819 protein-coding genes, 10 tRNA genes, 3 rRNA genes, 5 pseudogenes and 8 riboswitches (2 of these 845 only partly in view) are annotated in these 902,235 nt (G+C 69.2%); of the genes and pseudogenes, 457 read left to right on the top strand and 380 right to left on the bottom strand.

All coding sequences use genetic code 11. The features are described 5' to 3' along the window. The 3 genes and pseudogenes from AC3ZJJ_RS14325 to AC3ZJJ_RS14315 all read left to right on the top strand — a co-directional run. Window positions 1-216 carry the end of a carbon-nitrogen hydrolase family protein gene (locus AC3ZJJ_RS14325; protein WP_489892489.1) on the top strand. 612 nt of this gene lie to the left of the window's left edge, so only the last 216 of its 828 coding nucleotides appear in the window; its start codon lies beyond the left edge, outside the window; its stop codon occupies window positions 214-216. A 433-nt stretch (window positions 217-649) separates the two neighbouring features. Beyond that, a complete protein-coding gene (locus tag AC3ZJJ_RS14320; RefSeq protein ID WP_489892488.1) occupies window positions 650-1,324 on the top strand; it encodes a Pr6Pr family membrane protein in 675 nt (224 codons plus the stop codon). Beyond that, window positions 1,321-1,443: pseudogene (locus tag AC3ZJJ_RS14315) on the top strand (CPBP family intramembrane glutamate endopeptidase); the annotation flags it as partial. The gene AC3ZJJ_RS14320 and the pseudogene AC3ZJJ_RS14315, both read left to right, overlap by 4 nt. Before the next feature lie 237 nt (window positions 1,444-1,680). Here AC3ZJJ_RS14315 and AC3ZJJ_RS14310 read toward each other — a convergent pair. Then, the gene (locus AC3ZJJ_RS14310; protein ID WP_489892487.1) at window positions 1,681-2,586 is read right to left on the bottom strand and encodes a helix-turn-helix transcriptional regulator; all 906 of its coding nucleotides are present in this window, start codon (window positions 2,584-2,586) and stop codon (window positions 1,681-1,683) included. A gap of 201 nt (window positions 2,587-2,787) precedes the next feature. Between AC3ZJJ_RS14310 and AC3ZJJ_RS14305 the strand changes: the two genes are divergently transcribed. Then, window positions 2,788-3,768, top strand: a complete 981-nt coding sequence (locus tag AC3ZJJ_RS14305; RefSeq protein ID WP_489892486.1) for an aldo/keto reductase — start codon at window positions 2,788-2,790, stop codon at window positions 3,766-3,768. Window positions 3,769-3,817: 49 nt separating this feature from the next. Here AC3ZJJ_RS14305 and AC3ZJJ_RS14300 read toward each other — a convergent pair whose 3' ends face one another. The 5 genes from AC3ZJJ_RS14300 to AC3ZJJ_RS14280 all read right to left on the bottom strand — a co-directional run bounded on the left by AC3ZJJ_RS14300 (window position 3,818) and on the right by AC3ZJJ_RS14280 (window position 8,912). Continuing rightward, window positions 3,818-4,336: a hypothetical protein gene (locus tag AC3ZJJ_RS14300; RefSeq protein WP_489892485.1), complete on the bottom strand. Its 519-nt coding sequence runs from the start codon at window positions 4,334-4,336 to the stop codon at window positions 3,818-3,820. A 72-nt stretch (window positions 4,337-4,408) separates the two neighbouring features. Beyond that, on the bottom strand, window positions 4,409-5,662 hold the full coding sequence (locus AC3ZJJ_RS14295) for a heparan-alpha-glucosaminide N-acetyltransferase domain-containing protein (RefSeq protein ID WP_489892484.1): 1,254 nt from the start codon (window positions 5,660-5,662) through the stop codon (window positions 4,409-4,411). 546 nt (window positions 5,663-6,208) lie between these two features. Then, on the bottom strand, window positions 6,209-6,628 hold the full coding sequence (locus AC3ZJJ_RS14290; RefSeq protein WP_489892483.1) for a DUF1801 domain-containing protein: 420 nt from the start codon (window positions 6,626-6,628) through the stop codon (window positions 6,209-6,211). Between the two features lie 66 nt (window positions 6,629-6,694). Continuing rightward, complete coding sequence (locus tag AC3ZJJ_RS14285) at window positions 6,695-7,828, bottom strand: alcohol dehydrogenase catalytic domain-containing protein (RefSeq protein WP_489892482.1); 1,134 nt, start codon at window positions 7,826-7,828, stop codon at window positions 6,695-6,697. Between the two features lie 58 nt (window positions 7,829-7,886). Continuing rightward, window positions 7,887-8,912, bottom strand: coding sequence for an isopenicillin N synthase family dioxygenase (locus AC3ZJJ_RS14280; protein WP_489892481.1), 1,026 nt, complete (start codon window positions 8,910-8,912; stop codon window positions 7,887-7,889). 183 nt (window positions 8,913-9,095) lie between these two features. On the opposite strand from AC3ZJJ_RS14280, the gene AC3ZJJ_RS14275 reads away from it, so the two are divergent. Together AC3ZJJ_RS14275 and AC3ZJJ_RS14270 are read left to right on the top strand one after the other, a co-directional pair. Further along, complete coding sequence (locus AC3ZJJ_RS14275) at window positions 9,096-9,395, top strand: type II toxin-antitoxin system VapB family antitoxin (protein WP_489892480.1); 300 nt, start codon at window positions 9,096-9,098, stop codon at window positions 9,393-9,395. Between the two features lie 2 nt (window positions 9,396-9,397). Beyond that, on the top strand, window positions 9,398-10,063 hold the full coding sequence (locus AC3ZJJ_RS14270; protein ID WP_489892479.1) for a LytR C-terminal domain-containing protein: 666 nt from the start codon (window positions 9,398-9,400) through the stop codon (window positions 10,061-10,063). Here AC3ZJJ_RS14270 and AC3ZJJ_RS14265 read toward each other — a convergent pair whose 3' ends face one another. Beyond that, window positions 10,064-10,783 (bottom strand): DsbA family oxidoreductase, encoded by a 720-nt coding sequence (locus tag AC3ZJJ_RS14265; protein WP_489892478.1) that lies wholly within the window; start codon window positions 10,781-10,783, stop codon window positions 10,064-10,066. A gap of 28 nt (window positions 10,784-10,811) precedes the next feature. Further along, a complete protein-coding gene (locus AC3ZJJ_RS14260) occupies window positions 10,812-12,038 on the bottom strand; it encodes a benzoate/H(+) symporter BenE family transporter (protein ID WP_489892477.1) in 1,227 nt (408 codons plus the stop codon). 277 nt (window positions 12,039-12,315) lie between these two features. On the opposite strand from AC3ZJJ_RS14260, the gene benA reads away from it, so the two are divergent. The 7 genes from benA to AC3ZJJ_RS14225 all read left to right on the top strand — a co-directional run bounded on the left by benA (window position 12,316) and on the right by AC3ZJJ_RS14225 (window position 22,135). Continuing rightward, window positions 12,316-13,680: a benzoate 1,2-dioxygenase large subunit gene (gene benA, locus AC3ZJJ_RS14255; protein ID WP_489892476.1), complete on the top strand. Its 1,365-nt coding sequence runs from the start codon at window positions 12,316-12,318 to the stop codon at window positions 13,678-13,680. Between the two features lie 11 nt (window positions 13,681-13,691). Beyond that, window positions 13,692-14,219 (top strand): benzoate 1,2-dioxygenase small subunit, encoded by a 528-nt coding sequence (gene benB / locus AC3ZJJ_RS14250; protein WP_489892475.1) that lies wholly within the window; start codon window positions 13,692-13,694, stop codon window positions 14,217-14,219. Window positions 14,220-14,242: 23 nt separating this feature from the next. Next, window positions 14,243-15,265, top strand: a complete 1,023-nt coding sequence (benC, locus tag AC3ZJJ_RS14245) for a benzoate 1,2-dioxygenase electron transfer component BenC (protein WP_489892474.1) — start codon at window positions 14,243-14,245, stop codon at window positions 15,263-15,265. Next, complete coding sequence (locus AC3ZJJ_RS14240) at window positions 15,265-16,080, top strand: 1,6-dihydroxycyclohexa-2,4-diene-1-carboxylate dehydrogenase (RefSeq protein ID WP_489892473.1); 816 nt, start codon at window positions 15,265-15,267, stop codon at window positions 16,078-16,080. Before benC ends, AC3ZJJ_RS14240 begins: the two co-directional genes overlap by 1 nt. A gap of 66 nt (window positions 16,081-16,146) precedes the next feature. Then, the gene (locus AC3ZJJ_RS14235) at window positions 16,147-17,526 is read left to right on the top strand and encodes an MFS transporter (RefSeq protein WP_489892472.1); all 1,380 of its coding nucleotides are present in this window, start codon (window positions 16,147-16,149) and stop codon (window positions 17,524-17,526) included. A gap of 95 nt (window positions 17,527-17,621) precedes the next feature. Continuing rightward, window positions 17,622-19,310 (top strand): long-chain-fatty-acid--CoA ligase, encoded by a 1,689-nt coding sequence (locus AC3ZJJ_RS14230; RefSeq protein ID WP_489892471.1) that lies wholly within the window; start codon window positions 17,622-17,624, stop codon window positions 19,308-19,310. A gap of 80 nt (window positions 19,311-19,390) precedes the next feature. Beyond that, window positions 19,391-22,135, top strand: a complete 2,745-nt coding sequence (locus tag AC3ZJJ_RS14225) for a helix-turn-helix transcriptional regulator (protein ID WP_489892470.1) — start codon at window positions 19,391-19,393, stop codon at window positions 22,133-22,135. Between the two features lie 4 nt (window positions 22,136-22,139). Here the strand turns inward: AC3ZJJ_RS14225 and AC3ZJJ_RS14220 are convergent, their stop codons facing one another. The 4 genes from AC3ZJJ_RS14220 to aceA all read right to left on the bottom strand — a co-directional run bounded on the left by AC3ZJJ_RS14220 (window position 22,140) and on the right by aceA (window position 25,870). Next, the gene (locus AC3ZJJ_RS14220; RefSeq protein WP_489892469.1) at window positions 22,140-22,514 is read right to left on the bottom strand and encodes a VOC family protein; all 375 of its coding nucleotides are present in this window, start codon (window positions 22,512-22,514) and stop codon (window positions 22,140-22,142) included. A gap of 48 nt (window positions 22,515-22,562) precedes the next feature. Beyond that, on the bottom strand, window positions 22,563-22,811 hold the full coding sequence (locus tag AC3ZJJ_RS14215) for a hypothetical protein (protein ID WP_489892468.1): 249 nt from the start codon (window positions 22,809-22,811) through the stop codon (window positions 22,563-22,565). 90 nt (window positions 22,812-22,901) lie between these two features. Next, on the bottom strand, window positions 22,902-24,533 hold the full coding sequence (gene aceB, locus AC3ZJJ_RS14210; RefSeq protein WP_489892467.1) for a malate synthase A: 1,632 nt from the start codon (window positions 24,531-24,533) through the stop codon (window positions 22,902-22,904). Window positions 24,534-24,565: 32 nt separating this feature from the next. Next, window positions 24,566-25,870, bottom strand: a complete 1,305-nt coding sequence (aceA, locus tag AC3ZJJ_RS14205) for an isocitrate lyase (RefSeq protein WP_489892466.1) — start codon at window positions 25,868-25,870, stop codon at window positions 24,566-24,568. Window positions 25,871-26,027: 157 nt separating this feature from the next. Here aceA and AC3ZJJ_RS14200 point away from each other — a divergent pair, with 157 nt between their 5' ends. After that, on the top strand, window positions 26,028-27,524 hold the full coding sequence (locus AC3ZJJ_RS14200) for a helix-turn-helix domain-containing protein (RefSeq protein WP_489892465.1): 1,497 nt from the start codon (window positions 26,028-26,030) through the stop codon (window positions 27,522-27,524). Window positions 27,525-27,533: 9 nt separating this feature from the next. On the opposite strand, the gene AC3ZJJ_RS14195 is transcribed toward AC3ZJJ_RS14200, so the two are convergent. Together AC3ZJJ_RS14195 and AC3ZJJ_RS14190 are read right to left on the bottom strand one after the other, a co-directional pair. After that, a complete protein-coding gene (locus AC3ZJJ_RS14195) occupies window positions 27,534-28,184 on the bottom strand; it encodes a uracil-DNA glycosylase family protein (protein ID WP_489892464.1) in 651 nt (216 codons plus the stop codon). Window positions 28,185-28,319: 135 nt separating this feature from the next. Then, window positions 28,320-29,354, bottom strand: a complete 1,035-nt coding sequence (locus tag AC3ZJJ_RS14190) for an NAD(P)-dependent alcohol dehydrogenase (RefSeq protein ID WP_489892463.1) — start codon at window positions 29,352-29,354, stop codon at window positions 28,320-28,322. A gap of 144 nt (window positions 29,355-29,498) precedes the next feature. Next, window positions 29,499-29,566: riboswitch (guanidine-III (ykkC-III) riboswitch) on the top strand. A gap of 10 nt (window positions 29,567-29,576) precedes the next feature. Here AC3ZJJ_RS14190 and AC3ZJJ_RS14185 point away from each other — a divergent pair. Both AC3ZJJ_RS14185 and rraA read left to right on the top strand, forming a co-directional pair. Next, window positions 29,577-29,891, top strand: coding sequence for a DMT family transporter (locus AC3ZJJ_RS14185; protein ID WP_489892462.1), 315 nt, complete (start codon window positions 29,577-29,579; stop codon window positions 29,889-29,891). Between the two features lie 65 nt (window positions 29,892-29,956). Further along, the gene (rraA, locus tag AC3ZJJ_RS14180; RefSeq protein ID WP_489892461.1) at window positions 29,957-30,433 is read left to right on the top strand and encodes a ribonuclease E activity regulator RraA; all 477 of its coding nucleotides are present in this window, start codon (window positions 29,957-29,959) and stop codon (window positions 30,431-30,433) included. Window position 30,434: 1 nt separating this feature from the next. Here the strand turns inward: rraA and AC3ZJJ_RS14175 are convergent, their stop codons facing one another. The 3 genes from AC3ZJJ_RS14175 to AC3ZJJ_RS14165 are packed head-to-tail and all read right to left on the bottom strand — an operon-like array spanning window position 30,435 to window position 32,679. Then, on the bottom strand, window positions 30,435-31,289 hold the full coding sequence (locus AC3ZJJ_RS14175) for an SDR family oxidoreductase (protein ID WP_489892460.1): 855 nt from the start codon (window positions 31,287-31,289) through the stop codon (window positions 30,435-30,437). Further along, window positions 31,286-32,023: a glycosyltransferase family 2 protein gene (locus tag AC3ZJJ_RS14170; protein ID WP_489892459.1), complete on the bottom strand. Its 738-nt coding sequence runs from the start codon at window positions 32,021-32,023 to the stop codon at window positions 31,286-31,288. The genes AC3ZJJ_RS14175 and AC3ZJJ_RS14170 overlap by 4 nt, the downstream gene beginning before the upstream one ends. Then, a complete protein-coding gene (locus AC3ZJJ_RS14165) occupies window positions 32,020-32,679 on the bottom strand; it encodes a DUF2238 domain-containing protein (RefSeq protein ID WP_489892458.1) in 660 nt (219 codons plus the stop codon). The genes AC3ZJJ_RS14170 and AC3ZJJ_RS14165 overlap by 4 nt, the downstream gene beginning before the upstream one ends. Before the next feature lie 88 nt (window positions 32,680-32,767). On the opposite strand from AC3ZJJ_RS14165, the gene AC3ZJJ_RS14160 reads away from it, so the two are divergent. Next, window positions 32,768-34,285 carry a carboxylesterase/lipase family protein gene (locus tag AC3ZJJ_RS14160; RefSeq protein WP_489892457.1) on the top strand — a complete coding sequence of 506 codons (1,518 nt, stop codon included), beginning with the start codon at window positions 32,768-32,770 and terminating at the stop codon, window positions 34,283-34,285. Between the two features lie 144 nt (window positions 34,286-34,429). Next, window positions 34,430-35,050, top strand: coding sequence for a hypothetical protein (locus AC3ZJJ_RS14155; protein ID WP_489892456.1), 621 nt, complete (start codon window positions 34,430-34,432; stop codon window positions 35,048-35,050). Window positions 35,051-35,065: 15 nt separating this feature from the next. Here AC3ZJJ_RS14155 and AC3ZJJ_RS14150 read toward each other — a convergent pair whose 3' ends face one another. Both AC3ZJJ_RS14150 and AC3ZJJ_RS14145 read right to left on the bottom strand, forming a co-directional pair. Then, window positions 35,066-36,736: an alkaline phosphatase D family protein gene (locus AC3ZJJ_RS14150; protein WP_489892455.1), complete on the bottom strand. Its 1,671-nt coding sequence runs from the start codon at window positions 36,734-36,736 to the stop codon at window positions 35,066-35,068. Continuing rightward, complete coding sequence (locus tag AC3ZJJ_RS14145) at window positions 36,733-37,092, bottom strand: iron chaperone (protein WP_489892454.1); 360 nt, start codon at window positions 37,090-37,092, stop codon at window positions 36,733-36,735. Before AC3ZJJ_RS14145 ends, AC3ZJJ_RS14150 begins: the two co-directional genes overlap by 4 nt. Window positions 37,093-37,321: 229 nt before the next feature. Between AC3ZJJ_RS14145 and AC3ZJJ_RS14140 the strand changes: the two genes are divergently transcribed. Then, a complete protein-coding gene (locus tag AC3ZJJ_RS14140; RefSeq protein ID WP_489892453.1) occupies window positions 37,322-37,546 on the top strand; it encodes a PLD nuclease N-terminal domain-containing protein in 225 nt (74 codons plus the stop codon). Window positions 37,547-37,559: 13 nt separating this feature from the next. Beyond that, window positions 37,560-38,783, top strand: coding sequence for an NAD(P)/FAD-dependent oxidoreductase (locus tag AC3ZJJ_RS14135; RefSeq protein WP_489892452.1), 1,224 nt, complete (start codon window positions 37,560-37,562; stop codon window positions 38,781-38,783). Window positions 38,784-38,813: 30 nt separating this feature from the next. Here AC3ZJJ_RS14135 and AC3ZJJ_RS14130 read toward each other — a convergent pair whose 3' ends face one another. Beyond that, window positions 38,814-40,325, bottom strand: coding sequence for an FAD-dependent oxidoreductase (locus tag AC3ZJJ_RS14130; protein WP_489892451.1), 1,512 nt, complete (start codon window positions 40,323-40,325; stop codon window positions 38,814-38,816). Between the two features lie 196 nt (window positions 40,326-40,521). Between AC3ZJJ_RS14130 and AC3ZJJ_RS14125 the strand changes: the two genes are divergently transcribed. Beyond that, window positions 40,522-41,472 carry an endonuclease/exonuclease/phosphatase family protein gene (locus tag AC3ZJJ_RS14125; protein ID WP_489892450.1) on the top strand — a complete coding sequence of 317 codons (951 nt, stop codon included), beginning with the start codon at window positions 40,522-40,524 and terminating at the stop codon, window positions 41,470-41,472. Window positions 41,473-41,484: 12 nt separating this feature from the next. Here AC3ZJJ_RS14125 and AC3ZJJ_RS14120 read toward each other — a convergent pair whose 3' ends face one another. Genes AC3ZJJ_RS14120 through AC3ZJJ_RS14110 form a run of 3 tightly spaced genes read right to left on the bottom strand, consistent with a single transcriptional unit; the run spans window position 41,485 to window position 45,334 of the window. Further along, the gene (locus AC3ZJJ_RS14120) at window positions 41,485-43,011 is read right to left on the bottom strand and encodes an APC family permease (RefSeq protein ID WP_489892449.1); all 1,527 of its coding nucleotides are present in this window, start codon (window positions 43,009-43,011) and stop codon (window positions 41,485-41,487) included. Beyond that, on the bottom strand, window positions 43,008-43,916 hold the full coding sequence (locus tag AC3ZJJ_RS14115) for a universal stress protein (RefSeq protein WP_489892448.1): 909 nt from the start codon (window positions 43,914-43,916) through the stop codon (window positions 43,008-43,010). Before AC3ZJJ_RS14115 ends, AC3ZJJ_RS14120 begins: the two co-directional genes overlap by 4 nt. Then, window positions 43,913-45,334 carry a flavin monoamine oxidase family protein gene (locus tag AC3ZJJ_RS14110; protein WP_489892447.1) on the bottom strand — a complete coding sequence of 474 codons (1,422 nt, stop codon included), beginning with the start codon at window positions 45,332-45,334 and terminating at the stop codon, window positions 43,913-43,915. Before AC3ZJJ_RS14110 ends, AC3ZJJ_RS14115 begins: the two co-directional genes overlap by 4 nt. 107 nt (window positions 45,335-45,441) lie before the next feature. Here AC3ZJJ_RS14110 and AC3ZJJ_RS14105 point away from each other — a divergent pair, with 107 nt between their 5' ends. After that, entirely contained in the window at window positions 45,442-46,149 is a 708-nt protein-coding gene (locus AC3ZJJ_RS14105) for a TetR/AcrR family transcriptional regulator (protein ID WP_489892446.1), read from the top strand. Between the two features lie 13 nt (window positions 46,150-46,162). Here AC3ZJJ_RS14105 and AC3ZJJ_RS14100 read toward each other — a convergent pair whose 3' ends face one another. Further along, window positions 46,163-47,149: an Lrp/AsnC family transcriptional regulator gene (locus AC3ZJJ_RS14100; protein WP_489892445.1), complete on the bottom strand. Its 987-nt coding sequence runs from the start codon at window positions 47,147-47,149 to the stop codon at window positions 46,163-46,165. A 131-nt stretch (window positions 47,150-47,280) separates the two neighbouring features. On the opposite strand from AC3ZJJ_RS14100, the gene AC3ZJJ_RS14095 reads away from it, so the two are divergent. Together AC3ZJJ_RS14095 and AC3ZJJ_RS14090 are read left to right on the top strand one after the other, a co-directional pair. Next, entirely contained in the window at window positions 47,281-48,525 is a 1,245-nt protein-coding gene (locus AC3ZJJ_RS14095; protein ID WP_489892444.1) for a M20 metallopeptidase family protein, read from the top strand. After that, entirely contained in the window at window positions 48,522-50,111 is a 1,590-nt protein-coding gene (locus AC3ZJJ_RS14090) for an AbgT family transporter (protein ID WP_489892443.1), read from the top strand. Before AC3ZJJ_RS14095 ends, AC3ZJJ_RS14090 begins: the two co-directional genes overlap by 4 nt. Before the next feature lie 40 nt (window positions 50,112-50,151). On the opposite strand, the gene AC3ZJJ_RS14085 is transcribed toward AC3ZJJ_RS14090, so the two are convergent. After that, window positions 50,152-51,447: an MFS transporter gene (locus tag AC3ZJJ_RS14085; RefSeq protein ID WP_489892442.1), complete on the bottom strand. Its 1,296-nt coding sequence runs from the start codon at window positions 51,445-51,447 to the stop codon at window positions 50,152-50,154. 231 nt (window positions 51,448-51,678) lie between these two features. Between AC3ZJJ_RS14085 and AC3ZJJ_RS14080 the strand changes: the two genes are divergently transcribed. Continuing rightward, entirely contained in the window at window positions 51,679-52,476 is a 798-nt protein-coding gene (locus AC3ZJJ_RS14080) for an Fpg/Nei family DNA glycosylase (protein WP_489892441.1), read from the top strand. Between the two features lie 28 nt (window positions 52,477-52,504). On the opposite strand, the gene AC3ZJJ_RS14075 is transcribed toward AC3ZJJ_RS14080, so the two are convergent. After that, window positions 52,505-53,422 carry a dihydrodipicolinate synthase family protein gene (locus tag AC3ZJJ_RS14075; RefSeq protein ID WP_489892440.1) on the bottom strand — a complete coding sequence of 306 codons (918 nt, stop codon included), beginning with the start codon at window positions 53,420-53,422 and terminating at the stop codon, window positions 52,505-52,507. Window positions 53,423-53,457: 35 nt separating this feature from the next. Then, window positions 53,458-55,023: an ABC transporter substrate-binding protein gene (locus AC3ZJJ_RS14070; protein ID WP_489892439.1), complete on the bottom strand. Its 1,566-nt coding sequence runs from the start codon at window positions 55,021-55,023 to the stop codon at window positions 53,458-53,460. Window positions 55,024-55,188: 165 nt separating this feature from the next. Here AC3ZJJ_RS14070 and AC3ZJJ_RS14065 point away from each other — a divergent pair, with 165 nt between their 5' ends. The 4 genes from AC3ZJJ_RS14065 to AC3ZJJ_RS14050 all read left to right on the top strand — a co-directional run bounded on the left by AC3ZJJ_RS14065 (window position 55,189) and on the right by AC3ZJJ_RS14050 (window position 60,184). Further along, window positions 55,189-55,956: a GntR family transcriptional regulator gene (locus tag AC3ZJJ_RS14065; protein ID WP_489892438.1), complete on the top strand. Its 768-nt coding sequence runs from the start codon at window positions 55,189-55,191 to the stop codon at window positions 55,954-55,956. 91 nt (window positions 55,957-56,047) lie between these two features. Then, window positions 56,048-57,007 carry an AraC-like ligand-binding domain-containing protein gene (locus tag AC3ZJJ_RS14060; RefSeq protein WP_489892437.1) on the top strand — a complete coding sequence of 320 codons (960 nt, stop codon included), beginning with the start codon at window positions 56,048-56,050 and terminating at the stop codon, window positions 57,005-57,007. A 164-nt stretch (window positions 57,008-57,171) separates the two neighbouring features. Continuing rightward, window positions 57,172-58,578, top strand: a complete 1,407-nt coding sequence (locus AC3ZJJ_RS14055; protein WP_489895855.1) for an aldehyde dehydrogenase family protein — start codon at window positions 57,172-57,174, stop codon at window positions 58,576-58,578. A gap of 58 nt (window positions 58,579-58,636) precedes the next feature. Continuing rightward, a complete protein-coding gene (locus AC3ZJJ_RS14050; protein ID WP_489892436.1) occupies window positions 58,637-60,184 on the top strand; it encodes a GMC family oxidoreductase in 1,548 nt (515 codons plus the stop codon). A gap of 12 nt (window positions 60,185-60,196) precedes the next feature. Here AC3ZJJ_RS14050 and AC3ZJJ_RS14045 read toward each other — a convergent pair whose 3' ends face one another. From AC3ZJJ_RS14045 to AC3ZJJ_RS14030, 4 genes are all read right to left on the bottom strand, one after another. After that, window positions 60,197-60,673: a DoxX family protein gene (locus AC3ZJJ_RS14045; protein WP_489892435.1), complete on the bottom strand. Its 477-nt coding sequence runs from the start codon at window positions 60,671-60,673 to the stop codon at window positions 60,197-60,199. 39 nt (window positions 60,674-60,712) lie between these two features. Further along, window positions 60,713-61,753, bottom strand: a complete 1,041-nt coding sequence (locus AC3ZJJ_RS14040; RefSeq protein WP_489892434.1) for a hemolysin family protein — start codon at window positions 61,751-61,753, stop codon at window positions 60,713-60,715. Continuing rightward, on the bottom strand, window positions 61,746-63,107 hold the full coding sequence (locus tag AC3ZJJ_RS14035; protein WP_489892433.1) for a hemolysin family protein: 1,362 nt from the start codon (window positions 63,105-63,107) through the stop codon (window positions 61,746-61,748). Before AC3ZJJ_RS14035 ends, AC3ZJJ_RS14040 begins: the two co-directional genes overlap by 8 nt. Window positions 63,108-63,286: 179 nt before the next feature. Further along, window positions 63,287-64,861: an ABC transporter substrate-binding protein gene (locus tag AC3ZJJ_RS14030; RefSeq protein WP_489892432.1), complete on the bottom strand. Its 1,575-nt coding sequence runs from the start codon at window positions 64,859-64,861 to the stop codon at window positions 63,287-63,289. A 92-nt stretch (window positions 64,862-64,953) separates the two neighbouring features. On the opposite strand from AC3ZJJ_RS14030, the gene AC3ZJJ_RS14025 reads away from it, so the two are divergent. Further along, on the top strand, window positions 64,954-65,652 hold the full coding sequence (locus AC3ZJJ_RS14025; RefSeq protein ID WP_489892431.1) for a GntR family transcriptional regulator: 699 nt from the start codon (window positions 64,954-64,956) through the stop codon (window positions 65,650-65,652). Window positions 65,653-65,657: 5 nt separating this feature from the next. On the opposite strand, the gene AC3ZJJ_RS14020 is transcribed toward AC3ZJJ_RS14025, so the two are convergent. The 3 genes from AC3ZJJ_RS14020 to AC3ZJJ_RS14010 all read right to left on the bottom strand — a co-directional run bounded on the left by AC3ZJJ_RS14020 (window position 65,658) and on the right by AC3ZJJ_RS14010 (window position 67,721). Then, window positions 65,658-66,335, bottom strand: a complete 678-nt coding sequence (locus AC3ZJJ_RS14020; protein ID WP_489892430.1) for a ribonuclease activity regulator RraA — start codon at window positions 66,333-66,335, stop codon at window positions 65,658-65,660. A 182-nt stretch (window positions 66,336-66,517) separates the two neighbouring features. Beyond that, entirely contained in the window at window positions 66,518-67,273 is a 756-nt protein-coding gene (locus AC3ZJJ_RS14015; RefSeq protein ID WP_489895853.1) for a ZIP family metal transporter, read from the bottom strand. A 169-nt stretch (window positions 67,274-67,442) separates the two neighbouring features. Beyond that, a complete protein-coding gene (locus tag AC3ZJJ_RS14010; RefSeq protein WP_489892429.1) occupies window positions 67,443-67,721 on the bottom strand; it encodes a hypothetical protein in 279 nt (92 codons plus the stop codon). 275 nt (window positions 67,722-67,996) lie between these two features. After that, a riboswitch (SAM riboswitch) is annotated at window positions 67,997-68,093 on the top strand. Window positions 68,094-68,185: 92 nt separating this feature from the next. Between AC3ZJJ_RS14010 and AC3ZJJ_RS14005 the strand changes: the two genes are divergently transcribed. From AC3ZJJ_RS14005 to AC3ZJJ_RS13970, 8 genes are read left to right on the top strand one after another with little or no spacing between them, the layout of a single operon-like run. Continuing rightward, window positions 68,186-69,277 carry a substrate-binding domain-containing protein gene (locus AC3ZJJ_RS14005; protein ID WP_489892428.1) on the top strand — a complete coding sequence of 364 codons (1,092 nt, stop codon included), beginning with the start codon at window positions 68,186-68,188 and terminating at the stop codon, window positions 69,275-69,277. Then, the gene (locus tag AC3ZJJ_RS14000) at window positions 69,261-70,799 is read left to right on the top strand and encodes a sugar ABC transporter ATP-binding protein (RefSeq protein WP_489892427.1); all 1,539 of its coding nucleotides are present in this window, start codon (window positions 69,261-69,263) and stop codon (window positions 70,797-70,799) included. The genes AC3ZJJ_RS14005 and AC3ZJJ_RS14000 overlap by 17 nt, the downstream gene beginning before the upstream one ends. Then, a complete protein-coding gene (locus AC3ZJJ_RS13995; RefSeq protein ID WP_489892426.1) occupies window positions 70,796-71,812 on the top strand; it encodes an ABC transporter permease in 1,017 nt (338 codons plus the stop codon). The genes AC3ZJJ_RS14000 and AC3ZJJ_RS13995 overlap by 4 nt, the downstream gene beginning before the upstream one ends. Continuing rightward, window positions 71,809-72,915, top strand: a complete 1,107-nt coding sequence (locus tag AC3ZJJ_RS13990; RefSeq protein WP_489892425.1) for an ABC transporter permease — start codon at window positions 71,809-71,811, stop codon at window positions 72,913-72,915. Before AC3ZJJ_RS13995 ends, AC3ZJJ_RS13990 begins: the two co-directional genes overlap by 4 nt. A gap of 7 nt (window positions 72,916-72,922) precedes the next feature. Beyond that, window positions 72,923-74,359, top strand: coding sequence for an LLM class flavin-dependent oxidoreductase (locus tag AC3ZJJ_RS13985; RefSeq protein WP_489892424.1), 1,437 nt, complete (start codon window positions 72,923-72,925; stop codon window positions 74,357-74,359). 43 nt (window positions 74,360-74,402) lie between these two features. Continuing rightward, window positions 74,403-75,626, top strand: a complete 1,224-nt coding sequence (locus tag AC3ZJJ_RS13980; protein ID WP_489892423.1) for an acyl-CoA dehydrogenase family protein — start codon at window positions 74,403-74,405, stop codon at window positions 75,624-75,626. Window positions 75,627-75,657: 31 nt separating this feature from the next. Beyond that, entirely contained in the window at window positions 75,658-76,896 is a 1,239-nt protein-coding gene (locus AC3ZJJ_RS13975) for an acyl-CoA dehydrogenase family protein (protein ID WP_489892422.1), read from the top strand. Between the two features lie 45 nt (window positions 76,897-76,941). Beyond that, window positions 76,942-77,775: a transporter substrate-binding domain-containing protein gene (locus AC3ZJJ_RS13970; protein WP_489892421.1), complete on the top strand. Its 834-nt coding sequence runs from the start codon at window positions 76,942-76,944 to the stop codon at window positions 77,773-77,775. Window position 77,776: 1 nt separating this feature from the next. Here the strand turns inward: AC3ZJJ_RS13970 and AC3ZJJ_RS13965 are convergent, their stop codons facing one another. From AC3ZJJ_RS13965 to AC3ZJJ_RS13930, 8 genes are all read right to left on the bottom strand, one after another. Then, a complete protein-coding gene (locus tag AC3ZJJ_RS13965) occupies window positions 77,777-77,911 on the bottom strand; it encodes an FAD-linked oxidase C-terminal domain-containing protein (protein ID WP_489892420.1) in 135 nt (44 codons plus the stop codon). Beyond that, window positions 77,899-79,287, bottom strand: a complete 1,389-nt coding sequence (locus tag AC3ZJJ_RS13960; RefSeq protein ID WP_489892419.1) for an FAD-binding oxidoreductase — start codon at window positions 79,285-79,287, stop codon at window positions 77,899-77,901. Before AC3ZJJ_RS13960 ends, AC3ZJJ_RS13965 begins: the two co-directional genes overlap by 13 nt. A gap of 141 nt (window positions 79,288-79,428) precedes the next feature. Beyond that, window positions 79,429-80,931 carry an amino acid permease gene (locus AC3ZJJ_RS13955; protein ID WP_489892418.1) on the bottom strand — a complete coding sequence of 501 codons (1,503 nt, stop codon included), beginning with the start codon at window positions 80,929-80,931 and terminating at the stop codon, window positions 79,429-79,431. A 40-nt stretch (window positions 80,932-80,971) separates the two neighbouring features. Then, entirely contained in the window at window positions 80,972-82,375 is a 1,404-nt protein-coding gene (locus AC3ZJJ_RS13950) for an aspartate ammonia-lyase (protein ID WP_489892417.1), read from the bottom strand. Window positions 82,376-82,440: 65 nt separating this feature from the next. Further along, window positions 82,441-83,421 (bottom strand): asparaginase, encoded by a 981-nt coding sequence (locus AC3ZJJ_RS13945; protein WP_489892416.1) that lies wholly within the window; start codon window positions 83,419-83,421, stop codon window positions 82,441-82,443. Further along, a complete protein-coding gene (locus tag AC3ZJJ_RS13940; protein ID WP_489892415.1) occupies window positions 83,418-84,125 on the bottom strand; it encodes a FadR/GntR family transcriptional regulator in 708 nt (235 codons plus the stop codon). Before AC3ZJJ_RS13940 ends, AC3ZJJ_RS13945 begins: the two co-directional genes overlap by 4 nt. Window positions 84,126-84,158: 33 nt before the next feature. Continuing rightward, window positions 84,159-84,785, bottom strand: coding sequence for a dTMP kinase (locus AC3ZJJ_RS13935; protein ID WP_489892414.1), 627 nt, complete (start codon window positions 84,783-84,785; stop codon window positions 84,159-84,161). A gap of 111 nt (window positions 84,786-84,896) precedes the next feature. Then, window positions 84,897-85,901: an NADP-dependent oxidoreductase gene (locus AC3ZJJ_RS13930; protein WP_489892413.1), complete on the bottom strand. Its 1,005-nt coding sequence runs from the start codon at window positions 85,899-85,901 to the stop codon at window positions 84,897-84,899. A gap of 151 nt (window positions 85,902-86,052) precedes the next feature. Here AC3ZJJ_RS13930 and AC3ZJJ_RS13925 point away from each other — a divergent pair, with 151 nt between their 5' ends. Further along, window positions 86,053-86,664: a TetR/AcrR family transcriptional regulator gene (locus AC3ZJJ_RS13925; protein ID WP_489892412.1), complete on the top strand. Its 612-nt coding sequence runs from the start codon at window positions 86,053-86,055 to the stop codon at window positions 86,662-86,664. 11 nt (window positions 86,665-86,675) lie between these two features. Here the strand turns inward: AC3ZJJ_RS13925 and AC3ZJJ_RS13920 are convergent, their stop codons facing one another. After that, window positions 86,676-87,695: a matrixin family metalloprotease gene (locus tag AC3ZJJ_RS13920; protein WP_489892411.1), complete on the bottom strand. Its 1,020-nt coding sequence runs from the start codon at window positions 87,693-87,695 to the stop codon at window positions 86,676-86,678. A gap of 266 nt (window positions 87,696-87,961) precedes the next feature. Here AC3ZJJ_RS13920 and AC3ZJJ_RS13915 point away from each other — a divergent pair, with 266 nt between their 5' ends. The 3 genes from AC3ZJJ_RS13915 (at window position 87,962) to AC3ZJJ_RS13905 (ending at window position 90,814) form a co-directional block, all read left to right on the top strand. Beyond that, a complete protein-coding gene (locus AC3ZJJ_RS13915) occupies window positions 87,962-88,801 on the top strand; it encodes an ABC transporter ATP-binding protein (protein ID WP_489892410.1) in 840 nt (279 codons plus the stop codon). Continuing rightward, a complete protein-coding gene (locus tag AC3ZJJ_RS13910; RefSeq protein WP_489892409.1) occupies window positions 88,798-89,637 on the top strand; it encodes an ABC transporter permease in 840 nt (279 codons plus the stop codon). The genes AC3ZJJ_RS13915 and AC3ZJJ_RS13910 overlap by 4 nt, the downstream gene beginning before the upstream one ends. A 103-nt stretch (window positions 89,638-89,740) precedes the next feature. Further along, a complete protein-coding gene (locus AC3ZJJ_RS13905) occupies window positions 89,741-90,814 on the top strand; it encodes an ABC transporter substrate-binding protein (RefSeq protein ID WP_489892408.1) in 1,074 nt (357 codons plus the stop codon). Between the two features lie 55 nt (window positions 90,815-90,869). Here the strand turns inward: AC3ZJJ_RS13905 and AC3ZJJ_RS13900 are convergent, their stop codons facing one another. Both AC3ZJJ_RS13900 and AC3ZJJ_RS13895 read right to left on the bottom strand, forming a co-directional pair. Then, the gene (locus AC3ZJJ_RS13900) at window positions 90,870-93,023 is read right to left on the bottom strand and encodes an HNH endonuclease signature motif containing protein (RefSeq protein WP_489892407.1); all 2,154 of its coding nucleotides are present in this window, start codon (window positions 93,021-93,023) and stop codon (window positions 90,870-90,872) included. 125 nt (window positions 93,024-93,148) lie between these two features. Beyond that, window positions 93,149-93,847 (bottom strand): LysE family translocator, encoded by a 699-nt coding sequence (locus tag AC3ZJJ_RS13895; RefSeq protein ID WP_489892406.1) that lies wholly within the window; start codon window positions 93,845-93,847, stop codon window positions 93,149-93,151. Between the two features lie 109 nt (window positions 93,848-93,956). Here AC3ZJJ_RS13895 and AC3ZJJ_RS13890 point away from each other — a divergent pair, with 109 nt between their 5' ends. Further along, complete coding sequence (locus AC3ZJJ_RS13890; protein WP_489892405.1) at window positions 93,957-94,406, top strand: Lrp/AsnC family transcriptional regulator; 450 nt, start codon at window positions 93,957-93,959, stop codon at window positions 94,404-94,406. A gap of 3 nt (window positions 94,407-94,409) precedes the next feature. Here AC3ZJJ_RS13890 and AC3ZJJ_RS13885 read toward each other — a convergent pair whose 3' ends face one another. Continuing rightward, a complete protein-coding gene (locus AC3ZJJ_RS13885) occupies window positions 94,410-94,595 on the bottom strand; it encodes a hypothetical protein (RefSeq protein WP_489892404.1) in 186 nt (61 codons plus the stop codon). A 115-nt stretch (window positions 94,596-94,710) separates the two neighbouring features. On the opposite strand from AC3ZJJ_RS13885, the gene AC3ZJJ_RS13880 reads away from it, so the two are divergent. The 6 genes from AC3ZJJ_RS13880 to AC3ZJJ_RS13855 all read left to right on the top strand — a co-directional run bounded on the left by AC3ZJJ_RS13880 (window position 94,711) and on the right by AC3ZJJ_RS13855 (window position 99,744). Beyond that, window positions 94,711-94,857 carry a hypothetical protein gene (locus tag AC3ZJJ_RS13880; RefSeq protein WP_489892403.1) on the top strand — a complete coding sequence of 49 codons (147 nt, stop codon included), beginning with the start codon at window positions 94,711-94,713 and terminating at the stop codon, window positions 94,855-94,857. 71 nt (window positions 94,858-94,928) lie between these two features. Then, window positions 94,929-95,438 (top strand): flavodoxin domain-containing protein, encoded by a 510-nt coding sequence (locus AC3ZJJ_RS13875; protein WP_489892402.1) that lies wholly within the window; start codon window positions 94,929-94,931, stop codon window positions 95,436-95,438. Window positions 95,439-95,572: 134 nt separating this feature from the next. Further along, the gene (locus AC3ZJJ_RS13870; RefSeq protein WP_489892401.1) at window positions 95,573-96,688 is read left to right on the top strand and encodes an LLM class flavin-dependent oxidoreductase; all 1,116 of its coding nucleotides are present in this window, start codon (window positions 95,573-95,575) and stop codon (window positions 96,686-96,688) included. Window positions 96,689-96,727: 39 nt separating this feature from the next. Beyond that, window positions 96,728-97,465, top strand: coding sequence for an IclR family transcriptional regulator (locus AC3ZJJ_RS13865; RefSeq protein WP_489892400.1), 738 nt, complete (start codon window positions 96,728-96,730; stop codon window positions 97,463-97,465). Between the two features lie 96 nt (window positions 97,466-97,561). Next, window positions 97,562-99,088: a fumarylacetoacetate hydrolase family protein gene (locus tag AC3ZJJ_RS13860; protein ID WP_489892399.1), complete on the top strand. Its 1,527-nt coding sequence runs from the start codon at window positions 97,562-97,564 to the stop codon at window positions 99,086-99,088. Further along, window positions 99,085-99,744: a GntR family transcriptional regulator gene (locus AC3ZJJ_RS13855; protein ID WP_489892398.1), complete on the top strand. Its 660-nt coding sequence runs from the start codon at window positions 99,085-99,087 to the stop codon at window positions 99,742-99,744. Before AC3ZJJ_RS13860 ends, AC3ZJJ_RS13855 begins: the two co-directional genes overlap by 4 nt. A gap of 13 nt (window positions 99,745-99,757) precedes the next feature. Here the strand turns inward: AC3ZJJ_RS13855 and AC3ZJJ_RS13850 are convergent, their stop codons facing one another. From AC3ZJJ_RS13850 to AC3ZJJ_RS13820, 7 genes are all read right to left on the bottom strand, one after another. Beyond that, on the bottom strand, window positions 99,758-101,452 hold the full coding sequence (locus AC3ZJJ_RS13850) for a thiamine pyrophosphate-binding protein (protein WP_489892397.1): 1,695 nt from the start codon (window positions 101,450-101,452) through the stop codon (window positions 99,758-99,760). Further along, window positions 101,449-102,018 (bottom strand): gamma carbonic anhydrase family protein, encoded by a 570-nt coding sequence (locus AC3ZJJ_RS13845; protein WP_489892396.1) that lies wholly within the window; start codon window positions 102,016-102,018, stop codon window positions 101,449-101,451. Before AC3ZJJ_RS13845 ends, AC3ZJJ_RS13850 begins: the two co-directional genes overlap by 4 nt. Continuing rightward, complete coding sequence (locus AC3ZJJ_RS13840) at window positions 102,018-103,424, bottom strand: 2-hydroxycarboxylate transporter family protein (RefSeq protein ID WP_489892395.1); 1,407 nt, start codon at window positions 103,422-103,424, stop codon at window positions 102,018-102,020. The genes AC3ZJJ_RS13845 and AC3ZJJ_RS13840 overlap by 1 nt, the downstream gene beginning before the upstream one ends. A 41-nt stretch (window positions 103,425-103,465) precedes the next feature. Beyond that, entirely contained in the window at window positions 103,466-104,341 is an 876-nt protein-coding gene (locus tag AC3ZJJ_RS13835; protein ID WP_489892394.1) for a hydroxymethylglutaryl-CoA lyase, read from the bottom strand. After that, window positions 104,342-105,577 (bottom strand): CaiB/BaiF CoA transferase family protein, encoded by a 1,236-nt coding sequence (locus AC3ZJJ_RS13830; RefSeq protein WP_489892393.1) that lies wholly within the window; start codon window positions 105,575-105,577, stop codon window positions 104,342-104,344. It lies immediately after the preceding gene. Between the two features lie 163 nt (window positions 105,578-105,740). After that, entirely contained in the window at window positions 105,741-106,415 is a 675-nt protein-coding gene (locus tag AC3ZJJ_RS13825; protein ID WP_489892392.1) for an IclR family transcriptional regulator, read from the bottom strand. Window positions 106,416-106,424: 9 nt separating this feature from the next. Next, window positions 106,425-107,567 carry a DUF418 domain-containing protein gene (locus AC3ZJJ_RS13820; protein WP_489892391.1) on the bottom strand — a complete coding sequence of 381 codons (1,143 nt, stop codon included), beginning with the start codon at window positions 107,565-107,567 and terminating at the stop codon, window positions 106,425-106,427. Window positions 107,568-107,731: 164 nt separating this feature from the next. Between AC3ZJJ_RS13820 and AC3ZJJ_RS13815 the strand changes: the two genes are divergently transcribed. After that, the gene (locus AC3ZJJ_RS13815) at window positions 107,732-109,465 is read left to right on the top strand and encodes a gamma-glutamyltransferase (protein ID WP_489892390.1); all 1,734 of its coding nucleotides are present in this window, start codon (window positions 107,732-107,734) and stop codon (window positions 109,463-109,465) included. Here AC3ZJJ_RS13815 and AC3ZJJ_RS13810 read toward each other — a convergent pair. From AC3ZJJ_RS13810 to AC3ZJJ_RS13800, 3 genes are all read right to left on the bottom strand, one after another. Further along, window positions 109,428-110,099 (bottom strand): DUF305 domain-containing protein, encoded by a 672-nt coding sequence (locus AC3ZJJ_RS13810; protein WP_489892389.1) that lies wholly within the window; start codon window positions 110,097-110,099, stop codon window positions 109,428-109,430. The two genes, AC3ZJJ_RS13815 and AC3ZJJ_RS13810, sit on opposite strands and share 38 nt — an antisense overlap. Window positions 110,100-110,230: 131 nt before the next feature. Then, a complete protein-coding gene (locus AC3ZJJ_RS13805; protein ID WP_489892388.1) occupies window positions 110,231-110,707 on the bottom strand; it encodes a DUF6153 family protein in 477 nt (158 codons plus the stop codon). Window positions 110,708-110,723: 16 nt separating this feature from the next. Then, window positions 110,724-112,784 carry a copper-translocating P-type ATPase gene (locus tag AC3ZJJ_RS13800; protein ID WP_489892387.1) on the bottom strand — a complete coding sequence of 687 codons (2,061 nt, stop codon included), beginning with the start codon at window positions 112,782-112,784 and terminating at the stop codon, window positions 110,724-110,726. A 111-nt stretch (window positions 112,785-112,895) separates the two neighbouring features. On the opposite strand from AC3ZJJ_RS13800, the gene AC3ZJJ_RS13795 reads away from it, so the two are divergent. Beyond that, window positions 112,896-113,336, top strand: coding sequence for a pyridoxamine 5'-phosphate oxidase family protein (locus tag AC3ZJJ_RS13795; RefSeq protein WP_489892386.1), 441 nt, complete (start codon window positions 112,896-112,898; stop codon window positions 113,334-113,336). On the opposite strand, the gene AC3ZJJ_RS13790 is transcribed toward AC3ZJJ_RS13795, so the two are convergent. The 3 genes from AC3ZJJ_RS13790 to hpaH are packed head-to-tail and all read right to left on the bottom strand — an operon-like array spanning window position 113,337 to window position 115,391. After that, on the bottom strand, window positions 113,337-113,768 hold the full coding sequence (locus tag AC3ZJJ_RS13790) for a DoxX family protein (protein ID WP_489892385.1): 432 nt from the start codon (window positions 113,766-113,768) through the stop codon (window positions 113,337-113,339). A 43-nt stretch (window positions 113,769-113,811) separates the two neighbouring features. Next, a complete protein-coding gene (locus AC3ZJJ_RS13785; protein WP_489892384.1) occupies window positions 113,812-114,621 on the bottom strand; it encodes an HpcH/HpaI aldolase family protein in 810 nt (269 codons plus the stop codon). After that, the gene (hpaH, locus tag AC3ZJJ_RS13780; RefSeq protein ID WP_489892383.1) at window positions 114,606-115,391 is read right to left on the bottom strand and encodes a 2-oxo-hept-4-ene-1,7-dioate hydratase; all 786 of its coding nucleotides are present in this window, start codon (window positions 115,389-115,391) and stop codon (window positions 114,606-114,608) included. Before hpaH ends, AC3ZJJ_RS13785 begins: the two co-directional genes overlap by 16 nt. A 207-nt stretch (window positions 115,392-115,598) precedes the next feature. Here hpaH and hpaE point away from each other — a divergent pair, with 207 nt between their 5' ends. From hpaE to AC3ZJJ_RS13735, 9 genes are all read left to right on the top strand, one after another. Beyond that, window positions 115,599-117,104 carry a 5-carboxymethyl-2-hydroxymuconate semialdehyde dehydrogenase gene (gene hpaE, locus AC3ZJJ_RS13775; protein WP_489892382.1) on the top strand — a complete coding sequence of 502 codons (1,506 nt, stop codon included), beginning with the start codon at window positions 115,599-115,601 and terminating at the stop codon, window positions 117,102-117,104. Window positions 117,105-117,132: 28 nt separating this feature from the next. Continuing rightward, window positions 117,133-118,230: a 3,4-dihydroxyphenylacetate 2,3-dioxygenase gene (gene hpaD, locus AC3ZJJ_RS13770; protein ID WP_489892381.1), complete on the top strand. Its 1,098-nt coding sequence runs from the start codon at window positions 117,133-117,135 to the stop codon at window positions 118,228-118,230. 23 nt (window positions 118,231-118,253) lie between these two features. Beyond that, window positions 118,254-119,630, top strand: coding sequence for an MFS transporter (locus AC3ZJJ_RS13765; RefSeq protein WP_489895851.1), 1,377 nt, complete (start codon window positions 118,254-118,256; stop codon window positions 119,628-119,630). A gap of 259 nt (window positions 119,631-119,889) precedes the next feature. Further along, the gene (locus AC3ZJJ_RS13760; protein WP_489892380.1) at window positions 119,890-120,765 is read left to right on the top strand and encodes a VOC family protein; all 876 of its coding nucleotides are present in this window, start codon (window positions 119,890-119,892) and stop codon (window positions 120,763-120,765) included. A gap of 80 nt (window positions 120,766-120,845) precedes the next feature. Beyond that, entirely contained in the window at window positions 120,846-121,520 is a 675-nt protein-coding gene (locus AC3ZJJ_RS13755) for a GntR family transcriptional regulator (RefSeq protein ID WP_489892379.1), read from the top strand. Window positions 121,521-121,666: 146 nt separating this feature from the next. After that, a complete protein-coding gene (locus AC3ZJJ_RS13750) occupies window positions 121,667-122,518 on the top strand; it encodes a fumarylacetoacetate hydrolase family protein (RefSeq protein WP_489892378.1) in 852 nt (283 codons plus the stop codon). Between the two features lie 47 nt (window positions 122,519-122,565). Further along, complete coding sequence (locus AC3ZJJ_RS13745; RefSeq protein WP_489892377.1) at window positions 122,566-124,212, top strand: FAD-dependent monooxygenase; 1,647 nt, start codon at window positions 122,566-122,568, stop codon at window positions 124,210-124,212. Window positions 124,213-124,506: 294 nt separating this feature from the next. Then, window positions 124,507-125,934: an MFS transporter gene (locus tag AC3ZJJ_RS13740; protein ID WP_489892376.1), complete on the top strand. Its 1,428-nt coding sequence runs from the start codon at window positions 124,507-124,509 to the stop codon at window positions 125,932-125,934. Between the two features lie 178 nt (window positions 125,935-126,112). Beyond that, window positions 126,113-127,426 (top strand): NtaA/DmoA family FMN-dependent monooxygenase, encoded by a 1,314-nt coding sequence (locus tag AC3ZJJ_RS13735; RefSeq protein ID WP_489892375.1) that lies wholly within the window; start codon window positions 126,113-126,115, stop codon window positions 127,424-127,426. On the opposite strand, the gene AC3ZJJ_RS13730 is transcribed toward AC3ZJJ_RS13735, so the two are convergent. After that, on the bottom strand, window positions 127,423-128,373 hold the full coding sequence (locus AC3ZJJ_RS13730) for a LysR family transcriptional regulator (RefSeq protein ID WP_489892374.1): 951 nt from the start codon (window positions 128,371-128,373) through the stop codon (window positions 127,423-127,425). The two genes, AC3ZJJ_RS13735 and AC3ZJJ_RS13730, sit on opposite strands and share 4 nt — an antisense overlap. A gap of 148 nt (window positions 128,374-128,521) precedes the next feature. Here AC3ZJJ_RS13730 and AC3ZJJ_RS13725 point away from each other — a divergent pair, with 148 nt between their 5' ends. Next, complete coding sequence (locus AC3ZJJ_RS13725) at window positions 128,522-130,081, top strand: FAD-binding oxidoreductase (protein ID WP_489892373.1); 1,560 nt, start codon at window positions 128,522-128,524, stop codon at window positions 130,079-130,081. Between the two features lie 67 nt (window positions 130,082-130,148). On the opposite strand, the gene AC3ZJJ_RS13720 is transcribed toward AC3ZJJ_RS13725, so the two are convergent. Beyond that, window positions 130,149-131,651: an aldehyde dehydrogenase family protein gene (locus tag AC3ZJJ_RS13720; RefSeq protein WP_489892372.1), complete on the bottom strand. Its 1,503-nt coding sequence runs from the start codon at window positions 131,649-131,651 to the stop codon at window positions 130,149-130,151. 215 nt (window positions 131,652-131,866) lie between these two features. Between AC3ZJJ_RS13720 and AC3ZJJ_RS13715 the strand changes: the two genes are divergently transcribed. The 4 genes from AC3ZJJ_RS13715 to AC3ZJJ_RS13700 are packed head-to-tail and all read left to right on the top strand — an operon-like array spanning window position 131,867 to window position 135,370. Continuing rightward, entirely contained in the window at window positions 131,867-132,889 is a 1,023-nt protein-coding gene (locus AC3ZJJ_RS13715) for an ABC transporter substrate-binding protein (protein WP_489892371.1), read from the top strand. A 30-nt stretch (window positions 132,890-132,919) separates the two neighbouring features. Continuing rightward, entirely contained in the window at window positions 132,920-133,699 is a 780-nt protein-coding gene (locus AC3ZJJ_RS13710; RefSeq protein ID WP_489892370.1) for an ABC transporter permease, read from the top strand. Next, window positions 133,692-134,528 carry an ABC transporter permease gene (locus AC3ZJJ_RS13705; protein ID WP_489892369.1) on the top strand — a complete coding sequence of 279 codons (837 nt, stop codon included), beginning with the start codon at window positions 133,692-133,694 and terminating at the stop codon, window positions 134,526-134,528. The genes AC3ZJJ_RS13710 and AC3ZJJ_RS13705 overlap by 8 nt, the downstream gene beginning before the upstream one ends. A gap of 35 nt (window positions 134,529-134,563) precedes the next feature. Then, entirely contained in the window at window positions 134,564-135,370 is an 807-nt protein-coding gene (locus AC3ZJJ_RS13700) for an ABC transporter ATP-binding protein (protein ID WP_489892368.1), read from the top strand. 33 nt (window positions 135,371-135,403) lie between these two features. Here AC3ZJJ_RS13700 and AC3ZJJ_RS13695 read toward each other — a convergent pair whose 3' ends face one another. Beyond that, the gene (locus tag AC3ZJJ_RS13695) at window positions 135,404-136,096 is read right to left on the bottom strand and encodes a GntR family transcriptional regulator (protein ID WP_489892367.1); all 693 of its coding nucleotides are present in this window, start codon (window positions 136,094-136,096) and stop codon (window positions 135,404-135,406) included. A 169-nt stretch (window positions 136,097-136,265) separates the two neighbouring features. Between AC3ZJJ_RS13695 and AC3ZJJ_RS13690 the strand changes: the two genes are divergently transcribed. Continuing rightward, the gene (locus AC3ZJJ_RS13690; RefSeq protein WP_489892366.1) at window positions 136,266-138,251 is read left to right on the top strand and encodes a flavin-containing monooxygenase; all 1,986 of its coding nucleotides are present in this window, start codon (window positions 136,266-136,268) and stop codon (window positions 138,249-138,251) included. A 1-nt stretch (window position 138,252) separates the two neighbouring features. Then, on the top strand, window positions 138,253-139,701 hold the full coding sequence (locus tag AC3ZJJ_RS13685) for a carboxylesterase family protein (RefSeq protein ID WP_489892365.1): 1,449 nt from the start codon (window positions 138,253-138,255) through the stop codon (window positions 139,699-139,701). Between the two features lie 15 nt (window positions 139,702-139,716). Here the strand turns inward: AC3ZJJ_RS13685 and AC3ZJJ_RS13680 are convergent, their stop codons facing one another. Then, window positions 139,717-140,808 (bottom strand): Zn-dependent alcohol dehydrogenase, encoded by a 1,092-nt coding sequence (locus AC3ZJJ_RS13680; protein ID WP_489892364.1) that lies wholly within the window; start codon window positions 140,806-140,808, stop codon window positions 139,717-139,719. 122 nt (window positions 140,809-140,930) lie between these two features. On the opposite strand from AC3ZJJ_RS13680, the gene AC3ZJJ_RS13675 reads away from it, so the two are divergent. The 6 genes from AC3ZJJ_RS13675 (at window position 140,931) to AC3ZJJ_RS13650 (ending at window position 148,945) form a co-directional block, all read left to right on the top strand. Further along, window positions 140,931-142,016 (top strand): zinc-binding dehydrogenase, encoded by a 1,086-nt coding sequence (locus AC3ZJJ_RS13675; RefSeq protein ID WP_489892363.1) that lies wholly within the window; start codon window positions 140,931-140,933, stop codon window positions 142,014-142,016. Between the two features lie 128 nt (window positions 142,017-142,144). Beyond that, complete coding sequence (locus tag AC3ZJJ_RS13670) at window positions 142,145-143,647, top strand: 4-hydroxyphenylacetate 3-hydroxylase N-terminal domain-containing protein (protein WP_489892362.1); 1,503 nt, start codon at window positions 142,145-142,147, stop codon at window positions 143,645-143,647. 8 nt (window positions 143,648-143,655) lie between these two features. Further along, a complete protein-coding gene (locus tag AC3ZJJ_RS13665; RefSeq protein WP_489892361.1) occupies window positions 143,656-145,065 on the top strand; it encodes an MmgE/PrpD family protein in 1,410 nt (469 codons plus the stop codon). Between the two features lie 40 nt (window positions 145,066-145,105). Further along, a complete protein-coding gene (locus tag AC3ZJJ_RS13660) occupies window positions 145,106-146,257 on the top strand; it encodes a flavin reductase (protein ID WP_489892360.1) in 1,152 nt (383 codons plus the stop codon). Between the two features lie 28 nt (window positions 146,258-146,285). After that, window positions 146,286-147,275, top strand: coding sequence for an ABC transporter substrate-binding protein (locus AC3ZJJ_RS13655; RefSeq protein ID WP_489892359.1), 990 nt, complete (start codon window positions 146,286-146,288; stop codon window positions 147,273-147,275). Window positions 147,276-147,277: 2 nt separating this feature from the next. Then, entirely contained in the window at window positions 147,278-148,945 is a 1,668-nt protein-coding gene (locus AC3ZJJ_RS13650) for a CocE/NonD family hydrolase (RefSeq protein ID WP_489892358.1), read from the top strand. 23 nt (window positions 148,946-148,968) lie between these two features. On the opposite strand, the gene AC3ZJJ_RS13645 is transcribed toward AC3ZJJ_RS13650, so the two are convergent. Then, complete coding sequence (locus AC3ZJJ_RS13645; RefSeq protein ID WP_489892357.1) at window positions 148,969-149,802, bottom strand: IclR family transcriptional regulator; 834 nt, start codon at window positions 149,800-149,802, stop codon at window positions 148,969-148,971. A 48-nt stretch (window positions 149,803-149,850) separates the two neighbouring features. Between AC3ZJJ_RS13645 and AC3ZJJ_RS13640 the strand changes: the two genes are divergently transcribed. Beyond that, complete coding sequence (locus AC3ZJJ_RS13640) at window positions 149,851-151,170, top strand: MFS transporter (protein WP_489892356.1); 1,320 nt, start codon at window positions 149,851-149,853, stop codon at window positions 151,168-151,170. Between the two features lie 7 nt (window positions 151,171-151,177). Here AC3ZJJ_RS13640 and AC3ZJJ_RS13635 read toward each other — a convergent pair whose 3' ends face one another. Next, on the bottom strand, window positions 151,178-151,726 hold the full coding sequence (locus AC3ZJJ_RS13635; RefSeq protein ID WP_489892355.1) for a DUF2231 domain-containing protein: 549 nt from the start codon (window positions 151,724-151,726) through the stop codon (window positions 151,178-151,180). Between the two features lie 170 nt (window positions 151,727-151,896). Here AC3ZJJ_RS13635 and AC3ZJJ_RS13630 point away from each other — a divergent pair, with 170 nt between their 5' ends. Continuing rightward, window positions 151,897-152,133: a hypothetical protein gene (locus AC3ZJJ_RS13630; protein ID WP_489892354.1), complete on the top strand. Its 237-nt coding sequence runs from the start codon at window positions 151,897-151,899 to the stop codon at window positions 152,131-152,133. 26 nt (window positions 152,134-152,159) lie between these two features. Here AC3ZJJ_RS13630 and AC3ZJJ_RS13625 read toward each other — a convergent pair whose 3' ends face one another. Both AC3ZJJ_RS13625 and AC3ZJJ_RS13620 read right to left on the bottom strand, forming a co-directional pair. Further along, complete coding sequence (locus tag AC3ZJJ_RS13625; protein WP_489892353.1) at window positions 152,160-152,963, bottom strand: hypothetical protein; 804 nt, start codon at window positions 152,961-152,963, stop codon at window positions 152,160-152,162. A 188-nt stretch (window positions 152,964-153,151) separates the two neighbouring features. Beyond that, window positions 153,152-153,280: pseudogene (locus AC3ZJJ_RS13620) on the bottom strand (excisionase family DNA-binding protein); the annotation flags it as partial. A gap of 205 nt (window positions 153,281-153,485) precedes the next feature. On the opposite strand from AC3ZJJ_RS13620, the gene AC3ZJJ_RS13615 reads away from it, so the two are divergent. From AC3ZJJ_RS13615 to AC3ZJJ_RS13605, 3 genes are all read left to right on the top strand, one after another. Beyond that, a complete protein-coding gene (locus tag AC3ZJJ_RS13615; protein WP_489892352.1) occupies window positions 153,486-156,131 on the top strand; it encodes a helix-turn-helix transcriptional regulator in 2,646 nt (881 codons plus the stop codon). Continuing rightward, complete coding sequence (locus AC3ZJJ_RS13610) at window positions 156,131-158,788, top strand: helix-turn-helix transcriptional regulator (protein ID WP_489892351.1); 2,658 nt, start codon at window positions 156,131-156,133, stop codon at window positions 158,786-158,788. Before AC3ZJJ_RS13615 ends, AC3ZJJ_RS13610 begins: the two co-directional genes overlap by 1 nt. A gap of 320 nt (window positions 158,789-159,108) precedes the next feature. Beyond that, window positions 159,109-159,318 carry a hypothetical protein gene (locus tag AC3ZJJ_RS13605; protein ID WP_489892350.1) on the top strand — a complete coding sequence of 70 codons (210 nt, stop codon included), beginning with the start codon at window positions 159,109-159,111 and terminating at the stop codon, window positions 159,316-159,318. A 21-nt stretch (window positions 159,319-159,339) separates the two neighbouring features. On the opposite strand, the gene AC3ZJJ_RS13600 is transcribed toward AC3ZJJ_RS13605, so the two are convergent. After that, a complete protein-coding gene (locus AC3ZJJ_RS13600) occupies window positions 159,340-160,251 on the bottom strand; it encodes a hypothetical protein (RefSeq protein WP_489892349.1) in 912 nt (303 codons plus the stop codon). 370 nt (window positions 160,252-160,621) lie between these two features. Here AC3ZJJ_RS13600 and AC3ZJJ_RS13595 point away from each other — a divergent pair, with 370 nt between their 5' ends. The 3 genes from AC3ZJJ_RS13595 to AC3ZJJ_RS13585 are packed head-to-tail and all read left to right on the top strand — an operon-like array spanning window position 160,622 to window position 166,799. Continuing rightward, window positions 160,622-164,623 (top strand): Pls/PosA family non-ribosomal peptide synthetase, encoded by a 4,002-nt coding sequence (locus AC3ZJJ_RS13595; protein WP_489892348.1) that lies wholly within the window; start codon window positions 160,622-160,624, stop codon window positions 164,621-164,623. An 8-nt stretch (window positions 164,624-164,631) separates the two neighbouring features. Continuing rightward, window positions 164,632-165,567, top strand: a complete 936-nt coding sequence (gene dapA / locus AC3ZJJ_RS13590; protein WP_489892347.1) for a 4-hydroxy-tetrahydrodipicolinate synthase — start codon at window positions 164,632-164,634, stop codon at window positions 165,565-165,567. 26 nt (window positions 165,568-165,593) lie between these two features. Further along, complete coding sequence (locus AC3ZJJ_RS13585; RefSeq protein WP_489892346.1) at window positions 165,594-166,799, top strand: heparan-alpha-glucosaminide N-acetyltransferase domain-containing protein; 1,206 nt, start codon at window positions 165,594-165,596, stop codon at window positions 166,797-166,799. Window positions 166,800-166,821: 22 nt separating this feature from the next. Here the strand turns inward: AC3ZJJ_RS13585 and AC3ZJJ_RS13580 are convergent, their stop codons facing one another. Continuing rightward, a complete protein-coding gene (locus AC3ZJJ_RS13580) occupies window positions 166,822-167,718 on the bottom strand; it encodes a LysR substrate-binding domain-containing protein (RefSeq protein ID WP_489892345.1) in 897 nt (298 codons plus the stop codon). A 131-nt stretch (window positions 167,719-167,849) separates the two neighbouring features. Here AC3ZJJ_RS13580 and AC3ZJJ_RS13575 point away from each other — a divergent pair, with 131 nt between their 5' ends. From AC3ZJJ_RS13575 to AC3ZJJ_RS13560, 4 genes are read left to right on the top strand one after another with little or no spacing between them, the layout of a single operon-like run. After that, on the top strand, window positions 167,850-169,175 hold the full coding sequence (locus AC3ZJJ_RS13575; protein ID WP_489892344.1) for a cytochrome P450: 1,326 nt from the start codon (window positions 167,850-167,852) through the stop codon (window positions 169,173-169,175). 44 nt (window positions 169,176-169,219) lie between these two features. Further along, a complete protein-coding gene (locus tag AC3ZJJ_RS13570; RefSeq protein ID WP_489892343.1) occupies window positions 169,220-169,543 on the top strand; it encodes a 2Fe-2S iron-sulfur cluster-binding protein in 324 nt (107 codons plus the stop codon). A 3-nt stretch (window positions 169,544-169,546) separates the two neighbouring features. Next, window positions 169,547-170,785 (top strand): NAD(P)/FAD-dependent oxidoreductase, encoded by a 1,239-nt coding sequence (locus AC3ZJJ_RS13565; RefSeq protein ID WP_489892342.1) that lies wholly within the window; start codon window positions 169,547-169,549, stop codon window positions 170,783-170,785. 16 nt (window positions 170,786-170,801) lie between these two features. Then, a complete protein-coding gene (locus AC3ZJJ_RS13560; RefSeq protein ID WP_489892341.1) occupies window positions 170,802-172,463 on the top strand; it encodes a thiamine pyrophosphate-binding protein in 1,662 nt (553 codons plus the stop codon). 79 nt (window positions 172,464-172,542) lie between these two features. Here AC3ZJJ_RS13560 and AC3ZJJ_RS13555 read toward each other — a convergent pair whose 3' ends face one another. From AC3ZJJ_RS13555 to AC3ZJJ_RS13535, 5 genes are all read right to left on the bottom strand, one after another. After that, a complete protein-coding gene (locus tag AC3ZJJ_RS13555) occupies window positions 172,543-174,804 on the bottom strand; it encodes an HNH endonuclease signature motif containing protein (protein WP_489892340.1) in 2,262 nt (753 codons plus the stop codon). Between the two features lie 106 nt (window positions 174,805-174,910). Further along, window positions 174,911-175,342 carry a DUF3592 domain-containing protein gene (locus AC3ZJJ_RS13550; protein ID WP_489892339.1) on the bottom strand — a complete coding sequence of 144 codons (432 nt, stop codon included), beginning with the start codon at window positions 175,340-175,342 and terminating at the stop codon, window positions 174,911-174,913. A gap of 54 nt (window positions 175,343-175,396) precedes the next feature. Continuing rightward, window positions 175,397-176,749: a type I glutamate--ammonia ligase gene (locus tag AC3ZJJ_RS13545; protein WP_489892338.1), complete on the bottom strand. Its 1,353-nt coding sequence runs from the start codon at window positions 176,747-176,749 to the stop codon at window positions 175,397-175,399. An 87-nt stretch (window positions 176,750-176,836) separates the two neighbouring features. Then, window positions 176,837-177,859: an LLM class flavin-dependent oxidoreductase gene (locus AC3ZJJ_RS13540; protein WP_489892337.1), complete on the bottom strand. Its 1,023-nt coding sequence runs from the start codon at window positions 177,857-177,859 to the stop codon at window positions 176,837-176,839. Window positions 177,860-177,907: 48 nt separating this feature from the next. Continuing rightward, window positions 177,908-178,369 carry a DUF4189 domain-containing protein gene (locus AC3ZJJ_RS13535; protein WP_489892336.1) on the bottom strand — a complete coding sequence of 154 codons (462 nt, stop codon included), beginning with the start codon at window positions 178,367-178,369 and terminating at the stop codon, window positions 177,908-177,910. A gap of 323 nt (window positions 178,370-178,692) precedes the next feature. Between AC3ZJJ_RS13535 and AC3ZJJ_RS13530 the strand changes: the two genes are divergently transcribed. Next, the gene (locus tag AC3ZJJ_RS13530; RefSeq protein WP_489892335.1) at window positions 178,693-179,646 is read left to right on the top strand and encodes a LysR family transcriptional regulator; all 954 of its coding nucleotides are present in this window, start codon (window positions 178,693-178,695) and stop codon (window positions 179,644-179,646) included. On the opposite strand, the gene AC3ZJJ_RS13525 is transcribed toward AC3ZJJ_RS13530, so the two are convergent. Continuing rightward, complete coding sequence (locus AC3ZJJ_RS13525; RefSeq protein WP_489892334.1) at window positions 179,636-180,016, bottom strand: RidA family protein; 381 nt, start codon at window positions 180,014-180,016, stop codon at window positions 179,636-179,638. The genes AC3ZJJ_RS13530 and AC3ZJJ_RS13525 overlap by 11 nt on opposite strands. A 167-nt stretch (window positions 180,017-180,183) precedes the next feature. Between AC3ZJJ_RS13525 and AC3ZJJ_RS13520 the strand changes: the two genes are divergently transcribed. From AC3ZJJ_RS13520 to AC3ZJJ_RS13505, 4 genes are all read left to right on the top strand, one after another. Then, on the top strand, window positions 180,184-181,077 hold the full coding sequence (locus tag AC3ZJJ_RS13520; protein ID WP_489892333.1) for a hypothetical protein: 894 nt from the start codon (window positions 180,184-180,186) through the stop codon (window positions 181,075-181,077). Between the two features lie 73 nt (window positions 181,078-181,150). After that, window positions 181,151-182,347: a CynX/NimT family MFS transporter gene (locus tag AC3ZJJ_RS13515; protein ID WP_489892332.1), complete on the top strand. Its 1,197-nt coding sequence runs from the start codon at window positions 181,151-181,153 to the stop codon at window positions 182,345-182,347. 128 nt (window positions 182,348-182,475) lie between these two features. After that, window positions 182,476-184,074: an LssY C-terminal domain-containing protein gene (locus AC3ZJJ_RS13510; protein WP_489892331.1), complete on the top strand. Its 1,599-nt coding sequence runs from the start codon at window positions 182,476-182,478 to the stop codon at window positions 184,072-184,074. Window positions 184,075-184,202: 128 nt separating this feature from the next. Further along, complete coding sequence (locus AC3ZJJ_RS13505) at window positions 184,203-185,453, top strand: hypothetical protein (protein ID WP_489892330.1); 1,251 nt, start codon at window positions 184,203-184,205, stop codon at window positions 185,451-185,453. A gap of 166 nt (window positions 185,454-185,619) precedes the next feature. Here the strand turns inward: AC3ZJJ_RS13505 and AC3ZJJ_RS13500 are convergent, their stop codons facing one another. After that, entirely contained in the window at window positions 185,620-186,342 is a 723-nt protein-coding gene (locus AC3ZJJ_RS13500) for a DUF8548 family protein (RefSeq protein ID WP_489892329.1), read from the bottom strand. 386 nt (window positions 186,343-186,728) lie between these two features. Here AC3ZJJ_RS13500 and AC3ZJJ_RS13495 point away from each other — a divergent pair, with 386 nt between their 5' ends. The 3 genes from AC3ZJJ_RS13495 to AC3ZJJ_RS13485 are packed head-to-tail and all read left to right on the top strand — an operon-like array spanning window position 186,729 to window position 189,855. Further along, entirely contained in the window at window positions 186,729-187,382 is a 654-nt protein-coding gene (locus tag AC3ZJJ_RS13495; RefSeq protein ID WP_489892328.1) for a DUF4956 domain-containing protein, read from the top strand. Further along, window positions 187,379-188,248 carry a polyphosphate polymerase domain-containing protein gene (locus AC3ZJJ_RS13490; protein WP_489892327.1) on the top strand — a complete coding sequence of 290 codons (870 nt, stop codon included), beginning with the start codon at window positions 187,379-187,381 and terminating at the stop codon, window positions 188,246-188,248. The genes AC3ZJJ_RS13495 and AC3ZJJ_RS13490 overlap by 4 nt, the downstream gene beginning before the upstream one ends. Further along, window positions 188,245-189,855, top strand: a complete 1,611-nt coding sequence (locus AC3ZJJ_RS13485; protein ID WP_489892326.1) for a carbohydrate-binding domain-containing protein — start codon at window positions 188,245-188,247, stop codon at window positions 189,853-189,855. Before AC3ZJJ_RS13490 ends, AC3ZJJ_RS13485 begins: the two co-directional genes overlap by 4 nt. 48 nt (window positions 189,856-189,903) lie before the next feature. Here the strand turns inward: AC3ZJJ_RS13485 and AC3ZJJ_RS13480 are convergent, their stop codons facing one another. Then, window positions 189,904-190,278 carry a PH domain-containing protein gene (locus tag AC3ZJJ_RS13480; protein WP_489892325.1) on the bottom strand — a complete coding sequence of 125 codons (375 nt, stop codon included), beginning with the start codon at window positions 190,276-190,278 and terminating at the stop codon, window positions 189,904-189,906. A 156-nt stretch (window positions 190,279-190,434) separates the two neighbouring features. Between AC3ZJJ_RS13480 and AC3ZJJ_RS13475 the strand changes: the two genes are divergently transcribed. Next, window positions 190,435-191,370: an excalibur calcium-binding domain-containing protein gene (locus AC3ZJJ_RS13475; protein ID WP_489892324.1), complete on the top strand. Its 936-nt coding sequence runs from the start codon at window positions 190,435-190,437 to the stop codon at window positions 191,368-191,370. A 320-nt stretch (window positions 191,371-191,690) separates the two neighbouring features. Further along, window positions 191,691-192,257, top strand: coding sequence for an HNH endonuclease family protein (locus AC3ZJJ_RS13470; RefSeq protein ID WP_489892323.1), 567 nt, complete (start codon window positions 191,691-191,693; stop codon window positions 192,255-192,257). A gap of 291 nt (window positions 192,258-192,548) precedes the next feature. On the opposite strand, the gene AC3ZJJ_RS13465 is transcribed toward AC3ZJJ_RS13470, so the two are convergent. From AC3ZJJ_RS13465 to AC3ZJJ_RS13440, 6 genes are all read right to left on the bottom strand, one after another. Next, window positions 192,549-193,283, bottom strand: a complete 735-nt coding sequence (locus tag AC3ZJJ_RS13465; RefSeq protein WP_489892322.1) for an alpha/beta hydrolase — start codon at window positions 193,281-193,283, stop codon at window positions 192,549-192,551. Window positions 193,284-193,659: 376 nt separating this feature from the next. Continuing rightward, window positions 193,660-194,433, bottom strand: a complete 774-nt coding sequence (locus AC3ZJJ_RS13460) for a hypothetical protein (RefSeq protein WP_489892321.1) — start codon at window positions 194,431-194,433, stop codon at window positions 193,660-193,662. Then, window positions 194,430-194,813 carry a hypothetical protein gene (locus tag AC3ZJJ_RS13455; RefSeq protein ID WP_489892320.1) on the bottom strand — a complete coding sequence of 128 codons (384 nt, stop codon included), beginning with the start codon at window positions 194,811-194,813 and terminating at the stop codon, window positions 194,430-194,432. Before AC3ZJJ_RS13455 ends, AC3ZJJ_RS13460 begins: the two co-directional genes overlap by 4 nt. A gap of 357 nt (window positions 194,814-195,170) precedes the next feature. Next, window positions 195,171-195,551 carry a MarR family winged helix-turn-helix transcriptional regulator gene (locus AC3ZJJ_RS13450; protein WP_489895849.1) on the bottom strand — a complete coding sequence of 127 codons (381 nt, stop codon included), beginning with the start codon at window positions 195,549-195,551 and terminating at the stop codon, window positions 195,171-195,173. Window positions 195,552-195,700: 149 nt separating this feature from the next. Next, window positions 195,701-197,215 carry an aldehyde dehydrogenase family protein gene (locus tag AC3ZJJ_RS13445; RefSeq protein ID WP_489892319.1) on the bottom strand — a complete coding sequence of 505 codons (1,515 nt, stop codon included), beginning with the start codon at window positions 197,213-197,215 and terminating at the stop codon, window positions 195,701-195,703. A gap of 3 nt (window positions 197,216-197,218) precedes the next feature. After that, a complete protein-coding gene (locus AC3ZJJ_RS13440; RefSeq protein WP_489892318.1) occupies window positions 197,219-198,751 on the bottom strand; it encodes a GMC family oxidoreductase in 1,533 nt (510 codons plus the stop codon). 326 nt (window positions 198,752-199,077) lie between these two features. Here AC3ZJJ_RS13440 and AC3ZJJ_RS13435 point away from each other — a divergent pair, with 326 nt between their 5' ends. From AC3ZJJ_RS13435 to AC3ZJJ_RS13400, 8 genes are all read left to right on the top strand, one after another. After that, window positions 199,078-200,172, top strand: coding sequence for an ABC transporter substrate-binding protein (locus AC3ZJJ_RS13435; protein ID WP_489892317.1), 1,095 nt, complete (start codon window positions 199,078-199,080; stop codon window positions 200,170-200,172). A gap of 31 nt (window positions 200,173-200,203) precedes the next feature. Further along, entirely contained in the window at window positions 200,204-200,755 is a 552-nt protein-coding gene (locus tag AC3ZJJ_RS13430) for a nuclear transport factor 2 family protein (protein ID WP_489892316.1), read from the top strand. 19 nt (window positions 200,756-200,774) lie between these two features. Continuing rightward, window positions 200,775-202,601 (top strand): ABC transporter permease, encoded by a 1,827-nt coding sequence (locus AC3ZJJ_RS13425; RefSeq protein ID WP_489892315.1) that lies wholly within the window; start codon window positions 200,775-200,777, stop codon window positions 202,599-202,601. A gap of 64 nt (window positions 202,602-202,665) precedes the next feature. Further along, window positions 202,666-203,754 (top strand): ABC transporter ATP-binding protein, encoded by a 1,089-nt coding sequence (locus tag AC3ZJJ_RS13420; RefSeq protein WP_489892314.1) that lies wholly within the window; start codon window positions 202,666-202,668, stop codon window positions 203,752-203,754. A gap of 62 nt (window positions 203,755-203,816) precedes the next feature. Next, window positions 203,817-205,493 carry a CocE/NonD family hydrolase gene (locus tag AC3ZJJ_RS13415; RefSeq protein ID WP_489892313.1) on the top strand — a complete coding sequence of 559 codons (1,677 nt, stop codon included), beginning with the start codon at window positions 203,817-203,819 and terminating at the stop codon, window positions 205,491-205,493. Between the two features lie 105 nt (window positions 205,494-205,598). Continuing rightward, window positions 205,599-206,888: an NtaA/DmoA family FMN-dependent monooxygenase gene (locus AC3ZJJ_RS13410; protein WP_489892312.1), complete on the top strand. Its 1,290-nt coding sequence runs from the start codon at window positions 205,599-205,601 to the stop codon at window positions 206,886-206,888. Between the two features lie 26 nt (window positions 206,889-206,914). Then, window positions 206,915-208,054: a flavin reductase gene (locus AC3ZJJ_RS13405; RefSeq protein ID WP_489892311.1), complete on the top strand. Its 1,140-nt coding sequence runs from the start codon at window positions 206,915-206,917 to the stop codon at window positions 208,052-208,054. Between the two features lie 78 nt (window positions 208,055-208,132). Beyond that, window positions 208,133-208,267 carry a hypothetical protein gene (locus AC3ZJJ_RS13400; protein WP_489892310.1) on the top strand — a complete coding sequence of 45 codons (135 nt, stop codon included), beginning with the start codon at window positions 208,133-208,135 and terminating at the stop codon, window positions 208,265-208,267. Between the two features lie 770 nt (window positions 208,268-209,037). On the opposite strand, the gene AC3ZJJ_RS13395 is transcribed toward AC3ZJJ_RS13400, so the two are convergent. The 6 genes from AC3ZJJ_RS13395 to AC3ZJJ_RS13370 all read right to left on the bottom strand — a co-directional run bounded on the left by AC3ZJJ_RS13395 (window position 209,038) and on the right by AC3ZJJ_RS13370 (window position 212,919). Then, a complete protein-coding gene (locus tag AC3ZJJ_RS13395) occupies window positions 209,038-209,337 on the bottom strand; it encodes a hypothetical protein (RefSeq protein WP_489892309.1) in 300 nt (99 codons plus the stop codon). A 411-nt stretch (window positions 209,338-209,748) separates the two neighbouring features. After that, window positions 209,749-209,892, bottom strand: coding sequence for a hypothetical protein (locus AC3ZJJ_RS13390; protein ID WP_489892308.1), 144 nt, complete (start codon window positions 209,890-209,892; stop codon window positions 209,749-209,751). A gap of 392 nt (window positions 209,893-210,284) precedes the next feature. Further along, window positions 210,285-210,452, bottom strand: coding sequence for a DUF3117 domain-containing protein (locus AC3ZJJ_RS13385; RefSeq protein ID WP_489892307.1), 168 nt, complete (start codon window positions 210,450-210,452; stop codon window positions 210,285-210,287). A 195-nt stretch (window positions 210,453-210,647) separates the two neighbouring features. Then, window positions 210,648-210,950, bottom strand: coding sequence for a DUF4193 family protein (locus AC3ZJJ_RS13380; RefSeq protein WP_489892306.1), 303 nt, complete (start codon window positions 210,948-210,950; stop codon window positions 210,648-210,650). 406 nt (window positions 210,951-211,356) lie between these two features. Next, a complete protein-coding gene (locus AC3ZJJ_RS13375; protein ID WP_489892305.1) occupies window positions 211,357-211,608 on the bottom strand; it encodes a hypothetical protein in 252 nt (83 codons plus the stop codon). Between the two features lie 645 nt (window positions 211,609-212,253). Beyond that, on the bottom strand, window positions 212,254-212,919 hold the full coding sequence (locus AC3ZJJ_RS13370; protein ID WP_489892304.1) for a hypothetical protein: 666 nt from the start codon (window positions 212,917-212,919) through the stop codon (window positions 212,254-212,256). Between the two features lie 37 nt (window positions 212,920-212,956). Here AC3ZJJ_RS13370 and AC3ZJJ_RS13365 point away from each other — a divergent pair, with 37 nt between their 5' ends. Continuing rightward, window positions 212,957-213,430 carry a hypothetical protein gene (locus AC3ZJJ_RS13365; RefSeq protein WP_489892303.1) on the top strand — a complete coding sequence of 158 codons (474 nt, stop codon included), beginning with the start codon at window positions 212,957-212,959 and terminating at the stop codon, window positions 213,428-213,430. Between the two features lie 208 nt (window positions 213,431-213,638). Here the strand turns inward: AC3ZJJ_RS13365 and AC3ZJJ_RS13360 are convergent, their stop codons facing one another. From AC3ZJJ_RS13360 to AC3ZJJ_RS13350, 3 genes are all read right to left on the bottom strand, one after another. Next, window positions 213,639-213,812, bottom strand: a complete 174-nt coding sequence (locus tag AC3ZJJ_RS13360) for a hypothetical protein (protein ID WP_489892302.1) — start codon at window positions 213,810-213,812, stop codon at window positions 213,639-213,641. 648 nt (window positions 213,813-214,460) lie between these two features. Next, entirely contained in the window at window positions 214,461-214,754 is a 294-nt protein-coding gene (locus tag AC3ZJJ_RS13355) for a DUF2283 domain-containing protein (protein ID WP_489892301.1), read from the bottom strand. Between the two features lie 4 nt (window positions 214,755-214,758). Continuing rightward, window positions 214,759-215,328 carry a hypothetical protein gene (locus AC3ZJJ_RS13350; RefSeq protein ID WP_489892300.1) on the bottom strand — a complete coding sequence of 190 codons (570 nt, stop codon included), beginning with the start codon at window positions 215,326-215,328 and terminating at the stop codon, window positions 214,759-214,761. Window positions 215,329-215,472: 144 nt separating this feature from the next. On the opposite strand from AC3ZJJ_RS13350, the gene AC3ZJJ_RS13345 reads away from it, so the two are divergent. Both AC3ZJJ_RS13345 and AC3ZJJ_RS13340 read left to right on the top strand, forming a co-directional pair. Next, the gene (locus AC3ZJJ_RS13345; RefSeq protein WP_489892299.1) at window positions 215,473-216,594 is read left to right on the top strand and encodes a hypothetical protein; all 1,122 of its coding nucleotides are present in this window, start codon (window positions 215,473-215,475) and stop codon (window positions 216,592-216,594) included. A gap of 493 nt (window positions 216,595-217,087) precedes the next feature. Then, window positions 217,088-217,327, top strand: coding sequence for a hypothetical protein (locus tag AC3ZJJ_RS13340; RefSeq protein WP_489892298.1), 240 nt, complete (start codon window positions 217,088-217,090; stop codon window positions 217,325-217,327). 244 nt (window positions 217,328-217,571) lie between these two features. On the opposite strand, the gene AC3ZJJ_RS13335 is transcribed toward AC3ZJJ_RS13340, so the two are convergent. Together AC3ZJJ_RS13335 and srmL are read right to left on the bottom strand one after the other, a co-directional pair. Beyond that, window positions 217,572-218,165 carry a hypothetical protein gene (locus AC3ZJJ_RS13335; RefSeq protein WP_489892297.1) on the bottom strand — a complete coding sequence of 198 codons (594 nt, stop codon included), beginning with the start codon at window positions 218,163-218,165 and terminating at the stop codon, window positions 217,572-217,574. Between the two features lie 343 nt (window positions 218,166-218,508). Beyond that, on the bottom strand, window positions 218,509-219,219 hold the full coding sequence (gene srmL / locus AC3ZJJ_RS13330; RefSeq protein WP_489892296.1) for a PheS-related mystery ligase SrmL: 711 nt from the start codon (window positions 219,217-219,219) through the stop codon (window positions 218,509-218,511). 198 nt (window positions 219,220-219,417) lie between these two features. Between srmL and istA the strand changes: the two genes are divergently transcribed. The 4 genes from istA (at window position 219,418) to AC3ZJJ_RS13310 (ending at window position 222,902) form a co-directional block, all read left to right on the top strand. Next, on the top strand, window positions 219,418-221,166 hold the full coding sequence (gene istA / locus AC3ZJJ_RS13325; RefSeq protein WP_489892295.1) for an IS21 family transposase: 1,749 nt from the start codon (window positions 219,418-219,420) through the stop codon (window positions 221,164-221,166). Continuing rightward, on the top strand, window positions 221,163-221,984 hold the full coding sequence (gene istB, locus AC3ZJJ_RS13320) for an IS21-like element helper ATPase IstB (RefSeq protein ID WP_489892294.1): 822 nt from the start codon (window positions 221,163-221,165) through the stop codon (window positions 221,982-221,984). Before istA ends, istB begins: the two co-directional genes overlap by 4 nt. Window positions 221,985-222,147: 163 nt before the next feature. Next, complete coding sequence (locus AC3ZJJ_RS13315; protein WP_489892293.1) at window positions 222,148-222,606, top strand: hypothetical protein; 459 nt, start codon at window positions 222,148-222,150, stop codon at window positions 222,604-222,606. Window positions 222,607-222,662: 56 nt separating this feature from the next. Continuing rightward, window positions 222,663-222,902: a transcriptional regulator gene (locus tag AC3ZJJ_RS13310; protein WP_489895847.1), complete on the top strand. Its 240-nt coding sequence runs from the start codon at window positions 222,663-222,665 to the stop codon at window positions 222,900-222,902. Between the two features lie 449 nt (window positions 222,903-223,351). On the opposite strand, the gene AC3ZJJ_RS13305 is transcribed toward AC3ZJJ_RS13310, so the two are convergent. The 3 genes from AC3ZJJ_RS13305 to AC3ZJJ_RS13295 all read right to left on the bottom strand — a co-directional run bounded on the left by AC3ZJJ_RS13305 (window position 223,352) and on the right by AC3ZJJ_RS13295 (window position 224,946). After that, window positions 223,352-224,047 (bottom strand): hypothetical protein, encoded by a 696-nt coding sequence (locus AC3ZJJ_RS13305; protein ID WP_489892292.1) that lies wholly within the window; start codon window positions 224,045-224,047, stop codon window positions 223,352-223,354. A 27-nt stretch (window positions 224,048-224,074) separates the two neighbouring features. Further along, window positions 224,075-224,317, bottom strand: a complete 243-nt coding sequence (locus AC3ZJJ_RS13300; RefSeq protein WP_489892290.1) for a hypothetical protein — start codon at window positions 224,315-224,317, stop codon at window positions 224,075-224,077. A gap of 350 nt (window positions 224,318-224,667) precedes the next feature. After that, complete coding sequence (locus AC3ZJJ_RS13295; RefSeq protein WP_489892289.1) at window positions 224,668-224,946, bottom strand: hypothetical protein; 279 nt, start codon at window positions 224,944-224,946, stop codon at window positions 224,668-224,670. Window positions 224,947-225,211: 265 nt separating this feature from the next. Here AC3ZJJ_RS13295 and AC3ZJJ_RS13290 point away from each other — a divergent pair, with 265 nt between their 5' ends. After that, a complete protein-coding gene (locus AC3ZJJ_RS13290) occupies window positions 225,212-225,493 on the top strand; it encodes a hypothetical protein (protein ID WP_489892288.1) in 282 nt (93 codons plus the stop codon). Between the two features lie 96 nt (window positions 225,494-225,589). Here the strand turns inward: AC3ZJJ_RS13290 and AC3ZJJ_RS13285 are convergent, their stop codons facing one another. Then, window positions 225,590-225,772 (bottom strand): hypothetical protein, encoded by a 183-nt coding sequence (locus AC3ZJJ_RS13285; protein WP_489892287.1) that lies wholly within the window; start codon window positions 225,770-225,772, stop codon window positions 225,590-225,592. Between the two features lie 734 nt (window positions 225,773-226,506). Here AC3ZJJ_RS13285 and AC3ZJJ_RS13280 point away from each other — a divergent pair. Together AC3ZJJ_RS13280 and AC3ZJJ_RS13275 are read left to right on the top strand one after the other, a co-directional pair. Further along, window positions 226,507-227,742, top strand: coding sequence for an HlyD family secretion protein (locus AC3ZJJ_RS13280; protein WP_489892286.1), 1,236 nt, complete (start codon window positions 226,507-226,509; stop codon window positions 227,740-227,742). Window positions 227,743-228,891: 1,149 nt separating this feature from the next. After that, a complete protein-coding gene (locus tag AC3ZJJ_RS13275; protein ID WP_489892285.1) occupies window positions 228,892-229,698 on the top strand; it encodes a hypothetical protein in 807 nt (268 codons plus the stop codon). 373 nt (window positions 229,699-230,071) lie between these two features. On the opposite strand, the gene AC3ZJJ_RS13270 is transcribed toward AC3ZJJ_RS13275, so the two are convergent. Together AC3ZJJ_RS13270 and AC3ZJJ_RS13265 are read right to left on the bottom strand one after the other, a co-directional pair. Then, on the bottom strand, window positions 230,072-230,668 hold the full coding sequence (locus AC3ZJJ_RS13270) for a recombinase family protein (protein ID WP_489892284.1): 597 nt from the start codon (window positions 230,666-230,668) through the stop codon (window positions 230,072-230,074). Window positions 230,669-231,094: 426 nt separating this feature from the next. Continuing rightward, window positions 231,095-232,948, bottom strand: a complete 1,854-nt coding sequence (locus AC3ZJJ_RS13265; RefSeq protein ID WP_489892283.1) for a calcineurin-like phosphoesterase C-terminal domain-containing protein — start codon at window positions 232,946-232,948, stop codon at window positions 231,095-231,097. A 308-nt stretch (window positions 232,949-233,256) separates the two neighbouring features. Here AC3ZJJ_RS13265 and AC3ZJJ_RS13260 point away from each other — a divergent pair, with 308 nt between their 5' ends. Next, window positions 233,257-233,577 carry a GYD domain-containing protein gene (locus tag AC3ZJJ_RS13260; RefSeq protein ID WP_489892282.1) on the top strand — a complete coding sequence of 107 codons (321 nt, stop codon included), beginning with the start codon at window positions 233,257-233,259 and terminating at the stop codon, window positions 233,575-233,577. A gap of 42 nt (window positions 233,578-233,619) precedes the next feature. Here the strand turns inward: AC3ZJJ_RS13260 and AC3ZJJ_RS13255 are convergent, their stop codons facing one another. Continuing rightward, on the bottom strand, window positions 233,620-234,492 hold the full coding sequence (locus AC3ZJJ_RS13255) for a formate/nitrite transporter family protein (protein ID WP_489892281.1): 873 nt from the start codon (window positions 234,490-234,492) through the stop codon (window positions 233,620-233,622). A gap of 236 nt (window positions 234,493-234,728) precedes the next feature. On the opposite strand from AC3ZJJ_RS13255, the gene AC3ZJJ_RS13250 reads away from it, so the two are divergent. After that, window positions 234,729-235,532, top strand: coding sequence for an IclR family transcriptional regulator (locus AC3ZJJ_RS13250; RefSeq protein WP_489892280.1), 804 nt, complete (start codon window positions 234,729-234,731; stop codon window positions 235,530-235,532). A 38-nt stretch (window positions 235,533-235,570) separates the two neighbouring features. Here the strand turns inward: AC3ZJJ_RS13250 and AC3ZJJ_RS13245 are convergent, their stop codons facing one another. Then, a complete protein-coding gene (locus tag AC3ZJJ_RS13245; protein WP_489895909.1) occupies window positions 235,571-235,735 on the bottom strand; it encodes a hypothetical protein in 165 nt (54 codons plus the stop codon). 15 nt (window positions 235,736-235,750) lie between these two features. Between AC3ZJJ_RS13245 and AC3ZJJ_RS13240 the strand changes: the two are divergent. The 4 genes and pseudogenes from AC3ZJJ_RS13240 to AC3ZJJ_RS13225 all read left to right on the top strand — a co-directional run. After that, window positions 235,751-236,086: pseudogene (locus AC3ZJJ_RS13240) on the top strand (DeoR/GlpR family DNA-binding transcription regulator); the annotation flags it as partial. 176 nt (window positions 236,087-236,262) lie between these two features. Then, window positions 236,263-237,546: an SGNH/GDSL hydrolase family protein gene (locus AC3ZJJ_RS13235; RefSeq protein WP_489892279.1), complete on the top strand. Its 1,284-nt coding sequence runs from the start codon at window positions 236,263-236,265 to the stop codon at window positions 237,544-237,546. Between the two features lie 143 nt (window positions 237,547-237,689). Continuing rightward, window positions 237,690-238,913: an SGNH/GDSL hydrolase family protein gene (locus tag AC3ZJJ_RS13230; protein ID WP_489892278.1), complete on the top strand. Its 1,224-nt coding sequence runs from the start codon at window positions 237,690-237,692 to the stop codon at window positions 238,911-238,913. A gap of 40 nt (window positions 238,914-238,953) precedes the next feature. Further along, window positions 238,954-239,835: a DNA-formamidopyrimidine glycosylase family protein gene (locus tag AC3ZJJ_RS13225; protein WP_489892277.1), complete on the top strand. Its 882-nt coding sequence runs from the start codon at window positions 238,954-238,956 to the stop codon at window positions 239,833-239,835. Window positions 239,836-239,862: 27 nt separating this feature from the next. Here the strand turns inward: AC3ZJJ_RS13225 and AC3ZJJ_RS13220 are convergent, their stop codons facing one another. Continuing rightward, window positions 239,863-240,774 carry a DMT family transporter gene (locus AC3ZJJ_RS13220; protein WP_489892276.1) on the bottom strand — a complete coding sequence of 304 codons (912 nt, stop codon included), beginning with the start codon at window positions 240,772-240,774 and terminating at the stop codon, window positions 239,863-239,865. Between the two features lie 41 nt (window positions 240,775-240,815). Here AC3ZJJ_RS13220 and AC3ZJJ_RS13215 point away from each other — a divergent pair, with 41 nt between their 5' ends. Further along, complete coding sequence (locus AC3ZJJ_RS13215; protein ID WP_489892275.1) at window positions 240,816-241,343, top strand: MarR family winged helix-turn-helix transcriptional regulator; 528 nt, start codon at window positions 240,816-240,818, stop codon at window positions 241,341-241,343. Here AC3ZJJ_RS13215 and poxB read toward each other — a convergent pair. Beyond that, entirely contained in the window at window positions 241,340-243,061 is a 1,722-nt protein-coding gene (gene poxB / locus AC3ZJJ_RS13210) for a ubiquinone-dependent pyruvate dehydrogenase (RefSeq protein ID WP_489892274.1), read from the bottom strand. The two genes, AC3ZJJ_RS13215 and poxB, sit on opposite strands and share 4 nt — an antisense overlap. 142 nt (window positions 243,062-243,203) lie before the next feature. Here poxB and AC3ZJJ_RS13205 point away from each other — a divergent pair, with 142 nt between their 5' ends. The 3 genes from AC3ZJJ_RS13205 to AC3ZJJ_RS13195 are packed head-to-tail and all read left to right on the top strand — an operon-like array spanning window position 243,204 to window position 247,782. Further along, the gene (locus AC3ZJJ_RS13205) at window positions 243,204-244,784 is read left to right on the top strand and encodes a hypothetical protein (protein WP_489892273.1); all 1,581 of its coding nucleotides are present in this window, start codon (window positions 243,204-243,206) and stop codon (window positions 244,782-244,784) included. Further along, a complete protein-coding gene (locus AC3ZJJ_RS13200) occupies window positions 244,781-247,372 on the top strand; it encodes a hypothetical protein (protein WP_489892272.1) in 2,592 nt (863 codons plus the stop codon). The genes AC3ZJJ_RS13205 and AC3ZJJ_RS13200 overlap by 4 nt, the downstream gene beginning before the upstream one ends. After that, complete coding sequence (locus AC3ZJJ_RS13195) at window positions 247,369-247,782, top strand: PIN domain-containing protein (RefSeq protein ID WP_489892271.1); 414 nt, start codon at window positions 247,369-247,371, stop codon at window positions 247,780-247,782. The genes AC3ZJJ_RS13200 and AC3ZJJ_RS13195 overlap by 4 nt, the downstream gene beginning before the upstream one ends. Here AC3ZJJ_RS13195 and betT read toward each other — a convergent pair. From betT to AC3ZJJ_RS13160, 7 genes are all read right to left on the bottom strand, one after another. Further along, window positions 247,779-250,031, bottom strand: a complete 2,253-nt coding sequence (gene betT, locus AC3ZJJ_RS13190; RefSeq protein ID WP_489892270.1) for a choline BCCT transporter BetT — start codon at window positions 250,029-250,031, stop codon at window positions 247,779-247,781. The genes AC3ZJJ_RS13195 and betT overlap by 4 nt on opposite strands. A 173-nt stretch (window positions 250,032-250,204) precedes the next feature. Then, on the bottom strand, window positions 250,205-251,590 hold the full coding sequence (locus AC3ZJJ_RS13185; RefSeq protein ID WP_489892269.1) for an MFS transporter: 1,386 nt from the start codon (window positions 251,588-251,590) through the stop codon (window positions 250,205-250,207). Beyond that, window positions 251,583-252,011 (bottom strand): MarR family winged helix-turn-helix transcriptional regulator, encoded by a 429-nt coding sequence (locus tag AC3ZJJ_RS13180; protein ID WP_489892268.1) that lies wholly within the window; start codon window positions 252,009-252,011, stop codon window positions 251,583-251,585. The genes AC3ZJJ_RS13185 and AC3ZJJ_RS13180 overlap by 8 nt, the downstream gene beginning before the upstream one ends. A gap of 62 nt (window positions 252,012-252,073) precedes the next feature. Next, window positions 252,074-253,063, bottom strand: coding sequence for a 2-hydroxyacid dehydrogenase (locus AC3ZJJ_RS13175; RefSeq protein ID WP_489892267.1), 990 nt, complete (start codon window positions 253,061-253,063; stop codon window positions 252,074-252,076). Then, the gene (locus AC3ZJJ_RS13170) at window positions 253,063-254,040 is read right to left on the bottom strand and encodes a beta/alpha barrel domain-containing protein (RefSeq protein ID WP_489892266.1); all 978 of its coding nucleotides are present in this window, start codon (window positions 254,038-254,040) and stop codon (window positions 253,063-253,065) included. Before AC3ZJJ_RS13170 ends, AC3ZJJ_RS13175 begins: the two co-directional genes overlap by 1 nt. Then, the gene (locus tag AC3ZJJ_RS13165; protein ID WP_489892265.1) at window positions 254,037-255,281 is read right to left on the bottom strand and encodes a CaiB/BaiF CoA transferase family protein; all 1,245 of its coding nucleotides are present in this window, start codon (window positions 255,279-255,281) and stop codon (window positions 254,037-254,039) included. Before AC3ZJJ_RS13165 ends, AC3ZJJ_RS13170 begins: the two co-directional genes overlap by 4 nt. Before the next feature lie 25 nt (window positions 255,282-255,306). Then, the gene (locus AC3ZJJ_RS13160; RefSeq protein WP_489892264.1) at window positions 255,307-256,788 is read right to left on the bottom strand and encodes a GntP family permease; all 1,482 of its coding nucleotides are present in this window, start codon (window positions 256,786-256,788) and stop codon (window positions 255,307-255,309) included. 264 nt (window positions 256,789-257,052) lie between these two features. Between AC3ZJJ_RS13160 and AC3ZJJ_RS13155 the strand changes: the two genes are divergently transcribed. Then, window positions 257,053-259,602, top strand: a complete 2,550-nt coding sequence (locus AC3ZJJ_RS13155; RefSeq protein ID WP_489892263.1) for a S8 family serine peptidase — start codon at window positions 257,053-257,055, stop codon at window positions 259,600-259,602. 54 nt (window positions 259,603-259,656) lie between these two features. On the opposite strand, the gene AC3ZJJ_RS13150 is transcribed toward AC3ZJJ_RS13155, so the two are convergent. The 6 genes from AC3ZJJ_RS13150 to AC3ZJJ_RS13125 form a co-directional block, all read right to left on the bottom strand. Then, window positions 259,657-260,970: an MFS transporter gene (locus tag AC3ZJJ_RS13150; protein ID WP_489892262.1), complete on the bottom strand. Its 1,314-nt coding sequence runs from the start codon at window positions 260,968-260,970 to the stop codon at window positions 259,657-259,659. A gap of 117 nt (window positions 260,971-261,087) precedes the next feature. After that, window positions 261,088-261,831 carry a GAF and ANTAR domain-containing protein gene (locus AC3ZJJ_RS13145; RefSeq protein ID WP_489892261.1) on the bottom strand — a complete coding sequence of 248 codons (744 nt, stop codon included), beginning with the start codon at window positions 261,829-261,831 and terminating at the stop codon, window positions 261,088-261,090. A gap of 377 nt (window positions 261,832-262,208) precedes the next feature. Then, the gene (gene fdhA, locus AC3ZJJ_RS13140; protein WP_489892260.1) at window positions 262,209-263,429 is read right to left on the bottom strand and encodes a formaldehyde dehydrogenase, glutathione-independent; all 1,221 of its coding nucleotides are present in this window, start codon (window positions 263,427-263,429) and stop codon (window positions 262,209-262,211) included. 51 nt (window positions 263,430-263,480) lie between these two features. Then, the gene (gene glpK, locus AC3ZJJ_RS13135) at window positions 263,481-264,998 is read right to left on the bottom strand and encodes a glycerol kinase GlpK (RefSeq protein ID WP_489892259.1); all 1,518 of its coding nucleotides are present in this window, start codon (window positions 264,996-264,998) and stop codon (window positions 263,481-263,483) included. Window positions 264,999-265,080: 82 nt separating this feature from the next. Beyond that, window positions 265,081-265,815: an MIP/aquaporin family protein gene (locus AC3ZJJ_RS13130; RefSeq protein ID WP_489892258.1), complete on the bottom strand. Its 735-nt coding sequence runs from the start codon at window positions 265,813-265,815 to the stop codon at window positions 265,081-265,083. Between the two features lie 111 nt (window positions 265,816-265,926). Continuing rightward, complete coding sequence (locus AC3ZJJ_RS13125) at window positions 265,927-267,756, bottom strand: glycerol-3-phosphate dehydrogenase/oxidase (RefSeq protein WP_489892257.1); 1,830 nt, start codon at window positions 267,754-267,756, stop codon at window positions 265,927-265,929. 134 nt (window positions 267,757-267,890) lie between these two features. Here AC3ZJJ_RS13125 and AC3ZJJ_RS13120 point away from each other — a divergent pair, with 134 nt between their 5' ends. After that, window positions 267,891-268,838 carry a sugar-binding transcriptional regulator gene (locus tag AC3ZJJ_RS13120; protein ID WP_489892256.1) on the top strand — a complete coding sequence of 316 codons (948 nt, stop codon included), beginning with the start codon at window positions 267,891-267,893 and terminating at the stop codon, window positions 268,836-268,838. A gap of 16 nt (window positions 268,839-268,854) precedes the next feature. On the opposite strand, the gene AC3ZJJ_RS13115 is transcribed toward AC3ZJJ_RS13120, so the two are convergent. Further along, window positions 268,855-269,325 (bottom strand): DUF2306 domain-containing protein, encoded by a 471-nt coding sequence (locus tag AC3ZJJ_RS13115; RefSeq protein ID WP_489892255.1) that lies wholly within the window; start codon window positions 269,323-269,325, stop codon window positions 268,855-268,857. 91 nt (window positions 269,326-269,416) lie between these two features. Between AC3ZJJ_RS13115 and AC3ZJJ_RS13110 the strand changes: the two genes are divergently transcribed. After that, a complete protein-coding gene (locus AC3ZJJ_RS13110; protein ID WP_489892254.1) occupies window positions 269,417-270,076 on the top strand; it encodes a MerR family transcriptional regulator in 660 nt (219 codons plus the stop codon). Here the strand turns inward: AC3ZJJ_RS13110 and AC3ZJJ_RS13105 are convergent. From AC3ZJJ_RS13105 to AC3ZJJ_RS13095, 3 genes are read right to left on the bottom strand one after another with little or no spacing between them, the layout of a single operon-like run. Further along, on the bottom strand, window positions 270,057-270,695 hold the full coding sequence (locus AC3ZJJ_RS13105) for a LutC/YkgG family protein (RefSeq protein WP_489892253.1): 639 nt from the start codon (window positions 270,693-270,695) through the stop codon (window positions 270,057-270,059). The two genes, AC3ZJJ_RS13110 and AC3ZJJ_RS13105, sit on opposite strands and share 20 nt — an antisense overlap. Further along, entirely contained in the window at window positions 270,692-272,239 is a 1,548-nt protein-coding gene (locus AC3ZJJ_RS13100; protein WP_489892252.1) for a lactate utilization protein B, read from the bottom strand. The genes AC3ZJJ_RS13105 and AC3ZJJ_RS13100 overlap by 4 nt, the downstream gene beginning before the upstream one ends. Then, complete coding sequence (locus AC3ZJJ_RS13095; RefSeq protein WP_489892251.1) at window positions 272,236-273,036, bottom strand: (Fe-S)-binding protein; 801 nt, start codon at window positions 273,034-273,036, stop codon at window positions 272,236-272,238. Before AC3ZJJ_RS13095 ends, AC3ZJJ_RS13100 begins: the two co-directional genes overlap by 4 nt. A gap of 114 nt (window positions 273,037-273,150) precedes the next feature. Here AC3ZJJ_RS13095 and AC3ZJJ_RS13090 point away from each other — a divergent pair, with 114 nt between their 5' ends. Continuing rightward, window positions 273,151-273,936: a FadR/GntR family transcriptional regulator gene (locus AC3ZJJ_RS13090; RefSeq protein WP_489892250.1), complete on the top strand. Its 786-nt coding sequence runs from the start codon at window positions 273,151-273,153 to the stop codon at window positions 273,934-273,936. Window positions 273,937-274,168: 232 nt separating this feature from the next. Continuing rightward, complete coding sequence (locus AC3ZJJ_RS13085; protein ID WP_489895845.1) at window positions 274,169-275,554, top strand: amino acid permease; 1,386 nt, start codon at window positions 274,169-274,171, stop codon at window positions 275,552-275,554. 70 nt (window positions 275,555-275,624) lie between these two features. Here AC3ZJJ_RS13085 and AC3ZJJ_RS13080 read toward each other — a convergent pair whose 3' ends face one another. After that, window positions 275,625-277,535 carry an FAD-dependent monooxygenase gene (locus AC3ZJJ_RS13080; RefSeq protein ID WP_489892249.1) on the bottom strand — a complete coding sequence of 637 codons (1,911 nt, stop codon included), beginning with the start codon at window positions 277,533-277,535 and terminating at the stop codon, window positions 275,625-275,627. A gap of 375 nt (window positions 277,536-277,910) precedes the next feature. Between AC3ZJJ_RS13080 and AC3ZJJ_RS13075 the strand changes: the two genes are divergently transcribed. The 3 genes from AC3ZJJ_RS13075 (at window position 277,911) to AC3ZJJ_RS13065 (ending at window position 281,144) form a co-directional block, all read left to right on the top strand. Further along, window positions 277,911-279,551, top strand: coding sequence for a LuxR C-terminal-related transcriptional regulator (locus tag AC3ZJJ_RS13075; RefSeq protein ID WP_489892248.1), 1,641 nt, complete (start codon window positions 277,911-277,913; stop codon window positions 279,549-279,551). A 173-nt stretch (window positions 279,552-279,724) separates the two neighbouring features. Beyond that, window positions 279,725-280,093 (top strand): hypothetical protein, encoded by a 369-nt coding sequence (locus tag AC3ZJJ_RS13070; protein WP_489892247.1) that lies wholly within the window; start codon window positions 279,725-279,727, stop codon window positions 280,091-280,093. Beyond that, entirely contained in the window at window positions 280,011-281,144 is a 1,134-nt protein-coding gene (locus tag AC3ZJJ_RS13065; protein ID WP_489892246.1) for a class I SAM-dependent methyltransferase, read from the top strand. The genes AC3ZJJ_RS13070 and AC3ZJJ_RS13065 overlap by 83 nt, the downstream gene beginning before the upstream one ends. Window positions 281,145-281,219: 75 nt before the next feature. Here the strand turns inward: AC3ZJJ_RS13065 and AC3ZJJ_RS13060 are convergent, their stop codons facing one another. After that, on the bottom strand, window positions 281,220-281,354 hold the full coding sequence (locus tag AC3ZJJ_RS13060; RefSeq protein WP_489895907.1) for a hypothetical protein: 135 nt from the start codon (window positions 281,352-281,354) through the stop codon (window positions 281,220-281,222). A gap of 472 nt (window positions 281,355-281,826) precedes the next feature. On the opposite strand from AC3ZJJ_RS13060, the gene AC3ZJJ_RS13055 reads away from it, so the two are divergent. Next, window positions 281,827-283,065, top strand: coding sequence for a cobalamin-independent methionine synthase II family protein (locus AC3ZJJ_RS13055; RefSeq protein ID WP_489892245.1), 1,239 nt, complete (start codon window positions 281,827-281,829; stop codon window positions 283,063-283,065). Between the two features lie 73 nt (window positions 283,066-283,138). On the opposite strand, the gene fbaA is transcribed toward AC3ZJJ_RS13055, so the two are convergent. Further along, window positions 283,139-284,161: a class II fructose-bisphosphate aldolase gene (fbaA, locus tag AC3ZJJ_RS13050; protein WP_489892244.1), complete on the bottom strand. Its 1,023-nt coding sequence runs from the start codon at window positions 284,159-284,161 to the stop codon at window positions 283,139-283,141. Between the two features lie 9 nt (window positions 284,162-284,170). Next, complete coding sequence (locus AC3ZJJ_RS13045) at window positions 284,171-285,199, bottom strand: LacI family DNA-binding transcriptional regulator (RefSeq protein WP_489892243.1); 1,029 nt, start codon at window positions 285,197-285,199, stop codon at window positions 284,171-284,173. A 162-nt stretch (window positions 285,200-285,361) separates the two neighbouring features. On the opposite strand from AC3ZJJ_RS13045, the gene AC3ZJJ_RS13040 reads away from it, so the two are divergent. The 5 genes from AC3ZJJ_RS13040 (at window position 285,362) to AC3ZJJ_RS13020 (ending at window position 289,863) form a co-directional block, all read left to right on the top strand. Then, the gene (locus tag AC3ZJJ_RS13040; protein WP_489892242.1) at window positions 285,362-286,381 is read left to right on the top strand and encodes a substrate-binding domain-containing protein; all 1,020 of its coding nucleotides are present in this window, start codon (window positions 285,362-285,364) and stop codon (window positions 286,379-286,381) included. 72 nt (window positions 286,382-286,453) lie between these two features. Beyond that, the gene (locus AC3ZJJ_RS13035; RefSeq protein ID WP_489892241.1) at window positions 286,454-287,449 is read left to right on the top strand and encodes an ABC transporter permease; all 996 of its coding nucleotides are present in this window, start codon (window positions 286,454-286,456) and stop codon (window positions 287,447-287,449) included. Next, the gene (locus AC3ZJJ_RS13030; protein WP_489892240.1) at window positions 287,446-288,246 is read left to right on the top strand and encodes an ATP-binding cassette domain-containing protein; all 801 of its coding nucleotides are present in this window, start codon (window positions 287,446-287,448) and stop codon (window positions 288,244-288,246) included. Before AC3ZJJ_RS13035 ends, AC3ZJJ_RS13030 begins: the two co-directional genes overlap by 4 nt. Window positions 288,247-288,301: 55 nt before the next feature. Continuing rightward, complete coding sequence (locus tag AC3ZJJ_RS13025; protein WP_489892239.1) at window positions 288,302-289,186, top strand: PfkB family carbohydrate kinase; 885 nt, start codon at window positions 288,302-288,304, stop codon at window positions 289,184-289,186. Between the two features lie 8 nt (window positions 289,187-289,194). Beyond that, window positions 289,195-289,863 (top strand): nucleoside/nucleotide kinase family protein, encoded by a 669-nt coding sequence (locus AC3ZJJ_RS13020; protein ID WP_489892238.1) that lies wholly within the window; start codon window positions 289,195-289,197, stop codon window positions 289,861-289,863. A 45-nt stretch (window positions 289,864-289,908) separates the two neighbouring features. Here the strand turns inward: AC3ZJJ_RS13020 and AC3ZJJ_RS13015 are convergent, their stop codons facing one another. The 3 genes from AC3ZJJ_RS13015 to AC3ZJJ_RS13005 form a co-directional block, all read right to left on the bottom strand. Then, window positions 289,909-292,236: an Rv1352/Rv1906c domain-containing protein gene (locus tag AC3ZJJ_RS13015; protein WP_489892237.1), complete on the bottom strand. Its 2,328-nt coding sequence runs from the start codon at window positions 292,234-292,236 to the stop codon at window positions 289,909-289,911. A gap of 460 nt (window positions 292,237-292,696) precedes the next feature. Then, the gene (locus tag AC3ZJJ_RS13010) at window positions 292,697-293,362 is read right to left on the bottom strand and encodes an alpha/beta hydrolase family protein (RefSeq protein WP_489892236.1); all 666 of its coding nucleotides are present in this window, start codon (window positions 293,360-293,362) and stop codon (window positions 292,697-292,699) included. 222 nt (window positions 293,363-293,584) lie between these two features. Beyond that, complete coding sequence (locus AC3ZJJ_RS13005) at window positions 293,585-294,685, bottom strand: phosphotransferase enzyme family protein (RefSeq protein ID WP_489892235.1); 1,101 nt, start codon at window positions 294,683-294,685, stop codon at window positions 293,585-293,587. Window positions 294,686-294,988: 303 nt separating this feature from the next. Between AC3ZJJ_RS13005 and AC3ZJJ_RS13000 the strand changes: the two genes are divergently transcribed. Next, the gene (locus AC3ZJJ_RS13000) at window positions 294,989-296,320 is read left to right on the top strand and encodes an aspartate aminotransferase family protein (RefSeq protein WP_489892234.1); all 1,332 of its coding nucleotides are present in this window, start codon (window positions 294,989-294,991) and stop codon (window positions 296,318-296,320) included. 28 nt (window positions 296,321-296,348) lie between these two features. Here AC3ZJJ_RS13000 and AC3ZJJ_RS12995 read toward each other — a convergent pair whose 3' ends face one another. The 4 genes from AC3ZJJ_RS12995 to AC3ZJJ_RS12980 are packed head-to-tail and all read right to left on the bottom strand — an operon-like array spanning window position 296,349 to window position 299,148. Further along, window positions 296,349-297,044, bottom strand: a complete 696-nt coding sequence (locus AC3ZJJ_RS12995; protein ID WP_489892233.1) for an anti-sigma factor — start codon at window positions 297,042-297,044, stop codon at window positions 296,349-296,351. Next, window positions 297,028-297,615, bottom strand: a complete 588-nt coding sequence (locus AC3ZJJ_RS12990; protein WP_489892232.1) for an RNA polymerase sigma factor — start codon at window positions 297,613-297,615, stop codon at window positions 297,028-297,030. The genes AC3ZJJ_RS12995 and AC3ZJJ_RS12990 overlap by 17 nt, the downstream gene beginning before the upstream one ends. Window positions 297,616-297,641: 26 nt before the next feature. Next, window positions 297,642-298,316: a class F sortase gene (locus AC3ZJJ_RS12985; protein WP_489892231.1), complete on the bottom strand. Its 675-nt coding sequence runs from the start codon at window positions 298,314-298,316 to the stop codon at window positions 297,642-297,644. Window positions 298,317-298,320: 4 nt separating this feature from the next. Continuing rightward, a complete protein-coding gene (locus tag AC3ZJJ_RS12980) occupies window positions 298,321-299,148 on the bottom strand; it encodes a DUF4397 domain-containing protein (RefSeq protein WP_489892230.1) in 828 nt (275 codons plus the stop codon). Between the two features lie 459 nt (window positions 299,149-299,607). Here AC3ZJJ_RS12980 and AC3ZJJ_RS12975 point away from each other — a divergent pair, with 459 nt between their 5' ends. The 4 genes from AC3ZJJ_RS12975 to AC3ZJJ_RS12960 are packed head-to-tail and all read left to right on the top strand — an operon-like array spanning window position 299,608 to window position 302,633. Beyond that, entirely contained in the window at window positions 299,608-300,183 is a 576-nt protein-coding gene (locus AC3ZJJ_RS12975) for a dimethylamine monooxygenase subunit DmmA family protein (protein ID WP_489892229.1), read from the top strand. Further along, window positions 300,180-301,193, top strand: a complete 1,014-nt coding sequence (locus AC3ZJJ_RS12970) for a PDR/VanB family oxidoreductase (RefSeq protein WP_489892228.1) — start codon at window positions 300,180-300,182, stop codon at window positions 301,191-301,193. Before AC3ZJJ_RS12975 ends, AC3ZJJ_RS12970 begins: the two co-directional genes overlap by 4 nt. Further along, window positions 301,190-302,203, top strand: coding sequence for a heme-dependent oxidative N-demethylase family protein (locus AC3ZJJ_RS12965; protein WP_489892227.1), 1,014 nt, complete (start codon window positions 301,190-301,192; stop codon window positions 302,201-302,203). The genes AC3ZJJ_RS12970 and AC3ZJJ_RS12965 overlap by 4 nt, the downstream gene beginning before the upstream one ends. A gap of 49 nt (window positions 302,204-302,252) precedes the next feature. After that, a complete protein-coding gene (locus tag AC3ZJJ_RS12960; protein ID WP_489892226.1) occupies window positions 302,253-302,633 on the top strand; it encodes a cupin domain-containing protein in 381 nt (126 codons plus the stop codon). Between the two features lie 48 nt (window positions 302,634-302,681). Here the strand turns inward: AC3ZJJ_RS12960 and AC3ZJJ_RS12955 are convergent, their stop codons facing one another. Further along, window positions 302,682-303,296: a TetR/AcrR family transcriptional regulator gene (locus AC3ZJJ_RS12955; protein ID WP_489892225.1), complete on the bottom strand. Its 615-nt coding sequence runs from the start codon at window positions 303,294-303,296 to the stop codon at window positions 302,682-302,684. A 35-nt stretch (window positions 303,297-303,331) separates the two neighbouring features. Between AC3ZJJ_RS12955 and AC3ZJJ_RS12950 the strand changes: the two genes are divergently transcribed. Further along, window positions 303,332-304,321: a DMT family transporter gene (locus AC3ZJJ_RS12950; RefSeq protein WP_489892224.1), complete on the top strand. Its 990-nt coding sequence runs from the start codon at window positions 303,332-303,334 to the stop codon at window positions 304,319-304,321. 88 nt (window positions 304,322-304,409) lie between these two features. Here the strand turns inward: AC3ZJJ_RS12950 and AC3ZJJ_RS12945 are convergent, their stop codons facing one another. The 10 genes from AC3ZJJ_RS12945 to AC3ZJJ_RS12900 all read right to left on the bottom strand — a co-directional run bounded on the left by AC3ZJJ_RS12945 (window position 304,410) and on the right by AC3ZJJ_RS12900 (window position 314,732). Next, window positions 304,410-304,748, bottom strand: coding sequence for a P-II family nitrogen regulator (locus AC3ZJJ_RS12945; RefSeq protein ID WP_489892223.1), 339 nt, complete (start codon window positions 304,746-304,748; stop codon window positions 304,410-304,412). Further along, window positions 304,745-306,064: an ammonium transporter gene (locus AC3ZJJ_RS12940; protein WP_489892222.1), complete on the bottom strand. Its 1,320-nt coding sequence runs from the start codon at window positions 306,062-306,064 to the stop codon at window positions 304,745-304,747. Before AC3ZJJ_RS12940 ends, AC3ZJJ_RS12945 begins: the two co-directional genes overlap by 4 nt. Before the next feature lie 181 nt (window positions 306,065-306,245). Beyond that, window positions 306,246-306,992 (bottom strand): helix-turn-helix domain-containing protein, encoded by a 747-nt coding sequence (locus AC3ZJJ_RS12935; protein ID WP_489892221.1) that lies wholly within the window; start codon window positions 306,990-306,992, stop codon window positions 306,246-306,248. A gap of 2 nt (window positions 306,993-306,994) precedes the next feature. Next, window positions 306,995-308,242, bottom strand: a complete 1,248-nt coding sequence (locus AC3ZJJ_RS12930) for an allantoate amidohydrolase (RefSeq protein WP_489892220.1) — start codon at window positions 308,240-308,242, stop codon at window positions 306,995-306,997. Then, the gene (locus AC3ZJJ_RS12925; RefSeq protein ID WP_489892219.1) at window positions 308,239-309,402 is read right to left on the bottom strand and encodes an FAD-dependent oxidoreductase; all 1,164 of its coding nucleotides are present in this window, start codon (window positions 309,400-309,402) and stop codon (window positions 308,239-308,241) included. Before AC3ZJJ_RS12925 ends, AC3ZJJ_RS12930 begins: the two co-directional genes overlap by 4 nt. A gap of 2 nt (window positions 309,403-309,404) precedes the next feature. After that, on the bottom strand, window positions 309,405-310,772 hold the full coding sequence (locus tag AC3ZJJ_RS12920) for an FMN-binding glutamate synthase family protein (protein ID WP_489892218.1): 1,368 nt from the start codon (window positions 310,770-310,772) through the stop codon (window positions 309,405-309,407). Window positions 310,773-310,818: 46 nt separating this feature from the next. Beyond that, the gene (locus tag AC3ZJJ_RS12915) at window positions 310,819-311,541 is read right to left on the bottom strand and encodes a protein glxC (RefSeq protein ID WP_489892217.1); all 723 of its coding nucleotides are present in this window, start codon (window positions 311,539-311,541) and stop codon (window positions 310,819-310,821) included. Window positions 311,542-311,603: 62 nt separating this feature from the next. After that, window positions 311,604-312,512, bottom strand: coding sequence for a class II glutamine amidotransferase domain-containing protein (locus AC3ZJJ_RS12910; protein WP_489892216.1), 909 nt, complete (start codon window positions 312,510-312,512; stop codon window positions 311,604-311,606). 55 nt (window positions 312,513-312,567) lie between these two features. Beyond that, window positions 312,568-313,992 (bottom strand): type III glutamate--ammonia ligase, encoded by a 1,425-nt coding sequence (gene glnT / locus AC3ZJJ_RS12905; protein WP_489892215.1) that lies wholly within the window; start codon window positions 313,990-313,992, stop codon window positions 312,568-312,570. Between the two features lie 122 nt (window positions 313,993-314,114). Then, a complete protein-coding gene (locus AC3ZJJ_RS12900; RefSeq protein ID WP_489892214.1) occupies window positions 314,115-314,732 on the bottom strand; it encodes a LysE/ArgO family amino acid transporter in 618 nt (205 codons plus the stop codon). A 72-nt stretch (window positions 314,733-314,804) separates the two neighbouring features. Here AC3ZJJ_RS12900 and AC3ZJJ_RS12895 point away from each other — a divergent pair, with 72 nt between their 5' ends. After that, window positions 314,805-315,704: an ArgP/LysG family DNA-binding transcriptional regulator gene (locus tag AC3ZJJ_RS12895; protein WP_489892213.1), complete on the top strand. Its 900-nt coding sequence runs from the start codon at window positions 314,805-314,807 to the stop codon at window positions 315,702-315,704. On the opposite strand, the gene AC3ZJJ_RS12890 is transcribed toward AC3ZJJ_RS12895, so the two are convergent. Next, window positions 315,701-316,711: a LacI family DNA-binding transcriptional regulator gene (locus AC3ZJJ_RS12890; protein ID WP_489892212.1), complete on the bottom strand. Its 1,011-nt coding sequence runs from the start codon at window positions 316,709-316,711 to the stop codon at window positions 315,701-315,703. The two genes, AC3ZJJ_RS12895 and AC3ZJJ_RS12890, sit on opposite strands and share 4 nt — an antisense overlap. Before the next feature lie 186 nt (window positions 316,712-316,897). Here AC3ZJJ_RS12890 and AC3ZJJ_RS12885 point away from each other — a divergent pair, with 186 nt between their 5' ends. The 10 genes from AC3ZJJ_RS12885 to AC3ZJJ_RS12840 all read left to right on the top strand — a co-directional run bounded on the left by AC3ZJJ_RS12885 (window position 316,898) and on the right by AC3ZJJ_RS12840 (window position 329,546). Beyond that, window positions 316,898-318,421, top strand: coding sequence for a sugar ABC transporter ATP-binding protein (locus AC3ZJJ_RS12885; RefSeq protein WP_489892211.1), 1,524 nt, complete (start codon window positions 316,898-316,900; stop codon window positions 318,419-318,421). Then, a complete protein-coding gene (locus AC3ZJJ_RS12880; RefSeq protein WP_489892210.1) occupies window positions 318,418-319,467 on the top strand; it encodes an ABC transporter permease in 1,050 nt (349 codons plus the stop codon). The genes AC3ZJJ_RS12885 and AC3ZJJ_RS12880 overlap by 4 nt, the downstream gene beginning before the upstream one ends. Next, window positions 319,460-320,518, top strand: coding sequence for an ABC transporter permease (locus AC3ZJJ_RS12875; RefSeq protein WP_489892209.1), 1,059 nt, complete (start codon window positions 319,460-319,462; stop codon window positions 320,516-320,518). The genes AC3ZJJ_RS12880 and AC3ZJJ_RS12875 overlap by 8 nt, the downstream gene beginning before the upstream one ends. Window positions 320,519-320,581: 63 nt before the next feature. Next, window positions 320,582-321,640 (top strand): rhamnose ABC transporter substrate-binding protein, encoded by a 1,059-nt coding sequence (gene rhaS, locus AC3ZJJ_RS12870; RefSeq protein ID WP_489892208.1) that lies wholly within the window; start codon window positions 320,582-320,584, stop codon window positions 321,638-321,640. A gap of 125 nt (window positions 321,641-321,765) precedes the next feature. Then, on the top strand, window positions 321,766-323,226 hold the full coding sequence (locus AC3ZJJ_RS12865) for an arabinose isomerase (protein ID WP_489892207.1): 1,461 nt from the start codon (window positions 321,766-321,768) through the stop codon (window positions 323,224-323,226). Continuing rightward, entirely contained in the window at window positions 323,223-323,606 is a 384-nt protein-coding gene (locus AC3ZJJ_RS12860; RefSeq protein ID WP_489892206.1) for an L-rhamnose mutarotase, read from the top strand. Before AC3ZJJ_RS12865 ends, AC3ZJJ_RS12860 begins: the two co-directional genes overlap by 4 nt. After that, window positions 323,603-324,775, top strand: a complete 1,173-nt coding sequence (gene rhaI / locus AC3ZJJ_RS12855) for an L-rhamnose isomerase (RefSeq protein ID WP_489892205.1) — start codon at window positions 323,603-323,605, stop codon at window positions 324,773-324,775. Before AC3ZJJ_RS12860 ends, rhaI begins: the two co-directional genes overlap by 4 nt. Before the next feature lie 86 nt (window positions 324,776-324,861). Beyond that, window positions 324,862-326,898: a bifunctional aldolase/short-chain dehydrogenase gene (locus AC3ZJJ_RS12850; protein WP_489892204.1), complete on the top strand. Its 2,037-nt coding sequence runs from the start codon at window positions 324,862-324,864 to the stop codon at window positions 326,896-326,898. Between the two features lie 5 nt (window positions 326,899-326,903). Continuing rightward, window positions 326,904-328,421 (top strand): rhamnulokinase, encoded by a 1,518-nt coding sequence (locus AC3ZJJ_RS12845; RefSeq protein ID WP_489892203.1) that lies wholly within the window; start codon window positions 326,904-326,906, stop codon window positions 328,419-328,421. A 24-nt stretch (window positions 328,422-328,445) separates the two neighbouring features. Then, window positions 328,446-329,546, top strand: coding sequence for a type I restriction endonuclease (locus tag AC3ZJJ_RS12840; RefSeq protein WP_489892202.1), 1,101 nt, complete (start codon window positions 328,446-328,448; stop codon window positions 329,544-329,546). Window positions 329,547-329,597: 51 nt separating this feature from the next. Here the strand turns inward: AC3ZJJ_RS12840 and AC3ZJJ_RS12835 are convergent, their stop codons facing one another. Next, on the bottom strand, window positions 329,598-330,755 hold the full coding sequence (locus AC3ZJJ_RS12835; protein ID WP_489892201.1) for a mandelate racemase/muconate lactonizing enzyme family protein: 1,158 nt from the start codon (window positions 330,753-330,755) through the stop codon (window positions 329,598-329,600). Window positions 330,756-331,114: 359 nt separating this feature from the next. On the opposite strand from AC3ZJJ_RS12835, the gene AC3ZJJ_RS12830 reads away from it, so the two are divergent. Genes AC3ZJJ_RS12830 through AC3ZJJ_RS12815 form a run of 4 tightly spaced genes read left to right on the top strand, consistent with a single transcriptional unit; the run spans window position 331,115 to window position 335,386 of the window. After that, complete coding sequence (locus AC3ZJJ_RS12830) at window positions 331,115-332,041, top strand: carbohydrate ABC transporter permease (RefSeq protein WP_489895843.1); 927 nt, start codon at window positions 331,115-331,117, stop codon at window positions 332,039-332,041. Then, window positions 332,034-333,017, top strand: a complete 984-nt coding sequence (locus AC3ZJJ_RS12825; RefSeq protein WP_489892200.1) for a carbohydrate ABC transporter permease — start codon at window positions 332,034-332,036, stop codon at window positions 333,015-333,017. Before AC3ZJJ_RS12830 ends, AC3ZJJ_RS12825 begins: the two co-directional genes overlap by 8 nt. A gap of 26 nt (window positions 333,018-333,043) precedes the next feature. Then, window positions 333,044-334,438, top strand: a complete 1,395-nt coding sequence (locus AC3ZJJ_RS12820; RefSeq protein ID WP_489892199.1) for a Gfo/Idh/MocA family protein — start codon at window positions 333,044-333,046, stop codon at window positions 334,436-334,438. A 9-nt stretch (window positions 334,439-334,447) separates the two neighbouring features. Continuing rightward, entirely contained in the window at window positions 334,448-335,386 is a 939-nt protein-coding gene (locus AC3ZJJ_RS12815; RefSeq protein ID WP_489892198.1) for an NAD-dependent epimerase/dehydratase family protein, read from the top strand. On the opposite strand, the gene AC3ZJJ_RS12810 is transcribed toward AC3ZJJ_RS12815, so the two are convergent. From AC3ZJJ_RS12810 to AC3ZJJ_RS12790, 5 genes are read right to left on the bottom strand one after another with little or no spacing between them, the layout of a single operon-like run. Further along, on the bottom strand, window positions 335,383-336,462 hold the full coding sequence (locus AC3ZJJ_RS12810; protein ID WP_489892197.1) for a M24 family metallopeptidase: 1,080 nt from the start codon (window positions 336,460-336,462) through the stop codon (window positions 335,383-335,385). The two genes, AC3ZJJ_RS12815 and AC3ZJJ_RS12810, sit on opposite strands and share 4 nt — an antisense overlap. Beyond that, window positions 336,455-338,452 (bottom strand): DUF6807 family protein, encoded by a 1,998-nt coding sequence (locus tag AC3ZJJ_RS12805; RefSeq protein ID WP_489892196.1) that lies wholly within the window; start codon window positions 338,450-338,452, stop codon window positions 336,455-336,457. Before AC3ZJJ_RS12805 ends, AC3ZJJ_RS12810 begins: the two co-directional genes overlap by 8 nt. Window positions 338,453-338,512: 60 nt before the next feature. Next, on the bottom strand, window positions 338,513-339,403 hold the full coding sequence (locus AC3ZJJ_RS12800) for a sugar phosphate isomerase/epimerase family protein (RefSeq protein ID WP_489892195.1): 891 nt from the start codon (window positions 339,401-339,403) through the stop codon (window positions 338,513-338,515). Continuing rightward, on the bottom strand, window positions 339,400-340,575 hold the full coding sequence (locus tag AC3ZJJ_RS12795; protein ID WP_489895841.1) for a dihydrodipicolinate synthase family protein: 1,176 nt from the start codon (window positions 340,573-340,575) through the stop codon (window positions 339,400-339,402). Before AC3ZJJ_RS12795 ends, AC3ZJJ_RS12800 begins: the two co-directional genes overlap by 4 nt. Before the next feature lie 47 nt (window positions 340,576-340,622). Next, complete coding sequence (locus AC3ZJJ_RS12790) at window positions 340,623-341,789, bottom strand: Gfo/Idh/MocA family protein (RefSeq protein WP_489892194.1); 1,167 nt, start codon at window positions 341,787-341,789, stop codon at window positions 340,623-340,625. Between the two features lie 148 nt (window positions 341,790-341,937). Here AC3ZJJ_RS12790 and AC3ZJJ_RS12785 point away from each other — a divergent pair, with 148 nt between their 5' ends. Beyond that, a complete protein-coding gene (locus AC3ZJJ_RS12785) occupies window positions 341,938-342,963 on the top strand; it encodes a LacI family DNA-binding transcriptional regulator (protein ID WP_489892193.1) in 1,026 nt (341 codons plus the stop codon). A 244-nt stretch (window positions 342,964-343,207) separates the two neighbouring features. Continuing rightward, window positions 343,208-344,485, top strand: a complete 1,278-nt coding sequence (locus tag AC3ZJJ_RS12780) for an ABC transporter substrate-binding protein (RefSeq protein WP_489892192.1) — start codon at window positions 343,208-343,210, stop codon at window positions 344,483-344,485. A gap of 81 nt (window positions 344,486-344,566) precedes the next feature. On the opposite strand, the gene AC3ZJJ_RS12775 is transcribed toward AC3ZJJ_RS12780, so the two are convergent. Next, a complete protein-coding gene (locus AC3ZJJ_RS12775; protein WP_489892191.1) occupies window positions 344,567-345,715 on the bottom strand; it encodes a N(5)-(carboxyethyl)ornithine synthase in 1,149 nt (382 codons plus the stop codon). A 6-nt stretch (window positions 345,716-345,721) separates the two neighbouring features. Beyond that, the gene (locus tag AC3ZJJ_RS12770) at window positions 345,722-345,859 is read right to left on the bottom strand and encodes a hypothetical protein (protein WP_489892190.1); all 138 of its coding nucleotides are present in this window, start codon (window positions 345,857-345,859) and stop codon (window positions 345,722-345,724) included. 157 nt (window positions 345,860-346,016) lie between these two features. On the opposite strand from AC3ZJJ_RS12770, the gene AC3ZJJ_RS12765 reads away from it, so the two are divergent. The 16 genes from AC3ZJJ_RS12765 (at window position 346,017) to AC3ZJJ_RS12690 (ending at window position 362,253) form a co-directional block, all read left to right on the top strand. Beyond that, window positions 346,017-346,205, top strand: a complete 189-nt coding sequence (locus tag AC3ZJJ_RS12765) for a hypothetical protein (RefSeq protein ID WP_489892189.1) — start codon at window positions 346,017-346,019, stop codon at window positions 346,203-346,205. Between the two features lie 39 nt (window positions 346,206-346,244). After that, complete coding sequence (locus tag AC3ZJJ_RS12760) at window positions 346,245-346,841, top strand: hypothetical protein (protein WP_489892188.1); 597 nt, start codon at window positions 346,245-346,247, stop codon at window positions 346,839-346,841. A gap of 128 nt (window positions 346,842-346,969) precedes the next feature. Further along, complete coding sequence (locus AC3ZJJ_RS12755; protein WP_489892186.1) at window positions 346,970-348,088, top strand: SpoIIE family protein phosphatase; 1,119 nt, start codon at window positions 346,970-346,972, stop codon at window positions 348,086-348,088. A gap of 41 nt (window positions 348,089-348,129) precedes the next feature. Next, on the top strand, window positions 348,130-350,121 hold the full coding sequence (locus AC3ZJJ_RS12750) for a glycosyltransferase family 2 protein (protein WP_489895839.1): 1,992 nt from the start codon (window positions 348,130-348,132) through the stop codon (window positions 350,119-350,121). Further along, window positions 350,105-350,437 carry an STAS domain-containing protein gene (locus tag AC3ZJJ_RS12745; protein WP_489892185.1) on the top strand — a complete coding sequence of 111 codons (333 nt, stop codon included), beginning with the start codon at window positions 350,105-350,107 and terminating at the stop codon, window positions 350,435-350,437. The genes AC3ZJJ_RS12750 and AC3ZJJ_RS12745 overlap by 17 nt, the downstream gene beginning before the upstream one ends. Beyond that, window positions 350,430-350,885 carry an ATP-binding protein gene (locus AC3ZJJ_RS12740; RefSeq protein ID WP_489892184.1) on the top strand — a complete coding sequence of 152 codons (456 nt, stop codon included), beginning with the start codon at window positions 350,430-350,432 and terminating at the stop codon, window positions 350,883-350,885. Before AC3ZJJ_RS12745 ends, AC3ZJJ_RS12740 begins: the two co-directional genes overlap by 8 nt. A 30-nt stretch (window positions 350,886-350,915) precedes the next feature. Further along, complete coding sequence (locus AC3ZJJ_RS12735) at window positions 350,916-352,433, top strand: carboxylesterase/lipase family protein (RefSeq protein WP_489892183.1); 1,518 nt, start codon at window positions 350,916-350,918, stop codon at window positions 352,431-352,433. 42 nt (window positions 352,434-352,475) lie between these two features. Then, the gene (locus AC3ZJJ_RS12730) at window positions 352,476-353,489 is read left to right on the top strand and encodes a zinc-dependent alcohol dehydrogenase family protein (protein ID WP_489892182.1); all 1,014 of its coding nucleotides are present in this window, start codon (window positions 352,476-352,478) and stop codon (window positions 353,487-353,489) included. Between the two features lie 349 nt (window positions 353,490-353,838). Further along, the gene (locus tag AC3ZJJ_RS12725; RefSeq protein WP_489892181.1) at window positions 353,839-354,621 is read left to right on the top strand and encodes an IclR family transcriptional regulator; all 783 of its coding nucleotides are present in this window, start codon (window positions 353,839-353,841) and stop codon (window positions 354,619-354,621) included. Window positions 354,622-354,713: 92 nt separating this feature from the next. After that, window positions 354,714-355,787 (top strand): ABC transporter substrate-binding protein, encoded by a 1,074-nt coding sequence (locus AC3ZJJ_RS12720; protein ID WP_489892180.1) that lies wholly within the window; start codon window positions 354,714-354,716, stop codon window positions 355,785-355,787. A gap of 19 nt (window positions 355,788-355,806) precedes the next feature. Then, a complete protein-coding gene (locus AC3ZJJ_RS12715; protein ID WP_489892179.1) occupies window positions 355,807-356,658 on the top strand; it encodes an ABC transporter ATP-binding protein in 852 nt (283 codons plus the stop codon). Then, window positions 356,648-357,442 (top strand): ABC transporter permease, encoded by a 795-nt coding sequence (locus AC3ZJJ_RS12710; protein ID WP_489892178.1) that lies wholly within the window; start codon window positions 356,648-356,650, stop codon window positions 357,440-357,442. The genes AC3ZJJ_RS12715 and AC3ZJJ_RS12710 overlap by 11 nt, the downstream gene beginning before the upstream one ends. 1 nt (window position 357,443) lies before the next feature. After that, window positions 357,444-359,114, top strand: a complete 1,671-nt coding sequence (locus tag AC3ZJJ_RS12705) for a dihydroxy-acid dehydratase domain-containing protein (protein WP_489892177.1) — start codon at window positions 357,444-357,446, stop codon at window positions 359,112-359,114. A 34-nt stretch (window positions 359,115-359,148) separates the two neighbouring features. Next, window positions 359,149-360,483 (top strand): FAD-dependent oxidoreductase, encoded by a 1,335-nt coding sequence (locus AC3ZJJ_RS12700; protein WP_489892176.1) that lies wholly within the window; start codon window positions 359,149-359,151, stop codon window positions 360,481-360,483. After that, window positions 360,467-361,747: an aconitase X gene (locus AC3ZJJ_RS12695; protein WP_489892175.1), complete on the top strand. Its 1,281-nt coding sequence runs from the start codon at window positions 360,467-360,469 to the stop codon at window positions 361,745-361,747. Before AC3ZJJ_RS12700 ends, AC3ZJJ_RS12695 begins: the two co-directional genes overlap by 17 nt. Continuing rightward, a complete protein-coding gene (locus AC3ZJJ_RS12690) occupies window positions 361,744-362,253 on the top strand; it encodes an aconitase X swivel domain-containing protein (protein ID WP_489892174.1) in 510 nt (169 codons plus the stop codon). The genes AC3ZJJ_RS12695 and AC3ZJJ_RS12690 overlap by 4 nt, the downstream gene beginning before the upstream one ends. A 123-nt stretch (window positions 362,254-362,376) precedes the next feature. On the opposite strand, the gene AC3ZJJ_RS12685 is transcribed toward AC3ZJJ_RS12690, so the two are convergent. After that, on the bottom strand, window positions 362,377-362,628 hold the full coding sequence (locus AC3ZJJ_RS12685; protein WP_489892173.1) for a DUF3253 domain-containing protein: 252 nt from the start codon (window positions 362,626-362,628) through the stop codon (window positions 362,377-362,379). 41 nt (window positions 362,629-362,669) lie between these two features. Between AC3ZJJ_RS12685 and AC3ZJJ_RS12680 the strand changes: the two genes are divergently transcribed. Next, entirely contained in the window at window positions 362,670-362,990 is a 321-nt protein-coding gene (locus AC3ZJJ_RS12680; RefSeq protein WP_489892172.1) for a biopolymer transporter Tol, read from the top strand. 19 nt (window positions 362,991-363,009) lie between these two features. On the opposite strand, the gene AC3ZJJ_RS12675 is transcribed toward AC3ZJJ_RS12680, so the two are convergent. Beyond that, entirely contained in the window at window positions 363,010-363,834 is an 825-nt protein-coding gene (locus AC3ZJJ_RS12675) for a DNA-formamidopyrimidine glycosylase family protein (protein WP_489892171.1), read from the bottom strand. Between the two features lie 188 nt (window positions 363,835-364,022). Between AC3ZJJ_RS12675 and AC3ZJJ_RS12670 the strand changes: the two genes are divergently transcribed. Next, window positions 364,023-364,232 (top strand): DUF4287 domain-containing protein, encoded by a 210-nt coding sequence (locus AC3ZJJ_RS12670; protein WP_489892170.1) that lies wholly within the window; start codon window positions 364,023-364,025, stop codon window positions 364,230-364,232. Between the two features lie 64 nt (window positions 364,233-364,296). Here AC3ZJJ_RS12670 and AC3ZJJ_RS12665 read toward each other — a convergent pair whose 3' ends face one another. Further along, on the bottom strand, window positions 364,297-364,842 hold the full coding sequence (locus AC3ZJJ_RS12665; protein ID WP_489892169.1) for a YceI family protein: 546 nt from the start codon (window positions 364,840-364,842) through the stop codon (window positions 364,297-364,299). 131 nt (window positions 364,843-364,973) lie between these two features. Beyond that, window positions 364,974-365,504: a metallophosphoesterase family protein gene (locus AC3ZJJ_RS12660; RefSeq protein WP_489892168.1), complete on the bottom strand. Its 531-nt coding sequence runs from the start codon at window positions 365,502-365,504 to the stop codon at window positions 364,974-364,976. Between the two features lie 74 nt (window positions 365,505-365,578). Between AC3ZJJ_RS12660 and AC3ZJJ_RS12655 the strand changes: the two genes are divergently transcribed. From AC3ZJJ_RS12655 to AC3ZJJ_RS12645, 3 genes are all read left to right on the top strand, one after another. Next, the gene (locus AC3ZJJ_RS12655; protein WP_489892167.1) at window positions 365,579-365,989 is read left to right on the top strand and encodes a hypothetical protein; all 411 of its coding nucleotides are present in this window, start codon (window positions 365,579-365,581) and stop codon (window positions 365,987-365,989) included. Between the two features lie 98 nt (window positions 365,990-366,087). Next, window positions 366,088-366,843 carry an SDR family NAD(P)-dependent oxidoreductase gene (locus tag AC3ZJJ_RS12650; RefSeq protein ID WP_489892166.1) on the top strand — a complete coding sequence of 252 codons (756 nt, stop codon included), beginning with the start codon at window positions 366,088-366,090 and terminating at the stop codon, window positions 366,841-366,843. Then, entirely contained in the window at window positions 366,843-368,000 is a 1,158-nt protein-coding gene (locus AC3ZJJ_RS12645) for a carboxylate-amine ligase (protein ID WP_489892165.1), read from the top strand. Before AC3ZJJ_RS12650 ends, AC3ZJJ_RS12645 begins: the two co-directional genes overlap by 1 nt. Before the next feature lie 6 nt (window positions 368,001-368,006). Here AC3ZJJ_RS12645 and AC3ZJJ_RS12640 read toward each other — a convergent pair whose 3' ends face one another. Then, entirely contained in the window at window positions 368,007-368,900 is an 894-nt protein-coding gene (locus AC3ZJJ_RS12640) for a serine hydrolase domain-containing protein (RefSeq protein ID WP_489892164.1), read from the bottom strand. Between the two features lie 87 nt (window positions 368,901-368,987). On the opposite strand from AC3ZJJ_RS12640, the gene AC3ZJJ_RS12635 reads away from it, so the two are divergent. Continuing rightward, window positions 368,988-369,401 (top strand): LexA family protein, encoded by a 414-nt coding sequence (locus tag AC3ZJJ_RS12635; protein ID WP_489892163.1) that lies wholly within the window; start codon window positions 368,988-368,990, stop codon window positions 369,399-369,401. Window positions 369,402-369,419: 18 nt separating this feature from the next. Here the strand turns inward: AC3ZJJ_RS12635 and AC3ZJJ_RS12630 are convergent, their stop codons facing one another. Next, entirely contained in the window at window positions 369,420-370,166 is a 747-nt protein-coding gene (locus AC3ZJJ_RS12630) for a class I SAM-dependent methyltransferase (protein ID WP_489892162.1), read from the bottom strand. 9 nt (window positions 370,167-370,175) lie between these two features. On the opposite strand from AC3ZJJ_RS12630, the gene AC3ZJJ_RS12625 reads away from it, so the two are divergent. The 5 genes from AC3ZJJ_RS12625 to AC3ZJJ_RS12605 all read left to right on the top strand — a co-directional run bounded on the left by AC3ZJJ_RS12625 (window position 370,176) and on the right by AC3ZJJ_RS12605 (window position 374,334). After that, window positions 370,176-370,766, top strand: coding sequence for a helix-turn-helix domain-containing protein (locus AC3ZJJ_RS12625; RefSeq protein ID WP_489892161.1), 591 nt, complete (start codon window positions 370,176-370,178; stop codon window positions 370,764-370,766). A 66-nt stretch (window positions 370,767-370,832) separates the two neighbouring features. Continuing rightward, on the top strand, window positions 370,833-372,134 hold the full coding sequence (locus AC3ZJJ_RS12620) for a Y-family DNA polymerase (RefSeq protein WP_489892160.1): 1,302 nt from the start codon (window positions 370,833-370,835) through the stop codon (window positions 372,132-372,134). Window positions 372,135-372,224: 90 nt separating this feature from the next. Further along, the gene (locus AC3ZJJ_RS12615) at window positions 372,225-372,521 is read left to right on the top strand and encodes a hypothetical protein (protein ID WP_489892159.1); all 297 of its coding nucleotides are present in this window, start codon (window positions 372,225-372,227) and stop codon (window positions 372,519-372,521) included. 123 nt (window positions 372,522-372,644) lie between these two features. Then, window positions 372,645-373,547, top strand: a complete 903-nt coding sequence (locus tag AC3ZJJ_RS12610) for an SDR family oxidoreductase (RefSeq protein ID WP_489892158.1) — start codon at window positions 372,645-372,647, stop codon at window positions 373,545-373,547. 76 nt (window positions 373,548-373,623) lie between these two features. Continuing rightward, window positions 373,624-374,334, top strand: coding sequence for an HNH endonuclease family protein (locus tag AC3ZJJ_RS12605; RefSeq protein ID WP_489892157.1), 711 nt, complete (start codon window positions 373,624-373,626; stop codon window positions 374,332-374,334). A gap of 37 nt (window positions 374,335-374,371) precedes the next feature. On the opposite strand, the gene AC3ZJJ_RS12600 is transcribed toward AC3ZJJ_RS12605, so the two are convergent. The 9 genes from AC3ZJJ_RS12600 to AC3ZJJ_RS12560 all read right to left on the bottom strand — a co-directional run bounded on the left by AC3ZJJ_RS12600 (window position 374,372) and on the right by AC3ZJJ_RS12560 (window position 385,704). Continuing rightward, window positions 374,372-374,737 carry a hypothetical protein gene (locus tag AC3ZJJ_RS12600; protein WP_489892156.1) on the bottom strand — a complete coding sequence of 122 codons (366 nt, stop codon included), beginning with the start codon at window positions 374,735-374,737 and terminating at the stop codon, window positions 374,372-374,374. A 21-nt stretch (window positions 374,738-374,758) separates the two neighbouring features. Beyond that, a complete protein-coding gene (locus tag AC3ZJJ_RS12595) occupies window positions 374,759-375,454 on the bottom strand; it encodes an esterase/lipase family protein (protein WP_489892155.1) in 696 nt (231 codons plus the stop codon). Window positions 375,455-375,467: 13 nt separating this feature from the next. After that, window positions 375,468-376,013 (bottom strand): TetR/AcrR family transcriptional regulator, encoded by a 546-nt coding sequence (locus AC3ZJJ_RS12590; protein WP_489892154.1) that lies wholly within the window; start codon window positions 376,011-376,013, stop codon window positions 375,468-375,470. Further along, complete coding sequence (locus AC3ZJJ_RS12585; RefSeq protein WP_489892153.1) at window positions 376,010-377,992, bottom strand: MFS transporter; 1,983 nt, start codon at window positions 377,990-377,992, stop codon at window positions 376,010-376,012. The genes AC3ZJJ_RS12590 and AC3ZJJ_RS12585 overlap by 4 nt, the downstream gene beginning before the upstream one ends. A 132-nt stretch (window positions 377,993-378,124) precedes the next feature. After that, window positions 378,125-379,585 (bottom strand): aldehyde dehydrogenase family protein, encoded by a 1,461-nt coding sequence (locus tag AC3ZJJ_RS12580; RefSeq protein ID WP_489892152.1) that lies wholly within the window; start codon window positions 379,583-379,585, stop codon window positions 378,125-378,127. Beyond that, a complete protein-coding gene (locus AC3ZJJ_RS12575) occupies window positions 379,582-380,541 on the bottom strand; it encodes an NADP-dependent oxidoreductase (protein WP_489892151.1) in 960 nt (319 codons plus the stop codon). Before AC3ZJJ_RS12575 ends, AC3ZJJ_RS12580 begins: the two co-directional genes overlap by 4 nt. Before the next feature lie 131 nt (window positions 380,542-380,672). Continuing rightward, the gene (locus AC3ZJJ_RS12570) at window positions 380,673-384,002 is read right to left on the bottom strand and encodes a S8 family serine peptidase (protein WP_489892150.1); all 3,330 of its coding nucleotides are present in this window, start codon (window positions 384,000-384,002) and stop codon (window positions 380,673-380,675) included. 157 nt (window positions 384,003-384,159) lie between these two features. Further along, window positions 384,160-384,984, bottom strand: coding sequence for a bifunctional hydroxymethylpyrimidine kinase/phosphomethylpyrimidine kinase (gene thiD / locus AC3ZJJ_RS12565; RefSeq protein ID WP_489892149.1), 825 nt, complete (start codon window positions 384,982-384,984; stop codon window positions 384,160-384,162). Window positions 384,985-384,993: 9 nt separating this feature from the next. Further along, complete coding sequence (locus AC3ZJJ_RS12560) at window positions 384,994-385,704, bottom strand: TetR/AcrR family transcriptional regulator (RefSeq protein ID WP_489892148.1); 711 nt, start codon at window positions 385,702-385,704, stop codon at window positions 384,994-384,996. A gap of 193 nt (window positions 385,705-385,897) precedes the next feature. On the opposite strand from AC3ZJJ_RS12560, the gene AC3ZJJ_RS12555 reads away from it, so the two are divergent. From AC3ZJJ_RS12555 to AC3ZJJ_RS12545, 3 genes are all read left to right on the top strand, one after another. Continuing rightward, on the top strand, window positions 385,898-386,611 hold the full coding sequence (locus tag AC3ZJJ_RS12555) for a queuosine precursor transporter (RefSeq protein ID WP_489892147.1): 714 nt from the start codon (window positions 385,898-385,900) through the stop codon (window positions 386,609-386,611). An 81-nt stretch (window positions 386,612-386,692) separates the two neighbouring features. Continuing rightward, complete coding sequence (locus tag AC3ZJJ_RS12550) at window positions 386,693-387,301, top strand: DUF4126 domain-containing protein (RefSeq protein ID WP_489892146.1); 609 nt, start codon at window positions 386,693-386,695, stop codon at window positions 387,299-387,301. A gap of 45 nt (window positions 387,302-387,346) precedes the next feature. Beyond that, window positions 387,347-387,859: a hypothetical protein gene (locus tag AC3ZJJ_RS12545; protein ID WP_489892145.1), complete on the top strand. Its 513-nt coding sequence runs from the start codon at window positions 387,347-387,349 to the stop codon at window positions 387,857-387,859. On the opposite strand, the gene tgt is transcribed toward AC3ZJJ_RS12545, so the two are convergent. Further along, entirely contained in the window at window positions 387,856-389,148 is a 1,293-nt protein-coding gene (tgt, locus tag AC3ZJJ_RS12540) for a tRNA guanosine(34) transglycosylase Tgt (protein WP_489892144.1), read from the bottom strand. The genes AC3ZJJ_RS12545 and tgt overlap by 4 nt on opposite strands. A 155-nt stretch (window positions 389,149-389,303) precedes the next feature. Between tgt and AC3ZJJ_RS12535 the strand changes: the two genes are divergently transcribed. After that, window positions 389,304-390,377 (top strand): FUSC family protein, encoded by a 1,074-nt coding sequence (locus AC3ZJJ_RS12535; RefSeq protein WP_489892143.1) that lies wholly within the window; start codon window positions 389,304-389,306, stop codon window positions 390,375-390,377. On the opposite strand, the gene AC3ZJJ_RS12530 is transcribed toward AC3ZJJ_RS12535, so the two are convergent. Both AC3ZJJ_RS12530 and AC3ZJJ_RS12525 read right to left on the bottom strand, forming a co-directional pair. Next, window positions 390,374-391,255: a DUF6707 family protein gene (locus tag AC3ZJJ_RS12530; protein WP_489892142.1), complete on the bottom strand. Its 882-nt coding sequence runs from the start codon at window positions 391,253-391,255 to the stop codon at window positions 390,374-390,376. The genes AC3ZJJ_RS12535 and AC3ZJJ_RS12530 overlap by 4 nt on opposite strands. A 7-nt stretch (window positions 391,256-391,262) precedes the next feature. Continuing rightward, window positions 391,263-391,802 carry an NUDIX hydrolase family protein gene (locus AC3ZJJ_RS12525; RefSeq protein ID WP_489892141.1) on the bottom strand — a complete coding sequence of 180 codons (540 nt, stop codon included), beginning with the start codon at window positions 391,800-391,802 and terminating at the stop codon, window positions 391,263-391,265. A gap of 241 nt (window positions 391,803-392,043) precedes the next feature. Here AC3ZJJ_RS12525 and AC3ZJJ_RS12520 point away from each other — a divergent pair, with 241 nt between their 5' ends. Beyond that, window positions 392,044-393,519, top strand: coding sequence for an MDR family MFS transporter (locus AC3ZJJ_RS12520; protein WP_489892140.1), 1,476 nt, complete (start codon window positions 392,044-392,046; stop codon window positions 393,517-393,519). Window positions 393,520-393,615: 96 nt separating this feature from the next. On the opposite strand, the gene AC3ZJJ_RS12515 is transcribed toward AC3ZJJ_RS12520, so the two are convergent. Both AC3ZJJ_RS12515 and AC3ZJJ_RS12510 read right to left on the bottom strand, forming a co-directional pair. Next, on the bottom strand, window positions 393,616-394,731 hold the full coding sequence (locus AC3ZJJ_RS12515; RefSeq protein ID WP_489892139.1) for an NADH:flavin oxidoreductase/NADH oxidase: 1,116 nt from the start codon (window positions 394,729-394,731) through the stop codon (window positions 393,616-393,618). Window positions 394,732-394,760: 29 nt separating this feature from the next. Next, window positions 394,761-395,450, bottom strand: a complete 690-nt coding sequence (locus AC3ZJJ_RS12510; RefSeq protein WP_489892138.1) for a VOC family protein — start codon at window positions 395,448-395,450, stop codon at window positions 394,761-394,763. 83 nt (window positions 395,451-395,533) lie between these two features. Here AC3ZJJ_RS12510 and AC3ZJJ_RS12505 point away from each other — a divergent pair, with 83 nt between their 5' ends. Then, entirely contained in the window at window positions 395,534-396,157 is a 624-nt protein-coding gene (locus AC3ZJJ_RS12505; RefSeq protein ID WP_489892137.1) for a YdeI/OmpD-associated family protein, read from the top strand. On the opposite strand, the gene AC3ZJJ_RS12500 is transcribed toward AC3ZJJ_RS12505, so the two are convergent. The 4 genes from AC3ZJJ_RS12500 to AC3ZJJ_RS12485 are packed head-to-tail and all read right to left on the bottom strand — an operon-like array spanning window position 396,154 to window position 400,823. Next, the gene (locus AC3ZJJ_RS12500; protein ID WP_489892136.1) at window positions 396,154-396,918 is read right to left on the bottom strand and encodes a glutamine amidotransferase; all 765 of its coding nucleotides are present in this window, start codon (window positions 396,916-396,918) and stop codon (window positions 396,154-396,156) included. The genes AC3ZJJ_RS12505 and AC3ZJJ_RS12500 overlap by 4 nt on opposite strands. Beyond that, window positions 396,915-398,030: an ABC transporter ATP-binding protein gene (locus AC3ZJJ_RS12495; RefSeq protein ID WP_489892135.1), complete on the bottom strand. Its 1,116-nt coding sequence runs from the start codon at window positions 398,028-398,030 to the stop codon at window positions 396,915-396,917. The genes AC3ZJJ_RS12500 and AC3ZJJ_RS12495 overlap by 4 nt, the downstream gene beginning before the upstream one ends. Then, a complete protein-coding gene (locus tag AC3ZJJ_RS12490; protein ID WP_489892134.1) occupies window positions 398,027-399,748 on the bottom strand; it encodes an ABC transporter permease in 1,722 nt (573 codons plus the stop codon). The genes AC3ZJJ_RS12495 and AC3ZJJ_RS12490 overlap by 4 nt, the downstream gene beginning before the upstream one ends. Before the next feature lie 34 nt (window positions 399,749-399,782). Beyond that, the gene (locus tag AC3ZJJ_RS12485) at window positions 399,783-400,823 is read right to left on the bottom strand and encodes an iron ABC transporter substrate-binding protein (RefSeq protein ID WP_489892133.1); all 1,041 of its coding nucleotides are present in this window, start codon (window positions 400,821-400,823) and stop codon (window positions 399,783-399,785) included. 210 nt (window positions 400,824-401,033) lie between these two features. On the opposite strand from AC3ZJJ_RS12485, the gene AC3ZJJ_RS12480 reads away from it, so the two are divergent. Next, complete coding sequence (locus AC3ZJJ_RS12480) at window positions 401,034-401,813, top strand: SDR family NAD(P)-dependent oxidoreductase (protein ID WP_489892132.1); 780 nt, start codon at window positions 401,034-401,036, stop codon at window positions 401,811-401,813. Window positions 401,814-401,905: 92 nt separating this feature from the next. After that, complete coding sequence (locus AC3ZJJ_RS12475) at window positions 401,906-403,084, top strand: acyl-CoA dehydrogenase family protein (protein WP_489895837.1); 1,179 nt, start codon at window positions 401,906-401,908, stop codon at window positions 403,082-403,084. On the opposite strand, the gene AC3ZJJ_RS12470 is transcribed toward AC3ZJJ_RS12475, so the two are convergent. After that, the gene (locus AC3ZJJ_RS12470) at window positions 403,081-403,923 is read right to left on the bottom strand and encodes a DUF1684 domain-containing protein (protein WP_489892131.1); all 843 of its coding nucleotides are present in this window, start codon (window positions 403,921-403,923) and stop codon (window positions 403,081-403,083) included. The two genes, AC3ZJJ_RS12475 and AC3ZJJ_RS12470, sit on opposite strands and share 4 nt — an antisense overlap. A gap of 28 nt (window positions 403,924-403,951) precedes the next feature. On the opposite strand from AC3ZJJ_RS12470, the gene AC3ZJJ_RS12465 reads away from it, so the two are divergent. Next, on the top strand, window positions 403,952-404,257 hold the full coding sequence (locus AC3ZJJ_RS12465; RefSeq protein WP_489892130.1) for a hypothetical protein: 306 nt from the start codon (window positions 403,952-403,954) through the stop codon (window positions 404,255-404,257). 4 nt (window positions 404,258-404,261) lie between these two features. Here the strand turns inward: AC3ZJJ_RS12465 and AC3ZJJ_RS12460 are convergent, their stop codons facing one another. The 8 genes from AC3ZJJ_RS12460 to rlmH form a co-directional block, all read right to left on the bottom strand. Further along, window positions 404,262-405,830 carry a TspO-related membrane protein gene (locus AC3ZJJ_RS12460; RefSeq protein WP_489892129.1) on the bottom strand — a complete coding sequence of 523 codons (1,569 nt, stop codon included), beginning with the start codon at window positions 405,828-405,830 and terminating at the stop codon, window positions 404,262-404,264. Continuing rightward, window positions 405,823-406,434, bottom strand: coding sequence for a DedA family protein (locus AC3ZJJ_RS12455; RefSeq protein ID WP_489892128.1), 612 nt, complete (start codon window positions 406,432-406,434; stop codon window positions 405,823-405,825). The genes AC3ZJJ_RS12460 and AC3ZJJ_RS12455 overlap by 8 nt, the downstream gene beginning before the upstream one ends. Continuing rightward, a complete protein-coding gene (locus AC3ZJJ_RS12450; RefSeq protein ID WP_489895835.1) occupies window positions 406,431-407,366 on the bottom strand; it encodes a pseudouridine synthase in 936 nt (311 codons plus the stop codon). The genes AC3ZJJ_RS12455 and AC3ZJJ_RS12450 overlap by 4 nt, the downstream gene beginning before the upstream one ends. A 93-nt stretch (window positions 407,367-407,459) precedes the next feature. Further along, entirely contained in the window at window positions 407,460-409,850 is a 2,391-nt protein-coding gene (locus AC3ZJJ_RS12445; protein ID WP_489892127.1) for an ATP-binding cassette domain-containing protein, read from the bottom strand. Between the two features lie 94 nt (window positions 409,851-409,944). After that, window positions 409,945-410,154 carry a dodecin gene (locus tag AC3ZJJ_RS12440; protein WP_489892126.1) on the bottom strand — a complete coding sequence of 70 codons (210 nt, stop codon included), beginning with the start codon at window positions 410,152-410,154 and terminating at the stop codon, window positions 409,945-409,947. 98 nt (window positions 410,155-410,252) lie between these two features. Continuing rightward, the gene (locus AC3ZJJ_RS12435; protein WP_489892125.1) at window positions 410,253-411,128 is read right to left on the bottom strand and encodes an Fpg/Nei family DNA glycosylase; all 876 of its coding nucleotides are present in this window, start codon (window positions 411,126-411,128) and stop codon (window positions 410,253-410,255) included. A 136-nt stretch (window positions 411,129-411,264) separates the two neighbouring features. Continuing rightward, window positions 411,265-416,103 (bottom strand): ATP-dependent helicase, encoded by a 4,839-nt coding sequence (locus AC3ZJJ_RS12430; protein WP_489892124.1) that lies wholly within the window; start codon window positions 416,101-416,103, stop codon window positions 411,265-411,267. Window positions 416,104-416,151: 48 nt separating this feature from the next. Then, window positions 416,152-416,610 (bottom strand): 23S rRNA (pseudouridine(1915)-N(3))-methyltransferase RlmH, encoded by a 459-nt coding sequence (rlmH, locus tag AC3ZJJ_RS12425; protein WP_489892123.1) that lies wholly within the window; start codon window positions 416,608-416,610, stop codon window positions 416,152-416,154. An 18-nt stretch (window positions 416,611-416,628) separates the two neighbouring features. Between rlmH and AC3ZJJ_RS12420 the strand changes: the two genes are divergently transcribed. Together AC3ZJJ_RS12420 and AC3ZJJ_RS12415 are read left to right on the top strand one after the other, a co-directional pair. Next, window positions 416,629-417,402: a phosphatase PAP2 family protein gene (locus AC3ZJJ_RS12420; RefSeq protein WP_489892122.1), complete on the top strand. Its 774-nt coding sequence runs from the start codon at window positions 416,629-416,631 to the stop codon at window positions 417,400-417,402. A gap of 46 nt (window positions 417,403-417,448) precedes the next feature. Continuing rightward, window positions 417,449-417,853 carry a GNAT family N-acetyltransferase gene (locus AC3ZJJ_RS12415; protein ID WP_489892121.1) on the top strand — a complete coding sequence of 135 codons (405 nt, stop codon included), beginning with the start codon at window positions 417,449-417,451 and terminating at the stop codon, window positions 417,851-417,853. An 18-nt stretch (window positions 417,854-417,871) separates the two neighbouring features. On the opposite strand, the gene AC3ZJJ_RS12410 is transcribed toward AC3ZJJ_RS12415, so the two are convergent. From AC3ZJJ_RS12410 to AC3ZJJ_RS12395, 4 genes are all read right to left on the bottom strand, one after another. Then, the gene (locus tag AC3ZJJ_RS12410; protein WP_489892120.1) at window positions 417,872-419,236 is read right to left on the bottom strand and encodes a vanadium-dependent haloperoxidase; all 1,365 of its coding nucleotides are present in this window, start codon (window positions 419,234-419,236) and stop codon (window positions 417,872-417,874) included. Between the two features lie 472 nt (window positions 419,237-419,708). Beyond that, window positions 419,709-419,798, bottom strand: a tRNA-Ser gene (locus AC3ZJJ_RS12405). A 71-nt stretch (window positions 419,799-419,869) separates the two neighbouring features. Beyond that, entirely contained in the window at window positions 419,870-421,315 is a 1,446-nt protein-coding gene (locus AC3ZJJ_RS12400) for an FAD-binding oxidoreductase (protein ID WP_489892119.1), read from the bottom strand. A 103-nt stretch (window positions 421,316-421,418) separates the two neighbouring features. Next, complete coding sequence (locus AC3ZJJ_RS12395; protein WP_489895833.1) at window positions 421,419-421,868, bottom strand: nucleoside deaminase; 450 nt, start codon at window positions 421,866-421,868, stop codon at window positions 421,419-421,421. A gap of 80 nt (window positions 421,869-421,948) precedes the next feature. On the opposite strand from AC3ZJJ_RS12395, the gene upp reads away from it, so the two are divergent. Next, complete coding sequence (gene upp / locus AC3ZJJ_RS12390) at window positions 421,949-422,587, top strand: uracil phosphoribosyltransferase (protein ID WP_489892118.1); 639 nt, start codon at window positions 421,949-421,951, stop codon at window positions 422,585-422,587. 112 nt (window positions 422,588-422,699) lie between these two features. Here upp and AC3ZJJ_RS12385 read toward each other — a convergent pair whose 3' ends face one another. Both AC3ZJJ_RS12385 and AC3ZJJ_RS12380 read right to left on the bottom strand, forming a co-directional pair. Continuing rightward, window positions 422,700-424,259, bottom strand: coding sequence for a sensor histidine kinase (locus AC3ZJJ_RS12385; RefSeq protein WP_489892117.1), 1,560 nt, complete (start codon window positions 424,257-424,259; stop codon window positions 422,700-422,702). Continuing rightward, on the bottom strand, window positions 424,256-424,996 hold the full coding sequence (locus AC3ZJJ_RS12380; RefSeq protein ID WP_489892116.1) for a response regulator transcription factor: 741 nt from the start codon (window positions 424,994-424,996) through the stop codon (window positions 424,256-424,258). Before AC3ZJJ_RS12380 ends, AC3ZJJ_RS12385 begins: the two co-directional genes overlap by 4 nt. A 643-nt stretch (window positions 424,997-425,639) precedes the next feature. Between AC3ZJJ_RS12380 and AC3ZJJ_RS12375 the strand changes: the two genes are divergently transcribed. Further along, window positions 425,640-426,455: a winged helix-turn-helix domain-containing protein gene (locus AC3ZJJ_RS12375; protein ID WP_489892115.1), complete on the top strand. Its 816-nt coding sequence runs from the start codon at window positions 425,640-425,642 to the stop codon at window positions 426,453-426,455. An 82-nt stretch (window positions 426,456-426,537) separates the two neighbouring features. Beyond that, window positions 426,538-427,062, top strand: coding sequence for a SixA phosphatase family protein (locus AC3ZJJ_RS12370; protein ID WP_489892114.1), 525 nt, complete (start codon window positions 426,538-426,540; stop codon window positions 427,060-427,062). A 22-nt stretch (window positions 427,063-427,084) separates the two neighbouring features. Here the strand turns inward: AC3ZJJ_RS12370 and AC3ZJJ_RS12365 are convergent, their stop codons facing one another. After that, window positions 427,085-428,296 carry an ROK family transcriptional regulator gene (locus tag AC3ZJJ_RS12365; protein WP_489895831.1) on the bottom strand — a complete coding sequence of 404 codons (1,212 nt, stop codon included), beginning with the start codon at window positions 428,294-428,296 and terminating at the stop codon, window positions 427,085-427,087. A 118-nt stretch (window positions 428,297-428,414) separates the two neighbouring features. Between AC3ZJJ_RS12365 and AC3ZJJ_RS12360 the strand changes: the two genes are divergently transcribed. From AC3ZJJ_RS12360 to AC3ZJJ_RS12335, 6 genes are read left to right on the top strand one after another with little or no spacing between them, the layout of a single operon-like run. Next, complete coding sequence (locus AC3ZJJ_RS12360; RefSeq protein ID WP_489892113.1) at window positions 428,415-429,923, top strand: sugar ABC transporter ATP-binding protein; 1,509 nt, start codon at window positions 428,415-428,417, stop codon at window positions 429,921-429,923. Then, window positions 429,920-430,966 (top strand): ABC transporter permease, encoded by a 1,047-nt coding sequence (locus AC3ZJJ_RS12355; protein ID WP_489892112.1) that lies wholly within the window; start codon window positions 429,920-429,922, stop codon window positions 430,964-430,966. The genes AC3ZJJ_RS12360 and AC3ZJJ_RS12355 overlap by 4 nt, the downstream gene beginning before the upstream one ends. Then, the gene (locus tag AC3ZJJ_RS12350) at window positions 430,963-432,060 is read left to right on the top strand and encodes an ABC transporter permease (RefSeq protein WP_489892111.1); all 1,098 of its coding nucleotides are present in this window, start codon (window positions 430,963-430,965) and stop codon (window positions 432,058-432,060) included. The genes AC3ZJJ_RS12355 and AC3ZJJ_RS12350 overlap by 4 nt, the downstream gene beginning before the upstream one ends. Beyond that, the gene (locus AC3ZJJ_RS12345; protein WP_489895829.1) at window positions 432,060-433,289 is read left to right on the top strand and encodes a substrate-binding domain-containing protein; all 1,230 of its coding nucleotides are present in this window, start codon (window positions 432,060-432,062) and stop codon (window positions 433,287-433,289) included. Before AC3ZJJ_RS12350 ends, AC3ZJJ_RS12345 begins: the two co-directional genes overlap by 1 nt. Before the next feature lie 31 nt (window positions 433,290-433,320). Further along, window positions 433,321-434,208, top strand: coding sequence for a sugar phosphate isomerase/epimerase family protein (locus AC3ZJJ_RS12340; protein ID WP_489892110.1), 888 nt, complete (start codon window positions 433,321-433,323; stop codon window positions 434,206-434,208). Continuing rightward, window positions 434,205-435,356 (top strand): Gfo/Idh/MocA family protein, encoded by a 1,152-nt coding sequence (locus AC3ZJJ_RS12335; protein ID WP_489892109.1) that lies wholly within the window; start codon window positions 434,205-434,207, stop codon window positions 435,354-435,356. Before AC3ZJJ_RS12340 ends, AC3ZJJ_RS12335 begins: the two co-directional genes overlap by 4 nt. A gap of 62 nt (window positions 435,357-435,418) precedes the next feature. On the opposite strand, the gene AC3ZJJ_RS12330 is transcribed toward AC3ZJJ_RS12335, so the two are convergent. Beyond that, window positions 435,419-435,495 (bottom strand) — tRNA-Arg (locus AC3ZJJ_RS12330). 297 nt (window positions 435,496-435,792) lie between these two features. On the opposite strand from AC3ZJJ_RS12330, the gene AC3ZJJ_RS12325 reads away from it, so the two are divergent. From AC3ZJJ_RS12325 to AC3ZJJ_RS12315, 3 genes are all read left to right on the top strand, one after another. After that, complete coding sequence (locus AC3ZJJ_RS12325; RefSeq protein WP_489892108.1) at window positions 435,793-437,631, top strand: phosphoenolpyruvate carboxykinase (GTP); 1,839 nt, start codon at window positions 435,793-435,795, stop codon at window positions 437,629-437,631. Window positions 437,632-437,745: 114 nt separating this feature from the next. Continuing rightward, window positions 437,746-438,273, top strand: a complete 528-nt coding sequence (locus AC3ZJJ_RS12320) for a PadR family transcriptional regulator (protein ID WP_489892107.1) — start codon at window positions 437,746-437,748, stop codon at window positions 438,271-438,273. After that, window positions 438,270-439,109 (top strand): alpha/beta fold hydrolase, encoded by an 840-nt coding sequence (locus AC3ZJJ_RS12315; RefSeq protein WP_489892106.1) that lies wholly within the window; start codon window positions 438,270-438,272, stop codon window positions 439,107-439,109. Before AC3ZJJ_RS12320 ends, AC3ZJJ_RS12315 begins: the two co-directional genes overlap by 4 nt. A 52-nt stretch (window positions 439,110-439,161) precedes the next feature. Here the strand turns inward: AC3ZJJ_RS12315 and AC3ZJJ_RS12310 are convergent, their stop codons facing one another. The 5 genes from AC3ZJJ_RS12310 to AC3ZJJ_RS12290 form a co-directional block, all read right to left on the bottom strand. Next, window positions 439,162-440,337 (bottom strand): globin domain-containing protein, encoded by a 1,176-nt coding sequence (locus tag AC3ZJJ_RS12310; RefSeq protein ID WP_489892105.1) that lies wholly within the window; start codon window positions 440,335-440,337, stop codon window positions 439,162-439,164. A 91-nt stretch (window positions 440,338-440,428) separates the two neighbouring features. After that, window positions 440,429-440,869 (bottom strand): RrF2 family transcriptional regulator, encoded by a 441-nt coding sequence (locus AC3ZJJ_RS12305; protein ID WP_489892104.1) that lies wholly within the window; start codon window positions 440,867-440,869, stop codon window positions 440,429-440,431. Between the two features lie 25 nt (window positions 440,870-440,894). Beyond that, window positions 440,895-441,455 (bottom strand): dihydrofolate reductase family protein, encoded by a 561-nt coding sequence (locus tag AC3ZJJ_RS12300; RefSeq protein ID WP_489892103.1) that lies wholly within the window; start codon window positions 441,453-441,455, stop codon window positions 440,895-440,897. Between the two features lie 127 nt (window positions 441,456-441,582). Then, window positions 441,583-442,083 (bottom strand): hypothetical protein, encoded by a 501-nt coding sequence (locus tag AC3ZJJ_RS12295; protein WP_489892102.1) that lies wholly within the window; start codon window positions 442,081-442,083, stop codon window positions 441,583-441,585. Next, complete coding sequence (locus tag AC3ZJJ_RS12290; RefSeq protein ID WP_489892101.1) at window positions 442,080-443,495, bottom strand: phosphomannomutase/phosphoglucomutase; 1,416 nt, start codon at window positions 443,493-443,495, stop codon at window positions 442,080-442,082. The genes AC3ZJJ_RS12295 and AC3ZJJ_RS12290 overlap by 4 nt, the downstream gene beginning before the upstream one ends. A 94-nt stretch (window positions 443,496-443,589) precedes the next feature. Between AC3ZJJ_RS12290 and AC3ZJJ_RS12285 the strand changes: the two genes are divergently transcribed. Continuing rightward, window positions 443,590-445,722, top strand: coding sequence for a RecQ family ATP-dependent DNA helicase (locus AC3ZJJ_RS12285; RefSeq protein WP_489892100.1), 2,133 nt, complete (start codon window positions 443,590-443,592; stop codon window positions 445,720-445,722). 79 nt (window positions 445,723-445,801) lie between these two features. Next, entirely contained in the window at window positions 445,802-446,944 is a 1,143-nt protein-coding gene (locus tag AC3ZJJ_RS12280) for a hypothetical protein (RefSeq protein ID WP_489892099.1), read from the top strand. 62 nt (window positions 446,945-447,006) lie between these two features. Here the strand turns inward: AC3ZJJ_RS12280 and AC3ZJJ_RS12275 are convergent. Then, window positions 447,007-447,095 (bottom strand) — tRNA-Ser (locus AC3ZJJ_RS12275). A gap of 70 nt (window positions 447,096-447,165) precedes the next feature. After that, window positions 447,166-449,289, bottom strand: coding sequence for a prolyl oligopeptidase family serine peptidase (locus AC3ZJJ_RS12270; RefSeq protein WP_489892098.1), 2,124 nt, complete (start codon window positions 449,287-449,289; stop codon window positions 447,166-447,168). Between the two features lie 115 nt (window positions 449,290-449,404). Here AC3ZJJ_RS12270 and AC3ZJJ_RS12265 point away from each other — a divergent pair, with 115 nt between their 5' ends. Further along, window positions 449,405-451,393 carry an FAD/NAD(P)-binding protein gene (locus AC3ZJJ_RS12265; protein ID WP_489892097.1) on the top strand — a complete coding sequence of 663 codons (1,989 nt, stop codon included), beginning with the start codon at window positions 449,405-449,407 and terminating at the stop codon, window positions 451,391-451,393. A gap of 85 nt (window positions 451,394-451,478) precedes the next feature. On the opposite strand, the gene AC3ZJJ_RS12260 is transcribed toward AC3ZJJ_RS12265, so the two are convergent. The 3 genes from AC3ZJJ_RS12260 to AC3ZJJ_RS12250 form a co-directional block, all read right to left on the bottom strand. Further along, window positions 451,479-454,004, bottom strand: coding sequence for an ExeM/NucH family extracellular endonuclease (locus AC3ZJJ_RS12260; RefSeq protein WP_489892096.1), 2,526 nt, complete (start codon window positions 454,002-454,004; stop codon window positions 451,479-451,481). A 48-nt stretch (window positions 454,005-454,052) separates the two neighbouring features. Beyond that, entirely contained in the window at window positions 454,053-456,182 is a 2,130-nt protein-coding gene (locus tag AC3ZJJ_RS12255; protein WP_489892095.1) for a bifunctional metallophosphatase/5'-nucleotidase, read from the bottom strand. A gap of 448 nt (window positions 456,183-456,630) precedes the next feature. After that, window positions 456,631-456,718, bottom strand: a tRNA-Ser gene (locus AC3ZJJ_RS12250). 146 nt (window positions 456,719-456,864) lie between these two features. On the opposite strand from AC3ZJJ_RS12250, the gene AC3ZJJ_RS12245 reads away from it, so the two are divergent. The 6 genes from AC3ZJJ_RS12245 to AC3ZJJ_RS12220 all read left to right on the top strand — a co-directional run bounded on the left by AC3ZJJ_RS12245 (window position 456,865) and on the right by AC3ZJJ_RS12220 (window position 462,374). After that, window positions 456,865-457,842 (top strand): NAD(P)H-quinone oxidoreductase, encoded by a 978-nt coding sequence (locus AC3ZJJ_RS12245; RefSeq protein ID WP_489895827.1) that lies wholly within the window; start codon window positions 456,865-456,867, stop codon window positions 457,840-457,842. 108 nt (window positions 457,843-457,950) lie between these two features. Further along, on the top strand, window positions 457,951-460,197 hold the full coding sequence (locus tag AC3ZJJ_RS12240) for a carbon starvation CstA family protein (RefSeq protein ID WP_489892094.1): 2,247 nt from the start codon (window positions 457,951-457,953) through the stop codon (window positions 460,195-460,197). Between the two features lie 2 nt (window positions 460,198-460,199). Next, a complete protein-coding gene (locus tag AC3ZJJ_RS12235) occupies window positions 460,200-460,448 on the top strand; it encodes a YbdD/YjiX family protein (RefSeq protein ID WP_489892093.1) in 249 nt (82 codons plus the stop codon). A gap of 317 nt (window positions 460,449-460,765) precedes the next feature. Then, window positions 460,766-460,948, top strand: coding sequence for a hypothetical protein (locus AC3ZJJ_RS12230; RefSeq protein ID WP_489892092.1), 183 nt, complete (start codon window positions 460,766-460,768; stop codon window positions 460,946-460,948). A gap of 2 nt (window positions 460,949-460,950) precedes the next feature. Continuing rightward, complete coding sequence (locus AC3ZJJ_RS12225) at window positions 460,951-461,436, top strand: hypothetical protein (protein WP_489892091.1); 486 nt, start codon at window positions 460,951-460,953, stop codon at window positions 461,434-461,436. A gap of 92 nt (window positions 461,437-461,528) precedes the next feature. Beyond that, a complete protein-coding gene (locus AC3ZJJ_RS12220) occupies window positions 461,529-462,374 on the top strand; it encodes an aldo/keto reductase (protein ID WP_489892090.1) in 846 nt (281 codons plus the stop codon). Between the two features lie 76 nt (window positions 462,375-462,450). Here the strand turns inward: AC3ZJJ_RS12220 and AC3ZJJ_RS12215 are convergent. The 4 genes from AC3ZJJ_RS12215 to tmk all read right to left on the bottom strand — a co-directional run bounded on the left by AC3ZJJ_RS12215 (window position 462,451) and on the right by tmk (window position 466,029). After that, window positions 462,451-462,526, bottom strand: a tRNA-Thr gene (locus AC3ZJJ_RS12215). 82 nt (window positions 462,527-462,608) lie between these two features. Beyond that, entirely contained in the window at window positions 462,609-464,162 is a 1,554-nt protein-coding gene (locus AC3ZJJ_RS12210; RefSeq protein WP_489892089.1) for an alpha/beta hydrolase, read from the bottom strand. 77 nt (window positions 464,163-464,239) lie between these two features. Next, window positions 464,240-465,388, bottom strand: coding sequence for a DNA polymerase III subunit delta' (locus tag AC3ZJJ_RS12205; protein ID WP_489892088.1), 1,149 nt, complete (start codon window positions 465,386-465,388; stop codon window positions 464,240-464,242). After that, a complete protein-coding gene (tmk, locus tag AC3ZJJ_RS12200) occupies window positions 465,385-466,029 on the bottom strand; it encodes a dTMP kinase (RefSeq protein ID WP_489892087.1) in 645 nt (214 codons plus the stop codon). Before tmk ends, AC3ZJJ_RS12205 begins: the two co-directional genes overlap by 4 nt. A gap of 81 nt (window positions 466,030-466,110) precedes the next feature. On the opposite strand from tmk, the gene AC3ZJJ_RS12195 reads away from it, so the two are divergent. Both AC3ZJJ_RS12195 and AC3ZJJ_RS12190 read left to right on the top strand, forming a co-directional pair. Then, a complete protein-coding gene (locus AC3ZJJ_RS12195) occupies window positions 466,111-467,271 on the top strand; it encodes a trans-sulfuration enzyme family protein (RefSeq protein WP_489892086.1) in 1,161 nt (386 codons plus the stop codon). Window positions 467,272-467,367: 96 nt separating this feature from the next. Next, entirely contained in the window at window positions 467,368-467,673 is a 306-nt protein-coding gene (locus tag AC3ZJJ_RS12190) for a DUF2516 family protein (RefSeq protein ID WP_489892085.1), read from the top strand. Here AC3ZJJ_RS12190 and AC3ZJJ_RS12185 read toward each other — a convergent pair. Beyond that, window positions 467,670-468,512 carry a class I SAM-dependent methyltransferase gene (locus tag AC3ZJJ_RS12185; protein ID WP_489892084.1) on the bottom strand — a complete coding sequence of 281 codons (843 nt, stop codon included), beginning with the start codon at window positions 468,510-468,512 and terminating at the stop codon, window positions 467,670-467,672. The two genes, AC3ZJJ_RS12190 and AC3ZJJ_RS12185, sit on opposite strands and share 4 nt — an antisense overlap. Before the next feature lie 106 nt (window positions 468,513-468,618). On the opposite strand from AC3ZJJ_RS12185, the gene AC3ZJJ_RS12180 reads away from it, so the two are divergent. After that, complete coding sequence (locus AC3ZJJ_RS12180; protein ID WP_489892083.1) at window positions 468,619-469,365, top strand: phosphoglyceromutase; 747 nt, start codon at window positions 468,619-468,621, stop codon at window positions 469,363-469,365. Window positions 469,366-469,458: 93 nt separating this feature from the next. On the opposite strand, the gene phoU is transcribed toward AC3ZJJ_RS12180, so the two are convergent. Continuing rightward, window positions 469,459-470,118, bottom strand: a complete 660-nt coding sequence (gene phoU, locus AC3ZJJ_RS12175) for a phosphate signaling complex protein PhoU (protein ID WP_489892082.1) — start codon at window positions 470,116-470,118, stop codon at window positions 469,459-469,461. A gap of 179 nt (window positions 470,119-470,297) precedes the next feature. Here phoU and AC3ZJJ_RS12170 point away from each other — a divergent pair, with 179 nt between their 5' ends. Both AC3ZJJ_RS12170 and AC3ZJJ_RS12165 read left to right on the top strand, forming a co-directional pair. Beyond that, the gene (locus AC3ZJJ_RS12170) at window positions 470,298-471,500 is read left to right on the top strand and encodes a sensor histidine kinase (protein WP_489892081.1); all 1,203 of its coding nucleotides are present in this window, start codon (window positions 470,298-470,300) and stop codon (window positions 471,498-471,500) included. Then, on the top strand, window positions 471,497-472,177 hold the full coding sequence (locus AC3ZJJ_RS12165; protein ID WP_489892080.1) for a winged helix-turn-helix domain-containing protein: 681 nt from the start codon (window positions 471,497-471,499) through the stop codon (window positions 472,175-472,177). The genes AC3ZJJ_RS12170 and AC3ZJJ_RS12165 overlap by 4 nt, the downstream gene beginning before the upstream one ends. A gap of 90 nt (window positions 472,178-472,267) precedes the next feature. Here AC3ZJJ_RS12165 and AC3ZJJ_RS12160 read toward each other — a convergent pair whose 3' ends face one another. Beyond that, the gene (locus tag AC3ZJJ_RS12160) at window positions 472,268-472,801 is read right to left on the bottom strand and encodes a hypothetical protein (protein WP_489892079.1); all 534 of its coding nucleotides are present in this window, start codon (window positions 472,799-472,801) and stop codon (window positions 472,268-472,270) included. A gap of 245 nt (window positions 472,802-473,046) precedes the next feature. Here AC3ZJJ_RS12160 and AC3ZJJ_RS12155 point away from each other — a divergent pair, with 245 nt between their 5' ends. The 6 genes from AC3ZJJ_RS12155 to glgX all read left to right on the top strand — a co-directional run bounded on the left by AC3ZJJ_RS12155 (window position 473,047) and on the right by glgX (window position 479,650). Then, on the top strand, window positions 473,047-473,529 hold the full coding sequence (locus AC3ZJJ_RS12155; RefSeq protein ID WP_149956482.1) for a CarD family transcriptional regulator: 483 nt from the start codon (window positions 473,047-473,049) through the stop codon (window positions 473,527-473,529). A gap of 82 nt (window positions 473,530-473,611) precedes the next feature. Next, entirely contained in the window at window positions 473,612-474,403 is a 792-nt protein-coding gene (ispD, locus tag AC3ZJJ_RS12150; RefSeq protein ID WP_489892078.1) for a 2-C-methyl-D-erythritol 4-phosphate cytidylyltransferase, read from the top strand. Then, window positions 474,400-474,915, top strand: coding sequence for a 2-C-methyl-D-erythritol 2,4-cyclodiphosphate synthase (ispF, locus tag AC3ZJJ_RS12145; RefSeq protein WP_489892077.1), 516 nt, complete (start codon window positions 474,400-474,402; stop codon window positions 474,913-474,915). The genes ispD and ispF overlap by 4 nt, the downstream gene beginning before the upstream one ends. Window positions 474,916-474,949: 34 nt before the next feature. Then, window positions 474,950-476,416, top strand: a complete 1,467-nt coding sequence (gene cysS, locus AC3ZJJ_RS12140) for a cysteine--tRNA ligase (RefSeq protein ID WP_489892076.1) — start codon at window positions 474,950-474,952, stop codon at window positions 476,414-476,416. 127 nt (window positions 476,417-476,543) lie between these two features. Further along, on the top strand, window positions 476,544-477,536 hold the full coding sequence (rlmB, locus tag AC3ZJJ_RS12135; protein WP_489892075.1) for a 23S rRNA (guanosine(2251)-2'-O)-methyltransferase RlmB: 993 nt from the start codon (window positions 476,544-476,546) through the stop codon (window positions 477,534-477,536). Between the two features lie 11 nt (window positions 477,537-477,547). Further along, window positions 477,548-479,650 (top strand): glycogen debranching protein GlgX, encoded by a 2,103-nt coding sequence (glgX, locus tag AC3ZJJ_RS12130; protein ID WP_489892074.1) that lies wholly within the window; start codon window positions 477,548-477,550, stop codon window positions 479,648-479,650. On the opposite strand, the gene glgP is transcribed toward glgX, so the two are convergent. After that, window positions 479,647-482,262, bottom strand: coding sequence for an alpha-glucan family phosphorylase (gene glgP, locus AC3ZJJ_RS12125; protein WP_489892073.1), 2,616 nt, complete (start codon window positions 482,260-482,262; stop codon window positions 479,647-479,649). The genes glgX and glgP overlap by 4 nt on opposite strands. 110 nt (window positions 482,263-482,372) lie before the next feature. Between glgP and AC3ZJJ_RS12120 the strand changes: the two genes are divergently transcribed. The 9 genes from AC3ZJJ_RS12120 (at window position 482,373) to AC3ZJJ_RS12080 (ending at window position 498,259) form a co-directional block, all read left to right on the top strand. Next, window positions 482,373-484,397: an alpha-1,4-glucan--maltose-1-phosphate maltosyltransferase gene (locus AC3ZJJ_RS12120; RefSeq protein ID WP_489892072.1), complete on the top strand. Its 2,025-nt coding sequence runs from the start codon at window positions 482,373-482,375 to the stop codon at window positions 484,395-484,397. After that, window positions 484,397-486,163, top strand: a complete 1,767-nt coding sequence (gene treS / locus AC3ZJJ_RS12115) for a maltose alpha-D-glucosyltransferase (protein WP_489892071.1) — start codon at window positions 484,397-484,399, stop codon at window positions 486,161-486,163. The genes AC3ZJJ_RS12120 and treS overlap by 1 nt, the downstream gene beginning before the upstream one ends. Further along, the gene (glgB, locus tag AC3ZJJ_RS12110) at window positions 486,160-489,927 is read left to right on the top strand and encodes a 1,4-alpha-glucan branching protein GlgB (RefSeq protein ID WP_489892070.1); all 3,768 of its coding nucleotides are present in this window, start codon (window positions 486,160-486,162) and stop codon (window positions 489,925-489,927) included. The genes treS and glgB overlap by 4 nt, the downstream gene beginning before the upstream one ends. Before the next feature lie 484 nt (window positions 489,928-490,411). Beyond that, window positions 490,412-491,937 (top strand): 16S ribosomal RNA (locus AC3ZJJ_RS12105). A gap of 556 nt (window positions 491,938-492,493) precedes the next feature. Next, window positions 492,494-495,625, top strand: a 23S ribosomal RNA gene (locus AC3ZJJ_RS12100). A gap of 239 nt (window positions 495,626-495,864) precedes the next feature. Next, window positions 495,865-495,981: ribosomal RNA gene (gene rrf / locus AC3ZJJ_RS12095) — 5S ribosomal RNA — on the top strand. The 16S, 23S and 5S rRNA genes sit together here, the layout of an rRNA operon. Before the next feature lie 213 nt (window positions 495,982-496,194). Continuing rightward, window positions 496,195-496,695 (top strand): SRPBCC domain-containing protein, encoded by a 501-nt coding sequence (locus AC3ZJJ_RS12090; RefSeq protein ID WP_489892069.1) that lies wholly within the window; start codon window positions 496,195-496,197, stop codon window positions 496,693-496,695. Further along, complete coding sequence (locus tag AC3ZJJ_RS12085; RefSeq protein ID WP_489892067.1) at window positions 496,692-498,092, top strand: FAD-binding oxidoreductase; 1,401 nt, start codon at window positions 496,692-496,694, stop codon at window positions 498,090-498,092. Before AC3ZJJ_RS12090 ends, AC3ZJJ_RS12085 begins: the two co-directional genes overlap by 4 nt. A gap of 90 nt (window positions 498,093-498,182) precedes the next feature. Continuing rightward, a tRNA-Pro gene (locus tag AC3ZJJ_RS12080) sits at window positions 498,183-498,259 on the top strand. A gap of 122 nt (window positions 498,260-498,381) precedes the next feature. Here the strand turns inward: AC3ZJJ_RS12080 and AC3ZJJ_RS12075 are convergent. Genes AC3ZJJ_RS12075 through AC3ZJJ_RS12065 form a run of 3 tightly spaced genes read right to left on the bottom strand, consistent with a single transcriptional unit; the run spans window position 498,382 to window position 501,530 of the window. After that, entirely contained in the window at window positions 498,382-498,771 is a 390-nt protein-coding gene (locus AC3ZJJ_RS12075) for a DUF1304 domain-containing protein (protein WP_489892066.1), read from the bottom strand. 10 nt (window positions 498,772-498,781) lie between these two features. Next, window positions 498,782-499,810 carry a LacI family DNA-binding transcriptional regulator gene (locus AC3ZJJ_RS12070; protein WP_489892065.1) on the bottom strand — a complete coding sequence of 343 codons (1,029 nt, stop codon included), beginning with the start codon at window positions 499,808-499,810 and terminating at the stop codon, window positions 498,782-498,784. Window positions 499,811-499,829: 19 nt separating this feature from the next. Continuing rightward, window positions 499,830-501,530 (bottom strand): glycoside hydrolase family 13 protein, encoded by a 1,701-nt coding sequence (locus tag AC3ZJJ_RS12065; protein WP_489895825.1) that lies wholly within the window; start codon window positions 501,528-501,530, stop codon window positions 499,830-499,832. Between the two features lie 340 nt (window positions 501,531-501,870). Between AC3ZJJ_RS12065 and AC3ZJJ_RS12060 the strand changes: the two genes are divergently transcribed. The 4 genes from AC3ZJJ_RS12060 to AC3ZJJ_RS12045 all read left to right on the top strand — a co-directional run bounded on the left by AC3ZJJ_RS12060 (window position 501,871) and on the right by AC3ZJJ_RS12045 (window position 507,893). Beyond that, window positions 501,871-503,178: a sugar ABC transporter substrate-binding protein gene (locus AC3ZJJ_RS12060; RefSeq protein WP_489892064.1), complete on the top strand. Its 1,308-nt coding sequence runs from the start codon at window positions 501,871-501,873 to the stop codon at window positions 503,176-503,178. A gap of 133 nt (window positions 503,179-503,311) precedes the next feature. After that, window positions 503,312-504,922, top strand: coding sequence for an ABC transporter permease subunit (locus AC3ZJJ_RS12055; RefSeq protein WP_489892063.1), 1,611 nt, complete (start codon window positions 503,312-503,314; stop codon window positions 504,920-504,922). Between the two features lie 68 nt (window positions 504,923-504,990). After that, window positions 504,991-505,848, top strand: a complete 858-nt coding sequence (locus tag AC3ZJJ_RS12050) for a sugar ABC transporter permease (RefSeq protein WP_489895823.1) — start codon at window positions 504,991-504,993, stop codon at window positions 505,846-505,848. Window positions 505,849-505,919: 71 nt separating this feature from the next. Continuing rightward, window positions 505,920-507,893 (top strand): glycoside hydrolase family 13 protein, encoded by a 1,974-nt coding sequence (locus AC3ZJJ_RS12045; RefSeq protein WP_489892061.1) that lies wholly within the window; start codon window positions 505,920-505,922, stop codon window positions 507,891-507,893. Here AC3ZJJ_RS12045 and AC3ZJJ_RS12040 read toward each other — a convergent pair. From AC3ZJJ_RS12040 to AC3ZJJ_RS12025, 4 genes are all read right to left on the bottom strand, one after another. Beyond that, window positions 507,890-509,242 (bottom strand): DUF4032 domain-containing protein, encoded by a 1,353-nt coding sequence (locus AC3ZJJ_RS12040; protein ID WP_489892060.1) that lies wholly within the window; start codon window positions 509,240-509,242, stop codon window positions 507,890-507,892. The two genes, AC3ZJJ_RS12045 and AC3ZJJ_RS12040, sit on opposite strands and share 4 nt — an antisense overlap. A gap of 87 nt (window positions 509,243-509,329) precedes the next feature. Continuing rightward, window positions 509,330-510,487: an ABC transporter ATP-binding protein gene (locus tag AC3ZJJ_RS12035; protein WP_489892059.1), complete on the bottom strand. Its 1,158-nt coding sequence runs from the start codon at window positions 510,485-510,487 to the stop codon at window positions 509,330-509,332. A 56-nt stretch (window positions 510,488-510,543) separates the two neighbouring features. Then, entirely contained in the window at window positions 510,544-511,317 is a 774-nt protein-coding gene (gene otsB, locus AC3ZJJ_RS12030; RefSeq protein WP_489892058.1) for a trehalose-phosphatase, read from the bottom strand. An 11-nt stretch (window positions 511,318-511,328) separates the two neighbouring features. Next, entirely contained in the window at window positions 511,329-512,780 is a 1,452-nt protein-coding gene (locus AC3ZJJ_RS12025) for an alpha,alpha-trehalose-phosphate synthase (UDP-forming) (RefSeq protein ID WP_489892057.1), read from the bottom strand. A 155-nt stretch (window positions 512,781-512,935) separates the two neighbouring features. On the opposite strand from AC3ZJJ_RS12025, the gene AC3ZJJ_RS12020 reads away from it, so the two are divergent. Both AC3ZJJ_RS12020 and AC3ZJJ_RS12015 read left to right on the top strand, forming a co-directional pair. Beyond that, window positions 512,936-513,793, top strand: a complete 858-nt coding sequence (locus AC3ZJJ_RS12020) for a DsbA family protein (protein WP_489892056.1) — start codon at window positions 512,936-512,938, stop codon at window positions 513,791-513,793. A 129-nt stretch (window positions 513,794-513,922) separates the two neighbouring features. Continuing rightward, window positions 513,923-513,999 (top strand) — tRNA-Thr (locus tag AC3ZJJ_RS12015). A 176-nt stretch (window positions 514,000-514,175) separates the two neighbouring features. Here AC3ZJJ_RS12015 and AC3ZJJ_RS12010 read toward each other — a convergent pair. From AC3ZJJ_RS12010 to AC3ZJJ_RS12000, 3 genes are all read right to left on the bottom strand, one after another. Beyond that, window positions 514,176-514,439, bottom strand: a complete 264-nt coding sequence (locus AC3ZJJ_RS12010; RefSeq protein ID WP_489892055.1) for a hypothetical protein — start codon at window positions 514,437-514,439, stop codon at window positions 514,176-514,178. A gap of 431 nt (window positions 514,440-514,870) precedes the next feature. Further along, on the bottom strand, window positions 514,871-515,083 hold the full coding sequence (locus tag AC3ZJJ_RS12005) for a hypervirulence associated TUDOR domain-containing protein (RefSeq protein WP_489892054.1): 213 nt from the start codon (window positions 515,081-515,083) through the stop codon (window positions 514,871-514,873). An 87-nt stretch (window positions 515,084-515,170) separates the two neighbouring features. Further along, the gene (locus AC3ZJJ_RS12000) at window positions 515,171-516,688 is read right to left on the bottom strand and encodes an endonuclease/exonuclease/phosphatase family protein (protein WP_489892053.1); all 1,518 of its coding nucleotides are present in this window, start codon (window positions 516,686-516,688) and stop codon (window positions 515,171-515,173) included. Between the two features lie 440 nt (window positions 516,689-517,128). Here AC3ZJJ_RS12000 and AC3ZJJ_RS11995 point away from each other — a divergent pair, with 440 nt between their 5' ends. Further along, complete coding sequence (locus AC3ZJJ_RS11995) at window positions 517,129-517,431, top strand: DUF4193 domain-containing protein (protein WP_489892052.1); 303 nt, start codon at window positions 517,129-517,131, stop codon at window positions 517,429-517,431. Window positions 517,432-517,890: 459 nt separating this feature from the next. Here the strand turns inward: AC3ZJJ_RS11995 and AC3ZJJ_RS11990 are convergent, their stop codons facing one another. The 4 genes from AC3ZJJ_RS11990 to AC3ZJJ_RS11975 all read right to left on the bottom strand — a co-directional run bounded on the left by AC3ZJJ_RS11990 (window position 517,891) and on the right by AC3ZJJ_RS11975 (window position 523,373). Further along, window positions 517,891-519,381, bottom strand: a complete 1,491-nt coding sequence (locus AC3ZJJ_RS11990; RefSeq protein ID WP_489892051.1) for an APC family permease — start codon at window positions 519,379-519,381, stop codon at window positions 517,891-517,893. Between the two features lie 97 nt (window positions 519,382-519,478). Beyond that, window positions 519,479-520,903 carry an aldehyde dehydrogenase family protein gene (locus AC3ZJJ_RS11985; protein ID WP_489892050.1) on the bottom strand — a complete coding sequence of 475 codons (1,425 nt, stop codon included), beginning with the start codon at window positions 520,901-520,903 and terminating at the stop codon, window positions 519,479-519,481. Next, window positions 520,900-521,463: a hypothetical protein gene (locus AC3ZJJ_RS11980; RefSeq protein ID WP_489892049.1), complete on the bottom strand. Its 564-nt coding sequence runs from the start codon at window positions 521,461-521,463 to the stop codon at window positions 520,900-520,902. Before AC3ZJJ_RS11980 ends, AC3ZJJ_RS11985 begins: the two co-directional genes overlap by 4 nt. Beyond that, window positions 521,451-523,373 carry a primary-amine oxidase gene (locus AC3ZJJ_RS11975; RefSeq protein ID WP_489892048.1) on the bottom strand — a complete coding sequence of 641 codons (1,923 nt, stop codon included), beginning with the start codon at window positions 523,371-523,373 and terminating at the stop codon, window positions 521,451-521,453. The genes AC3ZJJ_RS11980 and AC3ZJJ_RS11975 overlap by 13 nt, the downstream gene beginning before the upstream one ends. A 185-nt stretch (window positions 523,374-523,558) precedes the next feature. On the opposite strand from AC3ZJJ_RS11975, the gene AC3ZJJ_RS11970 reads away from it, so the two are divergent. From AC3ZJJ_RS11970 to AC3ZJJ_RS11940, 7 genes are all read left to right on the top strand, one after another. Next, window positions 523,559-524,149: a TetR/AcrR family transcriptional regulator gene (locus tag AC3ZJJ_RS11970; RefSeq protein ID WP_489892047.1), complete on the top strand. Its 591-nt coding sequence runs from the start codon at window positions 523,559-523,561 to the stop codon at window positions 524,147-524,149. 143 nt (window positions 524,150-524,292) lie between these two features. After that, window positions 524,293-525,021, top strand: coding sequence for a TetR/AcrR family transcriptional regulator (locus AC3ZJJ_RS11965; protein ID WP_489892046.1), 729 nt, complete (start codon window positions 524,293-524,295; stop codon window positions 525,019-525,021). Further along, window positions 524,996-526,606, top strand: coding sequence for a carboxyl transferase domain-containing protein (locus AC3ZJJ_RS11960; protein ID WP_489892045.1), 1,611 nt, complete (start codon window positions 524,996-524,998; stop codon window positions 526,604-526,606). The genes AC3ZJJ_RS11965 and AC3ZJJ_RS11960 overlap by 26 nt, the downstream gene beginning before the upstream one ends. A 41-nt stretch (window positions 526,607-526,647) precedes the next feature. After that, entirely contained in the window at window positions 526,648-528,777 is a 2,130-nt protein-coding gene (locus AC3ZJJ_RS11955; protein WP_489892044.1) for an acetyl/propionyl/methylcrotonyl-CoA carboxylase subunit alpha, read from the top strand. Further along, window positions 528,774-529,313 (top strand): MaoC family dehydratase, encoded by a 540-nt coding sequence (locus AC3ZJJ_RS11950; RefSeq protein WP_489892043.1) that lies wholly within the window; start codon window positions 528,774-528,776, stop codon window positions 529,311-529,313. The genes AC3ZJJ_RS11955 and AC3ZJJ_RS11950 overlap by 4 nt, the downstream gene beginning before the upstream one ends. Before the next feature lies 1 nt (window position 529,314). Continuing rightward, window positions 529,315-530,139 (top strand): HpcH/HpaI aldolase/citrate lyase family protein, encoded by an 825-nt coding sequence (locus AC3ZJJ_RS11945; protein WP_489892042.1) that lies wholly within the window; start codon window positions 529,315-529,317, stop codon window positions 530,137-530,139. Window positions 530,140-530,176: 37 nt separating this feature from the next. Next, complete coding sequence (locus tag AC3ZJJ_RS11940; RefSeq protein ID WP_489892041.1) at window positions 530,177-531,640, top strand: protein adenylyltransferase SelO; 1,464 nt, start codon at window positions 530,177-530,179, stop codon at window positions 531,638-531,640. Window positions 531,641-531,682: 42 nt separating this feature from the next. Here AC3ZJJ_RS11940 and AC3ZJJ_RS11935 read toward each other — a convergent pair whose 3' ends face one another. Then, window positions 531,683-532,699, bottom strand: a complete 1,017-nt coding sequence (locus AC3ZJJ_RS11935) for an alkene reductase (protein WP_489895821.1) — start codon at window positions 532,697-532,699, stop codon at window positions 531,683-531,685. 148 nt (window positions 532,700-532,847) lie between these two features. Further along, the gene (locus tag AC3ZJJ_RS11930; RefSeq protein ID WP_489892040.1) at window positions 532,848-533,468 is read right to left on the bottom strand and encodes an L-threonylcarbamoyladenylate synthase; all 621 of its coding nucleotides are present in this window, start codon (window positions 533,466-533,468) and stop codon (window positions 532,848-532,850) included. Between the two features lie 174 nt (window positions 533,469-533,642). Between AC3ZJJ_RS11930 and AC3ZJJ_RS11925 the strand changes: the two genes are divergently transcribed. Continuing rightward, a tRNA-Val gene (locus AC3ZJJ_RS11925) sits at window positions 533,643-533,719 on the top strand. 67 nt (window positions 533,720-533,786) lie between these two features. On the opposite strand, the gene AC3ZJJ_RS11920 is transcribed toward AC3ZJJ_RS11925, so the two are convergent. After that, the gene (locus tag AC3ZJJ_RS11920; protein ID WP_489892039.1) at window positions 533,787-534,830 is read right to left on the bottom strand and encodes an LLM class flavin-dependent oxidoreductase; all 1,044 of its coding nucleotides are present in this window, start codon (window positions 534,828-534,830) and stop codon (window positions 533,787-533,789) included. A 212-nt stretch (window positions 534,831-535,042) separates the two neighbouring features. Between AC3ZJJ_RS11920 and AC3ZJJ_RS11915 the strand changes: the two genes are divergently transcribed. After that, window positions 535,043-536,845 (top strand): threonine/serine exporter family protein, encoded by a 1,803-nt coding sequence (locus AC3ZJJ_RS11915; RefSeq protein ID WP_489892038.1) that lies wholly within the window; start codon window positions 535,043-535,045, stop codon window positions 536,843-536,845. 15 nt (window positions 536,846-536,860) lie between these two features. Here AC3ZJJ_RS11915 and AC3ZJJ_RS11910 read toward each other — a convergent pair whose 3' ends face one another. Continuing rightward, entirely contained in the window at window positions 536,861-537,646 is a 786-nt protein-coding gene (locus tag AC3ZJJ_RS11910; RefSeq protein WP_489892037.1) for a uracil-DNA glycosylase, read from the bottom strand. A 114-nt stretch (window positions 537,647-537,760) separates the two neighbouring features. Here AC3ZJJ_RS11910 and AC3ZJJ_RS11905 point away from each other — a divergent pair, with 114 nt between their 5' ends. The 3 genes from AC3ZJJ_RS11905 (at window position 537,761) to groL (ending at window position 540,727) form a co-directional block, all read left to right on the top strand. Continuing rightward, window positions 537,761-538,057, top strand: a complete 297-nt coding sequence (locus AC3ZJJ_RS11905) for a DUF3263 domain-containing protein (protein ID WP_489892036.1) — start codon at window positions 537,761-537,763, stop codon at window positions 538,055-538,057. Between the two features lie 95 nt (window positions 538,058-538,152). After that, the gene (locus AC3ZJJ_RS11900; protein ID WP_489892035.1) at window positions 538,153-538,809 is read left to right on the top strand and encodes a LytR C-terminal domain-containing protein; all 657 of its coding nucleotides are present in this window, start codon (window positions 538,153-538,155) and stop codon (window positions 538,807-538,809) included. Window positions 538,810-539,098: 289 nt separating this feature from the next. Then, window positions 539,099-540,727 carry a chaperonin GroEL gene (groL, locus tag AC3ZJJ_RS11895; protein WP_489892034.1) on the top strand — a complete coding sequence of 543 codons (1,629 nt, stop codon included), beginning with the start codon at window positions 539,099-539,101 and terminating at the stop codon, window positions 540,725-540,727. A gap of 96 nt (window positions 540,728-540,823) precedes the next feature. Here groL and AC3ZJJ_RS11890 read toward each other — a convergent pair whose 3' ends face one another. Genes AC3ZJJ_RS11890 through AC3ZJJ_RS11870 form a run of 5 tightly spaced genes read right to left on the bottom strand, consistent with a single transcriptional unit; the run spans window position 540,824 to window position 544,940 of the window. After that, window positions 540,824-541,723: a DUF4031 domain-containing protein gene (locus tag AC3ZJJ_RS11890; protein WP_489892033.1), complete on the bottom strand. Its 900-nt coding sequence runs from the start codon at window positions 541,721-541,723 to the stop codon at window positions 540,824-540,826. Between the two features lie 29 nt (window positions 541,724-541,752). Continuing rightward, window positions 541,753-542,145 (bottom strand): flagellar assembly protein FliW, encoded by a 393-nt coding sequence (locus tag AC3ZJJ_RS11885; RefSeq protein ID WP_489892032.1) that lies wholly within the window; start codon window positions 542,143-542,145, stop codon window positions 541,753-541,755. Next, on the bottom strand, window positions 542,142-543,023 hold the full coding sequence (locus tag AC3ZJJ_RS11880; protein ID WP_489892031.1) for a flagellin N-terminal helical domain-containing protein: 882 nt from the start codon (window positions 543,021-543,023) through the stop codon (window positions 542,142-542,144). Before AC3ZJJ_RS11880 ends, AC3ZJJ_RS11885 begins: the two co-directional genes overlap by 4 nt. A gap of 12 nt (window positions 543,024-543,035) precedes the next feature. Next, complete coding sequence (flgK, locus tag AC3ZJJ_RS11875) at window positions 543,036-544,448, bottom strand: flagellar hook-associated protein FlgK (RefSeq protein ID WP_489892030.1); 1,413 nt, start codon at window positions 544,446-544,448, stop codon at window positions 543,036-543,038. 9 nt (window positions 544,449-544,457) lie between these two features. Beyond that, on the bottom strand, window positions 544,458-544,940 hold the full coding sequence (locus tag AC3ZJJ_RS11870; RefSeq protein ID WP_489892029.1) for a flagellar protein FlgN: 483 nt from the start codon (window positions 544,938-544,940) through the stop codon (window positions 544,458-544,460). Between the two features lie 229 nt (window positions 544,941-545,169). Here AC3ZJJ_RS11870 and AC3ZJJ_RS11865 point away from each other — a divergent pair, with 229 nt between their 5' ends. The 17 genes from AC3ZJJ_RS11865 to AC3ZJJ_RS11785 all read left to right on the top strand — a co-directional run bounded on the left by AC3ZJJ_RS11865 (window position 545,170) and on the right by AC3ZJJ_RS11785 (window position 558,860). Further along, window positions 545,170-545,964 carry a sigma-70 family RNA polymerase sigma factor gene (locus tag AC3ZJJ_RS11865; RefSeq protein ID WP_489892028.1) on the top strand — a complete coding sequence of 265 codons (795 nt, stop codon included), beginning with the start codon at window positions 545,170-545,172 and terminating at the stop codon, window positions 545,962-545,964. A 116-nt stretch (window positions 545,965-546,080) separates the two neighbouring features. Next, window positions 546,081-546,902, top strand: coding sequence for a flagellin N-terminal helical domain-containing protein (locus AC3ZJJ_RS11860; RefSeq protein ID WP_489892027.1), 822 nt, complete (start codon window positions 546,081-546,083; stop codon window positions 546,900-546,902). 125 nt (window positions 546,903-547,027) lie between these two features. Further along, window positions 547,028-548,341, top strand: a complete 1,314-nt coding sequence (fliD, locus tag AC3ZJJ_RS11855; RefSeq protein ID WP_489892026.1) for a flagellar filament capping protein FliD — start codon at window positions 547,028-547,030, stop codon at window positions 548,339-548,341. Further along, a complete protein-coding gene (locus AC3ZJJ_RS11850) occupies window positions 548,341-548,769 on the top strand; it encodes a flagellar export chaperone FliS (protein ID WP_489892025.1) in 429 nt (142 codons plus the stop codon). The genes fliD and AC3ZJJ_RS11850 overlap by 1 nt, the downstream gene beginning before the upstream one ends. Next, the gene (locus tag AC3ZJJ_RS11845; protein WP_489892024.1) at window positions 548,759-549,085 is read left to right on the top strand and encodes a hypothetical protein; all 327 of its coding nucleotides are present in this window, start codon (window positions 548,759-548,761) and stop codon (window positions 549,083-549,085) included. Before AC3ZJJ_RS11850 ends, AC3ZJJ_RS11845 begins: the two co-directional genes overlap by 11 nt. A 131-nt stretch (window positions 549,086-549,216) precedes the next feature. Then, the gene (locus AC3ZJJ_RS11840) at window positions 549,217-549,558 is read left to right on the top strand and encodes a flagellar basal body rod protein FlgB (protein ID WP_489892023.1); all 342 of its coding nucleotides are present in this window, start codon (window positions 549,217-549,219) and stop codon (window positions 549,556-549,558) included. Next, window positions 549,558-549,950, top strand: coding sequence for a flagellar basal body rod protein FlgC (locus AC3ZJJ_RS11835; RefSeq protein ID WP_489892022.1), 393 nt, complete (start codon window positions 549,558-549,560; stop codon window positions 549,948-549,950). The genes AC3ZJJ_RS11840 and AC3ZJJ_RS11835 overlap by 1 nt, the downstream gene beginning before the upstream one ends. Beyond that, entirely contained in the window at window positions 549,950-550,255 is a 306-nt protein-coding gene (gene fliE, locus AC3ZJJ_RS11830; protein ID WP_489892021.1) for a flagellar hook-basal body complex protein FliE, read from the top strand. Before AC3ZJJ_RS11835 ends, fliE begins: the two co-directional genes overlap by 1 nt. Beyond that, window positions 550,255-551,856, top strand: coding sequence for a flagellar basal-body MS-ring/collar protein FliF (gene fliF / locus AC3ZJJ_RS11825; protein ID WP_489892019.1), 1,602 nt, complete (start codon window positions 550,255-550,257; stop codon window positions 551,854-551,856). The genes fliE and fliF overlap by 1 nt, the downstream gene beginning before the upstream one ends. After that, window positions 551,853-552,863, top strand: coding sequence for a flagellar motor switch protein FliG (gene fliG / locus AC3ZJJ_RS11820; RefSeq protein ID WP_489892018.1), 1,011 nt, complete (start codon window positions 551,853-551,855; stop codon window positions 552,861-552,863). The genes fliF and fliG overlap by 4 nt, the downstream gene beginning before the upstream one ends. Continuing rightward, window positions 552,856-553,473 carry a FliH/SctL family protein gene (locus tag AC3ZJJ_RS11815; RefSeq protein WP_489892017.1) on the top strand — a complete coding sequence of 206 codons (618 nt, stop codon included), beginning with the start codon at window positions 552,856-552,858 and terminating at the stop codon, window positions 553,471-553,473. Before fliG ends, AC3ZJJ_RS11815 begins: the two co-directional genes overlap by 8 nt. Then, entirely contained in the window at window positions 553,470-554,813 is a 1,344-nt protein-coding gene (locus AC3ZJJ_RS11810) for a FliI/YscN family ATPase (protein WP_489892016.1), read from the top strand. Before AC3ZJJ_RS11815 ends, AC3ZJJ_RS11810 begins: the two co-directional genes overlap by 4 nt. Then, window positions 554,813-555,244: a flagellar FliJ family protein gene (locus AC3ZJJ_RS11805; RefSeq protein WP_489892015.1), complete on the top strand. Its 432-nt coding sequence runs from the start codon at window positions 554,813-554,815 to the stop codon at window positions 555,242-555,244. Before AC3ZJJ_RS11810 ends, AC3ZJJ_RS11805 begins: the two co-directional genes overlap by 1 nt. After that, window positions 555,241-555,966: a C40 family peptidase gene (locus tag AC3ZJJ_RS11800; RefSeq protein WP_489892014.1), complete on the top strand. Its 726-nt coding sequence runs from the start codon at window positions 555,241-555,243 to the stop codon at window positions 555,964-555,966. The genes AC3ZJJ_RS11805 and AC3ZJJ_RS11800 overlap by 4 nt, the downstream gene beginning before the upstream one ends. Further along, the gene (locus tag AC3ZJJ_RS11795; RefSeq protein WP_489892013.1) at window positions 555,963-557,180 is read left to right on the top strand and encodes a flagellar hook-length control protein FliK; all 1,218 of its coding nucleotides are present in this window, start codon (window positions 555,963-555,965) and stop codon (window positions 557,178-557,180) included. The genes AC3ZJJ_RS11800 and AC3ZJJ_RS11795 overlap by 4 nt, the downstream gene beginning before the upstream one ends. 12 nt (window positions 557,181-557,192) lie before the next feature. After that, window positions 557,193-557,630, top strand: coding sequence for a flagellar hook assembly protein FlgD (locus AC3ZJJ_RS11790; RefSeq protein WP_489892012.1), 438 nt, complete (start codon window positions 557,193-557,195; stop codon window positions 557,628-557,630). Window positions 557,631-557,690: 60 nt separating this feature from the next. Beyond that, the gene (locus AC3ZJJ_RS11785; protein ID WP_489892011.1) at window positions 557,691-558,860 is read left to right on the top strand and encodes a flagellar hook protein FlgE; all 1,170 of its coding nucleotides are present in this window, start codon (window positions 557,691-557,693) and stop codon (window positions 558,858-558,860) included. A 30-nt stretch (window positions 558,861-558,890) separates the two neighbouring features. Here the strand turns inward: AC3ZJJ_RS11785 and AC3ZJJ_RS11780 are convergent, their stop codons facing one another. Further along, a complete protein-coding gene (locus AC3ZJJ_RS11780) occupies window positions 558,891-559,646 on the bottom strand; it encodes an EAL domain-containing protein (protein ID WP_489892010.1) in 756 nt (251 codons plus the stop codon). A 240-nt stretch (window positions 559,647-559,886) separates the two neighbouring features. On the opposite strand from AC3ZJJ_RS11780, the gene AC3ZJJ_RS11775 reads away from it, so the two are divergent. From AC3ZJJ_RS11775 to csrA, 13 genes are read left to right on the top strand one after another with little or no spacing between them, the layout of a single operon-like run. Beyond that, window positions 559,887-560,147, top strand: coding sequence for a flagellar FlbD family protein (locus tag AC3ZJJ_RS11775; protein ID WP_489892009.1), 261 nt, complete (start codon window positions 559,887-559,889; stop codon window positions 560,145-560,147). Continuing rightward, window positions 560,147-560,959, top strand: coding sequence for a motility protein A (locus tag AC3ZJJ_RS11770; RefSeq protein WP_489892008.1), 813 nt, complete (start codon window positions 560,147-560,149; stop codon window positions 560,957-560,959). The genes AC3ZJJ_RS11775 and AC3ZJJ_RS11770 overlap by 1 nt, the downstream gene beginning before the upstream one ends. Further along, window positions 560,956-561,765: an OmpA/MotB family protein gene (locus tag AC3ZJJ_RS11765; RefSeq protein WP_489892007.1), complete on the top strand. Its 810-nt coding sequence runs from the start codon at window positions 560,956-560,958 to the stop codon at window positions 561,763-561,765. The genes AC3ZJJ_RS11770 and AC3ZJJ_RS11765 overlap by 4 nt, the downstream gene beginning before the upstream one ends. A gap of 58 nt (window positions 561,766-561,823) precedes the next feature. Then, window positions 561,824-562,747 (top strand): flagellar motor switch protein FliM, encoded by a 924-nt coding sequence (locus AC3ZJJ_RS11760; RefSeq protein ID WP_489892006.1) that lies wholly within the window; start codon window positions 561,824-561,826, stop codon window positions 562,745-562,747. Next, window positions 562,744-563,496 carry a flagellar motor switch protein FliN gene (fliN, locus tag AC3ZJJ_RS11755; protein WP_489892005.1) on the top strand — a complete coding sequence of 251 codons (753 nt, stop codon included), beginning with the start codon at window positions 562,744-562,746 and terminating at the stop codon, window positions 563,494-563,496. The genes AC3ZJJ_RS11760 and fliN overlap by 4 nt, the downstream gene beginning before the upstream one ends. Before the next feature lies 1 nt (window position 563,497). Then, entirely contained in the window at window positions 563,498-564,022 is a 525-nt protein-coding gene (gene fliO, locus AC3ZJJ_RS11750) for a flagellar biosynthetic protein FliO (RefSeq protein ID WP_489892004.1), read from the top strand. Then, window positions 564,019-564,840, top strand: coding sequence for a flagellar type III secretion system pore protein FliP (gene fliP / locus AC3ZJJ_RS11745; protein ID WP_489892003.1), 822 nt, complete (start codon window positions 564,019-564,021; stop codon window positions 564,838-564,840). The genes fliO and fliP overlap by 4 nt, the downstream gene beginning before the upstream one ends. A 1-nt stretch (window position 564,841) precedes the next feature. Next, window positions 564,842-565,117, top strand: coding sequence for a flagellar biosynthesis protein FliQ (fliQ, locus tag AC3ZJJ_RS11740; protein ID WP_489892002.1), 276 nt, complete (start codon window positions 564,842-564,844; stop codon window positions 565,115-565,117). Window position 565,118: 1 nt separating this feature from the next. After that, on the top strand, window positions 565,119-565,880 hold the full coding sequence (locus tag AC3ZJJ_RS11735; RefSeq protein WP_489892001.1) for a flagellar biosynthetic protein FliR: 762 nt from the start codon (window positions 565,119-565,121) through the stop codon (window positions 565,878-565,880). Beyond that, the gene (locus AC3ZJJ_RS11730; protein ID WP_489892000.1) at window positions 565,880-567,052 is read left to right on the top strand and encodes an EscU/YscU/HrcU family type III secretion system export apparatus switch protein; all 1,173 of its coding nucleotides are present in this window, start codon (window positions 565,880-565,882) and stop codon (window positions 567,050-567,052) included. The genes AC3ZJJ_RS11735 and AC3ZJJ_RS11730 overlap by 1 nt, the downstream gene beginning before the upstream one ends. Then, a complete protein-coding gene (locus AC3ZJJ_RS11725) occupies window positions 567,049-569,100 on the top strand; it encodes a flagellar biosynthesis protein FlhA (RefSeq protein ID WP_489891999.1) in 2,052 nt (683 codons plus the stop codon). Before AC3ZJJ_RS11730 ends, AC3ZJJ_RS11725 begins: the two co-directional genes overlap by 4 nt. After that, on the top strand, window positions 569,075-570,220 hold the full coding sequence (locus AC3ZJJ_RS11720; protein WP_489891998.1) for a hypothetical protein: 1,146 nt from the start codon (window positions 569,075-569,077) through the stop codon (window positions 570,218-570,220). The genes AC3ZJJ_RS11725 and AC3ZJJ_RS11720 overlap by 26 nt, the downstream gene beginning before the upstream one ends. Window positions 570,221-570,229: 9 nt before the next feature. Further along, window positions 570,230-570,478: a carbon storage regulator CsrA gene (csrA, locus tag AC3ZJJ_RS11715; RefSeq protein WP_489891996.1), complete on the top strand. Its 249-nt coding sequence runs from the start codon at window positions 570,230-570,232 to the stop codon at window positions 570,476-570,478. A gap of 75 nt (window positions 570,479-570,553) precedes the next feature. On the opposite strand, the gene AC3ZJJ_RS11710 is transcribed toward csrA, so the two are convergent. From AC3ZJJ_RS11710 to AC3ZJJ_RS11695, 4 genes are all read right to left on the bottom strand, one after another. Then, window positions 570,554-570,844 carry a WXG100 family type VII secretion target gene (locus AC3ZJJ_RS11710; protein ID WP_489891995.1) on the bottom strand — a complete coding sequence of 97 codons (291 nt, stop codon included), beginning with the start codon at window positions 570,842-570,844 and terminating at the stop codon, window positions 570,554-570,556. Between the two features lie 125 nt (window positions 570,845-570,969). After that, a complete protein-coding gene (locus AC3ZJJ_RS11705) occupies window positions 570,970-572,478 on the bottom strand; it encodes a sensor histidine kinase (RefSeq protein WP_489891994.1) in 1,509 nt (502 codons plus the stop codon). A 12-nt stretch (window positions 572,479-572,490) separates the two neighbouring features. Further along, a complete protein-coding gene (locus AC3ZJJ_RS11700) occupies window positions 572,491-573,201 on the bottom strand; it encodes a response regulator transcription factor (protein WP_489891993.1) in 711 nt (236 codons plus the stop codon). 85 nt (window positions 573,202-573,286) lie between these two features. Then, window positions 573,287-573,514 carry a hypothetical protein gene (locus tag AC3ZJJ_RS11695; RefSeq protein WP_489891992.1) on the bottom strand — a complete coding sequence of 76 codons (228 nt, stop codon included), beginning with the start codon at window positions 573,512-573,514 and terminating at the stop codon, window positions 573,287-573,289. A gap of 188 nt (window positions 573,515-573,702) precedes the next feature. Between AC3ZJJ_RS11695 and AC3ZJJ_RS11690 the strand changes: the two genes are divergently transcribed. Together AC3ZJJ_RS11690 and AC3ZJJ_RS11685 are read left to right on the top strand one after the other, a co-directional pair. After that, window positions 573,703-574,086: a cold-shock protein gene (locus tag AC3ZJJ_RS11690; protein WP_489891991.1), complete on the top strand. Its 384-nt coding sequence runs from the start codon at window positions 573,703-573,705 to the stop codon at window positions 574,084-574,086. A gap of 4 nt (window positions 574,087-574,090) precedes the next feature. After that, complete coding sequence (locus tag AC3ZJJ_RS11685) at window positions 574,091-574,627, top strand: DUF3027 domain-containing protein (RefSeq protein WP_489891990.1); 537 nt, start codon at window positions 574,091-574,093, stop codon at window positions 574,625-574,627. Between the two features lie 104 nt (window positions 574,628-574,731). On the opposite strand, the gene serC is transcribed toward AC3ZJJ_RS11685, so the two are convergent. Continuing rightward, window positions 574,732-575,850, bottom strand: a complete 1,119-nt coding sequence (gene serC, locus AC3ZJJ_RS11680) for a phosphoserine transaminase (protein ID WP_489891989.1) — start codon at window positions 575,848-575,850, stop codon at window positions 574,732-574,734. Window positions 575,851-576,026: 176 nt separating this feature from the next. Between serC and AC3ZJJ_RS11675 the strand changes: the two genes are divergently transcribed. The 11 genes from AC3ZJJ_RS11675 to AC3ZJJ_RS11625 all read left to right on the top strand — a co-directional run bounded on the left by AC3ZJJ_RS11675 (window position 576,027) and on the right by AC3ZJJ_RS11625 (window position 588,092). After that, window positions 576,027-576,722 carry an iron-dependent transcriptional repressor DtxR gene (locus AC3ZJJ_RS11675; RefSeq protein ID WP_489891988.1) on the top strand — a complete coding sequence of 232 codons (696 nt, stop codon included), beginning with the start codon at window positions 576,027-576,029 and terminating at the stop codon, window positions 576,720-576,722. Between the two features lie 70 nt (window positions 576,723-576,792). Beyond that, a riboswitch (cyclic di-AMP (ydaO/yuaA leader) is annotated at window positions 576,793-576,989 on the top strand. Window positions 576,990-577,064: 75 nt separating this feature from the next. Further along, the gene (locus tag AC3ZJJ_RS11670; protein WP_489891987.1) at window positions 577,065-578,021 is read left to right on the top strand and encodes a M23 family metallopeptidase; all 957 of its coding nucleotides are present in this window, start codon (window positions 577,065-577,067) and stop codon (window positions 578,019-578,021) included. Window positions 578,022-578,167: 146 nt separating this feature from the next. Continuing rightward, window positions 578,168-578,328: riboswitch (cyclic di-AMP (ydaO/yuaA leader) on the top strand. Between the two features lie 5 nt (window positions 578,329-578,333). Further along, complete coding sequence (locus AC3ZJJ_RS11665; protein WP_489891986.1) at window positions 578,334-579,257, top strand: C40 family peptidase; 924 nt, start codon at window positions 578,334-578,336, stop codon at window positions 579,255-579,257. A 189-nt stretch (window positions 579,258-579,446) separates the two neighbouring features. Further along, window positions 579,447-579,947 carry an HNH endonuclease gene (locus AC3ZJJ_RS11660; RefSeq protein ID WP_489891985.1) on the top strand — a complete coding sequence of 167 codons (501 nt, stop codon included), beginning with the start codon at window positions 579,447-579,449 and terminating at the stop codon, window positions 579,945-579,947. Beyond that, the gene (gene mobA, locus AC3ZJJ_RS11655; protein ID WP_489891984.1) at window positions 579,944-580,693 is read left to right on the top strand and encodes a molybdenum cofactor guanylyltransferase; all 750 of its coding nucleotides are present in this window, start codon (window positions 579,944-579,946) and stop codon (window positions 580,691-580,693) included. The genes AC3ZJJ_RS11660 and mobA overlap by 4 nt, the downstream gene beginning before the upstream one ends. Next, the gene (locus AC3ZJJ_RS11650; protein WP_489891983.1) at window positions 580,638-580,913 is read left to right on the top strand and encodes a DUF6457 domain-containing protein; all 276 of its coding nucleotides are present in this window, start codon (window positions 580,638-580,640) and stop codon (window positions 580,911-580,913) included. The genes mobA and AC3ZJJ_RS11650 overlap by 56 nt, the downstream gene beginning before the upstream one ends. Then, entirely contained in the window at window positions 580,913-582,118 is a 1,206-nt protein-coding gene (locus AC3ZJJ_RS11645; RefSeq protein WP_489891982.1) for a molybdopterin molybdotransferase MoeA, read from the top strand. Before AC3ZJJ_RS11650 ends, AC3ZJJ_RS11645 begins: the two co-directional genes overlap by 1 nt. 66 nt (window positions 582,119-582,184) lie before the next feature. Continuing rightward, complete coding sequence (fdhD, locus tag AC3ZJJ_RS11640; protein ID WP_489895819.1) at window positions 582,185-583,066, top strand: formate dehydrogenase accessory sulfurtransferase FdhD; 882 nt, start codon at window positions 582,185-582,187, stop codon at window positions 583,064-583,066. Beyond that, complete coding sequence (locus AC3ZJJ_RS11635) at window positions 583,063-585,390, top strand: FdhF/YdeP family oxidoreductase (RefSeq protein ID WP_489891981.1); 2,328 nt, start codon at window positions 583,063-583,065, stop codon at window positions 585,388-585,390. The genes fdhD and AC3ZJJ_RS11635 overlap by 4 nt, the downstream gene beginning before the upstream one ends. Before the next feature lie 11 nt (window positions 585,391-585,401). Further along, window positions 585,402-586,184, top strand: a complete 783-nt coding sequence (locus tag AC3ZJJ_RS11630) for an alpha/beta fold hydrolase (RefSeq protein ID WP_489891980.1) — start codon at window positions 585,402-585,404, stop codon at window positions 586,182-586,184. Between the two features lie 48 nt (window positions 586,185-586,232). Beyond that, window positions 586,233-588,092 (top strand): ABC transporter ATP-binding protein, encoded by a 1,860-nt coding sequence (locus AC3ZJJ_RS11625; RefSeq protein ID WP_489891979.1) that lies wholly within the window; start codon window positions 586,233-586,235, stop codon window positions 588,090-588,092. Here the strand turns inward: AC3ZJJ_RS11625 and AC3ZJJ_RS11620 are convergent. Then, window positions 588,089-588,514, bottom strand: a complete 426-nt coding sequence (locus AC3ZJJ_RS11620; RefSeq protein ID WP_489891978.1) for an NUDIX hydrolase — start codon at window positions 588,512-588,514, stop codon at window positions 588,089-588,091. The two genes, AC3ZJJ_RS11625 and AC3ZJJ_RS11620, sit on opposite strands and share 4 nt — an antisense overlap. 172 nt (window positions 588,515-588,686) lie before the next feature. Here AC3ZJJ_RS11620 and AC3ZJJ_RS11615 point away from each other — a divergent pair, with 172 nt between their 5' ends. Continuing rightward, window positions 588,687-589,916 carry an ROK family protein gene (locus AC3ZJJ_RS11615; RefSeq protein ID WP_489891976.1) on the top strand — a complete coding sequence of 410 codons (1,230 nt, stop codon included), beginning with the start codon at window positions 588,687-588,689 and terminating at the stop codon, window positions 589,914-589,916. Window positions 589,917-590,203: 287 nt separating this feature from the next. Here AC3ZJJ_RS11615 and AC3ZJJ_RS11610 read toward each other — a convergent pair. Continuing rightward, a tRNA-Arg gene (locus AC3ZJJ_RS11610) sits at window positions 590,204-590,280 on the bottom strand. Window positions 590,281-590,411: 131 nt separating this feature from the next. Continuing rightward, on the bottom strand, window positions 590,412-591,128 hold the full coding sequence (locus AC3ZJJ_RS11605; RefSeq protein ID WP_489891975.1) for a hypothetical protein: 717 nt from the start codon (window positions 591,126-591,128) through the stop codon (window positions 590,412-590,414). Window positions 591,129-591,241: 113 nt separating this feature from the next. Between AC3ZJJ_RS11605 and pcrA the strand changes: the two genes are divergently transcribed. The 3 genes from pcrA (at window position 591,242) to sucD (ending at window position 595,935) form a co-directional block, all read left to right on the top strand. Further along, window positions 591,242-593,653 (top strand): DNA helicase PcrA, encoded by a 2,412-nt coding sequence (gene pcrA, locus AC3ZJJ_RS11600; protein ID WP_489891974.1) that lies wholly within the window; start codon window positions 591,242-591,244, stop codon window positions 593,651-593,653. A gap of 186 nt (window positions 593,654-593,839) precedes the next feature. Further along, the gene (gene sucC, locus AC3ZJJ_RS11595) at window positions 593,840-595,003 is read left to right on the top strand and encodes an ADP-forming succinate--CoA ligase subunit beta (protein WP_489891973.1); all 1,164 of its coding nucleotides are present in this window, start codon (window positions 593,840-593,842) and stop codon (window positions 595,001-595,003) included. A gap of 11 nt (window positions 595,004-595,014) precedes the next feature. Continuing rightward, a complete protein-coding gene (gene sucD / locus AC3ZJJ_RS11590; RefSeq protein WP_489891972.1) occupies window positions 595,015-595,935 on the top strand; it encodes a succinate--CoA ligase subunit alpha in 921 nt (306 codons plus the stop codon). A 490-nt stretch (window positions 595,936-596,425) separates the two neighbouring features. On the opposite strand, the gene AC3ZJJ_RS11585 is transcribed toward sucD, so the two are convergent. From AC3ZJJ_RS11585 to AC3ZJJ_RS11570, 4 genes are all read right to left on the bottom strand, one after another. After that, window positions 596,426-596,824: a hypothetical protein gene (locus AC3ZJJ_RS11585; protein ID WP_489891971.1), complete on the bottom strand. Its 399-nt coding sequence runs from the start codon at window positions 596,822-596,824 to the stop codon at window positions 596,426-596,428. A gap of 12 nt (window positions 596,825-596,836) precedes the next feature. Further along, window positions 596,837-596,982, bottom strand: a riboswitch (SAM riboswitch). Between the two features lie 55 nt (window positions 596,983-597,037). Next, window positions 597,038-598,540: a multicopper oxidase family protein gene (locus tag AC3ZJJ_RS11580; protein WP_489891970.1), complete on the bottom strand. Its 1,503-nt coding sequence runs from the start codon at window positions 598,538-598,540 to the stop codon at window positions 597,038-597,040. Then, window positions 598,537-598,794 (bottom strand): SHOCT domain-containing protein, encoded by a 258-nt coding sequence (locus AC3ZJJ_RS11575; RefSeq protein WP_489891969.1) that lies wholly within the window; start codon window positions 598,792-598,794, stop codon window positions 598,537-598,539. Before AC3ZJJ_RS11575 ends, AC3ZJJ_RS11580 begins: the two co-directional genes overlap by 4 nt. 219 nt (window positions 598,795-599,013) lie before the next feature. Then, complete coding sequence (locus tag AC3ZJJ_RS11570) at window positions 599,014-602,448, bottom strand: DEAD/DEAH box helicase (RefSeq protein ID WP_489891968.1); 3,435 nt, start codon at window positions 602,446-602,448, stop codon at window positions 599,014-599,016. Between the two features lie 67 nt (window positions 602,449-602,515). On the opposite strand from AC3ZJJ_RS11570, the gene AC3ZJJ_RS11565 reads away from it, so the two are divergent. Both AC3ZJJ_RS11565 and AC3ZJJ_RS11560 read left to right on the top strand, forming a co-directional pair. Then, window positions 602,516-603,778: an LOG family protein gene (locus AC3ZJJ_RS11565; RefSeq protein ID WP_489891967.1), complete on the top strand. Its 1,263-nt coding sequence runs from the start codon at window positions 602,516-602,518 to the stop codon at window positions 603,776-603,778. A gap of 29 nt (window positions 603,779-603,807) precedes the next feature. Continuing rightward, window positions 603,808-604,251 (top strand): SRPBCC family protein, encoded by a 444-nt coding sequence (locus AC3ZJJ_RS11560; RefSeq protein WP_489891966.1) that lies wholly within the window; start codon window positions 603,808-603,810, stop codon window positions 604,249-604,251. Here AC3ZJJ_RS11560 and AC3ZJJ_RS11555 read toward each other — a convergent pair. The 3 genes from AC3ZJJ_RS11555 to AC3ZJJ_RS11545 all read right to left on the bottom strand — a co-directional run bounded on the left by AC3ZJJ_RS11555 (window position 604,248) and on the right by AC3ZJJ_RS11545 (window position 607,618). Continuing rightward, a complete protein-coding gene (locus AC3ZJJ_RS11555) occupies window positions 604,248-605,378 on the bottom strand; it encodes a VIT1/CCC1 transporter family protein (RefSeq protein ID WP_489891965.1) in 1,131 nt (376 codons plus the stop codon). The two genes, AC3ZJJ_RS11560 and AC3ZJJ_RS11555, sit on opposite strands and share 4 nt — an antisense overlap. Window positions 605,379-605,614: 236 nt before the next feature. Beyond that, window positions 605,615-605,926 carry a hypothetical protein gene (locus AC3ZJJ_RS11550; protein WP_489891964.1) on the bottom strand — a complete coding sequence of 104 codons (312 nt, stop codon included), beginning with the start codon at window positions 605,924-605,926 and terminating at the stop codon, window positions 605,615-605,617. A gap of 12 nt (window positions 605,927-605,938) precedes the next feature. Further along, window positions 605,939-606,049, bottom strand: a riboswitch (SAM riboswitch). Window positions 606,050-606,136: 87 nt separating this feature from the next. Next, window positions 606,137-607,618, bottom strand: coding sequence for a sodium:solute symporter family protein (locus AC3ZJJ_RS11545; protein WP_489895817.1), 1,482 nt, complete (start codon window positions 607,616-607,618; stop codon window positions 606,137-606,139). 192 nt (window positions 607,619-607,810) lie between these two features. Between AC3ZJJ_RS11545 and AC3ZJJ_RS11540 the strand changes: the two genes are divergently transcribed. Continuing rightward, window positions 607,811-608,386 carry a cupin domain-containing protein gene (locus AC3ZJJ_RS11540; RefSeq protein ID WP_489891963.1) on the top strand — a complete coding sequence of 192 codons (576 nt, stop codon included), beginning with the start codon at window positions 607,811-607,813 and terminating at the stop codon, window positions 608,384-608,386. Window positions 608,387-608,406: 20 nt separating this feature from the next. Here the strand turns inward: AC3ZJJ_RS11540 and AC3ZJJ_RS11535 are convergent, their stop codons facing one another. Continuing rightward, window positions 608,407-608,937 carry a hypothetical protein gene (locus AC3ZJJ_RS11535; protein WP_489891962.1) on the bottom strand — a complete coding sequence of 177 codons (531 nt, stop codon included), beginning with the start codon at window positions 608,935-608,937 and terminating at the stop codon, window positions 608,407-608,409. Between the two features lie 167 nt (window positions 608,938-609,104). On the opposite strand from AC3ZJJ_RS11535, the gene speB reads away from it, so the two are divergent. The 3 genes from speB to AC3ZJJ_RS11520 all read left to right on the top strand — a co-directional run bounded on the left by speB (window position 609,105) and on the right by AC3ZJJ_RS11520 (window position 612,798). Then, window positions 609,105-610,091 carry an agmatinase gene (gene speB, locus AC3ZJJ_RS11530; RefSeq protein WP_489891961.1) on the top strand — a complete coding sequence of 329 codons (987 nt, stop codon included), beginning with the start codon at window positions 609,105-609,107 and terminating at the stop codon, window positions 610,089-610,091. Window positions 610,092-610,117: 26 nt separating this feature from the next. Then, window positions 610,118-611,824, top strand: a complete 1,707-nt coding sequence (locus AC3ZJJ_RS11525; RefSeq protein WP_489895815.1) for a thiamine pyrophosphate-binding protein — start codon at window positions 610,118-610,120, stop codon at window positions 611,822-611,824. 278 nt (window positions 611,825-612,102) lie between these two features. Then, the gene (locus tag AC3ZJJ_RS11520; protein WP_489891960.1) at window positions 612,103-612,798 is read left to right on the top strand and encodes a DUF4190 domain-containing protein; all 696 of its coding nucleotides are present in this window, start codon (window positions 612,103-612,105) and stop codon (window positions 612,796-612,798) included. 69 nt (window positions 612,799-612,867) lie between these two features. On the opposite strand, the gene AC3ZJJ_RS11515 is transcribed toward AC3ZJJ_RS11520, so the two are convergent. From AC3ZJJ_RS11515 to AC3ZJJ_RS11500, 4 genes are read right to left on the bottom strand one after another with little or no spacing between them, the layout of a single operon-like run. Continuing rightward, window positions 612,868-614,178, bottom strand: a complete 1,311-nt coding sequence (locus AC3ZJJ_RS11515; RefSeq protein WP_489891959.1) for an FAD-dependent oxidoreductase — start codon at window positions 614,176-614,178, stop codon at window positions 612,868-612,870. After that, entirely contained in the window at window positions 614,171-614,935 is a 765-nt protein-coding gene (locus AC3ZJJ_RS11510; protein WP_489891958.1) for a methyltransferase domain-containing protein, read from the bottom strand. The genes AC3ZJJ_RS11515 and AC3ZJJ_RS11510 overlap by 8 nt, the downstream gene beginning before the upstream one ends. Beyond that, window positions 614,922-616,220 carry a type III polyketide synthase gene (locus AC3ZJJ_RS11505; protein WP_489891957.1) on the bottom strand — a complete coding sequence of 433 codons (1,299 nt, stop codon included), beginning with the start codon at window positions 616,218-616,220 and terminating at the stop codon, window positions 614,922-614,924. Before AC3ZJJ_RS11505 ends, AC3ZJJ_RS11510 begins: the two co-directional genes overlap by 14 nt. A 40-nt stretch (window positions 616,221-616,260) precedes the next feature. Continuing rightward, entirely contained in the window at window positions 616,261-617,106 is an 846-nt protein-coding gene (locus AC3ZJJ_RS11500; RefSeq protein ID WP_489891956.1) for an inositol monophosphatase family protein, read from the bottom strand. Window positions 617,107-617,247: 141 nt separating this feature from the next. On the opposite strand from AC3ZJJ_RS11500, the gene AC3ZJJ_RS11495 reads away from it, so the two are divergent. Beyond that, window positions 617,248-617,796 (top strand): MarR family winged helix-turn-helix transcriptional regulator, encoded by a 549-nt coding sequence (locus AC3ZJJ_RS11495; RefSeq protein WP_489891955.1) that lies wholly within the window; start codon window positions 617,248-617,250, stop codon window positions 617,794-617,796. A 74-nt stretch (window positions 617,797-617,870) separates the two neighbouring features. Continuing rightward, on the top strand, window positions 617,871-619,373 hold the full coding sequence (locus AC3ZJJ_RS11490; RefSeq protein ID WP_489895813.1) for an MFS transporter: 1,503 nt from the start codon (window positions 617,871-617,873) through the stop codon (window positions 619,371-619,373). A 70-nt stretch (window positions 619,374-619,443) separates the two neighbouring features. Here the strand turns inward: AC3ZJJ_RS11490 and AC3ZJJ_RS11485 are convergent, their stop codons facing one another. Together AC3ZJJ_RS11485 and AC3ZJJ_RS11480 are read right to left on the bottom strand one after the other, a co-directional pair. Further along, window positions 619,444-619,884, bottom strand: a complete 441-nt coding sequence (locus tag AC3ZJJ_RS11485) for a pyridoxamine 5'-phosphate oxidase family protein (protein WP_489891954.1) — start codon at window positions 619,882-619,884, stop codon at window positions 619,444-619,446. Window positions 619,885-619,916: 32 nt separating this feature from the next. Further along, entirely contained in the window at window positions 619,917-620,441 is a 525-nt protein-coding gene (locus AC3ZJJ_RS11480) for a very short patch repair endonuclease (RefSeq protein ID WP_489891953.1), read from the bottom strand. 46 nt (window positions 620,442-620,487) lie between these two features. Between AC3ZJJ_RS11480 and AC3ZJJ_RS11475 the strand changes: the two genes are divergently transcribed. Both AC3ZJJ_RS11475 and AC3ZJJ_RS11470 read left to right on the top strand, forming a co-directional pair. Beyond that, window positions 620,488-621,618: an App1 family protein phosphatidate phosphatase gene (locus tag AC3ZJJ_RS11475; RefSeq protein WP_489891952.1), complete on the top strand. Its 1,131-nt coding sequence runs from the start codon at window positions 620,488-620,490 to the stop codon at window positions 621,616-621,618. Continuing rightward, on the top strand, window positions 621,615-622,079 hold the full coding sequence (locus AC3ZJJ_RS11470) for an acyl-CoA thioesterase (protein ID WP_489891951.1): 465 nt from the start codon (window positions 621,615-621,617) through the stop codon (window positions 622,077-622,079). The genes AC3ZJJ_RS11475 and AC3ZJJ_RS11470 overlap by 4 nt, the downstream gene beginning before the upstream one ends. Window positions 622,080-622,101: 22 nt before the next feature. Here AC3ZJJ_RS11470 and AC3ZJJ_RS11465 read toward each other — a convergent pair whose 3' ends face one another. Next, on the bottom strand, window positions 622,102-622,632 hold the full coding sequence (locus tag AC3ZJJ_RS11465) for a hypothetical protein (RefSeq protein ID WP_489891950.1): 531 nt from the start codon (window positions 622,630-622,632) through the stop codon (window positions 622,102-622,104). A gap of 12 nt (window positions 622,633-622,644) precedes the next feature. Then, window positions 622,645-622,761, bottom strand: a riboswitch (SAM riboswitch). Between the two features lie 160 nt (window positions 622,762-622,921). Between AC3ZJJ_RS11465 and AC3ZJJ_RS11460 the strand changes: the two genes are divergently transcribed. Then, window positions 622,922-623,758 carry a siderophore-interacting protein gene (locus AC3ZJJ_RS11460; RefSeq protein ID WP_489891949.1) on the top strand — a complete coding sequence of 279 codons (837 nt, stop codon included), beginning with the start codon at window positions 622,922-622,924 and terminating at the stop codon, window positions 623,756-623,758. 52 nt (window positions 623,759-623,810) lie between these two features. On the opposite strand, the gene AC3ZJJ_RS11455 is transcribed toward AC3ZJJ_RS11460, so the two are convergent. From AC3ZJJ_RS11455 to AC3ZJJ_RS11385, 15 genes are all read right to left on the bottom strand, one after another. Then, a complete protein-coding gene (locus AC3ZJJ_RS11455; protein ID WP_489891948.1) occupies window positions 623,811-624,686 on the bottom strand; it encodes a DNA-3-methyladenine glycosylase family protein in 876 nt (291 codons plus the stop codon). After that, entirely contained in the window at window positions 624,683-625,213 is a 531-nt protein-coding gene (locus AC3ZJJ_RS11450) for a DNA-3-methyladenine glycosylase I (protein WP_489895811.1), read from the bottom strand. Before AC3ZJJ_RS11450 ends, AC3ZJJ_RS11455 begins: the two co-directional genes overlap by 4 nt. A gap of 194 nt (window positions 625,214-625,407) precedes the next feature. Continuing rightward, window positions 625,408-626,118 carry an alpha-ketoglutarate-dependent dioxygenase AlkB family protein gene (locus AC3ZJJ_RS11445; protein ID WP_489891947.1) on the bottom strand — a complete coding sequence of 237 codons (711 nt, stop codon included), beginning with the start codon at window positions 626,116-626,118 and terminating at the stop codon, window positions 625,408-625,410. Then, window positions 626,115-626,753, bottom strand: coding sequence for a methylated-DNA--[protein]-cysteine S-methyltransferase (locus AC3ZJJ_RS11440; RefSeq protein ID WP_489891946.1), 639 nt, complete (start codon window positions 626,751-626,753; stop codon window positions 626,115-626,117). Before AC3ZJJ_RS11440 ends, AC3ZJJ_RS11445 begins: the two co-directional genes overlap by 4 nt. After that, window positions 626,750-627,292 carry an RNA polymerase sigma factor gene (locus AC3ZJJ_RS11435; protein ID WP_489895809.1) on the bottom strand — a complete coding sequence of 181 codons (543 nt, stop codon included), beginning with the start codon at window positions 627,290-627,292 and terminating at the stop codon, window positions 626,750-626,752. The genes AC3ZJJ_RS11440 and AC3ZJJ_RS11435 overlap by 4 nt, the downstream gene beginning before the upstream one ends. A gap of 142 nt (window positions 627,293-627,434) precedes the next feature. Beyond that, window positions 627,435-630,755 (bottom strand): ATP-binding protein, encoded by a 3,321-nt coding sequence (locus AC3ZJJ_RS11430; protein ID WP_489891945.1) that lies wholly within the window; start codon window positions 630,753-630,755, stop codon window positions 627,435-627,437. Next, window positions 630,752-631,534, bottom strand: a complete 783-nt coding sequence (locus AC3ZJJ_RS11425) for a DUF4194 domain-containing protein (RefSeq protein WP_489891944.1) — start codon at window positions 631,532-631,534, stop codon at window positions 630,752-630,754. The genes AC3ZJJ_RS11430 and AC3ZJJ_RS11425 overlap by 4 nt, the downstream gene beginning before the upstream one ends. Further along, window positions 631,531-632,988, bottom strand: a complete 1,458-nt coding sequence (locus tag AC3ZJJ_RS11420; protein ID WP_489891943.1) for a DUF3375 domain-containing protein — start codon at window positions 632,986-632,988, stop codon at window positions 631,531-631,533. Before AC3ZJJ_RS11420 ends, AC3ZJJ_RS11425 begins: the two co-directional genes overlap by 4 nt. A 110-nt stretch (window positions 632,989-633,098) precedes the next feature. Beyond that, complete coding sequence (locus AC3ZJJ_RS11415; RefSeq protein ID WP_489891942.1) at window positions 633,099-634,094, bottom strand: aldo/keto reductase; 996 nt, start codon at window positions 634,092-634,094, stop codon at window positions 633,099-633,101. A gap of 33 nt (window positions 634,095-634,127) precedes the next feature. Continuing rightward, window positions 634,128-635,030 carry a dihydrodipicolinate synthase family protein gene (locus tag AC3ZJJ_RS11410; protein ID WP_489891941.1) on the bottom strand — a complete coding sequence of 301 codons (903 nt, stop codon included), beginning with the start codon at window positions 635,028-635,030 and terminating at the stop codon, window positions 634,128-634,130. Beyond that, the gene (locus tag AC3ZJJ_RS11405; protein ID WP_489891940.1) at window positions 635,027-638,680 is read right to left on the bottom strand and encodes a TM0106 family RecB-like putative nuclease; all 3,654 of its coding nucleotides are present in this window, start codon (window positions 638,678-638,680) and stop codon (window positions 635,027-635,029) included. The genes AC3ZJJ_RS11410 and AC3ZJJ_RS11405 overlap by 4 nt, the downstream gene beginning before the upstream one ends. Window positions 638,681-638,733: 53 nt before the next feature. Continuing rightward, complete coding sequence (locus AC3ZJJ_RS11400; protein ID WP_489891939.1) at window positions 638,734-640,443, bottom strand: nuclease-related domain-containing DEAD/DEAH box helicase; 1,710 nt, start codon at window positions 640,441-640,443, stop codon at window positions 638,734-638,736. A 176-nt stretch (window positions 640,444-640,619) separates the two neighbouring features. Beyond that, the gene (locus tag AC3ZJJ_RS11395) at window positions 640,620-641,087 is read right to left on the bottom strand and encodes a DoxX family protein (protein WP_489891938.1); all 468 of its coding nucleotides are present in this window, start codon (window positions 641,085-641,087) and stop codon (window positions 640,620-640,622) included. A 74-nt stretch (window positions 641,088-641,161) separates the two neighbouring features. Continuing rightward, window positions 641,162-642,997: a glutaminase A gene (glsA, locus tag AC3ZJJ_RS11390; protein WP_489891937.1), complete on the bottom strand. Its 1,836-nt coding sequence runs from the start codon at window positions 642,995-642,997 to the stop codon at window positions 641,162-641,164. Between the two features lie 363 nt (window positions 642,998-643,360). Then, entirely contained in the window at window positions 643,361-643,663 is a 303-nt protein-coding gene (locus AC3ZJJ_RS11385) for a hypothetical protein (protein WP_489891936.1), read from the bottom strand. Window positions 643,664-643,730: 67 nt separating this feature from the next. Here AC3ZJJ_RS11385 and AC3ZJJ_RS11380 point away from each other — a divergent pair, with 67 nt between their 5' ends. Next, on the top strand, window positions 643,731-645,137 hold the full coding sequence (locus tag AC3ZJJ_RS11380; protein ID WP_489891935.1) for a sugar porter family MFS transporter: 1,407 nt from the start codon (window positions 643,731-643,733) through the stop codon (window positions 645,135-645,137). A 2-nt stretch (window positions 645,138-645,139) separates the two neighbouring features. Here AC3ZJJ_RS11380 and AC3ZJJ_RS11375 read toward each other — a convergent pair whose 3' ends face one another. From AC3ZJJ_RS11375 to AC3ZJJ_RS11360, 4 genes are all read right to left on the bottom strand, one after another. After that, window positions 645,140-645,925 (bottom strand): SGNH/GDSL hydrolase family protein, encoded by a 786-nt coding sequence (locus AC3ZJJ_RS11375; protein WP_489891934.1) that lies wholly within the window; start codon window positions 645,923-645,925, stop codon window positions 645,140-645,142. A gap of 130 nt (window positions 645,926-646,055) precedes the next feature. After that, the gene (locus AC3ZJJ_RS11370) at window positions 646,056-646,691 is read right to left on the bottom strand and encodes a thioredoxin-like domain-containing protein (RefSeq protein ID WP_489891933.1); all 636 of its coding nucleotides are present in this window, start codon (window positions 646,689-646,691) and stop codon (window positions 646,056-646,058) included. 29 nt (window positions 646,692-646,720) lie between these two features. After that, window positions 646,721-647,482 (bottom strand): DUF305 domain-containing protein, encoded by a 762-nt coding sequence (locus tag AC3ZJJ_RS11365; protein WP_489891932.1) that lies wholly within the window; start codon window positions 647,480-647,482, stop codon window positions 646,721-646,723. Window positions 647,483-647,575: 93 nt separating this feature from the next. Further along, window positions 647,576-647,986, bottom strand: a complete 411-nt coding sequence (locus tag AC3ZJJ_RS11360; RefSeq protein ID WP_489891931.1) for a hypothetical protein — start codon at window positions 647,984-647,986, stop codon at window positions 647,576-647,578. 117 nt (window positions 647,987-648,103) lie between these two features. Between AC3ZJJ_RS11360 and AC3ZJJ_RS11355 the strand changes: the two genes are divergently transcribed. Then, complete coding sequence (locus tag AC3ZJJ_RS11355) at window positions 648,104-648,877, top strand: M50 family metallopeptidase (protein WP_489891930.1); 774 nt, start codon at window positions 648,104-648,106, stop codon at window positions 648,875-648,877. 72 nt (window positions 648,878-648,949) lie between these two features. On the opposite strand, the gene AC3ZJJ_RS11350 is transcribed toward AC3ZJJ_RS11355, so the two are convergent. Continuing rightward, on the bottom strand, window positions 648,950-649,840 hold the full coding sequence (locus AC3ZJJ_RS11350) for a sulfite exporter TauE/SafE family protein (RefSeq protein WP_489891929.1): 891 nt from the start codon (window positions 649,838-649,840) through the stop codon (window positions 648,950-648,952). Window positions 649,841-649,874: 34 nt separating this feature from the next. Further along, on the bottom strand, window positions 649,875-650,510 hold the full coding sequence (locus AC3ZJJ_RS11345) for a rhodanese-like domain-containing protein (RefSeq protein WP_489891928.1): 636 nt from the start codon (window positions 650,508-650,510) through the stop codon (window positions 649,875-649,877). A 72-nt stretch (window positions 650,511-650,582) separates the two neighbouring features. Between AC3ZJJ_RS11345 and AC3ZJJ_RS11340 the strand changes: the two genes are divergently transcribed. Next, window positions 650,583-650,840 carry a metal-sensitive transcriptional regulator gene (locus tag AC3ZJJ_RS11340; protein ID WP_489891927.1) on the top strand — a complete coding sequence of 86 codons (258 nt, stop codon included), beginning with the start codon at window positions 650,583-650,585 and terminating at the stop codon, window positions 650,838-650,840. A 116-nt stretch (window positions 650,841-650,956) separates the two neighbouring features. Here the strand turns inward: AC3ZJJ_RS11340 and AC3ZJJ_RS11335 are convergent, their stop codons facing one another. Then, a complete protein-coding gene (locus tag AC3ZJJ_RS11335; RefSeq protein WP_489891926.1) occupies window positions 650,957-652,360 on the bottom strand; it encodes an MBL fold metallo-hydrolase in 1,404 nt (467 codons plus the stop codon). A 195-nt stretch (window positions 652,361-652,555) separates the two neighbouring features. Here AC3ZJJ_RS11335 and AC3ZJJ_RS11330 point away from each other — a divergent pair, with 195 nt between their 5' ends. The 3 genes from AC3ZJJ_RS11330 to AC3ZJJ_RS11320 all read left to right on the top strand — a co-directional run bounded on the left by AC3ZJJ_RS11330 (window position 652,556) and on the right by AC3ZJJ_RS11320 (window position 655,112). Continuing rightward, on the top strand, window positions 652,556-654,082 hold the full coding sequence (locus AC3ZJJ_RS11330; RefSeq protein ID WP_489891925.1) for a TIGR01777 family oxidoreductase: 1,527 nt from the start codon (window positions 652,556-652,558) through the stop codon (window positions 654,080-654,082). 109 nt (window positions 654,083-654,191) lie between these two features. Further along, the gene (locus AC3ZJJ_RS11325) at window positions 654,192-654,746 is read left to right on the top strand and encodes a type 1 glutamine amidotransferase domain-containing protein (RefSeq protein WP_489891924.1); all 555 of its coding nucleotides are present in this window, start codon (window positions 654,192-654,194) and stop codon (window positions 654,744-654,746) included. Window positions 654,747-654,818: 72 nt separating this feature from the next. After that, window positions 654,819-655,112 carry a DUF6480 family protein gene (locus AC3ZJJ_RS11320; protein ID WP_489891923.1) on the top strand — a complete coding sequence of 98 codons (294 nt, stop codon included), beginning with the start codon at window positions 654,819-654,821 and terminating at the stop codon, window positions 655,110-655,112. Between the two features lie 4 nt (window positions 655,113-655,116). On the opposite strand, the gene AC3ZJJ_RS11315 is transcribed toward AC3ZJJ_RS11320, so the two are convergent. From AC3ZJJ_RS11315 to AC3ZJJ_RS11305, 3 genes are all read right to left on the bottom strand, one after another. After that, window positions 655,117-655,281 (bottom strand): hypothetical protein, encoded by a 165-nt coding sequence (locus AC3ZJJ_RS11315; protein ID WP_489891922.1) that lies wholly within the window; start codon window positions 655,279-655,281, stop codon window positions 655,117-655,119. A gap of 67 nt (window positions 655,282-655,348) precedes the next feature. Continuing rightward, window positions 655,349-655,843 (bottom strand): SRPBCC family protein, encoded by a 495-nt coding sequence (locus AC3ZJJ_RS11310; RefSeq protein ID WP_489891921.1) that lies wholly within the window; start codon window positions 655,841-655,843, stop codon window positions 655,349-655,351. Further along, entirely contained in the window at window positions 655,840-656,178 is a 339-nt protein-coding gene (locus AC3ZJJ_RS11305) for an ArsR/SmtB family transcription factor (RefSeq protein WP_489895807.1), read from the bottom strand. Before AC3ZJJ_RS11305 ends, AC3ZJJ_RS11310 begins: the two co-directional genes overlap by 4 nt. 577 nt (window positions 656,179-656,755) lie before the next feature. Here AC3ZJJ_RS11305 and AC3ZJJ_RS11300 point away from each other — a divergent pair. Continuing rightward, window positions 656,756-657,445, top strand: a complete 690-nt coding sequence (locus tag AC3ZJJ_RS11300) for a transglycosylase family protein (protein WP_489891920.1) — start codon at window positions 656,756-656,758, stop codon at window positions 657,443-657,445. A 206-nt stretch (window positions 657,446-657,651) separates the two neighbouring features. On the opposite strand, the gene AC3ZJJ_RS11295 is transcribed toward AC3ZJJ_RS11300, so the two are convergent. After that, a complete protein-coding gene (locus AC3ZJJ_RS11295) occupies window positions 657,652-658,119 on the bottom strand; it encodes a DUF4383 domain-containing protein (protein WP_489891919.1) in 468 nt (155 codons plus the stop codon). Between the two features lie 266 nt (window positions 658,120-658,385). Beyond that, window positions 658,386-658,544 (bottom strand): hypothetical protein, encoded by a 159-nt coding sequence (locus AC3ZJJ_RS11290; protein WP_489891918.1) that lies wholly within the window; start codon window positions 658,542-658,544, stop codon window positions 658,386-658,388. Window positions 658,545-658,687: 143 nt separating this feature from the next. Here AC3ZJJ_RS11290 and AC3ZJJ_RS11285 point away from each other — a divergent pair, with 143 nt between their 5' ends. From AC3ZJJ_RS11285 to AC3ZJJ_RS11275, 3 genes are all read left to right on the top strand, one after another. Next, complete coding sequence (locus AC3ZJJ_RS11285; protein WP_489891917.1) at window positions 658,688-659,395, top strand: TY-Chap2 family putative peptide chaperone; 708 nt, start codon at window positions 658,688-658,690, stop codon at window positions 659,393-659,395. A gap of 106 nt (window positions 659,396-659,501) precedes the next feature. Beyond that, window positions 659,502-660,791: a kynureninase gene (kynU, locus tag AC3ZJJ_RS11280; RefSeq protein ID WP_489891916.1), complete on the top strand. Its 1,290-nt coding sequence runs from the start codon at window positions 659,502-659,504 to the stop codon at window positions 660,789-660,791. A 138-nt stretch (window positions 660,792-660,929) separates the two neighbouring features. Next, entirely contained in the window at window positions 660,930-661,256 is a 327-nt protein-coding gene (locus tag AC3ZJJ_RS11275) for a DUF6457 domain-containing protein (protein ID WP_489891915.1), read from the top strand. Window positions 661,257-661,296: 40 nt separating this feature from the next. Here the strand turns inward: AC3ZJJ_RS11275 and AC3ZJJ_RS11270 are convergent, their stop codons facing one another. The 8 genes from AC3ZJJ_RS11270 to AC3ZJJ_RS11235 all read right to left on the bottom strand — a co-directional run bounded on the left by AC3ZJJ_RS11270 (window position 661,297) and on the right by AC3ZJJ_RS11235 (window position 668,883). Continuing rightward, window positions 661,297-663,639, bottom strand: coding sequence for an FdhF/YdeP family oxidoreductase (locus AC3ZJJ_RS11270; protein WP_489891914.1), 2,343 nt, complete (start codon window positions 663,637-663,639; stop codon window positions 661,297-661,299). A gap of 133 nt (window positions 663,640-663,772) precedes the next feature. Next, the gene (locus AC3ZJJ_RS11265) at window positions 663,773-663,970 is read right to left on the bottom strand and encodes a hypothetical protein (protein WP_489891913.1); all 198 of its coding nucleotides are present in this window, start codon (window positions 663,968-663,970) and stop codon (window positions 663,773-663,775) included. Window positions 663,971-664,058: 88 nt separating this feature from the next. Beyond that, window positions 664,059-665,027: a hypothetical protein gene (locus AC3ZJJ_RS11260; protein ID WP_489891912.1), complete on the bottom strand. Its 969-nt coding sequence runs from the start codon at window positions 665,025-665,027 to the stop codon at window positions 664,059-664,061. Window positions 665,028-665,424: 397 nt separating this feature from the next. Continuing rightward, window positions 665,425-666,057, bottom strand: coding sequence for a maleylpyruvate isomerase family mycothiol-dependent enzyme (locus AC3ZJJ_RS11255; RefSeq protein WP_489891911.1), 633 nt, complete (start codon window positions 666,055-666,057; stop codon window positions 665,425-665,427). A gap of 49 nt (window positions 666,058-666,106) precedes the next feature. Continuing rightward, a complete protein-coding gene (locus tag AC3ZJJ_RS11250) occupies window positions 666,107-666,571 on the bottom strand; it encodes a GatB/YqeY domain-containing protein (RefSeq protein ID WP_489891910.1) in 465 nt (154 codons plus the stop codon). A gap of 140 nt (window positions 666,572-666,711) precedes the next feature. Further along, a complete protein-coding gene (locus tag AC3ZJJ_RS11245) occupies window positions 666,712-667,464 on the bottom strand; it encodes an ArsR/SmtB family transcription factor (RefSeq protein ID WP_489891909.1) in 753 nt (250 codons plus the stop codon). Between the two features lie 182 nt (window positions 667,465-667,646). After that, window positions 667,647-668,150 (bottom strand): VOC family protein, encoded by a 504-nt coding sequence (locus tag AC3ZJJ_RS11240; RefSeq protein WP_489891908.1) that lies wholly within the window; start codon window positions 668,148-668,150, stop codon window positions 667,647-667,649. A gap of 133 nt (window positions 668,151-668,283) precedes the next feature. Further along, window positions 668,284-668,883, bottom strand: a complete 600-nt coding sequence (locus AC3ZJJ_RS11235; RefSeq protein ID WP_489891907.1) for a TetR/AcrR family transcriptional regulator — start codon at window positions 668,881-668,883, stop codon at window positions 668,284-668,286. A gap of 338 nt (window positions 668,884-669,221) precedes the next feature. Between AC3ZJJ_RS11235 and AC3ZJJ_RS11230 the strand changes: the two genes are divergently transcribed. The 5 genes from AC3ZJJ_RS11230 to AC3ZJJ_RS11210 all read left to right on the top strand — a co-directional run bounded on the left by AC3ZJJ_RS11230 (window position 669,222) and on the right by AC3ZJJ_RS11210 (window position 674,518). After that, the gene (locus tag AC3ZJJ_RS11230; protein ID WP_489891906.1) at window positions 669,222-670,862 is read left to right on the top strand and encodes an MFS transporter; all 1,641 of its coding nucleotides are present in this window, start codon (window positions 669,222-669,224) and stop codon (window positions 670,860-670,862) included. Window positions 670,863-671,066: 204 nt separating this feature from the next. Continuing rightward, a complete protein-coding gene (locus AC3ZJJ_RS11225) occupies window positions 671,067-671,507 on the top strand; it encodes a hypothetical protein (RefSeq protein ID WP_489891905.1) in 441 nt (146 codons plus the stop codon). Next, the gene (locus AC3ZJJ_RS11220; RefSeq protein ID WP_489891904.1) at window positions 671,508-673,439 is read left to right on the top strand and encodes a hypothetical protein; all 1,932 of its coding nucleotides are present in this window, start codon (window positions 671,508-671,510) and stop codon (window positions 673,437-673,439) included. A gap of 84 nt (window positions 673,440-673,523) precedes the next feature. Next, window positions 673,524-674,051 (top strand): hypothetical protein, encoded by a 528-nt coding sequence (locus AC3ZJJ_RS11215; protein ID WP_489891903.1) that lies wholly within the window; start codon window positions 673,524-673,526, stop codon window positions 674,049-674,051. Window positions 674,052-674,110: 59 nt separating this feature from the next. After that, window positions 674,111-674,518 carry a VOC family protein gene (locus AC3ZJJ_RS11210; RefSeq protein WP_489891902.1) on the top strand — a complete coding sequence of 136 codons (408 nt, stop codon included), beginning with the start codon at window positions 674,111-674,113 and terminating at the stop codon, window positions 674,516-674,518. 78 nt (window positions 674,519-674,596) lie between these two features. On the opposite strand, the gene AC3ZJJ_RS11205 is transcribed toward AC3ZJJ_RS11210, so the two are convergent. Beyond that, window positions 674,597-675,217 carry a GNAT family N-acetyltransferase gene (locus AC3ZJJ_RS11205; RefSeq protein WP_489891901.1) on the bottom strand — a complete coding sequence of 207 codons (621 nt, stop codon included), beginning with the start codon at window positions 675,215-675,217 and terminating at the stop codon, window positions 674,597-674,599. A 359-nt stretch (window positions 675,218-675,576) separates the two neighbouring features. Between AC3ZJJ_RS11205 and AC3ZJJ_RS11200 the strand changes: the two genes are divergently transcribed. The 4 genes from AC3ZJJ_RS11200 to AC3ZJJ_RS11185 are packed head-to-tail and all read left to right on the top strand — an operon-like array spanning window position 675,577 to window position 679,630. Next, window positions 675,577-676,695: an ABC transporter ATP-binding protein gene (locus AC3ZJJ_RS11200; protein ID WP_489891900.1), complete on the top strand. Its 1,119-nt coding sequence runs from the start codon at window positions 675,577-675,579 to the stop codon at window positions 676,693-676,695. Beyond that, the gene (locus AC3ZJJ_RS11195) at window positions 676,692-677,876 is read left to right on the top strand and encodes an ABC transporter substrate-binding protein (protein WP_489891899.1); all 1,185 of its coding nucleotides are present in this window, start codon (window positions 676,692-676,694) and stop codon (window positions 677,874-677,876) included. The genes AC3ZJJ_RS11200 and AC3ZJJ_RS11195 overlap by 4 nt, the downstream gene beginning before the upstream one ends. Further along, window positions 677,855-678,769 carry an ABC transporter permease gene (locus tag AC3ZJJ_RS11190; protein ID WP_489891898.1) on the top strand — a complete coding sequence of 305 codons (915 nt, stop codon included), beginning with the start codon at window positions 677,855-677,857 and terminating at the stop codon, window positions 678,767-678,769. Before AC3ZJJ_RS11195 ends, AC3ZJJ_RS11190 begins: the two co-directional genes overlap by 22 nt. Before the next feature lie 9 nt (window positions 678,770-678,778). Next, a complete protein-coding gene (locus AC3ZJJ_RS11185; protein ID WP_489891897.1) occupies window positions 678,779-679,630 on the top strand; it encodes an ABC transporter permease in 852 nt (283 codons plus the stop codon). Window positions 679,631-679,817: 187 nt separating this feature from the next. Here AC3ZJJ_RS11185 and AC3ZJJ_RS11180 read toward each other — a convergent pair whose 3' ends face one another. Next, window positions 679,818-680,465, bottom strand: a complete 648-nt coding sequence (locus tag AC3ZJJ_RS11180; RefSeq protein WP_489891896.1) for a 4a-hydroxytetrahydrobiopterin dehydratase — start codon at window positions 680,463-680,465, stop codon at window positions 679,818-679,820. Window positions 680,466-680,649: 184 nt separating this feature from the next. Between AC3ZJJ_RS11180 and AC3ZJJ_RS11175 the strand changes: the two genes are divergently transcribed. From AC3ZJJ_RS11175 to AC3ZJJ_RS11165, 3 genes are all read left to right on the top strand, one after another. After that, the gene (locus tag AC3ZJJ_RS11175) at window positions 680,650-681,000 is read left to right on the top strand and encodes an ArsR/SmtB family transcription factor (RefSeq protein ID WP_489891895.1); all 351 of its coding nucleotides are present in this window, start codon (window positions 680,650-680,652) and stop codon (window positions 680,998-681,000) included. Then, complete coding sequence (locus AC3ZJJ_RS11170; protein WP_489891894.1) at window positions 680,997-681,494, top strand: SRPBCC family protein; 498 nt, start codon at window positions 680,997-680,999, stop codon at window positions 681,492-681,494. Before AC3ZJJ_RS11175 ends, AC3ZJJ_RS11170 begins: the two co-directional genes overlap by 4 nt. A gap of 126 nt (window positions 681,495-681,620) precedes the next feature. Next, window positions 681,621-683,018 (top strand): CoA transferase, encoded by a 1,398-nt coding sequence (locus AC3ZJJ_RS11165; RefSeq protein WP_489891893.1) that lies wholly within the window; start codon window positions 681,621-681,623, stop codon window positions 683,016-683,018. A gap of 84 nt (window positions 683,019-683,102) precedes the next feature. On the opposite strand, the gene AC3ZJJ_RS11160 is transcribed toward AC3ZJJ_RS11165, so the two are convergent. Continuing rightward, on the bottom strand, window positions 683,103-683,837 hold the full coding sequence (locus AC3ZJJ_RS11160; protein ID WP_489891892.1) for a PspA/IM30 family protein: 735 nt from the start codon (window positions 683,835-683,837) through the stop codon (window positions 683,103-683,105). Between the two features lie 158 nt (window positions 683,838-683,995). Between AC3ZJJ_RS11160 and AC3ZJJ_RS11155 the strand changes: the two genes are divergently transcribed. Both AC3ZJJ_RS11155 and AC3ZJJ_RS11150 read left to right on the top strand, forming a co-directional pair. Beyond that, window positions 683,996-684,385 carry a VOC family protein gene (locus tag AC3ZJJ_RS11155; protein ID WP_489891891.1) on the top strand — a complete coding sequence of 130 codons (390 nt, stop codon included), beginning with the start codon at window positions 683,996-683,998 and terminating at the stop codon, window positions 684,383-684,385. Window positions 684,386-684,461: 76 nt separating this feature from the next. After that, a pseudogene (locus tag AC3ZJJ_RS11150) lies at window positions 684,462-685,187 on the top strand (YwaF family protein). Window positions 685,188-685,194: 7 nt separating this feature from the next. Here AC3ZJJ_RS11150 and AC3ZJJ_RS11145 read toward each other — a convergent pair. Continuing rightward, window positions 685,195-685,353, bottom strand: a complete 159-nt coding sequence (locus AC3ZJJ_RS11145) for a hypothetical protein (RefSeq protein WP_489891890.1) — start codon at window positions 685,351-685,353, stop codon at window positions 685,195-685,197. A gap of 191 nt (window positions 685,354-685,544) precedes the next feature. Between AC3ZJJ_RS11145 and AC3ZJJ_RS11140 the strand changes: the two genes are divergently transcribed. The 3 genes from AC3ZJJ_RS11140 to AC3ZJJ_RS11130 are packed head-to-tail and all read left to right on the top strand — an operon-like array spanning window position 685,545 to window position 688,634. Next, window positions 685,545-686,765 (top strand): LolA family protein, encoded by a 1,221-nt coding sequence (locus AC3ZJJ_RS11140; RefSeq protein WP_489891889.1) that lies wholly within the window; start codon window positions 685,545-685,547, stop codon window positions 686,763-686,765. Continuing rightward, window positions 686,762-687,754 (top strand): ABC transporter ATP-binding protein, encoded by a 993-nt coding sequence (locus AC3ZJJ_RS11135; RefSeq protein WP_489891888.1) that lies wholly within the window; start codon window positions 686,762-686,764, stop codon window positions 687,752-687,754. Before AC3ZJJ_RS11140 ends, AC3ZJJ_RS11135 begins: the two co-directional genes overlap by 4 nt. A 16-nt stretch (window positions 687,755-687,770) precedes the next feature. Beyond that, window positions 687,771-688,634, top strand: coding sequence for an ABC transporter permease (locus tag AC3ZJJ_RS11130; RefSeq protein ID WP_489895805.1), 864 nt, complete (start codon window positions 687,771-687,773; stop codon window positions 688,632-688,634). Between the two features lie 22 nt (window positions 688,635-688,656). Here AC3ZJJ_RS11130 and AC3ZJJ_RS11125 read toward each other — a convergent pair whose 3' ends face one another. The 3 genes from AC3ZJJ_RS11125 to AC3ZJJ_RS11115 all read right to left on the bottom strand — a co-directional run bounded on the left by AC3ZJJ_RS11125 (window position 688,657) and on the right by AC3ZJJ_RS11115 (window position 691,300). Next, window positions 688,657-689,547: a DUF1684 domain-containing protein gene (locus tag AC3ZJJ_RS11125; RefSeq protein WP_489891887.1), complete on the bottom strand. Its 891-nt coding sequence runs from the start codon at window positions 689,545-689,547 to the stop codon at window positions 688,657-688,659. Window positions 689,548-689,820: 273 nt separating this feature from the next. After that, on the bottom strand, window positions 689,821-690,681 hold the full coding sequence (locus tag AC3ZJJ_RS11120) for an SDR family oxidoreductase (protein ID WP_489891886.1): 861 nt from the start codon (window positions 690,679-690,681) through the stop codon (window positions 689,821-689,823). 142 nt (window positions 690,682-690,823) lie between these two features. Continuing rightward, window positions 690,824-691,300: a DUF6650 family protein gene (locus AC3ZJJ_RS11115; protein ID WP_489891885.1), complete on the bottom strand. Its 477-nt coding sequence runs from the start codon at window positions 691,298-691,300 to the stop codon at window positions 690,824-690,826. Between the two features lie 135 nt (window positions 691,301-691,435). Between AC3ZJJ_RS11115 and AC3ZJJ_RS11110 the strand changes: the two genes are divergently transcribed. The 9 genes from AC3ZJJ_RS11110 (at window position 691,436) to deoC (ending at window position 700,827) form a co-directional block, all read left to right on the top strand. Further along, window positions 691,436-692,362 carry a hypothetical protein gene (locus AC3ZJJ_RS11110; RefSeq protein ID WP_489891884.1) on the top strand — a complete coding sequence of 309 codons (927 nt, stop codon included), beginning with the start codon at window positions 691,436-691,438 and terminating at the stop codon, window positions 692,360-692,362. Window positions 692,363-692,486: 124 nt separating this feature from the next. Beyond that, window positions 692,487-693,185 carry a maleylpyruvate isomerase family mycothiol-dependent enzyme gene (locus AC3ZJJ_RS11105; RefSeq protein ID WP_489891883.1) on the top strand — a complete coding sequence of 233 codons (699 nt, stop codon included), beginning with the start codon at window positions 692,487-692,489 and terminating at the stop codon, window positions 693,183-693,185. A gap of 28 nt (window positions 693,186-693,213) precedes the next feature. Next, entirely contained in the window at window positions 693,214-693,909 is a 696-nt protein-coding gene (locus AC3ZJJ_RS11100; RefSeq protein WP_489891882.1) for a BRCT domain-containing protein, read from the top strand. Between the two features lie 299 nt (window positions 693,910-694,208). Continuing rightward, window positions 694,209-695,210: a LacI family DNA-binding transcriptional regulator gene (locus AC3ZJJ_RS11095; RefSeq protein WP_489891881.1), complete on the top strand. Its 1,002-nt coding sequence runs from the start codon at window positions 694,209-694,211 to the stop codon at window positions 695,208-695,210. A gap of 60 nt (window positions 695,211-695,270) precedes the next feature. Beyond that, on the top strand, window positions 695,271-696,221 hold the full coding sequence (locus tag AC3ZJJ_RS11090) for a ribokinase (protein ID WP_489891880.1): 951 nt from the start codon (window positions 695,271-695,273) through the stop codon (window positions 696,219-696,221). A 62-nt stretch (window positions 696,222-696,283) separates the two neighbouring features. Next, window positions 696,284-696,688, top strand: coding sequence for a D-ribose pyranase (gene rbsD, locus AC3ZJJ_RS11085; protein ID WP_489891879.1), 405 nt, complete (start codon window positions 696,284-696,286; stop codon window positions 696,686-696,688). A gap of 1 nt (window position 696,689) precedes the next feature. Further along, window positions 696,690-698,183: a sugar ABC transporter ATP-binding protein gene (locus tag AC3ZJJ_RS11080; protein WP_489891878.1), complete on the top strand. Its 1,494-nt coding sequence runs from the start codon at window positions 696,690-696,692 to the stop codon at window positions 698,181-698,183. After that, entirely contained in the window at window positions 698,180-700,129 is a 1,950-nt protein-coding gene (locus AC3ZJJ_RS11075; RefSeq protein ID WP_489891877.1) for a substrate-binding domain-containing protein, read from the top strand. The genes AC3ZJJ_RS11080 and AC3ZJJ_RS11075 overlap by 4 nt, the downstream gene beginning before the upstream one ends. A 23-nt stretch (window positions 700,130-700,152) precedes the next feature. After that, window positions 700,153-700,827 (top strand): deoxyribose-phosphate aldolase, encoded by a 675-nt coding sequence (deoC, locus tag AC3ZJJ_RS11070; RefSeq protein WP_489891876.1) that lies wholly within the window; start codon window positions 700,153-700,155, stop codon window positions 700,825-700,827. A 105-nt stretch (window positions 700,828-700,932) separates the two neighbouring features. On the opposite strand, the gene AC3ZJJ_RS11065 is transcribed toward deoC, so the two are convergent. Genes AC3ZJJ_RS11065 through AC3ZJJ_RS11055 form a run of 3 tightly spaced genes read right to left on the bottom strand, consistent with a single transcriptional unit; the run spans window position 700,933 to window position 705,722 of the window. Continuing rightward, window positions 700,933-703,440 (bottom strand): GcvT family protein, encoded by a 2,508-nt coding sequence (locus AC3ZJJ_RS11065; RefSeq protein ID WP_489891875.1) that lies wholly within the window; start codon window positions 703,438-703,440, stop codon window positions 700,933-700,935. Further along, entirely contained in the window at window positions 703,437-705,341 is a 1,905-nt protein-coding gene (locus AC3ZJJ_RS11060) for a BCCT family transporter (protein ID WP_489891874.1), read from the bottom strand. Before AC3ZJJ_RS11060 ends, AC3ZJJ_RS11065 begins: the two co-directional genes overlap by 4 nt. A gap of 30 nt (window positions 705,342-705,371) precedes the next feature. Continuing rightward, window positions 705,372-705,722, bottom strand: coding sequence for a bifunctional 3-phenylpropionate/cinnamic acid dioxygenase ferredoxin subunit (locus AC3ZJJ_RS11055; protein ID WP_489891873.1), 351 nt, complete (start codon window positions 705,720-705,722; stop codon window positions 705,372-705,374). A gap of 352 nt (window positions 705,723-706,074) precedes the next feature. On the opposite strand from AC3ZJJ_RS11055, the gene AC3ZJJ_RS11050 reads away from it, so the two are divergent. Next, window positions 706,075-707,193, top strand: a complete 1,119-nt coding sequence (locus AC3ZJJ_RS11050; protein ID WP_489891872.1) for an aromatic ring-hydroxylating oxygenase subunit alpha — start codon at window positions 706,075-706,077, stop codon at window positions 707,191-707,193. A 4-nt stretch (window positions 707,194-707,197) separates the two neighbouring features. On the opposite strand, the gene AC3ZJJ_RS11045 is transcribed toward AC3ZJJ_RS11050, so the two are convergent. After that, window positions 707,198-708,007 (bottom strand): IclR family transcriptional regulator, encoded by an 810-nt coding sequence (locus AC3ZJJ_RS11045; RefSeq protein ID WP_489891871.1) that lies wholly within the window; start codon window positions 708,005-708,007, stop codon window positions 707,198-707,200. Between the two features lie 452 nt (window positions 708,008-708,459). Here AC3ZJJ_RS11045 and AC3ZJJ_RS11040 point away from each other — a divergent pair, with 452 nt between their 5' ends. The 3 genes from AC3ZJJ_RS11040 to AC3ZJJ_RS11030 are packed head-to-tail and all read left to right on the top strand — an operon-like array spanning window position 708,460 to window position 718,082. Beyond that, the gene (locus AC3ZJJ_RS11040; protein ID WP_489891870.1) at window positions 708,460-711,081 is read left to right on the top strand and encodes a hypothetical protein; all 2,622 of its coding nucleotides are present in this window, start codon (window positions 708,460-708,462) and stop codon (window positions 711,079-711,081) included. Window positions 711,082-711,083: 2 nt separating this feature from the next. After that, on the top strand, window positions 711,084-712,490 hold the full coding sequence (locus AC3ZJJ_RS11035; RefSeq protein ID WP_489891869.1) for a hypothetical protein: 1,407 nt from the start codon (window positions 711,084-711,086) through the stop codon (window positions 712,488-712,490). Between the two features lie 12 nt (window positions 712,491-712,502). Continuing rightward, on the top strand, window positions 712,503-718,082 hold the full coding sequence (locus AC3ZJJ_RS11030) for an ATP-binding protein (protein ID WP_489891868.1): 5,580 nt from the start codon (window positions 712,503-712,505) through the stop codon (window positions 718,080-718,082). 119 nt (window positions 718,083-718,201) lie between these two features. Here the strand turns inward: AC3ZJJ_RS11030 and AC3ZJJ_RS11025 are convergent, their stop codons facing one another. Continuing rightward, window positions 718,202-719,737: a DNA cytosine methyltransferase gene (locus AC3ZJJ_RS11025; RefSeq protein WP_489895803.1), complete on the bottom strand. Its 1,536-nt coding sequence runs from the start codon at window positions 719,735-719,737 to the stop codon at window positions 718,202-718,204. Window positions 719,738-719,995: 258 nt separating this feature from the next. Then, window positions 719,996-721,246, bottom strand: a pseudogene (locus AC3ZJJ_RS11020) (RNA polymerase sigma factor); the annotation flags it as partial. Window positions 721,247-723,206: 1,960 nt separating this feature from the next. On the opposite strand from AC3ZJJ_RS11020, the gene AC3ZJJ_RS11015 reads away from it, so the two are divergent. From AC3ZJJ_RS11015 to AC3ZJJ_RS11005, 3 genes are all read left to right on the top strand, one after another. Then, a complete protein-coding gene (locus AC3ZJJ_RS11015) occupies window positions 723,207-723,671 on the top strand; it encodes an SHOCT domain-containing protein (RefSeq protein ID WP_489891867.1) in 465 nt (154 codons plus the stop codon). 79 nt (window positions 723,672-723,750) lie between these two features. Beyond that, a complete protein-coding gene (locus tag AC3ZJJ_RS11010) occupies window positions 723,751-724,557 on the top strand; it encodes a hypothetical protein (RefSeq protein ID WP_489891866.1) in 807 nt (268 codons plus the stop codon). Window positions 724,558-724,744: 187 nt separating this feature from the next. Further along, on the top strand, window positions 724,745-724,906 hold the full coding sequence (locus AC3ZJJ_RS11005; protein WP_489891865.1) for a hypothetical protein: 162 nt from the start codon (window positions 724,745-724,747) through the stop codon (window positions 724,904-724,906). 3 nt (window positions 724,907-724,909) lie between these two features. On the opposite strand, the gene AC3ZJJ_RS11000 is transcribed toward AC3ZJJ_RS11005, so the two are convergent. Next, window positions 724,910-726,295, bottom strand: a complete 1,386-nt coding sequence (locus AC3ZJJ_RS11000) for a pyridoxal phosphate-dependent decarboxylase family protein (RefSeq protein WP_489891864.1) — start codon at window positions 726,293-726,295, stop codon at window positions 724,910-724,912. A 447-nt stretch (window positions 726,296-726,742) separates the two neighbouring features. On the opposite strand from AC3ZJJ_RS11000, the gene AC3ZJJ_RS10995 reads away from it, so the two are divergent. Then, window positions 726,743-727,147 carry a RidA family protein gene (locus tag AC3ZJJ_RS10995; RefSeq protein WP_489891863.1) on the top strand — a complete coding sequence of 135 codons (405 nt, stop codon included), beginning with the start codon at window positions 726,743-726,745 and terminating at the stop codon, window positions 727,145-727,147. A gap of 55 nt (window positions 727,148-727,202) precedes the next feature. Here the strand turns inward: AC3ZJJ_RS10995 and AC3ZJJ_RS10990 are convergent, their stop codons facing one another. Beyond that, window positions 727,203-728,225 (bottom strand): DUF808 domain-containing protein, encoded by a 1,023-nt coding sequence (locus tag AC3ZJJ_RS10990; protein WP_489891862.1) that lies wholly within the window; start codon window positions 728,223-728,225, stop codon window positions 727,203-727,205. Between the two features lie 308 nt (window positions 728,226-728,533). On the opposite strand from AC3ZJJ_RS10990, the gene AC3ZJJ_RS10985 reads away from it, so the two are divergent. The 5 genes from AC3ZJJ_RS10985 to AC3ZJJ_RS10965 all read left to right on the top strand — a co-directional run bounded on the left by AC3ZJJ_RS10985 (window position 728,534) and on the right by AC3ZJJ_RS10965 (window position 734,166). Next, window positions 728,534-728,755: a helix-turn-helix domain-containing protein gene (locus AC3ZJJ_RS10985; protein ID WP_489891861.1), complete on the top strand. Its 222-nt coding sequence runs from the start codon at window positions 728,534-728,536 to the stop codon at window positions 728,753-728,755. 127 nt (window positions 728,756-728,882) lie between these two features. After that, window positions 728,883-729,353, top strand: coding sequence for a hypothetical protein (locus tag AC3ZJJ_RS10980; protein ID WP_489891860.1), 471 nt, complete (start codon window positions 728,883-728,885; stop codon window positions 729,351-729,353). 91 nt (window positions 729,354-729,444) lie between these two features. Continuing rightward, window positions 729,445-730,863: a glycosyltransferase gene (locus tag AC3ZJJ_RS10975; protein ID WP_489891859.1), complete on the top strand. Its 1,419-nt coding sequence runs from the start codon at window positions 729,445-729,447 to the stop codon at window positions 730,861-730,863. Beyond that, entirely contained in the window at window positions 730,779-731,510 is a 732-nt protein-coding gene (locus AC3ZJJ_RS10970) for a TetR family transcriptional regulator (protein WP_489891858.1), read from the top strand. The genes AC3ZJJ_RS10975 and AC3ZJJ_RS10970 overlap by 85 nt, the downstream gene beginning before the upstream one ends. Next, a complete protein-coding gene (locus tag AC3ZJJ_RS10965) occupies window positions 731,503-734,166 on the top strand; it encodes an MMPL family transporter (RefSeq protein ID WP_489891857.1) in 2,664 nt (887 codons plus the stop codon). Before AC3ZJJ_RS10970 ends, AC3ZJJ_RS10965 begins: the two co-directional genes overlap by 8 nt. Window positions 734,167-734,212: 46 nt before the next feature. Here the strand turns inward: AC3ZJJ_RS10965 and AC3ZJJ_RS10960 are convergent, their stop codons facing one another. Both AC3ZJJ_RS10960 and AC3ZJJ_RS10955 read right to left on the bottom strand, forming a co-directional pair. Beyond that, window positions 734,213-735,253, bottom strand: a complete 1,041-nt coding sequence (locus tag AC3ZJJ_RS10960) for an FAD-dependent oxidoreductase (protein WP_489891856.1) — start codon at window positions 735,251-735,253, stop codon at window positions 734,213-734,215. A 120-nt stretch (window positions 735,254-735,373) separates the two neighbouring features. Next, on the bottom strand, window positions 735,374-737,017 hold the full coding sequence (locus AC3ZJJ_RS10955; RefSeq protein WP_489891855.1) for a PucR family transcriptional regulator: 1,644 nt from the start codon (window positions 737,015-737,017) through the stop codon (window positions 735,374-735,376). Between the two features lie 151 nt (window positions 737,018-737,168). Here AC3ZJJ_RS10955 and AC3ZJJ_RS10950 point away from each other — a divergent pair, with 151 nt between their 5' ends. The 4 genes from AC3ZJJ_RS10950 (at window position 737,169) to AC3ZJJ_RS10935 (ending at window position 742,496) form a co-directional block, all read left to right on the top strand. Beyond that, window positions 737,169-738,662, top strand: coding sequence for a CoA-acylating methylmalonate-semialdehyde dehydrogenase (locus AC3ZJJ_RS10950; protein WP_489891854.1), 1,494 nt, complete (start codon window positions 737,169-737,171; stop codon window positions 738,660-738,662). A 10-nt stretch (window positions 738,663-738,672) separates the two neighbouring features. Beyond that, window positions 738,673-740,109, top strand: a complete 1,437-nt coding sequence (locus AC3ZJJ_RS10945; RefSeq protein WP_489891853.1) for an aspartate aminotransferase family protein — start codon at window positions 738,673-738,675, stop codon at window positions 740,107-740,109. Between the two features lie 187 nt (window positions 740,110-740,296). After that, window positions 740,297-740,665, top strand: coding sequence for a cupin domain-containing protein (locus AC3ZJJ_RS10940; protein WP_489891852.1), 369 nt, complete (start codon window positions 740,297-740,299; stop codon window positions 740,663-740,665). Between the two features lie 232 nt (window positions 740,666-740,897). Further along, window positions 740,898-742,496, top strand: a complete 1,599-nt coding sequence (locus tag AC3ZJJ_RS10935) for an HNH endonuclease signature motif containing protein (protein ID WP_489891851.1) — start codon at window positions 740,898-740,900, stop codon at window positions 742,494-742,496. Between the two features lie 335 nt (window positions 742,497-742,831). Here the strand turns inward: AC3ZJJ_RS10935 and AC3ZJJ_RS10930 are convergent, their stop codons facing one another. Further along, the gene (locus tag AC3ZJJ_RS10930; RefSeq protein ID WP_489891850.1) at window positions 742,832-743,656 is read right to left on the bottom strand and encodes a tectonin domain-containing protein; all 825 of its coding nucleotides are present in this window, start codon (window positions 743,654-743,656) and stop codon (window positions 742,832-742,834) included. A 384-nt stretch (window positions 743,657-744,040) separates the two neighbouring features. Then, window positions 744,041-744,547 (bottom strand): NADPH-dependent FMN reductase, encoded by a 507-nt coding sequence (locus AC3ZJJ_RS10925; protein WP_489891849.1) that lies wholly within the window; start codon window positions 744,545-744,547, stop codon window positions 744,041-744,043. A 256-nt stretch (window positions 744,548-744,803) separates the two neighbouring features. Between AC3ZJJ_RS10925 and AC3ZJJ_RS10920 the strand changes: the two genes are divergently transcribed. Both AC3ZJJ_RS10920 and AC3ZJJ_RS10915 read left to right on the top strand, forming a co-directional pair. After that, complete coding sequence (locus AC3ZJJ_RS10920; RefSeq protein ID WP_489891848.1) at window positions 744,804-745,511, top strand: alpha/beta fold hydrolase; 708 nt, start codon at window positions 744,804-744,806, stop codon at window positions 745,509-745,511. A 181-nt stretch (window positions 745,512-745,692) separates the two neighbouring features. Next, complete coding sequence (locus tag AC3ZJJ_RS10915; protein WP_489891847.1) at window positions 745,693-746,652, top strand: intradiol ring-cleavage dioxygenase; 960 nt, start codon at window positions 745,693-745,695, stop codon at window positions 746,650-746,652. A gap of 92 nt (window positions 746,653-746,744) precedes the next feature. On the opposite strand, the gene AC3ZJJ_RS10910 is transcribed toward AC3ZJJ_RS10915, so the two are convergent. Further along, window positions 746,745-748,415, bottom strand: coding sequence for a CYTH and CHAD domain-containing protein (locus AC3ZJJ_RS10910; RefSeq protein ID WP_489891846.1), 1,671 nt, complete (start codon window positions 748,413-748,415; stop codon window positions 746,745-746,747). 142 nt (window positions 748,416-748,557) lie between these two features. On the opposite strand from AC3ZJJ_RS10910, the gene ppk2 reads away from it, so the two are divergent. Continuing rightward, window positions 748,558-749,493, top strand: a complete 936-nt coding sequence (ppk2, locus tag AC3ZJJ_RS10905) for a polyphosphate kinase 2 (protein WP_489891845.1) — start codon at window positions 748,558-748,560, stop codon at window positions 749,491-749,493. A gap of 114 nt (window positions 749,494-749,607) precedes the next feature. Here the strand turns inward: ppk2 and AC3ZJJ_RS10900 are convergent, their stop codons facing one another. From AC3ZJJ_RS10900 to AC3ZJJ_RS10880, 5 genes are all read right to left on the bottom strand, one after another. After that, window positions 749,608-749,862, bottom strand: a complete 255-nt coding sequence (locus AC3ZJJ_RS10900) for a hypothetical protein (RefSeq protein ID WP_489891844.1) — start codon at window positions 749,860-749,862, stop codon at window positions 749,608-749,610. Between the two features lie 209 nt (window positions 749,863-750,071). Next, the gene (locus tag AC3ZJJ_RS10895) at window positions 750,072-750,710 is read right to left on the bottom strand and encodes a CG0192-related protein (RefSeq protein ID WP_489891843.1); all 639 of its coding nucleotides are present in this window, start codon (window positions 750,708-750,710) and stop codon (window positions 750,072-750,074) included. Between the two features lie 237 nt (window positions 750,711-750,947). Beyond that, window positions 750,948-751,730, bottom strand: coding sequence for an alpha/beta hydrolase (locus AC3ZJJ_RS10890; protein WP_489891842.1), 783 nt, complete (start codon window positions 751,728-751,730; stop codon window positions 750,948-750,950). 38 nt (window positions 751,731-751,768) lie between these two features. After that, window positions 751,769-752,953: an LLM class flavin-dependent oxidoreductase gene (locus AC3ZJJ_RS10885; protein ID WP_489891841.1), complete on the bottom strand. Its 1,185-nt coding sequence runs from the start codon at window positions 752,951-752,953 to the stop codon at window positions 751,769-751,771. Next, window positions 752,950-754,299 (bottom strand): O-acetylhomoserine aminocarboxypropyltransferase/cysteine synthase family protein, encoded by a 1,350-nt coding sequence (locus tag AC3ZJJ_RS10880; protein ID WP_489891840.1) that lies wholly within the window; start codon window positions 754,297-754,299, stop codon window positions 752,950-752,952. The genes AC3ZJJ_RS10885 and AC3ZJJ_RS10880 overlap by 4 nt, the downstream gene beginning before the upstream one ends. 289 nt (window positions 754,300-754,588) lie before the next feature. Here AC3ZJJ_RS10880 and AC3ZJJ_RS10875 point away from each other — a divergent pair, with 289 nt between their 5' ends. The 9 genes from AC3ZJJ_RS10875 (at window position 754,589) to AC3ZJJ_RS10835 (ending at window position 765,067) form a co-directional block, all read left to right on the top strand. After that, window positions 754,589-756,172, top strand: a complete 1,584-nt coding sequence (locus tag AC3ZJJ_RS10875; RefSeq protein WP_489891839.1) for an ABC transporter substrate-binding protein — start codon at window positions 754,589-754,591, stop codon at window positions 756,170-756,172. Between the two features lie 36 nt (window positions 756,173-756,208). Next, window positions 756,209-757,258: an ABC transporter permease gene (locus AC3ZJJ_RS10870; RefSeq protein ID WP_489891838.1), complete on the top strand. Its 1,050-nt coding sequence runs from the start codon at window positions 756,209-756,211 to the stop codon at window positions 757,256-757,258. Further along, window positions 757,255-758,139 (top strand): ABC transporter permease, encoded by an 885-nt coding sequence (locus tag AC3ZJJ_RS10865; protein ID WP_489891837.1) that lies wholly within the window; start codon window positions 757,255-757,257, stop codon window positions 758,137-758,139. Before AC3ZJJ_RS10870 ends, AC3ZJJ_RS10865 begins: the two co-directional genes overlap by 4 nt. Beyond that, the gene (locus AC3ZJJ_RS10860) at window positions 758,136-758,954 is read left to right on the top strand and encodes an ABC transporter ATP-binding protein (protein ID WP_489891836.1); all 819 of its coding nucleotides are present in this window, start codon (window positions 758,136-758,138) and stop codon (window positions 758,952-758,954) included. Before AC3ZJJ_RS10865 ends, AC3ZJJ_RS10860 begins: the two co-directional genes overlap by 4 nt. After that, window positions 758,951-759,811, top strand: a complete 861-nt coding sequence (locus AC3ZJJ_RS10855) for an ABC transporter ATP-binding protein (RefSeq protein WP_489891835.1) — start codon at window positions 758,951-758,953, stop codon at window positions 759,809-759,811. The genes AC3ZJJ_RS10860 and AC3ZJJ_RS10855 overlap by 4 nt, the downstream gene beginning before the upstream one ends. Before the next feature lie 24 nt (window positions 759,812-759,835). Beyond that, the gene (locus AC3ZJJ_RS10850) at window positions 759,836-760,984 is read left to right on the top strand and encodes an LLM class flavin-dependent oxidoreductase (RefSeq protein WP_489891834.1); all 1,149 of its coding nucleotides are present in this window, start codon (window positions 759,836-759,838) and stop codon (window positions 760,982-760,984) included. A gap of 13 nt (window positions 760,985-760,997) precedes the next feature. Continuing rightward, the gene (locus AC3ZJJ_RS10845) at window positions 760,998-761,633 is read left to right on the top strand and encodes a sunset domain-containing protein (RefSeq protein WP_489891833.1); all 636 of its coding nucleotides are present in this window, start codon (window positions 760,998-761,000) and stop codon (window positions 761,631-761,633) included. A gap of 220 nt (window positions 761,634-761,853) precedes the next feature. Continuing rightward, on the top strand, window positions 761,854-764,607 hold the full coding sequence (hrpB, locus tag AC3ZJJ_RS10840; RefSeq protein ID WP_489891832.1) for an ATP-dependent helicase HrpB: 2,754 nt from the start codon (window positions 761,854-761,856) through the stop codon (window positions 764,605-764,607). Between the two features lie 175 nt (window positions 764,608-764,782). Beyond that, entirely contained in the window at window positions 764,783-765,067 is a 285-nt protein-coding gene (locus AC3ZJJ_RS10835) for a hypothetical protein (RefSeq protein ID WP_489891831.1), read from the top strand. Here the strand turns inward: AC3ZJJ_RS10835 and AC3ZJJ_RS10830 are convergent. After that, the gene (locus AC3ZJJ_RS10830; RefSeq protein WP_489891830.1) at window positions 765,064-765,618 is read right to left on the bottom strand and encodes a universal stress protein; all 555 of its coding nucleotides are present in this window, start codon (window positions 765,616-765,618) and stop codon (window positions 765,064-765,066) included. The genes AC3ZJJ_RS10835 and AC3ZJJ_RS10830 overlap by 4 nt on opposite strands. A 169-nt stretch (window positions 765,619-765,787) precedes the next feature. Here AC3ZJJ_RS10830 and AC3ZJJ_RS10825 point away from each other — a divergent pair, with 169 nt between their 5' ends. The 3 genes from AC3ZJJ_RS10825 to AC3ZJJ_RS10815 all read left to right on the top strand — a co-directional run bounded on the left by AC3ZJJ_RS10825 (window position 765,788) and on the right by AC3ZJJ_RS10815 (window position 767,630). Then, the gene (locus AC3ZJJ_RS10825) at window positions 765,788-766,570 is read left to right on the top strand and encodes a glucose 1-dehydrogenase (RefSeq protein WP_489891829.1); all 783 of its coding nucleotides are present in this window, start codon (window positions 765,788-765,790) and stop codon (window positions 766,568-766,570) included. 136 nt (window positions 766,571-766,706) lie between these two features. Next, window positions 766,707-767,027, top strand: coding sequence for a hypothetical protein (locus tag AC3ZJJ_RS10820; RefSeq protein WP_489891828.1), 321 nt, complete (start codon window positions 766,707-766,709; stop codon window positions 767,025-767,027). A gap of 63 nt (window positions 767,028-767,090) precedes the next feature. Beyond that, on the top strand, window positions 767,091-767,630 hold the full coding sequence (locus AC3ZJJ_RS10815) for a GNAT family N-acetyltransferase (protein ID WP_489895801.1): 540 nt from the start codon (window positions 767,091-767,093) through the stop codon (window positions 767,628-767,630). Window positions 767,631-767,661: 31 nt separating this feature from the next. On the opposite strand, the gene AC3ZJJ_RS10810 is transcribed toward AC3ZJJ_RS10815, so the two are convergent. Both AC3ZJJ_RS10810 and AC3ZJJ_RS10805 read right to left on the bottom strand, forming a co-directional pair. After that, complete coding sequence (locus AC3ZJJ_RS10810; RefSeq protein WP_489891827.1) at window positions 767,662-768,309, bottom strand: response regulator; 648 nt, start codon at window positions 768,307-768,309, stop codon at window positions 767,662-767,664. Beyond that, window positions 768,306-769,652, bottom strand: coding sequence for a sensor histidine kinase (locus AC3ZJJ_RS10805; RefSeq protein ID WP_489891826.1), 1,347 nt, complete (start codon window positions 769,650-769,652; stop codon window positions 768,306-768,308). Before AC3ZJJ_RS10805 ends, AC3ZJJ_RS10810 begins: the two co-directional genes overlap by 4 nt. Window positions 769,653-769,816: 164 nt before the next feature. Between AC3ZJJ_RS10805 and AC3ZJJ_RS10800 the strand changes: the two genes are divergently transcribed. Both AC3ZJJ_RS10800 and AC3ZJJ_RS10795 read left to right on the top strand, forming a co-directional pair. Beyond that, complete coding sequence (locus tag AC3ZJJ_RS10800; protein ID WP_489891825.1) at window positions 769,817-770,971, top strand: ABC transporter permease; 1,155 nt, start codon at window positions 769,817-769,819, stop codon at window positions 770,969-770,971. Between the two features lie 50 nt (window positions 770,972-771,021). Next, window positions 771,022-771,714: an ABC transporter ATP-binding protein gene (locus tag AC3ZJJ_RS10795; protein WP_489891824.1), complete on the top strand. Its 693-nt coding sequence runs from the start codon at window positions 771,022-771,024 to the stop codon at window positions 771,712-771,714. On the opposite strand, the gene AC3ZJJ_RS10790 is transcribed toward AC3ZJJ_RS10795, so the two are convergent. From AC3ZJJ_RS10790 to AC3ZJJ_RS10780, 3 genes are all read right to left on the bottom strand, one after another. After that, window positions 771,711-773,078 carry a dihydrolipoyl dehydrogenase family protein gene (locus AC3ZJJ_RS10790; protein WP_489891823.1) on the bottom strand — a complete coding sequence of 456 codons (1,368 nt, stop codon included), beginning with the start codon at window positions 773,076-773,078 and terminating at the stop codon, window positions 771,711-771,713. The two genes, AC3ZJJ_RS10795 and AC3ZJJ_RS10790, sit on opposite strands and share 4 nt — an antisense overlap. Window positions 773,079-773,110: 32 nt before the next feature. Beyond that, window positions 773,111-773,533 (bottom strand): YkvA family protein, encoded by a 423-nt coding sequence (locus tag AC3ZJJ_RS10785; protein WP_489891822.1) that lies wholly within the window; start codon window positions 773,531-773,533, stop codon window positions 773,111-773,113. Between the two features lie 64 nt (window positions 773,534-773,597). Next, window positions 773,598-774,131: an HD domain-containing protein gene (locus AC3ZJJ_RS10780; RefSeq protein WP_489891821.1), complete on the bottom strand. Its 534-nt coding sequence runs from the start codon at window positions 774,129-774,131 to the stop codon at window positions 773,598-773,600. 109 nt (window positions 774,132-774,240) lie between these two features. Here AC3ZJJ_RS10780 and AC3ZJJ_RS10775 point away from each other — a divergent pair, with 109 nt between their 5' ends. Further along, the gene (locus AC3ZJJ_RS10775) at window positions 774,241-774,744 is read left to right on the top strand and encodes a hypothetical protein (RefSeq protein WP_489891820.1); all 504 of its coding nucleotides are present in this window, start codon (window positions 774,241-774,243) and stop codon (window positions 774,742-774,744) included. A gap of 84 nt (window positions 774,745-774,828) precedes the next feature. On the opposite strand, the gene AC3ZJJ_RS10770 is transcribed toward AC3ZJJ_RS10775, so the two are convergent. Both AC3ZJJ_RS10770 and AC3ZJJ_RS10765 read right to left on the bottom strand, forming a co-directional pair. Beyond that, complete coding sequence (locus AC3ZJJ_RS10770) at window positions 774,829-775,272, bottom strand: arsenate-mycothiol transferase ArsC (RefSeq protein WP_489891819.1); 444 nt, start codon at window positions 775,270-775,272, stop codon at window positions 774,829-774,831. A gap of 4 nt (window positions 775,273-775,276) precedes the next feature. Then, window positions 775,277-775,666: an ArsR/SmtB family transcription factor gene (locus AC3ZJJ_RS10765; protein WP_489891818.1), complete on the bottom strand. Its 390-nt coding sequence runs from the start codon at window positions 775,664-775,666 to the stop codon at window positions 775,277-775,279. A gap of 138 nt (window positions 775,667-775,804) precedes the next feature. Between AC3ZJJ_RS10765 and AC3ZJJ_RS10760 the strand changes: the two genes are divergently transcribed. The 4 genes from AC3ZJJ_RS10760 to AC3ZJJ_RS10745 all read left to right on the top strand — a co-directional run bounded on the left by AC3ZJJ_RS10760 (window position 775,805) and on the right by AC3ZJJ_RS10745 (window position 780,049). After that, window positions 775,805-777,220, top strand: coding sequence for an FAD-dependent oxidoreductase (locus AC3ZJJ_RS10760; protein WP_489891817.1), 1,416 nt, complete (start codon window positions 775,805-775,807; stop codon window positions 777,218-777,220). Window positions 777,221-777,353: 133 nt separating this feature from the next. Beyond that, on the top strand, window positions 777,354-778,457 hold the full coding sequence (gene arsB, locus AC3ZJJ_RS10755; RefSeq protein WP_489891816.1) for an ACR3 family arsenite efflux transporter: 1,104 nt from the start codon (window positions 777,354-777,356) through the stop codon (window positions 778,455-778,457). 2 nt (window positions 778,458-778,459) lie between these two features. Further along, a complete protein-coding gene (locus AC3ZJJ_RS10750) occupies window positions 778,460-778,903 on the top strand; it encodes an arsenate reductase ArsC (protein ID WP_489891815.1) in 444 nt (147 codons plus the stop codon). A gap of 69 nt (window positions 778,904-778,972) precedes the next feature. Beyond that, window positions 778,973-780,049, top strand: coding sequence for a lactonase family protein (locus AC3ZJJ_RS10745; protein WP_489891814.1), 1,077 nt, complete (start codon window positions 778,973-778,975; stop codon window positions 780,047-780,049). Window positions 780,050-780,051: 2 nt separating this feature from the next. Here AC3ZJJ_RS10745 and AC3ZJJ_RS10740 read toward each other — a convergent pair whose 3' ends face one another. Further along, complete coding sequence (locus AC3ZJJ_RS10740; RefSeq protein ID WP_489891813.1) at window positions 780,052-780,285, bottom strand: hypothetical protein; 234 nt, start codon at window positions 780,283-780,285, stop codon at window positions 780,052-780,054. A gap of 171 nt (window positions 780,286-780,456) precedes the next feature. On the opposite strand from AC3ZJJ_RS10740, the gene AC3ZJJ_RS10735 reads away from it, so the two are divergent. The 7 genes from AC3ZJJ_RS10735 to AC3ZJJ_RS10705 all read left to right on the top strand — a co-directional run bounded on the left by AC3ZJJ_RS10735 (window position 780,457) and on the right by AC3ZJJ_RS10705 (window position 788,253). Next, complete coding sequence (locus tag AC3ZJJ_RS10735) at window positions 780,457-782,973, top strand: hypothetical protein (protein WP_489891812.1); 2,517 nt, start codon at window positions 780,457-780,459, stop codon at window positions 782,971-782,973. A 72-nt stretch (window positions 782,974-783,045) separates the two neighbouring features. After that, entirely contained in the window at window positions 783,046-783,174 is a 129-nt protein-coding gene (locus AC3ZJJ_RS10730) for a hypothetical protein (protein ID WP_489891811.1), read from the top strand. 310 nt (window positions 783,175-783,484) lie between these two features. Beyond that, entirely contained in the window at window positions 783,485-784,168 is a 684-nt protein-coding gene (locus AC3ZJJ_RS10725) for a fasciclin domain-containing protein (RefSeq protein ID WP_489891810.1), read from the top strand. Window positions 784,169-784,318: 150 nt separating this feature from the next. Further along, complete coding sequence (gene sigK / locus AC3ZJJ_RS10720) at window positions 784,319-784,900, top strand: ECF RNA polymerase sigma factor SigK (protein WP_489891809.1); 582 nt, start codon at window positions 784,319-784,321, stop codon at window positions 784,898-784,900. Continuing rightward, window positions 784,900-785,805 carry an anti-sigma factor gene (locus AC3ZJJ_RS10715; protein WP_489891807.1) on the top strand — a complete coding sequence of 302 codons (906 nt, stop codon included), beginning with the start codon at window positions 784,900-784,902 and terminating at the stop codon, window positions 785,803-785,805. Before sigK ends, AC3ZJJ_RS10715 begins: the two co-directional genes overlap by 1 nt. Before the next feature lie 132 nt (window positions 785,806-785,937). Then, window positions 785,938-786,375 (top strand): DUF4383 domain-containing protein, encoded by a 438-nt coding sequence (locus AC3ZJJ_RS10710; RefSeq protein WP_489891806.1) that lies wholly within the window; start codon window positions 785,938-785,940, stop codon window positions 786,373-786,375. 216 nt (window positions 786,376-786,591) lie between these two features. After that, complete coding sequence (locus tag AC3ZJJ_RS10705; protein WP_489891805.1) at window positions 786,592-788,253, top strand: molybdopterin-dependent oxidoreductase; 1,662 nt, start codon at window positions 786,592-786,594, stop codon at window positions 788,251-788,253. 114 nt (window positions 788,254-788,367) lie between these two features. On the opposite strand, the gene AC3ZJJ_RS10700 is transcribed toward AC3ZJJ_RS10705, so the two are convergent. The 6 genes from AC3ZJJ_RS10700 to AC3ZJJ_RS10675 form a co-directional block, all read right to left on the bottom strand. Next, window positions 788,368-789,000, bottom strand: a complete 633-nt coding sequence (locus AC3ZJJ_RS10700) for a DUF3618 domain-containing protein (protein ID WP_489891804.1) — start codon at window positions 788,998-789,000, stop codon at window positions 788,368-788,370. Next, complete coding sequence (locus AC3ZJJ_RS10695; RefSeq protein ID WP_489891803.1) at window positions 788,997-789,443, bottom strand: phage holin family protein; 447 nt, start codon at window positions 789,441-789,443, stop codon at window positions 788,997-788,999. The genes AC3ZJJ_RS10700 and AC3ZJJ_RS10695 overlap by 4 nt, the downstream gene beginning before the upstream one ends. Then, window positions 789,440-790,324, bottom strand: a complete 885-nt coding sequence (locus tag AC3ZJJ_RS10690) for a hypothetical protein (protein WP_489891802.1) — start codon at window positions 790,322-790,324, stop codon at window positions 789,440-789,442. The genes AC3ZJJ_RS10695 and AC3ZJJ_RS10690 overlap by 4 nt, the downstream gene beginning before the upstream one ends. 530 nt (window positions 790,325-790,854) lie before the next feature. Next, the gene (locus tag AC3ZJJ_RS10685) at window positions 790,855-792,126 is read right to left on the bottom strand and encodes an NAD(P)/FAD-dependent oxidoreductase (protein WP_489891801.1); all 1,272 of its coding nucleotides are present in this window, start codon (window positions 792,124-792,126) and stop codon (window positions 790,855-790,857) included. Next, window positions 792,123-792,458 (bottom strand): CDGSH iron-sulfur domain-containing protein, encoded by a 336-nt coding sequence (locus AC3ZJJ_RS10680; RefSeq protein WP_489891800.1) that lies wholly within the window; start codon window positions 792,456-792,458, stop codon window positions 792,123-792,125. The genes AC3ZJJ_RS10685 and AC3ZJJ_RS10680 overlap by 4 nt, the downstream gene beginning before the upstream one ends. After that, entirely contained in the window at window positions 792,370-793,404 is a 1,035-nt protein-coding gene (locus tag AC3ZJJ_RS10675; protein WP_489891799.1) for an iron-containing redox enzyme family protein, read from the bottom strand. The genes AC3ZJJ_RS10680 and AC3ZJJ_RS10675 overlap by 89 nt, the downstream gene beginning before the upstream one ends. Window positions 793,405-794,057: 653 nt before the next feature. Between AC3ZJJ_RS10675 and AC3ZJJ_RS10670 the strand changes: the two genes are divergently transcribed. The 5 genes from AC3ZJJ_RS10670 (at window position 794,058) to AC3ZJJ_RS10650 (ending at window position 799,881) form a co-directional block, all read left to right on the top strand. Continuing rightward, complete coding sequence (locus tag AC3ZJJ_RS10670) at window positions 794,058-795,230, top strand: zinc-dependent alcohol dehydrogenase (RefSeq protein ID WP_489891798.1); 1,173 nt, start codon at window positions 794,058-794,060, stop codon at window positions 795,228-795,230. Window positions 795,231-795,431: 201 nt separating this feature from the next. Next, a complete protein-coding gene (locus AC3ZJJ_RS10665) occupies window positions 795,432-796,751 on the top strand; it encodes an extracellular solute-binding protein (protein ID WP_489891797.1) in 1,320 nt (439 codons plus the stop codon). Continuing rightward, on the top strand, window positions 796,748-797,719 hold the full coding sequence (locus AC3ZJJ_RS10660; RefSeq protein ID WP_489891796.1) for a carbohydrate ABC transporter permease: 972 nt from the start codon (window positions 796,748-796,750) through the stop codon (window positions 797,717-797,719). Before AC3ZJJ_RS10665 ends, AC3ZJJ_RS10660 begins: the two co-directional genes overlap by 4 nt. Further along, entirely contained in the window at window positions 797,719-798,561 is an 843-nt protein-coding gene (locus AC3ZJJ_RS10655) for a carbohydrate ABC transporter permease (protein ID WP_489891795.1), read from the top strand. Before AC3ZJJ_RS10660 ends, AC3ZJJ_RS10655 begins: the two co-directional genes overlap by 1 nt. Window positions 798,562-798,594: 33 nt before the next feature. Continuing rightward, window positions 798,595-799,881 (top strand): ABC transporter ATP-binding protein, encoded by a 1,287-nt coding sequence (locus tag AC3ZJJ_RS10650; RefSeq protein ID WP_489891794.1) that lies wholly within the window; start codon window positions 798,595-798,597, stop codon window positions 799,879-799,881. 160 nt (window positions 799,882-800,041) lie between these two features. Here the strand turns inward: AC3ZJJ_RS10650 and AC3ZJJ_RS10645 are convergent, their stop codons facing one another. The 5 genes from AC3ZJJ_RS10645 to AC3ZJJ_RS10625 are packed head-to-tail and all read right to left on the bottom strand — an operon-like array spanning window position 800,042 to window position 803,708. Continuing rightward, window positions 800,042-800,383 carry a YciI family protein gene (locus AC3ZJJ_RS10645; RefSeq protein WP_489891793.1) on the bottom strand — a complete coding sequence of 114 codons (342 nt, stop codon included), beginning with the start codon at window positions 800,381-800,383 and terminating at the stop codon, window positions 800,042-800,044. Continuing rightward, on the bottom strand, window positions 800,380-800,547 hold the full coding sequence (locus tag AC3ZJJ_RS10640) for a hypothetical protein (protein WP_489891792.1): 168 nt from the start codon (window positions 800,545-800,547) through the stop codon (window positions 800,380-800,382). The genes AC3ZJJ_RS10645 and AC3ZJJ_RS10640 overlap by 4 nt, the downstream gene beginning before the upstream one ends. A 31-nt stretch (window positions 800,548-800,578) precedes the next feature. After that, a complete protein-coding gene (locus AC3ZJJ_RS10635; RefSeq protein WP_489891791.1) occupies window positions 800,579-801,286 on the bottom strand; it encodes a glycosyltransferase family 2 protein in 708 nt (235 codons plus the stop codon). Further along, complete coding sequence (locus AC3ZJJ_RS10630) at window positions 801,283-802,665, bottom strand: PIG-L family deacetylase (protein ID WP_489891790.1); 1,383 nt, start codon at window positions 802,663-802,665, stop codon at window positions 801,283-801,285. The genes AC3ZJJ_RS10635 and AC3ZJJ_RS10630 overlap by 4 nt, the downstream gene beginning before the upstream one ends. Continuing rightward, the gene (locus tag AC3ZJJ_RS10625; RefSeq protein WP_489891789.1) at window positions 802,659-803,708 is read right to left on the bottom strand and encodes an acyl-CoA dehydrogenase family protein; all 1,050 of its coding nucleotides are present in this window, start codon (window positions 803,706-803,708) and stop codon (window positions 802,659-802,661) included. The genes AC3ZJJ_RS10630 and AC3ZJJ_RS10625 overlap by 7 nt, the downstream gene beginning before the upstream one ends. Window positions 803,709-803,877: 169 nt before the next feature. On the opposite strand from AC3ZJJ_RS10625, the gene AC3ZJJ_RS10620 reads away from it, so the two are divergent. From AC3ZJJ_RS10620 to AC3ZJJ_RS10610, 3 genes are read left to right on the top strand one after another with little or no spacing between them, the layout of a single operon-like run. After that, window positions 803,878-804,144 carry a DUF7218 family protein gene (locus AC3ZJJ_RS10620; RefSeq protein ID WP_489891788.1) on the top strand — a complete coding sequence of 89 codons (267 nt, stop codon included), beginning with the start codon at window positions 803,878-803,880 and terminating at the stop codon, window positions 804,142-804,144. Window positions 804,145-804,195: 51 nt separating this feature from the next. Then, window positions 804,196-804,486 carry a hypothetical protein gene (locus AC3ZJJ_RS10615; protein ID WP_489891787.1) on the top strand — a complete coding sequence of 97 codons (291 nt, stop codon included), beginning with the start codon at window positions 804,196-804,198 and terminating at the stop codon, window positions 804,484-804,486. Continuing rightward, window positions 804,479-804,850: a hypothetical protein gene (locus tag AC3ZJJ_RS10610; RefSeq protein WP_489891786.1), complete on the top strand. Its 372-nt coding sequence runs from the start codon at window positions 804,479-804,481 to the stop codon at window positions 804,848-804,850. The genes AC3ZJJ_RS10615 and AC3ZJJ_RS10610 overlap by 8 nt, the downstream gene beginning before the upstream one ends. Before the next feature lie 58 nt (window positions 804,851-804,908). Here AC3ZJJ_RS10610 and AC3ZJJ_RS10605 read toward each other — a convergent pair whose 3' ends face one another. From AC3ZJJ_RS10605 to AC3ZJJ_RS10595, 3 genes are read right to left on the bottom strand one after another with little or no spacing between them, the layout of a single operon-like run. Beyond that, window positions 804,909-805,892, bottom strand: coding sequence for a DNA topoisomerase IB (locus AC3ZJJ_RS10605; protein ID WP_489891785.1), 984 nt, complete (start codon window positions 805,890-805,892; stop codon window positions 804,909-804,911). Next, window positions 805,893-806,738, bottom strand: coding sequence for a non-homologous end joining protein Ku (gene ku, locus AC3ZJJ_RS10600; protein WP_489891784.1), 846 nt, complete (start codon window positions 806,736-806,738; stop codon window positions 805,893-805,895). A gap of 3 nt (window positions 806,739-806,741) precedes the next feature. Further along, a complete protein-coding gene (locus AC3ZJJ_RS10595) occupies window positions 806,742-807,221 on the bottom strand; it encodes a pyridoxamine 5'-phosphate oxidase family protein (RefSeq protein WP_489891783.1) in 480 nt (159 codons plus the stop codon). 177 nt (window positions 807,222-807,398) lie between these two features. On the opposite strand from AC3ZJJ_RS10595, the gene AC3ZJJ_RS10590 reads away from it, so the two are divergent. The 4 genes from AC3ZJJ_RS10590 (at window position 807,399) to AC3ZJJ_RS10575 (ending at window position 812,283) form a co-directional block, all read left to right on the top strand. Further along, window positions 807,399-810,032: an ATP-dependent DNA ligase gene (locus AC3ZJJ_RS10590; RefSeq protein ID WP_489891782.1), complete on the top strand. Its 2,634-nt coding sequence runs from the start codon at window positions 807,399-807,401 to the stop codon at window positions 810,030-810,032. Between the two features lie 87 nt (window positions 810,033-810,119). After that, entirely contained in the window at window positions 810,120-811,049 is a 930-nt protein-coding gene (locus AC3ZJJ_RS10585) for an SDR family oxidoreductase (protein WP_489891781.1), read from the top strand. A 155-nt stretch (window positions 811,050-811,204) separates the two neighbouring features. Then, window positions 811,205-811,489 (top strand): hypothetical protein, encoded by a 285-nt coding sequence (locus tag AC3ZJJ_RS10580; protein WP_489891780.1) that lies wholly within the window; start codon window positions 811,205-811,207, stop codon window positions 811,487-811,489. A gap of 173 nt (window positions 811,490-811,662) precedes the next feature. Next, window positions 811,663-812,283 carry a CE1759 family FMN reductase gene (locus tag AC3ZJJ_RS10575; RefSeq protein WP_489891779.1) on the top strand — a complete coding sequence of 207 codons (621 nt, stop codon included), beginning with the start codon at window positions 811,663-811,665 and terminating at the stop codon, window positions 812,281-812,283. An 89-nt stretch (window positions 812,284-812,372) separates the two neighbouring features. Here the strand turns inward: AC3ZJJ_RS10575 and AC3ZJJ_RS10570 are convergent, their stop codons facing one another. The 3 genes from AC3ZJJ_RS10570 to AC3ZJJ_RS10560 all read right to left on the bottom strand — a co-directional run bounded on the left by AC3ZJJ_RS10570 (window position 812,373) and on the right by AC3ZJJ_RS10560 (window position 814,545). Continuing rightward, on the bottom strand, window positions 812,373-812,564 hold the full coding sequence (locus AC3ZJJ_RS10570) for a CsbD family protein (RefSeq protein ID WP_489891778.1): 192 nt from the start codon (window positions 812,562-812,564) through the stop codon (window positions 812,373-812,375). 73 nt (window positions 812,565-812,637) lie between these two features. Further along, window positions 812,638-813,198 carry a Dps family protein gene (locus tag AC3ZJJ_RS10565; protein ID WP_489891777.1) on the bottom strand — a complete coding sequence of 187 codons (561 nt, stop codon included), beginning with the start codon at window positions 813,196-813,198 and terminating at the stop codon, window positions 812,638-812,640. A gap of 141 nt (window positions 813,199-813,339) precedes the next feature. Then, window positions 813,340-814,545 (bottom strand): MalY/PatB family protein, encoded by a 1,206-nt coding sequence (locus tag AC3ZJJ_RS10560; RefSeq protein ID WP_489891776.1) that lies wholly within the window; start codon window positions 814,543-814,545, stop codon window positions 813,340-813,342. Window positions 814,546-814,608: 63 nt separating this feature from the next. Here AC3ZJJ_RS10560 and AC3ZJJ_RS10555 point away from each other — a divergent pair, with 63 nt between their 5' ends. Together AC3ZJJ_RS10555 and AC3ZJJ_RS10550 are read left to right on the top strand one after the other, a co-directional pair. Beyond that, a complete protein-coding gene (locus tag AC3ZJJ_RS10555) occupies window positions 814,609-815,136 on the top strand; it encodes a DUF6328 family protein (RefSeq protein ID WP_489891775.1) in 528 nt (175 codons plus the stop codon). Window positions 815,137-815,183: 47 nt separating this feature from the next. After that, window positions 815,184-816,308 (top strand): DNA alkylation repair protein, encoded by a 1,125-nt coding sequence (locus tag AC3ZJJ_RS10550; RefSeq protein WP_489891774.1) that lies wholly within the window; start codon window positions 815,184-815,186, stop codon window positions 816,306-816,308. A 12-nt stretch (window positions 816,309-816,320) separates the two neighbouring features. Here the strand turns inward: AC3ZJJ_RS10550 and AC3ZJJ_RS10545 are convergent, their stop codons facing one another. From AC3ZJJ_RS10545 to AC3ZJJ_RS10525, 5 genes are all read right to left on the bottom strand, one after another. Then, window positions 816,321-816,665 carry a PKD domain-containing protein gene (locus AC3ZJJ_RS10545; RefSeq protein WP_489891773.1) on the bottom strand — a complete coding sequence of 115 codons (345 nt, stop codon included), beginning with the start codon at window positions 816,663-816,665 and terminating at the stop codon, window positions 816,321-816,323. 624 nt (window positions 816,666-817,289) lie between these two features. Next, window positions 817,290-817,952 carry a DUF6318 family protein gene (locus tag AC3ZJJ_RS10540; RefSeq protein ID WP_489891772.1) on the bottom strand — a complete coding sequence of 221 codons (663 nt, stop codon included), beginning with the start codon at window positions 817,950-817,952 and terminating at the stop codon, window positions 817,290-817,292. Window positions 817,953-818,109: 157 nt separating this feature from the next. After that, entirely contained in the window at window positions 818,110-818,898 is a 789-nt protein-coding gene (locus AC3ZJJ_RS10535) for an IclR family transcriptional regulator domain-containing protein (RefSeq protein WP_489891771.1), read from the bottom strand. 8 nt (window positions 818,899-818,906) lie between these two features. Beyond that, on the bottom strand, window positions 818,907-820,856 hold the full coding sequence (locus AC3ZJJ_RS10530) for a sugar phosphate isomerase/epimerase and 4-hydroxyphenylpyruvate domain-containing protein (protein WP_489891770.1): 1,950 nt from the start codon (window positions 820,854-820,856) through the stop codon (window positions 818,907-818,909). Between the two features lie 2 nt (window positions 820,857-820,858). Further along, window positions 820,859-821,731, bottom strand: a complete 873-nt coding sequence (locus AC3ZJJ_RS10525) for a shikimate dehydrogenase (RefSeq protein ID WP_489891769.1) — start codon at window positions 821,729-821,731, stop codon at window positions 820,859-820,861. 171 nt (window positions 821,732-821,902) lie between these two features. Here AC3ZJJ_RS10525 and AC3ZJJ_RS10520 point away from each other — a divergent pair, with 171 nt between their 5' ends. Then, window positions 821,903-823,249 (top strand): MFS transporter, encoded by a 1,347-nt coding sequence (locus tag AC3ZJJ_RS10520; protein ID WP_489891768.1) that lies wholly within the window; start codon window positions 821,903-821,905, stop codon window positions 823,247-823,249. 58 nt (window positions 823,250-823,307) lie between these two features. On the opposite strand, the gene AC3ZJJ_RS10515 is transcribed toward AC3ZJJ_RS10520, so the two are convergent. Then, window positions 823,308-824,486 carry a glycosyltransferase family 4 protein gene (locus AC3ZJJ_RS10515; protein WP_489891767.1) on the bottom strand — a complete coding sequence of 393 codons (1,179 nt, stop codon included), beginning with the start codon at window positions 824,484-824,486 and terminating at the stop codon, window positions 823,308-823,310. Window positions 824,487-824,572: 86 nt separating this feature from the next. Here AC3ZJJ_RS10515 and AC3ZJJ_RS10510 point away from each other — a divergent pair, with 86 nt between their 5' ends. Continuing rightward, window positions 824,573-825,322 (top strand): sulfite exporter TauE/SafE family protein, encoded by a 750-nt coding sequence (locus tag AC3ZJJ_RS10510; protein ID WP_489891766.1) that lies wholly within the window; start codon window positions 824,573-824,575, stop codon window positions 825,320-825,322. Between the two features lie 151 nt (window positions 825,323-825,473). Further along, window positions 825,474-826,745, top strand: a complete 1,272-nt coding sequence (locus AC3ZJJ_RS10505) for a cell division protein PerM (RefSeq protein WP_489895799.1) — start codon at window positions 825,474-825,476, stop codon at window positions 826,743-826,745. A gap of 32 nt (window positions 826,746-826,777) precedes the next feature. Here the strand turns inward: AC3ZJJ_RS10505 and AC3ZJJ_RS10500 are convergent, their stop codons facing one another. Continuing rightward, entirely contained in the window at window positions 826,778-827,299 is a 522-nt protein-coding gene (locus AC3ZJJ_RS10500; protein ID WP_489891765.1) for a DinB family protein, read from the bottom strand. Then, window positions 827,296-827,703 carry a hypothetical protein gene (locus tag AC3ZJJ_RS10495; RefSeq protein ID WP_489891764.1) on the bottom strand — a complete coding sequence of 136 codons (408 nt, stop codon included), beginning with the start codon at window positions 827,701-827,703 and terminating at the stop codon, window positions 827,296-827,298. Before AC3ZJJ_RS10495 ends, AC3ZJJ_RS10500 begins: the two co-directional genes overlap by 4 nt. An 80-nt stretch (window positions 827,704-827,783) precedes the next feature. On the opposite strand from AC3ZJJ_RS10495, the gene purN reads away from it, so the two are divergent. Then, complete coding sequence (gene purN, locus AC3ZJJ_RS10490; protein ID WP_489891763.1) at window positions 827,784-828,374, top strand: phosphoribosylglycinamide formyltransferase; 591 nt, start codon at window positions 827,784-827,786, stop codon at window positions 828,372-828,374. Window positions 828,375-828,383: 9 nt separating this feature from the next. Here the strand turns inward: purN and AC3ZJJ_RS10485 are convergent, their stop codons facing one another. The 3 genes from AC3ZJJ_RS10485 to AC3ZJJ_RS10475 all read right to left on the bottom strand — a co-directional run bounded on the left by AC3ZJJ_RS10485 (window position 828,384) and on the right by AC3ZJJ_RS10475 (window position 831,395). Next, a complete protein-coding gene (locus AC3ZJJ_RS10485) occupies window positions 828,384-828,614 on the bottom strand; it encodes a hypothetical protein (RefSeq protein WP_489891762.1) in 231 nt (76 codons plus the stop codon). 7 nt (window positions 828,615-828,621) lie between these two features. Beyond that, window positions 828,622-829,947 (bottom strand): S8 family serine peptidase, encoded by a 1,326-nt coding sequence (locus AC3ZJJ_RS10480; RefSeq protein ID WP_489891761.1) that lies wholly within the window; start codon window positions 829,945-829,947, stop codon window positions 828,622-828,624. A gap of 101 nt (window positions 829,948-830,048) precedes the next feature. Then, window positions 830,049-831,395, bottom strand: coding sequence for an MFS transporter (locus AC3ZJJ_RS10475; protein ID WP_489891760.1), 1,347 nt, complete (start codon window positions 831,393-831,395; stop codon window positions 830,049-830,051). 207 nt (window positions 831,396-831,602) lie between these two features. Between AC3ZJJ_RS10475 and AC3ZJJ_RS10470 the strand changes: the two genes are divergently transcribed. Together AC3ZJJ_RS10470 and AC3ZJJ_RS10465 are read left to right on the top strand one after the other, a co-directional pair. Then, window positions 831,603-832,889, top strand: coding sequence for an Nramp family divalent metal transporter (locus tag AC3ZJJ_RS10470; RefSeq protein ID WP_489891759.1), 1,287 nt, complete (start codon window positions 831,603-831,605; stop codon window positions 832,887-832,889). Between the two features lie 157 nt (window positions 832,890-833,046). Next, complete coding sequence (locus AC3ZJJ_RS10465; RefSeq protein ID WP_489891758.1) at window positions 833,047-833,619, top strand: DUF4303 domain-containing protein; 573 nt, start codon at window positions 833,047-833,049, stop codon at window positions 833,617-833,619. Window positions 833,620-833,704: 85 nt separating this feature from the next. Here AC3ZJJ_RS10465 and AC3ZJJ_RS10460 read toward each other — a convergent pair whose 3' ends face one another. After that, complete coding sequence (locus tag AC3ZJJ_RS10460) at window positions 833,705-834,421, bottom strand: zf-HC2 domain-containing protein (RefSeq protein ID WP_489891757.1); 717 nt, start codon at window positions 834,419-834,421, stop codon at window positions 833,705-833,707. After that, window positions 834,418-834,921 carry a sigma-70 family RNA polymerase sigma factor gene (locus tag AC3ZJJ_RS10455; RefSeq protein WP_489891756.1) on the bottom strand — a complete coding sequence of 168 codons (504 nt, stop codon included), beginning with the start codon at window positions 834,919-834,921 and terminating at the stop codon, window positions 834,418-834,420. The genes AC3ZJJ_RS10460 and AC3ZJJ_RS10455 overlap by 4 nt, the downstream gene beginning before the upstream one ends. Before the next feature lie 190 nt (window positions 834,922-835,111). Here AC3ZJJ_RS10455 and AC3ZJJ_RS10450 point away from each other — a divergent pair, with 190 nt between their 5' ends. Then, window positions 835,112-835,642: a COG4315 family predicted lipoprotein gene (locus AC3ZJJ_RS10450; protein ID WP_489891755.1), complete on the top strand. Its 531-nt coding sequence runs from the start codon at window positions 835,112-835,114 to the stop codon at window positions 835,640-835,642. Window positions 835,643-835,756: 114 nt separating this feature from the next. Then, the gene (gene purH, locus AC3ZJJ_RS10445) at window positions 835,757-837,430 is read left to right on the top strand and encodes a bifunctional phosphoribosylaminoimidazolecarboxamide formyltransferase/IMP cyclohydrolase (protein ID WP_489891754.1); all 1,674 of its coding nucleotides are present in this window, start codon (window positions 835,757-835,759) and stop codon (window positions 837,428-837,430) included. Here purH and AC3ZJJ_RS10440 read toward each other — a convergent pair. Further along, window positions 837,402-838,352, bottom strand: a complete 951-nt coding sequence (locus tag AC3ZJJ_RS10440) for an N-acetylglucosamine kinase (RefSeq protein ID WP_489891753.1) — start codon at window positions 838,350-838,352, stop codon at window positions 837,402-837,404. The genes purH and AC3ZJJ_RS10440 overlap by 29 nt on opposite strands. 200 nt (window positions 838,353-838,552) lie before the next feature. Between AC3ZJJ_RS10440 and AC3ZJJ_RS10435 the strand changes: the two genes are divergently transcribed. Both AC3ZJJ_RS10435 and AC3ZJJ_RS10430 read left to right on the top strand, forming a co-directional pair. Continuing rightward, window positions 838,553-839,119 (top strand): DUF6318 family protein, encoded by a 567-nt coding sequence (locus tag AC3ZJJ_RS10435; protein ID WP_489891752.1) that lies wholly within the window; start codon window positions 838,553-838,555, stop codon window positions 839,117-839,119. Window positions 839,120-839,349: 230 nt separating this feature from the next. Further along, a complete protein-coding gene (locus tag AC3ZJJ_RS10430; protein ID WP_489891751.1) occupies window positions 839,350-841,569 on the top strand; it encodes an NADP-dependent isocitrate dehydrogenase in 2,220 nt (739 codons plus the stop codon). Between the two features lie 139 nt (window positions 841,570-841,708). On the opposite strand, the gene AC3ZJJ_RS10425 is transcribed toward AC3ZJJ_RS10430, so the two are convergent. Genes AC3ZJJ_RS10425 through AC3ZJJ_RS10410 form a run of 4 tightly spaced genes read right to left on the bottom strand, consistent with a single transcriptional unit; the run spans window position 841,709 to window position 846,891 of the window. Further along, window positions 841,709-843,346 carry a dipeptide ABC transporter ATP-binding protein gene (locus tag AC3ZJJ_RS10425; protein ID WP_489891750.1) on the bottom strand — a complete coding sequence of 546 codons (1,638 nt, stop codon included), beginning with the start codon at window positions 843,344-843,346 and terminating at the stop codon, window positions 841,709-841,711. Beyond that, on the bottom strand, window positions 843,343-844,182 hold the full coding sequence (locus tag AC3ZJJ_RS10420; protein WP_489891749.1) for an ABC transporter permease: 840 nt from the start codon (window positions 844,180-844,182) through the stop codon (window positions 843,343-843,345). Before AC3ZJJ_RS10420 ends, AC3ZJJ_RS10425 begins: the two co-directional genes overlap by 4 nt. 8 nt (window positions 844,183-844,190) lie before the next feature. Next, a complete protein-coding gene (locus AC3ZJJ_RS10415) occupies window positions 844,191-845,213 on the bottom strand; it encodes an ABC transporter permease (RefSeq protein ID WP_489891748.1) in 1,023 nt (340 codons plus the stop codon). A 19-nt stretch (window positions 845,214-845,232) separates the two neighbouring features. Then, on the bottom strand, window positions 845,233-846,891 hold the full coding sequence (locus AC3ZJJ_RS10410; protein ID WP_489891747.1) for an ABC transporter substrate-binding protein: 1,659 nt from the start codon (window positions 846,889-846,891) through the stop codon (window positions 845,233-845,235). A 178-nt stretch (window positions 846,892-847,069) separates the two neighbouring features. Between AC3ZJJ_RS10410 and AC3ZJJ_RS10405 the strand changes: the two genes are divergently transcribed. Next, window positions 847,070-848,029: a bile acid:sodium symporter family protein gene (locus AC3ZJJ_RS10405; RefSeq protein WP_489891746.1), complete on the top strand. Its 960-nt coding sequence runs from the start codon at window positions 847,070-847,072 to the stop codon at window positions 848,027-848,029. Between the two features lie 81 nt (window positions 848,030-848,110). Here AC3ZJJ_RS10405 and AC3ZJJ_RS10400 read toward each other — a convergent pair whose 3' ends face one another. From AC3ZJJ_RS10400 to AC3ZJJ_RS10370, 7 genes are all read right to left on the bottom strand, one after another. Next, window positions 848,111-849,220, bottom strand: a complete 1,110-nt coding sequence (locus AC3ZJJ_RS10400; protein WP_489891745.1) for a substrate-binding domain-containing protein — start codon at window positions 849,218-849,220, stop codon at window positions 848,111-848,113. Between the two features lie 35 nt (window positions 849,221-849,255). Beyond that, window positions 849,256-850,542: a multiple monosaccharide ABC transporter permease gene (gene mmsB, locus AC3ZJJ_RS10395; protein WP_489891744.1), complete on the bottom strand. Its 1,287-nt coding sequence runs from the start codon at window positions 850,540-850,542 to the stop codon at window positions 849,256-849,258. 34 nt (window positions 850,543-850,576) lie between these two features. After that, complete coding sequence (mmsA, locus tag AC3ZJJ_RS10390; protein ID WP_489891743.1) at window positions 850,577-852,127, bottom strand: multiple monosaccharide ABC transporter ATP-binding protein; 1,551 nt, start codon at window positions 852,125-852,127, stop codon at window positions 850,577-850,579. A gap of 55 nt (window positions 852,128-852,182) precedes the next feature. Continuing rightward, on the bottom strand, window positions 852,183-853,373 hold the full coding sequence (locus AC3ZJJ_RS10385) for an ROK family transcriptional regulator (protein WP_489891742.1): 1,191 nt from the start codon (window positions 853,371-853,373) through the stop codon (window positions 852,183-852,185). A gap of 147 nt (window positions 853,374-853,520) precedes the next feature. Next, window positions 853,521-854,990, bottom strand: a complete 1,470-nt coding sequence (locus tag AC3ZJJ_RS10380; RefSeq protein WP_489891741.1) for a glutamate-cysteine ligase family protein — start codon at window positions 854,988-854,990, stop codon at window positions 853,521-853,523. 78 nt (window positions 854,991-855,068) lie between these two features. Beyond that, entirely contained in the window at window positions 855,069-856,148 is a 1,080-nt protein-coding gene (locus tag AC3ZJJ_RS10375) for a Gfo/Idh/MocA family protein (protein ID WP_489891740.1), read from the bottom strand. A 238-nt stretch (window positions 856,149-856,386) separates the two neighbouring features. Beyond that, window positions 856,387-856,908: a gamma carbonic anhydrase family protein gene (locus AC3ZJJ_RS10370; RefSeq protein ID WP_489891739.1), complete on the bottom strand. Its 522-nt coding sequence runs from the start codon at window positions 856,906-856,908 to the stop codon at window positions 856,387-856,389. A gap of 66 nt (window positions 856,909-856,974) precedes the next feature. Here AC3ZJJ_RS10370 and AC3ZJJ_RS10365 point away from each other — a divergent pair, with 66 nt between their 5' ends. Further along, window positions 856,975-858,918, top strand: coding sequence for a heavy metal translocating P-type ATPase (locus AC3ZJJ_RS10365; protein WP_489891738.1), 1,944 nt, complete (start codon window positions 856,975-856,977; stop codon window positions 858,916-858,918). Between the two features lie 3 nt (window positions 858,919-858,921). Here AC3ZJJ_RS10365 and purU read toward each other — a convergent pair whose 3' ends face one another. Beyond that, window positions 858,922-859,773, bottom strand: a complete 852-nt coding sequence (gene purU, locus AC3ZJJ_RS10360; protein WP_489891737.1) for a formyltetrahydrofolate deformylase — start codon at window positions 859,771-859,773, stop codon at window positions 858,922-858,924. A 96-nt stretch (window positions 859,774-859,869) separates the two neighbouring features. Further along, a riboswitch (ZMP/ZTP riboswitch) is annotated at window positions 859,870-859,955 on the top strand. A 74-nt stretch (window positions 859,956-860,029) separates the two neighbouring features. Between purU and glyA the strand changes: the two genes are divergently transcribed. The 12 genes from glyA (at window position 860,030) to AC3ZJJ_RS10300 (ending at window position 871,093) form a co-directional block, all read left to right on the top strand. Continuing rightward, window positions 860,030-861,319 carry a serine hydroxymethyltransferase gene (gene glyA, locus AC3ZJJ_RS10355; RefSeq protein WP_489891736.1) on the top strand — a complete coding sequence of 430 codons (1,290 nt, stop codon included), beginning with the start codon at window positions 860,030-860,032 and terminating at the stop codon, window positions 861,317-861,319. A gap of 168 nt (window positions 861,320-861,487) precedes the next feature. Then, window positions 861,488-862,402 (top strand): bifunctional methylenetetrahydrofolate dehydrogenase/methenyltetrahydrofolate cyclohydrolase, encoded by a 915-nt coding sequence (locus tag AC3ZJJ_RS10350; protein ID WP_489891735.1) that lies wholly within the window; start codon window positions 861,488-861,490, stop codon window positions 862,400-862,402. Between the two features lie 141 nt (window positions 862,403-862,543). After that, window positions 862,544-863,545, top strand: coding sequence for a hypothetical protein (locus tag AC3ZJJ_RS10345; protein ID WP_489891734.1), 1,002 nt, complete (start codon window positions 862,544-862,546; stop codon window positions 863,543-863,545). A gap of 147 nt (window positions 863,546-863,692) precedes the next feature. Next, window positions 863,693-864,634, top strand: a complete 942-nt coding sequence (locus tag AC3ZJJ_RS10340; protein ID WP_489891733.1) for an ABC transporter ATP-binding protein — start codon at window positions 863,693-863,695, stop codon at window positions 864,632-864,634. A 136-nt stretch (window positions 864,635-864,770) separates the two neighbouring features. Continuing rightward, window positions 864,771-865,532: an ABC transporter permease gene (locus AC3ZJJ_RS10335; protein ID WP_489895797.1), complete on the top strand. Its 762-nt coding sequence runs from the start codon at window positions 864,771-864,773 to the stop codon at window positions 865,530-865,532. 1 nt (window position 865,533) lies between these two features. Further along, window positions 865,534-866,364: an ABC transporter permease gene (locus tag AC3ZJJ_RS10330; RefSeq protein ID WP_489891732.1), complete on the top strand. Its 831-nt coding sequence runs from the start codon at window positions 865,534-865,536 to the stop codon at window positions 866,362-866,364. Window positions 866,365-866,431: 67 nt separating this feature from the next. Further along, the gene (locus tag AC3ZJJ_RS10325; RefSeq protein ID WP_489891731.1) at window positions 866,432-866,791 is read left to right on the top strand and encodes a VOC family protein; all 360 of its coding nucleotides are present in this window, start codon (window positions 866,432-866,434) and stop codon (window positions 866,789-866,791) included. Window positions 866,792-866,864: 73 nt separating this feature from the next. After that, window positions 866,865-867,380 (top strand): hypothetical protein, encoded by a 516-nt coding sequence (locus AC3ZJJ_RS10320; RefSeq protein WP_489891730.1) that lies wholly within the window; start codon window positions 866,865-866,867, stop codon window positions 867,378-867,380. 15 nt (window positions 867,381-867,395) lie between these two features. Next, complete coding sequence (locus AC3ZJJ_RS10315) at window positions 867,396-868,244, top strand: exodeoxyribonuclease III (RefSeq protein ID WP_489895795.1); 849 nt, start codon at window positions 867,396-867,398, stop codon at window positions 868,242-868,244. A gap of 10 nt (window positions 868,245-868,254) precedes the next feature. Beyond that, window positions 868,255-869,343, top strand: coding sequence for a tryptophan--tRNA ligase (trpS, locus tag AC3ZJJ_RS10310; protein WP_489891729.1), 1,089 nt, complete (start codon window positions 868,255-868,257; stop codon window positions 869,341-869,343). Window positions 869,344-869,346: 3 nt separating this feature from the next. After that, window positions 869,347-869,934 (top strand): 2'-5' RNA ligase family protein, encoded by a 588-nt coding sequence (locus tag AC3ZJJ_RS10305; protein ID WP_489891728.1) that lies wholly within the window; start codon window positions 869,347-869,349, stop codon window positions 869,932-869,934. Beyond that, on the top strand, window positions 869,906-871,093 hold the full coding sequence (locus AC3ZJJ_RS10300) for a YihY/virulence factor BrkB family protein (protein WP_489891727.1): 1,188 nt from the start codon (window positions 869,906-869,908) through the stop codon (window positions 871,091-871,093). Before AC3ZJJ_RS10305 ends, AC3ZJJ_RS10300 begins: the two co-directional genes overlap by 29 nt. 108 nt (window positions 871,094-871,201) lie before the next feature. On the opposite strand, the gene AC3ZJJ_RS10295 is transcribed toward AC3ZJJ_RS10300, so the two are convergent. The 5 genes from AC3ZJJ_RS10295 to sdhC form a co-directional block, all read right to left on the bottom strand. Continuing rightward, the gene (locus AC3ZJJ_RS10295; RefSeq protein ID WP_489891726.1) at window positions 871,202-871,966 is read right to left on the bottom strand and encodes an alpha/beta hydrolase family protein; all 765 of its coding nucleotides are present in this window, start codon (window positions 871,964-871,966) and stop codon (window positions 871,202-871,204) included. 167 nt (window positions 871,967-872,133) lie between these two features. Next, entirely contained in the window at window positions 872,134-872,913 is a 780-nt protein-coding gene (locus AC3ZJJ_RS10290) for a succinate dehydrogenase iron-sulfur subunit (protein WP_489891725.1), read from the bottom strand. Next, entirely contained in the window at window positions 872,913-874,700 is a 1,788-nt protein-coding gene (sdhA, locus tag AC3ZJJ_RS10285; protein WP_489891724.1) for a succinate dehydrogenase flavoprotein subunit, read from the bottom strand. Before sdhA ends, AC3ZJJ_RS10290 begins: the two co-directional genes overlap by 1 nt. A gap of 51 nt (window positions 874,701-874,751) precedes the next feature. Further along, entirely contained in the window at window positions 874,752-875,201 is a 450-nt protein-coding gene (locus tag AC3ZJJ_RS10280) for a succinate dehydrogenase hydrophobic membrane anchor subunit (protein ID WP_489891723.1), read from the bottom strand. Between the two features lie 3 nt (window positions 875,202-875,204). Further along, complete coding sequence (gene sdhC / locus AC3ZJJ_RS10275) at window positions 875,205-875,600, bottom strand: succinate dehydrogenase, cytochrome b556 subunit (RefSeq protein ID WP_489891722.1); 396 nt, start codon at window positions 875,598-875,600, stop codon at window positions 875,205-875,207. A gap of 251 nt (window positions 875,601-875,851) precedes the next feature. Here sdhC and AC3ZJJ_RS10270 point away from each other — a divergent pair, with 251 nt between their 5' ends. The 10 genes from AC3ZJJ_RS10270 to AC3ZJJ_RS10225 all read left to right on the top strand — a co-directional run bounded on the left by AC3ZJJ_RS10270 (window position 875,852) and on the right by AC3ZJJ_RS10225 (window position 887,834). Beyond that, entirely contained in the window at window positions 875,852-876,964 is a 1,113-nt protein-coding gene (locus tag AC3ZJJ_RS10270) for a mannose-1-phosphate guanylyltransferase (RefSeq protein WP_489891721.1), read from the top strand. Between the two features lie 66 nt (window positions 876,965-877,030). Beyond that, window positions 877,031-878,236: an amidohydrolase gene (locus tag AC3ZJJ_RS10265; protein ID WP_489895793.1), complete on the top strand. Its 1,206-nt coding sequence runs from the start codon at window positions 877,031-877,033 to the stop codon at window positions 878,234-878,236. Window positions 878,237-878,444: 208 nt separating this feature from the next. Further along, window positions 878,445-879,560: a BMP family lipoprotein gene (locus tag AC3ZJJ_RS10260; protein WP_489891720.1), complete on the top strand. Its 1,116-nt coding sequence runs from the start codon at window positions 878,445-878,447 to the stop codon at window positions 879,558-879,560. A gap of 211 nt (window positions 879,561-879,771) precedes the next feature. Next, on the top strand, window positions 879,772-881,319 hold the full coding sequence (locus AC3ZJJ_RS10255) for an ABC transporter ATP-binding protein (RefSeq protein ID WP_489891719.1): 1,548 nt from the start codon (window positions 879,772-879,774) through the stop codon (window positions 881,317-881,319). After that, window positions 881,312-882,658, top strand: a complete 1,347-nt coding sequence (locus AC3ZJJ_RS10250; protein WP_489891718.1) for an ABC transporter permease — start codon at window positions 881,312-881,314, stop codon at window positions 882,656-882,658. The genes AC3ZJJ_RS10255 and AC3ZJJ_RS10250 overlap by 8 nt, the downstream gene beginning before the upstream one ends. Beyond that, window positions 882,655-883,944: an ABC transporter permease gene (locus tag AC3ZJJ_RS10245; RefSeq protein ID WP_489891717.1), complete on the top strand. Its 1,290-nt coding sequence runs from the start codon at window positions 882,655-882,657 to the stop codon at window positions 883,942-883,944. Before AC3ZJJ_RS10250 ends, AC3ZJJ_RS10245 begins: the two co-directional genes overlap by 4 nt. 61 nt (window positions 883,945-884,005) lie before the next feature. Then, window positions 884,006-884,401 (top strand): cytidine deaminase, encoded by a 396-nt coding sequence (locus AC3ZJJ_RS10240; RefSeq protein WP_489895791.1) that lies wholly within the window; start codon window positions 884,006-884,008, stop codon window positions 884,399-884,401. Between the two features lie 51 nt (window positions 884,402-884,452). Then, a complete protein-coding gene (locus AC3ZJJ_RS10235; RefSeq protein WP_489891716.1) occupies window positions 884,453-885,763 on the top strand; it encodes a thymidine phosphorylase in 1,311 nt (436 codons plus the stop codon). Between the two features lie 160 nt (window positions 885,764-885,923). Next, window positions 885,924-886,598, top strand: a complete 675-nt coding sequence (locus tag AC3ZJJ_RS10230) for a DedA family protein (protein WP_489891715.1) — start codon at window positions 885,924-885,926, stop codon at window positions 886,596-886,598. Window positions 886,599-886,655: 57 nt separating this feature from the next. Then, the gene (locus AC3ZJJ_RS10225) at window positions 886,656-887,834 is read left to right on the top strand and encodes an adenosine deaminase (RefSeq protein WP_489891714.1); all 1,179 of its coding nucleotides are present in this window, start codon (window positions 886,656-886,658) and stop codon (window positions 887,832-887,834) included. Between the two features lie 66 nt (window positions 887,835-887,900). Here AC3ZJJ_RS10225 and AC3ZJJ_RS10220 read toward each other — a convergent pair whose 3' ends face one another. Next, entirely contained in the window at window positions 887,901-888,689 is a 789-nt protein-coding gene (locus AC3ZJJ_RS10220) for a PIG-L deacetylase family protein (RefSeq protein WP_489891713.1), read from the bottom strand. Between the two features lie 185 nt (window positions 888,690-888,874). On the opposite strand from AC3ZJJ_RS10220, the gene AC3ZJJ_RS10215 reads away from it, so the two are divergent. The 11 genes from AC3ZJJ_RS10215 to AC3ZJJ_RS10165 all read left to right on the top strand — a co-directional run bounded on the left by AC3ZJJ_RS10215 (window position 888,875) and on the right by AC3ZJJ_RS10165 (window position 899,119). After that, on the top strand, window positions 888,875-889,537 hold the full coding sequence (locus AC3ZJJ_RS10215; RefSeq protein ID WP_489891712.1) for a MazG nucleotide pyrophosphohydrolase domain-containing protein: 663 nt from the start codon (window positions 888,875-888,877) through the stop codon (window positions 889,535-889,537). A 23-nt stretch (window positions 889,538-889,560) separates the two neighbouring features. Further along, window positions 889,561-889,968: a DUF4259 domain-containing protein gene (locus AC3ZJJ_RS10210; protein WP_489891711.1), complete on the top strand. Its 408-nt coding sequence runs from the start codon at window positions 889,561-889,563 to the stop codon at window positions 889,966-889,968. 119 nt (window positions 889,969-890,087) lie between these two features. After that, the gene (gene eno, locus AC3ZJJ_RS10205) at window positions 890,088-891,368 is read left to right on the top strand and encodes a phosphopyruvate hydratase (protein WP_489891710.1); all 1,281 of its coding nucleotides are present in this window, start codon (window positions 890,088-890,090) and stop codon (window positions 891,366-891,368) included. 104 nt (window positions 891,369-891,472) lie between these two features. After that, the gene (locus AC3ZJJ_RS10200; protein WP_489891709.1) at window positions 891,473-892,309 is read left to right on the top strand and encodes an FtsB family cell division protein; all 837 of its coding nucleotides are present in this window, start codon (window positions 891,473-891,475) and stop codon (window positions 892,307-892,309) included. A 24-nt stretch (window positions 892,310-892,333) separates the two neighbouring features. Next, window positions 892,334-893,047, top strand: coding sequence for a DUF501 domain-containing protein (locus tag AC3ZJJ_RS10195; RefSeq protein ID WP_489891708.1), 714 nt, complete (start codon window positions 892,334-892,336; stop codon window positions 893,045-893,047). After that, entirely contained in the window at window positions 893,044-894,003 is a 960-nt protein-coding gene (locus tag AC3ZJJ_RS10190; protein WP_489895789.1) for a Ppx/GppA phosphatase family protein, read from the top strand. Before AC3ZJJ_RS10195 ends, AC3ZJJ_RS10190 begins: the two co-directional genes overlap by 4 nt. A 52-nt stretch (window positions 894,004-894,055) precedes the next feature. After that, window positions 894,056-895,534: a S8 family serine peptidase gene (locus AC3ZJJ_RS10185; RefSeq protein WP_489891707.1), complete on the top strand. Its 1,479-nt coding sequence runs from the start codon at window positions 894,056-894,058 to the stop codon at window positions 895,532-895,534. Window positions 895,535-895,577: 43 nt separating this feature from the next. Further along, a complete protein-coding gene (locus AC3ZJJ_RS10180) occupies window positions 895,578-897,008 on the top strand; it encodes an NAD(P)/FAD-dependent oxidoreductase (RefSeq protein ID WP_489891706.1) in 1,431 nt (476 codons plus the stop codon). A gap of 88 nt (window positions 897,009-897,096) precedes the next feature. Beyond that, window positions 897,097-897,170: transfer RNA gene (locus tag AC3ZJJ_RS10175), tRNA-Leu, on the top strand. 81 nt (window positions 897,171-897,251) lie between these two features. After that, entirely contained in the window at window positions 897,252-897,551 is a 300-nt protein-coding gene (locus AC3ZJJ_RS10170; RefSeq protein WP_489891705.1) for a DUF4193 family protein, read from the top strand. A 317-nt stretch (window positions 897,552-897,868) separates the two neighbouring features. Next, a complete protein-coding gene (locus AC3ZJJ_RS10165; protein ID WP_489891704.1) occupies window positions 897,869-899,119 on the top strand; it encodes an ABC transporter substrate-binding protein in 1,251 nt (416 codons plus the stop codon). A gap of 233 nt (window positions 899,120-899,352) precedes the next feature. On the opposite strand, the gene AC3ZJJ_RS10160 is transcribed toward AC3ZJJ_RS10165, so the two are convergent. The 4 genes from AC3ZJJ_RS10160 to AC3ZJJ_RS10145 all read right to left on the bottom strand — a co-directional run. Further along, window positions 899,353-900,138, bottom strand: a complete 786-nt coding sequence (locus tag AC3ZJJ_RS10160; protein ID WP_489891703.1) for an ABC transporter ATP-binding protein — start codon at window positions 900,136-900,138, stop codon at window positions 899,353-899,355. Continuing rightward, window positions 900,135-901,148: an ABC transporter ATP-binding protein gene (locus AC3ZJJ_RS10155; protein WP_489895787.1), complete on the bottom strand. Its 1,014-nt coding sequence runs from the start codon at window positions 901,146-901,148 to the stop codon at window positions 900,135-900,137. The genes AC3ZJJ_RS10160 and AC3ZJJ_RS10155 overlap by 4 nt, the downstream gene beginning before the upstream one ends. Window positions 901,149-901,213: 65 nt before the next feature. Continuing rightward, complete coding sequence (locus AC3ZJJ_RS10150; protein ID WP_489891702.1) at window positions 901,214-902,194, bottom strand: branched-chain amino acid ABC transporter permease; 981 nt, start codon at window positions 902,192-902,194, stop codon at window positions 901,214-901,216. An 8-nt stretch (window positions 902,195-902,202) separates the two neighbouring features. Beyond that, window positions 902,203-902,235 carry the 3' end of a branched-chain amino acid ABC transporter permease gene (locus AC3ZJJ_RS10145; protein WP_489895785.1) on the bottom strand. Its footprint extends 1,242 nt past the window's final position, so only the last 33 of its 1,275 coding nucleotides appear in the window; the start codon falls outside the window, past its right edge; its stop codon occupies window positions 902,203-902,205.

The following is a 902,235-nucleotide window of genomic DNA, read 5'->3' as shown; positions in this document are numbered from 1 at the left end:
GGCATTGAGTCCGCCGGCTCGGCTCCCACCGGCATCGGCCGCAGCGCCGTGGTCTCTCCCCTCGGAACGACCCTGGCCACGCTTGGCGCCGCGCCGGACCTGATGGTCGTCGACATAGACCCGTCCACGATTGCCGACGTGCGTGCCAAGCTGCCGGTGCTGGCCAACGCCCGCAGCCTCCGAGGCCACACGAACGTCGAATCCGCGGGGAGATAGATGCTCAGGCGTTTGTTGGCGGACCTATGGAGGCCCTACCTGCGGCCCTCTCCGTCCGCACAGCTTTTTGCCATCGGCGGCCTCTTCAGCCCAAGGGACATCGATGCGCTCACCGCCGGGGTCCGCCGCTCCCCGTGAAGCCGCGGCGGGCCACCTAGTGCGCGGTGGGCGTGCCGGCTGTATCTTGGGGCCGGACATGGAAGCACCCCTGCCGGTCTCAGCGGCAGGGGCGCGACCTTGCGCGACCCGCGAAGGCCGCGCACGCGTTCCCTCCGATTGGGGGTGGTGGGAACGTTCGGACCCCGCGCGCCTAGGGAGGCATTCGGGACCCGAAAGAGATATTACTAGACGGTAGGGCCGTGGCAAATGATCGTCTGGGCGTTTCGCCTGCGGGCAAGCGCAACCGTCAGGGCGCTGGCTGTAGTCTCCGATCATGAGAGTCCTCTCCCTTGTCCTGCGAACGCTCGGATCGCTCACCCTAGCCGTGGCCGTTGTGTCCCAACTGCAGCGGTCCGTTGCGAACGAGTCGGCCGGCACGGGGCACGTCGCCTACGTGGTCGCGAATTTCTTCAGCTTTTTCACGATCGAGTCCAACGTCATGGCCATCGGTATTCTGGCGCTCGGGGCGGCCTACTCCCTCGGGATGGCCCGGGAGCCGGCATGGTTCGGGACGGCCCGCGCGGCCGTGACGACCTACATGGTGGTCACCGGGATCGTCTACAACCTGCTCCTGAGGGGGATCGAGCTGCCGCAGGGCACCACCGTGGGATGGTCCAACGAGATCCTGCACGTCGTGGGTCCGCTGATCGTCCTGCTGGACTGGCTCCTGTTCGCGGATTCGAGGCGATTGCCACGGCGCGCGGTCTGGTGGATCGTCGCCTTCCCCATCGCTTGGGTGGCCTACACCCTCTTGCGTGGGGCGGTCGGCGTCGATCCGCGGACGGGGCTCGGCTGGTACCCGTACCCGTTCCTGAATCCGGACACCTCGGCCAATGGATACTCCTCGGTGGTCTTCTACGTTCTGCTGATTGCGGGTGTCATCACGCTCGCCGGCCTTGGTGTTGTGCGCAGCGCGGGTTGGCGCCGGGCCGCGTTGGTTAGCCCATAGGCCCGTCGGTTGCCGTCGCTTCGATCGGCTCCAGCATCCTGTTCAGCGTCGTCCACTTCGGCAGCGATCCGTGGCTGGTCTTCTACTACCCGTGGCTCGGCGTCGTGTTCGGTCTGCTGGCAGTGATCACCCGCGGCCTGGAGGCGCCGATCGCCCTGCACGCCGCCAACAACGTCGTCACCCTCGGGGCCGGAGTGCCGCCCTCGGGAGGCGGCCCGCTGGTCGTCAAGCGTTCCTCCACCGGCGGCAGCGAGACCATGACCACGGTGCTGACCCTGGGTCCGGCCCAGATCCTCCTGCTTGGCAGCTTGTACCTGACCACGCGCCGACGGGCCATCGGAGGACGACGCTCCCGCTCAGCCGTGGCCGGTGGAGTTCCCGTCGGCGCGCGTTGCTTCGGCCGGATGGTCGTTGGTGGCCGCCCAGCTGCTGAGGAGCCTGAGCGCGTCGTGGGAGGGCGAGGCAGGTGCGGCGGAGTAGGCGATCAGGAGAAGCCCCGGGGCGGAAGTCAGCTCCATGGCCTCGTAGTTGAGGTCGAGGTCGCCCACAACGGGGTGGGTGATGGACTTGATCCCGGTTCGGTGTTCCCGCACGTCGTGGGAGGCCCAGAGGGTCCGGAATTCGTTGCTGCGGGTGGAGAGTTCGCCGACGAGGTCGGTGAGGACGCGGTCGTGGGGTGCGCGGCCCGCCTCTGTCCTCAGCAGCGCGACGGTTTGGACGGCGGCCCCGTCCCAGTCGCGGTAGAAGGTCCCGGCGCGGTCGTCGAGGAAAACGAAGCGGCCGAAGTTCGCAGGCCGTTGGGGCTGGACGTACATTTCGGAGAACACGGCCTGGCCGAGCCGGTTGGTCGCCACGATGTCCAGGCGCCCGTTCTGCACGAACGCGGGCACGTTGTCCATGGCGTCGAGCAGCTGCTGGACGGCGGGGGCGACCTGTTGCGTCCGGGTCCGTCCGCGACGGCGCTGCGGGTGGGCGCCTTGGTTCGCGGCGCGGACCAAGGCGTAGAGGTGCGAGCGTTCGGCGTCGGAGAGCTGGAGAGCCCGGCTGATGCCCTCCAAGACGGCTTCGGAGACGCCGGCGGCATTGCCGCGCTCCAGGCGCACGTAGTACTCGACGCTCATGCCGGCCACCAGCGCCACCTCTTCGCGGCGCAGGCCGGGGACGCGTCGGCGGCCGCCAAAGTCGGGGAGGCCGACCTTGTCGGGGGTGAGCCTGGCCCGTCTTGAGGTCAGGAACTCACGGAGGTCGTTCCGTATGTCCATGGCACCAACCTATGTCGCGGTCCGGTCGACAGGGAGGCCCTGTCATTAACCGTATGGAGCGGGACTCCCTGGCGCGTGCCATGGCCCGTTGACTGGTTCCATGCGGAAGACGGTCGGGACGGAGGAACCGGACACCGACTGAACCGCCAAACCGTGGGCCACACCCATGAACCACAACGACACAGGGAAAGACGACACAACATGAAGAACGCACGACTCGGAGGCCTCGAGGTCTCCCGCATCGGACTCGGCGCCATGACCATGGCCGGCACCTACACCAGCGAGGGCGCCCTGGACCACGCCGAATCGACCCGCACAATCCACCGGGCGCTGGACCTCGGGGTCACCCACATCGACACAGCGGAGATCTACGGGCCCTTCCTCAGCGAGGAGATCGTCGGACAGGCGGTCAAGGGACGCCGCAACCAGGTCAGGATCGCCACGAAGTTCGGCCTCGTGTCCCATTCCGGGGGCGGTCCCGGCGTCGTCGACAGCGGCGCGGCGAACGTGAGGGCCGCCGTCGAGGGGTCCCTGAAGCGCCTCGGCACCGACCACATCGACCTGTACTATCAGCACCGCGTCGACCCCAACACCCCGATCGAGGAAACCGCCGGCGCCGTCGCGGATCTGATCGCCGAGGGCAAGGTGCTGCACTTCGGGCTCTCGGAGGCCTCCCCGGAGACCATCCGCCGGGCACACGCCGTCCAGCCGGTCGCCGCACTGCAGACCGAGTACTCGCTGTGGACCCGCGACGTGGAGGTCGAGATCCTCCCGCTGCTGCGCGAACTCGGCATCGGGTTCGTCCCGTACTCCCCGCTCGGCCACGGCCTGCTCACCGGGCAGATCCGCTCCGTTGCGGACTTCGCCGACGACGATTGGCGCAAGACCAACCCCCGCTTCACTGGCGAGAACTTCCGCCGGAACCTCGCGATCGTGGACGAGGTGACGGCGATCGGCGCCGAGATCGGCGCCACCCCCGCCCAGACCGCGCTTGCGTGGCTGCTCACCCGGGGGACCGACATCGCCCCGATCCCCGGCACCCGCCGGGTCTCCCGGGTCGAGGAGAATACGGCGGCCGACGGAATCGAACTCACCGCCGACCAACTGGGGAGGCTGGACGCACTGCGGCCCGCCGCCGGGGACCGCCACGACGAGGTCAACATGGCCTCCATCGACCGCTGACCCGGGGGGACAGGACGGGGCCGGCCCGAACACCCGCCTACCGCGCGGCTCAGACGCCATCCCTGTCCCGGAACGCCTTGAAATATGAACGGGCCGCATCCAGGACCCGCTCGTATTGGGCGGCGTCGAAGCTAAAGGTCCCGGCCTCCCTGAACGGCAGGGTTTCCTCGTTCTCGGTCTCGCGGTCGGCGTCCCATCCGAACGCGGACCACATGACCTGCCCGTCCCGCCGGGTCAGAACCGCGGTAATGCCGCCGCAGTCTTCGTCCAGGCATTCCGGGCAGAACAGTAGCCAAACACGGGTCCCCTTTCGGTGCGGGGAACGGCTGAGCAGGCAGTTGATCTGCTCGAGGGCAGATTCCGGGTCGGACTCGGTCAGCCGTGTCACCCGTTCGGGCGAATCGGCTTCCCATTCCTGGATCCACAGCTGGAGGGGCTTGCCGTCGATGGCGAAGTCGTAGTGCGTGCGCACGCCACCGACCTGGCGGCTGAAGAACAGCCACCGGCGTTCCAGCGAGACCCTGGGCACCCGTCTTTCGACCAGGGCCAGAACATTCCGTGCGCCCATGCCACCAGTATCGCCGAATGCCGGCCGTCGCGCCGTTCTTCGTCGGCGAGGGGCACGTGAGCGGGCGGAACGCTAACCGCGGCGCCCAGCGTCCAGGACCCGCCCGCGGAGCCAGCCGGTGGCGTCGGCGAGAATGCGCTCGAGCGGTCCCTTGCCGACGGTGGCCCGCCAGAGAACCGCGGCGAGCAGGAAGAGTATGCACTGGATGGCTACCTCCATGATCGGCCGCCTGGGATCCAGGATTCCGGTGGCGAGGATGATCAGGTGGGCCGAGTAGAGGGTCAGCGTCATCGAACCCATCGCGGCAAGGGGCTCGACGGACCGGCCCAGGCGCGGGACGATCAGCAGCACGGCGCCGAGCGCCGCCATCGCGACGCCGAGCGTGCTCAGGATCGTGACCGGCGTCGAGGTGTAGGGCGCCAAGATGGCCAGCCACCAGCCGGTCGTGGCGGGGAACGAGTCGGCATCGGTTTCGGCGTCCTTGCCGAAGGTCAGGATCGCGTCGATGTCTTCGCGGTCGAGCCCCGGGGTCGCCGCCACGATCTGGTCCAATCCGCCACCGGGCCCCAACAGCAGTTGGGACAGCAGCCACATGGAGGCGGCCAGCGCGGCTCCGGCGCCGAGCAGGAAAGTGGCCGTTCTGCGGGACGAAAGGTCGGAGCGTCCGATCGCGATCCCCGCGCAGATGTACGCCAGCCACGGCAACGCCGGATAGAAGCCGGTCAGCAGCATGTCCGTCAGGAAGGCGCCCGGCTGTGCTGCGACGAGGCCAAACGTGTATTCGCCGTCGACCTCCGGCCTGTCGGTCCACACGGCCCGGACCAGTTGCATGGCGACGGGCCCGAGCAGCGCGAAGGTGGCGGACAGGCAGACCAGGGTTCGCCGCCCCAGACCGATCAACGGAACGGCCAGTAGAAAGAGGACGCCGTAGTAGGGCAGGATGACCGCGATCTCGGTGCCCGTTGCGCCAAGCAGGAGGCCGATCGCGATGACGAGCAGGGCCCGCAGCGCCAGCGCTGCCCGGCCCGCGGTCATCGCGCGACCCGTCGGCGCCCGTCGCCCACCGGATTGCAAAGCTATCGAGATCCCCGCGATCAATGCGAACAGCGCCGCCGCCCGGCCGGCGAGCAGCGCCACCACCAGAACGGGCTCGTCGCTCTCCGTCTCCACGGGCACGATGTTCACGATGATGATGCCTATCAGCGCCACACCCCGGGCGACGTCGACGCCCACGAGTCGACCCGTCCGCGGCGGTGTCTGGCCAGCGCTCGCTTCCGGTACTCGTTCCTCGCCCGGCCCGCGCCGGGGAACGTGGTCAATTGACACTTTCGACTCCTTGGACAGTGGTTGATGCCGCGCCTATGGGGACCGCAACGCATCAAGCCAACGCATACCCCTGTTACGGCGGCGTTACCCGTGGGCGCGGCGGCGCCCGGGCCCCCAACTGGCCCCCGGAAGCCCCTCCGAATGTCCCGCGTAACGCGGGCCTAACGCATCCGCCGGTATGACTGACGGACATTTCTTATCTGGGGGAGGCACACCATGTATGAATGCACACGGCGCGGCAACGGAGCGGTGGAACGGGCATGCTAGGGCAGGCGGCGGCACTGCCCGGCTGGGTTTGGTTTGGCGCCGCATTTGTCCTCTGCGTCTCGATCGCAATGTGGCGCGCGCGCCGCCGAGTGCGGGCAGGGGGTGGCGGATCGCCCGGTGAAGGAGACGGCTGGCGAACCGTCGACAGCTTGGCCATCGGTGTGGCGGCCCTGAGTCTCTTGCTGATGCTTCTCGGCGCGTTCATCGACTTGGGAAACATCGACTTCGGACGGATCGGCGGCCACAGCGGCTGAGTGGCCGGTCGGTGCCGGTTCGCACTCAGCGCCCCGGCGGCGTTTTCGGGAGCGAGCGTTCCAGGAGTTCGCGCAGCGCGCCGCGATCCACCCCCGTCAAACGTGTGAGGTAGAGGCAGGCCTTGCTCGCGCGGTGCTTTCCCAGTCGGGCCAAGAGCTCGGGCCAGCGCTGCGAGAAGTCGTTTGCGAGGTAGATCGTGTGGTGTGCGGGTCCCGGCGCGAAGGCGAGGAGGGGAGCGCGTCCCCCGTGCCCGGTCTCGTAGCGATACTCGTACTCGCCGAAGCCGATGATGCGGCCCGCCCACACGACCGGCTGCTCCCCGCTGACCTCGCCGAGGAGCGCGAGCAGTTCGTCGGCCTCTGCGCGCCGAGGGCCCGCGGTCCGGTCGAGCACGTCGGCAACGGGCAGGTCCGACGGTGACATTGCGGGCGGCTTCGCTGCCATGGGGTCTCCTCGCGGTCCGGCTGGATAACCCAGCCTACTTCGGCAGCGCACTCGATCGGCTCCGGGCTACGGGAACTCGATGATCTGCCGCACCGCGCGCCCGTCGGCCAGTTCGTCCATGGCCTCGTTGAGGTCCTCCAGCCGGATGCGCCCGCTGACGAGGCGCTGCAGCGGGAGGCGGCCCGCGCGCCACAGGTCCGCGAAGCGGGGGATGTCGCGGTCGGGCACGGCCGAGCCGAGGTAGGAGCCCACGATCGTGCGGGCCTCCGCGGTGAGGCCCAAGGGGCTGATCCGCGAGACTGCGTCCGGGGCGGGCAGCCCGACGGTGACCGTGGTGCCGCCCGGGGCGGTGATTCGGACGGCGGTCTCGAACGCAAGCGGGTGGCCGGCAGCCTCCACGACCACCGCGGCCAGGACCCCGGCCGCCTCCGCCTCCTCGGGTGAGTGGGTGGCGTCGGCCCCCAGCTCGCGGGCCAGTTCCAGCTTGTCCTGCTGCCGGTCGATCCCGATGACGCGGCCATCTGTCACTGCGCGGGCGACCATCAGGGCCGCCATGCCGACGCCGCCGAGGCCAACGATCGCGACGTCGTCGTGCGGGCCGGGCCGCCCCGAGTTCACGACGGCGCCGCCGCCGGTGAGCACGGCGCAGCCCAGGACGGCCGCGATATCGGGCGGAATGTCGTCGCCGACGGGGACGGCCGAGCGGCGGTCGACGACGGCGTGGGTGGCGAAGGCGGACACGCCGAGGTGGTGGTGGACCGGCTCCGTGCCGCCCCCTCCGGACTCGCGGGAGATCCGCCGGCCGCCGCGCAGGAGCTCGCCCGCGTTGTTGGCGGCGCTGCCGGCGGAGCACGGAAGCCGCCCGCCGGTGGCGCACTGCGCGCATGCGCCACAGCGCGGAAGGAACACCATGACCACCCGCTCGCCCACGGACACGTCGTCGACTCCCTCGCCAAGGGCCTCGACAACGCCGGCGGCCTCGTGGCCCAGGAGCATGGGAACGGGGCGGACCCGGTTGCCGTCCAGGACGGACAGGTCCGAGTGGCAGACCCCTGCCGCCTCGATCCGCACCAGAAGTTCGCCGGGTCCGGGCGGGTCCAGCCGTAGCTCCTGGATCTTCAGCGGACGCGTTGCGGCGAAGGGCCGCGCTGCTCCGATGGACTCAAGCACGGCACCGCGGATGCTGCTGGGTGAAGTCATGGGACCACACTAGCCATGGGAGCCTTCTGCCCTCGCGGCCCGGGTTGGGAAAGAGGGCCTATTTGACCAGTTGCGGGTAGTGGATCCTCGCGGTCTCGGGGTGGGCGCGGAGCCATCCCTTGAGGACGTTGGCCCCGTAGGAGGCAAGCATCGGGTTGTGCGGGTCGTCCGAGGCGCCACGCGCGTCGGCGGCCAGGTGCGGCGGCAGCGGAATCGTGTCGATGACCGAGTCGAGCCGCGGCGACCAGAAGAACGGAACCGAATAGCGGTCCACGCCGGCCGGTGGCGCCGTCACGCGGTGGATGGTGGCCATCAGGTAGCCGTTCGTGGCGACCTCCAGCATCTCGCCGAGATTCACCACCAGGGCACCCTCGATCGGCTGAACGGTGATCCATTCGTCCTGCCCGTAGGGCTTGACCTCGAGACCTCCCACCAGGTCCTGGAGCAGCAGCGTCACAAACCCGTAGTCTGCGTGGGCGCCAACGCCCTGGTTGCCGGCCTCCGGCACCTGGTTGCCGCCGACGTAGTGCACCAGCTTGCCCATCCACGCAGGGGCGGACTCGAACGGTTCGGCGAAGTAGTCCTCGGGCAGGCCCAGGGAGACGGAGATCGCGGACAGGAGTTCGGCGCCGATCGAGCTCATCAGGGCGGCCCATTCCATGGCCACCGACTCGAGGTCCGGGAAGGATTCCGGCCACTGGTTGGGACCCTGCAGGTTGAGGTACGGGCGGTCGGCCGGGACCTCGGCGAGCGGCGCGCGCTCCGGTCCAAAGTCGATCTGTTCGCGCGAGTCGGCGCGGCCGCGGGTGATTTCCTTGCCGAGCCGCGTGTAGCCGCGGAACTGGGCCGAGCCGCGGTTGTCCAGTTTCAGGCGCTCCTCGAGCGGGAGGCGGAAGAAGCGGGCGATCGTATCCAGCAGCTCCTGAGCCTGGCCGGCCCGCTCGCCGTATCCGGTGATCTGGAAGAAGCCGACGTTGTGGGTTGCGTCGCGCAACGCCTCGATGAAGTCGGGATCAAAGCGTCCGTCGGCGGTGCGCGCGGTGGACATATCCAATACGGGAACGGAGGTGCGGACTGTGTTCATGACACAACGTTAGGCCCGTGTTACGTGCTCCCGAAAGCGATCATGACGCGCCGTTCCGTCATGTGTCGGCACATGTCGCAACCCTTGACTTATGCCTCGGCGGCGTTTCCGTCCAGGGAACGCCACACGGCCGAAACGCGGAAGGTCGTTCTCAGTTGGGCCGTCTTTCCCTAAGCTGGATTGGTGATATTCAAAGCCGTCGGCGATTCCCGCCCGTACCCGGACCACGGACACGTCTCGCCGAAGGATTGGGCGGGCGTCTCGCCGCGCCAAGTGCGGTTGGACGAACTTGTTACGGTCAAGTCCAACCTGGACCTCGGCGCCCTGCTGGCAGAGGACTCGACCTTCTTCGGCGACCTCTTCCCGCACGTCGTCCTGTGGCGGGGCACGAAGTACCTGGAGGACGGCCTGCACCGGGCCGTGCGGACGGCCCTGCACCACCGTTCGGTCATGCACGCGCGCGTCCTGGTGTTGGAAGACTAGGCGTGGAGTCCGAAGGGCGGCCCAACCCGCGCGAGTGGCACGGCCACCGCATTGTGACCGAGGACGACCTGGTCCGCGACTTCGACGACCACGATCCCGAACACGTCGACGATCCGCACCACTACTCGAAGCGGCTGCGCCACGGCGTCGTCCTGGTGTTGCTGCTGGCGCTGGTCGTGACCGCCGTCGTCGGGGCCTACATGGTCGCCACGCGCCAGATCGTGGTTCCCGGGTGGGAGCCGCAGGGCGAACCCACGGTGGCGGCCGCGCCGGAGCCCGCATGCCCCGTGGACGTCCTTTCGTACATGGACCCGAAGACCGTGACCGTCAACGTCTACAACGCCACGCAGATCAACGGCCTGGCCGGCGCCGCGGCGAACCGCCTCGAGAAGCGCGGCTTCAGGATCGGCGAGGTCGGTAACAAGGTGCTCAACGACCCGGACGTCGTGGCCGCGGTTGTGTCCGGCACGGCGGGCCGCGCGCAGGCCCTGACCGTGCAGCGCAACATCAAGGGCACCGAGTACGTGAAGGACCCCAAGAGGACCGTCGACTCGGTGGATCTGGTGGTGGGCCAGGACTTCGACAAGCTCATCGACGCCGCCGACGTCGTCACCAAGGACGGCCGGCTCCGCTGCCCGCGCGCTACGGCGGAGGAAAAGAAGTCCTAGCTAGTTGCATCCCTCCGGGCCGCACGCCTCGCCATCGGCACCGCCCGCGGCCGCGACCATCGTGAGCGGGTTGTTCTCCCGCCAGGCGGTGGTCAGCGCCTCGGCGAAGATTTCCGCGGGCTGGGCGCCGGAGATGCCGTACTTCATGTCCAGCACAAAGAACGGCACGCCGGTGATGCCCAGCGAGCGGGCCTGGGCGAAGTCCGCCTCGACGGACTCCCGGTAGTCTTCGCCGTCCAGCACGCGTGCGACGTCGGCGTCCGGCAGTCCTGCGCCCGTCCCGATGGCGCGCAGGGTTTCGCGGTCGCCCGTGTCCAAGCCCTTCTCGAAATGCGCCGAGAGCAGCCCCTCCTTCACCTCGGCGGCGCGCCCATGCTCCTTGGCCAGGTGCAGCAGGCGGTGGGCGGTGAACGAGTTGGCCACCCGCAGGTTGCCGAAGTCGTAGGCCAGGCCCTCGCCCGCGGCCTGCGTGGTGACGTGCTCCAACATCTGCTCGACCTGCGCCGGGGCCAGCCCCTTGATGGACGCCAGGTACTCCGCCTCCGTGCCGTCGTACTTCGCGGGCAGGGACGGGTCCAACTGGTAGCTGTGCCAGACAACGTCCACCTGCTCCTTGAAGGGAAGCATCTCAAGGGCGGCCTCGAAACGGCGCTTGCCGATGAAGCACCAGGGGCAGGCGATGTCGGACCAGATGTCTACGGCGAGGCGGGGCTGAGTCATGGAAGCTTCAACCACGCAGCGGCGCGGCCTATTCCCCGTGGCGCCCCGTGGCGCGGAGCAGCACGTAGGCGGCGGCGCCGGCGAGGAAGCCCCAGAACGGGGCGACGATGCCCCAGGGCGCTATTCCGGAGGCGGTCACCACCAGCGTCACCAGGGCCGCCTCGAGTGCGGCCGGTTGCCGACTGTCCGGGCGCAGCGCGTCGGACAGTGCGCCCTGCAGCGCCCCCGCCAGGGCCACACCGGCCATGGCCGTGACCAACTCGTCCGGAACGGCGGCCAGCAGGGAGACGATCGCCGCGCTGAAGCTGCCGCAGAGGATGAAGAAGAGTCCGCAGGCGACGCCGGCCACGTAGCGGCGCCGGAGGTCTTCGTGGGCCTCGCGGCCGGCGCAAATGCCGGCGGTGATCGCCGCCATGTTGATCGAGTGCGCACCGAACGGCGCAAAAGCGATCGAGGCGGCGGCGGCCCCGCCCAGCAGGAGCCTGTCGTTCGGCCGGTAGCCGCTGGTGGCCATCATGGCCAGCCCGGGGGCGTTTTGGCCGGCCATCGTTACGATCAGCAGCGGCACGGAGATGCCCATGATGGCCATCGGCGAGAACGTGGGCGTGGTCCACAACGGTCCGGAGAGCGCCAGTTCCACCGCGGGGGCGGACGCCTGCCCCGTGGCGGCGGCGAGTCCCAGGCCCGCGGCCAACGCGATTAGGACGGCGTAGCGCGGGACAAGACGCCGGCCGGTCAGGTAGGCGAGGACCAGCCCGCCCGCGACGAGCGGAGACGCCACCACGGAGCCCGCCACGTTGAGCACAAAGGGCAGCAGGACGCCGGCGAGGACTGCGGCGACGATCGGCCGCGGCACCGCGGCGAGGATGCGGCCGAACAGGCCGGTGGCCCCCAGTGCCAGCCCTAGGAAGCCCGCCACGATGTAGGCGCCGATGGCATCCGGGTACGAGTAGCCGCCCAAGGCGGCCAGGAGAAGCGCCGCCCCGGGGACGGACCAGGCCACCACCACCGGCTGGCGCGTGAAGAGGCTCAGCCCGACGCAGACGATCCCGCTTCCCACGGAAATCGCCCACACCCACGAGCTGGTCTGCCCGGGGGAGAGTCCCGCGCGGTCCGCCGCCCCGAGGACCACCAGGAGCGGGCCGGCGTAGGAGACCGCCACGGCGACGAACCCGGCCACAACAGCGGACAGCGAGGCGTCGGCCAAGAATCCCCGTTGGCTCGCCGGGACCGTGGGCTCTGCCTGCGGCTTCACGTGGGCCTCCTTCTCCGGGGGTCGTCCGCTCCGCCGCGTGACGCGGGGCACGCCCAAACCCTGCCCACCGTACGGGGACCGGACGCGGGCGACAAATACCAAAAACATGCTGAATCGATAGGCAAAAACTCTGGATTTACACCCTTGGTCAAGCCTAGGTAAATGTCCAGTGTGACGACGCGCACAGCGGTGTGATGGTTGGGGTCACGCATTTTCCTGCGGCCCGACGGACCGGCCGCAGCCGCCCCAGGCAATGACGCCAACAGAAGGAGAAGCCATGACCGAGATGCTCGATGAAATCGGCGCGCGCCTGGACCAGGCCCTGATCGAGGACGAGGAGAACGGTGTCTTCCGCGCCAACCGGAACATCTTCACCGACGAGGAGATCTTCGAACTGGAGATGAGGCACATCTTCGAGGGCAACTGGATCTACCTGGCCCACGAATCGCAGATCCCCAACGTCGGCGACTACCTGACCACCCACATCGGGCGCCAGCCGATCGTGATCTCCCGCAACAAGGAGGGCGTCCTCAACGCGCTCATCAACGCCTGCAGCCACCGGGGAGCGATGCTGTGCCGGCGCAAGACGGACAACCGCACCACCTTCACCTGCCCGTTCCACGGCTGGACCTTCAACAACTCGGGCAAGCTGCTCAAGGTCAAGGACTCCCGCGGCGCCGGCTACCCGGAACAGTTCAACAAGGACGGCTCCCACGACCTGACCCGCGTGGCACGCTTCGAAAGCTACCGCGGCTTCCTCTTCGGTTCCCTGAACGCCGACGTCAAGCCGCTCGAGGAGCACCTGGGCGAGGCGACCAAGATCATCGACATGATCGTGGACCAGTCGCCGGAGGGCCTCGAGGTGCTCCGCGGCTCCTCGACCTACACCTACGACGGCAACTGGAAGCTGCAGGCGGAGAACGGAGCCGACGGATACCACGTCTCCGCCACCCACTGGAACTATGCCGCGACCCAGGCCCGCCGCACCGCGGGGGAGTCCAGCAACGACACCAAGACCATGGACGCGGGGGGCTGGGACAAGCAGAAGGGCGGCTACTACTCGTTCGAGCACGGGCACCTGCTGCTGTGGACCGAGTGGCTGGACCCCGCGAACCGGCCGCTCTTCGACCAGCGCGACGACCTGGTGGCCCGCTACGGCGAGGCGAAGGCCGACTGGATGATCAACATCTCGCGCAACCTCTGCCTCTACCCGAACGTCTACCTCATGGACCAGTTCGGCTCGCAGATCCGCCAGTTCCGGCCCATCTCGGTGGACCAGACCGAGGTCACGATCTATTGCATCGCCCCCAAGGGCGAGTCGGACGCGGCCCGCGCAAACCGCATCCGGCAGTACGAGGACTTCTTCAACGCCTCCGGCATGGCTACCCCGGACGACCTGGAGGAGTTCCGCTCCTGCCAGAAGACGTACATGGCGACCGCCGCGCAATGGAACGACCTCAGCCGCGGACAGGCTCACCAGATCGTCGGCCCGGACGAGAACGCCGACAAGATCGGGCTCAGGCCGATCTCCAGCGGCGCCCGCACCGAGGACGAGGGCCTCTACCCGATCCAGCACGGCTACTGGCGGGACACCATGCGCGACGCCGTCGCCGCCGAGAACACCGAGAACACCGAGCGCTAGGGAGCGGACGAATGACCATCACCGACACCACCCTGACCACAGCCGCCGGAACAGTCACGCGGAACGACGTCGAGCAGTTCCTCTACCGCGAGGCCCGCTTCCTCGACGACCGCCAGTTCGACGAGTGGATCGACTGCTACCACCCCGAGGCCACGTTCTGGATGCCGGCCTGGGCCGACGACGACCAGCTGACCGAGGACCCGCAGCGCGAGATCTCGCTGATCTACTACTCCAACCGCGGCGGCCTGGAGGACCGCGTGTTCCGCATCAAGACGGACCGCTCCAGCGCCACCAGCCTGCCCGAGCCGCGCACGGGCCATAACATCACCAACGTCGAAATCCTGTCCCAGGAGGGCGGGCAAGTGGAGCTGCGCTTCAACTGGTTCACGCTCTACTACCGCTACCAGAACATCGACACGTACTTCGGGACGTCCTTCTACACGGTGGACTTCTCGGGGACGCAGCCGGTGATCACCAGCAAGAAGGTCGTCCTCAAGAACGACTACATCCACCACGTCGTCGACATCTACCACATCTGATCCCCGCGGAAAGAGCGATTCACATGACCTACCAGGTTGCCCTGAGCTTCGAAGACGGGATCACCCGCTTCATCAAGTGCGGACCCAACGAGACCGTCGCCGACGCGTCCTACAAGGCCCGCATCAACATTCCCCTGGACTGCCGCGACGGCGCGTGCGGCACCTGCAAGTCCTTCTGCGAGTCCGGCCGGTACGACGGCGGCGACTACATCGAGGAGGCGCTGACGGACGACGAGGCGGACAAGGGATTCTGCCTTCCCTGCCAGATGGTTCCGGAGTCGGACCTCGTGCTGCAGATCCCCACGACGTCCGAGGTCGCCAAGACCGCGGCCGGGGAGTTCGACGCCACGCTGACGCGGATACGCCGGCTCTCGCCCACCACCTACGGCTTCGACGTCACGGTCCGGGACCGGGAAGCGCTGGCCTTCCTGCCCGGTCAGTATGTCAACGTCGGTGTGCCCGGGACGGACCAGGCCCGCTCGTACTCGTTCAGCTCGGGCCCGACGGCGGAGACGCTCTCCTTCCTGATCCGAATCACGGACCAGGGCCTGATGTCCTCCTACCTGCGGGACACCGCACGGGAGGGCGACAAGCTCACGCTTACCGGGCCCATGGGCAGCTTCTTCCTGCGCGAGCTCAAGCGCCCCGCCCTGCTGCTCGCCGGCGGCACCGGGCTGGCGCCCCTGCTCTCCATGCTGGAGAAGATGACCACGGAGGCGCCGGCCCACCCCGTGCACCTGATCTATGGCGTGACGACCGACACCGACCTCGTCGAGGTCGACGTGCTGGAGGACTACGCGGAGAAGATCGACGCCCTGAGCTTCGACGTTGTTGTCGCCGACCCGGAGAGCGGCGCGGAGAAGAAGGGGTACGTCACGAACCATTTTCTGCCACGGCACCTGAACGACGGCGACGTCGACGTCTACCTCTGCGGGCCGCCCCCCATGGTGGAAGGCGTCCGCCGGCACCTGGAGAGCGAGGGGATCGCGCCGGCGAACTTCTACTTCGAGAAGTTCGCGCTGGCCGTGCCCGTGGGAGCGGCCTGATGGAGTCCGCCACCGGGCGTGCGGCCGCCTCGGTCCACGCGGGTCGCTTCGACGGCAAGGTCGTGGTGGTCACCGGATCGGCCCAGGGCATCGGGCTCGCCGTCGCCCGTCGCATCTCGGCCGAGGGCGGCGCCGTGGTGCTCGTCGACCGGGCCGACCTGGTCCACGAGGTGGCGGGCGAACTGCGCGCCGGCGGCGCGTCGGCCACCGGCGTCACGGCCGACCTTGAAACGTACGACGGCGCCGAATCGGCGATCTCGGCCGCGCTGTCCGAACACGGTCGGATCGACGTGCTGGTGAACAACGTGGGCGGGACCATCTGGGCCAAGCCGTTCGAACACTACAGCCCGGAGGAGATCGGCAAGGAAATCAACCGGTCCCTCTTCCCGACCCTCTGGTCCTGCCGAGCCGTGTTGCCGCACATGGTCGGGAGGGGCGCCGGCGTGATCGTCAACGTCGCCTCCGTGGCCACACGAGGCGTCAACCGCGTTCCCTACGCGGCGGCCAAGGGCGGCGTCCGCGCCATCACCGCGTCGCTCGCGCTGGAGGCGGCACCGCACGGAATCCGCGTTGTCGCCACCGCGCCGGGAGGCACGGAGGCCCCGGAGCGGAAGGTCCGCCGCGGCCCCTCGCCCGAGGGCGAGCAAGAGGCCGCCTGGTACCGGCAGATCGTGGAGCAGACCGTCGACTCGTCGCTCCTGAAGCGCTACGGGACCCTCGACGAGCAGGCGGCGCCGATCGCGTTCCTCGCCTCGGACGAGGCGTCCTACATCACCGGCAACACGCTGCCGGTGGCCGGCGGAGACCTCGGCTAGCACCACCGTCCCGTTTCACACCCCGCCCCGCCGCGCCCGGCGGGCCCATGACAATGGAGTCGCACCGTGAACACGTCAGAACTTGCAGTGTCCCTAAGGCAGAAAAAAACCGTCCGCTGGGTGGTGGCCATCGCGGCCATCGCGTTGGTCTTCGATGGCTACGACCTGGTCGTCTACGGCACGATCGTCAGCGGACTGCTCGCCGACCCCACCCAGTTGGGCCGGCTGGACCCCGCGCAGGCGGGCGCCCTGGGCAGCTACGCGCTGATGGGCGTGATGGTCGGAGCGCTGGCCACCGGCGCCATCGGCGACCATGTTGGACGCCGCCGGGTGATGATCACCGGCATCGTCTGGTTCTCGCTGGGCATGGCCGCCACGGCCATGGCCCCCAACATTCCCGCGTTCGGCGTCCTGCGCTTCCTGACGGGAATCGGAGTCGGGGCGCTCGTCGCGACGGCGGGCGCCGTCGTCGCCGAGTTCGCTCCCGCCGGCAAGCGCAACTTCTACAACGCCATCGTCTATTCGGGTGTGCCCGCTGGCGGCGTGCTCGCGTCGCTGGTCGCGATTGCGCTGAGTGAGTCCATCGGCTGGAGGGGGCTGTTCTGGATCGGGGCGCTCCCGATCCTGTTCCTCCTGCCCATGGCGCTGCTCAAGCTTCCCGAATCGCCCCAGTGGTTGGCCTCCCGCGGCCGCCTGGACGCAGCCCTCGCCGTCTCGAGGCTCACCGGCGTGCCGCTGGCCGTGCCCGCCGCGGCCGTCGAGGGAACCACGACCATGGCGGGGGCGGAGCGTGTCGGGTTCGCGGCGCTCGCCACCAGACGCTACGCGCTGCCCACGCTCCTGCTGGGGCTCATGAGCTTCTCCGGCCTGCTGCTCACCTACGGCCTGAACACCTGGCTTCCGCAGATCATGGGCCTCTACGGCTACGGCAAGAACTACTCGCTGACGTTCCTCCTGGTGCTCAACGCGGGGGCGATCATCGGGGGCGTCCTCGCCTCCGTGTCCGCCGACCGCTTCGGACCAAAAAAGATCGTTTCGGCGACGTTCCTGCTGGCCGCACTGGCCATGGTCCTCCTGACCATGCAGCTACCGCTCGGCATCCTGCTGGCGCTCATGGCTGTGGCCGGGGTCGGGACCATCGGCACCCAGGTGCTGATTTACGGTTTCGTCTCCAACTACTACCAAAGCCATGCCCGCGGCGCGGGCGTGGCGTGGTGTGCGGGCTTCGGCCGCCTCGGCGGGATCTTCGGCCCGCTGGTCGGTGGATTCCTGCTCGCCGCGGGTGTCCAAAACCAGGTGGCGTTCCTCGTCTTCGCGGGCGTCGCGGCCGCCGGCGCCGCCGTGACGATGTTTGTCCCGAGGCGGGGCGAGCAGGAGACCGACCCCCCGGTGCCACCGGCCGCGCCGGAATCCGCGGCCCCCCACAGCCCGGCCCGCGTGGGCTGACCAGACCGCACCCTAGGCGGTGCGGGCGCGGGGCGGAGGGCTCAATGGGGCGCCCTCCGCCCTGTTCGCTCCGCCCCGAATGGCAAGATAAGACCATGTCACAGACGCAAGAGAAGCCCTGGGTGAAGAACTACCAGCCGGGCGTCCCGGCCGAGATCGATCTGCCGACGGAATCGCTGGTTGCGATGTTCGAGCGTTCGGTCGCGGAGGCGGGCAGCAGCCCCGCACTGGAGTTCTTCGGCCGCCGCACCAGCTACGCGGAACTCGGCGAACAGGTGGAGCGCGCCGCCGAGGGGCTGCGCAGGCTGGGCGTCCGCGCCGGGGACCGGGTGGCCCTGATCCTGCCCAACTGTCCGCAGCACGTCGTCGCGTTCTACGCCATCCTTCGCCTGGGCGCGATCGTGGTGGAGCACAACCCGCTGTACACCTCGAGGGAACTCCGCCACCAGTTCGAGGACCACCAGGCCCGCGTGGTGATCGTGTGGGACAAGGCCGCGGCGGCCGTCCGCGATTTCCCCGCCGACGTCGAAATCGACCATGTCGTCAGCGTCAACCTGTTGCGGGCCTTCCCTCCCGCCAAGCGCCTCGCGCTGAACCTGCCGGTCAAGTCCCTGCGCGCTTCCCGGGCCGCGCTCACCGGCCCGGCCCCGGACACGATCCCGTGGAAGGCCCTCCTGGGCCGCGGCCGGCTCGATCCGCGCCACCCGCGGCCCGCCGTCGGCGCCCTTGCAGCCATCCAGTACACCTCCGGCACCACGGGGCGGCCCAAGGGCGCCATGCTCACCCACTTCAACCTCTACGCCAACGCGCTCCAGGGCGAGGCGTGGATGCACGGGGCGGAGTACCGCAAGGAGGTGTTTTACGCGATCCTGCCGATGTTCCACGCCTTCGGCATGACGCTGTATCTGACCTACGGCGTCCGGAAGCAGGCCCTCCTGGTGCTGTTCCCCAAGTTCGACGCGGACCTGGTGCTGGCTGCCATGAAGAAGTCGCCGGCAACCGTCTACTGCGCGGTGCCGCCCATCTACGAACGCACCGCGATCGCGGCGAAGGAACGCGGCGTCTCGCTGCGGTCGTGCCGGTATTGCATCTCCGGCGCCATGAACCTGCCCAGACACGTGGTGGAGCTGTGGGAGTCCGTGTCCGGCGGCCTGCTGGTGGAGGGATACGGCATGACCGAATCGTCGCCGGTGGCCATGGGGAACCCGTTCCACCTGACGCGCCGCACCGGAACCATCGGCGTTCCGTTCCCCTCGACGCTGATGAAGGTCGTCGATCTGGACGACCCGTCGAAGGAGGTGCCACCCGGCGAACCGGGGGAGCTGCTGCTCAAGGGTCCGCAGGTCTTCCAGGGCTACTGGAACAACCCAGAGGAGACGGCCAAGGCGCTGCTGCCTGGCGGCTGGCTTCGGACCGGCGACGTGGTGACCGTAGACGGCGACGGCTTTACGACCATCGTCGACCGCGCCAAGGAACTCATCATCACCGGCGGCTTCAACGTGTCGCCGACGGACGTCGAGACGGTGCTGAGGCTCCACCCGGATGTCCGCGACGCCGCCGTGATCGGCAAGCCCCTGGACCGGGGCGGGGAGATGGTGGTCGCCGCCGTCGAGCTGGAGCCGGGCACCGAGCTGGACGAGGAGGCCCTGCGGGGCCACTGCCGCGAGCACCTCGCCGCCTACAAGGTTCCCCGGCGGGTCGTGGCCATCGAGGAGATGCCGCGATCCATGCTCGGCAAGATCCTCCGGAAGCAAGTGCGCGAACGGGTGCTTCCGCTGCTCTAAGCCACGCTGGCCAGGACAGGACAGGATCCGACCGAACCGTGCCGGGCGTCGTTGCCCGCCTGCGGCTAGGGTTGATGCTCATGACCGGCAATGGCGCAGAGGGCATGGTGGAGGGCAGGGAGCGCGAACTCGCGCTCCTCAACGGCCTGTTGGAGGCCGCGGCCTCCGGACGGCCGCGGTTCGCGGTGGTCCGGGGCCCATCCGGCATCGGCAAGTCCGCGCTGGTCGACGCATTCTTGGCCGGACATCCCGGCCTCGCCATGCGTTGCGGCAGCGGCGCCGCATGGGAAACGGAGTGCGACGGCGGTGTCCTGCGCCAGCTGCTGGGTCCCGGCGACGCCGATCGGGACCCGTCCACGCGAGAGGCGGCGGCGTCCGGATGCGCCGCGGGCGAACGGCTCTTGGCTGCTTTCCGCGCCCATCCCGACCGGGCCGGCGTCGTCCTGGTGGAGGACCTGCAGTGGGTGGACGAGGTCACGTTGAGGGCCCTGCTGTTCGCCGTCCGCAGGCTGGCGGACCAGAGGCTGCTGGTCCTGGTCACGGTCGGCGACGAGGAATCGCACCTGCTTCCCGCCGGCGCCCGGGAGCTCCACAACGGCGGACGGGGGACGGTTGTGGCGGTCGGCCCTCTCGATGGGACGGCGGTGCGCGCGCTGGCGCTCAAGCATGTGGGGGTCGAGCTCTCGGCGGCGACCGCGCACCGGCTGGCCGGCCACACGGGCGGGAACCCGCGGCACGTTCTCGGGCTGCTGCGGGAGTTCCCGCCGGAGACGTGGACGCGGTGGCAACCGGAGCTGCCCGCCCCGGCCGCGCTCTCGGAGACCGCCGGAGCCCGGCTTGCCGGCGCGGGCGGCGGCGCGCGCGCCTTGGCGGAGGCGGCCGCCGTCCTGGGGCTCACGTCGCGGCTGGCCGACGCGGCGGCGTTGGCGGGCATCGGGGATCCGCTCGGCCCGCTGGAGGAGGCCGTCGACGCCGGGCTGCTGCGGGTCGGCGGAGGGTCGGGGTCGCTGTCCCTCGCCTTCGCCAGTCCCGTGGACCGGGCCGCGGTGTACCACCACATGCCGGTCTCACGGAGGGTGGAGCTGCACCTGGCGGCGGCCCAGCGGATCGAGAACCCCGGCCAGAAGCTGCGGCACCGAGCCGCCGCCTGCATCCTTCCGGACGCGTCCCTTGCCGCCGAGTTGGAGGACCACGCCGCCTGCCAGGCCGAGTCGGGCGCGTGGCAGAACGCAGCGGACGCGCTCTATACGGCGGGTCGACTGTTCCCCACGACCGAGGGGCGGGAGACCAGGCTGTTGCGGGCCATCGACGCCATGGTCGCGGCCGGCGAGCTTCCGCGCGCGCTGGCGCACGCGGACGAGCTCGGCGCCTTCGCGCCCAGCGCGCTGCGCGATGCGGTGTCCGGCTACATTGCCATTCTCCAGGGACGCAGCGGCGTCGCGGAGGCCAAGCTGGCCAGCGCGTGGGACGCGTCGAGCGCCGGGGACGGGCCGGACATCCGCGCCACCATCGCCCAACGGCGGGTGCTCCACGCCCTGTCGCGGATCGACGGGCCGGAACTGGTCCACTGGGTCGACCAGGCCGGTGCCCTCGCGGATCCGGAGAGCCCGGCGTTCATCGAGTCCCAGGCCATCCGCGGCCTGGGCCTCGGCGCCATGGGCAGGATCGCAGAGGCGGAGGCCTGCTACGCGGCGCTGAACGAGCGCCGGGACCTGGGCGCGCAGGCCCAGCGCGTCCGCATGGGAATGGGCTGGCTCCACGTTGCGACCGACCGTCACGAGAGCGCGCGCGAGGAACTGGCCGCCGCGGTCTCCACGGACTTCAGCGACGGTTCCTACCGCATCTCGCTGTGGGCCAGGGCCTGGCTGGCGCGGGCCGAGTTCGGCGTGGGCCGCTGGGACCAGGCGCTGCGCACCGCTCGGGAGGCGGTGGTCCTGCAGGAACGGGTGGGCATGGAACTGGTCCGGCCCCTGCTGCACTGGACGCTCACCCAGATCCACGCGATGCGGGGCGACTGGGACGCGGCCGCCGAGCACTTGGAGCGCGGCCGGGCCACGGCGGAGAACTACCCGATCATGCTGGTTCCCGGCCGTCTTGCCATGGCCAACGCGGCCGAGGCCCGGACGGACTACGACGCCGTCATCCTTGCCCTGGAGCCCCTCCTGTCGCTGGACCGCACGGCGGGGCTCGACGAGCCCGGATTCTGGCCCTGGCAGGACGTCTACGCGAACGCCCTGGTCATGAAGGACCGCGTGGACGAGGCGTCCGCGTTCCTGCGCCCGCTCGAAGTGTTGGCGGCGGAGCGGGGGCACCGCTCCGGCATCGCCCGGATGGCCTACGTCCGCGGCCGCATCCACGGCGCCGAGGGAAACACAGATGCCGCGAGGGCGGCGTTCGAGGCCGGCCGCGCGCAGCTTGCGGGGCTCCACCTTCCCTACGACCGGGCGCGGGTGGACTTCGCATACGGGCAGACGATGCGGAGGGCGGGCAAGCGGCGCGAGGCCGCGGCGGTGCTGACCGCGGCCCGCGCCGACTTCGCCGCCCTCGGCGCGGCCACCTACGTGGAGCGTTGCGAGCGCGAGCTGCAGGCCGCCGGCACCAGCGTGTCCCGCCGGGACGCCGCGGATCTGAGGGTGCTCACACCGCAGGAGCGGGCCGTCGCCAGGCTCGTCGCCGGCGGCGCCAGCAACAAACAGGCCGCCGAGGAGCTCTACATCAGCGTCAAGACCGTCCAGTACCACCTGACCCACGCCTACGAGAAGCTGGGCGTGGGATCGCGCGGCGAACTCGCGGCGCGCTACCGGGACTCGGGCCGGGCGGACTGACCCGCTACCCCGCCCTCGGCGGCATCTGCTGCAGCGCCCAGGTGTTGCCGTCCGGGTCCGCAAAGTAGAGGAAATGCCCCCACGACTGGACATCCACCTCGCTGACGTCCACACCGCGGGAGAGCAACTCCGCCCGGGCGGCCTCGGCGTCGTCGATGACCATCTGGAGGCCCTTCTGCGTCCCCGGCTCCATGTCCGTGATGCCCTCGCCGATACACACCGAGCACGCCGACCCCGGCGGGGTCAGCTGCACAAAGCGCAGTTCGGGCGAGACCCTGTGGTCGTGGTCGGCGACGAAGCCCACCTGCTCCACATAGAATTTTTTTGCCCGGTCGACGTCGGTCACCGGCACGGGCACAAGCTCGAGTTTCATGTCCATGCGCGACAACATAGACGCTCTCCGGCCACTGCGGTAGGCCGGGCGGCCTCAGGCATCGCGCGGGTCAAGCGGCTCCTCTACATCGGGCGTGTCGTCGTCCCTGTCGTCGCGGCGGTCCTCCAGGACCACCGGCCGCTCGCTGTCGAGGCCGGGCGGTCCACCGCCCCCGGGTTCCAGGGCGGCGGTCCGCGCGTCGTCCAGGTCGATCACGCCCTGTTCCAGGGCGGCCGCGTCGGCGTCGTCGAGCGGCTCCGACACCGCGGATTCGGATGCGTCCTGCCCCGGGTTCTTGCCCACCGTGTACCTCCTGCTCGTCGGTGCAACCACAGTATGCCGGTCCCGACCGCCACCCAAGAGGGGCGGCGGTCGGGTTTCCGGCGATGCCGGTCAGGCCCGCTGGTAGTCCTTCGACTCGCACAGGAATCGCTCGTAGGCCGGGATCGTCAGGAACTCCGGGTATTCGTCCGTCAGGGCGCACTCCTCGAAGATCTCCCTGGCGTCCTCGAACCGGTCGCCCTCGAAGCGCTCCATCTTGGAGAACTCGGCGTCGACCAGCTCCTCCACCCAGTGGCGGGTGACCAGGTCGCCGTGGTCGGTGACCGCCGACTGGCGGATCCACTGCCAGATCTGCGAGCGGGAGATCTCCGCGGTGGCGGCGTCCTCCATCAGGTTTTGCAGGGCCACCGCGCCGTTGCCGCGGAGCCACGACTCGATGTAGCGGACGCCGATCTCGATGTTGGTGCGGATGCCGGCCTCCGTAATGAGCCCCGGCGTCCCGGCGATGTCCAGCAGCGCGCGGTCGTCGGGCACAACATCCTCGCGCTGGCGGTCGAGCTGGTTGGGGCGGTCGCCCAGCACCGCGTCGAACACCTCCCGGGCCACGGGGACCAGGTCCGGGTGGGCCACCCAGGAGCCGTCGAACCCGTCGTTGGCCTCGCGGGTCTTGTCCGCGGTGACCTTCTCGAACGCGACCGCGTTCGCGGCCTCGTCGCGGCGGTTGGGGATGAAGGCGGACATTCCGCCGATCGCCATGGCCCCGCGGCGGTGGCATGCCCGGACCAGCTGCTCCGTGTACGCCCGCATAAACGGGGCGGTCATGGTGACCATGGAGCGGTCGGGCAGCACGTAGCGGGGCCCGCGGTTACGGAAGTTCTTGATCACCGAGAAGATGTAGTCCCAGCGCCCGGCGTTCAGGCCGGCCGCGTGGTCCCGCAGTTCGTAGAGGATCTCCTCCATTTCGAACGCCGCGGTGATGGTCTCGATCAGCACCGTCGCACGGATGGTGCCCTGCGGGATGCCGAGCGTGTCCTGCGCCAGCACAAAAACGTCGTTCCACAGGCGGGCCTCCAGGTGGTTCTCGGTCTTCGGCAGATAGAAGTACGGGCCGCGGCCCTGGCTGATGAGCCGCCGGGCGTTGTGGAAGAAGTGCAGCCCGAAGTCCACGAGCGCGCCGGAGATCGGCTCGCCGGCCACCAGGAGGTGCTTCTCCGGCAGGTGCCAGCCGCGCGGCCGGACCACGATGGTCGGCAGGTCGGTCAGCGTTTGACCCGTCAGCCTGTACTCCTTGCCCTCGGGTGACGTGAAGTCGATGGTCCGGTCCAGCACGGCCCGAAGGTTCAGCTGCCCCTTGACGACGTTGCGCCACGTGGGGGTGTTCGAGTCCTCAAGGTCCGCCAGCCAGACCTTGGCCCCGGAGTTCAGGGCGTTGATCGTCATCTTGCGGTCCGTCGGGCCCGTGATCTCCACGCGCCGGTCCTCGAGCCCCGGGGCGATGGGCGCCACGCGCCAGTCGCGGTCCTCGCGGATGCTCCTGGTCTCGGGAAGAAAGCGGGGGTCCGAGCCGTTGGCGATCCGCTGCGTGCGGACCGCGCGGGCCTGGAGCAGCTCCCGACGCCGTCCGTCGAACGCCCGGTGCAGGGTGGCGAGGAAGTCCAGCGCCTGGGGCGTCAGGATCTCCTCCTGCCGGCACACGGGGGACGCGGTGAGGGTGATTCCGTTGAGGGTGATGGGATCGTTCATGGCTCAAACTCCTTGCTGGTCAAAAAAGCTGGTTAGTGAAACTGGCCCTCTTCGGTGGATCCCACGAGGGCGAGGGTGCTGCCGCCGGGGTTCAGGGCGGTGGCGATCTTGTCGAAGTAGCCGGTGCCGACTTCGCGCTGGTGCTTGGTTGCGGTGTATCCGCGGGACTCGGAGGCGAACTCGCGTTCCTGGAGTTCGACGTAGGCGCTCATCCCGGACTCGGCGTAGCCCTGCGCGAGGTCGAACATCGAGTGGTTGAGGGCGTGGAAGCCGGCCAGGGTGATGAACTGGAACGTGAAGCCCATGGCCCCGAGTTCACGCTGGAACTTCGCGATGGTGGCGTCGTCCAGGTGCTTGCGCCAGTTGAACGACGGCGAGCAGTTGTAGGAGAGCATCTGGTCCGGGAACTCCGACTTGACGGCCTCGGCGAACGTGCGGGCCAGCTCCAGGTCCGGCGTGCCGGTCTCCATCCAAATGAGGTCGGAGTAGGGCGCGTAGGCCTTGGCGCGCGCGATGCAGGGCTCGATCCCGTTGCGGACCTTGTAGAAGCCCTCCGCGGTGCGCTCGCCGGTGATGAACCGCTGGTCCCGCTCGTCGACGTCGGAGGTGATCAGCGTGGCCGCCTCGGCGTCCGTCCGGGCGATGACGACCGACGGCGTGTTGGAGACGTCGGCCGCCAGCCGCGCCGCGTTCAGCGTGCGCACGTGCTGCTGGGTGGGGATCAGCACCTTGCCGCCGAGGTGGCCGCACTTCTTCTCCGAGGCGAGCTGGTCCTCCCAGTGCACGCCCGCGGCGCCGGCGGCGATCATGGACTTCATCAGTTCGTAGGCGTTCAGCGGGCCGCCGAAGCCGGCCTCGGCGTCGGCGACGATCGGCACCATCCAGTCCTCGACGGTCTGGATGCCCTCGGAAAACTCGATCTGGTCGGCCCGCAGCAGCGCGTTGTTGATGCGGCGGACAACCTGCGGAACGGAGTTCGCGGGGTACAGGGACTGGTCGGGGTAGGTCTGGCCGGAGAGGTTGGCGTCGGCGGCGACCTGCCAGCCGGAAAGGTAGATGGCGCGGAGGCCGGCCTTGACCTGCTGGACGGCCTGGTTGCCGGTGAGGGCGCCAAGGGCGTTCGTGTAGCCCCCGGTCGCGGCTTCACCGGTCAGCTGGTCCCACAGCTTCTCGGATCCGCGGCGGGCCAGGGTGTGCTCCTCCTGGACCCGGCCCTGGAGGCGGACGACGTCGGAGGCTGAGTAGTCGCGGGTGGTTCCCTCCCAGCGGGGGTTGGCCTTCCACTCCAGCTCCAGTGCCTCTTCGCGGGATGCGGTGGGGTTCTGGTTCTCGGTCATGGTGTTCTCCTCGTGTGCGTCGGCCGGCTGGTGGTGCCTGGCGACGGTGCCCGGCTTCCGGCGTTCTTCTTCGTGGAAACAACAATCCGGCACTTCCCACATGCAAACTAGAGCCAACCTATGGAAAGATTCGCACTTCTTCGCATAAAGTTAAGAAATGCCCACATCGAGTTGGAACCGCCCCCGGAAGGCGGCCGCTGAAACGTCCGCGCGCGCCGCAAACGACGCCGACCTGGACGTGATCGCCCTCGGCCGCCGCGTGCGCCACCTGCGCAAGGCCAAGGGGCTAACGCTGGACGGGTTGGGGGAGGCGGTGGGCACGGCGCCCTCGCAGCTCTCGCTCATCGAGAACGGCAAGCGGGAACCCAAGCTGAGCCTGCTCAAGCAGCTCGCCGCGGCGCTCGGGACCAGCCTGGACGAGCTGCTCGGCGCGGAGCCGCCCACCCGCCGCGCGGCCCTGGAGATCGAGCTGGAGCGCGCACAGCGCGGGCCCCTGTACGGGTCGCTGGGACTGCCCAAGGTCCGCGTCTCCTCGCGGTTGCCGATGGACGTGCTTGAGTCCCTCGTGGGCCTGCAGAACGAGCTTGAGCGACGCCTCGACGAGCAGGCGGCGACGCCGGAGGAGGCGCGGCGGGCGAATACCGAAATCCGCTCGGAGATGCGCGAAAAGAACAACTACTACCCGGACCTGGAGCGCCAGGCGCAGGAGCTCCTCGACGCCGTGGACCACGGCGCGGGCCCGCTGTCCCACCACGTGGCCGCGGACATCGCCGAGCACCTGGGGTTCGGCCTCCGTTTTGTCGGCGATCTGCCCCACTCCACCCGGTCGGTGACGGACCTGAAGAACCGCAGAATTTACCTCACCCAGTCACAGAGGGAGGAGCACGACCCCCGATCGGTGCTCCTGCAGGCGGTCGGCCACTACGTGCTGGGGCACCAGACGCCCGCCGACTACTCGGAGTTCCTGCGACAGCGCGTCTACACGAACTATTTCGCGGCGGCGCTACTGATGCCCGAGCGCTCGACCGTCGAGTTCCTGACGCAGGCCAAGAACGCGAAGGAACTGGCGATCGAGGACCTGCGCGACGCCTACGCCGTGTCCTACGAGTCGGCCGCGCACCGGTTCACGAACCTCGCCACGGAACACCTCGGCATCACCACGCACTTCCAGAAGGTCCACGAGTCGGGCATCATCCACAAGGCCTACGAGAACGACGGAGTGAACTTCCCCGCGGACCACACCGGGGCCATCGAGGGGCAGCCGGTCTGCCGGTACTGGACCAGCCGCGAGGTGTTCGACGTCGAGGACAAGTTCCGGGCCTACAACCAGTACACGGACACGGCCGTGGGCACGTACTGGTGCACGGCGCGCACGGAGCGGCACTCGTCGGGCACCTATTCCCTGAGCATCGGCGTGCCGTTCCAGCACGTCAAGTGGTTCCGCGGGAGGGACACGACGGAGCGGTCCACCTCCCGCTGCCCGGACGAATCGTGCTGCCGGCGTCCGCCGGTCGGGTTGGCGCGGCAGTGGGCCGGCAACGCCTGGCCGGCGGCCCGCGCCAATTCGCACCTGCTCGCCGCCATGCCTCCCGGCGCGTTTCCCGGCGTGGACGAGACGGAGGTTTACCAGTTCCTCGAGTCACACGGGGGCTAGCGGCTCCGGCTAGTCCCGGGGCTGCGGGTTGGAGGGGATTCCCACACCGCCCATGGCGTCGACGTACGCCGCGACCATCTCGTCGAACTTCTTGCTCTTGTGGGCAGCCGAGCCCACGGATCCCATCGGCCCGGGCGAATCGACCTTGTAGACCTTGATGACCCGCTCGCGCAGGATGCGGTCGCCGCCCGATTTGGAGAAGGCGGCCATCACCTTGTGGGCCCCGCTGCCGTGGGCGACGATCGCCGACGCGCGGTAGACCACATCGAGGAACTGGCGCAGCGGCCGCACGCCGTCGTGCACCTGTTCCGGGGTCAGCACGAACTTCTGCCCGTCCGGCAGCTCCCACGGAAACGCGTTCCAGGGGATCGCGTGGCGCGGCTGCAGGCCGGCCGCCTCGTAGACCTCGGCAAGTCGGGCCGCAGTGTCGTCGTCGTTCTCCAGCGACAGGAAGCCCGAGGCGGCACCGGCGCCGGGCGCGACAAGGAGGCTGATGATGCGGGCCTCGTCGACGTCGTGGACGGGGTCGATGTACGGGAGGCCGGACTCCGGCCGGCGCTCGCGCAATTGTTCGCACAATTGCGTGACGGGTTCGATGTTCTCGTCGTGGATCTTGGCCAACTGCTCCGCCTGGTATTCGGGCGAGTCCATCTTCCGCATCGTTCACTCCATGTGCCTAGACGAGCTTCCGTTACCCCGACTCTATCGGTCGCGGCGGCACGGCGTCAGTTGCGCGCGTCGAGGGAGCCGGGGGAGGCCTTGTCCGCGTCGCACTCCGCGTAGCCCCGGCTCAGGTCAGGGGACGATGACCGCGCGTCCGCGCAGGGTCCCCGCGTGCAACCTCTCGTAGGCCATGGGGGCCTCGTCGAGGGGAAAGACCTCGGTCTCCACATGGATCAGGCCGCTCCGGGCCAGGTCCAGCACCTCGAAGAGTTCGGACCGCGAGCCCCAGTACGGAGCGCGGATCGTGGATTCGAAGGGCCTGTCCAGCATGCCGACGGGAAGCGATCCGCTACCGACGCCCACGATCACCTGGTCGCCCTCCGCACGGATCATGGCTGCTCCGATCGCCATGGTCGCTTCAATGCCGACGAAGTCGAAGACGGCATGGGCGCCTTTGCCGCCCGTCAGTTCCTTGACCATCCCGGCGGCCGCCGGCGTGGATCCGAAGGTGTGGTGGGCGCCCACGTCGCGGGCGAGCCCCAGCTTGTCCTCACTGACGTCGAGTGCGACGACGGTGGCCCCCGTGGTGGCGCGGAGGATCTGGATCGCCACGTGCCCGAGTCCGCCGGCGCCGATGACGACAGCGGTGGCGCCCGGAACGAGTTTGCCCAGCGAGGGTTTGATGGCGTGGTACGGCGTCAGCCCGGCGTCCGTGAGGGACACGTTCCTGACCGGGTCCAGGTCCCCCAGCGGGACGAGGTGCCTGGCGTTGTCCACAATCAGGTATTCGGCCATGGCGCCGGGCGACCCCAGCCCGGGAGGGGCGATGCCCTGCTCGGCCGCGCGTTCGCAGTAGTTTTCCTTGCCCTGGGAACACGGATAGCAATAGCCGCAGCCCCACGGGCCGTAGACGGCCACAGGGTCCCCGGGAGCAAGCCCCTTGACGCCCTCGCCGAGCTTGTCCACCAGGCCGGCCCCCTCGTGGCCCAGCGTCAGCGGGAGGCCGTAGGTGTAGTGCTCCTCGGGTAGGCCCATGATAAAGGCGTCGGAGTGGCACACACCCGCCGCGGTGACCTTGATCCGGACCTGGCCGGGGCCGGGCTCCGGGGTTTCGATCTCGACGACCTCCGGTGCCGCGCCGATGCTGCGGTACTGCAAAGCCTTCATGGTCCGCTCCTTCGCCGTGGGATGCGCCTGCGGCCCACCCTATGGGAGCTCCGGCCGGGCGGACACCCTTGCCGCGGGCGGTCGATGGTGGCGGATTTCACCAGTCGCCCGGTTGCCGCGGCCAGTAGGGCGTGCGATCTTGGAGATGAGCCCAAAAAATTGGTCTCCCGGACGATGGGTGCCGTACCCGGTGTGCGACAAGACGGCCCGTGGGAGATTGACATGTCGTGGCTTGTTTTGATTCTTTCCGGCGTCCTCGAGGCCGTGTGGGCGACCGCCCTGGGCAAGTCCGAGGGTTTCAGCCGTCCCGTTCCGACCGTCGTGTTCGGCGTGGCGCTGGTCCTGAGCATGGGCGGGCTCGCCTACGCCATGCGGGAACTTCCCCTCGGGACCTCGTACGCGGTGTGGGTCGGGATCGGCGCGGTCCTCACGGTGGTCTACGCCATGGCCACGGGCACGGAATCCATTTCGCTCCTCAAGGTCCTGTTCCTGGCGATGATCGTCGGCGGCGTCGTGGGGTTGAAGTCCCTGCACTAGTCCGCTGGTCCCCTAAGTCCCTGCGCTAGTCTCCAGTGTGGAACACACCAGCGAAGGGACCGCGCATGCCTGCCGAAGACCTCAAGACCGCCGACCTCTACGACGAGCTGGGGGAGAGCCTCCAATCCGTCTCGATCCAATTCCAGTCCCTTGGTGCGCGGACGCACTTCAGCGGTCCGGCGCGCACGATCCGCTGTTTTCAGGACAACGCCCTGGTCAAGGCCGTGCTTGCGACGCCCGGTGCGGGCGCGGTTCTTGTGGTCGACGGCGGCGGCTCGCTGGCCACGGCGCTGATGGGCGACATGATTGCGGAGTCCGCCGTCGAGAACGGCTGGGCGGGGGCGGTGTTCCACGGCGCGATCCGCGACCGCGAGGCCATCGCGAAGCTTCCCCTGGGCGTGAAGGCGCTCGGAAGCAACCCCCGCAAGAGCGCCAAGACGGGCGCCGGCGAGACCGACGTCGTCCTTGTCCTGGACGGCGTGACGATCCGTCCGGGCGCAATGGTCTATTGCGACCCGGACGGCATCCTCGTGGAGCGCTGAGTCAGTCTCCGGACGTCCCCGCCAGCATCGCCCGGTAGCCCTCGCGGTACGTCGGGTACGCGAACCGGAAGCCGGCGTCCCGGAGGCGGGCATTGGACAGCCGGCGGTTCCCGCCGCGCGTTGTGTCCGAGTCTCCGACGGGGGGCTCGGCCAGCCCCAGTTCGGCGGCGAGGAACCGGAGCACGTCTCCGAGTTCCGCCGGCTCGTTGTCCACCCCGACATAGACCGGTGCCGGATCCCGAACCGAGGTGGTCAGGTGGACGATCGCGGCGGCCGCGTCGTCCCGGTGGATGCGGTTGGTGGGGTGTGGAGCCGAGGGGACCACGGCGGTCCCGCGCTTGAGCGTATCGATCAGGCGGGTGCGACCCGGCCCGTAGATGCCGGAGAGCCGCAGGACGATGCCATCGGGCCGGCGTGCGCGCAGGAGGCGTTCGGCCTCCACCATGATGGTCCCGGTGGCGGACGCCGGGGCCGGGGGCGTGTCCTCGTCCACGGTACCGCCGGCCGCGTCGCCGTAGACCGTGGTCGAGGAGACAAAGAGGACGCGCACGCGCCCGGCGCCGCCGCGATCGGAACCGTCGCGCTCCAGCGCGTCGAGGACGTTGGCGAGGCCGTCGACGTACGTTCTGCGATAGGCCTCCTCGGAACGTTCCCCGGCCGCCGGAGTGTAGACGAGTACCCCGGTTCCCGGCGGAATTGGCGGCAGCTCGCCGGTCAGGTCGACGGGGACCCCCGCGATGGGCGCGGGCAACCGTGACGGGTCGCGGCGCCAGCCGGTGACGGTGTGCCCGGCGGCCGCGAAGCGAAGGCCCGCCTCCGTGCCGAGGTCGCCGCAACCGGCGATCAGGACGTTCATGCCCGTGGTTCCCTTCGTAGTCGTGCAACCCAGCGACCGCCCGGGCCCAGGTCCGCCCAGTTCAGCCGGAGCGTGCGCATGGCCAGGTTCAGGCGGCGCGCCGCCGCGCGGCGGTTGTGGAACATGCGCCCGGCCACGCCCACGCGCAGCCTCGGATCGAACCTGACCCGGGCGTCCGGCCCCAGACGGCAGCTGAAGTCCAAATCGTCGTGCACGTCCTGCCGGCCGCGCGCGACCGAGGGGCCCGCCTGGTCCCACACCCGGCGCCGGAACGCCATGTTGGACCCCCAGAGCGGAACACGCGCGATGCCGCTGCCCGCGCCCAGGAAATAGCCGGCCGCGTAGAGGAGGGCGGCGGGACCGCCCCACCAGCGCGGCAGGTCGTAGAACGTGCCCGGGCCGGTCACCGCGTCCAGTGCGGGGTCGGCCTCGAAGGTGGCGGCGATGCGCTCCAGCCAGTCCGCGGGCGGACGGGTGTCGGCGTCGCACCGCACCACCACGTCGCCGTCGGCCGCGTCGTAGCCGCGCGCCGCGGCCGCGGGAATGCCGCGCACCGGCTCCTCCACCACAAGGGCTCCGGCGCGCCGCGCGAGCTCCGCCCCGCCGTCCGAGGATCCGTTGTCCACCACCACGATGTGGTCCGCCGGGCGCGTCTGGCGGGCGAGCAGGCGCAGCAGGACGGCGAGGTGTTCGGCGTCGTCCAGCACGGGAACAACAACACAGAGCCGGGTCATGTTCCCGCTCCCGCGCGGCGCGGCCGGGTGGATGCGACGGCGCCCACAAGCGCCCCGGCGACCGCCGCGGCGAGGTCGCCGATGGTGTCCCGGTAGCCCACGCCGATCTCCGGCGAGAGGAACTCGTAGCCCACCCATTCGCCGACTTCCCAGAGGACACCGAGCAACGTGCCGACCGCCGTGGCAGACAGCACGGCGCCGGCGCGGAGGCGTCGCCGCCCGGCCGGGGCGGGGGCCACCAGTCGGTGGTGCGCCAGCATGTCCCACGCCAGCGATGTGAGGACCACGGTGGTGGCGAAGTGCGCCGCCAGGTCCAGTCCGGGAACCGTGGCGTAGGCCCCGACCACGCTGGACCACCCCGACCCGAGCAGCAGGAGCTGGCCGAAGACGTCGGCGAACGTCCCGCGCGAGTAGTACCGCAGGGCCCATTGGCCGCCGAACACCAGGAACATCACCGATGCGGACACCGGACCCGCCACCGTCCACGCCGCCGGAATCGCCAGCAGGCCGGCGGCCCGCCCGACGTCGGCCGGCGCCCACCGGAAGCGGGCCAGCGCCCCGCCTGCGGGGTCCGCGCCATCGGGGGCCCCGGGCGGCGCCAGGAGCAGCGAGTCCGCCGGATCCGGTTGGGCGGGAACGCTGGGGCGACTGGTCATGGCTCAACGGTAGCCGCCTTGTCTTCCGCCCATGCGCAGCCGGTGCCATCATCTTCGTACAGGCAATGATCTGGCGAGGGGAACCGCTGTGAAAAGGGCCGTTGCGGAAGTCGGACTGACCGTGGGAACCATGGCGGGCCCCGTTCGGGGCAGGCTGCTGGGGGGCGTCCGCACCTGGCGTGGCATCCCGTTCGCACAGGCGCCGGAGGGCGGGTTGCGGTTCCGCTCGCCGATGCCCGTCGCGCCGTGGACCCGCACCCGGGATGCCTTCGAGTTCGGCGACGCGCCGCCCCAGAACAGCGGCTTCATCGCCTTCGGGCGGGCCCGCCACCCGGCCAGTGAGGACTGCCTCAGCCTGAACGTCAGCGCTCCGGCGGACCTGTCCGGCGCGCCGTTGCCCGTCATCGTGTGTTTCGCGGGCGGCGGATTCACCATGGGGTCCCCTGCCACGCCGCTCTACGCGGGGGACCGGATCGCCCGCGAGGGCGAGGTGGTCTACGTGTCGCCGAACTACAGGGTGGGCGGGCTGGGGTTCCTCGATGTCACCAGGTACGCCAACGCCCGGCACCCCTTCGAGGCGAACGTGGGCCTGCGGGACCAGATCGCGGCCCTGGAGTGGGTCCGGGACAACATCGAGGCGTTCGGGGGCGACCCGGGAAACGTCACGATCTTTGGACAGTCGGCCGGCGCGACGTCGGTGGTGACCCTGATGGCGGTCCCGTCCGCGCAAGGACTGTTCCACCGGGCGTTCGCGCTCAGCCCGTTCCCGGGGTCCGTGTACGCCCGCGAGCGCCACGCGGGCTGGGCCAGGGACCTCGTCGGGATCCTGGGCCTGGACTCGTCCCAGGCGGCGGACGCGCTGGTGGCCCTGCGGTGGCCGAAGCTGATCGATGCCATGTATCGGCTGACCCGCCGGCTGGGCCCCGCCAACGATCCCGGCACCCTGGTCTGTTCGCCCGTGGTCGACGGCGACCTGCTCCCGTCCTATCCCGTCGACGCCTTCCGGGACGGCACGGCGCACCGCGTTCCGCTGGTCGTCGGCACCACGGTGAAGGAGGGCGCGCTCTTCCGGTTTATGAACCTGCTGCCGACCACGCCGGCGCGGATGGAGCGGATGTTCGAGCGCGCCGACCCGGACGCGCGGGCCCGTGTGCTGGCAGGGTACCCGGACTATCCGGCCGGCGGGACCCTGGTGGATCTGGCCGGGGATGCGATCTTTTGGCACCCCACCACACAGGTGGCGGAGGGCCACTCGCGCCACGCCCCGGTGTGGAACTACAGGTACGACTTCGAGACGCCGATGCTGCGCCGCATCGGGCTGGCGGGCGGCCACGGCACGGACGTCCCCGCGCTCTTCGGCAATTTCGACGCCGATGCCGGGCGCTTCTTCACGATGACTGGCGGTCGGGACGCGGCGCACCACCTGGGCCTGCGCTACCAGGGCGCCCTGTTGTCCTTCGCGCTCACCGGCGATCCGGGCGCCGACTGGCCGCGTTTCGACGAACGGGACCGCAGGGTTCGGGTGTTCGACACCGAGGACCGGGTGGAGGAGGACCCGTGGCGGATCCGTCGGCTTGCGTGGGGTGACTACCGTGGGTACTACTAGCGAGCAGAGGAGACCATGATGAGCACCAGCGACGAGTCGACGCGGCCGCCGACACCCGGGACCGGGGACACGGGCCCCAAGACAACCAGGTTCTCGACCACGGACAGCCCCGACACCGAAAGTTTCTCGCGGAGCAGGCCATACGTGCCACAGGAGGACACCGACGCCGTGGCGACCGCCAGCGGTCCGATCGTCGGTCGTGACAGTGGTCGTGACCGCGACGGAGCCCCGCGGCGCGAGAAGGAGGAATTCGGCGGCGTCAAGGTGGGCTGCGCCTTCTTCGGGTGGCTCACCGCCACCGGGACGGCCGTCATCCTCACCGCCATCGCCGCCGCGCTGGGGGCGGCCACCGGCTCGGTGAACATCTCCGACGTGACGGACCAGGTGACGCGGAATCCCCAGGCGTCGGCGCTCGTCGGGATTGTGGTGCTCGCGCTGATCGTGTTCGTCTCCTACTTCTGCGGCGGTTACGTGGCCGGCAGGATGGCGCGCTTCAGCGGCCTGAAGCAGGGCGTGGCCGTGTGGTCCTGGGGTCTGGTCGTTTCACTGCTGGCGACCGGGCTGGCCTTTGTCGCCGGCGACCGCTTTAACATCGTGGGGCAGGTCAACGGCTTCCCGCAGCTGCCGCCCATTGGCGACTTCGGAGGGCCGGCCCTGATCGTGGTGCTGGTCGCCGCCGCCATCGCCCTGGTCGGCGCCATCCTCGGCGGCCTGGCAGGGATGCGCTTCCATCGCCGGGTGGACCGGGCAGGCCTCGCCCGCTGACCTGGCCGGGGCCGGTCAGGCCTCCACGGCGCGCGCCTGCAGGACGACGCCGGCGACACGTTCCAGCCGCGGGTCGGCGTCGTCGCCGCCCTCCACCACGCCCGTCTCCCACTTCAGGCGCAGGCCCGTGGGTGTCACCTCCAGAGTGGCCAGGTTGTTGTCGAACCACGGCCCCTCGATCCCGGCCCAGGAGAACGGCGGATTCGGGACCTTCGCCGAGTGCGCCATCAGGGTGCCCACCAGCGTGGCCGGCCCGTAGGCCATGGCGGCCGCGAAGTAGCGCATGGCCCGCGGCAGGGGGTTCCGCACGGGCGAGCAGACGGCCTGGAGGATTCGGCTCCCCGACTCCCGCTTGACCTCGGAAACGTAGGAGAAATGGACGTCGCCGGACAGGAAGAGGACGGACTCGGGAGCGGGGCCGCGGCGCCCGTCCGCGACGTCCACGGCCATGGCGGCGACCTCGTGGAAGCTGTTCTGGAAGGCGCCCCAGTGCTCGAGGTCGAAGGTGCGGCGCAGCCGCTCGCCGACCCAGGCGGCAGCCGATCCCCAGGCCCCGTTGGAGACCGCCTCGTCCCAGGACTCAAGGTGGTGCAGCCCCATGGGCAGCAGGAACGGGAGGGACGTCCCGACCAGCACATGGCGAAATCCGCCCCGCATCTTGCCGTCGAGCCAGTCCATCTCCTGTGGATCCAGCAGCGCGCGCGCACCGGGTTCCAGCTCGCGGGACGCCCGGGAGTCGAGCATCACCAGTCGCACGTCGTCGAAGTCGCGGGAATAGCTCCAGCGGTAGGAGGACGGCTGGCGGTCGACCCGTTCGGCGAACGCGTCCAAGACCGGCCCGACGTCGGGTTCGCCGGGCCCGTCGTGGGCCGCGATCGCGCGCCAGATCTCGTCCCGCGCCCGCTCCGCGGGCGAGAGGTTTCCCAGGTGTTGGTACACCCAGTAGGCGGCGAGGCCGGAGACGATGCGTCCGTGCCACCACGACGTCTTCGCCATCTCCTTCCTCCACGACATCGATGCGTTCCAGTCGTCGCGGATGTCGTGGTCGTCGAAGATCATCGCGGTGGGCATGGTGGAGAGCAGCCACCGGTTGGCCGGGTCCGACCACGCCAACTCGTACAGGTGCGCGTACTCCTCGTAGTCCTTGAGTTCCGGCCCGGGCGGCTGGCGGATGTCGCGCCGGCCCCGGATGAACTCGCGCATCTCGTTGCTCGTCGAGTCCGCGTAGACCTGGTCCCCCAGCAGCAGGGCGAGGTCCGGGCGCTCCCCGTCGCCGCTTGAGGCCAGGGACAACGCGAATGCCCTCATGGCGTCGACGCCGTGTGTCCGGTTGCCCTTCCGGTCGTGCGGGACGCTGGTGCGGCAGGAACCGAACACCAGCCGGAGCGGCCTGCCGGGCTCGAGCGTGGCGATGACGGGCGGCGGGAAACCGTCGTCCAGGGGCCACACCCGGACGCCGTCGATGTCCACCGAATAGGGGCGCTCAGTCCCGGGTTCCAGGCCCACGACCTCCACCAGCGCGTAGTGGTGGCCGTGGACCCCAAAGGTCCGCGCCTCCCACACATCCGTACCGGCGCGCACCGCCACGGTGGCCGCGTCCCGGGTTTCCACCCAGATGCTGGCGGTGGTGGTGTCCACGTGGCGCATCATGGGGCCGAGGACCAGGGGGAAGCGGTCCACGGTCATTCGCCGCCGCTCCGCCGGGCGGCCATAAAAGCCACGATGCGCTCGACAAGGTCGAGGGGGACCGGTTTGCCGAGCGGGAACCGGACCGTGTCCTTGGCCGCCCGCAGCGGGGCAATCCTGGACTCGAGGTCCGCGTCCGCGCGGGGGACCGGGTACAGGGAGACGTGGTGCTTCCATCCGGCGAAGTAGACCAGCGCCTTGCCGCGCACGGCGAAGGTGGGCATGTCGTAGCTGATGGATTCCTCCGCATCCGGCACGGCTGCATGGACGGCGGAGCGGAGACCGGAGAGGACCGGCCGCACGTCCGCGGGGAAGGAATCGATGTACTCGTCGACGGACGCGAACTTGTGGGGCACTGGCAGTCCTTCCATTGGGCGGCGCGAAGACCGGGCGAGGCGGCGACGTCGGCGTGGGACTAGCCTTGCGCATTCCCGCTGCGTTCGGTAGACCCGGCGGGCATTTCCGTGGACACTTGGGGAGCTGACATGGCGGAACGATGCGGCCGATCCTACGATGGAGACATCCCGGGACGTCGCCGGGACGCTCGATGGTACGAGCCAACAACGAACCGCAGGGGAAGCAAGCATGGCCAAGAAGGCTAAGAAGAAGTGGTCCGAGATCAGTAGGGCGGACCAGATCCGCTTGGTGTTTGCCGGAATCGTGCAAATCTCGCTCCAGGTGCTCGCGTTGCGCGACCTCGTCCGCCGGCCCGCCGACCGGGTCAACGGGCCGAAGATCGCCTGGGTCGCAGCATCGTTTGTGAACACGCTGGGACCGGCCGCCTACTTCATCTTCGGCCGCAAGCATTAGGAACGCCGGGTCGATGGGCGCGCGGGGCGGGGATCGGGTCGGAAGCGCCACGGAGCACCACCGTGTGGTCGTCATCGGGGGCGGCAACGCCGGCATCTCACTGGCGGCGCGCCTGGGCCGCTACGGCGTGGACGACGTCGCCGTCGTCGAACCCGGGGAGCGGCACTACTTCCAGCCGCTCTTCTCCCACATCGGGGCGGGTGCGGCGCAGATGCGCGAGGCCGTGCGTCCGCAGGCGGACGTGACTCCCCGGGGCGTGACCTGGATCAGGGGCAAAGCGTCCGGCGTCGAACCGGAGGACAACGTGGTCCTGCTGGCCGACGGCCGCCGCGTGTCCTACGGGCAGCTCGTGGTGTGCCCGGGTGTCCAGCTGGACTGGGACGACGTGCCCGGCCTGCGGGCAGCCATGGGGGACCCGCGCGGCACGTCCAACTACGACGCCGGGCTGGTGCCGAAGACCTGGGAACTGGTGCGGACCCTGCGCTCCGGCACCGCCGTCTTCACCCAGCCGCCGGGGCCGGCGAAGTGCGCCGGCGCGGCGCAGAAGATCGCCTACATGGCGTGCGACTACTGGCGCGGGCGTGGCGTCCTGCAGGACATCGCGGTGGTGATGGTGGTGCCCACCCCGACCGTCTTCGGCATGCCGGACGTGGACCGCGAACTCGACCGGAAGATCGCCGAGTACGGCATCACGTTGCGCACCGAATCGACCCTGGCCTCGGTCGACGCGGGGGCGGGGACGCTGGAGCTCGTCGGCCCGCGCGGCAAGGAGGCCATAGCCTACGATCTGCTGCACGTGGTGCCGCCGCAGTCGGCGCCCGACTGGCTCAAGGCCACCGACCTGCCGGCCGCGGGCGACCGCGGCGGGTTCGTGGAGGTGGATGCGTTCACGCTCCGGCACCCCCGCTTCGCCAATGTCTGGGCGCTGGGCGACGCGGCGGGGACGCCGAACTCCAAATCAGGGGGAGCGTTGCGCCAACAGGTGAAGGTGCTCGCCAAGAACCTCAAGGCCGTGCTGGACGGCAGGGAGCCGTCGCAGCGCTACAACGGCTATTCGGTGTGTCCGTTCACCCTCAGCCGGGGGACCGCGTTCTTCGCCGAGTTCGACGAAGGGTACCGCCCCCGGCCGACCTTCCCGTGGCTGCGGATGGCCAAGGAGCGTCGCTGGCAGTGGGTCGTGGACCGCCACGTTTTTCCGCGGGTCTACTGGCACCTGATCCTGAAGGGCCGCGCGTAGCGCCCCGGCCGACGGGCCACGCCGCCGGTGTCAGGACCGCGGCCCGTCCAGCCGCTCCAGATCGTGCGTCGCCGGGCCCTCCAGCAGTTCCCCGGTGCGCGAAAAGCGGGAGCCGTGGAGCGGGCAGTCCCACGACTTCTCGGCGCCGTTCCAGGTGAGGATCCCGCCGAGGTGCGTGCACACGGCGGACAGGCGGCAGGTCTCGCCGTCCACGAGCGACACGGCGACAGGCTTAACCCCGGCATGCCCCACGGCGCCCCCGCCCTCCGCCAGCGACTCCTCGGCCCGGCGCGCGTCGACCGACGTGTCCGCCTTGACCCACCCGGCCGCCAGATGCCCGGCCACGCCGGCGTTCAGCTTGATTCCCGACGCCAGGTCCGCCGGGCCGGTGATGCGGTGGTGCAGCGTCTCGGCCCAGGCGACGTGTCCGCCCAGGATGTCCGCGCTGATGGTCAGCGCGGCGGCGACCGCGTTGGTCAGGCCCCACTTGTTATAGCCGGTGGCCACGTGGATCTTGCCGCCACCGCGTGGCAGCTTGCCCACGAACGGCACCATGTTGGCGCTGCGGTAGTCCTGCGCCGACCAGCGGTGCGTGCGCCGCGCCCCGGGGAAGTGGCGCGCGGTCCACTGGTCCAGATCCTCGACGAGGTGCCCGGTGTCCTTCTCCCGCCCCACCACGTGGCCGTTGCCGCCGACCACCAGCAGCTCCTCGTCCCCGACAATCGCCGTCCGGAGCGAGCGCCCCGGACTGTCCACGGACAGGTACATGCCGGCGGGAATGCTCGACGGCGCCCCGGGCACACGGTAGGCGGCGGCGTAGGACCGCGAGGGCTCCAGCTTGGCGAAGTACAGGCCGCGATCCAGGATCGGCGTGCCGGTGGCCAGCACCACCTGCGTCGCGTGGACCGTGCCCCGGGTCGTGTGGACGGCGGCCGGGTCGCCCGCCGCGACGTCCTGCACCCGGACGCCCTCGACGATCGGGACACCGCGGGACCGCAGGTCGGCCGCCAGCGCGTCCAGGACCTCCACGGGTTGCACCTGCGCCTGGTTGGCGAGCAGCAACGCGGCGTGCGTGGGGAAGGGTAGGCCGGTCTCGTGTGTGAGCGCCACGTCGAGCCCGGCTTCCAGCGCCGCGTTCAGCTCGCGGTCCAGCGTCACCGCCGACTCGGCGGAGTGAGCGTAGGTGTACGCGTCGCGGCGCTGCACCGGCACGCGGTGTTCCTCCAGATAGCGCAGGAGCCACGCCTGGCCCTCGTGGTTCGCCTCGACGTAGGCGCGCGCGACCTTCGCCGGGAAGTGCCTGCGGATGCCGGACAGCACCGTGCCCTGGAGCAGGGAGAGCTTGCCGGTTGTGTTGCCCGTGGTCACGGCGCCCACGGTGCGCGCCTCCAGGACCGCCACGCCCAACCCCGAACGGGCCAGCAGTAGCGCCGTGGCGAGGCCGGTCAGTCCCGCCCCGACGACGACGGCGTCGTACCTGGCGTCCGGCTCGAAGGCGTCGGAGACGGGTGGGGTTCCACGATCGAGCCAAAGCGAGGTCATGGCGGGCTCCGTTCATACCTGTGACGCCGTTGGTGGCCGCGAGCCTACCCCAGCGCCGGACCCTGGGCCAGAGCGTCCGGCGCGTGCCGGTTGTCGCCCGGAGTTGAACTGGGCGTTGCCCGCCGGCACCCTGCGGTTCACCCGCGCTGTCGAGAATCGAAGGGAACCAGCGAGGCACCGCCCGAAGGAGAGACCAGTGACCAGCATCCTGACCCATCCCGTTTCCCGGCGCCACGCGGTGGCGGGACTCGGCGCCCTGGCCGCGACCGCCGTCGTCGGAGCCGGCGCCCGTCCGGCCGCCGCCGCACGGGCGGAGTGGGGCGGCAGCGCGCCGCTGATCGGCCCGGCCGGCGGCGAAAAGCTGCACGTCATGGGGTTCAACATCCGGTACGACCGCGCGGGGACGGCGCCCGGCCAGGCTGATTTTTGGCCGGACCGCGCGCCGCTGGTCGAACAGCTCCTGCGCGTGGAACAGCCGACCCTGCTGGGGGTGCAGGAGGCGGAGTTCAACCAGCTTCCCGCGATCGAGGCAGGACTGCCGGCGGGCTACCGGATGATCGGCTACGGCCGGGACGGCGGCAACCGCGGCGAGTACTCGGCCATCTACTTCAACGCCCAGCGACTGGCACTGCTGGAATGGGACCAGTTCTGGCTCTCCGACACCCCGGACGTCATCGGCTCGGCGACCTGGGGAAACACGGTGACGCGCGTCGCCGTGTGGGGCCGTTTCCGGGACAAGAACACCGGCCGCGAATTCGTGGCCGCCAACACGCACTTCGACCACCAGTCGGAGCCGGCGCGCGCGAAGAGCGCCACGATGCTCGTGGGACTGGCCGAGCGCTTCCCCGGGGTGCCGATGGTGCTGACCGGCGACTTCAACGCGGTGGCCGGGGATTCCGCCGCCTACTCGACGCTCGTGGGGTCCGGCCCCTTTGGGGACAGCTGGCTGACTGCCGAGAAGAAGGTCAGCGCCGGGTGGGGCACGTTCCCCAACTATGCGGAGCCGGCCGACGGCGGCGACCGCATCGACTGGCTCCTCACCACGCCCGGGAGCGTTCGGGTGCACAGCGCGGCGATCAGCACGTGGACCAAGGGCGGCCGCTGGCCCTCGGACCACACGCCGGTGCAGGCGTTGGTTTCGCTCTAGCCGTCCAACGGCCTACCGCAGCCGGCGCAGCGTCTCTCCGCGGAAGAATCCCGGGCTCTTGATCCGGGTGACGACCATGAGGACCACGCCCAGCAGCAACACGGCCATGCCGAGGATGAACACGGTGCCGACGCCGCCGATGGAACTGCCCGAGCCGTAGTCCGGGTCCATCGAGTCGTAGGCGGTCTTGACGAACATCACCAGCAGGATCACTCCGCCGACGACCGGAGCGAGGAGCTTGAAGACGACGTTCCGCCAGCCGCGGAGGAGTTCCCTGCGGAAGTACCAGACGCAGGCCAGGGCGGTGACGCCGTAGTAGAAGCAGATCATCATGCCGAGCGCCGTGATGGTGTCCCACAGGGCGTTCTCGGAGATGAGCCGCGTGACGACGTAGAACGCGGCGGCGGCGACGGCCGCGGTGATCGTGGCCGTGGACGGGGACTTGAAACGCGGGCTGACCCGCGCGAAGCGTTCGGGCAGCGCGCGGTAGTAGCCCATCGCCAGGATGGTCCGCGCCGGCGAGACGAACGTGGACTGCAGCGACGCCGCCGAGCTGGACAGGATCGCCAGCGACATCAGGATCGCAAACGGTCCCATGACCGGGGCCGCGAGAACGGCGAAGATGGATTCCTGGTTGTCCGGGTTTCCGGCGCCGAGCCCTGTGTCCCCGATGCCGGCGAAGGAGATCACAGCCAGTGAGACCACCATGTACACGGCCATGATGACCAGGACCGTCAGCGTGGCGGCCCGGCCCGGGACGCGATCCGGGTCCTTGGTCTCCTCGTTCATCGTGAGCGTGACGTCCCAGCCCCAGAAGATGAAGATGGACAGGGACACGCCGGCGGCGAACGCGGACAGGGACGGGACGGCCAGCGGATTGAACCAGTCCAGCGAGACGGGTGTCGCGTCGAAGGCTGTGCCGTTGGCGACGTGGGCGAAGGCCGCCACGGCGAACCAGCCCAGCACCAGCAGCTGGAAGGCGACCAGCACGTACTGGAAGGTCTTGGTGGCGTGGAGCCCGCGGTAGGAGATCCAGCAGGCGCCGGCGATGAAGACCAGAGTGGTGGGGATGTTGATCCACAGGTCCGTCGAGAGGTCGGCGATGGCCTCGTTGCCGGTCAGCTGGGCGATGAGGATGTAGAAGAAGTCGACCGCGACCGCCGCGAGGTTGGACAGGACGATGATGGTCGCCGCGATCAGTCCCCACCCTCCCATCCATCCGATCCACGGCCCGAAGGCGCGGGTGGCCCAGGTGAACGACGTGCCGGAATCCGGCATGGCCTTGTTCAGCTCGCGGTAGCCAAGCGCCACGAGCAGCATCGGGAGGAAACCGGCCAGGAAGATCGCCGGGAGTTGCGTCCCGACCTCGGCCACGGTGGGGCCCAGTGCCGCCGTGAGCGTGTAGGCGGGCGCGATGCACGAGACGCCGATGACCACGGCGCCGAGGAGCCCCACGGCCCCCTTGCTGAGGCCTTTCTGGCCAAGGCCGTCGGCGTCTGGTTTGTTCTCCGGCACGTTGCCGATCACGGTGTTGGTCATGGTTCCTGCCTTGCTGCTCGGGTCCGCAGCGCCGGGGGCTTGTAGCCGCGGGGGACGACGATCATCGGGACGGGCAGCACGCGCAACATGCGCTGGGCGGTGCTGCCCAGGAAGAGCCGGTGTTTCCGGGCGAGCCGGCTGGAGCCCACGACGGCCACCTCGTCCGGGGCCCAGTCCAGGGCGTTCACGGCGTCCTCGACGGAGTCTCCCGCGGCGACCACCACATCGGCGAGGACACCGAGTGACGTGACGACGGAGGCGATGGCCTCCTCCGTCTCCCGCGTCAGCTCGGCGCGCGCCCCGGCGTCGTTCTGGCGCAGGTCCATGTCCAGCAGCGAGACGACGCGCAGCGGGATGCCGCGGCGCACCGCGGCCGCGGCGGCCGTCCGGATCACGGCAGCGGCGCCCGGCCGGTTCCCGGCGAACGCGGTCACCCGGCCGGGGCCCTCGGGCGCGGGCACGGCGGCGCCCGCCGGGGCCAGGAGCACGGGAACGGGTGAGGAGTGGAGCAGCGCCGTGGCCACGCTGCCCACGGTGAAGCGGCCCGCGAGGCCGCGGCGCTGCGTGCCGACGACGATGGTGTCCGCGTGCGTCTCGGCCGCGATGGACATCAGGCCCTCGACCTCGGAGGGGGCGCTGCGGACCACCACGCGCGCCGCGATGTGCCGCGGAACGAGGGCGAGTGCCTCGGCCGCCCACGTCGACACGGTGTCGCCGAGGATCGTGTCGTAGCCCTGGTCGGTGCCCGGGTAGACGGCGTCGAAGGGAGTGTGCTCGGGAAGGATGATCGCAAGGACCAGCGTCGTCGCGGAGCCGCCCGCGATCGACGCCGCCAGGGCCACCGCCTCGGCTCCCCGCGCATCGGCGGTGTAGCCGACGACGTAGGTTGTCCCGACGGTGCTCATGCGCTGGCGGCCGAAGGCTGGAAGGCGGGGACGGTGCCGTCGTAGCCTTCGTCGGGGCGCCGGCCGCCGAAGTCCGCCGCGATGCGCGCGGCCGTGCGGCGGCCCATGCGCACGGCGCCGTCCACGTGCTGGTAGCCCGCCCCGGCCAGGTCGGAGGAGGCGAAGTGAAGGGGCCCCACCGCGTCCGTCTGGCCGGGGCCGAAGCGCAGCAGACCGCCGAGGTCGTAGCTGGTGGCGTAGGCGCCGCGCGTCCACTCCTCGGACGCGAAATCCGACTCGTAGTACACGTCGGGCGCGAGCGCCTCCTCGCCGAGGAACGACGCGAGCGACCCGAGTACCCGGGACCGGCGTTCGTCCGGCTCGAGCGCGAACAGTTCGTCCGCCCTCAGGTCGGAGACGAACCCGACCAGGGTGCCGCGGCTGTCGCCGTGCAACGTGTTGTCGTAGACCTCCTGCACCAGCGACGCGGGACCGAAGCCGGTCCCGGACAGGCCCTTGTCCCGCCAGAACGGGGTGGGGTAGACGGCGTGGACCTTGATGACGAGTCCCATGGACTGGTGTTGGTGCGCCACCTGCTGCCGGCGCGGCAGGGCGGGGACGTAGGAGATGCGCGAGTAGAGGTTCGGCGGGACCGCGACGATCGCCCGCCGTGCGCGGACGGTGGCGTTGGCCCCGTGGGCGGTGACGCCGTCGGCGTCCCATTCGAGGCGCAGCACGGGATTTTCCAGGTGGACCGAGTCCCCAAGCCGCTCGGCCAGTGCCAGCGAGACGCCCTGCATGGTCCCGACGATCCGCCGGTCGAGGATAAACGCGTCGTCGACAAGGTGCGTGAAGGAGCCCGCCGAGGAGGCCATCAGCACGGCCTGCAGGGCGGAGAACGTGTGCGCGGGCTTGGTCAGCATGCCGCCCGAAATGAACATGCCGATGTTCTCGCAGGCCGCCTCGTCGGCGGAGTTCGCCCGCAGCCAGTGGTGGAAGGACACGAGGTCAAGCTCCGCGGCCCGGGGGTGGTCCCAGGGGCGGTCCGGATCCATGTCCGCGGCGAGGGCGTCCAGTTCCGCGGTCAGCCGGTCCATCTCCGCCACGGTCTGCGCGGGCACGGGGAAGTCGTCGCCGGTGTACTCGGTGCGCACGCCGTCGGAGCCGATGTAAACGGACGCGCCGTCCTTATAACGCTCGTACGTTTGGATCCCGAGCTCTCCGAGCAGCGAGTACAGGGCCGTCTGGTCCGGGGAAATCCACTGGCCGCCGATCTCGAGCGTCGCGCCGTCGACGGTGTCCGTCCACGTGCGGCCCCCCACGCGGTCGCGCGCCTCGAGTACGGCCACGGTATGCCCCGCCTTCCGAAGCTCCCAGGCGGCGGTCAGGCCGGTGGGCCCGGCCCCGATCACAACCACGTCGCGGTCGATCGTTGCCATAAAATCACCTATTCTCTCGTTCCAGCGTCTATATGAATGACGTTCATTTATATGATGGTAGGCGCACACCGTGCCGTTTGTGAAGTGGAACACCCGATGGGAGCCGCATGAAAAGTCGGAACGCGACCGGCGCCGTCGACGCCGGAAACGGGTCGCAGCCCCCTCGCCGGGCCGGGCGCCCGAGGGCGGCGGTGCTGGATCGCGTGCAGATCACGCGGGCGGCGCTGCGGATCGTCGGCGAACGCGGCTACGAGGCGCTGACCATGACGGCGCTCGCCAAGGCGCTGGAAGTGGCCCCCTCGGCGCTCTACAACCACGCGGCGTCGAAGCAGGAGATCCTGCAATGGGTGCAGGACGACCTGATGGCGACCGTCGACTCCACGGGCTTCGGGACGCTTGCGCTGCCGGCCGCGCTGCGGCGCTGGGCGACCTCCTACCGGAACGTCTTCGCCGAGCATGCGCCGCTGATTCCGGTCATCGCCGTGCTGCCCGTCTCCGAATCGCCCCGCACCCTGGACATGTACGAGCTTGTGTCCAAGGCGTTCGCCGACGCCGGCTGGCCGGCGCCGGAGATCGCGGCCGCGATTGTGGCACTGGAGTCCTTCATCTTCGGCTCGGCCATGGACGCGACGGCCCCGGCGGACATCTTCGCGCCGGGGCGGCACGCCGCGCGGCACCCCTTCTTCGAATCGGCGGTGGCCGCGCAGGGCGAGGGAGGGGCCGCGGCGGCGGAGGCCGCCTTCGCGATGGGGCTGGACGCGATGCTGGCCGGGCTGATGGCGCGGAGGGCCCAGGGCGAGCCTTCCCCCGCCTAAGGTTGCTCCCGGCCTAGACGACGACCCGGCCCGTGGCGCGGCCGTCCGTGTCCAGCATCCAGCCCACGCGCTTGGGGTAGTTCAGCGCCACCGTGCTCTCCACAAAGTGGATGGCCGGGATCCTCTCCGTCACCGCGAGCTCCACAGACATCACGTCCTCCACGGACTTCAGCCACATCACAAACGTGAAGTTCGACGTGCCCGTGGTCGACGTGCACAGCCGCAGGTTGTTGAAGCCCTTCAGCGCCTCGGCGGCGGCCTCGTGCTGGCCCGGAGGCACGTTCGCGAACCACTGGCAGCTCACGGGATAGGCGGAATACTGTTGGGCCATCTCGCAGCGGAAGGACAGCAGGTTCGAGGCCAGGATGCGGTTCAGTCGCCGGCTGACGGTGGTGGGGTGGACGCCGATCGCGCGCGCTATCTCGGCCGCCGTCGCGCGGCCGTCGCGCGTGAGGCATCTGAGGATGCGCCGGTCCGCGTCGGTCAAAACGGCCCGACGCTCCGACTTCTGCGGCACCACTGCCTCCAGGAGGGCCTGCTGTTTTTTGTTCAGCACATTCAGGCGCCAGGAGTGCCCCTCGGTGTGTAGCCGGGTGCACATGGACGCCTGGTATCTGGTCACGCCCGGAATGGCCGTCAGCCGCGGCACCACGGACCTCCCCAGGTCCGCGAGCGTCCGAGTCTGGACAATCAGCATCAGGTCGCGGTTGCGCGCCGACTCGACCACCGAAACAACCTCGGTCATCCCGCAGAGCGCGTCGATCACGGAGCCGCGCTCCGCCAGGGTGCATTCGACGTCGAGGAAGGACAGTGCGCTGTCCATGGTGGTGCCGATTTCGTTCGCCGTCACCCACGCGAGGCCGGAACGGCGCAAGCGCTCCCATCGGTTGGCCAGCGTGGTCGGATGGGTCTCCAGGATCTCCGCCGCGTCGATCCAGCTGATTCGCGGGGCGATCTGAAGCGCATGAATCAGGGACAAGTCCTCCTCTGTGACGTCCATGGTCACACCACCTACGCATTCCTTCTCGTATTTCAGCGTGCCAAATGCAGTTATCCATCAATTTCGCGAACGGAAAGCATCCAAGACATACGCTCGTCCGAAATGAGAGCCTAGTCACCGCAGGAGGATCCATGACAATCGTCGAGGACGCACGGCACATGCAGCAGGACCTGGTCCGCTTCCGGCACGAGCTGCACCGGGAGCCCGAGATCGGGCTGGACCTGCCGCGCACCCAGGAAAAGGTGCTGGCCAACCTGCAGGACCTGCCGCTGGAGATCACGCTTGGCAAGAGCCTGACGTCCATCGGCGCTGTGCTTCGCGGTACGGGGACCCCCGGCGCGGGAACCCCCGGCGGCCCCGGGCGCCCGGTGGTGCTTCTGCGCGGGGACATGGACGCGCTGCCGGTGCAGGAACGCACCGGCGTCGACTTCAGCTCCCGGGTGGACGGGGCGATGCACGCCTGCGGCCACGATCTCCACACGGCGATGCTGGCGGGGGCCGGCCGGCTCCTTGCCGGCAGGCGGGATCGGCTGGCAGGGGACGTGGTCCTGATGTTCCAGCCGGGCGAGGAGGGGTGCAACGGTGCCGGCATCATGCTGGACGAGGGCATCCTGGACATCGCCGGGCGGCGGGCCGATGCCGCCTTCGGGATGCACGTCTTCTCCGGACTGGTGGGGAACGGGCGCTTCGTCACCAAGCCGGGAACCATCATGTCCGCCTCGGACACGCTGATCGTGACAGTGCGCGGCGAGGGAGGGCACGGCTCCGCGCCGCACCACGCGAAGGACCCGGTCACGGCCGTGGCGGAGATGGTGACCGCGCTGCAGGTGGCCGTCACGCGTCAGTTCAACATGCTCGATCCGATCGTCATCAGCGTCGGTCTGCTGCGGGCCGGCTCGGCGTCCAACGTCATCCCCGACTCGGCGTACTTCGAGGCCACGGTCCGGACGTTCTCCACCGCCTCACGGGACCGTATCCAGGAGGCGGCGCCGCGGCTGCTGACACACATCGCCCGGGCCCACGGTCTGGAGGCCGACGTCGAGTTCCGGCCACGCTATCCGGTCACGGTCAACAATGCCGACGAGGCGCTGTTCGCGCAGGGTGTCGCGGCGGAACTCTTCGGGGACGGGCGCAGCGTGCGGCTCGAGCAGTCGTTGAGCGCGTCCGAGGACTTCTCCCGCGTGCTCCAGGCGGTCCCCGGCGCGTTCGTCGGTCTCGGCGCCACAACACCGGGGCAGGACCCGGACGCGGCCCCGTTCAACCACTCGCCGTTCGCGACGTTCGACGACGGCGTGCTGGCCGACGGCGCGGCCCTGTACGCCGAGCTCGCCGAAGCCCGGCTCAACCAACTCGCGACGGAAGGACACACGGCATGAGCGCCACCGCCACCACCAAGCGACCCGGCCCGATGGACCGCTTCCTCAGCGGGGTCGAACGGGTCGGGAACAAGCTCCCGGACCCCTTTATGCTGTTCCTCATCCTCTTCGCCGCCACGGCTGTCGTGTCCACGGGCATGGCGTGGGCGAACGTGTCCGTCCAAGTGCCGGGGGCGGAGGAGGCCACCTCCATCAAGGGCCTCTTCACGGCGGAGGGAATGACCTGGCTGACCCAGAACATCGGCGAAAACTACCTCGGGTTTCCGCCGCTGACAACGGTGCTGCCCATCCTGCTGGCCGTCGGGGTGGCCGAGAAGTCCGGGCTGCTGGCCGCCATGATCCGCAAGGCCTTCGGTTCGGCCCCACGCTGGGCCCTGCCCTACGCCGTCGGCGTGGTGGGTGTCCTCGGTTCAATCATGGCCGATGCCGCGTTCGTTGTGATTCCGCCGCTGGCCGCACTGGTTTTCAAGGCCGCGGGGCGGCATCCGGTCGCGGGCCTGCTGGGCGGCTTCGCCGCAGCGGGCGCCGGGTACTCGACCAACCTGCTCGTCACCAGCCTCGATGCGCTGTTCGCGGGCATCACCACCGCGGTCACGGCGTCGCTGCCGAATCCCGGCGCGATCGTCACGCCCGTCTCCAACTACTTCTTCAACATCGTCTCGTCGGTCGTGCTGATGCTGATCGCCGGATTTATCATCGACCGGGTCCTTGAGCCCAGGCTCACCCGCCAGGGTGTGCCGACCGAGGAGACCACGCAGGACGCGGACAAAACGCCCGGCGCGGCGCCGTCGTCCGCCCAGGCCATGCGTGCCGAGCTGGAGCCGCGCGAGGCAAAGGCCCTGAGGTGGGCCGTGGCGGCCGGGGTGCTGGTCGCGGCCGCGATCACCATCGCGGTCCTGGTGCCGGGATCCCCCTGGCGCAACGAGGAGGGCGCGTTCCTGCCCAAGTCGCCGTTGCTGAGCTCGATCGTCTTCATCGTTTTTATGATGTTCACGGTTCCCGGCCTGGTCTACGGCAGGATCGTCGGCACCATCACCACGGGCCGCGACGTCCCGCGGGTGATGGGCGAGGCCGTGCGGGACATGGTCGGCTTTCTGGTGCTGGCCTTCATGCTGGGCCAATTCATCGCGCTGTTCAACTGGTCCGGCGTCGGGCAGTGGATCGCGGTCGCGGGGGCGGGTGGGCTCGAATCCATCGGGCTGACCGGCTATCCGGCCATCCTGGCGTTCATCGTGCTGGCCTCGCTGCTGAACCTGTTCATCATCTCCGGCTCGGCCATGTGGACCCTGATGGCGTCGGTGTTTGTGCCGTTGTTCGTCCTCTTGGGCTACGAGCCGGCGTTCATCCAGGCGGCGTTCCGGGTGGGCGATTCGGCCACCCAGGTCATCACGCCGCTGAACCCCTACATGATCGTGCTGCTCACGATGCTGCGGAAGTACGAGCCGCAGGCGGGGCTGGGCACACTCATCGCGCGGATGCTGCCCTTCGTGATCCCGTTCTGGCTGGCGTGGGTGGCCATCCTCAGCGTGTTCTTCTTCCTGGACCTGCCGCTGGGGCCGGGAAACGGGATCTTCCTCGAGCCGTAGGCCCGCGCGGTGCGCCTACGGCCCGCGCGGGACGGTCGGGTCAGGAGACCGGCAGCCGGTCCCCGCGGAGTTCCTCGTTCCGCGGGGCCCGGCGCAGCAGGAACAGGGAAGCGGCGGCAAGCCAGCACAGGATGGCCGCGAGCGTCCACGCCGACGCGTAGCTGCCGGTCGACTCCCGGATCCAGCCGGCGGTGACGGCCGCGACGCCGGCGCCCACCATGTGCGAGGCGAAGACCCAGCCGAACACCACGCTGGCGCACTCGGGGCCGAAGTGCTCGCGGCAGAGCGCGACCGTCGGCGGCACGGTGGCGACCCAGTCCAGGCCGTAGAAAACGATGAAGGCCCACAGCGGCGGCTCGATGGTCGATCCCAGCAGCGCATCGAGGAACACCAGGGAGAGCCCGCGCAGGGCGTAGTAGAACACCAGCAGGACCGCGGGATTGATCCGGTCGGTCAGCCAGCCGGAGGCCACCGTTCCGACGAGGTCGAACACGCCGATGAGCGCCAACAACCCGGCCGCGGTCGTCGCGGGCATGCCGTGGTCGTGCGTGGCCGGGATGAAGTGGGTCTGGATCAGCCCGTTGGTCGACCAGCCGCAGACGCAGAACGTGAAGAGCAGGATCCAGAACGCCCGCCGGTTCAGGCTCTCGCGCAGTACCCGCAGGGCCATGCGCCCCGCGGACACAGACGGCTTGGCAGGTTTCGGCGAGGGATTCTCGGGATCCTCCCCGTACGCGCGCAGCCCGCGGTCCCGGGGATGGTCGGAGAAATACAGGGCGAAGAACGGGATGATCGCGGCGGCCACCAGGGCGGTGACCAGCGCGGCGGCGCGCCAGCCGGGGTGGTGTGCCAGCGACACGATCAGGGGCAGGAAGATCAGCTGCCCGCACGCGTTGCCGCCGGAAAAGATGCCCATCACCAGCCCGCGCCGCTTGACGAACCAGCGGTTGGCGACGACGGAGCCGAACACCAGGGCCATGACCCCCGTCCCCACGCCAACAAAGAGGCCCCACAGCAGCCAGAGCTGCCAGATGGCGGACATCACCACGGTGAGGCCGCTGCCGATCGCGGTGAGTGCCAGACCCGCCATCACCACGCGCTTGATGCCCACACGCTCCATCAGCGCGGCGGCGAACGGTGCCGTCAACCCGTACACCACGAGATTCAGGGTCACGGCAAGGCTGGTCCCGGACCGGGACCATCCGAATTCGGACTCCAGCGGCTCGAAGAGGGCGCCCGTCGTCGAGCGGAATCCGGCCCCCGCCACGAGTGCCAGCAGCGTCAGGGCGGCGACGACCCAGGCGGGGTGGATCCTGCCGCGTCTTGTGGTTTTCACCCGTCGATCGTAATCCCGTTTCCGCCTTCCACTGGCGGGATAAATCATTCTGGTATTTAATATGCCGCAATGAAGCGGTACGTCTAGTACGTCCGCCGACTAGGGTTTACGCTGTAAACAGGCTGAGGGGGTCGGCCACGAATAAAAGAAGGATGTGACGGTCCAGTGCCTGAGGGAGACACTGTCTATCAAGCAGCCCGCAGGCTCGATGCCGCGCTTGCGGGAAGAGCCTTGGAGTCCAGCAAGTTCCGTCTACAGGGGTATGGGAGTCTCGATCTGACCGGCTGCAAGGTTGGTTCGGTGGTGTCCCGGGGCAAGCACCTGCTGATCCGCGCCGGGGGTCTCAGCATCCATTCGCGGATGACCCTGGCGGGCAGGTGGGACGTCTACGCCACCGGGGAGCGTTCGCGCGTGCCGGCTTCGCGTGCGGATCTGGTGCTGCGCAACAACGCCTTCCAGGCCGTCGGGTTTGCCTTGGAGTATCTGGAGGTCATCCGCACCACCGACGAGCCGCGCGCCGTGGGACATCTGGGCCCCGATCCGCTCGGGCACTCCTGGGATCCCGCCGAGGCCGCCCGCCGCCTCGCATCGGATCCGGCGCGGCCGATCGGGCTGGCCCTGTTGGACCAGCGCCTGATCGCCGGCCTGGGCAACGTGTACCGCTCGGAGATTCTGTTTCTGGCGCGCACCAATCCGCGGACGCCGGCCGGCGAAGTGCAGGACATGGCCAAAATCGTGGACCTGGCCCACAAACTCCTCCACGCCAACAAGGACCGGGTCCGGCGCAGCACCGCCCCGGCGTCGCTTGGCGCGCCGTATTCGGTCTATGCGCGGGCGGGCCTGCCCTGTCCGCGCTGCGAGGACCCCGTGGTCCACGAAACGTTCGACGCGTCCGCGCCGGACGGAAGCGCCGCCATCGGGGGCCAGGATCTCTACTGGTGTCCCCAATGCCAGCCGCTGCCGTCCGACGAGGCAGGCGGCGTCCTCAGCGCATCTGCCGTGCCGGGCACGGCCGGCCGCCTGCCTTAGCGCCGCTTCCGAACGGGCCCCGTTCGGATCAAACCGTACGCAGCGCCTCGTCCCACGTCCGCATCATCGAGGTGACGAGCGTGCGGTCGGCCGCCGCGAGCGTGCTGATCGGCGGCCGCACGTCGCGCTGGCACAGCCCCAGCTGAGCCAGGGACTCCTTGACCACGGAAACGTTGTTCTCGGCCTCGTTCCGGGCCCGCAGTTCCTCGAAGGGGCGGATGAGTTCCCAGACGCGCATCGCCGCCCCCGTGTCCGAGGCGCGCAGCGCGTCGAGAAGCCGTAGGGAGAGAGCCGGCTCTACGTTCGCGAAACCCGACGTGAAGCCCGTGGCTCCCACGGCCCAGTAGCCGGGCGCGGACAGCTCGGCGAGGCCCGCGATCCACACCAGGTGCTCCCGGTCGCAGTCCCTCAGCACGGTGGCGAACCGCACTGGATCGGGTACCGCGTACTTGATGGCGACCAGGTTGGGGGCCGCATCGGCCAGCCGTGCCACGGTGGCTCCGTCGATGCGCGGATTGCGCAGGTACAACACCACCCCGAGTTCCGGGACGGCCTCGGCGATGGCTCGGTGGTACTCGAACCACCCGTCGAGGGACACGAAAGGGTGTGCGGGTTGATGCACCATGATCGCCTGTGCGCCTGCGGCGCGTGCCGCGCCCGCGTCCTCGATCGCGGTGGCCACCGATCCGCCGACACCGACCAGCGTTGAACAACCGGATCCGGCCGCCTGGACCGTGAGGTCCACGCAGCGCCGCTGCTCGGCCGCCGTGAGCGAGTAGTACTCGCTGGTGTTGCCGTTCGGGGTGACGACGCGGATGCCGCCCTCGACCATTCGCGCCACTACGCGGGTGAAGGCCGCCTCGTCGATGGCACCGTTGTCGTCGAACGGCGTGACGGGAATGGCGACAACGCCGGCCAGCCTTTCGCGCAAGAGCTCGAAGTTCATGTTCTGTTCTCCTTTTGGGATTGGGTGGGCGCCGGCTAGGGCGTGGCCTTGTGCATGTCGGCGACGCGCATCTCGTCGCCGGTGGCCGTGGTCGGCTCGTAGTCGACCTTCGGGGACAGCGCCAGGGTTGCGCCGACCTGGACCATCATGGCGTCGCGGACGATCTCGTCGTTCTGGTAGGCGAGCGCCTTGGCGAAAGCGTCCTGGCGTTCCTGGTCCGATGCCACCTCGCCGGCCGCGATCATCGTGTCCAACTCGGCCGTGCCGTAGCTGCTTTGCGCCCCCTCGCTGCCCAGGTTGTTCGGCATGGTGAAGGAGGCGTCGCCGGCCTGGTTGCCGTGCATGCCCATCAGCAGCCGCGGCCCGAAGTCCGTGGGCACGGGGCGGAGCAGGTGCTGCAGCCACGTGTTGACGTCGCCCATCTGGAGCTCGACGTTCAGGCCGGCCTCGGTGAGGGCGTTTTGGACCACCTCCATGGCCTCGTCGGCCTTCGGGTAGAAGCCGGTGCGGCCGATGATGGTGATCTTTTCGTCGACGGGGACGCCGTCGGCCTTCGCCTCCGCGATCAGCTGCTTGGCCCTGTCCATGTCGTAGGGCCACGGCTCGATGTCCGGGTTGTGGCCGATGACGCCCTCGGGGACGAGCTGGGTGGCCAGCTGGCCCTGGCCGGCGAAGATCGAGGCCAGCAGGCTCTCGTTGTCGATCGCGTAGTTGACGGCCTCGCGGACGCGGCGGTCGTCCAGCGGCGCGATGCCGGCGTCCATCCGCATGTAGGTGACCTCGTTGGTGTTGTACTGGACGGCCGAGTCGCCCGCGCCGTCCTCCGGAGCCAGGGTGATGGCCACATCCGCCTCGTTGTTCGTCACCATGGCGGCGCGGATGGTTCCCTCGGAGCGCCAGACGTACTCGACCGTCCCGAAGTCCGGGGCCTCGCCCCAGTAGTCGCCGAACCGCTCGAGTGAGAGGCTGGTGCCGGCCTGCCACTCCTTGAGCTGGTACGGGCCGGTGCCGATGGGCTCGCGCACCTTCGCCGTGTTGTCGGTGGTGGCCGGGACGATTCCCACGAACGCGAGCCGGAGCGGCAGGATGGGGTCCGGGACGGCGGTCGTCACCTCGAGCGTGGTCGCGTCGAGGACCTCCGTGGTGATCTTGTGGTCGCCGAAGAACTGCCCGGCGACGTCGCACGCCATCTCCGGGAGCAGGGCGCGCTCGATCGAGAAGGCGGCCGCCTCCGCGTCGAAGGCGCTTCCGTCGTGGAACTTCACGCCTTCACGGAGCGTGAAGGTCCACGTGTTGTCGGCCGTCTGCTCCCACGCGGTGGCGAGCGCCGGGTCCAGCTCGCCCGTGGTCGCGTCGCGCGAGGTCAATCCCTCGGCGATGTTGGACCTGGTCACAAGGCCGGTGGAGTTCTGCGATCCCTGGCAGGTCTCCAGCGTGGGCGGCTCCTCTTTCAGGACGATGCGGAGCGTGTCCGCGGATTCCGGCGAGCCCGTGGCCGCCGTGTCCATGGCACACGCCTGCGTGCCGAGAAGCGCGGCGAGCGCGATCGATGCGCCCAGGGCGCGGCGCGTGCCGAAGGCGGGGGAATGGGGTCGTGCCATGGCTGTCCTCCAAAGATGTGGACCGGTTGGGCGGGCTCCGATGCGCGCCTCGCCGGACTGAACTGGGGCGTCCGTTGCTTGCGCGGACGGCGCATAATGAACTTAGGATCAATGGCATCCGATGTCTAATATACGATGTACGAAGCCTAGGCAGGCGTCGCCGGTGTGTCAACAGTCACAGCCGACGATGCCTCCGCCGACGTTTTCCAGGCGCCCGGACGGGCGCAACAGAAGGGTGAGCGCGTGACCATCAAGCTGGACCTGCCGCAGTCGCGGATCGACGTTGTCCTGGCGGCCATTCGGCGGGGCATCCTGACCAATGAGTTGCGCCCCGGCCAGCCCCTGGTCGAGGCCGAACTGGCCGCCCAGTTCGGCGTGTCCAAGACGCCCGTCCGCGAGGCGCTGAAGATCCTGTCCAACTCCGGGCTGGTGCAGTTCGTTGCGTACAAGGGCGTCCGCGTCCAGACGGTGGACCCCGACTTCATCAGGGCCGTCCGCGACCTGCGGCTGCTGATCGAGCCGGAGGCCGTGCGGCAGGCGGTCGCCGCCGGATCGGCGGAACACCTGGAGCGGGCGGAACAGGCGTTGGCCACCGCCCGGCGCATGATCGACAGCGCGGGGGACCGTGCCGAGCTCAGCCTCGTCAACCGCGACTTCCACTCGCTGCTCTACGCCGGCTGCGGGAACCCGCTGATGCGGGACGTCCTGGACAACCTCCGCGACCGCACGGCGCTGATCAGCGTAGTCGCCTGGCACGACGCGGAGGGCCGCGCCGAGCACCCGTCCGGGTTCGAGTGGGTGGAACACCGCGAGATCCTCGACGCCGCGAAGGCGGGGGACGCGGAACTCGCGGCGAGCCTCTCGGCCGGCCACATGCGCCGATTCTTCGAGCGCGTGCTCTCCGGCGCGCAAGGGCCGGGCTCGCCCGCCTGACCCGGACCAACCCGGGCAATTGCCGGGTCCCTGCGGTACATTGTGCTGCGTGTGCCGCGCGTCACGTGCGCCGCTCCGGGAAGGGACAACGATGTACCAGGTTCGGGACGCCCAGACCTTTGCCCAGTGGCGCAGTCTCATCTCGGCCTCGTTCGTGCCGCTGGACGCGGAGCCGCTGCGCCCGGACCCCGCCGGTGCCGGCACCGGAAGGTTCCGGGGGCGGGTCGGCGGAAGGCGGCTGAAGGACGTCGGCATGATGAGGGTCAGCGCCTCCGGCCACACCGTGCTGCGCACCCCCGAGCTGATCGCGGCCGGGGGCGAGGGCCACTACAAGCTGAATCTCCAGCTCGGCGGCCGCGGCCTGCTGCTCCAGGACGGCCGCGAAACGGTGATGCGCCCGGGAGACCTGGCCATCTACGACACGCAGCGTCCCTACACCCTGACGTTCGACGGCGACTTCCAAACCCTGGTCCTGATGTTCCCGCAGCACCTGCTCGGGCTGTCGCCGGAGGATGTCGCCGAACTCACCGCGGTCAGCATGGGTCGGGGCCGTCCCCTGGGTGCGGCGATCTCCCCGTTCCTCGCCCAGATTGGCGAGATGCTCCCGACCCTTCAGGGCCCGATCGGCCACCGACTGGCGATGAACGTGGTGGACCTGCTTGCCACGCTTCTGGCCAACGAGGTCTATTCCAAGCCGGACCAGGCCGCCGACGGGCATGCCCGCCTGCTCCGCCGGGTCCAGCACCACATCGAGGCGCACCTTGCCGATCCGGGCCTGGGGCCCCGGGAAATCGCCGCGGCGCACTTCATTTCCACCCGCACCCTGCACCAGATCTTCGCCGACGCCGGGCACACGGTGGCGGGGTGGGTCCGGGCGCGCCGCCTGGAGCGCTGCCGGCGCGACCTTCTCGATCCGCTGCACGCCGAGGTGCCGATCGGCGCCATCGGCGCCCGGTGGGGCCTGGACGACCCGGCCCACTTCAGCCGCGTGTTCCGGGCGGCCTTTGGATCCTCTCCGTCCCGCTACCGACAGGGCGGCGGAGTCGCCTGAGGGGGCCGGCCGAGAGGCCCGCGCTCGCGGACAAGGAGCCCGCCGGGATAGACAAGTCCCTCAAGTGTGTCGTGGGGCACAGTGGAGTTAGCCCATCCACCGCCGCGGCACGGCCCGGCCCCCGAGAGCAGGAGACAACGATGTCGATCCAGTCCGGCACGCAGCTGAGCACCTACCGGGACCTGTTGGCCTTGATCGAGCCGTGTGACGGCGGGCGGGAGATCAACGACCCCGCGACCGGGGAGACCGTGGGCCGCGCCCCCGAACACACCCCCGCGGACCTGGACGCCGCGCTCGCCGCGGCCCGCACCGCCCAACCCGGGTGGGCGGCCCTGACCCACGCCGAGCGCTCCGAATTCCTCGAGCGGGCCGCGGCCGCCGTGGACGCGTCCGCCGAGGCCCTCGCCGAGCTGCTCTCCCGCGAGCAGGGCAAACCGCTCAACGGCCCCAACGCCCGCTTCGAGGTCGGCGCGTGCGCCGCGTGGCTCCGCGCGACCGCGGCCCTCGAGCTCGCCCCCGAGGTCCTCGTCGACGACGAGGGCGGGCGCGCGGAGCTGCACTACCGCCCGCTCGGCGTCGTCGGCGCGATCGGACCCTGGAACTGGCCCATGATGATCTCCGTCTGGCAGCTCGCCCCGGCCCTGCGGATGGGCAACACGATCGTGCTCAAACCCTCCGAACACACCCGCGCTGTCCGTCCTGGCCTGGCCGCGGTCCTGAACCGCGGGCTCCCGCCCGGCGTGCTCCACGTCGTCTCCGGCGACCGCGAGGTCGGCGAGGCCCTGGCCGGGCACCCCGGCGTGGACAAGGTCATGTTCACCGGGTCCACCGCGACCGGGAAGGCGATCATCCGCTCCAGTGCGGACACCGTGAAGCGCCTGACCCTGGAGCTCGGCGGGAACGACGCCGGGATCGTCCTGGACGACGCCGACCCGGCCGCGATCGCCGAGGACCTGTTCTGGGGCGCGTTCATCAACACCGGCCAGACCTGCGCGGCCCTGAAGCGGCTCTACGTCCACGAGGACCTCTACGAGGCGGTGTGCGGGGCCCTGACCGCGGTCGCGGAGGCCATGCCGATGGGCGTGGGACTGGACGAGGGCAACGTCCTCGGGCCGCTGCAGAACCGGGCGCAGTACGACGTCGTCGCGCGCCTGGTCCAGGCCGCGAAGGACTCCGGCGCCCGGGTGCTGCTCGGCGGGAACCCGGACGCGGACCGGCCGGGGTTCTTCTACCCGGCCACGCTGGTCGCGGACATCGACAACGGGAACCCGCTGGTCGCCGAGGAGCAGTTCGGGCCGGCCCTGCCGATCATCAGGTACTCCACGCTCGACGAGGCGGTCGCGATGGCCAACGGCCTGGACGTGGGCCTGGGCGCGTCGGTCTGGTCCTCGGACCCGGCCCGGGCGCGGGAGGTCGCGGCCCGGCTCGAGGCCGGGACCGTGTGGATCAACAAGCACGGCGCGGTCGACCCGAGGATGCCGTTCGGCGGGACCAAGCAGTCCGGCTACGGGCTCGAGTTCGGGCTCGAGGGCCTCAAGGGCCTCGGCGCCCCGCAGGTCATCAGCAACTAGCCACACCCCCCACCACACTTTCGGGGCACCGCCCTGCCCACTTCCAGAGAGGCCCGCCATGGACAACCAGGAAAACCAGACCGCCCAGGACTTCGACTACATCGTGGTCGGCGCCGGATCGGCCGGCAACGTCGTGGCCCGCCGGCTCGTCGACGCCGGCAAGAGAGTCGCCGTCCTCGAGGCCGGCGACCGGGACACCAACCCGAACATCGAGCACCTCTACAACCTCGGGGCGCTTTGGCACAGCCCGCAGGACTGGGACTACTTCACCACCGAACAGCCCGGGGCCGCCGGCCGCCGCATCCACCTCCCGCGCGGCAAGGTCATGGGCGGGTCGCACGCGCTCAACGCGACCATCTGGGTCCGCGGCGACCGCTGGGACTACGACGGCTGGGTCGAGGCCGGCTGCGCCGGCTGGGGCTGGGACGACGTGTTGCCGGTCTTCAAGGAGATCGAGAACTACGACGGCGGAGCATCGGAGACCCGCGGGGACTCCGGCCTGCTGGACGTGGTCCGCGACTTCCCGCGCAACCCCGTCCAGGAGGCCATGCTGGAAGGCGCCGTCCAGACGGGCGTCCCGCTGAACGAGGACTACAACTCGGGCGACGTCGAGGGTGTGTCCCGGATGCAGCTCAACGTGCGGGACGGGAAGCGCTTCAACACGTGGCACGCCTACCTGAGGCCCGTCGCCGACGACCCGAACCTGACGCTCGTCACCGGGGCCCACGTGCGCAGGCTGATCGTCGAGGACGGGACGGTGGCCGGAGTCGAGTACGAGCTCGGCGGGCGGGCCCGGACGGTGCGGGCCGCCGAAACGGTCCTGTGCGCGGGGGCCATCAACTCGGCGGAGCTGCTTCTGCGCTCCGGAATCGGGCCGGCGGACGAGTTGCGCGCCGCTGGCATCGATCCCGTGCACGACCTGCCGGGCGTCGGCAAGAACCTGCACGACCACCTGCTGTCGCCGGTCATCTTCTCCACCGAGACGCCCGTCCCGATCGGGGACGTGGCCCCGGCGGAGGTCCACCTGTTCTGGAAAAGCCGCCCCGAGCTGCCAGTGGCGGACACCCAGCCGATCTTCTTCTCCGTGCCCATGTATTCGGAGGGCTACTCGCAGGGCCCCATGGGCGGGGCCGACGGCGGGTTTTCGATGCTCGGCGGGCTGGTGCGGCCACAGAGCCGCGGAGAGATCACGCTGAGCGGCCCGAACGCGGACGACCCCATCAGGATCGACCTCGGTGCCCTCGCCGAGCAGGCCGACGCCGACGCGCTGGTCGCCTCGGTCAGGCAGTGCCGGGAGATCGGCCGGTCCGACGCGCTGGCGCCGTGGGCGCCGACCGAGGTCTACCCCGGACCCGCGGTTTCCGACGAGGACCTGGAGGCGTACGTCCGCGAGTCCGTGGTGACCTACCACCACCAGGTCGGCACGTGCGCCATGGGCGTGGACGACATGGCCGTGGTGGACCCGGGAACGCTCAAGGTCCACGGGCTCCGCGGTCTTCGCGTGGCCGATGCGTCCGTGATGCCGCTGGTCCCCACGGGCAACACCAACGCGCCGACGGTGATGATCGCGGAGCGGGCCGCGGGAATGCTGCTCGGCGGCCGTTAGCCGGCGGGGGCGTTAGCGGCGCGGGCGCTCCCGGGAGAGCGCCGCGCGCAGTTCCCTCCACGCGCCCGTGGACCAGAGCGCCCACAGCACCAGCACGGGTTGGAAGAACAGGCGCACCAGCCGCTTGCCGTCGGTGTCGAGGCCGAACCCGTCCGTCCGCGTGACGTACTGGGAAACGTTCCCGGGGAAGATCAGGATGAAGAACGCCGCGGCGAACAGTCCCACGGGGACGCGGCGCCTGCGCAGGGCGATCAGCGCGGATCCGAGGCCGATCTCCACCACGCCCGACGCCAGGACCACCAAGTCCTTGTCCAGCGGAAACCACGGCGGAACCTGCGCCTGGAATTCCTGCCGCGCCACGGTGAGGTGGCTGATCCCGGCGAAGACCAGCGAAGCGCCTAGCACCACCGCGCCGATCAGTCGGGGCAGCGAGACTTTCGGCGCCGGACGGAACACAAGGTCGGCGAGTCGTGCTTTGGTGCGCGTCATTGCTGAACGCTAACACCGCCGCAGTCGACGGCGCCGCGCCTAGCGACTCGTGGCGTCCTGCACCTCGCCGACGAGTTCCTCGATGATGTCCTCCAGGAACAGGACGCCCGTGGTGTGGCCCGCGGCGTCGAAGACCCGTGCCACGTGCGCGCCGGTCCGGCGCATCGTGGCCAGCGCGTCCTCCAGCTCGGCGTCCCGGAAGGCCGAGGCCAGCCGGCGGATGCGCTTGGACGGGACGGACCTGGTGAACTTCTCCGGCGTCGTGAGGTCCATAACGTCCTTGAGGTGCAGGTAGCCGGTCGGCTCTCCGTCCTCGTTCGTCAGGATGTACCGGGAGAAGCCGTGCCGGGAGACGGCGCCCTGGATGTCGGCGGGGGTCGCCGTCGCAGGCAGCATCACCATGTCCCGGATGGCCACCTCGACGTCGGCGACGGACTTCGAGGTGAACTCGAAGGCCGCGGTGAGCGTTCCGCTGGTGTCGCTGAGCAGGCCGTCGCGGGTGGACTGCTCCACGATGTTCGCGACCTCGTCCAGCGTGTAGGCGCTGGTCGCCTCGTCCTTGGGCTCCACCTTGAACAGGCGGAGGATGCCGTTGGCGATCCCGTTGAGGGTCCAGATGACCGGCTTGAAGATCCGGGCCACCATGACCAGCGGCGGCGCCAGGAGCAGGGCCGCCCGCGTCGGCACGGAGAAGGAGATGTTCTTGGGGACCATCTCGCCGAAGACCACGTGCAGGAAGGTCACGAGCAGGAGCGCGGCGACGAACGCGATGATGCCGATGGCTTCAGCGGAGAGCGACGTGAGGCCCAGCGGGATCTCCAACAGGTGGTGGATCGCGGGCTCGGAGACGTTCAGGATCACCAACGAGCAAACGGTGATGCCGAGCTGGCTGGTGGCCAGCATCAGGGTTGCGTGCTCCATGGCCCAGAGGGTGGTCTTGGCCGCCTTGCTGCCGGCCTCGGCCTTCGGCTCGATCTGGGAGCGGCGGGCGGAGATCACGGCGAACTCGGCGCCGACGAAGAAGGCGTTGACGACCAGGAGCACCACCAGCCAGATGATGCCGGGAAGGTATTCACTCATGGGTCTGTTCCTTGGTCAGGCTCTCGACGATGCGGTCGTGGGGGCTCATGGGCGTCCCCTCGGTCTCGGCCGGCATAAACCGCAGCCGTTCGATGTGGTTGCCGGACACGCGCTCGACCCGGAGGACGCCGGAGTCCACGGAGACCTCGTCGCCGAGCTCGGGCATCCGGTCCAGCTGGTCCGTGACGAAGCCGGCGACCGTGTCGTACTCCTCGCCGTCGGGGACCTTCACCCCGGTGCGGTCCCGGAGCTCGTCCGGGCGCAGCGAGGCGTCGAAGGTCAGCGAGCGCCCCGTGCGCACGACGCCGACCCGCGCGCGGTCGTGTTCGTCCTCGAGCTCGCCGACGATCTCCTCGACGAGGTCCTCCAGGGTGACGATTCCGGCGGTGCCGCCGTGCTCGTCGGAGACGATGGCCACCTGGAGGCCCTGTTGGCGCAGCAGGAGCAGCAACGTGTCCACGCCCATGGATTCGGGCACGCGCAGGGGCTCGACCATCAGGTCGGACGCGCACACGGTGCCGCGCTCGCCCAGGGAGATGGCGAAGGCCTGCTTGACATGGATCACGCCGCGCACGTCGTCGCTGTCGCGGCCGATGACGGGGAACCGGGAGTAGCCGGTGGCGGAGGCGAGTTCGATGACTTGCTCGGCCGAGTCGTCCAGCCCGACGGTGGCCATGCGCACGCGGGGTGTCATCACGTCGTCGGTGCTGTGGTCGGAGAAGCGCAGGGTGCGGTGGAGCAGGGCGGCGTGGTCCAGGTCCAGGACGCCCTCGAGGGCGGACCGGCGCACCAGCGAGCTCAGTTCCTCCGCGCTGCGGGCGCCGGAGAGCTCTTCCTTGGGGTCGATCCCGAAGGAGCGGATGATCTTGTTGGCCGTGTTGTTGAACAGCAGGATGACCGGCTTGAAAACCGTGGTGAAGAGCGCCTGGAAGGGGACCACAACCTTGGCGGTTCCCAGCGGCAGTGCCAGGGCGAAGTTCTTGGGAACCAGTTCGCCGATGACCATCGAGAAGACGGTGGCGATAAAGATGCCGATGACGGCGCCGATTCCGGGAACCACGGCCGCAGGGAAGCCGGCCGCCCCCAAAGGCCCGGCGAGCAGGCTGCTGATGGCCGGCTCGAACGTGTAACCGGTCAGGAGGGTGGTCAGTGTAATTCCGAGCTGGGCACTCGAAAGATGCGTCGAGGTGATTTTCAGGGCCTTGATGGTGGGCCCCAGGCGCTTCTCGCCGCGGGCCTCACGTGCTTCGAGGTCGTTGCGGTCGAGGTTCACCAGCGCGAACTCGGAGGCCACGAACAGGCCTGTGCCGACGGTCAGGACCAGACCGATTCCGATCATGATCAACTCATACATGGGCGCGCCCCTCTCCCGTGTGTTGGGACAGGGGCGAAAGAGAAGGAGGGTCGTCCATAGTCCCTCAACACTAGGCGACGGCTGCGCCGGCCCATGGCGTGTTCGGTGTGGGCGAACACGCCATGGGCATCGGGCCCGCGCCGGCCGGAGCGGAGCGTGTCCGAAAGCCAGGGCCCGGCCTATCCCGCCGGACGGACCTCCGCCAGCCGCAACTCGTCGTTCGTCGAGGAGTTGGGCGTGTAGTCCACCCCCGGAGACTTGCTCATCAGGCCGGTCATGCGGGCAACGAAGGCGAACTGCACCAGGCTCTCGCGCTCGTACTCGAAGGCCTCCGCGTAGGCATCCTGCCGGTCGTCGCCGGTCTTCGTGGCGGCGTCGTCGAGGATCGCGTCGAACTCCGGAGAACCGAACATGCTCATGGATCCGTCACTGGCCATGTAGGAATCCACGCTGAACGAGGCGTCGCCGGCCTGGTTGCCGTGCTGGACCAGCATGGCGATCGCGCCCTCGTCCTTAATGAAGGGCTCCACCTGGTACTGCAGGCCGACCGACGTCTCGACAACCTTGGCCTCGACATTCAGTCCCGCCTGGTTCAGCTGCTCCTGGAGAACCTCGGTCAACTGCGAGATCTTGGGGAACTGGCCGTTGCGGGCCACGATGGTGATCTTGGCACCGGTGTCCACGCCGTCCGCCTTGGCCTCGGCGACCAGCTCCTTGGCCTTGTCCAGGTTCGACTCCCACGGTTCCAGCGACTCGTTGAATCCGACGACGCCGGGCGGAACGATCTGCTCGGCCGGTTCGCTCTCGCCCGCGTAGAGGGACCCGGTGATGCCGCCCCGGTCGATCGCGTAGTTGACCGCCTGCCTGATGCGGATGTCGTCCAGAGGGGCGATGTCGCCACTGAAGCGCAAGGCCACCGTCTCGTTGTTGGGGTAGGTCACCGCCAGGTCGCCGGCGCCGTCGGCCGAGCTGATGCCGGTGGCGATGTCCGCCTCCCCACCAGACACCATGGCCGCGCGCACGGTCCCCTCGGAGCGCCACTGGTAGTCGACGGCGGGGTAGGCGGGCGCCTCGCCCCAATAGGAGTCGTTGCGCGTCAGGGAGATCTTGATTCCGGCGTCCCACGACTCGATGGCGTACGGTCCGGTGCCGACCGGTTCGCGCACCTTCGCGTCCGCCGCCCCGTCGGCCGGGGATCCAATCTCGATGAAGGAAAGGCGCAGGGGCAGGACGGGGTCCGCAGTCTCGGTGGTGACGACCAGCGTCTTCTCGTCGACAACGTCCAGCGCGACATCCGCGTCGCCGAAGACCTGGCCCTCGACGTCGCAGCCAAGCTTGCCGTTGACGGCGCGGTCGATCGCGGCCGCGGCGGCCGTCGCGTTGAACGGGGTGCCGTCCTGGAAGGCGACGCCCTCGCGCAGCGTGAATGTCCACTCCTTCTCGCCCGTGGCCCGCCACTGAGTGGCCAGCAGGGGCTCGAGCTCGCCCGAGGACGGGTTCCGTTCCATGAGCGGCTCGGTGATGTTCGATCGGACGAGCATGCCCGTGGAGGACAGGGTCGAATCGCAGGCCTCGAGCGTCGTCGGTTCGATGGCCAGTGCTATGCGCAGCGTGCCGGCGCCACCGGCGGCGGGGTCCGGCTCGGAATTGGCGACGCTGCAGCCGCCGAGCAGGACGGTGGAGGCGGCGGCCAGGGCGAGGGGCGTGCGGAGGCGTCTGAACGGGCCCGGTTGTGTGGTGGAAGAAGAAGGCATCATTGGTTCCTCTGGAGTCTGTGGTGGACAGTGGTGGTTGCAGGCGTCGTTGGTCCTCCGGGGCGCCGGCCTCAGTGGAGCGGTGGCCTATCATGACGACCATGACGTTGCTGTCGGATTCCGCGTTCCCGTCCCCCCTCCCGCCTGTGGATGCGGCCCCAACGCGCACCGAAATGATCGTCGAGTCGCTTAAGGGCGCGATATTTTCCGGGCGCTTGAAGCCGGGCGAGGTGCTGGTGGAACGCAAGATCGCCGAGCAGCTGGGGGTCTCCAAGACACCGGTTCGCGAGGCTCTGATCGTGCTGCAGCGTTCGGGACTTGTCGCCGTCGGGCAGCGCAGCATCGCGGTCCGCAGTCTCAGCTTCACCGACATCCGGCACGTCTATGAAGAGCGTGTCCTGCTGGAACCCTGGGCCATCGTCGATGCCGCGCGGGTGGATCCGGATTTCGCGGCGGCACGCCGGGCCCTCGACGAGGCGCGCCGACACGCTGCCGCGGGCGACAACGCGGCCCGGGCCCTGGCGAACCGACGGTTTCACCGAGGCATGTACGCGAGCAGCGAGAACACGTTCATCGTCAAGGCGCTGGACAGCCTGCAGGACCTGACCGCGCTTGCCGTGGTCGGTGTGCTCTGGGAGCACTGGCCGCGTTGGGAGGCGGAGGGTGCTGAACACGAGGCTATCTTCGAGGCCGCCCATGGCGGGGACCCCGAGCGCGCCGCCGAGTTGATGCGCCGCCACATCACCGCCTCGATCGATCGGGCCGCCGAGAGCGAACGGGCCGGGCGCTAGCAGGGTCAACGCTGCTCCCGGTAGGCCCGCATCGTCTCCTCGTTGGGCGGGTAGGTTCCGCGCAGCGGCCTCCCGCCCTCGATTTGCCCCAGCACAAACTCCTCCAGCCTCTCCTGCTCCAGGGAGTCCATAGCCACGGTTTCGGCCAGATGCCGAGGGACGCAGACAACGCCGTCGCGGTCGCCAACGATGATGTCTCCCGGGTAGACGGCCACCTCGGCGCAGGCGATGGGTACCTGAAAGTCGACGACGTGGTGCTGGGCGAGATTGGTGGTGGGGGACGGGCCCGCCGAAAACGTGGGAAGGTCCAGCTTCTCGAATCCGGCCATGTCCCGGAGCGAGCCGTCGGTCACCACGCCGGCGGCGCCCCGTGCCCGCAGGCGCGTGGCCAGGATGTGGCCCAGCGAGGCGGCTCGCTTTTTCCCGCGGGAGTCGATCACGAGGACCTGACCGGCTTGAACGGACTCGACTCCCTTCCTCTGGGGATGGTCGTAGTCCTGGAAGATGGCCGGGACGTCGATGTCCTCGCGGGCAGGGATCGATCGCATCGTGAAGGCCTCGCCGACCATTCGCTGGCGGGACGGATTGGAGACGGACAGCCCCTCAAGGAACGTGTTGCGGAACCCGCGGGCGAGTAGCTGGGTGGTAATGGTCGCGGTGCCCACCGAGTGGAGCGCGGCCATGGCCTGCTGGCTGAGTGGGGCCTGGGCGCTCGCCGGTGCCTCTGTTTCTGCGCTCCGACCGGACTGACCTGTTGCTTCTACCGACACCATGTTTCCTTTCGATGAGTCGAATAAATTGGTATACCAAGATACCAACGCTCAAGCTACAGGAGGACAGACGCACACGGAAGAGGTGCCGGGACTCAGCCGCCCGCGTGGTGCAGGGCAAGCGCGGCGACGAAGCCCATGGAGGCCGTCATCCCGGTCATCACATGGTGTTCCTCGAAGGCCTCCGGGATCATCGTGTCCGCGACCATGGCCAGGATCGCGCCGGCGGCCAACGCGTTGATGAACGCGACGAGGGGATCGGGGGCCGTCTGCAGCGCCAGGTAGCCGACAAGGGCGCTGATGCCGGACATCACGGCGATCCCGCCCCACACACCGAAGACGTAGCCGGCCCCGCGGCCCGCCCGCTTCATTCCGGCGGTGCTGGCGAGCCCCTCTGGCACGTTGGAGATGAACACGGCGGTCAGCATGGCGGGGCTCGCCGCGCCCCCGGCCACGATCCCCAGCCCGAGCACCAGCGATTCGGGGATGCCGTCCAGCAGCGCCCCGACGGCGATCGCGGTCCCGCTTCCGGGGTGCTCGTCCTCGCCCGGTTGGAGCGGCCCGGACCGCTTGCGGTGTTTGGCGCCGCGGGCGGCGAGCATCGCGTTGGCCCCGGCGAAGAGGGCGGCGCCGACGATAAACCCGATGACCGTGGCGGACATGCCTCCCGTCGAGACGGCCTCGCCGACCAGTTCGAACGCGAGTGCCGAGATCAGGACCCCCGCGCCGAAAGCCATCACCGTGGAGACCGTTTTGGTGGGGATGCGCCACTTCCACGCGATGGCGCAACCCACGAGCAGCGCCGACCCGCCCAGGGTTCCCGCCACGAGGGCCGTGAGCCAATCGGGCATCATGCCCCGCGCCCAGGGCCGGCCGCCGGGCGATGCGTCGCGGGAGACGCCCGCGCGACGTTGTTATGGGGCCCGCGCACGGGCCACGACGTTTGCGGGGAGGTCATGCCCCATCCTAGGACCGGCCAGGGACCGCTGCTGCCCGGTCAGCCGCCCGGTCGCCTCGCGTTCAACGCACCGAACGACGCCGGAACAGCCGACGCAACCAGCCGTCCGCGCCGAGGTGCCCCTGGAGTTCGCGGGGGCCCGCCGCCTCGTCCGGCAGTCGCCCGTCCTCGCCGTAGAAGATGTGCGAGGTTCCGGGGCCGGGGTTCTGGGCCCCGGCCAGATTCGGCAGGCCCGGGCTGTCGGCCGACGTGTGGACGCCGTGTGGTCCCACCCCCTCCATGTCGCGCAGCGGGTTCTCGCTTGGATGGTCCTGCTTTTTTGTGGAGCCCAGTCGCTTCATCGCACTCACCGGTCCTTCGACGCCGTGGCTTCATTTTAGGATTCGGCCGCGTCATAGGGAATGGATGGTGGACCGTGCGGCCATTAGCAGTCGATGTGCCGCGCAAGCACGAATGTGTCCCACATGTCCCCCCGCGTCCGATCATTACGCCGCCGCGGGCCGGCCGGCACGTGCGCGCGATCCCCAGGTGACGCCCCGTGACCGCATGTTGAGCAAAAGGGACGGACCATGACGACACAATCCGCCGACCCGGGAGCCGTTGGTTCAATTGAAGGACACCATCCAGAGCGGCTGAGAGACCTGGCTCAACGACGCCGCAGCAAGTCCGTGGACTCCATCCACGGATAGTGCTTCGGCCAGGACCGATGGAGATCTCACGATTCCGGCCGTCATCACGGGTGCCCCCTCGCTGCCGTCTGCCGTTTCGCTGATTTCTTCGACATCCACACAGTTGAAGGAACCCCATGCACCCGACCCACGCAGCTCCCACCCCTCGCTCCACGCCGTTGGCGGGCGGACTCCTCAAGTCCATCGGACTGGCCGCCGCGGCCGCGATCATCCTCACCGGCTGCTCGCTGAAGGAACCCGTTGCACCCGCCGGTGCGGCGCCGGCCGCGGGTGCCGCGGCCGCCGCGGCCCCCGCCGCGGACAACGCCGCCGTGGCCGACGCGCCGTCCCTGGAGGGAAAGACCATCGGCATCGCCGCCAAGGACATCGTCCACGACTTCAGCCGGGTCGTGTACGACGAACTCAAGGCCAGCGTCGAGGCGCGCGGCGGCAAGGTGATCGCCACCCAGGCCGAGGCCAAGGACGACAAGCACGTCACCGACGTCGAAAACCTCGTCACCCAGCGCCCCGACGCCATCGTTGTGATTCTTGGCGACGCGCAGACGCTGACCCCGGCGCTGAAGAAGGTGGACGACGCCGGCATCCCGCTCTTCACCATCGACTTCCAGTCCGAATACGGCATCAACAACGTCACCAGCGACAACTGGGTCATTGGCTCCACACTCGCCCGCACGCTCGCGGAGGACATCGATGGCCAGGGCAAGATCCTGGCCTTCAACGGCTTCCCCGGGGTCGCCCCGTGCCGCATCCGCTACAACGAGCTCAAGGTGGTCCTGGAGGACTACCCCGGCATCGAGATCATCCAGCCCGAACTCCAGGACAAGTACGAGGGCACCATCGAGGACGCCAAGAAGCAGATCCAGGACCAGTTGCGCCGACTGCCCGAGGGCGAGATCGACGCCGTCTGGAGCTGCTGGGACATCCCGCTGATCGGCGCCGCCCAGGCGATCGACAGCGCGGGCCGCGACGAAATCAAGCTCTACGGGGTCGATGCCGAGCCCGGCGCGCTGGACCTGATCGCTGATCCCGAGAGCTCTTACACCGGGACGGTGGCCCAGCAGACCAAGGCCATGGCCGCGCAGTCCGCCGCCAACGTGGCCCTGTTCCTGGGCGGTCGCGAGGACGAGGTCACGCGGACCAGCTACCTGTCCCCGGTGTTCATCGACAAGACCAACGTGAACCAGGTGCGCAATGACCTTGGCATCTAACCCACCGCTGCTCGCGATGCGGGCCATCAACAAGACCTTCGGTGCCGCCCGCGTCCTCGCCGACGTCGACCTGACGCTGCGGGCCGGAGAAATCCTGGGCCTGGTCGGCGAGAACGGCGCCGGCAAGTCCACGCTGATCAAGATCCTCACCGGGCTCCACACCGCCGACGAGGGCACCATCGAGCTGGGCGGCGCCGCCGTCCCGGTCTTCAGGCCGGCAGACGCCGAGGCCCTGGGCATCCACGTGATCCACCAGGACCGCCACCTGGCCGCCAAGCTCACCGTCGCGGAGCAACTGTACCTGGGGCAGCGGACACTGGGGCGAGGCTGGATCCGCGCCCGGTCCATCGAGGCCCGGGCCGCCGCCGACATCCTGCGCGTCACCGGTCAGGACATCGACGCGTCGCTCTTGGTGGAGCGGCTCACGGTCGCGCAGCAGCAACTCATCCAGATCACCCGCTCCGTCCTCTCCGAGCCGCGGATCCTGATCCTGGACGAGCCGACCGCGCCGCTGGCCGCCCGCGAGGTCGAGCAGTTGTTCGGCACGTTGCGCCGGCTTCAGGAGCACGGCGTGGGCATCATCTACATCAGCCACTACCTTCAGGAGTTGCACGAGATCACCGACCGCGTGACGGTGCTCCGCAACGGGCGCAATGCCGGCGACGTGGACCTGCGGTCGGGCACGCTCGAGGACGTCGTCGAGCTGATGGTCGGACGCAAGGTCGTCGAGTTCGAGCACGGCCGCGCGCCCCGCCGGCCGCAGTCGGACACGCCGGCCCTGCGCGTGGAGGCGCTGACGGTCCCGCGCGCGCTCGAGTCCCTGGATATCGAGGTACGGGCCGGCGAGGTCGTCGCGATCACCGGGCTGGTGGGCTCCGGCGTCGACGTGGTCGCCGACGCGGTCACCGGAACCGGCCGGCGGCGGGGCGAGGTGGTGCTCAACGGCAAGCCAGTGGGAACCATCGCCGACTTTGTTGCCCACGGCGGCGCCTATGTGCCGTCGAACCGGCGGCGGGACGGCCTTTTTGTGCGCAACACCGTCCAGGAGAACCTCTCCGTCGCCAGCCTGAAGGCCGTCTCCCGGCTTCTCGGATTCATCTCGCCCGCACGGGAGCGCAAGCTCGCCGAGGGACTCGTCAAACAACTCGACATCCGGCCCGCCAACGTGGCCGCCGTGGGCGGAAGCCTGTCCGGCGGGAACCAGCAGAAGGTGGTCCTGGCCAAGTGGCTCGCGACCAAACCCTCCGTGCTGGTCCTCGACCAGCCCACGTCCGGGGTCGACGTCGGCAGCCGCTCGCAGATCTACGAACAGATCCAGGAACTGGTCGACGCCGGCGCCGCGGTCCTCGTCGTCACCGTCGACCTGGAGGAGCTGGTCGGCATCGCCGACCGGACCCTGGTCCTCTACCGCGGAAAGGTGGCGGCCGAGCTCTCCGGAACCGACGTCACCACGGACAGGATCCTGGAGATCGCCTCCGGCGCCGCGGCCGTTTCCACGCAGAACGCCAAGGAGTACGCATGAGCACCGCCACAGTATTGCGCGATCGAGCGGGCGAGGGAACGGGCGCCGCCAAGCCCCCGCACAAACGGCCATCGGTCATCACGTGGGCCGGGTACGCGATCGTTGTGTTGGTCCTCGGCGTCTTCGCCGTCGGATCGCCGCACTTCCTCCAGTTGTCCAACCTCGCCTCGGTCCTGAACCAGGCGGCGGTGTTCGCCGTCGCCGGGATCGGTCTGGCCGTGGTGATCGTCACCGGAGGCGACGACGTCCTGGAGGGCGGCATCGACCTGTCCATCGGTGCGGTCGCCGGGCTCGCCGGCACCGTGACCGCCGTCGCCGTCGCCTCGGGCGCGGGCGTCCCACTGGCCGTCGTCGTCGGGCTGGCCGTCTCCGCCGCCATCGGGGCGGTCAACGGGACCGCCGTGGTCCTCGGACTGCGGCCCCTGCTGGCCACGCTCGCCACGATGGGAATCGCCACGTCGCTGGAACTGGTGGTCAGCGAAAACATCAAGGTGGCCCTCGAAGGCGGCGTTTTTGTCTGGCTGCGCCAGGGCACGGTCGTGGGACTGCCGTCCGCCGTTGTTGTGCTGCTGCTCGTCGCGCTCGCCGCCTGGTGGGCGCTGGACCGCACCGCCTGGGGCGTCAACAGCCACGCGGTGGGCCAGAACCCCACGGCCGCGTCGGTGGCGGGGCTCAGCCCCGGGCGCTACCGGTTCGCCAGCTACGTCGTCAGCGGCCTGCTCGGCGGGATCGCCGGCGTGCTGCTCGCGTCCAGGCTCTCCGCAGCCGTCCCCGGCATCGGGGCGCAGATCCTGCTGGACATCATCCTGGTGGCCTACATGTCCACCGTGTTCTCCCGGCGCCTGGTGGTCAACGTCGCCGGCACCGTGGTCGCCGCGGTGTTCGTCGCGGGCCTGACCAACGGCCTCACCCTGATGGGCGTTCCCAGCCAATGGGTGGGCGCCGCCAAGGGTGTCCTCATCCTGCTGGTGCTCGCCGTCGTCGTCGTCCGTGGAAGGAGCGTCTCGAAATGACGCTGACCCAAGAACCAACCGTCCGCAACGACGGCGCCACAACCCCCTCCGTGCGGCCGGGACGCGCCGGAGCGTCCGGATCGGTCGCACGTGTCCTCCCGCGGCTCATCGCGCCGCTGGCGCTCGCCGGAATCCTCCTGGTGTTCAGCCTGCTCTCACCGGTGTTCCTGAGTGCCGACAACCTCCTCGGTGTGCTGGGGCAGATGGCCATCCTGGCCCTGGTGGCCGTGGGTCTGACCGTGGTGGTCCGCGCCGGCGGGATCGACCTGTCCATCGGCGTCGCCCTGGACCTCGCGGCGCTGGCCGCGGCGGCACTGATCGCCGACGGCTACCGCGCCTGGGTCGCCATCGTCGCGGGCCTGCTCTTCGGCCTGCTCGTCGGGGCCGTGAACGCCGCGCTGATCGTGGGCCTGCGGATCCCGCCGTTCCTCGCCACGCTGAGCGTCTGGTTCATCGGCACCAGCGTCCAGCAGCTGCTGACCGGCGGAGGGGCCCCGATCTACCTGTCCAAGCCGCGGGTTCCCCTGGAGTTTGCCCTCCTGGGACGCGGGTACGTCCTGGACCTGGACGGCGTGATCGTGAGCGCGGCCGCCGTGGCCGTTGTGGTTGCCCTCCTGCTTGGCCGCACGCGTTGGGGCAGGGCCGTGACGGTCACGGGCGAACAGCCCAACGCCGCACGCATCTCCGGACTGCGCGTCGACCGGATCACCGTCAGCGCGTACCTGCTCTGCTCGCTGGTGGCCGCGTTCGCCGGTGTCATCCTGGCGTCGCGGGCCAACGGGTTTGTCCCCGGCAGCGGCCAGGCGTACCTGATGGACGCGATCGGGGCGGTCTTCATCGGCGCCACGCTCAGCCGTTTCGGCCGCGTGTCCGTCCCCGGGACGCTGGTTGGGGTCCTCGTCTTCGCGCTGCTGAGCAACGGCATGAACCTCGTGGGCCTGTCCTTCTTCTGGCAGGGACTGGGGCGCGGCGTGGTCCTCCTGGCCATCCTGCTCCTCGGCGTGCTCCTGTCCCGCGGCGGGAACAGCGGTCCCGGCACCCTGGGCCGTGCCGCCTTCGGGCGCCTCTTCGCCCGTCCGTCCGCCGCCACCTCGCGAAAGTAGGAAAACCATGGCACAGCGCATCAGCCTCAACGCCTTCGACATGACCACTCCCACCCACCAGAGCCCCGGCCTGTGGCGGCACCCGGACAACCGGGCGGACACCTACAACACCATCGGCTACTGGACCGACCTGGCCCGGACCCTGGAGAAGGGAACGTTCGACGCCCTGTTCCTCGCCGACGTCCTGGGAATCTACGACGTCTACAGGAACTCCAGCGCACCCGCGCTGCTGGATGCGGACCAGGTGCCGCTGAACGATCCGTTCATGCAGATCTCCGCGATGGCGGCCGTGACCCAAAACCTCGGGTTCGCCGTCACCAGCGCGCTGACCTACGAGCAGCCGTACGCGCTGGCCCGCAAGTTCTCCACGCTGGACCACCTCACGGGCGGCCGCATCGGCTGGAACGTGGTCACCAGCTACCTGGAGTCCGCGGCCCGCAACCTCGGCATGTCCCGCCAGCTGGACCACGACGCCCGCTACGACCTGGCGGACGAGTTTATGGAGGTCGTCTACAAGCTGTGGGAGGGGTCCTGGGACGACGGTGCCGTGGTCAAGGACCGGGAGCGGGGCATCTACACCGATCCCTCCAAGGTCCACCCGATCAACCACCACGGCGAATACTTCGACGTCCCGGGCATCCACCTGTCCGAGCCGTCGGCGCAGCGCACCCCCGCGATCTTCCAGGCCGGCGCGTCCCCGCGCGGCCGCCGGTTCGGCGCGGGCCATGCGGAGGGCATCTTCCTGAACTCGATCCGGCCGGAGATCACCCGCAAGTCCACGGACGCCACCCGCGACGCCCTGGAGGAGGCCGGGCGCCCGCGCGACGCCTCCAAGTTCTACGCGCTGGTCACCGCCGTCGTCGCCGATTCGGACGCCGAGGCGGAGAAGCTGCACCGCGACTACCAGTCCTATTCCTCCCGCGAGGGTGCCATGACGTTCTACGGCGGATGGTCCGGGCTGGACCTCTCCGGCTACGCGAGCGAGGAGGAACTGAAGTACCTGGACACCAACGCGGCCCGCTCGGCGCTGTCCATCTTCACCACCGCGGACCCGTCCCGCTCCTGGACGCCGAACTCGATCGCCGACTACCTCGGGATCGGCGGGATCGGCCCCGTGCTGGTCGGGTCCCCGGAGACGGTCGCGGACGAGATCGAGCGCTGGGTCGACGTCGCCGGCCTCGACGGCATGAACCTGGCCTACGCGATCACGCCGGGCTCGTTCGAGCAGTTCACCGAGCTGGTGGTGCCCGAGCTGCGCAAGCGCGGCCGGGTCTGGGACAAGTACCTGGGCTCGACCCTGCGCGAGTACCTTTCCGGCGAGGGCAACGCCCGCGTGGCGGAGGACCATCCGGCGGCCGCCTACCGCGGCGCCTTTTCCGGCGGCCCCAGCGCGGCCGACGCCAAGGCCACGGAGACTCCGGACGCCATCCTCGCCCAGGCCTGACCCGGCGCACCCAGTTGTGCAGCACCCGAACGGAAGGAACACCATGACCACCACCGGAACACTCAGCCGCACCCCCTGGGCGGGCGCCGCCGACGGGGCCGAAGTCGAGCAGTGGAGGGCCGTCGCCCAGACCGTCGCGGACCGACTGGCCGCGGACGTCCTGGAGCGCGACCGCGCCAACCGGAACCCCGTCGCCGAGGCGGAGCTCCTGCGCTCCTCCGGCCTGATCAACCTGTTGGTCCCCGCCGAATTCGGGGGCGGCGGGGGCCACTTCGAGACCGCCTTCGAAACGGTGCGCATCCTCGCCACCGCCGACGGCTCGATCTCGCAGCTTCTCGCCTACCACTACTTCAACCAGGCGGGCATCGGATTCTACGCGGATCCCGCGGAGCAGGCCGCGTGGTGGCGGCGCACCGTCGAGGGCGCGTGGCTGTGGGGCGACTCGGTCAACCCGGTCGACCCGACGCTGGTCCTCACGGCGGAGGGCGACGGCTACCGGCTCAACGGGCTGAAGCGCTTCTCCACCGGTTCCGGCGTCGGTGACGTCATCATCGTCGACGCCGCCGTCGAGGGCGGGGCGGAGCACGGCAAGGTCCTCGCCTTTGTCCTCGAGACCACCCGCGAGGGCCTGGAGCTGCTGGGGGACTGGGACCACTTGGGCCAACGCCTCACGGCGTCGGGCTCGGTGCGGTACACGGACGTTCCGGTCCACCCGTCGGACGTCTTGGGCGAAATCACCGACGAGCCGATCGCCTCGCTCCTGACCCCAGGCGTGCAGCTGGGCTTCGGCAACTTCTACCTCGGCGTCGCGCAGGGAGCGCTGGCCCAGGGCCGCGAGCTGCTGCTGGGCCGCAAGAACGCCTGGTTCCTGTCCGAGGCGGACAGCTACGCGCAAGACAAGATCTTCCAGCGCACGCTCGGTGAACTCAAGGCGCGGACCGCCGCCGTCGAGGCACTGGCGGAGAAGCTCAACCGCCGCTACGACGCCGAGGTGGCGCGGTCCTCGTCGCTGACCGCCGGGCAACGCGGCGAGTACGCCGTCGCGATCGCCGAACTCAAGGTCGTTGCCACCGAGGTGGGCATCGAGGTGGCCAACCGCATCTACGAGGTGACGGGCGCGAGCTCGACGAGCAACGCCGTCGGGCTGGACCGCTACTGGCGCAACGTGCGCACCCACACGCTCCACGACCCCGTCGACTACAAGAAGATCGAGGTTGGAGCGTACTTCCTGCACGGCGAGCTGCAGCCGCTCTCGCTCTACACCTAAACGACCGGCCCCCACACGCCAGGAGGACAAGATGACCACCACCCACGAACACCAGAGCCGGCTCGCCGCGCTCTCCGCCCGCTTCCGACCGATCTTCGGGTCCATCGCGGCCGGAGCCGCCGAGCGCGACCGCACCCAGACGCTTCCCCGCGAAGCGATCAGGGAGCTGGCCGCTGCCGGCTTCGGCGCGTTGCGCGTCCCCGAGTCCCACGGCGGCGCGGGGGCGGACCTGCCGGAGCTGTTCGCGCTGCTGACGGAGCTCGCGGCGGCCGATGCCAACATCAGCCAGGCGCTGCGGGGCCACTTCGCGTTCGTCGAGGACCGGCTCGGCGCGGCGCCGGGCCCGGCCCGCGACGCGTGGTTGGCGCGCTTCGCCGCCGGCGAGCTGGTGGGCAACTCGTGGACCGAGGTGGGCGCCGTGAAGGTCGGCGACGTCCTCACCAAGGTCACGCCCGACGGCAGGGGAGGGTTCGTCGTCAACGGCACCAAGTACTACTCCACCGGCAGCATCTACGCGGACTGGATCGACACCTACGCGGAGCGGACGGACACCGGCGCGCGCGTCATCGCGGCCGTCGGCGCGCACCAGCCCGGCGTGCGGCTCGACGACGACTGGGACGGATTCGGCCAGCGCACCACGGGTACGGGCACCAGCACGTTCACGGACGCGGTGGTGGAGGAAGCGCACCTGATCGACTTCGACACGCGCTTCAAGTACCAGACGGCGTTCTACCAGGCCGTGCTGCTGACGGTCCTGGCCGGCAGCGCACGCGCAGCGGAACGCGACTTCGCGGCCGAGCTGGGCGCGCGCAAGCGCACCTTCAGCCACGGCGCGGCGGAGCGCGCCAGCGAGGATCCGCAGTTGCTTCAGGTCATCGGCGAGGTCTCGTCGGCGGCGTTCGTGGCCGAGGGGGCCGTGGACCGCGTGGCCCGGGCGCTGCAGGGCGCTTACGAGGCGGCGCTCGGCCGGCATGGAGGCACGGTCACGGAGGAGCATGACGAGGCGGCGAACGACGCCGCGGAGCTCGCCTCGGCGCAGGCGCAGATCGCGCTGACGCCGCTGGTGCTGGCGGCGGTGTCCCACGCGTTCGATGCGCTCGCCGCCTCCGCCACCAGCACGACCAAGAACCTGGACCGCCACTGGCGGAACGCCCGAACCGCGGGCAACCACAACCCGTGGGTCTTCAAGGCCCGGCTGGTGGGTGGGCATGCCGTGCAGGGGACCCCGCTGCCGCGCATCTGGGCGATCGGGGCATCGGCGGGCAAGTAGCCCGATAGTGTCGGGGGACACACGCCACGCTCGGAAGGGACCCCCATGGACAAGAAAACCGCCGCCGCCGCCGCACTCGCGCTCCTCACATTGACCGCCTGCACCGGCGGGCCCGCCGCCGATCCCGCCGGTTCCGCCTCCGCCGTGGAGTCCCCCGGCTCCGACTCCGCCCCCGGTTCGAGGCTCGAAGGCGTGAAGGAGGCCGGTGTCCTCAAGGTTTGCACCACCGGGGACTACCGGCCGTTCACGTACTTGGATCCGAAGACCAAGGAGTACGAGGGCATCGACGTGACGATGGTCGAGGACCTCGCCGCCGGCCTGGAGGTGGAGGTGGAGTATGTCCCGACCACGTGGAAGGAGTTGATGCCGGACTTCCTCGCGAAGTGCGACATCGGCGTCGGAGGCGTCTCCGTGTCGCTGGAGCGCGCCGAGCAGGCGTATTTCACGGAGGCGACGCTGGACGAGGGCAAGACCCCGATCACCCTCTGCGCGAACGTCGAACGGTTCGACACGATCGCCGAGATCAACAAGCCGGGCGTCCGCTCCATCACGCCCATTGGCGGCACCAACGAGAAGTTCGCCGAGGAGCACTACCCCAAGGGCGAGGTCATCCGCTTCGAGGACAACAACGCCATCTTCGACGAGATCATCGCCGGGCGGGCCGACGTGATGACCACCGACGCGTCGGAGACCATGTGGGTCGCGAACGAGAAGCCGGAACTCTGCGCGGTCCACCCGGAGGAACCATTCAACTTCTCGCAGAAGGCCTACCTGTTGCCGCTGGGCGACGAGGTCTTCCGGGAGTACGTCGACCAGTGGCTGAACATGGCCAAGAACGACGGCACCTACGAGGCCGCCAAGAAGCCCTGGTTCGGCTAGCCTAGGGCTCCCGCGCCAGGAACGACGCCGGCGCCAGCAGTCCCAGGGGATCGAACACCGTCTTGACCGAGCGCTGAAGCTCCACCTGCCGCTCGCCCAGCTCGCCCGCCAGCCAGGGCCGCTTCAGCGCGCCCACACCGTGCTCGCCGGTAATGGTTCCGCCCAGGGCCCCAGGGCGGTCAGCACCACGCGTTCCGCCGCCGCATGGATGGAGGCCGGCGGCTCGGTTTCGCCGTCGCGCATGGGAGCCAAGAGCCCCACGTGCAGATTGCCGTCCCCGGCGTGGGCGACACATCCCACCTCAACCCCGTGCTCCGCGCCGATCACCTCGATCGCGGCGATCATCTCCACCAGCCGCGACCGCGGAACCGCCACGTCCTCGCCCAGGCGCCACGTGTCCGGCTTGCTGCCGCGCCCCGATCTGCGCAGCTCCACCATGTGTTCGGCCTCCTCGCCGTGCAGGCGCTCCGGGGCGACCCCGGCGCCCGCAACGACCCGTTCGAGCTCCGCCATTTCGGCGGCGGCGCCGTGGCCGTCGGTCTGCAGCAGCAACATCGCCCGGCCCCGCGAGGCGAGCCTGGTGCCGCGGTTGGCGTCGATGCTCAGCAGCGACGATTCGTCGAGGAGCTCGACGGCGGACGGCTGGACGCGGGAGCGCGTGATCGCCTGGACGGCCGCGCCCACCTCGGCCAGGGACCCGGCGAACGCCACCATGGTCTCCGTGGCGACCGGCAGCGGCCGGAGCCGCAGCGTCGCCGAGACAACCACGCCCAGTGTCCCCTCGCTGCCGACAAACAGGCCCACCAGGTCCAGCCCCGTGACGCCCTTGATGGTGCGGTGGCCCACCCTCATCAGCGTCCCGTCGGCGAGAACCACCTCGAGGGCCAGAACGGACTCGCGGGTCACCCCGTACTTGCAGCAGCGCAGGCCCCCCGCGTTCATCGCGACGTTGCCGCCGACGGTCGAGAAGTCAGCGCTGGCCGGGTCGGGGGCGTAGCGCAGGCCGTGCCCGCCGGCGGCCCGGTCCAGGTCCCCGGTGACGACCCCGGCCTCCACCACGGCCAGCTCGTCGTCGGGGAGGATTTCCAGGATGCGGTTCATCCGGTCCATCGACAGGACGATGCCCCCGGGTGGCGCGATCATCCCGCCCGACAGCCCGCTGCCGGCGCCGCGGACCACCACGTGGGCCCGCAGGGCCGTCGCGACCCGCATGGTGGCCTGCACCTGTTCCGTCGAGACGGGCAGGACCACGGCGGCCGGTGGCTCCCCGGCCCGCAGTCCGGACGCGTCCGCGGCGTAGGGCGCCATCTCCGGCGGATCGGAGATGACGGCCCCGCGGGGCAGGACCTCCAACAGCGCGTCGACCACCCGAGCGGCCAGCGGACCTGCCTCCGCGGGCCACTCGCCGCCGCCGCGCGACAGCACCGGGATGGTGCCCGGTACCGCCGGGCGGGGTGGGGCCGGGAGGGGTGGGGTCGGGCGCGGAAGTGGTGCGGTGGCTTTCGGTGGCACGGTGGGAATCCTCGGTTCGGCGGGCCCGCGCCGCCGTCGCGGCGCCCAGGGGAGACGGTGCAACCCTAGGAAGAACCGCGCGGGGCAGTCCAACACTTTCTTCGCATCGATCGATACCCCCTTGGCGGGTCGCGCCGCCGGCTAGTGGGCGCGGGAGCCGGTGGGCGAATCGTCCCGGGCCGTGGCCCCGGACGCGGCGAGCGCCCGGATGCGCCCGCGGCAGGCGTACCAGCCGGCCATCAGCAGCGGCACGATGACGGCGATCGACGCCACCGTCCACGTCCCCACTGGCGAATCGAACGCCATCAGCACCACCACGGCCAGGAGGAACAACAGTGTCGCGTACCCGCTGTAGGGGGCGAACACCATGCGGAATGCGGGACGCACGGCCTCGCCCCGCTTCGCCAACCGGTACAGCGCCAACTGGCAGAGCACGATCATGGCCCACGAGGCGATGATCCCCAGGGAGGCCACGTTCAGCACGATCTCGAACGCGCTCGCCGGCACGATCGCGTTCAGGAGGACGCCGAGCGACGCGACGGCCGACGTGATGACGATGCCGCCGTACGGGACGCCGTTGCGGTTCATCCTCGCGGCGAAGCCCGGTGCGGAACCGGACAGGGCCATGGAGCGCATGATCCGGCCGGTCGAGTACAGCCCGGCGTTCAGCGAAGACAGCGCCGCGGTCAGCACCACAAGATTCATGATGGAGTCCACGCCCGCGACGCCGATGGAGCCGAAGAACGTCACGAAGGGGCTCTCGCCAGCCTTGTAGGCCGTGTAGGGGAGCAGCAGGGACAGCAGCACCAGCGACCCGATGTAGAAGACGCCGATGCGCAGGATCACCGTGTTGATGGCCCGGGGCATCACCTTCTCCGGGTTCTCCGTCTCGCCCGCCGCGGTTCCCAGCAATTCGATCGAGGCGTAGGCGAACACCACGCCTTGCATCACCACCAGGACGGGCAGGACGCCGTTGGGGAGCAGGCCGCCGTTGTCCGCGATGAGGCTGAAGCCCACCTGCTGTCCGTCCACCGGGGTGCCGAAGACAACGAAGTAGATGCCAACGACCAGGAAGGAGACCAGCGCGACCACCTTGATGAGCGCGAACCAGAACTCGAGCTCGCCGAAGACCTTGACGGAAACCAGGTTCAGGCCCAGCACCACCAGCAGCGCCGCCAGGGCCCAGGTCCACTGCGGGACCGCGCCGATCCACGGGACGTACTTGGCGAAGAAATGCATGTACAGGGCGACCGCCGTGATGTCGACGATCGCCGTCATGGCCCAGTTCAGCCAATACAGCCAGCCGGTGACGAACGCGGCCTTCTCGCCGAAGAACTCGCGGGCGTAGGACACGAACGACCCGGAGCTCGGGCGGTGCAGCACGAGCTCGCCGAGGGCGCGCAGGATCAGGAAGGCGAAGAAGCCGCACAGCGCGTAGCTGAGGACAATGCCCGGGCCGGCGCCGGCCATGCGCCCGCCGGCGCCCATAAAGAGGCCGGTCCCGATGGCGCCGCCGATGGCGATCATCTGGATCTGCCGGGCGTTCAGGCCCTTGTGGTAGTCGCCGTCGCCGGCCGTCAGCGAGGAGTCGGGGACGTCCGAGGGAACGTGGTGGTGCCCACGGGGAGACGTGGTGTTGTCCATGGTGTTCCTGTCTGGGGGAGGTGGCTGGTTTGGGGCGGGGCTACTTGGTGAGGTTGGCTAGGCGTTCGGGGCGCAGCAGCTCCGCGAGCTGGGCCTCCGTCAGCAGGCCGCGTTCGAGGACGAGTTCGGCGACGCCGCGGCCGGAGACCAGCGCCTCGAGCGCGATGGAGGTGGACTCGCTGTAGCCCAGCGTGGGGTTCAGTGCCGTGACCAGCCCGATCGAGTTCTCCACGTTGCGGCGCAGGAAGTCGGCGTTGGCCGTGATCCCCGCGACGCAGCGCCGAGAGAGCGTGAGGCACCCGGCCTCCAGGTGCCTCATGGACGTGGACAGGCTGTGCACGATGATCGGCTCGAAGGCGTTGAGCTGCAGTTGCCCGCCCTCGGCGGCCATGGAGATGGTGACGTCGTTCCCGACCACCTGGTACGCGATCTGGTTCACGACCTCGGGGATGACCGGATTGACCTTGCCGGGCATGATCGAGGAACCGGACTGCACCGCCGGCAGGTTGATCTCGTTAAGGCCCGCCCGGGGGCCGGACGAGAGCAGGCGGAGGTCGTTGCAGATCTTGGAGAGCTTCAGCGCCACGCGCTTGAGGACGCCGGAGAGGTGGACGAAGGCGCCGACGTCCTGCGTGGCCTCGATGAGGTCGGGGGAGGTGGTCAGCGGGAGGCCGGTGATCTCCGCGAGGTGACCCCGCGCGGACTCCGCGTAGCCGTCCGGGGCGTTGAGCGCCGTGCCGATGGCGGTGGCGCCCAGATTGATCTCGTGCACCAGCAGCAGCGACTCCTCCAGCCGGTCCCGGTCCTCGCGCATGGTGACGGCATACGTCCCGAACTCCTGCCCCAGCGTCATCGGGACCGCGTCCTGCAGCTGCGTGCGGCCCATCTTGACCACGGTCCGGAACTCCACGGCCTTGGCGGCGAAGGCGGCCTCGAGCTCTGCGAGGGCGTCCAGGAGCGGCCGGGCGGCGAACGCCGTGGAGACGTTGACCGCGGTCGGGTACACGTCGTTCGTGGACTGGCTGAGGTTGACGTGGTCGTTCGGATGCAGGTGGCGGTAGTCGCCGCGGGTGTGCCCGAGAAGCTCGAGCGCCCGGTTGGCGATGACCTCGTTGGCGTTCATGTTCGTGGACGTGCCGGCCCCGCCCTGGATGACATCGACGACGAACTCGGCGTGGAGCGCGCCGTCTACGATCTCCTGGCAGGCGGCGTCGATGGCCCGGGCGCGCTCGCCGTCCAGCAGCCCCAGGTCGCGGTTGGCGCGCGCGGCGGCCTGCTTGACCATCGCCAGGGCGCGGACCAGGTGCGGGTTGCTGGCCAGCGTCTGCCCCGTGATCGGAAAGTTTTCCGCCGCCCGGAGGCTGTGGATGCCCCAGTAGGCCTCGGAGGGGACCTCGCGGTCCCCGATGAGGTCGTGCTCTGTTCTGGTTCCGGAAATGGGCATGGCGAAGTACTCCTAGGGTGGGATGTTGTGCGTGGGGGGATGCTGTTGGGGGCGCGGGAACGGGGTTAGCGGAGCGCAAGTCCGGTCAGTTCGCCGACGCGCTGCCCGCCGCCGAGGACGGTCACGCTGGAGAAGCGCTCCAGGGCCGCGTGCCCGCCCAGCGCTGCGGCGAGGGCGCCGGCGGCCACGGGCATACGGGCGCGGTCGCCACCGTCGGACACCTTGACCGCCACGGCCGTGCCGTCGGGCAGCGCGGCGACCTGGACGCCCTCGAAGCCGTCTTTGGCGACGATCCCTGGGACGGCGCGCATCAGTGCGGTCACGTCGCGTTCCTCCCCGGCCACGAGCTCCGGGTGGCTGCGCATCGCATCGGCCACGGCTCGCTCCGGGGTACCGGCGGGCGCGGCCGCGATCAGACCGAACGCGCGGGCGATGCCGGACAGGGAGACGGCGTGAACCGGTGTGCCACAGCCGTCGGTGCTAACGGCAACCGGTTCCTCGCCGGTCAGTTCGCGCACCGATTCGGAGAGTAGGGCCGCCACGGGGTGATGGGGATCGAGGTAGCCGGACACGGGCCAGCCGCGCCGGACACACAGTGCCACCAGGGCGGCGTGCTTCCCGGAACAGTTTTGGGCCAGGCGGCTGGCGCCGTGGCCCGCGCGCAGCCATTCGGCCCGCTCGGAAGGTCCGTAGGGCAGGTCCAGGCTGTTGGCCAGGGCGCCCTCGTCCAGGCCGGCCGCGGACAGGGTGGAGCCGGCGACGGCCAGATGCCGCCGGGATCCCGAGTGGCTGGCGGACGCGAGCGCCAGCTGCTCGGGTGTCAGCGCGGATCCGGCGCGGAGCATGCCCGCGGCAAAGAGCGGCTTGAGCGCGGAGCGGGGGTAAAAAGCGGCTTCCGGCTCGCCGCGGCCGAAAACTACGTCTCCGGCGGGATCCAGCACCACCACCGAGCCGTAGTGGATGCTTTCCACGAGGTCGCCGCGGGTCTGCACGGCGATCGGCGCGTGCGCGGGGAGCGCGGAGTGGGCGGGGGGAAACGTGCTCATCGTTGTCCGTTCCTGACGATGTCGGCAACGGCGCCGCGCACCGCGCCGAGGTGGAGTTCCATGGCGGCCGCGGCGGCGGACTCGTCGCGGTTTTCGATGGCGTCCAGGATGGCCTGGTGCTCCACGTCGGAGGTCTTTTGCCGCCCGGTGACCAGGTTGATGGTGCCGGACTGGTGGGACATAGCCTCGCGGATGTCGGCGACGACCTTGGCAAAAACACCGTTCCCGCTGGCCCGGGCGATGGTGGCGTGGAAGGCGGCGTCGAGCGCCACCCACGCCTCGCCGTCGTCCTCGGCGCGCATGGCCTCCATCAGTCCGCGGAGCGCTTCGACGTCCTCGGCCGTGCGCCTCTGGGCGGCGAGCTCCGCCGCGGGGATCTCGATGTGCGGGCGGGCCTCGATGAGGTCGCTGGCGGAGTACGAGCCCAGGACCAGGTCCCGGCGGGGCCGGTCGGCGACGACGAAGGTCCCCCGCCCGGTCTCCGTGCGGGTGAGGCCGAGGGCCGCGCAGGATCGCAGGGCCTCGCGGACCACGGAGCGGCTGACGCCGTACTGGGCCGCGAGGGTGGCCTCGGAGCTGAGCTTGGTGCCGATCACGAGCTGCGAGTCCTCGATGGCGCCTCGGAGGGCGCGGAAGACGGATTCGGCCGCGCTGGTGCGGTCGATCAATGGCTGTCCTGCTGTCCAGCTGTCTGACAGGTTCATGATCACGACTATGACAGCGCTCACATGCGGGTGTCAAACAACCCTTGTCAGCGCCACCCTTGCGGCGATTTGTTCGGCGACGGCGTCCGGCGAGCCCGTAGCGTCCACGACCTGCCATCCGTGCGCGGCGGCCATGGAGAGGTATCGGGTCCGCGCGGCACGCAGGTAGACGTGCGTCTCGGAGTCCTCTCCGCGCGCGGTGATGCGCGCGTGCCCGACCTCCGGCGGCACGTCGAGCAGTACGACGGCGTCCGGCCGCGGCAGCCTGTCCGCCAGCCACGGTAGGAAGCGGCCCGGCGGGAGGCCGCGGACATCGCGGAGGACCAGTTGGCAGGCGAGGTGGCGGTCCATGACCGTGGTGCCGCGGAACGCGGCCGCCCGTGCGTGGGCGACGACGACGTTCAGGGTCCGCACGATCGTCTCGAACCGGTCCGACCACAACACCGGAACGGCCAGGCCCAGGGACTCGGCCAGCCGGCCGAGCCAGCGGCGCCCGGCCGGATTGCGCAGCAGCTGCGCCTTCCGACCCGCCGACACTTCCCGAGCCACGACCGCGGCGGCCGCCGTCGTTTTCCCGGCACCGTCGATGCCGAGCACCACGATGGTGCGGCGCGCGGGCGCGCGCGATCCGCCGTCGAGCGCGGTGCCCGATGCCGACATGCCTACCTCCCCGATCGATGACCCCCAACAACTGGTCAACGAACGGGGCGCCCGAATCCATGCCCGTTTCCCATGTGGGTTTTCTGTGAGGGTGCGGAGGGGCGCCGCCCGCTAGACGCGCACGACCATCTTGCCGGTGTTGCCGCCGGCGAGCATGGACAGCAGGGCGTCGACGGCGCGGTCCAGCCCGTCGGCGACCGTCTCGTCGAAGACCACCTCGCCGGCCGCCAGCCAGGCGCCCATCTGCGCGGCGAAGGCGGGGAAGTGGCGGGTGTGGTTGCCCACCGTGAAACCTTCCAGCGCCAGCCCGCGGGTCACGATGTTGGCCATGTTCCGCGGTCCCGTGGGCGCTTCGGTGGAGTTGTACTGCGAGATCGCCCCGCACAGGGCCGCGCGCCCGCCGTCGTTGAACGCGCCGAGCGCGGCCTCGAGGTGGGCGCCGCCGACGTTGTCGAAGTAGACGTCGATGCCGCCCGGCGCCGCCGCGGCGAGCTGGCCGGGCAGGTCGCCGTCCTTGTAGTTGAACGCCGCGTCGAAGCCGTACTTGTCCTTCAGCAGCGCGACCTTCTCCGGGCTTCCCGCGGAGCCGACGACGCGGCCGGCGCCCTTGAGCCGGGCGATCTGGCCCACCATGGAGCCGACGGCCCCGGCCGCGCCGGAGACGAACACGGTGTCGCCCTCCTTGAGGCCGGCGATCTCCAGCAGTCCGACCCACGCGGTCAGCGCGGTCATGCCCAGCACGCCGAGGTAGGCGGACAGCGGCACGCCGGGCAGTTCCTCGACCTTCCGGAATCCGTCCGCGGGGCCCTGCGCCACGTCCCGCCAGCCCAGCTGATGGAGCACCACGTCGCCCGCGGCCAGGGAGTCGGAGTCGGATTCGACGACGCGGCCGACGGCGCCGCCGGTCATCGTCTCGCCGAGCGCGAACGGCGGCACATAGGACTTCACGTCGTTCATCCGGCCCCGCATGTAGGGGTCCACGGAGAGGAACTCGTTGGCGACGCGCACCTCGCCCGGCGCGAGCGCGGGCAGCTCGACGACGGCGGTGCGGAAGTTCTCGGGGACGGGCCAGCCCTTGGGGCGGCCGATCAGCTGGATCTGGGTGCTGGAAGTCATGGGGGTCTCCTCTTCGGGTGGCGGCGGGCCTGACGGCGCGTGGCAGAATAGATTAGTGAACCATTCGGTACACTACGTTATTAGAACGATCAGTACAAAACGCGCCGTCGGGGTTGAGCGCCGCACGCCCCGCAGAGGAATTGGAGCCCGCATGGGACGCACCCAGACTTTCGAGACCCCCGCGGTCGTTGCCGCCGCCCGCGACGTCTTCTGGCGCCTCGGCTACGACGGCACGTCCCTCGGCGACCTCGAGCGCGCCACCGCGCTGGGCCGCTCCAGCCTGTACCACGCGTTCGGCAGCAAGCGCGGGCTCTTCGAGGCGGCCGTCGAGAACTACCTTGACCTGATCGTCCGCCCACGGTTGGCCCCGCTTGTGGGTGGCGGGGGCCAGCCCGCCGACGCCGCCCGCAACGCACTGGTGGACTACTTCGCGGAGATGGCCGACGCGGTCGCCGGATCCGAGGAGGGCGACGAGCGCGCCGGTTGCCTCCTGCTCATCAGCACCGCGGGCCAGGCGGGGCGGGACACCACGGTGCGCGGAGCCGTTGATGCCTATCGGGCCGAACTGGCCGAGGCGTTCGCGGCCGCGCTCGGGAGGGCGCTGCCGGGGGCCGTGGCGGACGACATCGAGTGCCGTGCGCGCCTGTTCACCGCACTGGTGGTCGCCGGGCTGACGCTGGCCCGGGTGAACCGCGGCGAGGCCGTGGAGACCCTCCGGCTGGCGCGGGACCTGGCCGCGGAGCTCCCGGGCGCCGCGGGCTAGGCCGACGCGGCCTAGAGCTGCGGGACGCACTCCCCGGTTCCCAGGATCGCCAGCCCGGCGCGGTCCCCGTCGGCGAGCGACGACGCCCCGCCCGGGCCGACGTACATCAGCTGGGACGGGTCCGCGACGTGGTCCAGCCCCATCACGTGGCCTAGTTCGTGCAGGATGACGCCGCGCACGGCGTCGGCTCCGTCCGGCCAGCCCATCATGTCCGCCATCACGGGCGCGTCCAACGCCACCTGACCTGCGACGAGCACAAAAGGTCCGCCCGGTGCGTTGGCGAACGAGCTCCCGCCGAGGCCGGCGGTATCGCCCTCGAGCCGCGGAACCTCTTCGGGGGTCGACCAGGCGAAGAGCACCGGGGCCCACCGCTTTCCGTAGCGCTCCGGCTGGAACTTCTCCCTGCCGTCGTCCGCGAAGGCCTCGGCGGTGCCGCCGTCGTGGACGAAGCTGAGACCGGTGGCCAGGGACACCTCCGCCACCGCCTCGTGGATCAACCTCTCTCCGCCGGCGGGGGCGTTGTCCGGCCGGATGACGTAGTGCACCGGGCGGCAGGGGTCGTAGGCCGCGAAAGGCTGCGAGTCGCCGGGGACGGGCTGCAGCGCGAAGCCGGAGGACGGCGCGACGGCGGGAGGCCGCCCCAGCGGCTCGGCGGCCGCCTCGACGCCCCGCGGCGGGACGTCCGCGCCGGGCAGATACGGTTCGATGGCGGGTACCACGTACCGCTGCAGCAGCCCCGGTCCGAAGAACAGGAATGCCACGAGGGCGAGGACCATCAGGGTCTTGGCGCCGCTTCCGGGGCGCCGGTTGCGGCGGCGCCTGCCGGACGCGCCTCCGGTTCCCCGCCGGGGCATCGCCGCCACGGGCGGAGGCAGGTCGGGGCGGCCGGGCGGCGGATGGTCGGCACCGAGGGCCTCGTCCGTCGCCCATCGCGGAATCCGTCCGCTCGCCGAGCGCCGCGGCGCGCCGTCGCCCCCGCGCATGCCGTCGCCTCCGCGCGCGACCGAGTCTCCGAAAAATGCAGGTGTCACAATCCCCCCAAGGATGCCCACAACCACGGCCCCCAATGGCCGATTCCGCCAGCCTAGCGCCGGAGGGGCGCCGCTGGCACCCTGTAGTTCCTTCTCCGTGGCGGGCGATTCCCCAGGGGTTGAGTGTGACGTGCGTTACTGTTAACGTCTAACCCACCATACGGAACACAACCCACATCATGGTGGGTGAGGCGGCAAGGCCATCGGACTCCCATCCCGAGTTGTGGTGGCGCAATCGCATCCGATCTCGGCGTGAAAGAGTTGCAATGACGCACCCAACACCAGGGTCTCCTGAGTACGCGGTCGAATTGGCCGGTTGCGCCAAGGAATTTCCGACGGCCGGCGGAGGCTCGTATTTTGCCGTGCGGGACATCGACCTGAAGGTCGAGCCGGGGCGGTTCGTCTCGATCGTCGGTCCCACCGGGTCCGGCAAGTCCACCATCCTGAACATGGCCGCCGGACTGATGGTCCCGTCGTCGGGCTCCGTCCAGAGCTTCGGGAACGAGGTCGTCGGCGTGAACCGGCGCGCGTCCTACATGTTCCAACAGGACGCGCTGCTGCCGTGGAAATCGGTGATCGACAACGTCAGCCTCGGCCTGATCATGGCGGGAGTCTCAAAGGCCGAGGCCCATTCCGAAGCCCGGCGGTGGCTGGAGAAGGTGGGGCTGAAGAGTTTTGCCGACCGCTACCCCCATCAGCTCAGCGGAGGCATGCGCAAGCGCACCGCGTTGGCGCAGGCATGGATCGTCAACCCGGACATCCTGCTGATGGACGAGCCGTTCTCCGCCCTGGACGTCCAGACGCGGCAGATCATGGAGAACGAGCTCCTCCAGCTGTGGCAGGAATCCGGGAAGGCAGTCGTCTTCATCACCCACGACTTGGACGAGGCGATCGCGCTGTCCGACGAGGTGCTCATCCTCGGCGCGGGCCCCGGAAGCACCGTCGTCGGAAGCTACGAGATCACCATTCCGCGCCCGCGCGACCTCCTGGACATCCGGGACGACCCCCAGTTTGTGGAACTGCACCGGGAAATCTGGGGCCGCCTGAAGATCGAAGTTTCCAAAACATACGCGTCGGCACGGACGGAAGAAGGCGAAGTCGCATGACGGTGGCACCGGCCAACGCGCGAAAGACAAGATCCACCGCGGGGCAAAGGGCGCCGCGGAAGCGCCGCGAGGCCTCCGAGCTGTCGATCAGGGCGGCCCAATTGCTGCTGACCGTTGTTGTGCTCGGCGCGTGGGAGCTGCTGGGCCGCGCCGGAATCATCGACGAGTTCTTCTTCCCGCTGCCGTCGGACATCCTGGTGACCGTCTGGCAGTGGGTCTCCTCCGGCTACGTCTTCCCACATCTCTGGGTGACCATGCAGGAGGCGGCGTTGGCGTTTGTGACCGGAGCCGCCGCCGGTCTGGTGCTTGGATTCCTCCTGGCGCGCGTGCGGTTTCTGGAACGGCTGCTGGATCCCTTCCTGCAGATGTTCAACGCGCTTCCCCGGGTTGTCCTCGCGCCGATCTTCCTGCTCTGGTTCGGGTTGGGAATCTGGTCTAAGGTGGCGTTCGGCTTCACGCTGGTCTTCTTCATCGTCTTCTTCAACACGCTCGAGGGCGTCAAGAGCGTGGACCGCGTCCTGGTGGACAACGCGCGGATGCTCGGCGCCAGCGAGAAGCAGCTGCTCCGGCACGTGTTCATCCCGAGCGCCCTGACCTGGATCTTCTCCAGCCTTCACATCAGCGTCGGCTTCGCCATAACCGGCGCGGTGGTCGGCGAGTACCTCGGTGCCTCGGCGGGCGTCGGGTACGCGATCGCCCAGGCCCAGGGTGTGTTCGACACGCGCGGTGTTTTTGCAGGCATGTTCATTCTGATGATCGCCGTGCTGATCATCGACCTCCTCGTCAACCGGGTGGAACGGCGCCTGCTGCGCTGGCGTCCCAACCAGACCTTCTAGGCAACCCGTCCGCCGACCGCCGCGGGACGCACCAGCTAGACCAGGTGCCAACGCGAACAGACGCCATCTCGAACAGACGCAACAAATCGAACAAGGGAACAAGATGAAGAGCCAGGACAAGCGCTTGACCCGGATCGCCCGCCCAGTGGCACTCGCCGCCGGCTTGGCCCTGGCCCTCTCGGCCTGTGGGGCGCCTGCGGCGGCGCCGCCGGGGCAATCGGCGGGCGACGGCGGGGCCGGAGGCGGGGGAGAGAAGGTCACCATCGGAGTGGGTGGGCAGACGCTCTTGACGTACTTGCCGACCACTCTCGCCGAGGAGTTGGGCTTCTACGAGGAGCAGGGGCTCGACGTTGACCTTCAGGACCTCCAGGGCGGATCGAAGGCACTGACCGCGATGATCGGCGGCAGCACCGAGGTGACCAGCGGCTACTACGAGCACACCATCCAGATGCAGGCCAAAAACCAAAGCATCGAGGCGTTCGCGAACATGAACCTCTCCTCGGGCCTCGCGCTGGTGGTTTCCGAGAAGAATGCCGACAGCATCAAGTCGGTCGCCGACCTCAAGGGCAAGAACGTGGGCGTGACCGCGCCGGGGTCCTCCACGGACATGTTCGTCAAGTACCTGCTCTCAAAGAACGGCATGGCGCTGACGGACGCCTCGGTCTCGGCCATCGGGGCGGGCTCTTCCGCCGTCGCGGCGGTCGAGATGGGCCAGGTCGACGCCGCCGTGATGCTCGAGCCGGACATCTCCGTGCTGGAAAAGCGGATTGGCAAGGCTCCTATCGTGCTTGAGGACGTCAGGACGCCCGAAGGGCTGAAAGAGATCTTCGGCACGGACACCTGGCCATCGTCCAGCCTGTACGCGAAAACCGATTGGCTCGAGGCGAACCCGGACAAGGCCGAAAAGCTGGCCGCGGCGATCAAAAAGACCCTCACCTACATCCAGGAGCATTCGGGCGAGGAGATCGCGGCGGAGATGCCCGAGAAGTTCGCCGGCGGGGACATGGAGCAGTACGCCAGGGTCATCGAGGAGCTGAAGCAGACACTGAGCAAGGACGGCGTCTTCACGCCCGAGGGCGCGGAAGCTGTCTTGGAAACGCAGCGCATCGCCAACCCCGAGGTGGGCGACGCGGAAATCGACCTCTCCAAGACGTACACGAACGAGTTCGTCGACTAGACGGATGTCCAGGTGCGGACCGCCCCGTCATCCTTCGTGGAGGCGGGGCGGCGCCTCAGAACGGCGGGGGAGTGCCCGAGGGATCCGGCGTGGACGCGGCGTTCCACACAGCCCAGGGGTCGTGGGCCGGAACCGTCCGCATCGGCGTCTGTTGGCAGGTTGCACCGGCGCCCGAGGCCAGCGGGCGCCGCTTCCGCATGGACCTGACGCGGGGCCGGGTGGGCTCGTCCGTGCAAGCCCCGTTTCGTGGGCGGAGCCGGCGCGGATCCCGCTGCGGAGTGTGGTCGGTCGTTTCCAGCTCGGCGATCATCCAGGCGAGATCCTCCCCGCCGGCCGCGTCCCAGGCGTTCGAGTCCGCCCAACGTTCGAAGTCGAGCTCCGCCTCGGTCTCCGCTGCCTGCTGGCTAACGAGCCAGGACGCGGCAACCTCTTCCGGGTCGGCGGCGGGCACTTCGGGAAGCCGATCCGCGCGGGCGAAGAGCTCGGCGTTCAGCGCCTCCGCGACTTCCGGCGGCGGCTGCGGTGCCGGTCCGTCCCAGGGATCCCAGCCATCGCTGTCGATGGCAGAGTTGCCTGCTCCTTCTCCGTTGCTTGCGTTGCACAACCTGCCAGCAACGTCGGCGGTCGCGGGGTGGCCCCGGCGTTGCGTGCCGGCACCAGCCGGGGCGGACAGTGGTGTGCAGAGTGCCAGGGACTCGCTCCTCGTCCGGGCTGCGACGAGCCGATCCGACCAGGGGGCCTCGGGCGCGGACTCCCGCGAAGTGCCCCACAGCGTTGTCACAACGATGGTGCCGTCCGGGAGTTGCTCCATCGAGAGAATGCCGAGCGATTTCAGGCGGTGGCATCTCTTGCACAGCAGTGCCAGATTAGCCAGGTCCGTCGTTCCGCCGTCCTGCCATTCGATGGTGTGGTCCGGTTCGCAGCGCGCGGCCGGCCTGTTGCAGCCGGGCGTACGGCAACCGTGGTCTCGATGGGCCAGCGCGCGGCGCTGGGCCGGTGTGGGGCGGTAGCGTTCGTGTGCCCAGTCGATCACCGCCCCATTGAGCGGGTCCGTGAGGATCCGCCACCACGAAGCGGCATTCGCCATCAGGATGCCGGCGGATTCCTCGTCCATTGGACCGAGCCGCTGGATGGAGGGCAGGTCGGTGCCCGGCGGCAGCAGTCGCTCCGCGGCGCCGCCCGGACCAACGCCGATCCCTATGACTGAGTCGGGAAGGGTGCCGGCTGGTTGTGTCCCGTTGGGGAGGGCGTCGACGTCCACACCGGCAAGACAGGCTGCAGGTACGGTGATCGTGACTTGGGCGTGGACGTTCTCCAGTCCGGAACCGCGGGGGCCCATCAGCATGTGGTCGCCAAACACGTCCGTGCGAAGTTGGTCCATGGTGCGTTCCTCGGGAGATTCGCCGTCGGCAGACTCCTTCAGTACCCGGGCCTGACGATGCACACGGTCGTAGATGGCTTCGGCCTTCGGCGACTCCAGTGCCACCGTCAGGTAGGCCATCCCGTCGCTACCGGGGTCCACGCGGAAGAACCGTGCGTCGATCGCTTTCCGGGACCGCTTGGTGAACGACTCGGGGTCGTACTTCTCCAACAGCCGTTTGGCCTTGGCGCGGAGCGCCGAGGGATTGCGGCCGCCCGCGTACTGCAGGAGCTTACGCCCGAGTTCGTTGCGGCTTTTTTTGACCGCGCGTTCCTCCGCGGCAACGGTGCGGAACCAGGTCTCGACGGCCGCCGGGTCGGCCTCGTCCGGGGCCGCGACGGCTCTCGCCGTGATGCGAAGCGCCTGGTCGGCAATGACCTCCACATGCTCCGGCCCGATCCGCCCCTCGGAAAGCGCCTCGAGGACCTCGCCCAGGTCCGTGGAGAGCGCCTCCGCGCGGTTAAGGGACCTCTCCGCGACCCACGCAGGAACGCTTTGGACGACGGCGATCTGCTCGACCGCGGCCTCGAAACCCATGTGCGTCACGAGGTTTCCCGTACGCGTGGAGATCGCCATGCCCGGGTTGGACTGCAACGCCTCCATGTGGGGCGGCGCCTTGCGCTGGGCGTCGTCGTGAAGGGCCACCATCGCCTGGTGGGAGCGCGCCTCGGCGAAGCGGCGGAGCTCCTCCGCGCGCTCGAACTTCGTGCCGGCGTTCCTAGTGCGCGCCTCGGGGTCGGGGGTGAGGATCCACCCGCCAACCCTGATCGAATTTGCTTTCGCGTCCATGATTCAACGATAGAACGCAGTACCGACTGTTTGGCGAACCCGAGACGTATGTGGAAAGCATCGATCACGTGGGCACGCGGCACTGCCCGTGGGCAGGTTCCATGGGATTCGCGAGCGGGCCCGGCTCAGCTGAGCGCGGCGGCGATCTGGCCGGCGCCGTCGACCAGGCCGGGAATCTGCTCGGCCAGCAACACAAGGCCGAGGGCCGTCATGATCAGTCCGCTGGCCAGCGTCACTCCGCGCGCGGCGCCGGGGCGGGAGCGCAGGAGGCGGCGCGCGCCGACCGCCACCAGCGAGTAGACGGCGACCGTCACGGCGAAGTGGGACAGTCCCAGGATCCCCGTCTGCACCGGGATCGGCAGCGCCTGGCCCGCCGCGACGAACTGCGGGATCAGGGCCAGGTACAGCAGCAGGGCCTTGGGATTGCTCGCGCTGATCCCGAGCCCCCTGAGGAAGTCGCGGCGGCCCGCTGACCGGCCCGCTGACCGGCCCGCGCCGTCGGGCGCCACGGCGTTGCCCGCCTCCTCTGCGGTGAAGCCGGCACCGCGCCACGAGCGCGCCGTCGTGATGCCGAGCCACAGCAGGTACGCCGCGCCGAGCACGGTCAGGCCCGTGAGGAGTTCGGGCCGCGCGGCGATGAGGGCAGCCAGCCCGGCGACGATGAGTGCCGTGTGCACCAGATAGCCGGCGCAGAGTCCGGCGACTGCGGGGGCCACGCGGCTACGGCCCAAGCCAGCGGAAATGGTGTAGGCCCAGTCGGCCCCGGGCGTGAGCGCGAGCGTCACGGATACAACGGCGAATCCAAGGATCAACTGGGGGTCCACGGGGCGGCTCCTGAACTGGTGTGGGGTACCCCTCCAGCCTAGGAAAATGACCACGAAATGTGCTCTCCCATTTGTTCACGGATTCAGCGCTGGGCGATAAGGTTCTTGCGTGATAGACGACATCGATAGAAATATCTTGCGCAACTTGCAACACGACGGGCGAATGACTGCCACGGCACTCGCCGGGGAGGTTGGCCTGACGGTCGCCCCCTGCCACCGCAGGCTCAAGGATCTCGAGTCCTCCGGGATCATTCAGGGCTACCGCGCGGTGATCGACCCGGCCAGGGTTGGTCTGGGCTTCCAGTCGCTGGTCTTCGTCACGCTGCGCGACCGGCAGAACATGCTCGCGTTCGAGGAGGCCGTGGTGGGCATCGACAGGATTGTGGAGGCGAACCGCCTGTTCGGCGACCCGGATTTCCTGCTTAGGGTCATCGCCCTGGACCTGCCGGAGTATCAGCGCTTCTACGACGGGGTGCTGGTCGGCCTCCCCGGGGTGGAGAAGCTGACCAGCACCATCGTGATGAAAAACCTCAAGGGCAGCGGAGTGCTGCCGATCTAACGTCTACGGGCGGCGGCCCTTGGGCGTCCGGGAGTTGTGGACAGACGTCGGGTGGTGGGCGGGGTTCGGAGCGGTGCCGTACTGGGCCGCTCCGTTCTGAACGGCGCCGCCGCGGCGCTCGCGGATCTTGCGGACGAGCCAGAGGACAGCCGGCAACGCCATGGTTGCCAGGCGGATAAATCGCAACATTTTGCTCCTTGGGGATCCGAGGTTACTTACGACGTAAGCGTAGCCGCACGCCCATCACGTAGATTCTCCCTAGCGGCGCCACCCGCGCCGCACGGCCGACCAGAGGAGATCAGGAATGGGTACGCAGGACAGCAACAAGCCGCAGGCAGAGAAGCACGACGACGACGTGGTCTCCGATCCGGCGCTCTCCGACGAGCAGGGCCACGAGTGGTCCGACGAGGGCGGCGCCACCGAAGAGGGGCCGGCGACCGCGGACGACTAGTCCGCGGGTTGGCACTTCTTCCGGGCGCGCTGCCCCGGGGGTAGCCTCGGCCATCCCAAGGGAGGTCCAGCATGCGAATCATCGTTGGTTACGCGAGTGCCCACGGCTCCACGGCCGAGATCGCGGAGCGCGTCGGCGCCGTGCTCAGGCGTGACGGCGCCGACGCGGACGTCCGGGCGCTCCGCAACGTGTCCGACGTCGGATCCTACGACGCCGCGGTGCTGGGCAGCGCCGTCCACAACCAAAAGTGGCTCCCGGAGGCGACGGAATTCCTTGGCGCGCATTCGGCGGGACTGGCGGGCAAGCCGGTCTGGATGTTCAGCGTGGGAATGTCCGGCGGCCTGCCGAGGCCACTTCGGCGCGTCGCCCGCGATGGTCAGGCCAAGAAGATCGAGGCGGAGCTTCGGAAGTTCGTGGCTCCCCGCGGGCACCGCGTCTTCTCCGGCGTCTGCGCGCCCGGGCAGATGCCGCGGTGGATCGGTCGGATCTTCCGCGCCATCGGCGGACGTTTCGGCGACTACCGCGATTGGGACGATATTGAATCTTGGGCCGCAGGCATCGGGCGCGCGACCGAACCGTAAGCGCGGCCGGCGTTGTGAACGAACGTGTCGTCCGGCGTCGTGCCGTGAATTTCGAAGGGTCCGCGGCGCGGCGCCGGGTGGTTGACTGGGTCCGATAGCCGCCCGGCCCGGGCGGCCTCGAGAGAGGGCGCACCGTGACGAGCACTTCGGCTTCCAGTCACCACCCTGAAACCCCGCCGTTCCGGCTGTCCTTCCTGGCGTTCGTCGAGCACACGGGCGTGCGCGGCGGCCGGTCCCGGGGACTCGACGACGGACTCGAGCTCTTCGCGCTGGCCGAGGAGCTGGGCTACGACGCCGGATTCGTCCGGCACCGACACCTCGAGGGATACCTGTCCGCGCCGCTGCCCTTCCTGGCGGCCGTCGGGCAACGCGCCGGGACCATGGAACTAGGTACTTCCGTGACCCCCATCCGTTTCGAGAATCCGGTCCGCCTCGCCGAGGAGGCGGCCACCGTGGACCTCCTGCTGGGCGGCAGGCTGCGGCTCGGGTTGAGCTCCGGGTATTCGCGGAACGAATCCACGTTCGGCCAGGCGTTCGGCGCGATCGACGGCGACCTGCGCGGCGTCGTCGACGAGCGCGTGCGCGTTTTCCTGGAAGCCATCGAGGGCCGGACCGTGGCCACCGCGGACGAGAACGTGCCGTTCGCGGAGGCTGGGACCGAGCTGACGGCCCAACCTAACAGCCCGTCGCTGCGCGGCCGCATCGCCTACGGCGCCGGCGGACTCGCGAGCGCGGAGAGGACCGGGCGGCAGGGGCTGGGGCTCCAGCTCTCGACGCTGAACACAGAACGCGGTCCGGAGCCGTTCGAGGAGGTTCAACGCCGGTACATCCGGGCATATCGCGCGGAGCACGCGAAGTCAGGCGCGGCCTCGCCGCCGCATGCATCGGTCGGACGGCAGATTGTGCCGTACGCCAACGCGGCCCAGAGGGCGGAGCTGCAGTGGCTGATCGACCGCGACGAGCAGCGGCAGGCGGCCGGCGGGGCCCCGGGCGGGCCGCCGTTCCAATTCGGCAAGGTCCCGTCCGGAAGCTCGGCCGTGATCGCCGACTTCCTGGCGGGGGACGTGGCGCTGCGGGAGGCGGACGAACTCGTGATCGCCCTGCCCTTCGACTTCCCCGCCAGCGTCGTCCGCCGCATCCTGACGGTCACCGCGGAGGAGGTCGCCCCGGCGCTCGGCTGGCGTCCGGGTGCCGCCCCGGGCCCCGCGCCGGCCCCCGAGGAAGCCGCCCCTGGCGCCCGCGTGTTCTGATATAGAATTCGGTGGACACCACACGCCGAAAGGTCACCCTTGCCGAAAGCAGCAGGAACGTCCGCGCCGGCCGCCGATTCGACGCGGTCGCAGACCCTCTCCCGCGGGATCCGGCTGCTGGAAATCCTGGCGGACGCCCCCGGCCCCATGACTATTGCGGAACTGGCCACGGCCCTCGGCGTTCACCGCTCCATCGCGTACCGCATCCTCCGCACGCTGGAGGACCACCGCCTCACCATGCGCGACGAGTCCGGCGGCGTCCTGTCCGCGCCCGGCCTCGCGGCGCTTGCCCGGGGTGTGCAGCGGGACCTGCAGTCGGCGGCGCTCCCCGAATTGACCGCCATCGCGAACGAGCTCTCCATGTCCGCGCTAATCGTGGTTTGGGACCTCCACGAGTGCACCACCCTGGTGACGGTCGAGCCGCGCCACGGGCACGCCACGGTGCTGCAGCGCCTGGGGTCCCGGCATCCGATCGGACAGGGCGCGCCCGGGCTCGCCATCCAATCCACGTACACGGCGGGGGAGTGGGACGCGCTCGGCACGGGGGAGGCCTACCGGCCGGCCGCGGTCGAGGCCCGCGCCCGCGGCTACTCGACCAGCCGTGACGAGGTCATCGGCGGCGTCTCCTCCGTCGCGGCGCCCCTGGTGGTCCCCGGTCAGCTCCGTGCCACGGTCGCCGTGGTCTATGCGACGGCGGCCAGCCGGCTGGAGCCGGACGTCATCGGGCAGCGCCTCGCACGGGCCGCCGAGTCGATCGAGCAGGCGCTCGGCGCCTGAGCGCGGAGCCGCGCCCGCGCCCGACGCCTTGAAGTTCGTGGTGATACGCTTCACACTGTTTCGTATACGATTTCGTACATGACATTTGGAGAGCCCGTGAATACCGAAGCGAACCCGAGCACCGCCACGCCCGCGGTGGACCAGTCCACCCTGGACGCCGCCGGCAAGGTCCTGGCGGTCCACCTCAGCTACAGCTCGCGCGCGGCCCAGCGGGGCCGAACGCCCGCCTTCCCCTCCTACTTCATGAAGGCGAGCTCCTCGCTGTCGGTCTCTGGAACCCCGGTCGAGCGGCCGGCGGGCACCGAGCTGCTAGCGTTCGAGGGCGAGATCGCGCTGGTCATCGGCTCCACCGCCCGCCGGGTGTCCATCGAGGACGCGTGGGCCCACGTCGGCTATGTCACGGCCAGCAACGACCTCGGCGTCTACGACATCAAGTACGCGGACAAGGGATCCAACATCCGCTCCAAGTCCGGCGACGGCTTCACCCCGTTCGGGCCGGCGCTGCTGCCGGCGGCCGCCGTCGACCCCTCGGCCCTGCGCATCCGCACCTGGGTCAACGGCGAACCCGCCCAGGACGCCACCACCGGGGAGCTCATCTTCTCCTTCGCGCAGATCGTCGCGGACCTCTCCCAGCAGATGACGCTGCACCCGGGCGACGTCATCCTGACCGGCACCCCGGCCGGTTCGTCCGTGGTGGTTCCGGGCGACACCGTGGAGGTCCAGGTGGACGACGAGGCCGCAGGCCTCAGCACGGGCCGCCTGACGACGCCGGTCGTCCAGGGCGCCGAAGGTTTCGCCGAGTTCGGCAACCGGCCCAAAATCACCGACGCCGACCGCATCGACGCGTTCGGCACCGCGGAGGCCGCTGGGATCGCGCCGGCCGTCACCGGGCAGGCCGCGCTCACCGAGGAGGTCAAGGCCAAGCTGCTCTCGGTCGCGACCGCCACGATCTCCGGCGCTCTGCGCAAGCGCGGACTCAACAACGTCTCCATCGACGGGCTGCAGGCCACCAAGGGAACGCACAAGGTGATCGGCACGGCCCGGACGCTGCGCTACGTGCCCAACCGCGAGGACCTCTTCAAATCCCACGGCGGCGGCTACAACGCCCAGAAGCGCGTCATCGACTCCGTCGGCCCGGGCGAGATCCTGGTCATGGAGGCGCGCGGCGAAAAGGGCTCCGGCACCCTCGGCGACATCCTGGCGCTCCGCGCGCAGGTCCGCGGCGCCGAGGCCATCATCACCGACGGCGGCGTCCGCGACCTCGCGGCCGTGGCCGCCCTTCAGATCCCCACGTTCCACAACGGGGGGCACCCGGCGGTACTCGGCCGCAAGCACGTGCCGTGGGACACCGACGTGACCATCGGCTGCGGCGGCGCGACCATCCAGCCGGGAGACATCATCGTCGCGGATTCCGACGGCGTGCTGGTCATCCCGCCGTCGCTGGCCGCCGAGATCGCCGACGAGGTTGTCGAGCAGGAGCGCCAGGACACGTTTGTGTTCGAGATGGTCAAGGAGGGCAACAAGGTCGACGGACTGTTCCCGATGAACGCCGAGTGGAAGGCCCGCTACGACGGGTGGGTGTCACGCGGCGCCGACGCGCCCGCCCAGAACGGCGAGAAGTGACCCCCAGCAAGTCCGAACAGGCCTACGCGCTGCTCCGCGAGCGCATCTCCAACGGGGACGTGGGACCGGGCTACCGGCTGGTGCTGGGCACCATCGCCAAGGAGCTCGGCTGCAGCGTGGTGCCCGTGCGCGAGGCCGTGCGCCGGCTGGAGGCGGAGGGGCTGGTCACCTTCGAGCGCAACGTCGGCGCGACGGTGGCCGGCATCGGGCCCGAGCTCTACCTGCACACCATGCAGACGCTCGCCGTGATCGAGGGGGCCGCCATGGCCCTCGCGGCGCCGCTGATCACCCCGACCGACTATGCCGAGGCGCGTGCCCTGAACGACGAGATGCGCCGCTGCCTGGAGGACTTCGACGCGCGGCGCTTCTCCGCCCTGAACAACGAGTTCCACGCCGCGCTGTACGAGCGGTGCCCCAACCCGCACATCCTGGACCTTGTCCACCGGGGCTGGAACCGCCTGCGCGCCATGCGCATGTCCACCTTCAGCCACGTCCCGGGGCGCGCCCGGAAGTCGGTCGAGGAACACGACGCGCTGCTGGACCTGCTGGAGTCCGGCGGGGCGCCGGCGGACGTCGAAGCCGCCGCGCGCGCCCACCGGATGCACACCCTGAACGCCTACCTCGAGGCGGCGGGGAAGGCGCCCTCCGCCATCTGAACCCCCGGGGGCCTCAGAGGCGCTTGCCGGCGTCCAGCGACGCGGACATGAACTCGGCGACCACCTTCTGCGAGATCGCGACGTCGAGGACGAACACGCCGTCGTCGTGCGTCGCGAGCCAGCCCTCCAGCGCGCCGAGGTCGGCCAGCGACGTCGCCTTGACGCCGTCCGCGCCCAGCGCGCGGCCGATGGCGGAGAAGTCCACCTCGTCGATCAGCATCGCCTGATCGTGGAGGCCCTTGGACGCGTATTGGTGCAGCTCCGCGCCGTAGGCCGAATCGTTGAGCACAACCACAACACCCCGCCTGGTGGCGCGCAGGAAGGTCTCGAGGTCCGCGAGTCCCATCAGCCCGCCGCCGTCGCCGGAGAACAGTACGGTCGTGCGGTCCGGGCGCGCGGCGGAGACGCCGGCGGCCGAGCCGAAGCCGAGCCCGATCGACTGGAACGCGGTGCCGACCAGCACCATGGCGCGCGGGTCCGGGACCGAGAGGTACATCGGCGCCCAGCCGATGAAGTGCCCGCCGTCCATGACCACAGAGCGCTCGCGCGGCAGGATCCGGTCCAGGACGGAGACGACGGCACGCGGGTTGAGCCGGCCGTCGGCGCCGAACTCGGCGGGGTCCTCGTTGGGGGCGGCGGACCGGAAATCGTGGCCCGCGACCTCCGGCAGGCGCGCCCGCCAGGTGTCCTCCGGATCCGCAGCGGGCACCTTGCCGAGCAGCTCGGAGAGGAACGCGGGCAGGTCGGCACGGATGTAGTCGGTGACCAGCGGATGCTCGGTGGCGGGCTCGTTGTCCACCCGGATGATCCGGGTGCCGGGGGAGAACAGGGTGCCGTACCGGGTCTGGAACGCGTTGAGGCTGGCGCCGGCGACCAGGACGACGTCGGCCGTCCGCGCCGGTTCCAGGCGGTGGGTGCGGGTGAAGCCGCCGGCGACGCCCAGGTCCCAGTCGCTGTCGAAGAGGTTCGCGGCCATGACCGAGGTCATGAACATCGCGCCCAGGCGGTCGCCAAGCTCCCTCAGCTCGGCCGCGGCGCCCGCGAGCAGCACACCGCGGCCGCCCAGGATCAGTGGCCGTTGGGCCGAACGCAGGACCGCGGCGACCTCGTCGAGCTCCACGGACGTCGCCAGGTGCGCCGGCTTGTCCGGAAGCGGGCCGAGGTCCTCCGGCTCCGCGAGCGGCAGATTGCCGAGGTCGTAGGGGATCGCCAGGACCACGGGCTGGAAGGTCTGCAGGGCCAGGTCGAACGCCCGGTGCGTCATGGCCACGGCGTTTCCGGGTCCCGCGGTCAGGGTCGCGACGCCGACGGCCGCGGCGGCGCCGGGCTGGTCGACGTCGAACGGCCGCAGCCCAGTCGTCGGGGCGTCGCCCACGACCAGCACCAGGGGGATCCGCGCCATGCGTGCCTCGGCCAGCGCCGTGTAGGTGTTCGTGAAGCCGGCGCCATACGTGGTGGTGGCCGCCGCGATCTCCCCGGTTGCCCGGTGGTAGGCGTCCGCCATGGTGACGGTCGCCGACTCGTGCCGGGCGGAGGTGAACGGGAACCCGGCCCGGGTGAGGTGGCTGATGAGGTGGGCGTTGCCGTTGCCCATCAGCCCGAAGAGGTGCCGCGTGCGTTCGGCCACGGCCTCCGCCACCGCGCTGGAGACGGTGGGTTCCTGGTCCGGGAAGCGGACGGGGGTGGACGTGGGATCGATGGCGTTCATTGCAGCTCTCCGTTGAACCGTGGGGTGACGGAAACCAGCGTAGCGCCGCCGTTCGCCTCGGCGTGACGCGCGGTCAGCGTCCGGTAGGTTTCGGCGTTCCCGCGGCAGTGCGCGATCTCCTCCTCAGTGAGTGGCCGCCGCACCTTGGCGGGGACTCCGGCGACCAGCGATCCCGGGGGAACCACGGTGCCCTCGAGTACCAGGGCGTTGGCGGCGACGAGCGATCCCTCGCCCACAACGGCGCCGTTCAGCACCGTGGCGTTCATGCCGACGAGCGCCCCGTGGCCCACCGTGCAGCCGTGCAGGACCGCGCCGTGGCCGACGCTGACATCCCGGCCGATGCGGGCGGGATGCCCGGGATCGGCATGGACGACGGCGGTGTCCTGGATGTTGCTGCCCTCGCCCACGTCGATGGACTCCAGATCGGCCCGCAGGACGGCGCCGTAGAAGACGCCGACGCCGGGGCCGAGGGTGACGTCGCCGACGACGGCCGCCGTCGGGGCGATCCACGCGTCGGCGGCGCTGTCCGGGCCGCGGCCGTTGACGCCCAGGATGTGGCCGGCCATCAGCCGACCGCCCCGGCCAGGAGCGGAACCAGCAGGGAGGTGACGAAGAGGACCAGCGCGCCGCCGATGCGGTTGGTCAGCGCCGCGAAGGGCATCAGGTGCATGCGGTTGGCGGCGCTGAGCACGGAGACGTCGCCGCTGCCGCCGGTGTCCGCCATCACGAGCCCGGGGGTGATGGAGGCCTCGACGAAGTTGAACTTCACCAGCCAGCCCAGAATGCCGGAGGTCAGGCTTGCGATGATGACCGTGGCGACCGTGAGCAGGATGAACAGCGGGTTGCTCAGCGAGGACAGGACCTCGGAGATCTCGATGTAGGTGATGCTGACGCCGACCAGCAGCGCGGGGATCATGATGGCGCTGAGCATGTCGCCCCACTCGGAGCTGGCTTCCTCGAGCTCCTTGGGGAAGAGGCCGAAGATCTTGACGGCGGCGGCGAGGATGATGGTCCACGCGTAGGGGTGCAGCGCGGGCAGGTACGCGGCGATCAGGTTGCCGGCGACGAACAGGCAGCCTGCGATGACCAGGCCCTTGCCCAGGGAGATGTAGGAGGACACGTCCTTCTTCGCCGGGACCGCCAGTTCGCTGGACTTGCCCTGGATGCGCAGGAGCTGGCCGTTGCCGTTGAAGCCGATGAACGGCTGGACCCCGCGCTTGCCGATGCCGTTGTAGACGCCGGCGATGAGGATGCAGACCACGTTGGCCATCACCACGGCGGACATCAGGTCGCCCATAAACGTGCCGGAGTCCCCGCCCGTGGCGGAGGCGTACATCTCGGACATCGGCAGGGCACCGACGCCCAGGCCGCCGGCCATGATGGGCGCCGCGATAAAGAGGACGGCCTCAAGGAAGCCGAAGCCGGTGACCAGGCCCAGCAGGCCCACCAGCGCGAACGTGGCGAAGAGGCAGCCGACGAGGGGGACGGCGAAGCGCGGGCCGGCCTTGAGCAAGAGCGCGCGCGGCATGCCCAGGATGCTGCCGGCGATGATGGCCACCACAAAGAAGTCCAGGAAGCCGTAGCCGCCCACGAAGTTCTGCACCACGTCCACCGCGTTCTGCGGAATCAGGCCGAAGAACAGCAGCGTGGCCGGGACGAAGGTGCACAGGACGGTCGGCAGGCCGAAGTCGCGCACCACCGGGAAGAGGTTGCCGAACCAGATCAGCAGGCCGCCCAGTACGATCGTCACGGCGAAGCCCACGATCATCGAATCCGGCAGGTTGCCGGTCAGCGCGGAGACCAGCAGCAGCGCGAACAGGACGCAGTAGATGGGGCCGGGAAGGCTCGCGATCCGGAAGCCGCGCGGGTACGGGTGGTGCACGGCGCGCGAGGGGGCCACCGGCGTCGTCGGATCGGGGAGGCGGGGCTCCGGGTCCACGTCGGGACCGGCCGTGCGGGGTGTTGTCGACATCGTTGTCTCCAAAAGGATTCGGTGTGAAAAGGGTAGGGGATCTAGCGCGTGGCCGGTGCGGCGGACACCGCGGGGGAACGGAGGACGACGTCGCGGGCCAGGAGCACCGCGTCGGCGAGGAGCGCCTCGTCGATTCCCGTCTCGTGGCCGGCGTTGTGCAGGTGGCGCACCAGTTCCTCCGTGGCGATGTTGCCGTGGGCGCCCGGCGCGAACGGGCACCCGCCGTAGCCGCCCAGGGCGCTGTCGAACCGGACGACGCCGGCGCCGATAGCTGCGCTCGCCGTCGCCAGCGCCTGGCCGTGGGCGTTGTGCAGGTGCAGGTAGTAGGTGAGGTCGGGTTCGCCGGCCCGCACGTGGGCCAGCGACGCCATGACCTGCCCGGTTGGCGAGGTGCCCAGCGTGTCGGCCAGGCCGATGTGCCGGATCCCCATGTCCTTGAAGGCCCGGACCACCCGCAGCAGGTGGTCGGCGTCGATCTCGCCCTCGAACGGGCAGGTGAAGGCCGTGGAGATGCCGGCGAAGAAGTTGATTCGCGGGAAGCGTGCCACTTCCCGGCCCAGGTCGGCGAGCGCGGACTCGATGCTCTGGCCCGCGTTCGCGCTGCTGTGGGCCTGGCTGGCGGAGGTGACCACCTGGATGTCCGTGGCGCCGGCGTCGACCGCCCGCTGGATGCCGCGGCCGTTGAGCGCGAGCGACGTGTAGGCGACGCCGCCGCGCGCGGGCAGTCCGCCGAGGACGGCGGCCGCGTCGCCCATCTGCGGGACCTTCGCCGGGTTGACGAACGAGGCCACCTCCAGGCGTTTGAGTCCCGCGGCCAGCAGGGCGTCCGCGACGGCAAGCTTGTCCTCGGTGGAGACGATGACGGCCTCGTCCTGCAGGCCGTCGCGGAGGAAGACGTCCGTGATGTGGACCTGCATCTAGAGCGCCACCTTCGGGTTGGTGCGGGCAATCTCGTCCGGGGTCAGTCCGGCGATCCCGCGCAGGACCTCTTCCGTGTGTTCGCCGAGGTCGGGGCCCACCCACTGCACGCGGCCCTCGTGCCCGGGGATCTTGGGGACGACGCCGGGGAAGCGGATGAGCTCGGGCTCCCCGTCGACCACGACCTCGTGGGTCTGGATCATGTCGCGGGCCAGGTAGTGCTTGTCCTCGGCGATGCTCGGGGCGTCATAGACCGGTCCGGCCGGAACGCCGGCCGTGTCCAGAAGGTCCAGGACCTCGGCGAGCGTGTGGCTGCCGGTCCAGGCGGAGATGGCGCCGTTGAGTTCCTCTTCGCGGGCGCCGCGCGCCTCGGTGGTCAGCAGCGACTCGTCGACTGCGAGGTCCTCGCGGCCCATGGCCCTCATCAGGCGGACGAAGACGGAGTTGGAGTTGCCGCCAATGACCACCTCCAGGCCGTCGCCGCAGAGGTAGGAGCCGGTTGGGACGACGCCGGGGAGCGCGCCGCCGGTGCGCTTGCGCACCATGCCGTAGGCGTCGTAGTCCGGGACGAGGGACTCGAGGAGGCTGAAGACGCCCTCGTAGAGCGCGACGTCGACCGTCTGCGGCCCGGTGTGCTTGGCGCCCTTGGCCTTCTGCAGCATCAGCATCAGGGCGCCGATGACGCCGTAGAGCCCCGCGACGGTGTCTCCCATGCTGGCCGCGGCGCGCCCCGCCGGGCGGTCCGGTTCGCCGGTGATGTAGCGCAGTCCCGCGAAGGATTCCGCGGAACTGCCGAAGCCCGCGCGGTCCTTATAGGGGCCGGTCTGCCCGTAGCCGGAGATGCGCACCATAACGATCTCGGGGTTGAGTTCCGCGAGGACGTCCGGTCCGAGTCCCCACTTCTCCAGGGTGCCCGGGCGGAAGTTCTCGATGACGACGTCGCACTGGGCGGCGATCTTCTTCACGGCCTCCCGGCCCTCGTCGGTGCGGAGGTCCAAGACCACCGACTTCTTGTTCCGGCCCAGCGTCCGGAAAAGCATGGAGGTCGCGCCGCGGGTCTTGCGCCAGTCGCGCAGCTCGTCGCCGCCGTTGGGGCGCTCGATCTTGATGACCTCGGCGCCGAAGTCGCCGAAGAGGCGGGCGGCGAAGGGGGCGGCGATGAAGCTGCCCAGCTCCAGGACCCGGACGCCTTCGAGCGGTAGGGTGTTGCCCTCGATCCGCAGGTTCTCAGTCACAATGTCTACTTTCTTCCGGTGCCCGGTGTTTCCCACTTGGTGGGAACTGGTTGCCATTTAGCGGGAAGAGAGTAGCAAGTGACCCGCGCCACACACAACCCCCGCGTCCAACTTTCGCCAGGGGGGTGGTGAAAACGCCGGTAGGTGCCGGCCGGAGGCGCGGCTAGTGGCCCAGGCCCTCTAGTTCGTCGCCGATGCGCCGGGCGGCAACGGCCACGGCGTCGCCGAAGTCGGCGCCGGGTGACACGGACACGCGGGCCAGGGGCATGGCGAGGCAGACGGCCGCGATCACGTTGCCCTGGGTGCGCACCGGGGCGCTCACGGAACCGAGGCCGGGGGTGCGCATGCCCACGGACTCGACCCATCCGGAGCCCTCGACCTCCCGCAGGGCATCGGGTTCGGCGGCGAGGAGCCGGCCGCTTGAGCCGGCGGGAAGCTGCAGCCGCGAGCCCGGCGGGAGGGTGGCGCGCAGCTCGTGGTGGCTGTCCGAGCTCAGGACGCAAACGCGCTCGTTCCCGCGGCGGATCCACAGCTGCGCGGTCTCGCCCGTGGACTCGCGCAGTTCCTCCAGGACGGGCAGGGCGGAGCTCTCCAGCGTGGTGCGCACAAAACGGTGGCCCAGCCTGAAGCTGCCGCTGTCCGCCCTGCGGAGGAACCCGTATTCGACCATGTACAGCGCCAGGCGGTGGGTCGTCGAGACGGACAGGCCGGTCCGGCGGGCCAGCTCGCTCGCGGAGGCAGACGCCGGCCCGACCGCGTCCAGGATGGCGGCGGCGCGCTCCAGCGTGCGGTTGCCGGGGGTGGTTTCGCCCGCGTCGGGGGATTCTGTGGGTGGCATAACGCCAGCCTACGGCTCGGATCCGCCCGGACTGCCTGCACCGCGTGGCGAGGGGGTGTGGAAGCGGCCGATGCGGGGCCAATGCAGGAGCATCTCCAGCGGCCCGGTTGTGAAACGACGGGTCCACCAGCCGGCGAAGAGGATGGACAGAACGGAGAGCGACGCCGTGATGACGATGCCTTCGATCAGGAAGTGCGGCTCGGGCCGCACCAGCATGGCGAGAATAACCAGGTGCCCAACGTAGATCGTGAGGGAAAGCCGTCCGGCGGGCACCAGGAAGCCCAGGCGGCGGGCCACGAACCCTTCGCCCACGAGGAAAAGGCCGAGCACAAACGCGGCGCTGCCGGTTCCCGAGATAAGCCAGAGCGGCATCTGCGAGTGGTCGACCGCGGAAACAAGTCGGTCCATCCCGACGTTCTCACCGGGTTCCCCGGCGACGACTATGAGCAGGCGCGAGAGCAGATACCCGCCGGCAGCGGCGCCGAGACCCCAAAAAACCAGCAGCCTCTGCACACGAAGATTCCGCAGGTTCGCCCGACCGATGAGGAGCCCGGCCATAAAGGGCGCCGCCCACACGACCGCCGGGTACGAACCGGACAGCAGTATGCCGCGCAGTATGCCGACGGGTCCGTCCAGGATGGTGGGTGGGACAAATTGGTATGTCTGTCCCCAGGCGCCCTGGGCGGCAAGCCACAGGATTGGCCCTCCCAGGAGAACCAGCACCGTCAGGACAGCCAGTGTCTTCGCGGAGCGGCGCAATACCGGCAGGCACACCAGGAACAGCAGCCCGTACGTGGGCAGGATGACGCTGACCTCGTGGTGCATCAATTGCAGGGCCAGGCCGCCCACCACCAACAGCGCGGCCCGCCAGAGAATCGTGGCCCACGGAACCCTGCCGCCGGGGGTGCGCGAGGAGCGGGACATGATCGACATTCCCACGCCGGCGAGGATCATAAAAAGCAGCGAGGCTCTTCCCGCCGGAAGTTCGTAGATCAGGCCGGCCAACCCCTCGCTGTGCCGCGGACCCACGTTCACGGCAATCATGCCGACGATGGCGGCGGCGCGCGCCGCATCCAGGGCAAGGATCCGGGAAGACCCCACCGTCCGCGCCCCTTTGCTGGGCGAAGGCGTCGATGCCTCGGCGTGCGTCATGCTTAGCATCATGTCCTGAATGGCCGGGAACGAAAACCATTTCGCCACTTTTGGGGCGGGCGCGTCGGTGGGGCGCGGTCCGCGGTTAGGCTTGTGCGCCAGGGCCCCCCGATCCTGGAACGAGGACCATCATGCCCACATCGGCCAGCATGTCCCCATCCCCGATGCGCCGTCGTTGTTTCGCCGCGTCCCTGGCCGTCCTGCTGGGGCTGACCGCGTGTTCCGGCCAGGACGGATCCTCAGATCCGGAGAATGTGCCGGCGACCGTTGCGCCGTCGTCGTCCGGGGCGTCGGCGCCGCCGACCGGGGCACCCGCACCGCGGCCGTCCTCGAGCCCCGCCCGGTCCACCGTGCTCCGCGAGCACGCCGTGTCCGCCGCCCACCCGCTCGCGGTAGACGCCGGGATGGACGTCCTCGCGGCGGGCGGAAACGCCGCCGACGCGGCGGTGGCGACGGCGTTCGCGGTCGCGGTGGTGGAGCCCTTCGCCTCCGGCATCGGGGGCGGCGGTTCGGCCGTCCTCGCGGAGCAGGGAACGGATCCGGCCGCCTACGACTACCGCGAGGTGGTGGCCCGCGACGGTGTGGTCCCCGCGTCGGGGACCGGCATTCCGGGCTTCGTCGCCGGCATGGTCGAGATCCACGGCGAGCACGGCGAACTGCCGTGGGCCGAACTTCTGGAACCCGCGATCGCCCTGGCGCAGGACGGGTTCGGAATATCGCCCTTCCTCGCCAACCGCATGTCCAGCGACGCCGGGCCCGCGGCGCTGGCGCCCCTGCCGCAATTCAACGCGGGCGGCGATCTGCTGGGGGAGGGCGACCGGCTTGTCCAGCGGGACCTGGCGGCGACGATGAAGGTCCTTGCCAACGAGGGAGGCGAGGCGTTCTACACCGGAAGCCTGGTCGACGAGCTGTCCGCGGTGGACGGCATCGACGCCGGATCGCTCGCGGACTACAAGGTCGAGAAGCAGGACCCGGTGAGCGGTGGATTCGGGGAATTCCAGGTCGTATCCGCCCCACCGGCCCTGCCCGGCGCGGCGCTGATCCAGATGCTGCAGGTGGCCGAGGCCATGGACGTCGCCACGCTCGAACCCGGCTCCGCCGACTACGTCGAACGGCTCTCGGAGGCGTGGAAGGTGGCCGACGCGGGCGTCGTCCGCTACTTCGGGGATCCGCGGTTCGTTGAGGTGCCCGTGGACAGGCTGACGGACGCGGCAACCAACGCGAGGCTGGCCAAGGTCGCGGCACGTGCCGCCGCGGGGCCGGTCGAGCCGCCCCCGGCCGGGGATGGAGCCATTGCCGCCGGCAACACGACCCACCTGACGGTGGTCGATTCGGACGGGCTCACCGTATCGATGACCAACACGATCACCAACTTCTGGGGCGGCGGCGGGGCCGAGAGCGTCGGCGGCTTCTTCCTGAACAATCAGCTCTCCCGCTTCGGTACCCTGGATACGCCGAACAATCAGCCCGCCCCCGGCCGCAAGTCCGTCAGTTGGGCCGCGCCTAGCCTGGTGCTCGACGACAGGGGAAGGCCCGTCTTGGGACTCGGGACGCCCGGCGGCCACCAAATCCCCAACATCCTTGCCGGCGTGCTGGTGCCGTGGGCGTTGGGCGGGGCCACGCTACAGGAAGCGGTCGACGCGCCCCGCCACCACCTCCAGGACGGTGTGGTCGCGCTGGAGGAGGCGCCTTCCCGGGATCTTGCCGCGCGCCTCCGTTCCAAGGGCTGGCGCCCGCAGGTCACGGCCCGCAAGGACGCGGTGTTCGGGTCCGTTCAGGCCCTGCAGATCGACTATGCGACAGGGAGAATCACCGCCGCCACCGACACCCGGCGCGAGGCGGCACACCGTGTGGGCAGCCCTATTGGTAGTCGGCCAGCAGGTCCTCCATCACCGTGATCTCGGCTTTCTGGTCCGCCGCCATCTTCGCGGCGAGGTCCTTCACGTCCTGGTTGGAGCCGTTGGCGACCTCCCGTTCGGCCATCTGGACCGCTCCCCGGTGGTGGGCGATCATCTGGGTGAGAAACAGCCTTGCGGCACTGTCCCCCTCGGCGGCCTCGAGGCTGTCCAGATCGCCCTGACCCATCATTCCGCCCATCTGCCCGCTGGAACCTGCGGGCATGCTGGGCTGGCCCCATTCGTCGAGCCACGATTCCATCTGCTCGATTTCCGGCCCCTGGGCCGCCTTGATCTTGTTGGCAAGGTCAACGAGGGGGGTGTCGAGCCCGCTCTTGGCCAGCATGGTGTCGCTCATCCGCACGGCCTGCTCGTGGTGCGGGATCATCATCCGCACGAACATAACGTCCGCATTCATCCCGGCTCCGGGGGAGCTTCCGTGCCCACCACCCATGCCGGGCCCGCCCATGCTCGATCCGCCCATCATCGAGCTGCCCGGGGCCGGATCCGCCGTGCCCGCGCCGGGGCCGGTTCCACCGCCGGCGCAACCGGCGAGGGCAAGGCCGCCCGCGAGGGCGATGGCGGCCAGTGTGGTGCGCCGTTTCGGGGCACGTTCGATCTTCAACATCTCAAACATTTTTCTGACATCCTTCGGAAGCTGTTCTGACTCTTCGTCGCCACCCCACGACAGGGGTGGGCCGTGTGGAACGTGTGGAACGCATGGCCGTGCCGCATGGGGACGGCGGTGTTTACCGTGTGCGCGGCGTCCTACGTTCGGCTGACGGAAAGTTGAACCAACGAAGGGGGAGGCGGTCTGCGGTCCCTCGGCACCTGGCGCGGGGGCGTTTCGGCGAGGCCCGCTCCGGGGACCGGGCGGAGGGCCCGTGCGGCGAGGTGGAGCAGCACCGAGCCGCCCACGAGGGCCATCACGCACATGCCCGCCACGGCGGCGTGCAGTCCGCAGTCCTCCGCGCACCACGGTTGATCGGTGGCGTCCTGGACGGCGCCCGGGCCGTGGGCCGCTCCCGCATCCTGAAGTGCCCCGGTCGTCGGCGCCGCGTGGTGGTGTTGCGACTCCACGCCGTGGGTTTCCGGCACGGCGGCGGCCTGATGGTGGCTCGGGGCCACGTGGTCGATGCCCAAGGTGTGCATGCCCAACAGGCCCAAGAGCAGGGCCGTGAACCCCAGGGCCAGCAGCAGGTGGCGAGAGAGCGCGTCGGCGAGCCTGCCGGTCCGGATGCCCACGATGTTTCCCTCCCGCCTATGCCACGAGGTCCGGGTCGAGGTCGACCCCGCGCAACGACTGCGCGTTGAGTGCCACGACGATGGTGGAGACCGACATCAGAATGGCGGCCACGGCCGGGGAAAGCACCACCCCGGCGAACGCCAGGGCGCCGGCCGCGACCGGCACCGCGATGATGTTGTAGCCGGTCGCCCACACCAGGTTTTGGATCATTTTACGGTAGCTGGCCCGCGAAAGGTCCATGAGTGAGAGCACGGTTCGGGGGTCGTTTCCGGCCAGTACAACGCCCGCGGATTCCATGGCCACGTCGGTGCCGGCGCCGATCGCGATTCCGACCTCGGCCCTCGCGAGGGCGGGGGAGTCGTTCACCCCGTCCCCCACCATCGCCACCCGGAGTCCGCGCTGTTGGAGTTCCAGGACCTTTTTGTCCTTGTCCCGCGGGAGCACTTCCGCGAAGACCTCGTCGATGCCCAGTTCCCTGCCGACCGCGTCCGCCACCTGCCGGGCGTCGCCGGTCACCAAGGCCACCTTGACCCCGCGCCGTTGGAGCGCGACGACGGCCGCCCGGGACTCGTCGCGCACCTTGTCCTCGAGCGCCAGGGCGCCGATGATCCGCCCCTCTCTGACGACGTGCAAGACGCTGGCTCCGCGGGCGCGCCATTCGTCGGTCGCCGCCGCGATGTCCGGTGGGCTGTCCAGGCCGAGGCCGCGCAGCATGTTTGGCCCTCCGACGGCGGCCTCCGCGCCGGCGACGGTGGCCGCGACGCCCCGCCCGGTAAGGGAAGTGAAGTCCGTTCCGCGCAGCCCCAGGCCGTGGGACTCGGGGTCCGACGCGGCGGCACGGACGATGGCCCGCGCCACCGGATGTTCGGAGTCGGCCTCGACGGCGGCCGCGACCGCCAGGAGTTCGGCGGCGCCGGTGCCGGGCATCGGCGCAGTGCCGGTGACCGCGTGCCGGCCTTCGGTCAGGGTGCCGGTCTTGTCGAAAAGCACCACATCCACGGTGCGCATCCGCTCCAGGGCCATACGGTCCTTGATCAGCAGCCCAGAGCGCGCGGCGCGTTCCGTCGAGATCGCGATGACCAGCGGGATGGCCAGGCCGAGGGCGTGCGGGCAGGCGATCACCAGGACGGTGACCGTGCGGACGACCGCGTCGTCGGGGCTGCCCAAGAGGGTCCAGGCCGTGAAGGTGACGATTCCTGAGCCGAGGGCGAAGTAGAACAGGAGGGCGGCGGCGCGGTCGGCGAGCGCCTGCGCCCGCGAGGAGGACTCTTGGGCCTCGGCGACCAGCCGCTGGATGCCGGCGAGCGCCGTGTTGCCGCCGACGGCGGAAACCCGGACGCGCACGGCGTTGTCGGTGGCAACCGTCCCTGCCACCACCTTGTGGCCGATCGAGCGGGGAACGGTGCGGGATTCCCCGGTGATCATGGACTCGTCGAACTCGGCGGCCCCCTCGACGATGTTCCCGTCGGCGGGGACGCGGGCGCCGGAGCGGACCAGGACGACGTCGTCGACCGCCAGCTCCCCGATCGCTACCGTGCGCACGTCGTCTCCGCCGACAAGCTCGGCCTCGTCGGGCAGCAGGGCGGCCAGCGCGTCCAGCGCTCCGGAGGCGGCGCCGAGGGCGCGCATCTCCATCCAGTGGCCCAGCAGCATGATGACGATCAGCAGGGCGAGTTCCCACCAGAAGTCGAGGTCGAAGCCGCCGATGCCCAGCGTCGTGGTCCATGAGGCGGCGAACGCGACCGTGATGGCCATGGCGATCAGCAGCATCATGCCGGGTTTGCGGGTCCCCAGTTCCCGCAGCCCGCCCCTGAGGAACGGGGTCCCGCCGTAGAGGAAGACCACGGTTCCGAGGACCGGGGGGATCCACGTGGATCCGGGAAACTGGGGGAGGTGGTATCCGAGGAGGTGGGAGAGCATCGGGCTGAAGTACACCACCGGCAGAGACAGGGCCAAGCTGAGCCGGAACCTGTTCCTGAACATGGCGGAACTGTGGCCGGCGTGCACGCCGTGGCTGTGCACGGCGTGTTCCGCGTCCTCGGCCGCCGCTGGGTGGTGCGTCTGGTGCCCTTCCATGGTCTTTCCTTCCCTCGCCGCTCGACACCGACACCATATACCCCCATGGGGTATATGGGAACGCCAAGGCTTCCCCTGTCCGCGACGCGGCCCGCCCCCTAAGCTGTGCCCATGAGCGCTCAGGACGATGCACACTTTGGAATCACCCACCTCACGGAGGCCGAGTGCTGGGAGGCCATCCGCGGCGCCGAGGTGGGGCGGATCGCCGTCGTCGTCGACGGGCGGCCGGAGATCTTCCCCATCAACCACGTGGTGGACGAAGGCACGGTCGTCTTCCGTTCGGGGGAGGGCACCAAATTCGACGGCGCGCTCAACGCGGCGCCCGTGGCCTTCGAAGTCGACGGCCGTGATCCCGAGACCAACGCCGCCTGGAGCGCGGTCGTCAAGGGAACCGTGGAGGCGCCAGGAAGCATCGCCGAGGTCATAGCGACCCTGGAACTGCCGATCTCTCCCTGGCAGGCGGGCCTCAAAAGCCGCTACCTACGGATCGTGCCGTCCCAGACCAGCGGCCGGCGGTTCAGCGTGCAGCGCGGCGGGCCGAGCGCCGGCTGACTAGTGCCCGGGCCGCCGCCGGGGGGTGTCCAGCGCGGCGAAGAGCAGGCCGCCGATCATGGCGAGGTTCTTGTGGAACTGCGTCCGCTGCTGCTTGCGCGCCGCGGGGTCCTGGACCGTCCAAAACGGGTGGCCCGCGATCGTGGTGGGGACCATCGAGCCGGCGAGCACCAGCGCCGAGACCCGCGGGAACACTCCGAGTGTCAACAGGGTCCCCGCGGCCGCCTGCACCGCGCCGTTGGCGCGCACCGCCGTCGCGTCGTTGATGGGCAGCGGCACGATCTTGCGTACCCGGTCCAGCGTGGACGCGGCCATGTCAACGCGGGCGCCCGGTGTGCGCAGCGCGTCGTAGCCCAGGAGTGCGTACGTGGTCCCGGTCAGGGCGACCGCCGCAAGGCGGACGGGGACGGCGGTGCTGGCGTTCAGGTTCATCGTTGTTCTCCTTGATGGTTTTGTGTGGTGATGGGGGCCCGGCTCAGTAGCTGGCCGGTGCCCCGCCGGGCGTGTCCCCGATGTACCTGGCGGCGAGGGCCTCCGTACCGCGGGCGAGCAGGGCGACGTCGGCGCCTACGTTGACGAAGTCGGCCCCGGCCTCGATGTAGGCGCGGGCCTGGGCCTCCACGAAGGCGTTGACGCCGACGATCTTGCCGGCCTCCTTGACGGCGCGAATGGTGCGCACCACGGCGTCGACGACGTCGGGGTGGTCTTGGGCGCCGAGCAGGCCCATGGTGGCCGCGAGGTCGGACGGGCCGACGAAGACGCCGTCGACCCCTTCCGTGCGGGCGATCTCGGCGGCGTTGGCGACCGCCTCGACGGATTCGACCTGAACCAGCAGCGAGATGAACTCGTTGGCGCGCCCCAGGTAGTCCGGGACGCGGTTCCAGCGGGCGGAGCGGGCGAGTGCGGATCCGACGCCGCGCACGCCCCCGGGCGCGTAGCGGGTGGCGGCGACGGCCTGGCGCGCCTCGTCGGCATTGTTGACCATCGGCACGATCAGCGACTGCGCGCCGAGGTCCAGGAACTGCTTGATGGCCACCGGATCGTTGGCGGGAACGCGGACGACGGCGACGGTCGGGTAGCCGGCGATGGCCCGAAGCTGGGCCAGCACGGACTCGAGGTTCATCGGGCCGTGCTCGCCGTCGATCAGAAGGTAGTCCAGCCCGGACCCCGCGCAGATCTCCGCGATGCCGGCGTCGCCCGAGTTCAGGAACATGCCGGCGACGGTGCGGCCGCCGGGTGGGAAGAGGTCCTTGAAGGACTTCGGCGGGTCTACTCGAAACGGCATGTGATGGTCCCCAGCTTTCCGTAGTCGGCGAACACGGTGTCCCCCTTGTATACCCAGAGCGGGCGGGTGAAGGAGCCGGCGAGGATGGTCTCGCCGGCCTTGAGGCCGTCCCCGTGGGCGGCGATCTTGTTGGCGAGCCAGTACACGCCGGCCGCGGGGTGGTTCAGGACGCCGGCCGCGACGCCGGTCTCCTCCACGGTCTGGTTCTTGTAGAGGATGGCGGAGATCCAGCGCAGGTCCACGTCCTGGGGCCGGACCGGGTTTCCGCCGATGACCATGGCGCCCATCGCGGCGTTGTCGCTGATGGTGTCCACGATGGTGCGGCCCTCCATCTCGATGCGCGAGTCCAGGATCTCCAGCGCCGGAACCACGTATTCGGTGGCGTTGAGGACGTCGAAGATGGTGGCGTTGGGTCCGTTGACGTCCTTGTTCAGCACAAAGGCGAGCTCAACCTCCACGCGCGGGTGGGTGTATTGGTCCCACTTGATGGTGCTGCCGTTCTCCAGGACCATGTCCTCGAAAATGATGCCGTAGTCCGGTTCGCTGATGCCCGTGGCGGCCTGCATGGCCTTGGACGTCAGGCCGATCTTGCGGCCGGCCAGGCGGCGCCCGCCGGCCTCTGAGCGACGGCGCCAGAGGTTCTGGACCCGGTACGAGTCCTCGATCGTCATGTCCGGGTACCTGGCCGTGAGCCGCTGGACCGGGGTGCGCGTCCGGCCCGCCTCGACGAGTTCGTCGGCGATCTGGGTGATGGTCTCGTCGCTGAGCATGGTCCACCTTTCGTTCGCGGTTCCGTGATGGTCCCGATGATTGGTTCGTGGGGTTGACGGCGGGGAGTGTGCTCCCTCACACTAGATCGTATACGATTTCATGTACGAAAAACACCGTCGAGTCCCTCCCATCTTGGCCCTCGACGGGCTGGATACAGAACCAGTCGACTCGAAACCGTGGAACCTCGAAACCGTGGAAAGAAGACCATGACCAAGCACTTCGTACCGGATAACCTTCCGAACCACCTGCAGCACTACATCGGCGGCAAGTTCGTCGACTCCATCGGCGGAGAGACCTTCGAGGTCCTGGATCCGGTGACCAACCAGGCCTACGCCACCGCTGCCTCCGGCCAGAAGGCCGACGTCGACGCCGCCGTAGCCGCCGCGAAGGACGCCTTCGAGAACGGCCCGTGGCCCACCATGAAGCCGCGCGAGCGCGCCCGTGTCCTCTACGCGATCGCCGACGCCGTCGTCGCGCAGGAGGACCGCCTGGCCGAGATGGAAACCTACGACACCGGCCTGCCGATCACCCAGGCCCGCGGCCAGGCCCAGCGCGCCGCCGAGAACTTCCGCTTCTTCGCGGACCTGATCGTCGCCCAGCACGACAACGCCTTCAAGGTCCCCGGCTCGCAGATCAACTACGTGAACCGCAAGCCGATCGGCGTCGCCGGGCTCATCACCCCGTGGAACACCCCGTTTATGCTCGAGTCCTGGAAGCTGGCGCCGTCGATCGCTTCCGGCTGCACCGTGGTGCTCAAGCCCGCCGAGTTCACCCCGCTCTCGGCCTCGCTGTGGGCGCGGATCTTCAAGGATGCCGGCCTGCCGGACGGCGTGTTCAACCTGGTCAACGGCCTCGGCGAATCCGCCGGCGACTCGCTGGTCAAGCACCCGGACGTCCCGCTGATCTCCTTCACCGGAGAATCCAGCACCGGGCAGACGATCTTCCGGAACTGCGCCGAGGGCCTGAAGGGCATGAGCATGGAGCTCGGCGGCAAGTCCCCGGCCATCGTGTTCGCCGACGCCGACTTCGACGCCGCGATCGACTCCACCCTCTTCGGCGTCTTCTCGCTCAACGGCGAGCGCTGCACCGCCGGCTCGCGCATCCTGGTCCAGCGCGAGATCTACGACCGCTTCTGCGAGGTCTACGCCGCGCGCGCCAAGAGGATCGTGGTCGGCGACCCGCACGACCCCAAGACGCAGGTCGGCGCGCTGGTCCACCCCGAGCACTACGACAAGGTCATGTCCTACGTGGAGCTCGGCAAGTCCGAGGGCAAGCTGCTCGCGGGCGGCGGGCGCCCGGAGAACCTGCCGGAGGGCCAGGAGAACGGCTCCTACGTGGCTCCGACCGTCTTCGCCGACGTCGCCCCGGACGCCCGGATCTTCCAGGAGGAGATCTTCGGCCCCGTCGTCGCCATCACACCGTTCGACACCGACGAGGAGGCGCTGGCGCTGGCGAACAACACCAAGTACGGCCTCGCCGCGTACGTGTGGACGTCGGACCTCAAGCGCGCCCACACCTTCGCGCAGGACGTCAACGCCGGCATGGTCTGGCTGAACAGCCACAACGTCCGCGACCTGCGCTCCCCGTTCGGCGGCGTCAAGGCCTCCGGCCTGGGCCACGAGGGCGGCTACCGCTCGATCGACTTCTACACCGACCAGCAGGCCGTGCACATCACGCTCGGCGACGTGCACACCCCCAAGTTCGGCGCCTAGGCGCCCCGCGTTTTCGAAGGAGAAAACCATGAGCAACACCATCCCCAAGCCCTCCGTCCCCGCCCCGGACATCCTGCGCTGCGCCTACATGGAGATCGTTGTCACCGACCTCGCCAAGTCGCGCGCCTTCTACGTGGACCTGCTGGGCCTGCACGTGTCCTACGAGGACGACCAGCAGATCTACCTGCGCTCCTTCGAGGAGTTCATCCACCACAACCTGGTGCTGACGCTGGGGCCGATCGCCGCCGTCGCAGCGTTCTCCTACCGGGTGCGCGGCCGCGAGGACGTGGACCTGGCCGAGGCCTACTACAAGGAGCTGGGCTGCCGCACGGAGCGCCGCGCGGACGGGTTCGTCCGCGGCATCGGCGACTCGCTGCGCGTCGAGGACCCGCTGGGCTTCCCCTACGAGTTCTTCCACGAGGTCGAGCACGTGGAGCGCCTGCACCAGCGCTACGACATCTACTCCGCGGGCGAGCTGGTCCGCCTGGACCACTTCAACCAGGTCACCCCGGACGTTCCGCGCGGCCGCAAGTACCTCGAGGACTTGGGCTTCCGCGTCACCGAGGACATCCAGGACGACCAGGGCGTCACCTACGCCGCCTGGATGCACCGCAAGGGCACCGTCCACGACACCGCCCTGACCGGCGGCGACGGACCGCGCATGCACCACGTCGCCTTCTCCACCCACGAGAAGCACAACATCATCCAGATCTGCGACAAGATGGGCGCGCTGCGCATGTCCGACCGCATCGAGCGCGGCCCCGGACGCCACGGCGTCTCCAACGCGTTCTACCTCTACATCCTGGATCCGGACGACCACCGCATCGAGATCTACACGCAGGACTACTACACCGGAGACCCGGACAACCCGGTCATCACCTGGGACGTGCACGACAACCAGCGCCGCGACTGGTGGGGCAACCCCGTGGTCCCGTCCTGGTACACCGAGGCCTCGCTGGTCCTGGACCTTGACGGCAAGCCGCAGGACGTCGTCAAGCGCACGGACTCCTCGGAGATGGCCGTGACGGTCGGCGCCGACGGGTTCTCCTACACCCGCGCACCGGGCGACGCCATGACGGGCGATCCCGGGGAGGAGATCGGCTTCAAGATGGGCCACCAGCTGTGAGCAGGGCGCGGACCGACTCCAGGATGAGGCCCGACGCCGGGGCGCGGGCCACGCAGCGACGCGTCGCGTTCGCCACGATCGTCGGCACAACCATCGAGTGGTACGACTTCTTCATCTACGCCACGGCCGCCGGCCTGGTGTTCGCCCAGGTCTTCTTCGCCCCGGCGGGGGAGTCCATCGGGCTCCTGCTCGCGTTCGCGTCGGTGGGGATCAGCTTCCTCTTCCGCCCGCTCGGCGCGTTCCTGGCCGGGCACTTCGGCGACAAGATCGGCCGGCGCCCGATGCTGGTCATGACGCTCATCCTGATGGGCGCCTCGACGACCCTCATCGGCGTCTTGCCGACCTACGAGACCGCGGGGATCCTGGCCCCGGTCATGTTGCTGCTGCTGCGGATCCTGCAGGGGATCTCCGCCGGCGGCGAATGGGGCGGCGCGGTCCTGATGGCCGTGGAGCACGCTCCGGCCGACGGCCGCGGCCGCGCCGGCGCCTTCCCGCAGCTGGGTGTGCCCCTGGGCATGCTGCTGGCGTCCGGCGTCACGGCGCTGATGACCGGGTGGATCTCGTCCGGCGAGGCGTTCATCCAGTGGGGCTGGCGCATCCCGTTCCTGCTCAGCATCGTGCTGATCGGCGTGGGCTACATGGTCCGCCGGGCCGTGGAGGAGTCTCCGGTGTTCGAGGAGATCGCGGCGAAGAAGCAGCAGGCGAAGGTCCCGATCGCGGAACTGTTCCGCAAGCACTGGCTGCTGGTGGTCCTGGCCGCGCTGGTCTTCGCCGGCAACAACGCGGCCGGGTACATGGCGACGGGCGGGTTCATCCCGAGCTACGCGACCAGCGACGCCGTCGGCCTGGAGCGCACGGACGTCCTGGTGGCGATCACCTTCGCCGCGGCGATGTGGTTCGTCTTCACTTTCCTGGCCGGGTTCCTGGCGGACAGGATCGGCCGCAAGCGGACCTACCTGATCGGCTTCTCCGCGCAGGCGCTGGCCGTCTTCCCGCTGTTCTGGCTGATCGACACCGGGTCGCTGCCGCTGCTGTACCTGGCGCTGGGCCTGTTCACCTTCGGGCTGGGGCTGGGCTACGGACCGCAGGCCGCCTGGTACAGCGAGATCTTCCCGGCCTCGGTGCGGTTCTCCGGGGTCTCGATCTCCTACGCCCTGGGCGCCATCCTCGGCGGGGCCTTCGCGCCGACCATCGCGCAGGCGCTCATCAACTCCACGGGCAGCAGCGCCTCCGTCTCGCTCTACCTGTTGGGCATGACGCTGGTGTCCATCGTGGCCGTGGTCATCTTGCGGGACCGCCCGGGGATCAACCTCTCGATCAACAACCAGGCCGAGCAGGAGGTCGGCGCCACCATCTTCGACAAGCGGCGAGAGCCGGCCTGCGAGAAGGCGGTTCTTTAGGCCCCGAGCGGAGCGGTGCCCACGCGCTCGTTCCTTTGACCAGGCCGGCTGCCCGGACCCCCTCGGGGTTCCGGGCTGCCGGCCTTTTTGTGTTGCCTGGGGGTTACCTTTCCGTAGGGCCACCCCGTTGTGCGAAATCCATTGAATAATAGATTATTCCACGATATTGTTTTCTTGGGTTCGGCCAAAAGGGCCGTGCCGCGGTTTTTGGACTGGCGGCCAGAGCGCTGTAGCCCGCCGACGACTGATAGGAGGCCCGATGTCCTGGGGCTTGATACGCGAGATGGGCCACGTTGCCATCCAGACCACCAACATCGAGGACTCCATCTTCGATGCCACCCAATTGCTGGGACTGCGCGTCACGGACAAGACGGCCAGCGAGGTGTACCTCGCGGCCGGAAACGTGCACCACGAGCTGGTCTACGTGGACTCCGACGTCAACGCGGTCCACAGCATCGGCCTCGTGGCGCGCGACGGCGACGCGCTGCGCACCATCCGCCGGCGGGTCGAGGCGGAAAACCTGCCGATCATCAGCGAGAAGAGCGTCAGCGCCGGCATTCAGGACGGCTTCTCCTTCATCGGGCCCGAGGGGTGGATCTTCGAGATCTACATCGGCATGCAGCCGGACATCGCCCACGCGAAGGGCTTCGGGCCCGACCGCTACGGGCACATGAACTTCCATCCCGTCGACGTGGCGGGGATGAAGAACTTCCTGGAGCGCGTGCTGGACTTCCGGCTGTCCGACGTCATCGGCGACGATTACGCCTATTTCATGCGATGCAATCCGGACCACCACGGAATCGCGCTCATCGCGGGCCGGGGCACGTTCCACCACCACGCCTGGCAGACGCAATCCATCACCGACCTCGGCAAGCTCGGCGACCGGCTGCACGCGCAGGGGCGCGAACTCATTTGGGGCCCCGTCCGCCACGGCGCGGGCCACAACGTCGCCGCATACTACGTCGAGGCGTCCGGCGCCGTCGTGGAGCTCTACACCGATCTGGAGCAGATCTACGACGACGAGCGTCCGCCGGTCGTATGGGGCGCGGAGGACAACTGGTGGAACATGTGGAGCCCGTTCCGTCCGCGGGAGTTCCGCACCTTCGGCATCCCGACGGCCACCAACCGACGCTAGCCCCGCCGCCGTGTCCGACCGGCCGCGCGGTCCGGCGGATAGTGTTGAAGCCCCGCGCACACAGGAATCAGGTGGATGGCATGGCCAACCCAGGCTCGACAACGCTCGACGCGATCCGCACCGCACTTCTTGGCGGGGAGTTCTCGCCGGGGGACAAGCTCCAGCCCGTCAGTCTGGCCGCGCTTTTCGGAACCAGCACCACCGTGGTCCGCGAGGCGCTGACCCGGCTGGCCGGCGACGACCTGGTCACCATCGAGCGCAACCGCGGATTCTTCGTGCGCGAACTCCGACTCCGGGAGTTGCGGGACCTCACGGAACTGCGCTGCGCCACCGAGGCGCTCGCCGCGCGCTTGGCCGTGGAACGCGGCGGAGTGCGGTGGGAGGCAGAACTGATCGCGGTGCACCACCAGCTCGCGAGGACGCCGCGGCGCGTGGGCGAGGGAGCGGGCCGGATCAACGAGGACTGGACCCGCGCCCATCGCGCCTTCCATGCCAAGCTCATCGAGGCGTGCGACTGCCGGCCGATGACCAGGCTCGCCTCGAACCTGGCCGATTCGACGGAACTCTACCGCCAGTGGGCCGCGCCGTCGCCCGCCGCCAGCGGCCGCGACGTGGAGGAGGAGCATCGAGGGCTCCTCGCGGCGGCGCTCGACCGCGACCCCGCGCGCCTGGGTTCCCTACTGCGCCGGCATTACGAGGCGACGGTCGATGTGGTGCTTGAGGCGGGCCTCTCTCTCGACGCATCTGCGCCTTGAGAATATATAATCCATTGACAAGTGCACTATTTAGGCCCTAGTCTTTGTGGTGTCCGCCACGATCCCAGTGGCCATCAGTCCCCCGAGGGCACGCCCGAGCGTTGCCCGTTGAGGCGGAGCCATGCGCCGCCGGGAAAGGAAAACCCATGCAGTACGTATCCTTCATTGCAACAGACGGCAGCGAGACCTGGGGCATTGTGGACCAGGGTCGGGCGTACGACCTGGGTCCGACGGGCACCAAGGTGGCGCCGACCCTTCGTGCCGCGATCGAACAGGGCGTCTTCGGCCGCATCGGCGAGGAGTTTGGGTCCGCGCCGTCCCGCGGCGAGGAGGCGATCACCTTCCTGCCCTCCATCACCAATCCCGGCAAGATCATCTGCATTGGCGTCAACTACCGGACGCACCAGGAGGAGTCCGGCAAGACGGGACAAAACGCCCCCACCGTCTTCACGCGCTTCGCCGACAGCCAGATGGGCCACCTCGAGCCCGCACAAATGCCCGCCTCGACGACGAAGTTCGACTACGAGGGCGAGATGGCCCTCGTCATCGGCAAGGAGGGCTTCCACATCACCGAGGAGGACTCCTGGGACCACATCGCCGGTTATGCCGCGTACAACGACTTCTCGGTCCGCGACTGGCAGAAGGCCGCGTCGCAATGGATACCCGGCAAGAATTTCCCGGGCACCGGCGGCTTCGGCCCCTACCTCGTCCCCGCGTCCGACGTCGGAGACGTCGACGACCTGGTGCTGGAGACCCGGGTCAACGGCGAGGTGCGGCAGAAGGCGTCCGTCGCGGACCTTTACTTCTCCATCCCGCAGCTCATCGCCTACGTCAGCGGCTTCACCAAACTGAGCCCGGGCGACGTCATCGTCACGGGAACACCCGGCGGCGTAGGACTCTTTATGGAGCCCTCCGGCCTCCTGTCCGCGGGGGACGTGGTCGAGGTGGAGATCACCGGTCTCGGCGTCCTGCGCAACACCGTCGAAGCCGCGGCCTAGCCGCCACGACAGTCCCCACAACGCGCAGTCCCACGAGGAGGAACACCATGGCCCCGACGATTGAAACCGACGTATTGGTTCTGGGGGCGGGTCCCACGGGCCTGACGGCGGCGAACCTGCTGGCGGATTTCGGCGTCAACGTGGTGCTCGTGGAGCGGCACCCGGGCAGTGGCGACGAACCCCGGGCCATCAGCGCCACCGACGAGACGCTGCGGGTCATGCAGGAGATCGGCGTGATGGACCGGCTGGCTCCGGAGATGCTGCTGGACACGGGAGCCCGCTACTTCGGCCGCAAGGGTCAACTGCTCGCCGACGTGCGCCCTGGGGCGCCCCGGTTGGGGCAGCCGGGCAAGTCCCAGTTCGACCAGCCGGTCATGGAGGCCCTCCTGCTGGAGGCCGCCCAACGCCGGCCAGGCATCGAGCTGTTCTTCAACGCGGAGGCCATCGCCCTGAACGACGCCGGCGACGGCGTGCGGGTCGACGTCCGCCAGTGCGGAGGCCGTTCCCGCGGGATCTCGGGCGTGGGCGCGGGGGACCGCGGCGAGTCGGCCGGTCCGGACGCCGCGGCGGAGAGCGAGGAGTTCACGGTCCACGCCAAGTGGCTCGTCGCCTGCGACGGCGGGAGGTCCTTCGCCCGCACGGCCCTGGGCGTGGACATGGGTGGATCCACGCAGACGCAGAAGTGGATCGTCGTCGATCTCCTGAACGCCGGCGAGCCCGAGAAGTTCGCCGAGTTCCACTGCAACGGCAGCCGGCCCGCCGTGGTGGTGCCCGGCGTCAAGGGCAGGAGGCGGTACGAATTCATGCTGCTTCCCGGCGAGGACGAGGCGGCCATGGTCACCCCCGAATCCATCGCCCGGCTGGTGGCGCCGTACCAGGCGCTGCGCGCCATCGACGTGCGCCGCGCGGCGGTCTATGTGGCGCACCAGCGCGTCGCGGAGCGCTACCGGGTGGGCCGTGTCCTGCTGGCCGGGGACGCCGCGCACATGATGCCGCCGTTCGCGGGCCAGGGGCTCAACGCGGGCATCCGGGACGCGGCCAACCTGGCCTGGAAGGTCGCCGCGCACGTCAAGGGCCACGCCGGCGAGGCGCTGGTCTCCACCTACCATGACGAGCGCCGCCCGCACGCCGCGGAGATGGTGAGGCTCTCGCACCGCATCGGCAAGGTCGTGATGAATACGAACCCCGTGCTGTGCGCCCTCCGGGACGGCGTGCTGAGGCTCAGCGGCATCGTTCCCCGCGCCAAGAGCTGGCTGATCGGCATGAAGTTCCTCAAGCAGCCGCACTTCACGGACGGCTGTGTGCTGCCCCCGACCGACGCGCCGAAGGCGGCGCGATCCTTTGCGGGAAGGTCGGTGCCCCAGCCCCTGGTGCGGCGATCCTCCGGCGAGGCCGCGCCGTTGGATGAAGTCATGGGCCGCGGTTGGTCGCTGCTGCGCTTCGGGCGCGACGGCGAGTTCGAGGTCCTCTCGGGGGTCGCCTCGGCTGGCAGCGCATCCGCCGCCAACTCCGAAATTGTCCGGGACCTCGACGGCGCGTTCGCCGACATCGCCGGGGAGCAAGTGTCCCTGCTGGTCCGTCCGGACCGCTATGTGGCGTTCGTGGTGCCCGCCGACCGGGAAGACGAGGCCCTGCGGGCGGTGGCCCGATACGTCCCGGGCGTGGCGCCGGCGCGGGCAAACGTCTCCGCATAGCCCCGCACCACAGTCCCCGGCGCCGTCCGAGCGTCGGGGGCTTTCGCGCGCCCTTCATCCAGGGGTCCGCGGGCGCGTACGCTACGCCAAGGCCCATCCGGAGTCGTCGTCCCAAGTCGTAGTCTATCGACCCGAAAATGTTTTTTCCGTAAAAAATGCGCAAAAGGTAGCGCCCGCAACGTGACGCGTGCCATGGTTGGCGGAGACGCAATTCACAAGCCGTCCGCGAAGACGCGGAAGCCCTCCCAAGAGGCCCGAGCGCGTGACCCTCCTGAAGCGAGAGAGTTCAAAAGCATGGCAAGGCCACAGACTCCACCACCCGCAGGCCCCGCGCCGAGCGCGCCGAAGATCGAATCGCTGAACACGAAGGACATGCGCCGCGTCCTGGGCTCCAGCCTTATGGGCAGCATCATCGAGTACTACGACTTCATCCTCTACGCGACGGCGGCCGCGCTGGTGTTCGACAAGGTCTTTTTCTCCAACCTCACACCCTCTGTCGCGCTCTTCGCCTCCTTCGGCACGCTGGCCGTCGGCTACGTCGCACGCCCCCTCGGTGGCATCGTCTTCGGGCACTACGGCGACGTCCTCGGCCGCAAGCAGATGCTCGTGATCTCCATGCTGATGATGGGCGGGGCGACGATCGCGATCGGGGTGCTTCCCACGACGGCGCAGATCGGCATCGCGGCGCCCATCATCCTGGTCCTGCTGCGGTTCGTCCAGGGAATCTCCGTAGGCGGCGAGTGGGGCGGCGCAACGCTGATGGCCGTGGAGCACGCGCCCCCCAGCAAACGGGGGTTCGCCGCGGCCTTCGCGAACGCCGGCGGCCCGGCCGGAGGACTCATCGCCACCCTGGTTGTCTCGGGGACCTCGGCCGCCACAGGCGACCAGTTCCTGGTCTGGGGCTGGCGGATTCCGTTCCTGCTCTCGGCCGTCCTGATCATCGTCGGCATGGTCGTGCGGCTGAAGGTCGCGGAGACCCCCGTCTTCCAGGCCCTCGAGGCCCAGGCCGTCGAGAAGCGCGACAGGATCAAGACGCCCCTCGGCAAGGTCATCTCCAGGTTCCCGCGCATCGTGGTCATCACCCTTGTCGCCTCGCTCGGCTTCTACACGATGCAGGGCATCCTCACCAGTTGGGGCGTCTCCGTGGCCGTGGCCGAGGGTGTGGACCGCTCGTTCGTGCTGAACATCAAGGGCGTCGCCGCGGTCATTACGATCGCGACCTGTTTCGCCGCGGCGCGGCTCAGCGACAGATTCGGACGCCGCGCCGTGCTCGCGGTCGGTGGCGTGGCCGGCGCGCTCTGGGCCTTCCCGGCGCTGCAACTCATGCACAGCGGCGAGGCGTGGGACTTCGCCCTCGCGGTCCTCGTCGGAAACGGGCTTATCCAGGGTGTCCTCGCCGGCCCGATCGGCGCCTACATCTCCGAGCAGTTCCCGCCGGAGGTCCGCTACACGGGCGCGTCGCTGGCCTACCAGGGCGCCTCCACGCTGGGGGCGGGATTCACCCCGATGATCGCGTCCGCACTTGTGGTCGCCGGGGGCGGCGGCTTCCAGCTGGTCGGGGTGTTCTGGATCGCCGTGCTGGTCCTCGGGCTCGTCGCGGTCGCCATGAGCCGCGAGGGTGCCGACTCCCAACAGTCGAAGAGGGCCGCCCGCTCCAAGCCGGCCCGGCCGACTTCGATGGAACCCGACCACGGGAAGAACGGGCGGCTGCAGGACGCCTAGCGACCCCCGCGCATCCCACCCGAAGGCCCGCCCCACCCGCAAGGGAGAGGCGGGCCGTCACCGTTCCTCCAAACGCGATACGTCAATTTTTCTGACAGTAGGCATCGTAAACTGCTTGTTTACTGGAGAAGCGGTGGCTGTGAGGATTGAGGGAATCACCCCCGAAAGGAACCAGACAATGAGCTTGAAGCCCAAGAAGCACATGGTGCTCACCACGTTTATGCTGCCGGCCGGCTACCACAAGGACAGCTGGCGCATGCCGGACAGTCGCGCGGACGAGCTCGGGAACCTGGACTTCGTGTCCGACCTGACGCTGATGGCCGAGGCGGCCAAGCTGGACGCCGTCTTCTTTGGGGACATTGTCCATGCGAACACCGTCCTCCGCGGCGACATCAAGATGAACGGCTTCTACGAGCCCATGACCGTGCTGGCCGCCCTCGCCGGCCGGACGAAGAACATCGGCCTCATCGGGACCATGTCAACCTCCTTCTCCGAGCCGTACAACGTGGCCCGCCAGCTCTGCGGGCTGGACCACATGTCCAACGGGCGGGCCGGCTGGAACATCGTGACGTCGTCGGACGGGTTCCAGAACTACGGCGTGGCCGACGTTCCCGATCCGGCCGTCCGTTACCGCCGCGCCACCGAGTTCGTCGATGTCGTCCAGAAGCTGTGGGACAGCTGGGGCGACGACGCCGTCATCGTGGACAAGGAGAACAGCGAGTACGTCGACCGCTCAAAGCTGCGGGCGATCAACCATCAGGGCGAATTCTTCTCTGTCCAGGGCCCCATCAACATGCCCCGCTCGCCGCAGGGCCGCCCCGTCCTGGTCCAGGCCGGATCGTCCGGTCCGGGCATGGACCTCGGCTCCTCGGTGGCCGACGGCATCTACACCGCCCAGCCGTTCAAGGAACCGTCCATCGAGTTCTACGCCAAGTTCAAGGCGATGGCAGCAGCGAAGGGCCGCAACCCGGACGACACCAAGGTCGTCCCCGGCATCCTGCCGATCCTCGGCGACACCGAGAAGGAGGCCAACGACCTCGCGGACGAGCTGGCCAACCACGTGCACTTGGAGAACGGCCGCACGCAGGTGGCCGCGGACCTGAAGATGGACCTGGGTGAACTCGAGTTCGACGACCGGATCCCCGCGGACTGGTTCTCCGACGACCCGAAGCTGGGCAGCCGCTACCAGATCTACCGCAAGAAGAGCGTGGATATGGGCATGACCCTGCGCGAGCTGATCGTGGACCTGGCGCGGTCCACCGGTCACCAGTGGATGGCGGGCACGGCCAGCCAGGTCGCGGACCGCATGGTGGACTGGTTCGATTCCAAGGCCTGCGACGGCTTCAACCTCAACGCCCCGTTCAACCCCGGGGGCTTCAAGCTCATCTGCGACAAGCTGGTGCCCGAACTGCAGAGCCGCGGTTACTTCCGCTCCGAGTACGAGGGGACCACGCTGCGCGAGAACCTCGGGCTGTCCCGCCCCGGAGCCTAGCCTCCGGGCGGGGGCGGCGTCGCGTCGAAGTGTTCGGCCGCGACGTCGACCCACGCCTGGGCGCGCGCGCTGAGCCGCATGCTTCCGGCCCACACCAGCGACACCGTGGCCTGCGCCCGGGCGGTCACAATCGGGTCCGTGACCCGCTTGAGGACCACGCCGAGCGCCTCGTAGGGCGCCTCGAGCTCGGGGTGCTGGAAGAGGACGGACACCCCGCGGCCGGACGCCACCAGGGAACGCACGGTGGCGTAGCTGCGCGAACGGTGGGCGATGCCCGGCGCGGCCAGGCCGGCGTCCCGGAACATCTCGAGCACCCGCGTGGAGATCGGTGGCGCGTCGAAGAAGATGAACGGCTCGGCGGCCAGGTCCTGCAGCGACACCGAAGCGGCCTCCGCCAGGGGATGTTTCCCGGGCAGCAGCATGTAGGGGTCCACGGAGAACAGGGGAGCGGACCTCAGGGCCGGCGACACGTCCATGTCGTAGACGAACGCGGCGTCGAGGGATCCGGCCAGCAGGCGCTCCTGCAGCTCCTCGTGGTACGCCTCGACGAAGTCCACCTCCACGTGGGGGCACTGCTCCGCGAAGGCCGCGAGCATCGGCGGGATCGTGGTGGGCGCCAGCGTCATGTAGCACCCCACCGTCAGCGGTCCGCGGATGTCGGCGCGGTCGCCCCTGGACAGGGAGGCGATTTCGTCCGCCATGTCCAGCAGCTGCCTGCCCTGCCGGAACACCGCGGAGCCCGTGGACGTCAGCGTGAGCCCCTTGGACTTCCGCTTGATGCACAGCTGGGCACCGACGATCCGCTCCAGCTCGGCGATCGACATCGAGATGGCGGAGGGCGCCATGTGCAGGCGCCTGGCGGCCTCGCTCATGGTTCCAGCCTCCGCGGCCACCACGAAGTGGAGCACTTGGCGCAGGGTGATCCGTGGATTCAAGACAATGTCCATACGTCAATTCTACTGAACACCGACTCCAAAAAACGGCTGTTTACTTGAACGCCTCCCGTTGTCATGCTGGAAAGAAGACCGCAACCTAGCGCCGGAGTAGCACCCCTCCGGACCGCCGGAGCCATTCCCCGAAGAGAGACGTGAAGTGATGGACAGCCGCACCGCATTCCTGGAGAGAGCAGCGCTGATCGTCGGCGCCGAGAACGTTGTTGTGCCCGGCGTCGACGCCGGGTACATCGATCCGTATCCGCTGGTGGCCGGCCGCGGAAAGTGGCCCGGCGTCCGGCCCGGAAGCGTCGAGGAGGTCCGGGAGGTGGTGCGGCTGGCGAACGAGCTGGAGGTCGCGCTGTGGACGTTCTCCCGCGGCAAGAACCTCGGCTACGGGGGACCCGAGCCGCGCGGCGGGGACATGGTGGCACTGGACCTGAGTCGCATGAACAGGATCATCGAGGTGAACGACGAGCTGAACTACGCCGTCGTCGAGCCGGGCGTGACTTTCTTCGACCTCTTCGAGCACATCAAGGAGCGCGGCCTCAAGCTGTGGATGTCCGTCCCGGCGCTGGGCTGGGGCTCGGTGCTCGGCAACATGCTGGACCGCGGCTACGGCATGACGCCCATGGGCGACCACGTCAAGAGCCTGTGCGGCGTGGAGGTGGTGCTGCCCGACGGCGACCTGCTGCGGACCGGCATGTGGGCCATGGAGGGCACGGAGCTGGGGCCGGTCTTCCAGGGCGGGTTCGGGCCCACCCTGGACGGGCTGTTCACCCAGTCCAACCTCGGCGTCGCCACGAAGGTGGGCCTGTGGCTGATGCCGTGGCCGGACGTGTACATCAACGGCGACGTGGTGGTGGAGCGCGAGGAGGACATGCCCCTGCTGATCGACATCCTCACCCAGCTTCGCCGCGAGGACATCATCCAGAACAACGCGCTCTGCGGGAACGTGGTGCGCGCCGCGACCATGAACGGCCCGCGCTCGCGCTGGTACGACGGAGAGGGGTCCATCCCGGACGAGAGGCTGGAGGAGATGCGCCAGGAGATGGGCATCGGCCAGTGGAACGCGAAGTTCGCCATCTACGGCGACAAGGGGCTCGCGGAGCGCCGGCTGGAGATCATCCGCGAGCGGTTCGCCGGCCTGGAGGGGTTCACCGTCAGGGCCCGCGCCTACGAGGGGGCCGACGGCGCCCAGGTGGCCTACGAGGACATCGCGCCGATGGACCGCACCCAGATGGCCGGAGTGCCCACCCTCAAGCCGCTGGAGACAGTGGCGTGGGCGGCGGAAAACGGCGGGCACATCGACGCCGCCCCCATCCTTCCGGCGCGAGGCCACGCGGTCTGGGAGTTCTACCAGGAGGCGAAGGCCCTGTACAAGGAGTACGGCTTCGACCTGTACATCGGCTACCACCTGTATCCGCGGCACATGGTGCACGTGACCATGATCTTCTTCGAGAACGGCAACGAGGAGATGCTGGCCCGCGCACGGGAGCTGTACGGCAAGCTGCTGCGGGCGGCCCGGCTCCGCGGCTATGCCCCCTACCGCAGCCACGTGGACTACATGGACACCATCGCCGACGGGTTCGACTTCAACGACAACGCGCTGCGCCGGTTCCAGGAGGTTCTCAAGGACGCGGTGGATCCCAAGGGCATCCTGTCCCCGGGCAAGCAGGGAGTGTGGCCCGCCAAGTACCGTTCGGTCGTCGCAGGCGCGTAGTGGGCCCCGACGGCGCCGCACACGATCCGGTTCGTGTGCGGCGCCGATTTGTGTTCGTCGACGCGGCCTAGCCGATGTTGACGGCCACGGACTTCGTCTCCGTGTACGCCTCCACGCCCTCGCGCCCGTTCTCCTTGCCCCAGCCCGACTGCTTGAAGCCGCCGAAAGGCATGTTGGCGTCCATGCCGGCGGATGCGTTCACCCTCACGTTGCCCGCCTTGATGCCGCGCGCGAACCGAAGCGCCCGGGAGATGTCCCGCGTCCAGATGGTGGAGGAGAGGCCGTAGTCGGTGTCGTTGGCGCGCGCCAGGACGTCGGAAACGGAGTCTTGGTCGCCGAAGGTGGACACGCTGAGGACCGGCCCGAAGACCTCCTCGCGCACCACCCGCATCCGCGCGGTGGTGTGGCGCAGGACGGTCGGCTGGACAAAGAAGCCGTCTCCGTCCATCCCTGCGCCGCCGGTGACAACGTCGGCTCCCTCCTCGCGGCCGCTGGCCACATAGTCCAGGATCCGCTGGCGCTGCACCTCGGAAATGACCGGGCCCAGCTGTGTTCCCGCCCCCATCCCCGGACCCACCACCAGCTTCTCCGCCATGGCGGCGATGCCCGCAACTACCTCGTCCGCCACGGCGTCGTGGACGTAGAGCCGGGAACCGGCGGCACAGATCTGCCCGGTGTTCCCGAAGATGCCCATGGCGGCGCCCGGGATGGCGCGCTCCAGGTCGGCGTCCGGGTAGACCACCACCGGCGACTTCCCGCCGAGTTCCAGGGATACCCGCTTGAGGTTCCCCGCGCAGGAAGCCAGTAACCGCTTGCCCACGGCGGTGGAGCCGGTGAAGGAGATCTTGTCGACGTCCGGGTGGTCGGCCAGGCGCTGCCCCGCCACGGGACCCAGGCCCTGGACCACGTTGACGACGCCGGGCGGGAAGCCCGCCTCGAGGACGAGCTCGCCCAGGCGCACCGCCGTCAGCGGCGTGAGCTCGGCCGGCTTGAGCACCACGGTGCAGCCGGCTGCCAGCGCCGCGGCCATCTTCGAGGCCGTGATGGCCAGCGGGGCGTTCCAGGGAACGATGAGGCCGACGACGCCGATCGCCTGCCGAAGCGTGAACGCGTGCCAGGTTCCGGGCAGGGACACGTCGCGGGTCTCGCCGTTGAGCTTGGTCGCCCACCCCGCGTTGTACCTGAAGGCCTCGATCGCGCCGGGGATCTCGAAGTTCCGCGTCACGCCGATCGGCTTGCCGCAGTTCAGCGATTCGAGGACGGCCAGGTCCTCGAGGTTGTCCTCCATGGCGTCGGCCAGCCGGACGAGCAGGCGCGCCCGCTGCGAGGGGGCCATGGTGGCCCAGGGGCCCGCATCAAACGCGCGGCGGGCCGAGGCCACCGCACGGTCCACGTCCGCGGCCGACGCGGACGCCGATTCGGCGAGGCGCCTACCGGTCGAAGGATCGAGGATCTCCAAGGGCTCGGCCGTCCCCTCCGCCCATTCCCCGCCGATCAGCAGGCGGAGCGGACGGTCCAACAGGACGGGTCGGGAAGCGTCGGCGGGGCGTGTCAGTGGCGTGGTGGTCATCGGCTTCTTTCCATGGGGCGGAGCGGCCAACGAATGCGGGCCGAGATAAACATTATGTGACTGTTGCCACAAAGCGCTACGGAAGATACATTGTTTTCAAATAATGCATTTCCTGTCCGAGTCCGTCTCGGGCCCCAGACCGCTCCACACCCATCCCAGCGACCGCCCCGCCCCCGTTCCGGGCGGGACCAAGCACCTCAACGAGGAGGCACCACATGAACAACCAGAAGCGCTTTACCGCACGCCGCACCGCCGTCGCCGCAGCACTGCTCGGATTCTCGCTGTTCGGGGTAACGGCCTGTGGCGGCACCGCCGACGCCGGCGCGGCCGCGGGCGACGGCGGACTCGTGCCGTTGAAGATCTCGGTGGCGCCGATCCATTTCGAGACCGCTTACCTGGCGAAGGAGAAGGGCTACTTCGAGGAGGCGGGGCTCGACGTCACCATCACCATGGGCGCGGACCCGGCCGCCATGGTGGCCATGGCCGTCAGCGGCGAGCAGGACATCGTGATCGGCTCGTGGATCAACATGGCGACGTCGGCCTCGCAGGGTGTGCCCATCGCCGTCGTCGGCGGCAACGGGATCGTGGATCCCGTCGACTCCAACTCCGGCGTGATGGTCCGGGAGGACTCGGGCATCAAGTCCGTGGCGGATTTGAAGGGCAAGGTCATCGGCGTCCAGGGCGTCAAGTCCGGCGGCGACATCCCGGTCCTGCAGGCGCTGGAGGCCAGCGGCATCGGGCTCGAGGACGTCACCGAGGTGGCGATCCCGTACTCCGGCATGGAGGCGGCGCTGGAGCAGAAGACGGTCGACGCCGTTGTGCCGGCGGACTCCTTCTACCATCAGATGAAGAAGGCCGGCTACCCGGTGATCGCCAACCCGGTGCTGGAGTACCAGGCCAACGCCCCGGTGACCGTCTGGAGTGCCACTGACCAGTGGCTCGAGACCAACGGCGCCACGGCGGAGAAGTTCCTCGCGGCCATGGAGAAGTCCGTGGACTTCTATTCCGAGGAGTCCAACCTGGACGACGTGCGCGCCGTCACCGCCCAGGTGAACAAGAAGGACATCGACGAGGTCGGCACCAAGTACGTCCCCGCCTCCGTTGCGATCAACATGGCCGAGGCCCAGGCCGGCATCGACGCCATCCAGAAGTTCGAACTCGTCGCCGATCCCGTGTCCGCGGAAGAGCTGCTGTGGGACAAGGCGCCGCGCCGCGATTCCGCCGAGGCGACCAAGTAGCCGGAAGCCCGCGCACCAGCGAAGGAAACCATGAAAACACAATCACAACGGCTGGACCCTGCGCTCCTGCTCCAGCGGCTGCTCGCCATCGCCGCCCTGGTCGGCATCTGGCAGCTCGTCATCCTGAGCGGCACGATGCCATCGATGGCGCCGGACGTGCCGGAAATCTTCCGGGCCATCGTCGATGTCCTCGGCTCGGGCGTGTTCTGGGCCGCCATCGCCAAGACGATGACGGCGGCCCTCGGCGGGTGGCTGATCGCGGTGGGGGTGGGCGTCCTTCTGGGCCTGCTCGTGGGCTCCATTCCCTACCTGGACCGGTCGTCGTCGATTCTCATCGACTTCGGGCGCTCCTTCCCGGTCCTGGCCCTGATGCCCGTGGTCATCATGCTGCTGGGCTCCAACACCAGAATGGAGATCGTGGTGGTGTCGCTGTCCTGCCTGTGGCCGGTGCTGGTGCAGACCATCTACGGCGCGCGCCGGCAGGAGGCTGCGGTCGTGGACACCATCCGGGTCTTCCGCATCCCCAAGGGCCTCTGGTTCCGCCGCGTGCTCCTGCCCGGCGCCCTGCCGTTCATCGCCACCGGCGTGCGCATCTCCGCATCGATCGCGATCCTCGTCGCGGTCGGCGTGGAGGTGCTCAGCCAGGCGCCCGGGATCGGACGCCAGATCACCCTGGCCCAGGAGTCGCAGGATTGGGACCAGGCCTTCGCATACCTGTTCTTCGCGGGACTGATCGGCTGGGGCATCGCGCTCGGCCTGCAGGCCATCGAGGCCAGGTTCCTCAAGTGGAACAGGCAAACCAATGACTAGCACCGTACTGGACAAGCGACCCGTCAAGGACGGGCGCGGCGGGCGCGCAAAGCGGGTGCGCGAGCGGCGCTCGCCGGCCGTGCAGATCATCGACCGCACATGGATCATCGCGCTGCTGCTGGTCATCTGGTGGTTCGCCTCCGAGCGGAGCACCAACTTCTTCATCCCCTCGCTGAGGGAGATCCTGGTGGTGCTCTGGCGCGACCTCGGCAACGGGGTCCTGCTCGACGGCGCCCTCTACAGCCTCTCCAACCTGGCGGGCGGCCTGTTCCTGGCGATCGTCGTCGGCATCGTGCTCGGAATCGTCATCGGGGAGATGCCGCGCGTGCGCAACGTCGTCGATCCGATCCTGCACTTCTTCCGCTCGATTCCGCAGGCGGCACTGGTGCCGCTGATCATCGGCGCCTTCGGCATCGGCCAGGGCCCGAAGATCTATACGATCGCGTTCGCCTGCATGTGGCCGGTCCTCTTGAACACCATCGACGGCGTGCTGGGCGTGGAGCCGACGATCCGCAAGTTCTCCAAGGTCTACCGCATCCCCCAGGGGCTCCACTTCCGCAAGGTCGTGCTGCCCGCCGCGCTCCCGCAGATCGTCGCCGGCGTCCGGGTGGCCCTGCCGATCGGCATCACCGTCATGGTGGTCAGTGAACTCTTCGCGGCCACCAGGGGGCTCGGCTTCTACATCCTCAACTCGTCCGCGACGTTCAAGATCGCGGAAACCTGGGCCGGGGCGCTGTTTGTCGGCGTGATCGGCTACGTCCTGTCCCTGCTGTTCATCGTGTGCGAGCGGCGCATCCTGCGCTGGTACTTCAAGTCGGGCGCGAAATGAGCCACCCCATCCCCACGGAATCCCTAGGAGCCCCCATGACCGTCGAGGCAACCTCCGCGCCCGAAACGTCCACCGCACAGGCACTGATGCAGGTCCGGGGCATGAGCATGAGCTACGGCACCGGCCCCAACGAGAACAAGATCCTGGAAAACCTGGACCTCGACGTCGCCGCCGGCGAATTCGTCTCGATCGTCGGCCCGTCCGGCGTCGGCAAGACCACGCTCCTGCGTTGCCTCTCCGGCCTGTTGCGGCCCAAGGCCGGGACCATCACGGTCAACGGGCACCAGGTCTCCGGGCCGCACCCGGACCTGGCCGTGGTCTTCCAGGACTACAGCCGCTCGTTGATGCCGTGGATGAACACCCGCGAGAACGTGGCCTTCCCGCTTCAGGGCAAGGGCATGGGCAAGGCTGAGCGGAACGCGCTGGCGGACAGGAACCTCAAGGCCGTCGGCTTGGAGGGCCAGGGGGACAAGTACCCGTGGGAGATGTCCGGCGGCATGCAGCAGCGCGTGGCCATGGCGCGCGCGCTGGCCTACAACGCCAAGGTGCTGCTGATGGACGAGCCCTTCGCGTCCGTCGACGCGCAGACGCGGTTCGACCTCGAGGACCTCGTGATCGACCTGCAGAAGAACCTCGGCGTCACGATCATCCTGGTCACGCACGACATCGACGAGGCGGTCTACCTGGCGGACAAGGTGGTGGTCATTGCCGAGAAGCCGGCGACCGTCGTCGACGTCATCGAGACGGGCTTCGGGGACGAGCGCGACCAGGTTCAGACCAAGGCCGATCCGCGCTTCGCCGAGGCACGCGCCCGCATCCTCATCCGGCTGCGCAAGCACTAGGAACCGCAAACCCCGCCTGGGACGTGGCGCCGGTCAGCCGTGGGCGGCCGGCGCCTCGGCGATTCCGGCCTTGTGGATGGCCTTCAGTGTGGTCTCGTAGTGCGCGCGGAGCAGCTTCGCGGCCTTCTTCGCGTCGCGCTTGAGGGCGGCGTCGAGAATCTCGCGGTGTTCCTGTGCCACGTCGCGGTTCACGAACCGCGTGGCGCTTCCGGCCCAGCGGTTGTAGAGCTGCGTCAGGTCGGAGAGTGTGCACGTCAGGTCGATCAGGGTCGGCACGCCGCACGCCTGCAGCAGCTTCTCGTGGAATGCCTGGTGGGCGCGTACCCAGTCGTCGGTGAGCTGGTCGTCCTCGCCGGTCCGGTAGGGCGTGCGCTCCAGCGTGTGGTGGGAGGCCATGAGCTCGGACTCCCAGGCGAGGTCGCCGCGCTCCAGTGCCAGCCGGACGCCGAACTCCTCGTTGACGCAGCGCAGTTCCGTGATATCAGTCAGCTCCGCGAGCGACAGGACGGGGACGAAGAAGCCGCGGTTGGGCTTGAGGACCACCAGGCGGTCGCCGACAAGGCGGGTCAACGCCTCGCGGATCACCGTGCTGCTGGTCTGGTAGTGCTCGGAGAGCGCGGTCAGCTGCAGCTTGGCCCCGGGCTCCCAGTGACCCGAGAGGATGTCGTTGCGCAGCGCGTCGCGGATGTGGGTGCTGAGCGTCTCGGAATCAGTTCTTTTCGACATGTGCATAATTGTAACCAGCGACAGAGAATATTTTATCTGTTGACTTATGCAATTCCGGAACTACGATTGGGGAAAGCCCAGAGGCCGGGTTTGCCCCCCCGTCCGGCGCCGCGCGCCGGCCGCTGGCCACCCTTCCGGCTCCGCACCACCCCATCCCCAGGAGAACTCCGTGACCGCTTCCCCCACCGCAGTTCAGACCACGCAGGACAGCGTCGTCGACGACCTCTATTGGCGCGACGAATACCAGCCCATCACGGAGGACGACCGGTTCCTCCGCCACATCGTGGAGACAAGCGACCTGCCGGCGCTCCTGGTGGCGCTCGCCGCGGTGACTCGCGACTTCTCCATGCTGCGCGGGGACCTCCGGCCGCCGCAGCCCCCCGCCGACACCATCGGCGAACCGCACGGCGGAATGGACCAGGAGGCGCAGGCCGAGGCCCGCGAGCTGGCGTTCGCCGCGTTGCGGCGGGTTCGCGACGAGGGGCTGACCAGCGTCCAGACCCTGGACGAGGGGGAGGCGACGACGGTGCTCGAATGGATCACGAACGCCGCCAATCCCGAGTACCACCCGTTCCTGATGCACGACATGGCCCTCGTGGAGGGCAAGAGCGGCAAACCCGCGTGGGACTACCGCGAGGTCTCCGCCGGCCGGGACTTCAGTGTGGCCATCATCGGCTCCGGAGTTTCCGGCATGGCCGCCGCCTACCGGTTCGGCCAGGCGAACATCCCGTACACGGTCTTCGAGAAGGGCCACGCCGTCGGCGGCACCTGGTGGAAAAACACTTACCCGGGCGTCCGGCTGGACACCCCCAACTACGCCTACAGCTTCTCCTTCGCGCAGCGCGACGACTGGCCGCAGCAGTTCTCCGAGGGTCCCGAGATCCACGCCTACACCTGCGAGGTGGCCCGGCGCGGCGGGATCGAGCCCAACATCCAGTACGGCACCGAGGTCACGGCCGCACGCTTCGACGAGGCGGCCGGCATGTGGGACGTGGACATGCTCGTCGACGGCAAGCCGTCCACCCGGCGCTTCGACGCCGTCGTCTCCGCCGTTGGCCAGCTTGACCGCCCGAAGTTCCCCGAGGTTGCCGGCCGCGGGGACTTCGCCGGCATCCACATGCACTCCGCGGAGTGGGACAACAGCGTCGACGTGACGGGCAAGCGGGTCGCCGTCATCGGCACCGGCGCCAGCGCGTACCAAATCGTCCCCGCCGTCGTCGACCAGGTGGAGTCGCTCACCATCTTCCAGCGCAGCTCGCCGTGGATGCTGCCCACCAACGGCTACTACGACGACATGTCCGATTCCGTGAAGTGGCTCGTGGCGCACCTGCCGCACTACGGCCAGTGGATGCGCTTCTGGCAGTACTGGCTCGGTGTCGAGGGCCGCCAGCACACCATGAACGTTCAGGACGGCTGGGACACCCCCGGCAGCGTTTCCGACATCAACGAGCGCGTGCGCCGGGAACTGACCCGGCTGCTCCAGGCCCAGTACCAGGACCGGCCGGACCTGCTCGCCAAGGTCACTCCCGACTACATCGTGGGCGGCAAGCGCATGCTGCGCGACAACGGCGTGTGGGCGGAGTCGCTGAAGAAGCCGCAGACCACGCTGGTCACCAGCGGCATGGAGCGGATGACGGAGACGGGAATCGTTGACGCCGACGGCGTCTTCCACGAGGTGGACATGATCATCTACGCCACCGGTTTCCATGCGTCCGAGTTCCTCGAGCCGCTGCGGGTCGCGGGGCTGAACGGCCGGGACCTCCACGAGTACTGGGGAGGGGACGCGAAGGCGTACGCCGGCATCACCGTTCCAAACTTCCCGAACCTGTTCATCCTGACGGGCCCGAACACCGGCCACGTGGTCAACGGCAGCCTGTTCACCATGATGGAGAGCGCCATCGAGTACACGCTCGAGGCCTTCCGCCTGCTGTTCGAGAAGAACCTCAAGGCCATCGACCTGAAGCAAGAGGTGCTGGACGGGTTTGTCCGCGACCTGGACGCCGCGAACGCACGGAAGGCCTGGGGCCACCCCAGCGTGAACACCTGGTACAAGAACAAGTTCGGCCGCGTCTCCCAGATCTGGCCCTTCCCGGTGCTGGACTACTGGAAGATCACCCGCGAGGTAAAGCTCGACGACTACAACGAGCTCTCCTAGCGTGGGCCGCGACAGCACCGCCGGCGCCACCGGAACCCTGCCGGCGTACGCCGCGACGGTGCGCGGCGGCGTCGTCCACGCGGCCGGCGTCCGCTACGGCGTGCGCCGGGACCCGCGCGACAGGTTCTCCGCTCTGGCGGACCCTCCGCGTCCCCTGCAGGACGCGCCGGCGGCGTTCCCGCAGGCTCCAGGATCCATGGACTGGCTGCTGGGGACCGCGCTCTCGCGCATGCCGCAGCACGAGGACGCCTTCCAGCTGAACGTCTGGGCACCGGAGGCCGCCCGCAACGCGCCGGTCCTTGTGTTCCTCCCCGGAGGCGCCTACGTGAGCGGCGCGGGGACGGTGGGCTGGTACGACGGGGAACGGCTGTCCCGCGAGGGTGGCGTGGTGGTCGTGACGGTCAACTACCGACTCGGGGCGCTGGGGCTCGTCGCCGGCGACGGCCTGGAGAACCGCGGCATCGCCGACGTGCTGCAGGCACTGCGCTGGGTCCACGGAAACATTGCCGCGTTCGGGGGAGACCCCGGCGCGGTGACCCTCGCGGGACAGTCCGCCGGCGCGTGGATCGCCTTCGCGCTGGCGCAGGCCGAACCGGCGCGCGGTCTGTTCCGCCGTGCCGCCCTGTTCAGCCTGCCGTTCCAGCCGCCGCTGACCGCCTTGGAGGCCGGCGAGCGGGCGGCCATCTTCCGCGGCGCGCTCGGGACCGATCCGGCGACGGCGGACAGGGGAGCGATTCTGGCCGCCCAGGGCGCGGTGTCCCGCGCCTACGCGGGCCGCGGGCTGGGCCTGCAGCCGGTCGCCGACGGCGTCCTGGTCCCCGCGGACCTCGGCGACTTCCGGGCGGCGGCGCCGCGGCTGCACGTTGACGGCATCCTGCTCAACTCAAACGATGACGAGGCCGCCGCGATGCTGCACGGGCTGCCCGTCCCGGCCGTCTCGCCAGAGATGGCGGCCGGCTTCATCGCGTCGCGTTTCGCGGACCCCGCCGCGGCCGCCCGGGCCATCGACGAGCGCCTCCCCGGGGCCACGCAGCACGCGCGCATGGCCGAGGCCATGAGCCTGCACGAGTTCCGGCTGGCGGCCACCGAGCTGGCGGCGGCGTCCCACGGTGCCGGAATTGCCGCGACGCTGCTCCGGTTCTCCGTGCGGAGCCCGTTGGAGGGCGCCGGATCCGCCCACAACTTCGAGTTGCCGTTCCTCTTTGGCAACCCCGCCGACTGGGCCGACGCCCCGATGCTCCAGGGACTCGACGGGGACGTGCTCGAGGCGGTCGGCGCGGACCTGCGCGCCCTGCTGCTGGGCTTCGTTCGCTCGGGGGTCGCGTTAACCGCCGACGGGATGCCCGCGCCGGTCTTCGACCCGGCGCGGCCGCGGATGCTTCGGCTGACCGCCGGCGGGACGGCAACCGCGGTCCCCGAGACCGGGTTGTCGCCCCGCCGCCAGCCATAAGGCCTCCCCGGCGCGCTAGAAGCGCGTGATGACCGACCGGGCCACCGAGCCGCCGCGCAGGGCCTCGTAGCCGGCGTCGATCCCGTCCAGGCCGATGTGGTTGGACACCAACTCGTCGAGCTTGAACCGGCCCTGCAGGTAGAGGTCCGCATACAGGGGGATGTCCACCTTCAGGTTCGTGGATCCCATGGCGACGCCGCGGATCCCCTTCTGCCGGCCCATCAGGTCGCCGAACGGCGTGATGTCGATCGTGGCCCCGGGGCGGTGGACGCCGATCAGGTAGGCCGTGCCGCCGATCCCCAGCATGGCGACGGCGTCCATGGCGGTCTGCCGCAGGCCGATGACCTCGAACGCGTGGGAGGCGCCGCCCCCGGTCAACTCCCTGACCGCCGCCACGGCGTCGGTTTGGGACGGGTCGACGGTGTCCGTGGCGCCGAAGACCCTGGCGAGCTCGAGCTTGCCCGGCTGCAGGTCCACCGCGATGATGCGCCGCGCGCCGGCCAGCGCCGCGCCCTGGACGACGTTCAGGCCCACGCCGCCGCAGCCGATGACGACGGCGGTGTCGCCCGGACGGATGCGGGCGGAGTTGATGGCGGCTCCCGCCCCCGTGACGACGCCACAGCCCAGCAGCGCGGCCCGGTCGAAAGGGATGTCCTCGCTCACGGCGACCACGGAGTTCTCGTGCACCAGCACCTGTTCGGCGAACCCGCCCACGCCGATGAACTGAGTCAGGGCCTCTCCGTCCCGGCTCAGCCGCGGGGCGGCGCCGGGGGGCCGCTCGGCCTCCTGGGGCGCGCGGCATTGGAACGGCCTTCCCGTCCGGCACCCGGTGCAGTGCCCGCAGCTGGCGATGGGCGAGGTGACCACGTGCTGGCCCGGCCGGAACCCGCTGACACCGGGCCCGCAGGCGGCGACGACGCCGGCCACCTCGTGACCCAGCACCGCCGGAAGCGGGAAGCCGACGTCGTTCGATGCGACGTGCAGGTCGCTGTGGCACAGGCCGCTGGCCCGGACGTCGATGAGGACCTCCCGGCCGATCGGCTCGGCGATCGCGATGTCGTGGATGGCGAAGGGCGCACCCACCCCGTCGATTACTGCTGCCTTCACTCCGTGCTCCTCATCTTGGGGGAACCGCCGGTCAGCGGCGGGCGTGACGTGGGCCACAAGAAAACATAGTATGACTTTTAGTACAAAAAGTATTCAAGAATCTTTTATCTGAGGAGTGCGTTATGAAGGCAGCGGTCATCAACACCCCCAACGGCCATTTCGACATCGAGGAGCTCGTGATCTCCGATCCCGTGGGTGGCGAGGTGCTGGTGGAGGTGAAGGCGGCGGGCTTGTGCCACTCGGACATGCTGGTGGCCTCCATCGACCGCGGGAGGCCGCTGCCGATGGTGGCCGGCCACGAGATGGCGGGCATCGTGGCCGCGGTCGGCCCCGACGTGCGCGGCCTATCGGTGGGCGACCACGTGGTGGGCTCCGAGGTGAGCTTCTGCGGTCATTGCGAGGAGTGCGGGCGGGGCAACACGTTCCGCTGCCTGGCGCCGGGCGAGATCGTCCGTGCCGCCGACGCCGGGCCCAAGCTGCGCCGCGGCGGCGAGACCGTCCAGGCCTTCGGCGTCGCCGGCTTCGCCGAGTACACGCTCTGCCACTCCAACAAGCTGGTGCGCATCCCGAAGGAGATCCCGTTCCCGCAGGCGGCCGTCCTCGGCTGCGCGACCACCACCGGGGTCGGCGCCGCACTGAACACGGCCAAGGTCCAGCCGGGGGACACGGTCGCGGTCGTCGGGCTCGGCGGGATCGGGCTGAACATCCTCTCCGGCGCCCGCATCGCCGGCGCGTCCACCATCATCGGCATCGACGTGCACGCCTCCAAGTTGGAGTTGGCGTCCCGCTTCGGGGCCACGCACACGGTCAATTCCGCCGGGGAGGACGCGGTGGCGCGCGTCCGCGCAATCACGGGCCGGGGCGTCCACCACTCCTTCGAGGCGATCGGGCTGGGCAAGACCCAGACCCAGGCCATCGACATGACCCGGGTGGGCGGCGGCGCCTACTTCATCGGCATTCCGCAGGGTGCGCCGTTGGAGTTGAACGTCATGACGCAGCTGATGATGTCCCAGCGCCGCATCCAGGGCGTGTACATGGGGTCCAGCGACATCCGGCGCGACATCCCGTACTACGCGGACCTCTACCTGCAGGGCCGGTTGAACCTCGACGACCTCATCGCGCGGGAAATCCGGTTGGACGACATCAACGAGGCCTACAGGCTCCAAGGGGCGGGCGGCATCGCCCGCAGCGTGATCACGGCGTTCTAGGAAATTGATCCCGCCGAGTCCTTGCCAATGTCCCGACCGGTAAATAGAATCAAGTACAGAATATATTTTCTATACGAAAATATGTAAGACGATCAGGGGCGCAGGTCCCACCGCCGAAGGAGCACAAAGTGACCGCACGCACCGGAGCAGAATACAGGGCCGGACTGGACGACTCCCGGGAAGTCTGGCTGGGCGACGAGCGCATCAACGTCGTCGAGCACCCCGCCTTCAGGGGCTCCGTCGAAGGAATGGCCGCGTACTTCGACTACCAGCACAAGTACGCCGCCGACTGCCTGATGGAGGACCCGGCCACGGGCGGGAGCATGAACGTCAGCCTCTCGCTGCCCAGGAGCGCCGAGGACATCGCCCGCCGCCACCGTGCCTTCGACCGCCTGGCCCGGTACTCCAACGGCATGCTGGGCCGCACGCCCGACTATGTGAACGTGGTCCTCGCCGGCCACGTCTCCCGCAAGGACATCTTCGACAAGTCCGGCGACCCGGTGTTCCACGAGCGGCTCGCGGCCTACCACCAGGAGGTCGTCGACAGGGACCTCGCGCTGACCCACACGATCGTCCACGCCGCCATCGACAAGAGCGTCGGCGAGCTGCAGGGCATGAACGAGGAGCTCACTCTGCGCGTCGTCGAGCGCACAGCGGAGGGTCTGATCGTCCGCGGCGCCAAGATGCTGGCGACCCTGGGCCCCATCGCCGACGAGCTGTACGTCTACCCGGCGGTTCCGATCCAGCCCGGCTTCGAGGAGTACGCGCTCTCCTTCGCGATCCCCGTCGCCACCCCCGGCGTCGTCGCCGTCTGCCGCGACCACTACGGCGTGGACGCGGAGATCGTGGACCGGCCCTTCTCCTCGCGGTTCGACGAGCAGGACGCCGTCATCATCTTCGACGACGTGCTGGTGCCGTGGGGGCGCGTATTCATCGACGGCAACCTGGACGTCTACAACTCCCTGAACTCCGGCACCGCCACCGGCAACACCCAGCAGCAGACCGCCATTCGCGCCTGCGTGAAGCTGGAGTTCGCGTACGACCTCTGCGTGCAGATGGCCAAGGTCACCGCCACGGACACCAAGGCGGACGTGGCGTCGATGCTGGGCGAGATCTACTCCTACCTGCGCATCGCGCGCGCCGTCGTCCACTCCGCCGAGGTCAACGCCTCGGACTGGGGCGGCGGGGCGTTCTTCTGCCACGACGACATCTCCGCGCTGCGCACCATGATGCCGCTGTGGATGGTCCGGGTGAACGAGATCATCAAGTCGATGGGGTCGCACAACCTGCTGGCCACGCCGACGTCGGCCGCGTTTGGCGACCCACGGCTCGGCCCGCTGCTGGAGAAGTACCTGCCCGGGGCCAACGGCATCTCCGCCCAGGAGCGCGCCCGCATCTTCCGCACCGCCTGGGACTTCGCAGGTTCCGCCCTGGGCAGCCGGATCGAACTCTACGAGCGCTTCTATCTCGGCTCCGTCGCCCGCGCCCGCGCCCTGGACCACCGCAAGGCCCAGGCCAAGGGGGAGACCGGCTCCTACCGGGCGCTCTTCGAGGAGGCCGGCATCGCGCCGGCGCCCGCGGCGCCGTTGGACACGATCGCGGCCATGCAGGCCGCCGGCGCCAGGGCGTAGGTTCCGCCATGACCACCACCACTCGGGCGACGGCGACCATCACCGACACGGTCAGCGCGCACATCGTGGGCACGGGCTTCGATGCCTTCGATGCCCGCACCATCGCGCGCGCCAAGGTCCGCATCCTGGACTCGCTGGGCAACATCGCGGCCGGCCACCGCGCGCAAGGCAACGACGCATTGCTCGCGCTGGCCTCCCGGTGGGGCGGGGCGCCGGAAGCCACGGTGCTGGTGCACGGAGTGAGGGTTCCGGCCCACACCGCCGCCATGCTGAACGCGGCCATGATGCGCTCCTACGACTTCGAGGCGATCGGCGCGGAGGGGCCCGGCCACACGCAGGCAGCCGCGCACCTCTCGGGCACCACGGTCGCCGTCGCGCTGGCCGTGGCCGAGCAGCGGGGCGCCGGGGGCAGGGACCTGCTCACGGCCCTGATCCTCGGCGACGACCTGACGGCCCGGCTGGGCATGGCGCAGGGGTTCGACGTCTACTCCGGCCAGGACAACACGGGCACCATCAACGGCCTGGGCGGTGCGGCGATCGCCGCCAAGCTCCGGGGGCTGGACGCGCCGCAGCTGCGCAACGCGCTGGGCATCGTGGAAAACCAGTTGGCCGGGACGGTCGCCAACATCTTCGACCAGACGCTGGCCTTCAAGTTGCCCATGGCCTTCGCGGCCCGCAACGCGATCGTCTCCGCGGAGCTGGCGGAGCTCGGGTTCACCGGACCGATCGACGCGATCGGAGGGAAGTTCGGCTTCCTGGACGTCTTCGGCACCAACCCCAAGCCGGAGGGCATCACCGCGGACCTGGGGGAGGCCTTCTACGGCGACTGCGTCATCAAGCCGTGGTCCGCCTGCCGCGCCAGCCACCCCTCGCTGGACGCCTGCGTGCGGTTGGTGACGGCGAACGACGTCGTTCTGGACGAGATCGAGGAGGTCCGCATCCACGTCACGCCGCGGACGCTGGCCGGGTTCGTGGGCCAGGAGTTCGAGGTCGGCGACTGCCCCGAGGTTTCGGGCGCGTTCAGCATCCGCTTCACCGCCGCGACGGCGCTGATGTACAAGACGGTGCGTCCGGAGCACCTGAACGTGGAGCACATGGGCGACCCACGCCTGCGCGGGCTGCTGGACAGGATCACGCTGGTGGACTCCCTGGAGCCCACCGAGTACCTCACCGCCGAAGTTGAGCTGTTCATGCGCGACGGGACACGGTTGCACACCCGCGTCGACTCGCCCCTGGGCGACATCCACGCGAACCCGCTGAGCGAGGAGGCCATCAGCGAGAAGTATTACGCGAACGTCGAGTTCGGCGGCCGCGTCAGCCGCGCCAACGCCGAGCGCGCAGCCGACACCATCCGCGATCTCGAGTCCCTCGAGAACATCTCGACCCTGGTCGAGCTCTTCACCCCCGCGAACAACTAACCGTCCCGCGGCGCCCGCCGCATCTCCCCAGGAGGCAACCATGAGCAGCACCCACACCACACCGGTCACCGCCCTCGACCCGATGGTCTTCCGCAACGTCGTCGGCCACTTCGCCAGCGGCGTCACGGTCATCACCACCAACGTCGACGGCGAGCTGTTCGGCACCACGGCCTCGGCCGTCTCCTCGCTGTCCATGGAGCCTCCGATGATGCTGGCGTGCCTCAACCGCTCCAGCTCCACGCACGACGCCGTGGTCAAGGCCGGCTACTTCGGCATCAACATCCTGGCCGAGGAGCAGGGGGACCTGGCCATGAAGTTCGGCCGCAAGGGAGCCGACAAGTTCGACGGCGTCTCGGTCACCGTCAGCGGGCACGGCGGGGTGCCGATGCTCGACGGCGCCCTGGCGCAGATCGTCTGCCGGGTAGAGGAGACCCCCACCGGCGGCACGCACACCGTGTTCTTCGGCCTGGTGCAGGAGGCCTCGGCCCGCGAGGGCGCAGAGCCGCTGGCCTACTACCGCGGAACGTTCGGCCGCCTGGAGCGGGTCAAGGAACTCGCGGCGTACGACGCCGTCCGCGACTGGGTCCTCCACCGCCGCACGCCGCTCGGCGAGGCGCTCGAGCCCGAGGCCATCGCCGGCGAGGTCCGCTCGGACGCCAACAACGTGCACAACGCCTTGGTGAAGCTCTCGGCCGAGGCCCTCGTGACCCGCGGCGACGACGGCAGGTTCACGCCCACCCCGATCACCGAGGAACTCATCCGCTCCGTCTACGAGGGCCGCGCGACCATCGAGCTCGGCGTGTTGGCCAGCCACTTCGACAAGCTGACCGACGCCGACGTCGAGGAGCTCTCCGCCATGGGCGAGCAGCTGGGCCGGCTCCGCGAGCGCGGTGCCGACGCGCTGGACGAGTTCCTGAGGCTCAACGCCAAGTTCCACAACCGCCTGGTCTCCGTGGCCGGATCGGTCCAGCTCACCGACGCCTACCGCCGCCTCGGCATCGGCACCGTCTGGCGCCAGGCGCTGGCCGGCAAGGACTGGGCCCGCCTGATGGACCACAGCCACGTGGTCGCTCTGACCGAGGCGCTCCGCGCCCGGGACGCCGCCAGCGCCGCCAAGGCCATCCGCGAGCACACGGACTTCGGGAAGGCCCTGGCCCGCGAAGTCATCGCCGGCAACGGCGGCGCGGTCTAGGCGCCCGGACACAGGGATCGGAGGAAACATGTCATGCACCTATCGCGCCGCCCTGCCCGTGGGTGCGCTGGCGGCGGCCGTTGCGCTCGCGCTCACCGGTTGCGGGGGCGGCGGCTCCGCCGCCCCCGCCGAGGGCAAGCAGCAGCTGAAGGTCGTCGTCGCGCCTATCCAGTTCGAGGCCGCCCACATCGCGCAGCAGGAGGGCTTCTTCGAGGACGAGGGGCTGGAGGTGGAGATCGTGCCGGGTGCCGATCCCGCAGCCAACATGGCCATGGCCGTGAGCGGGGAGGCCGACCTGGTCACCGCCTCCTGGGGAGTGATGACCACGTCGATCGCGTCCGGGGTTCCCGTCAAGGCGGTCGCCGGCAACGGCATCGTCTCGCCCACCGGAGACAACTCCGGCGTGATGGTGCGGCCGGACAGCGATATCGACGGCGTGCGCGGGCTGGCCGGGAAAACCGTGGGCATGGTGTCCATCAACTCGGGCGGCGACATTCCCATGTTGCAGGCCATGATCGCCGAGGGCGGCGACCCGTCGGCCATCACCCAGGTCAACGTCCCGTACGCCGGGATGCAGGCCGCCCTGGAGCAGGGAACCGTGGACGCGGTGTTCCCCGCGGACAACTTCTACCACCAGATGGTCGAGGCCGGATACAAGGTGGTTTCCAACCCCATCCGCGAATACCAGGCCTATTCCTCGGGAACGCTGTGGGCGGCCACGGACCAGTGGCTGCAGGCAAACCCGGAGACCGCGGAAAAATTTTCCGCCGCCTTGGGAGAGGCAATCTCCTACTATTCGGATCCCGAAAACGTCGAGTCTGTCCGCGCCATCACGGCCGAGGTCAAGTCGGTCGATGTGGCGGCCGTGAACCCGAAGACCTACGCGACACTCGATCCGGCCTTCTACGTGGAGGCCGGACAGAAGCTGGTCGACGCCTACGAGGAGCTCGGACTGGTCAAGGACCCCAAAACCGCCGAGGAGATGATTTGGGAGGGGGCGGCTCGCGCCACACCGTAGCCATGCACACCATCATCACGCGCGAGGGCCTGGACCCGCGGAACGCGCCCGGCAAACCCCCACTTCCACCGCTGCTCCACGAGGTGCGGGACCTTGACGGCCTCATCCTGGAGAAGGACGTCGCGGTGGTCCTCCGCGACGGCGTCCGCATCTACCTGGACATCTACAGGCCTTCCCTCGCGGCCACGGACCTCCCCGTCCTCTTGGCGTGGGGTCCCTACGGGAAGCACAACACCAAGGCGCACCTGTGGCCGGGGGCGGGCCTGGAAGACGGCTGGATCTCCAAGCACACGGGCTTCGAGGCCCCCGACCCCGCCTACTGGTGCGCCCACGGCTATGCGGTGGCCTACGCGGACCCCCGCGGCATGTGGAACTGCGAGGGGGAGGGGCGGCACAACGGCCCGCAGGAGGCCGAGGACGTCCACGACGCCATCGAATGGCTCGGCGGGGCCGGCTGGAGCAGCGGGAAGGTCGGCATGCTGGGCGTGTCCTACCTCGCGGGCATCCAATACGTCGCCGCGGCGATGCGTCCGCCCTCGCTTGCCGCCATCAGCCCGTGGGAGTGCTTCTCCGACTGGTACCGCGAGTTCGCCTTCCACGGGGGTATCCCGGAAACCGGGTTCATACCCCGCGCGTCCCAAAACATGGGCTATTCGCGCACCCACACCGAGGACACGCACGCCAACGTGCTGGCCAACCCGCTGATGTCCGACTACTACCGGGACAAGTACCCGCCGCTGGAGGACATCGAGGTCCCCGCCTATGTCGTCGCCAGCTGGAGCGACCACGGCCTGCACTCGCGGGGAACGCTGGAGGCCTTCGACAGGATGGCCAGCCCCCAGAAGTGGCTCGAGGTCCACGGGCAAAAGAAATGGCGGCACTTCTACAGCCCCGAAAGCATCGAGAGGCAGCGAACCTTCTTCGACCACTTCCTTCTGGGCGAAGTCCCAGGACCGGACGCCTGGCCGACCGTGCGGATGGAAATCCGCGACACCGCCACCGAGCACACCGAGCGGACGGACATTGCGTGGCCCGTGCCGGAGGACACCGCGGTCAGGCTGCACATCGACGTGGACAGCGGGACCCTGCGCGGCGAGGCGTCCGATGCTGAGGGCACCGTGGAGATCGACGCCGTCTCCGGCCGCTTCGATGCCAAGTACGTCTTCACCGAGGACCGCGACGTCGTCGGCCCCATGCGCCTGCACCTCTGGCTCGAGGCGGATACGGCCGACGACGCGGACGTGTTCGTCGCCGTCCGCAAGTTCGACGCCAGCGGCAAGGAGATCCGCTACCCGCTCAACGCCCTGTTCGACGACGGCCCCGTGGCCCTTGGGTGGCTGCGCGCCAGCCACCGGGCGCTGGACCCGTCGGCGTCGACCGAACTGCGCCCGGTGCATCCGCACGACGTGGAGGAGCCGCTGCGGCGCGGGACACCCGTGGCGCTCGACATCGAGATCTGGCCGTCCGGGACCCGGTTCCACGCGGGCGAAGAGCTTGTGTTGGCCATCCTCGGCCACGACTTCGTGGATCGGCCGGAGGATCCGGCGGCACCGATCATCAGGCACCAGAATCTCCGCAACCACGGCATCTGGCGGCTCCACTCGGGCGGCGGGTACAACTCGTACCTCAGCCTCCCCATGGTCACCACCGGAACGCAGGCATTGGCGTAGGGGACGATCCTCGGCGTGCCGGTTCAGTCCTGCTCAACCGGGTTGGCGGCAATGTCGATCTCCAGCTGGCGGCGGGTCTCCCGCAGCGCGGCGACCAGGCCGGCGTCGAAGACCTTGCGGAAGCGGGTGGCCGGCGTGGAGACGCTGAGGGCGCCGACCACCTGCCCGCGACGGTTGTGCAGGGCCATCCCGAGGGCGCTGACGCCTTCCTCCGTTCCCTCGAAATTCGCGGCGAAACCGTGGCTGCGGATGGACTCGAGCTCGCGGAGGAAGGCGGGGTAGTCCTGCGCGTCGATCGCGTCCCCGCCAATCTCGGCGTCGCCGCTGCGGAAAAGCTGGTCGGTGACCGACGGGTCGAGCTCGGCGAGCATGGCCTTGCCGCCCGAGACCCTGTGCGCGGGCATCACCGTCCCCTGCCGGTCGCCCACCCGCAACACGTTGTTTCCCTCCACCGTGGCGAGGAAGCGGACCTTTGTCCCGACCCGCACCATCAGGTTCACGGTTTCGTTGAGGTGCGCGGAGAGCATCTCCATGTGCGGTTCGGCGAGCGTGCGCAGCCGGCGGGACCAGGCGATCCCGGCGGGACCGACCCCCATCGCCGGACCGGGCACGTAGTGGCGGGTCTCGTCTTGGATGGCGAATCCCCGGTAGACCAGCATGGCCAGCAGGCGGTGGGCGGTGGACCTGGCCACGCCGAGCTCTTCGGCGGCGTCCGTGAGCCTCAGGGCGCCGCCGTCGCGGAGAAGTTGGAGGAGGCGCAGCGCGTTGTCGACGGCCTCGATGGAGTATGCGGGACGCTTCTGCACGGGCCTGCGGCCGGGTGCCGGTTCGCGCCCCGGCGGGGGAGGGTTCTGCACAACAGAATTGTATTGGCGTTCACTTGGGACGGCGATCACAGTAGTTGAATGCGTCACACTTCTTCCGCTGCAGCGCCGCAACGGCCCGGGCCCGTCACCGCCGGCTCCGAGCCGCACTTCACCAGGGCCTCGGCACTCGCCGTGCTGGTCTGCTGGTTGTTGGTGGTCTTCGACGGCTACGACCTGATCGTCTACGGGACCGTCCAGTCGGCCCTGATCTCGGAGACCGGCTGGGGCCTGACGAAGGCCACGGCGGGGACCGTCGGGTCCATGGCCTTCGTCGGCATGATGATCGGCGCGATCCTCGCCGGCAGGATGGCCGACTCGTGGGGCCGCCGCCGCACGATCCTGGGCTGCGCCGTGGTCTTCTCCGTCTTCACGGTGCTCTGCGCCTTCGCTCCGAACGCACCCGTCTTCGGCCTCCTGCGGCTCTTGGCGGGCATCGGGCTGGGCGGGCTGGTGCCCTCCGCGAATGCCCTGGTCGCGGAACTTGTCCCCACCAAATGGCGCTCGACCATCGCCACGCTGATGATGTCCGGCGTCCCGATCGGCGGATCCCTCGCCGCGCTGGTCGGCATCGGGCTGATTCCCGCGTTCGGCTGGCAGTCCATGTTCCTGGTCTCCATCATCGCCCTCGTGGTCGTGGTCCCGCTGGGACTGAAATACCTGCCGGAGACGCTTACCCCGCTCACCGCGTCCGGCAAGGCCGCGGGGAAAGCCGCCAGCAAGGGAAGCGGCACGGGAGAGCCCGTCGGATTCTCCTCGCTGCTGCGCGCCCCCTACCTGGGCGTCAGCGTCCTGTTCGCGCTGGCGACCATCGCCACCCTGTTCGCCTGGTACGGGCTGGGCACCTGGCTGCCCAACCTGATGCAGCTGGCGGGCTACAACCTCGGGTCCGCCCTCACGTTTGCGCTGGCCCTGAACCTGGGCGCCGTGGCCGGCTCGGTCATCACCGCCTGGGCCGGGACCCGGTTCGGGCCGATGCCGACGGCCGTCGCGGCGGCCGCCGTTGCCGCCGCCGCGCTCGTTGTCCTCGTGGCGGGACCGCCGGTCGGGGTCGTCTACTTCATGCTGGTCCTCGCGGGCGTCGGCACCCACGGCACGCAGTGCCTCATCATCGCCGCCGTCGCCAGCCACTACCCGGGGCACCTGCGCGGGACCGCGCTGGGCTGGGCCCTGGGGACGGGCCGCATCGGCGCCGTCGCGGCACCGCAGGTGGGTGGCCTCCTGCTGGCCGCCGGGCTGGGAGTGAACTCCAACTTCCTGGCCTTCGCGGGCGCCGCGGCCATCGCGGCGGTCCTGCTGGTCGCGGCCGGCCTCAAGCTCCGGTCCAAGCTGACGGTTCCCCCTCCGGCCACCGCGGCCTGAGCCGGCGCTAGGCCGGCGGGCTGTCCGTCGTCGACCGGCGCGCGGTCCCGCGATCGAGCGCGAGGTGCCCGCCCAGGAAGCCGGCCCCGGCGGCGACCGCGTTGCCCGCGAGGCCGAGCGCCGTGCCGAGCGCGTCGTTGCCCCGCCGCCGCGCGATCAGCGAGCCAAGGAACAGGAAGACGGCGGTGTCCGTGCCCAGGGCATGCACGGCGCCGATCCGCCGCTCCTCGCCCGCCATGCCCGCCCAGTCGCTGGTTCCAGCCAGCGCCGTCGGCCCCGCGGCCACCAGTCCCGCGCCGACCAGCAGCGCGGCTCCGCGTCGCGACTCCGGGCCTCCGGCGAGGTCGAGGATCGACGCGCTGGTCCAGCAGCCCAGCGTCAGGTCGGTCAGCAGCGGATGGAGCGAATGCCCTAGGACTCCGGTGTGGAAGAGGCTGCGCCGCGCCCAGCCGATCACGGGGCCGTAGAGGGTTTCCTGGGTGACGGCGACGCGCTCCGAGAGGGGGCTCTGGCCGACGGCCTTGATGACGCGCTGGGGGAGTGGCAACGTGCTCACGCCCACAAGGTACGCCGGTGGGCCGGCCGAGAAAAGGCATCCTGTCCGCGGACCTGCGGGGAGCCCGCGTCGACATGCAACGGCATGAGGGGTTGAATGGGCTAGGCCCGTGCCGCGGCCAGTGCGCCGCGCGACGGACACTCCAGACCATCCACACCCAAGGAGCGATCATGGAAAACCAGATTTCAAGCGACGAGCAGACGACGGGCGACGAGCAGGCATCCAACGACGAGACCCTTCCCACCCCCGATCCCGGCGTTGGGCTGTCGGACTCGGACACGCGCGTCTCGCCGGAATGGTCCGGGGGCCACGAGCTGAAGAAGCCGCCCGCGGAGAGTGTCGACCCGGAGGACGTCCCCGATTTGGCCGAGGACGAAAAGAGCCCGGCGGAGCCCGAGAACAGCTAGGCGCACCGCCCGATCGCCGGCGGTTCCTAGGTACGCTTGTTGCGGTCCAGGACGCCGGCAATCACGGCGCCGAAACGGCCCGAGAGGTCATGTCCGACGCCGGCGGGGTGCGCGGCCGTGGTCCGGAAACCTCTCTTCGCGTACCAGGCCCTGCCCGATTTGGCCTGGCCGATGGCGTTGAAGCCTTCGTCGGAATTCGCCGCGGTGTCCGCGGCGCCCGTGAACCAATGCATGGCGAAGGCGGCGGCCTGGGCCTTCGGGAACGCCTTGGCCTTCCGATAGGGGGCGCTTCCTCCCCCGAGCAGGACGGCCCCGCCGCCGCGGGCGATGGCCGAAGGGTACCGGGGAAGGTAGGACTCGGTGAGGAACTCGGCGCCGCCCGAGTAGCCCGCGAGCCAGACCTCTTCAGCCTTCGGGTGCTTGGCCTGCAGGCGCCGCTTGACCGCGTCGAAGTACGCGGCGTTCGTTGCTCCGTCCTCCCACCAGGTGGCGACCCCCTTCCGGTCGGGCGTCCGCACGGCCACGGTGATGTAGCCACGGGCCTTGGCTTGGGCCACGATGCCGTTGCGGCCGCCCAGGGCATACGCGCTCGTGGGGTGGCCGAACGCCCACTGGCCGTCGCCGTCCAGATAAAAAAGGATGCCCCTCGGGTCCCGTAGGCCCGAGGAATACACGCGGTAGTGGGACGTGGTCCCGGCCGAACTGTGGCTCAGTAGGGTACCGTCGCCAGCCGCCGAGGCGCCGGGTGCGCTGCCCAAGTGCATCCCCTGCAACGCAATGGAGAGCGCGAGCGCGAGCGCGAACCCGGCCGTGGTGCGGACTGCTCCCATGGTGTTTTCCCCCGGGTTGCGCGAAAGACGGGGGGAGAGAGACATTCGTCCCACGTGCCACCCGTCTAGGCGGTAATCCCACCTGTCACAAAACTAGACAGAAAGCCCACCTCGCACAAGGCATACGACAGCTGTCCCGTCGGCTCGGCGTCACCTGGGGGGGGCCGACCTCCGAGGCTCTGTCCCACGTCAGGCACATCCGCCGCCAAGTACTCTTCGACCGATTGAGCGGGCACCCGGTAGGATCGCCCGAAACGCACGGCGGGCAACCCGCCGCCTTGCACCAGTCGATGCACGGTCATCCTCGATACGCGCAACGCGGCGGCCGGCGCAGGCGCCTATCCGTAGACACCTCACCCCGCGCCCCTTAGGGTGTTGTTCAGGCTATGTCCACCACCTTTGGGGAGGTTTGGCGCAGCCTTGGGCCGACCGGTTGGGGAATTGGGGCGGTCCCGGGTGAAGCGTCGTGCGCGCATGAAAAGTCTTGGGGATGACATTGGGGAAACAAGCAGTTCGGCTTTCGTGGGGAGAACCGACGAGCTGGCCACCATCGTGGCCGCCCTGTCCGACGCGGGCATGGGGGGCGCCATCGTCGTCGGTCCCCACGGGGCCGGCAAGTCCCACCTGATCCGCGAGGTCTTGGAACGCCTCAACGAGGCGGAGACCCCGTCCTACCGCGTTGTTACCGTCCGTGGCGGCGCTGTGGCATCGCAGTACGACTATGGTGCGCTGGCCTTCCTCGCCAGCGGGCTCGACGCGTCGCTCGGCGGGAATGCCGCGGGCCTGCGTCGCGCCTTGCGCGCCGCGCTCTTGGGTGGAACGGGCGATTCGCCCACTCTGCTTGTGGTCGACGACGCGACGAAGCTCGACGCAGCCACCGCCGAACTGATCCAGGGGATGGTCGGACGCGGCGAGGCGAAGCTGCTGGCGACGTCGCGGGACATGGACAACATCGGATTCCTGCGGCTCTGGACGGAGGGCCGGATCAGGCGCATCGACCTTCCGCCGCTTGCCCGCCGCGAGTCGGACCTGCACCTTGAGAGGGTGCTCGGCGGTCCGGCGTCGGGACCGGTGAAGCGAGCCCTGGAAGCCGGCGCGAGGGGCAACCCCCTGCTGCTCCGGCAGCTTGCCGAGCGGCAAGTCGCCGCAAGGACCGTGGTCGAGCGTGCGGGTGCGTGGATCAAGGTACGCCCCCTCGTCCAGCTGGAGGCTGGCGGTGCCTTGGAGATCCTGCTCCAGGGCGTGGAACCGGGGACGCGCGACCTGCTCGACATCCTGGCCGCCTGCGGTGAGCTGCCGCTGGAGATCCTCGACCGGCTGGCCACCGCCGATGATGCCGACCATCTGCTGCGGAACCCACTCGTCGAGACCCTGCCCGGCACGCCACCGCGGGTCCGGGTTCGGGACAGGGCGCTGGATGCGTTCATTCGAGCGAACCTTCCGCGGGGGCGCAGCCGCGTGCTGTTCGAGAGGGCCCTCGCCGCAATCGGCGAGCCGAGGCTCCCCGACGAGTCCCTGCTCGGGATCGCGCGCTGGGCCATCGGTTGCGGGGGACGGCTGGACGCGGCATCCAGCGTGCGAGCGGCGCGCCTGGCCAACGAGGAACACGAGTCCGAGCTTGCCCACCTGCTCGCCGTGTCGGTCGACGACCGGGGCGTGCGGCCTCAACTCATTCTGGAAGAGGCGCGCGCACTGCTGGACATGGGCCGCGACGTGGAGGCAGCCGAAGCCATGGCGCGGCACGAGACAGCCGAACGTGACGCCGACGCCCTCGAACACCGGATCGGCGTGGGCATCCTGAACGCCACGCTGCGGCGGTCGGAACCAAACGGGGTGGCCGAGGCGGCCATGGTCGCCGTCCGGCGGCTTGTGGAAGGGCAGGATCCACTGCCCGCCGACGTTCCGGGCGACGAGGCGGCCATGGCTCGCCTGAGGGACAAGGTCCTTCTGGCGGAATTGGATCTCCTATCTTGGCGCGGACGCTACGGTGACCTTGCCGTGAACGCCAGAAGAGCGTTCGAGGCCCTCCACACCGGCGGAGTGACGCGTCTGGCGGCGGGCGCGCATCTGGCGGAGGCGTTGATCCTGACCGGCAGTCTCGAGGCAGGGCAGGCCCTGTTCGCGCAGCTGGAGGAACTGCTGGGGGACCCCGGCGTCCCGTCCCGGATCCGACACCTGGTGCGGGAGGCGGCGCTGAGGGCAGATTTCCTGTCCGGCGAATTGGGCCGGTGCGCCGGGATCCTGGCGGCGCGCGATCCGGACAGCGGCGGAGGCGCCGACCATCCGCTCGACGACGTTATGCAGGGATTGATCCTGACAATGGCGAACCGCACCGACGACGCCGTCCCACACCTGCATGCGACCCTGCAGCAGCTGAAGCACTCGGATGCCGGTTCCCTTCTCGACGTCGCCGCGGGGGGCCACGCACTGGCGTCCGGCCTCAAAGGGGCGGGCGCGGCCCCCGCGCCGGAGTGGCGCCCCACGGATGTCCCGGCCGCACGGTGGGACGCGCGCTGGATGGCGTCGCTCTTCGCCGTGCTGTCCTCCACGCTCGCGGAGGACCGCCGGGATTCCGTTCCGGCACTGATGCGGCTTGCCGACGATGCCTTGGAGCGCCACGCGATATTTCCAGCCCTGCTCGCGCTGTCCGCCGCGGCTGCCACGGGGGACCACACGTCGGTTCTGCGGCTCAAGACGCAGGCCGAGTCGACGCCGGGAGGCCTCGCGGCGGCGTGCCGGGAATTCTGCGCCGGCATTCTCGACGGGGACGCGCGCGCACTCCTGCGTGCCGGCGAGCTGGCCGCGGCCTGCGGCAACCAGTTGCTCTGCCACACTGCCGCCAAGTATGCCGGCGCGGTCGCCGCACAGGAGTCGGACGCCGCGAAGGGACGCGCGGCCCGGAGGCTGGAGCATGCCAGCCGACGACGCCCCCGCGCCGTGCGGAACGAGACGGCTCCAACAACGGAGATCAGCGACTTCGAACTCAGGCTTGTGGCCGCCGTGGCGGACGGACTGTCCAGCGCCGCCATCGGCCGGGAACTGCACCTTTCGCGGCGCACGATCGATTGGCACCTGGGGCGACTGTTCAGGAAGCTGCACGTCTCCGGCCGCAGGGAGCTCGCGGAACTGTTTCCGGGCAGTGCATCCGATCTGTCGGGTGCCGGATAGTGGAGGCATTCGGCGAGAACGGCCCCGACGCCAGGAGCGGGGTGCTGCAGCGGCTGTCCGGCGTTTTCCAGAGTGGAGACGTGGGCAGCGCCATGGTGCTGGGGGAGAGCGGCATCGGAAAGACGGCACTCGTTCGGCCGCTGCTCCTGGGCCTGTCCGGTGGACTCCACGCAGTCCAGATCAGCGGCACCGCTGGTCTCTCCGCCGTGGCGTACGGGGTCTTTGAACAGGGAATCCCCGGCTTCCCCTCGGGTCAATCCCCGCATCCGGGGACGGCCATGCGGGCCCTTCGCGCGGGACTGGCCGCAGCCGCCGGACCGGTCCCGGCCCTGCTGGTGGTGGACAACGCCGAACTGCTCGACGAGCACAGCGCGTCCCTTGTCTCGCAGCTGATCGCCAGCCGGACCCAGCGGGTCCTCATTCTTGGGCTTCCGTCTCCCGCCATGCCGCGCGAGTTCACCCGGCTGGCCGACGAGGGCCAACTGCTGTCCCTGACCCTGGAGAGGCTGGGGCCGAGGGAGGCTCACGCCGTCTGCGAGCAGGTCTTGGGCGGCCCGGTCCTTCGCAGCACGGGGGCCTACTACTCGGTCCTGTCCGGGGGCCTGCCGATCATGCTGCTGGCGTTGCTTTCATTGGGCAGGCGCCAGGGAACCCTGATGGAGCGGCGCGGCACGTGGATTCAGGTGGCGCCGCTCAGGGAGCCCGATCTCCGGTTCGTGGACCTGGTGAACGGGCGGCTCTCCCAGCTCTCGGCAAGCGACATGGACGTCCTGAACCTCGTCGCGCTGGGCGAGCCATTGGGGTTGGCCGAGCTGCTGGGGCTCACGGAGCAGCCCTCCGTCGACAAGCTGACCGGCATGCGCCTGATTCGGATCTCCGACGACTTCACCGTGACCTCCGCCAATCCGGCGTATGCCGGGGTGCTCCGCGGCAGGGCGCCGGTGGGTCGAAGCGGCAGCCTGCGCGCCAGATTGGGCCGGGCCCGGAGGAACCGGGCGCAGTCCGGGCAGGCATCCGCACGTGCCGTGGGGTGGGCAATGCCGATGGGAGAGCCGTGCGGCGCACCCCAGTTGCTTGCGGCCGCGCGAACCGCAAACCGCGACTTCGCGCCGGCGTCGGCCTTCCAGTACGCCAGTCTGGTCCCGGACCCGGGGCTCGCCGCGGCGGCTTCCGTCCAGATGGCGCGCGCGGACTATCACGCCGGAAAGCGCGCGGCCGCACGGGCCCGCCTGCGTGGAGTCATGGAAACGGCGGCCGATCCCGAGGTCCTCGAATCGGCCGCGCTGCTGCAGGCGTCGATGTGTCTGCAGGAGGGCGGCACGGCCGGCCGGCTGGCCGCAGTCGCCCGCCGCTGGAAGCGTGCGGCGGGCCGAGCGACCGGGGCGGAGTCCATCGCGGTGCCCCCCGGTTGGCAGGTGCTGGACTGGGCCGTGGCGGCATCCGGTGGCCGTTGGAAGGACGCGGAAGCCGGCTTGCGGACCATGGTGGCCCGCGAAACGGATGGTAGACCCCAACACACCCCAACGGTTCTGGCGGTGGCGGTGGCTCTTCTCTCCGCCATCGCCGGCGCCACGGGCCGCGTACCCGCGTCACTACACGCGAGCGCCGAGTCGCTTGACCTGCTGGGCGACGTCGCGGACGTCCCCGCGGAAATCGCGGGGTTCGTGCTTCTGCAGCGGCTGGAAGCCTTGGTGGGCGCGGGGCATTGGGGCGACGTCGAACTGGAAATCGAGGGTTTGCTCGAACGGGCCCCACAGACCGCCATCCACCTCGGCGGCGTCATCGCGTGGGCGGAGGGGCAAAGCCAAATGGGCCGCGGGCTGCACCGCCATGCACTGGCCAAGCTGGCCGGAGCCGTGGCCGCGTTGGAGGTTAACGACTTTTATGGGCTCCTGCCGCAGGCGACCGCCGCGGCGGCGTTCGCGGCGGCGCTCGTTGGAGACTCCGAGGCGGCGACCCGCCACGCCGCGGCGTGGTCCGCGATGCCCCCGACGTTGTACCGGGCCGCGGGGGCACTGGGACAGGCCCATGTCTTGGCCAGCCATGCGCTACTGGGGGACAGGGACAGCCACCACCGGCTGCAAGACCTCGCGGCGACCTGCCAGGAGGCGGGCCTGATCGGCATCGCGCTGCGCGTCCACATGACCTCCCTGGCCAGCGGTGGCCAACCGGATCCCGTGCGGCTCGGGGAGTGCGCCCGTGCCGGGGAATGGCCGCACTCCGACCTGCTGCACGCGTATGTCCAGGCGCTCGCCGAACGGTCCGCCACCGCACTCCTGCGGGTCGGGATGGATGCCAGCGACGCCGATCTGACCGCGTTGGCTCGGCAGGCTTGGTTGGCGGCGAGGAAGGCGGCCGTTTCCCGCTCCGCGACCACCCTGCACAAGCGCATCAACGGCGCCCTGGGCACACTGGAGGCCCGCGATGCGCCGTCGCCGGCGCGGACCGACATCGTGGAGACCGCCGCCGGGCAACTGACCCGCCGGGAAACCTCCGTTGCGCGACTGGCGGCCTCGCGGCGCAGCAACTCGGAGATCGCCGCCTTGCTCTCGTTGTCCGTCCGGACGGTGGAGGGCCACATGTATAGGATCTTCGACAAGCTGGGCATCCGTCGCCGCGAGGAACTCGTGCAGCTGCTGTTCCCGCGCCCGGACTAGGCGAAGGAGCCGGCGCCGCAGGTTGGGGGGGGTGCGACGCCGACTCCGTTCAGGGGGCCCCGCGGCACAGGAGGATCCCTGCGGCGCATCGGGCCACGACAGAAGACTATGGAGCTGCCCGCCGAAAGGTACGAGTATCGGATACTGGAAGACCGACAGCCCGGGCACAGGTGGTCACAGGTACGACACAGACTTCCGGGTTTCCGGGCGGGTAGGATCGTCCCGGTAAGACACGGAATTCGCAGGATTTTTTGGGCACAAGCGGGGAGCTTTAGATCAAAAGTGGCCAGGAATCGCGGGGCAACCACCACGGTGGCCCGATGGGAAGCACGTTGACGGAGGGGCGGCCCGACGCCGCCCGCGAACTTTACGAGTCTCGGCAGCGGCTCCTCGCCGGGCTGTGGCAGCCGGTGGGTCCGCCATGGCACGAGCTGTCGCCGGAGGTCCGGGAGCGTTGGGGCAGGCACTCGGACGAGGCGGCCCGGCGCGAGACCCGGCCGCCGCACCGTGACGGCGGCTCGGACTCGTAGGGACCTGCCTGGTCTCGGGACCTACCTGGCTTGCCCCCGCTTGCGCACGGCAGCGAACACGAGGCCGCCCAGGAGAGCGAGCCCTCCTCCGGCGAGTGCGGCGAGGCCCCAGCCGCCGGTTGTGCGCGTGGACGCCTGTCCGGTGCCCGTCGTCTCCCGCTCGGCGGGCGCACCGGACGAAGGATGCGGCGACGGCGGATCGAACAACGCGTCGCGCACGCCCATCACGAACCGATCTCCCGGCGCCGCGGTCCTCAGGTAGCGCGTGACGGTGCCCAGGTCGGTGGAGATACACCCCCAGGTCTCCTCGAATCCGGCGTGCAGGAAGATCGCGTGGGACGCGCCGGCCACGGGCTGCATGTCGGGAAGCCGGTTGTAGTTGATCACGGCCGCCTGCTCGTAGAGCCCGGACCGCATGAACCGCCACAGGTCCTCGTCCGGCCACGCTCCGTTGCCTTCGAAGTATTGGTTGAAGTTCTCGCCCGCGTTCGCGCCCCAGTACGAGTCGCGCCGAAGTGTGTTGTACGCCAGCCCGGTCCCCGGGTCCTCGCGCCCGAAGGCCTCCGTCACGGTGAAGGACCCGGTGGGGCTCATCAACGAGTCCACCTCGATCAAGCCGGGACGGCCGAAGCCGGCCGATCCGGCGAAAGCCGCGCTGTCCCACTCCTGCGCGTAGCCGCCATCGTCCGTCCTGACGCATGACGTCAGCACAACCTCCGTCTGGCGATACGCGTCCGCCACAGCGAAGGTCACGCGCTGTTCCCCCGCGGTCGGGTACTTCAGCCGGCCCTGGGCAAGCCACTCGCAGGGACCTTCGGACTGCCCGACGGCGGCAGAATGGACCGGACGCGCCATGGCAGTCGCGCCCGTCGTACCAAGGGCGCCCACGATGAGGCCCGCGGCGAGTGCCGCGGCCACACCGATTCTCGTCAAGCCAGAATCGCTTCCCACAGCATCCCCATTCCCCCGGTCGGGAGACGACGTCCCGTCGCCCCGCCCCGCCTCCGGTGACAGGCGCCGGGGCGCGTGAGCGTCGTGCGCCGCCCGGACGGAGCCAGTGTAGCGCGCGCTGGGCGCCGTTCCGTCCCCTCGGTCCCACTACGGGCGGACCGCACGTATCTCCGCGCCGACCTGCCCGTACCGGTTACTCAGTCCATGGGAGCCGCATCCGCGTAGCGTCGCAGGTGGACGTTGGCGTCCGGCTTGGGGCCGAAACGACGCGGAATCGCAGTACAAGGGGGAAGTCCGAGTGCATCTGGATCGAGACAGCGGTACACGTGTGCCCGACGGGGGGCGGGGAGCCGTGCGGACCGAGCAAGTGCCGGCCTGGGCCCCCGAGATTGCCGTCCTGACGGGCGGACCGGCGTGGGAGCCGCGGACGCTGATGGACATCCTGCGCCAGACCATCGCCGCGTACCCCGCGGCCCCCGCCCTCGAGGACGACCACGGGTGCCTGACCTACGGGCAGCTGGGGGAGCGCATCGACGCCTTCGCGCGGGAACTTTGGGCCGTGGGCATCGGCGCAGGCGACCGCGTGGGGGTCAGGGTGCCGTCCGGGTCGGTCGAATTGTACGTAGCCATCCTCGGAGTCTTGGCCAGCGGGGCGGCTTACGTCCCGGTGGACGCGGAAGAACCGGACGACCGGGCCGAAACGGTGTGGAGCGAGGCCGGCGTCTGCGCCGTCGTCGGGGCGCGCCTGGGAATCTCCGTGGTCAAGGGCGTCCGTATGCTCGGGAACAGTCCGCAGGCGCATCCCAACGACGACGCCTGGATCATCTTCACTTCCGGCTCCACCGGAAAGCCCAAGGGCGTGGCCATCAGCCACCGCTCCGCCGCCGCATGGGCGGACGCCGAAAGCGAGCTCTTCTGCGCCTCGGCCCCGCTGGGGCCGGGGGACCGGGTGCTGGCCGGCCTGTCCGTGGCCTTCGACGCCTCCTGCGAGGAAATGTGGCTGGCCTGGCGCAGCGGCGCCTGCCTGGTTCCGGCACCGCGTTCCGTGGTACGTTCCGGCGAGGACCTGGGGCCTTGGTTGTCGCAGCGGCGCATCACCGTGGTTTCCACCGTCCCCACCCTCGCGGCCCTGTGGCCCGCGGAAGCCCTGGAGCGCGTCCGCCTGCTCATCTTCGGCGGCGAGTCCTGCCCGAACGAACTGATCCTCCGATTGGCCGGCCCCACCCGCGAGGTGTGGAACACGTATGGGCCGACCGAGGCCACGGTCATCGCCTGCGGCGCGCAGCTGGACGGAGTGGGTCCGGTCCGGATCGGGCTGGCGCTGCAGGGCTACGAGCTTGCGGTCGTCGACGCGTCGGGGTCCCCGGTGCGCTGGGGCGAGGAGGGCGAACTCATCATCGGCGGCGTCGGGCTGGGCCGCTACCTCGATCCGGCGAAGGACGCCGAGAAGTACGCGGCCATGCCCGGCCTCGGCTGGGACCGCGCATACCGCAGCGGAGACCTTGTCCTCGCGGATCGCGAGGGGCTGATCTTCGTTGGCCGCGCCGACGAGCAGGTAAAGCTCGCGGGCCGCCGCGTGGAGCTGGGCGAGATCGACGAGGCCCTCTGCACGATCGATGGTGTGGCAACGGCGGCGGCGGCGGTCCAGACGAGTGCCAGCGGAAACAAGGTGCTGGCCGGCTACCTGGTGCCGGAGCCCGGCGCCACGCTGGATCTGGGCGCCGCCCGGCGCTGGCTGGAGACCAAGCTGCCCCGGCAGTTGGTGCCCGCCCTGGGCGTGGTGGAGGAACTTCCCGTCAAGGTCTCCGGAAAAGTGGACCGCAAGGCCCTGCCGTGGCCGATGCCCGCCGGCGTCGAGGACCAGTCCGGCGTCGGTGCCCTCCACGGCGAGGCGGAATGGTTGGCCAACCAGTGGATCTCCCTGTTGGGGCCGCTGCCCTTGACCGAAGACAGCGACTTCTTCGCCGTGGGCGGCGCCAGCATGGCCGCCGCGCAACTCGTGTCCGCCCTCCGCGTGCGCTTCCCGGAGGTCTCCATAGCGGACGTCTATGCCCACCCGATCCTGGGCCAGATGGCGCGGCACCTTGAAGGCCTCGGGGCCGACGGCGCCAAGGAGCGGGCCGTCCAGCCCACCCCGTGGTGGACCGCGCTGGTCCAGGCGCCCGTCATCGGCATGCTGTACGGCATCACCGGTCTGCGCTACGTCACGGGGATCCTCGTGGTGTGCCTTGTGCTGTACCATGTGGCCGGCGAGCCGTGGGTCCCCAACCCGCCATTGCTGGCCACACTCGGGGCGTGGGTTGTGCTCTACAGCCTCCCGTTCCGCATGCTGGCCGCGGTTCTCGCCGTCAGGGCACTGATGTTCCGTGTCGGCCCGGGGCTCTACGCGCGGGGAGGTTCCACGCACCTTCGGCTGTGGACCGCCGAGCGGATACTGACCTACGGGAAGCTCGAGCCCATCATGGGAACGCCGCTCGGCCCCGTCTTCGCGCGCGCACTGGGCTGCAAGGTCGGCAAGGACGTCCATCTGGACGCCCTGCCGCCGGTCACTGGCCTCGCCACGTTCGACGACGGCGCAACCATCGAGCACGAGGCGGATCTTGCGGGCCACTGGCTGGATGGCGACGTGTTGCACATCGGCTCCCTTCGGATCGGCGCGCAGGCGCGCGTTGGCGCGCGGTCCACCCTGTTGGGAGGGGCCGACGTCGGAGCCGGCGCCGAAATCGCCCCGGGAAGCTCCGTGGATGCCGCGGTGCCCGCGGGCGAGCTGTGGGAAGGCTCCCAAATCGAGTACATCGGACCGGCCGGACTGGACTGGCCCGAGCAGGCACACCACGCTCCGCTCGGACGCGGTCGTGGCCTCCTCTACGTCCTTTCGCTCGGGGGGCTGACGCTCCTGCCGATCCTCAGCGTGATTCCGGCCGCGCTGCTGATGCTGGTGGCCCTGCGCGGAGTCGTAACGCTTGAGGCCGCGCTCTGGACCCTGGTTCCCTGGAGCCCGGTGTTCATTGTGGTCACCCTCGCGGTGTACCTGGCCGCGACCGCCGGTCTCGTCCGCCTCCTCGGGAGGGCGATGACCCCGGGATTCCACCCGTTGAACGGAACAGCCGCCTGGGCGACCTGGCTGACGCAGGCGCTGATGAGCAAGTCGCTTGTCTCCACCTATCCGATCTACGCCAGCCTTCTCACGCCGGCCTGGATGCGGGCGCTGGGAGCGAAAGTCGGGCGCCACGTGGAGGTCTCGACGGTCGAGACCCTTCCGCACCTGACCAGCTTTGCCGACCGTTCGTTTATGGCCGACCACTCGCGGGCATCGGCCCAGCGGGCGCGCGCAGGCTGGTTGCACCTCGGCCACGCCAGCGTCGGGGAAAAGTCCTTCCTGGGCAACTCCGCCATCATGGGACCGGATCGTCACGTCCCGGACAACTCGTTGATCGCCGTGCTCTCCTCGGTGCCGGCGGAGATGCCCGACGCGTCGAACTGGTTCGGCCGCCCGCCCGTGGAACTCCCGCGCCCGATGGACAACACCGATTCCGCGCGCACGTACAACCCACCCCGGAAACTGGTGCTGGCGCGGGCCGCGGTGGAGGCGTGCCGGATCATGCCCGCCGTCATTGTCGCCTGGATGGCGCTGGCCACGGTGGCCGTCCTGAACGCCGTCTACGAAGCGGACGGATTCCTTGCCGTCGTCCATTGGTCGGGGCCGGTGATGCTTCTGGCCTCCATCGCGGCGGCGTTCGTCGCGCTGGCCGCCAAGTGGGCGCTCGTGGGCCGGTTCACCGCGGAGGAGCATCCGCTATGGAGCTCCTTCGTCTGGCGCAACGAACTGGCGGACGTTTTCTCCGAATCGCTGGCGGTGCCGGGGCTGGTCCGCATGAGCGTCGGCACGCCGATGATCAACGTGTGGATGCGGTGCATGGGAGCGAGGATGGGCCACGGCGTGTGGTGCGAGACCTGGTGGCTGCCCGAGTTCGATCTGGTCAGCATCGGCGAGAACGTCAGCATCAACCGGGGCACGGTCCTGCAGACCCACCTGTTCCACGACCGCATCATGCGGCTCGACGGCGTGCGGATGGAGGCGGGATCCACGCTCGGGCCCAACAGCATCGCATTGCCCGGCAGCACCATCGGATCCCAGGCCGTGGTCGGCGCGGCGTCCCTGGTGATGCGATCGGAAAACGTCCCCGCGGGCAGCAGCTGGGCGGGAAACCCGATCCGCAGCTGGACCCCCGTCCGGACACGGAAGCAGCAGCGCTACATGGAAAGGGCCGAAGCCACTGCCGCGGAGCGCGCGGAGTCCGCCAACGCGGAGGCCGACCACCGAAACCAGGGCCTATGGAGCCTGGAGAAATGAGGGCACCGATGGGCACCACCGCACACCAGACCGCCATCGAGGACGCGTCGCCGACTTTCGGCCGCGTGCTCACCGCCATGGTGACACCGTTCACCGCCGACGGCGAGCTCGACCAGGCAGGGGCCGTCCGGCTGGCCGGCTGGCTGACCCGCGACGGCCACAACGACGGCATCGTCGTCAACGGCACGACCGGCGAATCGATCTCGACCACGGATTGGGAAAAGGCGTCGATGATCGTCGCGGCCAAGAAGGCCCTCCACGGCACGGACCGCAAGGTCCTGGCCGGCGTCGGGGCCGCGGATACCCGGCACAGCGTCCTCCTCGCGAAGAACGCCGCCGAGCAGGGCGCCGACGGGCTGCTGCTCGTGGCGCCGTATTACTCGAGGCCCTCCCAGCGAGGCCTGCTGCACCACTTCCTGACGGTCGCCGACAGCACCCGACTGCCCGTGATGCTCTACGACATCCCGAAGCGCACCGGCGTCGCCATCGCGCCGGAGACGCTGGCCGAGGCGGCCAAACATCCCCGGATCATCGCCGTGAAGGACGCCAAGGGGGATCTGGAGGAAGCCTCGTGGGTCATGAGGCACACGGATCTGCAGTACTACTCCGGTGACGACGCCCTGAACCTGCCGATGCTCTCCATCGGCGCCACGGGCTTCGTCTCAGTCGTGGGGCACCTGGTGGCAGACCGACTCCGTCTCCTGGCGGAGCACTATGCCGCCGGCCGCGTGGACCTGGCCCTGGCCGTGCACCGGGAACTCCTGCCCATCTATTCGGGCATGTTCCGTGCCCCGGCGGCGGCATCCGTGAAGGCGGCGCTCGCCCACCTCGGCCAGCCCTCCGGGCCGCTTCGTTCGCCGCTGATCGCGTTGGAACGCTCCGAGTTCCGGGCGCTCCTGGAGGACCTCGCCGCGTTGGACATAACGAGCCGGCGGGCGGCATGAGCCCCGTCAATTTCAAGGAACGGACGATGGACAAGACCAAGAAACTGCGGCTCATCGGGGTGGACGTCGCCCGCGGCATCGCACTCCTCGGCATGATGGCCATCCACATCCTGCCGGCCTGGAACGACGACTTCGAGCCGACCGTCGTCTGGACGGTATTCTCCGGCGCGTCCGCGGCCCTGTTCGCCACCCTGGCGGGCGTCGGCCTCGGCTTCGCGTCCGGCGGCACGGAACCGCTCAGCGGAGCGCTTCTCGCGCAGGCCAGGCGCGGACTCGCCCTGCGTGCCGCGATCGTGGCCCTGATCGGACTGCTGGTCGCGTACCTGGAGCCCCCGGCCGCCATCATCCTTGCCTACTACGGGGTCATGTTCCTGATGGCCATTCCGTTCCTCGGCTGGGGGATCCGCAGGCTGGCCGCGGTGGCCGCCGCCTTCGCGGTCGCCGGACCGGTCTTCCTGCAACTGGTGCGGGACAACCTCCCCGCGGAGGACGGACTGGACCCGCACCTCGGCACTCTGTTGTCCGATCCCGGGGGGACCATCTCCACCATCTTGTTCACCGGGTCCTACCCGGCCGCCGCGTGGATGGCGTTCATCTGCGCGGGCATGGCGATTGGACGGCTGGACCTGCGCTCCGTCTCCGTTCAGGCGCGACTCTTGGCAAGCGGAGCGGGGCTTGCCGTCGCCACGTGGCTTGCCTCCGTCCTGCTGATGGGCCCTCTGGGCGGCACCGAGTCCCTCATCGAGGCCAACCGGGGATTGATGACGGAGGAAATGGTCACCGACACCCTCACGTGGGGGCCCGACCCGGCGCTGACCACCACAAGCTGGTGGTGGCTCGGGGTTCTCTCGCCGTACTCCTCCATGCCGCTCGAAGTGCTGAACACCTTGGGGTTGGCCGTGGCGGTCCTGGGAGCCATGCTGCTGCTCGCCAACAGGATCGGTTCGGCACTGGTGCCGCTGGCGGCCGCCGGGGCGATGACGCTCACCCTCTACACGGCGCACCTGGTCATGCTGGCCGTGGGACTGCTGGTGGACCGGCCGAATGTCGACTTCGTTGTGCAGGCGGCCGTGCTCGTGCTGTTCGCAGTCATCTGGCGCAATACCCGCGGTGGACAGGGTCCCCTGGAACGGGTCGTCGCGCGGAGCATTCAAGGTTCCCTGTCCCGCCTGCCGTCCCAGCGCACCGTAGCGGCCGCGCCGGAGGACGACGCCAGGGACTCGGCGCCCTAGCCGCCGCCAGGGAAAGCGCGGCTCAGGCGTAGAGCTCCGTAGCCAGGTCAACCATTGCGGTGACGGCCTGCGACGGCCGGACCGTCGCGGGCCAGACGATGGACACGGGGATCGTCCGGACGGCCGGCCGGATGGGCCGGACCACCAGCGGGCGGCCCTCGTAGGACAGGTCGCCGGCGGGCTGCTGCACCAGGATCGCGTAGCCCTTCCCGCGCCCCACCAGGGACCGGGTGACCTCGTAGTCGGTGGTCCGGAACCTGATGTTGGGCTGGAGGCCGGCGGCGTCGAACATGGTCATCGTGTTCTCGCGGCTCGGGTTCACGTCCAGCAGGATCATGGGCTCGGCGGCGACGTCGGCCAGCGAGATTTCGCCCCGCGCCGCCAGCGGGTGGTCCGCCGCGAGCACAACGGAGGGCTCGGCGTCGTACAGCCTCCGCCGCAGCAGGCCGGCCGGAAGCGACAGGTCGTACGCGATGGCGACGTCCAGCCGCCCGCCCGCGAGCCGGCTCTGCACCTCGGTCTGCGGGCCGTCGAAAAAGTCCAGCTCCACCAGCGGGTGGCGCTCGCCGTAGTGGTCGATCAGCCGGGCCAGCACGGTGGGCGCAAGCGTCAGGTAGCAGCCGAGCGTCAGCGAACCGCGCAGCTCCGCGCCGGCGCCTCCCGCGTGCAGCTCCAGGTCCGTGGCCTCGATCAGCAGGCCCTTCGCGCGGTCCAGCACGTAGCGGCCGGCGGCGGTGAGCGTGACGCCGTGCGCCTTGCGCCGGATGGTCAGCTGCGCGTCGAACACCCGTTCAAGTCCGTTGACCGCGCCCGAGACGGCGGACTGGGAGACGTGCAGCGCCTGGGCCGCGGCGGCGATGCTGCCGTTCTCCGCGACGGCGACGAACGCCTCGAGCTGCCGGAGCGTGTAGCGCGCCATGTATACCTCGCCTAAACCGTGGATGCTGCCCGGATTCTTGTACTTTACCCGGGGATATGACGGGCACCACACTGGTGTGTGACGCCATGCCGCGTCGAGAACGACGCCCGAACCCCACCAGGAGACCACCGATGAGCGCCCAGGGAACACAGGACACCGCAGGCTGCCCCTTCATCGGGGAACTCCCGGCGGATCCGGCCGAGCGGGCCGCGCTGCTGGCGTCGGTTCCTGCCGCGCACCCGACGTCGGACGCTGCGCCGCGCCCGACGTCGGAGATGGCGCCGGACCGCGAGGCCCCGGTCGCCGACTGGGTCACCATCTCGGACCTCTACCGCGATCCTTTTCCCATCTACCGCCGGATGCGCGAGGAGGCCCCCGTCCACTGGGTCCCCGCGGTCAACCGGTACATGGTCACGGGCTACGCCGCCTGCCACACGATCGAGCAGGACGCCGAGACGTTCTCCGCCGACGAGACCGGTTCGCTCATGAAGCGCGCCATGGGTCACTCGATGCTGCGCAAGGACGACCCGGAGCACAAGGTGGACCGCGACTCCTACGGCGGCACGCTGCGCCCGGGCACCATCAAGAACCACTGGAACGCGATCTTCGAGGCGAACAACGAGAAGTACCTGGGCGATCTGCTGGACAAGGGGCCCGGCGCGGACTTCGTCTGGGACTACGCGGCCCCCTACGCGGCGGAAAACCTCCGCCTGATCTGCGGGTTCCACAACGCCACGCAGCAGGACATGCAGCGCTGGAGCCAGACCATGATCGACGGCACCGGCAACTACGCGGACGACGCCGGGGTGTGGGACAAGAGCGCGCAGTCCTCCGCCGAGGTCGACGCCGCCATCGACGAGATGCTGCCGTACCTCTTGGAGAACCCGGACCACTCCCTGCTCTCCGGGCTCGCGTCCCTGCCCATCCCGCTCGAGGCCATCCGCGCCAACCTGAAGATGACCATCGGCGGGGGGCTGAACGAGCCCCGCGACGTCCTGGCGACCACCGTCTGGGCGCTGCTGAACCACCCGGACCAGTTGGCCTCGATCGCCGGCAACCCCAAGCTGTATGCGACGGCGTTCGAGGAGTCCGTCCGCTGGGTCGCCCCGATCGGCATGTACCCGCGCGAGACCACCCGCGACACCGTGCTGGAGGGCGTGCGCCTGCCCCAGGGCTCGCGCGTCGGCGTTGTGCTCGGCGCCGCCAACCGCGACCCCGCCGTGTTCGAGGACCCGGAGTCCTTCAACATCCACCGCCCCAAGAAACCGCACCTCGGCTTCGGGGGAGGGGCCCACTTCTGCGCCGGCACCTGGGTGGCGCGCGCGCAGGTCGCCCAGGTGGCCATGCCGAGCGTCTTCGAGCGGCTGCCCGGCCTCCGGCTGGACCCGGACAACGCGTCGGTCGACGCGGGTTGGGTGTTCCGCGGCCTGGTCAAGATGCCCGTCCTCTGGAGCTAGACACCCCTCGCCCCACACCCTCCCTTCCCTTTCCTAGGAGAACCATGCCTTCCATCACCTTCACCCAGCCCTCCGGGGCCACCGACACCGTCGACGTCGAGGTCGGCACGTCTCTCATGCGCGCCGCCGTGACCAACGGCGTCGAGGGCATCGTGGGGGAGTGCGGCGGACAGGCGATGTGCGCCACCTGCCACGTCTACGTCCGCCCCGAGTTCGCCGACGCGCTGCCGGCGATCGGCGACGACGAGGAGGAGATGCTCGACTGCACCACGGCCGAGCGCACCGAGCATTCCCGTCTGGGGTGCCAGATCCGGGCCGCGGCCGAGACCGACGGGATCGTCGTCGACGTCCCCGCGGACCAGGTCTAGGCCATGGGTGTCGTGATCATCGGGGGCGGGCAGGCGGGGCTGCAGGTCGCGGACTCGCTGCGCGCGGGCGGCTACACCGATGCCGTTACGGTCCTCGCGGAGGAGGCCGGGCTGCCGTACCAGCGCCCGCCGCTGTCCAAGGACTACCTGGCGCAGGGCAAGGAACCGGCGCCCCTGCCGCTGCGCGGGGAGTCCTTCTTCGCGGACAAGGACATCGACCTGCGGTCCGGGGCCGCGGCGGTCGCCGTGGACCGCGCGGCCCGGACCGTGGAGTTGGCCGACGGCGGGACGCTCGCCTACGACCACCTGGTCTTCGCGACCGGCGCGGCCAACCGCGTGCTCTCCTGCGAGGGCGCGGAGCTGGAGGGCGTGCACGGGCTCAAGACCCTGGGCGACGCCGAACGGCTCCACCGCGCGCTCGGGGCCGCGCGCAACGTCGTTGTGGTCGGCGCCGGATTCATCGGGCTGGAGTTCGCCGCCGCGGCCCGGGCGCGCGGGTGCGGGGTCACCGTCCTGGAGTTCGCGGCGCGCCCCATGGGCCGGGCGCTGAGCGCGGAGATGGGCGCCTGGTTCGCCGCCGCGCACGCCGGTCTGGGGGTGGCGCTGCGGTTGGGGGAGGGCATCGAGCGTTTCGATGCCGGCCCGGACGGCCGCGTCGCCGCCGCCGTCTCCACCGCGGGGACGCGCTACCCGGCGGACCTGGTGGTGGTGGGCATCGGCGTCGTTCCGAACGACGCGCTGGCCGCGGCCGCTGGACTGGAGACCGCGAACGGGATCGTCGTCGACGGGGCGCTGCGGACCGCGGATCCCGCAGCGCTCGCGGTCGGGGACTGCGCCAGCTTCCCGAGCGCGCACGCCGGGGCGCGGACGCGACTGGAGTCTGTGCAGAACGCCACCGACCAGGGCCGCCACGCGGCGCGGACCATCCTGGGCGCGGCGGCGCCATACGCCGAGCTGCCGTGGTTCTGGAGCACGCAGGGCCCGTTCCGGCTGCAGATCGCGGGGCTGTCCGCTCCGGGCGACCCGACCGTGCGCAACGGCGACCCCGCCGGCGGGAAGTTCTCCGTCCTGTGCTTCCGCGACGGCCGGCTGGCGGCGGTGGAGTCCGTGAACTCGCCGGCGGACCACATGGCCGCGCGCAAGCTGATCGCCGCGGGCGCGGGCCCGACGCCGGAGGAAGCGGCCGCCGACGGGTTCAGCCTGAAGGCGTTCTCCCGCGCGCTCGCGCCGAGTCTCGTCTAGGAGGGAACATCATTCCATGAGCACCGTTTCCGCAGTTGTTGCCAGCGCCGTCGCCGACCACACCGCCGAAGTGTTCGCCCTGATGGGCAACGGTAACGCCCACTTCACGGACGCCCTGGCCCGGCAGGGGCGCGTCCGCATGACCGGGCTGCGCCACGAGGCCGCGACCGTCGCCTCCGCGGACGCGTACCAGCGCGTCAGCCGTCGCACCGCCGTCGCGACCACCACGTATGGACCCGGATACACGAACGCCCTGACCCCTCTGGCCGAGGCCGTCTGTTCGCGCACCCCGCTGGTGTTCGTCGTCGGCGGCGAGCCGACCACCGGCCGCCGGCCGTGGGACGTGGACCAGGTCGCGCTGGCCCACGCCGTCGGCGCCCGCACCCTCACCGTCGACGCACTCAGCCCGGCGGCGACGACCCGCGAGGCCTTCCGCCTCGCCGAAGACGAGCGCATCCCGGTGGTTCTCTTTATCCCATACGACGTCGCCGCCGCGCCCGCCGCCGATGAGCCCGCCACCGAGCCCGCACCCGCGCCGGTACCGGCCTCGGCCGAGGTTCAGGTTGCCGATCCGCGGGAAGCGGCGGACGCGGCCCGCCTGCTCGCCGCCGCGCGCCGCCCGTTGATTCTCGCGGGACGGGGAGCCCGCGACGCCGCCGCGGGACTCGGCGAACTCGCCGACCGCATCGGCGCGCTGACGGCCAGTTCCGCGCCGGCCCGGGGAACCTTCGCCGGACGGGAGTTCGATCTCGGCGTGTGTGGCGGGTTCGCTTCCGAGGACGCCTCGAAGCTCATCCGGCAGGCGGACGTGGTCCTCGCCGTCGGCGTCGGGCTCAACCAGTTCACCACCGCGTTCGGCACCCAATTCGACGCCGGGGCCACGCTGCTCCAGATCGACCTGACGCCCGCGCCCACCAACCCGCGCGTGGACAAGCACCTCCGGGCGGACGCCGCCGCCGCGACGGACGCGCTGCTCGGACAGCTCGCCGACCACGCCGCGCCCACCCAACGCTGGGAGGGGACGGCCGAGGAGGCGCGCGGTTCCCGGCTGAACTTCAGCCGCGACACCGGCACGGGGCAGGCGCCCGACGGGCTGCTCGACCCGCGCAGCGCCATGGCCCGGCTCAACGAGATCCTGCCCGCCAACCGCCAGGTCGTCTCCGACGGCGGCCACTTCATCGGCTGGTCGAGCTACTACTTCGACCTCCCCGCTCCGGACAGCCTCACGATGGTCGGAACCCAGTACCAGTCCATCGGCCTCGGGCTGCCCTCCGCCGCCGGGGCCGCGATCGCCCGTCCGGGTGCGACCACCGTCGTCGTCACGGGCGATGGCGGTGGGATCATGGGCCTGCCCGACCTCGACTCCCTCGTCCGGACGGCGGAGAGCGCCGTCGTCCTGGTCTTCAACGACGCCTGCTACGGGGCGGAGATCCACCAGTACGGTTCGCAGGGCATGGACCAGCGGATCATGGAGATCGAGCAGGCCGACTTCGCGAAGCTCGCCGAGGGCTTCGGCGCGACGGGCCTCGTCGTCGATACGATGGAGGACCTCGACGCCGTCCAAGGCTGGGTGAACGGCGGCGCCCGCGGCACCCTCGTGGTGGATCTCCGTATATCCCGCAACGTGGTTGCCCCCTACATCCTCGAGATCATCGAACTGACCCTGAAGAAGAAGTAGGGGTCCGGGCAATGTCGCGGTAGGTGACCGTGCGGCATCGCGGCCACCACCCACTGGCCGCGCCCCGTTGGGACGCGCGTTAGAAGGGCGGCGGACCGCCTTCGGTGTAACCGGGCGGAGTGGGTGCGGTCCACGCCGCGAACGGATCGACGGCGTCGGCGGTGGGAGTGCAGCCACGGCGTGCCGCGAATTCGTCGCTATCGAGATCGCGGATGCCGTTTATGGACAGGGGCCGACGTTTCTTCATCGCGTGGACCCGGGGACGTGTCGGTTCCTCGGCACGAGGGTACCGCCGGCGGGGTTTTCCGGGGTCGCCGTCCGGGGTGTGGTCGATCAGCCGCAGCTCGGCCAGCAGCCAGGCGTTGTCCTCTCCGCCGGCGGCGTCGTAGGCATCGCTGTCGGCCTGCCGTTGGGCATCGTCCGGTTCTCGCGAGCGCGCGGCCTCCTGGCTGTCGAGCCACGAAGCCGCCGCGGATGCGGCATCGTCCGGCGGCCACTCGAGGTTCTCGTCGGCCCACGCGAACAGCTCGGCATTCAGTCGGTCGACGACGTCCGGAGGCGGATGCGGGGTCGGCTCCTCCCATGGATCCCACGACTGCTCCGCCGGCCATGACTCCTCCGGATCCCACGACTCTTCCGCAGGCCATGACGCTTCCGGATCCCACGACTGCTCCGCCGGCCATGACTCCTCCGGATCCCACGACTGTTCCGCAGGCCGCGGACCCCGTTCGTCCTCGGTCTCCACCTGCCCGCGACTCGACGCGCGATCCTTTGTTTGGCAAGTCGCCGACGGGTCCACCGGTGCCCGCGCAGCGACGGTTTGGGGTGCCCACGCCGCCTCGGGAACGGACTGCCGCGTGGTGCCCCAGAGTGTGGAGACCACCATGGTGCCGTTCGGTAGCTGTGCCATCGTCAGGATGCCCAAGGACTTGAGACGGTGGCACCTCTTGCAGAGCAGTGCCAGGTTTCCGAGGTCCGTGGTGCCGCCGTCTTGCCACTCGATGGTGTGATCGGGTTCGCAGCGGGCGGCCTGCCGGTTGCAGCCCGGAGTGCGGCAGGTGTGGTCGCGCTGGGCCAGGGCCCTGCGTTGGGCAGGGGTCGGGTTGTAGCGTTCGTGCGCCCAGTCGATGATGGCGCCGTCGAACGGATCGGTCAGGATCCGCCACCACGAGGGGGCGTTCGACATCAGGGTGGCCGCGGAGTCCTGGTCTATCGCGCCGAGCCTTTGAACGGTCGGGACGTCCGAGCCTGGGGGCAGCACCAGCTGGCCGACGTTGCTGGCGCCGGTCGCCGGGCCATCGGGCGCCGAGGCGCTGGGTGAAGAACCGGCTGTCGCTGAACCCGCGGCGACCGGCCTCGCGTCGCCGAGGCCGGGAAGGAGAGTCGCGGGGACCGTGACGGTCACGTGTGCCTGGACGTTTTCAAGACCCGAGCCGTAGGGGCCGGCCAGCATCTGGTCGCTGAAGACGTCCGTGCGCAGCTGGTCCAGGGTGCGTGATTCGGGCGCCTCGCCGCCGTCATCGCCGCCGCCGTCGCCTTCTGCCCCGTTCTTGAGCGCTTCGGCGTGCTGGTGGACTCGGTCGTAGATCGCCTCCGCCTTGGCCGCTTCCAGCAGCACCGTGAGGTAGGCCATTCCGTCGCTGCCCGGATCAATGCGAAAAAACCGTTCGTCAATGCCCCGGCGCGAACGCTTCGAGAACGACTCCGGGTCGTACTTCTCCAGAAGACGTTTGGCCTTGGCGCGGACGGCGGCGGGGTTCTGGCCGTCCGCGTAGTCCAAAAGCTTGCGTCCGAGTTCGTTGCGGCTGGCTTTCACCGCGCGTTCCTCGGCCGCGACCGAGCGGAACCACGTGTCGACGGCGGCGGGGTCTGTTTCGTCGGGGGCCGGGATGGCGCGCGGGGTGATGCGGAGCGTCTGGTCGGCGATCACTTCGACGTGCGTTGTGCCGATGCGGCCGGTGGATAGGGCTTCCAACACTTCCGGCAGGTCGGCGGCGAGGGCCTCGGCCCGGTTCAGCGAACGTTCGGCGGTCCATGCGGGCACGCCCTGGACGACCGCGATGTGCGCGACGGCCGCCTCGAAGCCCATGCGGGTGACGAGCTCTCCGGTTCGGGTGGAGATCGCCATGCCTGGGTTGGATTCCAGGGCAGCCAGGTGCGGCGGAGCCTTGCGTTGGGCGTCGTCGTGCAGGGCAACCATTGCCCGGTGGAAGCGAGATTCGGCAAAGCGCCTCAGCTGTTCGGCCTGTTCCAGCTTCGTGCCGGCGTTCCTGGTGCGCGCGTCGGGGTCGGGGGTGAGGATCCACCCGCCAACCCTGATCGAATCTTCGTTCGCGTCCATAATTCAATCGTAGAACAGAAGACCGACGCTTTGGCCTTGGCCGGATCACTGTGGACAACTCCATCATCGCGCGCGGTTCCGAATCGCGGACGAGGCGCTGACCCCGTCAGAGCAGCGGAAACACGCCGATAAACCAGAACATCAGGCTTAGGATCACCGCGAAGGCCACCGTCGCGCATCCCAGACCCAGCATGTTGCTTGACGGGACCTCGAACGAGGTTGCCGGATCGGCCGGATCGTACGCCACGTCCACCGAGGATCCCGGCAGCGGCCTATTGCGAAGAGATTCCTCCGATGCGCCGCTGAACACCGCTCCCCGTGGGTCGGTGAACTGGTAGTACGGGTAGTGGCGGAGGCTCCGGCTGGAGTTGCCCATGCCGCCGCTCCAGCCGGTCCGGCTTCCGGTGACCGTGGCGCGCGTGCGCGGCCAGTCGGCGATCCGGCGCTCGTGGCGCTTGGCCTTGAGGATCAAGTGCACAAGGGTCCAGGCCACACCGACAACGAACAGCGCCCAAACGATGTACATCGCGGTTCTCAAGTTGCCCCCTTGGCCTCGTCTGAAACCCTACCTGCCGCCCCACCGGCGTCACGGTCAGACCGACCAGGCGAAACGGAACGCCTCGGCCATCTCCTCGGGCGAACAGTCCGCGTACCGCTCGAGTTCATGCCGGCGCACGGCCACCACACCCTCCACGATGTCCGGCCCCAGGACCCGCGCGGCCAGTTCCGAGTCCTCCAGCGCCGCGAGGACCGCGGCGTGCCGGGTATCAAGTGCAAGGGCGTCCCGGTCCGGGCTGTCCGCCGGATTGACCCTGACCTCCGCCGGAAGCGCCATCCCGGCGCGGATGCCGTTCAGGGCCGAGCCCAGCAACGCCGCCGCCGCGAGGTACACGTTCGCGCTGGGGTCCACGACCTTCAGCTCCACGTTCGCCCCGCGCGGGTTGCCGGCCGTGCCCGCCACGAAGCGGACGGCCGCCTCGCGGTTCTCCAGCCCCCAGCAGGCCGCGGCCCCGGACCAACTGCTCGGGCGGAGGCGTTGGGACGAGACGACGGACCCGGCGTAGACACCCAGGAAGTCGCCGAGGCCGGCGAGTATCCCAGCGATGGCCGCCCCGCCGTCGTGCGTGATGCCGTGCGGTCCGTCGCCGCCCTCGAAAAGCCGCCGGCCCGCGCGGGCCAGGGAGAGGTGGAGGTGCGCGCCGTTTCCGGATCCGCCCGCCCACGGCAGCGGGGAGAAGGAGGCGGCCATACCGTGGCGCGCGGCGACGATCCCGATCAGGATCCGAGCCAGCACGCACGCGTCGGCCAGGGCCACCGGCGGCGCCGGCGGGAGGGAGACCTCGAATTGGTCCTCGCCGTATTCGGCGTGGATCTGTTCCGGCCAGACGCCGGCCCGCGCCAGTGTGGAGGCGAGGTCCAGGAGGAACTCGCGGTGGTCGACGACGGACTTGACGCCGTAGGCGGTCCACGCGGTCTTCGGGAGCCGGGTGCCGTCCGTGGCGGCCAGCGCGAACTCCAGTTCTGCGCCCACGAGCGGCGCCAGCCCGTGGCTTGCCGCATCGTCCGCGACCGCAGCGAGGCGTCCGCGCGAGCATAGGGGGGACAGGCTGCCGTCCTGGTGGTGGAAGTTCGCGGGTCCCCAGGCCAGGCCGGCATCGATGTGTCGCAGCCGGTCCGTGTCCAGCCGCAGCCGCAGGTCGCCGGTGACGCCGATGGTGGACGTGAACGCGAGGTTGTTGTCGGCGCAGAACACGTTCCACGACGGCGCCGCGCCCATGCCGACGTCGCGGAAGTCGGCCAGCCGGCGTAGCGGAACCGCCTTGCAGCGGGTCACGCCGGCGAAGTCCACCACCGTCCCGACCACCAGTACGACGCCGGCGGACTTGAGTTCCAGCACAACGCCGCCGATCCGGTCGCGCCCGGAGCTTCCCGTTTCCGTGGACACACATCCATGATGGGCCAGCAACCGGCCAGGCGCACCGGTAGGCCGGGACGGTTTCCGCCAACGTTCAGCCCGGAGGCTTTCCGCGGGTCAGCGCCAGCCGAGCTCCGGCGCGACGTGCTTCAGGATCGACTCGATGACGTGGGCGTTGTAGTCGACGCCGAGCTGGTTCGGGACCGTGAGCAGCAGGGTGTCCGCGGCGGCGATCGCCTCGTCCTCGGCCAGCTTCGCGACCAGCTCGTCCGGGGAGCCGGCGTAGGAGCGGCCGAAGACCGCGCGCGTCTTCTCGTCGATGTTGCCGATCTGGTCCGAGCTGTAGCGGTCGCGGCCGAAGTACTGCCAGTCGCGCTCGTCCGTCAGGGCGAAGATGCTGCGGCTGACCGAGATGCGGGGCTCGCGCTGGTGCCCCGCCTCCCTCCAGGCCTGCCGGTAGAGCTCGATCTGCTCGGCCTGCTGGACGTGGAAGGGCTTGCCGCTCTCGTCGTCCTTGAGCGTGGAGCTCTGCAGGTTCATGCCGCGCTTCGCCGCCCACACCGCCGTCGCATTGGAGCCGGAGCCCCACCAGATCCGCTCGCGCAGGCCCGGCGAGTGCGGCTCCACGCGCAGCAGCCCCGGCGGGTTCGGGAACATCGGCCGCGGGCTCGGCTCCGCGAAGCCTTCGCCCTTGAGCACCTCGAGCAGGCGCTCGGTGTGCCGTCGGCCCATGTCGGCGTCGGACTCGCCGTCGGCCGGTGAGAATCCGAAGTGCCGCCATCCGTCGACGACCTGCTCTGGCGAGCCCCGGCTGAGGCCCAGCTGCAGCCGGCCGCCGGAAATCCGATCGGCCGAGCCCGCGTCCTCCGCCATGTAGAGCGGGTTTTCGTAGCGCATGTCGATCACGCCGGTGCCGATCTCGATGCGGCTGGTGCGGGCGCCGATCGCGGCGAGCAGCGGGAACGGCGACGCGTACTGCTGGGCAAAGTGGTGGACCCGGAAGTAGGCGCCGTCCGCTCCGAGCTCCTCGGCCGCGACGGCCAAATCGATGGCCTGCAACAGGGCGTCCGACGCGCTGCGCGTTCCCGACTGCGGATGGTCGGTCCAGTGGCCGAAGGACAGGAATCCGATGTTCTTCACGCCGAATGCCAACGCGGCGGCGGCCGCCCCTATTCCGTGGCGATCGTGCTATTTCTCGTGGGCGTGCCTGTTGAACACGATGTAGCAGTTCTTGCCCTGGTAGTAATTGCACCAGGCCAGCGCGTTTTTGCCCGCGTAGGTGGCGGACGCGCCTGCGGAGTAGGCCCACGACCCGTTCTCCGAATCGGCCAGGGCGAGCCACCCGTTCAGCGTGTAGCCGGCGTAGACGCAGTCGTATGCGCCGTCCGACTGATTCAGGTTGCAGTTGTCCAGGCTCCCGCTCGTCGCGGAATCGAGCGACGACGACCAGCGCAGCGCCCAGCCGCGCGTGGACGGGGAGAACGCCGCGGCCAGGTACCGGTCGGCGGCGGGAGCGTCCGTCGCCTGCGTCACCGAGTCGGGGGCGACGACGGGCGCGGCCGACGCCGTGACGCCGCCCGTCGCGAACACGAGGGCCAGCAGCAGCCCGACGATGGTCAACGGACGCCTTCGCCCGTTTGTGGTCCTCATTTTAGGTTCCTCACATTCAATCGGCGGGGACGTGCCCGCAAAATGAACGACGCCGGAACCACGCCCGCGCACGGGCGCGCCCAGGCGTCTTTTTCGCCATGGGAGGCGGAGCGAGCGGTCTTCGGACGGTGGTGCCGCCACCGGCCAAACACGCGCCCATTGTGGTGTTGCTATCGATTGACACCATAGCCAGCCATGCTTCCATTGAGTGGACGTGGTTCCCCAGTGGAAACAGTGCTTGACAGGTTTCGTCTGCCGGCGGTCGTGTGCCGGCTTGGTGGTACATCAGTCCTGATACGGAGACCCGGGGGCGGACCGTGCACATGGATCTTGAGTGTGTCGAAAGCCTGATTGTTCTGGCCGAGGAGGAACACTTCGGCCGGGCCGCCGCGCGGTTGCACGTGGGTGCCCCCGCCTTGAGCAAACGGATCCACCGGCTGGAGCGGCAAGTAGGGGCCGCGTTGGTGGAACACGATCCCTGCGGCGGGTTCGCCCTAACGGCCGCGGGCCTTCGGTTCCTGCAGCACGCGGGGCCGCTCCTCCGAGAGGCGCGCCTGGCCCAGGAGGCCGCGATGCCCGGCGCCGAGTGTCCCGTCCGGCTGGGCGTCCCCGGGCGGCTCGGCGAAACCCCCGGGCGGCGGGAACTGGCCGAGCTGTCCGCTCGCTTACGGCGCCGGCGCCCGGCGGACCGGTTCGCGTGTCTGGGAATTCCGTACTCGCTGGTGGTCGACAGCCTGCTGGGGGACAGGGTCGACGTCGTCTGGGCGACGGCGGCGATCAAACATCCGGAGCTTGACTCCGTGCCGCTCACCAGGGCCTGGCGCGCGGCGGTGGTGCCGCGCCACCATCCCCTGGCCGACGCGGCCATGGCCGGCGCCGAGGACTTCGCGGCGCTTCCGCTGCTGCACGATCCGCAGGTCGAGTTCGGGATGATGTCCCGGGCGTGGTTGGCGGACTTCCCCTCGCCCGACGGGGCGATTCCCGTGCCGATCGGGGCCAGGCACTTCGGCGAGGTGTTGCGCGGCGTCGCGGAGGAAAAGGGCGTCGCCGTTGTGCTGGAGTCCATGGTGCCGCTGGCCGCCGGCCGGGGATTGCGGGGCGTGTCCCTGGTGGGTCTTCCGCCCGTGGAGGTCCACGCGGTGCGACGCCGTGCGGACACCCGGTACGACGTCCTCGAACTGGTCCGGTGCCTGGGGCCAATCGCCGTGGACGAATCCCGGACCGGCTCCGTGCGCCGGGAGGTTCCCGGCCACGGCCCCCGCGTGCCTACGGAATAACGGCGACGGCATCGACCTCGATCAGGAAGCCGCCCAGGATCGAGCCCACGGTGGTTCGCGCCGGATAGGGAGCGGCGACGAACTCCTCGTAGGCGGCGTTGAAACCGGGGAAGTCCCGGCCGGGGTCGTGCAGGTGCACCGTGGTCTTGACGACGTGGGAGAAGTCCAGGCCGTGTGCGGCCAAGATGGCGCCCAGGTTGTTCATGGCCTGGCGGGTCTGCTCCTCGATGGTGGTCCCCACGGTGTCGTCGGTGACGGGGTCGTGGGGCGTCTGGCCGGCGGTGAAGAGGAAGCCGTTGGCGGCGATGGCCTGGGAGTAGGGGCCGGCGGGGCGTGGCGCCAGGTCCGTGCTTACCTGCTGTCGGGACATGGGGATCGTTCCTTTCTTGTGGCCGGCGTGGTGGCCGGCCCGGGATCAATGTTGCCTAGAGGACCTTGGAAAGAAAGGCCTGGGTGCGTTCCTGTTTTCTTTGCAGGGCTTCAAAGGTGCCCCTCGCGGTGGGACCATTCGCCCATGGGCAGGCGGGACGTCACCTGATGACCACCACGAAGGCCGACGCCGACGCGGCGCCGCCCCCGGCGGCGCACTCTGCGCCGAAGAGCCGCGTAATGGCGGCGCTTAGCAGCATCGGGCCGCCGATCACCGTGCTCAGCTCCGTGCTGGTCTTCTTCGGCTGGGTGAAGGCGGGCGCGGAGGCCAGCTACATGGGCCTGAACGTGAACCTGTACGGGTACACCACCCAGGACTACGTTCTCTTCAGCGTCAGCCACCTGTCCCTCGCGCTCGTGTTCGTGTTCGTCGCGGGGATCGGCTGCATGGCCCTGCACGGGTGGTTCTGCCGCCGCATCAACCAGGGCGCGGCTGCCCGGCCGCGGATGCGGCGGCTTGCCGGGGCCGTCGCCGCCGTGGGCATCCTGGCGGCGGTGGTGTCGTTGCTGCTGGTGGCGCTGCTGCCCGAACGGAACCTCGTGTACGCGCCCTACGTGATGGCCGCCGGGGTGCTGCTGGCCGCGTGGGCCGTGCGCATGTACCGGCTGGCACACGCCGGGGAACCGGAGGCCCGATCCATCCAGCAGCGCGCCGGCGAGAGCGCGCTGCTGTTCGGCCTGGTCGCGCTGCTGTTGTTCTGGGGGGCCGCGAACCACGCACAGGTTGTGGGCGTGCGCGGGGGCATGGACCTGGAGCAGCATGTGGACGAGCTCCCGCGGGCGCAGGTCTACAGCACCACGCCGCTGGCCACCGACATCCCGGCGGTGACCGAGGCGACGGTCGGCACCAAAGCGTCCCCCGTGTACCGCTACGACGGCCTGCGGCTGCAGTCGGTCAGTGGCGGCAACTTGTTTTTCCTCCCCGAGGGATGGACCGCGAAGACCGGTTCCGTGATCGTGCTGCCCAACGACAACAGCTTCCGCGTCGAGTACGGGCGCTGACAGGGCGGCCGCCGTGCCAGAATGAGGAGTTCTGCCGTAGTCGCGGCCGATTGCACGGACGGGGGTAGCACGAATGCCGGTGGCCGAACGGGCGAAGACGGTGCGCACGGCGCGAGTGGGCGCCGCGTTCCTGGGCATCCTGCTTATCGCCGTGAACCTGCGTGTGGCGTTCGTCAGCGTGGGCCCGGTGCTCTCGGACATCGGCGCGGAGTTCGGCTGGTCCGGAAGCACCGCGGGCCTCCTGACCGGGCTGCCGCTCATCTGCTTTGCCGTCTTCTCTCCCGTGGCGCCGGGCCTGGCGCGCCGGCTCGGCCTGGACCGGGCCCTGTGGCTCTCGGTGCTGCTGCTCGCGGCCGGCATCCTGGGCCGGTCCGTTCCCGCGGAGGCCGCCATCTGGACCGGCACCGTGCTGATCGGGACGGGGATCGCCTTCCTGAACGTGCTGCTGCCCTCGCTGGTGAAGAGGGACCTCCCGGGCCGCGTCAGCCAGGTGACCGGCCTGTACACCGCCGTCCAGGGGGCCGTGTCCGCGGCCGGCGCCGCCGTCGTCGTACCCATCGCCCACGCCACCACCCACGGCTGGCGGCTGGCGCTGGGAGTCTGGGTGGGACTCGCGTTGATCGCGCTGGCGATCCTGCTTCCGCGGTTGCGCTCCCGGAAACCGGTTGTCGCGCCGGCCGGGGACCGCGCCGGCGACTTCCGCTCGCCATGGAAGACCTGGCTGGGCTGGCAGACCACCCTCTTTATGGGGCTTCAGTCGCTCGGGTTTTTCGTCCTGATCGCCTGGCTGCCGGGAATCGAACACGAGCGGGGCGTCCCGGCGGCGACCTCCGGCCTGCACACCTCGGTTTTCCTCCTGGTCGGCGTGCTGGCCAGCCTGACCGCCGGAGCCGTGCTGCACCGGGCCAAGGACCAGCGGCCAGTGGCCCTGTGCAGCAGCGTCTTGGCCTTCTGCGCCTACGTGGGGCTCGCCGTGGCCCCGCAGCTCTCCCTGCTCTGGGTCGTGGTGGGGGCCGCCGGCTGCGGCAGCCTCATTGTCATCGCGCTGTCCCTGTTCAGCCTCCGCACGGTCAACCACCAGCAGGCCGCCTCGCTCTCCGGGATGGCGCAGTCCATCGGCTACGGCATCGCCGCCGCGGGCCCGGTGGCGTTCGGCGCCCTGCGCGATCTCAGCGGCAGCTGGACGCTCCCCCTGGCCGTCACCGCCGGGCTGATGCTGGTTCTGTGCGTCACGGCGGTGCTGTCCGGCCGCGATCGCCTGATCGGCTGAACGCCGCACGTCTCCTCGCTGGGGATGCCGCAAATCATCTCCCGCAGGAGAGCCCAATATCCGATGGTGTCGGTAGTCTGGCCGCACAGTTCCACGAACACGGACGGGTCGACACAGCCGGCGGAACCATGGACACGCAGAGCAGCAGCCCCCGGATACCCTCCGACGGCCCCGGGCCGCCGGCGCACCGCGGTGCCCGCGCCACCGCCCTGCTGTGGTCGCAGCGGCTGATCCGCCTCCTCGTCACCGCGCTGGTGGGGCTCGGCGTCTACCACCTGGCCGTCGAGGAGATCGACGACGGGAGGCTGCTCTGGGGCTTCCTGCTCATCTGGGTGCTCTGCGCGTACATGCTGCTCCCGCAGCTGAACCGGGTCCTCTCGCGGATCTATGTGCCCGACTACTTCATCGGGAGGGCGCGCACGGCCGACGGGTTGCTCGGCGACCCCGTCAACCTGGCGATCGTCGGTAGCGCGGAGCAACTGACCGCGGCGATGCGGCGGGCCGGCTGGACCGCCGCGGAACCGCTGGGACTGGCCACCGGCTGGCGCATCACCCGGGCGTCCGTGCTCCGCCGGAGCTACCCGGCGGCTCCGGTCAGCCCGCTCTTCGTGTTCGGCCGACGCCAAGACCTGGTCTTCGAACGGGAGGTGGCGGGCAGCCCGGCCCAGCGGCACCACGTGCGGTTCTGGAGCTGCCCGCCCGGGTGGAAGCTGCCCGGCGGCTTCGACGCCGACCTCGTCGGGGCGGCCACGTTCGATCGGAGGGTGGGGCTGTCCCTGTTCACCCTGCAGGTCACGCACAAGGTGGCCGAGCGCACGGATGAGGAGCGGGACCTGGTCGTCGCGGCACTTCGGTCGGCGGGGGCGGCGGTCCGCGTCGTCAGGCACTTCACCACGGGGTACCACGCGCGCAACGGGGGAGGGGACGCCATCGAGACGGACGGGGACCTGCCGATCGTCGATCTGCGGCCGACGGTGGCGACCGCGACGACGGCGGCGACGGCGAAGGGAGCCGCGTCCGCCGAGGTTCCGTCCGCGGCGGCGGCGCCGCGGGTTTCCGGGGAGGCAGGGGAGCGGGCGCCCGGCGGCTCGCCGGCGGAGCGGCACCGGGACCTGTTCGGCTCGGGCCGGTCGCTGGATCGGATGGTCTTCTTCAGCGACGCGGTGTTCGCCATCGCCATGACCCTGCTGGTCCTGGAGCTGATCCTGCCCGCCGGACTCGAGCCGGCCGAGCTGGGCATCGCGCTGCGGGAGGACCTCCCGGAGATCCTGGCCTACGCGCTGAGCTTCACGGTGATTGGGACGGCGTGGATGAACCACCACCGCAAGTTCACCGTGATCCGCCGGTACGACGTGACGCTGCAGTGGCTCAACCTGCTGCTGCTGTTTTTCGTCGCCCTGCTCCCGATGCCCACGAGCCTGCTCAGCGACTACGGCGGGAGGGAATCGCCCTGGCCCGTGGTGCTTTACGCGCTGGTGACGTCGGCGGTGTACATCACGCTGAACCTGATCTGGCGGCACGCGTGGCACGCGGGGCTGATCGCGCCCGCCGTCGACGCGGAGCTGTACCGGTACGTCCTGCGTGCCGTCCGGCCCGTTCCGGTGGTGTTCCTGTTCAGCGTGCCCGTGGCGTTCTGGAACCCCGAACTGGCGGTGTACTCGTGGCTGCTCCTGGTGCCGGTCCTGCCGGCGGCCCGCCGGCTGCGGCTCCGTGAGGCGAGGGGCTGAGGCCGCCGTAGTGGCAGGACGGGCCCTGCCTAGTCCGGGACCGTTTGGCGACCGCCGCCCGTACACTGCAAGAACGGCGAGCAAGCCATCCTTCGCAGGCGTCCCCTGCCCCGATCCAGGAGTAAACGATGGACCACGAGATTCAGCTCATGAGTGACGGTGATGGAGTCGCGGTCTTTGGGGATGCGACCGCTGTCGACCGCTTCCTGGCGTCGGAAAATCTGTCTTCGAGGGACCTCGGTCTGCATCGGCTTGGCCCAGTTCTAAATGCAGCGTCCGGGGCTGCCCAATCAGGATCGGAGGTTGTTGCCAACTCCGGGCGTTGGGTTAAGTTGACGGAACAATCGGCTCAGGCCCTCAAGCAGTTCGAGGCGATGAAGGGTTCAACCCATCATGTCAGCCGTGCCGTGGTGACAGAGAAAGGCAAGATCAAGGGAATCCTCGAGTTTGCGAAGACCCCCGGATCAATGTTGGCCAATCCCGCCGTGCTGGCGGGAGCCGCGGGGATCATGGCACAGCTGGCAATGCAGCAGACCATGGACGAGATCACCGATTATCTCGCCGCGATCGACGAGAAGGTCGATGACGTGCTCCGCGCCCAGAAGGACGCCGTGCTCGCTGACATGCTGGGTGTTGACTTCGTCATCGGCGAGGCCATGACGATCCGGGAACAGGTGGGCCGCGTTTCTGAGGTCACGTGGTCGAAGGTCCAGACGACCTCGGGCACGATCGCGCGAACTCAGGCCTATACGCTGCGGCAACTCGACGCCATCGCCGCGAAGCTGGAGCACAAAGGCAAACTCGGTGATCTCGCCAAGACCTCGAAGGAAGCCGAGGCCAAAGTGCAGGAGTGGCTCGCGGTTCTGGCCCGCTGCTTCCAGCTGCAGGACGGGATTGCGGTACTCGAGCTCGACCGAGTGCTGGAAGCGTCGCCGGAGGAGCTGGATCAGCACCGCCTCGCGCTGAGGGCCGCCCGGCAAAACCGGCTGGAACTCATCTCACGAAGCACCGAGCGTCTGATGGCGCGCATGGATGCCGCCGCTGGTGTGGCCAATGCGAAGGTTTTGCTGCACCCGACGTCGTCGCGCGCAGTAGTGCATTCGAGCAACTACGTGACGAGCGCCGTTGTAGACTTCCACGGCCTACTCGGGATCGAGGGGGATCGTCAGTCGTTGGAGGCGAAGAGATGGGTTGATGCGGCAGTGGAAGTGAGGGACAGGGTGCTTGAGACTGGGGCGGAGGGCGCCGGCGCTGCCCGGCGTTTGGGCAACGAGAACTTCGACCGAGCCCGATCGGCGACGAGCAGACTTTCCAGCGGAATTGCCGACCGGGCGCTGCGACTGCGTGGAAACGACAACAAGGCCGAAGAGAGCAACTGAACGAGGCGCGGAACATGGTGTCGCGCCGGGACGGCGCCGACGCCGTCCGGTTCCGCGGTAGGCGGCGGCTAAGACGGATTCGTGACAGGGTGTGGGCATCAATCCGACGGCGTACAGGAGGAGCTGGCAAGTAGGCCAATCATTCGACGCCGAAATGGACGACTTTCTAATGCGATGCGGCCTGGGGTATCTTGTCGGGGTCTCCCTCGGGATCCGCCAGAAGGAATTCGCGGTTAGAGGCGAAGCGCCAAGCCACGTGGTCCAACACGGCCGCTGTCACATCGAGTTCGGTGGCCACCTCCACCAACGTCGCTAGGACTTCCTCGTTGGTCGCATCCTTCAGCGTCGCCCCGGGAACATTCGCAACAAACCGGTGGACCATCCGGTCCACCTTGATGCTCTGGCGCCCAGCGAGAATCAGTACGTAGTTGAACGTGATGCCCGAGCGTTGGCTCGGAAGGGCCTTCCACCCGCTGTGAAGATCTTGTAGCGCAACGCCGTCGAGCGCCCGGAGGTCTGCCACCGTTAGGACGCCCTTGTCGCGGAGGAGCTCGGCGGCGAGGAGAACAACCTCCGCCTTCAGGACTGCATTAGGTTTCGTGTGTGCCGGCTTCCGGTTCTTGGCTACCTGATCCGCCCACTCACTTACTCCACCGACCGCACTGAAGGTGGCGAGAAGCTCCTCGACGCCGTCCGACTCACCTGTGCTGACCGTGGAGGCCGATGTGCCCTGATACTCCTTGTAGTTGGATACGACATTCTTGACGGCGTTGTAGTGCTGGCCGGTCGAGTAGATCGAATCAACAACGCACAGCGCGAGACTGTCGGGATACCCGTTGGCACGAATCCAGCGATCGCTCGGGCCCAATTCCCGGCGTGCGAAAGTCACCAGAGCCTTCACGTTCTGCGTGCGTCGATCCGTGGATTGAAGATTCCGTTCCAAGTTTCCCCCTAGTTGCCCGCTATCCCTTGCCCAGCGATCATTGCACGAGCCCGCGTCAAAAGAGCCGGATTGCCCGATCTACCGGGCAGAGAAAGTCCGTGATCCGCGTGAGCGACGGATTCACCGCGCACTCGCGCGATCTTCGCAAGCTTCCGTCATCCTGGGGAGACGACCGATACGCCGTGACGTAAGCATGCTAGCCACCCGCTTTCCTCGTGAGTTGATGCGGATGCGGCAGTCACATCTGCATCAACGGCCTCCCACAATGAATCCATAGTTCGTGTCGGCAGTCTGAATGGTGAACATTCCCCCTTCACCGCTGGAGCTGCCCCATGGACTCCCTCGTCCTTTTTGGCGCCGACCTCGTCGCCATCCTGATCCTCGTCTTCGCCCTCTACCTGCGGCGCCACCGCCGCCGCGACCTTATGGTCGCCTACCTGGTGGTCAACGTCGGCGTCCTCGCCGTCGCCGCCGCGCTCGCCGGGTCCGCGGCCTCCGCGGGCCTTGGGCTGGGCCTCTTCGGTGTCCTGTCCATCATCCGGCTGCGGTCCACGGAGCTGTCCCAGCACGAGGTCGCCTACTACTTCGCGGCCCTCGCGCTCGGCCTCATCGGGGGCATCGGCGTCGCCCCGCTGTGGCTCGGATCCGGGCTGATGGCCCTCATCGTCGCCGCCGTCTGGATCGGCGACCACCCGAAGGTCCTGCCGAGGTACCGGCACCAGCACGTGGTCCTGGACCGCGCCATCGCCCGGGAGCCCGAACTGCGCGAGACGCTGGAATCGCTCCTCGGCGCCAAGGTCCACACCGTCACCGTGATCGAGCTGGACCTGGTCAACGACAAGACCCTCGTCGACGTCCGCTTCGAGGTAGTCGCCCGGCCCCGCGCCGCCGGACCGGACGGGCCTCGGCACGAGCGCCTGGACACGGCGCCCGACGGCGAACAGGGCCCCGGGCGCACCGGCACCATCGAACTGGTGGGCGCGTGAGCGCCCGGGCGCCGCTCGGCTTGACGGTGGCCGGCGCGAACCCCGCCGGGCTGGAGCCCATCGGCCTGGACGAGCTCAACGCACTCGCCGCTCTACAGACCCGGATCGACCGCAAGTACGTGGTGGACGTCGAGACCGCCGCCGCCGTCCTGCGCGGCCTGCCCGCGGACACCCGCGTTCTGGACATCGACGGCCGCCGGCACTTCGGCTACGACAGCGTCTACTTCGACACCCCCGGCCGCGCCTCCTACCTCTCCGCCGCGCACCCGCGCCGCCGCCGGTTCAAGGTCCGCACCCGCGGCTACATGGACACCGGCACCGCCTTCCTCGAGGTCAAGACGGAGGGCGCCCGCTCCGCGACCGTCAAGGAGCGGATCCCCTACGATCCCGCGGACCGCTCGCGGCTCACGGGGGAGGGGCGGGCCTATGTCGCCGCCGAGCTGGCCCAGGCGGGCGGTTCGGCGGCCGACGCCGCAACGCAAGTGGCCGACGGCGAACTGATCCCCGCGCTGGAGACGTCCTACCGCCGCACCACCTTCTTCATCCCGGGCGCCGGTTCACGGGCCACGCTCGACGAGGCCGTGGGGTGGCGCCTGCCCGGCGGGCCGCTCTGGTCGCTCGCCGGGCACGTGGTGCTGGAGACGAAGTCGGGCTCCAGCCCGGGCCCCGTCGACCGGCTCCTCTGGGCCCACGGGGTCCGCCCGGCGCGCATCTCCAAGTACGCCACCGGGCTCGCCGCCCTGATCCCCGCCCTGCCGTCCAACCGCTGGTCACGCACGCTGCGCCGCCACCTGGTCCCGAACCTCGTCGAGCGCGTCCCCGCCCCGCATACACCCCCACACTTCCCGGAAGAGAGAACATCATGAAGCTCCCACGCTCCGCCACGTCCGCAACCACCAACGCCGCCACGTCAGTCGCCGCCCTCGCGCTGGCGCTGTCGCTCGCCGCCTGCTCCACAACCGCGGACGCCGGATCGGGTGACACGGCGTCGTCGTCGTCCGTGTCTTCCTCCGCCTCCTCCTCGGCGTCGACCGATACCACCGGAAGCGCCGACACCGCGTCCGCCGCCATCGAGATCCAGACCGACGCCGACACCCACTTCGACGACGACGACCTGGTGTGGGACGAGTCCACCGAGGTCGCCGTGACGCTCGCCGACGGCGCCAGCACCGGCGGAGACGGCGTGGAGGTGGACGGGGACACCGTGACCATCACGGCCGGCGGCACGTACCGGATCAGCGGATCGCTCGCCGACGGAACCCTGAACGTCGCCGCCCCCGACGACCAGCTGGCGCGGCTGGTGTTCGACGGCGTCGACCTCGCCTCCTCCACGGGGTCCGCGCTGACCGTCACCACGGCCGACGAGGTGGTTCTCTACCTGGCCGACGGCAGCACCAACAGCGTCGCCGATGCCGCCACCTACGCCGCGGAGTCCGGGGAGACGCCGACGGCGGCCATCGCGTCCGCGAGCGACCTCACCATCGCCGGCGGAGGAGCGCTGACCGTCACCGGCAACGCGAACGACGGCATCAACACCAAGGACGGGCTGGTCCTCGCGGGCGGCACCGTGGACGTCACCGCGGTCGACGACGGCATCCGCGGCCAGGACTACGTGGTGGTCGCCGGCGGCGACTGGACCGTGGAGGCGAAGGGCGACGGCGTGAAGTCGGACAACGAGGAGGACGCGGACCGCGGCTGGGCCCTGGTTCAGGGCGGGACGCTGACCGTCGCCGCCGGCGACGACGGGCTGAAGGCCTTCAACACTCTTTGGATGGTCGACGGAACCACCACCGTCACCTCCTCCTACGAGGGCCTGGAGGCCGCGGACATCCTCATCGAGGGCGGCACCATCGACGTGACGGCGAGCGACGACGGCGTGAACGCGGCGGGCGGCTCGTCAACGGACGCGGCCGGCGCCGGGGGCGGGCCGAACATGGCGGCCGCGGGCGACTACAGCGTGGTCGTCTCAGGCGGAGACACCACCATCAGTTCCGAGGGCGACGGACTGGACTCGAACGGGACCGCCCGGGTGACCGGCGGCGTGCTGGTGGTCAACGGGCCCACCAACGACGGCAACGGCGCGCTGGACGTCGACGGCGACCTGACGGTGGAGGGCGGGACCGTGGTCGCGGCCGGGAGCGCGGGCATGGCCGTGACGCCTTCGACGGACTCCGCGCAGTCGAGCCTGCAGTTGACCTCGGACACGGCGCTGCCCGCGGGCACGGTGGTGCAGGTCGCCGACTCCTCCGGGGAGCTGATCGGCACGTTCGTGACCGAGAAGGAGGCGGCCTCGATCGTCTTCTCCTCCGAGGGCATGGAGGACGGCGAGGAATACACGGTCTACACCGGCGGCACGGCGGGCACGGGTGCGGGACTCGTGGACGGGACGCTGAAGGGCGCCACGGAGGTCAGCACGCTGACGGCCGGCGAGTACACGGCCGGCGGCATGGGGTTTGGGGGCGGGCGGCCTTAGTCGCAACCGCGGCTTTGGCCCGGGTTCGACGGCCGCCTGCTCGCAGCCCTACAGCACGTGGGACGCAACCAGTTGGGAAAGCGCCCGGATGTCCACCTGCCCCTTGAATTCAAGCCGGACCTTGCCAAGTCCGCTGAACCACAGGTCCAGTTCCGCATCCAGATCGAACGTGCCTGCCGTCTCGACGGAGAACGCCTGGATCTTGGAGTAGGGCAGGGACGTGTAGTCGCGCTTCTTACCTGTCATCCCCTGGACGTTTACCGTGATGAGGCGCTTATTGGTGAAAACCACGAAGTCGCGGACGCCCTTGAACGTGGCAAGTAGTGTCTCCTCCCGGACGAAGAGTGGCGTCACATCCCCAGCCACATCCTGCGGATTGCATGGGCTGAGCTTGAAGACGGAACCGTTGTTGAAGTCAATCATGGCTCTGACCATAGCTGAGACAAGTGACAGGTTTGACACCCGCCTGAAAGGTTATGCACCTGCCACATTCCTCGACAGCGAATCTATTCGTGATTGGCCAGGAATGCTTTATGGTTCGAGTATCTGCTTGCTTTTCGTTTTCTGGGGGGAATTTCTATGAACAATCCTTTTCTGCCTTTGCCTGTCCAAAAACGGACTCGTACACGTACCTGGTGGATCGTTGCGGCTCTCCTCGTCGTGCTGCTCATCGTCCTGATGATCCTGGCCCCGGTGCTGATGTTCCTACTGAGCGTCTTGGCTTTCCTGTTCGCTCTGGTGGGCCTGCTCGTCGGGCGCATCAAGTGGGCGCGCATCCCAAACCGCAAGGCCGCCGTCGGCCTCGCGGGCGTCGCCGCGGTAGTATTCGTCGCTTCCGCCGTCGTCGGCGGTATCCAAACTGGCGCCGGGGGCAACACGGCCGTGGCCGACAAGCCTGCATCGACGCCTACCTTGGAGCCGGCTTTGGCAAGTTTCGTTGGCCAGTCCTGCGACGCGGACCATCTGGTGATGACACAGGGATCGGAGAGCAACTACTGCAATAAGGCCGACGACGGTGCCTTCGTCTGGGTCAGCCAGGCCGTTCACGAGAAGGACGTCGCCGCGGCCAAGGAACGGGCCGAGACGAAGGCTGCAGCGGAGGCCAAGGCCAAGCAGGAAGCCGCAGCCAAGAAGGCCGCTGAGGAAAATGCGAAGCAGGAGGCGGCGGCGAAGAAGGTCGCGAAGGAAAAAGCAGCCGCGAAGAAGGCCGCCGAGGCAAAGGCTGCGGCCCAGGCTCAGGAGGAGGCAGTGGAGAAGGAGGCCGCCGCTGCTGCAAAGAGGGCCGCAGCCGAGCAGGCCGCAGCGGACGCCGCGGCAGCCGCCGAGGCCGAACGCCGGGCCGAGGCCGAAGAGCAGGCGCAGATCGAGACTTTGGTTGAGGACACCGCAGGATCGTCCGCGTACTACGAGAACTGCTCCGCGGTCCGGGCCGCTGGAGCCGACCCGATCTACTCGGGCGACCCCGGCTACAGCCGGAAGCTGGACCGCGACGGAGACGGCGTCGCCTGCGAATGAGCGCCACCCGCCCGCCGGGACGGCGACTGATTGTCCTCGGCACCGCCCTGCTGTGGGCGCTAACGGGCTGCGGCGCACCAAGCGCCGCAGCCCCGCCAGTCGAGCCGCTCAACATCCATACTGAGGCGCCTACCCACGAGCCGATAACCACTTGGTCCGAGGCTCCGACTCCGGTTGCCCCAGCCCCCGAAACGCCGGCTCGGGCGTCTCCCACGGTGCCCGAGTCCGCCGCCCTATCCAGTGCGCCCACACCGGACACTGGGCCGACGGCACCCCAGCAGGCCAGGACAGAACCCGGAAACGGGACGATATTGGCCCAATTGGCGGCCATCCCGATCAAGGGGCGCGCCCCGCAGACCGGTTACGATCGCGACCTCTTCGGCTCTGGCTGGAAGGATCCGGACCGGAACGGGTGCGACGCCCGCAACGACGTCCTTGGCCGCGACCTTGAGGCCACCACTTCAAAACCCGGGACCCGAGGTTGCGTCATCACCAGCGGGATCCTTGAGGACCCCTTCACCGGCCGGACAATCGCGTTCGTCCGAGGACAGGGAACGAGCACGAAGGTCCAGATCGACCACGTTGTGGCGCTATCTGACGCATGGCAGAAGGGCGCACAACAATTGACCGCTCTGGAGCGTCTCGCGTTCGCCAATGACCCGCTGAACCTGTTGGCCGTGGACGGGCCCACGAACGCCTCCAAAGGCGATGGAGACGCCGCTACTTGGTTGCCGCCGAAGAAGACCTTCCGCTGCGATTACGTCGCCCGGCAAACCGCGGTCAAGGCCAAACACGGACTCTGGATGACCAAGGCGGAGCACGATGCGATCCAACGTGTCGTCGTCAGCCAGTGCCCCGAGCAGAAAGCCTTGGCTACGGCCGGTTGATGCGTCGGGAGGCAAGCACCTGAAGGCCGGTCACGGTCCGAATCTGCGCGCGTGCTGGCGACCTGGGAAGCGAGGCCCTAACCCTCGTGAATTGGAGTTGTCATATGTGCAGTTATCGGCGTTGGGCCAGTTCCGCCTAACCGAATAGCACCATGGCTTTCGGGGCGGTGGTCCAGGCGTCGAGACCGACGCGTGTCAGGATCGTTTGGGGCGAGGGCGCACGGTTGGGAGTGCGGGCCCGTCCCGGTGCGACGGTGGGCCGCAGTGCCTGTCCGCAGCGACAGGGTGTGGCTAGGCCTGCGGTCGCACCTCGTCCACGAGGCGGCGTACCGCTTCAAGCATCTGCGTGAACCCGGGCTCTCCGACGGGGAAGTGGCCGCAGTTTTCGAGGACGACGAGCGACTTTTCGGCCGCAATGCCGTCGAAGAAGGGCCGGCTGATCTCCAGGGGCGTCCATCGATCCGCGCCGGGCTGGATCATCGTTACCGGGGTGGTGGCGAATTGTTCGGGCTCCACGAGGGGTGAGGACTCGAGGAAGCTTCGCATCCAGCCAAGGGGCACCCGTCCACCTCCGCCGCTCCTGTCGGCAAGGACCGCGTCGATCAGGCCCCGGTCGTTGGCGATGTGCCGCATGTCTGCGATCCATCGAATGGGGAGGCGCACATTGGCAAGGGGCCCTGCCGACATCCTCAGCGCGGGGCCGGCCATGCGTGCAAGGGCTGGATGCCACGTCAGGCGTTCGCGGACACGGGGCTCGCGCGGATCCAGAAGGCAGGTGACAGCCAGGCGGGAGGCCAGTCCCGTCTCTGCGGCCGCGTCGTAGGCAAGCATGCCGCCCATGCTGGCGCCCATGACGACCAGGGGGCGTTCGTCGTCTTCCTTCCGCACCAAGTCGACAAGAAGCTGCTGCCAGTCTCCGTATCGAATCCTGCCGGGGTGCGCGGACGTCGTCTTCCCGTAACCGGGAAGGTCCGGAACCGTTACATGGGCACCCAGCTTCGAGAGGTGGGCCGCATAGGGCCACATGGCAGCACTGTCGCCGCCGGCGCCGTGCACGAGCAGGATCCTGACTGGCGCCTCCGGGTTGCCGACGCGTTCGACATGAACGTTCGAATCGTCCCACTGCCACGTCGAAGCCGATCGCCGAACGGCCCCGCCCCGCAGACGGGGGATGTGCCTTTCATAGCGGCAATCACCGGCGGGTGCCGCTGCTGCCCGTGTGGAAACGGAAAAAGGTTCGGGGTGGGATATAGCCATATGCCCTGATTATCGGTGACCCGGCCCCGGGTAAGGCAATCCAAGACGGCCAAGGCGGCCCCGCGCGCGGGTGGAGGCGCTTGGTGCCGGCGGTATGGAACCGCGCCTCGTATCGGGGCCAACAGCAAGTGTGGATTCTTTGGTGTCAGCGGCAGGACACGCCGTAGAGGTTGAGCACGTATTCCAGGTCCTTTTCCTGCGCGTGGATCTCGTCCTCCGAGATAACTTGAACCGGTTCGGGGCCGAGTCCGTCGTCGGTGCGCCGCATCCAGTAGGCCCAGCAGGCGCCTCCGCCGAACTTGGAGTGGAACCTGACCCCGGCGGCATAGCCTCCGTCGTCGAGGACCTGTTCCCGGGCCCATTGGGCGATGAGCGTGGTCGCTTCGCGGTTGTCGCCGGTCAGGGTTCCGAGCGTGATCCCGTTGATTCCGAGCTGGGTCTCGAAGGCCGGTCCGAGGGATCTGTTGAGGGCGGCGATGGATTCCGCCGCGGTCAGGTCGACCCAAGCGGCCGTGGATTCCATGTGCAGTCGGTACACGAGCCTCCCGTCGCGCCAGCTGGCCGGTAGCCAGCCGGGGACCATGTTGCCGTTGCGGACCCAGTCCTCTTCCACCAGCCTGGCGGCGGTCTCTTCGGCGATGCCGAACCGTGTGGCGGCAAAGGCGACGGCGGAGCGGAAATCCGCTGCGACACGGGTCGGGGACAGGGTTTCCGTTTCCGCATAGGCCGTGCGCTTGCCGTCGGCCAGGTACAGGGTCCTTCCGGGTGTGTCGAAACGCGACCACCCCGAACGGCTGGCCCCCGGCGCGTCCGGGCGCGGCCGCGGACTCAGCGGCCCGTAGGAGCTCTTGGCGATTCTGAAGCCGGTCAGGCGGGTATCGATGAGGGCGAGCCCCGTGGTGGTGCAAACCCGCCTCAACCGGCGAAACCGTCTTCGGTCATGGAGGCCGCCGCGTCCATGACTTCCTTAGCCCGCAGCGCGCTGATGGCTTCGATCGGGGAGGTTTCGCCGAGCCAGGGGTTCGATCCGATGAACCAGAGCCGCGCCACATGCTCGCCCTCAACGGCGGACACCGCCATCCAGGCCCGATGTGCCAGGAGCAGGCGCGCCTGGGCATCGGGCTTGGGCTCGGGACCATCGGTGCGGGCCCACTTGTAGCTGATCTTCGGGTCCCGGCTACCGGCCAGGGCCGCCACGAGGGTCGCACCGAGCGCGCTGTTCAGTTGGCGGACGATCTCGCGGATCCCCAATCGTGCGGTACCCGCATGGGATGCGCCGATGTCGATCGAAATACTCACGTGTCCACCCTCCCGGCAGCCGGCCCACACGGAACGCGGTGTTCCCGCCTCCACCCTAAGCGATTCGACACAAGAAATCCACTAAAAATCCACGCTATGAGCGGTGGGTGCTGCTGCCGATGTGCTTGGCCACGACGGCTATCAGGACGCCAGCGCCGCACCAAGCCCGTATACCGGAGAATTCTCCATTGCATCCGCACTGGATGCGATTCGCCGGGTTCGAGTTGTCGTATGCGCCGTTATCGGCGGCGCTGCCACGCGCCAGCGGCTGACACGAACCCTTGGACGCCGTCCAAACCGGCGGGTCGTTGTCTATAACCACCCGGAGCATGTCGCCCGAGATGTCGGAGGCCGCTCCTATCCCGAGGAGGGGCGGTTGTCCAGGATCTTCTCCATGAGCATGAGCATCACCAGCCGCTCCGCCTCGGTGAGCGACCCGAACCACTCTTCCTCTAGTCGCAGGTGTGCCTCGTATGTTTCGCGGGTCAGGTTTTCGCCTTTCTCCGTCAGCTGGAGAACCATCGACCGCTGGTCCTCCTTCGAGGGCTCTTTCGTGATGAGGCCGTCGTCGAGGACCTTCTTGAGCGCTGAGGATATGGTTGCACGGCTCATGCTGGTCACCGAGGAGATTCTGTGCGGCGGCAACGGGCCCAGGGTCCACAGGGCGAAGCACAGTCTGAAGCTCGCCTGCGCCCAACCGGCCGGTTTGTGTACGCGGCGGTCGGCGTCGTCCTGCATCGCTTGGCTCATTTTCCTGGAAACCAAGCTCAATTGGCCGATGACAGGGTCTTGGCTAATGCCTAGATCCTGGACTTTCCGCGAAGCGGCTTCCACGAGGACGCGAAAGCGACCGTTGCCGGAGGGAGCGGTTGAATCGAACAAATGACTCACGACGCCACCAGCCCTGTCTTGACGTCCGGGGGCCCTGCCGGCTGGGCCCCGTATCGGGTTATGGCAACGAGTTCGCAGAATGCATCAATGCCAGCAAGTCCTCCCTCTCGCCCCAACCCGCTCTCCTTGGCTCCGCCGAACGGGATCGACGGATTCGGGCGGCCGAGGCCATTGACCCAAACCATTCCCGTGTGTAGTCCCTGCGTTACGAGAGCCAAGAACTCCTCGTCGTTGGACCAAAGCGTTGCGCCCAACCCGTGTGGTCCGTCGTTGGCCAACCGGATCACCTCGTCGACGCTCCCGTAGGGAACCACCGGCAGGACGGGACCAAATTGCTCCTCGTCCACCAGCGGCGTGCCGTTGGAAATTCCCGTGACGATGGACGGCTGCATGAACAAGCCCGGAGACTTCGACCGCTTGCCCTCGTACGCGATGTCCGCCCCGGCCTTCCGTGCCGACATCAGAAGGTCCTGCACGCGGTCGAACTGGGCCTCCGTGGTCAGCGCCGGCGCGGTGGTCCCTGGGTCGAAGGGGTTCCCAACACGGGTGGCCTCTGCCAGCACCACCAACCGGCGCGCGACATCGTCGACGATGGACTCGTGGGCATAGACGCGTTTGATGGCCACGCAGGCCTGCCCACTGGAACCGAAAGCGCCCCGGAATATTTGGGGGACAACGACGTCGAGGTCGGCATCGGGGCCGACGATTGCAGGATCGTTGCCCCCCAGTTCCAATTGCACGCGCTTCAACGTGGACGCGGCGGCGCGCATGATCTGCTTGCCGACGGCGATGCTGCCGGTGAAGGACACCATGGCGACGTCCGGCGACTCCGAAAGGATGGGCCCTGCGCTGTCTTCGCCCGCTACGACATTGACCCATCCCGGGGGAACGGCGTTGGAGATGACGCGCGCAAAATGCAAAGCGCTCAGGGGCGTGGCGGGGGAGGGCTTGCACACGATGGAATTGCCAGTGATAAGGGCGGCCCCTATCTTGTTGACCATCATGAGAACTGGCATGTTGAACGGGGTGATGGCCGCCACGACGCCGAGCGGGCGGCGAACAAGACTCGTCGTTCCCCCGGCTCCGTCCTCCGTGACCTCGGTCGGGACCTCGACGCCGGACCAATAGGTCAGGCTGGAGGCGGATGCCGCGGCCTCCATGGTGGCGGAGGGCAGGAGTTTTCCGGTCTCGAAGGCGATGAGCAGGGCGAGCTCGTCTTGGTGCGCGCGCACCTCGGCGGCCATGGCGGACAAGACCTGCCGCCTTTCATGCATGGGGCCGATCCCGGCGCGGAACGCCGTGGCGGCGGCCTGGATCGCGGCCGCAACGGTGCCGGAGTCGGCCAGAAGGTAGTCAATCCCGAGTTCCCTATCCCAAGGCGCCCTGACCTCGCCGGGAACGGAGCCTTCGATCAATTGGCCCCCGACGAGGTGCCGGAGATCCTGGCTGATGTTGCGAACCGTATCGGCGGCCTGGGCCGCGGTTAGCTCGTCGAGCGGGTGTGTCGTCATGGCTCAGGACTCCTTCGTTTCGATGTGGTTGGTGACGAATGCTTCCGCCAGGGCAAGCACGGACAGGTAGGTGTTGGCGCTGGGAACCGTCGGCATCACGGACGCGTCCACCACCCGCAGGGAACCGACCCCCAGCACGCGGCAGCTGGTGTCCACCGCGGCGTCCGGGTCTCCCTCCGTTCCCATCCGCGCGGTACAGCACAGGTGCATGGTGTCCTTGACGGTTGCCATGATCTCCTCGTCCGTCCCGGGAGAGGTCGGAGCGCCTGTCATGATGCGGCGGAACGCGTCGTGGTCCATCAGGTTTCGCGCGCGGACCAGGCCGTCGCGCATCCGCACCAGATCGCGTTCGTCCGAGAGGAAGTTCAGGTCGAAATGCGGCTCGTCATGCGGATCCGTGGAGTGTAGGACCATGCTTCCCCGGGAGTAGGGCTGTTCCAGGGACACCGCGATGCCGGCCGTCGGCCGGCCGAACCAGTAGTTGTGGTTGGTGGCCAGGAGCATCATGTCGTTGGTTCGCCCCTCGCCGAGCCCCGACGAGTAGCGGACGACGATGTTGGTCGGCCGGTTGCCGACGCTTGTCTGCGCCTCTTCCACGACGGGCACCTCGACGAAGGTGACCGCATGGTCCTGTGCGTTGGCGCCTACCGGCAGGTCCACCCGGACCGGCACACCGAGGCTCCGAAGCTGGTCGGCCGGCCCGATGCCCGAGCGCATCAGGATGGCGGGCGTGAAGGTCGAACCGGCGGACAGGATCACTTCCCCACCCGGGCGGACGCCGTACTCGTTCCCGCTGGAGTCGACAACGCCGACGGCCGTGTCCGCCCTGAACGCCACGCGGTCGACCAGGATGTCGCCGAGAATCGTCAGATTGGCGCGGTCCCTGGCCGGCTCGAGATAGGCGTCGTTGGTCGACACGCGCCTGCCGTCCCTGATGTTCATCGCCGTGGGCGACACGCCGCTGCTGTCGGGGTCGTTGTGGTCCGGGTGCCAGGGGTGGCCGGCGGCCAGCGCGGCGTCCCGGACGGCATGGTCGACTCCGCCCCAACCCGCCGCCGGCTCACGGTAGATGGGCGTCGGCCCGGTCGTCCCGTGGTGGGCCCGATCTCCGAAGTCCAGATCGTTTTCGATCTTGCGGAACGCCTCCAACATGGTCTCCGGACCCCATCCCGCGGCCCCCAGCTTCGTCCAGGCGTCGAAGTCGTCACGCACGCCCCGGATCGCGTAGAGCCCGTTGATGGTCGAGCTGCCACCGAGGCCACGGCCCCGACGGTACTGGAACGGCTCCTGCCCCTTCGCCCGTGTGGCGGTGGTGTTGTGCCAGTAGAATTCCGGGTTTAGGTGGTTCCGTGGCGGTTCGAGCGCCAGGCCGAGCCCCTTGGTCCGGTCCGTGAATTCCTTCGGCGTGTCCTTGGCCCGGTAGTCGGGCCCGGCCTCGAGCAGAAGGACGGAGAGGTCGGGGTTCTCCGTGAGGCGAGAGGCCAGCAGGGCCCCGGCGGAGCCGGCCCCGACGATGACGTAGTCCCAATTGCTCATGGCGGCGCGCTCCAAGGGTTCTCGTTTGAATAGGGGTCGTTGGGGACTCTCAGCAGTGATGAAGCTAACACAAATTAGACCACGTGCATGCGAAATATAGTCAAGAGTCGTACCTGTTTATCGATGCGAATTCCCCATAAAGTCCTGCATCATGCCCACCTTGCCTCAAGTTATGCGACTTGGTTCATATTAATTTATGTTTGACCATTGACTAAGTCTGGCGGCTATGGCTGACTTTCCTTGGCGATGCTAGGTCGCCCCAAACACCCTCCTTGAGAAACGGATTTGCAATGATGCGTCCCCTGAAACCAGTCCGTCTGGCTGTCTTGAGCGTTTTGGCCTGCGGTGCGCTCACCATGTCGGCGTGTGCCGGTCCGGCCTCGCCGGCAGGCGGCGAACTGGACCTCTCGTCCCTGAAGCTTGAAAGCGCCCAGTCGGAGGACATGACCGCGTTGTACGACGCGGCCATTGACAGCGGCAACACGGAGGTCACGATCTATGCCGGCCACCACGACGAATTCGCGGCCCTGTACGACGGATTCGAGGAGCGCTTCCCGGGGTTGACCATCACGCCCGAAACCTACGTGGGGGCGGAACTGCAGACGGCACTCGACGCGGAAAAGGAGAGCGGCCGCCACGTCGCCGGCGTGATCTCGAATCCCAATGCCGACCGCTACGCGGAACAGGGCTTCGCCGAGGCCTACACGCCTGCCACTTTCGAAGTCCCCGGCTGGACCGCGGGAAGGATCAGTCCGGACCAGATCGAGGACCCGAAGGGCTTCTATCATGCACCGTGGGCGCTCTTCTTCGCTTCGTCCTACAACACCGGGGAACTGGATCCCGCCGCGCTCCCCGGAACGTGGTCAGAGCTGGCCGAGGACGAGTGGGACGGCAAGCTGACGTTCATGAACCCCTCGACGCCAGGCGGAACGATGACGGTCCTCACCACTTTGCTCAACGCCGGAGTCGTGGACGAGGACTGGCTGCGCACTGTCGGCAGCCACGCCAAGATCGTCGCGCAGGACCAGTTGGCCCTTCAGTCGATCAGCTCCGGAGAGTTCGCGTTCCAACCGTTGGCCGCGGCCACCTCGGTCCAGAATGCCAAGGACGAAGGCGCCCCCGTGAACGTCCATTTCATGGACGAGGACAACGTGATCGCCACGGAGAAGTGGATGCTCGCGGCCAACGGCCCATCCCCGGAGGCGTCCAAGCTCCTGCTGAACTACCTGTTCACGGCCGAGGCGCAGGGTCAGACGCTCGAGTCGGGAAACTTCCCCATCGATCAGGACGCGTCGGTCGAGTCACCCTACGGCTGGCCGCGGCTGGAAGACGCCAAGTTCGTGGAACTTCCAAAGCAGTCGATCATGCGGGAAAAAATGGTCGAGTACGGCGACTTGTTCAAATCCGTAGCCGGCCAGTAGCGACAGCACAGACAGCGAAGAGAGAAAAACCATGTCAACGGAAGCCCAACTCGTCGAACGACTCGAGCGAATGGAGCGGCGACTCGAGGACCTGACCTCGGTTCAGGAGATCGAAAAGCTGCAAAACCAGTACGTGACCGACCTGGCGGACCGGAACTGGGCCGGCGTCGCGAACGCCTACGCGGAGGATGCCGTCTGCGACATCCGCAACCACGGACGCCACCAGGGACGGGAAAACATCGCGGCGATGTTCTCGACGGATCTCGAGGACGTCGTCAAGAGCAGGGACGGCTACATCCTCTCCTCGCCCTCGATAACGGTGAACGGTGACAGCGCCTACGGGGAGTGGACGTGGCACAGGTTCCAGTGCGAGTTCCGCACATCTTTCGGAATGATGCGCGTCTGGGGGCCGTGGTCGGAGGGGCACTACAAGTGCCACTACCAGCGCATCGACGGCGTCTGGAAGATCAAGGACCTCTGGTTCCGCGTGAACCGCCCGGACACCGACGAGGAGATAGCGGCGGTTCTCGAGGGCCAGGTCATTGGCGGCGGATTCACCGCCGTCGGTGCCGCGGCCCGTTGATCAGGACCGGAGGACGGACATGCTGAACCGAGCGAAGTACGCACTTTCCAACCCCCAGGTATTGATCGCGCTCGTCTGCCTCGCCTGCTTTGTGGCGCCGGCAACGATGATCGTCCAGGGCGCGTTCAAAACCGAGATGTTCGGGGACGAGGGCAACTATTCGACAGCCATGTTTGCCGATGTCATCACCTCTGCCGACGTGCACGAAGTAGTGCTCCAGACGTTCCTGATGGGGGCGACGACTGTCGCCATATCCATCGTGGTCGCACTGACTCTCGTCGTCGTCTACACGAAGACGAACACGCCGTTGCGGTCGCTGATTCCCGCTCTCATGTTCATCCTCATGGCCACTCCCGGCCTGTTCTTCGCCATCGCGTGGGGCCTGCTCGGGAACGAGAAGGTCGGCCTAGTCAACGAAGTCCTGGGTTCCCTTTTCGGCGAGCAGGCACGGGTGGTCAACGCGGAATCGTGGTGGGGCATTGTCCTGGTCTCGTCCATGAGGCTCGTGGCGCTGCAGTTCTTCCTGGTCTTGGGGCCCTTCATGGCCATGGACCGTTCGCTCGACGAGGCGGCCCGGATGAGCGGGGCCGGACCCGTGAGGACGTTCTTCCAGATGGAGATCCCGATCATGGCGCCGGCCATCACCGGAGCGATGATCCTCAGCTTCGTCCTGTTCCTGGAATCCTTCGACGCCCCGCAGATCCTTGGTGTTCCGGCAGGCATCTTCGTCATCCCCACCGAAATATATGCGTATCTCTCGAACTCCACCGGTCCGCTCTTTGCCCAGGCCAGCGCCATGTCCGTATTGCTTATGGTCGTCCTCGTCGCGCTGGTGTTCCTCCAGATCCGCATTCTGGGCAAGCGGAACTTCGTCACCGTCGGCGGCAAGGAGTCCCGGCCACTGCGCCGAGACATCGGGGCGTGGCGTTGGCTGTTCACCGCGCTGATAGCGGTGTTCGGTCTGCTCACCCTCGTGTTGCCGATGTACCAGCTGATCCGTGTGTCGCTCTCGCCATTCCTCGGGGCGGAGACGGGGTTCTCATTCCAGAACTACGAGGCCGTCCTGGAGAACAACCGCATGGTCGACGCGTACCTCAATACCCTCGGCGTGGCTGTCTTCGGAGCATTTCTTGCCATGGGTGCCGCCACGGCGTTCAGCTGGGCGTCGCGCTTCAAGTCCGGAATGCTCTCGCGGTTCATCGAATACAGCCAGTGGCTGGGTCTGGCAATGCCGGGCCTGATCCTGGCACTCGGCGTCCTCTGGCTGTTCCTCGAAGTCCCATTCCTGACCGGCTTTTACGGCACCGCCGTCATCATGGTGTTTGCCCTCTTCGTCGGCGTCATCCCGCTCGCCGGCCGGACAACGGGGGCCGCGATGGCCCAGATTCCCAAGTCCCTCGAAGAGGCGGCCTGGGTGTCGGGATCCACCAAATACCGCGCGGTCTGGGATGTCGTCATCAAGCTCATGCTCCCCAGCCTCGTCAGCGGATGGCTCCTGTGCTTCGTCGTTATCTGCGGCGTTCTCTCGACCCCACTGATCCTCTCCGCACCGGGAAGCAACTACCTCTCCGTGGAAATCTACAGCCGGTACGTCGAGGGCAAGGCGCCAATAGCCGCAGCGGCCGCCCTGCTCCTGATCCTCAGCTTCGCCGTCATGGCCGGCCTCGCGTTCACCCTGTCCAAACTCTTGCGGCGCCGCATTCCGGGGGCCAAACCCAAGAAGAGCCTGCCCGCTCCATTGGGCACGGACAGCGGGCCGAAGACCGACGGTGGAACTACCGCCCTGGCCCCCGACTTGGACGGTAAACCGGCGGAATCAACGACGATGACCACCACGCCGGCCTAACCCGCAGAACGACAACCCGGACCCCGAGCCAGCCCGGCAGCGCCGGAAGATTAAGGAATGCACCATGCAGATCACCTTGCGCGACGTCAACAAGTCCTTCAATTCCAACCACATTCTCAAGAACCTCGACTTGAGCTTCGGCGACGGGGAATTCGTTACGCTGCTGGGTCCCAGCGGGTGCGGCAAGACGACGACGCTGCGCTGCGTCGCAGGCTTGGAGGACCCCGACAGCGGCACCATCACCGCGGGGGACCGCACCTTCGCGGACGCCCAGTCCCATAGCTTCTTGCCCGCACACAAGCGCAAGATCGGCATGGTCTTCCAGAGCTACGCTCTCTGGCCCCACATGACGGTCCACGCCAACGTCGCCTACCCGTTGAAGCGGCGCAAGACACCACAGCGCGATCTGAAGAGCCTCGTCGCGCGCACTCTCCAGGCCGTCGGCATGGACGCACATGCGCACCGGTACCCCCACGAACTCTCGGGGGGCCAGCAACAGCGGGTCGCGCTGGCGCGCGGCCTCGTGTCCGCAGGGGGCGTCATGCTCTTCGACGAGCCGCTCTCCAACCTCGACGCCAAACTTCGCGTCGCCATGCGGACCGAAATTCGCCGGCTACACAACGAATTCGGAAACACCTCCCTCTACGTCACCCACGACCAGGAGGAGGCCCTTGCCCTCTCCGACAGGATCGTCATCATGAACGGCGGCCGCGTCGAGCAGATCGGGACCCCGGAGGAGATTCATTCCCGACCCGTGTCGCGATTCGCCGCGGACTTCGTTGGCTTCGAGAACGTCCTGGAATGCGTGCGTGGAACCGGGCCCGGCTCCACGCCCGGACTAACCGCCGGTGGCCTGGTGTTCGTTCCCGGTCCGGGGCACGCCCCGGGCGCGTCGCCGGGCGACGCCCTCGCCTTCCGCGGCAAGAACGTGCGGCTGGGCACCGTCGAAAACGCGGCGCTCACCGGGCGCGGGGTCGTCCGCGACAGCACCTACATCGGCGAGGTGTGGACGGCGCGCATCGACGTTGCGGACGGAGTGGCAGTGCACGTGGAAGTGCCCGCCGGGGCACAGCAGTTCATTGGCCGAGGCGGAGACGGCGTGGCTGTCGAGTTCTCCGTCCACCGGGACCACGTGGTCGTACTGGACCGCTAGCCAAGACAGCAGGCAGCCGTCCGTACCGACCGCCAGCAGCCAACCAGACCTAGGAGCCAGACGTGCACGTGCAAGAAATGCAGTACAACGTTATTACCCGCGAGGGGCTGGACCCGCAGAACGCCATCGGCAAACCCCCTCTACCGCCCCTGAACCACGAGGTCCGGGACCTTGGCGGCCTCATCCTGGAGAAGGACGTCGCGGTGGTCCTCCGCGACGGCGTCCGCATCTACCTGGACATCTACAGGCCGTCCCTCGCGGCCACGGGCCTCCCCGTCCTCCTGGCCTGGGGCCCCTACGGGAAGCACAACACCAAGGCGCACCTGTGGCCGGGAGCCGGCCTCGAGGACGGCTGGATCTCCAAGCACACGGGCTTCGAGGCCCCCGACCCCGCCTACTGGTGCGCCCACGGCTACGCGGTGGCCTACGCGGACCCCCGCGGCATGTGGAACTGCGAGGGCGAAGGACGACACAACGGCCCCCAGGAGGCCGAGGACGTCCACGACGCCATCGAATGGCTCGGCGGGGCCGGCTGGAGCAGCGGGAAGGTCGGCATGCTGGGCGTGTCCTACCTCGCGGGCATCCAATACGTCGCCGCGGCGATGCGTCCGCCCTCGCTTGCCGCCATCAGCCCGTGGGAGTGCTTCTCCGACTGGTACCGCGAGTTCGCCTTCCACGGGGGTATCCCGGAAACCGGGTTCATACCCCGCGCGTCCCAAAACATGGGCTATTCGCGCACCCGCACCGAGGACACGCACGCCAACGTGCTGGCCAACCCGCTGATGTCCGACTACTACCGGGACAAGTACCCGCCGCTGGAGGACATCGAGGTCCCCGCCTATGTCGTCGCCAGCTGGAGCGACCACGGCCTGCACTCGCGGGGAACGCTGGAGGCCTTCGACAGGATGGCCAGCCCCCAGAAGTGGCTCGAGGTCCACGGGCAAAAGAAATGGCGGCACTTCTACAGCCCCGAAAGCATCGAGAGGCAGCGAACCTTCTTCGACCACTTCCTCCTCGGCGAAGGCCCCGGGCCGGACGCCTGGCCGACCGTGCGGATGGAAATCCGCGACACCGCCACCGAACACACTGAGCGGACGGACATTGCGTGGCCCGTGCCGGAGGACACGGCGGTCAGGCTGCACGTCGACGTGGAAAGCGGGACCCTGCGCAGCGAAGCGCCCGAAACGGAGGGCACCACGGAGATCGACGCCGTCACCGGCCGGTTCGACGCCGCCCACGTGTTCACCGAGGACCGCGACGTCGTCGGGCCCATGCGCCTGCACCTCTGGCTCGAGACCGACTCCGCCGACGACGCGGACGTCTTCGTCGCCGTCCGCAAGTTCGACGCCCACGGACGCGAGATCCGCTACCCGTTCAACGCGCTCTTCGACGACGGACCCGTGGCCCTCGGATGGTTGCGCGCCAGCCACCGGACGGTGGACGCCGCGGCGTCGACCGAGCTGCGGCCGGTCCACCCGCACGAGGCCGAGGAACCGCTCGAACCCGGCACGGCCGTGGAACTCGACATCGAGATCTGGCCCTCGGCGACGCGCTTCCACGCGGGAGAAGAGCTGCGACTAACCATCCTGGGCCACGACTTCGTCGACCGGGAGGCGGACCTGACGTCCCCGGTCGTCAGGCATCAGGACCTGCGCAACAAGGGCAACTGGCGCCTCCGCGCAGGTGGACCCCACGATGCGTACCTGAGCCTCTCCGTTCACCCGGTGAGCGACGGTTAGACCCCTCGACCACGGCAGACGGCCCTCACCCACGCCAGCGCCGCAATCCAGGACCCCCCCCAACACGTAGGAGACGTTGTGCCAATACCCTCCACAGCCCGGCAAATGGTGCTGACGACATTCGTTCTACCCGCGGGCTATCACCGCGACAGTTGGCGCCTGGAAGGAAGCCGCGCCGAAGAGCTCGGCAACCTCTCCTTCGTCGCCGACCTGACCCGCATGGCCGAAGACGCCAAGCTCGACGCGGTCTTCTTCGGGGACATCGTGCACGCCAACGCGACGATGCGCGGAGACATCATGATGAACGGCTTCTACGAGCCGATCAGCGTCCTGTCCGCGCTGGCCGCGCTCACCAGCAAGATCGGGCTCATCGGGACCATGTCGACGTCCTTTACCGAGCCATACAATGTGGCCCGCCAGATGGCCGGACTCGATCACATGTCCGGAGGAAGGGCAGGGTGGAACATCGTCACCTCCCGGGACGGATTCGCCAACTTCGGAGGTTCCGGCACCCCGGCGCCGGAACAACGCTATGAGCGGGCCGACGAATTTGTCGATGTCGTCCAGCAGCTCTGGGACAGCTGGGGCGACGACGCCGTCACGGCGGACCGTTCCACCGGCCGCTGGGTGGACACATCGAAACTCAGGCCCATCAACCACGAAGGCAAACACTTCCAGGTCGCGGGACCAATCAACATGCCCCGGCCTCCCCAGGGGCGCCCGGTCCTGGTGCAGGCGGGCTCCTCGGCCATAGGCATGGGCCTCGGATCCAAGGTGGCCGACCTCATCTACACCGCGCAACCGCGACTTGAGGGCGCCCGCAGCTTCTATGCCGAGATCAAGGATCTTGCAAGAGGACTCGGACGGGATCCCCTGGGAATGAAGGTGCTTCCCGGCATCCTGCCCATCATCGGGGACACCGCCAAAGAGGCCCAGGACATCGCCGCGGATCTCGCGAACCATCTCGATCTCGAAGCCGGTCGGCACCAAATCGCGGGGGATCTGAAGATCGAAATCGACGACATCGACGTCAACGAACGAATCCCCCACGAGCGTTTCTCCGAGGACCCCAGCAAGGGCAGCCGCTACCACATCTTCCGGCGCAAGAGCGTCGACGAGGGTCTGACGCTGCGTGAGCTCATCGTGGAACGGGCCCGCTCCACGGGGCACATGTGGATGGCCGGCACCGCCGGCGAGGTCGCCGACGTCATGACGGACTGGTTCGACACGGGGGCGTGTGACGGGTTCAACCTGAACTCGCCCTTCAACCCCGGGGGGTTCGAGCGGATCTGCGAAAAGTTGGTTCCCGAACTCCAGAGCCGCGGGTATTTCCGCGAGGAATACGAGGGTTCGACGCTCCGCGAGAATCTGGGTCTGGCCCGCCCCGCTGCATGATGTCAAACCTACGAGGGGATACCACCATGGAACTGCAAGCGCACACTTCGATCGGCATCGAGGCTTTCAGGGAAGCCGCCGCGCACTTCGCGAGCGGCGTCACGGTCATCACCACCGCGGTTGAAGGCCGACTGTACGGCACCACGGTCTCGGCGGTGCTGGCATTGTCCGAAGAGCCGCCCATGATGTTGGCCTGCCTCAAGGCGACCAGCTCGACCCACGACGCCATCATCGAAGCAGGCGTCTTCGGGATCAACATCCTGGCAGAGGACCAGGGGCCGGTCGCCCGACAATTCGGGCAGAAGACGGACGACAAATTCTCAGGCATCGACGTACGCCTCTCGGAGCACGGTGGAGTTCCGGTCCTCAACGGGGCGCTGGCTTCCATCGTGTGCAGGGTCGACGACCGCCCCCGCGGTGGCACGCATTCGGTCTTCTTCGGCACCGCATTGGAGGCCCAAACATTGCCGGGACGCCCGTTGGCGTACTTCAGCGGGTCCTTCGGCCGTTTGGAACGCCTGCGTGAGCAAGATGCCTACACCAGGGTCCGCCGGATGGTACTAGAGCGGGAAGTCGCGATCGGGGCCCCCCTCCGCGCCGATCAGATCGCGGAGCAACTCGAGGGTAGGACAGACGACGTCCACAACGCGCTGGTGAAGCTCTCAACGGAATCCCTCGTGGAAAGAAACGAAGCCGGCCACTTCACGCCGGTTCCCATCACCGTCGAGCTCAGCGCAAGCCTCTACGATGCCCGGGCCAACATCGAGATCGGTGTCATCGCAAACCACATCCACCGCATCCCCGAAGCCACCATGCACGAACTATGCACCCTCGTTGACCGGATGGCCGACCTCCGCGCGACCGCCGGAAAAGACGCAGCCGAATTCCTTGCCCTACACACCGAATACCACACGACACTCGTGGCGCTTTCCGGGTCCACGCAGTTACTGGATTCATACCGGCGCCTGAGTATCGCAGGCGTCTGGCGGTCTGTGTGGAGCGAGATGGAGTGGCAGGAGCAACTCGACCAGAAGCACCTCAAGGAGCTCAACGATGCCCTCGCGGAAAAGGACATGATTCGAGCTGTCGCATCCGTCCGTGCCTACAGCCATCAGGCGAAGGAATTCGCGAGGATCGCCATCGGACGGCGCGGGGGGTATGTCTAGGCCGGAACCGATCCGGTACTGCGCCATCCGGCCCACCCGTGGTACCAAAACACCGCCAACGCCCGAGAGGAGACGCCGATGGAAGGACCCGAGCGCCTACTGGCACATCCTTGCGGAGAGCTGATCAAGGGCAGGGACGCCAACGGCGCCGACATCCACGGCTACATCGACATGGCCGCCCCGCACTTGGGCGTCCTCTGGATCCGGGACTGAACACTGGCGAGCGCATCATGCTAAGCGCTTCGGACCCCTGCGCCGCACCGCCCGGTGCCCAACCGAAGCCCCCCCGACGGGCGCGGCCGCGGCCGCGTGCCGTCCTGCTTTTGACTGTGGACGGGCCGGGCTATTGCAACGCTTTCACCGGCCCACAACACTACGACACGCCACCGTTGACCACCACGCCTACGCCAGCGTGGTCAGCCGCCGAGGGGTCCGGAGATTCCTTTCCGGGACATCACATGCTCAGTGCTTGCAAGCCCAGCGTTGCTCGAATTCTCTTTAGAGGCTGACGTATGCGCCGTTATCGGCGTTCGATAAGACGGGGATAGCCGAGCGGCTCCCCTGCCGCCGCCTCCGTCCGCTCCCCGCCCGGGAAGAGACCCCACGGGGTGACCCGGATACCTTCACCCACCAGGGCGCCGTCCACCGGTTGGCAGATTCATGCCCGGAAACCAGCCCGCCGAACCCATCCCTCCGTAACACCAGCGGACCTGCCGAGCGAGGCCGGCCACACGGACCCCGGCGACCGTGACGGCGCGGAGCGCAGGACTGCTCCACGTCGTCTTCACCGACGAGAACGGGTACGTCTACGGCACCTGGTGTCCCACGGCGAGACTTGTTGCCGGGGGAGAGGTGCCGAACGCTTGATTGTGGACGGCCCGAGCTTCCACACCGGCTCCACCCGCCCACAACACGGCGCTCCCCACACGCAATCCCCGTCCACCGTGCCTGCCGGCGCCGTCACCGGCCTTTCAGGACAGGGGTTACCGGTAGCCGTAGACGATGCCGTATGAGTAGCCATAGGTGATCGTGCCAATGCTGGACACGTGTTTGCTCCGGTAGCACAGGGGCGAAGAGATCACCCACATGGTGGGGCTTGCCTCAATGCTGGCCGATTGCCGCTTCCGCGCTGCCTCGCATCCCGTATACGTCGTGCCGCCGAAGTTGACGATCTTGGCGGTGACGTAGGAACCTGCCTTGGCCGCGGCGGCCGGGGGCGCCCCGATGCCGAGCAACGCGAGCCCCAGTGATGCGGTGGCCGCTACGGCGGCCCCCCTGCGCATGATTTTTCCTGTCGCTACCGCCATGTTGCTACCCCGTTCCATCGCATGAGTGTTTTGAATAGACGATGTAGATACTACGTGCCCAGTGAAACGTGTAGGGGCACCAAGGCAGGGAGTCGGGGCGCGCCCCCGTACCGACCTACCGCGCCGCGGAAGCGGTGCGACGTGGGGCTCGGAAAGGTGCACGGCCAGACTTGCCTGGACCGGGGAACGCCCCCCGACGTCTAGGAAGACCTGGGGCGCACCAGTGGTCAGCCTTCACAGGCCTTCCACGCGATCCCGCCACCAAGGACGGCGGGGGATAGGCATCCGAGGGGCCTTGGAAGGCATTGAACCGCGAACCAGGATAGCCACCGGCGCGGACCCCATCACTGACGGACCACTCCATTCGTGCTGAGGACCCCGCCGGGCCTAGAGAAGTTCGGCGGCCTCTTCATCCGTGAGCTCGAGCTCTTGACCGTTATCGCCCAACCAGCAGTAGGCCCGCTGCCCCGCGGCAGGAGGGGAACGCTCGATGATCGTGTACGTGGCGCCGTCCTGGATCTTTACCGTCATGCCCCGACCCTATAAGAGCCACGTAGGGTCCTGCGGCGAACGCCAGGTGAACCTTCCATCGGAGGACTTCCGCGGGCTGTGTAGGGCAGCCGGCCGCGGTGCCCCCGCCTCGGGTGGGCGTGTCTCTCGGGTTACGCGGGCCCGCCACCAACGCCGGTTTCACCTGCCAAGCACCAGACGAACCGATGAGGTCCGCATGCCCGACGGGTACACGCCAAGCAAGTCACCTCCTGCGATATTCTCGGGCCGTGGTCCCCGGCCGCTATCCGGGGACCACGCCCATCGCTTGTCTGTTGACGTATGCGTCGGCATTGGCGCCAAGGTACAGAGAAGGGTGCGGACGGCATCTGCCGTCCGAACCCTTCGAGGTCTGTGTCTACGCGTCGGAAGGATTACTCGGTGACGCCGACGAGGCAGTCCTTCAGCTGGGCCGCCTCGGCCGCGTTCAGTCCCAGGACAAGGCGGCCGCCGCCCGCGAGCGGCACCCGCATGATCAGGCTGCGGCCTTCCTTGGTGACCTCCATGGGCCCTTCTCCGGTACGCGGTTTCATCGCAGCCATTGGCGCTGTGTTCCTTCCTAAGTGCCACGCAACGGTGGCTCCGCGGGTCGAACGTTGAACGAACCCACACGGGCGGGAACGGTTTGACCTGCATCCATGCTATTCCGGAATCTGCGCAGCGCTGTTAGCGGCCATTGCGGATGCGTTCGAGGCGCCGGCCTGCCACACGCTGGACGTGTGGCAGGCGCTGGCCTGCTAGTCCTCGCAGTCCTTGCAGAACGTGGCGGTCTTGGTCATGCGGGCCTGCTGGGACCGGTGGCGGACCAGGAAGCAGCTGCCGCAGGTGAACTCGTCCTCGCCCTGGGGGATCACGCGAACGGTGAGCTCCTCCTCGGAGAAGGCGGCGTCGGCGAGGATCACTCCGTCGGAGGTGTCCAGCTCGTCCAGTTCGGCGTTGATGCTGCGCGCGTTGGGGGCGCCCATCGTCTGCACGGTCTTCAGCGTCGCTTCGGATGCCTCTGCGACATCGGGGCGCATTTCGTCGTAGTCCTGGGCCATGGTGAGGCTCCTCGTGTATGGGGGTGTCCGTCGAGGGTAGAGCAGATGGTGTGGGCATCCCCGGGGGTTCGCCTCTGGGCGAATATGAGACGCGGCATATGGAGCCGGTGGCCGGCACACAAGGGGCCGCGGGAAGCGCGAATGCCATGTCTCTTGGGGGGCGATGGCGGCGAGCACCGCGAACCACGGGATGGCCAGGACTCGTGCTCCGTGGCGTTGGTTGGATCAACGTCTCGGTTACGTATGCGCCGTTATCGGCCTTCTTCGAAATGCTCACGCCACCAAACGCTTGATCGGGCGGCCCGAGCTACCGCATCCACTGCGTCCGTCCGCAGCACTGCGCTCCATACACAGTCCGCCCACCCGGGCACCGTGAACGGTTGACGTGCAACGCCCTGAGGCCGGCCTACTCCGGGGAGTGTGGTTTGGGTTTGGGAAGCGGTCGGAGCGCCTGGAGCAGCTCCCGGGCGGCTTCGGCCAGAAGGTCGGTTTCCAGCGGCGGCAGGGACAGCGACCCCTCAACGTGTGCCTCGATCCCTTGCCGGTTCGAGGTGCCGCCCAGTCCCAGGTAGGCGAACCACAGGTCGCCGCAGTGGATGCCGGGGGCGCTCAGGGCTTGGATCACCAGCTGGCGCTGCCATTCCCCCTGCATGTCCACCGCCCGGGCCCCCTTTGTGTTTCGGAGTCGTGTTCCTGGGAAGCGATTCTGGCCCGTGGACCGACCGGTGGGGAGACATGGGAGGCAGCAGCCTCGACAACCGTGGTGCCTCGCACCGGTAAGGCCCGGTGGTCCGTTCGGGGTCCGGGACGGAATGAAGGCCCGGTCTGGGGGAGACCGGGCCTTCGTCATCACTCGCACCTTTGGAGGTGGTGACGACACTACGGGCCCAGGCTGGGTGGAACCTTGGGACCACATGGGAAGCGACGGTGCAGAAGCTTCAGCCCGGCGGTGGGACTGACGGCTTGTGCCGCCTGGACATTCGTCCCCGAGAGCGGTCCTTTCCGATCGGGGCGAACTTGCGGCAATCTTTGGGCTTTGCGGCACATCCGTTGAGCTTCGGGGTGCAGGCTCTGACCAGGCAGGCATGCGGGGGCGCTGCACAGGCGCGCCAATGCCGTGCCTGTGGCACACGGCCATGGCTTAATGGCGGGGATCTTGGGGGTTTCCGGCGTTGGGTAGCTGGGCGGCCGCACGCGGCCGGGGACCGTTGGGTCCCTGGCCGCGTGCCCGTCGCGGTATCGAACGGTGGCACCGGGTTCCGAGCAGTGGGTTCGGGCCTGGAATCGCGGGGGACCGGCCGGTTCAGGGACTGCCCTGCGGCTTGGTCTTGAGAGCGTTCAGCTTGCGGGCCAGCCAGTAGGCGGTCTCGTCGACAATGGCGGCTGGGATGTCCGGGACCACGTGCACAGCGGCAACGGCGCCACTCTGGGCGATGTCCACGGCCGCCAGAACCGTCCCGCACGCTCTAGCCGCGGCAAGGGCAATCTCCTCCTGGCCCCGGCCGACCTTGAACGGCAGGGCGCCGCCTGACGTCAGCAGTTCACCGCGCACCGAGAACCCGTCGACAACCAGGACACGGACCTGCTTGGTCTCGAGCGGCTGCTGGATCCACGGCTCCCGGATCTCCGCCGGAACCCGCACGCCCTCGCCGCCACCCAGGGTCTCCCCGCCCAGGGCGGGCATGGCGAGGGACCCTGCGTCGATCGGGCTGCCGGGCAGCGCGTCCCGGTAGGGCAGCGCGAAGATGTCCTTGGCGGTCAAGCGGGTGAACAGTGCCCGCCTGTCGGCCAGCTCGAGGGTCCGCGCCGGATTCCACACCGGGACCTTCGCCCGCTTGTAGGCGGCAAGGATCGGGCGCACGGCGGGCAGCATGGGCGCCGGCAACCGCCACAACAGCGCATCCAGTCGGAACGCCTCGACGCCGGAGGGGAAGGACACCTCGTGCTTCACCATGTGGAACAGCGACACAGACTTTCCGTTTGCGCCAGGGGATGTGGACGCCGTGATGATCGGTACCACTCAGTTCATCAACGCCCTTGTCGAGGCGGATAGGCTCGCCCCCACTGCGGCCATCAGGCTAGGCTTGCCGGCCACTTCCGGCCTGCCCCCATTCGTGGGCTGGCCCAGCCGGATACGAGACGCTGTGCAGGCCATGCCCTACATCTGCCATGGCGGGCATGAGTTCGACGGTCGGGAGATCTCCGCGTTCAGTGACTACTACGAAGCCGTGCAACGGGATCCGCAGGAACTAGCGGACGGACGGCTCGGGAGCGGCGACGAGATCTACGAGGCGGAGGCGCTGGCCTACACGGCTGCGGACGCGTACCTGCGAACCAGCGGTGGCCGGGACATGTACGAGGATTACCCGGAGGGCCCGTCGACCATGGCGGAGGGAGAACCCTCAGGGACGCCATGGGACGAGGAAGAAGTGGACGGACTCTATCCGGACCTCACGCCCCTTCCCCTTCCCTCCGACTAGGCAGGTAGCGCAGCCAGACCGGCTTTCGCCACCGATCCGATACTGCGAAGAGAAAGCTTTTCACCGCCGAGGATCTTGGCGGGGGAGGAGTGCGCCGAAGGAACCTCAACCGCGGCGCCTCTTCCGGGGTCGTCTTCGCAGCGACCCACATGCGATGCGTTTCGTCCCTCCGCAGCGAACACACGGCTTCCCTGCCCGGTGCAGGCAGTTAGTTTTCCGTGAGCGTGACGCCGCCCTTAGCCGTGTAGGTGAGCGACCACTCGTGATCGCTGGCCGTCCAGGCGTTGCCCCTGGCCGGAGCAGCCTTGGCCCAGGCTGCCGCCTGATCCAACCACGCGGACCTCAGGTCGTCGGCGATCTGCCGGCCCAGGGGCGCGGGCACGGCGTGATGCATCATCCTCAGGGGGGTCCGTTCCGGGTCGGGGAGCCTAAAGTAATTCGGCTCTGCGTCCGAAAACCAGTGCATCGACAGCAGGGGCACTGGCTCCACGGCCCTCGGTCCGAGCCATGTAAGCGCCAAGTTGTCCAGATGCGCCTGTCGGAATGACAGGGCCTGTCGTATATCGTCCCTGCGGAGCGGATAGGTCCATCCCGGTGGCAGTCGATCGCGACTGTACTCTACCCAAGGTTCACCGGTACGCATCCCTGAATGGTAAACGCTTCCGTGGTCGGCACGACGGGATCGACTCGGAAGCGGGTCATCGCCGGGGGCGACTTCACGGGGAGGCCTCGAACCCCGCCTGCAGGTCCAGGGGTTCCAGATGCTCGAGCAGCTCGTAAAGCTCGTAGAACCGAGCTACTGATTCTGCACATAGCCAGCTGAGGTCATGTAATGCCAAGCCGATTTTTCCTGTGGTGTGGCCGGCGCCGCTGGGGGCGGTTTCAAAGGCCTTTTGGATATGCCAAAGATTGACATGTGCGACGGAACTATAGAGCCACCACAAGCGCATAATGCGATGCCGAAGTCCCTCTAAGTCGTATTGTGGGCAATCCCCATTCCCGCACGAGATGTAGTGGAGCTAAGCCTCGCTCAACTAATCGACCGGACGGAGATGTCAGGAGCATTCTCGAGCTTGCGAATGCCATAGCCAGCTCGTGCCAGTGCCTTTCCGAGCGACCCGTCCGCGATGCCGGATAGAAACTGGTGGGCGGAGGCTCCAGGTGTTCCGATGAGTTCAACGCCGGTCGGCTTGCCGGTGCTGTCCAGATCTACGACCACCATGAAGGGGAGTGGAGCGTTCTCGATTTCGATGGTTTCCGCCACGAGCGCGCCGGTCTCCGCGATGTAGGCCGCACCCGACTCCGGGTCGTAAGACATCGCCATCGGCCTACTCATGGGCGATCGGTGTCTGGTTTCCGCGGTAGCGTTCGAGCCAGGCGTCCGTGTCCTCGCCGATGCGCTTGAACTCTTTGAGGACCCTCTCTTCGTGCGGTCGGCTCTCGTCCTCACGGATGGTGAAGTCCATGTCGGCCAGCTGGGCCGCGTAGGACTGGAAGCGGGCGTGGGTGTCCGCTGGCAGGACCCTGTCCGGACACCCGACGAGCAGTTCCATCCATTCGATGTCTTGGCGCAGTTGAGCGGCTACCGCACTGGCGCCGGCAAGGCTCATGTCCCGGTCCGCCAAAAAGGCGTTGGGGAGGTAGGAAAGTGCCGTGATGTAGATCCGGGTCAGCTGCAGTACAAGCTCCGCTTTCCTGTATGCGGAAAACCTCCCGGACGCGGACATGACCAGGCGGCGAATGAACTGATCGTGCTGTTCCGCAGCCTCCTCAATCCGGCCTTCATCGATCAGCGACCAGATGTGCTCCGCGCTCAGTTTCGATGCGCATTCCACGGCATCGTCGATACGGCCGTTCACGATGATGTGCTGCAGCTGGCTGATGCCTGTGGTGCCCATTCGCCCATCCTGTCACGAGCCCGATATTGGCTCTGCCCGTGAACTCCGCCGGGCTTCTCGACAGAATGCCTTGCGACATACGATCTGTGAGGCGGCTGCCCGTTCAACAGGTGACCGCAATCGTTCGATTGTTAGCATCGAGCCATGACCGACTGGATGTCACCCTTGCCGCGCACCACGATTGGCAAGGCAACGTTTTTCGTCGACGAGGAACGGCCGGTGGCCCTGGTCCGTCGCGAGGCCTTCCCTGATCTGTTTCTCACGTGGCCGGAACTTGATGTCGGACTGTTCGCCCCGCATGTGTCGGTATATCCGGCATTGGACGCGCTGTGGGTCGTTTACGCGAGCGACGATGACGGCGGGGAAGGCCAGTACCCGGCGTTGCGGGCATCGTCCCAGGTGCTCGCGGTGCGTATCGGCACGGACGGATCACTTGGGCGTGTCCGCGCAGAAGGAGTATCGGTCGTGGGCGCGACACGTGCCGGACTGTGGACGAGTGACTCCATGGGCGAGGAAATCGACGACGGGTACCGCGGTGGTGACCTGCCGAGGGACTGGGCGGCTCCAACGAGGCTACACATCCACCTGCCCGGGCGGCCGACGCGAACGCTGGAAGTGGACCGCCACGTCAACGCCGTCCAGGAAGGGGACCGGGGGCATGTGCTGTTCGTGAACCCGTCCCCGCCCGTGGCCCACCGCGACGGGGTCGGGATCAACTTCGAATACCGGTGCGCAGCCCTGACTTTGGGTGCCGTCGATCAATGGCCCGCCCGGGTGAGGTTCAGGGACTACGTTGCCGAGGGGTGGGGGACCCCTGTCGCGCCGGAACGGCTCGGTTGGTACTACAACCCCTGGGCTACCGGCCATGATCCCGTGCGAATCGATCTTTCCGCTGTGGCCGGGACCCGATGGAAGCGGGTGACCTTGACCGATGCGCAGAAGACGCAGGCGGTAAGTGCGCTGGCGGATCAGTTTGCCAACGCTGATTCCTATTGGCGAGCGGCGGATGGAACCACCAGCCCGCTGGCCGAGGGTGTCCACGAAACACGCGTGGAAGTACTTGGTGAGTGGCCCCAGACCGTGGTTCAGGTGACTTGCCGCCACCCCTATTTTCCGGCCGGGAGGATCCGCCGCAGCATGAGGGTCTTCGACGATGCGGGACGCATCAAGTTCGACCGCTATGCAGGTCTCGAATTCATGGAAGATCTAGACACGAATGCTCTCCCGGACATCCGCGAAGCGAGGGACGGGATCCTGGAGGTCTAGCGCGGCATATCCGTATGGGGTGAGGCTGATTCCCGGCATGAATGAGCCGAGAACCGCGGTCTGGCCGTGTGTCAGACGCTGGTTCTGTAAGCCACCATCTACGGGATGCCCCTTCATCCCGGGCGGGGAGATGGCGCATTGCGTGGGCAGCAGATATCCAAAGTTCCGCGCCGGTACTCCTCGCGCCTAAGATCGCGATCGTTCCCGGGAATCCGGTGGAGGTCACTTCTAGGCAACCTGGGGCTCTTGTCCTGCTTTATCGATCCTTCGCCACTAGGTTCAAGACATGCGCTCACTTTGCCTTCTCGGGGCGACGGTCCTCGGCATAGCCACCCTGGCGGCGTGCGCGCCCGGGGCTCAGTCCCCACCGTCTGGGCAGGTGGAACAGCGGGCGTCCGCGCCTGGAACTTGGACATTGCTCAGAGCGGCCGAAGTGTCCTCGGAATCGACTACTTTGCAGCTGGGAGTCGTTCGCCTCGATTGTTCTGGGGGCGTGACCGGGGAAACGCTGATGCCGGAAGTCCACTTCGAGGAAGATCGGATCCTGATCCGGGCCAATGTCGCGCCATTGCCGGAAGGTGCGCACACCTGCCCAGATAACGACAGTGTTCCCGTGATGGTGAAGCTCGCCGAGCCGATTGACGGAAGGGAGCTCATGGACGCAGCCTGTCTTGATGATCAAGTCGCTGAAACGACATTCTGTTCGGACGGCGGGATCCGTTGGCGTCCGTGACGTTGACTGGCAAGACGAGTGCCCCCACCCGCCCGCGCACCTCGAACCGGTGAGAAACCCTGCCCCGGATTCGGCGGGCTAAGACGGATAGAGAACCACCAAGGCCAACGGGGGCGAGTCGTTGAAGTGACTCGACGACGTCTTGCTACTCACACGAGCCAAGGACGAGCCTGGCTGGTCTGTGGTCTGGGGCAATAGTCGTTAGTGTGCGAGGCACCTAATGAGTCAGCGTCCGGTTGGATCGTTAGCTTGGTTGTGCGTGTGTTGTTGTTGGTGGGGGTTTCGGGCCGGCCAACTTCACCAGGGCTTTGTTGTAGTCGTCAGCGAAATCGATTCGGGTCAGGTGCTTGAACTTGAACTGGGTCATGTATTTGTCCCACGTCGTATCGGGATCGATCGTCAGGATCCAAACGGATTTCTTTCCCCAGTCCGCCGGTGAACCAATCCAGCACATGTCTGGGCGCCTGGATTCTGCGAAGAGGGTCACGACATCGGCGAGACCCGCAGCGGCGGAGATGAAACTGGGTGGGCTGGAAAGGTCAATGGGTCCCCCCGGTTTGCCCGGCGGCCAAGTCTGGTGCTCGCGCAGGAACGGCAGGAACCTGGCGTCGGTGTGCACGCGGCGGAAATCGGCGGGTCTCGCGATGCTATAGCCGTCGAAGTATCCTCCGTCTCGGATTTTGGCGAGCAGGATCCAGTCCCGCTTCAAATCCAGCACGATGCCGTCGAGGGTTTCGTCCGGAGCCACGCTACGAACGATCCGGACGGGAACGCTGTCGGTCAGGGACCGCTGCAGCAGTTTGAGGATCCTTTTCCGCGATTGGCCCTTCTTCTTCATGGGCACATCCTGTCATGTGCCGGCCCGTCCATCCGGGGCCCTCCCACAACTGTCCGAAAAGCACGGCCTAGAATCGCGATCCATCTACCTGTGCCACTGTTCCCACCGGCACTTCTCAAGGGTGTGCCTCGGTACCCACAGACGGTAAGGCAGCTCCTTGGCTGAATCCCGATTGAAAACGGCGATGTATGGGGTTGAATGCGCGGTGGGACTGGTCGAGCAAGCCGCGTGAACTTAGTAGCGAGGGCACCGTCAGGCGCGGTGCCCTCGCTGTCAGGGCCATTCAGGCGCATCGCCACTTCTTGCGGGATCGTGCATTGGCGTCGCTGCAGCTTTGCCGGGGCTAGGCATCAATAAGTTCCAACACTGGTCCTTGGTGGAGGGCTCGGTAGATCTCGTTGCGGATTCCGTTCGTTTCCTTATCGGTGAGGGTCCGAGACAAAGGCCGCAAGGTGATGCGCAGCAACGCGTTCAACTGCGAGCTATCCAGTTGCAGCCGGAACCTCGCCCCCTGGGGGAGGTCGTCGTAGGACGTCAGGGCCAGGAGCTCCACCGATTCAAGATTCTCGGAGCGTTCGCCCAGGGCGGCCCGAACCTCGTCGCCGAGCGTCTCATCGTCGGAGTCTTCCGGGACAACGATGGAAATGTCCCGGAAGATGCTGGGCATCAGGGACACCGGACGCCATGGCGAGAGGTCCAGCATTTGAACTCTGATCCGTTCGTCCGTTGACCGCAGAAGCCGGATGTCGGGTATGCCTTTTCGGAGCATCAACGCCCGATCCAGGCCCATACCGAGGGCCAGCCCCGACCAGTGGGCCGGGTCCAGGCCCGCCTCCTCGAAGAGCCGGGCCGGCATCATGCCGCACTCGGCCAGTTCCAGCCATTCGTCTTCCACCAGCACATCAACCTGCCTCCCGTTCGTCGTGTACGGGTGCTCGGCGGGGACGGCCCGCCACTGCGCCCCGGGGAGTACGGCCTCGACCAGCTGACCGATCATGGATTCGAGGTCGGTGGGTGTAAGGGTGGTCCCGGAGGAAACTCTCCACAGGTCCACTTGGTGGGGGGTTCCCACATGGGTCCGGTCGATCGCGTCACGCCGGTAAACTGGTTATGACAGGTTTGGATGGCCCCGATAGGACGGATATATCTGGCCCCACGTCATGACTCGCCGGGCTCGTTGTGACGGTTATGTGTGGCCCCACCGCCACCGTTGATCTCATCAGTTGATGAGTGCGACGGAAGGCTGGTTCGGATGGAGTCAAGAGTGGAGCTGTTCGCGCTGATTCGTAGAGACGCCCGCGTTGAGGGCCTCTCAGTTCGCGCGTTGGCGGTCAGGCATGGGGTTCACAGAAGAACGGTTCGGCAGGCTCTTGTTTCGTCGGAGCCGCCGGAGCGTAAACCCCGGCGGGGCGTGTCCCGGAGGCTCGAGTCCTTTAAGCCAGCTATCGACGCGATGCTCGTCGAGGACACGACAGCACCGCGGAAGCAACGTCATACGGCCCGCAGGATCCTTGCCCGGCTAGTCGAGGAGCACGGGGCCGGAGATCTGTCGTATTCCACGGTGCGGGACTACGTCCGGGTTCGTCGTGCGGAGATCGATGTTGAGGCCGGTCGCAGGGTGGAGGTGTTCGTCCCGCAGGAGCATGCACCGGGGGCGGAGGCCGAGGTGGACTTCGGTGAGGTCTGGGTCGTCCTGGACGGTGTGAAGACGAAGTGCCACATGTTCGTCTATCGGCTGTCCTCCTCCGGGAAGGCCATTCACCGTGTGTATCCGACTCAGGCGCAGGAAGCGTTCCTCGAGGGACACATCGACGCGTTCACCGCTCTCGGCGGTATCCCGACCAGACACATCCGATACGACAACCTCACTGCTGCGGTCACGTCGGTGGTGTTTGGGCAAGGACGGCAGCGGGTCGAAAACGACCGGTGGATGCTCTTCCGCTACCACTACGGCTTCGACGCGTTCTACTGCCAGCCCGGCATCAGCGGCGCCCACGAGAAAGGCGGGGTCGAGGGTGAGGTGGGCCGGTTCCGCCGCAACCGGCTCTCCCCGATGCCCGTCGTCACGTCCCTGGATGAGCTCAACGACCGCATCCGGGTCTGGGAAGCAGAAGACGACGGGCGACGGATCAACGACAGGATCCGCACCGTCGGCCAGGACTACGACACGGAACAGCCGCATTTCGCGCCTCTGCCGGCGGAGACGTTCGATCCCGGGCTGGTGCTGACGCCGAGGGTGGACCGGTCCTCGATGATCACCGTCAGGATGGTGAAGTACTCGGTCCCGGCACGGTTCATCGGACGGAAGGTCCGGGTCTCACTGCGGGCGTCCGAGGTCGTGGTCTTCGACGGGCGCACTATCGTGGCCAGGCATCAGCGGATCACCGTCAAGCACGGTCAGTCGGTGCAGCTCGATCATTACCTCGAGGTCCTCAAAACCAAGCCCGGAGCGTTCCCTGGTTCCACTGCTTTGGCTAGGGCCCGGGAGGCTGGTTCGTTCACCAGCGCCCATGAAGCGTTTTGGGCTGCGTCCCGGCGGGTCAACGGTGACGCGGAGGGGACCCGGGAACTCATCGACGTCCTGCTCCTGCACCGGTTCATGCACGCCCAGGACATCGAAGCCGGGATCCGGGCGGCCCTGCAGGTGGGGGCTGTCAGTGCCGACGTCATCGCGGTCGAAGCCCGCCGACACGCGACCGAGCACCTGACCAACAACAAGGACCTGGCATCGGTGGGTGGGTCCAGTTCGGACCGTCATTCCGACACTCATCGTGGTGCTCGCGCCGAGGACAAAGTGCAACGGGTTGTCAGTCTGACCCAACGTCGGCTCATGGACCCGGCCGCTGTCATTGCCGGCCTGCCACCCGACAGCCGCCCGATCCCGTCCGTCAGCTCGTACGACGAGCTGCTCGCCAAACGCTCCTCAGGAAATTCAGCAAGCACGTCCGCAGGCACCTTGAACAGCGCGTCCGTCAGCATTTCGAAGGAGAACATCTCATGAGCCCCACCACCACCTCGACCACCACGGTGACTCCTACGCTGCGCCGACGCCGCGGACTGACCGAGCAGGCCGCCGTCGCGGCCGTGGACCAGGCGTGCCGCAGACTACGGCTTCCCACGATCAGGGCGGTCCTCGACGAGGCTCTGACCGTCGCAGGGAAGGAACAGCTCTCCTACCAGGGGTTCCTGGCAGAGCTGCTGCTGGCAGAGTGCGACGACCGGGACCGCCGCTCCTCGAGCCGACGGGTGAAAGCGGCGAGTTTTCCGCGGGATAAGTGGCTCGGGGACTTCGACTTCGACGCGAACCCGAACATCAACGCCGCGACGATCCACACGTTGGCGACCGGGGACTGGATCCGGAAAGGACGGCCGCTCTGCCTGATTGGGGACTCCGGGACCGGGAAATCGCACCTCCTCATTGGGCTGGGAACCGCAGCAGCGGAGAAGGGGTACCGGGTGAAATACACCCTCGCTACGAGGCTTGTGAACGAACTCGTGGAAGCAGCCGACGAGAAAAACCTCGCCCGTACCATCGCCCGGTACGGGCGGGTCGACCTGCTCTGTATTGACGAGCTCGGCTATATGGAACTCGACCGGCGAGGCGCCGAGCTCCTCTTCCAGGTCCTCACCGAACGCGAAGAGAAGAACTCCATCGCGATCGCGTCCAACGAGTCCTTCTCAGGATGGACGAAGACCTTCACCGACCCGCGCCTCTGCGCCGCGATCGTCGACCGGCTCATCTTCAACGGAGCCATTATCGAAACCGGCACCGACTCCTACCGCCTCGCCCACACCCTCGCCCAAGTATCAGTTAGATAGCGGAGCAGGAGACCTCAACCCGAGCGTGCTTTGTTCACCTTGTCCAAATGGTGGAACGGAGTCATCAGAACCGCGGCCGAGACGGGTCGAGGAGCCGGCACTATCAGGTAGATAACTCACTTGAGGGTTGCGCAAGTGGAAACTACCTGACAAGCTTTCCATTATGGAAAATACCGAAGACACCCTGCGCGATGTTAAGCGGGCCGCTGCCGCCCCGTTCGTGAATGAGCCGGTCAGTCAGTGGTGGTACCCACTACTGATGGCGGGTTTCTTCACCGCCATGGTGGCGGGCCCTCTGCTCATCAGTCAGGGGCGCGGGGTAGCAGGGATGGGTCTGTATGCCGTGGCCATCATCGCCGTGGGCGTGTTTTACGTCGCTCATCGGGCCAAGTCGGGTACGTCACCGAAAATGAGTTCGGCTCCGGACGAGATCAAGCGGGTCTATCGCTGGTTCTGCCTGGCATTCGCTGGGTCTCTGGCGGTCAGCGTGGTGATGTGGATTTTCCTCGGATGGCAAAGCGGGCTCAGCGCCTTTTTCGTCACGACGCTGGCCACTACCTGGATATATGAGCGGGTTCTGTATCCCCGCGCTGTGCAGCAAGTCCGGGACCGATTGGTGTGAGTTCACCCCTGACCGACTTGGATGCGGTCATTCATGCTCCTAAGCGACTGGCCGCGATGGCTATCCTCGCCGCCAGCAGTGGCACTGACTTCGCCTTCCTGCGCGACCACCTCCAACTTTCGGACTCAGACCTGTCCAAGCAGATGTCAGCGCTGCGAGCCGCAAATTACGTCAAGGTCAGCAAGTCCGGACGCGGGCACGGCAGCACGACGACCTACACAATCACACGCGCTGGCAGTGCCGCATATAGCCGACACCGTCGAGCGCTCGAGGCCTTATTGCACGGAGAGCACTAAAGCCACGGCATACACCATTCACGCTTCGCGGCTCGCGCAGCACCCCCCAATCGTTCGATTCGATGCTGCTCGCCTTTGGCGCCGCACGACCCGGCCGAAGAAGCCGATTAATGTCGAACCGGGTGTCAGATCAGTTCGCCTCTTGGTCTAGGCCATGACAAGTTGCTGCCGCCAGGTCGTCCTTCACCGATCAGGTTTCAAGGCCCGACGGGCCTAGGAGGACCCTTCACCCCACGGAGCTTATTCATCGGTGCTCATAAGTCGGTACCAGCGTCTCGGCGAGTCACGAAGTGGGGCCACATGTATCCGTCCTACCGGGGCCATTTACCGTTGACACAATCAGACATCTTTGGCGTGAGGTCTTAGAGCTCGTCCTGACGGTTGGCATGAGTTGCGGAGAACCAGGGGACAGGCGTTGAGGGCAGGACTCGGTTGTTCCTGTGCCGGGTCTAGGCGTCGTGGAAGGGCTTGGGGTCGTTGGCCGCGTATGGGTTGACGCCGCGTCCCGCGAAGGGGTCGAACCAGAAGGCAGGATCGGGATTCCCAGTGCCCGGATAATCAAGGGCAGCGCTGGTGCCGTGCAGTGCCCGGTCGAAGGCGGTTTCGTTTTCCGAGTCCTGGAACAGGGACTCCTCGACCCGGTTGCGCCACCCCGGGGCGAGCTCCAGCTCCGGGTAGGTCGCGGCCATGCCTTCCACGCCGTCCAGGACGAGGAGCAGGGCGAGTTCCTGGGCGACACACGTGGGGGAGTGGAAGGCGGTGACCAGGGCCGCTCCCAGCTCCACGGCCACGGTGAGGAACCTTTGGGCGAAGAGGACGTTGTACCGGGGGGCGTGTAGCGGCGGGAGGTCGCCGATCCTCAGGGTTCCGGACACGCAGCCGGGAGGCTGGCGGAGGACGTGGATGTCGTGGAAGAGCTCGTCGATGAGGATTTCGCAGGACCAGTGCATCGCGCCAGCCAACGACGCGGCGCGGCGGAGGGATTGTGCCCTCAGGTCGGGGTCAGCTTCGGTTTCGTCGTATCCCAGGCGTTGCAGGGGCACGCCGCGCATCTCCTCCGCCGCGGCAAGGACGGAGGCGGCGATGTCCGCGACCTTCGGGTGGGGCTGTTGTCGGCTCGTGGAAGGCTCCGCCGCGGTCTCCACACGGCGTTCCGGCGTGGCCTCCTCGGCCTACCAGGTCGCCTCGGTTCCCGAGACTCCGGGGAAGCCCTCGACCAGCCGGTCGGGGTCGATGGTCAGCTCCAGGGCGCTGACGGGATCCGCCACGGCCTCCCGCACCGCCTCGCGCAAGGCGGCGGGGTAATCGGTCAGGTGTTCTCGCACCCACTCGAGGGCATGGTCCCGCAACCTGTCCGTGTCGTCGACGTGGACATTCAGTTCCAGGTACAGCTTCAAATCCCGTTCGCCGGCCATGGCCCCAAACTGCCATGCGCCAAACCATGGGCCAAGACGTGGGAAGGGACCCGCACAACCCGGACGCCGCCCGTCCGGCCCCGCCCCACGACCTAGGCCGCGATCCGCGCCCCGCGGCACCTGCATCCGTCGCCCGCGAATTGTCGTTCACGTCGGGCATGGGGAGGTGCGCCGCGTGTGGTGGGGCGGCTGAACGTCCAGGACACCGTTCGGCCTGCGTCTTGGCCGGCGGGTTGCCCCTGCCCCGTCGCTACGGAGGCGCCGGCCGGAAGCCGGGCCGACGCGGCGGCTGTAGCACGGTTCCCGCGCGGCCGGCGGCCGGCAGCGGCGGCACCCGCTGACCGGGCGCGCTATTGCCCGGGGGAGTGGGGTTCCGGATCCGGTGTGTTGCCATGAATGGTGGATGGAAGCGGCCGGCGTGCCTCCAGGAGTTCCCGCGCGGCTTCGGCCAAAAGGTCCTCTTCCAGCGGAGGCAGGGCCAACCGCCCATCGAGGTGCGCCCTGATCTCGGGGTGGCCGTGGGTTCCGCCGAGCCCCAGGTAGGCGAACCAGAGTCCGCCGGAGTCGATGCCGGGGACGCGCAGGGCCCGGTCCACCACCTCGCGCCCCCGTTCCGCCAGTCCGCCCATTGTTCTGCCCCCCTTGCGTCCCGAAACTGGTGTCCGAGTCGTCGTAGGAACGATTCTGGTCCGGAATGCGCACCGGTGGCGAGACCTGGGCGGCGGCGTCCTGCACCGGCCCGTCCGCCATATTCGTGTCCGCGCCGGGCTGCGAACTGCTTTCCGGCTCGGGACCGGCCCCGGAGAGTTCGGTATGGCGTTCGTCGGGATGGAAGGACTTACGGTGGCCGGAAGCCGCCCATACACTGAAGCGACGCACGAGCAGGAGGCGCGCATGGAACCATTCGAGGGTGATGTCGGACAGCCCGGCCCCGTGCACGTTGTTCGCGTGCAGCACGGCGGCGATGCGGCATGTTGGAGTCCGCCGAGCGAAGCCCCCGCGGGTGGGCCCGGCGTGTATGTGGAGTCTTTTGCCACCGATGTCCCGGACGCTCCCGAATTCGAGAAGGACCTTCCCATGTTGCGTGCCGGGGGAACCGGCCAGGCATTCCTCGGAGAGGCGCAGCCCGCGCCGCACGTCGGCATGTCGTGGCTGTGCGACGGCGACGGCGACTAGTTCACGACGGCGGTACGTGGAACTGGCGCCGACGCGCGAGCCACGGGAGAGGCTCGCCAGCCTCGACGCCCCCACGGCCACGGCCTCGCCGGGGTGTTAGCAGCCTCCGCCGCCGTCCCCGCCGGCACCGCCTCCCCCGCCCCCATCTGCGCTGGCGGCCCATCTGTTGTCGAAGGGGGCCTGTGCCGTGGCGGCGAGGCCGATCCCCGTGACGGTGCCGGCGTCGGCCGGGGCGATCGACTCGTCGACGCGTGGCTCCGTGCGCTTGAAGATTCCCATGGCCCCATTCTGCCCCGACCGATGTCGCCAGATGAGGGAATCGCGGGGTTCGCGTCTTGTCCACGCCGGCGTAAACCACGCGTTGGCACGTTACTGGTACACATCGGATTCAGAGGTCCACTAGGAGCCTGCTTCTCGCGGAATCAGGACCTTGATTTGTGAATGGGTGCCGCTAACGGGGGTGACCGTCCACCTGCCGCGACGCCGTGCCACGATCGTAGAAGCCCCGCTCTCGCACGGACGGATCTGCCTCGCAGACCAGTGGTCGTGTACGGAGCCGAGGGTAGCGCGGTCGCTAGGGCAGAGCCGCCATTGCGGCGCCCTTAATTCCAATGCGCATTGCCGTTGACTTCTCGACAGCAGAGCGCTCTATTGGTGTCCACGATTCTTGCCTTGGAGTTTGGGGGATTGCCGGATCATGTACAGCTACATCGTGAAGGTCAGGGAAAGATCTTATCTCTGGGGATCCGGCGGCATCTCTACTGATTCGGCGTGGCCCTTATTGCTGGTCGTCAACAACGACCACCTAGGCGATCCGATCGGAATCGGTTCCGAGTCCGCCAACGGAGGAACCGACATGGGGACGCTGCAACCTGGCGAATGTTGGACGGTGCCATTGCTGGGTCTGCGAGGCGTATACGCAACCTGCGCCTCGGACTCGACGGTGGCGTGCACCATCCTGTTGCCCCAGTTCCCCGCTGCGTCATGACGGGCATAGAAAGGACCGCGAACAAATGGCCACGGCGAAGGCAATCAGTTTGAGTGTCCGGCCGATCCAATCGGTGGACCTCTGCTATCCCATGAATGGAATCATCGAACACCAGCCTGAAGACCTTATCGGGCGGGCCGTCCAGGCCTACGACCGTGCACAGTTCTACGACAAACTGGCGCCGAATGCCGATCTACCGTCCCGATGGGACGTCCTCAACCGTCCGCCGAAGAAGGAAAAGAAAGTCACTGTCGGCGATGGCAAACCCGGAAAGATCAAAGGCCAGGTCGGCCCAGTCGGGGGCATTTTCGAGGACGCGGTTCCCAGGGTGGACGGGCCGGACGGGATTCGCCGGGAGTTGGAAGCGGTTGCGCTTTCCCGCCTTCGGGCCGAAGACATCGCAACCGACCTGACGCAGACCATCGGTTGGTACAGGCTCCAGTACTTGGCCGACCAGACCGACGAGGCGTTCGACAAGAAGATCGAACTATTGGGCCAGTTCCCCCGGGACCCGAATTCAATCTCCGCCCTTGTGGGAAAACTGGACGCCGTGCTGCGTGATCGGCACGAACAGACCTCCAGAAAATACTCCGAAACCGGGTATCACGGGGTCGAGCCGCCCGAAAGCACGAGTACCCACCACAGCGACACCAAGGGGCCGCAGAACTTCACCACCGACTCTTCCACCACGACCAGGCACTATAGCCAGGAGCTCCAATTCCCAGCCGCGGACAACACGGCCAGGTACCTGCGCTCCGAGATCGGCCTCCGGCAGGAAAAACTGGCCGCATACCGTCTCAACTCCATGCACACGTATGAGAATCTTCTTGTCGAGCGGGCCATGAGCGCCGCGGAAATCAGGAAGATCCAGCTCGCGTACATCGATACCTTCCTTGTTCCGCCCTTCAATGGCATCGTGACGGCGGTGTTCCGGAATGTGGGCGATGCGGTCACGGCAGGACAGCCGGTCCTTCGGATCGAAAACGACAGGACCGTCTACCTTGTCGGAACCATCAAATGTCGGAGCCTCCTCCGCCTCGGACAGACCGCCCAGGTCACGACGACGCTATTCGACGAACCGGGCGCACCGCCCATCAGTATCCAGGGCACTGTATGCGCGGTAAGAGGACACGAAGCTGTCGACGAGCAGTGGAACGTGCTCATCCGTTGCAACAACGAGGGTGCAGATGGAGCACGTCTTTTGCCGTTGAACTACAGCTTCGACTTTGACAGCACGTCCATCGAAATTCAGACGCCCTGACGCAGCTGTCACCTTCCTCTAAGACCACGGGACGCCAAGAAGAGGCCGGAGACCATGTCAGACGAACCATTCGAAGCGTCCGAGATTCCAGAAGCCGTGTGGGAGACGGTCTGGGCGTGGGTTGAGGGCGGTTTCTCGGCCGCTGCTCAGGCAATGTGGGGGTGGGGGTTTTCTGAGTGGAGACAATCGATTCCCAACGTTCTAGGGATTCCCGGTTCCGGGGAATATATCGGTTGGTATGTCACTGCCGGGATCGAGAAGGACAACGATGATCTGACACGAGGTCCCGACGAACCTGAAGACGGCGGTTCCGCTCGGCGTTCCTATGTCCCCAGGGAGGAATGGACCCGAGGTAGGAGCGTGCCCGTAGATGCTCAGGACGATTCCTTTTATGGACCCCGACGCGGCAGGACACATGGTTCGGCCGCGGGGCAGCTCGACGATCCCGATTACGATGCCCCTTCCGGAAGGCGTTTGGAGCGGCTGGACCGCGACGGCGCCAGTGGTGGTCCGGACCGCGGGTACTCGAAACAGGGCCGCGCTCTTCTTGGCCAATATGTGGAGTACGACGATGGGCAGCCACGGACCAGGATCGGACCGCCGCCACCTCCACAGGGGCTCCTCGATGAGGTCACTATCCGGGGCACCAAACGACGAGGAGCGCCGCGGCCGACGGACCCCCCGTCCCTCCTGCGCCAGAGGGGAGCCTCCCGCAGGTGGGATCCGTCCAACCCGGCGGTGCCCCCCGTGTTCCCCCCGGAACTGATCGAGCCCCCGCGCCCCGAGCTATTCGATTTCCCCGCCCACCTTCTGGACCTCCCGGAGTCCATCGGACACTCAGGCCTGCGCAGAAAAAGTGATCCTACGCAGGGGCCGCAGTATCCAGACAATTCGTCCCACGGCGTAGATCCGGCCCGTCCTGTCCGCTATCTGGGGTCTATGCCCGCACCGGAACGCTCGTTCTGGAATCGGGGAGGCACCGGCCTACTCATTGGCGGTCTAATTGCGGTCGGCAGCGCCGTCGTGATTATTTCAACTCCGGTCGGCTGGGGGATTGGACTCACTCTCGCGATGTCCGGAGCCGGTGGCGTCGCCGCGTTTCTGACCAGCGCTACCCAAGTCGGAGACTCCTATTTAGGTGGCGCGACCGTGGAACAGGACGAAGCCGCCAGCAGGGTCACCAACGTCGTCTTAGGGATCAGCTCACCCGGTGGCCTGGCGGGTGGAGTCGCCGGCACAGTGCTGCAAGGAAACGTGGAAGGTCTGGAGGAGGGAGCGTTCTACGGCGGCTTGGCGGAGGGGCTTGTTTCTCTGGGCGTGGGTGTCGGACGGGTAGGCCTGCGTGAATACCGATTCGGGGTGGGCCCGGCGAACATGAAATGGGGGACACCGGTCCGGCAAGCAAACCAGCGCGTATTTGACCTTCCGCCGGTTTACCTGCGGCGCAGGTGGAATCCCTTGTTCCCCAAGCAAGGGAATATCGAATGGATCGAGCTCTCCCACGCGCTTTCGAAGAACCCCACCAAGGGTCCAGCCGCATGGATGAGGAACAGGATTGGGGACGAGAGGTACTGGAAAGTGGTGAATCGTCCCTGGAACTTGAAGCCGATGTGGGGAACAGAGCATGCACTTATTGATCCTCAGAGGTTCCGGACGATGGAGGGTGTTTTTAAGGAAACCCATAGTGCTCGGCGATTCGAGGGACTTGCCCGGTTTATTAGATTGGCTCCGGACTGGACGGGAGAGGTGGCGCTCGGCGCATCCAGAATCGGTATGGTGAGCGCTACGAAACCGGTCGGCGCGAGGTGGGATGCAGGCGTTCTATCGGACGGGTGGCGGTCAAGGAACTCAGACGGACAACCGGAAGACGAATTCGACGAGTTCGACGAGACGTACGAGTTTGACTGGAGATTTGGGGAGCCTGAACCGGACGAGCCGGAGGAACCGGATCAATAACAACCTAGGAAGGCATTTTGACCCTCCATCACGCGAGACCTGTGGCATATGCAGATCTTCGGAGTAAGCACACCTTAGGAAAGGATTGCCCTAAGCGCGCCCCTGGTCGCTGGTCGGGCGGGTGGTCACTGCCGCATCGAAACGGAGGAACCGATCTGAGCCATGACGACGCGGGGAACTCGCCTGGGATCCGTGTGCCCGTGGCTGGCCAAGAGGAAGTTGGGACGGGGAGAGGCGTCAACGCCAAACTCACTACGCATGCGCATGGGAAAGAGCTTCGACTTGTGCGCGGAACTGGTTTCGCTTCGCACTGGCTCCTTATGTTTGATTGCGTGTCGCCCGATGTGCCCTGAACATTCTGGGTGCACAGCAACTAGGCGGGCGTGCCTCTGTGGTCGGCGAGGGCTTGCTGGTGGCGGTAGAGCGTCGCGCGGCTCCAGCCGACGAGGCGTGCCGCGTCCTCCGCGGTGCGTCCCTTCGCGCGAGCGTCCGCAACAATCGCGAGCTTCTCCGCGATCACGGCCGGATCCGAGAGGGGCCGGCCAAAGCGGGTCCCGCCTAGTCGGGCGGCGGCGATCCCGGCGTTGACGCGCTCGACAATCAACTCGCGCTCGTACTCGGCCAGGGTGGCGAGCATGTTTAGCATCAGCCGCCCGGTCGAGGTTGCCGGGTCGATCCCGTCCGAAATGGACCGGACCTGCACTCCGCGCTCGCGCAGCAGGTTCACGGTGTTCAATACGTCGATCAGGGACCGTCCCAGCCGGTCCACCCGCCAGACAACGACGGTGTCGCCCGCCTGGGCGTAGTCCAGGAGTTTCTTCATCCCGGGCCGGTCGATCGCGGTCTTGCTCCCGGACGTGACGTCGACGAACACGTCGCGTTTCTGCACCCCCACCTTGAGCAGCGCGTCGAGCTGCAGCTGCGCGTCCTGGCTCGACGTGCTCACGCGCGTGTATCCCAATTGCCTCATCCCGCCATTCTGCCTCGAAAAGCCTCGCGCCGAGCATGGATGAGACGATTTACGGTGAGACGACTTTCCGAGACGGAGCGCGTCCTGGAATTCCGCCGAGGATCATCGGCGGAATCCGCCCCGGGGACGTGTCTCAGAAAACTGTTGTTTATTGAGACTGGTCATGTTGCGTCCAGCAGGCGGTTGGCATGTGGCGGGAGGGGCTGCGCCGACCGAGGGACGAACAAGCTACGTCCCCCGCAGGCGTCTTAGTCCACAATCGGGACATGCAGATCCAGCCTGTTGATTCCCGCGACCAGACGTGGGAGCAGGACCAAGCCCGGTACCGGGCGTACTTCTGGGCGGGAACCGCTCCACAGGAACGGCGGGGTACGACGGCGGCCCGGCGCCGCCGTCGTACCCCGCCCCCGATAAAGGCCCGGTGCGCTACTCGGTGACCTCGAAGGTCAGCGTCTCGGTGAACTCGCGGCCGTGCACGTCGGTCGCGGTGACCTCGGCGCTGTGCTCTCCGACGGCGAGGTCCGCGGACAGGCCCAGCCGCCAGAGGTGCATGGAGCGGTCGGCCAGCCCGCCGCCGTGGACGAACTGTTCCTGGATGGCCACGGGGTCGGACCATTCGGCGCCGACGAGCGGGGTCTCGCCGCGCAGCTGCTGGGTGCGCACGGCCGCGGTGGGCGGGCCGCCGTCGATGGAGACCTCCACCGTGGACCCGGTGGATCCCATCCAGAAGTTGGTGGTCAGCCAAGTCCCGGAGGCGTCCCCGCGGGACACGGTCAGCGGGTCCTCGAGCGCGGGCGCGGTTCCGCGCGGCTTGCCGGAGTTCTCGGCATACCAGGCGCGGTAGGCCGGCGTGTTGAGTCCGACGGCCATCTGGCGCGAGGCGTCGCCGCCCTGCGGCGTGAAGCGCTCGGTCACCTTCGTGTTCTTGATGTCCAGGGTGAGCACGCCGGGAGGCGTCCCGTCGCGCTGGACCGAGGTGCGGTAGCCCCCCGGCAGCTCGCGGCCGCTGTACCAGTGGCCGGACACGGCAGGGACGGTCAGGTGCGTGAATGGCAGACCCGCCTCGCCGACCTCGTCGCGCCAGCCGTCCATGAGATCACCCTCGCGCAGGTTCTCCGACATGTGGGTGTGGCCGCCGAGCGCCGTGACCTTGCGTCCTTCGAGGATTTCGTAGATCTCCTTGATCTGCTTGGTGGTGTGCGAGTTGCTGTAGAAGAACTCGAGGAGCGGGCTGTGCCCGGCCAACACGATCGTCCGGTCCTTGGGCACCCGAGCGATGTCCTGGCGCAACCACTCCAGCTGTCGCTCGCCGAGTCCGTAGGTGTAGGCGCTCTTGGCCGCCGGAATCCGCGTCGGGTACTCGATGGTGCTCAGCGCGACGACGTGCGCCTTGCCGGCGTCGTACGAGTAGTACTCCGGGCCGAACTGGTCGCGGAACGTGTCGAACTCGTGCTCGCCGTCGAGCGCGTCGAAGTCCAGGTCGTGGTTGCCCGGCAGGAAGCGCGCCGGGCCGTTGAGCATGCCCGTCAGCTCGCGGGTCTGATTGAAGATCGAGAGGTCGTCGCCGACCACGTCGCCGATGAACAGCGCGCCGCAGCCCTCGTAGTCGGAGCGTTCCGCCAAGTCGGTGAACACGCCCGCGCGGGCGTACTCGACCTCCTTCTCGTTGTAGGTCTGGACATCGGCACCGATGGCGCAGTGCTGCTCCGGCGACTGGGTGGCCTTGCTCTTGGCGAGCGGGAAGTTGACCGCCTCCGGCAGCGCACCGGTCGGGGCGATGCCGCCGTACTTCAGGTCCGGCGAGCCCTCCGGCAGGTGGTTGTAGAAGAACTGGGCGACGTTGTCGCCGTCGACCGGCACCTGGTAGCCGCGCGGCTGGGTGACGAACACGGTCATGTTGTTGAACGCCGGGAGCTCGTACCGGCCCTTGCCGTCCGTGGTGGCGACGTCGCGCCCGTTGGAGACGGTGACGCCCCGGACGCCCTTCTCAGTGCGGTCCTGGACGGAGTTCTTGTTCCTGTCGTCGAAAACGACGCCGTCGATCGTCGCCGCGTCCTCGCCGGTGCCTCCGACGACGTTGACGGAGCCGCGGTAGGCGGTGGAGTCCCAGTCGGCCTCGGCAGCGGCCGGGGCGGGTGCCGAGGGGACGGAAGGCGAGGCAGGTGCCGCGCTGGCGGTTGGGACGGCGAGGGCGCCAGCGAAGACGACGGCGAGTGCCCCCGCCGCCAGCCTGAGGGGACGGGCGGCGCATTTCCTGGGCGGTTGGGTCGGCGAATGCAAGACGTACCTCCGGTGTGGTGACTACCTGCCGGACGATTCGCCGGCCGTGTCAACCGTGCCAACCGCAAGTGAATGGCGTGCCACGGTCAGGCCATGGAGGCTTGGCCCGGCCGTTAAGATTCGCCCAACGGCGGCGTCGCGTCGCCGGGGCGTTGCGTCCGGAAGCAGGGGGGCGTCTTCCGTTGCGAGCCCTACAGGGGCGGCCTACACTCGCCCCACCACCCCGTCGAGAGAACTCCAGGACGCTCTACGTGTCGGATGCACTGGGCACGTGGATGTTCTGGTCTGAAGCAGAACAGGAATCGGCCATGACCAAGTATTTGTTCCAAGGAAACTATGTGGGCGCGGGCATCAAGGGGCTGATGCAGGAGGGCGGATCCAAGCGGCGGGACGCGGTCGAAAAGGCCCTGGAATCCGTTGGCGGATCGCTGGAATCCATCTACTACGCGTTCGGCGAGACGGATGTCCTCGGAGTCTTCGACATTCCGGACCAAGCTAGCGCCGCGGCACTGTCCCTGATGATCAATTCCAGCGGCGCCGTGCACGTGCGCCTCACACCCCTCATGACGCCGGAGGACCTAGACGCGGCCGCGAGCAAAACGCCGTCGTACCGCGCGCCCGGCCAGTAGGGGTGGTCGGGCGCCCGTCGTGTGTGTCTGTGATGTGCCGCCTTAGCGCCGCACACCGGCGTTGGCCCGCTCCACGCCCTCCGCCGCCGGAAGGCCGAGCTCCGCGACGGCGTTGGTCGGCGCCTTGGTCCGCGCGTGGGTGACGTAGAGCGGCAGCGCCGTGAACAGCAGGCCGCCGACGAGGTTGCCGAGCACCGTTGGGATCTCGTTCCAGACCAGGTAGTCCATGATGGTGAAATCGCCGCCGAGCAGCAGGCCGGACGGGAACAGGAACATGTTCACGATCGAGTGCTCGAAGCCCATGAAGAAGAACAGCATGATCGGCATCCACATCACGATCACCTTGCCGGGGACGTCCTTGGCCATCATGGCGCCGGCCACGCCGATCGAGACCATCCAGTTGCACAGCATCCCGCGGACGAACAGTGTCAGCATGCCCGAGGCGCCGTGCTCCGCGTAGCCGAGCGTGCGGCCCTCGCCGATGTGGCCGATGGCGACGCCGACCTCGTTCGGCGGGATGGCGAAGCCGTACGTCACGACGATCGCCATGAGCACGGCCACCGTGAACGCGCCGGCGAAGTTCCCGACGAACACCAGCCCCCAGTTGCGGAGCACGCCGCGGACGGTGACGCCGGGCCGCTTGTCCAGCAGCGCCAGCGGAGTCAGGACGAACACGCCGGTCAGCAGGTCGTAGCCGAGCAGGTACAGCAGGATGAAGCCCACCGGAAAGAGCAGCGCGCCCGCCAGCGGGATGCCGGTGGTCACGCTCACGGTGACGGCGAACGCCGCAGCCAGGGAGAGCAGCGCGCCGGCCATCGCCGCGCGCACCAGGGTGTCGCGGGTGGACATAAAGATCTTGGACTCGCCGGCGTCGATCATCGTGGTGATCAGATCGCTGGGTTTCACGTAGGACATGGGGATACGCTCCGGGGGATCGGGCTTTGGCTGCGGTCCGCGCTGGACCACTCAAAAACCCTATGCGGCCGGTATTTCGGCCACATGACCGGAGGGCCCCGCCACGTTACTTTTGGCGCACACTTTCCGGCGCCCGCCGTGAGAGTGGGGGCCGCACGGCGTCGTTCCGTCACCCGGCATCCCCGCCGCCACCTGCGTGTTTGAACGCCAACCGGCCACCGACTAGCGTCTTGACCATGCCTCCGGCCGAATCAGCATCCAAACCGCAGAACGCCCTCCTTGTGCTGGGAAAGATCAGCGCGATCCTCGACGCGTTCTCGCTGCGCCAGCCGGTGATGACGCTGGCGGACCTGCGGCAGGCGACCGGCATGCCGACGTCGACCGTCCAGCGCCTGGTTGCGAACCTCGTCAGCCAGGGATTCCTGGACCGCGAGGGCGACGCCTACCGGATCGGCCTGAAGCTGGCCTACTGGGCGGCGCCGGCGGTCCGCGGCCGGGAGATTCTGGACGTCATCAGCCCGCTGCTCTCCGGCCTGCGCGACGCCACCGGAGAGACGGCCTGCCTGTTCCGCGCCGAGCAGCGCTTCCGGGTGTGCGTCGGCATCGCCGAGACGCGCCACACGCTCCGCCGCGAGATGCACCTGGGCAAGATCCTGCCGCTGCACGCCGGATCCGCCGGGCACGTCCTGCTGGCGTACGACGACGAGCTGCTGCGGGACGTTCTGGAGAATCCGCTGGAGTCCATCACGGGCGCCACGATCACCACGTCGGCGGACCTGGAGCAGACGGTCGCGCGGACCCGCGCCGACGGCTTCGCGATCACCACGGGAGAGCTGGAGAGCGGCTCCTCGGGGCTGTCGGCCCCGATCTTCGACTCGGCCGCGGGCGTCGTCGCTGCCGTGACGATCAGCGGCCCGACCTTGCGCATGCCGCGCGAGGTGTGCGAGGGGTGGGTCGAGACCTTGCTGGAGACGGCCGAGCAGATGACGCGGCTGATCGGCGGCCGGTTCCCCGGCGAGGCGAAGTCCCGCCCCGCCTAAAGCCCGGAAGGACGCCTGCGGCGCCGGGACCCCACTCGCTACAGCGACGCGCCGCCGCAGATGGTGATCGTCTGGCCGGTGATGGAGCCGCCGTGCGGGCCAAGGAGCAGGCCGACCATCTCGGCGATGTCCGCCGGGTCCACCAGCTTGCCCAGCGGCGGGACCTTCGGCGGGACGCTGGCCCGGGCCGGGTCCGCCAGCATCGGGACCCCAGCCAGGGGTTCGTGGGGCCGCTGGCCGAGGCCGCGCTGGAGCGGATGACGTTCGACGCGGTGTTCCTCGGCGCGGACGGCGTGGCCCCCGACGCGATCTGCGAGGCGGACCTGCAGCAGACGCGGCTCAAGGAAATGATGTGCGCCCGCTCCGAGCGGGTGGTGGTCCTGGCCGACGCCTCCAAGCTGGGGCGGGCTCCGTTCCACGCGTGGGCGAAGCTGCCCGAGGCGTGGACGCTGATCACCGACGGCTCCGCCACGGAGGAGCACCTGGAGCCCTTCCGCGCGGCAGGCGTGGAGGTCCTGGTGGCCGCGGTGGCCGCTCCGAACAAGGCCGCGTAGGCCCGCATGCACAAGGAGGCGGCGCTCGCCGTGGCCCTCGCGGAAGTGGCGTTGGATAGCGTGACCCCCGCATCGGAGGCATAACGACGCCGTCCTCTCCTTCCATCCATTAGAATTACGAATGGTTTAACGGATGCGAGTTTCCTGTTGGGGGAGTAGTGCGGTTTTTTCGAGGGGTGGCCCTTGCCTGTGCCCTGCTGGTGGTTGGAATCGGCGCCGCATCACCGGCCGCGGCGCAGGGCGTGGGGCCGGCGACGGTAGGCGCGGCAACCGCCGTCGCCGCAACGGCGACGGTCGGCGCGGCAACGAGTGCCGGCAAACCGATCGACGGCAGCAAGTGGCTGGTGATCGGCGACTCCAACAGCACGCTCAACATCGACCAGGTCCAGGGGCGCTCCTACACGGTATTCGCGCCAGCCATGACCAAGGGCAAGCTGTTCAAGCAGTTCAGCACCGCGACCTCCGGAAACCGCGCCGACCAGCAGTATGTGAAGCTCACCAGGCTGCTCACCGCCGGTGCCCGTCCCACCATGGCCTCGGTCATGGTCGGAACCAACGACATCTCGCAGGGCATCCCCATGGCGACGTGGCAGGCGAACTACAAGCGGATCGTCAACAAGCTCATCCAGTTCGGAATCGAGCCGGTCATCATGACGCTGCCGCCGCGGAGCGGGCCGATCAGGGCGACCGCCCCCGCCGTGGTCGAGGACCAGTGGAACGCGTGGCTGCGCGGCTACGCCAACGAGAGGGGCTTGGCCTACGTCGACGTGTGGAAGACGGTCGCCGACCCCAAGACCCGCGAGTTCAAGACCGGGTACTACACGGCCAAGGACGGCGTGCACGTCAACGGCTACGGCCAGATGATGGTCGCGCAGGAGTTCGTCCGGGTGCTGGCCCCGCGCCTCAAGGCCGTCCCCGCCGGCAGCAAGCAGGCGCTGGCCCCGAGCCGGACCGACACCAGGAACCTCCTGCCCAACGGCGTCTTCCGCTCCACTTCCACCGCGGGGTGGGTCAGGTACGGCCGCACGAACGCCGAGGCCGATTCCGCGGCCCCCGGCGGCTACGCGCTGAACCTCAAGGGGAATGCCAGTGACGGCCTCAGCATGCTGGCCACCAAGAAGCTCCCGGCCGCCGGCAGGTTCAAGGCCGGGAACAAGATGAAGATCGTGCTCAAGTCCAAGATCATCGACTCGGGCGGCAACAATTCCGGTACGGGACTCAGGCTCATCGTCCGGGAGTGGAAGGGCGCCAAGTACGTCAACGCCCCAACCGAGTACTTCGGCCAGAACCTGGAGAACACCGCCTACCTCGACCACAGCTGGGAGTGGCAGGTTTCGCCCGGAACCACCGCCATCACGCTCTACTGGAAGTACGAGGAAGGACCGGTCTCCAACCGGAAGATCCACGCGCACCTCGGCGGCGTCGGCCTCTACAACCTGACCGCGCTCGGCAAGGGCTAGCCCGGCGACCGCTGGGCAAACTACTGCTTCTCCCTGTCGCCCTTTTCCATTAGGATCACGTCCAACTCGTAGGGGCGGGTTTGGATTCTCTTGGGGGAACAATGCGTATTTATCCTGCGGTAGCAATCGTCTGCGCTCTTTTGATGGCCGGGCTCGTCGCCGCGCCGCCGGCGACCGCGCAGGGGGTGGGGAGTCCGGCGATCGCCACGGCCACCACCGTCGGCAAGGTGATCGACGGCGGCAAATGGCTGGTCATCGGGGACTCGAACAGCGTGCTCACCACCAACCAGGTCCAGGGGCGCTCCTACACGGTGTTCGCCCCCGCGATGACGAAGGGCAAGCTGTTCAAGCAGTTCAGCACCGCTGTCTCCGGGCACCGATCGGACCAGCAGTACCTGAAGCTCACCGAGTTCCTTGCCACGGGCGCCCGGCCCACGATGGCGTCCGTGATGGTCGGAACCAACGACATCGCCCACGGCATCCCGATGGCGACGTGGCAGGCCAACTACAAGAAGATCATCGAGCAGCTCATCACCTCGGGCATCGAGCCGGTCATCATGACCCTCCCGCCCCGCAGCGGACCCAACAGGGCCAGCCTTCCGGCGGTCGTAGAGGACCTGTGGAACGCGTGGCTCAGGAGCTACGCCCAGGAGAAGGGCCTGGTCTACGTCGACGTGTGGAAGGCGGTCGCCGACCCGGTCACCCGGGAATTCAAGACCGGCTACTACAACGTCAAGGACGGCGTCCACGTCAACGGCTTCGGCCAGATGGCGATCGCCAAGGAGTTCGTCCGGGTGCTGACCCCGCATCTCAAGGCGGTCTCCGCCTCCAGCAAGCAGGCGCTCACACCGAGCCGGACGGACACCAGGAACCTCCTGCCGAACGGCGTCTTCCGCTCCACCTCCACGGCGGGGTGGGTCAGGTACGGCCGCGCCAACGCCGAGGCCGACTCCGCCGCCCCCGGCGGCTACGCGCTGAACCTCAAGGGCAGCGCCAGCGACGGCCTCAGCATGCTGGGCACCAACAAGCTCTCCGCCGCGGGCAAGTTCAAGCCCGGCGACAAGATGAAGATCGTCCTCAAGTCCAAGATCATCGACTCGGGCAGCAACTACTCGGGTTCGGGGCTCAGGCTCATCGTCCGGGAGTGGAAGGGGACGCAGTACGTCCACACCACCACCGAGTACTTCGGCCAGAGCCTGGAGAACACCGCCTACCTGGACCACAGCTGGGAGTGGACGGTCTCACCGGGCACCACGGCCATGACGTTGTTCTGGAAGTACGAGGAGGGGGCGGGCGCCTCCCGACGGATCCACGCCCACCTCGGCGGCGTAGGGCTCTACAACCTGACCGCCCTCGGGAGGAGCTAGCTCCTTCAGCTTCAACCCGCCATCCCCTATCGTGGGGGCCATGCCCGAGATGCCCGAGGTGCAGGGACTGGCCGACTTCCTGCGGCTGAAGCTCGTCCCTGCCGACGCGCCGCCCGCGACGGTCGCGCAGGTGGAGGTGGTGTCCTTCTCGGTGCTGAAGACGGCGGGGGTTCCGCTGGACGCGCTGGGCGCCGGACCGGTGACCGGCGTCGGGCGTCGGGGCAAGTTCATTGTCCTGACGGCCGGCGGCGCGCACCTGGTCATGCACCTCGCCCGGGCCGGCTGGCTCCGCTGGTCCGACGCCTTGAGGCCCGAACCGTTGCGGCCCGGCAAGGGTCCCGTCGCGCTTCGTGTGCGGTTCGGGGACGGCGGCGGGGCGCGGCCCGGGTTCGACCTGACGGAGGCCGGCACCACCAAGGCGCTGGCGGCCTACGTCGTCGAGGATCCGCTCGAGGTGCCGGGGATCGCGCGGCTGGGGCCGGAGGCGCTCGACGTCGACCGCGGGTCCTTCGCCAGGATGCTGGCGACGCACAACAGCCAGATCAAGGGCCTGCTGCGCGACCAGTCGGCGATCGCCGGGATCGGCAACGCCTACAGCGACGAGATCCTCCATGCCGCGCGGCTGTCTCCCTTCGCCGTCGCATCGAAGCTCGGGCCCGACGACGTGGCGCGGCTCCACGACGCGATGCACGCGGTGCTTGAGGCCGCCGTCGCCGCCGCGTCCGGCCGCCCGGCCGCACAGCTCAAGGACTCCAAACGCAAGGCGATGCGCGTGCACGGCCGCGCCGGAGAGGCGTGCCCGGACTGCGGGGACACGGTCCGGGAGGTGTCCTTCGCGGACTCCTCGCTCCAGTACTGCCCCACGTGCCAGACCGGCGGGAAGCTGCTGGCGGACCGGCGGACGTCGAAGTTCCTCAAGTAGGCCGCGCGCGCCGGGGCCGCGGCAGGGTCACCCGGCGCGAACGGGGACGGCCCGCGAACGAGGCCGGGGCCGCGCCCGCGCGCGGACCAGCGACCCGACCGTGGGCTGGCCGAGCAGGATGCCGCCGAGGACCAGGGCCATGCCGGCCAGCTGGCGGCCGCTGAGCGCCTCGCCGGCCACGGCCGTGCCGAGCAACACCCCGGTGACCGGGTTGAGCAGGCCGATCAGGCCGACCGTCCCGGCGCCGAGCCGGCTCAGGGCGGCGAACCAGCACGCGAACGCCAGCGCGGACGCGACGGCGGACAGGTAGACCATGGCGGCAATGCCGCTGGCGTCGAGCGCCGGCGGCGCGCCCTCCATCACGGCGGCGACCGGCAGCAGCATCAGGCCTCCGAAGACCAGCTGCCAGGAGGTCTGCGCCATGACGTCCCCGCCGCCTCCCCACTTCTTCGCCAGCACGTAGCCCAGCGACGACATCGCCATCGCCGAGACCGAGGCGAGGATCCCCGCGGCGCTCAGCGCGGCGGCGCCGGTGAGCACCATCAGCGCCACGCCGCCGATGCCGAGTAGTGCGCCGGCCAGGGCCAGCGGCCTGGGGCGCTCGTGGATGACCGCCCACGCGATGAGCATCATCGCCACCGGCGACGTGGCCATCAGCGTCGACGCGATGCTGGTCGGCAGCAGCTGCGCGGCGACGTAGACCAGCGCGAAGAACGCGCCCATGTTCAGTGTGCCGAGCACGGCGGCCTTCCACCACCACGCGCCGCGCGGCAGTCGGCGCCGCAGCGCGAGCAGCAGCAGCCCGGCGGGGAGGGCGCGCAGGGCGGCGCCCCACAGCGGGGAATCGGCCGGGAGGTACAGGGGCGTGACCAGGTAGGTGCTGCCCCAGGCCACCGGGCCGACGGCGGCGACGAGCGCCCAACGCCATTTAGCTTCCATGGAAGTCAGTTTAGCTTCCGGGGAAGCTAAACTGAAGCACTGTGAGTGACTTCAAGGACCGGGTGTCCGAAATCCAGGCCGATTGGGGCCGCGAGCGCCCTGAACTCGACGTTTCCCCGATGGGGGTGATCGGGCGCCTGCACCGTCTGGGCGGCTTCCTGCGCGAGGAGCTGGTGTCCGTCTACGCCGAGTACGGCCTGGGGGAGGGCGACTTCGACGTCCTGGCGACGCTGCGCCGCGCCGGGTCCCCGTTCGAGCGCGCGCCCAAGGACCTCGCCCGGAACACCATGGTGACCACCGGGGCCATGACCAAGCGGATCGACCGGCTAGAGTCCGCCGGGCTGGTCGCCCGCCGCGCCTCCGACGTCGACGGACGGGGCCGCGTCGTCGCGCTGACCGCCCGCGGGCTGGAGATCATCGACTCGGCGTTCGCGCACCACATGGACAACGAGCGCCGGCTGCTCGCCACGCTCACGCCGCGCGAGGCCGCGCAGTTGGAGGCGCTGCTGGCCAAATGGCTCGGCGACTTCGAGCGGGGGCCGGCGGACCGGCGCCGCGCCGCCGGCTAGAAGAGTTGGCGCAGGTTCGTCTTGGCCAGGTCCAGCAGTTCGTCGCCCCGTCCGGAGAGGACGGTCCGGAGTGTGTAGAGCGCGAACCCCTTGGCCTGCTCCAGCTTGATGGCCGGCGGGATGGTCAGCTCCTGCGCGTCGGTGACCACGTCCACCAGTGCGGGGCCGTCGTGGGCGAACGCCTCGGCCAGGGCGGCGTCGACTCCCGCCGAGTCCTCCACACGGATCCCCTTGATGCCCATGGCCTCGGCGACGGCCGCGAAGCTCGGGTTCTCCAGCGACGTGGCGAACGGCACCTGCCCCGCGGCCTTCATCTCCAGCTCCACGAAGTTCAGCGACGAGTTGTTGAACACCACGATCTTCGCCGGCAGGTCCATCTGCTTCAGCGTGATGAGGTCGCCCAGCAGCATGGCCAGCCCTCCGTCGCCGGACAGCGTCACGGCCTGCCGGGCGCGGTCCTGCGCCAGGACGCCGATCGCCTGCGGCAGTGCGTTGGCCATGGAGCCGTGGGAGAACGACCCGAGGAGCCGCCGCCTCCCGTTCATCGTCAGGTACCGGGACGCGTAGACCACGGGGGAGCCGACGTCGGGCAGGAACACCGCGTCGTCCGCGGCGAGCTCGCTGATCCGCCGGGCCAGGTACTGCGGGTGCACGGGCGCGCCGGGGCGGGCCGGCGTCGCCAGGTCGTCCAGCTTTTCACGCGTCTTCGCGTAGTGCTTCTGCGCGTCCTTGAGGTGCCTGTCCTTCTTTTGCTCCAGCAGCGGCAGCAGGGCGGCAGCGGTCTCGCCGACCCCTCCCACCAGCGCGACGTCGACGGGGTGCCGCCGCCCGATCTGCTCGCCGCGGATGTCCACCTGGATCAGCGTGGTGCCCTCCGGGTAGAACTGCGGGTACGGAAAGTCGGTGCCGAGCATCAGGATCGCGTCGGCGTCGGACATCGCCTTGTAGCCGCTCGCGAAGCCGAGCAGGCCGGTCATCCCGACGTCGTACGGGTTGTGGTGCTCCAGGTGTTCCTTGCCGCGCATGGCGTGCACGATCGGCGACTTTAGCCGCTCCGCGAGCTGCATGACCTCGGCGTGTGCGCCGGCGGTCCCGGCCCCGCCGAGGATGGTCACGGACTTTGCCGTGTTGAGCGCGTCGGCGGCCTCCCTCAGCTGGTCCGCAAGCGGCACGACGGCGGAGCGGGACTTCCGGGTCAGGGTGCGCCGGTCGCTGTGGGCCTCGGCGGACGCCACGTCCCCCGGGATGACGAGGACGGCCACGCCGCGCTTTTCGATGGCGGTGCGCATCGCGATCTCCAGCATGCGCGGCATCTGTTTCGGGTCCGCCACGTACTCCACGTAGACCGAGCACTCCCGGAACAGCTCCTGCGGATGGGTCTCTTGGAAGTAGTTGGTGCCGATCTCCACGGTGGGGATGTGCGCCGCGATGGCCAGCACGGGCACGCGGCTGCGCTGCGCGTCGAAGAGCCCGTTGATCAGGTGCAGGTTGCCCGGGCCGCAGCTGCCGGCGCAGACTGCCAGCTCCCCGGTCATCTGGGCCTCGGCGCCCGCGGCGAATGCCGCCGTCTCCTCGTGCCGCACGTGGATCCACTCCATGTCCCCGTGCGTGCGGAGGGACTCGGTAAGCGCGTTGAGCGAGTCCCCGGGCAGGCCGTAGATGCGCTTCACGCCATTGAGGGAGAGGGTCCGGACGAGGTTTTCGGCGACGGTGACCATGGTCCCAGCCTAGGCACTATCCCGTCCCGCGAGCCAGACTGCCGGAGCCGGTCCACACCCCCGGGGCGGAGACCGCCCATTTGTGCATCGAATGCAGTTACAGTGGAGCCGACCCCGAATGCACACACCGGACCGGAAACCCATGCCCCCACCGCACCGACCCGCCGTCGCCCGTGCCGCCTGCGCCTTGGCGCTGGCCCTGGCGGGAATATCGCTCACCGCGGGCGCGGCGGTATCCGGCGCTTTGAGCCCCGCCGCCTCATCGGAATCCGGCTCTCCCGCCCCGGCCTACCCGGAGAACACATCGGCACCGGAGGCCGACGACGGCGACATCGTCACCCTCCCGGGCCGCACCGCGGAATCCGAACGGCTGTTTCTGGCGGCAACCACCGCCGTGGAGCCGCTCATCGACGCCGACGCCATTCTGGCTGCGGTCGAGGAGGCGGACATCGACGACGGTGTCCGCGTCTATCTGGGCGTGGACCGCACGCCCTCCAGCAGCTCCAGCGCAGCCCAACTCGTCCGCGGCCTTTTGCTCTTCGGCGAGACCGACGCGCTTGCGGACGATTGGCTCGAGAACGGCCGCACCGACGGCTACGTCGGCGACGATTGGATCGTCGTCGGCGTCATCCTGCCGGGGGACACCGGTGGCATCAGCGACGTGTCCATCGACGTCGGCCGGAACATGCACATTACCGCCGAGGGAGGGCTTGAGGCCCTCGAAGCGACCGGCGCGGCGGGCTTCGCCGCCGGCGACTACACGGCCGCGCTTTCCGACCTTGCCGTCGCCGCCGGGAACGGCATGGAGCCACGGTTCGATCCGGCCCCGTGGGCCGCCGGTGCAGGGGGCTTGCTGCTCGCCGGGCTGGCCGGTTACGGCGCCGTCGTCGCGCGACGCCGCTGGGTTGCGGTCAAGACGACCGTCCGCACCAAGGAAGCCGCCACGCTCGCCTCCCGCAGCCGGAGCCTCGCGAAGCGCCTGCGCGCCTTGGATCGCGAGCCGCCGGCCATCGCCGGCCAGGGACCGGTCGCGGCCGCATTACGTGGCCTGCGCGAGGGCTCGGCCGAACTGGCCGAAGTGGACGCGGACCGCGCACGCGCCCTCGCCGGGGGAGGTGCCGCCGGCGAAGCCCTCGGCGAACGGGATATCGGCGAGCTCACGGCCATCAGCGAACGCCTCCAGGCACGACTCGACGCGCTCGAGGGCATCCGACTGCTGCTACGCGGCGACGCCGCGTCCCGCCGGGCTTGGAACCGTCAGATCGCCGGGCACCGCGCCCGCCTCGAGGCCGCCGCCCAGGCGCTCGACACGCCGGGTGCCCGCGACCTCCCGGCGGCGCGGGACCTGATGGCGATGGCCATCCGGCAGACCAACGAACTGGACGCCTGCAAGATTGAGGCGGCCCGCCTGACCCGACTCAATCCGGAATCGGCGAGAACCACCGGCTCCTACGCCCTCTTGGACCGGATCCATACGCTGCGCAACGACCTGGACAGGGTGCTGGGTGCCCTTGCGGACCAGGCGCGGCAGTCGCGGATCGCGCTGCCGTCGCGCGCGCTGGAGGAGGCGCGGCTCCTGGTGACCGGCGATGGTCGGCACCGCCCCGCGGACGGGGACGTGCTCGGGCAGATTGCTCTCGCGGCCGGTCAGGCGGCGGATGCCGCCGCCGAATCCGACCGCAACGTCAACGACACTGCGGCCGTGTCCGGAGCCCGTCCGTGAGGGCCCGCGGCCGCCCCCGCTTTGGGTTCCCCTGGATCGCCGCCGCGCTCGTGGTCGCCACGGCCGCGTTCGCCGGAACCGGCCTGGCCACGGTCGCCACGGAGCCCACGTCTCAGGTCACCATCGCGGTGGAGGAAGGGCTGCCGCACAACATCACCCAGGCGAGCGTGGACGCCGCCCTCGGCGCACCCATTCGCTCCTGGGAGCCGATTACCTTCCGCGTCACCGCGCGGCACCTGACCTACGACGAACTGTACGGAGAAGCGGACCCTGGCGCCGACGTCGTCCTTAGCACAGCCCTCGAGGACCTGCGGGGCTCGACCTTGCCGGCCCGCTTTTCCGGGGCCGCGGTGCGCGATGGCGCGGCGGACCGCGACGAGATGCTGGAGGACCGCTTCGACATCCACGAGGCGTACCTGCGGAACCTGGGCCTGGGACATGGCCCGCTGGCGGTGGCGGCGTCCGCCCGGACCGCCGCGGATGTCCTGTATGAGGGACCCGTCCGCACCCCGATGTTCTGGTTGGCCGGAACCGGGCTCGGCGTGCTGCTCACCGGAGCCGTCCTGACGCTGTCCCTGCGCCGGCGCGCACACTGGGAATCGCGCTACCGCCGGCTCACGGCCGCGCAACGGAAACTGGCCCGCGTGGTGTTGGACCTGGAGGCGCTGGAAGTCACCTACGTGTCCACGCCGGAGCGCGCGCGGCCGGATGGCTTCACCGCGGCGTGGGAGGAGCTTCGGGAATCGTCTCTAGAGCTGGCGCGAGGTGAGGACAGGGCGGTCGCCGCGGTGTCATCCGCCGCGTCTGCGCGCACGGCGGAGACCGGTGAGCTGGTCTCCCGGTTCGAGGCAGGGGCACGGCGGCTGACCCGGCTTGCGGACGCCCTGCTGGGCGCGGGCACGGTGCACGGGCGGTGGGCCGGCAGCGGCAGGACGTTCGATCGGCTGGCCGCGCCATTGAACGACGCCGGCCGGGAGTTGCTGGTGCGCCTGCGGGACGCGCCGGGTGGCACGGTCCACACGAGCCTGCTGGAGCGGCTGCGCGCGGATCTGAAGGCGCAGTTGTCCGTCGCCGCTCAGGGCGAGGCGGAGGCCGCGGCGGGGGAAACGGGCCGGGCACCGGCCGTCATGGCTTGGACGGCCGCGGAGCGTCGGCTGGCCCGGACGGCGCGGGACGTGGAGCGCGCCCTCCGCCGCTACCCGCACGGGAAAGTGCGCCCGCGGTGGCGCGACGTTGAGGACCTCGGCCCGTTGCGCGAATCGCTGGGGCTGCCGGCGGAGCGGTCCGGCGAATCCCTCGAGGCGCTGGACCGGGCGAACGCGGTGGCGCGGGCCCTGCTGGGAGACGTCGAGGCGTACGACGGAGCTCCCGCCCCCGGCGCGCCTGGCCGGAGCGTGTGGCCGCGGCTGGCGAAGTGGCTTTCCGGCGTCGGGCGGAGGGCAGGCGTGGACGAGCCGGCAAGGGGCAGGGGAACCCTGTGGCTGATCGGAGGGGTGGCGGCCGCTGTCGCGTCCATGATCGCCGCCGGAGTAGTCTCCTCGGCGCTGCTGGAACGCCCGGTGTGGGAGCTGGTCGGGAAAGAGAGGCTGCGGACCCTCACAATCGACGGACAACTGGAGGGCCTGACAGAGCCGGACATCCGCCGCTATCTCGAGGACAGCTTCACCGAGCCGGTGGACCTCACCGTTGCCGTCCGCGACGCCGAGGAGTACCTGACGGTGCTCCAGGACGAGGACGAGCCGGGGCTGCAGCGGTTGGATCCCTCGGGGACGCTGGAGGCCCTGTCGCGGGTGAAGGCCGAGTTCCCCGCCCTGGTCGATCCGGGCACGGGCGAATTAAAGCCCGAGCAGGCGATCATGCCGGTCATGGTGTTCGACGACGGCAGCATCACGGTGCCGGCGACCATGACCGGAGCTGTGTCGGTGGGGGACGCCAATCGGTTGGGCTCGTCGTTGTGGTCGTACGGCTCCTTCTACGTGACGGAACAGCGGGGCGTGCACGTCGCCATGGAGATCGAGGATCTGGCCCGTGGGCTGCAGTCCAACGGTTTCCGGAACGGCGACGTGGGATTCGGTCTCCTGTTCTGGCTGTTGTCGACCACCTTCACTCTGGCCATGCTGACCGCCGCCAAGGTCGCCCAGTACGGCGGGACCATCTCCGCCGGACTGGGCCGTTTCGGCCGCGGGGGCGCCGGGTTGCGAACGGCGCGGCGCCGGTTGGAGGCGTTGGCGATGGGGCTGGACGACTCCCGCCTCGATGCGGTGGCCGTGCTGGGCGCCGGGGCCGCGGGGCCGGGCGCGGAGGCGGATCAGCGGCTGTTCGAGCGTGGGCTGGTCATGGCGTGGCGCGAGGCCGACGACCTGGCCGCGCTGCCGCTGGCCTCCCGTCTGTCTGCCGGCTACGCGGAGCGGGTGGCGCACCTGCAACGGCTGGTCGCCGTGCTGGGCGAGCGGGACGCCGACGTGCAGCGCCGGACGAAGGCGCTGCTCGACGCGACGCGCGGTGCCGGTGGCGGCGGGGCCGGGGGGACCCCAGACCGCGGCGCCCCTGTCCAGGAGCTCGCCGACAGTGGCAGGATCGGCGCATGACCCGGTTTGCCATCGACGCGCCCACCGCCCTGCGCATGATCCGTGAACAACCCGCGCTCGGCCCGCACACCCTCGTGGGCCCCGCCGCGCTCCGGACGGACGTCCTCCGGAGCATCTACCGGGATGTCCGGGACGGCCGGCTCGAGGAGAAGGCTGGGCTGGCGGAACTCGAGCGGCTCGCCGGGCTCAGGATCCGCCTGCTTGGCGATCGGGTCTCCCGCGCCACGGCGTGGAAGATCGCGTCGCGGCTGGGGTGGCCGGACCTCGGCGACGCCGAATATCTCGCCGTCGCCCAGCTCCAGGCCGACGCCTTGGTGACAACGGACGATGCCCTCCGCGCCGGGGCGGAGGGCATCGTGCCGATCGCCGCGTTCGGGGACCTCCTGGGCGAGGGGGCGGCCGGGCGCTAGGGCTTCGCGGCCCCGCCGTCGTCGCCCGCGGATTCGACCCGGGGGATGTTGCCCGTGGGCGGCGCGACCGGCGGCGTCAGCACGGACGCGTAGTCGTGCTGGGACGTGTAGGTCAGGAATCCGAGGTGCGCCTCGTAGCGGTCCAGGACGTCGTCGATGATCTGCTGGTGGGTGACGCCCATCAGGTCGTAGCCCTCGGACCCGGTCTGGGCGAACACCTCCACCCGGTAGTAGACGTCCGTCTCGCGGGACATGCGCCCGCCGAACATCGGGACCGGGGCCTCGACGGCCTGAACCTGGTAGAGGAAATCGCGGTGGTCCGGGATGGAGACCATCAGCGCGTGGCTGGAGATGCCGATGTCCTCGTTCGGCAGGATGTCCAGCGTCGCCTCGTAGCCCTGCTTCGTGAACTCCTTGAGCACGTCGGCCAGCGCGGGCCGCACGGTGCGCTCCATAAACAGCGCCACCTGCTTCTTGGAGGGGTAGGAGCGCATGCCCGCCAGCCGCTGGCGCCAGGTGCGGTCCGGCACCAGGCCGCCGTGGACCGCCGTCGCCTGCCGGCGCAGCACCTGCCCCTCGCGCTCGGCGCGCTCCATGCGCAGCACCTTGGAGAAGGACGCCATGACCAGCCAGGCGATGATCGTCACCGGCAGGGCGAAGATGAGCGTGGCGTACTCCATGGTGGTGACGCCGCCGGCGACGAGCATGGCGATGGTCAGCACCGCCGTCAGCACGGCCCAGAAGATGCGCATCCACTTGGCGCCGTCCTGGGACGGGTCCGGGATGGAGGAGGAGAAGTTGGACATCACCATGGCGCCGGAGTTGGCGCTGGTCAGGTAGAACAGCAGGCCGGAGAGCGTCGCCAGGCCGATCAGGAAAGAGGCGCCGGGGAACATTTGCAGCAGCGCGTACCAGCCCTGCTCCGGGCTGTCCATGGCCAGTTGAGCGAACTCCGTGTTCCCGTTCAGGACCTCGAACATGGCGCTGTTGCCGAAGATGGTCACGATCAGGAAGTCGCAGAGAACGGGTGCGGTGATGGCGGCGATCACGAACTCGCGCAGCGTGCGGCCGCGCGAGATGCGCGCGAGAAACAGGCCCACGAACGGCCCCCAGGCCAGCCAGAACGCCCAGAAGAACAACGTCCAGCCGGCCATCCATTCCGAGCCGCCCTCCTGGTAGGCGAACGTCTGCAGAGTCCGGTCCGGCAGTGAGAAGACGAACCGGCCGATGTTCTCCACCATCGCGTTGAGCAGGAAGGAGGTCTGACCCGTCACCAGGATGTACAGCAGCATGGCCGCGGCGCTCCAGATGTTCAGCTCGGAGACCAGGCGGATGCCCTTGTCGACGCCGGACGTGCACGCCGCGATGGTCATCACGACGGCGACGATCACCAGCGCGATCTGCAGGGCCAGGCCCTGCTGCAGCCCGAACAGCAGCGAGAAGCCCACGTTGAGCAGGACGACGCCGATGCCCATAGAGGTCGCGACCCCGAAGACCGTGCCGACGAGCGTGACGATGTCGATCGCGTCGCCGATGCCGCCGCGGACGCGCTTGCCGAGCAGCGGGTAGAGCGCCGCCCGGATGGACAGCGGCATGCCCCAGCGGTAGGCGAAGTAGCCCATCGCCATGCCGAGCAGCGCGTACATGGCCCAGCCGGCCACGCCGTAGTGGAACATGGTCCAGACGACGGCGTCCTGGGCGGCCTCCGGCGTCTGCCCCTCGCCGGCGGGCGGGGACATGTACTGTGTGATCGGTCCGGTGACGGAGTAGAAGAGCATGTCGATGCCGACGCCTGCTGCGAACAGCATGGCCACCCAGGTGAAGAGCTTGTACTGGGGGCGCGAGTGGTCGGGGCCCAGCCGGACGGAACCCTCCTTGGACAGCGCCACCCACAGCACAAAAACGATGACCACGGTGACGGTCAGGACGTAGAACCAGCCGAGGTTCTCGGCGATCCAGGCGACGACGGTCTTCATGGTGGAGGCGGCGCCGGCGGGCATCATCATGGCCCAGACGGAGAACGCGACGATGACGGCCGAGGAGATGACGAACACGCGCCAGTTGACCTTGGGCCCGGGCGCCTCGATGAGCTCGGCCGGCGCCTGGCTGAGTTCCCGGCTGGAGACGGGAGGCCGGTTCTCGAAGTCCTGCCGATAGGTGGGGCGGTCCGTGCCGCCCAGTTGGGTCCGCGGGATCGGCGGCCCCTGCCGCCCATTACCCGGGCGCTGTGAATCTTCTGCTTCAGCCATCGAATCCTCCTTTGGATTGGCGACGGGACAGACAGGCGTCGGCTCTGGCGGACGTCTGCAGCCTCGGTCCAAAAAGGAGGGGGAGGCCGTGCACGGAAGCACCCTGTCGTGCGGCCTTTAGGGGTGATTCTAGTACGCGGGGTCAAAACGGGGCCGGGCGGCCCGTCCGGAGGCTAAGCGGCCCGGCGCCTGGAACCCGCCCAATGCGCGAGCAGCGCGGCCAGCACAACGGCGCATCCGACCGCGGCGAGGCCGAGCGTCAGGCCGATCCCGGCCTCCGTGGCGTGACCGTCCGGGGCGACGCGCACGGCCAGGAGCGCGCCGACCACGGCGGTCCCGAACGAGCCTCCGATCGTGCGGAGCACCTGGTTGAAGCCGATCGCACTGCCGACGTCGCGGCCGGGCACGCTGCGGGCGATGAGCGTGGGCATGGCCGCGTAGGTGAAGCCGATCCCGACGCCGAACAGCAGCATCCCGAGGACCACGCCCCAGAGCTCCGTGTGGACCGCCCATAGCAGCATCGAGGCCGCCGTCAGCATGCCGGCGCCGATCGGCAGCAGCGCCCGGGAATCGACCCGCCGCGTGAGCACGCGGGCGGTCCGGTTGGCGCCGAAGCTGCCCACGGAGAACGGCAGCATCACAAACCCCGCCCAGAAGAGGGGCAGCGCGGCGCCGTATCCGGTGGCCTCCGGCGCCTGCGCGATCAGGCTGACGACTGACAGGAACATGTACATCACCACGCCGAGGCCCAGCGCCGTCGCGTTGGCCAGGAGCACCTCGGTGTTGCCCAGCGAGCGCAGGTCCACGAGCGGGTGCCGGCGGCGCAGCTCGGTCAGGACCCAGCAGGCCAGCAGCGCCGCGGCGCCGGCGAACACACCGGCGGTCCAGCCCGCGGGCCAGTGCGGGCCCTCGCCGATGCCCAGCAGGAGCAGTGCCAGTCCGCCGCCCAGGAGCAGCGCTCCGGCGAGGTCGAACGGGGTGCGCTCGGCGGCGCCGCCCGGCCCGTCCGGGACCGTGCGTCCCACGACCACGAGGGTGGTGGCGACGAAAAGGACGGCGAACCAGAACGCGAAGCGGTAGTCGAAGAGCCCGGCGATGACGCCGGTCAGCGGGTAGCCGATCCCGATCCCGGTGGAGACGGTGACGGACAGGCTCGCGATGCCGAAGTGTGCGACGTCGGAGGGCAGGTGCCGGCGCGCCAGGGCGATGGTGACCGGGACGATTCCGTAGGTGAGGCCCTGCAGCGCGCGCCCAACCAGGAAGATGGTGAAGTTCGGGGCGACGGCGGCCACGATGGATCCGGCGAGGATGATCCACAGCGCGACCAGCAGCAGGCACTTGCGGTGCGGGCCGTCGGCCAGCCGCCCCATCACGGGCGTGGCGATGGCGCCCACCAGCAGGTTGACGGTCAGCATCCACTGGGCCGTGGCGACCGGAACGTCCATGTCCCGCGCGACCGCGGGCACCAGCAGCATGCCGAGGGAGCTGACGATGGCGGTCGCGAGGGCGGCGTAGACCAGCGCGGGCAGCAGGCGGTTCCGGGTGGCGGTCTCAGTCATCCAGCGGCTCCGCGGTCAGCTTGCGCAGCACGGGCAACACGGACTCCAGGGCCGAGACCTCGTCCGGGGACAGGCGCTCCTCGATCGCCCCGGCCAGCCAGCCGTACCCGGCCCGCATCTCCGCCGCGAGGCGCTCGCGCCCGGCGTCGGTGAGCGTGATCCCCACCCGACGCCGGTCCGCCGCGTCCGGGACGCGGGCGACGTGTCCCATGTCCTCCAGCTCGCGGACGGAGAGCGAAGTGGCCTGCGGGCTGACCTGCGCGACGGCCGCCAGTTCGGAGATGGCGGCGGTCTTGTGGGCGGCCAGGTGCGCCAGCACCGAGAGCTTGCCGGGGGAGAGGGTGCGCCGCGCCCGGAGCCGCTGCTGCAGTGGGATGAGGGCCTCCGCGAAGTCACGCGCGGTCCGTTGGGCTGAAGTCATTCCCAAAGTATACAAGTAACTTGAACAAGTTGCTTGCGGATTTCTTCAGATGGGTCCCGGCGCTACCCCCAGGCCTCCGGGTTCACCGCGTGCGGCGGCACCCGACCGGCCGCCATCTCGACGGCGTTGAGTGCGCTCAGGCGGGACATCTCCGCGCGCACCGAGACCGTGGCGCTGCCGACGTGCGGCAGCAGCACGGTGTTGGGCAGCTCCGCCAGTCCCGGCGCGAGGCGCGGCTCGTCCTCGAACACGTCCAGCCCGGCGCCCGCGATCGCCCCGGACTTCAGTGCGTCGACCAGCGCGGCCTCGTCCACGATCGGGCCGCGGGCGGTGTTGATCAGGATCGCCGAGTCCTTCATGCGCGCCAGCACCGACGCGTCCACGAGGTGCCGGGTGTCCTTGTTCAGCGGCACGTGCAGGGACAGGAAGTCGCTGGCGGTGACCAGCTCGTCCCACGGCACCTGCCGCACCCTCCCGGCGAACTCGCCGAGCTCGTCGTCGCCCACCGTGCGCTCGCCCGGTGGACGCGGCGCGAACAGGACCTCCATGCCGAAGCCCAGGGCGCGGCGGGCGGTCGCGCGCGCGATGCGCCCGAACCCGGCCAGGCCCAGGGTCCGCCCGGAGACGTCGGAGCCGAGCATCAGTTCGGGTTCCCACCCGTGGAACCGCCCCTCGCGCACCATCCGGTCCGCCTCCACCACCCGACGGGACGTGCCCAGGATCAGCAGCAGCGCGATGTCCGCCGTCGCGTCCGTGAGCACGCCGGGGGTGTTCCCGACCATGATGCCGCGCTCGGTTGCCGCCGCCACGTCGATGTTGTTGTAGCCGACCGCGAAGTTGGAGACGCCCCTGACCTTCGCCGCGGCAAGCAGCGGCGCGTCGATCCTGTCGCCGAGCTGCGTCAGGACGGCGTCGTACTCCCCGCTGGCGCACAGCGCCTTGAGCTCGTCGTAGCTGGGCGGCGACGGCAGGACGGTGACCTCCGCGGCGTCCGCCAGCAGCGACGGCGCGGGCTCGGGGATGGCTGTTGTCACCAGGATGCGCGCGCCCACTAGAGTGCGCCCTCGCAGGACCCGACGCGGTTCGAATCGGCCCGAGCGCCGGCGATGACCCACTCGAACGCGTCCGCCTTGGAGCGGGCGCCCTGCGCGGACTTGGACCGGTTCGGCTCGCCGAGCTCCTCCAGCAGCTTCTCGGAGAGGCCCACCAGCGAGGAGAACGCGCCGGGGGTCAGCCAGTCCGGGCGGGTGGCGAACAGGATGTCCTCGGAGGACGTGTTGCCGCTGGCGCCGGGCGCGAACGGGCAGCCGCCGAGGCCGCCGAGGGCGCCGTCGACCAGTTCGGCCCCGGCCTGGATGGCGGCCAGGGTGTTGGCTACCCCCAGTCCCCACGTGTCGTGCCCGTGGTAGACGATGCGCCGGTCCGGGGTCTCGTCCCGCACCCGGGCGATCAGGCTGGACACCTGCGCGGGAACGGCCTGGCCCAGGGTGTCGCAGATGACGACGTCGCAGGTGCCCTCCGCGCGCGGATCGTTGGCGATGTCGAGGACTCGCTGCTCGGGCACCAGCCCCTCGAACGGGCAGGTGAACGACGTCGCGATGCACAGCTGGATCCGGCCGCCGACCTCCCGCGTGTACTCCACGGCCTGGGGCAGCGCCTCCAGGCTGGCGTCCGTGCTGCGCCCGATGTTCGCCTGGTTGTGCGAGTCGGAGGCGGAGAGGCAGTACTGGAAGTTGCGGATCCCGGCCTTGGCGGCCTTGGCCACGTGGCCCGGCGTGGCCACCCAGATCCAGCACCGCTGGAGCTCCTCGGCGGTCAGTGCGGCGGCGACTTCCAGGGTGTTGGCCATGGTGGGGACCAGGTCGGCGCGGGCCATGGAGCCCAGTTCGATCTCCGGGACGCCGAGGCGGATCAGCTCGCGGACCGTCTCCACCTTCCGCTCCGTGCTCAGGTTTTTCCCGGTGAGCTGGAGGCCGTCACGCAGGGTGACGTCGCGCAGCGCGGCGCGGGGTGTGAAGGTGAAGGTCATGCCATGGCTCCCTTGGGGTTGGATGCGGCCGCGATGGTTTCGGCGTCCATGCCGAGCATCCCGCCGAGGACTTCGTCCGTGTGTTCGCCGAGGTCCGGGCCCAGGCTGCGGATCGGCAGCGACTCGGTGCCGATGACCGGAACGATACCGGGGAATCCGACCCCCTCGATCACCTCGTCGCCGGTGGAGACGTCGAAGCGCTGGATCATGTTCCGCGCCGCGTACTGGGGCTCGTTGACGATGTCCTCGGCGGTGTTGATGGGGCCTGCCGGGACTCCGGCGGCGTCGAGAGCGGCCAGGGCCTCGCGGGAGGGGAGCGTCGCCGTCCACACGCCGATCGCGGCGTCGAGCTCCACCCGCCGTTCCCAGCGCTGCGCGTTGGACTGCAGGCCGGGATCGTTGCCGAGGTCCGGGCGCCCGATGGTCTCCATGTAGCGGCGGTAGATCGCGTCCCCGTTGCCCGCCACCACGATGCTGGCGCCGTCCTTGCAGACGTAGGCGTTGGACGGGGCGATGCCCTCCATGCGCCCGCCGACGCGGACGCGGTGGTCGCCGTAGGCGCCGAGGTCGGGGATGAGGGACTCCATCATGGAGAACATGGCCTCGTGTAGCGCGACGTCGATGACGCGCTCCCGGAGCGGGACCCGCGCCTCCGTGCCGCGGCGGGTCTCGCGCTGGTACAGGGACATCACGGAGCCGAACGCGGCGTAGAGCCCGGCGATCGAGTCGCCGATGGAGACGCCGACGCGCACCGGGGCGCGGTCAGGGTCCCCGACCAGGTTGCGGAAGCCGCTGAAGGCCTCGGCGACCGCGGCGAAGCCGGGCCGTTCGGAGAGGGGGCCGGTCTGGCCGAACGCGGAGATGCGCGTGATCACCAGGTCCGGGTTGGCCGCGTTGAGCACCTCGGGGCCCAGCCCCCACTTCTCCAGGGTGCCGGGGCGGAAGTTCTCCAGCAGGATGTCGCACTGCTTGACGAGCTCGAGGACCGCCTCGCGTCCGGCCTCGCCGCGGAGGTCCAGGACCACCGATTTCTTGTTGCGGTTGATGGTCCGGTAGAGCATCGAGACCGAGCCCTTTTTCAGGCGCCAGTTGCGCAGCTCGTCGCCGGTCCCGGGGCGTTCCACCTTGATGACTTCGGCCCCGAAGTCAGCGAGCAGGCGCCCGGCGGTGGGGGCGGCGATGTAGTTTCCGAGTTCCAGGACCCGGACGCCGGCCAGCGGCGCGATGGTCTTCTCAGTCATGGGATAAATCCTTCGTGCGGGGCGGTTAGATGAAAAGGCTTAGGAGCAGGACCATCGCGAGCGAGACGACGGAGGCCACCGAGACGCCGAACGTGACGGTCTTGAGGGCACCGCGGACTGTCTGGCCCAGTAGCGACTGGAGGAGCCAGAAGGTGTTGGAGGTGACGTGGACCATAAACAGGGACCCGGCGCCAGCGGCCAGCGCGATCAGGACCGGATCCAGCCCGAGGGCCGGGGCGATCGGCGCCAGCAGTCCGGCGGCGGTGATGGCGGAGAGGGTCACGGAGCCGACGGCGATGTGCAGCACGGCGGCGATCGCCCAGACCACCAGGAGCGGGGCCACGTTGCTGGCACCGAAGAATCCGCCGAGGATGTCGCCGAGCCCGGCCGCGGCCACCGTGGCCGCCAGGGATCCGCCGACGCCGGTGAGCAGCAGGATCTGCCCGCTCTCCTTGAACCCGGAGGCCGTGGCCTCCTCCACTTTGGCCTGGCCGATGGTGTAGCGGCCGACGACGGCGGTCCCGATGAGCCCGATCAGCAGGGCGACGACGGGGTTTCCGAGCAGCTGGATCGCGGCGATCTCCACCTCGAGGATCTCGAAGATGGCGCCGGTGGCGATGAGCAGGAGCGAAAGCACCAGGGGAGTGAAAAGGAGCAGGAGGGGCGTCTCGGACTTGCGGGCTTCGGCGACGGCGACGGCACCTCCGGCCGGTGACTGTTCGGCGGCCGCGTCGTCGCCGCGGGTGCCGGCGCGTTCGGCGCCCGCTCCGCCGTCGTCCCCCTGCCGGGGCACGCCGTAGGCGCCGGGTCCGTGCTTGTCGGCCGTCGCCGCCGCGAGGTAGTCCTCCTCGGCGAAGACGTGCTGCTCGTCCTGGTCTTCCTTCCAGAAGCCGCGGCGGAACAGGAACGTCATGATGGCGATGGAGACGATGATCGTCGGGACGATCACGGCGAGCCCGAACACCAGCATCTTGCCCAGCGGCACGCCGAGCAGGCCGGCGAGGGCGAGCGAGGCGACGCCGGGGACCATAAACACGATGCCGCACTCGAGGGCGATGGCCATGGCCGCGGCCATGCGCGCCGTGCCGAGCTTGCCGATCTGCGGCGCCAGGCGCCGGGCCAGGGGCGCGGAGATCACCAGCAGGACGTCGAGGAAGATCGACTGAAGCGCGGTGCCGATGGCCAGCGCGAAAGTGTAGGGGAGGCGTTTGGGCCCGAACACGCGCAGCAGGTGTTCGACGAGCCGGCGGATGGCGCCGGTCTCGTTGAGGATGGAGCCCATCAGGACGCCGAAGGCGATGAGCAGGCCGACCTCGACCATGATCTCGCCGAAGCCTCCCGTGATGGTCTCGACGGTCTTGGTGACCCCGAGACCGGTCGAGAGGCCCAGGTAGATCGACCCCAGGACCAGGGCGATCACGGGGTTGACCTTGAAGCGCACGATCAGCAGCACGGTGGCCAGGACGGCCACCGCGGTGTTGATCAGGATCGCGACGTCTGACGACATAAAATCTGCCGATCTTCGGGGAGGGGGATCTCCCGGGTGTGAGGTGACCTGCGCCACATTGTCTAACTCACTTTATGGGTTCAATCTCACAATGTAAATACAGATGACGAAGAAGGCGGGGATTGGCCGGGTTCCCGCGGGAGTGCTCGCCGTCACGCCGCTTTTGTACATAGGATGTGCCAAGGGGAGCACACGGATGCATCCCATTCGTTGTGCCGGGGGGCTTTGGATCTCGCTGGCGCCCTTTTTCCTTGGAGCCAGTGCATGACGCGTGCGCCACAACGACGCCGGGCCTCCGCCGTCGCCTCCCTCTCCCTCGCCGCCGTGATCGCGGTCCTCTTGCCCGCCCTACCGGCGCAGGCCGACGAACGCCCGGAGCCGGCCGGGCCCGCGCTCCGGGTCCCCGCCGCGGCGGACGCCACCGACCGGTTCATCGTGAAGTTCCGCGAACAGGCGGGCCGCAGCTCCATCAAGCGTTCGGAGGCCTATGGCCGCGCCGCCGACGACCTCGATCTGCCGCTCGAGGAGGTCAGGTCCACCGCCTCCGGCGCCCGGGTGCTGCAGACCCCGGAAGCGCTGGAGGGCGCCGAGGCCAACGAGCTGATCGCCCGGCTCGAGGCGGACCCGGCCGTGGCCTACGCCGAACCCGACACGATCCTGTATCCCGCGGCCGCCGATCCCAACGACGAGTTCTACGCGCAGCAGTGGAACCTCTGGGACTACGACTTCGGGATCCGGGCCGCCGACGCGTGGGGAGCGTCGCGCGGCGACGGCGTTGTGGTGGCGGTTGTGGACACCGGGATCACCGGCCATCCGGACCTGGACGCGAACGTTCTGCCCGGATACGACATGATCGCCGACGCCGCCGACGCGCGCGACGGAAACGGGCGGGACGCCAACGCCCGCGACGAGGGGGACTGGGTCGCCGCCAACTCCTGTGGTTTCCGGCACCCGGCCGTCGACTCCTCGTGGCACGGAACGCACGTGGCCGGAACGATCGCGGCCGCCACGAACAACGGCAGGGGCGTCGCCGGCGTCGCGCCCGGCGCCAAAATCCTGCCCGTGAGGGCGCTGGGCGTCTGCGGTGGCTACACGTCGGACATCGCCGACGGCATCGTATGGGCAACCGGTGGCGCGGTGCCCGGCGTACCCACCACAACAACCCCGGCAAAGGTCGTCAACCTCTCGCTCGGCGGACCGGGGCTGTGCTCCGCGCCGGATCCGGACGAGGGGCGGGTTCTGCAGGACGCCGTCGACAGCGCCAACCGCGCCGGCGCCGTGGTGGTGGTGGCCGCCGGCAACGAGAACACGAATGCCTCCGCCAGCAGCCCCGCCAACTGCGAGGACGTCATCACGGTCGGCGCCAGCGGGCCCAGGGGGGCCAGGGCGCCCTACTCCAATTACGGAGCCGTCGTGGACGTGGCCGCGCCCGGCGGCGACGCCACCTGGTCCTGGGCCGGCGGCATCGCGTCCACCGTCAACGACGGCCTGACGAAGCCTGTCATTGGCCCCGCCGCGGAAACCTACGCCTTCTACGAGGGCACGTCGTCGGCCGCGCCGCATGTCGCGGGCGTGGCCGCGCTGCTGCTGGCCGCAGAGCCGACGCTTACCCCCGCGGAGGTCGAGGCGCGCATCAAGCAGTCGGCGCGGCCGCTGGCCTGCACGGTGTCCGCCGCCAACCCGAAGGTCGCGAAGCCGTGCGGCAGCGGACTGGTCGACGCGCCGGCAGCGCTCGGGCTCGACGGGACGCTGGGGCAGGAATTCGTCCGCGGCACCCCGACCGTCACCGGCCCCCCCATCGCCGGGAGCAGGCTGACCGCCAGCACGGGCGCCTGGCAACCGGCGGGCGCGGCGTTCACCTACCAGTGGTTCTCCGACGGGTTCGAGCTCGCGGGCGAGACCGGCAGGCAGTACGTTGTGCACCCCCTCGACGTGAAGACGCACATTACGGTCGTTGTGAAGGGAGCCAAGGACGGCTACCGGACCGCCACAAAGCGCTCCGCGAACTTCGGGCGGATCCCCCAGAGCAGCGGGCCGAAGGTCGACGGGACGCGCGCCGTCGGAAAGACGCTGACGGCGCGCCCCGGATCGTGGACGCCCGGATCGACGCTGGGCTACGAGTGGTTCCGCTCCGGCACCAAGATCGCCAACGCCACCGCGTCGACCTACCGGTTGACCACCGGTGACCTCGGCAAGACCATCAAGGTGCGCGTCACGGGCAAAAGGACCGGCTACCTGACGGCGTCCAGGACGTCCGGGTCGACCGCCGCCGTCGCGAAGGGAACGCTGACCGGCGCGTCCCCGGCGATCTCCGGAACCCGGAAAGTGGGCCACACGCTTCGGGCCGTCCCCGGTTCATGGACGGGCGGAAGCACCCTTCGCTACCAGTGGCTGCGCTCCGGCGTGGCCATCAAGGGCGCGACCGCGTCCTCCTACCGGCCCGCGGCGAACGACGTGGGCCGGCGCCTGGCCGTCCGCGTCACCGGCAGCAAGGCCGCGTACACAACGCTGTCCAAAACGTCGGGCCCCACCGCCGGCGTGGCCAAGGGAACGCTCGCGGCGGCCACACCCACCGTCTCCGGGACCGCGCGCGTGGGAAGCACCCTGCGCGCGGCCGCGGGAACCTGGACGGCCGGCACCTCGCTGCGCTACCAGTGGTACCGCTCGGGAGCGGCGATCGCGGGGGCAAGCGCCGACACGTACCGGCTGGTCGCCGGCGACAGGGCGGACACGATCAAGGTCAGGGTGACGGGATGGAAGGCGGGATACTCGATGTCCCACCGGACGTCGGCAGCGACCGCCGTCGTCAGGTAAGCGTGCCTCCGGCGGCCGACGCGGCCGACGCGGCCGACTCAACCGACGTCGCCGTCAGGTCCGGCCGGCCAGGCGCGAGGCCAGCAGCCCGCCGATCGTAAAGGCCAGCGTGGCGGCCAGGACCAGGAGGAGCGGCGCCGTCCAGCCGCCGGTGGCGGTGTTGAGCCAGCCGGCCAGCGGGGGTGCGACCGTGGCCGCGAGGTAGCCGCTGCCCTGGACGCGCGCCGAGGCGGACGCGGCCTCCGCGTTGCTGCGCGCGATGCGGGGAATGATGGAGAAGATCGCCGTGAAACCCCCGCCCTGGGCGATGCCGCCGGCGATCGACCACAAAACGTACAACTCGGGTGCCGCCAGCAGCCCGATGGGCAGCGCGATCCAGAATGCGGCGATAACGGCCATGGGCACCCAGGCCCTGGTCCGGGCGGCCAGCACGGGCACGCCGAGGGCGCCCACGACCGCGGCGATCTGGAACAGCGACGCCACGGCCCCGGATCCGGTGGGAGCCAGGCCCCGCGTCTCGGAGAGCAGCAGCGGCAGCCAGGCGGTGGTTGCGTAGTAGGCGGACGACTGGCCGCAGAAGGTGAGCACCAGGAGGGTCAGGATCCGCCGCGTGCGGGCCGCGTCGGCGTCGGTCCTGCCGGCGGCGGACGTGGCGCCGGGACCGCCGGGGCCGTTGGCCGGTTGCGTCCCTGCCGCGGAGGCGGCCGGAGTACCCGGATCGGCGCCGTCGGTGGCGTCCGCGGTGCCGGCCGCGGCCCGGCGCCGGACGCGTACCAGCCAATACGCCAGCCCTGCGGCGGTCACCACACCCCAGGCGGCGATCGCCCACCGCCATCCGACGAGCCCGGCCAGGGGCGCCGTGCCGAGCAGGACGGCCATGGAACCGACGTTCATGGTGGCGGAGTACGCGCCCGTGGCGCCGGAGACCCGGTTCCACGGCACGTCCCGGCGGATGAGCACCGGCACCACGATGTTTCCCAGGGTCATGGCCACGCCGATGAGCGCCGTCCCGGCCATCACCACGGCGGAGGGCCCGGTGGAGCGAATCACCGTGCCCGCCAGCACCCCGGCCAGGCAGAGGAGGACCGTGGCCTCAGGGCCGAACCGCCGGATGGTCCGCGTGGCCAGCGGCGTGGCGACGGCGAAGAGGAACACGGGCAGACCCGTCAGGAGGCCCGCGCCGACGGCGCTCAGGCCGGTGTCCGCCCGGATGTCGCCGATCACGGCGGTGGGTGCGACGATTGGCGCCCGCAGGCTGAGGGCCATCACCACAATCCCGGCAATCACCCAGGGCAGCGCCGTGCGGGGGGCTGGTGAGCGGTGCGTGGCGGGCTCCTTCGGGACGGCGGCCGTTCTGGCGGAGCCCAAAGCGCGGCTCCACCAGAACCCTAGTTCATGGCCGGCCCGCGGATCCCGTGCGTCGCTCCCGGCGCTACGTCCGGCGCAACAAAGCCCCGGATCAACTGATGTCGCCCGTGCGCCGAGCTAACCGGGGCCGGCGACGTCGGTGGGGTTTTCGATGGAGCTGATGATGTCGGCGGCGGCCTCCGCGAGGCTGCTGTCGGGGCCCGGGCCCGCCTGCTGGAGCAGGGAGAACGCGCGCTCCTGGCTGCAGCGGTGGAGCGCCATGATGATCCCGAGGGCCAGCGTGATGTTGGTGCGCGACTGGATCGCCTCGACGATGTCCTGCTTGCTCTCCGTGAGGTCGGCGATGAGCATGGCCAGCCGGAGCGAAACCGAGGCCTGGTGGGCGTAGTGCAGCGCCCTCGTCGTGATGTGCTCGGGAAAGGCGTCGGGCTCGGTGGAGTACAGGTTCAGCGCGCCCACGGCCTCTCCGTCCACCTCGAACGGGATGCTGAAGATGGAGCGGATCCCGCTTTCCTCCACGGCGTCCAGGTACGGGCGCCAGCGTGTCTCGGTGGCGGTGTCCGTGATGCTCATCGGCTCGTGTGATTCGGCCGCGGCCAGGCAGGGGCCGGTGCCGACCTTGTGCTGGCTCTCGTCCATGTAGCGGGCCTGGGTGTCGCTGCTGGCAACGGAGACCATACGTTCCCTGGTGATGAGGGTGATGCCGCAGGAAGCGTTCTCTCCCTCGTACGCAATGGTCTTGGCTGCGTTGGACACAACCTCCACAAGGAACCCGTTGACGTCCGTACTGTCGAGGATGCTGGCCTGGAGGTGGGCGGCGACCGCCCCCGTGTCCAGGGGTTGACGCTGGACGTTGTCCATGCCGTCCCGTCTGTTGGGGGTGGCTCAGCGGGTCCGCGGAACATGCGAGGCCCTGTCTGCCACCTGTCTCCAGTTAACGCCTGTTGGGCCGCGAGCGCCAGCGACTTACGGTGTCCATTCCGCTATGTCACGATTTTGTCACGCATCGTGACGCAGGGCACATCCGTGAGTATCCTTTCGATGGAAGAACCCGAGAGGGGCCTTTGGTGCCCGCCTCACGAGGTTGCCGTCCTGGCCACAGCAAGCACTGGCCAGACCAGTCTGGATCGGGACAAGCGACCTGCCACTCACAGATGGGCCCCCGGCCACGGACCGCCGGCGCGACGACGACGTCGACGCCGGTGGGGTCCGCGGACGGGGGCCCGCCCAGTTGTTGACTAGTTCTTCACGTACCCGTTGGGGTTCAGCACGTACTTCGTGGCCGCGCCGGCGTCGAACTCCGCGTAGCCGCGCGGCGCGTCCTCGAGCCCAATGGCCTTGGCGTTCACGGCCTTGGCGATCTGGATCCTGTCGTGCAGGATCGCCATCATCAGCTGCCGGTTGTACTTCATCACCGGGCACTGGCCCGTGGTGAAGGACAGCGACTTGGCCCAGCCGGTGCCCAGCGAGAGGGACAGCGAGCCGTGCTTCGCCTCCTCCGTGACGGCTCCCGGGTCGCCGGTGACGTAGAGCCCCGGGATGCCCAGGGCGCCGCCGGCCGCCGTGAGGGACATCAGCGAGTTCAGCACGGTAGCGGGCGCCTCCTCCGCGTCCTTGCCGTGCCCGTGCCCGCGGGCCTCGAAGCCGACAGCGTCGACGCCGCAGTCGACCTCGCGCACGCCGAGCAGCTGTTCGATCTGGTCGGCGGGATCGCCGGCCCCGACGTTGATGGTCTCGCAGCCGAACGATCGGGCCTGCGCCAGGCGCTCGTCGTTCATGTCGCCGACGATGACGACGGCGGCGCCGAGCAGCTGCGCGCTCGCGGCGGCCGCCAGGCCGACCGGCCCCGCGCCGGCCACGTAGACCGTGGACCCGACTCCCACGCCGGCCGTGTAGGCCCCGTGGAACCCCGTGGGCAGGATGTCGGAGAGCATGGTCAGGTCCATGATCTTCTCCAGCGCCTGGTCCCGGTCCGGGAACTTGAGCAGGTTCCAGTCCGCGTACGGGACCAGGACGTATTCGGCCTGCCCGCCGACCCATCCGCCCATGTCCACGTAGCCGTACGCGCTGCCCGGGCGGTCCGGGTTCACGTTGAGGCAGATGCCGGTCTTCCGCTCCTTGCAGTTCCGGCAGCGGCCACAGGAGATGTTGAACGGCACGGAACAGATGTCGCCGACCTTGATGAACTCCACGTCCGGCCCCACCTCCACCACCTCGCCGGTGATCTCGTGGCCGAGGACCAGGTCGGCCGGCGCGGTGGTGCGCCCGCGCACCATGTGCTGGTCGGATCCGCAGATGTTGGTGGTGACTGTCTTCAGAATGACGCCGTGGGGAACCTTGCGGCCGACGTTGGCCGGGTTCACCCCAGGGCCATCCTGCAACTCGAAGGTGGGATAGGCGGTGTCGATGACCTCGACCTTGCCCGGACCCTTGTAGGCAACGGCCTTGTTTCCTGACATGGGATGGTTCCTTTCCTGGTTGTTGCGGGTGGTTTGTGGGGACTCGGGGGATCAACGAACGTCGTCGTCGACCCAGTCCAGCGTCTTGGTGACGGCCTTCTTCCAGAGCCTGTACTGCCGCTCGCGCTCGTCGGAGTCCATGGCGGGGCTCCAGCGCTTGCCCTCGCGCCAGTTGGCCACGACGTCCTCCTCGCCGTTCCAGAAGCCGACGGCGATGCCCGCGGCGTAGGCGGCGCCCAGCGCCGTGGTCTCCGCGACCTCGGGACGCACGACGTCGACGTTGAGGAGGTCCGCCTGGAACTGCATCAGCAGCTCGTTGGCCACCATCCCGCCGTCGACCCGCAGCTCGGTGAGGTCGACGCCGGAGTCCGCGTTCATGGCGTCGAGCACCTCCTTGGACTGGAAGGCCGTGGCCTCCAGGGCGGCTCGCGCGATGTGGTTCTTGTTGACGTAGCGGGTGAGCCCCACGAGGGCGCCGCGGGCGTCGGCGCGCCAGTACGGGGCGAAGAGGCCGGAGAACGCGGGCACGAAGTAGGCGCCGCCGTTGTCCGCCACCTTCTTGGCGTAGTACTCGATGTCCGGCGCCTCCTCGAACAGGCCCAGGTTGTCGCGGAGCCACTGCACCAGGGAGCCGGTGACGGCGATAGAGCCCTCGAGGGCGTAGACCTGCGGGGCGTCGCCGATCTTGTAGCAGACGGTGGTGAGCAGGCCGTTCTTGCTGGCCACGGGCTCGGTGCCGGTGTTGAGCAGCATGAAGTTGCCGGTGCCGTAGGTGTTCTTGGCGGTGCCCTTCTCGAAGCAGGCCTGGCCGAACGTGGCCGCCTGCTGGTCGCCGAGGATGCCCGCGATCGGGACGTCCGGGACCATGCCGCGCTGCCGGCCCTTGCCGTAGACCTCGGAGGAGGAGCGGATCTCGGGCAGCATCGACATCGGGATGCGCATGTCCGCGGCGATGTCCTCGTTCCACGTCAGCGAGTCGATGTTCATCAGCATGGTGCGGGAGGCATTGGTGACGTCGGTGACGTGCACGCCGCCCTCCGTGCCGCCGGTCATGTTCCACAGCACCCACGTGTCCGTGTTGCCGAACAGCAGGTCTCCGCGCTCGGCGGCCTCGCGGGCGCCCTCCACGTTGTCCAGGATCCAGGTGATCTTGGGGCCGGAGAAGTAGGTGGCCAGCGGCAGGCCCACGCGCGACTTGTACTTCTCGGGGCCCTCGGTGCCGCCCAGCTCCTCAACGATCTTCTGCGTGCGAGTGTCCTGCCAGACGATCGCGTTGTAGACGGGCTTGCCCGTGTTCTTGTCCCACACCACGGTGGTCTCGCGCTGATTGGTGATGCCGATCGCGGCAAGGTCCGTGTACGGGATGTTGCCCCGGGTCAGCGCGATGCCGACGGCCTCGCGGACGTTGTTCCAAATCTGTTCCGGGTTGTGCTCCACCCAGCCCGCCTGCGGGAAGATCTGGTCGTGCTCCAGCTGGCCGACGGAGTGGATGGTCCCCTCGTGCGTGAAGACGATGGCCCGGGAGCTGGTCGTGCCTTGATCGACTGCGAGGACGTACTTGGTGCTCATATCGCTTCCTTATCGCTTGGTGTGGAGGTCCGTGGTGCGGGTTGGGTGCGGCGGGCGGCGGTGCGTCCGCCGACTCTATGGGTCAGGCGACGCCCGCGGCCACCAGGCCGGCGATGGCGCCGCCGATCAGCGGGCCGACCACCGGAACCCAGGAGTAGCCCCAGTCGCTGGTGCCCTTGCCCTTGATGGGAAGCAGCGCGTGGGCAATGCGCGGGCCGAGGTCGCGGGCCGGGTTGATGGCGTATCCGGTCGGGCCGCCCAGACTCAGGCCGATGCCGACAACCAGCATGGCGACGGCCAGCGGGCCGAGTTCGTGCGGCGAGTTCGCGAACTGGAGGATCACGAACACCAGCACGAAGGTTCCCAGGATCTCGGTGACAACGTTCCAGGCGTACGAGCGGATGGCGGGTCCCGTGGAGAAGACCGCCAGCTTGACGGCGGGATCCGCGTCCTCGTCGAAGTGCTTCTTATAGGCGAGGAAACACAGGACGGCGCCGATGATCGCGCCCAGCATCTCGCCGCCGAAGTAGACCATCGTGTTGGCGAAGTTCACCGGGATGCCCGGAACGAACTCCGTTTGGCCGTTGGTGATGATGCCGAGGGTGACGGCGGGGTTCAGGTGGGCACCGGAGCGCCACGCGGCGAACACGCCGGCGAAGACCGCGAGGCCCCAGCCGAAGGAAATGACAATCCAGCCGCTGTTGAAGCCCTTGTTCTTCGGCAGGACGACGTTGGCGACCACGCCGGTGCCGAGGAGGATCAGGAGTGCCGTTCCGAAGATCTCCGAGATGAAGATCTGCCCTATGGTGACGTCCATAATGTCCCTTTCTTGCGGACTTCGGTGTCCGCCGCTGTCCGGGGCTACGTTGCCCCGGGATCAATACGCCGTGAACCCTGGTGTCCCGTCCGCGTGCGGCCGGGACACCCATCAGGTCCCGACGGGACCTGCCGCCCCCGGCGAATCCTCGGGGGAGCCCGGCTTGAGGCCACCCTCCACGCCGCCGTCCAGGCCGTCGCCGAGCGGCGCGAGCGGGGCGACGTCGGTGACGCGCAGGCGGACGGTCTCGGCTGCGGCGTCGTCCGTCTCGAGTTCGGCCGCGGCCTCCGCGGCCGCCCGCGCCTCGTAGGCGGCAACCTCGTCCTCGCGCGTGCCCTCGTCCCATCCCAGGATGTCGCCCATCAGGCCCGAGATCTCCTCGAGCGCCGCGACGCCGCGGTCGGACACCTCGTAGTTCAGGCGCGTGCGGTGGAGCATCACGTCCTCGAGGTGGAAGGCGCCCTCGTGGCTGACGGCGTAGCTGATCTCCGCCCGCAGGTACGCGGACGCGTGCTTGAGCGGCTGTGCCAGGGACGCGTCCTCCTCGCACAGCCGGACGATGTCCGTGATGAGCGAGCCGTAGCGGTGCAGCAGGTGGTCCACCATGGCAGCCGACCAGCCGTAGTCCTTGGCGTACTTGCGGCTCCAGTTGCGCTGCACGTCCAGGTTGACCGCCCCCACCAGGGGAACGTTCCTGGTGACCGAGGGGTTGGTCTTGGCCTCGTCGCCGAGCGCGAAGTCCACGGCGTCCTCCGCCATCACGCGGTAGGTGGTCAGCTTCCCGCCGGCCGTCACGGTGAGGCCCGGGGCGGGGGAGGCCGTGGTGTGTTCGCGGGAGACCTTCGCGGAGTTGGTGCCGGCCTTGGTGCCCGGCTGCAGCAGGGGGCGCAGGCCGGCCCAGGTGCCGATGATGTCCGCCTTGGTGAGCGGCTGCGCGAGCACCGCGTTGGCGTGCTCCAGGATGTAGTCGATGTCCGCGGCGGTGGCGACGGGGTGTTGCAGCTCCTGCTCCCACGGGGTGTCCGTGGTGCCGATGACCCAGTAGCGCGACCAGGGGATCACGAACAGCACGCTCTTCTCGGTGTGCAGGATCAGTCCCACCTCGCCGCGGATCCGCGCCCGGGGGACCACGATGTGCACGCCCTTGGACGCCAGCACGCGCAGGCCGCCTTCGGCCCCGGCGAGGGCCTCGGTCTCCTCGGTCCAGACGCCCGTGGCGTTGATGACGTTGCGCGCGTGGACCCGGAACGAGTCGCCGCGCTCGAGGTCCCGCAGGACGGCGCCGTCGACCCTCCCGGCCAGGTTTTTGCTCAGGTCGACGACCTGCGTGCGGCTCGCGGCGTGGGCGCCGTGCGAGGCCGCCGTCCGAATGAGCGTGGAGACCAGGCGGGCGTCGTCGACGGACGCGTCCCAGTAGCGGATGGCGCCGACGGCGGCGTCGTGCCGCAGGTCCGGGAACAGTCGCCCCATGCCGCTCCGCGTCAGGTGCCGGTGAAGGGGCAGCGCGCGCTTGCCCGGGGCGATGGTGGCCAGGGTGTCGTAGAGGGCGACGCCGGCGCCGACGTAGAAGCGCTCCCACAGGCGGTGCTCCAGCGGGTACAGGAACGACACCGGGCGCACCAGGTGGGGTGCGAGCTTGTTGATCAGCTGGTCCCGCTCGGTGAGGGCCTCGTGCACCAGGTTGAAGTCGAGCATCTGAAGGTAGCGCAGGCCGCCGTGCACCAACTTGCTGGACCGGCTGGACGTGCCGGAGGCCCAGTCCTGCGCCTCGACGACCGCGGTGTTCAGGCCGCGCGTGACGGCATCCAGTGCGGTGCCGGCGCCGGTGACGCCCCCGCCGATCACCAGGATGTCCAAGGGGTTGGACGCGGACGTGGCCCGCATCGCCTCCAACGCTGCGCCGCGGGCTTGTGGCGTCAGGCGTGACGTGGGGGTTGGCATCGCTGTCCTTCCATTCCGGAATAGGCTGGCTGTGTGTAACGTCACATCAACGTCACGGGTCCGCAACCTCTCTGCACAAACGTGCAGGCGCGTCGGGGTGTTGGCCCGGCCGCCGACTGAAGAGGGGAGCGCCGATGACGGGCAGATATCACGACGTGCTGCGCGCAGCGTCCATGTACTACCTGCAGGACATGAAGATGGAGACGATCGCGCGCCATCTGGAGACGTCCCGGTCGACCGTCTCTCGCATGATCAAGGAGGCGCGGGAGACCGGCGTCGTGGAAATCTCGATGCGGCTCGAGCACACTCGTGCACCCGACCTGGGGCAGCTGGTCCTGGACACCTATGGCGTGGACGCGCTGGTCGTCCAGGTCCCCGACGCCGATTCTCCGCTGGCGCGCCTGCACCGCGTGGCGCGCGCGACGGCCGAGCTGGTGGGCGGCTGGTTCGGGTCGGACATGGTGATGGCCGTGGCCTGGGGCACCACGGTGGGGCGTGTGGTTCCGTATCTGGCGGCGAAGGAGACCCAGGGCAGCGTGGTGGTGCAGCTCAACGGTGCCGCCGACACCCGAACGGGCGGCGTGAACTACGGGGACGGGACCATGCGCGGCATTGCGCACGCGTTCGGCGCCAAGGTGCAGTACTTCGCGGTTCCGGCCTTCTTCGAGCATCCGGAGACGCGGGACGCCATGTGGCGCGAGCGCTCCGTCCGGCGCGTGCTCGAGTTGCAGCGCAACGCCGACCTGGCGCTGTTCTCCGTGGGGGCGCTGCGCGGCGAGCCCCCGGGCCACGTATACTCCGCCGGCTACCTGGAATCGCGGGACGTGGCGCGGCTGGAGGCCGATGGCGCCGTGGGCGACGTGGGCGGCGTGTTCCTCCGCGCGGACGGTTCCCATGCGGGGATCGCGATGAACCGCCGCGCCACGGGGCCCTCGCCGGAGCGGCTGCGGGAGATACCGCGCCGGGTGTGCGCGGTGGCCGGGGACAACAAGGTGGAGCCGCTGCGGGCGGCCCTGTTCGCGGGCCTGGTCACCCACCTGGTGATCGACGAGCTCACGGCGGCGCGGCTGCTGAACCTCTAGGGCGCGCGCCCCGCGCTTAGGCGACCGCTCGCGCGGCCGGTTTTCTGGGACGCGCCGTGAGGTAGAGGGCCCCGGCGCTGGCGGCAACCAGCAGGGCAACCCCGGCGGCCGACGCCGGATCGGTGTCCAGGAGCCGGGGGATGTTCCTGCCGGGCACCGTTGCGGCGAAGACGAAGGCGACCAGCAGCCCGAGGTAGCTGCCGATCATGTTGGAGTAGTGCGCCTGGATGTTGTGGCGGGCCGCGGAGACGATCCCGAGCGTGACCGTCAGGATGGTGAAGGCGGACAGGCCGTGGAGCCAGCTGAAGTGGCCGTCGGTCACGATCCAAAAGCTGCTGACGCAGACGAAGTACATGGCGGCCGCCCACGAGAAGCCCAGGATGCGGTGCGTCCTGTCGCGGCGCCGGCGGAGGATGTTGACGGGGCCCAAGGTCAGGGCGAACAGCGCCGCCACCACGTGGCCTACAAGGAGCGGGTTCCAGTCCATGGCAGTAGGATAGTCCAACTATCCAATACTGGACATCAAGATAGCTGCGCCGCCCGGGACTATCCGGCGGCGGAGCGGGAAACGGGGCGGCATGAGGTTGGCGGAGCTCAGCGCGGCCACGGGCGTCAGCCCGGCGAGCATCAAGTTCTATCTTCGCGCCGGCTTGCTCCCGCCGGGGGAGCGGATCAACCCCACCCGCGCGGAGTACGGGTCCGCCCACGCCGAGCGCCTGCGCCTGATCCAGGGGCTGCGCTCGCAGGTGGGGCTGGGCCTGGACGCCATCCGGCGGATCCTCGACGCCGCGGAGGGCGCGGACCGTCCGGGGCCACGGCGGCTTGCCCTGCTGGGAACCGTGCAGGCGGTCGTCCTGGGGCTCGACGGCGACCGCCCCCACCACGCGCCCGCCGTCGACGCGCTGATCGCGGACATGGGCTGGCCGGACGCGGAGAGCGATGCGCGCGCCGCGGTCGACGCCCAGATTAAGGCCATGGCCGGTGCCGGGCTCGCCGTGGATCCGGGCGTCCTGGCGGCCTACGGCCGGGCCGCCGATTCGATCGCGGACTTCCAGCTGACGGCCACCGAGTCCCGCGGAAGCCTCGACGAGACGATCCTGACCGCCGCGCTCGGGATGCACCTGCACAACCGGTTGGTCCTGAAGATCATCGCCCTCGCCCAGGCCAGCCAGTCGATCCGGCGGTACGCCGCGGGCGGCCCAGGCGCCGGGCCGCCCGCTACAGGTCGCTCACGATGACGACGTCGAGGCGGCGCGGCCCGTGCACACCCTCCACGCGTTCGAGCTCGATGTCGCTGGTGGCGCTCGGTCCCGAGATCCACGTCAGCGGGCTGGTGGGGTTCAGACGGGTCAAGGCCTCCGGCAGGATCTGCACGATCGACGACGCCGGCACAACACACACGTGCTGGTCCGGGATCAGGCTGATCGCGCGCCGTCCCTGGCCCGGGCCGCCGTCGAGCACGATGGTGCCCGATTCGGCGATGGAGGCGGTGCTCGAGGTCAGCACGGCGTCGGTCGCATCCAGGTCCGCCACGGTCAGCGGCGAGGCGGCGGCGTCCGCGTGCCGGCGCGGGTCGGCGGCCAGGTCCGGGTGGTCCAGCCACCCGGCATCGAGTCCCGGCGGCACCACGTAGCGTTGCGCGCCGGCGAGGAGCTCCGCCAAGGCGGCAGGCAGCTCAGCGGCCGCCACCGTCCGGACGCCCGCCTTGTAGTCGAGCAGCCGGTCGGTGTGCAGGGCGATCAGGGCCCCGGTGTCCAGGTCGCCGGACTGCCGGTGGGCCTGCGGGATCGGCGGGGCCTCCGGCCCGTCCCGCAGCGCCCCGCGCAGCCGGTCGAGGATCTCTTCGCGGGCGCTCATTTGCCCTGCTCCTTCGGGGTGTTCGGGGTGGTGCCGGACCCGGGACGGGCGGTGGTGCCGGCCTCGGGGTTCTTGTGGTCCGAGGCCCACCAGTCGCGGAAGGAGCGTGGCGGCGGGGCCGGGATGTCGCGACTGCTCGTCCAGCCGGCCGCGATCCCCGGCAGCCGCTTGATCCTCCTTCTCCGCCCCGCGGCGAGGCGACCCAGGGGAAGCGCCTTCTCCAGCAGCCCCAGATGCCTGCCGGAGGCGAAGGCCCACGAGGCCCCGCTCATCAGCAGATCCATCTGGTTGGGAACCCTGCGTTCCCGGTGCCGCGCCTCGACGTCCTGCGCCCGCAGCTCGACGAGGATTTCCGGGATGTTGATCTTCACCGGGCACGCGTCGTAGCACGCGCCGCACAGGGACGACGCGTAGGGAAGCGAGCCGTTCTCCTCGGACGTGATGCCGGTCAGCAGGGGGGAAAGGATCGCCCCAATGGGGCCCGGGTACGTGGACCCGTACGCGTGACCGCCCGTGCGTTCGTAGACCGGGCAGACGTTCATGCAGGCGCTGCAGCGGATGCAGTGCAGCGCGGCGCGGCCCATCTTGTCCGCCAGGGCCGCGCTCCGCCCGTTGTCCAGCATCACCAGGTGGACGTTCCGCGGCCCGTCGCCCTCGGTGGTGCCGGTCCACAGCGAGGTGTAGGGATTCATCCGCTCGCCCGTCGAGGACCGGGGGAGCAGCTGCATAAACACGCCCAGGTCGGACCAGGATGGCAGCAGCTTCTCGACGCCCATCACGGTGATCAGCGTCTCGGGGAGGGTGAGGCACATGCGCCCGTTGCCCTCGGATTCGACGACGCCGAGTGTGCCGGTCTCGGCGATGGCGAAGTTCGCGCCGGAGACGGCGACGCGCGCGGCGAGGAACTTCTGCCGCAGGTACGTCCGCGCGGCGCCGGCCAGCAGCGCCGGATCGTCCGTGAGCGCGGGGTCCACGCCGGGCATCTCGGCCAGGAAGATGTCCCGGACCTCCGTGCGGTTCTTGTGGATGGCGGGAACCAGGATGTGGCTCGGCTTGTCGTGGCCGAGCTGGACGATCAGCTCCGCGAGGTCGGTCTCGAGCGCGGTGATGCCCTCGGCCTCGAGGTGTTCGTTGAGCCCGATTTCCTGCGTGGCCATCGACTTGACCTTGACCACTTCCGTGGAGCCGGTGGCGCGGACCAGACCGGTGACGATCCGGTTGGCCTCGGCGGCGTCGCGCGCCCAGTGGATCGTGCCGCCCTGGGCGGTGAAGTTGGCCTCGAACTGCTCCAGCAGCTCGGGCAGCCGGGCCATCACCGCCTCCTTGGTGGCGGAGCCGGCGTCGCGCAACTGCTCCCAGTCCGGGAGCTCGCCCACCACCTTGAGCCGCTTGTCGCGGATGGTGTGGGTTGCGTGGCGGAGGTTGGCGCGCAGCTGCGGTTTGCCCAGCTCGCGGTGGGCGGCCGCCGGGAACGGCTCGTCCGCGTGCAGGTTGCCGGTGCCGTAATGGGGCATGGGAGGCATGCCCAGGAAGGTCCCGCTCATCGCCGCGCCACCGTCGGTTCCGCGCCGTGGTGGGCGACCGGCATCGGGTTCTCCGCCGTGCTGGCCAGGATGTCCGCAAGGTGCAGGGTGCCCGCCGCGCTGCCGGTGCGAGAGAGGCCGCCGGCGATGTGCAGCAGGCAGGAGGCGTCGCCGCCGCTGCAGACCGCGGCGCCCGTGGACTCGATGGCCGCGGCCTTGTCGGCGAGCATCGCCGAGGACACCTCGGCGTTCTTCAGCGAGAACGTTCCGCCGAATCCACAGCACTGGTCGGAGTCGGGTAGCTCGACGACGTCGATCCCGCCGACCGAGCGCAGCAGGTCCAGCTGCCGGTCCGCCAGGCGAAGCAGCCGCATCCCGTGGCAGGAGGGGTGGTACGTGACACGGTGCGGGAAGTGGGATCCGAGCTGGGCGGCGGCGTCGGTCACCCCCAGGACGTCGGTCAGCAGCTGGGAGAGCTCGTAGGTCCTTGCGCCCACAGCGCGGGCGTCCGCCTCCAGCACCGCGTCGCCGCAGCGCCTGGCCAGCATCGGGTGCTGGTGCCTGACCGACGCCACGCACGATCCGGATGGGGCGACGGCGACGTCGTAGTCCCCGTGCCCGAAGGCCTCCACATGGTTGCGCACCACGGGCAGCGCGCGGTCAAAATATCCGCTGTTCAGGTGCATCTGCCCGCAGCAGGCCTGCCCGGCGGGAAAGACCACCTCGTGGCCGAGGCGCTCCAGGATACTCACGGTGGCCCGGGCGGTGTCCGGGTACATGGCATCGACGATGCAGGTTGCGAAGAGTGCGATTCTCATGGGCGCCTTTCGGGGGAGCTGGGCCGCCGGCACGGCCCGGCCGTGTGGTCAGACCATACTAGGCGCGACCCGGCGCCGGCGTCCAGAGGGGTCCGTGCGTGCAAAAATGGGCGGGTGAGAGCCGAGACCGCCAAACCCGCCGCCCCGCGTGCCTACGAGGCGGTGCTCCGCAGCATCGAGGCGGAACTGCGCGCCGGCGTCCTCAAGCTGGGCGACCAGCTGCCGGGGGAGCGGGCGCTGGCCGAGAAGCACGGGCTGTCCCGCGCCTCGGTGCGCGACGCCATCCGCATCCTGGACGTGCTTGGCGTGGTGCGGACCTCGACGGGATCCGGCCCGAACGCCGGCGCCGTCATCGTCTCCCAACCCGCCGCGGGACTGGCGGCGGCCCTTCGGCTGCACGTCGCCACGCGGCAACTCACCGTCGCCGAGATTGTCCAGACCCGCATCCTGCTGGAAACGGGGGCCGCCGAGGCCGCAGCCGTCGATCCGGCCGACGAGGCGACGCGGCTCAAGCTCGACGAAGCCGCGGAGCTCCTGGAGCGCATGGACGATCCCGCCCTGGGCCGCCCGGACTTCCACGCGCTCGACGCCAGGTTCCACGTGCTCCTCTCCTCGCTTTCCGGCAACGCGGTGATCGAGGCGATGATGGAGTCCCTTCGCCTCTCCATCAGCGACTACGTGGCCGAATCCATCCGCAGCGACGAGGCGTGGGAGCCGGTCGCGGCGGCGCTGCGCGCGCAGCACCACGGCATCCTCGCCGCCGTGTCCGCCGGGGAGGGCGGGCGGGCCGCCCGGCTGTTGCGCGAACACATCGAATGGTTCTACGCCGAGACGAACCAGGCAGGGCCGAACCACACAGAGTCGAACCAGGCAGGGCCGACGCCGGAGCCCCGGCACTAGGGAGCGGCGCCGCGCGTCCGGAGGCGACGGTCCCCGGGCGAGGCGCCGGTTCCCACCCGCGCCCTGCCTTGTTCAAGCGCCCAAAGTGACCGCGTAACAATTGGACGGTCGCCACTACCGCAGGCGCGTGGTTGCCGTCACCATTGACGCTGGCATTTCCCCTCCTATTGAAACGAGTCTTGTGGCTTCCCACCCAGAACTCAAGAAAACACTCAAGCCCCGGCACCTTTCCATGATCGCTATCGCCGGCGTGATCGGGGCGGGGCTGTTCGTCGGTTCGGGCGCCGCCATCCAGAAGGCCGGCCCCGGCATCCTGCTGGCGTACGCCGCGGCGGGCGTTGTGGTGGTCCTGGTGATGCGGATGCTCGGAGAGATGGCCGCCGCCAACCCGGAGACCGGGTCCTTCTCCGCCTACGCCGACAAGGCGCTCGGCCGCTGGGCCGGATTCAGCATCGGCTGGCTGTACGCCTGGTTCTGGATCATCGTCCTCGGGATCGAGGCCACGGCCGGCGCGGCCATCATGCACCGCTGGGTCCCCGGCGTCGAGCAATGGACGTGGGCGCTGATCCTGATGGTGGCGCTTACCGCCACCAACGTGTGGAGCGTGAAGTCCTACGGCGAGTTCGAGTTCTGGTTCGCCTCCATCAAGGTCACCGCGATCATCCTGTTCCTGATCGCCGGCGCGGCCGCCATCGCGGGCCTGGTTCCCGGCATCGAGGCGCCGGGACTGTCCAACCTGACGGGCCACGGCGGGTTTATGCCCAACGGCGGCGAGGCCGTCCTGGCCGGCATCCTGGTGGTGGTGTTCTCCTTCTTCGGCGCCGAGATCGCGACGATCGCGGCCGGCGAATCCACCGACCCGGTGCGCGCCGTCCGCAAGGCTGTGAGCTCCACCGTTTGGCGCATCCTCATCTTCTACATCGGCTCCATGGCGATCGTGGTGACCCTGCTCCCCTGGGACGACGCCTCCGTCGCGAAGAGTCCCTACGTGGCCGTGATCGAGCGGTTCGGCATCCCCGGCGCCGGCACGATCATGGACATCGTGGTGCTGACGTCCGTATTGTCCTGCCTGAACTCGGGCCTGTACACGGCGAGCCGCATGATCTTCTCGCTGTCCGTCCGCGGCGACGCCCCCGCCCCGTGGGCCCGCATCTCCAAGCGCGGTGTCCCGCTGTCCGCGGTCCTGGCGTCCACGGTCGTCGGCTTTATCACCGTTGGCCTGAACTACATCTGGCCGGACACGGTCTTCCTGTTCCTCGTGAACACGTCCGGCGCGATCGCCCTGTTCGTCTGGCTGGTCATCGCGTGCTCGCAGCTGGTGCTGCGCCGCCGCGCCGACATCGCCGGAACGGAGCTTCCCATCCGGATGTGGCTGTTCCCGTACCTGACGTGGGCGTCGATCGTCGCGATCGTCGGGCTGATCATCGGCATGGTCTTCGTCGAGAGCACGCGCGAATCCCTGTTCCTGTCGGTCGGGCTCGCGGCCGTCGTCGTCGGGATCGGCGTGTTCCGCTACCGCGGCCGGCTCGCGCCGGTGGGCCCGCACCCGCACACGACGTCGGAGGACCTGGCCGAGGCAGTGGAAGAGGACGCCGAGGTCCACGGCCACGGCGCGTAGCCACACCCCACGGGCACAACAAGCGGGGAGGGTCCGGCCGCGGCCGGACCCTCCCCGCTTGTTGTGCCGGCTACCTCGCGGGAACGGCCTGCAGCAGGATGGCGTCGAAGAAGTCCGCCAGCTCCCGGTGCGCGTCCAGCGGCAGCACGTTGGCGACGTACTGGTCCGGGCGGACCACCACCACGGCGCCGCGGCGGCGGTCGATGCCGCGCGCCTCGAAGATGTCCGTGGACTTCGGATCCGGGGCGAAGGCCTTCTCGTAGTCGATCAGGCCGAAGGGCGCCTTGCGCGGCAGGAGGAACTCCGGAAGGTCGGCGACGGAGACCTCGCGGTGCGGCGTCTGCAGCACGGCGCGCACGTCGAAGACCGCGTCCAGGTCCGCGCCCTCCGGGGTGAACCGACGCACGGGGGAGTCCTCGCCGTCGTCCAGGAACTCGATGAAGCGGGCGAAATCGGAGTTCCGCGCGGGCGCGGCCGCGTCCGCGAAGACGTAGATCCGCCAGCGCCCGTCCGCCCGCGCCGTGTGCCCGAGTCCCAGGGGCTTCGCGTCGGCGAGCCGAACGACGGGCGCGGAGTGGAAGCGCTCGCCCACGGGGAAGCCGGGGGCCAGGTGCTCATGCGCGTCCCCGCCGGTGATCATGGACGGCTGGTAGTCGGTGCCGAACCCGGCCGTGAACCGCCCGCCCTCCGTGAAGATCCGCTGGCGCTCGGCGGCGTCCATGCCGCCCGCCTCCGGGTTGACCGGGTCCTTGGGCTTCGCCGCCATCGCCGTGGACCAGGTGGTGTCGAAGTCGATGAGCTCCTGTGCGATCACCTGGCGCTCCTCGGAGTACGTGTCCAGGAGCGCGGCGGGGCTGCGGCCCTCGAGCACGGCGGCCAGCTTCCAGCCCAGGTTGAAGCCGTCCTGCATGGAGACGTTCATGCCCTGTCCGGCCTTGGCGCTGTGCGTGTGGCAGGCGTCGCCGGTGATAAAGACGCGCGGTCCGCGGATGCCGCGCTCGGCGGGCCGGACGTCGTCGAAGCGGTCGGCCACGCGCTGGCCCACCTCGTACACTGACCACCACGCGATGTCCTTCACATCCAGCGTGTACGGGTGGAGGATCCGCTGCGCGGCCTCGATGATCGAGTGCTGGGTGAAGCGGCCGCGGGCCTCGCGGTCCGCCGGGTCGAGGTCGCCGAGGTCCACGTACAGGCGGACCAGGTAGCCGCCCTCGCGCGGGATCAGCAGGATGCTGCCGCCGGACGCGGACTGGATCGCGGACTTCAGGCGAATGTCCGGGAAGTCCGTGACGGCGAGGATGTCCATGACGCCCCAGGCGTGGTTCTGCGCGTCGCCGCGCAGCTCGATGCCGAGGGACTTGCGCACGGCGCTGCGGGCGCCGTCGCAGCCCACCGCGTACTTGGCGCGGACGGTGACTTCGCCGCCGTCGGAGACGCGGCGCAGCGTGGCCCTGACCGGGTGGTCGCCGGTCGGCTCGACCTCGACGCTCACGGCCTCGAACCCGTAGTCCGGCTCGAGGCGGCTGGGCGACGTGCGCATCTTCTCCAGCAGGTAGTCCTGCATGCGGGCCTGGTTGACGATGACGTGGGGGTACTCGGAGAGTCCCTCCTCGACGTCCTGGATGCGGCCAGTCCGCACGATCCCCTCGCCCTCCGGGCCCCAGAAGGCGGTCTCGTTGACCCAGTAGGCCTCGCGGGTGAGCTTTTCCGCCAGCCCGAACGCGTTGAACATCTCCACCGTGCGGCAGGCGACGCCGTCGGCCTGCCCCTTGGCCATGGGGCCCTCGCGGCGCTCCACCACAAGGGTGTCGATCCCGGGGAACTCGGCGAGCTGGGCGGCCAGGACGACGCCGGCGGGACCGGTGCCGACGACGAGCACGTCGACTTCCCGTGGCAGCTCGCCGGTATGCTCCCTGCGGCCCGGGGCGGCCGGCAGGTCCTCCGGGTCGCCGGGGCGGTATCCGTCTACGTAGAACTGCATGGTGCTCCTGGGGATCGTCGGGCCGCTACGCGGGGACGCGGCCGGTGAATTCTCTGGACCACACCCTAGTGACAGCGGTCACCCGCGAGCCAAGCAATTCTGCAGGACAGAACCTACGCGGCCGGCGCGAAGGGCCGAGGTCCAGGACGGCGGCGCGGCGTGGGCGGCGTTCGCCGCTGGCTCGCTCGGGGGGTGGTGGGTCGACGCCGCCGTGGGGCATTCTGTGCACCAGAAGTTGTGTACCCGAAGCTGTGCCCCGAGGCTGCCGGAGGCACGGTCGCGGGGCGGACCCCGGCACTCCTCGGCCGGATTCCCAAGGCCTGTTTCCCTCGACCGGCGACCGCCGGCGGGGCTATCTTTGAGGCGGAGTCCATGATGGCCGAGACAGATGCCCTGCTGAGGACGGCGCGGGCGGCATACGCCCGCGGCGATTGGCTCACGGCCAACCACGACCTGGCACGCGCCCGGATGCGGGGCGAGCTGGCGACCGAGGACCTGGACCTTCTCGGCAGCGCCTCCTGGTGGGTGGGCGACGTGCGCGAGTCCCTGGCGATCTCCGAGGACGTGTTCCACCGCTTCGAGGACGGGGGCGATCTGCGGCGGGCGGCGATGAAGGCCCTGAACCTGGGTCTGCTCTGGTTCATCCGCGGTGATCTGGTCATAGCCTCCGGATGGGCCAACCGTGCCCGGCGCATCCTCAAGGACCTCCCGGAGTCCGCCGAGCACGGGTACCTGCTCTACCTCGACGCGTCGATCGAGCTGGACTTCAACGACCTGCGGCCCACCCGGCTGTCCGCGAACCGGTTGCACGAGCTGGGCCGGACGCTGCGCGCGCCGCAGATGACGTCGCTTGGCCTGGTCCTGTCCGGCCTGGCGGACGCCCGCGAGGGCGACGCGGCGGCCGGCTTCGCCCAGCTGGACGAGGCCATGCTGCCCGTCCTGGCGGGGCAGATGCCGCCGGAGTGGGCCGGGGACATCTACTGCACGGTCATCCACGCCTGCCACGCGCTGGCCGACCTTCCCCGCATGCGCGCGTGGACGCAGGCCACCGAGCAGTGGTGCCGGCAGTTCCATGGGGAGGTCGTCTACTCCGGCATCTGCCGCATCCACCGTCTGCAGCTGTTGTGCGTCGAGGGCAGCTGGGAGCAGGCGGAGGGGGACATCGAGCGGAGCGGATCCGAGCTCATCGGCAGGAACAACTGGGTGGCGGGGGAGGCGTTCTACCAGCTGGGCGAGATCCGCCGGCTGCGCGGCGAACTGCCCGCCGCACGGGCCGCGTACGACCAGGCGAGGCAGCTGGGCACCGAACCCCAGCCCGGCGAAGCCCTGCTCCAACAGGCGGAGGGCAAACGGCACGACGCGTGGTCCGGGCTCTGTTCGGCGCTCGCCGGGCGCGACCGGCTTGCGGCCGCCGGGCTGCTGGGGACCGCCGTCGAGCTGGCGCTCTCGCTGGGCCTCTACGACGAGGCCGAACAGCTGTGCGCGGAGCTGGAGACCACCGCAGCCGCGTACGGCACCGCTGGCTTCCGGGCGTGGGCCGGGCACGCGCGGGCGGCCCTGCTGTTGGCGCGGTCCGGGCACACGGAGGCCGTCACGGTCCTTCGGGACGCGGGGGCCGCCTACCGGACCTTGGGCGACCGCTACGGAACGGCCAAGACCCACGAGCTCCTGGCCCGGGCCCACGAGGGGCTGGGCGAGCGCGGCGCCGCTTCGGCCGAGGCCGCCAAGGCGCTGGCCATCTACCGCGGCCTCGGGGCCCTTCCGGATGTCCAACGGCTCGACGGCGCCCCGTTGCCCGGCGGGCTAACTTCGCGGGAGGCCGATGTCCTGGGGCTGATCGCCGCCGGCGCCACGAACCGGGCCACCGCCGAGGCGCTCTTCATCAGTGAGAAGACGGTGGGCCGGCACCTGGCCAACATCTTCGTGAAAATCGGGGTCTCCTCCCGGACCGCGGCCGCGGCCTGGGCGCACGAGCGCGGGCTGCGCTCCGGTCGGCGCCCCGAGCGCACGCCGTAGGGCCGCGCAACCGCCCCGCCCCCCAGCAACCGCCCCGCCCCACGCGCGCGCCCCCTGCATCAAACGCCCCATCCCGCCCGCCGCAAAATGGGGCGTCCGCCCGATTCGCTGCGGGCGCCCGCTTCCTACCGTTGATGGTGAACGAACCGGCCGAAGCGGAAGGAACAGCGGCAATGGAGATCGACCTGGCGGTCCTGGCGGGCAGCGTCTCGACCATGGTCTTCGCCGGCAGCGTGATGCCCATGTTGGTCAAGGCCGTGCGGACGCGCGACCTGGCCTCCTACAGCCTGGGCAACCTGCTGCTCGCCAACATCGGCAACCTCGTTCACGCCGTGTACGTCTACAGCCTGCCCGCCGGGCCCATCTGGGCACTGCACGGCTTCTACCTCATCACCACAGGCTTCATGTTGGCCATGTACGTGCGCCACGGGAGAGCCGCCCACTCCGAAGGACTGAACCATGACGACCGAACTGGCATCCAACAAGCAGTCATCCACCGGCCTGGAGAGCTCCGGCCTGCTGTCGGGCAATCCCGACTTTGACGCGGACGCGGCCGCGGCGTTTGCAGACCGCTACGTGGGCATCCTCAACCAGGCCGCGATCGCCCTGCTCACCAGCGTCGGTCACCAGACCGGCCTCTTCGAGAACCTCGCGGTGCTGCCCGGCTCCACCAGCCGGGAACTCGCCGACGCGGGAGGCCTGGACGAGCGGTACGTCAGGGAATGGCTCGGCGGGATGGTGGCGGCCGGCGTCGTGCTTTACGACCCGGACCGCCGCACCCACACGCTGCCGGCGGAGCACGCCGCAGTGCTGACCAAGGCGGCCGGAGCGAACAACATGGCGCTGCTGATGCAGCACATCTCGATGATGGGCGAGGTGGAGCAGAGGATCATCGAGCGGTTCCGGCGCGGGGGCGGACTGCCCTACTCGGACTACCCGCTTTTCCACAGGAACATGGCGGAGACCAGCGCCGCCGTGAACGATGCCGCGCTGATCGACGGGATACTGCCGCTGGTGGCAGGACTGCCCGAGCGGCTGGCGGCGGGCATCGACGTCTGCGACGTCGGCTGCGGCGCAGGGCACGCCGTCAACCTGATGGCCCGGACCTACCCGGCCAGCCGGTTCACCGGATACGACTTTTCCGGGTCCGCCATTGCCGAGGCGCGAGCGGAGGCGGAACGGATGGGACTGTCCAACGCGCGGTTCGAGGTGTTCGACGTCGCCCGGCTGGACGCGGCAGGGGCGTACGACGCCGTCACCGCCTTCGACGCGATCCACGACCAGGCGCACCCCGCTCGGGTGCTGGAGAACGTCCACCGGGCCCTGCGGCCCGGGGGTGCCTTCCTGATGGTGGACATCAAGGCGTCCAGCAGCGTGGAGGAGAACATCGGCCTTGCGTGGGGAAGCTACCTCTACGCGATCTCGATGTTCCACTGCATGAGCGTCTCGCTGGCCCTGGGCGGTGACGGCCTGGGAACCGTATGGGGCGGGCAGTTGGCGCTGCGGATGCTCGCCGAGGCGGGCTTCGGCAACGTCGAGGTGCGCGACGTGGAATCGGACCCCTTCAACGCGTACTACATCGCCCGGAAGTAGCGGATCGCGCCGGGGTCGGCCGGCAGCGCCGATGGCGGGCCGCACGCGACGTGCGCCCCGCCATCGTCCTGCGGGTTAGCGCTGGTTCTTGCGCGGCTTCGAGAAGAGCGTGTCGCTGGACTCGGCCTTGGCGCGCTTTTCCGCGCGCTTCTCGAGGATGGACTTGCCCGACTTCTTGGCGTCCGAACTTCGGGGGGACTTTCCTGACAACTTGATCACCCCTTTCAGGTGCGTCCGTCAAGACTATCTCCTTTTAGGCTTTTAAAGAACTCGATAAATAAAAAAAGATTATCTTTTTAACTATAAAAATGTCTTTAAATATAGAAAAAGTTACCGGTGAGGGGTCGGCCTCGCGCAGCGGGCGCTCGCCGTGCCTTGTGTGACGCGCGCGCGTCACCTTCGGCCCCCGCGTGCGTATCCCGGCGTCACATGACGAATTGCTCGGCAATGTTGCGGGGGCGGCTCGCGGACCCTCCGGCCCTCGGCCATCATGGTTCCAGCCCCTCCGCTGGTGCTCGGCCGCTGGCCGTGGAGGGGGCGCACCCGCGCCGCCGGTGGATTTAGAGCCCTAAGCCACGCCATCCAGAGCAGCCGAGAGACCTGCCTCAACGACGCTGCAGCTTCCCCCGGACATTCCTTCCGGAAAGGTGCTAATGGCAGGACCGATGGAAAGGAACGAGCCATGACGATCGATCGCATTCACACCAGCCACGCGGGGTCGCTGCCGCGCACCCCCGAACTCATCGCGGCCAACGCGGCGCGCACGTTCGGCGAGGACGGCTTCACGCTGGCGCGGACGCCCGAGTTCGAGGGGCTGCTCACCGACGCGGTGGTGGACCTGGTCCGGCGCCAGAAGGACCTCGGCATCACCATCCCCGGCGACGGAGAGTACGGCAAGGCCATGTCCAACGCCGTCGACTACGGCGCGTGGTGGACGTACAGCTTCCAGCGCACGGCGGGCCTGGAGCTGACGGAGTTCAACCCCATCCTGTCTGCCGCGGTGCGCAGCGAGCCGGGGAACATCAGGCTGACCTCGTTCGCGGACCGGCGCGACTGGACCCGGTTCGCCGAGGCCTACCAGGATCCGGAGAGCGGGATCCAGATCGGCAAGAACGCGACGGCGTTCCCGTCCGCGACAGGGCCGATCTCCTACTCCGGGCACCAGGCCCTGGCCAGCGACATCGCGAACCTGAAGGCCGGTCTGGCCGCGGCCGACGTGTCCACCGGCTTCATCACCGCGCTTTCGCCCGGGTCCGCCAGCCGGATCGGCAACGACCACTACGCCACGGAGGAGGAGTTCATCTACGCGTGGGCCGACGTGTTGCGCGAGGAGTACCGCGCGATCGTCGACGCGGGCCTGATCGTGCAGATCGACGATCCCTCCATCGCGGAGAACTGGGACCAGATCAATCCGGCCCCCACCGTCGAGGACTACCAGCGCTTCACGCGGATCCGGGTCGACGCGCTGAACTACGCACTGCGCGGCCTGCCCGAGGAGCAGGTCCGGTTCCACGTGTGTTGGGGTTCGTGGCACGGCCCGCACACCACCGACATCGAGTTCCGCAACATCGTGGACCTGGTGCTGGGAATCAACGCGGGCGCCTACTCCTTCGAGGCCGGCAACGTCCGCCACGAGCACGAATGGACCGTGTGGCAGGACACCGCGCTTCCCGCCGGAAAGGTCCTGGTCCCCGGCGTCGTCTCCCACGCGACGAACGTCGTCGAACACCCGGAACTGGTGGCGCAGCGCATCGAGCGCTTCGCGGGACTGGTCGGCCGCGAAAACGTCGTCGCGTCCACGGACTGCGGCCTCGGGGGGCGCATCCACCCGCAGATCGCCGCGGCGAAGCTGGAGTCGCTGGGGCGCGGCGCGCAGATCGCCACGAACCGGCTCTTCTCCCGCTCGGGGGCAAGCGTCTAGTTGGGCCACCGCCGGCGAGGCGGCCCCGTCCCCTCGGGGGGGTGGCGCCGCCTCGCCGCCGCGGTGCGGGCGCCTAGCTCCGCGCCCGCCCAGCGGACCCGAGCTGCACCGCGGCCTCGACCACGCGCGCGGCCATGGCGGCCTCGGCGGGCTTGCCCCAACTCCGGGGGTCGTAGTGCTTTTTGTCGCCCACCTCGCCGTCGACCTTCAGCACGGAGTCGTAGTTGCGGAGCATGTGCCCGGCGATGGACCGCGTGAACGCGTATTGGGTGTCGGTGTCGATGTTCATTTTCACCGTGCCGTGCGCGACGGCCTCGGCGATCTCTTCCGGGCTGGAGCCCGAGCCGCCGTGGAAGACCAGGTTGAACGGCTTGTCCTTGCCGGTTTCAGAGCCGATCGTGGACTGGATGTCGCCCAGAAGCCCCGGGCGCAGGTGCACCCCGCCCGGCTTGTAGACGCCATGGACGTTGCCGAAGGTCAGCGCGGTCAGGTATTCGCCGTCCTCTCCCGCGCCGAGACGGTCGATGGTCGCCCGGGCGTCCCCGACCGTGGTGTACATTTTTTCGTCCATGGCGCCCGTGATGCCGTCCTCCTCCCCGCCGACGACCCCCACCTCGATCTCCAGGATCGTCTTGGCCGCCCTGGACAGCTCGAGGAGTTCCGCGGCGACGTCCAGATTGTGCTCCAGCGGCACGGCCGAGCCGTCCCACATGTGCGACTGAACCAGCGGATCCAGGCCGCGGCGCACCCTGTCGGTGGAGTGGGCCAGCAGTGGGCGGACCCAATCGTCCAGGTTTTCCTCCGGGCAGTGGTCCGTGTGGAGCGCGACCGTGACCGGATACTTGGCGGCAACCTCGTGCGCGTAGGCGGCCAGCGCGAGCGTGCCGGCGACCCGATCCCGGACTCGGCGGCCGGAGAGGTAGAGTGCGGTCCCCAACGAGATTTGGATGATCCCGTCGCTCTCCGCCTCGGCGAAACCATCGAGTGCCGCGTTCAGCGTCTGCGACGACGTCACGTTGATGGCGGGCAGGGCATACCCGTCGGCTTTGGCGCCGCGGATCAGGGCTGAGTACTGGTCGGGTGACGCGATCGGCATGGCTGGCTCCTACGTTGCGCTGACGGTGGTCGTGGTGTTGCACCCGCACGAATCGCGGTGTTTGAAAAAGGGCTTGATGCTCTCGGAGACGAACGGGGCATCGGCTCCGGACACCCTCTCCAGGAGTGTCCGGATGGCCCGCGACCCCATCGTCTCGATGTCCTGCGCCATGGTGGTCAGCCGGGGTTCGAACGAGTCGGCCCACTCGAAATCGTCGAAGCCGACCAGCGCCACGTCCCGGGGAACCTTGAGCGCGCGCTCCCTGAGGGCCTGCATAACGCCGATGGTCATGGCGTTGTTGAGGCTGACGATGGCGGTGGGGGGCCGCGGGGACTGCAGCATGCGCCGCGCCGCGTCGTAGGCGCCGCGGACGGTGGACTGGCCGGACTCGACGAGCGCGGACGACGGGTCGAGGCCACCGTCCCGCAAGGCGCTGTGGAAGCCCTCGGTGCGCTCGCGCGTGGTGCTCAGCCCCTCGACGCCGGTGATGGCACCGATGCGCCGGTGTCCCAGATCAATCACGTGCCGCGTCAGTTCGCGGACCGGCTCGTGGTTCTCGGGGGCGAACTGGTCGCAGGGGTAGTCCACGAAGCGGTCGATCATCACCAGCGGGGTGTGCGAGGCCCGGATGATGGACAGGACGCGGCTCTCGGCGCCGTCCCCGGCGGCGGGCGCCAGCAGCAGTCCGTCGATCTGTCGGTCCAGAAGCGAGCCGACGGCGCCGAGCTCGCGCTCCGGATCGTCGTGCGTGTCGGCGAGGACGATCGTGTAGCCCGCCGCTGTGGCGGCCTTCTCGATCGTGTTCACCAGGCTCCCGAAGTACGGATTGCTGAGGACGGAGATGGCAAGACCCAGCGTCTGCGTGCGCTGGGTGGCGAGCGAACGGGCCAGGCCGTTGCGCCGGTAGCCGGTCTCCCGGATCGCGTCGTCCACCCGCCGCCGGACGTCGTCGCTGACGGGGCGCGTGCCGTTCAGGACGTGGGAAACCGTGGAGCCCGAGACCCCGGCCAGGCGCGCGACGTCGATCATGGTGGTCATGGAAACCTCCTTCGGCAACGCTGCATACGGCAACTATAGGGCGGTGTGAGCAATTTCACGCAAGCGCTTGCGCAAGCGCTTGTACGCACTTACTGTGGCCGAACGGGCGAGTGACGCACGCCACATCGCCGACCACAGCGCTTCACCGACAAGGGAGTCATCATGAAGGTTTTCACCAAGGTCATCGGCGTCGCTTCCGCCGGCCTCCTGGCGATCACATTGGGGGCCTGCGGCTCTGCCGGGAACGACGCCGGTGCCTCCGGCGCGTCGGGCGACACGTCCGAGCCCGTCAAGATCGGCCTCGTGACCAAGACGGACACCAACCCGTTCTTCGTCAAGCTGCGCGAGGCGGCGCAGGAGGCGGCGGGCGGGGAGAACGCCGAGGTCGTCGCGCTGGCGGGCAAGTTCGACGGAGACAACGAGGGCCAGGTGGCGGCCATCGAGAACCTCGTGGCGCAGGGCGTGAAGGGCATCCTGATCACACCCAATTCCTCCACCGGGATCCTGGCGGCCATCGAGAAGGCGCGCGAGGCCGGAGTCGTGGTGATCGCGCTGGACACCGCCACGGAGCCCGAGGACGCGGTCGACGCAACGTTCGCCACAGACAACAAGAAGGCCGGCGTGCTTCAGGGGAGCTACGTCAAGGCCGCGCTGGAAGGCAAGGACCCGAGCGTCATCCTCCTCGACGGCACCCCCGGAGGCACCGTGGACACCTTCCGCCACGACGGTTTCCTCGAAGGCATGGGACTGGAGGAGGGTGCCCCGGAGATCAAGGGCCAGGAGAACACCAACGGGGACCAGACCAAGGCGCAGACCGCCATGGAAAACCTGTTGCAGCGCGTTCCCGACGCCAACGCCCTCTACACGATCAACGAGCCCGCGGCGGCCGGCGCGTACCAGGCGATCAAGTCGGCCGGCAAGGAAGACCAGATTGTCATCGGCTCGATCGACGGCAGCTGCACGGGCGTCGAGAACGTGGAGAAGGGCATCATCGGCGCCACGGTCATGCAGTTCCCCGGCAAGATGGCCGCCGAGGGAGTCAAGGCGGTCGTCGAATACGCGTCCTCCGGAACCAAGCCGACCGGCTTCACCGACACCGGAACGGTCATCATCACCAACACGCCGATCGACGGCATCGAGTCCCAGAACACCGAATGGGGCCTGGAGAACTGCTGGGGCTAACCCCCCGCCGCCACACACCCCAACTGACCGCGGCGTGGGGGCCTTGGCCCCCACGCCCGACTGGAGACCGACATGACGACCACACCAACCGAAACCGTCCCCGCCTCGGCAGTGAGGGGCGCACGGCTTCGGGAAATCCTCCGGCAGCCACTGCTGGGCCCGCTGGCCGCGCTCCTGATCGCCGTCGTGGTTTTCAGCTTCGCGACCGACAACTTCCTGTCCACCGGCAACCTCTCGCTCCTGCTCCAACAGTCCGTGGTGATCGGCATCCTGGCAGTTGGCCAAACGCTGATCATCCTCACCGGCGGCATCGACCTTTCGATTGGCGCCGTCGCCATCCTCGGAACCCTTGTGATGGCAAAGGTCGGCGCCGAAAACGGCCCCGTCGTCGGACTGCTGGCGACCGTGGTGGTGTGTGTCGCCGCGGGTTCGGTCAACGGCCTGCTCGTGTCCGTGCTCAGGCTTCCGCCGTTCATCGTCACGCTCGGCACGTTCACCGTCTTCTTCGCCGCTACCCAGCTCTATGCGGGATCGCAGACGTACGCGGCCATCGACGGCATCCAGACCGCGCTCGGCGAGACCCTCGACCTGGGGATCTTCCGGACGACCTACGGCGTCGTCGCGATGCTCCTGGTCTACGTTCTGGTCTGGTACCTGCTCACACAGACCGCCACGGGGCAGCACATCTACGCGGTCGGCGGCAATCCGCAGGCGGCGGACCTGGTGGGCATCAAGACGCGCAAGACGCTGTTCATGGTCTACGCGCTCGCCGGCCTCATCGCGGCGGCCGCCGCGTGGGCGGCCATGGGCCGCATTCCCGTCGCGGACCCCAACGCCTTCCAGCAAGCCAACCTCGAAACCATCACGGCCGTCGTCATCGGCGGAACCAGCCTTTTCGGAGGCCGGGGCAGCGTGTTCGGAACGCTGTTCGGAATGCTCATCGTCAGCGTCCTGCGCAGCGGCCTGACCGCGGCCGGCGTGGACGCCCTCTACCAGAACATCGCAACGGGCATCCTGGTCATCGCGGCCGTGACGCTCGACCAAATCGCACGCAGGAGGGCGGCATGAGCACCGCGAGCACACAAACGGACACCGTGCTGCGCGCGCGGGGACTCGTCAAGCGCTATGGCAGCGTGACGGCGATCAACGGCGCGGACTTCGACCTCCGGGCGGGAGAGGTGTTGGCGGTCATCGGCGACAACGGTGCCGGAAAGTCGAGCCTGATCAAGGCGCTGACCGGCGCGCTGGTTCCGGACGAGGGCACCATCATCCTCGACGGGCACGAGGTCCACTTCAAGAGCACACTCGAGGCCAGGGCCAGCGGCATCGAGACCGTGTACCAGGATCTGGCCGTCATCCCCGCACTGGACATCGCCTCCAACGTCTTTCTGGGCCGCGAAATCCGAAAGCCCGGAATCCTGGGCTCGGTCTTCCGGCAACTGGACAAGAAGCGGATGCGCCAAGAGGCATCCGGCCACCTCGCGGACCTCAAGATCGGCATCAAGTCCGTCACCCAAAACGTGGAGACCCTCTCCGGCGGCCAACGCCAAGGAGTGGCCGTGGTGCGCACCGCCGCGTTTGGCAAGCGAGTGATCGTGATGGACGAGCCGACGGCGGCGCTGGGCGTCCGTGAGACGGGGATGGTGATCGAACTGATCCGCAAGATCCGGGACCGCGGTATTCCCGTGGTACTGATCAGCCACGACATGCCCAACGTGTTCGAGGTTGCCGACAGGATCCACATCCACCGGCTGGGCCGCCGCGCCGCCGTCGTGAGTCCGCGGGAGCGCGACATGGCCGAGGTCGTGGCGCTGATGACGGGAGCGCTCGAGCCGACCGAGGAGGAAAAGAACGGTGGGGCCTGACGGATCTGCCGGCCGCCCCAAAGGGGCGCCGGCCGCATGGGCGTGGTTCGTCGGCTTGGCGACACTCGACGTGGTCCAGCAGGTGTCCGACTGGCCCGGCCCCAACGACAAGGTCACCGCGACGTGGCACGAGATCTCGGCGGGTGGGCCCGCCACCAACGCCGCCCTGGCGCACGCCGCGCTGGGTGGGTCCGCCAGGCTAACCACCGGGCTTGGCCGCGGCACGGTGGGTGAAGCGATCCGGGGGACGCTCGAGTCCCGTGGCGTCGCCGTTCAAGACCTCGCGGACCACAACGCCGTCCCGGCGCTGTCGAGCATCCTCCTCACCGAGGGGACGGCCGACCGGACCATCGTCTCGACCGACGGAACGGGCATGGGGGTCCGCATCCCCGACCGCGAGGCCGACCTCGAGGGCTGCGGGGCGCTCCTCGTCGACGGGCACCATCCCGAGCTCGCCCTCTGGGCGGCGCGGCAGGCGCGCGCCGCCGGAGTCCGGGTGATTGTGGACGCCGGCCGCTGGAAGCCGGTGATGGCCGAGCTTCTGGGGCTGGCGGACGACGTCGTCTGTTCGTCCGATTTCCGGATGCCCGGCGTCGACGGCCCCGACGCGCTCCTGGCGGGCCTGATCTCTCGCGGAGTGCGGCGTGCGGCCATCACCCGCGGCGAGGACAGCGTGCTGTGGGCCGAACGGCACGCGGATGGAACGGCGTCCGGGACCGGCCGGCTCGCCGTCGACACGGTGCCTGCGGTGGATACGCTAGGCGCCGGGGACGTCTTCCACGGCGCCTATGCGCACGCCGTCGCCCGTGGCGGGGTCGCCTTCGCGGAGGCGCTGCGCTTCGCGGCGGAAGCCGCCGGGGAACGCGTTCAGGTCCGGGGGCAAGTAGCGTGGCTCGAGAGACTCAGTGGCTTCAGGACAACGGAAACGGCGACGCGGTGAAACGATCCATGGAACAGGGCGGGGCGATCGTACGGGAGGTTGGCTTCGAGGAGTTGCTGGCCCACGCGCGCGGCCTCGCCGTACCCGGACAGCGGCACATCCTGGGAATCGTGGGGGCGCCGGGTTCCGGCAAGTCCACGCTGGCGGGCGCCGTCGTTTCCGCCCTGGGCCCGGCGCTGGCGACGCTGGTGCCGATGGACGGTTTCCACCTCGCCAACACCGTGCTTGTGGCGCAGGGCAAGCGGAACCGCAAGGGAGCGATCGACACCTTCGACGCGATGGGGTGCGCCCTGCTGCTGGAGCGCATCGCCGCGCAGACCGACGCGGACCCAGTCATCTACGCACCGGTCTTCCGACGAGAGATCGAGGAGCCCATCGCCTGCGCGAACCCCGTCGGGTGGGAGACGCCCCTGGTGGTCGTGGAGGGCAACTACCTGCTCCACGACGATGACGTGTGGGGACGGGCCGCCGCCTGCCTGGACACGTCCTGGTACCTCGAGCCGCCGACGGACCTGCGGCACGAGCGGCTGATCCGCCGGCACATGGAGTTCGGCAAGGCGCCCGAGGAGGCGGCCGCGTGGGCGCTGGGCACCGACGAGGTCAACGCGGAGCTCATCGGGCGGAGCGCGGTGCGGGCCGACCGTGTGCTCCGTGTTGTGACGGACCTGGCCAGCTGAGGCTTGATGGGCGGGGCGCCGTCAAGCGACCCGCCCATCCCAAGGTCACTGTCGTGTCAGTGTCCCGCAACCGCTGACTTGGAAGCCTCTCGCTGAGCTTGGGACATCCACGATGGTCCAGCCCGATCCGTAGTAGTTGTCGACGAGGTCTTCAAAATCCTCGGTGAAGTCGTCAAGGATGGCCCAGTAGCAGCCCGAGCCACCGGTTTGACCAACGTAGGTGCCCGGCTTGATGTCGACCCCAACGCGGTAGGTGCCGTCCTTGGTGATCTTCGTTGCGTTGGATCCCGTTGACCTCACAGTTGTCCACGTGCCGCATTCGTCGGTCTTGAAGCCGACGTCGCTGGCCAAAATTCGGACGTAGGTGTTGGCGGTTCCGAAGTAGTTCGCGTTGATGTCGTCCAGTCCCCCCGAAAAGCCACTTGTCCTCTCCCAGTAACAGCCACGGCCCGCGCCGGTTGCCTTATATAGTCCGGGCTTGATTTGCGTCCCCACCCGGTAGGTGCCATCGCGGCTGATAACGGTCCGCACGGGAACGGGAATGTTCACAGCGGCACTTGTTGCCGTCACGTTGGTGTAATTGGCCCGTTTTGCAGTCACGCGAACGCTGATCTTCTTGCCGTTGTCGGACGATGTGAGCCGGTAACCGCTTCTTGTTGCGCCGCCGATGCTCTTGTCATCCCGCAGCCACTGGTAGGTGTAGGACGAGGGCTTGACCGAATAGGTTCCAGGGCTCACCGTCAGGGTGGACCCCGTCGATTTCGAGCCGGAGAGCCTCGGCAGGGCGGTAGCCCTGTTGACGGCCTTGCCAATAGTCACTGTCGCCGAGGAGAGTTTCAATGCGCTGTACCCTGGCTTGGAGGCAGTGAGGCGTACCTGCACACCACGTCCGACGTCCAAGGATCCGAGCCGGAGAGAGGCGCCCGTGGCGCCCTTGACGGGTTGACCGGACCGGTACCACTGGTAGGACAGCTTCGTTCCGGATGGGACACCCACAGAAGCCCGAAGAGTGCTTCCGTAGCGGGCAGTCCCGGAAATCGTCAGCTTCTTGCTCGGGACAAATGCACCGTATCCGATTGCCTTCTGGGAGGAATCGCGGGTGAGACTCGTGAATCCAGCCTTGGAGGCACGCACCCGCACCTTGATGTTCTTGCCCCGGTCCAAGGATGTGGGAACGTACGTGGACCTTGTTGCGCTGCCGATCGGTACGTTATTGCGGTACCACTGGTATCCGAGTGTGGCGCTCGGCACCCAGGTCCCGGGCTTGACCGTCAACTTGCTGCCCACGCGCGCGGTTCCGGAGATGGCCGGGACTGGAGGACTCGTGAATTGGCCATTAGCGACCGTCTTCTCCACTGAAAAACGAGCGTTGGCCGCGTAGCCGACGGTTGAACCCGTGACTCGGACCTTCAATTTCCCGCCGCGGTCCGCCGATGTGGGCACGTAGCTTGAGGATGTCGCCCCGGGGATTGCCGATCCGTTGCGGTACCACTGGTAGCCCAAAGCCGCGGCGGGAATCCAAGTGCCTGGCAAGGCGGACACACGGTTCCCCACGCGGACCGCACCTGTGGTGCCAGGAGTTGGAGTGACGGAAAAAGCGCCGTCGCGCCCCAATGTCTCCTTGGAGTAACGCTCGAGGGTCGCGTACCCGGGCTTGCTCGCGCGGACACGTACGCGCAGTGCTTGGCCGGCATCCGCCGCGGTCACGGTATAGATGGAAGCAGTGGCGTTCGAGATTGCGCTGCCATTGCGGAACCAGAGGTAGGAGACGTCTGCAGACGGCGCCCACGCCCCTGCCACGGCCTCCAGTTGCGTGCCGACTGCGCCGCTGCCGGACAGTGTGGGCGTCGGAGAAGCGACAAACGATGCCATACCGACGATTCCCGCGACCACGGTGGCCGTCGTTTCGCCAGAGTCGTTCGCGGCCACGATGCGGAGCGACAGCGTCTTCCCCACGGCCTCCGCCGGGATGAGGAAGGGAGTGCCGCCAACGGTGTCTGAGCCTGACAGGTTTCCTTCGCGCCACTGGACAGGCTGGACTGTCCCATCCAGAAGCCACTGGCGGCTTAGCTCCGCGCCACTTGACCATGTGCCCTCAAAGGCGGAAAGTTCGGAGCCCACAAGCAGGGTTCCGGAAATAGTCGGCTCGACGGTGTTGATCGGTGGCACATCGGCGACCGGGTCAGTGGAAACGCCAATGGGCGTCTCGTCGGCAACATCCGACGAAATTGTTGCCGGGTGGTTTGCCGCAGTTGCTGGTCCTGCGATAAAAACTGATCCAATCAAAGAGACCGCGACCGCCGCGGTGATTGACTGTCTTGCCAATCGTGTCGACCATTGGCGCGCAGGAGTGCGCGCGTAAGTATCCGCCATGAGTTGTTCTTCTTCCCCCCGAAATGGATGCCCGAAGTGCGGGCTACAACGTATGCTACCGGCGTCCTCCGCCAATATGGGACGCGCTTCTCGGCCGCGGGCGACTACCACGCGGCCACTGCACTGACATCCGGCTTTGCTTCCGCGGCAAGCGCCGCCGGTTCTGCAACACGCGTCCTGGAACACCGATGGGATGTGCGGCGGAAAGGGAAACGCCCCGCCGGTCTCAGACGGCGGGGCGCTCCCGTCCCCCAGGCCCCGTGGGCCGCGGAACGTGGATCGTCCCAGCAAGTTGGGGGACTTTCTGGGTCGATCAGTCTCAGGCTACCTACGCGAATACCGGCGGCCTATAGGTTTCTTATGTGTGTCGACAGATGTACCCTCTGCCGAGCGTCGGGCGGGGTGCCGACGGGGCGGCGGATTCGGCCCGATGGATCGGCCTCGCGTATGAGGCACCGGACTACGTGCCGGCGGCCAGAAAACGCAGCACCGGATCCGCCAGGGAGGCGCCGACGGCATCCGGGGTTCGCCGTTTGCCCAGGACATTGAAGGAGTGGTCGCCGCCCTCGGTCCACTGCACCACGGCGTTGGGTCCGATGCGCTCGGCGACCGGCTCCAGTTCCCCGGGCAGGGCGAAGGTGTCCCGGGTGCCCTGGAGGAAGAGCATCGGCAGAGTGAGGCCGTAGAGGTGCGCATCGCGCGGCTTGTCCGTTTTGCCCGGGGCGTGCAGCGGATATCCGAGGAAGACCAGGCCCGCCGCTGGCATTCCCTCGGCCACCGCCATGGAGGCCATGCGCCCGCCGAACGATTTGCCGGCCGCCCACACCGGTTCGCCGCCGGAGCGACCGAGCGCAGCCTCCATGGCCGCCTTCCACGCGCCCACGGCCAGCGGCGGCCGATCGGGGAACTTCTTGCCGGACTCGCGGTAGGGAAAGTTGAAGCGCAGTGTGGCGGCGCCGCCGTCGTTCAGCGCGTCCGTGAAGCCGGTCAGGAACGGATGTTCCATTCCGGCCCCCGCGCCGTGCGCCACCACCAGCGTGGCGGACGCGCGATCGGGCCTGGCGTAGACGCCGGACACGCGGGTCTCGCCGACGTCGATGGAAAAGTCTTCGGAGTGCGTGGGCATGGTCCAAATCTACGCGGACCGGCGGTCGGCGGATCAGCCCACGAAGAACGCCCCCACCTGCCTATGGGGTGGGGGCGTCGACGTGGTGCCGGCCTGAGGCTGCAGCACCGTTGGTCCCGCCGCTTGGGGGTTGGAGGGACCGGGATCCGCCTTGACCGTTGGGGAACGGGCGGATCACTCACGAGCCTAGGGGAGATCCGTTGCCAAAGCGAACCAACCCGCCTAGTCGACCAGCCAAGTGGGGGCCTGCAGGTACCTTTCCGCGGCGAACACGGCGGCCTCCACCACGCCTCCCGCCCTGAGTCCGGGCGGTAGCGCCTCCGAGCGGTGGGTGGTGCTCCAGCCGAGCATCGTGAGCGTCCTCACCATCGACAGGTGGCAGCCCAATTCGACGTCGGAGTCGGACAATGCGGCCTCCGAGCGGTAGCCATGGATCCAGTTCCGGGCCATCGCCCCGGCGCAGGCCAGATGCTCCTGGAAGGTGAGCGCGGCGGCGAAGTCGTACATGAACCATCCGAAGCCGGAATCGTCGAAGTCGATGACTGTCAGTTCCTGCCCGGAGTGCATCACGTTGGTGGGGCGCAGATCCGAGTGGATGAGCCCGAAATTCGCCCCCGTGCGTGCGGTGCCGCGCACGTGCGCGGTCGCCGACGCCTCCGCCCGGGACAGCAGGTCCCGGTGCGCGGACAGCAGGTCGGCGTCGCGCCAGTCGCCCCAGCGCGCGGCCGGGCCCACCAGTTCGGGCAGGTCCCAGCGGAAGCGCGTGAAGTGCGGCGGCGGCTTCCACGTGCGCGCATGGTGGTGGAGGCGGGCCGTGATCACCCCGAGGGAGGTGAACCATTCGGTGGCGTCGTCGACGTCCTGGAGGATGGAGCCGGCAACGAACTCGAACAGCACCACGTGCAGGGCGGGGCCCCCGGGCGCCGCCACCGTCTGGACGCGCGAGCCGTCCGCCCCCGCGAGCGCCCGGGGGACGTCGACCCAGCCGGTCGAGCCCAGCGCCCGCACCCAGTCGAGCTCGGAGCGGAGCTGGTCCACGCTCTCCTGGTAGCCAGGCTGCTGCAGGCGCGCCACGCCCAGCGGAATCCCGCCCTCGCGGACCAGATAGGAAGCGTTCTCTGACACGGAGATCAGGGTCGCGTCGGCGTTCGGGCCCAGGCCGAAGGCCCTCCGCAGCCCCGATCCCAACCACGCGGGCGCCTGCTCGCCCACCACCAGCGAATCGAAGGAACGCAGCCCGGACGCGGGCGGCGCGCCGGGGCCCGTCCTGCCTGCCGGAAGCGCGCGTTCGTCGGGGACCATGCTGGGCGGTGCGTTCGTCACTCGGGCAGCCTCATCTCACAAGGTGCGGGCCGGCTTTGTGCGCCGGCCCGTGAACGGCCGCGGGCGTTCCGCGCCGTACCGGCCGAAGCGGCCGGATCCACGCCCATCCCACCGCAGATACTGGCCGCGGGCAACGAAATAAAGGCCCGCGGACACGGAGTTAACGAGTCATTTACCGTGGCCCCGAAGTGGCCGTTCCGCTTTACCCGACGGAAACGCGCCGGCCACGCGCGGCACACGCGGCGCTGGTTGGCTGGTGGTGTGGGCGGACACTCCGCCGCGTACGGACCGGAGGCACAAGACGTGGGCAGATCCACCATCATGGACGGCAACAGCTACCGGGGCGACGACGGGGCGGAGGCCGATCCGGAGTCGATGATTGCCCGCCGCTCCCGGCTGCTCGGTCCGTCCTACCGGCTCTTCTACGCGGATCCAGTCCATCTGGTCCGCGGGCGAGGCTGCTACCTGTACGACGCCGACGGCAACGACTACCTGGACATGTACAACAACGTCGCCAGCCTTGGCCACGCGCACCCGCGGGTGGTGGAGGCGGTGGCGCGCCAGGCGGCCACCCTCAACACCCACACGCGGTACCTGCACGACGCCATCCTGGACTACGCCGAACAGCTGCTGGACACCATGCCCGCCGAGATCGGCCAGGTGATGTTCCAGTGCACCGGCTCGGAGGCCAACGACCTTGCGCTCCGCGTCGCGCACGCCCACACGGGCGGGACCGGCACCATCGTCACCGCTGAGGCCTACCACGGCACGTCGTCGCTCACCTCGGCGGTCTCGCCGGCGCTCGGCAGCGGCCAGGTGCTTGGGGCCGACGTGCGCACGGTGCCCGGCCCGGACACCTACCGGACGGCCCCGGACGACGTCGGGGCCAAGCTGGCGCGCGACATCAAGGAACAGATCGCGGACCTCGAGCGGAGCGGTCTTCGGTTCTCCGCCTTCCTCGCCGATTCGGTGTTCTCCTCGGACGGCATCGCCGCGGATCCGCGCGGATTCCTTCGCCCGGCCTTCGACGCGGTCCACAACGCCGGGGGAGTGTGGATAGCGGACGAGGTCCAGCCCGGTTTCGGGCGGATGGGCGACACGATGTGGGGCTTCCAGCGGCATGGGATTGTGCCCGACCTGGTCACGATGGGAAAGCCCATGGGGAACGGCATGCCGGTCTCGGCGCTGGCCGCGAGGCCCGAGGTGTTGGAGCCGTTCGCCGCCAACATCCCCTACTTCAACACGTTCGGCGGCAACCCAGTCTCCATCGCGGCCGCGCAGGCCGTGCTGGACGTCCTGCACGACCAGCAGCTCCCCGCCCGCGCGGCACTGACGGGCGAGTCGCTGCGCAAGGAACTCCGGGAGCTCGCGCTGGACCACCCCGCCATCGGCGACGTGCGGGGCGCCGGGCTGTTCACCGGCGTCGAAATCGTCTCCGATCCCGAGGCAAAGGAGTCCGACGGGGCCACCGCGCTGGAACTGGTCAACGCCCTGCGCGCCCGCAGGATCCTGACCTCGGTGGCCGGGCCACACAACAACGTCCTGAAGGTCCGGCCCCCGCTCAGCTTCGCCGCGGCGGACATCGACCGATTCATCTCCGGCCTGCGCGGCGCCCTGCGGGACATCGGCAGGTAGGCGGACGGGACTCCGGGCGCCGGGGCCCCTAGGCGCCGGCCTGAAGCTCGCCGCGGACGATGCTGTCCCCGCTGTGTGCCGGGTTGCCGTCGAACGGTTCGTTCGAGACGTCGACCACCGCGTACTTGCCCAGGTCCAGGCCGGCGGGGAGGGCAAAGGTGGCCTCGGTGCCGCTCATGGTGCCGAGGCTGAGCAGGCTGGTGACCTCGCGGTCCAGCAGCCAGACCTCTCGGTAGCCGTCCACATCGCTCTCCGTGAGGTCCACCACAAGCCGCAGCTGTCCGTCGACGGACTCCACGCGCGCGGCACCCTCGGCGCTCCAGCCCGGCAGCGGTTCCAGGGCCGCGGATTGCACAACGGCGGCGCGGGGTGCGCCGTCCTCCGGCGCGCGGTCCAGGAGCCACGCGGCGCCGGCGGCCGCCGCGGCGCCCAGGACGAAGCTGGCCGCAGCGGCGAACGCGACGCGGCGCGGCCACGGGTTGCGGATGGCGGCACTTGAGCGCCGCAGTTCCTCGCCGAGTTCGGCCTCGATGCGCCCCCACACTGCCGGGCCGGGGGGCACCAACGATTCGTCCGCGCGGACGGCCGCACCTAGCTCGAGGAACCCCCCGGCCTCGCGCCGGCACCGGTCGCACCCCGCGAGGTGTTGCGCGGACTCGGGACCCAGCGCCCGTTCGCCGTCGACGGCAAGCAGCGCCAGCTCGTCGTCATCGAGATGCCGCATCTGCCACCACCATCGCTTCTCGTAGACGCTTCAAACTTCGGTTGATATGGGACTTCACGGTACCCAACGGCAGTCCCAGCCGCTCGGCGATCGCCGAGTGTGTCAGGTCCGCGAAGAACGCGAGCCGCAGGATTTCCTTCTGCGGGGACCCGAGGCGCTCGATCGCGTCGGCCACGACGACGCGGTTCACGACGGCGGAGTCGGTTCCGTCCTCCGCCGGATCGGCGTCGGCGGCGGCCAGCACCGCCTCCTGGGACCGCAGCGCCCGAGTCCGCGCGGCGTACACGTCGGCGATCTTGCGCCGCGTGATGCCCACGATCCACGAGCCGAGCGCGCCCCGTGCGGGGTCGAAGCCGGAGCGGGAGCGCCACGCGGAGACGAACACCTGCTGGGTGACGTCCTCGGCGTCGTGCCGGTTGTCCAGCGCGCGCAGCGCGAGCGTGTGCACCATGGGCGCGTAGCGTTCGTAGGCCTGCCTCATGGCCTCGGCGTCGCCAGCAGCGAACGCGAGGGCGAGCGCCTCCGGGTAGGTGTCCGCGACGTCCACCTCCCCGTTTGACCTCGGCGCCACACTGAGGCCCATTCTAGGCACGGGAATCATCCCAACGGCACGGCGGTGACGATGATGTTGTCGTCGTAACTCTGCCGCCGTTCGTCCCAGCGGCCGCCGCACGTGATGAGCACCAGACGCTTTTCGCCCGCGCGGGTGAAGTAGGCGCGGAAGTCGATCGTGGTCTTCGTCAGTTGGTCCACGCGGGAGACGCGATAGGCGGTGCGGTGGCCATCGGTGTCCTCGAGGACCACCTCGTGGCCCGGGCGGGAGTCCCGCAGGTCGTAGAGCGGGCCGCGAGGGGTGGGGATGGATCCGGCGTGGGCGGCGATCACCACGGTGCCGTCCGTCTCGGCGGGCGACGCCGAGTGGCGGTACCACCCGGCCAGGACGGCGTCCTCCGGGATGGCCATCTGCCCGTCGGCCGACACTCCCACCGGAGTGATTCCCATGTCCGCGGCGATGGCCGGGTAGTCAAGGCGGGCAGGCGCGGGTGGTAGCGGCCGGGGTGGCGCGGGCGCCGCGTCCCGCACCGGAACGTCCGGCACGGGCGCGGCGCTCGAGGTGAGCGCCGGCGTCGTCGTCGAGGAGGAGGAAGGCGACGGCGCCGGCGCGGAGACGGAGGCGCGAGCCTCTCCGCCTCCGGGGACGGACAGCGCCGAGGGGGCGGCGCAACCCGTCAGCAGGAGGGCCGCCGCGGCGAGACCGAGCAGCCTTTTCATAGTGCTACTTCCGGACGGAGACCGAACGGAGGGAGACGGCGCGGCCCGCGAACGCCAGCCCCGCGAGCAGCAGCGCGCCGAGGCCCAGCATCAACCCGGGGTTGACACCCTCCTCGACCACTTGCGCGGTGCCCGTGGGAACGCCGCCCGGGGCCGAGCCCATGTCCTCGATCGTCTGCACGGCCAGGTCCAGGTTGCCGTCCTCGAGGCTGCCCCAGGCGTAGACGATGGTCGTGGCGCCCTCGGCGACGTCGACGTCGGCGGGCCCGATCACGGGGTCGGTGGTGCCCGCCGCGGCGACGGACGCCGAAACGGTTCCCGCGGGAAGATCCAGCGTTGCCTCGTCGGGATTGGCGAGATCCCTGACAACGGCCTCGCCGCCCGCAAGGACGTCGACCGCGGGAGCCGCGGCAACGTGGCGGACAACGAGCCGGCCCTCGCCGGCGGCGACGGGGGACAGGTCGTTCTCGAACAGCGTTGCGGTGGGCTCGCCGTCCGGGGTCAGGTGCGCGGCGGCGGTGTAGTTTCCGCCGCCCGCCAGCTTCAGGTCCACGGGACCTATCGCGGGGGAGGAATCGTCCTTCGCGTCGGCGGCGGTGATCGCTACCGAGTAGGTTCCGGCGGGCAGGTCCAGGGGCCCGGCCAGGTCGCCGGGCTTGAAGTCGTCCAGCGTCAGGTCGCCGTTGACGTACACGTCCACCGTGAGTCCGGGGACGCCGTGGAGGACCGAGAGCATGGCGTTCTCGTCGGCTTCCGCGGCCTGGGCCGGGGCGGCGCCCAGTCCCATGAGTGCGAGTCCAGCCGCCGCGGCGATCAGGGGAGTCTTGCGCATCGTTCTTTCCTTCCGGAAGGGGCCTGGGGCCCGGATGGTCTGACACCCCTTACTTCCGCCGCAAAGGCCCGCCCGGATGCGGGCGGGGCGGAAAAGTTTCCGCTGCGGGCCGCCCTCCTGCCGGCCAGCGCCGGTGTTCCACATTGGAACACTGTGGCTCAGGTCACGCCGTACCTTGGAAACAGGGGCCGTGACGGCCATCACACAGGGGTCACCGCTAAACGAATGTCCAAGACCACCACGTCGTCGGCGGCATTCGGGCCCAAGGGGAATCCACGATGTTCCAGGTGCGCAGGGGTTTGGCCCAACCCGGAGCCCCCGGGCGGGCGCCGACGACACCACGGTCGCGAACTCGCGTGTTGGTCACCCAAACGAAACATGGCCTTATCGGAAGGGTAACCCACGGAGATTTCCTACCGGTCAAACTAGTTTCACGCCAGTATCCGAAAGTGAGGGCCAGTGGACACCACCACCAGCACGTCGCAGCCGCCGTCCGCCGTGCGCGACATTCCGCCGTTCAGCAGTGTTCCGCGCGACGCGTCCATCGGCGACGCGACCGGCGGGGCGGCCCTCCTGGCAGTGGCCTTCGGGGCGGGCGGATTGAAGGAAGCCGGCGAGTTCCTCGCCGGCGCCGCGCTGCCTGGGTCGACCTCGCTGCACGCCGCCCCGGCGGCGACACCCGCCATCCTCGGCCAACTCCAGAGGGACCTGGGGCTGGCCATGGTCGGCGTCCGGATCCTGCTGGCCGGGCCCGAGGCGGACGTCTACGCGGCGCGCGCCGTGGCGCTGGGGTCCGGCGCGGTCGACTCCGAACTCCTGCTGCGGGTCACCGGGGCGTCCGAGCGCCGCGTCTACTGCCCGCATTGCGCGGCCACCACCACCGCGGAAGTCGGCATCGGGGGGATCCTGGACTGCTCCGGCTGCAGTCGAAGCCTCGCCGTCTACCACCACTTCTCCCGGAGCACCGCACGTTATCTGGGGTTCATGGCCGACGCCGAGGACGCGAGATCGCCCGCGATGGACGTGGCGGCATGAGGGGGCCGGCCACGGTGGCACCGCCTCCGCCTGCGGTTCCGGTCCTGCGCGACGCGCTGGAACTGATCGTCACCGACGTCGTTCCCCGCCCCGGCCGCGTGGTGTCCGTGCACCTGCGCTCGGAGGATTCCGGGGAGCTGCCCGGCTACGCTCCCGGCAGCCACGTGGTGTTGGAGTGCGTCGACGCCGACGGCCGGCTGAAGGCCAACGCCTACTCGCTCACGGGCACGGGGACGTTTCCCGAGGAGTACTCGATCTCGGTCCTGAGGCAGGACGACGGCGCCGGCGGAAGCCGCCACGTCCACGGGCTGCGGCCCGGCGACCGTGTCCGGTCGTCCCGACCCCGGAGTGCCTTTGCCCCCGTGGCCACCGCGCGCCGGCACCTGCTGGTCTCGGCCGGCATCGGCGTCACCCCGATCCTGTCCCACGCCCGCGCCGCCGCCGAGTGGGGCCGCGAGGCGCTGGTCCTCTCCATGCACCGGGACGGCGAGGGCGCCCACTCCGCGGACCTCCGGTCGCTGGCCGCGGAGCACGCTGGGATCGCCCTCGTGGAGTCCACCCGACGCGCCGACTTCGCCGCCCACCTGGCCCGGATTCTGCGCCGGCAGCCGCTGGGAACCCACCTCTACGTGTGCGGTCCCGGCCCGTTTATGGAGGACGTGCTCGCCGCCGCCCGGGGGGCCGGCTGGCCCGAGGCCCGGCTCCATGCGGAGGCCTTCGGCTCCGCGGCGCTCGATCCCGGCGAGCCGTTCGCGGCGACCCTGGCCTCCACCGGGGAGCGCGTGGCCGTGCCCGCCGGGAGCACGCTGCTCGAGTCTCTGGAGGCGGCCGGACGCACCGTCCCCAACCTGTGCCGGCAGGGTGTCTGCGGCGAGTGCCGCGTGGGTGTCCGCGCCGGTCGCCCACTTCACCGGGACTCCTATCTTTCCGACGCCGAGAAGGCCGAGGCCACGTCCATCATGTGCTGCGTCTCCCGCAGCATCGACCCCGAAATGGAGCTGGACCTATGACAGTCGCCGCCACCGACGCCTCCACCGCGCGCGGCCAGACGGTCGCGCCCGGGTTGCGGCGGTTCCCGTTTCCCTTCCGCACCGACACCTACCGCTACAGCGCCAACGTGGAGCCCGCACGCAAGCCGCTGGAGACCGCCGCTGGCGCGTGGGGCAACAGGATCGTGGAGGTGGACGGGCACTACGAATCCGAGATAGCCCAGCGCGCGGAAATCCTGCGGCGCGATCCGTCCCGGCGCGCCGGCGCCGCGCACATGCGGCCCGCCGAATGGGACGCGCTGCTGTACGTGCTGGGGCAGCTGGCGCGGGACTACCCGGACACGATGCGGTTGGAGCGGGCGGGCAGGGCGGTGCACTGGACCAACGGCCTCCAGCACCTGGCCGTGGACTTCACCTACGGGGACGACTCCACCCTGCCCGGCGGGCCGCTCGGGTTTCTCGGCACGCAGATGCAGGAGGACGTCGCGCTCCTGGACCAGCGGGAGGGCGCGCTCTGGCTCGACGCCGGCGTCGTCACCTTCGCCGCGGACTGGTCGATGGGGTTCGACGTCGGCATGCGCTTCCTGGAGATCCACGGTCCGGTTCCGCGCGTGCACGAGGAGGGCATCGCCGCCCGCGCCCAGCAGTTCATGATGCGGCTGCAGCCCGGCGAAGCGTTCCGGCGCACCAACTGGACCATGGGCGTGGACCGGCGCCTGGACACGTCCACCGAGACCTACCCCGAATGGGGGCCCGACAGGACGGAGATCGTCGAAGATCCGGCGCTCGCCGAGCGGGTCCACCTGCGGGTCGAGGTCCAGCACATCATCCGGCTTCCGCACTCCGGCGCCGTCATGTTCCTGATCCGCTCCTACCTCGAGCCGCTCTCCGCGCTCGCCGCCGTCCCCGCCTGGAGGGACACGCTTGCGCGCGTGCTTCGGGAGTTGCCTCGGGACATGGCCGACTACAAGGGCATTTCCACCTACCGCCTGCCCGCGGCGGACTGGCTCGAATCCGACGCCGCCCGCTGACCCGACCACCGTTACGACAAGAACACAACGAACAACGAGGGAGAACACCATGGACACCACCACGATCGCGGACGTCACCAGGGCCGGAGCCATCTACAAGGCCGTCGGGGGCTTCAAGAACCTCCCCAGCATGAACCAGCCGGGTTCGGAGGCGTTCATCGGCGACTCGCTGGCCAACCCGGACGGGTCGCGCCTGTGTGCGGGATTCTTCGAGCTGAAGGCGGGGGAGCCGCTGGTCTACGAGTACACCTACGACGAGTCCAAGATGGTGGTCGCGGGAGAGTTCATCCTCACCGACATGGCGACCGGCGAGGTGACGCGAGCCGGGGAACGGGACATCCTGTTCTTCCCCAAGGGAACCACCGTGAAGTTCGAGACCGACGACTACGCGCTGGGCTTCTTCACGGGAGACCGAACCTTCGCGCCGTAGCGGACGCCTTCGCGCCGACGGACGCGAACCCGCCCGGGCCGCCGCCCGCTATGCGTCCGTGTCCTCCTGCCCCAGGCTGGAGACAAGGATGGCGTGGGCGGCGGCCCGGGCTTGTTCCATGGGCTCGGCGAAGGTCCGCATTCCGAGGGTGACAAGCGCCCCCTCGAGCAGCAGCATCATGGTTCGCCCGGTGGTCGCGGGGCTGGCGCAGCCCGCCTCGCCGCAAAGGCCCGTGAACAGTTCCAGCATCCACACCTTCTGGTTCGTGACCTCGGGGAAGACGAGGTGGCCGTCGGCTTCGGGCGCCGTCTCGGCGCGGGCGTTGATGGCGCTGCAGCCCTTGGCGCCGTTGGTGCGGTACCAGAGGACGGCGGCATCGAAGACGGCGAGGACGCGTCCGATCCCGGGCTCTTGGTTTTTCGCCAAATGCTCCTGGAGCGTCGCCCGCCACCGGTCCTCGCGCCGCCTGAGGTAGCACACCACCAGCGACTCCTTCGAGCCGAAACGGTCGTAGAGGGTCTTCTTCGTGACGCCCGCCGCCTCGGCGATGGTGTCCACACCGACGGCGTGTATGCCGCGCTCATAGAACAGCACCGATGCGGCGTCGAGGATGCGGCGCGCGCCCGGCGTCAGGGTGTCGAGGTCCGGAATATGAACTTCCATGATGAGACGACTATACAGGCCTGTATAGTCGAGGCATGAGTAAACAGATCGGTATACTCGGGCGCCCCGTGATCCTGGCGCTCGCATCGGCGGCCTTCGTCCTCTCGTGGAGCTCGGGGTTCCTGGTGGCGAAGATCGGCACGGCCGACGCATCGGTCCTGACGCTGCTCGTGTGGAGGTTCCTTCCGCTGGCCGCGGTGCTCGTTGCCGTCGCGGTGGTGCGCGGGGACCTTCGCCGGCTGACCCGCACGGACCTGCGTCGGCAGGCGACCATCGGCCTGCTGGGTCAGTTCGGGTATTGCGTGTCGGTCTACGCCGCCATCGCCCTGGGCGTCGCCAGCGGAACGACGGCGCTCATCGACGCCGTGCAGCCGATTCTAGTCGCGACCCTCGTGGGGCCGATCCTGGGGCTGCGGGTGCGCGGGGCGCAGTGGCTGGGGCTGCTCGCCGGCGGCGCGGGAGTGTTCCTGGTTGTCGCGTCGCAGTCGGCGGACATCGATGCCGGCGTTGCGCCCTACCTTTTCCCGGTGCTGGCGATGGTGTCGCTCATCGTCGGGACGTTCATCGATCGCCGGGCGCCCTCCCGGCTTCCCGTCGTCACGACGCTGACCGTGCACGTGGCGGTCACCGCGGCGGCGCTTGTGGCGGCCTGCGTCGCGACCAACACCTTCTGGCCGCCGCCGTCACCGGACTTCTGGCTGGCGGTGGTCTTCGCCGCCGTTGTGCCGACGCTCGGAGGCTACGGGCTCTACTGGTGGCTGCTGCGGCGCGTTGGCGTGACGGCGCTCAACGCGCTCCTCTTCCTCGTCGCGCCCACCACGGCGCTGGCCGGTGCGCTGATGTTCGGGGAGCCCCTGACGGCGGTGACCATGGCGGGCTTCGCGCTGTGCGGCGGCGGCGTCGCGCTGGTGCTGGTCGGCGAGTCCCGCGGGCACGGGTCCGCCCCGAAGGTGCCACGCCGTGAGCGGGTCGCCGAGCTGGCGAATGCCCCGCTAAAGACGGCGGAGTCCACCACGGGCCGGTAGTCGGGCGATCCGCGAAGTGCGACGGCGGTGGCCGGGTCCCAGGACCCGCCCACCGCCGTCTTCCGTTGAGCCGCCTGAGCGCCGCGGGTCAGATTGCCTCCGGGCCCCGCTCGCCGGTGCGCACACGCACCAGGTGGCTGACGTCGGAGGCCCAGACCTTTCCGTCCCCGATGTTGCCCGTGCGGGCCGCGGTGACGAGCGTGTCGATCACGGCCTCGGCCTCCTCGTCCGGGATGATCACCTCGACGCGGACCTTGGAGACGAAGTCGACCCGGACCTCGGATCCGCGGTAGAACTCGCTGCGGCCGGCCTGCTGGCCGTGGCCCTCCACGCGGGTGATCGTCATGCCCCGGAAGTTGGCGGAGCCGAGCGCGTCCTTGACGTCGTCGACCTTGGCGGGCTGGATGATGGCGGTCACGAGTTTCACTTGTTCGGCACTTCCTCTGCGGTGTGGGTGGCGGCGGCGCGGGGTGCGACGAACTTACCGGAGTTCGAGGGTCGGCCCAACTCGGCGCCGAACTCGTAGGCCGACTCGGCGTGCAGGCCCTGGTCCAGGCCGCCGTGCTCCACCTCGTCCGGCACGCGGATGGGGCTGACCTTGTTCATGGTCCAGGCGATCGCGTAGGTGACCGCGAAGGAGTACACGAGGGTCGCCACGATGGCCACGGTCTCGCGCCACAGCAGGCTGACGTCACCGCCGAAGAAGATGCCGGCAATGCCCGCGGGGGCGGCCGCGGCGCCGAACAGCACCACGAACAGGGCGCCGGCGATGCCGCCGATGCCGTGCACGGCGAAGGCGTCCAGCGAGTCGTCGATCTTGTGCTTCTTCTTCCAGGTGATGGCCCACGCGACGGCGGCCGCGGAGACGAATCCGACCAGCAGGGCACCGATGGGCGTGACGGCGTCCGCGGCGGGGGTGATGCCAACGAGTCCGGCGATCAGGCCGGTGGCCATGCCCAGGGTGGTGGGCTGGCCGTCGCGGTAGCGCTCCACCAGCAGGAATCCGAGGATGCCGGACATCGCGGCGAGCAGGGTGGTCAGGATGACGTAGCCGGCCAGGAAGTTGGCGCCGGCCGCGGTGCCTCCGTTGAAGCCGATCCAGCCGACGAACAGCAGGCCGGCACCCAGGAGGACCAGGGGCAGGTTGTGCGGGCGGTTGGTGGTGTTGCGGCGGCGGCCCAGGACGAGCGCCAACGCGAGGGCCGAGGCGCCCGCGTTCATGTGCACGGCGGTTCCCCCGGCGTAGTCGTGCAGGCCCAGGACGTTGCGCATCCAGCCGCCCACGTAGCCCGATTCCTCGTCGGTGAACGTGAACACCCAGTGGCCCAGCGGGCCGTAGACCAGCGCGATCCACAGTCCGGAGAAGACCAGCCAGGAGCCGAACTTCATGCGGCCGGCGGCGCCGGAGGCGACGATCGCGACGCTGATGGCGGCGAACAGGATGAAGAAGGCGCCCCAGTAGGCGCCGTCGGATCCATCGTCTGCCGTGAAGGACTCGAAGCCGAGGAACTCAAGGGGGTTGCCGATGATTCCGGCCCCGCCCACCGAATTGCCCGTGACGATGCCGTGGACGAATAGGACGTAGACGACGGTGGTGACGGCCATGGAGCCCATGACCATCATGAACATGTTCAGGACGTTGCGTCCGTTGAGCATGCCCCCATAGAAGAGGGCGATGCCCGGGAACATCAGGAGGACGAGCGCGAATGCGGCGAACATCCACGCGAGATCGGCTGGTGGCATGGGGTGGTCTCCTCGTGAACGGGTGCGGGTGCCGGGCAGGCTGATTGCCCAGCGTGAAACCAGTTTTACTGAGGATGAACTGCCGTGGGTTTCGGAGTCGTAAACTCGCTGTTTAACCCAGCGACTCGGCCGAGCGACGCGTTCCAGCGCCGGCGCGCCGGCAGGACCCAGGGGGGTGAGCCTAGTGCGCCGTGACGGCCAGGAAACGGATCGGCAGCTCGATGAGGCGCAGCGGCCCGTGCGGCCCCTCGCCCTCGAAGACCAGGGAGTCGCCGGGCGCGAGCTCGTACTCGTAGGACCCGTGCCCGTAGACCATCCGGCCCTCGAGCATGTAGATGAATTCGGTGCCGGGGTGCTGGAACTGCGGGAAGACGTCGGAGGCGCTGGTCAGCGTCACAAGCGTCGGCTGGATCGGCGTCGGGTGGCGCTTCAGGTCGCCCAACAGGCGGTATTCGTGGCCGTGCCGGGTCCCGCTGCGCACCGTGACGCTGCCCTGTCCGGCCCTGGTGTAGGCGGCCTCGCGCTCGGTGTCCGCGCCCTGGAAGAGCGCCGTCACCGGCAGGTCCAGCCCCTCGGCCAGCCGCTGCAGCGTGGTCAGCGAGGATGACGTCGACGCCGACTCGATCTTCGAGACCATGGCCTTCGAAAGCCCCGTGCGGGAGGCCAGCTCGGCCGCCGACATGCCCTGTGACAACCTGTGGTTCTTGACCTGCGCCGCGATCACGCGCTCCAGCGAACCCGCGGCCGCGCCCGGTCCGGGGACCTCGTCGGCGGGGGAATCGGGCGCTGCCGATGCGGAGGAACGCGGTGGAGTGGGCACCCGCCCATCATAGGCGGATCCGCCGCCCCACCAGTCCTCCGCCTCGGCGAGGTCCGCCGGCGTGGGGACGAACGGCAGGCCGAGCGCGCGCACCCCGCCGACGGCCACGCCTAGCCGAGCCCCGCGAGGACGTTGGCCAGCGCCACGGCCCCCGCCTCGGCGTCGTGGTCCTCGACGTGCTCCTCGGGCGAGTGCGAGACACCGGTGGGGTTGCGCACGAACAGCATCGCCGTGGGAACGCGCGCGGCCAGGACGCCGGCGTCGTGCCCCGCCCCGGTGTCCAGCACGGGCGCGCCGGGCAGGAGCGCCCCGAGCGTGTCCCGCAGACCGGCGTCGAAGTGCGTGGTGGGGCTCAGCGATTCCTCGACCAGGTCCAGCCCGCACCCCTCGCCGGCCGCGGCAATCCTGGCCTCCTGGTGGATGTCGGCGACGGCGGCGGCGGTCACCGAATCGTCCGGGTGCCGGACGTCGATCCAGAGGTCGACGGCGGAGGCAATCACGTTGGTGCCGCCCGGGACCGGAACGATCCGGCCCACGGTCGCGCGGACGTTGCGGTGGCGCAGGGCCACGGCGCGCACCGCGGAGATGCAGGCCGCGGCGGCGACCATGGGATCCCTGCGGTCCTCTATGAGCGTGGTGCCGGCGTGGTTTCCCTGCCCGGTCAGGCGGAGCCTCCAGCGGCCGTGTCCCAGGATGGACGAGCCGATGGCCACGGGCCGGCCCAGATCGATCAGCCCCCGGCCCTGCTCGACGTGAAGCTCCACAAACTGGCCGATGCGGGCCAGCGCGGCGGGGTCGGGGCCGATCAGGCCGGGATCCTGGCCGTTGGCGGCCGCGACGTCCGCGAACGTGTTCCCCTCCGGATCCCGCAACCTTCGGGCGCGGTCCGGGTCGATCGCGCCCGCGAGCAGCCGCGAACCCAGGCAGGCCACACCGAAGCGGGAGCCCTCCTCTTCGGGAAAGACGGCGATGGCCAGCGGCCGGACGGGCGTGTGCCCGCGACCGCGCAGGATGTCCACGGCGACGAGCGCGGAGGCGACGCCGAGCGGCCCGTCGAAGGGACCGCCGCCCGGCACGGAATCCAGGTGGCTTCCGGTGACCACGGCGTTGTCGCGCGCGCCCGGCCCCGCGGCGCCGGGCACGTCCCACCACGCCCAGATGATCCCGTTGTTGTCCGTCTCCACCGCGAGGCCGCGGCGGCCGGCCTGCTCCGTGAACCATGTCCGCAGGTCCAGCTCGGCGGCGGAGAACACCGGCCGGGTGTAGCCGCCGCGCGCGGAGTCGGCGCCCGTTCCGGCGATCTCGGCCATCAGCCCGGCGACCGTCGCCGTTGGTGTTGTTGTTGTTGTTGTGGTCATGGTGTGGCCGCCTTCAGGGAAGTCCGGAAGCGCTCCGGCACGGTTCCCGTGCCGGTCGCGAGGTCCGCGGCGAGCTCGCCCAGGAGCGGGGCGAACTTGGCCCCGTGCCCGGAGCAAGGGGAAAGGACGGTGATGCCGTCGGCGCGGTCCACCACGAAGTCATCGTGGGGGGTGTTGGTGAACAGGCAGGTGGTCTCGGCGTAGGGCTCCGGCACCAGGCCGGGGAGGTGCCGCCCGACGTAGTCGATGATCCGTGCGCGGTGGGCCGGATCGATCAGCCCGTCCTGGGCGGAGGCGTCCGGCAGCACCTTTCCGCCGTTGTACTCGGCGACCTTCTGGCCCCGGTGGCCGGCGTCGCGGCCGCCGGGCAGCCCGTAGACCTGGATCCAGTCGGCCTTGTGGATGAAGGTGGGCCAGCCGGCGTCGGGCGCGGGCCGTTCGCGGTAGGGGAAGTGGAACGCCGTCTCCTGCCGGACCTCGAACCGGGGCAGCGATCGCAGGAAGCCGCCGGGCAGCTCCAGCCCGCCGAGCAGCCCGGGCAGCCAGCCGCCGGCCGCGATGACCACGTTCCTGGCGGATAGCGTGCGGCCGTCGCCGCTGGAGAGCGTGTAGCCGGAGTCGGGGCCGGTCCCGGACTTGGCGACGGACGCGACGGGCCAGCCGGTCAGCAGCGTGGCCGAGTGCCCGACGGCGGCAGCCACCATGGCGTGCACGGACTCGTGGGCGTCGATCACTCCTGCGCCGGGGTGCCACAGGACCTCGGTGGTGAAGGCGAACTGCGGCCAGCGCTCGGAGGCCTCGCCGGGGGACAGCAGCTCGTGGGACACGCCCGCCCGGTCCAGGACCGCGGCGAGTTGCCGCGGGCCGCGGACCTCGCCGTGGTCCAGGCAGCCGGTGGGGGCGACGAGCGGGGCGCCGTGGGCGGCCTCCAGCTCGCGCCATCCGGCGAGCGAGTCCTGGACCATGCGCGTGTAGAACGGGTCGGCGTAGACGTAGCGGAAGATGCGGGCGGATCCGTGGGAGCTGCCGGCGTCGTTGGCCGGTTCGCTGCGTTCCACGATCGCCACCCGGTGGCCGCGCTGGGCGAGCCGCCAGGCCGTGGCGGCGCCGGCGAGGCCGGCGCCGACCACGGCATAGTCGAAGGAGTCGGTGGCGCCCACGGCTAGTATCCCGTTCCGCCGGCGCCCGGGATCCACTGGGTGCCCGCCAGCGGCACGCGGGCCATGGCGGAGGACTCGACCGTCAGCGCCACCAGGTCCTCGGGCTCCAGATGGTGCAGGTGGGCCTTGCCGCAGGCGCGGGCGATGGTCTGGGCCTCCATGGTGAGCACGCGGAGGTAGTTGGCCAGGCGCCGGCCGGCGGCGACCGGGTTGAGCCGGGCGGAGAGCTCCGGATCCTGCGTGGAGATGCCGGCCGGGTCCTTGCCATCCTGGAAGTCGTCGTAGAAGCCGGCGGCGGAGCCGAGCTTGGCGTACTCGTCGGCGTAGGCCGGGTCGTTGTCGCCGAGCGCGATCAGGGCCGCCGTGCCGATGGCCACCGCGTCCGCGCCCAGGGCCATGGCCTTGGCGACGTCGGCGCCGTTGCGGATGCCGCCGGAGACGATGAGCTGGACCTTGCGGTGCATGCCCAGCTCCTGCAGGGCCTGCACGGCCTGCGGGATCGCGGCGAGCGTCGGGATGCCCACGTGCTCGATGAAGACCTGCTGCGTGGCCGCGGTCCCGCCCTGCATGCCATCCAGGACCACCACGTCGGCGCCCGCCTTCACGGCCAGCGCGGTGTCGTAATAGGGGCGCGAGGCTCCAATCTTGACGTAGATCGGCTTCTCCCAGTCGGTGATCTCGCGCAGCTCGGCGATCTTGATCTCCAGGTCGTCCGGGCCGGTCCAGTCGGGGTGGCGGGACGCGGAGCGCTGGTCGATGCCGACGGGCAGGGTGCGCATTCCGGCGACGCGCTCGGTGATTTTCTGGCCCAGCAGCATTCCGCCGCCTCCCGGCTTGGCGCCCTGGCCCAGCACGATCTCGATGGCGTCCGCCTTGCGGAGGTCGTCCGGGTTCATGCCGTAGCGGGAGGGAAGGTACTGGTAAACGAGGTTCTGGGACTGGCCCCGCTCCTCCGGCGTCATACCGCCGTCGCCCGTCGTCGTGGACGTGCCGGCCGCGGTCGCGCCGCGGCCCAGCGCCTCCTTGGCGTTCGCGGACAGGGCGCCGAAGCTCATGCCGGCGATCGTGACGGGGATGTCCAGCCGCAGCGGCTTGGACGCGTAGCGGTCGCCGAGGACGACGTCGGTTCCGCACTTTTCGCGGTAGCCCTCCAGCGGGTAGCGGGACATCGAGGCGCCGAGGAAGAGCAGGTCGTCGAAGTGCGGGAGGGCGCGCTTGGCGCCCCAGCCGCGGATGTCGTAGATGCCGGTTTCCGCGGCGCGGCGGATGTCGGAGATCGTGGCGCGGTCGAACGTGGCGGACTCGCGCAGTCCGAGCTCGGCGGGGGATGGGGCGACGCCGGATGCGGGGGTGGGGGCGGTGAGGGTCATGGTGGCTCCTGGTGGGCGCGGAGGTGGTCGGTAGGGAAGGGCGGCGCTAGTACGCGCTCGAGTTGTCGACGTTGAAGTGGTAGAGGGAGCGGGCCGATCCATACCGGGTGAAGTCCGCCGGATCGTGCTCGAGACCGGCGGCGGCCAGCAGCTCGGCGAGCTCGGCGAGGTGCTCGTCGCGCATCTCCTTGGCGACGCAGTCGGCGCCCAGCGAGGCGACCGTGCCCCTGACGTAGATCCGCGTCTCGTAGATGGAGTCGCCGAGGGCCTCGCCGGCGTCGCCGCAGACCACCATGCGTCCGGCCTGGGCCATAAACGCGGACATGTGGCCGATGTTCCCGCCCACCACGATGTCCACGCCCTTCATGGAGATGCCGCAGCGTGCCGAGGCGTTGCCCTCGATGACCAGCAGGCCGCCGTGTGCGGTGGCCCCCGCCGACTGGGAGGCGTCCCCGGCCACGCGGACGGTCCCGGACATCATGTTCTCGGCGACGCCCACCCCCGCGTTCCCGCGGATGGTGACCGTGCCGCCCTGGTTCATGCCGGCGGCGTAGTAGCCCACGTGGCCGGCGACGTCGAGCTCGAGTTCGGCGTTGATTCCCGCGCCGATCGAGTGGCGTCCGCCCGGGTTCCGGACGGTGAAGCTCTCGCCGTCGCCGGCACGGTGGAGGGCAAGGTTCAGGTCGCGGACGGTGACGGCGTCCAGGTCGAAGGAGGAGGGGCCGGCGGCGGTGCGGGCGGCCGTCTCCACGAGGTCGATGGTAGTCATGGGATTCCCTTTGCTGTGAAGGCTGATGTGTGGGTGCCGGCGAAGCCCGGCGAGGGGAGGCGTCAGAGCTTCCAGGTGTAGACGCGGCCGGGCTCGGGCTCGAAGATCCGTGCCGACTCGATGCCCGGCAGGTGCGCCAGCGCGCGGAACTCGCTGGCGATCGCGACGTAGTCCGCGGTCTCGGCGATGATGGCGGGCTTGCACGCGATCGGGTCGCGGACGATCGCCATGGAGTCGGCGGTGGTGACCACCAGCGTGTAGAAGCCGTCCAGCACCTTGCCCAGATTGGTCAGGGCCGTTTCCAGGTCGTCGCCGGCTGACAGGCGGTGGGCCACGTAGCGGGCGCCGACCTCGGTGTCGTTCTCCGAATCGAACTCGACGCCGAGGCGTTGGAGTTCGCGGCGGACCGACGCGTGGTTGGAGAACGATCCGTTGTGGACCAGGCAGAGGTCGTCGGCGACGGCGAACGGGTGGGAACCGGACGCCGTCACGGCGGACTCCGTGGCCATCCGGGTGTGGCTGAGCCCCTGCGTGCCGAACATGCCCTCCAGCCCGTGGCGCTCGGCCACGTCCTTCGGGTTGCCCACGCTCTTCATCACGGTGACGTGCTCGCCGCGGCCGGCGACGACGACGCCGGGGTAGCTGGCGTCGACCGCCCCGGCGAGGGTCTCGGCGTCGACCTCGGCGCTGAGCAGGGTGGTGTCGCCGAGTTCGCGGACCTTGGTTTCGCCGCCGTCGGGCAATGCGGGTCCGAGGATGCGCTCGAGGTCGTGGGCGGAGATGCCCAGGTCGGTTCCGAGGAGGCTCAGCGTGGCGAAGCCTTCGGTCACGAGATCCGGATTGTTGTACACGGCCATGCCGGCGGAGTCCGGTCCGCGTTCGATGATCTGGCAGAGCATGCCGGTGAGCAGGGAGCCCATTTGGGGGCGCAACGCGGTGTTGCGGACCTGGAGGGCGGCGATTCCGCACATGTCGATTGGTTCCTTGTCTTTCGCGGGGGTTGGTCTACTGCGGTGGGGGGCGGTTCTAGACGGAGGTCAGGTAGTGGGTGATTTCCCAGTCGCTGACCTGCCCGTGCCAGGTGATGAACTCCTGCTCCTTCGCGTCGGCGAAGTAGCGGCCGATCGCCGCGTCCCCGCTGAGCGCGGCGAGCATCACGTCGTCGCGGCGCAGCGCCTCGACCGCGTGCAGCAGGGTGGCGGGCAGGGCGTGGGCGTTCGGCTTGCGCTCGCCGGGACCGCTCGGGGTCCCGGGGTCCATGTTCTTTTCGATCCCGTCCAGGCCGGCCGCGATGGTCGCGGCGATGGCCAGGTACGGGTTGGCCGCGCCGTCGCCGGAGCGCAGTTCCAGCCGGTTGCCGTCCGGAACCCGGATCATGTGGGTCCGGTCGTTGCCGCCGTAGGAGGCGCGGTTGGTGGACCAGGTGGCCCCCGACTCGGTGGTGGTGGCGCCGGTCCGCTTGTAGGAGTTGACCGTGGGGGCGAGGAATGCCTGAAGCGCGGGGGCGTGCTCCAGGATGCCGGCGATGAAAGAGTACGCGCCCTGCGAGATGCCGAGGTTGCGGGGGTCGGCCTTGTCCGGGAACAGGGGGGTGTCTCCCTCGCCCCAGAGCGAGAGGTGGAAGTGCAGCCCGTTTCCGGTGCGGTCGGTGAACGGCTTGGGCATAAAGGTCGCGATCATGCCGCGCTGTTCGGCCAGGACGTTCAGGATGTACCGGAGCGTGACGACGCGGTCGGCCGTGACCAGGGCGTCGTCGTAGTTGAAGTTCTGCTCGAACTGGCCGGCGCCGTCCTCGTGGTCGTTGGCGTAGTTGCCCCAGCCCAGGGAATTCATGGCCTCGGAGACGGTGGTCAGGTGCTCGTACATGCGGGTCACGCCGCGTGCGTCGTAGCAGGGGTGCGGGGAGTCGTCACGGGCATCCGCGGTGCCCAGGGCGCCGGAGTCGTCCTTGGCGACGAGGAAGTACTCGACCTCCGCGCCGATCTTGGCGCTCATGCCGGATTCGGCGAGCCGTGCCAGGGCGTTCTTGAGGATGACCCGGGGAGCGTAGGCCCAGGGCTCCCCGCCCACGTGCGGGTCGCAGTGCACCATGGCCAGACCCGGCTTGATGAAGTCCAGCGGCGTGTAGGAGGAGACGTCCGGCACGGCGCAGAGGTCGCCGTCCTGGGGCTTTTGGCCGATCAGCCCCGCGGCGTATCCGGCGAAGCCGAGGGCGCCCTCGGCGAGCTCGGCGATGGCCTGAACCGGAACCAGCTTGGCGCAGGGCTTGCCGTTCAGGTCCACGAAAGTGGCCAGGATGAACTTTGTGCCGTGGCGTCCGGCGAGTTCGTTGAGGGCCGCGGCGCGCTCCCCGGCGCTGGTGGCGGGCCGGGTGCCGTCCGCCGGGTTTGTGGGGGCATCGAACGAGGATTGGGCGACGGTCCGGGTCTGCTCGTCGGCGATGGCTGTCATGGCTGGATCCAATCAATCGGTGTTACCTGTGAGGAAACGTTGTTGAATCTAGTTATTCATTTTTATGTTGCGCGGAAAGTGCCCCGACGTAAATACGATGTTACGAACTCCCCCGATCGTGCTCAGATCCCGGAGACGAGCCCCCAGGCGATGGAGGCCATCACCACCGCGACGACGGCGTCGAGGATCCGCCACGCGACCGGGCGGGCGAACAAGCCGCGGAGGCCGCGCGCGCCGTAGCCGACGGCAGCGAACCAGACCAGGCTGGCCGCGACCGCCCCCGCCGCGAAGGCCCACCGCCCGGTCGCGCCGTGCGTCGACGCCACGGAGCCAAGCAGCACCACGGTGTCCAGATAGACATGCGGATTCAACCACGTGAGCGCCAGACAGGTGAGCAGTGCCGAGGCGCGCGAGGCGCCGCCCGCGCCGCCCGCGTCGACCGTCAGGGCGCTTGGCCGCAGGGAGCGGCGCAGCGCTAGGGCCGCGTAGCCCAGTAGGAAGGCGGCGCCGCAGAGGCGCGCAGCGGTCATGGCCCATGGCGCCGCCTCCACCAGCGCGCCCATGCCGGCCGTCCCGGCAAGGATCAGCAGAGCGTCGGAGACCACGCACACCAGCACCACGGTCCCCACGTGCCGGCGCAGGATTCCCTGGCGGAGGACAAACGCGTTCTGGGCGCCGATGGCGGCGATAAGGGAGAGTCCGGTCCCGAATCCGGGGACCGCGGCGGAGAGGAGGGGCATCACCCGACCGTATGGCCGCGGCCAGTATGAAGTCCAGATCATCTTTTTCGGTATCCATGAGATTCTCTTACTATGGACGTTTCTTCCGAACAGTTGCGGACCCTGGCGACCGTTGTGTCCGCGGGGACCTTCGAGGCGGCGGCGGCCGCCCTGAACGTCACCCCGTCCGCGGTAAGCCAACGCATCCGCCAACTGGAGCGCTCCGCCGGGACCGTGCTGATCCGCCGGACGAAACCGGCAGGCACCACCGCGGCGGGCGACGTGCTCCTGAGGCTGGCCCGGCAGTTCGAGTCGTTGTCCTCGGACGCCGCCCTGGAGCTTCGTGGCCCGGGCGGCGGACCGGGTGCGGCGCGGGCGCGCGTCGCCGTCGCGGTCAATGCCGATTCCCTGTCCACGTGGTTCGGCGGTGTGTTGGCGGAACTCGCGACCTACTCCGCCTTGGAACTGGAAGTGATGCGCGAGGACGAGCGAATATCGGCGGAGCACCTGCGCACGGGCCGGGTCATGGCCGCCGTGACCACCAGCGACCGGCCGGTCCAGGGATGTGTGTCCGCGTTCCTCGGGACGCTGACCTACCGGGCCATGGCCACGCCGGCGTTCGCCGCCACGTGGTTCGGTGCGAATCGTGGCTCGGGAGACCATCCCCTGCGCGGGGCGCCGGTGGTCCACTACGACCGCAGCGACGGCCTGCAGTGGGACGTCATCCGCGGGGTCGCGGGAGCGGACGCGGATCCGCCGTCGCACTACGTCCCGGATTCGGAACTCTTTGTGCGGGCCGTCGCGGCCGGGCTGGGGTGGGGCATGGTGCCCACGGGCCAGGCGCCGACGGACGGGACGCTCGTCACGATCGACCCGGCGTTCTCGCGCCCGGTACGGCTCTACTGGCAGCGCTGGAAGATCGAAACGCCGGCCCTGGCCCGGGTCTCCGACGCGGTGTCGCGGGCGGCGTCGGAGTGGCTAGGGGAAAACTAGCCCCCGCTGGAGGCGCGCACCACCAGCTCGGGGTGGGAGACCACCTGGCGGTGCGCGTAGCCCCCGCCGTGTGCCGATTCCTCGAGCAGCAGCCGCATGGCGGTGCTGCCGAGTACCGCGGCGTTCTGGCGCACGGACGTGAGGGGAACGACGGCGGACGCCGCGAAGTCGATGTCATCGTAGCCGACCAGCGCAATGTCTCCCGGGACGTTGAGCGATCCGCGGAGCATCAGGCCCTGGAGCAGCCCCAGGGCCAACAGGTCGTTGGCGGCGAACACCGCGTCGGGCCGGTCCGCCGCAGCGCGCTCCAGCAGTCGTTCTCCGGCGGCGCGCCCGGAGAGGATGGTCATTGACGGGACGTCGAGGACCTCCGGCGCGGCGAGTCCCGCCTCGCGCAGGGCCCGACGCGCGCCCTCCAGCCGGTCCTGGACCTGGCGCAGGTGGAGCGGCCCGCCGACGAACGCCAGGCGTTGCCTGCCGGCGGAGATCAGGTGCTCGGCGGCCAGGCGCCCGCCCTCGACGTCGTCCATCGACACCGACGAGAAGCTGGCGTGGTGCGTTTGCCGGTCCACCAGCACCGTGGGGATGCCGCGCTCGCGGAGCCTCTCGAGCCGGCCGGCGACGTCGCCCACGGGAGTGATCAGGACCCCGCGCACCCGCTGCTCCTCGAACAGTCCCAGATAGCCCGCCTCCCGCTCGGCGTCCTCGCCGCTGTTGCCCACCAGCACGCTCACCCCGTGCGCGGCCGCGTAGTCCTCGGCCCCCCGGGCGAGGTCGGTAAAGAAGGGGTTCGACGCGTCCAGGACCACCAGGCCAACGCTTCGGCTGGAGCCGGCGCGCAGCTGGCTGGCCGCGGCGTTGCGGACAAAGCCGAGCTTGCCGATCGCGTCGTTGACCTTGCCCAGCGTGGCCGGGGAGACGCGGTCGGGGTGGTTGAGGACGTTGGACACGGTCCCCACCGAGACGCCCGCCAAATGCGCGACGTCCTTGACGCTCACCGACACCATGCCGCCGCCTTCCTGTTGGACGGCCCACTCTAGCGCCCTCTTTGAAACGAATCAAAGATTTTCGTTGCCTCCGCTCCGGAGCCGTTGACGTGCCGCAAATCACGTGTTTATGATCTAGGGCACACGGTCTTTGAAACGATTCATTCGCTGCCCAGACCACCCGCCGACGAAAAGGTTCACCACGCAATGCCACCAAACCCGGAAGGCAACGAAGCCGCCGTCTTGACACTGCGGGGCGCGCTGAAGACCTTCGGCCCAGTCGTCGCGCTCGCCGACGGCACCGTGGAACTGCGCGCCGGCGAGATCCACGCGCTCTGCGGGGAAAACGGGGCGGGCAAGTCCACGCTCGTCAAGATCCTGGCCGGCGTGCACGCGCCGGACGCCGGCCGGTTCCAGGTCTCCGGCGAGGACGTCGCGTTCCGGTCGGTCGCGGACAGCAAGGCGGCCGGCATCTCCGTCATCTACCAGGAGCCCACGCTCTTCCCGGACCTCTCGGTGGCCGAGAACATCTTCATCGGACGCCAGCCCAAGAACCGCCTGGGGCTGATCGACCACGGCCGCATGCGCCGCGACGCCGCCGAACTTTTCGCGCGGCTCGGCGTCGTCCTGGATCCGTCCCGCACGGCGGAGGGCCTCTCCATCGCCGACCAGCAGCTTATCGAGATCGCCAAGGCCATCTCGCTGGACGCCAAGGTCCTTGTGATGGACGAGCCGACCGCGGCGCTGAGCGGCGTCGAGGTCGAGCGCCTCTTCGTCGTCTCCCGCTCGCTGCGCGACGCCGGGGCGGCCATCCTGTTCATCTCCCACCGGTTCGACGAGGTCTTTGGCTTGTCCAACCGCATCACTGTGATGCGCGACGGGCGCTACATCGCCACCCACGCCACCGCGGACGTCACGATCGAGCGGATTGTCCGGGACATGGTCGGCCGCGACGTCGACGCGCTGTTCCCCAAGTCGGAGGCCGCCGTCGGAGAGCCGGTGCTCACCGTCCGCGGCCTGCGCCGCAGGGGAGTCTTCGCCGACATCGACTTCGAGGTGCGCGCCGGCGAGATCGTCGCCCTCGCCGGGCTCGTGGGCGCCGGGCGCACGGAGGTGGCCCGCGCGGTGTTCGGCATCGACAAGTACGACGACGGCACGGTGCGTCTGAACGGCAAGGCGCTGAAGGGCTCCGACCCGCGGGCCGCCATCGACGCCGGCATGGGATTCGTTCCCGAGGACCGCCGCAAGCAGGGCCTGGTCATGGACCTGTCCGTGGCCCGCAACGCGGCGCTGACGCTGCGGCGGAGGTTCACGCGATTCGGCCTCATCGATGGGCGCAAGGAGAAGGCGGCCGCGGCGGAGTGGAGCCGCAAGCTCCAGGTCAAGACGTCGTCCCTGGACCAGCCGGTTTCGACACTCTCAGGCGGGAACCAGCAGAAGGTGGTGCTCGCCAAGTGGCTGGCCACCAAACCGCGCCTCCTGATCATCGACGAGCCAACCCGCGGTATCGACGTCGGCACCAAGAGCGAGGTCCACCGGCTCATCTCCGAACTCGCCGGCCAGGGGCTCGCCATCCTGATGATTTCCTCCGAACTGCCCGAGGTGCTCGGCATGGCCGACCGCGTCCTGGTGATGCACGAGGGACGAATCACGGCGGCCCTGGACCGGGCCGACGCCACGCCGGAAGCAGTTATGCACGCAGCCACCGCCTCCAGGGAGACCCAGCCATGAGCGCACCCGTCCTGAACGAACGACGGCGCCCCGGAACGCCCGGGCACACACCGGCCGCCTCCCGGATCCCTGCGTTCCTGCGGCTACGGGAACTCCCGGTCACCGCGGCCCTGGTGATCCTCATCGTCGTCACCACGGCCATCAACCCGCTGTTCCTCTCGCCGCAGGGCGTCAAGGACCTCCTGCTGAACGCGACGATCATGGTGATTCTCGCGGTCGGCCAGGCCATGGTGGTCATCACCCGCAACGTGGACCTCTCGGTGGGGTCCATGCTGGGCCTCGTCGCGTTCGGCACGGGCTCCCTGTTCGCCGCCTTCCCGGGCGTGCCCGTTCCGCTGGTGTTCCTTGCAGGCATCGCCCTTGGCGCCGTCCTCGGTGCGGTCAACGGCCTCCTGGTCACGATCGCCAAGGTCCCCGCCCTGGTGATCACGCTGGGCACGCTCTACGTCTTCCGCGGCATCAACAACGCATGGGCCGGCGGCAAGCAGTACTTCGCGGGAGACCGCCCCGCGGAGTTCGGCGGGCTTTCGGTGGACACCTTCCTCGGCATGCCGATCATCACCCTGCTCGCGATCGTGGTGGTCATCGCCGTCGCCGTGTTTATGACCGGAACCCGCCCCGGCCGCGACTTCTACGCCATCGGATCGGATCCCGACGCCGCCCGGCTGTTCGGCATCCCCGTGTCCAAACGCGTCTTCACGGCGTTCCTGATCAACGGCGCCCTGGCCGGGCTCGCCGGCGTGCTCTATGCCAGCCGTTTCAACGCCGTCGGCGCCACCACCGGCACCGGACTCGAGCTCGACGTCGTCGCCGCGGCGGTGGTCGGCGGCGTGGCCATCTTCGGCGGCAGCGGAACCGTCATCGGCGCGGCCATCGGCGCACTGCTGCTGAACACCATCACCAGTTCGCTGACGGCCGTCCGCGTGGACAAGTTCTGGCAGCAGGCAATCGTCGGCGTACTGATCCTGACCGCCATCCTGATCGACCGCCTGGCGGGACTCCGCCGGGCCAAGAACCTACGAGAAAAGGAGGGGCGCAATGTCTGAGGCCGCCACCGCCACAGTCGACACCACGAAGCCGATCGCCGGCGTCGAGGACGTCCGCGGACCCCGCTGGTGGGCCGGCCGCGACGCCGTGATGGTCTACCTCCTGGTCGCGTTCCTGCTCTACGCCGCGATCACCATTCCGCGCTTCGCGACCCCCGTCACCACCGGTTTCCTGCTGCTGGACGTGGTGCCAACGCTCCTGATCGCCATGCCGATGACCCTGATCATCGTCACCGGCGAGATCGACCTGTCCGTGGCCAGCATCGCCGGACTGACCAGCGCCGTCCTCGGAGTCCTGTGGGCGGCCGGGACCGACATCTGGGTCGCGATCGCACTGGCCATGCTGTGCGGCGTCATCGCCGGCGCGGTCAACGGAATCCTCATCGCCTACGTAGGGCTGCCCTCGCTGGCCGTCACCATCGGCACCCTAGCCCTCTATCGGGGTCTCGCGCTGGTGGTCATCGGCGACAACGCCGTGGCGAACTTCCCGACCGAACTCACCAAGCTGGCCAGTGCCAAGCTGGGCACCACGGGCATCCCGATGATCATGGTCCCCGTTGTTGTGGTGGTCGTTGTGTTCGGGCTGCTGCTGCACAAGACGGCGTTCGGCCGCGGCCTCTACGCCATGGGATACAGCAAGGACGCCGCCCGGTTCGTGGGCATCAGCGTGGAGAACTCCAAGTTCTGGCTCTACGTGGCCTCCGGCCTGGTGTCCGCCGCGGCCGGCGTCTTCTGGACCTTCCGGTACACCAGCGCACGCAGCGACAACGCCTCCGGCCTGGAACTCATGGTGATCGCCGCCGTCCTCCTTGGCGGCGTCTCGATCTTCGGCGGCAAGGGAACCATTCCCGGCGTCCTCGCCGGCGTGCTGCTGATCGGCTCCCTTAACTACGCGCTGCGGCTGGGACGCGTCTCCGACGTCGTGCTGGTCACCGTCACCGGCCTGCTGCTGATTGCCTCGGTCGTGGCGCCGAGCATCGGTGCCGCCATCGCCCGCTGGAGGCACGACGCGCGGCTGAGGCGCCGCATCACCGCGGACTCCGCCACCTGACCGTTCCAACAACAACCGACCCCCAATCCACGGCGGAATCCGCCACCTAGGAAGGAAACAACGATGTTTGCACCCACCACCACCGCCCGCCGCCGGTTCGCCGGCCTCGCGGCCACCGCCGCCGTCGCCCTGGCCCTCACGGGCTGCGCCGGCGCGGCGGATCCGGGCACGGCCGGTTCCGGCTCGGGCGAGGCCGTCGCCGACGCCACGGTCACGTTCATCCCGAAGCAGCTGAACAACCCGTACACCGACGTGGTCCTGGGCGGCGGCGAGGAGGGGGCCAAGGCCGCCGGCTTCGCCGACAGCAACATCGTGGGCCCGCTGGAGGCCTCGTCGTCCAGCCAGGTCACCTTCATCAACGCCGAGACGCAGGCCGGCACCAACGCGGTCGTCATCGCGGCCAACGACCCGGACGCGGTCTGCTCCGCCCTCGAGGAGGCGCGCACTGCCGGTGCCAAGATCGTCGCCTTCGACTCGGACACCAACCCGGACTGCCGCGACGTCTTCATCAGCCAGGTCGTCGCCAAGGAGGTGGCCCTGATCCAGGTGGAGCTCATCGCCGAACAGATCGGCGGCTCCGGCGAGATCGCGATCCTCTCCGCCACCGCGAACGCGACGAACCAGAACGAGTGGATCAAGTTCATCGAGGAGGAGCTGGCGTCCAACGCGGACTACAAGGACATCGAACTCGTGGCCAAGGTCTACGGAGACGACGACGACACCAAGTCCTTCCAGGAGGCGCAGGGCCTGCTCCAGGCACACCCCAACCTCAAGGGCATCATTTCCCCGACGACTGTCGGCATCGCCGCGACCGCCCGCTACCTGTCGACGTCGGAGTACAAGGGCAAGGTCGCGCTGACCGGCCTGGGACTGCCGAACGAGATGCGCTCCTTTGTCAAGGACGGAACGGTCGAGGAGTTCGCCCTCTGGGATCCCGCACAGCTCGGCGAGGTGGCCGCGTTTGCGGCCAAGGCACTCGTCGACGGCGCCATCACCGGCGCCGTGGGCGACAAGTTCACGGCCGGCGAGCTCGGGGAGCGCACCGTCGAGGAGGACGGCATCGTCATCGTCGGACCGCCCACGGTCTTCAACGCCGAGAACATCGACGACTACGACTTCTAGCCGCCGCGGGTAGACCGCAGCACCATCCGCGCGGGCGGGCACGGCGGCGGCCGTCGCCACGCCTCCCGTCCGCGCGGGCCCCGCTTCCCCAGCCGCTTCACGCCCACACACCTCCCGGAGTCCCCATGCCCACGCTTCACACGCCCCAGCACGGCGACCTCGCCGACCTGCTGCCGCCGCACACCCGGCGCCGCACGCGCATCGGCCTGGTCTCCGGCGGTCTCGGCGCCTACTGGCCGCAGTTCCCGGACCTGCTCCCCACTTTGCGCGAATCCACCGCGTACGTGACGGAGCGGTTCAACGAACTCGACGCCGACGTCGTCGACGCGGGGTTCGTCTCCGACGCCGCCGAGGCCTCCAAGGCCGCGGAATCGCTGCGCACGGCCGACTGCGACCTCATCGTGATGTTTCTGGCCACCTACCTGACCAGCTCGATGGTCCTGCCCATCGCCCAGCGCACGAACACGCCCGTGCTGGTGGTGGACCTGCAGCCCACCGAGTCCATGGACCACGCCTCCTTCGACACCGGGCAATGGCTGGCCTACTGCGGGCAGTGCCCGGTGCCGGAGGTCGCGAACGTCTTCCGGCGCGCGGGCATCCCTTTCCGCTCCGTCTCCGGCCACCTGCGCCAGGAGTCCGCCTGGGAGCGGATCAACCGCTGGGTCCACGCGGCCGGAATCCGCGGGCGCCTGCGCACCGCCCGGCACGGGCTGATGGGCCACCTGTACCCGGGCATGCTCGACGTCTCCACCGACCCGACCACCGTCTCGGCCACCTTCGGGTCCCATATGGAGGTCCTGGAGTTCGACGACCTCCGCGAGCGCGTCAGCGCCGTCACGGACGCCGAAACCGCCGAGCGGGTGGAACTCGCCCAGCGGGTCTTCACGCTGGACGGCACCGTCAACGCGAAAGACCTCGCCTGGGGCGCCCGCGTGTCCGTGGGGCTGGACCGCCTCGTCGCCGACTTCGACCTCGACTCCTTGGCCTACTACCACCGCGGGCTCGCGGGCGAGACCCACGAACGACTCGGCGCCGGCATGATCCTCGGCGCCAGCCTCCTGACGGGGCGGGGCATCCCGATGGCGGGGGAGTACGAGCTGCGCACGTCGATCGCCATGCTGGCGGCCAACACCATCGGCGCCGGCGGATCCTTCACGGAGATCCAGGCCCTCAACTTCCGCGACAACGTGGTGGAGATGGGCCACGACGGGCCCGCCCACCTGCGCGTCTCCTCCGGCGAACCGCTGCTGCGCGGCCTCGGCGTCTATCACGGCAAGCGGGGCTGGGGCGTGTCGGTCGAGTTCGACGTCCGCCACGGACCCGTGACCACATTCGGGATCGGGCAGGACCGGGACGGAAGCTACTCCTTCATCACGTCGGAGGGGACCGTCGTCGACGGCCCGCTGCTGGCCATCGGCAACACCACGTCCCGCGTCGACTTCGGCGGGGATCCCGGCGTGTGGGTGGACGAATGGAGCCAGACGGGGATCGGCCACCACTGGGCCCTCTGCACCGGTCACCGCGCGGCCGACTTCGCCGCCGCCGCGTCCCTGCTGGGGCTTGAACACCGGCACGTGGGGGCGTGAGCGCTTTGGAACGCGTCTGCTTCCAGCTCCAGGTCAAGCCCGGGCTCGTCGACGAATACGCCCTCCGCCACGCCGCCGTCTGGCCGGACATGCTCCGGGCGCTCAAGAATGCCGGCTGGAACAACTACTCCCTTTTCCTCCGCCCCGATGGGCTGCTGATCGGCTACCTCGAGACCCGGGACTTGGGCGCGGCGCAGGCCGCGATGGAGCGGACCGACGTGAACGCCCGCTGGCAGGCGGAGATGGGCCACTTCTTCGAGGAACTCGATGTCCCGCCCGACCAGGGATTCCTCCGCCTGACCGAGGTCTTCCACCTGGAGGACCAGCTCGCGGCCGACGCCGCCGGCACCCACACCGCTTCGACAGGAGACACCCCATGACCCCCACGCTTCCCGCCGAGGTCCAGGAGCAGCTGGCGCTCCAAGGAATCGAGGTCCCCTCGTGGGCCTACGGCAACTCCGGCACCCGCTTCAAGGTGTTCTCCACCCCGGGCACGCCGCGCACCCCCGAGGAGAAGATCGCCGACGCCGCCACGGTCAACGACCACACGGGGCTGGCTCCCAAGGTCGCACTGCACATCCCGTGGGACGTCGTCGACGACTTCGGCGCGCTGCGACGCTACGCCGAGGACCTCGGAATCGGCCTGGGAACCATCAACTCCAACACCTTCCAGGACGACGACTACAAGTTCGGCTCGCTGACCCACTCCGACCCGGCCATCCGCCGCAAGGCGGTCGACCACCACCTGCGCTGCATCGAGATCATGAACCAGACCGGGTCGCGGGACCTGAAGATTTGGCTGGCCGACGGCAGCAACTATCCGGGCCAGGCCGACATCCGCTCACGGCAGGACTGGCTCGCGGAGTCGCTGCGCACCATCTACGACCAGCTGGGAGACGCGCAGCGACTGGTGCTGGAGTACAAGTTCTTCGAGCCGGCCTTCTACCACACGGACGTCCCCGACTGGGGCACGTCGTTCGCCCACACCGTGGCCCTCGGGGACCGCGCCAGCGTCTGCCTGGACACCGGACACCACGCGCCGGGCACGAACATCGAGTTCATCGTCGCGCAGCTGTTGCGCCTCGGGAAACTAGGATCCTTCGACTTCAACTCCCGCTTCTACGCCGACGACGACCTGATCGTCGGCGCGGCCGATCCGTTCCAACTCTTCCGCATTATGGCCGAGGTGGTGCGCGGCGGCGGGCTCGACCCGGCGAACGGCGTCGTCTTTATGCTCGACCAGTGCCACAACGTCGAGGAGAAGATCCCCGGCCAGATCCGCAGCGTGCTCAACGTCCAGGAGATGACGGCCCGCGCGCTGCTCGTGGACCGCGTCCGGCTCCGCGAGGCGCAGGACGCCGGCGACGTGCTAGGCGCCAACGCCGTCCTGATGGACGCGTTCTACACCGACGTCCGCCCGGCCCTGGCGGAGTGGCGCGCATCCCGCGGCCTGCCCGCCGATCCGCTGGCCTCCTACGCCGCCTCCGGACACCAGGGCCGGCTCAACGAGGCACGGGTCGGCGGCACCCAGGCAAGCTGGGGCGCCTGACCGGCGCCCCGGACGATCCGATGAACTCCACGACCGCGACTGCCACCACCGCACCCACCGCCACGCCACGCAAGGAACACACCACCATGAACCATCCCGCCGTCGAGGCGCTCATCGCCCGCTCCAACCGGTTGGGCGCCGACCCGAAGAACACCAACTACGCCGGCGGCAACACCTCCGCCAAGGCTACGGACACCGACCCCGTCACCGGCGAGGACGTCGAGCTCCTCTGGGTGAAGGGGTCCGGCGGGGACCTCGGCACCCTCGCCCCGGCCGGCCTGGCCGTGCTCCGACTGGACCGGCTCAACGCCATGAAGGGGACCTATCCCGGCGTCGAGCGGGAGGACGAGATGGTCGCGGCGTTCGACTACGCCCTGCACGGCAAGGGCGGGGCCGCCCCGTCCATCGACACCGCCATGCACGGCCTGGTCGACGCCGCGCACATCGACCACCTCCACCCGGACTCCGGCATCGCGGTCGCCACCGCGGCCGACGGCGAGGCGCTGACGCGCACCATCTTCGGCGACAGGGTCGCCTGGGTGCCGTGGCGCCGCCCCGGCTTCCAGCTGGGGCTGGACATCGCCGCCGTCAAGAAGGCGAACCCGCAGGCCGTGGGCTGCATCCTCGGCGGGCACGGCATCACCGCATGGGGGAGCACCAGCGAGGAGTCCGAGGCCAACTCGCTGTGGATCGTCAAGACCGCCGCGGACTACCTCGAGGCGCACGGCAGGCCCGAGCCCTTCGGCCCGGCGCTGCCCGGTTACGCAGCCCTGCCAGAGGCCGAACGCCGCGCCAAAGCCGCGGCGCTGGCCCCCGTGATCCGCGGCCTCGCCAGCGCCGACCGGGCGCAGGTCGGCCACTTCACCGACGCCCCCGAGGTACTCGACTTCCTCTCCGGCTCCGAGCACCCCAGACTGGCCGCGCTGGGCACCAGCTGCCCGGACCACTTCCTGCGCACCAAGGTCAAGCCGCTGCTGGTAGACCTGCCCGCGGGCGCCGGAATCGAGGAGACGACGGCGCGGCTGCGCGAGCTCCACGCCGCATACCGGGAGGACTACGCGGCGTACTACGACCGGCACGCCGACGCCGAGTCCCCGGCGATGCGCGGAGCGGACCCGGCGATCGTCCTGGTCCCCGGCATCGGCATGTTCAGCTACGGCAAGGACAAGCAGACCGCCCGCGTGGCAGGCGAGTTCTATCTCAATGCGATCAACGTGATGCGCGGTGCGGAGGCGGTCTCCACCTACGCGCCGATCGACGAGGCGGAGAAGTTCCGCATCGAGTATTGGGCGCTGGAGGAGGCGAAGCTGGCCCGCATGCCCAAGCCCAAGCCGCTGGCCACGCGCATCGCGCTGGTCACGGGCGCCGCGTCCGGGATCGGCAAGGCGATCGCCGAGCGCCTCGCCGCCGAGGGTGCCTGCGTGGTCATTGCGGACCTGGACCTGGAGAAGGCGCAGGCGGTCGCGGCCGGGATCGGCTCCACCGACGTCGCCGTGGGAGTGCGCGCGGACGTGACCGGCGAGGACGACGTGCAGGCCGCCGTCGACGCCGCCGTGCTCGCGTTCGGCGGTCTGGACCTGGTGGTGAACAACGCGGGCCTGTCGCTCTCCAAGTCGTTGCTGGAGACCACAGTGAAGGACTGGGACCTGCAGCACAACGTGATGGCCAAGGGTTCCTTCCTGGTCTCGCGCGCCGCCGCGAGGGTACTCATCGCACAGGAGCTCGGAGGCGACATCGTCTACATCTCCTCCAAGAATTCCGTCTTCGCCGGGCCGAACAACATCGCCTACTCTGCGACCAAGGCGGACCAAGCCCACCAGGTGCGGCTGCTCGCGGCGGAGCTTGGCGAACACGGGGTGAAGGTCAACGGGATCAATCCCGATGGCGTGGTGCGCGGTTCGGGCATCTTCGCCGGGGGATGGGGCGCGAAGCGGGCCGCGGTCTACGGCGTCGAGGAGGAGAAGCTCGGCGAGTTCTACGCCCAGCGCACCCTGCTCAAGCGCGAGGTGCTGCCGGAGAACGTCGCCAACGCCGTGTTCGCGCTGTGCTCCCCGGACCTTTCGCACACCACCGGGCTGCACATCCCCGTGGACGCCGGCGTCGCCGCCGCGTTCCTGCGGTAGCCGCGATGGCGGACGAACGGGTGGGTCCCGCGCAGAGGGGGCGGGGCCGGAGGGCCTACGTCGCCGTGGACATCGGGGCCTCCTCGGGGCGCGTGATCTTGGGTCGCGTGGGGGAGGGCGCCGAACTCCGGGTGGTGCATCGCTTTCCCAACGGCGTCGAGGAGATCGACGGCGCGCTGCGCTGGGACATCGAACGCCTCCACGGAGAAGTGCTCCGCGGCCTGGCCGCTGCCGGCCGGGCCGCGGCCGCCGCGGGCGAACGGATCGCCAGCATCGGGATCGACACCTGGGCGGTGGACTACGGCCTGCACAGCGCCGGACGGCTCACCGCGCTCCCGCACGCGTATCGGGATTCCCGCACGGAGGACGCCGTGTCCGCGGTGCACGCGGTGGTCGGCCCCGAGGAGCTGTATGCCGTGGGGGGGCTGCAGTTCCTTCCGTTCAACACCGTCTACCAGCTGTCGGCCGAGCCGACGCTGGAGGGCCTGACGGCCCTGCTTATCCCGGACCTGCTGGCGTACCGGCTCGCGGGCGCCGAGCGGACCGAGGTCACCAATGCCAGCACCACGGGCCTGTTGGACGCAGCCACCGGGACGTTCTCGCGCGCCCTGATGGACCGGCTGGGCCTGCCGGGGAACCTGTTCCCGCCGCTCATCGAGCCCGGCGAGGCCTACGGCGGACTGTTGGCCGGGGTGGCCGCCGAGACGGGCCTGCCCGAGGGAACGCCCGTGATCGCTGTCGGATCCCACGACACCGCCAGCGCGGTCGCCGCGGTGCCGGCGGACCCGGCCAAGGGGGACTTCGCCTACGTCTCCTCCGGCACGTGGTCGCTGGTCGGCGTCGAGCTGGACGCGCCGGTCGCCACCGCCGAGAGCCGGGCCGCGAACTTCACCAACGAGCGCGGCGTGGACTCCACCATCCGCTTCCTGCGGAACGTGGGCGGGCTGTGGCTGCTGCAGGAGTGCCTGCGGCAGTGGCAGGCCGACGGCGTCGACGTGCCGGCGCTGCCCGAGCTGCTGGACGCCGCTGCCGCCCTGCCCGCCGGCGGCCCGCGCATCGATGTGGACGATGACGCCTTCATCGCGCCCGGCGGAATGCCCGGGCGCATCCGGCGCGCGGCGCCGGGCTGTGGCGCCCGGCTCGGCGACCCCGCCGGAATCGTCCGGTGCATCATGGACTCCCTCGCCGACGGCTACGCGCGGACCCTGCGCGACGCCGGAGCGCTCACGGGTGTGCGGCCCGCGGTTGTGCACATCGTCGGCGGCGGTTCGCAGAACGCGCTGCTGTGCCAGCTGACCTCGGACGCCACGGGGTTGCCGGTGGTTGCCGGGCCGGTCGAGGCCACCGCGCTGGGCAACCTTCTGGTCCAGGCGCGCGCGGACGGCGCGGTGAGCGGGTCACTGGCCGACCTGCGGCGCATCGTCGCCGGGTCGACGGCGCTCGTCCGCTACGCGCCGCGCCAGAGCGCCTCGGGGCCGACCGCCCGCAAATCGTCGGACAAAAGGGGTAGGTTCAGGCGATAGGCAAACACGATTCAAGGGGGAACTGTGGAACTATCTGAACGCCTGGCTGCCCTTGCGGCCAAGATCAAGCAGCAACGCGGCATCATCGAGACAGAAGAGGCAACGAAAAACGCGTTCGTCATGCCCTTCATTTCGACAGTTCTTGGTTATGACGTGTTCAATCCCCTCGAAGTGGTTCCAGAGTTCACGGCCGATGTCGGTATCAAAAAGGGCGAGAAGATTGACTATGCCGTCGTCCGTGACGGTGAAGTTCAGATCCTGATCGAGTGCAAGCGTTCGACTGGTCCGCTGCGAGTGGAGCATGCCTCGCAACTTTTCAGGTACTTCGCAGCCACGAACGCTCGGATCGCAGTCCTTACCAACGGCGAGGTCTACCAGTTCTACACGGACTTGGACGCCCCGAACCGCATGGACGCCAAACCATTTCTGATCCTCGACCTGAACGACATCGACGAGACGCTGATCCCGGAGATCATGAAGCTCTCGAAGGACGTATTCGATCTCGACTCGATCGTCAGCGCCGCCGAGGAACTGAAGTACATCGGCCACATTAAGCGTGCCATTGCCGCCCAGTTCCAGGATCCGCAGGACGACTGGGTGAAGCTGCTGACCGCGAAGGTCTACGAGGGCGCATTCACGCAGAAGGTCCGTGAACAATTTACGGGCCTCGTGGCCAAGGCAACGCGGCAGTTCCTCAACGACCAGGTGAATGACCGACTGAAGGCAGCTCTGGGAACGTCGCCGATTCCAATGAGTAGCGAGTCCACGCTCGCCGCCACCGTGACGAGCGAGAGCGTCGTGGCGGAAGACCTGTCACCCGATGGCATCGACACCACGTTCGAGGAGCTGGAGGGATTTCAAATCGTTCGGGCGATCGTCTGCAGCGACGTCAAGCCCCACCGGGTGGTGCATCGAGATGCGAAGACGTACTTCGCGATCCTGCTGGATGACAACAATAGGAAGCCAATCGCTCGGCTGCACTTCAACCGAAGCCAGAAATACTTGAGCGTCTTTGACGCGGACAAAGTGGAGACAAAGCACCCCATAACGTCATTGGACGAAATCTACGCTCATGCGGGGCACCTCCGGCAGACGGTTCAGGCATACGAGAGTCTGGCTGTCTAGACAAGGCGTCCGTGGGGGATCATCTGGAGTTGAGGCCAGGCCTCTGCCTCCCTATGTCATGATCTTGGCGCTCCGCACCAGGTGACGGCGCAGGACGTCCTCGTCGGGGTCGAAGCCCAGCCCTGGGCCCTCCGGGAGGTGGAGGTCCGGTCCCGCGCCGTGCAGTCGATCGAGGCGTTCGGGCCATTCGAGGAAAGGCACCTCCAGCTCGACGGTCTCCGGCAGCGCCGCCACCAACTGGGCCGACGCGGCCAGCGCGGGGCCGTAGTAGAAGCAGTGCGGCACCACGGCGACTCCCGTCCTGCGCCCGGCGGCGAGCACACCCAGCATCGACGTCACACCGCCGATTTTCCCGACACTCGGCTGGGCCACCGCCAGGGCGCCGTCCTCCATGGCGCGCACCAGGGCGACGGCGCCGGAGGCGTTCTCCCCGCCGGCCACCGGCGTTCCGAGCCGGTTCAAGCGCGCGAGGGCGGGGAGATCGTCCGGCGGCCAGAGCGGTTCCTCCATCCACGCCAGGTTCAGGGGGCGGAGCGCCCGCAGCGCATCGACGGCTTCCTCCTCCGTCCACCGGCAGTTGACGTCCACCATCAGCGGCGCGTCCGCTCCCGCCTGCCTGCGGGCGGCGGCGACGGCGGCGGGTGTCGACTCGTGCAGCTTGAAAGCCGTGTAGCCCCTGGACTGCGCCCGGCCCACGTGGTGCGCCACCTCGGCGGGGTCCTCGCCGTAGTGCACCAGGCTGGCGTAGGCGCGGATGGAGTCCCGGGCCGACGGCTCCAGCAGCCGGCGCAGCGGGACGCCGGCGGACTGCGCCGCCAGGTCCCAGAGGGCTGTGTCCAGTGCCGAAAGGGCGTACTGCACCGGGCCGGTGCGGCCGAACGCGTGGAACGCCCGTTCGGCGAGGCCATGGACCTCCACGGGGTCCAGGCCTTTTCCCAAGTAGAACGGGGCCGCCAGGCTCTCCAACGCCGACCAGGTGGAGGCGTTGCACAGGTGGCCGAAGGCCTCCCCCCAACCGACGCGGCCCCGGCTGTCCGTCACCCGGACCATCAGCGACTCCATCCGCGTGAACGTGTGCGAGGACGCGTTGAAGCGGTCGACGCTCTCGGCGCCGCCGGCCGCGCGCCGGGCCGCGGAGAACGGCATCGACACCAGCAGGAGCTGGATCGAGTCCACGGTGGTGCCCGGCTCGGCGTGGTGGTTCGGCATGGCGCATCCTTCCCCGGCTGGCAGATCCGTGCCGGACTTGACCGGTTCCCAGAACGCATCGATCGATTCGACAACGGCATGCGGGAACGCGCTTTCCCAACCATATCCCGCGTCAGGCTTGGTGGACAGGGGTTTGGTGGCGCGCGTCACTTTAGGGCATCCGTCCGTAGTCGCGCCCGTCGCCACCGAACCCGATTCGGCGGCGGCAAAAAGTGTTTGACGTCACAGCGAGACGCCTTTATGGTGGATTCAACCCACTCGGAAACCGCTTTCCCAAAACAGGAGCCAGGCATGACGCCAGATCTTTCACCGCAGACCAACGGCACGCCGCTGTGCCTTCGCGCGATGGCGGCGGCGCCGTGAGCGTGGTCGGCGAGCTGTCCCGGCTGAAGTCCGCCAAGGGCGTCAGGATCAAGGACAAGGACAACAAGGCCGCCTACATTTTCCTGTTGCCGTGGCTCGTGGGCCTGGTCGCCATCACCATCGGCCCCATGTTCATGTCGCTCTACCTCGCCTTCACGGACTACAACCTGCTGCAGGCACCCAGCTGGACGGGCTTGGACAACATCACGCGGATGTTCGAGGACGCCAGGCTGCACAACTCGCTGCGGGTCACCTTTGTGTACGTCCTGGTGAGCGTCCCGCTCCAGCTCGCGCTGGCGCTGGCGATCGCCCTGCTCCTGGACCGCGGAATGCGCGGGCTCCCGCTCTACCGCTCCATCTTCTACCTGCCGTCGCTTTTGGGCTCCTCCGTGGCCATCGCCGTCCTCTGGAAGCAGCTCTTCGGGACCACCGGCCTCGTCAACCAGTTGCTGGCCATGGTCGGCATCGAGGGGCCGGGATGGATATCCAGCCCGGACACGGCGCTGAGCACGCTGATACTGCTGCACGTGTGGACCTTCGGGTCGCCGATGATCATCTTCCTTGCCGGCCTCCGTCAGATCCCTGCGATGTACTACGAGGCGGCCTCCATCGACGGGGCCACGAAGCTGCGGCAGTTCACGAAGATCACGTTGCCTCTGCTCAGCCCCATCATCTTCTTCAACCTGGTCCTACAGATCATTGGCGCCTTCCAGTCCTTCACGCAGGCCTTCATCGTCTCGGGAGGCAAGGGCGGCCCGTCCGACTCCACCATGTTCTTCACGCTGTACCTCTACCAACAGGGCTTCGGCCGCTTCGACATGGGCTACGCCTCGGCCATGGCCTGGCTGCTGGTGCTCATCGTCGGAGCCTTCACCGCCATCAACTTCCTCGCCTCAAAGTATTGGGTGTTTTACGATGACTGAGCAGACAATCTCCCGCACGAAGCAGTCCCGGGACGCGGCCCCGGCTTCCTCCGACTCGACGACACCCCCCGGCGCGCCGGCGGACAAGCGTCGGGCCGGGGGGGAAGGCCAGGAGCGCCGCCTGCAACTCAAGCGCCGGCGCGCGGCGTGGGCCCGCGCGCGAGCCGTCCTCAAGCACGTGGTGATGATCGTCGCCGGCGCCATCATGATCTACCCGCTTCTGTGGATGGTGGTCAGCTCGCTCCGCCCGACGGACGTGATCTTCCGCGAACCGGGGCTGTTCCTGCAGACGTTCGAGTGGCAGAACTACACCGACGGCTGGTCCGCGCTGTCCCACCCGTTCGGGCACTTTATGCTCAACTCCGCCGTCGTCGTGCTGGGTTCGGTCCTCGGCAACCTGGTCTCCTGCTCCATGGCCGCCTACGCGTTCGCACGGCTTGAGTTCAAGTTCAAGAACGTCTTCTTCGGCGTCATGCTGATGACCATCATGCTGCCGATCCACGTGATCATCGTGCCGCAGTACATCATGTTCAGCGAGCTCGGCTGGGTGAACACCTTCCTGCCGCTCATCGTCCCCAAGCTGCTCGCGACGGACGCGTTCTTCATCTTCCTGATGGTCCAGTTCATCCGCGGCATCCCGCGCGACATGGACGAGGCCGCCCGCATCGACGGCGCCGGGCACCCGCGCATCTTCCTGCAGATTATCCTGCCGCTGATGGTGCCTGCGTTGGCCACCACAACGATCTTCACGTTCATCTGGACCTGGAGCGACTTCTTCAGCTCGTTGATCTACCTCACGGACCCGGACATGTTCACCGTCCCCGTCGCGCTACGCGCCTTCATCGACGCCACCGGCGAATCCAACTGGGGATCCCTGTTCGCCATGTCCATCGTCACCCTGCTGCCGGTCTTCATCGCCTTCCTCATCGGCCAGAAGTTCCTCGTCAAGGGCATCGCCACCACGGGCATCAAGTAGCCCCCGACCACAGGAGAACCGCCATCGTGAGCACCGAACAAGCCAGCGCTCCGCACATCCGCTACGCCGTCGTCGGCACGGGCAACCGCTGCCAGATGTACCTGCACGCCATCTACGGGGAGCACAGCGACGTCGCCGAACTGGTGGCGATCGCCGACACCAATCCGGGGCGCATGGCCTACTACGCCGACGTCGTCGAGCAGACCTACGGCGAACAGCCGGACTGCTTCGACCCGGCGGAGCTGGCCGGTTACGTCGCGTCCCACCGGATCGACCGTGTGATTATCACCAGCCCGGACTTCACCCACGCGGACCTGGTGTGCACGGCGCTGGAGGCGGGCGCCGACGTCGTCGTCGAAAAGCCGCTGACCGTCGACGCGCACGGGAGCCGCCGCATCGCCGAGGCGGTCGAACGCACCGGCCGGCAGGTGCTTGTGACGTTCAACTACCGGTACTCGCCCCGCAACACCGCGCTCAAGGCGGCGATTCAGGACGGGCTGGTCGGCATGGTGACGTCGATCGACTTCACCTGGATGCTGGACACCGTCCACGGGGCCGACTACTTCCGCCGCTGGCACCGGGTCAAGGAGAACTCCGGGGGGCTGCTGGTCCACAAGTCCAGCCACCACTTCGACCTGGTCAACTGGTGGCTCGGCGACACCCCGGACCGCGTCTACGCGGCTGGCGGACTCTCCTTCTACGGTGCCGCCAACGCGGCCAAGCGCGGGGAGGCGCCGCACCCGGCGAGGGGAACGAGGGAGGGTTCCGGCGAGGACCCGTTCGCACTCGACCTGCGCACCGACGAGCGCCTGTCCGGGCTCTACCTGGAGAACGAGCACTACGACGGATACCTCCGGGACCAAGACGTGTTCTCCGACGGCATTACCATCGAGGACAACCTTGCGCTGACGGTCGGATACGCGGGGGGCGCCATCCTTTCGTACTCGCTCAACGCCCACTCGCCCTGGGAGGGCTACCGGGTGGCGGTCAATGGGACCGGGGGCCGCCTCGAGCTCGACGTCGTCGAGCGCGCAGCGGTGCTCCCGACCTCGGGAGGCTCCCCGGTGGACCCATCCGTCGCCGTGGACGGGCAGGACTCCACGGTGCGTGCGCGCGGGGAACGCCTGGTGCTCCAGCGCCACTGGGAGAGCGCACACGAACTGCCCATCGTCAACGGCGAGGGCGCCCACGGCGGAGGCGACGCGCTGTTGCTCGCCGACGTTTTCCGCGGGCCCGGCGCCGACCGGTACTCGCGACCGGCCGGACTGGCGGACGGCATGCGCGCCATCGCGGTCGGCATCGCCGGCAACGAATCGCTCGCCATGCGGCTGCCGGTTGCCATCGCCGAACTGAATCTCGGCATCGACCTTCGGCCGGCCGATCAGGCGACGGACGCCCTGGCCGCCGTGGCGCACGGGTAGGGGCGAGCCATGGTGGCAAACAGCGAAAGGATCATCGTCACCGGCGGATCCGGGCGTTTGGGGCGCAGCGTGGTCGCCGGCCTTGCCGACGCCGGGCACCGCGTCGTCAGCGTGGACCGGGCCCGGCCCGATGTTCCGCACCCGGCGGTCGCGTACGCCGAGGTCGACCTGCTCGACGCCGCCGCCACGGAGGCGGCGTTCGCCGACGCACGGCCCGACGCCGTTGTGTCGCTGGCCGCCATCGCGGTGCCCTTCAGTGCGCCCGAGGACGTCATCCTGCGCACCAACACGGCCATCGCCCACAACGTGACGGCCGCGGCGCTGGCCGCCGGGGCCGGCAAGATCGCCATCGCCAGCAGCCCTTCCATCATGGGGTACGGCTCCCCGGCGGGCTGGCTTCCGCCGCGGCTGCCGCTGGACGAGGGCGTGCAGCCGAGGCCCTGGCATGCCTACGGGCTGTCCAAGCACGTCGCCGAGCAGGTGGCGGCCATGTTCGCCGCGGCACGGGGGGACGGCGCCCGCTTCGCGTCTTTCCGGCCCTGCTACGTCATCGCCCCCGAGGAGTGGGCCGGGGCGCCGACGCAGCAGGGGCACACCATCGCCGAACGCCTGGCGGATCCGTCGCTCGCCGCGCCGTCGCTCTTCAACTACGTGGACGCCCGCGACGTCACCGACTTTCTGCTGCTCCTGCTGGAGAAGATGCACCGGATCGAAAACGGCTCGACGTTTTTCGTGGGGGCCGCCGACGCCCTGTCCACGCGCCCGCTGAGCGAGGTGTTGCCCGAGCACTTCCCGGAGCTCGCCGAGCTGGCGCGCCCGCTCACCGGCACGTCCCCGGCGTTCAGCATCGATAAGGCCCGGCGGGAGCTCGGATGGGAGCCGAAGCGCGGCTGGCGGACGGAACTCGCCCCGGCCGAGCTGGCCCGGACGACGGCCGTCCGGGGTTAGGGCCGCAGCACCTCGGGGCGCCGGCGCCCGGCGACCTCGACGGTGGGCCAGCGAGGATCAACGCTGAGGATCTCGACGCCGGCGTCACCGAGCAGGACGGTGTCCTCGACCTTGGCGCCGTGGGCGGTGGGGTTCCACGCGAAGGCCTGGTGTGGATGCATCCGGTCCGCGATTCCGGGGGCCACGCGCGGATCCCGGCCGGCGTAGCCCGCCGCTCCTCCCTGGTGGTGGCGGGTCCATTCGTCGTCCGCGAAGCCGTGCCGCGGGTAGGAACCCTGGAGCACGTCGAGGACGGACGACAGCGGTGCGCCGGGGACCAATGCCGCGAACACGTCGGCCTCGACCCGAAGGATCCCGAGGTCCGCCTCCTCCTCGCCGGGGGCCGGCCGTCCGAAGGCCACCCACCGCGTGACACTTGCGATCAGGCCGTGCCGGCGTGCGCACACCACGGCCATGGCGCGGTGCCCGAGCGCGGCCTCGGTGGGCAAGGGATGCCGGTGCGCGGCGCGCGACGCGCCGCCGACGAGCAGCACGAGCGGGTCGGCGCCGGCTTCCAGGATCCGCGCGCCCAGCGCGGCGGAGACGGCCCGCTCAGTGGTGCGGGGTGTCGCCGCGGCCAAGACATCGGTGAGCGCCGCGGCGGCGTCGACGCACAGCGCCCGGTAGCGCTCCCGCTCGGCTGGATGGAGCGTGGCCCGCGCGGCGCGCAGCTCCGGGTGGGCGTCGCTCTCGTCGACGATTCGCCAATCCCCGGCCGCCGCGTGCCACTGAGACGTTTCCGCGAGCGAGCCGTGCCAGGGCACGGTGGACAGACCGACTCCGGGCGGCAGCTCCTCCGCCGCGAGACGGTCCGCCTCGTTGGAGAAGGCGCCCAGTTCGGCGCCGTCGCGGTGCACGAGCAGCCGCGCGACGGGCGGGCCGGCCAGGCTCACGTGAGTTCGCGCGCCGCAGAGGTACCAGGACAACGACGCCGGCGTGTCCAGCAGCAGCGCGTCCGCGCCGCGCCTGTCGAGCAGTGCGACGAGCCGGGCGTGCTTCCCGGCCAGTTCGGTCATGCGCCGGGCCGAGTCAGGCATCCACGCGCCCGGCGGCCAGCAGCGACGCGATCCGGGAGCGGTCCATGCGCCCGTCGGCGACCAGCACGCGCACGGAACGGCGCACTGGCGCGTCAACCGCGGTGACCACGGGACGGTCCCACGCCAGCGACCGCCCGACACCGGGATACCCTCCGCACCTTACGAACCACGGATCGGCGTCGTCGGCGGCGAAGACCAGCGTGGCTTCGGCGCGCTCGGGTCCGAAATCCGCCACAAAGGCCAACCACGGCGCCGAGCTGCCGTGTGCCGCCTCCTCGCCCGCCTCCGTCGCGGTGAACACCTCGGGGCGGCCGACCGCGGGAAGGCGCCAGAAGAAACCGCCGTAGCCGCCGTTCTCCCGCCCGTTGGAGCCCGGGCTACCCAGCGCCACGGGCGAGTCGCCGGCCGGCGAGAGGGTGAAGTCGATGCACAACTCCCAGGCGCCGTCCCCGGCGGGAGCCGCGCGCGTGGTGCGCCGCTCCGTGAGGAGGGCGACGCCGTCGTGCCCGATCCACGAGAGATCCTCCTCGAGCGCGCCGCCGTCAAAGCCCGAACGGGTCCGTTCGATGCGCCCGTGGTCCTCGCGCCAGACGTAGCCGGCGCCGCGAACGTAGGTCCGCCCGCCCCAGAAGTTGGTCCCCGCGACGTCCTGCAGCGCGATGCCGACGCCCAGGTGCCAGGGGTGGTCCAGCGGCTGCTGGTCGGAGACCACCGTCCCGGAGAGCGTGCGGACCGGGTGGAGGAAGGGTCGCGGAGCGTTGGTCGGGGCGATGTCCGAACCCAGGCGCACGCGCGCCACCTCCGTCCCGCCGACACGCAGGGTCTCCGCCGTCGCCGGGTCCGCCGCCCACGGCGCGGAGAGGGAGGAGAACGTGGACTGCGACTTGACCGCCCGCGCGACGTAGCCGGCGATCCCCGGGATGACGGGGTGCCGCCCCGGGCCCTCGCCCGCGTACTCGAGCAGTTCCGGTTCGATCGCCGCCGGATCGGCGGCGGTGCGCACCGCCTCGAGGACCCGCATAAACGCGCCAGCGCCGTCGAGCGGGGACAGCAAAGCCTCCGCGGCGCCGGAGCGAACGTCGATCAGGTTCTCCAGCAGGTCCGTGCGGCCGAAGTGCTCAGCGGTGGTCTCCCCGCCGCCGACCGTGACCGCCAGTTCGTCGCGCGTGTAGTGGAGGACGGCCCGGCCGAGCGTTCCCTCGATGGTGATGTGCGGGTCCTCTTGGGACGAGGCGCAGAGCGTCAACGCGCAGGTGACCGGGATGCCGTCGGCGGTGCGGACCCGCACCACGGACGTGTCGTCGGCCGAAATGTCGTTCGCGTGGAGGAGCTCGGTCTCCAGCTCCGCGACGTCCGCGGCGCCGCGCGCGCCGGCGACGTGCAGGGCAGTCATCACGGCGTGGGCCAGGGGATTGGTGACCACGCCGTCCACCACCTGGATGCCGTCGAGCACGCGGTGGCCGGCCCAGGGAGACCGCCCGTAGTAGGCGGCGGTGCGCAGCCACAGCCCGGTGGCGCCCACCGCGCGCAGCCGGCCGATGCGGCCCGAGGCGAGCAGGGCCTCGATGGCCGGCAGCGCGTGCGACCCGAGCGACTGGAAGCCCACCTGCACCCGCCGCCCCTCCGAACGGGCGACCGCCCGCAGGGATTCGTACTGCTCGAGTGTCGCCGTCGGCGGCTTTTCGACCAGCACGTCCGCGCCGAGCCGGAGCGCGTCGGCCGCCAGGTGGTGGTGGGTGTCGATGGGTGTGGAGACGATGGCGATGTCCGGGCGCTCACCGGCCGCGGCGGCCTCGGCGAGCGTCCGGTACATCGCGACACGATCACCCAGGTGCCGACCGCCGTCGTTCCGCGGGTCGACCGTGCAGGTGAGCCGCAGCCTGCCGGCCGCCTCCAGCCGGCGGACGTTGTCCAGGTGGCGCTCGCCGAAGCCGCCGATGCCGACCAGGCAAACGGTGGGGACGGCGGGGGCGGGAGTGGGGACGTTCATCGTTCTCCTCGTGACGTGCCGGACGGTGTGGTGCGGACGGTGGCGTGCGGGCGGGGCCGCCTAGACGGTGGCGGACGCGGACTGGAGCGCGGGCAGCACCAGCCGGGCGTAGCGCTCCTTCATGGTCGACAGGGTCACCGCCGCATCCTGTTCGTTGACCTTGCGGTTGAAGATCTCCACCTCCACCGGTCCGGTGTATCCGGCCTCGGCGACCCAGGCGGACACCGGCGCAAAATCGATGTATCCGTCTCCCATCATCCCGCGCGACTGCAGGGCGTCGGGCGCGATCGGCAGGTTGAAGTCGCAGACCTGGTAGCTCGCCAACCGTCCCTCGGCGCCGGCGCGCGCCACCTGCGACCGCAGCGCCGGATCCCACCATACGTGGAACGTGTCCACGACCACACCGACCGCCGCGGCGGGGTGGGGGGCGGCCATGTCCAGCGCCTGGCCGAGCGTGGACAGTACCGCGCGGTCCGCCGCGTACATGGGATGCAGGGGCTCGAGCACCAGCCGCACCCCGTGCTCCAAGGCGTAGGGCACCAGCTCGGCCAGGCGGTCCGAGACGCGGGCGCGCGCGCCAGGGAGGTCGCGATCGTCGCGGTCGCCGCTTCCCCCCAGCACGTGGGCGGCGGCCGGCAGCCCTCCGACCACCATGATCAGCTCGGCGGTGCCCAGCGCGGCCGCCTCGCGGATCGCCTCGCGGTTGGACTCCAGGGCGGCGGCCTGCCCCGCGGTATCCGCGGACGTGAGGAAACCGCCGCGGCAGAGCGTGGACACGCGCAGCCCGGCGTCGGAGACGATCCTTGCGGCGGCCTGGGCGCCCCCGGCGTCGGCGACGATGTGCCGCCAGAGGCCGATGTGGCCCAGGCCCGCCTCGGCCGTGTGGCGGACCGCCTCGCGCAGGGTGAGATTCGGCGTCGTTCCCGTGTTGAGGGACAGTTCGAAGCTCATGCGAGTCCTCCGGTCTTGAGCAGGGTGGTCATGCGGGCGGCCGCCAGGTCCGGATCCGCGAGCAGCCCGGCCTGGTCCGCAAGGGCGAACGTGCGGGCCAGGTGGGGGAGGGACCTGCCGGCATGCAGCCCTCCGACCAGCTGGAAGCCGGCCTGGTGCCCGTTGAGCCAGGAAAGGAACGCGACGCCGGTCTTGTAGTAGAACGTCGGAGCGCTGAAGATGTGGCGTCCCAGCTCCTGGGTCGACGTCAGGATGGAGCGCCCGCGGTCCGCGTCGCCGGCGTCGTAGGCCTGCAGCGCCGTCGAGGCCGCGGGGTAGATGGCGGCGAAGATACCCAAGAGGGCGTCGGAGTGGTGTGTGCCGTCACCGTGGATCAGCTCGGGGTAGTTGAAGTCGTCTCCGGTGTACAGCCGGACGCCGGCCGGCAGCGCGGCGCGCAGTTCCACCTCGTGGGCCGCGTCCAGCAGCGAGACCTTGACCCCGTCCACCTTGTCGCCGTGCGCGCGGATGAGCTCCAGGAAAGTGGCGGTGGCTTCGGCGGTGTCGGTGGATCCCCAGTAGCCCGCCAGCGCGGGATCGAACATGGTGCCCAGCCAGTGCAGGACCACCGGCTCCGAGGCCGCCTCCAGGAGTCGGCCGTAGACCGCGAGGTAGTCCGCGGGGCCACGCGCCGCCAAGGCCAGCGCCCGGGAGCACATCAGGATGACCTTCGCGCCGGACTCCTCGACCACGGCGAGCTGCTCCAGGTATGCCCGTGCCACCCGGTCCAGGCCCTCCGTCGACGCCGAGACGGCGCCGGAGTCCAACTGGTCCGTGCCGACGCCGCAGGCGATCAGGTCGCGGACGCTCTTGCCCGCGAGGGCGGGGCTCCCGGAGCGGACGACGGCGGCGGCCTCGCCGGCGGACCTGCGGATCAGTTCCCGCGTCGCCGCCCAGTCCAGCCCCATCCCGCGCTGGGCCGTGTCCATGGCATCGGCGACGCCCAATCCCCAGGACCACAGCTCGTGGCGGTACGCGAGGGTCGCCTCCCAATCGAGGTTGGCAGGCGCTCCGGGCACGTTTTCCGCGCCCATCACCGGCACCACGTGGGCGGCGGCGTAGGTGTTGCGGGAGGTGATGGGAGCCGTCGGGCGCGTCCAGGCACCGGGGACGGACATCCGGTACGGCGCCATCTTGCCTGTGGTCCCCGGAAGGAGCAGGTCGGTTCCGGTCGCGGTGCTCACAGCACGATCTCCGGGATGTCGAGGGTGCGGCGCTCTGCGGCCGACTGCAGTCCCAGGGCCGCGAGCTGGACGCCGCGGGCGGCGGAAAGCAGGCCGAAGCGGTGCTCGCGCCCCAGCGCGACGTCCGTCAGGAACTCCTCCCATTGGAGCTTGAACCCGTTGTCCAGGTCGTCGTTGGCGGGGACCTCCAGCCACTGGTCGCGGAACGATTCGGTGACCGGCAGGTCGGGGTTCCAGACCGGTTTCGGCGTGTGCGCGCGCTGTTGGGCCACGCACTTGTTGAGGCCGGCGACGGCGGAGCCGTGCGTGCCGTCGATCTGGAACTCCACCAGCTCGTCTCGGTAGACGCGTACCGCCCAGGACGAGTTGATCTGCGCGACGACGGAATCGCCAGCGGGCGTCTCGAGCTCGAAGGTGCCGTAGGCGGCGTCGTCCGCCGTGGCGACGTACTCGTTGCCGTTCTCGTCCCAGCGCGCAGGGATGTGCGTCGCGGTGGTGGAGGTGACCGACTTGACCTTGCCGATGATGCCCTCGAGGACGTAGTTCCAGTGGCAGTACATGTCGGTGGTCATCGAGCCGCCGTCGGCCAGGCGGTAGTTCCACGAGGGCCGCTGCGCCGCCTGGACGTCGCCCTCGAAGACCCAATAGCCGAACTCGCCCCGCAGCGAGAGGATCCGGCCGAAGAAGCCCTCGTCGACCAGCCTGCGGAGTTTCACCAGGCCGGGAAGGTAGAGCTTGTCGTGAACCACGCCGGCCGTCACGCTGGCAGCCTTCGCCTGCCTGGCCAGGCCGACCGCCTCCTCCAGGGACTCGGCCGTGGGCTTCTCCGTGAAGACATGCTTGCCGGCGGAGATGGCCTTGGACAGCGTCGCCGCGCGCAGGCTGGTCATCGACGCGTCGAAGACGATGTCCACGGTCGGATCGTCGATCGCGCCGTCGAGGTCCGTGGTCCAGTGCTCGACCTTGTGGATTCGGGCGAGTTCCTTGATGCGGTCCTCGTTGCGGCCCACAAGGATCGGCTCCACCGTCACGTTGCGGCCGTCGGGCAGGGTTATTCCGCCCTGGTCGCGGATCGGCAGGATGGAGCGCAACAGGTGCTGGCGGTAGCCCATGCGGCCGGTGACGCCATTCATGGCGATGCGCAGGACGATGTTTTCGGACATGGAAATGCTCCCGGATGGTTCGACGGTGGTTGCCAGGAATAGGCTGGAATGCGCTTTCCACGGTATCTTCGTACTGAACAAAGTGTCAACAGTCACATTGGAACAAACGCGTCGGGCGCTCGCGCCGCGGCGGAAGGCAGGGGCTGGAATGGTCGTACGGCTGGCGGACGTCGCAAGGGATGCCGGGGTCTCACAGGCAACCGCATCGAGGGTCCTGAACGGTTCGTCCCGCAAGCCCGCGGAGGAGATCGCCGAGCGCGTCCGCGCCGCCGCGGAGCGCCTCGGATACTTCCCGAACGCGCAGGCCCAGGCGCTGGCGCGGAGTTCCGCCGGCCTGGTGGGGCTGATCGTTCACGACATCGCCGACCCGTACTTCTCCTCGATCGCGGTGGGCGTCCAGCGCGGCCTGAAGGGGAGTGGGCGGCAGGTGCTGCTCTCCAGCACCGACCGCGACGGCGACCTGGAGCTCGAGGCGCTCCGGGCGTTCATGTCCTACCGGACGGACGGCATTGTGCTGGCCGGTTCGCGGGGACTGCAGGACGACGAGGACCTGGCGCTGGCCTTGGCGCGCTATCGGGAGAACGGCGGCAAGGTGGCCATGATCGGCCAGCCGCTTCCCGGAACGAGTGGGCTCGAGGTGGACAACCGGGGGGCCGCCGCGCTGCTCGCCGGGGCGCTTCTGGGCCAGGGGCACCGCCGGTTCGTTGTCCTGGCGGGCGACACGACGCTGACCACCGCCCAGGACCGCATCGCCGGGTTCATCGGGCGCCTGCGGGAAGGGGGGATCGAGCCGGAGCGGGTGGTGCACGGGGCCTTCACGCGCGACGGTGGACACGCGGCCATGACCGAGCTGCTCGAAGGCGGCCCCGACCTCCTCGCGGGTGGCCAGATCTGCGTCTTCGGCACGAACGACGTGATGGTGCTGGGCGCCATGACCGCCATCCGGGAGCGCGGCCTGCGGGTGCCGGAGGACATTGCGATCGCGGGATTCGACGACATTCCCACCCTGATGGACATGTACCCCGCTGTGTCCACCGTGCGCCTGCCGCTGGTCGAAATGGGGAGGATGGCCGGCGAGCTGTTGCTGTCCGGGACGGACGAGGCCTGGCGGACGGTCATCGAGGGCGAGCCCGTGCTGCGGGAAAGCACGCGGAGGGTCGATCCGGTCCGGTAGGCCCGGGTGCCCGGCCCGAGGGAGCGCGACTTCTTTCCGGCAGGGGGTTGACGTGTGACGGTCACCACAAATATGTTGTTGGAAACCGCTTTCCCGCATCGATGGCAACGACGTCGCGAGCGGCGGAAGCGCTTTTTGTCCAGAGACATCCCCGGGTTCAATCACGCCCGGGGGCACCACACAACACGTCCGAGCACAGGCCCGGTGGCCGGCTGCCCGTCGAACAGAAGACGAAGAGGAAACCATGAAGAACTTCAGCAACTTCGCGAAGGTCTCGGCCCTGGCCGCCGTATCGGCCATGGCGCTGACGGCCTGCGGTGTGGGCCCCGGCCAGTCCAGCGACGATGGAACGGTGACCCTCCGCTTCGCCTGGTGGGGCTCGGAATCCCGCAGCGCTTCGACCGAGAAGATCATCGACGCCTTCGAGAAGGCCAACCCGGACATCAAGGTGCAGGGGGAGTACGGCGACTGGGGCGGCTACTGGGACAAGCTGGCCACCCAGGTGGCATCCAACGACGCCCCGGACGTGGTGCAGATGGACGACAAGTACCTCCGGGAGTACGCGGACCGCGGCGCGCTGCTGGATCTCGAGGGTGTGGACGTGTCCAAGTTCGACGAGGCCGCGGTCCAGAACGGTCGGACGGAAGAGGGCCTGTTCGGCATCACCACGGGCATCAACGCCATGACCATGGTCGCGAACCCGGCCATCTTCGAGGCTGCGGGCGTCCCGCTGCCCGACGACGAGACGTGGACCTGGGACGACTACGCGAAGATCACGGCGGAGATCAGCGACAAGACGGACAAGTTCGGGGCGACCGGACCCAACGAACCCGCGGGATTCCAGTTCTGGCTGCGGCAGCACGACAAGTCGCTGACGACGGCGGAGGGCACGCTCGGTTTCGAGGCCCCCGACGCGCAGTCGTACCTGGAGATGCTGCAGGGGCTGATGGAGGGCGGCTCCATTCCGACGGCGTCCGGCATCGCCGAGGACCAGTCGCCCGGCCCGGACCAGTCGCTCACCGGAACCGGAGGGACAGCGCTGGGCATGTGGTGGACCAACCAGCTCAGCGCGCTCTCCGGCGCGGCGGGCGAGGAACTGGTGCCGCTGCGGTTCCCGGGCATCAGCGGCCAGCCCGGCGGCGCCGACATCTTCTACAAGTCCTCAATGTTCATGTCCGCCACACGGGGCACCGAGCACCCGGAGGAGGCCAAGAAGTTCATCGACTTTATGGTCAACTCCGAGGAGGCCGGCGCGCTCAACCTCGCCGACCGCGGCCTGCCCTCGAACCTGGACGTTCGGGCGGCCGTCGTCGACAAGCTGGAGGGCGCGGACGCCCGCTCGGCCGAGTTCGTCAAGGACATCGAGGACGAGGTCGGAGAGAACGAGGCCATCCCGCCGGTCGGCTTCAGCGGACTGCAGGACATCCTCTACCGCTACGAGCTCGAGGTCTTCTTCGGCAGACTGAGCCCGGCGGACGCCGCCACCAAGATGCTTGAGGAAATGAAGGCGGAAATCGGATAACAGTCCACGGCCCCGCAACCGGGGTCGCGGACGAGGGGGCGGGACCGGCGCCGGTCCCGCCCCCTCGTGTGTTCCGTGCCGCTAGACCGTTGCGGGCAGGTGTGGATACGGCGCGGCCCGGTCCTGGAACTCGAGGATGGCGCCGTTGACAATCTCTCCGCCGCGGATCTCGATCGCGCGGCGGATGGTCTCGTTCGCGTCCCACCCGGACGGTCCCTCGAGGACCGGCCGCATGAACGGCATCAACGCCTCGCTGACCTCCCACGTGGAGGAGTTCCACAGGAACGACGGCGTGTGGTCCACTGCGTAGTAGTGGACGTGGTCGCCGACGTCGAACATCGGTTCCCGGAAGGTGGTCATCTTGGCCCAGCTGAACCCCATACCCTCGTCGCAGGACACGTCCACGATCAGGCTGCCCGGCCTGAAAGCGCCCAGGTCCTCCTCGTTGAGGTAGGTCAGCGGCGAGTTCGGGTCCTGCAGCGTGCAGTTCACTACGATGTCGTGCTCCGCCAGATACGGGGCCAGCGGTAGCCGGCCCCGGTCGGTGATCACCTGGCTCTGGTAGGGGGCGTCCGCGTCGTGGTCGAACTGGGTGATGCGCACCGAGTGGATCGGCGATCCCACGGCGGCGACGCCGCGGTTGGTGAGGACCTCGACGTCGTGCACGCCGTGGGCGTTCAGGGCGGTCACGGCGCCGCGTGCGGTGGCGCCGAAACCGATCACGACGGCGGTCAGGCGGCGCCCGTAGACCCCCGTGGTGCCAATGAGCTCGAGCGCGTGGAGGACCGAGCAGTAGCCCGCCATTTCGTTGTTCTTGTGGAAGACATGCAGGCCGAACCCGCCGTCGGACGCCCAATGGTTCATCGCCTCGAACGCGATCAGGGTCAGGCGCTTGTCGATCGCGATCTGGGTGATGGCGCGGTCCTGGACGCAATGCGGCCAACCCCAGAGGATTTGGCCGTCGCGCAGCTCGGCCAGGTCTTCGGGCTGGGGCTTGGGAAGCAGGACCACGTCGGCCTCCGCGATAAGCTCCTCGCGGGAGGCGAGCCGCCCGACGAGCGGAGCGAGCTGCGCGTCGGAGATGCCGAAGCGCTCGCCGTAGCCGCGCTCCAAAATCAACCGCTCCCGCAGGTCCGCGTCGATGCGCTCCAGGTGGAGCGGATGGATGGGCAGCCGGCGTTCATCGGCCTTGCGGGTGGTGGCCAGGACGCCGATGCTCAGCAGCGACACCGGCGCTCAGCGCTTCTTGGTGACGGAAATGATCTCAGAGGCCGCATTGCTCGCGGCCTTCGCCTTCTTGTCGTTGCGCTTTTCCTTGATGGTCTTGCCGGCGACCTTCTTGGCGGAAGACTTGTTCGGGGACTTGTTGGCCATGGTGAGCTCCTTGCGGAAGCAAGTGCAACTGCTTCCTTACAGGAGCAAAAGTTGCTCCCTGCCTCCGAGACTACGGCACCGCATCAACCCCGATTCCCTTGTGTCGACCCGGCGGCCGTGTTTGGCTGTCTGCACGACGGACAGGTGGGAGTTGGACATGCGAATCGGCAGGGAACAGGTGCTCGAACACCTCAAGCGCCATGGCGGCGACGACAAGCTGGAACAGGCCCGGCGCGAGCTGCCGGAGCACGTGGACACAAAGGCCGACGCCGAGCTCCTGGAGAGCCTCGGCCTGAAATCCGGGGACCTGGCGAGCCTGGCCGAAGGAGGCGGCTACGGGGACTGATGCCCCGCGGGGCGGCCGCCGTGGCCTACGATTGCGGCGATGGATAACACAACCGGCAGGGCCAAGCCGCTCCGCGCGGCCCGGGTCCTAACCGAGGTTCTGGCACCGACGGTCCTGGTCAGCATTTATCTTCTGGCGCAACCCTTCCTGGTCGAGGGGACCACCTGGCTTCAGGCGGGCGTCGCCGTCGCGTTCACCACGGCCATCCCCTTCCTCGCGATCCTGTGGTTCAAGCGCGCCGGCGGGGTCACGGACCACCACATCAGCCGCAGGAGCCAGCGGTTCCGGCCCTTCCTCGTCGCCGGCGTCTCCCTGCTGGTGGGCGTCCGCGTGCTCCGGTATCTGGATGCGCCCGAGGGGTTGTTCCTCAACCTGGCCGCCGTTTTCGCCGGCCTGGTCGTGTGCATGGTGGCCAACCTCTTCTGGAAGCTCTCCGTGCACAGCGCCGTCACGGCCTTCGTCACGCTCCAGCTGCTGTCCCCGTTGCCCTACCTCGGTCCGGCCGCGATCGTGGCGTTGTGCGCCGCCGTCGGCTGGTCGCGCGTGCGGATGGGACACCACACGCCCGCCCAAGTGGCCGCCGGCTTCGCCATCGGCGCGGCCCTGCACGTGTGGCGCGTACTTTTCCTCGCCTAGGCCAAACCTCGGACCTTCAGGCTCGTCGCAACACCCGTCGCGCCACCACCACCAGCCCCAAAGGATGGTTTGATAGGGGAGGGCACCAAGAACAGCCCGCCGCGACACACACCGGAGGGAGCGCCGACATGTCGACCGCGCCACGCATCGCACTTGTCGTCGAGGACGACCACGACATCCGCGGGCTACTGGTCCAACTGCTGGCGCGCGAAGGCTTCGCCGTCAGCGAGGCCAGCACCGGCCTCGCGGGGATCGAACTCGCCCGCACGCTTTCCCCCGAGCTCGTGACGCTGGACCTGAACCTCCCGGACCTGGACGGCGTCGAGGTCTGCAAGGAACTCCGCACGTTCTCCGACGCCTACATCATCATGCTCACCGCCCGGGTGTCCGAGATGGACAAGCTGGTGGGCCTGGAGACCGGTGCCGACGACTACATCAGCAAGCCCTTCAGCCCGAGGGAGCTCAAGGCCCGGATCTCGGCGCTGTTCCGCCGGCCACGGCGCGCCCCCTCGCCCAGCATCAGCGACGACGACGAGCTGCGCCGTGCCATCGAGGTCCAACGCAGCCTCCTGCCCGGCGATCCCGTCCACCTGACGGGGTACGACGTCGGCGGCGCCTTCGAGCCGTGCCGCACGGTCGGCGGGGACTTCTACGACTGGTACCCGTCCGGCGACCACCTGGACCTGACGGTCGCCGACGCCATGGGCAAGGGAATGGGAGCTGCGCTGGTCGCGGCCACGGCCAGGGCCACCCTGCGCTCGTGCTCGCGGATCGCGTCGCTGGAACAGGCCTTCGCGGCGGCCGGGCGGATACTCGCCCCGGACCTTGAGGCCTCCGACAGCTTCGTCACCATGTTCCACGCCCGGCTCGACCCGCAGCGGCACACACTGGGATACGTCGACGCCGGTCACGGACTGGCCCTCCACGTCGCCGCGGACGGCACCTACCGCCGGCTGGCGGGCGGGGGGCCGCCCGTGGGCGTCTTCGGCCTGAGCGAATGGACCGCGGACGAGATCGAGCTGGCCGGCGGCGACAGCCTGGTGGTGATCAGCGACGGGCTCCTCGACGCGTTCCCCACCCTGGAGGGCGCGCTGGACGCCACCGCAGCCACCGTCGCGGAGGGGGGATCCGCGCAACAGGCGGCGAGCGCCCTGGTGGCGCTCGGCAACGCCGACGCCGTGGAGGACGACGTCACCGCCGTCGTCGTCCGGCGTCTGGCAACCAGTGAAGTGGAGGCCGCAGCGTGACGGAGCAGGGCGCGCCCGCGGCGCAAGCACCCTCGGGCAGCATGCGGCTGTTCCTGACCCGGCTGATCGTGGTCCTGACGGTGGTGCTGGGCACCAACTACATCGTGTGGCGCTGGCTGGACTCGCTGAACTGGTCCGCCTGGTGGATCGCGGTGCCGTTGGTGATCGCCGAGACCTACAGCCTGATCGACGTTGGCCTCTTTGGCCTGACCGTCTGGAAGCTCCGGCAGCGCGGGGAGCCGCCGGCGCCCGCGCCCGACGCCACGGTTGACGTCTTCATCACCACCTACAACGAACCGCTGGACATGGTCATGGAGACGGCGCTGGCCGCCCAGCGGATCCGGCACCCGCACACCACCTGGATCCTCGACGACGGCGCCCGCGACGAACTGCGGCTGCGCGCCGAGGAACACGGTTTGGGCTACCTCACGCGCAGCGAGGACTGGAAGGACCGTCCACGGCACGCCAAGGCGGGGAACCTCAACAACGCGCTGATGATGACGCAGGGCGAGTTCCTGCTGATCCTCGACGCGGACCAGGTGCCCGCCCCGGAGATCCTGGACCGCACGCTCGGCTACTTCAACGAGCGGCGCGTGGCGCTGGTGCAGACGCCGCAGTACTTCATCAACGTTCCGGAAAGCGACCCGCTGGGCAGCCAGGCGCCGCTCTTCTACGGCCCCATCCAGCAGGGCAAGGACGGCTGGAACGCGGCGTTCTTCTGCGGCTCCAACGCCGTGCTGCGCCGCGAGGCGCTGATGCAGCTGGGCCTGCGCGGCTACGTCCGAGAGCTCGAGCGCTCGGTCGGCCAGGCGCTCAAGGCCTCGCGGAAGGTCCTGCGCAAGGCGCGCCGCTCGGCCCGGGGCCAGGACCCCGCGGTCCTGCAGGTGCTGGACTCGGTGGAACGCGCCACCGTCAAGGCGCGTTCCGACCTCGCCGCCGGCGCAGGCCTCGGCGACGTCACGTACCGTGTCCGCCGCGAGGTGGACCAGGCCGTCCGGCGGCTGGTCGAGGCGGACCTCTCCACGCTCGAGGCGGATCTGGCCGAGATCGCCGAGCTGGAGCAGCTCACGGAACTCGCCGAGCAGTCCGCCGCCACCGCTCCGGGGGAGGCGCTCGCGCTCCCGGAGGACGTGGACGAGATCATCGGCATGATGTCCGGCCGCGACTGGTCGCCGCTGGCCGCGCTGGAATCCGTGCAGGCGCTGCTGGACGCCCTGTCCGTCGAGCGCCCCGACGAGGCGCAGCCGATCATGCCGCTGGCGACCATCTCCGTCACCGAGGACATGGCCACGGCCATGCGCCTCCACTCCATGGGGTGGCGCAGCGTCTACCACCACGAGGTCCTTGCGCTGGGGCTCGCCCCGGAGGACGTGCAGACCATGCTGACCCAGCGTCTGCGTTGGGCGCAGGGCACCATCCAGGTGATGCTGCGCGAGAACCCGCTCGGCGTCACGGGCCTGAAGTGGACGCAGCGGCTCATGTACTTCGCCACCATGTGGACGTACCTGAGCGGGTTCGCCGCCGTCGTCTACCTCGCGGCGCCGATCGTGTACCTCACGCTGGGCATCCTGCCGGTCGACAGCCTGAGCGCCGAGTTCTTCATCCGCTTTATTCCGTTTATGGTGGTCAACCAGCTGCTGTTCCTTGTGGTCGCCAGGGGTGTGCCGACATGGCGGGGGCAACAGTACAGCTTGGCGCTGTTCCCCACGTGGATCAAGGCGTGCACAACGGCGGCGCGCAACGTGTGGTTCGGCCGTCCGCTCGGCTTCGCCGTGACGCCCAAGGAGCGCCAGGACGGCGGCCCCGCGTGGAGCCTCATCAAGCCGCAGTTGGTGGCCATGGTGCTGCTGGTTGTGGCGGTGGCGCTGGGCGCGGCACGGCTGATCGCCGGCCTCAACGAACCCATAGGAACCCTGGTGAACGTTGCCTGGGTGGTCTACGACCTGCTTGTGCTCAGTGTGCTGATCAAGGCCGTGCGGTACGCCGGCTTTGTTCCCGAAGAAAGGACCACGCAAGATGCAGTTCAACGTTGAGAAGGCCGAAGGCTACACGGAGGTGACCGGGACCGGCCGCCTGAACATGGTGGCCGCCCCGCGCCTGCGCGAGGTCGTCGCGGACACCGTCGCCGCCGGGAACAGCCGGATCGTGGTGAACCTGGCCAGCACCGAGTTCATGGACTCCTCCGGCCTGGGTGCCCTGATCGGCTGCCTGAAGGTGGCGCGGCAGGCCGGCGGCGACCTCCGCATCGCCTGCGTCCCCGCGCAGGTCCTGATGGTCCTGAAGCTGACCAGCATGGACCGCGTGCTCACCCCCTACGAAAGCGTCGCGGGGGCGTTCTCCGGTGACTGACATCCTCGCCCACAACGCCGTCCGGCTCCCGGCGACGCCCGAGGCCGTCGACGCCGTGCACGGGCAGCTGGAACGGCTGTGGGAACAGGCGGACTTCGTGCCGGACCTGGACCGCATGGCGTTCGAGACAGCCGTCGTCGAGGCCGCCTCCAACGCCGTCCGCCACGCGGTCGCCGAGGAGGGCGCCGTAGTGGAGGTTGGGGTCGAGGCCACCGTCACGCGCAGCCGGCTCGTGGCGCGGATCTGCGAGTACGGTGCAGTGGTGCCGGACCCGGACCCGACCGTCATCGCGAGCGTCGAAGCCGACGACCTCCCCGACGATTCCGCCGAGTCCGGCCGGGGGATGGCGCTGATACGGGCGCTCGTGACAACGTTGAGTTTCGAACGCCACGAAGGAACCAACATCTGGACGCTGACGCGCGATGCGGACGGCGAGGCCCGGGAATAACCGACGGCTCAGGCCAGGCAAGGGAGCTCGATGCGGCACGGTGACCCGGACACGGCACTGACTGTCTCCACCACGGCCGGCAGGGTCCGCGGCATGGTGGCCGGCGGCGTGCGCACATGGCGGGGGATTCCGTACGCGGCGCCGCCGCTCGGTGCCCTGCGCTTCCGCGGACCCGAAGCCCCCGCCCCGTGGTCCGGCGTGCGCGACGCGACGCGGTTCGGCGACGCGCCGCCGCAGGTGGTCCGTTCCCGGAACCTGGGCGCCGGCCGGCATCCCGTCAGCGAAGACTGCCTCACCATCAACGTCACGGCGCCGGCGAACCCCGGAACCGAACCGCTTCCCGTCGTCGTCTGCCTCTACGGCGGCGGATTCCTGATCGGGTCGTCCGCCTCGCCGGTGTACGACGGCGGCCGCCTCGTCGCCGCCGGCGACGTCGTCTACGTGTCGCTGAACTACCGCGTCGGTGCCTTGGGTTTCCTGGATCTGACGCGCTACGCCGACGACGCCCACCCGTTCGAATCCAACGTGGGCCTGCGCGACCAGTTGGCCGGGCTGCGCTGGATCAGGGAGAACATCGCGGCCTTCGGCGGAGACCCGGACAACGTGACACTGATGGGGCAGTCCGCCGGCGGGACGTCCGTCCTCACGATGATGGCCATCCCCGCCGCCGCGGGGCTGTTCCACCGGGCGGCCGCGCTCAGTCCCGCCCCGGCGTCGGTCTACGGCGCCGAGCGGCACGCGGCCTGGGCCGAGACCTATGTGCGGACCCTGGGGCTGGAGGACCGGGACGCCGCCCGCGCCCTGTCCCACCTGCCGTGGCGAGAGCTGGTGGGCGCGCTGGACAGGCTGTCGCCGTGGCTGGGACGCGCGGAGAACCGCGATCCGATGCCGGCCTCGCCGTCGGTCGACGGCGACTTCCTGCCGCGGCGCGTGATCGATGCCTTCCGGTCCGGCGCCGCCCACCGTGTGCCGCTGATCATCGGGACGGCGGGCCGGGAAGGCGCACTCTTCCGGTACCTCAACGCTCTGCCGACGTCGCCGAAGCGGATCGAAGGCTCCATCCGGGCCTCGGAGCCGGACGCCTGGGACCGGATCCGCGGCGGCTACCCGCGCTTCCCGCGGCGCGACGCGGTGATCGACATGGTCGGCGACGGCATCTTCTGGCACCCCAGCGTCCAGATCGCGGAGGCCCACGCCCGCCATGCGCCGGTGTGGTCCTACCGCTTCGACTTCGAGACACCCGCGTTGCGGCTCACCGGCCTCGGCGCAACTCACGGGACGGACCTGCCGTCGCTGTTCGGCGAACTCGACTCGGACGCCGGGCGGTTCTTCACGCTGCTCGGCGGACGGGACCAGGCGGCACGGCTCAGTGCCCGGCACCAGGGAGCCCTGCTCGACTTCGCCCGCGACGGACACCCGGGCGCGGAGTGGCCGCGGTACGACGACGTCGCGCGCCGCGTGCGGATCTTCGACGCGGTGGACCGGGTCGAATCGGATCCCCGGCGGGAACTACGTCTCGCATGGGGCGACTATCGGGGGTATCTCTAGGAGCGGGACACCATCCGGGGTGCCCGACGCGGAGGAGTCGCGATGCGCGCGTGGTGGGTTGAACGGCCCGGCCCGGTCGACGCCGGACCGCTGCGCTTCGGCGAGCGCCCCGATCCCCGCCCGGGGCCCGGGGAGGTCCTCGTCCGGGTGCGCGTGTGCGGCGTGTGCCGGACGGACCTGCACCTGGCCGAGGGCGACCTCCCGCCGCACCGCCCCGGGACCGTGCCCGGCCACGAGGTGGTGGGCGACGTCGTCGAACTCGGCCAAGACTGCCGCCGGTTCCGGGTGGGCGAGCGGATCGGCATCGCCTGGCTCCGCCACACGTGCGGGGTGTGCCGGTTCTGCGTTCGGGGCGCCGAGAACCTGTGCGTCGCGCCGCGCTTCACGGGATGGGACGACGACGGCGGCTACGCGGAGCTTGCCGTTGTGTCCGAGGACTATGCGTACGCGCTGCCGGACTCGCTGGCCGACGAGCAGGCGGCGCCCCTGTTGTGCGCCGGCATCATCGGCTACCGCGCGCTGCGTCGCTCGAGGCTCCCGGCCGGCGGCCGGCTGGGGATCTACGGGTTCGGCGGGTCCGCCCACCTGGCCGCCCAGGTCGCCCTGAACGAGGGCGCAAAGGTCTACGTGATGACGCGCTCCGCGGAGGCACGCGCATTGGCCACGGGGCTGGGCGCAAGCTACGTCGGGGGCGCCACCGACGAGCCCCCGGTGAAGCTAGACGCCGCCATCCTCTTCGCGCCGGTCGGAACGCTGGTCCCGCCCGCGCTGCGGGCGTTGGACCGCGGCGCCACGCTGGCCGTGGCTGGTATCCACCTCAGCGACATTCCCGCCCTGAACTACGCGGACGAACTGTTCCAGGAGCGTCAGCTGGTGAGTGTCACGGCGAACACGCGCGCCGACGGGGAGGCGTTTCTGGCGCTGGCGGCCAGCGTTTCACTCCGTCCGACGACGGTCGCCTACCCGCTGAAGGAGGCGGACCGGGCGCTCCGGGACCTGGCCGGCGACCGTGTCACGGGGGCGGCCGTGCTGCGGGTGGCCGTCCGCGGCGATTAAACGTGGACGTAACCCAAGCGGCGATGCGGCGGAAACGTGCGGGCGGGATGGTGGGGTGAAGAGGTCCCGACCCGTTCGAGAGGCAGGGTGGTCAACATGGTCAAGAGCTGGCTGAAGGAGCTGTGGGAAGCCCTGTGCGAGCCCGGTCCGCAGTCCATGGGACTCGGCCTCAGCGGCACATATTGTCCGAGTGACATAGCGGATTACCTCGAGGGCCGGCAGAAGTCCGCCGGATCCGGGGGCCTGGGGACTGTCTAGCGAGGGAGTCCCCGAGCGCCCTTCGGGGCACCTGCGCCCGGTGTCCTCCGCGTTAGGATGTGATCTGGACGACTATGGCGGAGGATCGTAGGTGCGCAGTGACGACGGACGCAGCGTGCTCTCTCGAGTCTCGGGAATCCTGCGGGCCTTCGACCGCGACGCGGAAGACCTGACCGCCACGGAGATCAGCCACCGGGCGCACCTGCCCGTTTCCACGTGCCACCGGATCCTCTCCTCGCTCGTCGCCGAAGGCTTCCTGGAGCGCGGACCGGACAACAGGTACCACGTGGGGCTGCTCCTGTGGGAGGTGGCCGCCCACGCGCCCCGATCCGTCGGCGTCCAGCGTGCGGCGCTTCCACTGATGCGCGACCTCATGGACATCACCAACGCGCCGGTCCACTTGGCCGTACGCGAGGGCCTGCAGGCCGTCTTCATTGAGCGCCTCGCGCACTCGAACTCCGAGTCCATGCGCCCCACGGTGGGCAGCCACTACCCCCTGCACGTCACGTCCGTGGGGCTGATGCTCCTGGCGCACGCCGCCGCGCACATCCAGGAGGAGTTCCTCCGCGGCCCGATCGAGCGCTATACCCCCTTGACCGTCACCGATCCGCGCGCCCTGCGCCGGACGCTGGCCGCCATCCGCGAGCGCGGCTTCGCGGTGAGCGACAGGCAGGTCGTCATGGACGCCATCTCGGTGGCCGCGCCCATCAGGGACCCCCGCGGAAACGTGATCGCCGCCGTGTCCGTCAACACGCCACTGGGCCGGCTTCGCGAGCACTCGATGGCCCACGCGGTCCAGACCACCGCGCTCGCCATCACGCGATCCTTGGGGCGGGCAACGATCCCCAACACCGAAGCGCCACACCCCATGTGACCTGGATCTCATTCAGCGGGAAGGCTCTGGAGCGCACTCACTATGGATTGAGATAGTCGTCTCAGCTGTTCACCACGAACCAGGAGACGACGATGTCGACCAACCCCACAACCCTGACCCGTTCCACCGTCAATCGCAGAAACTTCCTCAGTGGGGCATTCGGCCTCGCGGCACTGGGTGCTACCGGCGCCCTGGCCGCGTGCGGGTCCAATGCCGCGGCCGGCGGATCGGCCGAGGGGCTCAAGTCATTCACCTATCTCAGCTACCTGCCCATGGAGACCCTGTCCGTCGCGCCGGAACTGCTGGCCGACGCGGGCGGCTACTTCGAAAAGCAGGGACTCAAGGTCACCTTCCAGTCCACGAAGGGATCGCCGCAGGCCCTGCAGACCCTCATCTCCGGCGTGGGCCCTCTGACCCGGGTCGGCGCCATCGACCTGATCTCGGCCGCCGTCGACGGCCAGCCCCTCGTCAACGTGGGCAGCATCGTGCGCGGCTCGTCCATCCGCACCCTCTACAGCAAGGACAACCCGCTCGAGAAGCCCGAGGACTTCCTCGGCAAGACCATCGGCGTCCCCTCGGAGGGCGGCACCAGCGACAAGTCCCTGTCGCTTATGCTGCACAAGGCGGGGTTCGACCCGACCCAGGTCAAACGCCAGGTCGTCGGCCTCGGCCCGGGGACCTTCGAACTGGTCAAGCGCGGCGACATCGCCGGCTACATGGTCAGCATCGACCAGTCCATCATTGCCCAGAAGCAGTATCCCGAGGCGGCGGCGTTCGATGCCGGGGATGCCGTCCGCGCCGACTCGCAGGTCTACACGGCCACCCAGGACGGCCTGGAGAAAAACGGCGAGGACATCAGGAAGTACCTCGCGGCCATCCAAGAGGCGGTCCAGGCGATCGTCGACGACGAGGCCCTGGACTCCGTCATCAAGACCATGCGCTCCAAGTACTCCTTCGCGTCGCTGGACGACGACGACGTCGTGAAGGAATCGCTGCGACAGAGCCGGGACCTGTGGACCGCCAAGGGGACGCAGCCGCTCCTGACCACGGTCGGGGACTACTGGGACGAGGGCTACGCGGAACTCGTGGACGCGGGCATGGTCAAGACCGGCGCCGATCCACAGGAGTGGATGGACAACGGGTACCTGCCCGCAGCAGGCAAGTAGCCCGAGACAAGGAGGGAACATGACGATGCAAGCGGAAAACACCGCCGCGGCCGTGCTGACCATTCCCCAGGCCCAGCAGCCCGTGGACATCCGGATCAGCGGACTGCAGAAGACCTACAAGACCGAGCGGAGCACGGTCAACGCGCTCTCCAACATCAACCTCGAGATCCGCAAGCAGGAGTTCGTGTCCCTCATAGGGCGCTCCGGTTGCGGCAAAACGACCCTGCTGCGCATCATGGCGGGCCTGGTCACCCCGACGGCCGGACACGTGGAGATCGGCGGTCGCCAGCTGTGGCACAACGAGAAGGTCGATTCCAGCGTGATCAAGCGCCTCGGCGTCGTGTTCCAGGACTCGAACCTCTTCCCCTGGTACAACATCGAAGAGAACATCGCGCTCCCGTTGAAGCTGCGCGGGATGAAGAAATCCGCACGGAGGGAACGCGCCCGCGAGTTGGCGGAGCTCGTGGGGCTGGAGAGTTTCCTCTCCAACTACCCCCGGGAGCTTTCCGGCGGGATGCGCCAGCGCGCCGCCATCGCCCGTGCGCTGAGCGACAACCCGGAGCTGCTCCTGATGGACGAGCCGTTCGGCGCGCTCGACGCTTTGACGCGGGAAAAGATGAACGTGGAGATCCAGCGGATCGCCCTCGCCACCAAGGCCACTGTCGTCTTCGTCACCCATGACATAGAAGAGGCCGTTTCTCTGGGGGACCGCGTGGTCCACCTGACGCCGCGTCCCGGCCGCATCAAGGAGATCGTGGACGTGCCGCTCGCCCGCCCGCGTGCCGCCGAGATCCACACGTCGAAGGAATTCAACGAGGTCGTTGCAACCCTGCGCGCCTCGCTCAACCAGGAGGACGACGATGAATCGTAGGAAGCTGCTCAAGGTCCTGCCCTGGATCACCACACCCGGTCTGCTTATCGTGCTGTTCGTCGTCTGGGAACTCACGGTCAAGGCGCTGGAGGTCTCGCCGCTGATCCTCCCTCCGCCGTCCCAGATCTTCGACAACCTCGGCCAGATCATCGTCCAGCCCGAGACGTGGAACAACGTGCAGGTGACGGTGACCGAGATCGTCCTCGGCTTCCTCGCCGGGACCATCGCGGGTGTCGTCGTCGGGGTGGCCCTGGGCAAGCTGCCACTGCTCGAGGCCAGCGTCCGCCCGCTGATCATTGCGATGGAGGTGGTGCCCAAGGTCGCGCTCATCCCGCTGTTCGTCATCTGGTTCGGCTTCGGCATGACCACCAAGGTCATCATCGCCGGGCTGCTCGCGTTCTTCCCGGTCATGCTCAACGTCCTGCTGGGCGTGCGGTCCGTGGACCGAGGCCACCGCGACGTGATGCAGAGCATCAACGCCAGCAAGTGGCAGACCTTCACGCACCTCGAAATCAAGAGCATGATGCCACACGTGTTCGCGGGCATGGAGACGGCGATTGTCCTGGCCGTCATCGGCACGATCGTCGGCGAATACCTCGGCGGGAACGAGGGGCTCGGGTACATGGTGGTGAAGACACTCAACGAACTCAACGCCCCCGCATTGTTCGCGGTCATCCTGATGCTCGCGTCCGTCGGCCTGATCATGTACTTCATCGTCACGTCCTTCAAGCGGTTCGTGATTCCCTGGCACGAGTCCGTGTACGGCCGCAAGGCGGTGGGCTGAGATGGAATTGCGCAGCAACTTCCCGGTCGGGAGCCCGCGCTGGGCCACCCGCCGCACCCAATGGAAGGTCCTCGGCCTGACCGACGAGGACCTCAGCAAGCCGAAGATCGCCGTCGTCAACTCGTCCTCGAAGCTGGCGCCGTGCTTCAGCCATCTGGACGACATTGCGGACCGGGTCTGCGACGCCATCCGCGCCGCCGGGGGGGTCGCCTTCGAGATCAGGACCGTGGCCCCGACGGACTTCATCATGGCCGCCGGAGCCCGCGGCGGGTACGTCCTGTCCAGCCGCGACCTCTTGGCGAACGACGTCGAGGCCGCCGTCGAGGGCGCGATGCTGGACGGCATGGTCTGCCTGGCCTCCTGCGACAAGACGACGCCGGGGCAATTGATGGCCGCGGGCCGCATCAACGTCCCGACGATCGTGGTGCCGTGCGGATACCAGCCATGCGGTGTTATGGACAACGGGGAACCCGCCGACATCGAGGAGGTCTTCATCAAGGCCGGGCACGTGGCCACGGGCGGAATCACGATCGAGGACCTCTGCGCCATCAGCGACCGCGCCATCGGCGGCCCGGGCGTCTGCACCGGCATGGGGACCGCCAACACCATGCACATCATCGCCGAGGCACTGGGCATGGGGCTTCCGGGATCGGCCCCGGTCGCCGCCAACAGCCCTGCCATGTGGGACAACGCGGCCGCGTCCGCGACCGTGATCCTCGACGCCATCCGCGAGGGTCGTACGCCGCGGAGCATCATGACGGCGGGGTCGTTCCGCAACGCTGTCGCCGCGGTGCTCGCGGTCAGCGGATCGATCAACAGCGTCAAGCACCTCCAGGCGATCGCCGTCGAAGCCGGCGTCGATGTGGACATCAACGCGCTGTTCGCGGAGCTCGGCGCCAGCGTCCGCCCACTCACGGCGGTTCGACCCAGCGGGCCGGACAGCATCGAGTCGTTCGAACGCGCCGGAGGGGCACGCGCCGTGCTCCGCCAGCTGCGCGACGTGCTGGACCTGGAGGCCGCCACCATTGGAGGCCCAACGGTCGGGCAGACGCTCGACGGGTACGAGGTGCCCGACGAGGAACTCGTCCGGCCGCTGTCGCGGCCGCGGGCTCCCTACGCGACCATCCAGATCCTGCGCGGCACACTCGCGCCCGCCGGATCGATCGTGAAGCTGTCCGCGACCGAGCGTCGAATGGACCGCTTCGCGGGGCCCGCCGTCGTCTTCGAGGAGGCCGCCGGGGCGATCGCCGCGATCGACGCCGGGCACGTGGACGAGGGGTCCGTCCTGGTCCTGCGCGGTGTGGGACCGGTGGGAACGCCCGGCATGGGCATGGCCTCCAACGTTGTGTTCGCGCTCAACGGTGCCGGGCTGACGGGGAAAGTCTCCGTCATCACGGACGGCCAGCTGTCCGGCCTCGTCAACCAGGGAATCGTCGTCGGCGAGGTGAAGCCGGAGGGCGCCCTGCCGGGTCCACTCGGGCTGGTCCGGGACGGAGACGCCATCTCCATCGACATCCCCGCCGGCACCGTGGACCTCATGGTCGACGACGCCGAGCTGCTCCGCCGCGCCGCCACCGTACCGGCCGCCGCATCCGGTGGGACCGCCGGATGGCTGGGCCTCTATGCGGCAAACGTCGCACCGCTCGAACACGGGGCCACCCTCGGCCGCTGATGCCGCCGCCCCGCCACTACTTAAGGAAACCGCCATGCCCCACGAACTGACCGAAGTGAAGATCCGAACGCTCACCAAACACCGGGACGCTGCGCCGGAGCAGCTGACCGCCGACCTGTGCATCGTCGGCGCGGGCATCGCCGGCATGTCCGCCGCCCTGACGGCGGCCGATCTGGGGAAGCGGGTGGTGCTGGTCGACTCGCTGCCCGTCCTCGGGGGGCAGTGCGCCAACTCCCTGATCGGTCTGTTCTGCGGGGTTTACGGCAACGGGCCCGCCTACGAACAGCTCACCCACGGGATCTTCGATCCCATGTTCACGGCGTTGGAGCGCACAGGCGACCTCTCGTACAACCGCCGGCACACCGTGACCGTGAACTACGACGAGAACGCCGTGGGCCGGTGGATGGAGAACCAGGTGGTCGAGAAGGGAATCGTGCCGGTGACCGGCGCGTCGATCCTGGAGGTGGAGAACGACGCCGGGCACCTCCGGGCCGTCACGTTTGCCACGCGCTACGGGCTGCTGCGCGTCGCGGCGGAATCCTTCATCGACGCCTCGGGAGATGCGGCGCTGGCATGGGAGGCCGGCCTCGAGTGCCGGGTCCCGGAGCGAACCATCTGGGGTTCGCAGCAGGTCCGCCTGGAGAACCTCGACCCCGCGTTCGCCCCGGAGCCGGCCGAACTGGCGCGCCGGGTACACGACAAGGCGTCCCAGTACGGGCTCCTCCGCAAGGACGGGCTCGCGTTCTTCTTTCCCGGGCGGGACACGGCGGTAATGAACATGACCCACGTCGAGGCGCCACTCGAGGCGGTCGAGGCCTCCGCCGCCCAACTGCGGGGCAAGGAGCAGGCGGACCGCGTCGTCGGGTTCCTGCGCACCGAGTTCCCCGAAGCGTTCGGGCGCGCCATCGTGCGGTTGTACGGCTTCCCGGGCCGGCGGCAGACCCGGTGGATCGCCGGTGAGCACCAGTTGACCACAGCCGAAGTTCGCGACGGAACACGCTTTGACGACTCGATCGCGCGCACCGCCTGGCCGATCGAGCTGCACGACAAGCCCGAGGGATACGTGTGGGAACAGTTCGACCCCGACCACGTGCACTACGTGCCGTTGGGCAGCATCACCCCACGGGGCGCGGTGAACCTGCTGGCCGCCGGGCGATGCGTCGACGGAGACGCCGCCGCGCTCTCCAGCGTCCGGGTGATGGGACCGTGCGCCGCCATGGGAGAGGCCGCGGCGCATGCCCTGGACTTGGCCGACGGCGGCCCGGTCGCCGAGATCGACGTCTCCCAGCTGCGGGACCGGGTTCGCGCGAACGTCGGACCGGATCCTGTCGCCGTCGGGCAGGAGGCCGGCCATGCTGCTCACCGATGAGGACAAGGCGATGCGCGACGGCCGCGACGGCACCGCCGTTGCCGCCGCCATGGACCTGCTGATCCGATACGGAGAGGGGCTGGACGCGGAGCGCCTCTGCAGCGTGCGGAACGTGGCGGGAACTTCCACGCAGCCGACGCCGGCCAAGGAAAAGATCGCCCGCGAGGGCGGCTGGAACAAGGCCTACGCCGTGATCAACCTCGATTGCGACGACGACATCGAAATTCCGAAGATGCGGGTGCCCACCTGCCAGTTGCAGCACGGGTTCAGTGCGGACGCGCTCAACGTCACCCCCTACAATCCGCACCTCGTGGAACTGCAGGCGGGTGCCGAATCCTTCGCCAGCGACCGTGGCATCAACATCCTGGCCACGTGCACGCCGTACCAGGTCGGCAACCTCCCGGTCCGTGGCGAACACATCGCCTGGATGGAGTCATCGGCCGTCGTCTACGCCAATTCGGTCATCGGGGCGAAGTCCAACTGCGAGGGCACCGCGTCGACGGGAGCGGCCGGTCTCACGGGCCGCATCCCCTATTGGGGCAACCACCTCGACCGGAACCGCGGAGGGACCCACCTGATCGCCTCCGAGGTGCGCATCGACTCGTTCATGGACTGGGGCATGTTCGGTTACTTTGCCGGCGACATCGTGCAGGAGGAGCGGCCGGTGTTGACAGGGAACCTCGCGTTGCCGACCCAGGCGGACCTCAAGCACTTGGGGGCGGCCCTCGCGACCAGCGGAGGAGTGGAAATCTTCCACCTGCCGGGCGTGACCCCCGAGGCCCCCAGCGTGAAGGCGGCCTTCGGGGACAAGCCGCCTCCGGAGCCCGTGCCGTACACTCGGGCCGACCGCCAGCGGGCGTACGAAACCCTGAACAACCAGGGCGACATCGACGACGTCGACTTCATCCTGCTGGGATGCCCGCACGCATCGCTGGAACAGTTGGGAGAGATCGCGGCCCTGCTCGACGGCAAGCGGCTGAATCCAGGGACTGAGTTGTGGGTCATGACGCCGCGGGCACTGCGCGCGGTGGCGGACCGCAACGGCTACTCGGACGTGATCGAGCGGGCCGGTGGGAGGCTGCTGACCGATTCCTGCCCGGCGATGTCCCGGACGGCGCCCAGCGGCACGCGGGTTTTCGCGACGGATAGCGCCAAACAGGCCCACTACCTGCCGGCGATCCTTGGCATCGAGGCATGGTTCGGGACGACGGCGGAGTGCGTCGATGCGGCGATCACCGGCAAATGGAAGGGCGGCTTGAGATGAGCGCGCACGTGGTGGACGGAACGGACGGAGGCACATCCGCGGCCGCGGCCGGCGGGGTTGCCCAGACGCTCCCACGCGTTTTGCGCGGCCGGGGGATCGTTCCGGGAATCGTCAGGGGAGAGGCCCTGGTCTCTCCGGAGACGATCTCCGGGTGGGGCGGGATCGACCCGGCCAGGGGCACGATCATCGAACGCCGGCACAGCCTCTTCGGGGCGTCTTTCGCGGGCAAGGTGCTCGTTTTCCCGGGAGCCAAAGGCTCGTCGGGATGGTCTGGATTCTTCCAGAGCACACGACTGCTTGGGACGGCGCCGCTGGCCATGGTGTTCACCACCGTGACCACGAAGGCGGTCCTCGGCGCGGTCGTGACCCGGGTGCCCACGGTCAGCGAACTCGACGCGGATCCGGTTGAAGTCATCCGGACGGGCGACATCGTGGAGGTCGACGGGACTTCAGGGAAAGTCACCATCATCGAGCGCCGATCGCCGGTGAACGACCACATCAGGTAGCGCATGCCCTAGAGCGGTGGGGCGGTTCGGGTCGGCGGGGCCGGTGGCCGTCCATGGGTCCGCAATCCTGGGTTGTGTGGTGGCGGGCAGCGGCGGGCGGCACCGACACTTGAGGACCAGCCCTCAGGCGTTCCCCGGCGCGGCGGCGATACGCAGCGGCCCCTTTGCGGTGCGCCCGTCGACGACCTCTCCGCGCTGCATCACCACCACGGCGCCCTCGTCGGCGAGCGCGAAGGCCGCCTGTCGGACCTCCGGCATCAGCGGCCGCCAATTCGACCGGCCCGTGGCGCGGGCAACCTCGGACGGGCAGAACGTCTTCCCGTCGGTGCGCGAGCGGGCGAACTCCAGGATCAGCGCGCGGAGGTCGTCTTCCATGGATCTCGCTTCCCTCGGTCGTTGGCTGGGAACATCCTTACATGGGCAACGGCAATGGTGACCTGGACGATGAGCGCTACTTCCTGCACGGCGGCAGGCGGTGGCGCCGGGAGGACCCCCAGCTGCCCGGCGATGTGCGCGAGCGCTTGTTGTCCCACTTGGGGCGGGCGCGCGCGGAGGTTATGCGGCAGAAGAAGGAGGGCGACGACGTCGCGCTCGCCGAGGCCCGCGGAAGGGTCCAGAAGGCCAAGGAGGGGCTGGGGGAGCGCGGAGAGGCGTGGTGGGAGCAATCACAGGAGACCCGCAGGCGACGATGGGACGCGGCCCTCGCCGCGCTCGAGGGGGACGGTGACACCCCATGAGGCGGCGCGGCCGAGGGGCCTACGCCGGCGCGGGCTGGCAGTGCGGGCAGAAGTAGATGATGCGCTCGGCGGCGCCCGGCGCGTCCCGGCCCGCTGCCTCGCCCAGGTCCGTCCGGACGATTCTGGTGCGGCATCGTTTGCAGGCGCGGTGCTCGCGCCCGTAGACCCAGGTGGCGGCGTCGCCGACCGCCGGTCCGCCGGTGGTGCTGCGCCGGCTGCGGTCCTTATTGGCCTCCAGGAGCGTCTTCGACAGGGCGACGATCTTCGGGAGGTTCCCCACGTCGCCGACGGGTGTGGCCGGGTGGACGCCGGCGAGGAAGCAGATGTCGCTGCGGAAAACGTTGCCGATGCCAGCCAGATTGCGCTGGTCCAGGAGCGCGACGCCGATGGCCCGGCCCGGCGCGGCGCTCAACCTTTCCAGTGCCCTGCGCGCGTCCCAGTCGGGTCCGAGCAGGTCGGGTCCCAGGTAGCCGACCATGTCCTCCTCGTCCGTCGTGGGGCGCAACTCCAGCAGCCCCAACGAGAAGCCGACCGCGCTGTGCGAGGCGGTGCTCAGGACACAGCGTGCCGTGTGCGCCGGTTTCCGCCAGCGTTCGAAGGAACCGTCGGCGCCGCGCCCGTACACGTGCCAGGTCCCCTCCATCTTGAGGTGCGAATGGATCGTGTAGCCCCCGGCCCGGATCAGCAGGTGCTTGCCCCGGGAGAGGACGGCGGAGACGGTCTCGCCGGACAGGTCCGCGACCGCGTACTTCGGCACCCGGAAATCCGTGGCGGCCAGCACCCGTCCCTCGAGCGCGGCGCGCAGCACGCCCGCCTGCCGGTAGACGGTGTCTCCCTCGGGCACGGTTGCCTCCGTCGTTCTGATGGTGCCTGGATTGCGGACCAGCCAAGACTACGACGCCGGGGCGTCGGAGTGTGCCGATGGTCCCGGCGCGGACGGCCGGCATCACTCCAGCAGCATCGCTCCGCCGTCGTGGTCCGCATTGTCCGCAGGGGCTTGCCGGAGGGGTTGCATGCTGATGGGATGAGCGCATGAGCGAAGCCGTCAAGGGACCAAAATCCTATTTCCCGTCGATCGTCGAGAAGTATGGGCAACCGATCGAACACTGGATGTCCGTGATCGCGGAGGCGCGGGACCGCAAGCACATGGACCAGGTCAACCTGCTGAAGACCGAGCACGGGATGGGGCACGGGCATGCGAATGCGCTGGTGCATGTCTATCGGGCGGAACACTGCGGTTAACGCCGCAGGGCGGCCCCGAGACCGGGACCGCCCTGCCGTGTGCCCTCGCGGGCCGGCCGCTTGACTAGTTGGCGGCGGGAAGCACGAATGCGGAGTCGATGGAGATGGTGACCTTGTCGCCGACCAGGACGCCGCCGGCCTCGAGCGCGGCGTTCCAGGTGATGCCGAAGGCCTTGCGGGAGATCTGCGCCGTGGCGGAGAAGCCGGCGCGGGTGGCGCCGAACGGATCGACGGCGACGCCGCCGAACTCGACGTCGAACGTCACGGGAAGCGTGGTGTCCTTGATGGTCAGGTCGCCGGTGAGCTGGAACTCGTCGTTGTTGCCCTTGGCGCCCGTGGACGTGAACGTCATGTTCGGGAACTGTTCCACGTCGAAGAAGTCGGCGCTCTTCACGTGGCCGTCGCGGTTGTCGTCGTTCGAGTCGAAGGAGGCGGTCTTGACGACGGCCTCGACGGACGAGGAATCGACGGACTCGCCGACCACGAGCGTGGCGTCGACGTCGGTGAACTGGCCGCGGACCTTGCTGATGCCTGCGTGGCGGACGGTGAAGCCGACCTCGCTGTGAGCCTGGTCGAGCTTCCACGTGCCGGGGGTAAAGGTAACGCTCATGGTGACTCCTGGGGGTAGTACCGGCGTCGGCCGGGGTTTATATGCTTATGCATATAGTCTTGCACGGTAAAATTGAAGTGTCAATGAAAATGCGGGAAACTTTTCGCCAACGTCTGACGGCCGCCGCAGGCCTAGCGGGAGCGTTTCGGGTCCGCGGTGTGCGGAGCCAGCGGAATAAGGCGCACGTCCCGGAGATCGCCGGCGTCGGCGGTCGCGGTCATGTAGGTGCACGCCGGCTGGCGGCGGCGATCGGTCGGTGAACCGGGATTGAGCAGGCGGAGCCCACCCGGGGCGACGGTGTCCCAGGGGATGTGGCTGTGGCCGAAGACCAGCACGTCGGCGTCCGGGAACGCGGCGGCGGCGCGCCGCTCGCGGCCGGTCGCGGCGCCCGTCTCGTGGACCATCGTGAACCGGATGCCCTCGATCTCCACCCGAGCCACCTCGGGCAGGCGCGCACGCAGGTCCCCGCCGTCGTTGTTTCCGAAGACGCCGACCAGGCGCTTGGAGCGGCGCTCCAAATCGTCCAGCGTCGCCACGTCCACCCAGTCGCCGGCGTGGAAGACGACGTCGGCCGCCTCGACTGCCTCCCACAGCTCCGGCGGCAGCGCCTTGGCGCGTTTGGGCAGGTGCGTGTCCGCGAGGAAAACAAGGCGCTGGCTCATTCGGGCATCCTCTCATGTGGCCGTGTGACGAACGCACACAGGGAAACGCCCGCCGTACAACCTAGACTTCAGCAGTGAACGATTTCCTGGCGACCGCGGGGCCGGCGCTCGACCTGCTGGGGTGGCTCACCCTGCTCGGCGCGGTCGTGTTCTTCGCGTGGGCCTGGGCGGCGGGGCGCGGACACCGGCGGTGGAGCGTCATCGAGGCCCGCGTTGTGACGATGGACGGCGAGCGCTGCCTGGTGTGGGAGTCGGCCGACGGCACGCTTGTGGCCAGGACCCTGGCCGAGGACCAGCTTCCCGGCGCGGCGGACGCGGATTCCGCGACCGTCTACCAGCTGTCCACCAGCAGGACGCACTGGAGGACAACGCCTCCGGAGAACCATGCGGGCGCGCTGCGCGTGATCGGGTGGATCATGTTCGGCATCGCGGTGCTCGCGAACGCACTCGGCCTTCTGGACGCGGCCCTCCTCGACGGGGCTTAGGGTGCCGGATACGGGGCCGGCACTTCCCGCGGGGGCGGCGCTGCGGCAGACTCGAACCAGCAAGCCCCACTTGGCGGCACGATGAACGGAACCACGGAATGGGCAGGGTAGTACTGGTCACCGGCGCGGCGCGCGGAATCGGCCGCGCGGTCGCCGAGGCGTTCGCGGCCTCGGACGACGTCGTCGCCGTCCACTATTCGCGGAGCCGCGGCGCGGCCGAGGCCACGGCCGCGGCACTTGCGGGCAAGGGTCATCTGACAGTCGGCGGGGACCTGACCGATCCCGACCGGGTGTCCGGCATCGTTGCGGAGACCGTCCGCCGCGCGGGGAGGATCGATGTGCTGGTCAACTGTGCCGCGGCCGTTATGGTGCCGCATGCCGTGGCCAGCACGTCCTATGGACAGTGGCAGGACGCGTGGAGGTCCACGCTGGACGTCAACCTGGTCGGCGCCGCGAACCTCACGTACTGCGTGGCACGTCAGATGATCGAGCAGGGCGAGGGCGGGAGCATTGTCAACGTCGGATCGCGGGGGGCGTTCCGGGGGGAGCCCGACCATCCGGCGTACGGCGCCAGCAAGGCCGCGCTTCACGCGATGGGGCAGTCCCTGGCCGTCTCGCTGGCGCCCCACAACATCGCCGTCACGTCCGTGGCGCCCGGATTCGTGGCCACCGAGCGGACGGCGGAACGGTTGACCGGGCCGGAGGGCGAACGGATCATGGGGCAGAGCCCGATGGGTCGCGTCGCCAGGCCGGCGGAAGTCGCCGCCGCCGTCCACTATCTGGCGTCGGGCGGCGCGCTGTGGGCGACCGGCGCCATCCTCGACCTCAACGGCGCCTCCTACCTGAGGACGTAATGGAAGCCACCGGAAGGGTTGCGAAGGGCGGGCTGCGAACGTTCGGCGTCGAGGAGGAGCTGCTCCTCGTCAACCGGGACACCCTGGAGCTCAGCCGCGGAGCCCACGCCGTGATGGTCGCGGACGCCGCGCACCGGCGCTCGGGTGGCGCGGCCGACGATCCCCGCGAACCGCGGCTCACCCTGGAGGTCAAGGAGGAGCAGATCGAGGTGGTCTCCGCCCCCGGCCTGCACGTGGACGAACTGGAGCGCAACATCCGGTGGGGGCGAAGGATCGCCAGCGAGGCCGCCGGGGAGGCCGGGGCGACGATCGCGGCGCTGGGCACGTCGCCGTATGTGGGCCACGCGCACCTGGTCGCGAACGAACGCTACATGAGGCTGGCCCAGAACTTCGGGCGGACGCTCGAGGAGCAGCTGACCTGCGGCTTCCACGTCCACGTCGCCGTCGCGGACCTGGAAGAGTGCGTCGCCGTGCTGGACCGGATCCGCGTCTGGCTGCCGATCGTCCTGGCCCTGAGCGCCAACTCGCCGTTCTGGCACGGCGGGCCCACGGGGTTCGCCAGCTACCGCTACCAAGTGTGGGGGCGCTGGCCGATGACCGGGCCCAACACCATCTTCGGGTCGGCGGCCGGCTACCGGGAGCGGGTGGGCATCCTGATGGAATCGGGGGTCCCGCTGGACGAGCACATGCTCTACTTCGACGCCCGCTTCTCCTCCCGCATCCCGACCGTCGAGGTCAGGGTCGCCGACGTCTGTCTCGACGCCTCGCATGCGGCCACGGTCGCCGGCGTCGTCCGCGCCCTCGTCGAGACCGCGGGCCGCGAATGGCGCGCCGGACGCGATCCGGATCCGACGGCGTCGGACGTGCTGCGCGTCTGGCAGTTCCAGGCCAGCAGGGCGGGCCTGTCCGGCGACCTGGTGGACGCCACCTTGCGGCGCGCGGTTCCCGCCCACGACGCCGTGGCGGGGCTGCTCGCGCACGTGCGCCCCGCGCTCGCCGACAGCGGCGAGGTCTCCCGCATCGAGGAGGGCCTCGCGGCAATTCTGGCCGAGGGCACGGGGTCGGCGGCACAATTGGAGGCGTTCGCGCGCCGGGGCAACCTGTCCGACGTGGTCGCGGACGCCGTCGCACGCACCGCCAAGGGCACCGGGCGGTGACCGCCGTCAGTCTCCGCGGGCCAGGAAGTCCAGCGCGCACCGGACCGGATCGACTCCGGAGGATTCGGGCGCGATGACCGCTGCGCAGCGCCCGCCCTCCCCGGCCGCGAAGGCGGCGCTGGAGTAGCCGGGGCCGCCGCCGCCATGGCCCCACGTGCCGCGGCCGGAGTCCACCATTGCGCCCAGCCCGTAGCCCGGCGCGATCCAGGGGTCGCCCGCGTCCACCGGGACGGCGTCGACCATCAGCGAGAACGACGCCGGCGCCAGGCCGGGGGAGCGCAGGAAGCGGACCAGATCCGCCGCGCTGGACCAGCAGGCTCCGGCGGGGCCCGCCCAGAGCGTGCTGTAGCCGGCGGGGGTGAGGCTCTCCGCGACCGTTGGATAGCGGGCCGATGCCATGCCCGACGGCGCGAACACAAGCTCGCGCAACAGGACCGGGAGCGGGCCGCGCTGGACGCGCTCGAGCAGGTCGCCGAGGAGCCAGTAGCCCACGTTGCTGTATGAAAAGCTCCCCGCGGGAGGGAGGCGCCGTCCGGCCGGCGCCGGATCGGCAGTGGACGCCGCGACGATCCTGTCCAGCGGCCAGGGATCCGCCGGGGCGTCGGCGACCGCGTCGGCGTACGGGGCGGCGTGTGTGTAGTCCCCGAGTCCCGCGGTGTGGCGCAGCGCGTCGCGAACGGTGGCGCCCGCGGGCGCGGCCGGGACGACGTCGGCCAGGCAGGCGTCGAGTTCCAGCCGGCCCTGCTCCGCGAGCCGGAGGACTGCCGCGGCGACGAACATCTTGGTCACGCTGAAGACGGGGAGGCGGATCCCGGGGCCGCGGCAGAGCAGCCGTGCCCCGTCCCAGGCGGCGACCGCCACGCCCGCAGGCAGTGCGGGGAAGTCGTTGGCGCCGGTCATGGCACCATCCTGCCCGATTCCTCGTGGCGCCGCGCCGCCGGTGGTATCGTGGGTGTTCGAATCTATGTTCTAGGGCGGTGGTGTTGGGTGTTCGGAGTCGACCCCGCGCCGCGCAGCGCGCCGGAACCCGCCGACGGCCCGCCGGCCGAGGCCACGGGCTTCCCGTCGCCGGCGCGCGACTACTTTCAGGGCGGCATCGACCTCAACCGCCACCTGATCCGGGACCGCACCTGCACTTTCATCATGCGGGTCGCCGGAGACTCCATGGCCGCGGCGGGGATCTCCGACGGCGACGAGTTGATCGTGGACCGGTCGCTCACCGCGCGCGACGGGTCGGTCGTTGTGGCAGTGCTCGACGGCGACCTGGTGGTCCGCCGCCTGCGCCTCACCGGACGGACGGCGCGGTTGGAGACGGACGACGGCGCCGCGGGCACCGAGCTGGCGGAGCTCGCGGACCTCACCGTGTGGGGTGTCGCAACGCGCTGCCTGCACCGCCTCTAGGGCATCCCGCGGCCCACGTTAGGGAAGGCGCACGGCCCGCACCACCGCGTCGTGCAACGGGACGGCCCGGCCGTCCGGTGCCGTGATGGCGCGCGATCGCTCCAACGCGGTTTCGATCCGCCAGCTCTCGGGATTCAGGACCCCCGCGATGTCCGCGAGCGTCACGGTGGCCTCCCGCGGCGGCTGGTGGCCATGCCCGTGCCCCTCGCCGTCGGCATGGTTCAGGTGCCCGACGATCAACAGGTTGCCGCCCGGCGCCACCCACTCCGACACGCGCCGATAGAACGCCAGTTGCGGCATCGCGGGATGCGCGTAGTGCGTCGTCACCAGATCGAAGAGGCCGCCCGGCTCCCAAGAGGTCAGGTCCGCCTCCACCCATGCCACGCTCCCGGGGGCGGAAACCTCCTTCGCGCGCCGTGCCGCCTGGGCGAGAGCCTCCGCGGAGATGTCCGCGGCGGTGACCTTCCAGCCGCGTGCCGCAAGCCAGACGGCCTCCGCCCCGGCCCCGCACCCGGCGTCCAGGGCGGTCCCCGGGGCCAGGTCTCCCACTTCGCCCACCAGATGGGGGTTTGGCTCGAGGTACGGGTCCGCCGGGGCGTCGGCCGAAGCGTCGGTGGAAACGCGCGGCCGTTCCCAATGCGCCTCCCAGTAGTCCTTGCCAAAGTCGTGCATCGCGTCCGGGCCCTTCTCTTGTTCCGATCCTGCCTGCCGATCGATGGTGTCCCGCACGTGCTTCGTGTGGCAAGCAGTGTTGCCGAATGGCAAGATCTAGCCATGAACCACGACCTGGACAACACGCTCGACGCGGTCGGACCGCGACTCAAACGCCTGCGTGCGCGCAGGGACATCACGCTCGCGGACCTCGCGGAGCAGACGGGGATTTCCGCCAGCACGCTGTCCAGGTTGGAAGCGGGCCTGCGCAGGCCCACGCTGGAGCAGTTGCTACCGCTGGCTCGTGTGCACGGGGTGACCCTGGACGAGCTCGTCGACGCCCCGCCCACGGGCGATCCCCGGATCAACCTCAGGCCCGTCGCCGGTGCCCACGGGGCAACGATCCTCCCGCTGACGCGCCGGCCGGGGGGCATCCAGGCCTACAAGTTCATCCTTCCCGCCGGCGACGATGGCGAGCGTCCGGAGCTGCGCACCCACGACGGCTACGACTGGGTCTTTGTCCTCAATGGCCGGCTCAGGCTGGTGCTCGGGGAGCACGACCTGACGCTCAAGCCCGGAGAGGCCGCCGAGTTCGACACCCGCACGCCGCACTGGTTCGGCGCCACGGGCGGGGGCCCCGTGGAGTTCCTCAGCCTTGTCGGGAAACAAGGCGAGCGGGCACACGTTCGCGCGGCGCCCAAGAGGGCCGAATGATGCGATAGAACACGTGTTCTACCATGGGTGTAGATTTGGGAGACAACATCAAGGCTGGAGGCGCGCATGGACAACGCGATCGCTCTGGTGGACGTGAACAACTTCTACGTATCGTGCGAGCGCGTGTTCGAGCCCGCGCTCGAGGGCCGCCCCGTCGTTGTGCTGTCCAACAACGATGGGTGCGTCGTGGCCCGGTCCGCGGAGGCCAAGGCGCTGGGAATCAAGACGGGAACCCCGTGGTTTCAGATCGCGGCCTCCGCGCCATCGTGGGGGCTGGTGGCCCGCTCCAGCAACTACGAGCTCTACGGCGACCTCTCGGCGCGCGTTATGGAGGTCATCGGCCGCTTCGGGGCCTGGCAGGAGGTCTACTCGATCGACGAGTCTTTCCTGGGACTCGTGGGCGCGGCGTCGGAGCCGCAGGCGGAGGCCCGGCTGCTGGAGACGGCGCGAACGATCCGCGCCGCGGTGGCCCGCCACGTCGGGGTGCCCGTGTGCGTGGGAATCGCGCCGACGAAGACACTGGCGAAGTTCGCCAACCACATCGCCAAGAAGAACCCCCGGATGGGTGGCGCCTGCTCGCTCGGTTCGCTGCCCGCCGGCGAGGTGGAGCGGATCCAGTCGCGAGTTCCGGTGACGGACCTGTGGGGTGTGGGCTCGCGGACCGGGACCCGGCTGAACGCCATCGGCGTGGACACCATCGCGGACCTCAAGTCCGCGGACCCGCTGGCCATCCGCAAGCGCTTCTCCGTGGTCCTGCAACGCACCGTGCTTGAACTCAACGGCACGCCCTGCATTCCCCACGCCGACGAGCGCGCGGACAAGCAGCAGATCATGTTCTCGCGATCCTTCTCCACACCCGTCACCACAGCGGAGGAGATGGACCAGGTGATGGCCGTCTACGCCCAGCGCGGCGCCGCGAGGCTCGCGGCCCAGGGACAGCGGGCGTCGGTGCTGACCGTTACGGCGGGGACCAGCCGCTTCGCCGCCGGCAACGCCTCATTCCCCTCCGTCAGCGTGCCGCTCCCGGAACCGACGAACGACCCCATCCGGCTGACCCGAGCCGCCGTCGCGGCCATGCGCGGCAGGCTCGAGCCCGGTGCCGCGTACCTGCGCGCGGGGGTCATGTTCTCCGGTCTGTCCCGTGACGTCACAAACGGCGGACAGGAATTGCTGGAGATTTTCACCGCCGCGACGGAGGAGAGGCACGTCGGGGACCTGCTGGGCACCGTTCGTGCGAAGTTCGGAGAGGCCGCAATCGGCCTGGGACAAGGCGGGATGGCGGCACCGGCGTCGTGGTCGATGAAACGCGAGTTCTCCTCGCCCAAGTACACGACGGAGTGGTCGGACCTGCCGCGCGTGCGCGCCTAGGCGGGGACCGGTTTCCACGGCCTGTTCAACGGGCATGTCCGGGCCTATCGTGGGACGCAGTTGGGGGCACGTCTCTTGGGGAGCGAGCACATGGATCACTATGAAGTTTTGGGTGTCGCCAGGACGGCGACGACCGCGGAGGTCAACCGGGCGGCGCGCAACGCGCTCTGGACGGGGGACGCGAAGGACATCGAGCGCCGGCGCAGGATCATGAACGCCTGGTTCACGTTGCGCAGCGCCAAGCGGCGCCAGGCGTACGAGAGGCAGCTTGTGGTGGACGCACCGGGGGTGCCGACCCTCACCGGCCAACAGGCCATGGTGCGGATCGGAGAGAACCACCGGCACGAGGCGCACGCGGGACACCGGCTGCCGCGGCACCGGGCCTGACGCGCGGCGGTTACCGCGTGGCCGAGGGCGTTGTGTGTCCGGCGCGCAGGACGCTGCAGACAAACGCGCCCGGCGGCTCCTAGGCTGGCCACGAAAGCAGAGACCCCACGAGAGGAGCCTCCGGTGGCCGAATCGGACGTATCGAAGCACGCCCGCGACCTGGCGAACAGCGAAGGCGGGATGGAGCCGCAACAGCAGGAGCATCCTGGCCGAACCGCGGAAATGAGGCCCGTGCCGGACCACGGGGAGGAATCCTGGACCGGTCGCGGCCGTCTTGAGGGCCTGAAGGCCCTGATCACCGGCGGTGATTCCGGCATCGGCAGGGCGATCGCGATCGCCTACGCCCGCGAGGGCGCCGACGTCGCCATCAACTACCTGGCCGCCGAGGAAGAGGATGCCGAGGAGACCGCCTCATGGATCCGCAAGGCGGGCCGCAACGCCGTCCTCGGCCCGGGCGATATCAGGGGGGAAGACACCTGCAACCAGGTCGTGCAACGGGCCGTGTCCGGGCTCGGGGGCCTGAACATCCTGGTCAACAACGCCGGGTACCACTGGGCGCGCGGCGAGCAGGGGCTGCGCGGGCTGACCACCGCGGCGCTGGACCGGGCCATGAAGACCAACGTGTACGGGACGCTCTGGATGACGCGGGCGGCCATTCCGCATCTGAAGCGGGGGGACTGCGTCATCAACACCACCTCGCTTCAGGCCTACGACCCCTCCGTCACCATGATCGACTATGCCGCGACGAAGGCCGCGCTCAACAACATCACCGCCAACCTGGCCGCCGAGCTGGGCCCCGACGGCATCCGGGTCAATGCGGTGGCCCCCGGCCCGGTGTGGACCCCGCTGCAGCCGGCGACCAAGGAACCGGAGGCGGTGGCGAACATGGGCAAGGACACGCCCCTGGGCCGCATCGGTCAGCCCGCGGAACTGGCCGGCGCGTACGTCTTCCTCGCCTGCCCCTCCGAGGCCAGCTACGTCAGCGGCACGGTGCTCGGGGTGACGGGAGGCATGCCCGTCTTCTAGCGGTTCTCCGGCCCGATTCCCCACCCGTCGCACCCCGCGCCTAGGCTCGGGACCAAGAACTGACGAGGGGGAAAACGTGGGGAACAGGCGGCGCGCCCGGCGCTTGGCGTGGGCGAAGGCGGTCGTGGGCGCCCTGGCCGTGCTGCTTGTGGGCGGCGTCGTGTCCCATGCCGTCGCGGACGCGCGGACCGAGGCCGCGCCGGCGCCCGCGGAAGACACCGCGCTCGCCGTGTTGGCGGGACTCCCGGTCAAGGGGCGCGCGCCGAAGACCGGCTACGAACGTGAGCGGTTCGGGCAGGCGTGGCTAGACGTGGACCGCAACGGCTGTGATACGCGGAACGACGTCCTCGGCGCCCAGCTCACGGACGTCGTCTACACCAACCACGTGCGCTGCAAGGTGGAGTCGGGCATCCTCTCCGACCCCTACACCGGCACCACGATCCGCTTCCAGCGGGGACAGCGGACCAGTTCCCTGGTGCAGATCGACCACGTGGTGGCGCTCTCCGACGCGTGGCAGAAGGGGGCGCGGGCGCTGGACCCCGCCGGACGCGCGGCGCTGGCCAACGACCCGCTCAACCTCCAGGCGACCGACGGACCGACGAACGCCCGCAAGGGAGCAGGCGACGCCGCCACCTGGCTGCCACCCAACGGTGCCTACCGCTGCCTCTATGTCGCCCGGCAAATCGGCGTCAAGGAGAGGTACGGGCTGTGGGTGACCGCGGCCGAACACAGCGCCATGGCCCGGGTCTTGGGCACATGCCCCCGCCAGACGGTTCCCGCCGGATGACTCCAAGGGGGGCGGACAGGAGGGGCCGCGCCCAGGGCTACGTGGCCCCTGAGAGCTCGCCCCACGCCACGATCGCGACGATGGGCCCGGCGCAGCACCCGCACGCGATCCACAGGGCACGGCTGCGGCGGCGGTAGGCGAACCCCGCCAGCACCGGCGCCGCGGCCAGTCCGGCCAGCGCGCCGGAGCCCAGGAACCCCATGGCGGCGTCCGGCCGGGAGCACTCGATGAAACAGCCCGTGAAGCCGAAGTACATGGACAGCAGTGCGAACAACGCCGGGTAGGCGAGCAGGGCCCAGCCCCCGAGGACGACGAACGCGCACCGCCACCAGGGCCGTCGGGGCGGCGGGGCCGCCGCCGGGGCTGCCGCCGGGGCTGCCGCGGGGTCGGGTGTCTGCTGCATGGCACGATCATGCCACCCGCATCAGGGGCGGCCGCGGAACTCGCGCTCGACCGTCGCGAGCAGGCGGGGGTCCCCGATCAGCCGGAAGTGGCCCATGGTCTCAAGCTCCACGTTGGTGGCCCCCTCCAGGAAGCTTCCGCCCGGGATGTGCGGATCGAAGACGCTGTAGACGGAGGCGATCCGGCCGTTGATCTCCAGGTTGCTGGCCAGCTTGAGCAGCTCGGCGTTGCGCGGCGAGAAGTCGCGCAGGCTGCGCAGCGGCGCGAAACGCGCGTAGACGGAGCCGGAAAACGGCGTGTTGATCGCGGTCATGCGGGACACGCGCCACGCCTGGTCGGACGCGCTCATCACGTACTTGCCGATCAGCCCGCCCTTGCTGTGGGCCACCAGCAGGACGCCGCGAAGGTCGTTGTCCGCCAGGTAGCGGCTCACGACGCCCGCCATCGCCGGCACCGTGCCGTGGTTGTAGCCCAGCCCCTCGACCACGTGGACCGGATGGCCCCGCGCGTGCAGCCTCTCGGCGACGGGATGCAGGAACTGCCACCTCTCGTAGATCCCCGGGATCAGGACAACGGGGGCGGCGCCGGCGGAGGTGCCCCGGCGGAAGTGGTGGCCGGAGGCGGGGAAAAGGAAGGCGTGGATCTGCCAGTAGGCGACGTAGGCGTAGTCCAGCGTCCAGGCCCGGCCGCGCACCAGGAGCTCCCGTGGGCGCCTCACGCTCCGTGCGGGCTCAGCCACACGCGTCGATGTGGCGCTGGATGGACGGGGAGTACAGCGCCACCAGATCCTCGGCGGGCGTCTCCGGCGCGGGGAAGAACCCGAGCGCCCGGATTCCCTCCGCCAGTCCCACGAGTTGGCAGGCGACGGCCGTCGCGTGCCTCCGCGAGCCGGTGGTGTCGCCGATCAGCGACGCGAGGTCGCCGAGCACCCGCTGCTGGACCTCAGAGCGCGTCCGGTCGGGGCTGGGGGACTGCAGCACGCTCAGGGGCAGCGTGGACCACGGCTCGGTGACGGCGCGGTCGCGGCGCTCCAGGACCTGGCGGACCAGGGCGGCCCCCAGCCGGTCCCGGGGGACCCCGAGCTCGGACAGGGGCAGCGGCACCGGGCCCGCCGCCATGTACAGCTCGGCCTTCGAACCGTGCATCTTGATCACGAGGGCGGGGGAGACCCCGGCGGCGGCGGCGATGTCGCGGACCGTGACGGCGCGGTAGCCCCGCTCGGCGAACAGCCGCCTGGCGGCGGCGTGTACGGTGCTCCGGCTGTCGGCGGGGGTCACGGGCGCAACCCGATGTCGATCTTTTCCGACCGCGCGGTGAGGATCACCTTGAGCGACTCGGCGCTGCCGGCGGCGGGATCGACGGCGGTCAGCACGTACGTGCCGACCGCCGGCATCGGCAGCCGGTAGGTTCCGTCCCGGCCCGTGTGGGTCGCGGACACGAAGTCGCCGATGCCGGCGCTCATGGTGACCAGCGCCTCGGGGACGGGGCCTCCGTTCCGCGTGACCCGCCCGGACAGCGACAGTTCCTCGGTGAGTTCCAGGTCCTGCTCGCTGGTGCCGCTGAAGTCGATCACCACCGCGCGCGGGGACCATCCGGCGGCGTTCACTACCACCACGTAGCGGCCCGGACCCGGCAGCACCGCGGAGAACCGCCCGTCGTGCTCCGTGCGGGCCCAGTCCGCCGGCGTCCCGTCCTCGCGCACGAACGTGACGATCGCGAACCCGGTGGGGGAGGTATGCCCGCGGAAGCGGACGCGGCCGTGGACCATGGTTTCGCGGGTCCCGCCCTCGGCGGCCTTGACCACTCCGATGGCCCCGGTGGCGGGCGCGCCCGCCGCCGCAGCGGCGCGGACCGCCTGCATGCGGGCCGGCACGGGCCGCGGAAGGAACAGGGCGATCCCGATCCCGATCGCGGAACTGGCCGCCGCCAGCCAGAACGCGAAGTGGAGGGCGTCTCCCGAGGGCACCATCGCGCCGTCGTACTGGATGACGACTGCCGAGAGCAGGAGCCCCGTAGTGGCGCTGGCGACGGACGTGCCCAGGGAGCGGACCAGGGCGTTCACGCCGTTCGCGGACGCCGTCTCCGTGATCGGCACGGCCGCCATGATCAGGGTGGGCATGGCCGCGAACGCGAAGGCGACGCCCACGTTCACCAGGGTGGCGCCGATAATGACCTGCGGGACGGTCTCGTCGAAGAACACGCGCCCCACGTACGCCACCCCCATGATCGCGGTCCCGAAGATGAGGGTGAAGCGCCCGCCCAGGCGATTCAGCATGGTGCCGGCGACCGGGGCGAGCGCCACCATCACCAGGCCGGAGGGGACCATCGCGAGTCCGGCCCCAAGCACCGTCATGCCGAACCCGTAGCCGGTGCCGACCGGGAGGTGCAGCTGCTGCGTGGTGATGAGCATGTTGACGAACATGGCGAAGCAGGCGAAGAAGGACGCGAGGTTGGTCAGCAGGACCGAGCGCTTCATGGAGGTGCGCAGGTCCACCATGGGCTGGTTGATGCGCAGCTGCAGCGGGATCCAGCCCGCCAGCAGGGCGAGTGCAAGGGCGAAGAGCCCGAGCACCAGCGGGCTGTTCCAGCCCCACGAGGCGCCCTTCGAGACCGCCAGCAGGACGGAGGTCACGATGGCGGAGAGGACGACGGCGCCGACGACGTCGAAGCGCCCGGGGGTGGTGAGCGTCGACTCCTTGACCAGCAGCAGGATGCCCACGATGAACACCACCCCGGCCCCGGCCGTGAACCAGAACAGCGACTGCCAGCCCAAGGCGTTGTAGAGGACCCCGGACAGCGGCATGCCCAGGGCGCCGCCGATGCCCAGGGTGGCGCTCATCAGCGCCACGGCGGAGCCGATCCGCTCCTTGGGGAGCTCGTCACGGAGCACGGAGATGCCCACCGGGATCAGCGACGAGGCGAAGCCCTGCATGGCCCGCCCGACGACCACCGCCACAAACGTCCCGCCGATCGCCGCGATGATCGAGCCGAGCACCATCACGGACAGCGCCAGCAGCAGCATCTTGCGCTTGCCGTACATGTCCGCCATGCGGGAGACGATGGGAGTGAAGATCGCGCTGCTGAGCAGGGTGGCGGTGACGAGCCACGAGGAGTCGTCGACGGACACCCCCAGGATCGAGGGGAACTCCGGAAGCAACGGAATGACCAGGGTCTGCTGCAGGGACACCACCATCCCGCACAGGGCGAGGACGGCTATGGTGGCCCACGGCGGGACGGTGCGGGCGCGTGCGGGCACAGCGGCCTTTCTGGAGTGGGGCCGGGCGGCGCGCGGACCCGAAGTGAACGGGCGTTTACGCTCCCACCTGATCACGCGCCGCCAGCGGCGTCAAGGCCGTCCCGTCGGCCCCACCACCCGTGACGGGTCCGGCTAGAACGGGTACGGCGCGATCTCCGGGCGCATGGTCAGCCACTGCATCTCGGTGAACGCCTCCATGTTGGCCTGGTGCCCGCCGATCCGGCCTCCGGTGCCCGAGTCCTTGACGCCGCCGAAGGGCGAGTTCGCCTCGTCGGACACCGTCTGCTCGTTGATGTGCACCTTGCCGGAGTCCACCCGGTCCGCGATCCGCATGGCGGTCGCGACGTCGCCGAGGATGGACAGGGACAGGCCGTAGGCGCTGTCGTTCGCCATCGCCACCGCCTCGTCGACGGTCGCGAAGCGGCGCACCGGCGCGACGGGCCCGAAGATCTCCTCGCTCCAGGCTGCGTGAGAGTCCTCGAGGTCGACGAGCACGGTCGGCGGGTAGAACAGCCCCTCGCCCGGAACGCCCCCGGCCGCCACCCGCGCGCCGGCCGCGACCGCGTCCCGGACGATGCCGTCGATCTTCGCCAACTGGTGGCCGTCGATGATCGGCCCGAGCGCCACGGTGCCCGACTTCGGATCGCCGACGGGCAGGTTCAGCGCCTTCTCGGACAGTGCCGCCACGTAGTCGTCGTAGATGTCCTCGTGGACCAGGTGCCGGCCGGTGGCCATGCAGATCTGGCCCTGGTGCATAAACGATCCGAAGGCCGCGGCGGAGGCCGCCTTCGCCAGGTCGGCACCGGGAAGGACGATCATCGCGCTGTTTCCGCCGAGTTCCAGGTGCGCCCGCTTGAGCAGCCGGGCCGCGGACTCGCCGATCTTGCGGCCCGCCGCGGTGGAGCCGGTGAACGCGACGACGCGGACCTCGGGGGCCTCGACGACGGCGGCGCCCACGTCGGCGCCGCCGGGCAGGAGGGACAGCACTCCCGCGGGCAGCCCGGCCTCCTCGAAGACGCGCATGATGGAGACGCCGGCGCACACGGTGGTCCGCGGGTCGGGCTTGAGCAGCACGGCGTTGCCGAGGGCCAGGGCCGGGGCCACGGCGCGGATCGCCAGGATCAGCGGGAAGTTGAACGGCGCGATCACGGAGACGACGCCGGCGGGACGGCGGCGCGCGAAGGACCAGCGGTCGTTGTTGGAGGTCAGGACCTCGCCGGCCGGCATGCTCGGCAGCGCGGACGCCTCGAAGCACTCCTGGGCCGCGGTGTGGGTCTCCAGGCCCGCCTTGGCGGGGATTCCGCCGGACTCCCGGACGATCCAATCCCCGATCTCCGCGGCGTGCTCCTCCCACAGGAGGCCCGCGCGGCGCAGCACGGCCGCACGCTCCTCGGGCGGCCTTGCGGCCCAGGCACGTTGCGCGGCCGCGGCGGCGGAGGAGGCCGCGAGGACGTCATCTCGGGACGCGACGCCGAACGTGCCGAGCGTGTCGCCCGTGGCCGGCTCCACGGCGTCGGAGGTGCCTCCGCGGGCGTCGCGCCAGCCGCCGATGTTGATCTTGCCGGACCATGTGGACGGATCGAGGAAGGTCATCGTGCTCCTTGGCTGTCGGTTGATGGATCGTGGTTCGTGAAGGGCGTGAGGACGATCTTCCCGGCGGCGTGGCCCGCCATACTGGCCCGGAACGCGTCGGCCGTGCGCTCCAGCGGGTAGGTCGCGGCGACGTCTACCGTGAGGACGCCGGCCTCGACGAGCTCGCCAAGACGGTCCAGTTCCCGGGCGTCCGGACGGACCCAAACGTAGCTACCCCCGCGGTCCGCGGCCGTCGCGTCGGCGATGGAGGTGTGCCGGCCGCCCGCCCGGAGTACCGCGAGCGTGTCGTTGAGGACCCCGCCGACGAGGTCGGCGGCGGCGTCGACTCCCTGGGGTGCCAGCGAGCGGACGCGGCCCGCCAGGCCGTCCCCGTACACGAGGGGCTCGGCCCCGAGCTCGCGCAGGCGGGCGTGGTTGCGCTCCGAGGCCGTGGCGATCACCCGCGCGCCGCGGTGGACGCCCAGCTGGATCGCCGCCCGCCCCACGCCGCCGGCGCCGTTGTGCACCAACAGCGTTTCCCCGCGGGACACCCCGAGCATGTCCAGCACGCGCAGCGCGGTCATGGCGGTGAGCGGCAGCCCGCCCGCCTGCTCCCAGGAGAGTGAGGGCGGCTTCCGGGCGACCATCGAAACCGGCAGGGCCACGAGTTCGGCGAAAGTGCCGCCGCCCACGGAGTCGCGGCGCCCGTAGGCGAAGACCTCGTCGCCGGGGGAGAACTCGGGGGTGTCGAACCCGACAGCCTCGACCACCCCGGCGACGTCCCACCCGGGGACCACCGGAAAGTGGACGTCCATGATGGGGTCCAGCCCTCCGGACATCAACTTCCAGTCCACTGGGTTGACGCCCGCCGCGCGGACCCGGATCAGGACCGACGCTGGCGGGACCTTGGGAGTGGGGAGGTCGGAGACCTCCAGGACCTCGGGGCCGCCGTACCGCGGGTAGGTGATCGCCTTCATCGTTTCCTCCTGCTGAGAGTGTGTTCGGGCCGTGGCCGGGGATGGCTCGCGCGGCATCCCCCCGGCGCGGCGGCGGCGCCCGCCCGAGCCTGGGGCTCGGCCGGGCGCCGCCGATTGGCCTGTGCCGTTGCCTAGCGGCGCGTGCTGACCGTGACGACCTCCGCCCTGTCGCCGTCGCTTCCGCCCCGTCCCGAGAGCCGGCCCGTGGCGTTGTGGTAGTGCAGGAACAGCGCCTTGGCGGACGTCGTGTCCTCGCTCCGGTGCGCCGTCAGCTTGAGTCCCGGCAGGTCGACGAACGCAGTCCCGATCCCGTCGCCGGAGAACCAGAGGTCCGGGGAGACCGCGTTGTACTTGATCCACGCGGTGTCGTCCACGGGGACCCTGTTGCCGTCCAGGTCCGTGTTGTAGACGCTGAACGTCTTGACCCGGTACTGGATGTCGCCGGACTGCGCCGCGCCGATGCCGAGCGCCTCGAGCGACACCGGAAGCGAGACAACGTTGGTGTCGAAAGTGTTGGTGTCGACGTCGCCGGACAGGCCGTTGGTCGGCCAGAGGTCGACCTGCTCTCCCGTCTTGGCATCGAATGTCGCGGCCAGGTCCAGATCCGTGTCCGGGTACTGGGCGTTGAACGTCTCGAAATCGACGACGCCGTCGGAGTCGGTGTCGATCTCGACCCTGATCTCCGTGCCGCCGGCGAGGTGCGCCCAGTTGCCCCAGGTGCTGACGCCGAAGTTCACGACGCCCTTGGCGACGCCGGCCTTCGCCGCGTCGGAGGAGGCCCCCACGTGCTGGAGATCCATTTCGCGGGCGCCGGGAACCTCGTCCGCGGCCTTGCCCAGGCGTGCGCTGGAGGCGCCCAGCTGGAACGCCGAGACCAGGGAGACGACCTGCTCGTTGCCCGCGCCCCGGAGTACGCCGGAACCGCGGAGCGTGACCCCGGCCGTATCCGCGCCGCGCTTGAACCGGATGTCGCGGTCGATCTCCATGTCGGAGACGACCTTCGGCGCGGCCTGCACGGGGACGCGCAGCGTGGGAAGCCCGTCGGCCGTCAGCTCGACGCGCCCCGTGGCGTCGGCGAGCCACTGGCGCTTGAGCCCGCTCTGCACCCTGTCCATCGTGGGATCCATGGTCTTGGCGAACGTCGACGGGTTGACCGTCAGCTTGACCTTCACCTCGGCGGACCTGCCGGGGCGCACCGTGACCGTGTCCCGGTTGAGCGTGTAGGTGGCCCCGGGGATTTCGGTCGCTGCGACGTAGTCGACCTTGTAGGTGCGCGTCCTGGAGGACTTGTTCTCCACCGTGATCGACTTGGTTTCGCTGAACTTGCCCTTGCCGAGTTCGATGACGCCGAAGACCACGGAGGTGAGGTCCTCGGCATCCGTGGCGTAGGCGTAGGCGGGGGTCTCCAGGGCGGCGGCCGCCATCACGCGCCCGGAGCCGACCCGGTTGGGGCCGTAGACCTCGCCGTTCGCGGCCACGAGGTCGGTGGCGGCGGTGTTCATCACGATGCTCTTGACCTGGTAGGGCGTGTAGTCGCCGGAGGCCGTCACGAGGGCGGCGATGCCGGCGGTGTGCGGCGTCGCCATGGACGTTCCGGTCTTGGTGGCCGGCCCGTCGCCGGTGCCGACGGCGGCCGAACCGATCGCGGTACCGGGGGCGGCGACGTCGGGCTTCACAACGCCCTCGGAGCCGTGGACGCCGCGCGAGGAGCTGGCATTGAGGGTGTCAAGCGATCCCGAATCCCCGGAACTCGAACCAATGAGGTCCTGGTCCAGGCGGACCTGCAGGGTTCCGTCCGCGGCGGCGGCCCGGAGCTGGTCCGAATACGTCTTGTTCAGCTGGACGCCCGGGATGGCCGTGTTGCCGCCGATTCCGGCGTCGAACACCAGCCGCGGGGAGTCCAGGACGACGCCTGCGCCACCGGCGGCGGCGACATTGTTGAAGCGGACTCCGGAACCGCAGGGGAAGTTGCCGTTCTCTTCCCACTGGAGCCAGACCCACTTGCCGTCGAAGTCCGTGTCCGCGGGGAACGCGGTGCAGCCGAACTTGTTCGACGCCGGGGCCGCGACCACGGTGCCCGTGAGCTGCTCCTCCGTGGCGGAGGCATAGTCGAAGTTGACCGAGTACTGGCCGGACGCCGTGCCCGCGACGTCGCTCGGCGCCAGTACCTCGACGCCGTCCAGGGTGACCTTGGAGCCGACGCTGTTGGCGACGGTGAGCGACGAGCGCGCGTTGCCGGGCGCTCCGCCGACGTCGGTGACGTCTGAGGCGTTGCCGGAAGCGATCACGGACAGGATGCCCTGCTCGGCGAGCGCGTCGACGATCGCCGTCTCGGGGTCGTCTGTGGGGGAGTGGTCGGAGCCGAGGGACATGTTCACGACCTGCGCCCGGTCGCTGAAGTCGCCGTCGTTGTTGGGGTCGAGGACGTAGTCCAACGCCTGGCCGACGACCGAGGACGATCCCGCGCAGCCGAAGACGCGGATGCCGACGATTTGCGCCTCGGGCGCCGTGCCCGGGCCGATTCGCATCGCGGACACGTCCGATGCCTTCAGCTTCGAGTAGTCCCCGCCGAAGGTGCTCCCGTCGGCGTTGACGCCGTAGCCGGCGGCGGAACCGGCAACGTGCGTGCCGTGTCCCGCGGTGGCGCAGTCCAACGGGTTCGGGTCCGGCTTCGGCACCGGCTGGAAGCCGGCTCCGGCGCTGGGATCGGCGTTGTAGTCGTCTCCCACGAGGTCCCAGCCGCCGATGAACTTGCCGGCGTCGCGCAGGCCCGAGTCGGCGGACGGCAGCGCGGCGGATGCCTGCGCCTCCTTGTAGGCGGCCGTGGTGCCCGGGCCGCCGAAGTCGGAGTGCGTGTAGTCGACCCCGGTGTCGAGGACGGCAATCGTCACGCCCTTGCCCGTTTCGTCGAGTTTCTGCCAGGACTCGAGCGCCCCGGTGTCGATCACGGCGCCCTTGTTGTCGGGCGTCTTCGGGACGATGGCGCTGACCTTGACCACGTCCGTGCGGGCGGCCAGCGCGCGCAACGCGTCGGCGTCGCCACGGAGGGCCACGCCGGGGATCGTGTTGGTGGTGGTGTAGATGACCTTGGACTCGGACTCGGTTGCCGCGGAGCGGCCCCTGGCCTTGATCCCCTCGCGGATCTGCTTGACCTTGGCCGCGGCCTTGACCGGCTCCGCCTTGCCGTCGCGCACGGCAACGGGCTGCGTCTGCTCGAACGCGCCGGCGCCGGCGAACTGGACATAGACGGAGACCTCGCCCTTCGCCGAGGACAGCGGCCCGGAGACCTTGAGGCCCGTTAATGCAGACCCCCCGAGAGCCTGTGATTGGCTGCCGGGGGTGTCGTTGACCTCGTCCAATGGCGCGGCGTACGAGGGTAGGGCCATGGTTGCGGCGAGGGCCATGCCCGTTGCCGCCGCCACGACGGCCCGGGCAAGCCGGGGTCGATGCGAGTGACTCATGATGCTCCTTGTGACCGAGTAGGTGTACTCGGAAGGCGCGTCGGGAGGAACCCATGCGTGCCCCCCACTCATCAGGGTAGGTGACCCCGGACACATGTCAAGTAGTTACTTGAGGCATCCAGTTGGCGGGGCGTGGCGGGCGCGGAGCTGCCGCCGCCTAGCGGGACCCGCCCTGCCACAGGGCGTCGAACGGGGCGGCGGAGGCCACGCGGTTCTTGATGCCCTCGGTGACGAAGGCCTTGGCGGTCCGCGCCGCCTCCAGCGGCGAGGCGCCCTTGGCCAGTTCCGCGGCGATGGCCGCGGCCAGCGAGCAGCCGGCGCCGGAGACCGCGACCTCGCCGACCTTCGGGGCGCTGAGCACCTCGAGGGTCTCGCCGTCGAAGTAGACGTCGATGGCGTGCTTGCCCTCCAGCCGAACGCCGCCTTTCGCGAGGACGACGGCGCCGCTCGCCTCGTGGATGATCCGGGCCGCGCGCTCCAGGTCCTCGGCGTTGTTGATCTTGATGCCGGACAGCGACTCCGCCTCGAAGTGGTTCGGCGTGACGAAGGTGGCCAGCGGAAGGAGGTTGGCCTTCAGCGCCTGGTCGGTGTCCAGCGCGTGCCCTGGTTCCTGGCCCTTGCAGATCAGCACGGGATCCAGCACAACGTTCTTCCACCGCTGGGACCCGAGGGCCGCGGCGACGGTGTCGATGGTGGCCGGGCTTCCCATCATGCCGAGCTTGACCGTGTCCAGGCTCCCGGCATAGCAGGTCTGGATGGCCTCCAACTGGTCGGCGATCACCTGCGGCTCCACCGGAACGAAGCGGTGGTTCCAGCTGTCCTTGGGGTTGAAGGAGACGATGCACGTCAGCGCCGTGATGCCATAGACGCCGAGTTCCTGGAACGTCTTGAGGTCCGCTTGCGCCCCCGCGCCGCCGGTGGCTTCCGATCCGGCGATGGTGAGCGTGATGGCTGGGGCGGTGGCGTATTCCGTGGAGGTCATCCGACCATTTTAGGCGCCTGCATGGTCCGTGGAGCGCACCAGCGAGATGACATCGTCCAGGATGGCCCGAACCACCGGTAGCCGCGAGAGCACCGCGAGGCGGGCCAGCAGCGGGGCGGCGTTGCGGATCAGCCGGCGCGTCCTGGTGCGGCCCGGCGAGCTGTCGTAGGCCCAGAAGAGGAGCGTCCCTCGCTGCGCGAGCCACAGCAGTTCGGGCAGGTCCTGCCGGATCGCCGCGGGTGGCTGCGGGCGGGCCGTGGCCACGGCCTGGCGCCAGACGGCGAACTCGCGCGCGCGGTGCACGGCCGTCAAGGCCGCGTCAGGTGAATCGCGGGCGTCCCCCGACGGCGTCGCGTCCCCGTCGGCGGCCGTCCCACCGCTGAAGACCGTGCGGATGAACGCCGGGCCGAACTCGTGGAAGGGCTCCAGCACGTCCAGGGCGGAGTCCATGACCGAACGGATATTGAGCTCCAGGTTGTTGCCGACGACGAGGCGCGGCCAGGTCCTGGCCCGGTGCTCGTCCAGCAGGGTGCGGAAGAGCTCGTGGGCCAGCTCGTCCTTGGACCCGAAGTAGTGGTAGGCGCTCCCCAGCGACAACCCGGACTCCCGGGCGATGGCGCGCATGGTGATCTTCTGGAACCCGTCCCGGGCGAAGAGCCGCAGGGAGGCATTCAGGAGGTTTCGCCGGGTTTCGGCCCCCTTGGCGGTCTGCTTGGGCACGTTTTCCTTGTGTTCGCTGGGATCGACGCCAGTCTATCGGACATTGAACGTGTTCAATAAATTGGGAGGCAGGCGCGCCGGGGAGGGCCTGTGGGAGACTTTATGGGTCAAGTGCTAATACAGCGGGCCAGGCGGGGGATCCTCCCCGCCCCCACGGCCTGGCGAACCACTTCCAGATTGGGAATCCCACACCATGGCAGCGAACCACGCTACGCCCACGCCCGTTTCGACCCCCGGCGGCCGCGCCAGGACCGCCTTCGCGTCCGCCGGCAGCCCCTACTTTTCCGCCGTTCTGGCCCTGATGGCCGTGGTGGTCGTGCTCTCCAACATCGGGGCCACCAAGGGAGTCACCTTCGGCCCGATCGTCACCGACGGCGGCTTTTTCCTGTTTCCGCTAGCGTACGTCCTTGGCGACGTGGTCAGCGAGGTCTACGGATTCAAGGCGGCGCGGCGTGCCATCATCACGACGTTCGCGCTGGCCGCCTTCTCGGCCTTCTGCTTCTGGGTCATCATGGTTCTCCCGGCCGCGGAATGGTACGACGGCCAGGAGGCCCTCGCGCGAACGCTGGGACCGGTGTGGCAGATCGTCGCCGCGTCCCTGCTTGGATTCGCCGTGGGGCAGACGCTGAACTCCTGGGTGCTGGTCCGGATGAAGGAGCGCTTCGGGGAGAAGCGCCTGGCGATCCGACTGATGGGCTCCACCGGTGTCGGCGAGTTCGCCGACACGCTGATCTTCTGCGCCATCGCGGCCCCCGTCATCGGCATCACCGACCCGGGGAACTTCGTGAACTACGTCGTCGTCGGCTTCCTCTACAAGACCGCGGTCGAGTTTGTCCTGGTGCCCGTGACCACCGCCGTCATCGCCTGGTTCAAGCGGCGCGAGCCCAGCTACGGCGCCGCGCGCTAGCGGCCGTTCGGCTCGGTCGGCCCGGCCGGGAATCCCGCAGGGCTCCTACTCGCCGCCCGGCGCGGGGATTACCCTGAGCCTATGGAATTCCTCACCGCGGCGGGACTGAGCTCGGCCGCCGGACTCAACGCGTACATACCCATGCTCGCGCTGGGGCTGCTGGACCGGTTCACGTCGCTCGTCAACCTTCCGGCGGGCTGGGAATGGCTGTCCAACGACTGGATGCTTTCCATTCTCGCCGTGCTGCTGGTGCTGGAGATCGTCGCCGACAAGATCCCGGTGGTGGACAGCATCAACGATTGGGTGCAGACCCTGGTGCGGCCGGCGGCCGGCGGGATCGTGTTCGCGTCGGGGCTGGGCTCCGAAACCGTGCGGGTCTCGGATCCAGAGGCGTTCTTCGCCGGCGACCAGTGGATCCCGGTGGTGATCGGGATCGGCATTGCCCTGGCGGTGCACCTGGTGAAAATGACCACGCGGCCCATCCTCAACGCGACGAGCGTCGGAACGGCCGCACCCGTGGTCAGCACGGCCGAGGACGGCGCCGCCATCGGGCTGGTGGCCGCGGCGATCTTCCTGCCCATCCTGGTCCTGGTGCTGCTCCTGGCGCTGGCCGGCCTGCTGGTGTGGCTGGTGCGCCGGTTCCGCCGCCCGAAGACACCGGGGACACCGTGGCAACGCTCCGTGGCGTGAGCCCGGACGGAGACAAAGCGGACAAACCTTGCCATGATCGAACCCATGGCTGACAGCGCTGAAGCACAACGGAAGCAAAACGACGGCCCCGACTCCGCCCACCGGCGGGACGCCGGGACCAGCGACGCGACGGTGGAGGCCCTCGGGAAGCTCTCGGAGGCCCTCGAGGTGGTGGAGCACGCCCGCGGGCTGCTCTACGGTTTCCACCGGCTGACCGGCACGGCCGACCTGGCCCTGGACGAGGCCGTCGACCTGCTGCGGGCGGCGGGGCACACGGAGCTCGCCGGGCGGGTGGAGCGGGAGATCATCGGGCGCAACGTCGTCCGTGGCCGGTGGACGTTCCAGATCGTCGAGGAATACGACGACGGCTACTACTCCGCGTTCAAGGAGCTAGAGCGCGGGGCCAGGGAGGAGCTCGCCGGGGGCAAGCGGCACCTGTTCGAGGCGGAGATGAAGGAGAGCCGCCGCTCGCACGGCCGCCCCCACCACGAGGCGCTCCCCTCCGACGTGGACGCGGACGTGGACGCGGACGAGGGCCGGGACGAGGGACGCGGCTAAAGGCCCTGCGGGTCCGGCATCCCCGCGTAGTAGGAGGCGAGCGTCCGCGCCTTGAGCTCGAAGAACGAGCCGTCGCCGATGGCGCGCCGGGCGTCGTCGACCAGCCGGACCACAAAGCGCTCGTTGTGGATGGAGATCAGCGTGTGGCTGAGCAGCTCCTTGGCCTTGAACAGGTGGTGGATGTAGGCCCGCGTGTAGTTCGTGCAGGTGTAGCAGTCGCAGCCCTCCTGCAGGGGCGTGAAGTCCTGCTTGTACCGCTGCCCGGACAGGTTGAAGCGCCCGTGGGGCGTGTAGAAGGCCGAGTTCCGCGCGACCCGCGTCGGGGAGACGCAATCGAACGTGTCCGCCCCGTTTTCGATGGCCGTGAACAGGTCGTCGGGCTCGGAGATGCCGAGCAGGTGGCGGGGCTTGTCTTCGGGCAGCACCTCCGCGCACCAGCCCACGATCGTGCCCAGGTTTTCCTTCTCGAGCGCGCCGCCGATTCCGAACCCGTCGAACACCATGGCGCCGAGGTCGGCGCAGGCCTTCCGCCGGAGATCCTCGAACTGGGCGCCCTGGATGACGCCGAACAGCGCCTGGTAGGGCTTGTCCCCGCGCTCGTCCGTCAGCCGGAAATGCTCCTCGATGCAGCGCTCCGCCCACAGGCGGGTGCGCTCCAGGGACTCCTCCTGGTAGGCCCGGGAATTGTGCAGGGTGGTCAGCTCGTCGAACGCGAACATGATGTCGGCGCCGATCCGGTGCTGGACGCCCATCGAGATCTCCGGAGAGAACCGGTGCATGTCCCCGTTGAGGTGCGACTTGAACCAGACGCCGTCGTCGTCCACGTTCGCCAGGCGCTCCTTGCCCGGCGCCACGGCGTCGTCGGCGCCCGACTGGTCCGCCGTGCCCATGTCTATGACCTTCTTGAAGCCCGATCCCAGGCTCATGACCTGGAACCCCCCGGAGTCCGTGAAGGTCGGCCCGTCCCAGTTCATGAACTTCCCCAGGCCGCCGGCCGCGTCCAGGATGTCCGCGCCCGGCTGGAGATAGAGGTGGTACGCGTTCGCCAGAACGGCCTGCGCCCCGAGCTCCCGGACCGATTCGGGAAGGACCGCCTTCACGCTCGCCTTAGTCCCGACGGCGATGAACGCCGGCGTCCGGATCTCTCCGTGCGGGGTGGTGATCGTCCCGGTGCGTCCCAGCAGCGGCGCACCGTCCGGCGCGGACAGGCGGGAGCCCACGGTGAAGGAAAAGTCGCCCTGGCGCGGATGGGCTGGGGCGGTCGCGGGGGGAGCAATGGATTCTGGCACCACACCAGTTTGCCGCACGCGGGACGGCGGCGGCGCCGGGCAGTCGGCTTGGTCACAACTGGCCCCGCGACGGCGGCGGGCGGGGGAGGCGGGCCGCGGGGCGCGCATAGGGTGGAAGGCACGAGCAACCGCCGCGGGACGGCACGAAGGGATCCATGAGCAATCCGCTTGGCTGGCGCCAGATATTCACCCTCGGCCCGGCGAACCGCGACCATCTGGTCGCCACTCGCGCCGCCCTGGGGGTGTTCCTCCCGCTGGTGATGCTGATGGCGCTGGACCGCCTGGACCTGGCGGTCTTCGCCATCTTCGCCGCCTTCACCGGAATCTACGGTCGCGCCCCTGCGCACCGGGACCGGCTGGGGGCGCAGCTCCGGTCCGGCGCGCTGCTGCTGGCCGTGATCCTGTTCGCGTGGCTGTCCTCGACCTTCCTCGTGGCCCACGGGACCCAAGCCGGCCTGTGGTCCGTCGTGGGCCTGACGACGCTGGTGGCGTGGGCCTGCTCCTTGGCCACGGGCTTCCTCGGCATTCGACCCGCGGGTTCGCTGTTCCACATTTTCGCGTTCGCGGCGATCACCTCGATTGCGCAGGTGCCCCCGTTCGTCGAGGCGATCGGCACCTCGGCCGCCGTCGTCCTCCTGTGCGTCCTCATCGGCGTGGGCGGGTGGCTGCTCCCGGGCCGCAGGACCCACTGGACCAGGGAAGAACGCCAGCCCCTGTCGCCGAACGTGCGCAAGGCCATCTGGATCGAGTCGATCGGCTACGTCCTGGCGGCCGGGATCGCCGGCTCCGCGGCGGCGTTGCTCGCGGGGCCGCTGTCCATGGGACACGGCTACTGGGCGATGGTCGCGGCGGTTGTGCCGCTCGCCGGACACACCACGCGCCACCGCGTCGCGCGGGGCATCCACAGGGTCCTGGGAACCATCGCCGGGCTGTTCGTGATGGCCGCCGTGATCCTGGTGGATCCGGGCCCGTGGGCCGTGGTGCTGTTCATCGGCCTGATGCAGTTCTGCGCCGAGATGCTCATTGCCCGCAACTACTTCTGGGCGCAGGTCTGCGTGACGCCGCTGGCGCTCGTGGGGACCGCCCTCGGCGCCGGCTTCAGCCCGGCGCTGCTGTACGACCGGATGCTCGAGACGGTCATCGGCGCCGTGATCGGCGTGGCCGTGGTGCTGGCCGGATCCGCCTACGGGAGGCGGATCCGGCGCAGCATGGGGCTGGGCGCGGCCTAGGCTTCCGGCTGGTCCGCTCCGCCGGGACCCGGCCGCAGCACGTCCAGTTCGTGCCGGATCATCCGGCCGAGCTCGTCCGCGTCCAGCGTCCGCGAGCCGCCGTGGGCGCGCAGGTGGAACAGCGCGTCGAGGCGCTGCGTCCGCCACTCGCGCTCCGATTCGGCGTCGTTCGCGGCGGCCGCGCGGTGGATCTCGCGGTCGAAGAGGTTCGGCGAGTCGAGCTGCCGCTGCCGCACCTGGGCGGACAGCTTGGACTTGAGCGGATCGTCCTCCACATGGTCGGTGGCCCGCAGCGCCTCGGCATAGTGCGAGGCTGCGTCGGGATCGCCGTCGTCCCCCGCGAGGTACGCGGCCATGGCGAGCGCCCCCTGGATGCTCTTCCAGCGGCCGAAGTTGCCGTCGAACGGCAGTTCCGTGAGGATGCCCAGGGCGCGCCAAGCGTTCGTACGGTCGTCGAGCTCGACCAGCAGGAGGTGTGCCAGGTTGCGGACATCCTCCAGCTGCGAGCCCGACTTGGCGTTGAAGCCGCGGCTGAGCCGGGCCACCGGGGCCAGGACGCGCTGGTCCCACGGGTACTCGCGCGCTATGGAAATCAGGACGGCCTCGGCCGAACCGTCCTCCACCGGGATGACGGTGAGCTCGTCCAGGGTCGCCTCGGGCGGCGGCTCGGTGGTGTGGACGCGCAGCGACGAGCCGCACGCGATGGTGACCTTCTGTCCGCTCTCCAGCGTCGCCTCGATGTAGGCGGGCGTGCCGAAGCTGTCCTGGACGGTGCGCAGGCCGACGACGGGCAGGCTCGGGGTGCCGGTGCGGGTGATGAAACGATTGCCGGGCGCGACCTTTTCGGCGCGGACGGACCTGATGTAGCTCTGCTCCACGATGTTCCTAGCGGCACCAGCCGACGTGTGCCAACGCCTGCCGGATCAAGTTTCCGCGGCCGCCCTGGAACTCGTCCTGGACGTCCGGGCTGAGGGCGTCCTCCGGGCTCAGCCAGGTGAGCTCGAGGGCGTCCTGCCGGGGGCTGCACTCGCCGCGCACGGGGATGATGTAGGCCAGCGACACGGCGTGCTGCCGGTCGTCGGTCAGCCCGGTCTCCGACGGAGAGGGGAAGTATTCGGCCACGGTGAAGGGAACGGGGCTGGCCGGCAGCTGCGGCATGGCCATGGGGCCGAGGTCCTTTTCCATATGCCGGACCAGGGCGGCACGAATGGTCTCGCGGTACATCACGCGTCCGGAGACGAACGTGCGGGTGAACTGCGCGTCCGCGTCCGCCGTGTACAGCAGGCCGATCTCGTTCACGTACCCGAGCGGATCCAGGCGCACCGGGATCGCCTCGACATACAGGATCGGAAGGCGCTGGCGGGCCTCGTAGAGATCCTCGTCGGAAAGCCAGCCGGGGTAGGGGTCGGGGGTGCGCACGTTCATACGTCATGTTTATCCCATTGGGGCGGCGAGGGCACGCCCCCATCCCGTGCGGAGGCGGATTGCCCCGGAAGCGAACACGCGCGGAATACCGTGGCGCCCCGACGGGTTACGCTAGATGGTCGCGGCGCGAAGCCCATGCCCGGCCGCCCCGCTCCACCCCGGCCCGGCAGCCCGCCGCCACCTCCCCGCCATACCTTTGAAGCCCGCCACCCATGGGCGCCCTTGCGAACAGGATCCTTCCGTGCAGCACACGAGCAATCCCGGCCCACCCGCCGCAACTGCCGACCCGACCCGGCTCACCGCCTCCTCGCGGACCACGATCGGCGTGCTTCTGGTCGCCTCCTTTGTGGTCATCCTCAACGAGACCATCATGAACGTGGCGCTGCCGCGGCTGATGGTGGCCTTCTCCGTCTCCGCCGACGCCGTCCAGTGGCTCGCCACGGCCTTTATGTTGACCATGGCCGTCGTCATCCCGACCACCGGCTACCTCCTCCAGCGCTTCTCGGTCCGCACCGTCTTTGTGCTCGCCATGGGACTGTTCTCGGTGGGAACCCTGCTCGCGGGCCTGGCCCCCGGCTTCGAGGTCCTGCTGGGCGCGCGCGTGATCCAGGCCAGCGGCACGGCCATCATGCTGCCGCTGCTGATGACCACCATCCTCAACCTGGTGCCCCCGTCGCGCCGCGGCGCGATGATGGGCAACGTCAGCATCGTGATCTCCGTGGCGCCGGCGATCGGCCCCACACTGTCCGGCCTGATCCTGCAGTTCCTCGAGTGGCGCTTTATGTTCCTGCTGGTCCTGCCGATCGCCGTTGCCGCGCTGCTCATCGGCGCGCCGCGGCTGAACAACACGGCCGAGGCAGGCGACATGCCGTTCTCCGTTCCCTCGGTCCTGCTGTCCATCCCCGGGTTCGGCGGCCTGGTCTACGGCCTGAGCAAGATCGGCGGCGGGCACGACGGCGCCGCGGCGCAGGGTCCCGACGCCGGTGCGCTCGCGGCCCTCGCCGTGGCGGTCGTCTGCCTGGCGGCCTTCACGTTCCTGCAGCTGCGGCTGCAGCGCACCGACCAGGCCGTGCTCGACCTGCGTCCCTTCACCTACCGGCCGTTCACGCTGTCGCTGCTCCTGATGGTGCTGGCCATGGTGGCCCTGTTCGGCGTGATCATCCTGCTGCCCATCTACCTGCAGAACGTCCGCGGCCTGGACACCCTGGGGACCGGGCTCCTGCTGCTGCCCGGCGGGCTGCTCATGGGCCTCCTGGCGCCCTTCGTCGGGCGGCTCTACGACCGGGTCGGCCCGCGCCCGCTGATGGTTCCCGGCTCGCTGCTGCTCACGGCCGTGTTGTTCGCCTACTCCCAGCTGACGCCCCAGACCCCGGTCTGGATGCTGGTCGGAATGCACCTGCTGATGTCGCTGAGCTTCGCGTTCCTCTTCACGCCCGCGTTCACCACGGGCCTGAACCCCCTGCCGCACCACCTTCATTCGCACGGCTCGGCGGTGCTCAGCACGCTGCAGCAGCTCGGCGGCGCCGCGGGCACCGCCCTGCTGGTGGGCATCATGGCCTCCTCCACGGCCGTGGCCGCGGCCGCCGGCGCCGAACCGGTCGCCGCGCAGGTGGAGGGCTTTCGCCACGGTTTCCTGGCCGCCGCGATCGTGAGCGTCGGGGTCGTTGTGCTCTCGACCATGCTCAGCAAGCCCAAGGCGGAGGAACCCGCCCACTAGGGCGGGCCCGTCCCGCCGCGCGGGATGCGCCGGACAAACGGCAGGTGCCCCTCTCAACAAAGAGGGGCACCTGCCGTTTGCTGTGTCCGCCCTGACCTACCAGTCGGCACGCCAGTACTGGTCGGCGCGCGGGTTGTTGTCCCGGCCGACGCCGAGCTCCTTGGCGGCCTGCGCCGGCCACTGGGGCTGCACGAGCGCCGCGCGCCCGATGCTGATGCCGTCGGCGCGGCCCTCGGCCAACACGTCCTCGGCGTGGGCCGCGTCCCGGATCAGGCCGACCGCGGTGACGAACGAGTCGGTGCCCTCCAGGGCCTCGCGCACGGCCGTGGCCAGCGGGACCTGGTAGCCGGGGCCCGACGGGCCGTGGAAGGCGCCGATGCCGCCGCTGGAAAGATCGAAGACGGTGACGCCGAGCTCGCGCGCCTCGCGGACCAGCCGGACCGTGTCCGCGATGCGCCAGCCGCCGTCGACCCAGTCCTCGCCGGAGAGCCGGATGGCCAGCGCCTTGTGCTCCGGCCACACCTCGCGCACCGCGGCGATGACCTCGCGGGCGTAGCGGGTGCGGTTCTCGAAGCTTCCGCCGTAGGCGTCGGTGCGCTGGTTGGTCAGCGGGGAGAGGAACTGGTGGATCAGGTAGCCGTGCGCCGCGTGGAGCTGCACCACGTCGAAGCCGGCGGCGTCCGCGCGCCGGGCGGCCTCGGCCCAGGAACGCACCGACTCGGCGATCTCCTCCACGGTCATGCCGCGCGGCGACGCCAGCTCGTGGATCTCGGTGGGCGAGGGGCCCACCGTCTCCCAGCCGCCCTCGTCGGCCGGGATCGAGCCTCGGGCGCCGGATGCCGCGGCCTCCGGAAGCCACGGGTAGGTGGACGCCTTGGCGCCGGCGTGGCCCAGCTGGATGCCGGCGGCGGCGCCCTGGGAATGGATGAAGTCGACGATCGGGGCCCACGCGTCGCGCTGGGCGTCGTTCCAGAGGCCGGTGTCCTGGTCGGAGATGCGTCCCTCCGGCACCACGGCCGTGGCCTCCGTGTAGACGATGCCGAAGCCGCCGGCCGCGCGGGCGCCAAGGTGCATCAGGTGCCACGAGTGGGGGATCCCGTCCTTCGCGGTCACGGAATACTGGCACATCGGGGCAAGGGCGGTGCGGTTGCGCAGGCTCAGTCCGGAGCCGTCGGGGGTGGTCAGGGTCGCGGGTTCGAAAAGTAGTGGCACGCCTGTTGCCAACGGGCGCCGCGCCGCGGCTATTCCCCGGCGGGCCATTCGTTGACCCAGATCTCCTCGCCGCCGTCGGGGTTCGCCACCTTCACGGTTCGGCCGAACGCCTCCTGGTCCAGGCGCGCGGAGAATCCGGCCGAGGCGAGCCGCTCGAGGAGTTGTTGCGCGTCGCCGTCGTACTCGAAGGAGAGCGCGACGCCGGGCGCGGTCCCGGCGTGGACGCCCACCATGCCGCCGTTTTTGGCGCCGAGCTGTGTCCAGCCGTCGCCCGGAACCAGCGTCTTCGCGCCGAGGTTCCGCAGTGTCTGCGCGGCCCCGCCGACGTCGGGCGTCCTCCAGACGGGCATCACGTGGACGGACGCGTCCGCCGAGGCGGGCTCGGGGCGTTCCTTCTCCACGTCGGCGATCATGGCCAGCCCGTCGGGCCCGGACATGGCGGCAGTGCGGCCGTACTCGGATGCGCGGATGTCGACGTCGGTGCCCGCCTCGCGGGTGCGGCGCACGAACTCGTCCAGGTTCCCCACCTCGAACGCGAGCAGCGAGTCGCCGCCGGCGGCGTCGGCGGCCGATGCGCGCTGCAGGGCCACGCGGCCGTGGAGCGAATCGAACTCCAGCCAGTCCCCGAAATCAAGGGCCCTGACGAGTCCCAGGCCCTCCAGCAGGCGTGCCCAGTCGTCGATGTGGTCCGTGTAGTGGATGGGGCGCAGTCGCAGCATGCCTCGATGCTAGCCCCGGAAGACCCGCGGCGACACCCGCGCGGCCTCTGGACACGGGGCGCGGGACTTGGTGGAGTGGGGCCATGGCCACCCTCCTTCCCGAACTTCTTGTCCCCGATTCCGCCGCATGGCGGGCCTGGCTCGCGGAGCACCATGCGGCCAGTCCGGGCGTCCGCCTGGTCCTGCACAAAAAGGGTGGCGAGGTGACGTCGCTCGCCTACGCGCAGGCGGTCGAGGACGCGTTGTGCTTCGGGTGGATCGACGGGCAGGCCAGCCCGCGCGACGAGGGCAGCTACTGCGTCCGCGTGACGCCGCGGACCAAGACCAGCAAGTGGTCCGCCGTCAACGTGGGACGGGTGGAGCGGTTGAGTGACGCCGGACTGATGCAGCCGGCCGGCTTGGCCGCCGTCGCGGCGGCCCGGGCGGACGGCCGCTGGGACGCCGCCTACGTGGGCGCCGCGACGGCGGAGCCGCCCCCCGCGTTCCTGGACGCCATCGAGGCCAACCCGGCGGCGAGGGAGGCCTACGCGCGGCTGAACAGCACCAACCGCTACGCCATCTACTACAGGATCCAGTCGGTCAAGCGGGAGGAGACGCGCGTGCGCAAGGCGGGGGAGTTCGCCGAGATGCTCGCCCGCGGGCAGGCGCCCTACGCCCAGGACGGGTTCGAGGTGGCGCCGACGCGCCGGGGGCGTACGGGGGCCTAGCCGCCATAGCGCGCGACGAAGTTGCGCAGGATCGCTCCGGGCCAGCGGACGTCGGCGCCGTAGGCGAGTTCGGTGAGGGCGGCGGCGTCCGACGGCGGGAAGTAGCCGGCGTCCTTGTAGATCTCGATGCGCGTGGCCAGTCCCCGGGCGTCGAGCTCGGGGTGGAACTGCGTGGCATAGAGGTTGTCCCCGAACCGGAACATCTGCACGGGGCAGGTCGGGGATCCCGCCAGCAGCACCGCGTGCTCCGGCAGCGACGCGACGGCCTCCTTGTGCCCCACGAAGGCCGTGAACGTCTCCGGCATCCCGGCGGTCAGCGGGTCGCGGCGTCCGGCCTCGCTGAGCGTCACCTCGGTGGTGCCCACGGGCTCGCCGTGGGTGCGGTCCAGCAGGGCGCCCTGATGGGTGCCCAGGGTCCCGACGCCGTAGCAGGCGCCGAGAAACGGGAAGTCGCGTTCGACGACGACGTCGAGGAGGAGGGCCAGCTCCGACTCGACGCGCAGCTGCGTGGCGGACTTGGACGCGCGCGGGTCCGACGCGTTGAACGGGCTTCCCCCGACCATGATGCCCGCGTACGCGTCCAGCGCGGCGACGCGGTCCCGCGGGTCCTCCGCCAGCAGCGGTTCGGGCAGGGAGCCGTGGTCCAGCCGGACCACCTCCAGGCGGTCGGCGTCCAAGCCGGCGAGCTCGAGGAAGCCGCGCACCTCGTCCTCGGCCGCGTCGTCCTCGGGCCGGGTGGACAGCAGCAGGAACGGTTTCACGCCCGCGCCCCGTTTCCGGACACGGGGAAGGCCACGCCCTCGCCCACCACACGGAGATAGACCTGGGCCCCGGGCCGCGCCAGTCCCGCGTTCCAGTGCCGAATGCTGATGGTCTGCGGCGTACCGGCGTGTCCCGCGCGGGCGTCCAGCAGGATCTTCACCGTGACCTCGGGCCCAAAATAGTCCGTTTCCACGATGGTGCCGTGGATGTCGCCGCTGCCGCTGATGCGAATCTGTTCCGGCCTGAGCAACAGCTTCATCGCCCCCTGGCCCGGGGGCAGGCGGACCGGGATGTGTCCCAGCGCGCACGTGGCCAGCGACCCCTGGAGGTCCGCGTCGAGGATGACCGCGTCTCCCAGGAACTCGGCCGTGGCCAGATCGATTGGCCTGGTGTAGACCACGAACGGGGCGCCGACCTGGGCCAGCACGCCGTCGCGCATGATGGCCACCTGGTCCGCGAAGGACAGGGCCTCGGACTGGTCGTGCGTGACCAGGATGGTGGTGACGCGCGCGGCGGCCAGCGTCTGGGCGACCGCCTTCCGCGTGGCCACGCGCAGGCCGGCGTCGAGCGCGGAGAACGGCTCGTCGAGCAGCATCAGCTCCGGCTCGCGGGCCAGCGCCCGGGCCAGCGCCACGCGCTGCTGCTGGCCGCCGGAGAGCTGGTCCGGTCGCCTTTGGGCGTATTCGGGACCCAGCGAGACCATGTCGAGCAGTTCCGCGACCCGGTCCCTGGACGCGGTCCCGCGGTACCGCTTGCGGTCCAGGCCGAACGCAACGTTCTCGCCGACGTCGAGGTGCGGGAAGAGGGCGCCGTCCTGCGCCACGTATCCCACGTTGCGCCGATGCGCCGGAACCAGCAGCCCGCCGTCGGCCACCAGCCCGCCGTTGAGTTCCACGGTGCCGGAGTCCGGCGACTCGAATCCAGCGATCATGCGCAGGAGCGTTGTCTTGCCCGAGCCGGAGGGCCCGACGACGGCGGTGGTCACCCCGCGCTGGACGTCGAGGTCGATCCCGCGCAGAACCTGGGTGGAACCGAAGGACTTGCGCACGCCGCGGATGCGGACGTGGTTGTCCGGGGCCCCCGGGCCGGCGAGAGTGGGAGAGGTGGTCACTGAAGGACTCCAGGGGTTGTCTTGGTGTCGCGGCGGGCGGCAGCCGCCGCCGCGGTCCCGCCGGGCACGGGCCGGGCGGATTCCCATGGGGGAGGGGAGGCTGGCGAAGCGGCGCCAACCGGCGCGGGGCGGGCGGGCGCGCGGCCGGCCAGCGAGCGGTTCGACTGGGCGTAGAGCAGGTAGGTCATGGGGAGCGACAGGACCACCAGCAGCAGCGCGTAGGGCGCGGCGCCGGTGTAGTCGATCTCGTTGGTGAGCGACCAGAACGACGTCGCGAGGGTGCGGACACCGTTGGGGGCCAGCAGGAGCGTGGCGGTGAGTTCGTTCGCGATCCCCAGGAACACCAGTGCCGCCCCGCCCAGCGCGGCCGGCGCCACCAGGGGCAGCGTCACTGACGCGAAGGCCCGCAGCGGCGAGCGGCCCAGGGAGCGTGCCGCCTCTTCGAGCTCCCGCGGCGTCTGCGCCAGACCCGCGCGGAGGTTCACGAGCGCCCGGGGGAGGAACAGCAGGACGTAGGCGGTGACCGCCAGCGGGGCCGTCTGGTACAGCGGCCGGGCCCACGACACGGCGACCGTCACGAACGCGAGCGCCACGACGATTCCGGGGAGCGAGGACGTGACGTAGTTGCAGGCCTCGAGCAGGCGCGTGAGGCGGCCGTTGTGCCGCACGGCCAACCAGGCGATCGGGAACGCCGCCATGGTGGTGATGGCGGCGCCGGCAAGCCCGTACCCCAGTGTCTGGGCGAGCGAGGGCCCGATTCGTTCCCAGTCCCAGACCGCGCCCCCGCCGAGGGCGAGCCAGCGCACGATGTTGCCCAGCGGGACGCCCAGGGCGGTGCCCAGGAACGCCAGGACCCCGAGGACGGCCGGGATCCGGCACCCACCGAGCTCCAGCCGCCGGGGGCGCGTGGCGACCCCGGATCCGATGCGGGCGTAGCGCGCGCTGCCGCGGACCGAGGCCTCTGTGAGCAGCAGGAGCGCACACATCAGGACCAGGACGGCCGCGAGCGAGTTTGCGGCGGCACCGTTGAAGGTGGACTGGTATTGCTGCATGATCGCGGTCGTGAAGGTGTTGAACCTGATCATGGAGAAGGCGCCGAACTCGGCCAGCTGGTGCAGCGCGACCAGGAGGGCTCCGCCGGTGAGGGGCAGCCACAGTTGGGGAAGGACGACGGCGAAGAACCGCCGCCACGGTCCGAACCCCAGCGACGCCGCGGACTGTTCCAGCGCGGGGTCCATCGAGCGCAGCGTGGCGGCCACGGGGATGTAGACCACCGGGTAGTAGGACAGCACGGTGATCAGCACACCGCCGCCGATGCCGTGCAGGGAGGGGATCACGGACACCCACGCGTAGCTGTTCACGAACGCAGGCACGGCCAGCGGCGCCGCGAGCAGGAGGGCGAACGCCCGCGCCGCCGGAAGGGTGGTGCGCTCCACAGTCCAGGCGGCCGCCACGCCGATCACCACGCACAGCGGGACGCTCAGCGCCACGAGGGAGACGGTGTTCCAGAGGAGCTCGCCCACGCGGGGGCGGAAGATCAAGGCCGACGCGGTCTCCCAGCCCGTCGCGACGCTCATGGCCACAACAAAGGCGAGCGGCACCAGGGTCAGGGCAGTGGTGGCCAGCGCCACAGCAACGACCGGCCGCGGCGCACGTCGGGCGTGGCGCCGGGCCGGTCGAGGCTGTGGGCGGCGGGTTGCCGCCGCGGGTTGTTGCATAAAGTAAGCGTAGTGCCCGGGTCTCTGCCGCGATCTACAGCAGCCCGGCGTTGGTCATCAGCTCGACGACCTTGGTGCCGTTGAGCTTGGCGGGGTCGATGGCGGGGGCCTCCAGCTTCTCCAGTGGTTCCAGGCCCTCGCGCGGGGACACTCCGCCTCCGATCGCGTACTCCCAGTCGGACCCGGAGTTCATCGTCTCCTGACCGGCCTTGGAGGTGATGAACTCCAGGAACTTCATGGCGTCCGCCTGCTGATCGGAGGACGCCAGCACGCCGCCGCCGGAGACGGACAGGAACGCGCCCGGATCCTGGTTGCGGAAGTAGTGCATGCCGACCTTGTCCGAGTTCTCGCCCGTCTTGGCCTGGTCCCCGAAATAGTAGTAGTGGTAGATGACCGCGGCGTCGACCTCGCCGACGTTGACGGCCTTCATCGCGGCGCCGTTCTTGGGGTAGATCTTGGCCCCTTCCTTGAGCCCCTCCAACCATGCGGCCGTGGCCTCCTCGCCCTTGAGTTCGAGCATCGCGGAGACGATCGCCTGGAAGTCGGCGCCGGCGGCCGCCGCGCCCCAGCGACCCGCCCACGCGGGATCCTGGAGGTCCAGAAGCGAGGCGGGAAGGTCGGCCTCGGAGACGTTGTCCTTGTTGTAGACCAGAACGGTGGAGCGCGCGGCAACCCCAGTCCACTTGCCCGACGACGGGCGGAACTCCTCGGGGATGTTCTCCTTGACCGCGTCGCTGACGTCGGCGAACAGGCCCGCGTTCTCCACCTGCGTCATTGCGGGGGAGTTCTCGGTGATGAAGACGTCGGCGGGGGAGGCGTCGCCCTCGGCGACAATCTGGTTGCTCATCTCGGTGTCGCTGCCCTGGCGGACCGTGACTTCGATGCCCGTCTCCTGGGTGAACGCATCGATCCACGCCTGGGTCATGGTCTCGTGCTGGGCGTTGTAGACCGTGATGCCCTCCGCGTCGGAGCCGGAGCCGGACGCTTCGGTCGAGGGGGCGGCGCCGCCGCAGGCGGCGAGACCCAGGAGGGACGCCAGGGCAAGGGCGGCGGTGGCCGAGCGCTTGAGGTTCATGGGTGTTGCCTTTCGGAAGTGCGCCGCATCACGTCGAAACGGCGAAACCAAGGATGGCATGAATTACGCCACCCCCGCATTTCCGAATATCCAATATGACGGTTAGGTGCGCCTGTCCTTGGCTCGGTGGTGGTGTGTTTGCCGTCACAGTAGAGTGAATGGGAGTTAGTGCCCATTAACCGAGCGCCGTTCGCCGGCACAGGAGGAACCATGAGGATTGCCGAGGGAACCGCCCTAGTCACGGGAGGTGCGTCCGGATTGGGCGCGGCCACGGCCAAGGTCCTGTACGACGCCGGGGCGCACGTGGTGATCGTCGATCTACCGTCCTCGGACGGGGCCGGCGCCGCGTCCCGGCTCGGCGAACGAGCCCGCTTCGCGGCCGCGGATGTGACGGACGAATCCCAGGTCCGCGCCGCGGTCGGCCTGGCGTCGTCCCTCGGGCCCCTGCGCGTCGCGGTCAACTGTGCCGGCGTTGCCACCCCCGGAAAGGTTCTTGGCCGCGAGGGCGTGCTTCCGCTGGACGCGTTCGAGAGGGTCGTGCGGGTCAACCTCGTTGGCACCTTCAACGTGCTCCGGCTGGCGGCGGAGGCCATGGCGGCCACGGAGCCCGTCGTGGATCCGGAAACGGGCACGGCGGAGCGCGGGGTGATCGTCAACACCGCGTCCGTCGCCGCCTTCGACGGCCAGATCGGCCAGCCGGCATATGCGGCGTCGAAGGGCGCCGTCGCCGCCATGACGCTGCCGATCGCACGCGAGCTGGCGGCCAGCCTCATCCGCGTCGTCACGATCGCGCCGGGCATCTTCGAGACCCCCATGCTGGCCGGGCTGCCGCGGGAGGCGCAGGACTCGCTCGGACGGCAGGTGCCGCATCCGGCCCGCCTGGGCAAGCCGGCCGAATATGCGGCGCTCGTTGCTCACATCGTCGGCAACCAGATGCTGAACGGCGAAACCATCCGGCTGGACGGCGCCATTCGCATGGCGCCGAGGTAGGCGCCGTGGCCCGCCACCACGGCCCGGCCTCGGGGATCCCCGCCGCCCGAAGCCGCCCCGAGAGTCCCGACCACGCGGACGAGGGTGCGCCCATGGGCCGCGCCGCGGCCTCCGCGGGACTGCCCGACGCCGATTTCCTGGCAGTGGAGACGCAGTTGTCTCCCCGCGAGCGCCTCAAGCTGGCGGAGGTGCGCGAGTTCCTGGACCGGGAGGTGGTCCGGCACGCGGCGCAGTGGTGGAACCGTGAGGAGTTCCCGCACCATCTGCTGGGCCAGCTCGGCGAGCTGGGGATCAGCACCCCCACCCGGCATGGCTACTCCCACCTGTTCCACGGCCTGGTGATCGCGGAACTCAGCCGGGCGGACGCCTCCCTCGCGACGTTCTTTATGATCCACCACGACCTTTTCGTCGAGTCGCTTCACGACTTCGGGACGGACCGGCAGCGGGCCCTCTACCTGGAGGACGCCGCCGCGCTGCGGACCACCGGCGCCTTTGCCCTGACAGAGCCGGACCACGGCTCCGACGTCGCCCGGGGCATGGAGACCACGGCCCGGCGCGACGGGGACGAATGGGTACTGAACGGCCGGAAGCGATGGATCGGCAACGGGACCTTCTGCGACCACATGCTGCTGTGGGCGCAGGACGCGGACTCGCGCGAGGTGCGCGGGTTCGTTCTGGACACCTCGCTGCCCGGCTTCAGCGCGACGCGGATCGAGAACAAGATCGCGTTGCGCACCGTGCAGAACGCGGACATCGTGTTGGAGAACGTCAGGGTCTCCGAACTGGACAGGTTCCCGGGCATCGATTCGTTCGCGGACACAAACCAGCTGTTGCGCTCCAGCCGGATCATGGTGGGCTGGGTGGCTGTGGGACAGCAGCTGGCGGCGTTCGACGTCGCCCGCGACTACGTGCTGGAGCGGCGGCAGTTCGGGCGGCCCCTGGCATCCTTCCAACTTGTGCAGCAGCAACTTGTCCAGATGCTGGGCAACGCCACCGCGTCGCTGGCGATGATGGCTCAGCTGGCCACGCTGCAGTCCGGTGGGCGCGAGGACATGCCGCAGGCGGCCCTGGCCAAGTCCTTCACGACGCTCCGGATGCGCGAGACCGTGGCTACCGGCCGGGCCCTGCTTGGCGGCAACGGGATTGTCACGGACCGGAGGATGGCTAAGATCTTCGCCGACGCCGAGGCGATCTTCACCTACGAGGGCACCTACGACATCAATTCGCTGATCGTGGGCCGTGCCGTCACGGGGATCTCCGCGTTCGGCTAGGCCCCGCGGCCGCCCGCGCCCGACGCCGCGACCGGGCGGGCCGCGGGGAGCCGCTCCCCGGCCGTCACGGCCAGATCCAGGCGGTTTCCCTCGATCGGCGCGGGGCACACGGCGAAGGGGCTGAACGCGAACGGATAGTCCAGTGTCCGGTTGAAGTCCAGCGAGACGGTCCCGTCGTCCGCCGGCGGGGGCACGTGGAGGAATCTCCAAGCCGGTGTCGATTCGCCGTTGGTCAGGTCGTGGAAGGACAGGAGCAGCGCCCCGGCTCCGCCGTCTTCCGCGGTGAGCCGGTGTTCGCGTCCGCCGGCCCGGAAAACGATGTCGCCGACCGCCGTCGTCGTCAACCGCGCGTCCTCGCGGTAGCTGGCGATGTCAATGGTCCGCGCCTCGCCGTACGGCCGGAAACGTCCGGTGAGCGCCCAGGCGGGGTCGTGGCCGAAGGTGGGGACGGAGACCATGGCCTCGAGGGCGGGAGTCCGGCGCTCGCGGGTGCGCACCATGTAGCGCGAATCCCGAAGGCCCAGCTCGACGATGGTCGAGCCATGCCGCACCCAGTTGACCGATTCGCCCTCCGCCAAGGTCCGGACCAGGGTGCCGTCCAGCGGTTCCGGCGCCCCCGCCGCGGCGGAACCGGCGTCGTGCGCATGGATACCGTCGGCGGCCAGCGCATCCAGCCGCGCCTCGGTTCCGTCCGCGCTCCATCGGCCGGGGAACAGGTCGATGGGCCCGGGCTTCGGGGGGAGCCACTGGAAGGACGTCACGGTCAACCAGCCGTATTCCGCGGTCAGCGACTGCTCGCGGAGTCGGCGCCAGCGCTTCCAGGATTCGTCGTCTGCCATGGACCAAGTCTGCCACTACTGTGGATCCGTGCCCTCCTTCCGCGCCCAATTGAACATCGCCGCCCTGCGCCCTGGAAACCGTCCCGAGGCCGTGATGGAATCCGCCGTCGCGGCCCTCGCCGAGCGGCACCACGTCGAGGCAAACCAGTTGGACATCGTGGCCGGGGTGCCGCGCATAACGCTTCGTTTCACGGTGGACGACGACGAGTGGGCGAACGAGGTCCGCAACGCGCGGGAGGCGGCGGCACGCATGCGCGTGGCGGTGGAGTCTGTCGCCGTCACCGAGAGGCTGGCGGTGCTGCGGCGCATCCGCGGCAGGTGGAGCCCCGTCTAGGATCCTAGAATTCGGTGCGCTGTCCGCGGGCGGCGCGGCGTTCCGCGTGCCCGATCTGGTACCTGCGGTTTTCCGTGGCGAGCAGCGTGATGAACGCGCACAGCCCCGCCATGATGGCCACGGCCGCGGAGTGGTTAGGGCCGATCAGGCGCGCCATCATCAGCCAGAACAGTCCCCAGGCGAAGCCCATGGCCACCACGATGCGCCCGCGTTCGGACATGGAGAAGGAGACCGCGGCCCACGTGGCGCCCACAAGCGCCACCACGCCCCAGGTGCCGGCGGGGAGGATCAGGTCGATCCCGCGCGATGTCAGCCACACGGCCACGTTCATGGGCCCGACCACCAGCATCCAGCCCAGGTAGAGGCCGATCGGCGCGTCCACAAGCATGCGTTCCGTGCGGCTGCGCGCGGTGCGCAGGTTCAACAGCCGCAGCCCGTAGACAAGAACGGCGGTGGTGGCCGCGGCGATCCACATCGACGTCGCCACCAGGCCGCCGCGCGCCGCCAGCAGCCACAGGGCTCCGAGGAGGGCGGACGACGCCGCCACGTAGCCGAGAGACCGCTGCCTCAGGGATGAGCGCTGCGTGGGATGCCACTGGTACACGGCGTAGGCGCCCAGTCCCAGGAACACCACTCCCCAGAGCGCGAAGGAGTCCACACCCATGGACAAGAGCGAGAAGTCGGGGTCGAACCGCGATTCGGATCCGGAGTGGGCGGTGGCGCCGCCGAAACGCCCCAGTCCCAGGAAGCCTAGGACCAGGGCCAGGGCGGCGGCCACGGACACGACCGCCCGGCGCAGCAGGTCCTGCTTGTTCTCCGGCGGGTCGGGATCCGTGGAGGGGACGTTGTAGGGGGGAATGTAGATGGGCTCCTCGTCCGTCTCCTCCACCCACACCGGCTGCCGCTCGGGCAGCGGCTCCTCCTCCACCACGTCGTCCTCGGCCGGGTGCGTGCGGGAGGTCTCGATCGCCTCGCGGGCGCTCTCGACGAGGGACTGGAGGTTCGCGGAGGACGCGGCCTCCGCGGCGGCGGCGCGCTCCGCGAGATCGCGCTCGGCGCGCTCCCGCCGGTCGGTCTCGGCCCGTTCGGCCTCCGCGCGTTCGCTGGCGGCGCGGGCGGCGGCGGCGCGCTCGTCCTCGATCCGCTGGAGCTCGGCGCGCTCGAGCGCGGCGGCGTGCTCCCGCGCCTCCTTGGCCCGGCGTTCCCGGTCGCGCGCCTCTCGGCGTGCCGCGCGTTCACGCGAACGGTCCGCCGCCAGTTCCCGCTGGTGCGCGACGGCGTCGGCCAGGCGTTGGCGCCCAGCGGCCCAGTCGGGCTGTTGGATGTTGTCGAAGAAGTCGCTGAGTCGTTTGGGAGATCCGGACGCATCGACGTTGGTGCGGCCGCTCGCCATGTGCCGTGCCGCCGGAGGACGGTTGGGACGTGGAGGGACAACGGCCGCCGGGCGCCTGGCGTCGGCGGGTGGTCCGGCCGCGTCGCCCGCTTCGGGGGCCTTCTGTCCGGCAGGTTGGCTCGCGCGTAGCCTCTCGAGCGCCGTCGAGGCCGCGGAGGTCCCCTCTCGCGTCTCAGCCATTGCCCTGCATCCCTTTCAATCGCGAGCGGAGGGCCAGCAGGCCCGCCAGAACCACACCGACAAGCGTACCCAATGCCATGCCGATCATGGCGGAGGCCCAGGCGGGGAGTCCCGTCGCGGACCCGGTGAGGTAGCCGAGCGAGACCATCCACGATGCCCAGGCCACGGCGCCGGCGCCGCTCAGCAGGAGGAACGGGGCCAAGGGCACGCCGGCAATCCCGGCCGCCGCCATGGAGGCGGTCCGGCCGCCTGAGATGAACCTCACGCCGACCAGCCCCGCATATGTGGTTTCCCGGCCCACGCCCTCAACCAGCCGCGTGGTGTTGCGGTGGAGCCAGCGGCCCCAGGCGAAGCGGTCGAGCCATCCGGTGAGGCCGTGCCGGAAGACCAGATAGAGGGCAACGTCGCCGATCCAGCACCCTGCCGCGGCGGTCAGAACGGCCGCGGGCGCGCTGAGCCTGCCCTCCGCGGACAGGGGTCCGGCGCCCAGCACCAGCAGTTCCGAGGGAAGGGGCGGGAACGGTGCGTCCAGCGCGACCAGGAGCAGCATCAGTGGGTAATACCAGAGGCCGAGGTCGCCGGCGAGGGCGGCATCCAGGTTCACGCGGGGCGCTCGAGGAGGCTTTGGCCGGAGCGGAACTCGGCAGCGGCACCGGTCAACGGATCCGTGAAGGCGATCGACCGGGCCAAGAGCTGTAGGGGACGGGCATGGTCGTCCGGCGCCTTGTCCAGGAGCACCGGATAGAAGGGGTCGTTGAGGATCCCGAGGCCGAGCGCCGCCATGTGGACCCGGAGCTGGTGGGTCTTGCCGGTGTGGGGCCGCAGCCGAAACAGGCCGACTTCGGCTCCCGCGTGGGTTCCCGCACTGGTGCCGGTGCGCGCCACGTCGATGCGGCTCTCGGCGTTGGGCTCGCCCTCGTCGACGACGGAGAGCAGCGTGCCCTTGACCTTGCTCATCCGGTTTCGGTAGACCACCGGGAAACCTCGGCCCTCGAAGCCCGGCGGCAGGACGCTGACGCACTCGTATTCCTTGCGGATCTGGCGCCGCTCGAACAGGGTCTGGTACGCGCCGCGGGTGAGCGGGTTGGTGGAGAACAGGATGACGCCGGCTGTGGCGCGGTCCAGGCGGTGCATGGGGATCAGGTCGGGGATGCCCAGGCGGTTGCGCAACCGGACCAGGGCGGACTCCTGGACGAACCGGCCGCCGGGGGTCGTCGGCAGGAAGTGCGGCTTGTCCACGACCAGCAGGTTCGCGTCCTGGTGGAGGATCTCCTCGGTGAAGGGGACGGGCTCCTCGACGGGCAGGTTGCGGTAGTACCAGAGGAACTCGTGCGGTCCCAGCGGCGTGCCGGCGTCCAGGGGCACCCCGCCGAGGCCGACCACCTCGCCGTCCCGGAAGCGCCGCACGATCCCGTCGGGGTCGACGTGGCCGAAGCGGTGCAGGACGTAGTCCATCACCGTGTCCCATTCGCCGTCCCGGGGCAGGCGCAGTCGCGTCGCGTTGACACCGTCGCGGACGGGGAGGGGGGATCGCATGGCCATCGTCCAAGTCTCCCACGCGCCGTCGGCGACCCGTGCGGCGCCCGTCGGGGGCACCGCCCATGGCGACCCGCCGGGCCCGCCGCCGGGTCAGGCCCCGACGTAGGCGGCGAGGTGCTCGCCGGTCAGCGACGAGCGGGCGGCCACAAGATCCGCCGGTGTGCCCTCGAAGACGATCTTCCCGCCGTCGTGGCCGGCGCCGGGTCCCAGGTCGATGATCCAGTCGGCGTGCGCCATCACGGCCTGGTGGTGCTCGATCACGATGACGGACTTGCCCGAGTCGACCAGCCGGTCCAACAGGCCCAACAGGTTCTCCACGTCCGCGAGGTGCAGGCCGGTGGTCGGCTCGTCGAGCACGTAGATGTCGCCCTTCTCCGCCATCTGGGTGGCCAGCTTCACGCGCTGCCGCTCGCCGCCGGACAGCGTGGTGAGCGGCTGGCCCAGCGTGAGGTACCCGAGGCCGACGTCGACGAGCCGGTCGAGGATCTTGTGGGCCGCCGGCGTCCGCGCCTCCCCGGCGCCGAAGAAGGCTTCCGCCTCGGACATGGACATCGCGAGCACCTCGGAAATGTTCCGGCCGCCCAGCGTGTACTCGAGCACCGATGCCTGGAACCGGCGCCCCTCGCAGTCCTCGCACGTGGACTCGACCGTGGCCATGACACCGAGCTCGGTGAAGATGACTCCGGCGCCGTTGCAGGTGGGGCAGGCGCCCTCGGAGTTGGAGCTGAACAGGGCCGGCTTGACGCCGTTGGCCTTCGCGAACGCCTTGCGGATCGGCTCGAGCAGCCCGGTGTAGGTTGCCGGGTTGCTGCGGCGCGAGCCCTTGATCGCTCCCTGGTCGATCACCACCACCCCCTCGCGGCCGGCCACCGAGCCGTGGATCAGCGAGCTCTTCCCGGAGCCCGCGACGCCCGTGACCACACACAGGACACCGAGCGGGATGTCGACGTCGACGCCGCGGAGGTTGTGCGTCGAGGCGCCGCGGACCTCCAAGGCGCCGGTCGAGGCGCGCGCCGCGTCCTTCAGGCGCGCCCGGTCGTCGAGGTGGCGGCCGGTGATCGTATCGCTTTCACGCAGCGCGTCGACGGTGCCCTCGAAGCAGATGGTGCCGCCGGCCGTTCCCGCCCCGGGCCCGAGGTCGACGACGTGGTCGGCGATCGCGATGGTCTCCGGCTTGTGCTCGACCACCAGCACGGTGTTGCCCTTGTCGCGCAACTGGAGCAGCAGCGCGTTCATGCGCTCGATGTCGTGGGGGTGCAACCCGATGGTGGGCTCGTCGAAGACGTACGTGACGTCCGTGAGCGAGGAGCCGAGATGGCGGATCATCTTGGTGCGCTGCGCCTCGCCCCCGGACAGCGTGCCGGCCGGCCGATCCAGCGACAGGTAGCCGAGGCCGATTTCCGTGAAGGAGTCGAGCAGGTGCCGCAGCCCCTTCAGCAGCGGCGCGACCGACGGCTCCCGCAGGTCCCGGATCCATGCGGCCAAGTCGCTGATCTGCATGGCGCAGAGGTCCGCGATGTTTTTCCCCTGGATCCTGGAGGACCTGGCCTCGGGGCTCAGCCGCGTGCCGTCGCACTCGGGGCAGGACTGGAACGTGATGGCGCGCTCGACGAAGGCGCGGATGTGCGGCTGCATCGCCTCGACGTCCTTGGAAAGCATCGACTTCTGGATCTTCGGGATGATGCCCTCGAAGGTGAGGTTGACACCGTCGACCTTGATCTTGGTCGGCTCCTTGTAGAGGAGGTTGTTCAGTTCGCGCTCGGTGTAGTGCCCGATCGGCTTGTCCATGTCGAAGCCGGCGCCGCTGAAGATGCGGCCGTACCAGCCGTCCATGCTGTACCCGGGGACCGTCAGCGCACCCTCGGCGAGCGACTTGCCGTCGTCGTACAGGGCGGTGAGGTCGAAGTCCGAGACCGCTCCCATGCCCTCGCAGCGCGGACACATGCCGCCGAGGTAGACCGCCTCGCGCACCACGTTCTTCTCGACGCGGCCGCCCTTCTCGGTGCTCATGACGCCGCTCGCCTTGCGGGTGGGGACGTTGAAGGAGAACGCCGTGGGCGGGCCCACATGCGGTGCGCCCAGCCGGCTGAACAGGATGCGGAGCATGGCGTTCGCGTCCGTCGCCGTGCCGACCGTGGAGCGCGGGTTCGCGCCCATCCGCTCCTGGTCGACCAGGATCGCCGTGGTGAGGCCCTCGAGCAGGTCCACCTCGGGCCGGGCCAGGGTGGGCATAAAGCCCTGGACGAACGCGCTGTAGGTCTCGTTGATCATCCGCTGGGACTCCGCGGCGACGGTGCCGAACACCAGGGAGCTCTTGCCCGAACCGGAGACGCCGGTGAACACCGTCAGCCGGCGCTTCGGGATCTCGACGCTCACGTCCTTGAGGTTGTTGACGCGGGCACCCTGCACCCGGATCAGTTCGTGGCTGTCGGCCACGTGCGGGGCGGGCGCCTGGGTGTCTGATCCAGTGGACGTGCTCATCGTCTCTCCATCCGTGAAGTGGCCGGTCCGGCGGCCGGCGTCGTCGTCTGGCTCCATCTAACCAGTTCCGCCCCCGGCGCCGGCCCGCGCGTGGCTACTCCTCGATGCGGAACCCCAGCTTGATGGCCACCTGCCAGTCGGCGACCTTCCCGTCCTCGATGTGGCCGCGCACCTGCGTGACCTCGAACCAGTCGAGGTTCCTGAGGGTCTTGTGGGCCTGGGCGACGGCGTTGGTCACGGCCGCCTCGACGCCCTCGGGCGACGTGCCGACGATTTCGGAGACGCTGTAAACGTGGTTCGACATGGGAATACCTCCGCTGTGGGTGGCCGCTGGTCGTGGCCCGTTCGGCCAACCTACCGCCGCCGGACGGGTCCGTCCATGGCCCGTTGCGCCCGCCCCGCTCAGTGGGCCGAGGTCGTTGCCGCGGCGACGTTGGTGGGCAGCGCCTGGCAGTTGGGGCACCAAAACACGTCGACGTCGCAGCCGTCGGCGAACCGGCGGGGCTGCTGGGTGGCCACGCTCGAGCCCACGACGCCCTCGGCGGACGACACCGTGGTGAGAGACAGCGCGGCCATGGACGTTCCCATGCGCTCGTGGACGATGTCGTCGCCGCAGCGCGGGCAGGGTAGGCCGCCGCGCCCGTAGACCCAGTAGGGCTCGGGGTGCGACGCCGGGGTGGTGATGCGCCGGGCGCTGTCCTTGTTGGAGTGCAGCAGTTGGTGCGCCAGCTCCACAACGTGCGCCAGGTCCCGGACCTCGCCGACGGGCAGGTGCGGATTCACCCGGGCCAGAAAGAGCAGCTCGGACCGGAAGACGTTGCCGAGGCCGGCGATGAGGCGCTGGTCCACGAGCGCCGGGCCGATGGGCCGGACCGGGTTGATCGCCAGGCGCCGCAGCGCCTCCGCGGAGTCCCAGTAGTGACCCAGCGGGTCCGGTCCCAAATGGCCTACCACGGCGGGCTCCTCCACCGTGTGGATGACCTGCAGGAACGCCATCTCGAATCCGATGGCCTGGAAGTCCGCGTTCTTCAGCACGCACCGCGCCTTGTAGGACGGCGATCGCCACCGCTCGCCGGGTGCGTAGACGTCCCAGCGCCCGTCCGCCGTCAGGTCGCAGTGGATGCTCAGCTGCCCGGTCCGGATGAGGAGGTGCTTGCCGCGGGACACAACGGAGCCCACGCGGGAGCCCGCCAGGCTGAGCCCGGAATAGCGGGGAATGCGGAAGTCGGTGGACTGGAGGACACGGCCGGTTAGCGCGGCATCAAGCATCCGCGCCATGCGGTGGACTCTGTCTCCCTCGGCCACTGGACGTCACATCCTTACTCGCGGGTCATATGACAGCATCTTTACACGATTATCGGTGTTGTGGGGGAGTAATCTTCGTGGAGCGTTTACACATCTACATCCGGTTTATTTACAGGCGGAACCGAATCCCACTAGGGGAGGAGTAGAAGCCCGCCTCCAGAAGCGCGGATCCTAGCGTCGAATCGAGGACGGGCATGCCGTTGGCGCGCTCCATCGACATCTTGTCAACCCGCGCCGTGCGCAGGGCGGAGACCAGGGCGCGCGCCGCGGCGGTGAGGGCCCCGGCGTCGTCGGTGAAGGCCAGCACCGTCTTGCCGCCCCGCTCGACGTAGAGGCACAGCGCGCCGTCCACGAGGACAACGACCGCTCCCGCCTTTCGCCCCGGGCGGTGTCCGGTGGCCGCGGGGGAATCCGGCGCGGCCTCCAGGGCGGGCCACGGCAGGGCCGCCCCGTAGGGGTTGGCGGGGTCCGTCGCGGCCAGCGCCAGGGCGGCCGGAACGCGCGCCGGGGCGCCGGGGCCGGCCGCGGAGTCCGCGTGCACGGCGTCCAGGTCGGTGTCGCGGGTGTGGCCGCGCAGCCGGTCCACGGTCGCCGGGACGGAGAACTGCGCCGCGCCGAGGTGTTCGATGAAGTAGCCGCGGCGGGTGCGCCCGGACTCCTCGAGCCGGCTCAGGACCTTGTACAGGAGCCCGAAGCCGCCGGGCACGTCCTCCGCCATCACGGAGCCGCGAGTGAGCACGCCGTAGCGGTCCAGCAGGTACTCGGCGGTCGCGTGGGCGCGCAGGGTGGGATCCGCCTCCGGCGCCGGCAGCAGCGACCAGCGTCCGGCGGCCGCGGGCAACGACGGGGTCGCGAGCGCGGCCGCTCCGGGGCGCAGCCCGGCCCCCGCCGCGTCCGGGGCAAGGCCGGCATGGTGCATCCCGGGGCCGCGCATGCCGCGCATCCTCCCGATCCGCGCCGCGCGGGCCCGCGGAGCGGCGGAGCGCTGCTTGTGCGCCGTCCGCCCCCCGCCCAACAGGCCGCGGACGGGAGCGAACGTGTCGTTGCCGATCCGACCCGCCCACACCAGCTCCCACAGGGCGTCGAGGACCTCGGGGTCGTTCCGGGCGGGTCCGTCGCCGGCGCGCAGCGGTTCGGTCAGTTGCCGGAAGAAGTACCCGCCGCCCGTTCCCAGGACTTCCAACAACTCCTCGTGCAGGGATCCCGGTTCGAAGGCGGTCTGCGGCGTCAGGGTGAGCGGCGCGTTCTCGGCGAGGTGCAGGCTGACCCAGCCGTCGTTCCCGGCGAGGGCGCCGGCCCCCGCCCACAGCACCTCGCCGGTGGACATCAGCTCGTCGAGCATCGCCGGCTGGTAGTCCCGCACCCTGGCCGGAAGCACAAACGACTCCCAGGCGCTCGCCGGCACGGGGACACCGGAAAGCTGGTCGATCACCGTCGCGACTCCGTCGATGCCCCGCAGGTTCTCGCCCACGTACTGCCACTTCGGCAGGAAGCGGCCGTAGGTGGCGGGGTCCACCGGCTCGACCTCCGCCCGGAGCGCGGCGAGCGACCGGCGCCGGATCTTGCGCAGCACCTCGGCGTCGCACCATTCGCTCGGGGCAGGCCGCGCGGCGTCGCCCGTGTCCGACGTTTCGGTCGGCCGGAACTCGCCCTCCACCACGCGGCCCTCGTTGCCGAGGCGCCGGAGTACGGAAAGCACGACTGCGGTGCCCAGGCCCAGCCGTCCGGCCGCCTCGGCCGCCGTGAACGGGCCGTGCGTGCGCGCGTAGCGGCCCACGAGGTCGCCCAGCGGATCCGTCACCGGCTCGATGAATGCCAGCGGAACGCCGATCGGCAACGGGACGCCCAGCGCGTCGCGGAGCCGGGAGGCGTCCTCGATCGCGGCGTGGACCTGCCGGCCGGCGACGTTGACGGTGAGCGCGCGGTTGGCGCGCAGCAGGTCGCGGACGTGGTCCGCCGCCGGCCCGGAGCCGGGGACCAGACGGAGATCGATGTCCTCGGTGGCCAGCGGTCCCAGCAGGCGCAGCAGGTCGGCGGTGCCCTCGAGGCCCTTGAGCTGGCGGTCCTCGGTCAACCGCTGCAGTTCGGCCTCCGTCCGGGCGATGACGGCGGGGTCCAGCAGCTCGCGCAGTTCGGCGCGGCCCAGCAGGTCGTTGAGCAGGCCGGGGTCCAGGGAGAGGGCCGCCGCGCGGCGTTCGGCCAGCGGGGAATCGCCCTCGTAGAGGAACTGGGCCACATAGCCGAACAGCAGCGACTGCGCGAACGGCGAGGGCTGGCGTGTGGTGGTTTCGAGGATGCTCAGCTCGCGCCTGCCGATGGCCGCGGCGATGGCACGGAGGGCCGGGAGGTCGTAGACGTCCTGGAGGCACTCGCGGACGGTCTCCAGAATGATGGGGAACGTCGGGTACTTGCGGGCGACGTCCAGGAGCTGGGCAGAGCGCTGGCGCTGCTGCCACAGCGGCGTCCGCTTCGCCGGGTTCTGCCGCGGCAGCAGGAGGGCGCGGGCGGCGCATTCGCGGAATCGCGACGCGAAGAGCGCGGATCCGCCCACCTCGGCGGTGACGATCGCGTCCAGCTCGTCCTCTTCGAACAGGAACAGCTCGGCGCCCGGGGGTTCGTCCTCCATCATCGGGACCCGGAGCACGATCCCGTCGTCGGCGGCCATGGCGGAGCCGTCCAGGCCGTAGCGCTGGTGGAGCCGGGCGCCGACCGCCAGCGCCCACGGCGCGTGGACGGGCAGGCCGAAGGGGGAGTGCAGCACCACGCGCCAGTCGCCGAGCTCGTCCTGAAAACGTTCGACGACCAGCGTGGTGTCGTTCGGGACCACGCTGGTGGCCGCTTGCTGTTCCCGCAGGTAGGCGGTGACGTTGGACGCCGCCCACGCGTCCAGGCCCGCGGCGGCGAGCCGGGCGTCGGCGTCGTCCGGGGTGGAGGCGGCCAGTTCGCGCCGGAACGCGCCGAGCGCCCTGCCGAGCTCGACCGGCCTGCCGAGCGAGTCGCCCTTCCAGAACGGCAGCTTGCCGGGCTGCCCGAAGGCCGGCGAGACCAGCACGCGGTCGTGGGTGATGTCCTCGATCTTCCAGCTGGTGGCGCCCAGTGCGAAGACGTCGCCGACGCGCGACTCGTAGACCATCTCCTCGTCGAGCTCGCCGACGCGGCGCCCGCCCTTGGCCGCGTCCTCCGAGCCCACGAGGAAAACGCCGAACAGGCCGCGGTCCGGGATGGTGCCGCCGCTTGTCACCGCGAGCCGTTGCGCGCCGGGCCGGCCCAGGATGGTCCCGGCGTCGCGGTCCCAGACGATCCGGGGGCGCAGTTCGGCGAATTCGTCGGACGGGTATTTTCCGGCGAGCAGGTCCAGGGTGGCCTCGAACGCGGAGCGCGGCAGGGAGGCGAACGGCGCCGAGCGGCGGACGACGTCGAACCATTCCTCGGCGTCGACGGCGCCGAGCGCCGTGGCCGCGACGGTCTGCTGGGCCAGGATGTCCAGCGGGTTGGCGGGCACGGACAGCGGCTCGATGCCGCCGGCCCGCATCCGCTCGACCGTGACCGTGGTGTTGACGAGGTCGCCGCGGTGCTTGGGGAAGAACACGCCCTGGGAGACCTCGCCGACCTGGTGCCCCGCGCGCCCCACACGCTGCAGCCCTGAGGCCACGGAGTTCGGGGACTCCACCTGGACGACAAGGTCGACCAGCCCCATGTCGATGCCGAGTTCCAGGGAGGACGTCGCGACCACGCACCGCAGGCGCCCGGACTTCAGGTCGTCCTCGATCTGCGCCCGCTGGTCCTTGGAGACGGAGCCGTGGTGGGCCCGCGCCAGGAGGGGCTCGGCGCCGGAGGTCGAGCCCGCCTGGGCCATGATCTCGGCGGGGGCGCCGCCGCGCTCGGCGCCGGCCGAAGCCGCGGCGTCGCCCGGCTGGGCCCAGGGGTCGTCGGGGCCGACCAGGGAGCGCTGTTCGTGGATCTCGTTGAGCCGGGCGGTGAGGCGTTCGGCGAGCCGGCGGGAATTGGCGAAAACGATCGTGGAGCGGTTGGCCTCGATCAGGTCGACGATCTTCTCTTCAACGTGGGGCCAGATGCTTGCCTGCGGCTGGAGCCCGGAGGCGGGCCCGAGGTCGTGGGCGGCCGCGGCGGCGGGCAGGTCCGTCATGTCCTCCACCGGGACGGTGACGGTGAGGTCCCACTGTTTGGTGGACGGCGGGGCCACGATCCGCACCGGCCGCGAGCCCCCGAGGAACCGGGCGACCTCTTCACGGGGTTCGACGGTGGCGGAGAGCCCGATCCGCTGCGCGGGTTTTCCCAGCAGCGCGTCGAGCCGCTCGAGCGACACGGCGAGGTGCGCGCCGCGCTTGGTTCCCGCGACGGCATGGACCTCGTCCAGGATCACGGTGCCGACGGCGGTGAGCGTCTCGCGGGCGCGGGACGTCAGCATCAGGAACAGCGACTCGGGGGTGGTGATCAGGATGTCCGGGGGACTGGTCAGCAGCCGCCTCCGGTCCGCCGGCGGCGTGTCCCCGGAGCGCACGCCGACGGTGATCTCCGGAGCGGGCAGCCCCAGCCGCGCGGCCGTCTGGGTGATTCCGATCAGGGGAGACCGGAGGTTCCTCTCGACGTCCACGCCGAGCGCCTTGAGCGGTGAGATGTAGAGGACGCGCGTCTTGCGCTTGGGTGCCTTGCCGGCGGTCCCGGTGCCGGCACCGTTCGGGGCCGCCGGGTCCGACCCCGGCTGGCCGTCCGCGCCGCGGATGAAGGAGTCCAGCGCCCAGAGGAAGGCGGAGAGGGTTTTGCCGGACCCCGTGGGGGCCACCACCAGTGCGTTGTCGCCCGCGGACACGGCGTCCCACGCGCCCAGCTGGGCCTCGGTCGGCGCGGCAAACGCACCCCTGAACCATTCGCGTGTTGCCGGGGTGAATCGGTCCAGGACCGTGGCTGTGGTCGACTTCTTGGCCATTGCGCCCAGCCTACGCCGGGTCACCGACAGTACGGATCCGCGGCCCGCCTATTCGTGGTGGTAGGGCCGGCCCGCGGCGATCTCCTGCGCCCGGTACAACTGCTCGGCAAGAATCAGCCGCACCAGCTGGTGCGGGAAGACCAGCTTGGAGAGGCTCCACACGAAGTCCGCGCGGCGGTGGACGGAGTCGTCCACCCCGTAGGCGCCGCCGATCACCAGCACGACGTTCCGCGAGGCGTCCAGCGGGGCCCTCAGCGTCCTGGCCAGCGCGGGCGAGTCGATGTTTTTGCCCCGTTCGTCCAGGAGCACCAGGAAGTCGCGCTCGCCGACCTTGGCCAGGATGCGCTCGGACTCCTCGGTGCGCGCCGCCGTTCCCTCGCGGGAGGAGTGCGGGAGCAGTTGCCACGCGACGTCGAAGGGCTTCTTCATCCGCTTGTCGTACCGCCCGATCCCGTCGGCCACCCAGGATTCGTGCTTTTTTCCGATTGCCAGGATCTTCAGCGCCATGGGACTAGTCTTTCAGGAATGCGAAACGATCCAGCCTCCACCCGCCTGCGGTCCGCGCTCGGCGCCTTGCCGCGCCGGCTGGGGCCCTACGGCGCCATGTGGGCGACGCTCCTGGTCGGCGGCGCCCTGGTCGTGGCGCTGGCGGCGGTCGCCGCAGAGGTCTACGAGTCGGTCGTCGAGGCGGACGGCGTCGCCGGCGTCGACAAGCCGCTGTTGGCGTGGATGGTGGGCTTGCGGACTCCGGAGCTGAGTTCGGGCATCACCGCCTTCACGGACATCGGCGGGACCATCGGCATGCCCGTCCTGGCCGTGCTGGTCATCGCGGTCCTGTCCAGGATCAGCCGTTCGTGGCGGCCGCTGATCCTCATCGGCACGGCGGCGCTCGGGTCGCTGGCCATGACGATTGTCGGCAAGAACGTGATCGGCCGGTCGCGGCCGGACCTTGCGGACGCCGTGCCTCCCTATGAGACCTCGCCGTCGTTCCCCAGCGGGCACACGCTGAACGCGACCGCGATCGTCGCCGTCATCGCCTACCTGTGCTGCCTCGAGATCGACTCCACGGTCGGCCGGGTGGCCGTCATCCTCGCCTCGGCACTGTTCGTGGTGCTGATGGGTCTCAGCCGCGTCTTCCTCGGGCACCACTGGTTTACGGACGTCGCGGCGGCGTGGGCCCTGGGGCTCGCGTGGGCGGCCGTGGTGGTCCTCGCCCACCGCGTGTTCCGCACCGTGCGAGACGTCAGGCGCGCCAGGGCGCGGGCCGCGTCCCACGGCGGGCCCGGACACTTGCGCTGACGCAAACCGGTCCGCCGCCCCCGCTGGATCGCGCTAGCCTGAGCGCATGCATCCCGACATCACCTACAGCCAGGACGTCGCGTCGCTCGAAACCGCCGCGCTGGAAGGCGGCTTCTTCGTGGGCTGGCCGGCGCCGCCGTCGTCCGCGAAGCACCTGGCCGTGCTGCGTGGCAGCTACCGGGCCATCGTCGCGCTGGACGGTGACGGCGTCGTCGGGTTCGTTACGGCTGTCTCGGACGGGGTGGCGACCTCCTTCATTCCGTGGCTCGAGGTCCTGCCGGCGTACCAGGGGCGCGGCATCGGCAGGGAGCTCCTCGGGCGCATGGTCGCGGAACTGGGGCACCTGTATTCGATCGACCTTGTCTGCGACGACGATGTGGTGCCGTTCTACGCCGGGCTCGGCTGGCACCGGGCCAGCGCCATGCTCAAGCGGAACCCCGGGGCCCTTTAGGGATCCCGGGGTTCTGCCCTACCGGTCGTAGGGTTCGAGGAATTCCATGGTGCGGCGGGCGATCTTGTCGCCGTGTTCGATGCCCTCCCTCACCGCGTTGCGGAAGTGGAAGCCCACGTAGATGCGGGACACCCCGTTCTCCTGCGCGGCGTGAGTGAAGCCGCGGTACGTCCTCATCGTCGGGTCCTTGTCGGTGCACTTTCCTTTCACGAGCGTCATGCTGCAGGCCTTGAACTTCAGCTTGTCCGTCCCGAAGAACCGCTTGAGCACCCCGGCGGCGGCGCCGCCCTCGACGGAGTGCCCGGAATCGTGGTCCGCGATGGGCGGTGCCGGCAGCAGGGAGTCCCAGGTGCGGTCCGCCGTCGTCCGCGGGTTCCCGTCCCTGGCGGCGAGCCGTATGGCCGTCTCCGGGCGCCAGAAGTTGAAGTGCCTCTTGGCGTCGAAGACGCTGATGTAGCCGTCGGCCAGGGCCAGGTTCAGCAGCCCGAACAGGCGGGCGCTCTGCCACAGTCCCACATCCTCCCGCGAGGCGACGGTGCGCGCGACCCTGTTCCAGGCCAGGGGCGAACTTTCCACCCAGAACCGGGCGATCTGCGTCTGGTCCGGCGTGCGGACCGTGGACTTCTTCTTGCCGTAGGCCTTGACCTCGTTGAAATCGGCGGCGTACTTCCGGCCCGATAGCCGGTAGGGCGGGTCCGGCCGGTAGTTCGACGCGTCGCGGAGGACAAACGTGTCCACCTCTCCCCAGTTCGGTTCGAAGTAGAACTTGTAGCCTTCGGTAAAGCGGTACTCGCCGGGGCGCTTGCCCTGCGGGTAGTTGGGATCCGCGTACGGCCCGTCCGCCGAACCGTCGTCGTCCCTGTCGTTGATCACGGCGGCCGCGGCGGCCCGCCCGATGCGCAGCCCCGCGCGCTCCAGTGGACCGTTGGGGATCTCGCGGAGCGCCTTGGCGTAGGCCTTGCGGACCACCTCCAGCGCCGGCTTTGAGCACGAGGCGAGGGCCTTGGGGTGCTGGTTCCTGAAAATCTCGACCATCACGGTGCGCGACGCCGCTGCGACGGCGGCCTCGGGTGATGCCTTGCCGTTCGTGCGCTGCTCGTAGACGTAGGGCTCGGCGTAGCGGCGGATGGAATTGAGTGCGTCGTGGACCGCGACGTGGACCATCGTGTACATCCGCGACTCGTGGAGCGGGTCGTTGACCGGCGCCAGGCAGCCTGCCAAGGCTGCCCTCGCCGCTGTTCGGTTCCAATCGACGACGGCGTTGACCGCGGCCGCGCGCGCGGCCGGGGCGGGGTCCGCCAGCGGGGGTGGTGCCGCCGACACACAGCCGACCGCAAGGGCCAGCGCGGCGGGGATCGCAAGGAGGTGTTTGAGCGTGGACACTGTAGGTCTCCTGTTGAGGACTCCACTGGCGGGTGGTCGGCCAGTCGAGCCGGGTTCATGCCAAGTGGTGCCTTCGCGGCGACGTGGCCACGGGGATTCCGTGTCGCGGCGTGCGGCTGGATGCAACCCCGGGCCCGAAGTGCGGTGCCTGTTTGGGTGCGCCTGGGCACATTATGCGCCCGGCCCCGGGAACGATCAATTCATGCGGGCATGTTTGCCGGGGCCCTCCCGGGCGCCGATCCTGGAAGGTTTTACAAAAACATTACTCAGTAGTAGTGTCAATCCGTATCCCGCGCCACCCCCCTACGGTGCGGGACCCGCACAGAGATGCCCCCGCCGTCTGAGACCGGCGGGGGCATTGTGCGTTCTGGGCGGGACACGGTGCGACTCAGGCCGGAACCGCCTGTTGGCGGACACTCCGGACGCGAAAAAGGGCCCCCTCCCTGTAACCCAAGGAGGGGGCCCTTTCCAGTGGCGGTGACGGTGGGATTTGAACCCACGTTGGCTTTGACACCAAACAACATTTCGAGTGTTGCACCTTCGGCCGCTCGGACACGTCACCAGACTGGACTACTGTACCGGAGGCGGGGAGGCTCCCCAAAACGCGCGCAGAACGTCAACGGATCCTAGCGCTCAGGCGCGGGTCCCGGCCGGTTGTCCCGGCGGGATGTTGTGGTTCAGCCGGAACACGTTCTCCGGGTCGTAGCGGCGCTTGAGTTCGGCGAGGCGCTCCAGCTTGCCGGCCCCGTAGACGGCGCGCGCCCGGTCCCGGGCCTCGTCGTCGGACACGGTGCCCGGGACGCCCGGATCCTCGGCGCCCAGGAAATTCACGTATTGGCCGCCCGTGGAGAAGCGCTGCATGTCGGCCGCGAAACCGCGCACGAAGGCGATGTTCCGCGCGTCGTCCTCCGCGTCGCCCCAGAAGCCGTAGATGTTGAGCCAGAACTCCGAGCCGCGCTCGGGGAAGGCGGTGGCGTCCGCCGGCACGCGCCGCATGGCGCCGCCCATGTGGTGGATGTCGAATGCCGTGCCGCGCCAGGTCTGCTCCTCGGCGCGGGCGACCAGCAGGTCGATCACGTCGTCGTCGAACCTGTCGTAGGACGTGTTCTTCCAGTAGGCGCGTTTTCCCCGCGGGAACGCCACGTCCATGGACGACTGCCAGGCGGGCCATTGGACCGGGCGGATCTCCCGGTCGTCGGGGGGCGCATCGGCCAGCAGGGGCGCGACGCAGCGCTCGCCGGCGGCGTGGTCCCCGCCCGCCCACACAAAGCCACACACGAGGAGAGGCTCCGCGCCCATGCCCAACTCCTCGGGCGGCGTGAAGAGCGTCAGGATGCTGGTCAGCTCGTCCGGCAGGTCGCGGGTCCACCGCACGTACGCGCGCAGCGCGGACTTCCATTTGGCGCGCCCGTACACGAGGTTTCCGGCGTACACCGGCTGGGGGAGCGGATGCGCGCCGAAGGTGAAGGACGTGACGATGCCGAAGTTCCCGCCGCCCCCGCGCAGCCCCCAGAGGAGGTCCGGGTTCTCGTCCGCCGAGGCGCGCACGGTGTCGCCGTCCGCGGTCACGAGCTCGGCGGCGCGCAGGCTGTCGATCGTGAGGCCGTGTTTGCGGGTCAGCCACCCGAACCCGCCGCCCAAGGTCAGGCCCGCGACCCCGGTGGTCGAGATGACCCCGCCCGGCACCACCAGGCCGTGCGGGGTTGTGGCGGCATCCACCTCGGCCAGCGTGGCGCCGGGCTCCACCGTGACGGTGCCCGCGGCGGTGTCCACGCCCACCGCGTTGCAGTCGCGGAGGTCCAGCACCATCCCGCCGTCGACCGTCCCGTTGCCGGCCACGTTGTGCCCGCCGCCGCGGACCGCGAGCGGCAGCGCGTGCCGCCGCGCGAATGCGACGACGGGCGCGACGTCGCCGATGTCCGCGGCCCGGACCACCGCGGCGGGACGCCGGTCGATCATGCCGTTCCAGACGGCGCGCGCCTCGTCATAGTCCCCGTCGCCGGGGACCACCACGTCGCCGTCGATGTGGCGGGACAGGTCCTCGAGCGCGGTGTCGAGCTCTTGGCGTTGTTCGGTCATGGCATCCACCCAAGGTTCGCCGTCGGGCTCGGCTAGTCCGGCGATCCGCCCATTTTCCGCCGGGCCGGCTGCATGGTCAACGCTTCCCGGCCGCGGCTTCCGATCAGCGCCTGGCGCGGAAGAACTCCTGGAGCAGCGCGGTCGACTCGTCCCCGCGGACGCCCGGAAACACCTCCACCCAGTGGTTCAGGCGTGGTTCGCGGAGCACGTCGAAGACCGATCCGGAGGCTCCGGCCTTCTCGTCCCACGCCCCGAAGACCACCCGGGGGATCCGGGCCAGGACAATCGCGCCGGCGCACATGGCGCACGGCTCGAGCGTCACCACCAGCGTGCAGTCGGCCAGTCGCCAGCCGTCGTCGTCGCCCCTGGCGCGCAGCGCGGCCGCGGCCGCCCGGATGGCGACCATCTCGGCGTGCGCAGTGGGGTCGCCGTCGGCCTCCCGCTCGTTGCGGCCCGTCGCGAGCAGCGACCCGTCCGGTCCGACGACGACGGCGCCGATCGGGACGTCGCGGGTCCGCAGGGCGCGCCTGGCCTCGTCGAGGGCCAACCCCATCCACGCGTGGTGGTGCGCATCATCCCGGATCACCGTCCAACCTTAGTTCAGCGGCCGTCCGGGGCTGGTAGTTTTGGGGCATGCGCGTACAGGTAGTCGACCACCCGCTGGTGGCCCACAAGGTTTCGGTTCTCCGGGACAAGAACACCCCTTCGCCGGTCTTCCGGCAGCTCACGGACGAACTGGTCACGCTGCTGGCGTACGAGGCCACCCGCGAGGTGCGGACGATCGACGTCGAGGTGGAGACCCCCGTCGCGAAGACCATCGGCACGGCGTTCGCCAAGCCGACTCCGCTGGTGGTGCCGATCCTCCGCGCCGGACTGGGCATGCTCGAGGGCATGACCCGCCTGGTGCCGACCGCCGAGGTCGGATTCCTGGGTATGGCCCGGAACGAGGAGACGCTGGACATCATCACCTACGCCGAGCGCCTCCCGGCGGACCTCACCGGCCGCCAGGTGTTTGTGTTGGACCCCATGCTGGCGACCGGCGGGACTCTGGTGGAGGCCATCAAGTTCCTCTTCGACCGCGGCGCCGACGACGTGACGTGCATCTGCCTGATCGCGGCGCCGGAGGGGATCGCCCGGCTCGAGGCCGAGCACGGTTCCGACAACAGGGTGCACCTGGTGCTGGCGTCGCTGGACGAGCGCCTGAACGAGAAGTCCTACATCGTCCCGGGCCTCGGCGACGCCGGCGACCGCCTCTACGGCCTGGCCCACTAGCGCCGGCCCCACCCCCACCACCACCGGAAGTGGACACTTCCGCGGGTAATTAACCGCGGAAATGTCCACTTCCGGCGGTTGGGGCGGAGGCGAGGGAGGTTGGGGCGGCGGTCTAGCCGGGAGGGCGGGCCGCCGAGCGCGGGGGCTGCTCCGGCCTGGGAGGCGCGTCCACCGCGAGGGGAAGGCGGACCTGGAACGCGGTCCGCCCGGGCTCGCTGGAGACGGAGATCTCCCCGCCGTGCGCCTCGACGATCGCCTTTACGATCGGCAGGCCCAGGCCCGTGGTTCCGGCGTTGCCTGAACGCGCGGCGTCCGCCCGGGTGAAGCGGGCAAAGACCTTGGGCAGGAAGTCCGGAGCGATGCCTTCGCCGGAGTCCGCCACGGACAGCACCGCGTGCCGCCCGCCCTCCGCCTTCCGCAGCGTCGTCTCCACCGTGGTGCCCGCCGGCGTGTGCTTGTGCGCGTTCGAGAGCAGGTTGTTCAGGACCCGCGCGAGCTGCCCCGAGTCGCCGTGGACCAGCACCGGGACGGACGGCAGGTTTAGCCTCCACTGGTGGTCCGGTGCCGACACCCGGAAGTCGCCGACGGCCTCGGCGGCCAGGAGCGTCAGGTCCACCTCGCCCATCGCGGACTGGTGGCCTTCGTCCAGGCGCGCCAGCAGGAGGAGGTTCTCCACCAGGGAGCCCATCCGCCGGCTCTGTTCCACGATCCGGTCCAGGGACCGTTGGCCGTCCGCGCTCAGGTGCTCCGTGGCGGCCATCAGTTCGGAGTAGCCGCGCACTGAGGCCAGAGGGGTGCGCAGTTCGTGCGACGCGTCGGCGACAAAGCGGCGCATCTTCTCCTCCGACGCCTGGCGCGCCTCGAGGGCCGACTCGACATTGTCCAACAGCGCGTTGAGGGCGTGGCCGACATTTCCGGCCTCGGTCCCCGGCACGGAATCGGCGGGCGGCACGCGTTCGGCGAGCCGGACCTCGCCGGCGTCCAGCGGCAGCGACGCGACATTGCCGGCGACGGCCGACACCCGCTGCAGCGGCAGCAGCGAACGGCGGATAATGAGGTATCCGATGAGGCCCGTGGCGGCGACCCCAACCCCGGACACCAAGAGCATGGTGAGCGACAACAGGGCGAGCGTCTTTTCCGTCGGCCCCAGCGGCAGCCCGGTGATCAGCGTGAAGCCCGCGCCCGAGCCGTCGTTCACCGCCATCAGCCGGTACTCGCCGAAGGACAGCTGGACGTCGACGGGGGCATTGCCGGGCTCGACCGACGCGATGGCGTCGGCGTCGGCCTGCGTGAAGGCCGAGATGTCGCGCCGGTCGCCGGTCTCGGGATCGAGCACCCCGCCGATCTCCAGGGTGTTGCCGGTCAGCCGCGCGTTCAGCGTGCCGGAGGCCTGGCCGGGGGCGTTCAGCGGATCGTTTCGGCCGCCCGGGCCGCCGAAGCTGGAGGCGCGCTCGGACGCGAACGCCAGCTGTTCGTCGACCTGCGCGTAGAGGGTGGACTGCATCGCGGCGTGGGTGATCAGTCCGATGACCAGGCAGACCAACGCAAGGAGGGCGACGACGGCGGCCAGTAGCCGGGCGTTGAGGGACAGTTTCCGCACGGAGTGGGTCTCCGGGGGCGGGGCCGCGGGATCCGTTCCCGCCTCGCGGCGCGCGCTCGGGACTTCGGTCACGTGGCCGGCTTCAGCACGTATCCGGCGCCGCGCACGGTGTGGATCATGGGTTCGCGGCCAGCGTCGATCTTCTTGCGCAGGTAGGACACATAGAGCTCGACGATGTTGGCCTGCCCGCCGAAGTCGTACTGCCACACGTTGTCCAGGATCTGGTTCTTCGACATGACCCGGCGCGTGTTCTCCATCAGGTAGCGCAACAGGTCGAACTCGGTCGCCGTCAGGGTGACCTCCTCGCCGCCGCGGGTGACCTCCCGCATGTCGGTGTTGAGGACCAGATCGCCCACGACCAGCTCGGCCGGGTTCGCCGAGGCCGCCCCCGACCGCTCGACGATCCGGTGCAGGCGGAGCAGGACCTCCTCGAGGCTGAACGGTTTGGTGACGTAGTCGTCCCCGCCCAGCGAAAGCCCCTCGATCCGGTCCTCGACGGCGTCCTTCGCGGTCAGGAAGAGCGCCGGCACGTCCGGCTGGAACGTACGGATCTTCCGCAGGACCTCGGTTCCCTCGAACCCGGGCAACATCCAGTCCAGCACCAGCACGTCGGGGGAGTAGGAGCGGGCGGCCGCGACGGCGGACGGCCCGTCGTGGGCCACGCGGACCTCCCATCCCAGCATGCGGGTCCCCATGCTGACGAGTTCGGCCAGCGAGGGTTCGTCGTCGACAACGAGTGCGCGGATCGGCGTGCCGTCCGGGTGCTTCAGGCGCGGGAGCTGGCTGGGGCTGAAACGCGAGTTGGTCATGGTTCCACTTTCCGGCCTGCGAATAGGCCTCGCCTGAGTCGGGCCTGTGACGGCGCTGTGAGCGGGCGGCCCGAGGATGCTGTGTTGCTGGAGTGGTGCGTGGCATCAGCCTACCGGTGCCGATATTCCGGGCGACGACCGGATGTCAAGTCGAAGCCTGGGCCATAGTCAAGAGCGTGACGCGCTTTGGCGGAATCATGCATGGTTATGCACGATTGGGCAGGCAGGGCGTCCTGACGCACGAAGCTGGTCATATCTGCCAACGATGCTTCGGTCGGCTATACAGGCGGACCGATGTCAAGGATCTATTTTACGGATGTGATCGGAGTGAACCGCGTCACATTCGAGATGTTTTGTCTCACAATGTGGAACGGGTGCATGAATATTACTTGCGGGTTCTTTTTGTTACGCGCAAACTGGTCATTGTGAACATCGACGCAATAGCACCTGCAGCGACAGGACCCACGTGGGGCCACAGAATTGGCCGCGCGCGAAGCTGTTGTCGAATGCCCTCCTAGCTTTCCCCACCCGGGAACACTCGGTCAGACAAGGCGTCCAGCACCCGTCACCACGGACGGCCGGAGGCATCCCCGCAGCATTCACGCCGATCACAGGCTCTTCGCACAGTTACGAGGTATCAAAGATGTCCGTCACTTCCGGATACGTCCACATCTCCATCCGCAACGCCCAGAACCGCGCCGCCGCAGCGCAGCGGCAGCCTGTCGGCCGCGGATCCTTCGGTGCGCCGGCGGGCTTCCGCCAGCTCCACGCCGTTCCCGGAGGGCAGGACGCGCAGCCCGTCACCGCCCCGACCCCGGTCGTCGCGGGAACCGGCGTTTCCGGGCCCCAGGCCGTCACGCCCGACACGGCCGCACGCGGCTTCGTCCTCTACGTCGGCCTCGACGAGGCGGCCGCGCAGGCGCAGGGCACGTCGCTGGGCAAGCTGGCCACCCAGGTCCGCGCCTTCCTGCAGACCCTGGCGCCCGAGGCCCAGACGCACGCCGCCGTCGCGCTGGCCCCGGCCAACGCGACGGGCGACAACATCGACGTCGTGCGCCAGGCGCTCGGCGACCCCACCGTCTCCCGCCGCCCCCGGGCCGAGACGCCGGCCCGCCCGGCCCAGTCGACGCAGCGCCTCTCCGGCGTGCTGATCGATCTCTCCCGCCGCGAGGTACACCTCGACGGCGAGACGCTCAACCTCACCTTCAAGGAGTTCGAACTCCTGAACTACCTCGTCGAGAACGGTGCCCGCACCGTGGGCCGCGACGAGTTGCTCAGCAACCTGTGGCGCAACGCCGAGGAGATCCCGAACGAGCGCACCATCGACGTGCACATCCGCCGCCTGCGCTCCAAGCTCGGACGCCTGGCCAACACCGTCCGCACGGTCCGCGGCCAGGGCTACCGCTTCTACGAGCACCCCGAAGTCGTCGTGTGGGCGGCTCCGGAATACAGCATCTAGTCCCACGACGGGAACGGCACGACGGCGGTGCCCCGCCTGCGCGGGTGCGCCGCCGTTGTGCCGTGCCGCCTAGGCTGGACCCATGAGCGACCACCACATCAAGCGCCTGCTGGTGCTTCGGCACGCGAAGTCCGACTATCCGTTCGGCGTGGAGGACCACGACAGGCCGCTGGCGGCCCGCGGCGAGCGGGAGGCCCCGCTGGCCGGACGGTGGATGGTCGAGAACGGGATGGTTCCCGACTACATCGTCTGCTCCGACGCGCTGCGCGCCCGCGCCACCTGCGCGTGGGTCGGCAGCGAGCTGGGGGAGAAGGGGCCCACCCCCTATCTGGACAGCCGCGTGTACGGCGCGGACGAGACCACGCTGCTGGCCATCATCAACGAGACGCCGGAGACGGTGGGGACGTTACTGGTGATCGGGCATCTGCCGACCGTCCAGGATCTCGGCATGCGGCTGGCCTCCGTCGATTCCTCGGAGGAGGACGTGATGGAGATGGCGACGCGCTACCCCACGCTCGGCCTCACGGCCATGGAGATCGAGAAGCCGTGGTCCGAGCTCGACGGGCGCGACGCGCGCATCACGCACTTCGTCGTTCCCCGGCCCTGACCCCGGGATCCGCGCCCGCAGACTAGCCGGCCGCGCTGGCCGCCTCGATGGACTCGGGTGAAAGCACGTGGTCGATCGCCATCACCGCGGCGCCGACAACACCCGCGCGTTGCCCTGCCTTGGACGGGACGACCCGGAGGTGTTCGGTGGCCAGCGGGAGGGACCTTCGGTAGACGACCTCACGGATCCCTGCCAGCAGGTGCTCGCCGGCCTGCGCCAGGCTCCCGCCGATGACGATGATGGACGGGTTGATCAGGTTCACGCACGTCGCCAGGACGTCCCCGATGTCCCGACCCGCCTGCCGGATGGTCTGGATGGCCGTGCTGTCTCCGGCGCGGACCAGATCGATCACCTCCTGGCTGGTGGAGAGGGAACCGCCGGTCGCCGCATTCAGCGCCCTCGCCAGCGCCGGGCCGCCGGCGAGGGCCTCCAGACAGCCGGTGTTCCCGCATCGGCAGTCGATGTCTGCGCCGCGCGGCACCCGAACATGGCCCAGGTCCCCTGCCGTGCCCTGCGCCCCGCGCTGGAGCGTCCCTCCGGAGATGATGCCCGCCCCGATGCCCGTGGCGACCTTGATGAACATCAGGTCCCTGGTCTCCGGCCAGTAGCTGTTCCGCTCGCCCAGGGCCATGATGTTGACGTCGTTGTCCACGAGCACGGGGACGTCGAAGGACTTCTGGACCTCGCGCGGAACGTCGAAGCGGTCCCACCCGGGCATGATCGGCGGGTTCATCGGGCGGCCGGTCTGGTGCTCGACCGGCCCCGGGAGTCCAATGCCGATCGCCGCGAGGTCCTTGGAGGCGCGGCCGCCGCGCTCGAGGAGCAGCCCGACGGCGTGGACCAGCCAGCCGATCACGGCGTTCGGGCCGTCCGAGATGCTGATGGGCTGGCTTTCGCTGGCCAGCTCCTCGCCGGAGAGGTCGCACATGACCACGAGCGCGTGCGTGGCGCCGATGTCCGCTCCGACCACCACACGTGCCCCGGGGTTGAGGGCGAACAGGGACGGGGGCCTTCCGCCCGTGGAAACCGCACCGCCGTAGGGGGCTATCAGGCCCAGGCCCATCAGCGTGTCCACCCGTGAGGCCACCGTGGACCGGGCCAGCCCGGTGAGTTGCGCCAGCTCGGCCCGCGTCCGGGGTTGGCCGTCGCGCAGGAGCTGGAAAACCTCGCTGGCGCCGGGGGCGGCCTGCGTTGCGGCACGCGGGGAGGGCGTCGGATAGGGCTGGGCGGTCAACACGCTTTCAGTAAAGCACGCCGACTTTCCAACGTCACGCAATGGTCATTCGTAGCCCCCGCCATTAACTTTTGATTGTCTCTCGACAAAAGAATGTGTCCCATGTCACGCTGTAGCCATGACGGATCCTGACACCGCCCCGGTGCTTCGCGTGGCCGGCCTCTCGAAGGCCTTTTTCGGCGTCACCGTGCTTCAGGACGCGGCGCTCGAACTGCGGGCCGGCGAGGTCCATGGCCTGGTGGGGGAGAACGGGGCGGGCAAGTCCACGCTGATGAAACTCTTGGCAGGCGTGTACCAGCGCGATTCCGGCCGGGTGGAGATCGACGGGCAACCGGTCGAGTTCACGCACCCCACGCAGGCGCACCTCGCCGGTCTGTCCACCGTGTTCCAAGAGTTCAACCTGCTCCCGGAGCGGACGGTCGCGGAGAACGTCTACCTTGGCCGCGAGCCGCGCAGGGGCCCGCTCGTGGACCGGAAGGCGATGAATGCGCGGACTGCCGAACTGCTGGACCAGTTGGGAATCGCCAACATCAGGCCCACGGCGACGGTCAGTTCCCTGTCCGTGGCGCAGCAGCAGATCGTGGAGATCGCCAAGGCCATCAGCTACGACGCACGGGTCATCTCCATGGACGAGCCGACGGCGGCCCTTGCCGGCCCGGAGGTGGACTTGCTGTACGGCATCATCCGCCGCCTGAAGGCCCGGGGCACGGCCATCCTCTACGTCTCGCACCGCCTGAAGGAAATCTTCGACCTCTGCGACACGATCACCGTCCTGAAGGACGGGCGCATCGTCGACACGCGCCCGGCAGGGGAGCTCGACGACGCGGCGCTCGTGCGCATGATGGTCGGGCGCCCCATCTCGGCGTTCTTCCCGGAGGCGCTGCCCGGAACCGCCCCGGGGGAGCCGCTTTTGGAGGTGCGGGGCGCGGGCAACGAACAGCTCGATTCCGTGTCGCTGACCCTGCGGGCCGGCGAGATCGTGGGGGTCGCCGGGCTGCAGGGGTCGGGACGCACGGAACTGGTTGAGGCCATCTTCGGCGCGCAGCCCTTTGACCGCGGCCAGATGAGTCTGGAGGGGCGACCCTACGCGCCGTCGTCGCCCCGCGACGCCATCCGGAACCGGATCGCACTGATCACCGAGGACCGCAAGGCGCAGGGACTCAGCCTGAACCAGTCGATCCTCGACAACGCGCTGGGAGTAATCCGCGCGGTCTTCCCGCGGCGGACCGCGGCGGCGCGGGCAGCCACCCCCCAGGCGTTCTCCTCGCTCGAGGTGGTCGCGCGCGACTTGGACCAGGAGGTCCAGTACCTCTCAGGCGGCAACCAGCAGAAGGTTGTCCTGGCCAAGTGGCTGGCGATCGACCCGCGCGTTGTGCTCCTGGACGAGCCGACCCGGGGCATCGACGTCGGGGCGAAGGTCGCCGTCTACAACCTGATGCGCAAGCTCGCCGCCGAGGGAAGGGCCATCCTGATGGTGTCCAGCGAACTGCCCGAAGTCCTCGGGATGTCCGACCGCGTCCTGGTGATGCGGGACGGCCGGGTCGCGGGCGAGGCGCCCGCCGGCGCCACCGAGGAACAGGTGCTGCAGCTTGCCACCGGCGCACGCAATAAGGAGGTTCGGCCGTGAAGGCAATTGCTGGCCTGACGGGCAGAATGACGTCGACGCACATCGTCTTCGCCGTGGCGCTGGCGACCATGGTCGCCGGAACGATCCTCGTCGCCGCGGCCGGCCGCAGCTTCTTCAGCACCGGAAACATCTCCGCCATCCTGACCGGCACCAGCGTGCTGGGATTCGTGGCCATCGGGCAGACGCTGGTGATACTTGTCGGGAGCCTCGACCTCTCCGTGCCGTATGTCGTGAGCCTGTCCAGCCTCGTCGCCGCCGGAATCATGGCCAACCAGCCCGGCAACATCGCCGCCGGCGTCCTGGCGGCGCTGGCCGTTTCCGCGGCCATCGGACTCGTCAACGGTCTGGTGGTAGCAGGGCTGAAGGTGCACGGCTTCATTGCCACCCTCGGCGTGGGGCTCATCATCAGCGGGTACCTGGCGACCAACTACAAGGGCAGCTCCGGACAGGCCCCGCTGGCCTTCCGGCTCGTGGGCGCCACCGGGATAGGCCCGGTTCCGATCTCAACGCTCATCATGCTCGCCTGCGCCGCGGTCGCGGTGCTGATGCTGAACCGCACGCGTCTCGGCCACCACATCTACGCCGTGGGCGGCGACATCAACGTCGCCCGGATGTCCGGCATCCGCACCGCGGTGCCCATTGTTGCGGCCCACGTGATCTGTTCCCTGACGGCCGGGCTCGCCGGCCTCCTGCTGGCCGCCCGCCTGGGCGTGGGCAGTCCCACCATCGGCGCGCAGGGCGGATACGACCTGCTCTCCATCGCCGCCGTCGTCCTGGGCGGGACGCTGCTCGCGGGCGGCAAGGGGTCGCTCGTCGGGACGCTGGGCGGAGTGCTGATCTTCGCCATGCTGGACAACATCATGGGCGTTATGCAAATCAATCCGTTCCTCAAGGACGTGGTCCGCGGTGTCGTCATCGTCGTCGCCGTGGCCGTCTACGCGAGGCGCCGGGTGGTGGCCCGCACTGCGCGATTCGAGTCCGGCGGTGGGGTCGCCGAATCGACACCCCGGAGTGCCACGACCGGGAAGGAGGCCTCCGCATGAGCACCACGACGGCGCAACGCACCGACCTGCTCCGGCAGAACCGCTCGTCCCGGGGAGCCCGGTTCCTCCGTGCGCTGCGCACCCCGGGCGGCGCGGTCTTCGTCCTGCTCCTGGTCCTGTTGGTGGCGGTGGTCGCGGTGAACCCCTCGTTCGGCGAACCCGGATCCCTGATCCGCTTCATCGGACGCACGGCACCGATCGCGATCGCGGCCATCGGCCAGTACTTCGTCATCGTGTCCGGGGAGTTCGACCTTTCCATGGGTTCGGTCGTGACGGCGCAGGTCATCATGGCCGGCAACCTGATAGGACAGGACGATTCGCGCGTCCTGCCGGTCCTGGCCCTGATGGTTGCCTTCGGCGCGGCCGTTGGCCTGGTCAACGGACTGCTGACAACCTTGCTGAAGGTTCCCAGCTTCATCGTGACACTGGGCATGATGCTTGCCCTGCTGGGGCTTGTGCTGTTCTGGACCGGCGGCGCCGCGACCGGCAACCCGGCCGACTCCTTCCGGCAGATCGGACGGGGCGGCATCCAGGACGTGCCGCTGCTGGAGGTCATCCCCTACCCGGTCATCATTCTTCTGGCCACCGCCGTCGCCGCGGCCTGGCTGATGCGCCGGCCCTACGGCCGCACCCTGGTCGCCGTGGGGGACAACGAGCGCGCCGCGGCCCTGACCGGGGCGCGGGTCTGGTGGGTCCGCACGCGGGCCTTTATGATCTCGTCGCTGTCCGCCACCGTCGCGGGGATCATCCTAGTCGGCTATGCCGGAGTGCACCCGTCGGTGGGCCGCGGCTACGAGTTCACCGCGATCACGGCGGTCGTCCTGGGCGGGGTCGTGCTTGGGGGCGGGCGCGGCTGGGTGCTCTCCGCGGCGGCCGGAGCCTTCGCCCTGGAGATGCTGTTCACGCTCCTGAACTTCCTGGGCATCCAGTCCACCTGGCGGGACTCCGTCCAGGGTCTCATCATCATCCTGGCCGTCGCGGCCGGGGCACAGACGTGGCAGCGTCGCCGGCGCGGGGCCACCAAATCAAGCCAAGAGGATCAACACACCATCGCAGCACCGCCCCGCGAGGGCACCAACGAGGAAGGAACATGATGCGACGAAGCATCCCCACCCAGGCCACCGTGCTGACGGCCGTTGCGCTGCTGGCGCTCACGGCCTGCAGCACCGACTCATCCATCGAGGAGTCCCCGACGACGGCGACGGGCAGCGAGAGCCCCGCGGCGTCCTCCTCGGCGCCAAGCACCGAGTGGTTCGACCAGGCGGTCTACGACACCCAGTCGGAACAGCGCTCTGCCGCCTTCGAGGGCGATCCGGCCCAGCCGTGGCTGCAGTACATCGACGGGGCCATGACGGACACCGCAGACCTGAAGGCCGACGGCGCCCAGAAGGTTTGCTTCGCCAACGCCTCCATCTCCAACCCCTGGCGGCAGACCGGCTGGATCACCATGAACGAGCAGCTCAAGGTGCTCCAGGACTCCGGCGTCATCTCCGAGATGGAGACCCGCGACGCGCAGGACGACGACAACACGCAGATCGCCGACATCGACTACTTCATCGCCGAGGGCAACTGCGACGCGTTTGTGATCTCGCCGAACTCGACCGCCGCCATGACGCCCGCCGTCGAGCGGGCCTGCGAGACGGGCAAGCCCGTGGTGGTCTTCGACCGGGGAGTCGAGACCGACTGCGCGACCACCTTCATCCACCCCATCGGCGGTTTCGCGTGGGGCATCGACACGGCGGAGTTCCTCTCGGAGAACCTCGAGCAGGGGAACAAGGTGGTGGCCCTGCGCATCCTTCCGGGCGTGGACGTCCTGGAGCAGCGCTGGGCGGCGGCCGAGAAGATCTTCGGCGAGAAGGGCATCGAGTCGGTGGACCACTTCACGGGTGCGGACCCGACGGAGATCAAGAAGATCATCTCCGACGAACTCGCCAAGGGCGACGTCCACGGCGTCTGGATGGACGCGGGCGACGGCGCGGTGGCGGCCATCGAGGCGTTCGAGGACGCGGGCAAGGACCTTCCGGTCATGACCGGCGAGGACGAGATGAGCTTCCTGCGCAAGTGGGAGGAAACCGGGCTCACCGGCCTGGCGCCGGTCTACTCGAACTTCCAGTGGAGGACGCCCCTGCTCGCGCTCGAGAAGATCTTCGCCGGCGAGGAGGTTCCCGCCGAGTGGGTGCTTCCGCAGGCGCCGATCACCGAAGCCGAGCGCGCGGACTACATCGCGCAGAACGAGGGAATGCCGGACGGGCACTACGCCAAGTTCGGCGGCAACGACCTCCCGGGCTTCCCGCAGGTCTGGCAAGAGCGGACCATCCCGTAGTGGCGCGACGGCGGCGGGGGAGGCGGGCGCCGTGCGGCGGCTGATCGGTGTCAACACCTGGGTGTGGCAGTCACCGCTCACCGACGCGGACCTGCCCTCCCTGCTGCCCCGCATCGCGTCTATGGGATTCGGCGCCGTGGAGCTTCCGCTGGAGCGGCCCGGCGACCTGACCGCGCCGGCGGTGCTCTCCGCGCTCGGCGGCCTGAAACCCTACATCGTCGGTGCCATGGCGCCGGGGCGGGAGTTGGTCCTGGCCGGTGACCAAACGGTCGCCGACACCCAGGACTACCTGGCGGCGTGCATCGACCTGGCGCGCGACGTCGGGGCTCCGGCGGTGTGCGGTCCCTTCTACTCCCATAGCGGGCGTCTCTGGCGGATGGACGACGACGAGCGGACCGCGGCCTACCGCGAACTCCGCCGCAACTTGGCGCCGCTGGCCGCGCGCGCGGAGGAGTCCGGTGTGGTGCTCGGGATCGAACCGCTCAACCGCTACGAAACGTCGCTGCTCAACACCGTCGACCAGGCGCTCGAGGCCCTCGATGGGCTGCTGGGCCACGGCCTGGGCCTGGCGCTGGACACGTACCACCTGAACATCGAGGAGCGGTCCTCTGCCGGCGCCATTCGTGCCGCCGGAAAGCACCTGGTCCACCTCCAGGTCTGCGGCAGCGACCGCGGCGCCCCCGGCGGGGACCACACGGACTGGCCAGCGCTCCTCGCGGCTCTCGACGAGGTCGGCTACACCGGCCCGCTCAACATCGAGAGCTTCACCCCGGACAACGCCAGCATCGCGGTCGCCGCGTCCATCTGGCGGCCACTCGCTCTCTCGCAGGACCGGCTCGCCGCCGACGGGTTGGCCTTTCTCTCCGGCGCTCAGACCCACGACTCCGCACAGACCAACCTCCAAGGAGAGTCCCCATGACAGAAAACAGCAGCATCCGGGCAGCGGGGGCGCTGGGCGTCGCCGTCCTCGGACATTCGTTTATGGGCAAGGCCCACTCGAACGCGTGGCGCAACGTGAACGCCTTCTATCCGACGCCGGCCGTGGCTCTGCGGTTGCTGGTCGGCCGCGACGCGGCCCGCGTGGACGCGGACGCCCGGCGGTTCGGCTGGGAGGAGAGTTCCGGGGACTGGCGGTCCGTGTTGGAGCGGGACGACGTCCAGATCGTCGACATTTGCACCCCGGGCCACCTGCACGCCGAGCAGGCCATCGCCGCGCTCGAGGCCGGCAAGCACGTCATCGTCGAGAAGCCCCTGGCCAACTCGGTCGCCGAGGCGGAATTGATGGCGGCGACCGCCAGCGCGGCCCGAAGCCGGGGTGTGGCATCGATGGTGGCCTTCAACTACCGGCGGTTGCCGGCCCTCGCCCTGGCCCGCAAGATGATTGCGGCGGGCCGCCTGGGGGACGTGCGGCACGTGCGGGTGGCCTACCTCCAGGACTGGCTGGTCGACGAGGCCGCCCCGATGACGTGGCGCCTGCGACGGGAGACAGCGGGTTCGGGCGCCATCGGCGACCTCGCCTCGCATGCGATCGACCAGATCTGCTTCCTGCTCGGCACCACCGTGGCGTCCGTCTCCGGCACGGTCAACACGTTCGTGGAGTCCCGGCAGGGGCCCGACGGGCCCGAGCCAGTGACGGTGGACGACGCCGCGTGGGCCACCCTGCGCCTGGCCTCCGGCGCGCTGGCGAGCCTCGAAGTCTCCCGCTTCGCCACGGGGCGCAAGAATTCGCTCATGATCGAGGTCTTCGGGTCCAGGGGAGGCCTGCGCTTCGACCTGGAGCACCTTAACGACCTGGCCTTCTTCGACGCCACGCTTCCGCTCGCCGAGCGCGGCTACGCCAACATCATGGTCACCGAACCCGACCACCCCTATACGGGGGCTTGGTGGCCCTCCGGGCACACCCTCGGCTGGGACCACACCTTCACCAACCAGGCGGCCGACTTCCTGCGGGCCATCGAATCGGGCCGGGCGCCGTCGCCGTCGTTCGACGAGGCGTTGCAGGTCCAGAAGGCCCTGGCCGCGCTCGAGGCGAGCGCGGCGGCCTTCAGCGCCGTCGTCGAGCCCTAGGCGGGCGTCCCGCCCGAGGGCAAAAAAGTAGGACCCCCGCCGGAGCGGGGGTCCTACTTGTGTGGTGCGCCCAAAGGGATTCGAACCCCTGACCTTCTGTTCCGTAGACAGACGCTCTATCCAGCTGAGCTATGGGCGCTCGGTCCGCGACTCTCGTCGTTGACCTCGAACAACTATACAGACTCCTCGGGGAGGTGCAAACTTGGGCAAGGCGGGAGGGGTCCCAGGGCGTCCCATGCATGTAGCGCCGAGTAGTGTTACTAGACCGGTCTATGTGACCTTCGTCACATCAAAGGGTGCTTAAACCGCGGAAAACCGCGGATTTGCTGGGCCACCGGCCTGATGGGCGGCATACAAAGCGAGTTCGGTCACAGGGGGCACCCTTCCCGGAGACCTAGCATCAATAACACCAATCAGCCCAATGGAGGGAACGGATATGAGCGAGAGCTCCGACCAGCAGGTCCTTGAAACCGGGGCCGCACCCACAACCCACGCCGCGCTTGCCGCCTGGGTTGCGGAAGTTGCCGAACTGACCCAGCCGCAGAGCGTCTATTGGGTCGATGGCAGCGCTGAGGAGAACGCGCGACTGACCTCCGAGCTGGTCGATGCGGGAACCTTCGTGCGCTTGAACGACGACCTCTTCCCCAACTCCTTCGCGGCGTTCTCGGACCCGAAGGACGTGGCCAGGGTCGAGGAGCAGACGTTCATCTGCTCCGAGAACAAGCGCGATGCCGGCTTCACCAACAACTGGATGGACCCGGCCGAGATGAAGGCCAAGCTGACTTCCATCTTCACCGGCTCGATGCGCGGGCGCACCATGTACGTGATCCCGTTCGTGATGGGCCCGCTGGACGCCGAGGAGCCCAAGTACGGCGTCGAAATCACCGACTCTGCCTACGTGGTCGCCTCCATGCGGGTTATGGCCCGCATCGGCACCGATGTACTGCGCAAGATGGAGGACGAGGACGCGTTCTTCGTCCCCGCTCTGCACTCCGTGGGCGCGCCGCTTGAGCCCGGCCAGGCGGACGTGGCGTGGCCCTGCAACGAGGAGAAGTGGATTGTCCACTTCCCCGAGGAGCGCTCCATCTGGTCCTACGGCTCCGGCTACGGCGGCAACGCACTGCTGGGCAAGAAGTGCTACGCCCTGCGCATCGCCTCCGTGATGGCCCGCGACGAGGGCTGGCTGGCCGAGCACATGCTGATCCTCAAGCTGACCAGCCCCGAGGGCAAGGCCTACAACGTGGCCGCCGCCTTCCCGTCCGCGTGCGGCAAGACCAACCTGGCGCTGCTGGACCCGACCATCGAGGGATGGAAGGCCGAGACACTGGGCGACGACATCAACTGGATGCGCATCGGCAAGGACGGCGAACTGCGCGGCGTCAACCCGGAGTACGGCCTCTTCGGCGTCGCGCCGGGCACCGGTTGGGGGACCAACCCCAACGCCATGCGCGCCATCACCAAGGGCAACTCCATCTTCACCAACGTCGCGCTGACGGACGACGGCGGCGTGTGGTGGGAGGGGATGACCGAGGAGACGCCGGCGCACCTGACCGACTGGCAGGGCAACGAGTGGACTCCCGAGTCCGGCAAGCCCGCCGCGCACCCGAACTCCCGCTTTTGCACGCCGATCGCGCAGATCGACATGCTGGCGCAGGAGTACTACAGCCCCAACGGTGTGGAGATCCACGCCATCCTCTTTGGCGGGCGGCGCAAGACGACCATCCCGCTGGTGACCGAGGCGCGGTCCTGGACCAACGGCATCTTTATGGGCTCCACGCTCTCCTCGGAGACCACCGCGGCAGCCGCCGGCGCCGTGGGCGTGGTGCGCCGCGACCCGATGGCCATGCTGCCGTTCATCGGCTACGACGCCGGCGACTACCTCAACCACTGGGACTCCATCGCGGCCAAGACCAACCCGGAGCGCCGCCCGCGGATCTTCCTGGTGAACTGGTTCCGCCGCACCCCCGAGGGTGGCTTCGCGTGGCCGGGCTTCGGCGACAACTCGCGCGTCCTCAAGTGGGCCATCGAGCGCATCGAGGGCAAGGCGGACGCCAAGGAAACCCCGATCGGCTACGTGCCCACCGGAGAATCCCTGGACCTGACCGGCCTCGACGGCTTCACCGCCGCCGACGTCGATGTCGCGGTGAACGTCGACCCGGAGGAGTGGAAGGCCGAACTGGCCTCCATCGAGGAGTGGTACGCCAACTTCGGCGCCTCGCTGCCGCAGTCCCTGCAGGACGAGCTGGCCGGCCTGAAGGCCCGCCTCTCCGCCTAGCGGACCCGGACAAGGAAGGGCGCACCCTGCGACGGGTGCGCCCTTCCCCGCGTTAAGGGGCGTGCGGGAGGGGCCTAGGTGACAAATCATCTATGGGACTGGCACGATGGACACATGATTCTCGCGCGGCTCATTCTGGGGCTCCTGAGCTTGGCTCCAATGACCGGCTACGACCTCAAAAAGCACTTCGACTCGAGCATCAACCACTTCTGGAACGCCGACAAGGCGCAGATCTACCGCACGCTCGCCCACCTGGTCCGGGATGGGCTCGCGACGGTGAAGACGATCCGTCAGGAGAACTACCCCGACCGCCAGGAGCACCACATCACGGCGGCCGGCAGGAGGGCGCTGCTGGAGTGGTTGGCGGCGCCGCTCGACGCGCAACCCGGGCGCGAGGCGTTCCTCGGCCGGGTCTTCTTCGCGGGGGAACTCGAAAGGGGGGCGGTCCTGGAACTGCTCTCCGCGCGCCGGTCCGAGTCGCTGGCCCTGCTGGAGGAGTACCGGATGCAACGCCGGGAGATCGGGCCGGCCGCCGAGACCGAGCGCCGCGCGTTCCTCATGGCCGCGACCCTGGACAACGGCATCCGCCACGTGGAGGCGGAACTCGAGTGGCTGGACTCCGTGGAAGGACGGCTCCCATGAACGAGCACCCGCAGGCCGTCGCTCCGCCCGAGCGGCCGGATCCGGGATCCTACCCGGAGATCCACGATCCCATCCGGCCGCGCGCCGACGCGCGCGCCCCGCGGACGCTGCTCTTCCTGCACGGCGGCAACGTGGCGAACTGGATGTGGGATCCGCAGGTCAAGGGATTTCCCGACTACAGGAGCTTCACCCCGCACCTTCCCGGGTTCGGGGCGCGTTCCCACGAGGACTGGCGCGGCCTGGACAGTGCCGCGGACGACGTCGCAGCCTTTGTCGCCGAAGAGATCGAGGAGGGCGGCGTTCACGTCGTCGGGCTCTCGCTCGGTGGTGTCGTCGCGTTGCGCCTGCTGGCGCGCCACCCGGAGCTGGTGACCAGCGCCCTGGTGTCCGGCGTGCCGGTCCAGGGCATCGACGGCGCCACGCGCCAGCTTGCCCGGCTGCAGATCCGGCTCTGGGGCAGGGAGTGGTTCTGGCGGTTCCAGGCCGGCGCCTTCGGAATCCCGCCGCACGACCGGCAGCTGTTCACCGACCATGGGGTGAGCATCCGGCCCGAAAACGCACGGAAGATCATGGACGAGGTCTACGCGGGAGGCCTGCCGGAGGGGTTGGATTCCTACGCGGGGCCCCTGTTGGCGGTGGCAGGGGCCAAGGAGCCCCCGGTGATCCGCCGGTCCTTCCCGCAGCTGGCCTCCGCGCTGCCGCAGACCGTCTTCCGCGTGGCCCCCGGCATGCACCACCAGTGGAGCATCGAGGATCCTTTGCTGTTCAACGCCATGGTGCGCGCCTGGGTGGAGCGCGGCGAGCCGCACCACCGGCTCGTCGAGCCGCAGTCCTAGCACGACGGCGGGGCGCCCCCCAAGGCGGCGCCCCGCCGTCGTCCGCCAATTTCTAGGCGGCGAGCCAAAGGTCGGGTCCGAAGACCTCGTAGTGGATGCGCGTGGCCGGGATCCCGGCGGCTATCGCCTGCGAGCGGACGGCGCGCATAAACGGCAGCGGGCCGCACAGGTAGAGGAGCGCGTCCTCGGGAAGGTCCACGGCGCCCAGGTCCATCAGGCCGTCGGCGGCGACCGTCCCGGCGTCCGCGACCTCGAGCCACAGCCTCAACTCGGCGTTCGGCAGCGCGTCGACCGCCGCAAGCATCTGCTCCCGCAGCGCCCAGTTCTCGGCCCTCTGCTCCGCATGCAGCACCAGCACCCGGCGTTCGGAGGCGCTGTTGGCCAGCGACTGCAGGGCCGAGGCGCTGGGGGTGCAGCCGATGCCGGCCGTCGCCAACACGATGGGGGAGTCGGACGCCGCGTCGATCGTGATGTCGCCGTAGGGGTTGGAGAGTTCGACGACGTCGCCGACCCGCAGGTTGTTGTGCAGGAACGGGGAGACCTCGCCTCCCTCGTCCAGCTTCGCGGTGAAGACGCGGCGGGATGTTGAGCCGACGGCGTCGGAGAGCGAGTACTGCCGGCACTGGCGCAGGCCGTCGGCGACGGGCACCCTGATCGAGACGTACTGCCCGGGCGCGGCCACCGTGACCGGCGTGCCGTCGGCGGGAGCGAAATGGAAGGTGGCGGAAGCGACGCCGGCGGGCTCCTTGGACACCAGCGTCCACGGCGTCCACATCGACCCGTTGGCCTGCCGGGCGTAGAGACCCTTTTCGATCTTGACGAGCGCGTCGGCCATCAGCCAGTAGACCTCCGACCAGGCCTCCGCAACGGCCGGGGTCACCGCGTCGCCCAGGTCCTCGGCAATGGCTGCGAAGAGGTGCTGGTGGACGATCGGGTACTGCTCCTCGACGATCCCCAGCGAGGCGTGCTTGTGGGCGATCCGCGCCAGGACCGCCTCCGGAAGTGTGTCCGGGTTGCTGACGAGGTGGCTTGCGAAGGCGGCGATCGCGCCGGCCAGCGCCTGCTGCTGGGCGCCATTCTTCTGGTTCGCGCGGCTGAAGGTCCCGTCCAGCAGCTCGGGGTGCGCCGCGAAAAGCCGCGCGTAGAACTTCTTGGTGATGCCGCCGATGCGTTCGCCGATAATCGGCAGTGTGGCTTCGATAACGGGGCGCGACGTGTCCGAAAGCATGGGTGCTCCTAGGTGGCGATGAATACTTGCTTAGGCGATGCAAGATTTATGCTTTAGTTCTACACCCCGTAGAAATATGAGGCAAATCGGGCTAGGGCACGAGGGTGGGCAGCGGCAGCGCCGCCAGAGAGCCGTTGGTCGTCAGCGAGGCGACGGTGATCCCGTCCAGTTCCGCGTAGAACGCCTCGCGTGCCCGATTCAGGGCGCCGCGCAGCCGGCAGCCCGCAAGGAGGGGGCAGTGCTCGCCGGTCTCCGAGGTGCATCCGACGATGTCGAGCTGGTCGTCCAGGGACCGCAGGAGGGCGCCGACGCTGAGGGCCAGTCCGTCCGCCGTGATGCGGGCCCCGCCGTTTCGGCCGCGTGCCACGTCGAGGGCGCCCCGCCGCCGCAGCTCGAGGACCGCCTTGCTGACGTGGTGGTACGGCACGCGGACGGCTTCGGCGATCTCCCGGCTGGTCAACTGCCGTTCGGGACGCGACGCCATGAGCATCAGGGTGCGCAGGCAAACGTCACCAAAGGCATTGAGTTTCACCGTTCCATTGTTGCAGTGACCGGGGCTAACCGCGGACGCGGTAGCGGAGGAACACCACGCCGTTGCCGAAGCGCCGCTGATCCAGCAGCTCGAGTTCGGACCTGAAGTGCTTGGGCAGGGCCCGGTTGCCCGCGCCGATGAGGACGGGGGAGAGGAACAACCGAATCTCGTCGACCAGCCCGGCCGCGATCGCCTGCGACGCGAGGTTGGCGCCGCCGATGGACAGCTCCGCGACCGATGTGCGCTTGAGCTCGCGGACAGCGTCGGGCTCGAAGGCCCGCTCGATGCGGGTGCGGGCGGTGGGCGCCTCGAGGAGGGTCCGCGAGTAGACGATCTTGTCCGTCAGCTGCCAGTGCCGCGCAAAATCCAGCTCGACATCTGGCAGTCCCGGCTCGTCCGCCAGGTTCTCCCAGGCGCTCAGCACGTGGTAGACGCGGCGGCCGAAGAGGTAGGTCCCCACAGGACGGTCGAGGTCGTTCACGAAGGCGTGGACCTCCGCGTCCGGGACACTCCAGTCGAAGTTCCCCTGCTCGTCGGAGTCGAATCCGTCGAGCGACGTGATGGCGGTGTAGGTCAGCAGGGCCATGCGCGTGCTCCCGTCGGTGACCGGCGCGCGGTGGCGCAGGCAGCGTCGGAACGTGGCGGGCCGGTGCCACCATTGTGGTGCGCGCCGCCCGGGTGCGCCAGAGTTGGCGCGCCCGGGCCCTACGGAACTACGCCCAGACCAGCTGCTCGCCAGGCTCCGCGGCGGGCTCGCCGAACGTCCAGGGTTCGCCCTCGCCGGCCGGCGGGCTGTACGGCTGGACGACTGCGACCGCGCCGCCGAGGCTGTGTTCGGCGTTGGCGTGGATGGCGTCTCGCCGCTCCTCGACAAGCGTGACGTCGGAGACGAGGGCCACGGCCGCGAAGGTCTCGCGCTGCTGCGCCAGGAGCTCCACGAGGTCGGACATCATCGCCTCGGCGTCGATGTCCGCCTCCGGATCGTCCTCGTCCTCGGGCGGCTGGACGGCAAGGAGGCGGAGTTCGCCCTCGGCGTCGCCGGAGGCCGCCTCGAGGCCGATGCCGAAGGGGAGGAAAACGCCGTTCGTCTCCAGCTGCTCGCGGGCGACGCCGAGCGCCGTGCCGAGGATGCGGTTCAGGTCGGCCTGCGCCTCGTCGCCGAATTCGACGACGTTCTTGTCCGCCGGGCCGTTGCCGGTGTTGTTCTCGCTCATGCGTTGCTCCTGACGATGTTCAGTACCTGGTCGCGGATTCGTTCCATGGTGGCCGGGTCCTTGGCCTCGCCGTTGTAGCGCAGGAAGGGCTCGGTGTTCGACGGGCGGAGGTTGAACCAGAAGGACCCGTCGGTCGCGGAGACGGTGGTGCCGTCCATGGTCTGGACCGAGACGTCCTGGCCCAGGCACGCGTCCAGGACGTGGGCGACGGCGGCGTCCTTGTCGTGGACCTCCGAGTTGATCTCCCCCGAGGAGAAGTACGGCTCGTACTCCGCGGCGAGCTCGCCCAGGCCCCCGGGCTGCTCGCCGAGCGCGGCCAGGACGTGCATGGCGGCCAGCATGCCGGTGTCCGCGTTGAAGAAGTCGCGGAAGTAGTAGTGCGCCGAGTGCTCCCCGCCGAACACGGCGGACTCCTTGGCCATCACGGCCTTGATGAAGGAGTGCCCCACGCGGGTCTCCACAGGGCGGCCGCCGTCGGCCAGGACCAGTTCGGGCACGGCGCGGGAGGTGATGAGGTTGTGGATGACCACGGGCGTCTGCTCGCCGGCGGCCCGGGCGCGGGCGATCTCGCGGCGCGCGACCAGCGCGGTGATGGCCGAGGGGGAGACCGGCTCGCCCTTCTCGTCGATCACGAAGCAGCGGTCCGCGTCGCCGTCGAACGCCAGGCCGATGTCCGCGCCGTGCGCCAGGACCGCGGCCTGCAGGTCCCGCAGGTTCTCCGGCTCCAGCGGGTTCGCCGGGTGGTTCGGGAACGTGCCGTCCAGCTCGAAGTACAGCGGGACGATCTCCAGCGGCAGCGCCGGCAGCAGGGTGTCCCCGAGCACCGCGGGGGTGGTCAGGCCCGCCATGCCGTTGCCGGCGTCGACGAGCACCTTCAGCGGGCGGATCCCGGTCAGGTCCACGAGGGAGCGCAGGTACGCGGCGTAGTCGGCGAGGACGTCGGTGGAGTCGATGGCACCGGCCGGGGCGTCGCCGGAGACCGGCAGGCCCTCGTCGAGGTAGGTCTGGGCCAGGTCGCGGATTTCGTAGAGGCCGGTGTCCGAGGACACCGGGACGGCGCCGGCCTTGGCCATTTTCATGCCGTTGTAGGCCGCGGGGTTGTGCGAGGCGGTGAACACGACGCCGGCCGCGTCCAGGGTGCCGCACGCGAAGTACAGCTCGTCGGTGGAGATCAGGCCGAGCATGCGCACGTTCGCGCCGCGGTAGCGGGCGCCGCGGGCGAAGGCGTCGGCGAACTCCGGGGACGAGGGGCGCATGTCCCCGCCGACCAGGACGGTGTCGCCGCGTAGGCCGAGCACGTCCACGAACGCGGCGCCGACCGCCTCGACGCTCTCCGCCGTGATGCTGTCGCCGACGATGCCGCGCACGTCGTAGGCCTTAAAGGATTGGGAAAGATCGATCTCACTGGTCACGGGTTCGAGCTTAGCCGGTGCGGGCCGGGAGGGCCGTTTTCCACAATCCGCCGCCCGGAGGCAAGCTGTCGGTGGTTGCTGGGATACTGGACGGATGGCTAATACGGCGACGGTGGAATTGCGGGACAGCGCTACAACGGTTCTGCGCAGGCTGGTGGGGCGGGACGACGCGCAGTTCCACGACGGCCAGTTCGAGGCCATCGAGGCGCTGGTCGACGGCGGCCGGCGGGCACTCGTTGTCCAGCGCACGGGCTGGGGCAAGTCGGCAGTGTACTTCGTGGCGAGCCTTCTGCTGCGGGCCCGGGGTGCGGGGCCGACCCTGATCGTCAGCCCCCTCCTTGCGCTGATGCGGGACCAGGTGGCCGCCGCGGCGCGCGCCGGGGTGCGAGCTGAGGCGATCAACTCCGCCAACGCACTGGACTGGGGGCAGATCACCGCCAAGCTCGACGCCGACGAGGTGGATGTGTTGTTGGTGTCGCCCGAGCGGCTCAACAATCCCGTGTTCCGCGAACAGCAGCTTCCGGAGCTCGTACGGCGCATGGGCCTGCTGGTGATCGACGAGGCCCACTGCATTTCCGACTGGGGCCACGATTTCCGTCCCGACTACCGCCGCATCAAGGACCTCATTACCTCCTTGCCGGCGAGTGTCCCCGTTTTGGCCACGACGGCGACCGCGAACGAACGCGTGGTCCACGACGTCCAGGACCAGCTGGCGGTGGGCGGGGCCGACGTCTTCACGCTCCGGGGTCCGCTGGCGCGCAAGTCCCTGCGGCTCGGGGTCCTCCGCCTGCCCAGCCCCCGGTCGCAGTTGGCGTGGCTCCTGACGCACCTGGGCGATCTCCCGGGCAGCGGCATCATCTACACCCTCACGGTCTCCGCCGCGGAGGACATCACACGCCTGCTGCGCGACGCCGGCCACGACGTCCGCGCCTACACCGGCCGCACGGACTCGGAGGAACGCGCCCGGTCGGAGCAGGCGCTCAAGGACAACCAGGTCAAGGCCCTCGTCGCGACGAGCGCTCTGGGCATGGGATTCGACAAGCCGGACCTCGGCTTTGTGGTCCATGTGGGCGCGCCCAGCTCGCCGGTCGCCTACTACCAGCAAGTGGGCCGCGCGGGCCGAGGCACCGACAACGCGGACGTCCTCCTGCTGCCGGGGAGCGAGGACCGCGAGATCTGGCGGTACTTCGCCACCGCGTCCATGCCGGACGAGCTGCGCGCCCACGCGGTCCTCGCCGAGCTTGAGGCGGCCGGCGGCGCGGTCTCCGTGCCGGCGCTGGAGGCGCGCGTCAACCTGCGGAGGACGCCGCTGGAGCTGCTGCTCAAGGTCCTCGCCGTCGACGGCGCCGTCGAACGCATCCAGGGGGGCTGGGCGCGGACCCGTGAAGAATGGTTTTACGACGCCGAGCGCTACAGCCGCGTCGCTGCCGCGCGAGTGGCCGAGCAGAACTCGATGCTGGACTACGAGAACGCGACCGGTTGCCGCATGGAGTTCCTGGCGCACGCGCTGGACGACCCGGACGCGGCGCCGTGCGGTCGCTGCGACAACTGCGCGGGGCCCTGGTTTGCCGACTCGATCGGCGACGACGCGAAGGACAGCGCGCAGGCGGCCCTCGGCCGCGTCGGCGTGGAGCTGGAACCGCGGCTGATGTGGCCGGGCGGCATGGACCGGCTGGGCGTTCCCCTCAAGGGCAAGATCAAGCCGGAGGACCAGGCCTCGTCCGGACGGGCGCTCGCCCGGCTGACCGACCTGGGTTGGGGAGGCCGGCTCCGCACCCTCTTCTCCGCTTCCGGGGAAGGGCTGGAGGACCGCCCGATCGACGACGCCATGTTGCGGGCCTGCGTCCAGGTCCTCGCGCAGTGGGGTTGGCGGCAGCGCCCCGTGGCCGTGGTCAGCATGCCGTCCAGAACTCGCCCGCTGCTCGTGCGCTCCTTCGCGGAGGGAATCGCGCGGATCGGGCAATTGCCCTACGCCGGGGAGCTGGAGTACCCGCATGGCGGGCCACGGGGGGAATCGGGCGGCAACAGCGCCTTCCGGCTGGCCGCCGTCTGGGACCAGCTGTCCGTGCCCGCGGATCTCGCCGCCCAGATGACCGGCGCCAGCGGCCCGGTGTTGCTCATCGACGACTATGCGGACAGCAAGTGGACCGTGACGGAGGCGGCCCGCGCCTTGCGGCAGGCCGGCGCCGACGAGGTGCTTCCGTTCGTGCTCGCGATCAGCGCCTGACCGGACGCGGCCGGGGGCCGCGCATTCCCAAACCCCGCTGCGGTTATGCCCGGACGCTTCCGGCCCTAAAATCAAAGTCATGGAGACTCTGTTGTGGGTGCTGGTTCCGTTGCTGATCCTCGGGATCGGCTGGTGGTGGTTGAGCCGCACGCGCAAGCGCACCTCCGCGCAGGTAGCCGGTGCCGTTGGGCCGCAGGCGGCCGCCGAGGCTTCCGGCAGACTCGATGCGGAGTCGCACCGGGCCGTCTACCGCAAGCTCGCGACGGCGGACTTCATGGGCGCCGTCCAGGAGTATCGGGCGGCCACTGGCCAGGGAATCAAGCAGTGCATCATCGCCGTTCGGAGCCTGGAGGCCCACCCCCAGGTCTATAAGGCGCCCGCGCAGACCCTCGACGGAGCCGGCACGGAGTCGGCCGCCAAGGGCACGGGCGGTGCTGCGGAGACCGCGGCAGGCAACGTTTGGACCGCTGAGACCGACCCCGAGAAGACGGAAAACGCCGAGAGCGGGACGGAAGAGGGCGGGACGGCAAAGGGTGGGTCGGCCGGGCCCGGGACAGCCGGCGCCGGGCGGGGCGGGCCTGGATCGCGGGGCGAGTTCCGGGACACCCGGCCCTCCGCGACCGGCGCCCCCGGCGAACAGCCGTCCGCACCGGGCGGCGGCATGGCGCCGGACGCGCCGCCGAGCACCTCGGGCCGGAGGCCCGCCGACGCCGAACTCGACTCCGGCGACGCCCTCATGATTCCCGACGACTGGTCCGAGCAGTTCGGCAGCAGCGCCAGCCGGACAACCTCGACCTTCCGCATCAGTGCCGAGCAGGACGGGAAAACACGCGAATTCAGCACGGAGGAACTTCCTCCGGCCGAGTATGACCAGTTCGAGTCGCTGATCCGGGACCACGACTTCGCCGGAGCGGCGGGGCTGCTGGCCAAGTTCTCCGGACTCGATGAGGACTCGATCCGCCAGTTGTTGGAGTCCGCGCCGGTGGAGGGGCCGGCCAGCGCCGCCTCCAGAAACGTTTCCGACTTCAGCTTCGAGGGGGACGGGCCGGACGGCCGCGTGAGCTTCAGCGCGTCCGACCTTCCGGGGCAGGACCGCCAACTGTTCCTCGAACATGTCGGGGCGGGGCGCACCGACGAGGCCGCGGCCATTGTCCACCGCCACACCGGACTGCCGCTCGGGGTTGTGGTGAAGCTCCTGTCGGCTTTCGGCAAGGGACACTAGCCGGCCCGGCCCCCGCTCCTTAAACAAAGCGACTCCCCCGGAAAACCGGGGGAGTCGATCCGCGGAGACGGGGGGATTTGAACCCCCGGTCGAGTTTAACCCCGACCCTTCATTAGCAGTGAAGTCCATTCGGCCGCTCTGGCACGTCTCCATGCTGGTAACCAGCCCCCCAAGACTACCCAACACCGGGGCGCCATTCAAAAACGGCCACGCCGTCGGGACTATCCGGCGACCTGGCGCCAGAGGAACCCGTAGCTCCGCGCGAGCATTGCCGCCGATTGCCGGTTGTCCGACGCGCCCGCGTGCCCGCCGTCCAGAGCCTCGTGGTACCAGACGTTGGGCGCGCCCAACTCATGCATTTTCGCCGCCATTTTCCGGGCCTGCACGGGGCCGACGCGGTCGTCGCTGGTGGCGGTCCAGATCAGGGACGGCGGATAGGCCACCCCGTCGGGAAGGGGCGCGTCGAGCCGGTGGTAAGGGGAGAAGGTGCGGACGAAATCCCACTCCTCGGCCACGTCCGGATCGCCGTATTCGGCGATCCAAGAGTGCCCCGCGGCCAGCCGGGTGTACCTGCGCATGTCCAGTAGCGGGACGCCGCAGGAGATGGCTCCGAACAGTTCGGGGTAGCCAGTGATCATGTTGCCCATCAGCAGGCCGCCGTTGCTCCGACCGGTCGCCGCCAGCCGCCGGGGGACCGTGACGCCCCTGGCCACCAGATCGCGCGCGATCGCCGCGAAGTCCTCGTAAGCGCGGTGACGGTTGCCCCGCAGGGCCGCCTGGTGCCAGCGCGGCCCGTACTCGCCGCCTCCCCGGATGTTGGCCACCACGTAGACGCCATTGCGCCCCTCCGCGCTGGTGCGCCCAAGCCACGCCCGGCCCACCGCACCGGAGTAGGCCGGCGTCAGGCTGGTGAGGAAGCCGCCATACCCGTTCATCAGCACCGGATTCCGGCCGTCCAGGGCCATCCCGCGCGGGGAGACCTGGAAGTAGGGGACCAGTGTGCCGTCGTCGCTGCGGGCGAAGTGCTGCTCGACGACGTGCCGGTCGGCATCGAAGTGGTCGGCCGCGCGCTTGATCGTCTCGGGCGCCGCCGCCCGTGTTCCAGCGGGCGCCAGCGTGCCCCGCGAGAGCGTCGTCGGGGTCAGGAAGCCGGTGCTGGTCAGCCAAAAGTCGTTGGCGGTGTCCGGATCCTCGTCGTCCACAGCGGAGATCCCGAAGCTGTGGAGTGCGGACCCGAGCTCCAGGCGTTCCAGGCGCCAACCTTCGGCGGGGTGCGCGACGAGTACCTCCGAGGAGACGTCGCGGAGCGTATTCAGCAGCAGGTGGTCGCGGGTGAAGTCGTACGACTCCAGGGAGGAGGCTTCGTCCGGGGCCCACACCACGGTCGGGGTCCGGTCTCCGGCCAGGAACGAGTCCGCCTCCGCCACGCCCAGCGCGCCGGCCGGCATCACGAGTGCGCCGTCGTCGATCCAGTCGGTGCGCGGTGTGAATACGATCCACTGCCGGTGGAAGTGGATGCCGACGTCCGTGGGCGCATCGACGGGCACCCACCCGGACTGCCCCAGCACAAACGTGCGGCTGTTGTAGAAGTCGATGATGTCTTGGGCGACCGTGCGCCGGTAGCCCGGGGTCGGATCGTGGCGCACGCCGACGCCGACGTGGGACGCATCGACGGCAAACACTTCGGGAGAGTCCGCGGGGTCCTGTCCACGCCCCACGCGGCGCACCGTGCGGGCGTAGGAGGACAGCGTCAGGGATCCCTCCCCGAAGTCGGTGCCGACGTAGACGGCGTCGCGGCCGTCCCAGGACACGTTGGTCTTGGCTGCCGGGAAAGCGAAACCGCCGGATACCCAGTCCATGGTGACGAGGTCGAACTCCCGGACCTCGACGGCGTCGCCACCGTCCGGAGACAGCCTCACCAGCGCCCGCTCGTATGCCCCGGCGTCCTCCGGCCGCAGCAGCTGGACGCCGGCGAACACCCAATCCGTTCCCTCGCGCTCCGCGAGCGCGTCGACGTCCAGCAGCACCTCCCACGGGGTGGGCGCCGCGGCGTAGCCCTCCCACGACGTGCGCCGCCAGAGTCCCTTCGGGTGGGCCGCGTCGCGCCAGAAGTTGTAGTAGTGCGGGCCGCGCTTGCTGGCCATTGGGATGCGGTCCTCGGCGTCCAGGACCTCCAGTAGGGACGCCTCGAGGCTTCGGTGCCGGTCGTCGAACAGCAGCTCCTCCGTTTCGGCGTTGCGTTCGCGGACCCAGTCCAAGGCGCGCGTTCCGTCGACTTCCTCTAGCCACAGGAAGCCGTCCTCCTGGTCGCCGCTGACGGTCTGCTGGGGTGCCGGGATGCTCATGCTGCCCAGTCTAGGCGCGGGTTCCGCGGGGCCCGCGGAACCGGCGCGCTAGGCTGGAGTCCGCCGAGTCCGCGCCGCCCGCGGAGAAGATACGCATCAAGGTAGAGGAGCCACAGTGGTCCACGAGACATTCCGGATCGCCGTGATCGGGGCCGGTCCCCGCGGCACGTCGACCCTGGAGCGGTTGCTGGACCACCTCGCCGGCGCCGGCCCGGAGGCAGGAGCCACGATGGAGCCGCGCCGGAAGCTGGAGATCTCCGTCGTCGAGCCCTTCGAGCCCGGGCCGGGCCACGTGTGGGCCACTGGGCAGTCCCGACTGTTCCTGATGAACACGCCGGCCCTCTACCCGACCGTGGCACCGCCCCGCGGCGATTCGGGCTCCGCCGGCCTCACCTTCGAGGAATGGCGGGCCGCGGGCGGTGACGGCGCCGGCCTCAGCCCCGTCGAACGCCGGGAGCTCTCGGGGCTGGGACCGGGATCCTATCCGCCACGCGCGCTCTACGGGCGCTACCTCCGGCACGTCTACGAGAGCGTCGCCGCCCGCCTGGCCGCGGACCCGCACGTCGCCTCCTTCCGCCATGTCCGTTCCGAGGCGGTATCGCTTCAACGGCACGACGCCGGCTACACGCTGAGCCTCCGCGACGCCGACGGCGCCGAATCGACCCTGGCGGCGGAGGCCGTTGTGCTCGCCGTCGGGCACGTCCCGTCGCGGCCCAACCCGCGACAGGAGGCGGCCGGACGCAGGGCGGACGCCGTGGGGCTGCACTACCAGGAGCCAAATGTTCCGGCCGACGTCGAGTGGGGCGTTTTCCCGCCCGGCGAACCCGTGCTGGTCCGCGGGCTGGGCCTGAACTTCTTCGACGCCGTGGCCCAGCTGACCGTGGGCCGTTCCGGCGAGTTCGCGCCGACCGGGCTTGGGCCCGGCCGGGCGTTGGCCTACCGCAACAGCGGCCGCGAGCCGATCATCGTTGCCGCGTCCCGGCGGGGCACACCGTACCGGGCGAAGGCCTGCGTGGACGCGTTCATCGCGCCGTCGGCCCAACTGGTGCACCTGAGCTACGAGGCGGTGCACGCTCTGGCCGCGCTGGGCGCCCCCGGCGAACCGCCGGGAAAGGTTGCCTTCGGCGCCCACGTGTGGCCGTTGCTGCACCGCGACGTCCTGCGGACCTTCTATGCGACGTGGGCGCGGGTCTCGCCGGAGGCCTTCCTCGGCGGGGCGGGCGAATTTCTGGTCCGCCTGGACGCGATCCTGGACGCCCCCCAAGAGCACGGCCAAGAGGTGTGGAGGACATTGGCCCGCGCGCTGGTGGAGGAGTCGGCGCCCGGCATCGGCTGGTTCGACGTGCCCGCCCTGGCGCACCCGTTCGCGGACAGGGGTTTCCAGGACGACGCCGCCTACCAGGCGTCCGTGCTCGATTACTTGGAGCTGGACGCCGAATCCTCGGCGCGCGGCGAGGACGACCCCCTGAAGATGGCGATCGCCGCGCTCAACCTCGGCCGCATGGTCGTGAAGCGGATGGTCGCGGAGGGACTCGTCGACGAGGCCAGCCACCTCGAGGAGCTCCAGCGCTGGTTCGAGCCGCTGGTGGAGGGTCTGGCCAGCGGTCCGCCGTTCCAGCGCATCGAGGAGTTGGCCGCGCTGGCCAGGGCCGGCGTTGTTCGCTTCATCGGGCCCGACCCGGTGTTCTCGCTCGATGACGAGGCGGGGCACTTCTCGGCGTCGTCCCCGTGGGTGGCCGCGGAGCCGACGACTGCGCGGTACATGGTTGAGGCGATGATGCCGGCCAACAGGGTCGCGCAGACGCGTTCGCCGCTGCTCCGGCAGCTCCAGCGGGACGGACTGGCAAGGCCGCGCCCCATGCTTACCGGCGAGGGCGAGGAGGTTCCGGGCTCCGGTTTCGACGTCGTGGGGCAGCCCTACCGGCTGGTCGACGAGCACGGTGTTCCGCACCGGGCCGTGTTTGTGCTGGGCCTGCAGTTGTCCTCTGTGCAGTGGGGGACCGCGATCGCTGCGGAGGCCGGGGCCGGTTGGCAGGACGGCGCCCGGACCCTGGGGGACGCGGACGCGGTCGCCGCCGAGCTGCTGCGGCTCGCCGGGGGCTAAACGCAATGGGCCGGTGCCCGGGGAACAGGGATTCCCGGGCACCGGCCCTCTTCCGTTGTCTTGCCGCCCGGCGTGAGCCCCGCCGCTACCGGCCTCTGCCCCCGGACTGGTTCTTCTTGTCCAGCTGGAGGCCGACGATCACCGGGTCGTGGTCGGAGGCCCGGTAGGGCGATGCCTCGTACAGGTCGGTGATGTTGTAGTTGAACCGGCTGTACTCCAGCGCGATCGACTCCACGGCGTTGATGTTCCAGATGTCCCGGCCCGTCACGACCGCGTCCGCCTCCGGGGAGGCCAGGATGTGGTCCAGCGAACCAACCTGGCCGGCGAAGAGGTAGGAGTGCTTCCCGGTCTTCGCTCCCTGGTTCACATAGCCCGCCTCGTAGAGCACACGCATCGGGTCCTCGGCCCCGTAGGAGTTGAAGTCTCCGGTGAGGAGCACCTTCCGGGTGTTGCCGCGGGCCTGCATCTCCTCGGCGAACCCCACGAGCGCCTCGGCCTGCGCCACACGCGCCGCGTTCCAGGCGCCCTGGCCGTCTCCGGAGTCGTCGTTGGCCGAACCGTCGCCCGGGCCCGAGCCCTTGGACTTGAAGTGGTTCACAATGGCGACGAACTTCGTGGCGTTGTTCCCGCCCACCCTCATAAACGTCTGGGCCAGCGGCTGACGCGCATTGGCGAACGCCGGATCGTCGAGGATCACGGACTCGTCGATCGGCCGGACCGCCGACTTGCGGTAGATGAACGCCGTGCGAATGACGTCTTCGTCGGCGGGGAGTGCGTCGGGGCTGCGCACGTAGCCCCAGGTGCCCGGCGCGTCCTCGTTCAGAGCGGCCGTGAGCGTGGACAGTGCCTCGTCGCGGTCCTTCCCGAACGCGGCCGAGTTCTCGATCTCCTCGAGCGACACGACGTCGGCGCCGAGTCCATCGATGGCGGCCACGATCTTGGCTTCCTGGCGCTCGAGGTTCTTCGCGTCCGCCGCGCCGCGGGCGTCGCACCCGCCGCGGACGGTCACGGGCTGGCCGTCGCGGTCGGTGTAGTACGTGCAGCCCGCCAGAGTGTCTCCGGTGGTCGTGAAGTAGTTCAGGACGTTGAAGGAGGCCAGCTTGACGTTCCCGCCGACATCCTCCGGCGCATCCGTCCGGGTGTCCTGGAACGCCGCCGGCTGATCCTCGGGGTTGGCGCCGGTCAGCTGTGCCAGCGGCTGGAATTTCCACTCCTCGAAGCGGTAGTCCAACACCACGCCGCCGACAAAGTCGGCGGCCGCGCCCACGCGGACCGGGGCCTCCGCAGTGGCGTACGGGAGCGGGATGTCCTTGTTGGCGTCGGACCCGGCGTAGTTCACGGAAGAGCCGTCGTCCAACACCACGCGGCGCGCGGCGTTCTCCAGAGCGATCGCCGCGGCCTCCGCCGATCCCGCCGGCTCGGCGTCAGTTGGCTGGCGGAAGGCCTTCTCGCCGTCGACGATGTCGCTCTCGCCGAAGGCCAGCGCAATCTCCCCGAAGGAGTTCAGGGAGTAATTGTCCGCGACGGTCCAAGATCCCTGCGGATCCCAGAGCATGCCCTCGAAACGCTCGCGCCCGGCGTCGGTCTCGGGCCAGGCGGCCGTGACCGGCTTGACGGCCTCCGCCGGCTCGCCGAGCACGGTGGTGCCGCCGGCCGCAACGTTCAGCTGCGTCAGCCCGAAGTACTCCCCGGCGGTGCCGGTGACCTCGACGTGGTCGCCCACCCGCACCTGGCCCACGGTTGCGGCCGAGTATACGAAGATGCCGTGGGACGCGGCGGAGACCTCGTCCCCACCGGTGCCCGGGGTCTGCAGGTAGAAGCCGTTGAAGCCGCCGCTGGGGAAGGCCGCGGTCACAACGCCCGTTGTGCGCACCGCCTGGCCGGCCAAGGGTGTGCTGTCGCCTTCCCCCTGGATCTCGGCGATGGTCTTTGGCACGGGCGTCGGCTCGGGCTCCGGCTCCGGCTCCGGCTCCGTTCCGCCGCTGCCGGTCGGTGTCACGGTGGAGTCCAGCACGAAGTCGTTCCGGTTGTTGTCGGTGTCCAGCGCGTCCACCCGGTTGAAGGACTGCGGGTCCGAATTGCCCGACGGCGAGACGGCCGCGGCGCCCTCGAAGGTGTTGGAAGTCCCATAGCCCAGCAGGTCGACCACGGCCGCGTTGCCCGGCACGGAACCGACCGGCAGGCTCAGCTTCGCCCCGGTGTTGGCCAGGACGATGGTGCCCGACGTTCCGCCGGGGTTGAAGGACGTCTGCACGTCGGCGGTCGGAAGCTCGGCGCCGTTTGCCCCGTTCGAGCCGCCCGCGACCAGGAACGTGCCGTTCGCGGGGATGGTGCCGCTGAGCGCCACGGAGGAGTCCGTCGCGGACGTCCCTTTGGCCGCGCGGTACTGCAGGCTCCATCCGTCGATGCTGACCGGCTCCGGCGTCGGGTTGTGCAGTTCGATGAACTTGTTCTTGTAGGCGGCGTTCGCGCTGCCTCCGCTGAGGTATGCCTCGTTGATGACGACGCCGGTGCCGTCCGGGGCGGCGAACGCCGGGGCGGAGCCGAGTCCGCAGACCAGTGCCGCCGTGGCGGTGATGGCCAACGCGGCGCGTTGGGGATGCTTAGACAAGATGTCCCTTTCGATGGGATGGGCCTGGTGGCACGTGCTGGGGGAGGGCTAGCGCCCGCTGGCCGTCTGGGCTACTGCCTTGCCGGGCTTGCTTGGCTTGCCCTTGGCCGGCTTGCCCTTGCCGGGCTTGGTGTTGGCGAGCTCCGAGGGCACCGTGGCCTCGGTGCCGCTCGCCTCGCTGCCCACGTACAGCGTTCCGCCGCGCAGCTGGCGCGGCGCGGTGAACTCGACGGTCGCGCCGCCGTCCACCACCGGAAAGGTCTCCCACGTGCGCTGGTTCTTGGCGGTGCGGGCGTAGTCCAGGTACACCTCGGTGGTCGTGGGTGCGCCGTCGGACCCGAGGTCGATGGCCCGCACCTCGAACGAGTAGGTCTTTCCGGCCTCGACGCGCGCGGGGGCGCCGACGATCTCCACCCCGCGGCGTGCGAAGTCGGCGTTGAGCGGCGAAGAGGCCTCGACGTAGTTGACGAGCGCCTCGAGGTCGGAGAAGCCGGTGTCGACCTTCTTGGAGCCGTCGACGAACGCGCTGAAGCCGTCCCCGCCCTGCGCCAGGAAGCTGAGGGTCGCGACGGAGTAGGTCGCGCCCAAGTCGATCGGTTGGCCGGCGAATTGGACCCCCGTGACGCGGTCGCCGATGGCGCGGGACGTGTCGAACGTGTAGGTCAGATTCTCCGTCAGGCCGAGGGCGAGCTTGGTCTCGACGCCGTTGGCGAGGCGCCACTGCTGCTCGAGGAGCCGCCACACCTGCGCGCCGGTAAGGTCGACGCTGGCAAGGGTGTTGCCGAAGGGGAAAATGTTCGCGAGCTCCTGGAAGGAGACGTCGCCCTCGGTGCCGGCCGCTGTCTTGTCGTCGGTGGTGGCGCTCCGGCCGGTCTTGGTGAAGAACAGTTCGTCGCGGACGCCGCCGGCGTTCATGACACCGATCTGGACCTCCTCGCCGGCGATGGACTCGAGCTCGCTGCGCAACGATTCGGCGAGCAGGTTGTTCAGGGAGGACTCCTTGCCCCGGTCGCCGCCGGCGCTGCCGACCTTGTCCGGTGCGTAGTCCGTGGTGATGGACTCCGTGATCTCTCCGACCTTCTCGGCGCCCAGCACGGCCGCCTCGGCGACCGCGCGTTCCTCCAGGGCCTTGACCTCGGCCACCACGGGGAAGGCGGCAGCCAGGGCTGCGGGGTCGGCCGAATCGTCCACGGGGAGCGCCTCGCTGGACACGAACGTCACATCGCGCGTGTCGGGGTCCACCAGGAAGTCGGCCACGGCCAGGTGTGAGGCGGAGGAGCCGGCCTGCATCACGGGGCGGAGGCCGCCGCCGTTCGGCGCCTCGAAGTTGTACTCGAAGTGGCTGTGCCCGTTGAAGATCGCGTCGACGTCGGGGCTTGTCTCCGTGACGATCCGCTTGAAGATGCCGCTGGCCGCCAGTGCGTCGGCGAGATTGGTGTCCGGCTGATCGGTCGGCTCGGCGGGTGTGCCGGCGGTCTGGCCGCCCTCGTGGTAGCTCGCGACGACGACGTCGACGTCCGTCGGCAGCCCGGCGACGGCCTCGTTCACGGCGGCGACGGGGTCCGTGATGGTCAGCCCGGCGATTCCGCCGGGGGAGACCAGCGTGGGCAGATCGCCGGTGATGGCCCCGACGACGGCGACCTTGACGCCGTTGACGTCGAAGGTCTGCGCGGCCGGCAGGACCGGGCTGCCCGAGGCGTCCAGCACGTTGGCCGCCAGGTAGGGGAAATCGGCAAGGTCGGAGACCCGTCCGCCGAGGTCCGCCCAGCCCTTGTCGAACTCGTGGTTGCCGGCGGTCGAGACATCGACTCCCATCGCGTTGAGGATCTCGAGCGTCGGTTCGTCCTGCTGGATCATGGACGCGAACTTGCTGCCCCCGATGCTGTCCCCGGCGCTGGTCAGGAGTGTGGATGCCACTCCGCGGTCGGCGCGCCACTCCTCGACGGCGCCGGCGAACAGGGTCGCCGGATAGCCGGAGGAGATCTCGCCGTGGAAGTCGTTGAAGCTGGCGATCGAAACCGCGATGTCGTCCTCCGGACCGGCGGCAGCGGGAGCGACGACCGCGCTCGGCACCCCGTTCGATGGCGCGGCGCCCGCCGGCAGCGCGCCGAAGGGTGCCGCGACCAGTCCGATCGATAGGGCGCCCCCGAACAGTGTCTTGTAGATCCTGGCACTCATCGCATGACTCCTTGGATACACAATGCTTCCGATGTGGTGGGCCGCCGCGACCGCACCCGTTGATGGGCGGCGCCTCGAAGGGGCGACGGCGCGCGGCGACCTCCCCAAGAAAACCATTGGCGCGTGAACGCGGGACGACCTGCGGGTGGACGGAACCCGCCCCGTTCCATTTCTGGAGTGACATGGGAGTTTTCGACGCAACCATGATTGTCAAGTGGAGTAACAAGGAGCCTACACAAGGCGTCGTCGCCCGGGAAGACCCAGGCGCCGACGTCACACCCGGCCGAAGGGCGTGTCCGCCGGCGGATTTCGGAAGGGGCGTGGAAAGGCTCGGGAGGCGGTGGCCCGCGGAAACCCGGGAACGCAACGACGGCGGCACCCCGGCGGCAATTCGCCTGGCGGGGCACCGCCGTCGTTTCATGGATGGCCCACTTGGGCGGGCCGGGAGCGGAAGGTAAGGGATTTGAACCCTTGGTGCGGGGTCGCCGCACACTGGTTTTCAAGACCAGCTCCATAGGCCGCTCGGACAACCTTCCAGTCCCCAGCACTATACGGCAGACGCCGTGACAGACGGAAAGCGGGCGGCTCTGCCCGGCCCTTGCGCATCCGGTGCATAGGCTTGAGCCCAAGGCGGCCGCGGGCCGCGCAACGGCAAGGGATGGAGGACGGCGTGGGCGAATCGATGCGTGCGGTCGAGTACGTGGAGGCGGGCGGACCTGAGGTGGCGGTGGTGGTGCGGCGGCCGCGCCCGGCACCCGGTCCGGGCGAGGTGCTTGTCCGGGTGGCCGCGGCGGGGCTGAACCGGGCCGACGTCCAACAGCGACGCGGCGTCTACCCGCCTCCGCCGGGGGCGTCCGACATCCCTGGACTGGAGGTGTCGGGGACCGTCGTCGGGCGCGGCGAGGGGGCAACGAAGCACAACGACGGCGCCGAGGTCTGCGCGCTGCTCAGCGGTGGAGGCTACGCGGAGTATGTGGCCGTGCCCGAGGGGCAGGTGCTCCCGGTGCCCGCCGGCGTCGGCCTGGTGGAGGCGGCGGGGCTGCCCGAGGTCGCAGCCACCGTGTGGTCCAACCTCTTTATGCTCGCCGGGGTCCGGCGGGGCGACTGGGTGCTGGTCCACGGGGGAGCGGGCGGGATCGGAACCATGGCGACTCAACTCGTCGCTGCGCGCGGGGCCCACGCGGTGGTGACGGCGGGCAACGCGGAGAAGCTTGCGTTCTGCGCCGGTTTTGGCGCGGAGGCGGGCATCGACTACCACCGGGAGGACTTCGTCGAACGTATGCTCGACCTTTCCGGGGGCCATGGGGCCGACGCAATCCTCGACGTGGTCGGAGCCAAGTATCTGGCCCGCAACGTCGGGGCGCTTGCCACTGGCGGTCACCTGGTGATTATCGGCCTTCAGGGCGGCGCCAAGGCCGAACTCGACCTCGGCCTGCTGCTGTCGCGCAGGGCGAGCGTCTCCGGAACCACGCTGCGGGCCAGGCCGACGGCCGAGAAGGCCGAAATCGTGGCGCAGCTACGGGAGCACGTGTGGCCGCTGGTGGAATCCGGCCGCGTGCGCTCCGTGGTGGAGGCCACGTACCCGCTGTCGGAGGTGGCCGCGGCCCACGACTTCTTCGACTCCGGGCGCCACACCGGGAAGATCCTGCTCACCGTGTGATGACAGGCACGGCTCGGGGTAACGTGATTCACAAGGGTGGAAGGCGTCCGTGAGGCACGGACCGCCACCCGGCAGGAACCTTCGACCTTGAGAAAATAAGGACACTCCATGAGCACATCACCCACTTCCAAACGGGAGTTGCCCCCCAACGCGGTGGACCCCGCCGTTGCCGAGGCCGAGGAACGCCGGTGGACCCCGGCGAAGATCGCCCTCTGGGCGGCCATCGCCGTCCTGGGCGGCGTCGCCTGGTCGGTCCTGGCCATCTCCCGCGGCGAGACGATCAACGCGATTTGGTTCGTCTTCGCCGCGGTGAGCACGTACCTGATCGCCTACCGCTTCTACTCGAAGTTCATCGAGCGCAAGATCGCCCGGCCCGACGACTCGCGCGCCACTCCGGCCGAATACAACGCCAACGGCAAGGACTTCATGCCGACCGACCGGCGTGTGCTCTTCGGCCACCACTTTGCCGCCATCGCCGGTGCCGGCCCGCTCGTCGGCCCGGTGCTCGCCGCGCAAATGGGCTACCTTCCCGGGACCATCTGGATCGTTGTCGGCGTTGTCCTTGCCGGTGCCGTCCAGGACTACCTTGTGCTCTTCTTCTCCATGCGGCGCGGAGGCCGCTCGCTGGGTCAGATGGCCCGCGAGGAGCTCGGTCTGATCGGCGGAACCGCGGCGCTCATCGCGACCCTGGCCATCATGGTCATCATCGTCGCGATCCTGGCGCTCGTCGTCGTCAACGCGCTCGGCGAATCCCCCTGGGGCGTCTACTCCGTCGCGCTGACCATCCCGATCGCACTGTTCATGGGCGTCTACCTGCGCTTCATCCGCCCAGGCAAGGTGCTTGAGGTGTCCATCATCGGCTTTGTGCTGCTGATGTTCGCGATCATCTCCGGCCGCTGGGTCGCCGAGTCCGAGCTGGGCGCGGCCCTGTTCACGCTGGACCGCCCCGTGATCGCCTGGTCGATCATCGTCTACGGTTTTGTGGCCGCGATCCTGCCCGTGTGGCTCCTCCTGGCGCCGCGCGACTACCTCTCGACCTTTATGAAGATCGGCGTGATCCTACTGCTGGCCGTGGCGATCATCGTGGTGCGCCCGGAGATCTCCGTGCCCGCATTCTCCGAGTTCGCCAGCCGCGACAACGGCCCCGTGGTGGCGGGATCGCTGTTCCCGTTCCTCTTTGTCACCATCGCCTGTGGCGCGCTGTCCGGGTTCCACGCGCTCATCGCGTCCGGCACCACGCCCAAGCTTGTCGAGAAGGAAAAGCAGACCCGCTTCCTGGGCTACGGCGGCATGCTGATGGAATCCTTCGTCGCGATCATGGCGCTGGTCGCGGCCATCTCGATCGACCGCGGCATCTACTTCGCCATGAACTCGTCGGCGGCCGCCACCGGCGGCACCGTCGAGGGCGCCGTGGCGTTCGTCAACAGTCTCGGGCTGGCGGGTGTGAACCTGACCCCGGACATGCTGACGCAGCTGGCCTCCGACGTCGGCGAGGAAAGCATCGTCTCGCGCACCGGCGGAGCCCCGACCCTTGCCGTGGGCATCGCCCACATCCTGGGCCAGTGGTTCGGCGGGGCGGGCATGATGAGCTTCTGGTACCACTTCGCCATCATGTTCGAGGCGCTGTTCATCCTCACCGCGGTCGACGCGGGAACCCGTGTGGCCCGCTTTATGCTGCAGGACACCATCGGCAACTTCATCCCGAAGTTCAAGGACACCTCGTGGAGGACCGGCGCGTGGATCTGCACGGCCATCATGGTGGCCGCGTGGGGGTACATCCTGATCCTCGGCGTGACCGACCCGTTGGGCGGGATCAACACGTTCTTCCCGCTGTTCGGCATTGCGAACCAGCTGCTGGCCGCCATCGCGCTGGCCGTGGTCATGGCCATCGTGGCCAAGGGCGGCAACTTCAAGTACCTCTGGGTCGTGGCCGTTCCGCTGGCGTTCGCCACCGTGGTGACCGTGACCGCGTCGCTGTTCAAGATCTTCTCGCCCGTGCCCGCCGTGGGCTACTGGGCCCAGAACGCGGCGTTCCGGCAGGCCCTGGCGGAGGGCAAGGAATCCTTCGGCACGGCCAAGACGGTCGAGGCCATGGAGGCGGTTGTGCGCAACACAACCGTCCAGGGCACGCTGTCGATCATCTTCGTGACGCTTGCCGTCATCGTGATCATCACGGCGGTCATGGCAACGATCCGTTCCTTCCCGAACGGCCGCCGGAGCGAGGCGGAAGACCCGAGGGTCGAGTCCAAGATCTACGCGCCCGCGGGCATCATCAGCAGCCCGGCCGAGAAGGAACTCGATGCGCAGTGGCGTGGCCTTCCGGCCGACCGGCGCCCGGCCAAGGGCGGCCACTAGCCGTGTCCGAGCACGCGCGCGGCCTCCCCGCCGCCGGCCCCACCGGGCTGGCGGCGGTGGGTGCCGCGCTCGCGAGGAGCGGCCGCGCCGTGGTGTGGTACCTGGAGGGAATGCTGGGGGCCGACGCGTACCGCCGCTACCTGGAGCACCACGCCGCCACCCATTCCGGCCATGAGCCCCTGACCGAGCGGCAGTTCTGGCGGGACAAGATGGACGACGAGGACAGGAATCCCCAGGGACGCTGCTGCTAGCGCCCCCGCAACCGACGGCGGCCGCGCACCCATGGTGCGCGGCCGCCGTCGTGCGGTTTGGCGTGTGTCCGCGCCCGCCTCCGTCCGCGCCCGCCTCCGTCCGCTGCCGCCTCGGTCCGCGCCCGCGCGTGCCGTCGTGAGCGGCTTTGGCCGCTCCTGACCGGGTCTGCCGGCTCCCGGCCCCGTCCGGCCGCCGAATCCGCGCGAGCACCCGCTCCAAAGGTGGGCAGGACGGGCCGGAGGCCCGGGCCGTCGCCCCGTGTGTCGCCGGGTTTCGTCCCGCGGCTCGGTGTGCGCAGGCGTGGCAAGATGGCCTTATGACCGATCAGCAACCTCAGCCCGGCCCGTTCCCGCCGGACGGGACGGCCCGCGGCCCTCTTGCGGGCGTGCCCGAGAGGTCCGGCGTCGTTCTCAAGGACACGGACGCGCCGTTGCGCGAGGGGCCGCCGGAGGGTGGGGCGCTGCGCCAAGGCGACGCCGGACCCGGGCAGTGTCTGTAGGCGTGGCGATCTTCGGCGCAGGCCGCGGCGCCCGCCGCGAGGACAAGGAACTGGGCACCGGAGTGTGGCGCAGGGCCCACGACCGCTACGGGCGTGGGCTGGACCGGTTCCACCAGGTGCTCGAGGGCATCGACGACGACGACCTCTACAACGCGCTGGTCATGGTCGCCAACCACCTTGCCGACCTCCAGCCGCGCGTCCGGGAGATCTGCATGCGAGCCCAGGTCCTGAGCCCGAGCAACGCCAACGACATCCCGCACGCGGTCCACGCCGTTCACCGGTCGCTGTCCAAGGCCGCCAACGACCTGGCGACGGCGGCCCAGTCCGCGGCCATCGCGCGTCTCGACGGCGAGCGGTGGGGTGTCGCCTCCGCGGGCGTGGAGAACGTTGCGCGTCGGGCGGACGTGGTGGTCGCCGGCATTGAGGCCGCGGAGCAGGACCTCGCGGCCGCCGAGACCGCGCATCGTGGCGGGCCGTCTCCCTCCTGACGGCCCGGCACCGCTTCCGGGCGGTTTCGCCGGTGGCTGATTGGGCGCCGGGGAGTGGTTGCCAAAGGCCAACCGGTGGCAGGATGGGAGGCATGAACACATTCGAATCACCCATTCTGACGTTCAACGACGGCAACACCATTCCCCAGCTGGGCTACGGCGTGTGGAAGGTAGAGGACGACATCGCCGAGGACGTGGTGCGTCAGGCCTTCGAGGCGGGGTACCGCCACATCGACACCGCGCGCATCTACGGCAACGAGTCCGGCGTCGGCCGCGCCATCGCGGCGTCGGACCTGGACCCGAAGGACCTCTTCGTCACCACGAAGGTCTGGAACGCGGACCAGGGGTACGAGGAGACTCTGGCGGCGTTCGACGCGTCCATGGAGCGCCTTGGTCTCGAGACGCTGGACCTGTACCTGATCCACTGGCTCCAGCCGAAGCAGGGCAAGCACGTGGAGACCTGGAAGGCGCTGATCGAACTCAAGAACTCCGGCCGCGTCCGCTCGATCGGCGTCTGCAACTTCACCGTTGAGGCGCTGAGGGAGCTGGAGGAGGCGACCGGCGTTGTGCCGGCGATCCACCAGGTCGAAACCCACCCCTACTTCCCGCAGGCCGAGCTCCGCGAATATGCCAAGGAGCGCGGCATCCTGCACCAGTCCTGGTCCCCGCTTGGCCAAGGATCGGAACTCCTGGAGGAGCCCGCGCTGGCCAAGATCGCTGAAAAGCACGGAGCCACCCCCGCCCAGGTCGTTATTGCCTGGCACCTGGCCCTGGGAAACGTGGTAATCCCGAAGTCGGTGACCCCGTCCCGGATCGTCGAGAACTGGCAGTCCGTGGGAATCGCCCTGGATGGCGACGACATCGAGGCGATCAACGCGCTGGACAAGGGCGACTCCGGCCGCATCGGAGCGGACCCGGCCGTCAGCGACTTCGCCTAGGCGTCCGAACCGGGGCACCCCCCGGACGCAAGAAGGGCCGACCGCTTTCGCGGTCGGCCCTTCTTGTTTTGCTCCTTGGAGCCTCCTGCCAGAATCGAACTGGCGACCTTTTCATTACGAGTGAAACGCTCTACCAACTGAGCTAAGGAGGCAACCGCGGCCTGTTGCCCGCAAGCACCTACTTTATAGGAGCAGTTCGTGCGCGGTCAAAACGGCCCCCCGGTTGCCGGGTTTTCAGCAGGTGAGTCCGTCCGTGGGCACCGTTCCCTCGAGAAGGTAGGCGTCGACGGCGTCGCCGATGCACTCGTTGCTCCGTCCGTACGCGGTGTGCCCGTGCCCCTCGAACGTCACCAGCACGGAGGACGCCAGCTGCTTGTTCAGCGACACGGCCCACTCGTACGGCGTCGCCGGATCGCCGGTGGTCCCCACGACTACGATGGGCGCGGCGTCCGGCGCGGAGACCGGCTCGGGGTCGCCGGTCGGCGGATAGGGCCAGTCCTTGCAGGTGGTCCCGCCGAAGGCCAGGTACCCGCCCAGGGTCGGCGATGCCTCCTCCAGCTCGACGGCGTTGGCCTCCTGGGTCTCCAGGTCGGTCGCCATGTTGTAGTCCAGGCAGTTGATCGCCGTGTAGGCGTCCGCCGCGTTGCCCGTGTAGGTGCCGTCCGGGTTGCGTCCGGCCCCGAGGTCCGCCAGCGCCTGCATCGGCGTCGGGTCGCCCTGCATTGCCGCGGCGAGCGCATCGGTCAGCGTTGGCCAGGCGGCGTTTTCGTACAGCGGGACAATGAAGCCGGCGACGAAGTCGCCGATCGGCACCAGCCGCCCATCGGCCGCCGTCAGGGGGTTGGCTTCGATATCCGTGAACAGCTGCTGCAGCTGCGACTTGGCGCCGTCCACGCCGCCGTCGAACGGGCAACCTTCCGTGCGCAGGCAATCCTCCAGGTAGGCGTCGATTTCCGACTCGAACGCCGCGGCCTGGGCCAGGGTGACCTCCTCGTTCTCGAGCGAGGGATCCAGGGCGCCGTCCAGCACCATGCGGCCCACGTTCGAGGGGAACAGGTCGGCGTACGTGGCGCCCAGCTTGGTCCCGTAGGAGTAGCCCAGGTAGTTCAGCCGCGCGTCCCCGTTGACGGCGCGCAGAACGTCCAGATCGCGGGCCGAGCTCACGGTGTCCACGAAGGCCAGAGAAACGCCCGTCTGCTCCTCGCAGGCGGCGGCGTACTCGGCCGAGGCGTCTTCCGCCGCCTCCAGCCCCTCGTCGGAGGAGGTGTCCCACTCGGCCTGGCGGTCGGCGTCGCGCTCGGCGTCGGTCTGGCATGTCACGGGCGCGGACCGGCTCACGCCGCGTGGATCGAACCCCACCACGTCGTAGCCGGAGCGAAGGTCCGCTGAGAACATGGCGGACGCGCCGGTGCGGACCATGTCCACACCTGAGGCACCGGGCCCTCCGGGGTTGACCAGCAGCGTGCCCCGCGGCTCGGTGCCGCGCTTGCGGATGAGCGCGAGGCGGATGGTCTCCGCGTCGGGGCGCGCGTAGTCGAGCGGGACCTCCACCTCGGCGCAGTCGAAGGTGTCCTCGCACGCGGTCCAGTCCAACTCCTGGCTGTAGAAACGTTCCAGGCCCTCCGGAATCGGGGGCTGTTCCTCCGCGCCGCCGGACGCCGCGGGCGAGGCCGGACCGCCGGCGCCGGTGGGATCCTCGGCGGACTGTCCGCCGCCGACGCAGGCCGTCAGGAGCAGGAGGGAGGCGGCGGCCGCTGCGGCGCGCAGTGCGGGGCGGTGGTGGATCATCGGGCGGTGCTCCTAGTGCTCGTGCGGTGCTGGTGCGGGACGGGCCGTTCCGGGCCGGGGGCCGTCGGCCGTCCGGTCTAGGTGGACGGCAAAAGCCCGGCCATCATGGCCTCCATGGCCAGCAGCGGCTGGACGTTCGCGGCGATCCGCTGGCGCGCCTCGGCGATGAAGTCGATCTTCGTCACGGTCTGTTCGGGTGTGGACCGGCCGGCGTAGGCTGCCAGCTCGGCGGAGAGGTAGTCGTTGACCAGTTCGGAGCCGGTGCGCAATTGAATCGTCAGGACATCCCGGAAAAACGTGGTCAGGTCTATCAGCGACCGGTCGAGCGAGTCGTTGACGCCGCGCCTTGCCCGGCGCTTGTTCAGCTCCTCCAGTTGCTTGAACTGGCCGCGGAGCTGGGGCGGGACCGGCGCGTCGGGTTCGAGGCCCAGCGCCTCGCGGAGAGCCCTGGCGTCAGCGGAGCCTCGTTCCTCGGCCGAAGCCGAGGCCTCGGTGGTGGACAACTCGACTAGTTCACCAGCCGCAATCACGGCGTCGGAGACGCCGCGCAGCCCCAGGGGCAGGCGCACCGTGCGGTCCCGCCGGAGCCTGGCTCCCTCGTCGCGGGCCAGCCTGCGCGCGATCCCGATGTGGCTTTGGGACACGCGCGCCGCGAAAGCGGCCTGCTCGGCGGTCAGCCCGTCGCGGCGGACGAGGAGTTCCGCTACGGCCTCCCGAGTGGGCACCCGGAGGCCGATCGGACGGCAGCGGGAACGGATGGTGACCAGAACGTCGGCGGGGCTCGGCGCGCACAGGATCCAGAGGGTGTGCGGGGGCGGCTCCTCGATGGACTTGAGGAGCACGTTCGTGGTCCTCTCCGTCATGCGGTCCGCGTCCTCCATGATGATCACGCGCCACTTGCCGCCGGCGGGCCGGTCCTGGGCCTTGCCGATCAACTCGCGCACGTCCGCGATCGCGTAGGTGACGTTCTCCGTGGCGACGAGCGAGACGTCGGGGTTGGTGCCGGCCATCGCGGTGCGGCAGCCGTGGCATTCGCCGCATCCGCGCAGCTCGGGATCGGGGGACTCGCATTGGAGCGCGGCCGCGAAGGCGCGGGCCGCGTTGGAGCGCCCGGACCCCGGGGGGCCGGTGAAGAGCCAGGCGTGCGTGGGGCTGCCGTCCGCAGCGGCGCGGCGGAGCGACTCCACTGCGGCCTCCTGCCCCGGCAGGTCGTCCCACACGCTCACAGGTCCTCCACGCGGGCCGCGATGGCGGTGGCCAGGGCATCGATCGGGTCGGCCGCGTCGAGCACCAAATAGCGCGACGGGGCCGCCTCCGCGAGTTCAAGGAACGCTCCGCGGATGCGGGCATGGAAGTCGTCCGGTTCCGACTCGAGCCGGTCCTCGGCGGCCTCGCCCGACGTCCGGCGCAGGCGGCCGGCCCGGGGGTGCACGTCCAGCAGCACCGTGAGGTCAGGCAGCAGCCCGGCCGTGGCCCAGCGGTTGATCTGCAGCACGTCGGCCGTGCCCAGGCTCCGGCCGACCCCCTGATAGGCCACGGAGGAGTCGATGTAGCGGTCGCAGACCACCACGGCACCCTCCGCCAGAGCGGGCCGAAGCACCTGTTCCACGTGAGCGGCGCGCGAGGCCGCGAACATCAGCGCCTCGGTGCGCGCGTCCACGGTCCCGTGGCCGTGGTCCAGGATGAGGGACCGGAGCTTCTCGCCGATGGGTGTTCCGCCGGGCTCCCGCGTGCGTAGGACGGTGCGCCCCGCGGCGGACATGCGCTCGGCAAGCAGCCCGGCCTGGGTGGACTTCCCGGCGCCGTCCCCGCCCTCGAAGACGATGAACAGCCCCCTGGCGTGGCTAGTGCTTGGCTGCTCGTTCACTGCTCCAGCCTATCCGGAACCTGACCGGTAACACGTTGTCGCGGCTTCGGTTGGGGACGGGCGGCGGTTTACGCTCAAGGGATGCAGCAGAACGCCCCAGGGTCCCAGCACCCCGAAGACATGGCACCGGACACCGTCGTCGTGGCGGCCGGCCGTCCGCCGCGGGCCGCGGACCAGCCCGTCAACCCGCCCATCGTGCTTTCCTCGACGTTCTTCGGCGCGGGCACCCCGGGCGAGGGCGAACGCGTCTACGGCCGCTTCTCCAATCCCACGTGGGATCCTCTGGAAGAGGCCCTGGCGCAGCTCGAACGCGCCGCGCTTCCGGCGCTCGTCTACGCCTCCGGCATGGCGGCCGTGGCCTCCGCCATGTCCCTGGTCCCCGCCGGCGGCGTACTGGTGGTGCCCCGGCACAGCTACAACGGCAGCCTTTCCCTGGTGCAGGACCTCACCGCGCGCAGCGGGATCCAGATCCGCCTCGCCGACGTGCCGGACACCCGGGCGACCATCGAACTGCTCGAGGGTGCGGACATGCTGTGGCTCGAAAGCCCCACCAACCCCATGCTCGAGGTCGCGGACCTCCGCGCGCTCACGGCGGCGGCCCGCGAGGCCGGCGCTTTGTCAGTGGTGGACAACACCTTCTCCACGCCGCTGCTGCAGCGTCCGCTGGAGCTCGGCGCCGACGTTGTGGTGCATTCGGCCACCAAGTACATCGGCGGGCACTCCGACGTCGTCCTCGGCGCGGTCGCGACGTCCGACGCCGGCCTGCGCGCCAGGCTGCACAACCACCGGAGCCTCCACGGCGCCATCGCCGGCCCCTTCGAGGCGTGGCTGACGCTGCGCGGGCTGCGCACCATGGCGCTGCGCATAGAACGCTCGCAGGCATCGGCCATGGACCTCGCGCACCGGCTCGCGGCGCATCCCGCCGTGGAGTCCGTTCGCTACCCCGGCCTGCCCACGGACCCGGGCCATGCCCTGGCCGCCGAGCAGATGGACGGATTCGGATCCATTGTGGCGCTGTGCGTGGCCGGTGGAGAGGACGCGGCGCACCGCGTGTTGGAGGCCCTTCGGCTGTGGACGCCCGCAACGAGCCTGGGCGGGGTCGAGTCCCTCGCGGAGCGCCGGCGCCGCCACCCCTCGGAGCCCGAGTCCGTTCCGGCGAACCTGATCCGCCTCAGCGTAGGCATCGAGAACGTCGAGGACCTCTGGAAGGACTTGGGCCAGGCTCTGGACGCCTCAATCTGACCCGCGGATCTTCCCGGACGAGCGTCCGTGAAGCGAACCCGCCACTCCGCACCGGCCTCCGTGCCGTGGGGCCCGCGGCTGAGTAGACTGGCGCCTGTGGCTATCGCGATCTTATTCGAGTACTACCTGTTCCAGGCGCTGAGCATTGTTGCGCTCGTTATGGCGCTCTGGGCGTTTGTCGACAGCCTGCGCCACCCGGCGAACAACTATCTCCGCGAGGGCAAGCGCACCAAGGGTTTCTGGATGGCCATGGCCGGCGGATCCGCGGTGGTGTGCCTCTTCAGCTTCATCGGCGGCGGCGGAGGCTTCCTGCAGCTCATCGCGGCCTGCATCGCCGGCGTCTACCTCGCCGACGTGCGGCCGAACGTCTCCGGCAAGGGCACCGGCTACTACAACTACTAGGGCAGGGCCAGCGCGCCCCCGCGCGGGGCGACGCAGGACCAGTCCACCGTGAGCTCGCCGAGCCTCCACCGCGAGCGTCCGTCGGCCACGGGCCACCCGTCCGCCTTCAGCGCCGCGCACATGGCGATCCAGCGCTGGCGGTTCCCGTACGACGCGAGCGGCGCCGCCGCGAGCCAGGCGGCGTCGGCGGCGCGGAGATATTCATGGATGGGCTCGCCTGGAACGTTGCGGTGTATCAGGGCCTTCGGCAGCCGGTCCGCGACATCCGAGGGCAGCGCGAACCCGCCGAAGCGCAGCGACACGCTGAGAGTGCGGGGCCCGTCGGGTTCGATCCCCACCCATGCGGCCCTCCGTCCGATCTCGTCGCAGGTGCCCTCAACCACCAGGCCGTGTTCGCCGAGGCGTCCGGCAAGGGACGCCCAGATCGCCGGCACGTCCTCCTCGTTGTACTGGCGCAGCACGTTGAAGGCCCGGATGAGCACGGGATCCGGGGCCACCGGAACCTCGAACCCCCCTCGGCGGAAGTCCAGGCCGTCGCGGACCAGGCCCTGGGCGCCGGAAACGCGCGCCGGCTCGATCTCCAGTCCCACCAGACGCGCGTCCGGCCTGACGGAGCGGAGCCGCTCGAACAGCTCGACGGCGGTGCCGCCGGAGGCGCCGTAGCCGAGATCGACGGCGACGGGGGAGGGGCCAGTGCGGCGCAGGCGCCAGGCCTGCGTGCCGGTGATCCAGCGGTCGACGCGTCGCATGCGGTTGGGGTTGGTGGTTCCGCGCGTCACATTGCCGAGGGGACGCCCGACGTGCGTCCGCCCTCCGAGTCGCCGCGCCTTCTGAACCACCGCACCATCGTAGTCGGCGCGGCGGCGCCGTCCGGCCCATTCGCCCGGCCCAGGCGGCGCACGTCACGCTGGGCAACATGGCACACGCCAAAGTTAGGATGGTGACATGACCTACAACCTGATCCTGCTCCGCCACGGCCAGAGTGAGTGGAACCAGAAGAACCTGTTCACCGGCTGGTACGACGTCACGCTCACCGAACTGGGCCGCACCGAAGCGGTCCGCGGCGGAGAGTTGATCGCGGCCGAGGGGCTTCTCCCGGACGTCCTGCACACGTCCGTCCTCAAGCGCGCCATCATCACGGCCAACCTGGCCCTCGAGGCAGCCGACCGCACGTGGATCCCGGTCCGCCGCGACTGGCGCCTGAACGAGCGCCACTACGGCGCGCTCCAGGGGAAGGACAAGGCGCAGACTCTCGCCGAATACGGCGAGGAGCAGTTTATGCAGTGGAGGCGCTCCTATGACACGCCGCCGCCGCCCCTGGACGACGATTCGGAATTTTCGCAGTCCAATGACCCGCGCTACGCGGAACTGGGCGACGAGGCTCCGCGCACCGAATGCCTCAAGGACGTGCTGGAGCGCCTGATGCCGTATTGGGAGGAGTCCATCAAGCCGGACCTCGCCGCGGGCAAGACCGTCCTGGTTGTGGCCCACGGCAACTCCCTGCGGGCCCTGGTGAAGCACCTGGACGGGATCAGCGACGAGGACATCGCCGGCCTGAACATCCCCACGGGGATCCCCCTGCACTACGAGTTGGACGAGAACTTCGCGCCAGTGGTTCCCGGCGGCCGATACCTGGACCCGGCCGCCGCCGAGGAGTCCATCAGGGCCGTCGCCAACCAGGGCCGGCACTAGCCCGGATCGTTCCCACAGCAAAAGGGCGCCCCTCCACCCGCAGAACTCCGCGGGTGGAGGGGCGCCCTTCCGTTGCCGCCCGGTTGGGGCGGCCTACAGCTCGCCGGTGGCCGGGTCCCATTCGCCGGTCACCAGGTAGGTCACCTTGCGCGCCACGGAGACGCCGTGGTCGCCGTAGCGCTCCAGGTAGCGGCTGGTCAGCGTCACGTCCGCCGTCGTCGGCGCGGACTCGGCCCAGGCGGGGTCCGCGACGGCCTTGAAAACGCTGACGTGAAGCTCGTCGATCCGCGAGTTCAGGGCGATGATTTCCTTCGCGATGGTCAGGTCGCGTGTGGTCAGCAGGTCTCCGAGCTTGCGTGCGATCTGCACGTCGAGGTCGGCCATCTCGCGGAAGATCGGGGCGATGCTTGCCGGAACGACGTTCTGGGGGTAGCGGAGGCGGGCCAGCTGGGCGATGTGCCGGGCCAGGTCGCCCATGCGCTCCAGTGAGGCGCTCATCCGCAGCGAGCCGACGATCATGCGCAGGTCCGAGGCGACCGGCCCCTGGAGGGCAAGCACGTCGATGGCCCGCTCGTCCAACTGGTTCTGGAGGAAGTCGATCTTGGCGTCGCCGGCGATGACCTCCTGGGCGACCTCCGTGTCGACGTTCTCGAAGGACTCGAACGCCCGCTCCATGGCCTGTGCCACGAGCTCGGACATGTGGGTGAGTTCCTCGCCGATCGACTGGAGCTCAGCCTGGAAAACCTTGCGCACTGACGCTTCCTTTCATTGCTGTCCTGACGCGCCGCCCGGGGGCGGCACGGTCCTGTTCAACGCTTACAGTGACACTACTAGATGAACCGGCGGGCCCGGCCAGATGAACGTTGCGTGAACCGGCCGTCACCGCCGGACATATGGGGTTTGCCGGGAATCGCTGCCGCTACGCTGGACGGGTGAATGAAGCGTGGATTGTTGTTGTGTCTGGCCTGGTGGGCCTGGCCCTCGGCGTCGCCGGCATCCTCGCCTACCGGGCCAGCCAGCGGCGGCGGATCGTCCTGACCGACGTCGGGGAACCCACGCTGCCGGACGGCGCCGCGGAGATCCTTTCCGTCATCGGACGCGCGTTTGTTGTGGTGGACGACGTCGACGGCGTGGTCCGCGCGAATCCGGCGGCCTACGCCTTCGGCCTGGTCCGCGGCCACACCATGGTCCACAAGGAGTTGCTGGCGCTCGCGCGCACCGTTCGCTCCGACGGGGTGATCGAGGAGCGGCAGCTCGAACTTCCCCGCGGACCGCTGGGCCAGGGCACCATCGTGGTCCACGTCCGGGTGGCGCCGCTGGGCGACGAGTACATCCTGTTGCTGGCCGACGACCGCACCGAAATCACCCGAACGGAGGCGATCCGCAACGACTTCGTCGCGAACGTCTCCCACGAGCTGAAGACTCCCGTCGGAGCCATCTCCCTGCTGGCCGAGGCCATCGACGGCGCGGCCGGCGACGAGGTGGCCATCCGGCGGTTCGCGAACCGCCTCCACAAGGAGGCGGGGAGGTTGGGCGCCCTGGTGCAGGACATCATCGAACTCTCGCGGCTGCAGGGCGCGGACGTCCTTCTGCAGGGACGCCCCGTGGACGTCAACACCGTCATCGCCGAGGCCGTGGACCGCAACAAGCTTCCCGCCGAGGCGAAGGACATCAAGATCTCCCTGGGTGGCCGCTCAGACAACCTCGTCTACGGCGATCCGGACCTGCTGATGATCGCGTTCCGCAACCTCATCGACAACGCCATCAGGTATTCGCCGGAGGGAACCACGGTGGGGGTCGGCGTGAGGTCCCGCGACGGGCTGGTGCAGGTTTCCGTGACCGATCAGGGCCCGGGGATCCCGCGGGACGAGCAGGACCGCATCTTCGAGCGCTTCTACCGCGTGGACGCGGCCCGGTCGCGCCAGACCGGAGGGACGGGCCTGGGGCTGAGCATCGTCAAGCACGTGATTTCCAACCACGGCGGGGAGGTGACGGTGTGGTCGCAGCCCGGACAGGGCTCCACGTTCACCGTCCGCCTGCCGATGTTTGAGGAGGGCACCGAGCCGGATGAACCGTCCGCCGGGGCGCAGATCGAGGGCACACAGCGTGCCCCGCAACAAGGAGGCAGGATTTGACCCGCATTCTGGTGGTTGAGGACGAGGAGTCGTTGAGCGACCCGTTGTCCTACCTTCTCGAGAAGGAGGGTTTCGAGGTGCAGGTGGTGGACAACGGCCTGGACGCCATCGTCGAGTTCGACCGCGCCGGCGCCGACCTGGTGCTGCTGGACCTGATGCTCCCCGGGCAACCCGGCACGGAAGTCTGCCGGCAACTGCGGCAGCGCTCAAGCGTCCCCGTCATCATGCTCACCGCCAAGGACTCGGAGATCGACAAGGTGGTCGGGCTGGAGCTTGGCGCCGACGACTACGTGACCAAGCCGTACTCGTCGCGCGAGCTGCTGGCCAGGGTCCGCGCCGTGCTGCGCCGGCAGGGCGAACCGGACGACCTGGCCGCCGCGACCGTGCAGGCCGGCCCGGTCCGCATGGACGTCGAGCGCCACGTCGTCAGTGTCGGCGGGGAATCCGTTTCGCTGCCGCTCAAGGAGTTCGAGCTGCTGGAGATGCTGCTGCGCAACTCCGGCCGCGTCCTCACGCGCGGCCAGCTCATCGACCGCGTGTGGGGCTCTGACTACGTCGGGGACACCAAGACGCTCGACGTCCACGTCAAGCGCCTGCGCTCGAAGATCGAGCCCGATCCGTCGAACCCGGTCCATCTTGTGACCGTGAGGGGCCTGGGCTACAAGTTCGAGGCGTAGGCGCAGCGCCGCGGTCGCAAGGGGCTTAAATGGGGCGGGCCCCGCAACCTGTTGGTTGCGGGGCCCGCCCTTCTTTTGTCTTCGGGTGGCCTAGTGGCCTTCCTCCGCGGGAGCCTCCGGGACCAGGTGCTCGACCGTGGCCTCGTCGTAGCCGCCGGGCAGGTACGGGCGGTACTCCTCCAGAGCGCCGTTGACCACGGGGATCGACTGCTGCGAGGAGGCGCCTCCAACCGCGAACTTGACGTCCGCGTGAGCGCCGGGCTCTGCGCCGGAGCCGGGGAGGATCGTCTTGTTCGCGTCGTCCTCCAGCTTCTTCGTGCTGTCAGCCGGCACGTCGATGGAGACGGTGTTCTCGGCGACGGTCAGCGTGACCGTCTTCGGGGCGTCGGTGTCGTTGATCAGGCTGCCGATGACGCGGGCCTCTTCATTGGCCCCGTTGGTCACCAGCATGATGTTGCGTCCCTTGACGCCCGCGACGTCGACGGAGAAGCCGTCGGACGCCACGTACTGCATCGTTGTGGCCTGTTCGTTGATGGCGCCGCAACCTGTGGCCCCGAGGGCGATGACGGCCAGGGCGGCGGCCGCAACGGCGCGGCGCCCGCGGATTTTCTGTGCGGTGATCACGGCACAAACTCCTCATTACGTTCGAGTCTGGTGGGCTGCCGTCGGCGGGAGGACCCGCGCGCGGCAGTTTTCACCTTCAGCCTAATCGGTTTCACGCCGAATGTAGGCCTCGGCCGATGCCCGTGACGCCCCAAACGGCCTGTGAAGCCGGATTATGCTCCCCCCACCCCCCGCTAGGCCAGCAACTCGCCGATGTTTCCGCCACTTTCGTGATAAACTTGTGGTCGGGAAAGGGGATTATCCACATGGTTTTTGAGGTTGGCGAAACAGTTGTTTACCCTCACCACGGTGCGGCGATGATCGAAGAGATCAAGATGCGCACCATCAAGGGCGAAGAGAAGATGTATCTCAAGCTCAAGGTCGCGCAGGGCGATCTGACTATTGAGGTTCCGGCGGAAAATGTAGATCTGGTGGGCGTCCGCGACGTCGTGGGCCAGGAGGGTCTGGAGCACGTGTTCGATGTGCTCCGCGCCGAGTTCACGGAGGAGCCGACCAACTGGTCCCGCCGCTACAAGGCAAACCTGGAAAAGCTGGCATCCGGCGACGTGATCAAGGTCGCCGAGGTTGTCCGCGACCTGTGGCGCCGCGACCACGACCGCGGCCTCTCCGCCGGCGAGAAGCGCATGCTGTCCAAGGCGCGCCAGATCCTGATCAGCGAGCTGGCCCTGGCCAAGAAGCTCGACGAGGAAAAGGCCGAAAGCGTACTCGACGAGGTGCTGGCCTCCTAGGCCGCACGACTCTGGAATTCGGGCCCGTCCACCGCACGGTGGGCGGGCCCTTTCCATGCCCCGCCGGCAGTAGGCTGGTGGCGTGTCCGACACCCACGCGCTTCTCCGGCCCGCCGAGCCGAGTCAATCCCCTCCGCCCCCCGTTCCGCGGGCGGCGGTGGTGGTCGTCGCCGCCGGAGCGGGGACGCGGCTGGGCCACGGAATCCCCAAGGCGCTGGTGCCGCTGGGCGGGCGTCCGCTGCTGGCCCACGCCCTCGACGGTGTCCTGGAATCCGCGGTGGCGGAGCGCGTTGTGGTGGTGCTGCCGCCGGGAGACACGGAGCTCGCTCAGGTCTGTGCCGGCTATGCGTCGCGGGGAGTCGTGGTCGTGGCCGGCGGCGACACGCGCAACGGGTCGGTCCGCGCGGGCCTGCGGGCCGTCGGCGCGGGAACCGACGTCGTCCTGGTGCACGACGCCGCCAGGTGCCTTGCGCCGACCGCCGTGTTCCACGGGGTGCTCGCGGCTCTGCGGGCGGGGGCCGACGCGGTGGTTCCGGCGCTTCCGGTGGTGGACACGGTCAAGGCTGTCGTCCCCTCCGCTCGGACGGACATCGCACCCGAAAGCGTTCGCTCCACCCCGGACCGTTCCGTGCTTCGGGCCGTCCAGACGCCGCAGGGCTTCCGGCTCGCGCCGCTGCTGGCCGCTCACGAGGAAGCGGCCGGCTGGGACGCCCAGCGTTCCGCCGCGGTCACGGACGATGCCCTGCTGATGGAGTTGCGGGGGACCGACGTTTTCGTTGTTCCCGGTGCGGCGGAAGCATTCAAGATCACCACGCCACTCGACCTCCTTCTGGCGGAGGCCATGGTCGCCAACGGATACGAGGATCCCGCATGAGCCCTTCCGAGCCGAACGGCGTCGCCATTCCCCGCACGGGGATCGGAATCGACGTCCACGCCTTCGCCGAGGCCGGCGCGGGCGAGGCGCGCGAACTTTGGCTCGCCGGACTTCACTGGCCGGGGGAGCGCGGACTGTCCGGCCACTCGGATGGCGACGCGGTCGCGCACGCGGCATGCGACGCGCTGTTCTCGGCCGCCGGAATCGGGGACTTGGGGACACACTTCGGGACGGGCCGGCCCGAATTCGCCGGTGCCTCCGGCACACGCCTGTTGCGGGAGACGGCGCGCCTGGTTCGGGAGGCCGGCTTCGGGATCGGCAATGTCGCCGTTCAGTTCGTCGGAAACCGGCCCATATTCGGGCCGCGGCGCGCAGAGGCGGACGCCGCGCTGACGGCCGCCGCGGGCGCCCCGGTGACGGTCACGGCCACAACGTCGGACGGCCTGGGGTATGAGGGAGAGCGCCGGGGCATCACCGCCTACGCGACCGCCCTCGTCTATCGGCTCGCCTGAGCGGACGGCGCGCGCTAACGGATAACCTTGACCGGTGAGCATCCGTTTTTACGACACCAAACAGGCGCAGGTGCGCGAGTTCGTTCCGCTGGTCCCGGGAAGGGTGGGCCTGTACTACTGCGGCGCCACGGTCCAAGGCATGCCGCACGTGGGACACATCCGCTCGGCCATCGCCTTCGACATCCTGGTCCGCTGGCTGGAGCACCGCGGCCACCGGGTCGACGTGGTGCGCAACGTGACGGACATCGACGACAAGATCCTGGAGAAGTCCGCCGCCTCCTTCGCGGTGGGTTTCGAGGCAGACGGCGACTACGTGGCGGAGGAAGAGTGGTTCGCGCTCGCCTACAGGTTCGAGCAGGAGTTCGCCCGCGCCTACGAAACGCTTGGCGTCCGCAAGCCCACCTACGAACCGCGGGCGACGGGCCACATCACGGAGATGCACGAACTTGTCCAGCGGCTGATCGACGCCGGCCACGCCTACCCGGCCACCGACGACTCCGGCGACGTGTACTTCGACGTGCGTTCGTTCCCGGAATACGGCGCGCTGACGAGGCAGAACGTTGATGACATGCAAGCCGCTGCCGACGCCGACCCGCGGGGAAAGCGCGACCCCCGGGACTTCGCACTGTGGAAGGGGCACAAGGCCGGGGAACCGGAATCGGCGTCGTGGCCCAGCCCATGGGGGCGCGGCCGGCCCGGCTGGCACCTCGAGTGCTCCGCGATGGTCACGAAGTACCTCGGCACAGGGTTCGACATCCACGGTGGCGGCCTCGATCTCCGCTTCCCGCACCACGAGAACGAACTGGCGCAGTCGGCCGCCGCGGGCCACGCGTTCGCGAACTTCTGGATGCACAACGGCATGGTCACCTACGAGGGCGAGAAGATGTCGAAGTCCATCGGCAACACCGTCTCGCCCGAGGAGATGCTGGCCGTCGCCGGGCCGCGCGTGGTGCGCTACTTCCTCGGCCAGGCGCACTACCGATCGCAGCTGGACTACCGGCCGAGCTCCCTCGAGGAGGCGGGCGCCGCCGTCGCGCGCATCGACACGTTCGTCTCCAACGCGCTGCGCCGCGTCCACGGCGTGGGCGAGGGCGGAGACTTCGGCCTGGTCATGGACCACTTCGAAGTCACGGCGGAGTTCGCCGCGGCCATGGACGACGACCTCAATGTGCCGCAGGCGCTCGGCGCGCTCCACGAGGCCGTCCGCCGAGGCAACACCGCGCTGGCCGACGGGGACCTGGACGCCGCCGACGTGGCGCTCCAACAGGTCATGGCCATGACCCACACGCTGGGGCTCGACGACGCGGTCGATCCCGCGGCCGCCGCCGGTGGCGCCGACCGGAACGCCCTCGAGGTCCTCGTGCGGGCGCAGCTCGACGCCCGAGCCGCCGCCAGGGCGTCCAAGGATTGGGCCCGCGCGGACGAAATCCGGGACACCCTCGCGGCTGCGGGCATCGTTGTCGAGGACTCCGCAGATGGCGCCCGCTGGTCGCTCGGCTAGGCGCCGGCAAGGTGTCTTGCGGCACCATCACGCCAGCCGGCGCCGCGGGGCTGTAAAATAGGTTCCCGGTAGGCATCGCAGCCACCGCGCGATCCGCCCCGAAAACTTATCCCAAGGAATTCTCCCCATGGCAACACCCAAGCGTCCCGGCGCCGTCCGCAAGACCAAGAAGGGCCCCACCGTCGGAACCGGCGGCCACGGCCGCAAGTCCCTGGAAGGCAAGGGGCCCACCCCTAAGGCGGAGGACCGGACCTACCACAAGGCCTACCGCAGCAAGCAGCTCGGGGAGCGGGCGGCGGCAAAGGCCGGCGCGCGGCCCACTGGGCGCCCGGGCGGACGTCAGGGCAAGGGCGGCAAGCCGGCCGAGGAAATGGTCACCGGCCGAAACTCGGTCATCGAGTCGCTGCGCGCCGGAATTCCGGCCAAGGTGTTGTACGTGGCCATCCGCATCGACGTTGACGACCGCGTCCGCGAGTCGCTGAAGATCGCCGCCGAGCGCGGAATCCCCGTGATGGAGACCGGCAAACCGGAGCTGGACCGCATGACGGACGACGCCATCCACCAGGGGCTGGCGCTGCAGATTCCCCCCTACGACTACCCGGACGCGCTGGAGCTTGTCGAGGATACGGTCACGAAAGCGGCCAAGGGGTACATCTCAAACGCGCCGCTGTTCGTTGCGCTCGACGGCATCACCGACCCCCGCAACCTCGGTGCGATCATCCGGTCCGTCTCCGCCTTCAGCGGTCACGCCGTGATCGTCCCGGAGCGCCGCTCCGTCGGCCTGACCGCCTCGGCCTGGAAGACCAGCGCCGGCGCGGCCGTGCGCGTGCCCGTCGCCCGCGCCACCAACCTCACCAGCACCATCAAGGCCATGAAGGAACTCGGCGTCTACGTGGTTGGGCTCGACGGAGACGGCGACGTGTCGTTGCCGGAGCTCGGACTGGCGACCGAACCCCTGTGCATCGTGGTCGGCTCCGAGGGCAAGGGCCTCTCCCGCCTGGTCCGCGAAACCTGCGACCAGATCGTTTCGATTCCCATCGATTCGGCCATGGAGTCGCTGAACGCCTCCATGGCCGTCGGCATCACGCTCTACGAGGTCTCGCGCCGCCGAGGCGCCTAGGTCGGAGAACCATGGCACAGCCCATCGAGGAAGCCCCGCTGCGATTCCGCCGCGACGAGGGGCACTCTTCGCGCGCGTTCCCTTTGGGCATCGCCGAGGTGGCACCCGGGCTGCGTCATGAGCCGGACGTGGTGAACGTCGCCGTCTATGCGCCCGGCCTGGAGTCCGTCGACATCTGGTACTCGAACCCCGAGGGCCGCCTTGTCTCCGCGCCGCTGTTCGACCTCACCGACGGCGTCCACCACGGCCGCGTCGAAGGGTTGCGCCCGGGAGCCAAGTACGCCCTCTGGGCCCGCGGAGACGAGCTTCCCGACCACGGGCAGCTGCTCGTGGACCCGTACGCCCGCGCCGTTGAAGAGGACGAGGAGGGCGTGTACTGGGGAATCCACGTGGGCAGCGGATTCGACTGGGGCCAAGATGTCAGGCCACACGTGCCGTGGCGCGACACCGTCGTCTACGAGGCCCACGTCAAGGGCCAGACCATGCTGCACCCGGGCATCCCCGAGTCGCTGCGCGGCACGTACGCCGGGTTTGCCCACCCTGTGATGATCGAACACCTGCGCTCGCTCGGGGTGACCACTGTCGAGTTGCTGCCCATCCACTTCCACGTGGACGAGCCGCACCTGCAGGAGCTGGGGCTGCCGAACTATTGGGGCTACAACACGCTGGGCTTCTTCGCCCCGCACGGCGAGTACGCCACCGCCCAGGCCCGCGCGGCCGGTCCCCAGGCCGTCCAGGACGAGCTCAAGGGCATGATCAAGCTGCTCCACGCGGCCGGCATCGAGGTGGTCCTCGACGTCGTCTTCAACCACACCGCCGAGGGCGGCAAGGACCAGCGGACGCTGTCCTGGCGGGGCCTCGGGGACGAGTACTACTACCGGCACGACATCGAGGGCAACTACTTCGACACCACGGGCTGCGGCAACACGCTCAACTTCAACGAGCCCGCTGTGGTGCGCATGGCCATGGACTCGCTGCGGCTGTGGGTGGAGGAGTACCACGTCGACGGATTCCGGTTCGACCTCGCCGTCGCCCTGGGACGCGACGTCAACAACCACTTCACGGCACAACACCCCTTCTTCGTGGCCGTGGGGGCCGACAAGGCGCTGACCGGCGTCAAGATGATCGCCGAGCCGTGGGACGTGTCCATGGGCGGCTGGCAGACCGGGCGCTTCCCCCGCGGGTTCGCGGACTGGAACGACCGCTACCGGGACACCGTGAGGGACTTCTGGATCGCGGACCGCGCCTCCCTCGAGGCCGGCCAACAGGCCAGTTCGGTGGCCCGCCTGGCCGGGGTGCTGGCCGGCTCCCGCGAGCTGTTCGCGCCGTCGGGCCGCGGGCCCCTCGCCTCGGTCAATTTCGTCACGGCCCACGACGGCTTCACCCTGCGCGATCTGGTCAGCTACGACCGTAAGCACAACGAGGACAACGGCGAGGAAAACCGCGACGGGCAGAACCACAACCGCAGCTTCAACCACGGTGTGGAGGGTGCCACGGGCGACGAGGCGATCACCGCCGCCCGCCTGCAGACGGCGTCGAACGCGATGGCGACCCTGATGCTGTCCCTGGGCGTCCCGATGATCACCGCCGGCGACGAGATCGGCAAGACCCAAGAGGGCAACAACAACGCCTACTGCCAGGACAACGAGTTGGCGTGGCTCGACTGGACGCTGACCGAGGACCAGCGGTCCATGCTCTCAACCACAAAGGCACTCTCGCGCATCCGCCGGGAATTTATGGCCGGACAGCCATACACCTATCCCTCGCGGGAGAACAGCGCCTACCTGTTGTGGTTCGACGAGCATGGGCAGCCCATGCCGCTGGATTCCTGGTCCAACCCCGACCAGCGCCTGGTGCAGTTGCTCATGGGCAGCCCCGCCGGGCACCTCGACGGACTTGTTGTCTTCAACGGCTCGCTGGAGCCCCGGCAGATACACATGCCGGAGGAGGCATCCTTGCGGGACTTCTCCGCCAAGGAACCGGGGCCCGCCACATTCCAGCTTCGCTACAGCACGTCTCCCCAGGCCCGCCGCCGCCAGGGCGCCGTGCTCAAGGCCGGGGAACTCGAACGCGTCGAAGGCTATTCGGTCACGGTTTACCGCGCCTTCGCCTAGGCGTGCCCCTCGCCCGCGTTGGCCACCAGTCCAAGTTCGGCATCCGAGGTCAGTGAGCCGTGGCGCGGCACCACGCGCACACCGTAGCCGAACGCGCCGGGGCGCTCGAGCGTCAGGTCGCCCGCAAACAGGAAGCGTCCGTTGCCCAGATCCTCCGCCGGCGTCAGATCGGAGACCGTCGTCCCGACGAGCTCGTCCGATTCCAGGACCTGTCCGTGGACGGCCTGCACGGCGACGTCCGCGGGGGACAAGCCGCCCAGGCGGACGTAGGTGTTGACGCGGAACGCCTCGCCGATGCGGGGTTGCTCGGAGATCCCCACCGAATCGACGTGCTCGACGACGATGCCGGGCCACGCCGCCCGGACCCGCCCCGTGTACTCGGCCAGGGCGCGGGCACCCGTGTACCGGTTGTCCGCCGCCGCCCGTCCCGAGGCCGAGGCCGGGACGTACAGGTGGTTGACGTAGTCCCGCACCATCCGCGTGGCCGCGACCTTGGGTCCCAAGTCGGACAGGGTGTGCTTGATCATGCGAACCCACTGGCGGGGAACGCCGTCGTTCTCCACCTGCGACGGCCCGGCGGCGCCTGCGCCGCCGGAGTCCTCAGCGCCGTAGAACCGCGGGGCCACGTTGTTCTCGATCAGCGAGTACAGGGCGGCCGCCTCGAGGTCGTCGCGCTGCTCGACCGAGACGCCCGCCGGGGCGGTCGGGATCGCCCAGCCGTTGTCGCCGTCGTACATCTCGTCCCACCAGCCGTCCAGGACCGAGAGGTTGAGTCCTCCGTTGAGCGCCGCCTTCATGCCGGACGTGCCGCAGGCCTCCAGCGGACGCAGCGGGTTGTTCAGCCAGACGTCGCAGCCGGGGAACAGCGTCCGCGCCATGCGCATGTCGTAGTTCGGGAGGAACACGATGCGGTGCCGGACAGCCGGGTCGTCGGTGAACCGGACCAGGTCCTGGATCATCTTCTTGCCGGCCTCGTCCGCCGGGTGGGACTTGCCCGCGATGACGATCTGGATAGGGTGCTCCGGGTGCAGCAGCAGCGCCTTGAGCCGGTCGGGGTCGCGCAGCATCAGTGTCAGGCGCTTGTATGTCGGCACGCGGCGCGCGAATCCCATGGTCAAAATGTCCGGATCAAGCACGGACGCCGTCCACGCCAGGTCGCTCTCCGACGCGCCGCGCTTGCGCCACGACGAGCGGAGCCGGGCGCGCACGTCATCGATCAGCTGGACGCGCAGCCTCCGCCGCAGGGCCCACAATTCCTCGTCGGGCACATCGGTGGCCCGTGACCAGTCGCCGGCCTCGACCGCCTCGTCGCCGAACCGCTCGCGGGCAAACTCCGTCACCTGCGGATCCACCCAGGTGGGGACATGCACGCCGTTGGTCACGGAGCCGATCGGCACCTCGCTCACGTCGAAGCCCGACCAGAGGCCGGAAAACATGCCGCGCGAGACGCTACCGTGCAGCTTGGCCACGCCGTTGGCGCGCTGCGCCAGCCTGAGGCCCATCACCGCCATGTTGAAGGTCGCCGGATCGCCGCCGGGGAAACTCTCCGCCCCCAGCCCCAGGATGCTGTCCACGGGCACGCCCGGCGCCAGCCCGGCTCGGAGGAAGTGGCCCACCTGGAGCGCCTCGAAGCGGTCGATGCCGGCCGGGACCGGGGTGTGGGTCGTGAAGACGGTCGAGGAGCGGACAGCCGTGAGGGCCTCGGACCAGGACAGCCCGCCGTCCATCAGTTCACGGATGCGCTCGACGCCCAGGAAGCCGGCGTGGCCCTCGTTGGTGTGGAAGACCTCCGGTGCGGGGGCCCCCGTGATGCGCTCGAAGGCGCGCAGCGCCTTCACGCCTCCCATGCCCAGCAGTAGCTCCTGTTGGAGGCGGTGGTCGCCGCCGCCGCCGTAAAGGCGGTCGGTGACCGTCCGGGCGGCGTCGTCGTTGCTTGGGATGTCCGCGTCGAGCAGGAGCAGCGGAACCCGGCCGACGTCGGCCCGCCAGATCTGCGCGCGCAGGTGCCGGTCGCCCGGCAGCGGCAGGGAGACGGTCGCTGGGCTGCCGTCCTCCTCGCGCAGGAGCGACAGGGGGAGCCCGTGTGGGTCCAGCAGGGGGTAGGTCTCCTGCTGCCAGGCGTCGTGCGAGAGCGACTGCTTGAAGTAGCCGGCCTGGTACAGCAGTCCGACCCCGACGATCGGCACCCCGAGGTCGCTCGCGGTCTTCAAGTGGTCTCCGGCGAGGATGCCCAGGCCTCCGGAATACTGGGGCAGCGCCGCCGTGATGCCGTATTCGGGGGAGAAGTAGGCGATGGAGCGCGGCGCCGACGCGTCGAGGCCCTGATACCAGCGGGGGCTCGTCAGATACTGGTCCAGGTCCGCGACCAGGCGCTGGACTCCCGCGACGACCGCCTCGTCGGACGCGAGGACGTCAAGCCTGGCCCGGTCGAATTGGCCCAGCAGGGCCACCGGGTCCTCGTGGACCGCGGTCCACGCCTCGGGGTCCAACTCGCGGAAGAACCGCGCCGTGGGTTCGTGCCACGACCAGCGCAGGTTGGCGGCGAGAGTGCCGAGCCCGGCGATCGATTCCGGCAGGACAGTGCGGACGGTAAAACGTCGAATGGCCTTCACCCTTTGAACCGTAGCGCAGAACTCCGCCAGATGGGTTTCCACGCGGTAAACGATGTACCAACCACCGATTTCCTTGGTCTTTGGGGTCGAAAGTCGCTAGCGTCTAGAGGGTGACTAATGGACAGCAAGCCAGATTCGGCCGCATCCCGGTGACCAACGTCCAACCCGTCGTGGAGGGCGGCCGGTTTCCGGCCAAGGCCATTCCGGGCGAGGACGTGGTGGTTTCGGCCACCGCCTTCCGCGAGGGGCACGACGCCGTCGGCGTCACGGCGGTGCTCTACGCACCGGACGGTGCGGAGGTTCAGCGCACCCGCATGGTGCCCGGCGCGCCGGGAACGGACTCGTGGCTCGCCCGGGTCCGCCCGCTGGCCGAGGGCGCGTGGGAGTTCGAGGTGGAGGCGTGGGACGACCCCTACGGCACCTGGCACCACGCGGCGACCGTTAAGATCGAGGCGGGCATCGACGTCGAACTGATGCTGGCAGAGGGCGCCAAGCTGTTCAGCGAGGTGGCCGACGGCCATCCGGACGGCGCCGACGTGCTGCGGAGCGCGGCCGCGGCGCTGGGCGATCCCGGCCTTGAGACCCGCGCGCGGTTGGCCGCCGGGGAATCGCCCGAGCTGCTCGCCGCGCTGGAGCGCCATCCGATCCGCCGCATGGTGACGGCCAGCGGCCGGTACCCCCTCAACGTCGAGCGCGAGCGCGCGGGCCGCGGCGCGTGGTACGAGTTCTTCCCCCGTTCCGAGGGCGCGGTCTACCACCCGGAAACCGGATCGCACACGTCCGGAACGTTCGCCACCGCGTCGCTCCGCCTCGAGGCCGTGGCCGCCATGGGGTTCGACGTGATCTACCTGCCCCCGATCCACCCCATCGGCCACGCGCACCGCAAGGGCCCGAACAACACCTTGGTCGCCGGGCCGAACGATCCGGGGTCCCCATGGGCCATTGGATCGGCGGAGGGCGGCCACGACGCCATCCATCCGGACTTGGGCACGGAGTCGGATTTCGCGGCCTTCGTGCACCGGGCCAACGAAGTGGGCCTCGAGGTCGCGCTCGACCTGGCGCTGCAGGCCTCGCCCGACCACCCGTGGGTCACGGAGCACCCCGAGTGGTTCACCACCCGGGCGGACGGCTCCATTGCCTACGCCGAGAACCCGCCGAAGAAGTACCAGGACATCTACCCGCTCAACTTCGACAACGACCCCTCGGGACTGTCCAAGGAGGTCCTGCGCATCGTCCTGCTGTGGGTGGACCGCGGCGTCCGGATCTTCCGTGTGGACAACCCGCACACCAAGCCGGTGGCCTTCTGGGAGTGGTTGATTTCTCGCGTCGAGGCCAAGCGACCCGGCGTGGTGTTCCTGGCCGAGGCGTTCACCAGGCCGGCGATGATGCACGCGCTCGGCAGGGCGGGGTTCCAGCAGTCGTACACGTACTTCACGTGGCGGAACACCAAGGAGGAACTGGAGGAGTACTTCGAGGAGGTCAGCCACGAGACGCCGGCGTTCTTCCGCCCCAACTTCTTCGTGAACACCCCGGACATCCTCACGGAGTACCTGCAGTTCGGTGGCCCCGCCGCCTTCAAGATCCGGGCCGTCCTCGCCTCCATGGCCAGTCCGCTGTGGGGGGTGTACGCGGGGTACGAACTGTACGAGCACGTCGCGAGGCCGGGTGCCGAGGAGAACATCGACAACGAGAAGTTCGAGTACAAGACCCGCGACTTCGCGGCGGCCGAGGCCGAGGGGCGCTCCCTGGCCCCCTACCTGACACGCCTGAACGCCATCCGCCGCGCGCATCCCGCGCTCGGGGACCTGCAGAACCTGGTGATCCACTCCTGCTCGGACGACGCCACCCTGGTGTTCTCCAAGACCAAGGAGACGATCCCGGAGGGGTCGACCGAGCCGGTGCGGGACACCATCATCGTTGTGGTGAACGTGGATCCGCACGGCGCCCGCGAGGGTACGGTCACGCTGGACCTGGACGAGCTCCGCCTGCGCCCGCGCGACCTGGACGGGGAGGGGCGCTTCATCGTGGACGACCTGCTGAGCGGCGAGTCGTGGAAGTGGGGCGCGCACAACTACGTCAGGCTGGACCCCTACGCCGAGCCCGCCCACATCCTGCACCTGAGGAGAAACGCATAGTGGTAAATCCCTATCAGTTGAACGCTCCAGGCCTGACCCACGATCCGCAGTGGCACCGCAAGGCGGTCTTCTACGAAGTGCTCGTCAGGGCGTTCGCGGACGGGAACGGGGACGGCAGCGGGGACCTCGCCGGGCTGATCGACAAACTCGACTACCTGCAGTGGCTCGGGATCGACTGCATCTGGGTTCCCCCGTTCTACAAGTCCCCGCTGCGCGACGGCGGGTACGACATTTCCGACTACTACGACGTCCTGGACGAGTTCGGCACCATCGCCGACTTCCGCCGGCTCGTCTCCGAGGCCCACGCCCGAGGGCTGCGGATCGTGATCGACCTGCCCATGAACCACACCTCGGACGAGCACCCGTGGTTCCAGGCCTCGCGCAGCGACCCGACGGGCGAATATGGCGATTTCTACGTCTGGAGCGACACGGACGAGCTGTACGCGGACGCGCGCATCATCTTCGTGGACACGGAGGAGTCGAACTGGACGTTCGACCCGATCCGCCGGCAGTTCTTCTGGCACCGCTTCTTCAACCACCAGCCGGACCTGAACTTCGAGAACCCCAAAGTCCACGAGGCGATGTTCGACGTCGTGCGGTTCTGGCTGGACCTGGGCGTGGACGGCTTCCGTGCCGACGCCATCCCGTACCTGTTCGAGGAGGACGGCACCAACTGCGAAAACCTGCCGCCGACGCACGCGTTCCTGCGCGACCTGCGGCGGATGGTCGACGAGGAGTACCCGGGCCGGATCATCATCGCGGAGGCCAACCAGCCGCCCTTCGAGGTGGTCGAGTACTTCGGCACCTCCGAGGAGCCCGAGTGCCACATGTGCTTCCACTTCCCGATCATGCCGAAGCTCTACTACGCGCTGCGGGACCAGCTGGCGGCGCCGATCATCGACACCATGGAGGAGACCCCGGACATCCCGGTGGGCACCCAGTGGGGAACGTTCCTGCGCAACCACGACGAGCTGACGCTCGAAATGGTCACCTCCGAGGAGCGCGAGGCCATGCTGGGCTGGTACGCTCCGGACTCGCGCATGCGGGCCAACGTCGGCATTCGGCGCCGCCTGGCGCCGCTGCTGGACAATTCCCGCTCGGAACTCGAGCTCATCCACGCCTTGCTGCTGGCGCTGCCCGGCAGCCCGTTCCTCTACTACGGGGACGAGATCGGCATGGGGGACAACATCTGGCTCGACGACCGCGACGCATCCCGGACGCCGATGCAGTGGAATCCTGACCGCAACGCCGGCTTCTCCACCGCCGACCCCGGCAAGCTGTACCTGCCGGTCGTCAGCTCGCTGATCTTCAACTTCACCAACGTCAACGTCGAACAGCAGCTGGCGCACAGCGGCTCGATGCTGCACTGGCTCCGGCAGGTGCTCGGCGTACGGCGCGAACACCCCGTCTTTGGCGTGGGCACCTACCGCAACGTGCGGGCCACGGCCCCCAGCGTGCTCGCGTTCCTGCGCGAGATGCCGGCCGACGAGTCCGAGGACTTCGAGGGCGAGTCCATCCTCTGTGTCTACAACCTCTCGCGGCACCCGGTCGCCACGGAGCTGGACCTTCCCGAATTCGCCGGGCGCGGGCTCCGCGACGTCTTCGGCGGCACGGTGTTTCCGGCCATCGGTGCCGACGGTAAGCTCGGCATCACCTTGGGCTCGCAGGGCTTTTTCTGGCTGCGGCTGAGGTCCGCACGCTCGGACGTGTATTCGCCCGCGACGCAGTCCATGCCCCTAATCAAGCAGGAGGACAAGACACCATGACAGCCCTTGATACGCAACTGCTCGACTTGTTGGCCGGGTGGTTGCGTGGGCAGCGCTGGTTCCCCGCGCGGGGCATGGAGTTCACGTTGCGGAAGGTCGGCGCGGTCGAATTGGCCGACGCGCAGGGCGAGGTTGACCTCGAGTCCCTCCTCCTGGCCGTCGACATCGTTCCCGCCGGGGCCGCCGGGGCCGCCGGGCCCGGCGCCGCCGTGCCGGCGTCCGCCGTCGTGCACGTGCCCTTGTCCTTCCGCCTCGCCCCGCTCGGCGCCGACACGGCGTCCGAGAATAATGACGACGACGCGGCCTCGGCGCTGATCGGCATCATCGAATCCGGGGGACGCCGTGCGGCGGGCACATGGTTCGTGTACGACGGCACCCACGACCCGGCCTTCATCGCCGCGTGGCTCGAGCTGATCCGCACGTCCGGCACCGGCGACGGGTTCGCCGGCCACCCGGCGGCGGGCTTCGGCGAGCGGACCGCGCTCGAGCCGCCGCTCAAGGCCGGCGTCCTCGGCGGCGAGCAGTCGAACACGTCCGTGGTGATCGAGTCCGGCGAAGGCGACGTCATCGCCAAGTTCTTCCGTGTTCCCGCCGAGGGCACCAACCCCGATGTCGAACTCGGCGAGCTGCTGACGGAGGGCGGCTCGTTCGACGTGCCGTTGACCTACGGATCCGTCACCGCCCGGTGGACCACGGCGGACGGCGAGGTCACCGGCGCGCTCGGGGTGGTCCGGGAGTTCATCGGGGGGAGCCAGGACGCGTGGCGGACCGCCAGCGTGGCCGCTCTCGAGGGCAGGGAATTCATCCTCGAGGCCGAAGAGATCGGCCGGGCCACGGCCCGACTCCACAAGGACCTGGGGCGCGTGGCCGGAACGGCCGAGGCCGGACCAGCCGACGTGTCCGACTATGTCGAGAGCCTGCGCCAGCGAATCGTCTGGGGCTGGCAGAAGGCCGGGACCGCCATCGGGCCGCTGGAGGGCGCCTTCCGGACGGTGCTCCGCCGCCTGGACGAGGTCACCGAATTGCCGACCCTGCAGCGGATCCACGGGGACTACCACTTGGGGCAGGTGCTGCACGCCCCCACGCGCGGTTGGGTGATCCTCGACTTCGAGGGCGAGCCGTTGCGGGCCGCGGGCGAGCGCACCACGCGCGACGTCGCCCTGCGCGACGTCGTGGGCATGCTGCGTTCGTTCGACTACGCCGCCGGCGTCGCGATCCGCAACGGCAACGGCAGCCCGGTCTCGCTCGAGGCGTCCAACGAGTGGGCCAAGCGCTCCCGCAAGGCCTTCCTCTCCGGTTACGAGGCCGAATCGGGCCACGTCGTGGACACGGAGTCGCCCCTGTTCCTGGGGCTGTGGCTGGACAAGGCGTTGTACGAGGTCGTTTACGAGCTACAGAACAGGCCGTCGTGGGTTCAGGTCCCGGCGTCCGCTGTCCAGGAGGTACTTTCCACGATGACCACGAACGACACCAACGAACCGGCCGGCGCAACCGAGCCCGTGGCCTCCGCGCCGCGGGCCGCCGGCTCCGCAGCCACGCCCGGAATCAAGGCGGGATCCGCGCCCAAGGGGCCGCTGCCGGTGGAGACGCACGTCCTCTCGGCCGTCGCACACGGATCGCACCACGCCCCGCACGCCGTGCTCGGGGCCCACCTCGACGACTACGGGCAGGTCACCATCCGCACGCTGCGCCGGCTGGCCCGCGAGGTCGCGGTCGTCACCGCCGACGGGCGGCACCCCATGGAGCACGAGCACCAGGGGATCTGGGTCGCGGTCCTGCCCGCCTCCGACCGCCCGGGGCACGTGCCGGACTACCGGATCGAGGTCGCCTACGGCGAGGATGCGCCCCAGACTGTGGACGATCCCTACCGCTACCTGCCCACGCTCGGCGAGGTCGACCTTCACCTCATCGCCGAGGGCCGGCACGAGAAGCTCTGGTCCGCCCTGGGCGCGCACGTGCGGCGCTACCACTCGGCACTGGGGGACAGCGAGGGAACCAGCTTCGCCGTGTGGGCGCCCAATGCCCAGGCGGTCCGCGTCAAGGGCGATTTCAACGGATGGGACGCCACGTCCCACGCCATGCGTTCGCTTGGCCACTCCGGCGTGTGGGAGCTGTTCATCCCCGGCGTCGGCGCCGGGGCCATCTACAAGTTCGAGCTGCTCGGCAAGGACGGGCACTGGCGCGAGAAGGCCGACCCGATGGCGCGGAACACCGAGGTGCCGCCGCTGACCGGTTCCGTGGTGACCGAGTCCTCCTACGGGTTCGGCGACGAGGACTGGATGCGGCGCCGCGCCGCGAGCGATCCGCACAACGCCCCGATGAGCGTCTACGAGGTGCACCTCGGTTCCTGGCGGATCGGCCTCTCCTACCGCGAGCTGGCGGACCAGCTTGTGGAGTACGTGAGCTGGCAGGGCTTCACGCACGTCGAGTTCATGCCCGTTGCGGAGCACCCCTTCGGCGGCTCGTGGGGGTACCAGGTCACCTCCTACTACGCGCCGACGTCCCGCTTCGGCCACCCCGACGACTTCCGCTACCTCGTGGACAAGCTGCACCAGGCGGGCATCGGCGTCATCCTGGACTGGGTCCCCGCACACTTCCCCAAGGACGAGTGGGCGCTGGCTCAGTTCGACGGGATGGCGCTGTACGAGCACGCCGACCCGCGCCTGGGGGAGCACCCGGACTGGGGGACCCTGATCTTCGACTTCGGCCGCAACGAGGTGCGCAACTTCCTGGTGGCCAACGCGCTGTACTGGCTGACCGAGTTCCACATCGACGGACTGCGCGTCGACGCCGTCGCCTCCATGCTGTACCTCGACTACTCCCGCGAGGACGGGCAGTGGGTCCCCAACGTGCATGGCGGGCGGGAAAACCTGGAGGCCATCCACTTCCTGCAGGAGGCCACCGCCACGGCCTACCGTGTGGCGCCCGGCAGCGTGATGATCGCCGAGGAGTCGACGGCGTTCGACGGCGTCACCCGCCCGACGTCGGCGGGCGGGCTGGGCTTCGGCATCAAATGGAACATGGGCTGGATGCACGACTCCCTCGAGTACATGGCCGAGGACCCGATCAACCGCGCGTACCACCACCACAAGATGACGTTCTCCCTGGTCTACGCGTGGACGGAAAACTTCCTCCTGCCGATCAGCCACGACGAGGTCGTCCACGGGAAGGGCTCCTTGCTGCGGCGCATGCCGGGGGACCGCTGGCGCCAGCTGGCCCAGGTCCGCGCATACCTCGCATTCCAGTGGGCCCACCCGGGCAAGCAGCTGATCTTTATGGGGACGGAGTTCGCGCAGGAAGCGGAGTGGAGCGAGCAGCACGGCCTCGACTGGTGGCTTGCCGACACGCACCAGCACCGCGGTGTCCAGCTCGCGGTCCGTCGCCTCAACGAGGTCTACCGAGCCACGCCCGCCCTGTGGGAGCGTGACAACGATCCGTCCGGTTTCGAGTGGATCGATTCCCAGGACGGGGCCGGGAACACGCTGAGCTTCATCCGCAGGGACGCGGCGGGACAGCCGATCGTCTGCGTCGCCAACTTCTCAGGCGAGCCGCGCCACGATTATCGGCTCGGATTGCCGGTGGCAGGCGTCTGGACGGAGGCGGTGAACACCGATGCCAGCGAGTACGGAGGCTCGGGCGTCAACAACGGCGGCACGGTCACCGCCGTGGTCGGCGGCGAGCACGGGCAGCCCGCGCACGCGGTGCTTACGCTCCCGCCGCTCGGAGTGCTGTACCTCACTCCGCCGGAATCGGCGCAGGAATAGGGCAAGATCGGAATCCCGGGGCCGTCGGCCCCGGGATTCCGGCGTTTTTGCCGGTGGCCCCGGTCGAGCACCCCCGATTTGGCATGGGCGCGAAAGTGCGCGTATAGTTTTGTTCCGCGCCGGTCGCCGAAAGATTCCCGAAAGGGAGAAAAGCCTTCCATTGGAAGGTATCGGGACCACGCCAAAAACCACTCGAAAAGTTCGATCGGGAGTCAATTTGACACCGAGAAGGCGAACGGGTAAGTTAGACAAGTTGCTCCAGAGCGAAGCGCCGGTTACCGGGTCGTGGAGGTTGGAAGCGTCTGTTGCTTGAGAACTCAATAGTGTGCCATGTTTGTTGACACCGATTTTTTATCGATTATTGGTGAATGGCCTTTCTTGTCGCACCCCGTGCGGCGGGAGGGGTTTTTTGCCGGGATTGTTTTGCTTGGTGCAGCCGTTGGCCCGATTTTCCTTGGGCCTTCCTGGTTGTGTCTGTAATTTTTTTACGGAGAGTTTGATCCTGGCTCAGGATGAACGCTGGCGGCGTGCTTAACACATGCAAGTCGAACGATGACCCCAGCTTGCTGGGGGATTAGTGGCGAACGGGTGAGTAACACGTGAGTAACCTGCCCCCGACTCTGGGATAAGCCCGGGAAACTGGGTCTAATACCGGATATTCTCCTTCCGCCGCATGGCGGGGGGTGGAAAGCGGTTTAGCGGTCGGGGATGGACTCGCGGCCTATCAGCTTGTTGGCGGGGTAACGGCCCACCAAGGCGACGACGGGTAGCCGGCCTGAGAGGGTGACCGGCCACACTGGGACTGAGACACGGCCCAGACTCCTACGGGAGGCAGCAGTGGGGAATATTGCACAATGGGCGAAAGCCTGATGCAGCGACGCCGCGTGAGGGATGACGGCCTTCGGGTTGTAAACCTCTTTCAGTAGGGAAGAAGCGAAAGTGACGGTACCTGCAGAAGAAGCGCCGGCTAACTACGTGCCAGCAGCCGCGGTAATACGTAGGGCGCAAGCGTTATCCGGAATTATTGGGCGTAAAGAGCTCGTAGGCGGTTTGTCGCGTCTGCCGTGAAAGTCCGGGGCTCAACCCCGGATCTGCGGTGGGTACGGGCAGACTAGAGTGATGTAGGGGAGACTGGAATTCCTGGTGTAGCGGTGAAATGCGCAGATATCAGGAGGAACACCGATGGCGAAGGCAGGTCTCTGGGCATTAACTGACGCTGAGGAGCGAAAGCATGGGGAGCGAACAGGATTAGATACCCTGGTAGTCCATGCCGTAAACGTTGGGCACTAGGTGTGGGGGACATTCCACGTTTTCCGCGCCGTAGCTAACGCATTAAGTGCCCCGCCTGGGGAGTACGGCCGCAAGGCTAAAACTCAAAGGAATTGACGGGGGCCCGCACAAGCGGCGGAGCATGCGGATTAATTCGATGCAACGCGAAGAACCTTACCAAGGCTTGACATGGGCCGGACCGCCGTGGAAACACGGCTTCCCCTTTGGGGCCGGTTCACAGGTGGTGCATGGTTGTCGTCAGCTCGTGTCGTGAGATGTTGGGTTAAGTCCCGCAACGAGCGCAACCCTCGTTCCATGTTGCCAGCGGGTTATGCCGGGGACTCATGGGAGACTGCCGGGGTCAACTCGGAGGAAGGTGGGGACGACGTCAAATCATCATGCCCCTTATGTCTTGGGCTTCACGCATGCTACAATGGCCGGTACAAAGGGTTGCGATACTGTGAGGTGGAGCTAATCCCAAAAAGCCGGTCTCAGTTCGGATTGGGGTCTGCAACTCGACCCCATGAAGTCGGAGTCGCTAGTAATCGCAGATCAGCAACGCTGCGGTGAATACGTTCCCGGGCCTTGTACACACCGCCCGTCAAGTCACGAAAGTTGGTAACACCCGAAGCCGGTGGCCCAACCCCTTGTGGGAGGGAGCCGTCGAAGGTGGGACCGGCGATTGGGACTAAGTCGTAACAAGGTAGCCGTACCGGAAGGTGCGGCTGGATCACCTCCTTTCTAAGGAGCAGCTAGCAAACGCCGTCCACACGCAACGTGTGGGGGGTTTTGTTCAGTGTTTGCCCGTTGCGGCCGCGTTTGTCGGCCGGCGGGCGCTCATGGGTGGAATGTCAACGGATTGTGGCCTGTCTTCGGCGAGTGTCGGGACCTGCGAGTACGCCCCCCTGGGGGTTGGAAAGCGGTGTTCCGTCCGGTGCCGGGCGGGTCCATGGCACACTGTTGGGCCCTGAGGCAACAGGCCCGCGGACACGGCGAACGCTTTTGTGGCGTTGGTTGTGGACGGGGGGCTGGTTTTGTCTTGGTTGTCCCCGCGCACGGCCTAGGCCCACGTAAGTCCCGCACCGGTTGGTGCGGGTGGTGGGGTGTGGGTGTGTTGGGGTTGTTGTTTGGGAACTGCATAGTGGACGCGAGCATCTTGTACCGGGACGCCCTTTGGGGTGTTCCCGGGCAAAAAGCAATTTCTTTGATTTGAGAACCCCGGTGGCCGGGCCCTGGTGGTCTGGTTTCCGTGTGGTTTTCTCGATTTGTAGCAATGCTCTTTGCTTGGCCTGTTTGTGGTCAAGTTTTCAAGGGCGCACGGTGGATGCCTTGGCATTAGGAGCCGAAGAAGGACGTGGGAATCTGCGATAAGCCTGGTCGAGTCGATAACCGGACGTTGACGCCAGGATTTCCGAATGGGGAAACCCCGCACAGCGCGCGAGTGTCTGTGTGACCCGCAGCTGAACACATAGGCTGCGTGGAGGGAACGCGGGGAAGTGAAACATCTCAGTACCCGCAGGAAGAGAAAACAACAGTGATTCCGTGAGTAGTGGCGAGCGAAAGCGGATGGGGCTAAACCGAGCCATGTGTGATAGCCGGCGGGCGTTGCATGGCCGGGGTCGTGGGACCATCCATACCAGTTCTGCCGGACTGGTGGGGCGAGGTGCGGAAGTATAGGCGAACCGGTTTGAATGCCGGACCATAGGGGGTGCGAGTCCCGTAGCCGTAATGCTTTCCGCCGCCCTGTGAAGGTATCCCAAGTAGTACGGGGCCCGAGAAATCCCGTGCGAATCCGCCAGGACCACCTGGTAAGCCTGAATACTACCTAATGACCGATAGCGGACAAGTACCGTGAGGGAAAGGTGAAAAGTACCCCGGGAGGGGAGTGAAACAGTACCTGAAACCGTGTGCCTACAATCCGTCGGAGCCTCCATTGTTGGGGTGACGGCGTGCCTTTTGAAGAATGAGCCTGCGAGTTAGTGTTACGTCGCGAGGTTAACCCGTGTGGGGAAGCCGTAGCGAAAGCGAGTCTGAATAGGGCGACGCAGTGGCGTGATCTAGACCCGAAGCGAAGTGATCTACCCATGGCCAGGTTGAAGCGCGTGTAAGAGCGCGTGGAGGACCGAACCCACTTCAGTTGAAAATGGAGGGGATGAGCTGTGGGTAGGGGTGAAAGGCCAATCAAACTTCGTGATAGCTGGTTCTCCCCGAAATGCATTTAGGTGCAGCGTTGCGTGTTTCTTGCCGGAGGTAGAGCTACTGGATGGCCGATGGGCCCCAAAAGGTTACTGACGTCAGCCAAACTCCGAATGCCGGCAAGTGAGAGCGCAGCAGTGAGACTGTGGGGGATAAGCTTCATAGTCGAGAGGGAAACAGCCCAGAACGCCAACTAAGGCCCCCAAGCGTGTGCTAAGTGGGAAAGGATGTGGAGTTGCCCAGACAACCAGGAGGTTGGCTTAGAAGCAGCCACCCTTGAAAGAGTGCGTAATAGCTCACTGGTCAAGTGATTCCGCGCCGACAATGTAGCGGGGCTCAAGCACACCGCCGAAGTTGCGTCATCCAGATTTACAGGCAGGCCTTCGTGGTCCAGCCGTCTGGGTGGGTAGGGGAGCGTCGTGCCGGCAGTGAAGCAGCGGTGTGAACCAGCTGTGGAGCCGGCACGAGTGAGAATGCAGGCATGAGTAGCGAAAGACGGGTGAGAAACCCGTCCGCCGAATGATCAAGGGTTCCAGGGTCAAGCTAATCTGCCCTGGGTAAGTCGGGACCTAAGGCGAGGCCGACAGGCGTAGTCGATGGACAACGGGTTGATATTCCCGTACCGGCGAAGAACCGCCCATACCGAGCTGGCGATGCTAACCGCCCCAGACGCCCACCGGGTTCCCTTCGGGGAGCCCACCGGGCGCGCGGCGCGGGACCCGAGCCAGGGAGGTAAGCGTATTAACAGGTGTGACGCAGGAAGGTAGCCGGGCCAGGCAATGGAATCGACCTGGTCCAAGGGTGTAGGGCGAACGGTAGGCAAATCCGCCGTTCACGATGCCTGAGACCCGATAGGCGCCCCCCTTGGGGGGTGATCCGGTGATCCTATGCTGCCAAGAAAAGCATCGACGCGAGGTTCCAGCCGCCCGTACCCCAAACCGACACAGGTGATCAGGTAGAGAATACTAAGGCGATCGAGAGAATCATGGTTAAGGAACTCGGCAAAATGCCCCCGTAACTTCGGGAGAAGGGGGGCCCCAACCTTGAACGGTACTAGCGACCGGGAGGGGATCGGGGCCGCAGAGACCAGGGGGAAGCGACTGTTTACTAAAAACACAGGTCCGTGCGAAGTCGCAAGACGATGTATACGGACTGACTCCTGCCCGGTGCTGGAAGGTTAAGAGGACCGGTTAGCCGCAAGGCGAAGCTGAGAATTCAAGCCCCAGTAAACGGCGGTGGTAACTATAACCATCCTAAGGTAGCGAAATTCCTTGTCGGGTAAGTTCCGACCTGCACGAATGGAGTAACGACTTCCCCGCTGTCTCAACCATGAACTCGGCGAAATTGCACTACGAGTAAAGATGCTCGTTACGCGCAGCAGGACGGAAAGACCCCGAGACCTTTACTATAGTTTGGTATTGGTGTTCGGTGCGGCTTGTGTAGGATAGGTGGGAGACGTTGAAGCCCGGACGCCAGTTCGGGTGGAGTCATCGTTGAAATACCACTCTGGCCGTACCGGATTCCTAACTTCGGCCCATGATCTGGGTCAGGGACAGTGCCTGATGGGTAGTTTAACTGGGGCGGTTGCCTCCTAAAGAGTAACGGAGGCGCCCAAAGGTTCCCTCAGCCTGGTTGGCAATCAGGTGTCGAGTGTAAGTGCACAAGGGAGCTTGACTGTGAGAGCGACAGCTCGAGCAGGGACGAAAGTCGGGACTAGTGATCCGGCGGCACGTTGTGGAACGGCCGTCGCTCAACGGATAAAAGGTACCTCGGGGATAACAGGCTGATCTTGCCCAAGAGTCCATATCGACGGCATGGTTTGGCACCTCGATGTCGGCTCGTCGCATCCTGGGGCTGGAGTAGGTCCCAAGGGTTGGGCTGTTCGCCCATTAAAGCGGTACGCGAGCTGGGTTTAGAACGTCGTGAGACAGTTCGGTCCCTATCCGCTGCGCGCGCAGGAAATTTGAGAAGGTCTGTCCTTAGTACGAGAGGACCGGGACGGACGAACCTCTGGTGTGTCAGTTGTACTGCCAAGTGCACCGCTGATTGGCTACGTTCGGATGGGATAACCGCTGAAAGCATCTAAGCGGGAAGCCCGCTTCAAGATGAGATTTCCATACCATTTATGGTGAGAGGCCCCCAGCAGACCACTGGGTTGATAGGCGGGACGTGGAAGCGAGGACGAAAGACTCGTGAAGCCGACCCGTACTAATAGGCCGACAACTTACACCACAAACACCACACCGAGCGTGTGGCAAGAAACGCTGCGTCCACTATGCGGTCCCGAAACAACAACCCGTTTCGGAACGACCACAACCGAATACGCCGCCACCACGGCACCCCGCACGAACCGCCCCCCCCGGGGGGCGGGGACCGATGGGGTAGAGTGGTGGGCGGCAACGTCACGGAACTAAATCCCGTGGCCCACAGTTTTCCCACCCCCAACCAGGTTGGCGGGCAGGGAGCAAGGGTTACGGCGGTCATAGCGTGGGGGAAACGCCCGGTCCCATACCGAACCCGGAAGCTAAGACCCACAGCGCCGATGGTACTGCACTCGGGAGGGTGTGGGAGAGTAGGACACCGCCGGACAACCATTACCAGGACCCCCAACACCACGTGTTGGGGGTCCTGACGTTTAACCACCCGCGGGGGCCGGGTACGCTTCGGCGCGCAGCAGACAGCGGCCGCCGCGCAGCCGGCCACACGGTCTTCCCCAGCCGCCGTGCCGACCGGGACGGCCTATCGGCAGGTCCCGGGGCCCAGCGACTGACGCGCCACCGTTCTCCGGTTAGGGTGGGTCGTATGGACGGACTCTTTTCGCACGCGCAGCCACCCGAGCCCGAGGCGGACGGGAGCGGCGCGGGACGTCCCCGGCCCATAACGCACACGGTTAGTGTGCCCGTGCAGCCGGACCAGGCCTTCGAGGGCTTCACCGAGTACATCCACCTCTGGTGGCCCGTGGGAACACACTCGAAATTCGGCAGCGGCACCACGGTCGCCTTCGAGGCCGGCAGCCTTGTCGAGGAGGCCGAAGACGGGAGCCAACACGAATGGGCGACGGTGGTCGAGGCGAAGATGCCCGAGCGCATCGAGTTGTCCTTCGGCCTGGGAGTGGAGCAGCATCCCCGGACGCGCGTGGTCCTGGAGTTTCGCGAGGCGGCCCCCAGCGGCAGCACGGTGACCCTGGTCCACGACGGATGGGCTGCGGGAGCCGCCGGCGAGGAGCAGTTCGCGAAGTACACGGACTGGCCGGACATCCTGGGCTATTACGCCCGCTTTATGGGAGCGTCGCTGCCGTCATGAGCGCCAACGTCGCTACCCGGGGAACCAACGAACGCGCCGCACTTGTTCCACCGTTGCTCTTGGCCGCGTTCGGACCGGACAAGGTGCGCGTGGACCCCGGCACCCTGGAGGACTATAGCCACGACTACGGTCATGTCTCGGATCCCTACATGCCGCTGGCGGTGGTCTTCGCGGAGAGCGTCGAGGACGTTCAGGAGACAATGCGACTAGTTGCGGGATCATCCGTATCTGTCATCGCACGTGGGGCGGGGACGGGAGTTTCCGGGGGAGTCCACGCCACGGAGAACTGCATAGTCCTCTCGCTTGAGCGCATGAACCGCATCCTGGAGATTCGGGAAGAGGACGAGGTCGCCGTCGTCGAGCCGGGAGTGGTCAACTCCGTGCTTAACGACGCGTTGGAGCCGCTCGGGCTGATGTACGCCCCCGACCCGGCGAGTTTCAAGGTCTCCACCATTGGCGGGAACGTGGCCACCAACGCCGGTGGGCTGCGGTGCGCCAAGTACGGGGTGACACGCGACTCGGTGCTGGGGCTGGAGGTCGTGCTGGCGGACGGTACCCTCATCCGCACGGGCCGCAGCACTTTCAAGGGGGTCGCCGGCTACGACCTCACGGGCCTGTTCGTCGGCTCGGAGGGCACGCTGGGTGTTGTTGTCTCCGTAACCGTGCGCCTGCGCTACCTGAGCGTTGACATGCGCTCGGTGGCGGCTCTCTTCCCCACGGTGGTCGAGGCCGCCGCCGGGGTCCTGGCGATCGCCCGGCTACGCGTGCAGCCGGCCATCACGGAATTGCTCGACGCGGGAACCATGGCCGTGATCGACGGCATTCACGGCACGGACCTCGCCGTCCGTGGCGGCGCGCTGCTGCTGATCCGCACCGACGGGCACGGGGCGGCCATCGAGGAAGGATTGATCCGGACGGCGTTGGCCGGCCTGGGCGCGGAACTTACGCCCGCCGGGGACGTGCTCGCGGACCGGCTGATCGAGATGCGCCGCAACAGCCGCGGGGACGAGCAGGACGACGCCTACCGGGTAGGGGAGGACGTGGCGGTGCCGCGGTCCCAACTGGTGCCGTACATGGACGTGCTCCATGGGATCGGCCAGCGCCACGCGGTTATGCTGCGCATTGTGGCGCACGCGGGAGACGGAAACCTCCATCCCACCTTCTGGGTCGAACCCGACGAGGGCGCCGCCGGCATCGCCCGCCTGGACGCGGCCCTGGACGAGTCCGTCCGCGCCGCGCTGGACGCGGGAGGGACGATCACCGGCGAGCATGGCGTGGGGCAGTACAAGCGGCGGTGGCTCGCCTGGGAGCAGCAGCCTGAGGTGTCGGCGCTCCAGCACGGCATCAAGGCGCTGTTGGACCCGGAAGGCATCCTGAATCCGGGCAAAGCGATCTAGTCGACGAGCAGGCATGCCTGCTCGCAGCGGGCATCGACGATTAGTGAAATCCGGCAACTACCGGTAATATCTATGACTGTTGGAAAACACCGGGGTGTGGCGCAGCTTGGTAGCGCGCGTCGTTCGGGACGACGAGGTCGCAGGTTCAAATCCTGTCACCCCGACCACAACAGAAGGCCGGTTCGAAGCAATTCGAACCGGCCTTTTTGTGTGCCCGGGAAGTTGGGGCGCGAGGTACCGGCTGCTCGCCGGACACGGTCGACAGCTCGTCACGGGCCGGTGACGGCGCCTACAGGACGAGCCCGAGTGCCAACAGGACCACGGCGATCAGCGGCGGCACCAGCTGCTTGAGCGCTGCGCGGGCCTTGGATGGCGAGGACAGCAGAAGGACCACGCCCGCGGCCGCCATCGAGCCGGCCCCCGCGAACACCAGCGCCGCGCCGACGGCCATCGATCCCGCGAGCACGGCGAAGACGCCCGCGGCGGTCACAATGGCCAGGAAGAGGTTATAGAAGCCTTGATTGAAGGCCATGGGCTTGAGGGTTTCCGCCTCGCCGGCGCTTGCGATCCCAAAAACCTTCCGCGTCGACGGCTCGGTCCAGCGGATCGACTCCAGCACGAAGATGTAGACGTGGATGAGGGCGGCGAGGGTTGCGGCAAGGAGCGAAGCGACAAGCATGTTTGGGTCCTTAGTTGGAGGGCCGGTGGGCCGGTGGGGCCGTGGAGGAGCGGGCGATGAATTCGGTCGGAAAGAATCCGACCGTCGGATCCTTGTCCAGCTCGAGTTCGCCCAATAGGGCAAGGACCTTCCGCACGGCCGCGGCGCCCTGCTGCGCGGCATGCTGCTTGATCGTCGTAAGCCCGAACAGCTCGCCGAGCTCGTGCCCGTCGATGCCGACGACGGACAGGTCGCCGGGAACCGTCAGCCCCAGGTCCCGGGCGGCGAGAATCGCGCCGAAGGCCATCTCGTCCGACGCGCAGACGAACGCGCTCGGCCGGTGCCGCGGATTGGCCAGGATGTTGCGCACCTTCTGGTACGCGCCCTGCGTCGTGAAGTCCGCGGTCATCAGCCATTCCCTGCGCACCGGCAGGTCCGCCTGGTCCATGGCGAACTCGTAGCCGTCCTCGCGGGCGGACCCCAGCTTGAAATCGACCTCGAACTCCTCCGTCCCACCCATAAACGCTATGTCGCGGTGCCCCAGGCTGATGAGGTGCTCGGTGGCCAGTGCGGCGATGTTGAAGTCGTCCACGCGGATCGTGGCGATGTCCGGGATAAAGCCGCCGATGGCGACCACCGGCTTGTTCACCGCCTGCAGTTGGGCCAGCTCGGTCGGGCGGAGCTTCAGGGTCACCGTGACCACCGCGTCCAGGCGCTTGCGCAGGAGCAGGTCGGAGAACACGGAGGCCCGGTGCCTGTCTTGGCCGCTGGTGTTGTACAGCGTCAGGTCGTAGCCGGCGTCGATGAGGGCGCTGGTGGCACCCTCAAGGACGGTGGAGAAGTACCAGCGGCCCACCGTCGGCACCACTAGGCCAATGTTGCGGCTTCTGCCGGAGGCCAGCGACGACGCGTTGTAGGACACGACGTAGCCCAGCGCGGCCGCCGCGCGCCGGACCTTCTCGCGGCTGGCCTCGGAAACCTTTCCCTTGCCGCTGAGTGCCCGCGAGACGGTTGCCACTGAAACGCCGGCCCGCAGCGCGACGTCCTTAATGCTGGCCACGGCACGCTCCTTCGGTTGTCTACTGCTCGGCCCCGGTCAGGTCGAGCCATACGGCGGCATCGGGTGACAGGGTGCGTCCGCCCGACTGGTCCCTCACCGCGCCGGGCGCACTCTCCAGGAGCACGCTGCCCGCGGGCAGCGGCACCGGCTGGCTTCCCGCATTGAGCACGACGCCGGTGGTCCCGTTAATGTACGCGACGACGCCGGTATGGCCGAGATCTGGCTCGAGCCACGCCAGGCCGCCGCCACCGAGGGAGCGGGTGCGGCGCAGGGACAGGGCCTCACGGTAGAGCTCGAGGGTGGAGCCCGCGGTGCCCTCCTGCAGGTCCCGGGAGTAGCCTGCCCAGCTGTCCGGCGCCGGGAGCCATGAGGCATCGAGGTCGCTGAAGCCGAACGTCGGGGCGTCGGGGGTCCATGGAAGGGGCACGCGGCAGCCGTCGCGCCCGATGCGTGCGCCGGCCGTGCGGTGGAACGTCGGGTCCTGGCGGAACTCCGCGGCGAGTGCCGTGTGGTCGGGCAAGCCCAGCTCCTCGCCCTGGTACAGGTAAACGCCGCCCGGCAGGCCCAGGGTGAAGGCGCTTGCGGCCCTGGCGCGGGCCAGGCCGAGCGACTCGTCGGGTCGCGCGTCGTCGGGTCCCAACCCGTCGCCGACGCGGACGTTCGTGCCGGTGGCCCCGAAACGGGTGGCGTGCCGCGAGACGTCGTGGTTGGAGAGTACCCACGTGGTCGGCGCACCCACGGCGCCAAACGCGCGCAGCGACCGATCGACCACGGCCCTCAGGGCCTGCGCATCCCACGCGGTGGTGAGGAACGGGAAATTGAACGTCTGATGCATCTCGTCGGGGCGCACCCACTCGGCCATGTGCTCAAGCGGGTGGACGTTCGCCTCCGCGCAGAGGATTCTTTCGCCGTCGTACTCCTCAAGGATGGTGCGCCAGCGGCGGTAGATGTCGTGGACCTCGATGCGCCCGAACATCGGGGCGTCCGCGAACGGGAAACCGGGGATCGGCCGGCCGCTCGCTGTGCCGCCCCAGTCCGGGAGGCCCTCGGCCTTGACCAGGGCGTGGGCGACGTCCACGCGGAAGCCGCCGGCCCCGCGGTCCAGCCAGAACCGCAGGATGGACTCGAATTCCGCGTGGACGGACGGGTTGTCCCAATTGAAGTCGGGCTGCGTGGTGTCAAAGAGGTGGAGGTACCACTGGCCCGGGCTTCCATCCGGGTTGGCCGTGCGGGTCCACGCGCTGCCCCCGAAGTGGGATTGCCAATTGTTCGGCGGCTCGCCGCCGTCCGATCCCCGCCCGTCGCGGAAGATGAACACGTTCCGTTCGTCGGAGCCGGGCCCGGCGGCGAGGGCCGCCTGGAAGAGCGGATGGTCGGCGGAGCAGTGGTTGGGGACGAGGTCGACCACGATGCGGACCCCCAGCCGATCGGCCTCGGCCACCAGGTCGTCGAAGTCCGCCAGGCTGCCGAAGAGCGGATCAACGTCCCGATAGTCGCTGACGTCGTATCCGGCGTCGCGCTGCGGCGACGTGAAGAAGGGGGACAGCCAGACGGCGTCCACGCCCAGGGACGCAATGCGGTGAAGTTCCCGCGTGATCCCGGGAAGGTCGCCCACCCCGGTTCCCGTCGTGTCGCGGAACGACCTGGGGTAGATCTGGTAGATCACCGACCGGCGCCACCAGGCGTCGTCACCGGACGGCCACTGGACGGTCTCGCCCATCCGGAATGCGGTGTTGTCGGCTTGGTCTTGTGCGCGGCCGGGGGCGTCGCTGAGCGTGGGCATGCGGACTATCATAGCCACCCGCCCCGTCGCAATGGAAGCGATTACCCCTTCTGTTTCCCGTGCCGAAACTGCCTGCCTCGCCGGTAAATTACAGGTCATTCGATAGAACTCAAGCGTGTCGCGGGCGGCGCGCCGACTGTGTGGACGGTTTCGGTGCAACCGCTTACACTGGTGGCATACATCACAATGCACCCCTCCGGCGCAGGGCCGGACGGCACCACACGGCCCACGCACGGAGGCGGGCGGGGGGCACTTGGCTTGAGAAAGGTTCCACCACATGAAGGTACGTACTGAAGGCACCGGCGCGATCACGCGCCGCACCTTTGCGCTTGGGGCGTTCGGCACTTCCGCCGCCCTGATGCTCGCCGCCTGCGGCGGAGGGTCCGAGTCTGGCACGGCCACGAGCGCCGCCGCCGGATCGTCCTCCGCGGCCCCGTCGTCGTCCACCACACTGACCGTGTGGGTCGACGCGGAGCGGTCGCCCGCGCTGAAGGATATCGCCGCGAAGTTCAAGGAGGAGAAGGGGATCTCCATCAAGCTCGTTGTGAAGGACTTCGCCGCGGTGCGCGACGACTTCATCACGCAGGCGCCGACCGGCAAGGGCCCGGACATCATGGTGGGCCCGCACGACTGGCTCGGCACGCTGGTGCAGAACGGCGTCGTCGCTCCGATCCAGCTGGGCGACAAGGCTTCCCAGTTCGCGGAATCCTCCGTCCAGGCCATGACGTACGACGGTCAGGTCTACGGCCTGCCCTACTCCATCGAAAACGTCGCCCTCATCCGCAACACCGATCTGGTTTCCGAGGCGCACGAGTCCTTCTCCGACGTCGTCGCGGCCGGCAAGAAGTCGGTGTCCGACGGCAAGTCCAAGTACCCGTTCCTGGTGGGCCTCGACCCCAAACAGGGCGACCCGTACCACCTGTACCCGCTACAGACCTCCTTCGGTGCGCCCGTCTTCGATCAGAAGTCGGACGGATCCTACGACGCCTCCAAGCTGGCACTGAACAGCGAGGGTGGCAAGAAGTTTGCCCAGCTGCTGCTCGACATGGGCGACAAGGGCGAGAAGGTCTTCAACTCCAGCATCACCGGCGACATCGCCAAGGAGAAGTTCCTGGCCGGACAGTCCCCCTACTACCTCACCGGCCCGTGGAACGTGCCGGACATCGAGAAGAAGGGCATCAAGTTCGCCGTCGACCCGCTGCCGAAGGCCGGAGACCAGGACGCCCAGCCCTTCATCGGCGTGAACGGGTTCTTCATCTCCTCGCAGAGCAAGAACGCCTTGGCCGCCACCGAGTTCGTGGTCAACTACCTCTCGCTCGAGGACGCCCAGGACGCACTGTTCGCCGTCGGAGGGCGCCCGCCGGCTCTGACCGCGTCCTTCGACAAGGCCGCCTCTGACGAGGTCATCAAGGCCTTCGGCGAGATCGGCGCCAACGGCGTGCCGATGCCGGCAGTGCCGGAAATGGGTGCCGTCTGGGCCGACTGGGGCGGGACCGAGCTGAACCTGATCAAGGGCAAGGAATCCAACGCGACGACCGCGTGGGACAAGATGGCCGCAAACATCGAAAAGAAGATCGCGGGCTAGTCCCGCCGCCCGTTCGGGTGCGCCGCCCCACCGCGGCGCGCCCGAACGCGGCACTCCCCGGGATCCCCCCGGACCCTAGCTCGTCGACGGTACCGGTCTGCCCGGGGCCTTCACAACGAAAGCGCAAGAGAACATGGCAGTCACAGCACCGGCGACCACACGACCGGCCGCGCAACCCACCCAACGGTCCCCCAAGCGGAGCCGCGGTTCGGACTCGGTCACCGGGACCCTCGTCAAGATCGTCCTGTTGGGGCTGGTCGACGCGGTCGCGGCCTTCGTCCTCCTGCAACTCGCGGCCAGCGGCGAATGGCTCATCTTCGCCGTCAGCCTGGCGGTCACGCTGGTCATCAACTGGATCTACCTGCGCCGGGGCGGCCTACCCGCCAAGTATCTTGCGCCGGGCGTGTTCTTCCTCCTGCTGTTCCAAGTGTTCGTGATGATTTTCTCCACCTACATTGCGTTCACCAACTACGGCGACGGGCACAACTCCACCAAAGAGGACGCGATCCAGTCGATCCAAATCTCCGCGCAGGAGCGTGTGCCCGACTCGCCGCAGTACGCCACGTCCGTGCTGGAACGCGACGGCGAGTACTTCCTGCTGGTCACCGATCCCACCGGGGCCGTCCAGGTGGGCGGCAACGGGCAGCCCCTGGAGGCGATCGCCCCCACGTCCACCGGACCCACCGGTGCGGCCACCGGCGCCGAGGGCTACCGGACGCTCGAGTTCACGGACTTGCTGGCCAACCAACAGGCCATCGGCCAGCTCGCCGTTCCGATCACCGACAATCCCGAGGACGGCACGCTGCGCACCGCGGACGGGTCCACCGCCTTCGTCTTCAAACCCAAGCTCAGCTACGACGCGGCCGCCGATACCTTCACCGACACCGTGACCGGAGTCGTCTACACCGACAGCGGCGAGGGCACCTTCGCCGCGCCGGACGGCTCGGAGCTGTCCACGGGATGGAAGATCGACGTCGGCTTCAAGAACTTCGAGAGGGCCTTCACCGACCCGAACCTACAGGGCCCGTTGCTGCAGGTGGTCCTCTGGACCTTCGCCTTCGCCGTCCTCTCCGTCGCCACCACGTTCGCCCTGGGCCTGTTTCTGGCGATCGCGTTCAACCGGGCGGACCTGCGCGGAAAGCGCATCTACCGCATCCTGATGATCCTGCCTTACGCGTTCCCGGCCTTCCTCTCCGGCCTGGTCTGGTCCGGCTTGCTGAACCCGGAGTTCGGCTTCGTGAACAACGCGATCCTGGGCGGCGCGGATATCCCATGGCTCTCGGATCCTTGGCTCGCGAAGTTCTCCGTCATCCTGGTGAACCTCTGGCTCGGTTATCCCTACATGTTCCTGGTGTGCACCGGCGCCCTGCAGTCCCTCCCCGAAGAGGTGGACGAGGCGGCAAAGATGGACGGCGCCGGCCCCCTGCGGATCTTTACGGCCATCAAGCTTCCGCTGTTGCTGGTGTCCCTGGCTCCGCTGTTGATCTCCTCGTTCGCTTTCAACTTCAACAACTTCAATGTCATCTACATGCTCACCGGCGGCGGTCCGCGCTTCGACGACACCACATTCGACGTCGGTGCGACGGACATCCTGATCACCATGGTCTACAAGGTGGCGTTCGGCACCGGAACGGGCCGCGACTACGGCCTCGCCAGCGCGCTGGCCATCATCATCTTCGTCATCGTCGCGACAGTCTCGGCGATTAGCTTCAAGCAGACCAAGTCCCTCGAGGAGATCAACTGATGGCTCCGCAGACAGCCCTCGCCGAGCTCGCCAACAATGGGCGCACCAACGCACGGGGCGAGATCAAGATGTCCTTCGGACGCTGGTTCCGCGAGAAGGGATGGCGCCACCTGGTGGCCGTGCTGGCGACCCTCTTCTCCATCTTCCCGCTGCTCTACGTCCTTTCCGCCGCCCTGAACTCGACGGGCACCATGGCGGGCTCCAACGCCCTGTTCAGCCGAATCGACTTCGGCAACTTCGAGGCGCTGTTCGCCAACCAGGACCGGCCGTTTGGCCGGTGGTTCGTGAACACCATGGTCATCGGCCTGACGACGTCGGCCCTGACGGTCTTCCTGGGCGCGCTGGCCGCCTACGCCTTCAGCAGGATGCGCTTCAAGGGACGCCGCGCGGGGCTGCTTACCCTGCTGCTGCTCCAGATGTTCCCGCAGCTGCTCACCGTGGTCGCAATCTTCCTGCTGCTGAACTTCATGGGGGACATCATCCCGGCCGTCGGCCTGGGAAGTTCGCTCGGGCTCATCATGGTCTACCTGGGCGGGGCGCTCGGCGTGAACACGTACCTGATGTACGGGTTCTTCAACTCGGTGCCGGCGTCGCTGGACGAGTCGGCGAGGATCGACGGGGCCAGCCACGTCCAGGTGTTCTTCCAGATCATCCTGCCGCTGGTGACGCCCATCCTGGCCGTGGTGGGACTGCTGGCTTTCATCGGGATCTCCAGCGAGTTCGTGATCGCTTCCGTGGTCTTGACCGACCCGGATTCGCAGACGCTAGCGGTGGGCCTGTATTCCTACGTGGCCCAGCAACGATCGGAGAACTGGGGTGTGTTTGCCGCCGGCGCCGTGTTGGCCGCCGTACCGGTGATGGCGCTGTTCCTGTTCCTCCAGCGCTACATCTCCAGCGGCCTGACCGCCGGCGGAGTCAAGGGCTGACTCTCGTCACGCGGATCCTGCACGCGGCGCGCTAGGCTCGTTGGCATCTACCTGCGTCAGAACGGAACGGCATGATCTCGCAACCCCATCACGACGGTTCGCCCCTGCACGTGGGGGACGCGACCCCCACGCTGGGCGCGAAGGTTCCCATCAGGTTGCGCGTGCCGGACACCTTCGGAGAGGTGGAACACGTGTGGGTGCGCAGCGTCCGCGACGCCGAGCCGCACTACGATTCCGCCGTGCGCGTGGGCCGTTCCGGCGGCTGGACGTGGTGGGAGGCGGGGCTCACGCTGGCGAACCCTCTGCAGAACTACCGGTGGCTGGTGCGTTCCGGCGGGCGGCCCTACTGGATCAACGCCGAGGGCCTGTTCACCCGGGATGTCCCGGACGCGCAGGACTTCCGGATCGGAACCTTCGAGCCCACGCCCGACTGGGTCCACCGCTCCGTGATGTACCAGATCTTCCCCGACCGCTTTGCCCGGTCGGCGGCGGCCGACACCCGCGAACCGCCAGAGTGGGCCATCGCCTGCGACTGGGACACGACGGAGGTCATCGGGCGGGGCCCGGAGACGCCGTACCAGTTCTACGGGGGAGACCTGGAGGGAATTCGCGGGAAGCTCGACCACGTCCAAGGCCTCGGAGCCACCGTGGTGTATCTGACGCCGATGTTTCCGGCCCGGTCCAACCACCGGTACGACGCCGCGGACTTCCTCGGCGTAGACCCGCTCCTCGGCGGCGACCAGGCGCTCGTGGACCTCATCCGCGAGATCCACGCGAGGGGCCTCAAGGTGATCGGGGACCTCACCACCAACCACTCCGGCGACGCCCACGAATGGTTCAGGAAGTCGTTCCGCCATCCCGAGGCCGCGGAATCGGAGTACTACTACTATTCGAAGGACAACACCGAGTACGTGGCTTGGCTCGGTGTCCCCTCGTTGCCGAAGTTCAACTGGAACTCCGAGGGCCTGCGGCGCAAGTTCATCCTCGACGACGACTCCATGGTCTCGCGGTGGCTTAGGCCCCCGTTCAACCTGGACGGGTGGCGGATCGACGTGGGCAACATGACCGGGCGGATGGGCGCGGACGACCTCAACCACGAGGTCGCGTCCCTGATCCGGGAACAGATGCGCCGGATCAAGCCGGACACGATGCTGCTGGCCGAATCCACGTCCGACGCCGCCCGCGACTTCCAGGGCGACACTTGGCAGGGCGCCATGACGTACACGAACTTCACCCGACCGCTCTGGCAGTGGCTCGCCGCCGACAGCGCACCCGGCGTCGCGCTGGACCCGGCCGCCGCGGAAACGCAGCACCACGCGGTGGTCGAGGCCGCGATGGATGCGGCCCCGGCGGACGGCGGGGCGCCGCGGCGCGACAAGCAGGCCTGGCCGGACTACTTCGGCGTGCCGCAGCGAGGGCCGGACCGGATCGAGGGCGAGGACTTCCTCGCCACCCACCTGGACTTCGCCGCGGCGTTTCCGTGGGCAGTGCGGCTGGCGAACATGAACGCGATCGACACCCACGACACGGCGCGCGCGGCGTCCGCAGTCGTCCCCGGCGGCCAGCGGGTCTGCGTGGCCCTGCAGTTCGCCCTGCCCGGCATCCCGATGGTCTTTATGGGCGACGAGTTCGGCCTCAAGGGCTTCAACGGGGAGGACTCGCGCACGCCGATGCCGTGGGCGGACCCGTCGCGGATCCTGGAGGACCTGCGGCCGCTCTACGCGGAGCTGTCCGGGCTGCGCTCCAGCCACGCGGCGCTGACGGACGGGGGCATCCGCTGGCTTCACGCGGAGGGCGACGTCCTCGTCTTCGTCCGGGAACACGCCGAAGGCTCGGTGTTGGTCGCGGCGTCCCGTGCCGCGTTCAGCGGGGTGGAGCTTCCCGCGGAACTGGTGGGTGCGGGAGCGCCGGCGCCGCTGTGGTCCGCGGGGCGGATCACGGCCACGCCCGGCGGCGCGCAGACGGCCGTCGTTGCGCTCGAGGGCGACGGCCCCGCCGCGGCACTCTGGGCGCTGCCCGGCGTCGCGGTGCCCGAGGGTCGCTAGTCCCGCTCGCGGAGGTCGATGACGTCCAGGACCTCGCTGGGCGGGTTCAGCATGATGGCGGCCTCGTCCCGGCGATGGCGGAGGATGTTCTCCACATAGGAAGCCACCGTCTCAACCATGGGCACGTTGCCGCCGCGCTTCTCGGAGATGTACCAGCGGTGCTCGAGCACCTCGTGGACGATCTGTGCCGGCTCCAGCTTGCCGTGTAGCTCGCGGGGAATGGCGTCCGTGATGCGGTTGAAGACCTCGTTGACCCACAGGGCGGCGGCGAGTTCCTCGTCCTTGTCCGGATGGCGCTTGGCGCGGAACGCGTCGATGTCGTTGAGCAGCCGGCGCGCCTGGCGCTCCTCGACGTCCAGGCCGGTCAGCCGCATCAGCCGGCGCTGGTGGTGGCCGGCGTCGACAACCTTCGGCTGGATCTGGAGCTGGCCCCCGTCGGCCGTGGTCTTGAGTGAGATCTCGTCGACGTCGAAGCCGAGGTCGTTCAGGCGGCGGATACGCTCCTCCACCCGCCAGCGCTCGCCGACGTCGAACTTGTCCTTGCGCGTCAGCTCGGCCCACAGCCCGCGGTAGCTGTCCATGATCTGCTCGCTGGTGGCCAGCGGGTCGACCGTGTCCTCGATCAGGCCGGCCTCCATAAGATCCATCAGCTCCCCGGCAATGTTCACGCGCGCGATCTCGAGATCGTATTCGCGCTGGCCGGAGGACAGCTCCGGGTAGAGCTCTCCGGTCTCCGCGTCCACCAGATACGCGGCGAACGCCTCCGCGTCGCGGCGGAACAGCGTGTTGGAGAGGGAGACGTCTCCCCAGTAGAAGCCCACCAGGTGCAGGCGCACCATCAGCAGGGCCTGGGCGTCGATCAGCCGCGTCAGCGTGTCCCGGCGCAACTTCTGCGAGAACAGCGCACGGTAGGGGAGGGAGTACTTCAGGTGGCGGGTGACCAGCACGGGGTCCAGTTCGGTGCCGTCCGGAGCGGTGCGTGCGGAGATCACGGCCACGGGCTCGACGCAGGGAACGTCCAGCCGTCGGAGCTTGCGCAGCATGTGGTACTCGTGGCGGGCGATGTGTTCCCCGGTCTCCTTGACCGCGATCACCGAATCGCCGAGCAGGGCGAACCGGACGACGTGACGAGAGATGCCGCGGGGCAGAGCCGCCAGGTAACGCTGCGGCCACTCCTCCAGCGTGACGTGCCACGGCAGGTCCAACAGCGCGGGATCCGACGTAGACGCCGTGATGTTCAGGGACCCCGACGGCCCGGCCGCGTCATCCGTGGAGGACTCGCGGGGCAGTTTGCCGCGCTGGGAGTAGTCGGTGGGTTCGTCGTGCCAGTTCGCGTTGTGGCGGGGCATGCGTTCCTCGGTCTTCGTCGCTTCGGAGGTGCTCAGACGGCGACGGCGGCCGCACCCGGGAGGTGTGGCCGCCGTCGTCCGTGGTGCCTAGGCCGTGGTCTGTTCCTCTTCGGCCAGCGACTCGACGTCGGCCAGGGAAGCCTCCGGGGTGCCGGCGGGGGACTCCCCGCCGAGGCGAAGGCCCGTGCGGACATCGAAGAGGTGAACGTGGCCCGAGCGGGGGCGAACGTAGATGGTCTCCCCCTTGAACGGCGGCTTGCGGCCGTCCACGCGCACCACCATGTTGTGCTCCGAGCCGTCCAGCGTGGCGTGGCCGTAGACGTAGGCGTCGGCGCCGAGCTCCTCGACGACGTCGACCTCAACCGCGAGGCCCTGTCCGGTCGGGGCGACCTCGAGGTCCTCGGGCCGGACGCCCACGGTGGCGGTCTTGCCGTTCGCGGACGCCAGCGTCTCGGCGGCGACCGGGTAGACCGCGTCGCCGAACTGGATGCCCTCGGCGACGGTGGGCAGTTCCAGCAGGTTCATGGCGGGCGATCCGATGAATCCGGCGACAAAAACGTTGGCGGGGGAGTCGTAGAGATTGCGGGGGGTGTCCACCTGCTGCAGCAGGCCGTCCTTCAGGACGGCGACGCGATCGCCCATGGTCATGGCCTCGACCTGGTCGTGGGTCACGTACACCGTGGTGACGCCAAGGCGGCGGGTCAGGGACGCGATCTGCGTGCGGGTCTGCACGCGCAGCTTGGCATCGAGGTTGGACAGCGGCTCGTCCATGAGGAACACCTGCGGGCTGCGGACGATCGCGCGGCCCATGGCAACGCGCTGGCGCTGGCCGCCGGAGAGCGCCTTCGGCTTGCGGTCCAGGTAGTCCTGCAGGTCCAAGAGCTTCGCGGCCTCGAGGACGCGGCGTGCGCGTTCTTCCTTGTCCACGCCGGCGATCTTCAGGGCGAAGCCCATGTTGTCCGCGACCGACATGTGCGGGTACAGCGCATAGTTCTGGAAGACCATCGCGATGTCGCGGTCCTTCGGCGGAACGTCCGTGACGTCCCGGTCCCCGATGAGGATGCGGCCGGCGTTGACGTCCTCGAGGCCCGCGAGCATGCGCAGCGACGTGGACTTGCCGCAGCCGGAGGGTCCAACGAGGACCAGGAATTCGCCGTCCTGAATGTCGAGGTTCAACTTGTCGACGGCGGGCTTCTGGGTGCCCGGGTAAAGCCTGGTTGCATTGTCAAAAGTGACGGATGCCATAACTGATCAATCCCTTCACGGGCAGGTACGTGCCCGACGATCCGTTGTGAATGGTGTCACAATCGTCTCACACGAAGGACCGTTTGGAGAAGGGCCGGGACGTCGGCCGTCCCGTCGACCCGGTAGCCGGCCCGGGTCTCCCCGGAGCCCACCTTGACGCCCACGTCGCCGGGGCGCAACACGGCGAAGGCGTGCTCGTCGGTCACGTCGTCGCCGACGAACAGCACCGCGTCGGCGCCCACGAGTTCGCGCAGCCACTCCAGGCCCGCTCCCTTGTCCGCGTTCACCACCGAGGATTCCAGGACGGCCTTCCCGTCGGAGAGCCGTACGCCCTCGAGATCCGCGAGGGCCGCGCGACCGGCGGCGAGTGCCGCCGCGGCGGTCTCCGGGGCGCTTTGCCGGACGTGAAGCACGATGCCGGCGGGCTTGGTCTCCAGCAGCGCGCCCGGGTGCTCGGTGGCGACGCGTTCCAGCCGTGTCCGCACCGTCTCCAGGAGATTTGCCTGCGCCGCGTCCAGGGCGAGGTCGCCGGCGCCGGACCAGTAGGCCTCCGGGGCCCACCGCTCCGCCCCGTGGCTGCCGACCAGCAGGACGCCGTCGCCGGGGGAGGCGACCAGGCGCAGGCTGTCGAGGTGTCGCCCGGAGAGCAGCGCCGTCGTTGTGTTGTCCAGCGCGCCGATCTCCGCGAGGGCCCGCGCGGCCGCGGGCAGCGGCCGCGCGTCCTCCGGCCGGTCCGTGAAAGGCGCCATGGTGCCGTCGAAGTCCATCGCCACCAGCAGGTGGCGCGCTTCGGCCAGCGCCTCGATGGCCGAGTGTAGCGGTGAGCCCAATGCGTCCCCCATCAGGATGCCGTCCCGGCGAGCGAGTCCAGGAAGGACCTGGACCAGCGGTTGACGTCGTTGGCGACGATCTGCCGCCGCATGATCCTGATGCGCCGGGCGGACTCGGTCGCGGGCATGCGGACCGCCTCCATGATGGCCGCCTTGAGCCGGTCGATGTCGTGCGGGTTGACGAGCACGGCGTGGCGCAGTTGGTCCGCGGCGCCGGCGAACTCGCTGAGCACCAGCACGCCCCGGTTGTCCGCGTGGGCCGCGACGTATTCCTTGGCCACCAGGTTCATGCCGTCGCGCAGGGCCGTGACCAGCATGACGTCCGCGGCCAGGTACAGGGCGACCATCTCGCGGATGGGATAGCTGTGGTGCAGGTAGCGGACGGCAGTGTGGCTCATGCTGTCGTATTCGCCGTTGATCCGGCCGACCGTGCGCTCGACCTCGTCCCGGAGGGCGATGTAGTGTTCCACGCGCTCTCGGCTGGGGCTGGCCACCTGCAGCAGCGTTGCCTCCCCGACCACCAATTCCCCGTCCGCCAGCAGCTCGCCGAACGCCTTGATCCGGTGCCGGATGCCCTTGGTGTAGTCCAGCCGGTCTACGCCCAGCAGGATGGTGTCCGGGTTTCCCAGCTCCTCGCGGATCTCGGCCGCCCGGGCCCGGATCTCCGGGTCCTGCGCGAGCTCCGCGATGTGTGCCGAGTCGATCGAGATGGGGTGCGCCTCGGCGCGCGAGACCCGGCGCGGAGTCCCGTCGTCGTCCTGCACGTGGACCTGCTGTGCCTTGACCGTGAAACCGATGTACCGGCGCACGCAGCGCAGGAAGTTGTTGGCGTCGCTCTGCCGCTGGAAGCCCACGAGGTCGGCGCCGAGGAGTCCCTCAAGCACCTGCCGGCGCCAGGGGAGCTGCGCGAAGATCTCCAGCGGGGGGAACGGGATGTGGTTGAAGAACCCGATCTTCAGGTCCGGGCGGCTTTGGCGCAGCATCTGCGGAACCAGCTGCAGCTGGTAGTCCTGAACCCACACGGTGGCCCCCGTGTCCGCGACTTCGGCGGTCGCGTCGGCGAAGCGGCGGTTGATCTCCTTGTAGCGGTCCCACCATGTGCGGTGGAACTCGGGGGACACGATCACGTCGTGGTAGAGCGGCCAGAGCGTGGAGTTGGAGAAGCCCTCGTAGTACAGCTCGACGTCGGCGCGCGACAGCGGGACCGGAACCAGGTGCATGCCGCCGTCGTCGAACGCGCCGACCTCCTCGTCCGGGGCACCGTGCCAGCCCACCCAGGCGCCGTCGGCTTTGGCCATCACCGGCGCGAGCGCGGTCACCAGGCCCCCGGGGGACCGCTGCCAGTGCGCGGATCCGTCCGCGTCGGTGACGCGGTCCACGGGGAGCCGGTTGGCGACCACCACGAAGTCGTAGCTGCCGTGTCCCTGCTTCGTTTGCGGGCTGGACTTTTTGGCCGCTGGCACGGACGGTCTCCTTCGTTGGGCGACGTATCTCTTACACCTGAGCCTAGGTCAAGCGAGGCCCGACTGACGATCCGCGCGGCGGGTTCCGTAGCCCGTGTGCACTAAACTGACGGCAAGTTCAAACAGCCGAAGCGAGAGACAAGGACCCGTCCTTCATGGCAGCCAATACCCCCCGCCCGAGCAAAGCCGAGCGGACGGCGGACGCGCGCGAAAAGGCGCGCATCATGCGCGAACAGCAGGAAAAGGCCGCGAAGCGCAAGTCCCTCTACATCAAGCTGGGGCTGGTGGTCGCGGTCGTGGCCATCATCGCCGTCATCGCAGCCATCGTGATCCAGAACAGCAACAACGACGTCGCCGACGCCGGTCCGGCGCCGCAGGGCGGCAACGCGGACGGGGGCATCGTCCTGGTCTCGGGCACCGAGGTAGCGCAGACGCCGCCGGCCACCGTTGATGTGGCGCCGCTGGGCGAGGCTCCGACCGAGGCCGGTGCTCCGACTCCGCGCGGCGTCGCCGAGGCGCCCGCGGCTGATCCTGCCCAGGTGGTCCTCTACGTGGACGTGAACTGCGTGCACTGCGCGGACTTCGAGGCCCAGTTCGCCGGGCAACTCAAGACGTGGCTGGGCGCCGGGGACGTCACGCTCGAATACCGCAACGTCGCGTACCTGGACCGTTCGTCGCCGACCAACTACTCCTCGCGCGGGGCCAACGCGCTGGCCTGCGTGGCCGACGCCGCCCCGGCGTCGTACCTGTCCTACGCCGAGGCGATCTTCGCCCACCATGCCGAGGGCGAGATGAACAACGACGAACTGGCCCAACTGGCCCGCGACAACGGGGCCACCGTGGACTCATGCATCGAAGACGGGACATTCCGTCCGTTCGCGCAGTTCACGCAGGAGGCGGCCGTGCGGGACCGGATCCCGGGCACCCCGAGCGTGTGGGTCCAGGGGCAGGAATGGCACCCCGAGGCCGAGCCCGACTTCGTCGCCTGGGCCCAGGGCCTGATCAACGACTAGCGGCGCGGCGGACCCGTCCGCGGCGATCCGGCCCCGCCCCGTTCCGACGGCGCGGGGCCGGCTGCGTTTCCGCGCGGATAGCCCGGTGGGCTACCCTTGTTCATGCTGGCCGAGGTTTGGTTCCAGCGTGCCTCCTTAGCTCAGCTGGCCAGAGCACCTGTCTTGTAAACAGGGGGTCACCGGTTCGAATCCGGTAGGGGGCTCCACATTCCGCACTTCTCGCGATGGCCCGGCGGGCGTGAGCTAGTGGTCCGCGGCGCGGATGAACCTGACTGCGACATTCGACCGGAACGACGCCGGGATCAGCGCATACGGCCAGGCCGAGGCTTCCGCGGTCCGAGCGCCCCGGCGTGGCCTCCGAAAGCGAGAACCGCCGGCCGGCCTAGGTTTTTGGGATTGGTCCGCGCAATTCGGCCGCGGCGGCGTCCGGTGCCGGCACGGCGTCGGTTTGCGAGTTGGCTATCCGAAGGATCGCGGCGAGCGACTGCACGGCCGCCACCAGGCCTAGGACGCGGGCGGCGAGGTCCACCCAAGAGAAATTGCCGAACGGTCCGCTGGTGGTCGCGGCGAAAAGGGTGAATGCCCCGGCAAGGATCCACAATCCGATGCTCAGCTGGAGTGGACGGGCGATGATCGGTCGTGGCATGAGTAAACCCCTGAAAACAAATGTGGCGTGTGAGACCAGAATATCGCGAACCATCCGCTGCCGAGGCCTTTGGGGCGTGTCGTGCAGCATCACAATTCGGCCAGTTCGAGGGTGAAATTGCCGTATTTCGCGGCGGCAAGGTATCCGTTGCCCGCGCCCGGATTTACTATGATCGCGTCCCACGCCGTTTCAAGTTCCGGCGCCTGGTGACAGGCCCGGGCCCGCTTCGTCCCCCCACGGAGCCGGGCCCGGCGCCGTGCCGCCAAAGAATATGAAGAAAACTTCACATTAGGTGTTGTCTTATGTGCCGGTTGCGGTCAGAATGCATAACAACAACGCGCGTGGTTATTGACCACGGGTGGGGCCAGTGGGGGGAAAGATGGCCACAAGCCGGTTCAGCCGGCTTGTGGCCATCGCTGCGCGTGCGTCGATCATGCCCGCTTCCGAAGCGCATCGCCCTTGTGTGCGGCTAGGTTTCCGGTCTTTGCGCTTTCAACCTCATATTGGGGATCGTCTGGGCTGGCACGCCGTTGGCGACCCATAAACTGGAAATCCTTGGTATGGATTTTGGTAACTTTCCCCGAAACGCGGCCAACATCCGAGTTCCAGCTGACCTGATCCCCAACCTTGAGTTCCGTGCTCACCGTGTGTCCTCCAGGGGTGCTTGGTGCCGTGCCGCCGTTTGGCGTCCGTGGTGAAAGGCTAGCGTCGGCCGGCAGCCTCCGGCCGAACTATCTCAGTTTCACTTTCGCGAGGACCATGTTGTGGTCGGATCCGGGCACCGAGCGGAGCCGCCCGGCGGAGTCGATGTTCAGGACGTTTTCGTGAGATGCCGTACCGGCGATGTTTTTGGTGAACACATAGTCGATGCGGCCGAAGCTTTGGTCGACCTGCTTCCTGTAGCCGTTCGTCGTCGGGTATAGATAGTCGATCCTCGACGCCGACGACGCGGTGTCCGTCCAGCCGGCCCTCACCATAAACTCATGCGGAGTGTTCGACGGCGCCACGTAGAAGCTCGAGTTCATGTCGCCCCCCGCGACAACGGGCAACTTGCCCGGGTTCAGCGCGGCCATCTTCCTGTCGACGATCTGCATGGTCGAGGTCCGCGACACCGCGCCGGTCACAGGCAGCAGCGGCGAAACGTGGAGTGAAACGGCGTAGAACTGCCGGCCGGTCGCCTTGGATTTGAGGAGAAGCCACGCGGCGCCTCGCTTGGACTCGCCGCTGCCGACAGGCAGGGCGAAGGTGCCGCGCTTGACCACCGTGTACTTCGCTGTCTTGTACGCGATCCGATTCGCGTATTGGGGACCGTCCTCCGGGATGCGGTCGAGGGCGTAGCCGAGCTTCTTCAACCGCGATCGCAAGTCCACCATGGACCGTACGGTGGACCCCGGGATGTTCATGTTGATGGCCTCCTGCATCAGCAGGACGTCGGGGTTCTTGGCGGCAATGGTGCGCAGGTGCGTGGCGACCCTGGTGTTCCAGTGCGGAACGACGACCCCGGAGACCCTACAACTGGGGCACAGCAGGTTCAAGGAGGCGACGCTGAGCGGCTCGCTTCCGCCGACTGTTGGTGCCGCCGCATAGGACGTGATCCGGTTGGAGAACCTGGTCCTGTAGTCCTTGTTATGCGCGTAGACCTTGACGAAAACGGGCATCCCCGAGCGGGACCCGTGGGTGAGGTTGGAGACGGTCAGGCTGGTTCCGGTGATGTCGCTGTACTTGCGCGGGCGCTTGGTCATGGCGTGGTTGTCGGCGACCAGTACGGAGTACTTCGTGGCGTTCGCCACCCGGTTCCAGGAAACGCGCACACTGTCGGCCCCGCGGCCAACCGTCACCGAGATCTCACCGGGATACGCCGCGGCGGTGGTGGCCCTGAGGGTACCGGACCACGAGGAGCGTCGGTATTCGCCGGTGGGGGTTCCGGCCGGTCGTGTCAGCGTCCGGTATTGAAAGTAGTAGGTGGTTGCGTTGGCGAGGCCGGCGGCGTAGCGACTGTTCACCTTCTCGGTGACGACCGGATCCGAAAAGTCGGCGCTGGTTGCCTGCCGCAACTCGTACCGGGCCCCCTGGACGGCCGGCCAAGAAAGCGCGAGCCCCTCGTAGTGGGCCTCCACTAGCCTCGGCGCGGCCAGCTGCTGCGCGGCCTCCGCCGCCGGGGCCGAGCCCGGTGGGAGCGCCGCGGGAACCAGCGCCAAACACAAGACGAGTGCGAGCGCGGCGGATCGTCGTATCAGTGCGGTGCCCATGGCGGCCCTCTCGTTGGTGTGGTGGCGAGGGCCGGGAGACGGCCGCTCTGCGCCGCCCGAGGGCCTGTCCGAGCGTAATCCTATGGGTTCAATGGGATTTTTGGGACAGAAAAAAAAACGATCAACAAGTTCTCGGGACTGAAATTTGTTGGGTTCTGGGCCCGGCCGGGTGGAGAGCCTGCCCGTTCCGCGAGCATGTGGCCTGGCCGCTGGATGTCCTGCTCGTTTGCGCGTCCCGGACGGCCTATGTCCTCGTTGAGTTCGCCGGGTGGTTCGTGGTTGGCGGGCTTGCCCTCGGCAGCGGCGGCGGCGGGGCACCGCCGGCGACCGCACGCGGGGCCCCTTGGTGTCTGTTCGATTAAGATTCGCGAGGGAAACTCCACGCGGCCCGCCGAGCGTGTACCCTAGCCACCGACCAGAACACTGATTGAAGGAGCCACATGGCCCAGGACTACGACGAGATGCGCCCGGATGTAGCGGAGGCATCGGATGCCACGCTCAAGAGTGTCCAGACAATGGGCGCTCCGGATGCGCGGAACGTCTCGGCCGAGCTGGACGAGTCCGAGAATATTGACGGGGTCACCTTGCCTGACGCCGAGCTGACCGACGAGGAGCTCAACGTGACGGTCGTGCCGCAGGGCGCGGACGAATTCACCTGTGGCTCGTGCTTCCTGGTCCGCCACCGGTCGCAGGTGGCACGCGAGAAGAACGGCATCAAATTCTGCAAGGACTGCGAAGGCTAGAAGCCGCTCGCCCGGGCGTGGTCGAGCCCGGGATCCGCCGGTTCTTCCATGTTGTTTTGGGTGCGGCGGACCTAGAATTGGACCGTCACGGACTCGGGCGGCACGGCCGCCCTTGAGACTGGTGACGGCCCGGGCCCGCCTCGTCCCCCACGTCGTCGGGTCCGGAGCCACGGAAGCCCGCCAGCCTCGTGCAGATGGGTTCGGCGTCGGCCCGGTGGTGACTCATTCGACCCACCAGTCCCAAGTTGACACGAAATCCACTTTTACCCTTGTGGAAGCCTGCGGGCGCGAGCGACACTTACGGCACGGTCGGCGTTTGGGGGGAACCGGCGGGCCGTACGCACTGGGGAAGGTGCACGTTGGGGAAGATGGCTACGAACCGGGGGGGACCGGTTCGTAGCCATCACCATGCTGACTGGATCGCCGTCGTGCGGGCCGTTCCGCCGCCGCGTTCTAGGCCTATCCGTCGGCCTCCTCCGACTCTCCGCCCTCGCCCACGCGCGCGTAAGTGCCGGGGCTGACCCTGCGCAGGCGGAAAGCCCACACAAAGGCCGCGATGCCGGGCACCACCACGGTCGCCGGCAACAGCCAGGACAGGACGCCGGCCTCCTTCAGCCCAATCAGCACCTCGAAGTTTGCGACGATCGCCCCGAAGAGCGCGGCGAGGGCGACCCCGGCCAGGACGGGTGCCACAGTTCGCGTCCACACGCCGAGGCCGTGCGGGTTGCGCCGGAAGTATCCGATCACCGCGAAGGATGTCAGCGCCATCAGCAGCACCAGCCCGAAGGCCCCGGTGTTCGTCAGCCAGGTGAAAAGTGTCAGCACGGGGAACAGCGGCCCGTATTCGTGGCCGGCGCCCACCCAAGCGAACACAAGCAGGAGGAGCAGGGCCAGCCCGGATTGGGTCAGGGAGCCCGCGGCGGGCGCCTGCGTCCTGGGGTTCGTGCGCGCCAACACGGGGTGCAGGATGCCCTCGCGGCCCAGGGAAAAGAGATAGCGGGCCACAACGTTATGGAACGCGATCAGGGCGGCGAGCAGGCTGGTGATGAAGAGCAGGGACGAGAGGTCCACCAGCCATCCGGGTCCGTGTTCGGCGAGGAACACGAACATCAGATCGGGTCCGAGCTCGCGGGAACGGCCGACGACGGCGGAATCGCCTTCGCCCACAGCCACCGCCCAGGCCGAGAGCGCGTAGAAACCTGCGATCACGGCCACCGAGATGAGCGTTGCGCGACGCGCGGTCACACGGGGATCCTTGACCTCCTCGTTGTAGATCGCACCGGATTCGAAGCCCATAAAGGCGGCGATGCTGAAAGCGAGGGCCGCGCCGACCCCGGCCGTGAAGAGGTTCCCGGGGGCGAGCGACGCGGCGGTGACACCCTCGGGCGCCACTCCGACCGCGAGGACGTCGTAGACCACCACAACGGCGAACTCCAGAGCCACCAGGACCCCCAACACCTTGGCGGAGAGGTCCACCTTGTTCACGCCGAGCAGGGCGACGACGATCCACCCCGCCGCCGCGGACAACCACCACGGGATCTCCTTACCGGTGAATCCGCCGAGGAAGGACGACAGGGCGAAGCCGAACAGCCCGTAGATGCCGATCTGCATGGCGTTGTAAGAGACGAGGGCGATCCACGCCGCCCCGATTCCCGCGGGTTTTCCCAGCCCGCGGGCGATGTAGGCATAGAAGGCCCCGGCGTTGTGGACGTGGCGGCTCATCGCCGTGTATCCGACCGAGAAGACCAACAACACGACGCCGAGCACAACGAACGACAACGGGATCCCCAACAGTCCGCTCACCGCGTAGTTGCTGGTGACGCCACCGGCGACGACCGTGAGCGGGGCGGAGGCCGCGATGATCATAAACACCAGTGCAGGGACCCCGAGGCGGCGGCGCCCAAGCCCGGCCGAGGCCGGGGCCTCTAGATGTGTGGATTGCAGTGCCATGTCTTCTCCTGGAACGTCGTGGCCCCTGCCCGGGCCGAGGGTCGTCTCTCCGGCGGCGCCGGAGGATCGGTGTGCGTAGTGGATCGGTGTGGTGTGGCTAGTTGCTGATGACCTGCGGGGCGCCGAGGCCCTTGAGGCCCTCGAGCCCGAACTCGAGTCCGTAGCCGGACTGCTTGGTCCCGCCGAACGGCATCCTCGGGTCGACCGCGCCGTGCTTGTTGATCCACACGGTCCCGGCCTCGAGCCGTGCCGCGACCTCCCGCGCCCGGGCCGGGTCCGAGGACCAGACCGACGCGCCCAAGCCCACGTCCAGGCCGTTGGCCATCGCGACCGCCTCGTCGAGCGTGGAGTACCTGATGATCGGCAGGGCCGGCCCGAACTGCTCCTCGGCGACCAGCGGGTTCCCGTTGTCGATGTCCGCGACCAGCGTGGCCGGGTAGAAGAACCCCGGCCGGTCCGCGTCCGGGTTCCCGCCGAGCAGCACCCGGGCGCCGGAGTCCTTCGCGGCCTGGACCAGGCGCGCAACGACGTCGTACTGCGCCCGGTTCTGCAGCGGCCCGAGGACGTTGCCCTCGTCCAGTCCCACGCCCATCGGCATGGCCTCCGCGACCGCGGTCAGGGCCCCGCACACCGCCTCGTAGAGGTCCTCGTGGACGTAGAGCCGCTTCAGGGCCGCGCAGGTCTGGCCGGTGTTGATGAACGCGCCCCAGAACAGGTCCTCGGCGATCGCGGCCGGGTCGGCGTCGTCCAGGACGATCCCGGCATCGTTCCCGCCGAGCTCCAGGGTCAGGCGCTTCACGGTGTCCGCACTGGAGCGGATGATCGCCTTCCCGGTCGCGGTGGACCCGGTGAACATGACCTTGTCCACGCCGGGGTGCCCGGCCAGGGCCTCGCCGACCTCGCGGTCGCCGGAGACGACGTGGAGCACGCCGGGCGGGAGCCCGCGGTTCAGGACCGCGGCCAGGGCCAGGACGGACAGCGGGGTGTGTTCGGAGGGTTTGAGCACGATCGTGTTGCCCATCCGCAGGGCCGGGGCGAGCTGCCAGACGGAGATCATCATGGGCCAGTTCCAGGGTCCGATCGCGCCGACGACGCCGAGCGGGCGGTAGTGCAGCTCCGCGCGCCCGCCCTCGTCGTCGACGAGGACCTCGGGGGCGAGCTCGAGGGCCGCGGTCGCGCGGAGCCACGCGGCGCACGCGCCGACCTCGAAGCGGGCGTTGGGGCCGTTGAGCGGTTTGCCCTGCTCGCGGGAGAGCAGCTCGGCGAGGGCCTCGGCGGACGCGTCCACGGCGTCCGCGGCCCGCTCGAGGAATTCGGAGCGCTCGGCGTGGGTCAGGGCCGCCCACCCGGGTTGGGCGGTGCGGGCCGCGGCGAGCGCGGCGTCCAGGTCCGCGGGGGTGTGTTCGGGGGCGCGGCCCACGGTCTCCCCGGTCGCGGGGTCGTTGATCTCCCGCCCGCCGTCACCCGGCTCGATCAAGGCCAACAGGTCCCGGTAGGTGGTGGTGGCTGGTGCGATGGTCATGGTGCTGTCTCCTTGGAGGGGATTGGTGCGGTCCCGGGTCGGGGTGAAGGTGAACGCCTGGCGTATCCGGCGACGCCCGCGACTAGGAGCTCGAGGCAGGCGACGGCCAGCATGTTCAGGGATCCGAGGGTGGCGCTTGCTTGCATTTCCGGCGGGCCGGAGTGGCCCGCGTGGGCGGTGTGGGCGCCAGGGTCCGGCATGCCCAGACCCGGCACCCCGAGCGCCAGGGCGACGTGTGCGAGGGCCATGACGAGGGACATGGCCTGAAGCAACGCCAGATTCCCGGGCGAGGGGCGACGGGAGGCGTGGACGATGCAGGGCGCGCAGGCGACCGACATCAGCAGGAAGAGGGTGGTTGGCAGCGGACCGTGGCCGTGTGTGGCCAGAAGCCACAGGTGGGCAACGAGTGCCGCGGCGCCGAGCCCCGCGGCGATCCTGCCGGCAAGGGGACGGCACCCGTTGGTGTGGACCGTCCACGTGCCTGCGGCCGCACTCCCGGCACGCGCCGCGGGGGCCGGCGGCGCCGCGTGCTCCCGCGTGCCGGCCGCTACCGGTGGCACGTTGATCCCGACGACGGGGCCGGGAGGTCCAAGACGGGGGAGCGGTCGAAGAAGCCCTCGGGCCGCAGCTTGAACCCGGCCGTGTCCACGGGCATGATCGGCCAGTCCTCGACGCGCGGGAAGTGGGTCAGCCCGAAGGTGTGCCAGACCACCAGGTCCTCGCCGTCCAATCCCCGATCGGCCTGGATCCACTCGGGGAGTCCGGCGCCCCCGGCATGCTGGTTCACAAAATCGCCCGTGGGGTACCGTTCGTCCTCGTTGTAGCGGGTGACCCAGAGCGATTTGGTGGTAAAGGCGGCCCTCCGTGCGACGGAGGAATCGGCGTCGGCAAGAAGCGTGGGCGCTCCCTCCGGGTGCAGCTTGTATCCGACCGGTTCGCCCAGGCGGTTGAGCGAGCCGGCGTTCTGCACGATCCACGTGCGGCCGGCGGCCATGTCCGCGTCCCGTCCCGCCTCGGATTCCCGCGCCAGCAGGGTGCGCTTGCGCGTAAACGCGTTGCCGCGCGGGTTCTCCGCCGACACCGGGACGCGGACCGCCTCCTCCTCCAGGATCCGGTTCGGGCCGCCGTCCAGCGCGAAGTCCAGCCGGGCGCCGAAGAGGTGCTGATGAAACGGAGCGCCCAGACCGGGCGCGATCTCCGAGGAGTAGGGGTAGTCCTTGGCAGGCTGCGCGCTGGTGAAGACGACGCCGGTGGCCTTTGCCTCGAACTCGATCGTGCCGTCGAGGTAGAGGTACCAGTAGAAGCCGTAGTCGTAGTTGCCGATGGTCGTGAAGAACGAGATGACAAGGCGCCGGTTGCGGCGCGTGTAGTTCACGCCGCTCCACAGGTCGGAGTGCTTGGCCAGGATGGACCAGTCCTCCTCGTGCATGCAGATCCCGTTCCTGATGGTCCGGGGGTTGCCGAAGGCATCCGTGATCGTGGGGGAAATGTAGTGGATTTCTCCGAGGCAGTCGCACCCGAGCTCGAGCGAGTTCGCGAACTGGCCGAGCATGTACTCTCCCGTGTCGAAGTAGTTCTGCCAGTTGCGGACCGGCGAGGGATCGCCGTAGGGCACGACCATTTCGGCGATGGACGCGCGGTCGAGGATGGGCCGGACCCGGCCGCCGTCCTCGAAGCCGATGTTGTGCAGCACCAGCCCCTCGCGCATGTCGAAGCCGACGTCGAGGCTCCACTTTTCCCACACCACATGGTTTCCGCCCGCGACCGTAAAGGAGGGCCCGTCAGGCTGCGTGATGCTGATGGGCTTTTGCGAGGTGCGCAGCGGTCCCGTCAGCTCCGGATCCGTGAAGTTGCCGTGCTCCGCGGGAACCGGAACGACGCCGAAGTCCAACACCTGATCCACCGTCCGTGCGGCGACGTCGACGTATGCGACGAGCCCGTCGATGGGATGGGCCCACGCGGAGTCCTCGGCATGGGTCTGACGGAACGCGAGGCCGCGCAGGATGCGCCGGCCCTTTTCTTCGGGGTACTCGAACACGCCTGCCGACAGCGGGGCCACCCGGACACCGGCCACGTCGAGCCCGCGCCTCCCGAGCGCCGCGAGCCATGCGGGATCCGTGGAGAGGATCTCCTCGACGAGCCCATATTCCTCGTCCAGCACGGGAAGTTCGCCGGTGAGCGAGGTGTCGAGTTCGACGACGCTGACGACCTCGGACGAGGTCACCGAGACGACGACGTCCTTGGGTCGTCCGCCGGCCGTGTCCAGCAGGAAGGCCCTGAAGCGGCGGTCCGGCGCGGATGCCCGGTCCGCGCCCCGCGGCGGGTCGACGAGTCCGGAGTACGCGACCCTGGTGGAATCCCCGAAGTGGCCGGCCTCCATCAGCACGCCTCGTGCCACGGCAATCTCTTCCGGGGTCGCGAGGGCGTGGGCGGTTTCGCTGTGGGCGGGCAAAGTCGTCTGCGGTGACATGGTGACCTTTCGGAAGGGGGGAACGAGTCGGCCGGGAGATGTGATGCGGGCCACTTTATTATTCTCTCTACGTAGAGAATAAGATCAAGCGACCGGCTGCACAAGGGATTTCTTCTGTGGCCTGTCGCGTCACGGGGGATGGTCGGCGGGGGAGGCGGGGCGCCGCGGCTGGATACGATGTCAGCATGCCGAAGATCGTTGACCACAACCGACGGCGCCAGGATCTCGTGGAGGTCGCGTGGCGCGTCGTGGCCCGCCGCGGGATCGAGGCCATGACGCTGCGCGACGTGGCGGCGGAGGCGGGGTTCGCCAACGGTGCGATCAAGCCGTACTTTCCCACCAAGGAAAGCCTTGTCCAGGCGACGTACCTGTACGTCTTCGAGCGAACGAACCTGCGCATCGAGGCGTCCGTCGCCGGGCTGGGCGGCCTCGCCGCGCTGCGCGCCTTCGGCTTGGAGATCCTTCCGCTCGATGCTGTCCGCCTGGACGAGGCGCGGGTGGTGATTCCGTTCTGGCAGATGGCCATCCACGACGCGGGCAAGACGGCGACGAACGCGGCGGCCATGAAGGAGTGGAGGGCGTCGATGGAGCGGTGGCTCGGCGAGGCCGGGGAATCCGGCTCCATCAAGGCGGGCCTTCCGGTCGCCACCATCGCGGAGGGCCTGTTGACGTTCCTGCTCGGGGCCCAAGTGGTCGCGGTGCTCGACCCGAAGTTCAACTCGCCCCGACAGCTCGAGGCGCAGTTGGATGCCCAGCTGGAGCGCCTGCGCGCCTAGGCGGTCCTTCAGTGGCGATGCCTCTTGAAGCACGCCCAGTCCCAATCGAGTGATTGACGAATCTCGCCTCGCTGGGCTCTAATTGTCGAAGGTGCCCGATCGATCGATTGGGTGCGGTTCGTCGATGGGGAGGTGCCACGGTCATGAACCTGGGAAAGGTCCAGCAGGCAGCCGTCGCCCTCTTTGCCGCGCGGGGTTTCGCTGCGACGGGAATCCGCGAACTGGGGGCGGCCGCCGGCATCAATTCCGCAACCCTCTACCACTACGTCGGGAGCAAGGAAGACCTCCTGGTGAGCATCATGCGCGACTGCCTGGACGAACTGATCAGGTCCGGATCCGAGGCGCTGCGCGGAAGCTCGGAGCCGGCCATCCAGTTGGCCGGACTCATCTCGTCGCACGTGGGGTTCACCGCAACGAACCAACTCACGGCCCGGGTCACCGACCACGAGATGCGCGCGCTCTCCGACGCCAACCGCGCGTCCATGCAGGCGCTCCGCGACGAGTACGAGTCGCTCTTCGCCCAAGTGCTTGAGCGCGGGGCGCGCGTGGGGGCCTTCAGCACGGAAGACCTCACCATAACCCGGCTGGCCTTGATGGAAATGGGAACCGGCGTCGCCCACTGGTTCCGGGCCGACGGTCGCCTGCGGCTGGACGAGGTGCAGCAGTACTTCGTGAACATGGCGTGCCGCATCCTCGATGTCGATGCGGCGACGCTGGACGGCGTTGGATTCGTTATTGTCCCGCGGCGCCTGGGTAGCGAACCCGGGAGCACGCACGCCCCCGCGTCCGGGCCGATCGAATCCTTCCCGCCCGGCGCGGCACCCGAACCCCAACGAAAGAGCCCAAGTGGACACCCTCACCAGCAGCGTTGACACCACCGATCCCGGCTTCGTTGGGAACGCGGACCGGCAGTCGGCCCTCGTGGACGAACTTCGCGCCCGGCTGGACCGGGCGGCACTGGGCGGACCGGAGGCATCGCGCCGGCGCCACCGGGACCGCGGCAAGCTTCTTCCCCGCGAGCGTGTGGAGGTGCTCCTCGACGACGGGTCCCCGTTCCTTGAGATCGCGCCGCTCGCGGCCGAGGACATGTACGGAGGGGAGTGTCCCGGCGCGGGCGTCATCGCCGGCATCGGCCTGGTACACGGCCGCCACGTCCTGGTGATCTCCAACGATGCCACCGTCAAGGGGGGCACCTACTTCCCGATGACGGTCAAGAAGCACCTGCGCGCGCAGGAGATAGCCCTGGACAACGGCTTGCCCTGCGTGTACCTCGTCGATTCCGGGGGCGCCTTCCTGCCCATGCAGGACGAGGTCTTCCCGGACAGGGAGCACTTCGGGCGCATCTTCTACAACCAGGCCAACCTCTCCGCCCGCAAGATTCCGCAGATCGCGGCCGTCCTGGGATCCTGTACCGCGGGAGGCGCGTACGTCCCGGCCATGAGCGACGAGACGGTGATCGTCCGCAACCAGGGAACCATCTTCCTCGGCGGACCGCCGCTGGTGAAGGCCGCCATCGGCGAGATCGTCACCGCCGAGGACCTGGGCGGCGGCGAACTGCACGCCCAGACCTCCGGCGTGGTGGACCACCTGGCGGAAAACGACGACCACGCCCTCGCGATCGTCCGCAACATCATCGAGACGCTGCCGCCGACTCCCGCGCCCGCCTGGGAGGTCTCGGCGGACGTGGCCGAACCCCTGGTGGACGCCGGCGAACTCTATGGGGCCGTCCCCACGGACGTGAACGCGCCCTACGACGTGCGCGAGGTCATCGCACGAATCACCGACGGCAGCGGATTCCACGAGTTCAAGGCCGGGTACGGAGCCACCCTGGTCACCGGGTTCGCGCGCATCCACGGCCACAAGGTGGGGATCGTGGCAAACAACGGGGTGCTGTTCTCCGAGTCCGCGCTCAAGGGCGCCCACTTCATCGAACTGTGCGACCAGCGCGGCATCCCGCTGGTGTTCCTGCAGAACCTGGCCGGATTTATGGTGGGCCGGGACTACGAGGCCGGGGGCATCGCCAAGCACGGCGCGAAGATGGTCACGGCCGTCGCCACCGCCCGGGTCCCCAAGCTCACCGTTGTCATCGGCGGATCCTTCGGCGCGGGCAACTACTCGATGTGCGGTCGCGCCTACTCCCCGCGCTTCCTGTGGATGTGGCCGGCCGCACGCATCTCGGTGATGGGCGGGAACCAGGCGTCCTCCGTTCTGGCCACGGTGAAACGCGACCAGATCGAGGGTGCGGGTGGCTCGTGGAGCGCCGAGGACGAGGAATCGTTCAAGGCGCCCATCAGGGAGCAGTACGAGTCCCAGGGGAATCCGTACTACTCGACGGCCCGGCTGTGGGACGACGGCGTCATCGACCCGGCGGACACCCGGCGGGTGCTGGGCATGGCACTCGACGTCTGCGCCCTCCGGCCGCTGCCGGACACGTCCTTCGGCGTTTTTCGCATGTAGCCCCGCCTGCCGTCCAGACCCTCCGACCAGAACGGACCATCGTGAACAGCAGACCCTTCAAGACGGTGCTTGTGGCGAACCGCGGCGAGATCGCCGTCCGCGTCATCCGGACCCTCAGGAGGCTGGGCATCCGCTCGGTCGCCGTGTATTCGGACGCCGACGCCGGGGCGCGGCACGTGTCCGAGGCCGACGTCGCGGTGCGGGTCGGCCCCGCGCCTGCCGCCGACAGCTACCTGAACATCGGTTCGATCCTCGAGGCCTGCCGCCGCGCCGGCGCCGGCGCCGTACACCCCGGCTATGGCTTCCTGTCGGAGAACGTGGAGTTCGCGCGGGCCCTGGCATTGGCGGGCATCACGTTCATCGGACCGGACGTGGCCTCCATCAACCTGATGGGGGACAAGATCCGTTCCAAGAACCACGTGGTCGCGCACGGCGTTCCGGTGGTCCCGGGGATTGCCCGTCCGGGGCTCGACGACGCCGCATTGGCGGCCGGGGCGGCGGAGGTGGGTTTCCCCCTGCTGATCAAGCCCTCCGCCGGGGGCGGCGGCAAGGGGATGTTCGTCGTCGAATCCTCCGCCGAACTGCCCGACGCGCTGGCCAGCGCCCGCCGCACGGCGCTTGGCGCGTTCGGCGACGACACGCTCCTCCTGGAGCGGCTGGTGCGCAACCCGCGCCACATCGAGGTCCAGGTCCTGGCCGATCGGCACGGCAACACGGTGCATTTGGGGGAGCGCGAATGCTCGTTGCAGCGCCGTCACCAGAAGGTCGTCGAGGAGGCGCCCTCGCCGCTCCTGGAGTCCCTGCCGGACGGGGCCCGGATCCGGGAGGAGCTCGGGGCGGCCGCGGTGGCTGCGGCCCGCTCGGTCGACTACGTCGGTGCGGGAACCGTGGAGTTCCTGGTCAGCGACGAAAACCCGGGCGAGTTCTTCTTTATGGAAATGAACACCCGCCTTCAGGTCGAGCACCCGGTGACCGAGGAGGTGGTGCGGGTCGACGGGAGGCCCCTGGACCTGGTCGAGTGGCAGGTTCGCATTGCCGCGGGGGAGCCGCTGGACTTCTCCCAAGACCAGGTCCGCCTGCTGGGGCACGCGGTCGAGGCGCGCGTCTATGCCGAGGACCCGTCCCGCGGGTTCCTGCCATCGGCCGGCACCGTACTGGCCGTTGCCGAACCGGAGGGGCGGCACGTGCGCGTCGACTCGTCGCTGCGCGAGGGCTTGGAGGTCTCGGCGTTCTACGATCCGATGCTCTCCAAGGTCATCGCGTGGGGCCAGGATCGGGCGCGGGCCATGGCGCTGCTGGACCGGGCGCTCTCGACCACTAGCATTCTGGGCCTGCCCACGAACATCGAGTATCTGCGCATGCTGATCGCCGACGACGACGTGGCCGCCGGCCGCCTGGACACCAACCTCATCGGGCGCAAGACTCCGGACATGCTGTTCCGGACCGTCTCGCGTGCCGAGCTTGCCCTGGTTGCCCACATTGCCAAAGACTGCCAACGGGCCGGGAGGGGGCGCGCAGACGGCCACAACGCCCGGACCTGGGGGCGGGGGGACGGCTGGCGCGTGGGCCGGGACGCGGCCACCTTGGTGCACCTGGAGGTCGAGGGGCGGACCGTCGCCGCCGCGCTGCGGGCGACGCCCACCGGATCCGCCGTGACAATCGACGGCTCGGAACTAACGGTGGACGCGGTGGGGGACGCCGGCCTGGCCGTGGAAGGCGTGCTGCGCGGCGCACGAACCGCCGTCTCCGAAGACGGGACCGTGTGGCTCGGCCACGACGGCTGGGCGGCGGCCATCAAGCCGCTGGACCGGGCCGAGAGGCTGGCCCGCCAACTCGCGGCCATCGACCGCGGCACGGGAGAAGCCTCCCCTGAAGTGCGCGCGCCCATGCCGGGCACCGTCATCGCGGTGCGGGTCGGGGACGGCGAACGGGTCTCCGCCGGCCAAGTGCTGGCGACCGTCGAGGCCATGAAAATGGAACACCACATGCTCTCCCCGGGCGACGGCGTCGCACGCATTGGAGGCCTCAAGGTGGGCGACCTCGTCAAGGCCAACCAAGTAGTCGCGACCCTCGAACCACCGGGGCGCGGGCCCAACGGGGCCGACGCGGCCGGGGCCGGGGCCGGGGCCGGGGCAGACGCGGTCGAGGCCGAGATGGAGCCGAGCGCATGAGCAACTCGGGACCGGAGCGTGTGGAACAGCGGGGCTTCTATCTCGACGAGCTCAGGACGGGGGTGATCTACGTCCACCGGCCGGGCCGTACGATCACGGAAGCGGACAACGTCCTCTTCACGTCCCTGACCATGAACAACCAGGGACTCCACCTCGACGCCGCCTGGAGCGCCACCCAACCCTTCGGGCAGCGTTTGGTGAACTCGCTGTTCACGCTCGGCACCATGGTGGGCCAGTCGGTGCCGCAAATGACAGAGGGCACCATCGTGGGGCAGCTGGGCCTGGACGACGTGAAGTTCCCGCACCCGATGTTCCACGGAGACACCCTCTACACCGAGACCGAGGTCCTCGAGGTTCGGCTCTCCGCGTCGCGGCCCGGGCAGGGCATCGCCACCATGAAGCACGTGGGGCGCAACCAGGACGGGACGGTCGTCGCCACGGCCACAAGGACGTGCCTGATGTGGACCCGCGACGCCCACCGCGCGCGGGTGGGCGCCCCGACGACGACGGCCGGGGCGACGGGCGGGGAGGACTGACGTGGACACCTTCGCGATGGGGCCGGCCATCCTCTTCTGCCCCGCCGACCGGGCCGACCGCTACGACAAGGCGATTGCCCGGGCGGATGCGGTCATCCTCGACCTGGAGGACGCCGTCGCTCCCGAGAACCGGCCCGCGGCCCGCCGCGCACTGGCGGAGCACCCGCTGGATCCCGCCCGGACCATGGTTCGCCTGAACCCGGTGGGCACGCCGGACTTCGCCGCCGACCTGGCCGCGCTGGCCAAGACGCCGTACACGACCGTGATGCTGGCGAAGACCGAGGGCGCGGACGAACTCGTGGCGCTCGCCGACCTCGGCGTCGTGGCCCTCTGCGAGACGGCCCGCGGTGTCCTCAACGCCCCGGAGATCGCGGCCGCGCCCAACGTCGTCGCCCTGATGTGGGGAGCGGAGGACCTGGTCGCCACCCTCGGCGGCTCCTCGTCGCGGAACGCGGCCGGCGGCTACCGGGACGTGGCCGCGCACGCCAGGTCGAGGGTGCTGCTTGCCGCCGGCGCGTTCGGCAAGGTGGGCATCGATTCCGTCTACGTCGACATCCCGGACCACGAGGGCCTCTTGGCGGAGGCCCTTGATGCGCGGGCGTCCGGGTTTGGGGCCAAGGCTTCGATCCATCCGGGCCAGATGCCCGTGATCCGCCGGGCGTTCACTCCCACCCCGGAGGAGGCCGAACGGGCCAGGCGCGTCCTGGACGCCGCGCGGAACGCGGACGGCGTGTTCGCTTTCGAGGGCCAGATGGTGGACGAGCCGCTGCTCCGGCACGCCCGCGCCACGCTGGCCCGCTTCTCGGGCCCGGCGCCCGTGGACTAGCGGCCCGCGTTCGGAGCGCCGCGGGTATTCTCGAACCATGAGGACCACACTGCGGCAACAGTTCACGCTGGACGGGCAGTTTGCCCGGGAGCTCCCGGAAATGGCGATCCCGTGGGAGGCGGCGGACGTTCCCGAACCGCAACTCCTGGTGCTGAACGAGCCGCTGGCGGCGGAGCTGGGTCTGGACCCCGAGGCGCTCCGGACGCCCTTGGGGATTGCCTTTCTGGTGGGCACGGCGGTGCCCGATGGCGCGACGCCCGTGGCCCAGGCCTATGCCGGGCACCAGTTCGGATCGTACTCGCCACGCCTCGGCGACGGCCGCGCGTTGCTGCTCGGCGAACTGACCACCCCGGACGGGCGGATCCGGGATGTCCATCTCAAGGGCTCCGGGGTCACCCCGTTCGCCCGAGCCGGCGACGGCCTGGCGGCGGTGGGGCCGATGCTCCGCGAGTTCATCGTCAGCGAGGCCATGCACGCGCTGGGGATCCCCACCACGCGGTCGCTGGCGGTCGTCGCCACCGGAGGCACCGTGTTGCGCGACGCCGCCCTGCCGGGTGCCGTGCTCACACGGGTCGCGGACAGCCACCTGCGCGTCGGCAGCTTCCAATACGCGGCGGCCAGCGGCAATCCGGACCTGGTGCGCCGCCTCGCCGACCTGGCCATCGCCCGCCACCACGGCTGGGCTGCGGGGGAGGAGAACCCGTATCTCGCGCTGTTCCGGTCGGTCGTCTCGGCCCAGGCCTCGCTGGTGGCGCAGTGGATGCTCGTCGGCTTTGTCCACGGGGTCATGAACACGGACAACATGACCATCTCCGGCGAGACCATCGATTATGGCCCCTGCGCCTTTATGGAGGCCTTCGACCCCGCGACGGTCTACAGCTCCATCGACGAGGGTGGGCGCTACGCGTACGGCAACCAGCCGCTGGTCGCGGAATGGAACCTTGCCCGGCTCGCCGAGGCGCTCCTGCCGCTCTTCGACAACGACCGGGACCGGGCGATTGAACTCGCCGTGGAGTCCCTCGACGCGTTCCGGCCGCAGTACGGCGCGGCCCACGCCGCCGGCATGCGCGCCAAGCTTGGGCTAGGCGCGGCGGCCAACGACGAGGCCGCCGCGGTGTTGGCGGCCGACCTCGAGAGCCTGATGCAGGGCGCGCGCGTGGACCACACCTCGTTTTTCCGGAGCCTGGGCGCGGCCGCCCGCGGCAACGGGGACGCGGCGCGCGCGTGGTTTGCCGAGCCGGCAGCCTTCGACGCCTGGCTGGAGCGATGGCGCTCCGTGGGACCGGACGCGGAGGCGATGGACCGCGCGAATCCGGTCTACATCCCCCGCAACCACCTGGTCGAGGAGGCGCTGGCCGCCGCCACCGCCGGGGACCTGCAGCCCTTGGCGCTGATCCTCGACGCCGTGACGGCGCCGTTCGAGGAACGGCCCGGTCTGGAGCGGTACGCGGCGGGCGCCCCGGAGGACTTTGGTCACTACCGGACCTTCTGCGGCACCTGACCGCCCCGCCCCGCATCGCGGGGCGCGGCGGTCGGCGGCCCGCTAGTTCTGCCAGAAGGGGTAGTCCGTGTACCCCTCCGCGCCCTCCGTGTAGAACGTCCCGGCGTCGGGTTCGTTCAGCGGAAGGCCATCGCGCCAGCGCAGCACAAGGTCCGGGTTGGCGAGTACGGGTCGTCCGACGGCGACGAGGTCCGCGGTCCCGTCGTTCGCGAGCGCCTCGGCCTCCTCGCGCGTGGTGATCGTCGCGAATCCGGTGTTCAGGATGACCGGGCCGGAGAAGCGGGTACGCAGGTGCTGCACGAACTCGCCGGAGGGATCCGGGTGGAGGATGCTCAGTCCGGACAGCCCCAGCGGGGCCAGCGCCTCAACGAGCGCCGTGTAGGTCGCGCGGAGGTCGTCCGAATCCGTCTCCAGGGCGCCCTGGATGTTGTGCTCGGGCGAGATGCGCAGGCTGGTGCGGCCGGCGCCGATCGCGGCGGACACCGCGGTGGCGACCTCGACGACCAGACGCACGCGGTTCTCCGGGCTGCCGCCGTAGGCGTCGGTTCGACGGTTGGCGGCAGGGCTCAGGAACTCGTGGAGCAGGTATCCGTTGGCGCCGTGGAGTTCCACGCCGTCGAAGCCGGCGTCGATGGCGTTGCGCGCGCCCCGCACGAATTCCTCGACGATGCCGGGCAGTTCCGAGGTCTCGAGTGCGCGCGGCACCGGGTAGGGGTGCTTGCCCGAGTAGGTGTGCGAGTGCCCGTCGATGGCGATGGCGCTGGGTGCGACCACGTCGCGTCCGCCGGTGGTTTCCGGATGCGTGACGCGGCCCGAGTGCATGACCTGCGCGATGATCCGACCGCCGGCGGTGTGCACGGCGTCCGTCACCTTGCGCCAGCCGGCAACGTGTTCCGGCGTCACGAGCCCGGGCTGCCGGACGAAGGCCTGGCCCGCGAACGAGGGGTAAACGCCTTCGCTGACGATCAGGCCCATGGAGGCGCGTTGCCTGTAGTACTCGACGACGATGTCCGTGGGGACGCCGTCGACGCCGGAACGCGAACGGGTGAGGGGGGCCATGACCAGCCGGTTGGGCAGGTCGAGGTCGCCGAAGGCCAGCGGGGTGAACAGCTGCACGTGAACTCCTGGGGTTGTGGGGTATCCACAGCCACAACCCGCGCCACCGCGTGGGGTATTCCCGAAGTGGCGCGTGCCACGGCGGGATCCCTTATTCGAAGCGGGACGGGTCTCCCATGCCGACGCGGACGATTTCCGCCTCGCCGCTGGAGAAGTCCACAACGGTGGTCGGCTCGGCTCCGCAGTCGCCGGAGTCCAGCACGGCGTCGACCACGTGGTCCAGTCGCTCCTTGATTTCCCAGCCCTGCGTCATGGGCTCTTCGTCGTCCGGGAGTAGCAGGGTGCTGGACAGCAGCGGTTCGCCCAGCTCGGCCAAGAGCGCCTGGACCACGGTGTGGTCCGGGATGCGCACCCCAACCGTCTTCTTCTTCGGGTGGAGGAGGCGACGGGGAACCTCGCGGGTGGCGGGGAGGATGAACGTGTAGCTGCCGGGCGTGACCGCCTTGATGCTGCGGAAGACCCGGTTGTTGATTTCCACGAACTGCCCCAGCTGCGCGAAGTCCTTGCAGACCAGCGTGAAGTGGTGCTTGTCGTCGAGCCGGCGGATGGCCCGGATCCGCTCCAGCGCGTCCTTGTTACCCATCTGGGCGCCGAGCGCGTAGCACGAGTCGGTGGGGTAGGCGATCAACCCGCCGGAGCGGACCAGCTCCACCGCCTGGGTGATGAGCCGGGACTGGGGGTTCTCGGGATGGATGTCAAGGAATCGCGCCATTTCCAGAGCATACGCCGCGGCGGGTCCGGGCTCGACCCCGGTGGCCCGCGCCGGACGGGTCCGGCGGCGCGTCAGGAGCCCTCCGGCGGGTTCCGCGGCCGGTCGCACAGGATTTGGCGGGCCCGCCGTGGCTCCGGTACCCTTGCTGGGTACGCCCACGTGGCGCACAAACTCGGTTCTTTAGCTCAGTTGGTTAGAGCGTTCGCTTCACACGCGAAAGGTCGCTGGTTCGAGTCCAGTAAGAACCACCAAACGCAGGAGGGCCCCCGCCGTGGCGGGGGCCCTCCTGCGTTTGTGCGGCGCCTGAGCCCGCCCTGGTTACGGCTGGTCGGCCAGCATGTCCAGGACCAGCGGCTTGACCTTCGTGCCGAGGAGCTCGATGCTCCGCACCATGTCCTCGTGGGGGAGCGAACCGTTGCTGTACTTGATGTCCAGGCGGGAGAGTCCGAGGCCCGTTGCCGCGCGCACGAACTTCTTGGCGACCGTCTCGGGAGAGCCGGCGAACAGGTTGCCCTCCGGTCCGGCGGAGGCGAGGAAGCGCATCTTCGACGCCGGCGGCCAGCCGCGCTCGGAGCCCAGCTTGTCCATGACCCGCTTGTAGTGCGGCCAGAGCGTGTCCAGCGCCTCCTCGTCCGTCCCGGCGACAAAGCCGTGGACGTGGGCGCCGATGGGCCTCGGCTCGTGGCCGAACTCCTCGAGGGAGCGCCGGTACAGGCGCGCGAGTCCCTCGAACGCCAAGGGGTCCCCGCCAATGATCGCCATGAACAGGGGCAGGCCGTGCCGCGCGGCGCGGACGACGGATTCGGGGCTGCCGCCCACGCCGACCCAGGCGCCCAGCCGTCCCGACTCGGTGTTCGGGTAGGCCCGCTGGCCCGACAGCCCGGCCCGGGTGGATCCGTGCCACGTGACCGGTTGCTCGTCCAGCAGCTTGGCGAACAGCGCCAGCTTCTCTTCGAACAGGACCTCGTAGTCCTTCAGGTCGTAGCCGAAGAGGGGGAAGGACTCGATGAAGGAGCCGCGTCCCAGGATGACCTCTGCGCGGCCATTGGAGAGCCCGTCCACGGTCGCGAAGCGCTGGAACACCCGGACGGGATCGTCGGAACTCAGGACCGTCACCGCCGATCCGAGCCGGATGCGCTCCGTCTGGCCGGCGATGGCGCCCAGGACCACTTCCGGCGCGGACACCGCGTAGTCGGGACGGTGGTGCTCGCCGACGCCGAAGAAGTCGAGCCCCGCCTGGTCCGCGGCCCGCGCCTCGGCCAAAATGTTCCGCAAGACCTGTGCGTAGTGCAATGGTTGGCCGTCGGTGCCATCCGTGACATCGCCGAAGGTTTCGACGCCGATTTCTAGCTGCTGACCCATGTGGTGGACTCCTCTGTTATATGCAATCGCATATAAGAACCGCGGCCGTCCTCCGGGTATTCCCGCCTCCGCGCACCCGCCTGCCGCCCGCCCCGGCCGGGCGGATTCGGCGCCGTGACCAAGCACTCGCCGGGCCCCCGCGATACGCCGCTTTGGGCCGGTTTTGCGGCTGTACAGTTGAAAGGACAGAGCACCGCAGAACAGGAGAGCACGTGTCCCCGAGCGACACCCAGGACACCCCTCAAGGCGCCGTCGGATCGCCGGATCCGCACCCCCGCGCCGGGATGATGCCGCGCGTCACGACGTCGGAGATGGAGCGCCCGGTCGCGCGCAGGCCGCGCACGGAAGCGGTGCTGCCGACCGGAAGCGCCGACCTGCCGGGATCGCCGGACGACCGCTCCAAGACCGAGCCCGACTGGGACGAGACCGACCTTCCGGAGGAGACCGCGCCGCCGTCGGCCCCCTATCCGGGCGCCCAGAAGCCGAAGCCGGCCCGGAAGCCGCCGAAGAACGGCGGGAAGAACCGCATCGCATGGGGAGTCCCGCCCCGGCCCGGCACCGGAACCACGCCCACCGTGCCCATCGACCCCGCCGTCGCCCGGCCCGTGCCGCGCGTCAACCCCGCGGCGAGGCGCATGCTCGCGCGGTTGATGGAGTCCGAGGCCCCGCCCACGCAGGCCTTCTCCATCGTCGACCGCCTCGTCGGAAGCCCCTATGCCAACCCGACGATCCAGGTCGGCGCCCAGGACGCGAGCGCCCGCAAGACGCTCGAGTTCGCGCTCGATCTCGCCGAGGCGATGTTCCGCTACGGCGCGGGTGCGCTCGAGGCCGAGACCAGCATCATTGCCGTCACCGCCTCGCTTGGGCTGCGCAACGTCGACGTGGACATCACCAACCAGTCGATCCACCTCAACTACGCGCCGGCCGACCAGCTGCCGATGAGCATCCTGCGCGTCGTGCGATCGTGGACCAGCAACTACGCCGGCCTGGCCCTGCTCCACCAGCTTGTGTCGGACATCGTGTCCGGCGGAGTGACCCGGCAGCAGGCCGTGGACCGCCTCCAGGACATCACCCACCGGCCCAAGCCGTTTCCGCGGTGGATGGTCACGGCGGCCGGAGGAGGGTTCTCGGCGGCGTTCGTGCTCTTTATTGGAGGCGAATGGATCGGCGCGCTGGTCGCCTTCGCGTCCTTCTGCCTGGTCAATCAGGTCATGAAGGTCGCGGGTCGCTGGCGTGTTCCGGAGTTCTTCGCGGTGGGCCTCGGTTCGCTGGTCATGACCAGCATCGCCATGATCCTGTGGGCGCTCGACGTCCCCATCTCGCCGGCCATCGTGGTGGCCGGCGGCATCATGCTGCTGCTGCCGTCCTCGAGATTCGTCTCCTCCGTGCAGGACGCCATCAACGGCTTCCCGGTCACGGCCGCGGGCCGCTTCTTCTCCGCCATGATCATCTACGGCGGTATCGTCGCGGGCATCATGGCCGGGCTGGTGTTTGGCGCGCTCGCCGGGATCCAGGAGCTGGACGTGGCCCAGATCAACCAGATCGCCTATCCCACGTGGCTCCTGGTCCTGCTGGTCGGCATCGCCGTGGTGTGCGCGGGCGTGTTCGAGCAGACCACCCACAATCTTGTGCTGCCCACCGCCGGCGTCTCCCTGGTGGGGTACCTGGCCCTCGTCGGCGCCGAAACCATCGGGGTGGGGGAGCGGCTGACACCCGCGATCGCCGCGGCAGTCGTGGGCGCCGCCGGTCGTTGGGTCGCCCTCAAGATGGGCGCGCCGCAGCTCGTGGTTGCCGTTCCCGCCATCGTGTTCCTGCTTCCCGGGTTGATGATCTTCCGCGCCATGTACGGGATCGCGATCGACAGCACCGACATGACGGCCGGCCTCGTCGAGATGTTCAACGCGTTCACGATCATCCTGGCCATCGCCGGGGGGGTCGTCCTCGGCGACACGATCGCCCGCCCGCTGACCAAGGGGTGGAACAGCCACGAACGACGGCGCATCCGCCGCCGCTAACGCGGCGCCCGTCCCCTACGACGCGGCTGGCAGGCTCCAGTCGATCGGTGCCGCGCCCTGGTCCGCGAGCAGCGCGTTGGCGCGGCTGAACGGGCGGGATCCGAAGAACCCCCGGCGCGCCGACAGTGGCGACGGGTGGGCGCTGCGGATCACGGCCGTTCCGTCAAGCAGCGGCGCCACCGCCCCGGCGTCCCGCCCCCAGAGGATGGACACCAGCGGCGTGCCGCGTGCCGCCAAGGCCGCGACGGCTGCGTCCGTCACCTCCTGCCACCCCAGCGAGCGGTGTGATCCCGCGGCCCCCGCCTCCACGCTGAGCACCCGGTTGAGGAGGAGCACGCCCTGGTCCGTCCACGCGGACAGGTCCCCGTGCGCGGGCGGGACCCCGCCGACGTCGTTCGCGAGTTCGCGGTAGATGTTCGCCAGGCTCCGGGGCAGGGGCCTGACGTGCGGTTCGACGGCGAAGGCGAGGCCCATGCCGTGGCCCGGCGTCGGATACGGGTCCTGACCGACGATCAGGACCCTGACCGAGGCCAATGGGCGGGTGAAGGCCCGCAGGATATTTTCCGCCTCGGGCAGCACCTCCTCGCCGAGGCCACGCCGCCGCCGGAGCTCGGCCTCGATACCCGCGAGGCGCCCGGCGACCGGCGCGAGGGCCTCCGCCCAGTCGGGCGCCATGGCCGCCGTCGCGGCAGGCTCGTCGTTGGCGTCGGGGCGCCCCACACGCCCGGCGCCGCGCCGCTGCGGCCCGCCCGGCAGCTCGAAAAGGGCGCCCTGCTGTTGCGTCTCCCGGGGTTGGTCCATCCGTCCATTCTGCCGCGCGCGCGGCCGGCAGCCGCGAATGACAAGGCTGTCATTCGCAACTACCATGGGAGGCGTGCCCCGCGCCAGCGCGGCAGTCGACCGGGAGGAGCGTTTGTGGCAGCGGAAGAGACCGCCTTGGAGTTCGCGGTTGACCCGGACAGCGCCCTGGACGAACGGTCGCAGCGCATCCTCGCGCTCGAGCGCCAATGGTGGAAATACGCCGGCGCGAAGGAACAGGCCATCCGTGAGTTGTTCGGCCTCTCGGCGGCCAACTACTACCAGCTCCTCAACGCGCTGATAGACACCGATGCCGCGTTGGCGCACGATCCAATGCTGGTCAAGAGATTGCGTAGACTACGTTCAACCCGGCACCGCGCCCGCAGCGCCCGCAGATTGGCCACCGAGGCCTAGCTGGCACGGCGGACGCGCCCGGGTGGTTCCCGGCCTTCCGCGGACGACCAAACGATCGGCGGCCGCCGACATTTCGATCTGAGCCAAGGACAACCATGAGCAAGTACTCGAACGACGAATTCGACAGGGTGCCGGAGTTCACCGACCGCAACGGTGTCCACCGCGCCGAGTCTGCCGGCGCCGCCTCCCGCTCAGGGCTCGGCCCGCTGATGGGCGTCGGCGCCCTCGCCCTGCTGGTGGGCCTGTTCTCGTTCCTGGTGCTTCCGCAGTTCACCGGCGCACCCGCCGCGGCGCCAGGCAACTCCACGGACGCCTCGTCCGTTACGTCCGGCGCACCGGAGTCCGCGGAGCCCTCGGAGACGGAGACGCCCGAGCCCGCCGAGTCAAAGGCCGCCGAATCCGAGGCGCCCGAGTCGGAGGAAGCGGAAGAGTCCACCGAGGCGAGTCCCACGGACGACCCCGCCGAGGCGGAGGGAGGGGTCGAACTGTCCACCCCCGTCGGTGTCTACAACGGCGCGGCCAGGGCAGGGCTGGCCGCGTCCGGCGCGGCGGGACTGCGCGGCGGAGGCTTCACCGCCGTCAGCACGTCCAACTGGACGAAGCAGGTCGAGTACTCCGTGGTCTACTACCGGGCGGATTCGTCCCGAGCGACCGCCGAGGAGGCAGCGCGCGTGCTCGGCATCGCCACCGTCTTCCAGACGCCGAACATCCCGGTGGAGATTTCGGTCGTCCTCGGCCGCAACTACGGCTGATTCGGGGGCGCGTCTCCGCCATTGATGAACCGAATCGGGCGCCGCGCTTGCACTCTCGATGGGAGAGTGCCAATAATTGGTTTAGCACTCGGGTCCCGCGACTGCTAAGTGTCCGTCGGCCAACGCCGATCGGCCGCCGTTCGTCGCGGAACCTTGGGTGAACCCCGGGCCAGTTGCAGCGAGGAAGTCTGGCAGGCGTACCGAAACCGCCTACCGGCTACCGTCCGTCGCGGGCGTTGCCTCCGGCCCATGAAAACGCATGACCGTCCCGAAAGGACCACTAGCCGCCATGGCCAAGATGATTGCATTTGACGAGGAAGCACGCCGCGGCCTCGAACGGGGCCTCAACACCCTGGCCGACGCCGTCAAGGTGACCCTCGGCCCGCGTGGCCGCAACGTCGTTCTGGAGAAGAAGTGGGGCGCACCCACGATCACCAACGACGGCGTGTCCATCGCCAAGGAAATCGAGCTCGAGGACCCGTACGAGAAGATCGGTGCCGAGCTCGTCAAGGAAGTTGCCAAGAAGACGGACGACGTCGCGGGCGACGGCACCACCACCGCCACCGTTCTGGCTCAGGCCCTGGTCAAGGAAGGCCTGCGCAACGTTGCCGCCGGCGCCGACCCGCTGAGCCTCAAGCGCGGCATCGAGAAGGCTGTCGAGGCCGTCACCGCCGAGTTGCTCTCCTCCGCCAAGGAGATCGAGACCAAGGAAGAGATCGCCGCCACCGCGTCCATCTCCGCCGGGGACAACCAGATCGGCGAGCTCATCGCCGAGGCCCTGGACAAGGTCGGCAAGGAAGGCGTCATCACGGTCGAGGAGTCCAACACCTTCGGGCTGGACCTCGAACTGACCGAGGGCATGCGCTTCGACAAGGGCTACATCTCGGCCTACTTCGTCACCGACGCCGAGCGTCAGGAAACGGTCCTCGAGGATCCGTACATCCTGATCGTCAACTCCAAGATCTCCAACGTCAAGGACCTCGTCGCGGTCCTGGAGAAGGTCATGCAGTCCGGCAAGCCGCTGCTGATCATCGCCGAGGACATCGAGGGCGAGGCTCTGGCCACCCTGGTCGTCAACAAGATCCGCGGCCTGTTCAAGTCCGTCGCCGTCAAGGCGCCGGGCTTCGGCGACCGCCGCAAGGCCATGCTGGCCGACATCGCCATCCTCACGGGCGGACAGGTCATCTCCGAGGAGGTCGGCCTCAAGCTGGAGACCGCCACGCTCGACCTGCTGGGCCAGGCCCGCAAGGTCGTCGTCACCAAGGACGAGACCACCATCGTCGAAGGTGCAGGGGACGCAGAGGAGATCGCCGGCCGCGTCAACCAGATCCGCGCCGAGATCGAGAACTCCGACTCCGACTACGACCGCGAGAAGCTGCAGGAGCGCCTCGCCAAGCTGGCCGGCGGCGTTGCCGTCATCAAGGCCGGCGCGGCCACCGAGGTTGAGCTCAAGGAGCGCAAGCACCGCATCGAAGACGCCGTTCGCAACGCGAAGGCCGCCGTCGAAGAGGGCATCGTCGCCGGTGGCGGCGTCGCCCTCATCCAGGCTGGCGAGCGCGCGTTCGCGAAGCTCGTCCTCGAGGGTGACGAAGCGACTGGCGCCAACATCGTCAAGGTCGCCATCGAGGCCCCGCTGAAGCAGATCGCCTTCAACGCCGGCCTCGAGCCGGGCGTCGTCGCCGACAAGGTCAAGGGCCTGCCCGCGGGCCACGGCCTGAACGCCGCAACCGGCGTCTACGAGGACCTGCTCGCCGCCGGCGTGAACGACCCGGTGAAGGTCACGCGTTCCGCACTGCAGAACGCCGCGTCCATCGCCGGCCTGTTCCTCACCACGGAGGCCGTTGTCGCCGACAAGCCGGAAAAGGCCGCTCCGGCCATGCCCGGTGGCGACGACATGGGCGGCATGGGCGGCTTCTAGCCTCCCGCCGCTGCGGCGGCACCACCCGAGCACCTTCGGTCGCTGACCGGACAACGATGGCCGCGGTTCCCCTCGGGGGCCGCGGCCATCGGCGTTCTACCGCGAAGCCTCCAGGGCGGCGAGTTCCCGGCCGAGGTTCGTGCGGGCGGCCGCGGCCCAGAGCCGCCGGGCCGTCGCCGTCCCGTAGAGCGGATCCAGCGCCAGGAGGGAGCGCAGTACGCCCGCGCGGCCCGCGGCGAAGGCGGCGGCCGGGACGTGCGCGTAGTCGAGGCGCACGGCGGCCACATAGCGCCCGTAGTCGGCCGGCGGGCGGGCGAGCACCTCGAGGTCCGCATCGCAGAGCAGCAGGCCGGGCGCATCGTCCGGATCGGGGCGGTGCCCGGCGGTGAGACGGACCAGGCGCGCCGTCTCCCGCACCTCCTCCGAGTCCAGCGCGGCATCGCCCAGCAGGCGCTCGGCGAGCTGGGCGGACTGCTCCTCGTCCTCGCCGGGTCTGCCCGCATAGACGGCGTCGTGGAACCAGGCGGCCAGCCAGGGTGCGCGCGGGTGACGGCCGGCGGGCTCGCCCTCGCCGGACAGGAGGTCCAGCGCGCGCACTACCGCCAGGAGGTGGGTCCGGTCGTGGTAGTGCCGGTGGTCCTCCGACCACCGCCGCACCAGTTCGCGACCCACGGCGGGGCAGCCGGGAACCAGCCTGTCCCACGAGGCGATCAGGATTCCGTTCAGCTTCTCCGGCCGTTGCCGCGCGGGGACGCGCAGGCCGCTCCCCAGCAGGCGGCGGACCAGTTCGGTCGCGGCGACGGGGACCGCGCCCTGGGCCACCAGGTCGGCGTAGCGGCGGCGCGGAACGTCGTAGTGGTCCCTGTCGAACGCGCGTTCCGGAAGCCCGGCCCGATCCGCGAAGCCGTGAAGCTCCTCCAGCGAATGGTCGGAAACCAGGTGGGAGAACTCGGTACCGTGCGCCGGCCACGCCGGCGGATCAATGAGGATGGCCACGCGGCCAGCCTACTCCGGGACGGCGGGCGCTAGGCGGGCGCCAGAAGCGGAGCCCGGAGCGGCCAATCCTGCCCGTCGAGGATGACCTGGGCGCAGGCGCCTGTGGCGTCGTTGACCAGCAGCGGGGCCAACAGGTTGACGGTCGGCCGGCCGCCCGAGGTGTTGACGATGGTGAGGATCGACAGGCCGCCGGCCGCGGGGGTTCCGATCCGGCCAAGCTGCTCGTCCGAGAACCGCGGCCGGTAGTCGGGAAGATGCGTCGCGGAATCGAGCAGGTACAGGCGGACCTCCTCGTCTTCCGTGGACTCGAGCGAGAAGAGGCCGACGGCGTGCTCCACCGGGACCAGGGAGAACGTCGTGAGGCTTTCCATGCCCGGCAGCGGGGCGGCGACCGTCAATTCGGTCCCTGTGGCGGCGCTCACCGCAGGAAGTCCATCAGCGAGGGCTGGAGGACGCGGGCCGATGCGGAGAGGGCGGCCTGATAGGCGACCTCCTGCACCTTGAGCTCCAGTGCCACCGTGCCCAGGTCGGCGTCCTCGATGCTCCCGCGCTGTCCCTCCAACGCCACCTTCTCGTCGAGCAGACCTTCCTCTACCGCGAGGACCGAGGCATGCCTCGCGCCGGAGGCGGCCTGGACGGAGAGCACGGACTGCAGGTGGCGGTCCACGTCGGCGAGGCGCGCCGAGACGTTGACGCCGGCGCGGAGATCCGCGGCGATCTGGTCGACCAGGGCGAAGACGCTGTCCCCGCCCGAGCCGAAGGCCGCCTGGCCGTCGGCGTCGACGCGGACCGTCGTCGACTCGCCCGTGCGCCGTTCCACCGTTCCGAGGCCGGCGCCCATGGCGTAACCGGGCCCGACGGCCGCGCCGATGTCCGTGGTGCCCGCGAAGACGTTGCGGCCCATGTGGCGGGTGTTCGCCGCGGACAGCAGCGAGTCCTTCAGCGTGTCCAATTCGATCGCGATGGCCTCCCGGTTGCTGGTGGAGAGGGCGCCGTCGTTGGCGCCGCGCACCGTCAGGTCGCGGATCTGGTGCAGAACCGACGTGGCGTCCGTCAGGGCGCCGTCGACCGCGGACAGCCATCCCTTGGCGTCCTGCACGTTCCGCGTGTATTGCTCGTTGGCGCTTTGTTGGGCGCGGACGGTCATGGCGTTCGCCGCGCCGGCGGGATCGTCGCTGGGGCGAGAGATCTCCTTCAGCGAGGAAGCCTTCTCCTGGATGGTGGCCAGCCGCTGCATGGCGGCCTGCAGGTTCCGCTGCGCCGCGACGCTGGCTCCCGCGTTGGTGACCCGGTTGATCATGTTGTCCTCCGTCTAGCGTCCGACGACGCCGGTGCGGTTGATGAGCGTATCCAGCATTTCATCGATGGCGGTCATCACGCGGGCCGCCCCCTGGTATGCGTGCTGATGGGCGAGCAGTGCGACGTTTTCCTCATCGAGGGAAACGCCGGCGCCTGACTGCTGTTGGGCGGCAGCGCTGGTTGCGGCCACGGCGGCCACGACCGACTGCTGCGCCTCGGACTGTGCGGACAGTCCCACACCGAGCACGATCGAAGACCACAGGGCGTCCGGCCCGCCCGCCGCGCCGGACAGGCCGGACACGCGGTCGGCATTGGATCCGTCCAGGGTGGCGCCGCCCGGGGAGCGGGTCGCCAGGTCGCGTGCCCCGGTGGCCAACACCGCCAGCGACGCGGCGGGATTTGCCGCGTCGTAGGAGAAGAAGTCCAGCCCCGTTCGTCCGTCCGCCGTCGTTCCCCCTGCGTGGACCGCGTTGACCTGGTCGGACAGCGATCGGGCGACGCCGTCGAGCGCCGCCGCCGTCTCGGCGTAGGCGCCACCCGTTCCCGCCCCGTCGGACGGGGCAAGCAGCGAAAGGGAACCGGCGAGGCGTCCACCGTCCGCACCTAGGGCGCGGCCGGGCCGGTGCGCCCACTCCACGGTGGGCGCGGCCGCGCCCATGGCTATGCCTCCGGCCACCACAACGGCGCGCGCAGTGGTGCCGGAGACCAGGGCGTTGCCGCCGACGAGCACGTCAATCGTGCCGTCGCCGGCCTCACGGACCGTCCCGCCGGCGAGTTCCGCGATGCGGGTGGTCAGGGCGGAGCGGCGGTCCAGCAGTTCGTTGGCGTTGCCGCCGGCTGCGGTGACGGACCGGATGGATCCGTTCAACGCGGCGACCTGGCCGGCCGCCGTGTTGAGCTCTGACACCGTGGAGTCCAGCGAGGACCGTTCCTGGTTCCATTGCCCCTCGAGCTCCGCGCGGGAGGATGAGAGGCGCGTGGCCACGTTCCGGGCGCTTTCCAGCACGGTCGCGGCGGGTGCCGCGCCCCCGGGTTGGTTGGCCGCGCCCTGCCACCCGGCCCAAAACTTGTTCAGCAGTGCCGAGAGGCCCTGTTCCCCGGGTTCCCTCAGCATGCCCTCGATATTGGAGAGCCCCGCCGCGCGTGTGTCCGCGAGGCCAGCCGCGGCACCCGTCCCGCGGACGCGGGCGTCGAGCTGACCGTCGGCGAGCCTGGCGATGCCGACGATCGCCGCGCCCTGGCCCACCCGGGGTCCGCCGCTGAGAAGTCCCATGGTGGCGGTTGGGCCGATGGCGGCGATGTCCGCGCGCTGCCGGGTGTAGCCCGGCGTGTTGACGTTGGCGATGTTGTTGCCGGCGGTCTCCAGGGCCGCGCGGGCAGCGTTGAGACCACTCATTGCGGCGTTCAGTCCGCCGAAGGTGCTCACGGGGTCTCCCTAGAGGTTGGTGTCGATGATGCGCGCGTCGGTGGGGCCAGGACCGTTTCCGGCCGGGCCGTAGGTCGATTTGCCGTCGGCCACCGTCGCCAGGGACTCCTGGGTGGAGCGGTAGGCGGCGCGCAGGTACTGGTCGTTGGCGTCGCGGAGGCGTCCGATTTCCGCGGTGATGCCGTGCAGCGCCGTGAGGTGCGATTCGAGGATCGCCTTCCAGGGACCCGCCGGGGCGGCCGCGGCGATCTCCGAGAGCGGGGCGTCCTCGCGCACGCCCCATTCCTTGGCGACTCCCGAAGCCTCGACAGAGCGTTCCAGTCCCACCTTCCGGACGTTGTCCAGGACGGTCTCCACTTCCTTGGTTGCGTTGGCGATCCACCGGGATTTCCCGGCCACCAGCAGCAGCTGTTCCTCTTCCAGCTTGAACTGAAGCAGCTCAAGCAGCTCCCGCTCCTTCCAGAGCAAGACGCTAAGTTCGTTGGTCCCCATCACCGTTTCCCCTCATAAGATGCCGGGTCACCCCCAAAGTTTCCCTGACACTGTGAGCCTATCGGCGGCCGATGCACAAATGTAAGCAGAACCACTAAACAAAGCACGTGCTTCACAGCTACTATTTTCGGTGGGGGGGATTTCGCTCTGCCCTCAGTGTCCGGTACAGCCGGTTGCTTAGACTCACTATGAGAGGGCGAGCTCGTTGGAAAAATCCGCGCGCAACCAGATGGTTGTCGAAAATCTACCGCTGGTAGGTTATCTCGCGTCGGAGATGTGCGCCAAGGCGACACACCTCTCACGCGAGGATTTGGCGTCCGTTGGCGCGATTGCACTCCTCACCGCGGCCGACTCCTTCAATCCGAGTCTTGGCGTCCCGTTCGGTGCCTACGCCCGCCGCCGGATCCTCGGCGCGTTCGCCGACGACATGCGATCCGCGGACTGGGCCACCCGCGGCGCACGCAAGCGGATCAAGGAGACGCGGGCCGTTCAGGACACGCTCACGTCCGTGCTCGGGCGGAAGCCGACGATCGCGGAGCTGTCGGAGGCGCTCGGCGTGGACGCGGAGACCGCCCACGCGGCACTGGCCGACGCCGCCCGAACGGTCGTTGGCATCGACGACGTGATGGCCGAGTACCTGGTCTCCGAGTCCGAGACGCCGGAACAGCAGCTTCTCGCGGCCGAACGGTCCGGCATGCTTGCCACCGCGGTGGACGTGCTCCCGGATAAGATGCGGCACATTGTGCGCCGCATCTATTTCGGAGGCGCCAGCGTCAAGGAAGTGGCGGCGGAGCTGGGCATTACCCATTCGGCCGTGTCCCAGCAGCGGTCCGAAGCCATGCGGCTGTTGCGCGATGGGCTGGCGACGCACTATCCGGACACCGACCGCACGGCCGCGCCGGAACCCACCTCGCGCATCGCGGCCCAGCGCCGGAACCAGTACATCACCACCTTTGGCGAGCATGCGGCTGGCGGCCTCGCCCGCGCGGCACACGCCGTGCAGCACCTGAAGCCCGCCATCTAGCCGCTCGGAAGAAAGTTCCGGGGGCCGCTAACCGCCCCCATGGCTCCGGCCGATAGGTGATCTCGAGGTCCACGGATGGACCCAGCAAGATCACCCACTTCACGGAGGAAATCACCATGGGTATGGCAGTCAACACCAACCTCGCTTCGATCAACGCGCAGCGAAACCTTTCCAACACGCAGAACGACCTGTCCAAGTCGCTGGAGAAGCTGTCCAGCGGCCTGCGCATCAACCGCGCAGCGGACGACGCGGCCGGCCTCTCCATCTCCGAGGGTCTGCGTTCGCAGTCCAACGGTTATGCGGTGGCCGCGCGTAACGCCCAGGACGGCATCTCGGTCATCCAGACCGCTGAAGGCGCCCTGACGGAAGTCCACTCGATTCTGCAGCGAGTGCGAGATCTGGCTGTACAGTCCGGTAACGACTCGAACAACCCCGAGGCTCGCACGGCCATCAAGACGGAAGTTACGGCACTGAGCGCGGAACTTACGCGTATTGGTGCCTCGACAAACTTCGGTGGTACTGAACTGCTTGCTGGCGGAAGCCTCACCTTCCAGGTGGGTGCCGGTAGCACTCAGGCGAACGACCAGATCGACGTAACCCTGGCGGACGTTTCGGGTCTCGGTGCCACCATCGGCGCGCTGAACTTTGACTCTGCCGCAAGTGCGTTGACGACCATCGCTGCAATCGACACGGAAATCACAAACGTCTCATCTGCGCGGTCCACCCTTGGTGCTACGCAGAACCGCCTCGAGTCTTCGATCAACAGCCTAAACGTGGGCCGTGAGAACCTGACAGCCGCGGAGTCCCGCATCCGCGACGTCGACATGGCCGCCGAAATGGTCAACTTCACCCGCGCCAACATCATGTCCCAGGCCGGCACCGCCATGCTCGCGCAGGCGAACCAGTCCAACCAGGGTGTGCTGCAGCTCCTCGGCTAGCCCGCGGTAGCAGCAAGGCGCTAGGCGCCAAAGTCATCCCGTGGCGGTCGACGCCGGCTTCGGCCGGATAACCACCGCCACGGGATGTCCGCGGCAACCACTGAACACCTCGAAGGGAACGCGGCATGGGGATTTCGCTCGACGGCCTGGCCAGCGGCCTGGACACCACCGCGCTCATCAACTCCCTGATCCAGGTTGAGTCCGTCCCGCAGACCCTCCTGAAGAACAAGGTGTCCGCGGCGCAGACCATGGTCTCGGCACTGCAGGCGCTCAATACGCGTGTGGCGAGCCTCGCCGAACTGGCCGGCAGGGCCGCCAAGCCGGAGGCGCTCCAGGTCTTCTCCGCCGCAAGCAGTTCGGACTCGCTGACCGCGACGGCGCGTGCCGGTGCCGCTGCGGGCGCCGTGGACGTGGTGGTCGGCAAGACGGCGCAAAACCAGGTGACGGTGTCCGGTGCGATGGCACAGTGGACCGAGGCCAGCTTCACAATCACCGCCGCAGACGGGTCGCAGACCGAGATTGCGGCGGCCTCCACGTCCATCGACGACGTCGTTTCGGCGGTCAATAAGTCGGACGCCGGCGTCAAGGCCGTGAAGGTCGCGGCGGGGGAGGGCCTGTTCCGGGTGCAGTTCAGCTCTACGGAGACCGGAGCCCAAGCCGCCTTCGCCATCGATGGCAGCGCGGCGCCAATGACCCAGGTCAAGGAGGCACAGGACGCGGAGGTGACCCTCTGGGCCGGCACGGGGGCGGCCCAGGTGGTCAAGTCTTCGACCAACACCTTCACCGATCTGCTGCCCGGGCTTGACGTCACCGTAGCCAAGGTCGGCACGGAGCCCGTCACGGTTAACGTCGCCCGGGACGACAAGGCGGCCGGGGACGTGGCCAAGGGCCTCGTAGATTCGCTGCGGGGCCTGTTCACGTTCATCGGCACCAACTCCGCGGTGACCTCGGGCACGGGCGGCGACACCAAGGCCATGATCTTCACCGGCGACAGCACGGCCCGCGACGTGAACCGGCGGATCATGTCGGCCGCGACCATGCCCGTCGACGGCCGGTCGCCGTCGGAGATCGGCATCATCGTCACCCGCGACGGAACCATCGAGTACGACGACGAGAAGTTCCAGGCGGCGCTGAAGGCGGATCCGGCCCGCGTCGAGGCCACGTTGCGGGAGATCGCCTCCCGCGTCGAGTTCGCCGCCAAGGACCTCTCAGACAAGTACGACGGCCAGATCACGTCCCGGATCTCCGGCCAAGAGTCCCTGGTGGACCGCATGGGCGACCAGATCATCGAATGGGACCGCAGGCTCGAGTCCCGGCGCACCACCCTCGAACGCACCTACTCCGCCTTGGAAGTGCAGCTCAGCGCCCTGAACTCACAAGGGGACTGGCTGTCCTCCCAGGTCTCATCGCTACCCACGACGGGAAACAAGAAGTCATGATGAACGCAGCGCACCGACGCGCCCAGCTCAACCGTGAGGCGATTCTGTCGGCAAGCCCGGCACGCTTGCTGACCATGCTCTATGACCGGCTGATCCTCGACCTCCACCGGGCCGAGGCAGCGCAGTTGGCCGAGCAGTGGCCCGTCGCCTCCGAGAACCTGCTCCACGCCCAGGACATCGTCGCCGAACTCTCCGGATCGCTCCGCCCAGACGTGTGGTCGGGCGCGGAGGGACTGCAGGCCCTTTACACCTACGTTGCCACGGCGCTGGCGTCGGCCAACGTGAACCGCGACGCCGCGAGGACACGCGAGGCGATCGTTCTCGTCGAGCCGTTGCGCACGGCGTGGCACGAGGCGGCCGGGGCCGCCGCCCAACCGGCGGCCGCCGCGGAACCGGCGCGGGCATCGGGAGTCCTCGGTGTCGGCTGAGGCGGTCGTGGGCGGCTGGTGCTCGGTGTTGGCCGATCTGGAGGACCAGGTTCGCCGCATACGGCGGGACCTTGCATCCCCCGGAAGCGCCCAGCAGCCGCCGCCCGACCCCGCACCATGGGAACCACCCGTGGGCCTGGGCCCCTTGCCGGCAGAGCTTGAGCCCCGGGCGAACACACTGATGCAGGGCATCGCCGAGGTGAGGGACCTGACCCAACGCAGGCAGCGCGACGTCGGCAGGCAGATCGCCGCGGTGCGTTCCGTTCCCCGCCCCCACGCCGCAACGGCGTCCGTATACGTCGACGTCACGGGCTGAATCGGCTCCGGCAACATCAGCTGGAAGAAACTCCTAACGTGTCGTCCGGGCCTGCCGATGGTTGCCAGTGAGCACGGATTGCTCACTCCTTGGCCCACGGACGGGCACCGGAACCAGCCTGGAGCTTCGTCGTGTTCGAATCCGTGACCTCGATGGCACTTGAGAGTGCCCTCGACGGTTTGGCCATGCGCCAGCGTGCGATCGCCAACAACATTGCCAACGTCAACACACCCGGTTACCAGGCTCGCCGCGTCGCCTTCGAAGGCGCGCTCGCGTCGTCGGTCAAGGACGGAAACGGCCAGGCCGCGGCGAGCGTCTCCAGCTCCCTGGAACCGACGCGGCTCAACGGAAGCAACGTCAACATGGACACCGAGACGCTGTCCAACATCGACACCGTGCTCCGCTACCAGTTCGCCGCCCGCGCCGCCTCGGGCTCGTTCGACGGCGTACGCACCGCGTTGAGGAGCAACTAGTGGCCCTCGACGCAATCGGCATCGCCGGCACCGCCCTGACCGTCCACCGCAAATGGCTTGACTCCGTGGCGGACAACCTCGCCAACATGAACACCGCGACCGCCACCGACGGCGACGCCTTCCGCGCCCGCTATGTGGTGGCCACGGCCGGCCAGGACACGTCTGGCGTGTACGCGTCCGGAACCGAACTGGGGTCCGCGGAGGGCCGCATGGTCTACGAACCCGACCACCCGCTCGCCGACGAAGGCGGCTACGTCCGCTACCCGGACTTCGACATGTCCGAGCAGATGGGCAGCCTGATCATGGCCCAGCGGGGCTACCAGGCCAATGCGGCCGTGGTGGACCGCGCCAAGGAGACCTACCAGGCCGCATTGCAGATCGGACAGAACTAATGGCCTTCACCCTGCCCATCGCCGGCGTCACCGGCCCCAGCCCCACGGGCTACGTGGGCGCCTCCGCGATGCCCACAACGGACGGCACGGCCTTCGCGTCGGCACTGACCGGTGCCGTCGACAACGTCCAGCAGCTCCAGGCAACCTCCAATCAACTGGCCATCCAGGCCGTGACCGGGGACCTGACGGACATCCACGCGGCGACGCTCGCCTCCACGCGCTCCTCGGTGGCACTTGAAATGGTCGCGACCGTCCGCAACCGCGGTGTCGAGGCCTTCAACGAGATCATGAGGATGCAGGCCTGATGGCGAAGGTTCCCGCGCCGCTCGCGAAACTCGGCGAGTCCATCCGCTCCTTCACCGTCGGCCAGCGCACGGTGGCGCTGATCGGCATCGCCGTGCTGGTGCTGGGCGGCTTCGCGCTGGCGACGTTTGTGTCCCAGCCCCGCTATTCGCCCCTTTTCTCGGGGCTCCAGGCGGCCGACGCCAACACCATCGTCGAGCAACTACGCGCCGACGGAATCCCCTACGAACTGACCGGCGGGGGTTCGACCATCCTTGTCCCGGAGGAGAACGTCTACGACGCCCGCCTCAAGGCCGCGGCGGCCGGGCTGCCGTCCACGGGACAGGCCGGGTACTCCCTGCTGGACAATATGGGTGTCACCTCCAGCGAATTCCAGCAGAGCGTCACCTACAAGCGCGCCCTGGAGGGCGAACTCGCCTCCACCATCGCCGCGCTCGACGGCGTCAACACGGCGTCCGTGAAGCTGGCGATTCCCGAGGAAACGGTCTTTGTGGACTCGGTGCAGGAGCCGACGGCGTCCATCTTCATCGAGACGGCGCCCGGCGCGGTGCTGGACAACGACCAGGTCAACTCCGTCGTGCACCTGACCTCTGCCGCCGTCGACGGCATGAAGCCGGAGAACGTGGCGGTCGTGGACGCGGCCGGAACGCTGCTCTCCGCGGTCGGCGCCGGCATCGCCGGCGGCGCAGACCAGCAGGCCACCGACTACGAGCAGCGCATCGCGGCCTCCGTGCAGGGAATGTTGGACCGGGTGGTCGGGCGCGGCAACGCCACCGTCGCCGTCGCGGCGGACATGAGCCTGGAATCCTCCGAGCGCATGGAAGAGTCGTTCACCAATCCGGACGGCACACCCGCCCTGAACGAAACCACCAAGACGGAGGAGTACGAAGGGGCCGGCGGGGCGTCCGCCGGCGTGCTGGGACCGGACAACATCGCAGTGCCCTCCGGGCAGGACGGCGACGGAACGTTCACATCCGAGAGCACCGAGCGCAACAACGCGGTCAACAAGGTCACCGAGAACCGCACGATCCCCTCGGGCACCCTGAACCGCCAGTCGGTCTCGGTGGCCCTCAACGAGACGGCGGCGGGTGGGCTCGACGTCGAACAACTCACCGAAATGGTCTCCAACGCGGCCGGCATCAACGCCGACCGCGGCGACCAGGTCAGCCTTTCCGTGGTCCCGTTCAACGCGGCGGACGCCACGGCCGCCCAGGAGGCGCTCGCCGCGGCGGCCGAGGCGGAAGAGGCCGCGCGGGCCGCAGAGATGATCCGGATGATGATCATCGTCGGGGGGCTGGTGGCGCTGGCGATCATCGGCATCGCGATCTTCCTGTTCAAGCGCCGGAACCGCGAGCGTCGCGAACCGGTGGACCTCGGCGAACTGCGCGAATTCACCAACGACCAGCCTCCCGCCGCGATTGAGCAGCCCACAACCGCCGCGCTGTCGCGCATGGCCGTGCCGGCCCTCGCCGGCGTTGGACCGGGCACGGGCGTGGCCGACGGAGACACGAAGCGTGCCGACCTGGACGCGATGGCCGCAAGCGATCCCGCGCGTATGGCCGAGTACCTGCGCAGCGTGATGGACGACAGGAAATCCGAATGAGTGCCGGTTCGCTGACGGGCACACAGAAGGTCGCGATCGTCCTGATGCAGATGGACCGCGCCAGCGCCGCCGAGGTGATGCGCCAGTTCACGGAGCCCGAGGCCGACGAGATCGCGGCCGAGCTGGTCAGGCTGCGCAGCGTCGATACCGACACGGTCGAGGAAGCGGTCGCCGAAATCCACGAGATGGCGACGTCGGGGCGCAAGAGCGCCCGCGGCGGACGCGACTTCGCGGCGGGGCTCCTGGAGGACTCCTTCGGCGCCGAGCGGGCGTCGACGGTTTTGGACCGTCTGGCCTCCACGCTTGCCGGGAAGTCCTTCGAGTTCCTCGAGTCGGCTGACCCCACCCAGATCGTGGCCCTGCTCGACGGGGAACTGCCGCAGACCGTCGCCCTCGTCGTGGCGCACCTGCGGCCGGACATGGCGTCGGTGGTCCTGGCCGGCTTCGATTCCTCCGTCCGTGCCGAGATCGCCCGCGCCCTCGCCACCATGGGGCCCGCCACGTCCGAGGCCGTGCGCATCGTGGCCGACGCCCTGAAGGCCCGCGTTGGAGTGGTCGTGACGACGCGTTCGCCCGTGGACAAGGTCGGAGGGATCCAGCCGCTGGTGGACATCATCAACCGTGCCGACATCGCGGTCGAAAGGGACCTGCTGGCCCAGCTCGACGTGCGCGACCCGGAGCTGGCCGAGGAGGTGCGCGCCCGGATGCTCACGTTCGAGGACATCGTGAAGTTCGATCGCCGCGACGTGCAGCGTGTGCTGCGCGGGATCGATGCCAGCAGGCTGGCGCTCGCCATGAAGGGCGCCGCGCCGTCGGTCGAGGAGACGATCCGCAACAACATCTCCGAGCGGACGCAGGACATCCTCAACGCGGAGCTCGCCTCCATGGGTCCCGTTCGCCTGTCCCAGGTCGAGGAGGCCCGGGCGGACATCGTTCGGTCGATCCGCGACCTGGAGGCCCGCGGCGAGATCACCCTGCAGCGCGGGGACGAGGAAGTGTATGTCTAGCGCGGGCGCCGGCTTCCGCCCCGCCGTGTTCACGGAGATGGGCGGCGCTTCCACCGAGGCGGGCACGGAATCGTCCGCGTCGCGCGTCCAGGGCTATGCGGCCGGCTATGCCGCCGGACTCCGGGCCGCCGAGGAGCAGTCACGCGCCCTGCGCCAACAGCTGAGCGAGGCGCACGACCGGGCCCAGCTCGAACGGCAGCGGACACTCGACGCCGCGGTGTCCTCGCTCGCCGCCGCCGCGGCCGCCCTGAACAGGCGCACAGCACCGGTCATCGAGGAGGCGCGCGGCACCCTCGCCGACACGGCGTTGGAGCTCGCCGAGGCCGTGCTTGCCACGGAACTCCTGGACACGGCGCACGGCGCCCGGGCCGCCCTGGCCCGCGCCTTGGACGGGATCGACACAAGGTCCGTCCACTCGGTCCGCATGAACGCGGAGGACATCGCGGCCTTGCCGCCCGGTGCCGCCGAGACGTCCGGCGTGCGTGTTGTGGCGGACCCTGCACTGCTGCGCGGCGACGCGATGACGGAGTTCGAAGACGGCTTCCTCGACGCTCGGATCCGCGAGGCGCTGGCGCGCTGCCGGTCCGTCCTCCAGGGGGCGGGGCAATGACCGCCGCACCGGGCGTTCGCCGAAACGTGGGCGCGCTGCGTCCCGAGGGATACTCGCGCGCACTGGCCGCTGCCGCGCCGGCACGCGTCGGCGTGGTGTCCGCAATCGTCGGCCTGAGCGTCGAGGTGGCGGGCCTGCCTTGCCCGATCGGCGCCGTGGTGCGCATCGGCAACAACGAGGTGCCGGCCGAGGTGGTGGCGGCCGACCGCCACCGGATCCGTTGTATGCCGCTGGGCGCCCTGGACGCCGTGGCGGCCGGGGACCACGTCCGCACCGACGGGCGCCCGGCAATGGTGCCGGTGGGGGACGGCCTGATGGGCCGCGTGATCGACGGGCTCGGCCGCCCCATCGACGGCAAGGGCCCGCTCGGCCCCCACGTCCTGGCTCCGCTGGACCAGGAGCCGCCGACGCCGATGGAGCGCACCCGGATCAGGGAGCAGCTGCAACTCGGCGTGCGCGCCATCGACACCATGGCCGCCGTCGGGCGCGGTCAGCGCATTGGACTGTTCGCGGGCTCCGGGGTCGGAAAGTCGTCCCTGCTCTCCATGGTCGCGCGCGGCACGGACGCTGCAGTCAACGTCATCGCCCTCGTGGGGGAGCGTGGGCGCGAGGTGCGCGAGTTCCTCGAGGAGGACCTCGGCCCCGAGGGGATGGCCCGTTCCATCGTGGTGGTCTCCACCTCCGACGAGCCCGCGCGCATGCGCCTCCGCGCGGCCTTCGCGGCCACCCGCATCGCCGAGTTCCACCGCGAACGCGGCGCCGACGTCATGGTGATGATGGACTCGCTGACCCGCGTCGCCATGGCGCAGCGGGAAATCGGCCTGTCCGTGGGAGAACCCCCGGCAACCCGAGGCTACCCGCCGTCGACCTTCTCGCTGCTGGCCAGGCTCCTGGAGCGGGCCGGCACGGACTCGGCCGGCTCCATCACCGGGATCTACACCGTGCTCGTCGACGGCGACGACCACAACGAACCCATCGCGGACTCCGCCCGTTCACTCCTCGACGGGCACATTGTGCTGGACAGGAAACTGGCCGTCGCCGGTCACTTTCCCTCCATCGACGTGCTCGGCAGCGTCTCGCGCGTCGCGTCCCGCGTCACGAGGGGCGGGCAAGCGGCGGCCGCGGCGGGTCTGCGCCGTGTCCTCGCCGCACGGCAGGCCGCCCAGGATCTCTTGGACGTCGGCGCCTACCAGCGCGGGGCCAACCCGCTGGTGGACGCAGCGGTGGACCACGAGGACGCGATCAATGCCTTCCTGCGCCAGCGCCTGGACGACCCGGTCCACTCCAACCGCTCATGGGCCGAGCTCGATACCTTGGCGCGCAGGCTGGGGGCGCTCTGATGGCCCGGCATTTCCGCCTGGCCGGACTGCTGCGCATCCGCGAGCTCCAGGAGGCGCAGGCCGCCGGGAAACTGGCCGCCGCCAACGCCTCACTGCGCGAAGGGGCGGCCCAGAGCGCGCGCGCCCGGGAAGCCGCCGAACAGTCCGCCGACGAGGCGGACAGTGCCGAGGCGCTGATGGCCATCGCCGCCGCTCGTTCCTCGACCAGTAGCTTCCTGCTGGAGCTGGACGGCTTGGTGTCCTCGCTGTCCAACGACGCCGGCGCCGCGACGCGGGAGTACCACCAGGCCCGACGCGGCGCCGTGGTGCTGCAGAAGCTCCAGGACCGCCACTTGGAGACCTTGGCACACGAAGATCTGGCCCGCGAGCAGCACATTCTCGACGAACTGGCGGCACGCGGAGCGGCCCGCACGGAAGGGGAAACACCATGAGCTTCGGAGACACGCTGGGGCGCATTGGGGCAATCCAGGAAACCCTGTCCCGCATCAGCGGCACCGCGACGGCGTCGGCGGGCTCCGTGGCCGGCGCGGCGGCCGGGTCGGTTGCCCCGGCAGCGGCGTCGGCCGCGCAACTCGCCGCGGGAATCGCCGGGCTGCAGGGTGGCACCACGGACACCACTGGATTGTTCAACGAGGCCCTGACGGCGGCGGTCACCCAAAACGCCCCGGCGCCGGCGGTCTCCGCGACGCCTGCGGAGGACGGGAAGGTCGACGGGGCCGACGTCGTGGCGACCGCCAAGGGATACCTAGGGGTGCCGTACGTGTGGGGCGGTAACGATCCTAAGATCGGTCTGGACTGCTCGTCCCTGGTCCAGCACACGTTCCGGGATCTCGGCGTCGAGCTGCCGCGCGTGGCCCGGGACCAGGCGAAGGTCGGCACGGAGGTGCCGTCCCTGGCCGAGGCGCGCCCCGGGGACCTCATCGTGACGCGCGGTGGCGCACACATCGGCATCTACCTCGGCGACAACCGCATGATCCACGCGCCGCGACCGGGGGAGAAGGTGTCCATCCGCGACCTCTTCGAGACGGACGCGGACATCATGACGATCCGGCGCGTCGTGCCCGCCGCCCAAGCGGCCCAAGCCGCGCAGGCCGCCCCCGACGTGGCGGCGCTCGCGCAGCAGCAGCTCGCGTTCGCGGGAGCGTCCCGGTGACCGCCGTCGCGCTCGGCGCGCCGGCGGCCACGGCGTCGGCCCGCGCCACGCCGGGGCACGCCGGAGCACGCGCGGGGGACGACGGCGCCGCCTGCTTTGGCACGGCACTCGCCGCGGCCCTGCCGAGCCCCGGGCGGCCGACGCCGGGCGGAGCGCCGGATCCCGCGGGAGCGGCAGCGCAGGACGGGGAACAGGTCCCCGCCACCCAGACGGGGCATCAGCCGCATGTCGCCGACGCCGGAGTCGCAACCGCCGCGACGGACACGATCCTGGCGGCGGTCCCGGCGGAGGCGCCGGACTTTGTGGCCGAGGAACCGGCAACGGAGGAGGTGGCCGCACCGGCGCTTCCCGGCCTGGCGGAGCCCACCACGGCCGAGCTCCTCCCACCCGGGCAAACGACGGGCGAACCGACCGAGCGGGACGCCGCCGATGGCGGGACGCCTTCGGGACCCGGCGTCGTCGTCGTCATCCCCAATTCCGCGACGCCGGCCGACGGCCAGCCGGTTCCTGCCGCCCGCCCGGCGTCGCCGCCAGCCCATGTCCCGGTCCCTCCAGGAGAGTCCGCGACGCCCGTCGAGGCGGCCGGAACACAAGGTTCGTCCGGGCCCGGAGCTAGCGCGGCGTCCGCTCCCGCCCCGATCCTCGCCGTGGCGCCGGGGGCGGATCGGAGCCACGGAGCGGCACCGGCCGCTCCGCCCGCTCCAGCCGCGGCCCAGCCGGCGTTCGCCTCGTTGCACCGGCAGCTGGCCGGGCCCGTCGCCTCGCTGGTGGCGGCGCCCGACGGCGGCCAGACGATCACGGTCAACGTCGCGCCCGAGGGCGTCGGGCCCGTGACCGTCCGGGCGCAGCTCGGTGCGGACGGCATGCGGGTGGAACTGTCCGCCCCAACGGACGCGGGCCGCGACGCCCTGCGCGGCCTGCTGCCGGACCTGAGGCGCGACCTGGCGGCTGGCGGCGCCGGCAGCCTCACCCTGGCCGCCGGCGACGGCCGGGACCCGGGACGCTCGCCGGGGGGCCACGGAAACCAGGGTGGCGACGGCCTCGCGGGTGGAGACGGGCGCGGTGACGAGACGGGGCGCCGACCGGACTCCGCCGGTCGCCCCACGGGCGGGGGGCCCGAACCCGGGCGATCCGTCCCCGGATGGGACCCGCACGCCCAGACACCCGGGGCCCCGCTCCGAACCGCCAACCAGCAACTCGACGTTTTGGCCTAGGAAGGAAAAATCATGCCAGTCCCCGCGATCGACGTGACGCAGATGGGGTCCACCCAGCAGGCGGCCCGCGTCCCCAAGCAGTCCATGGACGGCGAGGTGTTCCTGCACCTGCTGGTGACCCAGCTGAGCAACCAGGACCCCAGCTCGCCGATGGACACCAACGAGATGATCGCGCAGACGACCCAGCTCGCCTCCATGGAGCGGCTGAACGCGCTCGCCGACACCCAGGCCTCCGTCCTCGATGTCCAGCAGCGCGCGGCCGCGGCCGCTCTCATCGGGAGCACGGCCGAGACGGCGGGGGAGAACCCGGTCAGTGGCATCGTCACCGCCGTCTCGTTCGCCTCCGGCACGCCGACGGTCACCATCGGCGACGTCCAGGTCCCCTATGCCGACATCGTCGGCGTGCGCGCCGCGACGCCGTCCCTCGCGGCGGAAGACGTCCCCGCCTAACATGCACTTCCTGGCACCCGCCACACCCACAACGCTGTTCCGCCGACCGAAAGGCACACCATGCTCCGCTCGCTCTACTCCGGGATCTCGGGCCTCCGCGCCCACCAGACCATGCTCGACACCACGGGCAACAACATCGCCAACGTCAACACCGCCGGCTTCAAGTCCTCCACGACCCAGTTCCAGGACACGCTCTCGCAGCTGACGCAGGGCGCCACCACGCCCCAGGCGGCCAACGGCGGCGGAAACCCGGCGCAGGTGGGCCTCGGCGTCCAGGTCGCCGGGGTCACCACAAACTTCACCCAGGGCTCCGCGCAGAACACGGGCAGGGCATCGGACATGATGGTCAGCGGCGACGGCTTTTTTGTCACCCGGCAGGGCACCCAGAACGTCCTGACCCGGGCCGGTGCCTTCGACTTCGACGGCAACGGGCGCCTCGTCTCGCCCGACGGCGGGATCGTCCAGGGATGGCTCGCCGTCGACGGGGTCCTGCCGACAGGCGGCGCGCTCCAGGACATTTCGCTGGCGCGCGCCGGCGTCGCGCCGGGAGAAGGCACCACCGCGGCAACCGTCGGCGGCAACCTGCCCTCCGACGCGGCCGTCGGGACGTCCCTGGTCCAGGACCGCGAGGTCTTCGCGGCCGACGGAACCAGCCGCACCCTGACGCTGACGTTCACCCGGACCGCCGCAGGCTGGGACGTGGTCGGTAACGACGGCGCGGGCAGCGGCGCCACGTCGCTCGCGTTCACCGACGGGCGCCTGGCGTCCGGTGGGAACATGACCGTCGGCGGGATCCAGGTCAACCTGGGCGCCGTGACCGGCTACGCCGACTTGAAGACGGTGTCCGTCACCGGCCAGAACGGACGGTCCGCCGGGGTGCTCGAGTCCTACACGCTCGGGGCCGACGGAACGCTGACCGGAACCTTCAGCAACGGGACGCAGCGGGCCATCGCCCAGGTTGTCCTGGGGAACGTCAACAACCCCGCTGGCCTGCAGAAGACCGGAGGGTCGGGCTACACGGTCACGGCCAACTCCGGAGCCATCGAGTTCGGGGCGCCCGGCACGGCCGGGATGGGCTCGCTGTCCGGCGGCATGCTGGAGATGTCCAACGTGGACCTCTCCCAGGAGTTCACCAACTTGATCGTGGCCCAGCGCGGCTTCCAGGCCAACGCCCGCATCATCACCACCAGCGACGAGGTCCTGCAGGAACTCGCGAACCTCAAGCGGTAGAGCCGGGACGCCCGGGCGCCGTGACGGTGCCTACGGCGTCCCCCAATCGGCCCATTGCTCCGGCGAGACCGTCGGGGTCCCCAACAGGAAACCCTGGCCCGCGTCGAAGCCGAGGCGGGCGACGGTGGCGCGCTGCTCCTCCGTTTCGATGCCGTGCGCGACCAGCAGCGTGCCCGTTGCCCGCGCGAAGCCCACAAGGGCCGCGCCCAGCGCGTGCCGGGTGGGGTCTTTGTCGATGCCCGCCACGAGTTCCCGTGCGACCTTGACGAAGTCCGGTTTCAGCTCGACGAGATGGCGCAGCGAGGCGTGCCCTGTGCCGAAGTTGTCCACGGCGACGCGGAGGCCCATGTCCCGCAGCGACTTGATCGTCGCGACGAGGGCCGCGTAGTCGTCGATGGGCGTGCCCTGGGTCAGTTCGAGGATGATCCGATCCAGTGAAATGCCGGATTCGCGCAGTATGGGTGCCAGGCGGGTATCCGCCATGGTCTCCGGCGAGAGGTTGATGGACAGGTCAAGGCCCGACGGCAGCCGCCGGCCGGCGTCGAGGGCTTTCTCGATGGCCAGCAGTTCCATGTCGCTGGTGGGCTCCGAATCGGCGGTCCGCGCGAAGAAGCGGCCCGGCGTTGTGCTCGGGAACCGGGTCAGCGCCTCGGCGCCGATGGCCCGGCCGGTGTCCAGGGACCGGATGGGCTGGAACGCGGTGGACATGCGCATGGCCCAGAGGCGGTGGTCGAGACCGGTCGCCTTCCGTGCGCGGTCGCGGTTCCGCGGAAACCCTTCATTCACAGATGCCTCCGGACAATGCGGCTCGGTCGGTGTGGCACGGCGTCGTTACGCGTGGTGTGGACCCTGCCGGGAAGAGAGGTTCGGCGGGGGACCTCCGGGCCTGGTGTGGCGGAGACGTTCATCAAGATACAGCATCGGCGCACCGTCGCCTGTCGCGTCCACGACGCCGGGGAATACCCCCGGCCCGTGCCTAACGGCATGACCGGCGCGGCCGAGAGTGCGGGGTGAAAGGACGGGCCCATGATCGTCGTAACCAGACTGAACAACAGCCGCTTCGCGATCAACCCAGACCTCGTGGAGCGCATCCAGGAGAACCCGGACACCGTGCTGGTCATGGTGAACGGGGCAAAGTACGTGGTGCTCGAGCCCTTGGACGAGGTCGTCGCGCTGATCGCCCGCTATAGGGCCGGCGTTGTGTCCCTGGCGAGGCGCCTGGACGCGCACGCCAGTTTCGAGGACCCGGACAACGGGACCCTGCCACTTCGACCGAGGACGCACTAATGGATCCAGCGACACTGATCGGCATCGCGCTGGCGTTCGGCGCCATGTTCACGATGCTGACCATGGAGGGCGCAAGCCCCAGTTCCATCCTGTTGCCGGCCCCCATGATCCTGGTGTTCTTCGGGACCATCGCCGTCGGCCTTGCCAGCGGGACCATCTCCGACGCGCTGGTGGCTGTGAAAGCCCTGCCCGGTGCCTTCAAGGGCAAGATCGCCTCCGCCAAGGAATTGATCGCGCAGATGGTCTCCATCGCCGAGGTTGCGCGCAGCGAGGGTCTCCTGGCCATGGAAGCGCAGGCACAGGAGGCGAAGGACCCCTTCCTCCAACGCGCCCTCCAGAGTCTGGCGGACGGCGTCGACGGCGAGGACCTGCGCGTGCAGCTCGAGGACGACATCGCCACCAAGGAGCGCACCGATGCCATCGGGTACAAGTTCTTCGCGTCCATGGGCGGCTTCGCGCCGACCGTGGGCATCATCGGCACCGTCGTCTCCCTGACCCACGTGCTTGAAAACCTCTCCAAGCCGGACGAGCTGGGCCATATGATCGCCGCGGCCTTCGTCGCCACCCTGTGGGGCCTGGTGTCCGCGAACTTCATGTGGCTTCCCATCGGAGCCCGCATGCGCCGCATCTCCGAGCTTGAGGTGGACCGAATGACGCTGGTCATGGAGGCCATCCTCGCCATCCAGTCGGGAAGCCAGCCGCTGGTGCTCGGCGAACGGCTCCGCGCCATGGTGCCCGCGCACGAGTTGAAGGACAAGAGGGGCGGCGATTCGGCCGACTCGGCACTGCCGCGCCTGAAGGACGCCGCGTGAGCCGGAGCCGGCGGCGCAAGAAGGTTGCCGAGGAACACGGCGGCGAGGAGCGCTGGATGGCCTCCTACATGGACATGGTGACCGTGCTGATGTGCCTGTTCATCGTCCTGTACGCGATGTCCACCGTGGACCAGGCCAAGTTCGAGAAGCTCAAGACCTCGCTCGCCACCGGATTCGGCGTCGAGGCGTCGCAGACGGTGGACACCGCCGAAGGTCTGATTGTGCGCCCGCAGGACGTGGACAAGGAGGGTACCCTGGCGGAGTTCGACGGCGAGGCCCAGAAACCGGAGGAGCTGATGGAACTGGCCGAGGAAGAGCAGGCGGAATTGGGCGCCCTTCGGCAAGAGATCCAGTCCCGGCTGGAGCGTGCGGGTCACGGCGACGCCGCGGCCTTCGCCATCACGGAGCGGGGACTGACGATCAGGCTGGTCAGCGCCGAGACGTTCTTCAGACCCAACAGCGCTGACCTCACAGGCAACGCCCGCGAGATCCTGATGGCCATCGCCCCCGTCCTGGCCCCCACCGACAGGGCATTCGAGGTGGAAGGCTTCGCGGACGTCCGCAAGCCGGCGGAGCCGTATCCCACCAATTGGGAGCTCTCCGCCAGCCGCGCCACGCAGGTCCTCCGGTCACTCGTGGAGGACGGCGGTGTCCCGGGGGAAAGGATCGCCTCCGTCGGCTACGGGGACGCGCGCCCCGTGCCCAACAACACCGACCTCTCGCTCAACCGGCGCGTGGACGTCGTGGTGCTGTCCGGTGAGACGGACAAGGTTCGGGAGCTGCTGCCCGCCGCGGCCAAGTCCTGACGGAAAAGGCCGCCGCAAACTGCTAACGGCGCCGCCAAGCCGTCCGATAGTCCGCCCCGTGACAGTACCGTCCGTGGGGCTCCCCAACATAGGGGCGGCCACAGCCACGCCCCCTCAGCCCCGTGCCGCGATGGCCTACGACTTCCGCCGGCCCACCACGCTGGCCCGCGAACACGCACGCATCCTGGAGCTCGCCTTCGAGACGTTCGCCCGGCAGTGGGGGACACAGCTCACCGCCAAGGTCAGGGTCATGTCCCAGGTTGCCCTGGAGCGCGTAGCGATGCAGACCTACGACGAGTACGTGGCCTCACTGCCCGCGACGACGGCGATGGTGGTGTGCGAGGTCGAAGGCATCACGGCCAAGACCGTCGTCCAGTTTCCGGCGTCGGCGGCCCTGAACTGGGTGTCGCACATGTTGGGAAGCCCCGGGCCCACCGACGTGCCGGACCGCAAGTTCACGCGCATCGAGCAGACCCTCCTGCGCGGGCTGATGGACGAGGCGCTCGAGGACCTGCGCTACTCCATGGGGGCGCTGCTGGAGGCGCCAATGCAGGTCGAGGCGATGCACTACAGCGCCCAGGCGGCACAAGCGGCGGCCAAGTCCGATCTGGTCATCGTCGCCGCGTTCGCCATCAGGGTGGGCGAACGCACCGTCACGGCAAGCCTCGCGCTTCCGGCCGACGCCGTGATGCCGCAACTGGGCGACCTGAGCGCCGCCGTCGCGCCGCAGGACGCGGCCGACATGGTGCGCGCCCATGTCGTGAGCATCCCCATCGACGTCTCGCTGGCCCTCGCCCCGACCATCATCACGCCCCGCGCCGTGCTCAACCTCGCCGTCGGCGACGTGCTGGCACTGGCGCATCCCACGCACCGACCGTTCGATCTGGCCGTCGAGGGCCGCAGGCTGGGCCAGGCCGCCGCCGGCACCCGCGGCGGCCGACTGGCAGCGGTCGTCGTTTCCACCGAGGAGAATCCCGCATGAACACCCCCCACTCCGCCCAGCCGGTACTTCACTCGACGGCGCTGTACGCCGCCGCGGCCGAGGCCTTGGCGGCGGTTCTCCCCACCGCGGCCCCGATCACCGTGCGGCTCCACGCCGGGGCCCGGGACTCCGCGCGGCTGCAGGATCCGCGCGGGAGGGCCGCGGCGTCGTTCGTGGGACAACTGTCGGCCGACGTAGCCGTGCAGGTCGACGGCACACTGCTGGGGGAGGCCGGGGGGCTCGAGGCCAGCCTGGTCTCCGTCTCGGACGTCCTGCGCCCCTCGCTGGAGGCGGCCACGGCCGTGCTCGGCATCGGCGTGCTGTCCGCCGCCGCGCCCGAGGCCGCCGACGCCCTCCTGGCGGACGGTGAAACCGTGCTCTTCGAGCTGGAGTCCGTCGGCGGTCTGGTGGGCTGGTTCGCAATGCGCATCAGGGATCACGGCGGCGCGGTGGGAGCCGGCGCCCCGGCCGCGGTGATTGCCGCGGACGACGCCGCCGCGTCGCGCCTCGGCCGCATCAACAACGTCGAAATGTCGTTGACCGTCGAGATCGGCAGGACCCGCATGTCCGTCCGCGAGCTGCTGAACCTGGAACCCGGGGCCGTCGTCGAACTCGACCGCTCCGCGGGCGCCCCGGCCGACGTCCTCCTGAACGGCCGGGTCATCGCACACGGAGAGGTCGTGGTGATGGACCAGGACTACGGGGTGCGGATCACGAAGATCCTCGATGTTTCCGAAGGCCTCGGCTAGCTTGGACTCCCTATTTCTGGTCCTGCGCGTCGTGGTGTCGCTCGCGGCCGTGCTCGGGCTCCTCTATATTCTCCAGCGGCGCATCGGGCACCGGCTGGGCCGATCGGCGCAGCGGCGTGCCGTGACGGTGGTGGACCGCCAGGGAATCGGGCCCAAGGCCTCCGTCGTCGTCGTCGACGTCGAGGGGCGCCGCTACCTCCTCGGCGTCTCGGACCAGGCCGTCAACGTCATCGACAGCTTTGAGGCTCCGGAGGCCGACGCGCCGGCCGAGTCACCTTCCGGCGCGCCAAGCCACGCGACGTCGGCCGATCATGGCAGGGGGTTCGCCCTCAGCCTGGTGCGGGCCCGCGGGGACATCGCCGAGGAGGCTGAGATGCCCGCGACCCGTCGCAGCCAGCGCCGGCGGCAGGACCGCGTCGCCGGAGACCATGCGGGCCGGCCGGCCTCGCCGCTGGCCGGATCCATCCTGTCGCCACAGACGTGGCGCCAGGCCACCACGGCGATCCGCCGGGGCACCGGCTCATGACTGCCGCGCCCCTCGCGCGGGCCGGCACACCCCGTCGGCTTGCGGGGACGCTCGCTGTCCTGTGCCTCATCCTGGCGTTCCTGCTCGTCGGAGCGGCAGCCGGGCACGCCGCGCCCGTGGACCCCGCACCCGGCGAGGACAACGGGGGCCTGTCCGTGGAGATCAACGGGCCGAACGGAACGCCGAGCGCGGCCGTCGTCACCCTGATCGCGATCACGCTCCTCTCCGTCGCCCCGGCGTTGCTGCTGATGATGAGCTCCTTCACGAAGATCTTCGTGGTGCTCGCCATGACGCGGAACGCACTGGCGCTGCCCACCATCCCGCCCAACCAGGTCCTGGCCGGCCTGGCGCTGTTCCTCTCGCTGTTCGTGATGTCCCCGGTACTGACGCAAATGAACGACGTCGGCGTCCAGCCGTACATGGCGGGTGACCTGACGTTCGACCAGGCACTCTCCGTGGGGGTGGCCCCGCTGCAGGACTTTATGGTCGCCCACACGCGCGAGGAGGACATCGCGCTGATGACGCGCGCCGCCGGAATGGAGAACCCGGCGACTCCCGCCGAGGTCCCGCTGACCACGCTGATTCCCGCGTTTATGATTTCCGAGCTCCGCGCGGCGTTCATCATCGGGTTCGTTATCTTCGTTCCCTTCCTGGTGATCGACCTCGTCGTCGCCTCGGCGCTGATGTCCATGGGCATGATGATGCTGCCGCCGGTCATGATCTCCCTGCCTTTCAAGATCCTGCTGTTCGTCCTCGTGGACGGCTGGGGCCTGATCGTCACGGCGCTCATCGGCAGCTACGCGACCGGCGGGGGCTGACGTGGACACCAACGCGGTGCTCGACATCGGGCTCAGCGGGCTCGTGGTCGCCGCGAAACTCTCCGCGCCGGTGCTGATCACGTCCCTGGTGGTCGGCTTCGCGATCTCGCTGGTGCAGTCGATGACCCAGATTCAGGAGATCACGCTCTCCTTCGTGCCCAAGGCGGCGGCTGTCGCGATCGCCCTGCTGGTGTGCGGGCACTGGATGATCTCCGAGATCGTGGCTTTCACGCACGAGCTCTTCGACAAGATCCCGTCGCTCCTCCAGGGCGGCTGACATGACCGCCACACTGCCGCTCGAATGGCTTGAGGCGATGATGTTGGCCGCCGTGCGGATCACGGCCTTCATCGTCATCGCGCCCCCGTTCTCCTATAACGCGTTCCCCGCCCGGATCAAGGCCATGATCGGGGTCGGGCTGGCGCTGGCCGTCTCCCCGCGCGTCGTCGAGGACTACGTCCCCCTGGACACCGCCGCCTACTTCGGGGCGCTGGTCCTGGAACTGGTGGCGGGCGCGGCCCTGGGGTTCCTGGTCATGCTGCTTTTCGCGGCCATCCAGGCGGCCGGCGGCCTGATCGACCTCTTCGGCGGGTTCCAGCTGGCGCAGGCCTTCGACCCGCAGTCCATGGTCAACGGCGCCCAGTTCACGCGCCTGTTCCACTTCGCGGCGCTGGCCCTGCTCATCGCCTCGGACGGCTATCAGATTGTCCTGGGCGGCGTGTTCCGGTCCTTCGATGCGCTGCCCCTCGGGGCCGGACTCGCGCTGGGCCCGGCCGCGCAGGAGGCGACCGGCGGGTTGACCGACATGTTCCTGGCGGCCGTCCAAATCGCCGGACCGCTCCTGGTGGTGCTGTTCCTGGCGGACGTCGGCCTGGGCCTGCTGACCCGCGCGGCGCCCGCCCTGAACGCGTTCGCCATGGGATTCCCGCTGAAGATCATGCTGACGCTGGCGCTCGCGGGAACGGTGTTCGTTGTGCTTCCGGCCATGGTGGCGGCCATCGTGCGCAGCGCCACGGAGTCCCTCCGGGCGGTGACCGGCTGATGTCCCAGGATTCCGGCGAGCGGTCTGAGAAGGCCACACCCCAGCGCATGAAGGAGGTGCGGTCCAAGGGGCAGCTTTCGCGCTCCCAGGACCTCACGGCCTGGCTGGGCATCGGGGCCGCGGCCCTGATGATACCGTCCGCGCTCTCGGCCGGCCAGCTCGCGGCCACGGCGCAGGTTGAGGCTGTGGTCGCCGCGGTGGCGAACCCTGACCCGTCGGTCGCCGTTGGGGCCATGGAGCAGGGTTTCGCGTCGCTGGCGGGAACGCTGTTGCCCATGCTGGTGACCGTCGCCGTCGTGGTGACCGCGGCGGCCGTGCTGCAGGGCGGCGTCTACTTCCGAAAGTTCAAGTTCGACCCGGAGAACCTCAACCTCGTCAACGGCATCAAGCGCACTTTTGGGCTGCAGGCCGTGTGGCAGGGCGTCAAGGCGCTGCTCAAGACCAGCGTCATCGGCCTGGTGCTTTGGGCCGTGGTGCAGTCGCTGATGCCGGTGCTGCTCAACGCCGGGGCACTGCCCATCGCGTCGCTGTTGGGCGCTGCGGGCGGCGGGGCTGCGTCGCTGCTCCAGACGGCGATCGCCGCCGGGCTGGTCCTCGCGGTGGTGGACCTGATCGTGGTGTCGCGGCGCAACCGCAAACACACGCGCATGACCCAAAAAGAGGTCAAGGACGAGAACAAGAAGACCGACGGCGATCCGCTGGTGCGCTCCCAGCGGCGCTCGCGACAGTTGGCCATGAGCCGCAACCGCATGATCTCGGCGGTCGGCGGAGCCGACGTTGTGCTCGTTAACCCGACGCACGTCGCCGTCGCGCTGCTTTACGAACCCGGCAAGTCCGCCCCGCGGGTCGTGGCCAAGGGCGCCGGGACGATAGCCGCCCGCATCCGCGAGGAGGCCGAGGCCCGGCGTGTGCCCATGGTCCGGGACGTCCCGCTGGCGCGTGCGCTTCACACGAACTGCGAACTGGGGCAGGAGATCCCCGTGGACCACTACAACGCCGTGGCCCAGGTCCTGGCCTTCGTGATGGCGCTGAAGGCCCGCGGGGCGGCGGCGGGAGTCCACACGGTCCCGCCGGAACCCCGCCGCGGCGATCGCGCACCGCACCGCACCGCCCCGCCCGGCCCCGAGGGTACCGCCCAGTCTCGGTCCACAGCAGAGAAAGCCTCCCGATGAAATTCAGCAACCTGTCCAAGATCGCCGTTCCCCTCGGCGTGGTTGGCATCATCCTGCTCCTGATCGTGCCCATCCCGCCGGTGCTGCTGGACGCCCTCATCGTGGTGAACATCATTCTGGCGCTGGTGATCCTGCTCAACACCATGTTCGTGCGCAAGCCCCTGGACTTCTCGGTCTTCCCGTCGCTGCTCCTCGTCGCCACGCTGCTCCGCCTCAGCCTCAACGTGGCCTCGACCCGGTTGGTCCTCGGCAACGGGTACGCCGGAGAGGTGATCGCGGCCTTCGGGCACATCGCCATCGGCGGCAGCCTGATCATCGGGTTTGTGGTGTTCCTGATCCTGGTGGTCATTCAGTTCGTTGTGGTCACCAAGGGCGCCGAGCGCGTGGCCGAGGTGGGCGCCCGCTTTACGCTCGACGCCATGCCGGGCAAGCAGATGGCGATCGACGCCGACCTCAACGCCGGGCTCATCACGGACACACAGGCCCGCGAACGTCGGGCGGAGGTGGCCGCCGAGGCCGACTTCTATGGCGCCATGGACGGGGCCTCCAAGTTTGTGAAGGGGGATGCCATCGCCGGCATCGTCATCATCATCATCAACATCGTTGGCGGGATCGCGATCGGCATGCTGCAGCGGGGCATGGAGGCCGGCGAGGCGCTGAACACCTACGCGCTGCTGACCATCGGCGACGGCTTGGCGACGCAGATCCCGGCCCTGTTGATGGCCGTGTCCACCGGCATGATCGTCACCCGCTCCAACGCCGAGGCGGACATGGGTACGACCGCCTCGGCGCAGTTGGCGCAGTCGCGGTCCGCGCTGCTGATCGCGGGAGGGGCCGCGATCGCGCTGGCACTGGTCCCGGGGATGCCTAAGCTGCCGTTCGTCCTCGTGGGCGGCGGTTTGCTCCTGGCCGCCCAGCGCATCAAGGCCAAGGACGCGGCGAGGGCCGCCGACGAGAAGGCCGAGCTCACCGCGCAGGCGGCGGCGCCGAGCGAGACCACCGAGGACCTCATCGAGCAGATGCGCGTCCACGCGCTGGAGATCCAACTGGCGCCGGACCTGGTCGACATCGTCAACGGCGGAGGGGAGGACCTGCTGGCACGCGTCCGGGCGCTCCGCCGCCGCGTTGCCATGGAGTTGGGCATCGTGGTCCCGCCGGTCCGGACGCGGGACAGCGTCGACCTTCCCCCCGCCACGTACGTCATCCGCATCGCGGGGGTCGAGGCGGGCCGCGGCCAGGCGCCGAGGGGCCAGATCCTGGCCCTGGGAGACTACCTCGACGCGCTCCCCGGGACGGTCGTCGTCGAGCCGGTCTTCGGTCTGGGCGGCAAGTGGATCCCCGCCGAGCTGCGGCACAACGCTGAGATGGCCGGCGCCACCACGATCGACCGGGTGTCCGTGGTCGTGACGCACTTGTCCGCCATCATCCACGGCCACGCGGCGCGCCTGCTGACGCGCGAGGACGTGCGTGTGCTGACCGACGGCGTAAGGGAGATCAACCCCTCGGCCGTCGACGAACTTGTTCCGGGGCTGCTGAGCCTGGCCGAAGTGCAGCGCGTCCTGCAGGGCCTGCTGGTGGAACAGGTGCCCATCAACGACCTGCAGCGGATCTACGAGGCACTGGCGCTGCGCGCGAAGGCGTCGACGGATCCGGAGGGACTGATTGAGGCGTCGCGCCAGGCCCTTGGGCCGGCGCTGGCCGCCCCTCACCTGGACGGCAAGGTGTTGCGCGTGGTCATGATCGATCCGTCCCTCGAGCAGTCGATGCTGGAGGGACTGCGGCCCTCGGAGCACGGAACGCAGATCATGCTGGACCCGAACCGGCTCGAAAACGTTCTCGCGTCGGTGAAGGACAACGTGGCGCAGCTCGACCAGCGGGGAACGGCGGCGGTGCTCGTCTGTGCGCCGGCGCTCCGTCCGGCGGTGCGGCGGCTCGTCGCACCGCAAGCAGGCGGGCTGCCCGTCCTGTCCTACCAGGAGGCCACCTCGGGTGGCGCCGACATCGAGACCGTGGGAGTAGTGCGTGGAGCCGACCAGATTTCGGCTTGAGGGTGCGTCCCTCAAGGAATTGAACGAGCAGATCCTCCGTGAGCACGGGCCTTCGGCCCGCATCGTCTCGGCGGAGCGGATCATTCTCGGCGGCATCGGCGGCTTCCTTGCCAAGAGCCACTTCGAGGCCGTGATCGAGGTGCCGCCGCGCGCCGCAAGCGACGGCGCGCAAGACGGCGCGGCCGTCGGGGAGATCGTCGACGACGCTCCACCGGCCAAGCGCCGGGGCCGGCGCGCGGCCACCCCGTCGGCCATCCCATTGGACAATCCGCGGGCGGGCCTGCTGGCACTCTTGGCGGAGGCCGAGGGGACGGAGGCTCGGATACACGGCATCGTGGAGCCGGAGATTTCGACGGAATCGGACGACTTCGCGCGCATTCTCGACGGCCTCACCTTGGGTGGCGGATCCACCGTCGGGCAGCGCTCCCGGGCCGCGATCGAGGCTGTCCCTCCGGCCGGTCCGCCGGTCGGACGCCGTTCCATGTTGTCGGGCGCCGAGCCGGCGGTGGCGCCGGGGGCGGCGGGTGCGGCGGCCGGCAATGCCGTGCCCGCGCCCGCGCTCGTGGGCGCCGATCTGCCGCCCGCATTTGTGCCGCTGAGGGGCGCCGGAGACCTGATCGTTGTGGTCGGGCTCGAACACGATGCACTGGAGGCGGCCACGTGGATCGCGGGGGCGACCTCGATGGTCCGCCGGCTGACCCCCGCGGACCGGGAGCGCTCCGGAGCCGAACACCCGGCCGGGACGGCGGGGCGGGTCGACGCCCTTCGGGCCCGTGCGGACGGGGTGGCCGCGGAGTGCGCAGTGGTGCTGGTCGTGGCGTGGAGCGGGGGCGCGGGACTCGAGAGCCACCTCCAGGCCATCGTCGCGAGCTCGCCCGATCAGATTTGGGTCGCGGTGGACGCCGGGCGGAAGCCGGAGGACACGGCTCGCTGGGTGCGGGCCGTCGCCTCGGTCGGCTCGGTGGACGCCGTGGCGGCCCTCGGGATGGACACCACGGCGACGCCGTCGTCGGTGTCCGAACTGGGACTGCCAGTTGTGGACATCGTGGCCGCGGGGCGGCCGTCCCGACGGTCCGTGCGCGAATCCTCGCGGGCAACTGTGCACACGGCACTGGGTTAGGATTGCCGGGTGCTGGTACTCACGCGAAAGGTCGGGGAGCAGATCCTGATCGGCGACGACATCGTCATCACCGTCCTCGACGTCCGTGGCGACGGCATCAAGATCGGCATCGACGCCCCCCGCGGCGTCCGGATCCAGCGCCAAGAGGTCGTTGCCGCCGTGTCCGACGCGAACCTCGAGGCGGCACGTTCGGTGGATGCCGCGACCGAGGACCGCATTCGAGCCCTGCTGCAGGTACCCCCGGACCCTTCCGCCTAGCCAAGGTGCGCGTCCACCGTCGCCGGAGCCCGCCGTGGCCGTGAACGGTCGGCCGCGGCGGGCGGCTAGGGCGGTTCAGTAGGTGAACATGCTCGCGTTGGCGGCCTCGGCGTCGTCGTATTGCTGCGAGGCCCGCGCGAGCGCCGTGTTGATCCCGGTGAGTGATTCCTCGACCCGCAGCTGGGTGGCGCGCCAGTCGGCAACGACGCCCTGGAAGTTGGCCGCGGCGGCCCCCTGCCACGTCGACTCGAGCTCCCTGAGCCCGCCTTGCATGGTGTTGACCTCCGCGCGCAGGCGCTCGATGGTTCCCTGCACGGCCATGGCCTTGTTGCGCATCTCGGTGGTGTTGGCGGCGAAGTTGCTCATGCTCTCCCCTTGGATCAGTCGCGGCCACCGTGCTGACCACGGGGCGACGGCGCCGGTGGCGCCCTGTGCAAGAGACTATGAGCCCCGGCCATCGTGCGGGTGGCGGGTCGCGAATCTGTGGATAATCAAGCGTCGCCGCCGCGGGTGGAGGACTCGTCCAACGGCTCGAGCGGCAGGTGGATCGAAAGCGTGGCCCCGCCGCCCGGCGTCTCGTTCAGCCTCACGGAGCCGTCGTGCTGAGCGGCGATCGCGGCGACGATGGCCAGGCCGAGCCCCGTCCCGCCGGTCTCGCGCTGACGCGAGGAGTCGGCCCTGTAGAAGCGCTCAAAGACGCGCGAAGCGTCCTCCTCGGAGATGCCCGGCCCGTGGTCGCGGACCTCGAGAACCGCGTCCCAGCGACCATCGATCACCGGCAGGGCGCCGACGGCGATCTCGAGCGGGCTCCCCGACGGCGTGTACCTGAGGGCATTGGTCATCAGATTGGCGACCACCTGGCGGAGCCGCGCCTCGTCCCCGGACGTCGGCGCCTTCCCCGGGCGGCCGCCGTCCAGGCCCACGAGCCGGACGTCCCGTTCCGGCGCGCTGACCCGTGCGTCCTCGACGGCGTCCGTGGCGAGCAGCAGGAGATCCACGGGGCGGCGTTCCAGCGGGCGGTGCTCGTCCAGGCGCGCCAACGTGAGGAGGTCGTCCACTAGCTGCGCCATCCGCTTGGCCTCGCCCTCGATGCGGCCCATCGCCGTTGTCAGCTGTTCGGGATCGCTCAGCCCGCCGTGTCTGTAGAGCTCCGAATAGCCCTGGATGGTCACCAGGGGGGTGCGCAGTTCGTGCGAGGCGTCCTGGATAAAGCGCCGCATCTTGCGTTCCGAGGCGGCCCGCCCGCGGAAGGCGTGCTCGATGTGGGCGAGCATGGCGTTGAGCGACCGCGACAGCCTGCCGACCTCCGTCTCCGGCGGAAAGTCCTCGACGCGCCGGGACAGGTCGCCGGCAGCGATGGCCGCGGCGGTGCGTTCGACCCGCACGAGGGGGCGGAAGGCCCTGCTTGTGACGCCGTAGGCAATGAGCGACATCACCAGCGTGGTGAGGGCACCGGTGAGGAGCATGGTCGACGTCGCTTGGCTAACGGTATTGCGGACCGCGTCGAGCGGCAGCGCGACCGTGATGTAGCCGCCGTCGTTCTTCATGGCGCGCTGACTCACCCTCCACCCGGCCGAATCCGCGGCCGTTCCCCGAACGCTGAACGGAATGCCGGCCTCGCTCCTCACCTCGCCGACAGGAAACTCTGGGAGCGCGGGGGCGTCACCCTGCTCGGACAATATTCGCGGCAGCTCGTACAGAACTTTGCCCTCGGAGTCCCGCATCGAGCCGTGGAAGCGCAGCGAGGCGATGTTGTCCCACGCCAAAGCGGTTTGGGGATCGTTCGTCAGCTGCTCGTTCATCGCGGCCCACATCAGCGTCGAGACGGATTCCCCGCTTGTCCCCAGCTCGTCATCGATTTGCTTGAGCAGGGTGCCGTTCAGCGCGGCGGACGCGGCCATCGCAGTGGCCCCGACGCCGCACATCATAAGTGCCGCCATCAGGGCAACGAGCTTGGTCCGCAGCGAGACCTGACGGAAGAGTCTGGCGAAGGCATGCACGGCCGGGGCCGCCTAGCGACGCTCCGCGGACCGCAGAAGGTAGCCCACGCCGCGCTTGGTCTGGATCATCGCCGGCCAGTCTTCGCGCGCGTCGATCTTGCGCCGGAGGTAGGAAATGTAGGACTCGACGATGGACGCGTCGCCGTTGAAGTCGTACTCCCAGACGTGGTCCAGGATCTGGGCCTTGGACAGCACCCGGTTGGGGTTCATCATCAGATAGCGCAGCAACTTGAATTCGGTGGGGGACAAGTCGACTACTTCGCCGGCTCGGCGCACCTCGTGGGCGTCGTCGTCGAGCTCCAGGTCATCGACGCGGAGCACCGCATCGTCGTCGCCGCGCGGCTGCGTCCGGCGGAGCACGGCCCGGATCCGGGCCACCACCTCGTCGAGGCTGAACGGCTTCGTGACATAGTCGTCGCCGCCGACGGTCAGTCCAGTCACCTTGTCCTCGGTGTCGTCCCGCGCGGTGAGGAAGAGTACGGGGAAGTGGCGGCCCGCGGCGCGCAACCGGCGCGTGACGGTGAAGCCGTCCATGTCCGGCAGCATCACGTCAAGGACTGCCAGGTCCGGCTGCTCGCGTTCGACGGCGTCCAGCGCCTCGCGCCCGTTGGCCGCCGCGACGACGTCGAACCCCGCGAAGCGCAGCGACGTGGACAGGAGTTCGCGGATGTTCGGCTCGTCGTCGACGACGAGAAGCTTGGCCTCGGGGGTCTTGGCGTTCATAGGCCCAGTCTGATGGAGAAGTCTGGGAGTTTTCTGGACGTTGCGTGTTAGCGTGACGCCTTCGCGGCGTGTCGCCCAGGATCTGCTAGGAGCGGCGACGCTCGGCGAGGTTCATAACAACCAGGGCCGCCAGGAGCAGGAAGGCGATGGGGAGCCCGTAGAGTCCGACGGCGAACAGCGGCGCCCACGGCGTCACATTGGCGATGTAGAGGGCCAGGATGGCGAGCAGGCACAGCAACGAGGCGATGCCCACGACCGAGGCCGCGACGAGCACATTGCGGCGTGCGGAGCCGCCATCCTTGACCGTATTCACGCGGTTAAAAGTAACAGTGGGCGGTGGGGCCACAAAGTCAGGCGGCGGGGCGGCCGTGACGTACCCTAGAGGAACAGACTTCCCCGGTCCCTCCGCGCCCGGGCGGCCGAGGCCGCGGGTGCGGCGCGGCCGGGAATCCACGAGTGGCGCCGGCGGTGCCACGGGTACATCAGAACGAGGTAAGCGACGTGCCATTCGGCAAAGTGAAGTGGTTCGAGGCCAGCAAGGGCTTCGGGTTTTTGGTGACCGACGACGGCCAGGAAGTCTATCTTCACGAGTCCGCGCTGCCCGCCGGGACCAAGGAGGTCCGCGCCGGCACACGCATGGAATTCGGGATAGCCCAAGGCCGCAAGGGAGCCCAGGCGCTCACCGCCCGCGTGGTCGAGGCCGCCCCGTCGGTCGCCCGCGCCAAGCGCAAGCCCGCCGACGAATCCGCCGTCATCATCGAGGACCTGATCAAGCTGCTCGACGGCATCTCCAACGGCCTGCGCAAGGGCCGCTACCCGGAGAAGGCACAGGGTTCCAAGATCGCGGCCGTGCTTCGCGCCGTCGCCGACGACCTGGACGCCTGAACCGATGGCACGCACCCCCAAACTCGACGCCGCGCTGGCCGGTGCGGTCGACGCGGCCCGCGCCGCACTGCTAGAGGTGGTTCCGGAGGAACAGTTGGGCGATCACGTCGGTGCCGTGGCGGACGGCGAGCGGCTGGTAACCCACCGCTTCACCGCGCACCTGGAGGCCTACGCAGGGTGGGAATGGTACGCGACGCTGGCGCGGCTGCCCCGCGGCAAGGTTCCGACCGTGAGCGAGATCGGCCTGCTGCCGGGTTCGGGCGCGCTGTTGGCCCCGCCCTGGGTCCCCTGGTCCGAGCGGGTAAACGACGAGGAATTGGCGGCGGAGCGCGAGGCGGAGGCCGCGGAAGCAGCGGCAGCCGAGGCCGCCCTCGCCGAGGCCGGCGGGCACCCGGCCGGCGACAACGATGTGGCCGAGGGCCAAGAGGGAGATGCCGCCCCGGTCGGTACGCCGGACGACGACGGAGCTCGCGCGGAAGCGGAGCCCGCAGCAGAAGCGGTCCCCGCCGGCGGCGCCCCCGCCGAAGATCCGGCGCCGTGATCGCGGTCTGACGCACCAAGATAACAGCCGGCCGTTACCGAATTTCGGTGGCCGACAGGAGGGCCCCCGACTCGAGAGTCGGGGGTCCTCCTGGTTTGGGTCGCCTAGATGTTTTCCAGCACGTAGTCGATGCAGCGCGTGAGCGCGGTGACGTCGTCGGGTTCGATGGCGACGAACGTTGCGATGCGCAACTGGTTGCGGCCCAGCTTCCGGTAGGGCTCCGTGTCCACGATGCCGTTGGCGCGAAGGACCTTGGCAACGGCCGCGGCATCGACGGAATCGTCGAAGTCGATGGTGGCGATGACGTTGGACCGGTCCTCGGGGTTAACCACATACGGGGTGGCCACGGGGGAGGCCTCGGCCCACGAGTACACGCGGCCCGCCGAGTCGGCCGTCCTGTCCGCGGCGAATTTCAGCCCGCCGTTTTCGTTGAGCCATTCGATTTGGGCGTTCAGGGTCACCAGCGTGGACAGGCTCGGGGTGTTGTACGTCTGGTTCAGCCGCGAGTTGTCCACCGCCGTCTTCAGGTTCAGGAAGTCCGGGACCCAGCGGTCGGACGCCGCGATGCGGTCGACGCGCTCCAGGGCGGCGGGGGAGAACAGCGCCAGCCAGAGTCCGCCGTCGGAGGCGAAGTTCTTCTGCGGAGCGAAGTAGTAGACATCGGATTCGGTGACGTCGACGTCGAGGCCGCCCGCCGCGGAGGTCGCGTCGATGAGGACCAGGGCGCCGTCGTCGGCCCCCCGCACACGCCGGACTGGCGCCGCCACGCCCGTGGAGGTCTCGTTCTGTGGCCACGCATAGGCATCGACCCCCGCCTCCGCGGCGGGCACCGGCCGGGTGCCGGGTTCGGCCTTGAGGATGCTCGAGGCGTCCAGGAACGGCGCCTTGTTTGTGGCGGCGGCAAACTTCGAGCCGAATTCGCCGAAGGAGAGGTGCTGCGCCTTCTTTTCCACCAGGGAGAAGGAGGCGGCGTCCCAAAACGCGGTGGAGCCGCCGACGCCCAGGACAACCTCGTAGCCGTCGGGTGCGGAGAAGAACTGGGAGAGGCCCTCTTGGACGCTCCTGACCAGGTTTTTCACCGGCGCCTGCCGGTGGGACGTGCCCAGGAGCTTCGCCGCGCCGGCAAGGGCGTCGAGCTGCTCCGGGCGCACCTTCGAGGGGCCCGCGCCGAAGCGGCCGTCGGCCGGCAACAGGTCGGAGGGAATGGTGATGTCGTTGCTCATGCTGGCTCCTGCACGCTCCGGGGACGGTTTGGGGCGACCCTGCATCGTGGCGGGTCGCCTCGCCCTACATCGTCTCGCAGCGCGCGCGGAATCCAGAACCCGGGGGAGTTTGTTAACGCGGGTAGAGTTGGGACGACTGGTTCCCGACCATCCGCCTGCCCACAGGAGCCCACGCAGTGACTGACCTGATCGACACGACCGAAATGTACTTGAGGACCATTCTGGAACTCGAGGAAGAGGAGATCACCGCGCTGCGCGCAAGGATCGCCGAGAGGTTGGGACATTCGGGCCCCACGGTCTCGCAGACCGTCGCCCGCATGGAACGGGACGGCCTGGTTGTGGTCTCGCAGGACCGTCACCTGGAGCTCACGGTCACGGGTCGGCAGCTGGCCACCGAGGTCATGCGCAAGCACCGGTTGGCCGAGCGGCTGCTGTCCGATGTCATAGGACTGGACTGGGAATACGTCCACGACGAGGCCTGCCGCTGGGAGCACGTCATGAGCGAGCGGGTGGAACAACGCCTCTACGACCTGTTGGGACGGCCCTCGGACTCGCCCTACGGAAACCCGATTCCCGGCCTGCAGGCACTCGGTGGCCCGGCCGAGTCCGGCCCGGCCGCGCCCGTGCAGAACCTCGACGCCGCGCTGCTTGCGGGCAACGGTGGACCCCTCGAGATCCTCCGCCTTGCCGAGACGATCCAGGTGGATCCCGAACTGCTGGCGCAATTGAACGACGGCGGCATCCGACCGGGTGCGAACGTCACCCTGGAGCGAGCCGGTGACTACGTGGTGGTCAGGGTCGACGGCGTCGAGGGCGCGCTCGAGCTCCCCCAGGAAGTGAGCGCGCACGTTTTTGTGGCCCGCCAGCCTTAGATAACGAAATTGTTACTTTCCAAGGGTTGTCCTGTACCGTTGGATGACGAAGGGGACTTGTTTCCTTCTCTCTCTCCGATCGCCTAACCCTGCCGGCGGAGCGAGTCCGTCCACATGACGACAGGCAGGGGTGGAGAACCCATTCATACCGGCGGCCGGACCCTGTCCGCCGCCTAGGGGTGAAGCCGGTCCTCGCAAGACGGCCCGGCCGAGTAGATCTCAAACTCGAATCCGACAGCTAACTTCGCAGGCGTGTTGAGAGGTTGTCGCTTGACTGAGCTTAAAAATGATGGGCACCGCCTGGCCCGGGAAGACGCAGATGGTCCACGCCCCGGGGAAGCCGTGCACCAGAACGCCGCCGAAAAGGAACTGCGCCGTCCGCGCGGAGAGTCGCGCCGCCTGGGTATGGCTGCCGCCGACCCGGTCGCGCCGAGCGCTGAGAGTGGCGGCCGCCGCTACTCCACTGCTCTCCGCTACGGCCCCACCGCCACGGGGGTGCGCCCGGACGCCACGACCGGAGGGCCCGTCCCCGGGGACGCCCCACCCGTCGCCTCCGGCCGCCGGGAGACGCTTCCCGTCGCCGTTTCAGCGCACGACGCCGCCAAGCCTCGCGGGGCGGGCGACTACCCCGCCCGCGTCCACCGCAGGTCGCTGGGCCTTAGCCACAAGATCGCAGCCGTCGCCGCGGTCTCGGGACTGGCCCTTGCCGCCGCCTACCCCAACCTCGGCGGCGAAGCGGCGGAGGAGCAACGAGTGGCCCAGTCCACCCCTGCTGTCAGCGACGTCAGCGTCCCAGCGTCCGACGAGTACGACGTCTCCCGCAGCACGCTGACCAGTTCGCACACCAAGGACGACGAGCTGGACTACCTGATGTCGGCGTCTGGCGGGGATGTCACCAAGGTGGACACGGGCGGCGTGCTGGCCCAGCCGCTGGACTCGATCCGTATCACCTCCAAGTTCGGCACGCGCGTGGACCCCGTCTCCGGGGTTGGCATCGTGACCCACATCGGCCAGGACTACGGCGCGAAGTGTGGGACCCCGGTGAAGGCAGCGGCCTCGGGCAAGGTCGTACAGGCGGCATGGGCGGGTCATTCTGGCAACCGGGTGCGCATCGACCACGGTAACGGGCTGGAAACGACCTATAACCACAACACCAGCCTGACCGTTGCCGTGGGGCAAAAGGTTGAACGCGGCGATGTGGTCGCTGCGAGCGGAACCACGGGTAATTCCACCGGATGCCACCTGCATTTCGAGGTGCTGGTGGACGGCGACGCCGTTGACCCTGCCGGCTGGTTGTAGCCACTTTTCGAAGTGCCGAGATCGGAAAAATATCATTCCGTGACCGGAATGTGACTTTTACAAATATTTCAGATACCTTAGAACACGTGCTGGATCGCCTATGGATCCAACACCCTCGCGCAGATTGCCTAACACTGCCACCGGGCGAGGTCCGTTCGCACAACACGCTTGGCAGTGGCGGGGGAACCAACTTTTGGGTCCGCAAGGATCCTTGGGGTTAAGTGCGCAGGGCCGGTATCCGGCCCCCGCACCGAGTGACTCCCACTCGAATCCGACAGCTCACCTCGCAGGCATTGGGAGAGGTTATTTATCATGTCCAAGCGTCATGCCTTGGGTCGCCACCGCGCGACTCCCGTTCGTTCGAACCCGCTGGAATCCATTTCCAAGGCCGTTGCCTCCAATGCAGGCTCCGTTGGCCGCCAGGCGGCAGTCATCGCCGCCGCTTCCGGTCTGGTCCTGACCCTGGGCGTCCCCGCCCAGGCCACCCCGGCCGTTCGTGAAGCCACGTCGGTTCCGGCCGAGACCCTCACCGCCGAGCGCGTTGCCGTGAAGGCCGTGGCCGTCCCGACCGCAACCGTGAAGAACTTCGAGATCGAGCGCGCCGAGATCACTTCCACCCCGGCCCCCGAGCCGGAGCCGGAGCCGGAGCCGGTTGTTGTCGCTGTTGCCGAGTCCGTCGACACGTCCGCCGCCGCGGACCGCGCCGCCGCCCCGACGACACGTGCCAACGTCAACGCGACGGCCGGCCAGGCCACAGCCGCCACCGCACGCACCGCCGCACCTGCGGCGGCCCCCGCGGCGGCCGCTCCCGCAGCAGAGGCCCCGGCCCCCAAGGTCCAGGCCAAGGCCGAGACCGAGGTTGCCGTCGAGGCAACCGCCAGCGGCAAGGGCAGCAGCATCGCCGCCATGGCGCTGCAGTACAAGGGCGCGCCGTACGTCTTCGGCGGCAACACGCCGTCCGGCTGGGACTGCTCCGGCTTCGTCAAGTACGTCTACGGCAAGGCCGGCATCAACATCGCCCGCGGCACCTCCGCGATCCTGGGCTCCGGCCAGTTCGTGCGCACCAGTTCCCCGAAGCTGGGCGACCTGGTGTTCCAGAACGGTGGCGGCCACGTCGGCATCTACATCGGCAACGGCCAGATCATCGGCGCCCAGAACCCGAGCGTCGGCACCGTGATCCGCCCGGCGAACAGCCCGTACGGACCGCTGTACGGCTACTACACGCTCCGCGGCTAACACCCGAAGCCATCGCGAAGGACCCTGCCCCACCGGGCGGGGTCCTTCGCGTTTAACCGCCGCAACCGGCGCGGGGGAGCGGAGTTGGCCCTCTCGGCATTAGGCTGGAACTCGCAAGCCAACGCTGAACGCCGCGGGAAGCGCCCAACCCCCGCCTCCGCGGCCCTGTCAGGACAACGAGGAACGCTGATGCGAACCCTGGTACTGAATGCCGGTTACGAGCCGCTCGCGGTGGTCACCTTCCGCCGGGCGCTGTTGTTGGTGCTGGCCGGAAAAGCCAGTGTCCTCGCCGAGGACGACGACGACCCGGTCGTGGGCCCCCGGACCGTCGTCGGCCGCCCCTCCGTCATCCTGCTGCACCGGTACATCAAGGTTCCCTACCGCGGATCCGCGCACGTGACGCGGCGAGGCGTGCTGCGCCGCGACGGCCACAACTGCGGCTACTGCGGGCGGCACGCCTCGACGATCGACCATGTCCACCCGCGGTCCCTCGGCGGCCAGGACACGTGGGAGAACCTGGTGGCCTGCTGCCTTGCCTGCAACAGCGCGAAGGGCCACAAGACGCTGCGCCAGCTCGGGTGGACCCTGCGCTTCAAGCCCACGCCGCCGCGCGGTCCGCAGTGGTACATCACCGAGCTGGAGCGGCCCGCCCCGGCTTGGCACGAGTTTCTCGGCAGCACTGCCGCATGAGGTTCAACGCGGTCATCGTCGCCGGCGGGCGCGGGAGCCGGCTTGACGGAGAAACGAAGCCGCTGCTGGTCCACAACGGGCAAACCCTGCTCGAGCACGCGCTGGCCGCCGTGTCCGGGGCGGAACGCATCGCCGTCGTGGGGCCGTCCGAACTTGCGCCGGTCATCGAGCGGAGCGACCGCGGCGGGGCCGCCACTGGGGGATCCGCTCCGTTGTTACTGACGAGGGAGGAGCCATTCTTCGGCGGACCGGCCGCGGCGGTCGCCGCGGGCGTGCGCGAACTTGCGCGCACCGCTCCGGCTGCGGGGCCGCCCGAGCTGACGGTCGTATTGGCCGCGGACCTAATAGACCCCAGCCCCGCGGTCGCAGGGGTGCTCGCGGCGGCGCGGGAAAACTTCTCGCCGGACGCGGCCTGGGTGCCGGTCGACGCGGGCGGGAGGCTCCAGCCGCTGAGTTGCGTGGTCGCCACCACGGGCCTGTCCGAGGCCATCGAAGCCGCGGAGTCCGAGTCCGGGGGACTGGCGAACTCATCGATGATGCGGCTGCTTGCTAAGGTGCAGATAGTCCGGTTGTCCCTCGACGGTGTCACATACGACGACATCGACACATGGGAGGACGCCGGGCGGGCAGGCATCAGCCTGGCCGGAACCGAGAAGCGGGCCACAGGCGGTGCCGCGACAGGAGGAAAACGTGGCGGAGCATCCGGAACTGGAGCCGTGGGTCCAGGAACTGCTGACGGCCTTTGAGCTGCCCGGGACGTCCGTGGACACGGACGAGGTGCTGGCCCTCGCCGGCGAGGCGGCCCACGGGGTGGTCCGGCCGGCCGCCCCGCTGACCACCTACATCGCGGGCTACGCCGCCGGGATCGCCGTCGGGCACGGCATGGCCTCCGAAGAGGAATGCATGGCGGCCGCCGCGCGACTGGTGCGCACGATGCTCAAGCAGCGCGCCGACGGCGAGCACTGATGTCGGGTGCCGACTGGCCGTCGGCGCGGGCCGTGGCCTACGCGGCCGGGCGCGAACTCGGGTCCCGGCTGTCCGCGGCCCACGAGGTTCCGCTCGCCGAGGCCGCCGGCCGCGTGTTGGCCGCACCGCTCTTCGCGCTGCATCCGCTGCCGCACTACGCCTCCTCGGCCATGGACGGCTGGGCGGTCTCCGGGCCGGGGCCCTGGCGGCTCCCAGCCTTCGCGGCCATCCCCACCGGGGCCGTTCCGGGAGTGGAGGACACACTGCTGCCGGGACAGGCGAGCCCGATCGTCACCGGCGGATCCATTCCGCAAGGCGCCACCGCCGTTCTGCGCCGCGAACACGGCGCGGAGGAAGCCGGCGTCCTGCGCTCCGATCACGAGCCGCCGGAGAACAAGGACATCCGGCCGGCCGCGACCGAGGCCACGACGGGTACAGAACTGCTGCCCTCCGGCACCAGGCTGACCCCCGCGGGCGTCGCGGTCGCGGCCCTTTCGGGGCACGACGGCGTGCTGGTGGCGCCCCGGATCCCCGTCCGGCTGGTGTTCACCGGCGGCGAGGTGACGGAGGCCGGCGTCCCCGGCAAGGGGTTCGTCCGCGACGCCTTCGGCCCGGTCCTGCCTGCCTGTGTCAGCGGACTCGGGGGCTCCGTCGCCTCGGCCGCCCGCATCGGCGACGATTTCGACGCAACGGTCGACGCCGTCGACGGTCCCTTGGCCCGAGAGGCGGCGATCGTGGTGACCACGGGCGGGACGGGCGGCTCGCCGCTGGACCACCTGCGGCCCGCGGCGCGCCACCTCGGCGCGGAACCGCTGGTCGACGGCGTCGCGGTCCGCCCGGGCCACCCCGCGCTACTGGCCCGAATGCCGGACGGCAGGCTGTTGCTCAGTTTGCCCGGCAACCCGCTGGCCGCCCTGGTCGCCGTGGCGACGCTGCTGGAACCCTTGCTGCGGGGCGCGGCGGGCCGCCCGGCGTCGGCCCCGCGCGAGGCCCTCAGCGCCACCAGCCACGCGCCGCTGCCGGGACGCCACCGCGTGGTGCCGGCGCGCTGGGCGGAGGGCTCCCAACAAGGCGCCCTGATGCCCGCCGCGCACACGGGCTCGGCCATGATGCGCGGGCTGGCGACGGCCGACGTCCTCTTGGTCGTGCCCCCGGAGGGTCTCGCCGCCGGCGGACCGGCAATCTACCTGCCCCTCCCGTGGTAGCGTCGCCATAACAGCCCCGGAGTGGCCCACGCCACTGCCGGTGCCGAGTTGCGCAAGGAGGACCCGATGGGACGGCTGACCCAACGCCGCAGGGTGGTCCGGCTGTCGCTGGAGCACGGCGAACGCACCCGCGAGGAGACCATGGCGGCCGAGGAGCCGCTGGAGATCCGCGTCAACGGCCGCGCTTTCAGCGTCACGATGCGGACGCCCGGCCACGACTTCGATCTGGTCGGCGGCTTTTTGGTGGGAGAGGGAATCGTCTGGTCGGCGGACCACCTCGAGAGCATGCGCTTCTGCGCCGGCGAGGACGAGGACGGGCGGCAGACGTTCAACGTCGTCGAGGCCCGCCTGGCCCCCGGCGTGGCTCCGCCGGACCCTTCACTGGACCGGCACGTCTACACGTCGAGTTCCTGCGGGATCTGCGGCACGGCCTCGATCGACGCCGTGGCCAAGAGCGCCCATTTCGCGCTGGACGCCGCGGCGGGACGCATCGACCTGAAGACGCTGCTCGCGCTCCCGGACGCCCTGCGGGAGGGCCAGGACCTCTTCTCCAAAACCGGGGGCGTGCACGCGGCGGGTCTTTTCGACACGGACGGGAACCTGCTGTGCCTGCGTGAGGACGTGGGGCGCCACAATGCCGTGGACAAGGTCGTCGGCTGGGCCCTGCGCGAGGGCCGGCTGCCCCTGTCCGACACCGTGCTCCAGGTCTCTGGCCGGGCATCCTTCGAGCTGGTCCAGAAGGCGCGCCTCGCCGGGATACCCGTGCTCGCGGCCGTGAGCGCGCCCTCGTCGCTCGCCGTGGAACTGGCTGACCGAGAAGGACTCACCCTCGCCGCCTTCAGCCGCGGCAGCAGCATCAACGTCTATACCCACCCGGACCGCGTTGGTCCACCATTGAGAAGCGTCGTGCCGGCCACGGCGGCCGCCCGAACCAGGAGCAACCCATGAACCGCGCCGCACCCGTAGAGGACATCAACGAGGACGACCTCACGGTCCACGCCCCCAAGACCTCGGCCGCCGGGGTGAAGGCGGTGATGGTCGCCATGGACCGCGGCCTGTCCCAGGCGGGCGTCTCCCGGACACTTCGTTCCATGCTGCGGGTGAACCAGCGCAACGGCGTCGATTGCCCGGGCTGCGCCTGGCCAGAGTCCATCACCGGCGCGCGCAAGCCGGCCGAGTTCTGCGAGAACGGCGCCAAGGCCCTCGCCGAGGAGAACACCACCCGCACCGCGGACGCGGCATGGTGGGCCGCCCATCCCATCGAGGAGCTGCGCGGGAAGACCGAATACTGGCTGGGGAACCAGGGGCGCATCACGGAGCCGATGGCCATCCGCGAGGGCGAGACCCACTACACGCCGATCTCCTGGTCCGAGGCCTTTTCCACCATCGCGGAACACATCAACAAGACGACGCCGGAGCGCTGCGTCTTCTACACATCCGGACGCACCGCCAACGAGACGGCGTTCCTGTACCAACTGTTCGCGCGCAGCGTGGGCACCAACAACCTCCCCGACTGCTCGAACATGTGCCACGAGTCGTCCGGCACGGCGATGAACCCCACCATCGGAATCGGCAAGGGGACGGTCTCCCTGGAGGACTTCGACCACGCCGAGCTGATCTTCGTGGTGGGCCAGAACCCCGGCACCAACCACCCGCGCATGCTCTCCGCGCTGGCGGACGCGCGGCGCAAGGGCGCCAAGGTGGTGGCCGTCAACCCGCTGCCCGAGGCCGGCCTGCTGAACTTCCGGGACCCACAGACCCTGGCGGGGACGGTCGGCGGCGGCGACACTATTGCCGACGAGTTCCTGCAGATCAAGGTGGGAGGGGACCTGGCGCTCTTCCAGGCGTTCGGCCACCTGCTGCTGCAGGAGGAGGAGCGCGTCCCCGGCTCCGTCGTCGACGGGGCCTTCGTCGACGGGCAAACGGACGGCTTCGCGGCGTACGCCTCCGCCCGCTCCGAACTGGACTGGGACGCGACCGAGGAGGCCACGGGCCTGTCCAGGATGGAGATCTCGGCCATCGCCGGCATGCTAGCCAAGTCCAAGGCCACCATCGTGTGCTGGGCGCTGGGCCTGACGCAGCAGCCGCACTCCGTCAACACGCTCCGCGAGATCATCAACCTTCTGCTGCTGCAGGGGAACTTCGGCAAGCCGGGCGCTGGAGCCTGCCCCGTCCGTGGGCACTCCAACGTTCAGGGCGACAGGACCATGGGGATCTGGGAGAAGCCCACGGAGCGGCTCCTGTCCGCCCTGGACGCGGAGTTCGGGTTCACCAGCCCGCGCGACCACGGCCACGACTCCACCGAGACGGTCGAGGCCTTCGAGGAGAACGACGTCGACGTGTTCGTCTCCATGGGCGGCAACTTCTCGCTGGCCTGCTCGGACACCGAGGCGCTGGAGGCCGGCATGCAGCGCGCGGGCCTCACCGTGCACATCTCCACGAAGCCGAACCGCTCCCACGTCGTCCACGGGAGGACGTCCATCATCCTTCCGACCCTCGGCCGGACGGACCGTGACGACAAGCACCCGGGCGGGCCGCAGTTCGTGACGGTCGAGGACTCCATGTCCGTGGTGCACACAACGCAGGGCCGCCTGGCCCCCGTCTCGCCGCACCTGCTGGCGGAGCCCGTCATCGTCGCGCGCATGGCGCAGGCGGTGCTCGGCCCCGAACATTCCGTGGACTGGAAGGCGATGGCCGAGGACTACGACGTGATCCGCGACCACATCGCGCGCGTGCTGCCGGGGTTCGAGGACTTCAACCGTCGTGTGCGGGGCCGGAACGGCTTCGTCCTGCCCAACCCGCCGCGGGACACCCGCACGTTCGCCACCGACATCGGCAAGGCGCGCTTCACCGTCAGCCCGCTGGAGTACCTCGAGGCGCCCCCGGGCCACCTGATCCTGCAGACGGTCCGCAGCCACGACCAGTACAACACCACGTTCTACGGACTCGACGACCGCTACCGCGGCATCTCCGGCGGGCGCCGCGTCATCCTGGTCAATCCGGACGACCTGGCCGAGCTCGGCGTGCGGGACCGCGACCTCGTGGACGTTGTATCCACTTTCGACGGGACGGAAAGGCGGGCCAACCGCTTCCGGCTGGTCGCCTACCCGACCGCCAAGGGCTGCGCGGCGGCGTACTTCCCGGAAGCCAACGCCTTGGTGCACCGCGGGCTCGTGGCGCGCGAGTCCAACACGCCCGGCTACAAGGCGATGATGGTCCGCTTCGTCCCGCACACCCGCGAACCCGGGAGCACGTTCGACGACAGGCGCTAGAAAGAGGAGCCATGGACAGGTTCGTGCGTTCGCACCGGCGGGAGCCGCGCACCGTGGTCCTGCTACCGGGAACGTTGGTCCCGGCCGCGGTGTACGACGTCGTGGCGGCGCGCCTCACGGCGCGCGGCGGCTTCGATCCGGTGGCCTTCGAATGGATGCGCGAGGTTCCCGAGCCGACGCTCCGCACGGTCGCGGAGGCGGTGGCCCGCTTGATCGGGGGACGCGGACACGGCCCCGCGATCGTGGTCGGACATTCCACGGCCGGGGCCATCGCGGCCCTCACGGCACTGTCCCATCCGGACCTCGTGGCGGGACTGGTCCTCATCGATTCGGGCCCGAACATGCGCTCGCACACAAGTATCCAAGGGATGCTCGAGGGGCTCAGGGCATCCGTGACGGAGGCCCAATGGCGCGGGTACGCGTGGCTGAACATCGCATCCGGGACGCCTGCCCAGCGCGACGCGTGGATCCAGGCGATGGTGGAGTTCAGCCGGCTGGTGGGTCCGGACCCGGCCGTGTCCGTGCTCGAGAGCCAAGTCGCGGCGGACTTCATCGCGCCGGACACCGGCACTGGCATCCCCGCCCGGCGCATTCCGGCCGAGGGCCTGCCGGTGGAGCTCCTCCACGGCGCCCTCGACGCCAAGCGGAAGCCGGTGGATTCGCGGGCGTGGCAGGCCGTGTTCCCCGACGCCGACTTCACGCTGGTGCCCCGTTGCGGGCACACCCCGCCGCTGGAGGCCCCCGCCGACGTGGAACGTGCGATCACCCGGCTGGAGGACCGGCTCCACGCGTAGGATGGAGGGTCGGGGCGCGCGCCCCGACGCTGGAGGGAGCGCAACACGATGAGCATGGAAAACGCCGCCTGGGGTTCCCTCTGGAGGCTCGCCTCGGCGGACAAGCGCAAGCAGTTCGCGCCCGGAACCGTCCGCCGCGTGATCGACTTCGCCAAGCAGTACCGCGGACGCCTCACCGCGTTCATCCTGGTCTCCGTCGTCGCGGCCGTGCTGGCCGTGGCCACCCCGGTGCTCGCAGGCCAGGTCGTCGACGCCATCGTGGCCGGCGGTCCGGTCTCCGCCGTCCTGAGGCTCGCCGTCCTGATCGCGGCCGTCGCCGTCGCCGAGGCCGGCGTGACGATCCTGACCCGCTGGCTGTCCTCGAGCCTGGGCGAGCAGGTGATCTACGACCTCCGGACCCGCGTGTTCGACCACGTCCAGCGAATGCCCATCGCCTTCTTTATGCGCACCCGGACCGGCGCGCTGGTCAGCCGGCTCAACAACGACGTGATCGGAGCCCAGTCCGCCTTCGCCGGCACCCTCTCCGGGGTGGTGAGCAACGTCGTCGCGCTGGCGCTCACCGCCGCGGTGATGCTCAGCACCTCCTGGCAGGTGACCGTCCTGTCCGTGCTGATGCTTCCCATTTTCCTCATTCCGGCGCGCCGCATGGGGGTCACGCTGGCCCGGCTGCGGCGCGAGGCGGCGGACCACAACGCCACCATGGGGACCCAGATGACCGAGCGGTTCTCCGCCCCGGGGGCCACCCTGGTCAAGCTCTTCGGCAGGCCGGACGCGGAGTCCGCCGAGTTCGCGGCGCGCGCGTCGCGGGTGCGCGACATCGGCGTGAAGATGGCCATGCGCCAGTTCCTCTTTGTCACCGCGCTGACCCTCGTGGCGGCCCTGGCCCTGGCGCTCGTTTACGGGCTCGGAGGCGTGTACGCGCTGCGCGGGCAGCTTGCGCCGGGCGACGTCGTGACCCTTGCCCTGTTGCTCACCCGCCTGTACGCGCCCCTGACGGCGTTGGCGAACGCGCGGGTGGAGATCATGAGCGCGCTCGTGAGCTTCGACCGGGTCTTCGAGGTCCTTGACCTGAAGCCGCTGATCACCGAAAAGCCGGACGCAAGACCGCTGCCGGAGGGCCCCGTCTCCGTGCGCTTCCGCGACGTCCGGTTCGGGTATCCGAGCGCCGACAAGGTGTCCCTCGCTTCGCTGGAAGAGGTCGCGGTGCTGGATACCCGCGGCGGCGAGGAAGTGCTGCACGGGGTGGACTTCGAGGTCGAGGCGGGGAAGACCTACGCGCTTGTTGGTTCCTCGGGCGCCGGGAAGTCAACGATCGCGCAGCTGCTGGCCCGGCTGTACGACGTCGACGAAGGGGCGGTCGAGCTGGCGGGGGTCGACGTCCGGGACACGACCTTCGAGTCGCTGCGCAACACCGTGGGCATGGTGACGCAGGACGGCCACCTGTTCCACGAGACCATCGGGGCGAATCTGCGGCTCGCCGCTCCGGAGGCCGCCGACTCCGATCTCTGGGACGCGCTGCGCCGGGCGCGGCTCGAGGAGTTGGTGCGTTCGCTCCCCGACGGACTGGACACGATGGTGGGGGAGCGCGGCTACCGCCTGTCCGGCGGCGAGCGCCAGCGCATGACGATCGCCCGGCTCCTGCTCGCGGCGCCGCGGGTGGTGCTGCTGGACGAGGCGACCGCGGCGTTGGACTCCACCAACGAGGCCGCCGTGCAGGCGGCGCTCGCCGAGGCGTTGGAGGGCCGCACCGCCGTGGTCATCGCGCACCGCCTCTCCACCATCCGCTCCGCCGACGCGATCCTGGTGGTGGAGGACGGAAGGATCCTCGAGCGGGGAAGCCACGCGGAGCTGCTCGCCGCCGGCGGCCGCTACGCCGAGTTGTACCGCACGCAGTTCGCCGACGTTTAGGCGCGCCGTTCCCCGGCGGGCCGCGCGCCGAGAAGTTCGGGGAGCACGTGCTCGCGCAGCAGGGGCGCGATGTCGGCGCGGCGCAGGGCGTCTCCGGGGTGCTCCCAGACCATCTCCTCCAGCTCCGCGGCCACCCGGGGGTCGCCGTCGAGGACGGCGCCGAAGAGGTGCGCCAGTATGCTGGTGTCCGCCTCGTTGGCCGCCGCCCCCGACCACCGGCCCAGAGGGACCAGGTCCTCGCGCCGGATGACCAGGCCCAACTCCTCGTGCACCTCCCGCAGCGCGGCCTCGTCCGGTGATTCTCCGGGCTCGAGTTTGCCGCCGGGCTGCATAAAGACCGTTGTCCCGCGTTTCCGCACCAACAGGATGCGTCCGGATTCGTCCAGCAGGCGCACCGCGGCGATGGTCAACAGGTTCGGCATGCCGCAAAGCCTAGCAACGCGGCGCGCCCAAAAGTGAGCTGGACGACTTGAGGCTACTCAAATGTAGAATCGAAGTTGAATCGCCCGAGATGCCTGAAACGTTGGGGGACGTTGACACGGGGAAACCTGCCGGGGCGAGAGCATTCCGACGCGGAACAATGATGGAGACTAAATGCAGCGCGGCACCAATCTTGGCCGGCTCGGCGACTTCAATCAGGCGGTCATTTTCGAATCGATCCGCCGCGCCAAAGACGGGGTAAGCCGCGTTGAGCTCGCGGAGTCCACGGGACTGTCACCGCAAACGATCTCCAACGTGGTCCGGCGCCTCCTCGACGACGCGCTGGTCCGCGAGGACCGCACCGTCGTCTCCGGTCCGGGCAAGCCGAGGACGGTGCTCGAGCTCGAGGCCAACCGGCTGATGGCCATCGGCATCCACATCGACCCGGGATTGATTTCGCTCGTGATGGTGAACCTGCGTGGCGAGGTGGTCGCGTCCGAGCGCCTGGACACGCCGTCGGTGGAGGTGCCGGAGCGAACCATCGAGCAGATGGCGCAGACCGTCGAGGCCCTGATCGCCGAGTCCGGCCAGCCGCGGGAGAGGATCGTCGGCGTCGGCGTGGCCGTTCCCGGCCCGCTGGACCCCAAACGCGGGATCGTCACCGGGCCGCCCCTGCTGGACGGGTGGACCGAGGTGGAGATCGTCAAGCCGCTCGCTGACCTGTTGCACCTGAACGTCATCCTGGAGAAGGACACGATCGCCGCTGCCGTCGCCGAGTTGTGGAATGGCACGGACGAGGAGAACGGGCCGAACTTCCTCTGCGTCTACGTCGGAACCGGCGTCGGGGTGGGCATGGTGCTCGGTGGCGAGGTCATGCGCGGGGTCAGCAACAACGCCGGCGAGATCGGCCACTACTCCGTGGGCGAGGAGACGGGCCCCTGCGAGTGCGGCCGCAACGACTGCCTGGCCGGAGCGCTCTCCTTCGAGAACGTTGCCCGCCGCGCGGCCGCTGTCGGCATCGAGCTCGACGCCCCCGAGGGCGCGAACGTGGCCGAACGCGCCGCGGCGCTCAACCGGCTGGTGGAGATGGCCCGGGACGGGAACACGGTGGCCGTCGAACTGGTGACGGAGTTCTGCTCGCGCGCCGCGGACATGGTCGGACAACTGGTGAACGCCCTCGATGTGGACCGGGTGGTGTTCGGCGGCCCCGCGTGGTCGCAGGTCGGCGACCTGTGCCTCAAGACGGTCACCCGGGTCATCAACGAGCGCTTCACGGCGAAGGACATCCATCCGATCCGCGTCGAGAGCTCCAAGCTGGGCCACCGGAACGCCGCCATCGGCGGGGCCTGTGCGGTCATGGACGCCACGCTCTCCCCGAAGGCAAGTGCCCTGCTGTTGCGCTGACCTTTCCGGCGGGCGCGCGGATTGACATTGCATCTCTAATGGATTTAGATAATAGGGTGGTGTTGCGGCAACCGAACCGCCCACCGTCGCGGCAGAGCGGGTCTCAAGAGCCGCCGCGACCGGTGGGAGAACGGCGGTTCTGGCAGTCGGGGGACAACACCAACTGGGGCCACTGGCCGGTTGACGCTGAAGATGATGCATAGGGAGCCATCGGACTCTGGACCGGCCGGTGGCCCTTCCCTCTTTTAAGCGCTTCCGACCACCCGCCGAGGCGGTCGAAAGCCTTCTGGTGCCCCTGACCGGAATTGAACCGATGGCCTACCCTTTAGGAGAGGGTCGCTCTATCCAACTGAGCTACAGGGGCGGGCCCGCCGGGCCATTGGCCGCGGCGGACAGCAACCATACTAGCGGCAGCCGGCCGCGTCGTTCCAAACGGCGGCCGACGCGCGGCGAACCGGGCGGCCCGCGGTCTTCGGAGCGTGGCGGGCGGCCCGCCTACGCCAGCCCGGCGTCGGCCCACTTCTTGCGGAACGTGGACACGAACGCACGCACCAGGACGAACCCGGCGACGCCGACCGTTCCGATCAGCATGATCCAGCGCGCGATCGTCAAGGCGCTGGCCAGCGCGACGGCGCCCGGATCAACGGCACCGGCGAGGATGCCATCGATCGCCGAGTTCTCCCACAGGTCGAGGACCGCGAACAGCATCGGGACGGCCCACAGGCACCAGCGCAGTGCGCCGCGCGCCACATGGATGTTGACCGCCAACATGGTGATCAGGGCCAGGAACAGCGGGAAAAGCAAGCCCGCCGTCTTGTGCAGGTAGTTGAGCTGGCCCCGGGCCGCGTCGTCCATGTTGGCGCGCAGGGCCTCGATGTGCGCCACGTCGTACCCGCCGAACAACTGGTCGGGCACCGCGAGCCCGCCGGTGAGGTCGGTCATCTGGTTCAGGGTCAGCAGGTGGTAGTACCAGAACAGCAGGACCGCCGCGCTGAAGCCTGCCAACAGGATCAGGTTGGCGTTGGACTGTGCGGCCTGCGGGGTGCGCGTGGTTGTGCCGTTGGCCACCGGGGGCCGCGCCGCCGAACGGTTGGCCGCCGCGCCCCCGGCGGCCGCGGGGCCGCGCGAAGCGGTCGGACCGGTGGCGCCGGCCCGTGCGGCTGGCTTGCGGTTTTGCTGGGGACGGCGGCGCTGGCCGGGCTTTTTCGACATCCCTCAATTATGCGGCCCGACGCGGCGCGGCCGCGCGTCCGGTCCGCGGGGTCCGCTTCCGGGCCGTGCGCCGCCGCCCCGTCGCTGTGCCCGAACCGTAGACTGGATGCACCATGGATTTCCTCTTCGACGGTTTCTCCTCGCCGCCCGCCCGTCCCGCCCGACCCGATGCCGCGGCACTGCTCGAGGGCCTGAACCCGGAGCAGGAACAGGCCGTAAGGCACGCGGGGTCCCCGCTGCTGATCGTTGCCGGAGCCGGTTCCGGCAAGACGCGCGTGCTGTCCCACCGGATCGCCTACCTGCTGGCCACCGGCCGGGCGCGTCCGCATGAGATCTTGGCGATCACGTTCACCAACAAGGCGGCGGCGGAGATGCGCGAACGCATCGGCGCGCTGGTGGGTCCCGACGCCGACCGCATGTGGATCTCCACCTTCCACTCCTCCTGCGTCAAGATCCTGCGCCGGGAGGCGCCGTCCGTGGGTCTGAAGTCCAACTTCTCGATCTACGACTCGGCCGACTCGCTCCGGCTGATCACAATGGTCGCCAAGGGGCTGGACCTGGACCCGAAGAAGTTCGCCCCGAAGGCCATGGCGCACAAGATCTCGGCGCTCAAGAACGAACTGATCGACGACGAGGACTTCGCGGCAACCGCCGGCGGCGGCGACCCGTTCAACGCGGCGGTGGCGGAGGTCTACCGCGGGTACACGCAGCGGCTGCGCCAGGCCAACGCCATGGACTTCGACGACCTCATCGGCCAGGTCGTCAACATCTTCCGCGCCTTCCCGGCGGTCGCCGACAACTACCGGCGCCGCTTCCGCCACGTCATGGTGGACGAGTACCAGGACACCAACCACGCGCAGTACTCCCTGGTGCGCGAGCTGACGGGCCCGGACGGCCACACGCCCGGCGGCGAGCTCACCGTCGTCGGCGACTCCGACCAGTCCATCTACGCCTTCCGCGGTGCCGACATCCGCAACATCGTGGAATTCGGGAAGGACTATCCGGACGCCGAAACCATCAAGCTGGAGCAGAACTACCGGTCAACGCAGAACATCCTCACCGCCGCGAACGCGGTCATCTCGCTCAACCCCGACCGTCCGGAAAAGCGGCTGTGGACGGCCGAGGGCGACGGGGCCAAGATCGTCGGCTACGTCGGGGAATCCGAGCAGGACGAGGCCCGCTGGATCGCCGACGAGATCCTGCGGCTCAACGACGAGGACGGCATCCGCCCCGGCGACGTGGCCGTCTTCTACCGCACCAACGCACAGTCGCGGTCCCTCGAGGAGCAGCTGATGCGCGTGGACCTGAAGTACAAGGTGGTCGGCGGGACGCGCTTCTACGACCGCAAGGAGGTCAAGGATGCGCTGGCCTACCTCCGGGTCCTCGTGAACCCGGAGGACGACATCAACGTCCGCCGCATCCTCAACGAACCCAAGCGGGGGATCGGGGACCGGGCGGAGTACGCGGTCGCCGCGCTGGCCCAGCGCGAACGCATCGCGTTTATGGCGGCGCTCCGCCGAGCCGAGGAGGCCCCCGGGCTGGCCACGCGCAGCGTGAAGTCGGTCGCCTCGTTCGTCAAGATCATCGACGACCTGGCCGTGGTCGCGGAGGGCTCCGGCGCGGCGGCGTCGCTCGAGGCGGTGCTGGAGCAGACCGGCTACCTGGAAATGCTGCGCAAGTCGGACGACCCGCAGGACGAGTCGCGCGTGGAGAACCTCGCGGAACTCGTCGCCGTCGTCCGCGACTACGAGCGCGACAATCCGGAGGGCACGCTCGGTGACTTCCTGGAGCAGGTCTCGCTCGTCGCGGACGCCGACTCGATTCCTGACGCGCCCACCGACGAGGAGGGGGCGGCGATGGCGCGCCAGGAGGGTGTGGTCACGTTGATGACGCTCCACACCGCGAAGGGCCTCGAGTTCCCGGTTGTGTTCCTCACCGGAATGGAGCACGGCATCTTCCCGCACCAGCGGTCCATGACGGACCCCAAGGAGCTCGCAGAGGAGCGCCGGCTCGCCTACGTGGGCCTGACCCGGGCGCGGCGGCGGCTGTATGTCACACGCGCGGAGTACCGGAGCCTGTGGGGCCAGTCGCAATACAACCCCGCCAGCCAGTTCCTCGAGGAGATCCCCGCCGGACTGCTCGACTGGAAGCGGGAGGGTGTGGTCCGCACACCGCTGGGAGGCTTCGGGGGCTCCCTCCGCAAGGACTTCGCGACGAGCCGCTACGACGCCGGATCGCACTGGGGGGCGGGCGGCGGAGGCCGGCAGGCGGCCGGGCGCCGGACCGGCGACGCCGAGGGCGCGTCCCTGCGCACGGTCCCGACAGCGCGCGCCGCCGGGCGGGTGCAGCCGCAGAAGGAGGTGGTTGCCCTGTCCGTGGGGGACAAGGTCAGCCACTCCGCGTTTGGCGACGGGATCGTCCTGGCGCTCGAGGGGGCGGGGGACAAGACCGTGGCCAAGGTGAAGTTCGGGGGCGACGAGAAGCGGCTCCTGCTGCGCTACGCGCCCCTCACGAAGACCGCCTGAGCACCCGCTTTTCCATAGCGCGAAACGTGAACCGTCTACAACTTGTAGAACTGTGCGCTTCCTCACGAAAGGGTTAGTCTGAACGGGGCGTCTTGCGCCCAGGGACTAAAGTTCCACTTGGACCGCGGGCCAGACGTGCCGCGCTCCAAGCCAGAAACGACTTCGACGTAGAAGGACACCAAGCCCGTGGACCTGTATGAATACCAGGCGCGCGATTTGTTTGAGGCTCACGGAGTACCCGTGCTTGCCGGCATCGTTGCGTACACACCCGAAGAAGCCAAGGCCGCTGCCGAGAAGATCGGCGGCGTAGTCGTCGTCAAGGCGCAGGTGAAGGTGGGAGGCCGCGGAAAGGCCGGCGGCGTCAAGGTCGCGAAGAACGCCGACGAGGCCTTCCAGTACGCCACCGACATCCTCGGCATGGACATCAAGGGCCACACCGTCAACAAGGTCATGATCGCCCAGGGCGCAGACATCGCCGAGGAGTACTACTTCTCCGTGCTGCTGGACCGCGCGAACCGCAACTACCTTGCCATGTGCTCCGTCGAGGGCGGCATGGAGATCGAAGAGCTGGCAGTCGAGCGCCCCGAGGCCCTCGCGAAGGTCGCCGTCGATCCCGCCGTCGGAATCGACCAGGCCAAGGCCGACGAGATCGTCGACGCCGCCGGGTTCGCCCCCGAACTGCGCGAGAAGGTCGCAGCGGCCATCGTCAAGCTCTGGGACGTCTTCGTCAAGGAGGACGCGACCCTGGTCGAGGTCAACCCGCTGGTCAAGACCGGCGCCGGCGAGATCGTCGCCCTCGACGGCAAGGTCTCCATCGACGAGAACGCCGCGTTCCGCCAGGCCGGCCACGCCGATCTTGAGGACAAGGACGCCACCGATCCGCTCGAGGCCAAGGCCAAGGAGCTGGACCTGAACTACGTCAAGCTCGACGGCCAGGTCGGCATCATTGGCAACGGCGCCGGACTCGTGATGTCCACGCTGGACGTCGTCGCCTACGCCGGCGAGAACCACGGCAACGTCAAGCCCGCCAACTTCCTGGACATCGGCGGCGGAGCCTCTGCAGAGGTCATGGCCGCGGGCCTCGACGTCATCCTCAACGACGCGCAGGTCAAGAGCGTGTTCGTCAACGTCTTTGGCGGCATCACCGCGTGCGACGCCGTCGCCAACGGCATCGTGAAGGCCCTGGAGATCCTGGGCGCGAAGGCCACCAAGCCGCTCGTTGTCCGTCTCGACGGCAACAACGTCGACGAGGGGCGCCGCATCTTGGCGCAGGCCAACCACCCGCTGGTCACCCTGGCGACCACCATGGACGAAGGCGCCGACAAGGCCGCCGAACTGGCGAACAAGTAAGGGATCAGAGAATGTCTATCTTCCTTAACAAGGATTCCAAGGTCATCGTCCAGGGCATCACCGGCGGCGAGGGCTCCAAGCACACCGCCCGCATGCTGCACGCCGGCACCCAGATTGTCGGTGGCGTGAACGCCCGCAAGGCCGGCACCACGGTCACCCACGGCAACAAGGAGATCAAGGTCTTCGGCGCCGTCTCCGAGGCCATGGCCGAGACCGGCGCCGACGTGTCCATCGTCTTCGTTCCGCCGGCCTTCACCAAGGACGCCGTCGTCGAGGCCATCGAGGCCGGCATCGGGCTCGTCGTGGTCATCACCGAAGGTGTGCCCGTGCAGGACGCGGCCGAGTTCTGGGCCCTGGCCCAGTCCAAGGTCGACGCCGACGGCAAGCAGGTCACCCGGATCATCGGCCCGAACTGCCCCGGCATCATCACTCCGGGCGAGTCGCTGGTCGGCATCACCCCGGCGAACATCACGGGCAAGGGCGGTGTCGGCCTGGTCTCCAAGTCCGGCACGCTGACCTACCAGATGATGTACGAGCTCCGCGACCTCGGCTTCTCCACCGCCATCGGCATCGGCGGCGACCCGATCATCGGCACCACCCACATCGACGCCCTTGCGGCGTTCGAAGCGGACCCGGACACCAAGGCGATCGTGATGATCGGCGAAATCGGCGGCGACGCCGAGGAGCGCGCGGCCGAATTCATCAAGAACAACGTCACCAAGCCGGTCGTCGGCTACGTGGCGGGCTTCACCGCTCCCGAAGGCAAGACCATGGGCCACGCGGGCGCCATCGTCTCCGGCTCCTCGGGCACGGCGCAGGCCAAGAAGGAGGCCCTCGAGGCCGCGGGCGTCAAGGTCGGCAAGACCCCGTCCGAGACCGCGCACCTGTTGCGCGAGGTCTACCCGGAGCACGAGCCCGACTCGAGCCTCTAGGCCCCACGGTCCGAACGGACCCACCACGACGCCGGCCCGCACCATCCCTCGGATGGCGCGGGCCGGCGTCGCTTTTGGTCCTCTTGCGCGACGTTTTGTCCGGTCGTCGCCCGAGGTTCGCTATTTCGGTTCGGCCACGTTCCAGCCGCACTAACAGGGCGCCTTCCGCGCCGTCCGCCCGGACCAGCTACGTGCCGTTCCCGCCGGAGTCTCGCTCAAGGAGGCCGGACTGGCCGAACCGTACGGCGTGGCGCTGCACGCGGCGGCCCGGGCCGGGCACGTGTCCAGCCGGAGCGTCCTGGCCAACGGGTGCGGACGCATCGGGGCGCCCGCCGGCGCCGCGCGGGTGGTCACCTCCGACCTGTCCGACACCGCGCTGGACATCGCGCGCCGGACGGGGGCGGTCGAGACGCTGAACCCGTCCCGTGGCGACGCCCTGCCGCTGGACGTGGACGTGGCCATCGAGGCTTCCGCGGCGCCGGGCCCCGGGTTAGCCGCAGGCGGCGGCCGGCTGCCGGGCCAGCGTGAAGAAGCTGGTGCCCGCACGCTCGAACGCGCCGGGGACAAGGACCCGGCCGAGGCCCGGGCTCCACTCCACGGCGACGCCGGGCGGGGTGGCGGCCTCGGGGACTGCGGCCAGCAGCGCCTCGAAATCGGCGGTGGCCAGGATCCATTCGACGCTGCCGCTGCCGACCCGGACCAGGCCGCGGTCCGGGCAGAGCCGGAGCGTGGCGCCGATCCAGTCGTTCGCGAAGCGCGGTTCGGTGTGGGAGGCGAGACGGCGGACCGGGCCGCCCGCCAGCGAGTGCGACGTGCCGCGGGGCCCGTGGGCCACGGCGGACAACTGGCGCTGGGGATGCGGGGACTCGGGCTGCTGCAGCGGGGCCATGGCGGGCCTTTCGGATTGTCCTTGCCCGCGGCGGCTGCCGTGGGCCGCTTCGTCATCCGAACCACCCGCCGAACAATCCGGGACGCGGACCACTCGGGTCCCGTCCCACGTGGGGTTGGTGCATGGCCAGTCGGAGCTTGGCGCCATGTCTCGTGAAGCTGACAAGAGCCTAGCGCGAAAAGCGGCGCCCCGTCCCGCCACCGTAAAGCTGCGTCACGTGCCGTCGCTTCCCGTCGCTTCCCGGACGGCCTGCACCGTGCCCATCATTCCCAAGTCCTCGTGGTCGAGGATGTGGCAGTGGAAGACCGAGCGGCCGGGGAAGTCGTCGAAGGCGATCAGGACGGTGACCGCACCGTTCGCCGGAACGTTGACTACGTCCTTCCACAGCGGGTCAGCATGGTCCCCGTCCGCATCGCGGAGCACCTGCATGGGCCACACGTGCAGGTGCAGGGGGTGGTCCATGGGACTGCTGTTGACCAGCGTCCATTCCTCCACGGTGCCCACGGACACCGTCTGGTCGGTACGCCCGGGGTCGAACTGCTTGCCGTCGATCAGGAAGGCCATGTGGGCGTCGTCCGCGCCGCCACCCATTCCGAAGCCCATGCCGCCCATCCCCATCGAAAGCTCCACGCGGCGCCTCCTGGCCAGCGGCTGCGCCCGAAGGTCGCGCTGGCGGACGGTCGGCGGGGCGGCAAAACCGGAAGCGGCCGCGTCGCCGGGCACGCCGACGGAGAACAGCTCGGCCGGGCGACTTCCGACCGGGTCGTTGCCGCCCATCATGGCACCCATGGTGCCCCGCGCGTGGCCCGCGGTCCGCAGCGTGGCGCCGCCCGGCCCGACGGTCGCCAATAGGTCCGCCCGGTTGCCGGGCGCCAGCAGCAAGTCGTCCGCCGGGCTCGGCGCCGGCAGCCGGTGGCCGTCGAGCGCCAAGACCTGCATCCGGCCGCCGTCCAGTCGCAGGCGCAGGTATCGCGCAGGACACGCGTTGACGACGCGCCACAGCTCCCGGTCCCCGGCGGCCGCGGACGCGGCGGGCCGGAACTGGCCGTTGACCAGGACGATCGCGCCCTCACGTCCGGTCATGCGCTCGGCCGGCGACGGGTCCCGGAGCCTCCCGCCGGGGCCGAGCGAGACGTCCGAGACGATCAGCACGCGGTCCCGGGTGACGGGGACATCCTCCACGTCGGCCAGGACCACGATGGCGCCGTAGAGGCCGGCCGCGAGCTGGGCGGCGGCGCGTCCGTGGTGGTGGGGGTGGTACCAGAACGTGCCGGCGGAATGGTTGCGCGGGAGGGTATGGGAGTAGTCGAAGGAACCGCCGGGCGGGATGCTGACGAACGGGTTGTCGCCGTGGCCGGCAGGGGAGACGTGCAGGCCGTGCACGTGCAGGTTGGTGGGCTCCTGGAGCCGGTTGGCCACGTTGATCCGGAGGCTGTCCCCCGGCCGCACGCGCAGTGTGGGCCCGGGGAGGGTCCCGTTGAACAGCCACATCGACGCGGTCCGGCCGCCGATGGCGGTCCGCGAGGGACCGGCCTCGAGCCTGACGTCCAACAGCCCGTCTGCGCCTTCCAGGGCCGGCGGCTCGATCAGGGCGGCGCCGGCTTCGGCGTCGGTGCCGTCCCCGCCGGCGAGCAGCAACCCGCCTCCGCCGACGACCACGGCGCCCGTCCCGGTCAGGGCCAGGACAAGCGCCTGGCGGCGGCTGACCGGCTTCAACGATCCGCCTCGCGCAGAGTGCGCAAACGCTCCTGGTACTCCTCGGTGGTCAGCTCGCCGCGGGCGTAGCGTTCGCGGAGGATCTCGAGCGGGCGTTTCGCCGCCTCGCCCGGGCCGGCCCCATGCCGGGTGGACATGCCGCCGCCGAGCAGGCGGACGAGCAGCACGATCAGGATGGCCAGGCCGACGAGCAGCAGGATCCAGAAGACCCACATCCAGCCCGTCATCCAGAAGCCGTTGCTGTAGTTCATCATCCCGGGCGCCTCCCTGCGCAAGCACGGGCCATCCTTTTCCCCGCCCTTGGGCGGGGCGCCGTCTCCGATCGGCGGCCATGGCCGGACACTGCTAGGATCCCACCCGGGCGCACGAAAGACACTGCCTGCGGGCACCGAAGTGTGGCCCGCGGGCACCCGTTCGTGGCGCGGACCCGGACCCGCGCCGGGGAGCCGCGTTCCCTGGGCGCCGTGCCGCCGCTAGTCCTTGAGCAGGTCGCGGATGTCCTGGGCCGTCATCGCCGAACCGAAGCCCTCGCCGTCGTCCATGACCGATGAGATCAGCTGCCGCTTGGCGTCCTGCAGCGCCACGACCTTCTCCTCGATCGTGTCCTTGGCGACCATCCGGTAGACCATGACGTTGCGGGTCTGGCCGATGCGGTGCGCTCGGTCAACGGCCTGCGACTCGGCGGCCGGGTTCCACCACGGATCCAGCAGGAAGCAATAGTCGGCCTCCGTCAGGTTCAGCCCGAACCCACCCGCCTTCAGCGAGATCAGGAACACCGGCGACTTGCCGGACTTGAACTCGTTGATGACGTCCGCGCGGTTGCGGGTGGAGCCGTCCAGGTACGCGTACTCGACGTTCTCCTCCGCCAGACGCGTGGCGGCCTTCTTCAGGAACGAGGTGAACTGGCTGAACACGAGCGCCCGGTGTCCCTCGGCGAGAACGTCCTCCAGCTGCTCGAACAGGACGTCCAGCTTGGCCGACGGCACCCCCGCGTACTCAGCGTCCACCAGGGAGGCGTCCAAAGAGAGCATCCGCAGGGTGGTCAGCGACTGGAAGATCGTGAACCGGTTCTTGTCCATGTCCTCGACCAGGCGCAGGATCTTCTGCCGTTCCCGCTGCAGGTGGGTGTCGTAGATCTTCCGGTGCCTGGGCGCCAGCTCCACGTGCAGGACCTGCTCCTGCTTCGGCGGGAGATCGGTGACGACGGCGGACTTGGTGCGGCGGAGCATAAACGGCCGGATCCGCCTCCGGAGCCTGGCCAGCGGCTCGTCCAGCCCCTGTTTCTCGATGGGGCGCTGGTACTGCTCCGCGTAGCGCAGCCCGGAGGGGAAGAGGCCGGGGGAGACGATCGCGAAGATCGACCACAGCTCCATCAGGTTGTTCTCCATGGGTGTGCCCGTGATGGCCAGCTTGAAGCGGGCGTTCAGGTCGCGGGCGGCGTGGTGCGCCTTGGTGGCCTTGTTCTTTACGAACTGGGCCTCGTCGAGGATCAGCCCGGCCCATGCGACCGAGTGGTAGGCGTCGGCGTCCAGGCGGAACAGCGTGTAGGAGGTGACCACCACGTCGAATTCATCCGCCAGCGACGCGAGCGACCGCGGCGCGCGCGCCTGGGTGTCGGCGACGATCGCGACCTTGAGGTCCGGCGCGAAGCGCGCCGCCTCGTCGGCCCAGTTGGACACCACAGAGGTCGGCGCCACCACTAGGAACGGCCCGGGGACCAACGACGTGGACGACGCGGGTGCCCCCGCGGCCGCGGCCGCGACCTGGCCCGGCGACGGCGGTGCCGCCGACCCCGCCGTCGCCCACTGCTCTTTCGCGTGAAGAATCAGGGCCAGGGTCTGGATCGTCTTGCCGAGGCCCATGTCGTCGGCGAGGACACCTCCGAGGCCGTTGCGCCAGAGCATGGCCAGCCAGTCGAATCCCTCGCGCTGGTAGGGCCGAAGCTCCGCGTGCAGGCCCGCCGGCAGTGCGACCGGGCCGGTCTCGGCCACGTTGAGCAGCGAGGCAACGCCCGTGTACCAGGAATCCGGGCCCTCCGTGTGGGCGGCCAGTTCGTCGAGCTCCTCCCAGAGCGAGGCCTGATAGCGCGTGATGCGCAGCTCGTTGGGCTTGTCGTGCAGCTGCGAGGCCTCCGTGACAAGCTCGCGGAGCTTGTCGAACAGCGGGTGCTCGAGCGAGAAGTACGTTTTGTCCGGCAGCAGCATGCGCGTCTGCCCGCGGGAGAGCGCGCGCAGGATGTCGCTGAACGGCAGCCGGCGCTCGCCGACCGCGATGACGAGTCCCAGGTCGAACCAGTCGCGGCGCTCGGATTCGACCGTGGTGATGGTCAGCTCCGGCGCCTCGGTCAGCTCCCGGTATTCGGGTTCCTTCCCCGTGGCGACGACGTCGACGCCCTCCAGATCCTTGAGGGCAGGCAGGATCCTGCGGACGAAGTCGACCGTGTCCAGGCCGCGCAGCGTCCGCGGCGCCAGCACACGACCGGCCAGGGCGGGGGACTCTTCGAGAACGGCCAGGGCGGCGTTTTCGAGGGCGGTCTCCGCCTCCGCGTCGCGCGTGTCCGCGTCCACGGGCACCGGTCCGTAGTCGAAGTCCCAATCCAGCTCGGCGGCGTCTCCGCCGGGGTACTTGACGCGCAGCAGGAGCTTCGGCGGAAGGATGTCTGGCAGGGCGACCGAGCGGTCCGGGCTGACGACGGCGATGCGGCGGCCCAGCCTCGGATACACCTTGGCGATGAAGTCAGGGACGTCGGCGGCAGGGACCTCGATGGACTCCGGCCGCCTGAGCAGCTCCAGTTCGGTGGGGTCGAGGCGCCCCTCGACCGGGGACAGGACGATCAGCGAACCGTCGGCGCTGCCCGCGTACACGCCGTGGTTGCCGATGGCGCCGGCCGGGACCTGCGGCTCCAGGGCCACGACCTGGCCGTCGATGGACAGCGTGGGAACCAGCGACAATCCGGAACCGTCGCCGCCGTCGCCGTCGCCGTCGGATTCCGGGCGGAAGGCGGACAACGCGACGGCTGCCGGCGAACCGAGCACAACCGCGGTGTCCGCGCGGCTGCCGATGAGGGCGATGCCGAGCTCGGCCGATTCGCCCAGCAGCGCCCAGAACAGCGGCGAACTAAACTCGTCCAGGTACAGCCAGTCGTTGTCCTCGCCGAAGTAGAGCTGCCCGTTGGCGCGGTAGAGCGGCACAAACTGGCAGAACCAGCGGTGCTGCTCCGGGTCGAGGTTGAGCCCGTAGGTCTTGAAGCTGATGGTGTTCCAGCGCAGGTTTCCGCGGACCCACCGCCCGTTCCCGGACTGGACCATCGGCCGCACGCCGAGGCGCCAGCGGTGGGCGGCGGCGCGCTGGTGCCCGACGCCGGACCCCGGCGCCCATTGGCGGTGTGCCTGAAGCGTGGTGTCTTGCAGCTCGAACTGCAGGGCCATGGACTGAACGTGCACCTTGTCGCCGGGCTTTTGGCCGCGGTTGGCGGCCGCGGCGGCCGTTGCGGTGGCGGTGGCAGCCCTCGCGCCGGCGCCGAGCAGGCCGTTCAGGCTCTCCTGCCAGGCCGGTGCCGCGGGGGCGGCCGCGGTGTTTTCGAAGAAGACGTCCCGCGAGCGCAGGTGCAGCGTGTTGGAGTGAATCATCAGGGCGGCGCCGTGTTTACAGTTGGTGCCCACCGGGCAGCTGCAGCTGCTGCCGGAGACCACCCACGCGTCCTTCTTGCGGGCCAGCGAGACCGAGCAGCTGTAGGCCGGGATTTCCGTTCCCTGGACCCTGCCGGTCAGGCGCTCCGCGGAAGGGTCCCACGCGAAGTCCCTGATGTGTTCCGTGTTGGCATAGGCCTTGCCGCGGGTGAACGCTGCGCCGCCGACGACACGCAGGATTTCACGTGCGTCGACGAGGGGAAATTCGGGTTCGGCCATCCTCCTATCGTTTCACGCCCGCGCCGTGCACGACGAACCGGCGCCGTCGCCGTCATAGGGTGGCTGCATGAACGCGTCGCCGGCCCTGCACCCCGTACCTCGCCAGCTGGACATCGACTCCCTGGAGTCCTTCGATTCCCACGCCGGGGCCAGCCTCGGCAGGCCGCCCGGGCGCTCCCGGGGAGTGATGAGCGGATGGCACGTCCAGTCGGTTGACCTGCGCGGGCGGGCCGCGTCGCTGCGGGGCCTCGATCCGGCCGGCGCCGTGTTCATGGGGTGCTCGCTGCCTCCGGGCCTCGAGGAGTCGCTCCGCTCGCGTGGCGGCCTGGTGTTTCCCGCGCTGCCGGGCATCCCGTTCGAGACCCGCCGCGCCGGCCTTTACACGGCCGGCGAGCTATACGCGGGCATCGACGAGGCGGAATACGAGTCGACGCCGGACGCCAGGCTGTACGCGTGGGGCCACCAGCTGCTCGGCGGTGCTGTTGGCATCGGTGGAGGGCCCGGCGTCCTCGACGCGGCGCAGGCGGTGAGGCTGCGCGGCCACGCCGTGGAGGTTGAAGACAACGCGACGGACCAAGACCTGGCCGTCGCGTCCGCCCTGGCCGCGACCCTGCACGACCACGCCATCGGGACGGCGTTGGACGCCGCACTCGCCGGGGACTTGGCGGGACGGCGGCTGGTCGGCGTGATGGGCGGGCACCGCGCGGCCCGTGGATCCGCCGAATACCGCGAGGCCGTGCTGCTGGGCCGCGGGCTGGCGGGGGCCGGCTACACGGTCGCCACGGGAGGCGGTCCGGGCGCGATGGAGGCGGCGAACCTGGGGGCGTATCTGGCCGCGGCCACCGGCGGCGAGCTGGAGGACGCTCTGGTCACGCTGGCCGCGGCGTCGTCCTACCGCCCGTCCGTGACCGCCTGGGCGCGGGCCGCGGGCGAGGTGCTGCGGCGCCACCCGCGGGGAACCGCGAACCTGGGGATCCCGACGTGGTTCTACGGCCACGAGCCGCCAAACCTGTTCGCGACCCACATCGCGAAGTACTTCGCCAACGCGATCCGCGAAGCCGTCCTGTTGGCCAAGTGCGACGGCGGCATTGTGTTCCTCCCCGGGGCCGCGGGCACCGTGCAGGAGGTCTTCCAGGACGCCTGCGAGAACTACTACGGCACCCCGGACACGATCCGCCCCATGGTGCTGGTCGGCGTCGAACACTGGACCACGCGGTTGCCGGCGTGGCCGCTCCTGCGGGCGCTGGCGGCGGAGCGCGAGATGGCGGGGTCGGTCCACCTCGTGGAGACGGAGGCCGAGGCCGTCGCCCTCCTGGCGCGTCTCGGCTAGCTCCCAACCGCCGGCCCTACACTGGGGCGATGGACACCTCCCCCTTTCTCCAGTCGCGCCAGAGATTCGTCCCGGCGCCGCCGTCGGACGTGTTCGAGCTCCTCGCCGACCCGGCCATGCACCCGGTGATCGACGGCTCGGGAACGGTGCGGGCCGCCCGCCCCGACGGCCCGGCCCGGCTGGGTCCGGGCGCCGAGTTCGGCATGGACATGCGACTGGGGGTGCCGTACCGCATCAGCAACACGGTGGTTGAGTTCGAGGACGGCCGGCGGATCGCCTGGCGCCACTTCAGCGGCCACCGCTGGCGCTACGAGCTGGAGCCGGCCGACGGCGGCACACTGGTCCGCGAGACATGGGACGCCAGCCGGCTCAAACACAAGTGGGTCCTGCGCGTGATGGGCTTCACCAGAAACACCCCGGGCAACATGGAGCGCACGCTCGAGCGCCTGGCCGGCCACTTCGAGGGCCGTTAGGCGATGCTGGTCCCGAAGAGCAGCCCGAGCGCGTAGGTCACGGCGGCCGCGCCGAGGCCGATCGCCAGCTGGCGCAGTCCGCGTTTGGCGGGGGAGGCCCCGGAGAGCAGGCCCACCACGCCGCCCGTCAGCAGCAGCGCCAGTCCCACCAGAACGACGGCGACCAGCACGGCGGTCCCGCCGGTCAGTCCAAGGATGTACGGCAGGATGGGGATCAGCGCGCCGGAGGCGAAGAAGCAGAAGCTGGCGCTGGCCGCGCCCAGGGCCGATCCCACGGTTTCGTGGTCCGCCGCGGTGTCCGCCTCGCGCTCGGGGTGCAGCGACAGCGACGGGTTGCAGTCGCAGCTGAAATAGCCCATCCGCTCCGCGGCGCGGTGCTCGGCGTCCTCGTCGCTCATGCCGCGGGCCTTGTAGACCAGGACCAGCTCGTTGGCGTCGAGGTCCAGGTCGGGTGCCGCGGAGAGCGTGACCTGCGTGGGCTGCGAGGCGAAGAGCAGCTCGCGCTGGGAGCGCACGGAGACGTATTCGCCCGCCGCCATGGACAGGGCCCCCGCCAGCAGGCCGGCGACGCCGGAGAACAGCACCAGCGCGTTGGAGACTCCCGTGGCGCCGATGCCCATCACCAGCGCGAGGTTTGAGACGAGTCCGTCGTTGGCGCCGAACACCGCCGCCCGGAAGTTCCCGGAGAGCCGGTTGCGCCCGCGCGTCGCCAGGCCGCGGACCACCTCCTCGTGCACCAGCTCGTCGGCGGCCATCTGGCGGGTCGCGTCCTGGTCCACGGCATAGGGGGAGTTTCCCTCGGCCCGCTGGGCCAGCGCCAGCACAAAAACCGAGCCGAAGTGGCGGGCCAGGAAACGGAGCAGGATCCGCCGAATGGACGGGCGGACCTTGCGGTCCGCGCGCTCGCCGAGCATGGTTCGCCAGTGCAGTTCGTGGCGCCGCTCGGCTTCGGCGAGGCCCAGGAGGATCTGGCGTTCCTCGCCCTCGCGGTTTGCCGCCAGTTCGCGGTAGACGGCGCCCTCGGCGCGCTCGTCGGCCAGGTACTTGCGCCAACGGCGGACGTCGCGGTGGGTGGGGGTGCGGGAGACGGCGGCGGTCTCGACCGGGCTGGATTGGTCCGGGGTCATCAGGGTCCTTGGGTTCGGTTCGTGTCCCGATTGGTACTCGGGAGGCAACGGCCAAGGAATGTTTGGGGTACGGCAAACCTCGGACCGCCGCCGGCGGGCCGAAGGTCTCGCTCGCCCGGACGCCTGGTCCGGGTGGACTGCCGGGTCACGCGCGGTGACCAGTATGTCGACAAGTCCGCTGCCGCCGTCGTGCCCGTTGCCGGGCCGGGGCGGGCCTGGAACTACTCCCCTTCAGCCTACGAGTATACCCGGGGCGGGCCGTCGGGCGCGGACGGGCAGGTCCAGGAGGGCCAAGGCGGTCGCCGAACCGTGCGGCTCCCCGTGGCGGCGGTCCGGACGGTGAGTGTTCCGCTGCGCGGATCAAAGCGCGGCCGGCCGACGGCGTTGGCCAGGGCGTCGGTGAGCGCCCGGGGTCCTTCGGCCAGGTAGTGGTGCCACCGTCCGTCCACGCGGAGGGAGACGGTGCCCAGGGTGGAGTCGAGGATCGGCACGACGCCGACACCAACGTCACCGTCGTCGTCTTTCTGGCGTGGCTTGCTGGCGGTCACGGGCGGCCTTCCGGTGGACTCTTGCCGCGGGCCCCGCCGCGGCGGCCGCTTCCTCATCCGAACCACCCGTGAACCCGGGGTTGGTGCGCGGCCAGTCGGAGCTTGGCGCCGCATCTCGTGAAGCTGCAGAAATCGTAACCCCGCGCCGGCCGGTGGCCGGAGCGGGGTTACGCGGGTTGGCCGGAGGGGCCGTGTGCGTTGGGCGGCGCGCTACCGGGCGCGGTGCTCCTCGAATTGCACACCCTCGACGTCCACGCGGCCGGCGACGCGTTCCCGCCAGGCGTGGGCGACCTCCTCCCGGGTGGCCGGGGTCAACAGGCTGGCCGCCACGTAGACGACGATCGACGCGGCCAGGCCGAGGTAGATCGGCTCGTTCGCGTAGATGCCGCCGTACTGCTCCTCGGCATTGATCTCCAACACGATCATCGTTGTCAGGGTCACGACGGTTCCGGCGGCCATGGACAGGGCGGCGCCGATCCCGTTGCCGCGCCTCCAGACCAATCCGCCCAGGATCGCGACGAGCAGGCCGCCGACCAGAATGTCGTAGGCGATGGTCAGCGCCGCCACGACGTCCTTGACGATGATGGCCAGGACGATGGAGACGACGCCGAGGCCCAGCACCCAGTAGCGGTTCGCCTGCACGTCGTGCTCCGGGTTCCGGCCCGAGTTCACGTCGATGGTCTTGCCGAACCAGCCGGCGACGAACGGCGTGACGTCGGTGCGCGCGACTGTGGCGGCGGCGATCAACGCGCCGGAGGCCGTGGACATCATCGCGGCGACCGCGGCCGCGAGGACCAGTCCGCCGACCGCGACGGGCAGCAGGTTCATGGCGACCTCCGCGTAGACCACGTCCTTGCCGAGGTTCGCGACGTCGATCTCCGGCAGCGCCACGCGGGCGGCCATGCCGATCACCGCGCCGGCGATGCCGTAGAGGACGCAGTAGATTCCGGCCGTTGCGCCGCCCCACCGGGCCACCGTAGGGGTCTTGGCCGTGAAGACGCGCTGCCAGATGTCCTGGCCGATCAGCAGTCCGAGCGTGTACACGACGAAGTAGGTGACGATCGTCTGCGCGCCGATGCCGTCCCACTGGAAGAAGGACGCCTCGACTCGGTCGCGGATGCCGCCGAAGCCCCCGGCCGCGTTGAGCGCGAACGGCAGCATCAGCAGGAAGACGCCGACGGTCTTGATCACGAACTGCACCTGGTCGGCCAGGGTGATGGACCACATGCCGCCGATCGTGGAATAGACCAGCACGATCGCGCCGCCGATGGCGATGGCGAGCCAACGTTCCCAGCCGAACAGCACCACGAAAATCGTGGCGTAGGCGCCGGTGGAGGTGGCGCAGAGCATCAGCGTGTACGCGAGCATCACGATCGCAGAGGTGTTGGTGGCGTTCTTGCTCCCGTAGCGCAGGGTCAGCATCTGCGAGACGGTGTAGATCTTCAGCCGCTGGAGCGTCGGCGCGAACAGCAGGCTCAGGAGCAGGACGCCGACGCCGATCGCGATGACCAGCCACGCGCCGGAGATGCCCCACCGGTAGCCCAGGCCGACGCCGCCGACCGTGGACGCCCCGCCGAGCACGACGGCGGCCATGGTTCCGGTGTAGAGGAAGGGTCCCAGGCGGCGACCCGCCACGAGGTAGTCGGAGGAGTTCTTGGTCCGGGACTTGCCCCACCAGCCGAAGAGGAGCATGGCGGCCAGATAGGCGATGACGATTGCTGCGTTGACGAATTCCACGGTTGTGCCCTTCGGGAACGGGGAGAGGGGATTTCATCTTGGTAAACAGATGTTGCCCGCTAGGTTAGATGTGATCGGGGTTACCCGTCAATTGACCTAAGCTGGATCACAATCTATTTGCCCCTTTGAGCCCCGGAGACGCCGACGATGAAGGCCCTGCCCGTCGAACCCAGCAACGAGCCCGTGGCCATCGGTTCGCGCATCCGCGCCGCCCGTCACGCGCAGCGCCTGACGATCGAGCAGGTGGCCGCGTCCACCGGCCTGACCAAGGGCTTCCTTTCACGGGTCGAACGCGACCTGACGTCGCCGTCCGTCGCTTCGCTCGTGACGCTGTGCCAGGTGCTGTCCGTCTCCGTGGGGGAGCTCTTCGCCCAGCCGGAGACGCACGTTGTCCGGCTGGCCGACGCCCCGCGCATCTCGCTCGGCGGGCAAGGGATTGTGGAGCGGCTGCTGACCGCGCGCTCCGAGCGGCGCCTCCAGGTGATCCGCGCGGTGGTCGAGCCTCGCGGGAAGGGCGAGGCCGAGCTCTACTCGGTGGACTGCGAGGCGGAGGTGCTGCACGTCGTCTCCGGCCGGTTCGTCATCGTCTTCTCGAACGAGCGCTTCGAACTCGAGGCCGGGGACTCCGTGACCTTCCCTGGGCGCGAGCCCCACTCGTGGGTCAATCCCACGGACGAGGAGACGGTCGTCATCTGGACGCTCGTCCCCGCCGCGTCCCGCTAGGATCCGGCCCTAGTCGGGCGTCAGCGCCGCAGCGCCGCCGGCCGCGGGAGGTCCATTGCCTCCAGCAGGTCGCCCAGCAGGCGGTCGAGCTCGAAGCCGGCCTGCGTGACCTTGTTGATTCCGAAGCCCGCCAGCTGGACTCCTGGCTGCTCGAACGTCAGCACCGTGCCGCCCCGTCTCCCTGCGTGCATCTCCAGCCGCAGCGGAAAGTGGACCATGGTGGCCGGATCGTACCGAAACAGCTGCGCCTGGATGGTGAGGCTGCCGAGCAGGTAGCTGACGCTGTCGGTTCCGCTGCCCGCGAGCCGCATCAGCCGGCCGGGGTCGTTGGTGGCGACGCGGCAGAGCCCGTAGAGGGCCGCGGCCTCGGCGCCGCGGCGGAGGGCGTCCCAGCCGGCGGCCTCCGCGGCCGGGTCCGGCAGGCCGTCGAGGTCCAGCGCCGGAACCAGGTTCTCCAGGCTTCGCCGCAGATCGCGCAGGGACGCCGGGGTGGAGACGGAAATGCGGCGTGCGGAGTACTCGGTGGTGGTCTCGCTGGCCTCGTAGCTCACGGTATCCAACCTATGCGATGCTCGGACCTTGACCGTGACGTACGACGCAAATAGCATTGAAGAAAACGAATGTTGCCCATTTGGCAACATGGGTGGGCGGTGCCCGGCAGGACCGGCCGCCGCCCCGCACACCGATTCGGCGCCGTCAGCGCCACGCGAGGAGAACCATGGAAGAGATCCGCATCGAGGCCAACGGGAACATCGGGCCGATCGACTCCGCCCGGATCCCCCGCTTCGCCGGCGCGGCGACCTACGCCCGCCTGCCGCGGCTGGACCAGGTGGGCGCGGCCGACATCAAGGTGGTCGGCGTCCCCTTCGACGCCGGTGTCTCCTACCGCCCCGGGGCGCGCTTCGGAGCCAACCACGTGCGGGAGTCCTCCCGCCTGCTGCGGCCCTACAACCCGGCCCTGGACGTCAGCCCCTTCGAGAACGTGCAGGTTGCCGACGCCGGGGACATGGCGGTTAACCCGTTCAACATCAACGAGGCGATCGAGACCATCCAGCACAACGCGCTGGACCTCACGGCGGACGGCGCCTCCCTGCTGACCATCGGGGGGGACCACACGATCGCCCTTCCCCTGCTGCGCGCGGCCGCGGAGCGCGCGGGGGAGCCCGTGGCCATGCTGCACTTCGACGCGCACCTGGACACCTGGGACACGTACTTCGGTGCGGAGTACACGCACGGCACTCCCTTCCGGCGCGCGGTCGAGGAGGGCATCCTGGACACGGAGGCCATCTCCCACGTCGGCACGCGCGGGCCCCTCTACGGCAAGAAGGACCTTGACGACGACCGTCGCTTCGGCTTCGGCATCGTCACGAGCGCCGACGTCTACCACCAGGGCGTCGTGGAGGTGGTTGCCAAGCTCCGCGACCGCATCGGCAACCGCCCCCTGTACATCTCGGTCGACATCGACGTCCTGGACCCGGCGCACGCGCCCGGCACCGGAACCCCGGAGGCCGGCGGCATCACGAGCCGGGAACTGCTCGAGATCCTGCGCGGGATGCGCGGGATGAACCTCGTCGGCGCCGACGTCGTCGAGGTTGCGCCCGCCTACGACCACGCGGAGATCACCGGCGTCGCGGCGTCCCACGTGGCCTACGACCTCGTCTCCCTGATGGCGGACAAGCGCGCCACGGAACGGAAGGACGCCTAGTGAACACGAACCAGACCACCGGCACCCTGGTCGGCGCCCCGACGTCGGCCCTCGCCAAGGAAAACCGCAACGGCGGCGACCTGGTGATCGAGACCCTCGAGGCGTTGGGGGCGCGCACCGTTTTCGGGATACCCGGGCAGCACGCGCTGGGACTCTTCGATGCGCTCTCCCGCTCCGGGCTGCACTTCGTCTCCTCGCGCGTGGAGAACAACTCGGCCTTCGCCGCAGACGGCTACTCCCGGGCCACCGGCGAGGTCGGGGTCCTGTTCCTCTCCACGGGCCCGGGCGCGCTGACTTCCCTGGCCGGGCTGCAGGAGGCCTACGCCACCGGCGTTCCCATGGTGGTTGTCGCCAGCCAGATCCCACTGGTCGGGCTCGGCGCGCGGCGCAAGGGGATGCTGCACCAGCTGGACGACCAGAAGGCGTCCGCCGCCAACGTGACGAAGAGCCAGCGCACCGTGCACCACGCGTCAGGCATCCCGTCCGCCATCCAGGACGCCTGGGCGGACGCGATCACCGTGCCGCAGGGGCCCGTGTGGGTCGAGGTGCCGCAGGATGTGCTGCTCGCGCCCGTGTTTGTCCCGCCGGTCGCCGACGCCCTCGCGGAGGCGTACGAGCATCCGCCGCGGGTGGAGCTCATCAACGAGGCCGTCCGGTGGCTTGCCGAGGCCAAGCGGCCGGCGATCGTCGCCGGTGGCGGAGTCCGCCGCGCGGGGGCCAGGGCGGCGCTGCTGAGCGTGGCGGAGAAGCTGCGCGCCCCGGTGGTGTGTTCGCCCGGGGGCAACGGCGCGTTCCCGTGGGAGCACCCGCTGAGCCTGCAGTCGTGGGTCGAGGACCGGCATGTGACGGAGGTCCTCGAGGAGGCCGACGTGCTGATCGTCGTCGGATCTTCGCTGGGGGAGGTGACCTCCAACTACTTCACGCTGGAGCCGCGCGGCCACCTCATCCAGATCGACGCCGAGCCGCGCGTCCTGGAGTCCAACCGTCCCGCGCTGGGAATCCGCGCAGACGCCCGCGCCGCGCTGGAGTACCTGGACAAGGCGCTCGGCGGGCCGGACGGGGACGGCGGCCCGGACTGGGGCGGCAAGTCGCCGGAGGAGGTTGTGGAGTCCACGCTGGCCAAGGTGGTGGCCAGGCTCGATGCGCAGGACCTGGGCAAGGAACGCGCCTTTATGGCGGACATCCGCGCCGCCGTGCCGGACCCGATGCAGACGTTCTGGGACATGACGATCTCCGCGTACTGGGGCTGGAGCTGCTGGGACGCGCGGTCCGGGGAGTTCCACTCTGCGCAGGGCGCGGGCGGCCTGGGCTACGGTTTCCCGTCGGCGATCGGCGGCGCGATCGGCCTGGCCGTCGCCGGCAAGACCGGAATCGAGGGCCGTGTGCTGGCCGTGTCCGGCGACGGGTCGGCCATGTACTCCATCGCCGAGCTGGCCACGGCCAAGCAGCACAACGTCCCTGTGACGTGGCTGATCGTGGACGACGGGGGCTACGGGATCCTGCGCGAGTACATGGTCGGGGCGTTCGGCAAGGCCACCGCCACCGAACTGGCCCGCCCCGACTTCGTGGCGCTGGCCGAGTCGTTCGGCGTGCCGGCCCGCCGCGTGGCGCCGGGGGACGTGCGCTCCGCGCTGGAGGAGTCCTTCGCCGCCGAGGGGCCCAACGTCATCGTCGTCGAGACGCTGCTGCGGATGTTCGCGCCGACGCACCTGGACGCGGCCGCGGGGGCGTAGCGGCCGGGCAGCCGGCGGCCGACCTGGTCGCTCGGACTGGGAACGCGTGGCCGGGCATCTGGCGTCCGTGCTGGCGGGGCGGGCACCAGGTCCGTTCAGCTTCGCGAGATTGTGCTCTTGACCTGCGGCGATGCCGTGGACAAGAGTTGACGGCCCCTTAGCGCCAAGCACGGATCCAACCGGATTCCCGGCTACGCTACACATGAAGCGTTGCGGGCGCCGGAATTGCGTTGCGCTGCCGCGCTTCACCACGTCAATCACTGTCCCAGGGGGGAACCATGTCCAATCCATACACTCCACCGTCGTCGCCGCCCGGCCCCGTGCCGGACGGTAGGCCCGCCGATGTGCCGGGCCACGATCCGGCCGCCGGCCCCTACGGTTCCGGGTCGTATCCCGGCGCCACCCAACAGGGATGGAACCAGCCGGAAAAGGCGTCCGGCCTGACCGTCGCCGCGCTGGTGGTCGGCATCGTCGCCGTCGTCTTCGGGGTCATCCCCGCCATCGGCTTCCTGTCCATCTTGTTGGGCCCCGTCGCGATCATCCTGGGCGTGGTGGCACTGGTGAAAAAGCGCCCAAAGAAGGGTTTTGCGATCGCCGGCATGGTGACCGGGGCGGTGGGACTGATCGCCGCGATCGTGCAGGCGATCCTCGCCGCGTTCCTGGTGAACACCGTGAGCGCCGCGGCCGGGGAAAAGGCCGCCTACACCTACGAAGCCACCGGCGAATCGTACGTCGTCAGCTACATGACCACCGACCTCGAGAACGTCGCAACGGAGGACGTCGAGGGCGAGTTCTCGGCCGAGGTCGAGGCCAGCAAGCTCTTCGGGACCCTGTATGCCATGAACAACCCGGACGTCACCGGGGCCATCAGTTGCCGCATCCTCGATGCCTCAGGGGCCGTTGTCGCGGAGCAGACCGCGAGCGGCGCGGACGCCGACGTCGAATGTTCGGTCATCGGCGACCTGGCGCCGTAGCCGGCCGGAGGACGCCACGGTCCCGACCGTGCGCCGATCGGAACGCCCTCGCCCGTGTGGGCGGGGGCGTTATCCGTCGAAACCCATGGTGAAGCGCTCGGCGACGGTCCGCCGGACGCCGGCGCTGGACATCGCCAGGGCGACCGCGCCGCCGAAGACCGGGGCCAGCGGGCCGGGCAGGGGCCGCCCCAAGGCCATGTTCAGGTGGGCTTGGCGGGCGGCGGTGCGCGCCGCCGCCAGGCGCCGCGCCGAATAGTCCGCGAGCGCCCGGTCGAACGCCCTCCCTTTTTGTCCGGTCTTCCCCGGGTCCCCGGCCGTGCGCGAACCGGCCCGGTCCGCTATGTGACCCCGGCCGCGCTCTCCCGGCGAGGCCCCGCCGAGGTGTTCCACCAGCAGGGCGGCCAGGGCGGCCGCATCGCCGAGGCCAAGCGTGATGCCCTGCCCCCCGATGGGACTGATCTCGTGTGCCGCGTCACCGGCCAGCACCACTCGCCCCCGCGCCATGGTCCGGGCGGTGGTGCTCCGTGTGCGGAAGTCGCTCAGCATCGTGCAGGTCTCCGGGTCGGCGCGCCGACCGGTCCGGCGCAGGATCTCTCCGGCCAGGAGGTCGGCGCCCGTCCCGGGGGCCTCCCCAGCGGTTCCCGCGCCGCCGCCGGGGTCCGGTGCCGACGACGCATCCCACCCGCCCTCGATGTGCGGTCCGCGGGCGCGGCAGACGCGCACCACCCACCGGCGCACCCCGCCCGGCAGGGGGAAGCTCTCCACGATGCCGTCGGGGTGGAGGAACAGGGCCGCCGTCGCCCCGTACCCCGTGTCGTCGGCGAAGTCGCCCATCACATAGCGGTCCGGGTAGCCGTGCCGGCGCACGGGTATGCCGGCCAGGTCCCGCACGACCGAACGGACGCCGTCGGCGCCCACCAGCACGCGCGCCCGCAGGCTTCCCCGCCCCGAGCCGTCTGCCCAGTCCACGGCGACCCCGCCGCCGTCGTCCTCCAACCCGACGACGCGGCGCCCGCGCAGCAACACGCCCGGGGCCGTGCTCAGCAGGCGCTCGGCCAGCAGCGACTCGGTGACGTTCTGCGGCAACGCCAACACGTAGCGGTGCCTGCCGGCCAGCGTTCCGAAGTCCAGGCGGCCCACCTCGCGTCCACCCGAGATCGCCGCCCCCTCGCGGATCGGGACGCCCGCCGCGACCGCAGCCTCGCCGACGCCGAGGACGTCCAGCACGTCCACCGCCGGAGGGTGCAGGCCGATGGCACGAGAATGGGCCCAGGGGGCGGTGCGCGGCTCCAGCACTCGGACCGACAGCCCCGCACGGCACAGCAGGAGCGCCAGCGCCAGGCCTGCCGGCCCGCCCCCCGCGACAGCGACGTCAATCATCCGCCGGTGGCTCCGGTCGGTATACGGCGAGGATCCGGAACGGAGCGCGAGGCTCGGCGGACCAGCCCGGCGGCAGTGCCGCCTCGAGCTCCGGCGCCGTGTGGCTGCGGCGGATCGACGTCAAGCCGTCGGCGCGGATGAACGAACCTGGTGCCAGCGGCACGGCGGCCACAGCGAACAGTGCGTAGGCGGTGCGTGAGCGGCGCAGGTCCGCGTGCACGGCCACACCGCGCGCCAGGGCCTCGGTGTCGCGCAGCAGGCCGGCCAGGGCGGCGTCGTCGAGGTGGTGCAGCACGTGGTTGGAAATGACGACGTCGAAGCGCTCGCCGGCCGCGGCCAGGTCGGAGCTCGTCGCCCGGCGGTAGGCCACCGCGGCGCCGGGGGCCACGTCCCGCGCGCGGGACAAGGCGTATGCGTGGGCGCGGGGGTCCGGATCGATGCCGGTGGCCAGCAGTTCGAAGCCGTCCCGCGCCGCCATGCGAACCATCCACAGGGCCATCTCGCCCCCGCCGCAGCCGATGTCCAGCAGTGTGCTCGGGCCGGTGGTGGAGAGGTGCGGGCGGACGAACTCGCGGTAGAGCGCGCCGGGTGCCGACACAAAGCGGTTGACGATGGGGAAGCGGGCATACGTGCGCCGCAGCTTGTCCGGATCGCAGTCCGCCCGGTCCATCTTCTCGACGGCGTCGGTGTCCCGGCGCCCGAATCCCGCGCCGGGGGCCCGCGGCCGCAAGGGCACGCCCGCCCTAGGCGAGCTCATCGGGACGGTGAACCGTCATCAGCGCGGTCTCCACCGTCAGGCCGGGGCCGAACGCCATCGAGCACACGCGGTCCCCGTCCCGCGCCGGACGCGCCTGGACCGGGGACGGGCTCTCGCCCAGGGCGCCGTCCGGTTCCCGGCCCGGCGCCGCGCCGCCGGAATCGGTCCCGGCTTCCCGGTCCGTTCCGACCGACCCGCCGAGCCGGCGCCCGCCCGCGTCGCCGACCGCGACGGACACCGGTTCCTGCGCGGCGTCGAGGATGTCCTTGAGCACAAACATGACAGTGGCGCTGCTCATGTTGCCGTAGTCGCGGAGCACGCGCCGGGCCGGCACAAGCTGCGCGTCCGAGAGTTCGAGCCGGTTCTGCACGCGGTCGAGGATCGCGCGCCCGCCGGGGTGGATGCCCCAGTGGGCGACGTCGCCGAAGTTGGTTCCGGCGAGGCCGGGGTCGCGCGCGAACAGCGGCTCGAGGGCGCCGACGATGTGGTCGTCGATGATGTGCGGGACGTAGGTGCCCAACACCATCTCGAAGCCCTCGTCGCCGATGTTCCACGCCATCGAATCCTCGCCGACCGGCGTCAGGACGGTCTCGAAGTGGTCCAGGACCAGCGCCGGGCCGACGGCGGGCAGGTCCCGCGCCGTGACGACCGCGGCCGAGGCGCCGTCGGCGAACAGGGCCGAGCCCATGATGGTGTCCGGGTCGTTGGAACTGCGGACATGGAGCGAGCAGAGTTCCGCGCAGACCACCAGCACCACGGCGTCCGGGTCCGCCTCGCAGAACAGCTTGGCCGCGCGGAGCGCCGGGAAGGCGGCGTAGCAGCCCATAAATCCCAAGTGGTAGCGCTGGACGGACGGCGCGAGGCCGAGCGCGCGGACCAGTTGGTAGTCCGGTCCGGGGTTGTAGAAGCCCGTGCAGGACACGGTAATGACGTGCGTGACGTCCTCCGGACCCAGCCCGGAGGCGGAGAGCGCCCTGCCACCGGCCTCCACAAACAGGGCGCCGGCCTGTTCGGCGAAGATCGCGTTGCGGACCTTGGTGCTGGGGCTGAGGAGCACACCGGTCTTCCCGTCGAAGAAGACCGGGTTCTCCTCGTTGTTGTCCAGCGTCAGCTCCGAGACGGCGGTGCGGCGCGTCCGGATCTCGGCGGAGTTGAAGGACGTGGCGACGAGCCTTTGCCCCAGCCGGGTGAGGCCCGGTTGCGCCGCGAACACGTCACGGACCTGATCCTGGTGGAGGATCGTCGGCGGAACGGCTGTCTGGATCGTGCGCAACATGACCGGCATGCCCCGAGCCTAGGGCGCGGCGGCTCGTTTGGTAAAGGAACTAGTCCCGCGCGCGGCGGCGGGAGGCGACGACGTCCCCCACGATGCGCACGGCCGTGGGGGCGTTGGAGCCCGGGGCGACAGCGACGTAGCAGGGGGCCTCGTGGGCCGGTCGGTCGTCGTCGTCGTACCGGAACGGCAGGTAGGTGCCGCCCGCCTGCCGCACGATCAGCGCCCCTGCCGCCACGTCCCAGGCGTTGGTGTCCAGGCCCAGCGTCACGTCGGCCCAGCCGGCGGCCACGTGCGCCAGCATCAAAGCGCCGCTCACCTTCCGCCGCAGGGTCGCGTACGTCGTCACCAGCTCGGCGAAGGAGTCCATCGCCAGCTGGCCGTCGATCGCGAGCGCCTCGGCGGAGGGGTAGTCGGTCATGATCGAGGCCCTGGCCTCGTCCGGCTGGCCGGCCGGATGCAGCCCGGCGCCGTTGAGGTACGCGCCGTCAAGGTCCGCGGAGAACAGCAGCTCGGCGACGGGATCGTAGACGACGCCGGCGAGCAGCTCGCCGTCCAGCGCCGCCGCGATCGACACGCAGAAGAAGGCGACGCCGTGGGCGAAGTTGCTGGTGCCGTCGATCGGGTCGACGATCCACTCGATCCGCCCCGAGCCGCGGTGGCCGCCCTCCTCGCCCAAGATGCGGCTGTCCGGCTCCGCCGCGAAGATGTGGGCGGCGATGGCCTCCTCGGACGCGCGGTCGTGCTCGGTGACCAGGTCGTGGTGGTTCTTCTTCTCGTCGACGCGGAAGCCGGAGCGGAAGGCCGTCCGGAGCATCGGGCCGACGCCGGTGGCGGCGTCCTCGGCGATCCCGCGCAGGCGGGCGGACAGTTGGCGGGCGTTCTCGGCTGCATCCACGCCACCAGCCTATCGGCGGGCGGGAGCGGTGAGATCCCGCACATTACTTCACATGCGCAACTAATCGGGTTTATGGTTGCTTGAGGCAATATTCGCTCTGGTCAACTGTTTTGGCCGCCATCGTTTGTGAAGGGAAGTACCGTGTCGCTCGAATCCTCGACGGCCGCGGAGCTGGTCGGAAGCGTCCAGTCGCTCCACCAGGTCCTCAAGTGCGTGGCGCACGCCGGAGTCCTGCCGGGGGAGCCCGGCGTCGGCCAGCAGGCCGTCCTGGTCCGCGTGCACGACAGCCAGCCGGTCCGTGCCACCGACGTCGCCCGCCGGCTGGGCGTGGGCCCGGCCTCGCTCAGCCGCCACGTGGCCGAACTGGAGTCCGCGGGCATGCTGCTGCGCGAGGCGGACCCCGACGACGCCAGGGCGCAGTTGCTCAGCCTGACCGAGGACGGACGCGCCGCCGTCGAGCGCGCCACGGCCCGCCGCGCCGAACTGCTGGGCGAGCTACTGGACGATTGGGACGAGGACCGCGCGCGCACCGCGGTCTCGCTGCTCGACGAGATCTCCGGCGTGCTGCGCGAGGGGCTGGCGCGCGACTCCGCCCGCCGCTCCGTCGAGTCCGCCCGGGGCGCCGCGGCGCACGCCACCACCGCCGCCGCCACAGCGCAGGCCGCAACCGGCCGGGGGGTGGCGAAGTGAGCGCCCCCGTGGAGCCGCGCACGGGCGCCGCGCCCTCGCCGACCGTCCAGGAGGCGCTGGCCGACAAGCCGCAGATGACGCAGAAGGAGGTCCTCCGCGCCCTGGTCGGAGTGCTCTCCAGCTTTTTCGCCGCGATGCTCGCGGCGACCATCGTCTCCATTGCGTTGCCGACGATCATGGCCGAACTCAAGGGCTCGCAGACCGACTTCGCCTGGGTCATCACCGCCGCGCTGCTGGCCAACGCGGCCAGCACCCCGATCTGGGGCAAGATGGCCGACCTCTTCGACAAGAAGGCGCTCACCCAGGTCGGCATCACCATCTTCGTGGTCGGCTCCCTGCTCGCCGGATTCGCCCAGAACATCCCCATGCTGATGGGTGCCCGCGTGGTCCAGGGCCTGGGGATGGGTGGCCTGACCGCCATGGGAATGGCCATCATCGGCAGCATCATCCCGCCGCGCGAGCGCGGCCGCTACTCCGGCTACTTCGGCGCGGTCATGGCCGTCGCCACCGCCGGCGGTCCGCTGCTCGGCGGGTTCATCGTGGACACGCCCCTGGGCTGGCGCTGGACCTTCTGGATCGGCATCCCCGTTGCCCTGCTTTCCATGGTGCTGATCCAGAAGACGCTGCACCTGCAGCACACCCCGCGGAAGGTGTACATCGACTGGGCCGGCGCCGCGCTGGTCACCGCGTCCGTCAGCACTCTGCTGATCTGGGTCTCGTTCGTCGGCAAAGCCGGCAACTTCGAATGGATCTCCTGGCAGTCGGCGGCCATGGTCGGCGCGTCGCTGGCCATGATCGTGGTCCTGCTGTTCGTCGAGGCCCGCGTTCCCGAGCCGGTCATCCCGCTGAAGATCATCGCCCAGCGCACCACCGCGCTGGCCATCGTCGCCTCGATCGCGATCGGGGTGGGCATGTTCGGCTCCGGCGCGTTCCTCGGCCAGTTCTTCCAGCTCTCCGCCGGGGCCACCCCGACCATGGCGGGCCTCTTCACGCTCCCAATGATCCTGGGCAACCTGATCGGGTCGGTCGTCTCCGGCCAACTGATCAGCCGCTTCGGACGGTGGAAGGTGTTCCTCATCGTGGGGTCCCTGCTGAACATCTCGGGCCTCGGCCTGTTGGGCACCATGACCCACACAACGCCGTACTGGCTCCTCGCCCTGGGCATGCTCCTCAACGGGTTGGGCATGGGCATGATGCTGCAGAACCTGGTGCTGGCCGTGCAGAACACCGTCAAGGTCACGCAGATCGGCACGGCCAGTTCGTCCGTGGCGTTCTTCCGCTCCATCGGCGGGGCGTCCGGCGTCGCGGTGCTGGGCTCCGTCCTGTCCGAGCGGGTCGGCACGCTGACCATGGAGGGCCTGCGCGCCGCCGGGCTTGTCCCGGCGGGCGGGGGAAGCGGCCTCGGCAGCGTGTCCACCATGGACGTGTCGGCGCTGCCGGCCAACGTGCAGTCGATCGTGCAGGGCGCCTTCGGCGACGCCACCGCCGCGGTCTTCCTCATCTCGGCGGCCGTCGCCTTTGTGGCCTTCGTGTGCATCCTCTTTATCAAAGAGGTGCCGCTGCGCAGGTCGGTCTAGCCACCGGCCCGGCGCCACGACGGGCGGCGCCGCGCCCGGGAGGGTGCGGCAGCGCCGTCGTGCCGGTCCTTTAGCCCTCGTCCAGCTGTTCCGGTTGGCGGCCCAGGCGGAAGTGCCGTCCGGTGATCTCGCTCGGATCGATCTCCACCCAGAAGTCCTTCAGGGTCGGGACCCAGGGGTCGACCCCCGCGGCGCTGGCAATGTCGATCTCCGCCTCGGTCTGCAGCACGCGCGCGGTGCCGCGGACGACTACCGACCAGGCCTCGTCGCTGAGGATGCCGTCGGCCTCGAAGACGACCCGCGGGTTGACGGTCAGTCCGGCTAGCTTCCCGCCCGGAGCGGTGCGCAGGTAGATCTTGCCGTCGGCCGTTGCGTGGTTGACGGGCACCAGGTCGATCTCCCCGCCCACGCTAGTGGCCAGGCGTCCATGCTTGGCGTGGTTGAGAAGCGTCCAGCACTGTTCGGTGTCGAGGACAAGGACGGGCTTGTCGTCTGCGTGGGTGAACATCATGGCCACATTGTTCTACATTCGGTAGAAGATGACTAGCCTTTGGGGCCCCCTTTGTGGTCCGAGTTTGCCCGCCTGCAGTCCATGCCGGGAGCGTCCAGAAATTCGGTGAGCGCGCCCAGCACGGCGTCCGGGTCCTTCAGTTGGCACTCCCAGAGCGTGAGGGAGTCCCAGCCCAGCATCCGCAGCGACGCCCGGTGGCGGTCGTCGCGGGCGGCGTTGCCCTCGCGTTTGGCGGCCCAGAAGTCGGGGTTCGACGACGGCGCCCGCCGGCCCGCCGGGCAGTCGTGGCGGTGCCAGAAGCAGCCGTTGACGAACACCACCTTGCGGCGCGACGCGAAGACCAGGTCCGGCTTGCCTGGCAGCTTGCCGCCGATCAGTTTGATCTCCGGCGCCGCGCGGGCCGCCGCGTCGGCGGCGGCGCGCGCCACCTGCCCGTGCAGACGGAAGCGGTAGCCCGCGGCGTGGGCGATGCGGCGGACCTTCAGTTCGGGGCCCGTGTCCTTGCCCCGGATGCGGGACATCAGGGCCGATCGCTGCTCCACGGTCAGGCGGTCCATGTCTCCATTCTCGGTGTCCCCGCGCAGGTCGTGAAAGACTTGCGGCATGCTAGGAAACAGCACCGCCACGCCCCACCGCCACATCGGCGTCCGACTCGAGGACTCGTGGCACGCCGTCCGCGAGCGCAATGCCCGTGCCAAGGGCATGGTGGCCACGGTGGCCTCATTCCGCGGCTACGGGCTCAGCGCACCCGCAGGCGGGTGGGTCCGGGTGTTGGCGCGGATCTCGATGGCGCGCCCCGGAAGCCTGGTCACCAGCCTTCCGGCACCCAGGGTGGTTTCCGACAGCGTCCGGGGCTGGCGGAACTTCATTTCCCCCGCGCTTCCTTACGCCGAGGTCACCGTCACGGTGGACGGCCGCAAGTACAAGGTCGACGCCGATCGCGGCGGGGTGCTCGACGCGATGATCGAGGTGGACCTGGAGGCGGGATGGCACACCGTGTACCTCTCCTGCGAGGGCTCCGAGGACGCCCCCGCCAGGGTGTTTGTGGTGGACTCCGCCGTGGACTTCGGCCTGGTCTCCGACATCGACGACACCGTGGTGGTCACGGCGCTGCCCCGCCCGCTGCTGGCCGCCTGGAACTCGTTTGTTCTCAACGAGCACGCCCGCGTGGCGACCCCCGGCATGGCCGTGATGATGGAGCGGCTGATGCGCGGGCGCCCCGGCTCGCCGGTGCTGTACCTCTCCACCGGGGCCTGGAACGTCGCGCCGACCCTCACCCGGTTCCTCACGCGCAACCTGTACCCCGAGGGAGCGCTGCTGCTGACCGACTGGGGGCCCACGGAGGGCCGCTGGTTCCGGTCCGGCATGAAGCACAAGGTGGACCAGCTCCGCCGCCTCGCGCACGAGTTCCCGCAGATGAAGTGGCTCCTGGTGGGCGACGACGGCCAGCACGACCCGGAGATCTACGCCGAGTTCGCCAAGCGGTTCCCGCAGAACGTCAGGGCGATCGTGATCCGCCAGCTGACGCCGTCGGAGGCCGTGCTGGCCGGTGGACGCTCGATGGGAACCGTCGACGCCACCCCCGGCGTGCCGTGGATCTACGCGCCGGACGGCGCCGTCATCATCGCCGAGCTGGAGAAGCTCGGCATCGTTTCCGCGGAGGACCAGCGCGTGCAGGAGCGCGAGCAGCTCCGGGCCCTCGAGCAGAAGCAGGCGCGCGGGGAAGCCGGGTGAGCGGCCGCCGGCTCCGCGTCAAGGTGCCCATGCGCTGGGCGGACATGGACGCCTACGGTCACATCAACAACGTCAATCTCGTGCGCATGATGGAGGAGGCGCGCATCGCCTCCTTCGGCGTCCCCGGCGGGACCGGAAAACCGGGCAACGAGCCGATGGTCGATCTTTTCTCGGCGGTTCCCGGCGGCACGCAGACCCTTGTGGTCGAACACCGGGTGCGTTACGTGAAGCCGCTGGACTACCGCAACGTCCCGGCCGAGGTGGACGTGTGGATCTCCGCGGTGAAGCCGGCCAGCTTCGACATCTCCTACGAGTTCCACGATCCCGTCGACGGCGGCGTCTGCGTCCGTGCCACCACCACGCTGGCCTTCTACTCCACGGAGGAGTCCCGTCTCATGCGGATACCCGCCGAGCATCGGGACGCCTTGGCCGGGTTCCTCGGGGCGCCCGTCTTTCGCTGACGGCGGCTCGGGCCCTACCGGCCTAGACCGCGTCCATTCCCTGGAGCCGGGCGGTCAGTTCCGCGAAGTCGCGGGCGAGTGACTCCTCGTGCTCCAACGCGCACGGTTCCACGGGGTCCGGTGAGAGGCTGACGTAGGTTCGTCCGGCGTGGCGGGACCTGTCTGCCGGAAGACCCAGGATCCCCGCGGACCGGTTCCAGACGTAGCGCCACCTCCCGACCACGGGGCCACGCGCCCCGGCGAGCAGATCCTCGTTGTCCGGGGTGGCCGCCCCGGGCGCACGCGGATCGAGGTCGGGATGCCGGGTGGCCGCGCGCAGAAGGCGCCTGCGCTCGTCCACCTGGAACGCGTCGTGCGTGTGGGCGGCAACCAGCTGTCCCTCCGCCGTGCGGATGAGGATGAGCTGCTCGGGGACATTGACGGAGATGGACACGTTCTCCCAGTCCTGGGGGTGGGCCAGTGCGCTGCGCAGCCGCAAGACGTGGATACGGTGGCCCGGCCGGAAGTAGGCGCAGAGGGAGTCTGCCCCGGATGCGGTGGTGTGGAAGCCCATGGTGGACCCTTTCCGTTGCTCTTGCCGGCGCCATGTGGCCGCTGGCCGCTTCGTCATCCGAACCACCCGAGAAGCATGGGGTTGGTGTGCGGCCGGGTCGGAGCCCAAGGCTGGCCGCATCTCGTGAAGCTGGCCTAATCGTAGCGCAGGCCGCGGGGCGGCCGCCCGCCGGTTACGCACGCCGGTCATGTGCCACGCGCGGCGCGGTTTGCGTTTGGGGGCGCCGGTGGGATTGGGTGGGGAAAACGTCTGTGCCGGAGGATACCGGCGACCAGAGGAGTGATTTCCAGTGACAGTTCCCCCACAAGCACGTCCCGTCCGGCCGCAGGTGGTGCTGGAGGTCGTGGCCAGCGAGAGCCTGGGCGAGCACATGGTTCGGCTGACCCTGGGGGGACCCGGGTTTGCCGACTTCCGGAACAAGGACGCGACGGACAAATACGTGAAGCTGCTGTTCGCCGACCCGGAGCTGGGGCTGGAACCGCCCTACGACCTGGACGCGCTCCGCGGCACGCTGCCCCCGGAGAAGCTGCCCGTGCGCCGAACGTACACGGTGCGCCGGGTGGACGAGGCGGCCGGGACGCTGCAGATCGACTTCGTGGTCCACGGAGACGAGGGCATCGCGGGACCGTGGGCCGCCGCGGCCCGCCCCGGGGACAAGGTCTGCTTCTCCGGCCCCGGGGGAATGCACCGGCCGGACGCGGACGCGGAGTGGTTCCTGTTCGCCGGTGACGAGTCGGCGCTGCCGGCCATCGCCGCGACGCTGGAGGCCATGGATCCCGCGTCCCGCGGCGTCGCGTACCTGGAAGTCGAGGGACCCGAGGACGAATTGCCGTTGGATGCCCCCGCCGGGATCGAGTTGCGTTGGCTGCACCGCGGCGGGCCGTTCAGCCCGGAGAGCACCGTCTTGGCGTCGGCCGTGATGGCGGGGGAGTGGCCGGTGGGCCGGGTTCAGGTCTTCGCCCACGGCGAGCGCGAGATGGTCAAGAACCTGCGACGCTACCTGGCCGACGACCGCGGTGTGGACCGCAAGCAGATGTCGTTGTCCGCCTATTGGGCGTTCGGACGCGCCGAGGACACGTTCCAGGCGGAGAAGCGCGATCCGATCGGTCAGATCTTCCCCGAATAGGGCCGGACGTCGCGGCGGGCAGACCGTGCCCCGTGCCGAGTCGTCGTGCGCGCTACCCGTAGGCGGTGGCGGTCCACAGGTGGACCAGCGCGTGCGCCCGGTACGGGCTCCACGCCGTGGCCCGGTCCTCCGCCTCGGCGGCGCTGATCCCGCCGAGGGCGCGCCGCAACACCAGATCGCCCGGCGCGAACGCGTCGCGGTCGCCCGCGGCGCGTACAGCAAGATAGTCGGCCGTCCAGGGTCCCACCCCCGGCAGGTCCAGCAGCTGCGCGCGGGTCAGGGGAAAGCGTGGTTCCGCCCGGGTTCCGGCGCGCTCGGCGTTACGGGCCGCCACGAAGGCGGAGGCCACAGCCGCAAGTGTCCGGGCCCTGGCGTTCGTGATGCCGACCGCGGCGCGAAGCTCCTCGTGTGGCAGGGCCGCGATCGGCTGCGGCTCGGGAAAGAGCCGCAGTCCCGCGGGCCCGTCGGATCCGAATGCGGCGACGAGCCGGCCGGAGAACGTCCGGCAGGCGGCAAGCGAGACCTGTTGGCCGAGCACGGTGGTGACGGCCGCCTCGAAGGGGTCGAGGCATCCCACGACGCGCAGACCGGGGCGCGCGTCGACCAGCGGCGCCAGCAGGGGGTCGGCGCCGAGCACGGAGTTGACGTCGGTCAGGTCCGTGTCCAGGTCCAGCCACGCGCGGAGGACGGCGTCGAGCTCGGCCTCCTCCGCGGGCGGCAGGCCGGGGCCAGTAATGCGGACGCCCGCGGGTTCGACCGTCAGAGTGATGGCGTGGTGCCCAGAGGATAGCCGCACGGCGCGGGTCACGGTGGCGGCGGCCGGATCCACGATGTCCAGCCGCGGGATCGCGTGCGCGGCCAACAGCCCCAGCAGTTCCGGTGCCTCCAGGCCCCCGGCGGCCCTCAGCAACCGGCCGCCCGCGTTCATGCCGGCCAGACGCCGGAGGATCCCCGGCGGTGGCTGCCCAGCAGGTGCGTGTCGACCATGCCGATCGCCTCCATGAGCGCATACATGGTGGTGGGCCCCACGAAGGAGAAACCGCGCTTTCGCAGCGCCTTGGAGAGGGCCACCGATTCGGGCGACGTGGTCGGCACCTCGGTCAGCGTCGCCGGCCGGGGGGTATCCGCGGGACGGAACGACCAGACGAACTCGACCAGTCCGCCATCCGGGCGCAGGTCGATGGTGGCCCGCGCGTTGCCGATCGCCGCGAGGATCTTGGCGCGGTTGCGGACAATGCCGGAATCGGCCATCAGGCGCGCGACGTCGTCGTCCCCGTACTCCGCCACCACGTCGGGATCAAACCCGTCGAACGCGGCCCGAAACGCCGGCCGCTTGCGCAGGATCGTGGCCCAGGACAATCCGGCCTGGAACCCCTCGAGACTGATGCGCTCGTACAGTCCGTGCTCGTCCCGGACCGGGAGGCCCCACTCGGCGTCGTAGTAGTCCCGGAGCATCGGATCCACGCTGGCCCAGGGCGGCCGGGCGAGACCGTCGTCGCCGAGGACGGTTCCGGCGCCCGGGGTTCTGGCCTCGGCGGCGCCGCCCCCGGGGCCGGAGCCTGCACCGGGGGCGCTGGGGTCGGCGGCGGGTTCGTCCCTGGCCGCTGCGTCCCTGGACGCTTCTGCGGTCCCTGCCGCGGTGTCGTTTTTCACGGTGCGGTGCCTTCTTCCAGTCCGGTGTGGCGGAGCGTGATGTTGATGCGTCCGGAGTCCAGGCCGCAGCCCTCGGGAGCCGTCCCGGGGTAGACCTTGGGGATGCCGTGGTAGGCCAGCCGGGAGGCGCCACCGAACACGAACAGGTCCCCGGACAACAGCTCCACGTCCTGGTAGGGCCTGGCGCGGTTCTCGGTGTTTCCGAACCTGAACAGGCAGGTATCCCCGATGGACAGGGAAACCACGGGGGCGAGGGAGGCCTCGTCCTTGTCCTGATGCATGCCCATCCTCGCGTCGGCGCCGTAGTAGTTCACCAACGCCGCGTCCGGCGTGTAGGCCGCGTCGGCCGGGCCGGGCCGCGCCGGCTCCGGCGCGCCGACGGCGAGGTAGGCCTCCTCCACCGCGCGCCGCCCCAGGTTCACCAACCACTCGGGCAGCGGGAGCACGCGGTTGCCGTTGACGTCGGTTGCCTCGCGCGTGTACCGGTAGGGCTGCCAGTGCCAACCGAGGCAGACGGTACGGACCGACATCTCGTGTCCGCGGACCTTGGCCGCCCGGATGGGGACGGGACCGTCGGCCCACTCGCGGAAGCGGTCCGCGATCCATACCTGTTGCCGGACCGTCAGCCAGCCGGGGACGTGGACCGCCCCGGGCGCGACCTCCCGGGGCGGACGCGCCAGCAGGTCGTCGCCGAAGAGGGTGCTCACGCCGCCTCCAGCCTGAGCAGGCGGTTCTTGGCTTCCGTCCCACCCAGGTAGCCGCCGAGGCTGCCGTCGCTGCGCAGCACCCGGTGGCAGGGCACCACCACGGGGAGCGGATTGGTGGCGCAGGCTGTTCCCACGGCACGCACGGCCTTCGGGCGGCCCGTGGCCAGCGCGATCTGCGCGTAGCTGGCCGTCTGTCCGTAGGGGATGCTCGGGAGGTACTCGTGGATCTCGCGCCGGTAGCCCGCCGAGAGCGCGCGGTCCAGCGGCAGCTCAAAGATGTGCCGCGTCCCGGAGAAGTATTCGTCCAGCTGGCGCGCCGCCTCGTCCAGGCGGGCCGGTGCCAGGAGAATCCGCGGGCTCAGCCGGGTGGCGAGCTGCTGGAGGACGGCCTCGTGTCCCTCGCCGGCGAAGGCGACCCGCACCAGCCCGGCCTCCGTCGCCGCCAGCAGCAGGGGGCCGACGGGAGTGTCGACGATGCTGTAGGCGATGTCCAGGACGCCCGCGGATTCGGCGGCCTCCACCAGCCGGCCGTGCAGCCGGTCCGGAACCTCGGCGGCCTCCGCGACGGAGAGGAGGGCGCCCAGTTCGGCCTCGAGAGGGGCGGGGAATTCGGGGGCTGGAATCGTGGTGTTCATGGGTTGACCTCCTGCGGGATGGATTGTGTGTCCGGTCGCGGCGCCTTGCCGTCGTCGGGAACCGGAACGGAGAGCGACGTCCGCAGGGCCCTGATGCCGTCCGAGCAGGCCCGGCGCGCGGCCTCCACGGTGCCGCCGAGGATCACGGCAACCTCGCCGTGGGGCAGGCCGGCGACGTGGTGGTACGCCACGGCCATGCGCTGCTTGGGAGGAAGCGCCGCCAAGGCGCGCCAGAGTTCCTCCTCCGGCTCCCTCGGCAACCCGATGGTGGAGCGGAGCTCGGGCGGCGACGCCGAGGGGACGGCCCGGCGGGACGTCGCCCGGACGACGTCGAGCGCCTTGCGGTGGGCGATGGTGACCAACCAGGCCTCCACGTTGGCGTCGTCCGGCAGGTCCGGATAGGCACGCAGCGCGGAAAGGAAGGTTTCCGACCAGGCGTCTTCGGCGTCCGGGTGGGGGCCGAGGACCGCGCGGCAGACCTTCAGCACCGTGGTGCCGTGGGTCCGCACGACCGCTTCGAAAGGCTGTTTGATGTTCATCACCCCGTAGACGCCGGTGCCCGCCAAAGTGTGAGCCTCCGTGGCCACCGAATCTACGCGGGTCCCGGCCGACCCGGCGACCCGGGCGGCCGCGCGGTGGACAACGTGGGGCCCCTCGGGCGAGGGGCCCGCCGGTGGATGGCTAGCGCAGGACGATGTCCGTCGCTATGGCGGGCGAAAGGCCCGTCTCGACAAACCCGGACACGTTGGACCCCGGGTGCTTGACGATGTCCGACACCGAACCCAGGTGCCGGGACAGGTCGATCTTGTCCTCCGGGGCGGCCAACAGCAGCTGGAAGCCGAATTCCTGCAGCGCGTTGATGCCGGCGGCCGCGTACTCGGAGTTCGCCTGGATAAACGCCTCGTCGATCATCACGGTGCCGTAGGTGGTGAACCCCTGCAGCGCGAAGCCCAGCTGGTACGCCAGCGCCGCGCCCATGATGAACGAGGTGAACCGCTGGCCCTCGCCCCCGGACAGCGTCCCGGGTTCCAGTCCGGTCTCCACCTCGCCGCCCGGCTTGTGCTCGTTGCAGGAGATCGTCACGTGCTGCCGCACGTCCAGCACGGTGTCCCTCCACGCCTGGTGCGAGGAGTCGTCCAGCGCGTCCACCAGCCTTTCCAGCGCGCGGTAGCTGGCCGTCAGCTCCTCCGGTCCGCGGCGGGCGTAGGCGTTCCCCAGCGCCTCCTTCAGCGCGACCCGGAAGTCCCGGGCCTCGTCCGGGATCGTGGTGCGCACCTCGAGCCGCAGGCGGCTACCGTGCTCGAAGGGCACGTCGGACAGGATCTGGTTAAGCGGCAGGATGCGCTGCGAAATGTCCCGCCGCTCCTCCTCCAGCAGCTGCAGCAGGTCCGAGAACCGCTCGTAGGAACGGTTGGAGAAGTACTCGCGGAACTCGTCCTCGCGCTGCGGGAGGCCCTCCTGAACGATGCCCTCCAACAGCCCCACATAGTGCGGGGCGCTGTCCACGGACGTGCCGGCGGTGGCGGCGGCGCCCGGTCCGAAGTCGCGGGCGAACTGCTTGAACGTCTCCGTCAAGGCGCTCTCCGTGGAGTACAGGCCCTGCCGCAGGGCCGTGGCGCGCTCGCCGAACTCCAGCGCCACCTCGGCGACGGCGGCGTCCAGTTCCGCGACCGTCGCCGCGGCGTCCCGCATGACGACGGCGGCCAGCGCGGGGTGCTCGCGCAGGAGCTGCTCGGCCCACGGCTCCGGGCTGCCGGTGGCGGTTCGTTCCACGGCCTCGCGGAGCTGCGCGGCGGCCGCGGAGGCGCGGCGCTCCAGGGCGGAAGTCTCGCTGCGCAGGACGGCGAGGCGGCCGACGCCGGACTCGAGTTCCGTCCGCGCCTCCGCGAGCGATTCGCGCAACGCGGCGAGGTCGGTGCTGGCGTCCATGGCGTCCGCGATGCGCGACTCGAGGTCGGCCACCGCCGTGTCCTGCGTGGAGGTGTCCAGCGCCGCGAACGGGCGCTTGTCCACGGACAGGGCCTTGAGCGAGGCGAGTCGCCGGGCGAGCTCGTCCTTCGAGCGGCTGCGCTCAGTGGCCAGGTCCTCGGCCCGCACGCGCTCCTCCTCGAGGCGCCGCGCCCTGGCTTCAAGTTCGGAGATCTTCTCCTCGTTCGTGAAGCCCAAGAGGTAGTCGGACGCGGCGACGACGCGGGTGTCGCGCTCGAAGACGCCGGCGGAGGCCTTGATGGTGCCCGCTCTGGAGATGGCCTTCGGGTGGACGTGCAGCCCGGTGTCGGTTTCCACGCAGGCCAGCGCATGGTCGGCGGTGATCTTGGCCCGCAGCCAGTCCCCGGCGTCGGAGGACTTGAACTCGAGCTTGGTGACCAGGTCCGCCGGACCCGGTTCGGCCTGGCGCGGGACACGGGAGATGTCCATCCAGCGCAACCGGCCGACGCCCTCCAGCCTGTCCACCGCGCCGGTGACGGCGGAGAGGTCCCCGCCACGGACCAGCAGCGTCGTGGCCAGCGTCCGCAGCGCCTTTTCAGCCGCGGAACGCCATTCGGCGTGGCCTGGCGCGATGTCAACGAGCTCCCCGGCGAACGGCAGGTTGGCCGGGTCGATGCCCGTCTCCGAGCAGATGCGCCGCCGCGCCGCCGCCGACGCCCCGTCGATGTTGGAGCCGCGCAGCGAGTAGGCGTCGATCTCGGTGCGGAGCTTCCGGCCGCGGTCGCGCGCCTCCATGGAGGCCGCCATGGCCTCGTACTCCAGCGTCTTGGCGTCCTTGGCGACGCCGGCGAGGTTCTCCGCGGCGACGGCGGCCTGGCGCCGCGCTGACTCCAGGCCGGACGAGGACCACGTCAGCTTCACGCCGACGTCGTCCATGTCCCGGCGCAGGGTGGAGGCGATCGACTCGCGCTCGGCGAGCCGCGCGCGGGCGGCCTCGAGCTCGCGCTCGAGCGCCTGGACCGCCTGGCCGCCGTGCGAATCGTGCTGTTCCTGCAGGGAACGGGCGCGTTCCTCGAGCGCGTCCTTGGACTCCGCGGCCGATTCGATGGACGCCCGGTTGGCGGCGAGCTCCGCGGCCAGGGCGGTGGACCGCCCGCCGAGGAGCTCGGCCGCGAGGTGCTCGCGCAGCAGCGGGAGCTGCGCGGTGGCCAGCTCCGTGTTGCGCTGAAGCTCCGCGGCGAGCTCCTGGTGCCGCGCGTATTGCGCCGGCACGGACTGGAGGGCATCGCGCTGGGCGCGTGCGTCCTCGAGCTGGCGGTGGATGCCCCGCAGGTGGCTGAAGTCCTCGACGGCGCCCGCGGCCGCCTTCAGCGTGGCTGGGACCTCGAGCACCTCGTAGCGGAAGAACTGGTTGACGCCCTTGTCCAGTCCCTTCCCGTTCTGCAGCGTGCGCAGGAGCGAGAACGCCTTGTCGTTGTCGATGCCCAGCCGCCGGCGGAAGCGCTCGGCGAAGGTCTTGTGCGTGTCGAAGGCCTCGAACCCGTCCAGGGTCTTCTGCAGGCTGGTGGGGGAGAAGCGCCGCGAGCCGTGCTCCTCCAGCGCCGCCGTGTCCAGGGCCCGGTTGCCGATGACGTAGTGCTTGCCCACCTGCCCCTCGAGCCCGTTTGCCGGGAGATCGAAGAGCGCGGCGATGCAGGTCTGGCCGCCGAGTCCGTCGTCGTACGTCAGCGCGATGGCGCTCCACGTGGCGCCCGGCCGCTGGTACAGCGTTCCGGACTCGGTCTTGAAGCGCCGACCGCGCATGTAGGAATAGGTGGTGCGCCGGTCCTTGCGCGTGGACGCCTCGTGGGCCGACTCGTTCAGGCGCGGCGCGGCGTGGAAGATATGGCCGATGCCGTCGAACAGCGTGGACTTGCCGACGCCGGGGTGCCCGGTGAGCAGCGTGCCGTCGCGGTCCACGTAGAGGCTGTGGCGTCCGTGGAACGTGCCCCAATTGATGACCTGGATGCGGGTCAGGCGGCGCTGGCCGGGGTTGACGGCCTCGCCGAAGGGCAGGGTCAGGGCGATGCTCACAGTTCCTCCTCCACGGAGTCGAGGTCCGGGACGTCGGCGGCGGAGGAGTTCTCCAGCGCCGCGATGTAGGCGGGGATCTCCTCGACGGTGCCGAACGGCAGCGCCAGCGCCAGGGCGCCGGAGACGCGGTATTCGTCGTCGAGCTCCGTCGGCAAGATGAGCTTGAGGGCCACCAGCCGGGCCAGCGAGGCGTCGGTCAGGTCCTCGAGCCGCTTGTCGTCCACGGCGCCCGGGCGGCGGTGCTCCTCGAGGATCTCCCGCGCTCCGGCGCGCGAGACGACGGGGTCCGTGCCGGTGTTGGCGTGGCGGTCCAGCAGCAGCCGCAGGCGCAGGGCCAGCAGCGTCTCCTCGCGCTTGAGCGGCTTGCGCGGGGCGATCGCCGTGGTGTGGGGCGCTTCCACCTCGACGGGCACCAGGAGCGCGATCTTGCGCTCGGTGTCCACACTCAGCTGAAGGAACAGCTCGGCGACGTAGGCGGCGATGTCCTCCCGGCGGTCCAACACCAGTTGCCAGAGCCTCGCGTCGACCGTCCCGTCCAGGTAGGGGCCGCGCAGGAGCCGCACCAGGAGTTGCCGCAACGGCAGCTCGAAGCGGCCCGTGTCGCCGTCGAAAAGTTGGCGTTCGGAGCGGTGGCCCGTCTCGTCGGTGGTGGGCGCCCCCGCGGTGGACCCTCCCGTGAAGGACCCGTCGGCGGGGAGTCCGTCCGCCGCGTGTTCGCCGTTCGGGAGCGTGCCCCCCAGCTCCTCGGCGTAGGCGGTGTCGGTGGTGCTGGTGCTCATGCGGGGTCCTTCGCGAAGGTGATCACGGGCAGGTAGGCGTCGCGTTCGCTGCCGTCGACCTGGCGGAAGACGACGCGCTCGAAGCGCTCGGTGTCCATCGGCTCTCCGCCGGTGCGGGCGGTGGCGAGCAGGTGGCGGAGGTTGTTGAGGTGGCGGTCCGCGGGCTCCAGCTCCGCGAACGCGGTCCCGAGGGTCGCGTCCCCCGCGGCGTTCCTGCGCGCGCGCACGACGGCGGCGCGCACCTTGCCGGGCTCGGCCTTCGGCGTCGTGGGGGTGCGGTGAATGTCCGCCTCGGTCAGCGCGGGGGGTTCCGCGAGCCGCGGCGGCGCGACGTGCTCGGCGGGGTCGAAGATGCGCAGGGAGGCCAGGGTGCTGAAGTCCGGCGAGAAGAGCCGCACGGGCGCGGCGGGCGTGCGGGACTTCAGTGCCGGCGAGGCGGCCACCGCGAGTTCCGCCGCGCGGACCGCCTTGCGCAGCAGCAGCGATTCGCGGAACTCGTCGGACTGCACGTAGGCGTGCAGGCTCTCCGACAGCTTGCCGTAGCTGGCGTGCACCTCGCCGGCCTGCCGGCGGAGCTCGCGCAGCAGGTTGCCCAGGGTATGGCGCTCCTGGGCGGTCAGCGCGTCCACGAAGTCGCGTTCCAACACGTCGTTGATGCCCTGCCGGAAGCGGGCCTGCCGCTGGGGGTCGTTGAGGAACTCGGTGAAGCCGCGGAACGTCTCGCCCTCAGGGGTGCTGCGCAGCTGTCGGTCGCCCTCCAGGACCTGCCCGACCGCCACGCCCTTCGCCACCGAGGACTCCATGATTTCCTGGCGCACGGCGTGGAGCATCTCGCGGACGCCGTCGCGCATGCGCTTGAAGTCGGCGGGCAGGTGCGAGGCGAGGTCCAGGACCGAGCGCGCGGCGGCGACGGCGCCGTCGTGCGGCATGGGGCCGGGGCTGGTTCCGTCGCGGAGCTCGTCGATCCGGCGGGCGCGCTCGTCGATCTCCGCCTGCAGCTGGCGGATGCGCGCCTCCGGGTCCGGGTCCGTCTCGTGGGCCAGGGTCTCTATGCTGGTCAGCAACGTGTTCAGCCGCGAGGAATTGAGGTTGGTTCCGGCGCCGGAGAATCCGTCGAGGAACGTCAACACGCGGGCGGTGTGGGCGGTCGGCTCGTAGACGAAGTGCCCGTCCACCAGCGGCCGGGCCAGGAATCCGGAGCGGACCCACGAGTCGGCGAACTGCGGGGCACGCCACGCCTCGCTGATGCCGGCGCCCTCGGCGCGCAGTTGCTTGAGGAACGCGTCGAGGGCGGCGTGGAAGGACTCCAGCGTGATGCGCGGCCGCGCCTGGGTGAACTCGGCGCGAAGGAACGCGACGGTCCAGGGGGCGGCGGACAGCAGCTTCCACGCGGGCGAGGACCGGAATTCCAGCTGGTCTTCCCAGATCGCGGCGGCGTTCTCTGGCGGGCGCATACGCTGCTTTCCGGCCTGGGGCGAGGCCAACTAGGGGTGGGTCGGGATGCGCGCGGCGCAGGACCCGACCCTACATTCTAGGCCACCGCGACCGGGGCGGCGGCGCCCGGTCAGGCCGTCGCGAAGTCCTCGGTGTCGATCGTCGACCGCTGCGCGGAGTTGTAGCGGTGGCCGCTGACGGTGCGCTCGTTGAAGATCTCGCCGACCTCCTCGAGCGTCGCCGCGTCCAGGCGAAGGGACTCCGCGCCGAGGTCCTCGTCCAGGTGGTCCGCGCTGGTGGTGCCCGGGATGGCGACGACGTGCTCGCCCTGCGCCAGGACCCATGCCAGGGCCAGCTGCGCGGGCGCGGCGCCCGCGCGCCGCGCGAGCTCGGTGAAGTCCCCCAGCAGGCGGAGGTTGTTGGGGTAGTTCTCGGCGGAGAAGCGGGGCATGTGGTGGCGCATGTCACCGGCGGGGAGGGCGGACGGATCCGTCAGGGTGCCGGCGAAGAAGGCCCGCCCGAGCGGGCTGAAGGCAACGAAGGTGGTGCCGAGCTCGCGGCAGGCCTGGAGGACGCCGAGTTCGGGGTTGCGCGTCCAGGGCGAGTATTCGTTCTGGACGGCCGCGATCGGGTGGACGGCATGGGCTCGGCGCAGGGTCTCGGCCGAGACCTCCGACAGGCCGATCGCCCCGACGAGGCCCTCGCTGACCAGTTCCGCCAGTGCGCCGACGGTTTCCTCGACGGGCACGTTGCGATCCAGACGGTGCAGGTAGTAGAGGTCGATGAAGTCGGTCCTCAGGTTCCGCAGCGAGCTTTCCGCGTGGCGCCGGATGGTGGAGGGCCGCCCGTCGACCCGTCCGCGGCCGTCCACGAGCTCGAGCCCGCACTTGCTGGCCAGGAAATACTCCTTGCGCCGGTTGGCCAGGGCGGCCCCAACGAGTTCCTCGTTGCGCCCGCCGCCGTAGAGGGTGGCCGTGTCCAGGTGGTCCACCCCGGAATCCAGGGCGTGGTGGAGCAGCTTCGCGCCGTCCTGGTCGCTGGGGAAGTTGGAGTAGCCGTGGCTGAGGTTCATGCAGCCGAGTCCGATGGGACGGACGGGCGTGCCGGCAAGGAGGCGTTGTTCCATACATCTTGTCTAGCACGGCGGGAAGTGGGCGCGCTAAAGCGGTTCGGTCAGCCCCTCGAGCAGCCGGGCCAGGTCTCGGCGGTTGCTGCCCGGGATGGGCACGAGCGGTGGGCGCGGCTCGCCCGCGTCGATCCCGGCAGCGCGGGCCAGCGCGTAGAGGTTGCTGAGCTTGCGGAGGCCGTTGAACTCGTGCAGCAGCGGCGCCAGCTCGTCCCGGAGCGCGGCGGCATGGGCCGGGTCGCCGGCCTCCACCGCGTCGCGAAGCGCCTTGAAGTGGTGCGGCAGCACGGACGCGGGGCCGCTGTGCCACGCGTCGCCGGCGAATCCAGCCTCCGCGATGAGCGCGTCCCCGCTGAGCCCGTGGCTGAAGTCGCCGGACACCATGCCGCTCAGCTTCGCATGCCGGCGGGCGAACGACGCGGCGTCGGGCGCGGATTCCTTGACGGCCTGGATGGTCGGCTCGCCGGACAGCTCGGCGATCAGTTCCAGCGGGAAGGAGAAGCTGGTGGTGATGGGGTTCGAGTACAGGCAGACGGGCAGGTCGGACGCTGCGGCGACCTTCCGGCACTGGTGGGCGACCTCGTCCTCGGTCAACGGGACGTAAGAGACGGTGGAGACTAGCAGCCCGTCGACGCCCGCTTCCACCGCGTCGGCGACGTTCTCCAGCAGTTCGCGGGTGGCGACGGCGCTGACGCCGGCGTACAGGGGCAGGGACGGGTTGGCGGTCTTCACGGCCTCCACGGCGGTGCGGACCACGCCGCTGCGCTCCCGCGCGTCCAGATAGGCGAAGCTGCCGGAGCTGCCCAGGACCGTGATGGCGTCCACTCCCGAGACCGCGAGGGAGGCCAGCAGCCTTCCCAGCTCGGCATGGTCGACCGCCCCGGAGTCGTCGAAGGGGGTGACGGGATATGCGATGAGACCTCGGAACGCTGTCATTCCGCCATGCTAGGCCATGCGGACCCGGTCCATGTGGCCGGCGCCACGCCGGCCGTCCCTTCGGTACACAGCCCCACGAACGCTCCGAGCTCCTCCAGCCCGGCCGGCTTGCTCGGCAGATGGTGCGTCAGCTCGGGGGAGCGCACCACCACGGCGCGCCATTGCCCGCGCGAAATGGCGACGTTGACCCGGTTGCGGTTGAGCAGGAAGTCCATGCCGCGGGGCGCCTCCGCCGCCGCCGAACACGCCATGGAGAGGATCACGACCGGGGCCTGTTGGCCCTGGAACTTGTCCACCGTCCCGACGCCCACGCCGTCCAGACCCGCCTCCCGCAGGGCGGCGCGGACGGTGTTGACCTGCGCGTTGTAGGCGGCGACGACCATCACGTCGTCCTGCCGAAGGGCGCGGACCGTGTCGCCGTCGCTCCAACGCAGGCCGAGGTGCCTGCGGACTTGGCGGACGACCTCCGCCGCCTCCTCCGGCGAGTGGGTGGTGCGGCCGCTGTGCTCGACCATCACCGTTTCGACGCCGGCGGGCACGCCCTCCAGGTCCCTCGCCAGGGCGGCGGGCGCGGCCTCCAGCTTGCCGTCGTAGCTGAGCCGGGACACGCGCGAACACAGCTCCGGGTGCATCCGCCACGAATCGGCCAGGAAGTAGCCCAGGTGTTCCGGTAGCGTGGCGTGGCCCTTGGACAGCCAGCCGAGCGCGGACTCGTCGACCGGTTCGGGGTGGGTGCCCTGCGTGACCTGCGGCAGCTGCTGGGGGTCGCCCAGCAGGAGGAGTTTCCGGGCGGACCGGGCGACGGCGAGCGTGTTGGCGAGCGAGAACTGCCCGGCCTCGTCGATGACCAGGAGGTCCAGCGACCCGGGCGGCACCGCGGCGCCGGTCATCGTCCACGAAGTTCCACCGACTAGGCACCCGCCGGCGTCGGCGAGCAGGGCCGAAAGGTCCGCCTTGGAGGTCTTCTTCCACGGTTTGGGGTCCTTGTCTCCGCTTTTCGGTTCCTTGCCGATCGCCTCCGGGTCCACCCCGGCCTCGATGGCCCTCCCGAGCAGGTTTTCCACCGTGGAGTGGCCCTGGGAGACGACGCCGATCTTCCAGCCGAGCTGGACCAGCCGGGCAATCACGTGCGATCCCACGTAGGTCTTGCCCGTCCCGGGGGGACCCTGGACGGCCAGGTAGGAGCGGTCCAGGTCCGCGACGGCCGCGGTGATGGCCCCGATGTAGTCGCCGAGCCCATCCGGCCCGGTCTCGACACGCGGCAGGGCGCTCAGCGTGGCCAGCCGCGGCGCGGACTTGAGCAGGATGTCGATGCCGGGATGGCGGGGGAGCGTGGGCAGGGCGCCGCCGACGGTCTTGGCGAGTTCGGCCAGCGCGGCCTTCAGCGACTCGGTGCGGATCGGCGCGTCCGGCAGCAGGGCAACCGGCAGCTGGCCGCTGGCGGGCAGCTTCTTCTTTTCCTTCTCCTGTACCAGGATCCTGTACGCGTCCCCGTCGACGGGCAGCGCGGTGTCGGGCAACTCCTCCACGCCGACAACCAGCACGCCGGGAACCGCGTAACGGCCGGACACCTCGGACACGGGGAAGGTGTACGTCTCCGGCGCGGGGCCGGGCAGGACCTCGTGCCAGGTGGAGCCCTCGAAGAATTCGGAGGCGGGCGCGGCGGTCCCGGTGAGGGCGACCACACGGGACTTGAGCGTGCCCCTGCCCGCCTGCGGGCCCTGCCAATCGGAGACCACCTCGGCCCGCCGAACGGTGAACGTGTTCCGCCGTTCCGCCAGCCCGTCCGGCAGGGAATCCATGGAATCGAACAGGTCCCACCAGTACTGCTTGTCCTCGCGGCGGTGGTAGCCGGTGGCCGCCGCGACCAGGGCGACGGCCCGTTCTTCGGGGGTCCGTTCGAGTGTGCCCGGAAGCTCTTCCAGGAAGGCGCGCAGCCGGAGCTCCTCGGCCGACGGTTCTTCGACGGGCACGTCCGCCCGCGGCAGCGTCTCCTGCGCCGGGCCGCGCTCGGGTTCCGGCGTTCCGCCGGCGGGGTGGCGGAGCGCCAGATCCAGGAGCCAGTCCCGCAGGCGAAGGGTGGAGACGCAGTCGTACTTGTTGTACTCCGAGATCGATTCCCTGATCTGTTCTTCCTCCGATCTGTCGCCCGAGTCGCGCGCGGCACAGTAGGCCGCGTAGGCGACCACCGAGGCGCCGGCGTTCGTTACCCCTTCGCGGGGTCCGTCGCCGCCCATGTAGAACGGCTCGAGCTTTTTGATCGAGTACGAGTTCTCCGAGATCCGCAGGGAGTGGCGCACCGTCTCGTAGAGGTCCACCAGCAGCCCCTCGCGCAGCCAGGCGTCGACGGTGTCTTCGCCCGCGGTGTGCCGGACGGAGAGGTTGCGCAGGGCCGACTTCTCGTAGGCGGCGTAGTGGTAGACGTGCAGGTCCGGCCACGTCTTCCGCCGCTCCTCGACGTAGGAGAGGAAATCCAGGAACGCCTGCTTCTCCTGGGCACGGGTGTGCGCCCAGAACGGCTTGAACACCGGATTCGGGCCGTCCGCCTCGACGACGCCGAACAGGTACTCCAACCCCCAGGCGCCGTTTGCCGGATCCTGCCACAGGGGATCGCCCTCGAAGTCGAAGAAGATGTCCCCGGGGCTCGGCGCCGGCAGCGCGTCGATGCTGTGCCCCGGCAACACGCGGAAGGAGACGGGGTGGGCCGCCGCGCCCTCCCCGGCGGTGGCGACCCCGTCCACCGGCCCGCGATGCGTCTGCATCCGGGCCTGGTCGCGCATCCGCTCGAGCGGCCCCGTGGCGCGCGCGTCGTCGAGCTGCGCCAAGGCGTCGATGGTGGTGATACCGTCTTCGATCAGCTTCTTGCGCCGCGCCACAGTCATCCCGGCCACCAGCAGCAGGTCGCGCCGCTCTGCGACTTGGAGGGCGCAGTAGTCGCACCTCCCGCAGGCGGAGACGCCGTCCTCGCCCCACCGCACCCGGCGGCCCCCGGCGCGGTGGCCGGCCACCAGCTTCAGGAACCGGTCCCGCCGTTCGCGGTAGACCGGGAGCAGGTCCGGCAGGGAGTGAACGCTGTGCTCCATGTTTCCCAGCACCAGGGTCACCAGTGGTGACGGCTCGAAGCCCGCCTTGACGAGCTGGTCCCCGTAGGCCGCCAGCTGGAGCAGGGCGCTGACCTTCGCGTGGCGGGCCAGCTTGGAGTCCCAGACGGCATAGCGCCCGTCGGGCTGTTTGACGATGAAGTCGGCAAAGCCCAGGAACTCGCCGTCGAAGAACGTGGCCTGGAAAACGACGTCGGCGCCGGCCCGCAGCGCCGCCAGCGTGTCCTCGTGGCGGGCGGCGAACACGGCGCGGTCGTAGCCGTCCCGCGGGGGAGCGGGAATCCGCACCACGCCCGTTCCGGCGGCGGGGTCCCACTCGCCGTACCGTGCCACCAGCCCCGCAAGGACCTTCTCCTCGTGCACCGTTCCGAGCTTCGAGGCGCGCGCGAGCATCGGGTCCTCCTCGAGGTCCGGCCTCTCGGCCAGCCCGAGCTTCTCGTCCAGGCGGTGCAGCAACCGGTACTCGCACTCGCTGGCCGTGACCAGGTCGCTCGCGGAGTACACGAGGTCCCGTTGCCCGCCGACGGGCTCCGATTCGAACAGCTGCACGCTTGCCTCCCCAGTGTGGCCGGCGGATGGCTTCCCCCGGCCCTGCACCGAATCTAACAGCCGTCCCCGACCGTTTGCCGCGCCGCGGGACTCCAGGACTGGGCGAGGCCCAGCGCTGAGGCGAGGCCGCGCCCGCCAACCTCGGCGAGCAGGGCCGGATCCGCCACGACCACCAGCAGGGACCGGGCCCGCGACAGTCCCACGTAGAGCTGCTCCCTGGCGCGGGAGAGGTCCTTGAAACCGTCCACGCACAGCACCACCACGGATCTTTCCAGCCCCTTGAAGCCGAGGACATGGCCGTAGAACTCCGCCTCGTGGTCGTGGAACTCCCGCCAGTAGGCGTCGGTGGTGCCGGCCTCGTGGTGGTCCTGGTGGACCGGGTGGCGGTGGCGCGTCGTCAGCAGGGCGATCTGGTTGTTGGCCCAGCCCTCGTCGATCAGGGCGTCGACGCAGTCGCCGGCGAGATCGAGGGCGTCCGTCGTCGCGCACGCCACCAGGCGCGCCGCGGGCCCCGTCCCGCCACGCGGCGTGAAGTTCTCCGGGGCCAAGGGCCTGAAGATCCCGGCGATCTGGCGGGTGTTGCGCAGGTTGTCGTCCACGTGGATGGTGGCGAGCGGTGCCGCCGCGCCGGCCGTCCCGGTGCCGAGCGCGGCGCCGTCCCAGCGGCTGTAGACGTCCTGGCGGTCGTCCATAAAAGCGTAGACCTCGCCCGTTTCCGGCTCGCGCGTGCAGGCCAGCAGGGCGTCGCACCAGAGCGGGGCGAAGTCCTGCGCCTCGTCCACAACAACGGCGTCGAGTCGTTCTTCGGCGGGCAGTCGGTCTGCGGCCCGCCGCAGCAGGGCGGGCATGTCCGCGTCGAAGTAGTTCTGGCCGGCGCCGTCCGGAACGCCGAGCGCCCTGGCGTACTCGTGGAACTCCCCGGTGAACACGGGGCGCGCCTGCCTCCAGGTTCCCACCTCGCGCCTCAGGTATTCGCCCAGACCCTTGTTGTAGCAGAAGAGGCCCACACGCTTCCCGTCGCGGCAGAGGGCCTTCGCCTTCTGCAGGGCGAGCCAGGTCTTGCCGCTGCCCGCCCCGCCGACGAACCGCACGCGGCGCAGCGACCGGGTGGCGCCGAGCAGCACCTTCTGGTTCTCCGTCAGGTGCTCCTGGTGGTCCTCGACCTCGCGCGCCGTGCCTCCGGGCGGTTCCGCGGTGTCCAACGTGGCGGCCAGATGCACGGCGATCCGGTCGACGTAGGACGCCGCGAGCGTCGTTGTGCCCGATCCCTGCGTTTCGATGACACGTCGCAGCGTCTCCGCGAGCGGGCCCCCGACGTCGCGCCGGTCCAGGAAGAGCGACCGAGGACTCCCGGCCGACTCCCACCCGGCGGGCACGTCCGTATACGGCAGGCAGGCCAGGTAGGCGAAGCGGCTGGAAAGCCGGGAGCCCGTGCGCTCCTCGATCCAGCGCTGGAACGCGTGCATGGAACCCTGGGACTGGGCCAGCGGATTCTGGATCCGGTGGGAACCCCTGGCGTCGGACTGCGACCACGTGCCCCCGGACGCCGAGACCCGGCCGCCCTTGACCTCGATCGCGGCAAGGCCGACGCCGGGCCAGAGCACGAGCAGGTCGATCTCGTGTTCGTTGGTGCCGAGGCGCGCCTGGACGGAATGTGCCAGGACCGCGTCGTCGGGCAGTTCGGCGCGGAGCCGCTCCCAGACCGCCCGCTCGGCCGACTGGCCCACGGAAAAGTCGGGGTCCTCCGGAATGCACCGTGCCATCGTGTCCCCCTGTGGTCGCCGTCCGGGAGCCCCGGATGCCCTCAGCCTAAGCCCAGTTGTGTGCGGCCGGGCGGGGTCGGCAGGCGGGATCGTGGAGGGAAACGACGGCAGGACAAACAGTTCCGGGCGGGCACCGAAGTGCCCGCCCGGAACTGCTGGTTGTGTCCCCTGCGGGATTAGACGCGCGCGTCGACCCGCGCGTCGGTGGCCTGCGCCGCGGCGGCACGGCGGCGTCCGAAGAAGACGTGGTCGAGCGAGAGGCGGCCGGCGCCGAGGAGTGCGACGGCGGCGGCGCCGACGGCCAGGGCCAGCACCAGTTCGTAGCCGCCGTCCGCGGCGTAGACGCCGGCGGGGGCGTGGACAAGGGCGATGGCGCCGAGCATGTTCAGCACCAGGAGGACGGAGACGGGACGGGAGAAGAGGCCGAGGATGAGCAGGATTCCGCCCGCAAGCTCGAGCGTCGCGACCGCCGGCGCGGCCAACGACGCGGCGGGGATGCCCATCTCGCCAAAGGCTCCCTGGGTTCCGGCGATGGTCCACTCGAAGAACTTCTGCCAGCCGTGGGCGGCGAACAGGAAGCCGATCACGAGCCGCAGGACGGTCTGGGCGGCGGTAAGGGTGGTCTGGTTCGGGGTGGTTGTCATGTGTCCATGGTCCCGAAATTATATTGAAGAATCAAGTATTGTGTCGTTTGTCTCGATGTTGCGCGCGGGGTCGCCTAGTCGCGGATCCTCACAGCAGCCTCTTTGAGGTTCTGTTCGACCCGGGTGTAGGCGTCGCGCGCCACGGCCTTCCAGAAGTCCAGTGCCAGGCGGGGATGATCGTCCTCGAGGGAGCTGATGGCCTCCGCGCTGAGAACCTTCAGGCGCACCCGGCCCTGCGCCGTGACCCGCACGGACTGGCCGTTGGTGCCGCCGAGGGCGATCTCGCCGAACGTCATCCCGGCCCCCAGCGTGGAGTGCCGGAACCGGTGGCCGTTGTGGACGCTGCTGGTCGCGACCTTGCCGGAGAGGATGAAGTAGACGCCGCCGAACTTCTGGCCCACCCGACGGATCACCCCGCCGTCCTCGATGGTGCGCGGCTCCATGTGCGCCTCGAGCGTAGCGATATCCTCCGGCGGCAGCGGAGCGAGCGCGGGAAAGTCGGGCACGGAGACCGCGTCCGGCACCAGCCGGGGGCCGCCGTGCGCCTCGATGAGGTGTTCCTCGGCCCACTCGACCGCGTCGTTCCGAGTCGCGAACAGCGGGACCGCCCCGGGCGCGGGCGTGGAGCCCGAGGGTTCGGCGGCGCCCACGGCGTCGGCGACCGGCCCCTCCACCTCGATCACCGCCATGCGCCGCCCGTCGGCGGCGAGCCCGTCGCGCAGTTCCGCCAGTAGGCGCAACGACACGGGGCTGACCTCGTCGACGCGCCGGGCGTCCAGGATGACGAGCTCCACGGTGTCGGCGAGGGAGCTGACGGCGCGCACCACGGACTCCGCCCCGGCGAACAGCAGGTCGCCGTTGAGCTCCACCACGCGCGCCCGGTGGCCGTGGGCAGCCAGCACCTCGGCGGCCTCGTCGTTCCGTCGCACGCCGGAGGGGGAGTCGGTCACGTCGTAGCTGTCGCGGATGGCGGATTTGCCGATCCGCGCGGCCCGCACGAAGTGCAGCTCCATGTCTTCGGCCATACGCTCGGACGCGGCGATGCCGCGAACCGACGTGCCGTGCGGATCCAGCGGCGGGGAGTAGACGGCGAGGCCCACCTGACCGGGCAGCACGGCGATCAGGCCGCCGCCGACCCCGGACTTGGCCGGCATGCCGACGGCGGAGGTCCACGAGCCGGCGTCGTCGTACATGCCGCAGGTGGTCATCACGGAGAGGACCCGCTGGACGGCCTCGATGCCCAGCGCCTGCTTGCCGGTGAGGGGGTGTGTTCCGCCGTTGGCGAGGGTCGCAGCCATGAGGGCCAGGTCGCGGGTGTTCACGAGCACCGAACACTGGCGGAAATAGTCGTCGACGTGGGCGTCGGGATCCGTCTCGATGATCCCGAAGCTCCGGAGCAGATAGGCCAGCGCGCGGTTGCGGTGGCCCGTCTTCGCCTCCGATCGGTAGACCTGTTCGCTGACCTGCAGCGGGCGGCCGGCGAAGTCCGAATACTTCGCCAGGATGCGGGCGAACCGGTCGCGGCCACCGGAACCCTTGATCAGTGACGTGGCGGTGATGGCGCCGGCGTTGATCATGGCGTTGGCCGGGCGCCCCGTGTCGTGTGCCAGCGAGATCTCGTTGAACGCGTCGCCGGAAGGTTCCACGTCGACCTTCTCGTCGACGGCCTCCAGCCCGAGGTCCTCCAGGGCCAGCCCGTACGTGAAGGGCTTGGAGATCGATTGGATCGAGAACTCGGTGTCCGAGTCACCCACCTCGTAGACGAACCCGTCCACGGTGGCCAGCGCGATCGCGAAGTTGTTCGGGTCCGCCGCGGCCATGGCCGGGATGCCCTGGAACGGGACGCCGTCCTTGATGGTGGACAGCTCGGCGTGGAGTCCGCGCAGGTAGCTTTCGATGGGGGAACGCATGCCGCCAGCCTAGCGACACCAAGGGTGGCGGGCGTACGACGGCGGACGCGCTGGGGCGGGCGCGACGTCGGACGCACGACGGCGGGGCCGGGCTTGCGCGCCCGGCCCCGCCGCGTGTGCCTCCCGCGTGGGAGGTGGGAACCCGGCCGGGCACCAGGCCCGTTCCCCAACCGCGGCCGTTGCCCGGACGGGTTCCCGATGGGATGCCCAGCCCACGGATGGCGGTGTGCCCGCGGGTTCCCCGTGCGCGAACGGCCGTCCCCCATCAGGCCGTCCACCCGCCGCCACCGCTCCGTCTGCTGAACGGTTCCAGTACAGCGGGGGCCTCCGACAGTTTGGGACCGAGCTCGCCGCCGGCGACGCCTAGCGCCGCCTGGAGCCGAACAGCAGCGACGCGGCGGCGGTGGCTCCGGCGACGGAGTAGACGGCCGGCCAGGCACCGATCTTCTTGGCGAGCGGGTGGGATCCGCCGAAGGAAAGCAGATATAGGGCGGTCAGGGCCGAGGCCCGGGCGGTGCCCGCGTCGCGCTTCCACACGAGGAAGGCGGCGGTTCCGGCGGCGGCCAGCACGGCGCCGCCCAGCGGACGGTTGCCCGTGGAGCGGGCGGTCTGGAATCCGCCGACGAGGCCGGCGGTGGTGAACAGCGGGGGCAAGAGGTTGGCCATGTTCCTCCTGGGTAGTGGGCCTCCAGCCTAGTCCGGGCCGACTCCAGTGCGGGCGTAGCATGGACGGATGCTTTCATCCACCCAAACCCAAACCACGCCCAAGAAGGTCGTGATGGTCGCCGTTGTGGCCGCGCTCGGCGGCTTCCTTTTCGGCTTCGACAGTGCCGTGATCAACGGAGCGGTGGATGCCATCCGCGACGAATTCGGCCTTGGCAGCGTCCTGCTGGGCTTCACGGTCAGCTGCGCCCTGCTCGGCGCGATGGCCGGCGCCTGGATTGCCGGGCCGTTCGCCGACCGGCAGGGCCGGGTCCGGGCGATGCTGGTGGCCGCCCTGCTGTTCACGGTTTCGGCGGCGGGCTCGGGTCTGGCCTTCGGCGTGACCGACTTGATCGTCTGGCGGTTCATCGGCGGCATCGGCGTCGGAATGGCGTCCGTGCTGGCCCCCGCCTACATCGCCGAAGTGTCCCCGGCACACAGTCGCGGCCGCCTCGGTTCCCTGCAGCAGCTGGCGATCGTGACCGGCATCTTCGTGGCCCTGCTGTCCGACGCGCTGATCGCGACCGTGGCCGGCGGCGCCGGCGAGGTCACCTGGCTGGGCCTCGAGGCCTGGCGCTGGATGTTCCTCACCGGCATCGTTCCCGCCGTGGTCTACGGGATCCTCGCGTCGCGGCTGCCCGAGTCTCCGCGCTACCTCGTGGCGAAGAACAAGTTTGCCGAGGCGGGCGTGGTGCTGGGCGACGTCGTCGGCCTACGCACCAAGGAGGCCGTGGAGGACAAGCTGGCGGCCATCAAGGCCACCATCAACACCGAGACGCGCCAGAGCCTGCGCTCGCTGGTCGGCGGCAACGGCTGGCTGCTCCCGATCGTCTGGGTGGGCATCCTGCTCTCGGTCTTCCAGCAGTTCGTGGGCATCAACGTGATCTTCTACTACTCGACCAGCCTCTGGAAGTCGGTGGGCTTCACGGAGTCCGATTCGTTCACCGTCACGGTCATCACCTCGGTGACGAACATCGCCGTGACCATCGTGGCGATCGCGCTGGTGGACCGGGTGGGACGCCGGCCCATGCTCCTGGCCGGCTCGGCGGGCATGACCGTGGCGCTGGGTCTGATGGCCGTGTGCTTCAGCCAGTCGACGGGATCGGGCGAGGACGTCGCGCTCCCGCAACCGTGGGGAACCGTCGCGCTGATCGCGGCGAACCTCTTTGTGGTCGCCTTCGGCGCCACGTGGGGACCGGTGGTCTGGGTCCTGCTGGGGGAAATGTTCTCCAACGGCATGCGGGCCGTCGCGCTTTCGGTGGCGGCCGCCGCCCAGTGGCTCGCGAACTTCGTCATCACCACGACGTTCCCGTACCTGGCCGACGTCGGACTTGTCCTCGCGTACGGGCTCTACGCCCTGTTCGCGCTGCTGTCCCTGTTCTTCGTCTGGCGCTTCGTCGAGGAGACGAAGGGCAAGGAACTCGAGGCGATGAAGTAGGCCTAGGAGGCGTCCGTCGCGCCCGGGGCCCGCGTGGTGTCCGCATCCGCGGGCAGCGGGGCGTCCACGGCGGTGGGCTGTTCCCGCAGTTCGGCCAGGATGGCGGACCCGAGCACGCGTGCGCCCGCGAGGGAGGGGTGCACGCCGTCGTAGGCCATGCCGTCCGAGTACAGCCCCGGGTTCGCCTCGGAGCGCAGTCCCGCCGCCGCGTCCACCCAGTCCCAGCCCCGCTCGGCCACGAATCCTGCCAGCCAGTCGTTGTACGCGACCGTCTCGGCGGCGAACCCGTTGCGGGGCGGCACGGACGAGACCAGGACGCGCGGCGCTCCCACCGTGTCGGCGATACGAACCATGTTCGCTCCGATGTCCTCGAAGGGCAGGCCCGCGTGGATGTCGTTCGTTCCGGCGATCATGACCAGGACGTCGGCGGCGAGGGGGTACGAACCGTCCGCCATCTCGGCGGTCACGGCCCCGCCGACGGCCCAGCCGCCGACGAACGCCGTCGTCTCGCCCTGCGCGAAGTTCACCCACGAGCGCTCGCCGACGATGCGCCGCGCGACGTCCCGCGGGTACGCGTGGTCGGCGGTGATCGAATCGCCCGCGACCGCGAAACGGACCACGTCCGCACCGGCGGCCACGGCCATGGCCTGGTCCGCCATGCGCGGCGCCCCCGGCCCGGCCACGGCGCCTGGTCTGTTCGCAAGGAAAACGAATGACGCTGCCAGGATGGCCAGCAGCGCGGCGGTGGCGACAATGGCGGACAGTTTGCGGGATGGGGACGACAACACGGGCGCTACTTCTCTTTCACTTGCGGACGTGCGTTAAGCGTAGGTAGCATCCCGTGCCCGACGTGCCGTCCAGCGGTGACGATCCGGTGACGATTGGTCGCCGGACCGCCCGCCGGGAGACGGCCGGGGCCTAGCCGTCGAGGCCGCCCGTGCAGGCCGCGCCGGGCTCGGGCGTCTGCGGGCCCTGGCGGTACTTCTGGATGAAGGTCTCGATACGCGGGTCCGCCGGCGAGTCGGCGACCATCTGAACGCCCCAGGCGCTGACCTTGATGGGTTCTTCCTGCGCCGCGAACGGGGTCAACAGCATGTAGGTGCGGTCGCCAACGAGCTCCTTCAGGGCCGCGACGTCGGCGTCGGACGCGTCCTCGTTGTAGCTGATCCACACGGCGCCGTGCTCGAGGGAGTGCACGGCGTGTGTCTCGACGATCTCACGGTCGTAGATCCCGCAGTTCGCCCAGGCGGGGAAGTGGTCCCCGCCGACTCCCGGGCTCTGCTCGTAGGTGACGGGGGCTTCCGTGTGGTTCGCGCTGGCGATCTCGAACGTCTGGGCGCCTTCGATGGGCCGGGCGGCCTCCGCCGCTGCGGCGTCGCGCTCGGCCGCCTCCTGGCTGATCACGATCGTCGTCGGGATCGCGATCGCGAGGACGGCGGCGACGGCGACGGAGACGGTGATGATCCGCGTGCGCTTGGCCTGCTTCTGCTGCTTGGCGACGAGCGCCTGGGCCTGTTCGCGCTTGGAGGAGGGGGTGCGGGTGTTCTCGCTCATTTTGAGGGTCCGATTCTATGGTTGGTTGCTCAGCCGAGGTCGGCGAGGAGGTTGTTGAGGGCCGTGATTTCCGCGGACTGCGCGGTGATGGTCTTCTGGGCGAAGTCCAGGACCAGGGGATTCTCGGCCCGGTCCATGGCGGCCTCGGCCATGGCCACGCCGCCGGTGTGGTGCCGGATCATCAACCCCAGGAACAGGCGGTCGGCCGCGGTTCCCGTGGAGTCCTCCAGCCTGTCGATGTCCTCCTGGGAGGCCATGCCCATGGAGGCCGTGCTGTGGCCGGAGGACGCCTCGAGCCCGGAGGTCGGGCCGGTGGTGGCGTCCGCGGAGTGGCTAGCGTGGCCGCCCTCGCCCTCCACCACCATGTCCTCCATCCAGGTCATGGCGGGTCGGGTTCCGGTCTGCGGAAGCCCCCAGACCTGCAGCCAGGCGAACATCTGTCCCGACTGCTGGGACTGGGTCGTTGCGATGTCGTAGGCGATGGAGCGCACGGCCTCGTTGTCCGAACGGTCGCGCAGCATCAGGGACAGCTGCACGGCCTGGTTGTGGTGGGTCTGCATGTCGCGCGCGAACCCCGCGTCGGCGGACAACTCGGTCGGGTATCCGGTGCGGGGGCTCAGGGTGCCGAGCAGCCAGCCGCCGATTGCCGCGGCGATGACCAGGGCGGCGATCGCCACCACCAGCGCGCGGCGCGGCCCGCGCGTGGCCGGCCTGACGGCGTCGTCCGGCCCGGAAGGGAACGGTGCCGCCGGCTCGGGGGTTGCGCCGGCGGATGTGTGGGTCTGGGGCATGGGGCCCTCCATGGTGCGTGGTCGCTGGTGGCGCCCGGGCGGGCGCGGGGACGCCTTGCGCCGTTTCTCCGGCGAAAGGTGGGCGTGTGTCCCCTACGTGCGGCTGATGGACAGCGCGACGAGGTCCGGCGCCCGCGCGGCCATGCCGTTGGCCCGCAGTCCGTCGGCGTCGCCGTCGAAGCGTTGGGTGCCCCAGAGCGTGTCGGAGTCGGGGCGCGGCGCCGCGGTGGGCGCCGAGGGGTGGGACTCGTCCGCGGAATGGCACGACGGCGCTGGCGCCTTGTCGGGGCAGTGCGGCTCCGCGAGCTCGCCGGCGTCGTCGGGATGGTGCGCCGCCTCGGCGGAGGTGGAGCCATGCGACGGGTCCGCTGAATGCGAGGGCAGTCCCGGTTCGGAGGCGCCGGCGCCCGCGGCCCCCATGGTGAGCGCCGCCGCGAGGACCAGCGGCAGTGCGAGCACGGCGGCCAGCAGTGCGGCGAGGCGCCGGGATGCTGCTCTCTGCACTGTGCTCCGTTCGGGATGGCCGGTGCGGCGGGTCCGCCGCGCGCGAAGATTGACGATACAAGGGTAACTCCGAACCCTTTGGACCGGCCTCACAGGTGCGTCGCATAACCTCGATGGGTGAAGATTCCGCATCAACTCTCCTCCGCCGCAACTCCGAACGATCCCACGCTCTGGTCCGAGTGGTGGGACGCCCTCGTGGCCGGTTTCACTCGCGGCGTGCCGCTCAACGCCCCGGCCATGACGCTTGTGCTCATCATCGCGGCGGCCATCGCCCTGTCCGTCCCGCGGGCCAGCTGGCGCTGGTTCGGGCTGTTCGTCACGTTTACGCACGAGCTCGGGCACGCGTTGGCGGCCATGAGCACGGGCCGGATCGTCAGGGGCATCAGGCTGCGGCTGGACCACTCCGGGGAGATGGTCAGCCACGGCCGCGGCCGGGCGGGGGCTGCGTGGGCGGGGTTCTGGGGCTACCCGGCGCCCGCGGTCGCCGGCATGGTCCTGATCTGGGCGGCGTGCGGCGGCTGGGCCGGGGCGGCGCTGTCCGTCGGCGCCCTGCTGCTCCTCGTCGCGCTGCTCTTCATCCGCAATCCCATGGGAATGCTGGTGGCCGTCGCCTGCGCGGCGGTGGCGCAACTGCTGGTCGTGTACACGCCGGTGGAGGCCGTGGCCTACGTGGCGGTCTCGCTGGGGATCGCGCTGGTAGTGGGGGCCGTAAAGGACTGGTTCAAGGTGGCGCGCGTCCACACCCGACGAGGCGATCCCTCCAGCTCCGACGCCCACATCCTGGCCCGGACCACCGGCGTACCATCGGTCGTCTGGCTGGGCGGGTTCGCCGCCGTGATCGGCGGTTCGGTCATGGCGTCGTTCGCGTTCCTCGGCGGCGCCGTCGCCTAGAACCGGGGCGGCATCGGCCACCTCCCAGTAGCGGTGCGGGGCCGCGCGGCCTCGGTCGGGATTCCGGACTCGCTATCGGTTGGCGGCCGCAGCCGGCGCGGTGGACGCAAGCGCCCGACGAAGCGGGCAGGCGGGAAGGGCGAGCCAGCAGAGCGCGCCCGCGGCGGCCAGGGCGGCGGCGGCGATGCCGACGACGAGGTTGGCGGGGGAGGGCAGTTCCTGCATCAGGACGAAGACGCCCATCACGAGGACGAAGAGGCCGAAGCCCTTGCGCAGGGCGGCCTCGGCAACGCGTCCGGCCAGGCGCGCCCCGATGAACGAGCCGGCGATCGCTGCGGCGGTGACCCCGCCGACCAGGGCCCAGTCGAGGGTGACGGTGGTGAGGTATCCGCCGAGGCCGGCGAAGGACTTCATGGCGATGACGACCAGCGATGTGCCGACCGCGACGGGCATCGACAGACCGCCGAGGAGCGCGAGCGCCGGGACGACGAGGAACCCGCCGCCGGCGCCGACCAGGCCGGTGACCAGTCCGACGACGAGTCCCTCGACGACGACCTTGCCGACCGGCAGTTCGCCGTCGTGCTCCTTGGTTGCGCGGTCCCTGCGGCCGCGGATCATGGCCAGGGAGGTGGCGACCATCATCAGGGCGAAGGCGATCATGAGTATCGTGCCGGGGATGTGCCCGCCGAGGAGTCCGCCCCCGAGGGCCCCGGCCATGCCGGCCGCCCCGAAGACCAGGCCGGTGCGCCACTTCACGCGCCTCTTCCGGGCGTGGTCGACGGCGCTGACGGCGGAGGTCGCGCCGACGACGAAGAGCGACGCGGCGATGGCTTCCTTCGGGTTCAGGCCGGCCACATACGTGAGGATCGGGACGGTGAGGATGGATCCGCCTCCGCCGAGCAGGCCGAGCGAGAGCCCGATCAGCACCGAGAGCAGGAGGGTCGCGGCGAGCGTGACGGTCACGGGTGGGGTCCTTGCCTGGAAATGGGGGAAGCGGTTACGCGGCCGGGATCTGGTCGATCGCGGTCCGGGCGGAGGGCTCGGACGCGGTCTTGTTCCAGGGCATCCTGGCCAGGGCCAGGCCCATGGCGCAGGTGTTGGTGGCGGCCGAGAAGGTCAGTCCGGCGCCGATCGCGCCGGCGAGCAGGCGCATCTTCGGGGAGACGAATTTGCCGGCGACGAGGCCGGCGACCACGAGGGAGCCGGCGACCATGCGCACCTGGCGCTCGAGGTCCCAGCGCTGCGCGCCGCGGACGACGTCGCCGCCGGCGGCGGCGAAGCCCGGAACGCCGCCGGCGAGGACCAGGGCGGTGCCGATGCCCGCTCCGCCAAGGCGCGTGCGGGCCTGCTCGGCGCGGACGCCGGACTGGCAGACGAGCACCACGCGGCCACCGAGGCGCTCGGCGAGCTCGTCGGCGTGCTCGGACAGCAGGGAAAGCGGCACGTTGTGGGAGCCGCGGATGTGCATGGTCTCGAACTCGGCGGCGGTGCGGACGTCGATGACGATCAGGTCCTCGTGCCGGTCGATCCATTCGCGCAGGGTCTGTGCGTCGAGGTCCGTGACGGTGGGGGTTGCGGGGGCCAAGGGGGTCTCTTCCCGTCGAGCGAATGTGTCCCAGAAAGTCTCCCACATACCCCCTAGGGTATGCAACAAACCCTGGGGGGTATAAACTTGGGGGAGTCTAGGACCACCAAGGAGAAACCCGTGCAGCTCGACACCACCGAACTCAAGCCCGTCGTCAACCGGCTCAAGCGCGCCCAGGGACAGCTGGCCGCCGTCACCCGCATGCTGGAGGAGGGCCGGGACTGCAAGGACATCGTGATGCAGCTCTCCGCGGTCTCCAAGGCGTTGGACAAGGCGGGCTTCGCGATCATCGCCACCGGCCTGGAGCAGTGCCTGGCCAGCGAGGACAACTCCATGGACAAGAAGGACCTCGAGAAACTCTTCCTGTCCCTGGCCTGACTTGCCGGGCTCGGCGGAACCGAACCGCGGTCCCGACGGTCGTTGATCAGGGCGCCCCGCAATGTGCGGGGCGCCCTTCCTTTTTTGCCCCCACCACCGTGGCCGGCGGGTGCGGTTTACGCGTTGGCCGGTTGGGCGGCCTTCCAGGCCGACCAGGCGGCGTAGCTGCCGTCGAGCTCCACGACGTCGTGTCCGGCCCGGCGGAGCGCGCTGGCGGCGACGGAGTTGCGGACGCCGCTCTGGCAGTAGGTCACGATCGTGCCCTCGGCGGGCAGCTCGTCCCGGTGCCACAGGACGCGGCCGGCGCTGAGCTGGCGGGAGCCGGGGATGTGGCCCTCGGCGTGCTCGGTCTTGTTGCGCACGTCCAGTACCAGCGCCGCGTCGAAGCCCTCGAGCTCCTCCGGCTGGATCAGCCGCGGCGTCGCCGTCGGCAGGCCCTCGAGGCCGGTGACGTAGCCGGCGACCTTGTCGATCCCGACTCGGACCAGGTGGTCCCACATCTCCCGCGCCCGCCCCGCGTCGGCGGCGAGCAGGACCAGCGGACGGTCGTCGGTCTCGGGATCCATGGCCCAGGCGCCGTAGCTGGCGACCTTGTTCCCGGCCGGGATGTTGACGGACTTCGCGACGGTGCCGTGGTGGACTTCGCCGTTCGGGCGGGTGTCCACGAACGTCACCGCATTCTCCGCGAGGTCGCGCGCCACGTCCTCGGCGGAGAGCTCCGTGAGGGGTGCGCGCTCACCGAGCATGGCCGGGCCCTGGCGGTTTTCGCGCTTCATGCGGCCGAAGTAGGCGTGCGCGTCGGGCTGGCCGTCGAGGAGCTCGTTGACGAAGCCCCGCTCGTCGTTCGCCGCGAGGTACGGGCCCCACCAGGAGTAGAGGCGCTCGTAGCCGACGGTCGTGGAGGGGATGGCGCCGAGGGCCTTGCCGCAGGCGCTGCCCGAGCCGTGCGCCGGGTACACCTGGACGTGGTCCGGCAGGGTCAGGAACTTCTCGCGCAGGCTCCGGAAGAGCTGCCTGGCGCCCTCGAAGCGGGTGTCGACGCCGCCGGCGGCCTCGTCGAGCAGGTCGGGCCGGCCGAGGTCGCCGGAGAACACGAAGTCGCCGGACAGCAGGTAGCCGGGCTGGTCGCTGAACGCGCCGTCGGTGACGAGGAACGCCAGGTGCTCGGGGGTGTGGCCGGGGGTGTGGACGGCCTTGACGGTGATGTTGCCGATGGTGATGGCGTCGCCGTCGTGCAGCCGGTGGGTGTCGAAGCCGTACTGCCAGCCCTCGCCGCCCTCGCCGGAGACGTGCATCTCGGCGCCGGTGGCCGCCGCCAGCTCTCGCGTGCCGGAGAGGTAGTCGGCGTGGATGTGGGTCTCGGTCACGGCCACGATCTTCATGCCGTTGGCGGCGGCGAGGTCCAGATAGGTGGCGATGTCGCGGCGGGCGTCGACGACGACCGCCTCTCCCTTGCGCTGGCAGCCGATGAAGTAGCTCGCCTGGGCCAGATCCTCGTCGTAGATGCGCTCGAGCAGCATGTGTGTCTCCTTAGGGAAATCTCGGACACCCCCGGGGGTATCCTCTTCTGCGCACAACGATAATACCTAGGGGGGTATATGGCAACGCGGGTGTGGCGAAGGACCGGATCGTTAGAGGCGGGACGGGTGCTGCATCGGGGGTGGGCTCGGCCGTGGCGGCTGTCCACGGCCCCGATGATCGGCAATAGTGGGACCATGGCTGTCTTCGAGTACACCACCACCCTTCCCCAACCCCGCGACGAGGTTTTCGCCTGGTTCACGCGCCCAGGCGCGCTGGTGCGGCTGAGCCCGCCGTTTTCCGGCAGTGTCCGCCGAGAACCCACCGACGGGATCAACATCGGCTCGACGGCGGTGCTGGGCATCGGCGCGCCCGGTGCGCTCGGACTGGGCGTGGGCGCCGCGGCCGGCGTCGCCTCGGCGATGCTGCCGCTCCCCGCGTGGGCCCGCCCGGAGATCCCGTGGCACGCCCGCCACACGCGCCTGGAACCGGGGCGATCCTTCACCGACGTGATGGATTCCGGGCCCCTGGCCCGCTGGGAACACACGCACACGTTCGAGGACGCGGCCCCCGCCGGGCACGGTGCGGCGGGCACCGTCATGCGGGACCGCATCGAGTTCGAGCTTCCCCTGGCGTCGAAGCTCCCGGGGGACAAGGCCACGGCCTGGACGGAGGAGCGGTTCTCCCGTGAACTCGAGCGCATCTTCCGGTATCGGGAGCACCAGTTGCGCGCCGATCTGCGGTTCCATGCCCTGCACTCCGGAGAGCCGCGGACGGTCGTGGTCAGCGGCGCGTCCGGCCTGATCGGCCGGCAAGTCTGCGCGTTGCTGACGGGCGGCGGGCACCGCGTGCTCAGGCTGGTGCGCCGCCCGGCCAATGGTCCGGACGAGATCCAGTGGGATCCGGACTCCGGCGCCCTGGACGCCGAGGCGCTGCGCGGATGCGACGCGGTTATCCACCTCGCCGGGCACCCGATCGGCGGACGCTTCACCCCGGAGACCAAGCAGAAGATCCTCGCCAGCAGGACGGTGGCCACGTCCCTGCTCGCGCGGACGCTGGCGGTCTTGGCCGAGGACGGCCGGCAGCGGACCCTGGTCAGCGCCTCCGGCATCGGCTACTACGGCGCCTCGCCGCACCACCGGTCGGATGGGCTCCCGGAGGGCACGACGCCGTCCGCCTCCCCGCCGGCGCCCCTCGCCGAGGACGCCCCCGCCGGCGACGACTTCCTGGCCCAGGTGTGCGTCGCCTGGGAGGATGCCTGTGGGCACGCGCGCGAGGCCGGGGTCCGCGTGGTGAACATAAGAACCGGACTGGTCCAGAGCCCCGCCGGCGGCATCCTGCAGCGCTTCCTTCCGCTCTTCGTGGCGGGCGTCGGCGGACGGCTCGGCGACGACGCGTGGCAAAGCTGGATCGGGATTGACGACATCGCGGGCCTGTATGCCTTCGCCGTGCTGGAGGGCGGGGCGGCGGGGCCCGTGAACGCGGTCGCTCCGGAGCCCGTCACCGCCCGCGCCTACGCCAAGACGCTCGCGGCCGTCCTGCGCCGCCCGGCGGCTATCCCTGTCCCCGCGTTCGGCCCGCGGCTGTTGCTGGGCGAGCAGGGCGCGCGGGAGCTCGCCGGCGCCGACCAGCGGGTGTCGTCGGCGAAGGCGGAGTCGTGGGGCTACGAGTTCCGCCACCGGACCCTGGAGGCGGCGCTGCGGCACGTGCTCGGCAAGGCGTAGGCACATCCGGCCCACGTCGACGGCGCGGAGCGCCGGCGCGGCAGGGCTTGCGCGCCCCACCGTTCGGTGCCAGCGTGGGCACGTCGAAGCTTCCAGCGGAAGGGATGGAATGGTGTCCGAACTTTCAGGCAAGAAGGTGTTGGTCGTCTCCACGAACAACGGCGTGGAGCAGGACGAATTGCGTGTCCCGGTGGAGGAGTTGCGCGCGGCGGGCGTGGAGGTGACGGTCGCCGCGGTTGAGGCGGGGTCGATCAAGACGACGACGGGCGGCGAGCGTGGCGCGGAACAGCGGGCCGACGCCGCAATGTCCGAGGTCGAGGACTCGGACTACGACGTGCTGGTGGTCCCCGGAGGGACCGGAAACGCCGATTCGCTCCGCCTGGATCCCGACGCCCAGCGGCTCGTGAATGCCTTCGCGGCCTCGGGGCGTCCCGTGGCGGCCATTTGCCATGCGCCGTGGCTGCTCGTCGAGACGGATCTTGTGGAGGGGCGGAAGCTGACCTCCTACAAGTCCGTGCGGTCCGATGTGGTCAACGCCGGGGGCGAGTGGGTCGACGAGGCGGTCGTTGTGGACACGGACGGCGCGTTTACGCTCATCACGTCCCGCACGCCGGAGGATCTGAACGCCTTCGTGACGGAAATCAAGAACATTCTTTCCGCTTAGGGCCGCCCGCCCGCTGTCACGGCGGCGCGGGCGTCCCTGGGATCCACAGAAAGTCCAACGAAAGGCAACACCATGTCGGACCAGGACAGCACCACCAACGACGCCGGAACGGGCGACACCTTCGACGACCTGATTGCCGGTACCGGCAAGTACAGCGACGACGCGTCGGGCGCCCAAGGCGGGGACGTCCCGAGCGAGGGTGGAACGGCGGGACGCGGGGGAGCGCCGGCCGAGCAGGGGAGCGCACCGAACCCGGACCCGGCGACGCAAAACATCACGGGGCTGGAACCCGGCGGCGGTGTGCCGCCGGGGGAGACGCCGCCGGCCGAAGGCTCGATGAGCGGGGACCAGGGCCACGACGAATAGTCGCCTAGCGGGGAATCAACGGCTTCTCGGCGCGGACCTTCAGCTGTTGCACGGCCCACGTGTTGCCGTCTGGATCCGCGAACCCGAAGAGCGTTCCGCCGTCGCGCTCGTCGAAGACGGTAATTTCGTCGACGTCGACCCCGCGGGGCGTCAGCTGAGCAACGTCCATAGACTCGTTCACCGTGTGGTGGTCTAGCGTGAATCCGATCTTGTCCCGGTAGAACCCGATCGCCCGGTCATAAGCCGGCCTCGGCGTGTTGCCGGCTCAGCAGCTCGTCGAGGCGGTCGTAGCCCTCCGTCATGCCGCCTTCCATGCCGGAGGACGCCATGCCGTCGCGCGACTCCATGCTGGGGTAGACCGAGTGGCCGGTGAGCCGGCAGCGACCGTCGCCAAGATCCTCGAAGGTCATGAATTCCAGGCTGACGACGTCGGGATAGCCGCCGAACTCGAAGGTTTGGATGGCGAACGCGTTCTTGCGCACGGTGTGGAACACGCCGTTGAACCTGTACTGGACGCCGTCTTCCCCCGTGTGGATGTAGCTGTAGGTGCCTCCGGAGCGGAAGTCGTAGTGGTCGATCTCCATTTTCAGGCGGCGCGGGCCCAGCCATTCCTTGACGAGGTCGGGCTCGGCGTGCGCGCGGAAAACGTCGGCGACCGGGAAGTCGAACTCCCGCTGGTAATCGATGAAGGGGAGTCCCTCCGGAACCGTGATCGTGAGTGCGTTGCTCATGGTGTGTCCTGTTCGGGTGCCTGGTGTTCCGCCGGGGCGGGTTTCTGGTGCAGTGTCTGGAGCACGGCGTCGAGTCCGCGGTACCGGGCCTCGCGGTCCAGCCTGTAACGGTCGATCCATGCGGTGAGCGACTCGAGCCGCGCCGGATTCAGGTGGACCGGGCGGCGCTGCGCGTCACGGGAGCGCGTGACCAGTTCCGCCCGCTCCAGAACCCGGATGTGCCGGGAAACGGCCTGCTTGGTGATGGAGAACGGCTCCGCCAGCTCGTTGACCGTGGCCGGTCCGCGGCTGAGCCTCGCGATGATCGTGCGGCGGGCCGGATCGGCGAGGGCCATAAAGGCCCTATCCAGGAGGTCGTCATCCTGTCGGGTGTTCACTCTCGCTAATCAACTTCCTTCTTTATCAACCTTTCGGTTGATAACAGATTGCCCCCGGCGGGCGGGCCTGTCAATGCCTACTGGACTGGCAGTGGGGAAACGCTCCGGCGCCGCAGGCCCGGGCGTCCAGATGGAGGCGCGACGCTGCCTCGACGCGGGATTTGCCGTACCGGGCATATTTGTTTTCCGCGGCGAGAGGGTCGCCGAGGTCGGCTTCCAGCTTGCGGCGCCGAGAGCCGGAATCTAGGGGATCCCGGCGCCATCCGATCGACCGGACAACCCGCCGCCGTGCGTCTGGAAACGCCCGAAAGCGGCGGGGAACGCAACTCTCGGTTTGACTCGGGGCGGGGTCTTTCGCGTAGGGTTCAATGGTCACGTTTTGATAACGCCCTCGTTCGGGCGATCGAAACCCGCAGCCCGCCCGGTATCCACCATCGTCCACCGGCCGGAGCAAGCCCTGATGTCAATACGACGCCGGACGATGGCGCACCGAAGGCCGGGGACGGTCCGAGCGCTGGATGGCACCCGGAGAATCGTGATTCAGAAGTCCAAGAAAACTTCCCGCTTCACCCGTGCCGGCGTTGCCGGCGGCGTCGCAGCATTGGCCCTGACCGGCGCGGCCGCGGGCCTCGGCGCCGCACCCGCCTCCGCCGCCTCCACGGCCACCTGGGACGCCCTCGCGCAGTGCGAGTCGACCGGTGACTGGAGCATCAACACGGGCAACGGCTACTACGGTGGCGTTCAGTTCAGCCAGAGCACCTGGGAAGCCTTCGGCGGAACCGGCAACCCGGCCAACGCCAGCAAGGCCACCCAGATCGCCGTGGCCGAGAAGGTACTCGCCGTCCAGGGCTGGGGCGCATGGCCCGCCTGCTCGGCCAAGCTGGGCCTCTCCGGCACGGAGGGCTCGATCTCCGGCTCCGAGGCTGCGGCAACCGTCGAGGCTCCGGCCAAGAAGGCCGAGGTCAAGGTGCAGGCCGCGCCGAAGCACCGCGCAGAGGCCCCCGCCGCGGAGCCGGCCAAGCAGTCCTCGAACCAGGGCCGCCACGTCGCGACCAATGTTCAGGATTCCGGCAAGAACTACACGGTCAAGGCCGGCGACACGCTGGCCAAGATCGCCGACGCCCAGGGCGTCGACAGCTGGAAGGCAATCCACGCCCTCAACCAGGATGTCGTCTCCGACGCCAACCTGATCTTCGTGGGCGACAAGCTGGATCTCCCGGCCTAGCAACACCCATAAAGCAGGAAAGTGGCGGACCACGCGAACGGTGGTCCGCCACTTTCCGTCTTAACGGGCTTCGCCTCGTCGGTTGAGGCCCCGTCCGGGAGCCACACGTCCCGTCCGGGCGTCCCGCGAGGTGCGCCCGAGGGCCCCTCCACCGATGATGTGGTGGTAGACGGCCGCGGCAGTGGTTAGTGTTTCCCCATCCGGCCTCAAGTCCTCGTGCGCCTGCGGGTGGTGTGGTCCCGGGAGAGTGCTACGCCAAGGACGACCATGGCGATTCCCAGGAACAGGTGCAGCCAGTTATCGGCCATGTTCATCGGCACGAAGTTGGCGGCGCTGTCATGCGGGACAACAAGCCCGTAGAGCCAGAGGACGAGGTAGACGGCGCCGCCCCAGATCAGGAAGTTGCGCGATCCCGCCTCCGTCTTTGCCATCACGACGCCGGCAACACCGATGAGCAGGTGCACGATGTTGTGGAGGATGGACACCTGGAAGGCTCCGAAGAGCATGGCTTCCGACGCGTGGCCAGCCATTGCGAGCTGGTCGTAGTTGGTTGTGATCCCCGGGATGAAGCCCAGGAGACCAACCAGAAGGAAAAGCGCGCCGACGACCATTGCCGCCGCCTGCGCGTTTGACCTGTGGGCCGTTCGGCCGTGGATGTGACCTGCAGTTGTCATGGTGTTCTTCCCATCAGTTTCCGCCACCTGGATGGGGGCGGTTGTCGAGCGAAAAAGACCTTACAGCTGCATGGTAGGAGCATCCGCTGGGAAATTCGATAGCTCCCGCGCGCGTGTTTGACAGCAATTTTCCGGCGCGGAATGCGCCCGGAAACACCGGGTTGAACCTGGTTCACGGGGTGTTGAACGCGGAGGTGGCAGGCAAGTAAAAGCGTGCCGCACTCTGTCCCCGTTCCTGTCCCCGCGCCGCTGTCCCCGGCCCGGGCCTACGGAGCCGGTCCGTGCGGGTGCCCGGCGCGCATCGCCTGCGTCACGGCGGCCACTGTGACGCCGTAGGTCGTGGCGATCTCCTCGACGCTCCATCCCGCGCTTCGCAGTTCCATCAGCGTCGGATAGGCAGGCACCTTGGCGATCGTGCGGCTCATGTCTCCATCCTTTCCGGGTAGCCAACCACAGGAAACCACATGCCCCCGACAGTTCGGCACCCTGCCGCCGGCCGTGTGGCGCGGGACGGATCGCCGTGGACGCCGTCCTATCCCCGCGGGGAAATGAAGTGCAGGATGGTTCCATGGCTTCGCGCAACGATGACGGTGGCACCTTCGACTATTGGCTCGTTAACGCGCGCAGTTGGTGGATCGCCACCGAACTGTGCCGGCGGCACGCGCAGCTGAGCATCGGTGAATGGCTCGGCGGAGAGCGGCCGCAGGACAGCTTGGGGCTGTACGACGAGATCCGGGGCAGCAGGATCATCGACATCAACCGGGCCGGGGACCTGTCCGTGGGGTCGCCCGGTTCGGCCGCTGAACCCGAGCTGCGCTGGCCGCAAGTCTTTATGGCGCCCGCGCGGACGGCCGTGCTGGCGCTGGAGAGGGCGGCTGGACTCGCCGCCCCGGCGAAGCCGCTGCGGACGGCCGGATCGCTGCTGACGTACCGCCTGATCACAACCCTGGTCGCGGCCGGAGCAACCGCAACCCGCCCGTGCGAGGTGCGCTCCGCCTTTCCGATGGGGCCGGAGCACACACCCGCGGAACACCTCTTCCACGATTTCCGCGGTGCCGCGGAACGCCGGCGTGGTGCCGGAACGACGCCGGTGGGGGACGCCGCGCACGGCTTCTGGTCCGTTCAGCGCAACGGCGAGGTCGCTTGCCTGTTGGACACGTCCGCGTATCTCTACAGCAGGGACGAGGCACCGGTGGACCTGCATCCGGCCTTCGAGGCGTCCGGCCGCAACATCTGGCGCCTCGTCGGCAGCGAGTTCGCGGCCCTGGTCGACTAGGGCGGCACTTGTCCGGACGGGCGGCGGGTGACCATATTCTGGAGGGGTGCGCGCCACGGTGCACGGACGCCGAAGCAGCGACGAAACACCCGAGACCAGGAGAGCCATGACGAACACCACGATCCCCACCGACCGCGCCGCCTGCGAGGCCGCCGACCTCGCGGACCCGTTGCGCGCGTTCCGGGAGCGGTTCGTCCTGCCGGACGGCGTCGTCTACCTCGACGGCAACTCTCTCGGAGCCCTCCCCGTCGGGGCGCTGGACCGCGCCACGCAGGTCATTGCGGAGGACTGGGGCAAGGGGCTGATCCGAAGCTGGAACACGGCCGGGTGGTTCGACCTGCCGACGCGCCTGGGAGACAAGCTTTCCCGCCTCATCGGCGGCGGGGCCGGGGAGACGGTCGTCACGGACACCACCAGCCTGAACCTCTTTAAGGCGCTCGCCTCGGCGGTGCGCATCCAGCAGGTCGACCAGCCTGCCAGGCGCGTCATCCTCACCGAGCGCGACAACTTCCCGACCGACGTCTACATCGCCGAGGGCATCAGCGACTTCCTGAACTCGGTGGCCGAGGAGACCGGGACCCGCTACGAGGTCCGCCTGATCGACGACTCCCTGCCCCTTGACGCGGCCCTCGACGCGAGCGTCGCCGTTGTTTCCCTCTCCCACGTCAACTACCGCACCGGCTCCATGTGGGACATGGGGGCGGTTACCCGCAAGGCGCACGACGCCGGCGCCCTTGTGGTCTGGGACCTCGCCCACGCGGCGGGCGCGGTGCCGGTGGACCTCAACGCCGCCGACGCCGACTTCGCCGTCGGCTGCACGTACAAATACCTCAACGGTGGTCCCGGTTCGCCGGCGTTCATCTGGGTCAACGCGCGGCACCAGGCGCGGTTCTGGCAGCCCTTGTCCGGCTGGTGGTCGCACGCGCGGCCGTTCGCCATGGCGGACTCCTACGCACCGGCGTCGAACATCAACCGGTTCTTGTGCGGCACCCAGCCCGTGGCCAGCCTGGCCATGGTGGAGACGGGGCTGGACGTCTCGCTGGACGCGGACATGACGGAAGTCCGCGCCAAGTCGCTGGCGCTGACGGACCTGTTCATCGACCTGGTGGAGACCCGCTGCGCGGACCACCCGCTTCAGCTGGTGACCCCACGCGGGCACGGGGAGCGTGGCAGCCACGTCAGCTTCCGGCACCCCGAGGGCTACGCGGTGATGAGCGCCCTGATTGCCCGCGGCGTGATCGGGGACTACCGGGAGCCGGAGGTGCTGCGCTTCGGGGTGACGCCGCTGTACACCTCGTTCGCCGACGTGTGGGACGCGGTGGAGGCGCTGCGCGACATCCTGGACACGCGCGCCTGGGACGCGGACGAGTTCAAGACGCGCAACGCCGTCACCTAGTTGCCGTCGCGCGGCTTCGCCGCCGGCCCCGCCGCCGCCCCGCCGTTGTGGTTCGCGGCCGTCGATGCTATCCCTTGGATGACGCCGGGCCGAAGAACGCCGCGCCCGGCGAAGCCCACAGCATCCGAGGGAGCCACGATGACAGGCAACGACGCAAACGCCGCCAACGACCAGCAGCTGCGCGAATGGGCGCAGCGCGTGAAGCAGGCCCTGCAGCTACTGGACATCAAGATCGAACCGGACGAGGTCGCGGGGTTGGCCGCGCGGGCCGATGCGGCCGCGGGTCCCGGCGCGGGGAACATCGGCGTGTTCCTTGCGGGCTACGCGGCCGGCGGCGCCTCGACGGAGGGCACCAAGAGCGCGCGGGAGGCCTTGGACGCAGCCATCGCCACCGTGGACAGGCTCTGCCCGGACGGCGCGACGTCGGGCCCGGACCGCGGCGGCTGGGCCGCGACGGGGCAGTAGGAGACGCCCGCACGCCCGGGGGCGGGCGCGAGGGCCGCGACTAGGCTGACGCCGCCGCCGGGCTGCCCGTCGGCTCCGGGGCCGGCGCGTCGACGGGCTCCAGCCGGACGATCACGGCCTTCGAAACGGGCGTGTTGCTGCCCTCCACCACCGCGTCGAGCGGCACCAGCGCGTTCGCCTCCGGATAGTACGCCGCGGCACACCCCCGTGCGGTCGGGTACGCCACCACCCTGTACTGGCGCAGGACACGCTTGATGCCGTCGTCGAACACGCCCCGGACATCTACGTACCCGCCGTCGGCCAGGCCGAGCTCCGCGAGGTCCTCCGGATTCACGAACACCACGTGGCGGCCCTTGCGGATTCCCCGGTAGCGGTCGTTGTGGCCGTAGATCGTGGTGTTGAACTGGTCGTGCGAGCGCAGCGTCTGCAGGATCAGCGTCCCCCTCGGCGCCTCGAGGTACTCGAGCTCGTTGACCGTCAGCACCGCCTTTCCGGTGGGGGTGGGGAACGTGCGCGAATCGCGCGGCCCGTGGGCCAGGATAAAGCCGCCCTCCTGGCGGATGCGTTCGTTGTAGTTCTCGCAGCCGTTGACCACGTGGGAGATGTGCTCGCGGATGCCGTCGTAGTTTTTCTCGAACCCCTCCCAATCGGCGGCGATGCGGTCGCCGAGGACCGCGCTCGCGATCCGGCAGACGATGGCGGTCTCGGACAGCAGCTTGTGGGAGACGGGCTCCACATTGCCCCACGACGGGTGGACGGCGCAGACGGTGTCCTCGACGGACACGAACTGGGGGCCGGATTCCTGCACATCGATCTCCGAGCGGCCCATGGTCGGGAGGATGAGCGCCGCGTCGCCGACCACGGTGTGGGACCTGTTGAGCTTCGTGGAGATCTGGACCGAGAGCTCGGTCCGCTCCATGGCCGCCTCGACGACGTGGGTGTCGGAGATGGCGGCAACAAGGTTGCCGCCGAGCGCGGTGAATACCCTGATTTTGCCGTCGCGCATCTCGCGGAACATTTCGACGGAGTCCACGCCGTGGCGGCGCGGGGGATCGAACGCGAACTCCTGTCCCAGAGCGTCCAGGAAGGCGGGCGGCATCTGTTCCCAGATGCCCATGGTGCGGTCGCCCTGAACGTTGCTGTGGCCGCGGATTGGCGACGCGCCCGCGCCGGGCTTGCCGATGTTGCCGCGCAGCAGCAGGAGGTTGATCATCTCCTTGATGGTGGAGACGCCCTTCTTCTGCTGCGTGATGCCCATGGCCCACGTGATGATGGTCTTCTCGGAGGCGATGTAGCGCTCGGCCAGCTCGTCGATCTCCCGGGACTGGAGCCCCGTGGCCGCGAGCACGTCGCGCTCGTCCAGGTGGGAGAGGTGCTCGCGCAGTTCGGCGAGACCCTCGCAGTGCTCCTCCAGGAACGCGTGGTCGAGCACGGTGCCGGGGTTGCGGTCCTCGGCGTCGAGCACGCGCTTGGAGACGGCCTGCAGCAGTGCCATGTCCCCGCCGAGGCGGATGTGCAGGAACTGGTCGGCCAGGTCCGTCCCGTGGCCGATGATGCCCTTGACCTTCTGCGGGTTCTTGTAGCGGCGGAGCCCGGCCTCGGGCATGGGGTTGACCGCGACGATGTGCCCGCCGTTTTCCTTGCAGGCCTCCAACTCGGTCAGCATGCGCGGATGGTTGGTGCCGGGGTTCTGGCCCATGATGATGATGAGGTCGGCGTTGGCGAAGTCGTCGAACGTCACGGTGGCCTTGCCCACCCCGATGGTCTGCCCCATGCCCCAGCCGGAGGACTCGTGGCACATGTTGGAGCAGTCCGGGAGGTTGTTGGTCCCGTAGCCGCGGACGAACAGCTGCCAGAGGAAGGCGGCCTCGTTGGAGGTCCGGCCGCTGGTGTAGAACGCGGCCTGGTCAGGGGAGTCCAGGGCCTTGAGCTTGTCGGCGAGGACGCCGATGGCCTCCTCCCACGACACGGGCCGGTAGTGGTCCTCGCCGGCCGGCTTGTACACCGGTTCCGTCAGCCGCCCCTGCATGCCCAGCCAGTATTCGGAGCGCTGGCGCAGCTCGCTCACCGGGTGTTCCGCCCAGAACGAGGAGTCGATGACGACGGGCGTGGCCTCCCACGTGACCGCCTTGGCCCCGTTCTCGCAGAATTCGAAGGTCTTGCGGTGGTGGGGGTCCGGCCATGCGCAGCTCGGGCAGTCGAACCCGTCCTTCTGGTTCATGGCGAGCACGGTCTTGGCCGTGCGCCGCGGCCCCATGTGCTTCAGCGCGGGCTGCATGGAGTGGTAGACGCCGGGAACTCCGGCCGCCCAGGACTTCGGGTGGTCCGTGACGTCGATGTCCTTCTCGTCGGGTTCCTCGACGGCGGGGTGCTTCCTGGTCATGGTGGCTCCTTCGGCGGGGATCGGTATGGGCCTTACCTCTAGGCCTAACAGTCGCGCCGGGGCGCCGCAAGGGGAATCGTCGGGTGGTTGACATGGCCGCCGCTCGGCTGTTCCCCGTGCCGCCGGCCCGGCGTCAGTGGGCGCGCGGCGCCTCGGCATCTCTTGGCGCGCGCCGTGCGTCGGCCCGGAGAATCCCGTTGGCCACCGCGGCGCGCACCACCAGGTACAGCACGAAGAAGAAGGCCGTAGCGACGATCAGGGCCGGCACCAGGCCGAAAAGCAGCGGAACGAGCATGTCCATCGGTGATACTCCCAGCGGGTCGGCGTCCATGAGGGAATCCTACGGGCAGCGCGTCGGTCCCAGCTCCACACACGCGCCGGTCCATCCACGGGACCTGTCTCCGTTGTTGTCTGGAGTGTCATCCTCCACACAATGGGCGTGGATCCGCGCCGAGGTGAGCGGGGGAGCGCAGGGCGGCCACGACCGCGGAGCCCGCGGCGGCCTCGATGGTGGCGGGGTTGCCCACCACCACTAGGCGGGACCGTGCGCGCGACATCCCCATCCGCATCTGCTCGGCGGCGCTCGACGAATCGTCGAACCCATTCACGCACAGCACAACGGCTGGGCGCTCCAGTCCCTTGAACTCGCGGACCAGCCCGTAGAACTCCTCGTCGCCCTCGTGGCACGCGGTCCAATAGTCGGCAGGCGTGCCGGCGTCCCACAGGTTCGCCTCGTGCAGCGGATGGGGGTTCCCGGTCGTCAACACCGCGATCTGGTCCTTTCTCCATCCCTCGCGCAGCAGGGCGGAGGCACAGTCGCTGGCCAGGTCCTCGGCGTCGTCCGTGAAGCACGCGTGGAACGAGACCGACGTGCCCTCCGCGACGACCGGGGCGGCGCCGCCGGCGTAGGCGTGGATCCGTTCCGCCGCTGCCTCGTGGCCGCGAGGACGGCGCAAGAGCGCCCGCAGCACGTCCCACTCCAGTTCGGTGAAGTCGGCCGCCTCGTGGAGAACCAGCGCATCGAGCCTCAGGTGTTCGGGGAGCTTTTCCGCGATCCGCAGCAGGCGGACGAGGTCGGCGCCGTCCAGTGCGCCGTCGTCCGCGGCCTGCCTGCCTTCAGCCCGCGCGGGCTTTCGTGTTCCGCGGACGCCGAGCCGCAGCGCGTAGTCGCCGAACCGCCCCGTGTGCACGGGTACGGCCTGCCTCCAATCGCGCACGTGCTCGCGCCAATAGCTCGCGAGGCCCGGGCCCCGGCAGAAGAGGCCCACCTGCAGGCTTTGGGCGCACAGGTCTTGTGCCGTCCTCAGGGCCAGGTGCGCCGCATCGGTGCCGATGGCCGATCCGGCGTCGGCCCGTTTGTCCCGTACGAACCGGTCGGGCCGGTCCACGCGGGCGGCGCCTTCCGGCGCGGCGTCCAATCCGATGTGATTCGGCCGGCGGGGATCCCGCAGGGAGAGGCCGGGCCGGACAGGATCCCGGAGCCCAGGATCCGGTCGGACAGGATCCGGTTGTGCAAGATCCAATCGGACAGGATCCGCTCGAAAGTCGTCGATTTCGGTCGATTCCAACGCGCGCACGGACATGGCGCCCCCCTTGTTCCCCCGAACAGGTCCGCATGCTCCCCACGAACAGGCGTGAACCTTTCCCCAATGGGTCAAATGTAGCGGTGTGGTGCCGAAGCGCAAGGGCGCGGGAACAACTGGTTTGGCCGCGCTCGCCGTCGTGTCCCGAGATGTCCGCCGCCGAAGTCCAACCCGCAGGGTTCGGGCGTCCCGAAAAGCACCGCTAGCAGCGGGCCCGCAGCTCCCCCACGCCGTCGCCCGAGAGCTCGTCGCAGAACACCCCGCGCCCGGTCATGGCCATCACCAGCGCCAGCGTGGTGCCCCGGACGAGCGGGCCCGAACCGGTCGCGAAGGGTCCGTCCGTCGCGGTCAACCGCAGTCCCTTGATCCTGCCCTTCGCCAGCACCACCATGTCCGACGCCGCGTAGTGCCGGGCCACGGCGGTCAGGACGTCGAGCGGATAATCGCGCCCGATGCCGAGCGGCCGGCGGATGTCCTCGCCGTGAACCACCGTCTCGCCGAGCATCGCGATCCGGGGGAGTGGCGGCGAGGTGGTGCTGTCCACCACCGCCCCGAACCGGGCCAGCGTTTCGGCGGGCGTCGCGCCGAGGTGCTCGGCAAGCCGCATGGCCACTTGCCGGTCGAAGTCGAATCCGCAACGGAGCACCCCGGCCATCCAGCGGGCGGGATTGAGGCTGGCCGCCGCCGTCAGGTGCGCCACGACGTCCCGGACGGAGAACTCGGTGCACAACGACGTCGTGCCCCAGCGCTTGTCGGGCAGGCCCGCGAGGTCCGCAGCGAGCGCGGCACGCTCCGCGTGGATCGGCGCCCAACCGATCGGCATCGACTTCGGCACGGCGTTCCTCCTCTTTGTGGCGTTTTCTCGGCGGCGTCTGCGACCGCGGTCAGGACAGGCGGGACTTGACCATGTCGCTGGTGGCCTTGCCGTCGAAGCGGCCGGCGACCTCGGCGGACACCAGCTTCATGACCTGACCCATCTGCCGCATCCCGGGAGCCTCGCCGCCGGCCGCGAGGGTGGCGATGGCCCGGTCCACGATGCCCGCCACGTCGGCCTCGGTGAGGGGCGCCGGCAAGTACGTCTCGATGAAGTCTGCCTCGGCGGCCTCCTGGGCGGCACGCTCCTCCTGGCCCGCGTCCGTGTAGGTCTGCGCAGTCTCGCGGCGGCGGGCGGCCTCCTTCTGAAGCAGCGACGTGACCTGCTGGTCGTCCAGCTCGACCGGCGTCTTGCCGCCCTTTTCCTTTGTGTTGATCTCGCCCAGCAGATTGCGCAGGGTCATCAGCGCCAGTTTGTTGCCGGACTTGAGGTGGGCGGTCATGTCGGCGCGGAGCTGGTCCTTGAGCGTGCTCATGGCGGGGCCTTTCGGTCGAGGTCTCAACGGGTTCTGGGTCCATTCTCCACGCGTTCGGTCCCGGGGATGGAGCGGCGCGCTCCGCCGTCGGATGCCGGCACCGCGCGGCACCGCGCGGCGGACCCGCTCGGGTGCGCCAATCAGGTGTACGTCAGCGAACCCGGCGTGGTGAGCCGATCGCCCGTTTCCAGCCACGTCTTCAGCCCCGAGAGGATCATCGGCCAACCGCCGTAGAGCTGCTCATTGGCTCCGTCGCGCAGCTGGTCGTGCGTTACGGTCAGGCGGCACGAGTCCTCCACCTGCTCGATCTCGTAGGTGACGCGGGACGGGCCCTCAGCCGCGACGTCGTCGTCCCAGAGGGCGGTCATGGTGAGCGAGAGCCGGCGCGGCGGATCGAACTCCAGGATCTCGCCCTCGCCCAGCGGACCGTCGGCCCGGGGATTGGTGGTCCTGTACCTGCTGCCCGCGGCCCAGTCCGTCTCGTACGCGTTGCCGAACATGTAGACGGCGGTCTGCTTCGGGTCGGTCAGTGCCTCCCAGAGGCGTTCCGGAGATGTGCGGATGTAGATTTCGTAGATCTTTTCCATGGGATTTTCCAGACGTGATTTCAGGGCACTCAGCGCCGCGACGGTCGGCAGGGCGTACTTGCTGACCCAGCGGTCGTGGATGAGCCTGATGGGAACCGGATTGAGGAAGTGCAGCTTTTCGCGGCCCCGGCGGCGGACGACGACGAGTCCCGCCTCTTCGAGCTGCCTGAGGTGCTTCATGACTCCGAAGCGCGTGAGGGCGAAGCGCGCTTCGAGGGCGCCCAACGTCTGCCCGTCCTCGATGAAGAGCAGGTCCAGCAGCTCCCGCCGCGTTGGATCGGCGAGGGCCTTGAAGACGGCGTCCATGGGCTCAGGATAGGTGACCGATTAGTCACATGTCTAGGAGTGCGATGCGACGCGGATGGTGAGGTTCAGGATGGTGCCGATGCCGATGCCGATGCCGATGCCGATGCCGATGCCGAGCGCCGAAGCCGAGCGCGGAAGCCTCGCAGCGGTCGCGCCCGCAGGGACACCGGTGGTGCGCCGTCCTATCGTTCGGTTTCCGACGACTCCATGGCTTGGGCCTCCAGCCGCTCCGCGGTTTCCCGGGCATCCTCCACGACGCGCACTTGCCCACCTGGGCGCGCGTCGGTGTGCCGTTCCGTGGTGTAGAAGCGGAGTTCGTGCCCGTCCGGATCGCCGAGGTGGGGAAGGATCCAACCCATGGACGCGCGGTGGACGCCCGCGTGGCGCTCGCCCAGTTCCGTCAACCGCTGGGCCCACGCCTCGAGATCGGCCTTGGTGGGGACGCCGATGGCGAAGTAGTCGAAGCCGGCCGCCGCGGCTGCCCGCTCGGGATCGAGGCGCAACGCCAGGGGTGGCCCCCCGCGGGGGTGGCTCAGCGCGACGCCCATGAGCTTCCCCTGCTCCACGAATTCCATTTCCAGCTCGTAGCCGAGCCGGCTCTTGTACCACTCCTGACTTCGCTGCAGGTCGCTGACCGGCAGCTTCAGGTGGTGGATGCCGTCGAGTTCCGGGGTGCCGTGTTCCATGGAAAGTGTCCTTTGGCCGCTTGTGTAGCCACACGGTAGGCCGGGCGCGGCGGGCTGGACAAGGGTGCGTGCGGATTGGGTGGGCCGGGCGCCGCGTCGAGACGGTTTGGGCGGCCGCCCCGCCCCGCGGCGCCTACTCTTTGGTCAGCAGGTGGCACCAGGCGTCGGTGAGGGTGTCCAGCGCGATCTCGCGGTCCGCGAGGTCCGCCTGCCAGCCCGCGCGGAACCAGCGCATCGACAGGTACTGGAACTGCCCGAAGGCCAAAACACAGCGAATGCGGCGGCTGGCGGGGTCGAACCTGTCCGCCTTGTCCAGGCCCTCCTGCATCCAGGCCGCCGTGCCCTGGAACCAGCTTTCGATCCGTTCGTCGATGTCCGGCTCGCTCGGCGCGGCCTGGAAGGCGGCCAGGATATAGGGCCGAATGACCGCCCACTGGTCGAACTTCTTGTCCAGCCAATTGCGCACCAATTGCCGCTGCCCGCGCTCGATCACGACCGCCAAAGTGGGGTCGTCCTGGCCCGTGAGGATCTCGTCCACGCGCGCAATCAGCGAGGCCATGAGCTCCGCCTTCGAGGAGAAGTGGAGGTAGAACGTGGTCCTCGTGGTGCCGGCCCCGGCCGCGATGTCGTCAATGGTGGTGGCGGCGTACCCCTTGGCATCGAAAAGCTCCAGCGCCTTGTCGAGCAAGAGCTGGGTGGTGAGTTTTCGTTGGGCTTCCCGGAGCGTGGCCATGCGACCAGCGTAGCCCGATTTTGGCCACGTCTACCCACCAAAGGGACATTAAGGTCGTCAGAAATACGCCTTAATCTTTCACTTGACACTGTGTCGTGCCAAACAGTAGCTTGTTGTCCAGGTCACACGCCGCTATGGGGAGCACCACCAGTTGGGGCATGTCCGGGAATGCGAAACGCGCCGCGGGATATGGGGTCGGAACCAGGCGGCACAAGCGTCATCGTCGATCCCGAAGCCTGTCACCCCCTCGGACATCCACGCCGAGTCCGCCCGCTCTTCCACACCGGCCGCCGTTCCCAACGCCACGTCATCGTTCGACCACACACCAAGGAGTTTCCATGAGCCAAGACCACGGGGCGCAGGCGCCCGAGACACCACAGACCTCTCCGCCGCCGCAGGACCCGCCCGCGGCCGCGGGCCGTGGGCGTCCAGCCATGGGCCGGGGAACACTCATCGCGGCCGCACTGGCCGTGATGGTTGCCCAGATCGCCAACGCACTGCCCGGGGCACTCAACGGCGAGTACCAGCAGACGTTTAATGCCGTGGGCTCCCAGCTGACGTGGATCACGGCGGCGTTTATGATCCCCGTCGTCGTCTTCGAACTCACCTTTGGGGTTCTCGGCGACAAGTTCGGCCACCGCAGGATGGTGCTCGGCGGGGCCGTGCTGGTGGTCGCCGGTTCGCTGGTCTGCATGGTCTCGCCGACGGTGCAGGCCATGTGGGTCGGCTCGGCGCTCAACGGCCTGGGCGCCGGCGCCATCTATCCGGCGTCGCTGGCGCTGGTTGCTTCCGTCGCCAGGAACATGCAGGAACGCGTGCGCGGGATCGCCATCTGGGCCGGCTTCCTCTCCGCGGGGTCGGCCCTGTCCCCGCTGATCGGCGGCATGTTCGCGGGCGCCGGCTGGTGGCGCGGCGCCTACGCCGTCGTGGCAGTGTTCGCCGTCGGCACTCTGCTCGTCACGCTGCTGCGCGCCCAGGAGACGGCACCGGCGCCCGCGCGCCGGCTGGACCCCTGGGGCCAGGCCACGTTCGCGCTGGGACTCATCCTGGTGCTCTTCGGCCTCGTCCAAGGCCCCGAATCCGGCTGGACCGCGACCCCCGTCGCCGCCGCACTCGTTGCCGGCGTCGTCCTGCTGGCGGTCTTTGTGGCAATCGAACGCCGCGCCGAGTCGCCGCTGCTCGAGCTGAACCTCTTCCGCAACCGGCAGTTCACGGTCTCGTCGATCGTCGCCGTCGTCGGCATGTTCGCGTTCCTCGGCGCCTGCTTCTCCACCAGCATGTGGCTGGGCCCCGTGCAGCACCAGAACCCCATGTTCCTGGGACTGTTGTTCCTGCTCCTGCAGGGCCCGGCCTTCGTGCTCATCCCCGTGATCTCCCGGCTCCAGCACCGCCTCCCGGCCAGTTGGCTGATGGCCGCCGGGTTCACGGCCATGGCCATCGGTGCGGCCATCGCCTCGCAGTTCGACGTCACGGACCGCGGAGTCGCGAAATTCATCGTTCCCTCCCTGCTGGTCGGCCTGGGGTTCGCCTTCACGCTGAGCCCGATGACGGCGATCGCCGTGAACTCCGTGCCGCGGCACCTGACCGGCATGGCCAGCGCGACCACCAACCTCCTCCGCGACCTTGGCTTCGCACTCGGGCCGGTATTGGTCGGCGCCGTGGCGCTCAGCGCTGCCGCGGGCCGGTTGGTCCCGTCACTGCAGGGCTCCGGCTTGCCGGCGGACCAGTTGGGCCCGGCCCTGGGCATCGCCGAGGCAGGTGGGCCGATCGCATTGAACAGCCTGCCGGAGGGGGCGCCGGGATCGGCCGCCCAACAGTTTGCCCTCGAGGCGCTCGGCAGCGGGTTCTCCCAGGCATTCATCGTTGTTGCGGTGGCGGCCCTCGCGGCGGCACTGCTGAGCTGGTTCGGGCTCCGCGGCGCGAAAGACCCCGGGCACGAGCCCGACGCCGAGGTCGAGGCCCTCTCCGCGGCCCAGTAGGCAGAACCCGGGTTGGGAAGGAGCCCTGGCCCGCGCCACAGCACCGCGAAGTGGACATCCCCTCGGTTAACAACCTGCGGGATTGTCCACTTCGCGTGGCTGTTTGGGTGGGGAGAGTGGAAGCTATCGGGGTGGGCGGGGGAGGGCCGCTCCGGCATGGGCAGTTCTCCCCATCGCCTCAGGTCAAGTCCGTGTGCAAGGCTGGTGCCAGAGAGCAAGGAGTCCACCGTGCGGTACACCATGAATCTTCCCGGCATACACCAGGTGCTCGTCGACGTGGCCGGCGACGGCGCTGCGCTCCAATCGGGTTCGGACGCCACGGCAGCGGCGGCCGAGAGCCTCTCCGGACTGTTCGGCGACGCGGGAGACGTCGGATCCGGCTTCGACGCCGTTTGGTCGGCCCGCTCCGACGTCGCACCCCGCGTCTCCCGGCTCCTGTTCCTGAAGGCCAACGGCGTAGCAGGTGCCACCGAGGCGTTTCGGGCCGGTGACAGCACTATGGAACAGGACGCCACGGCGGCGCTGAGTATGGTCGGCGCGCCGGCGCAGGGTGGGGGCGCCAACCCTGGCGAGGCTTCGGGGCCGGATGGCACCACGCCGGACGCGCCGCTCTTCCCGGGCTTTGGTTCGCAGAGGGCACGCTAGATGGTGTACCTGCGACAGGTTCCCGTTCCCGATGTCCCGTGGGACGACCTCCTGCTCGCCGCCGCCGACCTGCGCAACAAGTCGGCGGCCAGCGCCGGCTACCTGGACGACGCCAAGACGGCCTGGTCGGGACTCACCGCCCACTACGGGCACCCCGACACGGAGACTCGCGTCGCGACCGCCCTCGACGAGCTCGCCGCGCCGACCAGCGAGTGGGCGACATCGCTGGCGCGGGCCGCGACCGCGGTGGAGGACTTCATCGGGGCGGGCAGGGCCAAGGCCGACACCCTGCTGGCGCTGTCCGACGAGGCCGCCACGTTCCGCTCAAACCATCCCCGGCTTTTCGACGGAAGCACGCTGGACGACGAGGACCGGCAGGCCGTCCTGCTAAACGGCGACTTGGACGGCCGAATCCAAACCGCGATCACTGCGTGGGGCACTGCGCGGGCGGACGCCGTCGCCGCCCTCGGCGGCATTTCCGGCGGCACCGGCGACGACCTGCCCGAACCGGCCGGCGATGCCGGGTCGCAGCTGCCCGCTGGTGGCTGGGCGACGTTGACCACGGCGCTGGACGGGACGTTCGGAGGCCTCAGCCCGTCGTTGATCCTCCAAACGGTCGCGGGCCTGAACGATGCCGAACTGCTGCTCTGGGCCCAGGCCAACCCCGTGGCCGCGCAGACTCTCGCGAACAATCGGCCGATGGGACCGTTTGCGTCGGGCAGTCCCGAGCAGATCATGATCGCCGCCATGGGCGGCGCCGACCCGCAGACAAGCGCCGAGATGCGGACCATCCGAGAGGCGTGGCTGGGACTGGGCGAGGATGCCCGGTCGCGGATGTTGCTGCTCTACCCGGGGGTGTTCGGGGCACTCAACGGGATTCCCATGGCGGACCGCGTCACGGCCAACAAGGTCAACGTCGTCGGCGAGCACCAGAACGTCCGAGACCAGGCCGACGCACTGAGCGGCAGGGAGGAACCGGGCTGGGAGTGGTACTACGCCTTCGGCGGATCCGAGGTGTACCTGCGGGAACTCGAGGCGTGGGAGGACGACGTCGAGAAGCCGCTGGCGAACTACGAGCGGCAGCTGCAGGGGCTTGAATACGCGATGGAAAACGGTTCGGACCTGGTGTTTGTCAGCAGCGAGGGCGATGGCCGCATCGTCTCGATGAACGGGCAGTTCACGCCCGAAACGGACAGCGTCTTCACACTGGTCCCCGGCACCGGAGCCGATCTGTCCCAGTTCGGCTCCTATGACGGGCGGCTGACGGGCATGCAGGGCGACACCGAGGACAAGGTGTCCTTCTACTGGCAGAACGCCGATCTGCCGAACGAGATTCCGGACAACGTCACCGACGAATACTCCGTGGGCGGCGGGCCCGAGCTGGCCCTCTTCGACATGGCCGTCGACCTCGAAGCGCCGACCGACGCCCGCACGACCTACGCCGGCTACAGCGCCGGGGCGTCGCTGCTGGGCGAGGGCGAAAAGGAGGGTCTCGACTCCACGAACATCGTCTACCTCGCCCCGGCGGGACCGGGTCCGGATGTCCATTCGGTCGGGGACACCCAGAACGAGGACGCCAACCGGTACTGGATCCAGACGCGCGACGACCCCATCAGCTGGGCGCAACTCCTCGGGGAGACGGTGCACGGCGGCAGCCCCGGGCAAATGGACGCCATTCGCCTTGAGGCCGGCTTCAAGGACGAGGACAAGCCAGACTCGCTGCTGTCCGGACATACGGACTACTTCGATTCGGGGTCGACGGCTATGCACAACCTGCGCGGTGTCATCGACGGCACGTCCGTTTCGCTCCACGTTCCGGACGAGATGGCGTGGAACGGCGCCGGCTACAGCACATGGAGCCCGATCGAGCTGAAGCCGGAGGACTACGCGTATGGAAACCTTGAGCAGGTCGACATCTCCACCCTGGAATAGGAACGCATGAAAACGACACGACGACGCCTGGTCCTTGCGGGAGCGGCAGCATGCATGGCGGCAACGAGCTTGGGAGGATGCGGAATGGACAACGGCGGCAACAGCAACACCGGTTCCAACGGGGAAGCGCTTGTCAGGAGCGCCGAGGTTCTCCACGAGGTCGTCCCGAGTCTACTCACGGAGCTTGGATCGAGCGGGCCCGCGCCGTCGACCTACCTTGTCGACGCCGAGCTGAGCTGCCTGCGGCCCGAGATCGAAGCCCACCAGACCGAGACCAGCTGGACCGTCCACACCGAGGGGCGGGCAACGGATCTCGCGGCGGCGAAGGCGTCCGTCGACCGCGCCGCGGCGTTTATGGAAGCGCAGGGCTGGGACAAGGTATCGGACAAGCCGACGGGAGGCGCCGCCCACGGCGCGGGCTTCGCGCAGGAAGACCGCACCCTGCGGATCCAGGCGCTGGACGGCAAGTCGGGCGCCCGGCTGGAGCTTCGTGCCGGAACGGACTGCTATGCGCATCCGGAGGACCACATCATGACCCGGGCCGCCACCGACCCCGGATACGGCAAGTCGAACCCCAACTACGACGCCGAGGCGGAGAAGGCCGCCCAATAGGGCGATCCCAAGCTGCGCGGCTCCACGAACGGCGCCGCGCTCGACCCAAGGAGCAAAGCATGCTGAAGATGAGCCCGTATCTCGCGTTCAACGGGCAGGCTCGCGGGGCCCTGGAGTTCTACCGGAAGGTCTTCGGAGGCAAGCTGGCCATCATGACTCACGGCGACTACCAGCACCCGGATCCCGAGATGGCCGACCAGGTGATGCACGGACAGCTGGCGACCGAGGGTTTCGTCCTGATGGCCGCCGACCACCCGGAGGGCAAGGCGCCCCACGGCGAGGGAAACACGACCGTGGGCATCTATGGCGACGATCCGGAAACCGGCAGGGCATGGTTCGATGCCCTGACGGAAGGCGGCGCAGTGCGCCATGCCTTCGGGGAGCAGGCATGGGGCGACTCCTACGGGGAGTTGGTCGACAAGTTCGGCGTGGTCTGGGCGATCAACGTGTCGGGCGGTAAGGGCTAGCGCCCGGCGAGGAAGGACTGGGGACCGGAGGCTCGATCGCGACGCTGGGGTGAACGTGGTGGGCCTCGGCGGCGAACCTCAGAAGTCGATCCGCATCACCACGCGCCGCGGGCTCGGCCGGCCGACCTCTCGCATGCCCGCCGCCTCGAAGACGCCCCGGCCGCCCACGTACAGCTCGCCCCAGACCGCTTCCTTCCCCGGGGCGATCTCCAGGGCGTAACCCTCCACGGCCCGCGCCCCACCTTCGCGGGCGAACCCGACGGCCGCCCGTGCCAGCGCCCGGCTGACACCTCGGCGGCGGTAGCCCGCGCGGGTGGCGAAACAGGAGACGGTCCAGACGCCGTCGTCCTCCTTGTCCTCGTCGCGCCCTTTCCACGGGATGCGCATGCCTTTCATGCGCGGGTAGGCGGTGCGCGGCTCGACGGCGCACCAGCCCGCCGGCTCGCCGTCGAGGTACGCGAGGAGCCCGCTCGTCGGCGCGCCCGGTGTCCCGCAATTGGCCTGCTTGCGCAGGCGCGCGGCGCGTTCGCCCTGCGTCGAGGCGTCCCATTCGCGGCCGCCGAGCTTGAACCACTGGCACTGGCAGTCCCGCGCCTGGCCGCGCTCGCCGAAGACGGCCTGCAGGTCTTCCCAGGGCGCGTCGCTGGCGGGAACCACGACGACGTCGCGGTCGCGTTGGTCGGCGGATGACGTGGGCATGACCCGAGCGTGCCATCGCCGTCGCCGCCGGTCAACGCGCAAGTCTTTCCACCCGAAGTGGACGAAACCACGGTTCGTTAATCGAGGTACCGTCCACTTCGCGGGGTGCCGCGTGGGAGGAAAGCGAGGAGGAGCGGGGGGAGCGGGGGGAAAGCGGGGGCGCCAAGGGGGAGTAATAGCGAGGGATTAGTCCACTTCCGAACACTCTCGCAAGTCCAGCACCACCGCTCCCTCCACCGGCTAGGCAGGCGCCGCCGCGGGGAATACCGTTTAGCCACGCCGTCCGGAGGCGCCGCGCCCGGACGGCGCGGCGGGCGCCCCCAAGGGGCCGGCCACGTCCGCGGCACGGGGAGGAACGCATGACGGCACCGGCCGTGACGGGCAGCGAACGCGGGACGTCGGAGGTTCCCGCGATCCGGTTGCGCGGCCTGACCAAGGCGTTCGGGGAGACGGTCGCCGTCGACGGCCTCGACCTGGACATCCGCAAGGGAGAGTTCTTCTCCATGCTCGGCCCCTCCGGCTCGGGCAAGACCACGGTGCTGCGCCTGATCGCCGGCTTCGAACTGCCTACCGGCGGAACGATCGAGCTCGAGGGCAAGGACGTCTCCGGCACCGCCCCCTTCGAGCGCGATGTCAACACCGTGTTCCAGGACTACGCGCTCTTCCCGCACATGTCTCTGCTGGAGAACGTGGCGTACGGACTCCGCGTGCGCGGCATGGGAAAGGCCGAGCGCCGCGAGCGGGCCGCCAGAGCCCTGGGCCGCGTCCAGATGGCCAGGTTCCTCGGCCGCAGACCCTCGGAGCTCTCCGGCGGGCAGCGCCAGCGGGTCGCCCTGGCGCGGGCGCTCGTGGTGGAACCCAAGGTCCTGCTGCTGGACGAGCCGCTCGGCGCGCTGGACCTGAAGCTGCGCCAGCGGATGCAGATCGAACTCAAGGACCTCCAGCGCTCGCTCGGCATCACCTTCATCTTCGTCACCCACGACCAGGAGGAGGCCCTGACCATGAGCGACCGGATCGGGGTCTTCAACAACGGCCGCGTCGAGCAGATCGGCACGGCCCACGAGATCTACGAGCGCCCCACCGGCAGCTTCGTGGCCAACTTCGTCGGCACCTCCAACGTCTTCGGCGCCCCGGCCGGCAACGCCATCTACGGCCGCGACGAGTCCTTCGCGATCCGGCCAGAGAAGATGCGCGTCCTGTGGGACGCCGGCGCCTCCGTCGAGGGCGGGGAAGGACCCGAGGCCGGACGCACATCGATGCCCGGGACCGTCTCCTCGATCGTCTATGTCGGCCACGCCACCCAGGTCCACGTCGCGCTCGAGGCGGGCATCGACGTCGTCGTCCTCGCCTCCGAGAGTCCGCCCGGAAGCGAGGACGAGCTGCAGGGCCGCCGCGTCGCCGTCGGCTGGGCGGACGACGACGCCGTCTGGCTCCCGGACGCAACGCCGGCACCATCCAACGAAAGAAGGCAATCATGAAGGCAACGCACCGCACATCGCGCGCGCTGGGCGTGCTGGCCGTGGCGGGGCTCGCGCTCGCGGCGTGCGGCACCACGCCAGGCGGCGGGGACGCGCCCGGCGCCACGGAGAAGACGGAGATCGGCGCGGGCGAGGGCAAGCTCTCCATCCTCGCGTGGCCCGGCTACGTCGAGGACGGCAGCAACGATCCCGCCGTCGACTGGGTCACGCCGTTCGAGGAGCAGACCGGCTGCCGCGTCGACTTCAAGCCCTTCGGCACGTCCGACGAGGCCGTCACCCTGATGCGCACCGGCCAGTACGACGTCGTCTCCGCGTCCGGCGACGCGTCGCTGCGGCTCATCGCCGGCGGGGACGTCGAGCCCGTGAACACCTCGCTGCTGGAGAACTACGCCGACGTCTACCCGTTCCTGAAGGACCGGGCCTGGAACACCGTCGACGGCAAGAACTACGGAATGCCGCACGGCTGGGGCGCCAACCTCCTGATGTACCGGACGGACAAGGTGGACCCGGCGCCGACGTCGTGGTCCGCGGTGTTCGACGACGCCGCGAAGTATTCGGGGAAGGTCACCGCCTACGATTCGCCGATCTACATCGCGGACGCGGCCCTGTATCTGATGAAGCACCAGCCGGACCTGGGCATCACCAACCCGTACGCGCTGGACGAGACGCAACTGGACGCCGCCGTCGACCTGCTGAAGAAGCAGCGCGAGCACGTGGGGGAGTACTGGTCCGACGTCGTCAAGGAGGTCCAGTCCTTCGCCTCCGGCGGGACGCTGGTGGGCACCACGTGGCAGGTCGGGGCGAACATCGCCCAGGCGGACGGCACCAAGGTGGAGACCCTGCTGCCGGAGGAGGGCGCCACGGGGTGGTCCGACACCTGGATGGTGGGCTCCGAGTCGCCGAACAAGAACTGCGCGTACCTGTGGCTGGACTACATCGCGAGCCCGGAGGCCAACGCGGCGGTCGCCGAGTACTTCGGCGAATCCCCGGCCAATCCGAAGGCCTGCGACCTGACCGCGGACAAGGGCCACTGCGAGACGTTCCACTCGGGCGACGAGGCCTACGCGGAGCAGATCTGGTACTGGACGACGCCGGTGGAGCAGTGCGTGGACGGCCGGACCGACGTGAAGTGCACCGACTACTCGGCCTGGACCAAGGCGTGGACCGAGATCAAGGGGTGACGCCGGCGCGTCGGCCCGTCCCGCCGCTCGAACACCGCAGGGTCTCCGGGCTGCTGCACCGCGCGCCCCTGCTGCGGCTCGCCGGACTGCTGACCGCGCCGGCCGGGTGGTTGGTGCTGGTCTACATCGCCGCGCTTGCCGCCCTCCTGGTGACGGCGTTCTGGACGGTGGACACCTTCACGGGGAAGGTGTCCACCGAGTGGACGGCCGAGAACATCCTGGCCGTCGCGACGGACCCGGTGTACCAGACCATCACGCTGCGCACGCTGTGGATCGCGGTCGCTGTCACGCTGATCGACATGGTCATCGCCGTGCCGATGGCGTTTTTCATCGCCAAGGTGGCGACGGCCAGGTGGCAGAAGCTGCTGGTGGTCGCGGTGCTGATGCCGCTGTGGGCCAGCTACCTGGTGAAGGCGTACGCGTGGCGGAACGTCTTGGCGGAGGGCGGGCCGCTCGAATGGCTGGGGGCGCCGGTGGGCCTGCAGAGCCCCGGCTACTCGGAGACAGCGGTCATCATCACGCTGGCCTACATCTGGCTGCCGTACATGATCCTGCCGATCCACGCGGGCTTCGACCGCGTGCCGGACTCCCTTCTGGAGGCGTCCAGCGACCTGGGCGCCAAGCCGTGGACGACCATGCGGCTGGTGATGCTGCCGATCCTGGTCCCGTCCATCATCGCCGGCACCATCTTCACGTTCTCGCTGTCCCTCGGCGACTACATCACGGCGCAGATCGTCGGCGGCGCCACGCAAATGCTCGGGACGGTGGTCTACGCCAACGTCGGCGCGGCCAACAACCTGCCGTTCGCGGCCGCCGTGTCCCTGATCCCGATCGTGATCATCACGATCTACCTCTTTGTGGTCCGCCGCACCGGCGCCCTGAACAACCTCTAGGAGCCAGTGGTGAGACTTTCGCGCGGAGCCAAGGCCGTCCTCGGGGTGATCACCGGGCTGGTGCTGTTCTTTATCTACGCCCCGCTGCTCCTGGTGGTGGTGAACTCCTTCAACGCTGACCGCACGTTCGGCTGGCCGCCGCGGGGGCTCACGCTCGAGTGGTGGGCGCGGGCGTTCGACTCCACCGGCGTGCGGGAGGCCCTGGCGACGTCGCTGTGGGTCGCCGCGGTCTCCACGGTGGTCTCGCTGGTGCTCGGGACCCTGCTGGCGATGGCCCTGCAGCGCTACCGGTTCTTCGGGCGGGACGTGATCAGCCTGTTGGTGGTTCTTCCGATCGCGCTGCCCGGCATCGTCACCGGCATCGCGCTGAACAACATGTTCACCACGGTCCTTGGGGTGTCGCTGAGCATTTGGACCGTGATCATCGCCCACGCGACGTTCTGTATGGTCACGGTGTTCAACAACGCGATCGCGCGGCTGCGGCGAATGGGTCCGGGGCTGGAGGAGGCGTCCGCGGACCTCGGCGCCGGGGTGTTCACGACGTTCCGCCTGGTGACCTTCCCGCAGCTTCGCTCGGCGCTGCTGGCCGGCGGGCTACTGGCGTTCGCGCTGAGTTTCGACGAAATCATCGTCACCACGTTCACGATCGGCGCGGGGGAGGCCACCCTGCCGATCTGGATCCTGCAGAACCTGTTCCGACCCAACCAGGCGCCGGTCGTCAACGTCGTGGCTGTGGTGCTGATCCTGGTGTCGATCCTGCCGATGTGGCTGGCGCAGAAGCTGTCCGCCGATTCGGTGGGCGTCGGGCCGTCCAGCGGCCGCGCGGCGGCGAAGGCTGCCCGCCCGGCCAGGAAGCCCTAGAGCATCCCCACGCCGTAGACCCCGCCCCATCCTCACGCCCCAACCGCCAACCCCGCCACTACCCCCGGAAGTGGACATTTCCACGCCTCGTTAGCCGAGGAAATGTCCACTTCCGGAGGTGGGTTGGGGGTGGGGGAGCGGGAGGGGAGGGGAGGGGAACGGAGCAGGCGGGAAGGGAGGGGCGGGCCTAGCGCTCCAGGAAGGTGCAGACGCAGGCGCGGTTTCCTTCCGGGTCGGCGAGGACCGTGAACGACGGCTCCTCGGACAGGTCCACCACTCGCCCGCCCGCGGCGACCGCCGCCGCGATGCGGTGCTCCGCGACGTCGTGCGGCACCCACAGGTCAATGTGAAAGCGCTGGCGCGGCGCCTCGTGCTCGTCGGTGTGCTGAAACCACAGGAGCGGCACACGGCCGTTCGGGTCGACGACGTCGTCGCCGTCGACCGATTCGGCGCTGCCGGTCAGCAGGGCCGCCCAGAAGGGTCCGACGGCGGCCACGTCCGCGGTGTCGAGCGCCAGTTCGATCTCGGCCAGGGCGTGCGGGTCCGCGGCGATGCCCTGCTCGCGCGCGATCTCGCTGATCTTCCGTGCAAGGTCCACGTCGCGCCGGGTGATGCCGGAGGCGGCGTGGCTGAGCAGCTTGATGTCCACCAGCGGGTAGGTGAGCGTCAGGTCCGGATGGTGGTTGGCCGCCTCGGCGGCCTCGCCCACGGCGTTGACGAACCGCAGGCCGGCCGCGAAATTCTTGGTCTTGAAGCGCGCGTGGAGTGCTTGCGCGAGGCGCCGCCAGTCGTCGAGGGCGGCATCGAGGATCTCCGTGGAGGTGAGCTTGTCCATGTGCCCACAGTATGGGCGGCGGGATTTTGGTGTCCAGAGTCGCAGGAGCCGGGTACGACGTCCGGGAGCCCGCCGACCGTCGGCCGGACGCGCCGGGGATCCCGGCCGCGCCCGCCGTCGTCCGCCGGAAAAAGATCCCCGGAACCCTTGCGCCCGCCCAGGTCCCGGCCTAACCTACAACCAAATGGTTGTACTTGAACTGAGCGAGACGGAGATCGACCGCATCTTCCAGGCACTGGCGGATGCGACCCGGCGCGACATCATCCGGCAGGCGATGTTGCGGGAGCAGTCGGTGTCGGCGTTGGCGCGGCACTACGAGATGAGCTTCGCCGCGGTGCAGAAGCACGTTGCGGTGCTCGAGCGCGCGGCGCTCGTCACCAAGGAGCGGCGGGGGAGGGAGCAGATTGTGCACGGCAATCCGGAGTCGCTGCGCCGGGCCGCGCACCTGCTCGGGGCCTATGAGGAAATCTGGCGCGGACGCGCCGACAGGATCGGAGACATCCTCTCCGAACAAGTGAAGGGACAGGGAGCATGACGGTTGTTAGCGCACGCAAGGACACGGAGAAGCTGACCCTCGAGTTCGTCGCAGAGTTCGACGCCAGCGAGGAGAGGGTGTGGCAGGTCTGGGAGGACCCGCGGCAGCTCGAGCGCTGGTGGGGTCCGCCCACCTACCCCGCCACGTTCGAACGCTACGAGTTTGTTCCCGGCGGGGACGTCCGCTACTTCATAACGGGGCCGGACGGCAGCACGCCGCGCGGCTGGTGGAAGATCACCGACGTCCAGGCGCCCACCCGACTGGAGTTCGACGACGGATTCGCCGGCGACGACGGCGAGCCCAGCGGCTTCCTCGGCGTGAGCCACTGCGTGGTGACCTTGGAGGGCACCGGCGGCGGCACCCGAATGACGCTCGTCTCCAGCTTCGAGAGCCTCGAACAACTGGAGGAGATGACCAAGATGGGCATGGAGGAGGGCATGCGGGACGCCATGGGCCAGATCGATGCCATCCTCGCCGAGCAGAACGTTCGGTAGCGGAACCTCCGCGGTTGGGGCGCGGGGCGCAGGGAGCCGGGACGCGTTCGATCGCGGCCCGGCTCCTGTTCGCTCTTCCGGCGGCGACCCTGTCGGCCGCGCGCCCGTTCTGGCAGGCTGGCACCCATGGCCGACACCTTCCCGGATCCGCAGAGTCCCCCCGACGAGGAACGCCTCCCCGACCTCGCTGCCGGTTTTGTGGGCCACGGCCTCCTGGCGCCGGGGACGCGGCTGAGGTGGGACGGCCCGCGGCGCTGGTGGGGCGGGCCCCTGGACGTCGAGGGCCTCGCGTTGGCGTCGGTGGCCGTCGCCGGGGCCGCCGTGGAGCAGCTCACCGGCGCCCGGCGGACGGTCGCCACCACATCTTCCAGGGTCAACGACGCGTTCAACTCCGTGTGGCACTTGAGGATCGACGGCAAGAAGCTCGAAGGCTTCGCGGCGCTGTCCCGGTTTTTTCCGACGGCGGACGGCTGGCTGCGGACACACGCCAACTACCCGCACCACGCGCGCCGGCTCGGACAAGCCCTGGGAGCCGACACCGTAGAGGGTGTGGCCGCGGAGTTGGCGGGACTGGCGTCCCTGGAAGCGGAGGAACGCATCTGCGCCGCGGGCGGGATCGCCGCCGCCGTCAGGACGCGGGAGGACTGGGCAGGGTCGCCGATGGCCGCTCCGACCGGCGCGGCAGACTGGGTGGGATTCGACCTGTCGGCCGTTCGCGGGCGCGACGGCGACGGCCGGCGCTGGTCGCCGGACCCGGGGGCCGGGAGGCCGCTGGCGGGACTCCGGGTCCTCGACTTCACCCGGGTCATCGCCGGGCCCACCGCGTCGAGGTCGCTCGCGGCGTGGGGCGCCGACGTCGTCCGCGTCGACCCGCCCGGCATGCCGGAGCTGTTGGACCAGCACGTGGACACCGGGTTCGGCAAGAGGTCGGCGCTCCTCGACCTCGCCGATCCCGACCACGCCGCGAAGGCCCACGCCCTGCTCGGCGGGGCGGACGTGGTCCTCCTCGGCTACCGCAACGCCAGCCTGGACCGCTTCGGATTGGCGCCCCTGCAGCTGCGGGAACGCTACCCCGACCTGGTGGTCGTGGCGCTGGACGCGTGGGGCCAGGAGGGGCCGTGGGCGGGCAGGCGGGGGTTCGACAGCATCGTCCAGGCGGCGGCGGGCGTCGCGGACAGGTACCGGCGCGACGACGGGACACCGGGCGCGCTGCCCGTTCAGGCCCTCGACTACGCAACCGGATACGGCATGGCGGCCGCGGCCGTCGCCCTCGTCGCGGCGCGTGCGCGGGAAGGCGTCACCGGGGCGGCCCGACTGTCGCTGGTCCGCGCGGCGGACCGCCTGTTCGAGGCGCCGCCGCCGGACGTCCCCGCGGAAGTTCCGGGCGAGCCGGCACTGGAGCGAACGGCCAGCGACTACGGCGAGCTCGTCTACGCCCGGCCTCCGTTCGACCTGGACGGGGCGCCGCTGACGTACCCCGGGCCGCCGGGGACATACGGATCCGACAGTCCCGTGTGGGCCTAGCAACTTGGGGACCCACTAGGTCTCGAACCCAGGCAAGGAGGCCCCGTCCGGGTCGCCGGGCGGGGCCTCCAGCACAACGGGCTGCTAGCCCTCGATCGCGGGGTTGCTCTGCGACTTGAGCGCGGCGAGCCGCGCCTCGACCTCGGAGACCTCGCCGAGGTCTTCGAGCGCCTCGAACTGCGAGTCGAGGGACGACGACGCCAGTTCGGCGGCGCCCAGCGCGCGGGCCTCCTCGCGGCGGATCTTCTCCTCGAAGCGGCCGACCTCGCTGGACGGGTCCATGATGTCGATCGACTTCACGGCGTCCATCATCTTGTTCTGCGCGTCCGCGTTGCGGGAGCGGGCCACCAGCTGGTCGCGCTGGGCGACGAGCTCGGTCCGCTTGCGCTTCATGCCCTCCAGGCCGGTCTTGAGCTTCTCCACAATCTGGGTCTGGGAGGCGATGGTGGCCTCCAGCGCCTTCGCCTCGCCCTCCTCGCGGATCTGGTTCTGGATGGCGACCTTGGCCAGGTTGTCGAACTTCGCGGCGTTGGCGGCGTCGCCCGCGGCGCGGAACTGGTCGGCCTTGCCGGACGCGGCGAGCGCCTTGCGGCCCCAGTCGGCGGCGTCCTGCAGGTCGGCCTTCTGGTCGGCCTCGATCATGCGCAGGTTGCCGATGGTCTGGGCGACGGACTGTTCGGCTTCGGCGATGTTGTTGGTGAAGTCCCGGACCATCTGGTCCAGCATCTTCTGCGGATCCTCAGCGGCGTCGATGGCGGAGTTAACGTTGGCCTTGCCGAGCTGGGCGATTCGACCGAAAATGGACAGCTTCTTGGACATGGTGCCTTCCTACGTTGTTCGGTGCCGCGGTGGCGGTGCTGATGTGTTCGTCAAGGACAAGTATCCGGCATGTGCGCCGCCGGCACTCCTCTGGTCATCGCTCCGTGACGGTGCCATCGTGGTGGCGACCGCTCCGGACCGAGTCGAGGAGAACCAACATGCTTGCCATAAGGAAGACGGTACCCAGCTTCAGCGTGAACGACACCTCCGCCGCGAAGGAGTTCTACGGCGGGGTCCTCGGCTTCGCCGTCCACGACGGGCCGATGGGCACGCTCGACGTCCGGGTGCCCGGTGGCTTCTCCGCCCTGATCTACCCCAAGGAGGACCACAGGCCGGCCGACTTCACGATCCTGAACCTCATGGTTGACGACGTCGAGGCGGCGGTCGACTCGCTGAACGAGCAGGGTGTCGCGACGGCGATCTACGGCGACGTCCCGGAGCTCAACACGGACGCGAAGGGTGTCGCCCACTACGAGGGGCACAACATGGCCTGGTTCCGGGACCCCGCGGGCAACGTCCTGTCCGTTATGGAAGTCACGGCCGTCTAGGCGCGTGCCGGCCACGGGGCCAGGCCGCCGGACCGCTGCCCCGGGAGCCGGCGCCGGACGACTACAGGACGGACGAATGACCGCGCCGAGCACCGAGCGGACCTTCATCCCCTTCGGTTTCTCCCACTGGATGATCCTGCTGCTGGTTGCCGCGGGCGCGGTGGTCCTGGTGCGGCTCGGCCGCGCTCTGCGGGGCACCGAGGCGGGGGACACGCTCACCCGCGGGTTCGCCGTCGTGCTACTGGTGTACGCGGGCACCATGCTGGTCATCGACCTGCTGCCGGGACGGTGGAACGTCGGCTCGTCGCTGCCGCTGCAGATTTCGGACCTGACCTGAATGACGGCGGCCTACGCGCTGTGGGCGCGCTCCCGCTGGGCCTTCGCGCTGACCTTCTATTGGGGACTGACCCTCAACACGCAGGCCATGATCACCCCGGCCGTGCGCCCGGGCTTTCCCGCGTTCGACTTCATCGACTTTTGGCTGCAGCACGCCCTCGTCCTGTGGGCGGCCGTCTACCTGACCTGGGGGTTGGGCCTCCGGCCGGACTGGGCCTCCCTCCGCACCGCGATCGTCTGCACGCTCGGCTGGGCGGTCGCCGTCTTCTGCCTCAACGTCGCGGCGGGCACCAACTACGGCTTCCTGAACGCCAAGCCGGACAACCCCTCGGCGCTGGATCTGATGGGCCCCTGGCCCCGGTACCTGGTGGTCGAACTGATCGTCGTCTTCGCCGCGTGGGCGTTGATCACGTGGCCCTGCACCCGTGGCCGCACGGCGCCCTCGTCCGGGCGGCAACGCGCGTAGCCGGCGCCTACCGGTCCGCGTCGTCCGGCCCCTCGTCCTCCTCGGGCTCGAAGGTGTTGGGCTCGTCCGTGCTGGTGGCCCCGACTCCCTCGTTGGAGTCCGGAATGGTGCTGCCCTCCACGGTGTCTTCGGTGTCGCGTCCCTGGTCGTCCTGTTTGCCCGCCACGGTGATCTCCCATTGCTCGATCCTCGAATACCTTTCGACGAACGATGCTACGCCCGGCCTCGATCGTCCAGTAGACCTTCGGCCGGATTCGCGCCCCCATCACGTCGCGGCATCGATTCGGCCCGAGCACTCGCCCGCACCAGCGCATCGGCGTACCGTGGAACCACCAAGCTTTTGACCGGGGAAGTGCCATGAAACCTGTTGTGAAGAAGTGGATGCCCGCCGCGGTGGTGCCCGCAACCATCGCCGCGCTGGCCTTGGGGGCGTCGATCTCCGCCAACGCGCAGGCGGACCTGGAGCCCAAGACCGCCGAGCAGGTCCTGGAGATGATCGCCGCCGCGGACGTCGAGTCCTTCTCCGGCCGGTTCCGTACGTCCACCAGCCTCGGCATCCCCGAACTGCCCGACGCCGGGTCGGCCTCCTCCTTCGGCCCGCCGCACGCGGGACCATCCGGCGGGGACGACGCCGGGACGGCAGCCGAGGACCAGGCGGAGGGCGGCGGCGCGGACCAGGACGGCGAGACGGCGGACTCCCGCCTCGGCGGCATGCTCAACCTGCTCTCCGGCTCCCACGAGGCCCGCGTGTTCGTCGACGGGGACGACAAGGCGCGCCTGCAGGTGCTCAACGAGATGGAGGAGCGCAACGTCATCCTCAACGGGACCAGCCTGTGGGTCTACGACTCGGAGGAGAACGCCGCCGTCCACGCCACGCTGCCGGCCGCGCCGTCGCAGGTTAAAGAGAGCTGGCGGGAGCAGGCTACCGCCGACGTTCCCACGCCGGAACAGCTCGCCGACCGCTTCCTCGAGCACGCGGACCCCACCACCGAGGTCACGGTCGAGGAGGGCTCCACCGTCGCCGGCCGCGACGTCTACAACCTGGTGCTCACGCCGAAGACGGACGAGACGCTGGTCGCGGACGTGACCATCGGCGTCGACGCCGAGACCGGCGTCCCGCTGGCCGTCACCGTCGCCGCCGTTGACCAGGAGGAGCCGGCGGTCTCCGTCGAGTTCACCGAGTTCACGCCCGAGGCGCCGGACGCCGGGCTCTTCGGCTTCGAGGCGCCCGCCGGCGCCACGGTCGAGGAGAAGGACCTCCCCAGCAAGGAGGAAATCCGCCGTCACCTCGAGGACCGCAAGGCCAAGATGGAGGACCACCAGGCGGAGTCCGGGGACCGTAAGGCGCCGAGGGGCGAGCTGGACGGCCGCGGTTGGGACGCCGTTGTGCAGGTTCCCGCCGACCAGGTGCCCGCGGAGCTGACGGAGTCCGCGATGTTGGACGAACTGTCGGAAGAGGTCGACGGCGGCCGGCTGCTCCACACCTCGCTGGTCAACGTGCTGATCACCGACGACGGCCGGGCGTTCGCCGGCTCGGTGCCCGTGTCGCGGCTGCAGGCCGTGGCCGACGCCGGGTGAGCGCGGAGGCCCCGGACGGGGACCTCGCCATCGAAACCACGCGGCTGAGCAAGCAGTTCGGCAGGCGCCACGCGGTCAACAATCTGGACCTGGCCGTGCCGCACGGCTCGGTCTTCGGTTTTCTGGGGCCCAACGGCTCCGGCAAGACCACCACCATCCGCATGCTGCTGGGCCTCGCCACACCCACCAGCGGCAGCATCCGGGTGCTCGGGCAGCCGATGCCGGACAACGCCATGGACGTCCTGCCGCGCGTCGGCGCGCTCGTGGAGGGGCCGGCGTTCTACCCGTTCCTCTCGGGACGCGCCAACCTGCTGCGCCTCGACGCCGCCGACCGCCGGGCCGACGCGGCCACCCGCGGGCGGCGCGTGGACCGGGCGCTGGAGACCGTGGGGCTGGGCAAGGCCGCGCGCCTGGCCGTCCACGCCTACTCGCTCGGCATGAAGCAGCGGCTCGGGATCGCCAACGCGCTGGCCTCCGACCACGAACTCCTGGTGCTGGACGAGCCCACCAACGGGCTGGACCCCCAGGGCACCCGCGAGGTCCGCCACCTCATCGCCTCCCTCGCCGGGCAGGGCACCACGGTCTTCGTCTCCAGCCACCTGCTCAGCGAGATCGAGCAGATGTGCACGCACGCGGCCGTGATGAGCGTCGGCAACCGCGTCGCCCAGGGCACGCTCGCCGAGCTGCGCGCCGGCGGCGTCGGCTACGTCAGCGTCACCACCCCGGACGACGGCGGGGCGCGCGCCGTGCTGGTCAGGCTGGGTTTGGAGCCGAGCCCGGACGGCCAGGTCGGCGGAGCGGTTGGCGGGGCGGCGGCGAACCACGGCGTCGTCCGCGCGCCCCTGGCCGAGGGCGGCCTGGCGCCGGAGACGATCGTTGCCGAGCTGGTCGCGGCGGGCGTTCCGGTGCGCGGGTTCGCGGTCGAGCGGCCCAGCCTCGAGGAGCGCTTCGTCGCACTGACGGGGGAGGGGTTCGATCTTGCCCAATAGGACACAGGCCGCGGTCATGCGCACCGGGGAGGCCAGGCCCCGTCCGGCGGAGCCCGGCAGGGGCCGGGCCGGCGGCGCGCTGCTGATTTCCGAGCTCGGGATGGTGTTCCGCCGCCGCCGCACGTGGGCCATGCTCCTGGCGCTCGGCGCGGTTCCCGTCCTGATCGCGCTCGCCGTGCGGCTCACGTCCGGGCCGCCGAGCGGCCGCGGGCCCGCGTTCCTGGACCGGGTCGCGGGCAACGGACTGTTCGTCGCGATCATCGGCATGTTCATGTGCATCCCGCTGTTCCTGCCGCTGACGGTGTCCGTGGTCGCGGGGGACACCATCGCCGGTGAGGCCGGGCACGGGACGCTGCGCTACCTGCTCATCGCGCCGGCATCGCGCGCCCGGCTGCTGCTCGTGAAGTACATCGGGGCAGCGGTCTTCTGCCTGGCGGCGACCCTGACCGTGGCCCTGTTCGGCATCGGCATCGGGCTGCTGCTGTTCCCGATCGGGCCGGTCACGCTCCTGTCCGGAGACACCGTGAGCATGGGCGAGTCGTTCCTGCGGATCGGGCTGATCGCCGTGCACGTGACGGTGTCGCTGCTGGGGCTGTCCGCCATCGGGCTGTTCATCTCCACGCTGACCGACGTGCCCGTGGGCGCGATGGCCGCGACGGCGGTGCTGTCCGTCGCGTCCCAGATCGTCGGCCAGCTGCCGCAGCTGGAGTGGCTCCACCCGTGGCTGTTCACCCACCACTGGTTCGGCTTCGCGAACATGCTCCGCGAGCCGATCCTGTGGTCCTCGCTCGGCGAAAACGCGCTGCTGCAGTCCGGCTACGTGCTGGTGTTCGGCGCGCTCGCCTTCGGGCGGTTCGCGACCAAGGACGTGCTGTCCTGACCGCGCACGCCGGCGCCCGGCCTCAGCGGCCGATGGCCTGGTCCCGGCCGCGGTCGAACGCGCGCTCGTAGGGGACCTTCTCGCCGGCCTCGACGGCGACCGTCAGGCGGTTCTCGCGCGGTGGTAGCGGGCAGGTCGCGAAGTCCGTGAACGCGCATGGCAGGTTCACGGCGCGGTTGAAGTCCAGGACGACGCCGCCGTCGGCGTCGGGCGCTGCGACGCCGAGCGACCGGTTGGCGGCGTAGGTGGTCCTGCCGGAGGTGGCGTCCGTGAAGAGCACGTTAAGCGCCCCCGGCCGGGGGCCGTTGAAGGCCGTCAAGGTGTGTTCCTCGCCGCCGACCTCGAACACGATCTCGCCCGGCGCCTCGTACACGTGCTGGATGCCCTCGACCGCGGCGCCGACCGTCGTCGGCCGGGGCGCGGGGAACGCGCGGTAGGTGCCACGGAGCCGCCACGCCGCGTCCGGCGCGTAGGCGGGGATCCCGGCGAACGTGCGCAGCAGCCAGTTCCCCGGGTTGCGCGGCCGGACCACGTACTTCCCGCCGCGCTTGGCGACCTCGACGACGGTGTCCCCGCTGACAAGGTCGATGCCGTCCCGTTCCGCGATGGCGCCGAAGCCGTGCACGCCCGTCAGCGGTTCGCCGTCCAGCAGCAGCTCCTCGCCGGGGGAGAGCTTGACGGCGACCAGGCCGTTTTCCGTCCACCACTGCCCGGGCGTCCCGCGGAAGGCGCGGGGCCGCGCGTCGAGCCAGTACAGCCCCACGACGGCCAGGAAACCGTGCGGCGCGGTGAGGGCCGCGACGCGTTCGGCGTGCCACCGCCTCCACTCGTCGGCGAAGGCGTCCGTATTGACGGCGGACTCAACGGCTTCGACGGTGGATCGCGCGTCGGAGGACACGGAGGTGGAGGACATGCGCTGCTCGTTTCTCCCGTGGCGGCGGGTGGGCGTGTGCCGGGTGAGGCCGGCCTGGGTGGCCTGTTCCGTCAGGCTAGCCGGAGCGCCAACGCGCGGGCCACACCCGTGCAACACGAGGTCACGGCCCTTTGCGCCGCGTCACGAGCCGCCGCGCGGACGGCATGCGTCGTCACACGGCGTCGCGGGCGGGTCCCCGCTTCAGGACGTCCGGGCACGGACGCACTTGTGGCCCGCCCCGCATTCCGGGACGGGCCACACCGTGAAGCGGTGCTAGTTGGACTCGGCGGCCCAGGCCTTGACGGCGTCGCCCAGCGGGGTGGTCGGGCGGCCGATCAGCGTGGAGAGGTCCGTGGACGTCGACAGCAGCAGGTCGGCGGCCGTGTTCGCGTCGAGCGCCACGAGGAAGCCGGCCGTTCCGTCGTCGAGCCCCGCGCCGGAGAGCGCGGCATGGTGCGCGGCGGGCTCGACGTCGGTGTAGGTGACGTCGCGGCCGAGGGCCTCGGCGAACGCGCCGGCCAGCCCGGCCAGCGTGAACGCCTCGTCGCCGGCGAGCTCGTAGGTCTTGCCCTCGTGGCCCCCGGTGGAGAGGACGACGGCGGCCGCCTCCGCGTAGTCGGCGCGGGTCGCGGCGGACACGCGCCCCGGTCCGGCGCTGCCCAGGACGGCGCCGGTGGCGGCGGCCTGGTCGAAGGCGGGGCGGTAGTTTTCGGTGTACCAGCCGTTGCGCAGGAGGGTGACGGGCAGGCCCGAAGCGGCCAGGATCTCCTCGGTGGCCTTGTGCTCCGGCGCCAGGATCAGCGGGGAGTCCGTCGCGTCCAGCACGCTCGTGTAGACGATCCGGGCGGCGCCGGCCCTCTTCGCCGCCTCGACGACGTTGCCGTGCTGGCGGGCGCGCTGGCCCACCTCGCTGCCGGAGACGAGCATCAGGGTGTCGCCGGTGTTGACGACGCCGTCGGCCGGGGCGTCGAAGTCGAAGGCGGCGGTGCGGACGCCGCGTTCCGCGAGGGCGGCGAGGCGATCGACCGAGCGTCCGGTCGCGGTGATCTCGGCGGGCTTGACGCCGCGCGCGAGCAGGGATTCGACGATGAGGTGGCCCAGGTGGCCCGTGGCTCCGGTGACGATGATCGACATGCTGGCTCCTTCGGTGGGACTCGCGTCCCGTTTGGTAGTTGAACATAGAACCAATCGGGGTGGGGGATTGTTCCCCTCGGCAGATCTATTTGTGGCGCCCCAGTTACGGATGGCAAGGAATCGAGTTCACTGTCCCCTCGGACTAGTGTCCGAGCGTTCCCGGCTCGCTATATCGAAGCCGCGTGTGAATGGCAGTGAGGCTCTCGCATTGCTCCGCCAGCACGGAGCGTAGCCTCATCAGATACGTCGTATAGTTGCCGCGATCCTGCTTGGAAGCCGTCAAATACCCGTTGCATGCCCTCGTCATGAGATCCAGTTGCGAATGGACTTTTGACTCCAAACGAACGTTGGCTCGCGATTGCTGAATCACATCCCTGAGATCGAGTATCGACTTGGAGCATGCCACGTAGTCAGCATCGTCATCAGAAACGAGGCGCGCTGAAGGATTCTGCACCATCCTGAGGGCACGCTTGCGCGAAACAGCATTGAGTAGAAGCTGCAATCCCGCTACTTCCTGCCGCCTCCGTTCAAGTCGAAACGTCGCGTAAGCGATCGCTACCGTAATCATGCCGCCAATGACGATGAGTAAAAGTTCCATGCCGAAAGTCTGTGCATCCATTCGAACACTATGGGTCCAACGGCCTGACAGGCAGACGCGGCTCGCCGATGCTCAATCGCACGATTTGAAGCCAGATGCATCAATTGCATCGGCTCGCGTCTGGCGCGGTCGCGCGGGTTCGGCCAGCATGGGGGAATGCAGATCACCGACTGGTTGCTCGATTCCGATCCGTCCCTCCGCTGGCAGGTCATGCGCGACCTTCTCGATGAACCGCCGGCCGCCGTCGAGGCGGAGCGGGCCCGCGTCGCCGCGGAGGGGCACGGCGGCAAACTGCTCTCCCTCCAGGACGAGCGCGGCTACTGGAACAACGACGAATACGGCGAGGACGGCGACCGCCGCAGCGTGATGTGGACGCTCGGCCTGCTGCGGGCGCTCGGCGCGGACCCGAAGGACCCCGCCGTCGCCGACGCCTCCGGCAAGGTGGCCGCGAACGTCACGTGGCACTACTGGGACGACCTGCCCTACTTCCACGGCGAGGTGGAGCCGTGCATCAACGGCGGGATCCTCGCCCAGGGCGCCTACTTCGGCCATGTCGGCGAGGGCAGCGCGCGCATCGTCTCCCGGCTCTTGGAGGAACAGCTGGACGACGGCGGGTGGAACTGCGAGGCGCCCGACTCGAAACGCTCCTCGTTCGACACGACCCTGTGCGTGGTCGAGGGGCTGCTCGAGTACGAGCGCGCGGTGCCCGAGGCTCCGGAAGAGGTGACGCGGGCACGACGGCGGGGCGAGGAGTACCTCCTCGAACGCTCGCTGTTCCTTCGGCTCTCGACGGGCGAGCTGGTGGAGGGCCGGTATATGAACTTCTCCTTCCCGTCCTATTGGTTCTACGACGTGCTGCGGGCACTGGACCACTTCCGCAACGCCGGGGATCCGTTCGATTGGCGCCTCCAGCCCGCCGTCGACGTCCTGCGGGCGCGGCGCGACGACGACGGCCGCTGGCTCGCCGGCGTGACGTGGCCGGGCGAGGTCTACTTCGACGTCGACGCGCCGGAGGGCGAGCCGAGCCGCTGGAACACGCTGCGCGCTCTGCGGGTGCTGCGCTGGGCCGGAGCCCAGGAATAGCCCTCGGCCGGCCTGCATCCTCCGTCCCGGTCCGGCTGAACGCGGAACGTCTAAGTCGGTACCGTCTCCATATGGATCGGCTTCCGGGGCCTTTCGTGGGCCGGCCGGTGGTTATGGTGGCAGCATGAACAACTCCGCCCGCCTGCACTCGGACCTGTCCCGCCTCCGCCGCGAGACCGACATGTTCCTGGCCACGATCGAGTCCCTGGCCGACGACGAAATGCCCGCTCCCTCCCTCTGCGAGGGGTGGAGCCGGGCGCACGTCATCGCCCACCTCGCCTCGAACGGCCGAACGCTGGTCAAGCTGATCGACTGGGCCACGTCCGGCCAAGAGGAGAAGCTCTACGCGTCGCCGCAGGCCCGCACGGAGGAGATCAACGCGTTCGCGGCCCTGCCCCGCAAGGAGCTCATCGAGGCCTTCCGGGAGTCCGCGGCGTACTTCGCCGAGCAGTCCATGCGGCTCACCGGGGAGCTCGCCGTCGAGGAGGTCGGCCTGTCCGGCAAGCGGCTCCCCTCCACGTCCATCGTGGCGCTGCGCATCGCCGAGGTCGTCGTCCACCACCAGGATCTGGACACCGCCTGGACCATTGGTGAGGCGGACCCGGACTCGGTGCTTGACGCGCTCGAGGCCGCCGTGCGCACCATGCGTGCGAAGGACTCCCCGGGCATGACCCTGGCCACGGAGGAGGGCGAGGAGTGGGTGGTCGGCGACGGCGCCCTGCGCGTCGCGTCCGACCGCGAGGGCCTCCTCGAATGGCTGGCCCGCGGGCAGGGCCGGCACGTCGAGGCCAACGGACCGCTGCCGGTCCTGCCATCCTGGTGAGGCCCGCGGCCCGATAGAATCGACCACCATGAGCGCACCAGAACTTCAGCCCGGCGACCAGATCGTTTTCACCTCCCTCGAGTTGAACGACAAGAACGACCTGGCGAAGGCCACCACGGAGGCCGGGTTCGTGGTGGGGCCCGGCGTCTCGAAGAAGACGGCGCTGCTCGTCGCGGGGGACCCCGACGTCGACTCCACCAAGGCGCGCAAGGCGCGGGACTACGGCATCGACGTCGTCTCCGAGAAGTTCTTCGTCGACACCTACCTCGGCGGCGAGATCACGCCGGACATCGACCTGGCCACGAGCGAGGCTCCGGCGGACGCCGGGGCGCTCGCGGGGACCGTCAAGCGAGACCTGCCCGCGCTCAAGACCGCCTGCAAGGTCCTCCGCGAGGGCACCAACTTCCACGCCTACTTCCAGAGCACCGACCACGGCCGCTACATCGTCCGCGGGCCGGCGTTCTTCTCCGCGCTCGGCGACGCATGGACCGTGGGGGGCATCGCCGTGGCGTCCGCCAGCGGTGTGCCGGACAAGGCCCTGCGCGGCCTCGCGCTGGCGCACGGCCCGGAGACGACGGCGGACGACGCCGACTTCACCGCCCTCGCTGTCGAGCAGCGCCCCTACGGGCAGTTCACCGTCTACGGTCCCGTGCGGGACAGCGTCGGCGGCCTGCGGGCCGTGGGCCCGTGGCTGGTGGCCCACGGGACGCCGGTCGACGCCTGACGGCGCCCCGCGCCGACGGCCACGGCCGCCCGAGGCGCTCGCCCATGCGGGATTGACGTGCCAATATCCCGTTGTTGTTCGGAGAGTTCCTCCCCCTCCAGTATCGGCGCGGCATAGTGCACGTCGGGTGAACAGGGTCCCCTAGCGACAAGGTCTCCTCCGGCGACCGGTTGACAGCACGTGTGACTTGCCTCATCCTTGATGACTGTAAACCTTTACAGTTTCGGCCGCCGGCTTCCGAGCCAGGGCGTCCCGAACCGCAAGGCCGTCAATGATGACAGGGAAAGCGAGGCGCGTCCGTGGCGAACATCCATGATGTGGCACGTGCCGCCGGCGTCTCGATCGCCACCGTCTCCCGCCATCTTGCCGGCCAGCGCGTGCGCTCCGCCGCCGCGGTCGACCGGGCGATCACCGAGCTGCACTTCCGCCCGAACACCTCCGCCCGCGGGCTGCGCCTGGGGCGCCACGACACCGTGGCGGCCATCGTCCCGGACATCTCCAACCCGTACTTCGCCGAGATCGTGCACGGGCTCGAGGAAACCCTGGCCTCCGCCGGCATGCGGGTGGTCGTGGCCAGCAGCAACGAGGACGCCGACACCGAGGTCCAGCTGCTGAACCGGCTCAGCGACGCCGTGGACGCCTTTGTGCTGGTGCCCGCCATCGAATCGGCCGCGACCAAGTTGGCCCTGGAGCGCATCGGACTTCCCACGGTTCTGGTCGACCGCGTCCTCCACGAGGAATCCGCGTTCGACGTGGTGGTGGTGGACAACGCGGCCGGCGCCCGGCTTGCCGCCGAGCACCTGGTCTCCCTGGGCCACACCCGGCTGGCCATCATCAGCGGCCCGCAGACCTCCCTGCCGGGCCGGATCCGCCACGAGGAGTTCATCGCCGCGGCGGCCGAGGCGGGCATCGACATCCCGGATCGCTTCCGCAAGATCGGCTGGTTCACCCAGGACTTCGGCTTCACCGCCACCCGGGAACTCCTCGCCGAATCTCCGCGCCCCACCGCGTTGTTCATCGGCAACAACCTGATGGCCCACGGCGCTCTCAAGGCCCTGAACGAGTCGGGCATCGACATGCCCGGCGAACTTTCGGTGCTCAGCTTCGACGACTTCGCCCTGGCCGAGCTGCTCAACCCGCCGCACTCGGTGATTTCCCGCCCCGCCGGCTTGGAGGGGCAGACCGCCGGCGAGCGGCTGCTGCACCGCTTCGCCGATCCCGGGGCCGCCGCCACCAAGAGCATCCTGCCGGTGGCATTGACGCTCCGCGCGTCCACCGGCGTACCGCCGCCGTCCGGCTAGGCGCGCACCGCACATCGAGACGAATTCCCCACCGCCAGAGGCAAAGGACCCAGCATCGCCATGATCATTTCCACCCCGCACCAGCACAAGGTCGTCGTCGTCGGCAGCATCACGTGCGACCTGACCACGTTCTCCACCCGCCTGCCCAAGCCGGGGGAGACCATCCTGGGCCACGACTTCTCCATGGTGCTGGGAGGCAAGGGCGCCAACCAGGCCATCGCCGCGTCCCGCGCGCAGAGCAACGTGCACATGATCGGCTGCGTGGGGGACGACCCCTTCAGGGACCTGGTGCTCGACTCGCTGAACGCCGAGAACATCGACACCTCCGCGGTGCTCAGCGTCGGCGGACCCACCGGGATCGCGCACATCCGCGTCGACGCCTCGGCGGAGAACGACATCGTGATGGTCCCGCTGGCCAACGCCAAGCTCGGCGTGGACCAGGTGCGCGACGCGCTCGGGCCGCTGGGCGGGCCCGGCGACGTGGCGCTCATCCAGCTCGAGATCCCGCACGCCTCGGCCGTCGCCGCCGCCAAGCTGGCCCACGCCTCCGGCATGACGGTGGTGCTGGATCCCGCACCGGCCCCCGCCGAGCCGCTCGACGACACGCTCTGGGCCTCCGTGGACATCGTGACCCCCAACGAGACCGAGGCCCGGCTGATCACCGGCATCGCCGTCACGGACATCGACTCCGCGGTCGAGGCCGGCCGCTGGTTCACCGCCCGCGGCGTCGGCCGGGCCATCGTGACTCTCGCCGCCGCCGGCACCGTGGTGGTGCAGGGCGGCGGGTCCTGGGAGCACTATCCGGCCTTCCCGGTCACCGCCGTCGACACCACCGCCGCCGGGGACGCGTTCGCCGGGGCGCTGGGCTCCGGCCTCGCCGCCGGCGAGAACTGGGAGGACGCGCTGACCACTGCCATGGCGGCTGGCGCCCTGGCCGTCACCGTTGCCGGGGCCAGCCCCAGCATCCCGACCCGCGGCGCCGTCGAGGCGTTCCTCGCCGCCCAGAACTAGCCGCAAACCGCACCAAAGCACCACCACACCACGCACCCCCACCAACGACAAGGACGTCCAGCGTGCGCAAAAACAACGGAACACTGAATCCGGCCCTGAGCCGGGTCATCTCCGAGACCGGACACACCGACGAGATCGTCGTCACCGACGCCGGGCTGCCCATCCCGGCCGGCGTCGAGCGCGTCGACTTTGCACTGAAGCCCGGGACCCCCGGGTTCCTGGAGGTGCTCGACGTGGTGCTCAACGAGCTCGAGGTCGAGGGAGTCATCGCCGCCGAGGAGCTGGCGACCCACAGCCCGGACATGTTCGCCGAACTGACCGCCCGGCTGGACGCGCTCGGCGTCGCGCTGCAGCTGGTCCCGCACGCCGCCTTCAAGGAACGCAGCAAGGGGGCCCGCGCGGCGGTGCGCTCCGGGGAGACCACGTCCTACGCCAACGTCATCCTGCAGGCAGGGGTGGTGTACTGACATGTCCGTAGACATCGTTGACATCCACAAGTCCTTCGGCGAGAACGAGGTGCTGCGCGGCATCAGCCTCTGCCTCGTGCCGGGCGAGATCATCTCCCTGGTCGGGGAAAACGGCGCTGGCAAGTCCACGCTGACCAGCATCATCTCCGGGGCGCACAAGCAGGACTCGGGCCGGATCCTCATCGACGGGACCGAGCACCGCTTCTCCGCCCCGCAGCAGGCCATGTCCGAGGGCATCCAGGTCATCTACCAGGAGATCAAGCAGAACCTCTTCCCGCACCTGGACGTCGCCACCAACCTCTTCGCCCGCGACCACGAGTCCAGCTTCGGCTCGTTCCTCGTGCGCAAGAACCGCATGCACGCCACCGCCGCCGAGGTCCTGGCGCGCGTGGGGCTGGACGTGGACACCCGGGCGCCGGTCTCCTCGCTGAGCATCGGCGAGCAGCAGATGGTGCAGATCGCCAAGACCATCCACAACAAGGTCCGCGTGCTGATCCTCGACGAGCCCACCGCCGCCCTGGACCAGCGCGAGTCGGAGCAGCTCTTCGAGCAGGTCAACAAGCTCAAGGCCGAGGGCGTGGCGATCATCTACATCAGCCACCGCCTGCCGGAGGTCTTCGCGCTCTCCGACCACATCGTGGTGCTGCGCGACGGGCAGGTCTCGCTGCGCGGCAAGCCCGCCGACCTGACCGAAAGGCAGGTGGTCGCGGCCATGGTCGGCGAACAGGTCGACGACTTCTACCCCAAGGAGGCCCACGGCACCGCCACCGAGCGGCTGGTGGTCACCGACCTTTCCCGCCCCGGGTCCTTCGAGGGCGTGGACTTCACCGTCCACGCAGGCGAGGTGCTGGGCATCGGCGGGGTCATGGGCAGCGGCAAGAGCGAAATCCTGCGCTCCCTCTTCGGCCTGGACCCGGCCACCGGAACCGTCACCATCGACGGCGCGGACGCCCGGGCCAAGAACCCGAAGGCGGCCATCGCCGCCTCCATCGCCTACCTGACCCCGGACCGCCAGGCCGAGGGCCTGGCGCTGTCCCAGTCCATCGCCCACAACCAGTCCCTGGCAACGCTGGGGGAGATCAGCCGGGCGGGAATCGTCGACCGCGCCAAGGAACGCGCCCGCAGCCAGGAGATCTCCCGGCGGCTGAACGTGAAGACCGCCAGCGTCAACGCGCCGGTCTCCTCGCTCTCGGGCGGCAACCAGCAGAAAGTGCTGCTGGCCCGCTGGCTATTGGGCAACCCCAAAGTCCTGCTGATGGACGAGCCGACCCGCGGAGTCGACGTCGGCGCCAAGTCGGAGATCTACCGGATCATCCAGAACGCCGCCGCCGAGGGCATGGCCGTGGTCATGGTCTCCTCCGACCTGCCCGAACTTGTCGAAATGTCGGACCGCGTGATCGTTATGCGCGCCGGCCGCCCCGTCGCCGAACTCGCCGGCGCCGGGCTCACCCAGCAATCCGTCCTTGAACACGCCTTGGAGAGCACCCCCTCATGAATCGATTTGCCGCAGTCGCGGACCAACTCCGTGCCGTCTGGATGCTTGCCATCGTGGCCACCGGGCTGATCATCGCGACCCCGCTGTTCCAACAGCCCACCAACCTGCTCAACATCCTGATCACCGCCGCGGTGGTCACCCTGCTGGCGATCGGCCAGACCTACGTCATCATCCTGGCCGAGATCGACCTCTCGGTCGGCGCGGTGCTCGGTTTCTCCGCCATGTCCTCCGCCATGGTCATGCGCGAGCACGGGCCGCTGGTCGGGCTCGCCGTGGGCCTCGCCGTCGGCGCCGGCGCCGGACTGGTCAACGGGCTGCTGGTCACCAAGACCCGCATGCCCTCCTTCATCGCCACGCTGGCGACCATGTCCATCTTCTCCGGACTGGCGCTTCAGCTCTCCCAGGGCAACCCCGTGGGCGTCGCCTCCAACGCGTTCCTGGCCATGGGCCAGGGCAAGATCCTAGGCATCGCCAACCCCATTTGGATCATGCTCGTCGTGGCGGTCGTCGCCGGCTACGTGCTGGCCCGGACCAGGTTCGGCCGCGAACTCTACGCCACGGGCGACAACGCCGAGGCCGCCCGGCTGTCCGGCATCTCCGTGGACCGGGTGAAGATCCTCGCGTTCATGATCTCCGGCCTGCTGGCCGCCATCGCCGGCTTTATCCTCACCGCCCGCCTGGGCACGGCGCAGCCCACCGCCGGCAACGGCCTGGAACTCGCCGCGATCGCCGCCGTGATCATCGGCGGCACCTCGCTGGCCGGCGGACGCGGCGCCATCGTGGGCACCTTCATCGGCGGCATCCTGCTGGCCACCATCGACAACGGACTGAACCTGCTCAACGTCTCGCCGTTCCTGCAGTCCGTGGTCAAGGGCCTCGTCATCCTGATCGCCGTCTACCTGGACCGCAACTCCGGCGCCCTGGCCCGGGTCTTCAAGTCCAGCCGCGCGGGCCGGACCGTCAACCGGCCCAACGGCAAGTACGTACTACCGGCCATCGCGGTGGTGGCCATCCTGGTCATCGCCACCGTCAGCATCCTGTCCCGCGGGGTCTCCACGGCCTCCGAGACCAAGAGCGCCACCCTGGTCATCTCCACGCTGAACAACCCCTTCTTCGTCTCGGTCGCCGACGGCGCCAAGTCCCAGGCCGCGGCCGGCGGCATGGAGCTGGACGTGCAAAACGCCAACAACGACGACACCGCGGCGCTGAACCAGGCCACCACGGCCCTGGTGAAGCAGCCCGACGTCCTGATCCTGGACCCGACCTCCAGCGAATCCGGCGGGTCGATCGTCGAGCAGGCCAACGCCGCCGAGGTCCCCGTGGTCGCGTTCGACCGCATGCCAGACAAGGGCCAGCTGCGCGCCTTCATCGGCTACGACGCCGTCGAGGCCGGCAGGAACGGCGCGAAGGCACTGTGCGAGGCCGTCGGGGGGACGGGCAACGTCGCCGAGGTCCAGGGCATCCTGGGCACCTCCGTGGCCCGCGACCGCTCCAAGGGCTTCCGCGAGGGCATGCAGGACTGCCCCGGGGTGAAGATCGTCGCCACGCAGACCGCCAACTTCGACCGCGGCAAGTCGCTGGACGTCACCAACAACATCCTGCAGGCCAACCCCAACCTGGACGGCATCTACGCCGCCAACGACGAGATGGCCCTCGGCTCGGTCGCCGCCGTGAAGTCCCGCAACCTGGTGGGCAAGGTGCAGATCGTCGGCAACGACGGCATCGCCGACGCGCTGACCGCGGTCAAGACCGGGCAGATGTACGCGACCAACGCCGAGTCCCCGTTCGCGCTGGGCCAGGAGGTGGTGCGGATCGCCTCGGAGGTCGCCGCGGGCAACGACGTCAACCCCGAGCAGGTGCTGCAGGGACGCGTCGTCGTGAAGGCCGACGTCCCGGAATTCTGCGACTACCTCATCGGCCTGGGCGACACCACCACATGCAAGTGACCGGCACTACGACAGGAAACACCATGAGCGAGAACACCGAAACCCGGCCCGAACTGGCCGGCATGATCGACCACACGCTGCTGACCGCCGACGCCACCCGCGCGGACGTGCTGGCCGCCGCGGCGGAGGCGGAGTCGCTCGGCGCGTACTCGCTGTGCGTCTCCCCGGCCATGCTTCCGGTGCCGGCGAAGCTGCCGGTGGTGGCCGTGTGCGGCTTCCCCTCCGGGAAGCACACGAGCGCCGTCAAGGCGGCGGAGGCCGCCGAGTCGGTCGCCCGGGGTGCCGCCGAGATCGACATGGTCATCAACCTGGGGCTGGCCAAGGCGGGCGACTTCGCCGGCGTCGAGGCGGAGATCGCCGCGGTGCGGGCGGCGGCGCCGGCCCCGGCGCTGCTGAAGGTCATCATCGAATCCGCCGCCCTGGACGACGCCGAAATCGTCGCCTGCTGCGAGGCCTCCGAGCGCGCCGGCGCGGACTTCGTCAAGACCTCCACCGGCTTCCACCCGGCCGGCGGGGCCTCCGTCCACGCGGTGGAGCTGATGGCGGCGACGGTCGGCGGCCGCCTGGGCGTCAAGGCCTCCGGCGGTATCCGCGACCGGGAGACCGCGCTGGCGATGATCGCCGCCGGCGCCACCCGGCTGGGTGTCTCCGGGACCCGGAACCTGCTGCAAGGCACCGCAGCCGCCACCGGGTACTGACGGCCAGCGGGCAAGCGAAGGGGGGGCGGTGCGCAGGCACCGCCCCCCTCGCTTGTCCGACGCCGGGCGCCGGGCGTCGCAGGGCGGCGACCGGTCCAGTCCGCGTCAGCCGCGCAGCCGCTCCATGCCCGGATCCACCAGCGGCTCCGCGCTGACCGTCGCGGCCACGCGCTCCCCGAAGTACTCGATGGAGACCGAGTCGCCCTCGCCCACGCCCGCCGGCAGCCACGCGTAAGCGATCGGCTTCCGGACCGTGTAGCCGTAGGCCGCGCTGGTCACGTAGCCGCCGGGCTCGCCGTCGACGTAGACGGGCTCCTTGCCCAGGACCATGGACGTGCCGTCGTCGACCGTGAGGCACCGCAGGACCTTGTCCGGCGTCGCGTCCCGCAGGGCCCCTAGCGCCTCGGCGCCCACGAAGTCCTCCTTGCCCTTGGCGATCGAGAACCCCAGGCCCGCCTGGAAGGGGTGGTGCTCGGACGTCATGTCCGTGCCCCACAGCCGGTAGCCCTTCTCCAGCCGCAGGCTGTTGAACGCCCCGCGGCCGGCGGCGACGATCCCGTGTTCCCGCCCGGCCTCGAACAGGAGGTCCCACAGCCGCAGCCCGTACTCGGCCGAGGTGTAGAGCTCCCAGCCCAGCTCGCCGACGTAGGAGAGCCGCATGGCCGTGACCGGGATCCCTCCGATGTGGACCTCCTTGGCGCGGAAGTAGCGCAGCGAGTCGTTGGTGTAGTCGTCGTCGCTCACCTTCCCGATGACCTCGCGCGCCAGCGGGCCCCAGAGCCCGATGCAGCAGGTCCCGCCCGTGGTGTCCGCGACGTGCACCCACTGCGCGGGGTCCGCCGCGGACTGCCTCGCGGCCTCGGTGCGGAAGTACTCGAGGTCCACGTTGCTGTTGACTCCGAGCTGGAAGCGCTCCTCGTCCAGCCGCGCCACGGTCACGTCGCTGCGGATCCCGCCGTCGTCCGCCAGCAAGAGGCAGTAGGTGACGGCGCCGGGCTTCTTGGCGACGTTGCCGGCGCTGAGCCGCTGCAGCAGCCCCAGCGCGCCGGGCCCGCCGATCTCGAGGCGCTTCAGGGGCGTCATGTCGTAGAGCGCGACGGCGGTGCGCGTCTTCCACGCCTCGGCCGCGGAGATGGGTGAGTGGAACATGGCGGACCAGTCGTCCCGCTCCGGCGCGCGCCACTCCTCGGGCAGCTCCTCCAGCAGGGACCGGTTGGCCTCGAACCAGTGCGGGCGCTCCCAGCCGGCGGACTCCAGGAAGAACGCGCCGAGCTCCTTCTGGCGGGCGTGGAACGGGCTGAGCCGCAGGTCCCGCGGCGACGTCCGCGGCTGCAGCGGGTGCAGCACGTCGTAGATCTCCACGAAGTTCTGCTGGGAGGTCTCGCTGACGTAGGCGTCGGACGTCTGGACCTTTTCGAAGCGGGTGATCTCGCAGCCGTGCAGGTCGGTGTGCGACCGCCCGTCCACCAGCAGCTCGGCCAGGGCCTTCGCGACGCCGGCGGAGTGCGTCACCCAGACCGCCTCGGCGACGAAGAAGCCGCCGAGTTCCGGGGCCTCGCCCATCAGCGGGCCGCCGTCGGGCGTGAAGGAGAAGATGCCGTTGAAGCCGTCCTCGATCGTGGCGCCGCGCAGGGCCGGCAGCAGGTCCTGGCTGTCCTCCCACGAGGGCGCGAAGTCCTCGAGGGTGAAGTCCAGCCGGGACGGCATCCGGTGCGCGGACATCTCCGCCGCGTCCACGCGCGGGAGCGAGCCGATGTCCACCGGCATGGGGCGGTGGGCGTAGCTGCCGATGCCGATCCTCTCGCCGTGCTCGCGGAAGTACAGGTCCCGGTCCTGGTAGCGCAGGATCGGCAGCCGGGCGCCGTTGGGCAGGTCGTTGCGGCCGGCCTGCTCGGGCAGGGCGCCGGTGGTCGCGTACTGGTGCGCGAGTGGCAGGAGCGGCACCTCCATGCCCACCATCCTGCCCAGCTCGCGGCCCCAAAACCCGGCGCAGGACACCACGATGTCCGCCGGGATCACGCCGTCGTCCGTCTCGACGCCGGTGACCCGGCCCCCGGCCTGCGCGATCCCGGTCACCCGGGTGGAGCCCAGGTACGTCGCGCCCGCCTCGCGGGTGCGCCGGATGAGCAGCTGCACGGCGCGCGCGGCGGAGGCCAGGCCGTCGCTCGGGACGTGCAGGCCGCCGAGCACCCGGTTGCCGTTCGCGAGCGCGCCCGTGTTCAACAGGGGGTAGTGCTTCTCGCACTCGTCCGGGTCGATGATCCGGCCCTCGATGCCCCACGACGTCGCGTAGCCCAGCTTGCGCTTGAGGTCCTGCAGCCGCGCCTCGGTGGTCGCCAGCTCGAGGCCGCCCACCTGGTTGAAGCAGGAGACTCCGTCGGCGCTCAGCGAGAGCAGCTTGTTGACCGTGTAGGAGGCGAACTCCGTCATGGTCTTGGACGCGTTGGTCTGGAAGACCAGGCCCGGCGCGTGGGAGGTGGAGCCTCCGGCCAGCTCCAGCGGCCCCTGCTCGACGACGGTGATGTTGTCCCACCCCCGTTCGAGCAGCTCGTCCGCAAGGTTCGTGCCGACGATGCCGGCGCCGATGATGACAACGCGTGGGGTAGGGCTCATGGATGCTTCTCCTGGTGTTCGCTGGGGGACGGCGCCGGTGCGGACGACGCCGGTGCGGAGTTGGTCGCGGAGGACGCGGTGCAGCGCCCGTCGTCCGCACAGTTCTCGTCGCAGTCGTGCTTCGTGACGAGTTCGAACTGGACGCCGCCGTGCTGGTCCACGCCGCTGCGGATGGCGCGTTCGACGACGTTGTTGGCCAGGCGGCGGCGCAGCGACAGCGGGTCCCGGCGCAGGTCCCGCGTGAGCGCGAAGCACAGCAGGAGCATGACCAGCACAAAGGGCAGGGCCGCGACGATGGTGATGCGTTGCAGCCCGGACAGGGCCTCTGACGGTTCGTCGCCGCCGGCGAGCAGCATCACCGCGGCCACCGCCCCGGTGAGCGTGCCCCAGAAGATCACCAGGCCGCGGGAGGGTTCCATGGAGCCGTTCGAGCTGAGCGAGGACATGACCAGGGAGGCCGAGTCGGCGCCGGTGACGAAGAAGATGCCGACGAGGACCATGGCCAGGACGGCGACCGCGGCGGCGATCCCGGTGGAGAGCGGCAGGTTGCGGAGCAGGTCGAACAGGGCGCCGTCGAAGGAGATGGAGGGCGCGCCGTCGACGATCGTGGCGATGCCGTCGGACGGGTCGGCCGTCTGGTCCGCGGCCGACTGGATGTTGATGGCGCTGCCGCCGAAGATGCCGAACCAGATCACGCTGACCAGGCTGGGCACCAGCAGGACGCCCGTGACGAACTGGCGGATGGTGCGGCCGCGGCTGATGCGGGCGATGAACATGCCGACGAACGGGGTCCAGGACACCCACCAGGCCCAGTAGAAGATGGTCCAGCCGGACAGCCAGGCCCGCAGCGACTCGTCGCCGACCGCCTCGGTGCGCGAGGCCATCTCGGCGAGGTCGCGGGCGTAGTCGCCGACGGCGGCGGGGATGAGGTTCAGGATGAAGAGGGTGGGCCCGGCGACGAAGACGATGATCGCGAGGATCACTGCCAGCACCATGTTGATGTTGGAGAGCCACTGGATGCCGCGGCGGATGCCGGAGACGGCTGAGGCCACGAAGCAGACGGTCAGGATCGCCACGATGCCCACCAGCACGGGGGTGCCGAGCTCGCCCACGAAGCCGTTGGAGGCCAGGCCGCTGCCGATCTGCAGGGCGCCGAGGCCCAGTGACGCGGCGGTGCCGAACAGCGTGGCGAAGATGGCCAGGATGTTGATGAACTTGCCCACCGGGCCCTCCACCGTCTTGGTGCCGAAGAGGGAGGTGAAGGCGGCGGAGATGAGCTGCTTGCGGCCCAGCCGGTAGGTTCCGTAGGCCATGGCGATGCCGACGACGGCGTACATCGCCCAGGGGTGGAGGGTCCAGTGGAAGATCGAGGTGGCCATGGCGGTCTGGATGGCGGCCGGCGTCTGGCCGTCCACGCTTCCGGGCGGCGGGGAGATGTAGTGGAAGAGCGGCTCGGCGACACCGTAGAACATGAGCCCGATGCCCATGCCGGCCGCGAACATCATGGCGATCCAGGACACCGTCCGGAACTCCGGCTTCTCGCCGTCCTTCCCCAGCGGGATGTCGCCGAAGCGCCCGAGCGCCAGCCACAGCACGTAGACCACAAAGAGCGATGCCAGGACCATAAAGAGCCAGCCGGTGTTCTCCATGACCCAGTCCAGGGCGGTCTGCGACGTCGTCGACAGGTTCTTGGTGCCGAACAGGCCCCACGCCACGAACGCGAGGGCGAGCACGCCGGTGATGCCGAAGACGGTCCTGTCCAGCCCGAGGGGAAGCCGGTTGCGGCTGAGCCGCTTTTGCTCGGTCTCCGCCGCGCGGAGCTCGTGCAGGATCTGCACGGAGTCCTCGGGGCCCGGCGGGTGCGGGTCTTGGCCTACGCCGATGTCGCTGTTAATTGCCATGGGAAGTCCTTCGCTCGATGAGGGGTGCTGCTAGATGCGGCCGTCAATGCCGACGCCAGGCGGGAGGTTCGGGACCTCCTCGGACTCCGTGATCATGATGTCCCCGTCCACGACGGTCACCCGGTGCGTGCGGACCGGCAGCTTGGCCGGCGCCGAGTCGACGCTTCCGGTGCGCAGGTCGAACTTGGAGGCGTGTAGCGGGCACTCCACCTCGCATCCCTCCACATAGCCGTCCGCCAGCGACGCGTCCTGGTGTGTGCAGGTGTCGTCGATGGCGAAGATCTCGCCCTCCTCGGTGTGGAAGACCGCGATCGGCGGGGAGGTGTCGAGGCGCAGCGCGTCCCCGGGGACGAGCTGGCTCAGGGGGCATGCCTTGAGCATGGGGCTACCTCTTTTCCTCCGGGATGTGCGGGCGACAGTTCGGGCACGGTTCCGCAGGGATCAACTGTCGTCGCAATATGCAACAGAGTGCTCCCGCGCACACGGCTTGTCAAGGATCGTCCTGAATACGCCACATGCCTGCAAACGACCATTGACAGAGGGTATGACATGGCTCACGCTGTTGTCTATTACGAGCGTTGTTGCGTAGGAAGCAATTGGAAGAAGGGTGCCCCATGCGGACGCCTGCAATCGTCGGAGCCTCCCTGGCAGGCATGTCCGCGGCGTGCGCGGCCCGGGCACGAATCCCATCCCAGCCGCGATGGCCAGCTAGGAGGACACCTTGCCTGTTGAAGTGAACACCCCCAGCCTGATCCCCACCCTGCCCGGCGCCACCTACGTGGACGCGTCCGTGTTCCGCGCCGAGCAGGAGCACATCTTCGAACAGATGTGGTTCTGCGCGGTGCGCTCGGCGGACCTGGACAAGGCCGGGGCCTGGCGGACCGTGCAGGTGGGCCGGGAGAGCGTGCTGATCAGCCGCACCCGCAAGGGCGGCGTCCGCGCGTTCTACAACATCTGCCGGCACCGCGGCGTGAAGCTGTGCATGGAGGAGCGGGGGCAGGCGGCGCGCTCGTTCCAGTGCCCGTACCACGCGTGGACCTACGACTTCGAGGGCAAGCTCATCGCTGCGCCGAACCTGACCAAGATGCCGGACATCGACCGGGACGAGTACGGACTGGTCAAGGTCCACGTCCGCGAGTACCTCGGGTACGTGTGGGTGTGCCTGGCGGACGAGCCGCCGTCGTTCGAGGACGACGTGATGGGCGCGATCGAGGAGCGCCTGGGCGACGTGCATGCGATCGACGGGTACGACGTCGCCAACCTCAGCCTGGGGCGGCGGATCCGCTACGACGTGAAGGCCAACTGGAAGCTCATCATCGAGAACTTCATGGAGTGCTACCACTGCGCCACCATCCACCCCGAGCTGACCGAGGTGCTGCCGGAGTTCGCCGACGGGCTGGCCGCGCAGTACTTCGTGGGGCACGGCGCGGAGTTCGGCGAGGACGTCAAAGGCTTCACGATCGACGGCTCCGAGGGAATGGAGGCGATCCCCGGGGTGGGCGAGGACCAGGACCGCCGCTACTACGCGATCACCATCAAACCCACCGTGTTCGTGAACCTGGTCCCGGACCACGTGATCATCCACCGTATGTTCCCCATGGCCGTGGACCACACGATCGTGGAGTGCGACTGGCTGTACCTGCCCAGCGTGGTGGAGGGCGGCAAGGACGTCACCGCGTCCGTGGAGCTGTTCCACCGGGTCAACCAGCAGGACTTCGACGCGTGCGAGCGCTGCCAGCCGGCCATGGGCTCGCGGGTCTACGCGAAGGGCGGCGTGCTGGTCCCGAGCGAGCACCACATCGGCGCGTTCCACGACTGGGTGCGGGCGAGGCTGGGGGAGGGCGCCTCCTGAGGCGCTACGGGCCGGTGTAGCCCATGTTGGCGCTGATCTGCAGGCCGGCCGCCTTGAGCGACTCGACGAGGCCCGGCTTTTCCTCGGGTTCGAAGCGGAAGGCCGGTCCCGCGATGCTGATCGAGCCGATCGTGTTGCCCGCGTGGTTGTAGATGGGGACGGCGACGGCGTTGATCCCGATCTCGAACTCCTCCCGGCTGACGGCGTAGCCGTTGTGGGCGACCTCCAGCAGCTGGAGCTCGAGCTCCTTGCGGTTGGTGATCGTCTTCGGCGTGCGGGCGGTGAGGCCGGTCTCCTTCAGGATGCGCTCGCGCTCCTCGGCCGGCAGCGCGGCCAGCAGGACCTTCCCGCTGGACGTGGTGTGCAGCGGGGTCAGGCTGCCGACCCAGTCGTAGGTGGCCAGGACGGACGGGCCCATGGCCTGGTCCACGTTGACGGCGTAGTTGGAGCGCAGGACCGCCAGGTTGACGGTCTCCTTGTGCTCGTCCGCGAGGGCCTCGAGCACGGTGCGCGCCTCGCGGACCAGGCTGAGGCGCCCGGGGATGGAGCTGGCGAGGCGCAGGACGCCGAAGCCCAGCTGGTACTTCCCGCGCTCGCTGTTCTGGTGGACGATGTCCCGCGCCACCAGCGAGCCGAGCAGCCGGGAGGCGGTGGACTTGTGGATGCCGATCTCCTCGGCGATCTCGCTGACGCCGGCGTGCCCGGTGCGCGCGAGGATTTCCAGGATCGCGAGCGCCCGGTCCACGGACTGCACGCCGCCGTGCGGTCCTGCGTCTGAGTCGCTCTCGCGTTCCGGGTCGTTCTTCGAAGCCATGGTGTGTCTCTCCGGTGGGTTCTGTGGTTCAGGCGCGTGCCGGTCGAAGTTATTCGTTCGATCCTAGTGCTGGGCGCGCGGCGGCGTGGATTAACTATTGGCACATAGGTCAAGGCGGCAAGACCTTCGCCCGTGGTGAGAGTGATTTTTCTGGAGTCCGGGTCGCTGCCGACGATAGTCGTGTTTTGCGCTGCGTGGAGATGGCTCGCCTGAGTTGTCGTCTGCTTCTTTGTTAGACAGCACTAGACGTCAAATTTACCTCCGTTGCGCATAGAGCCATCGGGCCGAGGGAAATGGTTCGCTGGCTGGTCTCTCGGAGCCCTTGATGTGCGCGTAACACAGTACGGGAGGCTTGAGCGGGGCTCTCCGCGTCGGACATTTTGGTCTGTCGTCGGTCAGGCATACGCTGCTTCGGTTGCGACATGGACCGATGGGGCTAGTATTTGTTTGAATTGCTTGATTTGGCCTTGTCAAACAGAGTGTTGCCAGTCGAGGGGCCGGAACTCGGCAACTTTCAGAGGGGGGACTGTCAGGTGACAGACATAAGCGGAAGTGCCTGGAGCGACGGTGAGATCCGTGTGCTCATTGATGCCTACAAGGAAATGCTGACGGCGGAGCTGGAGGGTGTGCCTTATGTCAAGCGTCGGTTCAACGAGCGAGTTCAAGCGGCCCTAGGACGGTCGCAGGCGGCGATCGAGTTCAAGTGGTGCAACCTAAGCGCTGTTCTCCGGGACGCAGGTCGCGCCTATATTCAGGGTTACAAGCCACGAAGCCACTTTCAGATTGAACTGAGGGACGCCGTCAGTCGTCGCCTTGACGAGTTTCCATATCCTGAGGGCTGGCAGGCGCCAGATGCGACGAGCTGGCATCCTGAAGGGAACGGTGAGCTCGAGCCACAGCTACCTAAAAATGACATGTACGTCCCCGACCATAGTGCGTTGCGGGCGGTGGGGCTGGATGGAAGGCAAAAGCCCGTCGTCTCACGGTCTTCGACCGCAGAGGAACCGAATCTTGCTGACGATCACGGTGACTTCTGGACTCGCGTGTCTGCGCTGTGGGAACGATCTACGGGCGGGCAGGACGTCGCCGAGCGGCCAACAGATGGCACGTCGGATGCCTCGCTCCAAAATGTGTCGGACTTGGACAGAATCGAGTCGCCGCGTCCGGCCGGAGTCTCCGAGGCCTGCACATGGTTTAAGGAGGGGTTGGACTTGGCCACCGTTCCCCGTTTCCTGTTTCTTGTTGGAGGGCCGGGCGCCGGCAAATCTCACGCCGTTAGGCAACTAGTTAGCCCGTATAAGCGCGTTAGCCCAACTCCGGACGGACTTGCCCATCGAACTTACGAGTACGAAACTACACAGGGCCGGCTCGTATTGGTCAATGATGCGACTATTCCGAGTGACGAGTTCTCAGATGCTCCGCTCGTTCATGAGATTTCAGCTGCCAGTAGCGGCCAGAAGCATCTCGTGGCCTGCGTCAACCGGGGAATCCTGGTCGAGGAACAAAAGCAAACCGCCGGAGATTCCTCTTCTCTCGGGGCCGGCAAATCAGTCCTAAATTGGATGCAGTTTGAGGAGTGGGGTGCTGAGGAAACGGGAGGATGGCGCGTTGAAACGTTTCAGAAATCGGACTATTTGGCTCAGGGACAACTCACATTCGCGGGAGCACCTGTCGCGGATATAGTTGCCATCTACGTTGATGTTTGCTCGCTCTTAGAGCGCACGCCTGCAGTAGAGCACGGAGCAGGTAGGCGGCTGCTTCCGGGCGGTTATCAAATTGGCGACACTGTGGAGCGTCTCTCATGGGCCGACGATGCGACATCCGCTGGATTCCTCCTAAACGAGATAGCGAACTCGCTCGCCCTTCCGTCACACCTTGGTCTGAGGACAAAGCTGAACCCGGTGGCAGCCAACCTCAAGTCACTTAGCTCCCCGACAGTCCGCGCTGGATTGCTAGCCACATTGCGGGCGGCCGAGATTGCCAACGGCCAGAGATTCTCATATCGGGAAATATGGGGCGCTATCGTCAGGTCTATCGTCGGAGACCTGCCTGAACTTATGGGGCGGTCTGACATTCACCGATTTGTCGAGCAGGACGAGCATGTCTATGCCGATGACCCAATCGAGGACTTCGAGCATGTTATGGACTTGGCGGGTATTCGCATGTCGCAGAGCCTGTTTGGTGTGGCTGTTGACCCAGGCATGGCCAGTGGAGATCCGCGCCGAAATCCAGTTACGCGCTTGACGCATGTAGTGGATCCCATGCGCGACGCCACGCCCGGCGTCCTCTCAGAAGATCCCGGAACCGGGTGGGCCAGCCCCATCACAGGAGCGTTCAGCGGGCCGTCCTCCGACGGATCGCCTCTGCAGTCACTTGAAGAGAATCTCAACGAGGCTCAGGCGCATCAATTTAGGACAATTCTGACGGAATTCGACCGACACGTAGACGATTGCTTCAAGTTGGCAATGCAGTGGCAGCATACGAAAGAGCGGGATCGGGCGCGATTTGTTCATTGGTACGGCTCATATCTAGGACGCCTATATGCGCTGAGCAACGGCGTCTCGGCCTTTCGGCGCGAGATCAGGGCGTGGTCGGAAGCGTGTTACTACGGAACTCAGGTTCCCCAGAGACTCAAGATTGGGTTGCGTGCCCTCCTGCGTCCGAAGCGACAGCCGCACGATACCGACTCACGCTCGCTTATACCCATCCTCGATAGCAGGACCGACCCGGTCGTCGGCACGGTTACGACACCGAAGATTGCCCTCGAAACAGGAAACTTCGACATGACGATCGACAGAACGGCGGAATCGCTCTTTCTAGTGCTCACTGAGGGGACGACAGAGATTGCCAGAATGCCACTTGACCTAGCACTCATCCGGGAGGCAGGAGCCTGCACCAATGACTATCCGGGAATGACTGAACTAACTGAAACCACTTCGCCCAGACTCGAACGTTTCCGTTCCGCCCGACTGGTGCCCGACCGCCTTGGCCTCGATAACTATCGAATCGTCCATGGCGACGGCGACACGACGTTGACAGTCAACCCAGCACTAGTAGAAGTCGGAGTGAACTAGACGTGGCACGAGCAGGGGACATCATTCTTGAGATCAATCGCCCACAGTATGTTTCCGTTCCAGAAGGATTCATTTCGTCACTTGCGTGGAGCGTCCATGAATGGGATCGACCTCAAGAATCTTCCAAGCCTCTGGGCCTGATCTACAAGAGGACTGCAAAAAGCGAGAAGAAATCTCCGAACTTCGAACTACTCGAAACGGCGCCAAGCGGCGAGCAATTCGCATCCTTCGGTCTAGCGCTTAAGGATGAGGGCCTCGGATATGAGGCAATGTCGACACAACTGATTTCCGAGGCAGTGGTCAACTCGGTGACGGGCGTTCAGGCAGAAAAGAGCACGCTTCAGGCGGCTAGCCCAATAACTCCAGGCTTTGCTCTCCTGCAGAATATGCGCGGAATCCAAGGAGCAAAGAACCCCCCGGATCTGGCAGGGATTCTCGAGGCGATCTACGCCTACGGCAAGGAACCCAGCGACGCAGTCACTGACGGCGTGGCGGAGCACTGGTACAGGGCCGCGTCTCGCCGCTGCTCTCAGGATCCGCTGCTCCGAGCCATGGATAGCGCCGTTCGACACAAGCTTCTGGGCCACAACCTTCGGGCAATCACGCCGGAGACGCCGAACGCGCCGATCTGCATTCCAAACTCACCCTTCACGTGGTTTGCGAGAACGTGGGAGAAACTGACTTCAGATGAGTGGGTTGAGGCTATGCCTGCCCGCGTGTGGACGGACTGGGCCACCACGGTCTTGCGCCTCGGTTTGGGAATGGGATTCCTGTGGGAGGCAACGTGGTATGAGTCACTCGCCCGCCGCATTCTTTCAAATGAGTCGTTTGCACGGGATGAAGCTATTGCTCAAATGCCCCAGACGCTACCTTGGCAGTCGCAGAGGGCATCGCAATCGGTTCGTGACGTTGCGTCCATCCTTCTTTGGAGGGTTCACCGAGGTGGAGGAATTCGCAAGGTGCTCACAGAATGGCTCGACGAGCGTGGAGATCTAGATGAAGAATTCGAGACGGCGCTATCTGGGATGCGAACTGATGACAAACTTCTGAACGATCTGACGAGCGTCATTGGAGGCCAGCACAAGACATCGGTCAATACGTGGGAAGCCATTAAGTACGCACTGATGACGCGCGACGTCGCTGGGCCATTCGCTGACTATTACGGGCTCCTAAAGTCGTCGGGCAGATATCTAACCGTCGACCCAGGAACAGAATGGATCGCTGTAGTTGCGAGCCTGAGCTGTGACAAACCCAGAGGGTCGGCCAATGTAGGTGAGCTTATGAGCAACCTAAACGAGTTGGGGATGCAGCCCGAGCTTGCCGACATTGTCGGACTCTTGGAGCGTGCAGGTTTGGCTAGGGGCAGCGCCGACGCTGATCAGGGCGTCCAAATTCAGAGTGCATTCTAGGGGATAGGGAAAATGCTCGGAAAAGTATTGGGGAGCTGCCTTCAAGGCCTCCAGGGACTCAACGCGGTTTATTTGCCTGCGGGCGTCCGCATCTCGATTGCGGATGATCTCGTGATCCGTGCCAATGAAGGCGGGGACGATCCGTACGCAATCCTTGTCGTTCCCGCTGGGCACCGCGGTGGGATGTCAACTAACACTGCTCTCAAATATCGTCAGGGGGATCGACTCGCTGTCGTTGCTGGAAGGCACCCCGATCTCGGCTCCTTCACGCAATCATTCCGAGAAATCCTTGGACTGAACTATCCGGAATCGGCTACCGGCAGCCTTACAACAGCTGCTGTCGCCCGTGCGGCAGTTCAGATGCTGAGCGACCGCCATGGCGTGTCGCAAACAGGACCGTGGTCTGGGGAGGCAGAGCGGATTCTTGCTGGCTGCCTAGATTGCGTAGCCGGGCTTCAGAAAGAACTTCGGCAAGGTACCGAGAGCTGGAACGTCCAGTGGTTTCACCACGTCGACGACGGGCTGACTCGTCTCTTTGATTTCCTGACTATAGCTAAGCCCGAACTTTCAGGAATGGCTGCGTTTTTCGAGAAGTACACGTTCGCCGCTTTCGGGCTCCCACGACCCGCCGTACCTACGGGACCTCGGTTCACGCCTAAGCAGTTCGCTGAGGCATTCAGGAGCCACTGGTCAGATCAAACGACTATCGCCCGTTCTGCTGCCCATCTGGCACACGCGCCGGACAACAAGACTCAAGAACCACATGTAATCTCGCACGTGGACTGGACCCAGTTTGATCGCGAGGTAGCCTCCACGGACAATCTGGCGCTGACGTTTGCTCGCTACTTCCATCACGACGAATCTGTAACCGAGAAGCTTGCGGAACTGACGGAATCCCAGTTCATCAATCCGACGTCCGCTGTTGAGAAGGGCGACCGACTCGAGGCCTTTACCAGCGACATGGTGAGTCTCTCCGTCGCAGCTTCAAACAGTTCGCACGGACCGTTTCTTGCGGTGGCCTCAATCGACGACTGGGCCGGTGAAGTCGCGACTGAAGAGATCCTTCTGCGAATCCCGATTCTCGCGCCCGTCACGCCAGATGAGGCTGCTACCTCTCAGCTGCTTGTTCGCAGTGTGTTCCCTAAGTCTGAATGGACCGGAACTCTCGAAGTAGGCAGCGATGGTCTGCTCTACAGTCGGGGCAGAATCGTCAAGCCTCTCGGCAAGGGGCCGTGGAAGTTGGCCCCACGTAGCCATCGGTTAGTTCTTGAAATGGGCCCCGAGGACACCTTGTTCGGCCGAGTTCCTGCGGCAGCTGCATGTGAGGTCAGCGTGTCCATTGGGGAACAGCCAGGACTCTGGATTGCCCCCATCCGCAAGGGCGGGGCATTGGGCCGCACTAGCTACTACGGGCCGGAGGAGATGGATAGCCTCGATGACGGATCAGGAACAGGCAACTACGCCATTGACCTGGAACCGAATTCGGCCACGGCGGGAATCGACAATTGCAGATTCATTGTGTGGTCCGCCGTGGGCGCAACGCCAACGTTCGAAGGAGAGGATTTTCGGGAGTTTGATGGACGTCGTGGTGTGTACTTCTACGATTCCCCTCCGCTGAACTTCGCTCAAATCGTTGCGGAAACGGTTAGCTTTGACTGTCGTTCCATGGCGAGCAGCAAGGCGCCTACGTCGCCGGTCGTCGCCGCAATCTCGAAGATGCTCCCATCTCGCGACCCGCTGTCTCTCGAGACCCTCAAGTCCTTGAGAGGACAATACGAGACGTGGCTCACTGAGAACTTGTCTGAAGATGGAGTAGAAATCTCCCTCGGGCATGTGATCATGCCGACTGACCGAGACTCAGCGGGATTTCCCGCCGAGACTAGACCAGAGTCAGGCTTCGCCATGTCAACCGGCACAGCAAGCCACTGGGAGTCGGCATCGGATCTGAGTGTGCCCGTGATGCTGCGGAAATCGGAAGCCTTTTCGGACTTTCTTGCTGCCTTCCAAGGTCTCGCGTTGCGATCCAAGTTGTTCAATTCGACAGGAGGACTGGGTGGTCGCTCCGCAATGCTTCCCTCTACGATGCCTTGGAAGGATCTGTGGGAAGACAGGTCCGTCCTTGAACAATATTTGACTGCCTACACAGGACTGATCCGTGAAGCAAAGCGGCTTGAGGACCCGGCCGGAGTGTTCTGGGCCACATATCCTTTCTCGATCAGCCTTTGGTCAACTGTGGGGTCGGCCAAGTGCCATGCAGTCCTGCTTAGCCCACTGCACCCAATTCGGCTCGCATGGTTAGCGGGCGTCGAACATGCCTTGTGGAACTCCAGGCTGGCCGACCGACTGGCGGGAACGGTCGAAGGATGGAATTTCCCAATGGTTGGGCCGCGTGAAACCGAAATGGGTCGTCTGATGGCAGTCCCGATGGAAACCGGCGAAGGCCAGGTGTTTCTAGGTTGGTCCATGCTCGTTCAGACCTCAGCAGAAGAGTTCACTACCCCAGGTTCGCCGGAGAATGCCGGATCACTCAATGTTCCGGGAACCGCAGTCAGCGGTCTCAATGCTACGGCCGTATCCGCGGCGATTCGCAGCTATCGCAAGATGAATCCGCATGTAACAACGCTGACAGTTGATCTGGCGTCTTCCGGGCACAGCACTCGACTAGAGGAGGTAGATGAAGCGGTCCTCACTGAGGTCGCGGGTTGGTCCTCGCACAATTCCACACCGCTGTTCGGCGGGGCCAGAATCTGGGATTCTATTAATCGTGGTGGGGAACCGCCACGAGAGAAGGTCGCACGACTCGTTCGCGCTGAGGAATCCGTTCCTCTGGTTTGGAGTCGGTACTCGCCCAAGGACGTTCCTGCCATGCGCTGCAATGTGCGCATTCTCCAAGACGGCGGCGTAACTGCCATGCTCCGAAGCGCGGGGCAGGAACCTCGGCTCGGCGCGATCGGCGATGTGCCACTGCGCCGATTCGAGGCCGTAAATGCGAAACCCGTTAGAAACTCCAGCTCAACCGCGTCTCCCACACTCAGGGACAATCAGGGATGGAGTCCCTTCACTGAGGCGGTCAGAGAGATCGAGGGGCCAACTGCGACAACCGAAATTATGACCAAGCTCTTCTCTGCTCAACTCGTCAGCGACAGTGCTGACTGGACCGTGTCTGGTGAATCCTTGATGAGCCCCAGCGCCATGGCCAAGATCGTCCAGGCCACTGCACAGGGCAACCAGATGCTATGGGAATGGCGACCGCCGTTCCTAGAAGCCACCCGCGATATTCCCGCCTTAGAGCGCCGCCCCTTCGTTTCCGTCGCTCGAGTTCCAAACGGGTTCCGTCGGCAGATCGGCAGATTGCTCTCGAAGGCAACCGGTCGCGATGTTTCGGATCAATTGGTAAACGAGCTGCTCGAACGACTGGGAACTCGCGGCGTGGGCCTTTCTTCAATGCTGGCAATGGGAGGAACACACGCGGCGGGCGCGCTGGGGTTCTTCCTTGTTTTCTCGCTCATGGAACGACTACAGGTCGAAGCGTCTCGGCTATATGTGCTGCCCATCGACGCCTGTGACACTTTCTTGCGTGCTCTCTCGGCAGACAGCCCGGAGCTAGATTCAAAGCGTCGGGCTGATGTTCTCATCATGAGGCTGGAAGGGCGCACACTGACGCTGTCTCCTGTGGAGATCAAGTTTTATGGATTGGACTCGGAGTTCCCGAACAGTCACCTACCTGATCCGAGGGAGTCAGGGGCACTGCGGGAACCGTTGGAGCAGGTTCGAGCCACGGGGGAAGTCCTCGAAGCCTTGAGGATGACCTGGAGTGACATTCGCACCTCGGGTGATCCTTCGGATCAAGCACTATGGACCAACGGGCTAGCTGCGCTTGTTGAATCCGCAGCGAGGTTGGCGCCGAGCGCCACTACGGATCCCGTCGAGTTGAGCAAGACCCTTAGCGATATCGCATCGGGGCAGATCGATGTACGAATCGGCCGTCCCATCGTTTCGTACTTCCGGCACGAGGCTAAGACGAAGGACGGCGAAGTCTATGTTGGTGCACAGGTCGAAAATGGCGTGCTAGCGGAATCCTTCGGCAGCTATGCCGTCTTGGCAGCTAACTCGGCTGCCGCGTTTGAGTCACTCAACGAGAACGATTCGCAGATCTTGGAGTCTTGGCGAAGCCTCGTTGACTGGTCTCTGGCTGCGGCGAGCAACGGGACAGATGCAATTCCAACTGAGGACGAAGGCGAAAGGGTTGAAGAAACTCTAGATGATGAGCGTTCCGCGGACCTAGGCAGTGGTGGTATAGAAACTGGCGGCATGCTAATTCCGGGTGAGGAGGAGACCGGCAACGGCAGTGGAGTACCTCCGGAGGAGGTGGAGGCAGAAGTGGGAGCCGAGCCTCCACTGATTCCGCCGCACATCCTCGATCCCAAGGATAGCGTCGATCCTCAACCATCCTTGGGTGTGCGCTTTCCCGTCGGTGCGACGCTGCCCGCGGAACATGGACAGATAGCAGACTTCTGGCCCAGCAACATCGATTTGAACCAAATGAACGTTGGAATCGTCGGGGATTTGGGCACGGGCAAAACCCAAATGATGAAAACCCTCATCTATCAGCTGCGCGAGAAAAGCCGTCAAGAGCAGGATCGGCCCCTCTCAATGCTGATCTTCGACTACAAACGCGACTTCCAAGCGTCGGAGTTCCTTGAGGCGGTTGATGGGAGGGTTCTGAGGATCGATAATATCCCTCTGAACTTCTTCCAGCTTCGTGAAGGCTACACACCTATGGCGGCCACCCAGCGAGCGAACGAATTTATAGACGTCTTGGACAAGATCTACAGCAATGTCGGGCCCATCCAAAGGGACCGCCTTCAAGTAACGATTACCGATCTCTATCGGGAGAACAAGTTCCAAGCTCCCACAATCGGGCGGGTTCTAGATCGTTACAGCGATGGCGGCGAAAAGGTTGATGCAGTCACCTCACTACTGCGGCGGTTCGTTACGTCGGAAGTATTCACAGAGGATCCCGCGGAGTCCCAGTCTTTCGATGAACTTCTGGACGGCAACGTCATCGTTGTCGCCCTGAATGACTTCAAGACGGATGACGACGGCAAGAATGCCTTGGTCGTGCTCTTCTTGAACATGTACTACGACTACATGATGAATGTTTCCAAGCCGGAAATTATCGATGTCAGCCCGGAGCTAAGACTGAGGACGATTAACTCGTTCCTCCTCGTCGACGAGGCAGTCAACATCATGAAATATAAGTTCAGCGTGCTGTCCAGCCTCCTCCTTCAGGGAAGGGAGTTTGGGTTTGGCGTCATGTTGGCATCGCAGTATCTAAGCCACTTCCGTCAGGGACAGGAGGACTATGCGCAGCCACTCCTCACCTGGTTCATACACAAGGTGCCCTCCGTGACCGCTAAGGATCTGTCGATGCTGGGTTTGGGCGCGAAATCAGAGCACTTTGCACAGCGAATCACGTCTCTCAAGCTGCACCAGTCGTTGTACAAGTCCTTGGGCTACGAACGAGGACGGTTTATTCAGGAGATCCCATTCTACGAGTTGCTCAAGCAAGCTCAGGAGCGACAGGAGTAAGCCGTCCGTGGGAGCCCAAGTTCCGGGCTCCCACGCATTGCATCACCGCGAGCAAGATGACGCTCCCGTAGCTACCGGAAACGGGAGAGTCGGTCGTACCCCTGTGAAGATTCTGAGAATCATCCCAAGGGTGCGCCCGCGCTTTGGACCAGTTCATGATCCGAGGTTTCGAATGTTGGCGACCCCGCCTCCGCAAGCTCAAGCAGTTCTTGGACGACAAGACCGGCTTGGCGGGCAAGGACGGGCGGAACCGCATTGCCGACCTGAGTGTATTGGGGCACCTCGAACTTGCGCCTATTTCCGCCCGTAGTTGGCTTAGACCGAAACTCGAACCAGTCTGGAAATGATTGGATCCTTGCCATCTCTCTGACGCTCAGCGTCCTGAGCTCTCTGGCCGAGTAGTGGCAACAGTCGTCAGGTATCGACAACGCCGCTGGGGCAGGTTTCCGGGCAACGAGCGCCCGCTGTGAGTGTTTCTTCGTGGTCAGTCCCTGGATAAGAGAGATGATCTCACCCGGATCTCCCGGCGATCGAAGCGGTTGGCCCTCATCGAAGAGGAACGTTTGATTCATGAGCGGCGCGACTAAGCCCTCGACGCGCTTGAGGTCCCCTTCTCGCATACCGCGCGCGATAGTGCGCGACAATTTTCGCTCGTTCAACGCTTCCAGAACTTGATAGAGACGGAAACGTTGTTGGACCCTGAAGGTGTGTTTGCGCTTCTGCAGGTTGCCCGTCGCGATGTCCTCATCAGGCCTCGGGAAAAGTTCGCCGAGTTTGACGACGTACTCGGACATTTCTGCCGAGGAGTTCTCAGCCAGATCCTGAATTGCGTCGCCCGCCGTTGCCCATTCCTCGGGGGCCGGTCGCGTACGAAGATGTCGAAGGGGTCCTTCGGCGAACGTCGACTCGTCCAAAGAATTCGCGGCATCCCAATACCTGAAGACGTCCCAGTCGATGCTCTTTCTAAGTGCCATCAGAGCCTGACGGGCTATGGCCTGAAAGCCCTTCGGTAGGGACGCGTCTGCCAGAAATGCCGCTAGGTCACCGCGGATGGCAAACATGATGAAGCGTGGACGGTTCTGCGCGACACCGACGTACTTGGCATTGACGTGAACGCAGAGGGGTGCATAGCCGATCTCCACGAACGCCTTAGCAACTTCCTTCCAGGCGTGGAACTCGATCCCGTCTTCAATAAACGGCCGCAGTATGCCGCTGACGTTTTCCAATAGCACGGTTTTGGGGCGAACCAGATTGACGAATTTCGCGAACTCCCAAGGCAACTGGTTGCGGTGGTTGTCGCGTTGGCGGAGACCAGCCATGCTGAAACTCTGGCATGGAGGCCCACCGGACACCAACTCAACGGCTAAGCGTTCTCGGTGGTCCGAATTCTCCTCGAAATCAGCTTCGAGGAGCTTGTTCAACGTAATGACACTGCCGACGGCGAGTTGATTCTTGCCGGTAAATCCTCCAGCGGGAACATCCGATTCGACTTGTGGATCCCAATCAGGGAAGTCATGCGGATTCTCGGACAAGCGCTGGCGCATCTCGCTTCGGGCGAAATTGGAAGTTAGCCACAGGACAGCATCGGACTTAATCGCTTCGGGCGCGGATACATCCACACCGAGGTGGTTGAACGCAAATGTCTCGGCTGCCATTGGGGAAAGTTCATTCGCTAGTGCAAGCTCGAACCCAAGAGATTGGAGACCCAACGACATGCCGCCGCAGCCCGCGAACAGCTCAATAAAGCGACTCAAAGTACCTTCTTGGAACGATTTTTCAGAGCAATAGGACGGCTATCTACTATAGTCCGATCACGGTCGTGGTTCCAGGACCAACTCCTTACCCGGCTGTTCTGGAAGTTCAGCCGATGGCGATTCGGGCGCGCCGACCGCGGAGGGAGGCTGGCTGTCGAACTCAAAATAATCGCGCAGGATCTGGGACCGAGACGGATGGCGCAGCAGTGTCAAGGTATTGGCTTCTATCTGGCGAATGCGCTCGCGGGTAACACTGTAGACCTTTCCGATTTCGTCTAAGGTCTTTGGCTGGCCATCCGTCAGGCCGAACCGCATGGCGATCACGCCTGCCTCTCTCGGAGAGAGCGTATCTAGAACAGAGTGAAGCTGATCGCGGAGCAAGGCGTATGACAAATACTCGAACACATCTGGAGCTTCCTCCTCGTAAAGGATGTCGCGGAGCCAGGTTCCCTCGTCATCGATGTTTGCCTCGAGTGAGATTGGTGCGGGCCTGTCATACTTCCGTACCTCAGCGATTTGCCCCTGTGAAATTTCCGCCTTGCGCGCTAGTTCTTCGTCCGTTGGCTCTCTGTCGAGATCCTGGCTCATTTGGCGCCGGACACGCGTGAGCGCATTTATGGCCTCGACCATGTGGACGGGGATGCGGATGGTGCGGGCCTGATCGGCCATTGACCGTGTGATGGCCTGGCGGATCCACCAGGTCGCGTAGGTGGAGAACTTGAAGCCCTTGGTGTAGTCGAACTTCTCGACCGCGCGGATGAGGCCCAGGTTGCCTTCCTGGATGAGGTCCAGGAACAGCATGCCGCGGCCCGTGTAGCGCTTGGCCAGCGACACCACGAGGCGGAGGTTGGCCTCGAGCAGGTGGTTCTTGGCGATCTTGCCGTCGTGGACGATCTGTTCGAGGTCCCACTTGAGCCGCTTGTCCATGGAGTCGTCCGCGGCGTTCAGCTTCTGGGTGGCGAAGAGGCCGGCCTCGATGCGCAGCGCCAGGTCGACTTCCTGCTCGGCGTTGAGCAGCGCGACCTTGCCGATCTGCTTCAGGTAGTCCTTGACCGGGTCGGCGGTGGCGCCGGCGACCAGCACCTGCTGCTGCGGGGCATCGTCCTCGTCCGACGTGATGATGAAACCGCGGGACTCTTCCTCCGGCTCTGCCGCGATGACAACGGGACCCTCTTCGGGGTCCGTGGCGTCAACGGCAGCCTCGGCCTCGGGCGCCTCGGTTGCCGCGCCCTTGGACGCGCGCTTCCGCGCTGGGGCGGCCTCGGCGGCCGGGGCCCCACCGGCGGAGGCTCCCTTCGCCGCCTTGTGGCGGGCGCGCGTCTTGGCGGACTTCTGCAGTGGCGTTTCCACGGCGTCTGCGGCGCTAGGCGCCAGTACGGCAGTGACAGCAGATTTCTCCTGTACGTGCATGTGGGCAGGCTGCGATTCCTGCTCTGAGGGCTCGCTTGAGACGAGTTGATCGAGAACCCAAGGCGCTCCGGTGATGAGGCGCAACAGCAGCAGAGCGCCCGAGCGAGTGAACGACGTATCTTGCGCGGGCAGGTCGAAGTAGACCTCGCGAATCTGCCCTGACGATGTATCAGTAACAGCAAGGTTCCAATTGGTGAGGGGAGTAAGCGACGATTCAGGATGCTTCAGTAGAGAACCGATATTTTCTCTGATGGACGCTAGCCGGTCCTCGGTGAGTGACGCGCGCCACCGTCCCTTAAGCCCCATGGTGCTAACGCGCAGATAGTCGATAACGGCTGATTTCGACACACCAACGCGCATGTCGAAATGCATGGATTTTTCGCGGAATTCGACCGCAAATTCGTGAAATTCAAAGGGTAGGGTCCCCTGAGACGCCGAAATGGAGCTAGGGGACGATGACGGCAGTGGCATCTCTTGATGGGAACGCACTGGCGGATTGGACGCGGTCGGGGATTGGCTTGTCAGGCGTGCTGTAGGGCCTCGCAGCGGCGAACTGATGGGGCTGGAAGATATGTCCCTCGAAGCGTGATCCTCGGTAACAGTTGCCGCGGTCGGCTCGATGGGGGAAGGCGAAGGAGGAGTCACTCCAAGCGTGGTCGGTATAAGCGGAATCGACGCGGCGCGTGGGGAGCCGCCTGAGGGATCTGTGTTGCGCGCTACGTCGGCTTCAGTTGTCTTACCGGGCTCCTGCGGAGTTTGAGCCCGCAACGAAATAGGGGACGCATGCGTCGAACGAACGGTGAATGCATTGAGATCGCGTAGATGTCCAGATTCGTCAGATTCGGTCGCAGTCTTCGCCGCGTCGGGCGTGACCTGCGAGGTGAGGTAATCTGCATCCTTGTTGATCCGCCGTGCAACCGCCCGGCGGACGTGCTCGGCCAGCCTGGCTCGATCCAGTGATTCCTTGTTCTCTGGATGCGGTGCTGTCTCAGTGTCGATTCCGAAGTAGCGAAGCATGTCGTGCACGGAAAGTCGGTCATTGAACAGCGCTGACTCGCGGGGAGCTAACTGTTGAAGGCTCTCACGCAAATTCCACAGATGTGAGCGCGTGACATCAACCTTCGACTTCAAGTTGTGTGACTGCCGCACGGTATTGACGTACGAAATACTGGGGGTTTGTCCCACGACCAGTGAGGCAAGCAGGTCGTCGCGAGCGGCCGTCAAAGAGCTAATATGCGCGCGCATGGACTCGACGTAGGATCGCATGGCTTCCGAGTGCAGCTGCGACGGCGCATCGCCACGATGGCCCGTTGGCCAGTCTTGTCCTCGACCATTCTGGTCGGCTAGCTCTCGATGTAGAAGAAACTTTTCGGTCAGCATGGTGACTTCGAAGAGGTTCAAGCGCATTACTTGCCGTGTTTCGCTCGAAACATTCAAGAAGATACGGCGGACGACGTCGCGAAGGACTGCTCGCCCGTCCGTCTGCACCGAGCCGTCTACTGTAAGGGCACTCTCGTACTCCAGATGGGGATTTTCGTCTTGTCGTGACAGGCCATTTGTCAGCGTCCACCAAAGGTGATCTGTGGGCGGGCTCGGCCAATCCCAATTCGGTATCCATTCGACGTCCGGAACGAAACCTATAGGCGCGGTCGGCCATGTGGCCGCCGCGTGCCACGACCATCCGTGGTCCGTTTGCGTCACCATAATTCGTCTCGTCCCCCCGAACAAGCAGTGTCAGCTGCGGCTCTGCGCCTGACGTCGATTCACTAAGACCTGATCCTAGTCCTATTGTGAGGACCAGCCGTTTCATGCGGGCCGACCGCGACACGCAGACTCAGAGGGACATGGAATGTATGTATCGGAAGCGTTGAAAGCTAATCGAAGAGATGAAGTCCTGGGCGGACTCCCTCGGCTCCTGAAACCGCAGGAAATCGTTCGTGCTGTCCTTCCGATATTCAGGATGAAAAAGAACGATGAGATCGTCGTTCTGACGAACGAGAGGATTCTGACAATCCATTTCCGCTTCAGTGGGGAAATGTTCGTAGTTGACGACCTCTGGTTGGCAATGATCAGGGGGATCAGAGTCTCTAGATCCGGGTTTAGTATCGGCAGGATAGACCTGGACTTTGGTAACGGATCGATGCATTTGGGTTCGATTCAAGGGAAGCGTTCGGTGCCGGATATTGCCGCCATCGAGAGAGCTCTCGATCAATATTCGTTTGCTCGGCATTCCTCTTCTACCGCGGCAGGATCTTCCCCTGGGACGGAGGCTGAAGGATGGATTGAATTTAACGTGGCGTCTGTTCAACCCGCTAACGAGCTAGTGCGCATCCTCTCCGAATTTTCTGATCTGCATGACCGGGGGAAGCTGACAGATGAAGAGTTCGCGGCAGCCAAGGCTCGGATTATTGTCCCGGTCAGCTAGGCAATTCGTATTGGGTCTCCGTCCCTTATTCTCGTTGTGACTCGACGGAGCCTATTGATGGATCGGAAGTCTCATCCCCATGATTCTGAATCAAGATCTCTCGCGCGACGGGCATGCCGCTGCAGGTCATTGCGTGCTGCCAAACGAAATCTGGACCACTTTCGAGGCGATCCCTGTATTGCTGACGCCGACCGGTCCTTCGGCGTTTACCGTTGAGACTGACGACGTGTTGAGGAGCCGACAAGAGCGAAGCTTCTTCGACTGGGGCATCGGGATCCTGGAGGACGCCGGGCTTGCTGGGGTCCTGAAAAATGACTACGTTTACCAGTCGACGACGCTCAAAGGCGAGATCCACCCTGAGACAGGAACTCCATACTCCCTTTCCCTTTCCAGAACTTCGGTTGAGTTCGACTACGGACTTGGCACTGGCGGACCAATCCAGTTCACGGATGCCATGGTCGAAACCGATGGACCGGAAATAGAAGCAGCCCAAATCCGGCGCACTCTTGAACTTGCACGCCGGCAGTCCGTACTGTTGCGTGCCTGGAAGAATTGCACATCACTGCGGAGCTCACATGCGGTCATTTATAGGGACCTAAGGCCCGTCTTCCACGACTCAGAGTTGGCTATGGACGTATCGATGGATCTTGCGGAATTCACTGTGGCAATCCGTCGGACGTCCGAGGTTGGCGTCTTTCGGTATTCACTGACGGATGTCGAGACTCCGATGATGCACAGTCCGAGAGTGGTGGATGCTCTATTGTCCGATGCTGCTGAAGAAGCCGGAGGCGTTCCTGAACCGGTCACGATTCTCGGCGCAATGGTCAGGGCGGCCGAAGCGGCCAGACGAGATCCGGAGTGGTTAGGCGCAAGCAACGGAAGGTAATCTCGTCCGGCGTGATTTGCCCGTGCCAATGCCTCGACCAGCGGGTAGGAGTAGGAGCAGGATATTCGCTGCCGAAAGTCGTTGATCGTGCCGCAGATTTCAGCATGTTGGTGAGTGTCCCAGACTGTTGCCAACTGTCCCCGTCGGTGCCACCGTTGGGGTATCCGACGAAGGACGGGAGGACGCCGTGGGCAACCATCATCACGAGGACGAGCGGTACAAGAAGTACTACAACCAGCCGCCGCACGGCGAGGTGCCACAGGATCCCAGGGTGCGGGCGGCGAGGGAAGCGGGTGTGCCTGCCGACGAGGACGAAGCCAGACAGGACCAGCAGAAGGCCGGCGGCTGAACCCTACGGCACAAGCGCCGCCACGCGCGCCACGGCGTCCACGGACAGCCGCACGTCCTCGCGGTTCGTGGCCCAATTGCTCACCGAGATCCGCAGCACGTCGCGGTCCTTCCACCGCGAACCGGACATCCACGCCGTGCCGTCCGCGATCAGCCGCTTCGTGATCTCCCGAGTCCGCTCGTCCGAGCCGAAGCTCGTGCAGACCTGCGTGAACGCCACGTCGTTGAGCACCACCGCGCCCGGGATCCCGGACATCCCGTCGGCCAGGGCGAGGGCTGCGTTGGCCAGGCCCTCCACCAGATCCACCGTCCCGGACCGGCCGAGTGACCGCAACGCGGCCCACACAGGGATGCCGCGGGCTCTGCGCGAGAGTTCCGGGACTTTCTCGTGCGGGTCGCCCGGGCCGTGGTCGTCCCCGATGAGGTAGCTGGTGTGCACGCCCAGGGCCGAGCGCACCGCCGCCGGCCGGGACACCACCGCGATCCCGCAGTCGTACGGCACGTTCAACGTCTTGTGCGCGTCCGTCGCCCACGAATCCGCCGTCGCCAGCCCGTCCAGCTCCGACGCCCAGCGCGGGCTGACCGCGGCCCACAGCCCGAACGCCCCGTCCACGTGCACCCACGCCCCGCGCTCGTGCGCGATCTCCACCGCCTCCCGCAGGGGATCGAACGCCCCCGAGTGGATGTTCCCCGCCTGCACACACACCAGCGACGGCCCGGGGTAAGCGTCCATCGCCTCGGCCAGCGCGTCCGCGCGCAGCCGGCCCTCGCCGTCGACCGGCACCACCACGGGCGCGCCCAGCCCCAGGTACTTCAGCACCAGGTCGATGACCGCGTGGCGCTCTTCGCCAACGAACACGCGCACGCGCGGCGCCCCGCACAGCCCGTCACGGTCCAAGTCCCAGCCCGCCTCCAAAAGCACGTGCTGCCGCCCGGCCGCCAGCCCGACGAAGTTCGCCATCGTCGCGCCGGTGGTGAATCCGACGTCGGACCCCGCCGGCAGGCCCAGCAGGTCCAGCAGCCACCCCGCCGCGGCCTCCTCGATCGCGGCCGTCGCCGGCGTCGCGAACCGCAGCCCGGCGTTCTGGTCCCACGCGCTGACCAGCCAGTCCGCCGCCATCGCGGCCGGCAGCGTCCCGCCAATCACGAACCCGAAGAACCGGCCCGACTGCATGGCCGTCAGCCCCGGCTCGGCCAGCGCGGCGAGCTCGTCGACGACGGCGGCCGGGTCGCTGGGCCCGTCCGGCAGCGCCCGCGCGAACCTCATGGCCAGCTGGTCGGCGCTGGCCGTGGGGGCTACGCCGCGCTGCGGCACCGAGTTGAGCCATTCGAAGGCGTGGTGCCGCGCGCGGTCCAGGGCCTTTGTGTATGCGTCCAGTGGGGCTGACATGGCCCGATGGTAAACCCGTGACTGATGGATGGGTAGGGGAGTGCTGTTGTGATGACCGGCCATTCGTGGGCCGCAGCGCCGGAACCCGTGGGGGCTCTCTTCGTGAACGTCATTTCGCATGTGCGGAGATGTGGTCGACGATGTTCGGCTGGTCCCGCTCCTCCCGTCGAAGCTGCAAGCCCCGGCCGTTTCGATCGCGGTTCCATGTGGGCGATTCCCTTGCGTGTCTCTCAGACGAGTTTGCGGCCACCGTTGACCTTGTCAGTCCGAGCGCAGGGGTGGAGAATCGGCGCGCCGGCCCCGCGAAGCTACACCCACTCTTGTCCTTGGAGTCCGTCCGGATTCGTCATTGACAGCAACGCCCAGTGGGTAGGCGCAGCGCAACGGTGGGCACGATCGCCCAGCTGGGGCAAGCCGAGCCGGTGAAGTTCTCCAAGGAGGATGGAAATGAAGGACCAGCCTGAGACATTCGCTTACGGGGTCTTTTGGGAGGAGGAGTACGGATACAGCCAGGCCATCCGAGCGGGCAGCACGATCTACATCTCCGGCCAGCTCGCTCACGACGCCGAGGGTCAGTTCATCGGCGAGGGGGACTTCAGCGCCCAGCTGGGTGCCACTTTCGACAACCTGGACAAGGTGCTTGAGCATTTCGGCGCGTCCCGCAGCCAGGTGGTCGAGGACACCGTCATGGTGGTGGGCCTGCAGGAGAACTTTGATGAACTGGTGGCGGGTCACAAGGGATACTTTGGCGACCACCGCCCCGCGAGCACGGTCTTCGGCGTGACCGCACTGGCCTTCCCCGAGCAACTGGTCGAGATAGCTGCAACCGTGCGACTCGATGCGGGTGCCTAGCGCCGACAGTCCAGTGGCCGTCTGCACGGTCACGGAAGGGTTCGCTAGGAATGCGCTAGGCCCCGGAACCGGCGTCGTGCTTCGCGGGCCGATCGCTGGCGGTGGCGCCGTGGGCGTCGCCCTCTTCGTGCCCGTCCTTCTTGCCGAACGGCAGCACCTTCAGCAGCGGCTGCACGATGGCCATGACGACGAGGCCCCAGGCGAGTCCGAGGATTGCCGAGCACAGCGTGTTCACGAGCCAGCCCAGCGCGCCGCCGACCACGGCGATCGCGGCGACGGGCTCCTCGAGGACGTGGACCAGGTCGTACGGCGCGTGCCAGCCGAGGTCGTACGCGCCCTGCAGCATGATGTGGCCACCGACCCACAGCATGGCGATGGTGCCGACGAGGGTGATCGCGGCCAGCACGGCGGGCATGCCCCTGACGAGCAGTTCGCCGAAGCGCTTGGACCCCGCGGAGTCCTTGGTGGTCAGGTGCACGCCGATGTCGTCCATCTTGACGATGAGCGCGACGGCGCCGTACACGAGCACCGTGATCGCGATCGCGACGGCGACGAGGATCGCCGCGCGGACCCACAGCGACTCGTCGGCCACCTCGTTCATCGAGATGACCATGATCTCGCAGGACAGGATGAAGTCGGTGGTGATGGCGCCCTTGGTGACTTTGGCCTCGGCCTCGGGCCCCTTGTCGACGGCCGGCTTGTCCTCGTCCGCCGCGTGGTGGCCGAAGAACTTGTGCCAGACCTTTTCGGCGCCCTCGTAGCAGAGGTAGGTGCCGCCCGCCATCAGGATGAACGGGATCGCCCCCGGAATGAAGGCACTGATCAGCAGCAGCGCCGGCAGGATGATCAGCAGCTTGTTCCGCAGCGAGCCCCAGAAGATCCGCTTGATCATCGGCAGCTCGCGTGACGGGTCCGCCCCGGACACGTACTGCGGGGTGACCGCGGCGTCGTCGATCACGACGCCGGCGGCCTTGGCCCCGGCCTTGGCGGCGCCCGCGGCGACGTCGTCCACCGAGGCGGCGGCGATGCGTGCCAGGGCCGCGACGTCGTCCAGCAGGGCGACGAGACCGCCGCTCACAGGTTTCCCCCGCGCTGCTCGGCGTCGGAATGCTTGGCGTGGAGGCCACTGTTGGCGCGCGTGATTGGCATGCTTGGAGTATACGGCGGCGGGCGGCCCGCCGACTGTGAGGAGTTTGCGCGCACCCCGCGGCCACCGGATGCGGCGCCCCATAACGGTCTTGCGCCAAAATTGAGCCTGTCCACTCTGGTGCTTGTCAGTGGCGCGTGGTCAGCTTGCCACACAAGGATGCTCCTGAGGCCAGTAGCCGCGGGCGTGCACTCCTGACCGTCGTGGGGACGACGGGCGGAAAACTATTTGGGGAAGTCATGGTTGAACTACACAGATTCGAGAACGCGCACTACCTGACGGTCGCCGAGGTCGCCGAGGCGATGCGGGTGTCCAAGATGACCGTCTACCGGCTGGTCCATGCCGGCGAGCTGCCGGCGGTCCGCTTCGGGAGGTCGTACCGCGTGCCCGAGAAGGCGGTCCAGGAGTACCTGGTCGCCGATCGGCACGCGGCCAGCCCGCCCCGGATGAACAGCGAGTAGCGCCGGGGCGCCGTCCTCCCGTGGGCGGGTTCGGCGCAGCGGCGATCGCGGAACAGCATGTCGCTGGGTTTCGCCTGCCCGGCGCCCGCGTTACTTATTAGTAATCGGGTGCCGCTACTCTGATGCAGTGAACGATGCGATGGCCCAGATGATCACTTACCTGGCCGAAGAGGCGAACGAGGCGGACGACCTCCACGACGCACAGAGGGTGCGCCGCAACAGGTGGGCTGCCGCATCCGCGTCGGCCAGCGGGACCGCGCTTCTGGTTGCGCTGGTCCTGGGCGGGCCCGCGTCGCTCCTGCATGGGTTCCCGCCGCTGCTGTGCGTGGCGGCGCTCCTGGTGGTGCTGCATCGCCGCGCCGGGCGCTCCTCGGCGCGCTGGGACCACAACGTCCTCCTGTTCGCCGTGTACGCGGGCGCCTGCGCGGTCGCCGCCGACCCGCTTGTCGGCGTGGTCCTGCTGGCCGTGGGGCTCCACGCTGCCTCGCGCGCGTCGCTGGCCGCCGCGGCCGCCCGCGACGCCGCGAACCGGTCGATGCATCTCCAGGACTCCGCCCTCACCATTGCCGACGAGCGCGCCAGCATGGACACCCTCTAGCCGCACCGGCAGGTCCCGTCCAGCGCTCATTGACCCTGCGTCGCGCGGGCACTCAGTCCGGGAACACGTCGAGCGCGCCGGCGGCACGTGGGTGCCGCTGCCGGAGTCGGTCGACTTCGACAGCCGCGACCTCGCAGCCCGATGGCCCGCCCGCACCGGCAAGAAGGGGCTGGCCCTGCTGCGGCACGACGTGCGCGAGGTGTTCCTGCGCTCGATGGCCGGGCAGTTCGCTGCGGCGCGCGAGCAAGTCGCCGCCCGGCGCCCCGACGCGATCTTCTGCGACTTCGGGTTCCTCGGCTTTGTGCCGATGCTCACCGGATCCACCGCGTGGGCGGGCCGGCCGCCGGTGGTGGTCTGCGGCGTCGGGCCGTACTTCGGCTCCAGCGTGGACACTGCCCCGTTCGGCACGGCCCTGCCGCCGATGTCCGGGCCCGTCGGGCGCCTGCGCAACCGTTCGCTCCGGTTCGTTATGCGGCGGCTGATCTTCGGCGCACACGAGCGCGAGGCGGACCGGATCCTGACCCGCCGGCTGGGCGTGCCGCCGCTGCGGCGCTTCGTCTTCGAATGGTTCCGCGCGGCCGACGAGTTCCTGCAGTTCACCGTGCCGGAGTTCGAGTACCCGCGCGGCGACCTGCCGGACATGGTGACCTTCGTCGGCGCCGCCGTCCCGCCGCACCCGGGCGGCTTCCTCCCGCCGGAGTGGTGGCCGGAGCTCGATTCCGGGCGTCCCGTGGTGCTGGCGACCCAGGGGACGGTGGACATCGAGGACTACGGACGGCTGGTGCTTCCGACGGTCGAGGGGTTGGCGGACGACGACGTCCTGGTGGTGGCGACGACGGGCGGGCCGCCGGTCTCGCGGCTGGGGGACCTGCCGGCGAACGTCCGCGCGGAAAGCTACGTCCCGTACGCCGACCTGCTGCCGCGCGCCGACGCGAAGGTCACCAACGGCGGGTACGGCGGCGTCCAGTACGCGCTGCGGCACGGCGTGCCCCTGGTCGTCGCCGGAGGCACGGAGGACAAGCCGGAGGTCGCCGCGCGGGTCGCGTGGCCGCGGCGGCGGAGCGGCTGGAGGCCGCGGCCACCGGAGGGTAGCGGATCAGCCGCCGCGGGGCGGGCTGGTCGGATCGGGCCTCGGGTGGTCCGGCTCGGGAACCGGGCCGGGGGAGGGTGCGGGGTCCGGAGCCGGCGCCGGCGGGAGATCCGGGTGTGGATACGGTTCGGGCAGCGGAGTGTCCGGATTCGGGACGGACGGGCCGGGCTCGGATGGCGGGATGGTCGGGCCGGGGTCCGACGGGGGGATCGTCATGCGTCCACAATCCTCGCGCCGGGCCGGGTTGGCAAGGAAGTCCAGTCGGGAGCGGAGGGGTCCATAGTATGGGGGGCTTTGAATTGCACCAAGTGCATCGTTGCACTTAGTGTAATTACATGCCCCCAGCCACCAAGGACGACCGCCGCGCCGCCCTCAAGGTCCGGCACCGCCGGGCCATCGTCGACGCCGCCAAGGCGCTGATGGAGGGAGCCGAGGGAACCGCCTTCACCGTGGACCAGCTGGCCCGGCGCGCGGACGTCTCCCGCCGCACGGTCTTCAACCACTTCGCGTCCCTGGACGACGTACTAATGGAGGCGCTGGGCGACGTGATCGGCGCCGTCACCGAATCACTCGCCGGGGGAGGCCCCGCGGGCGACTCAGGGGAAGACCCCGCTGGAGACCCCGGACCGGACGGCGCCGGCGCCACGCTCTTCCGCGAGGTCGCGGCCGGGCTGCGGTCCACCGACCTGGTCACGCCCATGGCCCACCTGACGAAGGTCCTGGGCGGAGAACCGGGCGTGGTCCCGCTCCGCCGCGCGGACCTGATGTCAAAGGTCTTCACGGAGCTCAGCGAGCGGCTGGCCACGCGGCTGCTCGGCCGGCACCCGGAAGCCGACCCGCTCACCGTGCGGCTGCTCGTCGGATCCCTCACCAGCGGCCTGCTGGTGCTCCACGTGCACTGGAGCGAGGCGACGGGCGCGGCCGACGACCCGGACTCGCGCCTGCGCTGGGCCGAACTCCTGGAGCGGCTGATCGCGACCCTCGGGACCGGCTTCTCCTCCGACGCACCACAAAAACACACCGACCGACCCGCGCAGCACACCTCCCAGAAGGACAACCATGGCTGAATTCCTCTACCGCCTCGGACAGGCCGCGGCCCGCCGCGCCCGCACCGTGATCGCCCTCTGGCTCGCCATCCTGGTGCTCGCCGGCGGGGCGTTCGCGCTGTTCGGCGGGGCGCTCGCCACCGCCTTCACCATCCCCGGCACCCCCACCACCCAGGTCACCGAACGCCTCGCGGCCGAGCTGCCCGGCGCGTCCGGCGGCACCGGATCCGTGGTCCTGCAGACCACCGGCGGCACGCCTTTCAGCGACGCGCAGCGGCAGCAGGTCGGCGCGCTGCTCACCAAGGCCGCGGAGGTCGACGGCGTGGAAACGGTCGTCAACCCGTTCGACGCCGAGGCCGACCGCGCCGACCAGGCGAAGCGGCTGGAGGACGGCCGCGCGCAGGTCGCCTCGGGCCGGGGCCGGCTCGACGACGGCCGGACGCAGCTCGAGCGTGCCCGCGCCGAACTCGACGCCGGGCAGGCGCAGCTCGACGGCGCCCGGGCCCAGGCGGAGGCCGGCAACGCCCCGGCCGCCGCCCTCGCCGCGCTGGACGCGCAGCAGGACGAGATCGACGGCGGGCTGGCGCAGCTCGAAACCCAGTCCGCCCAACTGGAGGAACAGGCCGCGGAGCTGGAAAAGCAGGCCCCGCTCCTGGAGCAGGGGGAGTCCCTGCTGAAGATGGCCTCCGAGATCCGCACCGTCTCCGCGGACGGAACCGCCGCCGTCGTCACCGTGCTCTTCACCGAGAGCCAGATGGAGATCACGCAGGAGACCAAGGACGCCCTCGTCGCCGCCTTCGAGGGCGCGCCGATCGACGGCGTGCAGGTGGACTTCTCCTCGGACATCGCCGCCGGGGTCCCCAGCGTGTTCGGCGTGGGCGAGGTGGTGGGACTCGTGGTCGCCGCCATCGTGCTGGTGGTGATGCTCGGTACGTTCATCGGCGCCGGGCTGCCGCTGCTGACCGCGATGATCGGCGTCGGTATCGGTGCCCTCGGCGCGCTCTCACTCTCCGGCGTCGTGGAGATGGCGTCCGTGACGCCGGTCCTGGGGCTGATGCTGGGCCTCGCCGTCGGCATCGACTACGCGTTGTTCATCGTCAACCGGCACCGAAGCCAACTCAAGTCCGGCTACGGGGTCGAGGAATCGATCGCGCTCGCCAACGGAACCTCCGGCAACGCCGTGGTGTTCGCCGGGGCCACCGTCCTGATAGCCCTGCTGGCGCTGAACGTCACCGGCATTCCGTTCCTGGGCCTGATGGGCACCGTGGGCGCGCTCTGCGTCCTAATCGCCGTGCTCATCGCCGTAACCATGACGCCGGCCCTGCTCAAGTTGACCGGCATGCGTATCCTCAGCCGCCGGGAGCGCGGCCGGATCGCGTCCGCGACCGGCGCCGCCCCCGAGTCCCGCCGGCGCGCCCGCACCGCGGCCTCCACGAACGCCCCCGTGCGGGAGATGTCCACCCGGGGCGCGCTCCTGCGGGTGGGCGCCTGCATCGCGGCGCTGGTGATCGTGGCGCTGCCCGCGCTGGACCTGAGGCTGAACCTGCCCGACGGTTCCTCCGAGTCCCACGACTCCTCCCAGTACCGGGCCTACGCCGCCGTCTCCGAGAACTTCGGCGAGGGGCAGAACGGCACGCTGCTGGTTGTCGCGGACGTCCCCGGGACGCCCACGGAGGAGGAATCCATCGCCGCCCAAGCCGAGATCGCCGGGGTGCTCTTCGCCCAGGACGACGTCGTTGCTGTCGCCCCAGTCGCCACGTCCGACGACTTCAAGGTGGTGGCGTTCCAAGTCATCCCGGCCGAGGGGCCCACCAGCGAGTCGACGGAGGCGCTGGTCCACACGCTGCGCGACCTGTCCCCGCTGAACGGCGAGTACAACCTGGGGGTCGCGGGGTCCGCGAGCGGGAACATCGACATCTCGGACAAGCTGGCGTCGGCTCTGCCGGTCTACCTGGCCGTCGTCGTCGGGCTCTCGCTGCTGATCCTGATCCTGGTGTTCCGCTCGGTCTTCGTCCCGGTCATCGCGACGCTCGGGTTCATCCTGTCCTACTTCGCCGCGCTCGGAGGCGTGGTGGCTATCTACCAGTGGGGCTGGCTCTCCGGAGTGTTCGGCGTGGAGAGCCCCGGCCCCGTCCTGAACTTCCTGCCCACCCTGCTGGTCGGGATCCTGTTCGGCCTGGCCATGGACTACCAGCTGTTCCTGGGCTCCGGCATGCGCGAGGCCTACGCCCACGGGGCGTCGGCGCGCGTCGCCGTCGTGAAGGGCGTCCGGGCCGGCCGCGCGGTGGTGACCGCGGCCGCGATCATCATGATGGCCGTGTTCGGCGGGTTCATCTTCGCGCACAGCTCGATGATCCGACCCATCGGGTTCGCGCTGGCCTTCGGTGTGCTGGTGGACGCGTTCATCGTCCGGATGCTGCTGGTCCCGGCGCTGATGCACCTGGCCGGCGATAAGGCCTGGTGGCTGCCCAAGTGGCTGGACCGCGTGCTGCCGGACGTCGACGTGGAGGGCGCGTCCCTGGAGCGGCGGCACCCCCACGCGGAGCCCGGTCCCGCCGGGACCTCCGCGTCCGGGCAGGACGGTGCGCCTGAGGATGGGACGCCGGGCGACGGTACGTCCGGCGACGGCACGTCCGGCGACGACGTGCCGGAGGAGGCCGCCGCCGTCGTGCGGTGACCGGCCGCGAGCCGTCCCCGAACCGGTGCCGTCGAGTGGACTCCGCCTACTGGCGGGTCCGCGTGGAGAGCCCGCCCGCCACGGCGAGCACGCCGTCGCGGACCGCCGGGCGCCACGTGCGGTTGCTGACGTGGGACATCACGGCGGAGGCGCGCACGATGCGCTGCGCGGGACCGCGGCGCTGCCGGTCGTACCGGGCCAGGCCGTCCGCGACAGTCGGGGCTGCGACCAGGGATTCGGCCAGGGCCAGCCCGTCGGTCAGCGCCTCGCAGCCGCCGCGGCCCAGGTGCGGGGACATGGCGTGCGCAGCGTCGCCCACCAGCACGGTGTTGGCTGACACGAACGAGCGAAGGGGAGCGGACTGGTGGATCCGGCGCCGGTCCACGCCGCCGTCGGGCACGGCCGCGAGCACGCGCTGCACGCCCGGGTGCCAGCCCGCGTAGAGCCGCCGCAGGAACGCCAGCGGATCCTCGTCGGGCGTCCCGGCGAGCTCGGCGGCGACGCCCGCGTACCAGTTGGTGCCGCCGCCCGGGAACGGGCTGATGCCGAAGATCAGGCCGCGGCCCCACGTCTCCGAGGTGACTTCCGCCGGGATGGGGGCGACGCCGCGGAAGGCGACCACCCGGGTGTCGCGGAGCCGGGCGAGCGGGAGCGCGCCGGCGCGCACGGCGCTGTGGATCCCGTCGGCGGCGACGACGACGTCGGCCGGCGGCGGCTTGGAATCGGGGCCGACCCTCGTGGACCAGCTCACGGTCCCCTCCGGCAGTCCGGCCAGCAGCGCCTCGAGCAGCTGCATCCTGGGGACCAGCCGCATGGTTCCGCGCGGCTCGACCGCGGCCAGCACGGCGCCGTTCGGCCGGAGCAGTTCGCCGCGGCTCACGCCCGTGGCGGCCGGAGTGAGGCCGTCGGCGACGCCGAGCCTCTGGAGCGTCCGCCACGCCGCGGGCCAGATGCCGAGCTGCGCGCCCGCCGTCGAGAGCATCGGCTCGCGCTCCAGGACGGTGACGTCCCAGCCGGCGGCCACGAGGGCGCGGGCCGTGGCGAGGCCGGCGATTCCGGCCCCGACGATCGACGCTGTTCCGCGCATGCTCCGCTTTCCTGTTGATCCGACTGTGGTTGGCGCCCTCCGGTCCCGCCGGCATGGGCCCACGGCATCACGCTAGTGAGGGTGCCGGGGACTTGGCTAGGGTGTGCGTCCGCGGCGAGGTCAACTCGACCCGGCGCCGAGCCGGTGCCAGAGCAGCGCCACGTGCAGGGAGGCGCGCGATTCGGCGTCGTCCAGCGACACCCCGAGTTTCTCCTGCAGCCGGGACAGCCTGGCGTAGAGCGCCGGGCGGCTGAGGTGGCCGGCTCGGGCCAGCGACGACTTGTTGCCCCCGTGCCGCAGGAAGAGTTCGAGCAGGTCCAGCGCGCCGTCGTCGTGCTCTTCCAGCAGCGGGCCCAGCTCCGCCTCCGCGAAGGTCCGCACGCGGGGATCCGACTGGAGCAGGGCCAGCAGCCCGCGGAGCCGGACGTCGGCGAAGCGGTAGTAGCGGCGCTGGCGGTTCTCCAGGGTCGCGGCGGTGTCGGCGACCTGCGCGGCCTCGTCCAGTCCGGACGCCGCCTCCAGCAGCGACGCCCGCGAGCGGCCGACGCCGGCCGTCCAACGGGGGCCGTCCGCGTCCTCCGCGAGCCGGCCCAGGATCCGCTCCAGCAGCGGGTCCTCCAGCTGCCGGGCGGGCGAGCCCAGCAGGACGCCGAGCGACCCGGACTGCAGGCCGCTGGCCAGCATGGTGCGGCGGGCCGACCGCACCGCCACGGCCAGGGTCTCCAGCAGGGCCCGCTCGCGCAGCTGAAGGCCCGTGGGGTCCTCGCCGTCCACCCGGTCCAGGCGCAGCACCAGCGGGATGAAGAACGGGGCCGGCTCCAGACCGAGCGCCGCGCCCCGGGTGCGGGCCTCCTGCTCGGCCAGGCCCGCGGGCTGGCGCAGCTCGTGCAGCAACCCGGACTGCGCCTGGTAGAGCAGCTCGGCCTGGTCGCGGCCAGCCATGCGGGCGATCGTGAGGGCCTGCCCGGCGCGCTCGAGGACCTGGGCGGCGTCGGCGTCGTCCGCGTGCACCGGCAGCGCGCCGGGCACCACCAGCCGTCCCCAGCGCCGCCCGCTGGCGCCCACGGGCGTCTGCAGCCAGTCCTCGGCGTCGTTGCGGCGGCCGGTCTGCTCGCGGTAGCCGACCCGGCGGGAGCGATCTGCCCACTCGCGCAGCAGCTCCTGCGGGTCGGCGCCCGTGGCGCTGAAGCCCAGGACGCGGTGGGCCACGTCCTCCAGCACCACGGGCGCGCCGACCAGCTCGGCGGTGCGCTCGACGATCCTCTGCTCGCTGGCCCCCTCGAGGCTGAGGGCGGTGAAGACCTCGTGGACGTGGCGGGCGCGCTCGACGCGGGCCAGCTGCTCGCCGACCAGCATCCGGTGCACCACCTCGGTGATCCTCACGAAGCGGACCGACCGGCTGAGTAGCACCACCGGCAGCGCCCTGCCCCGCGCGGCCCGGCGCAGGACCTCGGCGGCGGCGCGGGCGGGGGCGCCGTCCGAATCCACGAGTTCGACGACGGCGCCGGCCACTCCCGCCTCCTCCAGGTCGTCCAGGAAGCGGGCCGCGGCCTCGTCCGACGTGCGGAACGTGGTGCCGGTGCTGAGCACTAGCTCGCCGCCCTCCAGCAGCGCCCCGACGCGTTCGGTGTCCGCGATGTGGACCCAACGGACGGGCGAGTCCAACCGGGCCGCGCCGGAGAGTAGCTCCGGCGCGCCGGCGTCGAGTTCCTGCAGCGTCAGGATGGAGCGGACCGTGGGCGCGGTCAGGGGCGCGGTGTTCATGAGCACAGTGTAAGGCGCAGCACGCGATGTATTACAGCCTGTCACTACCGGTAGGTCGCCGCTGAGCGCAGGATGGACGCAACGGCATGCGCCCGGGCACGCCCGGGCCGCCGACATCACGAACCAAACACTCGTCGAGAGGACCGCACTCATGCAGACCGTCACCCACTGGATCAACGGCGAATACACCGAGCCCGGCCAGGACTCCCGCTTCAGCGACGTCACCAACCCGGCCACCGGCAAGACCACCTCCCGCGTGGCGCTGGCCCCGACCGCCACGGTCGACGACGCCGTCGCCGCCGCGGCCGCGGCGTTCCCGGCCTGGCGCGACACCTCGATCGCCAAGCGCACCCAGGTGCTGTTCGCGTTCCGCGAGCTGCTCAACTCCCGCAAGGGCGAGCTGGCGGCGATCATCACCGCCGAGCACGGCAAGGTCCTGGACGACGCCCTCGGCGAGGTCTCCCGAGGCCAGGACGTGGTGGAGTTCGCCTGCGGCATCCCGCACCTGCTCAAGGGCGGCTACACGGAGAACGCCTCCACCAGCGTGGACGTGCACTCGGTCCGCCAGCCGGTCGGCGTCTCCGCCATCATCTCCCCGTTCAACTTCCCGGCCATGGTGCCGATGTGGTTCTTCCCCGTCGCGATCGCCTCGGGCAACACGGTGATCGTGAAGCCCAGCGAGAAGGACCCGACGGCCGTGAACTGGATCGCCGAGCTGTGGAAGGAAGCCGGCCTGCCGGACGGCGTCTTCAATGTGGTCCACGGAGACAAGGAGGCCGTGGACGCGCTACTGGACAACCCCGGCGTCGCGACCGTCTCCTTCGTGGGCTCCACCCCGATCGCCCAGTACGTCTACCAGCGCGGCACCGCGAACGGTAAGCGCGTCCAGGCCCTCGGCGGCGCGAAGAACCACATGCTGGTCCTGCCCGACGCCGACCTGGACCTCGCCGCGGACGCCGCGGTGAACGCCGGATTCGGCGCCGCGGGCGAGCGCTGCATGGCCATCTCCGCGATCGCCGCAGTCGACTCCATCGCCGACGAGCTGGTCGCCAAGATCGCCGAGCGCACCCGCACGCTGCGCATCGGCGACGGCACCCGCGGCTGCGACATGGGCCCGCTGGTCACGTCCGCGCACCGGGACAAGGTCGCCGGCTACATCGACGCCGGCGAGGAGTCCGGCGCCACCCTGGTGCTCGACGGCCGCACCGTGGACCCGGACGCCGAGGGCGACGGCTTCTTCCTCAACCCCACCCTGTTCGACAACGTCACGCCGGACATGTCCATCTACACGGACGAAATTTTCGGCCCGGTCCTCTCCGTGGTCCGCGTCCCCTCCTACGACGAGGGCGTCGCGCTGATCAACGCCAACCCGTACGGCAACGGGACGGCGATCTTCACGAACGACGGCGGGGCCGCCCGCCGCTTCGAGAACGAGATCCAGGTGGGCATGGTCGGCATCAACGTGCCGATTCCGGTCCCGATGGCCTACTACTCCTTCGGCGGCTGGAAGAATTCGCTCTTCGGCGACACCCACGCGCACGGCACCGAGGGCGTGCACTTCTTCACCCGCGGCAAGGTCGTCACCACCCGCTGGCTCGATCCGAGCCACGGCGGCCTCAACCTCGGCTTCCCGACCAACGCCTAAGGACGCGGCCATGACCGAAACCATCACCGCCGCCGGCGCGGATGCCGGCGTGGAGGAGATCCGCGCCGTCGAGCCCGGAGCCGTCGAGCCCGGAGCCGTCGCGATCAGCGACGCGGAGATCGAGGCGGGGCGCCGCGCCTACGAGCTGGACCGGGCGCACGTGTTCCACTCCTGGTCCGCCCAGGCCACGCTGCGGCCGATGACCGTGCTGCGCGCCGAGGGATCGCACGTCTGGGACGGCGAGGGCCGCAAGCTGCTGGACTTCTCCAGCCAGCTGGTCAACACGAACATCGGGCACCAGCACCCAAGGGTCGTCGCCGCGATCCAGGAGCAGGCCGGGAAGCTGTGCACGATCGCGCCGCAGCACGTCAACGACGCCCGGTCGGAGGCCGCGCGGCTGATCGCCGAGCTCACGCCCGGGGACCTGAACCACGTGTTCTTCACCAACGGCGGGGCCGACGCCGTCGAGCACGCAATCCGCATGGCGCGGCTGCACACCGGGCGCAAGAAGGTCCTGGCCGCGTACCGCAGCTACCACGGCGGAACGCAGCTTGCGGTCAACGTCACCGGGGATCCGCGGCGCGTGCCGAACGACTACTCGGACTCCGGCGTCGTGCACTTTATGCCGGCGTACCCGTACCGCTCCTACTTCTCCGCGACGTCGGAGGCGGAGGAGACCGAGCGGGCGCTGCGGCACCTGGAGGACATGATCGTACTGGAGGGGGCGCAGAACATCGCGGCCTTGATCCTGGAGACCGTGCCGGGAACCGCCGGGATCTACGTCCCGCCGGCCGGCTACCTCGAGGGCGTGCGCGAGCTGACCCGCAGGCACGGCATCATGTACATCGCGGACGAGGTCATGGCCGGGTTCGGGCGGACCGGCAAGTGGTTCGCGGTGGAGCACTTCGACGTCGTTCCGGACCTCATCACCTTCGCCAAGGGCGTGAACTCCGGGTACGTGCCGCTGGGCGGCGTGGCGATCTCCGAGGCGATCCACCAGACGTTCGCGGAGCGCGCGTACCCGGGCGGGCTGACGTACTCGGGGCACCCGCTGGCGTGCGCGGCCGCGGTCGCGACGATCGGTGCGATGCGCGACGAGGGCATGGTGGAGCACGCCGCGTGGCTGGGGGAGAACGTGATCGGGCCGCGGCTGCGGGAGATCGCCGCCAAGCACCCGTCCGTGGGCGAGGTCCGCGGGCTGGGGGCGTTCTGGGCGATCGAGCTGGTCAAGGACCGGCAGACCCGCGAGCCGATGGCCGCCTACGGCGGGTCCTCGCCGGAGATGAATGAGCTGGTGGCCGCTCTGAAGTCGGCGGGGCTGCTGCCGTTCGCGAACTTCAACCGGGTCCACGTGGTGCCGCCGCTGAACATCTCGGAGGAGGACGTCCGGCGCGGGCTGGACATCATCGACGCCGCGCTGGAGGTTGTCGACGCGTACGCGGTGTAGCTGGTGCCCTCTGGAGGGACCGTTGGGAGGCTCCCGGCCTTGGCCGGGGGCCTCCTCGCGTTTCTGCGGGGTGGCGACTGTGGGGCGGACCTAAATCCGGCGCCAAACTGTGGGCCTCGCCGCCGTTGACGATTCCCGGGGGCGCGCCGATACTCGCGGTGTTCACGCCTCTACTAAGGAGCCCATCATGGCTGGAATGATCCGCAAGAGTTTGGACGAACCGGAGGAAACCCGCCCGTTCGAGGACGGCAAGGGCAAGCTGGACCTGATCAACGTGGACTCCGGGGGCGTCGGCAGGGCGGTCTTCGAGCCGGGCTGGCAGTGGTCCAAGCACGTCAAGCCGATCGCCCAGACCGAGAGCTGCGAAGCGGCGCACCGGGGCGTGGTGCTGGCGGGCCGAATCAAGATCGTGATGGACGACGGCGAGGAGCAGGAGTTCGGCCCGAGCGACTACATGGAGGTCGCGCCTGGGCACGACGCGTGGGTTGTCGGCGACGAGCAGTGCGTGATCCTGGATTGGCAGGGGTACGCCGACTACGCGAAGCGTTCCGGCTGACGGGCGCCGTGGGAGGGTCCGCCGGCGGGGTGCGTGGGGGCGCGGATCGTGCCGGCGGGCGCGTGTTGTTGTGCCATTTTTGCCGGCGTGCGGGTGCGGACGACGCCGGATCGGGTGTGTGCGTGCCGCTTGGCGCGGGCGACTTGTCCTCCACATGCCTCGCAAGCTGTCGTTCGTCCACCATCCCGGTTCCGGCCGCGTACTCGAACACACGTTCGATAAGACTGGGGGTATGGACTCCCCGACGCCAGACCACACGACCCAGGGACCGGACTTCCGGTCCCTGCGGGCGCTGGTCCGCGCCGGGATCGACGAGCTCCTCGCCCGCCCCGACAACCGGGACGAGCTCGCCGCGCTGCTCCCGACGATCGAGGACCTGCACCACGAGGTCCAGCGCGCCCAGCTCGTCGCGGCCCAGGCCGCGGACCGGGCGGGCATCGCCCTGATCGGCGCCCCCGGCGCCGGGCCGCGGCGCCCGGAGTACCGGTCCACGGCCGACTACCTCGCCCGGACCCTGCGGATCGGACGGGCCGAGGCCCGCACCCGGCTCGAGGTCGCCACCGCGGTCCTGCCCGCCCGGTCCCTGACCGGGGAGCCCGTCGCGCCCCGCCACCGCGCGGCGGCCGCGGCCCTCGACGCCGGAACCCTGTCGCTGGGCACGGCCGCGCTGCTGGTCCGGGCGCTGGACCGGGTCCGCCCGGCCGCCCGGCAGCTGCCCGGCGGGGGCCACCGCGAACTCGAGGCCATGGAAGCGAACCTCGTCGCCACCGCCGGGCAGGCCGGACCGGAGACCGTGCGCAAGGTCGCCGAGGTCTGGGAGCTGCGCCTGGACCAGGACGGGCGCGAGCCCTCCGAGGAGACCAAAACCCAGCTCCAGGGGCTCTTCGACTGCGGGCGCCGGTTCGGGCTGCGCGCGTTCCGGCTGTTCATGGACGACGCCCAGGCCGAGCGGCTCCTCGCCGCCGTCTCCCCGGCCGCGAACCCCCGCACCGGCCCCCGCCCCGACCCCGCCGCATCCGGCGCCGCCTGCCCCGGAACCGGGCGAGACCTCAACGCGATGGCGCCGGCGGGCGCGTCGCCGGTTTCCCCGCCGGCGGGCGGAGTCCCGTGGGTGGCCGCGCGGGCGACCTTCGCCGCGGCGCCGGACACGAGCCTGTCCGCGATGACCCTTGACGGGGAGGCGGTCCCGGCCCCCATGGACCCGCGGACGAGGGCGCAGAAGCTCCTCGACGGGCTCGTCGGCGCGCTCGGCGTCGCCCTGTCCACGAACCGGCTGCCCCGCAACGGCGGGAACCGCCCCCAGGTCATGGTCACCATCGACCACCAGACCCTCCTGGACCAGCTCGCCCCCACCGCGGCCGGGCCCTCCGGGGCCGGGCCGTCCGGAGCGCGGCGTTCCGAGGCCGTGCACGGCGGGACCATCCACCCGCGGCACGTCCGCCGGATCGCGTGCGACGCGGACCTGATCCCGGTCGTCCTCGGCGGGGACGGGCAGGTGCTCGACGCCGGGCGCGCCGAGCGGCTGTTCACCGAGGACCAGCGCCGGATCCTCTACGCCCGGGACCGCGGCTGCACCGCGCCCGGGTGCGCGGCCCCGGCCGACGGGTGCGAGGCCCACCACGTGTGGTGGTGGTCCCGCGGCGGGCCGACCGACATCGACAACGGGGCGCTCGCTTGCGCGTTCCACCACCACCTCGCGCACGCCGGGGACTGGGAGATCGAGGTGATCCGCGGGGTCCCGTACTGGATCCCGCCGGCCCACGCGGACCCGTCACGGCGCCCGCTGCGCAACACCTACTTCCACCCCGAACCCAGCCCCGCCCCCTGCTAACCCGGACGCGCCCCGGCACGCCCCTCACCCAGAGCCTGGCCGCTCCCGGCCCTCACCCAGAGCCTGGCCGCTCCCGGCCCTTACCCAGAGCCCGCCCTGGCCTTCCCTTAGCCCGGGTGCATCCGGCCCGGCATCCATGCCGGGCAAGGCCCTGCCGCTACCGTGGCCTGGCGTTCCCGGACACACACGCCAATCCTTCACCCGGCCGTGCCGCGGCCGGCGCATGGGAAAGGAAACGGGCCAGAACACGGACGGACGCCGATCCGAACGGACCGGCGTCCCGCCGCTTACTGCCTGCTGCCTGTTGGACCGGCCCCTCATGGTGGGGCCGGCGCCTACCTCAGGCGATAGATCTGATCGCTGGCGTTGACGCCCCAAACCCGCGGATTGGTTCCGCCGTTGCGCACCGAGAGTTGCGCCAAACGGCCTTCCACCCGCCGCCACGTCCCGGCCACACGCCGATAAATGTGGTCGTCGTCGTTGACGCCCCACACGGTCCCGTCGTAGGCGATGGAGACGTGCTTGAGCGATCCCGGGATGCGTTGCCAGGCGCCACCCGAGCGGCGATAGATCTCGTCGTCCTCATTAACGCCCCAAACCAAAGAGCCACTGGAGACGGAGACCTGCTTGAGCGACCCCGCGACCCGGACCCACGAGTCGCCGTCCCAACGGTAGATGCGGTCGTCGTCGTTGACGCCCCACACGGAACCGTCGTAGCCGACGGAAACGTACTTGAGCGATCCGGCCACTCGTTGCCATTCGTTGTTTCGGCGGCGGTAGATCTGGCCATCCTTGTTCACGCCCCAGATGTGCGAGCCGCTGCCCACCGAGATCTGCTTCAGGCGTCCATCCTCGCGAACCCACTCTCCACCTTTGCGGCGATAGATGTAGTCGCTGTCATTCACGCCCCACACCGATCCGTTGTACCCAACGGAAACGTGCTTGAGCGCCCCGGGAACGCGCTCCCACGGAGACACTCGCAGATCGCTCACCGGCTCGGGCACTGCGGCCACGGCGGGCGTTCCGGCAGTGGCTGCCACCGTGGCGGCGAGCAGACCGGCGCCCCCGAGGAGCGCGGCGCGCCGGCTGACCAACACCCGGCCCGCAGCCTGCGGATCGGCCTCGGCGGAAGCCGGGCCATCGACAATCCTATTCAGCATTTCAGTTGTTCCTTCACCTTAAACCGGGCAGCGAGGATGGCGAGCGGAGCTTGGATATCCGGCCCTTGATGGCACGGCCCTGCGGCCCCTGGTTTTGGCCGTGGACGTGCGCCGCTCCCGTTGCCCAGCGCATCGACGATTGGTTTCCGATTCGTTCGCTTGAGGATCGACCACCTCCCTCATCCCCGGTCCGCGTCACGCAGCGACGGACGGTCCCGGCCATGCCGCAACGAAGGCAGGACAAGGTCCATCACGAGGTGCGGAATGTGCGACCACGGTAACCCCAGAGGGGGCGCGGGCACGAAGGTGGGGAGCCCAAGAGCCGGGCCAAATTGTTGTTACCTGGGACCCTTGCCGGATTCGGAGGCGAAGATGCGCGGCGTGCTACCGCCCGATCCGGCCCTGAGCCGCGCTGGCAGCGACCACCGGAGCCCAGCGCCCGGCATAGGCTTCCGCCGATCCGTCCTCGGCGTAGGTCCGGTCGATCTGGTACAGGCCCGGCGCCGGGCAGGCCGCGCCGAGCTCCACCAGCACCGGCTTGAGGAACACATCGGGAGCCAGGGCGTGCGCGGGGCCGGCCCCCAGCATCAGCGGAACGGCCGTGACGCCCCGAAGGCCGTCTCCGGTTGCGAACTGGTCCAGGAACAACTTGAGGACCCCCGTGTAGGTCGCCTTGAACGTAGGGGACGCGAACACCGCGAGGTCCGCACCGGAGACCAGGTCGACGGCCGACTTCACGGCCTCGTCGCCCCAGCCGAGCAGGGCCGGGCCAAGCGTGATGACGTCAACGACGCCGGGATCCGTTCCGCCCAGCAGACCGGCCAGCCGCAGGCCGGCGTCGAGCGTGCGGGAGTTCGGCTTCGGGTTGCCTGCGACAACAACGGTCTTCACGGGTCGGCCTCCGGTGGCTTGGGTAAACTGTCGTGGCTGCCGCGGACAGGTCGGGCGCCGCTTCCATGATCGCCGCGTCCCGGACCGGAACCATAGCCGTTACGGAGTGTGGCTCCCCGCGGCGGACTGTTTAGCCGTCGGTCCACGGCAATCTTCGGATCGCTCCGGCTCCGCGAGGTCCTCCCTGCCGTGCGTTCCCACGGCAGTCCGCCTTGCATCTTCCCCAGCCAGCCCGGCACTGGGTATCGTCTGCCCCATGGACATCATTCTTGTACCCGGTTTTTGGTTGGACGCCTCGTCGTGGTCGGAGGTGACGCCACCCCTTGAAGAGGCGGGACACCGCGTCCACCCGCTCACGCTGCCCGGCAAGGAGTCGGCCGACTCGCCACGCGCCGGCATCGGACTCCGCGAGCACATCGACGCGGTGACGGCCGTGGTCGATGGGCTCGACGACGGCCCCGTGGTGCTGGTCGGCCATTCCGGTGGCGGGGCCATCATCCACGGTGTTGTGGACGCCCGCCCGGACCGTGTGGCGCGGGCCGTGTACGTGGACAGTGTCCCGCTGGGGGAGGGCGGCGTCATCAACGACGAGCTTCCCGCCGAGGGCGACCAGGTGCCGTTCCCCGCGTGGGACGTGTTCGAGGACGAGGACCTCGACGGGCTGACGGAGCAACTCAAGGAGTCGTTCCGCGCACGCGCCGTGCCCGAGCCGCGGGGCGTCGCCCAGGACAAGCAGCAGCTGGGCGACGAACGCCGCTACGATGTGCCCGCCACGGTCATCACGTGCGAATTCCCCTCCGAGATGCTGCAGGGCTTTATGGACCGGGACCACCCGTACCCCGCCGAACTCAAGCGCATCAAGGACTTCGAGATGGTGGACCTGCCGACCGGGCACTGGCCGCAGTTCACCCGCCCCGGAGACCTCGGTGACGCGATTCTCGCCGCCGTCGAACGGACCTCCTGAGGCGCCTGTCCGCGGCACTGCGGTCCATCAGGGGAGGGACGTGTCGTCAGGGTCGGTGAGCCGGCCCGACCGCCCCATAGCCCGCGGCCAAGCTCGCCACAGTTTCGCCACAGCATGCACTCATAGGCTCGTGGAAATCGAACACCGCAGCGTGTTCCCGCCCCCGAACCAGGAGACTGCCTTGACGAACGGACAGCCAAACACTCCCGCGGACCCGATGGCCCGCGTCCGCAACCGCCGCCTGCCCCGCCCGAACGAGGACATCGAGGACCAGGGCCTCGGCTTCGATGTCGAGACCCTGTTCCGACGCCGCAACGTGCTTCAGGCCTTGGGCCTCGGCGCGGTCGCCTTCGGCCTCGCCGCCTGCGGGGCGCAATCCGGGACAGCCTCGTCGTCGTCCTCCTCCGCCGGAACGTCCACCGGCGAGATCCCGGACGAGACGGCCGGCCCGTACCCCGGCGACGGCTCCAACGGGCCAGACGTGCTGGAGGCGAGCGGCATCGAGCGCAGCGACATCCGCTCCAGCTTCGGCGACTCCACCACCACGGCCGAGGGGATCCCCATGACCCTCGACCTGACCATCACGGACCTGGCCAACGGCGGCGTCCCTTTCGCCGGCGTCGCGGTCTACGTATGGCACTGCGACCGCGCCGGCGCCTACTCCATGTACTCCTCCGGAATCGAGTCGGAGAACTACCTGCGCGGCGTCCAGATCGCGGACGACGACGGGAAGGTGAGCTTCACCAGCATTTTCCCGGCCTGCTACTCGGGCCGCTGGCCACACATCCACTTCGAGGTCTACCCGGACCGCGACTCTACCTCCGACTCCGCCAACGCGATCGCCACCTCCCAGGTCGCCATCCCGCAGGACGCGTGCGACGACGTCTACGCCACCACCGGCTACGAGTCGTCGGTCGGCAACCTGTCAGGAGTCACCCTCGCCTCCGACAACGTGTTCGGGGACGACGCCGGCGCCAGCCAGCTCGGCACCGTGACCGGAAGCGTGTCCGAGGGATACAAGATCAGCCTCACCGCCGCCGTCGACACGGCCACGACGCCGACCGGGGGAGGCATGGGGGGACAGCCCGGCGGCGGCACGGGCGGACCGGGCGGCCCCGGTGGCCCCGGCGGAAACGGATAGGGGAGGGGTCGGCCAGAAACTGACCGGCGGGCGGCCTCTGTGCGTCAACACCTTTGGCGTGACACTGGACGCGGCGGTGGCCGGCCGCCGGGTCATTTCTTGAGGGAGGCGGACGGGAAGTCCTTCCACTGTGTGCGGAAACTGGCGACGGCATTGGAGGCAAGGCCCTCTTCCAGCGCGTGTAGGCGGCCGTACGTGAATCCGTCCTCGCCCTCCGCGCCGGCGACCGCACCGAGGCGTTCAAGCAGGCCACGCGTGACGACGCTGTCCTGGTGTTCGCCTAGGACCGTCTGCACCCGCTTGGCCGCCTCGGCCAGCCGGGCGGCTCGCTTCCCTCCGACGGGGACCGCCGCCTCGGCCGCATAGCGGAGCCGCTTGGCGCACTTTCGGGCCTCGTGCAGGGCGGCATCGGCCGCGTCGGCGCCTTCCAGCGGACCCGCTGCCTGTGGGGCCGCCTCCCGTGGGGCCGCGCCCAGCGGACCCTCCATCGGTGGGGCAGGAACCTTCCATGCCCTGACGGCCCTCCGCAAGCGTCGCGCATCGTGTGTGACCACGCGGGAGACCACCTTGAGCGCGGGCTTGTGGGCCAGCGAGGTGAACGGTGGATCGACCAGAATGGCGTCCAAGGCGTCGAGGAGCCGGAAGTACCGCTCCCCGTCCAGCGCCCGCAGCACCGCGTTGTGCGCATCCCGATAGGCGGCGTCCAACTCCAGATCGACGCGACGGGCAACCGGACCCATCACCAGCGTGTCCGGCTCCGACGCCAGCATCTCCCTCAGGCGGGCATGCATGACCTCGGTGTCGCGGGCGGCGCCCAGGACGCCAGCCAACCATTGGAGTTCCCCGCGCAACCGATTGGCGGCGTCCCCGTCGAGCAGCTCGCGGAAAGTCGCCAGCGTGGAGCGCATGCGGCGGGTCGCGACCCGCATCTTGTGCACCGCATCCGGAGCGTCCTCCCGCACAAGGGGATCCTGCTCCACCAGCGACCTCACCTGCTCACCCAGATAGGCCAGCAGGACGTCTCCGGCCGCGCCCTTGCGTCTGGGCACCGGGGGAGTCCTATGCCCCGTGGGAAAGTGGGGGCCCAGGGCGCGCTCCAACTTGGACGCGCTCGAGGACGGCCGGGCGCCCGCCGCGAGGAAGGCCCCCTGCACGACGTTGAGCAGTCCCCTTGTGCCCCCGGTCAGCTCGATATCCCACTCCCGCCACCGCCGTTCGGCGTGTTCCAGGACCAGTGTCTCGGCCCGCACGTGGTCGTCGACGGCGTCGGCGAGCGCCCCGCCGTCGGGCCCGTGGAGCCGGCGGATGGTGCGGCGCGTGTGCAGGCGGGCGACGGGGACCAGCGCCGCGTCCCTGACATGGACGCGGATAAGCCCGAGCAGCGCCTCCGGAACCGCCTCCGGAGTGTCCTTCCGGACCGCCTCGTGAGGGCCACCGACGTCGGCCCCACCCCGAGGTCCGCCGTCGTGCGCCGCCGATCCGCCGGATCCAGGACCGAACGGCGCGTGGAACTCGAGGCGCGCATCCGGTCCGGAGGGAAACTTGAGGTGCCAGCCGGCGTCGTACCCACCGGTGCGCCGGCGCAGGGTGATGCGCAGCGACGCCAGGCGCAGGTCCGGCGTGTCGAAGTACTCCGCGGACAGGTGGTGCTCCACGGGGTGGTCCACCGCGGAGACCCCTGCCAGCCCCGACAGGGAAGGGAACACAACCGCGTCGTCGACGTCGTACTTGCGCTCGACCTCGAGCGTGCTGGGGCTGGCCATGGCGAATTTTACCTCCGTCCTGCCACTGGGTGGCAGGTCTGCCGACGCCCGGAACGGACTGAAACCCCGGCCAGACGCTGTTCACCTCCGCGTCGGTCCGCCCCTGTTAAGATGCAGACCTCAACGACGCAGGGAGACTCCGATGGAGCAGGCAGACAAGCAGTGGACGCCCCAGGACACCTGGTGGATCAGGGACAACCTGCGGGAAACCATCGACCAGCTCGTCGGGCTCGGGTACCAGGTGCGTGGAGGGCAGGGCGAGGACCCCGAACTCATCAACCCCGGGGGCCTCGCCGTGGAGACCTGGCGCGAGGACTACCCCTACGACGAGCGGCTGTCGCGCGAGCAGTACGAGCTCGAGAAGTACAAGCTGCAGGTGGAGCTGCTCAAGTTCCAGTACTGGGGCCAGGACCACGACCTGCGCCACGTGATCGTGTTCGAGGGGCGCGACGCGGCGGGCAAGGGAGGGACGATCAAGCGCTTCACCGAACACCTGAACCCCCGTTCGGCCCGCGCCGTGGCGCTGAACAAGCCGTCGGACCGCGAACAGGGGCAGTGGTACTTCCAGCGCTACGTCCAGCACCTCCCCACCGCCGGGGAGATCGTGATGTTCGACCGCTCCTGGTACAACCGGGCGAACGTCGAGCGCGTGATGGGATTCTGCACCGACGGCGAGTACACCACGTTTATGGAACAGGCGCCGGTCTTCGAAAAGATGCTGGTGGACTCCGGCATCCACCTGACCAAGTTCTGGTTCTCAGTGACCCGCCACGAGCAGCGGACCCGATTCGCGATCCGGCAGATCGACCCCGTGCGCCGCTGGAAGCTATCGCCGATGGACCTCGCCTCGCTGGACCGCTGGGACGACTACACCGACGCCAAGGAGCAGACGTTCCTGCACACGGACACCGACCACGCGCCCTGGATCACCATCAAGTCCAACGACAAGAAGCGCGCGCGACTGAACGCCATGCGGTTCTTCCTGAACCAGTTCGACTACGAAGGCAAGGACACCTCGGTGGTCCACGAGGCGGACCCGCTGATCCTGCGCCGCGGGCGCACGGCCGTCGGCGACTGACCCGCGCGGCGGCCGCCGGCATTCCCCGCGCGGGGTTGTGGCCGCGATGCTGGCGCCGCGCCACCGTTACGGCCGCGATGCTGGCGCCGCGCCACCGCCAGGGTCTCGCCGCCGTTACGGCTGTGTCGCGTCGAAGAAGCGGCTCTCCGCCTCTATCGGCCGGGCCCGCACCTGGGTCTTGAGGAACTCCCGGTCCTCCTGCGAGAGGGTGGTCTCTCCGTGCCGGTCGGCCTCCGCGGTGACTCCGGTTTCCGAACAGATTCTCGCCACCACCGTCCGCGGCAGGATCAGGCACCCCGGATTCTGGGTGAGCCACTGTTTTGTCGCGGGACCGAGCCGGTACCAGTTGTCCCTGATGTTCATCTCCATTGATGCCTCCTGCGTAGGCCACGGCGAAAACGTGAAAAGGTGCGGTCGAATGGTGGGCTGGATGGTGGGTCGAGATCAGGTTACGCTCCGCGCTCGGCGGGCGACAGGCCTCGCGCCAACCCCCACCAGAGTTCACCTCGACGATGCTGCGCCGTCGGAAACAGGATCCCCCAACGGCGACGGGCCCTCCGACGATCAGAAGGGCGGGCCTAGTGCCCCTCGCGTGTCAGCGACGCCAGCTGGACGGGGCGCGGCTGGCCCTCCCAGATCCCGGTAAGTGCCCAGTTGCCGCCGACGTGTCCGCCGAGTTCGGGAATCCTGGCTATGGAGAGCACCAGGTCCCCGGAGCGGATCACGGTCTTGTCGTCCTCGGTGACCGGGTTTCGCTGGCCCATGCGCGGCGCCCGCGGCAGGACCGGCCCCACGCTCGCCAGCCGGACCGACGACGCCCGGACCTCCGTTCCGCCGTCGACCTCCGTGACCTCCTCCGCCTGTGGATCGCCGGCCATCATGGTGCCCACCAGCGCGGAGACGTAAGTGGGGTCGCCGCAGCCGTCGTAGACCCAGCGCTGCCCAAGGACCGAGTGGTGCATGGTGCCCACAAGCCACTCCTCGGCGCAGTCCAGCGGCTCGCCGCGGTAGGTCAGGGGGAGGTGGTAAACGGTCTCTCCGAGGTTCATCAGGAAGGTCTCCATGCCCACCTCGCCGTCGGGATCGTCGAACCGGTAGGAACCGATGCGGGCGAGCGCCGCGGTGTCTCCGCCCAAAAACCATGGCTGCGAGGGCAGCCACTGAGCGATCAGTTCCTGCTTCGAGGGCCGGAGTTCGGCCTGGTGGATGAGTGCCATGATCCCGAGTCTAGGTTCACTTCGGCCTGCGCGGGCGGCCGCGCCGCGTCGGCATGGTTCGGGCGGCGCCCGTCGTGACCGGCTTTGGCCCGTCCCGAGCGGGTTCGGCGGCCCGGCGCCGTCCCGACAAGGGCGTTTCCGGATGTGCGCGGGCAAACGCGCCCACGACGGGACGGCGCGCGGCCGCCACCGTCGGGAGAGGGCACGACGGCGGTGGGGCCCCGCGGCGGCGCGGCACTACCGGAGGACGGGGCCGCCGGCGCCCAGCTCCTCGAGGAACAGGACGATCGTCGCGGCCACGCTCCGGTGGATCTTGTCGTTGAACACGTCGCGCAGCCCGTCCGCGCCCACCACCAGCCGACCGCGGGGCAGGCGATCGGCCCACTCCACGGCGTCGTCCACCGGCACGACGGCGTCCGCCTCGCCGTGGAAGGCCAACACGGGAACCCCGACCTCTTCCGGTTCGGGCAGCAGCGACGGTTCGACGGCGGTGCCCAGCGCCCCGGCGTCGAGGTTGGCGGCGTCGGCGAGGACCGCATTGTGCAGGGGGCACGCCGAACGGGTTTCGCGGTCGGCCAGGGACGTGACCGCGGGGCCGAGGGGCAGGGCCGCGACCACAACGGCGTCGGGCAGGACGGCGCCCGCGCGTCGCCGAGACGTGCCGGCCACGGGCTCGGCGCGCCCGATGCCCGCCTCGATGTCCGCGCCGCCCACGGTGCCGGCGCGCAGCGCGAGGGCCGCGCCGGTGTCGGACCCGGCGAGGACGCGGGGCCTCGCGGGATCGGCGCCGGCCAGCAGCCCGGCGGCCAGGGAGCCCGCGGCCTCGGGATCGTTGCCCGACCCGGACACGATGTGCACGCGGTACCCGTCGGAGGCGATCCGCCTGCCGAACCGGGAGTAGACCCCCGGGTGTTCGCCCCGGCCGGCGAGCAGGACCAGGGTCCCGCGCGCGGTCGCGCCGGCCGCGACGTCGAAGAAAGCGGTGTCGGTTGTGGCAGGTCGTGCGCCGGTGCTGGTCATCACGGCCTCTCGGGGATGGTGGTGTGCGGGAGGTGGAACTAGCGCGCGGGAACCGGGGCGTTCTGCTGTGGTGCCGCGTCGGACGCGCTGTCCGTCGCGTCCCCGGAAACGCCCTCGGATGCCCCTCCGGACACGTTGTCGGACACACTGCCGGCCGCCCGAACGGCCGCCCCCACGGCATCCCCGGCCGCGGCGGACGAGGCCCGCACCAGCGGGATCACCTGCTCGGCGATGCGCTCCAGCTCCGTGTGCAGCGGGGACGACTGGATCAGCAGCAGGTTCACGCCGGCGTCCCCGAAGGCCAGGATCTTCTCGGCCACCTGTTCCGGCGTGCCCACGAGGTTCGGCCGCAGCCCGCGCGTCCCCACGGAGTACTCGCGCGCGGACAGCTCAAGGTCCAGGTTGGAGTGGCGGGTGAACTCCTCGAAGGAGGCGTAGCCGGGGGAGTTGGGGTCAACCGTTGTGATCCGCTCCAGCTCCGCCCGCGCCTCGGCCTCGGTGTCCCGCACGATCACGTACGCGCTCATCCCGATCTGCGCGAAGTCGCCGCCCTGCAGCCGCCGCCGCCGGGACTGCAGGTCCGCCGCCTTCACCCGCAGTTCCTCCACCGTCCCGCCGTGGGTGACGTACGAGTCCGCGAACGCCGCGATGGCCTCCCGGCCGCCCTCGGACTCGCCGCCGGCGTAGACGTGCGGCCGGTGGGACGGCTTGGGGGAGAGGACGACGTCGGAAAGATCGTAGTACTCGCCCGACTGGCTGAACGGCGTCCGGGACCACAGGCCCCGCAGCGCGTCCACGAACTCGGTGGACTGCACGTAGCGGGCGTCGTGCTCCGCGAAGTGTCCGCCGTATTGCCGGGCCTCCTCGGCCCACCAGGCGGACACCACATTCAGCGACAGGCGCCCGCCGCTGATGTCCTGCAGCGTGGCGACGGTCTTGGCCGTGATGGCGGGGTTGTGGAACCCCGGGCGGATCGCCGTCATGACCTCGAGCCGCTCCGTGACAGCCGCGATCGAGGCCGCCAGCGACCACGCCTCCAGGCTGGGCGCCTCGACGCCCTTGCGGTCGTTGAGGTAGAGCTCGGGGACCAGCGTCAGGTCGAAGCCCAACCGGTCCGCCTGCAGGCTGACCCGGCGGACGTAGTCCCAGGTCGGGGCCATGTCCTCGTGCTCCACGTTGCGCAGGAATCCGCCGTAGACGGGTGTCCAGTAACCGAACTTCATGCTTGCTCCTTGGGGAGGTTGGCGCCGGCCGCCGGGGCGTCCGCGAGGAGCGAATCGAGCGCGCGGCCCAGGTCCCTCACGAGGTCGCCCACGGCCTCGAGTCCGATCGAGAGGCGGATGGTGGTGGGCCCGATTCCCGCTGCCGCGAACTGCTCGGGGGTGAAGCGGCTGTGGGTGGTGGTGGCCGGGTGGATCACCAGCGAGCGGGAGTCGCCGATGTTGGCGACGAGCCGGAAGAGCCGCAACGAGTTCACGAAGCCGCCGACCCGCTCGGGGGCCGCGGCGAGGTCGAAGGAGAACACGGAGCCGACGCCGTCCGGCATCAGGCGCCGTGCGTCGTTGTGCCGCGGGTGGCCGGGCAGGCCCGGGTGGTGGACGAACGCGACCGCCGGGTGCCCGGCCAGGAACCGGGCCACCTCCAGCGCGGACTCGTTGTGGCGACGGATCCGCAGGTCCAGGGTCTCGATGCCCTGCAGGATCTGGAACGCGTTGAAGGGGGAGAGGCTCGGGCCGAGGTCGTGGACCAGCTTGGAGCGGGCCAGCGTCAGGAACGGGGTCCGCGCCCCCGTGAACGCGTCGTAGAACACGATGCCGCCAAACCGTTCGGAGGGCCGTGTGTACCGGGGCCAGCGCCCGGGGCGGCGGCCGAAGTCGAACGTGCCGGCGTCCACGATCAGCCCGGCGAGCGAGCTGCCGTGCCCGCCGAGGAACTTCGTGGCCGAGTAGACCACAACGTCGGCGCCGTGTTCGATGGGCCGAAGCAGGATCGGGGTGGGGACGGTGTTGTCCACGACGAGCGGGATGTCGTTGGCGTGGGCGGTGTCGGCGAGCGCCCGGAGGTCGGCGACCGAGGCCAGCGGGTTGCCGACGGACTCCACGAAGAAGGCGCGGGTGTTCTCGCGGACCGCCAGCTGCCAGGCGTCCGGATCGAGCGGATCCACCAGCGTGACCGCGATGCCGAAGTCGCTGAAGGTGTCCGTCAACAGGTCGACCGTCCCGCCGTACAGGCTGTTGGAGGCCACGATGTGCTGGCCCGCGCCGACCAGGGCGAGCAGGGCGACGGCGACCGCCGCCTGGCCGGACCCCGTCGCCAAGGCCCCCGCGCCGCCGTCGAGGTCCGCGATCCGCTGCTCCAGGACGGCCGCCGTCGGGTTGCCCGCGCGACCGTAGAGGTTCCCCGTCCGGCGCAGGGCGAAGATCTCCCGCGCCGACTCGAAGCTCTCGAACTCGAAGGCGGCCGACTGGTAGATCGGCACAACGGCGGTGTTCTGTGGCGTGCCCGGCGTGTAGCCGACCTGGACCTGGCGCGTCGCCAGCTCCCACGCGTCTTCGGCGTCGTAACTCACTCGTGCTCCTTGGGGGCTGGGGGCGGTCGCTTGTCTGCATCGAGTATTCGATCGGCCCGGGAACGACGGCGACTTTGCGGCGCTCGACGACGCGTTGCGACCCCGCAAGTCGTCCTGTGACGCCTCGTGACGCCCTCTTGTGACCTCGTGTTTCCCGCGACTTCACGGCGCTTTACAAACTTTGCGGCCCCCACGGCGGGCAGAAGAATCCTCGGCAAGCCCGGAACATTCTCGGCTCGGCGCCCCACCGGGGGCACAAGCCTTCCCCTTGATTGCGCAGGAGAGAACCATGAATCGTCTATTCCCCGCCCCGTGGGCTTCCCGTGAACCGGCGTCCGCGGCCCGCATCGACGTCAGCCGCAGGGCGGTCCTCGGAGGCGCCCTGGGCATCTCCGCCATCGCTGCCCTCAGCGCCTGCTCCGGTGCGGCCAGCGCGGGATCCAGCGGCGCCGCCGCGCAGGTCCTCAAGTGGGGATGGCGGCTGCCCAGCACGTGGGACGCGGCGAAGGGAATCGGCTACGACGTCCACGTGCTCAGCCTGGTCTACAGCGGGCTGACCAAGCTCGCCGTCGACGGCTCGGTCGAGCCGGACCTGGCGGAGGCCTGGGAGTACAACACCAAGGGTGACGCCGTCACGTTCACGCTGCGCGAGGGCCTGACCTTCACGGACGGCGCCGCGCTCGACGCCGCCGCGGTCAAGAAGAGCCTGCTGCGGGGCAGGGACACAAAGGACGCGACGGCGCGCCAGGCGCTGCTCGCCGTGAAGGACATCGAGGTCGTCGACCCGACGAACGTGAAAATCCTGCTCACGGAGACGAACTACCAGATCCCGCTGCTCCTGGCCGGCCTTGTGGGACACCTGCTGAGCCCGAACGCGATCGACGGCGGCGAGAACATCGCGCTCAAGCCCGTGGGTGCCGGCCCGTTTGTCCTGGAAAGCTACGTCCCGGACTCGCAGGCGACAGTCAAGCGCAACCCCGACTATTGGAACGCCGCGGAGATCAAGCTGGAGAGCCTGCAGATCCTGCCGAAGCCGGAGGCCACCGTGGCCGTCGCCGGCGTCACCTCCGGCCAGTACACGGTGGCCCACATCCCCGAGTCGCAGATCGATGCGGCCAAGGCGGCCGGACTGCGCGTGGACGTCAACAAGATCTACAACGTCCACACCCTGCAGCCGAACACCAGCATCGAGCCGTTCGGCGACCAGCGGGTTCTGGACGCCATCAGCCACGCCGTCGACCGCCAGGGCATCATCGACGGACTGTTCTTCGGGTACGGGGAAGCCGACCACCAGCCGTTCCCCAAGGGCCACCCGGGCTACAACACCCAACTGGAGGGGCTGTACGACCGCGACCTTGCCGAGGCCAAGTCCCTGCTGGCGGCCGCCGGTTTCGCGGAGGGCTTCGACACGGAGCTGTGGGTGTCCGCCGAAACGCAGAGCCAGCAGATCGGGGAGGTGCTGCAGACCCAGCTCGGCGAGGTGGGCATCAGGATCACCCTCAAGACGCAGCCTCCGGGCGCGGGTCTCACGGCCGCCCACGACTACCCGCTCTACCTGTCCTCCTTCTCCGGACGCGAATCTCCCGTGCAGGCCTTCGAGGTCCTCTACGACGCGGACGGCTGGATGAACAACGGGGAGAGCGAACCGAAGGGCCTTCAGGACGCACTGACCCTGGTCCGGGAGACGCCGCTCGACGACCCCGACTACGACAAGGTCCTGCAGGCGGCCACCAAGCTCGCCGTCACCGAGGAGTCGCCCCAGACGTTCCTCGTGAACTGGGTCCGCGCCTACGCCATCAACTCGAGCGTCAAGGGCCTGGACGCGTACGTGCACACGCAGCGCTTCGAGAACGTCGAACTGGTCGCCGGCTAGCGCATCCCGTCCGATACACGACCGAAGGAGGCAGAGATGGCCATCGACACCAGTGCGCGAACAGGGCCCGGCACCGGCCTTCCGGACCATGGGCCGGGCCGCGCCGCCGCCCGCCAAGCCGGGGGTCCATGGAGGTGGGGGCTCGCCTCGGTGGGCCGCGCGCTGTCCATCTCCGTGCCGGTCCTGCTGCTCTGCAGCCTCGTCACGTTCCTGCTGGGCGCGGCCGCCAAGCAGCAGCCGGCCGACCTGCTGTTGGGCGACGCCGCGACGCCGGAGGACATCGCCCGGCTCAACCACGAGTTCGGGCTGGATCGGCCCGTGCTGGTGCAGTACGTCGACTGGCTCGGGCACGCGGTCCGCGGGGACTTCGGGACGTCCTGGTTCACGGGCATCCCCGTGGCCGACAGCATGGTCCAGCGGCTGCCCGTCAGCCTGGGGATTGCCGCGCTGGCACTGGCCCTCGCCGTCGTCATCGGAACCAGCTTCGGCGTCGCGGCGGCCATCAGGCAGGGCGGGCTGTTGGACAGGACCGTCACCGTGGTCTCCTCGACCATCGCGACGATCCCGCCGTTCGTGGCGTCGATCGGGCTGATCGTCCTCTTCGGCGTACTGTTTCCCGTCCTCCCCACCGGCGGCTACATCGACCCGTTGGTCGACGTCGGCGGATGGCTGCGCAGCATCATCCTGCCCGCGATCGCCCTGTCGCTGGAGGCGGCCGCCGACATCGCGCGCCAACTCCGCACGGGACTCGTCGCGGCCCTGCACGAGAACTACGCCGTGGGGGCCATGATCCGCGGCTTTAGCCGGCGGCGCGTCCTGCTGCACCACGTGCTCCGCAACGGAAGCGGGCCGGCCGTCGCGGCCCTGGGACTGCAGATTCCCCGGCTCATCGGCGGGGCCGTCATCACCGAGGCGATCTTCAGCCTTCCCGGACTGGGGCAGCTGGCACGCGACGGGGCCATGCGGGGCGATGTTCCCGTGGTCATCGGGTCGCTCATCGTCACGGTCGTGATCGTCCTGATCAGTTCCGCGGTAGTCAACATTGTCTTGGGCGTCCTGCGCCCGGACACGAGGAGGAACGCATGAAGACACTCCGCCGGATCGCGGCCCGTCCCGCGGGTGCCGCCAGCCTCGCCGTCCTGTTTCTGGTGGCAGTGCTTGCGGCGTTCGGGCCTGCGATCGCGCCCAACGATCCGCTGGCGCAAAACGCCGCGCACATCCTCGAGGGCCCCAGCTCCGCCCACCTGCTCGGCACGGACTACGTGGGCCGCGACGTCTTCAGCCGGCTCGTCAGCGGGTCGACGCTGTCCGTCGTGGCGGCCCTCGAGGCGGTCGTCATCGGATTCCTGCTCGGCGTCGTCCCTGCCGTGGCGTCCGTCTACAGCGGGCGGGCCGTCGAGTGGGTGCTCCTGAGGATTTTCGACAGCTTTATGGCCCTCCCCTTCATCACGTTCGCCATCGCCATGGCCGCGCTGCTGGGGAACGGGCTGCACCAGGCGATGTTCGCCGTCGGAATCCTGGTGTCGCCGACTTTCTTCCGGATCACGCGCGCCGCCACGCAGACGCACAGCAACACGCAGTTCGTGGAGGCGGCCGTGCTCCTCGGACAACCCATGTGGCGGGTGGTCGTGGCGCACGTCTGGCCGAAGGTGCTGCCCACCGTCATGGTGACGCTGGCCGGGGTCATGGCGGGCAGCCTGCTTGTGGTCTCGTCCCTGGCGTTCCTCGGCATCGGCGTCGTCCCCCCGGAACCGACGTGGGGCGGCATGCTCGCCAGCGATCTCGGCTACCTGACGCAGCGGCCCTACGGGCCCTTGGCGCCGGCCCTGATGATCATGCTCACGGTGGGGGCGCTGGGTGTCCTGGCCGACCTGATCCGCGACGACGGCCGCGCGGACAAGCCCGGTTCCACACGCCGGCAACAGACCCGCGCCACGGCGCAAACCAAGGAGGCCGCAGCGTCATGAACGCACTCGTCGACATCTCAAACCTCGTTGTGGCGGTCGATGCGACCGGCGAGCAACTCGTCAAGGGCGTATCCCTTCAGGTTCCCCGCGGCGGTGCCGTGGGCATCCTCGGGGCGTCCGGCAGCGGAAAGACGCTGACCTGCAAGGCCCTGCTCGGAATCCTGCCCGCCAATGTGGGCATCGCCGGCGGCGCCGTCTCCTTCGACGGGACGGAGATCACCGACTTCGGGCCCAAGCGGTACAGGGACCTGTGGGCGCTGCGCATTGGCGCGGTCTTCCAGGACCCGGCGTCGTTCCTCAACCCGTCCGTGCGCGTGGGCAGGCAGGTCGCCGAGGTGCTGCGCGTCCGCTTGGGCAGGACGCGCGCGGAGGCGCTCGCCGAGGCCGTGGCGCTGCTTGGCCGGGTGGGCCTGCGCAACCCGGAGCGGGTCGCCCGCCAGTACGTCCACGAGCTCTCCGGCGGCATGCTCCAACGCGTGATGATCGCGATCGCCATCAGCTGCGGCCCGGACCTCCTGGTCGCGGACGAGGCGACCACCGCCCTGGATGTCACCGTCCAGGCCGACGTGCTCGACCTCCTGCGGGACCTGCGCTCCGAACGCGAACTCACGCTGCTGATGGTCTCGCACGACCTGGCCGTCCTCGCCAGCATGTGCGACCACCTGCACGTCTTCCGCGATGGGCGAATCGTCGAGCACGGGCCCACGGAACAGGTGCTGCGCAACCCGCGACACGAGTACACCCGCATCCTGATCGACAACCACGAGCGGTACGGGTTGGACACGCGCGTCCGGGTCGCGGAGGCATCGGCATGAGCGCCGGCAACGCGCAACGAATCCTCACGGTGGACCGGCTGGTCGCGTCGCTGGGGCACCCGAAGCCCACGCCGATCCTCCATGGCGTCAGCCTGCACGTGGACCGCGGCGAGGTGGTCGGCCTCATCGGGGAAACCGGATCGGGCAAGACAACCATCGCGCGCAGCATCCTCGGGCTCGTTCCGGGGGTCGCGGGAAGCATCCGGCTGGGCCCGCGGGACGTCACGGCCGCCAAGGGGCGGGCGCGCCGGAGGCTCCGCGTGGAGGGCGCCGTCCAGTACGTCTACCAGGATCCGCAGCGCAGTCTCGATCCCGACTTCACCATCGAGCGCAGCGTGGTGGAGGGGCCGGCGGCCCAGGGCGTCCGGCCGGACGAGCGGCGCAAACGGGTCGCCGAGGTCCTGCGGCAGGTGGGGCTGGACGCGTCGTTCCTGCACCGCAGGCCCGGCGAAATGTCCGGCGGGCAGCGCCAGCGGGTGGCCATCGCGCGGGCGCTCGCCGTCAATCCGGAGCTGCTCATCTGCGACGAACCGGTCAGCGCACTGGATCCGGAAAGCCGGATGCAGATCCTGGAGCTGCTCAGGGCGTTGGCGAGGGAACGCAACGTCGGCATCCTCCTCATCACCCACGACCTCGGCAGCGTGGCGGGGATCGCCGACCGCGTGGTGGTGCTTTTCCACGGGCACGTCGTCGAGCAGGGGGCGGTCTCCGACGTGATGGTCTCGCCGGAGCACCCCTACACCCGGCTTCTGATCGGATCGGCGCCCACGCTTCGCGGCGAAGGCATCGATCGCGCCGAGCGCCGCCGCCTGCGCGGGCTCGTGGAAGCGGACATCCAACTCAAACCCATCAACTGATCCACCCGAAAGGCAGAAAACCCAATGAGCGCAGAAATCATCGGCATGGTGTCGACACAAGAGGGTTCAGAGACGCGGGGCGCCAGCGGCCCGGCCGTGGATCCGGCCTGGTTGCGGGACTTCGCGCAAGCGCACGAGGAGGCGGGCTTCGACCGCGTGCTGATCGGGTATTCCTCCAGCTCGCCCGACGGGTTCGCCGTCGCCGCCGCTGTCCTGGCGGCAACGACGCGGCTCAAGGTGCTGATCGCGCATCGGCCCGGGTTCGCGTCCCCGACCGTCGTGGCCCGCAAGCTCGCCACGCTCGACGCGCTGTTCGGCGGCGGCCGGGTGGGCATCCACCACATCAGCGGCGGAAGCGACGTGGACCAGGCCCGCGACGGCGACTACACGACGAAGGAACAGCGGTACGCGCGCACCGGCGAATTCATCGACGTGCTCCGCAGGACGCTCGCCTCGCAGGATCCCTTCGACTACGAGGGCGAACACTACCGGGTCGACGGCGCCTACAGCGCCGTGAAACCCACGACCGAGGCCGGCATCCCCATCTTCTTCGGGGGCCTGTCCGGGGCCGCCGTGGAAGTCGGCGGGCGGCACGCGGACACGTTCGCCCTGTTCGGCGAGCCGCTGGCCGCGACGGCCGAGCGCATCGGGGCCATCCGGGAGGCCGCGGCCGCGCACGGCCGGGAGATCGACTTCTCGCTGTCGACCCGGCCGGTCGTCGCCGCGACCGAGGATGAAGCCTGGGCCAAGACCCGCGAGATCCTCAGACTGACCCAGGAGCGGATGGACCGCGCGGAACCCTCCGACGGCCTCCGGGTTGGCCACCGCAACCCGAACGAACGGACGTCGGAGTCGTTCGGGCGGCTCCAGGAGCACGCACGCAGCGCCGACGTCCACGACGAGCGACTGTGGTTCGGGATCACCAAGCTGGCGGCGCCGGGAGGAAATTCCACCGGGCACGTGGGAACCGCGGAACAGGTCGCCGACTCCCTGCTGGAGTACTGGGACTTGGGAGTCCGCAAGTTCCTGATCCGCGGCTACGACCAGTTGGGCGACGTGCGCCAGTGGGGACGCGACCTGGTTCCGGCGCTGCGCGCGGGCATCGCCCTGCGGGAAGCGGCGGAGGCCAAGGAGGCCGGGGCGAACCTCGTCGGAACCGGAGCTACCATTTAGCTATCGATTAGTCATGGCCGTCGCCGACGACGGCCTCGTTCCGTTGGGGGAAATCTTGAACAAGTTCATGCGCGGGTGCGCCGCCGTCGTCGCGGCCGCCTCGCTCGCACTCTCCGGCGCGGGCATCGCCGCCGCCGCACCGGCGCCCACACCGGCGTCGGTTGCGGTCGTCGCGGCCACGAAGTCCGCCCCCGTGGTCATCAGGACCATTCCGAACAAGACCGTGACCGGATCCGGAAAGGTGCGGATCACCCCGCTGGTGTCCGCCGCCAAGACCGTCGCCGTCACGTCCAAGCGTCTGACCGTCATGCAGGGCAAGAAGACCGTGGCCGCGAACGCCGCGTCCGTTGCCCTGAGGGCCGGCACCTACACCGTCACCACGACGGTCAAGTACAAGGCGGGCAAGGCCGCCAAGACGGCGACCAAGACCCAGAAGCTCGTCGTCGCGAAACGCCCCGTCAAGAGCACCGCGATCAAGGGCAAGAACTGTCCCAAGGGGTACCCGGTGAAGGGCAACCGGACCGGGAGCAACAAGGAGTGGAAGTACCACGTGCCCGGCGGGCGCTACTACAACATCACGGTTCCGGAGGAGTGTTTCACCACCGAGGCGGCCGCAAAGGCCGCCGGCTACCGCAAGTCCAAGCTGTAACCGGTCTCCGGTCGGCGTGCCCCCCGCAGCCCGTTGCATCAACGGGCCGCAGGGGGGCACTGCTGGTTTTGCCGGCTTGTTGGCGGAGGATGGACGCGCCGGGGAACCGATCTCGAGTCCCTTGCCGCCAAACGCGGGAACCGGCCCCCGCCGGACCGACGCCGGGCTCATCCGCACGCGGCCGGCCCTGCGGGCACCGCGCGCGGGGGAGAATGGGCGGGTGACTTCCACAGCACCCGCGCACGCCCGCGCGCATCGAGGCCCACGGTTCGACCTCCGCTTGATCGGCTCCGGCCTAGTGTTCGCGGAGTCGCTGGCGGACTTGGCGGAAGCGCTGCGGGCAGGGAACGACGCCGGCACCGCCGTTGTGCAGGCCCCGCCCGGAACCGGAAAGACCACACTCGTCCCGCCGCTCGTCGCCAACCTCCTCGCCGACCGGGCCGAGCTCGCCGACCTCGCCGATGAGACCGGCCGGCCCCGCGTCGTCGTCACCCAACCACGCCGCGTCGCCGCCCGGTCCGCCGCCCGGCGCCTCGCGTCCCTGGACGGCAGCCCGCTGGGGGACCGGGTCGGCTACACCGTCCGCGGCGAGCGCCATGTCGGCCCCGGCACGCTGGTCGAGTTCGTGACCCCCGGCATCCTGCTGCGGCGGCTGCTGGCGGACCCGGGGCTGGACGGCACGGCGGCCGTGATCATCGACGAGGTCCACGAGCGCGGCCTCGAGACCGACCTGCTCGTGGGCCTCCTCGGCGAGGTCCGCGAGCTCCGCGGCGACCTGGTCCTTGTGGCCATGTCCGCGACCCTCGACGCCCGTCGCTTCGCCGAACTCGTCGGGGCGCACGACCGCGCAGGGCCGGCGCCCGTCGTCGATTGCCCGTCCGCGCTCCATCCGTTGGACGTCCGCTGGGCGCCGGCGCCGTCCGCCCGCATCGATGCGCGCGGGGTGACACGCGCCTTCCTGGACCATGTGGCGGACACGGCCTCCGCCGCCCACCGGGCCGCGCTGGCCGCCGCTCCCGACATCGACGCCCTCGTTTTTGTGCCGGGCGCCGCGGAGGTCGCCCACGTGGCATCCCGGCTGCGCCGCGGGGTCGGCGCGGCAACCGACGTGCTGGAGCTGCACGGCCAGGTGGACGCCGCGATGCAGGACCGGGCCGTGTCCGGCCGGAGGCCAGGCGGGGCTCCGCGGATCATCGTCTCCACGTCCCTCGCCGAATCCTCGCTGACGGTGCCGGGCGTGAGGCTGGTGGTGGATTCGGGACTCGCACGCGAGCCCCGCCGGGACGCCGCCCGGGGGATGTCCGGCCTGGTCACGGTGTCCTGCTCCCGCGCGTCCGCCGAGCAGCGCGCCGGCCGTGCCGCCCGCCAGGGGCCGGGAACGGTGGTGCGCTGCTACGACCAGCGCACCCACGGTGCGGCCCCGCCCCATCCGACGCCGGAGATCGCTGTCGCGGACCTCGCGGCGGCGGCCCTGGTCCTGGCCTGCTGGGGCGCGCCCGGCGGCGAGGGGCTCCGGCTGCCGGACGCCCCGCCCGTTGCGGCGATGGCGGACGCCACCGAGGTGCTCGAGGCGCTGGGCGCGGTCGACGACGACGGGCGCGCCACCGCGCTGGGCCGGGCGCTGTCGCGGGTTCCCGCGGATCCCCGGCTGGCCCGCGCGCTGCTCGACGGTGCCGCCGTGGTGGGCCGGCGGGCCGCCGCGGAGGCGGTCGCCCTCGTCTCCGGAGACCTGCGGGCCCCGGGCGCGGACCTCACCAAACTCCTCGCCGCCCTGCGTTCGGGGCGGGACCCCGGCTCCCGCCGTTGGGCCGACGAGGTCAGGCGCCTGGAGGGCATCGCGCGGCAGGAGGGCCCCGGCGTCGTGCCCCCGACGGCACCCGTTTCCGAAGCCGGCTCCAAGAGAACCGGTCCCCAGGCAACCGGCTCCAGGGCAACCGGGTCCCGGACGGCCGAGTCCGCGGCGGCAGAGCCTGTGGGTTCCGGCGAGGCGCTGGGATTTGTTGTCGCGCTCGCGTTTCCCGGCTGGGTGGCGCGGCGCGTCGACGGGAAGGCGGGCGAAAGCTACCTGCTGGCGTCCGGAACCCGCGCGGGACTCCCGGCCGGCAGCACGCTGACCGGGCGAGAATGGCTGGCCGTGGCCGAGGTGTCCCGCGCCCAGGGTCGCGACGCCGCCGGCACCGGGGCCGTGATTCGCGCGGCGGCCCCGCTGGAGGCGGACACGGCGGAGGCGGCGGCCGCCCACCTCGTCCACGATCGGGTGGCGGCCAGATTCAACCAAGGCAAGATCGCCGCCCGACGCGAACGCACGCTGGGTGCCATCGTGCTTTCGTCCACCCCGGTCCGCCCCTCGGCGGCCGAGGGGCGGGAGGCCGTGGCCGCCGCGCTCGCCGCCGACGGCCTCGGGGTGATCGGTTGGACGGCGGAGGCCGACGCGCTCCGGCGACGCCTTGGCCTGCTGCGCCGCGAACTCGGCGACCCGTGGCCGGACGTCTCCGAGCCGGCGCTGCTGGCCCGCCTCGGCGACTGGCTGGCGCCCGAACTCGAGGCGATCGCGGGAGGCAAACCCGCCGGGTCGGTCCGCCTGGCCGACCCGCTGCGCCGGCTGTTGCCCTGGCCCGAGGCCGCCCGGCTGGGCGAGTTGGCGCCGGAACGGCTTGGGGTTCCCAGTGGCTCGCGCGTGCGGATCGAATATCCGGAGGTGGGCGGAGACGGCCGTCCGGTGGTGGCGGTCAAGCTTCAGGAGTGCTTCGGCTGGGCGGAGACTCCCCGGGTTGCGGACGGCCGGGTGCCGCTCCTGTTCCACCTGCTCTCCCCGGGAGGCGCGCCGCTGGCCGTCACCGACGATCTCGCTTCCTTCTGGTCCGGGCCCTACGCGCAGGTCCGGGCCGAGATGCGCGGGCGCTACCCCAAGCACCCCTGGCCCGAGGACCCGTGGACGGCGCCGGCCACGGCCAAGACGAAGAAGCGGATGTAGGGGCTCGGAGGGCAGTGCGCCGTTCGCGCCCGGCACCACGGTTTCGGTGTGACCAGCGACACGGAACGCATCGGTTTCATTCCCGGCGAGCCCCGGGCTAGGGTCGGTGTGATGGCCGTCGCATGACCCGCGTCACACTGGGGCGGGTCGCCGGTCACCGAAGGGGACTCCGAACATGAACGACAATCTTTCCGAGGCGCTGGGCATCCTCGGCGACACCGATGCGGACGACGTCGCCCCGCAGGCCCGCGGTCGGCGCGCCCATGCGCGGGTGCTGGCCATGATCGAGATGGCCAGGGAGGCCGAGCGGAACCGCCGCGAACAGCGCATCGCCAACCTGCTGCTCTTGGCCCAACTGGACAAGAAGGACGCCGGCTGGGCCCTCAAGGAGGCCCGCCGGTTGATGGCCGAGGAGTGGGACGCCGAGGACCGGGGCACCCAGGGACGCAACGCCGCCTAGCGGTTGCCCCCTCGAGCGTCGCTCCCTTGGGCGTCGTCGCGCTCCGGCGGCCGCTCCGGCGTGTGGACCACCAGGACCGGGCACCGCGCCCGACCGATGCAGGCGGAACTCACGGACCCGAGCAGCAGCCCGCCGAATCCGCCGTGCCCTCGGCGCCCCAACACCAGTAGCTCGGCACCCTCGCTGGCGCCGACGAGTTCGATCCTGGCGTTGCCGTGCACGGCCCGCGCGTCCACGATCGGCACGGCTTCGGTGCCCCAGACCGATTTGATGGCCAGGCCGAGCGTGTGTTGCGCATGCTCCTTGAAATAGTCGAGGCCCAGCGTAATGTAGCCGTCGTACGGCCGGGGGTATTCGAAGCAGGCGATGGCCTCGATGCGGCACCCGAGCGCCTCCGCCAGCCGCTTGGCGTGGCGCAACGCCTCGAGTGCCGCGTCCGACCCGTCGACGCCGACCACGATCCGGCCTGCCGTCGCCTCGTCGCCCATCGCAGTCTCCGTTCGTGGACTCGTGCCGGTGGTCGCGCGGGCGTCCCCGGCTGGTGCTTCCATGATCTGCCGGTCGCCGCAGAATGCAAGGCCTTGGCGGGAGCCCGGCTTGCATGTGGCGCGGGTCACCCTCCAAGGCCTAGTCAACCGGGAATGTTCGCCGTATTTCATGTGTTTGCATATATACACCGGCCACAAGTCGGCATAAGGAACAGTGGAAGAAGGCACCAACATGCAACGTTTCTCAGGCAAGTCAGTCATCGTCACCGGCGGCGGATCGGGGCTCGGTCTCTCCGCAGCCCTCCAGCTCGCGCGCGAAGGAGCGTTGCTGACCCTGGTCGATCTCAACGAGGCGGGCCTGAAGGAGGCCGAGCGCCAGATCCTCGGCGCCGCGCCGGAGGCGCAGGTCCTGTTGGTCACCGCGAACGTGGCGGACGAGGCCGCCGTCGAGCGCTACGTCGCCGCCGCCGTCGAGCGCTTCGGCACCATCGACGGCTTCTTCAACAACGCCGGCATCGAAGGCAAGCAGAACCTCACGGAGGACTTCGGCTCGGACGAGTTCGCCAAGGTTGTGGCCGTGAACCTGAACGGCGTCTTCTTCGGACTCAAGCACGTGCTGAAGGTGATGAAGGAACAGGGGTCCGGCACGGTGGTCAACACCGCCTCCGTCGGCGGCATCCGCGGCGTCGGCAACCAGTCCGGATACGCCGCGTCCAAGCACGGCGTGGTGGGCCTGACCCGCAACTCCGCCATCGAGTACGGCCAGTTCGGCGTGCAGATCAACGCGATCGCCCCGGGAGCCATCATGACGCCCATGGTGGAGAACTCGCTCAAGCAGATCGACGCCGAAAACTGGGAAGAGGTCGGCAAGTCCTTCGTGGAGCCGAACCCGATGAAGCGTTTCGGCCGGCCGGAGGAGGTCGGCCAGTTGGTAGCCTTCCTACTCTCCGGGGACGCGGGCTTCATCAACGCCGCCGTCATCCCGATCGACGGCGGCCAGTCCTACAAGTACTAGGCCTTCACGCCCCGCGACCGCGCGCAACGAGCCACCGGATCGCCCGTCCCCGCTTGGGGCGGGCGATCCGCCGTCCCGGACCGGCGCGGACGAACCGCCCTGCCCCCCGGCGACGGTCAGCGCATAGGGTGGATCCATGACGACCGAACCCCAGAACAACGGCGGCCACCCCGACGAGGAGCTCTCCGGACTCGTCTCCGAGGACGACCGCCCCGCGGAGAACATCGCCGACGAACAGCAGGACGGCGCGCCCGGCGCGGAGGTGGAGAACAACCCCGCTGGCCTAGGCTCAACGCCGGCGTCCCCCGGCTCGCGGGACCAGGATCCCGACTCGGTGCCCGACGCCGACGACCGCCTCGATGGCACGCGGCGCAATATCGACGGCCTCGTGCCCGGCACCGGCGTGCCGCCCGAGGACGTCTCGGAGTATTCGGCGGGCAGCGACGACGACTCCTAGCGAGCGCCGTCGGCCTCCGTTCTCGGGGCGTGTGTCCGCATGCCCGGCTAAGGTAGCCACGTGATGGCGATGAGTGGCGCACTGGCGCGTGATGTCCACGTCCGGCTGTTGCGCGCGGCGGACGCCGAGGCGCTGGCCGCCGCCTACCGACGCAACCGGGAACACCTCGCGCCGTGGGAGCCGCGCCGGTCGGAGGACTTCTTCACCGTCAAGGGCCAGACCCGCGTGGTCTCCGCGCGACTCGCGCAGCACCGCACCGGCGCCGAGGTTCCCTGGGTCATCGAGGCGGACACCGAGATCATCGGCCTCCTCAGCCTGACGGGGATCGTCCGCGGCCCGTTCCTGAGCGCCAGCCTGGGCTACTGGGTGGACGCCGGGTACACCGGCCGCGGGATCGCCTCGGCGGCCGTCGCCCACGCGACCGAGGCCGCCGCCGGGGAACTGGGCCTCCATCGCCTCCAGGCGGCCACCCTTCCGCACAACACCGCATCGCAGAAGGTGCTCAGGCGTTCGGGCTTCGAGGACATCGGATTCGCGCGCAACTACCTTCAAATCGCCGGTTTGTGGCAGGACCACAGGCTCCACCAGCGCATCCTCTACTGACGCTCCGGAGCTGTGGCGGGCGGACCGGACCCTACGGCCGAATGATGTGGCGCTGCCGGGCCACCGCGATCGCCGCGGTCCGGTTGTCGACGCCCAGCTTGCCGTAGATGTGGACCAGGTGCGTCTTGACCGTCGCCTCCGAGACGAACAACCGCTTGGCGATCGCCCGGTTGGCGAGGCCGGTGGCGAGGAGCCCAAGCAGCTGCAGCTCGCGCGGGGTGAGGGCCGGCGCCGGGTTGCTGATCCGGCCCATCAGCAGGGCCGCCACCTTGGGTGCGAGCGCCGTCTGTCCCGCCGCCGCCGAGGCGACAGCCTGCCTGATCTGTTCCGGGGGCGCATCCTTGAGCATGTACCCGCTGGCGCCCGCCTCCACGGCCGCGAGGATGTCCGCGTCCGTGTCGTACGTGGTCAGGATCAGCACGGCCGGCGGCGCTTGCGTCCCGCGGATCCGTGCCGTAGCGGACACGCCGTCCATGCCCGCTCCCATCTGCAGGTCCATCAGCACGACGTCGACCGGCTCGCCGAGCGTCGCCAGCCGCAGCACCTCGCGGAGCGCCGCCTCGCCGTCGGCCGCCTCCGCGGCGACGACGACGCCCTCGAAGTCCGCCAACATGGCGCGCAATCCGGCGCGGACCACCGGGTGGTCGTCGACGATCAGGACGCGGGTGCTTCCCGTCATGTCGCCCGCTCCGTCCGTTGGGCGCCCGGCGCGCGCTCCGGCGCGGCCAGCGGAAGCCTCACGGCGACCACGGTTCCCTCGCCGGGCGCCGACTCCACGGCCAGCGAACCGCCCAGCGCGCCGACGCGTTCACGCAAGGAGCGCAGGCCGAAGCCGCGCCCGTCCTCGTTGGCCCCCACGCCGGCGACGCCGGCCCCCGGCCCGCTGCTCGACTCGTCCGAATCGAAGCCCGCGCCGTCGTCGTACACGTCGAGCGTCACCTCGGTTCCGAGGAAGGCGAGGGTGAGGACGGCGGTGCCGGCCCGGGCGTGTTCGCGCACGTTGGCGAGGCTCGACTGGGCGGCGCGGAGCAGGGCCACCGAATGCGGCTGCGGCAGTTCCACCGGCTCGCCGTCGACCTCCAGGCGACACGTCACGGCGGCGCCGTGGGCGGCCGCCTCCTCAGCGGTCGACGCGCACAGGCGCCGCAGCGCCTCGACGAGGGTGGAGTCCTCGAGTCGGGGGGAGAGCCCCCGCACGAAGCCCCTCGCCTCCGCCAGGTTCTCGGCGGCCGTCTGCCGTACGAGGGACATCCGCTCGGCCGCCGCGGCCCCGTCGCCGCCCTGCAGCGACCGTTCCGCCGCCCGCGCCACCAGAACGATGCTGGACAGTCCCTGCGCCAGGGTGTCGTGGATCTCGCGGGCCAGCCGCCCGCGCTCGGCCAGCACCCCTGCCTCGTGCTGCGACGACGCGAGGGCGGCCCGCGTGCGGCGCAACTCGTCCGCGGCGCGGCGCTGGAACTCCGCCTCGGCGTAGAGGGCCCGGTAGGCGAGACCCATCACCACGGCGAAAGCGGCGCCGAAGACCGGGCCCAACACCATGGCCAGGTGTGGCGCCGGGAGGCCGCTGCCGACCCACTGGGCGGCGACGACGGCCGCGGTCATCGCGGCGATGGCGGGCAGTGCTACCCGGCGCGGCAGCAGGTGCAGGTGCAGGAAAAAGATGGGGAAGGCCAGCCAGGAGAAGTCCGGGCTCCCGGCGAGCAGGACGGCCCAGAGCCCGGTGACGGCGGCGAGCCAGGCAAACCCGTGGCGGCGCGGGTCGAAGCCGGACGCGCCGCTGGCGTGACGCTTCTCCAACACGGTTCCCGCGACGTACACGCCGGCCAGCAGCAGGGCCGCCGCGGACCAGGCGTACCGCGCCCCGCGGGCGTCCGCGCCGGGCGTGTCCGCGAGGTGGAGGCGGAGGATGGCGACGGCCAGGAGGACGGCGAACCCCACGTGGAGGGCCACCCGCAGGGCGCGAAGGATCGTGGCGATCGATGGCGACGCGTCGGGGGTGGCGCGAGGCTCCGGGGCAGGCATTGCACCAGCCTATGCCGCGGTGGCGCGGCGGGGATCAACCGAACGGTTGACCCGGGCATCAACCGGATGTCCCGCCTGGATCAACCGACGGCCCGATGTCCGCGGCGGCGCCGCACGGGAGAGTCGAGGGGTAGCCATCCAGTCCCGACCGGAAGAAGTCCACCGTGTTCCTTGCCCTGCGCGACCTCCGATTTGCCAAGGGACGCTTCGCCCTGATGGGCGTCGTCGTCGCCCTGATCACCCTGCTGCTCGTGATGCTGTCCGGCCTCTCCGCCGGGCTGGGCGACCAGTCCACGTCGGCCATCGACCGGCTCGGCGAGACCGGCGAAAACACCGCCGTGGACAGGATCGTCTTCGGCGCCGCCGAGGGGGGCGAACCCACGGCGTCGTTCACCGAGAGCCAGGTCTCGGCGGAGCAGGTGCGGCGGTGGGACGACCAGCCCGGCGTGCTGCGCGCGGAGCCGCTGGGAATCGGCCAGAGCCGCCTTCAGGGTGTGCCCGGGGGCGGGGGCACCGCGGGGACCGCGAACGTTGCCGTCTTCGGAGTCGACGGGGGCAGCCCGCTGTCGCCGCTCCCGGTCCGCGAAGGTGCCGTGGTGATCGGCGAAACCGTCGCGGAGGACCTGGGGCTGGACGTGGGGGACCGGGCCAGCGTCGGCGGGCTGGACCTGACCGTCGGCGGCATCGTCGCGGACCGGTGGTACTCGCACACCAGCGTGGTCTGGACCGCCCTGCCCACATGGGCCTCGCTGTCGCACGTGGGCGTTTCCGGGCAGGTCGGCACCGTCGCGGCGGTCACGTACGACGACGGCGTGTCCGCCGGTGCGGCCAACGGCACGTCGAATGGCGGGGCAGTGGACGTGGACACGGCGGACCGGGCGGCGGGCACGGTGAGCGCCACGCGCACCGGATCCTTCCAGGCCCTGGGTTCCTACAAGAGCGAAAACGGTTCGCTGCTGATGATGCAGGGTTTCCTATACGGCATCTCGGCCCTGGTCATCGTCGCGTTCCTGACCGTGTGGACGGTCCAGCGCACCCGCGACATCGCCGTGCTGAAGGCGCTGGGCGCCTCCGGGGGCTACGTCCTGCGCGACGCGATGACCCAGGCCGCCGTGGTCCTGCTGGCCGGCGCCGGGGTCGGCGGGGCGATCGGAGTCGCGGGCGGGATCCTGGCCGCGCGTGCCGCGCCTTTCCTCGTCACCCCATCCACCACGCTCCTGCCCGTGGCGGGCATCGTCGCCCTGGGCCTCGTCGGTGCGGCGCTCGCCGTTCGCCGCGTCACCAAGGTCGACGCCCTCATCGCCCTCGGCGGCAACTGAGACCCCGATCCCAACCCGCACCCACCCGCCCCGCACCGAAAGGCAACCACATGTCCGCCGCACTGAATCTTTCCAACGTCACCCTCGAATACCCCGACGGCGAGGGCACCATCAAGGCGCTCGACGACGTCGACCTCGCCGTCGACGCGGGCCGGCTGCTCGCACTCGTGGGCCCGTCCGGATCGGGCAAGTCGAGCCTCCTGGCCGTCGCCGCGACGCTGGTCCGTCCCACGGGAGGGCGCGTCGCCATCGACGGGCTGGACGCCGCGGGGCTGCGGCACGGCGAACTGGCGGCCCTGCGGCGGGACACGGTCGGCATCGTCTTCCAGCAGCCGAACCTGTTGGCCTCGCTGACAGCGCAGGAGCAACTGGTGATCGGCGACCACCTGCGCGGCAAGCCACTTCGGGCGGCCCGGGAGAAGGCGCGCGAGCTGCTCGCCGTCGTCGGGCTTTCGGAATCGTCGGGCAGGCGTCCGCACCAGCTCTCCGGTGGCCAGCGCCAGCGGGTGAACATCGCCCGGGCGCTGATGGGCTCGCCCAAGGTGCTGCTCGTCGACGAGCCGACGGCGGCGCTGGACCACGGGCGGAGCGAAGCCGTTGTCCGGTTGATCCGCCGGGTGACGGACGATTTCGGGGTGGCCACCGTGATGGTTACGCACGATGTCGAGTTTGTTCCGCTCGCCGACTCCGTCGCGACCATGCGTGACGGCCGGCTCACGGCCCCCGCGCCGGCCTTTACCTAGAAGTCGAATTCGTTGAGGGCCGCCAGATAGGCCTCGTGGAAGGTGGGGAACTGGGCCACCTGGTCGCGCAGGAGTTCGATGGGCAGTTCCGCGCGGACGGCCAGCGCCGCGTAGTGGATCCACTCGCCGGCCTGCGGTCCCACGGCCCACGCGCCCACGAGGACCTTGCGGTCGACGTCGGCAAGCAGCCCGAGGGCGGCGCTGGGCTCGCGCTCGTACGTCCACGGGCGGGCGAGAGCGGCGGCGACGTCCAGCTCCACGCCGCGGACGTTGAGCCCGTTGTGTTCGGCCTCCCGCCGGGTGAGTCCCACGCAGGCGATCTCCGGGATGCCGAAGACCACGCGCGGGATGCCCGCGTAGGTGGCCTCGCGGTCGCGGCCGAGGATGTTGTCCGCCGCGACCCGCCCCTGGTACTTGGCGACGTGGGTGAACGCGAGCTTGCCGGTCACGTCGCCGATCGCCCACACGCCGTCCGCGGCGCGGCAGCGCGAATCCACAACAACCTCGCCCTTCGGGCCCAGCTCGGCGCCCAGCAAGTCCAGTCCGAGTCCCGCGGTGCGGGCCTTCCGGCCGGTTGCGAAGACCACGACGTCGGCCGCGAGGGTGGTGCCGCCGTCGATTTCGACGTCGCTTTCCAGTTCCAGCACGCTGTCTCCGCCATCGCGGCGGGCGCGGGCGGGAGACGCGCCGAGCACCACCCGGACGCCGGAATCCTCCAGGTATTGCAGGGCCAGCTCGCCGACTCGCGGTTCCTCCCTGCCCAGGACGGTGCCGCCGCGGTGCACCAGCGTTACGTCGACGCCGAAGCGGGCGAGGAACGTCGCCGTCTCGATGCCCACGGCGCTGCCGCCGACGATGATGGCGCGGCGCGGAAGTGTGGTGGCCGTGTAGGTCTCGCGGTTGGTCCACGCCGTGATCTCTCCGATCCCCGGAAGGTCCGGCAGCACGGGGACGGTTCCGGTGGCGACGACGATGTGCTTGGCCCTGAGTTCGCGCCCACCGGCAACCACGCGTCCGGGACCCACCGCGCGGCCGGCGTCCTTGATGACCGTGGCGCCTTGGTCGGCGTAGCCGCTGACCTGTGCGGCGTCGTCGAGGTGCCGGATCATGGTGTCGCGGTAGTCGCTGGCGTCGCGCCAATCCAGGGTGGCGCCGTCGACGCCGGCCGCGCGATCCGCCTCGGACCGGGCCTCCGCGGGACGCAGCAGGGTTTTGGAGGGGATGCACGCCCAGTAGCCGCACTCGCCCCCGATGAGTTCGCGCTCAACGACGGCGACCTTCAGTCCTGCGCCGATGAGTTGGCTGGCCGCGACCTCGCCGCCGGGTCCCATGCCAAGGATGATCGCATCGAAAGTGTGGTTCATGACCCCACGGTCTCACGGCGGCCGGCGGAGGCCTACGGGTCGGTCGCCCGAATGCCGGCGAGCCGTTCGACGACCGCCAGCCCGGACGGGGTTCCGGGCCAATGCCGGCGCAGGGCACTTGGGCCCGCGGACCGGACCACCGAGCGCAGCGCGAGCGCGAGGACGACGACGTCGTCCGCGTAGCCGATCACGGGCAGGAAGTCCGGCACCAGGTCCAGTGGGAACAGCAGGTACGCCAGCAACAGTCCCAGTTTCACGCGAACCCCCAGCGGGAGTTGCGGATCGGCGGCCATCCGCCGGATGGTGCGGAGGAGATCCGGGAGCAGTCGCAGCGCGTCGGTCATGGCGACCGTGTCGGGGTGCCGGCGTGCGTAGGCCCACAGCGACAGGAGCATGGCGGCGTACACGGCGAGGAGCCCGGCGAGGACGCCGATCAGCGTCCCCCAGACGTCCATCAGCGGCTCCGTCCCGGGGCGCGGTATCCGATGCCGCGTTTCGGCTCGCGGGCCCGTCCCCGGCTCACGCGCGCAGGATCTCCAGGGCGTGCGCGTACCTCCCGGCCAGGCGCCCGGCCTTACCCGGATCCGTGGCGCGCAGGGCCCGGACGCGCTCCGGATCGGTGTTGTCTGCGATGTCGGCGAGCTTGACGGCGAGCGCCACGGGGCTGGATCGGATGGCCCGGTAGTAGTCGTCCGCGTCGATGTCCGGCGTGCGCGTCAGCAACACGACGGCTGCAACGACCTCCTCGGAGATGCCGGCCTTCAGCAGGTCCTCGCCGCTGATTCCGCAGTCCTCGATGGTGTCGTGAAGCCAGGCCGCGGCGACCTCCGCGGGCCCGGAGAGCCGCGCGGCGACCCGGGCAGGGTGCGTGATGTAGTCGGCACCCGTTTTGTCCGTCTGGCCGCGGTGCGCGATGGTCGCGACCGCTCGCGCCGCGGAGACCTGCGGGTGTTCCGCCGGGGCGCCACCGCTCGCCCCGCCGGATGCCGGGGAGGGCGTCGGGGTGGGCGTCGGCGGTGCGTCGCTGGCGTGGTTCCTGGATGGTGCGTGCATGGGGCCTCCCGGCTGATGGCCGGCGGCGGTACCGCCGACATTCCGAATCTACCCGGAGGTCCCGACGGTATGCGGCCAACCTGTCGGAGGTCCTCCGTAGCCTCGAAGCATGACGGAGACACCGGTGAGGGAGACGCTGGAGGGGCCCGCCGCGCGGGCCACGTTCACCAAGCGGGACCTGGACGCCCTCGAACAGCTGATTGAGCAGTTCCGGCCGGAGGTCGCGCTCGAATGGCTGCTGGACGTGGACGACGTGAACAGCGGCTGGAACGAGCTTGAGCACGTAGGGCAGATTGCCGAACTGGTGCACCGCATCGGCGACGGCGATTGGATGGTGGTCAAGACCAAGGAGCACGATCCGCGGCAGCGGTACGCCCAGCTGATGGGAAACGGGGAGCGGTTCCACGTGGAAGTCGCCGTCACGCAGCCAGACGGGGTCCACAATTTCCGCATGGGCTACGGCGAAGGCTCCGTCAGCGAGGGCAACTGTCCGGGAACCGGTCCGGGCGAGAGCCAGTGGCTGACCCGGGAAGACGCGATCGACGTTGTCTCCGCGTGGGCGCGGGGCGGCCGCTTCCTCCCCGGTTACGGCGCCTGCCTGCACCTGTACTAGGAACCCGCCCACCCCGTGTTCCCCGCCGACCCCGTATTCTCGCCGGCTCCGTGTTCCACTCGGCGCCGTGGTCCGGGAGGGGAGTCAGGCGGGAGCGTCGCCGGACAGCAGCCGGTCCTTGAGCTCGAGGACCCGCCGGTTGAAGTCGTCGCGGACCAGCTCCATGCGCTCGCGGCCTCCGATGCCGCGCAGCGAGGGTTCGTCCGTCTCCCACCGTTCGATCCGGACGCCGTCGACCGGATCGACTTGTGCCTCCGCGCCCAAGACAACAACAAGTCCGGCGCGGCGCATGCTGTCCTTCGTCAGCGCCGTGGGGTGCTCGTTCCGGATGTCTGCGCCGAGTTCGAGGAGCACTTCCGCGGAGAGTGCGTTGATCTCCGTCCCGGGCTGCGTCCCGGGCTGCGTCCCGGCGGAGGAGACGTCGACGGAGTCGCCGGCCTCGAGACGCATCAGGCCGGCGGCCATCTGGGACTTGCCGCCATTCTTCCGGCAGACGAAAAGTACGGCGGGCTTGGTGTGCGTGCTCACGGTGCTACGACCTTCGGGTCAGGGTGGACGCCAGACCCTCCAGAGCGCCCGGGACCAGGGAATAGTAGGCCCAGACGCCGCGCTTCTCGCGATGCAGGATGCCCGCATCTACGAGGATCTTCAGATGGTGCGAGACCGTGGGCTGGCCCAGGTCCAGGGGTTCGGACAAGTCGCAAACGCATGCCTCGGAGCCGGCGCTGGAGGAAACCATCGACACGATGCGCAGGCGGTTCGGGTCCGCCAGCGCCTTGAAGCGTGCGGCCAGCACACCCGCCTCGACCGCCCCAAGCGCCAAAGCACCCTGGGCCGGGACGCAACAGGCCGCGTCGTCGGCGCCGTCTTCGGCAACCGCGAGTCCGGGGGCGTCGGGTGCCGCGTGGTCAGCCAATGGCATGGTTCCTCCTGTGCGTCGCTACCTCCGCCCAGCCGCCACGGAGATTGACATCCATCGATGTCTGGAAGCATACTCGATCCATCGATATCCGTCGATGTTTCTTAGCCGGCCGGCCGGCGCGCCACCATGGAGGTTCCGATGGGCCACGTTGAACCCGACTCCCTTCCCGTCGTCGTCATCGGGGCCGGGCCGGTCGGGCTGGCGGCCGCGGCCCACCTTTTGGAGCGCGGGCTGAAGCCACTGGTGTTCGAGTCCGGCCCGGCGGCCGGGGCGGCCGTCGCGGGCTGGGGCCACGTTCGCCTGTTCTCTCCGTGGCGCTACAACATCGATGCCGCGTCCCGGCGCCTGCTGGCGGCGGCCGGCCGGGCAGAGCCCGCCCCGGACGCGCTGCCGAGCGGCGGAGACCTCGTACGCGACTATCTGGAACCGCTCGCCCAACTGCCGGCAATCGCCGCGGCACTGCGCACCTCGACGCGTGTCCTGGCCGTCTCCCGGCTCGGTCTGGACAAAACGCGATCGAAGGGCCGCGAGGACACCCCGTTTCTCGTGCGCGTGAGCCTGCCCGACGGGACCATCGAGGACCACGCGGCGCGGGCCGTCATCGACGCCTCCGGGACATGGCACACCGCCAACCCCCTGGGCCAGGCCGGACTCGCCGCGCCCGGCGAGAACGAGGCGCTCGCCGCCGGCCTGATCACCGCCCCGCTGCCCGACGTCGCGGGCCGGGACCGCCAGCGCTTCGCCGGCCGGCACACGCTCGTAGTGGGGGCGGGACACTCGGCGGCGAACACGCTGCTGGGCCTGTGCGAACTCGCGGCGGAGGCGCCGGGAACGCGGATCACCTGGGCCGTCCGGGGACGATCGGTCTCCCGCGCCTACGGCGGCGGCGCAGCAGACGGGCTCCCGGCCCGCGGCGCTCTCGGCGCGAGGCTGCGCTCGCTCGTGAAGACCGGTGCCATCGACGTCCGCACCTCCTTCGCCATCACCGGTTTCACGGTCGCGGACCGGCTCGGTGTCCGGGGATCGACTCCGGGCGGGGAGCAGCTGCTGTCCGTGGACCTGCTCGTCCCGGCCACCGGCTTCCGTCCGGACCTGGACATCCTGCGGGAACTGCGGCTGGACCTGGATCCCGCGGTCGAGTCTCCCAAGGCGTTGGGCCCGCTGATCGATCCCGAATTCCACAGCTGCGGCACGGTCGAGCCGCACGGCCAGGCCATTCTGGCCCACCCGGAACGCGACTTCTACATCGTTGGCACAAAGAGCTACGGGCGGGCCCCAACCTTCCTGATGGCTACCGGCTACGAGCAGGTGCGCTCCATCGCCGCAGCCCTCGCCGGCGATCGGCGTGCCGCGGAGCGTGTGGAGCTGGTCCTGCCCGAGACGGGCGTGTGTTCCGGCGACGTCGGCGTCAGCAGCGCGACGTCGGCGGCAGAGGACACCCCCAAGGCCGCCCCGGCGGGGGCGGCCGCCTGCTGCGGCACCCCCCCGGATCCGGTCCTGGTCGGCTTCCCGACCGGATTCGACCACGGGCGGTCTGCCGACCCGGACCGCTAGACGGCATGGCGTGGGCCGCGCCCGCCCGCGGGCGCGGCCCGACGAAACGTCCCACCACGCTCAAACCGCCGATCCGCCGCAGACTTCATCCATCGACCATCCCGATGCCCACACACCCTGGAGAGAACACCACGTGACGAACACTGCCACCTCCGCGCCCGCGGACACCGGGCGCATCACCTCCAAGCTGTCGTTGCTCGACCGCTACCTGGCCGTGTGGATCCTCGGCGCCATGGCACTGGGCCTCGGCCTGGGCCGCCTGGTCCCCGGCCTCGGCGGTGCGCTGGACTCCGTGAAGGTCGCCGGCGTCTCGCTGCCGATCGCCCTGGGCCTGCTGGTGATGATGTACCCCGTCCTGGCCAAGGTGCGCTACAACGAAACGCGCCGCGTCGTCGGCGACCGCAGGCTGATGGTCACGTCGCTGGTCATCAACTGGATCCTGGCACCGGCCTTTATGTTCGCCCTCGCGTGGCTGTTCCTGCCGGACCTGCCCGAGTACCGGACCGGCCTGATCATCGTCGGCTTGGCCCGCTGCATCGCCATGGTCCTGATCTGGAACGACCTGGCCTGCGGGGACCGCGAAGCCGCCGCCGTCCTGGTGGCCATCAACTCCGTCTTCCAGGTCTTCGCGTTCGGCGTCCTCGGCTGGTTCTACCTCCAGCTGCTGCCGGCCTGGCTGGGACTGCCCACCACCTCCGCCGGGTTCTCCGTCTGGGCCATCACGCTCTCGGTCCTCGTCTTCCTCGGCATCCCGCTGATCGCCGGGTTCCTGACCCGCACCCTGGGGGAGCGCGCCAAGGGGCGCGAGTGGTACGAGGCCAAGTTCCTGCCCAGGATCGGGCCGTGGGCGCTCTACGGGCTCCTGTTCACGATTGTGGTCCTGTTCGCGCTGCAGGGGGACACGATCGTCGCCAAGCCCCTCGACGTGGCCCGGATCGCCCTGCCCCTGCTGGTCTACTTCGCCGTCGTCTTCGGCGCCAGCATGCTGATCGGCCGCGCCCTGGGCATGGGATACGAGCGCACCACCACGTTGGCCTTCACGGCCGCCGGCAACAACTTCGAGCTGGCCATCGCGGTGGCCATTGCGACGTTCGGCGTCGCGAGCGGGCAGGCCCTGGCCGGCGTCGTCGGACCGCTGATCGAGGTTCCCGTGCTCGTGGGCCTCGTTTACGTCGCCCTCTGGTCCCGCAAGTATTTCCCCGCCCCCGCCCCCACCGTCCCGACCGTAAAGGCCTGACCATGGAAAACAGCACCCCCGCCACCGCGACCACCGCCGACAAGCCCTCGGTCCTCTTCGTGTGTGTCCACAATGCGGGCCGATCCCAGATGGCCGCCGCGTTCCTCGCCACACTCGGCGGCGGCCGCATCGAGGTCCGCTCCGCCGGGTCCCAGCCCGCGGACAGCATCAATCCCGCCGCGGTGGACGCCATGGCCGAGGTCGGGATCGACATGTCCGCCGAAACCCCCAAGGTCCTGACCACCGGGGCCGTCAAGGCGTCCGACGTCGTGATCACCATGGGCTGCGGCGACGAGTGCCCGTTCTTTCCCGGCAAGCGCTACGAGGACTGGGTCCTCGAGGACCCGGCCGGCAAGGGGGTCGAATCGGTTCGGCCAATCCGCGACGACATCAAGGGGCGCGTCGAGGAGCTCATCGCCTCGCTGCTGCCCGACGCGCGGCCGTAGCGCTCGACCCTCCTCGGACGCACGCCCTAGGCTGGGCGGGACACCGCCCGCCAGCAGAAGGAAGCCTTGATGAGCGACGCACCCACGAGCACCGTCCACGTATACGTTTCCTGCCCGGAGGGCGGCGCGGTCGACGGCTTCGACCTGGACACGGGCACCGGCAGGCTGTCACGCGCGTCGCGGCAGGAGGGGCAGCAAAAGGTCGGGTGCCTGGCCACGGACACGGCGCGGGGACTCATCCATGCCGGCCGAAACCAGACGCCCCCCGCCGTGGCGACGCTGAGGATCGCCGAGGGGGGCACGCTGGTCGCGGCCGAGACCGCGCCGCTGGTCGCACGCACGGCCTACCTCTCGGTGGACCCGCGCGGGGAGTGGCTCTTCAACGCCTCCTACCACGACGACGTCGTGCTCGCCCTGCCGCTCGACGGCGACGGCACGGTGGGAGACGGCCAGCCGGTGCGGCTGACGCCCGGGGGCAAGGCGCACTGCGTGCTGCCCAGCTCCGACGGCGCCTTCGTCTACGCGACCTCGCTCGCCGACGACCGCATCGTCTGGTACCGCCGGACCGCGTCGTCCTTCGAGGAGGCGGGCAGCGTGGCGTCCGCCCCGGGGTCCGGCCCGCGTCACCTGCGCTTTTCCGCCTCCGGCGACGTGCTCTACGCGATCCACGAAATGTCCGGAACGGTGGCCGTGTTCGGCCGCGACGCCCAGACCGGCGATCTGCGGGAGCTGCAGGTCGTTTCGTCGATCCCCGAAGACCTCGGACTGGTGCCCGGCCGCGCGCGCGGCTCCGATGTTCCCGACCCCGGCCCCGACGCGATCTGGTGCTCCGACGTCCAACTGGGCGCGGGCGGCCGGTTCCTGTTCACCACGGAACGGTCCTCGAGCACGGTCTCCGCGTTCGCGGTCGACCCGGAGAACGGGACGCTCACCTTCCTGCGGACGACCGAGACCGAGACCCAGCCGCGCGGGGCCGCCGTGGATCCGACCGGCGAATTCCTGTTGGTGTGCGGTCAGGTGTCCAACCACGTGAGCGCCTACCGCATCGGCAACGACGGCCTGCTCGAGGCGACCGACAGGGCGTCCACCTCGCCCGGCCCCATGTGGATCGAGACGGTGGCTGCGGCCGGGGGCGCTTCGGCCTAGGGCTACTCCTTGGCCGCGTCCGCCTCCGGCAGGACGGGATGGCCCTCGTGGTGGGGGTGCTTCGGGTGGGCGGCTTCCTGCTCCTTGAGGTGCTTCTCCAGCTTCTCCTCCGCCTCGTGGCGGCGCTGCGTGAGGTTGCGCAGTTCGCTGTTCCCGAGCTCGATGTCTTCTTTTCTGCGCGGGGGCAAGCCGCGCCTGTTCCCCCGGCTTGCGCCGGAAATTTCCTGGCTAGTCATACGTGCATCGTCCCATCCCGCGCCGAGACGGGAAAGGGGTACGGGGCGGGCGGCGCCGCGTGGCGGGTGGCCCACGCCGTCCTTTACGGTGGCCGCCAACCTGCCTAGCATCGAAGGCGGAGGGCACAATCCACGTCAAACCGTGGATTGTCCTCCGGGAGGGAGCGCCGCATGGCGGGATCCGGGCCGCCGCCGGAGAACGATCCGGACCTGCTGGAGTTGCGCATCCACGGGGTACGCAACACGCCCCCACACGAGATCCTCCTGACCGTGCCCAGCCAGGTGGTTTTTTGCCGCGGTGACGCGTTGGCGGGGTTCAGCACCTATGCCGAACCGCTGCCGCGCAGCGCGCCGAAGGGCCGGCACGTGGAGGCCTACGGATGGGGGCTGCTGGCCCGGTTCACGGGCGTTCCGACCCTCGGCCGCGTCGGCGACGGGCTGGTGCGCGTCCTCTGGTTCTCCCTCGCGCCTTTCGGGCTGGCAAACACCGCCTACTGGTCGAGGAACCGGATCGGCAAGGACGAGGCCGGCGACACTCCGGAACTTGAGCGCGTACCCGGCGCGGCCGATGCCGCCCAGGTGGCCCGAACGATCAGCACCGGCGTCGGGGCGGGAACGGTCCGGCTCTTCGGGCTGCTGCTGACGCTGCTGTATGTGACGACGGCGGCGTCGGTCGCGTGGGACATGTTGGCGGACCAGTGCTTTACCGGGGGTCCCGGACCGGACACCCTGCTTGCGTGCGGGCCCTTCTCGCCGCTGTTCGCGCCCCTGCTGGGATTCTCCGCGGGCGCGCGCGCGGCCGTGCTGCTCGTTATTCCGCTCGCCGCCCTCTCGGTTGTTCTGACGCTTCCGCTGCTGGGCCGCACCCGGTACCTGCCCGGACCCCGGGAGGGCGAGGCCCCGCCGCCTCCCGCCGGAGGCTTGCGCACGGACGGCAACCCTCCGCCCCTGCTGGGCCGCCGGGACCTCTGGATCGTGGGGGCGGGCATGGGACGGCTGCGCCGCATCCACGCGGGCGCCGCCGTCGCCTGGCTTGCGGGAATCATGGCGGTGGACCGCCTCGACAGCCTGGCGGAGGCGGGTTGGGGGCCGGCGCTGGCGCGTTCCTGGGGCTGGACCGTCCTTGCCGGCTCGGCCCTGGTTCTGGTTGCCGCGGGCGGCGCCTGGCTGTTCCGGCCGCAGACGGAGACCCCGGGGGCGGGGCCGCGCCTCTTCCACCGGGCGTACCTGGCGCTGTCCATCGTGCTTCTCGGTGTCGCCATCGTCCTCTCCGCCATCGACGCGGAGACCCCCTCCGGCGGGAGGGCCGGGGAAGTGGCGGCCACCGCCGTCGTCCTGCTCGTCGCCTCGGTCCTGACCATGATCCTCGCCCAGAGCCTGTGGGCCTCCGGCACGGCCGCCGAACGCCGCTTCCTGGGGTGGGGAGGCCTGGGCCCGTTCGTCTTCGCGTCCCTGGCCACGGGATTCGGCCTTCTGCTGTCCCTGGCCGCCGTGATGGTCTCGGGGTGGTTGCTGGGCGGGCTGGAGGCACCCATGGTCTTTATGCTGCACGGCGCCGGATTCGCGCTGCTGCTGCTCGGGGCCGTCGTTGTCGTCTCCACCGTCCAGCTCTGGGTCTGGTGGCGCGGAAGGGACGGTGCCCCGGCGGAACGGGCCGCCGTCCGGCGCGACCTGGTGCACGACGCCGGCGAATGGGCCGACGCCGCCGTCATCACCATCGCCGCCCGGCGAGTCTGGAGGGTCCGCCGCCTCACCGCCCTGCTGCGCCGCGCCGAGACGGTCACCGGCTGGACGGCGGGCACGGTCTTTGTGGGCGGCTGGGCGGGCGGCGTCCTCGCCGTGATGTGGCTCGCGGGGCGCCCCGCTTCCGATTCCGCGCTGTGGGACGCGGTGCGCGCCACGGGCGCGGCCGGCCTGTGGGCGGGCGTGATCGTCGTCGCCGTCCTGGTGATCGCCTCCGCCCGGGGGGACGCGCGACCCTTTGCGCTCCTGTGGGACCTGATGTGCTTCCTGCCCACCCAAGCCCACCCCTTCGGCCCGCCCTGCTATTCGGAGCGCGTGGTTCCCGAGCTGTCGGGCCGGATCCAGGACTGGCTGGACGGCAAGGGCGGGGACTGCGCACCCGCCGGCAATCCGGCACGCCGGCGGGTGGTGCTGTCCGCCCATTCGATGGGACTGGTGCTCACCGTCTGCACGCTGTTCCACCTCAAGGCCCTCGGCGTCGCAGACAGACGGCTGGCCCGCATCGGCGTCGTCAGCTACGGGGTGCAGGTGCGGCGCTATTTCGGCCGCTTTTTCCCTCAGGTGATGGGCCCGGCCGTCATGGACAACGTGCCTGCCGGGCCGCCGTCGGCCACGGGCCGGAATCCCTGGCCGCCCACGCTCGAGGAGGAGGTCGCCGGCGAGGCGGCCGCGGACACTCCCGGCGCCCCCACCGACGCGGGGAACCTGCGGGCGCTCGTGGGGGAGCGGTGGCTGAATCTCTATAGGCCCACGGACCCGCTGGGGTTTCCGGTCCGGTACTCGGCCGGGGCGAGGGATCCCGACGGGGTCTCGACGGACGGCAGGGCGGAGGAATTCAAGCGCGGCTCCTACCAGTTCGCCGTCGCGTCCCACACCAATTACCTGGAAACGCGGGCCTACGCGCGGGCCTTCTCGGAGGTGGCCCGGCGGGTGTTCCGGGACTAGCTATCGGCGTATCGTTCGTAATGGGGGACACACCCATCCGGAGGAACCGACTCCCGAGCAAGGAGGCACACGATGCCTGACAAGTCGCCACATCGCCACGAGGCGAAGAAGCCGTCGAAGAGCATCAAGCAAAAGCGCGCCGAGAAGCGCGCCAAAGGGACGGACACCATCGTCGACCCCGTCGCCAAGATGAAGAAGTAGCACGCACGTTCCTGGAACGGCTCGGCCCGACGGCGGCGGCATCAGCGGATGCGGCCGCCGTCGTCGTCCGTCCCGGGGCCGAGGCGCCGGGCACGATGAACGGGGAGGAAGCGGCCGTTCGTTCCGCTTCTTCCCCGCGCGCCCAGAGTACGTCGGCGGGGCGGCGGGTTCGATACTTGAACGCCGGAAAAAAGAATCTTCAGGCCGATCCAATCCGATCGCGCACCTGCTCCGAACACACCTCGACAGCCCGCACCGGACACGGTGGGGAAACAGACGGCCTGCGGGTCGAGGTACAAGGAGAAACGCCATGAAGCGCATGAACAGGAAATTTGCTGCCGCACTCGGTCTGGTAGCGGTCACGTCCCTCGGACTCACCGCCTGCGCGGGCACCGCCGATTCCGGGTCCGAGGAGAACACCTCCTCGGCGCCGATGAGTTCCTCGGCCCCCATGACGTCGGCCTCCCCGTCGGCCAGCGAGGACATGGATCCCGCGGCCAACCTGGTCGGCCCCGGCTGCGAGGGCTACGCCGAGCAGGTTCCGGACGGCGAAGGCTCCGTCGCCGGCATGGCCAAGGACCCGGTCGCAGTGGCCGCCTCCAACAACCCGCTCCTGAAGACGCTGACGTCCGCCGTCTCCGGCGAACTGAACCCGGATGTCGACCTGGTCGACACCCTTAACAGCGACGAGTTCACCGTCTTCGCGCCGGTCGACGAGGCGTTCGCCGCGATCCCGGAGGCCGACCTGAAGGCGGCGGTCGGCGACACCGACACGCTGACGTCGATCCTGACCTACCACGTGGTACCCGGCCAGCTGACCCCGGAAGAGGTCGTGGGCATGCAGACCACCGTGCAGGGTGAGGACGTCGAGGTCACCGGCAGCGGCGACGAGCTGATGGTCAACGGCGCCAGCGTCATCTGCGGCGGCGTGCAGACCGCCAACGCCACCGTGTACCTCATCGACGAGGTCCTGATGCCGCCGGCCAAGAAGTAAGTAACGGCAACTGCGGGCAACGGGGCCGGTGCGGATGGCGAATGCCCTTCGCACCGGCCCCGCCCGCACCGCCCGCCGGAGAAGGGCTCGGAGATGTCCACTTCAGCGCTGGTGTGCGGCGGCGGCACCGCACGTGAGAGTCTAGACACCATGCGAATGTCACGGCTCCGCGTTGCGGACGCGGGTTCACCGCCCACGCAGGAAGACCTGCTGCTCAGTGTCGCCTCTGGCGACGAGGCGGCCTTCGAGGAGCTGTACGACGCCGTCGCGCCCCTGGTGTTCGGACTCGTCCGCAAGGTAGTCCGGGACGAGGCGCAGAGCGAAGAGGTCACGCAGGAGGTCTTCGTCGAGGTGTGGGAGCAGGCGGCCCGCTTCGACGCAACCCGCGGCAAGGCGGTCTCCTGGATTTGCACCCTGGCCCACCGCCGCGCGGTGGACCGGGTACGGGCCAGCCAGGCCAGCCGCGAGCGGGACATGCGCCAAGGCATCAAGGAATTCCAGGAGTCGTACGACGACGTCCAGGACACCGTCATCCTGAGGGCCGACGGCGAACGGGTCAACAAGGCGCTGGAGTCACTCAGCGCCGCGCAGCGCGAGGCCATCCGGCTCGCCTACTACGGCGGCTACTCGCACAGCGAGGTGGCTTCGATGCTGGAGTTGCCGGTAGGCACGGTAAAAACGCGGATACGCGACGGAATGATCAAACTTCGAGACTTGTTGGGAGCGGCGTAATGGACAACGAACAGCACGAGCTGGCCGGCGCCTACGCCCTCAACGCCCTCGACAAGAAGGAGCGCGAGGACTTCGAGGCCCACGTCCGCGAGTCGGAGACGGCCCGCCGGCAGGTGGAGGAGTTCGAGGCGACCGCCGCGATGCTGGCGCACGGCGTCGAACCCGTCGCCCCACCCCAGCGCGTCAAGGACAACGTGATGGCCGCGATCCGCGCCAAGCGGCAGGCCTCGGCCGGGAACCCGCCGGTCGATGGCGCGAACGGCGCCACCGCGGAGGTGCGCACCGGCACCGATGCGACGCCGTCCTCGGGGGCGCCGGAGGCGACCGGTCCAGGCGACGTCGCGCCCCACCCGCCGACCCGGCATGCCGCGCAAGAGAACGTGGTCGACTTCGGAGCGGAGCGCGGGCGACGCGCAGCCAATCCGAACACCGCGCGTTGGCTGGCGGCCGCCGCGGGCGTGTTGCTGGTCGCGACGGGCGGCCTGGCCGGCGTCGTTGCGACGCAGAACTCCGAGCAGCAGCGCCTGCAGGAGCAACTCGCCGCGGTCAGCGACGACCAGGCCGAATTGGCGCGGCTGTTCGCCGCGTCTGACCTGAAGAGCGCCAGCCAGCGCATGGAGGGCGGCGCCGTCGTAAACCTGGCGTACGCCCCGTCCGAGGGCATGATGGCCGTCGCCGCGCACGGCTTGCCCGACCTGCCGGAGGACAAGGCCTACGAACTGTGGCTCATCTCCCCGGCCGGCGCCTCGCCGGCGGGCATGATGGAGCCGGACGACGCCGTGGCCGGCGCCATGCGCATGGTCACCGGCGAGATGGACGGAGTCACGCACTTCGGCATTACGGTTGAACCGGCCGCCGGTTCGCCGGCCCCCACCACCGACCCCATCCTGCTCCAGGAGCTGTAGCTCCCGTAGCCTCGCAGGCATGTTCCCGACGATGCCCCGGCCGGATCCAATCCGGCCGGGGCTTCGCTCCGAACCGGATGCATCAAACGCTCGGCGACTCCACCGCCGGGCACCGCACCGAAGGAGAAGCATATGGTCAGCACACATACGGAACAGCGCCACCGCACCCCCGTCCAGGCAGCAGCGCTCGTGGTCGGAGCGGTGTTCCTGCTGGTCGGCATCCTCGGATTTGTGCCCGGCATCACCACCAACACCGACCAGCTCACCCTCGCGGGGCACCACTCGGAAGCCATGCTGTTGGGCATCTTCCAGGTGTCCGTGCTCCACAATGCCGTCCACCTGATCTTCGGCGTCGCCGGTATCCTGCTGGCTCGCGCCCCCATGGCGGCCAAGCGTTTCCTCGTTGTCGGGGGCGTGGTCTACCTGGTCCTTTGGGTCTACGGCCTGGTCATCGGGCACGATTCGCCGGCCAACTTCGTGCCCCTCAACAGTGCGGACAATTGGCTGCACTTCGCGTTGGGTGTGGCCATGATGGCCCTCGGCTTCGTGCTGTCGCGCAAACGAGCCTGATCTTCCCTTGCCGGGGAATTCGCGCCGCGGCAGGGGAATGGGGGAACGGCGGGGGAGACAGCGCGGTGGCGCTGGCTCCCCCGTTCGCGTTAAGGCCCGCGTCCTAGCATTGGGGCCTGAGGCAATCCGTTCGGCCGCTCTGTTCCGAACCCCGTTCGTCGAAGGTTTGCCCGGGAAGCGGGCGGCCGGTGCACGGCACTACAAGAAGGGTCCACCATGAAAAACGACGTCTCTAGGACGCCCCGCCTTCGCGGGGCACGGAGGTTGTGGCCGTTCGCCGTGGCCGGGGTCGTGTCCGCGGCCGTCCTCTTCGCCGCAGCCGAGCTGGTCTCCGCATTCTTCGCCACGGCGTCCTCGCCAATTGTCGCCCTCGGCGCCGCGTTCATCGACATCACCCCTCCCTGGCTCAAGGACTTCGCCATCGCGACGTTCGGAACCAACGACAAGCTGGCGCTTTTCATCTCGATCGGAATCGTGGCGGCGCTCGTGGCCGCCGTGACCGGCGTCGTGGCCCGCCGTAGCTTTCGTGGCGCCGCCCTGATCGTCGTGGCGCTCGGAGTGGTTGTCTCGCTCGCGGTCCTCTCCAGGCCGGCCACCGGGCCGCTCGACCTGGTGCCCTCCGTGGCCGGGGTCGCTGCGGGACTCGGGGTGCTGCGACTTCTGGTCCGGCGCGCCGCTGGCATCGCGGCCGGCGCGGCCGGAGGCTCCACCGACACCAACACCGACACCGCGGCGGGCGTGCCGGTCCATTCCGATGCCGGGGCCTCGGCCGACACGTCGCGGAGCTCCGGCAACCCGCGCCGGGGCAACTCGCGCCGCGGCTTCCTGGCCGCCGCCGGCTTTGCCGCCGTCGGCGCCGCGGCACTGGCCGTAGGCGGCCGCGCGCTCTCGGGCGTGCGGAACGCCGCCTTGGCCACGCGCGACGCGCTGCTGCTGCCGGCCCCGCGCACGGCCGCGCCACCCTTGCCCGACGGCGTCTCGGCCAAGGTCAAGGGCATGCCGGAGTTCGTGACCCCTAACGAAGACTTCTACCGCATCGATACCGCACTCGTTGTTCCGCGGATCGAGCCCGCGGACTGGGAACTTCGGGTCCATGGGATGGTGGAAGAGGAATTCACCATGACCTTCGATGAGTTGCTCGCCCTGGAGCTCGACGAAACCCACGTAACGCTGACCTGCGTCTCCAATCCGGTCGGAGGCGATCTGGTCGGCAACGCCAAGTGGCTCGGGTACCCGCTCCGCAAGGTGCTGGAGCGGGCGCGACCCACGGAGGGGGCGGACATGGTCCTGTCCACCAGCATCGACGGCTTCAGCGCGTCGACGCCGCTCGAGGTGCTTACCGACGATCGGGATGCGATCCTCGCCGTCGGCATGAACGGCGAGCCGCTGCCGCTGGAGCACGGCTTCCCGGTGCGCATGGTGGTTCCGGGCCTGTACGGATACGTGTCCGCGACCAAGTGGGTCGTCGACCTGGAGGTCACGCGCTTCGCGGACAAGGTCGCCTACTGGACCACCCGCGGCTGGTCGGACCGCGGACCCATTAAGCTGGCCTCGCGCGTGGATGTTCCGCGCTCGTTTGCGAGGGTTCCCGCAGGGACCGTTGCCATCGGTGGGACGGCATGGGCGCAGCAGCGCGGTATCGACTCGGTCCAGGTCCGGCTGGACGACGGCGAGTGGGTCGAGGCCAAGCTGGCGGCCGAGGCCTCCGTTGACACCTGGCGGCAGTGGTCCCACGAGTGGAAGGACGCGACGCCCGGGCTGCACACGGTGACGGTGCGCGCGATCGACGCCGATGGCGAAGTGCAGACGGAGGAGCGCGCGGACCCGGTGCCCAACGGCGCCAGCGGCTGGCACAGGCTCCAGTTCACCGTGGAATAACCACGGCCGTCACAACGCGGCGCCGGCAACGCGGAGGACCCGAACCGCGGCCCGGGTGGCAAGGAGGGCCGGGGCATCGCCCCGGCCCTCCCTCCAGCATGTGCGTTCAAGCCGCTACAGCGGACGAGCGTCCCCTGAACTGGTGTCGCTCACGTGCTCCTTGGCTTCCCTGGCACGGTCGCCGACGTCCTGCGCGCCCGTCTGGGCCTCGTCCTTGACCGTCTGGGCGGATTCGGTGGCGGTGGCCTTGACGGACTCGGCGGCCTCGCGCGCCGGCTCCTTCAGGTCCTCCACGACCTCCTTGGCCGCGCTGGCGAGTTCGTCCGTCAGCGGTTGCGCCTTGTCCTTCAGCGCCGTGGCCGCCTCCCGCTCCTTCTGGCTCGCCGGGATCAACGACGCCGCCAACATGCCGGCGCCGAAGGCGATCAGTCCGGCGGCCAGGGGGTTGCCCTTGGTCTGCGCGATGACCTGGTGCGGGGCGTCCTGAACGGCGTGCCCCACGTTCTGGCCCAAGTCCTGGACGGCGCCGCCGGCGTGGTGGGCCTTGCCCGAAGCGGTCCCACGCACGTCGTCGGCGGTGCCCATCACGTTGGAGCGCACCTTGTGGACGGCGTTGCGCACCTTGTCGGTCTGGCGGTGCGCGATCGAGGACGGGCTGACCTTGTCCGACAGCGCGTCGACGTCGTAGCTGACTTCCTGGCGCGTGCGTTCGATGTCGGCACGAATCTCATCGGGTGTTTGGCTCATGGCGTGGTCTCACCTGGTTTCATGGTTGGGGGAATTTCCTTGACCGTGGCCGCCGTTTGCGGGAGGCCCTTGACTTCCTTCAACTTCTTTTTGCCGACAGACGCCAGAACGGCCGCGACGATGGCCCAGAGGACCGCGACGATCACGGCGGACCAGCCCAGGTGCATGACCGATCCGAGCGCCCACATCAGGGCCAGCGAGAGGAACAGCAGCACAAAGTGACCCGCGACGCCGGCTCCGCCGAGCATGCCGGCACCCTTTCCGGCCGAGGACGCGGATTCCTTCATCTCGGCCTTCGCGAGGTCGACTTCCTGACGCATCAAGGTGGACAGGTCGCGCGTGAGCTCGCCGAACAGCTCGCCCAGGGAGCTGGTCTCGGCCCGCTCGCCCGGCGTCGTCGGCGGTACGCCGGAGATCGGCGGACCCTGTTGGTAGTCGCTCATGGCCGCGGGTACCCCCGATCGGTGTCCGCCGGGAACCTTTCCGGTCCGCCAACGTCCGAGGGGATGCTGCGGGCGCCGGTCTCCGTGGGGGACTCGAACCCCGTGTCCGAGGCCGGATAGGTCTCGGCCAAGGGGTATGTCTCGGTTGGCGGTCGGACGGGCTGGGCGGGCGTGCGAACGCCGGCCGTGCCGCCGGTGTAGCCCGTCGACGTGTTGCCCGTGGCCGAATCCTGGCCCGTCATGCCCCGTGCCAGCCGTCCGGCCAGCAAGCCTGCTCCCGCCGCCACGGCGAGGAAAACGCCGGGCCGCCGCCTCGCGAACCCCTTGACCTCCTCCAGCAACGATCCCGGATCGCGGCCGTCCAACCAATCGGCGACGTCGCCCGCCTTGCCTGCCGCCTGATCGACGAGGGACGTTGCCGTTCCTGAGCCCTCGGAGTTCTTCGCCATGCTGCGCAGCTCGTCGCTCATGGACCGCAGCCCCTGCGCGACCTTTTGCTGTTGGGCGCCGGCCTGGGATCTCAGGTCCGAACCGAGCTCGTCAACGAGGCCGCGCACCTGCGCCTTCGCCTCGTGGGCCACCTTGCCCGCCTCTTGCTTGGCGGTGTGGCCGACCTGCTTGGCGGTCTCGGCGCCCTCGTGACCAAGCTGGCGCGCCTCTTCCTTGGCGGCGGTCTTGGTGTCTTGGGCGCCTGAAGTCCCTGCGGTGCCCGCCGTCGACGTGGTTGCGCCGGCATGCTGTGCCGTTGGCGTTGTCAGCGGCCCGGCGGCCGGTTCGCTGAACGGGTCGTCGGGGACAACGGCCGCTGACTGGAGCGGATCGTTGCCGCCTGGCGTCGACGAAGTGCGGGACGGGTCCCGCGGAAAATCCTGTGTGCTCATGGTGCTGTCTCCAATGGGTCGGTGGTTGTCACTCGATTGGCATGGCCGGCCGTGCCGGCAGACTGAACTTGTTCGCAGGCTCCACCCAATGCCTCAATGTTGCATGCACCCGTGTGCCCGCTTGGCCGTCGGCCCCGGTCGCGAAGGCGGCTGGGCAAGGTTGGACGGGTCGGTGGTGTGCCTGAACATCCCGACATCTGGACCTGCGACGAGCCCGGACGTGCATCACCCGGCGCTACCGCTGGTGAGTGAAGACGCCCTGGATCCTGGGTTCGAAATACATGAGTTTTCCTCCCTCTCCTCCGCGCGCGTTCCCTGTTGGTTGGCGGGAAACCTCGCACGGAACATCAGCCTTGCGTCTTCTGACGCTGGAGAGCTAAGCACGCCCCGCGGCGCCCCGCAAGACCGGGAACGCAGGTCTTGACGCCGGCGGGGCGACCCTGCTTACGGTGGAGAGAGCCCCGTCGTGCATCAGAACGCCCACCCCCAAGGGGATCCCGTCGGGCCTCGCCGGACGCCGGCCGGGGGCGTCAGGCGATGCCCCGGCCCTCGCTCCCCAGCGGCAGCGGCTCGGCCAGCTCGAGCAGGTCCGACGCGGCCGCGTCTTGGGCCGGGCCCGTCGCCAGCTTCGCCACCAGCAACGACGCGGCAACGGAGTTGGTCATACCCCACTTGGCGTACCCCGTGGCGACGAGCACCGTCTCTGTGGGCCTGCCGCAGGTCGGGACGGGACCCGCGACCGGAAATCCGCGGACGGGATCGTAGTCCTCCGCGGACCAAGCGTGCGTGCGGACCATTCCGGGGAACGCGCGGTGCGTCCATTCCTCTATCTCGGAGTAGGCGTGGCGGGCATCGCGGTTTCGCCCCCGTTGGAGATTGCCGCCTCCCACGATGAGACGTTCGATCCCGTCACCGGGCAGCGCTGTGCGCAGCGAGCGCGGGGGACCGTCGACCGAGGCGAGCATGTCCTGCGGGTAGTCCGCCGCGGCGGGGTCGGTCGCGTGGAACGCGACCGCATACGCGCGCCCGCTGCCTGTCCGGGACGCCGGGGCGAGGCGCGGCGCGTCGCCGGGCGCCGGGGTGTTGGCGGCCATCACCACCCGGCGGGTGCGGATCGTGTGTGTCTTGGGAAAACCGTTCAGTTGCGCCGCCGGCGTTGTGCCCAGCACGACCGTGGCTATCGGGCCGGACGCGACACCGAGCAGGCGCGTGTTGGCGACGACCATTCCCCCTAGCCGGCGGACCTCCTCGGAGGCGGCGGCGAGGAAGTCCATGGGATCGAACTGGTATTGGTCGGGCAGCGCGATGCCGCCCGCGAAGCAGAAGGGGAGGTCGACGTCGCCGGGGGCGAGTCGCCGGACGTCCAGCCCCGCGGCCTCGAGGACCCGCAGGTCGTCCTGGAGCCCCTCGAGCCCCTGACCCGTCTGGGAGTAGGAGACGGCGCGCCGGGATTGCAGGTCAACCCCACTCTCCTCACAGAACTCGACAAGCCATCGCATGCCCTCCAGGTTGGACCTGAGGAAGGAAGCCGCGGTGGCCGGGCCGTGCTGGCGCAGGATGCGCCCGATGCGGTTCCCGTGCAGGACCGTGAGCTGGCCGGTCGCATTCCCGGTGGTCCCCGCTCCGGGATGCCTGGAATCCACGACCAGGGTGCGTTGGCCCGCTCTGGACAGCATCACGGCGGTGGCTAGGCCGGTCATCCCGGCGCCCACAATAACGGTGTCGAAGTGCCGGTTGGTCAGCCGGGACGCGGAATCGGTGGCGAGTGGCTCGCGGCCCGCCAGCCACAATGAGTCGTTCATGGTTGCCCCTCCCGGTTGCGTTCGAACTTGGATAACTTGTGCGAGCCGTCGCAGAACGGCTTGACGGCGGACATCCCGCATCGGCAGAGCGCAACCGTCTCCCGCTCCTGCTGGATGGGCAAGCCGTCCCCGTCGACAATGTCGACCTGCCCGCGCACCAACAGCGGGCCGCGGGGGCACACCACGATCTCGGTCGGATCCTCACTGGCCCTCACAGCGAGACCACGCAGTCGAGCGGTGCCGTCATGCTGCCTCCAGGGCGGGCAGCGGCAGGCGCAGCGAGGTGCCGCCAATGGCCCATGCCTCCATCTGCCACGTGCCGACGAGTTCATCCAGCATGCAGACGGTGGCAGCGCCGAAGAAGACGTCGCTCGCGAGCCGGGGGTCCTCATCGATGAGGCCACCGGCGAGGTCGCGTCCCGCTATTTGCTCGTGGACCGCGTCGGCCTCGACGTGCTCGTCGAAATAGTCGGTCACGGGTGAATCGAAGCCCAGACGGCGGAACCCCCGCGCGTACCGCGCATTGGGGACGGACGACGTCATCTCGTAGATCGCCAGGTGTCCCACGATCGCCCCGCGCAGCCGGCGCTGCAGCCCGAAGAGCGACATCGCATTGACGGAGGCAAGCGTGATGGCCGGGAGGAAATCAAGGTACGCGCCGAAATCCGACTTTAGCCCAAGCCCCTCCATGGTCCGTGCGAAGAGCTGCGAGTGCATCTTCCCGGTCCTCCCGCCTCCGTATTCGTCGGCCTGGATTTCCACCATGGCGGACTTGGCGCGCCCGGACAGCCGGGGAATCGCCCAGGTGTGGGGATCCGCCTCCTTGAGCTGATAGATCGACTTGTGGACCAGGAACTCGCGCAGCTGTCCAACGTCCGCACGGCGGGCCACAAAGTCCGCGACCGAGGGCCCTCCCGGGGCCTCGGCCATGGCGAAGAGCCGGTCCGCAACGTTCTGCGCGCCGCGGGGCGGGCGCTCGTGCGCGGACACGGCGTCCCTCAGGCGTCCCTCGAACGCCTCTTCCAGCCGGGCCCGGGCGGCAAGGAGCGGCGGGTGCCACTCCCAGCGGTCGTTGACCCCCTCGATCCCCGAGTAGTGCAGTTCGTAGAGGCAGAGCAGGGCAAGCTGCAGATCGTCGTCGTAGAGAACGTCGCCGTGCGCGCGAAGTGACCTGTCGAGGGTCTCCTCAAGACCCGGCAGCGGGTCGGCGAAGTCGTTGCGCTGCAGCGCCTCGAACAGGGTGCGGGTGATGGGGCCGCGGACGGCGGGAAGCTCCATGTGGATGTCCTTTGGTGGAGGGGAACGGGGTAAGGGGCGGCCGGTCGGCCCCATTGCCGACCGGCTCGCCGAGCACCCCACAGAGGGCGCGCCTGTCGGCACGCCGCGGGTGGATGGGAGTGTGCGGAGAGTGCACCGTGGCTTGGGGAACGGGCCCACCGTGAAGACGGCCCCGCAGGAACGCGGAACAGCAGCCTACGGAGCGGGTGCGACGCTTTGGCATGTCCCGAACAGCGTGGTTGCGGGTGCGGCTTCCTGGGGGCACGAGACCTCCTTCGTCATCGTCCCCCGGGAGCCGGGGCGGCCAGCGGCCGGCCTTGGTAGGCGTGTTCACATCGCATGCTCTTGTTGCGGCACACCCTCGTTGGTATGCGGCGTTCCCGATGGGGCAATCGTTCGGGGCTGGCCCACCATGACATGCATTTTGGACGAAGTAAACACTTGCACACCCGCATTATCGACGGTCGGAACGGCCCACCGCTGGCGGTTAAGGCCAATCCTGCCGGTCTGCTTCTTACGTTGTAAGCCTGCTCGTTCTTACGGCGTAAGTCGAATCGAGTCCGACGCTTTCCCTCGAACCGCTCGGATGTTTGACTGGACTCTTGGCCGGCGCGACGCGCCGGTGCCAAACGCAATCCCCACCAGGAGGACCCTTGAAGGCACTCACATGGCAAGGCAAGCGAACCATCGGCTACGACGAGGTCCCGGATCCTAGGATCCAGGAGCCCGGGGACGCGATCGTCAGGATCACGTCCACCGCCATCTGCGGCTCGGACCTGCACCTGTACGAACTTATGGGCCCCTACATGCATGCAGGCGACGTGCTGGGCCACGAGCCCATGGGCATCGTCGAGGAGGTCGGCCCGGGCATCAACCGCCTCAAGGTGGGGGACAGGGTGGTCATCCCTTTCAACATCTCCTGCGGGCACTGCTGGATGTGCGAGCACGGCCTGCAGTCCCAATGCGAAACCACCCAGGTGCGCTCCAAGGGCAGGGGAGCGGCACTGTTCGGCTTCTCGGAGCTCTATGGGCGGGTCCCCGGCGGCCAGGCCGAATTGCTACGTGTGCCCCACGCGGACTACGGCGCCGTGGTCGTCGGCAACGAGCTGCCGGACCACCGCTACCTTTTCCTCTCGGACATCCTGCCCACCGCCTGGCAGGGCGTCGACTACGCCGACGTCCCGGAGGGCGGCACACTGGCCGTCTTCGGCCTGGGCCCGGTTGGACAGCTGGCGGCGAGGATCGGCGTTCACCGCGGATACCGTGTCATCGCCGTCGACCCGGTGGCCGAACGCCGCGAGATGGCCGCGCGCCACGGTGTGGAGGTCTTGGACTTCACGAAAGATACGGTGGGCCAGTTGGGGGAGATGACCCAACGCGGTCCGGACGGCGTGCTCGACGCCGTCGGCATGGAAGCCCACGGATCGCCGACCGCCTCGATCCTCCAGCAGGCCACGGGACTGTTGCCGGACAAGATTGCCCAGTTGGCCATGGAGAACGCGTCGGTGGACCGCACGGCCGTCCTGCACTCCGCGATCAAGGCCGTGAGGCGCGGTGGCACCATTTCCATCAGCGGCGTCTACAGCGGGCAGGCCACGCCCATGCCGCTGTTGGACCTCTTCGACAAGCAGGTTCAAATCCGGCAGGGCCAGTGCAACGTGAGGCGCTGGACGGACACCATCCTGCCCCTGACGGAGGATCCGGCCGACCCGCTGGGCCTTGATGATTTGGTGACCCACACGGTGCCGCTCTCCAAGGGGCCAGAGCTCTACTCGACGTTCCAGAAGAAGGAGGACGGCTGCATCAAGGTGGTCCTCCAGCCGTAGCGGTGGACGCCCCCTGGTTCCGTCCGGCGGCGGGCGGGGCCACGGGAACCGCAAACAACGTAGTGAAAGACGGATTCGCCAAAGGGGCATAGGCTAAAACAGTGGTCAAACGGCGCTTGCCGTTCTAGGGTCACCTGTAGGGCTGCAGGCGAAACCAGAAAGCCTCCGGCCGTTGTCACGATGATGTGGAGGCCTGTGCCAATGCCGATTCAATCCCGACCACCCGAGGCGACCCGCCGGGGGAGGCGAGCCGCGGCGGCGGCCGTCGCCATGGCAAGCCTGCTGCTTTCGGGCTGTGCCCCCGCGGACGGAGGCGCTCCGGTACTGACCTGGTACATCAACCCGGACGACGGCGGCCAGGCGGCCATCGCGGAACGCTGCACCGCCGCCGCCAACGGGCAGTACTCCATCGAGACAACGTTGCTGCCCGCGGACGCGTCCTCACAACGGGAACAGCTTGCCCGGCGCCTCGCCGCCGGAGACACGTCCCTGGACATCATGAGCCTGGACCCGCCGTTCATTCCCGAACTGGCCGAGCCGGGCTTCCTGGCGCCGGTCCCCGAGGAGACCATCCAGAAGACCACGGCGAACACGCTGGAGGGCGCACTCGCCGGCGCAACGTGGAAGGACACGGTGGTCACCGTCCCCTTCTGGGCCAACACGCAGCTGCTGTGGTACCGCAAATCCGTGGCGGAGGCCGCCGGCCTGGACATGTCCCAGCCCGTCACCTGGGACCAAATCATCGGGGCGGCGCGCGACCAGGACAAGTTCCTGGGGGTGCAGGGCGCGCTCGCGGAGTCCATGACCGTGTGGGTCAACGCGCTGGTCGAGTCGGGCGGCGGGCAGATCATCGCCAACCCGGAGGCCTCCGCGGACGAGGTCCAGCTGGGGCTCGAGTCCGACGCCGGCAAGAAGGCCGCGGAAATCGTCTCGACCATCGGCTCGGAAGGCCTCGGCAGCCCGGGTCTGCCCACCCAAGCGGAAAACGAGTCGATGCTCCTGTGGCAGGGCGACAAGGGCTCGTTTATGGTCAACTGGCCCTTCGTCTGGCCGGCCACCAACGGCGCCGCGGAGGCGGGCAACCTGGACGCCTCGCTGGTCGAGGACATCGGGTGGGCGCTTTACCCCCAGACGGTCGCCGGCCAGGAGTCGGCTCCGCCGCTGGGCGGCATCAACCTCGGCGTCGGGTCCAAGAGCGACAATCCCGATCTTGCCTACAAGGCCATCGAATGCATCGTGTCGCCCGAGAACCAGATCGAATACTTCGTCACGAACGGCAACCCGCCGTCGGACTCCACCGCATACGACGACCCGTCCATCATCGAGAAGTTCCCCATGGCGGACACCATCCGGCAGTCGCTCGAGCAGTCCGCTCCGCGGCCGCAGACGCCGTACTACAACGAGGTCTCCACCGGCATCCAGCAGAACTGGGCGCCGCCGTCGGCGGTCAACCCGGAGACGACCCCGCAGACCACCACCCAATTCATCGTTGATGTCCTCCGAGGGGAGAGGCTGCTGTGAGTGCCACCACCGAAACACGGAAAGAAGCCAGGGAGGGGGCGCGCCATTCGTCGCGGACGGCCCCCGTCTTCAGCGACCGGCGCAAGGCCGAGCGCAAGCTGGGATGGATCCTCGCGGGGCCCGCGTTCGTCATCATGCTCCTCGTCACCCTGTATCCGATTCTTCAGGCCGTCTGGGACTCGCTGTTCAATTTCCGGCTGACGGCGCCGGCGGACCGCGCGTTCATCGGCCTGGGGAACTACTCGACGATCCTGACGGACCAGCTTTTCTGGAAGGCCCTCGGCGTCACGCTCCTGATCACCGTCATCACCGTGGTCGTGGAACTGGTCCTCGGCTTCGCCCTGGCGCTCGTCATGAGCAAGGCGCTGAAGTCGCTGCGCGGGCTCGTCCGCACGGCCATCCTGGTGCCCTACGGCATCATCACCGTCGTCTCCGCCTTCGCCTGGTTCTACGCCTTCGACATCAACTCCGGCTTTGTGAACAGCTGGTTCGACTGGGTCCCGGGCATCGGGGAGGACACCAACTGGTTCGCCGGCACGTGGTCCTCGCTGTTCGTGATCATGGCATCGGAGATCTGGAAGACGACGCCGTTCATCTCGCTCCTGCTGCTCGCCGGACTGGCGCAGGTCCCGGATGAGCTGACGGAGGCCGCCGAGGTTGACGGCGCCACCTGGTGGGAGCGGATGGTCCGCGTGATCCTGCCGAACATGAAGGCCGCGATCATGGTGGCCGTGCTGTTCCGGGCACTCGACGCCTTCCGCATCTTCGACAACGTGTTCATCATGACCAACGGGGCGTTTGGGACCGAGGTGCTCTCGCTCCTGGCGTACCGGACGTCGATCGGCCGGCTGGAGATCGGGCTGGGTTCCGCCGTCTCCGTGCTCCTGTTCCTGTGTGTCCTGCTCATCTGCTTCGTCGCCATCAAGCTGTTCAAGGTGGATCTGGCCGGAAGCCAGGGGGGGAAATAATGTCCAAGACAACATCGAAGTCGAAGCTCATTTGGGCGGCCATCACCGTGGTGGTCCTGATCTACGCGCTGTTCCCGGTCGCGTCCATCTTCGCCACCTCCTTCAAGGAGCCCAGCGACCTGGCCAACGGCAAGTTCCTGCCGACCAAGTGGTCGGGGGTCAACTACGAGCAGATCCTCGTCGGCGACGCGCAGGAGCTGTTCCTCTCGTCGCTGCGCAACTCGATCGGCATCGCGCTGATCGCCACGTTCGTCGCCGTTGTGCTCGCCACGCTGTGCGCCTACGCGATCGCGCGGTTGGACTTCCCGGGAAAGAAGCTCATCCTCACCACGGCACTCGCCGTGTCCATCTTCCCCGTGATCTCCATCGTGACGCCGCTGTTCAACGTCTGGCGCACCATCGGCCTCTACGACACGTGGCTGGGCCTGATCATCCCGTACCTGTCGCTGACGCTGCCGATCTCCATCTGGACGCTCGCCGCGTTCTTCCGGCAGATCCCGTGGGAACTCGAGCAGGCGGCTCAGGTAGACGGAGCCACCACGTGGCAGGCGTTCCGCAAGGCGATCGTCCCGTTGGCGGCGCCCGGCGTGTTCACCACCGCGATCATCGCGTTCTTCATCGCCTGGAACGACTTCGTCTACGGGATCTCACTGACGTCCACGGAGGCGGCCCGGCCGGTCCCCGCCGCGCTGGCGTTCTTCACCGGTGCCTCGCAGTTCGAATCACCCACCGGGGCCATCTCCGCGGCGGCGATCATCGTCACCATTCCCGTGGTCCTGCTGGTGCTCCTCTTCCAGCGCCAAATCGTCTCCGGCCTGACCCAGGGCGCCGTCAAGGGCTAACGCCCGGGCCCGCGAACCACAAAGGACAACACCATGGCTTCAATCACCCTGAACAACCTCGTCAAGAAGTACGACGACGGATTCCCGGCGGTCAACGACGTCTCGATCGACATCGCGGACGGCGAGTTCGTCATCCTGGTCGGCCCGTCCGGCTGCGGCAAGTCCACGCTCCTGCGCATGATCGTGGGGCTGGAGGACATCACGTCGGGCGATCTGCTGATCGACGGCAAGCGCGTCAACGAGAAGGCTCCGCGCGACCGCAACCTGGCGATGGTCTTCCAGAACTACGCCCTGTATCCGCACCTGACGGTCTTCGAAAACATCGCGTTCCCGCTGCGGCTGAACAAGGGCAAGCTGGGGGAGGAGGAGATCAAGCGGCGCGTGATGACGGCGGCAAAGACGCTGGAACTGACCGACCACCTGGAACGGAAGCCCGGCAACCTCTCCGGCGGGCAGCGCCAGCGCGTGGCCATGGGCCGGGCGATCGTCCGGCAGGCCGACGCGTTCCTTTTCGACGAGCCGCTCTCCAACCTGGACGCCAAGCTGCGCGGGCAGATGCGCGCCGAGATCTCCCAGATGCAGCGGCGCCTCGGCACCACCAGCGTCTACGTGACCCACGACCAGACCGAGGCGATGACGCTGGGCGACCGAGTCGCCGTGCTGAAGAAGGGCATCCTGCAGCAGATCGCCTCGCCGCGGGAACTCTACGAGCAGCCCGTCAACCTTTTTGTGGCCGGCTTCATCGGCAGCCCGTCGATGAACTTCCTCCCGGCGACGCTGGAGGGGGACGTCCTCCGGACGCCCATCGGCAACATTCCCGTCCCCGAGGAGAAGGCGGCGGTGGCCCGCGGCAAGAGCGTGGTGCTCCTGGGCATCAGGCCCGAGTTCTTCGAGGACGCGTCCCTGGTCGAGGACCACAAGCTCCAGCACGGCTCGCGGTTCCAGGCGGAGCTGACCCACACGGAGTGGCTGGGCAACGAGCAGTACGGCTACATCGACTTCGAGCCGACGCCGGAGGTGCGCGACCTGCTGCAGGGCCTCGCAGCGGACATGGACGCCGAGGAACTGCGGCCCCAGGTCGTGGTGACCTTGGACGCTGCGAGCCGCATCCGTGGCGGACAGCCGGCGGAGCTGTGGCTGGACACCCGGCGGCTGCATATCTTCGATCCCGGCAGCGGCGAGAACCTCACGCGGGACGCCGAAGCGGGGGCGGCCCTCACGCAGGAGGCCTCGCAGGAGCGCGAGCGCGAAATCCAGCGCGCCGCCCAGGCCGCGGCCGACGGAAACGGCCCGAAGGGCGACCAGATCGGGGTGGCGTAGCCGTCACTACGCCGGGCGCGGACCAGCGGTCCGCCTGGCATGAAGTCTCGACCAGGGGCCGGGCGGTCATCGACCGCCGGGCCCCTGCCTGTCTGTCCGCTCCGCGGGAAGAAGCTTCCAGGCCGCCGTGCGTTCGGCACCCGTGGGCGCGTCGGCGTGGTCAGCTGGCCGGGTCGTACTGGAATTCGCGCAGTTCCTGTGCGCAGCGGCAGGCGACGGCGATCTTCGCGGCCCACTCCAGCGCGTCTTCCCGGGTGGGCAGCTCGAGCACGGTGTAGCCTCCGTTGGGCACCTTGTGGTCCGGGTACGTGCCTTCGGTGACGGTGCCGTCGCCCGCCACGCGGACGGGCTCCACGCCCTCGTTGATCCCGCCCCCGAAGACGTACACGCCGGCCGCCTTGGCCTCCTCGATGACCGCATGGGACTCTTCGACCACCGCCTCGAAGTCCCCTTCGGGGAACACCATGGCCTCACCGGGGAACGAGATCAGGTACTTCGTCATTCGAGGACTCCTCTGCTCCAGCGGCGCGGACCGTCCGCGCTTCCCTGCGGCACCGTTCCGGTGCCCAGCCCGATTATCGCTCCCCGGTCCATCCTGCGGTCAAGGGGTGCCCTCGCCGCGTAGACGTAGGCGTCCCTGAGGACCACACTCAGCTTCATCGGCATGCATTGAGTCCATTCGTGGTCGGAAGGTGCGCTAGAGACGGGCGAGGTAGCCGGCGAAGCCGTCCGGGGCCCGACCGTCAGTCCGCGCGGACGTCACGGCGTGCAGGGTCCCGGACGCCCGCACGTCCATGCCGGCCGCGCGGAGGCATTCGACGAGACGAACGTCCTCGCCGCTCCGCAGGGGTTCAAAGCCGCCGACGGCCAGGTACGACGACGCCCGGACCCCGAGGTTGGCTCCGTGGATGTGTCCGTGGCCGTCTGCGCGGACGTGCCGAGCGGACCACGCCGCGTGGCGGCGGGCACCAAGCTCGGACCGGTCCGGCTCGACGGTGCCGAGCACGGCGTCGGCGCCGTGGTCGGCGAACTCGAGGAAGCGCACCAGCCAGTCGGTCGGCACCAGCGTGTCGGCGTCCGTGCAGGCGATCCATGCCGGGGTGTCGGGCGGGACGGTGGCCAGCGCGGCGGCGACCCCCGCGGCGCGCGTCGCGCCGACGGAACCGAAGCCGACGGTCAGCGTTCGGATGCGGGAGTCGGCGGCCGCTGCCTCGCCGGCGACCCGGGCCGAGCCGTCCGTGCAGCGGTCCAGCACCAGCGTGACGGCGGCCCCGCAGCCGGGCGCGGTCGCCGCCAAGGCATCGAGGGCCGTCCGGAGGGCCGTGATGCACGCCCCCAGGGTCCGTTCCTCGTTGCGGACGGGAACAACAACGACCATCTGTCCAACGGGTTCGCGCGTGCTCATGCGCCGCCGCCCGGCGCCTCGAAAACCTCAAGGAGGAAGTCCGCCTCGCGGTGGACCACAACGGCGTCCCAGCCCAACTGGTCCAGCGCGGTGCTGTGCACCGTTTCGCCGTCGAGTTCCCACCCTTCGATGGGATGCAGCCAATGGCAGAGCAGCAGGTGCCCGCCGGGTGCCAGCGACTCGCTGGCCCGGGCCAGCAAGAGAGTCAGCTCGTCCCGTCCCAGGAAGTAGCCGACCTCGGAGACCACGACCAGCTCCAACGAGCCCGGCGGGACGTCGGGCCAGCCCCCGGGCAGGTCGGCGCGGACGAGGTCCACCTGCCGGAGGTCCTTCAGCCGCTTGCGGGCCGCCGCGATGGCGACCTCGCTCGCGTCCAGCGCGATCACGGAACCGCACCGCTCGGCCAGCGCCTGCGTCAGGACACCGATGGAACAGCCCGCCTCGAGGGCGGACGCGTAGTCCGTCCTGGGCAGGGACGCCAGTGTCACGGCCCGCTTCCGGCGCTCGTAGTCGCTGGTCAGGTAGGCCCAGGGATCGGGGTCGCGCGTGTACAGCGCATCGAAGACCGCCGCGGCCGAGGCTGAGTCGCGCCGGCCGCTGGGACTCCAGCGGAACGTCTCGGCGCCGCGCTCGAAGTGCGCCAGGAAGCCTCCAGCCAGCAGTACCCCGTCGCCCGGGGCGTCGGAGAGCGCCGTGATCTGAGACGTGTGCGAGTCCATGGCGGCGCGCTTGGCGGCCAGCGCCCCGCCGTCGAGCGCCAGGGACCGCCAGTGTGTCCATTCCGGGGAGGCCTCCGGATCGGCCCACAGCCAGTACCAGATGGGGAATTCGACCAGGGCCGCCTTGTGGCGGGCCGCCACGCGCGAGGCGGCGGCGCCCACGGCGTCGTGGTCCGTGTGGCCGTCGAACCTGTAGGGAGCGGCGATCGTCGCCGCGGAGCCCTTGGGGAGAAGGGCGGCGACCGCGGCCTCCACGGCGGCGACGTTCTCCGCGACCCGGCCGTCGGGCAGACCCAAACAATCCCACGTCAGCGATCCAGCTGGGGCGCCGGCGACCGACGACCGCAGCGCGTCCATCGCGGCCGCGAACTCTCCGGTGCGCACGTCGGCCAGGCGCTCCTGGGTATGGGTGGGGGAATCGGGGTGCGATGCCTCGCCGGCCGTGCACAGGACGACGTACACGTCGGCGCCGGCCCGAAGCGCGGCGTTCATCAATCCCGCCGCTCCGAGGGACTCGTCGTCGGGATGGGCCGCGACGACCACCAGTGTGCCGCCCGCCCCCGGTATCGCCTCGGCGGGCAACGGGGGGAGGGATGCGACACCTGCGGCCACCCACCGGTCTTCCGGTGTTCCGGCGTCGAGGTGGGTGAACGTCACCATGTTCCAGGTTCCCCGTTCCGCTGGCCGGCCTCAAGCACCAAGCCGCCCAAGGACGCGTCGTCGCGTGCCCCGTGGTGCTGCCGCACATAGAGCGTCAGGTCGGCCACGCGCCGGGCATGGTCCTCGTCGAACGCCAGCGGCGCGGGGCCCAACGCCTCGCCGCAGATGGCCAGGATGCGGGTGCAGACGTCGGCGATCTGCCCTCGAACCCTGTGTCCCTCCAGCCAACCCGCCGTGCCGGCGTCCACGGCATCTGCCGCGGCGGCCAGCGCGGCCGCGCCGCCGGCGAGCAAGCGGTCGGACTCGCCCAGCCACGCAAGCGCCAACTGGTCCGGGGTGCGGCGCTCCGCGGCCCGCGCGAGCGTCCTGAACAGTCCCACGGCGCCGCCGAACCAACATGCCGCGACACCGATGCCGCCCCAGGCGAACCCATCCCGCCGCAGGTACCAGTCGGTGGCGCCCACCGGGGAGGCCGCCACGGAGGAAAACCCGACCGGCCCGCTGGGCACACCCGGAAGTCCGTGCGCGTTCCAGGTGCCGGCACGCACGTCGACGCCGTCCTGGCGAAGGTCCACGGCGAAGGCCCTACGGCCGCCGTCGACGTGGGCCGTGACGACTGCGCGGTCCGCCTGCCCGGCGAGGGAACACCAGGGCTTCTCGCCGTCCAGCAGCCACGCGCCGCCATCCTGGGCGGCGGACAGCCGCGACTGCCCGGACTCGGCGGCGTACACGCCCCACACGGAGCCCGGTTCCCACGGCTGACCTGCCTGCGCGAGGATCGCGGCGGCGTCGAAATGGGGCTCGACGGCGCGTGCCGCCGCGAGGTCGGCCGACGCGACCGTGGCCAACAGTTCCCACAACCGGGCCGTGTCCCCGGCCCCGGGAAGCGGAGGGGGAGCGGCGACGGAGCGCAGGTGTTCGAGCGCCGGCGTCGGATCGCCGGCGGACATCTCCGCGGCCGAAAGCAGCCCCGCCGATCCCGCCCACGTTTCATCGGCGGAACGCCCCCCGCGACCGCCGAATCGTATGTGCCGGATGCCCAAGACCGCCCCCTTTGTCAGTGATCGCGTGATCTTCTGCCACCCTAGCGCGTTGGGCGGGCGCCGCGGCCATCGCCGCGTAGCCTCCCCGCGAAGCATGCCCAAACAACGCTTGACCCCTGCCTGACCTGTGCGACTACGCTGTAAGTACCGAGACACGGAGGTTGGTGAAATGGCCGAAAACCGGAATCCGAGTATCAAGGACGAAGAGCTCTACGAAAAGCTCCGCGACGAGGGCAATTCGAAGCAGAAGGCTGCACGCATAGCCAATGCCGCGGCGCGGGACGGCCGCGGCACCGTCGGCGAGCGTGGCGGCGAGTCCGGCAGCTATGAGGACTGGACGGTCGACGAACTCAAGAGCCGCGCCAAGGAGATTGGCCTGCACTGCTATTCCGACATGAAGAAGGCCGAGCTGATTGATGGCCTGCGGAATTCCTGACCAGGGAATTCTTGGCGTGCCCCGAACCACCCACCACCATAGGAGCTGAACATGGAAGAGCCAGACGCCTCACTTGACCGATCCAACCACCCGCCGAACAAGCCGACCCGACCCGTGGACACGAAGCCACGGGGCTGGCTCCTGTTCGCGTCCGGACTCGTGATTGCCCTTGTCTTCGGCATCTACCTGTGGGTCGAGGCCCTCAAGCGCGGCAACGCTGCCACCCCGCTCTGGCTGGGCGTCGCGTTCGGACTCATCATCGCCGGCCTTGGCCTGTATCGGCGGCTGGCCGGCCCGAGCAAGCTGGACTTTGCCGAAGGAGGAACAAATGTCAGTGAATGATTCACCAGAAATCGTCCCGCCGACCCTCGACGGGGCGCCGGAGGCGGAACCGCTGGACGGCCGCGACTCGCAGCCCGTGCCCGAGGGCTCGTCCGACGATCCGCGGACCCTCGACGCGGACGATCCGCTGCGGGATCCGGAGCGGCTCGTGGACGAGGACCAGCCGACGGAACCTCTTCCCGAGAACGAGAGCTTCCTGGAGCTCCCCGATTCCGAGGAACTGTCCGGCACGGTCGGCGCCGACGAGCTGCCCGGCCGCGACGGCGCCGAGGACACGTTCGACGAGGATGCGCTTCCCGACGGGAGCGGCAACGACGGCCCTCCCGAACGCCGTCCGGACCCGGACCGCTTCGACGCGGGATAGGTCCAACGCGGCGGCCACCCGCCCGCGCAAGCCGAACGCCCACCGCCGGCCGAAAAGGCTAGCGGTGGGCGCCGTCCGTTAAGAGGTCGAGGACGGCGCGGTCGGGCTGCCTGCGGAAGTCGGCGGCCCGGCCCTGCTCGAAGTGCTTCACGACGCGGGGATCCACGTAGGAATCGCGCGCCACGGACGGCGTGTTGTGCAGCCATTCGGCGGCGTCCTTGACGGCCACCGTGACGGCATCCGGGGAGCTGTCCCCGGCACGCAGCGCCCTGGCGAGTGAACGCGCGGCCACGACTGTTCCCTGCCACGTGCGGAAGTCCTTGGCCGAGATGTGCGACGACGCGGCGTCGGCCAGATAGCCGTTGATGTCGGTGTCCGATACCCCCTGCCACTTCTTGCGGCGCCCGTTCACCACGGGATAGCAGATGGCCGGCGCCGCGCGGGGTGTCTTCGGGACGGTGGCGAAGTAGGCGGCTAGGAGCGGGTCCTCGAGCGCCACGTCCCAGTCGCCGCCGGACTTGCCGCGGAACACCAGCCGTACCAGATTCTTCTCCACGCTGACGTGGCGCCGTTGGAGCGTGGACGCTCCGAACGAGCCGTTCTCCTCGGCGTAGGCGGCCCCGCCGACCCGCAGCCCGGCGCGGTCCAGCAGCCGAACGGCCGCGGCGAGCGCTCGACGCCGGACGTCGTCCTCCTGCTTCAGGTCCCTGCTGACTGTCCGGCGCACGGCGGGCAGCCGCTGGGCGAACGACAGCGAACGCGTGAACTTCTCCGCGTCCCTGAGTTCGCGCCAACGCGAGTGGTAGAGGTACTGCGTCCGCCCGGCGGCGTCGATCCCCGTGGCCTGTATGTGCGCGTTGGCCTGCGGCGCGATCCACACGTCGGTCCAGGCCGGAGGAATGGCCAGGGCGCGGATGCGTTCCAGCGTGGATTCCGAGGTGACCTTGCGCCCGTTGGCCGCGGCGTAGGTGAACCCGCCACCCGCCTGTCGGCGGGTGATCCCGGCGCTGCCGGGCTGGACCTTGCGCAGGCGTGGGGCCACCTAGGCGCCCTTCCTCTTCTTCGTCGTCGACCCTGCCGGAGCCTTGGAGCGCTTGCCCTCGATGCTGCGCTTGAGCGCCTCCATCAGGTCGATCACGTCGCCGGAACCCTCGCCCGACTCCTCCTGGGCGGCCTCCGTGTCGCCGAACGTCGCCCCGGTGTCCAGCGAGTCGCCCTTCTTCAGCTTCTCGTCGATCAGCAGCCGCAGTTCCTTCTGGTATTCGTCCTCGAACTCCAGCGGCGCAAAGTCGCCGGCGAACTGCTCCACCAGCATCGCCGACATTTTGAGCTCCTGGTCGCTGATCTTGGCCCGCGACTTGGTGGCCGGGAAATCAACCTCGCGAACCTCGTCGCCCCACAACATGGCCTGCAGCACCAGCACCTTCCCGCGCACGCGCAGCGCGCCGAGCCGGGTCTTCTGACGCAGCGCGAACTTCACGATCGCGGTCAGCTCCGTGTCCTCCAGCGTCTTGCGGAGCAGCAGATAGGCCTTGGGGGACTTCGAATCCGGTTCCAGGTAGTAGCTTCGCTCCATCATGATCGGGTCGATCTGGTTGTTGGGAACAAACTGCACCACCTCGATCTCCCGGCTCTTCTCGGCGGGAAGGGCGTCGAAGTCCTCCGCCGTGAGCACCACGGTGCGCTCCCCGTCGTCGTACGCCTTCTGGATGTGCTGGTACTCGACCTTTTCGGCGCACACCTCGCAGCGCCGCTGGTACCGGATGCGGCCGCCGTCGGCGTCGTGCACCTGGTGGAGCGGCACGTCGTGGTCCTCGATGGCGCCGTACGCCTTGACCGGCACGTTGACCAGGCCGAAGGCGACGGCGCCCGTCCAGATGGCGCGCATGGCCTAGAGCTCGACCGTCCCGGAATCGCCGGGGTGGGCCGGCTTGCCGGTGATCTTGGCCTTGACCCAGCCGGCCGCCAGGGCCGCGGCGCCCGCGGGGTTCTCCCAGAACTGGGCGGACTCCGCGTCGACCCGCAACAGGACGACGTTGGGGGACTCCGGCCCGCCCTCGACGAACTCGTCGACCACCGGCCCCCAGAGCTGTCGCTTCTTTTCGACGTCCCCGACGACGCTCGCCGTGGCCGCCAGCGAGACCCAGTGCTTGCTGTCGGAAAAGGCCACGTTCACCGCGCCGTCCGCCTGGATCTCGGTGGCGACGTCGGAGTCCAGGGTGGTGAAGAACCACAGGTCCCCGTCCTCCGCGACCTCAACCACGCTCATCGGACGGCTCACCAGCTTGCCGTTGGAGTGCGTGGTCACCATGCCGACCCGCGTGTGGTTGATGATTGCCAGAACCTTCTGTACGTCGTTGTTCTCTGCCACGGCGTTCCTCCTTGGGTTTGGTGCAACCGACCCTACCTTTTTTGCGGCGCGTTGTAAGGGGGCGGAGCCCGCAGGTTCCGTCCGTTCGCGCATGTCAACGCGGCCGTGGCGCATGCGGGCCTAGCACTGGACGGCGCGAGGCGGCACAGTGGGAGGCAACGGGAAGGAGCCCCAGCCATGACCCCATCCTCCAGCGGGCAGATGGTCGAGGTCGCCGGCCACCGGCTGAAGGTCACCAATCTGGACAAAGTGCTGTATCCGGAGACCGGCACCACCAAGGCCGACGTCCTGCGCTACTACGCCGAGGTGGCGCACGTTTTGGTGCCGCAGGCCGCCCTCCGGCCGGCAACGCGCAAGCGGTGGGTCAACGGCGTGGGGACCGCCGAGAAGCCGGGGCAGATGTTTTTCCGCAAGGACCTGGAGGACTCGGCGCCGGACTGGGTGCCCCGGGCGGACATCCAGCATTCCGACCACGTGAACACGTACCCGCTGGTGAACCATCCCGCGGTGCTGGCCTGGTTCGGGCAGGTCGGGGCCTTGGAAATCCACGTGCCGCAGTGGCGCTTTTCCCGCGAACTGTCGCCGTTGAATCCCGACCGGATGGTGTTGGACCTCGATCCGGGCGAGGGGGCGGGCTTGGCCGAATGTGCCGAGGTGGCGCTGCTCTGCCGGGACCTGCTCGCGGACATGGGCCTGGAGGCCGTGCCCGTCACCTCCGGGTCCAAGGGCATCCACCTGTACGCGCCGCTGGACGGCAGCCACACCACGGAGCAGGTCTCCGACGTGGCGCACGAGCTGGCCCGCTCGCTCGAGGCGGACCACCCGGACCTGGTGGTCTCGTCGATGAAGAAGACCCTGCGGACGGGCAAGGTGCTGGTGGACTGGAGCCAGAACAACGGCAACAAGACCACCATCTGTCCGTACTCGCTCCGCGGCCGCGCGCACCCGATGGTCGCCGCGCCGCGGACCTGGAAGGAAATCGAGGACCCGAAGCTGCGGCAGCTGGACTTCCAAGAGGTCATCGAGCGCGTCGCCGACGGCGTCGATCCCATCTCCGCCCAAGGGTGGCACGGCGCGACGGCGGGGCGCGAGGCCGGCGATCCGGGAACCGGAGACACCGACCGCCTCGCCACCTACCGCCGCATGCGGGACGCGTCCAAGACCCCCGAGCCGGTGCCCGAGGAGCCGCCCGCCGCCCGGCGGCTCGCCGACGGCGAACTGGCCACCTTCGTGGTGCAGGAGCACCACGCCCGCCGCCTGCACTGGGACTTCCGGTTGGAACACTCGGGCGTGCTCGTCTCGTGGGCGGTGCCCAAGGGCCCACCGCTCGACACCGAGGAGAACCGGCTGGCCGTGATGACCGAGGACCACCCGCTAGATTACGGGAGCTTCGAGGGCAGCATCCCCAAGGGGGAGTACGGTGCCGGCGACGTGACGATCTGGGACGCCGGAACGTACGAGCTGGAGAAGTGGCGCGAAGGCAAGGAAGTCATCGTTGTGCTCCACGGCCGGCGCGACGGCGGCTTCGGTGGCGTCCCGCGACGCTACGCCCTGATCAACGCCCCCGGAATGGGGGACAAGAAGAACTGGCTCATCCATTTGATGAAGGATCAGCCGGACCCGGGTGCCAAGCCGGGGGAGACGGCTCAGAAGCACCACGGGCGGCACCACCCGGGGCGCTCCGGACCCTCCGCGGCAGCGTTGAGCCGACAGGACTCGGCCGCCGGCAAGGCCGCTGACGCGACCGTCGTGATGGATACCAGCGCGGCCAACGATGCGGCCGAGCGTCCGGCGCCGGCCGCGCACGCGGGGCACGGCGAGTTGCCGGAACCAATGCTCGCGACGGTCGGGACCTCCGACGGCCTGGACCCCGAGTCCGAGTGGGAGTTTGAGATGAAATGGGACGGCGTCCGCGCCATCGCCGGTGTGGCCGACGGCAGGGTGACCCTGGTCAGCCGCAACGGGAACGACATGACCCGGCTGTATCCGGAGCTTCAGGAGCTCGCGGGGCTCGCGGCGGGAGGCAAGGATCTGGACGGGGCGGTTTTCGACGGCGAAATCGTGGCGCTCAACGGTCGGCACCGGCCGAGCTTTGGGCTCCTGCAGACCCGCATGAAGCTGACCACCGAGCGGGAGATCGCGTCCACCGCGCAGAAGGTACCCGTCCACCTGATGCTGTTCGATTTGCTGCGCGTACCCGCCGGTTCGGCCGAGCCCCGCGGTCTGATGCGCACCCCCTATGCCGAGCGGCGTCGGGAACTGTTCACCGCCGTTGTGCCCGGCAAGCACATCCACCTGCCCGATGCCCACACCGGGGGCGTCGACGAGGCCATCGAGTCCAGCCAGGAACTGGGGCTGGAAGGCGTCATCGCCAAGAAGACGGACGGAATCTATCTTCCCGGCAAGCGCAGCCACAACTGGATCAAGATCAAGAACGAGTTCCACCAGGAGGTGGTGGTCATCGGCTGGCGGCAGGGATCCGGCGGGCGCGTCGGGGGCATCGGTTCCCTGCTCGTGGCGGTGAACAACGAGGACGGGCTGGGCTACGCCGGGCGCGTGGGAACGGGCTTCAGCGACGCCGACCTGCGGGAGGCGGAGACGATGCTCAAGCGGCTGGAACGCAAGACCCCCGCCATCGAGTCGGTGCCGGCCGCCGACCGCGGGGACGCCGTCTGGGTGAGCCCTCGGCTCGTCGGCGAGGTCAGGTATTCCGAGGTCACCGAGGCGGGGCGACTCCGGCACGCGGTGTGGCGCGGGTGGCGCCCGGACAAGGACCCGGAGCACGTGCGCTGGGAGGCACCGGACCGGTGACGGGCGGACCAGCCGTTGATCGGTGGCCGCATTTCCCCTAGCGTCGGATGGGTCCGCTGTACGGCACGACCAACGAGGGGATCCTCCATGGACGACATGCGCCAACCGAACAACCCGGAGACCGAAGCCGGCCAACTGACGCTGGACAATCCGGTGGACCGCCACCCCAAGATTTCGCCGCCGAAGCAGGACCAGCCCGAACCCGGGCTGGACGCCAAGCTTGAGCCCCGCGCCGACCACGGCGAGAAGTCCTACGTCGGGACCGGCCGGCTCAAGGGCCGCAAGGCGCTCGTCACGGGCGGGGACTCGGGTATCGGGGCGGCCGTGGCCATCGCCTTCGCGCGCGAGGGCGCAGACGTCGCCATCGCGTACCTGCCGGCCGAGGAGCAGGACGCCCGCGCGATCATTTCCGTCATCGAGGCCGAGGGGCGCATCGGGATCGGCTTCCCGGGGGACCTGATGGACGGCGACTACCGCGCGTCCCTGGCCGACGACGCCGCTCAGGCGCTCGGCGGGATCGACATCCTGGTGAACAACGCGGGGAAGCAGCTGAGCGTCGACAAGCTCGAGGACCTCGACGAGGAGCAGGTGCTGCAGACCTTCACCGTCAATATCATGTCCATGTTCACCGTCACCCGCGCGGCGCTCAAGCACATGCCGGAGGGCGCGTCGATCATCAATACGACGTCGATCCAGGCCTACGACCCGTCGCCGAACCTTTTGGACTACGCGTCCACGAAGGCGGCCATCAACAACTTCACCAAGGGCCTGGCCCAACAGTTGGCCCCGCGGGGGATCCGCGTCAATGCCGTTGCGCCTGGGCCCATTTGGACGCCGCTGCAGGTGTCCGACGGGCAGCCGAAGGATGCCCTCCCGGAGTTCGGGCAGGACACCCCGCTGGGCCGGGCGGGGCAACCCGTGGAGCTGGCTCCCGCCTACGTGTTCCTTGCCTCCGCCGAGTCGAGCTACGTGGTCGGCGAGACCCTCAACGTCAACGGCGGGAAGCCCTCGCCCTAGCTTCTTGGTCGGTGCGCCTTGTTGACGCGCTCCACGGCGTCTTTTCGCTATGCCCAATCGATATGTTCCCCCCTTGTAAACGCAGGTGGCCGAGCCTACGGTTTAGGTACCAGCCGGATGCTTGGCAACCGGCACGGAGCGCGAAGGAGCGAACCATGGGACGCGGTCAACTCGCTGAGGCGGGCGGCAGGAGCCAACGGGGTTTCCGGCCCCGGCACGTGCCAGGAACCGTTCTGGCAGGCTGGGGTCTGGTGGTCCTCATTCTCTGCGCGGCCTTCAGCGCCATCGGTTTGGGAGGCAGTGATTCTTCCGGCGTCTTGTTCTTTGGGATGTTCGCCGGGATCGGCATGGTCGCCTACGGCCTCTACCGCGGCATCGGCGGCTTCGGGCCGCTGGGCGGTGGGCCCGACGACGGATCCGGGCGGCATCGGGACGTCTAGGCCGTAAGTCGGCCGCCCAAACACCAGAACGAGCCACCGTCACACGAACCAACTTCCATTCGCGGGAGGGGAACGTGGCGGTGGTTCTCCTGTGGGTGCGGCACTCGGGAATGAAATGAGGCCACCTTGGGTTTTATATGCAAACGCATGAACCCAAGGTAAGGATGAGCAGCATGGCGAAGTCGATCGTAGTTATCTCCGGAGGGCTCGCAGTGCCCTCCACCAGCCGGATGCTGGGAGACCAGATCGCCGAGGCGGCGCGGCGGGCGCTCGCCGAACGCGGCGTCGAGTCCGAGGTTGTCGCCATCGACCTCCGCGACTACGCGGTGGACATCGCGAACAACATGGTTACCCGCTACGCCGCGCCCCGTTTGGCAGACGTGATCTCGAAGGTCGCCGCCGCCGACGCGCTGGTGGCCGTCAGCCCGGTCTTCACGGCCTCGGTCAGCGGCCTGTTCAAGTCGTTCCTGGACGTCCTTGATCCCAAGGCGCTCGAGGGCAAGCCCGTTGTGCTCGCGGCGACCGGCGGAAGTTCCCGCCACAGCATGGTCCTGGACTACGTGATGCGGCCGATCTTTGGCTACCTCCGGGCCGCCATCACGCCCACCGGAGTCTTTGCGTCGCCCGAGGACTGGGGCGGAGACACGGGCGGCGGGATGCTGTCGGAGCGCGCGGCCCGAGCCGCCGCCGAACTGGCCTCGGCCGTGGAGGGAGCGGCGTCCGCCAAGCCCGTGGACACCCGCATGGAGTCGCTCCCGTTCGAACAACTGCTGGGAAATATCACCCCCGTCTAGGAGCGCAGACGAGCCCGAACGCAGACAGGAAGGCCGCCCCGGTGAACTCCGGGGCGGCCTTCCTGTTCATACTTGTTGTTGCGGACTCGCTACTGGAAGCCGTCCTTGACGTCCTTGGCGGCGTCCTTGACGTGCTCGCCGGCCTGCTTGGTGTTCGCCGAGACCTGGTCTGCCCGGCCCTCGGCCTGCAGGCGTTCGTTGTCCGTGGCGTCGCCGACAGACTCCTTGGCCTTGCCCTTGAGCTCTTCTGCCTTGTTCGAAATCTTGTCACCCAAACCCATGGCGGGCTCCTTTCGTTGGTTTAACACGCAAGCTGCTGCCAGCGTCCGAACGGTGTAATTTCGGTCCTTGGTACTACTTCGCCTTGGCCGCTGCGGCCTTTTCGGTGCTGGCTCCGGCGTCGGACAGCTCGCCCTCGTTGTTTTCGAGGTGCGATCGCATGAACCACTGGAACAGCTCCAGCGCCGACGTCTGGGTAATGAGCAGGTCCTCGGCGATCGGATCGATCTCGCCGACGGCCTCGATGGCCTCGCGATGGCTGGAGATGACCCCGGTGTAGACAATGTCCAGCGCGGCCAGATGCTCCGTGGTGGAGGCCCGGCCGATCGAGTAGTCGTCCCAGTCGCGTGCCTTGACCAGTGCACCGGCCAGGCCGTTGGGCGCCACGCCCATGGTCGCGACGCGCTCGGCCGTTTCGTCGATCATGCCGCGCACCAGCTCGATCTGCGGGTCGAGCATTTCGTGGACGCCGATGAAGTCGCGTCCCACGACGTTCCAGTGCGCGTGCTTGAGGGTCAGCTGGAGGTCGTTGAGCGCATGCAGACGGGTCTGGAGAATGTCCGCGACCTTGTGTCCGTCTTCCAAGCTCAGTCCGGGAACCGTGAATCCTGCCTTAGAGCCGCTTTTGGCGACCATAACAACCTCCTCGCGTTCGCGCCGCCCCGGTGGGCGGCCTCACACGACACGTTACGTTCGCGTTACCGGTAGGTCTAGCGATTTCGCCCGTCGCCGAATCGGGAAGTTTTGGCTGGCCCCGGGAACCATGGCAGCCACACCTCAGAGGTAGTCGTCGATGTCTCCCGAGTCGTTGATGTCGGAGCCGTCGACCGCGGCGCCCATGCGGTGGACCATCGCCTCCAACACGGGCCGCGGTGTGGCGAAATTGAGGCGCACAAATCCGCGCCCCGCCTCTCCGCAGTCGGTTCCGCGGATAGTTGCCACCCCCGCCTGGTGCCGGAAGAAGCGAGCGGGATTTCGCCCGAGCTTGAGCCGGGAAACGTCGATCCATGCCAGGTAGGTCGCCTCGGGTGCGATGTAGCGTGCGGCGGGCAGGTGTTCGTGGACAAGGTCCCCGAGCAGTTTCCGACTTCCGTCCAGGTAGTCCACGACGCCTGCGAGCCAATCGCCACCGCCGCCGTAGGCCGCGGCCGTCGCCGCAAGGCCAACGTTCGCGGCACCATGCTCCGCGGCGCCGCCCAGGGCCGCCCACAGCAGCCGGTCCACGTCGTTGGTGAGGATCAGTTGGGCGCACTTGAGTCCGGGGAGGTTGAACGCCTTGCTGGCCGAGACGCCGGTGACGCTGTGCCCGGCGGCAACGGCGTTCACCGACGCGTAGGGAACGTGCTCCGCGGTGCCGAACGTGAGCGGAGAGTGGACCTCATCCGCGTACACACGCGACGCGGTGGCGTCGACCAAAGCGCTGATTCGATCGAGTTCCCCGCGGGAGTAGACCTTGCCGATGGGATTGTGGGGATTAACGAGGACCAGCAGCGCGCCGCCCTGAAGGGCCTGCTCCAGTGCAAGCCAGTCGATGTCCCAGGAGGCGTCCGACTGCACCATGTCCACGTGGATGGCCCGCCTGCCATAGCGCCTGGGCGCTTCGAGGAACGGCATGTAGGCGGGTGTCAGCAACACGACCGGCGCGTCCGGACGGTGGACGGGGGAGAAGTGCAGGATTGCCGTCTCCAGGCCGGTCATAACACTCGGAAGCGGCCGCACCTGCTCCGCATCCACCTCCCATCCGTGGCGCGTCGAGAGCCAGGTGGACGTCGACTCCTGCATGGCCCGGACCAAGTGGGGCGGCGCGTACCCGAGCAAGCCGGAACTGATGGTTTCCGCCGCGGCCTCGGCCACCCCTGGGGCCGTGCCGAAATCCATCTCGGCGACCCAGGCCCCGAGCATGTTGGGGTATCCCGTCCACTTCAGCGAGCGTCGGCGGCGAAGCTCGGCGGAGGTGATTCTGTCGAACGGGTGGGGATTCATGGTGACAGCATACGGACTCAAGGTTTCGGGCTGGATTCACCCGTATTCAGGTACGTTGTCCCCATGGATACGGACGATCAGGTTGGGGGCGAGTCGCGGGGAAGGTCGGAGACTTTCGAGGAAAAGCTGGACCGCAACTGGAACGATCTGCTGCAGGAACTTCGCGTAATGCAGACCGGCGCGCAGATTATCACCGCCTTCCTGATGACACTCCCGTTCCAAAGTCGTTTCGAGGATCTCGATTCGTTCCAGAAGGGCTACTACGTTGTCCTGCTGTCCTTCTCCGCGGTGCTGACGGGCTTGATCACCACACCAGTTGCCATCCACCGGCGGTTGTTCGGCAAGCATGTCAAGGCCACAACCGTGGCCCACGGGCACCGGATCGTAAAGGTCGCCGTTGTGTGCGTCGGGTTGATGGTGAGCGCGTGCGTCGGCTTCATTGTCGACGTGATGCTCGGGCCCACGGCCGCCGCCTATGTCGGCGGCGGCGTCGCGGTCATCGTGCTTTTTCTGCTGGTGGTCCTGCCCCGCCTGCTGAAGCCTGTTGACGTTGAGCCCAAGGGCACGACGAACGGTGGCGGCGATGACTGAGGACCGCGAAGCCAATTCCGACACAACAAGCAACCGAAAGGCGGCCCATGGGCGCGATCGATGACCTGCTGGGGCCGGCGACGGTGGAGGCCTTGGGATCCGTGCTGGGGCGTGCCGCGCCGGGTGTCGCCTGGGACGGGGTTCGCACGGCGGCCGAACGGCTGGACGGGCTGTCGATCCGCGCCCGGGCCGACGTCGTTGCGGCGGCGGTCGTCGAGGATCTCGTGGGCGCCGGCGGGCGAGGGTCCGCGGCCGACGCCTACGCGGAGGGAGCGGCGTTGTGCAGGCGCGCGCTGGCGGACGAGGCCTTCACCGGGTGGATGGTCTGGCCGGCCGGTGAAGCCGTGGTCACGATGGCCCTGGCGGACGGGACCGAGGGAGCCTTCGACGACTGCCTGCTCCTCCTGAGGGACTTCACGCCGCGGCTGACATCCGAGTTTCCCATTCGGCGCCTACTGCGCACGGATCTGGACCGGGCTCTTGGCATCATCTCGGGTTGGACGTCCCACGCGGACGAACATGTGCGGCGCTTGGCGAGCGAGGGAACCCGCAGCTACCTCCCGTGGGCGGTGCGCGTGCCGGAGCTTCTGACCCGGCCGGAAGCCACCGTTCCCGTCTTGGACAGGTTGAGGTCGGATCCGAGCGAGTATGTGAGGCGTTCGGTCGCCAACCACCTGAACGACTTGGCGCGCCACGCGCCGGACCTTGTGGTGGCAACGGCCTCCCGCTGGTTGGAGGACGGCGATCCGTATGCCGACTGGGTGGTGCGCCACGGGCTGCGGACACTGGTCAAGAAGGCGCATCCGGGGGCCTTGGCGTTGCTGGGGTTCCGTCCCGCGACAATCGAGGTTGGACCCCTGGCGCTCTCCGCCAGCGAGGTGGAGCTGCCGTCGAGCCTGGAGTTCGCCTTCACGGTGACGAATGGCGGCGACGCCGCGGCGCGGCTGGCGGTCGACTATGTGGTGCACTACGTGAAGGCCAGCGGATTGCGTGCGGAGAAGGTCTTCAAGTTGGCAACCGTGGAGCTTGATCCCGGCGAGACCAGGTCCATGCGCAAGCTGCACGCCTTCCGGCAGATGACGACGCGCGTCCACTACGCGGGGCGCCATGCGCTGGAGGTGCAGATCAACGGTGAGCGGGCCGGCCTGACCGAGTTCGACGTCCTCGTCTGAGTGGGACCGTGGCTACTCGTCGAACGGCGAGGCGCACGCTGGCCCGCTCGGATTCTCGAGGCAGTTCGAGTCCACGAGGAGCTTCTTGGTCCGCCAGACGCTCACTTCGACGGTGGGGCTTGGCACCGTGGCGAGGCCTGCGACGGGCATCCATGGGCCCCCGGAGACCGAGAACTGACCGCTGTAGACCGTGGTCAACCCAACGGGATAGTCACCGGTTTCCGTGTAGACATGGCTGGTTGCCGTCTCCGATTCGAAGGGTTCGCCAGAAACCGGCGCCCCTGGTGTTGTTGTTGTGCGCGTCGAGCCGTCGCCGTAGGTCCATCGGTACTCGTATGGAGTTGCGCGAACGGCCACGGACTGACCCAAGATTGTCGTAGACAGTGTGCGGGTGGCCGACGATGCGTAGATGTTCGTGTGGGCGTTGCGGAGTGAGAATCCATCCGGCTGCATCTCGATGGTTGAGCCGGGGATGGGCAGTGACTGAAAGGCGGCCGCAGTCAGAATGACAAGATCTTCTACACCGGCTGCAGCGTCAGGTGTGGCAGCGTCACCGCCCACGCATCCTTGGCGTCCGGTGGGCGTAAGTGTCGGATTATTGCGCGTGTATGTGTAATAGGAGACGAAAGCCTCATTAGCTCCGCAGCGCGTTTGAAACATCGCCATGCAACTGATGTCCACGTTGCCCGTACTCACATTCGCGCAGTATGGAGCCCAAGTCGTAAGAGTTTGATTGCCATCTGCGCTTGGACGGGCCACGGACTCGGCAGAATCCAATGGAGGTGACCCAGGTTCAATGTAGTTGGGTTGCTCGGAGTCGGAGACGTGCGCTTGGTCGCCCGCAAAACCGACGCTTGCTGGGTCACTCGGAACGGTAGCAGCCGCCCAGCCGGGCGAAATCGTAAAGCTGAACACCATTGCAAGAACTAGTCCGGCGATCGTGCGTGCTGCACTTGAGTAGTCCATTCGTCGTATCGCGTCTTACTCGTCGCCGACGATTGCTGCCATTTGCCAACCGCCCGACTTTGTATATGTGGCATGAGCGTTCAGATCGTGTGTCGTCGCTTCTGTTCGTGCATTGCGTGCGGCTTTTCCATCGGAGGAATATGGTTGGCTGGCTGACTCACGAAACTGAATGGCCGCCTGGTATAGGTTCTGAGCGTCCTTCTGTAGCGGCGAATAGAACCGCAATAACTGGATGTCACCACCCACGATCCACGCCCCATCAATGTAGGCGCGCTTCATGGTCTTGGCACGCTCCGCGCAAATGCCACACCTGTCCATCGATGCTGCCTCCAATGGTGCGGTATCCCCAGTAGCCATGCCGTAGTTTTGCGCCGCAAACCAATAGTCGACAAAGGCCTCGTAGCCGTCCTTCGAGAATTCCTTCGCCTCACTGGGCATCTTCGGTTTTGCGATGTTCTTCGCGGGGGACGTCGAGGTCGCCGGCTCCGGGGTGGCGGGCGCGCTTGCGCTGGCGCTTGCCGACTGCGACGGGGAGCCTGACTGCGACGCACTCGAGGACCCGGCGGACGTCGGGCTGCCATTGGCGCCCGGGGTGCCCGAGCAACCCGTGAGCGCCAGGCATCCGGCGGCGGCAACCGCCAGCGCGGCCCGAACATGGCGTGGTGCTATCGAGCTCATGAGGCCCCCATGCGTTGAATGTTTACATTCTGTGTAAATCCATCATAACGCGAAAAAGGGGTCGGCGGAGAGTTATCCACAGGGAAAAATGAGCGGAACGCCGGCCGAGAATCCACCGCGACAGCAATGCCAATACAAGGGTTGGGCCGTGCCCGCGCTAGTGCGTGCGGCCGCCAAAATCCTCGGCGATACGGCGGGCGGTCTCGCGCAGGGCGGGAACCAGCTCGTCCTCGATGGACACCTTGCCCACTCGGCCGCCCTGGATGGAGATGTTGAGTGCCGCCACCACCTCGTCCCCGCGGCGCACCGGCACGGCCAGGCCGCGCAGTCCGTCGTCGAGCTCTTGGGACACCAGGCTCCACCCCTGCTTGCGGACCTTCTCGATCTCGGCACGCAGCAGCTCGATGGTTCCCAGCGTGTTGCTGGTGTAGCTGGTCAGGACCGTCTCGCGGTAGAAGTTCTCGCGCGCATCCTCGGGCAGGGCGGCGACCAGCACGCGGCCCATCGACGTCACCCACGCGGGGAGCCGGTTGCCGATGTTCAGGGTCACCGTGTGCAGGCGCGGCGCGGCCACCCGGGCAACGTAGATCGCATCCTGGCCGTCCAGCGTACTCAGCGTTGCCGTCTCGTCGAGCCGGTGGGCCAGCTCGGTCAGGTGGGGGCGTGCGATGCGGGGCAGGCTCATGCCGGCCAAGTACCCGGCCCCGATGTCCAGCACGCGCGGTGTCTGCCGGAAGCCGTTGCCCTCCATGGACAAGTAGCCCAAATCGGTGAGGGTGAGCAGGAACCGGCGGGCAGCGGCGCGGCTGAGTTCTGCGGCCTCGGCGACCTGCGTGACGGTGAGCAGGGGCTCCTCGGCCGTGAAGGCCAAGAGCACGCTCAGCGCCTTCTCCGCGGACTTCACGTAGTAGTCCGGTTGCCCGTCGTCCCGCAGCTCCTCAGCCACCGTTCTCCCTAGATTCTTGTCCGTTGGCCGCCGCGCAGGCGGTTCCGTTCGAACTGGGCGGCCAGCCGCACGGGCGCGTTCGGCGCGCCGTAGCCATCGTACCCGTCGCGCCTCTCCACGACCTCGAGGAACATCTCGCCCGTCGTCTCCGTATAGAAGTGCAGGAACTCGCCGTTTTCGTCCCGGTCATAGAGCAGGTCGAGCTCGCGCAGGAGCGCAATGTCCTCTTGCGGGAGCGGGAACCGGGCGGCCAAGTCCTCGTAGTAGTTGTCCGGTACCTGCAGGAAATCCATGCCGGCCGCCTTGGCCCTGCGGGCGACCGCCACGATGTCCGTCGTCAGGAACGCGACGTGCTCCGGATACGACTGCGGCGTCTCGCCCACGGAATCCAGCACCTGCGGCACGATGTTCAGGGCCAGCCTGACCGAACCGTCGGCGGTGCGCATCACCTGGCTGCGGACGAGTCCCAGCGGGCTGGGAACCTCGGTCGGCGGACGTGTGTCCAGGCGCAGCGCGCTTTCGTAGAACAGGACGGCCTCGTCGAACGATTGCCACGGTTGTGCAAGGTTCACGTGGTCGACCGAAAGAATCAGCGGTCCCGTGCCGGCCCCGTCCGTGGAGTCCTGTGCACGCCGGGCCTCGCCGCCGCCGTCCGCCGTCGTCGGGCCCGCGCTGTAAGCGAACGTCCCGAACTCTCCCATCCAGCGCGGGAGCGGATCGGCCGGGCAGTAGAAGACCTCCGTCCCGTCCGGCGCGTTGACGCCCCCGAGCGGCTGCTCGTCCGCGGTGTTGTGCCGGGACACGGCCTTGGCCCTCAGGCCCACCGCGCGCCTCACGCCGACGTCGGGGTCGGCGACCTGGAAGCCGAGGGCCGAGATCGTCGGTGCGGTCCCGCGGGCCCGCTGCCCGTTGATGCAGATCCTCGCCGCGCCCTGCGTCCACAACTGAACGGGTTTGCGACGGTGCTGGCCGCGGAACTCGAAGCCCAGCTGCGCCAGCATCTGTGCGACGTCGTCCGGGGCGTCCGTGCGTATCTCGGCGAAGTCGAAGCCGATGGGCGCCTCGACGGACGGCAGGGAGGTCAGCTCCATGGCCTGCCGGGCATCTGGTCTTCCGGCACGCTTGGGAGCGGGCCCGCGCGCCAGAAGCTCGGCTGTCCGATCCTGGAGCCACAGCAGGGAGCGCAGCGCGTCGACGGCGGTCCGCTCCACATTCGACTGGCGAAACGTGTCGTTGAAGATCTCCAGCGACACCGACCCGGCATATCCCGACCGGACCAGGTGCGCCATAAAGGTCGCCAGATCGAACCCGCCCTGCCCCGGGAACACCCGGTAGTGCCGGCTCCAGGAGAGGATGTCCATGGCCAGGACGGGCGCGTCGGCCAGCTGGACGAAGAAGATCTTGGCGGGGTCGATGTCCTCGATGGCGGAGGGGTCGTCGCCGCGGGAGAGGATGTGGAAGCTGTCCAGGCATGTTCCGACGGCGGGGTGGTCCGCGAGGTCAACGATGCGCTGCGCGTGCCGGTACGTGTTCACGAACTTGCCCCACGCCAAGGCCTCGTAGGCGATCCGAACGCCGAAGGTCTCAGCCAGCTCGCCCAGGCGGCGGAGCTGCGCGGCCATCACCGCATCGTCGTTGATCGTCGCAGTCGCCACGTTGCTGCAGACCAGCATGGTGTCCACGCCCAGCCGGTTCATCAGCCGGAATTTCGCCTCGGCGCGGCGCAGGTTCTCGGTCAACACATCCTCCGCGACGCCGTCGAAGTCGCGGAACGGCTGGTACAGGTCCAGGCTCAGGCCCAGCCGGTCGGCCAGCGCGCGGACCTCCTCCGGGGACATCGGGCTGACCACAAGGTCCTGCTCGAAGATCTCGATGCCGTCGAAGCCGGCGCGCGCGCAGGCCAGCATCTTGTCCTCGAGGGTCCCGCTGATGCAGACGGTCGCGATGGACGTGCGCATGGTCAGAGCCCTTTCGCCAGCAGGTCCAGGAAGTGCGCGCGCATCCGCCCGGCGTCGGGTTCGAGGCCCGTGATCAGCCGGAACGCGTCCACGGCCTGTCCCACCGCCATGTGACCGCCGTCGAGCACGCGGCAACCGATGCCGCGCGCGGTGCGGACGAGTTCGGTGTCGACCGGCCGGTAGACGACCTCGGCGACCCAGTGCCGCGGCTCCAGGCGGGCCGGGTCCACGGGCATGCCGGGATGTTGGTGCATGCCCACGGGGGTCGCGTGGACAAAGCCGTCGGCGGCCGCCAGTTCGGCGGCGATCGCGTCGGGGGAGTGGGCCTGAACCGTGCGGTCGGGGAACAGTGCGGCGAGGGCGTCGCGGCGCTCCCGCGTGCGCGCCGGGTCCAGGTCGATGAGCGAGAGGTGCCGGACGCCGGACGCGAGAAGCGCATAGGCGACGGCGGCTCCCGCCCCGCCGGCCCCCAGCTGCACCACCCGGTCCAGCGCGACGTCGGCCAGGCCCGACCGGAGCGCGCCCGCGAAGCCGGAGAAGTCGGTGTTCTCGCCGTGGAACCTTCCGTCGCGGATCAGGACGGTGTTGACTGCACCCAGGCGCTCGGCGTCGGCCGATACCGAGTCGAGGTGGCCCAGCACCTCCTGCTTGCAGGGATGGGTGATGTTGAACGCGTTGAACCCGAGTTCGCGTCCCGCCCGCAGGAGTTCCCCGACGTCGGTTCCCGGCCGGCCGATGGCGGCGAGGTCGATGGGCCGGTACAGGTAGCGCAGCCCTTGTGCGTCGGCCTCCGCCTCGTGCATCGGCGGCGTGAGCGACGGCGTGACGCCATCGCCGATCAGGCCAACCAGATACGACTCTCCAAAAGTGCTCACCGTGTGTCCTATTCCCCGGACACATATGTGACCGGTATTGCCAAGGGGTGTGACGTAGCTCTACTCTAGACCCAATTGTACGCTTTCCGTACAGCTGTGCGGATAGCGTACACAGCGAATATTCAGAGGCACATCGTTCCCCCAACACGTGCCCCAGACCAAGGAGAGACCATGACCCACGAGAGCCCAGCGACGCCGTCGTCGCCGGACGTGGATTCGACCAAGGGCCGCACCCCCGTCAGGGCCGCGCTCGCCAGCTTCATGGGCAGTGCGGTCGAGTACTACGACTTCTTCATCTTCGGATCGGCAGCGGCCCTGATCTTCCCGACCGTCTTCTTCCCGGATGCCGGCGCCAACGCGACGGTGATGTCCCTCGCCACCTTCGGCTTCGCGTACATCGCCCGCCCCGTCGGCGCCGTGATCCTCGGCCACTTCGGAGACCGGATCGGCCGGCAGAAGGTCCTGATGTTCACGCTGATCCTGATGGGCGCCGCGACCTTTATGATCGGCTGCCTGCCCACCTTCGACCAGGTCGGCTGGCTCGCACCGATCCTCCTGGTGCTCGCGCGCCTGATGCAGGGCCTCTCCGCCGCGGGCGAACAGGCCGGAGCGAGCTCTCTGACGCTCGAGCACGCGCCGGACAACCGCCGCTCCTTCTTCACCTCCTGGACGCTCACCGGCACCCAGGGCGGCCAAATCCTGGCGGCGCTCGTCTTCATCCCCGTCGTGGCACTCCCGGACGAGATCAAGTTCGGCATCGGCTGGCGCATCCCGTTCTGGCTGTCCGCCGTCGTTGTGATCGTCACCTACTTCATCCGCCGCTCGCTCCACGAGACCCCGGAGTTCGAACACGCGAAGGCGAACAACGAGATCGTCAAGCTGCCGGTCGGGGTGCTGCTGAAGAACCACTGGCGGGATGTCCTGCGCGTCGTCCTGTGCGCGTTCATCGCCGCGGTGTCCACCGTCTACGGCACGCTGGCGATCACCTACGGCAAGGAGGTCGGCGACGTCGACTCGTCGATCACGCTGTGGCTCGTCGTCGCGGGCAACGTGGTCGCGCTGTTCACGCAGCCGCTCTTCGGCCGCCTTGCGGACCGGATCGGACGCAAGCCGGTCTTCATCTACGGCGCCCTGATGAGCGCCGTGATCATGCCGTTCTACCTGCTCTCCATGGAATCCGGCAACACGCTGCTGCAGTTTGCGCTGTCCATCTGCGTGTTCTCGTTCGCCTACGCGGCCGCCAACGCCACGTGGCCATCCTTCTACGCCGAGATGTTCAGCTCCAAGGTGCGTTTCTCCGGCCTCGCCATCGGCACCCAGCTCGGCTTCCTGATGGCCGGATTTGCGCCGTCGATCGTCGCGGCGCTCGGCGGCATCCAGGAGGGCGGCTGGGTGAGGATCAGCATCTTCACCGCCATCATCGCCCTGATTTCCGCCGGATCGGCCCTGACCGCGCGGGAGTCATACAAGATTCCGACGTCGGAGCTCGGCCTCAAGCCGGTTCCCGCCCGCGTCTAGGCAGCGCATCCAGGGAGCGGTCCCCGCGCGCCGTCGCCCGCCCCGCCGAGGCCCTCGTCTACAGTCCGATGTAGCCGAGGGCCTCGGCGTGCAGCTGGCGGGACTTGACGTCCATGGCCCTGCGGTAGTGCCCCAGCAGCTCGTCGCAGAGGGCCTCCCAGGTCCGCCCCCGGACCGCCTCGCGGGCGGCGTCCCCGAACGCGGCGCGCTTCGCGTCGTCGTACAACAGGTCCGACGCCCGGGCGGCCAGATCCGACAGGTCGCCCGGGGCGTAGACCCAGCCGGTGCGCGAGGAGTCGACCAGGTCCAGCGGTCCGCCGCGTCCGACCGCCACAACGGGGACACCGGCGGCCATGGCCTCCTGGATCGTCTGGCAAAAGGTCTCCGACTCGCCCGGATGCACGAACAGGTCGAACGAGGCGACCGTCTCCGCGAGCTCGTCCCCGCCGAGGAATCCCGCGAAGTGCGCGTTGGGGAGCTGCGCGCGGAGTTGGTCCTTCAGCGGCCCCGAGCCCACGATCACCAGCCGCGCCCCCGGCAGCGCGTCCAAGGCGGCAAGGTCCTCCACCTGCTTCTCCGCCGCCAGCCTCCCGACGAACCCGATCAGCCGCTCCCCGTGGGGCGCCAACTTCGCGCGCAGCGCCTCCGATCGCTTCGAGGGGTGGAACCGCACGGCGTCCACGCCCCGCCGCCACATGCGCACCCTCGGCACTCCGGCGTCGCGCAGCTGGGCCATGGAGTAGGTGCTGGGCACTAAATTCAGGGTCGAGGCGCCGTGCATGGCGCCGAGGTGCGTCCACAGGAGCTGTTCCAGCCAAGGCGCGCCGTAGCGGCCGGCATAGGCGGGAATCTCCGTCTGGTAGACGGAGACGGTGGGGAGACCCAACTGCTCGGCCGCCTGAACGGCCCGCCAACCCAGGACGAAGGGGCTGGCGACGTGGACGACGTCGGGGGAGTAGGCGGCGAGCAGGCGGCGGACGCGCGCCACGGTGCCGGCCGCGACGCGCACGTTCGGGTAGCCGTTGAGGGCCAGCGAGGGAAGGCGGACGACGTCGAAGCCCTCCACGGAATCCGGCGCCGGATGGGCCGCCCAGGCGGGACCGGCCCAGGACGACGCCGGGGCGATCACCAGGGCGTCGTGGCCCTCGCGGCGGAGGTGGGCCAGCAATTGGAGCACCGAATGGGTGACTCCGTTCATGTGGGGCAGGAAGGACTCGGCAACGACTGCGATCTTCACCCCTCCAGCGTCGCCACGGACGGTGTCGCCCGCATGAACAAGGTACGCAGGCGGGGTGAACGTTGCCGCACGGGTAGGCTGAGCCGGTGGATTCCGGAATGTTGCTGCTGGTGCTTGGCCTGATCGTCGTCGGCGCCGTGGCACAGCGGGTGGCCGGCCTGGGATTCGCGATGCTGGTGTCGCCGTTCCTCGTGATCCTGCTGGGGCCACACACCGGCGTCCTGCTGGTCAACATCTGTGGCGTGGTGTCTTCCGCCCTGATCGCGCCCCGCGTGTGGCGCGACATCGACTGGTCTATCTTCCGTTGGTTTACCGTCTTCAGCCTCGCGGGCTCCATCCCCGGGGCAATCCTTGCCGGGCTGCTGCCGTCCTCCGCGCTGTCCATCACGGTCGGCGCCGTGGTGCTGGTGGCGCTGCTCCTCTCCGTGCTGCTGAGCCGGGCGGACGTTGTGGTGGCCGGCAACGCGCCCCGCGCCGTCGCCGGGGCGGTGTCTGGATTGACCAACGCCATGGCGGGGGTCGGCGGACCCGCCGTCAGCGCCTACGCGATCCTCGCACGGTGGGAGCAGCGGCCTTTTGCGGCCACGCTGCAGCCGTTCTTCGTTGTCATCGGCATTGTTTCGGTCGCCACGAAGCTGATCGCCGACCCGTCCCAGATGCCGGCGGTCGGGCCGTGGGCCTGGGCACTGATCGTCGTCGCCATCGTGGTGGGAATCTTCGGCGGCGAGGCGCTTCAGCGCCACGTGAAGGACCGGCACGCGCGGGTATTCGTCATCTGCATCGCCTTCCTCGGTGCGATCGCCGCATTGGTGAAGGGGCTGTTGGAGGCGATGTGACCGCCCGGCCCCGGCGCCGGCACCGAGTCGCTGGCCGCCGCGGTGCCCGATCGGTGGCACGATTGACTCGATGAAAGATCAGCGAGTGCCCCCCAGGAACGACGTCGACCGACCCGGAAAAGCGGGCGGATTCGCGGAGTCGCTGCGCACCATGCTGCGCGACGGATTGCCCATGCCGCTGTGGCTGCAGGGGGCCCTCGAGTTCCTGCAGAGCGCGTTCCTCTCCGCGGCGCTGGTCGTTGTGCCGTTGGTGGTCGTGTGGTTCGGAGGCGGGTTCGAGGCCAGGGCCCTCGAGTCGCTGTTCAAGCTGGCCGGCCAAGTGTGGCTGGTCATGCACGGGGTCCCGCTGCACATCGTGGTGCCCGTGGGCGAGGACTCGGCGCAGACCCTGAGCGGGACCATGTCCCTGGTGCCGCTTGGGCTGGCCCTGATCCCGTTCTTCCTCTCGTGGCGCGCGGGGCGCCGGATCGCGCGCGCCTCCTACACGGACCAGCTTTGGCAGGGGATCGCCGGCGCGCTGGTCGCCTACATGCTCTTCGGCCTGATCACGGGCTACGCCGTCGGCACCGAGGACGTGCAGGTCAATCTGGGGGCGGCCGCACTGGTGCCACTCGTCGCCGCCGGGGCCGGCGTGGTGGTCGGCGCCTACCGCGAGGCCGGCTCCTGGGGCAGGCTGGTGGGCGTGGACATGGCCGCCTGGATCGCCAAGGCCAGCCAGCACTCGCGCTGGGCCGGTTCCTATGTCTGGGCCGTCCTGCGCGCCGGAGCCCTGGGCTACGTGGCGGCCATGGCACTGGCCAGCGTGGTGCTCGCCGTCAACCTCGGCATCCATTGGGTGGAAATCTCAAACGTGTACCAGCAGTTGCGCGGCGGGCCCATCGGGGGCGCGGTTCTCACGATCGGCCAACTGGGTCTGATGCCCAACCTCGCCGCGTGGACGCTCGCCTGGATCAGCGGCGGCGGCTTCACGCTCGGCGTCGGCAGCACCCTGAGCACCCTGCAGACCACGGTCGGCCCGCTGCCCGCGGTGCCCGTGCTGGCCGCGCTGCCCACCGGGTCACTGGACTCTGCCTGGCTCTTTATGCTGGTCCCCGTGGCCGCCGGAATTGTGGCGGGATGGTGGTTCCTCCGCGAGGGCGAGAACCACCTGGACGAGTGGGTGGCCATCAAGAACAAGACCCGGTGGGCCTCGCTGGCCGCCTCCACGCTGGCGCTCGGCGTGTTCATCGGGCTGACCGCGGGGCTGGTCTCGCTCCTCGGCAGCTGGCTCTCCGGCGGCTCCCTGGGAATCGGCCGCCTCACGGAGATCGGCCCGAACCCGTGGACGACCGCCCTGATGCTTGCCGGCGAAATCTGCATCGGCGCCGTCATCGGCTACCTGGTGGCGCCCGTGTTCGAGCGCGACCCGGTTCTGGACGACTAGCGGCCGTCGGCCACGCGGGGGCCGAACGTCGGCTAGGCCCCGACGTCGTGCAGGTGGTGCGCCACGTCGTGCCAGGCGTAGCGGCCAAGTGTCCGGACCGTGAACACGGACCCGTTGCTGCGCGTCCCCGAACGCTCCAGGTCCCGGCGCAGCACCGCGTCCAGCGCGTCTGCCATTCCCCGTCCGGCCGCGGCCAGCTGCGTGGCGACGGCGCGCGGGTCCTGGCCGGCGTAGTCGTCCTCGACGGCAGTCCCGTCCTGGTCCCAGTCGGGAAACGTGGGCGCCTCGCGGGTCAGCAGGAGGTCCAGCCTGTAGTGCATGACCCGGAAGACGTCGCGGACGTGCGCGCCATACTCCAGCACGCTCCACACGCCCGGCGACGGGCGCTCCGCCACGTCTTCGCGGGACAGCGCGGCCTGCCAGCGGGGAAGCGACGCGCGGATCGCTGCCGCGACGTCCTGCGGCGTCAGCTCGGCGACGTCGACGCCACACTCCGGACAGCGCCGCTCCAGCGTCCAGGTCCAGTCCTTGGTGTCGGGTGTCCAATCGTTCATCTGCCGATGATTCCTTCCAGGTTCCTGAGTTTTTCCTCGTAGTCGCGCTGGCACTGGCTCTGCGCCCGGTCGGTCACGGAATCCTGCACACACTGCTCGTAGTCCGACGTCGGCCCATAGAACACGGACTGGACGCCGGTCGAGAGCGTAAAGAGCAGGCACGCCAGCGTGGCCAACGGAATCGTGGCGCGCATAAAGCCGGGAACCGGGGCGCGGAAAACCTTGACGGTCGTGACGACGCCGACCACGACCCCGGCCACGCCGAGCGCCACCGCCACCAGCTTCCAAGGCAGAGCGGCGCCGGCCGCCAAATAGGCTCCGAGCATCAGAATGATGGCCGCACGCACCCACGCCGAGACGTTGCGGAACTCCTCGGCCACTGAGTACTGTGATGGCGCGGTCATGACTCCAGCGTAGTGCCGGTCCCCGCGGGGCGACGACGCGCGGCACCGGTGGCGTCCGGCCACCGCCTAAACTGGAGGGTATGCGAATTGTTGCCCTCGTTTCCGGCACCGGATCCAACCTCCAGGCCGTCATCGACGCCGTCGCGTCCGGTGAACTCGACGTTGAGATCGCCGCCGTGGGCGCGGACAAGTACGGCACCTACGGCGTGGAGCGATCCGCGGCCGCCGGCATCGAGACCTTCGTGGTCAATTTCAGGGACTTCGCCGAGCGCGCGGAATGGAACCACGCGCTGACGGAGAGGTGTCTGTCCTACGCGCCCGACTACGTGGTCTCCTCCGGCTTTATGCGGATCGTGGGCGAAGAGTTCATCAACGCCTTCGACGGCACCTACATCAACACCCATCCCGCCCTGCTGCCCAGTTTTCCGGGGGCGCACGGCGTCCGCGACGCGCTGGCCTACGGCGTCAAAATCACCGGCTGCACGGTCCACATCGCCGACGCGGGGGTCGACACCGGACCCATCCTGGCGCAGACCGCCGTGGCGGTGCTGCCGGACGACACCGAGGACACGCTCCACGAGCGCATCAAGGTGGCGGAGCGCGCGCTGCTGATCAAGACGCTCGCGGAGCTCTCGACGCGGCAGAGGACGGAATCCGGGCGCCGGGCGTAGGCTTCCCGGCTATTGGACCTCGCTCTCCGGCGGGGCCAGCGTGACGTCCTGCTGGACGTCGATGGACGCGACGCCCTCGACGGCCTCCAAGGCCGGCCAACTGGCGTCGTCCGCGGTGCCGGACACCATGCCGAGGGACCCGAGGACACGGTCCACGTGCATGCCGGCCCCGCTCAGGTGGGAAGCGACGTCCTCCACGCGGTCCGCGTGCTCCGAATCGACCGTCACTGTGATGCGCATGGGACACCTACTCCTGGCCGGTGGTTGTGTCGTTCGATTGTGGGCGCAGGGCCCGCCCGTTGGGAAGGGATGGGTCCGGTGGCGGCGGTGCCTGCACCAGACCGCTGCCGACGTCGACGGAGGCCGACTCCAGCCTGCGCGACTCCTGCACCATCTCGGCCCACAACTCCCGGCCGCGGAGCCCCGTGGCTTCCGCGATGAGGGCTGCCACGCCCGCGGCGTGGGGCGTTGCCATGCTGGTCCCGCTGATCGTGCGGTAGCGCTCGGGCATGGGCCAGGACGCGTGGACGGCGACGCCGGGCCCCGCGACGTCCACCTGACCGCCGCGCCCGGGCAGCGTCCGCGCGGAAAAGTCCGCGACGTCGAGGCTCCCGTCGAGGGCGCCGACGGCCATGATGTACGGGCTGTTGGCGGGCGCGCCGACGAAGCCGAAGTCTCCCACCGAGCGGTTGGCGTTGTTGCCCGCGGCCGCGATGATTAGCGTGCCCTTGGCGAGCGCCCGGCGGCCGGCCGCCACGTAGGGGACGTGGACCTGTGCGACGTCGGCGCCGAGGGACATGGAGACGACGGCGCAGCCGTTGGCGACCGCCCAGTCGATGCCGGCGAGAATGGTGGAATCCGTACCGGAGCCGGAGGATCCCAGGACCTTGCCGGCATAGATGTCCGCGGCGTGGGCCACGCCGTAGCCGCGTGCACCCTCCAACCGCCGCGGCCCGCAGGCGACGCCGATGCAGTGTGTCCCGTGGCCGTGTCCGTCGCCGGTGTCCTCGCCCTCGACGAAGGACTGGGCGACGACGGTGCGGCCGGCGAAATCGGGATGGGACGCGTCGAACCCCGTGTCGAGGACGGCCACCTTGATGCCTTGGCCGGAATAGGAGGACTCCGCCGCCAACGTGGCCAGCAGTCCCCAGGTGTACGCCTCGGTGTCTTCGTAGGCCGTGGGTGCCGCGGTCGGCGAATCCGGCAAGACGGCGGCCGCGCGGCGGCCGTGGCCAGGCTGCGGTCCCGCCGGCCCGTCCGCGGGAAGCACGTGGTACATCAGCTCGGGCGCCACGGCCACGGGACGCTGGCGAGCGGCGGCGACGGAGCGCAGCGCCCCCAGCTTCTCGGGGTCGGCGGCCACCACGGCGATTCCAAGCTCCGCGAAGTACGTGTCGGTGCTTGCCGCCGACGCGGCGCCCGCCGCCGCCGTCGAGTAGTCCCGCGAATCCGCCACCGACCCCATGCCGCATTCCGACAGGAGCCCCTTGGCGTCGCAATCGTCGACGTCGAACACCACGATGAACCGGCCCGTGGTGACTTCTTCCGTGAACGGCTCTGCCGCATTCAGCATGGTGGTCCTTCCGTGGTCTGGGGCGTTGGTGGCCCGCTGATCCAAAGTGTAGCCACGTGCGGGGACGGATTACACGAGTCGCCGCGTTCCGCTTGACGGTTCTAGTGAAGGATCTTCGAACGGGTCTCCGGCGCGTTGAACGCCATCCACACAACGGACAGCAGCACAAGCGCGCCGGCCACCAGGAAGGAGTTGGCGAGCCCGAACACGGGCCACACGACGGCGAACACCAGGGGACCGACGCCAGCGCCGATGCGGCTGAACGTGGAGGCCCACCCGAAACCCGAACCGCGCAGTTCCGTGGGGTACAGCTCGGAGACGTAGGCGTAGAGGACGGGGATCGCCACCTGGATGACGAACCCGAAGACCAGCAGCCAGACGACGGCGGTCCGCGGCGCGGACAGCGAGTGGGCGACCATCACCAGCACCAGCGCGGACAGGGGGCCCGTGACGCCGAGGAGCCACTTGCGGCCGACCCGCTCCACGAGGAGCGCGGCGACCACAACGCCGAGCAGTCCGACTGCGGCCATGCCCGCGGTGCTGAAGAACGCGCTCACCTGCGCCATGCCGGCGTCGGCCAGGATCGACGGCATCCAGGTCAGGGCCAGGTAGTAGACGAGCAGGACGGTGAAGAACAGCGTCCAGGCCGTAAACGTGATCCTCCAGTCGTAGCGCCAGACTTTGGCCAGCTGGTCGCCCCAGGACCCGGCGGACAGGCCCGGGGCCTCCGCGGCCTCGGGCAGGCTGTAGGGCACGGCCTGGCCGCCGGTGCGGAGGACCAGGTCGTCGATGACGGCGGTGGCCTCCGCCCGCCGGCCCTGCCGGATCAGGTAGAGGGGCGACTCCGGCACACTCCGCCGAATCCAGAAGACCAGCAGGGCGGGCAGCACCATGACCACCAGGATGAGCCGCCAGTTGTCCGTGGTGGCCTGGATGACGGCCGAGACGAAGAACGCGAGGGCGGCGCCGATTGGCCACCAGCCGTCCATCGCCGTCAGGACGCGACCGCGTTGGCGGCGCGGCGTGAATTCGCCGACCAGCGCGTAGTCGACGGGGATGCACCCGCCCAGGCCGAAGCCCGCGAGGAAGCGGAACGCGGCGAACCACGTGAAGTCCGGCGCCAGCGAACCCGCCACGGTGAAGATCGAGAAGATCAGCAATGTCCAGGTGAACGCCTTTTTCCGCCCCACCCGGTCCGCGATGGTTCCCCAGACGAAGGCGCCGAGCGCCATGCCGATGAGGTTGGCGGTGCCCAGCCATGCCGCCGTGGTCCGCTCGAGCTGCCATTCCTGCATCACCAACGGGATCAGCGCCCCGTTGAGGGTCACGTCCCACGCGTCGAACATAAAGCCCAACCCGCCGATGAGGAAGATCTTCCCCTGGACGCCCCAGCGCCAAGGGAGGTTCTGCACGATCGACTCGCCCGTGGGCAAATTCTGTACCTTCATGGCCGTGGCCAACCCCCGGATCCGTGTCTTGGCCGGCCGCCCGTGTGGGCCGCCGGCATAGCCTGCCTGCTGACTAGTATCCTCCAATGCACATCCCGGCGTCCGGCGCCACTTCGGATGGAACGCAGTGGGCAAGATAACATGGCCGACGGTCACTCAATGCCGAGGCCGCCACGGCGGGCCGGTCCCATCAGAAAGGTTCGCCGCATGGCAGAAAACACCGTGAGCGTCGACTCGGAAGAGCGCGCCCGCATACACAAATGGAAAATCATCGGGCCGGGGCTTGTCGTCGCGGCGACCGGCGTCGGCGCCGCGGACATGGTTGCCACGCTCGCCGCCGGTTCGCGCTACGGCTACATGCTGCTCTGGGCCGTGGTCCTGGGCGTGCTGCTGAAGATCGTCCTGGTCGAGGGCGCGGGGCGCTTCACGCTCTCCACCGGCAAGACCATCTTCCAGGGTTGGCGCTCGCTCGGCCGGTGGCCCGTCTGGTACTTCGGCCCGTACATCATGATCTGGGGCATCGTCTACGGCGCGTCCGCGATGTCCTCCACCGCGCTGCCGCTCGCCGCCCTCTTCCCGGCCATCCCGCTGTGGGTCTTCGCCGTGGCCACGGGCCTGGTCGGCTTCGCCATGGTGTGGCTCAACCGCTATTCGGTCTTCGAGAAGATCACCGCCGTGCTCGTCGGCATGATGTTCGTGACGATCGTCGGACTGGCGATCATCGCCGCGCCGAACGTCCCCGCCATGCTGGCCGGGCTGGTCCCGCGCCTTCCCGAGGGCGGGCTCCTCTACACGCTTGCGCTCGCCGGCGGCGTCGGCGGAACCATCACCTTGGCCGCCTACGGCTACTGGCTGCGGGAAAAGGGCTGGATCACCCCGGGTTGGATGCGCGTGATGCGCATCGACAACTCCATGGCCTACGTCATGACCGGCATCTTCGTGATCTCCATGCTCATCGTGGGCGTAGAGGTGGTCCAGGTCGCCGGTGTCACCATCTCCGCGGGGGACAAGGGACTGCTCGACCTCACCGGCGTCCTCCAGGACCGCTATGGCGACGTCATCGGCATTGCCTTCCTGTGGGGCTTCTTCGCCGCAGCGTTCTCCTCCGTGCTTGGCGTGTGGAACGGCGTGTCGCTGATGTTCGCCGATTTCTGGGCGAACGTTCGCGGCAAGGGCTCCGACCACCCCGATGCCAAGATCAACGGGAAGTACTTCCGCTTCTACCTGATGTGGCTGACGTTCCCGTCCATGCTGCTGCTGACGCTCGACCAGCCGATCGGTCTGGTGCTGGCATACGGCGTCCTGGGCGCGTTGTTCATGCCGTTCCTGGCCATCACGCTGCTGCCGCTGCTGAACTCCGGCAAGTACGGGGTGCCGAAGAACTGGCGCAACCGGTGGCACACCAACACCGCGCTGGTGATCACCGCGGTGCTGTTCATCGTGCTCGGCGGGTACCAGTTGGTCACGTCGATCCAAAAGGTGCTGGGCGGCTAGACAGGCGCTGGATCCGTCCGGGGATTCGTTGAGGGGGGGAGGCGCCGGCGGCGCTTCCCCCCTTGACATTCCGGGGGTGTCGGGAGTGTGAAACGACATGGGTCGACGTTTTCCCACGACCCTTAACGGGCGCGTGCAGCGGGAGTAGAGTCAGGTCATGGGCGTTGATTGGACGGCACTGGAAGAAGCAATTCGCAAGTCGGCACTGCGTCAGGCGCGCGAAGTGATCGACCACCATCCGGACGACGTCTTCTATGCCGTCGCCCTGGACGGGGTCTCCACAGAGCCGTCGGACCGGATCGAACTACCCGTCCTTGCCCTCAACTCCGAGCAGGCGCTCCAGCGCGACCTGACGCTTGCGGAACTCGACCAGGCTCCCGTCCTCGAGGACGAGGACGACGTCGAGCCGGTGGAGGAGAGCTTCTACTCCACCAAATGGAATCCGCCGGAATGGCATTGGTGCTCCATGGAACTGTTCGACGAGTCGGCGGCCGACCTGTGGAGCACCGCCCTGACGCAGGTCGCACAGAAGCACGGTTGGGAAGCGACGATCCGCCGCTACTATGAGATGCTGTTCTCCATCACGGAGTCCCTGGGCCGGGAGCTCGCCACTGGACGCAATTCGGAGCTGATCGCCTACGTGTCCGACGAGGACCACGCCGACAAGATCCTGCGCCGGTGCCTGACGCCGGCGCAGCTGCAGCGTCATTTCCCGGAGCTCGTCGTCTAGAACGGTGTGGCGGGGCGGTGCCCACGGGCGGAGGCATGAACCGGACGCCGCGCAGGGCGTCCCCGCGCGCCCGGTCGCGGGGCGGCTAACTATCGGTTGCGCCGGGCGGAAGGGCGACGAGGGCCAAGACCCGATTGTCGTCGTTGCGCACCTCGATTTCGGCGATGCCGCCCGCTTGCAGCGGCACCGCGCCGACGATCGAGGACCTGCCGGAATCGGTGGCCGCCCAGCGCCCGGCACGCTCCTCCATCCCCTCGTGGTCGACCACCCACAGCGAGAGCGTCCCCTCCGTGGGGAGGCTTGCCGCCGTCAGGTGCAGCTCGGTGCCCCAGGCTTTCCTTTCCAGCGCGATCTCGGCGCGGACGCCGTCCGCGGAATTCAGGGCGTAGTTGGCGTCCGGAGCCTCGTGTGGGACGACCAGCGGGGCAACGAGCACGCCGACGGCCAGGCAGGCGGCCGCCAGCGCCGCGACCAGCCCGGCCCGCCGCCGTCGGGCCCCGCGCCGAACACGGGACAGACGGGCCAGCAACTCCGGAACCGCGGTCCCGCCCGAGGCGTCTGCGGTGGCGGGGAGTCCGTCCCGGGAGGGCGCCGCGGCCAAGGCATTGGCGTCGGCGACGGGCACGGCGGACAGCAGGTGGGGGAGGCCGAGCGACGCGCGCAGCTCGGAGCGGCAGTCCGCGCAGCCCGCCAGATGGGACTCGAAGGCGGTCCGCTCGATCGCGGGCAGCCCGCCCAAGACATAGGCGCCAAGGTCCTCGTGCGCCCGCCCGGAGGCCGCGCCGTCCGGTGCGGGGATCAATGCTCCACCCCCATCTCGTCCAGGACGGAGCGCAGCGCGCGCACGGCATAGAAGGCGCGCGACTTCACCGTTCCCGCGGGGATGTTCAGCCTCTCGGCCGCCTCGGAGACGGTGAAGCGGTTGTAGTGCAGGGCCAGGACCACGTCCCGATGTTCGCGGCTCAGGCGAAGCAGTGCCTCCTCCATCAGGACGCGGCCGAGGAGCTCGTCGATGCGTTCGGCCGTGTCCGGCATTGTCTCCGCCCTCTCCTGCCCGTAGTCCCGACGGGGCCGGCTGGAGGCCCTGCGGTAATTGTCGATCATGACGTTGCGCGCCGTGCGGAAGAGATAGCTTCGCAGGCTGCCGGTGATGTGCGGAGCCGCCTGCCACACCTTGAGGACGGTCTCCTGAACGACGTCCTCGGTCGACGACGGATCGTGGGACGCGCGCAGGACAAACCGCCTCAGCGCCTCGCCGTGGTCGCGGTAGATTCCGGCGACCACTTCCTCGTCCAGGGGCACACCGGCTCCTCGCCCGTCCTGTTCATCCCGATCCACTTCCACCCCCTAGGACGGCCGCGCGGTCCCAAAGGTTCACCGGCCGGCGCATTGAACCAATCTTGCATCCGCCGCGTCCTAGGTGACAGGGGTCGGAAGCCGCGGAAATCCCTCCGCGCGCGGCGACGCCCGGTCTAGGGGAAGGAACCCAACCATGCGCACACACCCGTTGCACCCACGCAAGAACCTGCCCGCGCTGACACTGGCGGGCACAGTCCTGATGTCCATGGCGTTGGCGGGCTGTGGGGGGTCCGGTCCCGCGGCGCCCGCGGCGTCCACGGCGCCCGAACCCAGCGCGTCCGCGCCCGCCTCCGCGCCGTCGTCGGACGCCGCGAGCGTGGACCTGATGGTGGCCGAATCGTCCGAGGGCGACATCGTGGTCGACGGCGCGGGCATGGCGCTCTACTACTTCACGAAGGACAAAAAGGACTCCGGTGTCAGCGCCTGCACCGGCGATTGCCTCGCGGCGTGGCCGATCGCTGTCGCCGCGAGCGACACCCCAGAGGTGGAGGGGGTGACCGGGACCGTGGGCACCATCGAGAGTCCCGACGGGAAGATGCACATGACGCTCAACGGGATGCCCCTCTACTACTACGTCAAGGACAAGGCCCCCGGCGACATCACGGGCCAGGGTGTGGGGGAGGTCTGGTACCTGGCTGCCCCGGACGGGGCAATGATCAAGTAGGCGCCCCGACCGGATCCCGGGGAGGCGCCCGGGGCGCGTCACCAACGGGCGCGCCCTCGGGGCCGACCGGTAGACTGGCCGCGATCCCCACCCACCCGTCCCAGGGAGAGCCTTGTGAGCCAGACCGTTCTTGACCGCGTTCCGATCCGCCGTGCCTTGATTTCCGTCTACGACAAGACCGGGCTGGAGGAGCTGGCACGTGGACTGCACAACGCCGGCGTCCGCATAGTCTCGACCGGCTCCACGGCCAAGCGCATCGCGGACGCGGGCATCCCCGTCCAGGGCGTCGAAGATGTCACGGGCTCCCCGGAGATGCTGGACGGGCGCGTAAAGACCCTCCACCCGCGCGTTCACGGCGGCATCCTGGCGGACCGCCGCGTGCCCGAGCACGTGCAGACGCTGGTGGAGATGGACATCGAGCCGTTCGACCTGGTCGTCGTCAACCTCTACCCCTTCGTGGACACCGTTCGTTCGGGCGCGGCGCAGGACGACGTCGTCGAGCAGATCGACATCGGCGGTCCCGCCATGGTCCGCTCCGCCGCGAAGAACCACGCCTCCGTGTGCATCGTGGTGGATCCGTCCAGCTACGGGGCCGTCGTGGCCGCGGCGGCCGAAGGCGGTTTCGACCTGAAGGCCCGCCAGCGGCTCGCCGCGAAGGCCTTCGCCCACACGGCGTCCTACGACACCGCCGTCGCCACCTGGACGGCCAGCCAGTTCCTCGACGAGGACGGCGACGGGACCATCGACTGGCCCGCCTATTCCGGCGTCGCGCTCGAGCGCTCCGAGGTGCTCCGCTACGGCGAGAACCCGCACCAGCAGGCGGCGCTGTACGTGGACAAGGCCGCCCCGGCCGGCATCGCGCAGGCGGACCAACTGCACGGCAAGGCCATGAGCTACAACAACTACGTCGACGCCGACGCCGCGCTGCGTGCGGCATACGACTTCGAGCTTCCGGCCGTGGCCATCATCAAGCACGCCAACCCGTGCGGCGTCGCCGTCGGTTCGGCGGACGCGGCGGACGCGATCGCGGACGCCCACGCCAAGGCCCACGCCTGCGATCCGCTGTCCGCGTTCGGCGGCGTCATCGCCGCCAACCGCACCGTGACCCGCGCGATGGCCGAGACCGTCAAGGACATCTTCACCGAGGTCGTGATCGCTCCGGACTTCGAGCCGGAGGCCGTGGAGATCCTCTCCAAGAAGAAGAACATCCGGCTGCTGGCCCTTCCGGAGGGCTACGGCCGCTACCCGACCGAACTGCGCCAGGTCTCCGGCGGCATGCTGGTCCAGGTCACGGACAAGGTCGACGCCGACGGCGACGCGCCGGAGGCGTGGACCCTGGCGGCCGGCGAGGCGGCGGACGACGCCACGCTGGCGGACCTCGCGTTCGCCTGGCGCGCGGTCCGCGCCGCCAAGTCGAATGCCATCCTCCTCGCCGCCGACGGCGCGGCGGTCGGCATCGGCATGGGTCAGGTCAACCGGGTTGATTCCTGCAAGCTCGCCGTGGAGCGCGCCAACACGCTCGGTGTCTCGGTCGCGTCGGACGTCGACGCGGCGGGCGGAGCCTCGGGCACGGCCGACGCGGCCGGGTCCGCTGAGCGCGCGCGCGGCGCGGTGGCGGCGTCGGACGCGTTCTTCCCGTTCGCCGACGGCCTGCAGATCCTCCTCGACGCCGGCGTGAGGGCCGTTGTTCAGCCCGGCGGTTCGGTCCGCGACGAAGAGGTCGTTGCGGCCGCCAACGCGGCGGGCATCACGATGTACTTCACCGGAGCGCGGCACTTCTTCCACTAGGGGAGACCGCAGTCTGCACGCGCTGGCCCAGGGCACTGTCCTGGGCCAGCGTCGTCAGAAGGGCGGCGCCGTCAAGGCCCGTCCCCGTGGGTTCCCGCAGTTCGACGCCGGGCCACGTCTGCCGCAGGCGGCCCACGAACGGGTCGCGGATCTCCGCGGCCCCGAGGACCCGGCCCAGGCAGCACACCACGGGGTCGGGGCGGGCGTCCTCGCCGACCTGCCGCAGGCCGGTGGCCACGGAGTGCGCCAGTTCCCCGGCCGCCCTCGCGCAGATGTCCGCCGCGACGGCGTCCGTGGCGGCCAGGCCGGTCACCCGCGGGGCGTACGACGCGATCCGCCGCACGCGGTTGGGGTCGCTCTGCAACTCGACGTAGGCGTGCTCCACGTTTGGGAAATCCTCCGTGATGACGCCGGTCAACGAGGTCGCGGGACCGCGTCCGTCGTGCGCCCGCATCACGGCCCTGAAGGCCTCGATCCCCAGCCAGTACCCGCTGCCCGCGTCGCCCATCAGGTACCCCCAGCCGTCGACCCGGGCGACGCTCGCCTCGCCGACGGCGAGGGTGACCACGCCGGTCCCGCTCGCCACGACCACCCCCGGGTGGTCGCCGAGGGCTCCCAGGTAGGACGTCACCGAATCGTGCGCCACGAGTGCGCGGGCGACGCCGAGCGTGGCGCAGGCGTCCAGCAGCCGTTTCGCCTCGCCGCCGGCGTCGGTCAGCCCCGAGGTTCCGACGGCGACGGTGGAGAAGGCCAGCCCGGTCTCGAGGCCCACACGTTCGACGACGGCGCGCAACTGGGGCGCCAGCGGCTGGTCGGTGCGGATGCCGGGGAAGTCGTGCACGCCCTCCCGCGCGCCGTCCCCGTGCGGTTGGGCGCGAATGCCGGTCTGGCCGGCGTCGATGGCCAGCACCGTTTCGGGCATGGGAACCGCCTCCTCTGGATGGTGGATGTGATGATCCAAGAATAGGAGGTCGGCGCACCGGGCCGGGCGGGTCCCGTGTTCGTGGCGCCGGCGGAAGCCGGATAGGGTGTGAAGTGTTCCCTTTACAGATGCTTGACACGGTGGCCGCTCCCCGTGCGCGCGGGAACGGCCAAACCACTTGTCGAACACGGAGAAATACCATGCAGACCACCCGCGCCCTTGGCGCCGCAGCCCTCCTCGCAACGCTGGCCCTGACCGGCTGCGCCGGCGCGGCGGAAGAGGCCACGGCAACCTCGGCGGCCCCCGCGGCCGCCGAGGTCCGCACGCCGGCCCCCAACGACCAGATGAAGGACGAGTCCGCGAAGGGGCTCTCCGCCACAACCTATTACTACTTCGACGCAGTGAACTACGCGCTGCAGACCGGAAAGACGGACCTGATGCTTTCCGTTGCGGCCGACTGCGCGGAGTGCGCCGACGCCGCCGAGGAGATCGCGGCCGTGTACGCGGACGGCGGACGCGTCGAGGGCGGGCAACCGAAGGCACAGAACGTCATTCCGCTCGGCGAGGTCGACGCGAAGGGCGCGCTGTCCGCCGTCGTGCCGTTCCGCGAGGACGCCAAGACTGTCTTCGATGCCGCCGGCGACGTCGTCGAGGAGACCTCCCTGGACCCCGCGGGGACGATCTACACCGTCGGTGGCGAGTACGTCGACGGCGTCTGGGCCATTACCTCGCTGAAGGAAACCCCGGACGCCGAAATCCCGGAGTAGGGCGCTGCCGGGTCCGCCCCGGGAGGGCCCGTGCAACCTCAACGACGGCCGGCGCCGGTGCGCCGGCCGTTCGCGTGCCCGGGCCCGAAGGTGCCTTCCCGGGCACCCAAGATGACGTACCGCGGGACCCCGAAAAGGCGGAGCAAGGCCGACCTTCCGGTAAGTTTGTCCTGTTGAGTCCACACCGGATGTGAAGTTACCGCAGACCTTTCAGGGAGATGCCGCTACCCATGGCCAAGATTATCTACACCCACACCGATGAAGCGCCGATGCTGGCGACGTATTCGTTCCTGCCGATCGTGGAGGCCTTCGCGTCGACCGCCGGCGTGGAAGTGGAGACCCGCGACATCTCGCTGGCTGGCCGCATCATCGCCGTCTTCGGCGACTTCCTCACCGAGGAACAGCGCACCGCGGACGCACTGGCCGAGCTGGGCCAGCTGGCCAAGAGCCCGGACGCCAACATCATCAAGCTGCCGAACATCAGCGCGTCCATCCCGCAGCTGAAGGCCGCCATCGCCGAACTCCAGGAGCAGGGCTACGCGCTGCCGGACTACCCGGACAACCCGTCCTCCGACGAGGAGACAGACATCCGCGCCCGCTACGACAAGATCAAGGGCTCCGCCGTGAACCCCGTGCTGCGCGAGGGCAACTCCGACCGCCGAGCGCCGCTGTCCGTCAAAAACTACGCCCGCAAGAACCCGCACACGATGGGCGAGTGGACCGCGGACTCCAAGACCAACGTCGCCACCATGAGCGCCGACGACTTCCGCTCCAACGAGAAGTCCGTGGTGCTCCCGGCCGCAGACACCCTCTCCATCCAGCTGGTCCGCGAGGACGGCACGGTCAAGGTCCTGAAGAAGGCCCTTCCGGTCCTCGCCGGCGAGGTCATCGATGGAACCGTCCTGCGCGCCGCCGCGCTCGACGAGTTCCTCGCCGCGCAGGTTGCGCGCGCCAAGGAGGACGGCGTGCTGTTCTCGGCGCACCTCAAGGCGACGATGATGAAGGTCTCGGACCCGATCATCTTCGGCCACGTGGTCAAGGCCTACTTCTCCGAGCTCTTCGAGCAGTACGGCGACAACCTCGCGGCCGCGGGCCTGAGCCCGAACAACGGCCTCGCCGCCATCCTGGGCGGCCTCGAGGAGCTGCCGGAGGACGTCCGCGAGGGCGTCCAGGCGGCCATCAAGAAGGGGCTCGACGAGGGCCCGGCCCTGGCCATGGTGGACTCGGACAAGGGCATCACGAGCCTGCATGTGCCCTCCGACATCATCGTCGACGCCTCCATGCCGGCCATGATCCGTTCCTCCGGCCACATGTGGGGACCGGACGGCCAGGAGGCCGACACCCTCGCGGTCCTGCCCGACAGCTCCTATGCCGGCATCTACCAGGTGGTCCTGGACGATTGCCGCGCCAACGGCGCCTACGACCCGACCACCATGGGCACCGTCCCGAACGTCGGCCTGATGGCCCAGGCTGCCGAGGAATACGGCAGCCACGACAAGACCTTCGAGATCCAGTCCGCGGGCACCGTGCAGATCCTCGACTCCAAGGGCGGCGTCCTGATCGAACACCAGGTGGCGCAGGGCGACATCTGGCGCGCCTGCCAGACCAAGGACGTGCCGGTGCGCGACTGGGTCAAGCTGGCCGTGACGCGTGCCCGGGCCTCCGCGACCCCCGCCGTGTTCTGGCTGGACGAGGGCCGCGCGCACGACGCGCAGCTCATCGCCAAGGTGGAGGAGTACCTCAAGGAGCACGACACCGCGGGGCTGCGGATCGAGATCATGAGCCCGGTCGAGGCCACCGCGTTCACGCTGGAGCGCCTGCGCAAGGGCGAGGACACCATCTCCGTCTCCGGCAACGTGCTGCGCGACTACCTCACGGACCTGTTCCCGATCCTCGAGCTCGGCACCAGCGCGAAGATGCTCTCGATCGTGCCCCTCATCAACGGCGGCGGGCTCTTCGAGACGGGCGCCGGCGGCTCCGCCCCGAAGCACGTGCAGCAGCTGGTCAAGGAAAACCACCTGCGCTGGGACAGCCTCGGCGAGTTCCTGGCCTTGGCGGTCAGCTTCGAGCACCTGGCAACCACCACGGACAACAAGCGGGCCCAGGTGCTGGCCGATACGCTCGACCGTGCGACCGGGACGTTCCTGCTGGAGAACAAGTCCCCGAAGCGCAAGGTCGGCGAGCTCGACAACCGCGGCAGCCACTTCTACCTGGCGCAGTACTGGGCCAAGGAGCTTGCTGCGCAGACCGACGACGCCGAGCTGGCGAAGGCCTTCGCTTCCGTTTCGGACGCGCTGACGTCCAACGAGGAGGCCATCGTGGGCGAACTGCTCGCCGTTCAGGGCTCCCCGGTGGACCTCGGAGGCTACTACCACCCCGAAGCGGCCAAGGTCGAGGCGGCCATGCGCCCGTCCGCGACGCTGAACCGGGTCGTGTCGACCCTGGGCTAGCCACTGGCGCCGGGTAGGCACCCGGGCCGGACCCGAGGGACCGGCACCAAAGAGACGGCGGCGCGGCGCCCCCCCCGGGGCGGCGCGCCGCCGTCGTCCGTGTGCGTGGCGGCGTTCGCCGCGGGCGGCGGACCGCGGCCTAGGGAACGGCGGACAACCCGGCGGCCAACAGCCGCCGGGTATACGGGTGCGCGGGGGCCGTGAAGACTTCCTCCGTGGGGCCCTGCTCCACAATCCGGCCGGCCCGCATGACCGCGACGTCGTCGCTGACGTGGCGGACCACGGCCAGATCGTGCGAAATGAAGAGGTAGCTCAGCCCCAGCCGCTCCTGCAGGCCGTCCAGGAGGTCAAGGATCTGCGCTTGGACGGACACGTCGAGGGCGGAGACGGGCTCGTCGCAGACGAGGACCCGCGGCTCGGGGGCCAGGGCCCGTGCGATGGCCACGCGCTGCCGCTGGCCGCCGGAGAGGGTGCGCGGGTGCCGCTCGGCCAACGAACGGTCCAGCCCCACGAGGTCCAACAGGGCGTGGATGGTGGCAAGCCGCGACCGCGTCCGGGCGGTCCGCCCGGCGCTCAGCGCGTCCGCCAGGAGGCCGCCGACGGTGAAGCGCGGATCGAACGAGCTGAGGGGATCCTGGTACACGGCGCCGATCGCCGGGCGGCGCGGGCGGCGGGCGGATTCCGGCAGTGCGCTCCACGGCTCGCCGAAAAGCCTCACCTCGCCGGCGTCCGGAGCCGCCAGACCCAGCACCATGCGCGCTGTGGTGGACTTCCCGGACCCCGATTCGCCAACGAGCCCCAGCGTCCGGCCGGGGGCCAGCGCGAAGCGGACGTCCGAGACGGCGTCGAAGGGGCGCAGGTCACCGCCGACGAACGACTTGCGCAAGGTGATTGCCTCGACCGCGGGCCCGTCCTCGGGCACCGCCCGGGGCCGCGTAGAGGCCGGCGCGCCGGAACCGCCGGCGGACGCGGCCAGCCGGGTGCCGCGGGGCTTGCCGGCGGGCACCGCGCGGAGCAACATCCGGGTGTACGGGTGCTCGGGCGCGCTGAGTATCTGCCCCGCCGGGCCCTGCTCGACGATTCGCCCGTCCCGCATCACGGCGATCCGGTCCGCGACCGAGCCGACCACCGCCAGGTCGTGGCTGATCAGGAGCATCGCCGAACCGCGGCGACGGAGGCCGCCGAGCAGGTCGAGGACCTGTGCCTGGATCGTCGCATCGAGCGCCGTGGTGGGCTCGTCGGCGATCAGCAGCGGCGGATCCAGCGCGATCGCCGACGCGATCAGCGCCCGCTGGCGCATCCCGCCGGAGAGTTGGCCGGAACGCTGGCCGGCCACGGAGGCGTCCAGGCCAACGGACTCCAGGAGCGCGCGGACGCGGGCCGCCCGTTCGCGGCCATCGAGGTCCGTGTGGAGGCGCAGGGAATCCTCGATCTCGCGGCCCACCGTGCGCAATGGATCCAGCGACACCAGCGCGTCCTGCAGTATGAGGCCCATCTCCGTGCCGCGGACCCGCCGCCACGATCGGGTGGTGTGGAGCCGGCCCAGGTCGCGGCCGCCGAGCCGCAGGGTGTCCGCCGTGACCGTCGTCCGCTCGGCCGCGCCGGGACGCGCCGTCAGGCCCATCAAGGACCGCGCGGTGACCGACTTGCCGGATCCGGACTCGCCGACCAGCGCAAGGCATTCCCCGCGGTCCAGGCGAAATGACACGCCGTTGACGACGGTGGTTCCGCCGAAGCCGACGCTCAGGCCGGCGACGTCCAACAGCGGTGTGGTCATTGGCCGACCGCCCGGCGCTGGAGGGTGCGGCCGAGCATCGTGCTCGAGGCAGCGACCAGGACGATGGCCAGCCCGGGAAACAGCGTGAGCCACCAGGCGATGCCCAGATACGTGCGCCCGGCGGACAGCATGGCGCCCCACTCCGGCGCGGGCGGCGGCGCTCCGAGCCCCAGGAAGCTGAGCGCGGACGCCCACACCACGGCCTGTCCCAGGCCGAGCGTGGCGAGCACCATGACCGGCGCCAAGGCGTTGGGCAGGAGGTGCCGGACGAGGACGCGGGCGGGGGACCGACCCAGCACCACGGCGGCCTCGACCATGGCGGAGGTCCGGAGGGCGGCGACCTGCGCCCGGATGATCCGCGCGTAGCCCGGGGCCGTGCTGAGCCCCACGGCGACGACGGCGGTGCCGGTGCCGGGGCCCGCAAACGCGATGAAGACCAGGGCCAGAAGCAGCCCCGGCAGGGCGAACAGCACCTCCAGCAGGCGGCCGATGCCGAAGTCCAGCCGGCGACCGCCGGCCCCTCCGCCCGCCCCGAGCCCGGAGGGCACGCCCAGCAGCAGGGCCAGCCCGAGGCCGATGCCGGTCGCCGCAGCCCCGATCACGAGCGATTCCCTTGCGCCGTGAACGATCCGCGAATACGTGTCCCGCCCCGACTCGTCGGTCCCCAGCCAGTGGGCGGCGGACGGCGGCTCGAACGCGGCCGCCGGGTCTATCGCGAGCGGATCGAAGGGCGCCAGCCAGCCGGGCACGACGGCGGCGGCGAGCATAACGACGGCGACGGCGGCGGCCGCGACCGTCCCCACCGAGGCGGGGACCAGGGCCCGGCTGAGGTTCATCCGGCGGTTCATGCGGCGCGCAGCCGGGGATCGGCGACGCGCTCCGCGGCGTCGGAGGCGGCCATCACCAGGACGTAAGCCAGAGCGGAGACCAGGGCGACGCCGGTGACCAGCGGGACGTCGCGCAAGGTCACCGCGCCCAACAGCGTCCTCCCGAGACCCGGCCTGGCGAACACGGATTCGACGACGACGGCCCCGCTCAGCAGGGATCCGAGCGCCCAGCCGGACAACGCGATACCCGGCAGTGCCGCGTGGCGCAGCGCGTGGCGGAGCAGCACGCCGGCCTCGCTCTCGCCCCGGGCCCGCGCCGAGAGGGCGAACGGCGAGGACATGGCCGTCAGCATCGACTCGCGCATCAGTTGGCCGAGGAACCCGGCGAGCGGCAGTGCCAGCGTGAGGACGGGCATCACCAGGCCGGCGGCGGTGTCGGTGCTGACCGGCGGCAGCCATTGCAGGGCGTTCGAGAAGAGCAGGACGAGGACGCTGGCCAGCCAAAAGTGGGGCACCGAGGCCGCGGCGATCTCCAGGCCCGAGCCGAGCGCACCGGCGGCGCGGCCGCCGAGGGTCGACCAGACCGCCATGCCCAGTGCGAGGACCCAGGCCACGGCCCAGGCCAAGACTGCCAACAGCAGGGTCCCGGGGAGCTGTGCGGCCAACAGCTCGGCCACGGGGACCCGGAGGGAATAGCTGGTGCCCAGGTCTCCCTGAACCAGCCGGCCCAACTGCGCCAGATACTGCACGGCCAGCGGCTGGTCCAATCCGTAGTCGCGCCGCGCGGCGGCCAGGGCCTCCGCGGACGCCTGGGAACCGGGCCCTCCCATGATCGCCTCTGCGGGATCGCCGGGGATCAGCCGGATGGCCAGGAAGATCAGCGTGGCGACCGCCCACAGCACAAACGTGGCCCCCGCCGTTTTGCCCAAGAGCCACCGCAGCGGGGCCGGGATCGCCGACGCGATCCGGGCCATCCGGCCATCGCCGAGGGACGCCCGCCCAAGGGCGTTTGTGCCGACGTGTACCGGAGGCTCTGTCATGGGGAGCGGAGCGGCCCGGCTACTCGGCGAGCCAGGCGTCGTGGAAGACGGGGCTGGCCACCGCGGTGGTGGCGCCCACGCCGTTCAGGGCGGGCCGGTAGAGGAAGTGGTTCTGCTGGTCGTAGAGCGGCAGGATGTGGTGCCCCTCGAGCACCAGCTTCTGCGCGTCCTCGTAGAGGGCCTGGCGCTCGGCCTGGTCGGTGGTCCGGTTCGCCTTCGTCAGCAGCGCGTCCAGTTCCGGGCTCTTGACCTGGCTGTGGTTCGCGAAGTACCCGGACGGGGCCGGCGTGGTGCTGTCGGAGTGGAACAGGATGCGCAGGACGTCCGGACCCACCTTCGTGTAGGGGGCGCTGACCAGGTTGTAGTCGTTCTTGCCGAGGGCGCCGTACCAGCTGGAGAGGTCCAGCAGGTCAAGCTCGATCGCGAATCCGGCGTCCTTCGCGGTGGCCTGCATCTGCTGGAACAGCGACTGCTCGGCCGGCACGGACTGGTTGGTGCTGACCGGGAACCTGAGCGTCAGCCGCGTTCCGTCCTTGGTGCGGTAGCCCTCGGCGTCGCGCCGGTCCCAGCCGGCCCCGTCCAACAGCCGGGCGGCGGCATTGGGGTCGTACCCGAAGGCGTCGGGATCGGAGTAGCCCATGGGCTCGACGCTCGAGAGCGCGGAATAGGACCGCTCGGCGGTCCCGAAGAACAGGGATTCGACGCCGGCGTCGACATTCACCGAGCGGATGAACGCCTCGCGCACGCGCGCGTCGTCGAACGGCGCCTTGGACGCGTTGAGTTCGATCCGGTTGGACGCCCCGGGCCGTGGCGCATCGAGGTGCCGGATGGTGCCCGATTGCTCGGCGGTGGCGATCGCGTCCGGCTGGGCGTTGTCGATGATGTCGGCGGTCCCCGACTGGAGGGCGGCGTAGCGCGTGGCTGCCTCGGGGATGAACTTCCAGGTGATGCCGTCGAGGTAGGCGGGCCCGGCGTGCGCGGCGCCTTCGACCGGAACGACGTAGTCGTCGTTGCGCGTCAGCTCGACCGACTGTTGCTTGGTCCAGCCGGCAACCTTGAACGGGCCGGTGCCGATGGGCTCGGCGCAGTTCGCCTCTTGGCTGCGGCCCAGGCCTGCGGGGGACTCGATGGCCACCCACGGCATCGACAGCGATTCCAGCAGGGCGCTGTCCGGCGAGGAGAGCGCGAGCATCAGGGTCTGCGGATCCTTCACGGTCATCTCGTCGATTTTTTGGACGGCGAGATAGCCGGTGGATGAGGCGGTGTCGGGATCCTGGAGGTGTTCGATGTTGGTCTTGACGGCCTCGGCGTCCAGGGGCGTCCCGTCGGTGAACTCGATGCCCTCGCGCAGCGTGAGGGTCCAGGCCAGCCCGTCCTCCGACGGCTCGGCGGACGCGGCCAGCCAGGGAACGATCTGCCCGGCGTCGTCCTTGGTGAAGAGCGTCTCGAGGAACTGTCCGGCCAGGAGAGCCTGCGGGTAGTTGCCGCCGACGTGTGGATCCAGGCAGGTGGGCTCGGCGTCGCCGGAGGCGTAGACGAGCGTGCCGCCGGAAACCGGTTCGGCGGCGGAGGAGTCCTGCGGGGCCGTGCCGGAGGTGCAGCCCGCCAGCAGGGCCGTGGCCGCGAGGAGGCTAGTGGCGGTGGCGGCAACGCGCACGGAACGGGCGGAGAACAACATGGCGACGGCTTCCTGACGTGCTGGTGCGTGTCCGGGCGTTGGGTCCGCGAGGGAGGCCGTTCCGGGACTTAGACGCGTCAAGCCTAGTCCAGGCCGGGCTCGGGCGCTGTTGCCTGGGTCATGGTGGCATCGCGTCACAATTCACGGCCCCCCGGGAGGATTTGGGAAGGTGTCATCCATGTCAACAACCCTCGCAACCAAGACCACAAGCGAATCGGAAGTGCGGAGCGCGCGCGTCGCCGTGACACTGTTTCCGCTGCTGATTCTTGCCGGCGGCGCCGTGGCGCTCTTTTTCCCGGCGCCGTTCACCGGATGGTCGGCGTTCGTGACGCCCGCCCTGATGGTCATCATGTTCGGTATGGGCCTGACGCTGACCCTGCCCGATTTCGCGCTGGTCGTGCGCAAGCCGTTGCCCGTCTTGCTCGGGGTCGTCGCCCAGTACGTGATCATGCCGCTGCTCGGCCTCGGCGTCTCCGTTCTGCTGCAGCTGCCGCCGGCGCTGGCCGCGGGCGTGATCCTGGTTGGCTGCGCCCCCGGAGGCACGGCGTCCAACGTGGTCACCTACCTGGCCAAGGGCGACGTCGCGCTGTCCGTGACCATGACCAGCGTCTCCACGCTGATCGCCCCGCTCCTCACGCCGCTGCTGACGCTGTGGCTGGCGGGGCAGTACATGCCGGTCGACGCGGGATCCATGGCCATGAGCATCGTGCAGATCGTCCTGATCCCGGTGGTCCTCGGCCTTGTCGCCCGCTACCTGGTCCCGTCGGTGGTGGACAAGGTCCTCCCGGCACTCCCGTGGGTATCCGTTCTCGCGATCACGTTCGTTGTCGTCGCCGTCGTCTCCGGCAGCGCGGCCGCGATCTTCTCCGCCGGCCTGCTAATCCTCCTGGCCGTGGTGCTCCACAACGCCGGCGGCTACCTGCTGGGCTACGGCGCAGCCAAGCTGTTCCGGCTGCCGATTCCGTCCCGGCGGACGATGGCTGTGGAGGTCGGGATGCAGAACTCCGGACTCGCGGCCGGGCTGGCAAAGCAGTATTTCACCCCGGAGGCTGCCCTGCCGGGCGCGGTCTTCTCCGTCTGGCACAACGTCTCCGGTGCCGTGATGGCCGCCATTTGGCGCCGCAGCAGCGCCCGCTAGTACCCCGCACCGCGCACGACGGCGGCCGGCCACCTCAGGGGTGGCCGGCCGCCGTCGTGCGTTGCCGCCTGTCGCGATGCGCTACTTGGTGATGGGGCCAAGCACCGGATCGTCGGCGTAGGCTTCCTTGACGTTCTCCTCGGTCACGATGACCGGATCGAGCAGGTAGGCCGGGACCACCTTGACGCCGTTGTCGTAGCTGTCGGGGTCGTTGACCTCGGGCGCGGTGCCGGACTGCAGGTCCTTGGCCATGGTGATCGCGTGCTCAACAAGCTTGCGCGTGTCCTTGTTGATGGTCGAGTACTGCTGGCCCGCCATGATGGACTTCACCGACTCCACCTCGGAGTCCTGTCCCGTCACGATCGGGGTGTCCTTGCCTGCGGCCTTGACCGAGGTCAGGACGGCGCGGGCCAGGGTGTCGTTGGGGGAGAGGACGCCGTCGAGATCGTCGGAGGAGTAGCTGCCGGTGAGCAGGGTGTCCATGCGCTTCTGGGCGTTCTCGGCCTTCCAGCCCTGGGTCACTGCCTGCTCGAACGTGGTCTGTCCGGAGGCCACCTTCAGGGTGCCGTCGTCGATCTTCGGCTGGAGGACCGACATCGCTCCGTCGAAGAAGACCTTCGCGTTGGCGTCGTCCGGGGACCCGGCGAAGAGCTCGATGTTGTAGGGGCCGTCGCCCTTCTTTTCCGCGAGGCCGTCCAGAAGCGCCTGGCCCTGCAGCTCGCCGACCTTAAAGTTGTCGTAGGCCACGTAGTAGTCGACGTCGGCGCTGTTGAGCAGGAGACGGTCGTAGGCGATGACCGTCGCGCCGGCCTCCTTGGCCAGCTTCAGCTGGGTGCCCAGCTGGGCGCCGTCGATCGCGCCGACGATGATGACCTTGGCGCCGTTGGTGACCATGGCGCTGATCTGGTTCTGCTGCTCCGAAACGCCGCCGTTGGCGAACTGCACGTCCGCCTCGAAACCGGCCTCCTTCAGGCCGCTATTGAAGAGGTTCTCCGCGAGGACCCAGTTCTCACTGGTCTTCTGCGGCAGTGCGACGCCGATCGTGGAGCCTGCTTCGAAGCCGGCCACGGCGGATTCCGTGCCCTCACCCGTCGCGGTGCTTCCGGTGTCGGCGCGGCCGCAGCCGGTGAGCGCCAGTGCCGCGATGGCTGCCACGGCGGCCGCCTTGCGTGCTTGTCCAAAGATGTGCATGTTTTCGCTTTCTGCTGGTACGGGTTGATGGGGAATTAGGCCTGGTGGGTGATGACGTCCTTGGTGGGCGTCGTCTCGTCGGGCTGGTTGTCACGGGTCCCGTTGGGTTTGTCGGACTTGCCGAAGGCTCGCGTGAGCAGCCCGCTGATGGATGGCTTGCCCTGGGACTTGTTGTAGATGTCGAAGGCGACGGCCGCCAGAAGCACCAGACCCTTGATGATCTGGGTTGCGTCGGCGCCGATACCCATCAACTGCAGGCCGTTGTTCAGCACCGCCATGACCAGGCCGCCGATGATCGAGCCCACCACGGTGCCCACGCCGCCGGAGACGGCCGCGCCGCCAATGAAGACCGCTGCGATGGCATCCAGCTCCCAGCCGACGCCGTCGAAGGGACCCGAGGCCGTGGAGCGGCCCACGAAGATCATTCCGGCCAGCCCCGCGAGGATGGACATGTTCATCATGACCAGGAAGTTGACCCTCCTGGAGCGGACGCCGGAGAGCTCGGCGGCGTGGCGGTTCCCGCCCACGGCGTAGACGTGGCGGCCGATCACGGTGCGCGAGGAGACGAAGCCGTAGACAAGCACCAGGACCGCCAGGATCAAGCCGGGGATCGGAAAGGAGGTGCCAGGGCGGCCCGTGGCGAAGAGGTACGTCGCGTACAGGATGGCCGCGCTGATGAGCGTCAGCTTGGTGGCGGTCACCCACAGCTCGGGAACCTCGGCGCCCAGGGCCTTCGCCTTGGACCGCCCGCGCAGCGCGCCGACGACGACGAAGGCGACCGCGAGCAGGCCCAGCAGGAGCGTGAGGTTGTTGTAGCCCGTGTTGGGGCCGACCTCCGGCAGGTAGCCGGAGCCGATGTACTGGAAGTCCTGCGAGACCGGGATGGTGTTGGACTTGCCGACGAGCTGGTTCAGGCCGCGGAAGATGAGCATGCCCGCGAGGGTGACGATGAACGCGGGGATGCCGACGTAGGCGGTCCAGAAGCCCTGCCAGACACCGATCAGGGCGCCGAGCGCCAGCCCGAACAGGATGGCGACGTACCATTCCAGGCCCCAGTCGCGCATGGCCAGAGCCACGGAGACGCCCACGAAGGCGGCGACCGAGCCCACCGACAGGTCGATGTGGCCGGCGATGATCACCAGCACCATGCCGATGGCGAGGATCAGGATGTACGAGTTGCCGTTGAAGAGGTTGATGACGTTCCCGGGCGTCAGCGTCCGGCCGTTGGTCCTCCATTGGAAAAAGAGAATCAGGGCCACGAGGGCGAAGATCATGCCGAATTGGCGGGTGTTGCCGCCAAAGAGCTTCTTGATCGCGTTCATTGTTTCCGTCCTTGCGTCTGATGCGTGGTGGTTGTCATGCGGATTTGCGGGCGGTGGTCATCAGCCGCATCAGGTTCTCCTGCGTGGCCTCGTGCTTGTCCAGCACGCCGGTGATGGCGCCCTCGAAAATCGTGTAGATGCGGTCCGAGAGGCCCAGGAGCTCCGGCAACTCGGAGGAGATCACGATGACCCCCTTGCCCTGGCGGGCGAGCTCCTGGACGATCCCGTAGATCTCGTACTTGGCGCCGACGTCGATGCCGCGGGTGGGCTCGTCGAGGATCAGCAGTTCGGGGTCCGTGAACATCCACTTGGCCAGCACCACCTTCTGCTGGTTGCCGCCCGAGAGCTTCGCAACGCCCTCCTCCACGGAGGGCGCCTTGATGCGCAGGGATTTCCGGTAGCGTTCCGCGGTGTCGAACTCCGCGTTGTCGTCGACGACGCTGAACCGGCTGATCTTCTTCAGGTTTGCCGCCACAACGGTGCTCTTGATGTCGTCGAGCAGGTTCACGCCGAGGGTCTTGCGGTCCTCCGTGACGTAGCCGAGGCCGGCGTCGATCGCCTGCGTGACGTTCCTCAGCTGCAGTTCCTTGCCGTTCATGATGATCTGGCCGGACAGGAAGCGCCCGTAGGAGCGGCCGAAGACGGATCGCGCCAGCTCGGTGCGCCCGGCCCCCATCAGGCCCGCGAAGCCGACGATCTCGCCGCGCCTGACGAAGAAATTGGAGTTCTTGCAGACCATCCGGTCCTGGACCTGCGGATGTCCGACGTTCCAGTTCTTGACCTCGAAGAAGGTCTCTCCCGCGTTGGGCTCGTGGTCCGGGAAGCGGGACTCGAGCGTCCGGCCCACCATGCCCTTGATGATGCGGTCCTCGTCGACGCCGTCCGCCTTGACGTCCAGCGTCTCGATCGACTTTCCATCGCGGATGATGGTGATCGAATCGGCGATCTGTTCAATCTCGTTGAGCTTGTGGGAAATGATGATCGACGTGATCCCGCGACCCTTGAGCCCGAGGATGAGGTCCAGCAGGTGCTGCGAATCGGACTCGTTCAGCGCCGCGGTGGGCTCGTCGAGGATCAGCAGCTTCACCGACTTGTTGAGGGCCTTGGCGATCTCGACGAGCTGCTGCTTGCCGACGCCGATCTCCTTGATCGGGGTGTCCGGGTCCTCCCGCAGTCCGACGCGCGCCAAGAGTTCGGTGGACCGCGTGCGGGCCTCCGCCCAGTTGATGATTCCGAATTTCGTGGGCTCGTTGCCCAGGAAGATGTTCTCCATGATGGACAATTCCGGGACCAGCGCCAGTTCCTGGTGGATGATGACGATGCCCGCCTGTTCGCTGGCGCGGATGTCCTTGAACTGCTGGGTTTCGCCCTGGTAGTGGATGTCGCCCGTGTAGCTGCCGTAAGGGTAAACGCCGGACAGCACCTTCATCAGCGTGGACTTGCCCGCGCCGTTCTCGCCGCAGATGGCGTGGACTTCGCCCGCCCTGACGCTCAGGCTCACCGAATCGAGGGCCTTCACGCCGGGGAACTCCTTGGTGATGGAGCGCATCTCCAAGATGACCGGGGTCTTGTGCTGGGGATTCATTCGCCTGGCTGCCTTCGCTTCGGTGTGACGGTGTGGTGGTGGTTGACGGTGCACTTCACGAGCCCCCGCCTTTCGCATGCTGGAAGACAAGGGCGGCGGCGCCCAGCGCCTCCGCCCTGTCGCCCAGCGAGGACATGGCCAGGCGGGTGTTCTCGCCGACCACGGGTACGGCGTGGCGGAGGAGGCCGCGGCGAACGGGATCCAACAGGAGCGGGCCGAGGCCGGCCAGCGGGCCGCCCAACACGATGACTTCCGGATTGATGAGGTTTGCGACGTTCCCGAGCGCGCGCCCGATGGCGCCGCCGGCGTCCTCGACGACTCGCAGGGTCGCCGGGTCTCCCTCGTGGGCCTTGCGCACGATGTCGGCGGCGGTCCGCGGGCGGTCCTCGCCACGGCTAAGCAACTCCATCATGGTGGTGGTCGACGCGACGGTCTCGAGGCAGCCGCGGTTTCCGCAACGGCACACTTGGCCGTGCTCGTCGATGGTCGCGTGCCCGAGCTCGCCGGTGATGCCCACGTGCCCGTAGAAGGGAAGCCCGTTGAGGATCAGGCCGGCGCCCACCCCCGTTCCGACCTTGAGGAACACCAGGTTCCTGACCTGTCCGTGTTCGCCCCACGTGACCTCGGCGAGGGCTCCGAGATTGGCGTCGTTGTCCACGAAGACGGGCATGTCCAGGGCGGCGCGCAGGCGCTCCAGGATGTTGATGCCCACCCACTCCGGAAGGATGGCGCCCTGCGCGACCGTTCCCGTGCGGCGGTCGATGGGTCCGGGGATGCCGACGCCGGCGCCGACGACGGCGGAGCGGTCCACCTTGGATTCCTCGAGCAGTCGCGCGACGAGGACGGTGGCGGCCTGGATGCCCTCCTCCGCATGGTGCCCGAGGGGAAGGACCACAGCCTCTTCCGCCAGCAGGCGGTGGCCGAGCGACGCAAGCACCACTCGGAGGTGCCGGCGCCCGAAGTCGACGCCGACGGCCACGGTGCCCTTGCCGGAGAGTCGAACGTTCAGTGCCCGGCGCCCGGAGCTGGTGGTCGGTTCCGTGGAGGCGATGCCCTCGTCCAGCATCGTCTTGACGATGTTGGAGACCGTGGCGCTGGAAAGGCCCGTCCTGCGCGACAGCTCCGCCTGGGTCGAGGGTCCGCCCAGCAGGCACTCGATGATCCGCTGCTGGTTGCGGTGGCGCAACGCCGACTGGGAGCCGGGGTTGCCCCGCGGACCCGCTGTTGTCGGCGTTGACGTAGACATGACATGTAGCGTGCATCACAATATGGCTTGGCGTCAAGAAGTAAGCCCAAGAATCCTTAAAGTTCCTTGCTGACCTTGCAAGGTGAGAGCAACGCGGCATGGATCGACGGCGGGCGCGCCGCCGTCGGCTAGCCCGCCCCGGCCGGACTAGGGGAGCGGCCACTCGTGGACCGGGCCGGAATTGTGCATGTGCTCCCAGTAGAGTCGGGTCATTTCCTGCAGCGCCTTGCGGCGGTCCAGCCCGTGGTCCTCCAGCCTGCGCAGGGCCAGGATCTGCCAGGTGGCCCCGTTCTGCTCGGTCCGGGCCCGCTCGCGCAGCACGTCCAGGTAGCGGTTGGCGACCGGCTTGTCGACGCCAAGGTCGGCGAGCCCCTCGGCGGCGAGGGGCAGCAGGTGGCGCACGATCAGCTCCGTGACCGGGATGTCTCCGATGCCAGGCCAATAGACGTTCGCCTCGAGTCCCTGCCGGGCGCAGGCCAGGAAGTTGTCAGAGGCCGTCGCGAACGCCATACGGGACCAAAGGGGCCGCTCCGCCGTGCGCAGCTTACGGACCAACCCGAAGAAGAACGCCGCGTTGGCCACGGTGTCGATCACGGTCGGGCCCCCGGGGAGCAGCCGGTTCTCCAGGCGGAGGTTGGGCATGCCGTCGCCCGGGTCGTAGATGGGGCGGTTCCAGCGGTAGACCGTCCCGTTGTGCAGGCGGAGCTCGTGCAATTGCGGGGCGCCGGCCACGGTGGCGTCGGCCCGGCGCCGCGAGAGCTCCGGGAGTAGCGCCGGGAAGTAGCGGACGTTCTCCTCGAACAGGTCGAAGATCGAAGTGATCCAGCGTTCGCCGAACCAGACCCGCGGCCGGACGCCCTGATTCCGCATCTCGGGCGGGCGGGTGTCGATGGCCTGCTTGAACACCTCGATGCGGGACTCGTGCCAGAGAAGCTTCTCCATAAACACCGGTGAGTTTGCCGCGAGCGCCACCTGCGGGCCGGCGATGACCTGGGCGGCGTTCCACACGGGGGCGAATTCCGAGGGCGAGACCTGCAGGTGAAGCTGGACGGACGTGCAGGCCGCCTCGGGGGCGATGTTGGCCGCGTAGAAGCGCAGCCTCTCCTCGCCCGTGATGTCTATCAGCACGTCCTCGCCGCGGGCGGCCAGCACGGAGTTGTTCAGGGCCGCGTAGCGCTTTCCGGCGCTCATCCACCCCTTGTCGCGGACCAGGTCCTCGCGGAGGGTCGGCAGGATCCCAACCATCAGCAGGTCCGCGCCGGCATTCTCCGCGCGCTTGTCCGCGCGGTTCAGCTGGAAGCGCAGGCTCTCCTCCAGTTCGCGGAGGCCGCGCCCCGCCACGGACAGGGCCGGGTGGTTCAGCTCGATGTTGAACGCGCCGATCTCCGTCTGGAATGCGGGATCGGCGATCTGCTCCAGCACCGCCGAGTTGCGCAGTGCCGGCGTGAAGTCGTCGTTGGCCAGGTTCAACTCGAGCTCGAGGCCGATGGTGCCGGTGTCCGCGAAGCGGCCGGTGCCCAGGAACTCCTCGAAGGTCTCGAGGTTCTGCATCAGGCGCTCGCGATACCGCGTTCGCTGCTCGCGGCTGAACGTCTTGGTGCTGACCTCTGCTCCCATGGCATGAGAGTACTGGCGGGGCGTGCGGCTGTATACGCCAATTGCGCGGCGCTTGCCGGTCCCGTGCGCCGACCTTCCCTATCGGCGGGTATGCAGGTCGTTGTCGTAGCGCAGGCCCAGTTGGTTGCGGACCCCGTCCAACAGGCGCATGGTGTTGACGGTGTCGGCCCACGGCATGGTGGGGCTCTCGAGCAGGCCCTCCTGGATGCACCGCGTGCTTTCGCGCAGCTCGTACGTGTAGTTGTGGCCCACCGGCTCGAAGACCTCGACCCGTGCGTCGGCGCCGACCGGATGCACCTCGATCCGGGAAGGGTTGTTCAGCGGAGCGTTGGCCCGCAACCAGCCGGCGGTGCAGGCGATGGTCGCCTCCCGCGGCCCGGCACCGACGAGGCTGCACATCAACTGCGCCTGGCGGCCGCCGGAGTAAGTGAGGGTCAGCGACTCCTGGGGATCGACGCCGTCGTCGTTCAGGATGCCGGCCGCCTGCACGGACAGGGGGAACCCAAGTGTCCCCAGCGACCAGGTCAGTGGATAGACGGCCAGGTCCAGGAGCGCCCCGCCGCCGGCGGCCGGGTCCCAGAGCCGCCAGGCCCGGTCGTACGCCGCCGGGAAGCCCAGATCCGCCCGGACCCACGCCACGTCGCCGATCTCGCCGGAGTGGACGATCGAAAGGGCACGGTGGACCGCCGGCAGGAAGCGCGTCCACACGGCCTCCATGAGGAACAGCCCGCGCTCGCCGGCCAGGCGGACCAGTTCCGCGGCCTCCGCCGCATTGATGGTCAGCGACTTCTCGCACAGGACGTGTTTGCCGGCCTCCAGTGCCGCCTTCGCGACCTCGTAGTGCTGGCCGTGCGGAGTGGCAATGTAGACGATCTCGACGTCGGGGTCCGCGAACATCGAGTCGTAGGCCTTTACGCCGCCGCCGTCGAAATAGGCCTTGGCCGCCCCGTGGCGCCCGGCGAAAGACTCGGCGCGCCCGCGGTCCCGCGAACTGACGGCGTACAGTTCCGCATCCTCCAGGCGCAGGAGGTCGGCGACCACCTTCTCGGCGATGCGGCCCGTGGACACCACCCCCCAGCGCAGTGTGCGGCCGGTCGCCTTGACGGGGGAGGGTGCGCCCGGGGCGGCGCACGGTGGGACGGGAATGAACTCGGTCATGGGCACAGCTTTGCACACGGTTGCTGGACCCGGCGGGTGGTGGACCCAAAATGCCGCGAAAGGGCACTTGACGAAACCGGTCAACCTACGACTATGATTGTGCTGTGGGTTGATCGCATGGAGTTGCCTCTCCGGTGGAACGGACCGGACTGTGTGACACGAAAACGGCCCCCGTCCTAGGCGACGGGGGCCGTTCTTGCGTGCGGAGACCGCCTTCGCGGCCGGGTCCGCCGGCGTCCTAGCCGGCGTTGGCCTCGCGGTGCTTGTCAGCCAGTTCCAGGTAGTGTGACGCGTTTGTCTTGAGCGATTCGATCTCCTCGGGCGTCAGGGCCCGGCGCACTTTGGCCGGAACCCCGGCCACAAGGGAACCCTCGGGAACCACCATCGATTCGAGCACCAGAGCGCCCGCCGCGACCAGCGAGTTGGCGCCCACTACCGCGCCGTTCATCACCGTGGCACCCATCCCGATCAGGCAATCGTCGCCGATGGTGCACCCATGGACCACCGCGCCGTGTCCCACGGACACCCTGCGGCCCACCGTGCAGGGCAGGCCCGCGTCCGCGTGGACCACCACGTTGTCCTGAAGGTTCGTGCCGTCCCCGATCCGGATCGCGTCGGAATCGCCGCGGACCGAGACGCCGTAGAAGGCGCTGGCGCGTTCGCCCAGGACGACGTCGCCGGACAAGACGGCCGTGGGAGCCACAAACGCGGACCCCGCGACTTTGGGAGTTTTGCCGCCGATGGTGATGATGTGTGCCATGGACCCGAGTCTAGCCACGGCGTGCGCGGGACGACGGGTTGGCAGGGCAGACCTTTAGGGATACATATGGGGGACATCCGACCCGAGAAGGCGGGCACCGTGAGCGCCAACAGAATCGTGCCGCCGATCCGGCGCTACCCGCTTGTGGCCGCAACCCTCGTTGTGGGCGCCGGCGTCGCGGTCCTGCATCTGGCCGGCTGGGAGGAGGCAGGCCGCTGGACCGCGGGCGTATTCGCGCTACTGGTGGCCGCGCTGGTCGGCTACGACATGCTGCGCGACCTGCTGAGGGGCCACTGGGGGATCGATGTCCTGGCGTTCACCGCGATCGTCGCGACCGTCGTGGTGGGAGAGTACGCCGCGGCACTCGTCATCTGCCTGATGCTCGCGGGCGGCGAGGCGCTCGAGGACTTTGCCGGACGGCGGGCGAAGCGCGAGCTCACTGCGCTGATGGAGCGCGCCCCGAGGCGCGCGCACGTGCTGGAGGCCTCGGGCACGGTGCGCGACGTCGCGGTCGAGGAGGTGGAGCCCGGCGACACGCTGCTTGTCCGCCCCTCGGAGGTGGTACCGGTCGACGGCATCCTTCGGTCAGATGTGGCCGACTTCGACGAGTCGTCGCTGACCGGCGAGTCGATGCCCGTCACGCACAACGCGGGCGACGCGGTGATGTCCGGCGTGCTTAACGGCGCGCGTGCCATCCGGATGGAAGCAACGGCGCGCGCCAGCGACTCCCAATACTCGCGGATTGTGGCCTTGGTGCGCGAGGCCGCGGCCTCGCGCGCGCCGGTGGTTCGCTTGGCGGATCGCTATGCCGGGCCGTTCACCCTGTTCGCCTACGCCGTCGGGATCGCAGCCTGGTGGCTCTCCGGGGATCCGGTCCGCTTTGCCGAGGTGCTGGTGGTCGCCACGCCGTGTCCGCTGCTCATCGCGGCGCCGGTGGCGTTTATGGGGGGCATGAGCCGGGCGGCGCGCAACGGCATCATCGTCAAGAGCGGGGCCACCATCGAGGCACTGGCCCGGGTCCGGACGGCGGCGTTCGACAAGACGGGAACGCTGACGTACGGCCGGCCGGAACTGGTTTCCGTGCTGCCGGTCGGGGGAATCCGGGCCCGGGACCTGTTGTGGTTGGCGGCGTCCGCCGAGCAGTTCTCATCCCATGTCCTGGCTGGATCAGTCATCGCGGCCGCCCGCGCGCGCGGATTGGAGCCGGCGCCGGGGCACCACGCCAGCGAGGCGGCGACCAATGGCGTCGTGGCGACGATCGACGGGCGGCGGGTCTTGGTGGGGAAGGAACGGCACGTCCGCGAACACGCCTCGGGGGTCGAGCACTACCCGTTGGGACCCGGCGAGATGTCCATCTACGTCGCGGTCGACGACAGGTTTGCCGGGGTGCTCGTGATGAGCGACCAATTGAGGAACGACGCGCGAAGGACGCTGTCCGAACTGGCGCGCCTGGGCGTGGCCGAGCGGCTGATGGTGACGGGGGACCAGGAGGGCACGGCCGCACACGTCGCCCGTCAGGTGGGACTCACGCGCGTGCTGGCCGAGTGTCTGCCGGAGGACAAGGTGCGCATGATCGGTTCCGCCGCGGAACGGCCGGTCATGATGGTGGGCGACGGTGTCAACGACGCCCCCGTCCTGGCCGCGGCCGAGGTGGGGGTGGCGATGGGGGCGCGCGGATCCACGGCGGCGAGCGAGAGTGCCGACGTGGTCATCGTGACCGACGACCTCTTCAAGACCGCCACCGCCGTCGCTATTGGGCAGCGGACGGTGCGCGTGGCGCTGCAGAGCATCTGGCTGGGCATGGCGCTGTCCGTCCTGCTGATGTTCGTGGCGGCGACCGGAGCCCTGCCGGCCATTGTCGGAGCCCTGACCCAGGAAGCCGTGGACCTCGTGACCATCCTCAACGCCCTCCGCGCCGTGGGGCCGGGGCGCGTGCGCGCATCCGCCGCCGGCGACCCCGTTGGCGAGCGCGCGGCCGTCCGGGCGGAAGGTTCCCCGGACGCCGGGTGATCGCTAGTTGAAGACGACCGTGCGCTTACCGTCCAGGAGGACCCGCCGCTGGGCGTGCCACTGGACGGCTTGTGCCAGGGTGCGGCCCTCGACGTCGCGGCCCATGGCCACGAATTGTTCCGGCGTCCGTGCGTGGTCGACGCGAATGACCTCCTGCTCGATGATCGGCCCCTCGTCCAGGTCGGCTGTCACGTAGTGGGCGGTGGCCCCGATCAGCTTCACTCCCCGCGCATGGGCCTGGTGGTACGGCTTGGCGCCCTTGAACGAAGGCAGGAACGAGTGGTGGATATTGATGGCCCGCCCGGACAACTCGCGGCACAGGTCGTCGCTCAGGATCTGCATGTAGCGGGCCAGGACCACCAGTTCGACGTCGTGCTCGGCCACGAGCTCCAGGAGGCGGGCCTCGGCGTCGGCCTTGGTCGCGGCCGTCACCGGCACGTGTTCGAAATCGATGCCGTAGAACTCCGCCATCGGCCGCAGGTCCGGATGGTTGGAGACGATCACCGGGATCTCGATCGGCAGCGATCCCGAGCGCTGCTTGAACAGCAGGTCGTTGAGCACGTGCCCCTCTTTCGAGCACATGATGAGCGTGCGCAGGGGGCGGTCCCCGGGGTGGATGCCGAGCGCCATGCCGAACTCGGCGGCCACGGGCGCAAGGGCCTCGTCCAGCCGTCCGGCGCCCGCCGCGGTCTCCACGGCTACGCGCATAAAGAACGTTCCGGTCTCCCGGCTCTCGAACTGCTGGGACTCAGTAATGTTGCCGCCGGCCTCCAACAACGCTCCGGAGACGGCATGCACGATTCCGGGCCGGTCGGCGCAGGAGAGGGACACGGTGAAATGCTCGGTGGTGGTCACCGGAAAACCTTACCGCCCGCCTGCCCGGTGCGCGCTCCGCACACGGCGTTCCCGCTTCGTCACGGAGGCGGGCTCCGTGCGGGTTTCGGCTAGCATGGATCGCGTTGCGACTGGCGTTGGGTGGAGGACCACCGGGGAGCAGCACGAGCGACGACCACGGACCGCGCGCCTGGGCCCAAGGTCATGTTTTCCGGCGTGCGCCGACAACTTGACCCGCCCAGCGACCACACCCTTTCCCGCTTCAGGAGATCACCCCGTGACCTACGAGAACACCGTGACCAACCAGCCCCTCTCCGCCATCGATCCGGAGATCGCCGCCGTCCTCGACGCGGAGCTCGGACGCCAGCGGAACACGCTGGAAATGATTGCGTCGGAAAATTTCGCGCCGCGCGCGGTCCTCGAGGCACAGGGATCCGTGCTGACGAACAAGTACGCGGAGGGCTACCCGGGCCGCCGATACTACGGCGGCTGCGAGCACGTCGACGTCGCCGAAAACCTGGCCATCGAACGCGTCAAGGCGCTCTTCGGCGCCAAGTTCGCCAACGTGCAGCCGCACTCGGGCGCATCGGCCAACGCCGCGGCGCTGGCCGCAATGATCAAGCCCGGCGACAAGATGCTGGGCCTCTCGCTGGCCCACGGCGGCCACCTCACCCACGGCATGAAGCTGAACTTCTCCGGCAAGCTGTACAAGGTGGCGGCCTACGAGGTGGAACCGGAGACGTTCCGGGTCGACATGGACAAGCTGCGCGAGCAGGCGCTGCAGGAGCGCCCGCAGGTGATCGTCGCGGGCTGGTCGGCGTACCCCCGCCAGCTGGACTTCGCCGCGTTCCGCGCCATTGCGGACGAGGTCGGGGCGCTCTTGTGGGTGGACATGGCGCACTTCGCCGGGCTCGTGGCCGCGGGCCTGCACCCGAACCCCGTCCCGTATGCGGACGTTGTCACCTCCACGGTCCACAAGACGCTGGCCGGGCCCCGCTCGGGCATCATCCTGACCAACAACGCGGAGCTGGCCAAGAAGATCAACTCCAATGTTTTCCCGGGCCAGCAGGGCGGCCCGCTGATGCACGCCATCGCCGGCAAGGCGGTCGCCTTCAAGATCGCCGGATCCGACGAGTTCAAGGACCGCCAGCAGCGCACGCTGGAGGGTGCCCACATCCTCGCGGATCGGCTCACCGCGCCGGACGTCGCCGAGCGTGGCGTCTCCGTGCTGACGGGCGGCACCGACGTCCACCTGGTGCTCGTCGATCTGCGCGACTCGGAGCTCGACGGGCAGCAGGCGGAGGACCTGCTGCACTCCGTCGGCATCACCGTCAACCGCAACTCGGTGCCGTTCGACCCGCGTCCGCCCATGGTCACCTCCGGGCTGCGCATTGGCACGCCGGCGCTGGCCACCCGCGGTTTCGGGGCCACCGAGTTCACGGAGGTCGCCGAGATCATTGCCGCCGCCCTGCGCGACGGCGCGGCCGCCGACCTCGACGACCTCCGCGAGCGCGTCGAGAAGCTGGCGGCGGGATTCCCGCTCTACCCGGGTCTGGAGCAGTGGTAGGACATCGGGACAGCCGCCGACCCGTTCCCGTCTGACCTGCCGTCCGGTGCCCTGCGCTCCGCGGCGGCGGCTTCCGACGAATTCGACATCCCCGCGGTCGATTGCTGCTTCACCGGCTGCTGCGACCGCGGAAAAGCCTTCATCCTAGAACAGGAGCTGAACGCCGCTATGGCACAAGAACAGACGGCCGCCCGGCCGCAGGCACAGGTCCTCGACGGCAAAGCCACCGCAGCCGCCATCAAGGCGGAACTGAAGGAGCGCGTCGCTGCGCTCAAAGCGAAGGGCATTGTGCCCGGCCTCGGCACGATCCTCGTAGGGTCGGATCCGGGCTCGCAGTGGTACGTCGGAGGCAAACACAAGGACTGCGCGCAGGTGGGGATCAATTCCATCCGCGTCGACCTGCCGGAGGAGACCACCCAGGACGAACTACTGGAGAAGGTCCGGGAACTCAACGAGAATCCCGACTGCACCGGCTACATCGTGCAGCTTCCGCTTCCCAAGCACATCGACCAGGACACCGTCCTCGAGGCCATGGATCCGGAAAAGGATGCCGACGGGCTGCACCCCATGAACCTCGGCAGGCTCGTGGCCAACGTGAACCGCCCGATGTCGACGCCGTTGCCGTGCACTCCGAAGGGGTGCGTAGAGCTGATCGAGCGCCACGGGCTTTCGCTGGCCGGCAAGAACGTCCTCGTCGTCGGCCGCGGCGTCACCATCGGTCGGCCGATAGGCCTGTTGTTGACCCGCCGCGACATCAACGCGACGGTCACCCTGGCGCATACCGGGACCACCGACTTGGCCGGGCACCTCGGCCGGGCCGACGTCGTCATCGCCGCGGCCGGGCAGCCGCACATGATCAAGGCCGCGGACCTCAAGCCGGGCGCGATCGTGCTCGACGTCGGCGTGAGCCGTGTCGATGACGGCAACGGCAAGGCGGTCGTCACCGGCGATGTGGAGCCCGCAGCCGCCGGGGTAGCCTCGTGGCTGTCGCCGAACCCGGGTGGTGTGGGCCCGATGACCCGGGCCATGCTGCTGTCGAACGTGGTCGAGGCGGCCGAGCGTCGGGTCGAGGCCACGGAGTAGGTTCGGGCCAAACACCGAAGTCAGCGGTCCCCGCCATCCATTGGATGCGGGGACCGCGCTGTGTCCAGCGGCGGGCGAAAGTGGTAGAAAGAGCACGCAGGGTCCAGAGGAAAATCAGCCCAGAAAAGGGGTTTTGAAGCAATGGACAGTACCCAGATCGTGTGGATCGTCGTCGCAGTGGTTGTTGTGCTCGTTCTCATCGGCGCTGCCGTCGCCCTTGGCAGGAAAAAGCGCCGGCAGCAGCAGGAAGAGGATCGGCGCGAGGCCGAGAAAATGCGGGTATCCGCGCGCGAGACGGAACTGGCGGCCCGCGAGAGAGAAGTCCAGGCGGACAAGGCCAACGTGGAGGCCCGCGAGGCGGACAACGCTGCCGCCCGCAAGCGCCAGGAGGCGGAGGCCAAGGCCGCGGAGGCCAAGAGCACGCGGCAAGAACTGGACGACCAGCTGCGCCGGGCCGACGAACTGGACCCCGACGTCCGGGTCGACGGAAAGGCGGCCCGCAGCGGCGACGCGTCCGATCAGGCACGCCACCAGGCGCCTCCCGCGGCCGCGGCCGTTGGCGGGGGAGCCGCCGCGGTGGCCATGGCGGGCGCCAAGGACCGCGATGCGCAGGACCGCGACGCGCAGGACCGCGATGCCGTTCGCGATGACAGCACGCGGGCCGACGCGGTGCGCGATGGTTCCGTTGGCGATGACAGCACGCGGGCCGACGCGGTGCGCGAGGAGACTCTGCATTCACGGCAGGATCGCGACACGTTCGTCGACGAAGACGCCCGCCGTCAGGACACCACTGCGGACGACGACGCCGACGCGCACCGCCGCCTCTACGATAAGGATCCGGAGGGATGGGACGGTTCCACGGGCCGCCCCACGGATGGCGTCGCGCACGACGGCCCGACCGGAGCCACCGGTCCCGCGGGGGCGTCGGAGGACGGTGGTTGGCAGCCCCGCGGGCATTCGACGCCCGAGCCCAATGAACCGCGCCCGGTGGACCCGGAGGGAGACCCCGGAACGACGCGGCCGGTCGATCCCGCCGGCGACCCGGACACCACGCGGCCCGTCGACCCCACGGCCGATCCCGACACGTCCAATCCCCACGATCCGTTCCACGACCCAGACACGGATCCGCGCCACCGGGCCTGAGCGGGCGGCCAACGAAGGCCGCCGAACCGCCCACCGACGGCCACGGACGACGCCGGCGCCCAAGGGGTGCCGGCGTCGTTCCGCATCGTTGCAGCACAGCCGGTGATTGATTTGTGCCAATCACTCAATTGGGCTTACAGTCTTGATGTGCAACACAACACATCGCGGCCCACTGTTATCTCGGCCACCAACCTGACCAAGACGTACGGCGACATCACCGCCGTCGACGGAATCTCCTTCGATGTGGCCGCGGGCGAATCCTTCGGCCTTCTGGGGCCCAACGGTGCCGGCAAGTCCACCACGATGCGGATGATCGGCGGCGTCTCGCAGCGGTCGGCCGGCGAATTGACGATCATGGGCCTCGACCCCGAAAAGCAGGGTCCCGAGGTCCGCGCGCACCTCGGTGTGGTCCCGCAGCAGGACAACCTGGACGAGGAATTGAGGGTCCGCGACAACCTCTTGGTCTACGGGCGCTACTTCGGCCTGCCCATGTCCTACCTTCAGCCCAAGGCCGACGAGCTTCTCGACTTCGCACAGCTGACCGACAAGCGGAAGTCCCGCGTCGACGACCTTTCCGGCGGCATGAAGCGGCGCCTCACGATCGCCCGCTCGCTGATCAACGACCCCAAGATCCTGCTCCTCGACGAGCCCACAACGGGCCTCGACCCGCAGGCGCGGCACATCCTCTGGGACCGGCTCTTCCGGCTCAAGGAGAAGGGGGTCACGCTGATCCTTACCACGCACTATATGGACGAGGCCGAGCAGCTCTGCGACCGGCTAATCGTAGTGGACAAGGGCCGCATCATGGCCGAGGGCTCTCCAGCCTCCCTGATCCGCGAGTACTCGACCCGCGAGGTCCTCGAGCTGCGCTTCGGGACGGAGCGCAACACCACGGTGGCAGGGGAACTGGAGGGCATCGGCGAGCGGCGGGAGACGCTGCCGGACCGCGTCCTGATCTACGCGAACGACGGCGAGGCGGCCCTGGAGCAGGTGACCGGCCGGGGGCTGACGCCCATCACCTCGCTAGTCCGCCGCTCGTCGCTGGAGGACGTTTTCCTCCGGCTCACCGGTAGGAGCCTCGTTGAGTAGCGAACACAACGACGCGGGGGCGACGCCGGCGACGGCCACCAAGGTCTCGGCCGAGGAGCGCTTCTTCGCCTCCGAACTGGTTCCGCATTCCCCCGCAGTCAGCGCCGAGCGCGCCCGGCGCTTCGGGACCTGGTACATGGCCGAGCAGGTCCTCCGCCAGATGAAGAGCTACCTCGACGTCATCATCGCCTATTCGGTGGGCAACCCGCTGATGTACCTGGTGGCAATGGGCGTGGGGCTCGCCAGCCTGGTCGACGCGAACGGAACAGGTGAGGAGTTCGGGGGAGTCGGGTACCTGCAGTTCATCGTCCCGGCGCTCCTGGCCTCGGGCGCCGTTATGGCGGCCACGGAGGAATTCTCCTATCCCGTGGTCAGCGGATTCAAGTGGCGGCGCACCTACTACGGGCCGCTGGCTTCGCCCATCACGCCGCACCAAATTTGCCAGGGCCACGTTCTGGCCGTCTCCATCCGGCTGGTGGCGCAGAGCGCCGTCTATCTGGCCATTGTCGCCCTCTTCGGCGCGGCGCCGGGGCCGTGGGCGTGGGTGAGCATCTTCACCGCGACGCTCGCAGGACTGGCTTTCGGCGTCCCCATGATGGCCTATTCCGCGTCCATCAAGGACGACCGCGGACAGTTCGCCATGGTCCAGCGGTTCATCGTTATGCCGTTGTTCCTGTTCTCCGGAACGTTCTTCCCGCTCTCGGTCCTGCCGTGGTACCTCCAGTGGATCGGCTGGATATCGCCGGTCTGGCACGGGACGGAATTGGGCCGGCTACTCAGCTACGGACACACCGAACCGCCGTGGCTCACGGCGGTGCACGTGGCGTACCTGGTGGTGCTCGCCACCGCGGGACTGCTGGTGGCACGGCGCATCTACGCACGGCGACTGGAGGGTTGAGATGAGCGTTGTCCAGGACGAGGACCTCGAACTGTCCGCCGACACCCGGCCCTTCGCGGGCATCTACGCCAGGAACGCCAAGGCCGTCATCGCCCGCGGGCTGCTGGCGACCAAGACGAGCAACTGGATGGTGACGGTGTCCGGCTTCTTCGAGCCGGTCCTGTACCTGCTCTCGATGGGCATCGGCCTCGGCGCGCTGGTGGGCACCGTGACCGGGCCGGACGGCCAGCCCATCAGCTACGCGGCGTACATCGCCCCGGCGCTCCTGGCGGTCTCGGCGATGAACGGCGCCGTCTACGACTCGACGTGGAACGTCTTCTTCAAGATGAACTTCGCCAAGCTCTACCAGAACATGCTTTACACCTCGCTTGGCCCGCTGGATGTCGCGATCGGGGAGATCTTCCTGGCCCTCCTGCGCGGCTTCCTCTACGCCACGGGGTTCACGGCCGTGATGGCCCTGATGGGGCTCGTCACGTCACCATGGGCCCTGCTGATGATCCCGGCGTCGGTGCTGGTGGCCTTCGGGTTCGCTTCGATCGGCATGGGCATCACGAGCTTTATGAAGACGTTCCAGCAGATGGACTGGATCAACTTCATCATGCTGCCAATGTTTCTCTTCTCCGCGACGCTCTACCCGCTGAGCGTGTACCCGCAGGCCATCCAGTGGATCATCCAGGCACTGCCCCTGTGGCACGGGGTCGAACTCCTGCGCCAGCTCAGCGTCGGCGCCTTCGGCTGGTCGATGGTTGGCCACGTGCTGTACTACGTGGTCATGATCGTCGTTGGAATGGTGCTGACGACCACACGGCTGAGGGCGCTGTTCCTGAAATAGGCAACGGCCCACGGCATCGGCGCGAAACCTGAGGGTAGTCTGGATAACCCCAACCCGAGGAGACCCGATGATCGGCAAGTGGCACGCCGTTGTAATCGATTGCGAAGACACCGATACCCTGGCGACGTTCTACGAGCAGATGCTGGGGATGGTGCGCGTCCAGCAGGACGACGACGGATGGATCACGATCGGCGACGCGCCGGACCGGCCGGCGATCGCTTTCCAGCGGGTCGACGTCTACGTCCCGCCCGCGTGGCCCGGACACGTGCACCCGCAGCAGGCGCACCTCGATGTCCGCGTCGACGACTTGGACCTCGCCGAGGAACAGGTGCTCAAGCTGGGGGCGACCTCCATGAACACCGGCGGGCAGAACTACCGCGTCTACCTGGACCCGCAAAGGCACCCGTTCTGCCTCGTGACCTGGTAGGCCGCCGGCACCGCTCTGTTCGCCCACGGTAGAACCGCGGGGGAGGTGCGCCGGGGTTTGAGAGAATATCCCCATGCAATCCCTCGGCAACGCCACCACCGCACAGGACAAGAAGATCACCCTCAGGGCAAGCACCTTGTCGCTTGCCGTTATGGTCACCGTATTCCTCGTCGCCGTCGTCTTCGCGGCGAACCAAAACGACGTCATCGGTTGGATCGTGGCGATCGTTTCGCTCGGCTGGCTGATGCTCTCCGCCTTCCTCGTTTTCGGCCTGCGCCGCGGGGCGCGGAAGATGACCGACCAGCTCAAGACCGCAACGGCAGGGATGGCCGCACGCGCCGGCGGACCTTCGCAGACCGTGGTCGTCGACGAGGCAACCCGCAACCGCGACCTCAAGCTGGACCACTCCCTCAAGATCGTCCAGGTGCAGGCCGGGGTCATCAAGGAAAACCTGGGCCGGTCCGGTGAGGACGCGCGCGCAATGGTCGACCGCGCCGTCGAGACCATCGAAATCACCGCGCACAACGCCCGCTCCATGATGAAGCCGTCCGATGGCTCCCAGCCGCTGTCGGGCGAGGTCATCGACTAGCCCCCGTTGGGTAAGCTGGATCGGGTGAGCTCTGCTGTGGAATCGAAGGTGTCCAAGTCCGACGGTGCGCTACGCGTGGCCTCGGTCAACGTCAACGGCGTCCGTGCCGCCTACAAGCGCGGCATGGCGGAATGGTTGGACGGCCGCGACGTCGACGTCCTGTGCCTGCAGGAGGTCCGTGCGCCAGACGCCATCCTGCGCGGACTGATCGGCGACGGTTGGCACATTGTCCACGCCGAGGCCGAGGCCAAGGGACGCGCCGGGGTCGCCATCGCGTCCCGCGCCGAGCCGGTCGCGACCCGGGCCCACATCGGCGACGAGTTCTTCTCGACCTCGGGTCGCTGGGTGGAGGCGGACCTCGCCGTGGACGGCGGACGTGTCCTGACCGTTGCCAGCGCGTACGTGCACTCCGGCGAGGCAGATACCCCCAAGCAGGTGGACAAGTACCGTTTCCTCGACGTGATGCTGGACCGGCTCCCGCAACTGCGCGGCGAAAAGGACTTCGCCCTGATCGTCGGGGACCTGAACGTGGGGCACACGCCCCGGGACATCAAGAACTGGCGGGGCAACGTCAAGCGTTCGGGCTTCCTGCCCGAGGAGCGCGCGTACTTCGACAGGTTCTTCGGCGACGAGATCGGTTTCAAGGATGTCGCCCGCGAACTGGCCGGGGACGTCGACGGGCCGTACACGTGGTGGTCGTGGCGGGGGCAGGCCTTCGACAACGACACCGGATGGCGCATCGACTACCACATGGCCACACCCGAACTTGCCGCCCTCGCGTCGAACGCAGTCGTTGACCGCGCCGCAACCTACGACGCGCGCTTCTCCGACCACGCACCGCTGGTCGTCGACTACCAGTTCTAGAGGACACTCCATGACAGAGACACTTTCCACCGCCGCGGACGCCCGCCCCCGCGTGCTCTCAGGCATGCAGCCGTCCGCGGACTCCCTGCATTTGGGCAACTACCTCGGTGCGCTGGTCAACTGGGTCACGTCCCAGGACGAGAACGACTGCTACTTCTTCGTTCCCGACATGCACGCGATCACCACGCCGCAGGATCCGGCGGACGTCCGCGCTCGGACCCGGACGACCGCCGCGCAGTACATCGCCGGCGGCATCGACATCGACAGGTCCACGCTGTTCGTGCAGTCGCAGGTACCCGAGCACGCGCAGCTTGCCTGGGTGCTGAACTGCATCACGGGCTTCGGCGAGGCCTCGCGCATGACGCAATTCAAGGACAAGTCGGCCAAGGGCGGCCAGGACTCCTCGAGCGTGGGCCTGTTCACGTACCCGATTCTGATGGCGGCGGACATCCTGCTCTACCAGCCGCAAGGCGTCCCCGTGGGCGACGACCAGCGCCAGCACGTGGAGCTGGCCCGCGACCTCGCCCAGCGCTTCAACCACCGGTTCGGCGACACGTTCACAGTGCCCCAGGCCTTTATCCAGAAGGAGGGCGCGCGCATTTACGACCTCCAGAACCCGACGACGAAGATGTCCAAGTCCGCGTCGAGCCCGAACGGCCTGATCAACATCCTGGACGATCCCAAGGTGACCGCGAAGCGCATCAAGTCCGCGGTGACGGACGACGAAACGGTGATCGCGTACGACCGGGAACGGAAGCCGGGCGTCTCCAACCTGTTGGAGATCCTCTCGACCATCACGGGCGAGACGGTGGAGCGGCTGGTCGCGCAGTACGAAGGGAAGATGTACGGGCACCTCAAGGTGGACGTGGCCGAGGCCGTCGTCGCTCGGGTTTCGCCCATCCGCACCCGAACGCTCGAGCTCCTGGACGACCCGGCCGAACTGGACCGCCTGCTCGCCCACGGCGCGCTCAAGGCCCGGGAAACCGCGTCTGCTACGTTGGAGGACGTGTACGAAAAAGTCGGGTTCCTCCAGCAGGCGACGCCGGGCGCACTTGCCGGCGGCGGCTTGGCTGCCAGCCGCTCCGGGACGGCCCGCTAGGCCATGGCCCGGCTCGACCGGACGGCCGGTCCGGCGCACGGGGACAACGGCGTCCAGGACGCCGGCGTCAACCGCGTCGGAATCGTCATCGGCCTGCCACTGGACTTGAGCGACGAGCTGGAGCGCTGGCGGGCGTCCTTCGGCGATCCGATGGCCGCGGTCGTGCCACCCCACATCACACTGGTGACCGGAACGACGTCGGAGAACTGGGACACGGCGAAGGAGCACGCACGCCTCGTGGCGGCCACCGGCCGGCCGTTCAGGATGCGGCTGCGCGGCACCGGCACCTTCAGGCCCGTCTCGCCGGTGGTCTACCTGAACGTCGTCGAGGGCTGGGACGAGTGCGTGCGCCTGCACACGCTGCTGCAGTCGGGACCCCTGGACCATGACCCGGAATTCGCCTACCACCCCCATCTGACGGTGGCGCACGACGTGACGGAAGCGGGAATGGACCACGCCATGACCGTCCTGAAGGACTACGAAGCGGAATTCCTGGTCCAGAAGGTGGGCCTGTTCGAGCACGATTCCCGTGGCCTGTGGGCCCTACGTGAGGAGCTGCACCTTGGCGACACCGGACACCGGACGCACTAGCGCAACAACCCCGCCCCGGTCATCGGCCGGCGCGGGAGGTCCGTCCGGGGAAGCGGACGCCGCCGGCCCGCCCGATCCCCTCGACAGGGCAGTGCTCAAGGCGGACGCCCTCCGCAAGCGGGCCGCGTGGGGCAGGGCGAGGCGCGAAGGCGCCCCCCTCGCGGCCCGCTCCATGGCGCTGCTGGGGTGGATGCTGGCCAAGCTCAACGCGTGGCGGCCCATGCGGGTCTGGACCCTCTACACGCGCCGCCACGGCCCGCTGATGGCCGCCGGAAGCGCCTACAACATGTTCTTCTCCGTCGCCGCCCTGCTGGTTGCGGGGTTCTCGATCTTCGGCATGGTCGCCAGCGGCAACCCGGGGCTGCAGAACGCCGTGGTGGACACCGTTGCGGAGGCCACCCCGGGGCTCATCGACACCGGCGAGGGCGGGCTCGCGACACCGGAGCAGCTCTTCAACTCCGGCAGCTTCGGCTGGGCCCTCGCGATCTCCACGGCCACCATGCTCCTGACGTCGCTGGGCTGGATCGCCGGCCTCCGCGAGGCCATGCGCGGGGTCTTCGGGCTGCCGCCGCTGGCGATGAACCCCGTGCTGCTCAAGCTCAAGGACCTGAGTGTCCTGCTGATCCTGGGCCTGTCGCTGGTGGTCACGACCGTGGTAGGTCTCGTCGCCGGTGCGGCCCTGGAGCTGGTGATCGACCTGCTAAACATCCAGTCGGGTTTTGCCATCGCGATGACGCGCGTCACCAGCATTGTGGTCATGCTCCTGCTGGACGCTGCCGCCGCCGTGGTGCTGTTCCGACTGGCCTCGGGCATCCGCATGCCGCGCGTGGCCATGCTGCAGTCCGCGTTGATTGCCGGCGCGGGCTCAACCGTCCTGAGGTACTTCAGCTCCGAACTGCTCGGTGGCGCGACCAAGAACCCGATTCTGGCGTCGTTCGCGGTGATCCTTGGCCTGTTTATCTGGTTCTTCTTTCTGAGCCAGGTCTACCTGATCGCGACCTCCTGGGGCGCCGTTGCCAAGGCGGACTCCGAGGCGCGGCACGCGGCGCGCGCCGGCGGGGCCCAGCAGAGCCTGAAGCGCCAGTCCGCGCTGCGGCGCGGGGCAGACGGCGTGGGACCCGTCTCCGGATGGCCACCGCGGCGCCGGCCGGCCCGCTGATCCCGGCCCGCTGATCTCGGCCGGCTGAGCTCGGCCGGCCTGCGAACCCCGGGCGGCCCCTTGATCCCGGCCTCTCGGCGCGGGTCGTGCCCCTGACCGAGTCCCGCGCTAGGGCGAGGATTCGAGGTACTGCTCGGCCCACACTGCGATCATGCGTGCAGCACGGGCGCCGTGGACGCGCTGGGTCAGCAGATGGTCCGCCTTGTCGAGCGACAGGAAGGACTTGGGGTGCTTGGCCGCCTGGAAGATCGCGCCGGCGTTGGAGATGCCGACCGTATTGTCCGTGGGGGAGTGCATGACCATCAGGGCGGCGTGCAGGCCGTTGATGCAACCGGTCAGGTCGTGCGCCTCAAGGTCCTTCACAAAGGCCTGGGTTACCTCCAGCTTGCGGGCGCCGAGGTTCAGCTCGGCCCTGCCGTGCTCCTCGATCTCGGCGAGCAGGTGGTTGATGGTGTGGGTGACGTGCCCGGGGGAGTAGGGTGCGCCGATGGTCGCGATGGCCCGGGGGCGGATCTCCGCAGCCGCGGCGAGCACGGCCGCGCCTCCGAGGGAATGGCCCACAAGCAGTTCCGCCGTGTGCCCGCGTTCGCGCAGGGCCCCCGCGGCCAGAACGGTGTCCCGGACCTTGAGGCTGAAGGACGTGTCCGCGAAATCACCGGTCGACTCGCCCAGTCCCAGGTTGTCGAAGCGCAACATGCCGATGCCCTCGGCGGCGAGGCCGCGGCAGACCCGGGAGGCCGCGAGCGAGTCCTTTCCCAGGGTGAAGCCATGGGAGAAAACCCCCCAGCCCCTGACCGTGCCCTCCGGCAGGTCGAGCGTCGCCGCAAGCTCGTGGCCGCTGGCGCTGGTGAATGTGAACTTCTCGTGGGGCATGGTCCTCGGCTGCCGTTCTCTCGGAGGTTGCGGGGATGGCGGACGACGAGGGAAACCCGCCGCCGAAGGAACGCGAAAGGCGCCGCTGCGCCGAGCCGGGGTGGATTCCCGAGCCAGGGAACCCACCTTCCGGCGGGCAGCGGCGCCTTTCGGCGTCAGGGAAAAAACTACATGGAGCGGGCCAGGATGGCCTGCTTGACCTCGGAGATCGCCTTGGTCACCTGGATGCCGCGGGGGCATGCCTCCGAACAGTTGAAGGTGGTGCGGCAGCGCCACACGCCTTCCTTGTCGTTGAGGATCTCCAGGCGCATGTCGCCCGCATCGTCGCGCGAGTCGAAGATGAAGCGGTGTGCGTTGACGATCGCCGCCGGGCCGAAGTACTGGCCGTCGGTCCAGAAGACCGGGCACGACGACGTGCACGCGGCGCACAGGATGCACTTGGTGGTGTCGTCGTAGCGCTCGCGGTCCTCGGCGGACTGGTAGCGCTCCTTGGACGGCTCGTGGCCCTTGGAGATCAGGAACGGCATGACCTCGCGGTACGACTGGAAGAACGGCTCCATGTCCACGATGAGGTCCTTCTCAACGGGCAGGCCCTTGATGGCCTCCACCGTGATCGGCTTCTTCGTGTCGAGGTCCTTCAGCAGGGTCTTGCAGGCCAGGCGGTTGCGGCCGTTGATGCGCATGGCATCGGAGCCGCACACGCCGTGCGCGCAGGAGCGGCGGAAGGACAGCGAGCCGTCGTGCTCCCACTTGACCTTGTGCAGGGCGTCGAGCACACGGTCGGTGCCGTACATGGTCAGCTCGAAGTCCTCCCACGAGGCCTCCTCGGAGACCTCGGGGTTGTAGCGGCGGACGCGCAGCGTGATGTCGAACTGGGGGATCTCGCCGCCGCCGGCGCTCTCGGCCAGGTCCACCTTCGATGCTGGTTCGGGAAGTTCGGTGCTCATTAGTACTTACGCTCCATTGGCTGGTAACGGGTGAAGATCACGGGCTTGGTGTCGAAACGCATGCCCTTGACGCCTTCGGTCTCCGCCTCCGCGTCGCGGTAGATCATCGAGTGCTTCATGAAGTTGGCGTCGTCTCGATCCGGGAAGTCCTCCCGGAAGTGGCCTCCACGCGATTCGTGGCGATGCAGGGCCGCCACCGTCATGACCTCGGCCATGTCGAGCAGGAAGCCCAGTTCCACGGCCTCGAGCAGGTCCAGGTTGAAGCGCTTGCCCTTGTCCTGGACGGTGATGTTGGCGTAGCGCTTGCGCAGTGCCTCGATGTCCGCGAGCGTCTCGGCGATCGTCTCGCCGCTGCGGAACACCTGCATGTTCAGGTCCATCGTGTCCTGCAGGTCCTTGCGGATGGCGGCGACCTTCTCGGTCCCGCCGCCGTTGCGGACCTGGTCCAGCAGTTCGACCGTTTCCGCGGCGGCGTTCTCCGGCAGCTCCACCCAGTCCGCCGTCTTGGCGTACTCGGCGGCCTGGATGCCGGCGCGCTTGCCGAAGACGTTGATGTCCAGCAGGGAGTTGGTGCCCAGACGGTTGGAGCCGTGCACGGACACGCAGGCCACCTCGCCCGCGGCGTAGAGGCCCGGGACAACGGTGTCGTTGTCCTGCAGGACCTCCGCCTTGATGTTGGTCGGCACGCCGCCCATCACGTAGTGGGCCGTCGGGAAGACCGGAACCGGCTCCGTGTACGGCTCGACGCCGAGGTAGGTCCGGGCGAACTCGGTGATGTCCGGGAGCTTGGCGTCGATGTGCGCCGGCTCCAGGTGGGTGAGGTCGAGCAGGACGTAGTCCTTGTTCGGGCCGCAACCGCGTCCTTCGCGCACCTCGTTGGCCATGGAGCGGGCCACGATGTCGCGGGGCGCCAGGTCCTTGATCGTGGGGGCATAGCGCTCCATAAAGCGCTCGCCCTCGGAGTTGCGCAGGATCGCTCCCTCGCCGCGGGCCGCCTCGGAGAGCAGGATGCCCAGGCCGGCCAGGCCGGTCGGGTGGAACTGGATGAACTCCATGTCCTCCAAGGGGATGCCGCGTCGGAACGCGATGCCCATGCCGTCGCCGGTCAGCGTGTGGGCGTTGGACGTGGTCTTGAAGACCTTGCCGACGCCGCCGGTCGCGAACACAACGGACTTGGCCTGGAAGATGTGCAGCTCGCCGCTGGCGAGGTCGTAGGACACAACCCCGGCCACGCGCTTCTGGAGGTACGTGGTGCCGTCCTCGCGGGTGGCCTCCTCCTCGACCGTGAGCAGGTCCAGCACGTAGTACTCGTTGTAGAACTCCACGTTGTGCTTGACGCAGTTTTGGTAGAGCGTCTGCAGGATCATGTGGCCGGTGCGGTCGGCGGCGTAGCACGCACGGCGGACCGGGGCCTTGCCGTGGTCGCGGGTGTGGCCGCCGAAGCGGCGCTGGTCGATCTTGCCCTCGGGCGTGCGGTTGAACGGCAGGCCCATCTTTTCCAGGTCCAGCACGGCGTCGATGGCCTCCTTGGCCATCACCTCCGCGGCGTCCTGGTCCACCAGGTAGTCGCCGCCCTTGACGGTGTCGAAGGTGTGCCACTCCCAGTTGTCTTCCTCGACGTTGGCAAGTGCCGCACACATTCCGCCCTGGGCCGCGCCCGTGTGGGAGCGCGTGGGGTAAAGCTTGGTGAGTACCGCCGTGTGCGCGCGCTGGCCGGACTCGATGGCGGCGCGCATGCCGGCGCCACCGGCGCCGACGATGACGACGTCGTACTTATGTACCTGCATACCGGATGCTCTCTCTTCTCTAAAGCTTGTTTTCGGCGGTGAGCGCCGGGACTACTGGCAGACGGAGAGGGTGGAGCCCTCGATGCACGGGTCGAACGTGAAGATCACCAGGGTGCCCAGGATGATGATGACCGCCGTGCACACGTAAAGGACCGTCTTCAGCCAGAAGCGGGTGCCGTCCTTGTCCGCGTAGTCGTTGATGATGGTGCGAACGCCGTTGGTGCCGTGCAGCATGGCCAACCACAGCATCGTCAGGTCCCAGAACTGCCAGACGGGGTTGGCCCACTTGCCGGCCACGAAGCCGAAGTTGATGCCGTGGACGCCCTCGTCGACGAGGAGGTTGACAAAGAGGTGGCCGAAGATCAGGACCACCAGCACCAGGCCGGAGAGCCGCATGAACAACCATGCGACCATCTCGAAGTTGCCGCCCTTGCTCCCCGAGCGGTTGTACTTGGCGTCGATGCGGCCGGAGCGCGGCGCTACGAATTCAGTGGTTGCCATGGCTTAGTAGCCTCCAAAGGAGAGGGACAGGTGGCGGATCGAGAAGCCGATCATCGTGACTGCCCAAACGATCAGGACGCCCCACAGCATCTGGCGGTGGTACTTGGGACCCTGCTTCCAGAAGTCGACCAGGATCAAGCGGAGCCCGTTGAACGCGTGGAACATGATGGCGGCGACGAGGCCGAGCTCACCGAGGGCCATCAGCGGGTTCTTGTAGGTCGCCATGATGGCGTCGTACGCCTCCGGGGAGACGCGCACCAGGGACGTGTCCAGGACGTGCACCAAAAGGAAAAAGAAAATAACGACACCGGTGACACGATGTCCTACCCAGGACCATTGGCCTTCGCGGCCACGGTAGAGGGTGCCTGACGAAGTCTTCGACACTGAATTAACCTCCATGCATCGCATTGGCGTTTGTGCGGCTGCCACACAAAAAATTGACGCCGGTGCGTGAGCGTTCTAGGCCGATCTTAGACCACGGGGCTCCCCGCGCCCCATCATTGCGACGGTGCCTGTGAGCAGGCTCACTCTGGCATGGCCGCAGGGTCGCAAAAGCTGGGAATTCGGCGGTAATTCCGCAACGTCGGCGTGACCTAAATACCGCGCTGACAATGCCCCGGGGCGGGGTGGCGATCGACTAGCCTGAGGGGATGAACACTGATCCACTGGGGCGCTTCCACTGCGTCATCCCGGCCGGAGGCGTGGGAACGCGCCTGTGGCCCCTCTCCCGCGCCGCCGCGCCGAAATTCCTCCACGACCTGACAGGCTCCGGGACGACCCTGATTCGGGCCACCTACGACCGGCTGGTCCCCCTGGTGGGCGAGCGCGTGATGGTGGTCACCGGGCAGGCGCACCGTGCCGCGGTCCTGGGTCAGTTGCCGGAACTCGACGACTCGAACCTGGTGCTCGAGAGCGAGCCGAAGGACTCGGCCGCAGCCATCGGCCTGGCCGCAGCCATCCTCCACCGGCGGGATCCGGACACGATCATGGGATCCTTCGCGGCCGACCAGGTGATTGGTCCGGTCGACGTCTTCCAGGACGTCGTCCGCGAGGCCGTCCACACCGCGGCCAGCGGCAAGATCGTCACCATCGGCATCCGGCCGACCGTCGCCTCCACGGCTTTCGGCTACATCCGCCGGGGCGCGCCACTGGACATCGGCGGTGCGCCGAGCGCCACGGGCGTCGTCGAGTTCGTGGAGAAGCCCGACGAGGACGTGGCCCGGGCCTACGTCGAGAACGGAGACTACTTCTGGAACGCGGGCATGTTCGTCGCGCCCGTTGGCCTGATGCTGGAGCACCTCAAGCGCAACGAGCCGGAGCTCCACGCCGGCATCGTCGAGATCGCCGCGGCCTGGGACACGGACGTGCGCGAGGAGGTCATGGACCGCGTATGGCCGGACCTGCCGAAGATCGCCATCGACTACGCCGTCGCCGAACCCGCCGCGGCGGTTGGCGACGTGGCCATGATCCCCGGCACCTTTACGTGGGACGACGTCGGGGACTTCGCCGCGATCGGTCGGCTCAACCCCGCGTCCGAGAGCAGCCACATCACGGTCCTTGGCGAGGGGGCCCGGGTCTACGCGGACCGCGCCTCCGGCGTCGTCGTCTCGGACTCCAAGCGCGTGATCGCCCTCATCGGCATCGAGGACGTGGTCATCGTCGACACTCCGGACGCCCTGCTCGTGACCACGAAGGAACACGCGCAGTCGGTCAAGGAGGCCGTGGCCGCGCTCAAGGCCTCCGGCGACGTCGACGTCCTGTAGGACGCACATGTCGAGGGAACTGAGTTTCGGGACGGTTCGACGTAGGGTTTCCCTGTGAGATCCGTAATTGACGACGCACCGCATGTTCCGCTCCTGGGTGACTGGGTGGAGCCGCTCGTCGACCAGTTGGTGGCCTTCCGCCGCGACGTGCACGCCCACCCGGAACTGTCGTTCAAGGAGTTCCGCACCACCGACAAGATTGTCGAGGCGCTGTCCGGCGCGGGCCTGGAACCGCAGCGCCTGGAGAGCACGGGGCTCTTCGTCGACGTCGGCCACGGGCCGATCGCCCTCGGCCTCCGCGCCGACATCGACGCGCTGCCCATCCTGGAGGAGACGGACCTCGAATACGCCTCGAGCCGGACGGGGGTGTGCCACGCCTGCGGGCACGACATCCACACCACAGTGATGCTCGGCGTTGCCCTGACGCTCAAGCGGCTGCTGGACGCGGGCAAGCTCGAGGGGCGCATCAGGGTCATCTTCCAGCCGGCCGAGGAGACGATGCCGGGCGGCGCGCTGTCCGTGATCGAGGAGGGCGTGCTCGACGACGTCCCCCGCATCCTGGCCCTGCATTGCGAGCCGCGCATCGACGCGGGCACCATCGGCACGCGCATCGGTGCCATCACCAGCGCGAGCGACACCATCAAGATCGAGCTCACCGGCCGCGGGGGCCACACCTCCCGTCCGCACCTGACGGAAGACCTGGTCTTCGCCTTGGCGGAGATCGCCGTCAATGTCCCGGCCGTCCTGAACCGCCGGATCGACGTCCGCAGCGCGGTCTCTGTGGTGTGGGGGCAGATCCACGCCGGCTCGGCGCCGAACGCCATCCCGGCCACGGGCTACATGGCGGGGACCATGCGCTGCCTGGACGGCGAGGCGTGGCAGGGAGCGGGCGAACTCCTGGACGAGGTGGTGCGGCAGGTCGCCGTTCCGTACGGCGTCGAGGTGAAGCTGGAACACACGCGCGGGGTCCCGCCGGTCGTCAACACCGAGGCGGAGACGGACCTCATCGAGGACGCCGCCCGCGCCGAGATCGGCTCGGCGGCGATCGTGCTGACGCCGCAGTCCATGGGCGGGGAGGACTTCGCCTGGATGACGAACAAGATCCCCGGCTCAATGATGCGGCTGGGCACCCGCACACCCGGCGGGGAGACCTACGACCTGCACCGCGGGGACTACGCGCCGGACGAGCGCGCTATCGTCACCGGCGTTCGGGTCATGGCGGCCGCCGCGCTGCGAGCCGCGGCGAGCGCCGGAGGGCGCCCGGGCCGATAGGTTTACCCCTTGGTAACAAAACGTCAACGATGTTGATATGCGCAGGCCAGTAGGGTGGTGGGCATCACCAAGCCGACGTTAGTCTTGGTTCGTTAAGCTCGGGCGTGCGTTGCGCCCCTGTTTCAGCACACCCGTCGACAACAGAACACTCGTGCGGACACTCGCCGGGGGATCGATGCTGGGCATCACTCGTTACTGGAGGAATTTGATGAATTCACTGCGCAAGCTCAAGCGCTCCACCGGTGTGGCAGCGGCCGTTCTGGGCGCTTCCGCACTCGCCCTGACCGGCTGTGGTGCCGCACCCGAGGCCGCACCGACCAGCGCCGCCGGATCCGCACCGGCCGGCGCTGCCGATTACACCGGCTGCATCGTCTCGGACTCCGGCGGCTTCGAGGACCGTTCGTTCAACCAGTCCTCCTACGAGGGCCTGACGCAGGCGAAGGAATCGCTCGGCATCAAGACCAAGCAGGCCGAATCGCAGGCGGCCACGGACTTCGAGCCGAACCTGAACTCGATGGTCAAGGGCGGCTGCGACCTGACCGTCACCGTCGGGTTCCTGCTCGCCGACGCCACCAAGAAGATCGCCGCCACGGCGCCCGACGCTCACTTCGCGATCGTCGACGACAACTCGATCGAGGCCGAGAACGTCAAGCCGATCATCTACGACACGGCCCAGGCCGCGTTCCTCGCCGGCTACCTGGCCGCCGGAACCACCGAGACGGGCAAGGTCGCCACGTACGGCGGCATGAACATCCCCACCGTCACGATCTTTATGGACGGCTTCGCCGAGGGCGTCGCCTACCACAACGAGAAGAAGGGGACCGACGTCGAGGTCCTCGGCTGGGACTCCGAGGCGCAGAACGGTACCTTCACCGGCGACTTCGAGAACCAGGGCAAGGGCAAGACGAACACAACAAACTTCGTCAACGAGGGCGCAGACATCATCCTTCCGGTCGCCGGTCCCGTGGGCCTGGGCACACTCGACGCCGTCAAGGAACTCAACGCCGGCGGCAAGGACGTCAAGGTCGTCTGGGTCGACTCCGACGGCTACAACACGGTCCCCAGCGGCAAGGAGTTCATCCTGACCTCGGTCATGAAGCTGATGGGCGAGGCCGTCGAGGACGTCATCACCGAGGACGTCAACGGCAACTGGGACAACACCCCGTACGTCGGCACCCTCGAGAACGAGGGCGTGGCGCTGGCCCCGTTCCACGATTTCGATTCCGAGGTCTCCGACGAGCTGAAGACCGAGCTGGACCAGCTCAAGGCGGACATCATCGCGGGCACCGTCAAGGCGGAATCCCCGTCCAGCCCCAAGCAGTAACGATGTCCCGGAGGGCACGCGCCCACCGGACCATCTAGCCGCGGCAGGCAAGAGCCAACGCGCCGTCCGTCCCGCAGGGGCTCCTGTGGGGACGGGCGGCGCGTTTGCTGACCGGGCCATGTCGCGGACGACTACGCTAGGCACTGACCGCTCCGGACGGAGCGCGGCCCCGTCTTGACTGGGCCGAACAGAAGGGAACAGGGTACGGCAAGTGAAACTCGAGCTTCGGGGCATCACGAAAAAATTCGGCTCGTTCGTCGCCAACGACCACATCGACGTCGTCGTCGAGTCCGGACAGGTCCACTCTCTGCTGGGTGAGAACGGTGCCGGCAAGTCCACGCTGATGAATGTCCTCTTCGGCCTCTACGAGGCGACGGAGGGCGAGATCCTCATCGACGACAAGCCCGTCCGGTTCAACGGCCCCGGCGACGCCATGGCCGCCGGGATCGGCATGGTCCATCAGCACTTTATGCTGGTCCCCGTCTTCACCGTCGCGGAGAACGTCGCCCTGGGCGACGAGTCCACGCAGGCGCTCGGCGTGCTGGACCTGGAGCAGACCAAACGGAAGATCCGCGATATCTCGGACCGCTACGGGTTCGACGTGGACCCGGACGCCACGGTCGAGGACCTGCCGGTCGGCGTGCAGCAGCGCGTGGAGATCATCAAGGCGCTCGTGCGCAACGCCAAGGTGCTGATCCTCGACGAGCCCACCGCCGTGCTCACGCCGCAGGAGACGGACGAGTTGCTGAGCATCATCGGCCAGCTCCGGGCCTCGGGCACCGCGATCGTCTTCATTTCCCACAAGCTGCGCGAGGTCAAGGCCATCTCCGACACCATCACGGTGATCCGCCGCGGCAAGGTCGTCGGAACGGCCGACCCTTCCGCGTCCGCCACCGAGCTGGCGTCCCTGATGGTGGGACGCTCCGTGAGCCTGAGCCTGAACAAGGCCCCCGCCGTACCGGGGGAACAAAGCTTTCGCGTCGAGGACCTGACCGTCCGCACGTCCAGCGGGCAAGTGACGCTGGACCACGTCTCGTTCGGCATCTCCAAGGGCGAAATCCTCGCCATCGCGGGCGTCCAGGGGAACGGCCAGACAGAGCTGACCGAGGCCATCATGGGCCTGCTGCCCCACGTGACGGGTTCCGTCATCCTGGACGGCGAGAACCTGCTGGGGCGGTCCGTCAAGGACATCGTGAACTCCGGCGTTGGATTTGTGCCCGAGGACCGCAGCACGGACGGGCTGGTCGGCACTTTCACGGTGGCCGAAAACCTCGTGCTGAACCAGTACGACCGGCCACCGTTCGCGCGCGGTCTCGGAATGAAGCCGGCGGTCATCGCGGAGAACGCGGACGCAAAGATCACCGAGTTCGATATCCGGACCCAGGGCGGGCAGATCAACGTCGGCACGCTCTCCGGCGGCAACCAGCAGAAGGTCGTGATGGCCCGCGAGCTGTCCCGACCGCTGAAGCTGTTCATCGCCTCCCAACCCACTCGCGGCGTGGACGTCGGATCCATCGAATTCCTCCACCGCCGCATCATCTCCGAGAGGGACGTGGGCACGCCCGTCATGATCGTTTCCACGGAGCTCGACGAGGTCGTGGAGCTGGCGGACCGCATCGCGGTCCTCTACAAGGGGCGGCTCGTTGGTATCGTCCCCGGAAACACCCCGCGCGCGACACTTGGCCTGATGATGGCCGGCGCCGGCCTCGACGAGGCCCAACAGCAGACCACCGATCAGACAGGGGCCGAGAATGAGTGACGCCAACAACCTGCCGGGCCACGACCCGGAGGCGGACGGCGCGCCGCACCAGCCGGCACCCACCCAGTCCGTCCCCGGCGGCGCCGCGGCCGGGAACACCCCCGCGCAACTGGCCGAGTCCAGCCACCACCCGGGTGCGGGAGCCGGGGTGCTGAAGCAGGTCGTCACCGGCAACGGGCTTGTGTCCATCCTCGCGATCGTCCTGTCCCTAATCGTGGGCGCCATCCTCATCGCTTTCACCAACGACCGGGTCAACGAGACCGCCGGCTACTTCTTCGCGCGTCCGGGGGACATGGCCATCGCGGTGTGGGACGCCGTGTCCGAGGCCTACGGGGCCCTCTTCCGCAGCGCCATCTTCAACACGCAGGCCGAGGGCTTCGCCAACGCCATCTACCCGCTCACCGAGACGCTGACCGTGGCGACCCCGCTGATCCTGGCGGGCCTCGGCGTCGCGCTGGCGTTCCGCGTCGGGCTCTTCAACATCGGCGCCCAGGGGCAGATCATCCTTGGCGCGACCCTGGCCGGATGGATCGGATTCACGCTGGAGTTGCCTTTGGGCATCCACCTCCTAGCCGCGATCGTCGCCGGATTCGTCGGCGGCGCCCTCTGGGGCGGAATCGCCGGCATCCTCAAGGCCAAGCGCGGCGCGCACGAGGTCATCGTGACCATCATGCTGAACTACATCGGCCTCTACCTGCTCCTGTACCTCCTCAGCACCCCGGCCTTCCAGCGGCCCGGCTCCAACAACCCGGTGAGTCCGCAGATCGCGGAATCCGCGGCCTACCCGCTGATCTTCGGCACCGGCTTCCGCCTGCACTACGGGTTTGTGCTGGCCCTGGCCGCCGTCGCCTTCGTCTGGTGGCTGCTCAACCGCTCAACCACCGGCTTCGAACTGCGTGCGGTCGGCGCCAACCCGGTCGCCGCGAAGACCGCCGGCATCAACGTGAGCCGGGCCTACCTGACCGCCATGCTTGTTGCCGGTGGGCTCGCCGGACTGGCGGGCACGGCGCAGATCTCCGGAACCGAACGTTCCCTCAGCGGCGACATAGCGGCCAGCTTCGGCTTCGACGCCATCACCGTCGCTCTGCTGGGGCGCTCGAGCCCCATCGGCACACTGTTCGCCGGCATTCTCTTCGGCGCGTTGCGCGCCGGCGGCGTCGGCATGCAGTCGGAGACCGGCATCCCCATCGACATCGTGCTGGTGGTCCAGTCGTTCATCGTGCTGTTCATCGCGGCCCCGCCCCTGGTGCGCTCGATCTTTAGGATCGGCGTCAAGAAGTCGCCCAAAAAGTCCAACAAGCCGGCCGCGAAGGCCGCCCAGGCCGGAGGTGCCTCGTGACTGCCGCTACCGCCACCGCAGCCCCGCAAGCGTCGGGGTCCACCGCGGCGATCCGCAGTTGGGGAGCGCCGGTCACCTACGCCGTGCTCGCCGTGGTCGCCCTCGCGGGGTTCGCCCTCGGGAGCCCCCACAGCTCCGCTCGCTTCCGGATCTCCAACGACGGCGACGCGCTCCGGATCCCGGACGTTGTCCTGGGCACCACCGCGATCGGGTGGATCGCCGCGCTCGTGCTGCTGGCCCTCGCCGGCTTCGCGCTCTACCTGACCGCGAAGGGCGCCCGCGTCCCGGCCTGGGTCGCACCCGTGTTCGCCGCGGTCTTCGTGGTGGGTTTCCTGGTCTGGGTCATCGGCAGCGCCGAGAACCCCAACGTCTACTTCTCGGGGCTCATCGCCGGGTCCTTCACCTTGGCGATCCCGCTGATCTTCGGTTCGCTCTCCGGCGTGCTGTGCGAACGCGCGGGCGTGGTCAACATCGCCATCGAGGGCCAGCTTCTGGCCGGTGCGTTCTGCGCCGCCATCGTCGGTTCCATCACGCAGAATCTTGTTGCGGGCCTCCTCGCCGCCGTGGTCGGCAGCGTCCTGGTCTCCGTGGTCCTGGCGGTCTTCAGCATCAAGTACCTCGTCAACCAGGTGATCGTCGGCGTTGTGCTCAACGTCCTTGTGGCCGGGCTGACCAGCTTCCTGTTCTCCACCGTGATGAGCGCGGACTCGGCACGCTTCAACAGCCCCCCGAGCTTCAGCCCGATCCGGATCCCGCTGTTGGCCGACATTCCGATCTTCGGCCCGATCTTCTTCAACCAGACCATCCTGGGATACGGCATGTATGTGGCCGTTTTCCTGGTCTGGTTCGGCCTGTTCAAGACGCGTTGGGGCCTGCGCGTGCGCGCGGTCGGGGAGCACCCGAAGGCTGCCGACACCGTGGGCATCAGGGTCAATTCCATCCGTTTCTGGAACGTGGTGCTCGCGGGCGTGGTCGCCGGCATCGGCGGCGCGTTCTTTACGCTGGTCACGTCGTCCAGCTTCAACAAGGAGATGACGGCGGGCCAGGGCTTTATCGCGTTGGCGGCCCTGATCTTCGGCCGCTGGAACCCCATCGGCGCCTTCTTCGCCGCCCTGCTGTTCGGATTCTCGCTGAACCTTTCGTTCGTCCTGACGATCCTCGGCACCCCGGTGCCCAGCCAATTTATGCAGATGCTGCCGTACGCCGTGACGATCTTCGCCGTCGCGGGCCTGGCCGGAAAGAGCCGGCCCCCCGCCTCAAGCGGCATCCCCTACGTGAAGGAATAGGGGCGACGTGACTGGGAGCGGAACGCACGCGCCGCGCGACCGGGCGGCGGACGCCGAGGGCGTGGAGCCGACGGAAGCGGAATGGGCTCGCCTGGCCGAGGCCGCGAAGGCCGCCATGGGCCATGCCTACGCGCCCTACTCCAAGTTCCCCGTCGGCGCCGCCGCCCTCACCGACGACGGGCGGCTCGTCTCCGGCTGCAACGTCGAGAACGCGGCGTACGGCGTGGTCCTGTGCGCCGAGTGCACGCTGATTGGCCAGCTCCACATGGGCGGCGGGGGCACGCTCCGCGCCTTTTACTGCGTCGACGGCTCGGGGAACGTTCTGATGCCGTGCGGGCGATGCCGGCAACTGCTCTACGAGCACCGCGGACCCAATTTCCGCCTGATGACCGTCAGCGGTGTCAGGACCATGGACGAGGTCCTTCCGGACGCCTTCGGCCCGCAGAACCTCGCCTAAGACCCACACACGCGCCGGCGACCCCGGCCCAAACGCCCCAGAGAGGCAGCCATGAGCAACGAAGCCTTCGACGCCGTCGACATCATCCGCATCAAGCGGGATCGCGGGACCCTGTCCGCGGCACAGATCGACTGGACCATCGACGCCTATACCCGCGGGGCGATCGCCGACGAGCAGATGGCCGCGCTGAACATGGCGATCCTGCTCAACGGCATGGGACGCAACGAGATTGCGCGCTGGACCGCGGCGATGATCAATTCGGGGGAGCGCATGGACTTCTCCGGGCTGCGCGGACCGGACGGGGCGGTGAAGCCGACGGCGGACAAGCACTCCACTGGTGGCGTAGGCGACAAGATCACCCTGCCCCTGGCGCCGCTCGTCGCGGTCTTTGGCGTCGCCGTGCCGCAGTTGAGCGGACGCGGTCTTGGGCACACCGGGGGGACGCTGGACAAGCTCGAGTCCATTCCCGGCTGGCGCGCCGCTCTGTCCAACGAGGACATGATGGCCCAGTTGGCGGACTGCGGCGCGGTGATCTGTGCCGCCGGATCGGGCCTGGCCCCCGCCGACAAGAAGCTCTACGCCCTGCGCGACGTCACGGGAACGGTCGAGGCCATCCCGCTGATCGCCAGCTCCATCATGAGCAAGAAGATCGCGGAAGGCACCCGCGCGCTGGTGTTGGACGTTAAGGTCGGATCCGGCGCGTTTATGAAGGACGAGGCGTCCGCACGGGAGCTCGCCGAGACCATGGTGGCGCTTGGCACGGACGCGGGCGTCAAGACGGTCGCGCTCCTGACGAACATGCGCACGCCGCTGGGCCTCACGGCCGGCAACGCCATCGAGGTGGAGGAATCGGTCGAGGTCCTGGCCGGGGGCGGACCGGCGGACGTCGTCGAACTGACCGTCCGGCTGGCGGAGGAAATGCTGGAGGCCGCGGGCGTCCACGGCGCCGATCCTGCCGCGGCGCTGAAGGACGGCCGCGCCATGGACGTCTGGAACCGCATGATCGAGGCACAGGGCGGTGACCCGCGCGCCGCCCTCCCCGTGGCCAAGGAATCCGAAACGGTCTACGCGCAGGCGGACGGCGTCCTGACCGAACTCGACGCGCTGGGAGTGGGCGTGGCCGCATGGCGGCTCGGCGCCGGCCGGGCGCGCAAGGAGGACGCGGTCCAGGCGGGCGCCGGCGTGCGCATGCACGCCAAGCCCGGCGACACCGTGCGCCGGGGCCAGCCGCTGTTGACCCTGCTGACCGATACGCCCGAGAAGTTCGCGCGGGCGCACGAGTCCCTCGAGGGCGCCGTCGTCATCGCACCGGACGGCAGCCGGCCGCACCAGCGGCTGATCATCGACCGCGTCGCGTTCTAGGGGTTTACCCCCGAAGCGTCCCCGAATCATCCCTGGGTGGGACACGCCCGCGCGCAGCGTGCGTCACAATGGAGGGACCGTTCCGGCACGGAACACGTATCCGATGCCGCGGTTGGGGCGCGTATCGCGGGATACCGATGAGTCAGGGGAGACCAAGGCAGTGGATGTCATCAACGAGGCCATCGTCCATGCATCGAACGCGTGGTGGATCCTGCCGATCGTCTACATCTTCTGCCTGATCGACGGCTTCCTGCCCGTGTTGCCCAGCGAGACGCTGATCGTCGGCCTGGCCAGCGTCGCCGTCGGAACGGGAACGCCGAACATCGTCCTGCTGGCCATCGTCGGCGCGGCCGGCGCCATCACCGGCGACCAGATCGCCTACCGCCTGGGGCGCAGGATGGGGACCACGCGCTTCCGCTGGATGCGCACGCGCCGCGCCAGGAAGGTGTTTGCCTTCGCGCAGCATGAGCTCATGAAGCGGGGAGCGCTGCTGATCTTCACGGCTCGCTACATCCCCATCGGCCGGGTGGCGGTGAACTTCACCGCGGGGGCCACGCGCTTCTCCCTCAAGCGGTTCACCATCCTCGACGTCCTTGGCTGCCTGACCTGGGGCGCGTACTCGGCGACGATCGGCGCCGTCGCCGGGAACTGGATGGAGCACAACAAGCTTCTGGGCATCGGCGTCTCCATCGTCATCGCGATCGCGCTCGGCTATGTCCTGGACAGGATCATCTACGCGATCCTCAAGCGGCTCGGCAAGCGCACCGAGGCCGCCGAGTACGAGCTGCTCAACGCGCCGCACGAGGTTGAGGTGGACGCTCCCGAGGTCCGCTAGGCCCGTCGAGGACCGGCGGTGGTATCGCCGCCGTGCCCCGTTCAGTAGGCTGGGTGCGTGACTGACGAGCTGATCCACACCGCATACGATCCCAACTTCGACTTCCGCAGCCTGCCCAAGGTATCGCTGCACGACCACCTGGACGGCGGCCTCCGGCCCGCCACCATCATCGAACTGGCTGCCGAGATCGGCCACAAGCTTCCGGCCACCGACCCCGAGGGCCTCGGGGAGTGGTTCCGCGACTCGGCGGACTCCGGCTCGCTGGAACGGTACCTGGAGACTTTCGACCACACCATCGCCGTAATGCAGACGAAGGAAGGCCTCTTCCGAGTGGCCAAGGAATTCGTCGAGGACCTCGCCGACGACGGTGTGGTGTACGGCGAGGTGCGCTGGGCACCCGAGCAGCACCTCACCCGGGGCCTCAGCCTGGACGACGCAGTCGAGGCCGTCCAGGCCGGCCTTACCGCCGGCGTCGAGGAGGTTGCCGCGTCCGGGCGGCCCATCCAGGTGGGCCAGCTGATCACCGCCATGCGCCACGCCGACCGCGGGCTGGAGATCGCGGAACTGGCGCTGCGCCATCGCGACGCCGGCGCCGTCGGATTCGATATTGCTGGAGCGGAAGACGGCTTCCCCCCGTCCAGGTTCACCGACGCGTTCAAGCTGCTCGCCGAGAACTTCTTCCCCGCCACTGTGCATGCCGGCGAGGCCGCGGGCCTGGACAGCATCGCGGACGCACTCGTCAACGGGCGCGCGCAGCGCCTCGGCCACGGCGTGCGGGTCGCCGAAGACATCGAGGTGGAGTTCGGCGGCACGGACGACGACGGCGAGGAGGTCGGCGAGGACACCGGCCTTGTGACGCTTGGCCCGCTGGCCAACTGGGTCCGCGACCGCGGCATCGCCCTGGAGATCTGCCCGTCCTCGAACCTTCAGACCGGCGCCACGGCCGCGTTCGGCGAAGGCATCGAGTCCCACCCGATCGACCTGCTCTACCAGACGGGTTTCAAGGTCACCATCAGCCCGGACAACCGCCTGATGAGCGGGACAACGCTCTCCGACGAGTTCGAGCTGCTGGTGGAGGCATTCGACTACGACCTCGACGACCTCCTTGAGCTGACGCTGAACGCCGCCGAGGCGGCGTTCCTCCCCTTGGAGGAGCGTGAGGCGCTGGTCGAGTACATCAACAACGCGTACGACGACCTTGCCGAGGACGAGGACGAGGACGACGACGAAGACTAGTCCGGACCACCACAGGACTGCCCGCCGGGGGACTGACCCGGCGGGCATTCCCGTGCCGCACGCGACTCAGGGTGCGGCGAAATACACCTCGGGCACACGCGGGATGGTCCCCTGGGGGAACAGCGCGTCGGCTTGCGTCTTGTAGCTCCGGATCGCGCGCTCCCTCGTATCCAGCCCCACGTCCCACCGCCAGGACTCCAGCCGATGCGAACGGATGAAGGAGGCGTCCGGCTCCGAGGCCTGGTTGTAGGGGAAATCGGAGTAGTAGACCACCCGGTCCTGGAAGGCTTCTCCGATGGAACGCGCCAGAACGTGGTCGGCGTGCCGGCCCACGGCGAGCGGGCAGAACAGCAGGTCCGCGCCGGTGTGCGCCAACAACTCCGACACCCTTGACCGCACTCGTTCGGCGAGGTCCCGATCACCCCGTGCAACCCGGCCCGCCACCATGTGGAAGCGGTAGGTGGGGTAGAGGTGGACGAGCTCGGGGAGCAAACGGCCCGCGAGCCGGCCCAGGGGGCGGGGCGTCCTGCGCCTGTAGATGGCGTCGGTCGCACCGAGGTGCACGGCACCGATTCCGAGCCCCCGGAGCGCGGCCAGGTCTTCGCGGCGGCGCTCCGCAAACAGGTCCGCTGCGTCGGCGGCGTCGGCCATGCGCATAAATGCACGAGCGGATCTGGTGTGCGGCGGCGGTCCCGCCTCGGTGCACATGGTGGCGACAGTCAAACGCCGCCGCCCGGCCTGGGCCGCCATCAGCGCGCCGCAGGAGAGGATCGCGTCGTCCAGGTGGGGGGAGAGGAAGAGCCACGGCCCGTCCGACCCCAACGAGTCTGCCAGGCGTCGCGGAGTGTGGTGCACCGAAGCCGCCCCTTTCCTTATGCAGGCGCTGGTGTTGCGCGCCGGCGGTCTCCCTTCTCCGGACCGTGGCGAGCATAACAACGCGGCGCGGCGAAGCGAAGGGAACCACTGCACACATCCCAGGGCACGCGGACAGGTTCGGGCTAGGCTGGACGACAGCCGAACCGAGAGGGCAGGGGAATGTCGTGAGCACAGCGGTGGACCGGCTCGTGGGCGTTGTTGCGGCGCTGCGGGCCAACTGCGTATGGACCCGTGCCCTGACGCACCACGCATTGGTCGAGTACCTCGTCGAGGAGGCCTACGAGCTCGTCGAGAGCATCGAGGAAGGCCATCCGGACGCCGAGCTCAAGGGGGAACTGGCCGACGTGCTGTTGCAGGTTGTCCTCCACTCGGCCATTGCCAAGGAACGCGGAGCCTTCGCGCTCGACGACGTCGCCGAGGCCCTGACGGCCAAGATGGTGCGCCGCAACACGCACGTCTTCGCTCCCGATGGGACGCTCCGGGACACGTTCCCGGACACGGTTGATGAAATCATCCGATCATGGGACGCTGCCAAGCGGGCCGAACGCCCCGAACGGACAACGCCCTTCGTGGGGCTGCCCAGACACCTCCCGGCACTGACACTCGCCGACAAGGCGTTGGACCGGGCGGCGCGCTGGGATGCCAAGGAGGGTGGGCCCGACGCCGCCGGCCCAACACCGGGTGGCGGTCCCGCGACGGAGGACGAACTGGGCGAACTGCTTCTCGGCATTGTCCGTGGTGCCCGCGCAAGCGGGCTGGACGCGGAGCGCGCCCTGCGAGCCGCCGTCGCACGCTACACAAGCCAGGACTGGCGCGCCGAGCGCTAGCCACAATCCGAAAGGTCAAACACATGGGTGCTTGGGGAACGGGGCCGTTTGAGAACGACGGCGCCCTGGACTGGATCGACGAACTATCGGACGGGGGACTCGGTTTCGAGGACTTCCGCGCCGGCTTCGAGGCCGAACGGAAACTGGGAATCATCTCCGATCACGGCGACGGCGTGCTCGCACTGGTGCGCGTCGCGAGGATTATCGACGGCGAGGCGGAGGTCGACGACCTCGACGACGACATCGACCGGGGTGTCTTCGAACGCGCGCTGACCCCGGAGTACCGCATGTGGCTCGTGGAGGCCGCCGAGAAGACCGTCAGCTCCGACGGATCCGACCTCTACGACCGGTGGGCCGAAACCGAGGACCTCGGTGAATGGCTCGGCGCGGCCCGCGAGGACCTGGACTACCTGCGGACGTCGCTGGCCTAACGCGCCGCAACGTAGGTCACACTCGGCGCGCGCCCGCGCTACGCTAGTGCCGAGGCAACGTGCCCCGTCCCCTCGGTGGCGGACACGGCCCACTATCCCACCACGAAGGAGCACCTTCCATGGCCCTGATTGATGCCATCCACGCCCGCGAAATCCTCGACTCCCGAGGCAACCCGACCGTAGAGGTTGAGGTGTTGCTCTCCGACGGCTCGCTGGGTCGCGCCGCGGTGCCCTCGGGCGCCTCCACCGGCGCCTTCGAGGCCGTCGAGCTGCGCGACGGCGACAAGGGACGCTACCTGGGGAAGGGCGTCCGCAAGGCCATCGACGCCGTGCTTGAGACCATCCAGCCGGCCCTCACGGGTCTGGACGCCACCGACCAGCGCGCGATCGACCAGATCATGATCGACCTGGACGGCACGGAGAACAAGTCCAACCTCGGGGCCAACGCCATCCTCGGCGTCTCCCTGGCGGTGGCCGGCGCCGCGGCCGAGTCCTCCAACCTGCCGCTGTACAAGTACCTGGGCGGCCCCAATGCGCACGTCCTGCCTGTGCCGCTGATGAACATCCTCAACGGCGGCTCGCACGCCGATTCCGACGTCGACATCCAGGAGTTCATGGTGGTGCCGATGGGCGCGGCCACGTTCTCCGAGGGCCTGCGTTGGGGCGTGGAGGTCTACCACGAGCTCAAGTCCGTGCTGAAGGAGAAAGGCCTGTCCACCGGCCTCGGCGACGAGGGCGGCTTCGCCCCCAACCTGCCCAGCAACCGCGCCGCGCTGGAACTGATCACCGAGGCCGTCAAGAGGGCCGGCTACACGCCCGGATCGGACATCGCGCTGGCGCTGGACGTGGCCTCTTCCGAGTTCTTCGAGAACGGGGCCTACCAGTTCGAGGGCAAGTCCCTCTCCTCGCAGGAAATGAGCGACTACTACGCGCAGCTCGTCGCCGACTTCCCGCTGGTGTCCATCGAGGACCCGCTCGACGAGGACGATTGGGATGGCTGGAAGACCCTCACGGACGCCATCGGCGGCAAGGTGCAGCTCGTCGGCGACGACCTGTTCGTCACCAATCCCGAGCGACTGCAGGACGGCATCGACCGCGGCACCGCCAACTCGCTGCTGGTCAAGGTCAACCAGATCGGCTCGCTGACCGAGACGCTGGACGCGGTGTCCCTCGCCCAGCGCAACGGCTACAGCACGATCACCTCCCACCGCTCCGGCGAGACCGAGGACACCACGATCGCGGACATCGCGGTCGCGACGAACGCCGGACAAATCAAGACCGGTGCGCCGGCGCGGTCCGAGCGTGTCGCGAAGTACAACCAGCTGCTCCGCATCGAGGAGGAGCTCGGCGACGCCGCCGTGTATGCCGGTAAGGGTGCTTTCCCGCGTTTCAGCGCCTAGCCCGGCCGGGCAACGCGTAAGGTCTTGAGGGGAACCGCCCGCGAGGGAGGTTCCCCTCAAGCATTGAACAGCACCAACACGACGAGATACCGGCAGGAGCGAAGATGGCCACCCGACGCCCCAACATGCCGCGTGCCAACCGCGCCGCCGGGCGCGAGCGAAGCGGGCACCCGTCGGCCGGACGAGACGGATCCGCGGCGCCCGAGGCGCAGGCCCACGACGGTGGAAACGTTGGCTCCGAGCCCGCCGGGCGCGAGAAGCGGGGCGGCGAGTCCCGTCCCGGGGCGCCCCGCACCGGCCCCGACGCGCGGGCGAAGGTCGTTCCGCTGGGCGCCGTGCCCGGCTCGGAGTCCCCGAAGCCGGCCGCGCGGCGGCCGGTCAAGCGTCCCTCGGCGCAGCCGACCGGGAACCGGTCGCCGCAGCGCCCCCAGCGGCCGGCGTCCGAACAGCGGCTTCGCGAACGCACGGAGCTCTCCGGCTCCATCCGTGCGCCCCGGCGCACCGGCGGCCCGCCGCCATCGAAGAGCGCACACTCGGGCACGACGGCGGGGAACGCGCCCGTCCCGGCCCGCAGCTTCTCCGGCCGCATGCTGGCCCTCGCGGTGGTCCTGGTCGCGATCACCATCCTGCTGCTGCCCAGCGTCGGCACCTACATGAACCAGCGCGCGGAAATCGGCGAGTTGCGCGAATCGATCGCGGCCAAGCAGGGCGAGCAGGCCGAACTCAACGAGCAGATCGCACGCTGGGACGACCCGGTCTACATCAAGCAGCAGGCCAGGGATCGCATAAACTTGGTGATGCCTGGCGAGCGCAAGTACATGGTGATCGGATCTTCGGGGGAGGACCCCGCCATCGAGAACGAAAGCCCGGGCGAGGTCCGTACCGACCTACCGTGGGTGGACGCGCTGTGGGACACCGTCAAGCGCTCCGCCACCGACTGACCAATGACCGAGGAGGTCCCGCCGGTGGACAGCAATTCCAGCACCCCGCGCCACGAAAGCCTTGACGCCGAACAACGCGTTCCGACCGAGCGGGATCTCGACACGCTGAGCCGCCAACTGGGACGGCCCGTGCGCGATGTCGTGGAGATCGGCGCGCGGTGTGTGTGCGGCAACCCGCTCGTCGCCACCACGGCTCCACGGCTGGCGTCCGGGATCCCCTTTCCCACGACCTTCTACCTGACGCATCCGGTGATCACGGCGGCCGTGTCCCGGCTCGAGGCGGCGGGGGAGATGGCCGGCATGACCGCCCGGCTGGAGGCAGATGCCGACCTGGCCTCCGCCTACCGCGCTGCCCACGAAGACTACCTCGCGGCACGCGACGCCATCGGTGCCCGCACCGGGACCGGAGACGTGCCGGAGATCGCCGGCGTGTCCGCGGGAGGCATGCCCACCCGCGTGAAGTGCCTCCATGTCCTGGTGGGCCACTCTCTGGCGGCGGGCCCGGACGTCAATCCACTGGGCGACGAGGCCCTGGCCAACATCGCCGAGTGGTGGACCTCCGACCGCTGCTACTGCCCGGGCGCGTGGGACACCACGGGCGAGGCGCCGGCGCGCGACCGGAGCCGGCACGTAAAGACTCAGGCCGGGGACCCCGGAGCCAAGAAGCGCGACCGCGCCGAGGCCCGCGCCCAGCGCGACGCAGAGGGCGCGGCGGCCGCCGACGGCGGGAAGGCCTGATGCGCGCGGCGGCGATCGATTGCGGCACAAATTCCATTCGCCTGCTCATCGCGGACGTCACCCACGACGACGGCATCACGGTCCTGACAGATGTGGTGCGGGAAATGCGCGTGGTGCGACTGGGCCAGGGCGTGGACGCCACGGGTCGGTTGGCTCCCGAGGCGCTCGAGCGGACGTTCGTGGCCGTCGAGGAGTATGCCGGGCTGATCCGGGACGCCGGCGCCGAAGCGGTTCGGCTGGTGGCGACCTCGGCGACACGCGACGCCTCGAACCGCCAGGACTTCGTCGACGGCGTACACGCCCGCCTGGGCATCGATCCGGAGGTGGCCACCGGCCCCGAGGAGGCCGCACTCAGCTTTGCCGGCGCGGTCTCCGTGCTGCCGCCGGTGAGCGGCGAACGGATCCTCGTTGTGGACCTCGGGGGAGGATCCACCGAATTCGTCCTGGGTGGGGACCAAGGCGTGGAGGCGGCGCTCAGCGTGGACATGGGTTGCGTCCGCTTCACCGAACGCTTCCTGCACGGCGATCCGCCCTCGGGCGCCGAGGTTGCCGCCGCGGAGGCCGAGGTCGCGCGGCAGTTGGACGAGGTCGCGCGGGTCGTCCCGCTGGACCAGGTCGATCGGGTGATCGGCGTCGCGGGAACCATCACCACCATCACCGCGCACGCACTTGACCTGAACAGCTACCAGCCGGACCACATTGATGGAGTCGAGTTGCCCATCGGGGTGGTCGAGGCCGCGGCGTCGGAGCTGCTGTCCTTCACGCGGGAACGCCGCGCCGGGCTCGCCTTTATGCATCCCGGGCGCGTCGATGTCATCGGCGCCGGCGCCCTGATCTGGCGCTCCATCCTGCGCCGGCTGGAAACGGAAACCGAGGGCCGCATCCGCACGGCGGTGGCCAGCGAGCACGATATCCTTGACGGCATTGCCCTGGGGCTGGCACGGCGAAACCTCTAGAGTCCCGCGTCAGCAGCCCGTCATCCGCGCCGACCGAGCCAGGAGGAAGCCAGTGAATCACCACGCCCGACGCTGCGCCGCTTCCCTGGTGGCGGTGGTCATCGCGGCCGGCGCCGTGCTGGCGTCGGCCCCGTCGGCCCGGGCCGATCACGTTCGCGACAGCCAGTACTGGCTCCAGGACTACGGCATCACGGAGGCCTGGAAGGAGACCAAGGGCGAGGGCGTGACGGTGGCGGTGATCGACACCGGCGTCGACGCGGCGCACCCGGACATTACCGGTGCGGTCGTGGGAGGCCTCGACGTGTCGGGAAGCGGCGCGGCCGGCGGCACCGAGCCGATCGGCGCCCTGCCGGAACACGGCACCTTGGTCTCCACCATGCTGGCCGGACACGGGAACAATAAGGAGGCGGTCGCACGCGCCAAGGCCGAGTCCCAGCAGCAGGAGATCGCCTGGAAGAGGGCAGTGGCGGAGGCGAAAAAGAACAAGGAGTCGCCGCCCGCGAAGCCCGAGCCGATCAGCGTACCGAAGCCGGGCGCCGGGCCGGACGGCATGATCGGTGTGGCGCCGAAGGCGGAGCTGCTGACCGTCTCCCTCTGGCTGGGTTCCGAGAATCCCAGTGGGGTGGACGTCGAGGACCAGGTCCCGCGCGCCGTGAAGTGGGCCGTGGACCAGGGCGCGCAGGTCATCAACATGTCGCTCGGGTCCACCAGGCCTGATTGGCCCGCCAGCTGGGACGACGCCTTCCTTTATGCGGAACAGCACGACGTCGTTGTGGTCGCCGCTGCGGGCAACCGCGCCGGCGGCATGGTGCAGGTCGGTGCGCCCGCAACGATTCCCGGCGTCCTGACCGTCGCCGGCGTCGACGAACAGCGGCAGGCGAGCTTCGATTCGTCCACCCAAGGCATCAGCATCGGCGTTGCGGCGCCAGCGGACCCGTTGATCGGGGGCCTGCCCGGTGGAGGCTACGCCGACTGGTCCGGCACATCGGGCGCGGCCCCGCTCGTGTCGGGTGTCGCCGCGCTGATCAGGTCCAAGTACCCGGAGATGAGCGCGCCCCAAGTGATCAACCGCATTTTGGCGACGGCGGAGGACGCGGGCGCCCCCGGCCCGGACAACCTTTACGGCTACGGCCTGATGAACGCCGCCGCCGCGGTCTCCGCCGACGTCCCGGCTGTGGAGGCCAACCCCCTGGGAACCATTGCGGAGTGGATCCGCATCCACCGCCGCGGCAAGGCCGAGTTGCCGACGCAGGCCCCCACGGCGACCCCCCATGCCGAATCCACCGTTCCCCCCGTGGCGGCTCCGGCCGCTGTGGCACCGGACTCGCCGGGCGGAGCGTTGCCGGCCGCGCTGGTCATTGGATTCGGCGCTCTGCTGCTGCTCGTGTCCGGGATCGGTGCGGTCCGGGTTGCCCGCGTTCGCCGCGCCACGGGCGCGGGAAGCGTCGACGACGGGACACTCGCGCAGCACGAGTGGGGAGGCGCGGACAAGCGCCGGGACCCCTTCGACGACCTGCCCGAGGGTCGCTAGTGAAGACTTTCACAATATCCTGATTTGGCGGTAGGATAGTCGCATGCCAAACACTCTCCAGCTTTCGGACCGTCCGCGCATTCTGGTTGTCGGCGGTGGGTACGTCGGCCTCTACGTCGCCATGAAACTGCAGAAGAAGGTCAGGGCCCACGGGGGCATCGTCACCCTCGTCGACCCTCTGCCCTACATGACGTACCAGCCGTTCCTCCCCGAGGTCGCCGCCGGGCAGATCGAGGCGCGCCACGCGATCGTTTCCCACCGTATGCACCTCAAGCACACCGAGCTCGTCACGGGCCGCGTCACCGCGATCGACCACGCGAACCGCAAGGCCGTTGTTGTTCCCACCAAGGGCGAGCCCGTCGAACTCGAGTACCGCGACGTTGTTGTGGCAGCCGGCGCCATCACGCGCACCTTCCCGATCCCCGGACTCGCCGAGGCGGGCATCGGCCTCAAAACCATCGAGGAGGCCGTCGCGCTGCGCAATCAGATCCTGGAGCGCATCGAGACCGCGTCCACCCTCACCGACGCAGAGGCGCGCCAGCGGGCGCTGACCTTCGTGGTCGTCGGCGGCGGGTTTGCCGGCATCGAGACCATCACCGAGATCGAGGACATGGCGCGCGCCGCCGTCGCACAGAACTCCCGGGTCGAGCAGTCGGAGGTTCGCTTCGTGATGGTCGAGGCCATGGGCCGGATCATGCCCGAGGTCACCGAGGAACAGGCCCTGTGGGTCGTCGATCACATGCGCGGCCGCGGCATCGAGGTCCTGCTGAACACGTCCCTGGCGAAGGCCGAGGGCGGAACGCTGGAACTCATCAACATGGCGGACAAGAGCTCCGCCGGCACGTTCGGGGCGGACACGCTCATCTGGACGGCCGGCGTGCAGGCGAACCCGATGGTCCGCTCCACCGACTTCAACATCGAGCCGCGCGGTCGCGTCACCGCGGCCGCCGACCTGCGCATCGTAGATGCCGAGGGCCATCCGGTCGAGGGTGCCTGGGCAGCCGGCGACGTCGCGGCCGTTCCCGACCTGACCGGTGGCCTGCCGGACGGCACCTGCGTGCCGAACGCCCAGCACGCCGTCCGCCAGGCGAAGCGCCTGGCCAAGAACATCTACGCCGTCCGCTACGGCGTGGGCCAGGTCAAGGACTACAAGCACAAGAACCTTGGAGCGGTCGCCGGCTTCGGCGCGTGGAAGGGTGTGGCAAAGGTCATGGGCATCCACCTCAAGGGGGCGCCCGCGTGGGTGGCGCACCGCGGCTACCACGGCATGGCCATGCCGACGTTCGAGCGCAAGTTCCGCGTGGTGGGCGGCTGGTTCCTCAGCCTGTTCTTCAACCGCGACACCACGCAGATCTTCGACCTGCAGACGCCGCGCCGCCAGTTTGTGGAGGCCGCCACTCCGAAGCCGAAGCCGGCGCAGAAGCCGACGGAGCGGAACGCTGATAAGATCTCGGAGCCGAGCACGGCCAAATAGCCGAGAGATCAACGCGCAGCGGGGGCGGAACGGCAGGTGCCGTTCCGCCCCCGCCGTGTGAACGGGCCGCGCAAGGCCCTGACGGCACGCCCCCATAGCCCAATTGGCAGAGGCAGGGGACTTAAAATCCCTGTGTTGTGGGTTCGAGTCCCACTGGGGGTACAGGTTTATGGACCTGCATCCCGGTTTTCCGGGCATGCCGGTCCGCCCAACACATAACGAACACCCACAGAGGAGCTGCACATGGCCCAGGACTACGACGAAATGCGCCCGGACGTTGCCGAGGCGAGCAACGCAACACTGAAGAGCGTCCAGACGATGAACGCCCCGGACGCCCGCAGCATCTCGGCCGACCTGGACGAAACGGAGAATGTCGACGGCGTGACGCTCCCCGGGGGCGAGACCGACGAGGAGCTGGTGATCTCCGTCATTCCCCAGGGGCAGGACGAGTTCACCTGCGGCAGCTGCTTCCTGGTGCGTCACCGCTCGCAGAAGGTCCGCGAATCCGGCGGACTGGCGTTCTGCAAGGACTGCGAAGGCTAGACCGCGGGCGGACACACGCAACAAATACGGGCGCAGTCGACCCTCCGGTGTTTTGCGCCGGGGCGGGTCCGGTGGATCTCTTCGGGAATCCGCCGCCACTGCGTCCGTTTTGGTGTCCGGGGCACACCGGTTCGGCCGGACCCCGCGGGGCGGTCAGCCACCGGCGTGATCTGAAGCACATGTGACCGGCGTTACAAGGATGTAACAAAAAGGCCTTACCCTCGCATCTTTTCTCGACTACTTTCAAGGGTAATCAGGGACCCCTGAGATCTGCGTTACTGAGCTGACTGTTGCTCTTGGTCGAGGAGAAAACACATATGACTGCATCAACCGATGCCCGCTTCGCCCGCGGTGCCAAGTTCCTGGCTGCCGGCGCGGCTATCGCCTTGATGGCCACCGCGTGTGGCGGTGGGGCCGATACGCCCGAGGCCTCCGGAGACTCGGACGCCGCCCTGAAGATCGGATCGCTGCTGCCCACCACGGGCGCGCTGGCCTTCCTCGGCCCGCCGGAAATCGCCGGCGTCAACCTCGCCATCAAGGAGATCAACGCGGCCGGCGGCGTCAACGGCAAGGACGTCGAGGTGATCCACCGCGACTCGGGCGACACCACCACCAACATCGCAACCCAGTCCACCACGGACATGCTGGGCCAGGGGGTGTCCGCCATCATCGGTGCCGCGTCGTCGGGCGTTTCCAAGACCGTCATCAACCAGATCACCGGCGCCGGCGTCGTGCACTTCTCGCCGGCCAACACGTCCCCGGACTTCACCGACTGGGACGACAACAACCTCTTCTGGCGCACGGCGCCGTCCGACGTGATGCAGGGCAAGATCCTGGGCAACTTCATGGTGAGCCAGGGCGCGGCCAACGTCGGCATGATCGTGCTGAACGACGCCTACGGAACCGGCCTCGCCAGCAACATCAAGGGTGCCGTCGAGGGTGCCGGCGGCACCATCGTCGCCGAATCGATGTTCAACGAGGGCGACTCGCAGTTCTCGTCGCAGGTGGACGAGGTTGTGGCAGCCAAGCCCGACGCGATCGCCATCATCTCCTTCGACCAGTCCAAGTCGATCGTGCCGCTGCTGGTGCAGAAGGGCATTACGCCGGAGCAGATGTACTTCGTCGACGGAAACCTCTCCGACTACTCGAAGGACTTCGACAAGGGCACGCTCGAGGGCGCCTACGGCACCCAGCCGGGGTCCTTCGCCAAGGACGACTTCAAGGAGCGCCTGGCCGAGGTCGACGATTCCCTCGAGGTCTGGAACTACGCCGGCGAGTCCTACGACGCCGCCAACCTGGTGGCGCTGGCGTCCGTGGCGGCCGGCTCGACCGACGGCAAGGCCATCGCGGAGAAGCTGCAGGAAGTGTCCGTGGAGGGCGAGAAGTGCACGGACTTCGCCTCCTGCAAGACACTCCTCGATGCCGGCACCGACATCGACTACGACGGCATCTCCGGCCCGATCAGCTTCTCCGAGAAGGGCGACGTGTCCGAGGGCATCATGGGCATTTACCAGTACGACGAGAAGAACATTCCGCAGCCGAGCAAGGAAGAGGCCGGGGCGGTCTAGGCACCACCACTCGCACCATCCGAAGGGCCCGTCGCTGGGGGTAGCGGCGGGCCCTCCGCGTTGTCAGGGCTCCGCGCGTGTCCGGCGCCGCGCGGGACGCCCGGCCGCGGCTGGAGGCCGGAACGGAAAGTCCCCCGGACCGGGCCGGACTGGAGACCACACAATGGCCGCCGAGCCCCAGAGGGGGCACGGCGGCCATTGCGCGGCGCGGCGCCCTCTGGGGCGCGGTTGACTTACTTGTCCTTGTTGGCCACCTTGTCCGCGAGATCGCCGAGGTACAGCTCGATGACCTTGGGATCCTTCATCAGGTCCCTGCCGGTGCCGGTGTAGGCATCGCGTCCCTGGTCCAAGACGTAGGCGCGGTCGCAGATCTGCAGGCAGCGGCGCGCGTTCTGCTCCACCATGATGACGCTGACGCCCGCCCTGTTGATCTCGTGCACGCGCAGGAAAGTCTCGTCCTGCTTCACCGGCGAGAGGCCGGCCGAGGGCTCGTCGAGCAGCAACACGGCTGGATCCATCATCAGTGCCCGCCCCATGGCCACCATCTGCCGTTCGCCGCCGGAGAGGGAACCGGCGCGCTGCGCGCGGCGCTTCCCCAGCTCGGGGAACAGCGAGGCGACGAAGTCGAAGCGCTTGGAGAAGTCCTTCGGTCGCTGGTACATACCCATCTGGAGGTTTTCCTCGATGGTCAGCGTCTGGAACACGTTGTTGGTCTGCGGGACAAAGCCGATCCCGCGCGCGACCAGCCGGTTGGCCTTGAGGCCGGTGAGGTCCTGGCCCCTGACCACAACCGAGCCGGAATGGACCTTGACCAGGCCGAACATGGCCTTCAGGAGCGTCGACTTGCCCGCCCCGTTGGGACCGATGATGCCGATGAGCTCGCCCTGCCGGGCCTCGATGCTGCAACCGTTGAGGATGTTGACCCCGGGGAGATATCCCGCCACCAGATCGGTGACGGTAACGACCGCCTCGGCGTCCTGGGCCAGCGCCGCGTCGGAACTCGTCTGGTGCCTGGTCATCGCTTGTCCTCCGTCGAATCGTCCCGGGTGTCGCCGGGGGCCTGCTGAGTTCCGGCGTCGGGCGCCGGCGGAGGTGGCTCCAGCGGCGAGACCCCGGCGAGGATGCCCGCGTCCTCGGTGCCGACCACGGACTCCTCGTCGGCGGCCAATTGTTCCTCCAGCGCCTCGGTGCCGTGCTCGGAGCCCAGATCGACGTCGTGGTGGGCGCCGAGGTAGGCGTCGATGACGGCCTTGTCCTTCATGACCTCTGCGGGCGGCCCCTCGGCCACCACGCGGCCCTCGGCCATCACCACGACCCAGTCCGCGATGTGCCGGACCACGTGCATGTCGTGCTCCACGAACAGGACGGTCATGCCTTCGCCCTTGAGGTTCTTGATGTGGTCCAGCAGGGACTGCGTCAGGGCCGGGTTGACGCCGGCCATCGGCTCGTCGAGCATCACGAGCTTCGGGTTGGTCATCAGCGACCGGGCCATCTCCAGCAGCTTGCGCTGGCCGCCGGACAGCGACGCGGCGTAGTCGCCGCGCTTGGCGTCGAGCTTGAACTTCTCCAGCAGGCCGTCCGCCGTGGTGGTGATCTCCTTCTCGCGTCCGCGCCACAGTCCGGAGAAGAGGGCCTTGAGCAGGCTCTCGCCGGGTTGCTTGTCCGCGCCGAGACGCATGTTCTCGATGACCGTCAGCTTGCCCATGACCTTGGTGAGCTGGAACGTGCGGACCATGCCGAGCCGTGCCACCTTGTGCGGCGAAACGCCGGCGAGCTTGCGGCCGTCGAACTCCCAGTCCCCGCTGTTTGGCGTGTCGAACCCGGTCAGCAGATTAAACAGCGTGGTTTTCCCGGCTCCATTGGGGCCGATCAGCGCGGTGATCTTGTGCCGGGGAATCTCCAGGTACTCGACGTCGACCGCCTTAAGCGCGCCGAAGGACCGGGCCACGTTCTTGGCCACCAGGATGGGGTCCCGCTTGCGGCAGCCCGGCGCCGCCGGACCGGTCGCGATGGGGCGGGTGTCGGTCATGTGGTTTTCGTCCGTCAGGACGCTGCCGTGGCCTTCCGGCGGCCCGGCTGGTGTTGCGGCGTGGCTCATGCGAATGCCAGCTCCTTCTTGTTGCCGAGGATGCCCTGCGGGCGGAAGACCATCAGTGCCATCAGCGCGACGCCGACCAGGATGTAGCGGAGCTGGCCCGCCTGGGCCGGGCTGAGGAACGTGATGATGTCGGCCTGGATCAGGCCGAGCAGAATGCCCTGCGTCAGCGAGAGCACCACCCAGAAGATCATTGCCCCAATGACCGAGCCGAAGACGGTGGCCATGCCGCCCAGCAGCAGAGCCGTCCAGAGGAAGAACGTCAGCTCGGTGCCGTAGTTGGCCGGCTGGACCGCGCCGGTGGGCAGGGTGAAGATGATGCCCGCCAGCGAACCGAAGATGCCGCCGATGATCAGCGCCTGCATCTTGTAGACGAAGACGTTCTTGCCGAGCGACCGGACTGCGTCCTCGTCCTCGCGGATGCCCTTGAGCACGCGGCCCCACGGGCTGCGCATCAGGAGCATCACGATGGCGGCGCAAATCAGCACGATCGCCCAGGCCACCAGGGTGACCCAGAGGCTGCGGTCGTTGAAGCGCAGCGGGCCGAGGTTGTATGTGCCCGCGGAGAACGGGCTGAGGGCGTAGAACGTCCTTTCGAACGAGGCGAGCCCGTTCGCGGATCCCGTGACCTTGGTGAGGCTGTTGGTGGTCACCACGTAGCGGACGATTTCCGCCGCGGCGATGGTGACGATGGCGAGGTAGTCCGCCCTCAGCCGCAGGGTGGGTATGCCGAGCAGCAGGGCGAAGACGACGGACGAGGCGATGGCCGCGAGGACCGCCACGATGAGCGGCGCGTCGAAGGTGAGGGTCGAAATGGCGAAGCCGTAGGCGCCGACGGCCATAAAGCCGGCCTGGCCGAAGTTGAGCAGCCCGCCGTAGCCGAAGTGCACCGCGAGGCCCAGCGCCCCGAGTGCGTAGGCGGCGGTCTGCGGGCTGACGATCTCGCCGAGCGCGTTGCCGAGGATGGTTGCGAAGTCCATGGTTTCTCCTAACCCACTCGCTCTTTGCGGCCCAGGATGCC

Source organism: Arthrobacter sp. AOP29-A2-19, assembly GCF_058138025.1.
This window is presented reverse-complemented; position numbering and strand designations above follow the sequence as displayed.

Coding starts and splice junctions, on each gene's coding strand:
- AC3ZJJ_RS14320 (WP_489892488.1), top strand. CDS start 650: ATGAGAGTCCTCTCCCTTGTCCTGCGAACGCTCGGATCGCTCACCCTA.
- AC3ZJJ_RS14310 (WP_489892487.1), bottom strand. CDS start 2,586: ATGGACATACGGAACGACCTCCGTGAGTTCCTGACCTCAAGACGGGCC.
- AC3ZJJ_RS14305 (WP_489892486.1), top strand. CDS start 2,788: ATGAAGAACGCACGACTCGGAGGCCTCGAGGTCTCCCGCATCGGACTC.
- AC3ZJJ_RS14300 (WP_489892485.1), bottom strand. CDS start 4,336: ATGGGCGCACGGAATGTTCTGGCCCTGGTCGAAAGACGGGTGCCCAGG.
- AC3ZJJ_RS14290 (WP_489892483.1), bottom strand. CDS start 6,628: ATGGCAGCGAAGCCGCCCGCAATGTCACCGTCGGACCTGCCCGTTGCC.
- AC3ZJJ_RS14285 (WP_489892482.1), bottom strand. CDS start 7,828: ATGACTTCACCCAGCAGCATCCGCGGTGCCGTGCTTGAGTCCATCGGA.
- AC3ZJJ_RS14280 (WP_489892481.1), bottom strand. CDS start 8,912: ATGAACACAGTCCGCACCTCCGTTCCCGTATTGGATATGTCCACCGCG.
- AC3ZJJ_RS14265 (WP_489892478.1), bottom strand. CDS start 10,783: ATGACTCAGCCCCGCCTCGCCGTAGACATCTGGTCCGACATCGCCTGC.
- benA (WP_489892476.1), top strand. CDS start 12,316: ATGACCGAGATGCTCGATGAAATCGGCGCGCGCCTGGACCAGGCCCTG.
- benB (WP_489892475.1), top strand. CDS start 13,692: ATGACCATCACCGACACCACCCTGACCACAGCCGCCGGAACAGTCACG.
- benC (WP_489892474.1), top strand. CDS start 14,243: ATGACCTACCAGGTTGCCCTGAGCTTCGAAGACGGGATCACCCGCTTC.
- AC3ZJJ_RS14240 (WP_489892473.1), top strand. CDS start 15,265: ATGGAGTCCGCCACCGGGCGTGCGGCCGCCTCGGTCCACGCGGGTCGC.
- AC3ZJJ_RS14230 (WP_489892471.1), top strand. CDS start 17,622: ATGTCACAGACGCAAGAGAAGCCCTGGGTGAAGAACTACCAGCCGGGC.
- AC3ZJJ_RS14225 (WP_489892470.1), top strand. CDS start 19,391: ATGACCGGCAATGGCGCAGAGGGCATGGTGGAGGGCAGGGAGCGCGAA.
- AC3ZJJ_RS14220 (WP_489892469.1), bottom strand. CDS start 22,514: ATGGACATGAAACTCGAGCTTGTGCCCGTGCCGGTGACCGACGTCGAC.
- aceB (WP_489892467.1), bottom strand. CDS start 24,533: ATGAACGATCCCATCACCCTCAACGGAATCACCCTCACCGCGTCCCCC.
- aceA (WP_489892466.1), bottom strand. CDS start 25,870: ATGACCGAGAACCAGAACCCCACCGCATCCCGCGAAGAGGCACTGGAG.
- AC3ZJJ_RS14200 (WP_489892465.1), top strand. CDS start 26,028: ATGCCCACATCGAGTTGGAACCGCCCCCGGAAGGCGGCCGCTGAAACG.
- AC3ZJJ_RS14195 (WP_489892464.1), bottom strand. CDS start 28,184: ATGCGGAAGATGGACTCGCCCGAATACCAGGCGGAGCAGTTGGCCAAG.
- AC3ZJJ_RS14190 (WP_489892463.1), bottom strand. CDS start 29,354: ATGAAGGCTTTGCAGTACCGCAGCATCGGCGCGGCACCGGAGGTCGTC.
- AC3ZJJ_RS14185 (WP_489892462.1), top strand. CDS start 29,577: ATGTCGTGGCTTGTTTTGATTCTTTCCGGCGTCCTCGAGGCCGTGTGG.
- rraA (WP_489892461.1), top strand. CDS start 29,957: ATGCCTGCCGAAGACCTCAAGACCGCCGACCTCTACGACGAGCTGGGG.
- AC3ZJJ_RS14175 (WP_489892460.1), bottom strand. CDS start 31,289: ATGAACGTCCTGATCGCCGGTTGCGGCGACCTCGGCACGGAGGCGGGC.
- AC3ZJJ_RS14170 (WP_489892459.1), bottom strand. CDS start 32,023: ATGACCCGGCTCTGTGTTGTTGTTCCCGTGCTGGACGACGCCGAACAC.
- AC3ZJJ_RS14165 (WP_489892458.1), bottom strand. CDS start 32,679: ATGACCAGTCGCCCCAGCGTTCCCGCCCAACCGGATCCGGCGGACTCG.
- AC3ZJJ_RS14150 (WP_489892455.1), bottom strand. CDS start 36,736: ATGACCGTGGACCGCTTCCCCCTGGTCCTCGGCCCCATGATGCGCCAC.
- AC3ZJJ_RS14140 (WP_489892453.1), top strand. CDS start 37,322: ATGGCCAAGAAGGCTAAGAAGAAGTGGTCCGAGATCAGTAGGGCGGAC.
- AC3ZJJ_RS14135 (WP_489892452.1), top strand. CDS start 37,560: ATGGGCGCGCGGGGCGGGGATCGGGTCGGAAGCGCCACGGAGCACCAC.
- AC3ZJJ_RS14130 (WP_489892451.1), bottom strand. CDS start 40,325: ATGACCTCGCTTTGGCTCGATCGTGGAACCCCACCCGTCTCCGACGCC.
- AC3ZJJ_RS14120 (WP_489892449.1), bottom strand. CDS start 43,011: ATGACCAACACCGTGATCGGCAACGTGCCGGAGAACAAACCAGACGCC.
- AC3ZJJ_RS14115 (WP_489892448.1), bottom strand. CDS start 43,916: ATGAGCACCGTCGGGACAACCTACGTCGTCGGCTACACCGCCGATGCG.
- AC3ZJJ_RS14110 (WP_489892447.1), bottom strand. CDS start 45,334: ATGGCAACGATCGACCGCGACGTGGTTGTGATCGGGGCCGGGCCCACC.
- AC3ZJJ_RS14105 (WP_489892446.1), top strand. CDS start 45,442: ATGAAAAGTCGGAACGCGACCGGCGCCGTCGACGCCGGAAACGGGTCG.
- AC3ZJJ_RS14100 (WP_489892445.1), bottom strand. CDS start 47,149: ATGGACGTCACAGAGGAGGACTTGTCCCTGATTCATGCGCTTCAGATC.
- AC3ZJJ_RS14095 (WP_489892444.1), top strand. CDS start 47,281: ATGACAATCGTCGAGGACGCACGGCACATGCAGCAGGACCTGGTCCGC.
- AC3ZJJ_RS14090 (WP_489892443.1), top strand. CDS start 48,522: ATGAGCGCCACCGCCACCACCAAGCGACCCGGCCCGATGGACCGCTTC.
- AC3ZJJ_RS14075 (WP_489892440.1), bottom strand. CDS start 53,422: ATGAACTTCGAGCTCTTGCGCGAAAGGCTGGCCGGCGTTGTCGCCATT.
- AC3ZJJ_RS14070 (WP_489892439.1), bottom strand. CDS start 55,023: ATGGCACGACCCCATTCCCCCGCCTTCGGCACGCGCCGCGCCCTGGGC.
- AC3ZJJ_RS14060 (WP_489892437.1), top strand. CDS start 56,048: ATGTACCAGGTTCGGGACGCCCAGACCTTTGCCCAGTGGCGCAGTCTC.
- AC3ZJJ_RS14050 (WP_489892436.1), top strand. CDS start 58,637: ATGGACAACCAGGAAAACCAGACCGCCCAGGACTTCGACTACATCGTG.
- AC3ZJJ_RS14045 (WP_489892435.1), bottom strand. CDS start 60,673: ATGACGCGCACCAAAGCACGACTCGCCGACCTTGTGTTCCGTCCGGCG.
- AC3ZJJ_RS14040 (WP_489892434.1), bottom strand. CDS start 61,753: ATGAGTGAATACCTTCCCGGCATCATCTGGCTGGTGGTGCTCCTGGTC.
- AC3ZJJ_RS14035 (WP_489892433.1), bottom strand. CDS start 63,107: ATGTATGAGTTGATCATGATCGGAATCGGTCTGGTCCTGACCGTCGGC.
- AC3ZJJ_RS14030 (WP_489892432.1), bottom strand. CDS start 64,861: ATGCCTTCTTCTTCCACCACACAACCGGGCCCGTTCAGACGCCTCCGC.
- AC3ZJJ_RS14025 (WP_489892431.1), top strand. CDS start 64,954: ATGACGACCATGACGTTGCTGTCGGATTCCGCGTTCCCGTCCCCCCTC.
- AC3ZJJ_RS14020 (WP_489892430.1), bottom strand. CDS start 66,335: ATGGCCGCGCTCCACTCGGTGGGCACCGCGACCATTACCACCCAGCTA.
- AC3ZJJ_RS14015 (WP_489895853.1), bottom strand. CDS start 67,273: ATGCCCGATTGGCTCACGGCCCTCGTGGCGGGAACCCTGGGCGGGTCG.
- AC3ZJJ_RS14010 (WP_489892429.1), bottom strand. CDS start 67,721: ATGAAGCGACTGGGCTCCACAAAAAAGCAGGACCATCCAAGCGAGAAC.
- AC3ZJJ_RS14005 (WP_489892428.1), top strand. CDS start 68,186: ATGCACCCGACCCACGCAGCTCCCACCCCTCGCTCCACGCCGTTGGCG.
- AC3ZJJ_RS14000 (WP_489892427.1), top strand. CDS start 69,261: ATGACCTTGGCATCTAACCCACCGCTGCTCGCGATGCGGGCCATCAAC.
- AC3ZJJ_RS13995 (WP_489892426.1), top strand. CDS start 70,796: ATGAGCACCGCCACAGTATTGCGCGATCGAGCGGGCGAGGGAACGGGC.
- AC3ZJJ_RS13990 (WP_489892425.1), top strand. CDS start 71,809: ATGACGCTGACCCAAGAACCAACCGTCCGCAACGACGGCGCCACAACC.
- AC3ZJJ_RS13985 (WP_489892424.1), top strand. CDS start 72,923: ATGGCACAGCGCATCAGCCTCAACGCCTTCGACATGACCACTCCCACC.
- AC3ZJJ_RS13980 (WP_489892423.1), top strand. CDS start 74,403: ATGACCACCACCGGAACACTCAGCCGCACCCCCTGGGCGGGCGCCGCC.
- AC3ZJJ_RS13975 (WP_489892422.1), top strand. CDS start 75,658: ATGACCACCACCCACGAACACCAGAGCCGGCTCGCCGCGCTCTCCGCC.
- AC3ZJJ_RS13970 (WP_489892421.1), top strand. CDS start 76,942: ATGGACAAGAAAACCGCCGCCGCCGCCGCACTCGCGCTCCTCACATTG.
- AC3ZJJ_RS13955 (WP_489892418.1), bottom strand. CDS start 80,931: ATGGACAACACCACGTCTCCCCGTGGGCACCACCACGTTCCCTCGGAC.
- AC3ZJJ_RS13950 (WP_489892417.1), bottom strand. CDS start 82,375: ATGCCCATTTCCGGAACCAGAACAGAGCACGACCTCATCGGGGACCGC.
- AC3ZJJ_RS13945 (WP_489892416.1), bottom strand. CDS start 83,421: ATGAGCACGTTTCCCCCCGCCCACTCCGCGCTCCCCGCGCACGCGCCG.
- AC3ZJJ_RS13940 (WP_489892415.1), bottom strand. CDS start 84,125: ATGAACCTGTCAGACAGCTGGACAGCAGGACAGCCATTGATCGACCGC.
- AC3ZJJ_RS13935 (WP_489892414.1), bottom strand. CDS start 84,785: ATGTCGGCATCGGGCACCGCGCTCGACGGCGGATCGCGCGCGCCCGCG.
- AC3ZJJ_RS13930 (WP_489892413.1), bottom strand. CDS start 85,901: ATGACTTCCAGCACCCAGATCCAGCTGATCGGCCGCCCCAAGGGCTGG.
- AC3ZJJ_RS13925 (WP_489892412.1), top strand. CDS start 86,053: ATGGGACGCACCCAGACTTTCGAGACCCCCGCGGTCGTTGCCGCCGCC.
- AC3ZJJ_RS13915 (WP_489892410.1), top strand. CDS start 87,962: ATGACGCACCCAACACCAGGGTCTCCTGAGTACGCGGTCGAATTGGCC.
- AC3ZJJ_RS13910 (WP_489892409.1), top strand. CDS start 88,798: ATGACGGTGGCACCGGCCAACGCGCGAAAGACAAGATCCACCGCGGGG.
- AC3ZJJ_RS13905 (WP_489892408.1), top strand. CDS start 89,741: ATGAAGAGCCAGGACAAGCGCTTGACCCGGATCGCCCGCCCAGTGGCA.
- AC3ZJJ_RS13900 (WP_489892407.1), bottom strand. CDS start 93,023: ATGGACGCGAAAGCAAATTCGATCAGGGTTGGCGGGTGGATCCTCACC.
- AC3ZJJ_RS13885 (WP_489892404.1), bottom strand. CDS start 94,595: ATGTTGCGATTTATCCGCCTGGCAACCATGGCGTTGCCGGCTGTCCTC.
- AC3ZJJ_RS13880 (WP_489892403.1), top strand. CDS start 94,711: ATGGGTACGCAGGACAGCAACAAGCCGCAGGCAGAGAAGCACGACGAC.
- AC3ZJJ_RS13875 (WP_489892402.1), top strand. CDS start 94,929: ATGCGAATCATCGTTGGTTACGCGAGTGCCCACGGCTCCACGGCCGAG.
- AC3ZJJ_RS13850 (WP_489892397.1), bottom strand. CDS start 101,452: ATGAACGCCATCGATCCCACGTCCACCCCCGTCCGCTTCCCGGACCAG.
- AC3ZJJ_RS13845 (WP_489892396.1), bottom strand. CDS start 102,018: ATGGCCGGCCACATCCTGGGCGTCAACGGCCGCGGCCCGGACAGCGCC.
- AC3ZJJ_RS13840 (WP_489892395.1), bottom strand. CDS start 103,424: ATGTCGACAACACCCCGCACGGCCGGTCCCGACGTGGACCCGGAGCCC.
- AC3ZJJ_RS13835 (WP_489892394.1), bottom strand. CDS start 104,341: ATGCAGGTCCACATCACGGACGTCTTCCTCCGCGACGGCCTGCAGGAC.
- AC3ZJJ_RS13825 (WP_489892392.1), bottom strand. CDS start 106,415: ATGCCACCCACAGAATCCCCCGACGCGGGCGAAACCACCCCCGGCAAC.
- AC3ZJJ_RS13820 (WP_489892391.1), bottom strand. CDS start 107,567: ATGACGCACGCCGAGGCATCGACGCCTTCGCCCAGCAAAGGGGCGCGG.
- AC3ZJJ_RS13815 (WP_489892390.1), top strand. CDS start 107,732: ATGCGCCGTCGTTGTTTCGCCGCGTCCCTGGCCGTCCTGCTGGGGCTG.
- AC3ZJJ_RS13810 (WP_489892389.1), bottom strand. CDS start 110,099: ATGTTTGAGATGTTGAAGATCGAACGTGCCCCGAAACGGCGCACCACA.
- AC3ZJJ_RS13800 (WP_489892387.1), bottom strand. CDS start 112,784: ATGGAAGGGCACCAGACGCACCACCCAGCGGCGGCCGAGGACGCGGAA.
- AC3ZJJ_RS13795 (WP_489892386.1), top strand. CDS start 112,896: ATGAGCGCTCAGGACGATGCACACTTTGGAATCACCCACCTCACGGAG.
- AC3ZJJ_RS13790 (WP_489892385.1), bottom strand. CDS start 113,768: ATGAACCTGAACGCCAGCACCGCCGTCCCCGTCCGCCTTGCGGCGGTC.
- AC3ZJJ_RS13785 (WP_489892384.1), bottom strand. CDS start 114,621: ATGCCGTTTCGAGTAGACCCGCCGAAGTCCTTCAAGGACCTCTTCCCA.
- hpaH (WP_489892383.1), bottom strand. CDS start 115,391: ATGCTCAGCGACGAGACCATCACCCAGATCGCCGACGAACTCGTCGAG.
- hpaE (WP_489892382.1), top strand. CDS start 115,599: ATGACCAAGCACTTCGTACCGGATAACCTTCCGAACCACCTGCAGCAC.
- hpaD (WP_489892381.1), top strand. CDS start 117,133: ATGAGCAACACCATCCCCAAGCCCTCCGTCCCCGCCCCGGACATCCTG.
- AC3ZJJ_RS13765 (WP_489895851.1), top strand. CDS start 118,254: ATGAGGCCCGACGCCGGGGCGCGGGCCACGCAGCGACGCGTCGCGTTC.
- AC3ZJJ_RS13760 (WP_489892380.1), top strand. CDS start 119,890: ATGTCCTGGGGCTTGATACGCGAGATGGGCCACGTTGCCATCCAGACC.
- AC3ZJJ_RS13755 (WP_489892379.1), top strand. CDS start 120,846: ATGGCCAACCCAGGCTCGACAACGCTCGACGCGATCCGCACCGCACTT.
- AC3ZJJ_RS13750 (WP_489892378.1), top strand. CDS start 121,667: ATGCAGTACGTATCCTTCATTGCAACAGACGGCAGCGAGACCTGGGGC.
- AC3ZJJ_RS13745 (WP_489892377.1), top strand. CDS start 122,566: ATGGCCCCGACGATTGAAACCGACGTATTGGTTCTGGGGGCGGGTCCC.
- AC3ZJJ_RS13740 (WP_489892376.1), top strand. CDS start 124,507: ATGGCAAGGCCACAGACTCCACCACCCGCAGGCCCCGCGCCGAGCGCG.
- AC3ZJJ_RS13735 (WP_489892375.1), top strand. CDS start 126,113: ATGAGCTTGAAGCCCAAGAAGCACATGGTGCTCACCACGTTTATGCTG.
- AC3ZJJ_RS13730 (WP_489892374.1), bottom strand. CDS start 128,373: ATGGACATTGTCTTGAATCCACGGATCACCCTGCGCCAAGTGCTCCAC.
- AC3ZJJ_RS13725 (WP_489892373.1), top strand. CDS start 128,522: ATGGACAGCCGCACCGCATTCCTGGAGAGAGCAGCGCTGATCGTCGGC.
- AC3ZJJ_RS13720 (WP_489892372.1), bottom strand. CDS start 131,651: ATGACCACCACGCCACTGACACGCCCCGCCGACGCTTCCCGACCCGTC.
- AC3ZJJ_RS13715 (WP_489892371.1), top strand. CDS start 131,867: ATGAACAACCAGAAGCGCTTTACCGCACGCCGCACCGCCGTCGCCGCA.
- AC3ZJJ_RS13710 (WP_489892370.1), top strand. CDS start 132,920: ATGAAAACACAATCACAACGGCTGGACCCTGCGCTCCTGCTCCAGCGG.
- AC3ZJJ_RS13705 (WP_489892369.1), top strand. CDS start 133,692: ATGACTAGCACCGTACTGGACAAGCGACCCGTCAAGGACGGGCGCGGC.
- AC3ZJJ_RS13700 (WP_489892368.1), top strand. CDS start 134,564: ATGACCGTCGAGGCAACCTCCGCGCCCGAAACGTCCACCGCACAGGCA.
- AC3ZJJ_RS13695 (WP_489892367.1), bottom strand. CDS start 136,096: ATGTCGAAAAGAACTGATTCCGAGACGCTCAGCACCCACATCCGCGAC.
- AC3ZJJ_RS13675 (WP_489892363.1), top strand. CDS start 140,931: ATGAAGGCAGCGGTCATCAACACCCCCAACGGCCATTTCGACATCGAG.
- AC3ZJJ_RS13665 (WP_489892361.1), top strand. CDS start 143,656: ATGACCACCACCACTCGGGCGACGGCGACCATCACCGACACGGTCAGC.
- AC3ZJJ_RS13660 (WP_489892360.1), top strand. CDS start 145,106: ATGAGCAGCACCCACACCACACCGGTCACCGCCCTCGACCCGATGGTC.
- AC3ZJJ_RS13655 (WP_489892359.1), top strand. CDS start 146,286: ATGTCATGCACCTATCGCGCCGCCCTGCCCGTGGGTGCGCTGGCGGCG.
- AC3ZJJ_RS13650 (WP_489892358.1), top strand. CDS start 147,278: ATGCACACCATCATCACGCGCGAGGGCCTGGACCCGCGGAACGCGCCC.
- AC3ZJJ_RS13640 (WP_489892356.1), top strand. CDS start 149,851: ATGCGTCACACTTCTTCCGCTGCAGCGCCGCAACGGCCCGGGCCCGTC.
- AC3ZJJ_RS13630 (WP_489892354.1), top strand. CDS start 151,897: ATGGAAAACCAGATTTCAAGCGACGAGCAGACGACGGGCGACGAGCAG.
- AC3ZJJ_RS13625 (WP_489892353.1), bottom strand. CDS start 152,963: ATGGGAGCAGTCCGCACCACGGCCGGGTTCGCGCTCGCGCTCGCGCTC.
- AC3ZJJ_RS13605 (WP_489892350.1), top strand. CDS start 159,109: ATGGGAAGCACGTTGACGGAGGGGCGGCCCGACGCCGCCCGCGAACTT.
- dapA (WP_489892347.1), top strand. CDS start 164,632: ATGGGCACCACCGCACACCAGACCGCCATCGAGGACGCGTCGCCGACT.
- AC3ZJJ_RS13585 (WP_489892346.1), top strand. CDS start 165,594: ATGGACAAGACCAAGAAACTGCGGCTCATCGGGGTGGACGTCGCCCGC.
- AC3ZJJ_RS13580 (WP_489892345.1), bottom strand. CDS start 167,718: ATGGCGCGCTACACGCTCCGGCAGCTCGAGGCGTTCGTCGCCGTCGCG.
- AC3ZJJ_RS13575 (WP_489892344.1), top strand. CDS start 167,850: ATGAGCGCCCAGGGAACACAGGACACCGCAGGCTGCCCCTTCATCGGG.
- AC3ZJJ_RS13570 (WP_489892343.1), top strand. CDS start 169,220: ATGCCTTCCATCACCTTCACCCAGCCCTCCGGGGCCACCGACACCGTC.
- AC3ZJJ_RS13565 (WP_489892342.1), top strand. CDS start 169,547: ATGGGTGTCGTGATCATCGGGGGCGGGCAGGCGGGGCTGCAGGTCGCG.
- AC3ZJJ_RS13560 (WP_489892341.1), top strand. CDS start 170,802: ATGAGCACCGTTTCCGCAGTTGTTGCCAGCGCCGTCGCCGACCACACC.
- AC3ZJJ_RS13555 (WP_489892340.1), bottom strand. CDS start 174,804: ATGGACGCGAACGAAGATTCGATCAGGGTTGGCGGGTGGATCCTCACC.
- AC3ZJJ_RS13535 (WP_489892336.1), bottom strand. CDS start 178,369: ATGAGGACCACAAACGGGCGAAGGCGTCCGTTGACCATCGTCGGGCTG.
- AC3ZJJ_RS13530 (WP_489892335.1), top strand. CDS start 178,693: ATGGATCTTGAGTGTGTCGAAAGCCTGATTGTTCTGGCCGAGGAGGAA.
- AC3ZJJ_RS13525 (WP_489892334.1), bottom strand. CDS start 180,016: ATGTCCCGACAGCAGGTAAGCACGGACCTGGCGCCACGCCCCGCCGGC.
- AC3ZJJ_RS13520 (WP_489892333.1), top strand. CDS start 180,184: ATGACCACCACGAAGGCCGACGCCGACGCGGCGCCGCCCCCGGCGGCG.
- AC3ZJJ_RS13515 (WP_489892332.1), top strand. CDS start 181,151: ATGCCGGTGGCCGAACGGGCGAAGACGGTGCGCACGGCGCGAGTGGGC.
- AC3ZJJ_RS13510 (WP_489892331.1), top strand. CDS start 182,476: ATGGACACGCAGAGCAGCAGCCCCCGGATACCCTCCGACGGCCCCGGG.
- AC3ZJJ_RS13505 (WP_489892330.1), top strand. CDS start 184,203: ATGGACCACGAGATTCAGCTCATGAGTGACGGTGATGGAGTCGCGGTC.
- AC3ZJJ_RS13495 (WP_489892328.1), top strand. CDS start 186,729: ATGGACTCCCTCGTCCTTTTTGGCGCCGACCTCGTCGCCATCCTGATC.
- AC3ZJJ_RS13485 (WP_489892326.1), top strand. CDS start 188,245: ATGAAGCTCCCACGCTCCGCCACGTCCGCAACCACCAACGCCGCCACG.
- AC3ZJJ_RS13480 (WP_489892325.1), bottom strand. CDS start 190,278: ATGATTGACTTCAACAACGGTTCCGTCTTCAAGCTCAGCCCATGCAAT.
- AC3ZJJ_RS13475 (WP_489892324.1), top strand. CDS start 190,435: ATGAACAATCCTTTTCTGCCTTTGCCTGTCCAAAAACGGACTCGTACA.
- AC3ZJJ_RS13465 (WP_489892322.1), bottom strand. CDS start 193,283: ATGTGGCCCTATGCGGCCCACCTCTCGAAGCTGGGTGCCCATGTAACG.
- AC3ZJJ_RS13450 (WP_489895849.1), bottom strand. CDS start 195,551: ATGCAGGACGACGCCGACCGCCGCGTACACAAACCGGCCGGTTGGGCG.
- AC3ZJJ_RS13445 (WP_489892319.1), bottom strand. CDS start 197,215: ATGACGACACACCCGCTCGACGAGCTAACCGCGGCCCAGGCCGCCGAT.
- AC3ZJJ_RS13440 (WP_489892318.1), bottom strand. CDS start 198,751: ATGAGCAATTGGGACTACGTCATCGTCGGGGCCGGCTCCGCCGGGGCC.
- AC3ZJJ_RS13430 (WP_489892316.1), top strand. CDS start 200,204: ATGTCAACGGAAGCCCAACTCGTCGAACGACTCGAGCGAATGGAGCGG.
- AC3ZJJ_RS13425 (WP_489892315.1), top strand. CDS start 200,775: ATGCTGAACCGAGCGAAGTACGCACTTTCCAACCCCCAGGTATTGATC.
- AC3ZJJ_RS13420 (WP_489892314.1), top strand. CDS start 202,666: ATGCAGATCACCTTGCGCGACGTCAACAAGTCCTTCAATTCCAACCAC.
- AC3ZJJ_RS13410 (WP_489892312.1), top strand. CDS start 205,599: ATGGTGCTGACGACATTCGTTCTACCCGCGGGCTATCACCGCGACAGT.
- AC3ZJJ_RS13405 (WP_489892311.1), top strand. CDS start 206,915: ATGGAACTGCAAGCGCACACTTCGATCGGCATCGAGGCTTTCAGGGAA.
- AC3ZJJ_RS13400 (WP_489892310.1), top strand. CDS start 208,133: ATGGAAGGACCCGAGCGCCTACTGGCACATCCTTGCGGAGAGCTGATC.
- AC3ZJJ_RS13395 (WP_489892309.1), bottom strand. CDS start 209,337: ATGCGCAGGGGGGCCGCCGTAGCGGCCACCGCATCACTGGGGCTCGCG.
- AC3ZJJ_RS13390 (WP_489892308.1), bottom strand. CDS start 209,892: ATGACGGTAAAGATCCAGGACGGCGCCACGTACACGATCATCGAGCGT.
- AC3ZJJ_RS13385 (WP_489892307.1), bottom strand. CDS start 210,452: ATGGCTGCGATGAAACCGCGTACCGGAGAAGGGCCCATGGAGGTCACC.
- AC3ZJJ_RS13380 (WP_489892306.1), bottom strand. CDS start 210,950: ATGGCCCAGGACTACGACGAAATGCGCCCCGATGTCGCAGAGGCATCC.
- AC3ZJJ_RS13365 (WP_489892303.1), top strand. CDS start 212,957: ATGATCGGTACCACTCAGTTCATCAACGCCCTTGTCGAGGCGGATAGG.
- AC3ZJJ_RS13355 (WP_489892301.1), bottom strand. CDS start 214,754: ATGGCGATGTCTTACGACCCGGAGTCGGGTGCGGCCTACATCGCGGAG.
- AC3ZJJ_RS13350 (WP_489892300.1), bottom strand. CDS start 215,328: ATGGGCACCACAGGCATCAGCCAGCTGCAGCACATCATCGTGAACGGC.
- AC3ZJJ_RS13345 (WP_489892299.1), top strand. CDS start 215,473: ATGACCGACTGGATGTCACCCTTGCCGCGCACCACGATTGGCAAGGCA.
- AC3ZJJ_RS13335 (WP_489892297.1), bottom strand. CDS start 218,165: ATGAAGAAGAAGGGCCAATCGCGGAAAAGGATCCTCAAACTGCTGCAG.
- istA (WP_489892295.1), top strand. CDS start 219,418: ATGGAGTCAAGAGTGGAGCTGTTCGCGCTGATTCGTAGAGACGCCCGC.
- istB (WP_489892294.1), top strand. CDS start 221,163: ATGAGCCCCACCACCACCTCGACCACCACGGTGACTCCTACGCTGCGC.
- AC3ZJJ_RS13315 (WP_489892293.1), top strand. CDS start 222,148: ATGGAAAATACCGAAGACACCCTGCGCGATGTTAAGCGGGCCGCTGCC.
- AC3ZJJ_RS13310 (WP_489895847.1), top strand. CDS start 222,663: ATGGCTATCCTCGCCGCCAGCAGTGGCACTGACTTCGCCTTCCTGCGC.
- AC3ZJJ_RS13300 (WP_489892290.1), bottom strand. CDS start 224,317: ATGGCCGGCGAACGGGATTTGAAGCTGTACCTGGAACTGAATGTCCAC.
- AC3ZJJ_RS13295 (WP_489892289.1), bottom strand. CDS start 224,946: ATGGGCGGACTGGCGGAACGGGGGCGCGAGGTGGTGGACCGGGCCCTG.
- AC3ZJJ_RS13290 (WP_489892288.1), top strand. CDS start 225,212: ATGGAACCATTCGAGGGTGATGTCGGACAGCCCGGCCCCGTGCACGTT.
- AC3ZJJ_RS13285 (WP_489892287.1), bottom strand. CDS start 225,772: ATGGGAATCTTCAAGCGCACGGAGCCACGCGTCGACGAGTCGATCGCC.
- AC3ZJJ_RS13280 (WP_489892286.1), top strand. CDS start 226,507: ATGGCCACGGCGAAGGCAATCAGTTTGAGTGTCCGGCCGATCCAATCG.
- AC3ZJJ_RS13270 (WP_489892284.1), bottom strand. CDS start 230,668: ATGAGGCAATTGGGATACACGCGCGTGAGCACGTCGAGCCAGGACGCG.
- AC3ZJJ_RS13260 (WP_489892282.1), top strand. CDS start 233,257: ATGACCAAGTATTTGTTCCAAGGAAACTATGTGGGCGCGGGCATCAAG.
- AC3ZJJ_RS13255 (WP_489892281.1), bottom strand. CDS start 234,492: ATGTCCTACGTGAAACCCAGCGATCTGATCACCACGATGATCGACGCC.
- AC3ZJJ_RS13250 (WP_489892280.1), top strand. CDS start 234,729: ATGCCTCCGGCCGAATCAGCATCCAAACCGCAGAACGCCCTCCTTGTG.
- AC3ZJJ_RS13245 (WP_489895909.1), bottom strand. CDS start 235,735: ATGCTGGCGGACCCGGCCCGGGCCAGCGTCCCGCCGAAGGTCCCGCCG.
- AC3ZJJ_RS13230 (WP_489892278.1), top strand. CDS start 237,690: ATGGCCGGGCTCGTCGCCGCGCCGCCGGCGACCGCGCAGGGGGTGGGG.
- AC3ZJJ_RS13225 (WP_489892277.1), top strand. CDS start 238,954: ATGCCCGAGATGCCCGAGGTGCAGGGACTGGCCGACTTCCTGCGGCTG.
- AC3ZJJ_RS13220 (WP_489892276.1), bottom strand. CDS start 240,774: ATGGAAGCTAAATGGCGTTGGGCGCTCGTCGCCGCCGTCGGCCCGGTG.
- poxB (WP_489892274.1), bottom strand. CDS start 243,061: ATGGTCACCGTCGCCGAAAACCTCGTCCGGACCCTCTCCCTCAATGGC.
- AC3ZJJ_RS13205 (WP_489892273.1), top strand. CDS start 243,204: ATGCCCCCACCGCACCGACCCGCCGTCGCCCGTGCCGCCTGCGCCTTG.
- AC3ZJJ_RS13195 (WP_489892271.1), top strand. CDS start 247,369: ATGACCCGGTTTGCCATCGACGCGCCCACCGCCCTGCGCATGATCCGT.
- betT (WP_489892270.1), bottom strand. CDS start 250,031: ATGGCTGAAGCAGAAGATTCACAGCGCCCGGGTAATGGGCGGCAGGGG.
- AC3ZJJ_RS13185 (WP_489892269.1), bottom strand. CDS start 251,590: ATGACTGAGACCGCCACCCGGAACCGCCTGCTGCCCGCGCTGGTCTAC.
- AC3ZJJ_RS13180 (WP_489892268.1), bottom strand. CDS start 252,011: ATGACTTCAGCCCAACGGACCGCGCGTGACTTCGCGGAGGCCCTCATC.
- AC3ZJJ_RS13170 (WP_489892266.1), bottom strand. CDS start 254,040: ATGACCTTCACCTTCACACCCCGCGCCGCGCTGCGCGACGTCACCCTG.
- AC3ZJJ_RS13165 (WP_489892265.1), bottom strand. CDS start 255,281: ATGACTGAGAAGACCATCGCGCCGCTGGCCGGCGTCCGGGTCCTGGAA.
- AC3ZJJ_RS13160 (WP_489892264.1), bottom strand. CDS start 256,788: ATGTCGTCAGACGTCGCGATCCTGATCAACACCGCGGTGGCCGTCCTG.
- AC3ZJJ_RS13155 (WP_489892263.1), top strand. CDS start 257,053: ATGACGCGTGCGCCACAACGACGCCGGGCCTCCGCCGTCGCCTCCCTC.
- AC3ZJJ_RS13145 (WP_489892261.1), bottom strand. CDS start 261,831: ATGGACAACGTCCAGCGTCAACCCCTGGACACGGGGGCGGTCGCCGCC.
- fdhA (WP_489892260.1), bottom strand. CDS start 263,429: ATGTCAGGAAACAAGGCCGTTGCCTACAAGGGTCCGGGCAAGGTCGAG.
- glpK (WP_489892259.1), bottom strand. CDS start 264,998: ATGAGCACCAAGTACGTCCTCGCAGTCGATCAAGGCACGACCAGCTCC.
- AC3ZJJ_RS13130 (WP_489892258.1), bottom strand. CDS start 265,815: ATGGACGTCACCATAGGGCAGATCTTCATCTCGGAGATCTTCGGAACG.
- AC3ZJJ_RS13125 (WP_489892257.1), bottom strand. CDS start 267,756: ATGCCAACCCCCACGTCACGCCTGACGCCACAAGCCCGCGGCGCAGCG.
- AC3ZJJ_RS13120 (WP_489892256.1), top strand. CDS start 267,891: ATGACGGGCAGATATCACGACGTGCTGCGCGCAGCGTCCATGTACTAC.
- AC3ZJJ_RS13115 (WP_489892255.1), bottom strand. CDS start 269,325: ATGGACTGGAACCCGCTCCTTGTAGGCCACGTGGTGGCGGCGCTGTTC.
- AC3ZJJ_RS13110 (WP_489892254.1), top strand. CDS start 269,417: ATGAGGTTGGCGGAGCTCAGCGCGGCCACGGGCGTCAGCCCGGCGAGC.
- AC3ZJJ_RS13105 (WP_489892253.1), bottom strand. CDS start 270,695: ATGAGCGCCCGCGAAGAGATCCTCGACCGGCTGCGCGGGGCGCTGCGG.
- AC3ZJJ_RS13100 (WP_489892252.1), bottom strand. CDS start 272,239: ATGAGCGGGACCTTCCTGGGCATGCCTCCCATGCCCCATTACGGCACC.
- AC3ZJJ_RS13095 (WP_489892251.1), bottom strand. CDS start 273,036: ATGAGAATCGCACTCTTCGCAACCTGCATCGTCGATGCCATGTACCCG.
- AC3ZJJ_RS13085 (WP_489895845.1), top strand. CDS start 274,169: ATGATCGCTATCGCCGGCGTGATCGGGGCGGGGCTGTTCGTCGGTTCG.
- AC3ZJJ_RS13080 (WP_489892249.1), bottom strand. CDS start 277,535: ATGCAGTTCTACGTAGACGGATACCGCCCCGGCGACCCGGAGGACCTG.
- AC3ZJJ_RS13075 (WP_489892248.1), top strand. CDS start 277,911: ATGGCCGAGACAGATGCCCTGCTGAGGACGGCGCGGGCGGCATACGCC.
- AC3ZJJ_RS13070 (WP_489892247.1), top strand. CDS start 279,725: ATGGAGATCGACCTGGCGGTCCTGGCGGGCAGCGTCTCGACCATGGTC.
- AC3ZJJ_RS13065 (WP_489892246.1), top strand. CDS start 280,011: ATGACGACCGAACTGGCATCCAACAAGCAGTCATCCACCGGCCTGGAG.
- AC3ZJJ_RS13055 (WP_489892245.1), top strand. CDS start 281,827: ATGACGATCGATCGCATTCACACCAGCCACGCGGGGTCGCTGCCGCGC.
- fbaA (WP_489892244.1), bottom strand. CDS start 284,161: ATGCCGATCGCGTCACCCGACCAGTACTCAGCCCTGATCCGCGGCGCC.
- AC3ZJJ_RS13045 (WP_489892243.1), bottom strand. CDS start 285,199: ATGACCACCATGATCGACGTCGCGCGCCTGGCCGGGGTCTCGGGCTCC.
- AC3ZJJ_RS13040 (WP_489892242.1), top strand. CDS start 285,362: ATGAAGGTTTTCACCAAGGTCATCGGCGTCGCTTCCGCCGGCCTCCTG.
- AC3ZJJ_RS13035 (WP_489892241.1), top strand. CDS start 286,454: ATGACGACCACACCAACCGAAACCGTCCCCGCCTCGGCAGTGAGGGGC.
- AC3ZJJ_RS13030 (WP_489892240.1), top strand. CDS start 287,446: ATGAGCACCGCGAGCACACAAACGGACACCGTGCTGCGCGCGCGGGGA.
- AC3ZJJ_RS13020 (WP_489892238.1), top strand. CDS start 289,195: ATGGAACAGGGCGGGGCGATCGTACGGGAGGTTGGCTTCGAGGAGTTG.
- AC3ZJJ_RS13015 (WP_489892237.1), bottom strand. CDS start 292,236: ATGGCGGATACTTACGCGCGCACTCCTGCGCGCCAATGGTCGACACGA.
- AC3ZJJ_RS13010 (WP_489892236.1), bottom strand. CDS start 293,362: ATGCCCACGCACTCCGAAGACTTTTCCATCGACGTCGGCGAGACCCGC.
- AC3ZJJ_RS12995 (WP_489892233.1), bottom strand. CDS start 297,044: ATGCGGCATCTCGATGACGACGAGCTGGCGCTGCTTGCCGTCGACGGC.
- AC3ZJJ_RS12985 (WP_489892231.1), bottom strand. CDS start 298,316: ATGAAAAGGCTGCTCGGTCTCGCCGCGGCGGCCCTCCTGCTGACGGGT.
- AC3ZJJ_RS12980 (WP_489892230.1), bottom strand. CDS start 299,148: ATGCGCAAGACTCCCCTGATCGCCGCGGCGGCTGGACTCGCACTCATG.
- AC3ZJJ_RS12970 (WP_489892228.1), top strand. CDS start 300,180: ATGAGGGGGCCGGCCACGGTGGCACCGCCTCCGCCTGCGGTTCCGGTC.
- AC3ZJJ_RS12965 (WP_489892227.1), top strand. CDS start 301,190: ATGACAGTCGCCGCCACCGACGCCTCCACCGCGCGCGGCCAGACGGTC.
- AC3ZJJ_RS12960 (WP_489892226.1), top strand. CDS start 302,253: ATGGACACCACCACGATCGCGGACGTCACCAGGGCCGGAGCCATCTAC.
- AC3ZJJ_RS12955 (WP_489892225.1), bottom strand. CDS start 303,296: ATGGAAGTTCATATTCCGGACCTCGACACCCTGACGCCGGGCGCGCGC.
- AC3ZJJ_RS12950 (WP_489892224.1), top strand. CDS start 303,332: ATGAGTAAACAGATCGGTATACTCGGGCGCCCCGTGATCCTGGCGCTC.
- AC3ZJJ_RS12940 (WP_489892222.1), bottom strand. CDS start 306,064: ATGCCACCAGCCGATCTCGCGTGGATGTTCGCCGCATTCGCGCTCGTC.
- AC3ZJJ_RS12930 (WP_489892220.1), bottom strand. CDS start 308,242: ATGACCACAACAACAACAACAACACCAACGGCGACGGTCGCCGGGCTG.
- AC3ZJJ_RS12920 (WP_489892218.1), bottom strand. CDS start 310,772: ATGACCCTCACCGCCCCCACCCCCGCATCCGGCGTCGCCCCATCCCCC.
- AC3ZJJ_RS12915 (WP_489892217.1), bottom strand. CDS start 311,541: ATGACTACCATCGACCTCGTGGAGACGGCCGCCCGCACCGCCGCCGGC.
- AC3ZJJ_RS12910 (WP_489892216.1), bottom strand. CDS start 312,512: ATGTGCGGAATCGCCGCCCTCCAGGTCCGCAACACCGCGTTGCGCCCC.
- glnT (WP_489892215.1), bottom strand. CDS start 313,992: ATGACAGCCATCGCCGACGAGCAGACCCGGACCGTCGCCCAATCCTCG.
- AC3ZJJ_RS12900 (WP_489892214.1), bottom strand. CDS start 314,732: ATGCCCCTCCTCTCCGCCGCGGTCCCCGGATTCGGGACCGGACTCTCC.
- AC3ZJJ_RS12895 (WP_489892213.1), top strand. CDS start 314,805: ATGGACGTTTCTTCCGAACAGTTGCGGACCCTGGCGACCGTTGTGTCC.
- AC3ZJJ_RS12890 (WP_489892212.1), bottom strand. CDS start 316,711: ATGGTGTCGGTGAGCGTCAAGGACGTCGCGCATTTGGCGGGCGTCTCG.
- AC3ZJJ_RS12885 (WP_489892211.1), top strand. CDS start 316,898: ATGCCACCAAACCCGGAAGGCAACGAAGCCGCCGTCTTGACACTGCGG.
- AC3ZJJ_RS12880 (WP_489892210.1), top strand. CDS start 318,418: ATGAGCGCACCCGTCCTGAACGAACGACGGCGCCCCGGAACGCCCGGG.
- AC3ZJJ_RS12875 (WP_489892209.1), top strand. CDS start 319,460: ATGTCTGAGGCCGCCACCGCCACAGTCGACACCACGAAGCCGATCGCC.
- rhaS (WP_489892208.1), top strand. CDS start 320,582: ATGTTTGCACCCACCACCACCGCCCGCCGCCGGTTCGCCGGCCTCGCG.
- AC3ZJJ_RS12865 (WP_489892207.1), top strand. CDS start 321,766: ATGCCCACGCTTCACACGCCCCAGCACGGCGACCTCGCCGACCTGCTG.
- rhaI (WP_489892205.1), top strand. CDS start 323,603: ATGACCCCCACGCTTCCCGCCGAGGTCCAGGAGCAGCTGGCGCTCCAA.
- AC3ZJJ_RS12850 (WP_489892204.1), top strand. CDS start 324,862: ATGAACCATCCCGCCGTCGAGGCGCTCATCGCCCGCTCCAACCGGTTG.
- AC3ZJJ_RS12845 (WP_489892203.1), top strand. CDS start 326,904: ATGGCGGACGAACGGGTGGGTCCCGCGCAGAGGGGGCGGGGCCGGAGG.
- AC3ZJJ_RS12835 (WP_489892201.1), bottom strand. CDS start 330,755: ATGCCGAACCACCACGCCGAGCCGGGCACCACCGTGGACTCGATCCAG.
- AC3ZJJ_RS12825 (WP_489892200.1), top strand. CDS start 332,034: ATGACTGAGCAGACAATCTCCCGCACGAAGCAGTCCCGGGACGCGGCC.
- AC3ZJJ_RS12815 (WP_489892198.1), top strand. CDS start 334,448: ATGGTGGCAAACAGCGAAAGGATCATCGTCACCGGCGGATCCGGGCGT.
- AC3ZJJ_RS12810 (WP_489892197.1), bottom strand. CDS start 336,462: ATGCCTGACTCGGCCCGGCGCATGACCGAACTGGCCGGGAAGCACGCC.
- AC3ZJJ_RS12805 (WP_489892196.1), bottom strand. CDS start 338,452: ATGAACGTCCCCACTCCCGCCCCCGCCGTCCCCACCGTTTGCCTGGTC.
- AC3ZJJ_RS12800 (WP_489892195.1), bottom strand. CDS start 339,403: ATGAGCTTCGAACTGTCCCTCAACACGGGAACGACGCCGAATCTCACC.
- AC3ZJJ_RS12795 (WP_489895841.1), bottom strand. CDS start 340,575: ATGGCGCCGTACCGGATGTCCGTCCCCGGTGCCTGGACGCGCCCGACG.
- AC3ZJJ_RS12790 (WP_489892194.1), bottom strand. CDS start 341,789: ATGTCCGAAAACATCGTCCTGCGCATCGCCATGAATGGCGTCACCGGC.
- AC3ZJJ_RS12785 (WP_489892193.1), top strand. CDS start 341,938: ATGGTCGTACGGCTGGCGGACGTCGCAAGGGATGCCGGGGTCTCACAG.
- AC3ZJJ_RS12780 (WP_489892192.1), top strand. CDS start 343,208: ATGAAGAACTTCAGCAACTTCGCGAAGGTCTCGGCCCTGGCCGCCGTA.
- AC3ZJJ_RS12770 (WP_489892190.1), bottom strand. CDS start 345,859: ATGGCCAACAAGTCCCCGAACAAGTCTTCCGCCAAGAAGGTCGCCGGC.
- AC3ZJJ_RS12765 (WP_489892189.1), top strand. CDS start 346,017: ATGCGAATCGGCAGGGAACAGGTGCTCGAACACCTCAAGCGCCATGGC.
- AC3ZJJ_RS12760 (WP_489892188.1), top strand. CDS start 346,245: ATGGATAACACAACCGGCAGGGCCAAGCCGCTCCGCGCGGCCCGGGTC.
- AC3ZJJ_RS12755 (WP_489892186.1), top strand. CDS start 346,970: ATGTCGACCGCGCCACGCATCGCACTTGTCGTCGAGGACGACCACGAC.
- AC3ZJJ_RS12750 (WP_489895839.1), top strand. CDS start 348,130: ATGCGGCTGTTCCTGACCCGGCTGATCGTGGTCCTGACGGTGGTGCTG.
- AC3ZJJ_RS12745 (WP_489892185.1), top strand. CDS start 350,105: ATGCAGTTCAACGTTGAGAAGGCCGAAGGCTACACGGAGGTGACCGGG.
- AC3ZJJ_RS12735 (WP_489892183.1), top strand. CDS start 350,916: ATGCGGCACGGTGACCCGGACACGGCACTGACTGTCTCCACCACGGCC.
- AC3ZJJ_RS12730 (WP_489892182.1), top strand. CDS start 352,476: ATGCGCGCGTGGTGGGTTGAACGGCCCGGCCCGGTCGACGCCGGACCG.
- AC3ZJJ_RS12720 (WP_489892180.1), top strand. CDS start 354,714: ATGTCGACCAACCCCACAACCCTGACCCGTTCCACCGTCAATCGCAGA.
- AC3ZJJ_RS12715 (WP_489892179.1), top strand. CDS start 355,807: ATGACGATGCAAGCGGAAAACACCGCCGCGGCCGTGCTGACCATTCCC.
- AC3ZJJ_RS12710 (WP_489892178.1), top strand. CDS start 356,648: ATGAATCGTAGGAAGCTGCTCAAGGTCCTGCCCTGGATCACCACACCC.
- AC3ZJJ_RS12705 (WP_489892177.1), top strand. CDS start 357,444: ATGGAATTGCGCAGCAACTTCCCGGTCGGGAGCCCGCGCTGGGCCACC.
- AC3ZJJ_RS12700 (WP_489892176.1), top strand. CDS start 359,149: ATGCCCCACGAACTGACCGAAGTGAAGATCCGAACGCTCACCAAACAC.
- AC3ZJJ_RS12695 (WP_489892175.1), top strand. CDS start 360,467: ATGCTGCTCACCGATGAGGACAAGGCGATGCGCGACGGCCGCGACGGC.
- AC3ZJJ_RS12690 (WP_489892174.1), top strand. CDS start 361,744: ATGAGCGCGCACGTGGTGGACGGAACGGACGGAGGCACATCCGCGGCC.
- AC3ZJJ_RS12685 (WP_489892173.1), bottom strand. CDS start 362,628: ATGGAAGACGACCTCCGCGCGCTGATCCTGGAGTTCGCCCGCTCGCGC.
- AC3ZJJ_RS12680 (WP_489892172.1), top strand. CDS start 362,670: ATGGGCAACGGCAATGGTGACCTGGACGATGAGCGCTACTTCCTGCAC.
- AC3ZJJ_RS12670 (WP_489892170.1), top strand. CDS start 364,023: ATGAGCGAAGCCGTCAAGGGACCAAAATCCTATTTCCCGTCGATCGTC.
- AC3ZJJ_RS12665 (WP_489892169.1), bottom strand. CDS start 364,842: ATGAGCGTTACCTTTACCCCCGGCACGTGGAAGCTCGACCAGGCTCAC.
- AC3ZJJ_RS12660 (WP_489892168.1), bottom strand. CDS start 365,504: ATGAGCCAGCGCCTTGTTTTCCTCGCGGACACGCACCTGCCCAAACGC.
- AC3ZJJ_RS12650 (WP_489892166.1), top strand. CDS start 366,088: ATGGGCAGGGTAGTACTGGTCACCGGCGCGGCGCGCGGAATCGGCCGC.
- AC3ZJJ_RS12645 (WP_489892165.1), top strand. CDS start 366,843: ATGGAAGCCACCGGAAGGGTTGCGAAGGGCGGGCTGCGAACGTTCGGC.
- AC3ZJJ_RS12640 (WP_489892164.1), bottom strand. CDS start 368,900: ATGACCGGCGCCAACGACTTCCCCGCACTGCCTGCGGGCGTGGCGGTC.
- AC3ZJJ_RS12625 (WP_489892161.1), top strand. CDS start 370,176: ATGAACCACGACCTGGACAACACGCTCGACGCGGTCGGACCGCGACTC.
- AC3ZJJ_RS12620 (WP_489892160.1), top strand. CDS start 370,833: ATGGACAACGCGATCGCTCTGGTGGACGTGAACAACTTCTACGTATCG.
- AC3ZJJ_RS12615 (WP_489892159.1), top strand. CDS start 372,225: ATGGATCACTATGAAGTTTTGGGTGTCGCCAGGACGGCGACGACCGCG.
- AC3ZJJ_RS12600 (WP_489892156.1), bottom strand. CDS start 374,737: ATGCAGCAGACACCCGACCCCGCGGCAGCCCCGGCGGCAGCCCCGGCG.
- AC3ZJJ_RS12580 (WP_489892152.1), bottom strand. CDS start 379,585: ATGACCTTCCTCGATCCGTCCACATGGTCCGGCAAGATCAACATCGGC.
- AC3ZJJ_RS12575 (WP_489892151.1), bottom strand. CDS start 380,541: ATGAAGGCGATCACCTACCCGCGGTACGGCGGCCCCGAGGTCCTGGAG.
- AC3ZJJ_RS12570 (WP_489892150.1), bottom strand. CDS start 384,002: ATGAGTCACTCGCATCGACCCCGGCTTGCCCGGGCCGTCGTGGCGGCG.
- thiD (WP_489892149.1), bottom strand. CDS start 384,984: ATGACCTCCACGGAATACGCCACCGCCCCAGCCATCACGCTCACCATC.
- AC3ZJJ_RS12555 (WP_489892147.1), top strand. CDS start 385,898: ATGGCAGCGAACCACGCTACGCCCACGCCCGTTTCGACCCCCGGCGGC.
- AC3ZJJ_RS12550 (WP_489892146.1), top strand. CDS start 386,693: ATGGAATTCCTCACCGCGGCGGGACTGAGCTCGGCCGCCGGACTCAAC.
- AC3ZJJ_RS12545 (WP_489892145.1), top strand. CDS start 387,347: ATGGCTGACAGCGCTGAAGCACAACGGAAGCAAAACGACGGCCCCGAC.
- AC3ZJJ_RS12535 (WP_489892143.1), top strand. CDS start 389,304: ATGAGCAATCCGCTTGGCTGGCGCCAGATATTCACCCTCGGCCCGGCG.
- AC3ZJJ_RS12525 (WP_489892141.1), bottom strand. CDS start 391,802: ATGAACGTGCGCACCCCCGACCCCTACCCCGGCTGGCTTTCCGACGAG.
- AC3ZJJ_RS12510 (WP_489892138.1), bottom strand. CDS start 395,450: ATGCTGCGACTGCGCCCCATCCACTACACGGACCACATCGACGACTGG.
- AC3ZJJ_RS12505 (WP_489892137.1), top strand. CDS start 395,534: ATGGCCACCCTCCTTCCCGAACTTCTTGTCCCCGATTCCGCCGCATGG.
- AC3ZJJ_RS12490 (WP_489892134.1), bottom strand. CDS start 399,748: ATGCAACAACCCGCGGCGGCAACCCGCCGCCCACAGCCTCGACCGGCC.
- AC3ZJJ_RS12485 (WP_489892133.1), bottom strand. CDS start 400,823: ATGAACCTCAAGCGCTCGGCCACCGCCGCCCTTGCCCTGGCGTCCCTC.
- AC3ZJJ_RS12480 (WP_489892132.1), top strand. CDS start 401,034: ATGAGGATTGCCGAGGGAACCGCCCTAGTCACGGGAGGTGCGTCCGGA.
- AC3ZJJ_RS12475 (WP_489895837.1), top strand. CDS start 401,906: ATGGGCCGCGCCGCGGCCTCCGCGGGACTGCCCGACGCCGATTTCCTG.
- AC3ZJJ_RS12470 (WP_489892131.1), bottom strand. CDS start 403,923: ATGGCAGACGACGAATCCTGGAAGCGCTGGCGCCGACTCCGCGAGCAG.
- AC3ZJJ_RS12460 (WP_489892129.1), bottom strand. CDS start 405,830: ATGGCTGAGACGCGAGAGGGGACCTCCGCGGCCTCGACGGCGCTCGAG.
- AC3ZJJ_RS12450 (WP_489895835.1), bottom strand. CDS start 407,366: ATGCGATCCCCCCTCCCCGTCCGCGACGGTGTCAACGCGACGCGACTG.
- AC3ZJJ_RS12445 (WP_489892127.1), bottom strand. CDS start 409,850: ATGAGCACGTCCACTGGATCAGACACCCAGGCGCCCGCCCCGCACGTG.
- AC3ZJJ_RS12440 (WP_489892126.1), bottom strand. CDS start 410,154: ATGTCGAACCACGTTTACAGCGTCTCCGAAATCGTCGGCACGTCGCCC.
- AC3ZJJ_RS12435 (WP_489892125.1), bottom strand. CDS start 411,128: ATGGCGCGGATGCTTGATGCCGCGCTAACCGGCCGTGTCCTCCAGTCC.
- AC3ZJJ_RS12430 (WP_489892124.1), bottom strand. CDS start 416,103: ATGGCCAAGAAGTCGACCACAGCCACGGTCCTGGACCGATTCACCCCG.
- rlmH (WP_489892123.1), bottom strand. CDS start 416,610: ATGGCGCTGAAGATCCTGGCAATCGGAAAAAAGCACGAATCCTGGGTG.
- AC3ZJJ_RS12420 (WP_489892122.1), top strand. CDS start 416,629: ATGCGAAACGATCCAGCCTCCACCCGCCTGCGGTCCGCGCTCGGCGCC.
- AC3ZJJ_RS12415 (WP_489892121.1), top strand. CDS start 417,449: ATGCATCCCGACATCACCTACAGCCAGGACGTCGCGTCGCTCGAAACC.
- AC3ZJJ_RS12400 (WP_489892119.1), bottom strand. CDS start 421,315: ATGACCGAACAACGCCAAGAGCTCGACACCGCGCTCGAGGACCTGTCC.
- AC3ZJJ_RS12395 (WP_489895833.1), bottom strand. CDS start 421,868: ATGGGGTTGGCCCTCGACGAGGCCAGGCGCGCCCTGCGGACCCGCGAC.
- upp (WP_489892118.1), top strand. CDS start 421,949: ATGCGCGTACAGGTAGTCGACCACCCGCTGGTGGCCCACAAGGTTTCG.
- AC3ZJJ_RS12380 (WP_489892116.1), bottom strand. CDS start 424,996: ATGACCAACTCGCGTTTCAGCCCCAGCCAGCTCCCGCGCCTGAAGCAC.
- AC3ZJJ_RS12375 (WP_489892115.1), top strand. CDS start 425,640: ATGTCCGTCACTTCCGGATACGTCCACATCTCCATCCGCAACGCCCAG.
- AC3ZJJ_RS12370 (WP_489892114.1), top strand. CDS start 426,538: ATGAGCGACCACCACATCAAGCGCCTGCTGGTGCTTCGGCACGCGAAG.
- AC3ZJJ_RS12360 (WP_489892113.1), top strand. CDS start 428,415: ATGACGGATCCTGACACCGCCCCGGTGCTTCGCGTGGCCGGCCTCTCG.
- AC3ZJJ_RS12350 (WP_489892111.1), top strand. CDS start 430,963: ATGAGCACCACGACGGCGCAACGCACCGACCTGCTCCGGCAGAACCGC.
- AC3ZJJ_RS12345 (WP_489895829.1), top strand. CDS start 432,060: ATGCGACGAAGCATCCCCACCCAGGCCACCGTGCTGACGGCCGTTGCG.
- AC3ZJJ_RS12335 (WP_489892109.1), top strand. CDS start 434,205: ATGACAGAAAACAGCAGCATCCGGGCAGCGGGGGCGCTGGGCGTCGCC.
- AC3ZJJ_RS12325 (WP_489892108.1), top strand. CDS start 435,793: ATGAGCGAGAGCTCCGACCAGCAGGTCCTTGAAACCGGGGCCGCACCC.
- AC3ZJJ_RS12320 (WP_489892107.1), top strand. CDS start 437,746: ATGATTCTCGCGCGGCTCATTCTGGGGCTCCTGAGCTTGGCTCCAATG.
- AC3ZJJ_RS12315 (WP_489892106.1), top strand. CDS start 438,270: ATGAACGAGCACCCGCAGGCCGTCGCTCCGCCCGAGCGGCCGGATCCG.
- AC3ZJJ_RS12310 (WP_489892105.1), bottom strand. CDS start 440,337: ATGCTTTCGGACACGTCGCGCCCCGTTATCGAAGCCACACTGCCGATT.
- AC3ZJJ_RS12300 (WP_489892103.1), bottom strand. CDS start 441,455: ATGGCCCTGCTGACCTACACCGCCATCACGTCGCTCGACGGATTCGAC.
- AC3ZJJ_RS12295 (WP_489892102.1), bottom strand. CDS start 442,083: ATGAGCGAGAACAACACCGGCAACGGCCCGGCGGACAAGAACGTCGTC.
- AC3ZJJ_RS12285 (WP_489892100.1), top strand. CDS start 443,590: ATGGCTAATACGGCGACGGTGGAATTGCGGGACAGCGCTACAACGGTT.
- AC3ZJJ_RS12280 (WP_489892099.1), top strand. CDS start 445,802: ATGGAGACTCTGTTGTGGGTGCTGGTTCCGTTGCTGATCCTCGGGATC.
- AC3ZJJ_RS12270 (WP_489892098.1), bottom strand. CDS start 449,289: ATGAGCATCCCGGCACCCCAGCAGACCGTCAGCGGCGACCAGGAGGAC.
- AC3ZJJ_RS12255 (WP_489892095.1), bottom strand. CDS start 456,182: ATGAGTGCCAGGATCTACAAGACACTGTTCGGGGGCGCCCTATCGATC.
- AC3ZJJ_RS12245 (WP_489895827.1), top strand. CDS start 456,865: ATGCGTGCGGTCGAGTACGTGGAGGCGGGCGGACCTGAGGTGGCGGTG.
- AC3ZJJ_RS12240 (WP_489892094.1), top strand. CDS start 457,951: ATGAGCACATCACCCACTTCCAAACGGGAGTTGCCCCCCAACGCGGTG.
- AC3ZJJ_RS12230 (WP_489892092.1), top strand. CDS start 460,766: ATGACCGATCAGCAACCTCAGCCCGGCCCGTTCCCGCCGGACGGGACG.
- AC3ZJJ_RS12220 (WP_489892090.1), top strand. CDS start 461,529: ATGAACACATTCGAATCACCCATTCTGACGTTCAACGACGGCAACACC.
- AC3ZJJ_RS12210 (WP_489892089.1), bottom strand. CDS start 464,162: ATGATCCACCACCGCCCCGCACTGCGCGCCGCAGCGGCCGCCGCCTCC.
- AC3ZJJ_RS12195 (WP_489892086.1), top strand. CDS start 466,111: ATGCAGCAGAACGCCCCAGGGTCCCAGCACCCCGAAGACATGGCACCG.
- AC3ZJJ_RS12180 (WP_489892083.1), top strand. CDS start 468,619: ATGACCTACAACCTGATCCTGCTCCGCCACGGCCAGAGTGAGTGGAAC.
- AC3ZJJ_RS12155 (WP_149956482.1), top strand. CDS start 473,047: ATGGTTTTTGAGGTTGGCGAAACAGTTGTTTACCCTCACCACGGTGCG.
- ispF (WP_489892077.1), top strand. CDS start 474,400: ATGAGCCCTTCCGAGCCGAACGGCGTCGCCATTCCCCGCACGGGGATC.
- rlmB (WP_489892075.1), top strand. CDS start 476,544: ATGGCAACACCCAAGCGTCCCGGCGCCGTCCGCAAGACCAAGAAGGGC.
- glgX (WP_489892074.1), top strand. CDS start 477,548: ATGGCACAGCCCATCGAGGAAGCCCCGCTGCGATTCCGCCGCGACGAG.
- glgB (WP_489892070.1), top strand. CDS start 486,160: ATGACAGCCCTTGATACGCAACTGCTCGACTTGTTGGCCGGGTGGTTG.
- AC3ZJJ_RS12090 (WP_489892069.1), top strand. CDS start 496,195: ATGGACGGACTCTTTTCGCACGCGCAGCCACCCGAGCCCGAGGCGGAC.
- AC3ZJJ_RS12085 (WP_489892067.1), top strand. CDS start 496,692: ATGAGCGCCAACGTCGCTACCCGGGGAACCAACGAACGCGCCGCACTT.
- AC3ZJJ_RS12075 (WP_489892066.1), bottom strand. CDS start 498,771: ATGCTTGTCGCTTCGCTCCTTGCCGCAACCCTCGCCGCCCTCATCCAC.
- AC3ZJJ_RS12065 (WP_489895825.1), bottom strand. CDS start 501,530: ATGGGCGAGACCGTCCAGTGGCCGTCCGGTGACGACGCCTGGTGGCGC.
- AC3ZJJ_RS12060 (WP_489892064.1), top strand. CDS start 501,871: ATGAAGGTACGTACTGAAGGCACCGGCGCGATCACGCGCCGCACCTTT.
- AC3ZJJ_RS12055 (WP_489892063.1), top strand. CDS start 503,312: ATGGCAGTCACAGCACCGGCGACCACACGACCGGCCGCGCAACCCACC.
- AC3ZJJ_RS12050 (WP_489895823.1), top strand. CDS start 504,991: ATGTCCTTCGGACGCTGGTTCCGCGAGAAGGGATGGCGCCACCTGGTG.
- AC3ZJJ_RS12045 (WP_489892061.1), top strand. CDS start 505,920: ATGATCTCGCAACCCCATCACGACGGTTCGCCCCTGCACGTGGGGGAC.
- AC3ZJJ_RS12040 (WP_489892060.1), bottom strand. CDS start 509,242: ATGCCCCGCCACAACGCGAACTGGCACGACGAACCCACCGACTACTCC.
- AC3ZJJ_RS12035 (WP_489892059.1), bottom strand. CDS start 510,487: ATGGCATCCGTCACTTTTGACAATGCAACCAGGCTTTACCCGGGCACC.
- AC3ZJJ_RS12020 (WP_489892056.1), top strand. CDS start 512,936: ATGGCAGCCAATACCCCCCGCCCGAGCAAAGCCGAGCGGACGGCGGAC.
- AC3ZJJ_RS12010 (WP_489892055.1), bottom strand. CDS start 514,439: ATGCCACGACCGATCATCGCCCGTCCACTCCAGCTGAGCATCGGATTG.
- AC3ZJJ_RS12000 (WP_489892053.1), bottom strand. CDS start 516,688: ATGGGCACCGCACTGATACGACGATCCGCCGCGCTCGCACTCGTCTTG.
- AC3ZJJ_RS11995 (WP_489892052.1), top strand. CDS start 517,129: ATGGCCCAGGACTACGACGAGATGCGCCCGGATGTAGCGGAGGCATCG.
- AC3ZJJ_RS11990 (WP_489892051.1), bottom strand. CDS start 519,381: ATGGCACTGCAATCCACACATCTAGAGGCCCCGGCCTCGGCCGGGCTT.
- AC3ZJJ_RS11985 (WP_489892050.1), bottom strand. CDS start 520,903: ATGACCATCGCACCAGCCACCACCACCTACCGGGACCTGTTGGCCTTG.
- AC3ZJJ_RS11975 (WP_489892048.1), bottom strand. CDS start 523,373: ATGTCACCGCAGACGACTTTGCCCGCCCACAGCGAAACCGCCCACGCC.
- AC3ZJJ_RS11970 (WP_489892047.1), top strand. CDS start 523,559: ATGCCGAAGATCGTTGACCACAACCGACGGCGCCAGGATCTCGTGGAG.
- AC3ZJJ_RS11965 (WP_489892046.1), top strand. CDS start 524,293: ATGAACCTGGGAAAGGTCCAGCAGGCAGCCGTCGCCCTCTTTGCCGCG.
- AC3ZJJ_RS11950 (WP_489892043.1), top strand. CDS start 528,774: ATGAGCAACTCGGGACCGGAGCGTGTGGAACAGCGGGGCTTCTATCTC.
- AC3ZJJ_RS11940 (WP_489892041.1), top strand. CDS start 530,177: ATGAGGACCACACTGCGGCAACAGTTCACGCTGGACGGGCAGTTTGCC.
- AC3ZJJ_RS11935 (WP_489895821.1), bottom strand. CDS start 532,699: ATGGCCCCCCTCACCCGTTCGCGTTCCGGCGTCGACGGCGTCCCCACG.
- AC3ZJJ_RS11930 (WP_489892040.1), bottom strand. CDS start 533,468: ATGGCGCGATTCCTTGACATCCATCCCGAGAACCCCCAGTCCCGGCTC.
- AC3ZJJ_RS11920 (WP_489892039.1), bottom strand. CDS start 534,830: ATGGGTCAGCAGCTAGAAATCGGCGTCGAAACCTTCGGCGATGTCACG.
- AC3ZJJ_RS11910 (WP_489892037.1), bottom strand. CDS start 537,646: ATGGACCAACCCCGGGAGACGCAACAGCAGGGCGCCCTTTTCGAGCTG.
- AC3ZJJ_RS11900 (WP_489892035.1), top strand. CDS start 538,153: ATGAGCAAGTACTCGAACGACGAATTCGACAGGGTGCCGGAGTTCACC.
- groL (WP_489892034.1), top strand. CDS start 539,099: ATGGCCAAGATGATTGCATTTGACGAGGAAGCACGCCGCGGCCTCGAA.
- AC3ZJJ_RS11880 (WP_489892031.1), bottom strand. CDS start 543,023: ATGATCAACCGGGTCACCAACGCGGGAGCCAGCGTCGCGGCGCAGCGG.
- AC3ZJJ_RS11870 (WP_489892029.1), bottom strand. CDS start 544,940: ATGGGGACCAACGAACTTAGCGTCTTGCTCTGGAAGGAGCGGGAGCTG.
- AC3ZJJ_RS11865 (WP_489892028.1), top strand. CDS start 545,170: ATGGTTGTCGAAAATCTACCGCTGGTAGGTTATCTCGCGTCGGAGATG.
- AC3ZJJ_RS11860 (WP_489892027.1), top strand. CDS start 546,081: ATGGGTATGGCAGTCAACACCAACCTCGCTTCGATCAACGCGCAGCGA.
- fliD (WP_489892026.1), top strand. CDS start 547,028: ATGGGGATTTCGCTCGACGGCCTGGCCAGCGGCCTGGACACCACCGCG.
- AC3ZJJ_RS11850 (WP_489892025.1), top strand. CDS start 548,341: ATGAACGCAGCGCACCGACGCGCCCAGCTCAACCGTGAGGCGATTCTG.
- fliE (WP_489892021.1), top strand. CDS start 549,950: ATGGCCTTCACCCTGCCCATCGCCGGCGTCACCGGCCCCAGCCCCACG.
- fliF (WP_489892019.1), top strand. CDS start 550,255: ATGGCGAAGGTTCCCGCGCCGCTCGCGAAACTCGGCGAGTCCATCCGC.
- fliG (WP_489892018.1), top strand. CDS start 551,853: ATGAGTGCCGGTTCGCTGACGGGCACACAGAAGGTCGCGATCGTCCTG.
- AC3ZJJ_RS11815 (WP_489892017.1), top strand. CDS start 552,856: ATGTCTAGCGCGGGCGCCGGCTTCCGCCCCGCCGTGTTCACGGAGATG.
- AC3ZJJ_RS11810 (WP_489892016.1), top strand. CDS start 553,470: ATGACCGCCGCACCGGGCGTTCGCCGAAACGTGGGCGCGCTGCGTCCC.
- AC3ZJJ_RS11805 (WP_489892015.1), top strand. CDS start 554,813: ATGGCCCGGCATTTCCGCCTGGCCGGACTGCTGCGCATCCGCGAGCTC.
- AC3ZJJ_RS11800 (WP_489892014.1), top strand. CDS start 555,241: ATGAGCTTCGGAGACACGCTGGGGCGCATTGGGGCAATCCAGGAAACC.
- AC3ZJJ_RS11790 (WP_489892012.1), top strand. CDS start 557,193: ATGCCAGTCCCCGCGATCGACGTGACGCAGATGGGGTCCACCCAGCAG.
- AC3ZJJ_RS11785 (WP_489892011.1), top strand. CDS start 557,691: ATGCTCCGCTCGCTCTACTCCGGGATCTCGGGCCTCCGCGCCCACCAG.
- AC3ZJJ_RS11775 (WP_489892009.1), top strand. CDS start 559,887: ATGATCGTCGTAACCAGACTGAACAACAGCCGCTTCGCGATCAACCCA.
- AC3ZJJ_RS11770 (WP_489892008.1), top strand. CDS start 560,147: ATGGATCCAGCGACACTGATCGGCATCGCGCTGGCGTTCGGCGCCATG.
- fliN (WP_489892005.1), top strand. CDS start 562,744: ATGAACACCCCCCACTCCGCCCAGCCGGTACTTCACTCGACGGCGCTG.
- fliP (WP_489892003.1), top strand. CDS start 564,019: ATGACTGCCGCGCCCCTCGCGCGGGCCGGCACACCCCGTCGGCTTGCG.
- AC3ZJJ_RS11735 (WP_489892001.1), top strand. CDS start 565,119: ATGACCGCCACACTGCCGCTCGAATGGCTTGAGGCGATGATGTTGGCC.
- AC3ZJJ_RS11730 (WP_489892000.1), top strand. CDS start 565,880: ATGTCCCAGGATTCCGGCGAGCGGTCTGAGAAGGCCACACCCCAGCGC.
- AC3ZJJ_RS11725 (WP_489891999.1), top strand. CDS start 567,049: ATGAAATTCAGCAACCTGTCCAAGATCGCCGTTCCCCTCGGCGTGGTT.
- AC3ZJJ_RS11710 (WP_489891995.1), bottom strand. CDS start 570,844: ATGAGCAACTTCGCCGCCAACACCACCGAGATGCGCAACAAGGCCATG.
- AC3ZJJ_RS11700 (WP_489891993.1), bottom strand. CDS start 573,201: ATGAACGCCAAGACCCCCGAGGCCAAGCTTCTCGTCGTCGACGACGAG.
- AC3ZJJ_RS11685 (WP_489891990.1), top strand. CDS start 574,091: ATGGCACGCACCCCCAAACTCGACGCCGCGCTGGCCGGTGCGGTCGAC.
- serC (WP_489891989.1), bottom strand. CDS start 575,850: ATGAGCAACGACATCACCATTCCCTCCGACCTGTTGCCGGCCGACGGC.
- AC3ZJJ_RS11665 (WP_489891986.1), top strand. CDS start 578,334: ATGTCCAAGCGTCATGCCTTGGGTCGCCACCGCGCGACTCCCGTTCGT.
- AC3ZJJ_RS11660 (WP_489891985.1), top strand. CDS start 579,447: ATGCGAACCCTGGTACTGAATGCCGGTTACGAGCCGCTCGCGGTGGTC.
- mobA (WP_489891984.1), top strand. CDS start 579,944: ATGAGGTTCAACGCGGTCATCGTCGCCGGCGGGCGCGGGAGCCGGCTT.
- AC3ZJJ_RS11645 (WP_489891982.1), top strand. CDS start 580,913: ATGTCGGGTGCCGACTGGCCGTCGGCGCGGGCCGTGGCCTACGCGGCC.
- fdhD (WP_489895819.1), top strand. CDS start 582,185: ATGGGACGGCTGACCCAACGCCGCAGGGTGGTCCGGCTGTCGCTGGAG.
- AC3ZJJ_RS11635 (WP_489891981.1), top strand. CDS start 583,063: ATGAACCGCGCCGCACCCGTAGAGGACATCAACGAGGACGACCTCACG.
- AC3ZJJ_RS11630 (WP_489891980.1), top strand. CDS start 585,402: ATGGACAGGTTCGTGCGTTCGCACCGGCGGGAGCCGCGCACCGTGGTC.
- AC3ZJJ_RS11625 (WP_489891979.1), top strand. CDS start 586,233: ATGAGCATGGAAAACGCCGCCTGGGGTTCCCTCTGGAGGCTCGCCTCG.
- AC3ZJJ_RS11620 (WP_489891978.1), bottom strand. CDS start 588,514: ATGCCGAACCTGTTGACCATCGCCGCGGTGCGCCTGCTGGACGAATCC.
- AC3ZJJ_RS11615 (WP_489891976.1), top strand. CDS start 588,687: ATGCAGCGCGGCACCAATCTTGGCCGGCTCGGCGACTTCAATCAGGCG.
- AC3ZJJ_RS11605 (WP_489891975.1), bottom strand. CDS start 591,128: ATGTCGAAAAAGCCCGGCCAGCGCCGCCGTCCCCAGCAAAACCGCAAG.
- pcrA (WP_489891974.1), top strand. CDS start 591,242: ATGGATTTCCTCTTCGACGGTTTCTCCTCGCCGCCCGCCCGTCCCGCC.
- sucD (WP_489891972.1), top strand. CDS start 595,015: ATGTCTATCTTCCTTAACAAGGATTCCAAGGTCATCGTCCAGGGCATC.
- AC3ZJJ_RS11585 (WP_489891971.1), bottom strand. CDS start 596,824: ATGGCCCCGCTGCAGCAGCCCGAGTCCCCGCATCCCCAGCGCCAGTTG.
- AC3ZJJ_RS11575 (WP_489891969.1), bottom strand. CDS start 598,794: ATGATGAACTACAGCAACGGCTTCTGGATGACGGGCTGGATGTGGGTC.
- AC3ZJJ_RS11570 (WP_489891968.1), bottom strand. CDS start 602,448: ATGGCCGAACCCGAATTTCCCCTCGTCGACGCACGTGAAATCCTGCGT.
- AC3ZJJ_RS11565 (WP_489891967.1), top strand. CDS start 602,516: ATGAACGCGTCGCCGGCCCTGCACCCCGTACCTCGCCAGCTGGACATC.
- AC3ZJJ_RS11560 (WP_489891966.1), top strand. CDS start 603,808: ATGGACACCTCCCCCTTTCTCCAGTCGCGCCAGAGATTCGTCCCGGCG.
- AC3ZJJ_RS11555 (WP_489891965.1), bottom strand. CDS start 605,378: ATGACCCCGGACCAATCCAGCCCGGTCGAGACCGCCGCCGTCTCCCGC.
- AC3ZJJ_RS11545 (WP_489895817.1), bottom strand. CDS start 607,618: ATGCTCCTCTTCGGCTGGTGGGGCAAGTCCCGGACCAAGAACTCCTCC.
- AC3ZJJ_RS11540 (WP_489891963.1), top strand. CDS start 607,811: ATGAAGGCCCTGCCCGTCGAACCCAGCAACGAGCCCGTGGCCATCGGT.
- speB (WP_489891961.1), top strand. CDS start 609,105: ATGGAAGAGATCCGCATCGAGGCCAACGGGAACATCGGGCCGATCGAC.
- AC3ZJJ_RS11520 (WP_489891960.1), top strand. CDS start 612,103: ATGTCCAATCCATACACTCCACCGTCGTCGCCGCCCGGCCCCGTGCCG.
- AC3ZJJ_RS11515 (WP_489891959.1), bottom strand. CDS start 614,178: ATGATTGACGTCGCTGTCGCGGGGGGCGGGCCGGCAGGCCTGGCGCTG.
- AC3ZJJ_RS11510 (WP_489891958.1), bottom strand. CDS start 614,935: ATGAGCTCGCCTAGGGCGGGCGTGCCCTTGCGGCCGCGGGCCCCCGGC.
- AC3ZJJ_RS11505 (WP_489891957.1), bottom strand. CDS start 616,220: ATGCCGGTCATGTTGCGCACGATCCAGACAGCCGTTCCGCCGACGATC.
- AC3ZJJ_RS11490 (WP_489895813.1), top strand. CDS start 617,871: ATGACGCAGAAGGAGGTCCTCCGCGCCCTGGTCGGAGTGCTCTCCAGC.
- AC3ZJJ_RS11485 (WP_489891954.1), bottom strand. CDS start 619,884: ATGATGTTCACCCACGCAGACGACAAGCCCGTCCTTGTCCTCGACACC.
- AC3ZJJ_RS11480 (WP_489891953.1), bottom strand. CDS start 620,441: ATGGACCGCCTGACCGTGGAGCAGCGATCGGCCCTGATGTCCCGCATC.
- AC3ZJJ_RS11475 (WP_489891952.1), top strand. CDS start 620,488: ATGCTAGGAAACAGCACCGCCACGCCCCACCGCCACATCGGCGTCCGA.
- AC3ZJJ_RS11465 (WP_489891950.1), bottom strand. CDS start 622,632: ATGGGCTTCCACACCACCGCATCCGGGGCAGACTCCCTCTGCGCCTAC.
- AC3ZJJ_RS11455 (WP_489891948.1), bottom strand. CDS start 624,686: ATGAACGCGGGCGGCCGGTTGCTGAGGGCCGCCGGGGGCCTGGAGGCA.
- AC3ZJJ_RS11450 (WP_489895811.1), bottom strand. CDS start 625,213: ATGCTCCGGGACTACTACGACGCCGAGTGGGGCCTCCCGGTCCGGGAC.
- AC3ZJJ_RS11440 (WP_489891946.1), bottom strand. CDS start 626,753: ATGAACACCACGATTCCAGCCCCCGAATTCCCCGCCCCTCTCGAGGCC.
- AC3ZJJ_RS11435 (WP_489895809.1), bottom strand. CDS start 627,292: ATGAACATCAAACAGCCTTTCGAAGCGGTCGTGCGGACCCACGGCACC.
- AC3ZJJ_RS11425 (WP_489891944.1), bottom strand. CDS start 631,534: ATGAGCACCAGCACCACCGACACCGCCTACGCCGAGGAGCTGGGGGGC.
- AC3ZJJ_RS11420 (WP_489891943.1), bottom strand. CDS start 632,988: ATGCGCCCGCCAGAGAACGCCGCCGCGATCTGGGAAGACCAGCTGGAA.
- AC3ZJJ_RS11415 (WP_489891942.1), bottom strand. CDS start 634,094: ATGGAACAACGCCTCCTTGCCGGCACGCCCGTCCGTCCCATCGGACTC.
- AC3ZJJ_RS11410 (WP_489891941.1), bottom strand. CDS start 635,030: ATGACAGCGTTCCGAGGTCTCATCGCATATCCCGTCACCCCCTTCGAC.
- AC3ZJJ_RS11400 (WP_489891939.1), bottom strand. CDS start 640,443: ATGGCACGGTGCATTCCGGAGGACCCCGACTTTTCCGTGGGCCAGTCG.
- AC3ZJJ_RS11395 (WP_489891938.1), bottom strand. CDS start 641,087: ATGACAACCACCCCGAACCAGACCACCCTTACCGCCGCCCAGACCGTC.
- glsA (WP_489891937.1), bottom strand. CDS start 642,997: ATGCGTTCCCCCATCGAAAGCTACCTGCGCGGACTCCACGCCGAGCTG.
- AC3ZJJ_RS11385 (WP_489891936.1), bottom strand. CDS start 643,663: ATGGCCAACCTCTTGCCCCCGCTGTTCACCACCGCCGGCCTCGTCGGC.
- AC3ZJJ_RS11380 (WP_489891935.1), top strand. CDS start 643,731: ATGCTTTCATCCACCCAAACCCAAACCACGCCCAAGAAGGTCGTGATG.
- AC3ZJJ_RS11370 (WP_489891933.1), bottom strand. CDS start 646,691: ATGAGCGAGAACACCCGCACCCCCTCCTCCAAGCGCGAACAGGCCCAG.
- AC3ZJJ_RS11365 (WP_489891932.1), bottom strand. CDS start 647,482: ATGCCCCAGACCCACACATCCGCCGGCGCAACCCCCGAGCCGGCGGCA.
- AC3ZJJ_RS11345 (WP_489891928.1), bottom strand. CDS start 650,510: ATGTGGGAGACTTTCTGGGACACATTCGCTCGACGGGAAGAGACCCCC.
- AC3ZJJ_RS11335 (WP_489891926.1), bottom strand. CDS start 652,360: ATGCTGCTCGAGCGCATCTACGACGAGGATCTGGCCCAGGCGAGCTAC.
- AC3ZJJ_RS11330 (WP_489891925.1), top strand. CDS start 652,556: ATGGCTGTCTTCGAGTACACCACCACCCTTCCCCAACCCCGCGACGAG.
- AC3ZJJ_RS11325 (WP_489891924.1), top strand. CDS start 654,192: ATGGTGTCCGAACTTTCAGGCAAGAAGGTGTTGGTCGTCTCCACGAAC.
- AC3ZJJ_RS11320 (WP_489891923.1), top strand. CDS start 654,819: ATGTCGGACCAGGACAGCACCACCAACGACGCCGGAACGGGCGACACC.
- AC3ZJJ_RS11315 (WP_489891922.1), bottom strand. CDS start 655,281: ATGGACGTTGCTCAGCTGACGCCCCGCGGGGTCGACGTCGACGAAATT.
- AC3ZJJ_RS11310 (WP_489891921.1), bottom strand. CDS start 655,843: ATGAGCAACGCACTCACGATCACGGTTCCGGAGGGACTCCCCTTCATC.
- AC3ZJJ_RS11305 (WP_489895807.1), bottom strand. CDS start 656,178: ATGGCCCTCGCCGATCCGGCCCGCCGCACGATCATCGCGAGGCTCAGC.
- AC3ZJJ_RS11295 (WP_489891919.1), bottom strand. CDS start 658,119: ATGACAACTGCAGGTCACATCCACGGCCGAACGGCCCACAGGTCAAAC.
- AC3ZJJ_RS11290 (WP_489891918.1), bottom strand. CDS start 658,544: ATGAGCCGCACGATCGCCAAGGTGCCTGCCTATCCGACGCTGATGGAA.
- AC3ZJJ_RS11285 (WP_489891917.1), top strand. CDS start 658,688: ATGGCTTCGCGCAACGATGACGGTGGCACCTTCGACTATTGGCTCGTT.
- kynU (WP_489891916.1), top strand. CDS start 659,502: ATGACGAACACCACGATCCCCACCGACCGCGCCGCCTGCGAGGCCGCC.
- AC3ZJJ_RS11275 (WP_489891915.1), top strand. CDS start 660,930: ATGACAGGCAACGACGCAAACGCCGCCAACGACCAGCAGCTGCGCGAA.
- AC3ZJJ_RS11270 (WP_489891914.1), bottom strand. CDS start 663,639: ATGACCAGGAAGCACCCCGCCGTCGAGGAACCCGACGAGAAGGACATC.
- AC3ZJJ_RS11265 (WP_489891913.1), bottom strand. CDS start 663,970: ATGGACGCCGACCCGCTGGGAGTATCACCGATGGACATGCTCGTTCCG.
- AC3ZJJ_RS11250 (WP_489891910.1), bottom strand. CDS start 666,571: ATGAGCACGCTCAAGGACCAGCTCCGCGCCGACATGACCGCCCACCTC.
- AC3ZJJ_RS11245 (WP_489891909.1), bottom strand. CDS start 667,464: ATGGACGCCGTCTTCAAGGCCCTCGCCGATCCAACGCGGCGGGAGCTG.
- AC3ZJJ_RS11240 (WP_489891908.1), bottom strand. CDS start 668,150: ATGGAACACGGCACCCCGGAACTCGACGGCATCCACCACCTGAAGCTG.
- AC3ZJJ_RS11235 (WP_489891907.1), bottom strand. CDS start 668,883: ATGGCCACGCTCCGGGAAGCCCAACGAAAACTCACCACCCAGCTCTTG.
- AC3ZJJ_RS11230 (WP_489891906.1), top strand. CDS start 669,222: ATGAGCCAAGACCACGGGGCGCAGGCGCCCGAGACACCACAGACCTCT.
- AC3ZJJ_RS11220 (WP_489891904.1), top strand. CDS start 671,508: ATGGTGTACCTGCGACAGGTTCCCGTTCCCGATGTCCCGTGGGACGAC.
- AC3ZJJ_RS11215 (WP_489891903.1), top strand. CDS start 673,524: ATGGACAACGGCGGCAACAGCAACACCGGTTCCAACGGGGAAGCGCTT.
- AC3ZJJ_RS11210 (WP_489891902.1), top strand. CDS start 674,111: ATGCTGAAGATGAGCCCGTATCTCGCGTTCAACGGGCAGGCTCGCGGG.
- AC3ZJJ_RS11205 (WP_489891901.1), bottom strand. CDS start 675,217: ATGCCCACGTCATCCGCCGACCAACGCGACCGCGACGTCGTCGTGGTT.
- AC3ZJJ_RS11200 (WP_489891900.1), top strand. CDS start 675,577: ATGACGGCACCGGCCGTGACGGGCAGCGAACGCGGGACGTCGGAGGTT.
- AC3ZJJ_RS11195 (WP_489891899.1), top strand. CDS start 676,692: ATGAAGGCAACGCACCGCACATCGCGCGCGCTGGGCGTGCTGGCCGTG.
- AC3ZJJ_RS11180 (WP_489891896.1), bottom strand. CDS start 680,465: ATGGACAAGCTCACCTCCACGGAGATCCTCGATGCCGCCCTCGACGAC.
- AC3ZJJ_RS11175 (WP_489891895.1), top strand. CDS start 680,650: ATGGTTGTACTTGAACTGAGCGAGACGGAGATCGACCGCATCTTCCAG.
- AC3ZJJ_RS11170 (WP_489891894.1), top strand. CDS start 680,997: ATGACGGTTGTTAGCGCACGCAAGGACACGGAGAAGCTGACCCTCGAG.
- AC3ZJJ_RS11165 (WP_489891893.1), top strand. CDS start 681,621: ATGGCCGACACCTTCCCGGATCCGCAGAGTCCCCCCGACGAGGAACGC.
- AC3ZJJ_RS11160 (WP_489891892.1), bottom strand. CDS start 683,837: ATGTCCAAGAAGCTGTCCATTTTCGGTCGAATCGCCCAGCTCGGCAAG.
- AC3ZJJ_RS11155 (WP_489891891.1), top strand. CDS start 683,996: ATGCTTGCCATAAGGAAGACGGTACCCAGCTTCAGCGTGAACGACACC.
- AC3ZJJ_RS11140 (WP_489891889.1), top strand. CDS start 685,545: ATGAAACCTGTTGTGAAGAAGTGGATGCCCGCCGCGGTGGTGCCCGCA.
- AC3ZJJ_RS11130 (WP_489895805.1), top strand. CDS start 687,771: ATGCGCACCGGGGAGGCCAGGCCCCGTCCGGCGGAGCCCGGCAGGGGC.
- AC3ZJJ_RS11125 (WP_489891887.1), bottom strand. CDS start 689,547: ATGTCCTCCACCTCCGTGTCCTCCGACGCGCGATCCACCGTCGAAGCC.
- AC3ZJJ_RS11120 (WP_489891886.1), bottom strand. CDS start 690,681: ATGTCGATCATCGTCACCGGAGCCACGGGCCACCTGGGCCACCTCATC.
- AC3ZJJ_RS11115 (WP_489891885.1), bottom strand. CDS start 691,300: ATGGATGCACAGACTTTCGGCATGGAACTTTTACTCATCGTCATTGGC.
- AC3ZJJ_RS11110 (WP_489891884.1), top strand. CDS start 691,436: ATGCAGATCACCGACTGGTTGCTCGATTCCGATCCGTCCCTCCGCTGG.
- AC3ZJJ_RS11105 (WP_489891883.1), top strand. CDS start 692,487: ATGAACAACTCCGCCCGCCTGCACTCGGACCTGTCCCGCCTCCGCCGC.
- AC3ZJJ_RS11100 (WP_489891882.1), top strand. CDS start 693,214: ATGAGCGCACCAGAACTTCAGCCCGGCGACCAGATCGTTTTCACCTCC.
- AC3ZJJ_RS11090 (WP_489891880.1), top strand. CDS start 695,271: ATGATCATTTCCACCCCGCACCAGCACAAGGTCGTCGTCGTCGGCAGC.
- AC3ZJJ_RS11080 (WP_489891878.1), top strand. CDS start 696,690: ATGTCCGTAGACATCGTTGACATCCACAAGTCCTTCGGCGAGAACGAG.
- AC3ZJJ_RS11075 (WP_489891877.1), top strand. CDS start 698,180: ATGAATCGATTTGCCGCAGTCGCGGACCAACTCCGTGCCGTCTGGATG.
- deoC (WP_489891876.1), top strand. CDS start 700,153: ATGAGCGAGAACACCGAAACCCGGCCCGAACTGGCCGGCATGATCGAC.
- AC3ZJJ_RS11065 (WP_489891875.1), bottom strand. CDS start 703,440: ATGAGCCCTACCCCACGCGTTGTCATCATCGGCGCCGGCATCGTCGGC.
- AC3ZJJ_RS11060 (WP_489891874.1), bottom strand. CDS start 705,341: ATGGCAATTAACAGCGACATCGGCGTAGGCCAAGACCCGCACCCGCCG.
- AC3ZJJ_RS11055 (WP_489891873.1), bottom strand. CDS start 705,722: ATGCTCAAGGCATGCCCCCTGAGCCAGCTCGTCCCCGGGGACGCGCTG.
- AC3ZJJ_RS11045 (WP_489891871.1), bottom strand. CDS start 708,007: ATGGCTTCGAAGAACGACCCGGAACGCGAGAGCGACTCAGACGCAGGA.
- AC3ZJJ_RS11030 (WP_489891868.1), top strand. CDS start 712,503: ATGCTCGGAAAAGTATTGGGGAGCTGCCTTCAAGGCCTCCAGGGACTC.
- AC3ZJJ_RS11025 (WP_489895803.1), bottom strand. CDS start 719,737: ATGGCAGCCGAGACATTTGCGTTCAACCACCTCGGTGTGGATGTATCC.
- AC3ZJJ_RS11015 (WP_489891867.1), top strand. CDS start 723,207: ATGAAAAAGAACGATGAGATCGTCGTTCTGACGAACGAGAGGATTCTG.
- AC3ZJJ_RS11010 (WP_489891866.1), top strand. CDS start 723,751: ATGATTCTGAATCAAGATCTCTCGCGCGACGGGCATGCCGCTGCAGGT.
- AC3ZJJ_RS11000 (WP_489891864.1), bottom strand. CDS start 726,295: ATGTCAGCCCCACTGGACGCATACACAAAGGCCCTGGACCGCGCGCGG.
- AC3ZJJ_RS10995 (WP_489891863.1), top strand. CDS start 726,743: ATGAAGGACCAGCCTGAGACATTCGCTTACGGGGTCTTTTGGGAGGAG.
- AC3ZJJ_RS10985 (WP_489891861.1), top strand. CDS start 728,534: ATGGTTGAACTACACAGATTCGAGAACGCGCACTACCTGACGGTCGCC.
- AC3ZJJ_RS10970 (WP_489891858.1), top strand. CDS start 730,779: ATGCCCCCAGCCACCAAGGACGACCGCCGCGCCGCCCTCAAGGTCCGG.
- AC3ZJJ_RS10965 (WP_489891857.1), top strand. CDS start 731,503: ATGGCTGAATTCCTCTACCGCCTCGGACAGGCCGCGGCCCGCCGCGCC.
- AC3ZJJ_RS10960 (WP_489891856.1), bottom strand. CDS start 735,253: ATGCGCGGAACAGCGTCGATCGTCGGGGCCGGAATCGCCGGCCTCGCC.
- AC3ZJJ_RS10955 (WP_489891855.1), bottom strand. CDS start 737,017: ATGAACACCGCGCCCCTGACCGCGCCCACGGTCCGCTCCATCCTGACG.
- AC3ZJJ_RS10950 (WP_489891854.1), top strand. CDS start 737,169: ATGCAGACCGTCACCCACTGGATCAACGGCGAATACACCGAGCCCGGC.
- AC3ZJJ_RS10945 (WP_489891853.1), top strand. CDS start 738,673: ATGACCGAAACCATCACCGCCGCCGGCGCGGATGCCGGCGTGGAGGAG.
- AC3ZJJ_RS10940 (WP_489891852.1), top strand. CDS start 740,297: ATGGCTGGAATGATCCGCAAGAGTTTGGACGAACCGGAGGAAACCCGC.
- AC3ZJJ_RS10935 (WP_489891851.1), top strand. CDS start 740,898: ATGGACTCCCCGACGCCAGACCACACGACCCAGGGACCGGACTTCCGG.
- AC3ZJJ_RS10930 (WP_489891850.1), bottom strand. CDS start 743,656: ATGCTGAATAGGATTGTCGATGGCCCGGCTTCCGCCGAGGCCGATCCG.
- AC3ZJJ_RS10920 (WP_489891848.1), top strand. CDS start 744,804: ATGGACATCATTCTTGTACCCGGTTTTTGGTTGGACGCCTCGTCGTGG.
- AC3ZJJ_RS10910 (WP_489891846.1), bottom strand. CDS start 748,415: ATGGCCAGCCCCAGCACGCTCGAGGTCGAGCGCAAGTACGACGTCGAC.
- ppk2 (WP_489891845.1), top strand. CDS start 748,558: ATGGAGCAGGCAGACAAGCAGTGGACGCCCCAGGACACCTGGTGGATC.
- AC3ZJJ_RS10900 (WP_489891844.1), bottom strand. CDS start 749,862: ATGGAGATGAACATCAGGGACAACTGGTACCGGCTCGGTCCCGCGACA.
- AC3ZJJ_RS10895 (WP_489891843.1), bottom strand. CDS start 750,710: ATGGCACTCATCCACCAGGCCGAACTCCGGCCCTCGAAGCAGGAACTG.
- AC3ZJJ_RS10890 (WP_489891842.1), bottom strand. CDS start 751,730: ATGACCAGCACCGGCGCACGACCTGCCACAACCGACACCGCTTTCTTC.
- AC3ZJJ_RS10885 (WP_489891841.1), bottom strand. CDS start 752,953: ATGAAGTTCGGTTACTGGACACCCGTCTACGGCGGATTCCTGCGCAAC.
- AC3ZJJ_RS10875 (WP_489891839.1), top strand. CDS start 754,589: ATGAATCGTCTATTCCCCGCCCCGTGGGCTTCCCGTGAACCGGCGTCC.
- AC3ZJJ_RS10870 (WP_489891838.1), top strand. CDS start 756,209: ATGGCCATCGACACCAGTGCGCGAACAGGGCCCGGCACCGGCCTTCCG.
- AC3ZJJ_RS10865 (WP_489891837.1), top strand. CDS start 757,255: ATGAAGACACTCCGCCGGATCGCGGCCCGTCCCGCGGGTGCCGCCAGC.
- AC3ZJJ_RS10860 (WP_489891836.1), top strand. CDS start 758,136: ATGAACGCACTCGTCGACATCTCAAACCTCGTTGTGGCGGTCGATGCG.
- AC3ZJJ_RS10855 (WP_489891835.1), top strand. CDS start 758,951: ATGAGCGCCGGCAACGCGCAACGAATCCTCACGGTGGACCGGCTGGTC.
- AC3ZJJ_RS10850 (WP_489891834.1), top strand. CDS start 759,836: ATGAGCGCAGAAATCATCGGCATGGTGTCGACACAAGAGGGTTCAGAG.
- AC3ZJJ_RS10845 (WP_489891833.1), top strand. CDS start 760,998: ATGGCCGTCGCCGACGACGGCCTCGTTCCGTTGGGGGAAATCTTGAAC.
- AC3ZJJ_RS10835 (WP_489891831.1), top strand. CDS start 764,783: ATGAACGACAATCTTTCCGAGGCGCTGGGCATCCTCGGCGACACCGAT.
- AC3ZJJ_RS10830 (WP_489891830.1), bottom strand. CDS start 765,618: ATGGAAGCACCAGCCGGGGACGCCCGCGCGACCACCGGCACGAGTCCA.
- AC3ZJJ_RS10825 (WP_489891829.1), top strand. CDS start 765,788: ATGCAACGTTTCTCAGGCAAGTCAGTCATCGTCACCGGCGGCGGATCG.
- AC3ZJJ_RS10820 (WP_489891828.1), top strand. CDS start 766,707: ATGACGACCGAACCCCAGAACAACGGCGGCCACCCCGACGAGGAGCTC.
- AC3ZJJ_RS10815 (WP_489895801.1), top strand. CDS start 767,091: ATGGCGATGAGTGGCGCACTGGCGCGTGATGTCCACGTCCGGCTGTTG.
- AC3ZJJ_RS10810 (WP_489891827.1), bottom strand. CDS start 768,309: ATGACGGGAAGCACCCGCGTCCTGATCGTCGACGACCACCCGGTGGTC.
- AC3ZJJ_RS10805 (WP_489891826.1), bottom strand. CDS start 769,652: ATGCCTGCCCCGGAGCCTCGCGCCACCCCCGACGCGTCGCCATCGATC.
- AC3ZJJ_RS10795 (WP_489891824.1), top strand. CDS start 771,022: ATGTCCGCCGCACTGAATCTTTCCAACGTCACCCTCGAATACCCCGAC.
- AC3ZJJ_RS10790 (WP_489891823.1), bottom strand. CDS start 773,078: ATGAACCACACTTTCGATGCGATCATCCTTGGCATGGGACCCGGCGGC.
- AC3ZJJ_RS10785 (WP_489891822.1), bottom strand. CDS start 773,533: ATGGACGTCTGGGGGACGCTGATCGGCGTCCTCGCCGGGCTCCTCGCC.
- AC3ZJJ_RS10780 (WP_489891821.1), bottom strand. CDS start 774,131: ATGCACGCACCATCCAGGAACCACGCCAGCGACGCACCGCCGACGCCC.
- AC3ZJJ_RS10775 (WP_489891820.1), top strand. CDS start 774,241: ATGACGGAGACACCGGTGAGGGAGACGCTGGAGGGGCCCGCCGCGCGG.
- AC3ZJJ_RS10765 (WP_489891818.1), bottom strand. CDS start 775,666: ATGCCATTGGCTGACCACGCGGCACCCGACGCCCCCGGACTCGCGGTT.
- AC3ZJJ_RS10760 (WP_489891817.1), top strand. CDS start 775,805: ATGGGCCACGTTGAACCCGACTCCCTTCCCGTCGTCGTCATCGGGGCC.
- AC3ZJJ_RS10750 (WP_489891815.1), top strand. CDS start 778,460: ATGGAAAACAGCACCCCCGCCACCGCGACCACCGCCGACAAGCCCTCG.
- AC3ZJJ_RS10745 (WP_489891814.1), top strand. CDS start 778,973: ATGAGCGACGCACCCACGAGCACCGTCCACGTATACGTTTCCTGCCCG.
- AC3ZJJ_RS10740 (WP_489891813.1), bottom strand. CDS start 780,285: ATGACTAGCCAGGAAATTTCCGGCGCAAGCCGGGGGAACAGGCGCGGC.
- AC3ZJJ_RS10735 (WP_489891812.1), top strand. CDS start 780,457: ATGGCGGGATCCGGGCCGCCGCCGGAGAACGATCCGGACCTGCTGGAG.
- AC3ZJJ_RS10730 (WP_489891811.1), top strand. CDS start 783,046: ATGCCTGACAAGTCGCCACATCGCCACGAGGCGAAGAAGCCGTCGAAG.
- AC3ZJJ_RS10725 (WP_489891810.1), top strand. CDS start 783,485: ATGAAGCGCATGAACAGGAAATTTGCTGCCGCACTCGGTCTGGTAGCG.
- sigK (WP_489891809.1), top strand. CDS start 784,319: ATGCGAATGTCACGGCTCCGCGTTGCGGACGCGGGTTCACCGCCCACG.
- AC3ZJJ_RS10715 (WP_489891807.1), top strand. CDS start 784,900: ATGGACAACGAACAGCACGAGCTGGCCGGCGCCTACGCCCTCAACGCC.
- AC3ZJJ_RS10710 (WP_489891806.1), top strand. CDS start 785,938: ATGGTCAGCACACATACGGAACAGCGCCACCGCACCCCCGTCCAGGCA.
- AC3ZJJ_RS10705 (WP_489891805.1), top strand. CDS start 786,592: ATGAAAAACGACGTCTCTAGGACGCCCCGCCTTCGCGGGGCACGGAGG.
- AC3ZJJ_RS10700 (WP_489891804.1), bottom strand. CDS start 789,000: ATGAGCCAAACACCCGATGAGATTCGTGCCGACATCGAACGCACGCGC.
- AC3ZJJ_RS10695 (WP_489891803.1), bottom strand. CDS start 789,443: ATGAGCGACTACCAACAGGGTCCGCCGATCTCCGGCGTACCGCCGACG.
- AC3ZJJ_RS10690 (WP_489891802.1), bottom strand. CDS start 790,324: ATGAGCACACAGGATTTTCCGCGGGACCCGTCCCGCACTTCGTCGACG.
- AC3ZJJ_RS10685 (WP_489891801.1), bottom strand. CDS start 792,126: ATGAACGACTCATTGTGGCTGGCGGGCCGCGAGCCACTCGCCACCGAT.
- AC3ZJJ_RS10680 (WP_489891800.1), bottom strand. CDS start 792,458: ATGAACTCGTCGGCACGTGGCAGATGGAGGCATGGGCCATTGGCGGCA.
- AC3ZJJ_RS10675 (WP_489891799.1), bottom strand. CDS start 793,404: ATGGAGCTTCCCGCCGTCCGCGGCCCCATCACCCGCACCCTGTTCGAG.
- AC3ZJJ_RS10665 (WP_489891797.1), top strand. CDS start 795,432: ATGCCGATTCAATCCCGACCACCCGAGGCGACCCGCCGGGGGAGGCGA.
- AC3ZJJ_RS10655 (WP_489891795.1), top strand. CDS start 797,719: ATGTCCAAGACAACATCGAAGTCGAAGCTCATTTGGGCGGCCATCACC.
- AC3ZJJ_RS10650 (WP_489891794.1), top strand. CDS start 798,595: ATGGCTTCAATCACCCTGAACAACCTCGTCAAGAAGTACGACGACGGA.
- AC3ZJJ_RS10645 (WP_489891793.1), bottom strand. CDS start 800,383: ATGACGAAGTACCTGATCTCGTTCCCCGGTGAGGCCATGGTGTTCCCC.
- AC3ZJJ_RS10640 (WP_489891792.1), bottom strand. CDS start 800,547: ATGCCGATGAAGCTGAGTGTGGTCCTCAGGGACGCCTACGTCTACGCG.
- AC3ZJJ_RS10635 (WP_489891791.1), bottom strand. CDS start 801,286: ATGAGCACGCGCGAACCCGTTGGACAGATGGTCGTTGTTGTTCCCGTC.
- AC3ZJJ_RS10630 (WP_489891790.1), bottom strand. CDS start 802,665: ATGGTGACGTTCACCCACCTCGACGCCGGAACACCGGAAGACCGGTGG.
- AC3ZJJ_RS10620 (WP_489891788.1), top strand. CDS start 803,878: ATGGCCGAAAACCGGAATCCGAGTATCAAGGACGAAGAGCTCTACGAA.
- AC3ZJJ_RS10615 (WP_489891787.1), top strand. CDS start 804,196: ATGGAAGAGCCAGACGCCTCACTTGACCGATCCAACCACCCGCCGAAC.
- ku (WP_489891784.1), bottom strand. CDS start 806,738: ATGCGCGCCATCTGGACGGGCGCCGTCGCCTTCGGCCTGGTCAACGTG.
- AC3ZJJ_RS10590 (WP_489891782.1), top strand. CDS start 807,399: ATGACCCCATCCTCCAGCGGGCAGATGGTCGAGGTCGCCGGCCACCGG.
- AC3ZJJ_RS10585 (WP_489891781.1), top strand. CDS start 810,120: ATGGACGACATGCGCCAACCGAACAACCCGGAGACCGAAGCCGGCCAA.
- AC3ZJJ_RS10580 (WP_489891780.1), top strand. CDS start 811,205: ATGGGACGCGGTCAACTCGCTGAGGCGGGCGGCAGGAGCCAACGGGGT.
- AC3ZJJ_RS10575 (WP_489891779.1), top strand. CDS start 811,663: ATGGCGAAGTCGATCGTAGTTATCTCCGGAGGGCTCGCAGTGCCCTCC.
- AC3ZJJ_RS10570 (WP_489891778.1), bottom strand. CDS start 812,564: ATGGGTTTGGGTGACAAGATTTCGAACAAGGCAGAAGAGCTCAAGGGC.
- AC3ZJJ_RS10565 (WP_489891777.1), bottom strand. CDS start 813,198: ATGGTCGCCAAAAGCGGCTCTAAGGCAGGATTCACGGTTCCCGGACTG.
- AC3ZJJ_RS10560 (WP_489891776.1), bottom strand. CDS start 814,545: ATGAATCCCCACCCGTTCGACAGAATCACCTCCGCCGAGCTTCGCCGC.
- AC3ZJJ_RS10555 (WP_489891775.1), top strand. CDS start 814,609: ATGGATACGGACGATCAGGTTGGGGGCGAGTCGCGGGGAAGGTCGGAG.
- AC3ZJJ_RS10550 (WP_489891774.1), top strand. CDS start 815,184: ATGGGCGCGATCGATGACCTGCTGGGGCCGGCGACGGTGGAGGCCTTG.
- AC3ZJJ_RS10540 (WP_489891772.1), bottom strand. CDS start 817,952: ATGAGCTCGATAGCACCACGCCATGTTCGGGCCGCGCTGGCGGTTGCC.
- AC3ZJJ_RS10530 (WP_489891770.1), bottom strand. CDS start 820,856: ATGCGCACGTCCATCGCGACCGTCTGCATCAGCGGGACCCTCGAGGAC.
- AC3ZJJ_RS10520 (WP_489891768.1), top strand. CDS start 821,903: ATGACCCACGAGAGCCCAGCGACGCCGTCGTCGCCGGACGTGGATTCG.
- AC3ZJJ_RS10505 (WP_489895799.1), top strand. CDS start 825,474: ATGCTGCGCGACGGATTGCCCATGCCGCTGTGGCTGCAGGGGGCCCTC.
- AC3ZJJ_RS10500 (WP_489891765.1), bottom strand. CDS start 827,299: ATGAACGATTGGACACCCGACACCAAGGACTGGACCTGGACGCTGGAG.
- AC3ZJJ_RS10495 (WP_489891764.1), bottom strand. CDS start 827,703: ATGACCGCGCCATCACAGTACTCAGTGGCCGAGGAGTTCCGCAACGTC.
- purN (WP_489891763.1), top strand. CDS start 827,784: ATGCGAATTGTTGCCCTCGTTTCCGGCACCGGATCCAACCTCCAGGCC.
- AC3ZJJ_RS10485 (WP_489891762.1), bottom strand. CDS start 828,614: ATGCGCATCACAGTGACGGTCGATTCGGAGCACGCGGACCGCGTGGAG.
- AC3ZJJ_RS10480 (WP_489891761.1), bottom strand. CDS start 829,947: ATGCTGAATGCGGCAGAGCCGTTCACGGAAGAAGTCACCACGGGCCGG.
- AC3ZJJ_RS10475 (WP_489891760.1), bottom strand. CDS start 831,395: ATGAAGGTACAGAATTTGCCCACGGGCGAGTCGATCGTGCAGAACCTC.
- AC3ZJJ_RS10470 (WP_489891759.1), top strand. CDS start 831,603: ATGGCAGAAAACACCGTGAGCGTCGACTCGGAAGAGCGCGCCCGCATA.
- AC3ZJJ_RS10465 (WP_489891758.1), top strand. CDS start 833,047: ATGGGCGTTGATTGGACGGCACTGGAAGAAGCAATTCGCAAGTCGGCA.
- AC3ZJJ_RS10450 (WP_489891755.1), top strand. CDS start 835,112: ATGCGCACACACCCGTTGCACCCACGCAAGAACCTGCCCGCGCTGACA.
- AC3ZJJ_RS10440 (WP_489891753.1), bottom strand. CDS start 838,352: ATGCCCGAAACGGTGCTGGCCATCGACGCCGGCCAGACCGGCATTCGC.
- AC3ZJJ_RS10435 (WP_489891752.1), top strand. CDS start 838,553: ATGCAGACCACCCGCGCCCTTGGCGCCGCAGCCCTCCTCGCAACGCTG.
- AC3ZJJ_RS10430 (WP_489891751.1), top strand. CDS start 839,350: ATGGCCAAGATTATCTACACCCACACCGATGAAGCGCCGATGCTGGCG.
- AC3ZJJ_RS10425 (WP_489891750.1), bottom strand. CDS start 843,346: ATGACCACACCGCTGTTGGACGTCGCCGGCCTGAGCGTCGGCTTCGGC.
- AC3ZJJ_RS10420 (WP_489891749.1), bottom strand. CDS start 844,182: ATGAACCTCAGCCGGGCCCTGGTCCCCGCCTCGGTGGGGACGGTCGCG.
- AC3ZJJ_RS10415 (WP_489891748.1), bottom strand. CDS start 845,213: ATGACAGAGCCTCCGGTACACGTCGGCACAAACGCCCTTGGGCGGGCG.
- AC3ZJJ_RS10410 (WP_489891747.1), bottom strand. CDS start 846,891: ATGTTGTTCTCCGCCCGTTCCGTGCGCGTTGCCGCCACCGCCACTAGC.
- AC3ZJJ_RS10405 (WP_489891746.1), top strand. CDS start 847,070: ATGTCAACAACCCTCGCAACCAAGACCACAAGCGAATCGGAAGTGCGG.
- AC3ZJJ_RS10400 (WP_489891745.1), bottom strand. CDS start 849,220: ATGCACATCTTTGGACAAGCACGCAAGGCGGCCGCCGTGGCAGCCATC.
- mmsB (WP_489891744.1), bottom strand. CDS start 850,542: ATGAACGCGATCAAGAAGCTCTTTGGCGGCAACACCCGCCAATTCGGC.
- mmsA (WP_489891743.1), bottom strand. CDS start 852,127: ATGAATCCCCAGCACAAGACCCCGGTCATCTTGGAGATGCGCTCCATC.
- AC3ZJJ_RS10385 (WP_489891742.1), bottom strand. CDS start 853,373: ATGTCTACGTCAACGCCGACAACAGCGGGTCCGCGGGGCAACCCCGGC.
- AC3ZJJ_RS10380 (WP_489891741.1), bottom strand. CDS start 854,990: ATGGGAGCAGAGGTCAGCACCAAGACGTTCAGCCGCGAGCAGCGAACG.
- AC3ZJJ_RS10375 (WP_489891740.1), bottom strand. CDS start 856,148: ATGACCGAGTTCATTCCCGTCCCACCGTGCGCCGCCCCGGGCGCACCC.
- AC3ZJJ_RS10370 (WP_489891739.1), bottom strand. CDS start 856,908: ATGGCACACATCATCACCATCGGCGGCAAAACTCCCAAAGTCGCGGGG.
- AC3ZJJ_RS10365 (WP_489891738.1), top strand. CDS start 856,975: ATGGGGGACATCCGACCCGAGAAGGCGGGCACCGTGAGCGCCAACAGA.
- AC3ZJJ_RS10350 (WP_489891735.1), top strand. CDS start 861,488: ATGGCACAAGAACAGACGGCCGCCCGGCCGCAGGCACAGGTCCTCGAC.
- AC3ZJJ_RS10345 (WP_489891734.1), top strand. CDS start 862,544: ATGGACAGTACCCAGATCGTGTGGATCGTCGTCGCAGTGGTTGTTGTG.
- AC3ZJJ_RS10335 (WP_489895797.1), top strand. CDS start 864,771: ATGGCCGAGCAGGTCCTCCGCCAGATGAAGAGCTACCTCGACGTCATC.
- AC3ZJJ_RS10330 (WP_489891732.1), top strand. CDS start 865,534: ATGAGCGTTGTCCAGGACGAGGACCTCGAACTGTCCGCCGACACCCGG.
- AC3ZJJ_RS10325 (WP_489891731.1), top strand. CDS start 866,432: ATGATCGGCAAGTGGCACGCCGTTGTAATCGATTGCGAAGACACCGAT.
- AC3ZJJ_RS10320 (WP_489891730.1), top strand. CDS start 866,865: ATGCAATCCCTCGGCAACGCCACCACCGCACAGGACAAGAAGATCACC.
- trpS (WP_489891729.1), top strand. CDS start 868,255: ATGACAGAGACACTTTCCACCGCCGCGGACGCCCGCCCCCGCGTGCTC.
- AC3ZJJ_RS10305 (WP_489891728.1), top strand. CDS start 869,347: ATGGCCCGGCTCGACCGGACGGCCGGTCCGGCGCACGGGGACAACGGC.
- AC3ZJJ_RS10295 (WP_489891726.1), bottom strand. CDS start 871,966: ATGCCCCACGAGAAGTTCACATTCACCAGCGCCAGCGGCCACGAGCTT.
- AC3ZJJ_RS10290 (WP_489891725.1), bottom strand. CDS start 872,913: ATGAGCACCGAACTTCCCGAACCAGCATCGAAGGTGGACCTGGCCGAG.
- sdhA (WP_489891724.1), bottom strand. CDS start 874,700: ATGCAGGTACATAAGTACGACGTCGTCATCGTCGGCGCCGGTGGCGCC.
- AC3ZJJ_RS10280 (WP_489891723.1), bottom strand. CDS start 875,201: ATGGCAACCACTGAATTCGTAGCGCCGCGCTCCGGCCGCATCGACGCC.
- sdhC (WP_489891722.1), bottom strand. CDS start 875,600: ATGGAGGTTAATTCAGTGTCGAAGACTTCGTCAGGCACCCTCTACCGT.
- AC3ZJJ_RS10270 (WP_489891721.1), top strand. CDS start 875,852: ATGAACACTGATCCACTGGGGCGCTTCCACTGCGTCATCCCGGCCGGA.
- AC3ZJJ_RS10260 (WP_489891720.1), top strand. CDS start 878,445: ATGAATTCACTGCGCAAGCTCAAGCGCTCCACCGGTGTGGCAGCGGCC.
- AC3ZJJ_RS10250 (WP_489891718.1), top strand. CDS start 881,312: ATGAGTGACGCCAACAACCTGCCGGGCCACGACCCGGAGGCGGACGGC.
- AC3ZJJ_RS10235 (WP_489891716.1), top strand. CDS start 884,453: ATGAGCAACGAAGCCTTCGACGCCGTCGACATCATCCGCATCAAGCGG.
- AC3ZJJ_RS10210 (WP_489891711.1), top strand. CDS start 889,561: ATGGGTGCTTGGGGAACGGGGCCGTTTGAGAACGACGGCGCCCTGGAC.
- eno (WP_489891710.1), top strand. CDS start 890,088: ATGGCCCTGATTGATGCCATCCACGCCCGCGAAATCCTCGACTCCCGA.
- AC3ZJJ_RS10200 (WP_489891709.1), top strand. CDS start 891,473: ATGGCCACCCGACGCCCCAACATGCCGCGTGCCAACCGCGCCGCCGGG.
- AC3ZJJ_RS10180 (WP_489891706.1), top strand. CDS start 895,578: ATGCCAAACACTCTCCAGCTTTCGGACCGTCCGCGCATTCTGGTTGTC.
- AC3ZJJ_RS10170 (WP_489891705.1), top strand. CDS start 897,252: ATGGCCCAGGACTACGACGAAATGCGCCCGGACGTTGCCGAGGCGAGC.
- AC3ZJJ_RS10165 (WP_489891704.1), top strand. CDS start 897,869: ATGACTGCATCAACCGATGCCCGCTTCGCCCGCGGTGCCAAGTTCCTG.
- AC3ZJJ_RS10160 (WP_489891703.1), bottom strand. CDS start 900,138: ATGACCAGGCACCAGACGAGTTCCGACGCGGCGCTGGCCCAGGACGCC.
- AC3ZJJ_RS10155 (WP_489895787.1), bottom strand. CDS start 901,148: ATGACCGACACCCGCCCCATCGCGACCGGTCCGGCGGCGCCGGGCTGC.
- AC3ZJJ_RS10150 (WP_489891702.1), bottom strand. CDS start 902,194: ATGGACTTCGCAACCATCCTCGGCAACGCGCTCGGCGAGATCGTCAGC.